822 protein-coding genes, 5 tRNA genes, 1 other RNA gene, 11 pseudogenes, 3 riboswitches and 1 other annotated feature (1 of these 843 cut by a window edge) are annotated in these 922746 nt (G+C 43.4%); of the genes and pseudogenes, 216 read left to right on the top strand and 623 right to left on the bottom strand.

Going from position 1 to position 922746, the window contains the following annotated elements:
* The 14 genes from ACDZ28_RS22595 to ACDZ28_RS22530 all read right to left on the bottom strand — a co-directional run.
* On the bottom strand, positions 1-387 hold the 5' portion of the coding sequence (locus ACDZ28_RS22595) for an AzlC family ABC transporter permease (protein ID WP_375102794.1). Its footprint begins 357 nt before the window's first position; the window shows 387 of its 744 coding nt (coding positions 1-387); it begins with the start codon at positions 385-387; its stop codon lies beyond the left edge, outside the window.
* A gap of 148 nt (positions 388-535) precedes the next feature.
* Entirely contained in the window at positions 536-1639 is a 1104-nt protein-coding gene (locus ACDZ28_RS22590; protein ID WP_375102793.1) for a PRK06851 family protein, read from the bottom strand.
* A 91-nt stretch (positions 1640-1730) separates the two neighbouring features.
* Positions 1731-2186 (bottom strand): NUDIX hydrolase, encoded by a 456-nt coding sequence (locus tag ACDZ28_RS22585; RefSeq protein WP_076118323.1) that lies wholly within the window; start codon positions 2184-2186, stop codon positions 1731-1733.
* A gap of 145 nt (positions 2187-2331) precedes the next feature.
* Complete coding sequence (locus ACDZ28_RS22580; RefSeq protein ID WP_042127291.1) at positions 2332-3108, bottom strand: (S)-benzoin forming benzil reductase; 777 nt, start codon at positions 3106-3108, stop codon at positions 2332-2334.
* A gap of 160 nt (positions 3109-3268) precedes the next feature.
* Positions 3269-3889, bottom strand: coding sequence for a thermonuclease family protein (locus ACDZ28_RS22575; protein ID WP_076118319.1), 621 nt, complete (start codon positions 3887-3889; stop codon positions 3269-3271).
* 171 nt (positions 3890-4060) lie between these two features.
* Positions 4061-5239, bottom strand: a complete 1179-nt coding sequence (locus tag ACDZ28_RS22570; protein ID WP_375102792.1) for an MFS transporter — start codon at positions 5237-5239, stop codon at positions 4061-4063.
* Between the two features lie 81 nt (positions 5240-5320).
* Positions 5321-5632: a helix-turn-helix transcriptional regulator gene (locus ACDZ28_RS22565; RefSeq protein ID WP_042132144.1), complete on the bottom strand. Its 312-nt coding sequence runs from the start codon at positions 5630-5632 to the stop codon at positions 5321-5323.
* A gap of 47 nt (positions 5633-5679) precedes the next feature.
* Positions 5680-6633, bottom strand: coding sequence for a phospho-N-acetylmuramoyl-pentapeptide-transferase (mraY, locus tag ACDZ28_RS22560; protein ID WP_076118316.1), 954 nt, complete (start codon positions 6631-6633; stop codon positions 5680-5682).
* A 354-nt stretch (positions 6634-6987) separates the two neighbouring features.
* A complete protein-coding gene (locus tag ACDZ28_RS22555) occupies positions 6988-7458 on the bottom strand; it encodes a GNAT family N-acetyltransferase (RefSeq protein ID WP_042127285.1) in 471 nt (156 codons plus the stop codon).
* Positions 7459-7492: 34 nt separating this feature from the next.
* Positions 7493-8122, bottom strand: coding sequence for a hypothetical protein (locus ACDZ28_RS22550; protein WP_375102791.1), 630 nt, complete (start codon positions 8120-8122; stop codon positions 7493-7495).
* Positions 8123-8236: 114 nt separating this feature from the next.
* Positions 8237-8980, bottom strand: coding sequence for an ABC transporter permease (locus ACDZ28_RS22545; protein WP_375105393.1), 744 nt, complete (start codon positions 8978-8980; stop codon positions 8237-8239).
* Between the two features lie 48 nt (positions 8981-9028).
* Positions 9029-9778 (bottom strand): ABC-2 family transporter protein, encoded by a 750-nt coding sequence (locus ACDZ28_RS22540; protein WP_042193809.1) that lies wholly within the window; start codon positions 9776-9778, stop codon positions 9029-9031.
* Between the two features lie 127 nt (positions 9779-9905).
* Complete coding sequence (locus ACDZ28_RS22535; protein WP_042127279.1) at positions 9906-10961, bottom strand: ATP-binding cassette domain-containing protein; 1056 nt, start codon at positions 10959-10961, stop codon at positions 9906-9908.
* A gap of 78 nt (positions 10962-11039) precedes the next feature.
* The gene (locus ACDZ28_RS22530; RefSeq protein WP_339290845.1) at positions 11040-11822 is read right to left on the bottom strand and encodes a GTP cyclohydrolase II; all 783 of its coding nucleotides are present in this window, start codon (positions 11820-11822) and stop codon (positions 11040-11042) included.
* Positions 11823-12016: 194 nt separating this feature from the next.
* On the opposite strand from ACDZ28_RS22530, the gene ACDZ28_RS22525 reads away from it, so the two are divergent.
* Positions 12017-12343 carry a helix-turn-helix domain-containing protein gene (locus tag ACDZ28_RS22525; RefSeq protein ID WP_042127276.1) on the top strand — a complete coding sequence of 109 codons (327 nt, stop codon included), beginning with the start codon at positions 12017-12019 and terminating at the stop codon, positions 12341-12343.
* A gap of 90 nt (positions 12344-12433) precedes the next feature.
* Here ACDZ28_RS22525 and ACDZ28_RS22520 read toward each other — a convergent pair whose 3' ends face one another.
* The 11 genes from ACDZ28_RS22520 to ACDZ28_RS22470 all read right to left on the bottom strand — a co-directional run bounded on the left by ACDZ28_RS22520 (position 12434) and on the right by ACDZ28_RS22470 (position 21658).
* Positions 12434-13318 (bottom strand): ABC transporter permease subunit, encoded by an 885-nt coding sequence (locus ACDZ28_RS22520; protein WP_339290843.1) that lies wholly within the window; start codon positions 13316-13318, stop codon positions 12434-12436.
* A complete protein-coding gene (locus ACDZ28_RS22515) occupies positions 13315-14316 on the bottom strand; it encodes an ABC transporter ATP-binding protein (protein WP_042127273.1) in 1002 nt (333 codons plus the stop codon). The genes ACDZ28_RS22520 and ACDZ28_RS22515 overlap by 4 nt, the downstream gene beginning before the upstream one ends.
* Complete coding sequence (locus tag ACDZ28_RS22510) at positions 14313-15434, bottom strand: hypothetical protein (protein WP_042127271.1); 1122 nt, start codon at positions 15432-15434, stop codon at positions 14313-14315. Before ACDZ28_RS22510 ends, ACDZ28_RS22515 begins: the two co-directional genes overlap by 4 nt.
* Positions 15435-15488: 54 nt before the next feature.
* Entirely contained in the window at positions 15489-16007 is a 519-nt protein-coding gene (locus tag ACDZ28_RS22505) for a sigma-70 family RNA polymerase sigma factor (RefSeq protein ID WP_042127269.1), read from the bottom strand.
* 173 nt (positions 16008-16180) lie between these two features.
* Entirely contained in the window at positions 16181-16498 is a 318-nt protein-coding gene (locus ACDZ28_RS22500) for a hypothetical protein (RefSeq protein WP_042127267.1), read from the bottom strand.
* Between the two features lie 144 nt (positions 16499-16642).
* Positions 16643-18094, bottom strand: a complete 1452-nt coding sequence (gene nagE, locus ACDZ28_RS22495) for an N-acetylglucosamine-specific PTS transporter subunit IIBC (protein ID WP_042127265.1) — start codon at positions 18092-18094, stop codon at positions 16643-16645.
* 48 nt (positions 18095-18142) lie between these two features.
* Positions 18143-18649, bottom strand: coding sequence for a PTS glucose transporter subunit IIA (locus tag ACDZ28_RS22490; RefSeq protein WP_339290842.1), 507 nt, complete (start codon positions 18647-18649; stop codon positions 18143-18145).
* A 22-nt stretch (positions 18650-18671) separates the two neighbouring features.
* Entirely contained in the window at positions 18672-19538 is an 867-nt protein-coding gene (locus tag ACDZ28_RS22485) for a PRD domain-containing protein (RefSeq protein WP_375102790.1), read from the bottom strand.
* A 219-nt stretch (positions 19539-19757) separates the two neighbouring features.
* Positions 19758-20144: a DivIVA domain-containing protein gene (locus ACDZ28_RS22480; protein WP_042127259.1), complete on the bottom strand. Its 387-nt coding sequence runs from the start codon at positions 20142-20144 to the stop codon at positions 19758-19760.
* Positions 20145-20237: 93 nt separating this feature from the next.
* Positions 20238-20597 carry a helix-turn-helix transcriptional regulator gene (locus ACDZ28_RS22475; RefSeq protein ID WP_042127258.1) on the bottom strand — a complete coding sequence of 120 codons (360 nt, stop codon included), beginning with the start codon at positions 20595-20597 and terminating at the stop codon, positions 20238-20240.
* Positions 20598-21088: 491 nt separating this feature from the next.
* On the bottom strand, positions 21089-21658 hold the full coding sequence (locus ACDZ28_RS22470; RefSeq protein WP_339290840.1) for a GNAT family protein: 570 nt from the start codon (positions 21656-21658) through the stop codon (positions 21089-21091).
* 122 nt (positions 21659-21780) lie between these two features.
* Between ACDZ28_RS22470 and ACDZ28_RS22465 the strand changes: the two genes are divergently transcribed.
* A complete protein-coding gene (locus tag ACDZ28_RS22465) occupies positions 21781-22671 on the top strand; it encodes a GNAT family N-acetyltransferase (protein ID WP_375102789.1) in 891 nt (296 codons plus the stop codon).
* A 121-nt stretch (positions 22672-22792) separates the two neighbouring features.
* Here ACDZ28_RS22465 and ACDZ28_RS22460 read toward each other — a convergent pair whose 3' ends face one another.
* The 7 genes from ACDZ28_RS22460 to hrpB all read right to left on the bottom strand — a co-directional run bounded on the left by ACDZ28_RS22460 (position 22793) and on the right by hrpB (position 31917).
* Positions 22793-23731, bottom strand: a complete 939-nt coding sequence (locus ACDZ28_RS22460; RefSeq protein ID WP_042127252.1) for an N-acetyltransferase — start codon at positions 23729-23731, stop codon at positions 22793-22795.
* 101 nt (positions 23732-23832) lie between these two features.
* A complete protein-coding gene (locus tag ACDZ28_RS22455; RefSeq protein ID WP_375102788.1) occupies positions 23833-26382 on the bottom strand; it encodes a LuxR C-terminal-related transcriptional regulator in 2550 nt (849 codons plus the stop codon).
* 434 nt (positions 26383-26816) lie between these two features.
* The gene (locus tag ACDZ28_RS22450) at positions 26817-26975 is read right to left on the bottom strand and encodes a hypothetical protein (RefSeq protein WP_375102787.1); all 159 of its coding nucleotides are present in this window, start codon (positions 26973-26975) and stop codon (positions 26817-26819) included.
* Positions 26972-27838 (bottom strand): NAD-dependent epimerase/dehydratase family protein, encoded by an 867-nt coding sequence (locus ACDZ28_RS22445; protein WP_375102786.1) that lies wholly within the window; start codon positions 27836-27838, stop codon positions 26972-26974. The genes ACDZ28_RS22450 and ACDZ28_RS22445 overlap by 4 nt, the downstream gene beginning before the upstream one ends.
* Positions 27835-28590: a metallophosphoesterase family protein gene (locus ACDZ28_RS22440; protein ID WP_375102785.1), complete on the bottom strand. Its 756-nt coding sequence runs from the start codon at positions 28588-28590 to the stop codon at positions 27835-27837. Before ACDZ28_RS22440 ends, ACDZ28_RS22445 begins: the two co-directional genes overlap by 4 nt.
* Positions 28591-28742: 152 nt before the next feature.
* Positions 28743-29327 (bottom strand): general stress protein, encoded by a 585-nt coding sequence (locus ACDZ28_RS22435; RefSeq protein WP_042127242.1) that lies wholly within the window; start codon positions 29325-29327, stop codon positions 28743-28745.
* A 97-nt stretch (positions 29328-29424) separates the two neighbouring features.
* The gene (hrpB, locus tag ACDZ28_RS22430; protein WP_375102784.1) at positions 29425-31917 is read right to left on the bottom strand and encodes an ATP-dependent helicase HrpB; all 2493 of its coding nucleotides are present in this window, start codon (positions 31915-31917) and stop codon (positions 29425-29427) included.
* Positions 31918-32097: 180 nt separating this feature from the next.
* On the opposite strand from hrpB, the gene ACDZ28_RS22425 reads away from it, so the two are divergent.
* The gene (locus ACDZ28_RS22425; protein ID WP_375102783.1) at positions 32098-32517 is read left to right on the top strand and encodes a GNAT family N-acetyltransferase; all 420 of its coding nucleotides are present in this window, start codon (positions 32098-32100) and stop codon (positions 32515-32517) included.
* 118 nt (positions 32518-32635) lie between these two features.
* On the opposite strand, the gene ACDZ28_RS22420 is transcribed toward ACDZ28_RS22425, so the two are convergent.
* Complete coding sequence (locus tag ACDZ28_RS22420; RefSeq protein ID WP_375102782.1) at positions 32636-33034, bottom strand: DnaJ family domain-containing protein; 399 nt, start codon at positions 33032-33034, stop codon at positions 32636-32638.
* A gap of 582 nt (positions 33035-33616) precedes the next feature.
* Here ACDZ28_RS22420 and ACDZ28_RS22415 point away from each other — a divergent pair.
* A complete protein-coding gene (locus tag ACDZ28_RS22415; RefSeq protein WP_076118286.1) occupies positions 33617-34093 on the top strand; it encodes an SRPBCC family protein in 477 nt (158 codons plus the stop codon).
* On the opposite strand, the gene ACDZ28_RS22410 is transcribed toward ACDZ28_RS22415, so the two are convergent.
* From ACDZ28_RS22410 to ACDZ28_RS22395, 4 genes are all read right to left on the bottom strand, one after another.
* Complete coding sequence (locus ACDZ28_RS22410; RefSeq protein WP_042127232.1) at positions 34085-34894, bottom strand: SDR family NAD(P)-dependent oxidoreductase; 810 nt, start codon at positions 34892-34894, stop codon at positions 34085-34087. The two genes, ACDZ28_RS22415 and ACDZ28_RS22410, sit on opposite strands and share 9 nt — an antisense overlap.
* Positions 34895-35032: 138 nt before the next feature.
* Entirely contained in the window at positions 35033-35899 is an 867-nt protein-coding gene (locus tag ACDZ28_RS22405; protein ID WP_076118284.1) for a transglutaminase family protein, read from the bottom strand.
* Complete coding sequence (locus tag ACDZ28_RS22400) at positions 35896-36849, bottom strand: alpha-E domain-containing protein (RefSeq protein WP_375102781.1); 954 nt, start codon at positions 36847-36849, stop codon at positions 35896-35898. Before ACDZ28_RS22400 ends, ACDZ28_RS22405 begins: the two co-directional genes overlap by 4 nt.
* Before the next feature lie 72 nt (positions 36850-36921).
* Positions 36922-38385, bottom strand: coding sequence for a circularly permuted type 2 ATP-grasp protein (locus tag ACDZ28_RS22395; protein ID WP_042127226.1), 1464 nt, complete (start codon positions 38383-38385; stop codon positions 36922-36924).
* A 353-nt stretch (positions 38386-38738) separates the two neighbouring features.
* Here ACDZ28_RS22395 and ACDZ28_RS22390 point away from each other — a divergent pair, with 353 nt between their 5' ends.
* Positions 38739-39626 (top strand): DUF1835 domain-containing protein, encoded by an 888-nt coding sequence (locus tag ACDZ28_RS22390; RefSeq protein WP_375102780.1) that lies wholly within the window; start codon positions 38739-38741, stop codon positions 39624-39626.
* 121 nt (positions 39627-39747) lie between these two features.
* On the opposite strand, the gene ftsY is transcribed toward ACDZ28_RS22390, so the two are convergent.
* From ftsY to ACDZ28_RS22330, 12 genes are all read right to left on the bottom strand, one after another.
* The gene (ftsY, locus tag ACDZ28_RS22385) at positions 39748-40755 is read right to left on the bottom strand and encodes a signal recognition particle-docking protein FtsY (protein WP_042127224.1); all 1008 of its coding nucleotides are present in this window, start codon (positions 40753-40755) and stop codon (positions 39748-39750) included.
* Positions 40756-40859: 104 nt separating this feature from the next.
* Complete coding sequence (gene smc / locus ACDZ28_RS22380) at positions 40860-44429, bottom strand: chromosome segregation protein SMC (RefSeq protein WP_375102779.1); 3570 nt, start codon at positions 44427-44429, stop codon at positions 40860-40862.
* A gap of 294 nt (positions 44430-44723) precedes the next feature.
* The gene (gene rnc, locus ACDZ28_RS22375) at positions 44724-45428 is read right to left on the bottom strand and encodes a ribonuclease III (RefSeq protein WP_042127220.1); all 705 of its coding nucleotides are present in this window, start codon (positions 45426-45428) and stop codon (positions 44724-44726) included.
* A 12-nt stretch (positions 45429-45440) separates the two neighbouring features.
* Entirely contained in the window at positions 45441-46679 is a 1239-nt protein-coding gene (fabF, locus tag ACDZ28_RS22370; protein ID WP_076118275.1) for a beta-ketoacyl-ACP synthase II, read from the bottom strand.
* Positions 46680-46898: 219 nt separating this feature from the next.
* On the bottom strand, positions 46899-47132 hold the full coding sequence (locus tag ACDZ28_RS22365; protein ID WP_036686493.1) for an acyl carrier protein: 234 nt from the start codon (positions 47130-47132) through the stop codon (positions 46899-46901).
* Positions 47133-47357: 225 nt separating this feature from the next.
* A complete protein-coding gene (fabG, locus tag ACDZ28_RS22360) occupies positions 47358-48107 on the bottom strand; it encodes a 3-oxoacyl-[acyl-carrier-protein] reductase (RefSeq protein WP_042127217.1) in 750 nt (249 codons plus the stop codon).
* Between the two features lie 52 nt (positions 48108-48159).
* On the bottom strand, positions 48160-49083 hold the full coding sequence (fabD, locus tag ACDZ28_RS22355; RefSeq protein ID WP_042127215.1) for an ACP S-malonyltransferase: 924 nt from the start codon (positions 49081-49083) through the stop codon (positions 48160-48162).
* 37 nt (positions 49084-49120) lie between these two features.
* Positions 49121-50110 (bottom strand): beta-ketoacyl-ACP synthase III, encoded by a 990-nt coding sequence (locus tag ACDZ28_RS22350; RefSeq protein WP_139328492.1) that lies wholly within the window; start codon positions 50108-50110, stop codon positions 49121-49123.
* An 8-nt stretch (positions 50111-50118) separates the two neighbouring features.
* Positions 50119-51108, bottom strand: coding sequence for a phosphate acyltransferase PlsX (gene plsX, locus ACDZ28_RS22345; protein ID WP_042127211.1), 990 nt, complete (start codon positions 51106-51108; stop codon positions 50119-50121).
* Positions 51092-51688 (bottom strand): transcription factor FapR, encoded by a 597-nt coding sequence (gene fapR / locus ACDZ28_RS22340; protein ID WP_042127208.1) that lies wholly within the window; start codon positions 51686-51688, stop codon positions 51092-51094. Before fapR ends, plsX begins: the two co-directional genes overlap by 17 nt.
* 426 nt (positions 51689-52114) lie before the next feature.
* Positions 52115-52288: a 50S ribosomal protein L32 gene (rpmF, locus tag ACDZ28_RS22335; protein ID WP_019911234.1), complete on the bottom strand. Its 174-nt coding sequence runs from the start codon at positions 52286-52288 to the stop codon at positions 52115-52117.
* A 69-nt stretch (positions 52289-52357) separates the two neighbouring features.
* Positions 52358-52870: a DUF177 domain-containing protein gene (locus ACDZ28_RS22330; RefSeq protein WP_042127204.1), complete on the bottom strand. Its 513-nt coding sequence runs from the start codon at positions 52868-52870 to the stop codon at positions 52358-52360.
* Between the two features lie 308 nt (positions 52871-53178).
* Between ACDZ28_RS22330 and ACDZ28_RS22325 the strand changes: the two genes are divergently transcribed.
* Positions 53179-54417 carry a nucleotidyltransferase gene (locus ACDZ28_RS22325; protein WP_375102778.1) on the top strand — a complete coding sequence of 413 codons (1239 nt, stop codon included), beginning with the start codon at positions 53179-53181 and terminating at the stop codon, positions 54415-54417.
* Here ACDZ28_RS22325 and ACDZ28_RS22320 read toward each other — a convergent pair.
* Positions 54407-55444, bottom strand: coding sequence for a SepM family pheromone-processing serine protease (locus ACDZ28_RS22320; RefSeq protein ID WP_375102777.1), 1038 nt, complete (start codon positions 55442-55444; stop codon positions 54407-54409). The two genes, ACDZ28_RS22325 and ACDZ28_RS22320, sit on opposite strands and share 11 nt — an antisense overlap.
* A 152-nt stretch (positions 55445-55596) precedes the next feature.
* On the opposite strand from ACDZ28_RS22320, the gene ACDZ28_RS22315 reads away from it, so the two are divergent.
* Complete coding sequence (locus ACDZ28_RS22315) at positions 55597-56823, top strand: nucleoside recognition domain-containing protein (RefSeq protein WP_042127200.1); 1227 nt, start codon at positions 55597-55599, stop codon at positions 56821-56823.
* On the opposite strand, the gene coaD is transcribed toward ACDZ28_RS22315, so the two are convergent.
* The 10 genes from coaD to ACDZ28_RS22265 form a co-directional block, all read right to left on the bottom strand.
* The gene (gene coaD, locus ACDZ28_RS22310) at positions 56795-57313 is read right to left on the bottom strand and encodes a pantetheine-phosphate adenylyltransferase (RefSeq protein ID WP_042127198.1); all 519 of its coding nucleotides are present in this window, start codon (positions 57311-57313) and stop codon (positions 56795-56797) included. The two genes, ACDZ28_RS22315 and coaD, sit on opposite strands and share 29 nt — an antisense overlap.
* On the bottom strand, positions 57297-57905 hold the full coding sequence (gene rsmD, locus ACDZ28_RS22305) for a 16S rRNA (guanine(966)-N(2))-methyltransferase RsmD (protein ID WP_042127196.1): 609 nt from the start codon (positions 57903-57905) through the stop codon (positions 57297-57299). Before rsmD ends, coaD begins: the two co-directional genes overlap by 17 nt.
* A gap of 577 nt (positions 57906-58482) precedes the next feature.
* Positions 58483-58821: a hypothetical protein gene (locus tag ACDZ28_RS22300; protein WP_076118270.1), complete on the bottom strand. Its 339-nt coding sequence runs from the start codon at positions 58819-58821 to the stop codon at positions 58483-58485.
* Positions 58822-58925: 104 nt separating this feature from the next.
* Complete coding sequence (locus tag ACDZ28_RS22295) at positions 58926-59384, bottom strand: DUF6773 family protein (RefSeq protein ID WP_042127192.1); 459 nt, start codon at positions 59382-59384, stop codon at positions 58926-58928.
* Positions 59385-59543: 159 nt separating this feature from the next.
* Positions 59544-60500: an alpha/beta hydrolase gene (locus ACDZ28_RS22290; protein WP_231574178.1), complete on the bottom strand. Its 957-nt coding sequence runs from the start codon at positions 60498-60500 to the stop codon at positions 59544-59546.
* A gap of 206 nt (positions 60501-60706) precedes the next feature.
* Positions 60707-60811 carry a sporulation protein YjcZ gene (locus ACDZ28_RS22285; RefSeq protein WP_081389784.1) on the bottom strand — a complete coding sequence of 35 codons (105 nt, stop codon included), beginning with the start codon at positions 60809-60811 and terminating at the stop codon, positions 60707-60709.
* A 119-nt stretch (positions 60812-60930) separates the two neighbouring features.
* Positions 60931-61353 (bottom strand): hypothetical protein, encoded by a 423-nt coding sequence (locus ACDZ28_RS22280; RefSeq protein ID WP_042127190.1) that lies wholly within the window; start codon positions 61351-61353, stop codon positions 60931-60933.
* A 112-nt stretch (positions 61354-61465) separates the two neighbouring features.
* Positions 61466-61750: a holin gene (locus ACDZ28_RS22275; RefSeq protein WP_042127188.1), complete on the bottom strand. Its 285-nt coding sequence runs from the start codon at positions 61748-61750 to the stop codon at positions 61466-61468.
* Between the two features lie 20 nt (positions 61751-61770).
* Complete coding sequence (locus ACDZ28_RS22270; RefSeq protein WP_042127186.1) at positions 61771-62580, bottom strand: glycoside hydrolase family 73 protein; 810 nt, start codon at positions 62578-62580, stop codon at positions 61771-61773.
* Positions 62581-63157: 577 nt separating this feature from the next.
* Positions 63158-63766 carry a pentapeptide repeat-containing protein gene (locus ACDZ28_RS22265; RefSeq protein ID WP_042127185.1) on the bottom strand — a complete coding sequence of 203 codons (609 nt, stop codon included), beginning with the start codon at positions 63764-63766 and terminating at the stop codon, positions 63158-63160.
* A 123-nt stretch (positions 63767-63889) separates the two neighbouring features.
* Between ACDZ28_RS22265 and ACDZ28_RS22260 the strand changes: the two genes are divergently transcribed.
* Entirely contained in the window at positions 63890-64273 is a 384-nt protein-coding gene (locus ACDZ28_RS22260; protein WP_076118264.1) for a PilZ domain-containing protein, read from the top strand.
* 113 nt (positions 64274-64386) lie between these two features.
* On the opposite strand, the gene ACDZ28_RS22255 is transcribed toward ACDZ28_RS22260, so the two are convergent.
* The 5 genes from ACDZ28_RS22255 to ACDZ28_RS22235 are packed head-to-tail and all read right to left on the bottom strand — an operon-like array spanning position 64387 to position 67896.
* The gene (locus ACDZ28_RS22255; RefSeq protein ID WP_339290811.1) at positions 64387-65115 is read right to left on the bottom strand and encodes a hypothetical protein; all 729 of its coding nucleotides are present in this window, start codon (positions 65113-65115) and stop codon (positions 64387-64389) included.
* Positions 65109-65810, bottom strand: coding sequence for an ABC transporter ATP-binding protein (locus ACDZ28_RS22250; RefSeq protein ID WP_170880260.1), 702 nt, complete (start codon positions 65808-65810; stop codon positions 65109-65111). Before ACDZ28_RS22250 ends, ACDZ28_RS22255 begins: the two co-directional genes overlap by 7 nt.
* A 13-nt stretch (positions 65811-65823) precedes the next feature.
* A complete protein-coding gene (locus tag ACDZ28_RS22245; protein ID WP_339290809.1) occupies positions 65824-66198 on the bottom strand; it encodes a GntR family transcriptional regulator in 375 nt (124 codons plus the stop codon).
* Between the two features lie 2 nt (positions 66199-66200).
* On the bottom strand, positions 66201-66947 hold the full coding sequence (locus ACDZ28_RS22240) for an ABC transporter permease (protein WP_375102776.1): 747 nt from the start codon (positions 66945-66947) through the stop codon (positions 66201-66203).
* Positions 66940-67896, bottom strand: coding sequence for an ABC transporter ATP-binding protein (locus ACDZ28_RS22235; protein WP_375102775.1), 957 nt, complete (start codon positions 67894-67896; stop codon positions 66940-66942). Before ACDZ28_RS22235 ends, ACDZ28_RS22240 begins: the two co-directional genes overlap by 8 nt.
* A gap of 198 nt (positions 67897-68094) precedes the next feature.
* On the opposite strand from ACDZ28_RS22235, the gene ACDZ28_RS22230 reads away from it, so the two are divergent.
* The 3 genes from ACDZ28_RS22230 (at position 68095) to ACDZ28_RS22220 (ending at position 69911) form a co-directional block, all read left to right on the top strand.
* Complete coding sequence (locus tag ACDZ28_RS22230) at positions 68095-68466, top strand: hypothetical protein (RefSeq protein WP_042127173.1); 372 nt, start codon at positions 68095-68097, stop codon at positions 68464-68466.
* Positions 68467-68597: 131 nt separating this feature from the next.
* Entirely contained in the window at positions 68598-68969 is a 372-nt protein-coding gene (locus ACDZ28_RS22225) for a hypothetical protein (protein ID WP_042127171.1), read from the top strand.
* Positions 68970-69068: 99 nt separating this feature from the next.
* Complete coding sequence (locus tag ACDZ28_RS22220) at positions 69069-69911, top strand: sulfurtransferase (protein ID WP_339290803.1); 843 nt, start codon at positions 69069-69071, stop codon at positions 69909-69911.
* 686 nt (positions 69912-70597) lie between these two features.
* On the opposite strand, the gene ACDZ28_RS22215 is transcribed toward ACDZ28_RS22220, so the two are convergent.
* Positions 70598-71281 carry a hypothetical protein gene (locus ACDZ28_RS22215; protein ID WP_375102774.1) on the bottom strand — a complete coding sequence of 228 codons (684 nt, stop codon included), beginning with the start codon at positions 71279-71281 and terminating at the stop codon, positions 70598-70600.
* 679 nt (positions 71282-71960) lie between these two features.
* On the opposite strand from ACDZ28_RS22215, the gene ACDZ28_RS22210 reads away from it, so the two are divergent.
* The 5 genes and pseudogenes from ACDZ28_RS22210 to ACDZ28_RS22190 all read left to right on the top strand — a co-directional run.
* On the top strand, positions 71961-72218 hold the full coding sequence (locus tag ACDZ28_RS22210) for a hypothetical protein (RefSeq protein WP_076118249.1): 258 nt from the start codon (positions 71961-71963) through the stop codon (positions 72216-72218).
* A gap of 458 nt (positions 72219-72676) precedes the next feature.
* Positions 72677-73336 (top strand): response regulator transcription factor, encoded by a 660-nt coding sequence (locus tag ACDZ28_RS22205; RefSeq protein WP_042127161.1) that lies wholly within the window; start codon positions 72677-72679, stop codon positions 73334-73336.
* Positions 73337-73338: 2 nt separating this feature from the next.
* Positions 73339-74742, top strand: a complete 1404-nt coding sequence (locus ACDZ28_RS22200) for a HAMP domain-containing sensor histidine kinase (RefSeq protein ID WP_339290798.1) — start codon at positions 73339-73341, stop codon at positions 74740-74742.
* A 61-nt stretch (positions 74743-74803) separates the two neighbouring features.
* Positions 74804-75892, top strand: coding sequence for a hypothetical protein (locus ACDZ28_RS22195; protein ID WP_042127156.1), 1089 nt, complete (start codon positions 74804-74806; stop codon positions 75890-75892).
* 34 nt (positions 75893-75926) lie between these two features.
* Positions 75927-76067 (top strand): annotated as a pseudogene (locus tag ACDZ28_RS22190) (sulfurtransferase); the annotation flags it as partial.
* A 710-nt stretch (positions 76068-76777) separates the two neighbouring features.
* On the opposite strand, the gene ACDZ28_RS22185 reads toward ACDZ28_RS22190, so the two are convergent.
* Positions 76778-77908 (bottom strand): S-layer homology domain-containing protein, encoded by a 1131-nt coding sequence (locus ACDZ28_RS22185; RefSeq protein WP_375102773.1) that lies wholly within the window; start codon positions 77906-77908, stop codon positions 76778-76780.
* 480 nt (positions 77909-78388) lie between these two features.
* Between ACDZ28_RS22185 and ACDZ28_RS22180 the strand changes: the two are divergent.
* Positions 78389-78478, top strand: a pseudogene (locus tag ACDZ28_RS22180) (sulfurtransferase); the annotation flags it as partial.
* Here the strand turns inward: ACDZ28_RS22180 and ACDZ28_RS22175 are convergent.
* On the bottom strand, positions 78475-78621 hold the full coding sequence (locus tag ACDZ28_RS22175; RefSeq protein WP_156114792.1) for a hypothetical protein: 147 nt from the start codon (positions 78619-78621) through the stop codon (positions 78475-78477). The pseudogene ACDZ28_RS22180 and the gene ACDZ28_RS22175 sit on opposite strands and share 4 nt — an antisense overlap.
* Before the next feature lie 22 nt (positions 78622-78643).
* On the opposite strand from ACDZ28_RS22175, the gene ACDZ28_RS22170 reads away from it, so the two are divergent.
* Complete coding sequence (locus ACDZ28_RS22170; protein ID WP_375102772.1) at positions 78644-80128, top strand: cryptochrome/photolyase family protein; 1485 nt, start codon at positions 78644-78646, stop codon at positions 80126-80128.
* On the opposite strand, the gene ACDZ28_RS22165 is transcribed toward ACDZ28_RS22170, so the two are convergent.
* Entirely contained in the window at positions 80123-81133 is a 1011-nt protein-coding gene (locus tag ACDZ28_RS22165) for a phosphotransferase (RefSeq protein WP_339290791.1), read from the bottom strand. The genes ACDZ28_RS22170 and ACDZ28_RS22165 overlap by 6 nt on opposite strands.
* A 671-nt stretch (positions 81134-81804) precedes the next feature.
* On the opposite strand from ACDZ28_RS22165, the gene ACDZ28_RS22160 reads away from it, so the two are divergent.
* A complete protein-coding gene (locus ACDZ28_RS22160) occupies positions 81805-84081 on the top strand; it encodes a DEAD/DEAH box helicase (RefSeq protein ID WP_042127149.1) in 2277 nt (758 codons plus the stop codon).
* Positions 84082-84104: 23 nt separating this feature from the next.
* On the opposite strand, the gene ACDZ28_RS22155 is transcribed toward ACDZ28_RS22160, so the two are convergent.
* From ACDZ28_RS22155 to ACDZ28_RS22120, 8 genes are all read right to left on the bottom strand, one after another.
* Positions 84105-84290, bottom strand: a complete 186-nt coding sequence (locus ACDZ28_RS22155; protein ID WP_042127148.1) for a hypothetical protein — start codon at positions 84288-84290, stop codon at positions 84105-84107.
* 116 nt (positions 84291-84406) lie between these two features.
* The gene (locus ACDZ28_RS22150; RefSeq protein WP_375105392.1) at positions 84407-85654 is read right to left on the bottom strand and encodes an MFS transporter; all 1248 of its coding nucleotides are present in this window, start codon (positions 85652-85654) and stop codon (positions 84407-84409) included.
* A gap of 236 nt (positions 85655-85890) precedes the next feature.
* Positions 85891-86655 carry an ABC transporter permease gene (locus tag ACDZ28_RS22145; RefSeq protein WP_042127146.1) on the bottom strand — a complete coding sequence of 255 codons (765 nt, stop codon included), beginning with the start codon at positions 86653-86655 and terminating at the stop codon, positions 85891-85893.
* The gene (locus ACDZ28_RS22140; RefSeq protein WP_042127144.1) at positions 86652-87596 is read right to left on the bottom strand and encodes a daunorubicin resistance protein DrrA family ABC transporter ATP-binding protein; all 945 of its coding nucleotides are present in this window, start codon (positions 87594-87596) and stop codon (positions 86652-86654) included. Before ACDZ28_RS22140 ends, ACDZ28_RS22145 begins: the two co-directional genes overlap by 4 nt.
* A gap of 12 nt (positions 87597-87608) precedes the next feature.
* A complete protein-coding gene (locus tag ACDZ28_RS22135) occupies positions 87609-87962 on the bottom strand; it encodes a DUF1048 domain-containing protein (RefSeq protein WP_170880381.1) in 354 nt (117 codons plus the stop codon).
* Positions 87955-88284 carry a PadR family transcriptional regulator gene (locus ACDZ28_RS22130; RefSeq protein ID WP_042127142.1) on the bottom strand — a complete coding sequence of 110 codons (330 nt, stop codon included), beginning with the start codon at positions 88282-88284 and terminating at the stop codon, positions 87955-87957. Before ACDZ28_RS22130 ends, ACDZ28_RS22135 begins: the two co-directional genes overlap by 8 nt.
* 229 nt (positions 88285-88513) lie before the next feature.
* Positions 88514-90751, bottom strand: coding sequence for a M56 family metallopeptidase (locus tag ACDZ28_RS22125; RefSeq protein ID WP_042127140.1), 2238 nt, complete (start codon positions 90749-90751; stop codon positions 88514-88516).
* Between the two features lie 5 nt (positions 90752-90756).
* Positions 90757-91134, bottom strand: a complete 378-nt coding sequence (locus tag ACDZ28_RS22120; protein WP_156114790.1) for a BlaI/MecI/CopY family transcriptional regulator — start codon at positions 91132-91134, stop codon at positions 90757-90759.
* A 307-nt stretch (positions 91135-91441) separates the two neighbouring features.
* On the opposite strand from ACDZ28_RS22120, the gene ACDZ28_RS22115 reads away from it, so the two are divergent.
* Entirely contained in the window at positions 91442-92890 is a 1449-nt protein-coding gene (locus ACDZ28_RS22115) for a 4-hydroxyphenylacetate 3-hydroxylase family protein (RefSeq protein WP_042127136.1), read from the top strand.
* Between the two features lie 180 nt (positions 92891-93070).
* Here the strand turns inward: ACDZ28_RS22115 and ACDZ28_RS22110 are convergent, their stop codons facing one another.
* A complete protein-coding gene (locus ACDZ28_RS22110; protein ID WP_081954074.1) occupies positions 93071-94330 on the bottom strand; it encodes an MFS transporter in 1260 nt (419 codons plus the stop codon).
* Positions 94331-94560: 230 nt separating this feature from the next.
* Here ACDZ28_RS22110 and ACDZ28_RS22105 point away from each other — a divergent pair, with 230 nt between their 5' ends.
* Both ACDZ28_RS22105 and ACDZ28_RS22100 read left to right on the top strand, forming a co-directional pair.
* Entirely contained in the window at positions 94561-95142 is a 582-nt protein-coding gene (locus tag ACDZ28_RS22105) for a TetR/AcrR family transcriptional regulator (protein ID WP_042127134.1), read from the top strand.
* 119 nt (positions 95143-95261) lie between these two features.
* Complete coding sequence (locus ACDZ28_RS22100; RefSeq protein WP_042127133.1) at positions 95262-95639, top strand: PilZ domain-containing protein; 378 nt, start codon at positions 95262-95264, stop codon at positions 95637-95639.
* A 114-nt stretch (positions 95640-95753) separates the two neighbouring features.
* On the opposite strand, the gene mnhG is transcribed toward ACDZ28_RS22100, so the two are convergent.
* The 7 genes from mnhG to ACDZ28_RS22065 all read right to left on the bottom strand — a co-directional run bounded on the left by mnhG (position 95754) and on the right by ACDZ28_RS22065 (position 102343).
* On the bottom strand, positions 95754-96158 hold the full coding sequence (gene mnhG / locus ACDZ28_RS22095; protein ID WP_042127130.1) for a monovalent cation/H(+) antiporter subunit G: 405 nt from the start codon (positions 96156-96158) through the stop codon (positions 95754-95756).
* Positions 96133-96426, bottom strand: a complete 294-nt coding sequence (locus ACDZ28_RS22090; protein WP_042127128.1) for a Na(+)/H(+) antiporter subunit F1 — start codon at positions 96424-96426, stop codon at positions 96133-96135. The genes mnhG and ACDZ28_RS22090 overlap by 26 nt, the downstream gene beginning before the upstream one ends.
* Positions 96426-96899, bottom strand: a complete 474-nt coding sequence (locus ACDZ28_RS22085; protein ID WP_042127126.1) for a Na+/H+ antiporter subunit E — start codon at positions 96897-96899, stop codon at positions 96426-96428. The genes ACDZ28_RS22090 and ACDZ28_RS22085 overlap by 1 nt, the downstream gene beginning before the upstream one ends.
* Positions 96900-96904: 5 nt before the next feature.
* Entirely contained in the window at positions 96905-98383 is a 1479-nt protein-coding gene (locus ACDZ28_RS22080) for a Na+/H+ antiporter subunit D (RefSeq protein WP_042127124.1), read from the bottom strand.
* Positions 98380-98715 (bottom strand): Na(+)/H(+) antiporter subunit C, encoded by a 336-nt coding sequence (locus tag ACDZ28_RS22075; RefSeq protein WP_076121569.1) that lies wholly within the window; start codon positions 98713-98715, stop codon positions 98380-98382. Before ACDZ28_RS22075 ends, ACDZ28_RS22080 begins: the two co-directional genes overlap by 4 nt.
* Positions 98715-101579: a Na+/H+ antiporter subunit A gene (locus ACDZ28_RS22070; protein ID WP_042132136.1), complete on the bottom strand. Its 2865-nt coding sequence runs from the start codon at positions 101577-101579 to the stop codon at positions 98715-98717. Before ACDZ28_RS22070 ends, ACDZ28_RS22075 begins: the two co-directional genes overlap by 1 nt.
* Positions 101580-101704: 125 nt before the next feature.
* Positions 101705-102343, bottom strand: coding sequence for a hypothetical protein (locus ACDZ28_RS22065; RefSeq protein ID WP_231574176.1), 639 nt, complete (start codon positions 102341-102343; stop codon positions 101705-101707).
* Between the two features lie 332 nt (positions 102344-102675).
* Here ACDZ28_RS22065 and ACDZ28_RS22060 point away from each other — a divergent pair, with 332 nt between their 5' ends.
* Positions 102676-103008 carry a metalloregulator ArsR/SmtB family transcription factor gene (locus ACDZ28_RS22060; RefSeq protein WP_339290776.1) on the top strand — a complete coding sequence of 111 codons (333 nt, stop codon included), beginning with the start codon at positions 102676-102678 and terminating at the stop codon, positions 103006-103008.
* Positions 103009-103026: 18 nt separating this feature from the next.
* On the top strand, positions 103027-103560 hold the full coding sequence (locus ACDZ28_RS22055; protein WP_339290774.1) for an SRPBCC domain-containing protein: 534 nt from the start codon (positions 103027-103029) through the stop codon (positions 103558-103560).
* 130 nt (positions 103561-103690) lie between these two features.
* Here ACDZ28_RS22055 and ACDZ28_RS22050 read toward each other — a convergent pair whose 3' ends face one another.
* From ACDZ28_RS22050 to ACDZ28_RS22005, 10 genes are all read right to left on the bottom strand, one after another.
* Positions 103691-104815, bottom strand: coding sequence for an amidohydrolase family protein (locus ACDZ28_RS22050; RefSeq protein ID WP_375102771.1), 1125 nt, complete (start codon positions 104813-104815; stop codon positions 103691-103693).
* A gap of 175 nt (positions 104816-104990) precedes the next feature.
* Complete coding sequence (locus tag ACDZ28_RS22045; RefSeq protein ID WP_375102770.1) at positions 104991-105743, bottom strand: alpha/beta hydrolase; 753 nt, start codon at positions 105741-105743, stop codon at positions 104991-104993.
* A 10-nt stretch (positions 105744-105753) separates the two neighbouring features.
* On the bottom strand, positions 105754-106554 hold the full coding sequence (locus tag ACDZ28_RS22040; protein ID WP_375102769.1) for an alpha/beta hydrolase: 801 nt from the start codon (positions 106552-106554) through the stop codon (positions 105754-105756).
* A 19-nt stretch (positions 106555-106573) separates the two neighbouring features.
* Positions 106574-107611, bottom strand: a complete 1038-nt coding sequence (locus ACDZ28_RS22035; RefSeq protein WP_339290767.1) for an iron ABC transporter permease — start codon at positions 107609-107611, stop codon at positions 106574-106576.
* Complete coding sequence (locus tag ACDZ28_RS22030; RefSeq protein ID WP_375102768.1) at positions 107604-108620, bottom strand: FecCD family ABC transporter permease; 1017 nt, start codon at positions 108618-108620, stop codon at positions 107604-107606. Before ACDZ28_RS22030 ends, ACDZ28_RS22035 begins: the two co-directional genes overlap by 8 nt.
* A 13-nt stretch (positions 108621-108633) precedes the next feature.
* Positions 108634-109650: an ABC transporter substrate-binding protein gene (locus tag ACDZ28_RS22025; protein ID WP_375102767.1), complete on the bottom strand. Its 1017-nt coding sequence runs from the start codon at positions 109648-109650 to the stop codon at positions 108634-108636.
* Between the two features lie 1450 nt (positions 109651-111100).
* Positions 111101-113170 (bottom strand): M56 family metallopeptidase, encoded by a 2070-nt coding sequence (locus ACDZ28_RS22020; protein WP_375102766.1) that lies wholly within the window; start codon positions 113168-113170, stop codon positions 111101-111103.
* A gap of 2 nt (positions 113171-113172) precedes the next feature.
* Entirely contained in the window at positions 113173-113535 is a 363-nt protein-coding gene (locus tag ACDZ28_RS22015; RefSeq protein WP_042127103.1) for a BlaI/MecI/CopY family transcriptional regulator, read from the bottom strand.
* A 144-nt stretch (positions 113536-113679) separates the two neighbouring features.
* Complete coding sequence (locus tag ACDZ28_RS22010) at positions 113680-114126, bottom strand: hypothetical protein (protein ID WP_375102765.1); 447 nt, start codon at positions 114124-114126, stop codon at positions 113680-113682.
* Between the two features lie 28 nt (positions 114127-114154).
* Positions 114155-114493 carry a helix-turn-helix domain-containing protein gene (locus tag ACDZ28_RS22005; protein ID WP_042127099.1) on the bottom strand — a complete coding sequence of 113 codons (339 nt, stop codon included), beginning with the start codon at positions 114491-114493 and terminating at the stop codon, positions 114155-114157.
* Positions 114494-114657: 164 nt separating this feature from the next.
* On the opposite strand from ACDZ28_RS22005, the gene ACDZ28_RS22000 reads away from it, so the two are divergent.
* Positions 114658-115386, top strand: coding sequence for an SDR family oxidoreductase (locus ACDZ28_RS22000; RefSeq protein WP_375102764.1), 729 nt, complete (start codon positions 114658-114660; stop codon positions 115384-115386).
* A 148-nt stretch (positions 115387-115534) separates the two neighbouring features.
* On the opposite strand, the gene ACDZ28_RS21995 is transcribed toward ACDZ28_RS22000, so the two are convergent.
* Both ACDZ28_RS21995 and ACDZ28_RS21990 read right to left on the bottom strand, forming a co-directional pair.
* Positions 115535-116926, bottom strand: coding sequence for an alpha/beta hydrolase (locus tag ACDZ28_RS21995; protein WP_375102763.1), 1392 nt, complete (start codon positions 116924-116926; stop codon positions 115535-115537).
* Between the two features lie 97 nt (positions 116927-117023).
* On the bottom strand, positions 117024-117845 hold the full coding sequence (locus ACDZ28_RS21990) for a DUF2785 domain-containing protein (protein WP_375102762.1): 822 nt from the start codon (positions 117843-117845) through the stop codon (positions 117024-117026).
* A 196-nt stretch (positions 117846-118041) separates the two neighbouring features.
* On the opposite strand from ACDZ28_RS21990, the gene ACDZ28_RS21985 reads away from it, so the two are divergent.
* Entirely contained in the window at positions 118042-118830 is a 789-nt protein-coding gene (locus tag ACDZ28_RS21985) for a tyrosine-protein phosphatase (RefSeq protein WP_375102761.1), read from the top strand.
* Between the two features lie 87 nt (positions 118831-118917).
* Here the strand turns inward: ACDZ28_RS21985 and ACDZ28_RS21980 are convergent, their stop codons facing one another.
* The 6 genes from ACDZ28_RS21980 to ACDZ28_RS21955 all read right to left on the bottom strand — a co-directional run bounded on the left by ACDZ28_RS21980 (position 118918) and on the right by ACDZ28_RS21955 (position 125769).
* The gene (locus ACDZ28_RS21980) at positions 118918-119640 is read right to left on the bottom strand and encodes a sensor domain-containing protein (RefSeq protein ID WP_052414584.1); all 723 of its coding nucleotides are present in this window, start codon (positions 119638-119640) and stop codon (positions 118918-118920) included.
* 125 nt (positions 119641-119765) lie between these two features.
* A complete protein-coding gene (locus ACDZ28_RS21975) occupies positions 119766-120905 on the bottom strand; it encodes a toxic anion resistance protein (RefSeq protein WP_042127090.1) in 1140 nt (379 codons plus the stop codon).
* Between the two features lie 24 nt (positions 120906-120929).
* Complete coding sequence (locus ACDZ28_RS21970) at positions 120930-122618, bottom strand: VWA domain-containing protein (RefSeq protein ID WP_375102760.1); 1689 nt, start codon at positions 122616-122618, stop codon at positions 120930-120932.
* A 13-nt stretch (positions 122619-122631) separates the two neighbouring features.
* Entirely contained in the window at positions 122632-123384 is a 753-nt protein-coding gene (locus ACDZ28_RS21965) for a hypothetical protein (protein WP_341115882.1), read from the bottom strand.
* A gap of 219 nt (positions 123385-123603) precedes the next feature.
* Positions 123604-124845 (bottom strand): molybdopterin-dependent oxidoreductase, encoded by a 1242-nt coding sequence (locus tag ACDZ28_RS21960; protein WP_375102759.1) that lies wholly within the window; start codon positions 124843-124845, stop codon positions 123604-123606.
* Positions 124846-124890: 45 nt separating this feature from the next.
* Complete coding sequence (locus tag ACDZ28_RS21955; protein ID WP_042132132.1) at positions 124891-125769, bottom strand: LysR family transcriptional regulator; 879 nt, start codon at positions 125767-125769, stop codon at positions 124891-124893.
* A 112-nt stretch (positions 125770-125881) separates the two neighbouring features.
* Here ACDZ28_RS21955 and ACDZ28_RS21950 point away from each other — a divergent pair, with 112 nt between their 5' ends.
* Positions 125882-127171, top strand: a complete 1290-nt coding sequence (locus tag ACDZ28_RS21950; RefSeq protein WP_375102758.1) for an adenylosuccinate synthase — start codon at positions 125882-125884, stop codon at positions 127169-127171.
* Positions 127172-127306: 135 nt separating this feature from the next.
* Here ACDZ28_RS21950 and ACDZ28_RS21945 read toward each other — a convergent pair whose 3' ends face one another.
* Together ACDZ28_RS21945 and ACDZ28_RS21940 are read right to left on the bottom strand one after the other, a co-directional pair.
* Complete coding sequence (locus ACDZ28_RS21945; protein WP_082650979.1) at positions 127307-127495, bottom strand: hypothetical protein; 189 nt, start codon at positions 127493-127495, stop codon at positions 127307-127309.
* 184 nt (positions 127496-127679) lie between these two features.
* Positions 127680-128876 carry a stalk domain-containing protein gene (locus ACDZ28_RS21940; RefSeq protein ID WP_042127081.1) on the bottom strand — a complete coding sequence of 399 codons (1197 nt, stop codon included), beginning with the start codon at positions 128874-128876 and terminating at the stop codon, positions 127680-127682.
* 277 nt (positions 128877-129153) lie between these two features.
* Here ACDZ28_RS21940 and ACDZ28_RS21935 point away from each other — a divergent pair, with 277 nt between their 5' ends.
* Positions 129154-129690 (top strand): GNAT family N-acetyltransferase, encoded by a 537-nt coding sequence (locus ACDZ28_RS21935; RefSeq protein WP_375102757.1) that lies wholly within the window; start codon positions 129154-129156, stop codon positions 129688-129690.
* Positions 129691-130002: 312 nt separating this feature from the next.
* Here the strand turns inward: ACDZ28_RS21935 and ACDZ28_RS21930 are convergent, their stop codons facing one another.
* The 7 genes from ACDZ28_RS21930 to ACDZ28_RS21900 form a co-directional block, all read right to left on the bottom strand.
* Entirely contained in the window at positions 130003-131409 is a 1407-nt protein-coding gene (locus ACDZ28_RS21930; RefSeq protein WP_081954072.1) for a GNAT family N-acetyltransferase, read from the bottom strand.
* 197 nt (positions 131410-131606) lie between these two features.
* The gene (locus tag ACDZ28_RS21925; protein WP_375102756.1) at positions 131607-132602 is read right to left on the bottom strand and encodes an ROK family protein; all 996 of its coding nucleotides are present in this window, start codon (positions 132600-132602) and stop codon (positions 131607-131609) included.
* Between the two features lie 19 nt (positions 132603-132621).
* Complete coding sequence (locus ACDZ28_RS21920; RefSeq protein ID WP_375102755.1) at positions 132622-133293, bottom strand: N-acetylmannosamine-6-phosphate 2-epimerase; 672 nt, start codon at positions 133291-133293, stop codon at positions 132622-132624.
* 17 nt (positions 133294-133310) lie between these two features.
* Positions 133311-134228 carry a dihydrodipicolinate synthase family protein gene (locus tag ACDZ28_RS21915; protein WP_042127079.1) on the bottom strand — a complete coding sequence of 306 codons (918 nt, stop codon included), beginning with the start codon at positions 134226-134228 and terminating at the stop codon, positions 133311-133313.
* Between the two features lie 58 nt (positions 134229-134286).
* Positions 134287-135174, bottom strand: coding sequence for a carbohydrate ABC transporter permease (locus tag ACDZ28_RS21910; protein WP_081390057.1), 888 nt, complete (start codon positions 135172-135174; stop codon positions 134287-134289).
* 12 nt (positions 135175-135186) lie between these two features.
* A complete protein-coding gene (locus tag ACDZ28_RS21905) occupies positions 135187-136116 on the bottom strand; it encodes a carbohydrate ABC transporter permease (RefSeq protein WP_081390056.1) in 930 nt (309 codons plus the stop codon).
* Positions 136117-136254: 138 nt separating this feature from the next.
* Positions 136255-137646 (bottom strand): extracellular solute-binding protein, encoded by a 1392-nt coding sequence (locus ACDZ28_RS21900; RefSeq protein ID WP_375102754.1) that lies wholly within the window; start codon positions 137644-137646, stop codon positions 136255-136257.
* Positions 137647-137940: 294 nt separating this feature from the next.
* On the opposite strand from ACDZ28_RS21900, the gene ACDZ28_RS21895 reads away from it, so the two are divergent.
* Both ACDZ28_RS21895 and ACDZ28_RS21890 read left to right on the top strand, forming a co-directional pair.
* Positions 137941-139569, top strand: a complete 1629-nt coding sequence (locus ACDZ28_RS21895) for a response regulator (protein WP_042127076.1) — start codon at positions 137941-137943, stop codon at positions 139567-139569.
* 42 nt (positions 139570-139611) lie between these two features.
* Positions 139612-141387, top strand: coding sequence for a sensor histidine kinase (locus ACDZ28_RS21890; protein WP_197069779.1), 1776 nt, complete (start codon positions 139612-139614; stop codon positions 141385-141387).
* Here the strand turns inward: ACDZ28_RS21890 and ACDZ28_RS21885 are convergent.
* The 4 genes from ACDZ28_RS21885 to ACDZ28_RS21870 form a co-directional block, all read right to left on the bottom strand.
* Positions 141384-141893, bottom strand: a complete 510-nt coding sequence (locus tag ACDZ28_RS21885) for an ATP-binding cassette domain-containing protein (protein ID WP_375105391.1) — start codon at positions 141891-141893, stop codon at positions 141384-141386. The genes ACDZ28_RS21890 and ACDZ28_RS21885 overlap by 4 nt on opposite strands.
* Positions 141883-142956: an ABC-F family ATP-binding cassette domain-containing protein gene (locus ACDZ28_RS21880; RefSeq protein ID WP_375102753.1), complete on the bottom strand. Its 1074-nt coding sequence runs from the start codon at positions 142954-142956 to the stop codon at positions 141883-141885. The genes ACDZ28_RS21885 and ACDZ28_RS21880 overlap by 11 nt, the downstream gene beginning before the upstream one ends.
* A 180-nt stretch (positions 142957-143136) precedes the next feature.
* A complete protein-coding gene (locus ACDZ28_RS21875; RefSeq protein WP_081954070.1) occupies positions 143137-144255 on the bottom strand; it encodes a DUF4179 domain-containing protein in 1119 nt (372 codons plus the stop codon).
* A complete protein-coding gene (locus ACDZ28_RS21870; protein ID WP_375102752.1) occupies positions 144248-144784 on the bottom strand; it encodes a sigma-70 family RNA polymerase sigma factor in 537 nt (178 codons plus the stop codon). Before ACDZ28_RS21870 ends, ACDZ28_RS21875 begins: the two co-directional genes overlap by 8 nt.
* Positions 144785-145009: 225 nt before the next feature.
* On the opposite strand from ACDZ28_RS21870, the gene ACDZ28_RS21865 reads away from it, so the two are divergent.
* A complete protein-coding gene (locus ACDZ28_RS21865) occupies positions 145010-145378 on the top strand; it encodes a helix-turn-helix domain-containing protein (RefSeq protein ID WP_042127064.1) in 369 nt (122 codons plus the stop codon).
* Positions 145379-145526: 148 nt separating this feature from the next.
* On the opposite strand, the gene ACDZ28_RS21860 is transcribed toward ACDZ28_RS21865, so the two are convergent.
* On the bottom strand, positions 145527-145952 hold the full coding sequence (locus ACDZ28_RS21860; RefSeq protein ID WP_375102751.1) for a hypothetical protein: 426 nt from the start codon (positions 145950-145952) through the stop codon (positions 145527-145529).
* A gap of 197 nt (positions 145953-146149) precedes the next feature.
* Positions 146150-146433 (top strand) — a binding site (T-box leader).
* 101 nt (positions 146434-146534) lie between these two features.
* Here ACDZ28_RS21860 and trpS point away from each other — a divergent pair.
* Positions 146535-147530, top strand: a complete 996-nt coding sequence (gene trpS, locus ACDZ28_RS21855) for a tryptophan--tRNA ligase (RefSeq protein ID WP_076121370.1) — start codon at positions 146535-146537, stop codon at positions 147528-147530.
* Between the two features lie 181 nt (positions 147531-147711).
* Complete coding sequence (locus ACDZ28_RS21850; RefSeq protein WP_375102750.1) at positions 147712-148809, top strand: DUF4303 domain-containing protein; 1098 nt, start codon at positions 147712-147714, stop codon at positions 148807-148809.
* A gap of 62 nt (positions 148810-148871) precedes the next feature.
* Here the strand turns inward: ACDZ28_RS21850 and ACDZ28_RS21845 are convergent, their stop codons facing one another.
* Both ACDZ28_RS21845 and ACDZ28_RS21840 read right to left on the bottom strand, forming a co-directional pair.
* Entirely contained in the window at positions 148872-150104 is a 1233-nt protein-coding gene (locus tag ACDZ28_RS21845) for an aminopeptidase (RefSeq protein WP_375102749.1), read from the bottom strand.
* Positions 150105-150272: 168 nt separating this feature from the next.
* Complete coding sequence (locus tag ACDZ28_RS21840) at positions 150273-150620, bottom strand: hypothetical protein (protein WP_042127055.1); 348 nt, start codon at positions 150618-150620, stop codon at positions 150273-150275.
* Between the two features lie 149 nt (positions 150621-150769).
* On the opposite strand from ACDZ28_RS21840, the gene ACDZ28_RS21835 reads away from it, so the two are divergent.
* Both ACDZ28_RS21835 and ACDZ28_RS21830 read left to right on the top strand, forming a co-directional pair.
* A complete protein-coding gene (locus tag ACDZ28_RS21835; RefSeq protein ID WP_375102748.1) occupies positions 150770-151906 on the top strand; it encodes a VanZ family protein in 1137 nt (378 codons plus the stop codon).
* Between the two features lie 88 nt (positions 151907-151994).
* Entirely contained in the window at positions 151995-153434 is a 1440-nt protein-coding gene (locus ACDZ28_RS21830; protein WP_375102747.1) for a serine hydrolase domain-containing protein, read from the top strand.
* Positions 153435-153508: 74 nt separating this feature from the next.
* On the opposite strand, the gene ACDZ28_RS21825 is transcribed toward ACDZ28_RS21830, so the two are convergent.
* Positions 153509-154267, bottom strand: a complete 759-nt coding sequence (locus ACDZ28_RS21825) for an exodeoxyribonuclease III (RefSeq protein ID WP_375105390.1) — start codon at positions 154265-154267, stop codon at positions 153509-153511.
* Positions 154268-154406: 139 nt separating this feature from the next.
* On the opposite strand from ACDZ28_RS21825, the gene ACDZ28_RS21820 reads away from it, so the two are divergent.
* Complete coding sequence (locus ACDZ28_RS21820; protein WP_042127049.1) at positions 154407-155576, top strand: MFS transporter; 1170 nt, start codon at positions 154407-154409, stop codon at positions 155574-155576.
* A 114-nt stretch (positions 155577-155690) separates the two neighbouring features.
* On the opposite strand, the gene ACDZ28_RS21815 is transcribed toward ACDZ28_RS21820, so the two are convergent.
* Positions 155691-156539: a helix-turn-helix transcriptional regulator gene (locus ACDZ28_RS21815; RefSeq protein WP_375102746.1), complete on the bottom strand. Its 849-nt coding sequence runs from the start codon at positions 156537-156539 to the stop codon at positions 155691-155693.
* Between the two features lie 124 nt (positions 156540-156663).
* Here ACDZ28_RS21815 and fabF (ACDZ28_RS21810) point away from each other — a divergent pair, with 124 nt between their 5' ends.
* Complete coding sequence (fabF, locus tag ACDZ28_RS21810; RefSeq protein ID WP_042127045.1) at positions 156664-157902, top strand: beta-ketoacyl-ACP synthase II; 1239 nt, start codon at positions 156664-156666, stop codon at positions 157900-157902.
* Between the two features lie 86 nt (positions 157903-157988).
* Here fabF (ACDZ28_RS21810) and ACDZ28_RS21805 read toward each other — a convergent pair whose 3' ends face one another.
* The 4 genes from ACDZ28_RS21805 to ACDZ28_RS21790 form a co-directional block, all read right to left on the bottom strand.
* Positions 157989-159455, bottom strand: coding sequence for a glycoside hydrolase family 43 protein (locus ACDZ28_RS21805; RefSeq protein WP_375102745.1), 1467 nt, complete (start codon positions 159453-159455; stop codon positions 157989-157991).
* 188 nt (positions 159456-159643) lie between these two features.
* The gene (locus ACDZ28_RS21800) at positions 159644-160708 is read right to left on the bottom strand and encodes an ABC transporter ATP-binding protein (protein ID WP_042127043.1); all 1065 of its coding nucleotides are present in this window, start codon (positions 160706-160708) and stop codon (positions 159644-159646) included.
* A 139-nt stretch (positions 160709-160847) separates the two neighbouring features.
* Positions 160848-161387 carry an HXXEE domain-containing protein gene (locus ACDZ28_RS21795; protein WP_375102744.1) on the bottom strand — a complete coding sequence of 180 codons (540 nt, stop codon included), beginning with the start codon at positions 161385-161387 and terminating at the stop codon, positions 160848-160850.
* Positions 161388-161450: 63 nt separating this feature from the next.
* Complete coding sequence (locus ACDZ28_RS21790; protein WP_375102743.1) at positions 161451-162413, bottom strand: phosphotransferase family protein; 963 nt, start codon at positions 162411-162413, stop codon at positions 161451-161453.
* Positions 162414-162542: 129 nt separating this feature from the next.
* Between ACDZ28_RS21790 and fabV the strand changes: the two genes are divergently transcribed.
* On the top strand, positions 162543-163733 hold the full coding sequence (fabV, locus tag ACDZ28_RS21785) for an enoyl-ACP reductase FabV (protein WP_375102742.1): 1191 nt from the start codon (positions 162543-162545) through the stop codon (positions 163731-163733).
* Positions 163734-163750: 17 nt separating this feature from the next.
* On the opposite strand, the gene ACDZ28_RS21780 is transcribed toward fabV, so the two are convergent.
* The 5 genes from ACDZ28_RS21780 to ACDZ28_RS21760 all read right to left on the bottom strand — a co-directional run bounded on the left by ACDZ28_RS21780 (position 163751) and on the right by ACDZ28_RS21760 (position 168061).
* Positions 163751-164008 (bottom strand): DUF2164 domain-containing protein, encoded by a 258-nt coding sequence (locus tag ACDZ28_RS21780; RefSeq protein WP_042127038.1) that lies wholly within the window; start codon positions 164006-164008, stop codon positions 163751-163753.
* A gap of 95 nt (positions 164009-164103) precedes the next feature.
* Complete coding sequence (locus tag ACDZ28_RS21775) at positions 164104-165072, bottom strand: sugar phosphate isomerase/epimerase family protein (protein ID WP_375102741.1); 969 nt, start codon at positions 165070-165072, stop codon at positions 164104-164106.
* Positions 165073-165098: 26 nt separating this feature from the next.
* Positions 165099-166175, bottom strand: a complete 1077-nt coding sequence (locus tag ACDZ28_RS21770; RefSeq protein ID WP_375102740.1) for a Gfo/Idh/MocA family protein — start codon at positions 166173-166175, stop codon at positions 165099-165101.
* 22 nt (positions 166176-166197) lie between these two features.
* A complete protein-coding gene (locus ACDZ28_RS21765) occupies positions 166198-167295 on the bottom strand; it encodes a Gfo/Idh/MocA family protein (protein ID WP_042127033.1) in 1098 nt (365 codons plus the stop codon).
* Complete coding sequence (locus ACDZ28_RS21760; RefSeq protein WP_042127031.1) at positions 167288-168061, bottom strand: sugar phosphate isomerase/epimerase; 774 nt, start codon at positions 168059-168061, stop codon at positions 167288-167290. The genes ACDZ28_RS21765 and ACDZ28_RS21760 overlap by 8 nt, the downstream gene beginning before the upstream one ends.
* A 320-nt stretch (positions 168062-168381) precedes the next feature.
* On the opposite strand from ACDZ28_RS21760, the gene ACDZ28_RS21755 reads away from it, so the two are divergent.
* Positions 168382-169200: an AraC family transcriptional regulator gene (locus ACDZ28_RS21755; RefSeq protein ID WP_042127028.1), complete on the top strand. Its 819-nt coding sequence runs from the start codon at positions 168382-168384 to the stop codon at positions 169198-169200.
* Positions 169201-169305: 105 nt separating this feature from the next.
* Here the strand turns inward: ACDZ28_RS21755 and ACDZ28_RS21750 are convergent, their stop codons facing one another.
* Entirely contained in the window at positions 169306-170037 is a 732-nt protein-coding gene (locus tag ACDZ28_RS21750; protein ID WP_375102739.1) for a class I SAM-dependent methyltransferase, read from the bottom strand.
* A 62-nt stretch (positions 170038-170099) separates the two neighbouring features.
* Positions 170100-170306 (bottom strand): hypothetical protein, encoded by a 207-nt coding sequence (locus tag ACDZ28_RS21745; RefSeq protein ID WP_042127025.1) that lies wholly within the window; start codon positions 170304-170306, stop codon positions 170100-170102.
* A 143-nt stretch (positions 170307-170449) separates the two neighbouring features.
* Between ACDZ28_RS21745 and ACDZ28_RS21740 the strand changes: the two genes are divergently transcribed.
* The gene (locus ACDZ28_RS21740; protein WP_042127023.1) at positions 170450-171130 is read left to right on the top strand and encodes a TIGR00266 family protein; all 681 of its coding nucleotides are present in this window, start codon (positions 170450-170452) and stop codon (positions 171128-171130) included.
* Positions 171131-171401: 271 nt separating this feature from the next.
* Here the strand turns inward: ACDZ28_RS21740 and ACDZ28_RS21735 are convergent, their stop codons facing one another.
* Positions 171402-171875, bottom strand: coding sequence for a Fur family transcriptional regulator (locus tag ACDZ28_RS21735; RefSeq protein WP_042127021.1), 474 nt, complete (start codon positions 171873-171875; stop codon positions 171402-171404).
* 321 nt (positions 171876-172196) lie between these two features.
* Between ACDZ28_RS21735 and ACDZ28_RS21730 the strand changes: the two genes are divergently transcribed.
* Complete coding sequence (locus ACDZ28_RS21730; protein WP_375102738.1) at positions 172197-172859, top strand: S-layer homology domain-containing protein; 663 nt, start codon at positions 172197-172199, stop codon at positions 172857-172859.
* A gap of 94 nt (positions 172860-172953) precedes the next feature.
* Here ACDZ28_RS21730 and ACDZ28_RS21725 read toward each other — a convergent pair whose 3' ends face one another.
* The 3 genes from ACDZ28_RS21725 to ACDZ28_RS21715 are packed head-to-tail and all read right to left on the bottom strand — an operon-like array spanning position 172954 to position 175276.
* Complete coding sequence (locus ACDZ28_RS21725; protein WP_375105389.1) at positions 172954-173706, bottom strand: amino acid ABC transporter ATP-binding protein; 753 nt, start codon at positions 173704-173706, stop codon at positions 172954-172956.
* A gap of 13 nt (positions 173707-173719) precedes the next feature.
* Positions 173720-174388, bottom strand: coding sequence for an amino acid ABC transporter permease (locus tag ACDZ28_RS21720; protein WP_042127015.1), 669 nt, complete (start codon positions 174386-174388; stop codon positions 173720-173722).
* A gap of 51 nt (positions 174389-174439) precedes the next feature.
* Positions 174440-175276 (bottom strand): amino acid ABC transporter substrate-binding protein, encoded by an 837-nt coding sequence (locus ACDZ28_RS21715; RefSeq protein WP_076117550.1) that lies wholly within the window; start codon positions 175274-175276, stop codon positions 174440-174442.
* Between the two features lie 119 nt (positions 175277-175395).
* Positions 175396-175499: riboswitch (TPP riboswitch) on the top strand.
* Between the two features lie 330 nt (positions 175500-175829).
* On the opposite strand from ACDZ28_RS21715, the gene ACDZ28_RS21710 reads away from it, so the two are divergent.
* Genes ACDZ28_RS21710 through thiE form a run of 6 tightly spaced genes read left to right on the top strand, consistent with a single transcriptional unit; the run spans position 175830 to position 180636 of the window.
* The gene (locus ACDZ28_RS21710; protein ID WP_375102737.1) at positions 175830-176528 is read left to right on the top strand and encodes an ABC transporter ATP-binding protein; all 699 of its coding nucleotides are present in this window, start codon (positions 175830-175832) and stop codon (positions 176526-176528) included.
* On the top strand, positions 176509-177282 hold the full coding sequence (locus tag ACDZ28_RS21705) for an ABC transporter permease (protein ID WP_375102736.1): 774 nt from the start codon (positions 176509-176511) through the stop codon (positions 177280-177282). The genes ACDZ28_RS21710 and ACDZ28_RS21705 overlap by 20 nt, the downstream gene beginning before the upstream one ends.
* A complete protein-coding gene (locus ACDZ28_RS21700; RefSeq protein ID WP_375102735.1) occupies positions 177279-178301 on the top strand; it encodes an ABC transporter substrate-binding protein in 1023 nt (340 codons plus the stop codon). The genes ACDZ28_RS21705 and ACDZ28_RS21700 overlap by 4 nt, the downstream gene beginning before the upstream one ends.
* A gap of 40 nt (positions 178302-178341) precedes the next feature.
* On the top strand, positions 178342-179136 hold the full coding sequence (gene thiM / locus ACDZ28_RS21695; RefSeq protein ID WP_375102734.1) for a hydroxyethylthiazole kinase: 795 nt from the start codon (positions 178342-178344) through the stop codon (positions 179134-179136).
* A 26-nt stretch (positions 179137-179162) separates the two neighbouring features.
* Positions 179163-179990, top strand: a complete 828-nt coding sequence (gene thiD / locus ACDZ28_RS21690) for a bifunctional hydroxymethylpyrimidine kinase/phosphomethylpyrimidine kinase (protein ID WP_375102733.1) — start codon at positions 179163-179165, stop codon at positions 179988-179990.
* Positions 179980-180636: a thiamine phosphate synthase gene (thiE, locus tag ACDZ28_RS21685; RefSeq protein WP_375105388.1), complete on the top strand. Its 657-nt coding sequence runs from the start codon at positions 179980-179982 to the stop codon at positions 180634-180636. Before thiD (ACDZ28_RS21690) ends, thiE begins: the two co-directional genes overlap by 11 nt.
* Here thiE and ACDZ28_RS21680 read toward each other — a convergent pair.
* From ACDZ28_RS21680 to ACDZ28_RS21605, 16 genes are all read right to left on the bottom strand, one after another.
* Positions 180617-181309: a pseudouridine synthase gene (locus ACDZ28_RS21680; RefSeq protein ID WP_375102732.1), complete on the bottom strand. Its 693-nt coding sequence runs from the start codon at positions 181307-181309 to the stop codon at positions 180617-180619. The two genes, thiE and ACDZ28_RS21680, sit on opposite strands and share 20 nt — an antisense overlap.
* A gap of 114 nt (positions 181310-181423) precedes the next feature.
* Positions 181424-181606, bottom strand: a complete 183-nt coding sequence (locus tag ACDZ28_RS21675; RefSeq protein ID WP_375105387.1) for a DUF3934 family protein — start codon at positions 181604-181606, stop codon at positions 181424-181426.
* A 78-nt stretch (positions 181607-181684) separates the two neighbouring features.
* Positions 181685-181879 carry a hypothetical protein gene (locus tag ACDZ28_RS21670; RefSeq protein ID WP_375102731.1) on the bottom strand — a complete coding sequence of 65 codons (195 nt, stop codon included), beginning with the start codon at positions 181877-181879 and terminating at the stop codon, positions 181685-181687.
* 1 nt (position 181880) lies between these two features.
* The gene (locus tag ACDZ28_RS21665) at positions 181881-182078 is read right to left on the bottom strand and encodes a hypothetical protein (RefSeq protein ID WP_375102730.1); all 198 of its coding nucleotides are present in this window, start codon (positions 182076-182078) and stop codon (positions 181881-181883) included.
* Positions 182079-182193: 115 nt separating this feature from the next.
* Complete coding sequence (gene asd / locus ACDZ28_RS21660) at positions 182194-183279, bottom strand: aspartate-semialdehyde dehydrogenase (RefSeq protein ID WP_042126997.1); 1086 nt, start codon at positions 183277-183279, stop codon at positions 182194-182196.
* Positions 183280-183405: 126 nt separating this feature from the next.
* Positions 183406-184008 (bottom strand): response regulator transcription factor, encoded by a 603-nt coding sequence (locus tag ACDZ28_RS21655; RefSeq protein ID WP_042126995.1) that lies wholly within the window; start codon positions 184006-184008, stop codon positions 183406-183408.
* Positions 184008-185144 carry a histidine kinase gene (locus tag ACDZ28_RS21650; RefSeq protein ID WP_375105386.1) on the bottom strand — a complete coding sequence of 379 codons (1137 nt, stop codon included), beginning with the start codon at positions 185142-185144 and terminating at the stop codon, positions 184008-184010. Before ACDZ28_RS21650 ends, ACDZ28_RS21655 begins: the two co-directional genes overlap by 1 nt.
* A 161-nt stretch (positions 185145-185305) precedes the next feature.
* A complete protein-coding gene (locus tag ACDZ28_RS21645; protein WP_076117557.1) occupies positions 185306-186370 on the bottom strand; it encodes a fatty acid desaturase in 1065 nt (354 codons plus the stop codon).
* Positions 186371-186540: 170 nt separating this feature from the next.
* A complete protein-coding gene (locus ACDZ28_RS21640; protein ID WP_375102729.1) occupies positions 186541-187614 on the bottom strand; it encodes an AraC family transcriptional regulator in 1074 nt (357 codons plus the stop codon).
* The gene (locus ACDZ28_RS21635; protein ID WP_375102728.1) at positions 187574-188140 is read right to left on the bottom strand and encodes a response regulator; all 567 of its coding nucleotides are present in this window, start codon (positions 188138-188140) and stop codon (positions 187574-187576) included. Before ACDZ28_RS21635 ends, ACDZ28_RS21640 begins: the two co-directional genes overlap by 41 nt.
* 16 nt (positions 188141-188156) lie before the next feature.
* Positions 188157-189503: an ABC transporter substrate-binding protein gene (locus ACDZ28_RS21630; protein WP_375102727.1), complete on the bottom strand. Its 1347-nt coding sequence runs from the start codon at positions 189501-189503 to the stop codon at positions 188157-188159.
* A 33-nt stretch (positions 189504-189536) separates the two neighbouring features.
* Positions 189537-191261 (bottom strand): sensor histidine kinase, encoded by a 1725-nt coding sequence (locus tag ACDZ28_RS21625; RefSeq protein WP_375105385.1) that lies wholly within the window; start codon positions 191259-191261, stop codon positions 189537-189539.
* A gap of 82 nt (positions 191262-191343) precedes the next feature.
* Positions 191344-192207 carry a carbohydrate ABC transporter permease gene (locus ACDZ28_RS21620; RefSeq protein WP_341112314.1) on the bottom strand — a complete coding sequence of 288 codons (864 nt, stop codon included), beginning with the start codon at positions 192205-192207 and terminating at the stop codon, positions 191344-191346.
* A complete protein-coding gene (locus tag ACDZ28_RS21615; RefSeq protein ID WP_341112313.1) occupies positions 192204-193157 on the bottom strand; it encodes a sugar ABC transporter permease in 954 nt (317 codons plus the stop codon). The genes ACDZ28_RS21620 and ACDZ28_RS21615 overlap by 4 nt, the downstream gene beginning before the upstream one ends.
* A 147-nt stretch (positions 193158-193304) precedes the next feature.
* On the bottom strand, positions 193305-194660 hold the full coding sequence (locus ACDZ28_RS21610; RefSeq protein WP_375102726.1) for an ABC transporter substrate-binding protein: 1356 nt from the start codon (positions 194658-194660) through the stop codon (positions 193305-193307).
* A 281-nt stretch (positions 194661-194941) separates the two neighbouring features.
* On the bottom strand, positions 194942-195535 hold the full coding sequence (locus ACDZ28_RS21605) for a manganese efflux pump (RefSeq protein ID WP_375102725.1): 594 nt from the start codon (positions 195533-195535) through the stop codon (positions 194942-194944).
* A 182-nt stretch (positions 195536-195717) separates the two neighbouring features.
* Between ACDZ28_RS21605 and ACDZ28_RS21600 the strand changes: the two genes are divergently transcribed.
* Entirely contained in the window at positions 195718-195930 is a 213-nt protein-coding gene (locus ACDZ28_RS21600; RefSeq protein ID WP_042126976.1) for a hypothetical protein, read from the top strand.
* A gap of 72 nt (positions 195931-196002) precedes the next feature.
* Here the strand turns inward: ACDZ28_RS21600 and ACDZ28_RS21595 are convergent, their stop codons facing one another.
* The 3 genes from ACDZ28_RS21595 to ACDZ28_RS21585 form a co-directional block, all read right to left on the bottom strand.
* Positions 196003-196167: a hypothetical protein gene (locus tag ACDZ28_RS21595; RefSeq protein WP_170880233.1), complete on the bottom strand. Its 165-nt coding sequence runs from the start codon at positions 196165-196167 to the stop codon at positions 196003-196005.
* A gap of 178 nt (positions 196168-196345) precedes the next feature.
* Entirely contained in the window at positions 196346-196939 is a 594-nt protein-coding gene (locus ACDZ28_RS21590) for a TIGR00730 family Rossman fold protein (protein ID WP_375102724.1), read from the bottom strand.
* A gap of 89 nt (positions 196940-197028) precedes the next feature.
* Entirely contained in the window at positions 197029-198525 is a 1497-nt protein-coding gene (locus tag ACDZ28_RS21585; protein ID WP_375102723.1) for a stalk domain-containing protein, read from the bottom strand.
* Between the two features lie 249 nt (positions 198526-198774).
* Between ACDZ28_RS21585 and ACDZ28_RS21580 the strand changes: the two genes are divergently transcribed.
* Positions 198775-199446, top strand: a complete 672-nt coding sequence (locus ACDZ28_RS21580; RefSeq protein WP_375102722.1) for a tetratricopeptide repeat protein — start codon at positions 198775-198777, stop codon at positions 199444-199446.
* 112 nt (positions 199447-199558) lie between these two features.
* Here ACDZ28_RS21580 and ACDZ28_RS21575 read toward each other — a convergent pair whose 3' ends face one another.
* The 8 genes from ACDZ28_RS21575 to ACDZ28_RS21540 all read right to left on the bottom strand — a co-directional run bounded on the left by ACDZ28_RS21575 (position 199559) and on the right by ACDZ28_RS21540 (position 207774).
* The gene (locus ACDZ28_RS21575) at positions 199559-200965 is read right to left on the bottom strand and encodes a lytic polysaccharide monooxygenase (RefSeq protein ID WP_375102721.1); all 1407 of its coding nucleotides are present in this window, start codon (positions 200963-200965) and stop codon (positions 199559-199561) included.
* A gap of 285 nt (positions 200966-201250) precedes the next feature.
* Positions 201251-204412: an MMPL family transporter gene (locus ACDZ28_RS21570; RefSeq protein WP_375102720.1), complete on the bottom strand. Its 3162-nt coding sequence runs from the start codon at positions 204410-204412 to the stop codon at positions 201251-201253.
* Entirely contained in the window at positions 204409-204864 is a 456-nt protein-coding gene (locus tag ACDZ28_RS21565) for a MarR family winged helix-turn-helix transcriptional regulator (protein WP_042126966.1), read from the bottom strand. Before ACDZ28_RS21565 ends, ACDZ28_RS21570 begins: the two co-directional genes overlap by 4 nt.
* Before the next feature lie 175 nt (positions 204865-205039).
* On the bottom strand, positions 205040-205480 hold the full coding sequence (locus tag ACDZ28_RS21560) for a GNAT family N-acetyltransferase (protein WP_042126964.1): 441 nt from the start codon (positions 205478-205480) through the stop codon (positions 205040-205042).
* 3 nt (positions 205481-205483) lie between these two features.
* Positions 205484-205963 (bottom strand): VanZ family protein, encoded by a 480-nt coding sequence (locus tag ACDZ28_RS21555; RefSeq protein WP_052414579.1) that lies wholly within the window; start codon positions 205961-205963, stop codon positions 205484-205486.
* Positions 205960-206640: a ribose-5-phosphate isomerase RpiA gene (rpiA, locus tag ACDZ28_RS21550; RefSeq protein ID WP_139328475.1), complete on the bottom strand. Its 681-nt coding sequence runs from the start codon at positions 206638-206640 to the stop codon at positions 205960-205962. The genes ACDZ28_RS21555 and rpiA overlap by 4 nt, the downstream gene beginning before the upstream one ends.
* Positions 206641-206721: 81 nt before the next feature.
* On the bottom strand, positions 206722-207288 hold the full coding sequence (locus ACDZ28_RS21545; RefSeq protein ID WP_375102719.1) for a GNAT family N-acetyltransferase: 567 nt from the start codon (positions 207286-207288) through the stop codon (positions 206722-206724).
* 6 nt (positions 207289-207294) lie between these two features.
* Positions 207295-207774, bottom strand: a complete 480-nt coding sequence (locus tag ACDZ28_RS21540) for a hypothetical protein (protein ID WP_375102718.1) — start codon at positions 207772-207774, stop codon at positions 207295-207297.
* A 208-nt stretch (positions 207775-207982) separates the two neighbouring features.
* Here ACDZ28_RS21540 and fsa point away from each other — a divergent pair, with 208 nt between their 5' ends.
* A complete protein-coding gene (gene fsa, locus ACDZ28_RS21535) occupies positions 207983-208630 on the top strand; it encodes a fructose-6-phosphate aldolase (RefSeq protein ID WP_042126959.1) in 648 nt (215 codons plus the stop codon).
* 57 nt (positions 208631-208687) lie between these two features.
* On the opposite strand, the gene ACDZ28_RS21530 is transcribed toward fsa, so the two are convergent.
* The 3 genes from ACDZ28_RS21530 to ACDZ28_RS21520 all read right to left on the bottom strand — a co-directional run bounded on the left by ACDZ28_RS21530 (position 208688) and on the right by ACDZ28_RS21520 (position 213692).
* Complete coding sequence (locus ACDZ28_RS21530) at positions 208688-210001, bottom strand: MFS transporter (RefSeq protein WP_375102717.1); 1314 nt, start codon at positions 209999-210001, stop codon at positions 208688-208690.
* A gap of 129 nt (positions 210002-210130) precedes the next feature.
* Positions 210131-212482, bottom strand: coding sequence for an RNA polymerase recycling motor HelD (helD, locus tag ACDZ28_RS21525; protein ID WP_042126957.1), 2352 nt, complete (start codon positions 212480-212482; stop codon positions 210131-210133).
* Between the two features lie 163 nt (positions 212483-212645).
* Complete coding sequence (locus tag ACDZ28_RS21520; protein WP_042126955.1) at positions 212646-213692, bottom strand: aromatic acid exporter family protein; 1047 nt, start codon at positions 213690-213692, stop codon at positions 212646-212648.
* A gap of 188 nt (positions 213693-213880) precedes the next feature.
* On the opposite strand from ACDZ28_RS21520, the gene ACDZ28_RS21515 reads away from it, so the two are divergent.
* Positions 213881-214378 (top strand): hypothetical protein, encoded by a 498-nt coding sequence (locus ACDZ28_RS21515; RefSeq protein WP_052414578.1) that lies wholly within the window; start codon positions 213881-213883, stop codon positions 214376-214378.
* Between the two features lie 45 nt (positions 214379-214423).
* On the opposite strand, the gene ACDZ28_RS21510 is transcribed toward ACDZ28_RS21515, so the two are convergent.
* Positions 214424-215065 carry a phosphatase PAP2 family protein gene (locus tag ACDZ28_RS21510; RefSeq protein ID WP_052414577.1) on the bottom strand — a complete coding sequence of 214 codons (642 nt, stop codon included), beginning with the start codon at positions 215063-215065 and terminating at the stop codon, positions 214424-214426.
* A gap of 110 nt (positions 215066-215175) precedes the next feature.
* On the opposite strand from ACDZ28_RS21510, the gene hfq reads away from it, so the two are divergent.
* The gene (gene hfq, locus ACDZ28_RS21505; RefSeq protein ID WP_042126951.1) at positions 215176-215397 is read left to right on the top strand and encodes an RNA chaperone Hfq; all 222 of its coding nucleotides are present in this window, start codon (positions 215176-215178) and stop codon (positions 215395-215397) included.
* Between the two features lie 124 nt (positions 215398-215521).
* On the opposite strand, the gene ACDZ28_RS21500 is transcribed toward hfq, so the two are convergent.
* On the bottom strand, positions 215522-216628 hold the full coding sequence (locus ACDZ28_RS21500) for a lactonase family protein (protein ID WP_375102716.1): 1107 nt from the start codon (positions 216626-216628) through the stop codon (positions 215522-215524).
* 182 nt (positions 216629-216810) lie between these two features.
* Between ACDZ28_RS21500 and ACDZ28_RS21495 the strand changes: the two genes are divergently transcribed.
* Positions 216811-217146, top strand: a complete 336-nt coding sequence (locus ACDZ28_RS21495) for a hypothetical protein (protein WP_042126947.1) — start codon at positions 216811-216813, stop codon at positions 217144-217146.
* A 185-nt stretch (positions 217147-217331) separates the two neighbouring features.
* On the top strand, positions 217332-218501 hold the full coding sequence (locus ACDZ28_RS21490; protein ID WP_375102715.1) for a peptidylprolyl isomerase: 1170 nt from the start codon (positions 217332-217334) through the stop codon (positions 218499-218501).
* A 71-nt stretch (positions 218502-218572) separates the two neighbouring features.
* Here ACDZ28_RS21490 and ACDZ28_RS21485 read toward each other — a convergent pair whose 3' ends face one another.
* Both ACDZ28_RS21485 and ACDZ28_RS21480 read right to left on the bottom strand, forming a co-directional pair.
* On the bottom strand, positions 218573-218767 hold the full coding sequence (locus ACDZ28_RS21485) for a hypothetical protein (protein WP_042126943.1): 195 nt from the start codon (positions 218765-218767) through the stop codon (positions 218573-218575).
* Positions 218768-218838: 71 nt separating this feature from the next.
* Complete coding sequence (locus ACDZ28_RS21480; RefSeq protein ID WP_042126941.1) at positions 218839-219438, bottom strand: nitroreductase family protein; 600 nt, start codon at positions 219436-219438, stop codon at positions 218839-218841.
* Between the two features lie 207 nt (positions 219439-219645).
* On the opposite strand from ACDZ28_RS21480, the gene ACDZ28_RS21475 reads away from it, so the two are divergent.
* The gene (locus ACDZ28_RS21475; protein WP_375102714.1) at positions 219646-221061 is read left to right on the top strand and encodes a metallophosphoesterase; all 1416 of its coding nucleotides are present in this window, start codon (positions 219646-219648) and stop codon (positions 221059-221061) included.
* Positions 221062-221164: 103 nt separating this feature from the next.
* Here the strand turns inward: ACDZ28_RS21475 and ACDZ28_RS21470 are convergent, their stop codons facing one another.
* Together ACDZ28_RS21470 and ACDZ28_RS21465 are read right to left on the bottom strand one after the other, a co-directional pair.
* Positions 221165-222685 carry a copper amine oxidase N-terminal domain-containing protein gene (locus ACDZ28_RS21470; protein WP_052414575.1) on the bottom strand — a complete coding sequence of 507 codons (1521 nt, stop codon included), beginning with the start codon at positions 222683-222685 and terminating at the stop codon, positions 221165-221167.
* 94 nt (positions 222686-222779) lie between these two features.
* Entirely contained in the window at positions 222780-223742 is a 963-nt protein-coding gene (locus ACDZ28_RS21465; protein WP_375102713.1) for a TraX family protein, read from the bottom strand.
* Between the two features lie 179 nt (positions 223743-223921).
* Between ACDZ28_RS21465 and thrS the strand changes: the two genes are divergently transcribed.
* On the top strand, positions 223922-225835 hold the full coding sequence (thrS, locus tag ACDZ28_RS21460; RefSeq protein ID WP_375102712.1) for a threonine--tRNA ligase: 1914 nt from the start codon (positions 223922-223924) through the stop codon (positions 225833-225835).
* Positions 225836-225933: 98 nt separating this feature from the next.
* On the opposite strand, the gene ACDZ28_RS21455 is transcribed toward thrS, so the two are convergent.
* The 12 genes from ACDZ28_RS21455 to ACDZ28_RS21400 all read right to left on the bottom strand — a co-directional run bounded on the left by ACDZ28_RS21455 (position 225934) and on the right by ACDZ28_RS21400 (position 239678).
* Positions 225934-226923 carry an aldose 1-epimerase gene (locus tag ACDZ28_RS21455; RefSeq protein WP_042126935.1) on the bottom strand — a complete coding sequence of 330 codons (990 nt, stop codon included), beginning with the start codon at positions 226921-226923 and terminating at the stop codon, positions 225934-225936.
* Between the two features lie 85 nt (positions 226924-227008).
* The gene (locus ACDZ28_RS21450; RefSeq protein ID WP_042126933.1) at positions 227009-227725 is read right to left on the bottom strand and encodes an MgtC/SapB family protein; all 717 of its coding nucleotides are present in this window, start codon (positions 227723-227725) and stop codon (positions 227009-227011) included.
* A gap of 181 nt (positions 227726-227906) precedes the next feature.
* On the bottom strand, positions 227907-228698 hold the full coding sequence (locus tag ACDZ28_RS21445; RefSeq protein WP_042126931.1) for an SDR family NAD(P)-dependent oxidoreductase: 792 nt from the start codon (positions 228696-228698) through the stop codon (positions 227907-227909).
* Between the two features lie 113 nt (positions 228699-228811).
* Positions 228812-229924 (bottom strand): rhamnogalacturonan acetylesterase, encoded by a 1113-nt coding sequence (locus ACDZ28_RS21440; protein ID WP_375102711.1) that lies wholly within the window; start codon positions 229922-229924, stop codon positions 228812-228814.
* A gap of 30 nt (positions 229925-229954) precedes the next feature.
* On the bottom strand, positions 229955-230794 hold the full coding sequence (locus ACDZ28_RS21435; RefSeq protein WP_375102710.1) for a carbohydrate ABC transporter permease: 840 nt from the start codon (positions 230792-230794) through the stop codon (positions 229955-229957).
* 3 nt (positions 230795-230797) lie between these two features.
* Complete coding sequence (locus tag ACDZ28_RS21430) at positions 230798-231718, bottom strand: carbohydrate ABC transporter permease (protein ID WP_042132108.1); 921 nt, start codon at positions 231716-231718, stop codon at positions 230798-230800.
* 140 nt (positions 231719-231858) lie between these two features.
* Positions 231859-233196, bottom strand: coding sequence for an extracellular solute-binding protein (locus ACDZ28_RS21425; protein ID WP_375102709.1), 1338 nt, complete (start codon positions 233194-233196; stop codon positions 231859-231861).
* A gap of 120 nt (positions 233197-233316) precedes the next feature.
* Positions 233317-234885 (bottom strand): response regulator, encoded by a 1569-nt coding sequence (locus tag ACDZ28_RS21420; protein WP_375102708.1) that lies wholly within the window; start codon positions 234883-234885, stop codon positions 233317-233319.
* Positions 234878-236653 carry a sensor histidine kinase gene (locus ACDZ28_RS21415; RefSeq protein WP_375102707.1) on the bottom strand — a complete coding sequence of 592 codons (1776 nt, stop codon included), beginning with the start codon at positions 236651-236653 and terminating at the stop codon, positions 234878-234880. The genes ACDZ28_RS21420 and ACDZ28_RS21415 overlap by 8 nt, the downstream gene beginning before the upstream one ends.
* Positions 236654-236835: 182 nt before the next feature.
* Positions 236836-237630, bottom strand: a complete 795-nt coding sequence (locus ACDZ28_RS21410) for an ABC transporter ATP-binding protein (protein ID WP_042126919.1) — start codon at positions 237628-237630, stop codon at positions 236836-236838.
* Positions 237623-238546 carry an ABC transporter permease gene (locus ACDZ28_RS21405; protein ID WP_042126916.1) on the bottom strand — a complete coding sequence of 308 codons (924 nt, stop codon included), beginning with the start codon at positions 238544-238546 and terminating at the stop codon, positions 237623-237625. Before ACDZ28_RS21405 ends, ACDZ28_RS21410 begins: the two co-directional genes overlap by 8 nt.
* Before the next feature lie 61 nt (positions 238547-238607).
* Entirely contained in the window at positions 238608-239678 is a 1071-nt protein-coding gene (locus ACDZ28_RS21400; protein WP_042126915.1) for an ABC transporter substrate-binding protein, read from the bottom strand.
* 324 nt (positions 239679-240002) lie between these two features.
* On the opposite strand from ACDZ28_RS21400, the gene ACDZ28_RS21395 reads away from it, so the two are divergent.
* The gene (locus ACDZ28_RS21395) at positions 240003-240938 is read left to right on the top strand and encodes a C40 family peptidase (RefSeq protein ID WP_042126914.1); all 936 of its coding nucleotides are present in this window, start codon (positions 240003-240005) and stop codon (positions 240936-240938) included.
* A gap of 96 nt (positions 240939-241034) precedes the next feature.
* On the opposite strand, the gene ACDZ28_RS21390 is transcribed toward ACDZ28_RS21395, so the two are convergent.
* The gene (locus ACDZ28_RS21390; RefSeq protein WP_375102706.1) at positions 241035-243761 is read right to left on the bottom strand and encodes a calcium-translocating P-type ATPase, SERCA-type; all 2727 of its coding nucleotides are present in this window, start codon (positions 243759-243761) and stop codon (positions 241035-241037) included.
* 833 nt (positions 243762-244594) lie between these two features.
* Between ACDZ28_RS21390 and ACDZ28_RS21385 the strand changes: the two are divergent.
* Together ACDZ28_RS21385 and ACDZ28_RS21380 are read left to right on the top strand one after the other, a co-directional pair.
* Positions 244595-244828: pseudogene (locus ACDZ28_RS21385) on the top strand (cation/H(+) antiporter); the annotation flags it as partial.
* Positions 244829-244930: 102 nt separating this feature from the next.
* Complete coding sequence (locus ACDZ28_RS21380; RefSeq protein WP_339290672.1) at positions 244931-245788, top strand: YitT family protein; 858 nt, start codon at positions 244931-244933, stop codon at positions 245786-245788.
* Between the two features lie 476 nt (positions 245789-246264).
* On the opposite strand, the gene ACDZ28_RS21375 is transcribed toward ACDZ28_RS21380, so the two are convergent.
* The 4 genes from ACDZ28_RS21375 to ACDZ28_RS21360 form a co-directional block, all read right to left on the bottom strand.
* Entirely contained in the window at positions 246265-246552 is a 288-nt protein-coding gene (locus ACDZ28_RS21375) for a stage VI sporulation protein F (protein WP_042126904.1), read from the bottom strand.
* 66 nt (positions 246553-246618) lie between these two features.
* Positions 246619-248670, bottom strand: a complete 2052-nt coding sequence (recG, locus tag ACDZ28_RS21370; protein WP_042126901.1) for an ATP-dependent DNA helicase RecG — start codon at positions 248668-248670, stop codon at positions 246619-246621.
* A 9-nt stretch (positions 248671-248679) separates the two neighbouring features.
* The gene (locus ACDZ28_RS21365) at positions 248680-249543 is read right to left on the bottom strand and encodes a DegV family protein (protein WP_042126899.1); all 864 of its coding nucleotides are present in this window, start codon (positions 249541-249543) and stop codon (positions 248680-248682) included.
* 84 nt (positions 249544-249627) lie between these two features.
* Positions 249628-251412: a DAK2 domain-containing protein gene (locus ACDZ28_RS21360; RefSeq protein WP_042126898.1), complete on the bottom strand. Its 1785-nt coding sequence runs from the start codon at positions 251410-251412 to the stop codon at positions 249628-249630.
* Between the two features lie 190 nt (positions 251413-251602).
* On the opposite strand from ACDZ28_RS21360, the gene rpmB reads away from it, so the two are divergent.
* A complete protein-coding gene (gene rpmB / locus ACDZ28_RS21355) occupies positions 251603-251791 on the top strand; it encodes a 50S ribosomal protein L28 (protein WP_036686205.1) in 189 nt (62 codons plus the stop codon).
* A gap of 102 nt (positions 251792-251893) precedes the next feature.
* On the opposite strand, the gene spoVM is transcribed toward rpmB, so the two are convergent.
* The 16 genes from spoVM to ACDZ28_RS21275 all read right to left on the bottom strand — a co-directional run bounded on the left by spoVM (position 251894) and on the right by ACDZ28_RS21275 (position 268922).
* Positions 251894-251974, bottom strand: a complete 81-nt coding sequence (gene spoVM / locus ACDZ28_RS21350) for a stage V sporulation protein SpoVM (protein WP_020431362.1) — start codon at positions 251972-251974, stop codon at positions 251894-251896.
* A gap of 178 nt (positions 251975-252152) precedes the next feature.
* A complete protein-coding gene (rpe, locus tag ACDZ28_RS21345; RefSeq protein ID WP_042126895.1) occupies positions 252153-252818 on the bottom strand; it encodes a ribulose-phosphate 3-epimerase in 666 nt (221 codons plus the stop codon).
* A gap of 3 nt (positions 252819-252821) precedes the next feature.
* The gene (gene rsgA / locus ACDZ28_RS21340) at positions 252822-253727 is read right to left on the bottom strand and encodes a ribosome small subunit-dependent GTPase A (RefSeq protein ID WP_076117609.1); all 906 of its coding nucleotides are present in this window, start codon (positions 253725-253727) and stop codon (positions 252822-252824) included.
* Between the two features lie 99 nt (positions 253728-253826).
* Positions 253827-256094: a Stk1 family PASTA domain-containing Ser/Thr kinase gene (pknB, locus tag ACDZ28_RS21335; RefSeq protein ID WP_375102705.1), complete on the bottom strand. Its 2268-nt coding sequence runs from the start codon at positions 256092-256094 to the stop codon at positions 253827-253829.
* Positions 256094-256867: a Stp1/IreP family PP2C-type Ser/Thr phosphatase gene (locus ACDZ28_RS21330; protein ID WP_042126889.1), complete on the bottom strand. Its 774-nt coding sequence runs from the start codon at positions 256865-256867 to the stop codon at positions 256094-256096. The genes pknB and ACDZ28_RS21330 overlap by 1 nt, the downstream gene beginning before the upstream one ends.
* A gap of 6 nt (positions 256868-256873) precedes the next feature.
* On the bottom strand, positions 256874-257914 hold the full coding sequence (rlmN, locus tag ACDZ28_RS21325; protein WP_042126887.1) for a 23S rRNA (adenine(2503)-C(2))-methyltransferase RlmN: 1041 nt from the start codon (positions 257912-257914) through the stop codon (positions 256874-256876).
* Positions 257915-258065: 151 nt separating this feature from the next.
* Entirely contained in the window at positions 258066-259466 is a 1401-nt protein-coding gene (rsmB, locus tag ACDZ28_RS21320) for a 16S rRNA (cytosine(967)-C(5))-methyltransferase RsmB (RefSeq protein WP_375102704.1), read from the bottom strand.
* Positions 259463-260398 (bottom strand): methionyl-tRNA formyltransferase, encoded by a 936-nt coding sequence (gene fmt / locus ACDZ28_RS21315; protein WP_339290663.1) that lies wholly within the window; start codon positions 260396-260398, stop codon positions 259463-259465. The genes rsmB and fmt overlap by 4 nt, the downstream gene beginning before the upstream one ends.
* A 4-nt stretch (positions 260399-260402) precedes the next feature.
* Positions 260403-260888: a peptide deformylase gene (gene def, locus ACDZ28_RS21310; RefSeq protein ID WP_042126884.1), complete on the bottom strand. Its 486-nt coding sequence runs from the start codon at positions 260886-260888 to the stop codon at positions 260403-260405.
* A gap of 84 nt (positions 260889-260972) precedes the next feature.
* Positions 260973-263504: a primosomal protein N' gene (gene priA, locus ACDZ28_RS21305; protein ID WP_375102703.1), complete on the bottom strand. Its 2532-nt coding sequence runs from the start codon at positions 263502-263504 to the stop codon at positions 260973-260975.
* Positions 263504-264739, bottom strand: a complete 1236-nt coding sequence (gene coaBC, locus ACDZ28_RS21300) for a bifunctional phosphopantothenoylcysteine decarboxylase/phosphopantothenate--cysteine ligase CoaBC (protein ID WP_375102702.1) — start codon at positions 264737-264739, stop codon at positions 263504-263506. The genes priA and coaBC overlap by 1 nt, the downstream gene beginning before the upstream one ends.
* A 228-nt stretch (positions 264740-264967) precedes the next feature.
* Positions 264968-265168: a DNA-directed RNA polymerase subunit omega gene (rpoZ, locus tag ACDZ28_RS21295; RefSeq protein ID WP_036686188.1), complete on the bottom strand. Its 201-nt coding sequence runs from the start codon at positions 265166-265168 to the stop codon at positions 264968-264970.
* A gap of 52 nt (positions 265169-265220) precedes the next feature.
* A complete protein-coding gene (gmk, locus tag ACDZ28_RS21290) occupies positions 265221-265790 on the bottom strand; it encodes a guanylate kinase (RefSeq protein ID WP_042126879.1) in 570 nt (189 codons plus the stop codon).
* 19 nt (positions 265791-265809) lie between these two features.
* A complete protein-coding gene (remA, locus tag ACDZ28_RS21285) occupies positions 265810-266070 on the bottom strand; it encodes an extracellular matrix/biofilm regulator RemA (RefSeq protein ID WP_006209218.1) in 261 nt (86 codons plus the stop codon).
* Between the two features lie 48 nt (positions 266071-266118).
* Complete coding sequence (locus ACDZ28_RS21280; protein ID WP_042126872.1) at positions 266119-267012, bottom strand: YicC/YloC family endoribonuclease; 894 nt, start codon at positions 267010-267012, stop codon at positions 266119-266121.
* A gap of 38 nt (positions 267013-267050) precedes the next feature.
* Positions 267051-268922, bottom strand: a complete 1872-nt coding sequence (locus ACDZ28_RS21275) for a bifunctional homocysteine S-methyltransferase/methylenetetrahydrofolate reductase (RefSeq protein WP_375102701.1) — start codon at positions 268920-268922, stop codon at positions 267051-267053.
* Between the two features lie 164 nt (positions 268923-269086).
* On the opposite strand from ACDZ28_RS21275, the gene ACDZ28_RS21270 reads away from it, so the two are divergent.
* A complete protein-coding gene (locus tag ACDZ28_RS21270; protein WP_042126868.1) occupies positions 269087-269344 on the top strand; it encodes a hypothetical protein in 258 nt (85 codons plus the stop codon).
* Here ACDZ28_RS21270 and ACDZ28_RS21265 read toward each other — a convergent pair.
* From ACDZ28_RS21265 to ACDZ28_RS21245, 5 genes are all read right to left on the bottom strand, one after another.
* Positions 269317-270423: a GerAB/ArcD/ProY family transporter gene (locus ACDZ28_RS21265; protein ID WP_375102700.1), complete on the bottom strand. Its 1107-nt coding sequence runs from the start codon at positions 270421-270423 to the stop codon at positions 269317-269319. The two genes, ACDZ28_RS21270 and ACDZ28_RS21265, sit on opposite strands and share 28 nt — an antisense overlap.
* Before the next feature lie 19 nt (positions 270424-270442).
* On the bottom strand, positions 270443-271654 hold the full coding sequence (locus ACDZ28_RS21260; RefSeq protein WP_375102699.1) for a Ger(x)C family spore germination protein: 1212 nt from the start codon (positions 271652-271654) through the stop codon (positions 270443-270445).
* A complete protein-coding gene (locus ACDZ28_RS21255) occupies positions 271644-273287 on the bottom strand; it encodes a spore germination protein (RefSeq protein WP_375102698.1) in 1644 nt (547 codons plus the stop codon). The genes ACDZ28_RS21260 and ACDZ28_RS21255 overlap by 11 nt, the downstream gene beginning before the upstream one ends.
* Positions 273288-273451: 164 nt before the next feature.
* Positions 273452-274288: a diaminopimelate epimerase gene (gene dapF / locus ACDZ28_RS21250; RefSeq protein ID WP_375102697.1), complete on the bottom strand. Its 837-nt coding sequence runs from the start codon at positions 274286-274288 to the stop codon at positions 273452-273454.
* A 137-nt stretch (positions 274289-274425) separates the two neighbouring features.
* Positions 274426-277245: a calcium-translocating P-type ATPase, SERCA-type gene (locus tag ACDZ28_RS21245; RefSeq protein ID WP_375102696.1), complete on the bottom strand. Its 2820-nt coding sequence runs from the start codon at positions 277243-277245 to the stop codon at positions 274426-274428.
* A gap of 301 nt (positions 277246-277546) precedes the next feature.
* Between ACDZ28_RS21245 and ACDZ28_RS21240 the strand changes: the two genes are divergently transcribed.
* Positions 277547-279436, top strand: coding sequence for an NFACT RNA binding domain-containing protein (locus ACDZ28_RS21240; protein WP_375102695.1), 1890 nt, complete (start codon positions 277547-277549; stop codon positions 279434-279436).
* 73 nt (positions 279437-279509) lie between these two features.
* On the opposite strand, the gene ACDZ28_RS21235 is transcribed toward ACDZ28_RS21240, so the two are convergent.
* The 9 genes from ACDZ28_RS21235 to ACDZ28_RS21195 form a co-directional block, all read right to left on the bottom strand.
* The gene (locus ACDZ28_RS21235; RefSeq protein WP_375102694.1) at positions 279510-280412 is read right to left on the bottom strand and encodes a PHP domain-containing protein; all 903 of its coding nucleotides are present in this window, start codon (positions 280410-280412) and stop codon (positions 279510-279512) included.
* Between the two features lie 54 nt (positions 280413-280466).
* Positions 280467-281366: a selenium metabolism-associated LysR family transcriptional regulator gene (locus ACDZ28_RS21230; protein ID WP_042126855.1), complete on the bottom strand. Its 900-nt coding sequence runs from the start codon at positions 281364-281366 to the stop codon at positions 280467-280469.
* 133 nt (positions 281367-281499) lie between these two features.
* Positions 281500-281937, bottom strand: a complete 438-nt coding sequence (locus ACDZ28_RS21225; RefSeq protein ID WP_042132104.1) for a hypothetical protein — start codon at positions 281935-281937, stop codon at positions 281500-281502.
* A 163-nt stretch (positions 281938-282100) separates the two neighbouring features.
* Positions 282101-282364 carry a YlbG family protein gene (locus ACDZ28_RS21220; protein ID WP_042126853.1) on the bottom strand — a complete coding sequence of 88 codons (264 nt, stop codon included), beginning with the start codon at positions 282362-282364 and terminating at the stop codon, positions 282101-282103.
* A 40-nt stretch (positions 282365-282404) separates the two neighbouring features.
* Positions 282405-282842: a YlbF family regulator gene (locus ACDZ28_RS21215; protein ID WP_042126851.1), complete on the bottom strand. Its 438-nt coding sequence runs from the start codon at positions 282840-282842 to the stop codon at positions 282405-282407.
* A 15-nt stretch (positions 282843-282857) separates the two neighbouring features.
* Positions 282858-284792: a helicase-associated domain-containing protein gene (locus ACDZ28_RS21210; protein ID WP_375102693.1), complete on the bottom strand. Its 1935-nt coding sequence runs from the start codon at positions 284790-284792 to the stop codon at positions 282858-282860.
* Positions 284789-286501 (bottom strand): DNA repair helicase XPB, encoded by a 1713-nt coding sequence (locus ACDZ28_RS21205; RefSeq protein WP_375102692.1) that lies wholly within the window; start codon positions 286499-286501, stop codon positions 284789-284791. Before ACDZ28_RS21205 ends, ACDZ28_RS21210 begins: the two co-directional genes overlap by 4 nt.
* A gap of 217 nt (positions 286502-286718) precedes the next feature.
* Positions 286719-287150, bottom strand: coding sequence for a CBS domain-containing protein (locus ACDZ28_RS21200; protein WP_375102691.1), 432 nt, complete (start codon positions 287148-287150; stop codon positions 286719-286721).
* 62 nt (positions 287151-287212) lie between these two features.
* Complete coding sequence (locus ACDZ28_RS21195) at positions 287213-288394, bottom strand: M20 family metallopeptidase (RefSeq protein WP_375102690.1); 1182 nt, start codon at positions 288392-288394, stop codon at positions 287213-287215.
* A 239-nt stretch (positions 288395-288633) separates the two neighbouring features.
* Here ACDZ28_RS21195 and ACDZ28_RS21190 point away from each other — a divergent pair, with 239 nt between their 5' ends.
* Complete coding sequence (locus tag ACDZ28_RS21190; RefSeq protein ID WP_042187352.1) at positions 288634-288981, top strand: YugN family protein; 348 nt, start codon at positions 288634-288636, stop codon at positions 288979-288981.
* Entirely contained in the window at positions 288978-290222 is a 1245-nt protein-coding gene (ftsW, locus tag ACDZ28_RS21185; protein WP_042126839.1) for a putative lipid II flippase FtsW, read from the top strand. The genes ACDZ28_RS21190 and ftsW overlap by 4 nt, the downstream gene beginning before the upstream one ends.
* A gap of 90 nt (positions 290223-290312) precedes the next feature.
* Here the strand turns inward: ftsW and ACDZ28_RS21180 are convergent, their stop codons facing one another.
* Complete coding sequence (locus tag ACDZ28_RS21180; protein WP_042126837.1) at positions 290313-290678, bottom strand: Asp23/Gls24 family envelope stress response protein; 366 nt, start codon at positions 290676-290678, stop codon at positions 290313-290315.
* Positions 290679-290832: 154 nt separating this feature from the next.
* Here ACDZ28_RS21180 and cax point away from each other — a divergent pair, with 154 nt between their 5' ends.
* Complete coding sequence (gene cax, locus ACDZ28_RS21175; RefSeq protein ID WP_339290634.1) at positions 290833-291903, top strand: calcium/proton exchanger; 1071 nt, start codon at positions 290833-290835, stop codon at positions 291901-291903.
* A 94-nt stretch (positions 291904-291997) separates the two neighbouring features.
* On the opposite strand, the gene ACDZ28_RS21170 is transcribed toward cax, so the two are convergent.
* The 5 genes from ACDZ28_RS21170 to ACDZ28_RS21150 all read right to left on the bottom strand — a co-directional run bounded on the left by ACDZ28_RS21170 (position 291998) and on the right by ACDZ28_RS21150 (position 297059).
* A complete protein-coding gene (locus ACDZ28_RS21170; RefSeq protein ID WP_042126833.1) occupies positions 291998-292294 on the bottom strand; it encodes a YlaN family protein in 297 nt (98 codons plus the stop codon).
* Between the two features lie 212 nt (positions 292295-292506).
* Complete coding sequence (locus ACDZ28_RS21165) at positions 292507-292752, bottom strand: HPr family phosphocarrier protein (protein ID WP_042126831.1); 246 nt, start codon at positions 292750-292752, stop codon at positions 292507-292509.
* A 106-nt stretch (positions 292753-292858) separates the two neighbouring features.
* Positions 292859-293974: an aminopeptidase gene (locus tag ACDZ28_RS21160; RefSeq protein WP_375102689.1), complete on the bottom strand. Its 1116-nt coding sequence runs from the start codon at positions 293972-293974 to the stop codon at positions 292859-292861.
* Positions 293975-294068: 94 nt separating this feature from the next.
* Positions 294069-294821 (bottom strand): hypothetical protein, encoded by a 753-nt coding sequence (locus ACDZ28_RS21155; protein ID WP_375102688.1) that lies wholly within the window; start codon positions 294819-294821, stop codon positions 294069-294071.
* A gap of 243 nt (positions 294822-295064) precedes the next feature.
* Complete coding sequence (locus tag ACDZ28_RS21150; protein ID WP_042126825.1) at positions 295065-297059, bottom strand: diguanylate cyclase; 1995 nt, start codon at positions 297057-297059, stop codon at positions 295065-295067.
* Between the two features lie 399 nt (positions 297060-297458).
* Between ACDZ28_RS21150 and rpsD the strand changes: the two genes are divergently transcribed.
* Entirely contained in the window at positions 297459-298058 is a 600-nt protein-coding gene (gene rpsD / locus ACDZ28_RS21145; protein ID WP_042126823.1) for a 30S ribosomal protein S4, read from the top strand.
* A 145-nt stretch (positions 298059-298203) separates the two neighbouring features.
* Positions 298204-301116 carry a transglycosylase domain-containing protein gene (locus tag ACDZ28_RS21140; RefSeq protein ID WP_375102687.1) on the top strand — a complete coding sequence of 971 codons (2913 nt, stop codon included), beginning with the start codon at positions 298204-298206 and terminating at the stop codon, positions 301114-301116.
* A gap of 82 nt (positions 301117-301198) precedes the next feature.
* On the opposite strand, the gene acsA is transcribed toward ACDZ28_RS21140, so the two are convergent.
* Complete coding sequence (acsA, locus tag ACDZ28_RS21135) at positions 301199-302923, bottom strand: acetate--CoA ligase (protein ID WP_042126819.1); 1725 nt, start codon at positions 302921-302923, stop codon at positions 301199-301201.
* 160 nt (positions 302924-303083) lie between these two features.
* On the opposite strand from acsA, the gene ACDZ28_RS21130 reads away from it, so the two are divergent.
* Positions 303084-303716 carry a GNAT family N-acetyltransferase gene (locus tag ACDZ28_RS21130; RefSeq protein WP_042126817.1) on the top strand — a complete coding sequence of 211 codons (633 nt, stop codon included), beginning with the start codon at positions 303084-303086 and terminating at the stop codon, positions 303714-303716.
* A 2-nt stretch (positions 303717-303718) separates the two neighbouring features.
* Here the strand turns inward: ACDZ28_RS21130 and ACDZ28_RS21125 are convergent, their stop codons facing one another.
* The 3 genes from ACDZ28_RS21125 to ACDZ28_RS21115 all read right to left on the bottom strand — a co-directional run bounded on the left by ACDZ28_RS21125 (position 303719) and on the right by ACDZ28_RS21115 (position 306231).
* Positions 303719-304414, bottom strand: coding sequence for a 5'-methylthioadenosine/adenosylhomocysteine nucleosidase (locus ACDZ28_RS21125; protein WP_375102686.1), 696 nt, complete (start codon positions 304412-304414; stop codon positions 303719-303721).
* 89 nt (positions 304415-304503) lie between these two features.
* Positions 304504-305514 carry a catabolite control protein A gene (ccpA, locus tag ACDZ28_RS21120; protein WP_036686140.1) on the bottom strand — a complete coding sequence of 337 codons (1011 nt, stop codon included), beginning with the start codon at positions 305512-305514 and terminating at the stop codon, positions 304504-304506.
* Positions 305515-305778: 264 nt separating this feature from the next.
* A complete protein-coding gene (locus ACDZ28_RS21115; RefSeq protein ID WP_375102685.1) occupies positions 305779-306231 on the bottom strand; it encodes a hypothetical protein in 453 nt (150 codons plus the stop codon).
* Between the two features lie 206 nt (positions 306232-306437).
* Here ACDZ28_RS21115 and ACDZ28_RS21110 point away from each other — a divergent pair, with 206 nt between their 5' ends.
* Positions 306438-306962, top strand: coding sequence for a type 1 glutamine amidotransferase domain-containing protein (locus ACDZ28_RS21110; RefSeq protein ID WP_283911531.1), 525 nt, complete (start codon positions 306438-306440; stop codon positions 306960-306962).
* Positions 306963-307064: 102 nt separating this feature from the next.
* On the opposite strand, the gene ACDZ28_RS21105 is transcribed toward ACDZ28_RS21110, so the two are convergent.
* From ACDZ28_RS21105 to ACDZ28_RS21090, 4 genes are all read right to left on the bottom strand, one after another.
* Positions 307065-308465 carry a DUF4179 domain-containing protein gene (locus ACDZ28_RS21105; RefSeq protein WP_375102684.1) on the bottom strand — a complete coding sequence of 467 codons (1401 nt, stop codon included), beginning with the start codon at positions 308463-308465 and terminating at the stop codon, positions 307065-307067.
* The gene (locus tag ACDZ28_RS21100) at positions 308458-308988 is read right to left on the bottom strand and encodes a sigma-70 family RNA polymerase sigma factor (RefSeq protein WP_375102683.1); all 531 of its coding nucleotides are present in this window, start codon (positions 308986-308988) and stop codon (positions 308458-308460) included. Before ACDZ28_RS21100 ends, ACDZ28_RS21105 begins: the two co-directional genes overlap by 8 nt.
* Positions 308989-309169: 181 nt before the next feature.
* Positions 309170-310939: a phosphoenolpyruvate--protein phosphotransferase gene (ptsP, locus tag ACDZ28_RS21095; protein ID WP_339290619.1), complete on the bottom strand. Its 1770-nt coding sequence runs from the start codon at positions 310937-310939 to the stop codon at positions 309170-309172.
* On the bottom strand, positions 310936-312822 hold the full coding sequence (locus tag ACDZ28_RS21090) for a glucose PTS transporter subunit IIA (protein ID WP_042126806.1): 1887 nt from the start codon (positions 312820-312822) through the stop codon (positions 310936-310938). The genes ptsP and ACDZ28_RS21090 overlap by 4 nt, the downstream gene beginning before the upstream one ends.
* 413 nt (positions 312823-313235) lie before the next feature.
* Between ACDZ28_RS21090 and ACDZ28_RS21085 the strand changes: the two genes are divergently transcribed.
* Positions 313236-314417 carry an IS256 family transposase gene (locus ACDZ28_RS21085; RefSeq protein ID WP_375102427.1) on the top strand — a complete coding sequence of 394 codons (1182 nt, stop codon included), beginning with the start codon at positions 313236-313238 and terminating at the stop codon, positions 314415-314417.
* 293 nt (positions 314418-314710) lie between these two features.
* On the opposite strand, the gene ACDZ28_RS21080 is transcribed toward ACDZ28_RS21085, so the two are convergent.
* From ACDZ28_RS21080 to aroA, 3 genes are all read right to left on the bottom strand, one after another.
* Positions 314711-315379: a hypothetical protein gene (locus ACDZ28_RS21080; protein WP_375102682.1), complete on the bottom strand. Its 669-nt coding sequence runs from the start codon at positions 315377-315379 to the stop codon at positions 314711-314713.
* Between the two features lie 158 nt (positions 315380-315537).
* The gene (locus tag ACDZ28_RS21075) at positions 315538-315972 is read right to left on the bottom strand and encodes a CoA-binding protein (RefSeq protein WP_042126802.1); all 435 of its coding nucleotides are present in this window, start codon (positions 315970-315972) and stop codon (positions 315538-315540) included.
* A gap of 86 nt (positions 315973-316058) precedes the next feature.
* The gene (aroA, locus tag ACDZ28_RS21070; protein WP_375102681.1) at positions 316059-317351 is read right to left on the bottom strand and encodes a 3-phosphoshikimate 1-carboxyvinyltransferase; all 1293 of its coding nucleotides are present in this window, start codon (positions 317349-317351) and stop codon (positions 316059-316061) included.
* Positions 317352-317460: 109 nt separating this feature from the next.
* On the opposite strand from aroA, the gene ACDZ28_RS21065 reads away from it, so the two are divergent.
* Positions 317461-317766, top strand: a complete 306-nt coding sequence (locus ACDZ28_RS21065; RefSeq protein ID WP_042126799.1) for a rhodanese-like domain-containing protein — start codon at positions 317461-317463, stop codon at positions 317764-317766.
* A 4-nt stretch (positions 317767-317770) separates the two neighbouring features.
* Here ACDZ28_RS21065 and ACDZ28_RS21060 read toward each other — a convergent pair whose 3' ends face one another.
* The 4 genes from ACDZ28_RS21060 to ACDZ28_RS21045 form a co-directional block, all read right to left on the bottom strand.
* A complete protein-coding gene (locus ACDZ28_RS21060; protein ID WP_375102680.1) occupies positions 317771-318319 on the bottom strand; it encodes a shikimate kinase in 549 nt (182 codons plus the stop codon).
* Between the two features lie 268 nt (positions 318320-318587).
* Positions 318588-320003 (bottom strand): NADP-dependent phosphogluconate dehydrogenase, encoded by a 1416-nt coding sequence (gene gndA, locus ACDZ28_RS21055; RefSeq protein ID WP_076117650.1) that lies wholly within the window; start codon positions 320001-320003, stop codon positions 318588-318590.
* Positions 320004-320270: 267 nt separating this feature from the next.
* The gene (locus tag ACDZ28_RS21050) at positions 320271-320867 is read right to left on the bottom strand and encodes a hypothetical protein (RefSeq protein WP_042126793.1); all 597 of its coding nucleotides are present in this window, start codon (positions 320865-320867) and stop codon (positions 320271-320273) included.
* A 344-nt stretch (positions 320868-321211) separates the two neighbouring features.
* Positions 321212-322501 (bottom strand): MFS transporter, encoded by a 1290-nt coding sequence (locus ACDZ28_RS21045; protein ID WP_375102679.1) that lies wholly within the window; start codon positions 322499-322501, stop codon positions 321212-321214.
* 96 nt (positions 322502-322597) lie between these two features.
* Between ACDZ28_RS21045 and ACDZ28_RS21040 the strand changes: the two genes are divergently transcribed.
* Positions 322598-324073, top strand: coding sequence for an aminotransferase class I/II-fold pyridoxal phosphate-dependent enzyme (locus tag ACDZ28_RS21040; RefSeq protein ID WP_042126789.1), 1476 nt, complete (start codon positions 322598-322600; stop codon positions 324071-324073).
* A gap of 130 nt (positions 324074-324203) precedes the next feature.
* On the opposite strand, the gene ACDZ28_RS21035 is transcribed toward ACDZ28_RS21040, so the two are convergent.
* Both ACDZ28_RS21035 and ACDZ28_RS21030 read right to left on the bottom strand, forming a co-directional pair.
* The gene (locus ACDZ28_RS21035) at positions 324204-324515 is read right to left on the bottom strand and encodes a DUF1292 domain-containing protein (RefSeq protein ID WP_036686118.1); all 312 of its coding nucleotides are present in this window, start codon (positions 324513-324515) and stop codon (positions 324204-324206) included.
* Positions 324516-324595: 80 nt separating this feature from the next.
* Positions 324596-325150, bottom strand: a complete 555-nt coding sequence (locus ACDZ28_RS21030) for a copper amine oxidase (protein WP_375102678.1) — start codon at positions 325148-325150, stop codon at positions 324596-324598.
* Positions 325151-325315: 165 nt separating this feature from the next.
* Here ACDZ28_RS21030 and ACDZ28_RS21025 point away from each other — a divergent pair, with 165 nt between their 5' ends.
* Positions 325316-326053, top strand: a complete 738-nt coding sequence (locus ACDZ28_RS21025) for an MBL fold metallo-hydrolase (RefSeq protein WP_339290609.1) — start codon at positions 325316-325318, stop codon at positions 326051-326053.
* Positions 326054-326117: 64 nt separating this feature from the next.
* On the opposite strand, the gene ACDZ28_RS21020 is transcribed toward ACDZ28_RS21025, so the two are convergent.
* The 4 genes from ACDZ28_RS21020 to ACDZ28_RS21005 all read right to left on the bottom strand — a co-directional run bounded on the left by ACDZ28_RS21020 (position 326118) and on the right by ACDZ28_RS21005 (position 328388).
* The gene (locus tag ACDZ28_RS21020) at positions 326118-326357 is read right to left on the bottom strand and encodes a DUF3892 domain-containing protein (RefSeq protein WP_036686113.1); all 240 of its coding nucleotides are present in this window, start codon (positions 326355-326357) and stop codon (positions 326118-326120) included.
* A gap of 85 nt (positions 326358-326442) precedes the next feature.
* Positions 326443-326886, bottom strand: coding sequence for a GNAT family N-acetyltransferase (locus ACDZ28_RS21015; RefSeq protein WP_042126779.1), 444 nt, complete (start codon positions 326884-326886; stop codon positions 326443-326445).
* Between the two features lie 108 nt (positions 326887-326994).
* Entirely contained in the window at positions 326995-327207 is a 213-nt protein-coding gene (locus tag ACDZ28_RS21010; protein WP_042126777.1) for a hypothetical protein, read from the bottom strand.
* Positions 327208-327311: 104 nt separating this feature from the next.
* Positions 327312-328388 carry a site-2 protease family protein gene (locus ACDZ28_RS21005; protein ID WP_375102677.1) on the bottom strand — a complete coding sequence of 359 codons (1077 nt, stop codon included), beginning with the start codon at positions 328386-328388 and terminating at the stop codon, positions 327312-327314.
* Between the two features lie 196 nt (positions 328389-328584).
* Here ACDZ28_RS21005 and ACDZ28_RS21000 point away from each other — a divergent pair, with 196 nt between their 5' ends.
* From ACDZ28_RS21000 to ACDZ28_RS20990, 3 genes are all read left to right on the top strand, one after another.
* Positions 328585-329772, top strand: a complete 1188-nt coding sequence (locus ACDZ28_RS21000; RefSeq protein ID WP_375102676.1) for a copper amine oxidase N-terminal domain-containing protein — start codon at positions 328585-328587, stop codon at positions 329770-329772.
* A 130-nt stretch (positions 329773-329902) separates the two neighbouring features.
* Entirely contained in the window at positions 329903-330205 is a 303-nt protein-coding gene (locus ACDZ28_RS20995) for a hypothetical protein (protein ID WP_042187286.1), read from the top strand.
* A 132-nt stretch (positions 330206-330337) separates the two neighbouring features.
* Positions 330338-330409, top strand: a tRNA-Val gene (locus ACDZ28_RS20990).
* Between the two features lie 343 nt (positions 330410-330752).
* Here the strand turns inward: ACDZ28_RS20990 and ACDZ28_RS20985 are convergent.
* The 4 genes from ACDZ28_RS20985 to ACDZ28_RS20970 form a co-directional block, all read right to left on the bottom strand.
* Complete coding sequence (locus ACDZ28_RS20985) at positions 330753-331040, bottom strand: hypothetical protein (protein ID WP_339290603.1); 288 nt, start codon at positions 331038-331040, stop codon at positions 330753-330755.
* Between the two features lie 165 nt (positions 331041-331205).
* Positions 331206-331505, bottom strand: a complete 300-nt coding sequence (locus tag ACDZ28_RS20980; protein ID WP_375102675.1) for a hypothetical protein — start codon at positions 331503-331505, stop codon at positions 331206-331208.
* 407 nt (positions 331506-331912) lie between these two features.
* Positions 331913-332890 (bottom strand): phosphotransferase, encoded by a 978-nt coding sequence (locus tag ACDZ28_RS20975; protein WP_339290601.1) that lies wholly within the window; start codon positions 332888-332890, stop codon positions 331913-331915.
* A gap of 413 nt (positions 332891-333303) precedes the next feature.
* Positions 333304-333450 carry a helix-turn-helix domain-containing protein gene (locus tag ACDZ28_RS20970; RefSeq protein ID WP_339290599.1) on the bottom strand — a complete coding sequence of 49 codons (147 nt, stop codon included), beginning with the start codon at positions 333448-333450 and terminating at the stop codon, positions 333304-333306.
* 236 nt (positions 333451-333686) lie between these two features.
* Between ACDZ28_RS20970 and ACDZ28_RS20965 the strand changes: the two genes are divergently transcribed.
* Complete coding sequence (locus tag ACDZ28_RS20965; protein WP_280788593.1) at positions 333687-334028, top strand: hypothetical protein; 342 nt, start codon at positions 333687-333689, stop codon at positions 334026-334028.
* 337 nt (positions 334029-334365) lie between these two features.
* Here ACDZ28_RS20965 and ACDZ28_RS20960 read toward each other — a convergent pair whose 3' ends face one another.
* Genes ACDZ28_RS20960 through ACDZ28_RS20950 form a run of 3 tightly spaced genes read right to left on the bottom strand, consistent with a single transcriptional unit; the run spans position 334366 to position 338391 of the window.
* On the bottom strand, positions 334366-335373 hold the full coding sequence (locus ACDZ28_RS20960) for an iron ABC transporter permease (protein WP_339290595.1): 1008 nt from the start codon (positions 335371-335373) through the stop codon (positions 334366-334368).
* Positions 335370-336419 (bottom strand): iron ABC transporter permease, encoded by a 1050-nt coding sequence (locus ACDZ28_RS20955; RefSeq protein WP_339290593.1) that lies wholly within the window; start codon positions 336417-336419, stop codon positions 335370-335372. Before ACDZ28_RS20955 ends, ACDZ28_RS20960 begins: the two co-directional genes overlap by 4 nt.
* Positions 336406-338391 (bottom strand): AraC family transcriptional regulator, encoded by a 1986-nt coding sequence (locus ACDZ28_RS20950; RefSeq protein ID WP_375102674.1) that lies wholly within the window; start codon positions 338389-338391, stop codon positions 336406-336408. Before ACDZ28_RS20950 ends, ACDZ28_RS20955 begins: the two co-directional genes overlap by 14 nt.
* A 471-nt stretch (positions 338392-338862) precedes the next feature.
* Between ACDZ28_RS20950 and ACDZ28_RS20945 the strand changes: the two genes are divergently transcribed.
* Positions 338863-339003, top strand: a complete 141-nt coding sequence (locus ACDZ28_RS20945) for a hypothetical protein (RefSeq protein ID WP_339290591.1) — start codon at positions 338863-338865, stop codon at positions 339001-339003.
* 174 nt (positions 339004-339177) lie between these two features.
* Positions 339178-340398, top strand: coding sequence for an IS256 family transposase (locus ACDZ28_RS20940; protein WP_076119303.1), 1221 nt, complete (start codon positions 339178-339180; stop codon positions 340396-340398).
* Positions 340399-341250: 852 nt separating this feature from the next.
* On the opposite strand, the gene ACDZ28_RS20935 is transcribed toward ACDZ28_RS20940, so the two are convergent.
* Entirely contained in the window at positions 341251-341715 is a 465-nt protein-coding gene (locus ACDZ28_RS20935) for an NUDIX domain-containing protein (protein WP_339290589.1), read from the bottom strand.
* A 293-nt stretch (positions 341716-342008) separates the two neighbouring features.
* Between ACDZ28_RS20935 and ACDZ28_RS20930 the strand changes: the two genes are divergently transcribed.
* The 3 genes from ACDZ28_RS20930 (at position 342009) to ACDZ28_RS20920 (ending at position 343331) form a co-directional block, all read left to right on the top strand.
* A complete protein-coding gene (locus ACDZ28_RS20930; protein WP_076117720.1) occupies positions 342009-342257 on the top strand; it encodes a hypothetical protein in 249 nt (82 codons plus the stop codon).
* 29 nt (positions 342258-342286) lie between these two features.
* On the top strand, positions 342287-342964 hold the full coding sequence (locus ACDZ28_RS20925; RefSeq protein WP_339290586.1) for a DUF1796 family putative cysteine peptidase: 678 nt from the start codon (positions 342287-342289) through the stop codon (positions 342962-342964).
* 139 nt (positions 342965-343103) lie between these two features.
* The gene (locus ACDZ28_RS20920) at positions 343104-343331 is read left to right on the top strand and encodes a DUF2642 domain-containing protein (RefSeq protein ID WP_339291328.1); all 228 of its coding nucleotides are present in this window, start codon (positions 343104-343106) and stop codon (positions 343329-343331) included.
* A 47-nt stretch (positions 343332-343378) separates the two neighbouring features.
* Here the strand turns inward: ACDZ28_RS20920 and ACDZ28_RS20915 are convergent, their stop codons facing one another.
* The 4 genes from ACDZ28_RS20915 to ACDZ28_RS20900 form a co-directional block, all read right to left on the bottom strand.
* Entirely contained in the window at positions 343379-344089 is a 711-nt protein-coding gene (locus ACDZ28_RS20915; RefSeq protein WP_339290585.1) for a hypothetical protein, read from the bottom strand.
* Positions 344090-344279: 190 nt separating this feature from the next.
* Complete coding sequence (locus tag ACDZ28_RS20910; protein WP_375102673.1) at positions 344280-344585, bottom strand: hypothetical protein; 306 nt, start codon at positions 344583-344585, stop codon at positions 344280-344282.
* 268 nt (positions 344586-344853) lie between these two features.
* Positions 344854-345750, bottom strand: a complete 897-nt coding sequence (locus ACDZ28_RS20905; protein ID WP_042126754.1) for an SDR family oxidoreductase — start codon at positions 345748-345750, stop codon at positions 344854-344856.
* A 193-nt stretch (positions 345751-345943) separates the two neighbouring features.
* Entirely contained in the window at positions 345944-346156 is a 213-nt protein-coding gene (locus tag ACDZ28_RS20900) for a hypothetical protein (RefSeq protein ID WP_042126752.1), read from the bottom strand.
* A gap of 140 nt (positions 346157-346296) precedes the next feature.
* Between ACDZ28_RS20900 and ACDZ28_RS20895 the strand changes: the two genes are divergently transcribed.
* Positions 346297-346488, top strand: a complete 192-nt coding sequence (locus ACDZ28_RS20895) for a DUF6199 family natural product biosynthesis protein (protein ID WP_375102672.1) — start codon at positions 346297-346299, stop codon at positions 346486-346488.
* A 1-nt stretch (position 346489) separates the two neighbouring features.
* Here the strand turns inward: ACDZ28_RS20895 and ACDZ28_RS20890 are convergent, their stop codons facing one another.
* Together ACDZ28_RS20890 and ACDZ28_RS20885 are read right to left on the bottom strand one after the other, a co-directional pair.
* Positions 346490-348085: an AraC family transcriptional regulator gene (locus ACDZ28_RS20890; protein ID WP_339290583.1), complete on the bottom strand. Its 1596-nt coding sequence runs from the start codon at positions 348083-348085 to the stop codon at positions 346490-346492.
* Between the two features lie 115 nt (positions 348086-348200).
* Positions 348201-349220, bottom strand: coding sequence for an ABC transporter substrate-binding protein (locus tag ACDZ28_RS20885; protein ID WP_042126747.1), 1020 nt, complete (start codon positions 349218-349220; stop codon positions 348201-348203).
* Between the two features lie 232 nt (positions 349221-349452).
* Here ACDZ28_RS20885 and ACDZ28_RS20880 point away from each other — a divergent pair, with 232 nt between their 5' ends.
* Together ACDZ28_RS20880 and ACDZ28_RS20875 are read left to right on the top strand one after the other, a co-directional pair.
* Entirely contained in the window at positions 349453-350508 is a 1056-nt protein-coding gene (locus tag ACDZ28_RS20880; RefSeq protein ID WP_042126745.1) for a LacI family DNA-binding transcriptional regulator, read from the top strand.
* Positions 350509-350689: 181 nt separating this feature from the next.
* Positions 350690-353125 (top strand): GH36-type glycosyl hydrolase domain-containing protein, encoded by a 2436-nt coding sequence (locus ACDZ28_RS20875; RefSeq protein WP_375102671.1) that lies wholly within the window; start codon positions 350690-350692, stop codon positions 353123-353125.
* Between the two features lie 89 nt (positions 353126-353214).
* Here ACDZ28_RS20875 and ACDZ28_RS20870 read toward each other — a convergent pair whose 3' ends face one another.
* Positions 353215-353523, bottom strand: coding sequence for a hypothetical protein (locus tag ACDZ28_RS20870; protein WP_076117731.1), 309 nt, complete (start codon positions 353521-353523; stop codon positions 353215-353217).
* 313 nt (positions 353524-353836) lie between these two features.
* The gene (locus ACDZ28_RS20865) at positions 353837-355801 is read right to left on the bottom strand and encodes a glycoside hydrolase family 127 protein (protein ID WP_375102670.1); all 1965 of its coding nucleotides are present in this window, start codon (positions 355799-355801) and stop codon (positions 353837-353839) included.
* 167 nt (positions 355802-355968) lie between these two features.
* On the opposite strand from ACDZ28_RS20865, the gene ACDZ28_RS20860 reads away from it, so the two are divergent.
* The 3 genes from ACDZ28_RS20860 (at position 355969) to ACDZ28_RS20850 (ending at position 359030) form a co-directional block, all read left to right on the top strand.
* On the top strand, positions 355969-356835 hold the full coding sequence (locus ACDZ28_RS20860) for a helix-turn-helix transcriptional regulator (protein ID WP_375102669.1): 867 nt from the start codon (positions 355969-355971) through the stop codon (positions 356833-356835).
* A gap of 255 nt (positions 356836-357090) precedes the next feature.
* Complete coding sequence (locus ACDZ28_RS20855) at positions 357091-357672, top strand: YitT family protein (RefSeq protein WP_375102668.1); 582 nt, start codon at positions 357091-357093, stop codon at positions 357670-357672.
* Between the two features lie 95 nt (positions 357673-357767).
* The gene (locus ACDZ28_RS20850; protein ID WP_042126734.1) at positions 357768-359030 is read left to right on the top strand and encodes a DNA polymerase IV; all 1263 of its coding nucleotides are present in this window, start codon (positions 357768-357770) and stop codon (positions 359028-359030) included.
* A 102-nt stretch (positions 359031-359132) separates the two neighbouring features.
* Here the strand turns inward: ACDZ28_RS20850 and ACDZ28_RS20845 are convergent.
* Positions 359133-359552, bottom strand: a pseudogene (locus ACDZ28_RS20845) (ArsB/NhaD family transporter); the annotation flags it as partial.
* Positions 359553-359803: 251 nt separating this feature from the next.
* On the opposite strand from ACDZ28_RS20845, the gene ACDZ28_RS20840 reads away from it, so the two are divergent.
* Together ACDZ28_RS20840 and ACDZ28_RS20835 are read left to right on the top strand one after the other, a co-directional pair.
* The gene (locus ACDZ28_RS20840) at positions 359804-360562 is read left to right on the top strand and encodes a threonine/serine exporter family protein (protein ID WP_076117735.1); all 759 of its coding nucleotides are present in this window, start codon (positions 359804-359806) and stop codon (positions 360560-360562) included.
* Positions 360563-360589: 27 nt separating this feature from the next.
* Positions 360590-361015 carry a threonine/serine exporter family protein gene (locus ACDZ28_RS20835; protein ID WP_042126727.1) on the top strand — a complete coding sequence of 142 codons (426 nt, stop codon included), beginning with the start codon at positions 360590-360592 and terminating at the stop codon, positions 361013-361015.
* Positions 361016-361142: 127 nt separating this feature from the next.
* On the opposite strand, the gene ACDZ28_RS20830 is transcribed toward ACDZ28_RS20835, so the two are convergent.
* The 4 genes from ACDZ28_RS20830 to ACDZ28_RS20815 all read right to left on the bottom strand — a co-directional run bounded on the left by ACDZ28_RS20830 (position 361143) and on the right by ACDZ28_RS20815 (position 365568).
* Positions 361143-362039: a DegV family protein gene (locus ACDZ28_RS20830; RefSeq protein ID WP_375102667.1), complete on the bottom strand. Its 897-nt coding sequence runs from the start codon at positions 362037-362039 to the stop codon at positions 361143-361145.
* 516 nt (positions 362040-362555) lie between these two features.
* On the bottom strand, positions 362556-363020 hold the full coding sequence (locus ACDZ28_RS20825; protein ID WP_042126725.1) for a DIP1984 family protein: 465 nt from the start codon (positions 363018-363020) through the stop codon (positions 362556-362558).
* Positions 363017-363547, bottom strand: a complete 531-nt coding sequence (locus ACDZ28_RS20820) for a GNAT family N-acetyltransferase (protein WP_375102666.1) — start codon at positions 363545-363547, stop codon at positions 363017-363019. The genes ACDZ28_RS20825 and ACDZ28_RS20820 overlap by 4 nt, the downstream gene beginning before the upstream one ends.
* Before the next feature lie 2 nt (positions 363548-363549).
* Positions 363550-365568, bottom strand: a complete 2019-nt coding sequence (locus tag ACDZ28_RS20815; protein WP_375102665.1) for a Na+/H+ antiporter — start codon at positions 365566-365568, stop codon at positions 363550-363552.
* 252 nt (positions 365569-365820) lie between these two features.
* On the opposite strand from ACDZ28_RS20815, the gene ACDZ28_RS20810 reads away from it, so the two are divergent.
* Positions 365821-366576 carry an MBL fold metallo-hydrolase gene (locus tag ACDZ28_RS20810; protein WP_042126722.1) on the top strand — a complete coding sequence of 252 codons (756 nt, stop codon included), beginning with the start codon at positions 365821-365823 and terminating at the stop codon, positions 366574-366576.
* Between the two features lie 73 nt (positions 366577-366649).
* Here ACDZ28_RS20810 and ACDZ28_RS20805 read toward each other — a convergent pair whose 3' ends face one another.
* From ACDZ28_RS20805 to ACDZ28_RS20695, 23 genes are all read right to left on the bottom strand, one after another.
* A complete protein-coding gene (locus tag ACDZ28_RS20805) occupies positions 366650-367285 on the bottom strand; it encodes an NAD(P)-dependent oxidoreductase (RefSeq protein ID WP_375102664.1) in 636 nt (211 codons plus the stop codon).
* A gap of 22 nt (positions 367286-367307) precedes the next feature.
* Complete coding sequence (locus ACDZ28_RS20800; protein WP_375102663.1) at positions 367308-368204, bottom strand: beta-1,6-N-acetylglucosaminyltransferase; 897 nt, start codon at positions 368202-368204, stop codon at positions 367308-367310.
* Positions 368205-368309: 105 nt separating this feature from the next.
* Positions 368310-369185, bottom strand: a complete 876-nt coding sequence (locus ACDZ28_RS20795) for a VOC family protein (protein WP_375102662.1) — start codon at positions 369183-369185, stop codon at positions 368310-368312.
* Between the two features lie 148 nt (positions 369186-369333).
* Positions 369334-369657: a low molecular weight protein tyrosine phosphatase family protein gene (locus ACDZ28_RS20790; protein WP_042132098.1), complete on the bottom strand. Its 324-nt coding sequence runs from the start codon at positions 369655-369657 to the stop codon at positions 369334-369336.
* Positions 369658-369687: 30 nt separating this feature from the next.
* Entirely contained in the window at positions 369688-370062 is a 375-nt protein-coding gene (locus ACDZ28_RS20785; protein WP_375102661.1) for a hypothetical protein, read from the bottom strand.
* Between the two features lie 13 nt (positions 370063-370075).
* Complete coding sequence (locus tag ACDZ28_RS20780; RefSeq protein ID WP_076117744.1) at positions 370076-370615, bottom strand: GNAT family N-acetyltransferase; 540 nt, start codon at positions 370613-370615, stop codon at positions 370076-370078.
* Complete coding sequence (locus ACDZ28_RS20775; RefSeq protein WP_375102660.1) at positions 370612-371352, bottom strand: Type 1 glutamine amidotransferase-like domain-containing protein; 741 nt, start codon at positions 371350-371352, stop codon at positions 370612-370614. Before ACDZ28_RS20775 ends, ACDZ28_RS20780 begins: the two co-directional genes overlap by 4 nt.
* A 17-nt stretch (positions 371353-371369) precedes the next feature.
* Positions 371370-371954: a GNAT family N-acetyltransferase gene (locus ACDZ28_RS20770; RefSeq protein WP_375102659.1), complete on the bottom strand. Its 585-nt coding sequence runs from the start codon at positions 371952-371954 to the stop codon at positions 371370-371372.
* Positions 371955-371984: 30 nt separating this feature from the next.
* Positions 371985-372719 carry a metallophosphoesterase family protein gene (locus ACDZ28_RS20765; RefSeq protein ID WP_375102658.1) on the bottom strand — a complete coding sequence of 245 codons (735 nt, stop codon included), beginning with the start codon at positions 372717-372719 and terminating at the stop codon, positions 371985-371987.
* Positions 372720-372858: 139 nt separating this feature from the next.
* Complete coding sequence (locus ACDZ28_RS20760; RefSeq protein WP_339290562.1) at positions 372859-373329, bottom strand: DinB family protein; 471 nt, start codon at positions 373327-373329, stop codon at positions 372859-372861.
* Positions 373330-373443: 114 nt separating this feature from the next.
* Positions 373444-373866 carry an Rrf2 family transcriptional regulator gene (locus ACDZ28_RS20755; protein WP_042126709.1) on the bottom strand — a complete coding sequence of 141 codons (423 nt, stop codon included), beginning with the start codon at positions 373864-373866 and terminating at the stop codon, positions 373444-373446.
* Positions 373867-373989: 123 nt separating this feature from the next.
* Positions 373990-374865 (bottom strand): YitT family protein, encoded by an 876-nt coding sequence (locus ACDZ28_RS20750; protein WP_170880240.1) that lies wholly within the window; start codon positions 374863-374865, stop codon positions 373990-373992.
* Positions 374866-375105: 240 nt separating this feature from the next.
* A complete protein-coding gene (locus tag ACDZ28_RS20745; protein ID WP_375102657.1) occupies positions 375106-376188 on the bottom strand; it encodes a nucleotidyltransferase domain-containing protein in 1083 nt (360 codons plus the stop codon).
* A 208-nt stretch (positions 376189-376396) separates the two neighbouring features.
* Entirely contained in the window at positions 376397-377701 is a 1305-nt protein-coding gene (locus tag ACDZ28_RS20740) for an alkaline phosphatase family protein (protein ID WP_375102656.1), read from the bottom strand.
* A complete protein-coding gene (locus tag ACDZ28_RS20735; protein ID WP_375102655.1) occupies positions 377698-378957 on the bottom strand; it encodes an MFS transporter in 1260 nt (419 codons plus the stop codon). Before ACDZ28_RS20735 ends, ACDZ28_RS20740 begins: the two co-directional genes overlap by 4 nt.
* 123 nt (positions 378958-379080) lie before the next feature.
* Complete coding sequence (locus ACDZ28_RS20730; protein ID WP_339290551.1) at positions 379081-379893, bottom strand: hypothetical protein; 813 nt, start codon at positions 379891-379893, stop codon at positions 379081-379083.
* 24 nt (positions 379894-379917) lie between these two features.
* Complete coding sequence (locus ACDZ28_RS20725) at positions 379918-380499, bottom strand: DJ-1/PfpI family protein (protein WP_375102654.1); 582 nt, start codon at positions 380497-380499, stop codon at positions 379918-379920.
* A gap of 16 nt (positions 380500-380515) precedes the next feature.
* Positions 380516-381262: a type I methionyl aminopeptidase gene (gene map, locus ACDZ28_RS20720; protein ID WP_042126696.1), complete on the bottom strand. Its 747-nt coding sequence runs from the start codon at positions 381260-381262 to the stop codon at positions 380516-380518.
* A gap of 32 nt (positions 381263-381294) precedes the next feature.
* Positions 381295-382287, bottom strand: a complete 993-nt coding sequence (locus tag ACDZ28_RS20715) for a hypothetical protein (RefSeq protein ID WP_170880241.1) — start codon at positions 382285-382287, stop codon at positions 381295-381297.
* A gap of 193 nt (positions 382288-382480) precedes the next feature.
* Entirely contained in the window at positions 382481-383116 is a 636-nt protein-coding gene (locus ACDZ28_RS20710; protein ID WP_042126692.1) for an SGNH/GDSL hydrolase family protein, read from the bottom strand.
* A gap of 158 nt (positions 383117-383274) precedes the next feature.
* Positions 383275-384453 carry an NAD(P)/FAD-dependent oxidoreductase gene (locus ACDZ28_RS20705; RefSeq protein ID WP_042126690.1) on the bottom strand — a complete coding sequence of 393 codons (1179 nt, stop codon included), beginning with the start codon at positions 384451-384453 and terminating at the stop codon, positions 383275-383277.
* 39 nt (positions 384454-384492) lie between these two features.
* Positions 384493-384936 carry a DUF1641 domain-containing protein gene (locus ACDZ28_RS20700; RefSeq protein ID WP_076117762.1) on the bottom strand — a complete coding sequence of 148 codons (444 nt, stop codon included), beginning with the start codon at positions 384934-384936 and terminating at the stop codon, positions 384493-384495.
* A 207-nt stretch (positions 384937-385143) separates the two neighbouring features.
* Positions 385144-385989, bottom strand: coding sequence for a DUF2785 domain-containing protein (locus ACDZ28_RS20695; protein WP_375105384.1), 846 nt, complete (start codon positions 385987-385989; stop codon positions 385144-385146).
* 259 nt (positions 385990-386248) lie between these two features.
* On the opposite strand from ACDZ28_RS20695, the gene ACDZ28_RS20690 reads away from it, so the two are divergent.
* Positions 386249-386866, top strand: coding sequence for a nitroreductase family protein (locus tag ACDZ28_RS20690; protein WP_042126687.1), 618 nt, complete (start codon positions 386249-386251; stop codon positions 386864-386866).
* A 102-nt stretch (positions 386867-386968) separates the two neighbouring features.
* Here ACDZ28_RS20690 and ACDZ28_RS20685 read toward each other — a convergent pair whose 3' ends face one another.
* The 7 genes from ACDZ28_RS20685 to ACDZ28_RS20655 all read right to left on the bottom strand — a co-directional run bounded on the left by ACDZ28_RS20685 (position 386969) and on the right by ACDZ28_RS20655 (position 392199).
* Positions 386969-387595, bottom strand: a complete 627-nt coding sequence (locus ACDZ28_RS20685) for a hypothetical protein (protein WP_076117766.1) — start codon at positions 387593-387595, stop codon at positions 386969-386971.
* On the bottom strand, positions 387596-388480 hold the full coding sequence (locus tag ACDZ28_RS20680; protein ID WP_076117767.1) for an EFR1 family ferrodoxin: 885 nt from the start codon (positions 388478-388480) through the stop codon (positions 387596-387598).
* Positions 388481-388614: 134 nt separating this feature from the next.
* Entirely contained in the window at positions 388615-389757 is a 1143-nt protein-coding gene (gene dnaN, locus ACDZ28_RS20675) for a DNA polymerase III subunit beta (protein WP_375102653.1), read from the bottom strand.
* On the bottom strand, positions 389758-390027 hold the full coding sequence (locus tag ACDZ28_RS20670; RefSeq protein WP_042126682.1) for a hypothetical protein: 270 nt from the start codon (positions 390025-390027) through the stop codon (positions 389758-389760).
* A 220-nt stretch (positions 390028-390247) separates the two neighbouring features.
* Complete coding sequence (locus tag ACDZ28_RS20665; RefSeq protein WP_339290529.1) at positions 390248-390733, bottom strand: DUF3888 domain-containing protein; 486 nt, start codon at positions 390731-390733, stop codon at positions 390248-390250.
* Between the two features lie 60 nt (positions 390734-390793).
* A complete protein-coding gene (locus ACDZ28_RS20660; RefSeq protein WP_375102652.1) occupies positions 390794-391756 on the bottom strand; it encodes a phosphotransferase enzyme family protein in 963 nt (320 codons plus the stop codon).
* The gene (locus ACDZ28_RS20655) at positions 391753-392199 is read right to left on the bottom strand and encodes a GyrI-like domain-containing protein (RefSeq protein ID WP_042126675.1); all 447 of its coding nucleotides are present in this window, start codon (positions 392197-392199) and stop codon (positions 391753-391755) included. Before ACDZ28_RS20655 ends, ACDZ28_RS20660 begins: the two co-directional genes overlap by 4 nt.
* Before the next feature lie 174 nt (positions 392200-392373).
* On the opposite strand from ACDZ28_RS20655, the gene ACDZ28_RS20650 reads away from it, so the two are divergent.
* Entirely contained in the window at positions 392374-393588 is a 1215-nt protein-coding gene (locus tag ACDZ28_RS20650) for an MFS transporter (RefSeq protein WP_042132091.1), read from the top strand.
* A gap of 93 nt (positions 393589-393681) precedes the next feature.
* Here ACDZ28_RS20650 and ACDZ28_RS20645 read toward each other — a convergent pair whose 3' ends face one another.
* Together ACDZ28_RS20645 and ACDZ28_RS20640 are read right to left on the bottom strand one after the other, a co-directional pair.
* Positions 393682-394398, bottom strand: coding sequence for an SAM-dependent methyltransferase (locus tag ACDZ28_RS20645; protein WP_375102651.1), 717 nt, complete (start codon positions 394396-394398; stop codon positions 393682-393684).
* A gap of 391 nt (positions 394399-394789) precedes the next feature.
* Positions 394790-395683, bottom strand: coding sequence for a LysR family transcriptional regulator (locus ACDZ28_RS20640; RefSeq protein ID WP_375102650.1), 894 nt, complete (start codon positions 395681-395683; stop codon positions 394790-394792).
* Positions 395684-395813: 130 nt separating this feature from the next.
* On the opposite strand from ACDZ28_RS20640, the gene ACDZ28_RS20635 reads away from it, so the two are divergent.
* The gene (locus ACDZ28_RS20635; protein ID WP_375102649.1) at positions 395814-396554 is read left to right on the top strand and encodes an SDR family NAD(P)-dependent oxidoreductase; all 741 of its coding nucleotides are present in this window, start codon (positions 395814-395816) and stop codon (positions 396552-396554) included.
* A 343-nt stretch (positions 396555-396897) separates the two neighbouring features.
* On the opposite strand, the pseudogene ACDZ28_RS20630 reads toward ACDZ28_RS20635, so the two are convergent.
* The 3 genes and pseudogenes from ACDZ28_RS20630 to ACDZ28_RS20620 form a co-directional block, all read right to left on the bottom strand.
* Positions 396898-397620 (bottom strand): annotated as a pseudogene (locus ACDZ28_RS20630) (X2-like carbohydrate binding domain-containing protein); the annotation flags it as partial.
* Between the two features lie 45 nt (positions 397621-397665).
* A pseudogene (locus ACDZ28_RS20625) lies at positions 397666-400806 on the bottom strand (X2-like carbohydrate binding domain-containing protein); the annotation flags it as partial.
* A 387-nt stretch (positions 400807-401193) separates the two neighbouring features.
* The gene (locus ACDZ28_RS20620; RefSeq protein ID WP_339290521.1) at positions 401194-402435 is read right to left on the bottom strand and encodes a metallophosphoesterase family protein; all 1242 of its coding nucleotides are present in this window, start codon (positions 402433-402435) and stop codon (positions 401194-401196) included.
* Positions 402436-402654: 219 nt separating this feature from the next.
* On the opposite strand from ACDZ28_RS20620, the gene ACDZ28_RS20615 reads away from it, so the two are divergent.
* Genes ACDZ28_RS20615 through ACDZ28_RS20605 form a run of 3 tightly spaced genes read left to right on the top strand, consistent with a single transcriptional unit; the run spans position 402655 to position 406057 of the window.
* Positions 402655-403368 carry a polyphosphate polymerase domain-containing protein gene (locus ACDZ28_RS20615; protein ID WP_042126661.1) on the top strand — a complete coding sequence of 238 codons (714 nt, stop codon included), beginning with the start codon at positions 402655-402657 and terminating at the stop codon, positions 403366-403368.
* A gap of 2 nt (positions 403369-403370) precedes the next feature.
* Complete coding sequence (locus ACDZ28_RS20610) at positions 403371-404099, top strand: DUF4956 domain-containing protein (protein ID WP_339290519.1); 729 nt, start codon at positions 403371-403373, stop codon at positions 404097-404099.
* 29 nt (positions 404100-404128) lie between these two features.
* On the top strand, positions 404129-406057 hold the full coding sequence (locus ACDZ28_RS20605) for a CotH kinase family protein (RefSeq protein WP_375102648.1): 1929 nt from the start codon (positions 404129-404131) through the stop codon (positions 406055-406057).
* A 217-nt stretch (positions 406058-406274) separates the two neighbouring features.
* On the opposite strand, the gene ACDZ28_RS20600 is transcribed toward ACDZ28_RS20605, so the two are convergent.
* The 10 genes from ACDZ28_RS20600 to ACDZ28_RS20555 form a co-directional block, all read right to left on the bottom strand.
* The gene (locus tag ACDZ28_RS20600) at positions 406275-406922 is read right to left on the bottom strand and encodes a DUF1775 domain-containing protein (RefSeq protein WP_076117857.1); all 648 of its coding nucleotides are present in this window, start codon (positions 406920-406922) and stop codon (positions 406275-406277) included.
* A 52-nt stretch (positions 406923-406974) separates the two neighbouring features.
* On the bottom strand, positions 406975-407640 hold the full coding sequence (locus ACDZ28_RS20595; RefSeq protein WP_042126655.1) for a response regulator transcription factor: 666 nt from the start codon (positions 407638-407640) through the stop codon (positions 406975-406977).
* Positions 407637-408455 (bottom strand): sensor histidine kinase, encoded by an 819-nt coding sequence (locus ACDZ28_RS20590; protein WP_042126653.1) that lies wholly within the window; start codon positions 408453-408455, stop codon positions 407637-407639. Before ACDZ28_RS20590 ends, ACDZ28_RS20595 begins: the two co-directional genes overlap by 4 nt.
* A 244-nt stretch (positions 408456-408699) precedes the next feature.
* Positions 408700-409656: a hypothetical protein gene (locus tag ACDZ28_RS20585; protein ID WP_375102647.1), complete on the bottom strand. Its 957-nt coding sequence runs from the start codon at positions 409654-409656 to the stop codon at positions 408700-408702.
* A gap of 20 nt (positions 409657-409676) precedes the next feature.
* Positions 409677-410597: a cysteine synthase A gene (cysK, locus tag ACDZ28_RS20580; protein ID WP_076117798.1), complete on the bottom strand. Its 921-nt coding sequence runs from the start codon at positions 410595-410597 to the stop codon at positions 409677-409679.
* 162 nt (positions 410598-410759) lie between these two features.
* Positions 410760-414662, bottom strand: coding sequence for a discoidin domain-containing protein (locus ACDZ28_RS20575; protein WP_375102646.1), 3903 nt, complete (start codon positions 414660-414662; stop codon positions 410760-410762).
* Positions 414663-415019: 357 nt separating this feature from the next.
* Positions 415020-416714, bottom strand: coding sequence for a methyl-accepting chemotaxis protein (locus tag ACDZ28_RS20570; protein WP_375102645.1), 1695 nt, complete (start codon positions 416712-416714; stop codon positions 415020-415022).
* Positions 416715-416876: 162 nt separating this feature from the next.
* On the bottom strand, positions 416877-417575 hold the full coding sequence (locus ACDZ28_RS20565) for a Crp/Fnr family transcriptional regulator (RefSeq protein ID WP_375102644.1): 699 nt from the start codon (positions 417573-417575) through the stop codon (positions 416877-416879).
* A 108-nt stretch (positions 417576-417683) separates the two neighbouring features.
* A complete protein-coding gene (locus ACDZ28_RS20560; protein WP_076117804.1) occupies positions 417684-418208 on the bottom strand; it encodes a hypothetical protein in 525 nt (174 codons plus the stop codon).
* 24 nt (positions 418209-418232) lie between these two features.
* A complete protein-coding gene (locus ACDZ28_RS20555; protein WP_375102643.1) occupies positions 418233-419732 on the bottom strand; it encodes a DUF4153 domain-containing protein in 1500 nt (499 codons plus the stop codon).
* A 111-nt stretch (positions 419733-419843) separates the two neighbouring features.
* On the opposite strand from ACDZ28_RS20555, the gene ACDZ28_RS20550 reads away from it, so the two are divergent.
* Entirely contained in the window at positions 419844-421538 is a 1695-nt protein-coding gene (locus ACDZ28_RS20550; RefSeq protein ID WP_375102642.1) for an ABC transporter substrate-binding protein, read from the top strand.
* 28 nt (positions 421539-421566) lie between these two features.
* Here the strand turns inward: ACDZ28_RS20550 and ACDZ28_RS20545 are convergent, their stop codons facing one another.
* From ACDZ28_RS20545 to ACDZ28_RS20520, 6 genes are read right to left on the bottom strand one after another with little or no spacing between them, the layout of a single operon-like run.
* Complete coding sequence (locus ACDZ28_RS20545; RefSeq protein WP_042126640.1) at positions 421567-422037, bottom strand: DinB family protein; 471 nt, start codon at positions 422035-422037, stop codon at positions 421567-421569.
* 15 nt (positions 422038-422052) lie between these two features.
* A complete protein-coding gene (locus tag ACDZ28_RS20540) occupies positions 422053-422496 on the bottom strand; it encodes a GNAT family N-acetyltransferase (RefSeq protein ID WP_042126638.1) in 444 nt (147 codons plus the stop codon).
* A 25-nt stretch (positions 422497-422521) separates the two neighbouring features.
* The gene (locus ACDZ28_RS20535; protein ID WP_375102641.1) at positions 422522-423067 is read right to left on the bottom strand and encodes a histidine phosphatase family protein; all 546 of its coding nucleotides are present in this window, start codon (positions 423065-423067) and stop codon (positions 422522-422524) included.
* 10 nt (positions 423068-423077) lie between these two features.
* The gene (locus tag ACDZ28_RS20530; protein ID WP_139328472.1) at positions 423078-423524 is read right to left on the bottom strand and encodes a hypothetical protein; all 447 of its coding nucleotides are present in this window, start codon (positions 423522-423524) and stop codon (positions 423078-423080) included.
* Positions 423514-424071 (bottom strand): AAA family ATPase, encoded by a 558-nt coding sequence (locus tag ACDZ28_RS20525; protein ID WP_042126632.1) that lies wholly within the window; start codon positions 424069-424071, stop codon positions 423514-423516. The genes ACDZ28_RS20530 and ACDZ28_RS20525 overlap by 11 nt, the downstream gene beginning before the upstream one ends.
* 38 nt (positions 424072-424109) lie before the next feature.
* Positions 424110-424961 (bottom strand): HAMP domain-containing sensor histidine kinase, encoded by an 852-nt coding sequence (locus ACDZ28_RS20520; protein ID WP_231574157.1) that lies wholly within the window; start codon positions 424959-424961, stop codon positions 424110-424112.
* A gap of 422 nt (positions 424962-425383) precedes the next feature.
* Between ACDZ28_RS20520 and ACDZ28_RS20515 the strand changes: the two genes are divergently transcribed.
* Positions 425384-426604, top strand: coding sequence for an IS256 family transposase (locus ACDZ28_RS20515; protein WP_076119303.1), 1221 nt, complete (start codon positions 425384-425386; stop codon positions 426602-426604).
* A 364-nt stretch (positions 426605-426968) separates the two neighbouring features.
* Here the strand turns inward: ACDZ28_RS20515 and ACDZ28_RS20510 are convergent, their stop codons facing one another.
* On the bottom strand, positions 426969-428387 hold the full coding sequence (locus ACDZ28_RS20510) for an NAD-dependent malic enzyme (RefSeq protein WP_375102640.1): 1419 nt from the start codon (positions 428385-428387) through the stop codon (positions 426969-426971).
* 376 nt (positions 428388-428763) lie between these two features.
* On the opposite strand from ACDZ28_RS20510, the gene ACDZ28_RS20505 reads away from it, so the two are divergent.
* Entirely contained in the window at positions 428764-429759 is a 996-nt protein-coding gene (locus ACDZ28_RS20505) for an acryloyl-CoA reductase (RefSeq protein WP_375102639.1), read from the top strand.
* 305 nt (positions 429760-430064) lie between these two features.
* On the opposite strand, the pseudogene ACDZ28_RS20500 reads toward ACDZ28_RS20505, so the two are convergent.
* Positions 430065-430652, bottom strand: a pseudogene (locus ACDZ28_RS20500) (cupin domain-containing protein); the annotation flags it as partial.
* Positions 430653-430826: 174 nt separating this feature from the next.
* On the opposite strand from ACDZ28_RS20500, the gene ACDZ28_RS20495 reads away from it, so the two are divergent.
* Positions 430827-431684 (top strand): alpha/beta hydrolase, encoded by an 858-nt coding sequence (locus ACDZ28_RS20495; RefSeq protein ID WP_375102638.1) that lies wholly within the window; start codon positions 430827-430829, stop codon positions 431682-431684.
* 237 nt (positions 431685-431921) lie between these two features.
* On the opposite strand, the gene ACDZ28_RS20490 is transcribed toward ACDZ28_RS20495, so the two are convergent.
* A complete protein-coding gene (locus ACDZ28_RS20490) occupies positions 431922-432416 on the bottom strand; it encodes a hypothetical protein (RefSeq protein ID WP_375102637.1) in 495 nt (164 codons plus the stop codon).
* 258 nt (positions 432417-432674) lie between these two features.
* Here ACDZ28_RS20490 and ACDZ28_RS20485 point away from each other — a divergent pair, with 258 nt between their 5' ends.
* Positions 432675-432881 (top strand): excalibur calcium-binding domain-containing protein, encoded by a 207-nt coding sequence (locus tag ACDZ28_RS20485; protein ID WP_231574261.1) that lies wholly within the window; start codon positions 432675-432677, stop codon positions 432879-432881.
* A gap of 7 nt (positions 432882-432888) precedes the next feature.
* Here the strand turns inward: ACDZ28_RS20485 and fetB are convergent, their stop codons facing one another.
* The 5 genes from fetB to ACDZ28_RS20460 form a co-directional block, all read right to left on the bottom strand.
* Positions 432889-433647, bottom strand: coding sequence for an iron export ABC transporter permease subunit FetB (fetB, locus tag ACDZ28_RS20480; protein ID WP_375102636.1), 759 nt, complete (start codon positions 433645-433647; stop codon positions 432889-432891).
* Positions 433644-434393, bottom strand: coding sequence for an ATP-binding cassette domain-containing protein (locus ACDZ28_RS20475; RefSeq protein ID WP_375102635.1), 750 nt, complete (start codon positions 434391-434393; stop codon positions 433644-433646). The genes fetB and ACDZ28_RS20475 overlap by 4 nt, the downstream gene beginning before the upstream one ends.
* Before the next feature lie 113 nt (positions 434394-434506).
* Entirely contained in the window at positions 434507-436132 is a 1626-nt protein-coding gene (locus ACDZ28_RS20470; protein ID WP_375102634.1) for a glycoside hydrolase family 9 protein, read from the bottom strand.
* A 167-nt stretch (positions 436133-436299) separates the two neighbouring features.
* The gene (locus ACDZ28_RS20465) at positions 436300-437049 is read right to left on the bottom strand and encodes a GTP pyrophosphokinase family protein (RefSeq protein ID WP_042126617.1); all 750 of its coding nucleotides are present in this window, start codon (positions 437047-437049) and stop codon (positions 436300-436302) included.
* 163 nt (positions 437050-437212) lie between these two features.
* Complete coding sequence (locus tag ACDZ28_RS20460) at positions 437213-437791, bottom strand: TIGR00730 family Rossman fold protein (protein ID WP_042126615.1); 579 nt, start codon at positions 437789-437791, stop codon at positions 437213-437215.
* A 97-nt stretch (positions 437792-437888) separates the two neighbouring features.
* Here ACDZ28_RS20460 and ACDZ28_RS20455 point away from each other — a divergent pair, with 97 nt between their 5' ends.
* Positions 437889-438206: a MazG nucleotide pyrophosphohydrolase domain-containing protein gene (locus ACDZ28_RS20455; RefSeq protein WP_076121906.1), complete on the top strand. Its 318-nt coding sequence runs from the start codon at positions 437889-437891 to the stop codon at positions 438204-438206.
* A gap of 68 nt (positions 438207-438274) precedes the next feature.
* Here ACDZ28_RS20455 and ACDZ28_RS20450 read toward each other — a convergent pair whose 3' ends face one another.
* The 3 genes from ACDZ28_RS20450 to lepB form a co-directional block, all read right to left on the bottom strand.
* Positions 438275-439135: an alpha/beta fold hydrolase gene (locus tag ACDZ28_RS20450; RefSeq protein ID WP_375102633.1), complete on the bottom strand. Its 861-nt coding sequence runs from the start codon at positions 439133-439135 to the stop codon at positions 438275-438277.
* Positions 439136-439395: 260 nt separating this feature from the next.
* Positions 439396-440433, bottom strand: coding sequence for an HD-GYP domain-containing protein (locus ACDZ28_RS20445; RefSeq protein WP_375102632.1), 1038 nt, complete (start codon positions 440431-440433; stop codon positions 439396-439398).
* Positions 440434-440559: 126 nt separating this feature from the next.
* The gene (gene lepB / locus ACDZ28_RS20440) at positions 440560-441057 is read right to left on the bottom strand and encodes a signal peptidase I (protein WP_042126605.1); all 498 of its coding nucleotides are present in this window, start codon (positions 441055-441057) and stop codon (positions 440560-440562) included.
* A 207-nt stretch (positions 441058-441264) separates the two neighbouring features.
* Here lepB and ACDZ28_RS20435 point away from each other — a divergent pair, with 207 nt between their 5' ends.
* Entirely contained in the window at positions 441265-442203 is a 939-nt protein-coding gene (locus tag ACDZ28_RS20435; RefSeq protein WP_375105383.1) for an alpha/beta hydrolase, read from the top strand.
* A 133-nt stretch (positions 442204-442336) separates the two neighbouring features.
* Here ACDZ28_RS20435 and ACDZ28_RS20430 read toward each other — a convergent pair whose 3' ends face one another.
* Positions 442337-442738 (bottom strand): DUF4265 domain-containing protein, encoded by a 402-nt coding sequence (locus tag ACDZ28_RS20430; protein WP_042126603.1) that lies wholly within the window; start codon positions 442736-442738, stop codon positions 442337-442339.
* Positions 442739-443106: 368 nt separating this feature from the next.
* The gene (locus tag ACDZ28_RS20425; protein WP_375102631.1) at positions 443107-443964 is read right to left on the bottom strand and encodes an SDR family oxidoreductase; all 858 of its coding nucleotides are present in this window, start codon (positions 443962-443964) and stop codon (positions 443107-443109) included.
* Positions 443965-444161: 197 nt separating this feature from the next.
* Between ACDZ28_RS20425 and ACDZ28_RS20420 the strand changes: the two genes are divergently transcribed.
* Positions 444162-444938 (top strand): hypothetical protein, encoded by a 777-nt coding sequence (locus ACDZ28_RS20420; protein ID WP_375102630.1) that lies wholly within the window; start codon positions 444162-444164, stop codon positions 444936-444938.
* Positions 444939-444958: 20 nt separating this feature from the next.
* Here the strand turns inward: ACDZ28_RS20420 and ACDZ28_RS20415 are convergent, their stop codons facing one another.
* The 13 genes from ACDZ28_RS20415 to ACDZ28_RS20355 all read right to left on the bottom strand — a co-directional run bounded on the left by ACDZ28_RS20415 (position 444959) and on the right by ACDZ28_RS20355 (position 452076).
* On the bottom strand, positions 444959-445750 hold the full coding sequence (locus ACDZ28_RS20415; RefSeq protein ID WP_042126599.1) for a lipid II flippase Amj family protein: 792 nt from the start codon (positions 445748-445750) through the stop codon (positions 444959-444961).
* Between the two features lie 26 nt (positions 445751-445776).
* On the bottom strand, positions 445777-446187 hold the full coding sequence (locus tag ACDZ28_RS20410) for a DUF2809 domain-containing protein (protein WP_375102629.1): 411 nt from the start codon (positions 446185-446187) through the stop codon (positions 445777-445779).
* Between the two features lie 9 nt (positions 446188-446196).
* The gene (locus tag ACDZ28_RS20405) at positions 446197-446622 is read right to left on the bottom strand and encodes a hypothetical protein (RefSeq protein ID WP_375102628.1); all 426 of its coding nucleotides are present in this window, start codon (positions 446620-446622) and stop codon (positions 446197-446199) included.
* Positions 446619-447206 (bottom strand): histidine phosphatase family protein, encoded by a 588-nt coding sequence (locus tag ACDZ28_RS20400; protein ID WP_375102627.1) that lies wholly within the window; start codon positions 447204-447206, stop codon positions 446619-446621. The genes ACDZ28_RS20405 and ACDZ28_RS20400 overlap by 4 nt, the downstream gene beginning before the upstream one ends.
* Before the next feature lie 18 nt (positions 447207-447224).
* Positions 447225-447698: an NUDIX domain-containing protein gene (locus ACDZ28_RS20395; protein WP_042132081.1), complete on the bottom strand. Its 474-nt coding sequence runs from the start codon at positions 447696-447698 to the stop codon at positions 447225-447227.
* Positions 447699-447908: 210 nt separating this feature from the next.
* Positions 447909-448088 carry a hypothetical protein gene (locus ACDZ28_RS20390; protein WP_375102626.1) on the bottom strand — a complete coding sequence of 60 codons (180 nt, stop codon included), beginning with the start codon at positions 448086-448088 and terminating at the stop codon, positions 447909-447911.
* 28 nt (positions 448089-448116) lie between these two features.
* A complete protein-coding gene (locus ACDZ28_RS20385) occupies positions 448117-448581 on the bottom strand; it encodes a DUF523 domain-containing protein (RefSeq protein WP_341112088.1) in 465 nt (154 codons plus the stop codon).
* Between the two features lie 147 nt (positions 448582-448728).
* Positions 448729-449295 (bottom strand): putative ABC transporter permease, encoded by a 567-nt coding sequence (locus ACDZ28_RS20380; protein ID WP_375102625.1) that lies wholly within the window; start codon positions 449293-449295, stop codon positions 448729-448731.
* A gap of 162 nt (positions 449296-449457) precedes the next feature.
* Positions 449458-449646 (bottom strand): hypothetical protein, encoded by a 189-nt coding sequence (locus tag ACDZ28_RS20375; RefSeq protein ID WP_042126591.1) that lies wholly within the window; start codon positions 449644-449646, stop codon positions 449458-449460.
* A 177-nt stretch (positions 449647-449823) separates the two neighbouring features.
* A complete protein-coding gene (locus ACDZ28_RS20370) occupies positions 449824-450003 on the bottom strand; it encodes a hypothetical protein (protein WP_042126589.1) in 180 nt (59 codons plus the stop codon).
* A 91-nt stretch (positions 450004-450094) separates the two neighbouring features.
* Positions 450095-450781, bottom strand: a complete 687-nt coding sequence (locus ACDZ28_RS20365) for an LrgB family protein (protein WP_042126588.1) — start codon at positions 450779-450781, stop codon at positions 450095-450097.
* Positions 450781-451191: a CidA/LrgA family holin-like protein gene (locus ACDZ28_RS20360; RefSeq protein WP_042126587.1), complete on the bottom strand. Its 411-nt coding sequence runs from the start codon at positions 451189-451191 to the stop codon at positions 450781-450783. Before ACDZ28_RS20360 ends, ACDZ28_RS20365 begins: the two co-directional genes overlap by 1 nt.
* A 210-nt stretch (positions 451192-451401) precedes the next feature.
* Complete coding sequence (locus ACDZ28_RS20355) at positions 451402-452076, bottom strand: NAD(P)H-dependent oxidoreductase (protein WP_375102624.1); 675 nt, start codon at positions 452074-452076, stop codon at positions 451402-451404.
* Between the two features lie 150 nt (positions 452077-452226).
* Here ACDZ28_RS20355 and ACDZ28_RS20350 point away from each other — a divergent pair, with 150 nt between their 5' ends.
* Positions 452227-452619 carry a helix-turn-helix domain-containing protein gene (locus tag ACDZ28_RS20350; protein WP_042126583.1) on the top strand — a complete coding sequence of 131 codons (393 nt, stop codon included), beginning with the start codon at positions 452227-452229 and terminating at the stop codon, positions 452617-452619.
* A 16-nt stretch (positions 452620-452635) separates the two neighbouring features.
* Here ACDZ28_RS20350 and ACDZ28_RS20345 read toward each other — a convergent pair whose 3' ends face one another.
* From ACDZ28_RS20345 to rhaA, 3 genes are all read right to left on the bottom strand, one after another.
* Entirely contained in the window at positions 452636-453013 is a 378-nt protein-coding gene (locus tag ACDZ28_RS20345; protein WP_375102623.1) for a YkvA family protein, read from the bottom strand.
* Between the two features lie 111 nt (positions 453014-453124).
* The gene (locus ACDZ28_RS20340) at positions 453125-453763 is read right to left on the bottom strand and encodes a Vat family streptogramin A O-acetyltransferase (protein ID WP_375102622.1); all 639 of its coding nucleotides are present in this window, start codon (positions 453761-453763) and stop codon (positions 453125-453127) included.
* A gap of 117 nt (positions 453764-453880) precedes the next feature.
* Positions 453881-455155 carry an L-rhamnose isomerase gene (rhaA, locus tag ACDZ28_RS20335; protein WP_375102621.1) on the bottom strand — a complete coding sequence of 425 codons (1275 nt, stop codon included), beginning with the start codon at positions 455153-455155 and terminating at the stop codon, positions 453881-453883.
* 57 nt (positions 455156-455212) lie between these two features.
* On the opposite strand from rhaA, the gene ACDZ28_RS20330 reads away from it, so the two are divergent.
* Complete coding sequence (locus ACDZ28_RS20330) at positions 455213-455602, top strand: hypothetical protein (protein ID WP_375102620.1); 390 nt, start codon at positions 455213-455215, stop codon at positions 455600-455602.
* Positions 455603-455699: 97 nt separating this feature from the next.
* A complete protein-coding gene (locus ACDZ28_RS20325) occupies positions 455700-456881 on the top strand; it encodes an IS256 family transposase (RefSeq protein ID WP_375102427.1) in 1182 nt (393 codons plus the stop codon).
* Between the two features lie 325 nt (positions 456882-457206).
* On the opposite strand, the pseudogene rhaB reads toward ACDZ28_RS20325, so the two are convergent.
* The 7 genes and pseudogenes from rhaB to ACDZ28_RS20290 form a co-directional block, all read right to left on the bottom strand.
* A pseudogene (gene rhaB / locus ACDZ28_RS20320) lies at positions 457207-458694 on the bottom strand (rhamnulokinase).
* A gap of 27 nt (positions 458695-458721) precedes the next feature.
* Entirely contained in the window at positions 458722-459450 is a 729-nt protein-coding gene (locus ACDZ28_RS20315) for an LUD domain-containing protein (protein ID WP_339290454.1), read from the bottom strand.
* Complete coding sequence (locus ACDZ28_RS20310; RefSeq protein WP_375102619.1) at positions 459443-460996, bottom strand: LutB/LldF family L-lactate oxidation iron-sulfur protein; 1554 nt, start codon at positions 460994-460996, stop codon at positions 459443-459445. The genes ACDZ28_RS20315 and ACDZ28_RS20310 overlap by 8 nt, the downstream gene beginning before the upstream one ends.
* The gene (locus ACDZ28_RS20305; protein WP_042126569.1) at positions 460993-461721 is read right to left on the bottom strand and encodes a (Fe-S)-binding protein; all 729 of its coding nucleotides are present in this window, start codon (positions 461719-461721) and stop codon (positions 460993-460995) included. Before ACDZ28_RS20305 ends, ACDZ28_RS20310 begins: the two co-directional genes overlap by 4 nt.
* A 26-nt stretch (positions 461722-461747) precedes the next feature.
* On the bottom strand, positions 461748-462506 hold the full coding sequence (locus ACDZ28_RS20300; protein WP_339290450.1) for a DeoR/GlpR family DNA-binding transcription regulator: 759 nt from the start codon (positions 462504-462506) through the stop codon (positions 461748-461750).
* A gap of 40 nt (positions 462507-462546) precedes the next feature.
* The gene (locus ACDZ28_RS20295) at positions 462547-464616 is read right to left on the bottom strand and encodes a bifunctional aldolase/short-chain dehydrogenase (protein ID WP_375102618.1); all 2070 of its coding nucleotides are present in this window, start codon (positions 464614-464616) and stop codon (positions 462547-462549) included.
* 193 nt (positions 464617-464809) lie between these two features.
* Positions 464810-465313: a GNAT family N-acetyltransferase gene (locus ACDZ28_RS20290; protein ID WP_375102617.1), complete on the bottom strand. Its 504-nt coding sequence runs from the start codon at positions 465311-465313 to the stop codon at positions 464810-464812.
* Between the two features lie 378 nt (positions 465314-465691).
* On the opposite strand from ACDZ28_RS20290, the gene ACDZ28_RS20285 reads away from it, so the two are divergent.
* The 3 genes from ACDZ28_RS20285 (at position 465692) to ACDZ28_RS20275 (ending at position 468823) form a co-directional block, all read left to right on the top strand.
* Positions 465692-466600, top strand: a complete 909-nt coding sequence (locus tag ACDZ28_RS20285; protein ID WP_375102616.1) for an alpha/beta fold hydrolase — start codon at positions 465692-465694, stop codon at positions 466598-466600.
* Positions 466601-466710: 110 nt separating this feature from the next.
* On the top strand, positions 466711-467496 hold the full coding sequence (locus ACDZ28_RS20280; RefSeq protein ID WP_375102615.1) for a sugar phosphate isomerase/epimerase family protein: 786 nt from the start codon (positions 466711-466713) through the stop codon (positions 467494-467496).
* A 160-nt stretch (positions 467497-467656) separates the two neighbouring features.
* Positions 467657-468823, top strand: coding sequence for a glycosyltransferase family 4 protein (locus tag ACDZ28_RS20275; protein ID WP_375102614.1), 1167 nt, complete (start codon positions 467657-467659; stop codon positions 468821-468823).
* Here the strand turns inward: ACDZ28_RS20275 and ACDZ28_RS20270 are convergent.
* Positions 468716-469510 (bottom strand): helix-turn-helix domain-containing protein, encoded by a 795-nt coding sequence (locus tag ACDZ28_RS20270; RefSeq protein ID WP_042126556.1) that lies wholly within the window; start codon positions 469508-469510, stop codon positions 468716-468718. The genes ACDZ28_RS20275 and ACDZ28_RS20270 overlap by 108 nt on opposite strands.
* Positions 469511-469644: 134 nt before the next feature.
* Here ACDZ28_RS20270 and ACDZ28_RS20265 point away from each other — a divergent pair, with 134 nt between their 5' ends.
* The gene (locus ACDZ28_RS20265; RefSeq protein WP_339290441.1) at positions 469645-470988 is read left to right on the top strand and encodes a glycoside hydrolase family 30 protein; all 1344 of its coding nucleotides are present in this window, start codon (positions 469645-469647) and stop codon (positions 470986-470988) included.
* A gap of 74 nt (positions 470989-471062) precedes the next feature.
* On the opposite strand, the gene ACDZ28_RS20260 is transcribed toward ACDZ28_RS20265, so the two are convergent.
* The 5 genes from ACDZ28_RS20260 to ACDZ28_RS20240 all read right to left on the bottom strand — a co-directional run bounded on the left by ACDZ28_RS20260 (position 471063) and on the right by ACDZ28_RS20240 (position 478701).
* Positions 471063-473480 carry a TIM-barrel domain-containing protein gene (locus ACDZ28_RS20260; RefSeq protein WP_375102613.1) on the bottom strand — a complete coding sequence of 806 codons (2418 nt, stop codon included), beginning with the start codon at positions 473478-473480 and terminating at the stop codon, positions 471063-471065.
* 20 nt (positions 473481-473500) lie between these two features.
* Positions 473501-475105 (bottom strand): extracellular solute-binding protein, encoded by a 1605-nt coding sequence (locus ACDZ28_RS20255; RefSeq protein WP_339290438.1) that lies wholly within the window; start codon positions 475103-475105, stop codon positions 473501-473503.
* 45 nt (positions 475106-475150) lie between these two features.
* Positions 475151-476074: a carbohydrate ABC transporter permease gene (locus ACDZ28_RS20250; RefSeq protein ID WP_076117050.1), complete on the bottom strand. Its 924-nt coding sequence runs from the start codon at positions 476072-476074 to the stop codon at positions 475151-475153.
* A gap of 17 nt (positions 476075-476091) precedes the next feature.
* Positions 476092-477015, bottom strand: a complete 924-nt coding sequence (locus tag ACDZ28_RS20245) for a sugar ABC transporter permease (protein WP_076117048.1) — start codon at positions 477013-477015, stop codon at positions 476092-476094.
* Positions 477016-477096: 81 nt separating this feature from the next.
* Positions 477097-478701, bottom strand: a complete 1605-nt coding sequence (locus ACDZ28_RS20240; protein ID WP_341112056.1) for an extracellular solute-binding protein — start codon at positions 478699-478701, stop codon at positions 477097-477099.
* Between the two features lie 257 nt (positions 478702-478958).
* Here ACDZ28_RS20240 and ACDZ28_RS20235 point away from each other — a divergent pair, with 257 nt between their 5' ends.
* Positions 478959-480677: a sensor histidine kinase gene (locus ACDZ28_RS20235; RefSeq protein WP_375102612.1), complete on the top strand. Its 1719-nt coding sequence runs from the start codon at positions 478959-478961 to the stop codon at positions 480675-480677.
* A gap of 18 nt (positions 480678-480695) precedes the next feature.
* Positions 480696-482306, top strand: a complete 1611-nt coding sequence (locus ACDZ28_RS20230) for a response regulator (RefSeq protein WP_375102611.1) — start codon at positions 480696-480698, stop codon at positions 482304-482306.
* Positions 482307-482371: 65 nt separating this feature from the next.
* Here the strand turns inward: ACDZ28_RS20230 and ACDZ28_RS20225 are convergent, their stop codons facing one another.
* The gene (locus ACDZ28_RS20225; RefSeq protein WP_339290432.1) at positions 482372-483466 is read right to left on the bottom strand and encodes a glycosyltransferase; all 1095 of its coding nucleotides are present in this window, start codon (positions 483464-483466) and stop codon (positions 482372-482374) included.
* Positions 483467-483634: 168 nt separating this feature from the next.
* On the opposite strand from ACDZ28_RS20225, the gene thiD (ACDZ28_RS20220) reads away from it, so the two are divergent.
* Positions 483635-484447, top strand: coding sequence for a bifunctional hydroxymethylpyrimidine kinase/phosphomethylpyrimidine kinase (gene thiD / locus ACDZ28_RS20220; RefSeq protein WP_042126537.1), 813 nt, complete (start codon positions 483635-483637; stop codon positions 484445-484447).
* Positions 484448-484539: 92 nt separating this feature from the next.
* Here thiD (ACDZ28_RS20220) and ACDZ28_RS20215 read toward each other — a convergent pair whose 3' ends face one another.
* From ACDZ28_RS20215 to ACDZ28_RS20175, 9 genes are all read right to left on the bottom strand, one after another.
* Positions 484540-484914 (bottom strand): DoxX family protein, encoded by a 375-nt coding sequence (locus ACDZ28_RS20215; RefSeq protein WP_042126535.1) that lies wholly within the window; start codon positions 484912-484914, stop codon positions 484540-484542.
* Positions 484915-485158: 244 nt separating this feature from the next.
* Positions 485159-485590 (bottom strand): Rrf2 family transcriptional regulator, encoded by a 432-nt coding sequence (locus ACDZ28_RS20210; protein WP_042126534.1) that lies wholly within the window; start codon positions 485588-485590, stop codon positions 485159-485161.
* Positions 485591-485717: 127 nt separating this feature from the next.
* Positions 485718-486146, bottom strand: coding sequence for a hypothetical protein (locus ACDZ28_RS20205; RefSeq protein WP_042126531.1), 429 nt, complete (start codon positions 486144-486146; stop codon positions 485718-485720).
* Positions 486147-486259: 113 nt separating this feature from the next.
* Positions 486260-487603 (bottom strand): glycoside hydrolase family 30 beta sandwich domain-containing protein, encoded by a 1344-nt coding sequence (locus ACDZ28_RS20200; RefSeq protein WP_375102610.1) that lies wholly within the window; start codon positions 487601-487603, stop codon positions 486260-486262.
* A 123-nt stretch (positions 487604-487726) separates the two neighbouring features.
* Positions 487727-489331 (bottom strand): sugar ABC transporter substrate-binding protein, encoded by a 1605-nt coding sequence (locus tag ACDZ28_RS20195; protein ID WP_375102609.1) that lies wholly within the window; start codon positions 489329-489331, stop codon positions 487727-487729.
* 120 nt (positions 489332-489451) lie between these two features.
* The gene (locus tag ACDZ28_RS20190) at positions 489452-490339 is read right to left on the bottom strand and encodes a carbohydrate ABC transporter permease (protein WP_042126526.1); all 888 of its coding nucleotides are present in this window, start codon (positions 490337-490339) and stop codon (positions 489452-489454) included.
* Between the two features lie 14 nt (positions 490340-490353).
* Complete coding sequence (locus tag ACDZ28_RS20185) at positions 490354-491295, bottom strand: sugar ABC transporter permease (protein ID WP_076117432.1); 942 nt, start codon at positions 491293-491295, stop codon at positions 490354-490356.
* Between the two features lie 277 nt (positions 491296-491572).
* Positions 491573-492583 carry a LacI family DNA-binding transcriptional regulator gene (locus ACDZ28_RS20180; RefSeq protein ID WP_042126523.1) on the bottom strand — a complete coding sequence of 337 codons (1011 nt, stop codon included), beginning with the start codon at positions 492581-492583 and terminating at the stop codon, positions 491573-491575.
* Positions 492584-492694: 111 nt separating this feature from the next.
* Complete coding sequence (locus tag ACDZ28_RS20175; protein ID WP_375102608.1) at positions 492695-493597, bottom strand: ArsR/SmtB family transcription factor; 903 nt, start codon at positions 493595-493597, stop codon at positions 492695-492697.
* 149 nt (positions 493598-493746) lie between these two features.
* Here ACDZ28_RS20175 and ACDZ28_RS20170 point away from each other — a divergent pair, with 149 nt between their 5' ends.
* Complete coding sequence (locus ACDZ28_RS20170) at positions 493747-495252, top strand: alpha-N-arabinofuranosidase (RefSeq protein ID WP_375102607.1); 1506 nt, start codon at positions 493747-493749, stop codon at positions 495250-495252.
* Positions 495253-495317: 65 nt separating this feature from the next.
* On the opposite strand, the gene ACDZ28_RS20165 is transcribed toward ACDZ28_RS20170, so the two are convergent.
* The 3 genes from ACDZ28_RS20165 to ACDZ28_RS20155 all read right to left on the bottom strand — a co-directional run bounded on the left by ACDZ28_RS20165 (position 495318) and on the right by ACDZ28_RS20155 (position 499829).
* On the bottom strand, positions 495318-497699 hold the full coding sequence (locus ACDZ28_RS20165; RefSeq protein WP_375102606.1) for an alpha-L-arabinofuranosidase C-terminal domain-containing protein: 2382 nt from the start codon (positions 497697-497699) through the stop codon (positions 495318-495320).
* A gap of 194 nt (positions 497700-497893) precedes the next feature.
* Positions 497894-498799: a hypothetical protein gene (locus ACDZ28_RS20160; protein WP_339290421.1), complete on the bottom strand. Its 906-nt coding sequence runs from the start codon at positions 498797-498799 to the stop codon at positions 497894-497896.
* A gap of 208 nt (positions 498800-499007) precedes the next feature.
* Entirely contained in the window at positions 499008-499829 is an 822-nt protein-coding gene (locus ACDZ28_RS20155) for an AraC family transcriptional regulator (RefSeq protein ID WP_375102605.1), read from the bottom strand.
* 116 nt (positions 499830-499945) lie between these two features.
* On the opposite strand from ACDZ28_RS20155, the gene ACDZ28_RS20150 reads away from it, so the two are divergent.
* A complete protein-coding gene (locus tag ACDZ28_RS20150; RefSeq protein WP_375102604.1) occupies positions 499946-503059 on the top strand; it encodes a glycoside hydrolase family 2 TIM barrel-domain containing protein in 3114 nt (1037 codons plus the stop codon).
* Positions 503060-503173: 114 nt separating this feature from the next.
* On the opposite strand, the gene ACDZ28_RS20145 is transcribed toward ACDZ28_RS20150, so the two are convergent.
* Positions 503174-504376, bottom strand: coding sequence for a mannitol-1-phosphate 5-dehydrogenase (locus ACDZ28_RS20145; protein ID WP_375102603.1), 1203 nt, complete (start codon positions 504374-504376; stop codon positions 503174-503176).
* A gap of 43 nt (positions 504377-504419) precedes the next feature.
* Complete coding sequence (locus ACDZ28_RS20140; RefSeq protein WP_375102602.1) at positions 504420-505082, bottom strand: HAD family hydrolase; 663 nt, start codon at positions 505080-505082, stop codon at positions 504420-504422.
* Positions 505083-505609: 527 nt separating this feature from the next.
* Here ACDZ28_RS20140 and ACDZ28_RS20135 point away from each other — a divergent pair.
* From ACDZ28_RS20135 to ACDZ28_RS20125, 3 genes are all read left to right on the top strand, one after another.
* The gene (locus ACDZ28_RS20135) at positions 505610-506635 is read left to right on the top strand and encodes an ABC transporter substrate-binding protein (RefSeq protein WP_375102601.1); all 1026 of its coding nucleotides are present in this window, start codon (positions 505610-505612) and stop codon (positions 506633-506635) included.
* 139 nt (positions 506636-506774) lie between these two features.
* Positions 506775-508442 carry a helix-turn-helix domain-containing protein gene (locus tag ACDZ28_RS20130; RefSeq protein ID WP_375102600.1) on the top strand — a complete coding sequence of 556 codons (1668 nt, stop codon included), beginning with the start codon at positions 506775-506777 and terminating at the stop codon, positions 508440-508442.
* Positions 508443-508490: 48 nt separating this feature from the next.
* Positions 508491-508632: riboswitch (cyclic di-AMP (ydaO/yuaA leader) on the top strand.
* Positions 508633-508771: 139 nt separating this feature from the next.
* Positions 508772-509941, top strand: coding sequence for a KamA family radical SAM protein (locus ACDZ28_RS20125; RefSeq protein WP_375102599.1), 1170 nt, complete (start codon positions 508772-508774; stop codon positions 509939-509941).
* Position 509942: 1 nt separating this feature from the next.
* On the opposite strand, the gene ACDZ28_RS20120 is transcribed toward ACDZ28_RS20125, so the two are convergent.
* Genes ACDZ28_RS20120 through ACDZ28_RS20105 form a run of 4 tightly spaced genes read right to left on the bottom strand, consistent with a single transcriptional unit; the run spans position 509943 to position 512857 of the window.
* Positions 509943-510668: a hypothetical protein gene (locus ACDZ28_RS20120; RefSeq protein WP_375102598.1), complete on the bottom strand. Its 726-nt coding sequence runs from the start codon at positions 510666-510668 to the stop codon at positions 509943-509945.
* A complete protein-coding gene (locus ACDZ28_RS20115; RefSeq protein WP_375102597.1) occupies positions 510665-511378 on the bottom strand; it encodes an ABC transporter permease in 714 nt (237 codons plus the stop codon). Before ACDZ28_RS20115 ends, ACDZ28_RS20120 begins: the two co-directional genes overlap by 4 nt.
* A complete protein-coding gene (locus ACDZ28_RS20110; protein WP_375102596.1) occupies positions 511375-512229 on the bottom strand; it encodes an ABC transporter ATP-binding protein in 855 nt (284 codons plus the stop codon). The genes ACDZ28_RS20115 and ACDZ28_RS20110 overlap by 4 nt, the downstream gene beginning before the upstream one ends.
* 1 nt (position 512230) lies before the next feature.
* A complete protein-coding gene (locus ACDZ28_RS20105) occupies positions 512231-512857 on the bottom strand; it encodes a TetR/AcrR family transcriptional regulator (protein WP_341112020.1) in 627 nt (208 codons plus the stop codon).
* A 218-nt stretch (positions 512858-513075) separates the two neighbouring features.
* On the opposite strand from ACDZ28_RS20105, the gene ACDZ28_RS20100 reads away from it, so the two are divergent.
* The 3 genes from ACDZ28_RS20100 to ACDZ28_RS20090 all read left to right on the top strand — a co-directional run bounded on the left by ACDZ28_RS20100 (position 513076) and on the right by ACDZ28_RS20090 (position 515204).
* On the top strand, positions 513076-513987 hold the full coding sequence (locus ACDZ28_RS20100) for a helix-turn-helix transcriptional regulator (RefSeq protein WP_375102595.1): 912 nt from the start codon (positions 513076-513078) through the stop codon (positions 513985-513987).
* A gap of 80 nt (positions 513988-514067) precedes the next feature.
* Positions 514068-514583: a DinB family protein gene (locus tag ACDZ28_RS20095; RefSeq protein WP_042126489.1), complete on the top strand. Its 516-nt coding sequence runs from the start codon at positions 514068-514070 to the stop codon at positions 514581-514583.
* A 51-nt stretch (positions 514584-514634) separates the two neighbouring features.
* The gene (locus tag ACDZ28_RS20090; protein WP_076117431.1) at positions 514635-515204 is read left to right on the top strand and encodes a YdeI family protein; all 570 of its coding nucleotides are present in this window, start codon (positions 514635-514637) and stop codon (positions 515202-515204) included.
* Between the two features lie 53 nt (positions 515205-515257).
* Here the strand turns inward: ACDZ28_RS20090 and uvrA are convergent, their stop codons facing one another.
* On the bottom strand, positions 515258-517762 hold the full coding sequence (gene uvrA / locus ACDZ28_RS20085; RefSeq protein ID WP_375102594.1) for an excinuclease ABC subunit UvrA: 2505 nt from the start codon (positions 517760-517762) through the stop codon (positions 515258-515260).
* Positions 517763-517991: 229 nt separating this feature from the next.
* Here uvrA and ACDZ28_RS20080 point away from each other — a divergent pair, with 229 nt between their 5' ends.
* A complete protein-coding gene (locus ACDZ28_RS20080) occupies positions 517992-518429 on the top strand; it encodes a MarR family transcriptional regulator (RefSeq protein WP_170880226.1) in 438 nt (145 codons plus the stop codon).
* 97 nt (positions 518430-518526) lie between these two features.
* Here the strand turns inward: ACDZ28_RS20080 and ACDZ28_RS20075 are convergent, their stop codons facing one another.
* The 8 genes from ACDZ28_RS20075 to ACDZ28_RS20040 form a co-directional block, all read right to left on the bottom strand.
* Positions 518527-521280, bottom strand: a complete 2754-nt coding sequence (locus ACDZ28_RS20075) for an alpha-mannosidase (protein WP_339290393.1) — start codon at positions 521278-521280, stop codon at positions 518527-518529.
* A 45-nt stretch (positions 521281-521325) separates the two neighbouring features.
* On the bottom strand, positions 521326-524475 hold the full coding sequence (locus ACDZ28_RS20070) for a beta-galactosidase (RefSeq protein WP_375102593.1): 3150 nt from the start codon (positions 524473-524475) through the stop codon (positions 521326-521328).
* Positions 524472-525791: a glycoside hydrolase family 125 protein gene (locus ACDZ28_RS20065; RefSeq protein WP_339290389.1), complete on the bottom strand. Its 1320-nt coding sequence runs from the start codon at positions 525789-525791 to the stop codon at positions 524472-524474. The genes ACDZ28_RS20070 and ACDZ28_RS20065 overlap by 4 nt, the downstream gene beginning before the upstream one ends.
* 127 nt (positions 525792-525918) lie before the next feature.
* On the bottom strand, positions 525919-527436 hold the full coding sequence (locus ACDZ28_RS20060) for an ABC transporter substrate-binding protein (protein WP_042126477.1): 1518 nt from the start codon (positions 527434-527436) through the stop codon (positions 525919-525921).
* An 85-nt stretch (positions 527437-527521) separates the two neighbouring features.
* Positions 527522-528445 (bottom strand): carbohydrate ABC transporter permease, encoded by a 924-nt coding sequence (locus ACDZ28_RS20055; RefSeq protein ID WP_042126475.1) that lies wholly within the window; start codon positions 528443-528445, stop codon positions 527522-527524.
* A gap of 18 nt (positions 528446-528463) precedes the next feature.
* Positions 528464-529345 carry a sugar ABC transporter permease gene (locus tag ACDZ28_RS20050; RefSeq protein WP_042132076.1) on the bottom strand — a complete coding sequence of 294 codons (882 nt, stop codon included), beginning with the start codon at positions 529343-529345 and terminating at the stop codon, positions 528464-528466.
* Between the two features lie 329 nt (positions 529346-529674).
* Positions 529675-531249: a response regulator transcription factor gene (locus ACDZ28_RS20045; RefSeq protein WP_042126474.1), complete on the bottom strand. Its 1575-nt coding sequence runs from the start codon at positions 531247-531249 to the stop codon at positions 529675-529677.
* On the bottom strand, positions 531249-533063 hold the full coding sequence (locus ACDZ28_RS20040; protein WP_052414562.1) for a sensor histidine kinase: 1815 nt from the start codon (positions 533061-533063) through the stop codon (positions 531249-531251). The genes ACDZ28_RS20045 and ACDZ28_RS20040 overlap by 1 nt, the downstream gene beginning before the upstream one ends.
* Before the next feature lie 248 nt (positions 533064-533311).
* Between ACDZ28_RS20040 and ACDZ28_RS20035 the strand changes: the two genes are divergently transcribed.
* The 4 genes from ACDZ28_RS20035 to ACDZ28_RS20020 all read left to right on the top strand — a co-directional run bounded on the left by ACDZ28_RS20035 (position 533312) and on the right by ACDZ28_RS20020 (position 539342).
* Positions 533312-536443, top strand: coding sequence for an alpha-mannosidase (locus tag ACDZ28_RS20035; protein WP_375102592.1), 3132 nt, complete (start codon positions 533312-533314; stop codon positions 536441-536443).
* 169 nt (positions 536444-536612) lie between these two features.
* Entirely contained in the window at positions 536613-537803 is a 1191-nt protein-coding gene (locus ACDZ28_RS20030; protein ID WP_375102591.1) for a pectin acetylesterase-family hydrolase, read from the top strand.
* Between the two features lie 44 nt (positions 537804-537847).
* Positions 537848-538468 carry a TetR/AcrR family transcriptional regulator gene (locus ACDZ28_RS20025; protein ID WP_375102590.1) on the top strand — a complete coding sequence of 207 codons (621 nt, stop codon included), beginning with the start codon at positions 537848-537850 and terminating at the stop codon, positions 538466-538468.
* 94 nt (positions 538469-538562) lie between these two features.
* A complete protein-coding gene (locus ACDZ28_RS20020) occupies positions 538563-539342 on the top strand; it encodes an AraC family transcriptional regulator (RefSeq protein ID WP_375102589.1) in 780 nt (259 codons plus the stop codon).
* A gap of 55 nt (positions 539343-539397) precedes the next feature.
* Here ACDZ28_RS20020 and ACDZ28_RS20015 read toward each other — a convergent pair whose 3' ends face one another.
* Entirely contained in the window at positions 539398-542253 is a 2856-nt protein-coding gene (locus ACDZ28_RS20015; RefSeq protein ID WP_375102588.1) for a glycosyl hydrolase 115 family protein, read from the bottom strand.
* A gap of 238 nt (positions 542254-542491) precedes the next feature.
* Between ACDZ28_RS20015 and ACDZ28_RS20010 the strand changes: the two genes are divergently transcribed.
* Positions 542492-544234, top strand: coding sequence for an SGNH/GDSL hydrolase family protein (locus ACDZ28_RS20010; RefSeq protein ID WP_375102587.1), 1743 nt, complete (start codon positions 542492-542494; stop codon positions 544232-544234).
* Positions 544235-544484: 250 nt separating this feature from the next.
* On the opposite strand, the gene ACDZ28_RS20005 is transcribed toward ACDZ28_RS20010, so the two are convergent.
* Together ACDZ28_RS20005 and sbnA are read right to left on the bottom strand one after the other, a co-directional pair.
* Complete coding sequence (locus ACDZ28_RS20005) at positions 544485-545450, bottom strand: ornithine cyclodeaminase (RefSeq protein WP_042126459.1); 966 nt, start codon at positions 545448-545450, stop codon at positions 544485-544487.
* Between the two features lie 34 nt (positions 545451-545484).
* Positions 545485-547803 carry a 2,3-diaminopropionate biosynthesis protein SbnA gene (sbnA, locus tag ACDZ28_RS20000; protein ID WP_375102586.1) on the bottom strand — a complete coding sequence of 773 codons (2319 nt, stop codon included), beginning with the start codon at positions 547801-547803 and terminating at the stop codon, positions 545485-545487.
* A gap of 59 nt (positions 547804-547862) precedes the next feature.
* Between sbnA and ACDZ28_RS19995 the strand changes: the two genes are divergently transcribed.
* Entirely contained in the window at positions 547863-548651 is a 789-nt protein-coding gene (locus ACDZ28_RS19995; RefSeq protein WP_339290373.1) for a YheC/YheD family protein, read from the top strand.
* Positions 548652-548736: 85 nt separating this feature from the next.
* Here ACDZ28_RS19995 and cls read toward each other — a convergent pair whose 3' ends face one another.
* The 5 genes and pseudogenes from cls to ACDZ28_RS19970 all read right to left on the bottom strand — a co-directional run bounded on the left by cls (position 548737) and on the right by ACDZ28_RS19970 (position 556544).
* A complete protein-coding gene (gene cls, locus ACDZ28_RS19990; protein ID WP_042126457.1) occupies positions 548737-550191 on the bottom strand; it encodes a cardiolipin synthase in 1455 nt (484 codons plus the stop codon).
* Between the two features lie 276 nt (positions 550192-550467).
* Positions 550468-552348 (bottom strand): annotated as a pseudogene (locus ACDZ28_RS19985) (DUF2264 domain-containing protein).
* Between the two features lie 12 nt (positions 552349-552360).
* Positions 552361-553497 carry a glycoside hydrolase family 88 protein gene (locus ACDZ28_RS19980; RefSeq protein ID WP_375105382.1) on the bottom strand — a complete coding sequence of 379 codons (1137 nt, stop codon included), beginning with the start codon at positions 553495-553497 and terminating at the stop codon, positions 552361-552363.
* 45 nt (positions 553498-553542) lie between these two features.
* Positions 553543-555360, bottom strand: coding sequence for a hypothetical protein (locus ACDZ28_RS19975; protein WP_375102585.1), 1818 nt, complete (start codon positions 555358-555360; stop codon positions 553543-553545).
* 38 nt (positions 555361-555398) lie between these two features.
* A complete protein-coding gene (locus tag ACDZ28_RS19970) occupies positions 555399-556544 on the bottom strand; it encodes a DUF2264 domain-containing protein (RefSeq protein ID WP_375102584.1) in 1146 nt (381 codons plus the stop codon).
* A gap of 190 nt (positions 556545-556734) precedes the next feature.
* Between ACDZ28_RS19970 and ACDZ28_RS19965 the strand changes: the two genes are divergently transcribed.
* Entirely contained in the window at positions 556735-557571 is an 837-nt protein-coding gene (locus tag ACDZ28_RS19965; RefSeq protein ID WP_375102583.1) for a helix-turn-helix domain-containing protein, read from the top strand.
* Between the two features lie 101 nt (positions 557572-557672).
* On the opposite strand, the gene ACDZ28_RS19960 is transcribed toward ACDZ28_RS19965, so the two are convergent.
* The 4 genes from ACDZ28_RS19960 to ACDZ28_RS19945 form a co-directional block, all read right to left on the bottom strand.
* The gene (locus tag ACDZ28_RS19960) at positions 557673-564341 is read right to left on the bottom strand and encodes an S-layer homology domain-containing protein (protein WP_375102582.1); all 6669 of its coding nucleotides are present in this window, start codon (positions 564339-564341) and stop codon (positions 557673-557675) included.
* Between the two features lie 125 nt (positions 564342-564466).
* Positions 564467-565306 (bottom strand): carbohydrate ABC transporter permease, encoded by an 840-nt coding sequence (locus ACDZ28_RS19955; protein ID WP_081954054.1) that lies wholly within the window; start codon positions 565304-565306, stop codon positions 564467-564469.
* A gap of 15 nt (positions 565307-565321) precedes the next feature.
* A complete protein-coding gene (locus tag ACDZ28_RS19950; RefSeq protein ID WP_375102581.1) occupies positions 565322-566260 on the bottom strand; it encodes a carbohydrate ABC transporter permease in 939 nt (312 codons plus the stop codon).
* Positions 566261-566361: 101 nt separating this feature from the next.
* Positions 566362-567705, bottom strand: coding sequence for a sugar ABC transporter substrate-binding protein (locus tag ACDZ28_RS19945; RefSeq protein ID WP_042126446.1), 1344 nt, complete (start codon positions 567703-567705; stop codon positions 566362-566364).
* 291 nt (positions 567706-567996) lie between these two features.
* Here ACDZ28_RS19945 and ACDZ28_RS19940 point away from each other — a divergent pair, with 291 nt between their 5' ends.
* Together ACDZ28_RS19940 and ACDZ28_RS19935 are read left to right on the top strand one after the other, a co-directional pair.
* On the top strand, positions 567997-569835 hold the full coding sequence (locus tag ACDZ28_RS19940) for a histidine kinase (protein ID WP_375102580.1): 1839 nt from the start codon (positions 567997-567999) through the stop codon (positions 569833-569835).
* A 30-nt stretch (positions 569836-569865) separates the two neighbouring features.
* Complete coding sequence (locus tag ACDZ28_RS19935) at positions 569866-571476, top strand: response regulator (protein ID WP_042126444.1); 1611 nt, start codon at positions 569866-569868, stop codon at positions 571474-571476.
* 167 nt (positions 571477-571643) lie between these two features.
* Here ACDZ28_RS19935 and ACDZ28_RS19930 read toward each other — a convergent pair whose 3' ends face one another.
* On the bottom strand, positions 571644-572126 hold the full coding sequence (locus tag ACDZ28_RS19930) for a DinB family protein (RefSeq protein ID WP_042126443.1): 483 nt from the start codon (positions 572124-572126) through the stop codon (positions 571644-571646).
* Between the two features lie 631 nt (positions 572127-572757).
* Positions 572758-573669: a DsbA family protein gene (locus ACDZ28_RS19925; RefSeq protein WP_375102579.1), complete on the bottom strand. Its 912-nt coding sequence runs from the start codon at positions 573667-573669 to the stop codon at positions 572758-572760.
* 152 nt (positions 573670-573821) lie between these two features.
* Here ACDZ28_RS19925 and ACDZ28_RS19920 point away from each other — a divergent pair, with 152 nt between their 5' ends.
* Positions 573822-574160 (top strand): helix-turn-helix domain-containing protein, encoded by a 339-nt coding sequence (locus ACDZ28_RS19920; protein WP_042126439.1) that lies wholly within the window; start codon positions 573822-573824, stop codon positions 574158-574160.
* 195 nt (positions 574161-574355) lie between these two features.
* On the opposite strand, the gene ACDZ28_RS19915 is transcribed toward ACDZ28_RS19920, so the two are convergent.
* Together ACDZ28_RS19915 and ACDZ28_RS19910 are read right to left on the bottom strand one after the other, a co-directional pair.
* Entirely contained in the window at positions 574356-576359 is a 2004-nt protein-coding gene (locus ACDZ28_RS19915; RefSeq protein WP_375102578.1) for a GTP-binding protein, read from the bottom strand.
* A gap of 174 nt (positions 576360-576533) precedes the next feature.
* Positions 576534-577493, bottom strand: a complete 960-nt coding sequence (locus ACDZ28_RS19910) for a methylenetetrahydrofolate reductase (protein ID WP_375102577.1) — start codon at positions 577491-577493, stop codon at positions 576534-576536.
* Between the two features lie 266 nt (positions 577494-577759).
* Between ACDZ28_RS19910 and ACDZ28_RS19905 the strand changes: the two genes are divergently transcribed.
* A complete protein-coding gene (locus tag ACDZ28_RS19905) occupies positions 577760-578158 on the top strand; it encodes a cytidine deaminase (protein ID WP_036689594.1) in 399 nt (132 codons plus the stop codon).
* Positions 578159-578548: 390 nt separating this feature from the next.
* On the opposite strand, the gene ACDZ28_RS19900 is transcribed toward ACDZ28_RS19905, so the two are convergent.
* Positions 578549-579004, bottom strand: a complete 456-nt coding sequence (locus ACDZ28_RS19900; RefSeq protein ID WP_375102576.1) for a hypothetical protein — start codon at positions 579002-579004, stop codon at positions 578549-578551.
* Positions 579005-579400: 396 nt separating this feature from the next.
* Between ACDZ28_RS19900 and ACDZ28_RS19895 the strand changes: the two genes are divergently transcribed.
* Both ACDZ28_RS19895 and ACDZ28_RS19890 read left to right on the top strand, forming a co-directional pair.
* Positions 579401-579826 (top strand): YheC/YheD family protein, encoded by a 426-nt coding sequence (locus tag ACDZ28_RS19895; protein ID WP_375105381.1) that lies wholly within the window; start codon positions 579401-579403, stop codon positions 579824-579826.
* 45 nt (positions 579827-579871) lie between these two features.
* On the top strand, positions 579872-580393 hold the full coding sequence (locus tag ACDZ28_RS19890) for a hypothetical protein (RefSeq protein ID WP_375102575.1): 522 nt from the start codon (positions 579872-579874) through the stop codon (positions 580391-580393).
* A gap of 69 nt (positions 580394-580462) precedes the next feature.
* Here ACDZ28_RS19890 and ACDZ28_RS19885 read toward each other — a convergent pair whose 3' ends face one another.
* Positions 580463-583105: an adenosylcobalamin-dependent ribonucleoside-diphosphate reductase gene (locus tag ACDZ28_RS19885; protein ID WP_076119623.1), complete on the bottom strand. Its 2643-nt coding sequence runs from the start codon at positions 583103-583105 to the stop codon at positions 580463-580465.
* Positions 583106-583508: 403 nt separating this feature from the next.
* Here ACDZ28_RS19885 and ACDZ28_RS19880 point away from each other — a divergent pair, with 403 nt between their 5' ends.
* The 3 genes from ACDZ28_RS19880 to ACDZ28_RS19870 all read left to right on the top strand — a co-directional run bounded on the left by ACDZ28_RS19880 (position 583509) and on the right by ACDZ28_RS19870 (position 587509).
* Positions 583509-585254, top strand: coding sequence for a DEAD/DEAH box helicase (locus tag ACDZ28_RS19880; protein ID WP_042126431.1), 1746 nt, complete (start codon positions 583509-583511; stop codon positions 585252-585254).
* Positions 585251-586315, top strand: coding sequence for a YqhG family protein (locus ACDZ28_RS19875; protein WP_042126429.1), 1065 nt, complete (start codon positions 585251-585253; stop codon positions 586313-586315). Before ACDZ28_RS19880 ends, ACDZ28_RS19875 begins: the two co-directional genes overlap by 4 nt.
* Before the next feature lie 156 nt (positions 586316-586471).
* Positions 586472-587509, top strand: a complete 1038-nt coding sequence (locus ACDZ28_RS19870; protein ID WP_042126427.1) for a hypothetical protein — start codon at positions 586472-586474, stop codon at positions 587507-587509.
* Positions 587510-587680: 171 nt separating this feature from the next.
* Here ACDZ28_RS19870 and ACDZ28_RS19865 read toward each other — a convergent pair whose 3' ends face one another.
* Complete coding sequence (locus tag ACDZ28_RS19865; RefSeq protein WP_042126425.1) at positions 587681-587869, bottom strand: YqzE family protein; 189 nt, start codon at positions 587867-587869, stop codon at positions 587681-587683.
* A gap of 182 nt (positions 587870-588051) precedes the next feature.
* Here ACDZ28_RS19865 and ACDZ28_RS19860 point away from each other — a divergent pair, with 182 nt between their 5' ends.
* Positions 588052-588807 (top strand): N-acetylmuramoyl-L-alanine amidase, encoded by a 756-nt coding sequence (locus ACDZ28_RS19860; protein ID WP_375102574.1) that lies wholly within the window; start codon positions 588052-588054, stop codon positions 588805-588807.
* Here ACDZ28_RS19860 and ACDZ28_RS19855 read toward each other — a convergent pair.
* The 17 genes from ACDZ28_RS19855 to ACDZ28_RS19775 all read right to left on the bottom strand — a co-directional run bounded on the left by ACDZ28_RS19855 (position 588794) and on the right by ACDZ28_RS19775 (position 604619).
* Positions 588794-589654 carry a divergent polysaccharide deacetylase family protein gene (locus ACDZ28_RS19855; protein WP_375102573.1) on the bottom strand — a complete coding sequence of 287 codons (861 nt, stop codon included), beginning with the start codon at positions 589652-589654 and terminating at the stop codon, positions 588794-588796. The two genes, ACDZ28_RS19860 and ACDZ28_RS19855, sit on opposite strands and share 14 nt — an antisense overlap.
* Before the next feature lie 179 nt (positions 589655-589833).
* Entirely contained in the window at positions 589834-590838 is a 1005-nt protein-coding gene (locus ACDZ28_RS19850; protein ID WP_375102572.1) for a glycerol dehydrogenase, read from the bottom strand.
* Between the two features lie 89 nt (positions 590839-590927).
* Positions 590928-591671, bottom strand: coding sequence for an SDR family oxidoreductase (locus ACDZ28_RS19845; protein ID WP_375102571.1), 744 nt, complete (start codon positions 591669-591671; stop codon positions 590928-590930).
* A gap of 156 nt (positions 591672-591827) precedes the next feature.
* Positions 591828-592799 (bottom strand): ROK family protein, encoded by a 972-nt coding sequence (locus ACDZ28_RS19840; RefSeq protein ID WP_375102570.1) that lies wholly within the window; start codon positions 592797-592799, stop codon positions 591828-591830.
* Positions 592799-594670, bottom strand: coding sequence for a class I mannose-6-phosphate isomerase (locus ACDZ28_RS19835; protein WP_375102569.1), 1872 nt, complete (start codon positions 594668-594670; stop codon positions 592799-592801). The genes ACDZ28_RS19840 and ACDZ28_RS19835 overlap by 1 nt, the downstream gene beginning before the upstream one ends.
* A gap of 95 nt (positions 594671-594765) precedes the next feature.
* Positions 594766-595698, bottom strand: coding sequence for a helix-turn-helix domain-containing protein (locus ACDZ28_RS19830; RefSeq protein ID WP_375102568.1), 933 nt, complete (start codon positions 595696-595698; stop codon positions 594766-594768).
* A gap of 65 nt (positions 595699-595763) precedes the next feature.
* Positions 595764-596354: a TetR family transcriptional regulator gene (locus ACDZ28_RS19825; protein WP_375102567.1), complete on the bottom strand. Its 591-nt coding sequence runs from the start codon at positions 596352-596354 to the stop codon at positions 595764-595766.
* A gap of 298 nt (positions 596355-596652) precedes the next feature.
* Positions 596653-597564 carry an alpha/beta hydrolase gene (locus tag ACDZ28_RS19820; protein ID WP_375102566.1) on the bottom strand — a complete coding sequence of 304 codons (912 nt, stop codon included), beginning with the start codon at positions 597562-597564 and terminating at the stop codon, positions 596653-596655.
* A gap of 68 nt (positions 597565-597632) precedes the next feature.
* The gene (locus ACDZ28_RS19815; RefSeq protein WP_375102565.1) at positions 597633-598040 is read right to left on the bottom strand and encodes a MerR family transcriptional regulator; all 408 of its coding nucleotides are present in this window, start codon (positions 598038-598040) and stop codon (positions 597633-597635) included.
* Positions 598041-598200: 160 nt separating this feature from the next.
* Positions 598201-598629 (bottom strand): DinB family protein, encoded by a 429-nt coding sequence (locus tag ACDZ28_RS19810; protein WP_042126413.1) that lies wholly within the window; start codon positions 598627-598629, stop codon positions 598201-598203.
* Positions 598630-598632: 3 nt separating this feature from the next.
* Complete coding sequence (locus tag ACDZ28_RS19805) at positions 598633-599160, bottom strand: HugZ family protein (RefSeq protein WP_042126411.1); 528 nt, start codon at positions 599158-599160, stop codon at positions 598633-598635.
* A 44-nt stretch (positions 599161-599204) separates the two neighbouring features.
* Positions 599205-599984: an ABC transporter ATP-binding protein gene (locus tag ACDZ28_RS19800; RefSeq protein WP_042126410.1), complete on the bottom strand. Its 780-nt coding sequence runs from the start codon at positions 599982-599984 to the stop codon at positions 599205-599207.
* 1 nt (position 599985) lies between these two features.
* The gene (locus ACDZ28_RS19795) at positions 599986-600975 is read right to left on the bottom strand and encodes an iron ABC transporter permease (RefSeq protein WP_052414555.1); all 990 of its coding nucleotides are present in this window, start codon (positions 600973-600975) and stop codon (positions 599986-599988) included.
* A 16-nt stretch (positions 600976-600991) separates the two neighbouring features.
* A complete protein-coding gene (locus ACDZ28_RS19790; protein ID WP_052414554.1) occupies positions 600992-602020 on the bottom strand; it encodes an ABC transporter substrate-binding protein in 1029 nt (342 codons plus the stop codon).
* Between the two features lie 279 nt (positions 602021-602299).
* Positions 602300-602632: a hypothetical protein gene (locus ACDZ28_RS19785; protein ID WP_375102564.1), complete on the bottom strand. Its 333-nt coding sequence runs from the start codon at positions 602630-602632 to the stop codon at positions 602300-602302.
* Positions 602633-602704: 72 nt separating this feature from the next.
* Positions 602705-603091 (bottom strand): hypothetical protein, encoded by a 387-nt coding sequence (locus tag ACDZ28_RS19780; protein ID WP_375102563.1) that lies wholly within the window; start codon positions 603089-603091, stop codon positions 602705-602707.
* Positions 603092-603284: 193 nt separating this feature from the next.
* The gene (locus tag ACDZ28_RS19775; protein WP_042126408.1) at positions 603285-604619 is read right to left on the bottom strand and encodes an MATE family efflux transporter; all 1335 of its coding nucleotides are present in this window, start codon (positions 604617-604619) and stop codon (positions 603285-603287) included.
* Between the two features lie 102 nt (positions 604620-604721).
* Between ACDZ28_RS19775 and ACDZ28_RS19770 the strand changes: the two genes are divergently transcribed.
* Positions 604722-605534 carry a helix-turn-helix domain-containing protein gene (locus ACDZ28_RS19770; RefSeq protein WP_052414553.1) on the top strand — a complete coding sequence of 271 codons (813 nt, stop codon included), beginning with the start codon at positions 604722-604724 and terminating at the stop codon, positions 605532-605534.
* Positions 605535-605661: 127 nt separating this feature from the next.
* Here the strand turns inward: ACDZ28_RS19770 and ACDZ28_RS19765 are convergent, their stop codons facing one another.
* The gene (locus tag ACDZ28_RS19765) at positions 605662-606042 is read right to left on the bottom strand and encodes a hypothetical protein (protein ID WP_139328536.1); all 381 of its coding nucleotides are present in this window, start codon (positions 606040-606042) and stop codon (positions 605662-605664) included.
* 397 nt (positions 606043-606439) lie between these two features.
* Between ACDZ28_RS19765 and ACDZ28_RS19760 the strand changes: the two genes are divergently transcribed.
* Positions 606440-607450 carry a S8 family peptidase gene (locus ACDZ28_RS19760; protein ID WP_375102562.1) on the top strand — a complete coding sequence of 337 codons (1011 nt, stop codon included), beginning with the start codon at positions 606440-606442 and terminating at the stop codon, positions 607448-607450.
* A 9-nt stretch (positions 607451-607459) separates the two neighbouring features.
* Here the strand turns inward: ACDZ28_RS19760 and ACDZ28_RS19755 are convergent, their stop codons facing one another.
* Entirely contained in the window at positions 607460-608266 is an 807-nt protein-coding gene (locus tag ACDZ28_RS19755) for a trans-aconitate 2-methyltransferase (RefSeq protein ID WP_042126406.1), read from the bottom strand.
* A gap of 230 nt (positions 608267-608496) precedes the next feature.
* Between ACDZ28_RS19755 and ACDZ28_RS19750 the strand changes: the two genes are divergently transcribed.
* From ACDZ28_RS19750 to ACDZ28_RS19735, 4 genes are read left to right on the top strand one after another with little or no spacing between them, the layout of a single operon-like run.
* Entirely contained in the window at positions 608497-608868 is a 372-nt protein-coding gene (locus ACDZ28_RS19750; protein ID WP_042126405.1) for a GntR family transcriptional regulator, read from the top strand.
* Positions 608865-609758 carry an ABC transporter ATP-binding protein gene (locus tag ACDZ28_RS19745; RefSeq protein WP_375102561.1) on the top strand — a complete coding sequence of 298 codons (894 nt, stop codon included), beginning with the start codon at positions 608865-608867 and terminating at the stop codon, positions 609756-609758. Before ACDZ28_RS19750 ends, ACDZ28_RS19745 begins: the two co-directional genes overlap by 4 nt.
* Positions 609755-610438, top strand: a complete 684-nt coding sequence (locus ACDZ28_RS19740) for a hypothetical protein (RefSeq protein WP_042126401.1) — start codon at positions 609755-609757, stop codon at positions 610436-610438. The genes ACDZ28_RS19745 and ACDZ28_RS19740 overlap by 4 nt, the downstream gene beginning before the upstream one ends.
* A gap of 48 nt (positions 610439-610486) precedes the next feature.
* Positions 610487-611017: a hypothetical protein gene (locus ACDZ28_RS19735; protein ID WP_375102560.1), complete on the top strand. Its 531-nt coding sequence runs from the start codon at positions 610487-610489 to the stop codon at positions 611015-611017.
* Between the two features lie 83 nt (positions 611018-611100).
* Here ACDZ28_RS19735 and ACDZ28_RS19730 read toward each other — a convergent pair.
* Positions 611101-611184: transfer RNA gene (locus tag ACDZ28_RS19730), tRNA-Leu, on the bottom strand.
* A gap of 186 nt (positions 611185-611370) precedes the next feature.
* Here ACDZ28_RS19730 and ACDZ28_RS19725 point away from each other — a divergent pair.
* Entirely contained in the window at positions 611371-611817 is a 447-nt protein-coding gene (locus ACDZ28_RS19725; protein ID WP_339290322.1) for a hypothetical protein, read from the top strand.
* Positions 611818-611880: 63 nt separating this feature from the next.
* On the opposite strand, the gene ACDZ28_RS19720 is transcribed toward ACDZ28_RS19725, so the two are convergent.
* From ACDZ28_RS19720 to ACDZ28_RS19710, 3 genes are all read right to left on the bottom strand, one after another.
* Positions 611881-612099, bottom strand: coding sequence for a hypothetical protein (locus tag ACDZ28_RS19720; protein ID WP_042126394.1), 219 nt, complete (start codon positions 612097-612099; stop codon positions 611881-611883).
* Between the two features lie 117 nt (positions 612100-612216).
* Complete coding sequence (locus tag ACDZ28_RS19715) at positions 612217-612534, bottom strand: hypothetical protein (protein WP_036689410.1); 318 nt, start codon at positions 612532-612534, stop codon at positions 612217-612219.
* A 99-nt stretch (positions 612535-612633) separates the two neighbouring features.
* Positions 612634-613206: a xanthine phosphoribosyltransferase gene (locus ACDZ28_RS19710; protein ID WP_042126391.1), complete on the bottom strand. Its 573-nt coding sequence runs from the start codon at positions 613204-613206 to the stop codon at positions 612634-612636.
* A gap of 175 nt (positions 613207-613381) precedes the next feature.
* Here ACDZ28_RS19710 and ACDZ28_RS19705 point away from each other — a divergent pair, with 175 nt between their 5' ends.
* On the top strand, positions 613382-614494 hold the full coding sequence (locus ACDZ28_RS19705) for a hypothetical protein (RefSeq protein ID WP_375102559.1): 1113 nt from the start codon (positions 613382-613384) through the stop codon (positions 614492-614494).
* On the opposite strand, the gene ACDZ28_RS19700 is transcribed toward ACDZ28_RS19705, so the two are convergent.
* From ACDZ28_RS19700 to ACDZ28_RS19690, 3 genes are read right to left on the bottom strand one after another with little or no spacing between them, the layout of a single operon-like run.
* Positions 614481-617726, bottom strand: a complete 3246-nt coding sequence (locus ACDZ28_RS19700; protein WP_375102558.1) for an AAA family ATPase — start codon at positions 617724-617726, stop codon at positions 614481-614483. The genes ACDZ28_RS19705 and ACDZ28_RS19700 overlap by 14 nt on opposite strands.
* Positions 617716-619026, bottom strand: a complete 1311-nt coding sequence (locus ACDZ28_RS19695; protein WP_076119703.1) for a DNA repair exonuclease — start codon at positions 619024-619026, stop codon at positions 617716-617718. The genes ACDZ28_RS19700 and ACDZ28_RS19695 overlap by 11 nt, the downstream gene beginning before the upstream one ends.
* Positions 619027-619032: 6 nt before the next feature.
* Positions 619033-620169: a glycosyltransferase family 4 protein gene (locus ACDZ28_RS19690; RefSeq protein WP_042126384.1), complete on the bottom strand. Its 1137-nt coding sequence runs from the start codon at positions 620167-620169 to the stop codon at positions 619033-619035.
* A gap of 157 nt (positions 620170-620326) precedes the next feature.
* Here ACDZ28_RS19690 and ACDZ28_RS19685 point away from each other — a divergent pair, with 157 nt between their 5' ends.
* On the top strand, positions 620327-621730 hold the full coding sequence (locus tag ACDZ28_RS19685; RefSeq protein ID WP_375102557.1) for an RsmB/NOP family class I SAM-dependent RNA methyltransferase: 1404 nt from the start codon (positions 620327-620329) through the stop codon (positions 621728-621730).
* Between the two features lie 111 nt (positions 621731-621841).
* Positions 621842-621937, top strand: a complete 96-nt coding sequence (locus tag ACDZ28_RS19680) for a sporulation protein YjcZ (RefSeq protein ID WP_197069771.1) — start codon at positions 621842-621844, stop codon at positions 621935-621937.
* 70 nt (positions 621938-622007) lie between these two features.
* Here the strand turns inward: ACDZ28_RS19680 and ACDZ28_RS19675 are convergent, their stop codons facing one another.
* From ACDZ28_RS19675 to ACDZ28_RS19665, 3 genes are all read right to left on the bottom strand, one after another.
* Positions 622008-622598: a class I SAM-dependent methyltransferase gene (locus ACDZ28_RS19675; RefSeq protein WP_375102556.1), complete on the bottom strand. Its 591-nt coding sequence runs from the start codon at positions 622596-622598 to the stop codon at positions 622008-622010.
* 15 nt (positions 622599-622613) lie between these two features.
* Positions 622614-623360 (bottom strand): VOC family protein, encoded by a 747-nt coding sequence (locus tag ACDZ28_RS19670; RefSeq protein WP_076119706.1) that lies wholly within the window; start codon positions 623358-623360, stop codon positions 622614-622616.
* A 292-nt stretch (positions 623361-623652) separates the two neighbouring features.
* Positions 623653-624594: a ketopantoate reductase family protein gene (locus ACDZ28_RS19665; RefSeq protein ID WP_375102555.1), complete on the bottom strand. Its 942-nt coding sequence runs from the start codon at positions 624592-624594 to the stop codon at positions 623653-623655.
* Positions 624595-624756: 162 nt separating this feature from the next.
* On the opposite strand from ACDZ28_RS19665, the gene ACDZ28_RS19660 reads away from it, so the two are divergent.
* On the top strand, positions 624757-625326 hold the full coding sequence (locus ACDZ28_RS19660; protein WP_375102554.1) for a TetR/AcrR family transcriptional regulator: 570 nt from the start codon (positions 624757-624759) through the stop codon (positions 625324-625326).
* Here the strand turns inward: ACDZ28_RS19660 and ACDZ28_RS19655 are convergent.
* The 13 genes from ACDZ28_RS19655 to ACDZ28_RS19595 all read right to left on the bottom strand — a co-directional run bounded on the left by ACDZ28_RS19655 (position 625317) and on the right by ACDZ28_RS19595 (position 638303).
* Entirely contained in the window at positions 625317-626315 is a 999-nt protein-coding gene (locus ACDZ28_RS19655; protein WP_339290307.1) for an ATP-binding cassette domain-containing protein, read from the bottom strand. The two genes, ACDZ28_RS19660 and ACDZ28_RS19655, sit on opposite strands and share 10 nt — an antisense overlap.
* Before the next feature lie 22 nt (positions 626316-626337).
* Positions 626338-627087 (bottom strand): ABC transporter permease, encoded by a 750-nt coding sequence (locus ACDZ28_RS19650; protein ID WP_375102553.1) that lies wholly within the window; start codon positions 627085-627087, stop codon positions 626338-626340.
* A 29-nt stretch (positions 627088-627116) separates the two neighbouring features.
* Positions 627117-627938, bottom strand: coding sequence for an ABC-2 family transporter protein (locus tag ACDZ28_RS19645; protein ID WP_042126368.1), 822 nt, complete (start codon positions 627936-627938; stop codon positions 627117-627119).
* Between the two features lie 50 nt (positions 627939-627988).
* Positions 627989-629161 (bottom strand): serine hydrolase domain-containing protein, encoded by a 1173-nt coding sequence (locus ACDZ28_RS19640; protein ID WP_375102552.1) that lies wholly within the window; start codon positions 629159-629161, stop codon positions 627989-627991.
* A 296-nt stretch (positions 629162-629457) separates the two neighbouring features.
* Positions 629458-630306 (bottom strand): DUF6612 family protein, encoded by an 849-nt coding sequence (locus tag ACDZ28_RS19635; protein ID WP_339290303.1) that lies wholly within the window; start codon positions 630304-630306, stop codon positions 629458-629460.
* Between the two features lie 109 nt (positions 630307-630415).
* A riboswitch (cyclic di-GMP riboswitch) is annotated at positions 630416-630507 on the bottom strand.
* A gap of 113 nt (positions 630508-630620) precedes the next feature.
* Positions 630621-631838, bottom strand: a complete 1218-nt coding sequence (locus tag ACDZ28_RS19630; RefSeq protein ID WP_339290301.1) for a copper amine oxidase N-terminal domain-containing protein — start codon at positions 631836-631838, stop codon at positions 630621-630623.
* A 119-nt stretch (positions 631839-631957) separates the two neighbouring features.
* Positions 631958-632431, bottom strand: coding sequence for a hypothetical protein (locus ACDZ28_RS19625; protein ID WP_339290299.1), 474 nt, complete (start codon positions 632429-632431; stop codon positions 631958-631960).
* A 264-nt stretch (positions 632432-632695) separates the two neighbouring features.
* The gene (locus ACDZ28_RS19620; RefSeq protein WP_339290297.1) at positions 632696-633496 is read right to left on the bottom strand and encodes a Cof-type HAD-IIB family hydrolase; all 801 of its coding nucleotides are present in this window, start codon (positions 633494-633496) and stop codon (positions 632696-632698) included.
* Between the two features lie 31 nt (positions 633497-633527).
* The gene (locus tag ACDZ28_RS19615; protein ID WP_339290296.1) at positions 633528-634292 is read right to left on the bottom strand and encodes a pseudouridine synthase; all 765 of its coding nucleotides are present in this window, start codon (positions 634290-634292) and stop codon (positions 633528-633530) included.
* Between the two features lie 2 nt (positions 634293-634294).
* Complete coding sequence (locus tag ACDZ28_RS19610; protein ID WP_339290294.1) at positions 634295-635821, bottom strand: RsmB/NOP family class I SAM-dependent RNA methyltransferase; 1527 nt, start codon at positions 635819-635821, stop codon at positions 634295-634297.
* 102 nt (positions 635822-635923) lie between these two features.
* Positions 635924-636376 (bottom strand): DUF309 domain-containing protein, encoded by a 453-nt coding sequence (locus tag ACDZ28_RS19605; RefSeq protein ID WP_339290292.1) that lies wholly within the window; start codon positions 636374-636376, stop codon positions 635924-635926.
* Complete coding sequence (locus ACDZ28_RS19600; protein ID WP_042126350.1) at positions 636366-637178, bottom strand: GTP pyrophosphokinase family protein; 813 nt, start codon at positions 637176-637178, stop codon at positions 636366-636368. Before ACDZ28_RS19600 ends, ACDZ28_RS19605 begins: the two co-directional genes overlap by 11 nt.
* Before the next feature lie 30 nt (positions 637179-637208).
* Positions 637209-638303 (bottom strand): quinone-dependent dihydroorotate dehydrogenase, encoded by a 1095-nt coding sequence (locus tag ACDZ28_RS19595; RefSeq protein WP_339290290.1) that lies wholly within the window; start codon positions 638301-638303, stop codon positions 637209-637211.
* Between the two features lie 211 nt (positions 638304-638514).
* Between ACDZ28_RS19595 and ACDZ28_RS19590 the strand changes: the two genes are divergently transcribed.
* Positions 638515-638652, top strand: a complete 138-nt coding sequence (locus ACDZ28_RS19590; RefSeq protein ID WP_167348489.1) for a hypothetical protein — start codon at positions 638515-638517, stop codon at positions 638650-638652.
* Here the strand turns inward: ACDZ28_RS19590 and ACDZ28_RS19585 are convergent.
* The 3 genes from ACDZ28_RS19585 to ACDZ28_RS19575 all read right to left on the bottom strand — a co-directional run bounded on the left by ACDZ28_RS19585 (position 638649) and on the right by ACDZ28_RS19575 (position 641954).
* The gene (locus ACDZ28_RS19585; protein ID WP_339290288.1) at positions 638649-640085 is read right to left on the bottom strand and encodes a L,D-transpeptidase; all 1437 of its coding nucleotides are present in this window, start codon (positions 640083-640085) and stop codon (positions 638649-638651) included. The two genes, ACDZ28_RS19590 and ACDZ28_RS19585, sit on opposite strands and share 4 nt — an antisense overlap.
* Before the next feature lie 134 nt (positions 640086-640219).
* The gene (locus tag ACDZ28_RS19580) at positions 640220-640462 is read right to left on the bottom strand and encodes a ferredoxin (RefSeq protein WP_042126345.1); all 243 of its coding nucleotides are present in this window, start codon (positions 640460-640462) and stop codon (positions 640220-640222) included.
* A 160-nt stretch (positions 640463-640622) separates the two neighbouring features.
* Positions 640623-641954 carry a DNA polymerase IV gene (locus ACDZ28_RS19575; protein WP_375102551.1) on the bottom strand — a complete coding sequence of 444 codons (1332 nt, stop codon included), beginning with the start codon at positions 641952-641954 and terminating at the stop codon, positions 640623-640625.
* A gap of 179 nt (positions 641955-642133) precedes the next feature.
* Here ACDZ28_RS19575 and cimA point away from each other — a divergent pair, with 179 nt between their 5' ends.
* Positions 642134-643753: a citramalate synthase gene (cimA, locus tag ACDZ28_RS19570; RefSeq protein ID WP_042126343.1), complete on the top strand. Its 1620-nt coding sequence runs from the start codon at positions 642134-642136 to the stop codon at positions 643751-643753.
* A gap of 95 nt (positions 643754-643848) precedes the next feature.
* On the opposite strand, the gene ACDZ28_RS19565 is transcribed toward cimA, so the two are convergent.
* Positions 643849-644412 (bottom strand): TlpA disulfide reductase family protein, encoded by a 564-nt coding sequence (locus tag ACDZ28_RS19565; protein WP_339290284.1) that lies wholly within the window; start codon positions 644410-644412, stop codon positions 643849-643851.
* Positions 644413-644607: 195 nt separating this feature from the next.
* Here ACDZ28_RS19565 and ACDZ28_RS19560 point away from each other — a divergent pair, with 195 nt between their 5' ends.
* Positions 644608-645084, top strand: coding sequence for a M67 family metallopeptidase (locus ACDZ28_RS19560; protein ID WP_339290282.1), 477 nt, complete (start codon positions 644608-644610; stop codon positions 645082-645084).
* Here ACDZ28_RS19560 and ACDZ28_RS19555 read toward each other — a convergent pair.
* From ACDZ28_RS19555 to ACDZ28_RS19520, 8 genes are all read right to left on the bottom strand, one after another.
* Positions 645066-645815 carry an exonuclease domain-containing protein gene (locus ACDZ28_RS19555; protein ID WP_339290281.1) on the bottom strand — a complete coding sequence of 250 codons (750 nt, stop codon included), beginning with the start codon at positions 645813-645815 and terminating at the stop codon, positions 645066-645068. The genes ACDZ28_RS19560 and ACDZ28_RS19555 overlap by 19 nt on opposite strands.
* On the bottom strand, positions 645812-646885 hold the full coding sequence (locus ACDZ28_RS19550; protein ID WP_042132052.1) for a DUF294 nucleotidyltransferase-like domain-containing protein: 1074 nt from the start codon (positions 646883-646885) through the stop codon (positions 645812-645814). The genes ACDZ28_RS19555 and ACDZ28_RS19550 overlap by 4 nt, the downstream gene beginning before the upstream one ends.
* A 39-nt stretch (positions 646886-646924) precedes the next feature.
* Entirely contained in the window at positions 646925-648319 is a 1395-nt protein-coding gene (locus ACDZ28_RS19545) for an ammonium transporter (protein WP_042126336.1), read from the bottom strand.
* Positions 648320-648832: 513 nt separating this feature from the next.
* On the bottom strand, positions 648833-649480 hold the full coding sequence (locus tag ACDZ28_RS19540; protein ID WP_339290280.1) for a sugar O-acetyltransferase: 648 nt from the start codon (positions 649478-649480) through the stop codon (positions 648833-648835).
* Positions 649481-649523: 43 nt separating this feature from the next.
* The gene (locus ACDZ28_RS19535; RefSeq protein WP_042126332.1) at positions 649524-649907 is read right to left on the bottom strand and encodes a VOC family protein; all 384 of its coding nucleotides are present in this window, start codon (positions 649905-649907) and stop codon (positions 649524-649526) included.
* A 52-nt stretch (positions 649908-649959) separates the two neighbouring features.
* A complete protein-coding gene (locus ACDZ28_RS19530; RefSeq protein ID WP_375102550.1) occupies positions 649960-650817 on the bottom strand; it encodes an MATE family efflux transporter in 858 nt (285 codons plus the stop codon).
* On the bottom strand, positions 650711-651142 hold the full coding sequence (locus ACDZ28_RS19525) for an MATE family efflux transporter (RefSeq protein WP_375105380.1): 432 nt from the start codon (positions 651140-651142) through the stop codon (positions 650711-650713). The genes ACDZ28_RS19530 and ACDZ28_RS19525 overlap by 107 nt, the downstream gene beginning before the upstream one ends.
* A gap of 110 nt (positions 651143-651252) precedes the next feature.
* A complete protein-coding gene (locus ACDZ28_RS19520; RefSeq protein WP_042126328.1) occupies positions 651253-651873 on the bottom strand; it encodes a DapH/DapD/GlmU-related protein in 621 nt (206 codons plus the stop codon).
* Positions 651874-652014: 141 nt separating this feature from the next.
* Between ACDZ28_RS19520 and ACDZ28_RS19515 the strand changes: the two genes are divergently transcribed.
* Positions 652015-652908 (top strand): helix-turn-helix domain-containing protein, encoded by an 894-nt coding sequence (locus ACDZ28_RS19515; protein WP_375102549.1) that lies wholly within the window; start codon positions 652015-652017, stop codon positions 652906-652908.
* Positions 652909-652974: 66 nt separating this feature from the next.
* Here the strand turns inward: ACDZ28_RS19515 and ACDZ28_RS19510 are convergent.
* Positions 652975-653144: pseudogene (locus ACDZ28_RS19510) on the bottom strand (RNA polymerase subunit sigma); the annotation flags it as partial.
* 313 nt (positions 653145-653457) lie between these two features.
* Between ACDZ28_RS19510 and ACDZ28_RS19505 the strand changes: the two are divergent.
* Together ACDZ28_RS19505 and ACDZ28_RS19500 are read left to right on the top strand one after the other, a co-directional pair.
* Positions 653458-653892 carry a MerR family transcriptional regulator gene (locus ACDZ28_RS19505; RefSeq protein WP_042126326.1) on the top strand — a complete coding sequence of 145 codons (435 nt, stop codon included), beginning with the start codon at positions 653458-653460 and terminating at the stop codon, positions 653890-653892.
* A 35-nt stretch (positions 653893-653927) separates the two neighbouring features.
* Positions 653928-654599: a zinc metallopeptidase gene (locus ACDZ28_RS19500; protein ID WP_375102548.1), complete on the top strand. Its 672-nt coding sequence runs from the start codon at positions 653928-653930 to the stop codon at positions 654597-654599.
* Positions 654600-654636: 37 nt separating this feature from the next.
* On the opposite strand, the gene ACDZ28_RS19495 is transcribed toward ACDZ28_RS19500, so the two are convergent.
* On the bottom strand, positions 654637-655551 hold the full coding sequence (locus ACDZ28_RS19495; protein WP_042126322.1) for a LysR family transcriptional regulator: 915 nt from the start codon (positions 655549-655551) through the stop codon (positions 654637-654639).
* A 4-nt stretch (positions 655552-655555) separates the two neighbouring features.
* Complete coding sequence (locus tag ACDZ28_RS19490) at positions 655556-656191, bottom strand: rhomboid family intramembrane serine protease (RefSeq protein ID WP_042132050.1); 636 nt, start codon at positions 656189-656191, stop codon at positions 655556-655558.
* Between the two features lie 116 nt (positions 656192-656307).
* Here ACDZ28_RS19490 and tpx point away from each other — a divergent pair, with 116 nt between their 5' ends.
* Positions 656308-656826 (top strand): thiol peroxidase, encoded by a 519-nt coding sequence (gene tpx, locus ACDZ28_RS19485; RefSeq protein ID WP_042126320.1) that lies wholly within the window; start codon positions 656308-656310, stop codon positions 656824-656826.
* Positions 656827-657012: 186 nt separating this feature from the next.
* Here tpx and ACDZ28_RS19480 read toward each other — a convergent pair whose 3' ends face one another.
* From ACDZ28_RS19480 to ACDZ28_RS19470, 3 genes are all read right to left on the bottom strand, one after another.
* Complete coding sequence (locus ACDZ28_RS19480; protein ID WP_036689295.1) at positions 657013-657402, bottom strand: DUF1499 domain-containing protein; 390 nt, start codon at positions 657400-657402, stop codon at positions 657013-657015.
* A 159-nt stretch (positions 657403-657561) separates the two neighbouring features.
* Positions 657562-657753: non-coding RNA, 6S RNA (gene ssrS / locus ACDZ28_RS19475), on the bottom strand.
* A 103-nt stretch (positions 657754-657856) separates the two neighbouring features.
* Positions 657857-658684, bottom strand: coding sequence for a YesL family protein (locus ACDZ28_RS19470; RefSeq protein ID WP_375102547.1), 828 nt, complete (start codon positions 658682-658684; stop codon positions 657857-657859).
* A 186-nt stretch (positions 658685-658870) separates the two neighbouring features.
* Between ACDZ28_RS19470 and ACDZ28_RS19465 the strand changes: the two genes are divergently transcribed.
* Entirely contained in the window at positions 658871-658966 is a 96-nt protein-coding gene (locus tag ACDZ28_RS19465; protein ID WP_042126316.1) for a hypothetical protein, read from the top strand.
* 120 nt (positions 658967-659086) lie between these two features.
* Here the strand turns inward: ACDZ28_RS19465 and ACDZ28_RS19460 are convergent, their stop codons facing one another.
* Complete coding sequence (locus tag ACDZ28_RS19460) at positions 659087-660733, bottom strand: DEAD/DEAH box helicase (protein WP_042126314.1); 1647 nt, start codon at positions 660731-660733, stop codon at positions 659087-659089.
* Between the two features lie 331 nt (positions 660734-661064).
* On the opposite strand from ACDZ28_RS19460, the gene ACDZ28_RS19455 reads away from it, so the two are divergent.
* From ACDZ28_RS19455 to ACDZ28_RS19440, 4 genes are all read left to right on the top strand, one after another.
* Entirely contained in the window at positions 661065-661886 is an 822-nt protein-coding gene (locus ACDZ28_RS19455) for a YitT family protein (protein WP_042126312.1), read from the top strand.
* A gap of 192 nt (positions 661887-662078) precedes the next feature.
* Positions 662079-662267: a hypothetical protein gene (locus ACDZ28_RS19450; RefSeq protein ID WP_036689649.1), complete on the top strand. Its 189-nt coding sequence runs from the start codon at positions 662079-662081 to the stop codon at positions 662265-662267.
* Positions 662268-662497: 230 nt separating this feature from the next.
* Positions 662498-663706: a putative glycoside hydrolase gene (locus tag ACDZ28_RS19445; protein WP_375102546.1), complete on the top strand. Its 1209-nt coding sequence runs from the start codon at positions 662498-662500 to the stop codon at positions 663704-663706.
* Between the two features lie 145 nt (positions 663707-663851).
* Complete coding sequence (locus ACDZ28_RS19440; protein WP_341111888.1) at positions 663852-665225, top strand: MATE family efflux transporter; 1374 nt, start codon at positions 663852-663854, stop codon at positions 665223-665225.
* A 66-nt stretch (positions 665226-665291) separates the two neighbouring features.
* Here ACDZ28_RS19440 and pfkA read toward each other — a convergent pair whose 3' ends face one another.
* Both pfkA and ACDZ28_RS19430 read right to left on the bottom strand, forming a co-directional pair.
* Complete coding sequence (gene pfkA, locus ACDZ28_RS19435; protein ID WP_042126307.1) at positions 665292-666263, bottom strand: 6-phosphofructokinase; 972 nt, start codon at positions 666261-666263, stop codon at positions 665292-665294.
* Between the two features lie 66 nt (positions 666264-666329).
* Positions 666330-667412, bottom strand: coding sequence for a tetraprenyl-beta-curcumene synthase family protein (locus ACDZ28_RS19430; protein ID WP_341111887.1), 1083 nt, complete (start codon positions 667410-667412; stop codon positions 666330-666332).
* A 201-nt stretch (positions 667413-667613) separates the two neighbouring features.
* Here ACDZ28_RS19430 and ACDZ28_RS19425 point away from each other — a divergent pair, with 201 nt between their 5' ends.
* Entirely contained in the window at positions 667614-668861 is a 1248-nt protein-coding gene (locus ACDZ28_RS19425; protein ID WP_341111886.1) for an MFS transporter, read from the top strand.
* Between the two features lie 214 nt (positions 668862-669075).
* On the opposite strand, the gene ACDZ28_RS19420 is transcribed toward ACDZ28_RS19425, so the two are convergent.
* Positions 669076-669273 (bottom strand): cold shock domain-containing protein, encoded by a 198-nt coding sequence (locus ACDZ28_RS19420; RefSeq protein ID WP_042126303.1) that lies wholly within the window; start codon positions 669271-669273, stop codon positions 669076-669078.
* A gap of 174 nt (positions 669274-669447) precedes the next feature.
* Here ACDZ28_RS19420 and ACDZ28_RS19415 point away from each other — a divergent pair, with 174 nt between their 5' ends.
* The 6 genes from ACDZ28_RS19415 (at position 669448) to ACDZ28_RS19390 (ending at position 674126) form a co-directional block, all read left to right on the top strand.
* Positions 669448-669681, top strand: coding sequence for a hypothetical protein (locus tag ACDZ28_RS19415; RefSeq protein ID WP_036689271.1), 234 nt, complete (start codon positions 669448-669450; stop codon positions 669679-669681).
* A gap of 6 nt (positions 669682-669687) precedes the next feature.
* Entirely contained in the window at positions 669688-669858 is a 171-nt protein-coding gene (locus tag ACDZ28_RS19410; protein ID WP_167348490.1) for a hypothetical protein, read from the top strand.
* A 221-nt stretch (positions 669859-670079) separates the two neighbouring features.
* Entirely contained in the window at positions 670080-671870 is a 1791-nt protein-coding gene (gene pepF, locus ACDZ28_RS19405) for an oligoendopeptidase F (RefSeq protein ID WP_076119719.1), read from the top strand.
* An 87-nt stretch (positions 671871-671957) separates the two neighbouring features.
* The gene (locus ACDZ28_RS19400) at positions 671958-672269 is read left to right on the top strand and encodes a lipopolysaccharide assembly LapA domain-containing protein (RefSeq protein ID WP_042126298.1); all 312 of its coding nucleotides are present in this window, start codon (positions 671958-671960) and stop codon (positions 672267-672269) included.
* Positions 672270-672271: 2 nt separating this feature from the next.
* Positions 672272-673312 carry a M42 family metallopeptidase gene (locus tag ACDZ28_RS19395; RefSeq protein ID WP_076119727.1) on the top strand — a complete coding sequence of 347 codons (1041 nt, stop codon included), beginning with the start codon at positions 672272-672274 and terminating at the stop codon, positions 673310-673312.
* Positions 673296-674126, top strand: a complete 831-nt coding sequence (locus ACDZ28_RS19390; RefSeq protein WP_341111885.1) for a hypothetical protein — start codon at positions 673296-673298, stop codon at positions 674124-674126. Before ACDZ28_RS19395 ends, ACDZ28_RS19390 begins: the two co-directional genes overlap by 17 nt.
* Positions 674127-674223: 97 nt before the next feature.
* On the opposite strand, the gene ACDZ28_RS19385 is transcribed toward ACDZ28_RS19390, so the two are convergent.
* From ACDZ28_RS19385 to hemE, 10 genes are all read right to left on the bottom strand, one after another.
* On the bottom strand, positions 674224-674709 hold the full coding sequence (locus tag ACDZ28_RS19385; RefSeq protein ID WP_341111884.1) for a tetratricopeptide repeat protein: 486 nt from the start codon (positions 674707-674709) through the stop codon (positions 674224-674226).
* 39 nt (positions 674710-674748) lie between these two features.
* The gene (locus ACDZ28_RS19380) at positions 674749-676686 is read right to left on the bottom strand and encodes an ABC-F family ATP-binding cassette domain-containing protein (protein WP_042126291.1); all 1938 of its coding nucleotides are present in this window, start codon (positions 676684-676686) and stop codon (positions 674749-674751) included.
* 54 nt (positions 676687-676740) lie between these two features.
* Entirely contained in the window at positions 676741-677343 is a 603-nt protein-coding gene (locus ACDZ28_RS19375) for a TetR/AcrR family transcriptional regulator (RefSeq protein WP_042126289.1), read from the bottom strand.
* Between the two features lie 11 nt (positions 677344-677354).
* A complete protein-coding gene (locus tag ACDZ28_RS19370; RefSeq protein WP_076121861.1) occupies positions 677355-678158 on the bottom strand; it encodes a DUF92 domain-containing protein in 804 nt (267 codons plus the stop codon).
* A 23-nt stretch (positions 678159-678181) separates the two neighbouring features.
* Positions 678182-678805 (bottom strand): fumarylacetoacetate hydrolase family protein, encoded by a 624-nt coding sequence (locus tag ACDZ28_RS19365; protein WP_042126285.1) that lies wholly within the window; start codon positions 678803-678805, stop codon positions 678182-678184.
* 36 nt (positions 678806-678841) lie between these two features.
* Entirely contained in the window at positions 678842-679573 is a 732-nt protein-coding gene (locus ACDZ28_RS19360; protein WP_076121858.1) for a glycerophosphodiester phosphodiesterase family protein, read from the bottom strand.
* A 21-nt stretch (positions 679574-679594) separates the two neighbouring features.
* Positions 679595-680989, bottom strand: a complete 1395-nt coding sequence (locus ACDZ28_RS19355) for a CapA family protein (protein ID WP_375102545.1) — start codon at positions 680987-680989, stop codon at positions 679595-679597.
* A gap of 279 nt (positions 680990-681268) precedes the next feature.
* On the bottom strand, positions 681269-682690 hold the full coding sequence (gene hemG / locus ACDZ28_RS19350; protein WP_375102544.1) for a protoporphyrinogen oxidase: 1422 nt from the start codon (positions 682688-682690) through the stop codon (positions 681269-681271).
* Positions 682687-683643, bottom strand: coding sequence for a ferrochelatase (gene hemH / locus ACDZ28_RS19345; protein ID WP_139328657.1), 957 nt, complete (start codon positions 683641-683643; stop codon positions 682687-682689). The genes hemG and hemH overlap by 4 nt, the downstream gene beginning before the upstream one ends.
* Positions 683644-683678: 35 nt before the next feature.
* Complete coding sequence (gene hemE / locus ACDZ28_RS19340) at positions 683679-684740, bottom strand: uroporphyrinogen decarboxylase (RefSeq protein WP_042126274.1); 1062 nt, start codon at positions 684738-684740, stop codon at positions 683679-683681.
* A 278-nt stretch (positions 684741-685018) separates the two neighbouring features.
* Here hemE and ACDZ28_RS19335 point away from each other — a divergent pair, with 278 nt between their 5' ends.
* Positions 685019-686239, top strand: coding sequence for an MFS transporter (locus tag ACDZ28_RS19335; protein WP_042126273.1), 1221 nt, complete (start codon positions 685019-685021; stop codon positions 686237-686239).
* A gap of 7 nt (positions 686240-686246) precedes the next feature.
* On the opposite strand, the gene ACDZ28_RS19330 is transcribed toward ACDZ28_RS19335, so the two are convergent.
* Entirely contained in the window at positions 686247-686876 is a 630-nt protein-coding gene (locus ACDZ28_RS19330; RefSeq protein ID WP_042126271.1) for an O-methyltransferase, read from the bottom strand.
* Between the two features lie 225 nt (positions 686877-687101).
* Between ACDZ28_RS19330 and ACDZ28_RS19325 the strand changes: the two genes are divergently transcribed.
* Both ACDZ28_RS19325 and ACDZ28_RS19320 read left to right on the top strand, forming a co-directional pair.
* Positions 687102-688241 (top strand): class I SAM-dependent RNA methyltransferase, encoded by a 1140-nt coding sequence (locus ACDZ28_RS19325; RefSeq protein WP_042126269.1) that lies wholly within the window; start codon positions 687102-687104, stop codon positions 688239-688241.
* A 154-nt stretch (positions 688242-688395) separates the two neighbouring features.
* Positions 688396-690414, top strand: a complete 2019-nt coding sequence (locus ACDZ28_RS19320) for an LTA synthase family protein (protein ID WP_375102543.1) — start codon at positions 688396-688398, stop codon at positions 690412-690414.
* Positions 690415-690503: 89 nt separating this feature from the next.
* Here the strand turns inward: ACDZ28_RS19320 and ACDZ28_RS19315 are convergent, their stop codons facing one another.
* From ACDZ28_RS19315 to ACDZ28_RS19275, 9 genes are all read right to left on the bottom strand, one after another.
* The gene (locus tag ACDZ28_RS19315) at positions 690504-690743 is read right to left on the bottom strand and encodes a DUF1450 domain-containing protein (RefSeq protein WP_042126265.1); all 240 of its coding nucleotides are present in this window, start codon (positions 690741-690743) and stop codon (positions 690504-690506) included.
* A gap of 41 nt (positions 690744-690784) precedes the next feature.
* A complete protein-coding gene (locus tag ACDZ28_RS19310) occupies positions 690785-691087 on the bottom strand; it encodes an iron-sulfur cluster assembly accessory protein (protein ID WP_042126263.1) in 303 nt (100 codons plus the stop codon).
* Positions 691088-691212: 125 nt separating this feature from the next.
* Positions 691213-691464 carry a hypothetical protein gene (locus ACDZ28_RS19305; protein WP_042126261.1) on the bottom strand — a complete coding sequence of 84 codons (252 nt, stop codon included), beginning with the start codon at positions 691462-691464 and terminating at the stop codon, positions 691213-691215.
* 110 nt (positions 691465-691574) lie between these two features.
* Positions 691575-692783, bottom strand: coding sequence for a M14 family zinc carboxypeptidase (locus ACDZ28_RS19300; protein ID WP_375102542.1), 1209 nt, complete (start codon positions 692781-692783; stop codon positions 691575-691577).
* Between the two features lie 205 nt (positions 692784-692988).
* Complete coding sequence (racE, locus tag ACDZ28_RS19295) at positions 692989-693795, bottom strand: glutamate racemase (RefSeq protein ID WP_042132046.1); 807 nt, start codon at positions 693793-693795, stop codon at positions 692989-692991.
* Between the two features lie 254 nt (positions 693796-694049).
* Entirely contained in the window at positions 694050-694502 is a 453-nt protein-coding gene (locus ACDZ28_RS19290; protein WP_375102541.1) for a YtxH domain-containing protein, read from the bottom strand.
* Between the two features lie 100 nt (positions 694503-694602).
* Entirely contained in the window at positions 694603-695268 is a 666-nt protein-coding gene (locus ACDZ28_RS19285) for a metalloregulator ArsR/SmtB family transcription factor (protein ID WP_042126257.1), read from the bottom strand.
* 59 nt (positions 695269-695327) lie between these two features.
* Positions 695328-695768: a DUF86 domain-containing protein gene (locus tag ACDZ28_RS19280; protein ID WP_042126255.1), complete on the bottom strand. Its 441-nt coding sequence runs from the start codon at positions 695766-695768 to the stop codon at positions 695328-695330.
* A gap of 209 nt (positions 695769-695977) precedes the next feature.
* Positions 695978-696265 carry a Dabb family protein gene (locus ACDZ28_RS19275; RefSeq protein WP_042126253.1) on the bottom strand — a complete coding sequence of 96 codons (288 nt, stop codon included), beginning with the start codon at positions 696263-696265 and terminating at the stop codon, positions 695978-695980.
* 164 nt (positions 696266-696429) lie between these two features.
* Between ACDZ28_RS19275 and ACDZ28_RS19270 the strand changes: the two genes are divergently transcribed.
* Both ACDZ28_RS19270 and ACDZ28_RS19265 read left to right on the top strand, forming a co-directional pair.
* Entirely contained in the window at positions 696430-697014 is a 585-nt protein-coding gene (locus ACDZ28_RS19270; RefSeq protein ID WP_375102540.1) for a helix-turn-helix domain-containing protein, read from the top strand.
* A 148-nt stretch (positions 697015-697162) separates the two neighbouring features.
* Positions 697163-697966 (top strand): MBL fold metallo-hydrolase, encoded by an 804-nt coding sequence (locus tag ACDZ28_RS19265; RefSeq protein ID WP_042126249.1) that lies wholly within the window; start codon positions 697163-697165, stop codon positions 697964-697966.
* Here ACDZ28_RS19265 and ACDZ28_RS19260 read toward each other — a convergent pair.
* From ACDZ28_RS19260 to rpmG, 5 genes are all read right to left on the bottom strand, one after another.
* Complete coding sequence (locus ACDZ28_RS19260; RefSeq protein ID WP_375102539.1) at positions 697940-698584, bottom strand: class I SAM-dependent methyltransferase; 645 nt, start codon at positions 698582-698584, stop codon at positions 697940-697942. The genes ACDZ28_RS19265 and ACDZ28_RS19260 overlap by 27 nt on opposite strands.
* A gap of 21 nt (positions 698585-698605) precedes the next feature.
* Positions 698606-699355, bottom strand: a complete 750-nt coding sequence (locus ACDZ28_RS19255) for a GNAT family N-acetyltransferase (RefSeq protein WP_375102538.1) — start codon at positions 699353-699355, stop codon at positions 698606-698608.
* A gap of 15 nt (positions 699356-699370) precedes the next feature.
* Positions 699371-699796, bottom strand: coding sequence for a DUF6157 family protein (locus ACDZ28_RS19250; RefSeq protein WP_375102537.1), 426 nt, complete (start codon positions 699794-699796; stop codon positions 699371-699373).
* Between the two features lie 165 nt (positions 699797-699961).
* A complete protein-coding gene (locus ACDZ28_RS19245) occupies positions 699962-701170 on the bottom strand; it encodes a GTP-binding protein (protein ID WP_042126241.1) in 1209 nt (402 codons plus the stop codon).
* 50 nt (positions 701171-701220) lie between these two features.
* On the bottom strand, positions 701221-701370 hold the full coding sequence (gene rpmG / locus ACDZ28_RS19240; protein WP_076098468.1) for a 50S ribosomal protein L33: 150 nt from the start codon (positions 701368-701370) through the stop codon (positions 701221-701223).
* 203 nt (positions 701371-701573) lie between these two features.
* Here rpmG and ACDZ28_RS19235 point away from each other — a divergent pair, with 203 nt between their 5' ends.
* The 3 genes from ACDZ28_RS19235 to ACDZ28_RS19225 are packed head-to-tail and all read left to right on the top strand — an operon-like array spanning position 701574 to position 704494.
* A complete protein-coding gene (locus ACDZ28_RS19235; RefSeq protein ID WP_042126239.1) occupies positions 701574-702602 on the top strand; it encodes a GTP-binding protein in 1029 nt (342 codons plus the stop codon).
* On the top strand, positions 702599-703588 hold the full coding sequence (locus tag ACDZ28_RS19230) for a permease (protein WP_375102536.1): 990 nt from the start codon (positions 702599-702601) through the stop codon (positions 703586-703588). Before ACDZ28_RS19235 ends, ACDZ28_RS19230 begins: the two co-directional genes overlap by 4 nt.
* A 33-nt stretch (positions 703589-703621) precedes the next feature.
* Entirely contained in the window at positions 703622-704494 is an 873-nt protein-coding gene (locus ACDZ28_RS19225) for a TIGR03943 family putative permease subunit (RefSeq protein ID WP_076120061.1), read from the top strand.
* Here ACDZ28_RS19225 and ACDZ28_RS19220 read toward each other — a convergent pair.
* The 4 genes from ACDZ28_RS19220 to ACDZ28_RS19205 all read right to left on the bottom strand — a co-directional run bounded on the left by ACDZ28_RS19220 (position 704491) and on the right by ACDZ28_RS19205 (position 709185).
* Positions 704491-704958 carry a NusG domain II-containing protein gene (locus tag ACDZ28_RS19220; RefSeq protein WP_339290242.1) on the bottom strand — a complete coding sequence of 156 codons (468 nt, stop codon included), beginning with the start codon at positions 704956-704958 and terminating at the stop codon, positions 704491-704493. The two genes, ACDZ28_RS19225 and ACDZ28_RS19220, sit on opposite strands and share 4 nt — an antisense overlap.
* 31 nt (positions 704959-704989) lie before the next feature.
* Positions 704990-708079 carry a PAS domain S-box protein gene (locus ACDZ28_RS19215; RefSeq protein ID WP_375102535.1) on the bottom strand — a complete coding sequence of 1030 codons (3090 nt, stop codon included), beginning with the start codon at positions 708077-708079 and terminating at the stop codon, positions 704990-704992.
* A 234-nt stretch (positions 708080-708313) separates the two neighbouring features.
* Positions 708314-708859, bottom strand: coding sequence for a DUF2812 domain-containing protein (locus ACDZ28_RS19210; protein WP_375102534.1), 546 nt, complete (start codon positions 708857-708859; stop codon positions 708314-708316).
* A complete protein-coding gene (locus tag ACDZ28_RS19205; protein ID WP_042126232.1) occupies positions 708856-709185 on the bottom strand; it encodes a PadR family transcriptional regulator in 330 nt (109 codons plus the stop codon). Before ACDZ28_RS19205 ends, ACDZ28_RS19210 begins: the two co-directional genes overlap by 4 nt.
* 341 nt (positions 709186-709526) lie before the next feature.
* Between ACDZ28_RS19205 and ACDZ28_RS19200 the strand changes: the two genes are divergently transcribed.
* The gene (locus ACDZ28_RS19200; RefSeq protein WP_375102533.1) at positions 709527-710315 is read left to right on the top strand and encodes a CPBP family intramembrane glutamic endopeptidase; all 789 of its coding nucleotides are present in this window, start codon (positions 709527-709529) and stop codon (positions 710313-710315) included.
* Between the two features lie 154 nt (positions 710316-710469).
* On the opposite strand, the gene ACDZ28_RS19195 is transcribed toward ACDZ28_RS19200, so the two are convergent.
* Positions 710470-710553 (bottom strand) — tRNA-Leu (locus ACDZ28_RS19195).
* Between the two features lie 253 nt (positions 710554-710806).
* Between ACDZ28_RS19195 and ACDZ28_RS19190 the strand changes: the two genes are divergently transcribed.
* Positions 710807-711568, top strand: coding sequence for a trans-aconitate 2-methyltransferase (locus tag ACDZ28_RS19190; protein WP_076120058.1), 762 nt, complete (start codon positions 710807-710809; stop codon positions 711566-711568).
* Positions 711569-711659: 91 nt separating this feature from the next.
* Here ACDZ28_RS19190 and ACDZ28_RS19185 read toward each other — a convergent pair whose 3' ends face one another.
* On the bottom strand, positions 711660-712883 hold the full coding sequence (locus ACDZ28_RS19185; protein WP_081389908.1) for an MFS transporter: 1224 nt from the start codon (positions 712881-712883) through the stop codon (positions 711660-711662).
* 268 nt (positions 712884-713151) lie between these two features.
* Here ACDZ28_RS19185 and ACDZ28_RS19180 point away from each other — a divergent pair, with 268 nt between their 5' ends.
* A complete protein-coding gene (locus tag ACDZ28_RS19180) occupies positions 713152-714867 on the top strand; it encodes an ABC transporter ATP-binding protein (RefSeq protein WP_375102532.1) in 1716 nt (571 codons plus the stop codon).
* Between the two features lie 612 nt (positions 714868-715479).
* On the opposite strand, the gene ACDZ28_RS19175 is transcribed toward ACDZ28_RS19180, so the two are convergent.
* Together ACDZ28_RS19175 and ACDZ28_RS19170 are read right to left on the bottom strand one after the other, a co-directional pair.
* Entirely contained in the window at positions 715480-716925 is a 1446-nt protein-coding gene (locus ACDZ28_RS19175; protein ID WP_375102531.1) for a DEAD/DEAH box helicase, read from the bottom strand.
* A gap of 85 nt (positions 716926-717010) precedes the next feature.
* Entirely contained in the window at positions 717011-717664 is a 654-nt protein-coding gene (locus ACDZ28_RS19170; protein WP_375102530.1) for an HD domain-containing protein, read from the bottom strand.
* Positions 717665-718018: 354 nt separating this feature from the next.
* On the opposite strand from ACDZ28_RS19170, the gene ACDZ28_RS19165 reads away from it, so the two are divergent.
* Positions 718019-719299 (top strand): histidine--tRNA ligase, encoded by a 1281-nt coding sequence (locus ACDZ28_RS19165; protein ID WP_375102529.1) that lies wholly within the window; start codon positions 718019-718021, stop codon positions 719297-719299.
* Between the two features lie 143 nt (positions 719300-719442).
* Here ACDZ28_RS19165 and ACDZ28_RS19160 read toward each other — a convergent pair whose 3' ends face one another.
* From ACDZ28_RS19160 to ACDZ28_RS19145, 4 genes are all read right to left on the bottom strand, one after another.
* A complete protein-coding gene (locus tag ACDZ28_RS19160) occupies positions 719443-721476 on the bottom strand; it encodes a methyl-accepting chemotaxis protein (protein ID WP_375102528.1) in 2034 nt (677 codons plus the stop codon).
* A 210-nt stretch (positions 721477-721686) separates the two neighbouring features.
* Entirely contained in the window at positions 721687-722718 is a 1032-nt protein-coding gene (locus tag ACDZ28_RS19155) for a bile acid:sodium symporter family protein (RefSeq protein WP_375102527.1), read from the bottom strand.
* 175 nt (positions 722719-722893) lie between these two features.
* A complete protein-coding gene (locus ACDZ28_RS19150; protein ID WP_042126219.1) occupies positions 722894-723841 on the bottom strand; it encodes a radical SAM protein in 948 nt (315 codons plus the stop codon).
* A 122-nt stretch (positions 723842-723963) separates the two neighbouring features.
* Positions 723964-724392: a hypothetical protein gene (locus ACDZ28_RS19145; RefSeq protein ID WP_339290225.1), complete on the bottom strand. Its 429-nt coding sequence runs from the start codon at positions 724390-724392 to the stop codon at positions 723964-723966.
* Between the two features lie 128 nt (positions 724393-724520).
* Between ACDZ28_RS19145 and ACDZ28_RS19140 the strand changes: the two genes are divergently transcribed.
* Positions 724521-725069 (top strand): hypothetical protein, encoded by a 549-nt coding sequence (locus ACDZ28_RS19140; RefSeq protein ID WP_375102526.1) that lies wholly within the window; start codon positions 724521-724523, stop codon positions 725067-725069.
* 46 nt (positions 725070-725115) lie between these two features.
* On the opposite strand, the gene ACDZ28_RS19135 is transcribed toward ACDZ28_RS19140, so the two are convergent.
* The 27 genes from ACDZ28_RS19135 to ACDZ28_RS19005 all read right to left on the bottom strand — a co-directional run bounded on the left by ACDZ28_RS19135 (position 725116) and on the right by ACDZ28_RS19005 (position 755396).
* Positions 725116-726369 carry a stalk domain-containing protein gene (locus ACDZ28_RS19135; RefSeq protein ID WP_339290222.1) on the bottom strand — a complete coding sequence of 418 codons (1254 nt, stop codon included), beginning with the start codon at positions 726367-726369 and terminating at the stop codon, positions 725116-725118.
* Positions 726370-726527: 158 nt separating this feature from the next.
* The gene (locus ACDZ28_RS19130; protein ID WP_042126214.1) at positions 726528-727478 is read right to left on the bottom strand and encodes a nucleoside hydrolase; all 951 of its coding nucleotides are present in this window, start codon (positions 727476-727478) and stop codon (positions 726528-726530) included.
* Positions 727479-727521: 43 nt separating this feature from the next.
* Entirely contained in the window at positions 727522-727830 is a 309-nt protein-coding gene (locus ACDZ28_RS19125) for a hypothetical protein (RefSeq protein WP_339290221.1), read from the bottom strand.
* A 117-nt stretch (positions 727831-727947) separates the two neighbouring features.
* Positions 727948-729129 carry a MalY/PatB family protein gene (locus tag ACDZ28_RS19120; RefSeq protein ID WP_375102525.1) on the bottom strand — a complete coding sequence of 394 codons (1182 nt, stop codon included), beginning with the start codon at positions 729127-729129 and terminating at the stop codon, positions 727948-727950.
* A gap of 124 nt (positions 729130-729253) precedes the next feature.
* A complete protein-coding gene (locus ACDZ28_RS19115; protein ID WP_375102524.1) occupies positions 729254-730324 on the bottom strand; it encodes a dihydrodipicolinate synthase family protein in 1071 nt (356 codons plus the stop codon).
* Positions 730324-731340, bottom strand: coding sequence for an NAD-dependent epimerase/dehydratase family protein (locus tag ACDZ28_RS19110; RefSeq protein ID WP_375105379.1), 1017 nt, complete (start codon positions 731338-731340; stop codon positions 730324-730326). The genes ACDZ28_RS19115 and ACDZ28_RS19110 overlap by 1 nt, the downstream gene beginning before the upstream one ends.
* A 683-nt stretch (positions 731341-732023) precedes the next feature.
* Positions 732024-732245: a hypothetical protein gene (locus tag ACDZ28_RS19105; protein ID WP_375102523.1), complete on the bottom strand. Its 222-nt coding sequence runs from the start codon at positions 732243-732245 to the stop codon at positions 732024-732026.
* 142 nt (positions 732246-732387) lie between these two features.
* The gene (locus ACDZ28_RS19100) at positions 732388-734169 is read right to left on the bottom strand and encodes an IlvD/Edd family dehydratase (RefSeq protein WP_375102522.1); all 1782 of its coding nucleotides are present in this window, start codon (positions 734167-734169) and stop codon (positions 732388-732390) included.
* A gap of 49 nt (positions 734170-734218) precedes the next feature.
* Positions 734219-735058 carry an amidohydrolase family protein gene (locus ACDZ28_RS19095; protein WP_375102521.1) on the bottom strand — a complete coding sequence of 280 codons (840 nt, stop codon included), beginning with the start codon at positions 735056-735058 and terminating at the stop codon, positions 734219-734221.
* Positions 735059-735070: 12 nt separating this feature from the next.
* Positions 735071-735970 carry a fumarylacetoacetate hydrolase family protein gene (locus ACDZ28_RS19090; RefSeq protein ID WP_375102520.1) on the bottom strand — a complete coding sequence of 300 codons (900 nt, stop codon included), beginning with the start codon at positions 735968-735970 and terminating at the stop codon, positions 735071-735073.
* Positions 735971-735990: 20 nt separating this feature from the next.
* Positions 735991-736761, bottom strand: coding sequence for an SDR family NAD(P)-dependent oxidoreductase (locus tag ACDZ28_RS19085; protein ID WP_375102519.1), 771 nt, complete (start codon positions 736759-736761; stop codon positions 735991-735993).
* Between the two features lie 17 nt (positions 736762-736778).
* Positions 736779-737669, bottom strand: a complete 891-nt coding sequence (locus tag ACDZ28_RS19080) for an SMP-30/gluconolactonase/LRE family protein (protein ID WP_375102518.1) — start codon at positions 737667-737669, stop codon at positions 736779-736781.
* A gap of 21 nt (positions 737670-737690) precedes the next feature.
* A complete protein-coding gene (locus ACDZ28_RS19075) occupies positions 737691-738452 on the bottom strand; it encodes an SDR family NAD(P)-dependent oxidoreductase (protein ID WP_375102517.1) in 762 nt (253 codons plus the stop codon).
* Positions 738453-738476: 24 nt separating this feature from the next.
* Entirely contained in the window at positions 738477-739133 is a 657-nt protein-coding gene (locus ACDZ28_RS19070; RefSeq protein WP_042126195.1) for an RraA family protein, read from the bottom strand.
* A 42-nt stretch (positions 739134-739175) separates the two neighbouring features.
* Positions 739176-740180, bottom strand: coding sequence for a Gfo/Idh/MocA family protein (locus ACDZ28_RS19065; RefSeq protein ID WP_375102516.1), 1005 nt, complete (start codon positions 740178-740180; stop codon positions 739176-739178).
* The gene (locus tag ACDZ28_RS19060; RefSeq protein ID WP_231574124.1) at positions 740177-741178 is read right to left on the bottom strand and encodes a Gfo/Idh/MocA family protein; all 1002 of its coding nucleotides are present in this window, start codon (positions 741176-741178) and stop codon (positions 740177-740179) included. The genes ACDZ28_RS19065 and ACDZ28_RS19060 overlap by 4 nt, the downstream gene beginning before the upstream one ends.
* 32 nt (positions 741179-741210) lie before the next feature.
* Positions 741211-742116 carry a Gfo/Idh/MocA family protein gene (locus ACDZ28_RS19055; protein WP_042126191.1) on the bottom strand — a complete coding sequence of 302 codons (906 nt, stop codon included), beginning with the start codon at positions 742114-742116 and terminating at the stop codon, positions 741211-741213.
* Positions 742117-742166: 50 nt separating this feature from the next.
* Complete coding sequence (locus ACDZ28_RS19050) at positions 742167-743234, bottom strand: glycosyltransferase family 4 protein (protein WP_081954052.1); 1068 nt, start codon at positions 743232-743234, stop codon at positions 742167-742169.
* A gap of 35 nt (positions 743235-743269) precedes the next feature.
* Entirely contained in the window at positions 743270-745135 is a 1866-nt protein-coding gene (locus ACDZ28_RS19045; protein WP_042126186.1) for a WD40 repeat domain-containing protein, read from the bottom strand.
* Entirely contained in the window at positions 745132-746196 is a 1065-nt protein-coding gene (locus tag ACDZ28_RS19040; protein WP_042126184.1) for a zinc-binding alcohol dehydrogenase, read from the bottom strand. The genes ACDZ28_RS19045 and ACDZ28_RS19040 overlap by 4 nt, the downstream gene beginning before the upstream one ends.
* 64 nt (positions 746197-746260) lie before the next feature.
* Positions 746261-747139: a carbohydrate ABC transporter permease gene (locus ACDZ28_RS19035; RefSeq protein WP_042126182.1), complete on the bottom strand. Its 879-nt coding sequence runs from the start codon at positions 747137-747139 to the stop codon at positions 746261-746263.
* 77 nt (positions 747140-747216) lie between these two features.
* On the bottom strand, positions 747217-748182 hold the full coding sequence (locus tag ACDZ28_RS19030) for an ABC transporter permease subunit (protein ID WP_081954051.1): 966 nt from the start codon (positions 748180-748182) through the stop codon (positions 747217-747219).
* A 108-nt stretch (positions 748183-748290) separates the two neighbouring features.
* Positions 748291-749949 carry an extracellular solute-binding protein gene (locus tag ACDZ28_RS19025; RefSeq protein WP_339290196.1) on the bottom strand — a complete coding sequence of 553 codons (1659 nt, stop codon included), beginning with the start codon at positions 749947-749949 and terminating at the stop codon, positions 748291-748293.
* Positions 749950-750515: 566 nt separating this feature from the next.
* A complete protein-coding gene (locus ACDZ28_RS19020) occupies positions 750516-751925 on the bottom strand; it encodes an extracellular solute-binding protein (protein ID WP_042126177.1) in 1410 nt (469 codons plus the stop codon).
* A 254-nt stretch (positions 751926-752179) separates the two neighbouring features.
* The gene (locus ACDZ28_RS19015) at positions 752180-753778 is read right to left on the bottom strand and encodes a collagen-like protein (RefSeq protein ID WP_375102515.1); all 1599 of its coding nucleotides are present in this window, start codon (positions 753776-753778) and stop codon (positions 752180-752182) included.
* 344 nt (positions 753779-754122) lie between these two features.
* Positions 754123-754776 (bottom strand): deoxynucleoside kinase, encoded by a 654-nt coding sequence (locus ACDZ28_RS19010; RefSeq protein WP_339290192.1) that lies wholly within the window; start codon positions 754774-754776, stop codon positions 754123-754125.
* Positions 754773-755396 (bottom strand): deoxynucleoside kinase, encoded by a 624-nt coding sequence (locus tag ACDZ28_RS19005; RefSeq protein ID WP_042126173.1) that lies wholly within the window; start codon positions 755394-755396, stop codon positions 754773-754775. Before ACDZ28_RS19005 ends, ACDZ28_RS19010 begins: the two co-directional genes overlap by 4 nt.
* Positions 755397-755695: 299 nt before the next feature.
* Between ACDZ28_RS19005 and ACDZ28_RS19000 the strand changes: the two genes are divergently transcribed.
* Positions 755696-757216 (top strand): stalk domain-containing protein, encoded by a 1521-nt coding sequence (locus ACDZ28_RS19000; protein ID WP_375102514.1) that lies wholly within the window; start codon positions 755696-755698, stop codon positions 757214-757216.
* Between the two features lie 46 nt (positions 757217-757262).
* Here the strand turns inward: ACDZ28_RS19000 and nspC are convergent, their stop codons facing one another.
* The 6 genes from nspC to ACDZ28_RS18970 form a co-directional block, all read right to left on the bottom strand.
* Positions 757263-758399: a carboxynorspermidine decarboxylase gene (gene nspC, locus ACDZ28_RS18995; protein WP_042126170.1), complete on the bottom strand. Its 1137-nt coding sequence runs from the start codon at positions 758397-758399 to the stop codon at positions 757263-757265.
* 10 nt (positions 758400-758409) lie between these two features.
* Complete coding sequence (locus tag ACDZ28_RS18990) at positions 758410-759609, bottom strand: saccharopine dehydrogenase family protein (RefSeq protein ID WP_375102513.1); 1200 nt, start codon at positions 759607-759609, stop codon at positions 758410-758412.
* A 270-nt stretch (positions 759610-759879) separates the two neighbouring features.
* Entirely contained in the window at positions 759880-761274 is a 1395-nt protein-coding gene (locus tag ACDZ28_RS18985; protein ID WP_375102512.1) for a DUF5808 domain-containing protein, read from the bottom strand.
* Between the two features lie 12 nt (positions 761275-761286).
* Positions 761287-761682: a GntR family transcriptional regulator gene (locus ACDZ28_RS18980; RefSeq protein ID WP_042126163.1), complete on the bottom strand. Its 396-nt coding sequence runs from the start codon at positions 761680-761682 to the stop codon at positions 761287-761289.
* A 79-nt stretch (positions 761683-761761) separates the two neighbouring features.
* The gene (locus ACDZ28_RS18975; protein ID WP_375102511.1) at positions 761762-763249 is read right to left on the bottom strand and encodes a stalk domain-containing protein; all 1488 of its coding nucleotides are present in this window, start codon (positions 763247-763249) and stop codon (positions 761762-761764) included.
* Between the two features lie 42 nt (positions 763250-763291).
* Complete coding sequence (locus ACDZ28_RS18970; protein ID WP_375102510.1) at positions 763292-764242, bottom strand: DUF4830 domain-containing protein; 951 nt, start codon at positions 764240-764242, stop codon at positions 763292-763294.
* Positions 764243-764545: 303 nt separating this feature from the next.
* Between ACDZ28_RS18970 and ACDZ28_RS18965 the strand changes: the two genes are divergently transcribed.
* Positions 764546-766432: an LTA synthase family protein gene (locus ACDZ28_RS18965; RefSeq protein WP_375102509.1), complete on the top strand. Its 1887-nt coding sequence runs from the start codon at positions 764546-764548 to the stop codon at positions 766430-766432.
* A gap of 68 nt (positions 766433-766500) precedes the next feature.
* On the opposite strand, the gene ACDZ28_RS18960 is transcribed toward ACDZ28_RS18965, so the two are convergent.
* Positions 766501-768222, bottom strand: a complete 1722-nt coding sequence (locus ACDZ28_RS18960; RefSeq protein ID WP_375102508.1) for an alpha-glucosidase — start codon at positions 768220-768222, stop codon at positions 766501-766503.
* Between the two features lie 212 nt (positions 768223-768434).
* On the opposite strand from ACDZ28_RS18960, the gene ACDZ28_RS18955 reads away from it, so the two are divergent.
* Positions 768435-769490, top strand: coding sequence for a LacI family DNA-binding transcriptional regulator (locus tag ACDZ28_RS18955; RefSeq protein WP_375102507.1), 1056 nt, complete (start codon positions 768435-768437; stop codon positions 769488-769490).
* A 40-nt stretch (positions 769491-769530) separates the two neighbouring features.
* Here ACDZ28_RS18955 and ACDZ28_RS18950 read toward each other — a convergent pair whose 3' ends face one another.
* The gene (locus tag ACDZ28_RS18950; protein WP_042126156.1) at positions 769531-769737 is read right to left on the bottom strand and encodes a hypothetical protein; all 207 of its coding nucleotides are present in this window, start codon (positions 769735-769737) and stop codon (positions 769531-769533) included.
* 21 nt (positions 769738-769758) lie between these two features.
* A complete protein-coding gene (gene clpP, locus ACDZ28_RS18945) occupies positions 769759-770340 on the bottom strand; it encodes an ATP-dependent Clp endopeptidase proteolytic subunit ClpP (RefSeq protein ID WP_042126154.1) in 582 nt (193 codons plus the stop codon).
* Positions 770341-770577: 237 nt separating this feature from the next.
* Here clpP and ACDZ28_RS18940 point away from each other — a divergent pair, with 237 nt between their 5' ends.
* Positions 770578-771444 carry an RNA polymerase sigma factor gene (locus ACDZ28_RS18940; protein WP_375105378.1) on the top strand — a complete coding sequence of 289 codons (867 nt, stop codon included), beginning with the start codon at positions 770578-770580 and terminating at the stop codon, positions 771442-771444.
* A 506-nt stretch (positions 771445-771950) separates the two neighbouring features.
* Positions 771951-772841 carry an NAD-dependent epimerase/dehydratase family protein gene (locus ACDZ28_RS18935; RefSeq protein ID WP_375102506.1) on the top strand — a complete coding sequence of 297 codons (891 nt, stop codon included), beginning with the start codon at positions 771951-771953 and terminating at the stop codon, positions 772839-772841.
* Between the two features lie 423 nt (positions 772842-773264).
* Here the strand turns inward: ACDZ28_RS18935 and ACDZ28_RS18930 are convergent, their stop codons facing one another.
* Entirely contained in the window at positions 773265-775052 is a 1788-nt protein-coding gene (locus ACDZ28_RS18930) for a methyl-accepting chemotaxis protein (protein ID WP_375102505.1), read from the bottom strand.
* Positions 775053-775299: 247 nt separating this feature from the next.
* Between ACDZ28_RS18930 and ACDZ28_RS18925 the strand changes: the two genes are divergently transcribed.
* Positions 775300-776229 carry a MerR family transcriptional regulator gene (locus tag ACDZ28_RS18925; RefSeq protein ID WP_375102504.1) on the top strand — a complete coding sequence of 310 codons (930 nt, stop codon included), beginning with the start codon at positions 775300-775302 and terminating at the stop codon, positions 776227-776229.
* Positions 776230-776386: 157 nt separating this feature from the next.
* Here the strand turns inward: ACDZ28_RS18925 and ACDZ28_RS18920 are convergent, their stop codons facing one another.
* Positions 776387-776845, bottom strand: coding sequence for a DUF2798 domain-containing protein (locus tag ACDZ28_RS18920; RefSeq protein WP_339290169.1), 459 nt, complete (start codon positions 776843-776845; stop codon positions 776387-776389).
* Between the two features lie 135 nt (positions 776846-776980).
* Here ACDZ28_RS18920 and ACDZ28_RS18915 point away from each other — a divergent pair, with 135 nt between their 5' ends.
* Positions 776981-777397, top strand: coding sequence for a MarR family winged helix-turn-helix transcriptional regulator (locus tag ACDZ28_RS18915; RefSeq protein ID WP_375102503.1), 417 nt, complete (start codon positions 776981-776983; stop codon positions 777395-777397).
* Positions 777398-777475: 78 nt separating this feature from the next.
* Here ACDZ28_RS18915 and ACDZ28_RS18910 read toward each other — a convergent pair whose 3' ends face one another.
* The 4 genes from ACDZ28_RS18910 to ACDZ28_RS18895 form a co-directional block, all read right to left on the bottom strand.
* Positions 777476-779413 carry an FAD-dependent oxidoreductase gene (locus tag ACDZ28_RS18910; RefSeq protein WP_375102502.1) on the bottom strand — a complete coding sequence of 646 codons (1938 nt, stop codon included), beginning with the start codon at positions 779411-779413 and terminating at the stop codon, positions 777476-777478.
* Between the two features lie 205 nt (positions 779414-779618).
* Complete coding sequence (locus ACDZ28_RS18905) at positions 779619-780431, bottom strand: MerR family transcriptional regulator (protein ID WP_042126140.1); 813 nt, start codon at positions 780429-780431, stop codon at positions 779619-779621.
* Between the two features lie 113 nt (positions 780432-780544).
* Entirely contained in the window at positions 780545-781588 is a 1044-nt protein-coding gene (locus tag ACDZ28_RS18900) for a YeiH family protein (RefSeq protein ID WP_042126138.1), read from the bottom strand.
* Positions 781589-781809: 221 nt separating this feature from the next.
* Positions 781810-783789, bottom strand: a complete 1980-nt coding sequence (locus ACDZ28_RS18895) for an ATP-dependent DNA helicase (protein WP_375102501.1) — start codon at positions 783787-783789, stop codon at positions 781810-781812.
* Positions 783790-783996: 207 nt separating this feature from the next.
* Between ACDZ28_RS18895 and ACDZ28_RS18890 the strand changes: the two genes are divergently transcribed.
* Positions 783997-784449: a hypothetical protein gene (locus tag ACDZ28_RS18890; RefSeq protein ID WP_375102500.1), complete on the top strand. Its 453-nt coding sequence runs from the start codon at positions 783997-783999 to the stop codon at positions 784447-784449.
* A 273-nt stretch (positions 784450-784722) separates the two neighbouring features.
* Here ACDZ28_RS18890 and ACDZ28_RS18885 read toward each other — a convergent pair whose 3' ends face one another.
* The 9 genes from ACDZ28_RS18885 to ACDZ28_RS18845 all read right to left on the bottom strand — a co-directional run bounded on the left by ACDZ28_RS18885 (position 784723) and on the right by ACDZ28_RS18845 (position 795634).
* Positions 784723-785688, bottom strand: coding sequence for a pectinesterase family protein (locus tag ACDZ28_RS18885; protein WP_375102499.1), 966 nt, complete (start codon positions 785686-785688; stop codon positions 784723-784725).
* 25 nt (positions 785689-785713) lie between these two features.
* On the bottom strand, positions 785714-786604 hold the full coding sequence (locus ACDZ28_RS18880) for a dienelactone hydrolase family protein (protein ID WP_375102498.1): 891 nt from the start codon (positions 786602-786604) through the stop codon (positions 785714-785716).
* 12 nt (positions 786605-786616) lie between these two features.
* The gene (locus ACDZ28_RS18875; RefSeq protein WP_375102497.1) at positions 786617-787978 is read right to left on the bottom strand and encodes a glycoside hydrolase family 28 protein; all 1362 of its coding nucleotides are present in this window, start codon (positions 787976-787978) and stop codon (positions 786617-786619) included.
* A gap of 22 nt (positions 787979-788000) precedes the next feature.
* Positions 788001-789122, bottom strand: a complete 1122-nt coding sequence (locus ACDZ28_RS18870) for a glycoside hydrolase family 105 protein (RefSeq protein WP_375102496.1) — start codon at positions 789120-789122, stop codon at positions 788001-788003.
* A gap of 111 nt (positions 789123-789233) precedes the next feature.
* Positions 789234-790337 carry a glycoside hydrolase family 105 protein gene (locus ACDZ28_RS18865; RefSeq protein ID WP_375102495.1) on the bottom strand — a complete coding sequence of 368 codons (1104 nt, stop codon included), beginning with the start codon at positions 790335-790337 and terminating at the stop codon, positions 789234-789236.
* 42 nt (positions 790338-790379) lie between these two features.
* Positions 790380-791255, bottom strand: coding sequence for a carbohydrate ABC transporter permease (locus ACDZ28_RS18860; protein ID WP_076120028.1), 876 nt, complete (start codon positions 791253-791255; stop codon positions 790380-790382).
* 21 nt (positions 791256-791276) lie between these two features.
* Positions 791277-792212, bottom strand: a complete 936-nt coding sequence (locus ACDZ28_RS18855) for a sugar ABC transporter permease (protein WP_231574253.1) — start codon at positions 792210-792212, stop codon at positions 791277-791279.
* A 167-nt stretch (positions 792213-792379) separates the two neighbouring features.
* Positions 792380-793939, bottom strand: coding sequence for an extracellular solute-binding protein (locus ACDZ28_RS18850; RefSeq protein WP_375102494.1), 1560 nt, complete (start codon positions 793937-793939; stop codon positions 792380-792382).
* Positions 793940-794116: 177 nt separating this feature from the next.
* The gene (locus tag ACDZ28_RS18845) at positions 794117-795634 is read right to left on the bottom strand and encodes an extracellular solute-binding protein (protein ID WP_042126119.1); all 1518 of its coding nucleotides are present in this window, start codon (positions 795632-795634) and stop codon (positions 794117-794119) included.
* 178 nt (positions 795635-795812) lie between these two features.
* Here ACDZ28_RS18845 and ACDZ28_RS18840 point away from each other — a divergent pair, with 178 nt between their 5' ends.
* The 6 genes from ACDZ28_RS18840 (at position 795813) to ACDZ28_RS18815 (ending at position 803866) form a co-directional block, all read left to right on the top strand.
* Positions 795813-798158, top strand: a complete 2346-nt coding sequence (locus ACDZ28_RS18840) for an AraC family transcriptional regulator (protein ID WP_375102493.1) — start codon at positions 795813-795815, stop codon at positions 798156-798158.
* A gap of 109 nt (positions 798159-798267) precedes the next feature.
* Positions 798268-799719 (top strand): GDSL-type esterase/lipase family protein, encoded by a 1452-nt coding sequence (locus tag ACDZ28_RS18835; protein WP_339290150.1) that lies wholly within the window; start codon positions 798268-798270, stop codon positions 799717-799719.
* 13 nt (positions 799720-799732) lie between these two features.
* On the top strand, positions 799733-800833 hold the full coding sequence (locus tag ACDZ28_RS18830) for a mandelate racemase/muconate lactonizing enzyme family protein (RefSeq protein WP_339290148.1): 1101 nt from the start codon (positions 799733-799735) through the stop codon (positions 800831-800833).
* Positions 800834-800850: 17 nt separating this feature from the next.
* Positions 800851-801693: a sugar phosphate isomerase/epimerase family protein gene (locus tag ACDZ28_RS18825; protein ID WP_375102492.1), complete on the top strand. Its 843-nt coding sequence runs from the start codon at positions 800851-800853 to the stop codon at positions 801691-801693.
* Positions 801694-801794: 101 nt separating this feature from the next.
* Complete coding sequence (locus ACDZ28_RS18820; protein WP_375102491.1) at positions 801795-802955, top strand: glycosyltransferase family 4 protein; 1161 nt, start codon at positions 801795-801797, stop codon at positions 802953-802955.
* A 146-nt stretch (positions 802956-803101) separates the two neighbouring features.
* A complete protein-coding gene (locus tag ACDZ28_RS18815; protein WP_042132030.1) occupies positions 803102-803866 on the top strand; it encodes an AraC family transcriptional regulator in 765 nt (254 codons plus the stop codon).
* A gap of 98 nt (positions 803867-803964) precedes the next feature.
* Here ACDZ28_RS18815 and ACDZ28_RS18810 read toward each other — a convergent pair whose 3' ends face one another.
* Positions 803965-804168, bottom strand: coding sequence for a hypothetical protein (locus ACDZ28_RS18810; protein ID WP_375102490.1), 204 nt, complete (start codon positions 804166-804168; stop codon positions 803965-803967).
* 510 nt (positions 804169-804678) lie between these two features.
* Between ACDZ28_RS18810 and ACDZ28_RS18805 the strand changes: the two genes are divergently transcribed.
* From ACDZ28_RS18805 to ACDZ28_RS18795, 3 genes are read left to right on the top strand one after another with little or no spacing between them, the layout of a single operon-like run.
* Positions 804679-805533: an ABC transporter permease subunit gene (locus ACDZ28_RS18805; protein ID WP_375102489.1), complete on the top strand. Its 855-nt coding sequence runs from the start codon at positions 804679-804681 to the stop codon at positions 805531-805533.
* Positions 805530-806498, top strand: coding sequence for a carbohydrate ABC transporter permease (locus tag ACDZ28_RS18800; protein ID WP_197069768.1), 969 nt, complete (start codon positions 805530-805532; stop codon positions 806496-806498). Before ACDZ28_RS18805 ends, ACDZ28_RS18800 begins: the two co-directional genes overlap by 4 nt.
* 43 nt (positions 806499-806541) lie before the next feature.
* Positions 806542-808305 carry an extracellular solute-binding protein gene (locus ACDZ28_RS18795; protein ID WP_375102488.1) on the top strand — a complete coding sequence of 588 codons (1764 nt, stop codon included), beginning with the start codon at positions 806542-806544 and terminating at the stop codon, positions 808303-808305.
* 112 nt (positions 808306-808417) lie between these two features.
* Here the strand turns inward: ACDZ28_RS18795 and ACDZ28_RS18790 are convergent, their stop codons facing one another.
* The 9 genes from ACDZ28_RS18790 to ACDZ28_RS18750 form a co-directional block, all read right to left on the bottom strand.
* Positions 808418-809206, bottom strand: coding sequence for an alpha/beta hydrolase (locus tag ACDZ28_RS18790; RefSeq protein ID WP_375102487.1), 789 nt, complete (start codon positions 809204-809206; stop codon positions 808418-808420).
* A gap of 17 nt (positions 809207-809223) precedes the next feature.
* The gene (locus ACDZ28_RS18785) at positions 809224-810756 is read right to left on the bottom strand and encodes a carboxylesterase/lipase family protein (protein ID WP_375102486.1); all 1533 of its coding nucleotides are present in this window, start codon (positions 810754-810756) and stop codon (positions 809224-809226) included.
* A 406-nt stretch (positions 810757-811162) separates the two neighbouring features.
* Positions 811163-812677: a glycoside hydrolase 43 family protein gene (locus tag ACDZ28_RS18780; RefSeq protein ID WP_375102485.1), complete on the bottom strand. Its 1515-nt coding sequence runs from the start codon at positions 812675-812677 to the stop codon at positions 811163-811165.
* A gap of 117 nt (positions 812678-812794) precedes the next feature.
* Complete coding sequence (locus tag ACDZ28_RS18775) at positions 812795-815047, bottom strand: glycoside hydrolase N-terminal domain-containing protein (protein ID WP_375102484.1); 2253 nt, start codon at positions 815045-815047, stop codon at positions 812795-812797.
* A gap of 58 nt (positions 815048-815105) precedes the next feature.
* A complete protein-coding gene (locus ACDZ28_RS18770) occupies positions 815106-816533 on the bottom strand; it encodes a family 43 glycosylhydrolase (RefSeq protein ID WP_375105377.1) in 1428 nt (475 codons plus the stop codon).
* Positions 816534-817038: 505 nt separating this feature from the next.
* Positions 817039-817587, bottom strand: a complete 549-nt coding sequence (locus ACDZ28_RS18765; protein ID WP_231574109.1) for a GNAT family N-acetyltransferase — start codon at positions 817585-817587, stop codon at positions 817039-817041.
* 149 nt (positions 817588-817736) lie between these two features.
* Positions 817737-819572 carry a UbiD family decarboxylase gene (locus ACDZ28_RS18760; protein ID WP_042126098.1) on the bottom strand — a complete coding sequence of 612 codons (1836 nt, stop codon included), beginning with the start codon at positions 819570-819572 and terminating at the stop codon, positions 817737-817739.
* Between the two features lie 110 nt (positions 819573-819682).
* Positions 819683-820204, bottom strand: coding sequence for a serine O-acetyltransferase (locus tag ACDZ28_RS18755; RefSeq protein WP_076120016.1), 522 nt, complete (start codon positions 820202-820204; stop codon positions 819683-819685).
* Between the two features lie 259 nt (positions 820205-820463).
* A complete protein-coding gene (locus ACDZ28_RS18750) occupies positions 820464-824222 on the bottom strand; it encodes an alpha-L-arabinofuranosidase C-terminal domain-containing protein (protein ID WP_375102483.1) in 3759 nt (1252 codons plus the stop codon).
* Positions 824223-824480: 258 nt separating this feature from the next.
* Between ACDZ28_RS18750 and ACDZ28_RS18745 the strand changes: the two genes are divergently transcribed.
* Entirely contained in the window at positions 824481-825083 is a 603-nt protein-coding gene (locus ACDZ28_RS18745) for a GNAT family N-acetyltransferase (protein ID WP_375102482.1), read from the top strand.
* Between the two features lie 104 nt (positions 825084-825187).
* Here ACDZ28_RS18745 and ACDZ28_RS18740 read toward each other — a convergent pair whose 3' ends face one another.
* Both ACDZ28_RS18740 and ACDZ28_RS18735 read right to left on the bottom strand, forming a co-directional pair.
* Positions 825188-825625 (bottom strand): MarR family winged helix-turn-helix transcriptional regulator, encoded by a 438-nt coding sequence (locus ACDZ28_RS18740; RefSeq protein ID WP_375102481.1) that lies wholly within the window; start codon positions 825623-825625, stop codon positions 825188-825190.
* 165 nt (positions 825626-825790) lie between these two features.
* Positions 825791-826828: an NADH:flavin oxidoreductase/NADH oxidase gene (locus tag ACDZ28_RS18735; protein ID WP_375102480.1), complete on the bottom strand. Its 1038-nt coding sequence runs from the start codon at positions 826826-826828 to the stop codon at positions 825791-825793.
* A 221-nt stretch (positions 826829-827049) separates the two neighbouring features.
* On the opposite strand from ACDZ28_RS18735, the gene ACDZ28_RS18730 reads away from it, so the two are divergent.
* Positions 827050-827430: a VOC family protein gene (locus tag ACDZ28_RS18730; protein ID WP_375102479.1), complete on the top strand. Its 381-nt coding sequence runs from the start codon at positions 827050-827052 to the stop codon at positions 827428-827430.
* A 108-nt stretch (positions 827431-827538) separates the two neighbouring features.
* Here the strand turns inward: ACDZ28_RS18730 and ACDZ28_RS18725 are convergent.
* A pseudogene (locus tag ACDZ28_RS18725) lies at positions 827539-827742 on the bottom strand (suppressor of fused domain protein); the annotation flags it as partial.
* Positions 827743-828060: 318 nt separating this feature from the next.
* On the opposite strand from ACDZ28_RS18725, the gene coaA reads away from it, so the two are divergent.
* Both coaA and ACDZ28_RS18715 read left to right on the top strand, forming a co-directional pair.
* The gene (gene coaA, locus ACDZ28_RS18720; RefSeq protein WP_341111733.1) at positions 828061-828996 is read left to right on the top strand and encodes a type I pantothenate kinase; all 936 of its coding nucleotides are present in this window, start codon (positions 828061-828063) and stop codon (positions 828994-828996) included.
* Positions 828997-829162: 166 nt separating this feature from the next.
* Entirely contained in the window at positions 829163-830167 is a 1005-nt protein-coding gene (locus ACDZ28_RS18715; RefSeq protein WP_375102478.1) for a glycosyltransferase family 8 protein, read from the top strand.
* Positions 830168-830287: 120 nt separating this feature from the next.
* Here the strand turns inward: ACDZ28_RS18715 and ACDZ28_RS18710 are convergent, their stop codons facing one another.
* From ACDZ28_RS18710 to ACDZ28_RS18685, 6 genes are all read right to left on the bottom strand, one after another.
* Positions 830288-831097: an acyltransferase domain-containing protein gene (locus tag ACDZ28_RS18710; protein ID WP_375102477.1), complete on the bottom strand. Its 810-nt coding sequence runs from the start codon at positions 831095-831097 to the stop codon at positions 830288-830290.
* Between the two features lie 19 nt (positions 831098-831116).
* Positions 831117-833555, bottom strand: a complete 2439-nt coding sequence (locus ACDZ28_RS18705) for a glycoside hydrolase N-terminal domain-containing protein (protein WP_375102476.1) — start codon at positions 833553-833555, stop codon at positions 831117-831119.
* Between the two features lie 13 nt (positions 833556-833568).
* A complete protein-coding gene (locus ACDZ28_RS18700; RefSeq protein WP_375102475.1) occupies positions 833569-834852 on the bottom strand; it encodes a Gfo/Idh/MocA family protein in 1284 nt (427 codons plus the stop codon).
* 26 nt (positions 834853-834878) lie between these two features.
* A complete protein-coding gene (locus tag ACDZ28_RS18695; protein WP_081954048.1) occupies positions 834879-835706 on the bottom strand; it encodes a carbohydrate ABC transporter permease in 828 nt (275 codons plus the stop codon).
* Positions 835703-836581: a carbohydrate ABC transporter permease gene (locus tag ACDZ28_RS18690; protein ID WP_375102474.1), complete on the bottom strand. Its 879-nt coding sequence runs from the start codon at positions 836579-836581 to the stop codon at positions 835703-835705. Before ACDZ28_RS18690 ends, ACDZ28_RS18695 begins: the two co-directional genes overlap by 4 nt.
* A gap of 98 nt (positions 836582-836679) precedes the next feature.
* Positions 836680-838041 (bottom strand): ABC transporter substrate-binding protein, encoded by a 1362-nt coding sequence (locus ACDZ28_RS18685; protein WP_375102473.1) that lies wholly within the window; start codon positions 838039-838041, stop codon positions 836680-836682.
* Between the two features lie 174 nt (positions 838042-838215).
* Between ACDZ28_RS18685 and ACDZ28_RS18680 the strand changes: the two genes are divergently transcribed.
* Positions 838216-840057: a histidine kinase gene (locus tag ACDZ28_RS18680; protein WP_375102472.1), complete on the top strand. Its 1842-nt coding sequence runs from the start codon at positions 838216-838218 to the stop codon at positions 840055-840057.
* Positions 840057-841619 carry a response regulator gene (locus ACDZ28_RS18675; protein ID WP_375102471.1) on the top strand — a complete coding sequence of 521 codons (1563 nt, stop codon included), beginning with the start codon at positions 840057-840059 and terminating at the stop codon, positions 841617-841619. Before ACDZ28_RS18680 ends, ACDZ28_RS18675 begins: the two co-directional genes overlap by 1 nt.
* Before the next feature lie 78 nt (positions 841620-841697).
* Here ACDZ28_RS18675 and ACDZ28_RS18670 read toward each other — a convergent pair whose 3' ends face one another.
* From ACDZ28_RS18670 to ACDZ28_RS18650, 5 genes are all read right to left on the bottom strand, one after another.
* The gene (locus tag ACDZ28_RS18670; protein ID WP_042126066.1) at positions 841698-842345 is read right to left on the bottom strand and encodes a hypothetical protein; all 648 of its coding nucleotides are present in this window, start codon (positions 842343-842345) and stop codon (positions 841698-841700) included.
* Between the two features lie 134 nt (positions 842346-842479).
* Positions 842480-843001: a flavodoxin family protein gene (locus ACDZ28_RS18665; protein ID WP_375102470.1), complete on the bottom strand. Its 522-nt coding sequence runs from the start codon at positions 842999-843001 to the stop codon at positions 842480-842482.
* A 20-nt stretch (positions 843002-843021) separates the two neighbouring features.
* On the bottom strand, positions 843022-843486 hold the full coding sequence (locus ACDZ28_RS18660; RefSeq protein ID WP_375102469.1) for an FMN-binding protein: 465 nt from the start codon (positions 843484-843486) through the stop codon (positions 843022-843024).
* A 76-nt stretch (positions 843487-843562) separates the two neighbouring features.
* Positions 843563-844144, bottom strand: coding sequence for a TetR/AcrR family transcriptional regulator (locus ACDZ28_RS18655; protein WP_375102468.1), 582 nt, complete (start codon positions 844142-844144; stop codon positions 843563-843565).
* A 153-nt stretch (positions 844145-844297) separates the two neighbouring features.
* A complete protein-coding gene (locus ACDZ28_RS18650) occupies positions 844298-846385 on the bottom strand; it encodes an alpha/beta hydrolase fold domain-containing protein (RefSeq protein WP_375102467.1) in 2088 nt (695 codons plus the stop codon).
* A 203-nt stretch (positions 846386-846588) separates the two neighbouring features.
* Here ACDZ28_RS18650 and ACDZ28_RS18645 point away from each other — a divergent pair, with 203 nt between their 5' ends.
* Positions 846589-846954 (top strand): VOC family protein, encoded by a 366-nt coding sequence (locus tag ACDZ28_RS18645; protein ID WP_052414542.1) that lies wholly within the window; start codon positions 846589-846591, stop codon positions 846952-846954.
* A gap of 79 nt (positions 846955-847033) precedes the next feature.
* Here the strand turns inward: ACDZ28_RS18645 and ACDZ28_RS18640 are convergent, their stop codons facing one another.
* The 18 genes from ACDZ28_RS18640 to ACDZ28_RS18555 all read right to left on the bottom strand — a co-directional run bounded on the left by ACDZ28_RS18640 (position 847034) and on the right by ACDZ28_RS18555 (position 894191).
* Positions 847034-851155 (bottom strand): beta-N-acetylglucosaminidase domain-containing protein, encoded by a 4122-nt coding sequence (locus tag ACDZ28_RS18640; RefSeq protein WP_375102466.1) that lies wholly within the window; start codon positions 851153-851155, stop codon positions 847034-847036.
* Between the two features lie 75 nt (positions 851156-851230).
* Positions 851231-852097, bottom strand: a complete 867-nt coding sequence (locus ACDZ28_RS18635) for a carbohydrate ABC transporter permease (protein WP_042126051.1) — start codon at positions 852095-852097, stop codon at positions 851231-851233.
* 13 nt (positions 852098-852110) lie between these two features.
* Complete coding sequence (locus ACDZ28_RS18630; protein WP_042186594.1) at positions 852111-853007, bottom strand: carbohydrate ABC transporter permease; 897 nt, start codon at positions 853005-853007, stop codon at positions 852111-852113.
* 86 nt (positions 853008-853093) lie between these two features.
* Positions 853094-854467 (bottom strand): extracellular solute-binding protein, encoded by a 1374-nt coding sequence (locus ACDZ28_RS18625; protein WP_375102465.1) that lies wholly within the window; start codon positions 854465-854467, stop codon positions 853094-853096.
* A 299-nt stretch (positions 854468-854766) separates the two neighbouring features.
* Positions 854767-858678, bottom strand: coding sequence for a glycoside hydrolase N-terminal domain-containing protein (locus ACDZ28_RS18620; RefSeq protein ID WP_375102464.1), 3912 nt, complete (start codon positions 858676-858678; stop codon positions 854767-854769).
* A 54-nt stretch (positions 858679-858732) separates the two neighbouring features.
* Positions 858733-861738, bottom strand: coding sequence for a sialidase domain-containing protein (locus ACDZ28_RS18615; RefSeq protein WP_375102463.1), 3006 nt, complete (start codon positions 861736-861738; stop codon positions 858733-858735).
* A 49-nt stretch (positions 861739-861787) separates the two neighbouring features.
* Positions 861788-862513, bottom strand: coding sequence for a cohesin domain-containing protein (locus ACDZ28_RS18610; protein ID WP_375102462.1), 726 nt, complete (start codon positions 862511-862513; stop codon positions 861788-861790).
* Between the two features lie 48 nt (positions 862514-862561).
* Positions 862562-866926, bottom strand: a complete 4365-nt coding sequence (locus ACDZ28_RS18605; protein WP_375102461.1) for a discoidin domain-containing protein — start codon at positions 866924-866926, stop codon at positions 862562-862564.
* Between the two features lie 51 nt (positions 866927-866977).
* Positions 866978-867442, bottom strand: coding sequence for a DUF4968 domain-containing protein (locus tag ACDZ28_RS18600; RefSeq protein ID WP_375102460.1), 465 nt, complete (start codon positions 867440-867442; stop codon positions 866978-866980).
* Between the two features lie 107 nt (positions 867443-867549).
* Positions 867550-872913: a glycoside hydrolase family 2 TIM barrel-domain containing protein gene (locus ACDZ28_RS18595; protein ID WP_375102459.1), complete on the bottom strand. Its 5364-nt coding sequence runs from the start codon at positions 872911-872913 to the stop codon at positions 867550-867552.
* A 90-nt stretch (positions 872914-873003) separates the two neighbouring features.
* Positions 873004-876972, bottom strand: a complete 3969-nt coding sequence (locus ACDZ28_RS18590; protein WP_375102458.1) for a family 20 glycosylhydrolase — start codon at positions 876970-876972, stop codon at positions 873004-873006.
* A gap of 93 nt (positions 876973-877065) precedes the next feature.
* Positions 877066-882222: an endo-alpha-N-acetylgalactosaminidase family protein gene (locus ACDZ28_RS18585; protein WP_375102457.1), complete on the bottom strand. Its 5157-nt coding sequence runs from the start codon at positions 882220-882222 to the stop codon at positions 877066-877068.
* 143 nt (positions 882223-882365) lie between these two features.
* Complete coding sequence (locus ACDZ28_RS18580; RefSeq protein ID WP_052414536.1) at positions 882366-883379, bottom strand: S-layer homology domain-containing protein; 1014 nt, start codon at positions 883377-883379, stop codon at positions 882366-882368.
* 99 nt (positions 883380-883478) lie between these two features.
* Positions 883479-885110, bottom strand: coding sequence for a helix-turn-helix domain-containing protein (locus ACDZ28_RS18575; RefSeq protein WP_341111703.1), 1632 nt, complete (start codon positions 885108-885110; stop codon positions 883479-883481).
* 30 nt (positions 885111-885140) lie between these two features.
* Complete coding sequence (locus ACDZ28_RS18570) at positions 885141-886412, bottom strand: ABC transporter substrate-binding protein (RefSeq protein WP_375102456.1); 1272 nt, start codon at positions 886410-886412, stop codon at positions 885141-885143.
* Between the two features lie 143 nt (positions 886413-886555).
* On the bottom strand, positions 886556-888355 hold the full coding sequence (locus ACDZ28_RS18565) for a sensor histidine kinase (RefSeq protein ID WP_375102455.1): 1800 nt from the start codon (positions 888353-888355) through the stop codon (positions 886556-886558).
* 298 nt (positions 888356-888653) lie between these two features.
* A complete protein-coding gene (locus tag ACDZ28_RS18560; RefSeq protein WP_375102454.1) occupies positions 888654-893279 on the bottom strand; it encodes a fibronectin type III domain-containing protein in 4626 nt (1541 codons plus the stop codon).
* Positions 893280-893297: 18 nt separating this feature from the next.
* Positions 893298-894191: a hypothetical protein gene (locus tag ACDZ28_RS18555; RefSeq protein ID WP_375102453.1), complete on the bottom strand. Its 894-nt coding sequence runs from the start codon at positions 894189-894191 to the stop codon at positions 893298-893300.
* Between the two features lie 221 nt (positions 894192-894412).
* Between ACDZ28_RS18555 and ACDZ28_RS18550 the strand changes: the two genes are divergently transcribed.
* A complete protein-coding gene (locus ACDZ28_RS18550) occupies positions 894413-895213 on the top strand; it encodes a helix-turn-helix domain-containing protein (RefSeq protein ID WP_375102452.1) in 801 nt (266 codons plus the stop codon).
* A 25-nt stretch (positions 895214-895238) separates the two neighbouring features.
* Here the strand turns inward: ACDZ28_RS18550 and ACDZ28_RS18545 are convergent, their stop codons facing one another.
* A complete protein-coding gene (locus tag ACDZ28_RS18545) occupies positions 895239-895391 on the bottom strand; it encodes a hypothetical protein (protein WP_375105466.1) in 153 nt (50 codons plus the stop codon).
* On the opposite strand from ACDZ28_RS18545, the gene ACDZ28_RS18540 reads away from it, so the two are divergent.
* Genes ACDZ28_RS18540 through ACDZ28_RS18530 form a run of 3 tightly spaced genes read left to right on the top strand, consistent with a single transcriptional unit; the run spans position 895360 to position 897355 of the window.
* A complete protein-coding gene (locus tag ACDZ28_RS18540) occupies positions 895360-895542 on the top strand; it encodes a hypothetical protein (RefSeq protein WP_375102451.1) in 183 nt (60 codons plus the stop codon). The two genes, ACDZ28_RS18545 and ACDZ28_RS18540, sit on opposite strands and share 32 nt — an antisense overlap.
* Positions 895543-895546: 4 nt before the next feature.
* Entirely contained in the window at positions 895547-896128 is a 582-nt protein-coding gene (locus ACDZ28_RS18535; protein WP_042126034.1) for a TetR/AcrR family transcriptional regulator, read from the top strand.
* A 24-nt stretch (positions 896129-896152) separates the two neighbouring features.
* Positions 896153-897355, top strand: a complete 1203-nt coding sequence (locus ACDZ28_RS18530; protein ID WP_042126032.1) for an MFS transporter — start codon at positions 896153-896155, stop codon at positions 897353-897355.
* Positions 897356-897537: 182 nt separating this feature from the next.
* Here the strand turns inward: ACDZ28_RS18530 and ACDZ28_RS18525 are convergent, their stop codons facing one another.
* The 7 genes from ACDZ28_RS18525 to ACDZ28_RS18495 form a co-directional block, all read right to left on the bottom strand.
* On the bottom strand, positions 897538-899448 hold the full coding sequence (locus ACDZ28_RS18525; RefSeq protein ID WP_375102450.1) for a beta-N-acetylhexosaminidase: 1911 nt from the start codon (positions 899446-899448) through the stop codon (positions 897538-897540).
* 62 nt (positions 899449-899510) lie between these two features.
* Complete coding sequence (locus tag ACDZ28_RS18520; RefSeq protein WP_375105376.1) at positions 899511-900371, bottom strand: carbohydrate ABC transporter permease; 861 nt, start codon at positions 900369-900371, stop codon at positions 899511-899513.
* A gap of 56 nt (positions 900372-900427) precedes the next feature.
* Positions 900428-901300 carry a carbohydrate ABC transporter permease gene (locus tag ACDZ28_RS18515; protein ID WP_375102449.1) on the bottom strand — a complete coding sequence of 291 codons (873 nt, stop codon included), beginning with the start codon at positions 901298-901300 and terminating at the stop codon, positions 900428-900430.
* Between the two features lie 32 nt (positions 901301-901332).
* On the bottom strand, positions 901333-902664 hold the full coding sequence (locus tag ACDZ28_RS18510; protein ID WP_375102448.1) for an extracellular solute-binding protein: 1332 nt from the start codon (positions 902662-902664) through the stop codon (positions 901333-901335).
* 105 nt (positions 902665-902769) lie between these two features.
* Complete coding sequence (locus ACDZ28_RS18505) at positions 902770-904314, bottom strand: helix-turn-helix domain-containing protein (RefSeq protein WP_375102447.1); 1545 nt, start codon at positions 904312-904314, stop codon at positions 902770-902772.
* 39 nt (positions 904315-904353) lie between these two features.
* Entirely contained in the window at positions 904354-906132 is a 1779-nt protein-coding gene (locus tag ACDZ28_RS18500) for a sensor histidine kinase (RefSeq protein WP_042126021.1), read from the bottom strand.
* A gap of 322 nt (positions 906133-906454) precedes the next feature.
* On the bottom strand, positions 906455-907012 hold the full coding sequence (locus tag ACDZ28_RS18495; protein ID WP_375102446.1) for a TetR/AcrR family transcriptional regulator: 558 nt from the start codon (positions 907010-907012) through the stop codon (positions 906455-906457).
* A gap of 237 nt (positions 907013-907249) precedes the next feature.
* On the opposite strand from ACDZ28_RS18495, the gene ACDZ28_RS18490 reads away from it, so the two are divergent.
* Together ACDZ28_RS18490 and ACDZ28_RS18485 are read left to right on the top strand one after the other, a co-directional pair.
* Positions 907250-908041 carry an SDR family oxidoreductase gene (locus tag ACDZ28_RS18490; protein WP_042126017.1) on the top strand — a complete coding sequence of 264 codons (792 nt, stop codon included), beginning with the start codon at positions 907250-907252 and terminating at the stop codon, positions 908039-908041.
* A gap of 38 nt (positions 908042-908079) precedes the next feature.
* Entirely contained in the window at positions 908080-908238 is a 159-nt protein-coding gene (locus tag ACDZ28_RS18485; RefSeq protein WP_156114766.1) for a hypothetical protein, read from the top strand.
* 97 nt (positions 908239-908335) lie between these two features.
* On the opposite strand, the gene ACDZ28_RS18480 is transcribed toward ACDZ28_RS18485, so the two are convergent.
* The 3 genes from ACDZ28_RS18480 to nrdR all read right to left on the bottom strand — a co-directional run bounded on the left by ACDZ28_RS18480 (position 908336) and on the right by nrdR (position 909130).
* A tRNA-Lys gene (locus ACDZ28_RS18480) sits at positions 908336-908408 on the bottom strand.
* A 10-nt stretch (positions 908409-908418) separates the two neighbouring features.
* Positions 908419-908494, bottom strand: a tRNA-Ala gene (locus tag ACDZ28_RS18475).
* A gap of 159 nt (positions 908495-908653) precedes the next feature.
* On the bottom strand, positions 908654-909130 hold the full coding sequence (gene nrdR, locus ACDZ28_RS18470) for a transcriptional regulator NrdR (protein WP_042126015.1): 477 nt from the start codon (positions 909128-909130) through the stop codon (positions 908654-908656).
* A gap of 165 nt (positions 909131-909295) precedes the next feature.
* Here nrdR and ACDZ28_RS18465 point away from each other — a divergent pair, with 165 nt between their 5' ends.
* Positions 909296-909514, top strand: a complete 219-nt coding sequence (locus ACDZ28_RS18465) for an alpha/beta-type small acid-soluble spore protein (RefSeq protein ID WP_042126012.1) — start codon at positions 909296-909298, stop codon at positions 909512-909514.
* Positions 909515-909593: 79 nt separating this feature from the next.
* On the opposite strand, the gene ACDZ28_RS18460 is transcribed toward ACDZ28_RS18465, so the two are convergent.
* The 11 genes from ACDZ28_RS18460 to ACDZ28_RS18410 all read right to left on the bottom strand — a co-directional run bounded on the left by ACDZ28_RS18460 (position 909594) and on the right by ACDZ28_RS18410 (position 921957).
* The gene (locus ACDZ28_RS18460; protein ID WP_042126010.1) at positions 909594-910157 is read right to left on the bottom strand and encodes a lytic transglycosylase domain-containing protein; all 564 of its coding nucleotides are present in this window, start codon (positions 910155-910157) and stop codon (positions 909594-909596) included.
* Entirely contained in the window at positions 910154-910750 is a 597-nt protein-coding gene (gene coaE / locus ACDZ28_RS18455) for a dephospho-CoA kinase (protein ID WP_042126008.1), read from the bottom strand. Before coaE ends, ACDZ28_RS18460 begins: the two co-directional genes overlap by 4 nt.
* Before the next feature lie 9 nt (positions 910751-910759).
* Positions 910760-911506: a manganese efflux pump gene (locus tag ACDZ28_RS18450; RefSeq protein ID WP_375102445.1), complete on the bottom strand. Its 747-nt coding sequence runs from the start codon at positions 911504-911506 to the stop codon at positions 910760-910762.
* A gap of 127 nt (positions 911507-911633) precedes the next feature.
* Positions 911634-912470: a DNA-formamidopyrimidine glycosylase gene (gene mutM / locus ACDZ28_RS18445; protein WP_076119994.1), complete on the bottom strand. Its 837-nt coding sequence runs from the start codon at positions 912468-912470 to the stop codon at positions 911634-911636.
* A 52-nt stretch (positions 912471-912522) separates the two neighbouring features.
* Positions 912523-915192, bottom strand: a complete 2670-nt coding sequence (gene polA / locus ACDZ28_RS18440) for a DNA polymerase I (protein ID WP_375102444.1) — start codon at positions 915190-915192, stop codon at positions 912523-912525.
* Between the two features lie 237 nt (positions 915193-915429).
* Entirely contained in the window at positions 915430-916089 is a 660-nt protein-coding gene (gene phoU / locus ACDZ28_RS18435; protein ID WP_042126002.1) for a phosphate signaling complex protein PhoU, read from the bottom strand.
* Positions 916090-916162: 73 nt separating this feature from the next.
* A complete protein-coding gene (gene pstB, locus ACDZ28_RS18430) occupies positions 916163-916918 on the bottom strand; it encodes a phosphate ABC transporter ATP-binding protein PstB (protein ID WP_042126000.1) in 756 nt (251 codons plus the stop codon).
* A 199-nt stretch (positions 916919-917117) separates the two neighbouring features.
* On the bottom strand, positions 917118-917846 hold the full coding sequence (locus tag ACDZ28_RS18425; protein ID WP_042125998.1) for a response regulator transcription factor: 729 nt from the start codon (positions 917844-917846) through the stop codon (positions 917118-917120).
* Positions 917847-917954: 108 nt separating this feature from the next.
* The gene (gene pnpS / locus ACDZ28_RS18420; RefSeq protein WP_341111686.1) at positions 917955-919751 is read right to left on the bottom strand and encodes a two-component system histidine kinase PnpS; all 1797 of its coding nucleotides are present in this window, start codon (positions 919749-919751) and stop codon (positions 917955-917957) included.
* A gap of 180 nt (positions 919752-919931) precedes the next feature.
* Positions 919932-920318, bottom strand: a complete 387-nt coding sequence (locus tag ACDZ28_RS18415) for a VOC family protein (protein WP_042125994.1) — start codon at positions 920316-920318, stop codon at positions 919932-919934.
* 76 nt (positions 920319-920394) lie between these two features.
* Positions 920395-921957, bottom strand: a complete 1563-nt coding sequence (locus ACDZ28_RS18410; RefSeq protein ID WP_042132013.1) for a fumarate hydratase — start codon at positions 921955-921957, stop codon at positions 920395-920397.
* A gap of 102 nt (positions 921958-922059) precedes the next feature.
* Between ACDZ28_RS18410 and yfbR the strand changes: the two genes are divergently transcribed.
* Positions 922060-922665 (top strand): 5'-deoxynucleotidase, encoded by a 606-nt coding sequence (gene yfbR / locus ACDZ28_RS18405; RefSeq protein WP_156114765.1) that lies wholly within the window; start codon positions 922060-922062, stop codon positions 922663-922665.
* Positions 922666-922746 lie beyond the last annotated feature (81 nt).

Genomic DNA, 922746 nt, shown 5'->3' with positions numbered 1-922746 from the left:
TGATTTAGGGTTTGCTTTCTCTCTAGTGAGCATACTAACTGCGTATACCTCTTCTGTTAAACTAAAGCCAATCCAGGTTCGCGCAAGATAGCTAATATTACGATTTAACTGCCCTCCAAAGGATAAGCTGATAAACAAATATCTTAGGTTAATGATCAGCGTAAGCAGTAAAATTACTGGAGCGGCTGCTCCTGCGGCAAGCATTTTTACACCTATAAATTGACTAGCCCCCGCAAATACTAGCGCTGACAATAAGAATACCTCCAGACTACCGAGACCTAACCCCTTACCGACCAATCCAAACGTAAAGCACGCAGGAATAAATCCTGCAACGATTGCGACGGAATCTTTAAGTCCTGTTCTAAACAGTTCTTTCTGATCATTCATAAGTTTCTCTCTCCCTTATCGTTGTCCTAGAGAGAGCATACTTGGATACCGATCCAGTGGAAATGACCGCATGGGTGCGTATGTACCATACCAATTTCTTTTCTCATAAAAAAGACCGCCCTCTAAGAGAACGATCTTTAATGAAGCTTTATACCTCCAGTGGACTTTCAACAATCTCGTTAATTTCCTGTACGATCTGCGATCTAATCTGATCTAATCGATTAATGTTCACGGTAGAAGCATAAATTTGCTTTAACGCATCAAGGAATACCTTTGCGTCTGTCAGATGCTGTGTGGACTGTTTCATGGTGCTGGAGTACCGTTTTTTAATGCCAGCTATAGCTTCGGAGAATGCTTCATCTGTACCAGTTTGTATACAACGCGAATACATATCGACAATCTCATCAGTGACACGATCTGGATAATACTCATGTGGAGCCGTGCTATCAAAAATAGCAAATCCAAGCTCACGCACAATAATCATATCAAGGCTATTTGGATCGAAGCCACAGTGGTAAATTTCAACATCGTAGCCACGCTTGATGCCTTCAGCCGCTATTTTTTTCAACAGTGTTGATTTTCCGGAGCCCGCACGTCCTTTAACCAAATATCTTTTTAATCCTGCGGTTAGATTAGGAACAAAATCCACTGCCCCCTTAGGCGTCGCCGCCCCTAAAAAACGATGATCTATCCGGCTGGAATGTTCAGATTTCTGATCATCATACAAAAGCTTAATATACTCTTGTGTCAGCTCATCAGCTGCTTGAAAATTCATTGTCGCGATATATATCGCTTCCCATTCGTCATGAATGCGAAGGGCTTCAGCAAAACCAGCGTAAGCAAAATCATGCTCTTGGCTGATTGCAGCAACTAATTTATCGATTTCCAACTTGTGCTGGCTTAACTGAAACAGATCAACCGCTTGCTCCAAATCTACGAATACGATGGACTCTTCAGGCAGTTCAGGGTTTATTACACGTGGAGCAGCTCCATCAAAGATTCCTACATTTAATTTTGGAATAACGACACCGTCTAGTGAATCGTTATCTGATGCAGTGTGGATGAACCAAATCCCATAGCCTTGTTGATTCAACTGCTCTCCGATTTCTCTAATTAGTTTGGTCTGCCCCGTTCCGGGACCTCCTTTTAATACAAACAGACGTGTTAAACTTTGCAATGACGACTCATAGAGATTGTAAAAGCCGTGAGCCGTATTGCCGCCAGCAAAGAAATTGAGGATTGTTCCGTTCATAATCGCACACCTTTCCGGGCTAATGTCATGGTTCATAATTCATCGTATTATTGACCGCTGGGAAAGGTGACACTTTAAGTGAGATGTGGTCTTACTTCATAAAATGATCCATAAATCTCTTAATGACTGGAACATCAGGAGGTGACAACTCGCTAGGCAATTCTCCATAATTAAAAAAACGGACTTCTTGTACTTCAATTCCATCTTCTTTAAGCACACCGTCAAATTCCGTACTTAGATAAGCGGCTACTACATTATATACTTCATCACCGTTTGGATATTTGTAATAAAGTTCTTGTCCAGAGAACATGTCAAACAATTCAAGTCCTCTGGCCTGTAAACCTGTCTCCTCAAAAAGTTCCCTTTTGGCAACCTCTTCCAAAGTCTCCCCAAGCTCCATTGAGCCACCTGGCAATCCCCAGCAACCGTTGTCCGTTCTACGTTGTAAGAGTAATTGCTGTTCGCTACACAACAAAACACAGGCTCCTGCCATAATAAGCGGCCTGGTACCCACATGTTTTCTTAGCTCCATAATATAATTACTCATTAAACAGCACCCTCTCCTTAATGCTTATATTTTTTTGTTCTTTTCCAAAAATTCATCTTCAGTAAGTCCAGATCCGATCATCATCCTGCCAATAATAATTGCTGTAATCTATATCTCGCATAATACACTCCGGAAAGTAGTTATTTTAGTCTGTTGATATACTTAAATGCTGTTGAAGTTTTGAATAATCATAAATATCCACAATTGCACCGTGTTCAAAATTAGGTTTAAACAAAAACTCAATGATTTGTTGTGCTGTTTCCTGTGCTGTTGTGAGCATCCCAGTTTCCTTAACTACCTCAAATATCTCTGCTGATGGAAATGTTGATTTATCCTGGCTTCTAGCCTCTCTTTGCAGATTGGTATCAATCATTCCTGGCCAGATCGATACAATTCCAACTGGTGTTTTGGAGTGATTTTGTTCTAGTCCCACACATTGTGAAAAAACATCTAGCCCAGCTTTTGCTGCTGAATACAGACTCATGCCAGGATGATGATTCTTAGCAGAAGAGGATGATATATTTAAGATCCTTTTGTCGATTAGATGACCATTCGTATGCTTTATAAACATTGAGGTTAGTATAATAGGAGCTAATAAATTCACATTTATATTTCCCGTTATTTCATCAACCCTTGCTGTATCAATAAATGAGACAGGAGAAATCATTGAAGCGTTATTAATAAGGTAGATTCCCTCCGCTTTTGACACGTTAATAGAATTGAAAATACTCCCCATCAGAGATTCAATCAGATGAATGTGATTCAAATCAAATTCATAATAGGTTATATTACTACTTTTGCTTACTAAACTCTCATTTCTTTCACGTGAGATACAAAACAGATAGTGATCAGGAGAGACTAGTTGTTCTGCTATTGACTCTCCAATTCCTCTTGAAGCTCCTGTAATAATGAAGTATTTCATAAGGGCAATCCTCCTCGAATTGTAACCTGATACTAATACCAACTACTAGAGTATCACATTTAAAGAATCGCCTTGTCAAATACATCCATTACGTGCATGTTCTACCTAATATAAAAAAAGCTACCTCATGGTAGCTCTATGAATCTTGATTACTAGATGTTTATTTCGTTTTTGGAACATGAAAACCATTGTTTTGCGCGTAATTTTCAATACTCCAGATGCCGATTCCCTGCTCTCTTGCTTTATCCTGAATAGCTCTAAATTGATCTACGTATTTCGTATTAGGTGCAAATACATATGCCACACGTGCATAACCCTGCTCTAGCAGAAGCTCATTAAACATTTTGCCATCGATATAGAGATAACAGAGTAGACGACCATATTTATCTCGTTCTGATACATCCAGTTCAATTTGCACATCTTTATTGGTAAGCATCTTTTTGGCATAATCAGAGGCTTCTATCGAAAATGGTTGTGGCTCAGGAATATTCGGATTAACGGATTCAGGAGTATCAACTAGTAACAATCGAATAGTTTCTTTTTTACCGTCGATCGTCAGCTTCATGGTGTCACCATCAACTACCCGTGTTACCTTAGCATCTAGTAAACGTCTATTGTCCTCTACTGTATTCTTTGCGGTAGCATCAGATTTAGGCTCAGGACTCGTAGTTATTGCTGGAACAGGATCTGAAGCAGACTGCTCTACAATAGTGCAACCGGTAACGGTTCCTAGTAGGAGGATGATGGCCATGCAGATTTTCATAAGATACATTTTACTCATAAATAAACCTCTTTCTTAAACATATGTAATAGCTTCATGGGGTCTAATTAAAATAAAGCAAAACCGTGAAAAACACAAGTTTGTATTACTTAATATAGAAAACAACGACAACTATGTACCAGAAAAATAAGATACATGGCTGTCGCTGTTATATTAAAATTATAATCTCCGTTAATCACCCAGCTTAGCTTCTGCTACGTTTAAGTTGGAGATTTTTATTTTGATTATGATCGATAAGAAAGCAAGCAGGGAAAAAATAATCCCAATCCAAATGAGTTCATGTATACCTGAGCGAGAAATAAACCAACCACCGATAGAAGTACCTATTGTAATTCCAAGATTGGAGAATGAAATAAACAAGCTGTTACCGAATTCGGGAGCTTCTTTCGTCTCGGTCGTTAACCATGCTTGACTGATAATGAGTCCGCCGGAATGCACTACCCCCCAAATAATTATGATAATAACCATTGGAATGAAATAAGATCCTAGAAAATAAACGAAGAAGTAAGTTACCGCATATAGCAGAGGAAACATGATGACGGTCTTTGGAATGCTTTTATGTAAAAGGCCCCCAAATAAAAAATTCCCAAAAATCATGACTATACCAAAGGCCATTAACATGATACTAATCCACGACCCATTCATATGTGTTACTTGACCAAGATACTCAGCAAAGTAACTATATACAGAAAACATCGCTGCAAATATAAAAATAACTGTCACTATATTTAACCATAATAGGGGTTTACGTAATATACCAAGCTGCTTGCCATAAGACATTTTTTCTTTAACAGGCATGGAAGGAAGCCAAGCGAGTATCCCTAAAAAGGCAATTATACTTACAACAGCACCAAACAGAAAAGCAACTTCTAACGATATTTTGTCAGCGAGATAAGAAGTCAAAGGCACTCCGAAAGCAAACCCGACTGTGATTCCGGCGAAAACCTTTGTAACTGCCTTAGTACTCTTGTTTGGTGGGACAAGTTGAGCAGCGGTCACAAGAGCAACTGAAAAAAAGACGGGATGAAATATAGCAGGAATAATACGGAAAATAAGCATTACTTCAAACATGGTCGTAAAAGCATACACAATGTTTGAAATCGCAAAAATAAGTACAGCCGTTAATAGAATAACTTTACGATTAATACCAGAAGCCAGTAATGTTAGAAATGGACCAGAAATGGCAACGACTAAAGCAAATATACTTACAAGCCATCCAGTCTGTGAAGTCGTTATATTAAATTTTTGAGTTATCTGTGGTAGAACACCTATAATTCCCATTTCCGTAGTGATAATACCAAATACACCTAAAGCCAGAATAATGATAAGCAACGGGTTAATCTTTTTCATTTTTAAAACAATCCTCCATTTATATTCACATATATAGATTTGTAGATATGTATTATCAAAAAAAATCTTCCCTCCTCTCATTTATAGTTTCTGTTTAATATACTCGGAAAACTCCTGAATTGTCTTCTCATTCCGACGATAATACGTCCACTTCCCAATCCGCTCAGATTCCAACAAACCAGCTTTTTGCATAGTCAACAAGTAACTCGAGATAACAGACTGTGCAAGTCCCGCTTTAGCTTGAATATCTCCCACGCATATACCAATTCGAAAACTCAGGCCTTGTTGTAAATAAGGCTTTTCATCAAAGAATTCCTCTGGAGTTTTTAACCACATCATAATTTGACTACGTGTCTCGTTAGATAAAGCTTTAAATATCATTAAAGGTTCCATGCGTTTCATTATATCTACTTTTATAGATTTGTAAATATAAAAGTTATTTAGTGCATGAGAAATTTCCAAATTAACCAGCAAAGCAGTACGGATACCCACGAAATAAAACCGAAAATCATCACGATTTTGTTTTCGCTCCATCCGTATTTTAAGCTGAAATGGTAATGAATCGGAGCCATTCGGAACAGCCGCAGCTTAGTTCGTTTATAGTACCAAACTTGTAATATGACCGACAACTGCTCTGCAAAATAGACGAAAAACAAAATCGGAATCAAAAGCTCGACCTTCTCAATGACAGCTAAAATGGAAAGAGAGCCACCGATCGCCAGTGATCCTGTATCACCCATAAACGCTCTTGCCGGATAAATATTGTAAAGGAACAGCCCCAGCAGACAGCCAATCATGACAAGGGAAAATGTCTGCACTTCAGGTTTGTCCGAAATCATAAAAAAGAAAAAATACGTTGGAATGGCTACATTGATCAGTAGCCCATCAAGACCGTCCGTAAAATTGATGGCATTTGCGGTGCCCACCACAAACAGCAAAATGATTCCGACATAAAGATACAAAGGCAATTGCAAATAGTGCCCTTGAAATAACCCAATATCGCTCGTCAGGCCTAACGAATGGAACAACACATACAAAATGGATCCAGTAAAAATAAATTGCAACACTAGCTTTGTGCGGCCGGTGATGCCGGACGGATTTTGCCAAAAAGCCTTTTTGAAATCATCCAGAAATCCGACTGAGCTGAACAACAAAAACGTGACACATAAGAGTAACATTAGAGGTCCGGGATGAAACTGTAACGAGATCGCTATCCCGATAAGCAGGACCAACCCTGCCATAAGCGGTGTACCACGTTTGGCCTGATGATCTGCTGGTAGCTCGGAGCGAATCGGCTGCGTTAGCCCCAGCCTGTGTAGCGTCCAGATCAACAGCGGCGTAAACATCGCCACTAGAAGAAAAGACAGGCCGGAAATAGCCATAATTCCAAACATATAACAAACTCCCCTCTTTGAAAAGTATCATTTTAACATTTCCACTCCAAGTGTTCCTACTTTTGAACCTAACTCACACTCACAAAATTGTTTTGAGAGTTATTAAGATCGCTTGAATTATGTAAAGTAAAGTTTTATCCCTCTCACTTGTATCTTTAGTAAAATGATATATGTAAATAAAATTTTGAAAAAGAGAAAGTATTCTGTTTTTATTTCCTATTTTCGCTCCACATTAAAAAATACTTCCGTTCAATAAATGAAGGACTGCCTATCGGCAGCCCTTCATTTATTGAACATTCTTCACATTCCAGTAATCGACAATTGTTATCCCAAATAGAATAGAATGGTCCGGTATCAAGCTTTAACCTTAACCATAACAATAAATACAGTACTTCCTTTTAAAAATTCAGTTTCCCGGCTAAATCCCAATTTCTCATACAAACGTATCGCTCTTTCATTAAACTTTGCCACTGTCAGACGTTTTGAGCTTTTCCCGAACATTGAATCCATTTTACTTAGAACAGCTGTGAAAAATAGAGTCCCATTTCCCTGCCCTGTAAATTCTGGTCTCATCCCTAATCCAATATCTATAAACCCCTGAGAATATGTATATGACTTATTTGGAACCTGCGCTGAGCTTCCTGTACAGAAGAACCCTACTAACTCTTTATTATCATCAAATATGGAAAAATATGATTCAGCAAGCATTTCACTTATGGCTTCAGGCGTTTGTTCATTGTTGTAAAAATCATAAGGTTGTTCATATCGCCAGCTTAATATATTCCTAGCAGCATCAGCATTCAGCTTTTCCATGTAAAGTTTCATTTCGCACCACCTTATGTTCAAAATCAATAGGCACCTATGAGTCTAACTCCGCTAACTCCCGAAGGATTTTCTCTACGTCACCATCAGTATTTAACGCTTCGATCATCTCTTTCGTAATGGCTGCCCCCTCATAAACCTTTTCAATAATCTCTAAGGGGAGCGTGATTTCAAAATAACCTTCAGCAAATTCCACAAAATCTTCAGCTGTTCGGAAAATAGTCCCTAGTAAAAAGTCCGAGCCATCTTCTGTCCCCGCTGGAATCTCTACCTTCCCCTTTTTCCACGTCAAGTCATTATTTTCACGCCAAAAACAAAAAGTAACATCATCCTTAGCTATCGCCTCATCTTCAAGAATAGACAACAGTGAGGTGGGGACTTCTTCATAGATTCCTGGCCAAACTTCATGTTCGTCGTGCGCATATGGACTTACTTCGGATTCATGATCAAAACCTTTAATTATCGTTCCTTGAGGTACAAAAATAATAAACAAATTATCACCTGAGCCATTATCGATCGATGCTAGAGAAACATTCTTATCAAATTTAGAATCAAAACTATGATAGCGAAGCCATTCCTCTGAACATAGGACAATATTTAGAGAAGCAAGTATTTTCATGAGTTTTTTTAAGTTTTCGTGTGCTGGTAAAATATCTAACACATTCATCTATGATTCCTCCCCATACTAGTTATTAATGATTTTAGCATATTGATGAATTAGGAGTGAAAAAAAAGACTACCCGAAGGTAGCCTTTCCAACATAACAAGACACTAGCTTAACTTAAGATCCGGCTCCCTTATATCTTCTAACGCCATAACTCCAAGCTAAGAAACCAATTCCAAGGAATATCGCACCTACAACTGGTGTCATAAGAGCAAGGTTTGTCATCTCTTCTCGCTGTAGGAAGAGCGCTGCCGGATAGACTCCGACGAATGCAAACGGTATGATCCACGTGAGTAATACCTGAATAGCACGATTGTAGATCGTTACCGGATAACGGCCATAGGTTTGAATGTTGTACATTAACGGAAGAATGCCCGTAGGAGCATCCGAATAGAAAGACAATGAAGTCAATGTTGTATAAATCCCAGTATAGATGGCGACGGCACTTAACGTAAGAATGATCAGAGCTGGTATCGTCCACCATTCAAAGGGAAGACCCAGATTACTGCCACTAATAGCCATAATAATAATACCTATGAAAGAGCCCATTAGTGCTGGTGGATCAACATTTTCCAAAAAGATCTGGAATAAATTATGCGCTGGGCGTGTCAGAATACGGTCCATCTCACCTTTAACGATGTAACGCTCACTAAATCCCCATAGATTCACAAAACAACTAAACACCCCAAAAGGCACCATAAAGAATCCATACACGAACACTACTTCGTTCTGATTCCAACCGCCTAGGCTATCCGTATGCATGAAAATCACCAGAATAAAGATAAAGTTGGTGGCCTGGAAAAGTAAATCTGATATGACCTCTACCCAAAAGTCTGCACGATAGGTGAGCCGGGACTTCATATAGTTCTTGATGTATTCAATTAATAATCCAAGGTAATACACGTTTCCTCAACCTCCCTGCACGAAGAGACGCTGCCGCGCCGCATGATATAACCAGACAATTGGAATCAGTAAGGCCAGGAACCAAACGATCTGGATCCCCAGTACATTCCAAATCCCAACCCCTTGCACTCGTCCCGTAAACACTGAGCCCGGCAAGTAAGTAATCGCCTGAAACGGCAGCACCTTAAGTATAGAAGATAGCCAGTCAGGAAACAGACTGATCGGCACGATCAGACCGGAGAACAGATCAACAATTACCCGCTTCATTCGCATCATGCCCTCATTATTCTCAACAAAGAAGGCCGAGAGCCCCGTAATAATATTGATCTGTGAATTAATCAAAAAGCTGAAAAAGAGCATTACAAGAAAACCCGCCCAAGCAGATGGTGCTGTCGGTAATTGAACCGGGAACAACAACATCGCTATAGCCATACCGGGAATCATAAACAAGAGGAAGCGGAACATGCCCTCTCCGAGTCCTTGCATCATTTTGACTAAGACATAGTTATAAGGCCTTATAAACTGAATAGCGATGCTTCCGTCTCGTATATCCGTAGAAATCTCACGATCTAGATTATTAAAATAAAACGCACGTGCCATCCAAGAAACAGCAACATAAGACGTCATTTGCGTTGCGGTAAAGCCACCAAGTGAATCCCCATTCCCATAGATGGCCATCCATGTGAAATAGTTAACCCCGATATTCAAGGAATAGATAAGAATACCTGAGTAGTAGTTAATCCGATAAGCAAGCATGGTAAGGAACCGGATGCGTATAAAATCAATGTACGCCCCAAATAGTAATCTCCGACTATTCTCTGGAGGACCACCTGAAGACGAACCTCCTGAGGAAGAAGACATAGCTGTTGCAGCATTAAGCTTATCAGACATGTAAAGCCTCTCTTTCATCCTTCAGAGCGGCAGCTTGTTTCTCTGGTTTATCCGCAGACCCGGATTGATAAATACTGCGAACAATATCGTCCGTATTCGTCTCAATAATTTTGATATCAGTAATGTCAGCTTTCCCTACTACCCGTCCCAAAACATCGGAAACATTTATATCCAGCGGTATCCAAACCGATGCTCCAAGATCGTTCTCTGCAGACCAAGTAACCGGCATCCCTTCAGTCCAAAGCTCAAGCAGCTGCCGTTTCGTTGCATTCCCGAATTGAAATTGAACTTCACGTCCGGTTCCCCAACGTTGCTTCAGGTCTTCCAGTCCTCCGTCATAAATGATACGGCCATCATCAAGCATAATCACCCGCGAACACAGGGCTTCAATGTCTTGCAAATCATGTGTAGTCAGCAGGATGGTTGTCCCATGCTCACGGTTCATATCTTTAAGAAATTCACGGATCTCTGATTTCACCACAATATCTAAGCCAATGGTCGGTTCATCCAGAAATACAATCGACGGATTATGAAGCAATGCTGCTACTAATTCACAACGCATCCGCTGACCGAGACTAAGCTTACGAACGGGACGATTCAGTAGTTCTTGCAGCTGCAAGCGTTCGACCAATTCATCAAGCCGTTTCTTGAAGTCTTGTTCAGATACCCGGTATACCTTGCGCAGCAGCTGGAAGGATTCAATGACCCCAATGTCCCACCATAGCTGGCTGCGTTGCCCAAACACCACACCGATATTCTTCACGAATTTCTCGCGCTCCAAATAAGGAACATAACCACCCACCGAAAGATTTCCTGAAGTGGGTACGAGAATACCCGTGAGCATCTTGATCGTAGTTGATTTTCCAGCACCGTTCTCACCGATATAACCACAAATCTCACCTTCGGGAATGGAAAAGGATATATCCTTCACCGCAGTTACTTCCGTATACTCCCTTTTAAACAAATCAGCGAAGGCCCCTTTGAGACCTTCGCGGTTTTTTTGCACTTTAAATGTTTTACGTAAGTCTTGTACTTGAATAGCAGTCATATTGTACCTCACTAAGCTTAAAGTTGGGTTCCAGTAACCCATTATAATAGAAGAAGTCCAAAAGCACTACCTCAATTTTTACTTAGCCAGTCTTCCTACGATTGGATTTGTATCTTTTACTGCCTCTAGATGTCCTGAACGAGCCACTTTGGTACGCAAGTATTTCTCATTAAACGAAGATACATCTCCCCATAGCGCTACTCTTTTCACAGCGTTCATTCCAGCTGCCTTAAGAGCTTCCAGTTTCTTCGGATTGTTCGTAATTAGTGTGACTGGTTTATGACGAAGATGTTGTAGAACACTAATCGCTTCTTCATAATTTCTAGAATCATCAACAAAACCCAACTCCAAATTAGCCTCAACTGTATCGTATCCTTCTTCTTGTAAAAGATACGCTAAAGATTTACTGAACAGTCCAATGCCTCTGCCTTCATGGTTAGCCAGATAAAATAACGCACCTGAGCCATGCTCTACGATCATTTTCATGGACTGATGCAACTGGAAGCCACAATCACAACGTTTACTGCCAAAAATATCTCCGGTATGGCAAATGCTGTGCATCCGAATTAGAGCTTCATCGGAACCCTCGAAATCACCATATACTAACACACTGGATTGTTGTCCATCTGCAAGGCTCATGGATGGTAACTTGGAAATCAAAGCGGCGGTTGCTTCATTGCTGTCTCCTTTAAGAAGCTCTGCATCTGTAGTGTTCAACCAGTTGTACCATTTAAAAGTAACAGTCTCTCCGTCTAAATTCACAGGTAAAGTAATCGGTCCAACCAATATATTTGTACTGTTTGCTAAAGGAATACGAGTAATTTTATTTTGTAGGATTGAAATAATATCTGGTTTTGTCATGTGTAACACCTTCCTCAATGTTCATCTAGTATAGCTGTAGCTATACATAAGGATCGAATATTAGTTAAAATATAAGTAACTATTTGTAAGTAAGTTTATCATTGTAATATAACTTCGTCAAGTTATAATATATCTTTAAATATTTATAATTACTTTATGTAAGTTTATGATATAATGAATGTTGAGGTGATATTATGAATGATTTCAACATGTGTCCTCGCTTTGAAAAAGCGGTAGACTTGCTAAGTAAACGTTGGGTCGCGCTGATCGTTTTCGTGCTTATGCCAGGTCCACGTCGTTTTGGCGAAATTGAAAGCTGTCTGTCTAATCTAAGTGGTAAAGTGTTATCTGACCGATTAAAAGAAATGGAAATCGAAGGTATTATTGAGCGAACCGTATATCCAGAAATGCCCGTACGCATTGAGTACTCCCTTACTCCAAAAGGTACCGCGTTGGCTCCTATACTTGGTGAAATTGGAAATTGGTCTACAGACTGGATTGAGCTTGGTGTTACAAATTAATCGGTCTCCACTAACTTGAAGAGCCCTTTTTGTTCCGTAAATTCGGCAACAAAAAGGGCATTTTAAGTTCTTCAATGTATTATTGAACTGCTATAAATCCTTCCGTTGAAAACGATACAATCCGATTAAGAATGCCAGTAGCGTATAGAAGATCGCATATACGATAAATGTATTGGATGGGACTGAGGCGAAATTTACTAACCCAAATGAACTACTGGAACCATTAAACATCCCGCTCATTTCGTTAATGCTAAATAATTCAGCAGTCATTCTACGCTGTAATCCATCTACAGGCATTAGTAACGACATTATACCTGTCATATTATTTAAAGTGCTAAGCGCTGTAGGCTCAGATAGTAAAGAACTGCTTACCTTGTCAATCATTCCTCCTAGCCATCCAGCACCATAAAGCATAGTCATAAATACCCCATTCCCAAGTGCCGAAAAGAATCCTGAACCCAGCATAGAAATAGTTATCAGCAACGGTACGATAGAGGCAAAGAGCAGGAAAGATTTGAATAGCGCTAATCCATCTCTCGGAATTGCGGCATGGACTTGAGTAATTAGCAATATAGAAATAAATAAAATAAGCGCATACCCTATCCCCAATGTTACATAACCAAGCCAGCGACCGGCATACCATTTCCAGCGTGGAATGGGTCTTGGAAGCAAGGCTTGCATCACACCCTGCTCTGCCTCACCTGAAATGGCGGAGAATGAACTAAATATTGCTAAAAAAGCAATTACAAAGGCCCCGAAAAAAAATCCAAACGATAAAATAAATAAACCATTAGTAAAACGCATAAGGAGTTCTTCTCCAGTAGGAATACTCGATCCTTGAGACATAGTACTTTGTCCGATTGTACCCGCAATAAACCAAAACCCAATAAGAAAGACCACGGTCATTAGTAATGTCAGCACCATTACTCTTTTACGCAGCAATTCCTTCCAGGTCATCCCCATTATAATTCTCATTCCTGTTCACCTCTGTGGCTTAGTCCGGATACAGCATCCATAAACCACTCTTCCAGACGTTCTTTCTTGCGTGAAACTTCATATAAAGTCATCCCTTGTTCTACAATTAATGTATTTAACCACCCCACCTGCTCTTCACTTTCCAGCTCTGCCTCCAACCAAACCGTACTTCTGTCTATCGATTGCAGAGATTGCAGATTTTCTAACCCGTTTATCAACTTTTCTTCGGTATGGGAAGACACCCGAATCTGCAAGCCTGTGTTCTCATTTAGCCATGACAATAAAATAGGCGCATAGCCGCCTACTTTAAAATGCCAGCTCATACGCTTGTTCAGCATCTCGGACACTTTGCCATGCCGGAGAATAACCCCATTATTCAGTAACGCCATTCGGTCACAAAGTACTTCAACATCCTCTAACAAATGAGAGTTTAGAAATATCGTAACTCCTTTTTCTTTTAGGTTCTGTAATATACGCCGGACTTCCTGACGTCCAATTGGATCTAGTGCCGATGAGGGCTCATCCAAAAAAACAATAGCCGGTTCATTTATAAGTGCACAAGCCAACCCCAATCTTTGCTGCATTCCCTTAGAATAATGCTTTACTCGATCTCGTCCACGCTTACCAATTCCAACCTCATCCAGTAGTTGTGGAATCCTCTTATCTGCTACAGACCGTTGCATTCCGCATAATCTTGCATGCAGCCTCACAACCTCCTCACCCGTCAGCCATTCCTGATAACGATACAATTCTGGCAAATAGCCGATAAGTGCTTTTGCTCCCAAGGAACCAATCTTATGCCCGAATAGGCTCCCACTACCGCTTGATGGATGAATAAGTCCTACTAGCATTTTCACAAAGGTGCTTTTACCTGCACCATTAGGGCCGAGGAAGCCAAAGGCTTCCCCTTTCCCTACACTAATACTTACATCTCGACAACCGCGCCCGTTATCAAATTCCTTGGTTAGGGACTTAGCTTCAATTGCTGCAGTACTCATGATTCAATCAACTCCTGAACCTTGGTCATAAGCTTCTCTTTACTCGAATAGATCTCACCTGACAAATTGAATAGCTGCCCATCCTGAATCCATGTAGCTTGATATACAGGACCGCGGCTGTATTCATAATTATCAACAATAACTAAAGTATCACCCACAGTTATTTGCTCCGTATTTTCTCCAGCGATTAACGGCATTGGGATTTCCCCGGATAAGACCCTGCTCTGCATTAAGCTAGTCTTCAAGTAATCCGGCAACAGTGGGAAATTCACTACAGCTTCCAAAGCTTCTTCCACTTTAATAGAAGGATCAACGTTAAGTACAGGCGCATTCATCTGCGACAGACTTGCCCAATGCGTTTCATCAGATGAGAGATTGTAATTCACAATTTCCGGAATATGAAGTGTAATTGGTTTACCGTCAATCGATTCAGGCAGCAGATGTTCTGCCCCGATTTTTTTCAAGGCTTTGTTCACTTCGTCAACTTTCAGATTAAGCGTGATATCCTGTGAAGCACCCACCGTAACTGTATTACGCCCTTCCCCTAAAGCAGCGATTTTCGCTGGATAGCCTACGGTAGCTTTCAGTTGATCCGCAGGCAGCTCACCAATATAAGCACCGTTAGTGTTGGTAAACTCACCGAATTGATTAATTGATCGATTAAGCTCACCGTCTTCAGCTACTTGTGTGAAAATATTTCGAAGATCATTCTCGTGTACAACCGTAACCTGTTCCATACGGAACTGATTCAGAATGGATGCCATTGCTGTATTTCCTATCGGAGTCGCGAGTATTACAGCAAAAACAGCCACACTTGCTAAAACTGCTCCCAACTTCCGACGACGGTTCATACGCAGTCGACGCGGGCGTTTTACTTGCTTATCATGGGTAGCTACAAGTAAGTCCTGCTCTACTGTTGGTGCTGGCTCTGAGTTAACACTCTCTACATTTGCTGGCTGACTAAAGTAAATAGGATCCTCAGTATTAGTCTCTGTATTTTGACTCCATTTTGCCCATTGAGGATTATAAGGCTCTTTCTCTAACTTGCTCTGCAGCTTCGCCCAGGCTTCATCTGTACTTTGCTTATCTTTATCTTGCTTTCCTGAATAGTTATTCATTAGTGTACCTCCTGAATTAAAAAGATTACTTCGTAGCTGCACTTTGAGTAATGTCTACTTTGTCTGGGGTATCGCCTTCGTTGCATTCTGTCTTAATTTCTCTGTCGCTCGGTGGAGCAAGGTTCCTACTACTGGAGGCCTTACTCCAAGCTCTCCCGCTATTTCCACGTAGCTGTACCCTGAGTAGCGTAGGAGAAGCGCCTGTCTGTCTCTTTCAGGCAATTCATTCAGCCAGACATGTACATCCTCCTGATCTAGCTTACTTAGAATGATTTCTTCACCTGAAGGCGGAGATTCACTAGCATCATATAGCTGCTCTTGTTTATTCTGCAATCGCCGTTCCCTCGCTTTTTTGTCCAGATAATCATATCCAATACGGGTAAGGACTCTATGAAGCCAGGCACCCAGCGCTGCTGGATCATCTGGTGGATTACGGTACAATCTTAGAAAAACTTCTTGAGCCAAATCATCCGCTGCCGATTCATCGCGTACCAAAGCGGCAAGCTTACGTCGGACAACAGGATAATGTTCGTAAAATATTGCTTTAAAAATTTCAGATTCCGGAATTTCCATCGTGTAAATCCTCCTTATCAGCTGCAGCTATAAGTAAGACGACTGTCAGTGCATTTTTGTATCAGAATTCTTCATAATTATCATAACCTATCTCAAGACAAGCAAAAAGACAGCCCCTAATTAACAAGGTTACTGTCTTCATTATTAGTCTTACCTATTTATTGTGATCTCAATTATCGAATTCGAATATACCGGTTAAGGATTTTCTTAGACAAAATACTCCGCTCCAGCTTAAGCTCCAGTAGCTGCTCATTCCAATGTAACACTTCATCTGAATCTTCATTCTTGCGCAGCTTCTCAAACAACTTCATGATCAATATGTTAACGGAATCAAACTGCGACCATAATTCTATCACACTTTCTTCTTGAACCTGGGGTTCTTCCGATACAGTGTTTAGATTCTTTAAACTCTCTATGATGTCAGCCTGCCACTGTCCATCGTTAATTGCTTTGGCATAATTTAAAAGGTCCAGATAATCGTCGACTGACATATGTACCGACTCCTTTGTATGTTTATACCAAGTATTATACTAGGTATTGTGTATATTGCAACATTTTATCCCTCTATACACAAAAAAACAAGGGCTAGTATGCGGACTAGCCCTTGCTAATAATTTTAAACGGAGTACGTTAAGTTATAGTAACTTCTCGATTTCCTCTTTGTATTGCTCCGATTTCGGACCAAATACAATTTGTACAGCACCTTGACCAAGTCTCATGACCCCAGAAGCACCGAGTTGCTTCAGCGCGGAATCTTTAACTGCTTTCTCGTCTTTAACGATCAGACGAAGGCGTGTAATACAAGCATCGATATTCTCGATATTTGAAGGTCCACCAATGTGCTCAAGAATTTGAGCAGCCTTGGAAGAAACAGCTGAACCTGTTGCGTTACCGCCAGTTGGTGCAAGCGCATCATCATCATCTTCTCGACCAGGCGTCTTAAGCTTGAACTTCGTGATGATAAAACGGAACAACACATAGTACAGAACGAAGAAGGCAAGACCTACAGGGATAAGAACCCATGCATTGGTGGATAGCTTCATGTTCACTAGGTAATCGATCAAACCTGCAGAGAAACCGAAACCAAGCTTAACATCTAGAATGTACATTAAAGCCATGGAGAAACCTGTTAACAAAGCATGCACCAAGTACAATAGTGGTGCCAAGAACATAAAGGAGAACTCAAGTGGTTCTGTAATCCCTGTTAAGAAAGAAGCAATGGCAGAACCGATAAAGATGGAAGCAACCATTTTACGTTTTTCTGGTTTAGCGGTATGAATAAATGCAAGAGCTGCACCTGGAAGCGCAAACATCATGATTGGGAAGAATCCAGTCATAAACATCCCAGCCGTTTTATCTCCAGCGAAGAAGCGGTATAAGTCACCGTGTACCAATTCGCCTGCTGCATTTGTAAAGTCACCAATTTGGAACCAAGCAATCGTATTCAGTACGTGGTGAAGTCCGATCGGAATCAATAAGCGGTTAGCTGTACCGAAGATGAAAGCTCCAACTGCTCCCAAGGACACAACCCAGTTTCCGAAATCACTAATTACATCTTGTATAGGGCTCCAGATCATCCCAATTAATACTGCAAGGACCATCGTGGATGCTGCCGTAATGATCGGAACAAATCGTTTACCTGCAAAGAACCCAAGCCAATCTGGCATCTTGATATTGTGATATTTCTTATATAGGAATGCTGCCCATGCACCGGCAAATATACCTCCGAGCACACCCATATTCAATACTACATCATCATTGATGAAGGAGAACTGAAGAGGTACAACAGCCAGAATCTTAGTTAACACCATGTATGCAATTACTGCTGACAAGGCAGCAACGGCATCCTTAGCGAATCCAATTGCGACCCCTACCGCAAAGATCAAAGCAAGATTTCCGAAGATTGCATTTGCACCGGCATTTAGGAATGGAGCAAAATATTGGTTCAAGAATCCCCCTACCGTGGCTCCTAGATGCAAATCTTTTTCATAGTTAAGCAAACCAAACCCTTGAAGAATAGCTGCCGCGGGCATAGTAGCAACTGGAAGCATAAGCGACTTACCTAGTTTTTGTAGAAAAGCCAACATAACAAAATCATCCTTTCGATTCAATAGTAGAAATGCTTTATTCGCTTATTACTTTGAAGCCACTGTAAGAACCAGATCCTGTCCAGCTGTAACCTGACCATAATGTCCGTTCACTTTAGGTGGTGTTTCTTCCGTACTAGTCACGATTACAGGCGAAATTGTGTCACAACCTGCTGCGCGAATTACATCCAGATCAAATTCGATTAGGGTTTGACCTGCCTTCACTTGATCTCCAGAGGAAATATGACTGACAAATCCGTTGCCCTTAAGGCTGACAGTATCGATTCCGATATGTAACAACAATTGCACACCGGAGGAATGTTCCAAAATAACTGCATGACTTGATTTCACGATATGAGCAACCGTGCCATCAAAAGGAGCTTTTAAGATCCCTTCGGAAGGTCTGATTGCAATACCGCTCCCCATATGACCACCAGCAAAGGTTTCATCAGGAACTTCTGATAATGAAACGGCTTCTCCGCTGATTGGTGCCATGATTTCAATTGTATGTCCAGTAGGTTTCTCTTCTTTTTTTGATTTCCATTTGGAAAACATATGCTCCACTCCTCTAAAGATGTTAATTTTGTTTCACTAAGGTTTGAAATAATCGATGTAGATGCATCGCCAGGAAACATAGCTCTTCTTCTGGAATTTCTACTCCAAGTGATCTTTGCATCACTTTCCCGAGCTTTTGAGATAACTTGTATTCCTCTTTATATTCCTTCTTAATATGTTTCACAAAAGGATTATCTATTAGTGATCCTTTCAAAATACGTTCCAGCGAAAACCGTAAATGGATCATTAACCGAATATGGTTCATACTTCCATGTTCAAAAGTTATATTACGTTCTTGCTGAATCATGTCTAAAAGTTCACTCACAATATTGGATGCTTTTACTAACTGACCCACCGATACATTACTAACCGCGGAGTACACATGATAAGTAAGGAATCCAACCTCGTCTTCGGGAATTTGCACCTGAAATTCAGCATTGATTTTCTCTGATGCCTTGTAAGCGATATCAAATTCCTTCGGAAAAGACATCTTAGTTTCTTGTAAAAAAGGATTAATAATATCCATCCCGTTGCGCAGACGGTAAATGGTGAACTGAATATGGCTCGGGAGTGCCAGATAAATCTTGTCGTTTAATTTGTCAGGAAATTGACTTTGGATATCAGCAATTATTTCATCAGTTATTCTCATCACTTTGGGATCTATGTCTTCCAGCAATATTTGATACTGGCTCCAGGCTTCGCGGTCTTCTAGACGAAACAATTTCTCAATACGAGGATCGTTCCCTTCAATCACCCCTGAACCTTTCACAGCAAAACCAATGCCTTTGCCAATGATGACATATTCCTTGCCGTTCTTGCTTCCCTGAACCATTACAACGTTGTTCCCAATCACACGCTGTACTTGAAATTGCTCGATCTCCCGCGACAAGCTCATCACTCCTTTCCCATATTATCGTCAATTAGGAACAAAAAAAGCCAAGAAATGTCTCGTGAAGATGAAGACAATTCTTGGCTCATGCCCTTAACGGTAACACGCCACTGAAATATAAATGATCATTTATGAACATATCATAAATCATGAACTGCTAACTCGTCAATGATAAATTTATAAATGTCAAGCGGAGCACCTGTGATCAAAATTCATGACTTATAAATAGCTTTCGATTTGGGGAAGCTTATCTTTAAGCTGACGGACATTGGTTTCCAATCTTAAAATGACTTCTTCTAATTCCTTTGGATCGATGCCTCGAAGTACAGGAACTTGAATGACTTCAGTAGCTTTGGTTTCTGACTTTAATTCGCGCATCTCCAGTTGTTGCTCTTGCCATTTATCCATCAGATCAGCGATTGTCGCATAAAAACGCTCATAATCTTTGATTACGCTATCTAGAAAAGTATCTACTTCTTCCGCATCGTAACCACGAAGCTTCATACTGAATTCTTTTTCATGTATGGTTAGAGCATCAAGAGTGATGCCAAGTTGGCTGAAGAGCTTGCGTTGTTTGTCCAATCGACGTTTCATATGTTCATCCATCATTTGTTACCTCCAAGTATTTACTGCAATGATCCGGCAGTAACCATTATAACAGGGTAAGAGCATCCTGAAAATATAACTATAGTTCCAGTTCTAGAAGTTATCCGCAACCGCCTTGTTCAAAATACCTAGACAGCGATCAAGATCTGTCTTCACCTGCTTCTTATATAGCTTAGCTTTCTCTTCTCCATCAGAAGTAAAATGATATAAGACGATTTCTTGAAAATCCACCTTCGGATCATTCCCTTTTAGCTGTTTAGTACGATATAAAATTCCTTGCTGTACCAGCTCATGCAGGGCACGATAGATTTCGCTTTGTGGGGGGGAATATCCATGTGCCTTGAAATCTCGACGTAAATCCTCAAGCATTTGATATCCATAACCGCGGTGTTGTTCTACCATTGTGATAAGATACACCTTGATAAAAGCCCGTTGAGCAATCATAAACGCCATATTAACCCTCCTCATGTTGTATTGATATTGGCTAATCTTACCTGCTATAACTCTAGTATAAGCACTATTTTCCAACTTTCACAACCTGAAATGTGGTAGTGGGTTCACTTTTTCCGATTGGTATAGAATTTTAGTAGCGATGAATGATGGTTGCTATGGAAGTTACTAGATAGAGCTGATATTTTTGATTTTCTATTGTGAATTTTTCATATGATGAAAGTACAGAATTTTTAACTATGCGCTCCATTTCCCCACATTTGGATTGTCAACGGACCCTACAGACGCTATTGGCATAAAAAACAAAAAAAATACAGCTATTCTTATAGAATAGCTGTACTGGAGTCCGAAATAACGTTCAAATAGCTAATAATGCAGAAATAACGCCGTCTGAGTCCGAAAGCTTAAGCATTTGATCGAGACAGACATCATCTGGCCAAGTTCATTGTCTATATGTTAACTTTACCTATAGACAATACTAGAGTCTAAACTCTCTATTCCATGCCGTTCCTCTCCATAAACTCATCCTTCGTTAATCCAAATAAAATCAAATCATAATATCGTCCATTCGTGTAAATGACCTTCCGCCGCACGCCCTCTTGAACGCAGCCGACTTTCTTTAACATCGCTATAGAACCTTCATTGCCTTCCAGCGCACATTCATTGAATTTATTTAGTCGTCGTTCGAAAAAAGCATACTTTAAGAGGATCGTTATAGCTCTCGTTCCATATCCTTTACCTCGATGATCTTTATCCACTTGCACGCCAATACTGAACGTACCATTTTTCTCGTCAATGCTATTAAGATTTACTCCTCCTACATTCTCGCCATGCAAATCTTCGATCGTAAACATTAGTCTATTAGATGAGAATTCAGCATAAGTCTCTGCAAAATTTTTGGCTTCGGCAATTGTGGGCGGTAATTCAACAGCACACTGTAAGAGTCGCCTCGCTGGAGTGTCGAAACGATTCGTGTAATAACCTTCCCAATCCCCTTCTTGAATAGATCGCAATCTAATTTTCTCGTCTTTCCAATAATAATTACTGTAATCTATTTCTCTCATACTCTAGCCTCCAAATAATATCGGTAATGTTTATTTTAAATAAACATTACTTTATAACAGTGTAGTAAAATATAACCAATAAACATAACTATGAAAAAATACATTGTAAAAGAGGTTAACTTATGAGCGATTACCCATTGATCAGTGATTATAAACATAACCAAAAATATAGAGAAAGCTTCAATACTCTAGCCAAAATGATCTTTGGAATCGATTTTACACCTTGGATTGAACATAGGGGCTGGAATGACAAATATATTTGTTATTCCTTTATTGATCAGGATCAGGTGATAGCAAATGCATCCATAAATATAATGACAATTGTTTTAAATCAAACAGAATATCATGCCATTCAAATTGGCACCGTAATGACACACCCTGACTATCGCATGCAAGGACTATCCAGAAAATTAATAGATCATATTATTGCTAAATACGAGCATGAATATGACTTCATTTACTTATTTGCAAATGACAGCGCCTTGGACTTTTATCCTAAATTCGGATTTGAACGTATGCAAGAAAGTAGCTTTTCGATAAAGGCTTCTTATCTTAGAAATCAAATGTCTAAAACTTCCTCTGTGCGTCGCTTATCCATGAATAACTCCGTTGATTTTACCTTGTTAAAACAATTCGCAGAAGAAAGAATACCGGTGTCCTCTATACTCAGTGTGATAGAGAATGAACATCAGCTGCTGTTTTATTTTATCCTCCCTTTCCATGATTCCTTTTATTATATTGAAGAGGCTGACGTTGTAGTGATCTTTAGACATGAGGATCAGCAGCTTCATATTTTTGATATCTTAAGTACTACAAGTATAGATATCAACGCCATATTGCATAGCATTGTATCTCCTGAAACTGAGGTTATCCATTTTTATTTCACACCAGATTATGCAATAGATCACTTGGAGACAGAATTAGTTCCCCAGAGTGAGGATACGTTATTTATGCGTCCACTTTTAAAAGAACTACCTAAACATTTCATGTTTCCCATAACCTCACATGCCTAGATAGGATGAAGAAGGCTGCCATTCGGCAGCCCTTTTTAACGTAGTAGAAAGTATATATTTTGGGTACTCACAAAGTACATAAGTACGCATCGAAGCAAAAATCCACTAATACGGGGATATTTTAATCATTCACAGGAATATACATACTCTGTATCTCTTGCACACCTGGAACAAATCCTAGATTGGTATAAACAGACTCTGCGTCATTCCCTTCCATGACATATAATCTTAGGAGTGGATACTTATCTTTAAGGAGATGAAGTCCTCTTTTCAACATGAGTGTCGCTAACCCTTTACCTCTAAAATCGGGTATTACCCCAATGCTGTAAACTGCAGCGTAATCTCCTTGTAAGCCCAAGAGACAATTTGCAATTAACTGTCCCGATCTCTGATCATACACAAGCGTTGATGCCGTAAGTAATGCTTCATTTGTATAATTAGGTTCTTCACTAGGTACAAAATCTTCATAGGAGAATTTCTTTCTTCTGGTTGCTTCTAAACTTCCGGCAAAGCTAGCATAGTTGCATTCGGCAATTTGTTCTTCAAGAACAAATCGTTTAGCCCCCATCTCATCATCTTCGATCTGTGGACTTTCAATCCTAAATTCTTCGTTCCATTCCACCTCGAAATGATCTGTAGGACGCTGCATCCAACGACATCTGAACTCATCAGGCCAAAACCCTGCCCGCGCAAATAAATTCACTTGATCCGGTAGAACCTCAAAGGTTTTGATCGGCTTAGTTCGATCTGACCAATATATCAAAAGCTTTTTTAGTAGTTTCAGCACCATAAATGTATCGTTAAACGGTGGAATAACAAATAAATGATAAATCCGATTAGGATCCATCCTTACACCACCTATTTTCGACTCACCTTTAAAGATCCAGAAAGCATTTCTTTGGGTAGAATCAAACCCTTCCTCTCTAAAAAAACCAATATATTGGATATTATAATAAATGGAACAGTAAATTCCCCATTCATCAGTTTCAGCCTTACGTATAGAATAATCATTACTTAACTCATAGGATATTTCGTCCTCAGACCATCCCTTTAATTGCATGTACGATTCCTCCTCGCTGCTTCTTCACCTTCTATCTTCCATAGTATCACGACTCAAAGTAAATGATTGGTAATAAACACTTATAGTAATTATTTATTACACTATAGCAATTGATGTTCTCTGATCTTAGAAACGGCTTGCACACGATTTTTAACGTCTAATTTCTGATAAATATTGTGAATGTATCTCTTGATCGTGCCTGGAGAAAGGAATAACCGGCTTGCAATTTCATCATTAGAAAGACCTTCGACTATGAAAAACATGAGCTCTAACTCTCTTTTTGTAAAATGAAACGCTATAGAAGAATCCGACGTTCTCATAGCCTTAGAAGTATCATTATATAACGGCTCGAGCTGATATGACTGAAGCAATTGATGAACATAATCAACATCAGAAGTTGTGCTCCACTCCGATAAATAGCGTTGCAGCATTCGGGTAAGTGGCACACCTTCGTCAAGAAAAATACGGATATAACCCTCCGGCTCAGCAAGCTTAAGGGCCTGTTCTAACGCCTCAAATGCCTGACTATTCTTACTTAGAATTTCATAAGACACAGCAAGCAGCAACAAAATCTCGATCTGACTGCCCATTCGATCCGTTCGCCTAGCCTCACTTAACAGCTTATTAAGCCAAGGGATTGCTTCGTTGAACGCTTGACGCGCCATCAGTATACGTGCGAGTGTGATTTGTTCATATTCCCTAGTGACATTAGGCTTATCTGTTGTGCTAATATGACTTTTCGCAAGCCATTCATCTCCACTATTTACAAGTCCTTGTGAGAGTAGAATTCGAATATGTGCAGCCTCTAGCAATCTTTCCCAGCGAGGGGAATGATGTTGTTTCAGTTCTTTTATAGCCATTCGTAATACCACTGCTGCTTCTTCAATGTGACCCAAAGCTTTTAATATTTTCGATTGTAAAATAACCCCAGGCACCCACACGCTCACTTGTTCCGAGGATCTACACATAACAAGCGCTTTTTCCACTTGGAGGCTTGCATCATCAAGACGGTTCCATTCATAGAATAGATCCGACAAAAATATAAATCCATGCCCTTGTAACGCAAAATGAATCAATGCTCTTCTTTCCTCAGACGTTGAGACTTTAGCTGATAGATACGCCATCTTCTTCAATCTTCCACCGAATCCTATCGGGCCACGAAATAAAAGAGCTTCCCCCACATTCACTACTTTTACTATAGAAGAAAATCGCTCTATCCCTTCTCTGTTCTGATCCAACAGTTCAACAAACGTATCGACGTCCCCCTGATAAAAGGCAATGGAAGCACGATAAAGATCCAATTGCATTTGAACTACAACTTGTTCTTTTTCAGGAATAAAGAATTCCTCTTCCATGAAACGCTCTACCTTGTGTAAAAAGCGTTTGGCATCATCTGTTCGTCCGGAGACTGCCATCGACCCTGCTTGAAAATAGAAAAGATCAGGATGCACGATCATATTCTTGATAGGCAACATATCCAGTAAATCTAGCAATATAGATTCATCGCCATTTTTAATAATCGAATTGAAATGTCTGTCCATACAGGATGCTGAAAGCACGTAATCCTTTGCTTCAAACGCATGCTGTATGGCTTCTAATGCTAATCCTTCCTGGTCGTACCAAATTGCTGCTCTTCTATGTAAGTTTACAATCTCTGCGGAACTCATTTTTTTGGATAGTCTAGTTTTTAACATTTCCGCGAAAAGATGATGATAACGGAACCACGATCTAGTGTCATCAAGCGGTACGATGAAAAGACGTGCTTCTTCAACTTCCTGTAATTGCTTCTCCGCACCCGATTGATCCATCACAGCCGCTGCTAGAGAAGGACTAAAGGAATTCAATATAGACGTTACTAGTAAGAAATTTTGTACTTCGGTCGACTGTCTAGAGAGGACTTCATCCAATAAATAATCGAAAATATTGCGTGAGTTCCCTGAAAAAGTATTCATATACGCTGTGCGATCTTGTTTCTCTGAGAAGGAGAGGAAAGCTAGAATCAAACCCGCTACCCAGCCTTCTGTCTTTTGCTCAAGTAATAATAGCTCTTCGGGTGTAAGCTGATCCCTTAAGGATTGAGACTGAAGTTCATTTATTTCTTCAAACGTAAACCTCAGGTCGTCATTGCTCAGTTCCAGTAATTCCTGTTGCACTCTTAAGCGGGATAATGAGAGCGGTGGGCGTGTTCTACTTAATATCACAAGCTTCACATGATCTGGGAGATGTCCGATAAAAAAGCCCATGCTCTCGTGAACCGATTGATTAGTAATCGTATGATAGTCATCTACAATAAGGGTAATTGCACTGGGAAGGGAATAAAGCTCATTTAGTAGAAGTGAGATCGCAGTCTCTACAGATCCATCACGAACAGACTGGAGGAACAAATCTAATCGTCTTAAGAAGGACGAAGCGATTCTTTGAATAGCAGCATGTACACTTAACCAGAAACGGACGAGATGATTATCTGAAATATCCAGCGATAGCCAAGCCACTTCATCAGCATGGATACGCGCCCATTCAGCCGCAAGTGTTGTTTTGCCAAAGCCTGCAGAAGCAGCAATAAGCGTCACCTTAGCACGATTCTCATCCAAGAACCCGGACATTAATCTAGTGCGCTGAACATAAAAAGGTGCTTGCTTTGGGATAGTCACACGTGAGGTGATGATCGAATGCTGAGAATAAGTTAACGCTATTTGGTGTTGAGAGGGAGAATTCATGGGATCCTTCCTTTATGTATGTCTTAATTTTCCCAAAATATGAGGCGGCTTCAACATTTTAATTTTTAATCATTGGTAAGTAATAACATAACATTCTAATATGCTGGCGTCCATGATGTAAAAAAAGCCGCCTATTGGCAGCCTTCTCATTAATATATTCTAGAGCATAGCCATATGGCAGTTCCCACAGCTATTACAGCTGCCAAGGCAACAAATATTACATACCCTCTCTTTGTTGCAGTAACCGAGTGATTATCATAAAATTCAGGCTTTCGAACGATTCCAAACCATAGATCCGTAATTAAACTCACTACTACTAGTGAGAAATTCTTAATGATTCCCACCTCATCACTCCTTTTCATCTTTATCTAACCAAGTTTATTATTAATTTCATTTAGCGACTCATTCATTTCATCCATTTTCTTGATCATCGCATATTGATTACTAATCATCATAATTAAACCAATAAAGAACAAAATCACAAGAAGCAAATCCATACTGCACTTCCTTTCAGTAGCTGAACTCATTCAATCTGAACATTCAAGCTCCGTGCAAACCCTGACCTCCATGACGGATACAGCGGGCTCCACCCATAATCCATTCGAGCTTTCGTATTAGAGGCTCCGCGTTCCCATCCTGCTCTGCCTTCTTGAACAATAGGAGTAGGAGCACCTATAGCTTCTGAATAGGTTGATAACCACTCCAATCCTTTAGCAGGCTCGTTATCTACGATGTTCACTGGGCCTGAAGGCCAGTTCAGAGCAAGCACCGCCGCGTTAGCTGCATCCTCCACATGAAGAAATGACATAACTGCATCAGTTGCAGTTACTCTTCCTTGACGAATTTCCTCTGTCATATAACCATTCGTGTCATACCAAGTCCCTTGGCCGTACAACATTCCATAGCGTAGAATGACATGGTTTGGGATCTCTGCAACTGTCTTTTCTAGTGAGCAAATACCTTCAATCGTTCTTTTTCGAGGCTCTGAAGCCTTCAGATCTAATGGAATTTCCTCCGTAGCAGGTTCTTCTCCAGCTTCATATGCCCATGAGATACTTTGTGCTATGATTTGTTCCACGCCAATTGCAAGGGAAGCATCCACAATATTTCGCGTTCCTTCTATTCTTATCCTAGAATTATCTGAGAAATTCCGCTGACTTAGTGAAGTTAGCTGATGGATAACCACTTCTGGCTGTACTGTGCGAATGGAAGCAAATATGGCCTCTCGATCGAAGACATCTGCGATTACCGCTTGTGCTCCACACTTCTCTATAATTGCTCTATTTTCTTCCTTATGGGTCAGTCCAACAACCTCATGCCCCGCTTCTACTAACTTGGGCAGCAATAGTCGTCCAATCGCACCCGCTGCACCGGCTACAAATATCTTCATCTAAGTCCTCCTTTAACTCTTCCATGCCTGATGGCATAGCTATAATCCTCACGACAGTTCTGATCTGCTCTCTGCGCAGCTAGTTCATAATTGTAAGGAAGTAAAACTGGTTCGAACATCCAAGAATAATCTCTTCGACTTATTATCAAATATCTGGCATGAGGAGTCATCGACTCCATGCAATGAGGATAAGGTAATTCTTCGAAATAAGCTGGCAATCCAACACTACCAGCATTCACGATAACCTTGCCATTCGGTAGCCGCACTGATTTTTGAAGATGTGTATGCCCGCAAAAAATCATTGTTTGATCTACTGAATCAAGCTCAGCCATTAAGTCCTCAGCAGATTTTCCTTGAACTCCCGTAGGTAAAATATCCTCAAGCATATAGCTATCATCGGAGAATGGCGTCCCGTGACAAAACAATAAATCTTCGAACACCCACGTTGGGTTAAAGGATCGAATCCAGTCATGTATTTCGTTAGTCAGCATCGGTTTTACATATTGAAAAGTTATTGAATCCATATCCTTCTGAAGTAAATATCGATCACAATTTCCCATAATGTTCGTTACATTAGATCGATTTATCAGCAGTTCTGCTGTTCGAATAGGTTCAATGGGACCAAACAGAGAATCCCCTAAATTTACAATACTTTTTATACCGCGTGAATCGATGTCCTGCAATACAGCCTCTAAAGCATAAACATTGCTATGTATATCAGAAATAACTGCTATGGTATCCAGTTTATTCATTTTCAGTTACCTCTCAAATTCCTAATTATAATTTGGATGATTATCCATATCATACCACATACATAATAAAGACTGCACCTCACAGCATAACGCTAAGAGGTGCAGTCTTTGAATGAATTGTTTGTCTATAGTAGAACTCGATTGATTAACATTTAAATTTTATCGCGATTGTAGACTTCAGCCTTCCGATCTGCTCTGTTAGCCATCGAATTGCCTAGTCTAGTGTCTTCGTTATAGATACCATCGTAACGCTGAGCATTCAACGAGCGGTTGCCCCGGAACACATCATGCGCTTGATATCCTCGTCCATTATCCTCTACAAGCACAAGGATCTTGCCACTTTCAACGTATCCTTCATACTCTTTTGCCTCATCTTCAGGAATCCCTAGACCGATCAATCCGCCAACTAATCCGCCTGCACCTGCACCAACGGCTACACCTGTTAGCGTCGCCACAATAGGTCCCGCTGCCAGAATTGGACCAATCCCCGGAATAGCGAGTGCTCCGATACCTGCTAGCAGTCCAGTAACTCCACCCAATACGCCACCAGTAGCTGCACCTGTTGCAACACCTTCTGGCGCCATTGTGCCTGTATCATCCGAAATATGTCTTAACTCATCGCGATCACGTGTGATCACTGATATTTCATCATTACTGAATCCTTGATTTTGAAGTCCTTCAATTGCTCTGGTTGCTTCTTGTTCGGTGTCAAAGATACCTACGATTTTTTTAGTCACTTGAAGCCCTCCTTAGTAATTGTCTTCGCTAGTTAATTACCCTGTATGCTGAAGACAAAACATCAAATGAACCATTTCAAGTGAACGAGGAACCCTTTCACTTCTTGGGGCGTGTTCGATTGGTCGGAATAGCTTGCAAGGGATCCTCTGGCCAATAGTGCTTAGGGTAGCGTCCTTTTAGATCTTTTTTAACCTCAAAATAAGTGCCACGCCAAAAGCTGGCAAGATCAGAAGTCACCTGCATCGGCCTTCTTGCCGGTGACAAAAGATGTAGCAATACAGGCACCTTCCCCCCTCCAATTCTAGGAGTGTCTAACTGTCCAAACATCTCTTGCAATCGTACTGCTAGTACAGGGGCTGCTGGATTAGCATAGTCTACAGGCACACGCGAGCCACTAGGAACCGTTATATGCGTCGGCGCTTCCTGCTCAAGAATCTGCCTCTGATTCCAGTCTATCAGCCCCTCAAGTGCACGCGATAAAGGAATCCGCTGGAGATCGCGCAAGTTACGCATTCCTTGAATGTATGGTAATAACCATTCATCCAGTGATTCAATTAATGCCGCATCTGAGACATCCGGCCAATCCGGACGCAAGGCGTGCATAAATATCAGCCGCTCACGAAGCTGCAAAGTTCCCTTTTCCCAAGGTAAGATTTCAATTCCCTCTTCTGCGATAACACTAAGCAGTACTTTCGCTGTTTCTTCCGCAGAAGGTCTTTCATGTGACGTTTCTTTTAATACGAGAGCGCCGAGCATCGTTCGACGGCGCTTCTTCACACTTCCACTTTCTTTATCCCAATATACGTCCGCCTCTTCAGTGATGCGATCCGCATGATACTTTAGCAGTTGTCCCTCTTCTAGCTCTGCTGCCAGCAGGATTGCACCTTGTGTGGCCCGATCGTCAACGGAAGCAGCCACAATATAAGCGGAACGGGCCAGCGGCTGCCCTTCCCGCAGAGCCACGCCGCGACCGGCGGAGAGCAGAAACGCGCCATCGCCGCGTTTCTGCCCGATACGGTCGGGATAGGCGAACGACAGAAGCAGCCCGCAGAGGCTGATGTCGTTCACTGTCTCGCCCGGCGCTGCTTGCAGCTGCGCCAGGAAATTGCGGCTCTCGCGCACCACCGCGCGCAGAGCCGCCGGGTCCGCTCCGCCCGTGTCGGCGGAGCGCTCAAACCGAAGCAGCGCCTCTACGCGGAGCGTGAGGTCGCAATCTAGTGCCGCGGGACCCTTGAAGAGGTCCCGCTCTTGCAGCAGCGCCGCCAGCCGGCAGGCGAGCGGTGCTGCATCAAGCTCTGCCGCGCGCAGCAGCATATGCGCGGCTCGCGGGTGCGCGCCAAGCGCGGCCATGCTGCGTCCGTGCGGCGTGATGGCGCCGCCGGCGTCCAGCGCGCCGAGTTGGCGCAGCAGCGCGATGCCCTGCGCATAAGGCGCAGCGGGCGGCGCGTCAAGCCAAGCTAGCGCGGCAGGGTCGCGCACGCCCCACAGCGCCAGCTCCAAAGCAAGCTGCGCAAGATCCGTCTCCATAATCTCCGGCACATTGTCATCCGGAAGTCGATTATGTTCCTCCTGACTCCACAGCCTGTAGCATACGCCAGGTGCTGTCCGTCCGGCACGCCCTCTCCGTTGATCGGCAGAGGCTTTCGATACCGGAACCGTCGTAAGACTCGGCATTCCTGTACGCGGTGAGAAGATCTGCGTACGACGCAGTCCTGTATCAATTACCGTTCGCACACCCTCAATCGTCAAGCTTGTCTCCGCAATGGAGGTCGCCAGCACGACTTTGCGTTCGCCGTTTATGGATGGAGCCACAGCAGCATCCTGCACAGTCTGTGGTAATTGTCCATACAAAGGACGAAGAACTATTTCGTCAGGTAGTTTTCCATGTTCCAACTCATTTTGAGTTCTGCGAATTTCTCGTTCACCCGGTAGGAATACGAGGACATCTCCCGGCTGTTCATCAAGCGCACGTCTCACTGCGGCCGCAGCCGATTTTTCAATCGGAAGATTCCCTGTTGTTGGGGTATAGATGGTTTCCACCGGATAGGTTCGTCCCGGACAATCCACAACTAGCGCATCGCCTAACATAGCAGAGACACGTTCACTGTCCAAAGTAGCTGACATAATCAGAATCCGAAGATCATCACGCAGCACTGCCTGCGCTTCCAGTGCGAGAGCAAGTCCCAGATCCGCATGAAGACTACGCTCATGGAACTCATCAAAAATAATCAGACCCACATCCCCTAGCGATGGATCACTCTGAAGCATCCTTGTTAAGACACCTTCAGTCACTACAACAATTCGTGTATTCTTACCTACCTTAGTGTCATTCCGCATGCGATAACCTACCGTCTGTCCAACACTTTCACCAAGACAAGACGCCATGTAGATTGCGGCAGATCTTGCAGCAAGTCTTCTGGGCTCTAGCATAAGGATGCTTTTACCAGCCATCCACGGCTCGTCCAGAAATGCCGGAGGCGTTCCTGTTGTTTTGCCTGCACCGGGTTCAGCGATGAGAACAGCTGCCCGTGTTGATCTAAGTATGTTTTTCATGTCTGGAAGCACCTGTGTAATTGGAAGCTGTTTCATTGTATCTCTCCATCGGCTGTAATAATATGTTATGATTTCCTTTGATGTGGTCTAAACTCTTTTCATCATGTGCGAAAAAACTTGAAAGATCAAGACAAACTGTACATACATTTTATCATTTCAAGTCTAAACGCTTTTGGTCTTATACTTTCTTATATTTTAAAAAGGAGACTGTCTAAAATGCTCGTAACTAAAGCCACGATTTCAGATTTATCTATGCTCTGCAAGATCGATAGTATGGTCATTGGCAGCGAAGTTCGTAAACCTAAGATCCAACAATATATTTTGAACGAGCAATGTGTTGTGGCAACGATTAACAGTGAGCCTGTCGGTTTTGCCTGTTACGATACCACTTTTTTCGAATGCTGTTTCATACAGCTCGTAATTGTGAATCCCAATTTCAGACGACTCGGTATTGCCGGCGCACTTATTCGTTACATGGAAGAACATTGTCCAACTCCTAAGCTGTTTACCTCCACCAATGAATCGAATACGATCATGCAACAGGTCTGTCATTCTCTAGGATTTATAAGAAGTGGAATCATTGAAAATTTAGATGATGGCGATCCAGAATGGATATATTATAAGCAAGTACGATGAAATACGCTTGTGAAGCGCAGCACGCAAAAAGGCAGCTCTACCGTCTAAATCGACGAAGAGATGCCTTTTTATACTACACTATTTATCCTGATCTCCAATTGACAGGACCATATTAGCACTATTCTTCTTCCCTAATCATCTGTTCGTGGATTTGAACACTATATTGCATATAGGCTGGGTTACTATCTAAGCCTCGTTCACGCAGCAGCTCTTGCAGCCGTAGTCTTTTCATAGACAATTTTGCCCGAAGTGCCTTGCCCTCACTGCTCTCAGAACCTCCGCTATTGTGGCAGGCAGCAAGCAGCCCTTCGAGGGTAACACATTCCGCACGCAAAGATATTTCCTCGGGCACCAGCCCGGAATTCTTCATGATTTTGAAGGACATCCGCAATTCTTCTGGAACACCAGATAAATCCTCAAGCTCCAACGGCTTACCATGCCCTGATAAATCTCGAAATTCTCCATTACGCATAGACTCCTGAATCCGCTGCTCAACCAGCCAGGACATCATCCCCATATACACAGCCTCCTTCACCAATGCCAATCTCTATGATCTATCCTGCCTAAGCAAAAGTTTGTTTTGCTGAATTGCGTTTATTCTAGCACAGAAAACTGTAGATTGACATCAAGCTGCCGAATTACATCCTTACAACTTTGCGATGCTGTGAACTGTTTATTTGCTGTACTTTCGGACTCAGATGCAACTATTCACTCTAATCTTCCCTACTTTCGATGAATATCAAGGCAATAAGAGCTATGCAGTCCTATATTTTCAATAAATGCACTAAAAACGCCAAATAACTGCAATACTGTCCGAAAAGTCAGGTGCATCCTTGTAGTAATATATCTCTCAGGACTCTAAACCCTTATTCCGCATATTCTGTTTATTCTGTATTTTCCGCTTATTCCACAATTCAGACCATTCTGCTAAACTATCGCCCCCCGCCCCCTATCCCTATCCCTATCCTCAACATATTACAAACGCCTAGCCAAACCCAGCAATAGTTTAAATTAAGACAAACAATTGCTATACTCTTTCTGATGAATCTAAACTCAATATAAAAAGGACTACAGCAGTAGTCCAAAGGAGAAATATAATATGATAGCTAACCTCAAAAAAGCAGATGATCATTTTGTCGCTCGTTTCGAACGTCAACTAAAACATTCCGCATCAGAAATCTGGTCCTTTTTGACAGAGAATGAGAAGCTTGCTTTATGGTTCACTGAATTACGTGTTGAAGACCTGCGCGAAGGTGGATTAATCAAGTTTGATATGCAAGACGGAACCTTTGAGGAAATGACGATTACCGCCCTGCAACATGAATCTATCCTTGAATTTACGTGGGCTGAAGATTCTGTTCGCTTTGAGCTATACCCAAATTCAGAAGGCTGTTTACTCGTCTTAAATGAAACGATCCGAACGCTCACACCGCACACTCCCCGTGACTTAGCCGGCTGGCATGTATGTCTAGATGTGATCCAGCACCTATTGGATGGGACCACGCTGGATTCGCGAAAAGCCGAATGGAATGTTCGGTACGAGCAATACCGCGAAGCGATCTCTAAACTAGGATAATAAGGACTCTGCCCCGTCAATCACAATTTGCGCACCTGTAATATGAATAGACTCATCGGATGCCAAAAATGAAACTAGATCGGCGACATTATCCGGCTTACCCGGCCCATCCGCCAGCGGCTGCGCCCCATCGGGAAATTCAATTGGAATGACGATCGCTTCTACCTCCTCGTTCATTTCAGTGGTTTCATCTATATTGGTAGCAATTGCCCCAGGGCAGATCACATTCACTCGAATTTTAAACTTAGCTAGCTCAAGTGCAGCCATTTTAGCAAAAGCCACCTGTCCAGCTTTGGTAGTGCTGTACGTAGACCATCCAAAGCTGGCAAATCTAGTATTCCCGTTGATGGAGCTAGTGATGATAATGCTACCTTTTCCTTTATCCTTCAGATGAGGGATCGTATATTTCAGTGTCAAAAACGTCCCCGTCAAGTTCACCGACATCGTGCGTTCCCAATCACTCAAGCTCAGTTCCTCTATAGGTCCCACCGCACCATTGATTCCCGCGTTAGCGAACACTACATCTAACCCACCGAATTGTTCGACCGTCCTGCGAACGGCTTCCTCCATCCCTTTTTCATCCGAAGTATCTACCTCTATAGCCAATGCACAATCTTTGCGAAACTTGTTCAGCTTATCCGCCAAAGATGTAGTGCGTTCCAGATTCAAATCAAAAAGCGCTACATTAGCCCCTTCCCTAGCCAGCTTAATCGCAGTAGCCCGACCAATTCCTGAGCCCGCTCCAGTTATAATTGCAGTTTTCCCAATAAATCTTTGTTTCTTAGCTATGTTTGGACTCATATGTAATCTCTCCCTTAAGATCTCTTAGTGATGTACTATGGATCAAGATTACCCAAATACATGTACACTGGAATCATCTTCACAAAAAAACTCCCCGTTCAAAAGCTTGAACAGAGAGTTTCATCTAAATTGATCCATTTAATTGTCCAGCTTCCGCACATCCACTTTCACGCTCAAAGTGCCTGCTCCACCACGATACACACCTTTTACAGGTACGATATCTTTGTAGTCCCGTCCGTGACCTAACTTAATATAACGCCAATTGACCTCCACATTATTGGTTGGATCAAATCCAAGCCAACCAGTACCCGGAATGTGAGTCTCCACCCAAGCGTGTGAGGCTTGCTCAAAATTAGCATTACTCCCTTGCAGATCACCGACAAAATGATATCCACTTACATACCTGGATGGCAGACCAACACTACGGCAGACAGCGATCATTAGATGAGCATAATCCTGACACACACCGCGTTTGAGCTTCAGTGCCTTTTTTACCGTTGTATTTACGCTTGTAGCCTCAGGGTCATAGGTGAATTGTTCATAAATCGTCGCCGATAATTTAAGAATCCATTCATACATATCCTCCGTTTCATTAAAAGGATACTGTGAAGCAAACTCCACTAATTCAGGCGTCACCTCTGTATAACGAGTCGGCAAAATAAACTCAATATACCGATTCTGGAAATTCTCATCATTTAACAATTTAACTTGTTCTTCAAGACTGGTTCGTGGTAGATCGGCACCTTGGGCTTTATCCAGCGTGACTACAGTAGCTTTAGTATGGATAACCATTTCCGTATGCGGCTTATTGACCGAATAGGCATGGACCCGATTTCCGAAGAAATCCTCATACGTTAATAGATTAGCTGGCGGGTAAATATCCACTTCATGGTGATAACAGGATTGGCGGTAATTCGTGCGCGGAGTGAGTCTGATTTCATTGACACTGTCCGTAACCGGCTCTGGATAGCTGTATGTGGTGGTATGATTGATTTGAATCTTCATACAGACACTCCTTCTCGCCGAAAAAAGGCGCCCTCCATTGTTTTGCCAAGTTTTTGACAAGATATCACCAGCGACTTAAGTACATCTTCCACCAGCTCACCGGACATTTCTTCTTTTTCCATATAATCCAGCTCAGCTTTGAGCTTACCTGCTTGACGAATGACTTTTTCATGCCCTGAGCCTTTTTCAGAGGAATCTAGTTCAAGCTTAGCTAAATGCTCTTCCAGCTGATGAAAAGAAAAACGAATGGAACGCGGAAATTTGGGATTCGCAATCAAGAAATCTAAAATGCTCTCCGGAGACATAGCATCTGCATAATAACGGCGAAACGCTTGGTACCCGCTAACGGATTTAAGCACCGCCTGCAACTGAGTATAAACCGCGTTAAGCTCCTTAAATCGGCATGCGGCAATGACCGCCTGCAAGATACGTGTTGTATTCTCTGCCCGCTCTAGAAACCGTCCGCTCTCAATGAAATGCCACTCATTCCCTCTAAGCATTACCGACTGTTCTGCTCCGAGAAACATGGCTGTACGCTCCTTAACCTGCTGATAGAACTGATGTGGCCCGCTCATAATATCTGCGACAGAACGCTCACCAAGCCACAGGTTGAAGCTGTTGACAACATCCCATAATTCACTTGGAAGCTGCTGACGAAGAGTGCGCAAATTATTTCTAGCATGATGTACACAAGAGAATAATGAATTAGAATTGCCTAAATCAAGTGTGATGAAAGATAGCACATCCTGCTCAGAGAAGGTTTCGAACTGCTGCATATATTCACCCCGAACACCTAACGCATCGATCAACCTTGACCATTTATGACCTTCTTCATGAATATCCTCTTCCTGCTGGATATGATAATGAACATTGATTAGCCGCGCATGATTCTCTGCCCTTTCAATATACCGTCCGATCCAGAACAAAGCTTCAGCATTTCGATTCAGCATATCCAGCCACTCCCTTATTCTACAAATTGATGCTGCATTTTATTATTCAACAACCAAGCTTATAAAGTAGTATCATGCCATGACCCAAGTATCCTTTACGCCGCCACCTTGCGAGGAGTTTACGACCAATGACCCTTCCTTCATAGCCACCCGTGTCAATCCTCCAGGGATAACATGCGGCTTGCGGTCAGCGCCCATTAACACAAAAGCCCGAAGGTCGATATGTCTAGGCGCCATAGTCCCCCCTGACAATACCGGTGCTCTGGATAGAGACATAATCGGCTGTGCAATATAACGTTCCGGGTCTGCAATAATCTTCATTCGGAATTCAGCCAATTCTTCTTTGGTAGCTTCGCTTCCGATCAACATCCCATATCCCCCGGATAAAGAGGTTTCCTTAACTACCATTTCTGATAGGTTCTCAAGGACATATAAACGTTCATCAGGTCTTCCTAGCAAATAGGTCGGGACATTCCCAAGAATCGGCTCTTCATTCAGATAATAACGAATCATATCCGGTACATAGACATACATTGCTTTATCATCTGCAACACCGGTCCCGGGTGCATTAGCAATCGCTACATTTCCAGCCCGATACGCATTCATCAAACCCGCCACTCCGAGAAGCGAATCCGGCTGGAAAGCTAACGGGTCAATAAAATCATCATCCAATCGGCGATATAGTACATCTACGCGGCGAAGTCCGTTCATTTCTTTTAGATATATTTTGTGATCTTTTGCAACCAAATCTCGTCCTTCAACCAAATGTATACCCATCTGTTGTGCTAGAAAAGCATGCTCATAATAAGCAGAATTGTATTCCCCAGGTGTAAGTAGGGCTATAACCGGATCTGACTTTCGTGAGGGTGATAAACTACGTAGAACGGATAAGAAGCGGTTCAAGCTATGATCAACATCTCGGATGGAGCTGGCAAAGGACAATTCAGGAAACAACTGATTCATCAGGGTTCTGCCTTTAAAAAGATACGAAAAACCTGAAGGTGTTCGTAGATTATCTTCAAGCACATAATATTGCCCATCATGATGGCGGATCAGATCGATTCCCGAGGTAGTGATGTAGGCTCCACCAGGCACCCTTAGACCCGCCATTTCTGGCCGGAAATAACAGTTGGAGATGATCATACGCCTTGGGACTATTCCATCCTTTACGATGTACTGCTCATGGTAGATATCATGAATGAACAAATTCAAAGCCGTGATACGCTGAATAATTCCAGCTTCTAGCCTCTCCCATTCATTCTTAGGAATAATGCGTGGAATCATATCGAAGGGGATCGTACGCTCCATGGGATGATCCTGAGCCGGATTGTATAGCGTAAAAGTAATTCCTTCCTCCATCATCCTGCGCTGCATCAAATTCTGCTTACCCTGCAGCTCTTCGGAGCTCATTCCGGAAAACATGCGATTCACATGTCTGTAATGCGGCCGGACATTTCTCTTATCTGCATACATTTCATCGAAAAAATGTTGCAGCGGATACGGAGACAGACCTGGCAGAGGATCTAATTTGGACATGAGCCCGACTCCTTTCGATAAATGTTATCTTTACTAACAACCTATACTTTAATTTCTGAAAATATCCATGAAAATATTGTTTTGTATTCCCATAATACGTAAATTGTATTGCCGATGTCAATATATATAACAGAGAAATGTGATCTCTGAATATTTCCTTGTTTTGGAATCGCTTCCTTTTTCTCATATATAGGTTGCCCGAGCTGAAATGTATTTCTTCATTGAATTGTATGCAGGAGTAGTGACAAGCATTACTATTATGAATTTTTCATATGTTGTTTTTTTTATATAGTTGGAAGGAATATGATTTCATGGTGTATGGTATAATTTGGAACGATAGGAGTGTGAGCAAAATGAAGCACAAATATACTATGTCAATAGAACAGGAAGAGGCTAGCCGGAATCACATTTATCTGTTATTTGGTCTTTCAGAAGCTGGTTCAATGAAGGTAGCACTTAGTCGTGTAGGTAATCGTCATTTAATAAGAGTACTTTCATTTAATGAGACGTTCTCTGCTGGGCCGCTGTGCAAATTACATAATGATCAAGGGTGTCATGCCCGTGAGTTATGGTTTCAGGAACGATTTCCGGATCAAGGTTATCATCTCAATCCCCAGCATAAACTGGGAGCCATGGTTCAGACCTTAAAAGAAATTCCCGAGGACAAAAAAATCACGATTTGGTGCGGAGACAACTCCCATGATCAAACAGGTTTACGGTTTGCACTTTTTGTTCTTAGTGAGAGGAAGCAACCTATTTATGTTATAAATCCAATCGAGGCTTATGAGGAACTTCCCGGGATTGTTGAACCATTTAGCATTGGCTTATCTCCCCAGTCCCTGGGTCAGCTCCCAAACGAAGCTGTGCAAGCTATTATCAAAAACACCGAAAATACGCAACCCCTTACCTCCGCGCAGAGAAAACAGTATGAACTGGAGTGGCAAGAAATCAGCAACACTGAGGATATGCTTCGAGTATGGTCTAATGGTCAGCTAACAAATGTTCCCGAAACATACTATGACGAAGACATTCTATCTTTAATTGTGCAACTGCAAAAGAATGAAGAGGGAGATCATTTCGTAAATGCAGGACTTATTGTAGGTGCAATTTTTGGGCAGTGGAATTTATTTATCAGTACCTCATTTATAGAATATCGCTTCTGGAGGCTTATTAGTGAGGAAAAGTTGTTATTTAAAGGGATACCCTACGCCATGCATTTGTACGCACTAAGAGTTCCGTAGGGTTACAACATAATGACCGATAAGCATTTTTATAAAAAAGGAATGCCCTCATGAACTAAATATAGCTTCGAGGACATTCCTTGTAAATATGACTTCTTAATGATTATGTTATCAGAGTTAATTACTCTTGATTTTCCGATTCTTCAATCTCTTCTTCCTCGGTAATTAATCCGGCAAAAAGAGCATGTACGAACTGCTGAGAATCAAACGGCTGCAAATCTTCCATTTTTTCTCCGAGCCCTACGAGCTTCACCGGTAAATTCATTTCCTGACGGATCGCTACAACGATTCCGCCCTTAGCCGTTCCGTCAAGCTTTGTCAATACTAATCCAGTAACGCCACTCTTCTCACCGAATAGCTTGGCTTGCGTAAGAGCATTTTGACCTGTGGTCGCATCTAGCACCATCAATACTTCATGTGGTGCACTCGGAATTTCTCTTTGAATAACGCGGAAAATCTTGTTGAGCTCTTCCATTAGATTGCTCTTATTCTGAAGTCTTCCTGCGGTATCACAAATCAAGATATCAACATTCCGCTGCTTAGCCGCTTGAACAGCATCGAACATAACAGCGGCTGGGTCAGAGCCTGCTTGTTGCTTAATTACATCTACGCCAGCACGTTGACCCCAAACTTCAAGCTGTTCAATCGCTCCGGCACGGAACGTATCCCCAGCGGCCAAAAGAACCTTTTTACCCTCTTGTTTGTAACGATGCGCAAGCTTACCGATCGTGGTCGTCTTGCCTACTCCATTTACCCCAACGAACAAGATAACTGTAATGCCATCCGGATTTTCCTTCAGGCTGTTATCGTCATCTCCGCGCAGCAATTCCATGAGCTTACGGGACAAAATAGGTTGCAGCTCAGCGGCATCTTCAATTCGCTTTTGCTTCACTTCGGCGCGCAGATCCTCGACAAGTGTCATTACTGTATTAACGCCTACGTCTGCGCCGATCAAGATTTCTTCCAGTTCTTCGTAGAACTCTTCGTCTATTTTTTTACGGCGGATAATTAGATCTGCTACCTTCTCCACAAAACCTTTACGGGTTTTCTCTAATCCGTCGCGGAATTGTTTGGTTACACTTTCCGTTTTGCCGGAAATGCTTTCTTTTAACTTCCTGAAAAAGCTCATTTGTTTCCTCCTAAAAGTTTTGTGAGCGACACTTCATTGATTTAACTTCGTACAAAACTCGCTTCGAAAGCCGATACTTAAAAAGCTCATCATTCAGCAAACCATTAAGCGATCTCTGCTTCCTCATCCTCTAAACGTACAGAGACGAGCTTGGATACTCCGCCTTCTTCCATGGTCACTCCGTAGAGCACATCCGCCTCTTCCATGGTACCTTTGCGGTGTGTAACGACGATAAATTGCGTTTGTTCCGAGAACTCACGTAAATACTGAGCAAAACGTACGACATTCGCTTCATCTAGCGCAGCCTCTACCTCATCCAGTACGCAGAACGGAACCGGCTTCACTTGCAGGATGGCAAACAAGAGGGCCATCGCAGTTAAGGCGCGTTCCCCGCCGGACAGCAGCTGAAGGTTTTGAAGTTTTTTACCTGGTGGCTGGGCTACGATATCTATACCTGTTTCAAGCATATGCTCTGGATCTAGCAGCATGAGATCAGCTCGTCCACCCCCGAACAGCTTCGAGAATACCGTACCGAATTGTTTACGGATCGCATCAAAGGTCTGTTTGAACCGTTTGGACATTTCATCTTCCATCTCACGGATGACTTGATACAGGGTAGTCTTGGCTTCGACTAGGTCATCTTTTTGTCCACTGAGGAAGGTATAACGCTCATGAACTCGCTGATATTCTTCGATCGCACCTAAGTTGACTTCGCCCAGTGCAGAAATACTGCGTTTCAGACGCTGTACATCCGCTTGTGCGGCAGGCACATCTTCGGGCACAGGATAACGCTGTTTCGCTAGTTCATAGCTTAATTCGTAGTCATCACTCAGCTTACGAAGAATATTATCAAGTTCAACATCGAGGCGACCCACAGAAACTTCTGTAGAACGCAGCTTGTCCTCCACGACTTTAAGTGCCTGACGTTGATCCTTCGTCTTACCCTCCTCTAGTTCCAGCTTACGGGTCAACGCTGAACGTTCCGCCCGGGCTAAATCCAAAGTACCGGCTGTCTCTTCCTTCTTCAGACGATAACTATTCAAATCTTCTTTCTGTTTCACGGTTTCTAAAGCATTACTAGCCAAATCCTGCTCGATCGTATGTAACAGATTTCGATTCTGACGCAGCTCTTTATCCTGTGAACCCACATCTTGTCTGAGACGGCGTAATTGTTCCTCCAAGGAGAAGATCTCCTGATCGAGCTTCCCTTCTGAAACCTTCATACTGGTCAGCTTACCTTGCAACTCTTCCTTAGCTGATTCATTCGCTTTACGTGCTGATTCGGCATTACGGATACCCTCATGAGCTTCCTTTTCTTCCTTCTCAAGACGTTCAAGCTCAGCAGAGGCTTGCTTCCGAGTCTCTTCAAGCGTGCGGACCTCACTTTCAAAGCCACTACGTTCCGCACCTGTGCTCTCCACTTGTTCCAGCACATGTCGAAGCTCCTGTTCAAGCTGCTTCAAATCGCCGGAAACACGTTGCTCTTCTAGTCTTTTCTCATCACCATCACGGCGCAGGTCTTCTAGCTTCACACTAGCGTTCTCTTGCTCTTCACGAAGTCTGGCAATGCCTTGTTTCAGTTTAACAATCTGACGTTCGCTCTCTTCGATCTCACTGCTCAGCTGATCCAGCTGGCGTTTACGACTAAGCAAGCTATTGTTCTTCTTATGCTGGCTACCACCGGTCATGGAGCCCCCGGCATTTACTACATCGCCCTCCAGCGTAACCACGCGATAACGATATTGGCATCTAGCGGCGATGCGGTTTGCCTGCTCCAGGCTCTCAGCAATAACTACATTACCTAGCAAACTGCCAACAATACTAGCATACTTATCATCGTATCCAACAAGGTCGGAACCAATTCCAACAAAACCTTCAGCGTCTTCCACCATTCCACGGTCACTGCCGGAAATTTGACGTGGTCGAATAACATCGAGAGGAAGGAAAGTAGCTCGTCCCAGTTGACGTTGCTTCAGAAAAGATATCGCTTGACGCGATACGCTCTCATTATCCATGACAACATGTTGAAGCGATGCACCCAATGCAGTCTCGACAGCCATTTCCAGCTTCTCTGGGACGGAAATGAGTTCAGCAACTGCACCATGCACCCCATTGAGCTGTCCTTTACGAGCCCCTTTAAGTACTTCTTTAACTCCAAGCATAAAGCCGTCAAAATCATCTTGCATTTCTTTCATGGTCTCATGACGGGAGACTTGGGCTTCCCGCTTCTGCTCCCACTTCCGTAGCCCTGACTGCGTCTCTTCAATCAGCTTCTGACGTTTACTAAGTTGTTCACTCTCCGTAATATAAGCACCACGAAGATTGCTTAATTCTTTGCCAAGCTGGGCTATCTTGTCTTTTAGCCCTTTTTGGCTAGCAGACAACTCTTCATGCCGTGCTGTCCATTTGCCGCTTTCTTCTTCACTGCGGCTCATACGACGCTCCAGGTTCTCCTTTTGTTGATCCGCGTAACGAATTTCGTTACGTGCATTCGCCATAAGGTTCATTAACTCTAGGAGAGCACTTTTCAGCTTCTCCTCCTGGCTCTGACTAATCCCGTCAGCGACACCTTCGAGTCTTGCCTCTTCTTCTTCAATCTGTTTCCGAAGCTCAACAAGCTTAAGCCGGGATGCTTCGAGCTTAGCTTCTAAATCCCCAAGCTCACGCTGACGATCCGCAGATCGCTCACCTACAGATCCTAATGTGAGCATTAACTGTTCACGGTTACTCTCTAGATTACGTTTGCGCTCCTTCAGTACTTCCCCATAACCTTCGCTTTTCTCATAAGCTTCACTATAACGAAGTAATTGCTCTTGCTGCTTCTCGATCTGTTCTTCTAACGCACGTAGATCAGCACGTCCGCTTTCCAGCTTAGCATCATGAGCGGAGACAACTGTAGATAGCTCCAGTTGCTCATCCTTTAACGTTTCTAGCTTAGCGTTACCTTCCTGCCAAGCCGTATGAATTCCTTCAATCTGATGCACATAGACTGAAATTTCCTGATGCTTCAGTTGTTCCCGAAGCTCTTTAAAGCGAATGGCCTTCTCCGATTGATCCTTAAGGGGACCAATCTGATCCTCAAGCTCACTAATCAAATCGTGAATCCGGAGCAAGTTTTGCTCCGTGTCGTCGAGCTTACGGCTTGCATCTTTTTTGCGCGATTTATATTTTACAATACCCGATGCCTCTTCAAAGATGCCTCGCCGATCCTCGGAACGAGTACTCAGAATCTCCTCAATCCGACCCTGTCCGATAATCGAATAAGCCTCACGCCCGATACCGGTATCCATGAACAGCTCTGTGATATCCTTCAGTCTACAGGATTGCTTATTAATTAAATATTCACTCTCACCGCTACGGTGAACACGCCGAGTCACTGTAACTTCGCTGAAATCCAATGGCAGCGTGTGATCCTCATTATCGAGCGTTAGTGATACTTCACCATAATTTACAGCTTTACGCGCGTCACTACCGGCAAAAATAATATCTTCCATCTTGCCGCCACGCAGTGATTTAGCACTCTGTTCGCCGAGTACCCAGCGTATGCCGTCAGAAATGTTGCTCTTGCCGCTTCCGTTCGGACCCACTACGGCCGTTATACCGCGCACAAATTCCATTTCTGTTTTGTCGGCAAATGATTTAAAACCAGCTAATTCTATCCGTTTCAAAAACATACTTGCCTATCACCTCTGACCCATTATACCATAGCGTTTATTAGCCTAAAATAGCTCCCAAAACATCCCCGCAAAGTGGTGCTTTGCTTCGATGCGTACGCATGTACTTTGTGGGAGCTCCGAATAAAACGAGAAATACAAGACATAAGTATAGTGTGAAAATTATTCCATCTTATATTTAAAATGAAGCTTGGACTATTCTTTCGAAAAAGAGCAGCAACGGTCTGAGCTCCGCCTAAACGCCGGTATTCAGACCTTTGCTGCTCTCCTCCGCTTGTCCACATGATGCAAAATTCAAGCACCATCTTCTTTCAGATGCAACAGTGCAGCTGCTGCAGCCTGCTGTTCTGCTTCCTTCTTGGAGCGGCCGCTCCCTTTACCAAGTGAACGGTTAGTCATTAACACTTCAGAGACGAATTCACGCTCATGCGCAGGTCCCCGTTCTTCAATGATCCGATATTCCAACGTACCCATATTGTGCTGCTGAATTAGCTCTTGCAGTTCCGTCTTGTAATCGGTCATCTGCATTTGCAGTTTCCCATCCGTCTCCACAAGTGGAAATACGTGATTATCAAGAAAAGACCTTACGGTTTCCAGTCCTTGGTCAAGATAAAGCGCTCCCACGAAGGATTCGAACACATCAGCCAGCAGGGCCGGGCGAGTACGTCCGCCCGTAAGTTCTTCCCCTTTTCCCAATAGTACATATCGGCCAAAACCTAAACTCTCAGCGAACTTAACCAGCGAAGGCTCGCATACAATAGCGGCACGCAGCTTAGTCAGTTCCCCTTCAGGTCGATCTGGCAACAGATTGTACAAATATTCAGAAACCGTCAGCTCCAGTACAGCATCCCCTAGAAATTCGAGACGCTCATTGTCCTGATGCTGATTGAAACGGTGTTCATTCACATAGGATGCATGGGTAAAGGCCTGCTTCAGAAGCACAGAATCGTGAAATTGGATTTGAAGTTGCTGTTGTAACTGCTTCAGTTCTCCTTTCACCGCGCTGTCCCCTTACTGATTATATTTTTTTAGAATAACTGTTGCGTTATGTCCACCAAATCCAAAGGAATTCGACATTACGATATCCAGATCTGCTTTACGTGGCACATTCGGCACATAATCCAGATCACATTCTGGGTCTGGATTGTCCAAATTAATGGTTGGCGCAATCATTCCTTTTTGCAAAGAAAGACCACAGATAATAGCTTCCACACCACCGGCTGCACCTAAAAGATGACCCGTCATGGATTTCGTTGAACTAATAGCTACTTTATAGGCATGTTCACCCAATGCTTTCTTAACAGCAGCCGTTTCTGATCTATCTCCTACAGGCGTTGAAGTACCATGTGCATTGATGTAATCAATATCTTCAGGAGAGATACCAGCATCTCGGATTGCCATCTTCATGCAGCGAGCTGCACCGTCTGGATCTGGTTCAGTCATATGGTGAGCATCAGCGCTCAGACCATAGCCGATAACCTCAGCATAAATCTTCGCTCCACGCTTCTCAGCATGTTCAAGGGATTCCAGAATCAAGATTCCAGCGCCCTCGCCCATAACAAAGCCATCGCGATCTACATCAAATGGCCGGCTAGCCTTCTCAGGCTCGTCATTACGAGTGGACATCGCTCTCATTGCACAGAAACCTGCCATTCCTGTTGGACGAATGGTCGCTTCCGAACCACCGCAGATCATAGCATCTGCGTCTCCACGTTGAATCAGACGGAATGATTCCCCAATGGAATGACTTCCTGTAGCACAGGCTGTCACTGTAGTCGTATTTGGTCCCTTTGCACCGAGGTTAATGGACAGCTGTCCAGAACCCATGTTAGCGATCATCATCGGGATAAAGAACGGGCTTACCCGTTTCGGCCCTTTTTCAAGCAACAGATTATGATTGTCTTCCCAAGTACCAAGACCTCCGATACCCGAACCTACAGATACACCAATCCGTTCAGCATCGATATCTTCACCGATCTTAAGTCCGCTATCTCTCAACGCATCTTCACCGGCAGCCACTGCAAATTGTACAAATCGGTCCATTTTGCGGGCTTCCTTGCGGCCAAAAAGCGCCTCAGGATCAAAGTCTTTAACTGACGAAGCAATTTGCGTAGTATATTCACTGACATCAAAGGCTTCAACCATCGATACACCTGATTTACCGCTCATCAGATTATCCCAGAACGTCTCCAAGTCTTTCCCCAGTGACGTAATTACGCCCATCCCGGTTACAACCACTCTATGACTCAAACACAATCACCCCATCTATAGGCTGTATACATTATATTCAGAACTTATATACTGCGAATTATTACTATATGAACAGCGGTCACCGCATTCATTAACGCTTCTGCGGCTCTGTTATAATCCCTATAAAGCTGCACATGGCAACCCTTAATACATTTTTAATGCTGTATAAATGAGGAGAAGTCCCGCCCAAGTAGGAACGGGACTCTCAATCATATGACTCTAGGTATGAGATTGTATGTACTTCACAACTTCACCCACGGTCGTAATGGTCTCTGCATCTTCATCAGAGATTTCCATGTCGAATTCATCTTCCAATTCCATAACCAATTCTACTACATCAAGAGAATCAGCACCTAAATCATCTTTGAAAGACGCTTCTAATGTTACCTCAGCTTCATCGGCACCTAAGCGGTCGATGACAATGCGTTTTACACGCTCTAATACATCGGACATCCGGTTCACCTCCTCTTTTGGTATTATACGAGATATGAGGTCAAAATACCATAGACCGCAAAAAACGCTTTCTTGATCCCTCACATTTCATCTTTAAAACAGTGTAATTTCTCCCAAGCATAAACATTCATCGGTGTCCTAATAAGAACTGTAAGTGTTTATGCGAGATATATAAGAATAAAGTATAGTGTGAAACTTATACTTTCTTATATTTTTGACGGAGAGTTACATATACATCCCGCCATCCACGTGTAGTGTCTGGCCGGTCATATAAGCGGCGCCTTCAGAAGCCAGGAAAACAACTGCCATAGCTATCTCTTCCGGACGCCCAAGGCGAGCTAGTGGAATGCCCTTCTCTAGCTCACTGCGAACCTCATCAGAGAGCTCACGCGTCATATCTGTATCAATAAACCCAGGAGCGATACAGTTAACGGTGATGCCCCGTGAAGAGAGCTCACGAGCGGCAGCTTTGGTTAGACCGATGACACCGGCCTTTGCTGCAGAGTAATTAGCCTGACCTGGGTTACCTGTTACACCCACAACCGAGGAAATATTAATGATTCGACCGTAGCGCTGTTTCATCATCGGACGTGTAGCTGCCTTAAGACAGTTAAACACACCTTTCAGATTCGTCTCAATCACTTGATCGAACTCTTCCTCTTTCATGCGCATAATCAGGTTATCCCTGGTAATGCCGGCATTATTGACAACAATGTCAATACGTCCCCAGGTATTAAGAACCTCTTTCACAAGACTCTCGGCCTGTTCACTATTGCCGACATCTCCACGGAGCGCAATCCCCTCCGAGCCAAGCTCGGCAATACGAGCCACAGTCTCGTGTGCCGCTGCTTCACTCCCTGCATAGTTCACGGCAACCTTTACGCCGTGTTCTGCAAGAGCAAGCGCGATGCTGCGACCAATGCCACGTGAGCCGCCAGTTACAAGGGCTGTCTGACCCCGCAATGCTGAGAACATAGTTTAATCCCCTTTCAATCATGATGCTGTTGGCTAAATGTTAAACCATTTCTTACAAAACAGTTTGGACACTTTCAAGTGTATTAATGTTGATTACTTTGACTGTTTTGTCTATTTTGCGGATTAGACCAGCCAGAACGCTGCCAGAACCAATCTCAACAAAAGTATCTACACCATCTGCAATCAACCATTCAATACTGTCCTGCCAAAGCACAGGAGAATACACCTGACGAACAAGCAGTTCGCGAATTTCTTCGGGATCTGTTACCGGTGATGCAGTGACATTAACGATGACAGGCACATTTGGAGTATTGAAAGTTACTTTCTTCAACTCTTCTGCCAAACGATCCGCAGCAGCTCTCATCATAGAAGAGTGAAAAGGTCCACTTACTTCTAGCGGAATCGCACGCTTACCACCTGCTTCTTTAACACGCTGCACAACACCATTAACGCCTTCCTGAGACCCGGAAACAACGATCTGACCCGGACAATTGACGTTAGCCAGTTCTACAACACCACTTTCATCAGATACATTTTGGCATAATACAGCCAGTGCTTCACGTTCCGCACCAAGCACTGCCGCCATTGCACCTTGGCCCCCTGGAACAGCTTCTTCCATGAAACGGCCTCTTAAGCGTACAAGTGTTACAGCATCTTCATATGACAATACACCCGCTGCTACTAGCGCGCTGTATTCACCAAGGCTATGACCGGCAACATAATCAGGCTTCAAATCTTGTTCACGTAGAGCTTCAAGATAAGCAACGCTAGCTGTAAGAAGCGCAGGCTGCGTGTTCACAGTCTGTTTCAGCTCACTGTCCGGTCCTTCAAAAATCAGCTTGCTCAGTGGAAATCCGAGAACTTCATCCCCTTTCTCGAACACTGCTCGGCTGTTTGGAAGAGCATCATAAACATCCTTACCCATTCCAACTGCTTGCGCTCCCTGACCGGGAAAGACAAATGCAATTTTACCCATAAGTATGAACTCCTTCCCGTATAACGGTCTTAGCTTATTACCAAATCAATACAGATGCGCCCCAAGTTAAGCCACCGCCGAAACCAACCATCAGGACGGTGTCGCCTTCTTTCATACGTCCTTCTTCCGCAGCTTCAACAAGAGCTAACGGAATAGAGGCAGCCGAAGTATTGGCATACTTATCAACATTGATCACACATTTCTCTGGTGGCAAATCAAGACGCTGCATAGCGGATTGAATGATACGAATATTCGCTTGATGCGGTACGAACAAATCAATATCTTCTTTACCCAGACCAGCTTTAGTAAGCACACGTTCTGTAGCCGAGCCCATCACACGAACTGCAAACTTAAAGACTTCTCGGCCATTCATATAAATGAAATGTTTCTTATCTTCAACGGTTTGCTGAGATGCAGGCAAACGTGAACCGCCGGCTTCTAACTTAAGCAAGTTCCCTCCAGAGCCTTCAGCACCTAGATCAAAGGATTGGAAACCACGACCTTCTGGAACCTCACCAATGATAACTGCACCTGCTCCATCACCGAACAAGACACAAGTATTACGATCCGTATAATCTGTGATGCGGGACAAAGTATCCGCACCTATAATAAGTGCATTATTGTACATTCCGTTCTGAATAAATCCAACCGCTGTCGCTAAGCTGTATACAAAACCAGAGCAGGCAGCCGACAAGTCAAACGCCGCAGCACCTTTAGCACCCAGTTTATCCTGCAAAATGCAAGCTGTAGAAGGAAAGGCACTGTCAGGTGTTACTGTTGCAATAATGATAAGATCCAAATCTTCGGCTTTCATTCCCGCGGAATCAAGCGCCTTTAGGGCTGCTTCATACGCTAGATCAGAAGTTGCCTCATGAGGCGCAGCAATATGTCTTTCACGGATGCCTGTCCGACTGACGATCCATTCATCGTTAGTCTCCACTATTTTTTCCAGATCACTATTTGTCAATATTTTCTCAGGTACATATTTCCCAGTTCCTATAATCCCAACCGGTCGTAACTGTCTCATCTCGTCACTCACTTCCCGCTAATTTCCTTGGATATACTTGGCACAAGCTCGGCTTGCAGAGCAATCCGCGCTTGTCTTACCGCATTTTTAACCGCATTTCCATCTGAAGATCCGTGCCCTTTCACTACCAATCCGCTAAGACCGAGCAGCGGTGCACCACCGTGCTCTTTGTAGTCCATTTTACCTTTTAGAGCTCTAAGCTCTGGCATCAGCATAGCCGCGCCAAGCTTAGTTTTCAGAGAACGACTAAATTGCTCCTTCAGCAAAGAGAACAATGCACCCGCTGTACCCTCTAGTGACTTCAGTAAAATGTTACCGGCAAATCCATCGCAGACAAGCACATCACAGTTCCCTGTAAGCACGTCACGTGCCTCAACATTACCGATAAAATGAATGCCTGGCAAGTTCTCAAGCAGTGGATAGGCTACTTTTGTCAGTTCATTGCCCTTTCCAGGCTCTGTTCCTACATTCAGAAGTCCGACTCTCGGCTTAGCAATACCATGCACTTTGTTTCGATAAATGGTTCCCATCAGTGCATATTGCACCAGATGTTCAGGCTTCGCATCCATGTTGGCACCAAGATCAAGCGCCAATACGCCAACATCGTCCAGCGTCGGAATCATAGGCGCCAGAGCAGGACGTTCAATCCCCTGCATCCGGCCAACTACGAGGAGTCCTGTAGTCATTAATGCACCCGTGTTGCCTGACGAAATCATAGCATCTGCTTCACCTTCGCGTACCATTCTTCCAGCTACAACCATGGATGAATCTTTTTTACGACGAACCGCCTTAACTGGCTCTTCATCAGAACCAATGACATCTCCTGCATGACGTATTGTCAGATTGGACGGTTTGTCCCTCAGCAGTGGCTCTAATCTGGCTTCGTCACCAACGAGCACAATCTGCGTATCTTTCCATTCCGCGGCCGCGGACAACGCCCCCTCGACATTACATTCAGGAGCGTTGTCCCCGCCCATGGCATCAATGGCGATCAGCACTATGGTTACCCCCTTCACTGTGTTCATCATTTGCGGACCGATACACTATAAAATGGCCCTGAAACACTAATTCTTCTCCGACATAAGTGAATACATCCACCTCCGCTTTGCCACCCCTACCAGCGAGTGACCGCACCTGTGCTTTGGCAATACACTTCTCACCTAGCTGAACTGTGCGTACAAAACGGATATCGGCTGAAGCGGTCAGAGCGATTTCATCGTTGATTACGGCAACCGCAAGTGAGTTCGCTTGAGCAAACACATAGTGGCCTCGAGCGATCCCATTTCTAGAGAAAACATGATCTTCGCGAATCTCAAATATCGAAATCCCACTCTTGTCCAGCTGTAGATCCACAATGTCTCCGATGACTTCATCCGCAGGCAAAGAGCGCACCTGATCATAGGAGTGCTCTGCCATTTGTTTCATTCGTTCACGCAGTTCCGGTATTCCCAGCTCCATCCGGTCTAACCGAATCGTCTGAATGCTAACTTTCAGCTGACGAGTCAGCTCCCGATCCGTTACAAAAGGATTGCCTGCGATTATATGTAGCAGCTGTTGCTGACGTTCTTTCTTGGACATCCGCTCGATTGCGGCTCACCTCCTGGCACGTGCCAAGCATAAACGCCTTCGGTATCCTTAAAAGGACGATAAACGTTTAAGCGAGAAATATAAGACAAAAAAGTATAGGTGTATAACTTATACTTTCTTATATTTTAAAGAAAGCATTCGGCCGCTTGATGGCCGCTGTTATATTAGGTCAAATAACCATATTCATTATTTAGAACCAGGTACTAATATGTAGTATAAAGCATGCCGCACCAAAAATAAAGCATTGACTTCTGGGCGGCTTATGTTTGGACAAGTATAAACGCTTCAGCGTCCCTAATAGACGGTAAGCGTTTGTGCGAAAAATACAAGGAATTTATAGAGGAGTGAAACTTATATAGTCTTATATTTCAAAAAAAATAGTACTTCACCAAGAGTGAAGTACTATTTATTCTAAAACTATTGTTTGATGATTTCTCTTGCTTTGTAAGTTCCGCAAACTTTACATACGTGGTGAGCCAATTTCAACTCTCCGCATTGTTCGCATTTCACCATGCCCGGCACAACCAACTTAAAGTGGGTGCGACGTTTGTCACGGCGTGTCTTAGACGTTCTACGTTGTGGTACTGCCATGTGTTCCACCTCCTCGTGATATTTCTGTCAGCCTGCTCCTCAGAGCAGGATGTGTTTTGTTGTAATGTTTCATTTGAAAAAGTCTTTCAACGCAGCGAGTCGAGGATCGATCACTGTGTTGTCGCAACTGCAGGTGCCTTCGTTCAAGTTCTGTCCGCATTTCTGACAAAGACCAAGACAGTCTGCCTTGCACAATACCGAATCCGGTAAGTGCAGTACGAAATTTTCTTCCACATATGGGATAAGATCCACAACCTCATCCTTGACGTAAATGAGTTCCTCATCTTCGTCATCATCTGGAAGAACTGGCTGCTTAAGCCACTTGAAAGTCTCAGCAAAAGGAATGTTCAAATCACTTTTGACCTCCGTGAGACAACGTGAACATAACATGTCCACATCTCCACTCAGTTTCCCCACCACGTTCACACAATCGGTTCCCGCGGGCAGCGCTTTAAGGTCCACTGAGAGCGGAGCAACAGCTAGAATATCCTTGCGCCCTTTGACTACCTCGCTGACATCCACAACATCGTGAATATGTAACGGTTCGTCGGCATTCGCTAATTTGCGAAAGTGAATCTGCATACTTATCACTCCCAAACAAACAAAATTTATTATACCTAGTATTATATACCTTTGTCAACCATTTTCCCTTTATATTGTTTCAGGAATTGGGGAGAATTATGATATAACTATTAGTGTAAATCAAAATGACAGCTTGTGCGAATAGAGTTTCAGGATATTTATCCTAGTAATCTCTACATGCATAAACACCTTTGGCGTTCTATAAGGACGAAAAGCGTTTAATCGTGAAATATAAGAGATAAAGGATAGGTGCATAATTTATACCTTCTTATATTTTAAATAATGGTTACTTATGGAGGGAAGCAGCAGTGACAACGGTTGGAATAGTAGCAGAATACAACCCATTACATAACGGTCATGTACACCACTTCACCGAAGCCAAAAGACTATCAGGTGCTGAGCGCGCCATCGTGGTCATGAGCGGACCCTTTACTCAGCGCGGCGAGCCGGCGGCGGTGAGCAAGCAAGCCCGGACAGAGATGGCGCTACGAATGGGCGCCGACCTCGTCATTGAGCTGCCGGTGGCTTATGCTGTACAGCCGGCAGAATGGTTCGCCTTCGGAGCAGTTGCACTGCTGGAAGCGACCGGGGTCGTGGACAGCTTGTGCTTCGGCTCCGAAGCCGGCACTTTGGGTTCGCTGCTTCCTCTGGCCAAGTATCTGGCAGAGGAAAGCAGCGAACTTCAGAGCGAGATCCGCCGCCGCATGGCGCTCGGAGCGAGCTTCCCCGCCGCGTACAGCGCAGCGGCGGCGGTGGCCTTTGAAGGGACTCTCCATGAAGAAGAGAGTCCCTTCGATGCTGGCAAGCTGCTGCGCCAGCCGAATAACAGCCTTGGCTTGCATTATCTCATTGCTTTGCAGCGGCTGAATAGCAAGATCGAGCCGCTAACCGTTCCGCGAACGGCAGCCGGATTCCATGACCCTTTGCAAGTCGACTCATCGATCGCAAGCGCCACTGCTATTCGAAAGCTATTACAAGAAGGTGGATCACCAGCAGCTTACATGCCGGAATATAGCGTGTCCATATTGGAAAGAGAGCATGCAGCCGGTAGAGGTCCTTTGGAATTAGAGCATTTCCGAGCCCCCCTCCGCCATCTGCTCTCTACACGTACCGCTACAGAGCTAAGAACAATCCAAGACATGAATGAAGGCTTGGAGAATAGAATCCTTCGTCTTATGCCCGAGCTGGAGCAATTCACTATTTCGGGTTTGCTTCAGGCCCTTAAGAGTAAGCGTTACACACATACACGACTGCAACGTCTGCTGCTGCACATTTTACTAAATCACACCAAGGAAGAAATGACCCCTTCTGTATTAGCAGAGGGGCCTGGATATATTCGAATCCTCGGATTTAGAGAAAGTGGACGAGCACTGCTTAAAGAGATGAAACAAAAAGCAACTTTACCCATCGTGATGCGGCCCTCACTTTACTCCCATCCACAACTTGAGCGAGACCTTCAAGCTGCGTCCGCTTTCGCTGGAGCTTTTCGAGAACCTCACAGAATCGATATGTATCGCGATTATTTGGAACCTCCGGTCATGGTTTGACCGGTAGTTCCTCCATATACTTCAGCGCTTCATCCAGTGTCGATACGGGTACCAGTTCCATAGTTGTGCCGATTTTATCAGCTTTCGCTTTGGCTTCGTCGTAATTCTTAACAGGTACGAAAAAAATCTCCGCCCCTTCACGATCCGCAGCCACGATCTTGTGTTTCACTCCACCGATAGCACCTACCACACCCTCAGCGTTAATCGTGCCCGTTCCTGCAACCCTATGACCTTTGGTTAGATCACCAGGTGTAAGACGATTGTAAATCTCCATAGTGAACATCAGTCCTGCTGAAGGTCCGCCAACATTTGTATCTACAAAGCTGACCGCTTTTCCTTGTTCTTTAGGTTTCACTTTCTGAACTGCGGCTATTGTCACTCCAAAACCAGGTCGAACTGCAGCACCTTCTTTATCTTTGATCTCGACCAGTGTCACTTGCTCCTTTACTTCTTTACCATTCCTCTGTAAAACAACAGCGACCTGATCACCGATTTTCTTGGCTGAAAGTAAAGCAGAAAGTGCTTCCGGATCCGGTACCTTCTGTCCTTCTACACTTATGATTCTGTCACCTGGATGGAATTGACCCTTATTACTTTCAACCGGAACCGAAAAAACATACAAATAATCTACTACATCCTCATACGGAATTCCTGCAGCATGATAAGCCGCCTGAACGGAGTAAGATTGGGAGCTGTTCATATAAAAAACCTGCTCCGCAGCATATTCGTCTTCAGACTTATCTCCCAGCCGGGTCTCTTTTCGAACAACCTCTGAATTGGAGTTAAAAACAGAGGCGACCAGTAACGCCACATTAGCGTAACTAGCAGATACCGTAGTCATCATAAAGGTTCCTTCTTCAGCCGGATCCGCATTCTCCACTTTAATCATAGGGGCAACCTCAGATGCACTACCCGGCTGATAGACAATGTACGGGGTGTTCATAAATACAAATACATACACGATAACTACAAACGTAAAGAGGTAAGCTGTGGCGCGGAATCCCGGCCGATGCTTCAACTGCTTCACTGCTCTTCCCTTCTTTCCCACGGCACATTTAGGATATGAATGTTTGAACTTCATTACCGCTTCGACTATTGGTTTGGCATGATGGTTGTCTACTCTGCATAAAGTGATAACACATCTGCTATGCCTTAAGTTATGAAGAGGTGATTCTAGAAATGAACAATATTAAAATACGCCGGCTAGCTAGTCGCTCCACACCTTTTCTATCCGGGGCGATTGCAATCCTGTTAGCCATTGCAATCATCATCTCACCAGAAAGCTCTTTCGAGGCTTCTCTTCAAGGATTAAAGCTCTGGTGGACACTCGTATTTCCTGCACTTCTACCCTTCCTTATGTTGTCTGAGATGCTGACTGCTTCGGGCTTCGTGCATGGCTTCGGAGTGCTCCTGGAACCATTGATGAAAAAGGTCTTCCGACTTCCCGGCGCGAGCGGCTGGACTTTGGCGCTTGGAATCACAACTGGATTCCCCGGCGGGGCCGGAGGTGTAATGCAGCTTCATAAGCAGGGCAGCATTTCGGACAAGGAAGCCGCTCGTCTTGCTTCCCTTACACATTTCGCCAGTCCAGTAACCCTGCTCATTGTGATTGGTGTAGCTTTCCTACATAGTCCTACCGCAGGCTACTTTCTACTTGCGATCCACTGGATTTCAGGACTTCTAGCCAGTTATACAGATGCACTGTTAAACGGCCGGATAGACAATCCGCAACCTTCTGTAAAAGAAAGTACGAATACTAAACGACCTTCTTTATATAGTCGTATCCAGCTTGCAGCCACTGAAGCCAGATCAAGAGATGGCCGAAGCTTCGGCAAACTTCTTGGGGAGTCGGTAGCTACTGCGGTGCAAAATTTGATGGTTGTGGGCGGTTATATGATTATGTTCGCCGTAGTCATCAATATCATTACTACTGTACTTCCTGCATTACCAGCTGCTCTACCAGCAGGCTTGCTGGAGGTTCATTTAGGAGCCGACGCCATAAGCAAAGGGCTCACGAGCATCGGAGCCGGATCAACAGGAGTATTAGGCTTGGCCTTACTTTCCGCTGCACTTGGCTGGAGCGGACTCTGCGCACAGCTGCAAGTACTGACACTGCTTAAAGAGGCAGGTGTCCGATTTCTCCCCTATGCTGCGGTTCGCTTGATGCATGGAGCTTATGCTTTTTTATTGACACTACTACTATGGAAACCACTATTGACTGTAGGAACTGCTGTTTTGCCTGCTCTTGCAGATTCACAATCCACACCAAACAGAACCATTAATGTAACAGCCATATGGAGCTCTTTTCCACAACTGCTTAGTCTGCAATCACTTTTACTCCTCATCCTGCTAGCATTATCCGCAGCGATATATCTTGTTAGTGCTTTTCGCCATCGACCCGATTAAATTTAAGCTTCATAGCTTGTTCCACTTCAGGGGTCACAAAGTCAGATACATTACCTCCGAAATGGGCAATTTCTTTTACAACACTGGAACTTAAGTAGGAATATTTCGGATTAGTCATCATAAAAATCGTTTCCGCATCCGGATCCAGACTATGGTTGATGGATGCATTTTGCAGTTCATATTCAAAGTCAGTTACGGTACGAATACCACGAACAATGACTTGAGCATCTTTTTGACGAACATAATTAACTAGCAGATCCCTAAAGCTGTCGATTTCCACATTAGGAATGTCAGCTGTCGCCTGTCTTAAAAGCGCTGTTCGCTCTTCTACAGTAAATAACGGGTTCTTACTCAAATTATTAAGCACCGTTACAATTAAACGGTCGAACTGCTTGGATGCGCGCCGGATAATATCCATATGTCCCATAGTCACGGGATCAAAGGTGCCTGGATAGATGGCAACACGCTCTTTTCTAATTTGCAGACTCATTCTCTACCTCCTCACCAGTCTCGCCGTCCACTGAAGGATTAGCTTCATACTGATAAATAGAAATTGTCGTTTCTCCGTATACGGCTTGGCGCAGCCTATAAAATCCTGGGATATCCTCAGGATAGGCATAATTTGATTCATGCTCCAGTACTATGATTGCGTCCTCTTGCAGCATTCCTTTTTCTACCATAGACAGCATCAGCTCATCTCCGTGCTTCAATCGGTAAGGAGGGTCTAAAAAGACTAAATCAAAAACACGTCCCCGCTTCTCCAACGCACTGAGCGCTCTTCCTGCTTCATTTCGGTACACTTGCGCCTTTGCCTCAAGATTAGTCGCTTTCAAATTGGCACGAATGGTGTCAATACTTTTAGGCTCCATATCTACAAATACGGCACTTTCCATTCCTCTGCTTAAAGCTTCGATACCCAGACCACCTGTACCTGCGAATAAATCCAGCACCGCTCCACCTTCGAAATATGGACCGATCATACTGAATACAGCTTCCTTCACCTTGTCGGTTGTAGGTCTTGTTCCACTTCCTGGCACACTTTTTAGTGGTCTTCCTTTTGCACTTCCCGATACCACTCTCACCGTCAATCACCCGCTCTATGTCTCTGTTTGTTATACCCAAAAGGGCATAAGTCCACGCCTATCGTAACACATTTGCGCACTGAAATAAAAAGTTTGTCTAGTTATGAAAAATGGAACAATCAGAGACGATTCCGATAAATAAGTCGTCATTATGTATAAGACTGGTCTTACAGGGACATCATGTAATTATCGACACCACAAATGTCGTAGACAACCGCGGAGCAGGCTTACGTTTCCCCATAAGCTCTTCGTCCGGTTTCTCCTCTCCCATGAAAGGGGCCCTAGAGATAGGGCCCCGAATTTATGTTTAAATACATTTAAAAGTTATTATTGTATATAAAACAATACAAAATCACTAGTTTCGTATAACAAGAAAGAAGTACTCACAGTGGCTCGTTGGGAAAATTTTGTATCGGATGACATCCCCGCTATTGCAGATGCTTATTGGCACAACGCCTCCTTCGACTAAGTAACAACTCAAAAAAGCCCCGTTGCCATTTAAGGTTACCGAGGCTTTTTCATAATCCCTAACTATGGATATTTCGCTGTACTACCGAGCGATCAATTATATATTTCACTAAATTTCCGATACTCGCGTAACCTTATACCTTGACATATCCTTCTCCAAATCAATTCTAATTATTTTCGTTTGATTATCTTTAATAAGATTCCCCTCAACAGTAAGATTTCTGCCATTTATTTCGCAAACTTTTTTAGGAGAAAAAACCCAATCCGAACCAAAACGCTCTGATATAGAGCCATTGATTTCTTCAAACAGGATGGATAATGTGTAAGTTCGTATGTCTTTTTCTGAATCTTCAACATGATCTCCTGGTACAGCTGAACAAATTTGGCCCGCACTGACAGCAAGTAAAAATGTCGACAGAATCATTATTGATTTTATTTTGAATTTCAATTTGTTCACCTCTTCCTTATCTATAATAGATATTATGAGGTTGAAATCATAAACCATTCCTTATATAGTTACGCTTCCGTTGTGGATAAATCTAAAAAATCTTCTCAGCATTCTATATCTTCATCCGTGCTTAATTCATCATCAATTTGCCTTTGTCTTTTCTTATTTATATTCCGTAACACTAGGTGTACAAGAAAATAAACCATTGTAAAAGTAACAAAGGTTAAAATAATACTCCATACATTTCTTTCTCCCGCCAACACTATAAGCAATGAAACACAAATCCCGCCTGAAATAATGCTGTTTATAAGCAGCTTTTTATTGGTGTGACTTCGGGAATCCCAAATATCAACCCCAACAGATAAGTGCCGTATAGTTATATATATTCCAATACCAATCAAACAGAAAAACTCGACTGCAAATTGCGCAAACGGAGCATTCATTATGAATTGTTGAATCAGAATTGAAATAAGCAAACAATAAATTAGTATTTGATAAGCATCACTTTGAATTTTCCTTCTTTGAGATACAATTCGTTCATCATTAACTTTGCTGGTTTTCATTATTATCCCTCCTTATACTCCGAATTATAATATATTTATTACATAATGCAATTTATATATTGCATTTAAATGTGAATAAAAACCAAACATACACAAATAAGTTTGCTAATGGAGATATAACACAAAAGGACCGCCTTTCGGCAGTCCTTTGACAGACACTTACTCTATAAATTTCCCAACGAACCCTGTAACTACGCTCTCATATTTAACCGGGTCCATACGGAAAGCTTCACCGTGACCCGCTTTAGGAACGATATATAGCTCCTTCTCCACCGGACTATTCTCATACAAAGTATGTACCATCTCCGTAGGAACGAAGGTATCACTATCACCATGAATAAACAGTGTCGGGGTTACGGATTTCTTCACCTGTTCTAATGCTGAGGCTTCATTAAAGGAATAGCCTGCGCGAATTTTTGTCAGCATACTGGTCGTGTCCACAATCGGGAACGCCGGTAAATGGTACATTCTCTTCAGCTGGAACGTAAGCTCGTCTTTCACAGATGTATAACCACAATCCTCTACAATTGCCTTCACATTAGGTGGCAGCTCTTCCCCACTTGTCATCATGACCGTAGCTCCCCCCATGGAAACACCATGAAGCACCACTTGTGTCTTCTCACCATTCGCTTCCAAGACTCGCTGAATCCACTTTAAATAATCCTTGCGCTCAGGCCAGCCGAACCCGATGTAATTACCACCGCTGTCTCCATGTCCTCTAGCATCTGGCAGTAAAATATTATATCCCAGTCTTTCATAGTACATTCTGGCATATCCACTCATCTGAGTCGCATTTCCAGCATAACCATGCGCAATGATTACCGTCTTATCAGATTGCACAGGAGCTGCTAAGTAGTACCCCTTAAGATGAATCCCGTCATCAGAATCCATCTCCCACCTGTCGAAGTGCTGGTTGTTCCACCACTCTTTATCTGCTTGTGAAGTATCTTTAGATTGTTCCACTTCCGGACTTGATTGCAGATCTGGACTCTCATCTAAAAAGTCCTTTGAGGCACGTGCAATGGCGACATGATAGAAATAAAAGCTTCCAACCGTTACGATAATGATTAACACTACAATAATGGAAGAAATCCCGATCAGCATTTTATTCTTCAAAACTATCTCTCCTAAATAATATTTAACAGTATTCATTTATGTTATCAAACTAAGATAACATGTATATTTGAATCTTCAAAATCCTAGTTTTGTAAACCTATGTACTTCAATCCACTTTTAATTGTTAATTCATCTAGATAAATCGGTATAACACCATTAAAAAGTCTGCTTCCAGCATGAATGCCAGAAGCAGACTTTTTATATCTCTAGAATATGCATGCGCTCGTAATAATTACTAACAAGATAAATAATACTAAGATTGCGCCAGTACTAGTAAAAGCACCACCGACATGACCAAATTCAGCTCCCATGTGAAGACCTCCTCCGTATTGTAGAATACACCACAGGATATGTGTTAACCCCCTTGGAAGATTGGGCGAACGGCAAAAAATATAACCCCGCCAACTGCGCGAGGTTAGTGTAAAAATTTCTAATCAGATACTAAAATACCGTCAAAGCTTTCTGGACCCACACGGACTGTGCCGAGAAGATTAGAAGAAACAAATGCTGTATAAGTGAGTTGAGGTGTGATTGCTGGTAAGAAGTCCGCTGCCGAGAAGGTTATTACTTGCGGGGCCAGTATACTAAGACCAAAAGTTGAAGTAGCAGAATATACTTTAGGATCCGTTGGTAAAGTTCCTCTTACAATCGTAATTGTGATACCTACCAATGCCAGTGGAAGAGTAACGGAAATTGTCCCTTTAAGCAGCACACGTGGGTTCGTAGTCACTCCTGCGGTTAACAAACCAATTTGTCCAAACAACTGTGGCGTGTTTATTACCGTAATCGGAATAGCTATCGAATTGGCGAGACTGGCATTTTGTGATGTTCTAGCGTCAAGATAAGTTCCCATATTTACACCTCCTTTTTTTTTCATACTATAATATATTAGTCATCTTGATAGAATGCGTAGTCATTTTACCAGTGAGAAAGGATTGATTTTCAAAAAAATGAATACGACTAAATCATTTATCATCTGTTTTCGTACCATCCCTTTTGTTAAAAGCAAGCTCAAATAACCCCGTCGCCGAAAGCCCTGCTAGCCCCCCAGCCCATAGTCGCAGAATAAGGTTCATATCAGTGAACGGATAAGCAACTGCTCCAACCAGCAAGCCAATAGCTAATCCAACAACCGGTACAATATTGCGCGGAAGTTTCACGCTATTCTTCACAAGTTGTACAAGTGCCATTACGAAAACAGCCAGCACGGAAGCAAAGGCAAGCACACTGTTGAGAGCATCATTATACATGGTTTTTAACCCTCCTTATTTCATTTTCCACTACCAGGAACAAGTAAGCCTGCACGGTTCAACACTGTTATTATGCGATAGAAGTCATAACTCCCACCTGACGGTGTATCTAGCAGCTCTGCAGCACTCGCTGCCTTTACTGCCGCTTCAGCCCATGGGGGTACATTCATCACTGCTCGACCTTCAATTAGAGTCACTCGATCCGAAAGCTTAGTAATCGATTGACCTTGCTCCTGCACACCTGTTTTTAGCGTATCCTTGCTATCCGTAAGACTCACTATAAGCGCACGCAATTCTTTTATTTCTGTTTCCAGACTAACCAGCTTTTGTTTATCCTCTGCCGACATTTCGTCATCACCTTCCTTGGCTTCTTCATCATATTTATACAGATTGTAAGTATTCATGATTTGGATTAGCTTTGCTGCATAGTTTGGGTCGGTAGCATAGCCAGCGGCAGCAATCTCTTGTGCGGCAACCTTGCCACTTGCACCAAGCACTTTGCTGTAAAGGTTACGATTCCACGAAACACCATTCACAATCAACGCGGAATGATCCGCGACAGATTCTCCCCAGTTGTTATAGGCCCGAAAAGGAGCTTCTACTTTAACAGCCTTACCATTAACATATTCAGTAGTTTGCACAGTAATACTACCAGCTGGTCCGCTGCCTTTGATTCCAAACAAATTGTTGGCCTTAACAGTCAACCCGCTGCTGCCCCAGCCTGATTCTAGCGCAGCTTGAGCTATCGTTAGCGATGCTGGAACCTTACTAATCTGCATGTCCTTTTCAGCAAAATTTGCGATCTTCGCAATAAACTCTGTCTCCGTCATTTCATCACTTCCTCTCCTTTTATTAAATGCTGAGCATAATGAAATGCTTGTGCATATCCCTACTAATAGAGCGTCATTGCTAGATTCCATTCAAAATAAACGTCAAAACACGCGCTCAAAGAGCGCGTGCGTATTTGATAATTCGAATATGACATAAGTAGCTGAAAAGAAATAAATGAAGCATGCAACTCGCATAGGGCTATTAGTCCTGCTCACAGGAGAAATTTATTTCTCGTAGATTCATAATATGTAATTATAAGTAAAATTATCTTGAAGTTTCATTAAAACTAGCGTAACATATAGTATTAATTGACTATATAGGAGGGTCTAATAGACTATGCCTTCATATTATTTTAGAGAACTATGGACACCCTTGCGCTGGGTGGGCATTAAGTTTTTCCGTGATGACGAAGGTTTTCTTTGGATTAAATGGTGGGCTAAGCCCAGAAAACGACTGCGTTAACTGTTAAGAAAGTAAATATACATAAGAAGTTTCATACAATGTGCATATGTATTTCTTGATAACAAACTAAAGGGGCATCAACCGCTACAACATTAGCAGCTGATGCCCCTATTCCTAGTTTCCTACCTTAGCTCCAAAAGAACGTGCTAACAGTACGGCCTGATCTATATCCATACGAACTCCTTGTAGATCCAAACTTTTTAAATCAATCCCCTCAACAATAGCGTCCCGTAGGTCAGCCCCTTTAAGCTTGCATTGAGATAACTGTACACGGCTCAAATCAGCCCCTCGAAGATCACTTTTTTGCAAATTACAGCCCATTAGATCAGCTTCAGTAAATCGAATTCCGCGCAGATCCTGTCTGCTAAGATTAGTATGTCTAAGGTTCGTGTAAGACCAGTCCCCGCCGATAAGTGTGATCCCGTCCATATAAGCATTTGAGAAATCAGATCCTACCATTTTACAATCTTCAAATTTCGATACGAACAGATTCGCACCAGTGAACTTACAGTTAGTAAAAGCTGAACCTTTATGGTGTGATGCATTGAGCATGGCTCCAGTAAAATCGCAATCTATAAATCGGCAACCGATGGAAGTCATTTCTTCCATAGAGCTTCCCTTGAAGGAACACTGCTCAAATGTACAGTTATTTAGTTCCCCGTCCTGCAGACTTCCTTGGTCAAAATTGTGTTTTTGGAACGTTTCATTAAGGTATTGGTACATGTTGAGTCTCATCACCTTCATTAGGATTAAATAAATTTATTCTTATTAAAAATAGCACTTTAGTAGATTGTTCTCAACAATCTCTTTCGATATAATTGCAAATAAACGATATGGAGGGAAATTATGGATGTGTCCAGCAGGAAAGAACCATTCCGCTATGTAATGAACCAGCCGCTTGAATGCTGGATTGAAGTTCCAACAAGTAGTATTGGTCCGGGTGCCGGAAAGTTAACAGAAGCCGTGTTGCTTGATCTTAGCCGATCTGGCTGCAAAGTGCGTACCCCTCTAAATCTTCGATTTACAGCAGGCGATACAAAGCTAGTGATTCATCTTCAATTAAACGAAGAAAAGCTTCAACTCGTGGGCAGCGTTCGTTGGGGCTGGATGTTTGGACTCGGCCAGTACCAATACGGAGTTAAGCTTAGATTGAGAGAAGACGAAGAAGAACGGTTGCTAAAAGAACTTGAAATATGGACAGCCTCTCTAAATGATGTAGAGGGTCTGTAGAATTTTACATAACAGATGCCCTTCTCATGGAAAGGCGTCTTTTTTTTGCACAAAAACGAAGACAAAGCTGAAGCGCTCTGCCTTCGTTCTAAAAATCTATACGAGTTAGACTTCTATAACTCCACTCTTTTCTTAACGAGTTTAACAATAGCAAATACTAGAATCACAATAATCATCGCTTCGAACAGGGTAGGAAGTAAACCAAGAACATACTGAGAGGTCTCAATATTATTTAATTTAGCAGCCTCATCCGTCACTTCAAATCGAAAGGCTCTTTCCAAAGTGATATTTTTATGATCGAACATCGATGTTTCTAATAAAGAAATTATATACTGTATTACAAAAAAAACAGCTATCCCAATCCATACTCTTCCTTTCACTCTCACACTCATTGCAACGGTCATGGAGAACATCACGAGTAACATAGAGTAGGCGGAAGCCCAAAAGACTATCAGCACTGTATAGGCGGAAATCAACCAAAATTTTTCCGGCAAAAACGAAGTTGAAAACATCATAATATCAACTGCTAAATGAATATAAGCAACTAGAAATAAACAGAGTAACGAACCTAAGAACAGCATTATCGGTGAGAGAACGGTGTACAGGACTGGTACTGGCACAAGCCTACGATTGAATAATCTCAGGTTCTGACCGAAGGTGCGCAGACTAAAAAAGAGAAGCACTACACCTGCTACAGCATAGGAAGTGACGTTCATCATGAACATCTCTTGATCTGAACGAACAGTAAATCCTATCACAAGCTGCACAAGAATGGTGATAACAAAAACAGCAAGAAACTTATCCCTATCCCGTCTAAAATCATACTTCACTAGCTTTAGCATTCTGCGTACACCTCTCTGAACATTTCGTCTATGCTTTTGCCATGGCGAAGCCGGATATCCTCTACCGCCGTATGCATCACAATTTCTCCCTCTTTAATAAAAATCACATCATCAAAGATCCGCTCAATATCGGATACTAAATGAGTTGATAAGAGTATGGTGCTGTCCTCCTCATAAAACTCTACTAACGCGTTAAGAATTTTAGTTCTAGCTACTGGATCTACTCCACCGATTGGCTCATCCAGTAAATAAAGGCTAGCTCGGCGTGATAAGGCAAGTGTAAGCTGTAAACGTTCATTCATTCCTTTGGATAGATCCTTTACCTTATCTTTACTTCTTAGCTTCATAAACTCCAACATTCGTGAAGCCTTCGTCTGATCAAAATCCGGATAGAAATCACTTTGGAACTTCAGAGCATCTGTAACACTCATCCAGGATTCTGTTAGCGGCTTATCCGGCATAAATGACACTACTGCTTTACTGTCTACGCCTACAGAACCCCCGATAATGGATACACGACCAGAGGTAGGCTGTGTAAGTCCTGCGATGATTTTCATTAGTGTGCTTTTGCCGCTGCCGTTACTGCCTAGCAGTCCCGTGATCTTACCCGCACTCAGATTAAAGGATACACCGCGAAGAGCATGCTTTGATCTATATTTTTTAGTAACGTCATGAACCTCAAGTATATTTTCCAACTTGCTTATCCCCCTATTCTTCATCCTTGTCTCGGATACTCTCCGCTACTGCCGCTAAAATATCTTCACCTTGAAAACCAAGATCCTGCATACCACGAATGAAACGATCCAGCACATCTTTTGCCATTTCTTTTTTTATGGTCAAAATAGTTCCTTCATTACTAGTGACGTATCTTCCCATTCCACGCCGGGTCTCCACGATTTCTTCACGCTCCAGTTCCTGAAAGGTTCTTTGTACCGTATTCGGATTAATTTGTAACTCACTGGCAAGTTCACGGACCGAGAGAATTTTATCTCCTGGCTTCAGCTTACCTGTGACGATTTCACCTTTGATGTAATTCATGATCTGGATATAAATCGGCAGGTTGTTATCGAATTCGATTGTCATATTTAAGCAACATCCCTTCGTCTAAAGACGGAAAAGCCTATAAGTAGAAAGACAACTGAGTATAAGACTAGCATTACAATGGAAAAGGTCAGCGTCATTCCAGGCATAGGTGCTCCTCCACCTTCATAAGCAGCTAAATTCAGGTTAGGGAATAATACATATTTATAGAACTCACGGAAAATGATCAATTTATCTATCATCAGCATAAACATTGTAACCCCGATGGTTACGCCCGTTGATGTCGTCAGTATTCCAATCATAAAAGCAAGGGTTGAATATACAACTGTACTTACAGAGTTATACATTAAACTAGTTAGCATCTCACGAATACCAGCCTCACCACCACTAAAGCCAAACCATAAAGCACCTGCTGCAAAAACCGCAAGCATACCGACAAGTGCCACTGAGAACGCGTAAATCAGCACAACAACATATTTGGAAGCAAGTATTGCTGTACGGCTTCTCGCACGGATTAGAAGAAATTTGATAGTGCCCTGACTATATTCTTTTGAGACAACACCCGCTGTTCCGATGATTGCAAGAATGGTTATAACTTGCCCAATCCCTTGAGAAAGCAACATTGCGGATGAGAACTCATACGCTGATCCGAACATGTCGGGTGACACGGAATGTACAATGTAACCTAATAGTAGGGACAATAAGATTAATATTAAATAGGGTACGAAAAACGTACGTTTCTTCGAGAGCTTGAGCCATTCATTAACCACCAAATGATTAAAACTACGCAATTCGGTTCCCTCCAGTCCATTTCAAGAAATCTTCCTCTAAGCTTTGTTTATTCTCCGTAATTCGGAAAATGCCTACCCCTTTATCACTAAAAGCAGAGACTAGCTCCGGCACTCTACTGTCATGCAGACTTATCGTCACCTCAGAACGAGCATTATCCATAGTTAATAGTTCTGCGTATTCTAACCTACCCAAGAGAATTATTGCTGATTCAACAGAGGCTACGCGAATCGTTAGCTTCACTTCTGCTGTAGCTTCCTGCTCCCCACCAATCGCTGTAACGGTCACCAGCTTGCCGTTCTGAATCACGATGGCTCGGTGACAAATTTGTTCAATTTCAGTCAGTAAGTGGCTGGATATTAGAATTGAAATCCCTTCAACCTCAGCAATCTTACGCATATAATCACGCATTTCTCGTATGCCTGCTGGGTCAAGACCGTTCGTAGGTTCATCTAGAATCAATAACTTTGGTCGGTTCAGTAACGCCTGAGCAATCCCAAGACGTTGACGCATACCCAGCGAATAGGCCTTCACTTTCTTATTCATTGCTTCCTGTAGTCCTACCAATTCCACAACCTCTTCGATTCTACCAGTGTCAATATTATCTGTCATTCTCTGGTATTGCTTTAGATTATCAAGCCCTGTCATATACGGATAGAACTCTGGATTTTCAATAATCGCTCCAATGTGGCCAATGGCTTTGTTAAAATCACTCTTTACACTGTGACCTTGAATGATCACATCACCTTCACTCATCCGTATTAATCCCGTCATCATCCGAATCGTCGTTGTTTTACCCGCACCATTTGGACCCAGTAGACCGACTATTTCTCCCTTACGGATATCAAATGTCAGCTTATCCACAATGGATTTCCCTTTTATGATCTTGCTTACCCCGTTCATTTGCAGCACGATTGAATCTTGCATCTGTTCGTTACTCCCTGGATTCATAATAATCCTCCCTGCTATCTTTTTATTATTGATGATTTCATTTTATTGTGTCGGTGTTATAGTTTAATAGTACACTAATGCAATGTTGATGTAAAGCCCAAAATTATGAATTTTCAAAAAGAAGGGCTTTCTATTAGACTATCTGCCAAACCAAAAATTGAAATGAACATAGATTAGATAGCAAAGGAGGAATGACAAATGAAAAAAGAAGTTCATGTATCTCAGACTTTCCCGCGCTTGACCGTGTACGATGAAGAAAACTTTAGAGGGAGCAGCACTATTTTTACCGGGAACCTTGGCATTCGTAATACGGACAACATTTTAGATGGTATCGAGAGTCTTCGATTCTTCTCTACTAGCAGCAATGCAACGTTGGTATTGTTCACTAGAACTCGGTTTAGAGGAAACTTCCGCGTGCTCCGTGGAAACCGCAGTATTCGTGATTTGGACGACTTCATTTCCGGCAATGATGTGGAATCCATTATTTCAAGCAATCAAAGATTAACACTCGAGCAAATCCGCAATATCCGCAGCAGCGGTAACTTGCCTTCGGGATATCGCTTGATCTAACATTTCCATTCAACAAGAAAGGAGCAATCTGGAGCTAGAGCCCAGGTTACTCCTTTTTCCCAAGTTATCTTCTGAGGTCATATAGTTAGTGGATTTACCTGCTAAGTCAATCCAACAAAGAGAGATAAAAAATGGTAACCATAAAAGCAGCGTCTATAGTCTATCCCAGATTAAGAGTATATAGTGAGGAGAACTTTCGTGGGCTCCGCAGAACCTATCGCGGAAACCTGGGCATTGCAGATATTGATGCAGTCCTTACTGGAATAGAAAGCTTACGCTTTTTCTCCACGAATCCGAACGCTACGCTTGTGCTGTTCGATCGTTCTCGCTTCCGTGACAATTTCGTAATTCTGCGTGGTAACCGCAGCATTCGCGAACTGGATGACTTTCTCCGTAGAGGAGATGTCGAATCGCTCATTTCAAGCAATCAGCGGCTGACTCCGGCGCAGGTTCGCGCCATACAACGAACTGGTAGCTTGCCTTCAGGATATCGTTTGATCTAATCACTTGAGGATGCAGTTTAAGCTATAAGCTTAAGATGCGTCCTCAATTATTTTCCGCTATAATGACTCCATACATATTAATAGAAAGAAGGTAACTTTATGGAACCAATTGTTTCTACCCGATGGCTGCTTGCTCGGTTATACGAACCTGAACTGGTTATAGTCGATTGTCGTTTTTTACTTACGGATCCGGAAGCTGGGCGTAAAGCCTATACGGAAGATCATATTCCCGGCGCAATCTATTTGCATCTAGAAGAACAACTCTCCGCTCCAGTAGGCGCACACGGTGGACGCCACCCCCTACCAGAAATCTCGAAGCTAACCACCGTTCTTAGCAAGGTTGGCATTAACAGAGAAAGTATTGTTGTAGCTTATGATGATCAAGGCGGTGCCTACGCTTCCCGTCTGTGGTGGATGCTTAAATATTTGGGGCATGAACGTGTGTTTGTAATGGATGAAGGCTACTCTGCTTGGAAAAAAGCATCCTTCCCCGTCAGTGATCATCAAGCGGTTCGTATTCCGAGCCAGTATGAAGCAGATGTTCAGAAGGACATGCTTGTTAGTATGGAAGATGTGCAGAATGTGGTTAAACACGGTGACGGTGGCGCAATGTTAATCGACTCCCGTGAAGCTCGTCGTTATCAAGGGCTTGAAGAACCTATTGATCCGAAGGCAGGTCATATTCCTGGGGCGATCAATAAGTTCTGGAAAGATGTTCTTGATGAGCAAGGACGCTGGAAATCAACCGAGGTGCTGAAAAAGCATTATGAGGGTATTGATCCTGAGCAAGAGATTATCGTGTACTGCGGTTCAGGTGTAAGTGCCTGCCCGAATGTGCTCGCGCTCGGAAAAGCTGGGTATAGGAATGTGAAATTGTATGCAGGAAGTTGGAGCGACTGGATTTCGTATGAGGAGAACCCAGTGGCTACTGGAGAAGAATAGAATAAAGAATCTGCGGCGCAGATTCTTGTGATTCCCTGGAGAGTAGAGGCCTGATTTACCATACTCTGGAAATATATTGTGTTCGGTTTTTCACGAATATTTGGCTCGTTTATGGTACTGGTGGCACATTGTATTCGATTTTTCGCATACATTTGGCTCGTTCAGCTTGCCGGCGGCACATTGTGTTCGGTTTTTCGCATACATTTGGCTCATTTACCTACCGCCGGCACTTTGTGTTCGGTTTTTCGCATACATTTGGCTCGTTTACCTACCATCGGCACATTGTATTCGGTTTTTCGCATACATTTGGCTCGTTTATCTACCGTCGGCACATTGTATTCGGTTTTTCGCATACATGTGGCTCGTTTACCTACCGCCGGCACTTTGTGTTCGGTTCTTCGCATACTTTTGGCTCTTTCAGCTTGCCGACGGCACATTGTATTCGATTTTTCGCATACATTTGGCTCGTTCAGCTTGCCGGCTGCACATTGTGTTCGGTTTTTCGCACACATTTGGTTCGTTTACCTACCGTCGGCACTTTGTGTTCGGTTTTTCGCATACATTTGGCTCATTGACGTTACTGGCGACACATTGTATTCGGTTTTTCGCATACATTTGACTCATTTCGTTACCGGTGGCACATTGTATTCGATTTTCCATTCACATTCTCACGATGGCCTTCATCTTCAAACCAAATCTGGACTTTGTAGCGTACCAATATATTCATAGTAAGTGATCCGCTGAGATGAACCTCTTGCCACCGGGCGAAATTTACCTTTATCCACCAGCTGACGGCAGTATTTAATGATCGTCATCGTGTGCAATTCCAGCTCTCTTGCGGCATCAGCCGGGCGAAGGACACGATGGTGCCGAATGGCTGCCCGCATCAGATCGCGCTCGATTCTGGAATAGGCTCTCTCAGCGGTTGTCTTCGCAGACTTGTCTGTTAACAAATAAGAAAAGAGAATGTTCCGCAGCGTGGAGAGAATGAAGGATGGATTTTCTTTTAGCTCATCCAGCGAGATATAGAGCACCGTGCAGTCTTGAGACTGTAGAAAAAGCCCGCGGTTCAAGTCCATCCGGTATTTGCTACGATCCGTTCCATGTGAGCCATAGTCCATGATCTCAAATGCAATACGCGAGGCTCCGATCTCCCACAAAATATCCACAAAATAAGATCTGCCGCGCCAGTCCTTAACTTCATATTCTGGGTGCAATCCTTGAAAATGTCCGGCTAGAGGCCACCACACCCTCTCGACAAACAAGCGGTTTCCGTAACCATGACCGCGTTTAAGTGCATCGAGCCGCTCTCCCTTCCTTTGTCTAAGATGATTACATAACCATTCATTATGCTCCCTCTCGAAACCCATTACTTATCCCTCGCTCTGCAACGAAATATGTTTCTAATCATACAAAACCCCGCCTCTATTCCACAAGGAAAGGAGACGGGGCATTCTTTGCCTCGTTTGGTTTTATATATACATAGTGTGCCACATTATCCATAGAATGCACAATAAGAATTCGGCAGGATCATTCAAAACAATTAATAATTTCACTATTCATACATTTTCATATCGCATATTTCATCTTATCCACCTTCGGGTTTACTTTTCATTTTCATCAGCTGGCCGCCCGAGGGTATTATCGCTGGAGGAGACTGGAGAAGGCCGGATATACGGATATACAACGGTATGCAGTAAGTTAAGTGATTGGGTTTCGGGTTTCGAATGGGGATTACGGTTGCTCTCGAGGAAGATTAGAGTTAAAAGCACGTGCATGATATCTGATTAAACGATTATATGTAAGAGAAGCAACTGTCAGCATACTGGAGTATCCGGCCGCACTTCTGCGAAATGGACCGCTGAGGACTCCCGTTCCATTCTGAGTAGTGCTCACCCTATCTGAGGACGGTTGGTCCGCGTTGGGTTCGACCAGGGTTTTCTGTATAATGGTAAACGTTACGTCGGATGTGATGTTAAATGCACGAAATGCCAAGTAAACAAAGTCCATCTGGCGTTTGAAACCATGAATCGGAAAGGATGAAGTAAATTGAGTTATACAGAACTGCTGGAACGGAAGAGCGAAATCTTGAAGAAAACGGTCGAGAACTGGGTTTTGAAAGAAAATCGCGACGGACTGAACCTTCAAGAGGCTCATATTTACCAGAACATACTCAAGGAATTTCATCAGAACGAACATGAATTGAATGGGGTACGAGATGAGGAAGCAGTTAAGCGTCAGGACAACGGATCCACGGAAAAAGAAGACGCTGTAACAGCTCGCAAACATGCGGCGCAAACGGCTTGATCTCAGAGGACGTACGCGTAAGAATATGAGAGGCTGCCCGGGAATTTTGGGCAGCTTTTTACGTACAATCCGTTCGCCGCCGGCCTCCGAAGCAAACGCTCTAAAATCCAAATGTTCGTATAATCCAGCAACCTGAGGATATCGCTCTATGACGCTAACATTGTCTGTGCCAAGTAAACCATTGGAGTACAGAGCCAGCTCCTGTGCGTCACGACTGCCCGAATGTGCTGCCGGCACTGGAGTTGGCCCTATACCTTACACTGGAGTTTCTCAGATGGGTTCGAAATCAACAGTAGTTTGTACTGTTAAGGTTACAGTTCAGCACATACTTATCTATTCTAGTAGGTATTATCGCCTGATGAAACTACCAGCCTTCTGGACAATCCTTCCTCTAGTTGTATATAGTGTATAACGGAAGTGGCACTTAGTTAGCAAGGTACTAGGAGGAGAAATACGAAATGGCAAATATATTGGTAGTAGAAGATGAACGAGCGATCAATGATTTAATTACAATGAATCTCAAGCTGGTTGGTCATACATATAGCAAGGCTTACCGTGGAGCGGAGGTTTTCGAAATTCTGGAACGTGAAAAGACAGATTTGATTCTGCTGGATGTTATGCTTCCGGAGCTGGATGGTTTTGAGGTGATGCAACGGATTGCACATATGCAGGTTCCAGTGATTTTGATCACCGCCAAGAATTCTTTGGCTGACCGCATTAAAGGCTTCGAGCTGGGCGCGGATGATTATATCATTAAACCTTTTGAAATCCTTGAATTGCTGGCAAGAATCAATGTAGTCCTGCGCAGGGGTGAAAAAGGCACATCCAGCTTCATTTGCGATAATGTTGAGGTGCGTTACCTGGAACGGCAAGTTTTAGTAGATCAGACACCGGTTGATTTGACCGTTAGGGAATTCGAGCTGCTTGAGGTATTAATTCGTAACCGGAATATTGCATTGTCGAGAGAAAAGCTGCTGGAATTGGCATGGGGCTATGATTTTGAAGGCGACACCCGCACCGTGGATGTCCACATCCGTCAGCTACGTAAAAAGTTGGGTTGGGAAGAACGGATCAAAACCATTTTCAAGCTAGGCTACCGCCTGGAAGTTCAGAGCTGATCATGAGATTCTGGCATAAGATTCTGCTGTCGGTACTCGCTCTCTTTATTGCCGCTCTGGATGTAAGTGTCATTATGGTGATGAAAAAAAGCTGGCAGCTAAACATGGACAGTGAAATGCAGAGAGCATCCAGTGAACAATTGTTAATCGCCAACAATATTTATGAGAACCTTAATTCTATCCAAGCGCGGGGAACAGCATTGACCCCTATTCTACTAGTCAGCGTCTCTGAGTCCTATGGCGATTACTACCGTAAGCAGGGAATCTATTTGCAGCTATGGGAGAATGACCGAATCATTTACCCTCCCCAAAAAGGACAGTTCGGGAAATCTATTTTTGGAAAAGGCGCTCAGCCTGAATCCTCAGACGAACGCTCTATTCAGCTCTCCACTCAGCTTCCTGCTCCTTACCAGCATTTGCTGCTTGTCTATCAGCGTGATATCAGCGAGCTCTTCAACAAGCAACAGGAACTGAACCGCTTTTTTATAATGATTAATTGGATCGTAGGCCCCGTTCTGCTGCTGCTTCTTTATCTTCTAATCCGGCATCTAAGCAAACCGCTAAAGCTCCTGTCAGAGACCAGTAAAACGATCGCCGAAGGCGACTATACGAAACGGGTGCAGCTTCGCAGCAAAGATGAATTTGGTGAGCTGGCCCTGAACTTCAACCGGATGGCGGAGGCCGTGGAGCAGAGGGTTACCGAACTCTCGGACATGGCTGAAGAGAAACAAAGGATGGTGGATAATTTGGCTCACGAGTTGCGTACGCCTCTGACCAGCATGCAGGGGTTCGCCGAGTTTCTGACCACGGCCAATATTGGACAGGAAGAACAGCAAACTGCGGGTGGCTATATTCTTAGTGAAACCCTTCGTCTCAAAAATCTGGCCTTCAAGTTGCTGGATTTATCTGTCCTCCGACATCAACCGTTGGCACTTCAGCAGGTGGATATTTCAGAACTATTTCAAGCTATCCAACAGACGGAGCACCCAAAATTGACGGATGCTGGCATAAGATTTCATATCCAACATACGATTTCAAATGTCTGGGGAGATCCCGATTTACTTGCTTCATTATTGGTAAATCTGGTTGAGAATGCGATTCACGCCTCCAAGCAAGGCAGCGAAATCCACATGCTGGCCTATGAGCTGGATGGAGAAGCTGTGCTAGAAATCCGTGATACGGGAACCGGAATCACAACAGAGATGGCTAAACGTGTGTTTGAACCGTTCTACCGGGGAGATCAGGCTCGTTCACGTGAATATGGCGGCGCAGGCCTAGGATTATCCCTATGTCGGCAAATTGCTGAAGCGCATAATGCTAGACTGTCCTTAAACTCTGTCCTCGGCGAGGGAACTAGCATCAGACTCTTTTTACAACTCTATAACAACTGCCCTCCTACTCCATAACATCCTTGGATTAAGGTTAGGAAGATTCATCATCATCCGATCCCAATGGAGGTTAAGTTAAATGAAGAACAACAAGATTTCCGCTACACTCGCTGTACTCTTGGTCTCAGGAAGCGTGCTGGCGGTAAGCGCAATGATTGTCCCAGGATTTGTGAATACCACAGTCGCCAAGAGCATTTCTGCAGTACAAGCCCCGGGCAATCCAACCTTGACTAGCAGCAAGGCATCCGTACTAAAAGTGGAAGCAGAAAAAGCAAAAACTACGTTATCCGACCTGAACAAAGAGCTGCAGCAGTTGATGACTCAAGAAGAATTGCAGCAAATTTATGATTTTGCGGACAAGACTGATAATGAGATCACCGAGAGCAGGCCGATGACCGAGGATGAAATGAACCGGAGGCTGATATTGCAAGACCAGTATTTGTATGACGGTCTCCGTCCCAAACAGCCACTTCCGCTAAAGCCGGGACAAGCAGAGCATTATTGGGACTTGGACAAAAACAGGATCGTTTATCCAAATCGAACATTGACTGACGAGGAACTCTTAGAAACTACTGACTGGTACTACCGGATGGACTATGCCATGTCCAAACGGAACATTGTAACTCCGCTGGATTCCAAAGATTTGAGTCAGACCGATGCCGTCGCCCTTGCCACTACAAGTGTAAAGAAGCTATTTGGTGCTGACGTCTCCAAACTGGAAGTATACGCCAATTTAAACGAAATATTATTGTTTAGTAGAAAATCCTGGATGATTACATTCGCTCCTTATAAAGCTGACACCTTAAGAGCACAGGGTAAGGAATTCTGGCAATATACCGTAATCGTTGATTATCCTACCCGGACGGTAGTGGATACGACTGCCGCTAATTTCACTCTGAAAAGAACCCCGATTAGTGATGAAGCTGCCATCGCTGTCCAAAAGGATGCCACCTGGATTAACGAGGCTACAAAAATAATTACAGACAGACAAGGTGAAACCCGAAAAATCGCCATGGCTTCCCTGACAGACACTGACGTAAATAATAAGCGCGGCATGGTAGCGGTCAAAATGTTGCTCGAAGACGGCAGCAGTTATACTGCAGAGTTACGCTACCCAGATCAGACTCTTCGGTGCCTCATCTATGAAGAAGCAGAAGCTGCCAAATAGGATTATTCTAGCAGTTCATCTCGTAAGGGGGGGGTACCATGGTTCAGGTGTAAGTGCCTGCCCGAATGTGCTCGCGCTCGGAAAAGCTGGGTTTAGGAATGTGAAGTTGTACGCGGGTAGTTGGAGTGACTGGATTTCGTATGAGGAGAACCCAGTGGCTACTGGGAAAGACTAAATACGAAGAGCCCGCGTCCTGCACGGGCTCTTCGTGCTGGGATTGTACCTTTGTTGGATTAGTACAGTGTAATGGGAATATTTCCAATAGCTCAGGATTCTACATCGTCGAAAGTATAGCTACTGTTACTCGGCCAGATGTACGAGTGACTTAGACTTTGCCGATCCCTAAGACGGACGAGTAGGAGTCGTACGGCTTGTTACCGCATGTCGATGTAAGCTGAAAAGGCGAGGCTCTTTCTCCCCTTTCGATGGGTATTCATGCACTTCGACTTCTAATTCAGATCTGAGGTAAGAGGTACAAAACTTTCAGATTCTTAGCAAAGTCCCCTTTTTGTATTATGAGATTTAAAGGTGCCCCTAAATGTTTGAACCCATTACAAAATCCATGATTTTTTAATAAATTCACTCAATCAACAAAGAGCTAACTTCAATTTATGTCGGTTATCATTCTTAATAATTTGCATGGTGATCGCAGCGAAAGTCAGACGTTTGTCTGTTGTTATTGTCTTTGGCTTATGAATCACCCCTCTCAAAATGGGTACAAAAAAGCCGCCAAAGGATGGCGGCAACAAACCTATACATAAAATAAGATTTTAAAATCTAAAAATCCAAACGGACAAGATATAGATAAATTTATTTAGGGCATCATTGCTTCGTTTAGACCTTTCGGTGTATCCCGATCAAGAGATAGGACAATTCGGTAATAGCTCATTGTCCGAACACAACGGCATCGATGTTAAACGTCGGTTCAGGCGCTAGTATTGGTTCTTGTGTTGGTTCTTGTGTTGGTTCTTGTGTTGGCTCTTGTGTTGGTTCTTCTGTTGGTTCTTGTGTTGGTTCTTGTGTTGGCTCTTGTGTTGGTTCTTCTGTTGGCTCTTGTGTTGGTCCTTGTGTTGGCTCTTGTGTTGGTCCTTGTGTTGGTTCAGTCGTCGGTGTTGCTGTTGGTTCTTGTGTTGGTTCTGGTGTTGGTGTTGGTTCTGGTGTTGGTGTTGGTGTTGGTGTTGGTGTTGGTGTTGGTGTTGGTGTTGGTGTTGGTGTTGGTGTTGGTGTTGGTGTTGGTGTTGGTGTTGGTGTTGGTGTTGGTGTTGGTGTTGGTGTTGGTGTTGGTGTTGGTGTTGGTGTTGGTGTTGGTGTTGGTGTTGGTGTTGGTGTTGGTGTTGGTGTTGGTGTTGGTGTTGCTGTTGGTGTTGGTGTTGTCAGCGCTACATACTGTTGTTTGGCTTCATACGCTCCTGTAAGGAGCAGATCGCGCGTTGCATTCGTTTTTCCACCGAAAGTTCCATTAGTACCTGCAGGTAACAATTTCAATAATAATGCCTCTGCGACATAACCTTGCGCCCAATTGGATACCGTTACATCGGTTCCTGTTAGGGCTTTTGCCTCTGTATCTTTTCCTAACATTCTAACCAAGAATGTAGCTAATTGTTCTTTTGTCACCTTGCCGGCCGGATCGAATATACCTTCTCCATAGCCATCTGTAATTCCGGATTTTTTAAGTGCTTCTATGTAAGGTAGTGCATATCCATTGGCGGCGTCATCAGCTTTAACATCTGAGAAACTGGACGTCTTCAACGAAGTCTCGACTTTAAGACCCGTGATCAACGCGGCAACCTTGGCAAACTGTGCACGGTTCATTTCATCTTTTATCCCGAATGTCGTATCGGTTACGCCGTCAAATATACCTGCCGAAATCATGGCATCGAATTTGGCTTTCGTCGCAGCATCCAGATCCTTTAGGTCAGTAAAATCGGCAGAGGTCTTCACCGCCGTTTGCGCAAGGCTAATAGAACTGTTTAAACATAGGATTAAAGCGATCGCAGTACTTACAATTTTCTTCATTTCTTCTACCACTCCCTTTTTTGGACTTATTAGACTCTTAATTCATAATTGCATAATATACCAGAAAAAAGTTTAAATAAAGAAGAAAAAAATTAAACAATAAAAAAATTCATTTTATCTACATTAAAAGGATAAATCAGTATACACTTAATCTTTTTAGAAAATAAATGGTTTCTCTTCAACTTGGCTTGCAGCAAGTCCTTCCCGAACATGTACTCTTTATTGTTCAGTCTGCTTAGCTCATATAAATGCATCGAAACGCCGGGTATCAGAGATTGTGCCTGCCAAAACGAAGCTTCATTTGCCTTGCATGCTCACTATGCACGAAGTTTACTAGATCAGATTTTTACAACTTTCTTCCCCCGCCTGCGGTTGAACATCGTTAGTACCGAAGCATCCATTAGTTGCAGCAAAATCCCAAATGATTCGAAGCCGATTATAAGGCTCGACATGTGTCACGGTCAGAATGAGACCCCCGACAAGAAGACCGGGTACAAAAAAGTTCGACTGTACGCAGGAAGCTGGAGTGATTGGATTTCGTATATCAGGAATCCGATAGCCATTGGTTAAGAATAAACATGAAGAGTCTGCGCTTGGCGCAGGCTTTTTGTGTTTAAGTTATGGTGTATATGCGCATTTTGGGTTATATCCTGCTGGTCCGTCCCTGCTCGAACAGCTCCTGCTACAATTTCCATGGTGGATGCATTGCCCATGAACCGAATCTCCTGACTCCAATTGGTTCACTATAGACAGCTCATCGCCAAAACTTCAAATCTATCGTATTATGGACAGGCGGTTATTCCCTCAGATTACAGAAAGGAAATACTTCTGATGATTCTCTACATTCACCGCAAGGATCTGCGGACTAGCGATCTTCCGGTCTTTGAGGCTATACGTTCTTCTGGCTCTCGCAGCCTTCATCTGTTGATTTTGGAGCCTTTTCTACTGCGAAAACAACGCTATCTTGAGCATAGCGGGGTAAACTTTCTGACGCAGGTCTCAAGACTTCAGCAGGAATACGCCACTGAGGGCAAGCAGCTACATATTCTTTATGGCGAGCCTGATATTATTGTCAAGAGGCTGAGCGAAACCTACCCAATACAGGAATTGATGGTCCATGCCGATTACACCCCTTATGCATTAAAAAGAGACATGAGCCTGCGTGATACATCGGCTGCACTCGGCATCCGTTTCAAAATTTTTCACGACAGCATGCTCTGTGATCTGGAAGATTTCATGGATTGGTGCGGGCGTCGAGAGCCCTTCAAGGTATTCACACCGTTCTACCGCCGCTGGCGCAGCTACTTGGCAGAGCGCTTTCATCCGCCTTATTCTTCGACCTTGGCTGATCTGTCAACGGCTACACTGGACGACAAGATTGCCGAAGATTTCAAGATTCCTGAGGAGATTAAACTTCAGTTTGAAAAGCTAGTGCCTTCAAGAAAGAAGATGGATGTAAACGATACTCTTGAGCAATTTATAGACTTGCATTTACGGGATTATCACGTGAACCGTGACAGGTATGCACAGGAGGGCACCAGCCAGATCAGCCGGTACCTCAATACGGGTACCATTTCAGCACGTACTGTGTATACTCGGCTGGCGGAAGAAGAAACCGGCGGGGAAGAATGGCTGCGACAGCTGGCCTGGCGGGATTTCTATCTGTATCAAGCCCGGCTCGATGCTAATTTCTTCAGCTATGAGAAGGTGTATGATTTGAGCATGCTAGGTACGAAATACTTTGAGGCTTGGTCTTCGGGCAGAACTGGCATTCCTGTAATCGATGCCGCCATGACCCAACTGAACACAACCGGATGGATGCCGAACCGGCTGCGAATGATTACCGCAATGTTTCTCACCAAAAATCTGGGCTGTCCATTTATTTACGGAGAGCGTTACTTCAGGCTGAAGCTGGGCGATTATGATAATGCGCTGAACCGTGGCGGCTGGCTGTGGAGCTCCTCGCTCGGATTCGATGCCTCCCCTTACTTCAGGATCATGAATCCGGTAACCCAGTCCCAGACTCATGACCCGAGCGGAGATTATATACGCACCTGGCTGCCGGAGCTGGCAGTTTTGTCCGATAAAGCTATCCATCTGCCTAGACCATATGCCATCGTTGATCTTAAGCAGTCACGGGCGCTGGCGATTGAGGTGTATAAAGAAATCCTGAACAGCAAGGGAGCGGCGGTTCATCCTAATCACGGAAATGAGCTATAGCCTGCATGCGCTTCCCTGCTCTTCTTGCAATATTACTAGAATTTCTGCTGTTCCTGCAGACAGCTGGACTAAATCTACGGACAGCAGTTTTGTCTGTTCATGAAGTACCCGGGATTCATCGGTACCCTCCAGATAACGGGTGACAAAATGAAGAAAGACATCGATTTTTCTCAGCAGCATCAACACTGGAATCGCGTTAATTTCGGCTGGGGTGAGGCGGATACTACGGCTGAAGCCCCGGCAGAAATCACGAATCATCTTCTTCTCCTCCGCATGCCCAAGCAGTCCGGATAGAATAACCGCTAACTCCATGACCCGCAAATCATATGTACAGAACTCAAAATCAAGCAGCGAGGATACCTGCCCCGGGTCTTTTATATTTACCAAAAGATTAGAGGCATTCAAGTCACCATGTACCAGTTGGTGAGGCAGTCCCTCCAGTTCAGTCAGCGAACCTGTAATATTTCTATAAGCTCTGTAGAGCATCACTAGCTCAGCCCCCAGATCCTTAAAAGGTTCCGGCGGACTCAGGCACAGTTCCCGGATGACCTCTGTACTGCATAACGGATAGGACGACCGCAATTCATAATATGGCCGGTACACCGGAGTAAGGCCGGGATCAATAGCTGACAGCACTTCAGATAAAACACCCGTTACCTCTCCAAAGGATTCTAGGTAAGAAACCTCTTCCTCCACAGGTGATTCTCCATCAATATATCGGAACAAGCAAGCGAATTTACCATTCTCCCCTAACTGAATCATAGTTTCACCGGTAGTTGTTAGAATAGGAACAGGTACTTTGAAAGGTAAAGCTCGTGTTCCAAGTTGCTGAAGCACAGCATGCTCGAATTCAATCTTGTTTCTGTCCTTATGTGTATCATATATGCGAAGGACTGCACATTTACCGCTATTTTCCACAAAAAAAGTGGTGTTGTTCCACCCCCCGCTCCGCTTCCGCAGCGTTCCGCTCCATTCCGGCCAGGCTTGACTTACTATAGCTTCCATATCGTATGCCTCCTCTCATCTGTCTATCAACTCATAGGCAATTGTAAAAGCAGCTTATGCGTGTGTCAAATCCCCTAACTCGGATTCAGGAGCCTGCATGTACCTCTTGTACTTTACCTCTATAATGATGCTATTCAATCTCAGTGCAACGGATGGGATTGAATAGGAGCTACCGGCTCCAAACGCTGGCTGCCGGCAAGGTTATATGAACCGGAGCAGAGCATAGTGGAGTTACCGGTTTACGCTTGGTAAACCTGAGGCTGGCGTTATGCCTACAGACTAGAGCATATTCCGGAGGTTGAGATTATCGTATATTGTGGTTCAGGTGTAAGTACTTGCCATAATGTTAATGTGCTAGCGCTAGGAAAAGCCATATATAAGAATGTGAAGTAGTATACGGGACTGGTTGATGAGTAAGATCCCTATTCAGTCTTTTTAGGTTCTTTATTCAACAATCTACAATCAAGAACTCGCAAAAAATAGATCACAGAGTACCTAGAGGTATCCACCCGATAGCAACCGATTTACGTTTTGATAGTCTCTTTCATTTGCCAAAATTGCTTTTAATAGAACATTTTGGTAGATTGAATCCAGGAACTTGTTAAGCGACTGATCAGCGCAAATATTGTGCAAAACTAAGCGTATTGCTATCGAGGGGAGATCAGATTTCTATGAATATAGCCGTCAAATTGATGCAAAAATTCAAAGACCGCGATACCCAGAATAAGCTGAAAGTTTATCAGGACAAAGTGGAGCTCATCAGAAAACGGAATTTGGAAGCATGGGACGATGGGAAGCTTCAAGCGGAATCCCTCCGGCTACAAAAAGAAGCAAAATCAGGTACACCTTTGGATGAGCTGCTTATCGCTGCTTATGCGTTAGTATGTGAGGCAGCGAAGAGAAAGCTTGGATTAAATCCTTACGATGTCCAGATCATGGCTGCCATCGCTCTGCACGAGAGATTCTTGATCGAGCAGCATACCGGTGAAGGAAAAACACTTTCTGCTGTTATGCCTGCATATCTAAATGCACTGACTGGCAAAGGTATTCATGTGCTGACTTTTAACGATTATTTAGCCAAGCGCGATGCGGAATGGATGGGCCCGATCTATCGTTTCCTCGGATTAACGGTAAACTCGGTTCAAGCGGGTATGAGCCTGTCCGAGAAACAGGAAGCATACGCCAAGGATATAACCTATGTTACGGCAAAAGAAGCGGGATTCGATTACTTACGCGATACAATTGCACTAAACGAAGCCGATACCGTGCATCGTCCTTTCCACTACGTCATCGTGGACGAAGCGGATTCGCTGCTTCTCGACGAAGCACGGGTGCCGCTGGTCATCAGCGGAGATATGCCCTCTTCCAGGAGCGACGGCTTTCGTTTCGCAGAAGTGGCTCGGCAGCTTAATAGAGATGAACATTACGACTTCGACGAGTTCCAGCGGAACGTTTACTTAAATGAAACAGGCGCTGCGCATGCGGAATTGATGCTGGGATGCGGCAATTTATACGATAGCCATAACAGTCATTTGCTGACTTCTTTAAATTGCGCGCTGCATGCGGAATCGTTATTAAAGAAAGACATAGATTACATCGTCCGGGACGGAAAAATCGAGCTGATCGAAGAGTATACCGGCCGGGTGGCGGAGAACCGGTATTTGCCGGACGGGCTGCAAGCCGCGCTTACGGCAAAAGAAGGGCTGTACTCCATAGCCGGCGGGAAAATTCTCGGGACGATCACCATTCAACACTTCATTAGCCTGTATCCGCAGATTTGCGGAATGACGGCTACCGCTCATGCTTCCGCAATGGACTTCGAAGATATTTATGCGCTCCAGGTGCTGCAAATTCCACCGAACCGGCCAAACATTCGAATCGACCATCTGCACCGGATTTACACCCATAAAGATGCCAAGCTTAAGGCACTTGTACAAGAAATCTCATCCGTCCATAGGACGGGACGTCCAATTCTCATTGGTACGTCAAGTGTCGAGGAGTCTGCCATGCTGGCCGAGGCGCTAGCGGTTGCAGGCGTATCTTGCCATGTTCTAAATGCGAAAAACGACGCAGAAGAAGCCGACATCATCGCCAAAGCGGGAGAAATCGGTGCAGTGACTGTGTCTACGAATATGGCGGGACGCGGGGTCGACATCCGGCTCGGCGGCGGCGACCCTGCGCAAGCAGAGGTAATCGCCAAGCTGGGCGGGTTGTACGTAATTGCCACCCATGTGAACGAAAGCGTGCGGATCGACGACCAGTTGCGCGGGCGTTCCGGTCGCCAAGGCGACCCGGGAGCTTCCGTTTTTTATGTAAGCTTGGAGGACGAGTTACTGCTTCGCTTCGGCATCCATAAAGCAGTTCGCGCTCCCAGGCAGGATGAGGCTCTTGAAGAGACGGGGCTCAGCAGCAAGATCACAAGTACTCAGCGTATTGTTATGGGCCAAAACTTCGATATCCACAAGGAACTGAACTGTTATTCGGATATGGTGGAGGATCAGAGGCGAATTCTATACGCGGAGCGGCTCCGAATTTTGAAAGGCGAGCAGCCGTTGAGCCCAGCGGAGCAGAGGGTACGGCTTTTTTATATCGACGAATTCTGGGCTGACCATCTTGCATACGTTTCTTATCTTCGCGAAGGCATTCACTTGGAGAGCCTTGCCAGCCGCAATCCAATCGACGAATTTCATGCGCAAATCACTGAAGCCTACGAGCAAATTACTTCTAAAATAGATATCGCGTCGGAAAATATGCTTGAAAAGCTCGGAGGTTCGAATGATCCGGCAGAGTGGGAAAAGTTCGGCCTGAAAAGCCCTGCTTCCACCCGGACTTATATTATCAACGATCAATACCTGCAGAATAAGCGAACCTCATGGACCGGAACTACCGTATTTGCTTATTGGCTTCGCACGGTTGCGAGGCCGATATTCAAGCTGTCAAAATATTGATGCAACGAAGAGGTAGTTAGCCGCTACTCCTCTAGCTCATCCAGCTTTGCTTCCAATTCAGCCAGCCTGCGATTCGCTTGATCCAATATCTCCTGTTGTTCTGCGGCTTTTGCTCGTTTTATTTCTTTTTTGACAGCCTCAATCTGCTGTTCCAAAAAGACGATTTCAGCTTCATTTCCTGAGTTGTTCCAGATCTGTGAATAAGTCATAACCAACCTCCTTTTTCAAATTAAGAGAAGCTTCCACAAAGTTCATTTGAACTTCAGGAGAGCTTCTTTTTTCTCTACACATGGGTCCCAAGTTCACAATTCTAAGCAAAATCCTGCTATTGTGATGTTTCCTTTATTATCGGCATCCCTGCTTCTACCAAACGCTTGTTACGAATGAAGAAAACGGACAATATCACAATAAACAATCCTGTTCCAACAAGAAGCCACTCAATCTCAATTACATCCGCAAGAGGACCAAATATCAGCATTCCGATGGGCATCATGGAAGTCGATATCATACCAAAGACTCCGAATGTGCGTCCCATGTAATCCGGATCTACCTTCTCTTGTAGCATTACGGTTGTCGGTGTATTAAAGACGGGCATAGCTACGCCGAAAATAGCCATCATAACCAAGTAGATCCAAAAAACAGGTACAATACCTAAAGCTAACGTGCATACACCCATAATTAAGCTAGCAAAAGTCATCGTATATACTTTGTTTCGAAATCCGCCCCATGAAGCAATAATTGCTCCGCCAGCCATCATACCGATAGAAAAAGCAATTTCAATGGCTGTTAATCGCCAATAATCATCTCCGAAGCTGCGTGTCACTTGTAGCGGTGTTAAAAATGCAGCCGGTGCCATCAATACAAAGAAAAAGGCGAAAAAAATGAAAAAGGTTTTGAGAAAGCTATGGTTTTTAATATAGCTTAAACCCTGTTTAAAATCGTCCAAATAGCTTGTCGTTTGTTTATCCGTCGCTTTTTTATGCAACGGTATTTTCAAAAAGAAAAATAATGTAAAGATCGCTATCGCTGCTGTGATAACATCGATAAAGAAAATGACCTCAATGGTTGCCAATGAAAGCAATGACGCGCTAACGATAGGTGCAACAAACATCATTAGTGCTTGAAGACTTCCGTTAATCCCATTTACTTTCGTCAGCTTATCCTCTGGTACAATTTGAGGTAATATTGCCCCAACCGCAGGCGATTGAACCCCAGCTCCGAGCGCACGAACTGCAGCAATGGCGAACAACAACCATATCTCATCATAACCAAGCAAAAATGTAATGGCTAAAACCAGTGTAACAAAGGCAATCATGGCATCTGCTATCATAATAAGATATTTCCGGTTGAAACGGTCCGCCCATACACCTGCAAACGGTGATAATAAAAAGGTAGGAATGAATCCACAAATAATAAATAATGTCATCATCATACCTGATTTTGTTGTAAGCGTAACGTACCACATAATAGCATATTGAACTAAAGCAGAACCGAATAACGAAAATGTCTGACTACTTAAAAAGATAATTATATCCCGTTTCCAATGTTTTTTGTTTTGTGCTTCGGTTGGTATCACTATAACTTACTCCCCCATTTTAAAAAAATATCATTCATTCCCCATTCGCCTATTAAAATTAATTACCAAATCCGGCACTTCTAATTCTATGTACAAAAATTTTATATAAATCACATTTCTAGAATAGCACAGAAATATTCACCCCACCATTCAGCCAGCACTTTAAAAATAGCCTGTGCACACAAAGAGCCGGTATCCCCCTCTTTCGAGAAGCCACCGGCTCTTTTTTACGTCTATTTCATTCTCCGTTTATACACTCGCATAGCCGTAGCCCAGAAAAACGCAAGTATTGCTAAACTCCATAATACCGCCACAAGCGTAGTTTTATCTGCCGTTCCTCCAAGTAAAAGAGAACGAATGCTCTCGATAAGCGGTGTCATGGGCTGATATTCCGCGAATAAGCGGATAGCCGAAGGCATGCTGTCGGTCGGCGCAAAGGCAGAGCTAACGAATAAAAGCAACATCAAAATGTAAGAAAATACGCCTGCTCCTTCGAATGATTTAGCAAGCAAGCCGAAGGTGACGGCAATCCAAGTAAACGCAAGTACGCTAAGCAATAAAATACCAATGGCTAATGCCCAACCGAGCACATCCGCTTTTGGCCGAAATCCCATTCCGAAGGCAACAAGGAAAATGGCAAGCAAGGAAATGACGTTAAAAACTAATGAAGCAACCACATGTCCGCCTAGAATAGAAGCTTTTGCAATCGGCATGGAGTGGAAACGCTCGAAAATGCCTTTCGTGAGATCGTTATTGATACGAAGTGAAGAATAAGCCACGCCACTGGCAATGCAAAAGAGCAATATTCCGGGCACAATATAATTGATATAGCTTACATCACCAGTGTTCATCGCTCCGCCAAAGATGTAAACAAAGAGCAGCATGATCATGATCGGCATGGCGATGACGGTAATAATCGTGTCGATGCTACGTGTGGAATGGCGAATGACACGCCCACTCATGACAGCAGTATCGCTTAGAAAATGAATGAATTTCATCGGGAGTCCTCCTTTTTGCTAGTGACGATCGCGAGAAAGACATCCTCAAGCGAGGGCAGCTTCTGGGCAAACTCAGCAATTTCTATGTCAGCTTCCGCCGCTTTCGTTAGCAGTCGCATCATCTGTCTCGTACTTCCGTCTGTAATGACGGAGAGCGTGAGATTGTTCGAATCTGAGGTCGCGTTAAATTCCTTTAACAGATCTTGTGCTTGATTTAGTGTTGTTTCATTGTCAAATCGAAGCTCGATATGACCCTTAGGCAATCTATTTTTAAGTTCCGCCGGACTGCCGCTTGCCACGATATGACCTTCGTGTAGGATCGCGATTTGATCGGCTAGATGGTCGGCTTCCTCTAAATACTGCGTCGTTAAAAAAACAGTAACACCCGATCTCGCTAGATCCTTGATCATATCCCACATAGCAAGACGGGCTTGCGGGTCAAGTCCGGTGGTTGGTTCATCGAGAAAAATGACCGAAGGGTTACCCAATAAGCTCATGGCCAAATCCAAGCGCCGACACATCCCTCCGGAATAAGTGGAGATTCGGCGATCCGCAGCATCAAGCAAGTCAAAGCGACGCAACAACTCCTCGGCTTGTTTATCAGGGTCGGGCAAATGGCGGAGTTTAGCCATCATTCGCAAGTTCTCGCGGCCAGTCAGGATATAATCTGCGGTGACGCTTTGTCCTGTCAGGCTAATTTCCTTACGTACTTGCTCTGGTTGCTTGGTTACGTCGTCTCCATTAATCTTCGCAATTCCGTTGTCTGGCTGGAGCAGAGTGGAAAGAATTTTGATCATAGTGGTTTTACCCGCACCGTTGGACCCGAGAAGTGCAAAGGTTGAACCTTTCTGCACAGTGAAGTCCACCCCTCGGAGCACTTCCACCTTCTTATAGGATTTCTTCAGGCCTATTACTTCAATTGCCAAATTATTCGATGTCATCCTATTTCCCTCCTATCTGCCTAGTTTTTTATGAATGGACTCATTCATTTTAGCTCGCATTTTCCCTGTCCAAGTCTGAGCAGCAACGCCTTCGAGCAAACCATCGCAAAACGCCATAACATCATTTCCTACGATCTCTAGAACATCTCTGCCTTCGGCAGCTCCCAACTCAAACATGTCAAGTATTTCGGGGAACAGATTGATAACGCTGGAATCGGAAGTTGAAAAGTTCAGCATGTATTGCGATGCGATATTGTAAACTTCACGGTAGTCGTTAGGAAGCGCTTTTGAACGTTTTACGCACTCTTTATACGCTCTTTTTTGATCACGCAAATCTTTATACTTAGTTAATATGGTCTTATACACGGCTATCCTCCTTAAGTTGTGTAAGTCTTGTCGTTACATATCCCCATTTCTCCCAGAACATGGACAGTTCACGCAATCCAGCTTCATTCAGACTATAAAATTTCCTTGGCGGTCCTATTTCGGACGGTTTTTTCTCGGTATCAACGAGTTTATTTTTTTCTAGCCGTATCAAGATGGTGTATACCGTTCCTTCAACAACATCTTCGAAACCGAGCGCATTTAGCGTTTTTACGATTTCGTATCCATAGGTTTCTTTCCGGCTGATGATTTCAAGTACGCAGCCTTCCAAAACTCCTTTCAGCATTTCTGTTAGGTTATCCATTTAAATCCTCCAATGCTACTCTGTATTGCTTAGTACCACTATATAGTATCACCGAGTAGCTGAATTGTAAATAGGAGGAAAAGCGGATTGCTGAAAATAAATACGACAGTAGCAGAGACTGGATTTGGTGTGAGTGGAAAGCATTCGCTTTAAGTCAGTAACAATAAAGAAAGCCCGCGCTGTGCACGGGCTTTCTTTATTGTTACAAGGTTCTTCCACATCGACATAACTATTTATACGGGTCATCAATTTCTTCCCATTGACCGGTGAAGACATCCACTTTTATCGTGAACTCCCTGCCGCCTTGCCTAACATTACTGAACAAATAACCATCTCCAATAAAGCCGGAAATCCAATCGTCATCTATTGGCTCGAAGCCTTCTGTATCAAAGATTGGATGAAGTAACTTATACAGCTCCTTTTTGTATTCCGTACCGTTAGATATGTCCCACAGATCTATCGCTTCTCGATTCACAAGGCTTCTCACTGGACTGCCAGAAGTTGTATCATGAACCGTACCGGTAAGCGGATTAATTTTATAGCTAAGGCCTTCCCCTACGCCATTCGGTGGATCCATAAAATTAATCGTGTATTGATCGCCTTTTTTACCAAAGGTCCAGCCGCTAGCTGGAAGCTTTTTTTCCAACAAGGACTTAATATCCTGTTCACTGAGCGGAGGAGAAATAAACGAGCCATAGTACATCTGTACACTTTCAATGGTCAGTTCCTTGCCGTAAACGACAATAACTTCAAGCGGAAACTCAGAGATCGATGCTGCACCTGCCAAACGAGCTACAATACGGTCCCCTTCCAGCTCATACGAAACTACGGCACCAAATCCAATCTTCTCACCCCAAGCCCCCTCAGTGTAATCATACACTTTAGTCAAATGCTTTCCGTCTAGTTCAGCGGATACGTAGGTATGGTTATTCCGGTGTGTAATGGAAGATTTCAGCCTCCGATTTAGCGTCTCGACCGGGTCCTCTACCACAAGCTCTTCCAGAGTGACAGGCTGGAGCACATGAATCTCACTCATTGAGAGCCCAGTTCCAGTGCCGGTAGTAATACGAATAAAGATTTCTTTAATACCATCCCCGTTAAGATCGGCTTCTTCAATGGAAGGAGGCCGTGTTTCATCTTCACCAGCATTCCACAAAAACGTTCGGTTAAATTCACCGCGTACATCTACCGTGACTTCATGCAAAAGTGCATGCTCAGCCGTGGGCTTTGCAGTTACAGTAATTCCGTTCTTCTCCGCTAATAGCGTTCCTTTGGGATCGATTACAGTTGTATCTTTAGCCTGAGAAGCTGACGGGATAACAACACTCTTCTCCGGGGCTGATGTAGAACTCAGCTTTGCCCCAGTCAAGGTACAGCCACTTAAAACCATAATTACTGCTAACCCTAACACCGTGTTTTGTGCTGTGATCTTTTTATGCCTGGTGATCATGGTTATCCTTCTTTTCATTTCCTTTTTGCTGCTTGAAATGCCGGCTGCACCAGCCACTCGGATGGGATCGGTCAATGTTTCCAATAGTTTAAGAAGAGTCCGTGCGTAGTCTTTGTGGTGCTCCGATGCAAGATGCTTTAAAGCCAGCGCATCACAGGCGACCTCTTGATCTCGTTTCATTTGGCTAACGGCATACCAAAGCAACGGATTGAACCAATGTAGGGCCAGCAGCAGTCCTGTCAGCAGATTCAGCGAAATATCACGACGTTTCACATGCGCCAGCTCATGCAGAAATATATGACGCAGCTCATTTGCCTCCAGCGTGTTCAACATGGCTGTCGGCAGCAGCAGCTTGGGGCGCATAACACCAAGTAGTGTGGGCACAGCAATCTGCTTTGTCTCAACCAGCTTCACTGAGCGCCTTACCTTCATCTCTCGTTTGCACATTTCGAATAACCGCAGGATATCTGCGGAACGGATCTCCGGTTCCCCTCGAACCCGTGCCGTGAATCGCAGCTGTTCACGAACCGACAGACTTATCATTACCACGGCTCCGCTAAGCCATATCAGAACCAGTAAATGTATCGACGTCCAGCCTGCATTTGATGTCTCAGAAGGAGCGTAGATTTCCGTAGTCACAGGTGTCATACTCTCCGATTTCTCAGCTTGCTTTGAAGTTCCTGTTCCTGTTTTTTCAGCGACCGTGGTTGAGTCCACCTCTTGAGTATTCATCCCGGACACAGGTAAATCACCTACATTCGTCTGCACAGAAGGAATATAGAAAGTCTGAGCTGATTCTGTCTCCAGCGGCAACAAATTAAAAATGCTGAATGCACTTTCCGGTGTCCAAGGGACGGCTAACCTCACGATCAGCGGTATCCACAGAAGATACGTCCAGGTCGGTTTCAATCGATTCTTGAACAAGAAACGGGTTACCAGGATCAGCAACACCAGGACGCTCGCCATAGCGGATAGTGACAATATCTTAACGAACAGATTGTATGCAGCTTCCAGCAAGCGACTCAGTCCTTTCGCTCATCCAAAATTCTCTTCAATTCTTCAATATCTTCTCGGGACAGCTTCTCATCCTGTAAAAAGTTGACTAGCATCGGACGCAGCGTTCCACCGTAAATCCGCTTCAGAAAAGATTGTGTTTCCGATTGGACACATTCCTCTTCCCGCACCAGAGGATAATACGAATACACCCTTCCTGTCTGGTTGTAACCGATAGCCCCTTTCTCCGTCAGACGCTTTATCAACGTCCGCACCGTTTTTGGGTTCCAGTCCCGGCTGCCCTCCAAAGCTTCAACAATCTCTCCTGCTGTGCGCGGGGCTCCAGTCCACAGCACCTTCATTACTTCCCACTCGGCATCCGAGATTTTTGGAATTTCCGTAGACATCATCCTATCCGCCTTTCTTTCTACCGTATGACTACACTTGTAATCCAATGTCAAAAATATACAAGTAAGTCTCGTTTATGTCAACCTTAAAAAGTCACGAGAGGGACACTTCCCGTTCGAACAGCTGTGATTCGCTTGATCCATAGTGCAGAACATAATATTAGGGGAAATAATTGTGAATATCCTCTTTTTATAGTTTAAATTAAGGTTGGCCCCTTCACTGACTCGGTGTATGGACAATGTACAAGAAGAATTATGATTACGTACATTAAAAATATTAATACAGCTCTCCAAAGAGGTGGAACGTGTGCCTATTAAAAATGGTAATCAATACATCGAACGAATCGATCGGCAAAATATCAATATCTGGTACAAAGGAACGCGTATAGAAGGGCCCTTATCCAAACATCCTGCATTTCAAGGCCTCATACAAACACAAGCCGAAATGTACAACATGCAGTGTGACGAACGTTATTTAGCACAGATGACCTACCCTTCGCCTGATACTGGAGAGCTTGTTGGTCTATCTTTTCTCCCGCCCAAAAGTGTTGAAGATTTAGAACGTCGAAGAAAAATGATTGAACTCTGGTCGAGCAGACATCACGGTTTTTTAGGACGTTCCCCAGATTATATGAACACGGCGATCATGTCTCTGTTCACTGCTGCCGATATCCTTGAGGATCTTAATCCGAAATACGCTGAGAACCTCAGGAAATACTATGCCTACTGCCGAGATCATGACATTACATTATCCCATGCCTTCATCCAGCCTCAAGCGAGTAAAATATCCGGTCAAATTGATGCTACTGAGGATTCTATTGCAGCTAAAGTTGTAGAAATCAATGATGAAGGGATGGTTGTAACCGGTGCTTTTATGATGGCAACACAAGGGGCTACATGCGATGAAATGCTTGTATTCCCCACCCCTTCACCATCTCTTGTGGATGATGATAATCCCTTTGCGTTTGCCTTTGCAGTGCCTAATGATTTACCTGGGATGACTTTTGTTTGCCGTGAAAGTTACGCAGCCACATCTACCTACGACCATCCGGTAAGTTCAAGATATGAAGAAATGGATACGCTTGTTATATTTGACCGCGTGCTTATCCCTCATGATCGAATATTTTATTACGGCGATGAGGTTTACTGCGCCCGATTGTTTAGCGAGAGTCACTTTCATACGCATATGGCCCACCAAATCATCACCCGCTATATTGCTAAAACTGAGTTCTTTCTCGGTCTGCTAGAATCTTTGGCAGAAGAACAAAATGCTGTCCTCGAGCCCTACACTCTCCTGCCGATTTCCAGAATAATAACATTTCTAGAAACATTCAAAGCATTAAGACTTGCTTCTGAATTAGGGGCATCCCATGATCGTTTTGGATATCTCGTACCTGATAAAGGCCCCCTACTGGCTTCAACCATTCACTTTTCAGAGCTTTATCCAAAGATGATTGAGATGGTTCAAAATCTCAGTTCAAGCGGTCTCATCATGATCACCTCAGAATCCGACTTCACTTCAAATGCCGGTTCGTATCTCCATCAGTATTTGAAGGGTAATGTCTCGGATGCATGGTATCGAAATGCCTTATTCCGGCTCGCATGGGAACTAGGAGCGGGTGCATTCGGCGGTCGTCAAACCCAGTTTGAACGGTTATTTTTCGGAAATTCAGAAACAATGGCCTGGCGTATGTACAACAGCTATGATAATCACGAATACTTCCGTCAGATTATTCACGAATTCATTCATCAATAGATCTAATTGAGCTTGTGTTTATTCTTCATGTTGAATTGCCCTTTTCGAATGCTCCACAGCCAGGCGATATGAACCACTATAGCCTTGGCTGGAGCGTTAAGCTTAGAAATTGTACCTATTAATAAATCAAGTCTTCCCAACTACCCTCGCGAGATCAGCGTTACTATTCATCCCTACGGGTTACTCCTTTGTTAATGACCAAAATAGAAGAGCCAAAGCACTCACAATTGCACCTAATAAACTCACTCCGTTCCAGCCAAAGTAAACATAGATACTGGTTGATGCAATCGACCCAGTGGCGCTGCCAATGGAATAGAAAATCATATAGCCGGCAGTAAGCCTACTGCGTGCCTCAGGCCGCAGAGTAAGAATCATGCTCTGATTGGTGACATGTACGGCTTGTACTGCAAGATCAAGAAGGATAATACCAACGATTAATGCAAGAAGTGAATGTTGAACATAACTTATGGGCAACCATGATATGAGCAAAAGAATCAAGGCTACACCGGTGGTCTTCTGCCCTAAACCTCGATCGGCGAGACGACCTGCTCGCGCTGCTGCTAAAGCGCCTGCAACACCTGCGAGACCAAACGCTCCAATCGCTGTATGTGAAAGGGAAAACGGTGGGGCGCTGAGAGGTAATACTAGAGACGTCCATAATATACTGAAAGCGGTAAAAATCATCATGCCTAGTGCAGCACGGATTCTAAAAGTTCGTTCCTGAGCAAACAACGTGAACATTGAACGAATCAACTGTAGGTAAGATAATGATTCTCTTTTGTGCTCATAATGTGGCAGCACCCGAAACAATACACATGCCATGATTAGTGTTAATACAGCGGAAACAAGGTAGACAGAACGCCAACCTGCTAAATCCATTAATATGCCAGCGAAAGTTCGCGCCAGTAGAATACCAATTACGATTCCACTTGTCACAACACCAACGACACGCCCACGTTCAGCTGGAGCAGCCAAAGTTGCCGCGAATGCAACGAGCGTCTGTGTCACTACGGCAAGAAACCCAACCGCTGCTATACCTATGAATAACACAATACTGCTGGTGGCAGTACCAACGACAATTAAAGCCAATACGGATAGGAGCATCTGTCCAGCGATCAGCCAACGCCGATTTAATAGATCACCCAGAGGCACTAGTAATAACAGTCCAAGTGCATAAAAAATTTGAGTGATTGTAATAACAAGTCCAACGAATGAATGAGAAATACCAAACTCGTTCGAAATAGCGTCCAGTAAAGGTTGCGCATAATATATGTTAGCAACAACTATTCCGCAGGCGATGGAAAATAAAAGTGCCACATTACGAGATATTATTGATACAGGCACTTGTTCCGACGCTCTAAACCCTCCTTGTACTTTTTCAGCTTTTTTGACTGTTTGATCCGCTATAATAGCTTTCGATTCCTCAACAGATTCCCCCAAAAATAACGCCTCCTGATTAACGTTTATCAAATTTTCAAATTACATACTAAACGGTACGTAATTATGTTTGCCAAATATAACTCTAAAAAAAGATAACTGTCAATAGATACTTTATAGGGCAAGAGAATTTATTAAAACTTAACTGTTTATACTTCCATTTCATATTGACATAATGGTTTTCACACCATAAAATCATATCATACCGTTCGATATGAAAAGAGGAAGTTACTATGGCTCGACCACGCGAATTTGATGAGGAAAAAGCATTGGATGCAGCTATGCAAGTATTTTGGGAAAAAGGGTTTGAAGCTACCTCTTTGAGCGACCTGACATCAAGAATGGGTATCCAGCGGCCAAGCATCTACTCAACCTTCGGAGACAAAAAAGGACTATTTGAAGCTGCGTTGCGGAAATATACAAGTTCTCATGCAGCCTATATTCGGAACAAACTTCAAAATAGTTCTTCTGTTAAAGAAGCTTTCCGTGCCTTCTTTGAAAATATGGTAGAAAAAGAATATGGGCAAAATCCGAACTGGGGATGCTTTTGCATTAATTCGATGGTTGAACTTTCACCCCATGATGAGAAATTCGAGGTCCTAACAAGAGAACACCAGATGTATCTCTCGGTAATATTTCAAGAAACGATTGATCGAGGTTTGCGCTCAGGTGAGCTTGATCCCACTATTAATGCAAAGAGTTTAGCGCAGACCCTAGTCATATCCTTAATTGGACTTACTGTAATCATGAAATCTCGTCCTGAAAGATCATTTGTAGATAATTCTGTAAAAGAAATACTTACATTATTACGATAAAATCAAATAATCAGGTAGGCAATTCTGTAACTTCGAAACGTAATTATGTTTAATAGCTCTTCACAAATCCTGCTTTTCTGTCGATAATTTAAATGAGATGGAAAAGTATGGAGGAGCATATGAACACTAATCGCAGAAATGAACCTTTTCGATATACCCTTAAAGAACCTGTAACCCTTGATCTTCATATTCTTAGTATTAACGGAATTCAGGTTCCTTCTAAGCCTGTAAGAGCTGTACTATTTAACATCAGTCGAACAGGCTGCCACCTATCGTTACCCCTCAACATTAATCCAGAAAATAATCTGGTTCGGATTGGTATGGAAATGGATCTTACAGATGAATCTATTTACTTAGAGGGAATCTTGAAATGGAATAGAGAACAGCAAGACGGTTTCCATTATGGTATTCAATTAGACATTCCTGAAGCAGATATTGAGTGTCTTCCGAGGGTGCTGCGCAGGCTTGCTGGAGAGGGTAAAATATCAGTACGTTGAGATGTTAACAAAAGAATAATACTCCATGAATAAAAAAACAAACCCGCGTGCAAACGCGGGTTTGTTACAGTTATTGCTGTTGTTATTGAAAATCAAGATTCATTCCTAGGTCTTCTACCTTTGTTCTTGAGGTATATCCTGTTCAGGGGTTGCTGGTATAACTTCCTCTTTCTCCAGCACCTCTTTTAAATCATCCTGAATTCTTCGATCCCAATGAGGAACACCGGAACGATACGCCGCTCTGCCTGTTAGGTGGGCGGATAAAGGTGCAGTTATAAATACGAAGACAATCCCTAGTAATAGCTTTGCACTAATATGATCCTGAAATAATGCAAAATATAGAAACGCCCCGACCAAGACACATAAAACACCGAGAGTCGCACTTTTGGCGGCAGCATGTGATCTTAGATAAACATCAGGGAGCCGAATCAAACCAATAGCACTTACGGCGCTAAGCAATGCCCCCATTAGAATTAACAAGGCAAACAGCAGCTCACCTGCAGTCTTGATCATTTCCATGTTCTAGCACCACTCCCCTTTCGATATATCTAGCAAAGGCTGTCGTTCCGATAAAGGAAAGAATTCCAATCAACAAAATAATTTCTATAAAGGCCTGCGTTTCGAGAAAAACAGATAAAACGGCTACCATGGCTAGCAGATTAATTCCGATCGTATCCAGTGCAGCCACCCGGTCAGGTAAAGAAGGTCCTTTCACCAAACGCCAAGCACATACGCCGATAGCTAGAGCCATGATCGTAATGGATATCATAAGAATAAAATGGATCATTAGCGGGTCACCTCCTGTATCGCACGCTCAAAGGTATCACGGATATTGGCTCTGAACTGTGCAGGGTCATCAACATCCATAGCATGAATATACAAAGTCCGATTATCATCCGAAACTTCAAGCACTACCGATCCGGGAGTCAGGCAGAGCATCGTGATTAACGTTGCCACTTCCCAATCCGATTTCAGCTCTGTAGTATATTTGAGGATAGCTGGACGTATATTAAGCTCCGGTCTTAGAACGGCTTTTACCACTACATAACTAGAAACGACCAGCTCCCGCAGCAGCAACAGGATTAGCTTAATAATCGCCCACACTTTACCAAGATATAACCTGGGCCAGAAGCGCCGCATTCCGAGTAGAATGAGTATACCGAGCAGGAAACCAATGACGAAACGCGGTCCAGTCCAGTCATTGTGCAGAAACATCCACAGGAATGCTATCATGAAATTCAATAATAGTTGAAAAGCCATAGTATCTACTCCTTCATGACAGCGTTAATGTATAATGCTGGATCAGCCAGTACAGCTCCGGCTTGACTGACATATCCGTTTACCGTCTCAGCACCTACACCCATCAGAATTACAATCGCGAACAGAACAGCTGCCGGTGCCATCATAGCTTTATAATGAAGCGGTTTGACTTGTTCTTCCCTTTTCTCTCCACCCCAAAATACCTGCTGGAATACCTTGATCAAGGAATATAACACGATAAAGCTGGATGCAAGTGCAATAAGCGCCAGAACTACGTGATTCTGTCCAAATCCACTACGTACCATCATCACTTTTCCAGCGAAACCACTAAGTGGTGGAACACCAACCAACGCCAAAGTCAGTACAAAAAACATCCAGCCGGTCCACGGATAACGTCGGATTAAACCACCCATTTCTTTTAAACGGTCGGTGCCCGATGCTGAGATAATCAACCCACCCAGGAAGAATAATAATGCTTTAGCAACCATGTCATGCATTAAATAAAACACTACACCATTTAACGAATCCTGAGTCGCAACAGAAATCCCAAAAGCGATAAATCCAACACTGATGATGATATTATAATTAAATATTCGGCTCAGATCATTGTAAGCCAATGCACCGATTGCACCAAGTATCATCGTCGCTCCCGCCATCCAGGCAATCAGTGTATGGGTGAGACCCGGATCTTGAACAAAAATCAATGTAAAGGTACGTGTAATTGCATACAATCCCACTTTCGTTAACAATGCCCCAAACAGTGCCCTAACAGCCACAGGTGGCGCGCTATAAGAGTCCGGAAGCCAGAAAAAGAGCAGCAACCCTGCCTTTATTGAAAATACGATCAGCAGCAGGACCGCAATGACATTCATTACTCCGCCTTGTCCCGCCTCAGCTACACGCATAGATAGATGGGCCATATTCAGTGTTCCTGTCGCGGCATATAAATAAGCAAGCGTCGCTACGAACAAGGAAGAGGAAATTACGTTTACTAACACATATTTTAACGTCTCTCTCAGTTGACCTTTGGAGCCACCAAGTACAATTAGTGCGTACGAGGCAACTAACAGCACCTCAAAGCAGACGAATAAGTTAAACAGATCTCCGGTGAGAAACGAGCCGAACACCCCAGTTAATAGAAAATGGAAAAACGGATAGTAATAAAACCGTTCTCTTTCTTCCCCAATGCTCGCGAAGGAAAAAAACAGACAAGCCGCACCAACAATAGCACCAATTAGCACAAGTAGTGCTGCAAACATATCGGCAACAAACACAATGCCATAAGGCGGAAGCCATCCACCCATATATAGGGTCTGAATGCCTTTTGTACTTACCTGGTACACAATGATTCCAGCAACCAAGATATTTATAAATACACTAACCGCACTGATAATACGTTGCAGATCCACTCGTTCTTTTAGAAAAATCAGTATAACTGCCGTAAAGGCCGGAATCAGCAGAGGCAGCACTAGCAAGTTGTTCATTGTCTCTCCTCCTTGGTGCCTTCCACATCATCCGTACCCGTCGAACGGTAAGTCCGATATGCCAAAACAATGAAGAATGCTGTTACTCCAAAACTAATTACAATGGAGGTCAAAATAAGCGCTTGAGGTAACGGATCTACATATGCCTCCGCTTTTTCACCTAGCAATGGTGGAGCACCTGTCTTGAGACCCGACATCGTCAGCAGCAATAAATGAACACCATGGGTAATTAAGTTAGTACCCAGTAGGATGCGCAGCAAGCTTTTGGAAAGGACTAGATAAACACCTACAGAAAACAATACGCCGATCGCCAAGGCAACAACAAGCTCCATTAGCTATCCCTCCCGATCGTAAATATGATATTCATTGTGACACCAATTACAGCTAGAAAAACACCGAGATCAAAGAACATTGCAGTGGTTAGTTCTGTTTTGCCCATAAGCGGCAATTGGAAATATCCAAACGTTTGGCTCAGAAACGGTACGTCGAATATAAATGAGCCTACACCGGTAAGAAAAGCAATGGAAATCCCGATCGCGATTAACTTACGGTAATTAATAGGCAGCACCTTCTCAACCATATCCATTCCAAAAGTAATTGCGAGTAGTACCAAACCAGCAGAAGCCATCAAAGCTCCAATAAATCCGCCTCCCGGATTATTATGACCGGCAAAAAACAGATATAGCGAAAATATTAGAATGATAACGAATGCTACTTTAGCTACTGATTGCAGCAACACATCATCACTTCGAGAATAACGCGGCTTATTATATTTAACAGCTCTCTTCAGTTGTTCAGCAGCTGAATCTGCATCCAACTGCAGCTTGATCATGGAATAAATAGCAAGTGAGGCGAGGCCTAGTACTGTTATTTCAAACATGGTATCAAAGCCGCGGAAATCAACGAGCAGAACATTAACAATATTTTTACCGCCACCCAGAGTATAGCTATTCTCCACATAATATTTCGAAATGGATTCAAATGGACTACTACCTAAAGCAGCAAGTGCAACCAAGGTCATTGTTACGCCCATCCCGATGGAAATAATTAGTTTAAGCAAGTGCGCACGAGGTTTGAGCTTCTCTTTTTCCAACCTAGGCAAATGCCGGAAACATAGCAGGAACAAGGTAACAGATACCACTTCAACTATCATCTGCGTAAGCGCCAGATCAGGAGCTCGGAACAGAACAAAGAGCAAAGTAACCATATAACCAACCATTCCTGTTAACAAAATGGCTGTTATTCTGGAGCGTACAAATGGAATAGCCAAAGCACCTAGAAGCAGAACCATTACAGCAATAACTTCAAACAAAGAAAACGGAGTATACTCAGTCGTACCTAGTGTGATTCCATCTGAATACCATACGACTCCACAAATCGTTACGATCAAGAAGGAAAAAATATACATTAAATAATGTCTCATGGAACCAGTCATGTAAGAACCAGTCACCCATCTAGAGAATTTCTCAACCAACCGGATTACTCCGTCATAGACATGATTTAAAGTGTAGCCACTGCCCCATTCTTTATCGACCAGACTTAAGCGGCCATAGATTCGGTATACAGTAATACCAAGAATCACAACGCCAAGTGTCATCCATACTTCTGGTGTAAAGCCGTGCCAGAAATGGATATTCACTACAAAGGGCTCTCCGGTCTGCAAGATGGGGTGAATAGCATTCATTGCAGGGATAATAAGAGTTTTAGATAATATATTCGGGAAAAAACCGATAAATATAGACAGCACTGCAAGCAGGCACGGGGCAAGCAGAAGTCCAAATGGGGCTTCATGCGGTTTTTTGTCCAGCTTCTCAGGCTGATATTTTCCGAAAAAGGTGTGAAATACCAAAATCATACTGTATGCAAAAGTAAAGACGCTGGCAATCCAGGCCAAAACCGGGAAGAGCGTAAACAACGAGGGAATAGAGAATATATCCAAGTTACGGATATTCAGGACAGCTGTAAAAAACATCTCTTTACTTAAAAAACCCGAAAATGGCGGCAAACCAGCCATGGAGAAACTGCCGATCATCGCTATCGTAAAGGTAACCGGCATAATGGAAATCAGTCCGCCTAGCTTTCGCAGGTCCCGGGTACCTGTCTCATGGTCAACTATACCGACCATCATAAACAACGAGCCTTTAAAGATGGCATGGTTAATAAGATGAAAGATAGCCGCTGTTGTTGCAGCAGTATAAAAGACAGCTTCTTCTCCTATATAAAATGCCGCTGCCGATCCCATTCCCAGCAATCCCATAATCAGTCCAAGTTGACTAATTGTTGAATAGGCTAATAGAGCCTTCAGGTCCGTCTGCTTCATCGCCTGGATAGAACCATAAATCAAGGTGATCAAACCGACGCCTGACACAATCCAGAACCACTCATATTGCCCCGCAAAAATAGGGCTGAAACGGGCGACAAGATACAATCCGGCTTTTACCATCGTTGCCGAGTGAAGATACGCGCTAACGGGTGTCGGTGCCTCCATGGCATCCGGCAGCCAGATATGGAACGGGAACTGAGCTGATTTAGTGAATGCGCCTAACAGAATTAGTAGCATCGCTGGAATAAACAACGCATGCCCACTGATATCGCCAACCTCACTCCAAATTTCCCGAATACTAAAGGTGCCTGTCATTACATACAGCATCAAAAAACCGGCAAACATCGCTAAACCACCGAATACGGTAATCAGCATTGATTTCAGAGCACCATACCGCGATTTTTGCCTCCGATGCCAAAAAGCAATTAACAGAAATGACGAAACACTTGTTAATTCCCAAAAACCGTATAACACCATCAAGTTATCCGAAAGTACAACGCCAAGCATCGCACCCATAAACAACATGAGATAAATATAAAAAGGTGTCAACGCTTCTTTTCGTCGGTCCAGATAAAAAATTGAATAGATAATTACAAGGCTACCCATTCCAGTGATTAACAAAGCAAACAGTAAACTTAATCCATCCAGATGGAAAACCAAATCAATTCCTAGTGAAGGAATCCAAGAAATCGTTTCATAACCCAATTCCCCACCCTTAATAACGGGAATCCTGGTTAAAAAATAAATAAACAATGCGAGCGAACCGGGGAAAACAAACCATCCTCTATGAAGGTTGGATGCCCTCTTGGTCAAAAGTGCGATTACTAAGGCCATTAGAAACGGAACAAGTATGATTACATGCAGCAAAGGCAGTCCTCCTTTTCCACTTGAGCTTATCAAGTTGTGAACTTTAGTACTTACTTTTTTACCAAAAGCCAAAGATCATATGATTGGAAGGGCCTAAAGTAAAGGCCCTCATGTGATAAGAGCACTCCCGATTATAAAGTATCGGTTAATGTGCCATCACAAATATGCAAATATCTAGCCTTTCCATCTTCTTGCTCAATTCTGAATAAACCGTTCTCAAATTCGGTGTGTAGTTCGTGAAAGAACTTCCCTTTAAGCGAATACTCTCCCTTGGGTTCATCACTGAGCTGATACTCATCCCCATTTTTGACCAGGTAGGCGATAACGCCTTCCTCATGGGTTTCTTCCAGACCGGCGCGCATCCGCTGAACGGCCACGACGTGCAGATCCATCATTTTCATTTTACCAATGAGTTCATTGACGAAATTGCGTTTGGTAAGCTCCTGCCATCGAGTTTGAGCAGATTGTCCGATGACGATCTGTGTAACCTCATTCATTTCAGCAACTTCTACAATAATATCTGTTGTTTTCCGGCCTTCACGTTTCCGAATGATAAATTCTGCGCCAGCTTCATCGGCAAGACGTTTCCAGACCGTCATATACATTTCTTTGCTCTGATTATATTCATCAATGTCCGAACTATCGACATTTAATACAAACAATGGCGCCCCTATTATTTCAGACAATTGGACACCACGCCGGATTAAACGTTCCCCATGCGGACCATAATGAACACAAACCATGATTTTTTCATTGTGTATGACCTTCACCCTCCTGTTACAAGGCTAAGAAAAACAAAAGGAGCCTACTGGCGTTAGGCCCCTTACGTAATTCAAAACCTGATAAGTTATACTTAATTATATCTATTCCTATGTTTATTGTAAAGTTTGATGGTTGTCATGGAACTTATTTCTTCGTAATGCTTGTACTATGCCCTTCTATTGAAGTTCTCATTCACTGTATTATTTCAAATTTCTAACAACATAAACTTCGTAATCCCTTATAGAAATATAGATTTTTTAAATATTCCTTTACGAGAATATTCTCCATATGGTATATTAAATTGGCGGATGAATTCAATGAATCGAAGTGATACTTGTTTATGAATACTAACGTAATGAGTGCTTTAGCTGAGCCTAATCGTATGCAGATCGTTGATCTATTACGCGACAATCCCTTAACCGTTGGAGAAATCGCGGATAGTCTACAGCTACGGCAGCCTCAAGCATCCAAGCATTTGCGAGTTCTCAGCGAAGCGGGACTTATTGAAGTTCAAGCTGTTGCTAATCGGCGCATTTGCAAGCTCCGCCCAGACCCTTTTAAGGAATTAGACGCTTGGTTAGAATCCTACCGCCATATGTGGGAGGAACGCTATGATCGACTGGATGATTACTTGCAGAAGCTACAAAGCAAGGAATTAGATAAGGAAATATAAACGAGGAGGATTTATCCAATGACAAATTCTAACCCAACTAACCAACTAGTATCCAAAGTTGAAGGCAGCACTTTAATATTAGAGCGTATTTTTAAAGCTCCGCGTGAGCTAGTTTTTAAGGCTTTTTCTGAGGCTGAGCATTTGAAGCATTGGTGGGGACCAAAAGGTTGGACGCTTCCTGTATGCCATGTCGATTTTCGTCCAGGAGGCACTTGGCATTATTGCATGAAATGTGAGGATAAGAATCAAGGTGATTTCTACGGTATGGAGTCTTGGGGCAAGGCGCTTTATCGGGAAATTACGATCCCGAAGCAAATTATTTACACAGACTGGTTCTCAGATGCAGAAGGTAATATTTCAGAAGATCTGCCTGAAACACTAGTCCAACTAGATTTTATCGAACTGGATGGTCAAACGAAGTTGGTTAACACCGGGAAATACGCCTCTCCAGAAGCGCTACAACAAGTGATCGATATGGGTATGCTACCGGGTATTTCACAAACCTTTGATAATCTTGATGTACATCTTGAGAATTTACAAAAGAGCAACTAAAGAAGACATGAACGGAGCATCAGCAGCTTAAATAAGTTGGTTATCTAATATATAGGTAAAAAATAGGACGATGCAGAGTGCTTATTGCTGCTTCGTCCTATTGCTATTTTATCCCTGTGTATACTCACATCTAATTGGTTTCTGCTAAAATTTGTCCAGCTTCAGCCTTTGACAAATTCTCTACATGATAGATCGTTCCAGTTTCTTGTTCTAGCTTCCGGATTAACTCAAGCTGAGTATCCGTAGCCGGTTGAGCTTTGATGATCCCATCCAAATTGTCATGAGCTATTTTTCGGGCAAGCCCAGGATCATCGAGCAGATCAAGCATTTGGTACATCGCATCAATTGCAATTTTCTCACTGCCAATCCCATAACCGGAATCTGTGCTGAGCATAAATCGATCCGGAAACTTCTTCATAACTGGAATAAATTGCTCGGGATTATTTCCACCCTCAACGTTGTAAACGGAAAAACCAGCAAAAAAATCAGCGTAAAGATTGGGATGCTTGGACAACAACCGGTCAATCTCTTCAGGAGTATTATAGGCATTGATATGTCCAAAAATAATGATAGTCTTCGGATGTTCCTCCAACGCTTGCTCAAGTTTGGCGACAGCAACACCGTTTGGCGGATCAATATGCAATAAGATCGGTGCTTTATATTCAGCGATAATATCATAGATTTGCGGAAGATAACCATCCATAGGATCATTAGCTTTCCATGCCACCTTGGATACCACTGGAGACATCGTAGAAGCGCCTACCACTTCACCCAGACCAAAAAAACCCATTTCTAAATTATTCCTCACGACTTTAAGACTTTCCGGATCATGCAAATCAAACCCCGAAAAATACGGAATAATTATATTGGGATATTTCTGATAAGCCTTCCATGCAAATTTATCTGTAAGGATGGCGCTAGGCTCCGATACATCTCCAAACATAACAACCTGCTGCACCCCTATATCTTTCCACGTCCTCAACATGCCCAAATATTTCAGACCACTGGCATCATGATTATGCGCATCAATTAAACCCAGTTCTTTATACTTGGCAGATAAATCTGTTATAGCTACCTTGTCATCATCAGGAATCATGCTAGGTTCATTTGTAGAAGCTTCTGTTATCTCCGTTGTCTGAGCAGCATTTTCATTCACAGTTACTGTTTTAATCTCATTTTCTTTACTAAAATAAATAATAAACACACCTGCCAATATTATCAGAATACCAGCGACCCAATACCTATACTTCTGCATGGCTCATCCTCCATTTTTCGAAACATATCAGTAAGATCGCTAAGTACTCATGAAATAGTGAAACAGGATCGTTCACACACGCTCTCTTGATTATATTGCCATTAAAAATATATTTTGTAAATTAAAAACGATAAATAGGTGAACGCAAGGATACTCCCTATGCTCTTCCCTTTATTCATTTTGCGGGAAATAAGTACCTGATGCTATTCGGAAAATATTGCAGGAAAAACGTATCATGATGTGTCCCCAACGGATCTGTCTCAAACTTCACCCGTTGATCTGCTCCATCTATCTTCCCTTTTAAAATATCATAAGCACGTTTGCTATTAGGCACCATGTCCTTCTGCGCATTCGTCTTGAGGATACCTTCCTGTTCACCAACATACATATAGACGCAGTACTCCCTATCTAGCCTTGTATTCTCCATGTAATGTATAAAATCTTTAAACCACACAGATGCAGATATGAGTATAAAATTATTAAAAACATCCTCATTTTTATACATCGCGTACAGACTTATTAATCCACCTAGTGAGACACCGCCTAAAGCTAATTTCTTCGGCTCATTGGAGATGCGAAATAAACTTTTTATATAGGGTACTAGATCCTGATAGACGTAATTCAGATAATCATCACCCTTCCCCCCAAAGGACCAATCCTTAAAAAGAGCGGGCATTTCCCAAGGCGTATATTCATTATTACGAAGCTGAGAATCAATCCCGATAAAAATAACCGGTTCTGTAATCCCCTCCTCCACATCCCTTTCTATATCAGCAATCGACTCTTTGAACAAGAAATCGCCATCCTGTAAGAAAACCGCCGGGAAGTTTCGTTCAGGAAACAAATGATATGCTTTAGGGAGAAACATAGTAATTTGTCGCCCCATATGTTCGAAAGTAGTAAGTTCTCCTAACATCATTTTCGTCATATCCCCCTCCTTAACGGTTCAACATACGGAACGCTCTACTCATGATGGTCGGCACAACTGACGCGTGGTTTTCATCTGGCGCTACGTAATGCTCAACCTGTAAATTAGGCAAAGCAAACTCACTCATTTTTGAAAATAATATCTTAGCGTCATCGACCATAAACGCCTCTTCACTGCCTACTGTGATCAGTAGCTTTCGGTTCACGGTCCATATCGATTGAGCCTTGTTATAGAACTGGTCCGCATACGCCAGAATTTCATGATCATTCCACCAAATCGAAGGGCTGGAAGCCAAAAAATACTGAAATAGCTCCGCTCGAGTAAATAGCGTCCAGAGAACAAATAACCCGCTTAGTGAGTGACCAAACAAGGCTTGCTTCTGTTGATCGACATTATATTTTTCATAGACACGTGGCATTAATTCTAACTCTAAAAAAGATAGGAACTTTTCAGCACCCCCATGTGGCCCTATATCAGCATTTTTTAATCGATCTGGATATACATACTGCTTTGCAGGCGGCGTGAAATCATAAAATCTTCTTTTAGAGACTTCTTCATCTGAACCATAATGTCCAATGCCAATCACGATTGCCGGTGCTATCAAAGTTTTTGGAGCATTTCTGGATTGCAATTTCACGACATCCCGGCCCAATTGAAAATATGAATTACCATCGAGCATGTAATAGACGGGAAATCCATTATCGGGAGCTTCTTCCCTCGGAAGTGAGACCTTTATATCATATGTGTATCCCATATACTTAGATTCTAGTTTCCATGATTCTGTGCGTTCGAGCTCCACTTGTGTTGACATTTGTTCTGCTCACTCTCCCCTACACTCTTGACTTTGCTAATAAATATAAGAAATAAGGAATACCAATAATTGAAACGACTATCCCCACAGGTAACTCTGCTGGCTGAAATAACGTTTTGGCAAAATAATCCGAGATCACCAGCAAAAACATTCCAACTACCGCACTGGATAACATAATATAACGGTGATTATTCCCTACTAATCTTCTGGCGATATGAGGAGCCATCAATCCTATAAAACCTATAGAACCGGATACAGATACACAGACACTTACGATCCCCACACTGCATAACAGAAAGATCAGCTTTTCTTTTTCTACGGAAATTCCCAAGCTTTTTGTACTGGAGTCTTCCAATTGAAAATAATTGAGCAAATAGCTTTTTCGATACATCACAAATCCTAAAATAAGCACCCAAGGTGCGATCATAATGATATAAGTCCAGTTCGCGCTGTAAATACTTCCAACACTCCAAACCGCGGCCATTTCATAATCACTTGCATTCATTTTTAGAGAAAGATACAACGACAACGCACCAAAACCACTGCTAATCGCAATCCCCGTCAATATCAAACGTTGCATATCAAGTGCACCATTTCTCCATGAGAAAATAAAGATCACCGCAACTGCAGCAAGCCCCCCCACAAAACCAAAGAGCGGCATGGCTAGTATCGAGAACCAGCTTTCTTTAAAAAAAGTTGCCCCCGACATTTGAAAGAAAAACATAAACGCAACGATGGCAGCTCCCGCACCTGCATTAATTCCGAGGATACCTGGATCAGCCAGCCCGTTTCGGGTAATGCCTTGAATGACCGTTCCAGCTATCCCCAGACCTATACCTACTAATGAGGCAATAATGATCCGTGGTAGTCGAAATTGAAAAATAACGAGGTCAAATTTAGGATTGGGATCTATTCGCAGCAGCGTTTTTATCACATCCATGACAGACATATCAAAAGCACCATTCGTAAGATGAAAATACCCCGCCACAAGTGTTAGCAGGATAAAAGCCAATAGCGTCAATAGATAGCGACTAAACTGTATCCTTCCTCTATCCACGTTGCTCTCCCCCTTTAACCCGAATTAAATAAAGGAAGAACGGGATTCCAATAAAGGCTGTTACAACGCCAATTGGCGTCTCAAACGGAAAATTAATATACCGGCTTATGACATCACAAAATGCTAAAAAAACAGCTCCAATCACTGCCGAGCAAGGAATGATGAAGCGGTAGTCGATACCTACGATAAAACGTGTAATATGAGGGATGATTAGACCTACAAAGGCAATCTTACCTACTACAGCCACTGCTGTTCCTGTTAGACATACAACAGATAAAATACTGATGATTTTCACCCATTTTGTCCGTTGACCCAAGCTAACCGCCGTTTCATCCCCTAGGGAGGCAACCGTTACAGATTTAGAAATACTAACCGCCAAGAGCAATCCAACGATAATAAAAGGAATTGATAACATTAGCATATCTGGATTTACGGTATGTATTTTCGAGCTATACCAAACGCTAACATTTTGTGAGACTTGAAAAAACATCGCTACCGCTGAGGCAATACTACTTAAAAAAGTACCAATTACTGTACCAATAATGGCTAGTCTGACTGGAGATAAGCCGTTTTTCACCAGGGAGCCAAATCCGAAAACCAAACCCGCTCCGATGGCTGAACCCACCATAGATAAAAGAATCATCTGAACATTCGATAATCCAGGATAAAACACCATAGCCAACGTAATAACAAATGCCGATCCGTCATTTACTCCCATAATCGATGGTGATGCAAGATAATTACGTGTTACGCCTTGCATTAACGCCCCCGAAACAGCCAGGGCTGCACCAATTAATAAAGCAGCGATTACACGCGGAAATCTAGATGTCATAATAATGTTATGGTCCACATTATTCGCATCGAAGTGTGTAATCGCCTGCCAAATTGTTACTATGCTAATATCCTTAACACCATATAAGACGGATACAACCATTGCTAATACGATGAATAATGGAGAAGTTGATAGGATCAATATAACTTTCCAATTTTTCGTATTCATCTCATTCATCGCACCTTCGGGTTTACTTCAACAGGTTTTCAATTGCCGCATCCAGGAATCTAACTTTAGACCATGCCGTGCCACCTTGCGCCAACGGATCAATTGCGTTTACAAAGACATGATTGTTTTTGGCTGCATTTACACTTTTGAAGATCGGGTTCTTGAGCAATTCATCAAGTGCTGTTGCATTATCAGTGTTTTCACTGGTCTCAAACTGCAAGAAAATATAGTCCGGATTAATATCTGCCAAAGCTTCTAATGAAAGCTCCGCTTGTGCCTCTGTAGAGGAGATCACTTCAGGAATGGCAGCACCCAAATCTTCATATATAACCGGATTCAGATAAACGCCCGCAGGATATACACACATGCTGCCCTGACGTATACGAATCACTAGAATGGATTGATCCTTCAGCTTTTCTCCAATTTCAGCCTTAGCACCAGCAGCTTTAGATTCGTAATCGCTGATAATCTTTTCCGCATCTGCGGTTTTACCGGATAATTGGCCTAATAAGAGCAAATTATCTTTCCAGTTTGTTGAAATATGTGAATAAGGAATCATCGTTTGAATTTTATTAAGTGCGCCTGACACATCTTCACCAAACTTGGAAGACCCTAAAATAACATCTGGATCTAACTGCAGGATCGCTTCATTACTTGGAGCAAACTTATCCCCTACTAAGGATGCGCCAGCTAACTCCGTTGACAGATAACCTGGAATGGCATCAGCTATAGCAAGTACCCCTACTGGTTTCACGCCTAGAATTGCAGCATCTTCCATAGATTCAAGACTTGCAGCTACAATTTTATGAATCTCTGCAGGTACTACATAATCCTTGCCTAGATATGTAATGGTTTGTTCAGTGGCTACCGCCTCCTGAGCCGTATTTCCTTTGCTATTTGCATTTCCCTCTGCTGCTACTGCAGCATTATTTGCACTTTTTTCTGAAGCTGCGTTATCCTTCTCGTTGTTACCACAAGCGGCTAAACTCAAAGCTAAAACTGCTGATACCCCTGCTAATAAAAATTTTTTCTGATTCATGTTCTCTCTCCCTATCTATATTTTATTTATCACTCTTCAAAACAAAGCAATGATAATGAGAATCGTTATCATAATAATTCATGTGAGAATAATTATCAATAGGTTTCTTTAAATCTATGAAATTTTGTAAATTGTTAGATCAGTATAAAGGGAGAAATTTCCGGAGGTGAAGTAATTGTAAAAAAAGAAAATCGAGCTGGCGGTGCATTCGTGTCACATGTACTGCATCTAATGCAGGTTGGTCTTCAAGAGGCGTACGCTCTGGCAGAGCTTGTCGAGCTAGATGCACTCTCTGTCGTGGTTCGGAATAAGTTTCGTAAATAGTTGGGTCTGGCAATGGCCTATACTCTACCGTCCTATTAAGAACATCGAAGGTATTTATGCTTGCTATAATAGAATTCTCAAATTTTCTAGATTGCGGAGAAATGTGAAATGAACTCAAGGGATGGGTCTATATTCAGCTGTTGACCATGGAGAGCCCTGTTTTTAATTAAGCACACACCTCTTTGGAATGACGGATCGAGCGGACCTTAAATCCTTAGAATACATGTTTTAGTCGAGCTTACGGACAAATGTATGCGAAAAACCGAATACAATGTGCTGAAGGTAACGTAAACGAGCCAAATATATGCGAAAAACCGAATACATTGTGCTGAAGGTAACGTAATAAGCCAAATGTATGCGAAAAACCGAATACAATGTGCTGAAGGTAACGTAAACGAGTCAAATGTATGCGAAAAACAGAATACAATGTGCCGAAGGTAACGTAAACGAGCCAAATGTATGCGAAAAACCGAATACATTGTGCCGAAGATAACGTAAATAAGCCAAATGTATGCGAAATACCGAATACAATGTGCCGAAGATAACGTAAATAAGCCAAATGTATGCGAAATACCGAATACAATGTGCTGAAGGTAACGTAAACGTGCCAAATGTATGCGAAAAACCGAATACAATGTACCGAAGGTAACGTAAACGAGCCAAATGTATGCGGAAAACCGAATACAATGTGCCGAAGGTAACGTAATAAGCCAAATGTATGCGAAATACCGAATACAATGTGCCGAAGGTAACGTAAATAAGCCAAATGTATGCGAAAAACCGAATACAATGTGCTGAAGGTAACGTAAACGAGCCAAATGTATGCGAAAAACAGAATACAATGTGCCGAAGGCAACGTAAACGAGCCAAATGTATGCGAAAAACCGAATACATTGTGCTGAAGGTAACGTAATAAGCCAAATGTATGTGAAAAACCGAATACATTGTTCCGAAGGCAACGTAAACGAGCCAAATGTATGCGAAAAACAGAATACAATGTGCCGAAGGGAACGTAAACGAGCCAGCGCCGTTACACATGCTGAGGAACATGCAAAAGAACCCGCAAAAAAATGCGGGTTCTTCTACGCTATAAATATAAGTTCAACTTTTTTCAGCTATAGATATTTCACGGTACATATCTCTCAGTGATACTGGTGACATATCCGTCTCTTGTAGTTATCACACACGGTGGTACAAAATCAGTATACCGCTTGAAATATTCAATAAACTCCTGCTTGCTAACCTCTTTGTGAGCACCTACATTAGCATCCACTATGGAGTATCTCGTCTCATCTGTAACCTTTAATGGATCGGTAAACGTATATTTGTTGAGAATATAAAATCCATTAGGCATATCGTCGTCTGGATTAATATTCAGCCCTTTAAAACGAGCAGAATCCTTCATCGTCAGCCATTCAATGTTATCAAAATCGAAGGAATTATTCTCCAAGCTAAGATTTAAAACATATCCATTTAACGTACTCTCGGGGGTGATCGCAAAATCATCAGCTGTAGCCTCATTATCCACTACTAGCTGATCCAGCTTTATATGCTGACCCATTCCAATATCATTGCTTATATAATTCATAGCGACCTGTAAAGGATCAAGAAGAGCTGGCTCCTCCCCTTGATCAGCCAACGCCTGCAGACGGGCATAATATTCAGCGATCGTACCATCGGTTTGGGGGGTATGGTAATATTCATTCCCATTCGTATCCTTCCAGCGTTCCACGCACCAAATCCCTGAATCTCCTTGAACAACAGGCTGGGATAACAACAATTGGCTTGTTTCACCTGTCGTTAAGGGGAATTTCACTAGCATGTGATTCCCTCTATAGGTTTCATGTGGAAGCTGATTGTTTGCTTCAAGAAATACACGCACTGCCATTTCCTGACCGGCTGGTGTTGACATATCATTTTCTCCGCTCTTGATTACGCCCAAGTAATGCGGTGTCGAATTCAGAATGGAGAATAAAAGAATTGGCTTGCCCATGCTTCCTTCTTCGGTTATAAAACCATCGACCATATTTTCTGTCATCGTCAGCTTACTTGGATCATCCGGCTTCAAGCGATATTCTAAACTCCAAATTTCCAAAGATGTGGCAAGCAGATCGTCGAACGATGCTATTTTTTCAAGCTTAGTAATTTTACTGTCAATCACTTTAATATTTGAATTGTTCTCATAACTCGTAATGTTCTTCTCCATAAACTGCTCGGCATAGTCCTTTACGGTTAATGAATCATTTTTCGGATTGCTTAATAATCCCACACACAATGCTGCCACGACAATGATTGCGACTAGAACAACCCAAAAAGCAGGCTTTTTGTAATTTAAAATATTCTTAATACGCCCTTTCGTGTTGCTATCGCCAAAGGTCAGCGGTGAACCGCCAATAAATCGTTTTCCGGTAGATAAGTTCAAAAGTGAGGTCGAATATTCCTTTTTTATACCACTGCCCATCTGTCTTATGACGCTTTCATCACAGGACTTCTCCATATCATCACTCATCAGATAAAAAGAAAGCCATACCAATGGATTAAACCAATGTATACATAGAACCGCGAACGTGACAGGTTTTATAATATGATCGTACCTTTGAATATGCACTTGCTCATGTTTGATGATATAAGCTTTTTCATTAGCGGAGAGTCCGCTCGGAAGATAAATTCTAGGCTTAAGTAAGCCGAATACAAATGGTGTGGTAATGCCGCTATGCTCGTATATATTTTCAAAAAGAAGTGTTGCCGTTCTTAAGTTTCGTGAGAGCCGAACAGTTGCAACAATGCTATAGATGAACAGCAGTGCAATTCCGATCAACCAAATAAAGTGGCCTATGTTAATCCATGCTTCTGTTGAGTTTGCAGGGGTTATAACAGCTGAGGTAGCAGGTTCAGTGGGTACAAGTACGGTTGATATATGATTTACGGCTTGGTCAGATGTATTTATTACTTCTTGGATTTGGGGCATTTGTGTAAATTGCTTATTCAGAGGTGTGTTCTGTACTTCAGATGGTATAAAACTAAATATACTCTCAATAGAAAACGGACATAGAAGTCGGAACAAAACTACAGACCATAAGGCATAGGAGAAAATCTTGGGAACTTTTCTTAAGAACAGCCGTGCCACGATGATAAACACAATCACATAACTTCCCGTAATGCTCATGTTTAAAATATGTCCAAACAGCTGATCCACCGTTACTCCTCCTTATGCTCGTGGATTAGTCTTAGAACATCCTCTATTTCGGTGTCGCTTAATTTCCGACTCTTTGTAAAAGCAGCCAAAAATTTGGGTAACGAACCGCCAAAGGTTTCCTGCACAAACTCCTTACTCTGCTCCGCATAAAAGTCATCCTTTTTGATAAGAGAACCTACAATACCATTATCATTAATAAATATCTCTTTTGCTTCAAGTCGTTTTAACATTGTGTATGTCGTTGATTTCTTCCAGTTCAGCTCGGATTCACATAACTTCACCAAATTCCCTGACGGGATCGGTTCATGCTTCCAAATTAATTCCGCAAATTTTCCTTCCATTTCGGTCAGCCTGAGATCCTTCATCCATACTCCTCCCGCTGGTCTACAACTTCTAGACCTCCCGTTTGGAAATAGTTTACAGCCTGTGGATTTTTTTGTCTATAAAAGATTTTTCAATACAACAAAAAGACCATGTCTTTGCAAACATCGCCTCTTTGATTTCTTTTTTTAATTGTAAAACACAGATAAATCACGGAACAATAGTCCGCTTTCTTCTAGTCGGTTAAGCTCCTCTTCTACATCAGTTACAACATGACTTTCTCCCTCATGGGCTGTATTGATTAACCAAGGCAGTCCCTGTTTTAGAAAACAAAGATCATCGGGCAGCCTGGTCTGCACCCATGAGTATAAGCTGGTGGAATAGGATAGTAGAAAATCAACCGCCTCAGGAGAACAATGAAAAAAATAAATATCTGCATAATGCCCCATAAGCCGAGTCCCCGGCCAATAATCACCTTTAATGATCTTTTTGAGAAAAGGTTGAAGCAGTTCCAGTAGTTCATATCCTTCTGGCTCTAACTCCATCTGATCACGTTTAACCAAAATAAATTCATCACACACTTCCATAGCAATCTGTATCAGTGTCTTGTAGGTCTGACCCGTTGGTTCCTGCAAAATAGTATTTATTATAAGGTCCGCCCTCCTACTTATTTGTATTATTTAGATACTCCTGATGCATCCTTCCCCAGCCGCACATGCTATCCAAAACAGTAATCAGCGATTTGCCATGTTCTGAAATACTGTACTCCACTCTCAGTGGAAGCTCATGAAAACTAACTCGATCGATCAGTTGATCCTCTTCAAGCTCCCTGAGTTGCTTAGTTAATGTTCCCTGTGAGACAGCTGGGATGATTCTCCTAAGTTCACCAAATCGTTTCGTGCCATCTATCAATAAAATAAACAAAATAAGCGGCTTCCACTTTCCACCGATCTTTTCAAGCGTTGTTAGCACTCCGGTCAATCTCGGTTCCAGCAAATCCATGTGATCCCCTCTTTCGATAGCCATATGCTGTATTTTCTAATTAGCTAGTACGAACAATCGTACCTAGTACGAAAAAAGTGCGTACTGTGCAGATTCTCTTTTATATCTAATAATAAAAAACAGAAATTAATAAGTCCATTTCACTATGAACGGAGAAGATACACATGTCTACTATTTCATTAAAAAATCAACGCGTAGTCATCATCGGTGGAAGTTCAGGGATCGGTCTAGCTACCGCCAAACAAGCTGTTGACCAAGGTGCAAAGGTCATTATCGCCGGTCGTTCTCAAGATAAACTAGCTAAAGCTCAACAATTTCTTGGGCTCGAATCTACCGAAATTCATTCGCTTGATAATCAAAATGAAGAAGACTTAAAGTCTTTTTTTGAAAAAATTCGCAACTTCGATCATTTGTTTACTCCGGGCGCCTCCTATGTTAGAGGACCCATTACTTCAAGCTTAGAGATTGCTCATAGCTGCTTTAATGCAAAGTTCTGGCCTCAATATAATGCTGTGAAATACGCGATCCCATATATTAATCCTAAAGGCTCCATTGTTCTGATGTCTGGCGCATTCAGTCAACGACCACTTGCAGACGGTGCATCTTATGCAGCTTGTAACGGCGCGATTGAGAGTCTGGGAAAAGCATTGGCTGTAGAATTAGCTCCGATTCGGGTAAATGTCATTTCCCCAGGGACCATTCATACCAACTTTAATTGGGAAGGTGCAGAGCAGGAAACTAGAGATAAAGCTTACGATGAATATACGGATATGAATATCCTTGGCAGGGTTGGCCATGCCGACGAAGCAGCACATACAACCATTTATTTGATGACTAATAACTATACTACGGGAAGCACCCTATTTCCGGATGGAGGGTATATTTTACGATAAAAATAGCTGACTCCATAAGTAGGAAATGCTACTTATGGGGTCAGCTCCTTTTAGTTTAAAGAATTAGAGAGAAACTCCTTGATTATCAGCCGGGGAATCCGCTTCCCTTAGTTAGGATGATAGGAAATTCAAATATGAATTTCTATGACTACTTCGTATTAAAGATTATACGAAGTACATCCTCCTGAATCTCCTTAATTTTATATATACCGATTTTTTCAGCGGCCCTCACTAGCGCTGTGATATATTCAGGAGTTGAATTAATTTTTCGAGCTGAGGCCTTAAGGTTAATGGAGAACTCATTCCCGTTCTCGTCAACATCAAGAGATTTCACATAAACTTTAAATACCTTTACATAATGCTCATAGTTAACCAAATGTTCTTCAGTAACACCTTGAAATGAAACATTAACTTTCAAGGATTCCGGTTTCAGGAAACTCACCTTACCTGCCATATCTATCTGCCCCACTTCAGGATTCAACACTTCATATCCAACTCCGTCAAGGATTGTATAATCCATCCCATTATCCATAGTGGCTATTAAATTAAGGCGCACATCGAGTGCTTCCGGTGAGAGTAATGTCAGATAGTCGCTTACTTCAAGCTTGCTCTTTTGCACAGCCTCTTTCCCGGCGAACATTATCAATGGACTATGTACACGTCTATTCCATGACTTCTCTTCATGTGTACCCAAAGGATCCATCTGAAAGAATAGGTCCTTGCCTAATACAAATCCCTTCGACTTTAATACATTCACAAGCGGATCAATTGGCATTCCTTCAGTTACACCCATGTCGAGCCAAATCTTCAATGCAGGCGTCCCTGTCTCTTTCGCCAGCTCATCCAATATACGCCCATTGCTTACCCAAGTGGCAGGGGATAAAGCCCCTATCGCTGAGAAGGTCTCCGGATGTTGATAACCCATCCACAGTGCCTGAATAGCACCGAATGACGATCCCATAATCATACGGTGATCCCGATCGGGAATGGTCCGATAAGCACCGTCGACATAAGGAATAACTGTATTGATAAAATATTGGGTAAATTTCTCTGCACTCGTTCCATCCGAAGGAATAGACTCATCCGGAAATGGAACATACTCCATTCCCCGTTCTGATCCATCACTTGAAGCGACTCCTATCACGATAACCTTCTCCATAGTTCCATCAGCAACGAGCTGATCAATGATCTCCTCAACTCTCCATTCTTTGCCTAAAGAGCTGGTATTTGTATTAAAAACATTCTGCCCATCGTGCATATACACAACGGGATAACGCTCGTTGTCAGTTTCATATCCTGCAGGCAAATAAACAAATATTCTCCGCTCACCTATATTTTCGATGTGCACGGTACCTTTTGCCACCTCCACACTGGTTGGGCTATCCGACGCATTAGAAGTATTGCTTATCGTTGGAGTGGGGGTTGGTGAAGTAGCAACTTTTTCATTTACATTTCCGTTACTGGAACATCCCGAAAGCGCTAACAAAAATAATACAGCAAATCCCCAAAAGCTCCATTTAAATAATCCACTTGAATACATAGAACCCCTCCTGATTATTGTTCAAACGTTTTCACACTTCTCATTATACAGGATTTATATGGGATTATGAACATTTTTTCACAAGTGGATTGTTCACTTAGGAATAGTATACTTTCTCAACTTTATATAAAGTTTGCTCGATCGTTGGGCAGAGATTGGCATCTACTTTATAAAACTTAACTCGAAAGTATAAGCTTTTCAAAAAGTTCTTTATATTATTTTTTTGCCTAAAGGCAGGAAGAAATTCTGAATTTTTCTCCACTTCACCAAAACTTTGAATCCATCGCTCTACATAAGTCTGACTAAGTATTTTTCTATTTAAAACACTAATTATGGATCTTACCATTCTCTCATCTTCCCCATCAGAGTATATTCGATCTGTTATGGTCACCTTATCGTAAACCAAATCGAGGATGGTTAAGAGGTCATTTTCATCCAGTTCGGAACATTGAGCCAAATCATCTAAAGCATCTGCTCCATGAGCTATGGCATGAGCCCAGCCTTTTTCTTCATCATACCCACGGTAATCTCGTTCTTTTTGTACATTGTAAAATACCTTATCTTTTATCTGAAGAATTTGCTCTCTAGAGAGAAATGGCGATTCTTTATGCTTCATGAAAAGGAGGGGTATGACTAGCATAGAGAAAGAACGAGTGAAGACCGAGTCTGTATTTATTTCGCCAAGCTTAAAAAGCAAATGGTTGTTATCCAAAATAACGGGCAGTAGTTGTTCTAGTTCGTTTTCAGTAAGAGAATTTCCAGGAATCCAGTATGATAAGGTTGTATAAATTAGCTCATCACGTAGCTCGGCATCCACTGAACCGATGTTATGTATCATTTCTTGTATCAACTGGAATGTATCGGGAGTTGCTTGGTAGTCATTTTCTTTTATTAATATCAACTTTTCTTTTAAATTCATTTTACACACTCCTACTAGAAATTTTCCGTATGCAGCGTAATAACATTAGTTTGTAAAATGTCACACTATCCTTTCGGATTGTTGGCACTTAACATGGTACTATATATAGTAATAATGGCACACTTTTATTATTAAGCGACACCCTTTCTACATTTTAGAATAGCCTATTCAATAACCAACCAAAGGTGGTACGAAAATGAACCAGAAACTAGAAAAAACAGATTCTAAGCATCGTGTACTCCCCTTTAAAGGCGTTCTCAATTTCCGAGATATGGGCGGATACACCACCTCGGATGGCCGTAAAGTCAAATACGGTTTGTTTTTTCGATCAGCCGAATTAACAGGAATGACCGATCAAGATATAAAGTTCTTTAAATCACTTGGAATTAAGACCATATTTGATTATCGAGGGATAGAAGAGGTTCGTTTAAAGCCAGATCCAGTCATTCCAGGAGTTAATAACATTTGTGTACCTGCGCTAAAGCAAGAGGTTCCTGGAGACATGAGAGATGTGGTTCGTTCTGGATTCCTTGAACATTTTACGACAGACTTCTTGGTTAATATGTATTTGGATATGGCCTTTAATAACCCTTCCTTTAAGCGACTTATGGCAACCATTATGCTTCCAAATGAATTTAGTATCCTGCATCATTGTGCCGGTGGAAGAGATCGTACTGGCGTTGGATCAGCATTCATCTTCCTAGCACTCGGAGTTCCGAGAGAGACGATTATTGAAGACTATTTGCTCTCCAATCAGACACTCGGTCCTATGAATGAACAAATAAAAAAGCAAGCCTCACAACATCTATCACCGAAGGAAGTAGATACTGTTATGGCTGCGCTTATATTACGCAGAGAATTCATGGAAGCCATTTTCTCTGCCATCGACGCGCGATATAAAAATGTAGAGGTTTTTCTTGAACAGGAATTCGGCATGACAGCAGACAAGCGCAAGCAGCTACAAGCCTACTGTTTAGAAGCTTAATAACTTGTTGAGCGGTGAACTAATTCATTAAGATAGAAATAGTAAATATAAAAAGCGTAGCTCTTGAAGAGCTACGCTTCTTTCTGTTTAATACTGACGTTCTTCCTCGTAAGATACAAACAACATTCTACGCTGTACATCCATCAACGACTTAATCACCCATGTTGCGATCACGGCAACAACGAGTCCCGCTACAACATAAGAAATGTATTGCTGAGATAATGTCCAGTCGATATTAAATAAGGCAAACACACTGTTCTCCAAAATGTTCAAATCCATCGTTTGCAGAAAAATCTGATGAAGCACAGGTAGTGTAATTAGACCAAGCGCAGCTGCTACCACGGTTATCGTTAATGAAAAGAAGATAATACTGGATACAAACCGTCCCATAATTAGCATGATGTTACGCGCGAACTTTGCACCATCAAAACCTAACTTCATTCGTTGCAAGAAGCCTGCTCCTTCTTGCTTCATATCCGTTCTACGCTCTTCATTCGGTCTAGGAATGTCCAGCAATGATCTTACTAACTCTTGCTCAAATCGTACGATGTAATCCAATCCTTTAGCTACTGCAAAAAATAAAGGAATACCGATGAAAATGGGGGTTAATCCGATGGATAACGCTAACCCTGTCACCATAAATACGAAATATACTATCGTAATCGGTAATGAGATTATAAAATACAAAATACTCCGATAGGTCTTGGGACTTGATCGACGTTTGCCGGGTTTAGATTGTGATTTCGCTTCTGCTGGAATCTGCATGGAATCTAACGCTCCCATCGGCATTGTGTACAACTTATCGTTCATTTCTTATGTCCTTCCTCTCACGTTATCAATTAATCTCATTATACGTGAGAAAGAGAAGGCTAAAAACAGTCTTAGGACCGGAGTCTTACCAGACTAAAGGCTAGGATGGATTTAGACTGCAACAGCTACAAACCAAGCTTATTCCCCTTCTCCAGCCGCACGATCTGCTGTTCACCGCTGTCTGCCAGCTCTCTGAACTGGTTAATGGTTTCACGCATTTTAGGAAGAGCTTCCTGCTTATACGTACTTATCGAATCTAAAGCAGACAGCACATCTGTGAAGGCTTGTTTTAAAGTATCTACAGAAATACTTGATTCAAGGGATTGCTTATGGATCGCCGCCCCCTGATCTTTTAACATTTTTGAGGTACCGCTTATTAGCGTATTGGTCGTTTGATTTAGGAGTTCAATCTTTTTCAATACGATTCGTTGATTGTAGAGTGCACTTGCCACCGTAACAGAGATTTTCAGGGCCGAAACCGTAACATTTCTAGCTCTGTCCACCCCCCTGATCAGCTCTTTATTATTTCGTATGACCACTTCAATCGCCATAATTCCCTGCTGATTCACAACCAGCATCTGTTGCAAATCCATCACACGCTGCCGTAGAGGAAACAATACCTCCTCCGTTATGAACTTTACTCTTTCTTCGGACTCATTACGTAGCTTAGCTGCTTCCAGTTGAGATTCGATCTCCTGATCCATCAGCATTCCTAGTTGAATCTCTTTTTGTAGCTTCTTAGTAAGCTCCCTAAGCGATTGCTGCTCGAACTCTAACGTAGTGTTATCGTTTTTCAATACGGTTTTGCCTTTATCTAAAGAAATGATAATATCTGAGATTACAGCATCTGCTTTTTGATACTTCGCAAAATAACTCCGCAATGGGTTAAAAAACTTCCCTAACAGACCGCTTTTAGCAAAATCCACTGCGCTTGGGTCTAAATCTTTCAACTGGAGGTTCAGCTCCGTTAAACCTTTAGCTACTTGCCCGCCTTCATCCCCTGTTTTCGATAAATTCCCTACAGATACTTGCAAAAGAGAGTTCTTATCTGAAGACGATCTCATGGTGCTCATCCCGAAGCTGTCTATGGATTGCAGCACTTCTTTTCGCTTCTCCAAGGATTCTAAATCCAGCTCCAAGATCGTCGAGACATTGGTTATTGCCATTTCCTTCAATTGCGTTACTTCCTGTGGCTCAGGTTTAACCTGTTCTTCAATCGCTGATTTCAATTTCTCCGGACTTACCACTTCCATCGTAAAAGACATAGAACCCCTCCTAACAAGTTTAGCTTACATTTGGACATTGAGCAGATTACCGATTTTATAGACTACGTCGTCTGTATCCGCATTGATGTTAGCCGCTTCATTAATACTTGAAATGCTCTCCAGCGCTTTAATATTTGCGTTGTAGCCAATGGTGTAAATCGGAATTTTATAGGTTTCAATTAAACCCCTGATATCATTCAGTGAATGACCTTCATTGGTCTCCCCATCACTTAATACAAAGATCAAAGGTTTGATTTCCGGATTTATCTTCATTTCGTCTTGAAGCATTTTGAGTGCCACTACAATTCCGTCAAAAGTCGCTGTACCCCCATTCGCCTGAAGACTATCTATCGCCCCAACAAACATCGACTGCTGATTCGTGTCGTATTTGCCAATTGGAAGATTTATCGTAACGTTGTCGGAGTAGGAAACAAAGCCAATACTATTATCCTTGCCCAAGTACTTCTGTCCCGTTAATAATGATTGCTTTAGGCGATTTAAAGGCTCCCCGTTCATACTACCTGAGACATCAGCTACAAATACTGCCGCAATGGGTTTATTGCCGTTTTTCTTCTCCTTCCACAGCTTTTGTGCCGAGGATAAAAGACTGCCATCCACTGGATTAACCTCTGAATGATAGTCATTCAGTCCGTTAAAACCTTTTTCCTCACCCAAACGCTGATATTTATCCTGTTCTACAAACTCTGCAAATTTCTTAATAATGTCCAGCTTCTCTTGTGGTAGATCACCTAATGCGTAAAGCGGACTATCATGTCTTACACCAAAAGGAGTAAATACATAGCTGCCCTTTAGTTCGGGAGCATTTGCATAAATTTGGTACTCTAACACAAAAGCATCCAGCTTCCCAGTTTTAGCCGCATCACGCATTTGTAAAGTAGTTGATGAGATAAAAGGAACATTCGCTTGGAATTTCTCAAAGCCCTGAACCGCTTGCTCTCCAAGCAAATCAGAGCTGTCAAACGTCCCAAGTGCAGTCACAAGAAAGTTCAACCCTGTTGAACTGGCAAATGGATCTGTGTAACCCATAGACAATTCATTATTCGCTATCGCATCTGTAATCGTCTTGACGTTTAAAGAACCGTACTTCTCGACTAACTCATCATATTTCGTTTTATTCGTAACAATACCGGCTACATTGCCAATCAGACGATTGGTTATAAGCTGTGTATTTATCCCGTTCGCTTTTACCATCTCGCCCCATAACTCATTGGATGGTGTAAACGCATCAGGTATATACTTTCCAGACCTTATGTAATCCGTCGCTGTGCCTGAAGCTATATTGCGAATCTTAACTGAAACAGGTATCCCATTCAGCTCTACATTGGCATTATTAAAATCTGTCGCCACTTCATTAAGCCATCCATCATTACCCGTTCCTGATTTCTCTGTCGATGAAAAAATTTCAACGAAGCTATCCGTTGTATTGGTCACTGATATAGGAAATTTAGAAATATCCGGCAAGGAGTCACCAATAGCTACAGGATCAAGATCGATTTGTCCTTTGACCTGCTCCGCGGTATTCACATTAATTTTTTTATAAAGTTTATCCAGCTGTTTACCTGCATCTTCCGATGAGACCTCACTAGTGGTTTTTCCTAAATTAGTTGTTAAGGTAATTCCAAAGTATACAAGTGCAAAAACGACCACTGTTATAACCCCGAGTACTACAAAAGTTCTCCCTTTCCTAGCCATTCGCATCTTCCTTTCATTGCTTATAGAATTTCGTCTGCTTGATCAATTCATCGATCTCCTTCATACAAGGCATATCTTCAACATCTTTATAATTCGTGCTGTCTAGTAGCGATATTTCGAGTAGCAGTTGATCTAATTTCAGCAAAATTTCCTCGTTTGCTCCGAGATACCCGGTCACATAAGCCAAATACTCATTGTACAGAGCCGTTTTTTTCTGCACCAGTTTATCTGAGAACTGCGCAGGTCTCTGTTGACTGGCAAAAAGAGAGAATTCCGAAGCGTCAAATACACTCAACTTATTAAGGATCCCTCGGATATTCAAATAGAAGAGCTTCTCTACTTCAAAACTAACCGCATTAAACTTCTTGAAGCTTAACTCCGATTGCTCGAATCGTTGACTAAGAACATCCACTAACGTATTTTTCTTCTTCTCTAATCGGGTTAGTTGATCCAAAGCAAGAGTAATATCCTTCTTCAGCACCTTTACATTTCTGTATTGTGTGAGCGCTGATATGTAGTCCTCATGCGTCTGTATCTCTTTGACAGGTGGAACCAGCGAAGGTTTAAAAAGCAAACTATAACTTCCATAAAGAACAACAAGTAGACTGATCACTACTAATGTCACACCGGAGGCTGTCTCAAAGACACTTACTCCGCCGATTTCTACCCCTAAAAGTCCTGGAGACAATACAAAAATATTCAAGAACACCACGCCAACGATAAGCCCTAATAGCTTTGCGGATCTCGCAACGTTCAACAAACACACCTCCCTAACTGATCCGGTAACTTTTTCCATTGCTTTCTTCATTTTATCAGAAAATAACGGATCAAACTCCTTTTTATTACAAAAATACTAATTATCCACGGATTATCTCTGGACCCTCGTTGATTCACTTCTATATATATGGAAATATTTCTGTGATTACGTCCATAATCACAAAAAAACCTTAACAGGCCTAAAGCCCATTAAGGTTATTCATCTCATTTATACCCAAGCGTCATTCGAATATCCACGTTGCTCCCAATAGCCTGTATGCTCTCCTTCGATCAGTTCAATCCGGTTCAGCCATTTCACTGATTTGTAAGCGAACATTTTGGGGACAATTAACCGAACCGGTCCACCGAGATCGCTTGGAATCGGTTTTCCATCATGCATAACCGCAACCATAACATCGTCCATCTCCGCCTGATCCAGCGTAAGGGTATCTGTATATACCCCATCCCCGGAGTAGAATTTCACTGTCTTTGCAGTTGACTTCACCCCAGCCTGTTGTAGAAGATCCTTTAGTTTAATGCCTTCCCAGGTATTCTTGTAGACGGACCAACCTGTTACACAGTGAAAATCACTTACTTGAACCGTCCGTTGTAATTGAACGAATTGCTCCCAGTTCCACGTAAAGCTCTGCTCCACAAGACCATCTACCTTAAAGGACCAATTATCGTTCGTAAACTCCGGAATTGGGGTTACGGTATAAACACGAAATTGACCCTGTGACCCACCCCCAAGAGGTGGTGAGGATGCCGCCAGTGGCTGCGGTGCTGGTAACAGCAGGTTGCGATCATTCTCGATTAGTTTATCGATCGTTTCACTGCCTCCGATGTTCCCAATTGAGCTGCCTAGCCATTTTACAAATGAGGGGCCGATTGTAAGAGCAAGCCCTACACCGATCGTCCCGCGAATGAACGCCCTACGCGTATAGACTGGTTGCGGGGTATCCTGAGAGGCAGAATCGGTACTCCCCATACTCTCACTCTTGATGGTCCGACGATTCGGCTCCTTTAGCCATTTCACACGAGTAAGCGAGTGATAGATAATATATGGCAGTCCAACCCAGGTCAGTACATCATGAATGACCAAAGCAAGATTAGAGACTTGTGGTCCAACCCTACGGAATTGCCATAATAACACCCCGGAAACGAACCAGCCAAGCAACAGAAAGAGTACGACAAGTACATTGAATCGCTGCCAAGGTTTCTCCTTTAACTGCTTCCAATGTTTACTTGCCAGCAGAAGATAATATATAACAGGAAGGATAGAGACGATACCTACCACGATGTGCAAGCCTTTAATCCATACCCTGCCTTCACCAAGGAACCCCCGCCAGAAACCGCCTACTAGCACAAGCCCCGTCAAAGCTAAAATTACGACGATCCAGCCGTTCCAGGTGTGAAGTGCCCGCAGTTTTTTCCCGTACCCTTTACGTAACCGACCAAGCATACCGCACATAACCTATCCTCCTCCTCATGTGAAAAATTCTGCACCAGATTTAATTTAGTCCAATAAGGTTAGAAAAGACTTTGACGCAGCAGAGAGTGGAACGCCTCGAAGGGTCGCAATTCCAATATTACGCTCTGGAAACGGTGGGTCTAAAGGGATTTCTACGAGTTCTCCACTCTTTAATTCTTCCGTAACATAATCACGAATAACAAAAGCAAGACCAAAGCCACGCAAAGCGAATTGAACAAGAAGATCAACACTGCCTAATTCAAACTCTGGTGTTATTGTCACATGATTGGAGGCTAGAAACCCATCTATATACTTTCTTGTGCTGCCTCCCGGCTCTAGGAACAACAATGGGTACTGCTTGATATCTGAAAGCGGCATCGTCTTGTCTGCCAAATGACGAAAGCCTTTGCCACCTACAAGACAATCTTGAAGCCGTTTACTTTTACGAAATTCGATCTGTTTGTCAGATGCCGGTAAGCTAACGATGCCGAAATCAATTTTTCCTTCTTTTAGAAGCGCAAGGGTCTCCGGTGTTGTTCGATTCGTAATATGAATACGGACATTGGGGTATTGTTCGTGATATTGCTCCAGATAAGACAATAAGTAATATTTGCAGAGTGTATCACTTGCTCCAATATGAATCTCACCGCTATTTAAGTTATTCATTTCAGCAATCGCCCGCTCACCCATCTCCACATTCTGAAAGGCTTGTTCAATAAACCGAAGCAGTACTTTGCCTTCTGTCGTTAGATCCACCCCTCTTGAGGTGCGAAAAAATAAGGAACCACCCATCTTTTCTTCCAATTGCTTAATCGTGTGACTCACCGCTGGTTGTGTGATATTCAGCCGTTCAGCTGCCGCAGTTAAGCTGCCTGTTTGTGCTACCCAATAAAAAGAACGATACCATTCCAAGTTGATGTCCATCCCAAGTCATTACCTCACCTTATAATAGATATAACATATATCAATTTTTCTAATGTTCTATCTAGCATTATACTTAGACCTGTAGGCAATCACAAGCTTGGGAGGTAATCGCGTGACCGTAATCGCAATTGTAGGAGCTAACTGGGGAGATGAAGGCAAAGGAAAAATGACGGATGTCCTAGCCGCTCAATCCTCCTATGTAGTTCGTTTTCAAGGTGGAAGTAATGCTGGTCATACTATCATTAACCAGTACGGAAAATTCTCACTCCATATGCTGCCCTCTGGTGTATTTAACCCTTCAGTAATAAACATTATTGGACCAGGAACAGCCCTTGATACTGAAGTATTAATAAAGGAATTACAAGCATTAGCAGAAAGAGGAGTTCCAAAGCCGAAGTTATACGTATCTGAGCGTGCTCAAATCGTGCTCTCGGTTCATCGTTTATTTGATGAGCTGGAAGAGGAACGTCTGGGATCACAAGGGTTTGGTTCAACCAAGCGAGGAATAGCGCCATTCTACGCGGATAAATATGCGAAGCTCGGCATACAGGTTGCGGATCTATTTAATCCAGCACAACTGGAGAAACGTCTTAAACAATTACTTGCTTCAAAAAATGTATTACTGGAGCATTTATATAAGAAATCCCCTATCCAAGTCTCGGAATTACTGGCTCAGTTGCAAAAGGAAGCTGCGCAATTGGCACCATACGTTGCCAATACAACAGAAATACTGCAAGAAGCTTATACGAAAGGAGAAACAATTCTACTTGAAGGGCAATTAGGCGCTCTGCGTGATCCTGATCACGGTATATATCCTTACTCCACCTCTTCATCGACACTTGCTGGTTACGCACCTGTCGGAGCAGGTCTTCCTGCGGCTGCCATCACGAATGTCATTGCTGTAACGAAGGCCTATTCCAGCTGTGTAGGCGCCGGACCTTTTGTATCTGAACTGGAAGGTCCAGTAGCGGATGAACTTCGCACACGAGGTGGCGATGCTGGGGAATTTGGAGCAACGACCGGTCGTCCTAGACGTATGGGCTGGTTTGATGCCGTAGCTACGCGCTATGGTTGCTTGATGCAAGGTGCAACAGAGGTTGTGTTGACCAATCTGGATGTTCTTGGTTATTTAGATGAGATTCCGGTTTGCGTTGCTTATGAGCTTGAAAATGGAGAAATCACCGACAAGTTTCCAGCCACAAATAAGCTTTACACAGCAAAACCGATAGTAACGCATTTATCTGGTTGGAACTGCGATATTTCACATATCACTAACTTCGATGAGCTGCCGGAGCAAGCAAAAAGTTACGTGGACTTTATTGAAACGTCTATTGGAATACGTATTTCCACAGTTTCTGTAGGTCCTAGACGCGATCAGGTTATTCATCGTACGCTGAAATAATCTTATCACATGCATAAACGCCTTCGGCGTGCTTATAAGGCACGTACTTTTATATATTTTTTAAAATAAGGATGCCTAGTTGTACCTACATGCAATTTGCATATAGCTGCAACTAGGCATCCTTGTGTTACTCTTTTACACCAACACTGCATCCACTTTCGTCTGTGGCGCCTTGTCACAACGCTTACAAACCTTAACAACTGTTCCGTCCGTTTTTCTTTTTGGATAAAGCAGCTTAATCCGTGTGCTCTGACAGACCGGACAAGTGCCTCTTCCTCTGGATGGTAGACTCCATAGTGCATGTCCGCGTTTTGACTTTGCCATGAATGAACCCCTCATTTCGGTCAACAATAGTCAACACTTCATTCTGAAAGTGCTTCTTTCAAAAGATATGCTGCAAGGACAGGTTGTATGATTAATGACATTCAAAAGTTCCTGTAGAATATAAAAAAGACGCCTTCTAGTAAGAAGACGTCCTTTTGTTTAGAATCGGATAATTAAAGATAACTTAATTTGTGTAAATCATAGAGACAACACCATTTGTAAAGGTTACGTAATTATAATTTCTATATTGCCAAGTCTCAACTGTAATTCCACTGCCGGATAGACTTGATTTATCAATTGGAGTGCCCCAGCTTAATTCTACTTGCTGCTTCGTCATCCCTGTCGAAATTGTACCCGCCTTGATTTTGGCCCAAATCGCATTAGACCATTTATAGATTTTGGTAGGATCAGACGTAAAGAAATACTCTTTGTTTGCTAGAACGCGAGTGACCTGATCATATTCCATATCATAAGTCTCCACAACTTTACCTGATGCCAATTTAAAAGAAATCGCAAACTCATTATCGTCGTTCACTAGAATATCAACAATCGTTGCTTTTTGGAATTTATAGTCGGAGTCAAACTGGTTGAACCAATAAGTCTTTCCGATTAGCTTAGCGAGATCCCCTTGAGATTCTCTTTTAGCTATTTTTAACGTATTTTTCGTATACGCAAATAACTCCGCTTTACCGAAATTGATGTTCAAAGACTCATAATGAGCACCAAAGTCCAACACTGCTCCCAATGAAGTTTTTAAGAGGGTTGCAGGGAATACAGCTCCTCCATCCACGGTTTGCACTTTACCACTCATTTTCACCTTATTCCCATTCACCATAGCAATATCACTGCCTAGCTGAAGTTGGATAGGCAAATCTCCCAGACGAATGCTAAAGGTCTTAGTGGCTGTGTTCGCCTGAACAGTAGCACCCAAGAGCTTAAACGTTGATTGTACAGGCAAATACATCGTGCCACTGATTAATACACCTTGATCGATGTCCTTATTAGAACTAATAGAGACCTTTAACGTTTTGGAAGCAGCTCCTGAACGCACGGTTACATTTGTTTCGCCAACGGCTAATGCTTTCATAGAGCCATCTGGCAGCTTTTGCAATAAGTAAGGCTTCTCGATCACCATATCTGCTTGAGACAAAGGAACACGTTCGGATGAGCCATCTGGCCCTTTTGCAAAAATCTGCACTGGAACCTTATCTCCAACGGTCATATCCGTATAATCCATTTGAAAAATCAAATCATCCGTGCTGGAAATCGACTGTTCGTTCACTACATTTGTGCTATTCGCATTTGCTGCCTCCGCTGTATGAATTGGACCATACATAGATACTGCTAACACTGCTGCAATACTCCATTTAATAGCTTTCATTTTCCAAAATCCCCCTCTAGTAAATAAACCAATATTACTTTATCACAATTTCACTATTTTAGTAGATAAAAATGGAAGGTTGTTAAGCTTATATTTTATAATGTGTAAATATTATGAAAAATAAAGGGAATCAGATGAATCTACAAGAAGTTACAGAGCAAGCATTACAGAGTCTACCATTTATAAACTTAAATTGGGAGTGATCATCTGAGATAACCATTAATAATCATTGTATATAAGCCACAAATCAAAGACTTAGACTAGGAGTGTTATATTCGTGGAAATAATATCCGACAGATTAATCTTAAGAGATTATACAAGCAATGATTCTTCCTTTTACGAAGAACTAGAAGAAAATCCTTTGTCCTACAAATATGAAAACACCGCACCTGATGCAAAACAAATTAAAGATGACTTCCTTTCGATTTTGTCTCAAGTAACCAGCGATCCACGGGAAAATTATGATCTCGCAATATGTACAAAGCTGGATATGAAGCCCATCGGTAATGTCAGTATAAAGTTAAACTGGGAAGATATCAGAGAATGGGAAATCGGCTGGGTCCTACTACCGGAATATTGGAAGATGGGATATGCAACTGAAGCCGTGAAGTCTCTGATAGATTACGCCTTTAAATTCCTAAATGCACATAGAATTGTTGCTTATGCCAATGCAGAGAATCTTCAATCAGAGAAAGTAATGATTAGAGAGGGAATGATTAAGGACGGGGTTCTTAGGGAGACTAGATTCTGTAATCAACAATGGTGCAACGAGATTATCTATTCCTCTTTGGAGCAGGAGTGGGCTAATATTTGATGGTTAAAAACTAATTAGGGAAAAACTCCCTATAAATAGTCCATTTTTGCTGATTATGAATGAAATTAGGGAATTCCTCCCTATAAATCAGGCTAATCCCATTGATTTTCATCAAATCAGACGAATTTAGGGGAGGTTTTCCCTAATTATCAATCTACTGACCAATAATCTCATAATTCCAGGGAGAAATTCCCTAATTATTCAATTGAAGCTTCTCTTGGATCATCAATTGGGGCTTGATTTACAAGATAACAAGAAGAGAGCCGCTCCCAAGTAGTTAAAAAAACTACTTTTGGAGCGGCCTTCTCTGCTTTACACTACCAACTCTCGTACAACTTCAACCTCATCTCTGCTTACTTCAACGAACCCCAGAGATTCATACAAATTCGAAGCACGTTCGTTCTCAATTCGATGACCAATAACGATTTTATCGCAGTGATGTTCGGCTTTTATATATCGAATCAAGGCATCCATTCCCGTTCTACCGAATCCTCTATTCTGATACTTCTGATCAATCATAAAAGCCATTACCCAATAACTTCCGTCCTCAGGATCAACACTATACACAGAGAAACCTATCAATTCTTCATCTGCATATAAAGCTAATGGAGTCATTCCGCAATAAGCCGATTCTGCCAACCAATAAACAACAGGTACAGGAAAAACCGTCTTTTGCTCATTGGACACCTCTAATTGAGTACAGGCATACCAGTTATTCTCATGGATTGTCTTCAGCTCGACATGAGGATGAAAACCATCCCGAATACGATCACAGACGGCTTCTAATTTAGATTTAAGCTGTAGTGCCCATTCAGGGCTAGTAGAAACGTCAAACGCCTCTAAACTCCGAAGCAGCCTGGCGAATCCATATAAGTCAGAGAACCTTTGAAATTCTGGTAATAACTTGACATATTCATCATCTAAATGTTTTACGGATCTATAACCACTAACAAAAAAATCGATGTTCCTCATACTCTCCTCATCATTCTGCTTGGATAGATCTCTTAAGGCTGATGAGATATCCATCGCAAACCAGTGATACATAGAGTCATCGAAGTCAATCGCATTAAAACGTGATTTTTCTTTCATATAAAAAATATTGTCTGTCTCAAAGTCATAATGGATGAGTCCCGTATGTCCTACGCCAAAAGAGAGCTTACTTAGCCACGCTTCAATTCGCTCATATTCCTTAAGCGCTTTATACTCCTCAGGGTGTCTTTTTAATACAGATAAAATAAACTGAAGTGAATCAACCCAACTTTTACGCGAGGGCGTGCTCGGAGCATAAGTTTCGGATAAATGATGCAATCGCGCGAGTGTTTGACCCCAATGTTGGAACTGCAGCTCCGACATCTCTTCAAGCGGAACATAATCCCCTGCGGCTTGTTCAAAAACAACCCCGTGATATCTACCATTTTCAGTTAAAAGAGTCTCTATCCAATTCCCTTGCTTGGAGCGTACTGGTGATACAGTATCATAGCCCTGGTCCAATAAGTACATCATAAAATCTAGTTCTGCCTGGATATTCTCAGCAGTATTATCTTCTTCGTTAGTAAACCTTAAATAATAATGCTTATTATTCGATTGAAACGTATAAATAAAATTGCTGCTAGCTCTTACAAACTTCATAGATCCAAGCTCATGATTCCAATACTTGATCATTTCATTGGCAGGTAGATCGTTCTCTGTTCCCCGTACCATGTTCATTAACGTCATCATTTCCGATAGTGCCTCCCGTAGTCATTGAGAGGTGTTCTTCCCTTACGAATACTGACCTCTCTCGGACTTCATTGTGGTGTTGTTCGTACTCAAACATCATCACTCCTTATAAACGGATTAGGGACTCCCGAAAGATTTGACCTTCATTCTCATCCCCTTTAACATTATCGGTAAATTATTCTATTTAATCAAGAGATTTAGATAAAGCCTTCATTACCAGAAGGAAGGGGTGGTCCCCCGTACTCCCAGATCTGTAATGCCGCACCGATCATTCCACAGAAATTGCCACGATAAGCTGCTTCAATTCGAACGCCTTCCAACATCGAGGGCATCGTTCTCGTTGCTACTTCTCTTCTTATTCCTTCGAATAATATCTCCCCTGCTTCAGCCACTCCACCACCAATAACAATAACTTTAGGGTTAAAAATATGAATAAAAGAAGCGATAGCAGACCCAAGTGCTGCGATTGTTTCTTCCATTACTTCTGTAGCTAGAGGGTCTCCTTCTCTCCATCTTGCGATCACGTCTCGCGAGTCTAAGTTATCCAGTGGCAGATTGTTTAAAGTTAGTTGTTCCCGCATTCGACGAGCAATGCTTGTACCCGAAGCATAATGTTCTAAACAACCTCTCCCGCCACAAACGCATGCCGGTCCTTTGAAATCTACAGACATATGGCCTAACTCTCCGGCCCCACCCCAAGAACCATGGACAAGGTGACCCTCTACAACAATTGCCCCACCAACACCCGTTCCAAGTGCAAGACAAATAAAGTCTTCTACACCTATACAAGCGCCTAAATATTTCTCGCTTAATGCTAGTACATTCACGTCGTTATCAACGATCACTGGAACCTGGAACTGAGTCTGAAGCAACGCTTTCAAAGCTGTCCCAGCATACCCAGGAATAAGCTCTGAGGCCGAGCGAATACTCCCTTCCTCCCAAGCGACTTGTCCTGCCGTTCCTACGCCAATCCCCTTAATCTTTACCCCTGAATGGATCGCTGTAACTTCATTCATTAACTTTTGAATAGCCTGAATAGCTCGGTCCACGGTCTTCGTGAACCCAGCCATTGTGCTCAGACTTACAGTATGTACTACGTACCCATATGATGTAACGAGCCCAGCATTAATTTTCGTTCCCCCGATATCTACTCCAACAACATATTCCATATGAGGATCATAACCTTCTGACACGGACTCTCCTCCTTAAGTCTCAGCAATCACTCACGGCTTTGACATATCGTGAAGTGATTAACTGTGGCCTTGTAATCGCACTTCCTACCACAACATAAGCTGCGCCAGCCTTCTTAGCTCTAGCCGCATCCTCCGGTGTCCATATCCGCCCTTCTGCAACAACGGGAATATTCACGAACTCGCATAATTGCTGAAGTAAAATAAAATCTGGTCCTTCTTGCTGTGTACTGTAAGGTGTATAGCCGGAAAGTGTTGTGCCAATGAAATCTACACCTAGTTCTTCCGCTGCCAATCCTTCCTCCAAAGTCGATATATCTGCCATTACAAGCACACCCATTTGGTGGGAATATGCGATTAAAGGCTTAACCGACTCAAAGCGACCTTCCCGATTCGTAACATCTAATGCAACAATATCCGCTTTTGCGGAGATAATTGCTTTCACTTCTTCAAGAGTTGGCGTAATGAATATGGCTGATCCGGGAATATCCCGTTTAATTAGTCCAATAACCGGTACATTTACCTCTTCTTTGATCGCTACAATATCTGGAACTCCATTCGTCCGGATACCTATTGCCCCTGATTGAACCGCTGCTCTTGCCATTTTTGCCATTGTATCCCCACCATGAAGCGGCTCATGCTCAAGTGCCTGACATGATACGATCAGACCTTTCATCGGAAAGATATCGCTCATTCGAGTCATCATTAACCCTATCCCTTCGCTTCAAGAATATAATCTAATATTCTATTGTTGAGAGCTTCCACCCGATCCTGATCGGAGTCTTTGATAGGTAGAAGTGGCATTCTTGGTGTACCCGTTTCAAATCCACGCAGACTCAGGATTGCTTTACATGCACCATATAATGATGGAAAGGATAATAATTCTACAATGAGATCATTGATAATGAACTGCCATTTCTGCGCCTCAGCCATATCACCTTGCCCATAACATTGTTCTACTTTTAAAAATAGCTCGGGCATAACCCCATAGGTTCCACCAATCCCACCATCCGCCCCGATACTGCGGCCAGCCAAGTACTGCTCATCCGGTCCATTCAATACAAGAAAATCATTTCCACCTGCTGCCTTAAACTGCTGAAGCTCAAATGTACTTTCTGCTGAAATCTTCACGCCAATCACTTTATCCTGCGCAGCCATCTTAATTAACAAGCTTTTTGATAATTGAAAACCAGTCGTTTGCGGGATATGGTAGATAATAAATGGAAGCGATGTACTATCAATGATCGCCTGCCAATGGCTTTCAACACTGTCCGGAGACAAACGGTAATAAATTGCTGGAACAGCCGATACCGCGTGTGCGCCTACGAATTCAGCATGTACCGCAAGCTCAACACTATCCCGTGTAGATGGAGCACCAACGTGAGCAATGATCGTTAGCTCCTCTCCTACTTCCGCTATAACGGCTTCGAGCATTTGTTTGCGTTCCTCTACAGATTGCAGCATGCCTTCTCCTGAGCTTCCTCCAACATAAAGACCTTTCACACCAGTAGAAGCATAATGACGAGCTAATTTCTGTGCCGCTTCTTTATCTATATTCCCCTCAGCATCATAACTGGAGTACAAAGCGATAATAATGCCTTTAAAAGCTTCAAGATCATATGATTTCATAGATAATAGCCTCCATCGCTAAAGCCAAATATATTTATTTGCGTTGTTATATGAATTTTTAACCCTTAACAGCACCCATAGTGATCCCTTGTGTGAATGCCTTTTGAAACATTAGGAAGATTGCAATCATAGGAATCGAAGCTAACGCAGCACCTGCCATAAGCAGTCCATAGTTGGTTGTGAATTCGCCGCGTAGTGTCGCTACCCCAAGTGGCAAGGTCATCATCGAAGTGGATCGCGTCATAATTAGCTGGCTGAAATAATCGTTCCATGAAGTTATGAAGGTGAATATAGCCAGTGCACCCACTGCTGGTTTCAATAACGGTAAAACGATCGTTCCAAACAATCGAATCTCTGAGCTACCGTCAATTTTCGCCGCTTCAATCAACTCTCCCGGAATCGTCTGCGCGAACTGTTTCATCAGAAAGACTCCAAAAGGCCAGCCAATCGCCGGTAAAATAAGCCCTTTATACGTATTGACCCAACCAAAGTCAGCTAACATCGTAAACAACGGTACAAGAATAACTTGCTTAGGCAATGCCATGGCGGCAACAAACATCGTGAAGATAATTCCTCGTCCGGGAAATGATTTCTTTGCGAGAACATAACCGGCACAGGAGGAGACAATACAGATGGCTGCCATCTCTGCAAAAGCAATAATAAAGCTATTAAACATCCAGCGTTCTACCGGATTCTTAAATAATTCTGTCCAGTTCTGTAGCGTCGGCTTTAGCGGAAACCACTCCGGTGGGATGGTCGTTGCCACAGTTTGAAGCTTAAAGGCTCCCGAAACTACCCAATAAAAAGGAAAGATAAAAAATAATGTAGCCAAGATCAATAGAATGGTAGCTATTATTTTTGGAATCGTTAATTCTTTTTTCCATGCGCTTACTTTCTTAGACTGGGTTATAGGTGCTTTCAGTTGTAATGGATTCGTAGAATTCATGATGTCCCCTCCTTAATACTCAACATCGCTGCCAAAGTATTTGAATTGAATGATAGAAATAATCCCAATTACTATTGCGAGTATGACGCCCATTGCTGAGGCATATCCGAAATGACCTAACATAAAGGCTTGTTCATAAACACCATACATAACGGTAGATGTGCTATATACAGGCCCGCCTGAGGTAAGGAGTTGAATCAGTGCGAAACACTGAAAGGTATTAATCGTGGTTATCACGATAATATATAAGTTCGTTGGCATCAGCATCGGCCATAATATTTTCCGGAAAATTTGCCAAGGGGTTGCTCGATCTATCTCTGCGGCTTCAATATAAGAGGTAGGAATGTTACCAATGGAGGCCACATATAAAATGATCGGTTGACCTACAGAAGTCGTTATTAAAACCACGATAATTGCAAGTAATGCTGTTCTTGTATCCCCTAGCCATGAAACAGGCTCCATTCCAAACAAACCCGTCAAATAATTCAGAATTCCGTAGTTGGGATGGTAAATCCAGCCCCACACGACCGTGATACTTACAACCGATGATACGGCTGGCAAGTAGAACACACCGCGGAAAAATGATCTAGCAAACTCTTTTTTCTTATAGATATTCATTGAAACAAACAGTGAAAAGATAATCACGATCGGTACGGTGATCACAACAAGCAATAAAGTATTTCCCATGGACTTTATGAAATTATCGTCTTTAAATAATGAAATATAATTATCGAGACCAATAAAACTAAAATCTCTCAAAGAGTAATCAAAGAAACTAATATAGACTCCTTTTACCATCGGGTAGGCTACAAACAGAAGAAAGAATCCAAACGCTGGTAATAAGAAAAGATAACTCATCATCCAGTCACGTATCACATAACCTTTAATTTTGCGTACCGTTGTCCCCACAACCTTCTCCCCATTTCTCTGATGATCAAGCATAAACGACTTTGGCGTCCTTATAAGGACGGTGAGCGTTTAAGCGAGAAAAATTATGATATTTATAGGTGTGTAGCTTGAATTTTTTTAAAAAGAATAGAGTGCTTCCCGCACTCTATTCTTTTGAACGCCATTCACTTTTTATTTCATAGCTGCTTTGGCTTTAGTAATAGCTTCGTTAGCCTTTGTAGCAAAACTATCCAAAGCTTCCTTGCCGGTAGCGCCTCCAGTTAAAGCACGTTGTAATTCAGGGAACCAGAAGGTACGGATATCTGCATATCCATCTGCAATTGTTGGTGCATCTGTCGTAAATTTACGAGCATATTCGGCGTATTTGTACTCCGGATCGTCATATAGTCCAGTAATCGAATTACGAACCGAAAGACCACCTGTTTGAATCAAGTTTTTCTTACCCCATACTGGATCATTAGCAATGAAATCAATCAGCTTCTTGGAAGCTGCAATCTTAGCTTCATCACCATTATTAAATACAGCCATACCGCCCAGATAAGGTTCAAGCTTCGGTTCCGAACCATCTAAAGTAGGGAATGGAAGAAGAATATCTTCGAATTGAACCATCTTCTTGGATACGTTCTGTGCTTTTAGCACAGCGGAATAGTTAAGTGTAAAGGCCAATTTTCCTTGCAGGAACAAATCGTTCACATCAGCAGCAGCTAGCGATGCTGCACCAGAGACACTGAGTTTATCTTTCGTAGCTTGGACAATCCAATCCAGCGCTTTTGCAGCATTATCTGTATTGATAGCGACTGCGGAATTGTCTTCATTTAGGAATCTTGAAACGCCTAAGTTAGCAAGATAAGCACGAGTGCCTTGGTCTCCGGCTTGGCTCTTCGCGAAGAACCCTGTTGGAATAACATCCGGAGCCTTTTCTTTCACAGCTTCCAATGCCTTTTTATATTCTTCAAACGTCCAAGTTCTATCTTCCTTATCCAGAGGAAGTAAATCTAGAGCGCCTATCTTTTCAAAAATAGTCTTATTAACCGCCATCATAAATGGTGCTATATTGATCGGGTACATAAAGATGTTGTCGCCTACACTTGACTGCTTCCAAAAAGCTTCTGAAATATCATTCTTCACTTCATCAGTTACCATGTCGTTAAGCGGTGCAAGCAAATCCTTTTTACCCCAATCGATAATCCGTCCAGGTGCATCATAGATCACATCAGGCGCAGTATTAGAAGCTATTGCGACATTCAGTTTTTCAGGGCCGCCTTCAAAGGTGATCATCTCAAGGTTGACTTTAATTTCAGGATTCTTCTCATTAAAAGCTGCAATGATTTCCTTTTCATATTTGCCAACTTCACCATCTAAAGCTTGAAAGCTCGGAAAATTCCACCATGTAATCTCTACTGGCTTAGCAGCAGCCTCAGTTGCTGCGGGCTCAGTCTTGTCAGCGTTATTACTTGGTGTAACTGCTGAATTCGCCGTGTTCGTATTTCCACATGCAACTAACTGTGTACCTAAAAGTGCGACACCAACAATACTCATTAGCCCTTTTTTCATTGCTTTCATGTGCTACCCCCAATTATTTTTTTGTGGAATAAGTACTGCTCTCATTCCTTGCGCTAATCATAAATCAATTGTAAATTTAGGAGAATCCCACTCCTTTTACTTTTAGGGCTCTTTTCTGACATATCCCTTCAATCCACCCCTCTTCAATGTTATAATACATTACATATTCCACCTATTAACAATTAAATTTATATTTCTTCACTTTTCCGCCTTAATGTAACCCTTTTAATCTTACATCTAATGGTATTTCCTTACGAACGATCCACTATAATTCTAGTCTTCCGGAGGGATTTCATGTACAAACTAATGATTGTAGAGGATGAACCATTAATAAGAACGGGCTTAAAACATTACTTTGCTTGGGAAGAGCTTGGGGTTCACAACATTATTGAAGCAGAGAATGGAAAAGAAGGAATGGCCACTGCACTTCGTGAGAAGCCCGATTTGGTGATCACTGATATCCGGATGCCCCAAATGGATGGTCTACAAATGATTGAGCAGATTCGCAATCTGCTTCCTGATACATTATTTATCATTTTGACTGGATTCAACGATTTCGAATATGCTCAGAAGGCTATAAAACTAGGGAATGTACATGCGTTTTTGCTCAAGCCTTTGGAATACGAGGAAAGTCTCCTTGTGATACAAGAATGTATGAACAAGCTTCATCTTAAGCGGCAAGATCGATTGAAACGTTCTAATTTGGAGGGGGCACAGCTTGTAAAGCTATTACTGGAGGAAGAACAACCTGTAATAGATGATTCTATTGTCCGTGAACTATGTAATTTCAACAGTAACTACTATCTTTATCTGCCCTTTGTTTTGACAGGAATTCCTATGAGAGGAAAGCGCGCTCAATCTACGCTCTGGATGAGAGAATATGCGGAGAAGTTCATTCATGATGCTGTAGACGAGTATCTCGATGCCTCTACACCGCACACTGTTTTTACATATTCATCTAAAACTAAGCTCTATGGACTTATTGTATTGGGATCTCCAGCTTCTATTGATAATTTTCCTCTTCAGACTAAAGTTCAGACACGAATCGATCAATATCTGAAGCTGCTTACGCTAGAACATCACCTAGGCCTCTATTTAGTTATAGGTAAGACGACGGAGAATCCTACACAAATAAATTCATTGCTGCATGAGAACGATAGAATGTTATATCAACGCTTCTACAAGAGAGATTGTAGGTTTATCTACGTGCCACAATGGATAGAAGGCTCCAATTCTATTAAACCATCCCTAATTCAACTCGATGAAAATGATAAGAAACGGATGATCTCCTGCATCGAAAGTGCTAACGAAATAGAGACGCTCCAGCTGATGCACCGGCTGTCTCAAGATATTTTGAGTAAAGCTGATGTCTCTTCTCCAGATTTTTGGCTTGCATTTCTTCAGGAAATTATAAGTACCATTCTCCGCTTCGCTAATAAGAACCACATCCATATCGAAGGCGTGTACAGCGAAAAGCTCCTGAATCTAACCTTTGTAGATGAATTTGATTCAATTGAGAACCTTTTTGACTGGCTTGGCAGATGGATGGTTCATTTAGGAACTGTTTATTCCGAAGGGCTGACCCACAACAACCAACAGGATGTGATCATATTCGAGCATATTAAATCCTTCATAAAAGAGAATATTGATCAAGATGTGACTCTACAGATGGTAGCAGATCGATTCTTCTATAATCCGTCTTATTTAAGTCGATTATTTAAGCGAAAACTTGATAAGAACTACATGCGATTTGTAACCGAAATTCGGATGGAATATGCGCAGGAATGCTTAAAAAAACCAGAGTTTCTAGTGACCGATGTCTGTACGATGTGTGGTTACAAAAGCTATAAGCATTTCGTTAAAACATTCCGAAGCATCACAAACATGACTCCATCGGACTACAGAAAACAGTCAGGCTGGTGACCCAAAATGATGCAGATAGAGCAACCAAAAAAACGATACCGAATGAGACATGTCAATCGTCAGATTTTCGTGCTGATGATCCTGACTATTACCATTCCACTTCTAATCATATCGGCAATCATCTATATCTTTTCAAACCAAGCCGTCAAAAATGAATACCAGAGCAGCTCTAATCTGATCCTTAATAACCTCTCGTTCAATATTGACCAATATCTTCAAAGCATTGATAAAGGCACACTCAACGCTCAAGTAGATAGCCAGCTCCAAGCCGCACTTGAACACTGGACGATCCATAAAGACGACATCGGGAATGACCAGAATATTCAGTATGGGAACACAATTGAACATTTCATCAGCGGAATTGAGATGACAATTAAAAATGTTGATAGTGTGCAGATTTTTGCGGGATCACGTGTGTTCTACTCTGCGAATTTCAATCGTGCGGATTATGATGTGAAGGATTATACCCATGAGGATTGGTATTTGCAGACCCAACAGAAAAAAGGCGGAGTGATCCTATTTGGGAGCCATACCCCCTTCTATCGCACCAATTCCAAACAATCCGTCATTTCTATCGCCCGCGTCATAAATAAAAAAGGCAGCAAGCAGCCCATAGGTGTTATGTTAATCGACATCCGATTGGACTCATTACGTGAAATCTTAAAGCTTTCTGAGAATAGTAAACGAAAATTCATTATTTTAGACGATAAGGGTGGCAGTGTATATAGCTCTGATAACATGGAAACCTCACCTTTACAACCTATCCCTATAGGAACTCAAGCGCTTAATACGTTTATGAACAATGATACGGGGAGCTTTTATGGTACTTTTGATGAAAAGGATTCGTACATTAACTTTGTAACGTCTCCCTATTCCAACTGGAAGGTTATTCAGTACATTGATGAGAAAGAGATGACTAAGCAGGCTGCTTTTCTCGGGAAAATCATTTTAACATTAGCGCTCTTGTCGCTTGTCACCGCAATCTTATTCATGTATATCCTATCGGAGCGAGTCACTAAGCCAATTATTCTCTTAAGCCGAAAGGTCAAGCTGGTGGGGATGGGGAACTTCGATGTGGATTTGTATAGTGAGCGTCAAGATGAGTTTGGGGTTCTCTATAATGGAATCCGTAAAATGGTGAAAGATCTGCAAAATTATATTGAGCGATCTTCTATGGCCAAAGCACAACAAAAAGTAGCCCAGTACGGCGCTCTCAAAAGCCAAATCAATCCACATTTCCTAGCGAATGTACTTGAATCTATTCAAATGAAAGCCATCATCAATGGGCAGCGTGAGATTGGCGAAATGGTGGGAATTGTAGGAAGATTATTTCGGATTCATATCCAGACCGGAAAGATAACCGTAACCCTGCGAGAAGAACTTGAGCATGTCCGGTTGTATGTAAAGATTCAACAATTACGTTTCGGGGATAAAATTCAATATGTTGAACAGCTAGAACCTAATACCGAAAAAATTAAAGTCATGCACTTTTCCCTTCAACCTATCGTAGAGAATGCTATTGTCCACGGACTGGAATGTCGAAGTGAGCCAGGGCTTCTTGAGGTGTCTTCTATGATTTCGGGGGATGACATGCTGATTATCGTTAAGGATAACGGAATTGGCATCGATGAAGAGAAACTTAAACAGTTACGTTTCCGTCTCTCTCAACCATCAGATACCCTGGATGAAGATCATATTGGTATAAAAAATGTTCATGATCGTATTCAATTTCATTTTGGGGAATCGTATGGGATTGAAGTCACCAGTCAAGTAGGAGAAGGAACGACTGTGATCATCCGACTCCCAGCAAAATCCTAGACATCTTGCTCAATGATTCCTATTTGAGGATCGAAAGTAAGCAATTTTGTTGCTATTTTATCGATGAAAAAGCGGTCATGACTAACAGTAACAACAGCTCTAGGAAAATGGATGAGTGCCTGTTCCATCACCTGAATACTTGTTAAATCCAAATGATTGGTTGGCTCATCCAAAATAATGACAGCCGCGCCAGAGAGAAGGCATTTCGCTAACGCTACTCTGGCCTGCTGCCCTCCCGACAGACTGCCGATCGTTTTGCTTAAATCCATTTCCGAGAATTGCAGCATCGATAAGAATTTGTTCACTTTTTTTCGGGGAGCATCGAGCCCCAGCCCATATACATTTACGGCATGACTGACAGTATCCTTAGGATCAAGTTCATCCCACATTCGATTAAAATACGCGTAGCTGACCCCACGTTCCCAAGTCACATCACCCGTCTCAGGCTCCTCTTGCCCAGTCAATATCTTTATGAGTGTCGACTTCCCGCTGCCGTTAGGCCCCACAATAGCTATCCGATCTTCCTTTTTGAATATCAAAGCTTATGTTCTGGAATATCGTCCGACCGTCATAGCTCTGTCCAATTCCTTTGACTTCACCAAGCTTGTCCGGAAAACGTAAATTGCTGTAAATATCGGTGATCAAAACGTTCACTGGATGAGGCTCCACACGCTTTTTCATATCTGTCAGCTTACGTGACAGGCGATCCTTAGAGGACTTTTTGTTCCCACGGGTTTCAATAGCCTCCGACTCCATAAGCAGAAGCTCTTCCTCCCACTCAAACTGTCGGTCAAGCACCTTTTTACGCATCTTCTTTTTCCGGACATAATCGGTGTAGTTGCCTTCATATTCCTGAAAATGATAATTCTCGATTTCTATCGTCCGCGTAACTACTCTGTCAATAAATTGCCGGTCATGAGAGATTAGAATCATCGCGCCATTAAAACGGTGCAGCCACTGCTCCAACCATACGATCCCTTCGATATCCAAAAAGTTAGTAGGCTCATCAAGCAATACGACATCGGGCATTTCAATTAAGACTTTAGCCAGTGCTGCGCGGTTTCTCCAGCCTCCAGACAGCTCATCAACAGGTTGATGCCGTGATCTTTCATTGAAGCCCAATTTAGTCAGAACAGTGTTGATTTCGACGGATACATTCCAGCCATCCAAATGGTCCATTTGTTCAAAAAGCGCCGCTTGTCGCTCTAAAAGAGTATTCATCTGATCATCATCTGTCACTTTCCCAAGCTGTTCCCCGATTTGGTTAAGCTCTTGTTCGATGAGCGCTACCTGCTCGAAGCATAACTCTAACTCTTGCTGTACAGACAAGGACCCGGAAAGCACAGAGAATTGAGAGAAGTAGCTGATCTTCACGTTAGGATCTAACTCCACTTTTCCCGCTGTTGGCTCCTCTTTTCCCATCATCAGTTTAAACACAGTTGACTTCCCCGCACCATTTCGTCCGATTAATCCAATCCGTTCGCCCTTGCTAACTCGAAAATAAATATCTCGAAAAATCAATGTATTCTCGTATTTCTTAGTTACATTCTCCATACGGATTACGCTCAAATCTACCACCCCTAGTTTATCTAGATCAGAATTCAACTCAAGACACTCAAAGAGCTATTATAGCACTATTTAAAAAGAGGACTTTAAAATCATATTACCGGTCAAAAAAAGGCCACTGTTAGCGGCCTTTTGTCTGTATAGCGAATTCATATTTTTGTACATTTAGCTCATATCTACTGCTCATTTTTTCAGTATATCAATATACGCATCCTTCTCGCGATCAGGTCCCGCATTGAGCTTCAATCGAATGGATTTCGGATGATCCAATACGTTGCTGCTAAAGTTGCTTATAAATCCATCCTCACTGCCACTTCCGCCAATCGAGTTATTTTTCAATTCACGCTTCCCAACTCGCGATGTCAACTCACTAGGAGTCTTTCCAAATAACTCATTTCTGATCTCCCAATTAGTTTTTAAATCCTCACTTAGCGTATATTTGACTACTATACTTAACGGAGACAGCTCTACCTGTGCAAGATTCACTTTATTCCCGTCAATCATAAACGGCTGATTAAGAACTATTGTCTCCGTCTTCTGCTCCCAGAATTTTGAATCAATAGCGAAGCTCACCTTTAAACGATCAGAATAACGCATATCAGCTAGATTCGTTCCCGTATTCGGTTTTGCTAGCATGCCGGGATCCACTGAAGCGATCTGAAAATTGGCCACAACCTCTTTTGGAAATGCTTTATTCTTATCTAGTGGATAGATAGTTTTTCCGAGCCATTTATAAATACTATCCTCAGCATGTAAACCCATCCCACTTCTATTACCATTTTTATCCACAACACTTTGTCCTGCAGCATCTGTCAGCCACACACTATTTACGTTGTAAATTTCCTGACCACCACTTGAAGTCCCTGTATACAGCAGCATAATTTTATTTTCGTCAGCGATCACAGCATTCAGTGTGATTTTATACCCGTCTTTCTCAGCGCTTTTATTGACGATTTGCACATAATCATTTCGAATAGCAGATTCTAACGTAAGGGCATCAACATCAGCATCAGCCAACTTCTTAAAAGGTTCCAGTACACCCCAATCACTTGATTCAATACTAGTAGAGGCTTGTTGAGGCAGCAGTTGGGATGGATTGAAGAATAGTAATCCTGCGACCATCATTGCAGCAGTCAGAACAGCCATCGCGCTTTTTGCGAACATTAAATTTTTACCGCGTTTCTTACCTAGCTCGAGTCCTGCTTGTATGGCATAGATTTGTGCGGCGGCACTCTCCATTTTGTGCTCCTGCGGGATCCTTTCGGCATCGATTAACATGGCAAGCTCCTCCTGGCTACTCATGGTTCCAATCACCCCGATTCTTAATGATCGTTCTTAACTGCTTTAATCCTTTATGCTGCCACGTCTTGACCGTTCCCTCAGGTTTATCCAGAATGTTCGCAATCTCGCTCAAGGTCATATCATTGTAGTATTTAAGTAACAGCACATGGCGATACTTGGGCTTAACCTGTTCGAGTGCCCACAGCATTTCCATTCGATGATAGCCAATATGCGTAATTTGCTCTCCCATTCTCTCATCTACAAGCGGCATGGAACGTTTTCTGCGTCTTTGTTCATCTATGCAGACATAAATCAGGATCCGAATGATCCATGATTTGAATGCTTTGGGATCCTTTAATGTTTTTCTTTTAATCCAAGCGCGGCAAGTCATTTCCTGCATCGCTTCAAGCGCATCATTCCGGTTACGTAAATAGCTATAAGCTATACTGTACAGTTGTTCTCTATGTACCAATATGGAATCGTAGAAATCCGTCTCGCTCCGAGTATCAAGAACCGTTACTTTCTTCATTTCTGCATTAGTCATTGACATATCCTTCCTTAGCCCCCTCTCCTAAACCTCTCATAGATTAAGACGGGGAGCGTATCGAAACGGTTTTATTTGTATTAACTTTTTTTGAGGCTGAGCACTTTAAGATTATAACATTCTATAAAAAATGAACGATAAATGTTATGATAGATAAAATAGGACATAATCAATAGTACGCACTTAAAAGTACCATAGGCACTAAAAAGTACCTATGCATTGGAGGATATTATGACAACGATTAAGAAAAAATACAATATTTCCGTTGAGGCTACACTCGAAGTTATTGGAGGAAAATGGAAGTGTGTGATTCTCTGTCATTTAACTCATGGTAAAAAACGCACATCAGAATTAAAACAATTGATGCCGGGGATTACTCAAAAGATGTTAACACAACAGCTTCGAGAGTTGGAAGCCGATGGAATCATCAACCGGATCGTATACAATCAGGTTCCACCAAAAGTGGAATATGAACTTAGTGAATATGGTAATAGTCTAAGCGACATTTTAACTTCGCTCTGTAACTGGGGAGAACAACATATCATTAAGCAGTACGGTGATAAATATGCTGTTTTAGAGGATAACATTTTAAATAAATAACGAGAGAAACCATAACTTCAATCTTCTAAGAACCCCTTCCTTATTGGTTGGGGTTTGCTTGATATTTATGCTGCAAAAGTTGAGGTTTTAATTATACGCCCATGAAAAAAAGGACAGCTAAATCAGATCGATTTAACTGTCCCGTAACTTAAATTACGCCATCTCCTCCTATAGCAGTTGCTGTGAATGATATGGGTCCAAATAGATTGATAGGCAAGTTGCTATCATTTTGAATTACCAATTCATAGTTATGGATTCCAATATAAGGACCATCAACCCACTGAACATTTAATTGAATATCAGTAGTTGTAGTAAAACGAAAAAAGGATCTATAAATATCGACTCCAGCACGTCGGATTAAAACAAGAAATTGGCTGTTAGCAAGTGCAGTAAGACTAAAACTACCATTTAACTCGACTCTGCTGGAGAAAGAGGCCGGATTAGCCGGACTAATTTTTACTTGCGCTGTGGCTAGACCCGCTCCAGCTCCAGGAATCCCTGCAACCGTTATAGCAGTAGTAAACGGGTCTAACGGGATTTTTGCCTGTGACCCATAACTTATAATTGTCGCCATTTTTAATCACTCCATTTCAAGGTTATAGAATAGTATATTGTGAATCCGCAATGATAGATTGGACTTAATTCCTGATGATTATATACATTTAAGTTATACTTTTACTAGATTATAAAACCTAGATACTTCGAATATCATCCTCTAATTTCCACCTATTGACAAACTCACTTATCAGAATTACAATTACCCAAATATCATGAACAACGTTGAAAAAGGGTAAGTAGACAAATGAACATGGACTTCAGAGAGCCGGTGGTTGCTGCGAACCGGTGTCCAGCGTTTGATCGAATGGCCTTTAGAGTTGCTCTTCCGAACCATCTACTTAGATGCTGTAGGAGAAGCCGGGGTTCCCGCCGTTATCAAGGGACCTGTATCTAGATTGTTTTTAACACTCTCCGTACAGGTAAGAGAAGATCGTAATGCTAACGAAACTTGGTGGCGCGATCAATTAAGGTGGTACCACGACAACTTCGTCCTTATTGGATGAGGTTTTTTTGTCATTTAAGGAGGTGATGGCCATGGATGATGGCTGGTGGTGGCGATTCAATGTTAATCAAAAGCGACAAAACAGGAGGAATTTAAATGATAAAAGAACGTGTATTAACTGGAGATCGAGTGACCGGAAAGCTGCACCTTGGCCATTACGTGGGCAGCTTGCAGAACCGAGTGGCTCTACAGGAGCAATATGATACTTTTGTGTTTCTAGCAGATATTCAAGCCCTAACGACTCACTTTGATCGGCCTCAACTACTGGGTCAAAACTTGAATGAAATCACACTCGACTATTTATCAGCGGGTATAGATCCAGATAAAGCCACTATATTCATTCAATCTATGATTCCAGAGATTGCCGAACTGACTGTTCTGTTCTCCATGTTCGTCACTGTGAATTCGTTGCGGCACAATCCTACCATTAAAGCCGAATCGAAAAATTCCAGCTTAGATGAACTATACTATGGTTTTCTTGGGTATCCAGTAAGCCAGACTGCCGATATAACCTTTTGTAAAGCGACGATTATTCCTGTAGGCGAAGACCAGCTTCCCCATCTGGAGTTGACCCGCAAAATTGTACGTAGATTCAACGAGCTGTACAGCCCCATCCTTGTGGAGCCCAGAGCGCTTATCAGCGAGACCCCAAGACTAGTGGGAACAGACGGCAATGCAAAAATGAGCAAAAGCTTAGGTAATGCCATCGAGCTGGACTCCACGAAGGAAGAGATCACCTTCAAAATCCGCAAAGCCACAACTGATCCAGCCCGTGTTCATAAAAATGATCCTGGGCATCCAGATATTTGTCCCATTTATGCTTATCATCGCGCTTTTCGTTCCCACGGCGCCAGTGAAATTCACGAGAGCTGCGAAAATGGCTGTATAAGTTGTTCTGCCTGTAAGCAGCTTATCACGACAGCTCTAGACCAATTAATTGAACCGATGCGTGAGCGGCGCTCCTATTATGCAGCCAGACCCAAGGTTGTTGAGGATATCTTATTATCCGGAACTAAACGTGCCCGCAACATTGCTCAAGAAACGATGTCCGAAGTACGCGAGGCCATGGGCCTTAATTATTTTTCAAAATAAATCTGATCCTTATGGGCAATAAAAAAACGCTGGACTCTCTATTGGAGAGAGCTCCGGCGTTTTTTTTAGAAACAATTATTGTTCTTCATCATCCAGCGTCACATTGGATAGCGGCTCTTAGAGGAAAAAAGAAGAAATTGTCGAATCATTCATTTAAATCATAGTAGAAAGAAGAATGGACATGAATACATTTTATTCACAGCTTGGACGTGTGCTTGAAGAGAGAACTCCGTTCCACCAAGATGGTTACTATCTTTTATATGATGGAAACAGAGCAAAATTTAGTCCCACTAAACCTAATCATATCGAAATTGTTACAGCTGAAAGTTTTGTAAATACTCTCGTTAAGAACAGTAAAGCAGTCATTTCTTCTTTCGCGAGTGGACCTGACAATAATGATGTCTATGTTTTTAATCTTCAAGCTGATGAGTTTTATAACATCAACATTTATCTAAATACCCTTGAAGGTTTCCAGCGAGCTTTAGAGAGAAATCCAAAGGATCGAGATGAACGTTCAATAAACTGGTTGAAATATAATCAGGGGGATTTTCGGTACCACTTATGGCTTGAAGATGATAAGATCGTGAATTATTTTACCCAACTAGCAGATCTGACAACTTATCCAGAAGAAGATTTTCTCTTTAACACGGAGGATCAACCTATCATCGCCTTTGAAGCAGGGATTATTAAAATGGGGTATTATCTGCTGACGCTAAAAGCAATGCAGCGTTTGATCACTGAGGGTGAGCTTCAGTCATTACATACAACTGAAGACTTTATTGCCTTTGCCTCCACAGGGAACAATGACTTAGATTACAGTATTGTGATGCCAAAAACCATCGAACCTGCTTTATTCGCAAAGATTTTCCCATTTGATCATGCAAAAGATTTACAATTTCGAGAGCTGATGTTGCAGAATCAACATTTCTCAGTCACAGAATATTTAGATTATTGGTCCGACGCAGTTCTTAGCAGCTACAGTGACACGATTCCATATATTTACGGGAAGTCTGACCTAGAAGTGTTCATACAAATGGAGCATCTTGGAAATGCACTGGCTCAGGAATGCATCCAACGTTTAAATCCCTTAATTGATTTGGAGATCATTGAAATTGAGAATTATTACTTCATTTACTACTATATTGAAGCGCTGCATTTTGCAGGACCGCTAACAAAGCAACAACTTGATGATTGTAAGCAGCTAGCAAACCGCATGAATGAAAGAGGCGAAGATCTGGAAGACGCTTTGCGCTTAATAAACGCTGTAATAAATTTATAAATATTCTCAAAAGAAAAGGCCGTAACCCTCCCCCAAAGGGATCATTACGGCCTTATTTCCACTTACAGCACCCAATTTCCCTTACGGAATACCGGTTCAATCGTGCCATCCGCCAGTTCTCCATCAATATCCAGTTCTGCCGAACCGATCATAAAATCGACATGTGTTAAGCTGACATTAGCACCTCGTGCGACAAGCTCTTGATTCGTAAGCTTTGTGCCGCCTTCAATATTGACAGGATAGGCACTTCCCAACGCGAAATGGCAGGAGGCATTCTCATCAATCCCTGTATTGTAGAAAATTCGGTTCAAGCGAGAGATTGGAGAATCATGCTGCACTAAAGCCACTTCTCCTAAATAGGATGCACCTTCATCCGTTGCCAGCAGCGAAGTCAGATGCTCACGTCCAGATTCAGCTTCATATGCTACTACTTTTCCATCTTTAAAGGTGAATGAAAGACCTTCTACCAAACGTCCATTCAGATTCAAAGGGAGTGTACTTCTAACTGTACCATTCACACCTGTACGATGGGGCATCGAATAGATTTCTTCGGTTGGCATATTTGCCACGAAATACACACCTCTATCATTCTCTCCACCGCCTCCGCGCCACAGATGACCTTCCGGAAGCTCCACATGCAGGTCCGTTCCCGGTGCACGGTAATGCAGGCTTTTATAACGCTTAGCGTTCATTCTATCCTGACTCTCTTTTAAATGACCGATATGTTCTCTCCACGCGGCAACAGGATCCTCGCTACCTACACGATTCATCTGGAATACGGCTTCCCACATCGCTTCTACTCGATCTTCCTCAGGGAGATCGGCAAACACTTTGTTTGCCCAAGCACGCGTCGGAGCCTTAACGAGAGACCAGCTGATTTTGCTATTGCGGGTATATTTGGAGTAGTTTTTGCGAGCAACAGCTGCCGCTTTAACTGCTCTTGATACTTTGGAAGAATCAATACCATTGAACAATTCCGGATCAGGTACTTTAATATGTAAGATGGCGCCGTTCTCTTCCGCAAACTTCTCCATCATTTCTGCTTGCCACTGTGGATAATAATCAAAGGAATCTTCCGGAGCTTTTTCATAACGAATCCGTGTAGTCGCTTCATCGTCCCATTCAACAATTACATATTTAGCACCTGCTTCATAGGCTTTACCTACAATCAAGCGAGTAAGCTCAGCAGTTTCAATAGGCGCATGCACCATTAAGACTTGTCCAGGCTGTACATTTACCCCAACCTTTACAACCAGGTTCGCATATTTCTCTAACATGACATCAAAATCTTTCATGAATTCTCTTCCTCCATCTCTATGGTTGCTTTACTGTCGCACCAAAGCACCGGAGCTCCTTAACAGCAGACGGTCAGCTTCACTTCTTATTTTAACGCAAAATGCTAAGAGTTGCGATTCGTTATAAGAAAGCGGCCCCCATGAAGGGAACCGCTCACGTAAAAATCCTTATTTTTTATCCACCTGCAGCAAAGTTACGGTCTTTAAAGAATAGGTATGCATAATCTTGTCTTCAGAGATTACGTTAAGCTTGGTCAAACTTGCTACCTTCGCTGGGTCTGATTTAGAGAGCATACGCCACACTTCAGGGTCTGATAAGGTTTCATAAAGCTTCAGATCATCATATTCTTTGCGGTTCTGCATCACTAGCTTCACCTTGTAGCTTCCAATTTCAGTCTCAGTTGCCCCCTGCTCACTACAATAGCTTAGAATTTCCTGGCGAAGCTCCCCCAGTTCTTTTTCGATTTCCTTTTGTTTTTGCTTCAGACGATAATACTGCTGTACCTTTTTCTCCATCACTTCACGCTCCTCTATAAACATATGTATGCCGGAAGCGCTAAATAAATAAGTTGAGTTCCCTATCATAAAATTTTATAATGAGCCGGGAACGCTAGTTTGCAGCAGACTCCTTTCTTCCACAAAAACAATGATTCGGCAGGTGACTTATGTTTCATTCTTACTTTTTCCCAATTTCTTATGCCTTTATGATGTTTCCTATAGCGGCATTGATCTTCACGCTCCCTTTTCTAATCGTTCAATACCGTAGACACGGCTACATTCATAAGCTTAGAGCTTTAATCCTATACTTACTCTTGCTCTATCTGATGAACGCTTATTTTCTCGTATTGCTTCCGATGCCTTCCTCAAGACATAATATGACACCTTCAGGGAGTATCATGCAGCTCATCCCTCTTCAGTTCATACAAGATATTATAGACGGCTCTAAGATCATACCTGATCAGATTTCAACGTATTGGTCTTTACTACGAGAGCCCGCTTTTTTACAGGTGATATTTAACATCGTTCTGACAGTGCCGTTTGGATTGTTTCTGGGCTACTATTTTCGAACGCGCTGGGGAATGTGTATTCTCTTGTCTTTCATGCTTTCGTTATCTTTTGAGGTCACTCAGGTTACAGGCATCTACGGCTTTTTTGATCATCCCTACCGTCTATTTGATGTCGATGACCTTATTACCAACACGCTGGGAGGGATCTTTGGATTCCGAATTGCTATCTGGATAAACGGGTTACTGCCACGCATAGAACAACTGGATACGAATATCGATCGTTCCGTCAAAAGAGTCTCCTATACCCGCAGAGGGATTGCTTTTTTCATCGATAGTATGGTGTGGATCATTGGGTTTGGTGTACTTTATGGATTCGATATAAAAAGTGCTTTCTGGATTGTAACAGGGATGTACTTCATCCTGATTCCAGCTTTCACCGGTGGGCGGACCTTAGGCAAATGGATTGTACGGATTCGGGTAACGAACAGAGGTAATCGGGCTTCTTTCTGGGCGCTTATGATCCGATATGGTCTGTTATATTGGGTAATCCTTGGACTTCACGCTATTGTTATCGATTCTGATGTGACGGGGCTTCTATCTTCACCATTGAGAACGGTAGCTTATCTCTTTGTTCTACTGGTCGATTTAGCTTTCTTTATTCATTTAATCATTAAGGTATTCAAAAAAGATGACCAGCTAATCTATGAGAAATTAAGCCGAACCTCGCATGTGATTTCATGGCCAGAGAAAAGACCGCATACCGATGCCTCAATCAGTAGTTCTATAGAGAATTGAAAAATTCTCCCTTATATCTAGTATTTATACCATGGAATTTATTATAAAATAGGAAGGTACGGATTCTCAAAATTTAGGAGATGAATGAATGGAAACTACAAGTAGCTTGCAGTTGTCTAGAAGTCTTCCAGAAGAGCAGGGCATTTCATCAGCCGCAATTTCCAGCTTTATTGATGCAGTAGAGGCGCAAAGCTTAGGTCTGCACAGCTTTATGCTCCTTCGTCATGGATATGTAATCTCGGAAGGCTGGTGGTCTCCTTATAAGCCCGACCTTCCGCATATGCTTTTTTCCCTGAGCAAAAGCTTCACTTCAACTGCTATCGGTTTTGCTGTGACAGAGAAACTCATCACTCTTGATGATTCGGTTATTTCGTTCTTTCCTGAGGATTCACCTGATGAGATTACAAGCAATTTATCCAAAATGAGCATTAAGCATCTATTGATAATGGGTACAGGACAAGTCGTGGACACGATGGATCCCCTTAAACAAAGTGCGGACGGGAATTGGGTGAAAGCCTTCTTCACGGTCCCTGTAGAAAAAGAACCTGGAACGCATTTTCTCTATAATACCGGCGCTACTTACATGCTATCTGCGATTATTCAAAAGGTCACCGGACAAACGCTGCTTGAATACTTAGAACCACGTCTCTTCACGCCTCTTGGTATCCGTAGTGCCACTTGGGAATCCTGTCCCCGTGGAATTAACACTGGCGGATACGGTTTAAACATAACCACAGAGGATATCGCTAAATTCGGCCAGCTCTTCTTACAGAAAGGCATCTGGAATAATCAGCGTCTTCTACCTGAAGAGTGGATAGATGAGGCCACTTCCAAACACATCTCGAATGGCGAAGGCGATCATGACTGGGCGCACGGATATGGTTTTCAATTTTGGAGATGCCAGCATGGAGCCTACCGGGCAGATGGCGCATTCGGACAACTCTGTATTGTTCTACCAGGCCAAGACGCTGTAATAGCTATTACAAGCGCATCATCTAGCACAGAAGGAATATTAAATGCAGTGTGGGAGCATCTACTGCCCAATATGAAGGATGCACCTCTTCCTGAAGATCAGTCTTCATCTGCAGCCTTGGTAGACCAATTAAAGAATTTATCGATAAATCCCCCACAATTGCAACAGTCCTCCATTCTGGAAGATCAAATAAATGATATGACCTATACACTCGAAAACAACCAATTCTCACTAGCTACCTTCTCGATCTCCTTCAACAATGAAGACGCTGAGGTTACTTTAATAAGTAAGCTTGGTGAGAGCAATGTCATTCGATTAGGCCGAGGACAATGGCTCGAAAGCTTTGCGCTAATCCTTGAGCCTTCCATGAACCGGATTATGTCCAGCTTTACTTGGTTAGCAGAAGATCAACTTCAGTTGTCCTTGCTGTTTGTTGAAATGCCCTTCTATATCACTCTTGAGATTAAAATATTAGAGAACATGTTATTGCTTAAATCGAAGATTAATGTAAACATGGGTCCGCTTGAATTCGATGATATGATTGGCAGAATTTAGTATTCACACCCGTAAAATAAAGGCCGCTCTTCCTTACACAGGAACTTAGCGGCCTTCAATCATTTATTTTGATCTCAAAAATCTGCAAGCTTCAAAATGACTGGACAATGATCACTGCCCATAATCTGACAATCGATTTGAGCATCAAGTACATTAGGCGCAAGTCTAGAAGAAGCTAAGAAATAATCAATCCGCCAACCCACATTCCGCTCTCTCACCTTCGGCATATAAGACCACCATGAATATACTCCCTCTAGCTCCGGGTGGAGATATCTGAACGTATCAATGAAGCCCGACTCTAGCAGCGTACTCATTTTGCCTCTCTCTTCATCTGTAAAACCAGAGTTCCCACGGTTAGCCTTTGCATTCTTGATATCGATATCCTCATGGGCTACGTTTAGATCTCCACAGACAACTACCGGTTTACTCTTGTCCAGATCTAAGAGATATTTTCGGAAACGGTCCTCCCATTCCATTCTGTAATCCAATCGAGACAGATCTCGTTTGGCATTAGGCGTATAGACGTTGACCAGATAAAAATGTTCAAACTCTAATGTTATGATACGACCTTCTGCTTCCTCATCTTCTTCCATTCCATATCTTGCAGAGATCGGCTTGATTTTAGTAAATATAGCCGTACCGGAATAGCCCTTCTTCACTGCGTAATTCCAGTATTGATCGTATTCTTCACCATGCTCCAGTGTAATTTGCCCTTCCTGAAGCTTTGTCTCTTGAACACAAAAGATATCAGCATCTACTTCTTTGAAATAGTCATTAAACCCTTTTTTGACACATGCCCGAAGGCCATTAACATTCCATGATACCAGCTTGATCATCGACTTTTCTCCTTGCATTTTGCTTTAATTATTCTCAGTTTATCATAGTTTTATATCCTAATCATTCACCATCCATGTTACAATAACAAAATTGACTCTATCTAAATAATATTTAATACGTGAGGTAAAGAAACTTATGAAGGCACCAACACTATTACGAGGATTTAACTTTTTGTATTTTGCATTGCTGGCGATGTTCATTCCTTTTCTGCCAGTCTATCTAGGAGAGCAAGGTTTAAATCCGGCGCAAATTGGATTCATTATTGGTACTGGAGGTTTTGTTACCATTATTGCTCAACCCTTATGGGGGATGATCAGCGACAAAACAAGAACGATCCGCAAGGTACTTTTAGTTCTGTTGTTATGCTCTGCGGTGACGGGATACTTTTTATTCGATTCCAATAGCTATGTGGGACTTATTCTTTTTGCTATGCTGCTATATTTCTTCTTGATGCCTATCGATCCGCTAGCTGAAAGCTTGAATTTCCGGGTTTCCGAAGCAGCTGGAATTAGCTATGGGTCGATACGCACATACGGTGCCTTAGGGTACGGTGTAATGGCCTTGCTCACAGGTTATGTGCTGAGTTACTTCGGCTCTCATGGGATGGCCATGCTGTTCGTTGGTATTAGCCTTACAAGCTTCATCGTCAGCTGGTTCATGCCTGATGCTCCAGTCACGGGTAAACCGGTTACTCTTGACAGCTTAAAGCATTTTCTAAGCAACAAAGAAACGCTGTTGTTTCTAGTGCTTATCTTTATCAGCTCCGTTCCTGCGCGAATGAACGATACCTTCCTTGGTGTTTATATCCGTGAGCTTGGTGGCAGTCCTGAATTAGTAGGTCAATCGTTCTTTATCGCCGCAATGAGTGAGATTATTGTCTTTGCTTTAAGCTTTTGGTGGCTTCGCAAAGGAAAAGAGCTGATCATTATTTCGATTTCCGGAGCCTTTTATTTTCTTCGATTCTTTATTTCCGCTTGGATTACTGATCCGCATTTGCTAGCTTATCTACAGATACTACAAATCCTTACCTTTCCAGTATTCTACTCCGCAGCTATTCAGTATCTGTATAGTATTGTGCCTGAGGAGTGGCGGGCTACGGGTCAAACAGTACTGGCGCTATTGTTCTTCGGGGTATCAGGCATTCTCGCTTCTTATGCTGGAGGAGCCTTATATGAAGCCTTCGGCGGTAAGGCCCTTTACTTAACAATATCCGTGATGTCATTTATCGGCATGCTGTTTGGATTAATATTGTTCCGAATCTATGGAAAGAAAACCGGCAATAAAAAGAATATAACCACTAATTAATCTTCCAATGTTTAAACGGGAGTGTCCATAGCCACGTAAATGGCTGGCGGACACTCTCGTTTTCTATGAATAAGCGTATTAGCCTTTAAGAAAACCTTGCAGGCTGGAACTTGGTCATTCTTTATGCTGCTCCATAAGCTGCTTCAGCTTGATTTCAGTATTCGAATCAGCGGCAGGTGTATAAATACTACAGCGTAAATCTGTGCTGCCTTGAACCTGTAGCGAGGTTAAATGAAATAACATTTTCCCAGCTTTGGCATGTCTGAACTCCAGTAGGACATCCGGAGCGGAGCTTACACGGCTTTGTTCCCACATTTCATTAAACGCTGGGTGTAGTCCCTTTAATTCCTCTATAAATTCATCGTACCAGCGATCCTCAACATATTGTCCGTAATAAGCCCTGAAGATGGATAGATAACCGCTTACGAACTGTTCCCAATTTACAGCTAAACGTCTGAACTCCTTGCGAACAAATAACAACCGAATCATGTTTCTCTCCTCAAAGGGCAGCTTGGAGAAATCAAGAAACACATGTGCTGCCGCCTCATTCCAACCTACAATCCCGCAACGTCGGTCTGAAATAATCGTAGGACAGGTCTTAAGCTCCTGTAAAATCTTCTGTAGAGAAGGACTGATTACAGAGGATTCTTCTTGCTGAAATAGAACGTTTCCTGTTCCAGTCTCTAATGCCAGTGCAAAAAGATACTTCCGCTCATCAGGAGTCAGCTTTAGAGCTGTTGCGATACAATCTAGAACAGATGAAGATACTTTAATATCCCTACCCTGCTCTAGCCATGTATACCAGGTACTGCTTACCCCCGCTAGCTGTGCAACTTCTTCCCTTCGAAGCCCAGGCGTTCTCCTGCGTGTACCTTCTGGCAATCCAACAGAGCTGGGTGAGATCGCTGCACGACGTGCTTTTAAGAAATCTGATAATGCCTGTAATCTCGTCTGATTACCCATACGCTTACTCTCCTCTCTGTTGCAATCATTAGTATAGTACAAATTATACTAGGATAAACGATAACTTGTAATAGGATAAAATTAGTGGAAAAATACCTATATACACTAGTTGAGGAGGTTCACTATGGAGCGCGTAGTTATTACAGGTATGGGCTTAATCTCGCCCCTTGGAAATACAATAGAGCAATTCTGGGATCGTCTAGTTTCTGGTGAGTCGGGTATATCCCCAATCACTTCATTTGATACTTCTAACTTTAAGACCAAAATCGCGGGAATCGTGCATGACTTCGATGCAGAAGGCAGATTCGGTCGTAAAGAAGCACGCAGAATGGATAGATTTAGTCAGTTCGCCCTCGCCGCCGCTGAAGATGCATGGACACATTCCGGTCTACAGCTTGATAAGATTGACAAGGAGCGCCTCGGAGTTTACGTAGGATCAGGCGTTGGTGGAATTCAGACCTTGATGGAGCAAGGGAGCGTGCTTAAAGGTCGTGGACCGGATCGGGTAAGTCCCACATTAATTCCCATGATGATCTCTAATATGGCTGCAGCGATGATCAGCATTAAATTAGGCGCCATGGGACCTACAATGTCTCCAGTAACTGCGTGTTCTATTGGGAATACGGCGATCGGTGAAGCCTTCCGGTTGATCCGTTACGGAGGTGCCGACATTGTAATTGCTGGTGGTTCAGAAGCAGCCATTACTGAAATATCCTTAGCCAGTTTCGGCAATGCCACCTCTTTATCCACTCGAAATGAGGAGCCGGTTAAGGCGAGTCGCCCCTTTGACGGGGAGCGTGATGGATTTGTTATCGGTGAAGGCGGTGGAATAGTTATTCTAGAGTCACTCTCCCACGCTAAGCGTAGAAATGCCAAGATCCACGGAGAAGTTATCGGCTATGGAGCCAGCTCTGATGCTTACCATATGGTCGCCACGCATCCAGAAGGAATCGGTGCTTATCAAGCAATGAAATTGGCACTGAATGAAGCAAATCTCCAGCCGGAGGAGGTGGATGTAATCAGCGCCCATGCCACTAGTACAGTAGTAGGTGACCGCTCCGAGACCTTTGCGATAAAGAAGTTATTCGGCGATCAAGCCTACCAGATCCCCGTAACCGCTAATAAGTCCATGACAGGACATGCCTTAGGCGCGGCCGGTGGTCTAGAAGCCATAGCCCTAATTAAGAGCATTCAAGAAGGAATCATCCCCCCTACCATTAATCAGGAGGTCAAAGATTCCATTTGTGATCTTGATTATGTCCCGAACATGGCTAGAAAAACCGATCTTACTATAGGCATGTCTAACTCCTTTGGTTTCGGCGGGCATAATGCTGTCATTGTGATTCGTAAGTTTGAAGACTGACCATTCATCCACAAAACGGGGCTCCAGCTTAGTCGTTAGGACTAATTGGAACCCCGTTTCCACTTCCTATTTTTTATAAAATTCTATTATTCCATTGCTGATACATGGCTCCCCCAAATAGAGATCCCCTCTTTGGAAACTGCAGTAAACGTCATAACGTTACTGGCAGTAGCTTCATTCCACTCTCTCAGGAACACCCCATTATAAGTAGCACCGTCAATGGTAAGTTCAGCCGTATGCTCATCGATAAGCTTCCACTTTCCTTTTACCGCTCCTTTAATCTTTCCGCTCTTAGTCAATTCAATCAGTTCTGACTGCACGATATCAGCCGTTATCTCTTTGTTATGGTTCACATATTTGTATTCACCTGAAATTTGCTCTTTCGTGTATTTCTCAATGGTCTCTCCTCCATAACGGTGTGGGGCTACAACTGGCCACCCCTCACTATTCATAAACATCTGATGAACTCTCACCTCATGCTTTTCACCACGATTTGGTAACCGTGTATGGAAGATCAGATAATACTTGCCATTCTCTTCATCATAAAATGCAGAGTTATGACCTGGTGATACATATCCTTCTCCACTCACTGGCAGCTCATCATCCGTATTCAGGAATTCGAAATTCCCCATTAGCTTCATTCCGTATGGCGCATATGCAGGATCATCGAACAATACCGTAGGCGATCCTTGTGCATGAATCATATCCTGACCCTGAGAATCCTCGAATGGTCCATCAGGCGCCTTTGAGCGAGCTACACGGATGTTATAGCCACCATCAGCTGCCAACCCTCCATATGATAGGAACAGATAGTAGTAATCCGTTTCCGGACTATACAGCATATATGGGGCTTCTATCCGAGCATGATTCGCACCCAGAAGCTTTTTGCCATAGCCTTGATCCGGCAGCGGGAAGCCTGTATTAGCATCTAGTTCCATAATGAAAATACCACCGGAATAAGAACCGTAGACCATCCACAGCTTCCCTTCTTTATCAAAGAACACATCCGGGTCTACTACATTTGGCTTTTGAGTGGCATCATATATTTCTCCATCATCACCCATGCCCATCATACCTGACTTCAGAATGACACCCTTATTCTTATAGGGTCCTTCAATATTATCCGACACGGCTATACCGAGGGCAGACAACGGGGAATCCCCTTTACAAGCATTGTAATACATATAATATTTACCGTCCGCCAATTGGATAACATCCGGTGCCCATAAGGTATCCGTCTGTGCCCATTCTAATGCTTCAGCAAACTCCTCTTTAACATTAGGAATGAGTACATTTCCTGCTACCACTCCTGAGGACAACTGAGACCAAGACATCAGATCATTTGATTTAGCAGATGCTAAATGAGAACCAAACACATAGTATTTATTATCTGCCATAATGATCGACGGATCATGTACAGATACATTTTTAAAGACAGGCTGGGCAGAGTCAGTTAAGTGATTTGAATTGCTGGAACTAGCTGAATTGTCATTACACGCTGTTACTACTAATAATGAAACGCTAATCATTGTAGTCATAATGGCTTTTCTCATCGTTATACCCCCTATGTATGCCTTTTCATTTTGAAACGAAAACGTGCAATAGTCAATCCTTTTATTTAAGTAAACACGTATTAATTCATATTTATTTAAATAATAGTGAACTTTTGGACATAAAAAAACGCCAAGCCATCGAAATGGCCTGACGTTATTAATTTAAATTCTAATAAGTTAACCGCTTATCAAGCGTTATTTTCCACCAAAACTGGCTCTGGATAAGCATTCTTAAGCACACGTTGTCTGTTCTTAACAACTGCCGGCGGCTCTACCTTAGGAGCCATCGGATGCATTAGCCATGACTTCACCATATGTGTATCTGAAACTTTATACATAGGCGGCTCTTTCTCCATGTCAATCTGCATAGCGTAAGTGCTACGTAGTGCGAAAGCATCACCCTTAGGCGGTTTGATCAGATCGGGTGGTGTACCTGGAATCGCTGTAAGCAAAGATCCTTTGCTCTCTAGACTTGGCATGGAAGCCAGCAAGCCCCAAGTGTATGGGTGTCTTGGATCGTAGAAGATCTCTTCCGCTGTTCCCATTTCGACAATTTGTCCAGCATACATTACTGCTACACGATCTGCCATTCTTGCTACAACCCCGAGATCATGGGTGATAAAAATAATAGCCGTATCAATCTTCTTCTGCAATTCCTTCATCAAATCAAGGATTTGTGCTTGAATCGTTACGTCAAGCGCTGTAGTCGGCTCATCCGCAATCAGAAGCTTAGGGTTCGCAGCAAGTGCCATTGCAATAACAACACGTTGACGCATACCACCACTGAATTCATGTGGATATTGATTAAAGCGGCGTTCCGGTGATGGAATACCTACAAGATTGAGAAGCTCAACCCCACGTTTATTCGCATCAGCCTTGGAGATGTTCTCGTGTTTGAGAAGCACTTCAGTAATTTGTCTGCCGACCTTCATCATTGGATTCAATGAGGTCATTGGATCCTGAAAAATCATACCGATCTCTTTACCACGAATTTTCTGCATTTGCTTCTCAGTCTTGCCAATCAAATCTTGTCCATCAAACAGAATCTGTCCGCGTTTATATTCTCCTGGTGGTGTAGGAACTAGCTTCATAACCGCTTGTGAGGTTACACTTTTACCGGAACCTGACTCCCCAACAATCGCTAGAGTTTCACCTTTATCTACATGGAAGCTAACACCACGGATCGCTTGTACCTCTCCACCGTGTGTTTTGAATGATATCGCTAAGTCTTTTACCTCTAAAAGGCGCTCCATCTTGTCACCCTCTCATTTCCTCGTCAATTATGATAATGATTCTCAGCATGTTGTAAGCAATAAGTATTATTTTATCTAGTTTTAAGGGTTCTAGTCAAGATTTTTCTGAAAAAAATACGTCTAGCAGCAGACTTTAGTACTAGTTCTGTTTATTTCGTGTTCTATTCTTCACAAGCAACCACATCAAAGGTGGAAGTAAAAGAAGTACAACTACCAAGGACAGCCCGATATCTGCAATAGATACCACGCCGTCATCCAACAGTCGATAATACGCATAAAGAGAATAAGGAAGAACTACTAGTACTGCTGTAACAACTCCAGGTGTATACATTTTCAAATAAATAGTCTGTCCTAGATGAGTAAATACATGGAAGAAGAACACTGCAAGAACAGCCAAATACAATAAATAGTATGAAAAGAATACTGCGATGCAGGTTACAGCCACTATCAAAATATACACGAATAATACATCCAAAGCAAAGTTACGTGTAGTCATGTGCATCATCGAGGTATACATTGTCCGCATAAATGGTGGTATAGCTGCTTCGACTCTCGTTCCATATTTGGAACTCCAAGCTTCGATAACTAAAATTTCTTCAAAATCGTGAAACATAAATAGTATCGGCAGCAGCCACAGCAAACTCACTTCATTAATATGTACACTCAGCCATTCAAACACAAGCGTCCCTCTCCTCCCGCTCTTCCTCCTTCTCTTCTACGCTGTAAATGTGTCAAAATTGTGTTAAGCCATGAATCTCTTCCAGCCCTCCAGCAAATTATCATGCGCCCACTTAAAGTGACCTTGGCTATCGTAGTTACGCGAATAACACTCGATAAAGTAAATTAAGTCGATATATAAATCGTAGAGTTTTTTGCGGGCACATTCATTCGGGTTGTCGAAGCTATTTCCGTAACCTCTGCAAAAATGCTCTGAATTCTCTATATAGCGAAAATAATACTCCATAAGCGGATCGCCCCAAAGTGCCCGTTCCCAATCAATCAATGCAACAATGCGGCCCTCTCGCACGAATACATTGCCATCCCATAAGTCCCAGTGTACAAGGCGAGGATCAGTGACTACATCCATAACATGTAAGCGGCTTATGATCTCTGCCTCAATGGTTTCAATCGGAACGGGCATCTCTGCCTTTAAACGACGTGCATCTTCAAGCAAGTTCGTTATCAAATGCTGAAATGTTTCCCGCCATGAAATCCCCTTTACTGATGTGGACGTACTAAATAATCCGAAACGTTCACCATGAATCTCATTAATTAACTGACAATAACGACCTAACTCTGTCTCAATACTTATTCTCTGCTGCGGACTTAGTTCTTCCTTAATCTCATTATAGGGCTGACCAATTATTTTCTCCATGAAAAAAAACTCACTCGAAATCAATTTTTTACTGTTATCATAAGCATATACCTCAGGCACAGGTACTGTTCCTTTTGACTTCATCAATCGCATTGCCGCAACCTCGACAGCCATAATATCGTGCTCATAACTTAGGGTGTCTGTTTCATCGGATGGCGCTATCTTAAGAATCATAGCTCTTCCGTCTGATAAAAGAAGATCATAGGCTGCGTTAAAATAACCTCCCGTCAGCTCGGTACTTCGATCAATGCTCACATGACTTCCAAAAGCGGCACCGACCAGATCATTCTGTTGCTCTGTTGATATTTTCGTTTTAGTAAAACTTTCCAAGGTCTCACCACCATTAAGAAATAAGTTACACACAATAAACAAGCCTTCTCCATTTGAATGAAAATTGTTAAAATTAGAACTACCGAGTATCATTAGCCTGCTTTTCATGAAAGAGAGGAAACGATTATCATGATTATCAAACCTAGAACACGCGGCTTTATCTGTACTACCGCACATCCGCAAGGATGCGCTCGTCAAGTAGAGCGGCAAATCGAATATATTCAGACACAACCCGAGATTAAAGGACCGCGCAAGGTGCTTGTCATTGGTGCCTCTACAGGATACGGCCTCGCCTCACGGATTACAGCCGCCTTTGGGGCTGGAGCTAGCACAATAGGCGTCTACCGTCAGAGCAGCAGCAACGGAGCCCGTACAGCGTCTGCTGGATGGTACAATTCAGCAGCTTTTGAAGAGCTTGCAGAAAAAGCCGGGCTTCAATCCTTCAGTGTAACTGGTGATGCCTTCTCCAAGGAGACTAAGGAAAGAACTATACAACTGATCCGCAGTGAGTTGGGACAAGTTGATCTCGTCATCTACAGCGTTGCTTCAGCTCGCCGAACAGATCCTATAACTGGTGAAGTTTATAACTCCGTAATTAAACCTATAGGAGAAACCTACACGAATAAAACCGTAAACTTTCATACGGGTGAGGTCAGCCAAATTTCTATCGAGCCTGCAGCCGAGAAGGAAATCGATGATACCATTCGTGTAATGGGTGGTGACGATTGGCAGCTTTGGATTGAAGCACTCCATCAAGCCGGCGCTTTGGCCGATCATGCCACCACAATCGCTTTCTCTTATATCGGACCAGAAATCACCCAATCCGTTTATCGTAAAGGAACGATTGGACGTGCAAAAGATCATCTCGAATCCACAGCACATACGCTTAACGAAGAACTATCTAGTATTGGCGGTCGGGCCTATGTAGCGGTTACGAAAGGTCTTGTCACACAGTCTAGCTCGGCAATTCCTGTCGTCCCTCTCTACACTTCTGCGCTATACAAAGTCATGAAAGAAAAAGGGCTTCATGAAGGTTGTATTGAACAAACCTATCGCTTATTCACAGAACGTCTCTACGCAGTCGAAGGAACTCCTGTGGACGAAGAAGGCCGTATCCGAATAGACGACTGGGAGCTGTCTCCGGCTGTACAGCATCAAGTGAGTCAAATCTGGGATAAACTCAGTACAGACAACATCTATGAATTAACAGATCTAGAAAGCTACAAACAGGAGTTCTTCCAGTTATTTGGTTTCGAGACTGAGGGCGTAGATTACGAAGCAGAGACTGATCCAGACGTAACGATTACGAATCTGCGGTAAACAACATCTTGTTCGGACTATCTTTTGCCAAGTGTTAATGGTTGCTCAAGTGCATACAATTCTTCTTCTACAGAAATCATCTTTTGCTCAATCACTTTACGGGCGTCTGCCAGTGCTTGGTTGTAAATATAAGGTGAGAGTTCTTTGAGCATAAAATCCAGAAGATTCTCACTTGCTAATTGACCAATTTCGCTAGATAGCTCCGTATCAAAATAATCCTGAATACTGGATGTAATCTGAAGTTTATGTTCTCTCTGTATTTTTATCGGCTGCATGCTCATCCTCCAATTTTTAGGTTTAAAATTCAGATCATTAATACAGGAAAAATGACGTGCTTGCGCACGTCATTTCTTATGTCTATACAATTGATTTAAACCCACCACATTTCTGTTAGTGGCTCCTCAATCAATACTTGTTGAAGATTACTTACAGCTTTGGAGAAGCCTTCTTCTACAGACATCAGTCCATCTTCATGCTCAATACTAACTACATAATCATAACCGACTAAACGAAGAGCACTTATAATGTCAGCCCAAGTCTTAAGATCATGTCCAAAGCCGACCGAACGGAATTGCCATGCACGGTCAAGCATTTTGGTATAGGATTGCATATCTGTTAAGCCATGCATATTAACATTAACCGGATCAATAACAGTATCTTTAGCATGGAAGTGATGGATCGCACCTTGGCGGCCCAAAATATGAATCGCCTGTACCGGATCAATTCCTTGCCACCACATATGACTCGGATCAAGGTTAGCTCCGATAACCTCACCCGCAGCTTCTCTCAAGCGCAGAAGTGTACCAGGTGTGTGGACGGAGAATCCGCCATGGAGCTCAAGACCGACTTTCACATCGTGCTCTGCGGCAAAAGCTCCCCATTCGGTCCAGTAAGGAATCACTTTATTCTCCCATTGCCAATCCAGAATTTCTTGATAATCATTTGGCCATGGAGCTACCGGCCAGTTCGGGTACTTGGCACCCTCATGATCACCTGGGCATCCAGAGAACGTATTAACGACTGGAATGCCTAGTTTCTGCGCCAATTTGACCGAGTTCACAAAGTCCTCATGATCCTTCTGAGCAAGCTCTTTTTGTGGGTGTAGCGGATTTCCGTGACAGCTCAGCGCACTGATCGTCAATCCACGGGATTCCACAGCATGTTTAAATTCTTTCAATGCTGTCTCATTCTCGAGAAGCACCTTAGGATTGCAGTGACTGTTACCAGGATTACCTCCTGTACCAATCTCTACCGCCTTTAGTCCTTTGGACACTACATAATCAAGAGCATCCTCCAGCTTACGACCGCCAAACAAGACCATAAATACTCCAAGTTTCAATGTAAGTCACCTCTTTTGCAAATAGTTTACTTACCTTCACCATACATATCGAAGTCTTTCAGCACTTGATTCTTCTCAGCAGATTCAAAAATAGCCTCAATCAAATTCTGAACACGCATTACTTCGGCATTCTTAACGATTGGTTCGGCTGTACCCTCAATTACGGCTGCGAAATTATCATAGAAGCTAGAACCTAGTTCCGCTGGTTGAGGTAAAGCTTCTGTAATGGTAGCCCCTTCAGAAGGAGGTGCCATCGTTTTAGTTAATCCAACACCTGCACGAATAGGCTTAGGCTCGATCTTTTCACCTTCAGTGTTTCTAGTGACTAAACGACCTGTTAAAGACCAATCCTCGATAATGCCCGTGCCTTCAATACCCTTCACATACCATCTAGGCAATGTGATGAAGTTGGTTGTACCAACCTCAACGATAGCTTTTATCCCATTTTCAAATTGTAGAATGGCTTCAAAACCATCATCTACATCATTGCCTAGAATAAAGCTCAGGCTGCTGCTCACACTGGTAACTTTGCTGTCGATCATAAATAAAAGCTGGTCCAATAAATGAACGCCCCAATCCAGCAGCATACCTCCACCTTGTGCCTTGACATGACGCCAGTCCCCAGGAATACCATTCGCTCCATGTACACGGGATTCAATCTGGAACAACGAGCCGATCGTCTCTTGATCATACATTTTCTTGATCGTTAAGAAATCTTCATCCCAACGTCTATTCTGGTGAACCATGAACACACGTCCTGCTGCATCCGCAGCGGCCAGCATTTCTTGAAGCTCTTCCTTCGACATAGCCACCGGCTTCTCACAAATAACATGTTTGCCGGCTTGGAGCGCACGTACTGCAATTTCTTTGTGCACATCATTTGGTGTAGCAATAAGAACGATCTCAACTGACGGATCTGCTAATACTTCTTCATAACTTTCAAATACCTTGTAGCCAGCTTTGATGGAGTCCGTACGACGTGCTTCAAGCAAGTCGTATGTTCCTACCACTTCTAAGGAATTATTCTCCTTAATTAATTCTGCGTGATATTTCCCCATTCCTCCAAAGCCAACGATGACTACGGAATGTATGTTTGAGCTCATGACTTCCACTCCTGATTCTCTATTAATTATCTGATGTGCCGTCAAAATACACAGCGCGACCTGTACGTGAAGATTCATAAATAGCTTCCAAGATTTGAGTAACAACGAGGGCCTGCTCAGGTTTAACTACAGGTTCCTTGTCTTCTCTAACCGCCTCAAGCCACAAGCGAGCTTCACGATCAGATTCATTTTCCTGTCCTCCATCAAAGAACGCTACTCCACCAGCAGACAAGTCTACTTTGGTCTCATACAGACGTCCACCACGGTCACCGTTTAGGCGCAGACCATCCTTCATATCTGCACCACCTTCTGTACCTGCAAGAAGCGTTTGAGCTTCTCGATACTCAGATACATTTAGTGCCCAGCTGGATTCAAGTACAATTGTAGCACCATTTTCCATGGTAATAAATCCAAAAGCTGAATCTTCTACCTTAAATTGCTCAGGATCCCAAGGACCAAAGGCATTTCCAGCGTTCTTTCGGTTACTCAGCTTATGGAAAGACGAGCCCATAACACTGCGTGGTTTATAATTATCCATCATCCATAAAGTAAGATCAAGTGCATGCGTACCGATATCGATCAGTGGGCCGCCGCCTTGCTTTTCTTCATCCAGGAACACGCCCCAAGTAGGAACCGCACGACGACGAAGGGCAATTGCTTTTGCATAATAGATATCACCTAGTTCGCCGTTTTCGCAGAGTGCTTTAAGGTATTCACTATCCGAACGATAACGGTTCTGGTAAGCGACAGACAACTTCATCCCCGTACGCTTCGCAGCGTCCAACATTTCTTGTGCTTGGGCAGTGGTTTTAGCCATTGGTTTCTCGCACATTACATGGTTACCTGCTTCCAATGCAGCAATAGTAATCACGGAGTGACTGTCATTCGGTGTGCAAACATGAACAATATCAAAACCGCCGGCTTTCAATAGCTCGGTGTAATCTGTGTAAACAGCAGCACCCTCAGCACCATAGGTCTTAGCTGCTTCCTGAGCACGTTCTTCAACGATATCGCAGAAAGCTACCATTTCAGCATCCTTCTGACGTGACAAACTTGGCATATGTTTTCCATTCGCAATCCCACCGCAACCTACAATAGCAATTCTCAACTTATTAGACATGAACTTTTCCTCCTTGATTTGCGTATGCTTTTACCCATTTCAAACTATCTTCTACACTTTCTAATGGTGAACGACTGCAGAAATCCTGTTCTACTACCGCCCACTCCACATTTGCCTGAACAGCTGCATCTAAAATTGCAGTAAGGTTCACTTCACCTTCACCTAGTACAACCGTTTCCGGTGAACCGTCTTCGTGTTTCTTCAGATCCTTCAGATGGATGATCGGCAGTCGACCTGCGTACTTGTTGATATATTCAACCGCATCATAGCCCGCATGATGTACCCAGCAAGTATCCATTTCCACTTGCAGCAGGTCAGCCGGCACCTCTTCAAACAATCCATCAAAAGCAGTTCGGTCACTATCCCCATATTTATCCGTTAATTCGAAATCATGATTGTGATACAGAAGAACCGCTCCGCCCGCTTTGCATTTTTCTCCAATAATCTTCAGATTCGCGGCAACCTCTTCATAGTTACGTTGTTCTTCTGACAGATAAGGAACAATCAAATGAGGATTTCCAATCTCAAGATTGTAAGAAATCTCTGCTTCTGTATCATTCAACAATGCGTCATAAGGACGATGTGCGCCGAGCGCGACCAATCCAAGCTCATTTAGCAATTGTTTAACTTCTGCTGCAGTACGACCGAAAAAGTGAAAAAACTCTACACCTTTATATCCAAGGGCTGCTACCTTGCGCAGTGTTCCTTCGAAATCCTGTTCCAGTTCTTCTCTAAGTGTGTACAATTGCAGACCTATCTTCAGCATGTTCTAATCACTCCAATGGGTTTAGGGTTAGCTTACTAATTCGTTTAAACTTCTTTCCGCTGCTCGTCCCCAAAGAGATCAATAGCAGCAATCACTTGAACAATAATGCTGTTGCAGAATTGACTAATCTGATTCCCATTAGTTTCCTTTAACTGCCATTCTTGTTTGCATAGCTAATATCGACTCCGTATAGCGTAGATGGTCGATTTCTTTCTTTATTGCTTAGGTACATAGTAATATGAAAGCGTATATAATAAAATGAATAATATGATTAAAACATGAACAATCTGATTATCATTTCTGAACATCAAGGAGGAGCCATGACTCAATCAACTACCTGTCACGTATTATCCGCCGGATTTTCTTTTCACCGCAAACCTTTTCATATGTCTCACAGTCATGGAAATCAGAACTATTTAATTCGTCTGCAAACAGAGGGTCGAAGCCGAGCAATGATCGACGGTGTGATGACTCCAGTGGAGAGCGGCGATATCATGCTCTTCGCTCCTAATGATCCTTATTATTTAATCATTGATAAGGAAGAGTATCCTGTAGGTAAGCCGCGAATTGAAAGCGGAGATTATCATATTTTTTGTGAAGGAACATGGATTGCTGAATGGTGGGAACGTGCTCAGAGACCCTCACTCTTAAGTGTGCCTTTAAGTGAGAATTTTCTCGGCTTGTTTCGCCAGCTGATTCTTGAGCATAGACGTCTTTCGGATTTCTCACCAGCGATATCCGCCTGTTATTTACAAATCCTATGTATGGAAATCGACCGCCTCATTACAGATCAGCCAGCCATTTCACCAAAAGGTTACCTAGCTTACCGCATGAAGCAATATGTAGAGGAACATGCAACCTTGCCTTTTCTCTTAGAGGATGTTGCAGCGCATGTAGATATATCTGTCTCCCGTGCCGTTCATTTGTTTAAGGAAGCCTTCGGTACCAGCATTATTAAATATGTAAATGATGTCCGGTTAGAGATGGCGAGAGAACGAATAACCTTCAGTCCAATGCCGCTGGAGCAAGTAGCAGAAACCTGTGGTTTTGCAAATTACACTTATTTTCACCGCGTATTCCGAAGTCGATTCGGCATGTCTCCTAGACAGTACCGTGTACACAGCAGAGCACAAGTATGATTAAAGATACGCCGCATAAATGAAAACAGGGCTGTCCCTTTAGTAGATAAACTACTTCAGGGATAGCCCTTGCTTCAATACTGTACAAAACTCTGGTTGGTGAGATTATTGTTTTTCAGCTGAAATAATTAGGAACATTGGTCTTCGATCCTCGTCCTTCATCCACGGATCGTTTTTCATTTCATCTGAAGGCTTAGGCTCTCTAACTGCTTTGATAGCAAACCCGGCTTCAATCAAGTCATTGAAATAGGTTGAGATGGTGCGGTGATATTTAATCACATTTTCTGTTAAGAAAGTGGTCTCACGCAATCCCTCAGACTGATAATGATCGACAGGCCAATGTAGACGTTTTCCTTGGTCATCCACATACCAGTCTTGTTCATTTCGAGAAGTAAAGATGGGATGTTCCACTGAAAAAATAAAACTGCCGCCTGTCTTTAGGTAAGTATGTACCTTTCGGCAAATAGCTTCAAAGGACTCGATATAATGAAAGGCCAATGAACTAATGACCACATCAAATTGTTCGCTCGCAAAATCAATATCCTCAATCGGCATCTGGATATAAGAGATTGCTGGGTCGTTTGTTTTTTCACGCGCTTCTTGAAGCATTTTTTCAGAGATATCTACGCCAATGACTGAACTTGCCTGCTGCTCACGTGCATACAAACAGTGCCAGCCAAATCCGCAGCCTAAATCAAGAACACTTTTATTATGTAAATCTGGGAGGAGTGACTTTAGTACATGCCATTCTCCTGCGGCTTCAAGTCCCCCAATGGAACGTGGCATTTGCTTATACGCTGAGAAGAAATTCGTATCGTCATATTTGTTTTGTTTCATTAGTTACATATCTCCTATCCATCTATGTCTTCTATCAGTATATTCTTAGTTATATCACCTTATCAAATTGCCAAATGAAAAGGAGCATCATCTTGGAAGATCCGCTCCTTGTGTTTATTCTTATTCAGTTGCTGTTGCTTACTCGGCGTTAATCGTACATGCTGTGAAATGGCGCCATAATCCCCATTGGATCTTCGACTTTGAGCTGCGCACCAGGTGCCTGAGCGCTCTGCCTTTAACAAGGCTTTTTGTGTTTTGGTTCGTGCCATGTGGCACCACTCTCCTATTCATTGGTGAACTATAAGACAACTATATTTTAACATAATTCAGACTATGAGCGCAGCAGGAATTCCGTTACAATGAGATCACTGCTAGGTTCTAACTTATTTAAATAGATTCGGAGGTTTTAGTGATGAGATATGATGTTTTGTACGAAGGTGCATTTGCAATGCTGAAGGTATATCTGGATCCAGGCGAAAGCGTTAAAGCTGAAATGGGCGCTATGGTTGCGATGTCTCCCAACGTCGAATTAAAAGGAACCGCTGATGGCGGAGTTATGCGAGGTCTGGGAAGAATGCTGAGCGGAGAAAAGTTCTTCTTTCAGGAGCTCAGAGCTATCCGTGGTCAAAGTGAGGTACTACTGTCTCCTGGATCATTGGGTGATATCCAAGCTATCGAATTAGATGGTTCATATAAGTTGTTAGTTCAAAAGGATGGTTTCTTAGCCGGAACGGAAGGCATTCAAGTCAATACCAAAATGCAAAATTTAACGCGCGGTCTCTTCTCTGGTGAAGGCTTCTTCATTGTAGAAATCAGTGGTAGAGGAACTGTATTCCTGTCCTCCTTCGGAGCCATCCATGCCATTAACTTAGCACCTGGTGAAGAGATGATTATCGACAATGGACATCTTGTCGCTTGGCCAGATTATATGGACTACAAGGTAGAAAAAGCAGCCTCTGGCTGGTTAAACAGTTTAACCAGTGGTGAAGCGCTCGTCTGCCGATTCCGCGGAGAAGGTGTGATCCTCGTGCAAAGCCGTAACCCTGGCAGCTTTGGAACATGGATTAAATCCTTCGTGCCCACTCGGAGCTAGTAAAAATGACATAGGCTTTCCCATAAGTAGGATCTCTTTTAACTGTTTAAAACGCAACGTAGCGCTTCTCGGTTTTTAAGAAGCGCTGTTTGCGTGCAAATTAAGGAATATCTCCCTATAAATCAACTGATTTGTTGTGACATATAGATATTTCGCCGATTTATAAGGAGGTTTTCCCCATTTCCATTCATATCACTTTCCGAAAAAGAAGCTGCCCATAAGCAGTATTTACTACTTCTGAGACAGCTTCTTCTTTTTGTTAGATAGCGGCTTAAGAGACCGCTTTGTTTGCTTTTTCTTTTTTGCAGCCTGTTCGTTTACATGTGCCATAAGTACCTTTGAAATCAAGACGGTGATCCGTGACGTTAAAGCCATATTCACGTTCCACTCTTTTCTCCAGCTCCACCAGCCAGTCATCCTTAATTTCCTCCAACCTGCCGCACACGCTGCATATCAAATGATGATGCATGTGGGAATGATCGTTCCCGCGCAGATCGTATCGAGCAACTCCATCTCCGAAATTCATCTTTTCAACAATGTGAAGCTCACATAAGAGCTCGAGTGTACGGTATACCGTTGCCAGCCCTAAATGCGGATAGCTGTTCTTAACAAGCATATATACTTCTTCTACGCTAAGATGATCTTTCTCATTGTCGAGCAATATTTTCACTATAGCTTCACGCTGGGGCGTTAATTTATACTTTTGCGCCGCAAACAGCTGACTGATATTTGAAATTTGATCCATTTGATCTCCTACCTTCCCGGAATGATTTAACATCCGTATCCACTGAGACGCACCCATTTATGCATCAAAATATTAAACGTAAATAGTAATCGTTACGATATAATCATATCAAAAATAATCACGAATGAATAGAGCCTGACATCATTATAACATTCTAGCTCTCTTATCCAAAGTTCTTTCATTCATTCCTGCCTATTTTTCTGCCAAATTCTACTTTTTCGTGAAATAATATAGGTTTGACCGCAACCTTTCCATATTTTTCTGCGTTTAATTATTTGATAGCGGCCACGAGGCCTATCCATACAACGAGGTGAAATGACCATGAATATGAAAAAAAGAACGTTAGCCGCGATTACAACTGTTACCATTCTCTCCTTCTCTTTGGGTGGCCAAATATTTGCAGCCGGAAATACCTTTAAGGATATTGATAACATAAACGGTAAAGAAAAGATCATTTCTTTAAAGAATCAAGGCTTAATTAAAGGGGTTAGCGAATCCCAATTCGTGCCTAGCTCCAAAGTAACAACAGCTCAAGGAATTCAATTCATCTCAGGGGGCCTCCAGCTTAGCCTCGCGGCCATTGATTTCAACAAAGCTCCTATTGCCAGCGGCTTGTTCACTAAAGTCAAAGATAAAGCATGGTATGCTGAAGCTTTTATCAATGCTTACTACAACCATGTCGAGCTTCCCAAAGATATTGATCCTACCAAAACAATGACCAAAGAAGAGTTCACGAATTACTTAGTACAAGGAGTCGAAGGCATTGGTAATCTGCCAATGATAAATATTGTGCCAGTAGATATCACTGACGATGCTGCGCTCAACCCTTCCTATCAAGGCAGTGTTCAACGATCGCTTAAATACAAGATCAATAGCTTAGACGCTAACGGGAAGTTTAATCCGAAGAGCGAAATTACGCGTGCCGAAGCTGCCATTATGCTCTATAACGCTTTGGAATTTCTTAAGACCGGTATTAAATCCTAATCAATTCGCGGCACTTCACTGATCTGAATGATGTATACGAAAAAGCAGCTCAGGTATAAACCTGAACTGCTTTTTTTTGCGTGTTGATGTTCTTCTATCCTTCTTCACCACTAATTCTATTCAGAAATTGCAGCGCACGGGGATGTTTCGGGTGCTCAAGAACTTCTTGCGGAGTCCCTTGCTCCAGAATATAGCCTCCATCCATCAGAATGATCCGGTCAGCCACATCGGCAGCAAATTTCATTTCATGAGTCACAATCACCATTGTCATTCCTTCTGCTGCCAACTGTTTAATAACTTTAAGCACTTCCCCCACTAACTCAGGATCGAGCGCCGAGGTGGGTTCATCGAATAATAGCACCTCTGGATCTACTGCCATAGCACGAGCGATGGCAACCCGTTGCTGCTGGCCACCTGACAGTTGGTGCGGATAAGCATCCGCTTTATCTGCCAAGCCTACTTTACCTAACAACTGAAGGGCACGTCCGCGTGCTTCATCCTTGGATCGTTTCTGGACAGTCACTTGTCCTTCCATCACATTGCCAAGTGCAGTCATATGCGGAAAAAGATTATAAGATTGAAAGACCATGCCTGTTTTTTGACGTAACGCCAAAATGGACTTCTGCGGGATTTTCTTGTTTTCCGAGAAATTAATTTTAATATCGCTGAGTGATAAACTTCCTTGATCAGGGACTTCAAGTAGATTAAAACAGCGTAAAAGCGTTGTTTTGCCAGAGCCAGATGGACCTATAATGACCAGAACCTTACCAAGTTCCATCCTGAGATCAAGACCCTTTAATACCTGCAGCTCACCGAAGGATTTATGCAAATTAAGTATTTCAATCATCATAGTCCCTCCTTTAGCTCGCAGAGAAACGACTCAGTCGTTTCTCCAAGTAATTTTGCAGTGCTGACAACACTGAGCAAAATAGTAAGTAGAACAACCCTGCTTCGCAGTAGATCAACAGTGGCTCATAGGTGGTGGAAGCAACCTGCTGTGCTGTTCTGAACATCTCCGTATAAGTAATAGTCGCTGCCAGAGAAGTGTCTTTGACCAAGCTAATAAAGGAATTCGATAACGGCGGTACAGAGACACGGGCAGCTTGTGGAAGAATAATGCGTCGAAGCGCTTGCGCTCGAGTCATCCCAACGGAGAAGGCCGCTTCCCACTGACCTTTATGTATCGACAGGATAGCAGCACGTACAATTTCAGATGAATAAGCCCCAACACTAAGTGTAAACCCAATGGTCGCGGCTATAAATGGGTCTAGTACAATCCCAACTGCAGGCAAACCATAGAAAATAATAAATAATTGTACTAACAAAGGAGTTCCGCGAATGACCCATACATAAAAACGAGCGATTAGCATCGGAAGTACCCATGGGGAGAGACGAGCCAGTGCAGTCAAAATCGCTATTATCAGTCCCAGTACAAAGGATATCAATGCTAAAGGAATGGTAAAAGCCACCCCCGCTTTTAGCAGGGGTAGCAGTGAATCTAAGAAAATTTGTATTTTTCGGTCATCCATTTTCAGACATCCTTTTTAGCTCCAGGCTAGTTTAGCTTCTGAAACCTTGAATTATTTTGAAACGTCAGCACCAAAGTATTTCTCAGAAATCTTTAAATAAGTTCCATCGCTCTTCATTTCAATAATTGCATCACTAACTGCTTTTACCAAGTCGTCGTTTCCTTTTAGGAATACAGCGGCACTTTCCGAACCATTAGGAATCTCATCCACCACTTTAATTTTCACATCAGGCTTCTGCTTTTTCAGGTCCAGATAAGACAATCCATCATTTACCGTTGCATCAATGCGGCCTGAGGTCAGTAAATCCACCGCTTGATTGAAGCCGTCTACAGCAACGATTTCAGCGCCGTTCTCACGAGCGATTTCGGATAGATTACTGGTCAGAGATTGTCCTGATTTTTTACCCTTAAGATCCGCAAATGCTTTAATATCCTCATTGTTTTCACTCACAATCAATACCGCTTTAGATACGATGTATGGCTCAGAGAAATCATATTTCGCTTTACGCTCTTCATTAATGGATACTTCGTTAAAAATAACATCAAACCGCTTAGCGTCCAATCCGGCAAAGAGACCGTCCCACTGTGTCTCAGAAAATTCAGGGTCAGCACCGAGACGCTTTGCTACTTCCTCAGCAATTTCTACGTCAAAACCAGTCAGTTTTCCCGATGCATCGTGATACGTAAAGGGTGCATAGGTTCCTTCGGTTCCTATCCGTAATTTGCCGCTCGCTTTAACAGCTTCCAAGCTATTTTTCGCAGTTGCAGCAGTTCCGCCATTCGTTCCAGCTGAAGAGTTGTTGGAAGTATCGGTATTCGAATTATTGCCGCACCCCGCTACAAACACCACGGTTAACACCAATAGAATAGTTAAACTGAGTTTTTTCATTATAGAATCCCCTCTCTTTACCCTTATATTGCCCATTCTTATAATAATTCTTCATAAGATCCTCTCTTTACATCTCAGAAAGTTATGGTATATTTATAAACAAATTAAATATGGACCTGTTATTTCACTAGGGGAGTCGGCCGACTGAGACGGAGCTTTATGCTTCGGACCCTTGGAACCTGATCTGGATCATACCAGCGGAGGGAAGTGGAGCAGAATTTTCATCCCATGCATTTTTTAGTGTTCCTATGCAGAATGAATTTTTTGACCCATTTGTTTCCCTCCGGAAATGAATGGGTCTTTATTTATTTACTTTCAATTACAAAACTTAGGCATATGCTTCCGAAGCAAGTTTTGTACGAGTTCCTCAAGTAGCTATGCTATACAAAACTTAGGCATATGCTTCCGAAGCAAGTTTTGTACGAAGTTCCTCAAGTAGCTATGCTATACAAAACTTTTAGGAGGTTCGATCATCACGACAATCCTATCCATTCATGACTTAGCCTACTCATTTCCTGAGTCTAAACAGCTCCCTGTATTTGCAAACTTAACCATGGATATTAAACAAGGTGAGTTTGTGGCTGTTATCGGGGCTAGCGGATGCGGAAAAAGTACGCTTTTCAAAACCATAGCAGGCTTGCTGGAACCCACTCATGGAAAAATAATGATTCATTCGGGTCGGCCAGCGGCATCTACTCGCTTAGGTCAGATCGCATACATGCCACAGCAGGATTTGCTATTACCGTGGAGAACGGTGCTCGACAACTGCCTTTTACCCTGGGAAATTAAGCCAAGGTCCACTAAACAACAGACAATTTCACACATTCGAGACCTGCTGTCACGCTTCGGTTTAGGTGATGTTGAGAAGGCATACCCTCATGAGCTATCCGGTGGTATGAAACAGCGGGTCGCATTTCTTCGCACGCTAGTGTCTGGCGGCGGTGGCAGTCTTATGCTGCTAGATGAACCGTTTGGAGCGCTCGACGCTATGACCAAACGTGAGATACACCGTTGGTTGTTAGAGCTTTGGGATGAACTGAATCAAACAGTGATGCTCATCACCCATGATCTCGAAGAAGCACTATTACTAAGCGATCGGATTTATTTAATGTCTGGAGGCGTACATAGCGAATTACAGGAGATCGTTGTTGATTTGCCGAGGCCAAGACATTACAAAATGAACTATGAACCCCGTTTTATAGCATTGCGGGAAGAGTTGGAGCGGAGACTGTATGCAGCCCATACCTTTTAAAAAACAACTAGACAATTATGGCCCCTTCATTTTACTAGTGTTGTTCGTTGTTGCGATCTGGGAATCTGCTGTTCGTCTTTACTGGATTCCAGCTTTTATCCTCCCTGCTCCTTCAGCAATAGGTATCGCATTGATCGAGCATAGGCAATTACTCGGACAGCATTTATTGGCGACGCTGCAGGAAATATTAGTAGGTTTTGTACTTTCGGTTATCTGTGGTGCATTGCTGGGTACTGGAATGTTCTTATTTCGACCGCTTGAAAAGGCCATTTATCCTTTCCTTATTATCAGTCAGACGATCCCATTAATTGCGCTATCCCCCATTTTTATTATGTGGTTCGGATATACGCTGTGGAGCAAAGTCGCTGTAGTTTTTCTAACTGCTTTTTTTCCAGTCGTTGTTAGTACATATGATGGGCTTCGTACAAGTGGTCAGGCATATAAGGATCTATTATTAACCTTTGGTGCAAACCGCTGGCAACTGCTTGCTAAAACACAAATCCCGCTGGCGCTGCCCTCTTTTTTCTCAGGACTAAAGCTATCCATTGTGTACTGTGTAATTGGAGCAACCATCGGCGAATGGCTCGGCGGCAGCAAAGGGCTTGGTTACTTTAGCCGAAGAATGGCTGGGAATATGCAAAGTGACGAAATGTTCGCCGCAGTATTTCTGTTGTCCGCGCTCGGTGTAATGCTGTTTCTGATGATAGCACTGCTAGAAGCATTATTTTTAAAGAAAAGAGGATCTAATCGATGAATACTTTAATCATTCAAAAAAAATGGCTTATACCCTTATATCTCATCTGTTCTGTCCTAATCTTAAGCAGCTGCGGAAATACATCCAAAGTAAGTAATGCTTCAAATAGCGAAAACAAACAAAGGCACAAGCTGACAATCATGCTAGATTGGTATCCCAACGCCGTTCACTCATTTTTATATGCAGCTGAGCAAAATGGTTATTTCCAAGAGGAAGGTCTGGATGTAGAGATCCAAATGCCGGCAGACACCAATGATGCACTAAAGCTTGTAGCAGCGAATCAAGTTGATTTAGCGCTTAGTTATCAGCCTCAGGTGCTTATGGCACGTAGTGAAAAGATTCCAGTACGTTCGATTGCAGCGATTGTAAGGCATCCGCTTAATCATTTAATGGTGCCTCAGTCCGGAGATATCAAAAGTCCTAAAGACCTTACAGGTAAACAAGTTGGGTATTCTTCCATCCCACTTTATGAAGCCATGATTCGTACAATGATCCAGAACGACGGGGGTGACCCCAACGCCAGTAAACTAATCGATGTAGGCTTCGACCTTATTCCAGCAATTGCGACCGGGCAGGTAGATGCCATTATGGGCGGGTTCATTAACCACGAACAATTAATTCTCGAAAAAGAAGGGCATCCCGTTCACTCGTTTAATCCCACAGACTTCGGAGTACCCGATTATTACGAGCTAGTCCTTGTCGCCAGCGAGCAAGGGGTACAAAATTCCGAGTCCTACTTCAAAAAGTTTCTAAGCGCCATTACAAAAGGACAACAATTTGTGCAGGATAACCCAGAAAAAGCGTTAAATTTACTGCTTGCACACGAAGATGCGACCTCTCCACTAGAAAAGGAAATAGAAGAAAAGAGCTTGCAGATTCTTCTGCCTCTAATGAACGCAGGTGACCAAAATTTTGGTTATCAAGAGCCAGCGTCTTGGGAAAAGGTACGACAGTGGCTATCCGACAATGATTTACTGTCTACCGACATCAAGGCAGAGGATGCTTTTATCAATCTTTAACCATTAGCTATTTGCTCATTAAACTTGAGGAGGAAATATCATGAGTTATCTATCCAAAGTACGGGAATCCAATCCACTGGTCCACAATATCACCAATATCGTCGTAGCCAACTTCTCAGCAAACGGGCTTTTAGCGCTCGGTGCCTCCCCCTTTATGGCGGATGCTCACGAAGAAGTGGTGGATATCGCCGCATTTTCAGCTGCAGTGGTACTAAATATCGGCACACTGAATGACTATGCCATTCAATCCATGGTGCTCGCAGGACAATCTGCGAATAAGCACGGGGTTCCCTTAGTTCTTGATCCAGTAGGTGCGGGAGCAACATCATATCGAACAGCTGTCACTCAAAAGCTAGTGAATGAGATGCAAATTACCGCACTGCGTGGGAATGTGGCTGAAGTTGCCAATGTTATTGGTGAAAGCTGGTCTATTAAAGGGGTGGATGCAGGCGAAGGGGATGGCGATGTAGTCGTCTTAGCTGAGACTGCCGCGCGGAAGTTAGGTTGTGTAGTGATCATCACCGGAAAAGACGATGTTATCACCAATGGAGTTCACACCTACATTACTAGCAACGGTCACCCTATTCTAACGAAAGTAACGGGAACCGGATGTCTGCTTAGTGCAGTAGTCGGGGCATTTTTAGCGGTAAGTGAAGGGGTATCTCTTGCGGCCGCAGTGGAAGCCATCTCATTCTATGGAGTAGCTGCTGAAATTTCTGCTGAACTAACTACTGGCAAAGGTCCGGGGAGCTTTCAAATGGAGTTTCTCAATCAATTGAGTTTGGTCACACCTGAAACGTATAAAGAGAAATCAATAATCAAGCAACTCAGATAACGACATACAAAGGAGTGAACGTAATCATGATATCCAAAGCTTTAACCATAGCCGGCTCGGATAGCGGCGGCGGAGCAGGGATTCAGGCAGATCTAAAAACCTTCCAAGAACTTGCTGTATACGGTATGTCCGCACTAACAGCTGTGACAGCCCAGAACACATTAGGTGTTCAAGGCGTATTTCCGTTATCACTGCAAGCTATTACTCAGCAGCTTGATTCCATTGGGCTTGATCTGAAGCCCGATGCTGTGAAGACAGGGATGCTTTTTAACAGTGACATCATTCGAGTCGTAGCAGAGAAGGTTCAGCAATACGGCTGGCGTAATCTTGTAGTTGATCCAGTCATGGTTGCTAAAGGCGGTTCTACGCTACTACAACAAGAAGCCGTCCAGTCCTTAATCAAACATCTTCTCCCGCTAGCCTTAGTGACGACGCCTAATATTCCAGAGGCTGAAATGATTACGAACATGAGCATCAGCACAATCGACGATCGTAAAGAAGCGGCCACTATCATCCATGGCATGGGCTCTAGTTATGTAGTGCTAAAAGGTGGGCATGATACCGCAACTAAAGCTGTTGTAGATCTCCTATATGATGGTCACGAGTTCATCTTTATGGAGAGTGAACGAATTCAGACCAGGCACACACATGGTACAGGCTGTACTTATTCAGCAGCAGTTACTGCCGAGCTTGCTAAGGGTAAATCTGTTTCTGAAGCTATAAACATAGCAAAGGTTTTTATACAAGCAGCGATTGAAGACGAGCTGGGCATAGGGGCTGGACATGGTCCGACGAATCATTTTGCTTATCAGAATAGATTGCGAGGGATGAACCTTGAAGCGAATAGACAGTGATCAACTACGGGATTTATTAAAAGTCTATTTCATTATGGGTAGCGTGAATTGTCAGATAGCCCCAGCCAAAGTACTAAAAGAAGCCGTCGCTGGAGGCATAACGATGTTTCAATTTCGTGAAAAAGGTACCGGGGCATTAACTGCCCAAGTTAAATTTAATTTAGGAAGACGGCTCCAAAAAATATGTCGTGCTAACGGAGTTCCTTTTATCGTTAATGACGATATTGATCTAGCCATCGCGCTTGATGCGGACGGCATTCATGTAGGACAAGAGGACACCCCTGCCCTAGCGATTAGGCAACTGCTTGGAGAAGATAAGATCATGGGTGTGTCCGCTCATTCGCTCACCGAAGCGCAGCAGGCCATTGCGGATGGAGCCGATTATCTAGGCATTGGACCTGTTTATCCTACCTCTTCCAAAGACGATGCCCAAGCTGTTCGAGGCACATTAGTTATTGAGGAAATAAGAAACAGCGGCATTACGATTCCTTTGGTCGGTATAGGAGGCATCACGGTGCACAATGCAGCTCCGGTATTAGCTGCAGGTGCGGACGGTATCTCCGTGATCTCAGCGATTGCAGGCGCTGAAGACATCGCCTTAGCAGCCAGAGGATTTGTTCACGAAGTTAATTTAAGCGGGACATAAGCTCACTTAGCTCTTCACCGCTCAAAGAACGCCACTGTCCTCGTTCCAAACCATCAACCGTTATATTCATAATTCGTATTCGCTCTAGTTTAAGTACTCTATATCCTAACTCCTTGCACATTCTGCGTATTTGCAGATTAAGGCCTTGAGTTAGGATAATTCTAAACTGACATTCCGCGATCCGAAAGACCTCGCAAGGTTTTGTTGTAACGCCAAGAATGTCCACACCACTAGACATTGCATTTACGAACTCTGGCGTTATCGGCTTGTCAACATGAACTACATACTCTTTTTCGTGTCCATTCTCGGAACGCATCATTTTGTTTACGATATCTCCATCGTTGGTTAACAGAATGAGGCCTTCCGAGTTTTTATCTAATCTCCCGATCGCAAAAATCCTTGAAGGATATCCTACAAAATCTATAATATTCCCTGCTACATTTGGGGCAGCTGTACAGGTGATACCGATCGGCTTGTTCAGAGCGAGATATACCGGCTCCCCTTTGCTGGTTGTTATGGGCTCTCCATCAATCCATACGACGTCTTCTGGCTCAATAAGAATATTTGCCTCACAGACGACGCCATTCACACTGATCCGGCCTGCAGCAATTAATCGCTTGGTTTCCCTTCTGGAACAGAAGCCTGTTTCGCTTATATATTTATCAATTCTCACTAATGATCCTACTTTCCATCTGATACTGACACTTGCTTATATCCATAAAAAAACACCTGATTTTAACGATCAAAATCAGATGTTAACTTTCAGGAATAACCTAGTTTAAGGGAGCTATTTCGTGCTTCCACTTTTTTTCACGTTATTGCCCTTGCTTCCATTTGCATCTTTAGCGCCTGGACCCATGGTTGGAGCACCTTTTGCAGGTTTAACTGGTTTTGCTGTTTTGTTCCAGCGTGTCCAGCCTTTACTCCCCGTACCTCTGCCCGTGCCGCCACCTTTACTTTTTGCACCCATCATATCACTCCGTCAGTCATTCAGAATTCGTATAGTTTATACACTTAACCTATCTTACCACACTCTTCTTGTTTCTGTTTAAGCATCTTTATTCATTTCATAAATACTAAAGGTATCTTCGTGTATTTCAATGGCAATTACGGTATCCTCTTTTTCGAAAAATTGCACATGCCCCAAACGCTTATCCTTCAACTCCACCCACCCTGAATCCCTTAATTTATTGAAATAGCTTTCAGGTGGATACAGACCTAGTTCTCCCCCTATATTTTTCAATTCATACTTTACTCCAATTTTTTATATTGGGGTTATTGGAAGTTGTCGTCACTTCGATTTCTTTAGCATTTTTCGGAATAGGAATCCCCTCATTAATGGAAGACACTCCATACTCTTGTACTTCTTGAGTTGATGATGTGCATCCGCTATTGAATAGTATTAACGGTAATAATATAAAAGCTAATAAATATTTATACAAATATATCAGCTCCTTCCTAACTTATTTCACCAAATGCTTTCAATAAAAAACACCCCACCAAAGACTAAGCTTTGATGAGGTGTCTATTTCAGAACCGTTTTAGAGCCTGTATTTCTTATTTAGGCTGAATATAACCTTCTGCTTTCAGAAGCTCAGCAATCAATACAGCCCCGCCAGCAGCTCCGCGCAAGGTGTTATGGGAGAGACCTACGAACTTGTAATCATAGATGGCATCTTCCCGAAGTCTGCCTGTTGATACGCCCATTCCGTTCTCGATATCACGATCCAGTTTGGTCTGAGGACGGTTCTCCTCTTCGAAATAGGTAATGAACTGTTTAGGTGCGCTAGGCAGCTCAAGCTCTTGAGGGCGTCCTTTGAAGCTATTCCAGAGGTTCAGAATCTCTTCTTTAGATGGTTTCTTCTCAAAAGAAACAAATACAGCAGCCATATGACCATCGGCTACAGGCACACGGATACACTGCGAAGTAATCGTTGGCGCTTCACTTTTTACGATGCCTTCCTCTTGAACACTTCCCCAGATCCGTAAAGGCTCCTGCTCGCTCTTCTCTTCCTCCCCACCAATATAAGGAATCACGTTGTCCAGCATTTCAGGCCAGTCAGCAAAAGTCTTACCTGCACCGGAAATCGCTTGGTAGGTTGTAACGACAACTTTAGACGGGTTGAATTCTTTAAGTGCATGAAGTGCAGGCACATAACTTTGAATGGAGCAGTTAGGTTTAACAGCAATGAACCCGGTCTCTGTTCCCAAACGTTTTCTTTGCTGCGCTATAACCTCAAGATGCTCCGGGTTAATTTCAGGAATAACCATAGGCACGTCAGGTGTCCAGCGATGCGCTGAGTTATTAGAGATTACTGGAGTACCCGTACGAGCATAAGCCTCCTCGAGCGCTTTAATCTCCTCTTTCTTCATGTCTACTGCGCAAAAGATCAAATCCACGTCCGCAGCTACTTCTTCTACCTTAGAAGCATCTTGGACCATAATATTCTTCACGTTCTCAGGCATTGGTGTGGATAGCTTCCATCTGCCCTTGGCCGATTCTTCATACGTTTTCCCAGCAGATCTCGCACTGGCAGCAATCGCAGTTACTTCAAACCAAGGATGATTCTCTAGAAGGGCAATAAAACGCTGACCTACCATTCCTGTGCCGCCAACTATGCCGGCTCTTAGCTTTCTTGACATCAGAAAATACACTTCCTTTTGATTAACTGTCCTATTAGTGAATAATAGGCCGATAATTAATGATATACGGCTGGAGAACATTTGGCGAGTGTTAACATCAAAATAACATTAAAAAATTTAAGATATTCATTTAAACCAGCCTTTTTCCTTAAATCGAGTGATCGCTTCAATCCGATTCCCAACGTCTAACTTATCAAGAATAACCGAAATGTAATTCCGTACTGTACCGGTGGTAATGTACAGCTCGCTGGCAATTTCTTTCGTATTTTTACCATCAGCGATCAGTCCGAGTACTTCCTTCTCCCGCTGAGTCAATGGATTCACTTCACCGCTGTAAGCTTCATCCATCAGCTCTGGTGCATACATACGTCTGCCTGCCATTACATTCCGGATAGAAAGGGCCAGCTCTTCACTAGGGCTGTCCTTCAGTAAATAAGCGTGAACCCCCGCCTTGAGCGCACGTTCGAAATATCCCGCCCGAGCAAAGGTCGTTAATATCATCGTTTTGCAGCCGCTATTCTTCAGGGCTTCTGCAGCGTCAAGACCGCTCATCGCCGGCATCTCAATATCCATAATACAGATATCCGGTTTAAGCTGCTGAACCATAGCTACAGCTTCTTCCCCATTGCTTGCTCGGCCTACGACCTTCATATCCTCTTCTAAATCGAGTAAAGAAGCCAGCGCCCCAAGGAGCATTCGTTGATCCTCAGCGATTACAATTTTAATCATTATAGGATGACCTCCTGTTCCTGATGTTTGAATGCATTGGGTACTTTAATTACAATTGTAGTCCCGCTATCTCTCACGATGTCCATACAGCCATTTACGAATTCAAGACGCTCTCTCATGCCTTGCAGCCCATGACCTTTAAAATAAAGATCGTTCCCGGGTATCCCAGTCCCGTCATCTTTCACTTTAATGACTAGATCCGTCCGTGAGGGTTTAATCAGAATAGAGCAAGACTTTGCCCCACTGTGCTTCACAACATTAGTGACAGCTTCCTTTATACACATGCTGAGGACATTCTCCGTAATCAATGAGGTGTTTGTTAGCTTCGGATTCCCCTCCAAAATAAAATCAATCTCAGCAGCTGCAAGAAACTGCTGAATATGGATAAGTTCATCTTCAAGCCGAATGCCTCGCATTCGCGTAACCATTTCCCGAACCTCTTTCAGCGCACTTCTCGCTGTCTGTCGTACATCATCAATCTCAGCTTTAGCTTGCGTAGGATTTGAATCAATTAGCTTCCCCGCCAAGTCACTCTTAAGACCAATTAAAGAGAGCTTCTGACCTAAAGTATCATGAAGATCCCGCGAAATCCGTTGGCGTTCTTCAATCTTAACGAGTTCGGAGATCCGCTTATTCGCATCTTCCAATTGATCTTGTAACTTACCTTGATTATTTCGGTTATAGGTACTAATTGGAAGTAGAATCACTGCAATCATACTTACAAGCACGAATGGAAGTTGACTAATAAACACTGAATTACGCGAAAGCAGCTCATAATTGATTGTAATGATAGTAGTTAACAGATGGATAGAATACAGCGTGAAGAAACCTACTCGATTCTGTATGTTCCCAATAAAAAAGGCTAGGAAAAGCGCAAAATACATATATCCGAACAAAAGCGTCATCGTTATAGACACTATAATTTGAACACTCGTCCAGAAATACACCAGCCTGCCTTTAGAAACAAAAGAAAGTACATAACATACAAAAAATACAGCAATCATCAAGATTCCCGAAACGACTTGATAGGTAGAGGAGGAGCGAAATATAAAATAAAACGGTAGAATGTAAAAAACGACCCATACATAAGGGGATAGACCTGTGCTTTTATGAAAAATATGATGCCACTTTTGCATGACCGCTCTCCTTTTTACCATACATTACTCTCCTTATTCTAGCACAAATTCAGTGAAAATCTGTTGATCCACTATCCAAAATAGAAAAAGATTAGAGCCACGAATAATATCTCCGGCTCTAACCTTTCTCTGTACTTCTATTTTGTTCGAACCGATAGTTATTATTCGCCTTGGAGTCTAGTCTTATGAACTTGCAAGACTTCTGCTGCTACCTTAGGTTTGTTTAGTCTCGACTTCATCTGTTTAAAGCTGATGAAGCTCTTATTCTCTTCATCCCAAAGACGGAAGTGTAGAGCCTTCAGGCTAGAACTAAGTGTTATAGTCGTCGCTTTTTGCAATGGCGGCGTAGCATTATGTGCTTTTTCTAAATTATAGTTGGGTACCTTTGGACTTAAATGATGGACATGGTGGAACCCGATGTTCCCTGTAATCCATTGCAATAGCTTAGGTAGCTTGTAATATGAGCTTCCCTCTACTGCAGCCATAACATAACTCCACTCCGATTCATTCTCGAAGTAAGAATCCTCGAACTGATGCTGCACATAGAACAACCATATTCCGAGAAAGCCGGATACAAAAGCTATTGGCAATTGCACCATTATAAAGGCTTGCCAGCCGATCGCCCAAATAAGCAAAGTATAGAGCGCTGCGATAGATACATTTGTTAAATAGGTATTCATCCGTTCTTTACGTCTAGCGCCTTTAGCATTAAAGCGATACTGAATCATAAACACAGCAATAGGTCCAATTCCGAACATCACGATCGGATTACGGTAAATCCGGTAATACAGACGTTTCCAGAATGAAGCTGCTTCATATTCGTCGACAGTCATAATCCATATATCACCGATCCCTCTTTTATCGAGGTTGCTGGAGCTGGCGTGATGAATCGAATGACTATGCTTCCACTGCCGATAGGGAACAAGCGTTAATACACCTGTGATCGTTCCGATAATGTCATTCGCTCTACGATTCTTAAAGAACGAACCATGTGTACAGTCATGGAAAATAATAAAAGTTCGAATTACAAATCCTGCTGCAGGAATGGCCAACAAAAGAGTAAGCCAGTAGGAAACGGATAAAGAGAAATAAGCTCCGCCCCATAACAGCACAAGTGGCCCTAAAGTATTAATGAGCTGTCTTATGCTCGCATTGCGGTCGTTTTTTTCGTAAGGGGCTACACTCTTTTTAAGACTGGAGAGCTGTGATGTCTGTTTTGTAGTCATCTTTTATCGTTTCCTCCTTGATGTGGCTGGCTAAGGATCTTTTCATCTAATCTCAGTATAGAAGATAAAGTGTCATCCTATAAGTCATAAACATCAAGTGAAGAGTATGATAAATGTCATACTTATGCCCTGAATTTCCCCCTTTTACTATATATCCATGTGCTTTTTCGTTAATTAACTTGCCTCGTATGCTCTTCTCGATATTCCGTAGGTGTCTGACCACTAGCTTTCTTAAAGACCTGAGTAAAATATCTTGGGTCCTGATAACCAACAAGCGGAGCGATTTGATATACCTTTACATTACTGCTCTGCAAAATATATTTCGCCTTCTCCATTCGACAGTGAGTCACATACTCCAAGAAGGTATAGCCTGTTATTTGTTTAAATAAAGTACAAAAATGACTGACGCTAAGATCGGCAAGCTCTGATACTTCTTCAATACTTAAGTCTTTATGGTAATTACTCTCGATATAACGTTTCGTCTTCTCGATGGAACTGCGTGTGTCCTCGCGATTCACAGGTTTACTTCCTTGATCTAATCGTTCCCCAAATTCTTCCTTCAATGCAGACATCATCTCACTCAGGGTCCCCAAATGCTGCAGCTTGCTTAGTAAGCCATGTAGAGACCAATCCGAATTTAGATTCAAATGTTCAAAATGTCTGTATAGCACGACAACCATCTCCACAAGAAGACGTTCTGCAATCTCCTTAGGAATAGCTTGTGCTTCAATATATAGTGCCATCTCATCAAACAAGGAAGACATTTGTTTTCTATTCAAGGTACGAATACTCTCTATCATCGAGGTCTCCAGCTCTTTTGGATACTTAACTTCTTTATTGCCTGCGAAGGATGTTTCCTCATCTATAAACACCCCGGCAAGACCAGAATAGAAACGTTGATACAGAGCCTTCGCAGCCAAAGGATACACCGCGCTTAATTGATCAATCCCTTGTGTACAGCGGCTGATTCCTACAGAGCAGCTTAGCTTGGAATATCTTTTGATCCCAGTAATTAAATGTTCACCTAGTTCTCTTCTGCTCGTGCTTAAAGATCCAGGAAAGAGCAATATCCACTCTCCGTTATGAAAAGGAAAGACTGTAAGCACTCCATGCTCCAGCGACCACTCTTCAACAATATTACGGATCGCAAACAGCCACAGCCGCTTTTCTTCCACGCTCCACTGCCCAGTAAGCACAGAATAATCATCCAATTGGACAACCAGCCATGAAATATCCGCTCTCAAGTTCACTGTTCTCCAGCCATTTCAGATGCTCAAGCGGCCTTGCGTTTCCCAAAGTGATTTCAGCAAACATCCGTTCACGGGCTAGCATCGACAGCATCTGTACAGAATGCATCATCTGATCGTTCTCTTTCTGCTCATCCAGCCTCGTCTTCGCTCGTTGTAGCATTGCAACCAGTTCGTCATGGTCGATGGGTTTCAGCAAATAATCAAAGGCTCCTTGACGCAAAGCTTCTCTCGCATATTCGAACTCCCCATATCCACTTATAAAGATAAATACCAGCTTAGGATTCTTTGGTAATACTTCCTTCATCAAAGTGATTCCGTCAATCACAGGCATACGGATATCGCTGATTATAATATGCGGTGTAGTTTCTTCTATTAAGCGGAGGGCTAGTTCTCCATTTCGAGCCTCTCCCACAATTTCCATCTGGAGATCGTCCCATGGAATAGCTACCTTTAGACTACGAAGAATAATCGGCTCATCATCTACGAGCAGTACTTTATATTTCTCTTCTATTTCATCCATTCCAGCACCTCCATGCTTATTGAACACTTGAGTTTTGGATCAGATTCCAGTATTCCATTGATGATGCCTGCACTAGCTTTAAGGCATGATTCGCAGACATTTCTTCGTTAATCATTTTTTCGATGACACTTAGGAACATTTTCTTAACTTCAGGTGATAACACGTTATCGTAAGGCACAAAGCTTTTACGGTTCTCTTCCATCATATCCATCACTTGCGCGAATACCGGACCGGTCTTCTCCGGATCAAAAGCAATACGAATAGACGGAATTCTTAGTCCCTCATATACAATTCGAGTCTGAATTTCCTGTGTGTAAAAAGCCTTCAAAAGATCCAAAGCGGCTTCCCGTTTAGCTCCATTTAATTCGGAGGAAAGACCAATGCCAATAGTGTAGCCTCCGGCAATTGAAGGTTCCTCACCTTGCTTCAAGGCAGGAAATGGAATAACACCTACCTCGTTCTGAAAATCAGCTGGAGCCGCACTACCAGAAAATAAATTGATATCCCAGTTCCCGTTTAAATACATCGCAGCCTTGCCGCTTGTAAACAAACCGACTGCATTTTCTGTCGATAGATCATTAGACTGGGGACTAAAAGCACCCTCTTTTATCCATTGATCCAAATGCTCAAACGCTTTTAAATAAGACTCATTCTGAAAGCTGGCTTGATCTTCACCTGTGATCAGCTTCTGGATCAATTCGGAGCCAGCATAACGATCCATTAAATAATGTGCAAAAATCCCGGCAGGCCAACGATCCTCGTTCCCGAGTGCAAACGGAATGTATCCTCCGTCTTTGAGCTTCAGTATGACATTATCGAGTTCTTGAAGCGTTGTAGGCGCCTCGAGACCAAGTTTGTTGAATATAGTTTTATTGAAGTATAGCGGTTCAGCATTCCCTTCGATAGGCAATCCATAAATATGGTTATTAAAGGTCCAAAGATGCAGATCCTTAAATTGATTGGATAGACCGTTCTCTCGGACAAAATCAGTCAGATCAACCAGGCGATTAGAACGCACATATGGTTCTATTTCGGCTCCGCCAAATAAGACAAACATATCAGGTGGCGTGCCTGTAACCATCTCGCTTTTCAGCTTTTGCTCACGGTGTATCGTCTGGTCTAGTCCTTCAAAATTGACTTTCACATTCGGATGCGCAATTTGGTATTTATCCACGATCTCTTCAAAGATAGCCAGCAGTGGCCGATCATGCTCTTTGATCCAGAAATGACGGAAAGTCAGCGTTATTTTTTCTGGTGAATTATCTTCAATCGGTTCGTGATCTCCTAAAGTAATAAATAGAACAGCGCCAGATATCAGCACTAGATATATCCACATCCAGCCCCACTTCAATAACCACTTCATGTCAATCTCCCCCTGTTTCCTCTGTATGATCGATTATGGCAGTATTTTTGGTATACGAATTCGAATCGTTGAACCAAATCCAGGGGATGAACACACAAGTAAGCCATATGGACTGCCAAATCGGATATTCAGGCGCTCATGTACATTCTTAAGCCCAACACCGCTGTCACTATATTTCTTCTGGCCTCCTCCCTCTTTGGCCCAAAGATTCATCATCTTGGCTAAGTCGAAGCCCGGACCGTTATCTTTTACGATAATGATCATATCCGTACCCATTTCATAGGCTGTGATTTCTATGATTCCAGGGTCCTCCATCGGTTCAATTGCATGGTACAATGCATTCTCTACAATGGGCTGAACAATCAGTTTCTGAGTCATAAACGTTCTAAGACCTTCAGGAAGATTTATAATGTACGAGAATTTATCCTCAAAACGGAACTTCTGAATATCCAGATAATGGCGAACATGTTCAAACTCCATTTGCAGCGGTATTAGCTCTTGATTCTGACTAATACTGATTCGCAGCAGCTTGCCGAGTGAAATGACCATTTTACTAATATCTTTATTACCTTGCAGCACGGCCATCGAATTAATCGATTCTAGTGAATTATAAATAAAATGAGGATTAATCTGCGCCATTAATGCCTTCATTTCCGCTTCCTTTTTGCGACCCTGCTCCGTCTGCACTTGCACAATCAATTCGTTGATCTGTGTGCTCATCCGGTTAAAGCCATCAATCAGAAAATCACTCTCATCATCCGCACGATAACGTGTAGTGATAGGTGTAAAAATCCCCTGCTTCACCCGTTTCATCCCGTTGACCGCGCTGTTAATGCTATAAACGAGCCTTCTAACAAAATATCGGTCAAACAAAATGGCGGATAACAATGAAACCGTACTCAAAATAATCGCAATGTTACGAATAGATATGGATTCCGAAGAGATTAGATTCATCGGTGTAATCGCTGCCAAATACCAGTCTTTATTATGTGAAGGAAGGAAGGTTATGAGTGATTTTCCCCCCTGATAGTTGTCGATGTAATAGTTTTGTTCCTTGGCATAATCATTTTCTAAAAAAGGGAACTCAGTGCGCTGCCCAATATGTTCACCGGATTTGTTAAAAACGATATTCCCTAGCTTGTTCACTAGTAAAATATCACCCTTCTTCAGAGTTGCTGCTTCCCAAAAAATCTGATCCAGTAAATCAGGTTTAACATTAACGACCAAATAGCCGATATCTTCAAGAGAATAATAATCTTTAATCACTCTGGCTTGTACTAGTACCGGGTGACCGGATAATGCCGAACCATTCTCACCGGGGCCAGACCATACAGGGCGCCCCTCGGCGCTTTCCATCGCATTAAACCAACTCTGCTTCCTCATCTCCTCAAAAGACATCGGCGCATTGTATTGATAAAGCAGCCGATCTTTACTATATAAACTAAATGAAGTAATCATCGGATGATTAATGAGTAAATTGTTGAGTTCCTGCTTGCGGTCATAGGTGAGCACAAAGTTAGTCTGCTTAAGCGATTGTTGAATAACCGGTTGTGTGATCGCAGCATTTGTGATCGAGGAGATTTCACTAAGTGCGAATTTGAGCTTTCGATCTGTTTCGAGCAATGAAACCCAGTAGAAGTTACTTGATTTTTTCTCCATAGCGTTAGAGAAATTAACGTATGTTACGATCCCCATTAGTATCACCGGAATAAAGACGAGAAGAATAATAGCGAACAAGATTTTACGGCGGAGCTTCATGGTATTCCCCTTCCCCAGCTGTCTCTGTCCTCTAGTATTCTTCACGAAACCGCCTATTCCCTTGTAAAGACAAAAAGTAAGATCAGCTCTTGATAGCTCCTGAAGTAAGACCCGCAATCACCCAGCGACTAAATAACAGGAATACGATCAGCAGCGGCAAGGTTGCCGTAAACGTAGCTGACATAATCATTCCATAATCCAGACCGTCTCGATTGGAGAATAACTGCTGGAGCGCGATTTGTATCGTAAAATGCTCTTGATTCTTTAACACAACCAAAGGCCAAAAGAAATCATTCCATACGGTCATAAAATTCAGTATGCCTAGTGTAGCCATAGCTGGTGTAATGACTGGAATGGCAATGTTCCAGAAGATCCGGAAATGTCCCCCGCCATCGATCCGTCCAGCTTCGATCAATTCCGTATGTACAGCTGTAGAAATGTACTGCCGCATCCAAAAAATCCCGAAGGCATTAACCATAGCCGGAACAATCAGCGCCTTGAAAGAGTCGATCCAGTGGAGCTTGGCCATAATTACGTAAGTAGGTAACACACCAAGTTGCTGGGGTACAAATAAAGTGGCAATTACAAAGTAGAACAGAATATTTTTAAACGGGAATTCATATTTAGCAAAAGCATAACCAGCCAGTGTACAGAAAAATACGACCGAGATGGTTACCATGGACGAGACGAATAATGAGTTACCTAGCGCTTGAAAGAAATCTGTTTTATCTAGTACCCGCTGGAAATTGTCAAAAAACTGGTTTCCAACCGTAAGTAAAGGTGGAACATGAAAGACTGCACCCCTATCATTTGTGCCAACCACAAACATCCAGTAAAAAGGAAAGATGGACACGAGCGCACCAAGAATCAGTAGGAGATAAAATCCAACTTTTCCGAAAATCCCAAGATCATCCGGATCTTTTTTAAATAGACGCACTGTACTCACGCTTTACCCCCTCCTGTATCTCCACCCATGCGGCTTGAGACCAGCATATTAAGGACAGAGAATATAATCGTGACCACAAATAGCAGAACTGCTGTAGCCGCCGCCGTACCGAAGAATCCATTACGAAATGCCTCGCTGTACAAATAAGTAACCATAGTAATACCTTCCTGACGAGTAGATCCCGTACCTGATTGCCCCAGGAATACATAAGGCTCAGTAAACAACTGCAACGCACCTATGGTCGACAGTAAAGTGACGAATACGATAAAAGGTTTCAGGAGTGGCATTGTAATGAAGGTGAATTGTTGTCTTCTGTTCGCCCCATCAATTCGAGCCGCTTCATATAAATCTGTAGGAATACTTTGAAGCCCTGATAGAAAAATAATGGCATTGTACCCTGTCCAGCGCCACATCACCATGGTTGAGATCGCAATTTTTACTCCCCACCAGCCAGAGTTGAAGGCCATACTATCAAGCCCTAGTCCGTTAAGTATCCAGTTGATCATTCCGTTGTTCCCAAACAACGTACTAAACACCAGGGTAACTGCAACGATAGACGTAATATTCGGCATGAAAAAGAGTACCCGGAATGTTTTCTTAAACCGAGTCATTCCTGAATTCAACAAAACGGCAATCAAAAGCGCCAATAGAATCTGCGGAACCGTTCCGAGCAGCCCCATTATTAAGGTGTTGCTAAAAGAAATCCAAAAGGTAGGATCACTTGTGACCAGTTCATAGTTTTTCATCCCTACGAATTTCATAGGGTTCAAGGCATCCCATTTAAAGAATGAGAGGTAGATCGTAAAGAAGATCGGATATAGTCCAAATATCGAGAACAGAATAAAAAAAGGAGAAATGAAAGTATACGCAGTGATGCGGCTCCTTCTTTGTTCAGTTAAAAACGGGCGTTTGCTCTCGGCATGCGGACTCGAGATAACAGGTTGTGCCATGTCACACCTCCAGGTAATCGAACGTATCAAGCAAAAACGTCTTCGGCGTCCTTATAAGGACGGTAAACGTTTAGTCCGAATTCACAGAGAATGCTGTTCTCCATGAATCCGGACCTTTCAGACATTGTACTCTTTCTGCTGGAAGTCTTAGCTGCGTTCAGCCAGTTTCTTCGCTTGTTTAACAGCTTCATCCCACTCTTTGGCCGGATCAGCCTTTTTCTCCAACACGTTTTTCAGTGCATTTTTGAAGAAGGTATCGGTTTGGTCATGAAGTGGACCGTAGTACACAGGTTTTACACGATTAGCTGCTTTACCAAATTCAACTGCGGTTTGTTGACCACCGAAGAATTCATCCTTGAAATCTACGAATGCAGGATCTTCGTACAGGGCAGGAATGGAAGGCATCAGCCCTTTTGTCTTGAATGATTCCAGTTGATTATCTTTGTTATCCATCCAAGCGATGAAATCATAAGCTTCTTTCGAGTGTTTGCCCTCTTTAGGCAGTGTCAGGAACGAACCACCCCAGTTACCGGCACCTTCAGGAAGTTGTGCGATTTTCCATTTTCCAGTAGTATCTGGAGCATTACTCTTAACATTTCCCGCCATCCAAGCCGGTCCCATGACGACTGCAAAAGATCCATCGTTCATTCCTTGGCCCCATTCTGGAGACCAAAGCATTAGATTGCTGATCCAACCTTCTTGGATACCTTTAACCGTAAAATCATAAGCTTTGCGAACTTGCGGGTTGGTGTCCCCGATAAAGCTGCCATCCGCTTTGCTGAAGTAGATTTCATCCGCGGATTGGTCACGTAATGCGTTAAAGGTAAGATCTGTAAGATCTACAAAAGGCTTACCTGTCTTTTCTTTAAATGCTTTGGCTACAGCAGCGAACTTGTCCCATGTATCAATGGCCCCGCCGAATCCTTCAGGGTCACTTGGTAATCCTGCTGCTTCCGCCAAATCTGTTCTGTAATAAACAACGGTCGGACCGATATCTGTAGGTAAACCCAACTGGAAGCTGCCATCTATAGAAGAGGCTTGTTTCCATTTCCAATCCAAATAGTTCGCTTGAATATCTTTAGCACCAAGATCATTCAGGTTATAGAATTTATCCTGTGCATTGATAAAACGCTCCATGAAACCGATTTCAAGTTGGAAAATATCAGGTGCTCCTGATCCAGCAGACAATGCAGTGGTCAAATTATTATGATGAGCTGTTTGGTCACCCGTATTTTGAACCTTGATCGTAACGTTAGGATGTTCCTTCGTGTACTCCTTCGCTAGATCCTCATAGTTCACGTTTCCGAGTGTCCAGAAAGAGAGTTCGATTTTCTCAGCAGGCTCAGTACCCTCATCTTTTGTTGGTTCACTTGTGCTTGCTGCGTTGTTACCTGTATTTTTACTTGATGCGTTGTTCTCGGCGTTGTTGCCTCCGCATGCTGCCAGTGAACCTACGAGCATGATAGCGACTAACGAAAGCGCCAAGTGTTTTACTTTATTCATTCCCCTGTACCCCTTTCAAAGGTTTCTCTTACAAGATTTAGTCTACAGGGTTTATATTCTTTTTTTGAGGAGGCAAACTTCCGATTTATGGTGGAAATATTTCTGATTCAATAAAAAAAGCCCTCATAAGAGGACTCAAAGTTCATTACCATAAAATTTGTTTTCCCCACCAGGGTAGGACATTGTTAAGAGACTACGAATGTGTCCGCTACAGCTAACAGACCACATCCAATAGAATGTGGTCTTAACATTTACTTCGTATCTTTGACCTCAGGTCCTCCTTAAATAAATATTTCATACAGACCTATGCCTACTAATAACAATCCGCCGATAAGATCAGAATGTTTGCCTAGCCAAGTTTTGGACATTCGATTCCCGATTTTCATTCCGGCAGCCACAGTGATAAACGAAAAGGCACCCACTGAGATCGCTGTGAATGTTGCGTTCACGCCGCTGATCCCTGCTCCAAAGCCTGTAGCAATACAATTGATAGCCAGCGCCACACCCAACCACACCGATTCTTGCCATCTTAAAACATGACGATAGCCATTATGTGTAGAAGATGTGCTGAGGACGTTGCTCTCTATATCCATGCTTACACTTGAAGTTGGTTTCTTATACACCGCTCTAATGCTCCAGATTCCCATAAACAGAATCAAGCAGCCACCGATGGCATTTCCATTCGCTTCAGAAAAATATTGTGACACATACTCACCTGAGGTTATTGAGATATATGTAGCCAGAATCGACAGAATAGCAATGATCAGATTTGAAAATGGTGTAATTCTTGTGGACCGTGCCCCAAAGGAAACGCCTATTCCTAAGTTATCCAAATTTGAAGCCAGACCAATAATAATGATGGAAAGCCAATGCATATTTAAACCCCCTTAGTACAGTCATAACTATGTTATGTCTGAAGTGGGCGCATAGAATTTTGTCCAAATGTGTTACTCATAAATTGTTCATTATCATCACTTATATTGGATTTCTCTTGCTTCCACAGGTATACTATTTTTATTTCTAACTTCATTACATGATTAAAAGGAGTTTAATATCTATGCCGATTAACCGCCCGCTGTTTACAGACAGTGATTTCCAAGAAGCCGTTGACCGAAAATTACCTGTCCGAGTCTTTCAGGACGATCATTTGGTGAATTCAGGAGCAACCGTTGTCCGCTTCACTGATTTCGATGTCGTTATTCAGTCCAGAGTTAGTGATCTGACTTACTACTCCCGTAAGAGCTGCCAATTTTTTGAGGTTAGACCCTAAAAAAAGCCGGAATGCAGTGACCCTAAGATCACTGCATTCCGGCTTTTTTCAACAAGACATATGTAGTAGCTTTTACTTAATGATTCTGTATTTACCATACACTTTCATTTTCTCATCTAAGACTTCCTGAAAACTCTGCTTCTTCTTATTAGATCTCTCTTGCTTAGGATTGACCACGGGCTGAGGTCTAAAAAACTGATGATTGTAAGCCATAAGATTATGTACCATCACATTCATTGAATTCCAACCTCCTTAGGTAATCATTCCCTGAGTTACTCGGAGTAACCACTACTACTTATTAAAAATTAATTACCCAGCAACATATAGACCGAAACAAGTTTATCACATGTTCATATGAAAACAACCTCCAAGCTGTATAAAACAGCTGGAGGTTGTTAAATTCCTACTCATTTTCTCAACGCTGGGAAGGAAATCTAGCGTTCCCATTCCCTTTATTACTATGATCAATTTGACCTCTCATTAGTTCAAGCAAATATTCGGGATCAGAGTTCATATCTAACATTTTTAATGCATTTTTTGGAGCAAACCCTTCACTTACACTATGAGAGATCATAGCTAGCAGAGGATTAAAATAACCTCTAATATTCAACAGTCCAATAGGCTTCTGATGAATCCCAATCTGCATCCAACATAGGATCTCAAATAACTCATCAAAGGTTCCAAGACCACCCGGCAGGGCAATAAATGCATCGGCCATACCGCTCATTATCGCCTTACGTTCATGCATACTAGAAACCTCAATCAAATTCGTCAGCCCAGAATGCCTGATTTCATCTTTAAAAAGATCCACGGGCATGATACCGACGACTTCACCACCATTTGCCAACACTCCGTCCGCCACCTGTCCCATAAGGCCATTTCTTGAACCTCCGTAAACCAGCCTACATCCTTGTGCAGCTATATGATAACCCAATTCTCTAGCCATTTCCGTATATTCTGAGTTAAGACCTGGATTCGATCCGGCGAACACACATACTGTAAATGCCATACCTATCACTCCAGACTGGTTATTATGGTTCAATACAGATTAATTCACTTATTGTACATCAATAAATTAAATAAAGTGTTAAATGAAAGTCATCTTTTTGTATGTAACGTTAATTGGTACAGTGCACTATTCCACTCAGCAGTAACACCTAGTGCCTTAGCCAAAGCTGCCGCTGGAACAAGTGAAGTATAACTTACTTTAATGCCCCCCTCTTTAAAAGTGATTTTCTTCCCTTCTTTCGAGAGCGTCATTTCTCCCTCCCATGAGAGTGTGTAGCCAAGACTTTCCGCTACTTCCCTAATCGGTACTTTTACACTTCCATCTATAAAAATAGCAGACTGTACGGAGTCGATTTTCTTCCCATCAACAATTACCGTAACAGGTTTCAAAATAGGAGATAAAGTAAAAGGACGTGAATCAACAGCGCTAATTCCGAGTTGTCCAAACATATTCGTCCCCCAAGCCACGGCAGTTCCATCCTTCAAGACTGCATACTTACTATTCTCACCGCTAACAAAAGAAACCGGATTGCTCAAACCTTTAATTTGCTTTGGCTGAGTGAAGACCCATTTGCTGTCGGTTATATAATTAGTACTCCATGTCCACACGGTGCCATCTTTCTTAACCGCTACAAAGCCGCCTAAATCCAACGTAAGTTTTGAGATCTGCTTTATGGCTGTGATCTTTTGTAGGCCGTGCATCAAGGTACCTGCTTCCCATACCCAGTATTCTCCATTTTTATTAGCAACAAGATTGAATCCATTTTTCGTCTGAACGGATACAATATTCGAAAGACCTGGCATCTTTTTCATCGTGATTTCATTATAATTATTGCTGTCAATCGTTCCCCAGACGCTTCCACTCTCGGTTAAAGCCAGTATACTGCGATCACTCATTGAAACGGACTTCACATGGTATAAATCCTTAACTGCGGTCGGTTTCTTCACCGCTTGTGTATTCTCTATTTGCGGGTTAGCGCTCCAAGTCCACAGGGTACCGTTAGTTCGAATCGCGGCCTGATAAATACTGTTCCCGATCCACTTCACCTCACTTAAGCCCTGCACCTTCGTAGCAGCAGGCAGCTCTATGTACCCTACATTAGAAGCGTCTGGAGGACTCCACTGGAGTACGCTCCCATCCTTTTTCAAAGCTAAAGTATTGTATAGTCCTGAGGTTACACTAACTACATCCGTCATCCCCGAGATCACCTGAGGCAGCAGTACCTTATGTTGTTTGGAGCTTGCCCCATTTCCAGCTTCCGCTGCACCCTTGTCCTGATAATCTCCCCAAGCCGTAACCGTTCCATCTTCCTTCAACGCTACAAAATAAGCCCCACCGATCTCTAGCTGCTTCGTATGTTCAAGCGCTGCGATACTGTGTGGAGTAATCGTCCATCCCTCTGGTCCTGCTATTCCATTCGCAAACTGTCCAAACATATTACTTCCCCAGGCCCAAACGGTTCCGTCCTTTCCTAATGCAAAGGAGCTGCCACCCCAAAAACCAGGCGCAGCAACAATTTCCTTAATTCCGCTCAGCTTAGCAGATGATGGAGCTGCATTCGCTTGTGGAACTGACACTGTAGCCATTAAAGCAGAACAAACAACCAAACTAAACAGTCGTATCTTCCTTGCAAATAAGTTCATCTTGTTTTTCCCTTCTTATGATATTATTGTAATTATTATTCATCTTACACTAAGACGGTATAAAGCTGTTCAAAGTTGTATTATTTTTAAATCCCGGGATTCAGATTGCTTTGATTTATGTTATAATTACGCTGCTTTAGATCTAGTCTTTTCAATCGCAATACCGGAACCAAATGATTATGGAGGGAAGTTATGCTTAAATTTATTGGTGTTTTACTGCTCTTCAGATTAGTGGGCAACCCTTTTCTGGCTATATTCATCCTGCTTCTTATCTTATATTTCTTGGATCGACGATATGTGGGCATCTTCCCCAGTATTACAAAGCCCTTCAAAAGAATGCGTCAAATTTCCAAGCTGCGTACAACCATTTCTTTGAATCCTAATGATGTCTCATCCAAATTTGATTTAGCTCGGAGTTTGGCTGAACGTAAAAAATACAGGGAATCAAAGGAGCTCCTACTCCAAATCGAGGACCGTTATGAACAATCTGCTGAATATTGGGTAGAGCTTGGACATGTGAATCTAAAGCTGGGCGCTTTGGAGGAAGGCGAGGCACAGATGCTTCGAGGTCTGGAGATCAACAGTAAGGCCCGATATGGACAGCCTTATCTTTGGTTAGCTGAAACTTTTCGCCATACGGATCATGATAAAGCATTACATTACGTTACTCAGTATCAAGAAATCCAGTCTTCTTCCTCTGAGGCGTATTATCTAGCCGGCTCTATGTATAAAGCACTTGGCAGATCAGAAGATGCGAAACGAGCGTTCGAAGAATCCACCGCTGTTTATCGTTCACTGCCGAAATATAAAAAACGGCAAGAACGCGGTTGGGCGTTACGCAGCTTTTTCGCCAAGATGAAATAAACTTTAAAGGCTTCTTAACCTAAAAATACGGAAACCATTTCTAATGACCAGAAATGATTTCCGTTTTTTTTTATAATCTATTTGAAATTAGACGGTGTATTGATGTTATTCGTTATTTCGTTACTAATTTCCAGAGTGATAATGCCGACTCCGGATTCCAGTTGTTATCACCATAACTTCTAAATGTCACTCGAGCTTCATAAAGGTTACCCTTGTATTCAACTTTTGTTCCAACAATATACAACCCGGATGCATTCCAAGCTGCTACATCTGGTAATACGGGTTTCACAAGGGTTGTGACTGTATACAAAGAGCTCTTGTCTGAAATATTACCAGCAGCGTCCACAGCTCTCACATAATAATTGTACGTAGTGGAAGCTTGTACCGTTAAATCCGTATAGGAAGTTTCCTTGGTTTGGGTCAGTTTAACACCATCCCGATATACAACATAATGATCAACACCTACATTATCTTGGGCGACGTTCCACATTAGATTAACACTATTGTGTTTCACTGACATGGTATGCAGCCCCTCAACCATCGAAGGCTTCACAGTATCTGCTGTTTCCACTGGAGGGATAACCTCTTCCGGGTTTGGTGTGCTAACAACAATAATATTACTTGAGCCTGACGTGTTTCCTGCACGATCCACAGCTACGATGTAATATGTATAGATTTTGCCGGATCCTACAGTTATGTCTTTATAGCTCGTTGTTGAGGAAATACCAACTTGTTTCGCATTACCAATGTTCTCACCGCGGTAAATCAAGTAATGATCTACGCCTACGTTATCTGTTGCAGCATCCCACATAAGGTCTACAGTGCTCGATTCTACACTCATCGTGTGTAACCCTGTTACCGTCGACGGCTTCTCTGTATCTGGTTGTACCCCAGGTCCTAAATCACCGTTTTTTAGATTCACATCAATCACTTGGTAGAAGGCATTTGCTGTATCATCAATATCCCACACAGCCAAAATAACATGATATCCACTGCGGTCAGTTGGGACATTTACTTTATGTGTCACAGAACGCTCAGGCTGTTTACCGCCATTCTCAAAAGTTCCAATAAGCTCTAAGTCAGAACGTTTAATCGGTGCATTAGGATTCCAACCTTTTTTCGTAATATAGTAATGCCATTTTGTTGTTCTATGTTGTGCTGTAATATACCAAGTAATGTCATTTAATCCGCCAACCATATCATGTTTAATCCAGCGATCACTTGTTTGTTGATCCAGAATTCCTCCGAACATGCCACCCGCTGATGCTATCTTCCCGTCCGCAGGACCCGCCAATGGGAAGCCCTTTGGCGCCTCTAGACTCTGTGGCTCATATTGAACAGAACCCACATTATTCGCTGCACCAAGCTTCGCACGACTTGCAGGTTCGGATACATAACCGTGTCCAAATGCTTTATCGGTATCGATAATAAGTCCTACTCCAGCAATAACCCCAGCTGTAATTATAATTGGAGCAGCCTTTTTTGCGATACTGCTGATCTTCATGTTTACTTTCATCATTCATCATCTCGCTTTCTAGTTGTAATTTGGAGACTTTGAAAACGAATCCAGAGTTATTATAATTTTCTGAAAACATAATAACAATAACCTAAAGAACCAGACAACAATGGATAAAAGACCCATAACAATTGAATGGATTAGTAGTTTTCCCCGCTAGTAATGCCCTATCGAAGCAATTCATTCTACTCAAATAAAAAGCCAGTCACCGATTCAGTGATCGGTGACTGGCTGCAAAAAACAATTTGTTATGACTTCTGATTTTCATAAATGGGATATAGTCCCCATTTACATATTTAAATCCTGTTTGTTAGCTTCTCCGCTCTCTTTAACTGAGAATGGCCACCAATTTCCTCGGCCAAAGATCCGTACCATAACAGGGACAAAGAATGGCAAGAATATTAGAGCATACAGGGCCAATCCCACGAGCACTACTGTTGCAATCTGCATCATCGACAGTACCCCTGAAGGATACATCGAAGCGAAGGTCCCTCCCAAAATAACTACAGCAGATAGGATAACTGTACCCATATTGCGCATGGCGTGTAGAATCGCTTCTTTTACATCCCAAGTTTTATTTTCGTTAAACCGGGCCATTAAGAAAATGCTATAATCCACACCTAGTGCAATCAGCATAACAAAACTAAAGAATGGCGTCGTCCAGGTAATCCCCTCATAGTGCAGTAGATTAACGAAAATAGCCTCCGTAACACCCAGCGCTGAAAAGTAAGTGATCAAAAGTGAAATAATAAGGTATATCGGCATTACGATTGAACGAAGCAGTAACACTAATATGATGAAAATACCGCTCAACATTAAGATTACTGTACGCGAGTAGTCTTCATTGGAAATATTCCGCAAATCGCTTTGACTGCTTGTAACCCCGCTAATAGCTGTTTCAGCATTTTCAAGCTTCGTTCCTTTTACTGCACGATCTACTGCTGCTTGAATATCACCCACACTATCTATAGCCTCTGAGCTGTAAGGATTCTCGGTGAATACCACGTCCAATGTCATCACCTTACGGTCATCAGATAAGTAAGTATCAAATACCTGCTTTATACCTTCAGCTTTAAGTGCCTCAGCTGGTACAAAGAATCCGCTCAGCTCTTCATCCTTAGCCGCTTGAATCTGATTCAAGTATTCTTGTGCCGAGCCCAGACCGCTTGTAATTTGCTTCAATCCATCAGCACTATCGCTTAGTCCAGTGGTTAAGGCTCCAATTTGCCCTGTCAATTCACCAAAGCCGTCCGCTAACTGCTTCTGTCCGCCTTGCAATTGATCAAGACCACTTGTGATAGATGGAATCTTATCTACGATCTGTCCTTGACCGGCTGCCGCCTGATCGAGCCCAGATTGCAGTTGGCCGATTCCAGCTACAAGCTTAGCTAAACCTTGCGCGAGCGCGGTTTGCCCAGCCGCAGCTTTGGCATAACCGGCATTCGCTTCATTTAAACCAGTAGCTGCACCTTTAAGCTGTTCTGAAACCTGACCAAGACCGGCTGCTAGCTGCGCTACACCCGTACCACTTTGTGCTACTGTGCCTTTGATCGTCAAATAATTTACATCCTGAACAATTTCCGGATAACTGCTCTCTAAGCCAGCGAAGGAACCGTCCAGTCCTTTTAATGCCTCTGCAGCGCCTTGTAGCTGCTTCGGAAGCTGCCCTAGTCCTTCATCCAGCTGGGTTAAGCCGCCGCCGATTTTTTTATAGCCCTCAAGTAACTTCGTATTAGCATCTGCTAACTGTTTAGCACTTGTTGCTGCCTGCTGAAGACCGGCTTTGATTTCTCCGGCACCCGCTGAGCCACTCTTTATCCCGCTCTCAATCCGGGCTAGCCCGGTGCCTAAAGCAACGATTCCGTCTTTGAGGTCTGCTGTGCCCTCTGTCAGTTTAGCACTTCCCGCAACAGCCTCTGTCAGTTTGGGAGCATTATCGCTAAGCTGTTTACTTGCTTCAGACAATCCGGTTTGGATCTTGGTCAGTCCTTCGTTACTCTGATCCAATCCATCAGAAAGTGTACCAACTTGATTAGGAATCAAGAAATCACTAATTAGCTCACCTGTTGGACGTGACATGCTGCGAACAGATTTTACGCTATCCACTTTTTCCAGCTCACGGCTGATTTTCTCCGCAAGACCCAGGTATTCTGAATTGTCCATGCGATCATCATTCTTGATTACGATCTTGCCAGGCATTGATTCCCCTGGTCCGAAGCTCTCCGAAATAATATTGAACCCTTTTACCGAAGCATATTCCGAGCCGATTTCCTCCAAGCTGTTAAAGGACAGCTTACCGCTATAAGTGAGTAAGAAGGGGGATACGATTACTGCAACAATTAGAAGAGCGGCCCACGGTCTTTTTAAAGAAAAAGAACCTGCCCATCCCCAAATCCGGCTCTCACTATGCTCCAGCTTGCCACGGGAAGGCCAGAATAGCTTTTTGCCAAGAACCGCCATGAAAAACGGAACAATCGTCACAAGTGCCAATAGCATAACGGCAATTCCAACTGCAACAGCTACTGCTGAACGATAAAGAATGAATTTCGATAATCCAATCGCTACAAAACCTACGAACACCGCTAAGCCTGAATAGAAAACCGTTCCTCCAGCTTTACGATAAGTTGCAATAATAGCACTTTTGGTATCTTCTGCGGTCATCATTTCTTCCTTAAAACGGCTGATCAGCAGAATACAATAATCCGTACCGATCCCGAACATGACGGCGACCATAAAGATTTGAGTAAACGTAGATAATGGAAAATCATAACGATCCACCAAAAAAGCCACGACAGACTGGGATACAATATAGCTGAGACCTACTGTCAGCAGCGGTACAAAAGGCGCTACAAATGAACGAAAAACGACGAATAGAATAAGTAGAATAAATACAACTGTAATATACTCCGACTTCTTTAGCCCTGCTTCTGAGCTTGCGATCATATCTTCTGTAATGAGACCTTCACTGGTCAAATAATGATCTGCTTTAACATCTGTAAGCAATTCATCCACTTTATCTGGCAGCGCAGTAACAGCCTCTCCTTCACCTTTTACGGACAACGCCACCATAATGGTCTTGCCATCTTTGGCAATCAGCGTATCCTTAAGCTCGCTTTGTGAAAAAGGATCGGTGATAGAATCTAATTGTAGAGCTTCCTTATTCGCAGCCAGCTTCTCAACGCCCTGTTGAATACTTGCTGTTTCTTCTGCTCCGATCCCCTTCGGGTTATTGAATACAAGAGCTACCTGATGGAGTGATTCGCCACCCTTGTCACTTGCCGCTTCCTTCATGATTTCTGCTGCTCTTGATGAAGGGTATCCCTCTGGAACCGTGACCTGCCCCTTCTCACGGACAAGATCTGAGAACGATGGGGCCGTCATCATTAGCACAACCGCTACAGCGAGCCAGATTGCGATGACCGCCCATCTTGCTTTTAGAATCGTCTTCATTGGCTCTTCCCTCCATTATCATTCTGAATTAAATTCGCCAGTTTCTCAAACATCATGATGAACATTTCAATATCCTTCTTTTCAAAATGAAACAAATACGGGGCCACCACTTCATGTACTTGCGACTCTGCTGCTTCAAATACTCTTTTGCCATGCTCAGACATCGATAAATACACCTGACGACGATCATTCTCGTCTCGGGTTCGCTCGATAATGCCCGCTTGCACCAGTCTGTTGATTATCGCTGTAATGGAGCTTTTACCCACGCAAAAGGTTTCTGCTAGATATGTAGACGTACATTGTTCCTGAGCATTAATCAGACGCAGAATTTGATACTGATCATTCGTTGTATCCGCAGCAATACTATCCTTAATTCTTGCCGCTACTTGTCTTGTCACCATCATGTATGCATCCATATAACGGTTAATCCAATGCTGAACCTCATCCTCCAAAGCTTCCTACCTCCAAAAATATAGTTCGACTGTAGAACAGTTTCATTGTCAAACTATAATCCCATTTTTTTCAAAAGTCAACTTACAATTCTGCTGAATAATTTATGATCTGCACAACAAAAAAACAGGCCGAGAATTCATCTCGACCTGCCATTTTATGTCTTCTACATATTTTTTATTCCTCATCCTCGATCTCATCCACTTCATAGACACATCTCAGCGTCTCAATACCTGCTGCATTTTCACCGAGGCTGTACACCATGAAACCAAGACTACGGTAGAAATCTGCAGCGATCTCATCCTCAGTTTCTGCTACAAGATAACGCGGCTGCCGCGTAGTAAGCAGCTCCAGAATCATCCCCCGTGCATAACCTTTTCCTCTGTTCTCTGGCAATACAGCAATATGCCGAATATCCAAAGAGCCATCTTCTGTTTCTTCAAAGCCCACGAGACCAAGCAGTAATTCTTCCTCTTCCCACCCGTATAGTTTAAACCCGGCTTGTTCGCTATACTCAGACGAGGTCTGCTGTAGGGCACTCGGATCATCAATGACCGCATAGGTCAACAGCTCATTCACCTCAGGTGTACCAATGAGGGGTTTAAGATCAATCAACATTCTTCACATTTCTCCTTCTTTGTTACTTTTAAAGCTAATCACTCGAAACAATCCGTAGCCTATCCACACACCTAGCATGTTTAATAGTAAATCATCAATATCGAAGCTTCCCACATGCAGCAGCATTTGTAAGCACTCCAAAAGCAGTATGCAAGGGACAGCATATAACGAGATCCTAAGCCAAGAAATCGAACGTGTCTTTACTAATGGCCAAAGAAAACCAAATGGAATAAAAACCACAACATTCCCTAGCAGATTCACTAGCCGGTTGATCAGTGATAACCCGTTATCCAAGTTGAAATAAAGTGACACCGTACGTAATGGAACCAGATTGTACTGAAGAGGACCTCCAGTGTGAACTTCACGTCCAAATCCGAGAAACATCCAATAGATAACAGTAGCACTATACAGAGTTAGTACTACCCGTGTCAATCCTTTTAGCGGCCATGAACGGCTAGTTTCTCTAAGTCTGCGGTTAATCAATTCTTAGATTGAGCTTCTATTATTTCGATGCTTCCGTCATGTTTACCAACAATAGCCATCGCTGCAATTCCAATAAATAGGCCGTGATCTACAACACCCGGGATACTTTGGATGGTCAATGCAAGCTTTGGCGCAGATTCTATCTCTTCAAATCGGCAGTCCGCTATGTAGTTGCCATTATCCGTCTTGTACAACTCTTCTCCGTTACGGCGCAATTCGGGTTGGCAACCCAGTTTAGCAAGCTCCGCTACAGTCCACTCCCAGGCGAAAGGAACGATTTCCACTGGCAGTGGAAATTTGCCTAGCGTGCTTACAACTTTACCTTCATCGGCAATCACGATCATCCGAGTACTATTACTAGCTACAATCTTTTCACGAAGCAAAGCGCCGCCGCCGCCTTTAATTAGTTGCAAACTGTTGTCCAGCTCGTCCGCTCCGTCAATGGTCAGGTCCAGACTATCAATATCACCAAAAGCTACCAGCGGAATCCCTAGCTCTCGTGCTTGTTCCTCGGAAGCGCGTGAAGTCGCAACTGCGGTAATCTTTAGACCTTCACTGACGCGTTCGCCAAGCTTACGGATCGCCCAGTAAGCAGTTGATCCCGTACCCAGACCTACCTTCATTCCATCTTCTACGTATTCTACTGCTTTTTCTGCTGCTAATTGTTTAACATTGATGCTCATATAAATACCCCCCATGTTATCCGTTATAAAGATTTATAGTAAACTTGAAATTCCCATAATTCAGTAGGATTCCGGTTAAGCACCGACATCCAATATTTTGCCGTAACAGAGACTATCCGGATCACCGATATAGGGCCCAAACAAATCAATCGGTTGGTAGCCGTGTTTGACGTAAAGCGCAATCGCTTCAGGCTGTTTGATTCCAGTCTCCAATCGGATCTCCCTAAAGCCGGCAGCGATTGCCTGTGCCTCAAGGAATAACAGCATATTAGTAGCTATGCCCATTTTGCGATAACTAGAATCTACATAAAAACGCTTCAACTCCATCGCAGACTTCTCAGTGCCGATATAATCCAATGGACGAAGCCCGCCGCAACCCACTGGTTTACCGTTCAAGTAGGCTACTACGAAAGTCATTTCTTTTACTTTGGGATCCTCGAAATCGACGACATAGATCGTCTCGTGCGGATAACGCATCTTCAGTTCCTCATCCAGAAACGTAATAAGCTTTCTTAAATCAGCATTCTCTGGGTCAACCACTTCAAAATTCACTTCTGTAACGGGCGGCACTCTATTTCCCTCATTTCTTGTATCCAATTTCGTATTATCCTTCTTGCAGCCGAAAAAATCAATAATCTTCATTCTGCCTTATGTATATTGAAATTTCACTACATCCTCTAAATTTAGGATCATCTCTTTTTCAGCGTGGTTAGCAGCCCTATGTAAGTAAGCTTTATGCGTAATGAATGAATCCGAGGGAGCTGCCGATTTAATGCACTCTAGCACACTACGTTCGACATCAGCCAGAACTAAATCCCCTTTACCCGCGCTAACTCTACATAGATTAATGATAGCCAAAGGCTTATTCACAACTACCTGTCCACTGGACTCCACAAAAACTGTGTATTGAATTAAAGGAATTACATCTGGATCTTCCACACTAGCAGTGCAAGATTGGTCAAAAATAGAATACATTAGTGCAGGATTACGTGATAAAGTTCCTAATTTCTTCTGATTAGATACCAATTTGCTGTTTTGATAGGCCAAGAATCCGGCAACTGACAACACGAGCACAAGCAAAATAACTAATACTGAGTACATTTCATCACGTCCCACCCAATACGCCATAATAACAATACCGATTATATATTATCATGGATAGATGCATAGACCAATCTTATATTATCTTCGATTTAACAAGTGTAAAAGGCCCTCAATCTATAAAGTTATTTTGAAATATTCAAAATAACAGTTGAAACTTCGTTTGACATGTCTCATAATGAAAATATGAATATTGTTTGTCAATCCATATGGAAATCAAGGGAGGAAACTTAAAATGAAGTTTTTCTTGGACACCGGAAATATTGAAGAGATCAAACGTATTACTCGCCTCGGATTAGTGGATGGCGTAACGACTAACCCGTCGCTCATCGCTAAAGAAGGAAGATTGTTTAAAGATGTTATCAAAGAAATCGTCGCCATCGTTCCAGGTCCTGTTAGCGCAGAAGTAATCGGTTTGACAGCAGAAGAAATGCTGAAAGAAGCATACGAAATTGCTGAATGGGCTCCAAACGTTGTCATTAAACTCCCTATGACTGAAGATGGCTTGGAAGCTTGTTATGAGCTTACTAAAAAAGGTATCAAAACTAACGTAACGCTTGTCTTCTCAGCGGCTCAAGGCTTGATGGCTGCAAAAGCAGGCGCAACTTATATCTCTCCTTTTGTAGGACGTCTGGATGATATCGGTGTTGACGGAATGAAGCTGATCAAGGATCTAAAGACTATCCTGACCAACTACGGCATGACTTCCGAAATTATTGCAGCATCCATTCGTAACATTGCACATGTAGAGCAAGCAGCGCTTGCTGGTGCTCACATTGCTACCATCCCAGGTTCGCTCCTGCCAACCCTCTGGAAGCATCCGCTGACAGATAACGGTATTGAACGCTTCCTGAAGGATTGGGAATCCGTACCACAGGCATAAGAAGAGTCTTTTATTCTTTTATCAAGAGGGCTATCCCAGAAGCTATGGCAACGTAGCTTAAGGATAGCTCTTTTTTCCATCAATGGACATCGCCGAAGTCTGACGAACACGCTTTGACAAAAGGCGGGGATTGATCTTCTCTGTTTCTTTCACACCGGATTCCCCCTTGCTTCCTTTGCTTGGCGTAACTGCAAATAAGGTCAGCAAACCACCGATAGCGCCAACTGTAGCCATCAAAGCAAACAATACCCAATGTCCACTGCTCATCAGCAGCGATACCACCGGCGGCCCCAAAGATACCCCGATGAACCGCATACTGCTATAGAGAGAGGTTATAGTTCCACTATTCTCCTTTTCAATCCCTTCTGTTATCAATGCATCCATGCAAGGCAGAACAATCCCAATTCCAACACAGCCTAAACCCATAAATCCAACTAAGAAATAAATGCCTTTATTGAACCCTGCAAAGATCATTGCTGCAGTTAGTAATACCATCCCCCCAAAGCCAAGCCATTTCATTAGCGTTTTGTTCTGACCAATAATCTTTCCTGTTCCATACGAGGACAAACATAACAAGGCTAACGGGACCGCCAGTACATACCCCTTCATCGCCCCATGCATTTTATACTTAGATTCCAGTATCTCTGATAAATAGAATTGAACGCCAAAGGTCACAAACATACAGATACCACCTATGGCAAAAATAGCATACAGCCATCGTCCCTTTTTACGCAAAATACTCACAATTCCATTTAAAAATTCTCGTATACTCTGTTTCTCAGGCTGTTCCTTTGCTTCCGGCTTTCGAACCAGAAACAAAACTAAGCCAAATGAGATTAGACATAGAACAGGAATTGCGATAAAAGGTGCGAACCAGAGCCATAAACCGAGATAAGCGCCAAGAATCGGGCTGAGTACTTTACCAAACGTATTAGAGGTCTCAATGATTCCCAGACTTTTGCTTACATCCTCTTCTTTCTTGAACAAATCACCAACAAAGGGCAGCACAATCGGAAAAGCACCGGCCGCGCCTATGCCTTGTAACAAACGACCGGCCAGAATGACCCAATAAGCACTAATGCCCTTCATAAGCCAAGCCGCCACCACACAGATGATACCACCAATAGCAGCAATGATCAGGCTCGGAAGAATCACCTTTTTTCGTCCATACGTATCAGACAGGTACCCTGCAATAGGGATCATCACAATAGCCATCAATCCATAGACAGTAATCAGCATACTCACCTGAAAAGAGCTAATGCCGAGTTCTTTAGAAATCTGCGGCAAAATAGGCAACAACATGGAGTTACAGAGGGTCATAATAAGTGGAATGGATGCTAGTGCAAACAGATCCCATTTTCTTTCCTTCATGAACTGACCACCTTTGCATTGTTTGCGACTCTCTATATTGTGGTTTGTTCATCCCTCTTTATTCATCCATACAAAAAGACCGTCCCCCGCCAAAGCGAAAGGACGATCTTAAGTTTAAAAGATTAGGCTTTACAGCGAATTTGCAATCATGGTCTTCGCATTTACGTTTGGAAGGAATCGGTTCGGTTCCCCCAGACTAAAAATATGAAGCAAGTGCATAGCCCTAGTGCAAGCTGTATAGAACAATTTACGCTCACTTTCTCTGCCATATCGTTCAGCTGAACCATCGTAGATGATAACAGCATCAAACTCCACACCTTTGGCTAAGTAAGCAGGTAGCACCAGTGTTCCCTTCTGGAAATTCGGTGTTTCCTTCGTAACGAGCCTTACCGGTAGCTTACTATGTAGTTCATCGTGAACCCGTGCGCTTTCCTCTGCTGTTTTACAGATGACAGCCACATAATGATACCCCTTTGATTGCAAATTCCGGATATCCTTTTCAACTGCATTTAGAAGCTCATCCTCGCTAGATACTACATTTAATTGAGGTTCTTCTCCGCGCCGATTAAACGGCACAATACGTTCTCCGCCAGGAATCATTGCCCGGGTAAATTCCACAATCTCATAAGTGGAGCGGTAGCTACGGGTTAATGAGATCACTTCTGTATTTTCTTCACCATAGATGCTAACTAAACTAGACAAATCGCCTAGCACTTCACCTTGTGCATAAATCGCCTGATTCAGATCACCCAATACGGTCATTTTAGCCCTTGGAAATAAACGGCGCATGAACTCTAATTGGAAAGGGGAGTAGTCTTGTACTTCATCCACAATCACATGACGAATCAACGTGTTGGTACGGAAGCCTTGGCTTAGCTCCTTTAAATACAGGAATGGAGTGGCATCTTCATAAGCCAGCTCGTTCACTGCGATAGATTTTAGCGTTTGCTCACAGATCTCATCCCAGATTTCCGGTAGAGAATTAACACCATTTAGACGTTCCATAAGCTCACGATCAGTAAACAGCGTACTGTACAACCCCTTAACATCCACAAAACGGCCTCGTTTAGTCCACCCGCGCAGTGGTTTTAAGCGTTGGCTGACTACATACCGGGATAACACTTCTTTTTCCGTATCAAAATCATCAAAGCTATCCTGCGTAGCTTTCTTCTTACGTCGCAACATCTGATAAGCACGATGATAATCACTGGAGTCCAATAGCTCAATTTGATCTTCCACCCATGAAGCATTTCTTTCCTCATGACTAAAATCAGCGATCTTCTTCAGCAGCCAACGTGTCATCAGGTCTACACGGTTCGCTAGCTTAATGGCTGGATCATAAGCATAGAAGTGACGTTCCATCTCTTCCTTACTGACGACTGCCCTTCCTTGAAACATTAAGGGTTTGAACATCATGCCCTCATGCTCAAGCATCGTAGCATATCGACGAATTGCATCGAGAAAAGGTACGGATGATTTATAAGCGATGCCTTCTCTGCGTATAGCCACCTCAGGGCCGTCAGGGGCATTCAATAGGCTTTCTGTTTGACTAAAGACATCTTCAAGCTGAAATTCATGTCCCAGACGGTGCTCCAAATACATTTGGAAGGTGGTTTGCTGCATATTTTCTTCACCTAGCTCTGGGAGTACGGTAGATACATAGCTATTAAACAGTGGGTTTGGCGAGAACAAAAGCATTTGATCTGCCTGCAGAACTTCACGGTATTTATACAAAAGATAAGCTACCCGTTGCAGTGCAGCTGAGGTTTTCCCGCTCCCTGCTGCACCCTGTACAACCAGCATCCGGCTTTTATCGTTACGGATAATCGCATTTTGCTCTTTCTGAATGGTAGCTACAATACTCTTCATTCGATCATCGGCACTATGGCTAAGCACCTGCTGCAAAAGCTCGTCACCGATCGTAACACCAGTATCAAACATCACTTCAATAACACCATCAGCTATTACAAATTGCCGCTTAAGATTCATTGTGCCTGAAACTAGTCCACCAGGCGTTTCATAAGCTGCAGGACCAGGTGCTCCGTCATAATATAAGCTCGATATGGGTGCCCGCCAGTCATAGATCAAGAAGGTGCCATCATCCTCCATCAAAGATCCAATTCCTAGATATATCTTTTCAGTTTCTCCATTTGGTGCTTCTGTAAAGTCAATACGCCCAAAGTATGGAGAGACGAGCAGCTTTTTATATTTTTTCAGTGCCTTGCTTGACTGTAAATGATGGCGTTCGCGTTCATTCAAGATTTGGGATTGTTGGCGAAGACTTGTTGAAGTTTCCCCTAAATCATCTGGACTACTGAAGTTTACCGTAACCTCTTCCCAGAAGTCTTTCCGCATATCTACCACATCACTACGATGAAGTCCGAGCTCCTCAGATAAACGCCGGATATGGGCCGACAAAAGCTTGGTCACTCCGTCTACTCGCTGCTGTTCTTCTTTCCATTCAATTTCATGATTCTCCACTACATTTCATCCCCTTTTGGAAGGTTGATATTTCAAGTGAGGATACTCTTAATAGATGAATCCGGCCCCTCTGGGACCGGATTTGTTAATAAAAATAAGAAGTATAAGTTTCACTCTGAACATAATCCTTAAGCTTATATGTTGCACATCAAAAGGTTATGTTCTATGCTTCACGATCCGTTTCTTTTTCCTCAGTCGCTATACGATTCATTTGATCTGCCACTTTATCCAGGCGTTCTAATTGATACCCGTAATCGTAAATAGCTGCGGCTACAACATACAAACGTAGTTGACCTATTTTCTCCGCATTATACCCTAGGATCGTTGAATTCAAAAATCCATCATTCTCGTCTCCCAAGGGTTCTGATTCATTGGTGTTCGGTTTAAGTTTATCTTCAAATTTCAACAAGATTAGTTGATGATATTTGATTAACTGCTCCAAATGACTGTCAAACAATGCATCAGTCTCTTCGCTTCGATCCGCTTGAAAATAATGCCGGTCCACAGCCTCAAGAACATCGAAGCCTTTTTGTAAAGATGATAACAGGTTCTTATAGACAACCATCTGTCTAGTCTGACTGTACTTCGCCCGCTTTAGCTGTTTCTGCTCCTCTTCAAACAAAGCATACTTATCCGCTAAAGATTTAATGGATGACTCCAGTGCAAGCTTTTCATCACGAAACACACTTTCCTTCATCTCATGAGATACTGCCGTTCTTAGCAGCAAGGATAGGCTGGCAAAGACGTTCTCAATCTGCTTGATGTACTGTTTACGTGGTTTCGGAGGAACTACTATAATATTGATTAGAAATGCAGAAACAATCCCTGTCAATGTTAATAAGAAACGATTCAGTGCGAACTGCCATTCTCCAGAAGCCTCCATCACTGTAATAACTGTGACTAGCGTTAGGCTAATTGTATCCGCTCGGTTAATTTTCATACTGATCATTATGACAAGAATGCAGACCAACCCAACCGCAATTGGACTATTGGATAACAGCATTCCTCCCAGAAGAGCGAGTATCGCGCCCATTGTAGTCGTTGTCAGCTGATCAAGAAAATAACGCCAAGAGCGATAAATCGATGGCTGCATAGCGAAAATTGCTGCGATTGCAGCGCCCACAGAAGATGGGAAATGTAGCAGTTCGGCTAGATACAAGGCAAGCGTGACTGCCATTCCTGTTTTAAATATGCGAGCTCCAAAAGCCAAAAATATCCCCCCTAAAAATTGGCCCACTCTGCAATATGGACATCTGTTAATCCCTCATTCCTCTAATTACCCAAGCCTAGAGTTGATGAATTTTAAGATCATTTAAGCTCTCACTCATGATTCTTTCAGCTTTCAGGGAATACTAATTCAAGTAAGTACCTATCACATATAACATACGAGGTGAGTGAATGAATAACAACATCAAAAAATTCGCGACTATTACAGCGGTTCTTTTCCTCAGTCTGTCTTCAGCTCTTGCTCCTATTGGGCATGCGTCAGCTGAGAATGTAACTTCCGCTGCACCTGATTCTGGGCCCTTGGAAAAAGGTCATAGACCCCCTCCAGGGAAAGACGGGAAATTCAGAGCCGGCGGACATTTCATTATTTTCGAAACAGCCAAGCTGCTTGAGATGGATCGAACAGAGCTAATCAATAGCCTTAAATCAGGCAAAACCCTCCCCGAGCTAGCCCGTGAGAAAAAAGGCTGGACAGAGGAGCAATATATTCAGAAGCTCAGCGAATCCGCAAGTAAGCGGCTGGATCAAGCCATCACCGAGGGACGGCTCACGAAAGAAGAAGCCCAAAAGCTAAAGGCTGGACTTCCTTCTATGCTGAAGAAAAAAATAGGTAAAATGGGTCATTTCCAGGATCGAAAATCTTCGGAACATCATGTGATGAACCCTTAAAATATCCCACTGAATCCTTAACTAATCGACGGGTATCTCCATTCCTTATGAAGATATCCGTTTTTTATAGGCTTCAAATAGACCGACGGATAACATCAGCCATGCGCCACTCGCAGCAAAACCTCCAATAACGTCGCTAGGATAATGGACTCCCAAATAAATACGACTCCAGCCAATGCCTACGATCATGAATACTGCAAACATTATTAACAGGATCCGTTCACTTCTTCGCGGCAAATGCCGCCACAGTAAATAGGCAATTACCCCATACAAGGAGAAGGCTGCCATAGAGTGTCCACTTGGGAAACTATACCCAATCTCTTGGACAATACGATGGAAATTCGGGCGTTCCCTTTGAAACCACAACTTCATAAGTGTATTCAATAGCTGTGAGCCTAGTCCAACCCATAGGAATAGAATTAGCTCAAGCCGATGTTTCAGCAGAAAATAGAGCAGAGCCATCGTACCGATAGATATTCCAATCGCTACCTTAGAGGAACCAATCAGAGATAATCCTTTCGCAAATGAGGTCAGCCCAGGTGATTCAGCGGATTGAACCAAATGAATCATATAGTTATCAAATGATGATACCTTATTCATATGAACTAGAATCGCAATAACGACGAAACAAGCAGCAAACCCTATAAAATAACGAAAACCTCTAGACCAGTTCTGATAATAAAGCATAAATACCTCCGTGTCTAATTTTGTGCCTGTCGATCGCATTTCCAGTGAAGCTCTAACCCGTGCTATAATTATAGAGAAATAAATATACAAAAAGATGGAGTGCTGCCAAAGTGGAGAGTCTAAAATTACAGGAACGTTTGTTGAACCAGTTTATTTCCACAAAGGTGCCCGTGACGATTTTCACAACGAATGGTGTGAAAATGCAAGGCGTCGTAACCTCGTATGATGCATTCACAATCACTTTACAGGGTCAAGGTGATGGCAGACAGAATGTGCTATTTAAATCTGCAGTATCCACTATTGTACCTCTTAAGCCCGTCTCACTCAAATAGCTCACAAGCTCATTTCATTTCTTCATCCTCTTTTCAATAATAAAGGGAACACCGGACAACATATCCGGTGTTCCCTTTATTATTTTCTTAAATTGTCTAATTCACTCTTGTTAATGAGCTTCTTTTATACAGGGAAAATCACAGGCTTCACACATACCGGCTTAGATACCTCGGCTGTATTTCCAGTAAATACGAGACGACCACTAGCTGCTTCAATAGAGAATACAACCAAGTTATTAGCGTCACGATTCGCAACAATCAGATAAGCCCCATCCGGAGTTAAAGAGAAGTGTCGAGGATGCCCTCCACGAGTGGATACATATTCAATTAATGTAAGCTTGGCAGTAGCGGGATCCACCGCAAATACTGCGATATTATCTGCTCCACGGTTAGATGCGTAAAGATATTTTCCATCTATTGAAGTAGCAATTTCGGCACAAGTATTCTCTTCCTTAAAATCCTCAGGCAAAGTAGAAACTGTATCTACAGTGTGAAGAGTACCTGTAGCACTGTCATATGTAAACGATGTTATCGTGGAATCCACTTCGTTTATTACATAAGCTGACTTTCCATCTGGATGAAAAGTAAAATGACGAGGTCCCGCTCCCGGATGAAGCACCGTATCAGCGTGAACTTCTAGTTTGTTCAAATCTCTGTTGATTCTGTAGGACCGAATGATATCCAGACCAAGATCAGAAACAAACAGATACTGCCCGTCCGGACTGAAGATAGCTGAATGGGGATGCGGGCGATCCTGACGTTCAGGGTGTTGACCGTGGCCGGAATGAATGGCGACATCCGAAAGTTGACTAGCAACTTTTTCTTCATCTAATGTAATCAAGCCTACAGTGCCACCATGATAACTACATACAACAACGTATTCATTGTTTAGGTCTCTAGAAATATGACATGTGGTCGTTTGGCCATTACCTGAAGCAGGCATTGTGGCTATTCGGTTCAATTCGCTCAATTTCCCACTCTTAGCATCGATTGCAAAGGTAACGACTTCGCCCTCTTTTCCACCCTCACCATTCGGCTTTTCTCCTATGGCATATAAACGCAGCGCTGTAGCATCCACATTAACAAAGGTAGGGTTAGTTAAGCCCTGAACCGAGTCGATTAATTTTAACGTACCTCCTGCTTCGCCATCGAATTCAAATACCTGCACACCGCTTTCCGTGGCACTTGCATAAGAACCCGTAAACAGCAATAACTTAGTCTGCTTTTCCATCACTATATTCCTCCTTCAAAGTATTGCTATTATATAATTTACAGTTTTTAAACGTTAATGACAAACTATAAAGTAAAAAGTGTGACAAATAGTTCAAAAATAAGGCTTTCCAAGGATTAGGGAGTGTGTTATAATGAAAGCGCTAACATTAGTCTTTTATTAAGTACAAAGGGGGAACATGAATGAGTAGCATCCTGCTGGAAGCCAGAAATGTATACGAGGACTTCGAGGTGGAAACAGACATTCTGTTCTTTAAGGTCGGAGACCATGATTTGGTCATTTTTCACGGCAGAAACTACAACATAAAAAAGAGAATGACTGCCGAGCAATTAAAACGATTGTTATCCAATTCAACTTACTATCATGTGTACGGTGGCTGTTATGTCAATCTGAACAAGATCAGTTCTATCGAAGACGACTGCATTTATTTCGGAGAAAAGGGACTATTCGCTAAAAACGTTCGTGTCCCAAGACGGAAACAAGAAAGTATTCGTCATCTATTGAAAGGACTGAAGTAAACATCTTATTCCCATAAGCCGGAAGGGCATGTTACCGATGCCAATTCCGGCTTTTTGCTTTTTATTAATAGAAACTTAAAAAGATCCTATCTTTTTTTATACTTTCTTAAGGTTTAGGATCTGGATTTCTGTTAAAGTTGTTAATAGACAAGCAACACCTATATTGAAGGGAGTCATTACTCATAATGGACAAAAAAGATCTGAATGGAAATGAGAACTTAGAAAACAACGGTACTACGGAGGAAGAGTTGAACACTTCCGAGAATACCAATGAAGTAAATGAAGTGGAGGTCGTAGCTGCTGAAGAACCTGTGAATACAGTAAAACAAGAAAGTATTCCGGTAATGAACAAAGTCGGCAGTAACAACAATACAACCCCACCTGCTCCACCAGCTTCTCCTAAAGGTAACAAGGGCTGGATGATTGCCTCGGTGGTTCTGGCTGCGGCACTTATCATTGTACTGATTAAGCCTCCGTTCCAAAAGGACGACAGCAACACAGCTGTTGCTACCGTTAACGGAACTAACATTACTAAAGAACAACTTTATGATAAATTGATCGAAGCTGGTGGAGAAAGCACGCTGCAAGCTATGATTACTACAGAACTCGTTGATCAAGAAGCTAAAAAAGCTAACGTAACCGTTACTGATGAAGACATCAATGCTGAATTAGAAGATCTTAAAGCTCAATTCGGCGGAGAAGCTGCATTTAATGCTGCATTGCAACAAAGCTCAATGACCGTTGATGACTTGAAGAAACAAATGCCACTGCAAGTTAAACTGCGTAAGATTCTTGAGCCGCAAGTAACTGTAACCGCTGAAGAAATCAAGGAATATTATGATGCAAATAAAGCTTCTTTTAACGAAGAAGAACAAGTTCGCGCTTCCCACATTCTCGTTGAGACTAAAGAAGAAGCTGATGCAATTCTGAAGCAATTGAAAGATGGAGCAGATTTCGCTGAACTAGCCAAAGAAAAATCTTCGGACACTGGTTCAAAAGATAATGGCGGAGATCTAGACTTCTTCAAACGTGGAGATATGGTAGCTGAATTCTCTGATGTAGCATTTAAGCTTAAAGTCGGGGAAACAAGTGATGCTGTGAAATCCGATTATGGTTATCACATCATTAAAGTAACCGACCACAAAGATGCTAAAAACTACACCTTGGAAGAAAAGAAAGATGAAATCAAAAAGACGCTTGTGTCTCAAAAGGTTTCCACCCTTTCCACTTCTTGGTTGTCAGATACAACTGCAAAAGCTAAAATCACAAATTCACTTACGGATGCCAAAAAAGAAGCAACAGCTTCTCCTGAACCATCTGCAAGCGCAGAAGCAGGAACTGAATCCGCTAAATAATACGACAGTAAAAAGCAGGACAAGCGTTATAAGACGCTGTCCTGCTTTTTTTGTACCAATTTCCGAACTGATTAGTGTCCTTTTTTTCGAATCTGCTTATCACGGTTCTCTCCCCACTCTTTCGCTTGCGAGGTAGCAATAGAGATCGCCCTTCCCTCTTCATATCCATCTTCTAGCAGTGCATTAGCAATATCTATCGCTTTATTACGAACTGGTGCTGTGAAGTTCTTCAGTGAATCTGGATAATCATCTTTGTTCCACGGCATACAAAAACCTCCTTAACCTGCTATATACTTCACTTAGCCAGGTCAAGAAGGTTTTAAACACTCTTTTAAGCTTATTTAAAGACTTTAACGCGATCTTCAATCGGTTGGAATTGTTTCTCACCTGCTGGAGTTACTGTCTTACCAAACGGCAATTGTGCAATCAGCTTCCATTCTTGCGGGATGCCCCATGCTTCTTTCACTTCGTCATCAATCAGTGGGTTATAGTGCTGCAGGGATGCGCCTAAACCTACTTCAGAAAGTGCAGTCCATACTACGAATTGCAGAATGCCTGAAGATTGGTTGGACCAAACTGGGAAGTTCTCCGCATACAATGCAAAGTTTTCTTGAAGGTTCTTCACTACCGCTTGGTCTTCAAAGAACAATACGGAACCGTATCCTGCTTTGAAAGATGCTAGTTTTTGCGCTGTTCCTTCAAATTGTTCAGCTGGAACGATTTTGCGCAAAGTTTCTGTCGTGATATCCCATAATTTATCATGCTGTTCACCTAAAAGAACAACCGCTCTGGAGCTTTGGGAGTTGAATGATGTAGGGCTATGCAAAACCGCTTGTTCAACGATTTCAATAATTTGAGCATCTGTTACCGTGGATTCTTTGCTAATAGCATAAATAGAACGTCTTCCTTTAACCGCTTCTAGAAAATTGTTAGACATAAAATAACTACCTCCATTTATTTAAGTAACTTACTTTTGTACATCTTATCACCTTTTTTCTAAAAACACAACATTTATTCACAACTAATATTGTCGGATATAAAAGGCTCCCGGTAAGTAACATCTCCTCTTCACTTTTCCGATATACATAACTGCTGAAAATAAGCTACAATAGTGCAGCAAAAGTACAGAAGGAAGGTTATTTATATGAAATTCACAACAGATAAAGCGCTCATCCTACATAAAAAAACGGTCATATTCTCTTGTATGATGCTCCTTTGCCTTAGCTTGGCGCTTACTGGCTGTAAAGACACAAAATCGTCTAATTTAAATGCTGTAGAACTTGATCAGACTGAACTTAAACCTGTATCTTTCTGGGTAGCTACAGATACTCACTTTTTAGATAAGGATCTTCAGGACGGTGGTCAGGCTTTTCAGACCTATGTCACGGGCGGTGACGGGAAAATGCTGCCTTACAGTGATGAAATGGCTGAAGCTATGGTCTATGAAGCTGAACAGAAAAAGCCTGCGTTTATCATCCTCAGTGGTGATTTAACTAATAATGGGGAACGCAGCAGCCATCAAAAGTTAACCGAAAAGTTAAAACGAATTGAACAACAAGGAACCTCTGTTTATGTCATTCCTGGCAATCACGACATATTCAATCCTTGGGCTAGATCCTTCAGCGGCGATAAACAGCTCCTTACGGATTCAATTACGGACAAAGACTTCGTCAAAATGTATGCGGATTTCGGCTACAAAGAGGCTGTATCACGTGATAAGGAATCATTAAGCTATATCGTCGAGGCCGCCCCCAACTTATGGATTCTCATGATAGACAGCAGCCAATATCTTAATAATCTGAAATACGGATTCCCTCAGACGGATGGACGTATTGCTTCCTCTACTCTTTCATGGATGGACGAATCCGTTAAGCTTGCAGCCAAAGAACACGCTTCAGTGATTACGGTGATGCACCATAACTTACTTAGCCATACTTCTATGTCTGTTTCAGGATTTAAGCTTAATAACAGTCAGGAAGCTATACAATCCCTACGGAAGAATGGGCTGAATCTAGTCCTTTCAGGACATATTCATATGCAGGACATTCAAGTAGATCCAGCAGACACGAATCAAGACACAGAATCCACTGAACAAATGCCAATCTTTGATATCGCTACGAGTGCAATGGCCGTCAATCCACATCAATATGGTGCCATGACCTTCGATCCCGTCACGCGGGCCGTAAATTATAAAACAGCAGCCTTAAACGTTGAAGGTTGGGCTGAAGCTAACCAGATTACAGATCACAATCTCTTAAACTTCAAAGCATATGCCGAAGAAGCCTTTGCTTCTAACTCCTATGACAAAGCTATGGATAGTCTTAAGGAAAGTCCTTTAACAGAAGCTGAAAAAGAATCCATGGCGAAGGTAATGTCCATGTTGAATGTACGATACTTCGCAGGAACTGCGGGTACATTCGCTAAAGATATTAAAGCGTTGCCGGGCTACAGGCTTTGGGAGGGACAGCAGGACGGTTTCTTGGGAGGTTATGTTCAAAGTATGGCTGAAGAAAAAGCGTTAAGTAATGTCGACTTAGAGGTGGTTTTAACGAAGCAATAAAAGAATGGCATATTCTATAAGGAAAAACCCAGCTCCCACTCGCATTTCTGCGAAATAAGAAGCTGGGTTTGGATGTGTTATTTGATTGATGAAGATCGAACAACTATTTCCGAGTAATAGTAATCCAACCCTCATCATCTACATACACAGAAGCATGAAGTGCTTCAGCAAGCACACGCAGTGATACATAGGCATCACCATATTCGTCAACAAATACAGGCTCAGCAAGCTTCACTTTTTCACCGTTAATTACTGCTTCGGAAGAACCGATTTTGAATACCAGCTTATCACCGTACACACCATCCGTTACGATAATGGCACGATTGACTGTATCCCATTCCACAGTAGCATCTAAATCTTCTGCCAGGTATCGCAGTGGAATGTAGGTCGTATAATTGTCTACGATCGGATAATAATATTCGTCGTCAGGCTCGATGACAATCGTTCTCTTGGTGATACCAAGATCGTCTTTCAATATACGATAAACGTTAGAATTCGGGTCGAAATTGTTCAAAGTCTCTGCAGGCGTTAAACTACCGGAAGAAACATCAAGTGCCCCTTTTGTACTGATTGGATCTGCGGTTACAGCACCACCAATGTTCCAAACCTGACTGGAAGCCTTAAGGGAGAAACTCTTTAACGGCATATCTTCAGTACCTGGAAGTGCCACTTTCAGATCAACATTCTGTTTACGAACATGTAGACTGCTATCAACAAAAATGTCGACAGCAAGCTTCGTATCCTTACTCAGCACTGTCTTAAGCTCAGGGGTGGATTTGTAAAGACTATCCAGTTGATTGTCATATACCAGAAGTACCGCATCGACAGCCAATTTTGCTGCATCATGAAGTACGGTAACTACTGCTTCTTTATCATCTAAAGGGATATCTCCAAAACCAAGATTCCGCAAATCACCGGAGCCTTTTTCGTCCATAGCTTTGATCACTGGGTACAGATAGTCGTACAGACCACCAACCAATTCTGTAAAGCCTTCAGTATCTTTAGAGATCGATTTCAGGAATCCTTTTAACAAAGCTGGAAGCTCATCACCCGTCACTTCGGTATGTAACTTCGTCATATTCACTTGCTGACCATACACAGCCTCACTAACTGGTGTTACGCTAATTGCGCTTGGATTCGGAAGATTCTTCACCACAAACTTCGTTAGCAGCTTACTAAGATCCTCAGCTTTAGTCAGATCCAAACCGACTTCAGCAAAAACCTCATCATAGCCTTGAATTGGGAAGTAAAACGGTTGTTTTGCTCCTTCAACAGTAAAGACTAAAGTTTGTTTGTCCATAAACAATGCGAAAGGAATATTCAATTGTTTATAGCCGATCGTTCCATTTGCAGATACATTACCATTCTCTTGTAACTTTGCATTACTGATACTCACGGAAAAAGAATTTATGAGATCGACCATTTCCTTATCTTCTGCGCTAATTCCTTCTGAAGGCTCAGCGTTCATAGAAAACGTCATGCTGGATTCTGATGATTTAACATCGACATCCCCGATCAATGCCTTATTAACATCGAAACCTCCAACCGATTGACAACCGGCCAGAACAAGCAGCAGTGCGACAAAAGGAATAAACCATTTTGCCTTAGCTTTCATTCTCCTCATAGCAAGTCTCCTTTTTTAAGATTTTTTTGAAATCAATCCATTATCTCAGCAAAGGTAACATTTGTAAATCAAAGTATTAATTATTGTAAAAATACTATAAATTCAACAAACTTCGCCATTCAATAGAAAGCCAATCATTGTAAATCAGACCCTTGAATATGCCCAAAATCAATAAATGTGCTGGATAAAAAGACCACCACACCCAGCGTGGCACCCGGTGACGCTCTAAATATTCCCATAGTGCAGGCGTCAAAGCAATCAACAGCGTAGGTATAATACTAAGCATTTGCACTGTCCAAAAATTATAGAACATATAGAATACATTCAGTGCTAAATGAGCTCCGACAAGCCAGTATGACTTCGTATAACGGAAGATTAATACTAATAGGAGACCATACGCATTATAGTCTATAGGGAAATAATCCATTAACGCGATAGCCCCAATGACAACAGGTATACCAAGCCATAGAGTGGGAAGCTTATCCAAAATAACCAAAACGATTGCCGATAACAGAAGTGTAAATACAACATTCCATCCGCCAGGATTAATTGCAAAATTGTATGGAATCTGAGCAATAATAGCGATTATGAGCAGTCGGAACAAATATTTTGGTCTGGATGAAGTATGGATATGTCCCTGCACAAGTCCGTAACAGTAAATGGGAAAGGCTATTCTCCCTACATATCTCCAAGCAATATCCTCTGGAAAAAAGATATAGCCAATATGGTCGATTAGCATAGTCAGCATAGCGAGAATCTGCATATCAAACCTCCTTAAATGGGTTGATATCATACTTTCGCCAATGAGTACTTCATCTCCTTTGCCAATACACAAATGGTGACCATAAATAAAAAGATCCTCTACTTCTGGGTTTTTCCCTCTTGACTTTATGGTGTGCAATTGAGTACTATGAACGAGCAACATCATATGGCAATGATCAAAGACATGATTTCCTATACGAACTGTCCAGAGAGAGAGGTCCAGGCTGAAAGCTTCTCCAGTAAACGATTGTGAAGTTACCCCTTTGTAGCTGTGGCGCTGAATCCGTTGATCCAAATTTCGCGGTAGTATGTGACACCGATTTATCCCCGATATCGGATACCAATGAGGTCCTATCCTTGTGATAGGTCGAATTAGGGTGGAACCACGAGCTGAACGCACTCGTCCCTTTCTGGGAGAGATGCGTTTTTTTGCGTTCACCACTAACAATTTTTGAGAAATGGAGGCTAACAATCATGGAGATCAAGGTAACACTGCAAAACGGAACAATTAGAGAGGTACTGCAAGGAACGACGATTAAAGAAGCAGCAGGTGCCATAAGTACCAGTCTGAAAAAAAGTGCTGTAGCTGGAAAAATTGATGGCAGATCCGTTGACTTAAACCAACCGATCGAACATGATTGCCAGCTCGAAATTGTTACGTTGGATAGCAAAGACGGCCTGGAAATTTATAGACACAGTACAGCACATATCATGGCACAAGCCATAAAACGTATATATGGAGATAAGGGTGTCCGGCTTGGCATAGGACCAGTAATCGAAGACGGCTTCTATTATGACATTGATATTGAGTCACCTTTATCCACGGATGACCTTGTTGCAATCGAACAAGAGATGGCGAGAATTATTCAAGAGAATCACCCGATCGTCCGCCGTGTCGTTTCACGCACAGAAGCAATCAAGCTTTTTGAAGAGATGAATGAGCCCTTAAAGCTGGAGCTTATTCGTGATCTGCCGGAAGACACAGTATTATCTATTTATGATCAAGGTGAATTCTCGGATCTATGCCGAGGTCCACATCTTCCCTCTACTGGTTTGGTCAAATCCTTTAAGCTGTTAAATGTAGCTGGAGCCTACTGGCGTGGAGATTCCAATAATAAAATGCTGCAACGCATTTACGGAACTGCTTTTCCTAAGAAAGCTCAGCTTGAAGACCACTTGCTCTTTCTTGAAGAAGCTAAAAAACGTGATCATCGTAAGCTCGGCAAGGAACTGGAATTGTTCATGTTCTCTGAAGAAGCACCAGGTATGCCCTTCTATCTTCCCAAGGGAATGACAATCCGTACAGAGCTTGAAAACTTTGCCCGTGAATTACAAAGACAGAGAGAGTACGATGAAGTTCGTACACCGCTGATGATGAACAATCGGCTTTGGGAACAATCCGGGCACTGGGATCACTACAAAGACAATATGTACTTCACAAATGTAGACGAAACAACATTTGCCCTTAAACCGATGAACTGCCCGGGACATATGTTGATCTACAAAAATAATCTGCATTCCTACCGAGAGCTGCCTATCCGTATTGCGGAATTCGGTCAAGTACATCGCCACGAATATTCTGGCGCACTTAACGGGATGATGAGAGTTCGTACTTTCTGTCAGGATGATGCCCACCTCTTCGTTTTACCAGAGCAAATTGAGGATGAAATAAGCCGGGTAATCTCACTGATTGACCATATTTATGGAGTGTTTGGCTTTGAGTATAGAATTGAATTATCGACTCGTCCGGCAGATTATATGGGATCTGAAGAATTATGGGATCAGGCTGAACAATCTCTGCAAAATGTATTAAACAATCTCGGGATCGAGTATCGTGTGAATGAAGGTGATGGCGCGTTCTACGGACCTAAGATTGATTTTCATATCTTAGATGCGCTAAAACGAAGCTGGCAATGTGGGACCATCCAACTAGATTGGCAAATGCCAGAGAAATTCGATCTTACTTACATCGGGGAAGATAATCTTAAGCACCGCCCGGTCGTAATTCATCGCGCTGTTTATGGGTCGATTGATCGTTTTATGGGGATTATTACGGAGCATTATGCAGGAGCATTCCCGCTATGGCTGGCACCGGTTCAAGCGAAGTTATTGCCCGTCTCTGAGAACTACGTTGATTATGCATTTCAGGTGAAACAATCTTTAGAACAAGCTGGGATTCGTGTAGAGGTTGATATCCGAAATGAGAAGCTAGGATACAAAATTCGTGAAGCTCAGCTGGAAAAAGCTCCTTACATGCTCGTACTTGGTGAGAATGAGAAGAACTCTGGCAATGTATCCGTAAGAAAACGCGGCGAAGGAGATCTTGGCTCCAAGAGTATACTAGATATTATCGAGCAGATTAATGAAGAAATAGCTAGCAAAAAATAAAGTCCAGCTCCTAATTCAAAGGTTAAAGGGCAGTCTATTCGTAGAAAACTACGATTAGACTGCCCTTTCTTTATCACATCTGATGATTCACGATTATCCTATTTCACATACAGACGACTGCTTTCTTCCCAATATTCGCCTGGTTTGAGGCTGAACAAGCCGATCTCATCTGCTGGCAGATCTACCATTGGCGCATTCACCAGGTTGATTTGCGGTTCAGGGCAGAAGAACTGTTCAGAAGCACCATTATTCCAGATCATCCACTGCTTGTACGAAGTCCCTACATCATAAACTAAAGTTACACCAGCTTTGCTGTCCGTAAGCTCCATCCGGTTACGCCCGTTCTGAGCAACAGCCGTGTAATGGTTGTCCATCGAAGCAAAATAAGGATTCACACCTTCATCACGAAGCTGAGTTTCTCCCGGCTCCAGCTCTTGGAATTTACCAGTCGGAAGCATACGGTCATTCAGTTCCCAGCGATTACCGATGGTAGCTTTTACAAGATAATCTTGTGGAGTGCTACCCGGTGCGAATGGTGCATTAATTGCGGTATGGAATGCCAGCAAGCAAGGCATCACATCATCACCATCATTGTGCACTTGCACCTGTTGAGATAAGCCACCTTCACCAAGGGTATAACGTAGTTTCATTGTGTATTTAAACGGCAAATATTGATAAGAAGGATGATTCTCATCCACTTTGATGAATACGGTTACGAAGCTTTCCGTCTTCCCGCTACCAAACTCTTCCACTTCCCAAGCTGCCGTATGTAAAAATCCGTGTAAATGGTTGCCCGTTGCGACTTCATTTACTGGGAGTTGATAAGTTTGACCATTCCATGGAAATTTACCATCTTCATAACGATTCGGAGGAAATAATACAGGAATACCATGGATGCCTGGACTTGCCTTGAAGGCTTCCATTTCCTCTGCGCCCGGTTCATGCAAGAACCGGTAACCGTTTTCGGTATCTCGGAAACAGATCAAATTGCCGCCGATACCTGGTAGTATAGCTGCCTCATAACGGCCAGCTTTCAACCAGATGGCTGCTTCTCCTTCATATTGCCCTTCATATGCTGTGATAGACATAATAATGTGTTCTCCCTTCCAGTGTCTGATAATTGTCTCTACTTGATAGATTACCACATCTGGTCATGACGTGACATGTCCTTTTTTACAGCTGTTCCACTTCAACGCTCATGACATGATCAATTTTCTTCACATCATAATAGATCTCTGTTGCATAATCTTTATCCGGTGCTGAAATCACCATATCGATCATTTGTCTTCCATCTTCCAAATCCTTAATTTTCATTCTGCGGATTGCCCGAGATGGACTTCTAGTACTTCGTTGAGTACTAACTTGAGGCCGCTCGATTTTTTGGATCACTTCAGTAAGCACAAAATTGGCTTCCATGATGATTCTAACCGAAACTTCGTGCTTATTAAGTACTTCAGGACCAATGGAGCGAATTAAATGAGGAACCAAATTCACCGCAAACATCAGAAGAATAACCGCATAGGCTGCTTCAATATAGAAGCCTGCGCCCACAGCTATACCAATTCCAGAAGCTGTCCAGATAAGTGCTGCCGAAGTGAGACCTGATATCGCATCTCCGCCTCTTCGTAATATAACACCAGCACCCAAGAACCCTATCCCACTGACAATCTGTGCAGCCAGTCGCATCGGATCCATATTCGGATGCTCTGGTCCTGCAAACTTATCAAAGGCATGAATAGACACTACTGTTACAAGACAAGAGGCGATGCTTATGACCATACTGGTCCGAATCCCCAGCGGTTTCTGCTTGATCTGTCGGTCAATCCCGATGAACAGCCCGAACAGCATGGCCACTAATAGCTTAATTAATGATTCAATATGAAAATCCATCGTTTATTCTCCTTTCCCAGAGATACTCCATTATAACGGAAAACAGAGATAATGATTAGCTTTATTTTACATCAAAAAAACGGCATTCTTATCCTCAATGTATATGCGCTCAAGATCAATTTGATCCCGCATAACAAAGAGGATAGAATCCGTTTTAATGGAAGAGATGATTTACGAAAATTTAACCATGGAGCAACGATTCTGCACCGTCACAATAGATCTCAGTTCCTGTAATATGATCTGAATCCTCGGATGCCAGAAATAGTGCCAGCTTTGCAACTTGATCAGGACGCCCAGGTCCTTCCTCCAGCGGTTGATCCCCCTCTGGAAATTCAACAGGGATCTTTACCTCTTTGAGATCTTCAGATGGAAAAGTGTTGTCATCTATATTGGTTTTTATAGCCCCGGGACAGATCGCATTTACGCGAATTTGAAATTGTGCCAGCTCTAATGCTGCCATTTTCATAAAAGCAACCTGGCCTGCCTTTGTCGTACTGTATGCGGAAAAACCGACGTTGGAAAATACACGGTTTCCGTTAATGGAGCTGTTAATCAGGATGCTGCCCCCGCTATCTTTTAGATGCGGTATCGCATATTTAACAGTCGCGAAGGTTCCACGCAAATTAATATGAATGGTCTGATCCCAAGATTCAATATCCATCGTTTCAATGGGCGTCATGGCTCCATTGATCCCTGCGTTAGCAAAAACAATATCAAGACGCCCCCATTTCGCGGCAGCCTTGTTTATTGCTGCTTCCACTTGCGGGGGTTCAGCAACGTCGCATTCTATTACGAGGGCTTCTCCGCCTTCTTTCTCAACTTGTTTTCTAACCTTTTCTGCGTTCTCAACCGTTCTATCTAGTAATACAACCTTGGCCCCGTTTCGGGCGAACTCAAGCACGGTCGCTCGTCCAATACCGGAACCTCCTCCTGTTACAATTGCTACCTTGCCTTCCAGCTTCTTATCTGCCATGTCTAAATATCCTCCTTCTTGTCATGCAAGCCTTACAGTTAAGTTCTTTCCCTAACCTTAACCTCGCATACAGAAGTTGAATCGACAGATATTTACTTTTCCTAAGGGCGTGTCTATTCTCCCTGCCGAAGATGAATCATGAGATCATTTAATCCGGCTTCACGAATACCTTCAATAATGAGTTCAGCTAGAAGTCTTGCACCTAGAATCTGAAAATGCGTATTGTCCTGTACGCCAACTGGATGCAAGATATATTCTCCGGGATAACTCCACATGAACAGATCCTTCGTTCCTTCCACTCCATAGGTTTCAAAAAGCTTACGACTCTTCTCTGCCAAATCGATCAGAGGGATCTGCTCAGTCTCTGAGAGCTCCCGCATAGCTACTAAATAGTCCCCATGGGTGTCTAAGATTGCTTCATTAATATCAAATCTCCGCCTATGTACAGCGGTCACCAATACCGGGTAGGCTCCCGCTTCCCTAGCAACTGTAATCATCCTTAGCAAATACTCTTTATATGTAGTAAAGGGGTCGGTGTGTCTTAGATCATCACCCTTGGAATCGTTATGTCCAAATTGAATGAACATATAATCTCTAGGTCTGATAGCTGCGGCAAGATTATCCAAATGCCCTTCCTCAATAAAGCTCTTGGAGCTACGTCCAGAAATAGCCCGATTATCCACAACAAGTCCTGCTTTGAAGCAGCGTGGCAGTAACTGCCCCCAGCCAGCATAAGGATAACCTGCTTCTCCTTGATCGGTTACCGTAGAATCACCGGCCAAATATAAGACGAGTGGTTCGTTATCAGGCTCAATGTCCATTGCATTTATTCGGGGTGCAGCACCCGAGAACGTGAGCTTTAGCTGACCACCCATGATTCGCATCGCAAATGATTCTCGTACATATTGACCTGCCGGGACGTTCAAAGTATCTAATACGTACTTACCATCACCTGCTCGAATTACTGTACTGGTATCTGCTAAAGCGTCACCGAGTAACAAAGAAATGCGGTAAATCCCATCAGGAATATCCAATAGGAGGACAGCTCTCTGCGGAATGCAGAAATCACTTCGTAATGTATCTGACCCTCCTCTGGAACGTCCGAATACTGTCGAGTCTGAAGTAAACCCAAATCTCGTCTCCGGAGAGTACCTTGTATCCGGCCGAATTTTGGTGTAGCCAGGCTCTGTATCTTTAATCCCAAAGTCAAAATGATAGCTATCCAAATTCAGCCGCACCTTTCTTCATTAGAGATATTATCCTTTCAAACCACTGGTGCTGATTCCTTCAACAATCTGCTTTTCGAAGATAAAGAAAATAATCATGACAGGTGCCAAGCTAAGAACGGACATAGCGAACATAGGTCCCCAGTTGGACACGGACTCACTGTCGAGGAACATTTTTAGTCCCATAGAAACTGTATATTTAGATGGAGAGTTCAGGTACAACACTGGCCCAAGCAGGTCTTCCCAGCGCCAATAGAAGGAAAAAATCGCTGCAGTAGCCATAGATGGACGGATGAGTGGGAGAATGATTCTGAAGTATAGACCAAATTTCCCGCAACCATCAATCGTAGCCGCTTCGTCAAGTTCAACAGGAATTGTCCGAATAAACTGCAGCATTAGGAAAATAAAGAACGGAACTCCGAAGAACTGTGGAACCACGATCGGCTTGATACTATCGAGCCATTCCAATTTTGCATAAATAATATATTGCGGGACAAGCACTACATCTGAAGGAAGCATAAGCGTCATCATCATGATACCGAACCATAATCCATGCCCTACAAACTTATTACGTGCAAATCCGAAGGCTACCAGTGAAGAAGAAACCACCGCTCCTAGAGTGGCTACAACGACGATAATTAATGAATTCTTTATAAAGACACCAAAGGAGTATCCTGCAATCCCTTCCCAGCCTTTAGCATAATTCCCCCATACCCAAGGATCGGGAAGAAGCTGCTGAGCGGTAACAAATACAAGCCGGCTCTCTTTAAAAGAGCTCATGATCATCCACAAAATCGGATACAGCATAATGATAGCGAGGCCACCGATAAGAATGTGATACAGCGGCCATTTCAGTTTCATTTTCGCCATGGATTATTTTCCTCCTTCCGATTCGTAGAAGACCCACGATTTGGATGTCTTGAACAAAATTCCGGTCATGATGCCAACTAGCAACAACATTACCCACGCCATAGCCGAAGCATAACCCATGTTATTAAACATAAAGGCCTGACGGAATAGATATAGAGAATACAACATCGTACCGTCCATTGGTCCGCCTTCACCTTTAGAGATAATATAAGCTGGAACAAAGGTCATAAATGCACTGATCGTCTGCATGACTAGATTGAACAGAATAACTGAGCTTAAGAGGGGCATTGTAATCTTAAAAAACTTTCTGAAAAAACCTGCTCCATCTACACTAGCTGCCTCGTACATTTCACCAGGAATATTTTTTAGACCCGCCAGAAAAATCAACATGGATGAACCAAACTGCCACACGGATAAGGTGATCAACATAATAAGCGCAGCGCTCGGATTACCGAACCAGCTTACTGGACCAAGGCCGAAAAAACCGAGCATACCATTAATAATTCCAGTATCACTAAAAATATTACGCCACATGATGGATACCGCCACACTGCCACCTATAATAGAAGGTAAATAATAAGTTGTACGATAGGCTCCGATCATGCGCGATTTTGTATTTAGAATCATAGCCACAAATAATGCAAAGGTAAGACGTAAAGGCACACCAATAAATACATAAAGCAGCGTAACCTTAAGTGAATGTAAATATTTCGGGTCATTCGAGAACATTTTGATGTAGTTATCAAATCCGATCCATTTAGGTGGAGCGAATAAATTATATTTAGTAAAAGAAAGATAAAGAGAAATGATCATTGGAATCAGTGTGAAGCAAAGAAAACCAATGACGAACGGACTGATGAAGGCATATCCTGTAAGGTTGCTTCGCAAACTCCGGCCTGTTAGCTTCTTTTTCTTAAAAGCCAGCGGATTCGAAGGAAGGGGATTCGTGGATGCCAAGGGTCTCCAACTCCTTTTTAGAATAATAAGGGAAACGGACTGCCGCCTAACTAAATGGCATGCCGTTTCCCATTTTAGACGCAGTATAGTTATCTGTTACTTTACTACTACCGGCTGGAGAGAATGGCGTTCGCTTCTTTTCGGAACTGTGCTGCTGCAGCTGCTGGGTCAATTTTGCCGAAGTTCATTTGTTCAGCAAGGTCTGTAAGGAGTGCTACCACCTCTGGCGATCCCACTGGCGGACTCATTGGAGAAGTAGTAGGCTCCATGTCAGCAACGAACTTGAATACTTGTTTACCAGAATCCGTTAATTGTGAAGAAACAGATTCCTTAATCTTACTTGAAATTGGCACACCACGTTCACCTTTGATCAGGTTATTGGCTTCAGGATCATTAATCCAGAAATCAACGAACTTCGCTGCTTCTTCCTTCACTTTGGAATTAGAAGTAACCGACCAGTACATACTTGGCTGCATGTAAAGACCTTTTTCCATATCTGGACCAGGCATTTGTGCCAGCGCCATAGGACGATTTACAGCGATTTGCAAAGCAACATATTGGTTCGACCATTGCCATACACCGATACCTGTGCCTTTAACAATATCCGACTCTTCGATAACGCCTTTGTTTTGGCTCAGTTTGTCTTGGGTTGGAACCGCACCATCTTTAATTAAACCAGACAGCATTCCGAAAAAGTCAGTGAATAAAGCATCGTCCTCATATCCAAGCGCTGAACCATCATTGTTATATAACGCCAGCCCTTTTGTGCGAAGATAATAGTTGAAGAATACGTCAGCTGCCATGGAACCGTTGATGTATAGTCCAGCCGATTTAGCTTTCGCAGCAATTTCTTTGTATTGATCCCAAGTCCAGTTCTCTGGAATAGAATCCACTCCTGCCTTCTTTAGCAATTCTGGATCATATTGAAAACCAAGTACGTTAACACCTAGTGGAATTCCATATTGCTTCTCATTGATTACCCCGGTACTAAGTACGTTCTCATTCACATCGCCTACTTGTATCTGAGAGTTCAAATAAGGCTTCAAATCTTCGAGCTGTCCGTTAGATCCATATTGATTAATATAAGAAATATCCATTTGAACGATATCAGGAAGTCTATTTGCTGCTGCTTGCGGAGCAAGTTTTTTCCAGTAATCATCAAAGGACGCATATTCTGGTTCAATCGTTACATTCGGGTATTTGGCTTCATACATATCAATCACTTGTTGTGTATAGGAATGTCGTGTATCTCCACCCCACCAAGCAATACGCAGGGTTACAGGTTCTGCTGAGGTCGTAGCTGCAGGCTTCGTTTCCGAAGGAGCATTTGTAGCTGAGTCCGTAGCGGCAGCGCTGTTATTGTTGTTACCTCCACCACAACCCGCTAATATAGATGACAGCAACAATGGTACGGCTAGTAAAGCGAATCTCTTTTTCAAATTCATGTCCCCTTTTCCTATAATAGTGTAAAGGCTCTGATCCCTTTAGGTAGCGCTTTCATGGATAAATTTTCTCAAATATTTAGTGATTTATGAATACAAAAAACCGTCTTGTTTGTTCAATAATCAGTTCCCTTGTGAGGGTTTCATAAATTCAGTGGGTGTCTGCCCAGTTACTTTTTTGAACACTTGACTGAAATACTGTGCATTCCCACCAAAGCCGAACATTTCAGCGAGTTCAAATACTCTTACATCACCACTATGCAAAATGTGTTCCGATGCTTTAGTAATCCGGTAATTGGTAACGTAATTAGAGAACTTCTCCCCAGTGATTTTCTTAAATATTTTTCCAAGATAATCAGGATTCATATATAACATCTCAGCAGCGACTGAGCTAAGTGACAGCTCCGCATTCTTGTAATCATCCGCAATAATTTTGAACATTTTATCTACGATTAAGGATTGGCGACAGCGGAAATGACGATCGTACATCGCTGTCAGACGAACCGCCGCATCTTTTACATAGGCTTTAAGGCCGCCTAAAGTCCTGATCTCCGCTAATTCTGCCATACTTGAAGTAAAGTTATTTCTTTCTTCAGGGACGGCTAACCTTATCATCGCAGAATACAATTGCAAAACATAAGATCGCGTTACATTTATATCCACACGCTGTTCAGCAAGCAGGTTAAATAAGCGCTCTAATTCTAACTCTACTGCACTTTGCTCGCCCGCCTTAATCAGCAGACAGATTTGCTCTTCGTCTAGTTCGATATCATTTCTTCCGCTTAGTTCATCACTAGGTAGATCACTACCTGTGATCAGACCTCCCTCTTCCATATAAAAACAGTGGTTAAGGTACTGCAGGGTCTGACGATACAATCGCCGTGAATGTATCATGAAGTCCGCGTCACTAATCGCAATGGTTACATCCACTTTGTAAAACTTGTAGAACATTTTCCTTACTTCTGAAATTCGCTCAAGCATTGTACTATTCAGCGCGGTCTCTCCTTCGACTTCCATTAATATCAGAATAAATCCGCCGATCCTTGTACTAAGTAGCGTTTCTTGAAGCATATCCTGTGCAATATTTTGCAAAGCAAAAAGTTGTTCATATTCATAAGAACCTTCCAGTCTGAACAAGATCAAACGCACCATTTTGTCATTTAATTCGATACCTAGCAGCTCCTGATAGTACTCTAGATCTTGACTTCCGTATGTTTTGTTAGAGATCCATTCCTTCAAAAATTGTTCCTTCACATGTGGTAGAACTTTGGTAAACCGTTGTTTCATGTCATTTACAAAATCTGTCCGGCCCTTTAGTTCATCGAGCTCTGCTACCAGTTCAATTAGTGCATCATGAATTTGATTTTCGTTGCAAGGCTTTAGCAAGTAATGTTTCACGCCGTGCTGCATAGCGATACAGGCGTAGTCAAAATCCTTATACCCCGTCAACATAACGAACTTCAACTCAGGAAATCGTTCACTACATTTCTGTACCAAGCCTAGTCCATCCAAACCGGGCATAGAAATATCAGTGATCACTATGTCAGGACGAAGCTCCTCTATTTTCTCCAAGGCTTCTATCCCGTTTCGCGCCGTACCCACCAGCTCAGTTCCTGCCTGTGCCCAGTCTACTACCTGCGATATGCCTTCTAGTATCAACCGTTCATCATCAACCAGCAGTAACTTATACATTCTCTAGCACTCCTTTTAAATAAGGTATACGTACATGTATTATCGTTCCTTGGCCTGGCTTACTTTCAATCACTGTACCCCATTCTGAACCAAACACGATTTGAATACGCTCTGCGATGTTCGCTAACCCGATGCCTTCGCCACGTGTCTTGACTCTACCTTGCTGCAAATCTTTGATGAACTCCGCACTCATTCCCGGTCCATTATCACTAACACGAATATCAAGTCCATGCTCCTCCTCACTCACGGTTATAGAAATAGTACAGGGTTCAATATTAGGTTCTAATGCATATCGGATCGCATTCTCGATTAGTGGTTGAAGTGTCAGCTTCGGGATTAAAGCGTCATGTAAATGCTCAGGAAAATCCATCCGGAAATCAAGTCTATCGTCAAACCGTGTTTTTTGGATAATGACATAATTACGCACGATAGTAAGCTCTTTTTCAATCGTAATCAAAGGGTCTTTAAGACCGATCGAACTGCGGAACAAGTATCCAAGAGCCTCAACCATTTCAGAGATTTTCGCTTGCTTGTTCATCTTCGCTAACCAATTGATCGATTCAAGGGTATTGTATAAAAAATGCGGATTAATCTGTGCCTGCAGCGCTTTAAGCTCGGTCTCTCTAATAATGAGCTGCTTCGCGTAATTCTCATCGATGAGTTCTCTAATTCTGCGGATCATCATTTTAAAGGTACGGTTAAGCTGACTTACTTCGTCCTGCGCAGTTTGCGAAACTACACCTAGAGATTGTTCCTCCAGATTATCCAGATCTCCTTTTTCGATTTGTTTCATTTTTTTAGTCAGCTTTGAAATCGGACGAACAATACTTCGAGCTAATCGATAACCTAAGAGCAGTCCAATTAATAGTATGAGCGCAAAAATGATGACGACCAGTTTTTTAACAAAAGTAATATGTTTGAACATCTCATTGAATGGGGTGGCATTGATATACATCCATTCCATATAAGATGATTTAGTCTTCGTGATAAAATAAGTTCCTTCTTCATACTTGGCTGTCCGATAGAGCTCAGAACGTTCCGTTTCCTCTTTAAGCTCCGTTGGCAGTAATATTGGTGCTTGAGGATAAACCGCCAGCCCTGAAATCGCATCAACAACAATCAACTGATCGCCATCCGAAGTATTACTTGTGCTATCGGCTATAATGCGATCAATTCGAATACGGATAACTAACGTCCCTAGATCGGCCAGCGTAAAGGTTGACCCTGTATAAGATTTAATCTGCCGAACAGCCAAGAGTGAATTTTTATTTCCTTGGGGATACCACACTATGCTACCCCCAGCTTCCTTAGCCAGAGGTTTTAATTGATCCTGAAGATCCTGTGATACACCCTCACGATTTCCTGCGGTCATAGCACCGCCATTCGTATCCAACAGCATCATAGAATAGACATATTTCTCAGCTCCTGCAAAGGCAACTAACCTGTTAATGATCTTGTTATGTAGAACCTGTCTTTCATACGGCTGAGGATCATCCTGCAACTGACGAAGGCATTCCTGTATTTGCTCATCAGAGACCACGTTAAAAGAAAGTTGTTCCAACTCTCTTAAAGTACTTTCTATACTGATCGATGACATCCCCAGCACTTCGGATGCCTTTTCATAGATTTGCTTGTCATAAATTCGATAAACATACTGCAGCACGGTTAAAGAGAATAGAAAGGACAGCAGCAGTAAAAAGGAAATGATCAATATCATTTTATTAAAAATACCCGAACTTCTGTAAGCGCTGACATTCTTCCAAAACATAAGCATCCTCCAATTCACTCCAAACCCTTATTATGGGAAGTAATATTTATCATCACTCTATCCTATCATAAATGATATTGAAGCCTTTGGGAAAAATTGCAACAAAAAGGACTTAAAGTGAAATCCAAACTCAGACTTCACTTTAAGCCCTTATCATGAGCCAATGTCACATTTACAAAAGACTAACCAAGCACCATTCGATCATCTGCCAGTTTATGACCACTGATGGCCTCAAATTCTCCCAGTAAGCGTTCTACCGTAAGATCCTGTTTGCGTGTTTCGTCAATATCAAGGATAATACGTCCCTTATCCATCATGATAAGACGATTCCCAAGGCGAATTGCCTGCTCCATGTTATGGGTAACCATAAGTGTAGTCAGCTTCATCTCGCGGACGATTGACTCTGTCAGTTTAGTTATCAGCTCCGCACGTGACGGATCAAGTGCAGCTGTATGTTCATCTAGTAGCAAAATCTGCGGTTGGGTGAAGGTTGCCATTAGCAAACTCAGCGCTTGTCTTTCCCCGCCAGATAATAACCCCACCTTAGCCCGTAGACGGTTTTCCAATCCGATCCCGAGCCGGCTTAACTCCTCGCGAAACTTCGCCCGTCTCACTGTATTTACACCGAAGGATAATCCTCTGTTCTTTCCTCTTTTATATGCCATCGCTAAATTCTCTTCAATCGTCATCCGTGGAGCCGTACCTGCCATAGGGTCCTGGAAGACCCGTCCGATCCAGCGACTGCGCTGATACTCTGCTAAATGGCTTATAGAATTCCCTTCAATGCTAACTGAACCGAGATCCGGCTTCATTACACCAGAAATGATATTCATCAGTGTAGATTTACCTGCGCCGTTGCTGCCAATAATGGTGACAAAATCGCCGGGGCGAAGCTCCAAATCAATACCGAGCAGCGCAATCTTCTCATCCGGAGTGCCAGGATTGAACAGCTTAGATACGTTATCAAGCTTAAGCATCGATAGTGCCTCCTCTCTTGCTGCTAAGCGCTTGTTCAGCTAATTCCACTGAACGCTTGCGCGCTAAATTCTTCTGCTTCAAGAAACGCTGAATCGATGGGAATACAAGTGCGAAAATAACGATAATTGCTGTGATCAGTTTAAGATCCGAAGGTCTCAACCAAGGAACATACAAAGCAAGTGCAACTACGATTCGGTAAACAATAGATCCCAGAACAACTGCCAAAGTTGCACGGAACACATTTCCAGCCCCGAAAATAGCTTCACCTATGATTACCGAAGCTAAGCCGATAACAATCATCCCTATGCCCATTGAGGAATCCGCAAAAGTAGAATACTGAGTAATCAGCGCACCCGAGAGTGCCACCATTCCATTAGATAGACTGACACCGAGAATGGTTGTATTATCCGTGTTTACACCCAGACTGCGGATCATTCTTGCATTATCTCCGGTAGCCCTCAAAGCAAGCCCAAGATCTGTACGCAAGAATAAATCCATTAGGATTTTCACAAATAAAACAACAAAAGGAAGAACAAGAAGTGGATTAATGGACGAGAACAACGTAGTATCACCCATAAGTGACCAGTTAGGCTTACCGCCAAATATTCGCAAATTAATGGAATAAAGTGCAATCATCATTAGAATCCCGGATAACAATCCATTAATCTTGCCTTTCGTATGTAGTAGACCCGTACACATTCCTGCCAACATCCCACCAGCAATAGCAGCGAGTGTGGCCAACCACGGTGCATAGCCATTAGTAATCATAACAGCGGCAATGGCACCGCCTGTAGTAAAGCTACCATCCACAGTCAAATCAGGAAAATCCAAAATGCGAAAAGTAATATATACCCCTAAAGCCATAAATGCGTAAAGCAGACCCATTTCCACGGCCCCAAGCATTGAATCATACATAGAAGTTTTCCTCCTTCAAGCGGCAAGGGGCGTCCTTACGGAATCGCCCCAATATAATGTCTTATTGAATAATATTGTTAGCTTGATCGGCTACTTCTGCTTTCATTGCATCTGTTACTTCTATGCCTTGTGCAGCAGCAGCTTTGAGGTTTAGGATAAGATCTAGTTTTTCTTGCATTGTAACCTTCATATCTCCTGGTTTTTTACCATTTTTCAGAATATCCACTGCCATTTGTCCAACTTGGTAACCATGATCGAAGTATTTGAAGCCCACGGTAGCAAATGCGCCTTTTTCAACGGTATCTCGATCACTGGAGAAGAACGGAATTTTCTTATCATTAGCCGTTTGAATAATGGTATCCACAGCACTCACTACAGTGTTATCCAAAGTGATGTAGAATGCATCTACACGACCAGCAAGTGACTCAGCAGCTTGCTTAACTTCAGAAGTATTCGTGATAGCTGCCTTCACAAGTTCAATACCATGTTTATCCAGCTCTTTCTTGGCAATATCCGCCATAATTACAGCATTCGGTTCACCTTCATTGATAACAATGCCGAGCTTCTTCACATTAGGAAATTGAGTAGCGATGAATTGCATTAATCTATTGATAGCTTCAGGATTCGTATCAGATACACCAGAGACATTGCCACCAGGATGCTCAAGATCAGTAACGATTTTTGCATCGATAGGATCAGTCACCGCTGCGAACAGAATCGGAGTATCCTTACTTGATTTGCTAAGCGCTTGAACAACGGATTGAGCGGAAGGTGTCGCAATCGCCAATACCAAATCATTCGTGTCTGCGGCAATCTTTTGAGCAATTGACAAGTTATTCGCTTGGTCAGCTTGAGCATTCTCAAGATCAACCTTCAAGTTCTCTCCTTCAACAAGTCCTGCATCCTTCAAAGCAGCGAGAATTCCTTCGCGTGTAGCATCAAGTGACGGATGTTCTACATATTGCGAAATTGCGATTTTGTAAGTTTTAGAATCTGCGGTTCCAGCATTTGTTGACTTATTTCCGGTGTTTGTTGCATTGCCTGAGTCTACTGCAGCATTATTGTTACCACAGCCAGCAGCTACCAGCATGAAGCATAAGCTTAAACCCGCCAAAATGTTTCTCTTTTTCATTAAAGTACCCCATTTCATTAGATTATTAACGCGTGCATCAAAGTGAGCGACTCAGCATTATCACTTTTATCGATAAAAGCATTAAAGCATAAGCTTACACGTACCTCACAATAATGATAGAAATCTATTAAACCTATATTATATGGAGGTTGTTTATCCGTCAATCACTTATCCAACTTCCATAGATTACAAATTTTATAGCGCATTACTCACCAATATAGGAAGGACTTGGTTGTGTCTTACAGTGATTGCCTTGAGCCGCATTACATAAAAAAAAGTCCCCTGCACAAACTTAACCTACAGTTTGAATATGGAGCGTGTCATATGCCTGGTAACCACAAAAAAATACTGTCCACTGCTACTGTATTGCTTGCTGTTGTTTTATCAAGTACTGCGTGTAGTTACTCATCACAATCACAAAAACCCAAGATAAACGCTGTAACACCTGATGGCATGCAAGCCTCTAGTTATTATGAAAAGTCCTCCATCACAGATGCTCAAGGAAAGTACTGGATTCCACTCAAACCTGCAATTGCTTCACTCGGATATCGAATGAAAGATGATGCTACTCATGGAGGATACACCAAGATTGGCTACAGTGATGTTATGTATATGCTACGTCCTGGCTCTACTCAGGTCTTCTCCTTAGGTGAAAAAATCACGCTACCTCAGGCACCTAGACGACAAGAAGGACAAATCTATATCACACCTTTAGCATTATCTAAATTTCTTCAAACAGAAGTGGGTTGGAATCCACAGTCTGGGGAAATCAACATCGCCACACCGACCGATCATGAAAGTATTATAAAATCACCATCTGCTAAAACAAAGAATGGATCTAAACCCATTCGCATCCAAAGTATTTCTGAAGCTGACAAGAAGGAATTAGTTTCTTTTGCCAAAAAATTCTTGGGTGTGCCTTATGAATTCGGCACCGGACCTTATGAAGAAACCAAGAAATTTGATTGCTCTTCTTTTACAAGGCATGTATTCAAAAAATTCGGAGTAAACTTACCACGCCTAGCCAAGGATCAAGATAATTTAGGTAATCGCGTTCAACGCAGTGCACTAGATGTGGGCGATCTGATCTTCTTCACTGTCCCAGGTCGCTTTGAAAGTGACGCTATCCCTGGACATGTCGGTATTTACATTGGGGATGGGAAATTCATTCACACATGGGGAGATCCCGGGGTTCAGATCAGTGAGCTCGACTCAGGGTATTGGAGCAACGTAATCCTGCATATGCAGCGCATTCTGTAATCCACATTTACAGCCAAAAGGCCACATATTGAGAAAGCCTGAATCCTCCGTTCTGGAGGGTTCAGGCTTTTTTTGTTGCAACAAAAAGTGGAATTTTTAGTCCCAGTTCTTGCCTCTACCGCTTAAACGTACAAACAGTTTTACAAGCTCTACGATCAATATAATCGCCAATGCTGCAGCAACTACGATTCCCCACTGTGATCCGCTTAAATGCGAGACACCAAACCAATCATTCAGTCCAGGGATGATGATTACCAGCACCAACATTAATGTAGAGATCAGTGATGCCCACAGCATATACCGGTTGCTGAACCAGCCAATCTGAAACAGCGATTTCGTATTGGATCTGACGTTAAACGCATGAGAAATTTGCAGTAATCCTAATGTGGCGAATGCCATTGTAACCGCAATTCCCTCATTGTAATGCGTATGTGCCCATTGGTACACGAACAGTGTAAGCGCAGCCTCTAATATACCCTGGTAGATGATCCCGATTCCCACACCACCAGCAAAGATACTGCTGCTGGCTTTTCGTGGTTTTTTTGACATCAGATCGTCCCCCGCTTTTTCAAGCCCTAGGGCAAGCGCAGGTAGGGTGTCAGTAACAAGATTAATCCACAGGATATGAATCGGCTCGAGAATACGCCAACCGATCATTGTCGCAATGAATAGCGTAAGAACCTCACCAAGATTGGCGGAGAGCAGGAACTGGATTGCCTTACGGATATTGCTATATACTTTCCGTCCTTCTTCAACAGCAACAACTATGGTCGTGAAGTTATCATCTGCGAGCACCATGTCGGAGACGCCCTTAGCCACATCTGTTCCCGTGATTCCCATTCCCACACCGATATCTGATGACTTAAGCGCAGGAGCATCATTCACTCCATCACCAGTCATGGCAACAATCTTTCCTTTTTTTCTCCACGCCTTCACAATCCGGACTTTATGTTCAGGAGATACCCGTGCATAAACCGAATAATCAGTGACTTTCTCAGCAAATTCCTCTTCACTAAATTTATCCAGCTCACTACCAGTTAATACACCTGTTTCATCTTCGATAATCCCTAATCTTTTGGCTATGGCCGCTGCTGTATCTCGATGATCTCCTGTAATCATTACAGGTCTTATCCCTGCTTTTCTACAGATGGCTACCGCATCCCGCACTTCCTCACGCGGCGGATCAATCATACCGACTAAACCGATAAATACTAGTTCTTTCTCTGTAGTATCCGGTGAGATATTGGACGGTAGCTGCTCTTCATCTCTGTAAGCAAATGCCAAAACCCGGAGTGCATCGTTCGCAAGCATTTTATTACTTTCCATGATTTGTCGTGAATGTTCCTCTTTAAAAGGGACGATTTCTCCATCCACAAAGATATGGCTGCATTTGGATAAAAGTACATCTGGAGCACCTTTCGTTAGTACACGATAACGCCCATTTTCAACTTCATGAATCGTCGTCATCAACTTGCGATCGGAGTCAAATGGCAGTTCGTTTTTACGCGGGAATTTCTTTTCTAAATCCCTTTTGTCAGTACCAATACTGAGTGCGTAGTCCACTAATGCAGTTTCCGTGGGATCGCCAATAATCGCTTTACCACTCTTGGTTTGCGGGTCCTTGGCTCCTTCATTCCCTCCAGAATCCTTAGGAGACTTCCCTTCGTCAATACTGGAATCATTACAAAGCGTCATGGCCTGAAGCAGAAGTTCGCCGCCTGGCGTCCCCTCAAGCCCTTCTGCAGCTTCTTTCGTAGTTCCATTGACATGCACTTTTTCGACAGTCATCTTGTTCAGTGTCAATGTACCGGTCTTGTCAGAGCATATAATTTCGGTGCTTCCAAGCGTCTCTACAGCGGGGAGCTTGCGAATGATCGCTTTACGTTTAGCCATCCGCTGCACTCCGAGTGCTAAGATAATGGTAACAATGGCTGGCAGCCCTTCAGGAATCGCCGCTACTGCAAGTGAGATTGAGGTGAGAAGCATATCCAGCAGTTCTCTACCCTCAAATATGCCGACGGCAAAGATGACTACACAAACACCAAGAATAATAAAAGTAAAATATTTTCCTAGTTCGTCCAGTTTCTTTTGCAGCGGTGTGACATCATTCTCTTCTTCCGAGATAAATCCGGCGATCCTGCCGACTTCAGTCTGCATTCCTGTAGATGTGACTACACCAACCGCTCTACCGTAAGTTACATTACTGCTCATATAAGCCATATTGGTACGATCCCCGATAACAATATCGCTTCCCTCAAGCACACCTACCTTTTTTTCTGAAGGTAATGATTCTCCGGTTAATGCGGCCTCCTCTGTTTTCAAAGAAGCAGCTTCTAACAGCCTAATATCTGCCGGAACCACGTTTCCAGCTTCCAGTAATACGATATCCCCTGGCACGAGGTCTTCACTTTTAATCTCAGAGACCTGACCTCCACGCCGCACCCTGGCATGCGGAGAGGACATACTTTTTAGGGCATCTAAAGCTTGCTCTGCTTTATTTTCCTGAATAACGCCAAGCACCGCATTCAGGACTACTACTAACAAAATAATGATTGTATCTGTCCATTCTCCCAAAATCCCAGACAATACAGCTGCCACGAGCAAAATAAAGATCATGACATTTTTAAATTGCTCAATAAATTTTCCTAACAGTGATTTGGTCTTTGCCTCTTGAAGTACGTTCTTCCCATACTTCTCCTGAAGTTTAGCGGCTTCACCGGAAGACAAGCCATCTTTCCGAGTTTCCAGCCTTTTGAGCACTTCTTCCTCGCTCAGTGTATGAAAAGGAACCTGACCCTGCGATTTTGTTTCATTTGAATTCAAGACCATTGCCTCCTTCCGGGATTGAGATTCTGGTAAAACCTCTCATATGAGTCTTACCCAAAAAAGGCATGGTGATTCTAGAACGTTATGTACATTTTTAGAAATTCGGTTGTTCAGACTTCAAGCTCTATTACATGTAGCTCCAAACGATTGCCATCATCAAACTGGAACGTAACAAAATAACTGGTCGCTGCTCACAAATCGATGCATTTTTCGAATAGAATGATCATATAGGACTGCGCTAGAAAAAACCGTTAAAATCGCGCGATTTGCTCAAATTTATCCCTGCTGACTTAAACTTGATAATAAAAGATATATTTACTGCAAATTACTTCAATTATCCCCGTCAGTTTCTTATTTTCTTTACCTTTTAAAGAAGATTTTTCACAAAAAATTTGGATTCATGTAAAAAGGTATGTTATGCTTTTTATACTATATGCAGTTGGGAGGTTTTATTTTAGTGCAATATATAGCGCGTATGTTCTTACTTTGGCTTCTTCGGATCTTTTTGGTTTTGGGTTTGATTTCCTCATTTCCAATCACTTGGTCTGGAAGCTTAACGACTACAAAACAAGAACATACAACTCCCGAAATTGAACACTATGAACGCAAATCTATACCTCCTGTGCGGACAGCTCCCAAAATCATTCCACAAATTGGAGCTATCAAAATAATTGAACAGTGGGGACAGCGCTCCATAGCATTAACCGCAATGCTCCCTTTACTTTCAATTATATTTCGTCCGGTAATTTATAAATTCATGCTTCGACTGCGGCTGTACGTGCTAAAATTCACTTCTCATTTCGTGAATATTACACGACTACATTTATTGTGATTTCTCTGGGGCTATCTTCTTCTTTAGCTTCGGACTGACAATAGATCCACTCACCTTGGGTATTGAGGCGCTCTGTTTCTCTCTCGCAGCAGTCATTGTTACACTAATCAGGAACTTTGTCGCAGGCGTGTTAGCCGGGCGCAGTGCCGGTCTCAGCCCGCGTGCTTCATCCTTTATCTTCGGACCCCTTCTAACGAAGGAATCTAAATGGATAATAAAATATTGGATATAATATTCAAATTCGAGAAACGATATGCTGCAAAAATGTCCAAAAAGACTGTCGTAGCATGCAAACATGAATAAAGTTGTTTCCCCTGTTAAAGGAGGGAAAAAATTGAAAATCAAGACAAAGCAACATCAACAGCTACGTAACAATTCTATATTACGAGTTCTCACTGTTATTGCGGGAGCACTACTTGCCGCTGTAGGATTAGAGTTATTTCTTATACCACATGGGCTTGTGGTTGGAGGAATCACAGGTTTATCAGCATTATTCGCTCATACCACTGAAATGCGGCTTGGATTGTTTCTGTTTCTATTCAATCTCCCTTTTATATTTATGTCTCGAAAGCAAGTGAATGTTCGCTTTGCGCTGTATACCGTTCTAGGATTAACTTGCTTGACCATTGCTTCACTTGCTCTTCACCGTTTTCCTGCAGTCATTAGCGATCCTTTACCTGCTGCAATGGCAGGCGGGATCTGTTTAGGGCTTGGTATCGGAATATCTGTCCGATTCGGTGGTTTGAACAAACATGCCAGTGACCAAGGATATTCACTTCTGAGCGGCGGACCGCCAAAGTCAACCGAAATCGTCATCATGATTCTGAACTGTGCTATCTTGCTTATTGCAGGCACCTTATTTGGCTGGGAGCAAGCAATGTACTCCATTCTGGCTTACTTATTAGCCTTCGAAGGTGTGAGATTCTCACTCCGAGGGTTATCCGCTTCTCGCGCTGCATGGATTACCAGCAGTCGTTGTATGGATATCCAAGAAGCGCTCGAAGCTTCACTAGGTCGAGAAGTTGGGCTTGCTGAAGGCTCAGGGGAAAATGGAGAGTTTAGTACATTATTCTGTCTGATCAACAGAATGGAAGAACATCAGCTGCGGACGATCGTCCTTGATTGTGATCCCGACAGCCAAATTGTGTTCAAATCAGCTACTGTTGATCAAAGACAGGTTAACCAGCACTAATAACATATAGTGCTATTCGATAAGTTTATCTTCTTTGTTCGAAGACAGCCTTTATTATTCTAAGAGCCGCGTAAGTGAAGAAGCGCTTCCCAATAACCTGAGAAGCGCTTCTTTTTATGTTTTAGGCTGGGTTGGATACCGGATCGGGTTCTCATATACAATTAGGGAAAATCTCCCTATAATTCAGCCATTATTGCTCACCAGATCAATAATTAGGGAATTCCTCCCTATAATTCACCTAATTTGGTGATATTTATAGATATTACTCCGATTTATAGGGAGAAATTCCCTGATTTAATTCATTTTGAGCAATTATCGGCTAATTTCAGGGAGCTTTTCCCTAATTACTCTCAAGACTTTAGCAGCAAAAAAAGAAACTGCCCATAAGTAGCATTCACTACTTTTGAGACAGCTTCTCCTCCTTTAGTAAGCTGGGGATCAACCTCAAATCCACCCTATACTCGTTAGTGACTTTCCTAACGGAACATTCCCCACAAACGGATCAAATGGAAGGTGTTGTTCGGATCAATTTTCTGAGCGATTATAAATTTCACAATTTGGTCTTCCTGCGTCGAGGTCAATTTCTCGCTCAGTACACCTGACGCATTCCGTACCAGCCTGCGGACAACCGCCGGGTCCTGTAACTCCTGTTTCGAGATGCCGTTAATCATATTTTTGATACGATCTTTGACAGTCGAATTTTTCATCTTCAGCTTGATGCGTTCCACGAGCTGAGGGCTAATTCCGAATTGTTGATAACCCAAGTGTAGCACCTCCCGTCATATCCAATCTTTCACAGTATATGAGGCTGAGGTGCTAGATGTGCCTACTTAGTCAATTAATTCCCCTTGGAATATTTGCTCACCTTGTAAATAAAGCCGTAGCGGAGCATATTCAGGAGATGTCCAGAACTTCTCATCCTTAAGCAGTTCAGCCACATCATCACGCGCCTGCTCCAGCACTTCAAAATCAGCCGTCATATCCGCAAGGCGGAACTCTGGTAATCCACTCTGCTTAGTTCCAAAAAAGTCACCAGGACCTCGCAGCTCCAAATCTCTCCGAGAAATCTCAAATCCATCATCTGTATCGGTCATCGCAGTCATTCGTTCACGCCCGATTTCAGATTTCGGATCAGCTACCAGTACGCAATAAGAGGCATGCTGCCCTCTACCAACCCGTCCACGCAGCTGGTGTAGCTGAGATAATCCGAACCGGTCTGCATCCATAATAATCATCAGCGTGGCATTAGGGACGTCTACGCCCACCTCTACAACTGTTGTAGACACTAGGAGCTGCAATTCATTGTTATAGAATGCTCTCATCACTTCATCTTTTTCAGCAGGAGACATTTTCCCATGCAAGAGACCAACTTTATAGTTAGGAAAAGCTTGGCTCATCTGAATATGCAAATCAATTGCATTTTGCACATCCAGTTTTTCCGATTCTTCAATGAGCGGACAGATTAGATAAGCTTGGCGTCCCAGCTCTATTTCACGCTTAATCAGATTCAAGACACGATCCATGAGATCATGCTTGACCCAATAACTGGTTATTGGCACTCGGCCTTTCGGTCTTTCCGATAGAGTAGAAACATCCATATCTCCAAAAACTGAGATCGCAAGTGTACGCGGAATAGGCGTTGCAGTCATCGTAAGTACGTCCGGATTATATCCTTTACGCCGCAATACACCTCTCTGGTTTACACCAAACCGATGCTGCTCGTCCGTTACTACGAGACCCAGATCACGGAAAAATACATCCTCCTGAATCAAAGCATGCGTACCTACAACGATATCGAGCATCCCCATTTGTAGAGAAGCTAGCAATTCTTTACGTTTCCGTCCAGTTACACTACCTGTCAAGAGCCCAACCGTAATTCCAAACGGCTCAAACATCTTTGTGAGAGAGCGCATATGCTGCTCCGCTAATATCTCAGTAGGCACCATAAGCGCCCCCTGAAAACCGGATCGTACGGTAGCAAAAAGCGCCACGGCCGCTAGCACCGTTTTACCAGAACCCACATCACCTTGTAGCAGACGATTCATACAATATGGCGATCGCAGGTCATGTAAAATCTCCAGCTCCACACGTTTCTGAGCATCTGTAAGCTCAAAAGGTAAGCTGCGAACAAACTGACGAACGGTTGCGTTATCCACAGTATGAACTACACCATCCATCCTACCGCGATTGAGTACCCGGAATGCCTGCATCTTCAACTGGAACAGAAATAACTCCTCATACACCATCCTGCGGCGTCCCTGCTGGCCTTCACGTGTGTCCTCTGGCCTATGAATGGTAGCAATCGCCCGTTTACGGGGCATAAAATCATATTGCCGCATAATAGAATGCGGTAGTATTTCGGGAATTAGATCTCCATATTGCTGAAGTGCCTGATTAATACTTTTCCGGATCCAAGACTGCGTTATCTTGCCACCGACAGAATAAACAGGCTGCAGTGTTCCTGTCTTCCCTTCCCCGCGATCGGGGAATTCATAATCCGTCACTGTAATTTGATTTCGCTTCTGGTCCCATTTACCTGTGAGTACAATTTCTCTCCCCACAGTAAGCTGCTCTCGCACGTAATGACGATTAAACCATGTTGCAGTGAACATCCAAGGCTCCGCAACCATTTTACAACTTAGTCGTGATTTGCCTCCAAAACGCTGCAGCACAGGGATACCGATCACTTTAGCCTCTGTAGTCACTTTATCCCCATGTTTGGTTTCACTCAGCGATCGTGGTCGATAATCCTCGTAACGGAACGGATAATATTCTAATAAATCCTTTACCGTAAAGACGCCAAAGGCGTGAAGCTCGCTTTGCTTTTGAGCACTCACGCCAGTTATGTTTTTTACTTCAATTTGATTTAATGACAGTGTCATATCCATCCCTCATTTTGCAGGCCAAATGAATACAGCTAACGTACCGTTTCCGACATGGCTACCCACGACAGGGCCAACGTTCGTCAGCACTTTCTCTTCTAATGTGAAGTGTCCTGACAGTTCTTGCAAGAACTCTTCACCGGAAGCCGGTTCAGCCGTATGACCCACGGCCACATTGATTTTGTCTACGCCTTGAATATCCTTCTTGAACAGTTCAATCATACGGGCAATTGCTTTCTTACGGCCTCTAACTTTCTCCACTGCATAAATTATTCCTTCTGCATCAATAGACAGGATCGGTTTAATATTAAGAAGCGTTCCCAGAATGGCCGAGGCTTTTCCAATTCTCCCGCCTTTTTGTAAATATTCAAGTGTATCTACCAAGAAGTAAAGCTTGCGCGATTGGCGTAAACTCTCTACAGCTTCAAGAATCTCTTCTGGACTCTTGTCCTCTGCAGCCAATCTGGCGGCTTCCACCACCATAAATCCAAAACCATAAGAAGCGGAGAGAGAATCAACCACTGTGATTCCTTCTCCCTCTTCCTCCAACATCGATTTAGCTAAAAGTGCAGATTGGTACGTACCGCTCAGTCCTGAAGAAATATGAAACGAAAGAATAGGACTTCCCGGATAACGTACCAGAATATCACGGTACACATTCATGTATTCAACCGGTGAAGGTTGAGAAGTAGTCGGCAACTGTGACGAGCGGGGAAGGCGCTCATAGAACTGCTCCGGAGTCATATCCAGATTGTCCCGGAAAGCCTCTTCGCCGAACATTAAGGTCAAAGGGACGACCTCAATGCCATACGTTTCCGCCATTGCTGGCGGGATATCAGATGTGCTGTCGGTGACGATGATGGTACGATTCATGGATTATCTCCCCCATACTATAATTTTGCCAACTACGTAATTAACAGATTGCCCTTGATCAATTATAGAGCCCTCAGCAACTAACTATGGCTCTACGGAGAAAAGATAATAATAAAGGGGTTGGCCACCCTCATGAATCTCTACTTCCACATTAGGGTAAGTCTCTTCCAGCCACTCACTTAATGAATCTGTGACCTCAGAATCGGTCTCAGCTCCAATAAGGATCGTAACAATTTCATCACCATTCTCAAGCATATTGGACAGCAGTGCCTGACTTGCAGCCAAGAGATCATCTGCGGCCGCGACAATTTTAGAGTTAGAAATCCCGATAAATTGTCCGGATTTAATCTCCAGATCATCGAAGCTTGTGTCACGGACAGCATTCGTTACTTGTCCAGATTTAACATGAGTAATTGCTTCTAGCATATTCCCTGAATTAGTCTCCACGGAATCCTCTTCTTGGAATGCGAAGGCTGCAGCAATGCCTTGGGGAATGCTTTTACTTGGAATAACTGTAATCTCACGTTCGCCCTCCAAGAGATCTTTAGCTTGCTGAGCGGCAAGCACAATGTTGGAGTTATTCGGAAGAATGTAAACATGCTTAGCAGATATAGAAGAAATCGCGTTCACGAAATCCTCTGTACTAGGATTCATAGTCTGACCTCCAGCAAGGACAACGTCCACACCGAGGCTCTTGAAAATATCGGCAATCCCAGCGCCTGATGATACTGCGATGAAGCCGTAAGGGGCTAAATCATCTGCTGGTGGTTCAGCTGGAGATGAATGTACTCGACTCTTCTCATCCGGCATATCAGCAAAAACATCTGGCATAGGTGCAATATCCATGCCTGCGGTTAGCAAGTCACGGTGTTGCTCACGCATGTTAAGAATGTGAATCTGCGTAATCTCCCCATAGAGGAGCGCCAGATTCAAGACTTCACCTGGAGACTTGGAATGCACATGCACTTTAATCGTTTCATCGTCCGAAATTACAATGATGGAATCACCATTTACTGACAACGCTTTCCTAAAGGTTTCCTCATCAAAATCCGTTCTCACGTTGCCGCCTAACTGACGATTAATGAAGAACTCCATATCATATAGAAATTCTATGTCCTCTGTAGAAAGCTGAGATTGCGCAGAAGACTGTACAGAAGACAGTTCACTTTCAGGTTTCTTTAACACCGGTATAGATGCTGGCACAACTGGTGCCTGAGGTTGTCCTTTTACAGGTTCAGACACACTGGAGCTTCCGCTCGTTAGATGCTGATGAAACCCTTCATAAATGTAGACCAGACCTTGACCGCCAGAATCTACTACACCGACTTGCTTCAAGACAGGCAATTGTTCAGGTGTATAGGCTAAGGCTTCTTTTGCTTTGGCCAATACCTCTGTCATAAGCTCTGTAACATCCGTGGTTCGGCGGGCAAAGTAGACAGCATGTCTTGCAGCCTCTTTAGCCACTGTAAGAATAGTTCCCTCTACAGGCTTCACAACCGCTTTATAGGCTGCGTCCACTCCGTTTTGCAGTGCAGCAGCGAATTGCTGTGTGTTCAGCTCATCATGTTGAGCTGCAGATCTGCTAAAACCTCTGAACAACTGGGACAAAATAACACCGGAGTTCCCCCGAGCGCCCATTAATAAGCCCTTAGAGAGTACACCTGCACATTGACCAACAGACGTAGTATTATTTTTCTTCAATTCATTCGCACCTGCGGTCATCGTCAAATTCATGTTTGTTCCGGTATCTCCGTCTGGAACCGGAAAAACATTTAGGGAATTGACGTGTTCTGCATGCTGTTGCAGCTTATCCGCTCCAGCCAATACCATAGCGGTAAAATCTGTTCCGTTTATAGAACGCTTACTCAATTGAGAATTCCCCTTCCTAACTTCATGCCTAATCATTCTATGATTAACAGGACATAATGCACTAATTTACATTGTACTATAAGTATTAAAAGAAATAAATGTTTTTGAATCGGTTGACGTAGCAAAATTTGCTGTGATATTATAGATAAGTATTGTTTATGCAGGTGTTAGGAATAAGGAGGTGTAATCTATGTCCCGCAAATGTGCAGTAACAGGCAAGAAACCGAGCAGCGGCAACCACGTGTCTCACGCCAATAACCGCAACCGTCGTTCTTGGGGAGTTAACGTTCAGAAGGTCCGTATCCTCGTGAACGGTAAACCAAAACGCGTGTACGTCAGCACCCGTGCTTTGAAAGCCGGTAAAGTTGAACGCGTTTAGTCTTTTGCAATTTTAAAGACCGAGCGATCACTCATATGAAGCAAAAAGCACCCTTTACATTTGTAAGGTGCTTTTTTTCATGTTTGCTGTTCTGTTTCAAGCTCAACTCTTCTGAAATGTGTTCAAAATCGCTTTAACAAAACCTCCTAAAAACCTAGGCAGCTTAAACGTGTAAAATTTCATGGTTTACCCTCCCATCAATTCATGCCGTACGCAGGAGACTTTCTTCTTGTTCTATCGTTAACGTACTGCAGTCCTCCCTGCCAAAACAAAAAAAGGCTACATGAGATTTCTGCTCATGTAACCATATTTATGCGTCAAGGACTTGGCCTATACCTTTAGTCGTAACAGCCTATTTTTTTTAACGAAGTGCCGCTTCCGCTGCTTCACGAATTTCAAGGATGGCTGCAGCACGATCACTCCGGCCAAAAACTGCATTTCCTGCAACCAAAACATCTGCCCCTGCACTGACAACCAATGGAGCTGTAGCTTCCGAAACGCCACCGTCAACTTCAATAAGCAAATTCGGATTGACTTCATTTGCCCATTCTCTAATTTGAGTGATTTTGCGCAAAGTGTTAGGAATGAATGCTTGACCTCCAAAGCCTGGATTGACGGTCATCACGAGAACCATATCCACATCCTCAAGCACCTCACGCACCGCTGATGCCGGAGTGCCAGGATTAATAGCCACTCCTGCCTTAAGACCCAATTCCTTGATCTGATGCACCACACGGTGTAAATGAACGCATGCCTCAGCATGTACAGTGATTACACTAGCGCCTGCGGCAGCAAAATCAGAAATATATCGTTCTGGAGACTCAATCATCAAATGAACATCAAGTGGAAGCTTGGTATGTACCGAGACCGCTTTTACGATGGGTGGACCAAGCGTTATATTCGGAACAAAATGACCGTCCATTACATCCACGTGGATCCAATCTCCACCACTGATCTCAGCTTCTGCAACCTCTGAGCCTAAACTTGCGAAATCGGCTGACAATATAGATGGTGCTATTCGTATCATGACTTAGTACCTCCGCTTTTTATCTTTCATTTCATTAAAAAATAATTTGTAATGCTCGTACCGGCTATCGGCGATTTTCCCAGCTTTCCATGCCTCGATGACTCGACAGCCTGGTTCATGCTGATGACTACATCCACGGAATTTACAATCTCCTGCGTAGTTGGCAAATTCACGGAAACAAGTAGAGAGCTCTTCAACACCAAGCTCAAGAAAATCAAGCTGACTAAACCCAGGGGTATCCGCCACAAAGCCGCCCCCGCCAATATCCATCAGTTCTACATGGCGAGTAGTATGACGGCCACGGCCTAGCCGTAGACTGATCTCGCCTGTCTCCAGCTTAAGTCCTGGAACAATACGATTCAATAAGGTCGACTTTCCTACCCCAGATTGACCCGCAAATACACTGATGCCGCCCGTAAGTCGCTTTCTTAGTTCATCACTGCCTGCTCCTGTAAGCGAGCTTGTAACCATCACTTCATAACCAATGTCCTCATAGAGCTCTTTAACATACTTAGTAGCTTCACCATCATCATTAGCCAAATCCTGTTTGGTCAGAACAATTAAGGGTTCTAGTCCTGAATGCTCAATATGAACCAGAAACTTGTCCAATAGGTTCAGGTTCATATCAGGCTCCCGTACAGAAAATAGCAGAACGGCAAGGCTTACATTCGCTACAGGTGGACGGATTAGCTCAGATTCTCTTGGAAGAAGCTCATCCACCATCCCTTCTCCATGCTCAGTCAGCATATAGATCACGCGATCACCCACTAGGGGAGCGATCCCCTTTTTCTTAAGTATGCCTCTTCCTCTGCATTGGACAGAATCTTCCTCTGCCGCTATTAATCCTTCACGAAGCGGTTTTACGTAATAATACCCGCTTAACGCCTTTACTATTATTCCTTCAGGCATACATAGTGAGCCTTCCTCTCCTGATTTTGCGAAAATGACCCAAGTTTGAAATCCCCGGGTCACTTCGCTGCTACAACTGTTCAAGCACTTCTCCCCTGATTAGTTATCGCTTTTATCTTTAGATTTATTGTTGTTTTTATTATTGTGCTTATCATTATTTTTATTATTGTTCTTGTTGTTGCCATTATTGGTCGATTCATTATTCAGTGAACTGTTAGTAAGGAATCCCGTCTGATTGGCTGATCCAGTATTAGTAGAACCTTCGTTGTCTGAACTTGGAGGCAGGATCTCTGGTTCAATGGTCGGTTCAGCAGTAGGAGTCGGTTCTATTGGTGTCTCAGTCGGCTGCGGAGTGGGAACCGTTGGTGGTTCAGGTTCTTGCACCGTGCCATTCTTCGCATCAATATATGGAATCACATAAGTGTCTAAAAGCACACCGTCCCGGGTAACAATAACTGAACCATCTTTATTCGGAGCAAGCACCAAATTAACGGACAATACTTGACTCTTTCCAATGGTACGCGTTCCCCAATCCTGTTTCTCTCCATTATTCCGCGCATCTACATACTCAATCCGAATTTTGCTCTTTTTCCCGTCCTGTGCAGGAGCTACCGGCACATTAAAGGTATAATTCAGGGCTTCAGGTGGATAACCTGTACTTAAGTAAATCGTAATCGCAGTTCCAGGAGGAACAGGGATACCTTTTTCATAAGCCCAAGTCTTCGTTACTTTACCTTCTTCAACCGTGAAGCTGGATTCTTCTTTTACATCACCAAGTACCAGCTTAGCAGCTTCGAGGGCTGCCTTTGCTTCACTCTCCGTCATACCGATGAGATCAGGCATCGTGACACTTTCTTCCCCTTTGCTGACGTAGAGGATGATTGAAACCGTCTCAGGATCAAACTCGCTGTCAAGGGCTGGGTCTGATTTTACAACCTTACCCACCGCCGTATTTTCATCGAAGAGAGGTTCATTCTTAATTTGAGTCTGGGGTACACCCTTTGCCATCAGCATTTTAACCGCTTCGTCGAAAGTGTAATTCGTTACATCTGGCATCTTAGTTAAAGGTTTCGCCGTATTCACAGTTAGAATTAGGGAGGCTCCCTTTTTCACTTTGGCGTCCTTTTCCCTACTTTGCTTCATGACCACATTCTCTTCGAAATTCGGACTGTAGTCATACAGTATAGGATCAGCAACCTCAAGCCCCAAATCCTCAAGTTCAGTCTTCGCTTGTTCCAGCTGTTTACCGACCACGTATGGAACCGATACTTCAGGAACAACTAATTGGGATTTAACGTACCACACGAGACTGGCCATAGCCAGCAGTAACACTAAAGTTAAACCAATCCATAATGCAGGTTTTGTCCATTGGTTCTTACCTTTTTTCACAGGCACCGGATCGTCATCATCATCTTCATCATTATCCATCCGGTCGTGGCGATGATTACGATTTCCATTGCTTCTTTGGATCGGTTTAATCGCCGGTATCACCCGCGTTCGATCCTCGTCTTCTTCATCGTTAAAAAGAACCTTGGCTTCACTACGCCGCTCAGGCAACAAGCAGGTTTCTAAATCCTGCAGCATTTGCTTTGCAGACTGATAGCGCTCCTCCGGATTCTTACGCATCGATCTCAGAATTACATTCTCGACACTTTGCGGGATAAGTGGATTCAAGAGCCTTGGCTCTTCAAACTCTTCTTGAAGATGTTTTAGAGCTACGCTAATCGGACTCTCCCCTAAGAATGGAAGACTCCCTGTAAGCATTTGATAGAGTACAATCCCTAATGAATAGAGATCGGACTTCTCTCCTGTAGAGACACCTTTTGCATGCTCTGGTGAGAAATAATGCACGGAGCCCACTACAGATCCTGTCTGAGTAATGGTTGTAGATGTAACCGCACGAGCAATACCGAAATCCGTTACCTTCACCCGGCCATTGCGCCCAATCAATATATTATGTGGTTTAATATCCCGATGAATAATTTGATTCTGATGAGCGTGATCGAGGGCATCACAGATTTGTGAAGCGATCCGTACGGATTCGTCAACTTGTAATGGCGCTCGTTCTTTAATAATTTCATTAAGATTCTTGCCCTCAATATATTCCATGACAATATAATGAATTTCGTCTTCTTGTCCTACATCGTAAATACTAACTACATTCGGATGAGACAAAGATGCAGCTGATTGCGCCTCCCGCCTAAAACGGCGGATAAATTCCTCATCATGTACAAATTGATTGCGCAATACTTTAATGGCGACGTTTCTGTTTAAAAGAATGTCATGTGCTCTATAGACGAGCGCCATTCCACCTCCGCCGATCCGTTCGATGACTTGGTAACGGCCGCCCAGTTCGTGACCGATCATCAATCCCACTCCTTTGTTTCGGGCACAGCGGCCTCTCCATGATGTTCTAACAAAGCGACGCTAATATTATCGCCGCCGCCAGCAAGCAGTGCCAACTGAAGTAAGCGGTCCGCTCTTTCCTCTAACGGTATCTCATGTATACCCGCTACCTTGCCCAAATGCTCATTGGTAACAAAATTACTTAAACCATCACTGCACAGAAGCAAAAGTTCCCCGGGTAGCAGAGTAACAGGAGTTAAATCAGCTACCACCTCCGCATCTGTTCCAAGTGCTCTCGTCAGCACATTACGTCGCGGATGATTATCTAATTCCTCCACACTGATCTGACCGTTCTTGAACAGCTCATTGACTAGCGTGTGATCCTCGGTTAATTGAACTGCTGCACTGTCCTTTATTAAATAGGCTCTGCTGTCCCCGATATGGCCAATATAACCACTTGAGCCATTCATTAAGGCAGCAACGACAGTGGTACCCATATTGTGATACTTATCGTCGCTGGAAGCCTCCTTAAAAACAGTGCTGTTAGCTTCCAAAATAGCAGCTGATAACGCATCACGCAGGGCTTCGTCTTGAAGCTCAGGCAGGAGCCCCTCTAGGGTATTCCTCATCGTCTCCAAAGCGAGCCTGCTCGCGGTTTCACCAGCCTGATGTCCACCCATCCCATCGGCAATTATGCCGAGTGTATAACCGTGGCGCGTCGTGCCGATCCAGACCGAATCCTCATTGACAGAGCGCACTCGGCCAATATCGCTGGCATGAACTGTTCTGATCAAATATCCTCACCCCAACTCCATATGTTTGGCGCGCAGCTGTCCGCATGCGGCCGCGATATCATGGCCTTGCTCACGGCGAATGGTAACATTCACACCGTTGTCAGCCAAAATACGTTGAAACTCAAAGATATCATTGCGTGAAGTACGTACATATTTCCGCTCTGGCACGTGGTTTACTGGAATCAAATTGACGTGGCACAGCATGTTTTTAAGCACACCTGCTAATTCCTCAGCATGCTCCGGCTGATCATTCACCCCACCGATCAAAGCATACTCAAAGCTGACACGTCGTCCCGTCTTAGCTTGATAATAACGTAAAGATTCAATCACATCATCAAACGGAAAGCGGCGGTTAACCGGCATTAGCTTTGAACGAAGTTTATCGTTAGGTGCATGAATCGAAATTGCCAAATTTATCTGTGTATCTTCTTCTGCAAATTTATAAATGCTCGGCACAATACCGCTAGTGGAAACAGTAATATGCCGTTGTCCGATATTCAGGCCTTTCTCATGAATCATAAGACGCAAGAATCTCATGGTTGCATCATAGTTCTCAAACGGCTCACCAGTACCCATGATAACAATACTGCTGACACGTTCGCCGCGCGCATCCAAGATCTGTTGAGAACGTACCACTTGGGCTACAATTTCACCTGCAGTCAAATCTCTCTTCAATCCACCAAGCGTAGAGGCGCAGAATGTACAACCGATTCGGCAGCCTACTTGGGTAGTTACACAGACGCTATTACCGTAATTATGTTTCATGATAACTGTCTCAATCGCATGGTCATCATGCAATCCAAACAGGAATTTTACTGTTCCATCTTTCGATTCCATTTTAGTAATCTCAGTGAGCGCTGCAATGGAGAATTGATCATTAAGCTTCTGACGAAGTCCTTTAGACAAATTGCTCATGGCTTCGAAGTCACTTACACGTTTTACATACAACCAATCAAAAATCTGTCCACCACGAAAAGCAGGCTCACCGTTATCTTTCGCCCACTGCTGTAACTCTTCTAAAGAAAAATCATATATTAAAGGTTTCATTATTATTAGCACCTGTTCTTTCATAAGGATATGCGTATTATTTCTCATTCTTCCTATTTTAACACAAATTTCAGAGACGGTAAAAGAAATAGCCCGCCGTACGGTAGCCCGGCGGGCAAAAGATACAACAATTGTCAGTAAATTTACTATATTACAAGACTCTTTGAAGCTTAGAGATATAGAATCCGTCGCTGCCATAGTGATGCGGCAATAATTGAATTCCCTCACCTTCAGCCAGTGCAGTACCTTCCAATCTATCCCATAACGGGGAAGCAAACGTTATAGAAGTGAAATCAGGATTCTGCTTCAAAAAGGCAGCTACAACTTCACGGTTTTCCGCTTGTTCAGTCGTACAGGTACTATAAACCAGAACCCCACCCGGCTTCAACAGTTTGGAGACCGACTGCAGGAGCTGACCTTGTAGTGACGCTACGCTTGTTACATCCTCAGGCTGCTTGCGCCATTTGAGATCTGGCTTACGGCGGATTACCCCAAGCCCAGAGCAAGGAGCGTCCAATAGAATTCTATCGAAGGAATGATGCTCTAAGGTATGCTCTAGCTCCAGCGCATCTGCACTGCCTGTTACTACACTTTCGAGACCTAGTCGCGCAGCTTGATCCGAGATAAGCTTAGCTTTATGCGGATGCAGATCGTTAGCAAGAATAGACCCTTCATCTTTCATCAGCTCGCCCATATGCGCTGTTTTGCCCCCGGGTGCGGCACAGCAATCAAGAACTCGCATTCCAGGCTCAGGTGCAACAGCTTCAGCTACAAGCATGGAGCTTTCATCCTGAACAGATATAAATCCATCCCGATACCAAGAAGAAAGAGCGAGATTACCGCCGCCTTTTACAACAATACCATATGGACTAACTTCAGAAGCAGAAGCTTGCAGACCTTGTTCAACCATCTGACTCAGTAGCGCTTCACGGCTAATCATCGTTGTATTTACACGTACACTAACAGCAGGTGGCTCATTATTAGCAGTGCAGATAGCTTCCGCAGTGTCAACACCATACTCGGTAATCCAGCGCTCCACTAACCATAAAGGATGGGAATACTGAATGGATATCCGTTTCGCCGGGCTCAATTCATCAGGTATAACCGGTAGATCTCCAGCTCGAAGCACACTACGAAGCACGCCATTAACCATACCCGAGATTCCTTGATGGCCCTTTTTCTTAGCTATATTAACAGCCTCGTTTACAGCTGCATGAGACGGTATGCGGTCCAGATACATAATTTGATATAAGCTTAGTCGCAATAAATTACGCACCCAGGGCTGCAATTTAGCGATCCCTTTGCTAACAAATTCCTCTAGCACATAATCAAGTGTGTTCATACGAGAGATGGTGCCATAGACAAGCTCAGTAACTAGTCCAGCATCTTCTCTGCTAAGAGCAGACTTCTGCAGACTGCTGTTCAAGAGTAGGTTGCTGTATGCACCTTGCTGTTCGACCTTTACCAGAATATCGAGTGCGATATCCCGGGCAGGGGCTGTATTAGCTTTACCTTTGTTTCCGGCACCGCCCTTTTTACCGCCCGCGCTCAACCTAGCACCGTCCCTGGTTTCATGACACCGCCACGGCTAAAGTCCGCAGCACTCATAGCTTTCTTACCAGCAGGCTGAACAGTAGTTAGCAGCAGACTTCCGTCTCCAGTCTTAACCTCTACACCTTGTTCAGTAACCGAAAGCACCGTTCCTGGCGCACTGTCAGTTGATTTCTGTTCAGCGGGAATTTTTGAAGACCAAACTTTAAAGGTCTCTCCATTCCAGAGTGTAAACGCACCTGAAAAAGGAACCAGCCCACGGATTCTATTATAGCTATCACGAGAACCAGCGTTCCAATCCAAACGCTCATCCTCACGATTTAGGTTGGGTGCGAAGGTTGCTTGACTATCGTCTTGCGGGGTAGCTTGAACACGACCGTTTACTAATCGCGGCATTTCAGACTTCAAGAGATCACGTCCAGCAAGGCTCAGCTTCTCGAACATCGTGCCGGAAGTATCCTCATCCTCGATAGCCACCTCGACGCGCGAGATCATATCTCCAGTGTCAAGTCCTTCAGCCATATACATCAAAGTAACGCCGGTAACCTTCTCACCGTTAATGATACTACGTTGAATCGGTGCGCCCCCCCGGTATTTAGGAAGCAATGAACCATGAACATTCACACAACCATTACGCGGCAAATCCAATACAGCTTTAGGCAAAATTTGACCATAAGCAGCTGTAACAATCAGGTCAGGCTCATATGCAGCTAACTCTGCAACAGCCTCAGGTTTGCGCATCCGTTCAGGCTGGAGCACAGGTAAACCGAGAGATAATGCGGCTTCTTTAACCGGTGAAGGAGCCAAGATCTTTTTACGTCCTTGCGGTCGATCTGGTTGGGTGACGACTGCTACAACTTCATAGCCTTCATCCATCAGCATTTGCAAGCTTGGTACCGCAAAGGCTGGGGTTCCCATGAATACAATCTTCATATCCTCACTCCTCAGTCTCATTGCGTTCAGCTGTCATCTCATATACTTTTTCAGCGATATCGGTAAACAGTACTCCGTTCAGATGGTCAATCTCATGTTGAAAAGCCCGAGCAAGTAAACCACTGCCGGTGATGGTAATTTCTTTTCCCTCACGGTTAAGACCACGTACGGTTACTGTCTCTGCACGGCGTACATCACCATTTAATCCGGGAATACTAAGACATCCTTCAGGTCCTAGCTGCTCCCCTTCTGTACCGATGATTTCCGGATTAATCATTTTGATCAGCCCGTGCTCTTCATCTGCATCCACCACAATTAGGCGCTTCAAAATACCAACTTGTGGAGCTGCCAGCCCTACACCTTCAGCGTCATACATCGTATCAGCCATATCATCTAACAATTTTTTGACATTAGGTGTAACTACAGTTACTTCTTTTGCTATTTTGTGCAACACTTCATCCGGTTCCTTAACGATCATACGTATCGCCATTACAAACACCTTCCCGTTCTGTACATCTCTATATTTAGAGTTTATTGATCTAGCTCTTTTTTTACATTGTAACATGATAACGATTTACATCAACATTTGCGGATCTACATCAATGCTGATTTGGAGCCCTGTATCCCGAACAGAATCCTCCAACTCCTCAGCCACTTGCCGAACAAGCCCAATCACATCGATGGCGCCGCGCCATTTTATCATACACTGGAATCTATATCTACCCTTCAAGCGAGGGATTGGTGAAGCTACTGGACCTAACAGATCGAGTACATCGGTAGTTAACTTATCCAGACTCCCATACCATCTAAGCTGTCTGGCCTTTCCCTGAAGATTCATAGCGTAATTCTCTGCCATCCGGAGTAATAGCGGTAATTGCTCATGGGATAATGTAACGAGTATCAATCTGCAATAAGGTGGATAATGTAACCCTCTGCGATGCTTTAACTCCTCCCTTACAAAAGAGAGATAGTCATGCCCGCTAGCATGAACAATAGAATAATGCTCCGGTGTATAGGACTGAACAACTACCTCACCCGGAAGCTGATGCCGGCCTGCTCTTCCAGCAACTTGTGTAAGCAATTGGAAGGTCTTTTCCGCTGCACGAAAATCGGGCAAGTTCAACGCTGAATCTGCAGTTATTACGCCAACAAGAGTTACGTCGGGAAAATCCAATCCCTTCGCTACCATCTGTGTGCCTAGCAGAACATCCGCTTTTTTGTCTCTGAATTGGTTGAGTAATTTCTCATGCGAACCCTTTTCTGTCGTTGTATCCACATCCATACGAATCACCCGTATACCAGGAAACAACTTGCCAAGCTCTTCTTCCACTCGCTGAGTTCCTGTTCCGAAGAATCGGATATGCTCACTTGCGCACTCTGGACAAAGCTTAGGTGCTGGCTCGGCATGACCACAATAATGACAACGCAAATTGTCACTACGGCTATGATACGTTAACGAAATATCACACTCCGGGCAACCTGCCACATATCCGCAACTTCGACACATGACAAACGTTGAGAACCCTCTGCGGTTAAGCAATAACACCGTCTGTTCTCCACGTTCCAGTCTTTCAGCCAGTGCAGAATGCAGCTTACGACTAAACATGGAGCGATTACCTTCTTTAAGCTCTTCCCGCATATCCACTACATTCACCTTGGGAAGCTCGTTGCCAAGTGCGCGAGTAGGCATTTCTAAAAGTACTGGTGAAAAATGAATATCACTCTGTGCTCTGGCCGCATGATAGCTTTCTAACGAAGGCGTGGCGGAGCCTAGAATCACGGCTGCCCCACACTGCTCGGCTCTGCGAATCGCAGCATCACGGGCATGATATTTCGGATTTTCCTCCTGCTTATATGAGGTCTCATGTTCTTCATCCATAATAATCAAACCCAAGTTAGAGAACGGAGCAAACACTGCTGATCGGGCACCAACGGCAACCGTAGCCTTTCCTTCGCGGATTTTGCGCCACTCATCGTAACGTTCACCTACAGACAATCGGCTATGCATTACCGCAACACCACTTCCAAAACGTCCTTTAAAACGTTCCACCATCTGCGGTGTTAATGCAATTTCTGGAACGAGCACTACGGCCTGTCTGCCCTGATCCAAGCAACGTTTGATACATTGCAAGTAGATTTCTGTCTTGCCGCTCCCCGTAACGCCATGTACCAGAAATACTTCATGTAGTTGCTCTTCTAGTGTTCGTGAAATTCGAGTGTATACAATCTCTTGCTCTGCTGTAAGTGGCAGAGGCGTAGTAGGCTTAAAGTCACGTCCTTGATAAGGGTCGCGATAGACTTCAATCTCGCTGATTTCGATGAAGCCTTTTTCCTCTAAACCCTTTACCGTACTTGCCGTAACTTGAAGGGCTGACAAGACTTCCTTAAGCGCCATAGGGAGTGTAGCTTCTCTTTCGATTAGAAAGCTTAGCACTTCCTTCTGTCGCGCAGATTTTTTAGGAAACTTACTCAACGCCTCACGCGCAGCCGTAATGCCTATCGCCAGATCTACCGCTTTCAGCTTTTTCTTGCCCATTTTATCTTTGATTGATTGGCTCTCTACAAGAACTCCGCGCCGCAGCATGAACTTCACCGTTTCCGCAGCCTCCGGAAACGCACGGGTAAGTTGCTTCATGGAAACTTCGCCATTACGTCCAATAAATTCAGTGATTAGTCGTTCCTCATTCTCTGTCTCAGCAAACATAGGGAATAATTCATCATCAGGGAATGCTGTCTCTTCTTCCACAACTCCTAATGAAATCAGTCGTTCTGCCTTCCCCTTAAGAGCGGTGGGCAGCATCGCTTGAAGGGCAGAAATTCGTCTACAGGCATATCTTTTACTCATCCAGTCTGCTAACTCAACTAATTCAGGGGATAACGGTGGAAGCAGATCAAGTACTTCTTGAATAGGCTTAAGCGCAGAATTCACTACTGTTTCTCCTGACTCTAACGAAACAACAAACCCTTGCACCGTACGGTGTCCAAACGGGACTGCTACTCGGCTGCCCACTTCAATCCATAATTTCAGTGATTCTGGAATACTATAATCAAATGGCCGGTCAGTGCTGCGTACAGGCACATCCACAATGACCTTGGCAATATCCATTATAATGAAGCTCCAGAAATGCGCTCTGCCACAAGTGTCAGCAAACGGCGTGCGACCTCATCCTTAGACAATTGTGGCAATTCAAGCACCAATCCATCTGCATCATAAATCGATACAATATTCGTATCCGATCCAAATCCGGCTCCTGCAGCCGCTACGTTGTTAGCAACGATGAGATCGCAGTTTTTTCGGACCAGCTTGTCCTTTGCATAAAATTCTGTGTTTCCCGTCTCCGCTGCAAAACCGATCAAGAACTGCTTATCCTTGTTCTTACCTAGCGTTTCGAGGATATCCGTTGTTTTTATAAGCTCAAGAGTCAGCGTATCTCCACTTTTTTTAATTTTGGATTGCTCGCTATGCTTCGGACGGTAATCCGATACAGCCGCTGCCTTAATCATGATATCGCAGCTATCCCAATGGGCAGTAACTGCTTCATACATTTCTTGTGCGGATTGAACACGAATAACAGAAATATCCGGGTCCTGCGGAGGCGCTTCATCTGTTCGCGCAGCAATTAAGGTAACCTCTGCCCCCATGGCAAGTGCAGCACGTGCCACAGCAAACCCCATTTTACCAGAGGAATCATTGGAGATATAGCGTACCGGATCAATCCGTTCTACTGTACCGCCAGCTGTGATGACAATCTTTTTACCCTTGAGTGGACTAGACTTCGCACTTTCTTGCAATGCAAAAAAATCCTCCACATAACTTACGATTGTCTCAGGCTCCTCTAAACGGCCTTTACCTACGTAACCGCATGCCAGCAGACCTTCCCCAGGCTCAATAAACTGAATACCACGTTTAGCGAGGGTGTCCAAATTGCTAAGTACAGCGGGATGCTGATACATATGGACATTCATAGCTGGTGCCACCATTACAGGTGCAGTAGTAGCGAGTAACGTTGTAGATAACATATCATCCGCAATTCCATGCGCCATCTTGGCAATCATATTCGCAGTTGCTGGCGCTACTATTACAAGATCCGCTGAATCGGCCAAATCAATATGCGAGATGGAAGATGGGTCACGTTCCTGGAATGTATCACTATATATTCGTTGCTTCGACAGTGACTGTAGAGTTAATTCTGTAATGAACTGCTTTGCCGAAGCTGTCATAATGACATGAACCTCGGCTCCTTTTTGGACAAGCTTACTGGTCAGGGACGCTGCTTTGTAGGCCGCAATACCTCCTGTAATCCCAAGTAAAATAGTCTTCCCCTTCAAGCTCTTCAACATGATCTCCCCCCTGTTCCCTACTCTTACAACGAATGATCTATTACTTTACTTCTTATATTTTGAGAAAAAAATAACAACCTTCCGGTTGTCAGAAACAGCCCGGTTTTGGGCTATCATCATTCATTAAAGATCCATAAATGCTCCATAACCCAAGAAGAAACGGCATCGCCTAATTACAACTAGGCGGTATCCGTTTCTACAAAAGGGAATATCTAAATAGGCTTGCGACTACTCTTCACCGCGGGTAAGCGTAATGCGATCTTCGTAAATTTCTTCAAGAGCAACACCAACGAATTTATGCGATCTAGGGTTCTTTACATCTGTCTTACCACCCTCACGCAATTGTCTAGCACGACGTGCTGCGGCTACAACGAGCGAATACTTACTGTCAACCTTGGTCATCATTTCATCAATGGATGGATATAGCACAGGGACACCTCTTCATAGTTTACTGGTAATACATTCAATCTTTCAGCATACATTATCTGACTTTACAATGTTCGGCGATAATGATGCTTTCTATTCTCTTACAAGCCAGATCAATCTCATCATTCACAACAGCATAATCATAATGCTGCATTAGATTTATCTCATCCTCCGCTACGGTCATGCGGTGATCGATCACATCTGGATGTTCCGTACCCCGTCCGCGTATGCGGTCCTTCAACTCGTCCATAGAAGGTGGAAGAAGGAACACAAAAATACCTTCAGGAAATTTCTCTTTGACTTTGAGAGCTCCCTGAACCTCAATTTCGAGAATAATGTCTTTGCCGCTATTGAGAGTTCTCTCTACAAAATCACGTGGAGTACCGTAAAAATTACCTACGTACTCCGCATATTCAAGCAGTTGATCGGCTTCTATCATAGCCGCAAACTGCTCTTTGCTTTTGAAAAAATAGTTCACACCGTCTTCCTCACCCGCACGCGGACTACGAGTAGTAGCTGATACTGAGTAGACAAGTTCGGGCATCTTCGGACGTAGCGCAGTACATACAGTACCTTTACCTACGCCGGAAGGTCCGGATAATATGATGAGCAATCCTTTTGACATAATACACTCCATTTAGTTGTTATTCGTCGTTGTCGTCATCTTTACTGGATAAGCGATGCGCCACAGTCTCCGGCTGTACAGCCGACAAAATGACATGATCACTATCTGTAATGATTACGGCACGAGTCCGTCGGCCATAGGTGGCGTCGATCAACATATGTCGATCACGAGCCTCCTGGATAATACGTTTGATTGGTGCAGATTCCGGACTGACGATGGAAATAATGCGATTGGCGGACACAATATTCCCAAAGCCAATGTTGATAAGTTTAATTGCCATGTTCCGGTAGTTCCCCCCATAAAGTTCTATGCTATTACCTGTTCCCGGTTACTCTATGTTTGCCGCTTGTTCACGAATCTTCTCTAGCTCTGCTTTCATGTCTAGCACAAGACCCACGAGAGTTAAATGATTGCATTTCGACCCGATTGTATTCGTCTCCCGGTTCATCTCCTGAATGAGAAAATCCAGCTTGCGTCCTACCGGCCCTTTCCCCTTCAGGAGGGTTCTGCATTGTTCGAAATGACTATACAACCGGGTCAACTCTTCATCAATATTACAGCGATCAGCAAAAATAGCGATTTCCATCCCGAATTTATGCTCATCAAAAGCGAACGTCCCATCATTCAGCTCATTCAATCGGTGACGTAGCTTGTCACGATATTCAATGACTACAACAGGAGCAAGTTCAACCATTTCAGCATGCATGGTCTCAAGATAGGTGAGACGCTGTTCAAGATCAGCGACTAGAAAACTGCCTTCACGGGCGCGCATCTCCAGCAGAGACTGCAAACTCTGCTCAAGTCCCGTCTCCAACATTTCAGAGTAGTCTTCTAAGGCCGCGGACACGGCACCCGCAGCCTCATCTTTGCTTTCCATAATACCGGGTATAGAAAGTATATCACGAAGAGTCAACTCACCGGACAAACCATACTCGTTCTTAAGCTGATCTGCTGCCTTAAGATAAGTCATGACAGCAGAGCGATTCAGAACCGGTCCAGAAGACGACTCATCATGCTCTCTATTGATGGTAACATCTATCCTTCCCCGTTTGACGTGCTGTTGAACCTTTCTTCTCAGCACATCCTCATAACCCGTCCAATCCCGGGGCATCCGCAGTACAACTTCGCAGTACCGGTGATTCACCGATTTCACTTCGAACATAATCTTGTAGCCGCCGAATTGCAGGGACGATTGACCGTATCCGGTCATGCTAAATGACAACGGAATCACATCCATTACACTATTGTAATTGATTATTACTAGCGAAACAAGGGGGATAATTTACGTCCTGATTTCTCCCATACATACTCCATCAGCTGTGCACTCATATCATAGAACATGAACGGTGTCATCAAATAGATCCCATTGAAATGAGCTGTAGCAACATCTAGCAGCTCCTTAGCGATGGCAACACCTTCAGCTCTTCCTGCTTCCCCTTCAAGTCCTTTCATGCGATTCCGGACTTCATCGGTAAGCTGAATGCCTGGAACCTCATTATGAAGGAATTCTGCATTACGTCCACTAGCCAGTGGCATCACACCAATAAACACGGGGATTTCCAGATGTGCAGTGGCCTCTGCGATCTTCACGATAAGTTCCTGATCATAGACTGGCTGGGTCATAATATAATCCGCACCAGAGGCAATTTTCTTCTCCAGTCGCTGTATAGCCTTATCTAAATGTTTAACATTTGGGTTAAAGGCAGCACCGATTACAAAATTCGCTTTCTGCTTCAAAGGTTTACCAGAGAAGGAAATGCCATCATTCAATTGCTTAATCATTCGAATAATCTCAAAAGAGGTTAAATCATAAACCGAACTTGAGCCAGGAAGATCTCCGAATTTTGCGGGGTCTCCAGTCACCGCCAACACATGATCAATGCCAAGCGCATCAAAACCCATCAAATGCGATTGAGTACCGATCAGATTACGGTCCCGACAAGCAACATGCACCAGCGGACGAAGTCCAGTTTTAGCGTGCACCAAATGTCCTAAAGCCATATTGCTCATCCGTGTAACAGCCAGTGAGTTATCGGCGAGTGTCAACGCATCCGCACCCGCTCTTCTCAGCGCTTCTGCACCCTGCATAAACTTGGCGATATCCAAATCACGGGGAGGATCCAGCTCAACGATAACCGTATGGCGTTCTTTTACTAAATCAACCAGGTTCGGCTCTCTGCCATCTCTTCCCTCATCTTCACCAAAATGCTCTTGCAGCGATACACGTTCCACCGTCACAATCGACGGTTTTGGAAGTGGCTGAGGTTCGTAACCTTTTAATGCGGAAGAAATTTCAGCAATATGCTGCGGTGTAGTACCACAGCAGCCGCCGATAATTCTGCAACCCATTTCTGCAAAAGTTACTGCCATCTGCCCGAAATATTCCGGCGAAGCCCCATACCGGTATTCTCCGTCTACATAATCGGCAACACCTGCATTCGGATAGACCGAGGTCGGTAGAACCAGATTACCTTGTACAGCTTTCAGCGCTCTCTTAATTCCATTTGGACCCGTATTACAGTTAAATCCGATGATATCTGCTCCGTCACCTTCAAGAATGCGAAAAGCCTCTGGCAGCGTCAGTCCATCCAACGTACGAGCTGATTCATCGACAGCAAATTGGCAAATGACTGGGAGAGTACTATGTTTACGTACAGTTCTTAGTGCAAGGTGAAGTTCCTCGACATCGTAGAAGGTTTCTAGCATAATGCCGTCTACTTCTTCTTCTAACAATGCTGTGATCTGCTGCGTAAAATACTTCTTCAACTCTGTTGATGAGAGATTTGCACGCTTACCGGCGCGAATGGAGCCTACAGCACCTAATACATAACCAGTATCTCCAGCAGCTTTACGAGCGATTCTTACTCCGGCACGATTAATTTCTTCAACCTTGGACTCCAAACCATATTTGGACAGCCTGTCAAAATTCGCTGAGAAGGTGTTGCTTTCTAGCAGCACTGCCCCTGCATCTATATAGCTGCGATGTACATCTTCGATAACCCCTGGAGAGGTCAAATTTAATTCTTCGTAGGAAATGCCGACAGGGAAACCCTTCTGATATAAATAGGTACCCATCGCTCCGTCTCCGACCAATACTTTGTTTCCCCATGCGGAACGTAGATCCGGCTTCACTGCAAAATCCTCCCCTGACTCATTAGTTTCATACTAATGTATCATAAATCGGTATGGATGATAAGCTTTCAAAAGAAAAGCAATCAGACACCCGGTCCGGGTATGCATGATCGGGTATTAAAAGCTTCATACTAACGTTAAATTAACGAAAAGGAGCAAATCCAGTGAAGAAAAAAACTAGAAAACTTCTGATCCGAAAATACGCAATTATCCTACTCTTAAGCATTTTGTGTTTATCATATCTGTATTTGGGGGATTGGCTATTTGGTTATGGAGTGGGTAACATCCAGTACATTCTAAATTACTTACTATACACTGCCTCTGAGAAAACTGCGGCCATCATCTTGCTGTTATGTCTGCTTGGTCCTGATATTCTGGCCTGGAAGACCGGACGTCAACCTGAACGCGGAGCTGAAAAGTGACTCTTTAACGCTGTAACAAGGATAAGGATCAGCGGGATTAACACCATAAAGAAGGGATACACCGTATACAGCAGTTTTCCACCCTCATCTATATGCTCGGTGAAGCTTCGTGCATCCAGCATAGAACTAAACAAGATAATCAAAGCTGTCGGATAGACCATCCTCCGATAAGGAATTTTAAATAACTCTGATATACCGATCAGGGCTGCTGCAAAAAAAACTGCCATTTTAAAAAAAACACCAATGATAAGCACCATAACAACTAAAATATCTAGCCGTTGAACAAAATCAGAAATAGAAATCTTACTAATCGTAGGCATCAGCGGAAGTAGCGATCTTTTAACAATATCAGATCCAAGAACAGATATGTTTAAGACCATAGTCAGACTCAATAGTATGCCTGATACAAATATACCCGTTGCAATGATCCAGGGCCCTTTTTTTGCGTTATCAAGATAAGGCATCAGCATAGTAAAACAGACCATTTCACCAAAAGGAAACATATAATTTTGTTTGACTACAGAGGCGAGGATGGGCTCGAATCCATTCTGGAAAACGGGCTGAAGTAAATGGAGATTAATTGAACCCGAAAACATCAGCATCATCGAGCTAAAAAGACCTATCATTAATACAAGCGTTAAGAAAACCATCGAAGTTCTGGCTAATACCTCTATTCCCTTATGCAATACATAAGCGCTTGATAAGACCATCAGCATGGCTATAATGAATAACGGAGTCCGATGCATGGTTGCCATAACAAGCATGGTGCTGCCATCTCGCAAATCCCTTCCCGCTAAATTCAGAAATAGGATGATGTAACCTAACGCTATTACCGATCCCAAATATCTGCCTAGTACCTTTCGGACATAAGCCGTTAGCGGTAAATCAGGAAACTTTCGATAGAGAAAGGTATATCCCGCGAAAACAGCTACTCCAATAAAATCACCGATCATAATGGAAATCCATGCATCTTTTCCCGCTTCCATCCCTAGATTCACCACCAAAGCTGTCCCAAGCTCGAACAACAATGTTAAGGAGAAGATTTGGAATACACCAATTTTTATACTGCCTTTATTCATACCCGCTCCTCCTTAAACGTTATTTCTTATTGACCTGAAAAGAATCGCTTCGCATATCGGTATGCCTAATCACGACATCCTCATCAATCTTAATCTCACAGGTCGCAAATATATCCTCCCAATGATCTTTGACTTTTTTCCATCCACGAGGATTCTCACGTTCTACCACTTCTCCAAAACCCAAATAGTCACTCTTTAGCGCTCTTGATTCATTTATCGCTTCCCATACTTGATCTCGTGTATGCTTCTCCATAAGCCTGGACAGATCATTTAACACATTGGGGTCCCTCAGATTCAAATTATTGGGCGACTCTTTTAAACCCGCTTGTTGAGTAATACTTATGGTAAATATTGGATTCTCTGCATCTTTTGCGTTCACCTTGACTTGAACCTGCGAGAGATACACATTAAAAGACACATATTCGTTCTTACCGATAGCAACCACTGCAGGCATTTGTGTGATTTTATTTTTTAACAGGGCGGACCCAATGGCTTGATCTCCGTGTAGCCACCCGATCAGCTTGTCATTTTTAAAAACAGCCAGCTCTGTAACCCGCAGCGCAGCCTTCGGTTTGATCGTTTTAATATTTTCATTCGAGTCTCTTCGCTCCACATCACCAGTAACTTCGACCCCATTAATCATCGGCCCCCCACTAGGAATTTGAATCCCGCGTACGACATCATCTACCTCCATTCGGTAATTGTAGCCAAACTGTTTGGAGGTCGTCTCAAGCTTTTCCACCAAATCATTCGCTGGAATTCTTCCGAAAACAGTCATCGTAGTCATACTGTCGCTTGCTGGTTGTCTCTTAGATATAAAGAGAAGACTGGTTAATCTCGTTTCACTTTCTCTTTCCAATAAATCCATAATGTCCTTGATTCCTTCACGGGCAAATTTTTCCGAAATTACGACTACTCGAATATGACCAAGTGACAAAAAGCGGGCGGTCTGACGGGAGCCGTCAGCCAATGCTTCAAACATGCTGCGACCTTTGCCTGTATAAACTGCAACAGGTGAGGTCCCTCTGGCATTTTCTCCTGAAATTTCGTCTGCAATAATGACTTGAAAGGTAAGGACATATTTTTCCTCCTCCGTAGAGCCTCTATCAACGGCCACACCTGTAACAATCGCTCTTCTGTTTAATTCAACGCTGTCCCAGCAGCCAGTGAGCACGAGAAGCAGTATAAGAGGCCACGCAGAACGAATTAGAACATTCCCTTTAACTTTCATCAGAAGCTCCTTTCTTATTAGAACCCCCACCATCGTCTATCCCATTGATGACAGGTGAAAGGTTAGCTTCATGTCCAGTGTTAATTTTCTCACCCGCCGGACTATCCCCGTGTTCACCGGGAGAAGTAGAACGTCCCTTATTATGAATCCATACAGGTAACCTTAAAAAGGTATCTTTTTGCCTCTTCACCGATAGAGGAACTACGGGTGACAAGTAAGGGATACCAAATGAACGCAGACTGTTCATATGTGCAACCAGTACGATTAAGCCAAGTGTAATGCCGTAAAATCCAAACATACCTGCAAGTATCAAAAAAGCAAATCGAATAATCCGCCCTGAAATTGCCATGTTATAAGAGGGAATTGCAAAACTCACAATACCTGTTAGTGCCACAACAATAACCATAACCGGCGTGATGATCCCAGCCTCTACCACAGCCTGCCCCAGAATCAAAGCACCCACAACGGATACGGTTTGCCCCACCGCACGGGGCATTCGCACTCCAGCTTCTCTGATAATTTCAAACGCCCCCTCCATTAATATCGCCTCCACAAAAGCCGGAAATGGAACATTTTCTCGTTGCGATAACAGGTTGATCAATAAGGTTGTTGGGATCATTTCATAGTGAAACGTGGTTAATGCTATATAGATAGAAGGTCCCAAGATTAGAACTATAAAGCTGATATACCGGATAAGCAGCATAAAAAATGAGATATCGAATCTTTCAGCATAATCCGATGAGGATTGAAAAAAAAGTGTGAAAACGGCCGGCAAAATCAAAATAAAGGGAGTTCCATCTACAACAAGTACTATTCTTCCCTCTAAAAGATTTGACGCCGCGACATCTGGTCGCTCACTGTTATTGATTGTTGGAAATGGAGTGAAGGTTTTATCCTGAATCAGCTCTTCGATATAACCGGATTCCAGAATCGCATCGATCTTAATCTCTCCCAGCCGTTTCCTCACTTCATCGACCAGCTTTTCGTCAACAATGCCTTTAATGAACATCAACGCCACAATCGTCTGAGATACCTCACCAATTCTCATATACTCCAATCTTAAATTAGGAGTTTTTAGTCTTCGACGGATTAAGGAAATATTCGTGGCAAGCGATTCCACAAAGCTGTCCTTGGGTCCCCGAACAACAAGCTGAGAAGTAGGCTCAGTGACCGAACGTGTCTCCCCGCCTTGGGTATCACACACAATCGCACTGGCATATCCCTCAATTAAAATCACCGTATCTCCCGAAAGAATTGCCAGCAGAATTTCTTTCCATTCGTCCTGTATCTTAGCATCACCAATTTCTAGGGTACGATTCAGTATAAAATCCATCACATTTCCTGTGGCAGGGATTTGCTCGTTTAACATCTCATTAGTAACACCGAGCAAAGAACCGACAATAAATTCGTCAACGGCCTCCGGTTGAACCAAACCACTAAGATGAAGGGCCGCTGCATGGACAGGACTGTGTTCACCTAGCCTTACCTGTCTTATTTTGAGATCAGGACTATCACCTAGCTCAGTAATTATATGTTCTATCGACTGCGTAAGATTTATTGTTAGTCTGCCTGACTGTGAAGGATTCCCTTGCAGGCCATTGCCGGACTTATTTCTTCTATTCCATCCTTTCATGTTCAGCAAGTTCACCTCTTTCTCATAATTAAGACTATTATTTTCGGTTAGGTCTTCCATTATTCGGATTGAAATGCAGCACAACATCGAAACAAAAAAAAGCAATCCAAGAATGAGCTCTTGAATTGCCCTTTATTCAGTAATACGATTCGAATCATTATTTTTTATAGCACTACACTACCTGTGAATGCAACCTCAGCAGGACCTGTCATATACACATGGTTATCATCTTCATTCCATTCAATGAAGAGATCGCCACCCTTTAGACTAATCCAAGCCGCTCGATCTGTCAGGCCATTCAGCACAGAAGACACTAAAGTTGCGCAAGCTCCAGTCCCACAAGCAAGTGTGGGTCCAGCTCCACGTTCCCATACCCGCATATCTACTCTACCTCGATCCAGAACCGTTGCGAACTCGACGTTTACCTTTCTTGGGAACAACGGATGTACTTCTAACTTAGGTCCCCATGTCGCAAGATCAAAAGATACGGCATCGTCTACATAAATAACGCAATGAGGATTACCCATTGATACTGCTGTAAACTTAAATTCGGTTCCGTCCGATTCAATCGACTCTGAGAGTACTGGTTCTGCATCAATAGCTACCGGAATTTGAAGACCGGACAATATAGGTTCGCCCATATCAACCGTTACAGTTTCCACCACACCGTCTTTCACATTCAAGGTAACCTTTTGCTCTCCGGCACCAATCGTTTCAATTATAATCTGCTCGGAGTTTACCAGGCCATGATCATATACATATTTAGATACACAGCGAATAGCATTTCCGCACTGCTCCGCCTCCGAACCATCAGAATTCATAATTCGCATCATGTAATCACCACGTTCAGACGGTAGGATGTATACAAGTCCGTCCGCGCCAATTCCGAAGAACCGATTGCATAGGGTTACAGCAAGCTCTGCTGCATTGCTTGGTAGTTCTTGCTCGCCAAAAACTACGATAAAGTCATTGCCGAGCCCGTGCATTTTTGTGAATTCCATTGAAAGTCCACTCCTAAAGGTTATGTTATGTTAGCAATCGCTTAAGCTTAATATTCTGTGTAATGTAGCCCTTCACAAGTATACGAGCTGTTAACTGCAACAAGTATACCTTTAGGAATGGAGCAATACTATTAACTTTATGCCGAAATTTTTGTACTTTTTATCATCGAATTGCTTCCGCTACGACCACGATTACGTTTTCCACCCCAAACACTGCCAGCGCCCATCAGGAAGGTCGGAATCCCCGCTGTTACAAATACAAGGCACCACTCACGGAAATTAAGCGGCACTGTTTTGAAGACAGGTTGTAGAAACGGAATATACATTACAGCCAGCATCAGAATCACGGATGACAATACAGCAAGAACTAGGTACTTATTCTGAAACGGATTTCGATGGAACACCGAACGTGAACTGCGGCAATCGAAGACATGAATCAACTGCGCCATAACGAGTGTCGCAAAAGCTACGGACTGAGCTCGAATCAGCTGCGCTGGATTCTCTGGTGCCACACGTAAGGTTAGCCAAAATGCACCTAACGTACATAAACCGATTAAGAATCCACGGCTTATGATCTTCCACCCTAAACGGCGGGCAAAAATATTTTCCTTCGCCCCACGCGGTTTATGCTCCATCAAATCCTTTTCGGGTTGGTCAACACCAAGCGCCATGGCTGGCAGTCCGTCTGTCACCAGATTCACCCATAAGATTTGGATAGGCACGAGTGGCAGAGGCAGACCAAGCATCATAGCGAAGAACATGGTCAAGATCTCTCCCACATTTGATGCTAGTAGGTAACGAATGAATTTACGAATGTTCTCATAAATGTTTCTACCCTCTTCAATGGCAGCAACAATGGTTGAGAAATTGTCGTCCCCTAGGACTAGAGAAGAGGCTTCCTTGGTCACATCTGTACCAGTGATCCCCATAGATATTCCTATATCTGCCGCTTTAATGGCTGGAGCGTCATTGACTCCGTCCCCGGTCATAGCCACTACATGACCACGGCGCTGCAAAGATTTCACGATACGAAGCTTATGCTCAGGAGATACGCGGGCGAATACATACACATTGTCCGATACTTTATCCAGCTCATCATCATCCATCCGAGTTAGTTGAGCCCCTGTTAGTACCGTGCCTCCACGTTGCAGAATTCCTAATTGATGCGCAATGGCCTCTGCAGTCGTTCCGTGGTCCCCAGTAATCATTACAGTCTTAATTCCTGCTCGACGTGTGACGCTAATGGCATCGCGGACTTCACGTCTTGGCGGATCAATCATCCCCGCCAATCCGATAAAGACGAGCTGGGATTCCGCATCCTTTTCACTATCCATATTTTCACTTGGACGAATATCACGATAAGCCATACCTAGGACACGAAGAGCACCTGATGCCATTTGCTCATTAGCATCGAGTACTTTCTGCCGCAATGTTGGCGTTAAAGGCACAACACCGCCCTCCCAGAGCATATATGAACAGCGATTAAGCAGAACATCAGGCGCACCTTTCGTACATACCATCCGTCCTCCGGGATGACCAATGATAACTGACATTAACTTCCGCTCAGAATCGAATGGAAATTCCTTCTCACGGGAATATGTTACAGCTAGTGTCTGGGCAGTCAAACCCATCTTCCCTGAAAGTGCCACGAGAGCTCCTTCGGTCGGATCTCCTTTAAGCTCCCAGATGGATGAGCTGTCAGATGACTTATCAACTACGATGTCCTTATCCTTCCCTTTACGCTTACCCCGCACTTCAGTCGGAAAGGTCTCGATGATCTCCGCATTACTGCACAAAGCACCCACCTGTAGCATCCGTCTTAAACTTTGATCATTTTTGAGATCTACCGGTTTACCTTTCTCCAGAACCTGTCCGTTCGGAGCATAACCTTCACCTGTTACTTCAAGGCCACGTCCGCCCGTCCATAATCGGGTCACCGTCATTTTATTTTGAGTCAATGTACCCGTCTTGTCCGAACAGATGACGGATGCGCAGCCCAAGGTTTCCACTGAAGGTAATTTACGAACGATGGCCTTTCGTTTGATCATCCTCTGCACACCCAGCGCAAGTGCGATGGTTACAATGGCCGGAAGCCCTTCCGGAATCGCAGCGACCGCCAAGCTTACCCCGGCCAAGAACATTGCTGTGGCAGGCTGTCCATGTAAAATACCGGCTGCTACAACTACAATAGTTAAACCTAGTGATACATAGATTAAAATTTTCCCTAACTGCTCGAGACGATGCTGAAGCGGAGTTTCCTGAGATTCTGTATTCTGGATCAGGTCTGCAATCTTACCCATCTCTGTGTCCATACCCGTTCGAATTACGATAGCTTTACCAGTACCCCTGGTTACCATTGTGCCCATGAACCCAAGATTCTTCTGATCACCGAGCGGAAGCTCCTCCGCGCGGATCACATCCGAATGCTTCGAGACAGGCAGCGATTCCCCAGTTAGCGCGGATTCCTCCACATATAGAGAACTGCAATCCAGCCATCGTATATCCGCGGGTATTCGATCACCACTCTCCAGCAAGACAATATCACCTGGTACTAACATCTTTGCTGGAATAACCTCGCTGTTCCCCCCACGCAGAACTTTGGCAGAAGGTGCAGAGAGCTGCTTTAAAGCTCTTAGCGAACGTTCGGCGCGGAACTCTTGAACAAACCCAAGGGCTCCGTTTAAAAGGATAATCGCGATGATCGTGATGGCATCCAAATATTCGCCAAGCAAACCGGATACGAGCGTCGCACCCATAAGCACAAGCACCATGAAATCCTTAAACTGGTTCAACAGCAGGGTAAACGGGGATACGGTCTTTCCTTCGGACAGCTCGTTATACCCAATTTGCTTCCGTCGCTCCGCGGCATCCTCTCCACTGAGGCCCGTCCTCGGATGGACATTGAACATTTTCTGGAGCTCTTCTGCACCGAGCCGGTGCCAACTGTTTTGTTCCATGACTTTTCTTTCCCTCCCGGTCGTTTCTTGACTTCCGGCGGCGCACAGCTTTTCCACCTGTTCATGACCAAGTGTATTCAAGGTCGTCCAATAATATCACCGCCTATCTAATTCCCCTTTTGCGCGAATGTCCCAAAGTATGGCATCATAGAGAGGTAAGCTTTAACGTCTTCGGTGTTCTAATAAGGGCGGTAAGCGTTTAAGCGAAGAATATAAGACCAAAAGTATGGTGTACAACTTATACTTTCTTATATTTTAAGAATTTTAGAAATTCATTTCACGTCGACAGGAGAGCTTTATCATGGCATTAGACGGCATAGTTACACGAGCTATCGTGCACGAACTGCAATCATTCATCGGTGCACGCATAGGCAAAATATATCAACCGAACAACCACGATCTTATCTTCAACCTACGAGGCGCCGGCGGCGGTGGCAAGCTATTGCTCTCCGCTAATCCGACATATCCGCGTCTGCATCTTACAGAAAGAAACAGTATAAACCCTTCAGAAGCACCTATGTTCTGCATGCTCATGCGTAAGCATTGTGAAGGTGGGACGATCGAGAGTATCGCTCAGGTAGGCATGGAACGAATTATTCACATAAATGTTAGGACTAGAGATGAGCTTGGAGACGTCTCTGCCAAAAAGATCATCATAGAGCTCATGGGACGTCATAGTAATATCATCCTTACAGATCTCAGCACTGGAACGATCATAGACGGCATTCATCACGTTACTCCATCAATCAGTAGCTACCGGATCGTAATGCCCGGAGTCGCTTACACAGAGCCTCCTCAGCAACACAAGCTCAACCCTCTGGAAATCGACAAAGAACAATTTCTACATTTGATCTCAGCAGCTGAAGAAGCCGCTCTACTGAAAGAAGATGAGAAGGAGACCAAACCAGAAGAAATCATAGAAGGTGAGCTCGCTAATCTGATTACAAAAGAAGAAGTTGAGCAGAAACCAGACGGATCAGGTGGTCCCTCTCCATCTGCTGATCCCGTTGGCTGGATGGTGCATGCCTTCAGTGGAATGAGTCCACTTGTTGCAGGAGAGATCGCTCTTCGTCTCAGAAATAACCTTGCGATAGGTGATACACAGGGGTCTGCAGCAGAATTTCCAATAAAATTATGGGACGCCTTCCAGTCTGTAATGGGACCTGTGCATAATTGCGAATTCTCACCTGTTTCAGGTGCAAATGCAAAAGGGAAAATGATTTTTTCCTCGATTCCGTTAACCCTATTAGGTGAAAACGCGAAGCAATATAACTCGATCAGCGAGTGTATGGAGGATTATTACGGGGATAAAGCCGAACGTGATACGGTGAAGCAACGGGTAAGTGATTTGATCCGTTTCCTAAGCAACGAACGAAGCAAAAACGTAAAGAAGCTCGCCAATCTTCAGAAGGATCTAGACGAAGCCCAAGACGCAGATCGTTATCGCATTTGGGGTGAATTATTATTCGCATCGTTACATGCCGTGTCCAAAGGAGATAAAGAAGCCTCATTGGTCAATTATTATGACGAAAATCAGGCTGAAATGGTCATCCCGCTTGACCCTTTATTAAGCCCATCAGATAACGCACAACGTTATTTTAAAAAGTACAACAAGTATAAGAACAGCCTTCTTGTTATTAATGAGCAGTTGATTAAGACACATGAGGAAATTTCCTACATGGAAAGTTTACTCCAGCAGCTTGCCCATGCTTCATTGAATGACATAGAGGAAATCCGTGACGAACTTGTAAGCCAAGGATACCTACGTGACCGAAGCAAAAAGGGTAAAAAGAAGAAAAAAGCAACCAGACCTACATTGCAAGTCTTCACCTCTTCAGAAGGCATCGACATTTATGTCGGAAAAAACAATTTACAGAACGAATACGTCACCAATCGACTAGCTTCGCCTAATGACACTTGGCTGCATACCAAGGATATCCCTGGTTCTCATGTGGTCATCCGAAGTGAGGAGTTTGGAGATGCCACATTAGAAGAAGCCGCCCAGCTTGCCGCTTATTTCAGTCAAGCGAAGCAATCAAGCAGTGTTCCTGTCGACTGCACACTGATCCGCCATGTACGTAAACCGAGTGGTTCCAAACCCGGATTTGTGATCTATGATCATCAGAAGACGTTGTTTGTCACACCGGATGAGGATCGTATTAAGAGTCTCCCTAATACTTTAAGAAGCTAAATCATAAAAAAACCGGTTGTCGTCCTTGTATGGATGACAGCCGGTTTTTTTATTTTGCAAGAGTGCATGACCTCTAATTACTTATCAAGTTCTTCAACTGTTCCAGCACACTTACAGGAACCGTAACACTACCGATATCTCCATGAAATATAACACCTTGACGGGCACCATGAAAATCCGAGCCACCGGTTACAATCAAGCCATATTCTTCAGCCATGGTTAGGTAACGCTCTGAATCAGCGGACTTGTGATCCGAATGATAGGCCTCAATCCCTTTAAAAGCACCCTGCTTCAATATCTCACGCACCAACTGGTCGTCACCGTATAGTACTGGATGCGCCAATACTGGAGAGCCACCGGCCTCGATAATCCAATCACAGGCTTCCTCGGGCGTGATTCGCGGAGGGGACACGTAGGCTGCTGCTCCTTCGGCTAAAAATTTGTTAAAGGCATCTCTCATATCTGTAGCGACTCCAAGACGAACCAGCTCATCAGCAATATGTGGCCGGCCAATACTCTCATCAGGCTTCAGTTCCCGCCCAATCCCCGCGACCACTGCCTCTAGTGTTATCTTAATTCCTAGCCCACGTAGCTTAGAGATTATCGCTTCATTCCTTACTGCCCGAGTATCCCTTAGCCCTTCCAAGCGGGATAGAAACAATTCATTTGTTGGATCTACGTAGTAACCAAGAACATGAATATCTTTACCTCCGGCACGAGTGCTGATCTCTACACCCGGTACAACAGTAATTCCGTACTTTTCTCCTGCTTCGCAGGCTTCCTTCACACCAGCCACCGTGTCATGATCCGTAATGGCAACAGCGGTTAAGCCCTTCTCTTTAGCGAGACGTACATTTTCCTCCGGTGGCTGCATGCCATCAGAGGCTTGAGTATGCGTGTGTAGATCGCATCGACCGACGTTAACATGCTCCGATCTGTCGCCCTTCAGTTCATCCAGTCTAGTTTCATTCTCCATTTCTATCACCTCTAACGCTAGTTTCTAAGTTTCCGTCTTTTAGCCATTCAAGCTTTAGTTATCATTCGAATGCTCACGTAAAAAAGTCAAGAATGTCACTGCAGAAATCGGCAACAGTGTCGATTTTAAATGAATAGCGTAGAACTGTCTTTTAAAGGAGGCATCCGAGATATTCACGATTTTCAGAAGTCCAAGCGCCACCTCATGCTTAACAGAAGAGGTTGAGATAATTGTAATCCCAAGTCCAGCCTCCACTGCCGACTTCACAGCACCCGTGCTACCAAGCTCCATCACTATTTTCATGGCTCCCGGATCAAGCCCCTTCGAGAACAGCTGCTCTTCCATCACACGCCGCGTTCCTGAACCCTGTTCACGCAATACGAAAGGGTGCTGAAGCACATCTTCCAGAGAAACCTCCTGCTGCTCTGCAAGTGGATGACCATGGGGTACAATCAATTTCAGCTCATCCCCCATCACCGGCTCAATCACCATATCAGGATGTGTCACCGGTGCTTCAATTAAACCGAAATTCAACTGATGCTTTAGGATTTCCTCCATAATTTGCGAGGTATTCATGACTTTCATCATAATTGAAATGTTCGGATATTGCTTTCCAAAAGGACCTAACAGCCGCGGCAGCACATACTCCCCAATGGTAAGGCTTGCCCCAAGCTGCAGACGTCCCTCCAGCATATGCGTAAACGCCGACATCGCTTGATCTGTCTCACGCATCAATTGAATGCTGCGCAGCGCGTATGGCATTAGGGTATGCCCTGCTTCGGAGAGCATGATTTTTTTGGTAGAACGATTAAAGAGCTTGGTTCCAAAATAATCCTCCAGCGCCTGTACTTGCATGGTCACTGCTGGTTGAGTCATATGTAGTGTCTGCGCCGCCGCTGAGAAGCTCCCTCGTTCTGAGACCGTATAAAAGATATGTAACTGATGAAAGTTCATGTGCTGCAACTCCTTGTGCTATCTTTAGAAGAAACTTAAGGATTATGTATGGTGGTATGAAACTTATGTTTTCTTATATTTTTAAAAAGGACATGCAGCCACCGCTGCATGCCTTCAGTCCGAACTTTATACACTATTTGCGTTTACGCTTCTTCTTCGTTAGCTTAGTGCGGCGGGAATTGCGCAGCAGCGAAAAGTAAGTCTTTAAATCTCTCAATTGTGGTGTTGAAGAGATTCTCCCAAGAAACGAAACGATGATCATAGAATATAATGGCTGACCTGAAATATCTTTTTCTCCTGTCAATTCCGTGAACTCAGCGATTACTACAGAGTCATCGTCAATTAAATACGCGTTAAAATCACTGTCTGAAAAAGGCTTGAGCCGATTCTGCATCAGGCACTGCCACATCCATGCGGCGACCTCTTCGTCATTGCTTACACCTTTACTGATCCGGTCCAAATAACGACTCTTCGCATGATTTGTTATAACGATGTCAGCGACCCTGTAGTCGTTCAGCATGATGTGGAAGGGCTCGTAAGTGCTGGGCCAATCCGTCCCTTTGTTGCGCATCATCATCACACTCCACCATAAGGGTCTTTGTATGTACTTAATGTTGTCATCTTACCTCATTGCTGAAAGTTGTACAAGTTCAGACCACAGGAGAAGCCGCGTTTACTCTAGATCTGCGCATAAAAAAACAGGCGCTGCTTAAGCGCCTGTTCATCTCCAAAAATTACATACCGTAATTACGGGACTTGTCCGGCCCATTACTGGTATACTCTGTCTTAATTTCGTTACGATAGGATCTTTCGATCTTACGAACGTAGGAGAGTCTGCGGACATTCTTCATAACTTCCTCGGCACGTTCTGCATTTACATACATCACCGCGTAATGCATTTTCCGAGAAACATAATGTAATGTTCCGTATTTCTCAAGGTTACGTGCCGCTTTAACGTCACTTACCCAAATGATGTATCCTGTCCGTTCCGCAAACATAAGCTTAACCGCCTTTCTCTCTCTAAATCCTAAAGGAAGCTTATCCGCAGGAGCATTTTCCCCCGCTGCCGCATCCACCTTTAGGGGAAGGATCATTACTTGGTACTTTAATGCTATCCGATACTGAAAAAGCAATCGCTTCCGACATGGAGTGCAGAATGTCGTCAAGTGTCTTCTCTGCCAGTTTGAAACGAACAACCTCTTCGAACTGCTCCAGTTCCGCTTCTACTGCTGAAACCTCATCCTTCGCTGAATGATAGTTCGGATGAAAATGTCCGAATCGTTGTGTTTCTTCAAACAACTCCTTCTTAGCTTGAAGTCGTTTGACCATGGCCTGAATTTCCGGGTTCGTATCAACCCGTCCTTTCCAGTATAAGTAATCCGACACTTCGGCGGATTGATTAATCATATCGCCTAATTCATAGGCGTATGTCAGCACTTCAGCCATATCGACCGTATTTAATTCCGCTACGCTCATGAACTCAGCTCTTTTCTACGTTAATGTTCTACCGAATTCAGTAGACTTTTCTATCATAACATAATCACTCACTTCAGCAGAAGAGGAATTTCTTCGCCTTTTGGGAATAACTAACTTCATTTCCTTCCAGTCCTCAGGGGTCAGCTCTATTTCTTCAACCGTTTCACCATCGTTATATAAGAGATGCCCCTCCACTTTCCAAGGATTTCCTTTTATTCTGGAGGGGATGAAATCTAACATTTGATCCTTCAAGGAAAATCGCACCTTAATTCCCCATTTCAACCCCTGCTCCATTACTTTCTGAGCGGTTGAGCTATGATAATGTCGCCATTCCTTGCTCCAGATCTGGGGTACATTATCCCCATCTAATAAGATATCCTCCTCCTGCTCAGGAGAAATAACAGGTAGGTTTAAAAAGGGATTACCGCGGTGGAGTAGCCTTAGTTCAGAATTTAGTACTGGGAGTGAATACAACACTTGCTCGGTTTCTGCTTCTTGATTAAACGAAGTCCAAACAGTGTCCGTGTCCTCCTCCTCACGTCCTCCAATCATCCTGGAAGGAGCCAATCCTGCTAAAAACAATTCCTTACGCATCTGCTCTACAGACTCTGGAGATACTAGGAAATGAAGCGGACCAATACGCTTAAGGCTATCTTGTAGTCGCGGATGGGCTGCGATTGCCGCTCCATCCTCTTCCGTCTGGCAAGTCAACAGGATGACCTCCGAGAGTGATGTTCGGCCAATGCTTTTTCCCCATTGCTCTAAAGACAGCTCCACCACAGATGGCAGACCGCCCCGTGCATGATTTCTTATCCAAGCAATTGCTTCTTCTGGAGGCATCCGTCTCTCTGATGCATGTACAAGCATCTCTCGGGTCAGCCGAAAACTCCACATCGTATCCGTTTGCAGCAGTTCTGCGCATCCAGCTAAAATCCAGCGAACGGTATAGGACACCTCCGGTGGAATCAGGACTTCAAAATCGGGCTGTACAATAAACATCTCATTCGAAATATCTGTCTCAGAATCAGGGACGGACTCGTTACCCGTCATCAACATCGGTTTTACAGCAGTCCAGCGAAAACACTGGATACCCTCAGATGTGCACCCCAATTCACACCATCCAAAGCCTGTTAAACATTGAAGCCAGCGCAAGCTTGATTGTTCCAGCTCATCTCGGGTGACCGTTCCGGTTAGATTCATATCAGTCATCCAGTCCAGTAGCTCAGGCAGCGCTGTCCATTTCTCTGGTACAAAAGCTTTGCCGGATATCAAATAACGAAAATGCTGATCAGCAGGCCCAATGCTTCCACAACGATGAATAACAATCCCATACAGGATGTCTGTCATCCTTGTCTCAGGAAGCTGCAACCAACGCTCCAGCATATCCTGGTTAAGTCTATAACCTGTTTCCAGTCTGGTAATAAGCCCAAGACACAACATGATGTCTACTACTAGAGTGGCTGACAGAACATTCAATTCATCCGAAGGAGTGCCCATAGTGAGCCCCAGTAAATGTTTATCGTGAAAAGAAAGCTGAGCCGCTAAGCGGTTTAGATTTCTTTTATGAATGATTCCCTTAGCGGTCAGTGGTAGGCCTTCACGTGTAATGAACTGCAATGCCCGAAACAGATCTACTGCCAGTCCAGCGCCTGCCTCCATGGATAGATTCACTGAATGCCCCTCTATAAACTTTGGTTGGTGTGGGAAGAATTCTTGTTCTAGCGCTGATAGTTGTTCAACCGGTATCTGGTACAGCTTCTCACCCAATATTTTATGCCTCGCAGTTAACAGCCCCGCACGTCGCAGTTCATTCATTGCAAGCTTTTGTTCGGCACGGCAGAGCTTCGTTGGGCGCAAACGCTCTTCTTTCCCTTCGTCAAAGGGTTGGGCTGCATAAGCAGCACATAATCGCTTTAAGACCTCTAATGCTTCTGCTGATAGCTGGTTCAATGGATCGTTCGCTCCTTTCCGCTCGGCACCATTTTAACGACATATTCATAGCCCTGTTCTGTCAAAAACATCCGGCGGCGCATAGCGAAATCCTGCTCCCGACTATCTTCAGATACCAGCGAATAGAAGTACGCTTTATTCTCACCAGCTTTCGGACGCAAGATTCGTCCTAAACGCTGAGCCTCCTCCTGTCTGGATCCAAAAGCTCCTGAAACCTCAATAGCTATCGACGCATCTGGCAAATTAACCGCAAAATTCGCTACTTTAGAGACAACAAGCACCTGTATTATTCCCTCGTTAAAAGCTGCATACAACTCATCTCTTTCTCGCTGCTTCGTTTTGCCAGTAATCAACGGTGCATCTAACTTATCCGCTAATTCCGTTAATTGATCAAGATACTGTCCGATAACCAGAACTGATGATCCCTGATGGGCTTTTAAAAGCTCAATTACAACCTCAACTTTGGCAGGATTGCATGAGGCCATACGAAATTTCTCTTTCGCTTCCGCATACAAGTATTTCTGCCTTAACTCAGAACACATCGGTACGATCATCTCGACACATTCAACCTCTGCAATCCAGCCCTGCTGCTCCAGCTCCTTCCAGCGCATGTCGTAACGCTTAGGCCCGATCAATGAGAATACGTCCCCTTCCTTCCCGTCTTCTCTAACCAGAGTTGCAGTGAGACCTAGTCTTCTAGTAGCCTGAATATCTGCAGTAGCCCGGAAGACTGGGGCTGGAAGCAGATGGACCTCATCATAAATAATCAAACCCCAGTTGCGTTCGTTGAACAGCTTCATATGGAGAAAAGGACCGCCTTTGGATTGACGGTGCGTTAGTATCTGATAGGTAGCTATAGTAACAGGCCGCACTTCTCTTTTTTCACCGGAATATTCACCAATAGACTCATCATCCAAATCGGTTCGCTCAAGCAGCTCATCTACCCATTGTCTTACAGATGTCGTATTTGAAGTTAAGATCAGTGTTTCGCATTGTAGACTTTCAAGAACGGCCAATCCCACTACCGTCTTACCCGCTCCACAAGGCAACACAACTACCCCGCTGCCTCCCTGCCCTTCTATGCCTTGAAACATCTGAACGGCCTCCTGCTGATATTCACGCAGTCCAAAAGCTTCACCTTTCGCTCCATCCTTTGCGTTATTTCCGTTCTCCTTCCATGCCAAACTTAGAGCTTGTCCGACATGATAACCCGCATAATCCAGTACAGGATAGCCTAGTCTCATCAGCTCTTGCTTTAAAAGCCCTCTGTTCTTTGCAAGGCATGTGCTTTCTAGTGGATTTATCCTCTGTAAACCTAATGCCTTTAGAACAGATTCATTCCCTAGTTCATCCAGTATTTCAGCTGAGTCAGCCTTAAGCGTAATGATCTCATTCGAAGTCTTCTGTCCGTGAAGAGTCAGCTTCCCATACCTAGAGAGAAGCGTTCCGATCTCTTCCTCCAGCCCTGCAGGAACACCCCAGCGTGCGAGATGATGCAGACTTGAGATAATTGCCTCAGCTGTGTAATTAAGCGCTGCAGCATTCCATAGTGATAATGGAGTGATTCTATAGGTGTGGTAAGCCGGAGGACTCTTTACAAGCTCTGCAAAGGTTCCTAGCTCCTTCCTCGCCTTCTCAAAACCAGGATGTGCGCATTCCAGTAGAATCGTCCGATCCCTGCGCACAATGCAAGCCCCTGTTTCGTTCATAACGTCACCTCCGCAATCATTCATTTCATTTAAGCTTGCGCTATGTAATCTGCTTACATTCATATAAGCAAAAACGCCTTCAGCCTCCCTAAAGGGCGGTAAGCGTTGATGCGAGAAAAATAAGGATAATGTATAGCGTAAAATCTACATTCTCTTATATTTGAACAGGAAAAAGCTCATCCCCGTATAACGGTCATGAGCTTCCCTATCAAACTATTTAATGTAAATGCTGCTGCGAAATATCATGAAGAGCTTCTCCAGCCTCATCCGCAAAAATGTTGCGCACCGCCAAGTCGCCGATGGAAACAACACCAATCAGCTTCTGGCCACTGGTCACGGCTAATCTGCGAATTTGCCAGTTCGACATCAGTTCTGCAGCCTCATCTACAGAAGTATCTTCTGAGACGGTCTGAACTTCTCTACTCATCACCTTTTCTACAGAAGTTGATCCAGGGTGCTTAGCCGCATAACCTCTAATCACAAGATCACGATCTGTAATTACTCCGAGCAGAGTCTTATCTACTTCATTATTGATTACAGGAATAAATCCAGTGTCATTGTCTCTCATCTTAACAGCGACTTCATACACATTATCCTGTAATGTGACTGTTACAGGCTCCATCGTCATAACTTCTTTCACTGTCTTCAAGAACGAACCCTCCTAATCATGATCTCCATGTTATGGAATAGGTTCTCCTCTATGAAACGAAATTATACGATTATCTTCTCTTCCAAACAGGAATTAGCCATAGCGATCAACAATTTCATCCCATGCAGCATAGCATCTTCGTCAAAATCAAATTTACTATGATGATGCGGGTAGACTGCATCTTTATCTGGATTCCCAGCACCTACGAACATAAAGCAGCCAGGAATCTCTTTAACATAATAGGCAAAATCCTCGGCTGGCATCAGCTTTTCCATCCGAATCACCTGAACGGGCTCCCCAAATGCTCCTGGTGCCACCTCAGAAAAACGCTGGTATTCACCTTCATGATTTACGAGTGGTGGATAACCCATGACATAGTCTATCTTAGCTTCTGCACCGTATGCACCAGCAATTGAAACTGTCATTTCTTCGATCCTGCTGCGGATCAGATGGCGGGTCTCCTCGTCGAATGCCCGCACGGTTCCTGTAATCCGGCAATGCTCAGCAATGACATTCTGGGCGAATCCCCCTTGAATGGTTCCTACACTGAGAACAGCGGGCTCCAGCGGGTTCACAGAGCGGCTTACGATGCTCTGGAGCTGAGTCACAAGTGCCGCCCCTGCCACAATGCTGTCAATCGTGCGGTTAGGCATGCCGCCGTGACCACCTTTACCGATGATATCAATAAAAAATTCATCCGCAGATGCCATAAGCGGTCCTGGTGCACTGCCGACAGTTCCCATTGGCAGCGGGGTCCACAAATGTAGACCATATATTGCATCCGCCCCTTCCAATACGCCTTCAGCAATCATCCCCTGTGCACCGCCAGGACAGACTTCCTCCGCAGGTTGAAAAAGAAAACGCAGCTCCCCTTCGATCTCATCAAGGCGGCTGCTATAGTAAGAGGCTACACCCAGCAGGATTGAAGTATGTCCATCATGCCCACAGGCATGCATAACCCCTTCATTTTGCGAAACGTAGTCATTCTTGTTTTCCTCTTTAATAGGTAGTGCATCCATATCCGCGCGAAGGACTACCGTTTTCCCCGGCCGTTGTCCTCGCAATATACCTGTTACACCATACCCTGATGTGCTTCTTCTAACTTCAATACCGAATTCTGCTAACTTGTTTGCTATAAATGCCGATGTTTCCTTTTCATGAAAAGACAACTCCGGATGACGGTGTAAATGGCGTCTCCATTCCACGATCTCCGGCATGAGCGAATCAACCGCTAAGCTCTTCATACGTTTTCCATCCCCTTCTTCATAAACCCGCATCAATAGCATGCGACAGCAGTCCTGTTCACTTTGATCTAGCATCACACGTCTATAATTCTTTTATTGTAGCAGAAACGCAAAAAACTGGGTATCGTTAGGAGGTACCTACTCTTGCACAACGTTTAGAAACATACTATCATGAGGTAGAACATCAGCAAACGGATCATGAATTCATCATTATACTTCATAAGGGGGATATGCGTGCTATGATTTTTGAGAACACGGGCCTCGTAGGATTGAAGAGTGATCTTCTCTATCTGGACGAGAGTGCTACAAAGGCTGGCTTTATCCGCTGGCAATGGGAATACTATCGTGCCACTTACGACTGCAAAATTGAAGACCCACAGGATGGTGGCGAATACTTTCTACGCATCAACACTCGCGCTGTCGAGGGGAAGCTAGAGAAGGCTGATGCCGTACTTGCAATTGAAGCCGTATACTTAGGGAAAGCAACATTTCCCCATGGTCTGGAGTATGACTCTCCGGTCCCTAAACCAGTATTGGACACTGCTGCTACTCGGATTCTCGAATTAAAGCAGCTGTTGGAGGCTTGAGTAACAGAAAGGGAAAGACGAAACAAAATGTCAGCCTGCCCAAAAGAGGAACACCCGATTTCCAACTACTTATCTTAACATTACTACTTGTGGGTTTCGGTCTAGTCATGGTCTTCAGCGCTAGCTCCAGTTTGACTTTAGCGAGCTCGAAGTTCGGTAATGACCCTCTATATTTCATGAAACGCCAAATGATCTGGATCGTACTTGGAATTGTTGTTATGTTTACAGCCATGAATATTCCCTACAGTAAATTCAAGAAGTGGTATGTCCCTATCTTCATCATCACCGTTATTCTCCTGCTAATTGTAGCCTTCTCTGAAAGAATCAATGGCGCCAAGAGCTGGTTAAGTATCGGGAAGCTAGGGATCCAACCTACCGAACTAGCCAAAATATCGATTATCCTGTATCTCTCCGCGCTGATTACCAAAAAAGGTGAACGGTTTAGAGATTTCCGTACAGGATATATCCCTGTAATGGTCATTGTGGGTATTGTTGCCGGACTTATTATGATGCAGCCAGATTTGGGCTCATGCCTTATTCTAGTAGCTACCAGTGGACTTGTCATTTATGCAGGCGGTGCCAGCATGAAGCATATCCTAGGCTCTATTGCACTCTTGGTGCTCGGAGTAGGAATTGTTATGGGGGCTAAAGCAGCGATTGATTCTCTTTCCCCTGCAACCGACAAAGTAGCCGCCAATCAGGACTACAGAAAAGGTCGTATTCAAGCTTTCATAGATCCCTATCAGGATGCTGAGGGTGAAGGGTATAATATTATTCAGTCTTTGACCGCTCTCGGACAAGGTGGAGTCAGCGGCTCTGGATTTGGCAAAAGCATTCAAAAGCTGGATTATCTTAAATACCCGTATACGGACTTTATTTTCCCCGTGATTGGTGAAGAGTTCGGCTTTGTAGGCACAGCATTATTTCTGATGTTATACCTGTATTTTATCTGGCGAGGGATTTTAATCTCATTAAGGTGCAAGGACCCCTTTGGCACACTTGTCGGCATTGGAATTATGGGTCTCATAGCCATTCAGGCCTTTGTCAATATTGGCGGTGTAACGAAGACGATTCCGCTTACCGGAGTAACTTTACCTTTTATCAGCTATGGCGGCTCTTCACTTCTCGTGAGCATGCTGTCCATGGGAATTATTCTGAGTATTTCCAGAGAAACTAATCTTCCAGCTAAAGAGGAAGTAACGAAATCTGTAACTACAGTTAGACAAGTTCGTTCCCGGTGAGATTCATAAATCCGGATGTGATGGAATATATAAAAAAGCAGTCCAAGTTAAATATCTTGGACTGCTTTTTTGTGTACAAGCTCTTTTGCATTAAGCAATTTCATCGTTCTTAAAGGCTACGCCTTCAACTTTGACATTCACTTCAACAATATGAAGTCCAGTCATGCTCTCCACAGCTTCGCGTACGTTCTGTTGAAGCATCCGGCACACTTCATGTATCGGAGTTTCATAGAGAACTATAATACGCAGATCTACTGCTGCTTCTAGCTGTCCCACTTCAACGGTAACGCCCTTTTGGACGTTCTTACCACTAAGACGCTTCGCCCAGCCCTCTGATAGGCCACCTGACATGGCTGCAATACCTGGAGTCTCCAAGGCAGCCAATCCGGCAATTTTCGAGACGACGTCATTTGAAATTCGTATATTTCCCATTTCCAATTGAAGTTGTTCTGCCATGCCATATCCCCCCTTAACTCATTATCAATTATTGTAATTCCTAAACAGGCTAAAAAGCAAATCAGTTTCTCGCTTTCTCGTTTACACTTAGGAATAATTTGGGTATATTGATTATGAATTGATCCTGAATACATAGATTGGAGTGTACTTTACATTGAAAAAATGGATTTCACCAGCTTTGCTGGCAATCACCTTTATCCTTAGTGCCATAGGACATTATGCAGATTGGGACCACACGCTTCAGTTCGTTCTCTCTGCAATTGCCGTTGTGTTTGTGGCTGGGTTTCTGGGCCGTGCCACAGAAAGTGTGGCTCATTATGCCGGACAACGGTTAGGCGGCTTCCTAAATGCTACCTTCGGTAATGCCGCAGAGCTAATCATTGCCTTTTTCTTGGTTAAGGAAGGACTGTTCGACATGGTAAAAGCCAGTCTTACCGGTTCCATTATAGGCAATTTGCTGCTCGTCCTAGGTTTAAGTATTTTCGCTGGCGGTATGAAGTTCAAAGTGCAGAATTTCAACGTAACCCTTGCTGGTATGAACGGTTCCCTAATGATCGTAGCGGTTATCGCCTTATTTGTTCCGGCTATGTTCTTCAATACCCATTCCATAACTGAAAAAGATACAGACGTACTCAGTTTAATCGTTGCCGGGCTGCTCATCGCCTCATACATGGCTTGGCTAATCTTCTCCATGATAACGCACAAGAAACATTTAGAGGACGTTACAGAAGCCGGTAAGGATGAATCAGCAACTGAACATGCGCCTGCTTGGTCTAGAAACAGATCCATCCTATATCTGCTGGTTGCAACCGTGATGGTAGCCTTTGTTAGTGAGTGGCTGGTAGGAACGCTAGAAACATTAACTGAGCGCTTTGGATTTAGCGAACTGTTTGTAGGTGCCTTTCTAGTGGCAATCATCGGTAATGCCGCAGAACATAGCGCAGCCATTATGCTGGCCATGAAGAACAAAATCGGTGCAGCAGTAGAAATAGCTGTCGGTAGCAGTCTTCAAATAGCACTATTCGTAGCACCTGTACTTATCTTCGCCAGTTATTTCATGGGTGATACTATGGACATTGTGTTTACAACGATCGAAATTGTCGCCATTGGCGTCGCCGTATTCATTGCCAAATCGATAACTCAGGATGGTTCGACCAACTGGTATGAGGGTCTCTTACTGTTAACGGTCTACCTCATTCTGGGCGTCTCCTTTTATCTAGTATAAATACTTCCCTAAACATCTTAATCTTTTCAAAAAAAACGCACATGAGAGACGATCTGTCCTCATGTGCGTTTCTATGAATACTTTAAAATCGAAATTATTCTTCTTTTGCTTTGTTATTCAAAGCCTCATAGAGTACTGCTAAATTCCGCTCCAGCTTACTCAGCACCATTTTACCGGTAATCTCTGGCACCAAACCTGCTCTAACCGCAAAATCGACCTCTCTTGAGAAACCGTACATTTGGGTATCCAGCACTTCCTCATAGAGAGGGCAGTAGCGTGTTGCCAGATTTTCCATCTGCACTTCAATAAGTTGCTGAATTTTATCGGCATCTTCTTGTAGAAGATTGATCGCTTTAAGATTAAACTGTTCCTGTAATTCCGACGAAGTCATGCCTCTTCCCCCCCATGTCCAAAAGTTAAGCTGCTTTTACTATTTTACTTAATATTAGTCGAAATCGGATATCAATACAACAATTCTGTTTATACTAACCATTTATTTGAAAGAAGCAGCTAAGTTATTTATAAGGGACGGAGTTAATTCCGCATCTATTTCTAGAAAAAACGCCCCACCGTAAATCGGTAGGACGTCTTTACATACAACTATTACTCAGCTACAACTGTAAAGTTCAAACCGTGTTTAGCAAAAACTTCACTCATTGCCTTCTTAGCTTCTTCTGCATCTGTTCCATGAACATGAAGCTCGTAGCTTTGGCTTGATACCAAAGTCGTGAACAAACCAAGGATACTCTTAACATCAATGTACTTGTTGTCCGCTTGAAGAACGATTGAAGAGTTGAACTGACCTGCCGTTTGAGCAATATCAACGATTGCCGCATTGTTACTGGACATAGAAATCCCTCCGCAACTTGATTATGAAACATAAGTCTTTGTAATCCATTCTTATGATACCTTGAATCCGCTTACTTGTGCAAGGTGTTTTCGTACTTTTACATTTTTATTTCAAGTTTTCAGGATTCAGACCTTCTAGTTCTGGTAACACGAAGATTCCATCCTTACGGATCAATATATCGTCAAAATAAATCTCTCCTCCGCCATAATCTGGACGTTGGATTAATACAAGATCCCAGTGAATGGAGGAACGATTTCCGTTATCTGTAACATCATAAGCTTGCCCCGGTGTAAAGTGCAGGCTGCCTGCAATTTTCTCATCGAACAGAATATCATTCATAGGGTGCAAGATGTACGGATTAAAGCCTATGGCAAATTCACCGATGTGACGTGCGCCGTCATCTGAATTCAGGATTTCGTTCAAGCGAGCGGAGTCGTTGCTGGTTGCTTCAACAATTTTCCCGTTCTCGAATTTGAATTTGATATTTTCGAAGGTTACTCCGTTGTATACAGATGGCGCATTATAGCTGATCGTTCCATTTACAGAATCACGAACAGGGGCGCTGTAAACCTCGCCATCCGGGATATTTTTTTGACCAGAACATTTCTCTGCACCGATTCCTTTGATAGAGAACTTAAGATCTGTTTCAGGACCCGAAATATGTACCTTATCTGTTCTACGCATAAGATCGGCCAATGCATCCTGAGCCTTGTCCATTTTGGCATAATCCAAATTACATACTTCGAAATAAAAGTCCTCAAATGCTTCTGTACTAATATTTGCAAGCTGAGCCATACTCGCATTGGGATAACGTAATACTACCCACTTCGTATGCTTCACGCGTTGTTCACTATGCACTGGATGGGAATATAAAGAATTATACAATTTCATATTTTCTTCTGGAACATCGGACAGGTCATTTACATTCTCGCCTGCACGGATGCCGATATAACAATCCATTTGCTTCATCCGGTTCAAGTCAATTTCAGCCCATGTCTGAAGACTCTCACGTGTTGCATATTTAAGCATGCTGCGTAGGACTGTACGATCTGTCAACTGCACAAAAGCATGACCGCCGGCCTTGCCGATTTCCTCTACAACAGCTTTAATTAAATCTCTTTCGCTTCCAATCATTTCTACAAGCACGTTCTCGCCTGGCTGGACATCTACGGAATAACCTACAAGATTTGCTGCCAGTTTTTGAATTCTGGGATCCTTCATTGTGTACTCTTCCTTCCTCTGTCTGAAAATAAGCATGCCGTTCTATTGTAGCACGCCCTTTATCGAGCGCAAGACCTGCAAAACAATGTAAAGATCAACGGTAGCCTGTAAAATCGACCTTAGACACATAAGTTTCATTGTCAGATTTATTCGTCGTTTCACCGGAATAGCTTACTTTTCGATTCAAGGTAAGCCTTCTGGGCAGATTATGCTTCTTATCGATTGTTAGGTGGTAGACCGTTTCTACATTAGCCTGTTTGAGCTTTTCCTGTAATTCATTATTTTTCTTTTGCCACAGCTTCTCCAAAGCTTTCGCCACTGCCTGATCAGCTGCTGTACTGTTCTTAGCAGATTCAAGACCTTTAGGTCTAAGGTTCTGCATTTCTTTCTCCAGTTCTACAGACAACTGCTTTCTAGCCTCTGAAGGCGTCAATTCGATTCTCAGCACACTTGTCCCTCTGCCTGCCCCAGCCTCTTCGGTTACATTTTTCTCCATGGCGTCAAGCTCTTCGAGTTGTTTCAGCGGATTAAGCGCAGGTAATGGGTTTCCCTCTTCCGAAGAATTCTCAGTAGTCAGAAGCTCCCATCTGCCATCTTTTTTCTCCAGCTGACTGTAGTAAGGTTTCAAAGCATACGTACTACTTTTTAAATCTTTAACACCTTTAGCAGCTGTTTTTTGAGAAGCGGATTTATCTGGAAGAAGTGTATATAGCTTTACTTTTTTATGATCCTCCACTGTGCCTCCGTAGAACAATAAGGATTCAGGAACCGTCGTTCCCCCTCTTGTAAGCATATTCGCCCCTTCAAAAGCTACCTCATCACTTCCAGCCATCCCGGCCAATGCCAAACTTAAATCTTCTTTCGCTGGTTTGTCTCTTATGACGCTGCAGCCGCTGCATAAAATACAGTACAGAGTAAGAATTAGAGGGACTCCACCCTTAAGTAATAATAGCTTTCTCACGGTCCTCAGGCCTTTCTCGGAGTATTTTGCTTTTGCAACCCACGTATAGGGTTCTCTCTTCCTGCAAGCCTTATACCGCTATTAGAGCCTGAATAACCGGTATATAAAAAAGAACCCCTGAGGTGAGCCTCAAGGGTTCTTAGTATGGTTATCATTCTCTTTAATATCAAAGACAACTTGGTTACGACCATTATGCTTAGCTTTATACAGCGCCATATCCGCTCGATAAAACAATGACTCGACGCTTACTCGATCGTCCATCCAACTCCATTCCGCTATTCCGCAGGATACAGTTACACTAGGTTCAGTTTCTTCCATGACGCGTTTGCGTATACGTTCGGCTACATAACCCGCCTGTTCCACTCCCATTAACGGTAAATAAACGGATAGCTCCTCTCCTCCCCATCTAGCAGCAATATCACCTTGACGGATAGAGGATTTCACGATTTCACTGACCTCTTTTAGAATCTTATCTCCTTTTTGATGACCGTAGGTATCATTCACAATCTTGAACTGGTCAATATCCACAACTATTAAACTACCGCAGAAGTCTGTAGACTGTCTTTCTTTTATCTCTTCGTCCAAATAATGTCGAGCATAAAGTCCAGTTAGGCTGTCTCTGTTCGCAAGTCGTCTGACTTCAGCGTGCAGCCTGGCATTACCTACCGCTAGACCAATATGCCCCGCCATCGCTTGCAGCAGTCTATAATTATCATATGAAAAATAATGTGCATCACGATGTGCTAACATAATTGCACCCCGTATTTCACCACCCACACTAAGAGGTGTAGCGATCAGCGACTGCGAACCGGTAGCATTCATTAGTCGGGAAGTTGTCTTAGGATTATCTATGTAGTCAGACATGATGAGTGATTCTCCAGTGGAATATACCTTACCACCTAAGCCTGCCCCTACTTCTAAAATTTCGTTCTGTAAAGAGGGATGGTTGCAGGCAATAACCTCTAACCCGCCCTTCTCCTCATTCATATGTAAGATACAGCAGTAATCTGCACCAAACATTTCAAGCAGCTCTTCAAATGCAAATTGAAAAATATCACCTAAACGCAAGCTTTGATTCAGACGTTGGGTAAGCTCATTACTCATGCGGAGCTCACGGATCAGCTGATTAGAGCGCTCATATAGCTTGGCATTCTCAAAAGCAGTTCCTGCTGTATCGGCCACCATTGAAAGAAACCGCAAATCAACATCTGGAAAGATTGGATTATCCATTACCATATGGAAAACTCCATAAACCCCCTGCTTGCCACCTAACGGAAGACCAATCTCTACATTACGGTGATCCTCGTCACTTGTGTGCAGTGCAACGCGTCCATCCTTAAACGCCCTAGCACAGACATCATCACTGGACATGTGGAATGGTAAGGGTTTGACCTGCGGATGCGTGCTGCGGTGGTCTTGAGACATAAACAGCTCAAGCCTCGCTCCCGGATACATCGCAGAGATGCTATCAATGACTTCCGAAAGTACGGCATTCACATCTATGTTGTCATGCATCCGCTGGACAATCTGAAATAACAAAGAACGACGATTGCTTTCACGTTCAGCATGAATATGGGTGCTTGCAAGATCTGCAACAAATATATGTTCAAACTTATGATAGAAACAGGTACGGTAATGCAGCGACATTGCTTCTGCGGTATCTCGTCCACCCATTTCATATTGTTGCGTAGGCATAGAACAGCCCAAAAATGCAAAGAGTTCATTGTCGACGCGAGTGAATAGCGGTATGGTAAAAAAGCTCAGATCCTTACCTTCTACGGTCAACTCAACAGCAGAGATTGTTCTTGAAAACAAGCTAGAAGCTGCTGCCTGTTCCCACTTTTGTCTCCATAGTTCTTGTTGATCGCGTATGCTGCTTAAATACTTACCTTCAAAATTAAGCACAGACCATTCCCAGGATCTGGAGAATGGAAGGACATCGAGCTCACCAAACCATTCATTGAAACTGTCTGCAATCAGATTTGCTAGATAAGGGAAGTCATGCGTTACTATTTCCGTTTCCCTAAGCCAGGCGGTGGGATCTTCGGAATCTCTACTAACGTTTATGTTGTCCTGTAACAGCATACGGCTGTCTTTATGGACGTATGCTTTCTGCTCTGACATAACGAAGATCCCCTTTGCATCTCGATTAAGAAAACTATCTTCCCTAGTAACTACTAATTAACTATATTTTACTCTCTTTCTTTGTGTATTGCATTATATTTTCATCATTTCCGGGACTTTTTTTTAGGACCAAAGAACTATCGACAAAGATTGACAAAAAATCTTTTAATAATCGCTTGACTTTATATATTGTATTCATATAATATTTATTGTTGAACAAGACTGTAACAAGTCTTACTTGGGCGTAACGTTGTGTCACCCTCACGCATTTCGTTACTGCCAGGGCAGCGGCTGAACTTCCCTGGCAGTGTGGAAGCCATTAATGCTAATCACGGATACGAAATGCGGCGCAAATAGGCCCTACCCTGAAATTTCAATTATAAAGGAGTCTACTATAACATGGCACGTTACACCGGACCTAAATTCAAACTCAGCCGCCGTCTGGGCATTTCCCTTAGCGGTACAGGAAAAGACTTGAAACGCCCTTTTCCTCCAGGACAACACGGAGCTAACCAACGCAGAAAAGTAAGTAACTACGGAATGCAGCTTTTGGAAAAACAAAAACTGCGTCACATGTATGGTTTGGGAGAGAAACAATTCAAAACTCTCTTCACTAAAGCACAAAAGCTTCCAGGTCTTGCGGGCGAAAACTTCATGTTCTTGCTTGAAAGCCGCTTGGACAACCTAGTTTACCGTCTTGGATTTGCTAACTCCCGTGCTGGTGCACGTCAGTTGGTATCCCACGGACACGTAACTGTTAACGGCAAAAAAGTCGACATCGCTTCTTACCGTGTAAGCTTGGGCGACGTTATCGGTCTTCGCGAAAGAAGCCAAAGCATGGCTTCCATCAAAGAAGCTCTTGCTAACCGTTCCCACCTTCCAGCTTACCTGGAATATGCTGAAGGATCTTTCGAAGGTAAATATATTCGTTTGCCAGAACGTTCCGAGCTTTCCCAGGATATCGATGAGAAACAAATCGTCGAGTTCTACAACCGTTAATATCTCGCTTATAGCGAGTATGACCAAAGCCTCCGGATTTATCCGGAGGCTTTTTGTTATTCTAATAGGTAATGAACACTCCGACTGCATTCAAAATCGTCAATTTGTGCTATAATAATTCCGTTAAAAGGAGGAATTATCGTCGATGGTTCAAGAGAACAAGAAAAAAAACGTAAAGAAGCCTTCACCCCGCAGATCCGGGCTCAGCAGGTTTGGTTCTGTAGTAAAGTGGATGTTTATTCTTGGCATAATAGGCATTCTGTTCGTCGGTGGTGCAGCAGCAGGGTATGTAACTTCCATGGTGAAGGATGAACCTGTTCGCTCCGAGGAAATGATTCAACAGCAAGTCGGACAAAATGCTATCACCGGATTCGCATACTTCCGTGACGGCGCACCAATCGGCCAGCTTCGTACTGAAGAAGACCGAAGGCTCATTCAATACAACGACATCCCCCAGATTATTATTGATGCAGTTCTCGCTATAGAGGACAATAATTTCAATGAGCATAACGGCGTGGATTTCAAAGGCACCTTACGTGCCGTCAAGCAAAAGCTATTAAATGAATCCGTTCAAACCGGAGGCAGTACACTTACTCAACAGCTCGCAAGACGTGTATTCCTCAATCTGGATCGAACGGAAGATCGCAAAGCAAAAGAAATTCTGCTCTCACTAAGACTGGAGCGCTTCTTGACCAAGCAAGAGATCCTAACAGCTTATCTGAACAAGGTTCCGTTTGGTAATGGCTCGAATGGCTACAACGTATTTGGGATTAAAGCTGCATCCAAAGGTATATTCGGTCTAGATGATCTAGACAAGTTGAATATTGCCCAAGCGGCGTATTTGGCCGGCCTTCCACAGCTTCCATCCGCTTATTCGGCATTCAATGGCATTGGAGAATTCAATGAAAAGGCATTCAAGAGAGCTATAGACCGTCAACAGCTTGTACTGCGTCGTATGCTTGAGGAGAACAAGATCACTACCTCCCAATATGATGAAGCACTCAAATTTGATATTAAAAGCTCTCTCGCTCCTCACACTAAGAAAGCCTATGCTACATATCCATACCTGATGATGGAAACGGAGCGTAAAGCAGCTGAGATTCTTTTGTCACTAAATGAAGAGAAAAACGGTACAACTGATACTGTTAGCTCTAGTGATAATGCCGTACTTCTTGAGGAAGCACGACAACAGTTAATGACTGGTGGTTACCGAGTCTATACCACGATTGACAAGAAAGTATACAGTGCAATGCACAGTATTTCCGAAGATAGTAGTAATTTCACTAAGGACAGCAAAACAAAAGGTATCGAACAGACGGCTGGCATAATGATCGACAACAAGACCGGAGCCATTCTCGGCATGATTGAGGGTCGCGATTTTAATATCGAGCAAATGAACTATGCAACCCAAATGGTCCGGCAACCCGGGTCAACAATGAAGCCGATTTCTGCTTACTTACCTGCCTTGGATGCAGGACTGATTCAACCTGCCGGCATATTGGATGATGCTCCAATCATTTTGAAGGATGGTGGAAAAGGCTTCCATATCCCTAAAAATGCTAACAACCGCTATCAAGGCTTAGTTACGGCTCGATATGCACTTAATAAATCCCTCAACCTGCCGGCGCTTAAACTGTTTAACGAGAAAGTCGGAATTGAGGATGCTTGGGCCTTTACTAAAAAGCTAGGGATTACTACCCTTACCGAAGATGATTACAGAGCGCAGACAGGGGTAATAGGTGGTCTTCGATACGGTACATCCGTTGAAGAATTAACCAATGCCTATTCCGCCATCGGCAATCAGGGAGCATTTAATGATGCTTACATGATCGAGAAGATTGTGGATTCGGAAGGCAAGATCGTTTATCAGCACAAGGTTAACCCTGAACAAGTATTCTCTGAGCAAACTGCTTATCTAATGACTGATATGCTGCGGACAGTAATCACAGAAGGTACTGCAAGTACAGTGAGAAGAGATTATAAACACTTTAAAGACATTCCGATTGTAGGTAAGACCGGTTCCACTCAGAACTATGGAGATGTCTGGTTCATGGGCTACACCCCTGATGTCACACTTGGCATGTGGGTCGGTTATAAAGAACAAATCAATACCCTTTCGGGAGATACACAAAAACGACAAGCACAGACCTTATGGGCTAAAGTCATGAATGCTGTGATTGATAAGCAGCCAGACTTGTTTGTTACTGACAAATTCACACAACCTGAGGGAATCATCAAAAAGACAGTTTCCGCCTACAGCGGTAAACTGCCAACGGCTCTAACTGACAAATTCACAACAGATCTTTTCAATGCGAAATATGTGCCTACAGAGAGTGACGACGGTATTTCCAAAGCTAAGTATATAACTTATAACGGCGTGAATTACCTTCCGCTGGAAGGAACACCAGAGGATTTCCTGAGGGAAAAAATCGTTGTTAAACGTGAAAAGCCGATTCAGGATTTAGTCAAGGAGCTCTTAGCAGCCTTCCCTAAGATGAAGGATCATAAATCGTTGGAGTATTATATGCCAGCCGATGCTAAGACAGATTTCCCTACTGAAGTCGATCCACGCGTGGACGATGGCGCAGCCCCTACTGCTCCTGGAAATGTTAGTGTCTCATACAGCACCGGTAAAGCTGTGATCACCTTCTCCCCAAGCGGCTCTCCTGATGTAGTAGGATACCGCTTATACCGTTCTTTAAACGGTGGGTCTTTCCAGAAGCAAGCTGTAATTATGGCTGACGAGAGCAAGGTATTCTCGCCAGGAACACCTGCGAGTGCCAATGCAACTTTCTATGTTACCGCTGTTGATGTCGCAGGTAATGAGACCGCTTCTGGTAGCGTTGCTGGAGGCACTACACCAACTCCGGAAGCAACGCCAACTCCTGATCAAGGACCGGAGACAACGCCTCCTACAGACTCTGAGAGTGTACCAGGAGAGGATATTGAGGTTCCAGGAACCATTCTACCGACTCCTACCTCATTGCCATCTGGCGAAGGTAGCGGCAATGGAAACAGTAATAGTGGCACAGCAGGCAGTACGAATGGAAACCATTAACCTGTAGTCAACAGAATAACTTCACACAGCAAAACACCGTTCCCTCGAATCCATCAGGGAACGGTGTATTTTATAATCCATTCTAGTCCTCTATCGTTGATAAATCGCCAGTCGGGAGATGAAGCTCCCAAGCCTTTAATACACGCCGCATGATTTTACCAGATCTTGTCTTAGGTAGTTTATCCTTAAATTCGATCTCTCTTGGAGCAGCATGTGCAGACAATCCAGCTTTAACAAATGCCGCGATCTCCTCTTTGAGAGCAGCAGTAGGAATGTAACCTTCTCTCAACGAGATGAAAGCCTTAATAATTTCCCCACGCACAAGGTCTGGTTTACCAATTACGCCCGCTTCAGCTACAGCTGGATGCTCTACTAATTTACTCTCCACTTCAAATGGTCCAATACGCTCTCCAGATGAATTGATAACATCATCAATCCGTCCTTGGAACCAGAAATATCCATCCTCATCCATATAAGCGGAATCACCAGAAATGTACCAACCAGGAATACGGAAATATTCCTCATATTTCGTCTGATTATTCCAAATCGAGTTCATCATGGATGGCCAGGGTGTCCGTATCGCAAGATTCCCCATAGAGAATGGCGGAAGAACATTGCCTCGATCATCAAGAATCGCCGCTTCAATACCTGGTAACGGACGCCCCATTGAACCTGGTTTAATATCCATTCCAGGATAGTTGCAGATCAGCTGTGCCCCCGTCTCTGTCATCCACCAAGTATCATGAATGCGCTGATTGTAAAACTTATCACCCCACCGCACCACTTCAGGATTTAACGGCTCACCAACTGACAGGACATGTCGCAGACTACTCAAATCAATACCTTGAATTGAACTCTCTCCTGCACCCATCAACATACGAAATGCTGTCGGTGCGCTGTACCAAATGCTAACCTTATTTCGTTCAATCGTCTTATACCAATCCTGAGGGCTGAAACGCCCCCCTCTTACGACATTCGTAACCCCATTTAACCAAGGAGAAAATATTCCGTAAGATGTTCCCGTCACCCAGCCCGGATCTGCTGTACACCAGTAAATATCATCTGGACGTAGATCCAGCACCACTCTACCTGTATAATAATGTTGAATCATAGCTCTTTGTACATGATAAACGCCTTTAGGTTTTCCCGTAGAACCAGATGTATAATGCATAATAAGGCCATCGTCCAGGTCAAGCCATTCCAATTCGAGCTCAGAAGATGCGTTAGCCATCTCCTCAGTGAAACCTAAGTTACCTTGCTCGATATCAGTGGTACCACCTACTAGAAAAATATGACGCAAATTCGGAAGCTCATCTCGCTTTACACGATGAAGTAGTTCAGGCGTAGTAACCAATGCAACGGCACCGCTATCCTCTAGCCGGTCTTTGACTGCTGTCTCCATGAAGGCTTCGAACAGAGGGCCTGCTATTGCCCCAATCTTCAAAATGCCTAGTAAACTAAAATATAGTTCCGGTTGACGAGGCATAAAAATAAATACCCGATCTCCCTTACCGATACCATATTTACGCAATACATTTCCGAACCGGTTCGACCGTTCCTGCAGATCGGCAAATGTATAGGATTCATCCCGCACCGCATCACTGTAGAGCAGGGCCGTTGCCGCTCCCCGTCCTTCTTGAACGTGGCGATCCACTGCTTCATGTGCCATATTTACTTTGCCAGTGTCATACCATGAGAAGTTACGTTCAACATCCTCCCACTTAAAATCGGCTACTGCCTGGGTGTAATCAGACATATTGGAGCTCTGTACACGGCCCGGCAAAATTTCGCTATGGACTTGACCCATCACTCTTGCCTCCCTCACTCGTTTGATTTAAGCTTTAAGGGTAAGACTCTTCTCTTAGATAATGATGTCAATGCAATGAATGTGAATTTTTTATGTCTGAATTAGTATAACATAGCAAACGTTTACATTCCATATTTTATGATCTGAAAGGAGCACGGCTATGGAGCATCGTAAAATCCCTGTTTCCCATACGCTTTCATATAAAGGTAGAACAATTACAGTAAGCGGTCCCCGGTCTCCAGAGGACCTAGAAGCCCTCCACATGCACCATGATCTCGATGCCTTCCGCAAGCCAATAGAACAGCAAGAAGCTCTCGTAGAGATTGCTAGCCTGCCAGAAGGACGTATTATTACAGCTGTAGAGAACGGCACTATCGTAGGTTATGTCACCTTTCATTATCCGGATGAAATGGAGCTTTGGTCACAGGGTGGAATGATGGATCTAATTGAGCTTGGGGCTATTGAGGTGAGTAATGATTACAGGGGAGCCGGACTTGGCCGGCTGCTGATTTCCACTGCTTTTGAGCAGGAGCAATTGGAGAATTGTATTGTCTTTACAACTGAGTATTATTGGCACTGGGATTTAAAAGGAAGTGGGCTTGATGTATGGGCTTATCGTCAAATGATGGAGCGATTAATGAAAACTGTAAATATGGTTTGGTATGCTACAGACGATCCTGAAATCTGCTCCCATCCAGCCAACTGTCTAATGGTACGCATTGGACAAGAGGTGCCTATGTCCTCACAGGAGACCTTCGACAGGGTACGTTTTAGACAGCGCTTTATGTACTAAAATCAGAGGTGCTGCAACATATATTCTAATATGGCATGTGAGCGCCCTGAGGCTTCTACCGTGAATTCCTTAAAATTAACATTTGCAGACCCATCAGATTTGTCAGACATCGAACGAATTATGACAAAGGGAGTGGCGTTCATCACACAGACTTGTGCAACCGCCGCTCCTTCCATCTCCACGCTTGCTCCGTCTAACTCCTCTCTTAATTTGGCCACAATCTCCACGTTAGAAATGAATTGATCACCTGAAAGCACCTTGCCGACCAAGTACTTTTGACCTAGCTTATTACACGCTCTCTCAGCAAGGAGTACCAGTGTAGGATCTGCCTGAAAGACGGAATTTTCCTGATAAGGAATTTCACCTCTTGAGAACCCAAGCGCCGTTGCATCCACATCATGCTGGACACAAGTAGATGATATTACGATATCTCCAATATTCAATTCAGGATGCACAGCTCCAGCTACGCCAGTAAACAACACACGTGATACACCAAAGGAATCAATCAGAATTTGTGTCGTAGCTGCTGCATTCACTTTGCCAACCCCGGATTTACAAAGCACTACTGACTTCCCTAATAAATCTCCTATGTAATAATGTATTCCTGCTTTGACCTTAGTCTCTTTATTCTCCATTCCTTCTAGCAGCAGCTTAATCTCTTCATCCATCGCACCAATTAATCCGATAATTTCATGCAAAACTAACGCCTCCTTCGATGATTTTCGCTGTAAAAAACATAAAAAGCTCCAAAAGGAGCTTTCTACGGAATGACTGTTTAGTTCTTAAATTACTTATTCAGATGATTAACAGACAAGCGGAGAATCGTTTCATGAGGCAGGATAACCCGCGGATTCTCAACCGTCTCTTTCTTCATGAGTTTCGTCAAAAGTCTCATTGCTACCGCACCTAGGTCATACATAGGCTGGGCTACAGTTGTCAACAATGGACGAACCATCGAAGCCATACGGATGTTATCCACACTAATAATGGAGAAGTCATCCGGTACCTTCAGGCCTTCATCCTGAATACTGTGAATTGCACCAATAGCCATCTCATCTGTTGCAGCAAAAATAGCTGTTGGCTTCTTCTTGAGTCCAAGGAAATACTTCATGGCTTCGACACCAGATTCATAGCGGTAGTTACCGATACGCACCAAGTCTTCTTGATATTCGATTCCAGCCTGTTCAAGTGCCTTCTTATAACCATGAAAACGTGCATATCCATTCGCAGGATCCTGGAGTGTACCACTGATCATTGCGATTTCACGGTGACCGTGACGAATCAGAGTATTCACTGCATCAAAAGCAGCGGTTTCATGATCGATGTCAACGGAAGGATAAGTCCCCTTCTCATCCCGTGTAGCACATAGGACAATTGGAACTGCAGAAGTCTGGAAAGCTTGGATATGTTCATCAGTTACCGTACCACCCATGAAGAGCAGACCATCGACCTGTTTCTCCAAAAGCGTATTGATGACACGGATTTCCTTTTCTTTGCGCTTATCCGCGTTACACAATATGATATTGTAATGATACATGTTCGCGATATCTTCAATCCCGCGTGCAATTTCTGCAAAAATCGAGTTTGAAATATCAGGGATGACAACCCCAACGGTTGTCGTTTTCTTACTGGCAAGTCCTCTCGCCACGGCATTGGGACGATATCCCAAACGCTCAATCGCTTCAAAAACTTTCTTCCGGGTCTGCGGTTTCACGTTAGGGTTATTATTCACAACCCGTGATACCGTAGCCATAGATACGCCTGCTTCTCGCGCTACATCGTAAATGGTTACCGTCAAATTACTCTCTCCATTGCGATAAATTTTATCGTTCGACTAATTAAAAATATGATACGACACTTTGTACAATTGTGCAATGATAACGCTTCATTTTCCTTTCAAAATTTCTTTCAAGGATGAAGACGTAACCCTAAATTACAATTTATGACTAGTGAAGGTTTCCCTATTCACGAGCACAATCATGTAACTTCTATCTATCGTAACAAAAAGTGAGTGAAAAATCCAACATTCCGTGAAAGTTTTTCATTATTTTCACAGAATGTTTTAATAATTTGCGTTTTTAGTCGTTTGGAACGTTAATTGAGACAGTCTTCGACTAGTTTCTTCCATCCAATTCTGGTCCGTGAGCCTTTCAGCTAATCGGTATAAATCGAGCAGCACATCCACTCTAGCCTGAATTGTCTCTCGGATAACCACCTCTAATTCATGAAATCCCCCGACAATAACCTCTGTCAAAGATTCTTTTAGGACACTAGCTAATTCATTTCTTTCTGTAAATGAAAAATCTTTTCTTGGCACATCCGCGCTCAGTTCCTTCACTAACCTTCCTAGATCCGCTTTAATAAACGACATTGGCTCATAACTAGTACATTTCGGACAAGTATAAACAGGAACATGTGTAATCTTCACCTTCGTATTAAAAATTAATGAATGCATATGTAAGGTCATGAGGCCACCACAATTGCACAACTTCTCCATTAAATTATCTGTATACATCTTCTACACCTCTTGCAAGAAATAAAATAAGTACAAAGTATGACTTTTCAATTTCTATATTCGACTTCCCTCGATTAAAACCCTCCTTAATTGCATATAATGATTAAATTGGCAATTCGTCTATTATTTACAACTCTCCAGATGACTTCGTATTTTAAATTTGATAGAATATGAAAGATCATGTGGTACGAAAGGAGCTTAACAAAATGAGACTAGCTGGCAAAAAGGTCATTGCACTCGTAGACGATGAATTTGAAGATTTGGAGCTCTGGTATCCCGTGTACCGAGTGAGAGAAGAAGGTGCTGAGGTTCACTTGGCAGGTTTGGAAAAAGATAAGACGTATATCGGCAAATATGGCGTACCAGCAAAAGCAGAGTACTCCTGGGATGATTTAAACGCTGCTGATTATGATGGTATTCTAGTTCCTGGAGGCTGGGCTCCGGATAAAATCCGTAGATACAGTGCCGTTCTAAAACTCGTACAGGATTTTAATACGGCTAAAAAACCAATTGGGCAGATCTGCCACGCAGGTTGGGTATTAATTTCTGCTAAAATTCTGGAAGGTGTAACTGTCACCTCCACACCGGGCATCCGGGATGACATGGAAAATGCCGGAGCTATATGGAAGGATGAAGCAGTGGTAACGGATGGACATATCATCTCCGCTCGTCGCCCGCCGGATCTTCCGCCTTATGGCAAAGCCTTTTGTGATGCACTTGCTGGGGAATAAAGTACAATACGCATCTATTGGTTAAAAATAAAACAAGCCCTGTTTCTCACAATGCTGTGAAGAACAGGGCTTTTGATTTGATTCGTACGACATCTAGGCTGCTCACTTAATTCTTAAGGACGCCTTCTCGTTGATTACGGTTGGATAAGAATTAAATTTGAAGGTCAAGGGTTGAGGTAGCTTTTCTTTGCCTACGTTAAAGAAAAAAGTTATTGTAGTTCCTTTAGTACCTTCGTTAAATTCTTTGTATCCCGAGTAACCATCTTTGACCCGTCCCAGCCAATGCCCGCTTCCAGCGCTATCCACAAAATTATCGTCCAATGAAAAACCGCTGCCGCCAAGCGCCTCCTTATCTTCTTTAGGGATAAAGTAATCCAATACCAGAATTCCCTGCTCTTCGTTCTCCATCCGCTTTGAAATCGTTAGATTGTTATCTGGTGCCTGCAAGATCTGCTGGGTTTCCGTGTTAATCACAAGCTCCACCTTAGATTTATCCAGTGCTGAGATCCCTTCAATTTCTAATTTGATTGGTTCATCAGGTCTCATATTATCATTGTGATAATTATTCATCCCACTAGCCCACATTAAGTCCTCTTGGTGATCCCCCTTCCCGATGACCAGTTTAGGTGAAAGCATATTAAAAATTCTCATTGTATTATCTCCGTCAAAGTTTTCCCGCATATAAATTCCAGTAGGTCCAATATAGACATTATCCATTTTGATTTTCTGTCCGGCAATAGATAGACTCTCCTTCAGATTAATAATCTCTCCCTTAAAATAATTGTTATTGGCTTCCAAAGGAATGTTAACAATTAGCTTTTTAATATCACTACTCGACCCAGAAGGGTCCTTGGATACTGGATATAGCGATAATGTAATATTCAACTCATCTGTCAGATCATCTCGATATTTATTCCAGACGATTTGTTCTAACATACGAGTCGTCCCAGGAGAACCTGCCTCTTGTGCATTAGAATTGCTAAACCCGCTATATCCTGTGAGGTCGTAATTATCCTCTGAATTTTTTTTCAGAGACAGGCCCATTAGTTGCATTTTCTGATCTGTATTGTTCTGAATTGTATAGAGTAGAGCAATGCCTCTTCGATCAGCGATGATTCCGTTAACCGTCCACTTTATTCCATCTACCTCAGCAGAAGAAATATTCACTTCCTTCATTATTCCCGCATCAAGTGCTGATGTTATGGTCAGATTATTAGCAATAATGGGTCTAAACACTTCAAGCTGCCCCCAGCTTTTTGGAGGTAATTGCGCACGTACTGGATTGGCCATCTGATTTGCCCAAGGGACAATAATCAATAAGGCTATAGCTAGGACCGCCAACGCAACAACAGTGTATCTTTTTCTAAAAGACGACCTTTTTCGGTTACCTAACTGCATCCCCTTGCGAATCGCGGCGTCCAATTTAACTTCCAGGATTTCCTCAGCCTCGACATCGATTCTCTGAAAATAATCGTTAAGCAGCTTTTCTTCAGACTCAGCCATAAAATAGATCCCCTTTCCGTTTCATTCTGTCACGCAGTTGTTTCAGACCTTTGCTCAGCCATGTCTTCACGGTTCCCTCCGGCTTATCGAGCACCTCCGCAATTTCTGCAAGGGTCATATCCTTGTAATATTTGAGTACAAGCACCTGGCGATACTTTGGCTTTACTCTTTCCAGCGCATGTTCCATGTCTAATCTGCGGTCGCTTTTCATCTCCATAATTCCTATATCGCTTCGATCAACTTCTGTGACTGTATTCCTCTTTCTGCGCTTCAACTCATCGTTACAGCAATTGATCAGAATACGTGTTAACCAAGGAGCAAAACGCTCTGAGTCCTTCAAACTTTTACGTTTAATCCATGCGCGGCAGGTTGCCTCTTGTAGAACCTCCAACGAATCTGCCTCGTTTCGCAAATAGCTGTAAGCAATGCTGTATAGCTTTCTTTTCTGCTCAGCTACCAGCTCATAAAATATGTCTTCATCCGTAGCGACAATTTCCATTTCGTCATTAATAATGTGTTCCATGCTTGTTCTGTCCTCCCCCCTTGCCTTCACGTAAAAATCATTCCTGTGCAACTCGCTCTATGTATAGACTGCGCTGAAGCGCAAACGGTTTTGTTTTTTTACAAATGATCTGGTACAAAAGAAAAAGGCCCGGCAAGAATGCCGAACCTTGATCTGAACTTGATGATGTTACGCTTGATAACTATGAAGAGGCTTTCTCCTTTGTTTCCACGCTCGTTCCAAGCGAAATACCGCTTTTCTGAGCGTAAGCACTTAGGATTTCCTCCGTCTCCGAGCTTGTACGATGATGGAAGCAAGCTTTTGCAACCCTGGTAGCATCTATAGCCAGTGTATTCAGGGTACGGTGTTTAACCTTCAGCAGCGCCTGTGGCGACATGCTAAGATCACTAATCCCTAGCTCCAGCCAAAGTGGCAAAGAACGCTCATCTGCCGCCATTTCACCACATACGCTAATATCTATTTTTGCATTACGCGCTGCTTCTACAGTCATACGAATCATGCGCAGAACCGCTGGATGATATGGATGATACATATGCGCAATTTGTTCATTCATACGGTCTACAGCTAATACATATTGCACCAAATCGTTCGTACCGATACTGAAAAAATCAACTTCCTCAGCCAGTAAATCCGCAATCATAACCGCAGCTGGAACTTCAATCATAATACCGACTGGAATATTCCGATTAAACGGGATGCCCCGCAGCTCCAGTTCAGTCTTCACTTCTTCCAATACAGCTTTTGCTGCCTGTACTTCTTCTACAGAAGATATCATTGGGAACATTAGCTTTACATTCCCATATGCACTCGCCCGCAAAATGGCGGTTAGTTGAGTTTTGAACATATCTTGTCGATTCAAGCTGATTCGAATAGCACGATAGCCAAGGAACGGATTCTGTTCTTCTGGTAGCTGGAAGTAATCCAGATGCTTGTCCCCGCCTATATCCAGCGAACGGATCACAACCATATTGCTGCCTACCTTCTCGACCACCTGTTTATACACTTCGAATTGTTCATCCTCAGTCGGGAAAGAACTGCGATCCATATAAAGAAACTCTGTGCGGAATAGACCTACACCTTCAGCTCCATACTTGAGCGCTAAATTCAGTTCTTTAACAGAGCTGATATTACCGGCTAACCGCAGGTTAACACCATCTTTTGTGACGGCATCGACAGTAGCAAGCAATTCCAATTGTTCTTTCTTTTTATGCTGCTTATTCCGAAGAGAAACATATTCATTGATTGTTACCTCATCAGGATGAATTTGCACAGATCCGGTATCGCCGTCTATCACGAGCATATCTCCGGTCTGAATAGGATTAGACAAATTATTCTCCAAACCTGCTACGAGCGGAATGCCCAGCGCACGAGCCATAATGGAGGAATGCGAGGTTTTACCGCCCATCATAGTAACAATACCTAGAACATAAGTTGGGTTCAAGTGAGCTAACTGGGAAGGAGACAACTCCTTCGCTACGAGAATATACGGCTGTGTATCGGATGGCAACGTAACCTCAGGAGCACCTAAAAGATGCTTTAACAGACGATTTCCGACATCCTTGATATCGACCGCCCGTTCCTTCATGTATTCATCATCTAGCAAATCAAACATCGCTACAAAATGATCAATCGCTTCCTTAACAGCTACTTCCGCCGCCTTATATTGGCGTTCAATAATCCCCCGGATTTCACTCATGAACACCGGATCATCCAATATCGCCAGATGAGCATCAAAAATGCTGGATTCCTCTGGACCGACCACTTCTCTGAATTCCTTTTTGATGAATTCAATTTCGTCCTTAGAGGTACGGATACCTTCGTATAAACGCTCAAACTCCTTAGCTAGATCCACTGGGTTCACTTGTGTGTCTGGTAAGCTCCACTCCCAGTTCGGTAAGACAAAGGCCTTCCCGATAGCTACACCTGCTGCTGCGCCTATGCCTTGTATCATCCTTCTATCCCTCCAACGTTACTTTCATGTAAGACTACGGACATTACAGAAGATTGCCCCTTTTTAACATTTTTAAATGGAGCGTAGCTCCATGATTTTACTCGATCAGGATTCGTAATCACCATTGGTGTAGCCAGTGAAGCCGCATGCTCACGCAAATAAGCGAGGTCGAATTTAACCAGCAATTGACCTGGCTCCACGCTGTCACCCTCTTTTACAACCGCCTCAAATGGCCCTTTAAGCTGCGAAGTATCGATCCCTATATGCATAAGTACCTCCAGCCCTTCCGGCGTAGCAATACCGACGGCATGCATTGTAGGGTAGACGTGCATAACCTTCCCGAATACAGGCGAAGTAAGCTCCCCTTTTTCCGGCAAAAATGCAACTCCATCACCCACCAGCTTCGCTGCAAAGATGTGATCTGGCACTTCCTCAATGGGCATCATTCTACCCTGCATCGGAGAACTGAACAGCACCTGCGGCAAATCTCGAAGCATCAGCTTGTTAATCTCCTCGCGGATCAGCTCTGAATACGTACCAAATACTACCTGAACATTACCGCCACCGAGCTTGATAATCCCGGCAGAACCAAGACCTTTAAGCGCCCCAGTATCAATAAATCGATCATTGTGGACGGTAAGCCGCAAACGAGTGATACAGGACTGCACTTGTACAATATTCTCCTTACCACCTAGCGCCTCTAAGATTAGCGGTGCCTGATAAGGGATGTTACCTGCCCAATCCCCGAGTTCCGAACCTTCTTCACGTCCTGGTGTCGGAATCTGAAAACGGCGAATCGCCCAGCGGAACAAATTATAATATACAATCCCATAACCAATGCCGATCGGAATCAAAAGCCAAGCCCTCTGCGACAGATGCAAATTTAAAAAGAAGTCAATGGCTCCTGCTGAATAAGAGAATCCGTGGTGAATTCCAAGCATGTAGGTCAGCACCATAGCGAGACCGGACATTACAGTATGTACCGCGAATAAATACGGAGAAGCAAACAAAAACGCGAATTCGATCTGCTCCGAAACCCCAGTTAGAAAACAAACCAAAGCGGCTCGCATGAAAGTCTTTTTAATCTTAGGCTTCAAATCCTCACGCGCTTCCTGAATAATTGCAAAAGCAATGGCTGGCAGTGCGAACATCATTATCGGAAACAAACCTGCCATAAAAATGCCCGCTGTAGGATCGCCTGCAAAAAAACGTGGCAAATCCCCCTGAACGACAGTGCTACCATCAGGAGTTGTGAAGTTTCCAAACTGAAACCAAAACACATTATTAAGAATATGGTGAAGACCGAAGGCTGTCAGTACTCTATATAGTACCCCATAAATAAAAACGCCAAATCCGCCCGTCTGCAATATCCCCTGAAAAAGATCATCCAGTCCTCTTTGCAGCAGTGGAGATATCCCTAACATCACCCATGCAAAGCCAGCCGAAAACAATCCCATGAACAGCAAAACAAAACGCGACCCTCCAAAAAACTGGATCGCCTCTGGAAGCTTGATATTTTTAAACCGGTTTTGAGCGATACCGGCGACTATACCCAGCAAAATTCCGATAAGTGTTGCAGGTTGTACAAGCCCGTCTCCCATATGGGTAACAATCCGGTCGTAAGTGAACATCCCAGCCAACGCTGCAAGACCCGCCGTTCCAGCTTGATTGGATAATCCCCATGCTACACCCACAGCAAACAAATAAGGCATAAAATAAAAGATTCCCTGCCCAGCGTATGTAGCCACTTCGGATACCGAAGAAAGTCCCCATGCAGACCAAGGTAAGCTGCCCAAACTAAGCAAAATGGCTGCCGCCGGCAGTACCATGGTAGGAAGCATTATGGCTCTGCCCAATTGCTGCAATGATCCGAGCCAATTCAAGGCTACCCTCTCCTTTCTTTCTATATTGAATGGTACGCGCTGCGGGTGTTTTTGTCAAAATAAACTGAAGAAAAAATTCCGGTGTATTAGGCTTATTTCTCTAACCTATTTACCGCATCAAGAATTCAAGTCGTATGAGCTGAAGAATTTAGTATAAGATATCGACCTTTCATTTCTCAAGATGCTATTTAGAGACTTTTTGGAGAATCTCTGGGGACTTTTATAACTTCGGATTAAAGACCCCTGGGTGGTTCTCGTATTCTAATGTATTATGTGCAACAGAATGAGCTTAATTTTGATGAAAAAGATGGCGTAAAGTAAGTTGTGTACCAAGATTTGGAGCCTAGTCAGGCAACAAAAAAGTAGGGTATTCTCGGGATTGTCGAAGTCCACTAAGAAAGGAACCCTACTCGATGACTATTCTACCCGAAAACATGTTAAATAATCTATTTGAAAATCTTGTCACCCAATTTGTAAAAGATAATCTAGAGTCCATTATGAAAGCGGAAATCCAGCAATTCATGACCAGTGAAGAAGCCGGGAACCACAACAGCCGCAACGGATACTACACCCGGGATCTACACACGAAATACGGAAATGTAGAGGATCTGGCCGTTCCTAGGGACCGTCAAGGAGCCTTCCAAACGCAGTTGTTCGAGCCCTACCAGCGGCGAGATGGATGGCTAGAGGAGGCTGTCATCCAGATGTACAAAAGTGGTATGGGAACGCGAGATGTGGCCCGGTTCATTGAAAGTATGTTCGGCAGCCACTATTCACCCACGACCGTTAGCAACATTACAGCTACGGTACTTGACGACATTCATCAGTGGCAGAAGCGCCCGTTAAACAAACGCTACTCCGTTATCTACCTGGATGGCCTATATGTGAAACTCAAGCGCAGCACCGTTAGCGGAGAAGTCGTTTATTTCGCCATGGGGATCGACGAAGACGGTCACCGCCAGATCCTTGGCTTTTACGTAGGCGGCCAGGAGAGCGCAAACGGCTGGCGCGAGGTGCTCAAAGACCTCTACGACCGTGGTGTCCAGGAAGTCTTGCTGGGCGTGTTTGATGGGCTTCCGGGACTCGATGCAGCGTTCCGTGAAACTTATCCGAAGGCGGATGTGCAGCATTGTATCGTCCACAAAGTGCGTTCGACCTTCCCGAAAATTCGGATTCAGCACAAAACGGAAGTCATTGAAGATCTGAAGACGATCTACACGGCTGCAGACCACGATCTGGCTCGGGCTGCGTTTGACACGGTGAAGGCCAAATGGGGCAAGCTCTACCCGAAAGAAATGCGGTCTTGGGAAGAACAGTTGCCAACGCTGCTGACCTTTTACAAGTATCCTGCGCTCATAAAGGAAGCCATCTACACGTCCAATCCAATTGAACGAATGAACAAGGAAATCCGAAAGCGTCTGAAACCCATGAATAGCCTCACGAATATGGATGCAGCAGAGAAAATTGTTTACCTCGACGTGATGGACTACAACGAACGCTTTAGCGAACGGGTCATTCGCGGTTTCGGCGATCTAGAAGTAAAGAAGAAACTAAATGAGATGTTTGAAGCACGATATCCACCGCAGGCAGAGTAAAACAAGTAGCTCGAATTCCCTTTTCCCTTGGGGCGGGGCCCCCGCCCCAAGGAACATCTGCACTAACTAACGAACACCCGAGAAGTTACCTTCTACTCTCTTACACAAACTTCTTGACGCTGCCATGAAAAATGGGTTTGATTGCATTTTGTACAATAGAAAATCCCTAAATCACTCTATTAAGGATCTATTGCTCTTTTTGATTGTACAAAGTGCAATCAAGGTAACTTTTTTAAACTAAAATGAAGATTCTATTGTACAAAGTGCAATCAAACGCTAAAATCACTCACTCGTCACCATTTTTGTTCAGGATGCATTGGTCGCAACTCATAATGTCTAACCCCTCTTTTACTTATCATTGGCTTTAGCAGCCCTTTCTCACTCAACGAGTGTAGCAATCTGCGCGCCGTACGAAAGTTAATACTGAAATGCATGGTCACATCCTTCGGACGAATCGCCCTCCCCAGTCGCCAAGCCAAACGCAGAACCTCCTTCTCCTCGGAGAAAATATCCACACTTGCAGATTTACGCGCCAAATGAGGTGCCAGCACCAATTGCAATAGCATCCGGCACACCTCAGGGCGGTGCTGAAGATCATCAACAGAAAAATGAATCATTTTCCACCCCATTCCGGTCAAAAAAGTGTCCCGATTCACTGCATAGTTGAATCTCTCGCGGTCCATGTCCTTCACATGGCTTTGAAACCCGTCGCACTCAATTCCTAGGCTGCTGCCGCTCTGCGGAAGAAAAGCGAAGTCCAGGAACTGAGATTTACGGTTCCAGTCGTACACTTCGTATTCTGGATGCAAATCATCGAGACTCTCAAACAATGGCCACCATACATTCTGCAAGAACAGCTTCTCAGCATAATTATGCCCTCTAACCAGCCTCCCCCTTCTTTCCCCTGATCTTTCAGTCAAGTGCTTGTTAATGAACATAGCATGTGCTTCTTCAAATTCCATTATGGTATCGGTATCCTCCCCTATAAAAATGAAAAAAACGCCCTTCACCGCAAATCATGCGGATAAAGGACGTTCTTCGTCTGACTTCAGTATAACAAGTTCAAATGGTGATTTGCATTAAAAATTGCACCGACTTCGTCTACACTCTCTGATCGAACTTACGCCCGACTACGCCCATGCATCGTGATCGCTTCCTCGACCTTGATGCAGCGGTCCATAATCGCCGTCATACCGTGCTCAGCGGCGATTTCAGCGGCTTCCTGGCTGATAATCCCCTGCTGGAGCCAGAGCACACGTGCGCCGATGTCAGCGGCTTCCTGTGCGACCTTAGCACAGTGTTCGCTACGACGGAACACATTGACAATGTCAACCGGCTCTGGAATTTCTGCCAACGTATGATAGCACTTCTCTCCCAGTATTTCACCGTCAACCAAAGGGTTTACAGGGATAATCCGATATCCCCGACTTTGCATAGCACCCGCAACCATATAGGAGGTACGGTCTGTTTTGTCAGACAGGCCAACAACTGCAATATTACCGGCAGAAGCAAGGATATCTCCGATCTGCTCCCGGCTTGGATTCTCAAAGCTCATACATAGTGCCCCTTTCCATAGTTACACTTTATGATCCTGATTTACTTCACTGAAGACTGAAGCTAGTTTCGCTAGCCCCCTTACTTCTATTGTACCCACTCTACATTCGCACCAAGCGCACGCAGGTGATCAAAGTATTGCGGATACGACTTAGCAACATGGTGAGCATCTTTGATCAAGAGCGGTTTACGAGCACGTAAACCTACTACTGACAAAGCCATAATTACACGGTGGTCGTAATGTGCGTTGATGGTCACACCACCTTCGACACCTTCCGGCATGCCGTGAACGATAATTTCATCGCGGCGTTCCTCAACATTGGCTCCTGCACGAGTCAACTCTGCCAAGTAATCAGTTATACGATCACATTCCTTATATCGCAGATTCTCAACGTTATAGAACCGCGAAGTACCTTCAGCAAATACAGCAGCAGCTACCATAGCCAGCACTGCATCGGTTGCAGCATCACCGTCGAATTCAACGGCTTTCAGAACACCGTTCCCTTGAACGTGTACCGTTCCCTCATTATGAGTAAGAGGTACTTCCATCATACGCAGCACATCAACAATGGCTCTTTCTCCCTGTTTACTCTGTTCCACAAGTCGATGAACCTTAACATCCGACTTTGTAACAGCAGCCGCCGCAAGAATAGCCGCGGAGCCAGGATAGTCACCTTGAACTGTATAAGTCTTAGCCGCATAGGCTTGACGACCCGGCACTTTAAAGGACATGTAATCATCCGCCGCATGAACCACAATTCCCGCCTGCTCCAATACTTCTAACGTCTGACCTACGACAACCTTCGATTTCAAATCATCAAGGACAATAATTTCACTATCTTCTTCAAGCAATGGTGTCAGGAACAGAAGAGCGCTTAGGAATTGGGAGCTGACTGCACCGGAAACTGTAATTTTACCCCCAACAGGTTTACCTCCACGGATCGTGATCGGCAGTTTTCCTTCGTTATGCTCTACCTTTACACCAAGCTGTTCTAGAGACACGATCAGATCGTCATGCGGACGTTTGCCCAAAGAGTCAGGATACGTATTTACAAATGTAACCTCAGGGCTTAGCGCAGCCACAGCCATTAGAAAACGTAATACTGCTCCAGCATTCCCCACATTAAGTTCCTTAACATCCTTCGGTTTGCGTCCAAAGCCTTGAATCACAATTTTCTCATCATCTTCTGTGAGTACAGCTCCCAAATCTGCAATACAACGACGGATTGCATCGCTGTCTTCACTATGTGCCGGATGATAAATCGTACTTACACCTTCTGACAATGCGGTAACCAGTAAATAACGAGTGGTATAGTTTTTGGAAGAGAGAGCTCCGAATTCCCCCTGCAAAGATGGCGTTGGCCTAACAATAACGTCCATAATATAAACTCTCCTTAGTAGATATAGTTGTATGTAGTGCTTGTTTGACAGGGTAATCCATGCTTGTGTTATCATTAAACCATTCTTCTGATGAAAAGAGGTCACAACCATGCATAATGTTCCACAAATCACACCGCAAGAATTGCGGCAGTGTCTAGAGACAGGGGAAGACCTTGTACTCATCGACGTTCGTGAAGACGAAGAGGTTGCCTTCGGGATGATTCCCGGTGCACAGCATATCCCCATGGGAGAAATTCCACATCGCACAGAGGATATTCCAAGCGATGCTAAAGTAATCTTTATTTGCCGTTCCGGTGCACGAAGCCAGCGTGTATGCGAATATCTACAACAGTTTGGCATTAATGCTACAAATTTAAGCGGCGGTATGATTGAATGGAATGAAACACTCTCTTAAAAGCTCAACCGCGGTAATGCATTAAAATATGTTGCGACACTTCTGCCGCAGTCAGTCCCGTTGTATCGACCGTGTAATGCGCGAACAGGTAAGCATCATGGCGGTCTTCCATAATCCGTCTAACCCGTTCTTCTGCATTGCCGGCGAGCAGCGGACGATTCTGATCTCCACTAACGCGGGCAATAATCTCTTCTTCCGTTGCCGTCAGCGCAACCACATGCCCTTTACTCAGCATTAACGCTGTATTCCCCGGCGCCAATACTGCGCCTCCACCTGTGGATATTAATTTATTCTCGGACTCTAGCATACGTTTTAGAACCGCTGTTTCCACGCTTCGAAAGTATTCCTCGCCATCTTCTGCGAAGATTTCCGCAATGCTTCTGCCTTCAGTTTCAATAATGACATGATCTAAATCAACCAGCTCATAGCCTAGTTCCCTAGCTAAAATAGCACCTACTGTTGACTTCCCTGTTGCCATCATCCCTACTAAAATAATGTTCTTATTTCTTTGCTCTTCGTTCAACTTTTTATATTCTTCTGTATCCCCAGTCATGTCTATCCTCCAACCGCGATATTTGTCATATCATAACACAGGGTCAAAACATTAGACAATCTGCTTCACATAGTAAATACACATCAAATTTTCAATAAAAAAGGCCCGAAAGCCTCCCATTTCTGGTGAAGCAATTCGGGCCACTTTTTTTGAAAATATAAGAAAGTATAAGTTTCACGTTATACATTATCCTTATACTTCTCGCATAAACGCTTACCGCCCTTTAGGACGCCGAGAACGTTTTTGCTTATAACCGTAACAAACTAGATTATTCTGCTGACATCCAGTTGTGGTGGAAGACGCCTTCTTTGTCTACACGTTTGAACGTATGAGCGCCGAAGTAATCGCGTTGAGCCTGTAGCAGGTTCGCAGGCAGTCTTTCTGTACGATAGCTATCATAGTAAGCCAATGCGCTGGAGAAACCAGGTACTGGAACACCCATCGTTACAGCTGAAGCGATAACTTTACGCCATGCGGATTGGTAGTTGTCCATAACATCCTTGAAGAAAGGATCAAGCAATAGGTTCTTAAGGTCTGCATTGTTCTCGTAAGCATCTGTGATGTTTTGTAGGAAACGAGAACGGATAATGCAGCCTCCACGCCAAATTTTAGCCAACTCGCCATATTTCAGATCCCAACCGTATTCGTCGGAAGCTACGCGCAGTTGAGCGAAACCTTGAGCATAGGATACGATTTTACTTGCGAACAATGCTTTACGCACGTTCTCGATGAATTCAGCTTTGTCGCCATCAAATGGCGTAGTTTCTGGTCCGTTAAGCACTTTGCTTGCTTCTACGCGCTCATCCTTCATTGCAGACAAGAAGCGTGAGAATACGGATTCAGTGATCATGGACAAAGGTACGCCAAGATCCAGTGAGCTTTGGCTTGTCCATTTACCAGTTCCCTTTTGGCCAGCGGAATCAAGGATCACGTCAACCATTGGTTTACCAGTTTCTTCGTCATACTGAGCAAAAATATCTGTAGTAATCTCGATCAGGTAGCTGTCGAGCTCACCGCTATTCCACTCTTTGAAAATGTTGTGAAGTTCTTTTGCATCCAGACCTAGAACGTCTTTGAGCAGCTGGTAAGCTTCACAGATCAATTGCATATCACCATATTCGATACCGTTGTGCACCATTTTAACATAGTGTCCCGCACCGTCTGGTCCGATATATGTACAGCAAGGCTCACCGTTAACTTTAGCTGAGATTGCAGTTAGGATTGGTTCAACTAGCTTATACGCGCTTTCTTGACCGCCAGGCATAATGGAAGGACCTTTAAGAGCTCCTTCTTCACCGCCAGAAACCCCAGTTCCGACAAAGCGGAAGCCTTTTTCTTCCAGATATTTACTGCGACGAACCGTATCAGGGAAATAAGCATTTCCTCCGTCGATAATAATGTCGCCTTGATCAAGATGCGGCAACAGTTGCTCGATGGTAGCATCAGTAGCTTTACCAGCTTGAACCATGATCAGAATTTTGCGCGGTGTTTCCAGCGAAGCTACAAATTCCTCAACGGAAAATGTGCCTACGAGGTTTTTACCTTCCGCCTCAGCAAGAAGATCATGTGTCTTCTCCGGTGAGCGGTTAAACACGGATACGGAAAAACCTTTGCTTTCGATATTTAGAGCCAAATTCTTGCCCATTACCGCCAAGCCAATAACGCCGATTTGTTGTTTTGCCATCTGGTCCTCCACCCTTTGCACCCTATATTTTTGGGAAATCCATTTCTCGCAGTATAAGAATACCACCCTTTATCAGAGACAGCAAAGCCTGCCCTGCGAAGAGAGATCAAATTCATTGACAAAACCATTGCCAACCTGAAAATGATCACAATGACTATTTTAACGTTTTTAGCGCCAGAAGTGAACCCCTGTCTGCAAGTTCTCACACAAATCTAAGACACCCCGAAGTTCGGGGTGCCCCTAAGCAACATTTGCCCGACACTTTGTTTACCATTCTAACGTATACAATTCCTTCGTCAAAAAGGTAAGCTGAGCTCGGCATTTGTCCGCGCGAACCGTATCCTCTGCCTTAAGTGCATCATTTAATCGATCCAGCTGCTCATCCACTTCAATCCTACGCTGGCGAATCCGTTCTTCCCCTTCAACAGAATAATAGAGCTTGGTCAGCTCCTCATCGGTGAGCATAGGACCCTTCTGGTATAAGACCCGCTGCTGATAACCCGAGATTTCGACAAGACGTATCACTTCGCCGAACAAAATATTTTCAATAATAATCTGACGGTCTCGGAAACGTTTTACAATGGCATGGCCCCGCATGTCCCCAATTAATTTCTCCATCCATTCAGACAAGCGAGCATCACGAATCATATAGTCACCCACGAGTTTATAACCGTCTTTGATCCTTTGAAAACGTAATTTCACCAATTTACGGCCGGTACGGACTGAAATTACAAAGACCTGATCGTTCTCGCTCCAATATAGGGAATAACCTTTTTGAATCAAATCCTTGATCAGGTCCTGGATATGCTGTCTGTCGAAACGCAGCTCCAGGTTACAATACTCCACCTCGTCGTTTTTGTTCACGGCACTCCCCCCTAACTGCTTCACATCTGCAAAGTCAACACCATTCGTTCCATTTCAGAGTATTTATGGCTGCCGGACCTCTTCAAGTAAGCATTACTTTTTGCGTTCGTCTTAGTCTTATTTTATACTTCAGTTTATGTAGCGGTAACTTGGTTTATTGACTATTTTTACCCCCAACAGACATTCTCCAAACGCTAATCGGAATTTTTTATTCCTTTCGGTCCTTTTGGGGCATTATCATTCACAAAATATCGTCTGACGCTATACCGAATGTCTTTTAAATTTCTAAAAAAAGCCGCTGACAACCTAATTCTCAGGTTGTCAGCGGCTTTTCACATTTCAGATCAACTAGGTTTAAATTTCAGCTTCGTTCTGTGCACAATGAGCAAATGCAGCCCGAAGAGCATCAGCATTACAATTCCACTTACTAGGAACGGGACGCCATGACCTACATGGTCCCATAGTCTCCCTGATAGTACCGGACCTGCCACCATCCCAGAGCCTTGCAGCGTCAAGAATAGCCCCCATACAGTCCCTCGTTCCCCCTTAGGGACTTGCTTGGCTAGAAAGGCATTCCAAGCCGGGAGAATAAGCGCGTAGCTTATACCGACCAAAGCCACCGCGATAAAGGCAAGCGGTAGCCAGCGGACCTGTGAGAACAGAGCAAGGGAAAAGGCCGCGAGCAAAAAGCCGATATTCAGAAACACAGTTGTTCCAATTCGGTCCACCAGCTTACCAGCTGGAATCAGAGCAAGCACCGTAATCCCCCCACCTGCAATCAGAAGAAGACTAAACTGATTTGGACTAACATGAAGCTCTGTGCGAGCAAACAAAGTAACTACAGGGGTCATCAAGCCAATGGCAAAAGCCTGAAGAAATAAAGCAGGATATAACCATCGACTGACCTTAAGCGTCGTCTTAACCTGATGCAGTGTTCTTTTTATACTTTCTAACGGACTAATCTTTTTACGCTCAATGACTCCACCGAGCCCCTGCATGTCCCTTACAACGGCATGAGTTCCACTTGGCGAGATTCTCTTAGGTAGAAATAGGGCCACCACAACTACAACAGCTGCACAACCTAACAGGACCAAAAAGGCTACACGATAGCTTTGACCTCCATGATCCATCAAAAAATTCACTACGATCGGACCGATTCCCGTACCTGCCAGCGAGGCCATCTCGACAGCACCCATAGCTGCCCCGCTGCTGCCGCTTTTAGTAGATCCCGCCAATTCGGTGATCCCTGTCATCACACAAGGCCAAAGCGGGGACGTCCCGATCCCAAGAATAAGACAAGCAATCGATAACGTAACTGCTGTTTTAGCATATATTATCATGCCAACAGCTACTAGGATCAACAATAAGGCACTTGTCATGGTCCAGCGAAATCCTATACGCTCCATAACCCAGCCAGAAGGACTGCGGAATAGATTATCACCCAAATACTGGAGTGCAAAGGCAAAACCTACTACCGTCACAGATAGACCCAAAATATTCTCCATATACACGGGTAACAAAGCGACAAGAAGCGACCCTTTCACAAATTCAACTAAAAAAATAATTACCCACATCTCCATAATAAATGGTGATGTCAGACTGATATGTGTACGTTGCACGGCTTTCGTGGACATTCTATCACATCCAAATCCTAGTATTCTGTAGATTGTTTTGTTATACTGATGCTTGCCTTAAATTTTAATATTCGCGAAAGGTTGTGACAGCATTAAATGAATCAACACCGTACTCCCCTCTTCACAGCTTTAAAAAAGCATGCCGCCGGCAATCCCGTTCAATTTCATATTCCGGGGCATAAGAAGGGGCTAGGAACCGATGCCGAATTCCGTGAGTTTATCGGCGATAACGCTCTATCCATCGATCTAATCAACATCGCACCGCTTGATGATCTACATCAGCCCACTGGCGTAATCCAGGAGGCTCAGAAGCTGGCTGCGAAGGCTTTCGGCGCCGACTATACGTATTTTAGCGTACAGGGCACGAGCAATGCCATCATGACGATGATCCTCTCTGTCTGCTCACCGGGTGATAAAATAATTGTGCCGCGTAACATTCATAAATCTGTAATGTCGGCCATTATCTTCTCCGGAGCCAAGCCTGTGTTTGTCTCGCCTGTTCAGGATGAGAATCTCGGGATAGATCACGGCATAACGACCAGTTCGCTGGAACGAGCGTTAAGGCGTCATCCAGACGCCAAAGGAGTTCTAGTAATCAATCCCACGTACTTCGGTGTATGCGCCGACCTGCGTTCGATTGTCGACCTGGCTCACCGTTACGGTGTACCCGTATTGGTGGACGAGGCACATGGAGTACTGATTCATTTTCACGAGGATCTGCCGGTATCGGCCATGCAGGCCGGAGCGGACATAGCTGCCACAAGTGTGCATAAACTTGGCGGCTCCATGACGCAAAGCTCGGTACTGAATCTAAATGCTAAGACGGGTCTGATTAACCCGCAACGGGTACAGACCATTATGAGCATGCTGACTACAACATCCACCTCATATATTTTATTAGCGTCCTTGGATACATCAAGACGTAATCTCGCGCTGAACGGTCATGAAATGGCGGAAAGAACCATTCGATTGTCCAACTATGCACGCGAAACGATCAATACGATCGAAGGCCTGTACAGCTTTGGAAAAGAAATCCTTGGGACAGAAGCCACATTTGATCATGACCCAACTAAGCTCAACATTCATGTGCGCCATTTAGGGATCACAGGATACGAAACCGAAAACTGGTTGCGCGAGAAGTACAACATCGAAGTAGAACTAAGCGACATGTATAATATTCTTTGCCTTATTACCCCAGGTGATACCCAAGAATCAGTAGATAAATTATTAGCTGCACTTCGGGTGTTGTCCGCTATTCATTATAGCAAGGGTGAAATTTACGAGCTTAAGGTTCAGGTTCCAGAAATTCCGCAGCTTGCTCTGATTCCAAGAGACGCTTTTTATGCGGATACACAGTTAGTTCCATTCCGTGAATCTGCTGGCTACATTATTGCAGAATTTATATATGTATATCCGCCGGGAATTCCTATTCTTCTCCCTGGCGAAGTAATCACTCAGGATAACATCGATTATATTATTGACCATGTGGAGATTGGCCTTCCGGTTAAAGGTCCTGAAGACCGCAGCATCACTAACATAAAAGTGATTGTAGAAGCCGATCCTATATCCTAAGATCCATCATTTTCCTAAAAAACTTCATTCATTTATACAAAAACCCGATACCATAATAAGTATCGGGTTTCTGTATATAAACATCAACTGTCATATACACAATAGAACAGCTTAATTTAGTCGCTAAAATCTATTCTTGCTGAGCAAGCAGATTGTTGTAAGCTTCTTCAACAGCTTTCCATTCTTCTTCATCTTCGATATTGTACAATACCATTTCTTCGTCTTCTTCTTCCATACGCAGAATAATGCCGTCTGCTTCTGGATTCTCGCGCTCTAACAACAGAGCGTATAATTTCTCGCCTATGTCGAACGTTTCTACAAGCACCATTTCTACATCTTCGCCCTGCTCGTTCGTCAAGGTCAGCACAAACTCCTCGTGCTCATGGTCGTGATCATGCCCGCAACCGCATGCTTCACCATGCTCATGTTTGTGATCGCTCATTGTAATACCTCACTTTGAATTGTATTATCCTACATCTGGTATCGTACCACGTTAGATTAGTTCAGGTCAATTTAGAACAATCAATTGAGAGCCGTAATTACCTTCTCTGACACAAGAACATAATCTGCATTTTTCGAAGATTTCATATAAAAGCCCACCCGATATTTCCCGGTTTCTTTAAAATCATACGTAAACTCCGAGGTTGGAAACCAGAAATTATCCTTCTTCGAGCCTTCAAGCTCCTGCGACTGAATATCCTTAACATTACCAGATGGGTCCGTTATGGCTACTTTCACAGCTGAAACTTCTTCTGTTAAGCTATCTACTTGGGTTAATATCTTAATCTTGAGCTTGCCAACGTTAACGTTACCAAAGACCGTATTATCCTTAAAAAGAACAATATGAACATTAGGCTTAAGAATCGAGACTTTCCCAGAGCCATCCCAATTCACAAGCCCGCCTGCTTCTCTAGCGGGAATATACGTTTTCCCATCAATTAAATAACCGCCGTCCACAATTTCCTTCCCGTTGTTCCAAACCCTGATTTTCTGATTAACGGAATCGGCGAACAATAATGAACCGCCCATTAAGGAAAAAGCAAACACGCATAAAGTGATTTTTTTCCATCTATTCATTTGAAACCCTCCAAATAATTCATACTGTTAATGTATACTTACTTTGTCTCAGCAAGTTGCGCTAATTGTAGGTAAATATTTCATTCATCTTGCGAAAAATGATATTATGGATTTGTTCAAAGTTGATATATTTAGCCATCAGTGATTTCAGGAGGGTACTTTCTTATGAGTCTGAGCCTACAAATGCTAGGAACCGGCAATGCTTTTGCAAAAAACTATTTCAACAACAATGGCTTGCTACTAGCGGATACTTATACCCTACTGATTGATTGCGGGATTACAGCCCCGCTTGCCATGCATACCATTGGAAAATCTTTCCGAGACGTAAATGCTACTCTAATTACGCATATTCATGCGGATCATGTTGGAGGTCTGGAAGAGCTAGCGCTAACCCTAAAACACGTCTACGGGGAAAAGATGAGATTACTTTTGCCTGAGACGCTTGTTGAGCCTCTATGGAACAACACATTAAAGGGCGGATTATATCAACAAGATGCAGTAGCTTCCCTTACCGATATCTTCGAGGTTACAACTATGAAACCCGGAATTACGTACAAGCTTGCTCCTTCTCTTTCGCTCGAGATCATACATACACCGCATATTCCCGGTAAAGATAGCTATTCTCTTTTAATAAATAACGAGATTTTCTACAGTGCGGATATGACTTTTCAACCGGATCTACTGATAAACCTTGTGCGTGAGCGCGGCATCCGAATGATTCTGCATGACTGTCAGCTTGGTGGATCAGGCGTTGTTCACACCACGCTGGAGGAGTTATTGTCTTTACCCGAGGATGTTCGACGTATCATCAAGCTCATGCATTACAGTGATGAACAACCGCAATTCGTCGGACTTACAGGAGAGATGGAGTTTATAGAGCAGCATCTAATTTATAAACTTTGACTATTATATAAAAAAGACCGTACATTGACGTCCAAGGACGTTAGTACGGTCTTTACCTTTTGAACTATGAGAATGTCGGAAGATTATCCAAATTGTTGGTTGGATCCCCATCCGCATCGCCGCGAATATAAGTCTCCCCGTCTTTACCTTTAAAAGCATTCACTCCGGCAATATTTCCGGCCTGTACTTCTTGAAGCGCTTGATCATACGCCAAGACACGTCCTGTGGAGGTCTGGAAACTGGTTAGATCTCCATCTCCATTTTTCTGTACGGCTACGAAACTTTCGCGTTCGTTATTTGGCACTTTAGTTCGCCCCTTGCAGTAGAATTTGCCATCATAAGGCACATCCTAGCTTGCTTCATGGAACGGTAAATTATGTGCGCTAATTTTAAAGAGTTTTCTGCATCCGTACATGTAGAATGCCTGCGTCATAAAAAGGTTCCGTAGAAATCACTTCATATCCTAGCTTCTTGTAGAAATTCTCAGCTTGACATTGTGCATCAAGAATCGAAGCTTCTAGTCCAAGTTCCCGAGCAAGCTCTTCCATAGCCAGCAACAGAACACGTCCGTATCCTTTAACTCGATAATCTTTCAGCACGGCGATACGCTGCATTTTGGCTGTACCTGCTTTGTAGTAAATCAATCTTCCTGTAGCGACAGGCACTCCTTCATCTATAATCAGAATATGGTGCGCATTCGGACCGATAACATCGTATTCATCAATTTCTTCCTCAACCGGTACCATTTGTTCCTCTACAAATACTTTAGTACGAATATCCAGCCCCATCCGAAGCTGTTCCTCTGTAGTAACCCGTAAGATTTCTGCCGCCATGTTAGTCGCAAACTCCTCTCTCTATGTATCCAACGATAGTTGTCTATTATATAAAAATTTGACTAGAAAGAAAAGCCTGAGCATGAGAAACCGTCTTCTATCTCTGCTCTAATCTACAGTATATACTTCTTCAGGAATCGAACGATTGTATATGTCTTGCATCACTGGTGACAATGGAGGGTACTGACCTTTAATCTTTCCATCTAGATTCGTCATCTCATTGATTTCCATGACTTTTGTTGGCTTTGCCTCGGAGCAACCTACCAAAACCATCAGTAACAACAGACAAACGCCGACTTCCCATTTCATAATTTTAGGCATGGTCATACTCCTTTCACCGTTCAACTGCGGTTATTCTCTTTACAGCTTTGACGGTTCAAGAGTTTTATAAACCATTGGTGAACTTCATTCCCTGATTCTAATCCTTAAAGATTCACATTTCCAATGACATGAACCATGTACATCATCCCTGCCAGAAAACCAGCTAATACAAAATAAGCGATGCCATATTTCCAGCGTGAGCTGGCTGGCACATCGTAATACTTATCATTCTCGTAGACCGTATAGCTAATATCGCAATTCATCTTAAGATGCATCCCATTCTCTAGGGTCACAGGCTCTAGCTGCGAGATACGCACCTTTTCAATTATGCATTGCTGAGGAAGTGTAGCTCTACCAATGTAGTTTAGTTGATCCCATCGCACCCCTACATACTGCTGTCTATCCAAATCACTGTAGGTGGTAAAAGGTAAATCTCTCCTATGCTCTGGCCCTGGAATCATGTAGCCTGCATCTCTAAGTGGCTCCACTGGAATTAAGAAACCCTTTGTTACAGAATAAACACGATTGTTAGAACGTCTCTTAACATATTTGTTATACAGATCGTAAGCAAATAACGCCCAGATTATAAAAAATAAGATCGAACGCATATAGATGATGATGCCCAAACCGCCCACGAGTCCCACAAGCCACAGCCAACGCGTAACTGCAGTAGCAATACGGCCGCCGTCAAGCGGGTGAATCGGAAGCAAGTTGATCAGATTAAGCAAAAAACCTATATAAGCCAAGGAATAGAGTAGCGGACTATCCATGTAATAAGCCGCTCCAAAAACGGCTGTTGCCCCAATGGTTCCTAAGATCGGACCTCCAAAAGCAATATAAGCTTCTGTCTGGGCATCCAGCGGCTGTTTCTTCATTGTAATTAAAGCTCCCAAAAACGGTATAAACAGTGGAGCGCTAACTGGAAGCCCAATTCGTTTAGCAGCTATTACATGCCCTAATTCATGGACTAGCAAGAGCAGAACAAAACCCACGGCAAACCCCCACGGATAAATCAACGCATACGCCCATATCGAAATTATCATCGAAATTAGCGGCCCTGCTATTTTACCTATTTTCAGAAGGGACAAAATCGCCTTTCCTTTAAACAGGAGCATCGCCGCCCCGCCCCCCAACCATTTCCATGGCGTGGAAGAATCCTTTTTCTGCTCATTTTGCGGCAAGATCTCAAACTCCTTTTTCTTTCAATTTTTATCCAACGGCTGTACATTACTATCCATTTTATCATAAGCGCTTAAGGAGTATTTCCATAAAAAAGCATTTGGCTAAATATACGGCGCAACTTTTAAAATCGTTTCAGCGTCAAACAAACAGATAATGGATAATTTTTACTCCTGTTAAAAGAAAGGGCTGACTAATATGAACTCTACATACTTAAAATCATTGCTATCAGCTGTAATGCTCTCTATGCTTCTTCTCCCTACTTCAGCATCAGCAAGTACTCTGCAATCTAATTCCGAGCACGAGACGGTCTCACTCACCTCTGCGTCCAACTCTTCGCAGGTTTACTATCAATTCGGTATTCCTGGTGGAACCGTAGGAGGTCCGGCGGTACTCAAAAATGGAGTAATCTACGTAGATGTTCGAGGAATCGCTGAGAGTGCGGGTCTGAAGATGGAATGGGATAAGTCCGGCGAACGCGCATTGTTCAAAGGCTGGACCAAAAGCTTCGCGGTTCGAATCGGGAGTCAAAATGGTGTTCTTGACGGGAAAACCGTAGCTCTAGGCGGTTCCCCTTTCAAATCTAAAGAAGACGGCATATATGTACCCGCTCGCTTTATCGTTAAAGCATTCGAAGGTAGTAATCTCCATCTGGATCCCAAAACTAATACATTATTAGCGAGCGATCTAAAAACCTACAACGTATTTACAGAAACCTATGGCGGGCGTACTTATACACTAATTAAAGCTAATGGAGACTTATATGTCTCTCAAGGCAAGGATAAAGTGCTTCTTCTCACCTCACTTCAAACTAGTTTTGACTGGGCAGGAATGCAGATTGATAAAACACCGGGTGGACTGCTCGTCATTACGATTACTGACTCTTTTGGAGAACCCCATATCAATACACGTGTTGTCACCCTCGTATTCAAGAATGGCGCGTTACTTCGCAAAGCTACTTTCGCCTACCAGTTCAGAGGAGATGCAGATCTCAAACCGTTTGACGACAATCTGCTATTGCATGATGGCAACACTTTACGATTCGTACAGGATGGCACGGGCAATATAACAGCTACTTTAGATCTATTGAAACTGGGAGGCAAAGAAGATGATGCTTACTATATAGAAGCTATTGATAACGATATCCTTCTGCTCCGCGGTAATCAAAAAGGATTGCTTACCTTAATCGACCGCAAAACAGGAAAGCGAACGCTTTTATACGAGGAGCTGCTTACTGCAAAGGATCAGAAGTACGCAGAAAATAACGATACTCCTTACAAAGGAGATACTTTGAAGTTCGTGAAACGGAGTGGCGATAAGTTGTACTTTTTAAATGACTCCCCGCTTACGGGCAAGAAAGACTTGATCTATACGCTGGGACAATGATTCCGCTTCATTTTAACTTCCTCACACAAAATAGCCCGAATTATATGATGCCCTCTAGGCTAACGCCGTGAACGTTATAGGCTACGAACCATAGACTATTATCAGGGTTATTCAATTGAGGAGGTTATTTATGGATACAAATGCAAATTTACATCAACAGGTCAGTTGGAATTGTATGAACAAATACGTTGGTATTACAACGACTGACGGTCAGTCCTTTGATGGCTTTATTGCCCATGTAGATCAAAACTATGTTACTCTTGCGGTTCCAAGCAACGAAATGGTAGAACGTTTAAACGGAATGCCTACACACGAATCGGCGTATAGACAATTTGGCTTCCGGCCTGGCTTTTTCCCAAGACGTCGCTTCTTTCCACGACGCATCCCATTTTTCGGTATAAGCGATATATTTCTACTCCCGTTCTTTATTTGAGACGGTGAGAGGGGATGTTAGGGGCATCCCCTTTTCTTATTGTTTTTAAGACTATGTAAACTATCATCCCTACAGATTGTAAAAAAAGAATTGCCATCCTACTCTATCGTATGGTATTATGAAATTCGTCGCAGGACGGTAGCTCAGCGGGAGAGCACTATCTTGACAGGGTAGGGGTCATGGGTTCGAACCCCATCCGTCCTATATGTAGAAAGCCTTATTGTATAAGGCTTTTTCTTTTTTTTAGGGATAATTCGGAGTATGACATGAGGAGTAAAACTGGTCTTTGGTCAAGATTTGGTCAAGAATAGTTTTTTAAAATTGTTTTGCAGGTGAGAATGTGCTCTTTTAACGGAATTAACTACTAGGAAAAATCAAATTCAAATAGATAAAAAAGCCGACCTATGGTCGGCTTCTATGTTTTATTCATTGCAGCGGCTTTAATTGTTCGAATCTCAATCTGATAACTGTGAATACAACAATAATTTCTAACCTCATAGTCTCACCTCACGCTTGCATGAGTTACCTGATAAGGTGATTTTTATTTCTATTCTATAAGCTTGGAAGCGGTGAGAAGCTCTCCCTCACTTTCAAGGTAGCGTAACATTCTTTCAATGTCGTCGATTTCGTAACTTCTAACGATAATCATATGCGGAATATGTAATCCTGGTGGATCTATGTTTGGTCGTGAAAGGCTATTATGCAACCTTTCTGGTGTGTATAAAATACTCCACCGCTTGCTGCCATCTACAAGCATTAAGGTGATCTCTACCCAATTCCACTCATTCGAAGAACATTGAACTTTATCATCAAATTTCCAGTTAAGTAAAGACATTTCATCCCCCTCCAAAGTCAGTCAATCAAGAGATCATTCTCTAGTATATTTATTAACCTCTCGATCGCCGTTAGTTTAATCCCGAAATGCTCTTATTAACTGAGGTCGAACAGCCTAAGCGTTGATATATTATGTTATATGAAAGAAATCACCCTCCGATGAATCTTACAAATTGTGTTTCCATGCTTTTAAGAACATTATTGATACCATTTTTATTGTTGCAAGCCTTGAAATAACTTCATCAATTTCCTCAATGTTTACGTTTGCTAATCCATGAGCAATATTATTTCTAGTCAAGTAGTTCTGATCTATCCACTGATTATTGCCTCTAATCATCAATGGCCAATCCTGGCATTCGCCCCAAACTGATATAAATGATTCCCAAATCTGTGATTTCGAACCGTTCTTTGCTCTTTCAGTTCTAGGGTGATACTTAGAAGTCACTATTTCTATTGAATTCCACAATGCGAGAAATGAATCAAAAGCATCTTCAGAAGTAATGCCTTTTCTATACCAGCCATACGCTTTCAGAAAAGTTGGATGGTGTTGCGAAAGAGATAGTGCTTCTTCAAAAGCCCTTATAAATTCTTGCCGTTCTATGTATCTCTTTACGTTACTATTTCTTGAAAATTGGATAAATACCTCATTTCATTTCTTTCATATAACGTATTATTCACGAGAGGTTCGTAAAAACTCTATTTCGAAATCTATTCGAGAAACAATTAAACTATCCTGCCCGTCGTTGAACAAATAAAAAACGGCTGCCGAAGCAACCCTATTCCACTATCGTTCTCCGTTAGTCATACATGCAGCGCAAGCGCCGCACCACAGATGATGGAAGAAAATGCGTTCTTCCATGGGAGTTGAACAAACTACTCCCAGTAAGGAGTACCACTAAAGAGAAATTCTTCTTTATTTACATATAACTTAAATTCCCGACTTGCTAATTTACTAATGTGACTGGGTAACCACTCATTTGATTCAGGCAACCCAAGCCAAAAATTCATTGTTTCGAGTTGGGCTGCTACAAAGAAGCCTTCCAATTGTTGAACATAGTTATGAGGCAGGTCGAATTGTTTTGCGTATGATTCTAGTAACTGGCTTCTGAACGCTGGGTGGATATAAGAAAGTGTCCAACCTAAATCGAATAAATAATATCCGAACCCGCAAGCTCCAAAATCAATGGCTCTAGCTACTTGTTCATGAAACACAAAATTACTTGGAATCAAATCTGCGTGAATTATCCCCCAATTGTCAGGTGTTCTTTCTATGTCGTTCATCATTAAAATTGCACACTCTCCGGCCAATTGCAGAATTTCCACATCATTTTTATTGAGCTCACCACCGTTAGCAAGCTGTTTGAGCTTTTCTAATGATTGTGAAATTCTAGAATTATCAAAGGACGGTCGAGTAAATGATGACGGAATTTTCCAAAAAGATGATTGTTTATGAAGCTTTCCGATCAATTCGCCTACGCACTCGGCATCATTGACTGTTGGAACAAATTGTTTTTGCTCACCATCTACCCATTTTACCAATGTACAGTTTATGTCAGCTATCTTAGTAACATATTCACCAATGTTATTTTTTATAGGTGATGGCAACACCAGATCTGTATCATTAGTTAATGATTCCAGCCAAAGCATTTCTGAATGGATGACTTTTTCTTCAGACCAAATACTTTCCATCGAATCATTTTTTGATAGATGTATGCGTAAACTATAGCAGTTACTTTCCTTATCAGTCACTTTATAGATGGTGTTCGCATTTTGGCCAATATGAGCTATTGATTGATAAGTAATTGAATAACAAGTTAATGCTTCTATTGCAATATCCTGAGTATTTAGCACGGTATCTTCCCTCCACTTGAAACAACCGAATAAGGACATCGTACCATAATATTTTCCAATAGTTTGGGAGAGAACTCTTATATTTATATTTTATCCATCATTTAGTTTGTTAAGGTAACCTGCCCGTTAGCCATCCATGCAGCGCAAGATCGGCACTGCACCACAGAGGATGAAAATGGATAATATGACTATACTGTTTGTACGGCTGGCGAAGAAGGTCGACAAGCTATCGTGCCATAAGCCCAACCGTTAGTCTGACTCCGACCACCACGGTGCATCACAGAATGTCGCACCCTATAGGCTTTTTCTTTTGTTTAGGGATATTTATGTTCTGAGTGAAATAAGAATTGGTGCCATTATGGTGCCCTGTAGTAGACTAAAGAAAAAGTGGTGCCGTAATCGGCACCACTTTTTTATCCCTGTAACCATTTAAGAAATACATCCTTGGATACTTTTATCATCTTTCCGACCCGCACCATATCAAAATGACCCGAGTTTAATAGTTCATATTTTTGACGTTCACCTATACCAAGCATTTGTTGGATGTCATAATTGTTCAATCCCCCTTCTCTTCCTCCTTCTCGATACTAGATTTATAACCGTTCTCTTCATCTGGTTCCTGTTGTTCTTCCTGTTCACCGTCTTCTTGTTGTGTCGCTATATCTTCGTACTGTGCATCATCTAACGGGCAGTATAAATAAACTTAATACCAATAATGAACGAGAAAACAAGTCATCTCCTTATTGCGCTGGACATACATATTATTAAGTGTACTTTCTGTGTAGGGGGGCTCGGTTTGAGACTACTGATTCTCGTGGTGGGTATAGTCTTACTTGTTCTACTTTGGACAAACCCTGATAGCTCGGATTTTGAAAAGTGGGTCTATAAGAAAGAAGTGACCTATTTCCAAAGAAGTACTCCTTTAGAACCTGTTGGTTTTCGAAGTAAAAATTATTTGTTTTTCTCAGTACATGAACTATCGATTGTAAGGCAACAGACGGACCTTATGACCGAGTACTCCTACTACGGGGGTGTAGGTATATTCGGAATGATATTCCCAACTTCAACACCTGGAGTTGATGGCAAGCAGTCCCCTTTAAGTCGGTCCTTGAGCTATCGGGAAACGTCAGTTCAATAAACCAACAGTAGTCTAAGACCTTATTCTTTGTTTAAGAAAGCAGTTGGTTTGTATATTGGAGCCCTAAAAACGGGCTCTTTTAGAATTCGCTAGTGAGCAGTATGCGTCTACTGCGACACTGTTCTACTCACACTCAGTCATAATTCTACTTAGTACACCAAGCATTGGGGTTGCTTGATAGCAGAAGATAAGTCCAAGAGGAGAAATTTAAAAACCGCGAAAAGCCTTGTATAATCAAGGATATTCGCGGTTTTTTTGTTTTTTCAAAAACATCGCAAGGGCTCGCACCAAAACCCACAAAGAAGACTTTTTTATACGTTGGAAAGAACTCTGATATTTATTTTGAACGCATCAATAAATATAGGAAGTAAGGCACACTCAGCATTGTTACAATAATCCCTGCGGGAATATCCGACTTAAAGCTGACCGTTCGAGCAATCGTATCCGCTATAAGCAGCAATAGCGCACCAATAAGTGCTGAAGTTGGTAGAAGTACTTTGTAGTCGTGACCTACCAGCTTGCGCGCCACATGCGGACTAATCAATCCAATAAAGAAGATCGAGCCCCCGAGCGCTACACAGCCAGAAGCAATGCCTACAGCCGCAATCGCCAGACGCAAAAATTTCTTCTTTACAGCGACTCCTAATCCTATCGAAATTTCGTTGCCTAGCACTAAGACGTTCAATGTCCTGAAATTGGAAATAATATATGCGAATAACAGCAATACCCAAGGTGCCAGCAAGCTGATATAAGACCACTTGTCCCCCCATAAGTATCCTGCTTGCCAACGCTGCGCAAACTCATACTTCTGGTCATCAAGCTTTAAAGTTAGGAATAACGACAGTGCACTAAACCCCATATTGATCGCAACACCAGTCAAGACAAGTCGTGTAGAAGAAATCATACGACGTTTTCTATAGGCTAGAATATAGATCAGAGCTGCTGCCAGCAGACCACCTAAGAATGCCATAGACGGCAGTAATAATGTTATAGCGGTGCCTTGAATGCTTACCGTTGAGATAATCAGCAACACCATAAGACCTGAACCTGAGCTAGTACCAAGCATGCCGGGATCAGCCAGATCATTGCGCAGCAACGCCTGCATAACTGCACCTGCCAGAGCCATCCCAAATCCAACAAGTATCGCTAATACGATCCGAGGAAGACGAAACTTATAAACAACGAGATTATGTTCCTCTGGACCTTGTCCAAGCAATACTTGAAATACTTCAAGTGGATTGAGGGACACCTTTCCCATATTAAGACTAAGAATAGCTCCTGCAATAAGCAGTATTATGAGAGATAGAATCCATATTGTAGCCTTATGCGATTTAACAACATTCATTTGAAGGCTCTCCTCTCTTTGCTCGCAATTAGCAAGAAGAAAGGAACACCAATCATTGCAAAAATAATGCCCAGTGCTGTCTCTGCCGGACGATTAATCACCCTTCCTGCGATATCCGCTACAACCATAAGTGCGCCGCCGTAAATGGCTGATGCTGGAATAATATAACGATAATCTACACCTACAAAAAAACGCATAATATGCGGAATAATCAACCCTACAAAGCCGATTGGCCCTACAAGTGCAACAGCTACACCCGCTAGTAAAAGGACCGCAAGCGTAGCTATCATCTTAACGAGAACGATCCGTTGCCCGAAGCCTTTCGCGATCTCTTCCCCCAAGTTTAAAACGGTGATAGAGCGTGCAATGAATAGTGACAAAGCCAGTCCACCTAAGAACCAAGGTATAACTAGCCTAATTTCCACCCATGTTGCTCCAGCCACACTTCCCGAAGTCCAATAAGCAAGGGCACGACCAATTCCATAGTTTAATGAGATAAATGACCCCACAGCTCCAAAAAGCATTGTAATTGATATTCCAGCTAGCACCAGTCGTTGAGGTGTCATTCCTGAACGATTCAATGAAGCGGCAAGATATGTTAATCCTGCTCCAAGTCCTGCGCCACTAAAGCTAACCAGCAAGGTAGTTGTCTGCAGTTGCCCTGGAAGGAAAACTAATGTAACGGCCATTGCAAGCGCTGCTCCAGCATTTACTCCCATTAATCCCGAATCGGCTAAGGGATTTCGCGTATAGCCCTGCATAACCGCTCCTGCTACCGCGAGACACATACCCGCAATAATATCAGCAGCTGTACGCGGAATACGAAGGGCATGAATAATCTGATGCTCGGTCAGTTCAGGATCAAAATTAAAAATCGCTGTCCATGCCATCTTCAGGCTCATGGAAGCAGAGCCAAAAGAGATAGAAGCCGCTACTGAAAGCAGCAGCAGCAGTATCCCTAGGAGTAGAAACAGACCGAAATACGATTTCCCTCTTAAATTAGGGATAACAGCTGTGCTATCATCTAGCTTTCTATTTTTTTTCATACGCTGACACTAGCTTCTCAACTACAAAATCTAGCTGCTTATCAAGAGAGTAGATATCGGAATAATATGAAAAATCAAACCCAACTTCGATCAATCTACCTTCTTTGATTGCTGGAATGCTGTTCCAAATGGGGTTGTCCGACAAATCATCAGCCCCATCCCATACAGAGCGGAACACGAAGTCTCCTATATACTCAGGTAACACTTCTAAGGAGACAAACCCTCCAGTAGCCTTCTCCCTGCCATCAATCTTCTTCTGAAGAATCTCTGGTGCTTTTAGTCCTAAATATTCATAAATAATCTGAGAGCCTCTTCCGTAAAGCTTGCTATCGATCACCGCCATCTCTTTTTTACCGCCCTCGATAATGGTTACCGTCTTATCTAAAATTCCAAGTTCATCAAGCTTCTGCTTACTTTTCTCCAACTTCTCGTGGAAATTATCTAATAAAGCTTGTGCCTCCTTCTCCTTGCCAAATACCTCGCCAATCTTCATTATACGTTCGTCCGTCGCCATTTTTTCAAAAGGAATTGGAATAGTCGGTGCAATATCCTTAAGGATTTCGTAAGTTTCTTCAGAAGCAGCTATGATCAAGTCCGGCTTTACTGCCATAATAGCCTCTGGATTAGGCTCATACCATGAACCAAGATCTTCAATACCTCCCAGCTCTTCTGCAAAGGCTGCTCCTTCAAAGACACTTGAAGTACCTACTGGCTTAATGCCGAGGGCAACAAGATCCCCTTGAAGGTATAACACGACTATCCTCTCTGGATTAGCTGGAACGACAATATCTCCCTTTACCGTAGAGATAGTTCTTGTCTGAGCCTCTTTATTGCTATTGTCAGTTACAATTGAATTATTGGCTGATGATGATGTAACTTCAGAAGCTTTGGATCCCTTAGAATTCGTGGCAGTAGAACCAACGTTTGCAGATCCGCATGCACTTAAAAGCAAGGTAAAGCTAAGCAGCATCGCTACAATAAAACTTGATGTCTTTGTTATTCGCATTGGTGAAGACCCTCCGGTTATTTTATTATGATAATAGTATTGATAATGATTATCATATTCAACAACATTATATCGGGAGGATATGTTCTGGCCAATGGAGAATCTGGCGGTGGTAAATGGACGATTCTCCGATGAGCTCACCTGCCTGCTTTCCTTGCGGAATCGGATGGGAGATTGACCATTATATTTACTAAACATACGACTGAAGTAATATACATCGCTATATCCAACTTCTTCTGCAATATCGCGAAGTGGAGCATCGGTACATCGTAATAGCTCTTCTGCATGTTCAAGCCGGTATCGTATCAAATATTCGATCAAGCTGAACCCCGTCTCCCCTTTAAAACGCGTTGATAAATGACGAGGGCTATAATTAAATTGCTCCGCTATAGACTCTAGTGATAAATTGTGACGATAATGCACTTCAATATAACGGACAACCTGTCCAATGACATCCGGTTGCCTGAGGTTATTTCCATCCATTGTAAACTGCTTCAATAATTCATGTATAAACTGATAGAACAAGCCTTTAACTTGAATTCTTTCCAATAAACTTCCTTGTGCCCAGAGTTGTTCCATTGCCATTAGTTGATAGTGAAGTGGCAATGGCTCTAAAGACTCGAAGCCATACTGCATTCGAAATGGATTGCTTCGTTCTAAAAGTCTTGCTAAATCCTTTCTTCCTGGTAAGGAGGCTCTATAGAATAATAGATAGTATTCAAAAATCTTCCCTGCCTCTATGCTTAGTCTCATACCCTTGCCACCATGCACAATAAAATGACGGTCTGTGTCGTAATCTATACCGTTGAGATTCAACCTGGCCGTACCCCGCACACAGTAGATAAATCCACATGCAGGTAATATATAGCCTTGCAGCTTGTCCCCAGGCTCCATCACAGCATGTCTAATATCCAACACTTTAACGGCTGCATAATTCCATGCGGCAATATGATCTTCCAACTTCATCTTGCATTTCACTCCGATCCGTTACGCAATCTATTTAAGTTAATTACATTTTAAACATTGATAATGATTATCAATTAGTATTAGGCAGCTCTTCTATTTTGTCAATCGCTGTTTAGTATCGTGCTTGCTGATAGCTTCGCATGAACTTCGAAAAGTCAAAAATAACTTCGCCATGGATCTATGACCCTAAGCAATTAATAACTAACAACATACAAGCAAAATAAACACCTACTAAAACCAATGTCTAAGGCGTCCCCAACCTTTCCAATAACCTTCTTGGATGACCTCAAATGTTACTTGAAATAAACAGGAACAATCTCTCAACATTGCATCTCCTATAATTTAGCATTAATATAAAATAATAAAACTCACTGAAAATCGTTATTGAGTATCGTTTTGAGGATTATTACATTCTCGCAAACTCACTAAGGAGTAAGAGTGTTTTTTATATGTTATAGGGGGAAACGAATATTGGGACCAATGACTGAGGCTGATGCTCTACGTGAATGGTTTACTCTTTCCGGTACATTGAAAGACATTTATATTATTGAGGTTGACGAGAACAATAAAGTAAGACGCCAGATCGGACCCACAAAGAAGAAAAAGAAATAAGCATTACCTGCAGCAACCTACTATAACTTGATTGAAAAAGAGATAAAACGTAAAAAAGCCCCACCGACCTTTATAGGTGATGGGGTATTTTATCAACAAAAGAGTCTGTAAAATATATTGTGTAAACTCTCAAACCCATTAAAATGGAAGTAAGAGAAAGGTTGGGGAGAACACATGGGACTTTGGACAAAACAGCAGTTACGGGAATTTATTAAGGAAAACAATTTGGTAAGCGCACAGGATGCGCAGAATGCTCTAAAAGAGCTGTTTGCGGAGACGATTCAGGAGATGCTGGAAGCCGAAATGGATACTCATTTGGGCTATGGAAAGCATGAGGTGAAAGCGAAGCTCACGCCAAACAGCCGTAACGGAAAGAGCCGTAAAACCGTAGTCAGTGAGTATGGTGAGCAGGAAATCGCTATTCCTCGGGATCGGTTGGGCGAGTTTGAGCCCTTGGTCGTCAAGAAGCATCAGTCGAATGTAACGGGCATCGAAGAACAAATTATTGCGCTGTATGCGAAAGGGATTAGCACCCGAGAAATTCAGGACCATTTAGGGCAGATGTATGGTATTGAGGTATCTCCAACGCTCATTTCCAATGTCACGAACAAGATTGTGCCTCTCATTAAAGAATGGCAGAACCGGCCTCTGCAAGGGGTCTATGCCGTCGTCTATTTGGATGCGATCCACTTCAAAGTCAAGCAAGATGGGGCCATTATCAATAAGGCTGCCTACATGGTCATTGGCATTGATCTGGACGGAAACAAAGACGTGCTGGGGATGTGGATTGGTGAGAATGAGTCCTCCAAGTTCTGGCTGAGTGTGCTGAATGAACTGAAGAATCGCGGGGTTCAGGACATTCTCATTATCTGCGTGGATAACCTGTCCGGATTCTCTCAAGCGATTGCCGCCTGCTATCCTCAAACGGAAATCCAGAAGTGTATTATTCACCAAATCCGCAGCTCCACACGGTACGTGTCGTACAAGGATATTAAGAAGGTAACAGCCGACTTAAAGCCTATTTACAAGGCAGCTACCGAGGAAGGTGCCTTGCTTGAACTCGACCGTTTCGAGGAAGTTTGGGGAGCGAAATATCCCCTCATTATCCGTTCCTGGCGGACCAATTGGGACGAACTCGCTACCTTTTTCAAGTACCCGCCTGAGATCCGCAAACTGATTTACACCACCAATATGATTGAGAGTTACCACCGTCAGCTTCGTAAAGTGACGAAGGGAAAAAGCATCTTTCCCACAGATGAGGCGCTACTAAAAATGCTCTATCTGGCCACCGTCGACGTCACTCGGAAATGGACAGGACGTGTCCAAAACTGGGGGCAAATGCTGCTCCAGCTGTCGGTCTTTTTCCCCGATCGGGTCGGTCAACACTTGCGTTAAATTCGCGACTTCCCCCTCGGGGGAATCTGTGCTTAAAAGAGTTTACACAAAATTATTGACAGACCCCAACAAAATGGAAATTTAGTAAGCGAGATTATTAAGAGTACCATCCCAACAATCGAAGACAGAGCCTCCATTTTATCTTTAGTTTTAAAATAGGTAACTCCTCCATTAAAAATCAGAGCTCCACACATCCCTATCATTGTCCAAGACATGATCACTTGATCCTGACCACGGAAAAATAGTATTGCCGGAATGATTGTTGCTGCACTAAATAGAATACCGAACAACCTTAGTGCTTTCAGCAAAAAATCCCCTTCCAAAATATAATGGGCTAATGAATTTGCAGCTTACTCGATATTACAAGAAAAAATGTAGCCAATGGGCCACAAAGCAATGAAATTAAAAACCAGTTTAATCCACTCCTATTCTTACCTTGCGCTAACCCGGCATTTATTAATGCTAATGTACCCCATCCAACAAAATACCCGTTATCCATCACGCACACGACCTTTCAACATCATTTTATAGGAATACGAATATCCAATATAATGGTTTCATCATTACATAGATTGACATTCCTATATCTGGTAGAATTAATTAGTTTTTTCATCAGAGTCTTTTACAAGACATTTCAAAGACGCAAAGAAATCCCACCAATTTTATGCTTTGTCGAATCTGCTAATTATCATTTAGCACTTGGTTCTATTGAAGTTAAAAAAGGCTTTTGCCCTATTCTACTATTATAGGAAATAAAGTACTCCTCATTTATATTAATCAACTTAAATATTCCTTTCGGGATTGTGACTAAATAAAAAAATGATCAAAGGAAGAAATGAGAAGATTTTACGATTATTCATATCTATCACCAAACAATTCTTGTATATATTTTTCCGACATATATTCACTAAACTCTTTATCTAATAAGTATATTTCATCTTGTTTTATCCACTGGTAGTTAAAAACAGTTCCACAGTCCTCTCCTTCACCCGCTCCAGTAAATCTCCACTTTTCAGGTAATCTTGTTTCTGGAATCAGAAGATAGTCATGTCTTTCAACATTAGCATCTATATAATCCTTATAATAATATTGTGTTCCTATTTTCTTGACTAATTTAAATTGTTTAAGTCCACTTTCTTCTTGAATTTCTCTGAATAACGCTTCTTCTTCTGTTTCTCCGGCATCGACATTTCCACCTACCAATCTAAAGGGTACTTCTAGTACATTAAGATAAACTAATAAGGTCTTTTCTCCAACTTCATTGTCTTGCAAAATAAATCCGTATACCTTCTTTCTAATCGGTTTCCCTTTCCTCATCGTGTCCCCCCATTTAGCTTCTCATAAACGAAAAATAAAAAAGTACTTGATCATTGATCAAATACTTGCTCAGTCGTACGGCGTTATGTATATATGCTCCCTTTTGGTCATCTATGTCTACGCTATTCAAACACTCCATAAATTTACTTTATTGTATTCTGAAAACCAAGATCAAACAAGAGTAACTCATTAATTCTCACCGCTAATCAATTTAGCACTCCGCTTCTGTTTAGCACATTACAATCTATTGTGCATTTTATATAGAGAAGCTTAATAGAAAGGGGTGGATCAGAATGGCAACTCGTCAACCTGATTTAGTATTGATCACTTGGAGCAGAAATCCTTTGGTTCGCGGCTCTGCACGCAGGATTATTTCTGTCCGCATCATAGGAAATGCTGAGCCTTGTCGACCTAGCTTAAGACCCAATGGACTACTTGACACCGCCTTAGCTTGTTTATTAGACAACGACGTTGGTTTTAGAGTGGTGTTTCGTAAAAAAACTTCAAGGATTAGCGGTTATTTGCTGTTACAACGCCATTAATATTTTCCAGAGAGAAATTAGGTGAGTCCATGAACTTACAAGATGTAAAGAAAAGCTATGATTTAATCGTAAGCTTAGGTATGTCTTGTGCTCCTGCTATAAATATGCAAAGAAATAACTTGAGAACATTCTCCATGCCTCTCGACTGGATGATTTCTTATTCATTAACTGATGTAAACAGACTTTATAAGAATAGATTTCAGAATTTCATGGAGTTAACAAATCTGCAGATGCTCAAAGAGACACATTTTTTTCTAGAGGATGGAGTGCCTGCTTATCCTAATGGAAACAAGAATGCTTTAGTGAAATCGTATTTTATTCAGGATACCTGTTATAACATTATCTCGGTACATGATTTTCCAATCACCTCGGGTAAACATTGGTCTACGACCTATCCATCTTATAAAGCAAAGCTGGATTTACGAATGAAGAGATTTTGGGACAAATTACTAAGCAGTAAAAAAATTCTATTCATTAGATGGTTCGCCACATACGAACAGGCTGTAGAGCTACAAGCGATTTTGTCTGATATATTAAAGCCGAACGAATTTACTGTTCTTATCCTTAATCCCGTTCTTGAATTAACATCGGTACGAGAAATCAAATGGGATATTGATAATGTTTGTGTGTTAGAAGTTCCTGATGATATGAATGATTATGATAGCTGGGATTATATTTTGAAAGATATACAAATAAATAACCCTTAAAATCACAAACAAAAACGGCCCTCTTCCGGGTCATTTTTGTTGTATAAGACTACATAATAAACTGCCTAGAACATTAATTGGGCGGGTGCATAGAATAGCGTATAAAATACTGGGAGGTAATCCATTGAATAATTTTCAAATGCATCAAATGAACCAAATGCCTCAATCCGTTATAGTCTACCCTGTTGATGCATATGTCGTAGAAACTCTAAAGAGTGTAATGGGCAAACAAGTTGTTCTTGAAACCACACGTGGTGGAATCAGCGGATGTGTCGTTGATGTTAAACCAGACCATGTAGCTTTAGATACACGAGGCAGAAGATTTTTTGTGCGTATTTGCGAGATTGTTTGGATAATGCCAGAATAAATCAACGACTATAGGAGCTGGAAACAGCTCTTTTTTACTAATATTTTTTATAATTTTTGAACAATGATTTGATTGCCAGGACGATCTACCCAAAAAATTGAATTTCCGACCTTCTCTACACCTTGACCACTTCCATAGGTAGGAGGCTTAATCCTCTCTATAAGCTTGAAAGAATGACCCTCAAAATGATATTTATCCAACCCCTGAGCATACTTCTCCCCAAATTTATTTGAGCCATGTAGATTTGCATAAAGATTGTCCCCATCAAAAAAAATGCCTTGATATCCACCTTCATCTCCAAATATCCCTGAAAGTGGGTATCTTTTTAGCAGTCTGAATTGGGCATCAAATTTTCTAATCTCATTTTTGTCATGATATACTATCCAGAAAAATCCTTTAAACTTTGCTAACGATTCCGCCGTTCCATCACCGATATCGAATACATCGACTTGTTTTAAATCCGGCAAGCTGTACTTGACTATTCTACTAATTCGCTCATTCTCTGGTGGTGCTGAATTAAAATTATAGACAGTGGCATATAAAAAACCACTAGAAACATAACAATCACCAAATGACATAAACCGATTATGACTGTCCGTTCCGGTGTATGCTCTTTTTATCTCCTTTATATAATTTCCGTCAAGATCATAAACTGAAATTGTATTTGATAGGGTGAACTTTTCCGAACGGTCTGAGGTGACATACACGGTCTTTCCATTAGATCCCACACCTTGCCACGCCCTAAATGGTTTTTTCATTTTAATTGTTCCTTCATAAGAACTCTCAAAAGCCAGGGAGTGAGAAGATAAAAGCCCACTTAAACCAAATGCAAGGCATAGAATAGCGATATTTTTTTCACGGTGCCCCCTATATGTAAATGTTTATATTTTAATTCTCTTAAGTGTATTTCTTTTGTATTTTCACCGTATTAATACTTTCACAAAATCTTTAGTTATCATCAATCAAATGACTAATCATTTCTTGCGCAGCAAAAACATATGGATTCAGATACAACCTACTGATACTAACAAATATAGCAATAGGGTTACTGACTCCAACATCATTTTGACTCCAATGTGATGATGGATTTGCGGGTTCAGGCTCTACAAGATCATACTTTTCCATCAGCCTTTCCTTTGTTCCACTATCCATTACAGCTCCATTTTCTTTATCAGCAAAGACTGCTCCTGATGGAAAACACACTATAATTAGGACAAAGGAAATGATAAGTATTGCTAGTTTCTTTTTACGCATGACACAGCTCCTAGTTCTTTCTATGGTTTACACTAAACTCTAATTTAGTTCCAACTCAAATATTTCTCGGGTAATCGCAGGAAATCTATGTATTCGACAATCTTGATCAGTTGTAGATTATATTCCATGCAAATAATGGGATAAAAAGTATCAAATTCTATAATACTCCTTTCTCTATATAAAAACAAAAGCACCCCACAACTGAAATTAGTAGGGTACTTTTGTAGGATTCGCTGATATTTTACAATATCAATATTCCGCGAGCATTTTATGGAGTTGGAGTTCCACCGTTAGCATTCAATGTCTCGCCGCTGACATAGCTCGATTCTTGGCTGGCAAGAAATACATATGCCGGAGCCATCTCTGCAGGCTGTCCCGGACGACCCAGTGGTGTGCTCGCACCGAACTCTTTCAGCACTTCCTCTGGTTGCCCACCCACTACCTGAAGAGGTGTCCACACGGGACCTGGCGCCACTACATTAACTCGAATCCCCTTATGGGCAACTTGCTGAGCGAGTGATTTACTGAATGTATTTATTGCAGCTTTGGTCGTCGCATAGTCCAACAGAATCGGCGAGGGCTTATAGGCTTGAATGGAAGAAGTGTTGATGATGGTGCTACCCGGTTGCATATGCTTCACTGCCGCTTTGCACAGCCAGAACATGGCATACACATTCGTCTTAAATGTATCGTCAAAATGCTTCGTAGTAAGATCAGCGATGTCTGAGACGAATTGCTGCTTGCCCGCAATATTAGCTAATATATCAATCCCACCTAGCTGCTTAACCGCAGTATCGATGAGCTGTTCACAGTATTCCTCATCTTTCAGATCGCCCGGGATGGCGATTGCGGTACGTCCTGCTTCCTGCACCAGCTTGAGAACCTGCTTTGCATCCGCTTCTTCCTCTGGCATGTAGGATAGAACAACATCTGCGCCTTCACGAGCAAAAGCAATCGCAACAGCACGACCTATGCCACTGTCCGCCCCGGTAACAATCGCTTTACGTCCAGTCAGACGTCCGGTGCCTTGATAGGTATCTTCACCTGTATCAGGAACGGGATTCATCTCCTTCTGGAGCCCCGGCTCTTGTTGCTGCTGTTGAAATTCAGGTCCAGCCTTGGTGTACTGAGTGGTAGGATCTTGCATCGTATATTGGTTAGACATCGATCAATTCCTCCTTTTTTAGAAACACGTTTTTTTTATTTTTCGAACTCTTTTTTATGTAAACACAACAGTACACCGCTAAACACACCTTATCGAAAGTACAGTCCTGCATATATCCGCAAAAAATACCCCAACCGCCTATTGAGGCAGCTAGGGTATTTCATACTCTATGTATCATTATCATTTAATGGCCTTAAATTTCATCTGACCTGCCTTGCGCCGACTCATAACGAGTACGGATCTCACGATTTTTAGCGTAGATGTATAAATCTAAGGCCACTATTCCTCTACGTGCCAATTTTACAAGCAGGACGAAAAAGTAGATCCCCAATCCAATAGATATAAGCCAAATTAAAAAGAACATAACACCTACTCCCCCTCCGAAAAAAAGCCCTGTATGTTCCATACGATTTATCATCTCCTTAAGCAATTTTCATTTTTATCAGTCTATATTGCCTAAGCTTAAATAAATATATGGAAACTCACACTGAGCTGGGCACCCTCCATTCAGTCTCACGTATACATTACATAAAGGAGTGATAAATCATGGTTTTTTTTATGTTCCTCTTTGTGCTGTTAGCACTGCTTAACATCTTTTTTCCACGATTCGGATGGTACATGAGATATGGTTGGATGGTGAAAGGTAATATTGAGCCGAGTGAGGCTTATTTACTAATGACCCGCGTCAGCAGTATAGTGGCACTTGTTGTCCTATTCTTCTTATGGTCCAGCTTCTAATTTAACCTAACGCTTTTAGCACATCCTCAATCTTGCGCTGATGCGACAATACACCATAATTCATCCAAGCCATGAAATCCACCTCATATACGCAGCCGTTACGCACAGCAGGCAAGCTGCGCCAGAGTTGTGTATCCAGCAGTTCCCGTCCTCCTCCTTCAAGCCGATCAAAAGTAATGAACAAATGATCCGCAGTCAGATTTGCAAGCTCTTCTTTTGTCAGGTTTACCCGATTCTTTCCACGGGTCAACTTCCGAACCAAGCTATGGGGCTGCAAACCCAAATCATGATGAAGCACGCTTCCTGTATACCCCAAATGCTCACATCCATAGAGAGTGATTCCGTAGACTGAGATTCTTAAACAAGCTACGGTCTGACTATGGACGTAACGGGTAAGTAACTGCTTGGCTTGCTGTGCCTGATGCTCATAATTGCCGATCACTTCCTGGACACGTTCCGTTCTGCCAAAGACCGCTGCTGCGGAATACAATGTGGCACGCCAATCCTCTTGATGAACAGGCAGCTTGAACAACGGAGCGATCCGGCTGCACTCCTCCAGATGCCAACGATGAAAGCCATTATCCAGCAAGATCAATTCGGGCGTATACTGGGAGAGCTCCTGCCAATTACGAGTCGAAATATCTACCTCAGGCACATTGTGGAGAGCCAGGTACTCTTGTTTCCCCCACTCGGCGTGAGAATATTGCGCAACAGGCGTAATATCCAGAGCCAATAGATAATCTTCCAGAAAAGGAGCAAACACCCTCAATCCCTCCTGATGGAAGCTTCTGTATTGACCTGGAGTAACACCAACCGATCTTTTAAAACGCCGATTAAAATAATACTCATTACTGTATCCGACTGATAACGCGATATCATGCATACGGTCATTCGTTAGCAGTAGCTGCTGCTGCGCTCTTTCAATACGAAGCCCGTTTAAATGCTCCAAGGGAATCCGCCCTGTCACTTCTTTAAAAGTTTGTGTGTAGCGAGCACGTGTAATGCCTGCAACTTCAGCCAACTGATCAACGGTTACGGCTTGGTTATAATGCTCCTCCATATAGTGAATGGAACGCTGTATGGCCTCATGATCAGCTGTGATCTGAACGACAGAGGAATTTGCACGCATGATTAGCAGTAGCAGCTCCTGAAAGCGCGTATGGCCTGCGAACCATTCGATCTCATCTGCGCTTCTACGGCTATGACTGATAGCCTCTAGCAGTAATTTACATTGTGAAAAGGGTTTACAGCTTAGCAAACCAGATCGAAGGATGTCCTCTTTAGTCCTTCCTTCTATTTCACTCTGCCTGTTTCCCCCGGTTTCGATGATTTCAAAAGTAAGCCGATAAAAGCTAAGTCCACGCTCTTCGGCATGGATTTTGCTTAATAGCCCTGGTTCGAATAAGAACCCCGCACCTTTTTCCAGTGGAAACTGCCTCATCTCAGCCTCAACAAACCCCTGTCCTTCCGATACAATGAGTAGGGTGTGATCTTGAAACACCTCACTCTGTCCGCTTCCTGACAGGGATTGGGTTTCTATATTTATCAAGCTATAGAATAGCTTCCTTCTATTGCTATCTTGCAAATCTTTTGCCATTCTCCCACCCCCAATTGAGAACCATTTTCATTCACTTCAGTTTAAAACAAAAAAGAAGGTCTATCAAGGGTGCTGATAGACCTTCTTTTTGCTATTCCTTATAGGCGGCTGCCTTTTATTTCACCATAGCCTCCAGCAGGTCATCAAGCTTCATCGAATTTGCCGTGATGGCACCCGTCTGCCAGTGGGAACGTTCCATTCTATAAACATTCCCGTTCTTCACTGCGGGCAGGCTCTTCCACAGCGGCCCATCAAGAATTTGGATCGCTTCCTGATTTCCTTCAGTATCCCAGCCCCCATTGTCAGGGAATACGATGATATGATCCGCTTCGAGCTGAGGAATAAGCTCTTCGGAAATAATAGATTGATATTCGGTCATTTCTGCAGCCATAGGCACGGGTGTCAGGCCAAATTGAGAATAAATCACACCGATAAAACGGTTTTTAACACCGAACAAAGCAAAGGTCTTATCCGCTACATTAAGCCGAATCACAGCCACCTTCTCCTGGCCCAGAGCCTGCTGCAATTTAGCTTTTCCATCTGTCACTTTCTGATCATACTCGGTGAGCACAGCCTCAGCCTTCTCCGGAATCCCGAGCGCATCAGCAATGGCTGTAAGCACTTGTCTTGAGTCCTGCAGCACCGCTTCTGGGAGACGATAGGTTGGTGCTACCTTGGAATACTGTTCATACCTCGCCGCATCAGCGCCTCCGTCCGCAATGATCAAATCGGGGTCTTTTTCCAGCAACACCTCCATGCTTCCGGTGATATCAAATTCTGGCACATCCAGATTTAAATAATCCTGTTTACCCCAGCTTGGATGATACCACTGCACCACAGGGGTAATACCCAATGCCTTCAAATAGTCTTCAACATAGATCCCGGCCACCCGTTTAGGGCTAACTGGAATCTCTACTTCCCCAAATTCCCCTGTAATCGTCCGAGTTGCACCCTCTTCTTGGGCATTTCCACTTCCTTCGGTTGGCGTGCTGTTGCTAGCAGAGGTTGATTCCCCTGCATTCTCTGTTTTAGCAACGTTATCTTTTGCAGTATTGTTCGTTCCGCACGCCGCCAGCGCGGTCAATGCCATAATAAGTACTGCTGCCCACAAAAACTTCCGACCCCATCTTGTCATTATCCCTTCACTCCAATGTTATATTTTCATTGATTATCATTCTCAATAATCATTATCACAATAGTAGCATGACTTTTATAGCTTTCAATGCACTTTCTCCGTAAAAATCTTATACAAACTATTAACTAGTTTCTTCACGCCTTCTCAAATTTCTTTTTATTTACGATTGATTTATATAATGCTTTCGCTTACAATAAACTCATAAACGCGCGTTTATGAAAAGAGGGGAAACATGCGCAGCGAAGATATAGCTAAGTTGGCCGGGGTTTCCCGAAGCACGGTATCCCGCGTGATCAACAACTATTCCAACGTCCCTGAAGAGACCCGTGCCAAAGTGCTGCGGGTGATTGAGCAACATCAGTACGAACCGAACAGCTTTGCAAGGGCTTTAGCCGGTAAGAAGACCGATACAATCGGACTCTTCGCCATCAGTATGAACGAGAAGGAGAATACTACCCGAATTTATCAGAACAATTACTTTGCTCCATTCGTTGATGCCGTAGTCGACACCTCGAATGCCCGCGGATGTTATGTACTGATTCATACGGTTTACTCTCCCGACGATTTTATCAAGGTAAAGCAAGCTTTTCTTCAGAAACGGATTGACGGCGGTATAATTGTCGGCACTCAGAAGGATATTAATATCGTCCGAGAAATGGTAGGGCTAGACTCTCCTCTCGTATTAATTGATTATGATATTTCTGAGATTATGTCGGAGCACCTAGATCGCAATCATCTGGCTATTGTGAACTCCAAGGATTACGAGGGCACCACAGAAGCGATTGAATATTTGATCTCTCAAGGTCATCAAGAGATCGGCATCATCTGTGGGCAAATGAATACGTACTCTGGTCGAGAGCGTTATACTGCTTATGAGGATACGCTGAAGAAGCATGGCCTACCTATGAATGAGAAATTTATCCTGAAGGGTGATTTTCTGAAGGAGACCGCTTACGAAGAGGTTAAGAAGCTTCTCGCTTCTGGCGAGCCATTGCCAACAGCCTTCTTCTCCTCCAACGATGACATGGCTATATCAGCGATGGAAGCGTTCTCTGAGCATGGAATTATTATCCCCGAGGATATCTCCATTGCCGGATTTGATGACATTCAGTTAGCATCTCGTATTCAGCCTAAGCTGACCTCTGTACGCTTGCCGATCTATGAAATGTCCAAGGCCGCAGTCGAAAAAGTAATCGAGCTGTGTGATTCACAGCAGCCGACGTTTAGTACGATCAGCTTTCCAGCTCGTTTAGTGGAGAGAGATTCCTGTCAACCACCGAAGAAGTAGCTTAAGATCATCCTTCGCTGAAGAAATCTACATATTTTTCTGTGAAGCTGCTATGATTCGGTATCGAAACTACTGCTTTAGTTATCCTGCTTGAAAACCATTGAGAAAACTCCCTTCCCTCGAGGGAATTTTTTCTGAAACTTATAAACGCGCGTTCACAATCGAAAGGAGACTTTCTCACATGAAATTCGGTACCTTTGACGACACTCGTAAAGAGTATGTAATTAACACACCTAAAACACCTTACCCTTGGATTAACTACCTTGGTAATGAGCAATTTTTCGGACTTATTTCTAATACAGCTGGTGGTTACACCTTCTATAGAGACGCTCGTCTCAGAAGATTGACCCGTTACCGTTATAACAATATCCCATTGGATACTGGCGGCCGCTACTACTATCTTTATGACGATGGTGATTTCTGGACCCCAGGCTGGATGCCGGTAAAACGTGATCTAGACTTCTACGAATGCCGTCACGGTCTTGGCTACACTTCCATTACTGGCGAACGCAATGGCATCTCTGTGAACCAGCTTGCTTTTGTACCTATGGGTCATAATGCTGAAGTACACCGTCTTGTAGTGAAGAACACTGGCTCCGCTAAAAAATCCGTGAAACTGTTCTCTTTTGCAGAGTTCTGTCTCTGGAATGCACAAGATGATATGACCAACTTCCAACGCAATCTCAGCACCGGTGAAGTTGAAGTGAAGGATTCCGTTATCTATCACAAAACCGAATACCGTGAGCGCAGAAATCACTATGCTTTCTACTCCGTAAATAAAGAAATCGCTGGTTTCGATACTGACCGTGAAGCCTTCGTAGGCATGTACAACGGTCTGGAAAGCCCGCAAGCTGTAGCTGCAGGTGAACCTACTAACTCCGTAGCTAGCGGCTGGTCCCCTATCGGATCACACGCACTGAACATTACACTTGAACCAGGCGAAGAACAAAGCTTCATCTTTGTACTCGGCTACATCGAGAACCCTGAAGAAGATAAATGGGAATCCCTGAACGTAATCAACAAAAAACCAGCAGAAGCGATGATCGCACAATTTGCTACAGACGCTCAAGTAGATGCTGCACTTGCCGCACTTGCTGCTCACTGGGATAACCTGCTGTCTAAGTATCAAATCCAAAGCGGCGACGAGAAACTGGATCGCATGGTTAACATCTGGAATCCATATCAATGTATGGTTACCTTCAATATGTCCCGTTCCGCTTCTTACTTTGAATCCGGTATTGGCCGTGGTATGGGCTTCCGTGATTCCAACCAAGACTTGCTCGGATTTGTGCACCAAATCCCTGAACGTGCTAAAGAACGTATTCTCGATATCGCGGCTACACAATTTGAAGATGGCAGTGCGTATCACCAGTACCAACCGCTCACCAAAAAAGGTAACAACGAAGTCGGCACCGGCTTTAACGATGATCCGCTTTGGTTGATCCTAGGAACGGCTGCTTACATTAAAGAAACTGGCGACACTTCGATTCTCGATGAGCAGGTTCCTTTTGACAGCAACCCGGATAACACGGCTACTCTGTTCGAGCACTTGAAACGCTCTTTCGAGCATGTAACTAACAATCTCGGACCTCACGGCTTGCCGCTGATCGGACGTGCGGACTGGAATGACTGCTTGAACCTGAATTGCTTCTCTACAGAGCCAGGTGAATCTTTCCAAACCACTGCCAACATCGAAGGTCGCGTAGCGGAATCCGTATTTATCGCAGGTCTGTTCGTCTTCGTTGGACCGGACTATGCTGAAATCTGCCGGATGCGTGGACTTGACGATGTAGCTGTGGATGCCGAAGCTAAAATTGACAACATGCGTGAAATCACACTGACTCACGGCTTCGATGGCGACTGGTTCCTACGCGCTTATGACCACTATGGCGACAAGATCGGTTCCAAAGAAAACGAAGAAGGTAAAATCTTCATCGAGCCACAAGGAATCTGTGTTATGGCTGGTATCGGTGTAGAAGATGGTCAAGCTGAAAAAGCCCTGTCTTCCGTTCAAGAACATTTGGACACTAAATACGGTATTGTATTGCAACAACCACCATATTCCAAGTACTATCTGAACCTGGGTGAAATTTCTACGTACCCTCCGGGCTACAAAGAAAATGCCGGTATTTTCTGCCACAACAACCCTTGGATCATGATCGCTGAAACGGTACTTGGACATGGCGACAGAGCGTTTGAAATTTACGCTAAAATTGCTCCGGCTTATTTGGAGGATATCAGCGAAATTCACCGCACAGAGCCTTATGTCTACTCCCAAATGATCGCAGGTAAAGATGCCGTTCGTCACGGGGAAGCTAAAAACTCCTGGTTGACTGGTACTGCTGCTTGGAACTATGTAGCGATTACACAATCTATCCTTGGTATTCAAGCCGATTTCAATGGTCTGAAGATCGATCCTTGTATTCCTACAGAGTGGGACAGCTTTGAAATCACACGTGTCTTCCGTGGAGATACTTATGTGATTCAAATCAAGAACCCGAACCATGTATCTAAAGGTGTAGCTAGTCTTACTTTGGATGGTGTAGCTGTAGAAGGTAACATCATCGCTCCTGTTGGAGACGGTGCTGTACACCAAGTAGTTGTAGAACTGGGTTAAAAAAAATCCGCTCAACCGTTCGCTTGAACGATTGGGCGGATCTATAAATAACACTAGATGACCCCTGAACCCTTCAGGGGTCATTTTTTTTACCCTTCCATAATATCTGCTCTTAAATCACTCGCAACCTCAAGCATTCTCGGGATCACAGCTTCATTGCTGCCAGAAACGTAAATATCGCCTTCATAATACCTAAACGGGATTGTAGCATCGCCAAAGCTCCACATAAAGAATTCTCCCTCAATCGACATCGTAGTGGCGCCTACTACTGTATAAACTGATGTATAGGTGAAATCAGGTTTGGACGCGAAATATTGCTTACACTCTTCTAAAGATATGATTTGTACTGAATCTCCATCATTCTGCATAGCTCTTGTAATTCGATAACGTTTGCTCATTGTGATGCCTCCAATATTTTCTGTAAAATAATCAGCTACCTTATCCCGTTCAATCAAATATAGCATACAATAAAGCGCAAATCCCAGCTATCCTAAATACAGATTCCTCTGATTTGGTGAACAGCGTGGATGGAATGCTGTTAGGAGTATTAAGGCGTATGAATCCGAGCGTAAGAATAGATCAAAATGGCTGGACATAGGGGCGACGAGCATCACCGTACATCTTAATCAAAAAAAGGGACAGGCTGAATAATCCAGCTGCCCCGATTGCTAAACAGTAACCATTCCCCGAAGTCTATGTCTATCCTATACCTTAAACGCTGGCTTCAGGAATCCACACCTTCATTTCACCACTGCCACGATTCCCCCATAAGTAATATGGAACAGCCTTAACCTTAACCGGTTGAAGGGGTGCTTTCTCTCTGCTGTAAAGTCCTCCACTCCAGCCCTCTTGATCAATACGCAGTCCGTCTGCCTCGACAACAACCGCGCCGCCAAGCAAAGTCTCATTGAACGCCGCCGTAAGTTCACCGTCTTCTTTTAAAGAAATAGAGCTTAAAGGCTCACCATTATCGATACTTTCAAGACAATACACAAACGGCCCGCGTTGAATTGTTACCTTTTGAGCATCGGCACGCAAATTTGGATGAGCGTAGACGCGATGTGCCTCCATTGGGTCATGCATTTCGATGACATCTCCGGCTCTCCACTCTCTCCGAATAACGAGGTACCCCTGTTCAATGTTCTCAGCTGTATTCAAGGCTTCACCATTGACTCTGATCTCCATCCCTTGACTCCACGACGGAATCCGCAATGCAATGCCAAACTCCGCTTCCACGGCCGGATTAATCTTCATGGAGACTGTACCTTTCCATGGATAGTTACTCTCTTGCTGAATTGTAACCTCCGCTCCACCCAGCTTAGTTGTCAGCTCACTGCCAATATACAAATTCGTGTAGAGCGTATCCCCATGAACCGTGTAAATGTATTGATTGAGCGAAGTCAGCAGACGCGCCACATTCGGAGGACAGCAGGCACAGCCAAACCAACCTTGACGCTCAGACTTCACATGATGTTTATCCGGGTTGCAGCTGCATGCCTGTGGCCATACTTCCAGTGGATTCACATAAAAATAGTGCTTGCCATCCTGTGCCATCGAGCCCAGCACATTGTTATAAAGTGCCCGCTCCATAACATCGGCATAACGTGCGTCCGGCGATATTCTCAGCATACGCTGTGCAAAAAAGATCAATCCAATAGAGGCACAGGTCTCTGCGTACACCGAATCGTTAGGCAAATCATAGTCGAAGGTGAACGCCTCACCTCGATGCGTAGAACCGATCCCGCCAGTAATATACATTTGCTTGTTAGTTATGTTATTCCACAGTCTCTCGCATGCCTCACGAAGTGTAGCATCTCCTGTAATAGCAGCTAGATCTGCCATAGCAGTATACATATAAACCGCACGTACAGCATGCCCTACAGCCACTTCCTGCTCTCTTACCGGAAGATGGCTCTGGTAATATTTTAAATCTAATTTCTCCTTCTGACCCGTGAAAAAATTGATACTCCCCAGATTATCCCATTGTTCCTTTAAAAAGTTTGGTTGTTGTCCTCGCTCATTAATAAAAAAGCTGCTGAGCTTCAAATATCGTTCCTCACCTGTAAGCCGGTATAACTTAACGAGTGCGAGTTCAATCTCCTGATGTCCATCATAGCCCCGCATTTTACCTTCTTCCGGGCCAAACACAGAATCGATATGATCAACCATTCGGCACATGATGTCGAGCAGTTTTCTTTTTCCGGTAGCTTCATAGTAAGAAACAGCGGCCTCAATGAAATGTCCCGCGCAGTACAACTCGTGACAATCGTTCAGATTGGTCCAGCGTTTACCCGGTTCTTTGATCGTAAAATAAGTATTTAAGTATCCATCCTCCTGCTGTGCTTCGCCAACGAGGTCAATCACTTCATCCGCTTGACGCTCCAGATCGGAATCACGTTTGATGCTTAAAGAATAACCTACGGCTTCCAGCCACTTGGCCACATCACTGTCTTGAAATACCCAGCCGTAAAACTCCCCAGTCTTCCGGCCCGCAGCAATCTCAAAGTTAGCAATGGCATGACTGGGCTCAGCCCCCGATGCTCTATCGTGCAAGGCCTCATATTGATACGGAATTACAACATCCTGAACCAGCCGAATATACCCGCCCCAGAAATCATCCTTAATGTTAACCATTTGATCTTTTACAACTTGCTGATCTTGTATAATTTTGTTCATTCTCATCTTCCCCTCATCTTATTTCATACTCGCTAATTACAATTATAGAGGGTAGAATAGATAAAAAATACGATCAGAAGCAACCCCTTTTTTGTACTATTTCACACTTCACTTTCGAAGTTTGATTTAAGTTTGAACGAATATAGAAAGGAGCGATAAATTACACAGTGGGCCCTTCATTTATACATTTCGCTGCCCCGCCATTTCCTTATTTTCTAGAATGCAATCACACCGTTTATCAACCCGGAGATCAGCATCCGAATAGAAGCCATATTGGGGTATTTGATCTGCTTATTATAGAACAGGGCTGTCTATTTATCGGCGAAGAGCGTAATCAATGGGAGGTTTCGGCTGGCCATACACTGCTACTGCTGCCCGATCGCTATCATTATTCCGTTAAGCCGTGCGAAGAGATCACTTCATTCATATGGATTCATTTTCATACCCTTGCAGATTGGTCTAGCTCTGAGGGTGAACCCGTGTATATTAACCGTGAAACACATTTTCGGCAGTTTCTTACTCATCCATATACCATTCGCGTGCCACAGTTTGGTCCCCTTCCTGACCCCTTTGAACGGAGCGGACAAGCCCAGATGCTATTGCAGCTGTCTACGGGTCGGCGTTCCAGCGCAGTTTGGCAGCAGCAACGTATATTTGAAGAAATGCTGCGGATGATGGATCTAGCACAGCATGATACTTCAGAAAGTCATGCGGTGGAAATCGCCGAGCAGACGGAGACTTATATCCGCAATCATTATGCGGAGCCTCTTTCCAATACCTCACTGGCGGATGCGCTGCATTTTCACTATAACTACCTTGCTCGCTGCATGAAACGAGTATACGGACTGACTCCAATGGAGTATTTAACAGACTATCGTTTGGAACAAGCCAAGCTGCTGCTGCTCAAGACAGAGATATCTATAGCCGGAATCGCAGAACGTACCGGCTTCGAGAGCACCGCCTACTTCTCGCGTCGGTTTGCTCAGCAGATCGGAATCTCTCCGCTTCGCTTCCGCAAGCGTTACTCCCGTTAAGCGGACTACTTGGTCTTGTGAACTTGGTAGCTTCTACTTGATCTCGTGTACTGGTATCTATTGTACGTTTCGGACTCTATTGCATTACTCACTTTTACTTGGTATCTATTGAGCATTAGGTGCCCTATCCCTCACACACTATGTAACATAAGACTTTCTAAGCCTGATTTCTAATCAGGTTTTTTTGTTCAACTGCAATTTTTTGGAAGTGACAAGCATATTTATAGACATGCCTTTAATGTGGAGATGTTAAATATGCAGCCATTAAGATACCTAATCATTCTTTTAGGAAGCTTACTCATTGCTACGGGAACTAATTTTTTTCTCGTCCCATATAAAATCCTGGATGGGGGAATAATAGGGATAGCCCTCATTATCAATTATTTATCCGACGCTAAAATTGGCGTAGCTATAATTCTCTGCAGCTTCCCTATCTTCCTGCTCGCTTGGTTAAAGGAACGCGATATCTTTTACAACAGTGTACTCGGTCTATTGACCTCATCATTTCTAATCGAACTTCTTGGTCCTTTTCAATATTACTTTCTGTATTATTTTGAGTTTGGTTCCGTTTCTAGCGCCATTATTGGCGGTTTTTTGATGGGAACGGGGCTTGGGATCATGCTGCGGTTTAAAGCAAGTACGGGTGGAACCGATCTGCTTGCTCAATTTATTAAAAAGTATGTACCGCTCAACCTTGGAGTTATCATCTTCTTAACTGACTTTATGATTATCGGCGCTGGGGGACTCCTGATTTCTAAAGAAACCTTCTTCCACTCCATCCTCACGATTGTCTCTGGAGGGGTGGCTACAGGTCTGTGCACACTCGAAACAAAATAATGGAAATAAATATGAATATACACGATCATATGTTCGTATTATAATAAGAAGAAAAAATCTAATGTATCTCTACCTCACCTGGAGCGTGTGAACCTATGAATAAAGAGCGTGTCATTATGCTATCCGATTGCCAAAGCTTCTATGCCTCCGTGGAGAAAGCCTCTAATCCGCAGTACAGCAACAAGCCACTTATCGTCGCTGGAGACCCCGCTCGACGGAGCGGTATTGTACTTGCTGCCTGTCCTATAGCCAAATCTTTTGGCATTACTACTGCCGAGACGTTGAAAGAAGCGCTGGCGAAATGCCCCGAGGTCATCGTGGTCAGACCGCATATGCAGCAATATATCGACGTCTCCTCTCAAATCACAGACATTCTGCGCAAATTTAGTGACCAGGTAGAACCCTATTCTATCGATGAGCAGTTTATAGATGTCAGCGGTAGCCTCAGTTTATTTGGCAGCCCAAGCGAGATTGCCACCGCCATTCAAGATCTAATTCTCAGAAATACAGGCGTACGTGCGCGCATTGGCATTGGATACTCCAAGGTTACCGCCAAAATGGCCTGCGACCTGTGGGCCAAGAAGAACAAAGCGGGTATATTCACCCTCACTAAAGAACAACTTCCCGATGTACTCTGGCCCCTCCCCATTAGCGAGCTATTCATGGTAGGCCGCCGCATGTCTGTTCACTTCCAGAGTATGGGTATCACAACGATTGGCCATTTGGCACAGATGCCGTTAAGCGAGCTAAAATGGCGCATGCGGGAGAAATTCCACAAAAAATGTGATATCGATGCCGAGCTATATTGGCGGATAGCCAATGGAATCGATGACAGCCCCGTGAGCCCCAGCACCTATGAAGTCGCACCCAAAAGTGTTGGGCACCAAATGACGCTGCCACGGGATTACTATAAGCTGCAAGATATCAAGACCATCATCCTAGAGCTGTCTGAGCTTGTATGTAGACGTTGCCGCAAATTGAAAGTACATGGTGCAGTCGTGTCTGTCGGCTGCCAAGGTGCCAGCTTTGATGACCCAACAGGCTTCTCAAGACAGACTACAATGAGTGACCCTACGAATGCCACCCTGTTAGTATATGAGGCTGCTCTTTCGCTCTTTAAGCTACACTGGGACGGCCAGCCTGTACGCAGAATTCACTTAAGCTTGTCCAATCTATCTGACGAAAGCCAGTACCAGCTAACGCTATTTGAGTCTCGCCCTCGCTATCGTGAACTCGAGCGGGCCACCGATGCTCTCAAAAATAAATACGGGGAGACGATCATTGGACGGGCAGCTTCTTTCACAGACGCCGGGCAGCTTAAGGACAGGTCTGGAAAGATCGGCGGACACTATAAATGAGCGAAAATTTCTTAAAAAAGTCCCTTGGCATATTTTGATCTTTGCGTTTTCCATGTCGTTCAAGACCTCTCTATAGCGATTGAAGTTCTTCCACCTTCTGAACTTTTGATGAGGTTTTAGATGAAGATTTCTTAGGAGCAATATTAAGATTGGAGTCGTGATCAAGATACTTCCGTCATTATTGAATAAAAGAGTCATCAAAAAGCATAATAATTGAATATATCAATATAAACGATGTCCCGATCTTTTTGACAAAATCACAAGTCGTGCAGCCGCCCAGTTAAAAAAGCCGAAACTTTCTAGTATTACCGCCATGACGATGGTGGCCATAATAGTGATAGACGCCCCACCTATTTTCCCGATAATATCAGCAATATCACTACCAGACACAATTCCCGTTAACAATAAAATCCCAGCCCCGATTGATGCTGGCCATGCTTCATTAATGCCTCCCGGTCTCATAAAAATAACTAGCATAGCCATTATGAAGACAAAGGTTGTTATTCCAATGCCGAAAGTCATGATCACTCCTCCTTTATACCTGCAAAAATATAAGACAAGCCCAACCTGTCCTATTCACTATATTTTATGCATGTACAATTGGTAGGAACTGGATGTAATGCCAACTCTTCTAAATTGTATCTTTTTCGAGCATTTTAAGTATGAGATTTATTCATGGTAATACTATTTTAGGCTTGATATTTTCAATCAATAAGGCGACAATCGGATATGTGGAATTATAGATATAACATTCCAGGGGAGGATCGGAGAAGTTGGATAGTACGAGTAACACTACCTATTATGAAATCGTTGATCTCTGTCTTCTTGCTGGCAAGATCATGCTGCAGAATGGTGCAGAAACATCCAGAGTTGAAGATACGATGACGCGAATGGCTGGATCTCTCGGGTTCCCGGGAGCACACAGTTATGTGACGCCAACCGTAATTATGTTCACCACAAATAGAATAGAGCCTGTTAAGTTATACAGGATTGCGGAACGAACAACAGATCTGCAGAAGGTATCGGAGGTCAATGATATTTCTCGGCGTTTAAGCGAACGTCAGATTACAGCTGAGGAAGCCCGTGCAAGATTAGGAGAAGTCGATGAAGCCTCACCTGTCTATCCCGTATGGCTGCAGATCTTAGCAGCCGCCCTTACAGGTGCTTGCTTCACCGTTATGTTTAAAGGCAGTTTGTGGGATGCTCTCCCCGCCTTGCCGATTTCCGGACTAGGCTTCGCTGCGGTCATTTATCTGCATCGTTTAGTGCAGACTAAATTCTTCGCAGAGTTTTCTGCTTCCTTCCTGATCGGACTTCTAGCCTTCTGTTCTGTAAAGCTGGGAATTGGTCAAGAGATGGACAAAATCATTATCGGCTCCGTTATGCCTCTAGTACCCGGACTACTCATTACTAATGCCGTTCGTGATCTGATGGCCGGTCATCTTGTCTCAGGCATATCCAAGGGTGCCGATGCCTTTCTAACTGCATTTGCGATCGGTACAGGTATCGGGCTTGTACTATCACTATTTTAATATCCATGTGAAAGAGGTTAGCCCTTCATGATTTTGCAACTTATAACCAGTTTTATCGCCGCGGCAACCTTCTGTATTCTATTTAATGCGCCTAAGCGCTCACTACTACAGTGTGGTTTTGCCGGAATGGTGGGCTGGATGGTGTATGTGCTTCTTAATGTAGAGTTCGGACCTGTTGTAGCTACGTTTGCAGCTAGTGTAATAGTGGGCATCGTCAGCCAGTTTTTTGCGCGATCCTTCAAAATGCCGGTTATTATTTTTAGTGTAGGTGGTATTATCCCACTTGTTCCGGGTGGCCTCGCTTACGATGCTATGCGTAAATTTGTGGAAGAGGACTATACTCTGGCTGTAGAAATCGCTGTTCGGGCATTAATGCTCTCTGGAGCCATTGCAGCTGGACTCGTGCTAAGTGATGTAATTGGACAAATGTTCCGGCGCCGTGCAATCAAATAACAACATATTTTCAACAAAAAGAAATCGCCCTTTGGTACAATGGTGGTCACCCATCCATCTCCCAAGGAGCGATTTCTTTGTTCAAATATAAGAAAGTATAAGTTTCACACTATACTTGATTCCATCTCTATACAAGTACTGCTTCCGGAAAGGCTGCGGGTGTAACATCCGGATGAATACTATTGATGCTAGTGTTCTTGATCCAGGACAGCCCTACAGTACCTTCACCCGCATGAACAGCCACAGCAGGAATATATGTCATAATCTCTGTACGTAAGTCGGGGGCCATCGCTTTGATGTCCTCTTCTAACTTAAGTGCCATCTCTAAATTATTAGAATGCATGATGCATACATCACTAACAAGTCCTACATCCTGTTTAAATATATCCAAAAGCGTCTGTTGCGTCTTCTTCATCGTGCGAATCTTCTCCACAACAACGACCTTCCCTTCGTCAAAACGAAGCAGCAGGTTTATGCGCAGCAATTGGCTAAGTACAAATTGTGATCCAGAAACACGTCCACTGCGATGAAGCTGTGTCAAGCTCGCAGGAATTAAGTAAAAGGACATATTCTGAATAATATTTTCAATCTTCGCTTTAATTTCCAGTCCAGAAAGGCCCTTCTTCTGCCAATGTATACCGCGCATGATCATTTCTCTGATCGGATAAGCGCCTACCTTGGCATCAATTCCAATTACATTGGCCTCCGCTATTTCGGCGCCTTGCATCGAAGCATTGTAGGTGCCACTGAGTTCTGACGATAGATGTACAGCGATAATTTCATCGTATTCTTCCTTCAACCGTTCGTATAGCTCGATAAACTCACCGATTGGAGGCTGTGAACTGCCTACCTTTTCATGCTGACGCATTTTCTCATAGAAGTCATCGATTGTAATATCTATATTTTCTTTATAACATTCGTTGTTGATAATAATTCGTAACGGAATAATATACACATGATTGTTCTTGGCGAATTCCGGATCTATTATACTTGTACTGTCGGTTACCCAGGCAATTGATTTCATGGTCACTTGTCACTTCTCTCTTTCATAAAGGGAATAGTAGAATGAATGAGGAGACAAGGGCCACGAATTTCAGACCAGTGAATCACACGCTCATCCTGAATAATCAACTTGAAAATTGAACAGCGGTTAAGTAATCCGCGTATTCGTAAATTATACAGGATAACAAGCGTTAATATAGGCAAAACAGGCCGTTCATGCAAATTTTATTCAATTTATTTCAACATTATTCGACATTATTTCACATTATATATGACAAATATACCTATCCTAAAAGACTCACTTCATGTTATGAAAAAGCTAAACCACAGTAAAATATCCCCGTCCCCGCCCTCACCGTTCTTCCATAAATCAGCGCTTGGTAGTTACATTAATAGGTACACTTTACATTTGTTACAGTACGGGGCTAAATTATCATTTGGTCAGATATGGCCCGGCATCTGTCAATTTTCCAACTTCCCCTGTTGGCGGGTTGCGCTCACCTTTATGAAGACCAGTTACCTTCTGCTGTGGTATATCTTATTGCGGTATAGTTAAGGATACCGTCCAGTTCTTCTCCTGAATCTTAAAATCCAACTCACGGTAAGACTTCGATAGATCGTCCATCTGCTTCTGAATCTGAACGACATCCACCGTTCTCTGAAAACGAACCTCTGAGCGGCTATAACGGTCCTGAGTAATGGAAGCCTGTTCAAGCAAATCGCTAAGTAGCTTCCGCAGCTGTAGCATTTTGTCCCGTTCTGCTAGCGCATCGGCAATACTCCAGTTCTCATTGAAAGCCACAGATGAATTCGTTCGATTAATCGCTCGGATCAAAATCGTCTGTTCATTCACAGCTCTTTCTAACTCCTGTAAAAGAACCTCTGGCTGTTCAGCCGGCTCCTCACCCTCTTGAACTTTAACGACTCGCTCCAGGCGCTGCTTTAGCTGCGCGATTTTACGGGTAAGATCACTCCGATTCACTAACGCTTCCGCGAGTTTCATATCTGAATTCCTCCTAAGATTTTCTGATAGCTGGCGATATCTAATTTTCGACCAAATTTACAGCCAATCTCTTTAAAGTAAGCGCATTGCTCATATCCATTATTCAAAAAAAGCTGGCGACTGCGTTCATTCTCTGCGCATACAGTAGCTACTAATACATGAAAATCCAGCTCGGCAGCCCTCTTTTCAATAAAGCGTAAGGCATGCTGTCCTATTCTATTACCCACACAAGCCGGTTTCAAATACACACTGATCTCCCCAGAGATATCATAAGCCGGTTTGCTCTTATGTCTAGCAATCAGTACATAACCCTGAATGATATTATCCCAGGATAAAATCACGTACGATTTGAATCGCGGATCATCATTCATCACGGATTGACGCATTTCATCCAAACCTAAGGGCTCCGTGTGAAAAGATACCGTGGTGTTAAGCACATAATAGTTATAAATATCAAGAACATCTGCCAGATGTTCTTCACGAATTTCAGTAAATAACAAGCTCTCTCCCATTACTTTGTTTAACACAGCTAATCCTCCCAAATCGATGTCTCCAAATGATCTACGAACTTGCGTAACTTGCCGGCTAGCTTGCGGTTAATGGTTCCATCCTGGTACATTTGCTGCACCTTATCCCGCTGCTCTTGAATGGCTTTCAGCTTCATTTCAAGCTTTTGATCATCCACAAGACCATCCTTAGTCCAGCCTTTCCCCTGCTCTAGACGTGAGATTAGCTGCTCATAACTGCTTGCAATCTTCTCTACTGCTTTTCGGTTATTCTCGTTCTTACTCGCATTAACAGCAGCTATAGCTGCTTGGGCCATAGCAATTTTCGCTTCTCTTGCACATTCAGCCTGTCGCAGCATTTGTTGGCTAGCTTCCCCTTCATTCTGTCCTGAGAACATCCCCGCAAACAGCCGTCTAATCTCGGTAATCGATATTCTAATTTGAGAATTCAGACTCCTAGCTAGAAAGACTTCACTATGATCCAGGAATTCTTCCAGCTTCTGAGCAACTGAGGCGGGAATCTCATTGTTCTCCAGCAATTGGTTCAGCTCTTTGCGCTCGGCTTGCAGACCTACAATCCTTGCTTCAACCCCCAAGCGGCGGAAGTCCTCGAGTGCTGGATCATTTGCTTGGTCCTCACGGTTTAGACTATAAACCTTATCTCTAAATTCACTCAAAGCTGGCAATGCGGATTCCTTGCTCTCTTCTGTCATCATACTTTGCAGCATGGTTATACCGGCAGCAATAACCTTAGATTTGGCCACCTGCTCGGCTCCTGTATCACCTGATTCGGCAACCGGCTCTTCTTTACCTGCTAGAATTGGCAAAAAGATACTGGCGATCAGCAGCGACATTAGAATAACACCTGCAGCGATAAAGATGATTAAATCACGCTCAGGAAATGGCGATCCATCCCCTAGAACAAAAGGAATCGAGAAAGCACCTGCTAAGGTAACCGCTCCACGCACTCCTGAAATGGTGAGGATTAATAGTGACTTAACTGACGATTTTTCTATTTTTCGCAGACGAGATCCTACTAGAGAGAACACATACACCCATAGAAACCGTAGTACAAACAGCAGCACGGTAATGGCTAATACATAACCAACGACCATAAGATTATCCACGGCCGTATCACGGTAGATTACTTCAATAACGTCTGGAATAGATAAACCGAGAATAAGGAAGACCAGACCGTTCAATATATAGAGTAGAACAGACCATGTACTGGCGGATACCAGTTGCAGCTTATACTGCGGAGATACAGCACGGTCCTTCTCCACCGCATGAATAATCCCTCCTGCAACCACTGCTAAAATGCCAGATACCCCTATCTCTTCACTGATCAGATAGATAATAAAAGGGGTTAGGATCTGCAGCAGTACATGCACCGTGATATCCTCCATCCCCAGCCTGCGAATAATTACACTTAGCCGAATCAGAAGAAAAGCCAATAATGCCCCGACAATCAACCCGCCTACAGCTATAACTACAAAGCTAATGGAGGCTTTCGGTAAAGAAAACACACCCGTAACTGCTGCGGCAATGGCGAAATTAAAGGCAACAAGCCCAGAGGCATCATTCATTAATGATTCACCCTCTAGAATGCGATGAATACTCTTCGGAAGATGTACCCTTCCAGCGATTGCGCTGACTGCGACTGCATCTGTCGGCGATAAGATTGCTGCCAGAGCAAATGCAGCCGCTAGTGGAATCGTTGGGATCATCCAGTTAATCGAATAACCAGCAATAAGCACCGTGGCAAAAACCAAACCCAGTGCCAGCATTAATATCGGACCACGTAAGTTCCATAATTCATTTCTTGGTGTTCGTTTCCCATCATTAAACAAAAGCGGAGCAATGAATAACACGAAGAACAGCTCCGGTTCCAGTGTCATATGTATTCCCAAAGGCATTAACACAGCCATTACACCCAGACCAATCTGAATTAACGGTATCGGTACAGAGGGAATGAATCGGTTTATGATATTGGATATTGCGATAAGCCCCAGTAGGACGAGTACAACTAGAAAAGTCTCCAAACCACATCAGCTCCCATTTTTTATTTGATTATTATATCGTAAATTTTTAGTTGAGGGCAAAATCAAGCGTAAGGCGATCCTAAAGATCATTTTCATCTAGAAATTCCACAAAAAATACATCAGATGAATATTGACAAAAATATTTTTATATGTTATAATAATTAATTGCACTATTGAAATCATAATTTATTTTGAGTATTATATGCATTAGCCTAACGGCATCGCTCTTATTACCAATCATGGAGGGATCTTATGCATATTGCTAGTGGAATAGAAATGTTAGAGATTACAGCACAGGTTATGGGTGGCAGTGACACCATTTACCCCACATTGCTCTGGGATCAAAATTCAGCTGTACTCGTCGACACTGGATTTCCGGGCCTGCTCCCCATGTTCAAAGAGGCTCTAAAAGAAGCCCACGTACCTTGGGAACAACTACGTACTGTAATCATCACACATCAAGATTTAGATCATATCGGGAGCTTACCTGCCCTGTTATCAGATGAAAGCCTAAGCCTTACTGTTCTGGCTCATGAAATCGAAAAGCCTTATATTGAAGGAGAGCGGATGCTCCTTAAACACACCCCTGAAGCTTTAGCAGCAGCAGAAGCCATGATCCCCCCTCATGTACCAGAGGAATGGCGCCACGCTTTCCTATCCGTGTTATCCCATCCCCCTAAGGGAAGAGTAGATCAAACCCTAATGGATGGGGAAATGCTGCCTCTTGCCGGGGGAATTACGATTATTCATACACCAGGACATAGCCCCGGGCATCTGAGTCTGTACCATCATAATAGCCGTACGCTGATTGCCGCGGATGCGCTAACGGTTCAAGACGGTGAGCTGCATGGGCCCACTCCTTCGGCAACGCCTGACATGAAGTTAGCCTTATCCTCTCTGGCTAAGTTCTCTGAGTATGAGATTGAGAAGGTCATTTGCTATCATGGCGGGATTTATCGCGGTGATGCAAAGAAACGAATTGCTGAAATTGCTGAAGAAAAAGAATAAGTATATACAAGAAGGCAGAGCCCGGATGGCTCTGCCTTCTTATTCATAGTTGATCCCTACTCGTTATACTCACTTAAGATTCCGAAACAACTGTAAAGCGCTCGCGAATATGCTGTGGTTGTTCAATCTCATCTACAATAGCAATCGCATAATCTTCATAGCTCACATAGCTCTCACCCTTGGAATTCACAAGCAGATTATCTTTACCTTTCACGTAAGACCCCGTTCTTGTCCCTATTGCAAAATTAGCGGATGGGCTAACGAAAGTCCAAGATAGGGAGTCTGTACCTTGCAGAATCTCCAGGTTCTTCCCTTGATTCGTAGCCGTTGGCTTGATAAAGTCAGGGAAATCAGGGGTATCTACCACTTTAAGCGTCTTAGCTTCATCTACATATAGACTTCCCGCACCTCCAACTACAATCAATCTTGTGTTAGGGGCATCCTTCAACGCTTCAATAAGCACATTTCCGGCCTCCACATGCAGATGCTCTTGTCCAAACGGTGCTCCAAAAGCATTTACCACCACATCAAAACCCTTTAAATCTTCAGCGGTAAGTGCAAATACATCCTTTTCGATAACTTTTGCCTTCTTATTTGTAACTTTCGATGCATCCCGTACAATGGCTGTAACTTCATGGCCTCTATCTAGTGCTTCCTGAGTGATTCGGCTTCCAGCTTTTCCACTTGCTCCAACAACTGCGATTTTCATAAGCTTGTCCTCCTGTATGTGTTTACGATATTTTTATTTTAGAATTTATATTAAGGAGATTCTGAACGATGGTTCTATCGATATCCAGATCAAACTTCCTACCCCAAAAGCATTCTGTACCAGCGGTACGAGTGATCCGTTCATAATCTTCTAGCGTTAACGTTCGAGGATAATCCGGTCCTGTTTCCCAGTCTGTATACCTCTTAATTTCACTCCGTACATTGCTCTTAAAAGTACTATTCAAAATAATCGTATGGAAGAAGATTTCATCACCACATAGTGAGTTCTTAAAAAATCTAACATACTCCGGAGTAGTAGAAATGAACTCCATGATGTATTCCATACATTCACCTGTAATGGACATCCAGTTCGAGCCTTTGTATAGTGCTTTTGGGAGAGCGTCCAACCTTCTTTGCAGGAACGGAACACTCATTACTAATTTAATATACCTCATTCTAATAGCTGCCATACGTCTGGTCCTTGAGATCAAGAATCTAGGATAATAAACCGATACCCGCTCATAACATCCCCACGTTTCAGAAACGTTCGGTAATTGGAGATACTTCACAAATTCATCCCCCTGATTCTCCTTAAAGAACTCAAGAATAACTTCATTGGAAGCAAGGGGCATATCCTGACCACTTATAATGTGAATATAACTGAACTTCCCATGTTGTTTGATCAGCGCAAAACACTTCAAAATACATTCAATCTGACTATAATGTCCCCACTGTACATCAATAGGATCTTCCACAAAATGGATATCATCACGATGGGTAATGTCAGCTTCAATATCACTTTTCTGATCGACATGCAGGAAAAACTCGACGGATTCACTAGTTAAACTATCGATTAGCATATTGATCTGTTCAGAATTTTTGTGACAAAGGATCACATACGCCATTTTGAATGATTCCAACAACCTTCACCCTTCCGACCATCTATTTCCAAATATTATAAAATAAATGGACGAGAATGAATAGTTCTTTTTATCCATATAAAGGTTTATTTTCCCAAAGATTAGTTATTTCGTGTGACTCTTCACGATGAGTCTGATCCCAATGTTCCAAGGATCTTTGAATGTAGGGTCCCCGTTCTCTTCCACAACAGTGTAGCCAGCCTGCTGAACACGCTCAACGACAGCCGCACGTTCCTCTTCATTCGGGAAAAGTAAGGTGAAATAATCAATTCCTACTGCATCAGCAGGAGCCGCAGGCGCACCTTGCCCCGCCCAAATATTCAACCCAATATGGTGATGATACCCACCTGCGGAGATAAACATTGCCGCACTGCCATAATTAGCTACTAGATCAAATCCAAGCAAACCAACGTAGAACTCCTTCGCCTTAGTTAAATTACCTACATGAAAGTGCACATGGCCGATTACTGTTCCAGCAGGCAACCCGTTCCATTGTAAACCTTCAGAAGCTGCCAACAATCCATCTACATCTACTGGATCCGTTGTCATCACTACATGACCTTCTGCATCATACTTCCATGTATCCTTAGGACGATCTCGATAAATTTCGATTCCATTGTTGTCTGGATCCTGAATGTACAGCGCTTCACTCACCAAATGATCCCCCTGACCTACTTCAATCCCTGAAGCAATCAAGTTGCGAACAACAAGTCCCAGGCTCGGACGATCCGGAACAAGGATGGCAAAATGATACAGTCCAGCCACAGAGTTCGGGCGAAGCACCCTTGCGTTCTCAATCTCCCGCAGAATCAATAACACATTCTGGCCATCAGCAGTCATTTCTACCTCACGGCCAGATTGCCGCAAGACACTTAGTCCCACAACGTTCTTATAAAAAGTGAGCGAACGCTCTAAATTACTTACCCTAATTTGTACCAGACCAATTGCTACGTCCGGATGAAGTGTTGTTTTAGTTGTCATAATGTTTCCTCCCAATATCCTGTAACTTGTTCAGTTACAAATTAACTATCTTTAGTATAGTTACCTTCTATATGTTTGTCAATTACCAATAAAAAAATCATGCCGACTGATTCACAGCCAAACATGATTCATAACATCCTTAGAAGAGCTATTCCTGTAAATATTCAGATACACTGGACTCCAGAAGTCCAATTAAGTCTTCATCCATATACTTATAATCATCTGATATATTCAGACAAATTATTCTTTTGCCGATTACAATGTCTCTAAATTTATCTTGAATTCTTCGAACATGCTTCTTCTCCATCACAAAAATAACATCCGCCCAGCCCACATGCCCCGCAGAAAGTTTAATTCTGGCTTGATCCTCTGTTCCAGCAGATCTTACTTCATGACCGTCGATTCCTTGAAATATCTTCTCCGCAGTTAGACTCCGCCAACGATTCTGGCTGCAGACGAACAGTAGTTTAATAGAGCGCACCTTCCTTATCCGAGTAAAACCTTATTTTGTTTGTCCGTTCAGATAAACTCTCCTATTTAAGGAGGCTTCCGCAACCCATTTTGATAATAAGTCTTTGTTAAAAAGATATTTATTGTCTACATTTATATAAGGAAAGGGAGTACCAGGAAAAGACCCAAGCTTTAAACTATTATGCTCCGTTGTAATAATATTCATCACCTGAGCTTCAGTCAAATTCAAGTATAAGGCCGTCTCTTTAATATCCATAAGCAGCTTATCCGCTGTTGTTATCGATGGAGTCTGTTCTTGATCGACTTTCGTTTCTTTATTATCGTCATTAGTAAATGAACATCCAATAATAAATGAAATCCCTAGAATAAAGCTCGCTAGGACGATATAAATCTGATTTGTTTTCATGGCCCCCTCCTCTCTACTCCTCATATTCAATCAACCAACAATCTCTTAGTTCTCCTTCATGCATTTCATGCTTCTCAAGGTATTTCTTCTTTACAAAGCCACTTTTCTCATACACCCTCAGTGCTCTCTTATTCCAAGCTTGCGGGTCCATTACGATTTTATCAGCCTGTTTGTTTTCAATAAGATAGTTAACTGTTTTTTTGATGAGCTGCGAGCCTATGCCTTGATTCCACCACTCCGCCTCACCAATGAACTGGTCCATCCCGAATATTTTACCTTTAAATTCTGTATAACCGTATTCCTCCACTTCTTCTTCATCAATCAGATAGAACTGGAGGTATCCTATATCCTGCTCCCTATATTGCACAATACACCGCGTGACTTCATCTCGATCCTCATAAAAATGCTTACTAACCAACTCCAGATCATGCGGTCGATCACGACCTTCGTAAAATTCCAGTACAACAGGATCTGAGAGCCATTTCATAAGCAATCCAGCATCACCCGGTTCGAGTGTTCTTAGCCCGATCTCTTGCTGCTCAAAAATAATCATAGCGCACTATACAGTTCTTTAAGAGGTCTGTAGCTTAGATGTTCTTCGATTTCCGTAACGACAACCCCTTGCTCGGTGTCCATCACACGGTAGGCTTTGGCTTCTTCTCTGGTCGACATCACCTTAAATTCATGATCCTTGTAGATGATGGCACAGTTATTATCCACTGCGATGCCAGGCAACCCTCCACCTTTAACCATACGCGAAAAATCCTCAACCCGAATATCCTCATTATAATGCGGACAATGAATACCAGGCAGAATACCCATTGCTTCAAGTTTAATATACTGCCATTCCCCTTGGTCGTCGAACGCTTCAGAGTCACTATGCCCATATTCAAACCAGCAAATGGAACCTGCACTCAGCCCTGCTAATACGGTCCCAGAGGTGTAAGCATCTTTTAGAAGAGCAGCCACACCGGTATTGTTCCAAATCTCCAGCATTTTTCGGGTATTGCCTCCACCAACATAAATCAGATCAGCAGACGTAATTAGCTCAACGATTTCTTCATGGGTATAGGTTTGGCTCACAAGTAATAAATGACTTGTCTCACAGCCTAGAATCTCGCCGTACACTTTGTTGAACGTATCACAATAACCTGGAGCATCACTACTAGCTGTTGGAATAAATAATGCTTTCGGATTAGCTTTTTGGGTTAACTTCACAACTTCACGATCCATTTCTAGCGTTTCTAAATCGATTAGTTCTCCCCCACCTATGACCACGATAGTCCCCATAATCTCCCCTACTTTCACTAGGATCTGCCTTCTCCCTTTCCGTATTCCTCTGCTAGGATGCTGTAAATCTCCAAATCAACGAGACCTTTACCTGACCATACATGAGCTTGCCTTAACGTTCCCTCTTTCATAAAGCCACTTTTTAGGAGCACCCGCTTGGACCGCTCATTAAAAGGCATGACCTCTGCTTGGATTCGATTGACCTCTGCAGTTTCAAATAAATATTTTTTCACTGCTTGAATCGCCTGAGTTGCAATCCCTTTTCCCCAATAAGATTCCGCTAAAAAATACCCAATCGTAACCATATCCACTTTTTGATTAAAATCCATAGCTTCGATGATACCTAGCAGTATGTATGGATTATTTTTGCGGAAAATCCCCCACTTCACTCTTACCCCTTTGTTAAAATCCCGCTCGAAATGTCCAATCATATTTTTCACTGTATCTTTATTATGCTTCGGAATAATACCACAGTACTCAAACACTTGATCATTGCTATAAATTCCGAATACCTCTTCGAGGTTACTAACTTCAATCTTTTTTAGTGTTAAGTGTTCAGTTTCTAAAGTAGGGAAATGCTCAAATACGTGACTAAGCTTCAATTTGTTCCCTCCGTTACTTTTTTGGTATTTCTATCCCCGCACATTTCCCCTGTATTGCGCAGTTCTAAGCTCTCGTATATATGGCTCTGTAGCTGGCATAACCGCGTCTACGGCTTGTTGAATGGCCAACTCAATATCATAAGGGACTCTTACAAATTGTATGTTCAAAGAAGCTCCTGTCACTCCTCCATACTCCCCCTCCAAAATCACATAAGATGCCTGAGTCACATCCAGAGGATTCCCCACGCTGCCTACATTAAATAAAGTCTTCCCTGCTATATGTTGAATAAAAGCATTATGAATGTCCCCATAACCAACGATATCCGCTTGTCGCTTCTCCTGGCACAGATCGGAACAACCAAACATAGACAGTCGTTTCTCGTAATCGTCCCAAGGCTGAATCCGTTCATAGTAGCTTCGCGGCGAAGCATGAAATAACCGAATAAACTTACCACTCATCATAAACTCAATCGAGAACGGTAATGTACCCAAATAAGCAAGACGTTCTTTCCCTAACAATTTCCGGCTCCACCGGGCCATTTCAAAATCAACATCCTGATTCATTAAATCATCCCAGTTTCCCATAACACTGATTTCACAATTGTTCTTAATGATATCAACGGCTAGATCTGAATTCGGCCCTTTTCCAACAATATCTCCCAGGCAAAATATCCTGCTAATTCCACGCTGCTTAATATCATCCAGTACGGCTGTCAAAGCCGGGATATTTCCATGTATATCTGAGATTAATGCGATTTGTTCCACTGTAGATCCTCCGTTCATTTTTCCACTTCAGCTTTGTAAACTATATAGATTGTATTATACCCTCTATCTTTTGTTACCTACCTTCTAAATACAGATTCTATAATTATGTCTTACTTCCCTTCTTTGAGTCATTAGTCCTCTAACCGAGCCATTGAACAGCCTTATGATTATGAGAATTTAAAATATGATTGCAATAACCGACATGATGTTGGATGTGCCTGATCTGCATTAGAATAACATCAGCCTTAGTGAATTCGTTATATACGTCACAAGGTTCGAAAATAGACTGGTCGTTTAATGGTTCTATAAAAGAGTGAGACTTTTCTATCATTTCTTGCACATAAGCACCCATTTCCGCTTTCGTCGGATCCTCCGTACATTCCTTATCCAAATCAGGTGTGATATCTTTATTTAAGGTAGGTATGTGAAATACTTCACTTCCTTGTCTAAACCAAAATTGAATCCCCGTAATGGCATGAAAGATATGCTTCCAATAATTCGTTTGTCGGTCAAACCAAAGTTCATCAGGACATTCTTCTACTAATCGAGTAAGCATCTCTAACGTTGGCTCAAACTGACCCTTTAAGACATCAACCATAGTAGTATTCAAAAAAATCAGCCTCTTTTCTATTTTTTTATAAAACCCCTTAGTCTCTGCAAAAAAAAGACCACAATCACGTTAGCACATGTTGTAGTCTTCATTCTACGTTGAGATATGGAGTAATTATATTTCCGGCATTTCATTGACAATCTGCTCCAAAGTAACCTCCTGAAGGACATTCTCCATCGCCTTTTGCGCGTTCGAGAATACGGGTACAATGGCGCTGGCAATATTTTTGCCGACTGGACATTCCGGGTTAGGGTGCTCATGAACCGAGAACAGTGAATCCTCCTCCACCGCGTTTACTGCCTTATAAATCTGAAGCAGTGTAATCTCAGCGCTGCTACGTGAAAGCGAAGCTCCTGCGACTCCCGGACGGGCGGTTACCAGCCCTGCTTTTTGCAGCATACTCGTTAGCCGGCGGATAACTACAGGGTTTGTGTTCACGCTACCAGCTATCCACTCCGAGGTGCTTTTGCCCTCTTTATTACTGTCGATTAACGTTAATATATGAATAGCTACCGCAAATCGGGTGCTGATGTTCATTGGAAATCTCTCCTTCTGCCTTACTGTCGCGCTAGTAACAAGTGCATTATTCAGATGCAACAATAATAGTTACATTTTATGCATTTGTCAAACACTTGAGGAGATAAAACTTCAAGATCGCAATTAATGAATATTGTGCTTCTTGAAATTACCGCCCTTAACTTCTGCTACATCATATACTACAACAAAAGCGTTAGGGTCAATTTCATGAATGATATCTTTGATTTTGCTTTCTTCCAGACGGTTAATTACACAGGTGATTTCTTTGAATTGTTCATTAGAGTAGCCGCCATAAGCATCTGTATAGGTTGCCCCACGACCCAATCGGTCACGAATCGTCTCTACCATGATTTCCGGTTGAACTGTAATGATTTTAAAAGTTTTAGAACCGCTCAATCCTTCTTCAACAATATGAATCACTTTAGAAGCAATAAAATAAGCAAGTGCGGATAGAATCGCCCCTTGTAGACCAAACGCTGTTGAAACAACAATAAAGACAAACATGTTTAGGAACAAGATTAGATCACTAGTCCCAAAAGGTATTTTTCTTGAAAGTAAAACGGCCAACATATCTATCCCATCTAACGCCCCGCCATTACGTAACGCTAACCCCATACCAAAACCGATAATAATCCCGCCGACAACAGTAATTAACAATGTATCTCCTTCAATAATCGTTGGCACATGGTGCATAAGGCTTGTACCAATGGCAAGTGAGGCAATACCGATAATGGAATAAATAGCAAAGCTTTTACCAATTTGCTTATATCCTAGCCAAACAAAAGGGATATTAATTAGAACAATTAACAGTCCTAACGGCAATCCAAACAGCTGTGAACCAACGATACTCAGCCCTGTTACACCACCATCTGAGACATTGTTAGGTATTAATACGGATTCCAGACCATATGAAGTAATTAGTGCCCCTATAATAATTAATATGACTTTTGAGAATATCTTCAGCTTATTTGATTTTTGATGTTGTCTCATTCCATGCATTCCATTTCCCCGCTTCAAATTAGTTTTTTATATCACTACAAGTGAACAATATTCACTGGACAAAAGCCGACAAAAAATAGTCTATAATAAATGTCACCACTTTGGCAAATCAGACGCCACTAGTATGATATCTATTATTCTACCCATATGACTTAAAATAATCTTATCGTTCCATAAAAAATGAAAAAACCAGACTACGAAAATTCGTAATCTGGTAATCTTCACTATCCGCTAAATCAGCTATACCCTCATATATTCGTTATATAATTCCTCAAAAGTATCGTATCGGTCAACTTTCCTTCCCACCTTATTATATTCTTCCAGATATTCATCCATGACCTGCAGGAACTGCTCTTTAAATAAATGCAGATGATCTGAATCAAAATACTGAATAAGATCAAACTTTTGGGTTCCCCTTGATTCTGTCATTTCATCAAGAAAATTTTGTATGCCCATCGCTGCATAATAAGCATAGGATTTATCATTTAATTCCACACTTGCTATAACCTTATTACGGCTGTTACACCACAATTCCTCAAAGGTCCCGCCAAGATTATCATAGGTTGGGACAGGTTGAATTACAAAATCCTTATACATTTTATTATATAAATCATTAACGCTTTCTAAAAATCTATATGATGCGCTTCTGATTTCAACGACAGTCTTCGCATCGATCACAGCCATATATTTCATTTCAAAATCATCAGGAATGTAACGATATGTAGCTATTTCCTCCAGATATCTCTTAAGTCCCCGTTTAAAATAGGTATTGTTCAAATGTGTTAGAGCATTTACCAAATTGTATACAACTTCGCATGAAGCATACCTCACTGCTCCGATCTCTCCAGAAAGTAATGTATTCGTATATTCTTGTTTTGCTATATCTATATTCTTTTTCGCTCTGCTAATACATTCAATCCCTATAGGCTTTGCCAAAGCATCGAGCGCTCTCTGTTTATATAAATTTAGCTTTTCTAGATATTCGGGTTTCGCACAATATAACAGTTCTAAATCTATCAGACACGAAATCATTGGGCTCTCAAGATTCGCTTGATCTTCTATCCTTGTTTCCCATGGCGTACAATAGATGTCGTATCCAACATCCTCCAGAATAAAACACGAAGATATCCCCCAGCCTTGGGCTGTATTATTAATTATGATTAAATCAAGATCGCTTTTTTCATGAAAATCTCCGGTACTGAAAGAACCTGTAAGCCCAATGATTGCAATGTCATCAGGAAAATCTCTCTTAGCACGTTCAATAACCATACTAATAAGTCTGTCATTTTTATTTAAAATTTTTTGTCTAATATCAGCATCCATATCCAATTCCCCTCTTCCTCACAATACATTTTAATTCCATTGTATATGGATCTTGTTCTAGTGAGTATTCCGACTTTATCTATATTTAATCTATACCAGGTACAAGCCCTCCTCCTTCTAGGTAAACAAAGAACGCGCTGGCAAGAGACGAATCTTCTCTACCAACGCGTTATTTAGTAAATAATGAATGTTTTTCTCACAGCTTGCTTTAGTAAATGAAAATTTCATCTAAAGGTCTTCCGTCACAAGGATTAAAGTCAATTCCTAAAATCTTTGCCATCGTAGGAGCTATATCTACCATTTTGAGATCCCCTATGGGAAAATCACTTTTCACCTTAGTCCCTGAGATCACCAAGTTGCATCTGTAATCCTCTTTTTCGGGAGAGTAGCCATGAGTAGCATATTTAATTCCTTGTTTGTCCAAATCAACAATGGTTGGTTCATCCATGCTTTCATCGAAACAATAGCCTTTCTTAGCTTCAAGCATATACCTAGTAGATTGGCCCACATGTAGATGATCCAGCTCCTCTCTTGCATACAATTCCTCTATGCCAGAAGCGTCATCTTTCATAACCTCCCGAATCGCAGCTAATGCTAATTGTTCAGCTTCTTCATCACCTTGTTTGATATGTAGATAAGCGGCTCCGCCCCCGCACTGAAAGTAAGCTCTCCACTTCATCTCACCATTTTCTTCATAGATCAGCCCTTTTTCCTGCAAAAGGTTGTTCAAATGCACTTTGTATCTAACATTGAACTGGCCATGGTCACCCAAAACTATAAAAACTGTGTCATCCTTTATCCCGGCTTCATCCACTGCTTGCATAATATCGCCTAGCCGCTTATCCATGCGTGTGATTACCTGCTTCACTTCATCGCTGTCAGTGCCGTAAATATGCTTGGCGTCATCCAGATCAATCAAATGCATCATCAGAAGATTAGGTTTTTTACGCTTAATCGTTTCTATCGCACACTTTGTCGTGAAGTCATCCAGATAGGGCTGCTCAATCCCTTTTCGAAGCCGTCCGTATTTCAACTCCATCTCGATACAATATAATGGGCTCCCGCTTTTTAACACCTTCAGTGCTTGATTTTCTTTTTTGATAGCTCTGATTTCAGGGATATTGTATTGGATTGAGGATTTCCCTGATACTGGCCAGAGAATTCCAGCGGTACTCATGTTATGCTCGCGCGCAGCATCGTAAATCGTGGGCACCTTTATCGCATTTCTGAACCAGAACCAGCTTTGCTCCTTTTCCTTCACAAACGGCTGAAATGGATTGTTATGGTGGATACCATGCTTATCTGGATATACACCGGTTGCTATCGTAGTATGCACCACATAAGTGAGCGTGGGATATACACTTTTTAATTGATTACTATGCGCTCCGTTCTTAATCAATTTCGATAAGTTCGGAAGACGGCTGGCCATTTCCCATTGGTCTTCTGAAAAGGCATCGTAAGAGATGACAATCAGATGATTGGCCATTGCCGTTTGTTCTTTGCTTGACTTCATAGGATAAGTCCCTTCGGTTCATCTTGTTCAAACTGCTCTTTAGGTAAAGTTATAAATACGAAGAATCCAATAATGAATAACGGGATAATCGCTAAAATACTAAATTTAGCGTTGCCTGTTAGGGTAGTTGTCAATGACATTACAGCAGGACCCACAATCGCCGCAAACTTACCAAAGATATTGTAAAACCCAAAGAATTCATTGGATTTTTCCTTAGGAATAATCTTCGCATAATAAGATCTGCTGAGTGCTTGAATCCCTCCCTGGGCGGAACCAATTAGCGCTCCCAGAATAAATATATGCCACACTGAAGTAATAAAGTAAGCCGCGATACAGGAAATGATATATGTAAAAATCCCCACGATGATCATCGTTCTAGCTGAGTATTTTTTGGCGAGATTACCATACAGGATAGCACACGGAAATGCGATGATCTGGATAACTAATAAGATCCCCAGTAAAGTAAAAGTATCAAAAGCATCCGCACCCAGTACCGATGTGGCATATGGCACTACCATTTTAATAATCGTATCTACCCCATCAATATAGAGAAAGTAGGCGATCAAGAATACAAATACTACTTTATGCTGTCTTACATTTTTAAACGTGTCTCCCAGTCTTTTAAAGCTATTAATGATCGGTTTGGGTTCAGGTTCTATGTAATATCTTTGCTGCACATCCTTGATCATAGGCATGGTCAGCAGTCCCCACCAAAGGGCTGTGATTATAAATCCAATCTGATAACCAATCGATTTGTCCATCCCCATAAACAGAATCAGAAGTAGACTGATACCGAAGGGAATGACACTGGCGATATATCCAAAAGCAAAACCTTTTGAAGATACCTTATCCATTCTTTCGTCCGTGGTTACATCCACCAAAAAAGAATCATAAAAAATATTAGCTCCCGCAAAACCTATCACCGACAAAATATAAAATACAATCAATAGCTGCCATTGTCCGCTTGCAGGCGCAACGAAAGCCAGTGAAGCTGTAGCTATCACACCGATCAATGAGAAAAATATGAAGAAGCGTTTCTTCTTATCCTTGTAATCTGCCATCGTCCCTAAAATCGGGCTTAAGATCGCCACCAAAATACTCGCAATGGAATTAAAATACCCCAAATCCATACTGCTGTTCACATTCGTAAACATTCCAAAAACAATGGGCAGTAATGCCGTTGTAACCGCCATCGAATACGCAGAATTTCCACAGTCATAAAGAATCCATGATTTTTCCTCTTTACTTAGTTTCATCTAACAGCCACCTTTTCACCTAGTTCTTTCTGTTATATCACTTAAGGATATGTGGCATGTTAAATGTATGTAAAACTACTACACTTCATGATTTCAATGGAGAGCTGATCATTATGTCCTCTCCTATATTGTCAAACTGTCGAGGATCTCAGCAACCTGTAGAGCATACTTTTTACTCAAACGTGACTTACCAAGATTACTCTTCACAATCTTAATTATTCGGATATCTCGACTCTTAGCGAATTTCTCAAGCATGGCAAAACCCTCTTCAGGTTCACTCGCCACAAATACACTTAAGCTGTATTCAAGTCCTTTAGATAACACACGAAAATGCTCAGCGTCCTCATATTGTACTTCCCCACTACCCACACTCTCCATGATTCGAGTAGCCAACTGAAGACAATAAAGCGTATTCTCTTTCTTTTTCAAAAGAGGAGGATGCGCTAACGCTGCTACAAAAGCTCGTTGTTCAAGCCTATTCGCACCCTTCTCCCACATGCCGATCAGCTGCCTGACAAGGGAAAAACCATCCTCCCCTATACTTTGCAGCGCCATAGCAGAAGCTTCACGCATCCTCCATCTGGAGTCATTCATAGCTGTCTTAATGATGCTCTGAATCATAATTTGCTTCGCTTCTTCAGCGTAGCTGTAATAAGCACCCAGCGCTCTAACCGCGCAAAACGGCAGAAACTCACGGGGATCATTCACCCCAGCTTCTGCCTCTGTAAGATTAGCCCATGAATTAAGAAACTCCCAGTCTGTTTCTGTTAGTTTAGGATGGGCAAAATGTTTGGCAAAATTGCCTGAGAGCTCCAAATTCACACGTGGTCCGGGAAGATTGCTCTCCTTCATCAGCAAATCTCTAAGCTCTACCCACTGCTCCTTATCGCTTACCCATTGCTGAAACAACATAATCATCATTTTTTGTCCAGCCATCTCTGGTCCCTCCGGTATTTACCTTTAGATTTGAACAATCCCCTGCATCTCATACGGATAATCAATCTGCTTCTTCACCGAATTCATTGCTGATTCACCAGCCAAAGATGAAATCAGATATAAACCTAGATCAATAGAAGTCGAAACTCCACCACCTGTAATTACATTTCCATCATGTACAATACGGGTCTCCACAACTTCTTCACAATAGGGTCTTAGTAAATCATAGGCAGATGGATGGGTAGTGGCTTTTTTCCCTTCTAACAACCCCGCAGCCCCAAGCAGCAGTGATCCAGTGCAGACCGACACCTTATAAGGAACATTGCGGGCACCCGCAATCCATGAGACAAATGCTTCATCATAACGGAGTTTCCGTGTCCCCATCCCTCCAGGTACAAATATCATGTCATACTCCGAAAGCTCAGGCAGCACTTTCTCTGCTTTTACAGTGAATCCTAACTCATCCGTCACTTCTTCCGAAGCTGCACATATATCCCACGACAACCCTTTGCCGATTTCAAATTGCCCTAATCGATAAATAACATCATAGAACCCCGCAAAATCTAAGAACGTAATCCCGTCAAAAAGTATAAAGGCGATTTTCACACTCGCACTCTCCTCTTTATGGTTTGGTTAGGATAATAGGCTCACCTTTCGTCACGATAATCGTATGCTCAAACTGCGCTACCCGGCCATTGTCTACAACGCTCAGTGTCCATCCATCCGACTGCTGCTCCACGTAATCTGCTCCAGTAGAGAGGAAAGGTTCAACGGTAATCACCTGTCCCTCTTTTAACACTGTAGTCACTCTAGGATTATAGAAAGGTAAGATTTCAAATGGCTTCTCATGCAGTGATTTGCCAATCCCGTGGCTGCACAGATTACGAACCACTCTATAGCCGCGTTTCCGAGCTTCGAGCTCCATCATTCTGCCAATTTCATTGACCTTCATCCCAGCTCTCAGATGATTGATTACGCTCATCATAGTTTCCTCAGTACTCCGGCACAGACGTAAAATATCCTCATTGTAGGGTGGCAATTGAAAAGAAACCCCCGCGTCCCCATAATAACCATTCAACTCAGCAGATACATCAATATTGATCAAATCACCGGCATTAATCACTCTAGGACCAGGAATCCCATGAGCAACCTCTTCATTTACACTGATGCAGGTGCTGCCTGGAAAATTATACGTTTTCATCGGGGCTGAGGATGCTCCGAATTCCGCTAGAATGCCAGCTCCAATCTTATCAAGCTCTGCTGTTGTCATGCCGGGAGTAACTTTCTTTTTCATCTCGGCGATGGTATGTCCTACCACTTTTCCTATGGCTTTTAGTCCTTCTAAATCTTGTATGGTATCACTCGTCATCTATCACACATTCCTCTCACTTCTGGTATGAATCACTTGTCTAACTTCTGAAATGCACTTCCATTCCACTGAAAAATATCTTCCATCTGTTTACCCGCTACATTATCGTAATAACTTCTCTTGAAGCTATGGTCATCCACTTTATCAAGCTTTATCGAATACCCCTTAGGACTGCTGATAAATAAATCAGAACCGGATTGGATTGGTAGTTCCTCTATAACGTTATTTTTTCTAAGCGTAAACAACTTGTAGAAGTAACCGTTACTTGACCCGTACTGCCCCAAAGTAAAATCCGGATCGCCGTCGCCATTATAGTCCTCAAACTGAATTTGAAAAAAATCTTTAAATATTATGGGATCCTCAAAATGTTCACTGAGTGGAAAGCTATTCAAAGTTCTCCCTTGATTATCAATAAGAACAAGCCCAAATCTGCCGCTCCAATTCCTTCCCATCAACGGACCTGGTATTGTCCAATCCTCACTGTAGGTTCCATCTAAAAGCTGCAGATTCAAGAATCCAGTTCTATTCGTTAAGGGATAGAGATCATTATGTGATATCGTTACTGGACCTGTAACCTTAACAGAAGACTCCAGCGACTCCGTCTGTTCTATGTTCGCCTGATCTACTGTCCCAAAAATGAGTTTCCTTAATTGGTCCGAATTCTTCACCGGAATAGAGTAGCCCTGACCACCATTCTCAGCTGTAGTAAATACTCCTCTATAGCCGGGCTCATCACCTATTGCTATGTAATAATCCTTCGAGTAGCCATCACCATAAACAAGTTCCATTTTAAATTCAGGGGCCCAATCCAGCTCCCCCGATAATTTATTGCTCTTGTTCATAGCCTCCGCAAGCGTCTTAATCAGAGTAGAGTCCTTCAGTATTAGGGTCTCAAAATGTTCGGGTCGATCAACTTGGTTCTGATCACTAGTTGTTACAGGAGTTAAAGACACTCCGGTGATCCACCTAGCATTAATGAATCCCACGTCATTCTTACATCCGCTTAACAGCGTAACTACTACCAAAGATACAACACACAATAAACGCCGAATACGAACCGCCTCCAATAAAAGAAACATAACCCAATTATAACAGTGTCAATAAATATAACGAAACGACTTTCCTAGCAGTTATAAAAAAAGACTATAACCTGCTCCTTTAATGAGTGGTTCTAGTCTTATAGAATCAAGTGAATTATTTAGAAATACGATCAGACCCTTAAGCTTTATCGGTAGCTCCTACCGTCTTAAGCCAAGCATCTGCAATAAGGGCATGGCCTGCAGGTGATGGATGTACTCCATCCGGAGCCCAATAAGCAGGTTCTGCTTTTACAGATGCCGCAGCAAACAGGCCATCCAGTGGAACAAGCAATGCACCATATTCACGCGCCAGTTCCCGTACAATGTGAATTTTCGGGTCCAGATCCTGGCGCCAAGCTTTACGATCTTCAGGAACAGGCAACACGAATGGCTCTATTAGGACTAATTTAGCAGCGAGCGAATGCTGCGTGCGCTCGATCAGGTCACGATACGCAGCTTCAAATTGTTCAGGCGTTGTTTCCTGACCAGAATCAAAGCGGCGCCAAGTGTCGTTAATACCAATATATATGGACACCCAAGTCGGCTTTAGATTCAGGCAATCCTTATCCCAGCGTTCCTGCAAATCTACAGCACGATTGCCGCTAATTCCGCGATTATAGAATGTAAGGTTCTTCTCAGGATATAAATGCCCCAGACGAGCGGCGATCATCAATGCATAACCTACACCAAGCGATGAAGCATCTTCATAATTACGACCCCAATCCGTTATGCTGTCGCCTTGAAACAGAATGACATCGTTTTGCCGGAATAACATCACGTAATCCTCCTCTATTTCCCTTTGTTAATATTAGCCAATCTATTATAGCAAAAACGAATACTGCGTACTAGGATAACGTTTACAATTCATGGTAGAAACCACTAGAGATCAACAAAAAAACCTGCTCAATTCAGAGCAGGTTTTCCAATCATAAATTAATAAGCTAAGCTAAACAATCCTTTAATGTGGGACAAGTAACGAATATTACTGGCTTCCTTCATCAAGGTTGCTGGTAATCCTTTTAGCGGAGTAGAGCTTGCACCAACGATGGCCACACCGTCTTTACGGCCTAAGCTCGCAAGAGTACCTGAGTTGATCGGACTAAAGGATTCAAAAGATTTGTCCTTCAAGTACGCATAAAGATTGTAACCGATCAATTCACCCATTTGCCAAGCGATTTGTGCAGTAGGTGGATATGGACGACCATCCTCAGCAAAGACTACGGCGCTGTCACCAGCAACGAATACGTCTTTGTGTGAGGTGGATTGCAGGAATTCATTTACCGTTGCACGACCACGGTTCACTTCAAGACCGGACTCACCAATCAGTGGATTTCCTTGTACGCCGCCCGTCCATACAAATGTGTTAGCAACAATTTTTTGACCGTCTTTCAAGTCAATAACATTATCTGCTACATTCGTAACAGGTAGACCTGTCAAGAATTGTACACCACGTTTTTCTAAGCTTGCCACTGCGCGTTCGATGAGTGCATCTGGCAATACTGGAAGAATCTTAGGACCTGCTTCAACCAGCATCAGTTTAATTTCTTTAGGATCCACACCATATTTCTTAGTGAGTGTTGGCAACACATCAGCGATTTCACCAACCAGTTCAACACCTGTTAAGCCGCCGCCGCCGATTAGAATGCTTGCATCCGCTGGATTTTTAGACTTTGCATATTCACGGATACGTTCATCAATGTGACGATGAATTCTGTTAGCATCCGCTGCAGATTTCAAGACCATGCTGTATTGCTCAAGACCTGGAATGCCAAAATAAGCTGTTGTGCTTCCAAGACCCACAACCAAAGCATCGTAGGATAATGTCACACCATCAGATAGTGTAATTTGTTTGTTCTCAACAGAAAAAGAATTAACCTTTGCAATTTTCAGGTCGATATCTTTACCTGCAAAAAGCTTAGCTAGTGGCATAGCAACAGCACCTTCTGCAACACTACCTGCTGCAAGACGATGCAATTCTGTAATAATTTGATGAGTAGGATATTGATTAACGACTGTAATTTTAGCTTCGTCTTTCTTTAGGTACTTGCGTACAGTCAAGGCGCTTAGTAAACCACCATAACCTGCTCCTAGAATGACAATATGTTTAGACATGATGTTTCCTCCGTCCTTACGAATGAGATATAAAAAATATTATTTCTGCTGACTGCGTTCGCCGGCAACTTGAAGATAAGCATTTACAAAACGGAAAAGCTTCTGTGCTTGTGGATCTTTCATCATCTTCATTAGACCAAATACACCGATCACATCGCTACTTTCATTCGCACGATCTTGCGCTTCGATCACTGTAGCTGCCATATTCTTCGCAGAATGCACCACAGGTTCAGCAAGCTCTTTAATTGCACTTACCGTATCACTTTTCAAGACTTCATCCGCAGCGACAGTTTGAACAAAGTCATATGACTTTGTGAGCACGCCGACAAGCTCTGTTAATTTTGGCAACTGTTCTACTAAGACAGTTAACGATTCCTGAACTTCAGGCTTCAATAGCTGCTCAAGAACATTCATTTGTTCTTGAGTAACAGCTAATTTTGGTGATTCTTGTTCAGGGGTTGTTTGAGTGATTGTTTCTGACATATCCGAATCTCCTCTGCAAATAAGCTTTGCTGCTTAATAGTAATAAAAAATAATAACTTTTAACGCCATATTTCTATTATAGCACTTATCAAGTTATAAATGTCACAAAGTTTTTGAATTTTTCTAAAGTTTTGTGATTTTTATTACATTAAAATCGATTGATTAAAATTTTCGATATTTTTTATATACGCTTAGGTGATTAAATACTTATTGTGTAAATTCATTTAATTTCATCTCCGACTTCAATAAAGCGTTCACCATATCCTGATTCTTCATTGTTGGAAGCAACCTAAAGTAAAGAGAACGAAGGAAATTCTTTGTATTCACACGAGCAACATACTTGTTGCGACTTCTTGGCCACCCACCACATTGCTCCAAGCTGCTGACCCAGTCGACAATTGACTGCTGCGGAAGTAAATGATGATCTATGATTGTAGCTACAATCGTAGCCATCCGTTCATCTTCTTCATCGCTAAAAATGTACTGATGATTGTTGTAAAGCATTCTTTGGATGACCGCCAGAACCTCTTCCCTGATTGCAGCATCACTCTCCGAGCACAATACCAGTTCATCCAAGGCATCTGCACCATGCGCTGCAGCGTGCGCCCAGCCTTCTTCTTGCATAAATCCTCGTAAATCCTGTTCTTCCTCATAATATCTAATCAGAGCTTCCTTCACATTTGTAAACTCAGCGCTATCTAAAAAAGCCTTTTCCCTATGCCGCTGAAGAATAAGTGCAACGACCAGAACAGAAAACGTTCTTGTGAACACAGCCTGATCCTCTTTGCTGCCAATGTGATAGAACAAATGCTGCTCGTCAAGGAGAATCAAGAGAAGTTCACGAAGCTCTGCATCACTAAACCATTTTTTCTCGTTCATCCATTTGTAGAAGGTGGAATAGATCAAATCATCTCGCAGCTCTGGCTGTGGATCTCCTATGTACTCAAGCATCAGCTTCACATAATCCCTTAGCTGCTCTCCACTTCTAAGCTCATAATCGTTCTCTTCAATTCTTTGCAGGTCTATGATCAACTGCTCTCTAATATCGTTCAACATTCCCACCCTTTCAATAATAAAAGCATTTTTCATATCTTAATATCCTAATTTACATCCTAATATTTTACAACATAGTATTTATTCTTCATACACTCCAAGTACTTAGAAGACTTAAGCTACACGAAGTGAGAATTTAATCATTGACGAAAATAATTAACTGTGCTATTTTGAGTTAGTAACAAATAGTTAGTTTATTTATAAATGTCACTTGTTTATAATTAAAAAGCAAATACATACACATATGGAGGAATAACTCATGAGCACTTTTACAGATTTGATTGAATCCCGTAGGTCTGCGATGAATTTTGTTGAAGGGGTGAAGATCCCTCAGAATGAACTAGAGGAGATGTTCTCTTACGCCAGATTGGCACCATCGGCTTATAATCTTCAACATACAAACTATAAAGTCGTTTCTGATGAGAATTTAAAAGAAGAGATTCGTAAGGCAGCTTACGGTCAATATAAAATACACTCTTCCTCAGCGGTAATTGTGGTACTCGGAGATAAGAATGCTTATCTGAAGGCTCCAGAAATTTACGGAGGGCTCAAAGCTTTAGGGGCGATGAGCCAAGAGGATTATGATGCAGAGATAGAAACGATTAACAATGCTTATTCAGGAAATGATGCTTTTCAAAGAGATGAAGCTATACGGAATGCTTCTCTGTCTGCCATGCACTTCATGCTGATTGCCAAAGATAAAGGCTGGGATACCTGCCCGATGATCGGCTTTGATCCGGAGGCCATTCAATCCACTTTAAATCTACCCGATCATATGGTACCTGTTATGCTGATCACTATCGGCAAAGACAAGAAACATAAAATCAGACCACGCGGCTATCGTAAACCGGTCAATGAATTCGTTGAATTTATCTGAGTATTATAGAAGCATAACAATATTATGACAAAAGCGTTCCATCCGAGGTTTGAATAACGGATGGAACGCTTTTTAATGAGGCTGTGGATCTGAAACCTTTCTTCACTGCTTAGCATACTGAAGAATTGCAATCGCAGCTCGTTCTTGTCGTTCGACATCTTCACTGACTAGAGCTTTCTTCAAAATACCGAGCGCAATAGAGAGTGTCTCTTCATCCACAAGCACTTGATGATTCATCGCTTGCTCTGAAGCATAAGAACCTTTAATCCACAGATCCACACGAGCGCTAGGCATTGGCCCCTTATACTGCTCAGCTACTCCACTATCGCTAAGAAACTCTTTCACTTCTGCGTTTAGGTCGATTATCGGAAGACTATTCAGCCAAGTTACACCTCTTCGATGGCATGTGCCATTGTCTGGCGTATCATATAATTCGTTGTAAAAATAATCGCCAAGATCACCTAGATGTACCCAGTCTCCATCACACACCAACACATAATCGCCATCCTGCATTGTATTTACGAACAGGTGAATGGCTTGCAAATGTTCTGTAAGCTCCAGCTCACTGTATTGATAAGTATGAAGCAACCGCTCACGCAGCTCCTCTATACTGATGTTCTCCAAATCCCCTATTCCCGGGTAGCCGATACTCACATAATTATCCTCCAAAAATGCAGCCATCAGCTCTATCCCCAGCGGTTTCGATCCTATCTTAAACAGATTCATCATTCAATCCTCCAAGTATTTAATAAAATGCTTGTAATAACCCTTGGACTTTGGAGTTATAAACCGTCCATCATTCTCAGAATCCTTCATTAGATTATGAAGTTTTGAACCTCCAGTATAGGGATCTACAACACTGGCCTTAAGCCGTGTCGCTTGGATCGCCTTCTGAGGACAAGAATAAACACAACGCATACATAATAAGCAATTTTGACCGAATATTATCCCATCTGCGCTATTGCTAATATTAGAAGTTGGACAGCTTCTAACGCATTTCAAACATCGTGTGCAAGAGTCTGTTGTTCGCAATCCTTTGGCGAAGTATTTCCCCCCTTGATGTTCCTCACAATAATATACCGTTCTCAGAACTCCCTCCAGCACAGGATGAATCCGAAGGTTCCGTGGAATCCGATTCATGATTTCCTCTGCAAATAACTTCACCTTACGCTGAGCGACCTGATATAACTGCTTATTCAATCTATCATCATATTTTATATAAAAATTGCATGGCATCGCCAAAATGGAATTGTGGAAAGGTGTAAATCCCTTCTTACGTAAATAACGAAGTACAGTATTCGAAGCACCGTTATTAATATAATGTGGAGAAGAGGCTGTCTTGAATACAAAAGCCGGAGTTCCATTACAATCAGGTAGCTGTTCTACAAAACGTTCGACAAATCCGGATGCGCCAAAACCTAGAACCGGATGACCAATCCCAATAAGGTCGTAGGATTCATATTCGACAGAACGAGTGCTTTTTAGAACATCTTCCATTCTAAACAAATCTACGTCTTGTCCGCTATTTCTGAGTGCTTCAGTAAATTGCTTAGCAATAATCTCCGTATTTCCAGTACCTGAGAAATAAAATATAGCCGTCTTCGCATTATGCATGCCATCCCCTCCCAGAGCAAATATACCTCATCCCCAGCAAAGAAAGCTGTGAAGTTGAAGTGGGTTTAGGCTAATTCGGACTCAGTTGCAGCTATTCACCCAAATCTACTCAATTATTGTGCATAATCATATCCTCAATCGTGCGTCCTCACAGGAGTAATTAAAAAAAGTGTGGACGAAGATGCGTCTACAGGCAGGATCACCAGCGGCCTTTCTTTGCCCGCGAATCTGATTCTAAGCGTCTCACTATCAATCGCCCGAAGGATGTCCCAGAAATACTTTCCGTTAAATGCTGCTCGAAAATGATCACCTTCTAGATACTCTAAAGGAATCTCTTCTTTTACATCCCCAATTTCTGAAGTCTTGGACACTAAACTTAGCATGTGAGAAGGAAGTACGCTCAGCATAACACTCTCACCAGCCAATATAGAAATACGTTCAACCACATGTAGCAAACGTTCTGTCTTAACAATCACTTCGGAAAGGTACGCTTTCGGGATTAAATTATTGACAGAGGGATAGGTTCCTTCTAGAAGGGCAGACTGAACCCTCAATCCATTAGAAATAAATCTGATTTGCTTGGGCCCTATTTCTAATTCGGTGCTGCTGTCTGCATCATCGTTTAATATTTTTATAAGATCCTCCAGGGTGCTGCCCGGAATTACAACATCCAAAGATATTGCACCGTAATCTTCTACGCTTTCAACAACATGCTGGGCGAGACGAATACCATCAGTGGCAACTACACGAATATTTCGCCTATCAATTTGAAGAGATACTCCTGTGAGCACAGGTCTGGTTTCCGATGAAGAGACCGCAAAAACCACTCTTTTAAATATTTGCTTCAAAAGAGTGTTATTCATACTTATCCTTTGAATGTTTGGATGATCTATGTATTGGATTCTCGGAAACTCTGCCGCATCCATTCCACATAAACGAAATTGAGTGTTCCCAGATTGAATGTTTAGCATCAATGACTCTGCGATTCTCAGCCTAATAAGTCCAGGATCAAGCTTACGAATGATCTCATAAAAATAACGCGCGGGAACTACGATCTCACCTGTGTTGTGTACAACCACCGAATCCCTCTTCACAGGGAGCTTATATTCAATGGTCATTCTTATATTGCTCGCCGTTATAATCAGCCCCTGAGTTTGCGCCTGAATAAGTATTCCTGATAGAACACGTGAGGAGCTATTCGCGGATATGGCTTTTGATACTGCCTGTAATGCGGTACTAAGAGAATCTTTTGATACATGGATTAGCAAAGACTTCACCTAACTCTCCTTAGATTCCTTTACAAAATGCGCCTCAATAATGTTCCGAAATACTTGGGAGCGAGATGCGTTCTGTTCCTCACAAGCCTGCTCTATCTCCTGCCAAACGTCCTCAGATAACGTCAAAGATACCTTTTTAGTTATGCCGGTGCTTTTTCTACCTGCTCCTTCCCGAAGACCTCCCCTTGTAAAAAGAAACCCTAATTGCCCGTCTTTTGTAGCTATACCTACTTTGACTTTATCCTCATCTTCGAATTTATAATCACTCATTCCCTCGCACCTTCTTTTTTTGATTTTAGTAACTTAAATCAATATATCTACTATTTTCATAATATCATAATCGCCATTATTCCACCATCATTCGAAACACAAAAAAACACCCCAAGATCGGAGTGTTTGAATTGCACTTTATACATCTATTTATACATTGTGCTGCCCGATATCCCAGAACTCCCTACTCATGAAAATAATATCTTACCTCACAACCGCACTATCTTAAGATATTCTGATAATTTGGCGGGAAGTCTGACTTATTGGGGTCTTTTAGATGCTTGAACGATTCAAGCTTTACCTTAGGACCAGAAGAAATTCTAAAAGTCATGGTATCTTCTCCAACTGAAATATGTGGACCTACTGTAGGATATACGTTAAGTGTAATCAAGAAATCAAACCCACGAAAACCATTGATCCGCTTCACCTCAGTCACATCCACAAAGTAAGGATAAACCATTGGCGATTCTCTCAAAAGTGGCGCATAAATTTCAGCGATTTTTTTGTCAATATAGGGTGATAGAAATGTCATTAACATGTCTTGAAACATGAGTTCGCGCGAATCCTGATCTGGAAGCTTCGGTCCCGAATCAGATCTGGACGGAGCCTCGGCTTGCGATTGAACCAACCCATTAGCGGAGCAAGGTTGTTGCCCCAGAAAGAGCAAAACTGCGATAAGAAGAGGAGCAATCCAGCTTTTTTTCATCAAAACAGCCTCCTTAGGGAACTTTTTATAAATTCCCCAAAGAGGCCCTATTTTTATACGTTAAATCTCAATTGTATTAAAAAGAAAGGGATCTCCCTTCAGATAATTCCTTAGAATCGCTTGCGCATAAGGCTGTTCTGCTTTCAGTCCGTCGGTTTCTCTAGGATCGGGTGCGTGATGGCAATAATTCTCGATCATGACCATGACCGTAAAATGCTCTAAAGTCTGCAACCACTCCCCATCAAGCTTGCCAATGCTCTCGTAGCCCTTAATGACCAGCTCTCTTTGTAAGGGATACAGTCCTAGTATAGTGTGTGCCACGTCATAAAGATAATATCCCCAGCCACATCTTCCAAAATCAATCGGTCGAGGTTCCCCCTCTTTAAAGATGATATTCCCTTGATGTAAATCACCATGGATGACCCCATAAGTCCTTCTGTTCTTATATTTATGCTGCTTGCTTAACCAGACGTATAATTTCTCAGCCGCAGACTGATACAGCAAGAACTCTTCCTCTGTAAGAAAACTATGGTAGTGCAGTTTTAAACGGAGCATTGCTTTTCTAAAACTATGTTCATCCCAAACAGGACGATTAAAGCCTGGGGGTAACTCAAGCTCTTGCGCCGCTTTATGTAGCTTCGCTAATAATACACCTTCTTTATAAATTTGTTCTTCATTAAATCCTTCATTCGCATGTTCACCTTCAACCCAGCGCATTAACGATGCATATACGCCGTCCCCATTACCTTGCTCCACTTTGAACGTGACAGAACCTGTGCGATCATGCACGCCTTTTGGCAGAGGTACATCCATTTTGCTCTTCAAAAGCTCCAGCCACGCGATTTCAGAGTTAATTTCCTCTTTTGACCTCCCCGAATGAAGACGCAGCAAGAAAGTTCCCTCTTTATTAGTCTCTATTACAAAAGTGCAAGTGTCCGATCGTTGATTGAAACGAATCTGCGTCCAATCGAGATCAAAGTGCTGGAGCGCCATTAAAGCTGCTTGCTTATAATTATTTCTCATCGCAATGGAATGTACACATCAACCTCATCAGGCCACGTAGAATTAGCAAACTGGTAGATTTCTATAGCCAATGCACGATCATTACTCTGCAAATCATTATTCCTCACATAACTATGAAGTTCATCATAGGGATCACCTTTGGATCTTACATGAGCATACTGATGAGCCGGGATTGCAAAACCAAGCATGCCCTCAGGAACATTTGTGAGCTCCTCCACTTCCATACAGATCATATAAGTAAATAAATTTTCGGTAGAAAAATGTGGGCTAAGATAACGTTCAGCGTGAATGATATGGCTGATTTCATCTTTTCTTCTATTAAATTCTTGCTTCATCGCCTCTACTCTTTCCGGATCGTGTCCTACAAAAGAAGAAGTAATACTTAAACCCACCAGCTTCATTTCCGGTAATTCGAGTACTCGGACTTGGCCTTCAACCAGCATGAATAATCCATCCCTTCAATGATGATTTAAAATGAAAACTATTTGAAATAAATATTTCTCTTGAAAATATTTTCAGAAAACTAAATAATATAAAGCAGTACTACATGTCGGATCTATCATCTTAATAAGGGTGGAGCTTCATTACAGACAGAAGAAAGGTTGAACATCGGCACCATGAACGCAATTCCAAACCTCAACAAGGAACCAGCCCGTGTGGAAAAAACACGCAAAGAACCTTTTCCCATCTCTATTCTTTCGCTTACGGTAGGCGCTTTTGCGATTGGAATGACTGAATTTGTCATCATGGGTATTTTACCAAATGTAGCCAAGGATTTACAGGTTAGTATTTCAACTGCAGGTCAGCTTATCACGATGTATGCCCTTGGGGTAGCCGTCGGCGCCCCTATCCTAACCATCCTTACACAACGAATCCCGCAAAAGAAACTGTTATGCCTGCTCATGGTATTATTTATTCTAGGCAACGGAATCTCTGTATTTGCTCCAAACTATGCCGTTCTTATGGTAGCTCGTATCATTACAGCTTTAACACATGGGACTTTCTTTGGCGTTGGGGCAGTGATCGCTTCTAATCTGGTCAAGCCCAATAGGCGGGCCGGAGCCGTATCCATTATGATGGCTGGTCTAACGATTGCTAATATCGTCGGTGTCCCTCTAGGAACATTTATTGGGCAAAATATGGGCTGGCGCGCCTCATTTGCTGCGATTGCAGTCATGGGAGTCGCTGCGCTAATCGGCATTCTTATTTTCATACCAAAGATTAAACAAGACAAACCTGCTAGTGTAATCCAACAAATTTCTGCGCTAGCTAATCCTAAATTGCTTCTATTCTTACTGATCGGTGCGCTTGGTAACGCCAGCTTGTTCACGGTATTCACTTATATAGCGCCACTGCTAATGGAAGTTACCGGCTTTGCCGAGCATAATGTGACATGGATTCTAGTTCTCTTCGGCTGTGGTGTTACCATCGGGAATATCGTTGGCGGGAAGCTTGCAGATTGGAAGCTGATGCCTTCTATTGTGGGACTTTATTTCGCGGTTAGTGTCATTCTTACGATCTTTTCCTTCACAATGCATAGTCCAGTAGCTGCGGTCATCACAATATTCTTCTGGGGTATGGTGTCCTTCGCGGTCATGCCAGGATTACAAATACGAATCATGAGTCTGGCTCAAGCCGCTCCTGCACTTGCTTCTACAACCAGCCACTCGGCAGGGAATCTCGGAAACGCAACAGGTGCCTTCATTGGTGGATGGGTCATTTCTCATCTGGCAATTACTTCGCTGCCATGGGTCGGTGCGGTTCTGGTAGGACTCGGTCTGGTACTTGGTATTGCTTGTTATGTAGCGGAACGTAAAGAGAAAATGGCGTAAATTTTTTATAGGACTATATTTAAAAACGAGGGTGTCTCCCAAGCGATGAAAATGGCTTAGGGATGCCCTCGTTTTTATTTTAACAAACTATAGCTATCTATTATCTTGTGGCTTCATTCTTCTAATGCTTAGCATCTGATTTGCCCCTTTTTGAAATTCATAAGGAACCTCCATCTCCTCCACAGCGAAACCTTGGTGAACCATCTCAACGATAAGGCGATCTAAATGCTCATATCTTTTGCAACACAGATCAACTAAAGGGAAAATACGAAGCTCTCCCCTCGTCACCCGCATAAGTTCATTAACGGTCCTTAGATGAAAATCATAGTCCAGCCGATCACTATACATAAACAGGAAGTGTGCAGACAACGTCAGATCAAAAGCCTCATCATTAAAAGGCAGATCAGGTAAAACCACAGGAATATATCGCTCCGGGGTTTGTCTCCGATCATTGGTGTTATCGTTCAAAGCCCTATTCCTCGCTTGTGTAAGATCCGCTATAGACCCGAAGTAGTCCCACACAAAGTTACCTTGTACCTTTTCCAGTTCAGACATAGCATGCTCGATATCTTGAATACCTTTGTCCGCAAGCTCATCCGCAGAGTAATAATAAGCAATATCGGCAGCCGTTACCTCACTCCCGAGCTGATTCGATATCGCTGTAAAAGAGCAGGCACCCGCAGGACAGTCCAAAATCCTTCCGCCTACAAGATCCGCCTCTTTCAAATTGAACATCTGCAAATATTCCTCAAAGGTCCTTCCTATAAAAACAATCCTCTCCAACTCAAGCTTTCCTTCTGCTCCGCTCATCTCATCTCACCTTTCCTCATCTCGGCTATTAGGCTCACTTTTTACTTCTGTTTAAATATATGAATAAGATAATCTATAAGAAGTCCTAAAATTAGGAACGTTCCAAAATGAATGAGATACGTGGGAAATCTGACGCTAATTAATATACTGCTGGCAGCCCATTCTGTATTATTAACATCAACCATCCAGTTTGCAAAGGGCTTCGTAAAAATCAGCGTATCTATAATGGGATTAAGTCGTACAAGAATGATGTTTGCGATCTCAATCCCCAAATAATCGCACAGACAGATGATGATACTAATAATCGAAAACCAGAAACTGAATTTTCTCCTTAAAAACATCAAGCACCGCCCTTTCTATTTTTTCCTAATACATACAATTCGTTTAAAATTCAAAATATCCTTGTCGAGGTTAATTCCTGCTTTAAAAAATGATACAATCTGGAGCTCGCAAGCTTGAGCGGATAATCAGAAAGTTTACACAGGATACCGCAGGTCATATCAATCACCCTTCCCTCCAGCTTCCGCACCACCGTTCCTGCAGGTGCCGGTTTCAGCACAATCTCAGGGACAAGAGCGACACCTAAACCACTTTCCACAAAATATTTCAGAGCCGTCATGCTACCAATCTCCATAGTATCTAATGGTGCTCCACCTGATTCCTGCAGCACACTTTCTAATTTTTTGCGATAAGGACAGTTCGCTGCCGTTATAAGTAATCGATGATCCCGTAAATCCTCTGGCGTGATACTCTCCTTGGAAGCAAGGGGATGCGCTTCTGGCATAAGTAACACAAATTCCTCTGCAAATAAGGGTTCAAAATAAAGCTCCTTACCCAGCTCTGGTCCGGAACAAACTGCCATATCAATTTCGCCTCGCAAAAGTAGTTCACTGAGTGCTCCGGTTCCCGCAATCTCCACAGAAACTTTTATTTTCGGAAACCGCGTCATAAAACTGCTTAACAGCTGCGGCAACCGATAGCTCGCCGTAGGATCCGTTACCCCTATGCGGACGTTGCCAGCCTCGCCTATTTTTAAATCAGCCAACTGACTCTGAAGCCGCTCCATATCCTTAACAATATGTAAGCTCTGTTCATAAAACAATCTACCCGCATCGGTTAAGCTAATTTGTTTTCCACGCTCAAGCAGTTGACAGCCTAAATCGGATTCAAGCCTCTGCATTTGCATCGTAACAGTCGATTGGGCATAATTCAATTCTTCTGCTGCACGGTTAAAGCTTCCTGAAATCACGATGGTTTGAAAGGTTTTTATTGTTTTTAGATCCATTCTAGTGACCCCCGCCATTCAGTTCAAATAAATTGAACCAAACCTTCATTTAATTCAATTATACGAAATCCAATAATCACTATAGAATACTCTATATCAAACACATATGCCAACCTAAGGAGTGAATGAGATGGATCTTAACAATAAAGTAGCATTAGTAACTGGTGGAGGTACTGGAATTGGCAAGGCTGTAAGCTTGGAATTAGCCCGACGCGGAGCCCGTGTGGCAGTGAACTATTCTAAATCCGAGGTAGAGGCCAAAGAAACGGTGAATATAATTGTTAATCAAGGGGGGCAAGCCATAGCAGTACAAGCTGATGTTTCTAAGGATCAGGAAGTACGGAGTATGGTGAATTTGATAACTCAGCATTTTGGAACGGTAGATCTGCTGGTGAATAACGCCAGTATTACTAAACATATTGCGCTAGCTGATCTGGAAAAAGCTACGGAAGAGGTATGGGATGAACTCTATGATGTAAATGTGAAAGGCATGTTCTTCTGCGCCAGAGCAGTGGCGCCGTATATGAACAAAAGTACGTCAGGCGCCATCGTCAATCTTGGCAGTATCGCCGGACAAACTGGCTTAGGCTCTTCCCTTCCTTATGCGGTCTCCAAAGCTGCTGTTCATGGTCTTACGAAATCTTTAGCCCACGCCCTGGCTCCTAATATTAGAGTTAACTGTGTCGCTCCGGGAGCTGTTGCTACCAGATGGTGGTCTGGTCGAGAAGAACAAATGCATAAATTAGCGCCTAATTTACTGCTCCGGCGTATTTCATCCACTGAGGATATCGCTCAATTCGTCTGCGCAACACTGGAACAGGAAGCAATGACCGGACAGATCATTACGGTAGATAGTGGTCAAACGTTATAACAACAAAACAAATGGCATATCAATTGAAGCGCCGATAGAATAATTAGGGAATTTCTCCCTATAAATCTGACAAATCCACTCATCCAAATAGTAATTACGGAAAACCTCCCTATAATTTAGATGATTTGCTGGAAAATAAAGAAATCCCCCTGATTTTTAGGGAGGAATTCCCTGTTTTCGTTCATTTAAGGCTAAAATCGGCTATTTTCAGGGAGTTATTCCCTAATTCCTCTCTAGCTCACACGATCGTCGTTTGGTCTATTTTATAAAGATAGAAGCTGCCCCAAAAGTAGAATTTTCTACTTCTAGAACAGCCTCTATTGCATAAATATTGGTGATGTTTTTAGTTAGGCTCACTACCCCAAATCAGACTTCCTGAGACGTAAGCTGGCGCTTTAGTCCAGTCCACATAATTGGTATCCACCGCATTAAAGGAGTAATCACCGGTTTGAGTGTAATTCGTCCAGTCATTTTTAGACACACGCACCTGAATATCGATACTTGCACCAGCAGCAAGTGTACCCGCTGCACTTGTGAATCCGACCTCCAAATAATAATCCGCATCCGACTTAGCGGTTGGCAGCTTCACAAACGTTCCAGTTACATTCGCGCTTCCGACCTGCGACCAATCACAGAAGAAGCTTTGCGGCTTTTCTTCATCAATTGTGTAATAGTATCTTAATTTCACATCAGAGAGCGTAATTGCGCTTGTGCTCGTGTTCACCAGCTTGAACTTTGGATTCAACGTATTTCCGGAAGCAGACAATGATCCGTTATACATCTGTACCTTTAGTGCTGCTGACGGAGCTACTGTCGTATCTGAAATGGTGACAACCAAGGATTGTGTGGCCCCTGCACTAAACTCAAAAGTCAATGTGGTCGTTCCTACTGCTTGCGTTGCCAGATACGACTTTTTAATCGTCACAATCGATCCGCTGATCACATAATCTGTTCCCGCTACGAGATTGGCTGTTCCATTTTTGATCGTGCTCAGCGTATTTCCGTTCAACGTCAGCGTTACTGCGACGTCTGCTTGATTCGCTGTTTTCTTGTCAAAGCCTGCGGTTGATGGCGTTATCGTTGAGTTGGATACGGGTGTTGTCGTATCCGATACCGCAACCGCCAACGATTGTGCAGCCCCTGCGCTAAAGCTAAACGTCAGCGTGGTCGTTCCCACCGCTTGCGTTGCCAGATACGACTTTTTAATCGTCGCAGTCGATCCGCTGACTGTGTAATCTGTCCCAGCAACCAATGTTGCTGTTCCGTTCTTGATCGTACTCAGCGTATTTCCATTGAGCGTCATAGATACTGCAACGTCTGCTTGATTCGCTGTTTTCTTATCAAAGCTTGCTGTTGTCGGCGTTATTGTGGAGTTGGATACGGGTGTTGTCGTATCTGATACCGAAACCGCCAACGATTGAGTAGCTCCCGCGCTAAAGCTGAACGTCAGCGTGGTCGTTCCCACCTCTTGCGTAGCTAGATAAGACTTCTTAATCGTCACTGTCGATCCGCTGACCGTGTAATCTGTCCCAGCAACCAATGTTGCTGTTCCGTTCTTGATCGTACTCAGCGTATTTCCATTGAGCGTCATAGTTACTGCAACGTCTGCTTGATTCGCTGTTTTCTTATCGAAGCTTGCTGCTGTCGGCGTTATCGTGGAGTTGGATACAGGTGTTGTTGTATCCGATACCGCAATCCCTAAGGATTGCGTAGCTCCCGCGCTAAAGCTGAACGTCAGCGTGGTCGTTCCCACCGCTTGCGTAGCTAGATAAGACTTCTTAATCGTCACTGTCGATCCGCTGACCGTGTAATCTGTCCCAGCAACCAATGTTGCTGTTCCGTTCTTGATCGTACTCAGCGTATTTCCATTGAGCGTCATAGTTACTGCAACGTCTGCTTGATTCGCTGTTTTCTTATCGAAGCTTGCTGCTGTCGGCGTAATGGTTGATCCTGTAACGGGTGCATTCACAGGATCTGCATACAAGGTACCTCGGCCATTCGTTCCGAGATACACACGTCCATAAATTCTTGGGTCACCAGTAATCGCCATATTGATTTTGGCATATTGGTGGGCATCGTCATTAATACGAACCCATGTTGCGCCAACATCATCAGAACGGAAGACGCCCCGCACGCCATCAATCTTCGCTACCGTGTACAGCGCCATGTAAGTTTGACCCGGCGCAGCCTTTCCATAACCGATCAGATCAGCTTCTTGTACATTTGTTAATTTCGTAAAGCTCGCACCAGAGTTCGTGGAGTGCCACAAACCATATTTATTCTCTGTCGTGTTCCCTCCAGCAAACCAGATGTCGCCTTCAATGCCCGGTACTGCCTTCATGCTGATCTGAGCTTCATTCGGCTGTAATCCAGCCACATCATTGGTTGGGAACCCTGAAGCTGAAGTGGCCGTAAATGTAGCTCCGCCATCCACACTAACATAGAAGATTCCAGCAAAGAATCCGTAGAATTTGTTTGTATTCACTCGATCAGATGCTACTTTTGCTCCAGCAGGTAAACCGGCGCTTGCTGTCCAAGAATTACCTGAAGTTTTGGAGTAGTACACACCAATATCCGAGGTGCTCCACAGAATGGAGTTACCACTCGCAGATACAGCTACTTGTCCATGCCCCACCGTTGTTTTGTTTCCATTGGACGGTTCGGAATTTGGCATGTACCAGTTCACTCCACCATCATTAGAGATACCGATAGACTTCATGCTTGGGGATTTTTCTTTATCCGCACTCCCTACCCGAACCATGTAGGAGGGGCTCAGCTCAGCATAATCAATACTCATCGTTGTTGCCCATGAAGGACTGGTCTGGAATTTAGTTGGAGCTACCGACAAATCCTCATGCCGGAAACCAGATACGTCACCAAGCGCAGTGATCAAATGGGACGTTCCAGTTGGCGGGCTTATCAGGCCTAATACTGCAGTTTCCTCCACACCCTTTGCCATAACAGAGATATTTACCTTGCCTCCGGTATCCCATGAGGTCAAATTGTTTGAGCCATAAATAGTGGCCCCCGTACCATACATCATCCGGTTAGAGTTGAAAGGATCAATTTCCAGATCGCCCATCATCCAGCCCAGTTTTGGTGATGGATCAAGAGAGGTCGAAGTCGTTCCATGATCGAGCCAAGGTGCTGCTGTGATATCCATACTGAACTTATAAGTTCGTTCTGGATAATTACCCCAATCCCAAATTCGGCTCCATGTTGCACCACCGTTCGTACTGCGGAAAATCACTTCATCAGGCCACCAAGCGTTTAAACTGGATACCATCACTGTGTTAGGATTCTGTGCATCCACCGCCAAACCACCGAAGCCATACCAATTATCCGTTCCGGTTGAAGGGCTGATGTTCGTCCATGCACCGCTTGTTTTATTGAATTTCCAAACTTCACCTTTACTTCCGTCATAAGGACCTACACCATTGCTATAAGTTATATACAGATCACCTGTAGAGGAAAGCACACCATGATGTGGCAAGTATCCTGTAGGTTGTCCAGCCAGAGCTGTCCAAGTCGCGCCTCCATCAGTGCTCCTATATACGCTGCTTGCTGTATCGGCAACCCCTACATATATCGTTTGAGTCGCATTGCCAAGCGTTCCTGTACTTTTATCGAATGTAATCCAGGATAAGCCGACGAGATCATTTCCATAATCCAATGTCGGGTTCTGAATATATGTTCCTACATTCGTAAAGGAGGTTACCTTCGACCAAGTAACACCGGAGTCCGTACTTTTCCAGAGCCCATTACCACTTCTTGTTCCGAAGAATAAAATATTATTCTTATTCGGGTCGATCACAAGGCGTTCACCCGCAGATCGGCCCGGCATATTTCCACCTACTTTAAAAGGCAGTGGAGTGGTTTGCCAAGTGTTACCTCGGTCATTAGAGCGCATAATCTGACCGTTATTATCCCAAGAGTTAGTATAAGTACCTGTTGCCATATACACTTTGTTCGGATCAATAGGATCTGTAGCAAGGGCATCTACACCATTCTTATTCCAATCGACCCAGCCCACGGAGTCACTAATTGAAGTCCAGCTAGAGGTAGCCTGATTCCAGCGATAGGCACCCCCGATATCTGTTCTGGCATAGATTAAATTGGGTTCGGACTGATTAAAAATAATACCGGGTACAAAGCCACCGCCTGCCCCCGTTACAACACTCTTCCAATTGTAAGGTTCACTTGCAGCCGCATGAGTAGTAGCTGGGAATGCAGAGAATAAAGAGCCTACCATCGCGCCAAGCAGGATTAACAATCCAGTTTTTCGGATACGATTACGAATCACGTTTTACGCCTCCTACAATTTTATTGGTTTGCTTTTGCTTTCCTCCTACTCTGTATCCCTGCTTCTTCCCTCCCCCCTAAACATGACTATTTAAAATTTACTGATAACGCTTTCATTATAATGGTAATGTTTTTCATTATCGAGAGAAAATGGTTGTATTTTTATGAAGTTTGTCTTTAAAAATCGTACCATTTTCACACTGCAGATTACATTTCACAAACACAGCCATCTTCTCACTTACGTTTGCTCTCAAAACCAACTAAGGAATAGCCGCTCAAATCAAAAGAATCTAAAAAAAGCCTTCTCCACCCTAAGGGTGAAGAAAGCTGCTATTGCTTAATGCGTGAGCACAAATTCATCCAGCATCTTCCCATCCACATCATAAGCCTGATAGGTCAGAGTATTACCGGCAACACTAATCCCTGCGAACATTTGCTTGTAGTTTTGAAAATGCACCGCATGATAGAACTGATCTTCTTTTTTCTCATTAAACTTCCCAGCAGAAGCATTGGTTACCACATATACCGTACCTTTTTTAGCACCTACCGGATTCTCACCTTCAGGAATGATTTTTCCAGCCCGTAACGGGTAGGATCTGGAGTACTCATGATTATGACCCTGTAGTACCAAATCAACCTCATACGCGTCAAAAATATCCGTCCAATCTTCAACCTTCTTATATGAATTCCCCCCGTATGCCGGACGGTGCATCGCAACGATCTTCCATTCCTTATCCGTGCCCTTTAAATCTTGCTTCAGCCACTCGGCTTGCTTTTTTAAATTACTCTCCGTATTCAATACAGATACATGCACAGGACCATAATCGAAAGAATAAGAAGTGCCTGCAACGGAACCCTTTGCCCCGTTATCAGGCAGGTTGAAATGGGAAGTAAAGTCTGTCGCATCGCCATCCACCTCATCATGATTTCCTGTAACAGGCATTAAGGGTATCCCAGAAATCAAGCTTTGCACGTTCCCAAAAAATTGATCCCAGCTGCCCGAATCCTCCGGGTTCTCCGTTATGTCACCATTATGAACAATAAACTTGGCCTCTGGAAAGGTCTGAAAAGCCTTGCTCAATGTCTTCCCCCACAGTTTAAAATCATTCGCACTATCCCCTTGGGAATCCGTAACGTTGATAAATGTAGCACTGTCTAGTCCTCTCTCTTCCGTGGTGAATTCCGAAACTGTACTCCATTCCCCCTCAACACCGCTACCCACTCTGTAAGAATACATTGCCCCCGGCTCAAGTCCCGTAACCTCCGCTTTATGAACACCTCTAGTACCATTGTCTGTTTTTATTGAGCTACTATCTGCTTCTACCCTTAATACATCCGAATTTGCAAAAGAAGAACTCCGTCCCTTGACCAACTCCAGAACTCCTGCGGTGTTGGAATCGTTAGTATACCAAGTGAAAGCACGACTCGTTCCAGCATCTCCTTTAAAGGTGGTAACAAGATCATACGGGGTTGATGATTTCGCGGAGCTCCCGGATTTGGACCACTCCATCCCAACAGCCACCAAGATCAATACAATCACTACTAGCCCTAGGATAATGGCGAATTTATAGTCTTTCATCACGGCTCCTCCTTCATTTCTCTCTCTAGTCTTCTAACTAAGATAGCCTTCCAGAAAGTCAGAAGTCAAATCTATACCTCCATACTTTTGTTAACGCAGTGTAAAACATTCAGCTAACATTCAGTCTATTTTAAGTTAAGCATAAGGTCTGTCTCCTAGAATTAGTTGTGCAAGAAGGTCAACCAACGACAGAGAAAGAGATAGAAACGAGGTGGGAAAATGAGTAACAAGCTTCAATTCCGGCATGAGCTGAAATTCTTCATTAACTATCATCAATACCTTATATTGCGCCAGCGATTGCAGAGCTTGATTGATACAGACGAGCACGCCAATGAGAGTGGCGAATATCATATTCGCAGTTTATATTTTGACGACATCAACAACTCGGCGCTTGCCGACAAACTCGGTGGTCTCAGAGAACGCGCCAAATACCGTATTCGCATCTACAACATTCAAGACAACATTATTCACTTTGAGAAAAAAATCAAAATGGACGATTATATCGCCAAAATCAAAGAGCCGCTGACCCGTCAAATGTACGACGAGATCATGGCAGGCAACTATGAGGTCCTGAATGTCCCGGACAGTCCGCTGTTCATGGAACTATACCATCAGATGCGTCACAACCTACTGCGGCCTAAGGTCATCGTCGATTACGTTCGTGAGCCTTATGTTTGTCAGAACGGTAACGTGCGGATTACATTCGATAAGGAATTACGTACCGGTCTGCATTCGACGGATATTTTTGATAAGGATTTACATCCGATTCGAGCGATTGATGAGAACTTCATTATTTTTGAAGTGAAATTCGATGAGTACATTCCGGAGTACATTAAAATTGCGCTGCAGTTAGAAGGGTTGAACAGACAGTCCGCTTCAAAATATGTAATCTGCCGCAAATTCTTAAAAACCAACACTTGGGAGGATTATTGATTATGAATGCATCACTAGCAACGCTAGCAGCAACCGCAACAACAGATACAACCACAAATACTTTTACAGATATTATTAAAAGCTCGGTGATCGACAACTTTGTATCCGACATAAGCATCTCGAAGATGCTCATCACCTTGGGGGTAGCTTTCCTAATCGGATATTTCATTTATCTTCTCTACAAACGTGTTTTTAGCGGAGTGTTATATTCCAAAAGCTTCAACGTCTCGCTCATAGGCATGACCATGATTACTGCCACTGTTATTATCGCGATCAATTCTAACCTTGTGCTGTCCCTCGGTATGGTCGGTGCATTGTCTATCGTTCGTTTCAGAACGCCTATTAAAGATCCAACTGATTTGATCTTTTTGTTCTGGGCAGCAGTCGCAGGCATCGTAACCGGAGCAGGCTTCTTCACTTTAGCAATTGTTGGTTCAATCATCATCGGTCTAATTCTGTTCCTCTTCATCAAACATTCTTCTATCGAAACTCCATACTTGCTAGTCATTAACTGTGATGGTGATGAAAGTGAACGCGAAGTACACAACCATATCACCAAGTCAGTAAAACGCTATAATGTGAAGCAAAAAACAGTATCTGCAAACAATATCGAATTAACACTGGAGCTTCGTCTGGATGATAAAGTAGGTGGCTTTGTCAATACAGTCTCCGACCTAAAAGGAGTCAAAAATGCACTTCTAATCAGCTATAGCGGCGACTATGTATCCTAAACACAATATTATGAAAGGCGGTGCCCCAGATGAAAGCAAGAGGTAAGTCTATCCTGCTGAGTCTTTGTTGCCTGCTGCTGGTCATCGCTGTAACTGGGTGCCAGAACGCAAGTCCATCAGCAACAAACGAAACTGCAACAGATTCTAAGGATAAGGTAGTCTCGAGCGACGAGAAAAATCAAGACGAGCAGGTCTTTCCAAAAGATAAGGTCGTCGATGTCAAAATCACTTTGGACCCGGATGATTTTCAGGACATGCTGGATAATGCCAGTGCTGAAGAATACAAAATGGCTTCTGTAGAGTATAACGGGATCAAATTCGATAACGTAGCCGTTCGAACCAAAGGAAATCTTAGCCTCAGAAGTGTAGTACAGATGACGGACTCTGATCGTTACAGCTTCAAAATTTCATTTGATGAATATGTGAACCAGAATTTATTCGGCATCACTAAGATCAACCTGAATAACAATTACAGCGATGCTTCTTATATGCGTGAATTCCTAACCTATGAGCTCGCTGAGAGTGTCGGACTCCCTACGCCGAAATACTCCTTCGTCAATGTGTACGTCAACGATGAACTGAAGGGCTTCTACCTCGCGGTGGAACAGATCGGCGACGCTTATCTGGAACGTAACTTTGGGAACTCTTACGGTGCACTTTATAAAGGGGAAATGACTGGTCAAGGCAGTGACTTAACTTGGCTTGGTGATGATCCATCTCTCTATACTGGACTGGTAATGAAGTCGGATAAATCCAACGATGATATTCTGATCGATATGCTGAATGAGCTTAATAATGGCACCGATTATGAAAAATACATCGACGTAGAGGAATCGCTGAAGTATATCGCTCTAAATGCGGTAACAGCTAATATGGACAGTTATCTAGGTGGTAATAAGCAAAATTATTACTTATATGAAGACGATGGGGTCTTCTCCATTCTGCCGTGGGATTATAATATGGCTTTTGGCGGCATGGGCAGCGCAGATGTGCTGATTGATGAGCCTACTCAAGGCGCACTGGCAGAACGGCCACTGATTGCCAAGCTGCTGGCTAATGACGAATATAAAGCGAAATATCACGAGATTGTCAGCGAGATGATTAATGGTTATCTAGCGGACGACACTTTCCAAACTCGGATGGACCAGCTGGACATGATGATTTCCAGCTATGTCAAAGCGGATCCTTCAGCTTTCTACACCTTCGAGCAATATGAAGAAGGGATTAAATCTGTTAAGACCTTCATGTCGAATATGGCGAAAAATATCCAGCAGCAGCTCGATGGCACCATCCCTTCCTCCGGTGACGGATCGGGAAGTGGTATGGGTGGCGGCATGGGCGGCGGCGGCTTTGGCGGTGGCGCTAGAAATGGTGCAGCTGCAGGTGCCACTGGTGCCGGACAAGGCGCGAACGCCGCGAGTAACGGGCAAGTGGCTGGCGCGGAGACCGAGAGCACTACCACTGTTGATGGCGCTACTGCGCCGAACGCCGTAAGCGGGCAAGCAGCTACTGATGGGCAGGCGCCTCAGGGTGCAGGCGGTGAGCCCGGCGCCATGGGCGGACCCGCTATTCCTGATGCCGGTGCAGGTCCTGGCAGTAACACGCAAGCAGCAGCTGGCGGTCAAGCGCCTCAGGGTGATCAGACCAACACTAACGGGCAGGCTGCTCAAGGTGGACAGACCAACGCCAACGGGCAGGCCGTTCAAGGTGGGCAAGACAACACTGACGGGCAAGCTGCTCAAGGCGGATTTAATGGAGGCGCAGGCGGTGAGCCTGGTGCCATGGGTGGTCCAACTATCCCTGAAGGCGGAAACGGTCCTGGCGGTGGCGGCTTTGGTGGCGGTGGTGCCATGCAGCAAAAAGGCAGCACGAGTGAAGCCATTACTACTGGGGTCGCAATCCTGCTTCTGCTACTAACCGCAATCTTTGTAACCTTCTATAAACGCAAACGGTTATAGAAAAGTAAGAAATTATCCTCAACAAAAAAAGACATGAAGAAGCCTCCGACGTTAATTGACGGGGGCTTCTTTCATGTCTTAAAGATTATATTGCCAAATCTACACATACAAACTACTGAGAACAGTTCCATATCTCGCTCGGAACTGTTCTCGGTTTTCATCTCAAACTTTTTTCTTATCAAAATCTCCAACAATGATCACGGAATACAACTAGTTCTTACTCTTTCCGCCCACGTAATATACTAATGGCCGCTATTAAAAAAGCTAGTAATGATATCCCGACTGCGATATAGACCATTGGGTTGACACTGTTTGACTTCTCTTCATCTTTCATGATAGCGTTGTGCTCTTCCATACTCATGGAATCTCCCACGGCACTAGCACCGTGAGAATGCTCATCCCCTGCTGCGGCTTGCACAATCGAGGTCACAGAGTGTGGATTCTCTGTTCCGGCCTCGCCGGACCATTGCACCAAGCTTCCATCGGCATAGTGCTGATAAGCATCCCATGCAATGTCGCCAGCGGCATCAGGGTTCTTGGCCGTAAAATAGAAGCGTTGGAATTGCCCCTTCTGAATGCCCTCACCATTAGCTATCCAGCTAACCTTATTCCCTTCAATGGTAACATCCCATCCGGGTGTAGCCTCATATTGTTTAAACTCTGCACCTGCTGGAACGCGCAGATCAACTTGTACAGTTGCCACATCTTTTTCCGAAGGAACCTTAAGCGTGTAGGTCTCCCATGCTCCGGTACTGGATTGTGCTGGTGCCACAGTTACGTGCGCACTAGCCACGGCTGCAAACAACAATAGTGTGGCGGCAGCTGGTGCGAATAAAGTCATTATTTTGCGAGATAATCTGTTCATAATTAGCCCCTTCTCATAAGTAATCCTATAAATTTCGTCATTTAACAAACCACTATATCTCCTTGGGAAAATCCCGTTTACGCGAAGCAAGCCCTTGTTCCAAGGCATAACGCGTCAGCTGTGTTCGATTTTGGAGTTGAAGCTTTTGGAGGATGTTCTTCAGATGATTTTTTACGGTATGCTCCGAAATCCCCAAGCTCACGGCAATCTCCTTGTTCTTGGATCCAGAAGATACACAGCTTAAAATTTCTTTCTCTCTTGCCGTCAACGACTCCCCTTCATCTGTTACAGAGGGCACGGTGAACTCCTTCAAGATTTGAAAAGCCAGCTCCCGACTAAGCGGTGCTTCTTCATTAACAATAGCCTGCAAATATTGAATCCAGGTGGAAGGTGCCAGATTCTTTAGCAAATACCCCTGTGCTCCTTGCTTCAGCGCTTCGAGGAGATGGGAAATCTCGTCCGATACCGTAACGATAACGATTTTGACATAGGGATATTCCTGCTTGATCCGGCGAGTCGTCTCCAGCCCGTCCATCACCGGCATCTGAATGTCGATTAGAATGAGATCAGGCATCCATTGCGCTGTGAAAGCGATCGCCTCAGCACCACTCTCCACCACACCAATAACCTCAAAACTATCATCCATGGACAAAATCTCACACATCGCTTCACGCGCATGCGCATGATCATCCACAACTAAAACTCGGTATCGGCTCATGGACTGACATCCCCCTTCGTAATTTCAACCTGGGTGCCTGTGTCACCGGATATCAGCCTAAGCTTCCATCCCATCCCCTCGACACGCTCCTTCATGATCTGAAGTCCGTAGCTGCCACTCCCTTCAAATGGATCATGCCGAAATCCTTCTCCGTTGTCTGCAACAACTACTCTCCAGCTCTTCTCATCGCCAGTGCCAGTAATTGAAACCAGCCCTGCTCGTGTATGCTTACGAACATTAATGATCGCTTCACGGATACAGGATAACAATTCTGATTTTTCCGAAGGAGAGAGCGCATCATCTTCCAGACTCCAATCGAGCGAGGCTTCGATCATAATCTCATTAGCCATCTGGGCTAGCTGGTCTTTTACCGACTGTTCCAATGAAAAAGAACTCTGCTCAGAGACCGGAATCTTCAGATTAGCGATGGCTTGCCGCACATAACGGTTCACCTCATGGACCGTCTTTTTAATCTGATTCACACTTTCCTCACTGACTTCACCGTTCTTACGGTTTGCTTCTAGACGGTCGATTTTGACAGATAAAAGGAACAAAGATTGCGCCATCCCGTCATGCAATTCCTTGGCTAGACCTTCCCGGGCCTTCATTGCTTCCTTAAGCGCACGTTCCTGCTCCAACTCCCGCTGATTCCTCTCCATAAGAGAGAACAATGGGACGAGTAATACAAGACTGACTAAAAACACGAGAACCGGTGTCAAATAGTTCCCTAAATCCATTGAAATATAAGGCATTAGAAACTGATGGCGTACGACTTCCCAGATTCCTACCATAAACGTTGGCAGTAACAGGATCATGTACTTTATTCGTTTATACGTTGCCGTCCCCTCCCGCACATCTTATGCTTAACATTATCACCGTCTCATCCCAGCTGCATGACTCGATCGGGCTATATAAAGCTGTTAATGTTACAAATTTAAGTATTTTAAAAGGTGAATGCTGTCATTTATAATATCACAAGCAAGCTTTCTTATATTGTAGCAAAAAAAAGATACATCTCACGATGCACCCAATCATTTCTACTTTTACGTGAAGCCCTACCTATATTGGAGAAGTATAACGTCCATATTGGATGTCCATTTCCTTAAACAAATCTCCTTCTTTTTTCAGAAAAAAAGTATTTACTCCCTCTGATCCCCACCAATTTAATCCAAGAAGAGGACCATTTAAGGTTTCGGCAGCAAAAAGAATGGAGAACATTTCAGGCATAACCTCTCCACCATCATCCACCCGCCAGACTGAATATTCATCCCCTTGAATCACCGCAGGATAGTCCATAAAGGTAAATTCATCTTTTTCTTTCCAGACGAGACTAAATAACATATCCTGATCCAATCTCACGAATTGAACAAGATACAACTGCCGATCTGTAGACAGCTCTGCAAGTTTCCATATGTTCTGAATTTCACGGTTTTTCGTATCTACAATACGCTGCCGAACACTTACTTCTACAGTGGAAGCTTGTTGGCCCTTCATAGATTCAATAGGCATAAGCGCATCAACCTTAAAGTCTGCTTGATCCGTCAAATAATAGGTTTCATCCGGGGTCGCACTTGCTTCTTCCACCGTAAAAAGATACCCCGCCAGATTCACAAAATTATGCGCCATCTCCCGGCCATTGCTATCCGCTGTTCCATCCTGCCACTTGTTAAATTTCACTTTTAACACTTTACCCTGATCACCAATGGCTTCATTTAATTGTGCCATCTCCTGATCCAGCCCTTGTTCATGCCCGGTGACTAGAATATTCCGCCCCTCTGCATCCGCAAAGCCAAAACTCATCTTCAGCTTATCAGTGTCTAGATAAGCATCAGTCTTCTGCTTGCTTGGAGTCGGTAATGGCTCTGCGCTTGAAGGAAGAGTTGGAGAAGGCAGTACAGTTTCCGCACTTTGTTCAGGTGTAGACTCAGCATGATCCCCATCACTGGTCAAAGAGTTGTTGCTAGAACAACCCACCAACATAAGGACAATAAAGAAACTTACCATGAGCTTATTCATTCTTATTCCTCCAAACGAAGTTAGAATATTCCCATGCTCAGGTAACGTTCCCCCGCATCAGGTGCAATACATAGCACTCGCTTGCCGGCCCCGAGGCGCCGTGCTTCCTGCAATGCTGTCCATACTGCGGCGCCACCTGATGGGCCTAGCAGAATCCCTTCCTGTGCTGCCAGCATTCTCACAGTATTCAGTGCATCTTCATCCGAAACTTGAACAATTTCATCATAGACCTTCGTATTCAGAATGGCGGGTATAAAGCCCGGACTGGTTCCAACCAGCTTATGCGGTCCGGGCTTTCCACCGGATAACACTGGCGAGCCTTGCGGTTCAACAACAAGAATACGAATATCCGGAAGCTGCTCACGCAACACTTCCCCAGTTCCAGTAATTGTGCCTCCTGTTCCCGAAGATGCAACGAACACGTCCAGCTTCCCTTCCATTTGCTCCATAATTTCAAGAGCTGTCGTTGTTCGGTGAATGTCAGGATTCGCTTTATTCTCGAATTGCTGTGGAATAAAGCTATTCGCCACTTCTTTCCCTAGCTCGATTGCTTTTGCTATAGCCCCCGGCATCCGCTCCGCTGCAGGAGTCAACACAACTTCAGCTCCATAAGCTTTTAGAATATTGATTCGTTCCTTCGTCATATTGTCAGGCATGACAAGAATCGCTTTATAGCCTTTTGCAGCGGCATTCATAGCCAATCCAATGCCTGTATTTCCGCTTGTCGGCTCAATAATGGTTCCTCCAGGTTTCAGCAGCCCGTCTAGTTCCGCTTGCAGGATCAGATTATAAGCGGCTCTATCCTTTACACTGCCACTGGGATTGAAGCGTTCCAGCTTCACATATAGTTCTGCATCTTGGGGTGTGGTCAACCGATTCAGCCGCACAACCGGTGTATTCCCAATAAGCTCTGTTATATTGTTAACAACAAGGGGTGTCATCCTAGAGCCTCCTTCATTTCTGTACTTCCCATTATTGTAACTTGAGCGGCATCTCCTGTCGATTCTGGAACTAGCAGTCCTAACTTAAAAAACCTTAAAAAGCCGCCTCCCATACTTATGGGTAGGCGGCTTCATCATAACTGAATGCTGGTCTACTACAACTTACGGATTCACGTTAATGGTAAAGGTAGATGTATTATTCTTAATATTCGTTACTGTATTCGTAATCTTCAGATTGTTGAAGGTTGCTGAGCCTCTGGCTGGACCTTGACCTGCCTCAGCAGCTTCATTCACCCAGATACCCACCCCGGATTTGCTATCAAAAGCATCGCCGCTCTTCTGTGCACCGGTAATTGTAACGTTATTAAAGATGGTATCTGTTACTGGGAATTGTGGAGTGGAACCTACATAGTTGGTCTGGAACATGATGCCATGATAGGTTGGATCAATGATATCCACATCATTAACTCGAATACCTTGGAAGACCTTCGAGGCCGAGAATACCCAAATCGCCGGGAAAGTCTGCGCGCCCCAGAAATGCCCACCTGCACGAACAATAGAAATATTCTCAAAATTCGTAGTCGGTGAAGCTCCGAAACCGTTCATCGGATATCCAAAGTCTAACGAGCTAATCGTAATCCCGGAGTAGCAAAGCGTATCCGCGATATAAATGTTACGGAAGGTATTTGCATATCCGCCATAGACAGCTACACCGGCAGCACGCCAAGTCAAGATTGAAGTGAGGTTCTCGTAGACGTTGTCCTTCATATCTGCACCGCCGGAATCAATCGCCGAGAACAACGCAAAGCTATCATCACCGGTTGCCCGGGCTTCAATATTAGACACGAGGTTGTTCGTGCTGCCATTAGTCATATTAATGCCGTCAGCGAAGGTGTTACGGATACGGGAGTTTTTAATCACCATATTATCCGTGTTAGCTCCCCAGTACATACATACCTGATGTTCGGTCCAAATGTTATCGATCGTAATATTCGCCACATTGGAGAAATCAAATACTTTACCAGGACCGTCGATTCGTGATGTGTAGTTTCCGAAATAAGCGAAATTCGCAAAGGTAGATCCATTGGCTGTATCACTGGCGCGGAAGCCGACATCGGTATTCTCTTGGTTAGTTGGAGCAATAAACCTTGTATACCAAGGACCCGCACCGATAACCTTCACTGCCTTGCCGTAGACCTGAAACTTGTTAGAGGTCTGATAGTTACCTGGTGGCAAATACACACCTACGAGATTTCCTGTGGTGTCCATGCGCACTTTATCAAGTGCATTTTGAACATCCTGATGCGTAAAGCCTGCTGGAACAGTGTATTTAGCCGGATCTGGATTAGCGATCGGTGAAACCTGCTCTAGACTGATGAAATCAATGGCGTATTGAGAGGTGTTAGCGCTATCCTTTTGTAAACGGATCGTACTTCCTGCCGGAATCGTGCTGTCAAACATAATGTTAGCTTCATCATAAATATGCCGTGGAGAACCTGCGCTTGGCGAATTGCCAGGACTTGTCTCAGAACCATACAACCATGCATATTTAGAAGTTAAGTTAATAGCTTTGCTAAAGACACCATTAACATAGATGTTAAGCGTAGCATTTGTGCCGTCACCACTCGCTGAATCTGGAATTGAGAAACGAGTAACCAGAGTGTTTGTGCTGGCTTTTGACGTGAATTCAACATAGCTGCCTGTGGTGTTCAGCGTGACTGCTCTTCTGCCTGAAGCCTCACCTGCAGGATCGCCGATGGTCCGGTTAGCTGAAAGCTTCACAGCTCCGCCGCCAATCACCCCATCCTCAGCCTCATACATGTCGTAAGGCATATTCGCTCCTCGACCAATGAACAGTGACTGCGTCTGAATATTATTAGCCCGTTTCACAGGCAGCTCATTAGCATCTACTGCAATTTCACTCTTCACAGTATATTTGCCATTTCCTGCTGTCCAATTACCGAGAGCTACAGGTGCTGTGGTTACCCCACTTGATATCACGCCGTTATAGGTGCCTGTAAGAGTTTTAACTACCGCATTCGTAGTAGCATCTAAAACCGTCAAAGTTATGTTATGCGCCCCACCCGCGGAAGCTGCTGTACCCTGGTTCTTAATGGCAACAGAGAAGCTTACAGTGTTGCCGCCTGCTGGATTTCCAGGTGTCCAACTGACGGAGGAAGCAACCAGGTCAGAACTCGATACAGGTGCAACTACAAGGGAAGTCGGGCTAGTGAAGCTATTATTCCCCTCATCTGATTCAATAACAGTATTATTCTCATCGACCTTTGCACTTAATGAGTAGGTTGCCGCATCTTTTGCCCCCATATTAAGAGATACGCTCGTTGATGCGCCAGCAGCTAGAGCACCTACTGGGCTAGTACCTACAAGTGTAGTGCCCAAATAAAAATTCACATTAGTTGCAGCAGATGCTAGAGTCCCGATATTCTTAACTGTTGCATTAAGAGTAATGGCATCCGTCTCAATGGGAGATGTTGGAGTCCATGTAAGACCAGTCACCGTCAAGTCTGGATTCGCAGATGGTGTACCAATTACCTGAAATTCGGCAATTTGTCCAGCACTTGAACCAGAGTTAGTGGTGATCTTCAGCTGTAATTCACTAGCTGTAGCCGTTACCGGAATCGTCACTGTATTGCCGCTTGCCGGATTAAAGGTATAGACGGTAGCGGGTACAAGACTAGTAAAAGCCGTTGTATTCTGGTTATGTCCAAGCACTTGAATGGTTTGAGTACGTGTGGACCAAGCCGATGAAGGATTCAGCTTTAGAACTACTGATGTAACATCAGCATTGCTACCCAAGTTAACCGTTAATGTGTTCGGATAACTTCCTCCCGCACCCTCCCAATAAGTGGTCACATCCCCGTCATTCGCATTCGTCTGTACAAAAGTAAAGACTGAAGAGGACGCAGTTATACTTTTGTTCAATGCCAAATTAGAACCCGTCCCGGGTGTTGGAGTAGCTGTCGGCGTTGGTGTTGGCGTTGCTGTTGGTGTTGGCGTCGGTGTTGGTGTTGCTGTTGGTGTCGGTGTCGGTGTCGGTGTTGGTGTTGGTGTTGGTGTTGGTGCTGGTGTCGCTGTTGGTGTTGCTGTTGCTGTTGGTGTTGCTGTTGCTGTCGGTGCTGAAGACGGAGTAAGGATCAAGTTATCCAGATTCACGTTTCCAGTATCACCTGCATCATATTTATAAGTAATCGTATTAGCACCAGCATTCAAGGCTAGCGTTTCAACCTTTGTAGACCATGTATTCCAGTTGGCCAGATTTAAAAGAGAAGATTGCTTTATTTTAGTCCCATTGACATAAATACTTATTGTTTTAGTGCTCCCTGAAGCATTTGCATATTTTAAGGCGGCATCATAGTTTCCAGCAGAGGCAACATTAACACTAAAGGCAGTCGTTGCTCCTTGTGTCAAATAGCCATCTACGAATCCGGTTCCGGTATAACCAGTATGATCTGTATTGACTTTTGCTCCACCGGATAAGGCAGCGTTCTCCGCTTCATATCCTGTGGTTGGGAGTGTAGTTGTACTGCCATAAATCTCAAATTCCGATAGCTGTGCTGCCGGCCAGCCTGTATTTGCCGTGAAGTTCAATTTAACATATCTAGCATTCGCAGCTGAAAAATTAATGGTCACAGTATTAGAACCGCTTGCTGGATTAAAGGTGTAATTGGCAGAGGCTGCTAAGTTAGTGTAAGTAGAATCATCAGAGCTTCCCTCCACCGACAATGTTTGGGTTCTAGATTCCCAGTTCGCCGGCAGTTTTAGAACAACCTGATTGACGCTGCTTACTTCGCCTAAGTCCACTTTAATCCATTGCGGGAATGCGTTACTTACACTTTCCCAATATGTTCCTTGATTGCCGTCATTGGCATTAGTTGCTACATAAACATCGCCGAATGAGCTTGAAGTAATACTCTTCCCTTGGGCTAAATTCCCCGCAGCTAAACTCACTGAGGGATATAAGGCTAACTGACCTACAAATAAGATTACAATCAAAAAATACATTACTGTCGGTTTACCCGTAAATTTTTTAGAAGCTGCTATCATTAGAGAACCACCTCCCAAAGATTTGTGAAGCTATGCAGCTATTAAGAATGCGCTTTCAAAATAGTATTATTATAGACATCCGCCTCCTAAAATAGATCTGATAGTGTTTCGACGAAACAATCACACCATTATTAGCTGCCAGTCATCCTCTTGTTTCCTTAACTCTCACTTTTCAAGTCTCCGATCTATATCCAGAGGTTGACCGCTAACTAACTAATAATGGTAATAATATAAGTTATAGGTAGGTTGACGTCGATGGCGATTTCTATGCTTAGTATGTGGGATATTACGTTCAACCAAACAAAAAAAGCTTCAGGGAGCAGTGGGAAATTCCCTCTTAACTCTCTGAAGCTCGCACTATACATTAAATCTAGCTACCAGCCCCTGTAGTCCATGAGCCATTAAGTTCAATTCACTTGCAGAGGAAGCAATTTGTTCCACCGAGGCCATTTGCTCTTGCGATGCTGCCGACACATGCTGTGTACTTGCTGCAGTAGTTTCTGCAATTTCCGTAACATTTCGAAGAGATTCCACAATCTCTTCCGTTGCCGCTGTGATCTCTTCCACAGCTCCGGATACTTCCTGAACCTGTTCAGCCAGTAAATCTATAGATAATCGAATCTCTCCAAAAGAACGTCCAGCCTGCTGAATAATCTCCGTGCCTCCTCTAACTTCACTCATACTACCCACCATAACCTTCATGGCATCATCTGCTTCACTTTGAATTCCCCTCGCCATTTCCGCAATTTGATTCGCGGATTCTGCTGATTGCTCTGCCAGTTTACGAACTTGATCGGCAACTACAGCGAAACCTCTACCTTGCTCACCCGCGCGGGCTGCTTCAATTGTCGCATTTAACGCCAACATATTCGTCTGCGAAGCAATCCCTTTTATGACAGCAACAATACTGCCAATTTCTTGTGATCGATTCACAAAGCCTTGCACTTGCTGTGACAAAGATTGTATGGATCGATTAATGGATTCCATCTGCTGCCCTGCTGCTTGAAGTGATTCATCTCCGGCAATAGCAAACGATGCAGAACGATGCGAGGCTTCAGAAATATCCTGAACGCTGGAGGCAATTTGACCGATTCCTAACGATATTTCTGAGATTGTAATTGTATTGGTCTGTAAATCATTCATCTGTTTAGCTGTTCCTGAAGCTACTTCACCCATAATATCCGATATTCGTTCTGTGGCACCTGCTGTCACTCCACTATCTGAGGTAAGATTTGTAGAGGAATTCGCAAGACTATTCGCTGATAGCTTCACTTGTTCAATCATTGATCCCAAATTTTCTGTCATTTTATTAAAATTAAAAGCTAGTTCACCGATCTCATCTTTAGACTGGACATTTAACTTACGCGTTAGATCAGCATCTCCATCTGAAATCTCCCTAAGCTGTGTGTTCACATCACGGAGGGGTTTAATAATTCGTCCTGATATGATTAACGCAAGGATCAGGGCAAGAGCTACCGATAATCCCGTCACACCAAAGCTAGTAATCAATGCGTTGCTACGATGGGATTCTGCTTGACTCTGCCCAATCTGTATTTCCTCCTCAAGCATATTCTTAAACTCAATTTGAGATTCAATCATTGAATCTAAAGATAAATTTGTGAATTTCTTCTGCGCTTCCGGGAAGTTTCCATCCTTGGCTAACGCGAAGGCTTCTTTTAAAACGATCAAATAATCATTCCATTTCCCCTTCAGTTCCGTTACACCCTTTAAGTCTTCTTCACTTAATCTAGCACTCTCCAGCTCCGTAAAAGCATTCTCAATTAATGGAAGTGTCTCTTCATACTTAGACAGATATGATTTCCGTTCAGCATCTGTGTTGCTCATCACATAACGAGCCCCTAGCTCATCTGCTGTACGAATTTTATCCGTTAATCCCTGAACAAGCGACAGCTTGTTCCAGTTGCGATTGACCTGATCTGTCAGCATCGTAGCCTTTCCTTGAAACAATGTGTTTCCTGCTATTGCCACTAGAAAGACTACAATCACAGCAGTAAATCCCAATACTATTTTTCCACGGATATTTCTGAACATCGTTGTTCCTCATCTCTATATGTATAGTAGGCCTCTATTTGGTACTTTTATCCTACTATTGCTCCCTTAAGCTTCTCTGAATTTAAACTGAATGTTCGCTTAAAAAAACAAAAAGACCCTACTTCCGGCCTAAGCAGGAAATAATGGTCTTCAAACATCTGTTTATTCGTATAAATTCCCGTTCGCCAGCTCTGCCAGCTTTCCTTCATCCAGTACGCTTAAGCGCCCACGATTCCTTGCAATAATTCCTTCATCAATGAACTGACGCACGATCCGGTTAAGATGCCGATAACTTGTTCCTAGCAGCTCAGCTGTCTCAATCAGGCTTGAGGTCCGAATCTCCTCTACTCGTCGTCCTCCGCTATGATCTGCGAATAAAGACATCAAATAACTAGCAAACCGATTCTCTACTGGGTATAACAGGTTAAGCGCAGAGGCTTGGCCGAGCGTATGCAGCTTATGACTAAGCTCTCCAACTAAAAAACGCAGTAATGCTGTATTTTCCTCAAGCTCCCTAAGCAGAAGTCTCCTCCCGGCAAAAAGAATCAGGCTCTCTCCAACGGACTCTACCTGGTTTTTGACAGGAAATCGGTGTAGCAGCTCCACATCCCCGATCACAGACATCGGATTTGTAAAACGTACCAGCATAGATTTTCCATTCGGCAGCAGCGTTTGAATTTTAAGCTTGCCTTCGACCAAAAGGAACATCCCATCTAATTGATCGCCAACCAAGCACAGCTTCTCTTCATCTGCATAACGTCTCAGTTCCATTTTGTGAGTTACCATTGGGCTAAAAATTCCGTCCAGACCGTTCTTCACTGCCAAGGCACGGACAGCTTCACGGTCATTTATCGTTTGCATGTGGTGCCCCCTCTATTGTTTGCTCAAATAATTGTAATTTAGAATACCCCACAAAAAAAAGGACATATGTCCTTTTTGAAAATATAGAAAGTATAAGTTCACATCACCTTACGTCACAACAGAGTCCACACTATATCGGATCATATTCACTTTATGATCTTGTAACCAAAATTCTAAACTCCGATGATTGATTTTATCCACATACCCGATAATATCAGCCCCTTGTTCCCCTCTTTTATAATAAGAAGAGCCGTAAGCTTCAATCACTTCGTCGGCAGATGACCCGACATGAATACCTCTGGCAGTGTTCATCTTCAGATCGGAATAGATGCTGATTAGAATGATTTTATCATCACCACGTGCTGTGGCTACTGTTGTCTCGTTATCCAAATTATAGTATTGATACCGTTCAATATCGTCACGGGGTTTAGGGGCCTTGGTGAGCGATTTGAGGCTCTGAAGCAGCTGAATATCTCCCAAATATTCCGTTTCTAGATTGCTGCTGGATACGCGAGAGTAATGACTTTGCCTTGGTGCATTATATAAATAAATATGATAAATCCCATAACTTAAACCTACCGTAATAAAAATGACGATAAATGACCAGCCCTTATTAAATGGCTTCCTTCTCACTGTCCTCACACCTTCTTATAACCTTTACTGTGCAAAATATTTTTCCAGCTCGCGCTGTGCTCGATATTCCGGGATATTAAAAGACTGCCACTTCCGCTCTCTTTGAGCACCGTCCCAGCGTTCATTTTTCAAAAATTGATCCAGCATCCCGTCTTCCTTACGGCTGAATTTAATCAGTGAAGGAATAACCTCTGGTGATAAGCCCACCAAATAATTTGCATCCAGCTTACCGCTTACCTCATAACGCTCCATATTCTTATTAGCGATAATAACGTCCATCCCGATATAGTTCATTACAACATAAGAGACCATACCCAGCACAATATAACATTTAGCCAGTGGCAAACGCTGAACAGCTATCCGCAATGCTGCAAGAATCAACAGCAATCCCATAAAAATCATAAAAGCATGTACTAGGAATCGAATCGTAGTATAGCCATACGCCTCTTCATATAAAGTCAGTCTAGTAAAGGCGGAATATAACATTACAGTTGAACAACCGACCAAGATATACAATAGGATATTAATGACTTTTTGGAGCATCCCGCCCCTTTTTCCTTCCGATCCCAATGCCAGCATTAAAATAATGAAATTAATCGCGGTCACCATAATTAGCTCAAAAAATCCACTACGAGCGTAATCAGCATAGGAACTCCCCTCTGGTAAAATACCTTCCCAGGCCCCAAACAAGTAAGTAAACTGCACGATTACGAACAGAACATATACCGTGTTAATGGCTATAAGAATTGTCGTCATAATTACTGGGTCAACCTTAAAGGTGAGAGGCGCAAGCACGGGGCCATACTCCTTAGGCTGCACCTCCCAGTCATAGATCTTCGAATCTACAAAGCCCCATACTAACCCGAAAAAACCCATCCCCATTAGGAATATCCAGAGCGCCCGAACAATAATTTCACCAAATGAAATCCGATCGAGCATATTTGGCAGCCAAATTAGCACATGATGAAACACGCCATCGGCCGAGGCAAGCAGGGTAATCACAACAAGCAGTATCGGTAAAGAGATCGCAAGCCCAGTAAACACTTTCCCCAACACCTGCTTGCGCTCATCCTTCACCTTACGATCACTGCTACTTTTGATGTCCTTAAACACAATACCCCAGTGACGAAAGTTCTGTGGAATCACATGCTCAAGTGTATCCCAAAGCACTTTGAACTTGCTCCAAGAGGGGTGTTTATCACTTAGGAGATAAGTCATATGTAATAAAATCAGCACCGGGATTACTAACAGGTTCAACCCAAAGTAAAATAGATTATGAAAGAATACATAGGTCAACGAAAGTAAAAAAATCGCTCCGAACCAGAAGTAACTGAATTTGGTGAGTTTACGCAGTTTAGCCTTAGCGTAATAAAGCATATATGCATAAAACAGACAAACAAAAATAGGATAAGATACCCCCGGCAACTTTCCGTAGAACAACAACTGATGAACAATCGCTAGTAAGAAGGCAACAATTAAAGCGGAAAGTGATCGATTAAGCTTAAGCTCCGTTTCATCGGTCATGGTAAACACCCCCATATTCTTACTTTCTTATCCTTATTCTAAATGATAAAATAAGAAAAAAAAGAGAAAGAATTAATTAATAATTTCCTATTTTCTGAAGGGAACTAAACCATGAAGCTGCATAACCAATATTTAAAACTTCACTCTCAGTTTGGGGGAGCGGCAGAAATCTCAGTTACAATGGATGAACTAGCATTCACCTTCGGATGTACACATCGAAATGCCATGCATATTGTGAATAAAATGATACAGCTCGAATGGGTACAATGGACACCTAAGCGAGGACGGGGAAGTCGTTCCTTATTACAGTTCCTTGTCCCCTCTGAAGAAATTGCACTGCAATCCATGATGCAGGCCATTAGCCGTAAAGATGTTCACAAAGCGATTGAAGGCATCAAAACCCATGCCAGCTCATCTTCACTGCAGGATACATTGCAAGGTTGGCTGTTGACCTATTTTGGGCATCATTCCGAAATACGTAGTGATAAACAGATTGATACCCTTCGACTTCCCATCACCCAGCAGCTGCACACCTTCGATCCACTCCATATGAATCTATTGGCGGAGTCCTTTGTTTCCAGTCATGTTTTCGACGGACTAGTGAGACGCAGCGGGGAACGGGATAAGATTGTACCTAGTCTTGCTCATGCCTGGGAAGTGGATGAAAGCCGTACGATCTGGACTTTTTTTCTGCGCAAGGAAGTCTTGTTCCATCACGGAAAAGTACTGACTGCCAAAGATGTAGTCTATTCCTTAGGACGGTTAATGCGAACCTCTAAGCGGACGCTCTATAGTTATATTTTCAAAGAAATCCAGCAGGTTCACGCACTAAATCCATCTACCGTACAAATTACTCTTAAGCAGCCTAACGAGCTATTTCTCCCATTTTTGTGTACGAGCAGAGCCGCTATTGTACCGCGTGATTTAGAAGGAATGGACGAATCTAACTTTGGTCGCAGACCGGTGGGGACGGGGCCATTCAAGGTTGTGGACATGAACGAGGACACCTGTGTGCTGGAGGTTTTTCCTTATTATTTTCAAGGAAGAGCTCATTTAGATCGGGTCGAAATACTCTATGTTCCATGGGATACCGAGACAGATTCCTCAGATACAGGTTCGGCTTTTCATGTGATTCAGAACCCATCATCTACCAACTCTTCGTCTTGGAGCCGAATTCATTCGGAGTCCTACATTCGTAAATTTGTGACCTGCAATACACAAAAAAAAGGACCGCTTAGCGACCCCCTTCTTAGGGCAAAGATTGTATCCTGTTTAATAGACGATTCAATATCTGTATCGCATAATTCAATAGAAGACCAAGAAATCTCGCTGCAAATATCCACTATTCCGCAATATGCTAGCGATGCTGAATTTATTGCTACCAAGCTAGGGCGGCAAGGCTATTCATGTACGGTTGTTTCTGTATCTCCAGAGGAATTCAAAGGCCCGGTTCGACTGGAGTCTGACCTGATTGTTTTCTCATTATTTCGCGACGAGGATGAACAGCTTCGCTTATTTGATTTATACCTCACGCTCTCCCAGCATATAGAACCGCATACCCGGGCGGATATTGAAGGCTGGCTCTATACCATTGCAAGGGAACCTAATCCTGAAGCTAGATCGGAGAGCTTTAGAATTATCGAGAACCGTCTTCTTGAGGAGCATCATTTGTACATCTTGTATGAAAAACCTACTCAGACTGCTTATTTGCCCTCTGTCCGAGGCGTAAGCTTCAATAGTCAAGGCTGGGTTGATCTTCGCCATTTGTGGTTTCCGCCGCTGCTCTCCACAGACAGCACTACATGATATACACAATACCTATTCGATTCACGAATCATCGGAGCCCTTTTCCAATCAAATTAGCAGAAACTGGCTCCTTCCCAATTTCCCTTGCCCAAACGGACAACTGTCCGACATGATGAATCTCATGAGCGATCACATGGCGCATCACTTCGCCCCAAGTATCCGTCACGATCCGGCCATCCGCCAGGTGATCCTCAAAAATATTCCGTTCTAAACCCTCATGCCAAGACAGTACAAAGGGTTCCACATCGGGCCGGAACTTCGCATCCAGCATCCTTACCTGCTGCAAAGACTTGTAAAGCTCAAAGTCCTCCTGAAAATCCGGTTTCCCTTGCAATACTTGAATCCAGCTCCATTCCACATCAACAATATGGAAGAGTGTCTTCAATATACTGCCTACACCGCCAATACGTGCCTCAAGTAGCTCTTCCTCAGAAATACTCTCACACCACTCATACCATTGTTCACGAACCATCCAGTTATATTGAAAAAAAGTTTGCAAATCAATTACCTCCTTTTAATGGGAACTTAGATGTTTCCGGTACCCCTCTACCTTCTCATCTCTATACCCTAAGGATTCATAAAAAATATGCGCTTCCTTCCGCTTTTCTCCTGAGACTAAAATGATATAAAAGCAGCCTCTCTCATGAGCCATTTCTTCGATGGCGAGCATCAGTTTTTTGCCCACACCTTGACGACGGGCACGCGATGACACTACCACATTCTCAATCACCATAAACGGTTTGCAATCCCCTACTAGGTCATGACAGACAATCCCCATCAAAGACCCCATCAACTCCCCATCCACAAAAGCGCCCAACAATATGTACCGACTATCTGCCTTAATCACTTTAAATACTTGTTCAAATTTATTAGGATCCGAGGGATGATCCATCAACTCCTGGTATAAATCACCAAGTTCATGGAGAGACTCCCATTCTATTTCTTTAATAACAACCATGAATGTTCAACCTGCCTTCTTTAATTTAAGAATCTTTTTCATACAAATACAGTTCACCATTCCGTGGATAAAATATCCGTTTTCCAATATAACCTCTGAGGGCCAGTTGTTGTGCTAATACCTTCATAAAAGCGCCATGAGTAACTATGAGTACATTGGATGATCCAAAGTCGCGTTCTAAGCGCTCAATAACTGCTTGTGTGCGAAGTAACGTTGACCCTCTACTCTCACGCTGCGAGGAATGACCTATGTACCAAGCGATCCGTCCCAGCGCTAACCAAATCGAATGATGTAGCTTAATTTCAGTCTGTGAGGCTGCGACGATCTCGATTTCTCTTAGCTGCTGAGTATAGATAATATCGCCTGAGTAGATCTGAGTCGCCGTATGAATAGCTCTAGGAAGATCACTGCTAAGGTATACCTCCCAAACAAGCTCTGAATTACTGAACACCCCAGACTCAATATTAGATTGATTATACGCCTCAACCCACGCGTTGAATTGCTTTCCCGACATTCGCCCACTCACCGGTTGATGCGCCACTTTAAAATGTCTCACTAAACCAATTTTCATATATGCCCCACTATTTACGAACCTCCAGATCAAATTCTTCCTTCTTTCCATCCCACTCCACTACTACCTTAATGATAGAGTCCTCCTGCTCGTACGCCCCACTCCCGGATCTCTCGGACTTCAACTCACTTCTTACTCCATTAACATCTTCTAAGGTTTTACTTTCTTCACCCGAGGTTCCCTTGAAGATATATTTAAAATCTTTTATTTTATCCAGATCCGTTTGTTCTCCTTTATATTTAAGCTCAAATGTAGATTGCTGCGAAGTTTCATAATCTGGTCTTTCACCCTTTTTATCGATGAACTTCTCCGTAGCCTTTTGAACATATGCTGCAGACCATACTTCTCCTTCACCTGTAAAGGTGTAATTATGCTTATATGTAGTTGTATTGCAGGCAACAAGAAGAACTGACAACATCCCAGCCAGCAACAGCGTACCCAGATTCTTAATCATCATGAGTTCCTCCTGATTCCATAAACTTTAAATAATTCAGCACGACTTCAACACGTTCTTGAGGAGTTAAATCTCCTTCTATTCGTAAAATAGGACATTTCAACGCGGACATCCATTCCTCGTGTAGTTCCTTGCTTCTGACTTCAACTCCTGCAGTATCATATAAAGCGGCCCACTCCATAAAAGTCTGATTCGCTTCGTATTTATTTCCACCAGGTAAAATTTCGTCACCATATCTCTCGTATTCTCTAACTCTTAATCGATTCAAACGGATCTCCTGCGGAAGCCATAAAAAAATGACCAAGTCAAAATAGGGCCGAAGCCCATCCCCCCAGCCGCAAACTGCACCGCTCAGAATCCATGGCTCCTTATGGGCTAAATCCTGCTTAATTCTAGTTAATCTATCGTTGATTTCGCGCTGTTTAGTGAACTTATGCTCCCAGAAATAGTCATCACTATCCAACTGAATATGAGGTAACACCTTGGCTAATTGCTGACCTAATGTGCTAGTTCCTACTCCAGATGCACCCATGATGTGAATTCTTCGCATATATTCCCTCCAGTATTAACTTTTTCATTTTTGGAATATTATTGATCATTCGTAGCTAAAAAGCGAATAGTAACGGTAGTCCCCTTACCTTTAGAGCTATTATAAAAGATTTCCCCATCATATTTTTCTACAATATTAAAGCAAATCATTAACCCTAAACCCGTTCCATTACTTTTTAATGAATAAAAAGGTGTGCCGAGCGACTTAATCTCTACTTCGGACATTCCACTGCCTTCATCCATGATCGTTATCTCGATAAAATGATTATTTCTATTTGCTGTGACTGAGACGGATTTCCCAACATCTGAGGCTTCTAGTGCATTTTTTATAATATTAATGAGTAACTGCTTAAACTCTATTTTATTAATAGAAATAAAGCAATCTTCCTCTACCTTTATATCGATTTGATTATCAGACAGCATGGCATAGGAATGAAGCAGACCTGTTACACTTTGAAGAACTTCCTTCACATCTACTTTCTCTAGTCTTTGATCTCCATTTGGTTTTGAAAGGGTTAGAAATTGAGAGATTATCTGTTCTACTGTGTTTAATTCATCAATCATCAAGTTGAACTTACCTTTCATAGGATCATCAAATGAAGTGTCCTCTTTAAACAATTGCAAAAAGCCTCTGACCACTGTTACTGGATTTCTAATTTCATGCGCAACAGCAGCTGTTAATTGTCCTACCATCTTTAACCGCTCGGATTGCTGTAATTGTTCATAATACAGTTGCTGCTTCTTCACCCGCTTAAATGATAAATGGAAAATGAAAAATAATAACGCTTGAACAGCTATTATATTAATAATGTTGCCTACAATATCATGATGTAAATAAGTATATAATTCACCTTTATCAATAAAAATGACGTAACTAAAAGTGATTACCATTAACAATCCATTTATGATAAAGGAAAAGTAGAACAGTTTTAAATCGAAAAATAGAATAGAAAGTGCGGGAATAAGACAAATCAATATATAGGTGGTCCAAGTTTGCGGATATAAAAAGAAAAGAGTATAGAAGTAAGCAAATCCAAAAAGAATGATAATCTTTCTAAAGGTATATGTCTCATACTTAGGATAGATCCATAAACTAATGGATAGAATCATCACACACAAAAAATGTACAATGTATCCAAAATTAATCCCGTTCAACTCTGTTGTAGATAGTATTAATCCAGATATCATAAGAATAATGATTAATAACATAACAATATAATAAATTTTCCGATTCACCTGAGAGTCTGTAAAATATATTGTGTAAACTCTCAAACCCATTAAAATGGAAGTAAGAGAAAGGTTGGGGAGAACACATGGGACTTTGGACAAAACAGCAGTTACGGGAATTTATTAAGGAAAACAATTTGGTAAGCGCACAGGATGCGCAGAATGCTCTAAAAGAGCTGTTTGCGGAGACGATTCAGGAGATGCTGGAAGCCGAAATGGATACTCATTTGGGCTATGGAAAGCATGAGGTGAAAGCGAAGCTCACGCCAAACAGCCGTAACGGAAAGAGCCGTAAAACCGTAGTCAGTGAGTATGGTGAGCAGGAAATCGCTATTCCTCGGGATCGGTTGGGCGAGTTTGAGCCCTTGGTCGTCAAGAAGCATCAGTCGAATGTAACGGGCATCGAAGAACAAATTATTGCGCTGTATGCGAAAGGGATTAGCACCCGAGAAATTCAGGACCATTTAGGGCAGATGTATGGTATTGAGGTATCTCCAACGCTCATTTCCAATGTCACGAACAAGATTGTGCCTCTCATTAAAGAATGGCAGAACCGGCCTCTGCAAGGGGTCTATGCCGTCGTCTATTTGGATGCGATCCACTTCAAAGTCAAGCAAGATGGGGCCATTATCAATAAGGCTGCCTACATGGTCATTGGCATTGATCTGGACGGAAACAAAGACGTGCTGGGGATGTGGATTGGTGAGAATGAGTCCTCCAAGTTCTGGCTGAGTGTGCTGAATGAACTGAAGAATCGCGGGGTTCAGGACATTCTCATTATCTGCGTGGATAACCTGTCCGGATTCTCTCAAGCGATTGCCGCCTGCTATCCTCAAACGGAAATCCAGAAGTGTATTATTCACCAAATCCGCAGCTCCACACGGTACGTGTCGTACAAGGATATTAAGAAGGTAACAGCCGACTTAAAGCCTATTTACAAGGCAGCTACCGAGGAAGGTGCCTTGCTTGAACTCGACCGTTTCGAGGAAGTTTGGGGAGCGAAATATCCCCTCATTATCCGTTCCTGGCGGACCAATTGGGACGAACTCGCTACCTTTTTCAAGTACCCGCCTGAGATCCGCAAACTGATTTACACCACCAATATGATTGAGAGTTACCACCGTCAGCTTCGTAAAGTGACGAAGGGAAAAAGCATCTTTCCCACAGATGAGGCGCTACTAAAAATGCTCTATCTGGCCACCGTCGACGTCACTCGGAAATGGACAGGACGTGTCCAAAACTGGGGGCAAATGCTGCTCCAGCTGTCGGTCTTTTTCCCCGATCGGGTCGGTCAACACTTGCGTTAAATTCGCGACTTCCCCCTCGGGGGAATCTGTGCTTAAAAGAGTTTACACAAAATTATTGACAGACCCTCACCTGACTGTAGAACTCTTTCATGAATTCACCACTTCTAAATTAATTTAACCCTTTTGGAAAAATACCCTTTTTAGAGGAAAAATTTAAGGGCACCCACTTGGATGCCCTTTCTACATATCATTGCATCAAACTTATTTAATTCATTTTATACATTATAGTAATTATATCAGTCACTTTATTAAAATGGGAATAGGTACTTTTAGCCCTAATTATGATACGACACCCATTTATGTGTCAATGTATAAAAAAACAGACTGCTCTCACTAAGCAAAGCAGTCCATTTATAGTTAACCTTTATTCCAAATCCTTAGCAATATCCTTAGGAATCCGGCGGGCAACATCTGTTGCGATAGCTGCGTGGATCACTGCCAAACGCACAAGCTCTACTACTTTTTCGTTAAAAATACTCGGGATTACGTATTGCTCATTAACTTCATCCGGATGGACGACGGAAGCAATCGCTTTTGCCGCGGCCAGCTTCATTTCAAGATTCACTGTTTTTGCTCTGCAATCCAGTGCACCACGGAAGATCCCAGGAAAACACAGCACATTGTTAATCTGATTCGGATAGTCACTTCTACCTGTCGCTAATACACGAACAAAAGGCTCAGCCAATTCTGGTTCAATCTCCGGTGTCGGATTCGCCATTGCAAACACAATGTTATCGCTGGCCATGCTCTTGAGATGATCGACGGATAGAATCCCGCCGCGTGACACCCCAATAAAGACATCGGCTCCCTGCATAACCTCCGTCAGTCCACCTTCAATGCCTTCCGGGTTCGTTGCGTCAGCAAGCTTCCGCCATTCCTGATTATCGTACTGAAGATCTTTTCTAAGAACACCTTCACGATCTACCGCATAGATCTTACGTGCTCCTGCTGCCAGAAGCATATTACAGATGGATACCCCTGCTGCACCTATCCCCACAACTACAATTCGAACATCTCCAATAGATTTATCTACTACTTTAAGAGCATTCAGAAGACCTGCCAAAACTACTACAGATGTACCATGCTGGTCATCATGAAATACCGGAATATCTAGCTCTTCAGCAAGCCGACGTTCAATCTCGAAACAACGCGGAGAACTGATATCCTCTAAGTTTATTCCCCCAAATCCAGGAGATACTGCTTTTACAATATTAATGATTTCATCTGGATCTTTGGTATTTAAGCATAGTGGAAAGGCATCGATGTTCGCCAATTGTTTAAACAGCATAGCCTTACCTTCCATAACAGGCATAGCCGCTTCCGGACCAATATCTCCTAGTCCAAGCACAGCCGTACCGTCCGTAACTACAGCTACAGTATTCCGCTTCATCGTCAATGAATAGGCTTTGTTCGGATCTTCAGCAATTGCCGTACACACTCGGGCAACTCCCGGCGTATACACCAGCGATAAATCCTCACGATTCTTGATAGGCATTTTAGGTGTGATTTCAATCTTCCCGCCTAGATGAGCTAAAAATGTTCGATCTGACACGTTGATTACTTTGACCCCTGGCATCTTCGATAGTATAGACATGATTTCTCCATTCGCGGCATCTTGCACGTTTATTGTTATATCTCGAGTTGTTACGTCCTTACCTGCACGAATCACGTCAATCGCAACGATATCTCCGCCAGCAGTGGCAATTCCTGAAGCAACATCACCAAAAGAAGCAACCGATTTCCGAATTTCGAGCCTTACAATCATCGTTGTTGCAATCGCCATGAATTAGCCTCTCTTTCTGCAATCCTAAGATTTCAAATACACTATACTATACCATTTAAACAAACTTTCATCCTATTGAATAGATCACCTTAGTATTTTTCTTCATACAGTATTCCCTTAGGCACCAGGACCAAATACATCAGGGATCGTAGCGACGGGCACAAAGCCGTTTTCACCTTAAAATAATCAAAATCTTCTGCATAGGTCATGCTCAGGATTCTTTCTATCTAGTTTGATTATAATGTTACAATTCACAATTAAAGTGCGATCCACGGAGTCTCACTTGCGTTATATCATAGACAATGACAAGTTGACTGGGCAGAATAAATATTATATATATGTCTTACCAATAACGTAGTTGAAGGAGCTTACACTTATGACAGAATCATTTCAAGCACTGGTTGTCGACAAAACAGAATCATCATTCTCCGTCGCTGTTAAGCCGGTTACCTTAGAAGAACTACCCGCAGGAGAAGTTGTAATTAAGGTTGCATACTCCAGTGTGAACTATAAAGACGGACTAGCCAGTATCCCAAACGGAAAGATTTTAAGATCCTACCCTTTTATTCCTGGCATCGACTTATCCGGTATTGTGGTGTCTTCCACAGACGAGCGGTTTCATGAAGGTCAGCAAGTCATTGCGACAGGGTATGGTATTGGCGTGTCTCACTTTGGAGGATATAGCGAATACGCATGTATTCCTGCTGCTTGGATCACCCCGCTCCCGGAAGGACTTACACTAAGAGAAGCTATGATCTATGGTACCGCTGGACTGACGGCTGGCTTGTCCATTCAAGCACTGGAGGACAACGGCATAGTACCAGACAAAGGTAAAGTCCTCGTAACTGGAGCGACCGGCGGTGTAGGTGGATCTGCTATCGCTATGCTTAGCACAAAGGGCTATAGCGTTGTGGCCAGTACTGGTAATGCCGAAGCTAACGATTATCTAAAAGGTCTTGGTGCGGAAGAAGTCATTTCACGCAGAGAGGTTACTGGCAGTTCGACCAAGCCTTTAGAGAAACAGCAATGGCAGGCTGCTGTAGATTCCGTTGGGGGTAACTCACTTGCCGCGATTTTGAGTAAAATCTCCTACAGAGGTTCTGTTGCAGCAAGCGGCTTGACCGGCGGCACTTCTGTTCCGACTACTGTCCTTCCGTTTATTCTTCGGGGAGTTAATCTGCTAGGCATTGATTCCGTAGAGTGCCCTGCTTCGCTTCGTGAAAAGGTGTGGACACGGATGGCAACTGATCTGAAGCCTGCACAGCTTGAGAACCTTGTAGATCGTGAAGTAACCTTAAATGAATTGCCGCAGGCATTGAATGATATTCTGCAAGGAAACACACGAGGAAGAGTGCTTGTCCGTATTTCTTAAGCCATAACAAGTAGACCTCCCGAGAAATGATCTCGGGAGGTCTTTTGTAGTTACTCTTGATTATTTGAATATTGATAATTCGGTTGTTGTTGTACATAAGGCTGTTGACGATAGTGCTGTTCATAGCCTTGCGTGTAGTATCCTTGCATCGGGTAAGGCTGGTAATTAAATGCTTGCGTCGCTGGAGGCATTTGTGAAGAGATGGGAATGGGTTGAGCTTGCATATGAGCGTATGGCTGCATGTTCGGATGCATGTGTGGGTGCATATTCGGTTGCATGTTCGGTTTCATATTTGCATGCATATTCATATTTGGAGCCATATTTGGAGCCATATTGCTAACTCCCTTTACTTTATCTTCCTCACAGCAGTCGGCAGGTGGGCCGATAAAGGTTCCAGGTTTAATAGGCGCTAAGGCTTCCTTTACCAAGGCTTCGTTCAAACAGTAAGTATGAGCTAATACATTCGCCGGAGTTTTGCTTAGAATATCCGAACCTAAGATAACCTCAGGAATAGGTGCGTCAAAAATCGCGAGCAAATGAGTATTATCGGCCGTTGCTACTTCATAATGCCACCAGCCTTGCGGGACATTTGCCACTTGACCTGGACAAATTGGGAAATGCAAAAGTTCATTTGTAAACGGATTGATTAAGGACACTACCGCTGAACCGCAGATACAATAGACAAGCTCTGCCGCATTTTGATGATAATGTGGCTCTACCACATTCGATTTACTAAGAAAAATATCAAGGAGCGAAGTATTCTCCAGTGTGTTCAACTGCTTAACGGACAGCAAATTAATAAAGTTGTTGGCATCCTTTTTAAAGAGAGTATTAGTGTTCACATCAAAAGTAAATTCTGTATCTGGGGACGTGTAGTCCATGTATGAAGTCACTGATTATTCCTACCCTTCTGTTACTATATTTTTTTGAATTCCCTAACAACAAGATATGCGTTTGCCTATGCCTGGGTGCCGGAGATTCACTGACTCCATTTAAAATTCATCTTTCACTGTTAAACAGGGCACCCTCTATAGTGTTAAAATCTCACACTACACAGGAGGCAAAGTATGAAATCGATTCACACTAAAATAGTTTTAGCGTTATGTATTACGCTTTTCACCATGATGGGCATGCAATCTATGAATCAACTCTCCACTGTTGCAGCCGCTGACCACAAATCCTCTTCCAAACAGACTCCATTAACCTTTGTTCTGATCCATGGATCTTGGGCTACAGCAGGCTTTTGGGATGAAACTGCAGCCGAGCTCCGCAAATTAGGGCACACCGTCTACACGCCGGAATATGCCGGACACGGTGCGGATAAGAATAATAACGTAACGCATGAGCAAATCACAAAGTCCGTTGTTGACTATATCAAACAAAAAGACTTGAAGAATTTTATTCTCCTTGGACATAGCTTTGGAGGGTCAGTCATCCAAACAGTTTCCCAGCAAGTCCCTGATCGGATCAAACGGATCGTGTTCTTCGATGCCTTCGCGCCGCTAGACGGACAAAGTGTGGCGGATCAGTTTCCGGCAGATACGCTTAAAGCCTTTGAACAGCTTAAAGATGCATCCGGCAATAACACCATCACACTCCCTTTCCCGCTCTTTCGGGATACATTCGTCAACACTGCAAGTCTTGCGCAAGCACAAGCCTTTTATAAACAAGCACCGCCTGAACCGGCTACCCCACTATTTGAAAAGCTAGATCTCAAGAAATTCTACAGCCTCCAAATCCCTAAAAGTTATCTTTATCTGACGGAAGACACGGCTATCCCACAAGGTCGATATGGATTTCATCCGACTCAGTCCAGTCATTTAGGCGTCTTTCGCTTCATAGAGGGTAAAGGAGATCATATGACCACTGTCAGAACCGAGCCAAAAATGATGGCGGAATTAATGGTCAAGGCGGGAAGAGACTAGAAAATAGCAAATCAGCGAAGCTATCGGACTCAGATGCAGCTGTTCACCCAAAATTGCTCTAATAATGCGAATTGAAGGAGAGTAAGAGTTATACGGTCCGCAATAATCGAGTGAAGCGATACTTTTTGTATAGCCCCCAGCGTACACTGATTGTTTATGCTTTCGAATCTTATAAAAAAGAGCAAGCGTACGGGAATGTTCCCTATTACGCTTGCTCTTTTCCAATTCTCCATACTTTTAAGGATTCGGTTTCACGCCGGTAATCACCCAGCTATTATGATCTTTAACAAGTGAGATCGTCAGAAGCATGGATGGTTCCGGACCATTTGAGGTCGCGGAATCTATGCGCATTTCTATAACCTCTGAATTTGGGTTAATTACTGTTTCTTTAGTAACCTCGTATTTTGTGATCCATGGGCTGGATACGCCAGTTACCCAGTTCAGTTCAACAAACTGCGGATACATAACCTTTTTGAGTTCTTTGGAAAAGATCGAATATTGAATCGATGCATTCCGGTGCTGTAAACCGAACCCGTATAACTCAGCTGCTTGAAATGCAGTTGGTAATAAGATTCGTTTAGACTCCGGGGCTGGCAAAGGCATGGCTGAGAGCAGCTTTCCATTAGAATGAAACACCGTTCCGGTGTCAGGTGCACCTATTGCGATTCCCGGCAGAAGCAATACACCTGCGATCAGGGTAGCCGCCAATTTCTTTTTACTAATCAGAATCACCTCATAGAAAGCTTTTCACCTCATGTGAATTGAATTCTAATTATTCCCCGTTATCGCTAATTTCTATGTATCTTAACAACAATAATTATGTCACTTTCCACTTCCCAAGTGCCATTTCTATAGTATTATATTCCTAGGCCTAGTGCATAAACGAAAGTACTAGCTTGAATTTTTCATCCAAAGGAGATGTTTCCCTTGAAAAAAACGATAAGTATATGCGTAGCAACAGGGCTGCTACTCACTTTATCCATCGGTACCATGAGCACGGTAAACGCTGAATCCAAAGCCAAAACTTACAAGAACTGCACTGAATTAAATAAAGATTACAAAGGCGGTGTTGCTCTTTCCAGTTCAACTAAGAACAAGGGCGGCAAAACAAAATATAAACCCTATGTATCCAAAGAGCTCTATAATGCCAACAAAAAAAGCGACCGTGACAATGACGGAATCGCTTGTGAGAAATAAAATTCTATTATAGTTCTACCGTTTGCTTAAGCCGTAGGTCCGGTGTGAAAAAGAGCCGGTAGCTCATTACACTAAGCAGTATACTTGTTATGGCCGCAGAAGCGGTGAATGAGAACACAATCAGAATCTGGTAGCGGACTGCGATTACTGGATCAGCACCTGCAATAATCATACCCGTCATCATCCCTGGAAGCTGGACTAGGCCTACTGTCTTCATTCCGTCTATGGTTGGGATCATACTGAATTTCACAGATCTTTTTCTAACTTCATGGATCGCCTGTGGAACCGTTGCACCGAGTGACAGCAGGGTCTCGATTTCCCCTTTGCTCTGCTGTATTTCGTGCTTGATGTGGTTAATGAACAACCCAGAGACAACCATGGCGCTGCCAATGGTCATACCACTAATCGGAATGATATATTGTGGAGTCGCCTCAATAATATGTAAGCCAAGCAGAATGCCCATCATCAGAAGTTCCATAGAGGCGATCGCAAGTCCAATTCTCCAGACTAATCCATGTAGTCCCTTCCCTCTTTTCGCTGCATTCCATGCGGCAACACTTATCATGAAGATAATAATCAAAATGACGTAGATCATCTGATCGGTTTTAAAAATAAATTGCAGCACATATCCGACCGCTAGCAATTGAATCGCCGACCTTATGGTACCTACAATAATATCTTTTTCCAGTCCGAGCTTTTGCCATACTGAGACTAACATCGTCCCTAACACAAACAGAAGCGTAAAACTCAGTGCAGTATAACTCATAATAATGACGCTCCTTCTAACGGTCGAATAAACCTTTTGGCCAAAGCTTCCGCAGATTCAGCAAAAAAAGATTCACTCAAGTGTTGTTCCAGCTTACCATTACCCATAAACCATGTGGTAGTGCTTATTCGGCTAGCCTGTTTAAGGTCATGAGTCACCCATATCATTGAAGTTCCTTCTTCTTTATGCCACTGTACTAGCAGATCCTCAACCCTTTGAGTACTGTCAATGTCTAGTGATGCTGTGATTTCATCGAGTAATAGAACATTAGGTCGCAGCAGCAATGACCGAATTAGGGAAATCCGCTGCTTCTCACCGCCAGAGCAATCTGCCGCTTTTTTACTTAAATCCAATTGATCCAGCCCTAGCTGCTCCAATAGTCGCTGTACTAGTTTAAGGTCATACGGTCTGTCATGCAGCTTACTGACGGTTCTTAGGTTATCCTCCACACTGCCAGGCAACATAACCGCTTGTTGAGCCACAAACCCTACTTTCATTCTCCACAGCCTTGAATCCATGCTTTTGAATGAAGTGCCATTAACAAGCATATCCCCTTCATCCGGAGCATCCAACAGAGCCATTATTCTAAGCAGTGTGCTTTTACCTTGACCTGAGGCGCCGATCAAAGCGATCCGGTCCGATTCAGTTATTTCTGCGGAGATGTCCGAGAATAGATATTTCGAAGCCTGTTCGCTGCTTTTCCAGTTCAGTTTTGCAATTCCTTGAATTTCAAAAATACGGCCCAATGCCTTACCTCCTATTGCCACACGTACAAATTACATACCACCACGTATTATAGCATTTTAACATAAAAAAAGAGAAAGGCATCTCCTCTAAGAGACACGCCTTCCCCTTCAATTTATTGATTAAATCGAGCTGTAACGAACACTGCCGGTGAATTCCAATAGATCGTTACTTCATTCGTAGAGTAGCTAAGTTCGTGATCTACAAAACACTGAGCGGCTGGTTTGCCTTGCAGATGTTCTACTACATATTCATCATGGAGCCCACGATCTGGCCCCCCAGACACTAGACCCGGGACTGGATCAGCCACATGATCACCAACAGATGGACGATGGTGTGGATGTTTCACAGGACGATCGCCATATCCGGTAACATAACTGATATCAAGTACATTACGCCCCATCAGATAGTGTAAATGATCTAGCGCACAGTCCGCAAAACTCGAATCACCACTAAAATATTCAGCTGCAAGCAGCAGCATTGCGTTATTCATTACGAGCATGTTACTTCCCCAAATGTAATCCTCCTCTTTCAAGGAGATTCTAAAACCATCCTTACGACTCACTTCTGCTAAACGTTCCGCTTCAGCTATAAGCCCTTTTTTTAAAGATGTATACAAAGTTCGGTCTGCTTGCTCCTCACCCTTTAACAGGTACGCAAGCGTCCCATAGCCGCCCATATCTGCCCAGCCTAAACTGTATTTCGGAAATTCTAGCTTTACTAGTTGCAGAACAGCTTGATGGTATTCTTCATTCCCCGTCGTACGATATAACTCCGCTGCTGCCCAATAGCGCTCATCCTTATCGATCCCATCCCCGTATTCTCCAGTGCTAATTTCAAGTGGATTCGTGAAGCCGGGTACGTCTGGATGTTGAACAAGCCACTCCCAAGCTAGTGTTGCTGCAGCCAGACATCTCTTCGCATAGGCTGAGTCAAATGGCTCATACACTCTTGCAGCCATGGCCATGACTCCAGCAAAATCTCCCGTGGCAGTAGCTGATACCGGTGAGAAATATAGATCCGCTGTGTCATCCTCAGGCATTACATCCAGGTCGGGGAAGTTCAATGTAGTTAATTTATGGTAGACTCCACCTGTTTTATGGTCCTGCATTTTAAACAACCAATCCAGCTCCACTTTGCATTCCAGCAGTATATCTGGCGTATGCCCGTCACTTTCAGGGATCGGAATAGCGCTTACAAAAGCGGATGGATATAATTCATAGGCTAGCAAAAGATCAGCGATGGCCTTTGCTCCGGGTCCACTATATTTTCCATAATCACCTGCATCATGCCAGCCTCCAGAACAGTCCAGTCGAAGATCTGTTTGTCCATATACAATTCCCTCTGCTGTATGACATGCTTTATGCTTCCAATCTCCAGCATACTCTTCCGTTAACTCAACCCCGCAGCGATAATAATAAAAGGCCTTCAGCAAGCCCTGTTGAAGCTCATGATAAGGTTTATCTGAGATTATAAATGATGCCGAAGCTATCCCCTCAGCCTGCTCAATCCGGTATCTACCTGTAGCACTAACCTCAGAAAAAACACCTGTATGTACAGTTACTCCGCTTGCCTCATCAAACCGTTCTGCACCCGATACCCCTTCGAATACTACATCACCACTGTCCACATTAACGATCCTAAAGTCATGTCCAGAACCAGAAAATACCGCAATCTTTTCTCCATCCACCGGATATCCAATTTGATTAACAGTAATGGTTCGGAGTGTACGCTCGCTCATCTTCATTCTCCTTCATATCAATTTGATGAAGCTGATGATTACAAGTTATAAGTCTCTCTTTCAAGTTGAGAATACTCTATTTTAGTTATCCCTGGCAATGATGTATACAAGAAAAAACCTAGAGCTAATCCGAAACGAAACGGATAACCCTAGGAAATAAACACAGCTTATTTGCCGTCAAGCAATTTAATAAAGTTAGCTGGAAGTGTGAATTGCTTATTATGAACCACTATACGGCGAAGCTCCTCCTCGAAGGAGCTAAGATCATCTTCATCATCGTCTTTGATTTCCTTTATATCTCGGTGCAGACGCTCCATTTGTAGATCAAGGGCATGAGCGGCATCCGCAGCATTTTTCAGCTCACGTGTCATACTCTCTGGTACCGATTTATTATATTTATAGAAAATTTTATGTTCGAGACTTGCCCAGAAATCCATAGCAATGGTACGAATTTGTACCTCAACGCAAACTAGCTCCTGACGATCTGACATAAATACTGGTACTTGAATCAGCAAATGCAAACTTTGATATCCGTTAGGCTTGGGATTCTTAATATAATCCTTCACTTCAAGAACCGTTAAGTCGTCCTGCTTTTGAAGCATTTCACTAACATGATAAATATCTGAGATAAAAGAACAGGTAATCCGCAAACCAGCAATGTCTTTAATACAATTTCGCACTGAGTTCAGTGATAATTCGCCATTTTTGCGCAGCATTTTGTTCATAATACTCTCTGGAGACTTGATCCGCGATTTGGTATGTTCAATCGGGCTGTAATCATGAAGTGATTGAAACTCCTGTTTCAGGATCTCAATCTTCGTCTCCATCTCATCCAATGCAAATTTATAAATCAACATAAAACGGGTAACCTCGTGCTTTAGCTTTTTAAATTGTTCGATTTGATTCTCGGGGGTCATAATCCATTTCTCCTCTTGTAGCGATTCTCTATATTTATCATAGCCAATCCACTAGTGAAATTCAAATTCAGTGGATTTCACTTATTAATTTAGAGAAGACAGCAAGATTAACCTACCGCCATTTTTCAAACTCATGTTGTCTTAAGAATACGCTTGAACTTTTCTAGTTAAGCTGTTTCCACTTTTGTTCTAAAGTCTGGGGAATATAACCCTCCAGTAACGTTAAGAGCTCCTGCGGCTCATCTGATAGGTTTAGCAGACTGAGATGTGAAGCATTAGAGAATCCCTCGTTAATGCTATGTTGAATTAAATTCATCAGAGGGTCAAAGTAATGCCTGATATTTAGAACACCCACCGGTTTCTTATGGATACCAATTTGTGACCAGCACAAAACCTCAAACAGCTCTTCATACGTCCCAAAACCACCGGGTAATGCAATAAAACCATCCGCCAATTCTCCCATTTTTGCTTTACGTCCATGCATATCTTCTACTTCTATCAACTGCGTTAATTCTCTATGTACCATCTCTCCATTAAACAACCCCCTAGGCATAACCCCGATCACCTCACCTCCACCTTTCAACACAGCATTGGCGACTTCACCCATTAATCCGATTCTGGACCCCCCGTAAATTAAGCGATAATTATTCATCGCCATGTAGTTTCCAAGTTCAACAGCTTTATCCTTATATTCCTCATGTACCCCTAAATTCGACCCTGCAAAAACGCAAATTGATTTCAAATCCTCATCCCCAAACTATATATTGATAATAACCGACATCTAATATACTATATGTTGGTGAATAAATCATGTTAAAGATTAAGGAGTGCTACATAATATGGAGATCAATGAAGTGCAGAAATGGATAAAAAGCTTTTATGGGCAAAGAGGCTGGGCCGATTACGGTCCTTTTATAAGGGTTGGATTTCTTATGGAAGAAACCGGTGAGGTTGCACGGGCAGTACGGTCCTATGAAATCGGAAGAGATCGTCCAGATGAATCTACCCCTCCACCAGAGCAACTGAGAAACGACTTGATTGAGGAAATCGGAGATGTGCTAGGAAATATCGCATTGTTAGCCGATTTGTATGGCATCACTTTAGAAGAGGCATTTACTGCACATAAAGAAAAATTAGTGAAACGATTTAATTCCTAAGTAGATGTAGAAAAAGGGCTACAATCGGCATCACCGATTTGTAACCCTTTTTATCTATTTAAACCTCGTTAAGCTTTACCGCTTAGAGTATGATTCGAAATAGCTTTAATTATGGTTTCCCAATCATCAGGGTGAACTTCGTGACCAGTTCCTTCTAGAGTTAGTATTGACACATTAGGAATTTCTTCGGCAAGCGCCAAGCCATGCTCTAAAGGAAGTACGCTGTCTTCTGTACCGTGGATAACTAATGTAGAAACTACGATATTTTTCGCCTTACCTTCGTAGTCATCTACCCCTGTTAGAAGAGCATGATTAAACATGCTGAGTAAGTTGTTGGCACGTTTTATTTCCATCCTAACTTGTTTATACGCTCTTTTCTCATCGAATTTATGTTTTGAACCACAAAGTATGCTCGAACCGGAAACCAAGTAATCTGCTACCGCTTCTTCATCTGACCAATCCAGAGTAGCTCCATCCGCATGAAAAGCGAGAATCCTCTCATCCATTGGAGGCAAGTTCCGATCATTATCATCAGATTCAAAAATACTAGATGCGATCAATGTTAAGGTTAGAACTTTCTGAGGATGGCGAATAGCAAGAACTTGTGCAATCATACCCCCTAAGGACATCCCCACGATATTTGCCTGTTCTATATTATAAGCGTCAAGTAACCCAGCAGCATCATCGGCCATATCAAGCACTGTATAATTGGAACTCCCAGGTTCATAAACAACAGAACGTCCCACATCCCGATTATCATATCTAATAACGTATCGTCCTGTATCCGCTAATCGTTGACAAAACTCCTCATCCCAAAAAACCATAGAACATGTGGCACCCATAATCAGTAATATTGCAGGATTGCTGGAGTCTCCAAAACTCTCCGAACATAGTTCAATACCGTTTACTTTAAATATCTTTTCGCTCATTGTTAATCCTCATTTCATTCGAATTTGGTAATCAAAGATTGCACACTTAAATAAGACCGGTCACATTTTAAAATAAATGGATGATGGTATCATTGAATTGTACATCGATTTAACGCAAACGAATGAACTTGATAATCACGATAAGCACTCTCCTACTCGTTACTATGGGTTTTGAACCCAGCTTCGATTATAACACAAAAAGACTATCTCTCGATCTTAGCGACCAAGTGGATAGCCTAATTTTGCAACGAAATTATTCATTAAATAAATACTTCTTCAACAGTCAAATTACGCTCCTTGGATAAATCCCTAAACGTAGTTTCATCTACTTTCACTAACGGCTTAAAAATGTCCAAAGGATTATTCATAATAATCGTACCTTGCTCTCCATTGCTAAGCTGAACATTTTTACCTACAAAGTTCGGCAATAAATGTCCAATCAAAGCTTGTACCGCATTTCCATTCAGTTTACCAAAGCCTAGCTCATGCACCTTTCGCAGAACGGTTATTAGCCCCTGTTTTGGTTGATTCGCTCTTGTTGAGGTCATCCCAACGTAAACATTAGCGACAGCCACGATCAGTGTATACGGGTGCAGGTCCGTCTTACGAAGCATATTAGGATAACCTGTCCCATCCTCAAATTCATGATGCTGAAGCGCCACCAGTGCAGTCTTCTCGTCATTCATAGATTTAAGAATAATATCGTATCCATATGTAGTATGACGTTTCAGTTCTTCCGTTTCCTCAGAGGTTAAGTTTCCTGCCTTATTCAAGATAGAAGGGTCGATCTGACTTTTTCCTATGTCGTGTAGATACCCAGCCCGGCTAATCTCGTAACGTTCTTCTTTGGTATAACCTAACCAAGTCGCTATGTAAAAAGATAACAGTCCGACCTGCAAAGAATGATTGTATGTACCAACGTCCTCCCGCTCAAGCAACAGTAATAAGGACACTACATCCTTATGCTCATCCATTTTTTCCAGCAAGGGCTGCAGCGTAAGATCTACATCTGACTGCGTGAAACTGCCCTTGCTGAGTGCTTCTAGAAAAATAGACTCATAGTTTTGGATCACAAGATCAAAATTTCCATTCAGACTTTGCTCCAAATTCATCCCTTCATTATCCATCGCTATGCTGCGAGGTTCAATATCGACATAATCGATACGATGTCTCATCAGGAGGGTGATTTCTTCTTTGTAGACAATGGTCCCCTTCGGGAGCACATGTAGGCCAACACTATTGAAAGTGTCCATCATAAGACAATCGCCATGTTTTAGATCTGTGACATGAGCTTTCAAAATTCAGCACCCTTCCTATGTATAGGTATATTTTACCTTAAGGATAGCTAAATTCTTCCAAAGTCACAATATGGTTAAAGTCTCATTAACGCTCATAATTAGTTCAAAAGACCCCTGCGGCTTCACCTAAAAAGGAATACTAAAGTCCGCGATCACTTTTCCGATCAACTGATCCTTCGCTACAAAAGGAGTAGCCCAAAGATGAGCATCATAGCTTATATTCCGGTTATCTCCGAGAAAAAAGTAATGGTCCGCCGGAACCGTAACGGGTCCAAAAGTATAGTCCATCCGCTCATTAAGATAGGGCTCATTGATCTCCGTTCCGTTTCTGTAAAGTGCTCCATCTTTAATTTCAATTGTATCGCCTGGCAGCCCTATCAACCGCTTCACATATCTTTTATTCTCATCGCCTGCTACCGGCGGCGTAAACACAACGATATCTCCATGATCAAGTGTGGTCATCCATAACATTTTTTCAACGATTAGTCGGTCATTAATTTCAATTGTAGGGATCATAGAGCCCGTGGGAACCTTCATGGCTTCAGCAACATAAGTTCTTACAAACAAAGAAATGACCACTGCGATAGCAATACTAGGCAAATATTGTTTGATAAATTTCAACATAATCGCTCACCTCATATTCATTTTATAGACTCTTTGATCGGTGCTGTAGCTTTTTTCGCTCATTCATATTCAGTTCATATTGTCGTCATGTAGGGTTCACCTTCATCGGGTAAGCTTTCTTTGGCGAGTCTTTAGGATAGCCAGAATAACTGATGAGGACAGGTGAAGATACGCGTGAAACCAAAAGAAGAAGCTACGAAAAAAAGGATGAATAAACCGCTTCGAATTACACTTATTTCCTTAGGGGCTTTAGCTACCGCAATAGTACTTTTTCTAGTGACTGTTTTTGTCGCTAATATTTTCTTCAATAAATCGGACCAAGCTAGAATAAAACCTTATGGTCAGTCTGTAAGCGTCGATGGTAAAAATATGAATGTTTTGATTCAAGGACAAGGCGAAGAGACAGTCGTGCTCTTACCAGGTTATGGAACGGTGGCACCGGGACTTGATTTTAAGCTGCTGATAGATGAACTATCTCCATTTTACAAAGTTGTCGTGATCGAGCCTTTCGGTTATGGATTAAGTGATAGAACTGAAAAAGAACGAACCACGGAAAATATTGTAAGTGAAATTCATGAAGCTGTAAAGCAGCTTAAGATTGACCGTTATATTCTAATGGCACACTCTATTTCCGGTATGTACAGTTTGAATTATGTGAACAAATATCCAAACGAAGTGAGTGCATTTGTCGGGATTGATAACAGTATTCCAACGGAAGACAGAATAGGTGTTAAAATACCAACAGGAAAATTAAAACTACTTAGAAAATCAGGATTGGGCAGATTGTTATTTAAATCAAGTGGAAATCCCTATGCTGAATTGCCGTTTGATGATGAAACTAAAGAACAATTGAGATTGCTTACGCTTAGAAACACTTATAATTACACTAACTTAAATGAAGTGGAACATATGTCTTCTAATTATAAAGGGGCTCTAAATTCAACTTTTCCAAAGGATATTCCCCTTTTGCTCTTTGTACAAGGGGATGATACTCTCTTAAAAGATTGGATATCATTGCATGAAGAGCAAGTCAAAAATTCCGTACAAGGAAAATTGGTAAAACTTGATGCAGGACATTATCTACACCATACCAAATCAAAAGAAATCGCCGCAAATTTTAAGACATTTATGAAAGAAATAAAATAAGTATAGATTGTATCGCTCAGATTGTCTAAACCGTTTCACCTATTCTCCATGCTGCTGCATCATGTGCAAGCTTCCTTGCATTTCATGCCGCAGTATTTTTTCTTTTTCATACTTCGTTTATATTTAAGTACCTTCACTTCTCAAACCGCTCAATGATTCGATTCATTTCCCCATCCACATCAATCAAAGTATTCTTAGGAATATGAATGACTATCAAACCACCAAAGATTTGTTCACATTTCCCTTCATTATCCGTGATCCGTTGTTTAAAAGCAGAAATGGCTGCTGAATCAACAGCTTCTTTACTGAGGAGCCAGGCGTACCTTTTAAAATGAGATTTCTGTACCGTTTCCTGATAATAAAAGATTCCTTGTTCTTCCTTCACTCGTATAATATCACCCATTGTAACACCTGGATTAAAAATCGGCGTCTCTTCGATGCGGTATTTATCTTTACCAACTGGAGTTACATCAAGGATTTCAATTTCACGGCCTGCTGGATCGAAACAAATATGCAGTCCTGACGAATCTAGCATCGGCACACCTCAATTCTTATCAAAGTCTGATCTTGATGATTCTAAATAACACAAAACACAATAAATACATTAAGCTTGTAACCCCAAACAATCTGAAGATACCTGGCGTCAAAAACATATACAGACTGTAGGGAAAACTCCAAATAAAGGCGAGAAGCATGAGAAGACTTCTGTTTAAAGAGATGCCTATCGCTAGTAATCCGGCCGGCAACACCAGCATTACCATACTCATTATAATACTGGATTGATTCGTAACCTCAGCATAAGGATTAATGAATATAAATATAAACCATAAAAAAACGGTCATCAAACTGGATACATATCCAATGAGTTTAATGATTGTTAAGTTTATGGATTGCTCCATTCCATCACCTCAATTCTTTCGCAATAATTCTCTCCAGCCATTTCCACGGGAGCAGCGTTTTGCCTAAGATCAAGATCCGGGTGCCTTTGCCGATAGGGTACCGAAGCCTTGGTGACTTCATTTCAGTAATACGACCGATAAGATCTGCGACTTGACTTGGATCTGGTGCAGTTTCAGCGGTATGTTTGGAATATCGTAGCACTGCATCCAGACGTTTTCTGTAAGGAGAATCCTCGCTTCGACGGATTTGTTCTATTCCCTTTCCCCAAATCGGGGTACGGAAAGAGCCAGGTTCAATTAATACTACACGTATTCCATAAGGAGACATTTCATGACGCAGACTTTCACTGAATCCTTCTACTGCAAATTTGGAAGCTGCATATGGAGCATACCCCGGAAACCCGGACAACCCGCTTATACTCCCCACATTAATAATCGTACCACTTCTCTGTTCTCGCATCACTGGCAGCACAGCTTTTGTCACCGCCACTAATCCGAAAAAATTCGTCTCCATTTGCTGGCGCCATTCCTCCATAGTTATCTCTTCTATGAAGCCGCCTATAGCAAAACCTGCATTGTTAACCAGAACATCAATTCTTCCAAATGTATCATGCACTGAGGATATAGTCGCCTCTATAGAATCACTATCAGTTACATCCATAGTCATGAAATGAAGCTGCTTTAAGAGCCCTGCTTGCTCTGCCTGCTGTTCAAGCTCACCTTTACGACTCAAATCGCGCATGGTTGCTACAACTTTGAATCCCTGTCCAGCTAGTTTGAGGGCTGTGAGCAGTCCAAATCCACTAGAAGTTCCGGTTATTAAGGCCACTCGATCCTGCATTCGATCTAGATGTGAATTCATATTTGACTCTCCTTATGTTTCATTATTCCAAAAAGCAAACTAACGTTCTATTTCGGGGTTGACTATCCATTAATTTCAAGTTATAGTGATTACATCATTTATATTCTGTGCGGGAGAAGCACCTCGCAAGACAGGCAATCATGCCTATCTTGGAGGTGCTTTTTTGCGCGCATAAACTAATTAAGGAGCTGAAACGATTGATAATTCACAAATTTAGTTGTTTTAAAAGGTTCGTCCAATTCATCCTTGTAGTAGCTCTCCTCATTAGCAACCTTCCGATGGCTGCTGCAGATACAGATTGGGATTCTGCGTTAAATGACATTAACGGTCTCCATGGTAATTATACCTCTCTTCAAGCTGCCCTCAAGTCTGATAGCTCAAAAATCCAGATGCTGCGTAAGCAGAACAATGAAACACTGAAATCTATTCACACTGTCATAGAGTCAACAGATAAGGCTCTGCTGAGTCGTTTATCTTCTGAAGCCACAACTGTTCAAAAGAAGCACGCTCCCCTCCTGGAACAATACAGTACACTCAGTAAGCAGTCTGCTGCAGCGAAGAAAGCTAAAGACTTTAAGACCGCCACTCTCCTTGACCTGAGACGCAATAAGCTCAAGGCTGCGGTAACCATAGCTAGAACTGAAATCAAAGCAAAGACAGACGCGTTGGCAACCGCTCGTAAGCAAACCGCTACTAAGCTCAAACCTATCAAAGATGCGCTGGCACCGATCACAGCTTTGAAGAAGCAAATTACCGCCGAGAGTAAAAATATCACTGCAGCACAGAAAGTTCGATCAGAAGCAGATAAACACTACAAATCGGCTGTAAAACAAGGAGATGCGATTACAGCAGCAACAGAATTGAGAGCATCCTATGATCAAATGATACGAGTTCATGCCATGCAGCAAAATATTTACAGCTGGGAGCAGAAGATAGCACTAGCTTTGCGCGCCGCAGAATCTAAGCTTCCATAAGTAGACCGGTTCGCCATTCCTTAAATCAGTTTTACCAGTAAACTGATGAATCCGGCTGCGGGCTCGATCAGCAATTGGGCTAGCAATGTCCCTAGAAATCTGGAGCCCATCAAGACGACATATATTTTTCCAAGCTGGTTGCGATATTCTATATTTTCAGTAGCCTTATGAGTAATAAGACCAAGCTGTGGGTCGATAAATACGGTGAGCAATATGGTTGCTAATCCGTTAATTAGTCCAGAAGCTTGAGAGGCAGTAGTGCTGAATTCAGGAACTAACTTGGCAGCATACAGGGAAGCCAATACGCCGACCGTATAGAATGCTGTAACAAAAACATTCATGACAATAAACCGTTTAGGAATTCCAAGGTATCTGAAGTTGTATAGATTCACTTTTGGTTTTCTTATGTATTTTCTTGTATTCTTTAACTGCCCAATGGTTACGCTCGTAAGCAGCTTGGGAATAGAACCTTCGATCTCTAGCTTAGATATGATTCTACCAAAAAGACCCACAAAGGTAGGAAACACGGCAATTGCAATTAAAGTGCCTAATGATGAAGCTAACAGAATAATTCTCAAATAATTAATAAGCGGAAAATCAGGATGCAATTTGGCGTAGTCTACGAATTTAGCCGTCAGTGGAGCTTGAATCATGTTTGCGGTTCTTGACACGAGAACAATAATGCCTGTCAGAGACAAAGCAATAGCTATCTTATTCAGCTTCACTCCGGCGTATCTTACCGAATACGATAAGGTTTCTGCGGTATGAATAATCATTGTAAGCAAGCATACTACAATCAAACTATTAACCATTTGTAGGTTCATCTCCAATGAGAAAGCTATTTATCTACTCGATACTGTTTTGGGTGAAAGTACTGATCCAATCCATAAGAAATTAAAATTCCAACGCCATATCTAACAAGGTCAACCCATAGGAACCCTTTTCCGAGAATTAATCCACCGAGTACAGTAGCCCGGATGCTATTGATCCACTCCGCTTGATATAGCTGGCTGAATTCTATGCCGAAGCTAAACATCAGACTCCACATAAAAGCAATCCATAGCTTCCTGTTCACTAGTAGTACGCGAAACATAAAGTAAACCATGCTGCCCCAAAGTGCGTCTCCAAAATGTCTCGATACAAACAAAGGCAGATGTTCCGAGAATACTCTAGAGCTTAAACCCAGTGCAATAACAATTAGGCAGATGCATCCATAAAAAAGTCTTTCTTTCAGAGCATTAACTCTCATTTCCATCCTCTATCCAGCGTCTGACTTGAAGTTTATGCTTGCGATAATATTAATGATCACGATATAAAACGGATAAATAATCATGGCCCCTATTATGATCAGTCCTGTTACCGGTGCTGGTTTATCCGCAGCTTCTGTAATCGGGAACCATGTTGCAAATAAATTAACGAACAGAAACAAATAGGGATACCACAGGATCGCAGTGAAATATTTGGATTTTCTACCGTTCAAATATTTTTTTGTAATCCAAACAAACCCTATAGAAGAAAATATAAATAATACAAGCATGAAGATAAGCAGCAAGTTATCCACTTTACCCAGCTCCAAGCCCGAAATTCTACTGATTCGATAAATATTCACTAGTAGCCCTATGACGACAAACAACATAAAGGCATAAAATGCGCTTAATACATTGAGCTTAATAAAATATCTCATTTACTCAGCGCTTCGGGATTCCACATTCGTTCCACACTACTAAGCTCTAATTCATCAAATTCCAACTTATAAATATCTGGTTTGGAAGTCTGTTCAAAGAACCCATAACCATACTCTTTATTGAAGTAATTCAGGATAATGGTCATAATATTACCGTGCGTACCAAGTGCGATTTTACTGCCTTTATTTTGCCGAATCAATTCTTTTATGATTGGAATCGCACGCTCTTGAGCTTCCTGAGTACTCTCTCCATCCGGCATTTTATATTGTAAGTCTGTGAATGAGGTCCGTATTCCCTGAAGATATTCTTGTTCACTGATCTCAATCTCCATGCTTGCGATAGCTCTTTCTCTAAGCTCCTCATATAGCTCAATCTCATGATCCGAAGCCTCAGCCAAATACTTAACCGTATCTATGGCTCGTCTATAAGGACTGGAGATAAAATGTGTGATCTCCTCTTCCGCCAATATTTCTTTAATTCTATAAGCATCCTCATGCCCTTTATCAGATAATCCTCGTTCCCTTTCATCTCCAAGCACAAAAGGTGATACTGCGTGCCTAATCATATAAATAAAAGTCTTCATGAGTAACTCCTCTCCTGCTTATTCAAATATCGTTTTTGCTGCCTCACGGTCTTTCTTGAAGATCTCCACTGGATAGGGAATGGCCATCTCGGGCAGCTCACTCTCTTTAAAGAACTTAAATTCCTCGACTTCTCCATCCATTGCTCTCAGCGTTCCACGGATAATAGAACACTCAAATACGATGACTGTATATTCCACCTGGTCTCCATTGTTATATTCGTATCTATATTTCCCTCCACCAAAAACCCCAAGAATGGAAGTAGGATTTACCATTAATCCAGTCTCTTCATATACTTCTCTGCGCAAAGTTCTTCCCGGACGTTCCCCTGGCTCGATGGCTCCTGCTGGCAATCCCCACAAGGACTCTTCAGGTTTTCGGATAAATAGAATATCATCTTCTTTATTTCTTATTACTGCAGCTACGGAGGGCATCATTAATAACTCTGATCCCACTTTTCCTCGGATTTCCTGATAATACTCAGACATCGGCACGCTATTCATCCATCCTTTCACACCGTTTAGTAGAACATCATCCTATTTTCCTCCAGCTTCCCAAAAACCCACATTATGTATATATTAGACATCTCTGTGATGGAATCCTTTAGATTCGGCAATATGCTTAGCGTGGAACAAAAAAAGCTTCCGAACGGCTCAATAGTTTCTGAGGTCCGGAAGCAGTTACAATGAGGTGAGACTTTGAACTTAATGTTTCCCTTTGTAGCCGGCAAGCTGTACGATCATGATGACAAGAACGAGCAATGAAATGAGCTGATCAATACTCATCTGCGTCCGCCTCCAATCCCAAATAAAGGATGGCTCTTCGGACGGCAATTCCTCTCCCAAGGACACTGCTTCGTTTCCCTTATACACATTATGTAGCATGAGTTCCATTTATGACTTTAAGAATGACTTACCCATCCATCCGGGCTAGTTCTTTCTCCACTTCATCTAGTTGATCTTCACCGAACACCTTAAACCCATTCTGCCGTAATAACTCCGTAGTTGTACCTTCTCCTGACATCTTCGTATCCATAAATGTTCCATCATAAATATACAGACTACCACAAGAAGGACTATCCTGTTTCAAAATTGCTAAAGCAACTTGATGTTCTGTAGCCAGCTTCAGCGTTGCTTGAGCACCTTTCATAAAGGGTTCTGTAACATCTGCACCTGCACCCGTCACTACCCGCTCACCTTGCCGCTGAGCATCGGGGCGAGGCGTTGGTAAACCACCGACTACCTCAGGACAAATATGGACAAAACGTCCTTCCTCATACCACTTCAGGAAACGGGCATCTAGACACGGCACATCACCATTATCATAACGTACTTTATGTCCTAACAGACATGCGCTTACTAGAATCTTCCCTGTCATCGTTATCTCCACCAGTCCGTCTAGTATTTAATATATGGCTATATTATTTACGACACAAAACTGATATGCAAGATTGAGAGGCTTGTCCTTGAAATGTTTGTGCTTCATACACAAAAGAATGCTCACAATGTCCATATAGAACTCAGTTTAATCTTGATATTGGGGGCTCTTTTCACTCCGATACCGACTCCAGCAAGTCCATAATAAATCCGCCATAAGGTAAAGACCCGCCAAAGGAAATATAATTGCCCAAACATTTTGGACAAGAGAATATAAACGCTCCATAAATGGCTGAATCCCATACACACAAGCTACCGATAACGCCCACCAATATAGAGAGAAACGAAGGCAAATATGCCCTTGCAGTTGATAAGACATTTCTGAATAATCCCACCATTGCTTTTGAAACACGCTCTTCAGCAACCAACCACTTATATATTCAACAGCTGAAGGGATGACTAACGCTAGAAGGAGGAACATTGGGAAAGGCAGAGTTAAGTCTCTGGCAATCAGTAGAAGCAGTGGTGCGAATCCATACATGGGCTTAAAGGGACCTTTTAGAAACCCCTCTTTGCGAAAGCTTCCATTGCTATATAAGTTATATGTACCTTCCAATACCCAACCTAAAAAAGAGTAGACCATAAAATAAAAAAAATACTGACCCGCCACTGCCATCGCAGTATCTCCGCTTGAAGAAAATATAGAAGTCATCATGTTTATACACCGCTCCTAGTTGTCATTATTTTCTTAAATATCCATCCGGCCCTATTATGCCTTAATCCTTCAGAAGATATGCACGCAAAAAAGACATAACCCAAGGGTTATGTCTTCATTACAAAATATAAAGAGTGAAGCGGATTCTCTATCCTTCCACGCTTATGGTTTAAGCTGTTCTTCAGGATTCTGAGCCGGTATCAGCGGCTGATTGTTGTCTTGTTTCTTTAACGTATCCGTCGTAATTTCACTACGCACGCCAAAGTTTGAACCATACTTTTTCTCAAAGTTGCCTGCTAGCGCCTCACCGCGTTTTTGCCGATATCGGCTGTTCTCATTCCGACTACGCATTTCATTTCCTCCCTGCTACAAGAATGGCTGAGATCTGTGAAATTTGCGAAAATGCTACTAAGAACTTGGAGAAAACTCTCTGATGAGGTTGTACCTGAATTCATTATACAATAATTGCTAAAATGATCTCAAGAAAAACAGACTGCCCAATGAAGGACAGCCTGTCTTCCGAATCATTTAGTCCAAATCGTTAGGAAGCGGATCAGGATGCGAGGACTCTGCAGGCTTGGCTACCCAATCGTCTGCTTCTGGCTCGATGTCCACACCATTCTCCATCTTCTTAATTTCAGCTAATGAATCGCCGTCTTTATTTTCCTTGTTGCGGATTTCCGCTTCATCTTGAGAATAATCTGACATGTGAAATCCTCCTCAGGTGCTTTGCTTTATTTGTTCCTTAGTTATAGTTACCCGATGGAGTGTTTTGCAAACATAGTAACGATGAATGAATTTAAGGGTACATGATCCAAGCTACCAGCGGACCGATACATGAACCGACAATAGCACAAACGGTCATCGCTACGGAGCTCATTGAAACTGACTTTTCACCGTATTCCAGCGCCTTTGCAGTTCCTAGCGCATGAGAGCCAGTACCTAAACCGATTCCAATGCCGATCTCACTTCTTATCTTAAACAGCTTTATGATGAAAGGACCGCCAATCGCGCCCGTAAATCCGGCAATCATTACAAATACAGAAGTTAGCGAAGAATCCCCACCTAAACCATTTGAGATCTGTATCGCTACAGGCGTTGTGATGGATTTTGGCAATATGGACAGAACATACATTTCAGAGAATCCTAGGCCAGCTGCTAAAAGCAAACCACTAAACATCCCTAATAACAGACCTACAATCGCTCCCCCAAGGATGGCCGGGAGGTTCTCCACTAATACATTACGTTGCTTATACAATGGGTAAGCTAGCGCTACAACAGCTGGACCGAGCAGCTTATTAATCCACTGACCGCCTATCATATATGTATCATATGGAATATTAAAATATAAAAGTATGGCTACAACAAGGGCTGTTGCTGTTAACGCGGGAATCAGTACAGGAAAGCGAAAACGTCTATATATTACGGACATCATCAAATAAATAGCAACATTAAGCAGGACAATTCCTGTCGCGATAAAAAACATTATATTTCCTTCCCCTCTTTGCCTAAGCTCTTGCTGCTCCAGCCCGCTCTGCTCTTGCCTTTCAAGGTTGAAAGCCATTGACTGGTATGTGCTGCCGCTGCAATTGTGAGGACGCTGCTAACGATAAGAATCAGGATTAATAGCAAACCTCTTCCACTGAAAATATCCATGTGCTTCACGATCCCAGCCGTCGCTGGAATAAAAAATAACGGAAGGTAAGCTAATATTGTTGTTGCACCCTCTTCAATCCATTTCACAGGTACGATCTTGAATAACAATAAAACAAAGAGCAGCAGTAATCCGACGATACTCCCGGAAACGGGGAGATGCAGCTGCTTTTGCAGAAAGTCTCCAGCCAAATAGAATAAATAAAGCACGAACACTTGAATAATAATGCGAATGATTTTCATGATGCAGGATCCCTTCATTATTAAATTAACTCGGTAAAGCTTAAAAATAGGTCACCTTAATAAGAGTATCAGAGTTTTCATGAAAATTTCAATTACTTTTCGAATCTTGTAAGAAATAAACAAAAATAACCTGCATGATCTCCAGAACGCCGGAGACTTTGCAGGTTAGGTCTGTTCATTATGCAGCTCAAGAATGAGATTCCAGCTTAATTAAACCCACTGAACGACTTGCTCAGCGACTTGTCTTGTTTTGCCACGTGGTTCATTCAAACGATATCCAAAGGCTACCATACAGGAGATTCCGAAATGCTCAGCATCCATAATCCCCTCTTCTGCAAGGAGCTGCTCAATCTTTGTTTTATCAAAACCTTCCATTGGGCAAGAATCGATTCCGATTAAAGCTGCTGATGTCATCATATTACCAAGGGCTATATAACTCTGCCGACAGCTCCATTCGAACATTGCACGTTCATTCTCCATCAATCCGAAATCAACCTTCAAGAACTTATCGTACATATTACCTTTCCCTTCCCTCACTTCTGGAGGTAGCTCCTGCACATGCTCCATGACCCCTTTAATATAATCTGAATCAGCAGCCATATCTTTAGGAAGACGTGAGAGAATCAATACAAAATGACTTGCGGTTGGCAATTGCTTTTGTGCTCCCCAAGCATGAGCACGTAATTTCTCGCGAATTTCTGGACTTTGTACTACGACAAAACGCCAAGGCTCGAATCCGAATGAGCTTGGTGACAGACGTCCTGTTTCTAGAATAAACTGAAAGTCTGACTCACTTATTTTTTTATGACTATCAAATTCTTTAGTTGCATGTCTGAACTGGTAGGCAGACAGGATTTCATTCTTGTTTAGAGACAAAGTATCCATGAGTCACACTCCCTTTACTTGGTTAGAATCGACGACCATTTGACTGTTTGCCGATCACATGCTTAATATTAGAATATATATTACTTCTTTAAAAGTACGCACATTAATGTTATGTAGTATACAAAATGATACCATGGGAGTTGATCGGCAATGCGTGACCGAAAAGGTGGCTTCGGAAATTACCCTGACAGCAATAAGGAAGCTTGCCCTGTGGAATTTACGCTTGATGTTATAGGAGGGAAATGGAAGGGCATTCTCATCTATCACTTGATCGATGGAACGAAACGTTTTAACGAATTCCGCCGAATCTGCCCAGGCATTACTCAACGTATGCTGACCCTGCAGCTTAGAGAGCTGGAAGAAGATGGGGTTGTTCACCGCGAGGTTTACCATCAGGTTCCCCCGAAAGTTGAATACTCGTTAACTGAATTTGGTGAGACACTCATTCCCATTATAAAACTCATGAAAGACTGGGGCGAGGTTTACAAAACAAAACAGCTTCCCATAGAAAGCTGTCCTGAAGGTACAGATATTACGGTGTAGCTCACAGCTGCACCTTTTATTTTCCATCATTAAAAAACGCTTCAGCCTTTTCCTTATGTTCGTTGGTTACTTGACCGGATATCGCTTTAATACCTGCTGCAATGATCGCTGCATCATCTGTAAATCCAAGGCCGAGAATCGCATCTGGTATCGCATCTATAGGAGAAATAAAATAAGCCAATGCACCGAAAGCAATTCCTTTTGCCCACAAAGGGGTCTTCGCATCGACGGCACAATAATACATCGCGATAGCATCTTTAGTAAATGGGATCTTCCCTGCAAACTTTTTAGTTTTTGTCCAAAAATTCCGAGTTACCAATTCCTCATTTTTTTTGTTGTATGGAAACCTCTCTGCTGTGAGCTCCGCAGTGTTCATGTCATCATCTTTCTTCATTAAATTGTCCCTCCGTAAGGTTCATATGAAGTACATACTGTCAGTATACCCTCAGCTATAATATATCTCTCTTAAATAAACTATAGCTTGTTCTATGAAACTTACACAATATCATTTGATTTCTTTAATTTTATTCAAATCACTGCTGCATAACGCTTCAAGATTATTAAAGATTCGCTCGGCATCCCAATCCCACCACTTAATCCCTTCAAGATATTCGATCAATTCAGCATCAAAGCGCTGTCTAATCACTTTACAGGGATTTCCTCCAGCCACACTATAAGCCGGGATATCTTTCACAACCGTTGAATTAGCCGCGATGACCGCTCCATTTCCAATATGTACACCAGGCATAACCGTAACATTCTGCCCAATCCACACATCGTTACCGATCACTGTATCTCCTTTATAAGGTAGATCTGATAGTTCTGGAGCTGCATGCTCCCAGCCATTAGCCATAATATTAAAAGGATAGGTCGTAACCGAATTCATTCGATGGTTCGCGCCATTCATGATAAATTCAACGCCTTTGGCAATCGCGCAGAACTTCCCGATAATAAGCTTATCGCCAATAAAATCATAATGATGCGTCACATGCTCCTCAAACTTTTCTGGACCGTTTATATCATCATAATACGTATAATCGCCAACCAGAATATTGTTTCTAGTAATCACATTTTTGATGTAACAGATGCTTTTGATCTGTTCATTTGGATAGAGTGCATTCGGATTCGGTCCATATTTCTCCATAGTAACGCCTCTCTCTCTTTTTGATAAAACATAGCAGAGATCGGAAGCCTTTTCAAATAAGTACGAATGATGAACATAAAAAGCGGCTACCGTGTGGTAACCGCCATTACAACTACTTTATCGCTTCGATAAAACCTCTACTTCATATTGCTTCACATCGATCAGCCAACTTTCACGGACAGGCACACCATGCGTCGCACAATAATAATCCCAAACAGCTCCAAATGGATAAGATTTGAATTCCTCCACAAGTGCAAGTCTCGTAGTATAATCCCCATCCACTTCAATTTGCTTCAATAGCTCTATCGGTTCCAGCATCGCACGTAACAAGGCTTTGATTGTGTTCCGTGTTCCGATCACCCAAGCAGCAATATGATTAATACTTCCGTCAAAGAAATCAAGTCCGATATGAGTCCTGTCTAGAAATTGTCCTCTTACTAGTTCACGGGCAATCTCTAGCAGTTCATCATCCATTGTCACCACATGATCACTATCCCAGCGTACTGGGCGGCTAACATGCAGCAGCAATTGATCACCAAACAGCAGCCAAGACGATAGTTTGTTCGAAATGGTCTCGGTCGGATGGAAATGCCCAGCATCAAAGCAAACCGCTTTGCCCCGGCTTAGCGCATACCCCATATAAAATTCATGCGAGCCCACCACATAACTTTCTGAGCCAATTCCAAACAGCTTACTTTCTACTGCATCAATGTTATATTGCGGATCGATCTCCTCGCTAAAAATCTCATCCAGTGATTGCTGAAGTCGTACCCTCGGCGATAGACGGTCGATCGGTGTATCTTTATATCCATCTGGAACCCAGAAATTAGTCACACAAGGCTGACCTAGCGCCTGCCCGAAAGATTCTGAGATTCGGCGTGCAGCCTTGCAATGAGAAATCCAGAAGTTGCGTATTTCAGGATCCGGGTGGCTTAGTGTGAAGCCATCATTAGCTTTTTCATGAGAGAAGCAAGTGGGATTGAAATCTAATCCAAGTCCCTGCTCCTTAGCCCAGTTCACCCATCTTTCATAATGCTTAGGCTCTAGTGCATCAAGATCTACTGTCTCTTCCGTATCGGCATAAATAGCATGTAGATTAACTTTATGACGGCCTGGGATAAGCGCTAAGGCCCGCTCCAAATCACGCCGTAGCTCCTCCGGATTCCTAGCACGCCCCGGGTAACTGCCCGTGACCGCGATCCCGCCGCTGAGTTCCTTTTCCTTATTCATGAAGCCCTTTACATCGTCTCCCTGCCAACAGTGCAATGAAATTTTGATTGCCGCAAGCTGTTCTAATACTTTATCTACATCAATGCCATGCTGTGCGTAGAGCTTTTTCGCTTCATTATAGCTCGTCTGAATGCTCTTTAAGCTTTCTGTACTCTGCTCCATGCTTAAGCCTCCTGATCTTGTCTTAGTGATTTCATTTAGGGGGATTTTTGTACCTCTTTGGCTCGTTTTCCGCTTTTTACGCTCAATGTGGGGGATTTATACCCCTCCTTGGCTCGTTTTCCGCTTTTTGAGCTCAATGTAGGGGATTTATGCCCCTCTTTTCCTCGTTTTCCGCTTTTTGCGCTCAATGTGGGGGATTTATACACCTCTTTTGCTCGTTTTCCGCTTTTTACGCTCAATGAGGGGCATTTATACCCTTCTTTTGTTCGTTTTCCGCTTTTTGCACTCAATGTAGGGGATTTTTGTACCTCTTTTGCTCATTTTCCGCTTTTTACGCTCAATGAGGGGGATTTATACCCTTCTTTGGATCGTTTTTCGCTTTTTAAGCTCAATAAGGGGCATTTATACCCTTCTTTGGATCGTTTTCCGCTTTTTGAGATGGCGTAAAGTAAGTTGTGTACCAAGATTTGGAGCCTAGTCAGGCAACAAAAAAGTAGGGTATTCTCGGGATTGTCGAAGTCCACTAAGAAAGGAACCCTACTCGATGACTATTCTACCCGAAAACATGTTAAATAATCTATTTGAAAATCTTGTCACCCAATTTGTAAAAGATAATCTAGAGTCCATTATGAAAGCGGAAATCCAGCAATTCATGACCAGTGAAGAAGCCGGGAACCACAACAGCCGCAACGGATACTACACCCGGGATCTACACACGAAATACGGAAATGTAGAGGATCTGGCCGTTCCTAGGGACCGTCAAGGAGCCTTCCAAACGCAGTTGTTCGAGCCCTACCAGCGGCGAGATGGATGGCTAGAGGAGGCTGTCATCCAGATGTACAAAAGTGGTATGGGAACGCGAGATGTGGCCCGGTTCATTGAAAGTATGTTCGGCAGCCACTATTCACCCACGACCGTTAGCAACATTACAGCTACGGTACTTGACGACATTCATCAGTGGCAGAAGCGCCCGTTAAACAAACGCTACTCCGTTATCTACCTGGATGGCCTATATGTGAAACTCAAGCGCAGCACCGTTAGCGGAGAAGTCGTTTATTTCGCCATGGGGATCGACGAAGACGGTCACCGCCAGATCCTTGGCTTTTACGTAGGCGGCCAGGAGAGCGCAAACGGCTGGCGCGAGGTGCTCAAAGACCTCTACGACCGTGGTGTCCAGGAAGTCTTGCTGGGCGTGTTTGATGGGCTTCCGGGACTCGATGCAGCGTTCCGTGAAACTTATCCGAAGGCGGATGTGCAGCATTGTATCGTCCACAAAGTGCGTTCGACCTTCCCGAAAATTCGGATTCAGCACAAAACGGAAGTCATTGAAGATCTGAAGACGATCTACACGGCTGCAGACCACGATCTGGCTCGGGCTGCGTTTGACACGGTGAAGGCCAAATGGGGCAAGCTCTACCCGAAAGAAATGCGGTCTTGGGAAGAACAGTTGCCAACGCTGCTGACCTTTTACAAGTATCCTGCGCTCATAAAGGAAGCCATCTACACGTCCAATCCAATTGAACGAATGAACAAGGAAATCCGAAAGCGTCTGAAACCCATGAATAGCCTCACGAATATGGATGCAGCAGAGAAAATTGTTTACCTCGACGTGATGGACTACAACGAACGCTTTAGCGAACGGGTCATTCGCGGTTTCGGCGATCTAGAAGTAAAGAAGAAACTAAATGAGATGTTTGAAGCACGATATCCACCGCAGGCAGAGTAAAACAAGTAGCTCGAATTCCCTTTTCCCTTGGGGCGGGGCCCCCGCCCCAAGGAACATCTGCACTAACTAACGAACACCCGAGAAGTTACCTTCTACTCTCTTACACAAACTTCTTGACGCTGCCCTTTTTGAGCTCAATGTAGGGGATTTATGCCCCTCTTTTCCTCGTTTTCCGCTTTTTGCGCTCAATGTGGGGGATTTATACCCCTCTTTGGCTCGTTTTCCGCTTTTTGCGCTCAATGAGGGGGATTTATACCCTTCTTTGGCTCATCCATAGCTATCTAATAGTCATCCCATATATTCTCGGTTACTTTATTAGTTACTCTTATACGACCTGTAGCCGAGCAAATTCTGCTAATGCTGCGGTTTTCAGGGTGGAATCCATCATTTGTGGAAGATAAGTTGTTACATCAAATGAACGATAAATAATTTCTCTTGCTTCTTTAAGATCTGCGACCGCGCCTACACTGATCATTTGCATAACCACATTACCTAATGCGGTTGATTCCGTTGGTCCAGCGTAAATTTCCATCTCTAGCAAATCGGCCGCAATCTGGCATAGCAATCCGTTGTTCGCTCCACCACCTACGATATGCAACCGCTCCCATTTTTCACCGGTCAATAGCTAAAGATCCTGAACGTAGAAATAATAAGAAAGAGCAAGACTGTCAAACACACATCTGGCAATCTCCCCTGGTGTCTTTGGTACCAACTGTCCGACTTCCGCACAATAGCTCTGTATCTCGCTAACCATGTTGGATGGATTCATGAATCGTTCATCATTGCAGTAGATGATGGATCTAAAAGGAATTTCTTGCGCTGCCAATTCCACCAGTTCGCCGAAGCTGTACTGCCCGCCATATTCCTCACGAACCTTTTGGATCAGCCACATCCCCATAATGTTCTTAAGAAAACGAAATGAGCCGAAGGCTCCCCATTCGTTTGTATAATTGCGCTCCATCGCCTCTGGACTTGTAATTGCTGAATCCCGTTCCACCCCGATGAGTGACCAAGTACCACTACTGAGAAATCCCCAACTATCGCTACTTGCAGGAACGCCTAGTACAGCCGATGCTGTATCATGAGTGGCTACTGCTATGAACTCACAAACTGGAAGATCACCGCGTGCCGTCAAGTCATCAGTCAATCCGCCAATATGTTCCCCAGGTTCCGTTAAGGGGGGAAATTGTTCTTTTGAAAGACCAAGCAGTGCCAGGAGATCAGCGTCATAATCCCGAGTTTGCAGATTCAGCAGACCTGTGGTTGAAGCATTAGTGACTTCGCTAATTCTTCGTCCCGTAAGCCGATAGTAGAGATAATCAGGGACTAAAAGGATGGAATGTGCTGCTTCCAGCTCTACCTGATCATGCACATACAGCTGGTACAGCGTATTAATCGGGAGAACTTGTATCCCCGTCTTTCCGTAAACGCTTTCAGTTGATATATTGCGATGCAAACTCTCTACCGCTCCATCCGTTCGGGAATCACGATAAGAAAAAACTTCATGAATTCGTGTACCCTTCTGATCTAGAAGTACGTAATCCACGGCCCAAGTATCAATTCCGACGGTACAATGCTCAATTCCTTTTGACTTCGCCTTCTGCAAGCCATTTACAATTTCAGCAAATAAATAATCGACGTCCCAATAAAGATTACCCTTCTTCTCAGCGAATCCATTACTAAAACGGTGAATTTCTGTTAATGATAAGGTTCCTTCCGGTTCTTGCAAGGTTCCGCAAACGACTCTCCCACTAGAGGCTCCAATATCAATAGCAATATGATTCTGACCTTGTTTATGTGCCCCAGCATTCATTCTTAAACAACACTCCTTATCTCCTCATCAGCCTACCAGCAAGGCGAATACGATTCCTGGGCCATGCACACCTATCGTCAGATCATTCTCAATATCCGCTGAACGACTCGGTCCAGAGATAAAGTGAATACCTGCGGGGAGACCCGTTTGTCCCGCTTCATCAAAATCAATAAGCACCTCACCCAGACGAGTCTTCAGCCGCTCAAGCGGAATGATAGCAATTAATGCGGTTGGCAAAAGACTGACAGAGCGCCCTTTATCCGCAGAAGATAACACTGTAATAGAGCCTGTATAAGCAACAGCATAATCCGCGATCACAATCCCAATATCGGCTTCCGCTGCCCTAGCTTTCCATGCTTCTTGCATATCCGTATTCCAGACAGATACCTGCGTATCTACAAGTTCTTCTTCTAGACGAAGTGCCGCAAGCTCAGCTACATTTTGCCGAAGAATATAACGGGCAAGCATATCACTCGCTTTATTGACAATAAAAGCTTTAGCTTCATCCATCGTTGCCATGCGAAACACATGTCCACCTGCACTTTGAAAATTCGCAGTAAATTGATCGATGCGTTCTTCTGGACTCCACTGGAATTCTTGCCAATAATCTGGAGCACCGCGAAAAGGATGTACAGGAGCCATAGTCGTTCTTGGACGCTTCAAACGACGAGCGATATCGTTCATGAACGCCTGCTGTTTGTCACGTGATTCAATTGCCATACGCTCCAGCCATTCATTGTGCGTTTCCTCAGTCATGCCCGGCTCCTCCTTCCAGCTCTTCCCGCTTCCGCTTCGCTAATAAATCTTCCATTCGCTTCTGAATGGCTGGGTCCATTTCTCGACTGTTCTTGTCTAACTCCTCCTGCAGCCCTTTCCAGCTCTCACGGAAGGATTCATCCGCCAGCTTCGGAGCGATCCGGTAGTTATTCCAGCCTTTCAGCGGCCCAAGCTTTGATGGAATTCCTCCGTCTCTCACAAGCAGCTTTTGTCCGATTCTGCCTACTTTCATCACACTACTAAATCGCTGTGACTTTGCCATAATCGCTCCAAAACCTTTCATGCCGAGCCCTTCCGCTTTGTCTCCATAACCTCTCTCTACCTTACGTCGCCGTAAATAGATAAGCATATCATGCAGAGGGATTTTGACTGGACAAGCTTCATAACAAGCGCCGCACAGACTCGATGCACCTGCGATATCATCCCATTGCTCTACATTTTTGTTCAGCGCCGGGGTCAACACCGCTCCGATCGGTCCGCTATAAGTTCCACCATAGGCATGACCGCCAATATGACGATAGACAGGGCAGGCATTCAGACAAGCTCCACAGCGGATACAGTTCAGCAGCTCCTGAAATTCTGGATCGCCGAGCTGCTCAGATCGACCATTATCAAGGATAATAATATGCTGCTCTTCCGGCCCGTCCCCATCATCTTTTCTACGGGGTCCTGAAATACCGGACATATACACTGTTAGCTTCTGGCCAGTTGCTGAACGAGGCAGTAACGTAGCCATCACCTCAAGGTCGCTCCAAGAAGGAATAATCCGCTCCATCCCCATCAACGTGATTTGCGTCTTCGGCAAGGTGGTGACCATGCGAGCATTGCCCTCATTCTCGAACAGCACCATGGAACCTGTTTCTGCAATCGCAAAATTGCATCCCGTCATCCCAATATCCGCTTCTAGGAATTTCTCCCGTAGCTTGCGCCGTACGAATCCTGCAAGGATTGTAGTCTCAGGCAAAAGCTCCTCCCCTGCCTCCTTGGACAACAGCTCAGCAATCTGATAGCGGTTCTTATGGATGGCTGGGATAATGATATGAGACGGAGTTTCTCCGGCAAGCTGGATAATATACTCGCCAAGATCTGTCTCAATCGTCTCCACGTCAATGGACTCAAGCGCCGAATTCAAATGCAGCTCCTCAGTCACCATCGATTTGGATTTGACCACGGAAGCCGCTTGTTTTCGCTGCGCAATCTCTAATGCAATCTTCACTGCCTCTTCACCCGTTGCCGCAAAATGAATATGCGTGCCGTTCGCTCTTGCATTGTCCGCAAATAGATTCAAATAATAATCGAGATGAGCGATCGTATGCAGGCGAATTTGCCGCCCTCGTTCGCGCCATTCCTCCCAGTGTCCATGGTCGTTCGCCGCTTTCTGTTTCCCGTCACGCAGCCTTTCCGTGGTGAAGCGGACCGCCTTACGCAAAAAATCATTATTCAACGCCAAGTCGGCACGCTCTTTTACCGAAGCTGGCTTCACATGATTCGATTCCGATTTGGTCTGAGTGGCATTCTGGCTCATTGTCCAATCACCCCTTCATACAGTAGCTCTGCTAAATGCATGACTCGGACAGGCTTATGACGATAACGCAAATTCCCAGCAATATTCATGAGGCAGCCCATATCCAGACCCGTTAAGACCTCTGCTTCTGACTCCAGCACATGATCAGACTTCTCGGTGACCATCGCCCCGGAGATATCAGACATTTTTACGGCAAAGGTTCCGCCAAACCCACAGCAGTCCTCAGCAAAAGGTAGTGGTACTAGCTCCATCGCCTTCACATTCTGCATAAGCTGCATTGGTTCATCACGAATTCCTAGAATTCGGGTACCATGACAGGAAGGATGATAGGTAACTTTATGCGGAAACACTGCCCCTAAATCCGTTACGCCAAGCACTTGTACCATAAACTGGCTGAATTCATAGGATTTAAGCTGTAAATTCTGTGCCTTGGCTAAATTAATCGGATCATCCTGGAACAGTTTCGGGTAATGATGAAGCATCCCGGTGCAAGAACCGGAAGGAGCAATGACAAAATCACTGTCTTCGAAGGCCTGCAAAATCGTAAGCGCAGCTTGACGTGCCTCATTCCAATAGCCGCTATTATACGCTGGCTGTCCGCAGCAGGTCTGCACTTCAGGAAATTCAAGCTGTACGCCATATCTGGCAAGCAGACGTGCCATCGCTTCTCCGACCTTTGGATACACTGCATCACTGATGCAAGTAATAAACATCGACACCTTCATGTCTTCACCTCCTGCAACACTATTTTCTACACGGTTGTGATTGCGATGTTCAGCTCCTGTAGCTGCTTTACCTGTTCTGTTTCGGGGCTGTAATCCGTAATCACAACATCCAGTTCACTAGTCGTGGCAACATGAGTAAACGCTTGAATTCCAAACTTACTAGAATCGCACAGTAGGATTACCTGCTCCGCTATTGCAATCATCTTTCGCTTCACCATCGCTTGCAGCTCATTCGATTCACTGGCGCCGCGTTCGAGATGAAATCCTTTGCAGGAAAAAAACATCTTATCCACGTGATATAACTCAAGCGAACGCTCCGCTAAATGTCCAACAAAGGACATCGATCTGCGGCTCAGCTGCCCCCCTGTTGAGATCACATCTATTCGTTCTTTCCCACTTAACTCCGCAGCTACTCTGATAGAGTTCGTCAGTACAGTCAGTGGCATATCCGGCAAATGTGAGGCCATATACCATGCAGTCGTACTGGCATCCAGCAAAATTCGATCTCCTGGCTTTATCATTAACACAGCCTCACGGGCAATCCGCTGCTTCTCCGCTGCATTCATAATTTCACGTTCGGCGTATGGTGTCTCTGGCTGACGATCACGCAGACTGACTGCACCGCCGTGAGAGCGTAGCAGCCTCCCCGCCTTTTCCAAGCGATCAAGATCTCGCCGGATGGTCTCCTCCGTCACTTGGCATAAGGTACTTAGTTCCGAGACACGGATGCTGCCGCGTTCATTCACTAGTTCTACGATTCTTTCATATCTGTCTGCAATCAGCATGGCTTCCCTCCGTTATCCCTATCTATATTCTATCTTCCTGTTATCTAGTAAAAGCTGCCGGCACGCCACCGTCAATCGTCAGCATGCAGCCCGTAGTCTTCTCTGACTTGGATGAAGCGAAAAAGGCAACGCCTTCAGCAATATCACGTGGATAAATATTTACCAGCAGAGTTGTGCGTTTACGATAATGCTCCTCTAGTTGATCCGGCTCAATGCCGTAAGCAGCCGCGCGTTCATTCCGCCAGTTCGAATTCCAAATGGCAGAACCTTGTAGAATGGCATCCGGCAAAATGGTATTGGCGCGAATGCCGAATTCTCCGCCTTCAGCTGCAATACAGCGAGCTAAATGTGCTTCGAGCGCTTTGGCAGAGCTGTAAGCCGATACGCTTTTCCCAGCAAATATGGAGTTCTTGGAGCCGATAAATACCATACTACCACCGATTTTTTGCTCCTTCATCACCTTAAAGGCTTCGCGTGCAACGAGGAAATAACCTGTGCCTAATACGGAAATGTTCAAGTTCCACTCTTTTAATGAAGTCTCGTCAAAAGGACTGGAGGTCGCAAGCCCGGCGTTATTCACAATAATATCAACTCCGCCATAGAAAAGGGCTGTATCCGCATAAGCTGCGGTAACCTGCTCCTCCTGCGTTACATCCATTTTAACAGCGAACGCACGATTCTCACCGTATTTATCGTTAATCTCCGCAGCAATTTTCTGTGCACCCTCTAGATTGAGGTCAGCCAGCACAACATGCGCCCCTTCGGACACTAGACGGCGAGCGGTTTCGCTTCCAATTCCTCCTGCCCCACCTGTAATGAACGCAACTTTACGCGAGAATTCTGCTTCTGCTGGTGCAAGCGATAATTTATATAATTCCAAAGGCCAATATTCCACGTTGTACGATTCATTCTCACTAAGAGAGACGAAATCTCCCAGTGCGGTAGCTCCGCGCATAACTGCAATTGCCCGATGATACAAGGCTCCGCTGATCTTGGAGTTGCTCCAGCTTTTGCCTGTATTGATCATCCCCACTCCGGGAATCAGAATCACACGCGGCGCGGCTTCGAACATTACATCTCCCTCATGCTTATTGCGGTCGAAGTAAGCTTTGTACTGCTCTTTATAAGCGGTAATCGCTTCGTTCAGCTTAGCCTTCAGACCATCAATGTCACTGGCATTTGGCTCCCAAGCCACAAAAAGCGGCAGCATTTTAGTATGAACCAAATGATCTGGGCAAGCTGCACCTACACTGGATAATTTCTCCGAGTTAACTCCACCTACAAAACGCAGAACATCCTCTGCATCATCGAAGGTCAGTATCATTTTACGCTCATCACTGACTGCGCCTCTGATCAGTGGCATTACAGCTGCTGCTACAGCCCGCCGTGCTTCTTCCGAAAGTGCTTCCGATTTGCGGCCTCCGAACAGGTTCTCATCTTCCATTCGATCTTCGATGTACCGCTCCGCTTCATTAATGATAGAGATCGTCTTGGCATAACAGGCTTCCGGTGTATCTCCCCAAGTCACCAGTCCATGCTTCTCCATCAATACCAGCTCTGCTTGTGGATTAGCAAGTACTCCTTCAGCAATCATTTTAGATAAAGTGAACCCTGGACGGATGTAAGGCACCCACACGAAGCGGTCCCCATAAATTTCTCGTGCAATATCTTTACCGTTATGCGCACAACACAAGCTGATAATCGCATCTGGATGCGTATGATCTACATGTTTAAATGGTAAAAAAGCATGAAGCAGTGTCTCAATCGAAGCACGCGGATGTTTAGGATCAATCATGCAATTCGCGAGATAAGCCACCATTTCCTCATCAGGCATTTCCTCCCGATCAAATAAAGGGGCAATATCCTGAAGACGTAACCCAGTAAAATTGCCTGCTTTCATTGTAGCAAGGTCCGAACCGCTACCCTTCACCCACATTACTTCTACTTCACGCCCGCGAAAATCCAATTCTATCGTCTTACTGGAGGTATTCCCGCCCCCAAAATTACAAACTCTGCGATCTTCACCCAACAGATTGGAGCGATAGACTAGTGAATCCAGACCTCCGTGGTTATCTTTTTCCCGTGCTGAATCCCATAAACTTTGTACCATTTGTGAATACCTCCGTTTTTGAATGTTTATTTTTTTGTTTATTTTTGTTTGTTTTGATTTTAATCTATTTGTTTGTGTTTGAATAGAGCGTTTTCAACAAAATTTAAAATTTATAACTGAAATTACATTGCCAAAAACAAAAAAAGAGTTGCCAATTAACAACTCCTTCACCTCCACTATTCAGCACACCGACTCATAGACTAATCCAGTAGCTACATTTTCCATCCTCAATACAGCTAAGTATTCCTCTGTTCGCTTCAATGACCTTTCTCGAAGATACATTGCTCGGCTCACAGGTCAGCAAGACCTTATCAATCCCCAGATCCGCAGCTTTTTTTAACAACTCTGCCAAAAAAATTTTGCCATACCCCTTTCCTCGCTCACTAGGCCTGATGCTATATCCGATGTGTCCACCTGATTTTCTTAATTGCTCATTTAAGGAATGTCTTAGCTTTCCAACACCAACAGGATAAGAGTCTATCAATAACCAATAGTTGGTTTGCGGGACATAGTTTGGTTGAAGATTATCGCCTCTTGATAGTGCTATCCGATCTCTGATGAAATCAGGAAATTCACTGTAAGCCAAGTCAAACCCATTGTTAACGAATCCATTCTCCCCAGGGCCTATCTCCATAATCATTTCAAAAATATCGCGTCCATCTGACAAACTGGCTTCCTTTAGCTCAATTAACATCATAATCCCCCCCTAGAACATAAAAATTGCTTACCGTATCAAAAAAGTCTATCGCAAAAAAGAGCCCTCCGCATTACCTAATTGCACTTTCTACAACTAATATCACCTTCAGTACGCCTGTCTATCGTTAAGTGTACTTTGTGCAACTAAAATTCCCCAATCAAGCTGGATCAGCTGATTTCCAGAGATATAGTTGCACAAAGTACACCTATATCACATTAGTGGGAGTAAAGTAGCTTTTTAGTTGTACATAGTACACTTATCTGCTCCCACCCTCTTTTTCACACTAATGTTTCTATTTCTCTCTCCGCCTTGCGAACACTCATAGTATACTTATTGGCATAAGATACAGATGTTTTATTTTGGATAAGGAGGTTTGTGATGGTAAATAGCTTCAAGAATGCAAAAGCGCAAGAACGAGTGTGGCACTCCTATCAGCAGCTAGTTGAGCAGTGGCCCATTCCACTTGAGGAGATTGATGTTCCAACCACATATGGACTGACGCATTGTATCCTTGCTGGACAAAAGAATAATCCCCCCTTACTACTGTTCCATGGCGTGGGTGATAATTCGGCGGTCATGTGGATCTTAAACATCGAGGAACTATCGAAGCATTTTTATTGCATCTCAGTTGATACTTTGGGCGGTCCCGGAAAAAGCATCCCTAACGAGCATTTTAACAAACAGAAGTTTGAGCAAATAGAATGGATTAATGAAATAGCGACGCATTTGAGTATAGACGTCTTTCATATCGCGGGAGTGTCTAACGGCGCCTATATTGCTTTTAATTATGCAACTAAGCAACCGGACAAAGTAAAGCGTGTCGTTTGTTTGGAGGGCGGAATGGTCACTGCACCGATCAAAGCCATGATCCAAACCTTAATGATGATGTTCCCGGAGATTCTAATTCCAACAGATCGTAATTTACTAAAAGTTCTAAAGAAGTTAAGCGCACCTAACTCCCCTTTATTTGATAACCATCCAGCATTGGCGGCTCATCTGATCCTTTTAATGCGGACTCATAATCAGCAAGCTATGTTTGTGCATAAGCTTCATCCATACGATAAGAACGCCGCGGTTGCAATCAGAGACAAGCTCTATTTTTTAATCGGTGAGCACGCGTTAAAGCAATCGAAGGACTTTATAGGTATTTTAGAAGATGGAAAGTTCCATTACCAAGTCATCCCCCATGCGGGACACGGGATTAATCACGAGCAACCGGATAGAGTAAACACTGAGATCATCAATTTCCTGACAGATGATAAGGATAAATCACTTGCATACAGATGAAAGCGCTACTATTATATTTGTAATTACACATACCCATCCTAGATAAGGAGATGATTACCATCAGATACGGAACATTAGCGCATACATTTGGTTGTTTACCCCTCAAATCGTTGACGGCAACGCTTCAGAATTATGATATCGATTTTGTTCAACTGGCTTTATCCAAAGCTATTCAGGATATCGATACCTCCACAGGTAAATTAAGTCCAGGCCTCGCAAACTATATTGGCGAACATTTTGACAGAGCAGGTATACGTATCGGCGTGCTAGGCTGTTACATCAATCCTATTCATCCGGACCCTGTTATACGAAGAGCGGAGATCAATCGATTTAAGGAACATCTTCGATATGCCCGCCATTTCGGAGCACCTATGGTGGCTACGGAGACAGGCGCTCTGACTACTTTTCAAGCACAAGATCCGCTCCATTACGAAGCTATCGGCTGGGACATATTAAGAGCCACCGTACAAGAGCTTGCGGAAGAAGCTGAAAAATGGGGGGTGTTTCTGGGATTGGAGGGAGTCTGCACGCATACACTTTCTACACCAGACAAGATGCGCCGCATCCTAGATGAAGTCCCCTCAAGCAATATTGGTGTTGTCTTGGACCCATGCAATTTTATTAGTGCCGCAGTAGATATTCAGGATCAAATTGTCGATGACTCCTTTAGGTTGTTCGGGGACCGGATTATTTTAGCGCATTTAAAAGACATCTATTCAAATGGAGGGACAATTTACCACGGAAAGGCTGGTGGAGGTCAGTTTCATACCGAAGCTTTCCTGAACAAACTCCAAGAATTCAAACCGATGATCGACGTATCATTAGAAGATATCAAAGATCTAGAGATTAATGATACCGTTGCTTTACTAAAGAAGCTCGCTTCTATGGAACAATAATGCTAATAATAATTTCACTCATAAGCACCCCTCACCCTACTTTAATATTAAACTAGATAAATGGTACCTTTCTATGCGAGTTGAATACAATAAGAAACATAACGATTGAATCACAGCGTTTAACGATTATAGCCCTAACTTGGAAGGGACTGGATTATCAATGAGACTCACATTCCCTATTCTGACCTTATCTCACGGCGGAGCACAACGCATGCTGGTAGAGCTCACCAATGGACTGACAGCTATGGGGCATCAGGTCACTATCCTCATGCCTGTGGATGGCGTTGTTTCCTATGATATCCGTTCCACCATAATCCGCTCCGCATATATGGATCTTCAGGAACAAGACTATCCCTCAGGTGATGTGATTGTTTCTAATTTTCATACAACAGTTCCTACTTCCCAAGCAGCGAGCAATCAAGGAAAAGGAATTCATGTAAGATTATCATTATGTTATGAACCCCCATTCTTACCGGATAGTTCGCTATCGTTTCCTTCATATCATGTCACAGAGTATCTGATTGTTTTATCGCATTGGCAGCAGGAGTTGATTCGTTTAAATCATGGGATCACAGGAAACATTGTACCCGTTGGTATCAGCTCCTCTTTTAAGAATATGAAAATCCGCCACAGTCTTCAGGAGCCTTTAAATATAACAGCAATATTAAGAAAAACAGAACCAGGCTTCTCTTGGCACCGGGAGCAAGATTATCTTATAGAGCAGCTCGATGATGTAAAAGAACAATACCCCTATGTGAATATTAACTTTATTAGTCCACCAGACGAGTTCAACAGCTCAGAAGCTTTACAAAAGTTAAAAGCCACCGGAAAATATCGATTCTTCACCCCAGCGAATGATGAGGAACTCTGTTACCATTACAACGGTGCAGATATCTTTGTCAGTTCTAGTATTTTTGATACAGGTTCTTTGCCGGGGCTTGAAGCCATGCGGTGTGGCGCAGCACTCGTCTGTGTTTATTCAGGTGGAAATATGGAATACACAAATCACGAGAAGAACTGTCTGCTCTCCTATCGGTATGAGAATCGGCTTGGTGAAGATGTCATCCGCTTAATCCGAGACCCAAACTTAAGAACTAAATTAGCTGCACAGGGCGAAAGATCCTCACATAAATGGACTTGGGCAAATAGTGTGCGATTATTTGAACAAGCGATTAGAGATTTCTTGTTAAAAAAAAGACTAACTCAAAAGTGGAGTTTACTACTCTCTCTTTCGATAGATGCCCGGCGACACCCCATAACGATCCCGAAATACCCTGTGGAAATAGGTGTAGCTTCCGAACCCGGTCTCCTCTGCGATTCGCTCTAAAGTGTAATTAGTGTTGTCCATTAACCGCAGTGCCATAGCAAGCCGAATTTGCCCTGCATATTGCATAATAGAATAGCCAAATTGAATTTTGAATAAATGCACGGCCCTCGTTACACTAATTCCGGCATGAGCAGCTACGTCCTTTAGCCTGATCTCTGATGTAGCATGCTCCTCCACATAACTCTTCATTTTGAGTCCGTGTAGAAGCGAGGCCGATGATGAAGCAGGCGCCTCTTCAATCGCCCGATCCAGCAGTAAACATAAAGCCTTAAATAACGCTTCAAGTATTTCTGGACTGCCTCCATCAAGTCTTCTATGCTCCAAATCAAGCTGTTGCCATATACTTTGCAGCTTGCCATCATCCGCAATTCTAACTTTCTTCGGTCTTTCGCGCAGGTTCCACCAGTGATCCACCCATTCTCCTGTACACATTACAAAATAGTCCACACTATGTCCCAGAGGGCTTTTCTTTTCACCGATTCTCAGATCATATATATCCTGGGGCTTAAATAATAACAGATCACCAGGCACCACGGTTACCATGTCTCCATCGATGAGAACCTCACATTCCCCTTCTGCTTGCAGCCTGATGATATAGGTATCAAGCCCACTGCGATATAATTGCCTAAAAGGCTGAATATGGCGGATAAATCCACAAAGACTTATTTGGACACTATTAGTTTCCATAGCATCACTCCTCTACTCTTAGTAGTCGATGACCAGATTGTTGAGGTTCTTAGCCATATAGTTTCTTCAAAGAACGGTTGATCTCCTTCTATAATAAAGACAGAATTTATATGTACAGGAGGTTACCAACCCTTATGAGTAAAATCGTTCGCGTCATTCAAACAGCAAAAGAAACTACCGACCGTTTAACAGAAAAAGACCCTCTGATCTTCCTGCCGGATACGTCGGGTGTCGAATCAGAGCTCATCAATATCTATGATGATCTGGAGTATCAGGAAATTGAAGGTTTTGGCGGTGCACTGACAGAGGCATCTGCTGTTACCATTGCTAAACTAAGTGAAGCCAAACAGAATGAAATCATCAAAGCTTATTTTGATCCTGAGCATGGCATTGGATATACTTTATGCCGTTCGCATATCCAAAGCTGCGACTTCTCACTGGGCAACTATGCTTATGTAGAAGAAGGCGATGCTGAGCTGCGTTCGTTCGATATTTCCAGAGATCAAGACTCAATTATCCCTCTAATTAAAAATGCTGCAGCAGCTGTCGGTGAAGATTTCCGTTTGTTCTCTTCTCCTTGGAGTCCTCCAGCATTCATGAAGACAAACGGGCAAATGAACGGAGGCGGAGCTCTTAAGCCTGAATACCGTGAGGCTTGGGCCAACATGTTCGTTAAATATATTCAGGCTTATGCTGCTGAAGGCATTGATATTTGGGCCGTTAGTGTTCAGAACGAAGCAAAAGCTGTTCAAATATGGGACTCCTGCCTTTATACCGCCGAAGAAGAAAAGGATTTTGTTCGGGATTACTTAGGACCAGCCTTGGAACAAGCCGGCTTGGCTCATGTAAAGGTTATGATCTGGGATCATAACAAGGAACGCGTCTATGATCGTGCCAAGGTTGCTTTTGAAGATCAAGAGGCTTCCAAGTACATTTGGGGAATTTGCTTCCACTGGTACTCCGGCGATCACTTCGAAGCCCTATCAGCCGTACATGATCGTTTTCCAGATAAAAAGCTGTTCTTCAGCGAGGGCTGCCAAGAAGGTGGCGTTCATCTCGGCTCGTGGAACACCGGTGAACGTTACGGTCATGATATCATTGGCAATCTGAACAACTGGATGTCGAGCTGGACCGACTGGAATATTGTTTTGGACGAGCAAGGCGGACCTAACCATGTAGGTAACTACTGCGATGCTCCAATTATCGGGGATACAAAAAACGATGAAATTACTTTTGAGAGCTCCTTCTATTACATCGGGCATTTCAGTAAATATATTCGTCCAGGTGCTAAACGCATTGGACATTCCAAATATACTGATAAGCTTGAAACTACAGCTTTCCGTAATCCTGATGGTACTATTGCTGTTATCGTTATGAACCGCACGGAACAAGAGCTTCCGTTCACGCTTCGCTTCCATGACAGCTTAGCTGAGAACATAATTCCGGCTCATGCCATTCAGACACTGCTAATAAAGTAAAAAGATAAGGAGGTTCTCTTTATGCGAAGCGCATAGAGAGAACCTCCTTAATTTAATTAAGAGACAACAATTGCTTATAACCTGGCCGTCAGTATTTCGCATAACGCTCCATACAACGAATGTTCAAGATCCATTGAGCTAAGAGCGCTTAATGCTGCCGTCGGTGTTGATGATTCTTGGATTACGCGGTAAATATGTTCTTTCATTTGAAAAAGAATTTGCGCACGATTCAGTAGGTTGAACACCTCTTCATCAACTGAATTCACAGCTATCCAAGCATCTGCGAACACTACCTCCAGTGATTGGTCGACCGCTAGATCCGAGATCATGATCGTTAGTGTATGCGTAGCTTCGTTGTATCCCATTTCTGCTGTGATTACTGTGCCGCAAGCGAGTACTTGGACCTTGGTATCCGCAAAGCCGACAAAGGATAGCTTCCATGACCGTCGTTCAGGCACAGCCTCTGTGTTTCCCTTAGCAGGGAGTATCTTGAAGCTGGCTTTTTCGCCTATCTCCATAATCATTTCCGTGTCGCACCATTGCTCATCCCGATCCTCTGCAGTATCGCCCTCATCCTCCCAGAGATGAAAATGACCACTGCCCTCAGCAAACACACGTACCTCCATAGATCTCGGATTATCCACTAATGAGGTATATTCCGTCAGATCCGCCAGAGGAACGATAGCACCCGCTTTTGCTAATACAGGAATATTCTCCAGATTACGATAGAGTGAAAGTTTTCTTCCACCGTCATACACTCTTCCGTTAAAGAAATCTATCCAGATTCCTTTTGGCAGCCAAGCCTTAAATTCGGCAACGCCTACCTTGGAGTTGACCGGCTGAGTAATCGGACACACAATGATTTCAGTACCAAAGAAATATTCATTTGGCACTTCATAGGCTTCATTCCGCTGCGCATGATGATAATACATGGGCCGGACTAGCGGAAGACTATCGCGGCTGGCATAACGATTCATTGTGTACAAATAGGGTAGTAAACTGTGCCGCAAGCGCAGGTAATCCTTCATTAAGTCCGCGGCAATCTTATTGAACCGCCATGGCTCTTTACTGTTGAAGGCACTTGCGGAGCTATGTAACCGTAGAATAGGCGAAAACACACCGAATTGCACCCAGCGTATCGCCAATTCATCGTCTAAGTAGCCATTCATGTGGCCCCCGATATCATGGCTCCACCAACCATAACCGACGTTTGCGGCGTTAGCTGTGAAGTAAGGCTGGAAATCCAGAGATTCCCAAGTGACAATGGTATCGCCAGAGAATCCTACAGGATAACGATGGCTGCCAAGACCTGCATAACGGGAGAAAGTAAGCTTCCTGTTCCCTCGCCGACCGCTGTCTAGATAGTGATAATGGTTCAGCATCCAGAGCGGATCTAGTCCCGGTACTTTAGTCACTCCCCCCTGCTGCCAATCAATCCACCAGAAATCCACACCTTCATCCTCAAGCGGATGATGCAGAAACTTAAAGTATGCCCGTAAAAAATTCGGATCCGTGATATCAAATTCCACAGCATCACCTTTTTCCGGGTCCAAGCCCAACTCCGCAGCAATAGCTAGATAAGGATCTTCAAACGCCCTTACGCCATCAGCTGGATGCACGTTGAGCGTCACACGAAGTCCTCTTTCATGTAGCCATGATAAAAACCTCTGCGGGTCTGGGAACAGATCTCTGTTCCATGTATAGCCCGTCCAGCCGCTGCCGTACTGTGGATCAATATGGACAAGATGCCAATCCATATCCATAACTGCGACGGAAAAAGGGATTTGCTCACTTTCAAACCGTTCCACTAGAGCTTTATATTCTACTTCTGAATATGGATAATATCGGCTCCACCAGTTGCCAAGAGCATAACGTGGTAGTAGAGGGGTACGACCGCAAAGATGATAGAAATCCTTTAAGCACTTCAAATAATCATGACCATAACCAAAAAAATAAAAGTCGAGGGCTTCTTGCAACCGCAGTTCAACCCGTCCATCCTCTTCAAGGATAAGAGAGCTGCTGTCATCCACTAACGTAAACCCGGAACGCGAGAGAAGTCCGTGCTCAAGTGGAATAGCACCATCGGCATTATCCAATGTACGTGCCGTCCCTCTCAAGTCTTGCACTGGATCACCGTAATTCCAGACACTCATTAGGTGACCCGCTTCGTTTCTTATTCGAATGCTGAGGCCATGCCGGGAGAAGGGCTTCTTATCATAGGTTAATTGCAGACGATCCGTTATCAATTCAAGCTTATTTCCCAGATCAATTACGCGAAATTCCGGAACAGGAAAATTGCGATTCACAACGGTCTGCGACGCCCGATCTTCAAAATACCCCTCCTCACTGTATTCCATCCGGATAAGCTCCGGAGTTAGTACAGTGAATCGATAGCGCTCCCCCTGAATGATCACGTCAGCTCTACCGCATGGTTCAGCTTGCAGCTTTAATGAGATCGCCAAAGGATTTGGCTCTTTCATCGTATGTTCCATCGGGTGACCCTCTCTTCTTTCTATTCTACATTCACATAACGACTGTAAGCATCGGTACGAATTTTAACCAGCTTATCCAGTCCCATTCCTCGCAACTGTCTTACGTAATCAGCCCAGCCCTCGTCAATTTTACCTGTAATTATAAACTGAGCACGCATTGTATTGACGTAACTATCGATGTCCGTTGTCAAAGTTGGCAGGAGCTGAAACTCTTCAGCGGTATACATTACATCAGGGAAAGGCGGCGTTGTATAATCACTACCCAGCTTATCGAGCTGCAGTTTCAGTCCATCTCCGGTTTTTGGGTTTAGAAAGATGGATTTTTCAAACACTGGACTGACATATTTCGGCCCGAAATCCCGGAGTGATTGATCCCAATACCAGGCATCAGCACTGGTACCCATCGGTGGGTCCATCAATGTATAAGAACCGTTAATATTTTTCTTAATAACGGTGTCTATCGCTCCCCAGAAATTTTGAATACTTGCTTCATTGGTATAGAACTGGTCAGCCCAGCGGGCAGCAATCTCTGGGTATTTGCAAGAAGTGGAAATTAGCAGCTCGTTACGCTCCAGATTCATTCCATACGGATTTCCTATGGTGTAGCGCTTACCATCCGGACCTGCAATCGGGGGAATCGTGACATATTGATCACTCCATTTGCCAAACACGGCATCCGGTGTCCACTGATACGAGAACCCTACGATAGGAGCATCCGGATTAAGAAACTTGGCTGATCTCATCGTTTCATCTTGCGTGAATAACTCTTTATCAAGCAAACCTTCGATAAATAATTTATGCTCCCATTTGAGCCCTTCTTTGTACGCCTCTGAAACAGGGTAATATACCGCATTTCCATCCTGGACGACCATAAAGTTATTGTTCAGATCCGTGATTCCGAAGGGACTGATGAGATCATTACTTACTTCGATAACTGGTATCTCATCCAGCCTTCCATTCCCATTAGGGTCGCGTTCTTTAAATGCTTTTAGCACGTTGTATAGATCATCTATCGTATCGGGAACCTTTAATCCCAATTTATCCAGCCAGGTTTTGTTAATCACGGGTTGGCGCGAGCTTTTAGGACGTAAAGGTAATCTTGCAGGCAAAGAGTAGATTTTCCCGTCAGGAAAAGTACTGATTTTTTTCAATTCAGGCTCTTCCTGCATGGCTGCTTTGAGGTTAGGCATATACCTTTCGATATAGTCATCAAGCGGCCTGAATAAGCTTAAATTATTGACGATATCCGAATCTCCGAAGGTCTCACTCCCTAAAATGATATCTGGAAGTGTACCGCTTGCCAGCATAATGGACTTACGCTCACTCCAATCATTAGCAGACATCACCTGCCATTCGATTTTGACATTCGTATTTTTTTCCAAATCCTTCAGCCATTGATTCTGGATAAAGTTATCTCCCATGCTTCCCCACCGAACCGTTAGAACCTTCAGCATCATGGGCTTATCCACGATTGGCAAACCTTCTTTATGAAATTGACCCGGATCAGATTCAACAGAGTTTACCCCTTTATCCCCTTTACAGGCTGTAAGGCCAGCAAGCAACGTTGTCACTAGAAGAATGACGGTGATTGTTCTATTGATACTGTTTTTGGGTTGCTTTTTCATTACGGTCTTGCTCCCTCACAAATGTTAGTAGAAAAGTAGAAGAACTTATTCCTTCACTGCGCCGATCATTACCCCTTGGTTAAAGTATTTTTGCACAAATGGGTATACACACATAATTGGAACAGTTGCTACGATAATCACCGAATACCGCATCATATTGGCGAGCCGTAACGCGATTTGTGCGGCTTCACCGGTCCCCATACCAGACTGCATCTGATTGGTAATCAGAATATTTCGCAGGATCAGCTGCAGCGGATACATATTAGGATTTTTCAAATAAATCAAGGCATTAAAATATGAATTCCAATAACCTACAGCGATCCATAAACCTAACACTGCAATAATAGCCTTCGACAACGGTAGAACTATCTGTGCAAAATAACGGAGATTGCCACAACCATCAATCTGTGCTGCTTCCCATAAATCTCCCGGAATACTAGACTGGAAAAAAGTTCGTGCCACTATGATATTAAAGACTCCAACTGCAAAAGGCAGTACCATAACCAAGAAAGTATCATAGAGATGGAAATCACGAACCGTTAAAAAAGTAGGAATCAACCCACCGTTAAAGAACATGGTAAAGATGAAAAACAGCGAAATATATTTCCGTCCCACAAGATCCTTTCTCGACAAAGCATATGCTGCTGAGATATTTACTACTAAGCCAATTGCAGTCCCAACCACCGTGTACAGGATGGTATTCCAGTAGCCGATCCAAATATTTTCATGACGCAGCAGCTCTTTATAACCATCGAAGGTGAAGCCTTTAGGAAATAACCAAACCTGCCCGCCTGCCACTGCGGAAGGATCACTGAACGAAGCAATAACGATAAAATACAACGGATAGATCAGGATGATTAGAAAAATTGCCGAGATTACATACATCACAATTTCCATTATAGTATCCGAAGAGCGATTCTTCTTTATTTTTCCTACATTTCCTTTAGTCGCTGTCTCTAATACGCCCATTTCAATGCTCCTCCCTTCTACCACAAGCTATTTTCACTTAATTTTTTAGAAATCTGATTGACCATGATTAATAAAATAAAATTAATGACCGTGTTGAACAGGTTGATCGCTGACGAAAAGCTATACTGGCTGCTGAGCAGACCAATTTTGTAGACATAAGTAGAGAGAATTTCACTTGAGGTGATGTTTAAGTCATTTTGCATTAGATACACTTTTTCAAATCCAACCCCAAGCAGTCCCCCGACCCTCAGGATAAGCAAAGTTATCGCTGTTGGCATCAGCATCGGAATATCGATATAACGAACTTTATGCATTCGACTAGCGCCGTCCACGGTTGCAGCCTCGTACAAGCTAGGATCAACAGCAGAGAGCGCAGCGATAAAGATAATACTGTCCCAGCCGACATGCTGCCACACATCCGACCAGACGTACACACTGCTGAATAATCCCGCAGAGCCCATTAGATCAGGAGCTTCTTTTCCAAAAAGACTATACATATTGCCCAGCAGTCCGGTGCTAGGTGAGAACAGAATCATCATTAAGCCCACCATAACTACCGTAGAGATAAAGTGAGGCATATAGGATACTGTCTGGAAAAACCGTCTAAAACGGTTAGGTCTCATCTGGTTAACCATCAGCGCAAGTATAATCGGAATCGGAAACGTAATCAGACTGTACACACTGATGATTAGCGTATTTTTGATCGTGGCAGAAAATTGATAGGAATTAAAGAACTTCTCGAAGTATTTGAATCCGGCCCACGGGCTGCCGCCTATACCCAAGGCTGGGCTATAATCCTTGAAGGCAATTAGTACCCCGTACATGGGTTTATACGCGAATAATAACGTCAGAACTATAGCTGGAAAAAGCAATAGATAAAGACCCCAGTTTTGTTTGATTTGTCCGAGTTTCCGACTCAAATGAATTGGATCAGATTTCATAACATCCCCTCCTTATTAAAAATAGAGAATGCTACCCCACAAATTTATGTAGGGCAGCACCTTTTTCGAAAGACGAATAGGTTATTTCACACTCATATAACGACTGTAAGCATCTGTGCGAATCTTGACTAATTTTTCAAGCCCCATTTTATTAAGCTGTTTGACATAATCATCCCAGCCTTCGTCAATTCCGCCTTTGCTAATAAATTGAGCGCGCATTGTATTCACATAACCGTCGATATCCGTGGTCAAGGTTGGCAGCTCCTCGAACTCGTCGGAGGTGTACATAACGTTAGGGAAAGGCTCTGTAACATATTCACTACCCAGCTTATCCAGCTGCAGCTTCAGTCCATCACCACTTTCAGGATTAAGAACGATTTTCTGTTCAAAGGACGGGCTCACATATTTCGGTCCGAAATCACGTAGAGACTGATCCCAATACCAGGCATCTGCGCTGGTTCCAGCTGGTGGATCCATCAATGTATAGGTGCTGTCATCATTCTTCTTAATTACAGTTCCAATCGCGCCCCAAAAGTTCTGAATGCTCGCTTCGTTCGTGTAGAACTGATCTGCCCAACGTGCAGCAACCTCTGGATACTTACTAGAAGTAGTAATCAGCAATTCATTACGATTAAGACTCATCCCAATTGGATTACCGATTGTATAACGCTTACCATCCGGTCCGGCAATCGGTGGAATTGTCACATATTGATCGCTCCATTTACCAAACACAGCATCCGGGGTCCACTGATACGTAAAGCCTACGATTGGAGCATCCGGATTTTGGAACTTCGCCGATCTCATCGTATCATCCTGAGTGAATACCTCTTTATCTAACAATCCTTCCGTATACAATTTATTTTCCCATTTAAGACCTTCTTTGAACTCCTCCGAAACAGGGAAATAGATCGCTTTTCCGTCCTTGATGATCATATTGTTGTTATTCAAGTCGGCAATTCCGAAGGGACTGATCAAGTCATTACCGATTTCAATAAATGGAATCTCATCTTGTTTTCCATTTCCGTTCGGATCTTGTTCTTTGAAAGCTTTTAGCACGTTATAGAGCTCGTCAATCGTCTCAGGCACCTTCAAGCCCAATTTGTCCAACCAGGTCTTGTTAATTACAGGCTGACGTGAGCTTTTTGGACGCGATGGAAGTCTTGTTGGCAGTGAGTAGATTTTTCCGTCAGGAAATGTGCTGATTTTTTTCAACTCTGGCGTTTCTTCCATTGCTGCTTTAAGATTTGGCATATTCTTCTCAATATAATCATCTAAAGGACGGAAAAAACTTAGATTATTAACGATATCGGAATCTCCGAAGGTTTGATTTCCTAGAATAATATCTGGGAGTGTACCGCTAGCCAGCAGAATGGACTTCTGTTCGGCCCAGTCATTAGAGGACATCACTTGCCATTCGATTTTGACATTTGTATTTTTTTCTAGATCCTTCAACCATTGGTTCTGCGTAAACGTGTCTCCCATGCTTCCCCAACGTACGGTCAGCACCTTTAGTGTTACAGGCTCATTAACAATTGGCAGTCCTTCTTTGTTGTAACTGCTCGTCTCACTAGTCGCAGCATTATTCCCGTCTTTTCCGCCGCAGCCAGCAATACCAAATACCATAGCCGCTGCCAGCAGACCCACCGTCCATTTCTTTGCCGTCTTTTTCTTACTGTGTTGACTCATCCTCTTAATCCCCCATTTCAATTAATCAAAGTTCATCTGAATAGCTTAATCATAACGTCTTATTTTTTCGTATTCCGGACCCTTTAAGACGGTTATCCAGACCTTTGAATGCGCTTACAAAAAACACAAAATCAAAACTCTTCGCTTAAAGAGATTTCATAACAGTATTCCGACTTCTGTATGTGCTTTCCGGACTTTGAGGTAAATTACCGGCCAGTTCTTATGTTTTTTTCATGCAGAGGTTTTATAATGATTCTATGACCAAAAAAACAGCGGAACATAAAACCTACCCCATTCGTCATTATATTAAAGTCATGATGTTGGTTTCGTTCACAGTCCTTATATTGGATTTAGCGATCAGCATCGCTTCCATTTCCATTGTTAAGCAGCAGTCCACTCGAAATTTGCAGGATACCGCGGCACTCTACATCAATCGTATTAATCATGATTTTGCCTACATTAATCACTATATGGGCTGGACGCTTGGAAACGATGAGAGCTTGCTTGCGATGAATACTTACGGGGTCAACAGCATCGAGTTCTTAAAGGCAAATGATAATCTGCATAAGCGCTTTACCGAGCTGCAAAAAAACTACGGACATGAGTACAACTTCTTCTATTATTTGAAAAATGAAAACTATTTTTTAAACTGTGCGCCGATCAGCGTAACCTATACGGATTACAGGATGCTCAAAACGAAGATTATTTCTTATATTAATGATAAGGAGATGTATGAGAAGTTTTACTCCAAATGGACGCCTATCCTTGTAAACAACCACTATTATGTAATAAATATCGTTCCCTATTACAATCGGTATTTAATTGGGTTGATCTCCGCTGATAATCTGATCCGCCCTCTACGCCAAATTAATCTGGGAGCCAATGGATACGTTTCTCTAGTGGATGAGAATGAACAGCCTTTATCAAGTCCTATATCGAACAGTGGTAAGCTGGTAACGGAAGATGGGGGATTCTCTAATCTTTTGCAATCGCGTACAACAATCAACAGCGCCTTCTCGGACACTAATTTCAGCACCAAAATGGTCATTAAATATGGCATCTTTGAAAAAATCATGATTGCTCAGCTGCTTATAATGCTGCTCTTCTTCATTGTGACTTCCACTTTATGCATCGTTCTGCTGTTTTTCAAAAAAAGAGTACTGGGCCCGATTCAAAGCTTCTCTGAGAACCTTGCTTTCATTAATGAGGCAGGGCAGCCCGCAGATTTTAAGAGCAGTGAGATTATAGAGCTGGAACAGGCAAACACACAGTTTAAAGACTTAGTTGAACAAATTAAGACCTTCAAAATCGCTATGTATGAGCAGGAGCTGGAGAAGCAGCGGATACAACTGGATTATATGAAGCTACAGATCAAGCCCCACTTTTTCTTAAATTGCCTGACTAGCATCTATAGCATGGCCCAAATTGAAATGTATAAAGAAATTGAGAATATGACGTTGTCTACGTCCAAATACTTTCGTTATATTTTTCAAAACGGCGAAAATTTTGTCCGGCTGGAGGATGAAATCGAGCATGTCCGAACCTATCTAGAGATTCAAAAGCAACGTTATCAGGATGCATTTATTTACAATATCGAGCAAGAGGATCAGGCAAGCTGTGTGGAAATTCCGCCATTAGTGCTGCAAACCTTCATCGAAAATTCTATTAAATATGCGATTTCACGAGAACATGAAGTAGAAATTAAGCTTACAGTCCGACGATTACGGATTGAAGAGGAAGACATGCTTGTTATTCAGCTCACCGACACCGGTCCCGGTTTTCCACCGCAAGTGTTAGAGAAGCTTAATCTTGGAGAGCCCCTGGATCAAAGCAAAGGTACGCAGATCGGCATTATGAATACGCTTAAAAGACTTGAATACCTTTATTTAAAAAGAGCAACCATCACCTTTTCCAATTTGGAGAGCGGCGGCGCTAGTGTAATTTTATTTCTTCCGGAGCTTCCTAAAAAAATCTAAAGGAATGGAGAGCTAACTATGAATGTACTGCTTGTTGATGATGACTTTTATGTTATTGCCGCATTGCAAAAGAGAATAGACTGGGAATCGTTACACATTGATACGGTCTATACAGCAAATAATGTCGCACAGGCACGTGAAATAATAGAAAAGCATTCTATTCAAATTCTAATTTCGGATATTGAAATGCCGCAGGGTAGCGGACTGGAATTACTGGCCTGGATTCGCGAAGGGAATTATAGCATTCAGACTATACTTCTTACCAATTATGCAGATTTCAACTACGCGCAGAAAGCGATCGAATTGCAAAGCTTTGAATATTTTCTGAAGCCCATCGAATTTGATAAGCTGATGCTGATTATCCACAAGGCGGTCACACAGGCAAAAGAGCAGCAAAGAAATGAAAAAGCCATTCAAGGCGGTTACTTTTGGCAAAAAAACCAGGCGAAGATTCTCGAGCATTTTTGGCGTAAGCTGGTTAGTGGAAGCACATCATTTCCGATTAAATTAGCGGACATCACCCATGCCATTGAAGAACAGAACCTCTCCTATCAAATGAGCGACACCCTGCAGCCTTTGATCTTCAACTTATTTCCTTACAACGGCAGTATGGGAAAAGAAGAGAAGGATCTTTTTGATTTTGCGCTGCTGAACGTATTATACGAATTGTTACAGAGTCCTTGCTTTACTATCGAGAGCATTCTGGAATATAAAGATTATAATTGGATCGCCTTATTAAAATGGAACCAGACACCGGACACTCCGTTGCTTGAAGGATTATGCTCTTCCTTTATTCAAAAGGCGAATCCTTATTTAAAATGTGATGTCTGCTGCAATATCGGTCTATACGATAAACTGAATAATGTAGGGAATGTTCTAAAACAATCCTTGCGCATGGATGAGGAAATTACGAGATGCAGAAATCAGACCTTTTTAGTGGAAGCCTATCTCTATCAAAATAAAACAGGCTACACGCCACCGGATCTTGCCCATTTGGAAGAGCTGCTGAACCAAAATCAATTCACTACGTTTCTTGAGGAAGTTACGCAATATTTAAAGGTTATGCTGAACAATAGAACACTTGAGACCTCTGTCCTTAGCTTGTTTCGCTTAGATATTGTTCAGCTAGTCTATTCATTTCTCAACCTTAAAGGGATACGGTCGCACAAATTATACTCCGGCAAAACTAACGATAAATTATCCATGCACTCTCTAAACTCTATCGAGGATATGGAAGAATATCTTAAATATCTAGTGACTACAGCCATGAAATACCGTGAGTTTGCCGCACAGACCAAATCCGTCGCCGAGGAAATCAAACAATACATTCATTCGCATTACGGTGATGATCTATCGCGAAATGATTTGGCCGAAATTGTCTACCTCAATCCTGATTATCTGGCAAGAATATTCAAACGAGAAACTGGTGTTTCATTAGGCAGCTACGTCATCCAAGTTAGAATCGCGGCTGCAAAGCATCTATTGGAAACCACAAATATGTCTGTTTATACTGTCGCAAACAAGGTTGGCTATAACAACTACTCCTATTTCTCTAAGCTGTTCAAACAAGAGGTCGGACTCCCACCCAACGATTACAAAAAAGAACAACAATACAATCCAGCATATTAAAAAAGAGGGTGTCTTAACGACGAACCCCCCCAGAGTCATTATCATGACGACTGGGGGCATTTTTGTTAAGCTTGAAACGCTACATATTTGTCGCCAAGCAAATTTTTAAAATAAGTGCGGTTATATAACATGCTAGGATGGGACGGATAAAAGTTAAGCGCCGTTTCATTATGATGATTTGCTAACTCGTGTTGGCCAAGGCGATCGTAACAGAGTGCCAATTGGAGATGCGGCAGCCAGGTATAAAAAATCCCATTTTTCATCCCCATCGAATCGTTATCCCGTGGCAGCTGTATCGCAAGCTCATACCAGTATGTTGCTGGCTGCAATTGACCCTTTTCCAAAAGAAGGGCCCCAAGTCGGCAGCAGAACTCTGAACGTGGTTTATCGTACTGTAACGTTCTGCATAATGCTTCATATGCGCCGTCTTTATCCCCCAGCCGTTCCCGGCATTCGGCAAGCCTTAAGCAAGCTTGAAAATTATCTTCTATCCAGCCCTGTCCACCCGCCAAAAACAGCTCGTAGTATTTGCAAGCCTCTTCATTTATAGCATGATCCCTTAATTCATTCGCATAATAATACTGATCCCTTGGAGAGAATGTTTCACCCTCAGCCACTCTTTTTTGGTAAATCCGCAAATTACGGTCTGTATATTCCTTATCCTTCTCATGGGTAATACAGACATCACTACTAAAGGAAGGGCCACTTACCTCTAGATACTCATGTACTGGGCCAATCCATTGAAAATTACAGCTCCGGCGAACAAGCCGGTTCCGACGCAAGCTGGCTGTGACATTTCCCGCCTCGTCAAAAGCCAAATTATATTGCATGTTCACACTATGGATATGTTTTGGAAGAATCTCTTTCAGCTTCTTAAACAGAATCTGATCCGCTACCTTTATATAGTCATCCGCATCCAACCAGAAAATGTATTCCTGTGTAGCTTTACTGAAGGCAAAATTACGCGCGGCACTAAAGTTATCGATCCATTCGAAATCATAAATCACAGCTCCGAAGGACAATGCGATCTCTTTTGTCTTATCCGTCGAGCCTGTATCCACGATAATAACTTCATCTACAAGACTTGCAACGCTAGATAAACATCTATGCAAGCTTTTTTCTTCATTTCGTACAATCATACATAAACTAATCGTGACCATACTCGCCCTCCTAAGCGTTTTATTAAAGATTTCTTTCTATATTGATATGCAGGGTTAGTGAAATGGAATCCTACACTTGCTTTTTAGAAAGACGTAGGTGCTATTTTTTGTTATAATCAATGCAATGCGTTGTTTATGAATTCAGACATATATAAAGGGGACGTTACCATGACTCAAATTATTAAAACTCTAACTATTGCAGGCAGCGACTCCAGTGGTGGCGCAGGCATCCAAGCGGATCTAAAAACATTTGAAGAGTATGGTACCTACGGCTTCAGTGCCTTGACAACTATCGTTACAATGGACCCGGACAACGGCTGGCACCATAATGTTTATCCAATTGACGCCTCCATTGTTGCTGAGCAGCTAAAAACTATTTTCGCAGGCGGCCCGGTAAATGCCATGAAGACAGGTATGCTGGGAAGCGTTGAAATCGTGCGTGTTGCTGAGCAAGCGATTAAAGAAAATCTACAGACCAATGTAGTGATTGATCCGGTCATGGTCTGCAAAGGCGAAGATGAGGTTTTAAACCCAGACAGCGCGGAGGCTATTCGCGATTTACTGCTGCCACTAGCTACTGTGGTTACTCCAAATCTGTTTGAAGCTGGCGTTCTTTCAGGTCTTGGAAAGCTTTCTACGCTAGAGGACATGAAAGAAGCTGCTCGTCTGATTCATAAGCTCGGTGCACGTAATGTCGTGGTTAAAGGCGGCAAAGCACTCGGGGGCGATCAAGCGATTGATGTCTTCTTCGACGGTTCTGAGTACACCGTATTTCAAACAGCCAAAATCGAGCCCGCTCACAATCATGGAGCCGGATGTACCTTCGCCGCAGCCATTACAGGCGGTTTAGCTAACGGTCTATCCGTTCATGAAGCTGTAGCAAAAGCTAAGGATTTTGTCTCTGCAGCCATCCGTAATGGATTTGCATTCAATGAATATGTAGGACCTGTATTTCATGGTGGCTACCGTTTAGAGCGCTAGAACCTCTGAGCTTAAGCTCCAGAAACATAAAATGGCAGTCCAGATGCTGAAATTCAGCACTGAACTGCCATTTTTTTATGGTGTAAGGATAATTAATTAAACCCTGGAAAGTCACTCAGATCGGAAAGACGGATGAAAAATACGATAAAAGCTAACACACCAAGCAAAATAATCGGAAAGCATTGTTTGAACGAATCTTTTGCGCGAATATGAGTCAGAACTCCACCAATAGCAGTAACTCCAAGTAAAAGTGCTCCTGCCGCTGCCCAACTCGGCTCCCAGTAACCAACAACCAAAGCTGCCGCGGCGACAAGCTCAACGAGTCCTGTTACCACCCGAAACCATTGTGGTAAACGCCATTTTTTAAAGTTGTCCACATGCATTTTTGAACCCGCTGCTTTTCCCGATCCTGCCATAACGAAAGCAAGTACCAGCAAGCTTTGCAAAACGATGGCTACAATATTCATTGTCATCTCTCCCCAAAATATATTTGCAACAATGACAAGCACATATTAATGCAAAAGAATTCCCTGCTATAAGACAGTGGATACCTATGCTACTCCGCTTCGTTAGTTCCCCCTTGTTATTATATGTGCTTACCTTAAGCACAATACCTACAAAATAAAATTGCAGTGCTGCTGACTGCAACTCACTTAATTATAGTAGCTAAATAAAAAAATAAACCAGCTGTTTTATTATTAAATAAAAATATTAAGAAAAAAACTCTACCCGCTCCATCACATTAGTAATCGTATATTGACGTAAATACTCAATCGTCCGTAGCTCCGTCTCCTGGAGAATCCTTTCTAACTCGACATCGAGTAAGGCACTTGCTCCACACGCCAGATCCACTTCAGGCTCCTCCACCGTTGTACTAACTGCCTCATAAATCTCACCTAATGTAATCTCATCGGCAGATTTCAGAAGCACATACCCACCTTCTCTTCCACCTTTGGACTCTACGATTCCGGCAGTTGCCAAAGACTGCATCACTCTACGCATAAAGGTCGCGTGTGAATTGACTTGGCTTGCAATCATTGCACTAGACAAGATGCTTCCGCTTTTAGCCAGCCAAACGATCGAATGTACCGCTATTTTAAAACGGGGAGGTCCGATGTTCACTCCACGATTAGCTGTACTCATGCCCCATCTCCCCTTTCAACTGCAATTATATAAAGCACATTATAGAGTAAAACAAGGGTTGGAGCAAACCAACAAGGGCACATTCCATTGGAGTATGCCCTGTAATATTCAGCGTTTCTATGATCCATTATTCAAAATTGGTAAACTTAAAACTCTGCTTATGCTTTCGTCCATTCTGATCATTCCACGAAAGTACGACTTCCAATTCTTTAGCCCCATTCTTCACAAAAAAATGGCTAAAACTAACCGTTTCATTCGGTCTCATATCATAGCTAAATGGATCTGTTAAGATGATTTGTTCTTGAAGAGGCTCTTGCACGGGTCGATACAACTCGAAAGTTACACCCATCGTATCTTCACTTATGTTGGTGACTAATAGCTCGTAGCTCTTATATTTTTCCGGTTGTGGAGAAGGCAATTTACTTTTATGAAGCTCCACCGCCCATTTGGTTGTTTCACTCTTTATAGGTAGCACACTTTTAACAGCAAAAATACTAGAACCACCAGTAATCATCAAACACAGAACTAGCAGCGTCAGTACAAACTTTCGGTTCAATGCTCATGTCTCCTCGCTATAGGGATGCGTTTAAGATTTTACGAACACTGATTTTTTATACGTTTTTTGACAAAAAAAAGTACTCGAATTAAAATCCGAGCACTTCATGCACATTATTTTATTAAAATCGATAAGGCACTTTTTGAGGCTAAACGGAACGATAAATCTTCTTTACCTTGCAAGCTCACTGTTACATTCTCATCCTTCTCACTATCGTTGAACAGAACAACCGCAATTGAGTGATCTGTATTCTTAAAAGCTACGGAACGAATTACTTCCTGATTAGTGGAAGCATCAATACGCACAGACTTAGGACGAATGAATTTGCTGAAGTGTGCCAGTGCATAGTAGTCCAGCGTATACGTAAGTTCTTTAGTCTCTTGGTTAACCGTCACAACACCGCGACAGGTACTTTTGCCAAAGCCCGGTACAGTTGGACCGTTCTTCTCATCTAAGGCCATATTCCACAAGACAAAGGATTTACTATGGTTTCTAAGAATATCAATCCCTGTTCTCATTACATTCGAGAAGGCTTGTTCAAACGGAGGAATCCATTCTCCACCAGAACCTTCTGTAAAATGCACTTCTTTATCTGCAAACGCCTTCAGAACCTCTGATTGTGCTGACGCATTCCCACCATACCAGTGCCAAGCTACACCGTCTACTTCATCTTTTGCATAATTCAGCACGGTTAGTGGATAATCCAGACGATCCCAGTTGTGGTCATAGCAGAGAATTTTTGTGTTAATGTTATGTTTCACGAAGCTGGGCTTCAGATAGTTTTTAATGAAATCTCTTTGCGCCTCTGGCAACATTAACATACTAGGATAGTGCTTTGGTTCAAAAAGAGGCTCGTTCTGCGGGGTTACCGCATAAGTTGGCAGACCGTGCTTTTCAAATGCTTGAATGTATCGTACAAAATAATCGGCATAAGCCTGGTAATATTCTTGTTTAAGTTCACCGGCGATCATCGATCCGCTAGTCTTCATCCAGCCTGGTGCACTCCAAGGCGAAGCCATCAGCTTAATCTCAGGGTTAAGTTCCAGTGCTTGTTGTAACAAAGGGATAATATCAGCTTCATCGTGTGCGATGGAGAACCGAGTTAATTCCGTATCGGTTTCCTGTGCAGGCATATCGTCATAGCTATAAATAGATCTGGCATAATCCGATGCTCCCATTGGATTTCTTAGTACCGACAAGCCGATTCCATCTTGGGAATGAAAAAGCTTACTCATGACTTCTTTTTTCTGTTCATTGTCTAGCACTTGGTTAATCAAATAGGCGGATGAATCTGTAAAGGATGCCCCGAACCCATCCATTTCCTGAAAGGTTTGATTCTCATCAAGGTTTACAGTGGTGACTGTCTCATCTGAAGCTATTGGAGTTAATTGTTCTAGTGTTTGCTCTACAAACAATTCGTTCTCCCCTGTAGATTGATAAATTTTCAGTTTTGTCATGTTGTTTCCCTCCACTTTTCTATATATCTTGCTGTGTTGATCACTCCTGTAATGATGAGGCCCCGGCAAAGAGGCCCCGTCCGACTGCTGCTTATTTAAGGCCTAATTTTTCTTTGTTATTCTTCATTTTTCAGTACGAATTTCTACGATCTTATCCCAGTTGTTTTCATTCAAGAATGTTTTATAAGCAGCCAAAGTGCTTTCAAATGTAGCATCATCCTTTGAACGAATTAAACTTACAAGAGTAGTATTCCAAGTAGCATCAATTGCAGTGAGACTGCGCGCTTCAGGCGTGCCTTGAGCAGGGTTGATATTTTCCAGAATGAAGTGAGGTTTCATCTTTCCTTTGCCCCATTCTTGCATTTGTTTAATCGACTCTGCGAATGCATCATTACTCAATGCTTTATCACGGTCATGTCCGAAGAACATAAATTCGCCCATCCGGTAATCTTTTTTAAATTTATCCGCATTGTTCAATTGAAGATCTTTGATTTCAGGTAAGAATTCAATTTTACCGGCTTCGTTAACTTTATAGGTCTCTCCTTCAATACCGTAGTTCATAAGCTTCTGTCCTTCTTCACTAAGCAAATACGTGTATACTTGAATGGCTTTAGCAGGGTCTTTAGCCTTTTTAGTAATGAAACTGATCATCCAACCAGTAATTCCTGACTGATTCAACGTTGGCTCATGTCCTACTGTGCTTTGCGGTCCATCAATAGCGATATATTCTTTGCCTGGATTTCCAGTCATGAAGATCTGCAGGTTACCACTTTGTTGAGGCGTTCCATCCAGCAGCAGCGTTGCATATTTACCTGATTTTAATTTTTCTTCAAAGCCTGTTCCGTCATCAGCAAAACTGTCATCACTGATGTCACCATTTCTGTAGACTTCATTTAACGTTTTTAACCAAGTCAAGTAATCCTCATCCAGGTTACGGTTGTAGAATTCACCATTTTCAGTTTCCATCGGTACGCCGATGAAGTCCTGTAGTACATCTCCCAAGGAACCAGTACCTGTACCAATGGAGTTAAATCCAAACGGAATCATTTCTGGGAACTGCTTTTTGATTTGTTGCATAGCACTCTTGAATTCTTCCGGAGTACCAATGGTTGGTTTTCCAATCGCTTCGTAAACATCCTTACGGATGACAAATGCTGTTTTCGCAGGAATGTTACCGCTGTCATAATCGTTTTGAGTATTCGAGTAGTTAGGATAGCCATAAGTCTTTCCATCAGCTAATTGGAACCAGTTCATTGTATCTTTTGCAGCTACTTTATTGAAATAAGGATCGTATTTATCTGCCAGATCATTCAAAGGCAGCGCCCATGTTGAAGCTTTTTGTACCACAGGAGAGTTGGAATCAAGTACAGTCAACAAGTCAGGCATTTCGCCACCAGCAAAAATAGTATTTAACTTCGTGTCGTCCCCAGTAATAAATTTAATATTGATATTTAAATCCTCTTTAATTTTCTTTGTAACGAGATCCTTGCCGAAATCAGTATTCCACCAATCTGCATTCACGTACCAAGTAAGATCTGTAGTCTCTTCTTTTGTATCCAGCTTCCAAGCCGGTGTTTCCGGGTCAATCGTATAACGACCTTCAATGGAGCTCAGTTCTTTGCTGGAATTATCAGAACTCCCCTTCGATCCACAACCGGTAAATACCAATACAACAGCCATAAGCGCAGTACAAAGTTTGAGTCCTTTTTTCCCAAATGCTTTGTTCATTTCTTGTTTCCCCCTAAAAAGTTTTGTAAGTACAGGAAGTGTAGATCTAATTGTGCTAGCTACACTTCCGATGGATCACTTCGCACATAAGTGTTTGCTATAAAAAAACCTCCTAACTTTCTATTCTTTAACCGCCCCCATCATCATTCCTGAAATAAAGTACCTTTGTAATATTGGATACATCACAACAATCGGCAAAGTTGTAATGACAATTGTTGCTAGTTGAACCCCTTTAGTCGTAGTTTCGATAATGGCAGATCCACCGACATTTTGCATGGATTGCGTTTGAGACTGAACGATGATTTCATAGAGCTTCATCTGCAGCGGATAGAGTGCTTGATCGGTAATGTATAATTTGGTGGTCATAAAGTCATTCCATTGCCCAACCCCGTTAAATAACGCAATAGTAGCCATAGCCGGCATAGAAAGAGGGATAAATATCTTTAGGAAAATACGCCAGTCACCTGCACCATCGATTTTGGCTGACTCTTCAAGTGAATCCGGAACGTTTCTAAAGAAGTTCATTAGAATAACCACATCATAATAACTGAATAAGGCCGGGATAATATAAACCCAAAAGCTGTTCAATAGACCAAGTGACTTAATCAATAAATACGTTGGGATCATACCACCCGAGAAGAACATGGTGACAACACCCATGGCAACGTACAGCTTGCGGCCACGTATGTATTTTTTACTCAACCCATAACCGATCATCGCGCAAAAGAATACGTGGGTAATGACACCGATGAACGTTTTGGCAATCGAGACCAGGAATGCTAGACCAATCGTCTCGTCTTTAAATACAGCCCGATAATTTTCTAAGGAGAACTCAGGAGACCAAAATATAAATCCGCCTTCCGCGAGCGCCTTCCCTGAACTTAAGGATGATATGACCACATTCCATAAAGGAACAACGATAATTACAGTACAAATACAGAGCAAGATAATGTTTATGGTATTAAAGATTCGACTGTCGAGATCTTCTTTAGCTACCGTCCGATTCACAGAAATGCCTCCTTTTACAGAACTGATTGATTATCATTTAATTTGCTAGATACTTTGTTGGCACTAATCAATAGGATCACTGATACGATGGAGACACCTAAACCAACAGCGGTTGCATAAGAGAAGTCACCTTGCGTCATACCCATTCGATACACATAAGAATTAATTACTTCTGCTTTTTCACGGTTCTGAGAATTCATCAAGACCAAGGTTTGATCTAGATTCGATCCTAATAAACCGCTTACAGTCAGAATAAGGTTTAAACTGATAATCGGCTTCATGTTAGGGAGGGTAATATTCCAAATTTGTCTCATACGACTGGCCCCATCTATTTTGGCAGCTTCATAATAGGTAGGATCAATTTTCGACATGATGGCTAGGTATAAAATCGTTCCCCAACCCGCCTCTTTCCAAATATCCGATAACGTTGCAATCCACCAATACTTGTTCGCATCGAGTAAAATATTTACCGGTTTCGAAATGATTCCTAAATTGAGCAGGATTTCATTAATCATTCCGGATGAAGAGAACCAAGCAATCAACATCCCGCCCAGAACGATCCATGACAAAAAGTGGGGTAAATAAGAGATCGTTTGTACTAATTTCTTAAAGCGTCCAGCGCTCAACTCGTAAATCATAACGGATAGAATAATAGGAATAATAAAACCTATGGCTAATTTCAGAAAGCTGATCCCCAAGGTATTTACTACAGCATCCCAAAAATATTTGTCTGATAATATAATTCTGAAATTATCAAGCCCAACCCATGGTGCAGAATCGAGCGTATCAATTACGGTGTAACTCTTAAAAGCAATCGTCAATCCGTAAATAGGAATGAAACAAAAAATAATCATAAAAATAATTCCTGGAATGATCATGGACTGGATTTCCCATTGTCTCTTATAATCAATCACAAATTCTTTGACCCTCTGTCCCATAGGTTTCTTACTACTCATTGGATTCTTCCCGTTCACTGGCACTACGGCTAATTTATCCACGTTTTTCTTCTCCCCTCCAAATCATGATCCCCAAAACAATAAAAACGTTTTTATTTCTTCGAAAAAAAAACCTCCTAAAAGCAATAAAATTATCAAGCATAAACGCCTTGAGCGTCTTTATCATGACGATATGCGTTTAAGCGAGAAATATAAGATATAAAGTATAGGTGCAAACTTATACTTTCTTATATTTAAAAAAAGATCGGATACCCTCTTGTTGCCCTTCTTGAAAGCATTAGTACCGATCAATCTTTACTTGAGTAGAACCACGTACAATCAATTCGCCTGTCAATTTCATCATTTCGCCTTGTTCCTTCTTCTGAATCATGCGAACCAGGTGATTAACGGATAGAATACCTTGTCTGGCAATTTGATTTCTTACTGTAGTTAATGGCGGTGAGAAATACTGTGCAATATCAATGTCATCAAATCCCATAACGCTTATCTCTAACGGGACTTCGTATCCATGCGATTTCAAAGCTTGAATACATCCAATAGCGCTCAAATCATTCCCTGCTAGAAAAGCATCCGGTATTTTATCAGGACTCAAGTGAACTAAAGACTTGATAGCGTTATAGGTGCTCTCTTCTTCAAAATATCCTTGTATAATATACTCTTCGTTCGTTGGAAGCTGATATTGCCGCAAGGCGGCCAAGTATCCTTCTTTCCGCTGAACACTGTCATACATCTCATCCACACCAGATATGTAAGCAATTTTCTTATGTCCCAGACTGATTAAATATTTGGTTGCTTCGTACCCCGCTTCAAAGGAATCGAAGATCACGCTTCCCATCGTATCATTCTTAAGCGGCCGATCCAGAAACACTGCTTTGATCTTATCTTTCACCATTGCAGCTATTTCTTCTTCATCAATTCTCATCTCTTCGTAGATAATGACACCATCTACACGCCGGCCTAGAATATTGCTCATAATGACTTGTTTATCCTTTGTAACAAATACATTTAGCCCATAACCTAACCGATCACATTCACGAGACATGGACTCCACCAGCTTATAGAAGTATGGACCCGATACACTCGTCGTAAAAAAACCTAGCATTTTAGTTTTCCCGTTCCTTAGGAGCTTACCATTTAGATTCGGAACATAATTTAATTGCTTCGCGACCTTAAGAACATGTGATTTCGTCTCCGGGTTTAATACATCTACGTCATTTAGTGCGTTAGAGACCGTAGAAATGGAGACTCCTGCCTCTCTGGCAACATCTTTAATAGTTACCTTTTCCATAATGATTCAATCTTCCTTTACGAATAAAAACGTTTTTATAGATTTAAATTAACATAAAAACGTTTTCATTACAATATGTTTTTTTTATTTTTATTATTTCTCTATTTCGAATTATTCATAATAGACTCTGAACACCATATCTTGCTCATAGTTCCCAAATCCACGCCCGAATAATGTTAATCCACCTCTTCTACGTCCGCTATCCTCTGCACTTAAACGAAATGTCCACTGGTCCTGTTCTACAAGTACATCATCAAGTGTCACCGCTGATATTTGCTGCCCATCTATAAATGTTCCACCTGCATTAATCCGCAGCACCTTCAGCAAACCATATTGGTTAACATCTGAATTCCACCAAGGAGGGGTTAATCGTCCTCTAGTTAGGCCGAAATCTCCTGGACTTGTCCATTTCCCTAAATCCTGTCCATTCATAGAAAAAGCAATATCCGACGGCCATTTCTCATTTACATGCGGAGCCTCAGAACCGATCTCCATAGAAATTTCTATCTCCTGCACGACCTGATCCTTAAACAGATAATTAGGAACCTTATATTCGATATACCCTTTAGCAAACCATAAAATACCAGCTTTCACTCGCTCTGGGTCCAGGAAATAACGTGGATCATCATAATATCCGATTAACTTGTCTGTAGTTGCAATTCCGCAAGTAGGTGATGCCTGAACATCAGTATACTGTCCTACAGGAATCGAAACCTCAACAACCTTTCTAGCGATTCCCCGAGAACCTGATAATTTAATCTGCAGGTAGTTGGTAGACAATGAACAGTACTTATATGTCCCTCCATCCACACGTCTCATTTTAGAGCTAATCAGACCTGCTTTTTGCAGTTTGGCAACATGGGTGCTAACTATCGCACTGCTTAGATAGAGTTCGGCTGCCAGCTCTTTAATATGCATTTCTTTGCGGTCCAGTAGTTCGATTATCCTTAGCCTGACTTCACTTGCTAGTGCTTCGTAGACCCGAAGCGATTCAGTATCTGTAGTTAAGTGCATTCCGTTATCCCCTATGCCTTTGAATTAGTATTTTTACGAATCCTAAATTATTTGATTGCTTATCATATCTTATTCTAAGTACTATGTAATCATAAATCGTTTTATCAGTTAATAATAATATTAATTCTACTTGAAGGAGATATGTATTCATGACGATTAAATCCACTATGATTATTGACAAGGATTTTAAACTATCAGAAGTAGACACCCGAATCTACGGCTCCTTCATCGAGCATTTAGGCAGGGCCGTATATGGTGGTATTTATGATCCAGGTCACCCTACTGCAGATCTCAATGGTTTTCGAGCAGATGCCATTGAAGCTATCCGAGCACTAAATGTTCCTATCATTCGTTATCCCGGCGGAAATTTTGTATCCGGTTACAACTGGGAAGACGGTGTTGGGCCTAAGAACGAACGTAAGCATTCCCTAGAACTAGCTTGGTGGACAACAGAAACGAATCAAGTGGGCACTAATGAATTTGCTGATTGGGCTAAACTCGTTGGCTCTGAAGTCATGATGGCGGTTAACCTGGGCACTCGCGGCATTGACGCAGCTAGAAACCTAGTAGAGTATTGCAACCATCCTTCCGGCTCCTACTATAGTGACCTGCGAATTTCCCATGGATATAAAGAACCTCATGCCTTCAAGACCTGGTGTCTGGGTAATGAAATGGACGGCCCTTGGCAGATTGGCGCTAAAACAGCGGCTGAATATGGTCGATTAGCGAACGAAACAGCGAAGGCGATGCGCTGGGTAGATCCAACCCTAGAGCTTGTGGCATGCGGCAGTTCCGGCAGCGGTATGGACACTTTTGCAGAGTGGGAAGCTACCGTGCTAGATCTTTCTTATGAGAACGTAGACTACCTCTCACTGCATACTTACTACAACAACAACGAAGATGATACTCCTAATTTTCTAGCCCGCTCAATGGATATGGATCACTTCATCAACAGTGTAGCTGCTACCTGTGATTATATTCAAGCTAAGAAAAAGAGCAAGAAGAAAATTAATCTTTCCTTGGATGAGTGGAATGTGTGGAAGTCGCAAGGTAGCAGTCGTGCCGAAAAACATTGGCAGATCGCTCCACCCGAATTTGAAGATATATACACACTAGAAGATGCACTGGTCGTGGGCTGCTGTCTCATTACATTACTAAAACATGCGGATCGTGTAAAGATGGCTTGCATCGCTCAGCTTATTAATGTTATTGCCCCTATTATGACTGAAAACGGCGGTCCACTGTGGCTTCAGACCACTTATTATCCATATCTGCATGCATCCCTATATGGCCGTGGAACCGTGCTTCATCCGTTGATCTCCAGCCCTAAATACGATTCTAAAGATTTTAGTGATGTGCCATACTTGGAAGCCATTAGTGTATACAACGAGGAGCAGAATGAAGTTACTGTCTTTGCTGTAAATCGTCATTTATCCGAGGGACTTGAACTGGACATGGACCTGCGCAGCTTTAATTCCGTTAACATCATTGAGCATATTGTACTGAAACATGAAGAGATTAAAGCTGTAAATACCAAATCCAACCCCCATAACGTAATACCTAGCCAAGGAAATGCTACATTTGAAGGTGGACATGTGAAGGCCCTTCTCGCAAAAGCATCCTGGAACGTGATCCGTCTCCGGGTGAACAGCTAGATAAGCGCACATAAACGCCCCTTGAATCTATGTAACACTAAAGATTCAGAGGGGCGTTTGTAGTTTTATTTTATTCTAAAAATCGTTACGGATTGCTTTGGAAACTCATAAGAAAAGGTGCTTCCCACTGTTGTGAAAATAGATTGCTTAGGGGAGACGAGCTCCTTATTCTCGAAGTTATTTTCGTCCTTAAGCTGGTAGCCCGACAGTTCATACACCTCGACGGACAAGTCCTTTGTTGCCAGCCCTTCAAATACAATGTCAGCAGAAACGCTGTTCTCTTGTACGTTCACTGTCTTAAGAATGATATCCCCTGTGGCATCCTCCACACTTGCTGTATAATACAGCGGTTCGATGACCGGAGGTTTGTCCTCTGTTTCATTGATTAGCTCTCCGTTAATGTAAGTACGAATATGTCTGCCTGATACTTCTAGCTTCAGATCGTATTCTACGTCTGTTTCAACCGAAAACATCGAATGCGTCAGAACTGAGTTTCTCCCGTTAATGATAGATGCCACTATGGAATCCTGATTCTGCCAGCCGCCTAGTTCCCAATACAAATGATTCTGATCATCCACTTTGCCAAAATAGAACACAAACCCTTTATTCCCTGCGGTTCTAGTAGCCTGGATATTCAAGGTATAGCTATCCCACCCCGTCTCACCAAGGTCTAATATTCGTTTGGTCGTTCCGTTCTGAGCAGGGTCCGGGAGATTTGATATCTCTTCTGACAGATCAGAATACGACTTCACTTCTCCAGTAACATTGTTAACCAAAGTGATCTCGGAGAACCGGGCAGCGGATGCATCCACGCCCAAGCTAATCGCTCCAGTGATCGCTTCAACTGTACGTTCCTCGGGTGCTGTGAAGTCGTTCGCTTCTATCTCGAGTAGCTGATCTCCTTGATGGTTCATGAATAGCTTTTGAACATAGTAGTTCGCAGTTCCATACACCTCATGATTATTAAACCAGATTAAATCCGGCTTCCAGTTGATATAATCCACATTGCAGAGCATAGGCGCATAACATGCCAAGCCAACCGCATGCGCGTTATTCTGAAGCCCCGTCATAAAAGCCGCTTCCACCAGCGCGTTGTAATACGTATTGCCCCATGAAGCATATTCGCCTAAGAACACTTTCGGTTCATCAGCCTTAAAGTCATCATAACGGTGATGATTCGCCAGGAACCATTCTGGTGTACAGTAATAGTGCTCGTCTACAAAATCAGACTTATTCTCTTTTGCCGATGTCCAGCCCCGATCATATTCCTTACCTGCTGAGAATGGACCGCTCGAATTGATGACCTTGATTTGCGGATATTTCTCTTTAATGGCTTGATGAAAGTAAGGATATCGCTCGAAAAAGGGTGCGCCTACCTCTTCATTACCGATGCCGATATACTCTAATCCAAAAGGTTCCGGGTGACCAAGCTCCGCACGTATACTTCCCCATTCCGTTGATAAATCCCCATTTGCAAATTCGATCAAATCCAGTGCATCCTCTACCCAGGGCGTTAATTCGTCCAGCGGCACCATACGTTTATGATGTGGATCGTAGCCGCCCGGAATAACGGGAATCGGCTTGGCTCCAATATCCTCACAGAACTGAAAATATTCAAAATAACCTAACCCAAGCGTCTGATTATAGGACCAGTTATTCCGCCTTGCCGGCCTTTGTGCCACATCCCCGATTGTATTTTTCCATCTGTACATGGAATCTCTGTCATCTGGATTCAAAGAACCGTCATGCACCAGACAGCCTCCCGGAAAACGCATGAATTTAGGCTTTAAGTCGGCGAGTAATCGTGAAATGTCTTCACGCATGCCCCCAGATCTGTTCATAAAGGTCTTCTCTGGAAACAGAGAAACCATGTCCAGATATACCTTGCCGCTCCCTTTGGTAACGATTACAAGACGTGAGCTAGTATCCGTAGCATTAGCCTTAATAACTGCTTCGTATCGAGTCCATTCGGAGTTATTCACGGCTATTTTCGCTTCACCATAAATTATGCCATTTATACTTTCAATGGTTATGGTAAGAGGCATATCAAAGCTTATTTCCCGGCGAGCATACACCGAGAACTTATAATTCTCGCCTTCTTTTACAGGAATGCCACTATTGAATCCAAGATTCATCAGCCCAACGCCGTCACCTTCAGCCACAATATCAATGGCTACATAATGTGGATTACGTTCATTCAAGGGATTGCTATCCTCCACCGTGATGACGGCTTTCCCACCTCCACGACCTACAGGCTCCCAAGCCATTAACGCATGATAATCCGCCCGATCAATCGGATCAAATTCAAAAGATCGGTTCTGAACCAGCTCAGCATAAAGGCCACCATCTGCCGCATGATTTAAATCCTCGAAGAAGATCCCGAATAAATCACTTAATGCCGCACCACGCTGCTGTGTATGTATTGTCAGAGTTCCGTCCGTCTTCATTAGTTCATCACTCCTCGTCAAAGTCATTTAATTTATATTTATATTACTTAGTTCATATCTATATAAATCATTATAATGAGTTTACTTCACATTCGTCAATTCAGATGCTTTGAATGAATAACAAAAAGGCCGATATTGTATGAAAATCCATACAACATCAGCCTTTTATAACACAGGTCCAATAATACTCTTATTTATTTGGCAGTCATTTGCCCTACTAAGAACTCGACAAAATCAGTTGATTTGTTCTTATCTTCACCTTCTCCAAACACCCCGATGATCATCTTCCGAGAATGAATAGGAAGGTCTGTAGCAAACTTCGTATCTGTAATATCTACGCCAGTGATCCACTCTTCACCGTTTTCCGTATTTTTTATACGTTTCAAACGAATATCATCTAAAGGTAGTCCAGCTGATTTTACGAACGGCTCCAGATTCTTAAGTCCTTGTTGCTGCCCAATCCAATCAAAAGTAGCATCATCCAAAATAAGAATATCCGGACGATCCGCCGCCAGCATCGCCATCGCGCGCTGGATATAAGTCATGTCTAACGCGCCTCCACCCTCACCGCCTGTGGAGGGAAGGTATACGACTTCCGTCTTTACCCGCTTCCAAGCTGGATAACGATTGACGATCTCTTGTTTAAGCTCTTCATCCTTACCTGATGGATCTTGGGATTCATAGTTTCCTAGGAACATGATAGTTACATCCACTGGCGGGAGTGAAGCTTCATATTTTTTAGCTTGATATTGATTATAAAGTGCATTGCCTCCAAAGATTAATACCAACAGCACGATGACTGATACAAAAGTATGGACTTTGTATAGCCTAAAGAAATTCTCCGATTTACGCGCTATGCCGGAAAAGGCTCCCCATTTCTCTAGCCGCTTGTCCTCAGCCTCCTGAATTTCCTTTTGATCCAAGCCGTCTAGGATTGTTTTGAAAGCTAAAAACTCTTCTTCATAGGCTGCAGCCTCAGACTCTGAGGAATTTGATTTACGGCGTTTTAAGAGCAAATCAAATTTTTTATTCAGTTCCTCGCGGGTAATGTCTTCAGGCAAGTCCAAACGTTCGTAAGCCTCTTTTAACTTCTCATTCAAATTGATGACTCCTTCCTGATGCTCAACTGGATATCTGATCGTGAATTTGGTTCTATGTATGGAATTCAGGTAAACATACTAATTATACAAAAGAATGATTGAATTCGTGAAATAAACAACATATGAACTCAATTAAACTATATCATGGAGTGCTAGACGCTAACAAGTAAGCGTTTATCATAGGGCTTAGAGGCATTCTCTATTGGCTCTAGTCCAAACCATGCAGCTGTTTAAATTGCTCTGGACTCATTCCAGTCAACCGCTTAAACACTAGACAAAAGTAGCTGGCATTTTCGAAGCCTACTAACTGAGCAATTTCATACATTTTTTTATTTCGTTCATTAAACATTAGTTGTTTACTCAAGTTTATACGTTGCTTGTTGATATAGGTTACAGGTCGATCATGGATTGTTTTTTGAAAAAGCCTGCATAAATACTGTTGCGATACCGCGATTACCTCCGCAAGCTCCTTTAATGGGAGCGTCCTATGTAAATTGCTTTCTATATGATGAAGCACAGGTTTAATTCGCTCCAATTCAAGAGCCTCATTTAGAGGAGAGACTAGGTTTCTTTTTAAATCTAGCAGCAGCGCATAAAGTTGTTTGGATCGTTCCAGATTCGTTTCCAGTTCATTACTATCTGGCAAGTGGAGCATTTCCTTTAAAGGATTTAGCCACCTATCCTCCTTCAATCTTGCTGGTCCTGATTCACGGATTCCTGCGTACAACAGCATTTGACCAGCCTCTCTACCATTGAATGAAATCCATGACAGCTTCCACTTACTGCTGATTGGCGCATACGAATGCGTAATATTCGGAAATAAAAAGAAGACATCCCCTTCGCCCACAATGTATCGTTTCTCCTGAATGACAAGCTCACCTTTTCCCTCATGGATCTGATGCAATTGATAATCTGGAAATCCGGTGGGCCGTAGGGTTTCTGCCTGATGCTCCCAAAATCCAATGGTTGTAGCATACAGCGGCAGCATATTCGTATCTTCCGTTTGGCAAAAGATTATTTTGCTATCCATATAATCACTCGTTTCATATTTTGTTATATCTGATGAAAAATCTTTTATATCTCTTAACATTACTCCAATTTATAATATGAATATAATAACATCACTATTATAAAGGAGTTTTACTCATGCGAGCAAAATTTGTTTATCAGCCTCCTGCAAACGGTTATCCAGAATGGAATAATAATCCGGAAATTTTCGAACTAAATCGATTGGATGCCCATGCTTCCATGATTTCTTATAGCCATTTATCGCAAGCCTTGGCGGGGGATAAAGAAGCCTCGCCATATTACAAAACGCTCAATGGTATTTGGAAGTTCTCCTTTTCCGAAACACCGGATCAACGGATCGTAGATTTCTATAAAGCAGATTTCGATTGCAGTACTTGGGCTACGATTCCTGTACCCTCTCACTGGCAATTCCAGGGCTATGATTACCCGCAATATACGAATGTGCGATATCCTTGGGCGGAATCCGAACCTGATCTCAAGCCACCTTTTGCTCCGACAAAATATAATCCAGTAGGCTCGTACATACGAACCTTTACTGTACCTGAATCCTGGAACGGTCAACCTGTATACCTTAGCTTTCAGGGGGTTGAATCCGCTTTCTATGTATGGGTAAACGGAGAACGGGTCGGTTACTGTGAAGACACCTTTACACCTTCGGAATTCGATATTACCCCTTATTTAATAGCCGGTGATAATAAACTAGCTGTAGAGGTCTATCGTTGGTGTGATGCCAGTTGGCTGGAGGATCAAGATTTTTGGCGGCTTAGCGGTATTTTTCGGGAGGTCTATCTGTACACCGCCCCTTCTGTTCATGTTGCTGATTTTTTCGTAAATACCGTGCTAGACGAAGATTTCGTACATGCGAATTTAAACGTAGATATCAAAGTGGAAAATTACTTTAATCAGATGCTAAACCCTTATACACTCCAAATGCAGCTATACAATAAAGAAGATCAGCCCGTATGGGAGGCTCCAGTATCTGCAGTTACTTCCTTTGATCAAGAGGGTATTCAGCATTTGAAGCTTTCTGAGCATGTAGAAGATCCATATAAGTGGAGTGCTGAGACACCGTATCTGTATACATTAGTTCTCTCCATGATTGACGACAACGGAAACACTACTGAAACCGTCAGCTGTAAGGTCGGATTCCGCACCTTTGAGATCAAAGACGGACTTATGAAGATCAACGGCAAAAGAATTGTACTAAAAGGCGTTAACCGGCACGAGTTCTCTTGTGACACAGGACGTGCGCTATCCAAAGATGACATGATCCGAGATATCAAACTGATGAAAACACATAATATTAATGCGGTTCGGACCTCTCATTACCCGAATCAGTCTGTTTGGTATGAGCTTTGTGATGAATACGGACTTTACGTTATCGATGAAACCAATCTGGAAACGCACGGAACTTGGCAGTATGGGCAACAAGGAATACATGAGGGAAATGTACCTGCAAGCAAACCGGAATGGCGGGCCAATGTGATTGACCGTTGCAACTCCATGATGCAAAGAGACAAGAACCATCCGTCGGTTATCATCTGGTCACTGGGGAATGAGTCCTACGGCGGCGATAATTTCATCGCCATGCATGACTATCTCAGAGAAGCTGACCCAACACGACCTGTTCATTATGAAGGGATCTTCCATTGCAGAGAGTCGGAAGCAGCTAGTGATATAGAGTCGACTATGTATGCTAAACCGTACGATGTTGAAAAATATGCGCTTGGCCATCCTCAGAAGCCTTATATCATCTGCGAATACAGTCATGCAATGGGGAATTCTTGCGGTGGACTACACCTATACACCGATATGTTTGACAAGTACGATGTATTTCAAGGTGCTTTTATTTGGGATTGGGTGGATCAGGCTATCCGAACTAAAACATCCGAAGGTGTCCCATATTTAGCATATGGCGGTGACTTTGGTGAGTCGCCACATGATGGAAACTTTAGCGGAAACGGATTACTTTTTGCCGATCGTTCGGTTACTCCAAAGCTATTTGAGGTCAAAAAATGCTATCAAAACATTAAAGTAACGGCTTTAAATATCCGTGAAGGTCTCTTTCAGATTCGTAATAACTTTTTATTTACCGACATTGAACAGTACGAACTTAAATGGGAAGTTGCTTTAGACGGAGTAACTGCGCAAGAAGGTTTGCTGCAAATCTCTGCTGCACCAGGAGAAATCGTTGAATGCACTATCCCTTATGAACTGATTTCACATAGAGGTGATCATGAAGCTATTCTGAATCTCTCCTTTATTCAGCGTTCAGAAACTTCTTGGGCTGATGCTAACCACGAAATCGCTTGGGAACAGTTTATTCTATCCCCGCGTATCGTGATAAAGGCTCCAAAGACAACGGATGGAACGTTACATGTGCAGGAACTTGAAGGTGCATTGACCGTACAGGGTGGAAATTTCACTCTGACCTTTAATACGACAACTGGTGAGTTATGCTCATACTATGCTTCCGGTAAAGAATATCTGCTTGAGCCTGTAAGACCTAACTTCTGGAGAGCGGTCACAGATAATGATCTTGGCAATGGATTGCCAAAGCGTTGTGCAGTGTGGAAGCAAGCCTCTAATGAACGGAACCTAGTAAACATGACCTATAGAACCGAAGGAAATCTATGTTTCGTCGCCACCACTTACCTTTTGCCAACGAATCCGTATTCCACTCTCCTTGTTCAGTATGAGATTCGCCCTGACGGGTCATTAGAGATTCTGCAAGAACTGAATCCGGGTAGTAGCGATCTTCCAGAAATTCCTGAGTTCGGAATGATGTTCGTGCTGGATGGAAGACTCGATACCCTTTCATGGTACGGCCGTGGACCCCATGAGAATTATTGGGACAGACAGACCGGAGCACCACTTGGCCGCTATACGGGTAAAGTCAGTGATCAGTTCATCCCTTATCTCAGACCGCAAGAGTGTGGCAATAAGACAGATGTCAGATTTGCTTCGATTTCAGATGGCAACGACGGATCAGGACTTTATTTTGATAGTGCAATCCCTATGGAGATTAATGCTCTGCCTTGGAAACCCGAGGAACTGGAAGCACATGATCACGTATATAAATTGCCAGTCTCGAACAAAACCGTACTGAGAGTCAATTACAAGCAAATGGGAGTTGGGGGTGACGACAGCTGGGGTGCACCAACCCACGAAGAGTTCACTCTGCTGGCTAATCGACCATATGCTTTCCGTTTCACCTTAACTTTGCTCTAAAGTAACGACATGAAAAGGCCGTCCTGTTTGGAAAAAACCAATCAGTGACGGCCTTTATTCCTATTATTTCGCCACTACTCTTGCCTGAATTCCGGAGGTCACGCCTGATTTATATTAAAAGTATGGGGTTTTGCAATTGACGGTTTGGCCATTCGAATGGGGATATTTTATACACATGGTGTTGTACTCTAAAATAATACGACCATGAAGCGGATTCTCCGTGGGGATTTTTAAATGCGTCGCAATGACTTCACTGAGTCCAAGATTTCGGATGTCTGCTTGAAGCTCTACGGCTTCTGGATCTTTTTCATAATCAAAATAAAGCGCTGAAGCTATAGCTAAAACAAGGTGTGAAGTCTCAAAGCCAAGTTCATGGGCAAGCATTGCTGGTTTTATCAGTCGATCATTAGGTGAAAGCTTACGAAGCGGGGATCGGGCGACACGTGTGATTTTATCGTTAAAGTTGGGGTTAGTGAATCGTTCCATCATCTTTTCTATATACCTTGCATGTTCTAAGGGCTCGAAGCCATACAAATGTACCAGTAAGGTCCCTGTTTCCTGGAGTACCCCACGAACACGAGCTCTGATTGCGGGATCAGACATCGCTTCCTGAATGCTAGTATAACCTTCCAGATATCCGAAATAGGCTGCACTGCAATGGCCTGTATTCACAGTATATAGCTTCCGTTCGAGGTATGGTGCCAGCGAATCCACATAATGGACACCTTTAATTTCGTTGTAATTACCAATCATTCCACTGCGCGGAATCACCCACTCACTGAAGGGTTCAACGAGGATTTCAAGCGAATCTGTATTTTTCTGCACAGGCACGATCCGATCAACCATCGCATTTGGAAAAGCGACATTGCGGTCCGCAAGCTCCTTGAAGGATTGCTTCATATGCCGATATACAGATTTCTTTAACTTTTGACTGCTTCCAATACCGTTCTCACAAGCAATGATATGGAGAGGTTTGAGGTTCCTGTGATTGATAAGTCTTCGTTCGATTCCCTGCGCGATAGTACCAGCAATATCTTTTAAAGCGGATATTCCAACTGCAGTGGTTACTATCTCAGCCTCTGCTATAGCTTTAGTAACGTCCTCAGTATCATTCAGATTGATCGCAGTAACATTATCAACGATAAAGCTGTCCCGATCCTTGTTAGCCAAGGTAACGGGATATTGTCCGCGATTTTGCAACTGCGCAATCTTGCTCTTATTCCTTCCGACGAAACAAACATAGTAACCGGAGTCCGACAACATAGGTCCAATAAAACCTCTGCCAATATTGCCCGCTCCAAAATGTACGGCTCTCAATTTGATATCCCCCTTTAATTTTAACTCTGTTTCTCAGTTTCTTCTATACGAAGCAACGCTGAGTAATTACATGGTCAAAATCAAGAAGACTTAGATTATCTATTTTGTGATGTTGTTTATCGAATTCAAGAAAATTGGTAATCTCATTAGGAGTCACAATACAACGGATACCAGCTGCTGCCGCTGCCTTAGAACCATTCGGTGAATCCTCAATGGCAACTGCCTCATTAGGGGTGATTCCAAGACAAGCTAATGTTTGGTTATATAGCTCTGGATCTGGTTTCACTTTTGCCACATGATCTGCCGTCCGAATACATTCGAAATAATCGCGTATCCCCAATTGATTCAAGTATTTCTCCACCCATTCCAGTGAAGAGCTTGAGGCCAGCCCTATGCGTAGTCCAGCTTTTTTGGCAGAATCCAGATAATGCTGTATACCTGGCCGAATCGTTTCCAATTCCATAAGTTTGCTATGTCTCTGTTTAACAGCCTTACTGAAAGCCTCTTTATCAATGGCAAGCTTAAGATCAGTCATCAAGTACTCATAAGGATTAAAGCTGTTTAAGCTTGTGCCAATGCAGGTGGAGTATTGTTCAAGCGTCAAATTCACTCCATATTCAGCATAAGCCTCGTTAAAAGCGGTGTACCAAGCAGTCTCCGTGTCGATAATCGTTCCGTCAAAATCAAAAATAATGCCTTTGATCACAATCAACCATCTCCCTCGTATTATGTTTGGTTAGAATATCTTACGCAAAACCGTCTATAAATTCTACAAATTGTCATTTCGGCTTGCGTTTGACTATAAAAACCATAACAAAGGCTTTCCACTGACGTCAAGGGCGGCAGATAACATGCCACGGTATGATAACGATTACAATCAATGAGGACAATCCTGAATTTTTTGATCACATAAATGACTTAATCTATAACAGTAATCAGATTCAAAAAAACACCACAATCCTATGTGCTTCAAGGGATTTCTCCTTCCATGTTTGTCATGAAGACAAGCTCTCCCTCCTTCTCTCCATTCCCGGTATTTAGAGTATTTTTCCAATCATCTGAAAATAATTCAAAAAAAATTTTAAAAACCACCTTTTTGCATGATTGTACAAATCTAATGACTGAATTATGTTTTGTCCATTGAGTAAAAAGAGTCTATAAATTATGATGAATTCAATCGAGAATGATTATCATTGTTGGTAATCGTTATATATTTTAGGGAGGCAATAAAAAATGAACAAGGCAAGACAGTCCTTCGCAGTGTTATGCGTACTCTTTTTGATGAGTACATTGCTGCTAGCATGCGGAAACTCAAAGGAATCATCTTCTGGTAATAGTACGACCAACGCAACTGGAAATTCTTCTGCTGCGAGCACGGCACCTTCAACGGAGCCCTCCGACAGCAGTACGAATGAATCCGCAGCGACTACCCGCTCCTACACGGATTACATAGGACATACTGTAGAAATCCCTGTGAAACCACAGCGAATAATCTACTCTGGAGAAACATATGGCGATTTGCTCGCTCTCGGCGTGCAAGCGGTAGGGTATCCTCTATCCATGGGTGAAGGCCAGGTCTTTGAAGATCAGTTACAAAGTGTCGAGGATGTAGGCTTCCCTATCAATCTGGAGAAAACATTAGAGCTTCAACCTGACCTAATTATCTATGCGGGCACAGACGAAGCTGATTTTGAGCAGCTGTCCAAAATCGCACCTACAATCATTTTTGATACCTTTGCCCCATTACAAGAACGTATGCTGGACATTGGTGGAATTCTTGGTAAAACAACAGAAGCAGAAGCATGGCTAGCCCAATATAAAACAGCTGAAGAAGCTATGTGGAAACAATTGAAGTCTGCTGGTATACAAGAAGGTGAGACAGCTTCGGTCTTCACTTATTATCCGGGAGACAGACTGTTTATAATGGCGGCAACTGGACTTTCACAGGTACTCTATGGGGAGACTGGCTTCAAGGCAACTCCAGCTATTCAGAAGATACTCGATGAAGGTAAAGGCTTCCAGGAAGTATCTATGGAAGTGCTTAAAGAATATGCTGGAGACCGGATATTCATCTTGACTCCAGTTGCGGATGAAGCAAAACAATCTACAGAAAATTTATTAAAGAGCCCTATCTGGAAGAGCCTTCCTGCCGTCAAGAACGGATATGTCTATACGCAGGACATCATGAAGACCTCCAGTGATGCAACTACAAGAGAATGGCTGCTCGGCGAGATTCCTCAGCTATTGAATATGAAATAACCCTCCATGATCGAGTGTTTAGCACACGGCTGATAGAAAACTTCAAGAAGCATATCAACAGCTGTTGATATGCTTCTTTGTTTTATATACAATAAGTTCATTGATAATCATTCTCACCAAAAAAACGGAGGCTGAACCTATGCTGCAAACATCATCGTCCTGCCCCCCGCTCCACTCCCTGCTGTTTCAGCTGATGGATGCCGAACTGATACTTCAAGCTGCCGATTCAAGCCCTGTATCACGTACAACTCATGACTACACCCTTCTCGTATTTACCGGGGGGAACGGGCAACTGAACCTCGATGATCAGAGCGTGACGCTGAGTACAGATAAATGTTATCTACTAGCTCCCGGAATCTCCTATTGTACGAGCAATCAGGAAATGACCATGTATTATTATCTCATCACCTTTTCAGCAATTTATACAAAAGAGCATCCAGAACGTTATTCTGGCGAACTACTTTCAGGCAGACGCGAATTAATTGTCCACCCGTTCACTAAGGTAATCCGTCTTGTGGAAGATTTGCTTATGAACAAGAATAGCTTCGATGATGTGCAGCAATTCAAGCGACAATTGAAATTCCAGGAATTAATGCTGCTATTTTTTGAGCATAATTATCCTTCCAAGCATCTACCAAGTCCCACAGAATCCGTAGAAATGACTATACAATTCATAGAGGAGCATTATACAGAGAGCATCAGCGTGAAGCAGTTGGCTGAGCTTGCGGGGATATCGTTCTGGCAGTATACACCGATCTTTCAACAGCTTACCGGCAAAAAGCCACTTGAGTACCTGACCGATCTGCGCATTAGTCATTCCAAGCGCTTCCTGCAGGAATCGACGGAACCGCTGCGTGAAATTGCCAGACTGGTAGGCTTCTCCGATGAATATTATTTCAGCCGCCGCTTTCGGCAAAAAACCGGAGTTACCCCCGGACAATATGCGCATCAGCGAGGTCGTAAGCTTACCGTCAAAGATTGGACAGGCCATGAAGTGGAGATTCCAGAGCAAGCGAGACGCATTGTCTATCATGGAGAGACACTTGGCGACCTTCTCGCACTAGGCGTGAAGCCCATCGGAGGAGATGAAGCATTCGTGCGGAACAGCGTCTATAAACATCGGCTTAAAAAGCTCGCCAATGTTGGTTTCCCGCTGGACCCGCAGCTGACCGCTTCACTTAATCCAGATTTGATTATTTTGGCCAATAGTGATGAAAGAGCCTATAGGACCGTTTCCGGCATCGCCCCGACACTCACCTTTGATTCCTTTGCGCCACTCGAAAGTCGAATGCGAACACTAGGCAGCTGGCTCGGTAAACAACGCGAAGCCGAAGCGTGGCTGGAGTCATTTACAATCAAAAACGCTGCCATGTGGCAGCAGCTTTACGAGACCAGTCTCCAAGCCGGAGAGACTGCCTCTGCTTTGGTCTATGACCACGGAAATCATCTGTATGCTATGGGAATGTCCGGATTCTCCACAGCGCTTTATGCACCATGTGGTCTACAACCGACAGAGGAGATTCAAGCCATACTGGATGAAGAATTAGGGTTCGCTGAAGTTGATCCAGCGCGATTACCTGCTTATACTGGAGATCATATCTTCATGCTCATTCCTGAGCGTCCAGACTCACGGGCTGCTATGGAACTACTACTAGACAGTTCACTTTGGAAAAGTCTTCCGGCAGTACGTCAGGGACATGTTTATCTGCTCGACGGAAGCAAATGGAACTCTAGTGATGCGTTAACTCGGGAAAAGCTGCTAACGCTGCTACCTAAACTGCTCGGTGGAAGCACCCCTAGTAATTGAAGGTGAATCTAGGATTCCCTTTTGACTTTTCAAAACTTCATGGGGTATACTTTACCTACGCTTAATTTCCAACTTTTACAGTTGAAAAGCGGGGGAACCAGTTAATTGGGGCGAATCATTGAGCATTAGAATGTAGGGTACCATCTTACCCGAGTCCGTCAGCTAACCTCGTCAGCAGTGGATGGGTCTGCTTTTCATGTTATTTACATAACCAGAGACCCTTGCTAAGGGTCTCTTTTTGTGTTTTTTTGGACCCTGCTGGCAGTAGATTGGCCTTTGACACTAAGGCTTCCTCTTTTCTCACACAAAGGGACAAAGGAGAGATGTAAGTGCAAAAGGTAAAGTACATCACGGATATTCACAAAATTGCTATGTTGTCTGATCTGGAAAAAGAGAACTTGAAAGAAATCACGGACAAATTTGTTTTTCGTGTGAATGACTACTATCTGTCTTTAATCAACTGGGACGATCCAGATGATCCCATTCGTAAACTGGTTATCCCTAACGAAGGTGAACTGCTGGAATATGGACGTTGGGATGCTTCGGATGAAGACACGAATTATGTGGTGCCGGGATGTCAGCACAAGTATAAAACAACAGCATTACTGATTGTATCCGAGGTCTGCGGAGCCTATTGCCGCTACTGCTTCCGTAAACGCCTGTTCCGAAATGACGTGAAAGAAGCGATGTCTGATGTCTCTCCGGGTCTGGAGTATATTGCAAACCACCCTGAGATTAACAACGTTCTTCTTACGGGCGGTGACAGTTTAATTCTCTCCACACCAAAGCTAAGATCCATTATTGAAAACTTAAGAAGCATTGAGCATGTCAAGATTATCAGATTAGGTTCGAAGATTCCCGTATTTAATCCGATGCGGATCTCGGAAGACGAAGAGCTGCTGGAGCTGATTCGTACTTACTCTACCGAAGACAAGCGAATTTATGTTATGGCGCATATCAATCATCCTCGTGAAATCACACCTGAAGCCAAAAAAGCATTTAAAGCCCTCCACAACGCTGGGGCAATTGTCGTAAATCAGACCCCCGTCCTTAAAGGCATCAATGATGATCCAGTTATATTGGGAGAATTATTAGACCGACTCTCATGGGCTGGCGTAACACCTTACTACTTCTTCGTGAATCGTCCCGTTGCCGGAAACCGAGATTTTGTATTACCTCTTGAGCAAGTCTATCAAATTGTAGAAGAAGCCAAAGCCAGAACCTCAGGACTTGGCAAAAGAGTACGCCTATCCATGTCACACACCTCCGGAAAGATAGAAATTCTCGCCATTGATAACGGAAAAGCCTATCTTAAATATCATCAATCCAGAGATCAGGAATACGGAAAGTTCATGATTCTAGATTGCCCTAAGGATGCAGAATGGTTTGATGATCTGCCCGGAAATGAGGAATATTGGACCCCTCCTGTGAAAAAGAATGACGCTATTATTTCTGTTAATGAGTTATCAAACAAGACTGCGGATCTGATTTGTAAATAATTCAATCGATTCTTTTAATAAAAATCCTGACCAAGATACTCAGAAGACTCAAATGAAATATAAGTCCCACCATAAAGCATGCAATCACACTAAAACTACTAGCATCTTCTATAGCAAAAAACAACTTAGCAGGCCAATACGTAGGAATCCACGCACCTGCAAATTGCCATGGTGATGGAATAAAATACGCTACGATTGGCCCTGCTATAAACAAACCACCTATCTTAGATAAAGCTAAGCCTTCTACCTTATTTGCAGCAAAAGAAGCAAGAAATAAAGCAAAGCAAGGGGCTTCAATTGCTAATAATAAAAGAATGTATATATGCTCCAATTGGAAGTTAGATAAGCCTGAAACTATAAAATACACCAATGATAGAAGTGTACAAAGTACAGATGGAAGAACTAGACGATACACCATGTACCCCTTACGCATTAATGGCGTAACCGCGTAATAAGAGATGATGTTCTCATCACGTTCATCAAGCATTAAAAGACCTGTCATCATACCGGTCAGCATGGGAAAGGTCATTACTAAAAAAATCGCAGCAAAGCTACTGTATTCATTTAAATCGAAAGCATAACCGTTTGTAAGCCACTCTGCCGCTATTGGAAATCCAAATCTTGAGACGACTAAAAGTGCTAAAGGAGCAAAGATGCCGACCATAAGCACCGGGTCCAACCCAGCATGACGGATATCGCTTAGAAAAAGCGTATGATACTTCTTCATCTCTTGACTCCTCCCTTGCCTATGCGCATCATTACATGTTGCTCGAAGGACCTTTTTGCCCAGACATATATCACAACATTCCAGAGCAGTAATATCGATATGGAGTACATGTAATTGCCAAGTGACATAGCTGAGGTTTCCGAACTCAACAAGCGAAGTGTTCCTTCTGTAGGTAATAATAGAAAAACATTGGAGTTCCATATCTTAAAATAACCAAGTAACGGCAGTATGAAAGGTAGTACGAATACTTGTGAGAGTAAAATGAAACCATTAATCGTCTGGCAACGAGCCACTACTCCAATCGACAATAGCGTCATAAAGCTTGACGTTAAAATGATTCCAATAGAAAATCCTATCGGGGATTGCGGAACTCCACTCGCTGCTGCATGAATAACCCATGCGGCTAAGAGGGACAGTACAGATAATGAGCAGGCTTTTGAAAGTAAATATTCCCTAACACGAATCGGAGTAACGAATAAAGGATCAAGGATACCCTGGTCTCTTTCCAGCAGCACAATCCCACCAGCCAGAATAAGCCCCAAGGCACTCGGATCGCTAAAGGTCAATAACAGCATCGTTTGTTCCCGATAATGATTAGGAATAAGATGTAGCAATACCAGATAGAACGTACAGATAATGATGTAGATCCAATAAAACCCATGCCGCCATTGAAACCGGATATCAAAGGCAAACGCAGATCTGAATCTCATGTTAACTGCCTCCCAGTAACGTCAATGAATATTTGTTCCAAAGACGCCTCCAGCGAATGAATGGTTTCTATTGGGTGCTCACGGACAAGCTTTAAGAAATATTCGTTCTCCCCTATATCAGCAAGTGAGAATTCCTCATTTCTAACTTCATTATGAAGGCGATATTCCAGCCGCACTCGCTTTTTTCCATTTAGAAGCTTAAGCTCACGAGGAGAATCAATCAACTTAATCTGACCGTCTACAATAAAAGCGACTCTATCGCAGAGCTCCTCCGCGGCCTGCATATTGTGTGTTGTTATGATGACTGTTGTTCCGGTTGCCTTCTTTTCCAGAATTAAATCCTTCATTCTCTTAGCGTTAACGGGGTCCAGCCCTGAAGTGGGTTCATCCAGAAATAGAATTTGTGGGTTATTTAAGAGTGCTCTGCAGAAATTCAGTCTCATCTTCATTCCCTTCGATAGCTGGGAGACCTTCAGATTAGCCGCTTCTGTGAGATTTACTTGCTCTAACAGAAGTCCTGGTTCCGCTGTTCTCCCTGAATACAAAGACCGAAATAATTGCAAATTTTCCAGCGCAGTAAACTTCGAATAGAAATTTGGAAACTCAAAAGCTACCCCTATTTGCTCAAAATACTCCGGTCCGGTATTTCTTATTTCTTTGCCCATTACTTTAACGCTACCCAAATAATTCTTTAAGACGCCTATTAGGATTTTTTGTGTTGTGCTTTTACCTGCTCCCGAAGGACCGAGAAAGCCAAATACTTCTCCTGGAGTTATGGAAAAATTCAGTCCACTAAGGGTTGGTTCCTTTATTTTTGGGTAGGTAAAATGAAGCTCCTTCACTTCGATCATTTCATGCTCCCCCAATCTTATTGTTCTTCAAGGAAGTCATCCCCTCAGCCAGAACCCCGATCAAAAGCTCTATCGTTGCCTGATATCGTTCATCCCCAATCTCTTCCTTATGCAGAGTCAGAAGGACTATGGAGCGAATCATACTCACGATTAATTCCGGGTCGATCCCAGCCATGATTCCTTCAGCCTGCCAGGATTTAATGAAAGGGACAAAAAAGTCTTTATCCTCTGTAAAATTTTGCTCCAACAACTCATTTGGTAACTTTCTTAATAACTGCTCCATTTCGCTCCTTACGAACATCTGACGTACGATCGGACTTTCTTCCATCATGCGGAAAGATTTCAGTAAAAATAATCTGATCTCTTCCTTGCCAAAAGGTACGCCAACGCTAAATGAATCGAACATTGCACTACGAATTCGTTGTTCCTCTTCAAGCAATATGTGATAGAACAATTCCTCTTTCGATCCAAAAAACATATAGAACGAACCTTGCGCAATCCCGGCAGCTTTCGTTAATTCTTCAACGCTTGTTTTCTTAATGCCATGTATTTCAAAACAGCGGCGGCCTTCTGTCAACAATTTATGTTTGATCCATTCTTTTTCTTGGTCCGTGAATTTCTTGGGCATACAAGTCATCTCGCTTTTGATGGTTTTATGAATAATTTTATTTTATATTCACAAGATAACTCTTTAATCCATATTTTGTCAATCTAATTTTCTGTAAGCTTCACACATTTGTCCCCAATACGTCACTACAATAATCCCCACTCCCAAAACTAGCATGAAAAAATCTATGCTATAATCATGCAGTAACACGAAAAGGACTAATGGGTGGGAATGCACAAATGAAATTGGAACGATTGATCTCTATGATCTACAAGCTGTTGAACCACGAAGTTTTATCTGCCTCCAAGCTGGCTGAAGAGTTTCAAGTATCCCAGAGAACTATCTATAGAGATATCGATGTCATTTGTGCCGCCGGTATCCCGGTCGTATCGTATCAGGGAACTAAAGGCGGATATGGCATCATGGACGGATATAAAATGGATAAAAGCCTGCTCCGTTCTTATGATGTCACTTCTCTGATTACCGTGCTGAACAGCCTTTCTTCCGTGTTCGAAGACGAGCATGCGCAAGGAACCATTGAACGGTTGCAAACGATTGGAACGGAGCAACAGACTTCTAGTCTAGCTGTGGACTTTGAGACCCGCCGTATGGATCCCGACGCACTTTCTCTTTTACGTACGGCTATTACGGAACGAATGATCGTCCGTTTTGATTACATCAATGTAAAAAATGAACGCACAACCCGTGATATAGAACCAGTAAAGCTTCATTTTAAATATAGCAACTGGTACATCTACGGTTATTGCCGGGCACGTCAGGAATATCGAGAGTTCCGGTTATCGCGAATGATGAATTTAATTCTGACTCAAGATACCTTTCAATCACAACATGAGGTACCTATCGAGGCGGATTGTTCAAACAGGATAGATCAGGTTGAGGAAGTGGTAATCCGGGTGCGACCCGAGGCTTTGGCAGAAGCGCTGGATCAGTTTCACCAAATGGATAAGGAATTTCATACCGATGAAAGTATGACGATGCGCATTCCAGTGTATAGACCATTGGAAGCCCGCTGGCTTTGGTCAATTCTCCTAAGCTTCGGCAGCGGCGCCGAAGTCCTAGAGCCTCTTGCACTGCGAGGTATCTTAAAAAAGCAGCTGCAAAATACCCTGAAACTTTATGAAGAAGTATGACAGTCTGCTGTCATACTTCTTCTTTTATATTAACAACAGCTACAAAATAACCTATCACAACTCAAAAGGAGATTATTCGAATGACCAATTATCCGGTAGAAATGTTTAATTACAACACTTGGGCGAACCATACCATCTTAGGGAGAATCGGGGAACTCTCTCCCTCTGTGCTGAGTCAAGAAGTGAACAACTCTTTTCCCACCATCGCTCATGCTCTTAGTCATATCTATGCAGTTGATACGATGTGGTATCTTGTTTTAACAGGCACTGGTATGCCTGAGGCTTTTCAAAAAACTATCCCGCTAAATATGCGCATTCTAAGTTCTGTGGATGAATACGCTAATATCTTTACCCAGCTATCGGAACTATATAAAGAATGGTTACAAAACCAATCCGATTTGGAGCAAACCATTCTGCTTGACAATCCATTCGCCGGAATCCGCCAAACACGTCTATCAGAAATTGTGTTGCATGCCGTCAATCACGGGACTTATCATAGAGGTAATATATCTACTATGTTACGTCAGTTAGGTCACGCTTCCACCATGAATGACTACTCCTTATTTTGGTATCAGGTGCCTACGGAAGCTATTTAATCACTAATGGGCAATATGCTCCACGCCTGGGAAGGACATTGTATTTTAATTATGGAGATAGAAAATCTAATTCTAGTAAAAACGAGAGCGGATTTACGGGGTTGGCTGCAGGAGAATTGTATGACTGAAAAATCTTGTTGGGTACTCGCAAGTATGACGCCAAACCCAGAAACATTGCTATATTTAGACGTGGTAGAGGAATGTTTGTGCTATGGATGGATCGATGGTGTGAAAAAGAAAATTTCCGAAACGGAACTGGCGCAGCGACTGTCTCCCAGAAGCAAACGAAGCTCTTGGACGGAGTTGAATAAAGAGCGCGTCCGCCGCCTCGAAAAGCTGGGATTAATGACGGCTGAAGGAAGAAGGGTGCTTCCTGATATGGACCCTGATTCTTTTTTAATCGATAAGGTTATAGAAGAAAGGCTAAAAGAGGAACAGCAAATATACGAAAATTTCTTAGCCTTTCCAGCTCTTTATAGAAGAGTCCGGATCGACACAATACAAAGCAATAAACATCAACCAGAATTATTTAAGAGTAAATTAGATAAATTTATAACAAATACTAAAGATAATAAAATGTTTGGTCAATGGCATGATCATGGACGCCTTTTAGATTATTAAGATGTGTTTAAATTAATAAAGGTGAGAACATTGTCTGTTCTCACCTATTTTTATTAAAGCCCTTCAGCCAGAATTCGTTTCAAGAACATCCCCGTATAAGATTCCAGCACTTCTGCGACCTGCTCCGGTGTGCCTTCAGCTACAAGCTTACCTCCGACTGTCCCCCCTTCAGGGCCAATGTCAATCACCCAGTCAGACTCCCGAATCAGCTCTAGGCTATGCTCCACAACAACTACCGTATTTCCCGTATCCACCAATCTACTCAATAAGGTATGGAGTTTCTTGATGTCTGACGGGTGAAGACCTGTCGTTGGTTCGTCGAGCAGATACAGCGTGTGATTCTTAGATGGTTTGCTCAGCTCTTTGGCCAGCCTGATCCGTTGTCCCTCGCCGCCTGATAAGGTTTTGACAGATTGTCCCCATTTAAGGTACCCAAGACCCACCTCACATAACGTCTCAATAATACCGGTCATTTTGGCCTCCGAGTTAAGGACCGGTAAGCTTTCCTGTATAGACATGTCCAATAGATCTGAAATAGAGAAACCATCATATTTCACCTGCAAGACCTCATCCGTAAACCTTCTGCCTTTGCAGTCGTGACACTTCACTTCTAGATCAGGCAGAAAGTTCATGTCTACGGACAATACACCCAGTCCCTGACAGGTTTCGCACCGTCCACCCGGTGTATTAAAGGAGAAGTGTTTGGAGGTCAGTTTTCTTTTCTTCGCCTCCGGCAAAGCCGCAAATAACTGACGCAGATGTGTAAATACGTCGGTATAGGTCGCCACATTCGAACGCTGCATTCTACCCATGGGTGATTGGTCAAAGATCACCATGTTTCCGACCTCATCTAGACCCGTAATCTCCTTACAGCCTGTTTGCTCATGTTCTTTAGTACTTCCTTGTGCAAGGATATCAAATATAAGTGTAGATTTACCTGAACCCGAAACCCCTGTTACCGATACAAGACAGCCCAGCGGGATGGAGACTTCCGGAATATCAATGTTCCGGTACTGTGCCTGCCGGATGGTGATCTGCCTTCCGTTCCCTTTCCGGCGAACGCGTCCGGGAGCTTCAAGACGCTCTTCTCTGAGATAAGCTCCAGTAACTGAAAGCTCACTTGCCATCAAGTCTTCCAAGCTACCTTCACCCACAACGGTTCCACCATGCAATCCAGCACCCGGACCCATATCAATAATATGATCCGCAGCACGCATCATCTCAATATCATGTTCAATAACGAGCACGGTGTTCCCCAGATCCCGCAGCTCCTGAAGCACACGAATAAGGCCAACCGTATCCCGAGGATGAAGACCTGTCGTCGGTTCATCCAGAATGTATAACACACCGGTCAGCCCTGAACCCAGCAGTGATGCTAGACGCAGCCGCTGTGCTTCCCCACCTGATAGAGACACTGTCTGCCGGTTCATCGAAAGATAACCCAGACCAACATCGATAATCCGCTTTAGTCTAGTAGGCATATCATGTAAGATCGGTTCTAGCAGATGAAGCCCTTCAGCAGGCAAAGCCGCCTCCAGCCCTTTCGTCCACTCATATACATCGCTTAATGACCAATCTGATACTTCCGTTATCGAAGCACCAGCTACTTGCACTAGACGAACTTCTTTTTTCAGACGAGCACCAAGGCATTCCGGGCATTGCTGCTCATGAAAAAATCCTCCACCTTTCTCCTGCCCACCGGATTCCCCTTCCTTCTCCTTATAACGCCGCCACAAACCCGGTATAACGCCTTCAAATTTAGTTCCTTGGATTGGCTTAATATTAGGGAAATGACGTTTAAATGCCTCATTATCCACGCCGTAGTACAACAAATCACGCTGTATCTCACTATAGTCCTTCAACGGCAGATCCGGGTCAAACTCAAATCCAAAATGTTTTCCCGCCGCTACTAATATCCTCATCTGTATATCCCGATGAACGCCATTCAGAGAGGCTACTCCCCCCTCTTTCATACTAAGCTCAGGATTAAATACCGCTGCTTCATTAATAGTCGCCACAGACCCAAGTCCACCACAAGCTTCACAAGCCCCTTCCGGCTTATTGAAGGAAAAGTGTGACATACCCAGTTTCTCAAGCTCAGCTCCACAATGCAGACAGCCCATCGACTGGCCATCGATTTCCTCGTCTTCCTCTATTAGTAGCCCCCTCGCTTCAAAAGAAGGTGGAATACTACCACTGCAGGAAGGGCAAACCCTCTCTCCTAATCTAGAAAAAATAAACCGGACAAACGTATAGATGTCAGTTACAGTCCCGACTGTCGAGCGTGGATTACGATTCGTAACATGCTGTCCAACACTAATGGATGGGGACAATCCAACGATGGACTCGACCTTCGGTTTGCTGATCGTATCTGATGTCATGCCCATAGAATCCAAATACTGTCTTTGGCATTCCCGCTGAAGTGTATCCATCGCTAACGTCGATTTTCCTGATCCCGAAGGTCCCGTCAGGACAACTAGCTTATACTTTGGAATCGTGAGCGAGACATTCTTTAGATTGTTCTCTCGTGCACCTTTAATAACAATAGCTTCTTTCACAACGATTCCCCTCTCAATTTATCCAATCACAATACTGCCGTTTTACTTTTCTTTTTGCAAAAGCATACTGATTTCGATAGAATGTACTTGTAAAATAACATACTTTCTAATAACTTCATAATCGAATATCTCGATTGACGAGATATACAGATTTTAAAAGGGGCGTTATTCTTTGTCAAGCCAAGAACAAGCTCAACCTACACCAGAGCAAGAACAATTCACCTTACTCATGCGTGGCCTGGGTACCCGAACGGTGGTATATCAGCAGAACGTAGCCGCCTCTCTAGGGTTATACAATAATGATTTCTTATCCGTGGATATTTTGCGTGAAAAGGGACCTATCACTGCTGGAGAACTGTCCAAATTAACTGGACTTGCCACAGGCAGCGTTACAGCATTAATAGATCGACTCGAAAAAAACGGCTATGTTCGCAGACAAAATGATCCTAATGATCGACGTAAAGTGATTATTGTTCCGTTGTATGAAAATAAAGAGGATGTTATTGACACCTATCAGCCGCTTCATACCGCTATGGTTAAATTGGCTGCTTCCTATACGGATGAAGAACTTGCACTTATTTCGCAATTTTTAGGTAAAGCAAGCAACGTTTTAGAAGAGCAGATTGATCGTCTCAGTTCATCAACGCGAAGTAAATCTTCTTCTTGAAGCTCAAATTTAAAACTTAAAAAGGACGATATTCAAAAGTCATTCGACTCTCTGGATATCGTCCTTTTTTTAAATTATACGCAAAAACAAGTTAACTCTATCTCCGAATACCCATCGTTACAATTTCACATGGACCAATTGGTAAGGACACACTCCCCTTATCCTCATTGGAGAGTGGCTCGCTCTTCTCTTCTAGAATTGTCGTCTTATAGAAATACTGCTGCGGAATCGTCGTACGGATGGTCAGATCGGTACTCTGCTGACTCATGTTGTACCAGCGAAGCAATAGGTCTCCAGTCTGCTCGTTCATTTTCAGAGAGGAAAATGCGAGCTCCTGACTCTCCCATTCGAATGGAGTATACACCGGAGCAATCGGTCCTTCATGTACATCAGTCTGACATACGACCCAAGGAATCTGGAATTGATAAGCTTCAGCAAAAGCACCAGAGGTTATACCATCTCCTGTGTGTGGGATGAGCTCCATACGTACTACGTGCTCTCCGAGACACTGCGCTTCTGGAGTTGGGAACAAACCCCAGTCTCCCAATTCACCCACGCTACGGAGTAGTGTAATCGCAATGGTGTTACGACCGTCTCTTAGCACTTCATATTCATTTAATCCAAAGTTAGCGACGGTTAGACCAGCTTTTTCATTACTGATATCAACAAAGGCCTGCTGATGCTGCGTGTTACTCGGATTCATCCATTCTGCAGCTGGCTCAATATTCCGCTCCGCAACCTCGAACATCGAATCCACTTGATGTGTGGCGGTGTTCAAATCTGTCGGAAATAACGCACGGATCCGGTGGTCCTTAGCCTTATTATCTATCGTCGTTTCGATATGCAGCCCCTTCCCGCCCCGCTCCAGACTAATTACGGTACGAAGTTTAAGAATGACTGTGTCACTACTGCGCTGCGCTTTCCGTTCTGGGTAGTACACAAGAGCACGCTGTTCCTCATCCAGCTTCTCATCTGCTGAGGCTGGGATCTCCCAGTCATGCTTAATTTCCACAGATGCTCGATAAGGTGTATTTTCGAGAACGCAAATGTTCGCCTGTAGCCCCTTGGTCGTTAAAGCTTGTTCACCCTCTGGCTGTTTATACATGTATTCATTCCCGATATCACCTGTGTTCTCATATACACCAAGATCCCGGTAGTTCATGCCACTGGCTTTGTCACTCAGCGTAAATGAACCATTATCATGGATCACTACTTTGACGGCCTCATTCTCCAGCACCCGATCCCCTTGAAGCAAAGATTCAGGAGGTATAGGCAACTCTGCGTTTGCACGGCGAACCCACGCATATGCACGAAGACCCAGTGCCGGAACTTGTGCGGCCTCAAAGGTAAGTCTTACTCGGCGACACATATAGGGCTGGCGGAACTTATCGTCAGGCAAATCATAGCCAAACTGAAGACCTAAATCCTTCATCTGGCATGCAATAGGATTCCCTTGATCGTCTACTAATTCACGACCGTTTAAGTCAATATCCTTCATACGGCTGGCCGTTTCTTCTAGAGTAAAACCCTCTCGCAAATATAGACGTGCCGCATCAATTTCTACGCTCACTGTACCCGTGCGACTCCAACCTGTCATATTCATGACTACTAAGGGAAGTACTTCTTCTCCATAGGCTGCAAAACCGGTCGTATCCACAGCTTCGGCGATCATGCGCTTACTATCCTCAACAATGGTCTCTGCTACATGACGGCTTTTATCAAACCGGGTTACCATTTCGCGGTGTACCTCATCCACGCTGCAGCCACAAATGCTGTCGTGAGGATGATTCTGCATTAGCGTCTTCCAGGCATAAGTGAACAAATGATGAGGGTAAGCTTTGCCCAATACATGTGCGAATGAAGCGAGTGGCTCGGCCACCTTTTCAAGCAAGACTTGCCCTTCCTGATTCATCTGTTTCAAATAGACGCGAGCAGATGCGGTATTCACTAACGTCCCCCATCCATCCGTATGTTGGCTCCGCAGTTCTCCCTTTACGGTCGACAATTTGTTGTGATCCATTACACCATCAACAGCTTTAAGGTAATCAGGAAAGTTCGAATGGATAAACTCCATATCTGGATAGAGCCGCTTCGCAGTTTCGATAGCCTCCGGCAAATTCAGTTGAGCTGGTTGATGATCGCAGCCGTTCATGAATAACAGCTCGCCAGTAGATGCGAATTTCCGTGCATCTGCTAACTTTTTCTCCCAGAATTCTTTTGCCTCTGCTTCATTCACTGGCACTTCGTTTCCGTTCGAATACCAATTCGCAAATAGAATTCCAAGCACTTTCGATCCATCTGGACCTTCCCATATCAGCTCGGAGAAGGAAGATTCATATCCTCCGTCCGATACTGTATTGTTGAAACCAGTCGGCTTTACCCCTCTTCCAAAAAAGGCATTATTGATGCCCGATTGCTTCATTAATTGTGGAGTCTGGCCAACTAGACCAAAGGTGTCCGGAAAATAACCGATCTTAGAAGGTTCACCGTAACGCTTCGAATCCTGATGACCAATCTGCATATTACGTACATTTGCTTCTCCGCTCGTAAGGAAAGCATCTTGCAGAATATACCAAGGCCCAATCAGAAGACGGCCTTCCGTTATATGTTTCTGTAGACGCTCTTGATTCTCAGGACGAACTTGGAGGTAATCTTCCAGAATAATCGTCTGCCCGTCAAGATAAAAACTTTTAAATTCACCATCCTCATCCAATCGATCCAGCAATTCATCGACCAATTTAACAAGGCGTACATGATGCTTTTCATATGGAAGATACCATTCCCGGTCCCAGTGAGTATGTGAAATGATATGGGCTGTCTGAGGTTTAATAGATTGATCTGAACTTTTCAAGGTGAAGACCTCCTTATATGCAATACATTCTCTCTACTAAGATACTTAATGCAGTAGATACGGATAAGATACATGAATCTCAACTTCCTGCTGGCGATACACGCCTAGCAGATCACCTTTAGTATCCGTAGCGAAGAGGACAGAACGTTCCTGTTCCAACAGGAATGTGTAGGTCCGGCCAGTAACTAAATCTTTCACCTCGATCTTCGCATCCTGCGCATATTCCGACACGAAGGTGAAGAGAGCCCCCTTATCAAAGCTCAATTTACGTCCATAAATACCCGCTAAGTCTCCTCCGTTAATCCATTCAAAATCACATTCCACATGAGCAGCATTCAATGCGTAGCGGTACAGTGCGGATGTAGTTTCACTTCGACTGCTCATTTCAACTGGGACTGGGCTCCAGATGAGCCGTCCCTTACCAAGCGGAATGTTAATGACCGAATCTATAATTGAACTTCCGCTTCCAGCAGATTCATGAATCATTATTTCCTTCGATAATTCAGCAATCCGGCGGTGACCGAAGGAGACAGGAAGTTCTTGGCCTTGAAGGTTAAGCACTTCTTCACGGCGCACATTACGCAATTCACGCTTGCCAAGAATATCGTTCAAGCGCTCTGAAGAATGCCAATAAGCATCAATACCAAGTGGGCCAGTAACAAGTAATACCGCACCTGTATCTTCAACGATGTGCAACAACCTTTCCATCGCTGCATCATCGAAGTTATGTGCGCTTGGCAGCATAATAAGCCTCACAGGATGGTTCTCCAAATCATCTAGGTGGTATTCAGAAGCCCCTCTAAAAGGCATCTTTAGATCATACGAAAGAACTCGGGTAAGCTCTGTTGTAGCAGCGAAAGCCAGCTTCCGGTTAGAGAAATCATTCGAATACGGATACACCACAGCAATCTCTTCCAGCTTCCTATCTCCAAATACGTCACGAATGCCTTCTATAAACTTTCCAAAATCATAGGAGACATCCGCCTCTGGTTTTTCGGTTCCATCTGCTCTTAATGCCCCAATATGGGACTCATTCGCATTATCCATATAGAAGTTGGTATTCCAGATCCAATGTATGGCCCCCGCACCAGCAGTTCCAAACGCATAGGCATATTTGCGTTCAAGAAGATTTCGCAGCTCTAGCTCTGAACGTTTGGCTCGTCCATCAGGAGTTTCTACATACATGACGCCAGTCTCCTGAATTAAGTTTGGCTTATTGGGAGTTTTGGCAAAGATGCCATCCCACAACAGATAATCGTTAAACCACCAGGAATGTACAGTGGTGTAATCTACCGCTTCTTCATAGAAAAACGGTGAAGGACGCTGCGCTCCCAGCCCTTCATCCTGCCCAACCGTAACCATCTGATCTGGACATTGCTCCTTAATGGTGTCATATAACTGCTTCACCCATCGGTTATGCATATCCATGGAGAACAAGCAATAATCAAGCCAACGCGTCCCACTTTTAGCGCTGTGCATATCCTGCACATCGAAGTTTATCTCTTTTGCTTCTGGCAGCCTTGCCGATGCAAAGTTCGGAAGCTGTGCAGGTGTCATATTCCAGCGTTCCTGTAGCACTTCGATCTCACCATGTCTATGTTGAAGCCATTCTACAAAAGCTTGTTGCTCAAAACGATCATGACATGCACTCGGACCCTCCGAGAAAATACGTGCCGGGTCAAACATTGACGGTTCATTAATAAGATCCCAATCTACATTCGAAGACGCTTTATGACGAGATACAATAGAACGAATGAACCGCTTCTGTGCTTCTACACTTTGTGGGTCCAAATAAGGATTTACCCCTCCCCATGTTTCCGGTGTGAAGGAGAAGAACGTAAAGGTTACCTGCAGATCATGCTTCTTCGCTGTCATGATAAAGGCATCTATCGCTCGCAGTACCTCTTCTGAAACATGACCGTCATCTTGCATCACATTACGATAAGCAGTCCAGATTCCTGTTCGGATCCAGTTAATCCCTGCCTTCCGCATTTGCCCCATATCGCGATCCCATACCCCAACGTTCGGCAGAAATAGAAATTTCCGTGCCACATCACTCGTCATATAAGTCATCCCCACAACAGGTAGCGGACGCCCATCTTTTATGAAATAATCTCTTCCACTTGTTATCGGTTCACCTGCTGCCAGAAGTTCAGGGGCATGCCCCCAGAACCCTTGACGTAGAATGCGGACCTCACCATCACTGGCTTCCGCTTCGCAGACCACTTGGAACAGACCACTCCTAATTTCCAGAGGAATAGGCACCCGAACGATGTTAAGCTCAGCATTAGCCTTCAACTTTAATTCCTGAGACCAGTGTAAGGACGAATCTGATTCATGCTCAACATGAATTGTAAAATTCCATGTTTCTTCATTACTTATTGAAGGTTTTGCCCTCTCAAGCTGCTGAATCTGCAGTGTCAGAGAAGCACGTTCACCAGACTCATAAGATGCGTAATTGGGCTTAATCCACATCTCTGTAACACCCTTGCAGCAGAACAGAGCCCACTTGGATATCGCGGACAGCCCTTCGTCCTTCCATAAAGAATCCGTTGCAGCCGTATTTACGAACAGCCAGCGTGAGCCTGCAAATAAACCAATCGTATTCTCCCAAAGAACTACTGGAGCAGCAGTTTCCCGGCCCTCATGTGTAATTCCCTTCAAAAGCGGGTAAATCCTTGTGCTCATTGGCCCTGCTGACCCCATTTGATGGGGTAAATCACTCGTCTTCGTCGTATGTGGCACAAGGTTCCATGTCTCTGCACTCGCTAGAAAAAGAGCTTCTTGACCCTTAAGCAGAGGAATAACATCCGATGCTAGCAAGGATTGATTGCGAGAACACTCAACACGTAATGCCTCATGAATATATAGCTCTTGATGATAAGAGGTCTGCTCCGCTTCAATATGCCATTGTTCATTTTGCCAGCGAACGGGTTGTTTGAAGGGGGCACCTCCGATGCTGATCAGCCCACCACCTCTTTGCAAATATCCATGAATGTCTATCCATGCCGCTTTTGGAAAATAGGGTGCATGCAAATTAATGAAACATCCGCCTTCGGTTTCCTTAAGCGTTGCTGCAAGCTGATTCGCATTCACGATCGTACCGAACTCACGCATGGATACAATCGCATCGCTAGGAATCGAATTCGAAATCGGAAAATCTGAATCATAGAATATAATTACAGGCCTGCTCATAGTAGTCCTTCCTTCATCGATTTATAGACTAGTTGGGAGAACAGACTATTGGACCAGGCGAACCATTTTCTAGTGAATATATTCGGGTCATCGACATGAAATCCTTCATGCATAAAACCAGTCCCCGCATCCGTTGCCTCTAGCATCGCAAGCATCTCCAGCTTCTCTTCCTTCGTGGAAGCCGTCATACCTTGCATAGACAATGCCATATGCCAAATATAATCTTTCGGAGTATGTGGACTGCCAATTCCTTTCGCTGCTGTTCCTTCAAAGTAAAAAGGATTCTCCTGGCTCAGCGCAAATCGGCGTGTATTCTGATAAATCTCATCCTCTGCCGTAACATAGCCGAGATAAGGAATCGACATGAGTCCCGGTGTTCCCGCATCATCCATCAAGCAGTAGTTGCCGTAGCCGTCGGTCTCATAGGCGTAGATGGGTCCAAATTTCGGATGACGATAAATACCATATAGCTTGATTCCATGATCAATGTCCGCTTCTAATGCTTTAAGGTCTTTTAGAAATTCAAGATCACGGAATACCCATTCTGCGAATTCCTGCATATGACGTAAGGCAACAACGGCGAACATATTCCCCGGGATATTGTAATGGAAGTCGCACGCATCATCGCTTGATCGGAACCCGGACCAGACCATACCCGTATAATTAACAGGCATACCAAGGCCGTTGTTGCGTAACGTATCTTCAGGTATCCCGTTATTACGCATAAAGCGGTAAGGAGATAATTCAGCATGGCGTTGCTCTGTTCTAAATAAGTTGTATATTTTGACCATTGCTTCCTTAAATCCAGCGTCGAAGATATCAGCCTTCCCCGTTTCTTTCCAATAGGCATAAGCCAGACGCATGGAAAAACAGAGCGAATCGATCTCGAATTTACGTTCCCACACCCAAGGGGACATTTCCGTAATATCGCTAGTGCTCCAATGCCAGTCATTCGCTGTTTCATTAAACGCATTAGCATACGGATCAATATGTATATACTGAATATGACGTTTAATTAGACCGCTAATGATACGTTGAAGATCTGGATCATTCTTCGCAAATGGCACGTAGTGCATAACCTGTTCCACAGAGTCACGCAACCAAGAAGCAGGGATATCACCAGTAATGATGAATGTTGTTCCATCATCCATGAGTTTAGTCGTTGTCTCAAGTGTATTCGGGAAGCAGTTCTTGAAGAGCTGTAATAGTTTAGGCCGATGAGCTAATTTCTCCTCTGCTTCATTTAATACTTCTTGAATCGCTTGTGGCAGTGGCAGCTTCGGCATAGAGATGGCTGGCAGTCTGAATTGTTCCATATCCTCACTCCTCTTGATAAAAATGAGTATAGATAGAGAGACGGGCAGCATAGCTGCCCGTCTCCACTAATCCTATTTGTGCTATCCTTTAGTGATTAATCGTAGGCGTGTTGTAAAGTTCAAAGCCTTATTTCTTTGTCTGGTTCCACTCATCAAGCTGCTTTTGAACTTCAGCAATGACTTTTTCCAGTCCAGCTTCTTTAAATTTCTTGGTTGCTTTTGGCAGATATGTTTTAGGATCAACAGAACCTGTGTATAGAGCTGGCATAAATTCTTTAGTTACGTTGTTGATGGCCGCTACTTCAGTTTTTACAGGTGTAGGATCAAATGCAAAACCGAAGGTAGGGGCTTCTTTAGACGAATCATTAAACTTCTTGAAAGCATCCCATTTATCAGCAGGGTCATCAGCATGCAGATAAGTCAGTAACATATTTCCAAGCGTGAAGCCTGGCATAGCATAGCTATCTTGCATAGCTGGCAGATCTTCAATGACATTGTCGGAGATTTTCTTATAATGAGTGCCTTCAATACCATAGTTGAGCAAATTGCGTAAGTACTTATCTGTGTTCAAAAGATTCAAGAACATCATAGCCCGTTCAGGATCACCTGAGGTTACGGAAATCGCGTGCATCGAACCTGCGGCGGACTGTGTATACACATAAGGCTCATGCATAGGCGAAGTTACAATTTCATAACCCGCTGAACGAGACCAACCTTTTTCTGCATAAGGCTGTGTAATTTCGCGATCGGCAAACCATTTACCGGTCTTAATGTTATCGATACCTTCAAGTGTTGCAACGTCTGGGCGTAAGTAACCTGCTGTATAAAGTCTACGCATCGTATCTAACGATGTTGCGAGTTCAGGTGTCTCCAGAATATTAACAACCTTGCCATCTGTGGAATCCATATAGACCCCGATAGGTAACTCATCACCTAGTACATAGTCAAATGGCATAAATGGTTTAAAGCCTTTAGGAACAGCTAGCGGTGTAATATCCGCAGGCTCATTCTCTTTAATCGTTTTAAGAAGTGGCTCTAGATCATCCAATGTACGAATATTAGAAATGTCCATGTTGTATTTATCAACATATTTTTTATTGAAGCGCCATACCCATTGCTGTCCAAGCTCCTTGTTTACAGGCACACCATAGATTTCACCTTTAATCTTAGTGCCTTCTAAGAAACGTGGGTCCAAAACTTCTTTCGTTTCCTTTCCATACTTATCTAGCAGATCATTCAGTCCCAAGAAGGTACCGTTCGCTGCGTTACGGCGGAAATCATTTGTCCAAGAAGAGGTAAAGGCAATATCATAAGGCTCACCAGAAGCGGTGATGACCTGCATCTTCTTATCGTAATCACCCCAATCGAACATCGTAATGTTCAACGTCGCATTAATTTTTTCTTTGGTATATTTGTTAACCTCTTTTAATACAAGATCCAGATCCTTTTGAGGTCCACCAATTAAATACATCTTCAGCTCATACGGCTTTAATTCCGATGAATTCCCTGCTGAATTCCCCGCTGCCGCTGAATTGTTTGTTTCTTTAGCAGCATTTGTATTATTATTCGAACCACATCCAGCAAGAAGGCCAGACAAAAGCATTGTTCCTACAAGAGCGAGCGTTAAACTTTTTTTCGCTTTCATTTCTATTTTCCCCCTTTAGATTAATTTACTTTTTATTTATATCGTTTCCTATATTAGCGACTCGAATAAATACATCTTAGTAGTGTTACTCTTTCAAAGAACCTACGGTTAAGCCTTGTACGAAATACTTTTGGAAGAACGGATACGCTAGTGCTATAGGCAAGGTTGCCAGTACAACCATCGCCATTCGAACCGTTTCTGTCGGCAAGGTCGCAGCAATCTCAAAGCTTGATCCCATCTGCATACTGTTCTGAATGACAAACTCCATATTATTCTGAATTCGCATCAGCATCGCTTGGAGCGGCACAAGACTCGCATCATCAATATACAGCAGCGCATTAAACCAATCATTCCAATAACCCAGCGTACAGAACAGTCCAATCGTTGCAATCCCCGGCAAAGAGATCGGAAGTACAATTTGTAAGAATGTCCGAAACTCCCCTGAACCGTCTATTTTTGCTGCCTCAATTAGCGCATCAGGTACGGTGGTCTGGAAGAAGGTCCGCATTACTAGAATAAAGAATGCATTCATTGCGATTGGTAAGATCAAAGCCCAAATCGTGTTGTACAAGTGTAAAAACTGCGTAGCCACAATATAGTTCGGAACCATTCCGCCTGAGAATAACATCGTAAAGAAGGCAAAGAAGCTGAAGAAATTACGATAGCGAAATGATCTTCGAGAAAGAACATAGGCGTAAGTTGTAATTAGAAACAAACTAATGAGCGTACCTAGTACAGTAACCACTAAGGTAACACCAAAGGACCGAAACAACTGATCACCTGTGTTAAAAACAAACTGATACGCCGCCAAACTAAATTTTTCTGGAATTAAGCTGAATCCATTTAAAGCAAGGACTTTCTCATCCGTAAAAGAAATAGCTATAACAAACAAGAACGGAAACACACAAGTAAAGGCGAAGATTCCAATCACAATATTGAGTACCACATTCCAAAAAGGAGTAATGGCGTTGTTGTCGATTTCCTTATGCTTACGTTTAAATACTTCCATAACGTCAATGACTCCTTTCTAGAATATCGCGTTTTCTTTGCTGATCTTTCTCACAATGGAGTTCGTTACAAGCACCATGATAAATCCAACGATCGATTGATATAAACCAGCTGCTGTACTCATTCCTAGATTTCCTGTCGTACTCATGCTTCGATAAATATAAGTATCGATAACATTCGTTACGGAGTATAGAACACCGGAATCTCGAGGAATTTGATAGAACAACCCGAAGTCCGATCTAAAAATACCACCAATCGCTAGAATAGTAAGCGTAACCATTAAAGGTTTAAGCAGAGGAAGCGTAATAAACTTAATTTGCTGCCATTTGCTAGCCCCATCAATCATAGCTGCTTCATAGTAGGACTTATCGATCCCCGCTATAGCTGCTAAGTAAACCACACTCGAATATCCGATAGATTTCCATATCCCCATGAAAATAAGGATATATGGCCAAAAGCGAGTATCCCCATACCAGGAAACAGGATCGCCTCCGAAGTACACAATCACTTGGTTCAAGATCCCTTTATCTACACTTAGGAAACTGAACGTAAAGAAACTAATAATAACCCAAGAAAGGAAGTAAGGCATAAACATCGCCGTTTGATACGCTTTGGCCATCCGTTTGTTCACAAGTTCATTCAAGGTGATCGCAATGCCCACCGCAAGAACAAGACCGAGAGAGATCAAAGCCAAGTTATAAAGAATCGTATTTCTTGTAATAAGATAGGCGTCTTCTGTTGAGAACAGAAAATTGAAATTTTCAAGTCCAACCCACTTACTATTTAAAACGCTTGCAAAAAATCCATCCCGGTGAATCTTGAAATCCTTAAAGGCAATGATCGTTCCAAACATAGGTAAGTAACAAAAGATTAGGAACCATATTGTCCCTGGTAATACCATAAACCACAGCACTTTATCCTTATTTAAGCTTTTGAAAAATGCAGACACTATTCTACATCCCCCTTCTCTATCCCCAAACAATCCCCGTAATTCCCTTTCGTTCTTATTTCCTTGCCCCTTTAACTATCTTTAATTCTGCGCTATAAAAGCGGTTTCATAAAGTTGAAAAACTCCAGAATGATATGTAAAAATTAAAGATCGCTAGGATAAACGACCATTCCGAGGCTTAAAATTCCTAATAATTTAAACATAAAAAAAGGAAACATTCTCGTGACCAACGTTCGTGAACCCAACACTTGAACGTGATACCCGGGAACATTTCCTTTATGCTACGACTTTTCTTTTATATACATCTTTCGAAGCTCGGTTGGAGATATGCCTACTGATTTTTTGAATTGGCGATAAAAATATGCTGGATCTAAATACCCTACTTCAGCTGCAATCTCATTGGTTAATAGTGTAGTTTGAAGCAGCAGTTGTCTTGCTTTTTCAATTCGGAATTGATTTACATAATCAGAGAAGCTTCGCCCCATCTCCTTCTGAAATAGCTGTCCCAAGTAAGTAGGATGCATATTCATTCGCTGACTGAGCGTCTTCAGAGATAGCTCTTCTCTATAATGTTTGCTTACTTGATCCACCATATATCTCATATTCGGGCTTAGTTCATCACTCACTAACGATAATTGATCCAGCGTTTCATTCACACTTTCCTGCACATGATGAAGCAGCTGCTCAATGGTATGGATACGTAGTAAAGGATTAAATACAGCACTAAAATTAGAGTTCTTCTCCATTTTCTTAGCGATCAACATTAATTCAATCGCCACGTTGTAATTATCCATGCGGGTGATCATGCCACAACCAAATAGCTTTTCGAAGGTTTCCGCGATAAATTGATTGGCCGCCTCACGTTCACCAGATAACAACAATTTCGTAAAGGCTTCATAATCAATTTCAAGCTTTTCCTCGTGTAACATCATCTTCGATAGTTTATCCACATCTATAATCGGGTAGCTCGGCAGCATCAGATGATCCACATATAAACTCTTCGCTTTGTTATAGCTTTGTGGCACTTCTTGAAACGTATATTCCTTACTTCCTATCGTGATCCAGACAGACTTTCCTAATTCATGCATAATCTCAGATTGAATCTGTTCCAGCATACAATACATCTCTTCTTTGTTCTCATCTTCAGCTGACTCCGCAACAATAAGAACAAGATCACCTTCCATATCTATAAATACAATAACCGTTCCTCGCTTAGATACGGACTGCACAGCGATACGATAACATTCTTCCACAAGTTGATTAGGGTGCAGTTGATGCTGACCCTCCTCCCCTTCATGCTCCGTAATAAGCCGAATCGCAGCCACCGTAAAAAAAGAGCAGTCCAGCGAAATATTCAACACTTTTGAACGATGCATAAGCTCCTGTCGATCTATATTTCCAGTGACCCAGCGATTTAGAATATTGTTACGTAAAACTTGCTGATCCTCCTTCGCATGAAATTGTTCAACATCCTCTTGATTGAGGACTTCAACAATTTGTTCGATGGTCGATTCCAATTCTTTTATATTAATGGGTTTAAGAATATAATTCTCAATGCCTAGACTCATTCCGGCTTTTAAATACTCAAATTGCTCATAGCCGCTTAGGATAATAAATCTCATTTTTGAATCAAAACACTTGATTTGTTGAATCAACTCAAGACCCGTAAGCTTTGGCATCGTAATATCTGTAATTAATATGTCTATGGCTTCGTTATGCCGATGCAGAAATTCTAAAGCTTCTTCCCCATTACCCGCTTGACCTGCGATTCTAAGTCCATAATCTTCCCATTCGATCACTGAACGTAATCCTTCAAGAATAAGAGGTTCATCATCCACAATAAGTATGTTGTGCATTATTTAGTACTCTCCCTTACCACTGGTATATTCATGATGACTGTTGTTCCTTCACCTAGTTCACTAGCAATCGTTAACCCATATTCAGTCCCGTAATAAAGTTTAATCCGCTCATTCACATTACATAGTCCGAGCGAGGACGGTGGTGCATCCATTCGCATACTGACTTGAAGCGTTTGTTGTAGTTCCATAAGCTTGCTTGGAATAATCCCGTTTCCGTTATCTCTGATAGCGATTTGAATTTCCCCGTCTGCTTCAGTAACTTCAATCCGTATTAGGTTATCGAAACGCTCGGGCCTGAATCCGTGAACAATATAATTTTCTATGACCGGCTGGATGAGCAATTTAACGATAGAACAATTCATGGCCACTGGACTTATCCGCGACTCGATTTGAAGCTTATCTTGATGTCTAATCTGAAACAACTCAAGGTACAGATTGCAGTATTCAATTTCATCCGCGATGGTAACAACCATATTCTTCTTAATCATCGTTCGGAATAATGTCGATAAAATGTAAATCATCTGACCTACGTCCTTCGCACCTTGCGAGATGGCCCGCATCCTTATAGCTTCAAGCGTGTTATATAAAAAATGCGGATTAATCTGCGACTGGAGAGCCACAAGCTCTGCATTTTTTTGCGTAATTTCTGAAATGTAAACTTTATTAATATATAACTCTAATCGCTCACACATATAGTTAAAATTGTTTGCAATGAGCTGCAATTCATCCTCCCGATTAAGGTGAATCCGTGTGCTTAAGTCGCCTTCCTGTAAGCGCTTCATAGATTTGACAATGATCTTCACTTTTTTAGAGAAACGTAAAATGATTCCGTATGTAATCGCCATTGCCGCAACAATTAATGCGGCCGTAATCCCGATAATCCAATTTCGTACAACAAGCATTTCTTTATTGACCTGCGACTTCTGAATGATTCCTGCTACGATAAGACCTGAGCTATTCGTTGTATTTAAGTTAACCTTGGATATGCCATCCAGTGCCGTCCAGCCGTCTGAATAAAGACCAGCGATATGTGGATACTGCTGTCCCATATACCTGCCTAAGGAATCATATATGACGTCTCCGCTTGGTGTTAGAACTAACACTTGGCCATTACTCTCGGTGCCTTTCGTACCCAGCCATTTTGAAATAAGTTCAGCGTCAAAATCAATTATGAGCATACCTATCGTTTTCAACGAAATCGGATCTTTAAGTTCCCTGGTCATCGTATACAAATTGTTATTGTCTTCCCTTATTTCCTTAAGTAATAATTTTTTTTCATGCGAAATCCAACCATTCTTGGGTAAGGGTGATTTTTGCTCAGAAATATCTATATCTCTTTTGTAGAGCTGTCGTGTATTATTTTTATATAAATAATAAAATTCTTTCTCAGTGCTGTATAAGATAACGTCAGAGATACCACTTTTCTGATTCAAATACGTTTTGAAGTAAGTATCGAATGTATGGGGTACAAAGCTCCCAATTTCAGCAAACTGATCTAAACGATATTTAAGATAATCTCCATAATCATGTTGCAAAAAGTAGGACAAATCCTCACTTACAGAAGCATCACTATAAATTTGCTGGATGGCCAATTGGATCCCTTCGTACTGCTGATTCATATATAAACTCACGTAATCCAGTACCTCTCGATTAGCATCAACATGTTGACGCGTGATCGTCTGTTCATAGTATTTATAAACGGTAATGGAAGAGGCAATAAGCGTAATAATGATGATGGATGAATATATAGCTAAAATTTTATTAAACAGTTTTTTCCGTAAATGATTTTGATAAAATTTCTTTATATTCAACAAATTCACCTTCCTTCAAAATCTAGCCTTTAGGATTAGAAGCTTAACACCACCTTTCTTTTTGTGCAATGGGAGCGCATTCATTTTTAGATGTAAATCTTTCCTCCTTGCAACCTTTTTCTTTATCATGAGTTTACATCTCGCTAAAAATCGTCTATAGTTGGTTTCTACCCCCCAAACAAACCTGTAATCACCCTATAAGTCTTATAATCCTCGTCCCCCATCAAGATAATGGAGGGCTATTACTCATGTTTCTAACCAAACGTAAACTCAATTCCCAACTAAACGAGATTTCCGAATATCGTTACCGGGATCGAATACACATTCCTTTTTTCAATTCTATGATTGACGAACAAGGTGAAATTGCAGCTGAACCACCCGTGGATGGAGAATGGTCTAAGCTACAGGTTGGCGATACCTGGAAAGGCCGCGATCTGTACTTATGGCTAACGACACAGATAGACGTACCCGCCTCTTGGGCAGGACGCAGGGTACTGGGTCGATTTGATTTTGGCGAGACGGGTGCCGGAAACAACTCCGGCTTTGAATCTTTATTCTTTTACAATGGTAAACCCTATCAAGGTGTAGATTCCAATCATACAGAAGTGTTCTTGCCGGATGAAACGGTAGGTACGCAGCTTCCACTTACCTTCCGTTTATGGTCGGGACTAGAAGGTGGCGGTCCTAAAAAAGATCAAACACATGGCATTCGTATGGCAGAAATTTGTTGGCTGGACGATGCAACGGATGATTTCTATTTTACAGCACTTGCTGTAGTTGAGACGCTGAACGTACTCTATTCAAAAACACCAGAATATACACAGCTGCTAAGTACAGTAGACCGCTCGTTTCTTCTGATTGACTGGTCTCGTCCAGGTTCAGAGGTCTTCTACGCTTCGATCGAGGAAGCTCGTAATTATTTGCGTGATGAAATTAATAAAATGGAAAAGTCTTCGCCAGTTACTGTTACCTGTATTGGTCATACCCATATTGATGTAGCTTGGTTATGGCAATTGAAGCATACCCGTGAGAAATGTGCGCGTTCCTTCTCGACCGTACTCCGTCTGATGGAAATGTTCCCTGACTATACTTTTTTACAGACTCAACCTCAGCTTTATGAATACATCAAGAATGATTATCCAGAAATCTATGAGAAGATTCGTGAACGTGTTGCTGAAGGACGCTGGGAAGCTGGCGGTGGCATGTGGCTCGAGGCAGATTGTAACTTGACCTCAGGTGAGTCTCTTGTCCGTCAATTGCTATATGGTACTCGCTTCTTGCGTAATGAATTTGGTGTTGAATGTGATTATTTATGGCTGCCTGACGTATTTGGCTATAGCTGGTCCTTGCCGCAAATTCTAAAAAAATCAGGAATCAATACGTTTATGACCACGAAAATTAGCTGGAATCAATACAACCGCATGCCACATGATACCTTCCAATGGCGTGGTATTGATGGCACTGAAGTATTAACCCATTTCATTACAACGCCAGAGCCTTGGTCTGAAGAAGATTCTTGGTTCTATACTTATAATGGCCGCATCATTCCTAAGACTGTAAAAGGCATTTGGGATACGTACCGGGATAAAGAAGTGAATCGTAATCTGTTACTTTCTTACGGATATGGTGATGGCGGCGGCGGGGTTAACCGTGAAATGCTAGAGATGCGCCGCAGACTCAATGACCTCCCAGGGCTTCCGAAGATTGAAACAGGAACAGCGGGAGATTACTTCCGTAACCTGCAAGACACCGTTGCAAATACAGATCGTTATGTCCATGTGTGGGATGGCGAGCTTTACTTAGAATATCACCGTGGCACGTACACTAGCCAAGCCTACAATAAGCGGATGAACCGCAAGCTTGAACTGCTATACCGCGAGGCGGAATGGCTAAACGCACTGCAAAGTGTAGTGTCTGAAGATTGGTCGAACTATCGTCAGACCGATCTAGATGAAGGCTGGAGAATTATTCTACGGAACCAATTCCATGATATTATTCCAGGTTCTTCGATTCGTGAAGTGTATGAAGACAGTACGATTGAATATGCTCAAGCTGAAGCCATTGGTCAATCTGTATGGGAACAATCTACGAAGGCACTAGTGAACGGAAGTGAAGCCGGTAAATATACTATCTGGAACAATGCTTCTTGGGAATTGACTGAGCTCGTAGAAATTACTATAGAGCCTGGCATGGAAACAGGACATTGGATAAACATAGAAGGTAAACCGTTGAAAGCTCAGCGTGAAGGTGACCGTTGGATCATTGAAGTGTCCGACATTCCTTCTCTCGGATACACCACCATCTCCTTTGTAGAAGATGTAATTACTGAGCCATCCAGCTCTCCATTCAAGCTGAATGAATCAGGAATTTCAACGCCTCACCTTGAAATAGCGTGGAACGAGCAAGGTCAATTGTCATCCATCTATGATAAACACGAACAGCGTCAAGTATTAGCTAATGGAAGTCACGGTAACGTGTTCCAAGTGTTTGAGGATAAACCATTAGCACATGAAGCTTGGGACATTGACATCTACTATCAGCAAAAAATGCGCGAAGTGATCGACTGCACTAGCATTGAAGTCATAGAAAATGGTTCATTGCGTTGTATTGTGCAATTCACATGGAGCTATATGGATTCCACGATTAAACAGCAAATGATCTTACACGCTGTGCATCGTCGTATCGACTTCGTGACGAACGTAGACTGGCATGAGAAAAAACAGCTAATGAAAGTAGCCTTCCCTGTTGCGATAAGAGCTACCGAAGCCACTTATGATATCCAGTTCGGTAATGTTAAGCGTCCAACACACTGGAACACTAGCTGGGATTACGCTAGATTCGAGACTGTGGGTCACCAGTGGGCAGATTTATCTGATCGTGGTTATGGCGTTAGCTTGCTGAATGACTGCAAATATGGCTACGACATCAAGGATAATGTGATGCGTTTATCCCTAATCAAATCGGCAACGCACCCTGACCCTGAAGCGGATCAAGGCGAGCACACATTCATGTATTCTATCCTGCCGCATACTGGTGATTGGCTACAAGGTGACACAGTCCGTCAAGCCTGGTCCATCAACAATCCACTGCGTAGCACCAAGGGGCAAGCTGAAGTGGAAGCTAAGTCTATGATTCGTCTTTCAACGGATACGGTTATGGTATCTGCCCTTAAGAAATCTGAGGATGGACACAAATTAATCGTTCGTGTTCACGACTATTCCGGAAGCCGCCAGCAAATTGATATGACGAGCGACTTGAACATTATTTCATGGCAAGAGTGCAATCTAATGGAACGTCCTGAAGGTGAGGTTCATACTGAACCTGTTATTACCTTTGTACTTGAACCTTACGAAATTAGAACATTTGAAATCGAAGTGTAGATCCTAATTAAATGAAGTAACATACAAAATCGGGGTGTCCCTGTAGCCATGTATAAAAGGCTGCGAGGACACCCCGTTTTTCGAGTATGATTGTTTCTTTCGCATTTTAAGTATACACGTTGCGCAATGAGTTAACGTAGCGTATACTCCAATTAAGGGAGAGATGTATATGAGAAGAATGGGGAAAATTACGATATTCACAGGCATTGGATTATTGAGTCTTGCTTTGATTGCTATTCTTGCGATTAGCGCTTTTGTGATCAAGAGACCGGTGACCACCACCCCCGTAATCACGGAAGTGAAGCCTTATCAGTGGAATAAAGTCAAGCTGGACGGAAATGTCATTTCAAGTGATGGATCAGAGTATTTTATCTGGAATAAAAAGGGGGAGACTAATAACTGGATCATCTTCTTTTCCGGGGGAGGGGCCAGTTGGGATGCCCAAAGCGCCGCGCACCCCATCAAGCTAATGAACTTCATTAAAGGTGGAGATACGGGCAACTATTTCCCGAACATCCCCTTCTATATGCTGACATTGCTGAAAGGCATGATGGATACGGATAACCCTGACAATCCTTTTCATGGCTGGAATGTGGTCTACCTTCCCTATTCGACCGGTGATTTCCATATCGGCAACCGCACAGTTGAATATAAAAAAGAAGACGGCAGCACCTTTACTATGCGTTATAACGGCAGCAATAATGTGCGAAGCAGCCTTGATTGGATATATACCAACGTAGATAAACCCGACAAACTACTGATTGCCGGCGAAAGCGCTGGTGGATTCGGGTCCGCCTTCTGGGCTCCGGAGATTGCCTCTCATTACAAAGACTCCGAGCTCTTCCAATATTCAGACAGTTCCTTCCTGAAATCAGACAAGTGGCCAAATGTTGTGAATAAGGAATGGCAGGCAGACTTCGTTAAGAACTTTGGGTATACCCCCGAAGCGGATATCATCGGGGCAGCATTTAAAGCGAACGGTCATCTACTGCCTGAGAATGCGGTAATATTGCAATCCTACTCGGTATTTGACGAGATTCTGATCCACTTTCAGAACAACATCAACGATTACACGGGGCCTAGAGATCAACGCATTATTAATGAATGGTCACAGGAAATGCGCCAATCTGTATCTTCTTTGGCTGCCACTTTACCTAATTATTATTACTATCTGACCGACTTTGGGCTGAACGCTAAGACGGGTACAACTCCGCACACTTTTGCCACCAGAGAGACCTTCTTTCAGGCTGAGCAGGATGGCGTGAAGCTTCTAAAATGGCTCAGTGATGCGGTCAACCAGCAGAAACCCTATTCCGTGGGCAGCAGGTTCCTCACGACTTCGAAGCCAGCTCAGAAATAGCACAGAATTAGCGAAATACTCGCACAAGGCAGGAGAGAAAATTAATGAATTTGCGTGAAAAGCAGATGCAAATGACGAGGGAGATCATTAAGGATGCAGCGCTGAGCTTGTTCTGTGCTCAAGGTATTGAGCGCACAGATATGGCTCAGATTGCGGAACAAGCCGGTGTCTCCCGGCGTACTTTGTATCATCATTATAAGGACAAAGAAGAATTAGCTGCTCAAATTTATGTTGAGAACCTGGAGCGGATGTTTGGACAGCTGCTGTTTGATTTTGATTTTGAACAGCCGGTACAATCACTTGAGAACATTCTGGATAAATATTTGGCGCTGAGAGATCATCAGGAGTCACTGATTTACTATGATGCCATTTTTGGAGTTTACTACAGCACCCTTTCTAAGAATCCTGCGGAGCTGCCTGACTTTAAGAAGGCTATGGAAGGCTGGTATTCACGACTTATACTGCTTGAGACAACTGCAGTGGCTCCCGAGGAAAAAAATAAGTGGCTAGGTATTCTGCAGAAATCCACCCACCTGTATTTCATGTATTTACAAAAAGCTGTTATTATTACGCATCAGCGAGGTGGTGTGGTTACGGAGGAAGACCGGGCAACGGACCGACAATTCAAGGATTTTATTATGCATGGCGTACGGCAATCCCGATGATTAAAAGAGTCTTTTCGTAATAGGTTTCATTTCGGTATAATATACCAATCGGTATTAGTGCGGCTCTAGTTAAATGGAAGGAGCAATGGCTGAAATGGACATTGGCAAATATGAGAATCTAGTTCCAAATGTTTTTTTGTTCGTCGACCGCAGATCCTTCCCGGATTGGGAGATAACGAGGAGCAAAATTGATTTCCATGACCTTACCTTCATTGTGGAAGGGAAATCGAACTATTTTATTAATGGGGAGAAATTTACGGTTGAAGCTGGTGATATGCTCTATGCACCTTCCGGAAGTATTCGGGAAGCGCAGACCTTTAAGGAGGCACCCATGCGTTCTTTTGCGTTTAATTTCTTCTGGGAGGGGGAGGACAATCATGTGCGGCTCCCTTTTGAGACCGTAACCAAAAACTTGAGAACTAAAGAGATCCTAGCGGACATCAAAGATTTCTCGCATGTATGGATGGGCAAACAGCCTTTTTATAAAATGAAGGCCAGAGCCATTTTTCAACTGATCTTGTATCGTCTGTTAAGTATAACCCACCATCAAGAGACACCTCTGATCGATCTGAGAATCCAAAAAGTAATGACCTATATTATGGATCATTATTCGGAGGAAGTTACGATCAAGGAACTAGCTGATTTGGTTGCCTTAAACCCAGTATATCTTGGCAAGCTGTTCAAGCAAAATACCGGTTCCACCTATAAGGAATTCATAAATAAAGTACGGGTGAACAATGCCGAGATGATTCTGTCCGCAGGTGGCTTCAATGTGTCCGAAGTAGCAGAACACTGTGGTTATCAAGATGTCGCCTACTTCAGTAATGTCTTCAAAAATATCAAGGGTTATCCTCCGTCATCTGCCTTGAAATAACGGAGGATCCTGAACCATTCAGGGATTCAACCCTTTAATTAGCTCTAACTATGAATTAGTGCGTCCCCCTAGTACAGAAGCTCTCCTCTGGGCCCAAATAGGAATACGGCAGCTCCGCAGCGGACAACACAAGCTTTTGCAGGACCAGGCCCGCATCCAATCCGTAAAAGCGGAGGGTATGGATCCCCTTTGTTAAAGCATGAATGGTGGTCACGGTATGGATATTATTCATAACTGCGCGGCACCACGGTTCATTATCATGATTGCCGCCCGCAAAATCCGTAGGTAGAGCATCCGTAATCACTGGTGTCTGTGCATCGAAGCCTATCGCATATTTTAATCCACTGGACTGTGACAGGTTGTTCGTTGGGGCAATGTACGCCGTTAAGCTGTAATCTGCAGCCTGCTGTACTAAAACCCGATATTCCAGATAAGGTGCACACTCCGGTTGTTCAAACGATACAGCATCCGGAAACATTTTTACCGAGGATAAAGAACGCCCATAGTTAGCAATGGTCTTCCATTCCACCCCTGATTGTGCAACACGACTTGAGGTATGCTCCGCTTCAATTGCCACTCTATTATGCGCCTCGATAAAGGTCATCGCTGGAACTTTCTGAATGTCAGTCCAGTCCACAGCTACATTCACCTTAACGGTGCCCCCGGCACCAGAGATCGTAATTTCACCCTTCGATGTCTCGCGAACCTTTTCCCAATCTACAGAAACCTGTAAGCTCTCCCCAGCTTTGATCCAACCCGATGTTTTCTCAAGCTTGACCCAAGCTACACTGCTTCTTGCCTGATATTCAAAGCCGGCTTCTCCACCGTTGCTGATAGTAATGCAATAGTTTTCTTTTTGCAGATTTGTAAATACCGGAAGCTTTGCCGTACCCGCAACATACGCTTGCTCCGTACCTTCAACATCAACAATCAATATTGAGCCTTTAGCGGGAATCAACGTGCTCACCTCTGGATATTTCCACCCTTCTGCATTCCAGTGAATATACCCGACATGAGGGGAACTCATCATTCCTTGCCATTTTCCTTCTGAAATTTCGTTATTATAAACCTGTTCCAGATGTTTATCCCTATTGATAGCTTCATGAGTCAGAGTAGCGTAAGTGTTTGCCAATACACTGCCTCGTCCAGCATACAGCTCGTTAAGCCCAGCATATATTTGCATTTTGAGCACATTGGCTGAGGCAGCAGCAGGGAAATATACAAGCTGGTAGTACGCATCTTTTAATGATTCAGGAATAAGAGCAAGGTATTGGTCAGCGGCATTCTCCATCCTAATCGCCTGTTCCAGAACTCTCTGTGCCTCATTATAATGGATTGGACTGAAGGTTGACGGATAAATAATCTCCGGCTTGCGGCGGCCGTTCATTCGGGTATAATCACTCAGCAATTGCGCAATGCCCAGGCATGTCTCTTGTTCCAGTGCATATCCGAACTGCTGCTCTACCCATCGTTTGGTATATTCCTCAGTCCGATTAATCGCTCCGGTACCCCAACCTTCAAAGTCATAGGCCAAATCCATAAAGTAGGAAATGGGCAATTCCATAGGCTTCAAATCCCCGACGTTCACAATCCATACATCACGGATGCCATAGTCGAATGCCATACACATTTGCTCCCATACCTTCTCCAGCGGAATCGTATTTAACCATTCATAGGAATGCGGACCACCATGATAGTCAAAATGATAATACATCCCCCACCCTGCACTCCGATCGCGTTCGTGTTCCGTTGGGATTTTGCGGAGATTGCCAAAGTTATCATCTGCCAGCAGGATCGTAACATCATTCAGGACTCCCCAGTCCTTCAAGCCTTCAACCTCAGCAGTGCCATACCAATACTTCTCCACTTCCTTGTATACGGCTAGAATTTGGGGCGAGTGCTCAAGATTATATTTCTTTAATAATTCTTTTTGCGTAAGGATAATGTCCTTCAGCAAGTCAATATTCTCCTGGTCGGAGCCCTCCAGCGCAGAATCACTTTCTCCCCGCATCCCTAATGTGATTAAATTGTCAAAATCCTGATTCCGTTTGATTCCATCTTCCCAGAAATCCGTAATAGCCTGTTTGTTTCGGGCAAAATCCCATAGGTTACTTGTTCCATATTGGTTGTATACCTTCTGCCATTCACTGCCTGCCCTAAATAAAGGTTCATGATGGGAGGTTCCCATTATAATGCCGTATTCCTGTGCATGCTGGGCGTTGGCGATTGGATTGCTTTTACCGTTAAGGCTGAATTCGGCACTCCACATCGCTGGCCATAAATAATTCCCCTTTAATCGAAGAATGAGTTCAAACACCTTGTCATAGAAATCTTCATTAAAATCACCAAATCTTTGAGTTACCCAAGAGCCCAAGGACGGCCAATCGTCATTCAAAAAAATCCCTCTGTATTTAACCGAAGGCTCTTTGGAGATCATATGTAGCTGGTTATCATACAGGATCAAAGTTGCTTTCTTCTCTGGTACAACATCTGCCCAATATTCCCACGGACTAACGCCAATTTTTTCAGAGATGGAATAGATCCCGTACATCGTCCCGCGTTTATCGCTCCCCACAATGACGAGCGCCTTGTCCACTCCTGCTGTCGGTTCTTCAACTACCTGAATTTTATAACATTCCCTTTTCCCTTGAATGGCGGACACGTCCACTGTTCCCTCCGCAATTAAACGATCAATAAGCTCATTACTGCCGATCGATCCAGCGATTATAACGGTTCCATCCAATTCCTGCAATTGTGTATATATCTCAGGTTCTACCTCCGTTACCTGTTTAACATCTGCTGCAAAAGACTGAGCCACGCGGCGCAAACCGGCATAATCCTTCCCTTTGGGATCCAAGTAAATCTTAGCAGCTTTGCCCTGCTTCACAAGGTTTAATTCCTGCGTAGGCATGATTATTCTCCCCTTAAGCATCCTATTTTCGTATGACTAGGCACATTATATAAGTAAGCAATTTCAACTTCCATGTGTAAACTAGCAAGTTTTTGTAATTATTAAACGAAACTTTGTTTATTGGTTGAACAATCTAGATATTTGGTGTTACTGTTAACAGGTATCTCCCTGTAGCACAATCATTTCATTTGCAAGCGCATCCATAATAAGTGAACCTTACAAAGCGAGGATGATCCATATGGAAAAGAATAACGATTTCATTGCAAGCGAACAGATTGAAGGTCCGAAGGCTCCAAAGGACCCGGCTGATCGTAGAAACGGCTTTTTTGTACTGTATGAAACAGCAATTGAAGCAACAGCAAGAGTTGAAGGCAAACCGTCTCAAGAAGTTTATCTGGAAGGCAGCTATCTGATCGACAAGACCAGATTTATAGGCGGCGTCACAGATGATGCAATTCTGGAGCTTCTGGGGAGCAGTGCAGGCTTTCGCAAATTAGTCCACAGTATCGGAGTATCCGTAAGAAGGACTAACGCGCAGGAAGATCCAGTCACTTTTTTATTGCAGCACTGGGGCAAAACTAGTAAATATGAAACCGGCAGTTATTTACGTGTACCTTGCCCAGCCGACGGTTCAGAGATTATTTTGAGATTAGCAGATTGTCCGGGTTCTGAAGAAGATGATGTGCTCGGAAAATTTGCTTTTGAATTTAATCACGCAGGCGAACTGGCGATTGCGAGTGTTATTTTTTATTTGCATGACGGTTATTCTGTTCCAGAGCTAATCCTTGAACCACCAGTTGCTTTTGAATCGAATGAGTACCAAAAGATTATTACACAATCCTTGCTGCACGCTGGCAATAATAAAAGATTAAAAACTGCCATAAATAAAGCTATAAAGGGCGAGGAAGTCACGATCGCTTATATTGGAGGTTCCATTACTCAAGGAGCCGGTGCTAAGCCGATACACACAGAATGTTATGCCTATCAATCGTATTTAAGATTTAAAGACTTATTCGGCACAAATGGTGGCGAGAACATCCATTTTGTGAAGGCTGGGGTCGGCGGAACACCCTCCGAGCTTGGCGTCATCCGTTATGAAAGAGATATTCTTAGAGACGGTTCCGTAACACCGGATATCGTGGTCGTGGAATTTGCCGTAAACGATGAAGGAGATGAAACGAAGGGCAATTGTTTTGAAAGCCTATGCTTAAAAATACTTTCCGCCGATCATCAACCAGCCGTAATCCTTCTGTTCAGTGTGTTTATGAATGACTGGAACCTGCAGGATCGGCTCTCCCCCATTGGCCGACATTATAATCTTCCTATGGTTAGTGTAAAGGATGCCGTATCCGAGCAGTTCCGCCTGAGTAAAGCTGAAGGCAACATCATCTCTAAACGGCAATTTTTCTATGATATCTATCATCCGACAAATGAGGGGCACCGGGTAATGGCTGATTGTCTCGCTTATTTATTCACCGAAACCCATAAATCACTAATGAATGAAGATGAGATCTTATTGGATCAACGCCCGGTCATCGGGAATGATTTTGCCGGAACCCTCCTGCTGGATCGAACAAACTATATTGACGCAGGTAAGATCGAAGTAGGCGGATTTTCGGGGATCGATACCGATTTGCAGCGGGTAGAAATGGATACCGACTCTCACGGCACTCCGGAATTCCCTCATAATTGGATGCATTCAAGGGCATCAGGGGAACAAAGCTTCAAGCTGACAATAACGAGTAGAAATCTCATCCTCGTATATAAGGATTCCGGCAGCAGCGAATTCGGCAAGGCGGATATTTTCGTAGACGGCAGCCTTGCCGTTACTGCTGATCCTCACGTGAACAACTGGACACATTGCAATCCGGTAATTCTATATCAAAACGAAGCTAGCGGTGAGCATCAGATAGAAATCAGAATGGTGCCCGAAGATCAGGAGAAGTGTTTTACTATACTAGGCTTCGGTTATACCCTTTAATCAGTTGCACCAGTCACAAGACAGCTCCGATGTATTCTTCATCGGGGCTGTTTTTATTGTATCGCTTGGAATTTTGTCCATTTCCCACTGATATACCGTCAAATAAACAAAGCACCTTTGATCAACCAGTCACAATAAACCGCGATCCACGTTGCAAACATATCCATATGAAACCCATATGCTAGTGCATAACATAATGAAAAACCCGCTCAATAAGCGGGTTATCGCTGTCATATGGACAGAATTGCTCTCACTCTAGCTCAGTTCCTATCCCGTTTTCTCTCGCTTTATTCACATAGTACACCGCTGTAGCGATATCGAAGACGGCCATCCCCATTGGGCAGAAGAGAATCGGTTCATCTTCGCCGAATTCAGCCAGGCTGTGGCGCAAGACGACATCGGTAATCATCCGGGTGTCGGCACGGGTCAGTCCTTGTTCCAGGTGGAGCTGTTCGATGTCAGTATTCTCGCGGCACACTTCATCCCAATCGTCGACGATTATGGCTTTTACTAAAGCTAACGCCTCCGGCTTATAATCACGCAGTGAAACATTCAGCAGAAGACTCCCTTTTTCAGGAGGAAGATTGATATACCGATGTTCTGATACGGTACAAGTAATAAAGATATTCGAATGCTGGTAAACGTCTGTCCACGTCTCTGCCACTTCCATCCTATCTCTGTAAAGTGATGTGACCGCTGATAAATCAACACCCTTGATATCAAAAATTCGGATACGCTCGATACGATCTCCGTACAGAGCCGTAACCATTTGACAATGATACTGCCCTATTGGCCCCCAACCGATAATCCCGAGATGAATCTGTTCCACAGAATGCGCCTGCAAAAAGTAACGGATCATTACTCCGCTAAGGGAAGCAGTCCTTATAATACTGGGAAGCGGGGAGTTCAAGACGGCTGAAGGCTGACCTGTACTTGGGTCATTCAATACAATGATGCTATGCGCGCGGGGAAGATCAGCCTGAATATTATCTGGGAAACTAGAAATCCACTTTATCCCTGCGGTGTTCACCTCTCCCCCTACGTAAGCAGGCATTGCAATAATCCGGTTTTGTGGATTCTTATACCTTAGGTACGGCTTTACCGGCTGCACATAATCGCCTGAATCGATGATACCCACAGCAGTTTCTATCGACTCCACAAGAGCAGGCCAATCTACACCTACTGATTGTATATCTCGATCATTTAAGTACAGCATACCGTCGCCTCCTTGCGAAATAGATTCTTTGTTGTTACAACTCAGCGTTATCGCTAACTTCAGTCCAAATCTCCCGGCCGAACTGGCTCTGAATCCATGAGTCTGAGTATACAGTATCGAGGTAGCGCTCTCCCTTATCATGCAGAATGACAGCGCAGACAGCTCCCGGGGTCAAATCCGGCTCCATCTGCTTCACGGCGGCAATGATTCCACCGGAGGATGCGCCTGCCAGGATAGATTCTTCCTGTGCCAACATCCGGCAACCTTTTACGATATCGGAATCCGAGACATGTACGATACGATCGATTAGATCTGTTCTGCAAAAGGGTGGCACGATGCCGGCACCCAGTCCCGGGAAGCGTCGTGTACTCTTATTTCCACCAAAAATCGCGCTTCCCTCTGCATCCACAGCCACGATCTTAGTCCGAAGTCCGTGATCTCTTACGTATTCCGCAAGGCCCCGAATGGTGCCGCATGTACTAACACTGCAAAATAAATAATCCACTCGTTCAAGTTCAGTCACGATTTCTTTCATTGTCGTATGGTAATGGGCTAAATAATTATTTGCATTCGCATACTGATTCGGCCAGTAGCTGCCCGGTATTTCCGTCAATAACTGCTGTACACGGTTCAGCCTAGCAGGAAGAAACTCACCTGTTACAGGATCGGGATTGGCGACATAATCGATTTTGGCATCCAACGCCTTCAGAATTTGCAGATTCGTTTCTGTGGTTCTAGGATCAATAACGCTGATAAAACGCATTCCTAAATATTTGCAAATCATGGCCAAGCTGATTGCCATATTTCCAGAGCTCGATTCAATGATGATACTTCCCGGACCTATGGTTCCTTCCTTCCATGCCTCATGGATCATCCGCAGGGCGGGACGATCTTTGGCGCTCCCCCCCGGGTTTATCAGCTCCATTTTTGCATAGACGTCAAACTCACTTTTATAGAACAAGCTCTTCAGCTTGATTAAGGGTGTATTTCCGATAGTCGACAAAATACCGTCAGTGAAGTCCATCTCTATGCGATCTTTATCTTTCTGGTAATATAGCTTTTTGTTCTTAACCTTTCCGCTGTCCATCGGCTCGTCTTTGCCTACTATAATGACCTCAATATCATCCAACAGATGGTTTCGAATCATCATGCCGATTTCCGGAATGCATTCTCTAATTTCCTCTTTGATTTTCGGGACAATGGCGTTATCCGCAGATTTACTTTTGAGATAAACGGTCAGTGCATTTTGCCTTACTTTGACCCGGATAATCGCATCTTCTATATGACGGTAAACAACCTGCTCGATATCGTACAGGCTGATTTTCTCTCCGTGCTTCAGTTCCCGGCCTACTCGTTTCACGATAGAACTAAAGCTCTGCTTCTCCACACCATCTATCATCACAGATCTAAAGTCCCTTATAACGTCGTAAGTAACAAAACGAATAGCTGGCAGCATTTTGCGAACCGTTGAGGTTAGAACAAGAACACTTTCGTCATTACTTAGTGGACTTAGTTCTTCGCCTATCTCCTGTGCCCCGATCCCTTCCGCAAAAATTCCATCGGCAAAAATGTACCTGTCAAAATCATGGGAATAATAAGCGATCGTACCCATTTCAATGGAGCCATACGTATCTATAATGTCGCGTGGTTCAAGACCGAACAGTCCGGCTATATTCCGTTGCCACCCTAGTGAAGCGATTTCCCCAACTAGAATAATCTTGCGGATTCCGAAAGCGCGCGGATTCTCAGCAGCATGTACGATATGATCAAGAATGGAAGGCATTGTGTACAGTAGGTCAGGCTTGAAGGTTTCAAGCTGTTCAATATGCTTTTCAATCGGCAATTCAAAGGGAATTGAACGAGGTTCCAATCCTAATTCCTCAAAAATGGACAATGCAGTATTCGCTGCATGCCCAGTCCCCATATCCGCCAAAGCTCTAACGCATCCGCTTCCCGCAATAAGATCACCAAACAGCTTCGTTTTAATATTTATATAGTGCTTATCGTCTTCCTTAGAGTAAAGTATGGCTTTTCGACGGCCTGTGCTTGTGCCCGACGTCCTGTATACGATCCAAGAAGGATCAATGGGTTGATTATAATAATAGGTATCTAGCGTTGTTGATGTCATTAGCGGAAGCTTCTCTAAGCTATAATTCGTTCTTTCGCCGCCGATCAGCTCCTTATACCAAGGAAATACCTCGATTACTTCAAGCAGTTTATCCTTTAATTTCTCTTTGTCGAGCAGCATGATGGCCGCCTCCTGTTGACCGCAAGCTGCAGCCCATAGATGAATACCTACAATAATTATATGTAGATTTCTTTCAGTGTGTTCTACTGTTCGATGTTCGCCCAATCAAAAGCGGAGGCATACTCGTAATATAGCCTATGGATCTATTGAGACGGAGGGACACAATGATGAAGCAGATAAGCCGTATATCCAATAAGCTGACGAAGACAAGGGTGCTGGTTAGAAACCAAGAGTTAAATAAACATGTCCCGCTTACGAAAAAAATGGATAAGAACACGCTCTATGAAATGCTACAAAAATATAAGATGGTGTACATTAAGCCTTGCTGCGGCTCTTTAGGACAGGGCGTAATACGGGTTGAACTCACACGCGCACAATTCAGCTATCAATCCGGTACCCACGTACACAAATTTTCTGATTACGACACGGCCTATCGGGCCATCTTACGAGAGGCTCAAGGAAAGGCCTATTTAGTACAAAAGGGGATCAGGCTGTTGGTTTACGATGGACGCCCTTTCGATATTCGGGTGATGGTGCAGCGAAATTCTAAGGGTGGGTGGGAAGCAACAGGGGTTGCAGGACGCGTTGCGCATCCTCGCAAAGTGGTTACAAACGGGAGTCAAGGAGGAACAATTTATCCGATTGAGGAATTATTAAAAGGCTACACAAGCGCAGAAAATTGTAAAATATTGATCCGATCCCTGAAGCAAATTGGAGTGAAGTCCGCAAGGCAGCTTAGCACTGTCTATCCCGCACTTCAGGAAATCGGTGTGGATATTGCCTTAGATCAACGTCTTAAGCCATGGATCTTGGAAGTGAATACGGCTCCCGATCCGTGCCCGTTTACTAAACTAAAAGATACCCGTATGATTGACCGAATTGTCAGATATGCCAAGGTATACGGTCGCACATACAATCTCAAGTGCATGAAATCAAAACAGGGTATGGTGTGAAGCGCAGAAGAATCCATAGACAGCGGCGAACTGTGAATTCACAATCTACAGCTCGCCTTTTGTACCGAGGATATAGTTTCGGGGTTCATAAGATGGACGAAAAAAGACGCGAAATGCCCTCTTTAAATTTGATTATTAAGGATCTTTCTTTATAGCGTTCAGGGGTAAGCTCTGTACTCAACTGGCTATCTTCATCAAACAATTTTTGAAGTTGTTTAGCAACTTGCTCATCATACACAATTGCATTCACTTCGAAATTGAGTCTAAAGCTCCGGGAATCAATATTCATTGTTCCTACGGACGCTACTTCATCATCAACTACAATCGTCTTAGCATGCAAAAAACCATTTTCATATAACAGAATCTTCGCTCCATATTTCAATAATTCCCCGGCATATGCCCAAGTGGCCCAATAAACAAAAGGATGATCAGGCTTATTAGGGATCATGATCCGGACATCAACACCTGATAGAAGTGCAATTTTACAAGCATCCATAAAACTGCTATCAGGAATAAAGTATGGCGTTTGAATATATACACTCCGTTTGGCATTCAAGATGAGCTTAATGTACATATTTTTAAGATGCTCCACTAGCGAGTTAGGACCACTAGACACAATTTGAACAGGACTTGATCCGACATGTGCTTCCGTATTAAAAGAAAATTGATCGAAGCTTACGCGCTCATTTTTCCGGGCATGTTTCCAATCCAGAATAAATCTTCCTTGAATCTGATTAACGGAATCTCCCTTCATTCTAAAATGTGTATCCCGCCAATACCCAAACTTTTTATCTATACCTAAGTATTCATTTCCCACATTAAATCCACCAATATAAGCAACTTCTCCATCGATAATACATAATTTTCTATGATTTCGATTATTCATACGGAAATTTATCGGTCTAAGCAGTGATGGAAAGAACACCTCTACTTCTCCACCAGCAGAGAGTAGTTCTTTAAAAAACTTAAGAGAAAGCCTTTTGGAGCCGATTTCGTCGTAAAGAACCCTCACTTTTACGCCTTCTTTGGCTTTTATGGTTAATTCATCTCTTAATTTTTTTCCCAAGGCGTCAGGCTGAATTATGTAATATTGAATATTAACTTCTTTCTTGGCATGTCTAATATCATCAAACAAAGCATCGAATTTTTGATTACCATCGTTGAAAATAGATATCTCGTTATCAGTTGTCATTAGCGCATTCGATGAAACAAGGTTCATATGGATCAAATCAGCATATTTCGTGAGCAAAGGGTTATGATCCTCGCGCTGATCGTTTAATGTAGCTAATTGATGATCTACAGCGGATTGTAGATATTTCCTTTCTTCAGAAGATAGACCAAAGAAATTTTTCTTTGCTAAGTTTCGACCAAGGAAGAGATAAATAATAAATCCCAAAATGGGAATGAAATAAAAAAGCATAAGCCATGCCCATGTATAACCAATATCTCTCCTCTCAAAAAATAAAAAACCTGCAGAGAGCAATATGTTTATTATTATAACAAGTGAAAGAGTCGTCGTTACCAAGCTGCTGCTATCCATAAGGAGTTCCTGCCTTTCTTATCTTATTATTGATGTCAGTATTTCTAGTTTTGCCACAAGTCAGTTTGTCCATCGTCTGATAAATCAATACTTCTGTAAATGACTAGATAGAGTACTATAGCATAATTGTCCATCTAAGAAAACATTTGATAAAAAACTCAATAATTAAAAGATGAGACCATAAAATTTGACATACAAACAACAGCTCTAATGCAGTAGTTCTGCTTTAGAGCTGTTGCAGTGATTCTTCAATAAGCATGAGCAAATTCAATCAACTTATTGTAAATTTAGGACGATTCCTCTCCCAGAATGAGTAACAATGGTTACCGTTCCCTCGCTGAACTTAACTTTCAAATCTTGCTCAGGTGAATGCTTGAGAACCTCATCAGCTTGATCAGCCTGGATATCTAAAGCCCCCTCTGAAGGGGAACCATATACGGCCGAAACGAGCCAATGAATTCCTGGCTCAAGGGTAGTCGTCAGCATTGGCAGCACCGTCCGAGGGCGAAGCAGGTTCGTATTGGCGTTCGGCCAGACCAACTCGCCCTTCCGACAACCTAGCAAATCCTTGATTACACTGGTTCCCCAAGCAGTGGAGGCCATCACACCAGCCAAATCGCTCTTGGATATGAATTCATTGTCATGACCAAGTGCGAATCCCCCCTCCGCAGTATCCAGTGACCGTCCAGTTTCGACTCGATGCATTCGAATATGCCAAGGAAGTCCGGCGACAACCCAGGTCTGAACCTCAACATTGGCCCACGGCTTCCAGACAGAGCGAAGCACGTTGTCCATAATCTCAGATTCTATATTCTGGCGTCATACCCGATATAAGTTGTCTCCGTGCTCGCTCAGTGCAAGCATAGAATCGTACGCTCCCTGAGAGAGCCCCCATTCGGAGCGGGGCACGCTGAAGCCAAAGCCTGTTGAATACACGAATTTTTCGTATTTGGCCGAGGTGTGGGTATGTTCATTCGTATATAAATGTCCGCTGTTGAAGGCCGCCACATGACCGGAAGCAGACTCGCGGATGATGACAAGGTGTGCAGGCTTCTGAATCATGACATCCGGAAGGACTGGCAGCGGCAGTTCTTCTGCCTTCCAGAACGGATGCTCTGCGCCGAGAGCCAGCGGCAGGAAAGTCTTCAGCGCCCAGTACGGAGATCCGGGAGAATTGTAATTCTCCGCCATGACCAGATTCGGGTAAGCGTATCCGATGGTCAGTACACCATCGGCGTCAACAATCGGCTGGCTAAACCACCAGCGCAGGTTCCGCAGCACCAGACCTTTTACCACACCAGCAGGGAATCCTTCAACGTCTGCGTAGACAAGGGCGCTCCAAAATGCCGACTGGGCAAAACGGTAAGTCAAACTGCGCCCATAAGGAAGGGCGGATCCGTCGGGTGCGAACCAGCTGATGAAATCGGCAGCAAACAATCGAGCTCGTGCTTTGAACACACGGGAACGTTCGGGGTCTTCCTGCTCCATCAGCTTTGCGTACAGCAGCGCATAGTAATGAATAGCAAAAGGCACGTAATAATCGCTGTGGCCGTTAATTCCGTCGCTGTACCAGCCCTCGCCCAAATAGAAATCGTCCATACGCTTCAAATTGTTCTCTAACTGTCCTTCGTCGTAGGGACGACCGATTTTGCGGAATCCGACATTGACTAGAACGTTAAAGAACAGCCAATTGCAGTCATAGCAAGGATGAGCGTTTATTTGATTCAGCCAGCGGTATAATTGATCCTGCTCCTTCGGAGCAAGTGGCGACCAGATCCTTTCCGGAATGGCTGCTAATGCGAAACCGAAGACCGCCATCTCGACCAAACGCTGGTCGTAATCCCTCACCTCTCCCCAATATTCTTCATGAGAAGGATCAGTGCCATGCCGAATGCCATCCAGCACGATGTCCCAGAGTTCACTGTCTCCACCACCAATGAGCAGGGGTACCAAACCCCACAACACCCGCGAGAAACCTTCCATTTCAGCAGTTGCTGCCGAATAGCTCGCCCCTGTTTTACCGATTTCAAGCCTTGCGCCGCCTTTGCTGTAGTGCGGCCGAAGCGGATCCGTAAGCTGCTCAAGGGCGATCACCAGATCCTCCCGAGTCTTTAACGGATTATCGCTAATCCGGAAAGATGTCTTATTTGTGTTCATCCTGATCACCCCCTACTCCCAATAGAACGGTCCTGCGGCCTTAATCCGGGCTAGTGCTTCGACATAGAAAAAGTCACCGTAGATAAGAGGAACATCTATATTCCGGTTCTCAGGGTAGTTACTCGTACCGTGAAGCAGCAACCCTTCCTCATCCGCATTGTCCCAACTGCCATAATTCCTGTAGAGCGATTCCACGATTCTTATAGCCCCGTTCCGGTACACATGGGACTCCGAATCATCCACCTGGTCCGCTAGCAGAAGCAAACCGCTCGCCGCACAGGAACCGGCGGAGCTATCACGAATTTCGCCGACTTCACCGGGCGCGCGGAAATCCCAATGCGGAACATGATCCTCCGGCAAACGGGTCAAGAAGAAATGTGCTACCTGCTTGGCTGCATCCAGATAGCTCTGCTTGCTCGTATGATGATAGGCAAGCGCTAAACCGTAAATGGCCCAAGCCGTGCCGCGCGACCAAGCAGATTCGGGCGAATAACCTTGCCCGCCAAGCTTTTCCATGACTTCACCCGTCTCCGGGTTGAATTTGACGATGTGGTACACGGAGCCGTCCGGTCGGATAAAATGCTCAAGAACAGTATCCATATGCGCCTCAGCGATATGACGATAGCGTGGATCTCCCGATGTCTCAGAAGCCCAGAACAACAGACTGGTGTTCATGCAGCAGTCGATAATAGCAACTCCGCTGTTGTCTTCCCCTTCACTCCATGGATTCCAAGCCCGAATAAAATGTCCTTTCAAATTGAAGCGGGCAGCCAGGTAGTTGGCCGCTTTTAATGCCCGAATTCGCGATGCCTCGCTACCCGTTAACTTGTAATTTGCCACGCTTGTAAGAATCCACATAAAACCTAAATCGTGATCCAGCTTAACATAGCCGTCCAACACCTCGTCGAGTCTCTCTTCGCACCGCTCCGCGATTATTTTTAGACTTTCGTCCCCGCTTTCAGAATAAAACTGCCAAAGCATTCCCGGCCAGAACCCTGCTGTCCACCAATTCGGCGCTTCTAGCAAATATCTCCCCCCTTGACTTGCATGTGGAAATTCTGCGCCGATCTTTCGACTGTTACATCTTGTCTTTTCAAGTGCCTTGCTCCAAGCTTCATCCAGCCAAGTTTGGTTATCCGTAATATTCATATCAAACACCGCCTTCTTCGAATTGTTCTCTAGTTCTTTCATCATTTATATAAATTGAAAGGTGAATGCTAATTTCCCTACAGCACCGGGCTGAAGCAAATGAAAGTCGAGAGTATACCAGGCCGTTTCCCTGCCGAAATGATCCCTGTACTCACGAGCGGTAATCTCTGGCTCTACAATCTGGGCATCGTAGATCACTTCAACTCCGCCGACTTCAGTTCCCGGCAGCAACACGACGCCAGTACGAAGGATCTTCGGCCGACGCCAGGTTACGAACCGCTCCGTCCAGCTCACTAACTTACCGTTAAACCGGTACTCGTCCGTTAACTCCAAGCGAGGACGCTGCTCCTTGTACCAAACCATAGAACGGACAAAAGATTGAAGCTCTTCCACTTCGTAAGCCAGAGACAGCTCCAGCGTCAGTTCATCCCTCACCGGAACAGTCGACGCATACAGAACTGTAGCACTATGCTCCTTGCCAGACTGTTGATACTGGCCGTCGATGATAGGAACCGAATGTCCCTGCGAGCCATTGCAATCATATTGATAACGGCCAGCCCCAAAATATTCAGCCGTATACTCTCCACTGCCGAGATCCGCTGCATAGATTTCGCCTTCACCTAACAGAATGAACTGCCCCAGATCATTATGATTATGAGGTTCAGCGTTATGCCCTCCTTTAGCCGCGAAGCCGAACGAACTTCCTCCGGACTGATAACGCGAGACAAGCCATCCCGCATCAGGAAGATAATAACTGGCGGCTCCCCAATCCTGATCCTGTTTCTCATCGCCGGTCCTTCTCCAGATGAGATTTCGAAAAGCCGGAGCCCAGCGGCTGCAATGATCCTTAGCGTAAGGAGCGCGAAGCACAGGCGGAGGACATTCTACTTCTGGATAGGTATCAGCTAAATAATGGGACAAGCCCATATGTATGTGAATTTGAGGCTCTGAGTCTGAGAAATTGGCGACAAAATTGCCGCCGATGAAAATTTTTTGTTGGAACTGAGCGATACTTCGCACTTTGTCTGTTGCAAACCAGTCTACTCTTCCCTCACTTCTGACCCGGAGAAGATCGCTGTAATACGTAAAATAGCCAAATCCGTAGTTCCAGTAACTCAGACCTTCCAGACAGGCCCCATCATCCCCGAAGCCTTCCAGATAGTAACTCATGCTTCGTTCTGTCTTCAGCAGGATATCCGTTAGCGCAGCAGGATCATCCAACATCAGCAAGGCAGCTGCCCCAATCGAACCTGCACAAACTGCCGACCAATTATGCCTTGCAGTCTCCCATTCATAAGGACCACATTCAATAAATGGTCGAAATATTCTCCGCTCTACTTCATGTCTTATTCTAAATCGAAGAAGCTGTGGAAGTCGTTCTCCCAGTAGTAGCGAAATTTCACTCAGTGTAAAAGCAGTTTCCGAGGAGAACAGATCAATAAACTGATCGATATTCTCTGCATTATGATCTGAAGGAAGATGGGCTGGTAGGCACCAAGTGTACTCTTCGCATATAGACCATAGTGTATTTTCCAGGTTCTCCAGAAGTCTGACATTATCCGGCTCAAGCAAGGTCATAAATACATATGTGTTCAGCCTTCTTCTCCGTTCGAAATAGACCCGTTCATATTCCAGCCTCGAACCCATGCGCGCATAAATTGAAAAAAGCGTATCCGTCAGCTCCGGTATAGGCTGGCCGTCTAATCTCTGAGCCTCTGCGCGGATTTCGCAGATATCTTCCTTCAATAGCTCGGATAATGATGCCTGTGTCCAAAAAACATCCGAATCTCCATCAGGATAATACAAGCTCAGATTTACCGGCTTCATCCTTTCGATCATTCCGAAAAGCTCCTGTCTATTCATGCTTTCTTCCTCCTTTTGCCCCACCAGCTTAGATCCTTCTAATTGCTCAAGGCATGATCTCTCATAACATCCTCACCAGCTGCGATCCTTTGTGCCGTCCACTTCAATTCTGCTCCTGCCCAGAAAGGATCAGAAGGAAGAAGCCCCAAAGGAAGAAATACAAATGCGCATAAATAGAGACTGCCCGTATTGATATAGCTCTCAGCAAGCTCTGGCTGGTAGCCGTATACTCCCGGACGTAGCCACCCGTTCTCATCCAGAGTGCCCGGAAATTCCATAGTCCGTGTAATTACAGCAGTCAAGGCGCAGCGTACCTGCGCGGGAGAAAGCGATTCCTCCAGGAAATGCTGGAGCGCCGCCTGCGACAACAGCTGAAACGCACCAAAACGGTAGACAATAGAGCGCCCGATAAAGGGATAAGTTCCATCCGGTGCAATCATCCGTTCCAGAACAGTTGCGTATCTCTGTGCCCGTTCCAGTATCAACGGCCGCAATTGGGAATATTGCTCCGACTCCCGTTCAAAGAGTGTCACCACATCCACCAGCATCGGCTGAATAACAAAGCTGTTGTAATAATCCCAGTGAAAGTCCTTGCCGTCACCGTATATGCCATCGCCTTTATACCAATCCATAAACATATGAATCGCATAACCAACACGCATCCGGTCATATTCAGGATCGTTGAGGATATACAAAGCCGCTTCCACCATTGCGCTGAACAGTAGCCAGTTGCTGCCGCTCGGTGCAGTCCGGCGCGTTTGCTTCAAGGCTGTTATTAAATTAACTTTGACCCGCGCATTCAGCCGCCTGGCAAGCTGCTTCGGCGCGCGCACCAACGCGTGGGCGAGGAATGCCGCATCGACCAGCGGTTGGCCTTCGGACTTAAAATCCATATAGTCAGGCGAAGATGGATCGACAGCGGCATCAATGCATTCCAGCATCAGTACGGCATAATGGGCTCTAAGCTTTTCCTCTTCACCCTCCAGCCCTTCAAGCTCTAACCATGGGGCCATTCCACAGGCTAATCTAGCAAACGCTTCCAAATACGCAAACCTGCTCCTATCACCATGAAACTCCGCAGGCAGCCGTTCCTTTAATTTTCTCTGCGACAAAGCGTCAAGAACCGGATTCCCGATCTGTAACATCGTATCCAGCCAATATTTCCGGTGTTTCGTACCAGTCATAGACAATCCACCCTTTCAATTGCGTCTATTCAGCAGGTACAGACTCTCCTACTACTCTTGTTCTGACCAGCTCTATCTTGTTTTATTGCGTAATCTTCTTCTATAGTTTAGTGTTGTATTATTGCAATGTCTTTGCGATTAATGATCATTTATTGCGTTTATTGCTATCAATCTGAAAGGGGCCATCCGGATGAAACATGCCCAGTATTATCAGCCTTTCGAAGGCGACATACTGGCGGGCATCGGCAATTCACCGATCTCACCCACCAGAGATTTTCACATTCATGACCACTACGAAATCTTCCTGTTTCTTGGCGGCACGGTGAACGGATTTGTGGATCAGTACAGCTATCCGCTTCAGCGGGGCAATGTGCTCTTATTTAACAATCACGAAATACATAAAATCATCAATTTATCTCCAGAACCTTATGAACGCTTAACAATCCATTTCAAAGCTCCACTTATATATCCCTTCTGCACTGCAACCACAAATCTGCTCGCTTGTTTCCAGAACCGTCAGCCCGGGGAGCAAAATCTCGCACAAATGGATGAAACACTGCTTTCAGAGTATACGACCCTTGCCTACCGCTTAATTGCAATTTTGGACAACCCACAATACGGCAGTGAGGTTCTGGCTCTGACTTATCTGATTCAGATCCTGGTCCTTATTAATCAGCTTTATAACCATACCGTTACCACCATACCCAGCATTATTTCTTCACATATTCAATCGGCCATGCGCTATATCGATAACCATCTGCATCTGAATCTGTCGCTTGAGCAGATCGCCGGAGAATTAAACATCGATAAATATTATCTTAGTCACCTGTTCAAGCAACAGACCGGTGGGACAATCTACCGGTACGTCCTGCTTAAAAAGATCGCGTTATCCAAACAGCTCTTATCCGCCGGGAACACCGTATCCGATACCTGTTATTTATCCGGTTTCAATGACTATGCAAATTTCATCCGTACTTTCAAGAACATCACGGGCATTCCACCTGGAAAATACGGCAAAAAAAGCTGATATGGCTACTAATCCTCGCCTCGCAATTCTAATCCCTTCTCTGAACTTATAAAAAACCTGACAGCCGCTAAATGCAGCTGCCAGGTTCATGGAAAAACAGCTTACAAATGTCTCAGCAGATTGGCGATCACTTGCGCACTTTCAGCACGGGTCATCCCCTCTTGAGGTGCGAATTGCTTATTTCCGCGTCCCTTTATGAGCCCCGCCTGCTCGGCGAAACTGGCTGATTTCTGTGCCCAGTCATGAATCTGGGAATAATCACTGAACGAGCTCTCAGAAATATCATTCATTTTGCTGCCTTGTGAAAATTCATAAGCCCTAACGATCATTACAGTCATTTCCTCGCGGGTGATGCTGTTGTCCGGTGCGAATGTATCCGAACTGCGACCGAGCACTATGCCAGCTTCGCTTACAGCTGCAACGGCTTCGGCATACCAAGCTTTGGAATCCACATCAACAAACGTTGAATGACTTCCTGCCTCTAAGCCTAACGCTCTTGCAATCATGGCCGCGAATTGTGCTCTTGTCACGTTCCCCTGCGGATTAAACTCGGTATCAGAAATACCTTGGATAATATGTTTTGCCGCCATTGTCTTAATAACATCCCTAGCCCAGCTATCTTCACTGACATCCGAGAATATCTTGTCATACTCTAGAACCGCAAACTGGCTGAAATGCTTTATTTCAGCACTCCATTTTCCATCAGCTAGCGTTCCACCCATAAGTTCAAGAGCTCCGTTCGCCGCTATATAGTAGATACCAAGCAAACCGGAATTAGCATTCGAATCTACGATAAAAGTAAGCGTCAGTGGTTTGTCAAAACGGGTTACCTGTACGGCAGTGCCGCCTGCACTAATAACTTCCAGACTGAAGTTAATTACGTCACTAGCAGCAGTTAACTGAACTGAACCGTTGACAGCCGGATTATTCATAAGTTGTTCTAAGGCAGCTCTTGATACCTTCACAGCGGAGAGCTTAATTCGTGCTCCTTCCGTTTGACCTCCAGCAGCTTTTTCCTGGATACTCTTCAGCGCTTCTGGGGTCAGATGGATAGCAAATGTATTCCACACGAGACGCAGATTGCTCGCTCCTGTGATATCTAATAATCCCTCAGGTAATAATACGGAATCCGTACCTTCAGTGAGCTGAACCGTTATTACTCCTCCAACCGGAGCTGAGAAATCGTCACTAATAAGAATCCTCGTGGTCTGCGGCAACGGCGTTGGTGTCGGCGATACCACTGCTGTCGGTGCCGTTGTTGACACTGGCCCTGAGGTTACTACAGGTGTAGGTGTGGGTGTCGGATTTGCCGTTGGCTCAACTGTCGGTGTTGGTTCTACCGTTGGTGTTGAAGTCGGCGGTTGCTGTGCTTCTTCCACTGTAACTGTTCTTGTGACTCCAACGGCCATATTTCCCGCGGAATCGCTAACATTATAATGATAAATATAAGTACCCGCCGATAGGGTATCTATCGTCTCAGTACGATTTCCATCCTTCGTAATTGTCGCCACAATTCGTTCGCTAATGTCACCATCACGCTCATCTGCTGCTGTGGCTCCGGCATCTGTATAACTTGCGCCATTGTCCAGTTGAACAGTTGACTCACCAAGCAGTGTAATGACCGGCTTCAGTACATCCGGATCTTCCGATACGATTACTTTGCGGGTGACTTCCGCAGCAGAATTGCCTGCAGCATCGCTGACATTGTAATGGAAGGTGTAGATATCCGCTTTCCTTGTATCTAACTCGGTCAAACCATACACTTCACTGCTGACCGTTGTGGAGATGCGATCTGTGATGTCACCGTCTTGGGCGTCATACGCAGTGGCTCCGGCATCCGTATATTCAGAACCGATCTGCAGATTGACTATGGCTTCACCTATCAAAGTAATCTCTGGCTGCGTCATATCTGGCTCCGGTAGCTTTATCGTTCCGCTTGCCGCAGCTTCTGCCTTAGCCTCACCCTTGTTCAGTGATACTGTGAAGCTGAAGCTGCCGGCCGTGTCATCAGTAGCTTCCTGGAACGAAGATAGAGTGATATCCCCCATCGTAACCCCCGTACCACTGAACCCGATTAAGCCGTTCATTGTTTGGAGCAACCAAGTCCGGACTCCGTCCTCGCTGTTAGCGGTTTCCTTCTGCACGCTGTATGCAGCACCTTCTATAATGCTCTTAGCCTCGTTTACAGCCTGCTCATTGGCAATGCTGGCCCTGTCCTTCGCCACCGCTAAGTAACTAATCACAGATGCCTGACTATTTGTGTTGTTTATCGAATATTTTACGATACCGCTCACAGGTAGCGTAAAGTCGTGGTTGATCATGATGCCATTAGGACCTGCGAGTACACCGGTCTTAACCGTTTCGTTCACCGTCTTTCCCTCATCATCAGTATAACTAAGCGTAATATCCATCGTGCGGTTACTCATATTCCACCAGTCCCGATGGAACGATGTAATCGTGTACTTTCCTGCATTTAATGGGAGGGTATAGATCAGAGGTGTGTTCTTTGTATTCGAACTGTAAACACCTGTCTGAGTTTTATCCGTGATAACCACGGCACCTCCGAGCCCTTTCAGATTATAATTTGCTCCTGTATTGGTATGGCCCCATACTGTACCTGTTGACAGCTGATCCGCTGTACTATTTAAAAGACTATCGCCCGCGAAATTTTTGATCACCGTATAAGGTGGTGTGACAACATCCCCTGAGACACCGAGATCCAAAAAGTATACGAGACCTTCTGGTACCACTTCTACATAAGCCATGGTTTTTAGATTGCCGTAAGTGCCAGTTACAGCTACCCTTTCATACGGTGTGTTAAAGCTAACTGCGTCTACATTCCATTTCACGGACACAAACAATTTGGATCCATCTTCACGAGTAGCCTCCAGCTTATCAGGAAGATTCGGCAGTTTACCGACAGCAGTAGCCATATCCTGAGGAGCAATAAGCTCCCGTACATCCCCTGTAGTCAATTGGTTCTGAGCAGAGATCAGACGTCCCGCAAGATGTATAGCTCCTTCTTGATCCAGCCTGTAGTCAGCAGCATTCTCCAATGCTTCCTGTGCGGCGTTCTGTGCGGTTGCAAAAAGCAGCCAATCTCTCTCAGAATATTCATCCAGTTTATTAATTTCTTTTGATGCTGTTACCGCTGCTTGTAGTGCAGCTGTATCCACAGCTCCCTTTACCTCACCGGATACTACTGCTACAGCGTCCACAACCAATGTGCCGCTTAACACCTTAATCTGAACGTTATGCTGTCCATATTTAAGTCCGCGAAGGGTGTACGTTTGGTAGAGTTCTTTAGAAGCCATGGTATCGGCTGACAGCATGACAATTTCATCATCAACGGTCACTTCTAGCTTAGCCGATCCATTATTCGGTCCCAGAATATCTAGCCCCGTGCCTTCAAAAGAATATTCCATCGTAGCATTTACACCTTGAGTAGTAGAGAGGGAACGTTGGTAAATATACATGCCTGCACCGTTTTGATGACTCCACGACCCACTGTATTTCAGTTTAGGACCCGGTGTAGCAGCTAGGTCAAACATCTCAAGATTATCCAGTAATTCGGAATAGTATGGTGCATAGCCGTCAACCGTCTCAACTTTTAAATTATCGAAGCGAACATGATAATATCCACTGGCTAAATCTACCCGGCCAGACAATTCAGGGTTCGGATCAGTATAAGAGGCCAGCTTCACCTCGTCCAGATAGGCAGTCACTTTATCACCTGCAACCTGAATGGCAAGGTTATGCCAGTCATCATATGCGGCGTTAAATCCGTCGAGCTTAACTCCACCGGAACCGCTCACTACATTACCACTCGCTACTGCACTACTATTGACCAGCAGCTGCCAGCCTCCGTCAAACCAGAATTTCAACACATAAGGTGTGCCGTTTATAGTGTGAGAACTGCCACCTCCTTGATATCGTGCGCCAATCGCAGCATAATTGGCTCCGCCCTGCGTATTGTTCGTCTCGAACGAAACATCTACACTGGCCCTGTAATTCGTCCATCGGTTATCGCCGATAGCCGTCACGGGATCTCCACCGTTCCAAGTGCCGCCCAGCCCCATAATTCCCGAATCCAGCTGTTGGCGCAGAACATAGTTGTCAGACCCGTCCGGAAGATATGCCTCGAATGCACCGTTACGGTCGTGTGTATAGCGCGGTATCACACTTTTAGAGCCGCCACGGGATTCTATATAGCTTTGGGTACCCTCACTCTGCCCGCTTGCTCCGATCTTCACAACGGATTGATTGGAATAGTCAAAATCATCGGCATACAGAATATTGTCCGCGGTATTTTGAACCCTCCCCGTTGCATCGGTATCAAGCACAGTGCGTTCGCCTTCTACAGGTAACGGTGTTTGATACGCCTCTTTGTCCTTGTTCTTCAAAGTGGTCACAGTCACTGTTGAATATGGTTTGACATGAACGGTATAAACCCCGCTGCCATCAACAGCTACATCCCCGAGATATTTCATATAATTACTGTTGAAGGCTTCCCCCGCGTCGGCCGCACGAGTCTCCCATACTTCCAGTGATGGATTCCCGTCAAAGTTCATATTTAACGTCTGAAGTTTATAGGTTTTGGCATACTCACTGTCATTCACGATAACGGTTGAGAAATCGCTTTTGTCAGGTGCAGCAAGTGTCATATAGCTAGGAGAACCGTTGCGTCCGCTAACAGGGTTGGTGCCTGTCGCACCCGTAGAGCTAGCCTTAGGTACCGCTCTCCAAATCCCTGCAGTATTATCCTCGTTCTCCCAGCCCACATTGGCGAACCAGCTGTAATGCTGCAATGCAACAAGGCCTGCATCATAGTGAATCCATCCCGACCACGGGTCACGGGCGCTAAGTAGTTCCTTAAACGAATATTGACCGCCTTCGTAGAAAGAGCCGATGGCCGGCTGATAAATAAAGTGCGTCCGGCGGGAATTGACGAATCCTTTAATAATCGTATTGCTCATCTCCAGCGGACTGCCAACACCGCCGATGCCGGTTCCTGCCACTGTAGGATCCTTTACATTATTGTTGGGACGGAAGGCAGAGTTACTGAAGGTAGACTGCGCCTCGCTGTTCCATACTTCAATATCATATTGTTCTGCGAGCTTCTTGAAATTGCCTGCGCTGTCGTCGTCAGTGTTATAGTGATATCCGGCGATCGGAGCCGCTTCCCTTAAAGAAGCATCGCTTACCATACTGCCGCCAAATGATCCGATCCCGACTTCATCTGAAATCACAATCTTGATCTGATTATAGAGCGTTTGCTCTTCTGGGCTTGCAAAACCTTCGTTATCTGTTTTAACACGTTCGGCGTACTGTTTGGTCCACGTCAAATCCGGCGTATGCTCGTTGATATGGGGATTGACGTAGTCGACCATATAGCCATACTCACGGTAAGCGGCAAGAATGGTATTTTTATACCAGGTATAGATTTTATCGTTGTCGCTCGCCCAGGCCGGAGCACTCCATCGCAGGATGCTCACCTTGAGATCCGAATTCGTAGCCTTGGCATCTGCCGCAAGCTGGAAACCGGGATGCCGGGTGACATTGGCTTCTTCATCAGGCGTACGCATTGTGGCCGGGTCTGGACCGGTAGAGTTATTGCGGTCATTACCCATCTCGATTTTCACATGTGTCATGATGGGATGATCTCCACCGAACAGAATCTGCAGCATTTCTGCGTAAGCATCCGGATGCTCAGCCTTATAATCCATCAACAGGGCACTGGTGCTGTTGGCACTTAGTACGCCAAATCCCTTAAACGTGAGGCCGTTGACGTTGTCCGCTTTAATATCGTTGCCGTCGAGCAGAACCTTGACCATAGAAGCTGCAGTCTGCCGAGTATCTTCGATCTCTTTCTGAATCCCTCCCTTGGCAACGGCGAACCAGCTCAAGATAGGCTTCTCACCGGAGACATAGGCATAGGTCAATGTCATGGGGCTACTAGCGTCGATATCACCGGGAATCGTGAATTCACCGGAAATAAGCTGTGTCACATTGGTATTAAATGGTGCAAACGAGAGCATCTTTGTTGCTCCATTTGTATCCTTATACTCGATCTGAGGCTGTATTACCCGAGTGCGGCTGCCATACCAATCATGGAAACCACTACTGAGTGTATAGGTTCCTGCTTCAGGCGCTTTTAATTTGTAAACGATATGATTGCTAGCAGGGTCGGCACGAAGTCCTACTGTCCATATGGATGGATCAGTAGCAGGATCGGTAAGTCCTCCGTCTTTGGAGTTCTTCACCTTGTTTATGGAATCATCAAATCCCCAGGCCGTCGTTCCGCTGACATATTTCTGATCCGGCAACTGGTTGAGCAAAGCGCTGCCGGACAACGTTTTGACTGCTTCATACAGCGGCGAAGTAGTAGGACCATTCCCTACGGAATCGCCTCCCCTGCCGCTGTCCACAAAGTAAATCAATGGATTGCTTGATGATGGAATAACTTCTACACTGGCAACAACCGGCATACCATTCGCTGTACCCGTGACTGTCACTGTGTCATAAGGAACGGCAAAGGTATCTTCACCAATATTCCATTTCACAGTCTCAGACTGGCCTCCAATGTCTATGCTAGCAGGCAAGGTAGTGCCAGAAGATGTCTTCGCCCCCATATAGGCGGCTGCAAAGAAAGTATCCACGGTAGCTGCAGATACAGACGGCATTTGGAGAGCCGGAAACATTCCAACTACAAGTGCAGAGGTCATCATCATTGAGAACAGCTTTTTTCTAACGGAGTGTTTTCTATTCATTCTTTAATCCTCCTTTTGCTATAAATCGCCTCTCGGCAACACATAAAGAAAGCGCATTCATTTCATTAATAAGCTAAAAAAAACTGGCAGCATGCGATGACTGCAACTGCCAGATTCCATACTTTCTAGCCTTTAATACCAGATGCTGCAACACCTTGCACAAAGTATTTTTGCAAAGCCAGGAAAACAATTACTACCGGGATAATAGAAACCACACTTGCTGCCATAATCAGTCCATACTCGGCCGAATATTGCGAGATGAACATTCTTAGTCCTATTTGAATGGTCTTGAGTTTCGTATCCGTCAAATAAATCATTGGCCCCAAGAAATCGTTCCATGTAGCAACAAAGGTAAAAATCGTCAATGTAGACAAGGCCGGCTTGGATAGTGGCAACATGATTCTCGCCCAAATCCCATATTCGCTCAAGCCATCGATTCGTGCCGCCTCGCATAATTCATCTGGGACTCCTTGATAGAACTGGCGCATCAGAAATACTCCAAAAGCCGAGAATGCCTGTAGCAGAATGATTGCTAAATGGGTATTGTTAAGTCCCATGTAACGCATCAAGATAAATTGCGGCACCATATAAGCCTGCCAAGGAATTGCAATCGTAGCGATATATCCAAGGAACAAAACATTCTTCCCTCTGAAATGCAATTTGGAGAATGCATAGGCAGCAAAGCTTGAAGTCAACAGCTGCAAAATCGTTACGATAATTGATAATTTCGCCGTGTTATAAATAAATCGATCCAGTGGAATACGGGTCCAAATATCCACGAAATTCTCCCAGCGCGGATTCGCCGGAATCCATTGCATCGGGAACGAGAACACATCCTTGTTCAGCTTGAGTGAAGAAGATAACATCCATATATACGGAACAAGCATGCAGAGCACTGTCGCAAACAACAAAATATACACTAGCACCATCGTGCCGATTCTAATTCCTTTATTTGTACCCACCATATCTTTTGAATCCTCCTATTGTCCGTATTTCTTCTCGCCGCGGAACTGGACGATGGTGATGCCAAGTACCAGCAGAAACAATACAATGGCCATGGCGCTGGCATATCCGTAATCAAGCGAACGGAACGCCGTATTGTAGATTTGATAAACCATAACTCTTGTAGAATCGTTCAACTGGTTATCAGCGCCCGCAAATAGGTTGATAAAGATATCGTAGACTTTGAACGAATTGATGACCAAAATCATCAGAACAAAGAAGGAGGTTGGCGCTAGCTGAGGAACCGTCACATTACGGAATCTTCTCCAGGCGTTGGCCCCATCTAGCTCAGCAGCCTCATACAATTCAGGGTTAATCCCCTGAAGACCTGCCAAGTAAATGACCATGTAATAACCCATGTTTTTCCACACGGTGAACAGTATTACTGTGAACATTGCCCAGTGTTTATCTGCCGCCCAGCGGGGAAGATCCTCCAGCGGAATACCGGTAAGGGTATGTAGAATATTGTTGACCGGCCCCATCGTAGGGCTGAAGATAAAGTTCCATACAGCAGCAACAGCTACTAAGGATGCTACATAAGGGAAAAAGAATACGGTTCTCATGAAATTACGAGCCATTATCTTCTGATTAAGTAGAATCGCTAGTGCTAGCGCTACAATCATAGTGAACGGTACAACACCGATGGTGTAGACAATGGTATTCCATAACGCTTTATGAAATGTTATATCTTTGATGAGCCGGGTGAAATTGTCCAGCCCAATAAACTTCATTGGATTGGCCCCGTCCCATTTCACAAAAGCAAGGATAAAGGCAAAAAACATGGGTACCAGTGTAAACACGGCAAATCCGATAAAGTTCGGCGCAATGAAGCTGTAAGCTACCAGGTTTTCCCGGACACTTTTTGACAAATGACGTTTAGGGATCTTTTTTGTCCCCAATATGGTTTCGTTCTGCATTCTTTCTCCTCCAAACCTTCTAAAGCTTCGAGCAAATTTATACTGTCTGCTATAAAAGGCGGGCTTTCACCCGCCCTTAGAATTCACCGAGTCTCTTAAGATTAATTATTCAAGAGCTGCTGTACGCGAGTATTCATATCCTTCAGACCTTCGTCGATCGAAGCGTTTTTGGTCATAATATTATCGTGGGCTTCGTTAAGAATGACTTCAATGTCTGCACTCTTTTCATGCATTGGCATCTCCAAATACGTCTGAACAGTAGTCAGTGCCGCTTTGCTGTTCTCATCCGTAGGAAAACCGTCGATGGATGTTATGGAATTGATAACTTCATCGTTTTTAATCGCTGGAATAGTTCCGGTGGAAGCAATGACTTTAGCACCTTTTTCACCCGTCACAAAGTTCATGAAATCAAGTGCCGCTTCTTTATTTTTGGATTTCTGATTTACTGCCAGAGAAGTAATTGTACCCAGGGTTGTACCGGCTTCCACACCATCCGGGTGAGGATATTTCACAATTCCCCAGTTGGTTGATTGGGACTCGCCGCTCTTCACCTTTTCAATTTGAGTCGCGATAAACCAGCTACCCATGTTCATCATCGCAACGGAATTGTTATAGAATACTCCGGAATAATGCGTACTTGAAGTCTTCAGTGTAGCGTAATCCATAACGATACCGTCTTCCTGTTCTTTCAAGATCCGTTCATAGGTTGGCTTCAGGAAATCGTAGTTGCCGCCAACAACATTGTTCTTGCCATCCAGAATACCGAACAATTGAACTGCGCTCCGCCAAGTGTGGTAGTGGGCTCCGTATACTTTTTCAGCACCACTGCCGGAGGTCATTTTTCTAGCAAGTTCATCATATTGGTCAAATGTCATATCGTTGCTCGGATACTCCACTCCTGCTTTGTCGAACAAATCCTTATTGTAGTAGACGATCCAGAAATCACTGCGGAAAGGAAGCGCATACACTTCATCGTTCACTTCGATCTGCTCTACAGTACCGCCGTATAAGGATGGATCAATGTTCTGGTCTCCCATGAAGCCCTTGAGCGGCTCTAAATGATTTTGTTTCACGAGGTTAGAGTAGCCAGGAATATCTTTAATTGTAAGGACATCCAGATCTGCACCGCCGGACAACTGTGTACTCAGCATTGTCATGTAGTCAGTGGAACCAAGATCCACATAGTCAATCGTTACATTTGGATGCTCAGCTTTATAGGCATCGATCAACGGCTGATAGTATGCAGTGGCTTCCCAATCCCACAGTGCCCATTTCAAGGTCACAGGCTCTTGCTTCGGATCAGCGGAAGCGCTTGCAGAATTACTCGTTTCTGGAGCAGCTGTTGCAGCACTGCCTTCGTTGTTGTTATTACCGGAACATCCGGCTAGCGCACTTAGGGAAAGTATTGTGGCTAAAGTCATGCCATAGAATCTTTTTAATTTCATTTGAAAATCCCCTTTTCCTTCTGATTGTTTACACGGATCGGCTCATCCGATCTATTTCAAAGTTTAAGACTTTCCTCTCTGGAATGGCATGTATTTTCAAACTCAGTTCATTCACTTTTCTTTGTTCTTCTCTTCCTCCTCGCTTCAAACCTGTAAAATCCTATTTAAAACATGTAAAATTCTCAGCTCCTCTGTCTTCCACTGTATGGAATTGCAGGAATATGCTAAGGTGTTAATATGGATATCGATAAACCAGTTAAGCATATTATAAATAGAAGATTAACTTTAAACATGCATGAATTGAAAGATATTTTTGAAAACGCTTTATATTTCCCCGCTTTTTGTAGAGGAGTGTTCACAACGGTAAGAAAATCAACCATTAAGAGCCGTATTATTCTGATTATGACCCTATTTGCGCTGTTGATTGCCGCTCTGCTGTCCTTTTTCAGCTATGAATTGATTACCTATTATCAGCGTAAAACAACCATCCAGGCGACCGAGTTCAACCTACAGCTAGTTTCACATATTATTGAACAAGATTTGATTAATCTGTCCTCTTTGGCGATGACCAACAGCACCAACTCGTCCACTAATACATTACTCACTGATTATTTTGTTTCTCCAAAAGCAAGCGCCAAGGATGCTGTTAATGCCTTTAACTCCATGCAGGAGGATTTTCGGATCAATCGCTCTAATAGCTATGTCCGCCGCTTGATTGTTACGGGCAACAACGGAAAGTTCCTGCAGGTGGATAATTCCGTCAGTACTTCAATTCCGCTTACTGTACACAATATCGGTCAAATTCCCGGACTAAATAAAGATGCTGTTGAGCAGTGGGAACAAGTGATTAAAGACCCCCTCTCCACCACTAATGGAATTCCTTTTGTTCTACCTATTTACGGAGATGGGGCTGCCCGAATTGGAACGGTCTACTTACTCGCCAATACTTCCTTAATTACCGACAAGCTGAAGGGTTATTCCCTGCCAAAGAACTCCCGAATGCTGCTGACGCTAGGCAATCATCATTATCAACTCATTGGCGATAAAGTAACTGCGATGACTACACCGTATGAACCTATAGCCTATACTGATGATAAGCCTGTCGGCCCACAAACCGAGCTGTCCATGATCAAGCTGGAGAATGAAGAAAGTCAAATCGTGGTCTCTTATCCCGTGCGCAGTGGAGTGATTCTGTCACAGACCTTATCCAATGATCAGTTCGCTCCCAAAGCGAATATATGGATTCTAGTAATGCTCGGCGTTTGTTTACTCGTTATCGTCTTAAGCGGCATTATTACCTTGTACTTAACTCGCACTATTAGTCTTCCGGTAGAAAAATTAAAGAAGCGAATAGATAAGATAGCCCAGGGCAATTTCTTGCTGGACCGTAATATCGAATGGAAAAGTGAACTCGGTGATGTCGGACGGGGCATCAACCGTCTGTCTCAGGACATTGTTGCGCTCATGGACAGCCGACTCGCTGATGAGAAGCAGAAACAGGAGCTAGAGTACCGGATGCTGCAGAGTCAGATCAATCCCCACTTTTTGTACAACACACTGAATTCAATCAAATGGATGGCTACCATTCAGAATGCTACCGGCATTGCTGAAATGACTACCTCACTCTCCAGACTGCTGCGCAGCATCGCCAAAGACAACCGGAGGCTGATGCCACTGAGAGATGAGTTAAGCCTGCTCGATGATTATTTTCTGATTCAGAAATACCGGTATGGCAGTACGGTCTCGATGGTGAAGGAAATCGAAGATGAAGAACTGCTCTCCGGGCTGATTCCCCGCTTCACACTCCAGCCTCTGGTTGAGAATGCTATCTTCCATGGCATCGAGCCCAAAGGCAGAGGAGATATTCTCATCACAGTGAAAAAAAGTGGCATTGCCGATATCCTGGTTACGATTGAAGACAACGGTGTAGGCATGAAGGAAGAACAAATCTCCACCATTCTGTGTGCTCCAGAGGATGGAACTAAGGGCGTGTTCGAGAACGTTGGACTCCGTAGTGTAGATGAGCGTTTGCGGCTAGCTTTTGGGGAGAATTACGGTCTTTCGATTGAGAGTGAAGTGGGCCAATATACCTTAATGAAAATTCTTCTGCCATTTATACAAAAAGAGTAGATTGGCAAATCTATCAAGGATGTGGTCAAATTGATTAAATTATTAATCGCCGACGACGAAGCTCTAGTCTGCATCGGCTTGCAGTCTATGCTGAAATGGGAGCAGTATAATATAGAGATTGTCGGTATCGCGCACAACGGTGCCCAAGAAGAAGAAATGATTGACACGCTCCGCCCGGACATCGTAATCAGCGATATCAAAATGCCGATAAAGAGCGGTTTAGAAGTTGCCGCTTCAATACGCCAAAAATATGGTCGACTTCCGTTGTTCATTATGTTGACTAGTTATGAAGAGTTTCAATATGCACGCGGAGCCATAGAGGTGCAAGCCACGGATTATCTAGTAAAGCTGGAACTTACTCCGGAAGCGCTGTCCGAATCCATTCGAAAGGCGATTTCTTTTCTTGAGAGTTACCAGACGATGGAAAGCTACCCTAAGCTTGTTCACCGCGGGAATCTTCAGGCGCAGCGTGATAAGTTTTTCATTCGCCTGTTCAACAACCTGTTCGAGAATAAGAACCAGTATCTCCTGCAGAAAGAGGATCTGGCGTTAGACTTTTCCGAGCCCGCCTACCTGGTCTGTACCTGCCGGATTCTGGGTCCGGACACCGTCCCACCCCGTGGGGATAAGCTGGTCGCTTTATGCTCAAGCACAGTACAATTGGCAAAGGATACACTTGCCTCTATCAATCCTTGCTATGTAACCAGTCTTGACTTGCGCAATTTCGCCGTTGCTCTGCCTGTCCCCGGAGTCAATCCTAGTCACTGGATGTCTGCCATTGAGAAACAACTTACCGACATGGCATCCGTACTACATAACTATTTCAATGTAACGATTATTGGTGCCATAGGGTTTGCGGTCGAGGAGCCTTATTTGCTGCGGGAGAGCTACCTTGCAGCCCGAAAGGCATTGCCGGTTGCTGTGAAAGAACGGTCCTTTGTTTTTTTCGCTGAGGGTGAGCCTCTAGAGCAAGAGCATCCGTTGTTTGATTTCTCCGAATCCCGTTCGGAAATCCGCCGTGCATTTGAAGAATTAGATACTCTTGCTTTGTACACCATCATCTCCAAAATGATTGAAATCTTTGAAGACCGCCCCGACTTATTGGTACCCGCCACCGATGCCGCCTGCAATATTCTATATATGGCCACTTCGCTACTAGCAGATGGAGAAAACATTGTTGAGCATATCTTCGAAAATGAGCCGGAAGGCTACCGGGCCATCTATCAGATGCATACAATTGAAGAGATCGCCGGCTGGTTAATTCAGTTCCGTGACGGCTGTTCGGAAATTCTATCAAGTCGAAGACAAAGCTATAAAGAACAAATCGTCAAAAATGTCCAGGAATATATCAAAAGAAATCTCGACACTAAGCTTTCACTGAATCAAGTGGCCGATGTCTTCAATTTCAGTCCAAACTATTTGAGCCATCTGTTCTCCAAAGTCGCTAAAGTCAATTATGTGGAATATATCACGGAGACCAAAATCACTGCTGCCAAGGAAATGATGGCACGGGGAGAAGGTCGTATTTATGAAATTTCACAAAAACTCGGTTATGAAAGTGCCTTCTATTTCAGTAAGGTCTTCAAGAAAATAACGGGGATCTCTCCCAGAGAATATATGCACCAAATTGAAGCAGGCTAATTGAGATCGCCGAACCCCGCAAAAAGAAGTTGCAATCTTTAGCAATAATAGATAGGACTACATCCACAACAAAAAATCTCGTTTCCAAGACAAACGTCTGGGAAACGAGATTTTTTCGTAGTACCCTCCCTAGTCGCCAATCTATCATTAGGGAAAGGTACCAATAACTATTTCATTTGAGCTTGTTCTTCTCTAGTAGGACCAATTACGCCAGGTACACGAAGACCTGCTTGACGTAAAAGGACTGTCATTTGACCACGATGATGTGTCTGATGATCGATCAGAGATCTAAGCATAGCACCACGAGGCGTTAATCCAGCAAATGTCTGAACACTCTCAACCATTTGCTCGTCCGTCAACTTCTCTACCTCAGAAGCAATATTAGCCGCAATATTCTTATAAGCTTCAACAATCACAGCCGCATGAGCCGGAACTTCCTTCGGATTGCCTACTGGAGTAAGCGTTAAACCTACCTGACCACCAAAGAACATCGGACAGGTTGCCAAATGCCAACCTAACCATCCTAATGAATTGTGACCTTCAACAATTACCTGATCTAATTTATCATCGGTAAGCGATTCAAGAACGCGAATCGTCCCTGCAGAAGCGCTTGCCCAGTCACCTAGAAAATCTTGAACTGTTCTGTACATTTGAAATCCCCTTTATTAGTCGTTAAGCAACGATTTCTTAGTTATATCAAGTAAATTATACCCTGTCACAGGGCCTGTTACAAATTCGCTAAAGGACCATCATTTTTTTAATTAACTTGAGAAAAAGGGGGCTTTCGGAGTATACATGATTTTCGCATAATATAACGCCCTCCTAACGGTCTCTATTTCATCTAAAATCTAGGCTTAGCATAACATAAAGACGCACTATTACCATTTTTTTGTATGAACACCATAATGAAAAAAATGGGACCCTGGATAAAACAATGCTCCCCTATGCCATCAAGTAACTGTGACAATATCGCTTTCCGCTCCTCTGTCTGATCCTCAAATGTTCGAATATATTTACTACTCAAATTGTGGGTGAGAAGCTTTTACGCTTTAGTTCTGTGTTACCTGGATTGTATAATATTCTATTTTTTATGTTGTAATAGCTTATTTTTCGGTTTGGGATAAATCGCTAACAATTAGTTGGATTGCTTCTTTTACTGGAGTAGCTGGACGTCCAAGCGGTTTCTCCAGATCATCACTTGCGATCTCAGATCCACCTCGCAAATGCCAAAGAAGCCAGTAAACCCAAAGTAATTTGGGTTACTGGCTTCTTTCATTATAATTAAGATACTACGTATGATTCACCTAAAACCCGCTTAATACTGTATGACCCCTCTATCATTTCCGTGGCTATAAATGACTCCATATCACTAGATTCAATATCATACAACACTTCAATTTCCTTGGAGAACAAAATGTTTCCTTCCTTGATAAGTTCAGAGAGAGGTGGAACATTTTCAGCTTTTACATCTCCATTGTAAACTTGTTGAAGTCCGTCGACATAGGCTTCTAATGATCGTGCCCCCACAATTTTAACACCTTTATTTTCTTCATTCACCATGATAATAGTTGGAAATCCACGTACACCAAGTCTGCCTGCTAACTCAAAATCCTGCTCTAACAAATCTTGTGCCGATCCAAGAGCAGCATCCGCCACTATTTTTTCGCCATTTAGCCCAATGTTGTTGACTATATCAACTAATGTTTGCTCCTCTCCAATATTCTGATTGAAGGCAAATACAGCTTCTCTTGCCTGACGCAAAAACTCATTTTCTTTACCCGGATATATATTTTGTATAACCTTGTATACTCTAGATGGCGGGTACGAAGAAAGAATCGGATTGTTTTTCCACAAAGAACCATCGATAGGCATACGTGAATGTAAACCGACTTCTCTCCAATGCTCCGCAACATCTGAAGGCTGCTGAATGCCATTGGAGACATCTGCAAAACCATGCCAGCTAGAAAGCAAACCACCCATAATCGTCTTCACGTTAAAATATTGACCATACTGCAGAATAAAACGATTGAGTACCGGCTCAAGCGCCCAACAGTGGGAACAGATCGGATCTGTTGCATAGTAAAGTGTGATTTTGGGGGACTGTAGATTAAAGTCGATCATTTCCATTTGCTCTTCATCCCCTGGCCCACAGACACCGGTTTTAAGGTCACACATCATATTTGAATTATTCATATATAAATCACCTTTCACTGGAGAATCAAAGAAAGTGCCCTCTTGTAGAAGTTCTTTGTATGGGAGTATTATAATACCAATACAAATTCAAACAAGTACGTTTATTTTTAATACTATGTATCTTTTATAATACTATTGGACAGGAGTTATGTATGAAATACGAATTTAGACTTGATCAATTATGTCCTGCAACCTTCGCATTCCATGTAATCAGCGGAAAGTGGAACCTCCCGATCCTAGCCATTCTTAGTGAGAACGACAACATACGCTATAACGAGTTAAAAAGAAGATTGCATGGAATAACAGGGACTACCTTAACCAACTCACTGAGGGATCTTATAGAATATGGAATCATTCATCGGGAGCAGTATAACGAAGTGCCACCAAGAGTTGAGTATTCTCTGACTTCATCTGGAAAAGAATTAGTGCCTTTAATTGAATCCGTTGTTGAATGGGGACAAAGAAATATTGGGGTGAAGGATAATTCCTAGACTGCTTTCTCATGAAAAAAAGTGCACAAACCCGTGATTGGTTTGTGCACTTTTTTCATGATGTTTCGAAATGCCTAACTTAATGACAACGATACGCTCAACCTCCGGGTGAGATAAGTACTCCTCGAGATGCTGCTTCGCGTAATCGGCTGCTGTATGCCACAAGGACTGCGGCAATACCTGTCTCTCTCACTCCTATTCCTGAATCTCCAAATGCATATACGAAGGCGCTTCATCCCAAGGAACGCTATATCCCGCTCCCTTTGCACAGAACATAGAGCTGGAGGTGTACTCAGGATCAGCGCTGCGGTCGTATCCAATCCTTGCGATGACCTGTTCTGGGTTATGACATGGCTGATAACCGCCTAACTTCATCGAGATTGCTCCTTTGCCCTTCGTGAATGAAGCAAGTTCTACTGCATAATGCATGAACGTCGCGACAGGCGCACGTCCCTGAATAAGCATGGATTCACCTAGCATTTCTGGCGGGTCAAATTCACCATGGGCAAGCTGTATATCAGACATTACGCGTCCGATAAGCTCTGCATCGACTTTGATTTTGAATTGATAATAGGGTTCCAGTAGAATAGTGTTCGCTTGCTCCAATCCCTGCCGCAGTGCCCGAAGTGTCGCCTCCCGAAAATCACCGCCATGAGTGTGCTTCTGATGCGCTGCCCCGGTTAAAAGCGTTACATGCAGATCGGTGACGGGAGAGCCGGTAAGAACTCCACGATGGTCCTTTTCAAGTAAATGCTGACCGACGAGATGTTGATACCCTGTGCTGAGCTGCTCAACATGGCATGTACTGCGATATGTAATTCCCTCACCACGTTTCGCAGGCGCAAGCCGGAGATGCACCTCTGCATAATGCTTAAGAGGTTCGAAATGCCCACAACCAATCACAATCTCTGCGATCGTCTCTTTGTATAATATCTCTGGCTTGGAGAACGATACCTTGAGCTGGAAACGGTCTAACACCACCTGCTGAAGTACCTCTAGCTGGATCATTCCCATCACATGAACATGAATCTCCTCCAGCTTGTCCTCCCATGTCACTTGCAGCGTAGGGTCTTCGGCTTGCAGGATCATGAAATAGCGTAGCACTTCTCTGGATGATATCCCCAAAATGAATACTACTTTGGATTTCAACGCTGACATAAGACGGGATTCTACTCGATCTGAATGATTACCTATACCCAGTCCAATGGCTGCATCGGTTAGGCCCGTAACGGCAACAAGCTGTCCCGCGGAGGCCTCATCGCATGAAGTATATTTCCCCCCATGATAGATACGAATAGAAGTGATTTTCTGGCTTAACTCTTCATGTTCTGAAGTGCTATAGCAGATATCCTCCCGTACCCGTAATTTTCCAGCTAAAATCTTCATAAAAGTCAGTCGCGTGCCTTGTAGCTCATGACGCACCTTATATACTCGTGCCCCAAATACTGCGTTTACTTCATAAGTCGATTCCATTAGTAGTTGCATCGTCTGCATCCATTCCGCAATCCCCTGATCCAATAGAGCTGCTCCACTCATAACGGGAAAAACCACCCGTTCTTTAACCATTTGTTTCAGCGTAGCCAATACCTGCCCAGGATCAATGTTGTCTTCGAGATATGCCTCCATCAAGGCTTCATCTCGCTCAGCAACGGCGGCAATGACCTCTTCAGGCAGCATGCTCTGATCTAGACCTTTTGCCAAATACAACATATCCGGCGAAAATTGCTGCCTTAACGCTTTTAGCACACGCTGGACGTCAGCACCGGTACGATCTATTTTGTTAATAAATATAAAAGTGGGTATGCCATATTCCTGTAGCAATTGCCAGACCGTCTCGGTATGCCCTTCAATGCCCTCCACAGCACTTAAGATGACTACCGCATAATCCATGACCTGTAAAGCGCGCTCCATTTCAGCTGAAAAATCGACATGCCCCGGTGTGTCAATGAGTTGATAAGATTGTTCGTTATATTTCATCACCGCCTGGTCAGCAAAAATCGTTATCCCCCGTGCCCGCTCCATCTCATGACTATCCAAAAAGGCATCCTGATGATCGACTCTCCCCCGAGTCTTAATTCCGGAAGCATGGTATAGGAGCTGCTCTGCGAAGGTGGTTTTGCCGGCATCAACATGTGCTAGCAGTCCGATGGTGATTGGTGATGCTTCTGACAGTTTACAATACATATTTGTACCATCCATTCAGTCAATCTGTTATATAAGAATCGTAGCCGAAATCTAGTAGCTTGTACAGAATCTCTCACCACCGACAGCATGACAAGCTATTGAGATGATGATTATGTCCCTATTAACTTATAAAAAACCGGTAACCCTTAACAGAAAGGATTACCGGCTCAATCTCCTTAAAACAATAAATCATCTACTTTCTAGACTCAACAGCTTTTTATCTAGAAATGCCTTTATATCTTTAGCAAGCTGAATGGATGCTTCAATTTCCAACTTAGTTGTTGAAACACTTTCAATGCTGCATCCAATTGGAATTCCCTTCTCCAGTCCGAACTCAAATAGTTCTTCAAATATTTTTTGAGATAGCTGAATGGATTTATCCAAAATATCGTTCGAGTATTTCAACTCGTTTTCTAACCATCCCGGGATACTGATCCCCAACCATTTCATAAATTGTAGTGTTTTCGCTGTGCCACATGGTGCAAGATTAAATAAAATAGGAACCATTTCAAAACCCTTATTTGTATTGTAATAATATAAATCAGACAATAAATTCTTTGATGCCTCTACATTATAAGTTGCCTGAGTGATAAAAAAGCTGCACCCATTGTTAATCTTTTCGACAACCCGTATATGCTCATCATTCTTTTTTATATGTCTTTCAGGAATGACAACTCCTCCAAAATTCAAATTACTATTTAACTGTTTGCTTAGCTTATAAGCATCTGGTAAATTCAATTTCACCTCTTGCTTACTTGACGAAGCGCCCACATACACGGAAAATCTGTCTTCACTTTCGTCAGTCTTAATCCAATCCGCGAACGAAGCTCTTGTATCATTACCGACGCACCGATAAATTATTTTCGGGACCTCCACTTGTCCTAGGTATTTATCACCATAGATAGCCGGATCAATCGTTGGTAAGTATGGGTAAGGTCTTTCATGATCAACTCTTTCTGCTTCCTCCTGGACGTCGTAAAGAATTAAAGCATCTAAATCAACGTTTTTAAGTCTTTCAACCTGTTTCTGTGCAATTTCTGATATCTTTTCTGATGAATGGCTTGCCTTCGGTGGTGTCATCCCATATGTTAAAATACCAGGTTTCTTGCTCAATATTTTTTGTTTAAATGTGTTCCCTGCGGCTCCCAAATTAAAAACTCCTCTACTCGTCTCTTATAAGTTAAGGCTACCATGGCAGGCTTAATATGTATAACTTATATTTACTATATCTAGTTATATCTTAAGGCTATGATTCCGTATTGGTACTTATCGAGTAGTACATCATGGAGGCGGAGCTTCTAGATTTTAATGTTGACAACCATTTGGTCTGACTATAATATTAGAAGTCCTGCCAACCTTAAAGTTGGCGATAAGGGGACCGAAAGGTTCATTCTTATTTAAAAAGGGTGAGTATTATGAATAAAGAAGAATTAATGGAAAGCGCACGTAACACAAAGAAAGCTGCTTATGCCCCTTATTCTAAATTTCCAGTTGGAGCAGCCTTATTACTTAAAGATGGAAATGTTATTAATGGAGTAAACGTAGAAAATGTATCTTTTGGTGCTACTAATTGTGCAGAGAGAACAGCAATCTTCACAGCTATTACAAAGGGCTATACTAAAGGTGATTTTCAGGCTATAGCTGTAGCAGGTGACACAATGGATTTTCTGCCGCCATGCAGTATCTGCAGACAAGTATTATCGGAATTCTGTTTGCCCGACATGCCTGTCTATTTAACCAATGAGAAAAAAGAAATCTTAGAGCTGAGTTTAAGGGATTTATTGCCTTACGCATTCAAAAATTTAGATATGTAAAAATAATACCTTCCATAGTGGAATATCAAAACACGCGTACCTGTGTTAGACAAGTACGCGTGTTTTTTGTGTTTAAAAGCTTAGTCAGAACACCACTAATATTTCATTTTAGGCGAGAAAAGGCACTTTTGTGGTTCATACATCATTTATGTATAATATACATTCGTTTAAATGTAGTTAAAGCTGATTGGTTTAATGCATTAAAATGAATAAGAAGTCATTCACTTCACCATTAATATTTATCTCTACATTCTTGGAGGAACTGAATTATTGCTGTATACAGATTCATGAACTGAATTAGCATATGTATAGTTTTGGAGCTTTCCAGTTGGACTAAATAAAGAAACAAAAACTGTAATAATTATACTTAATGAAAATATTCTTTTCCTATTACATTCCCCCTTTATTATTTCTTACGATTAGATTTTTTCTTATTTTGATTAGATAATATAGAGTTAAGATAAATTGTATAATAGAAATACTCCAAGGAAGCAGAAAGAGCATTTCCACTTGATATTTTGGAAACCATTCAATAGAAACGACAACTCCATCTTCACTATCACTGTCATCTTGCATTGCATTGAAAAATAAAAGAAGTAAGAGGCTGGATAACATAGTTACCAAAAACCAAATGGTATTGTACTTTATCCTCTGAGTCCTTATAAACAAAAAAGAATTAATTAAACATAATAAAAGCGGTATGAAGTACACCTTAAATGAGATATTTAATAACTCCGTTCCCCATCCCTCTATTCTTATCTTTAAAAAATAGATTAAGATCAGATGCAGTCCAACCACCAGTAGTACATAAAGAATGGCTTGTAGTCCTGTCTTGAATGACTTCATCTTTCGTCCCCCTTTTCCATTCGTTCACTTAATGCTCTAATGGTATCATCCCCCTTCATCAAGATTTTCTTCTTACTTCAAGCACCTATATTCCACCCCTGAAATTATGTAGATTAATTTAAATTAAAACACTAAATATCCTTATAATGTAATCATCGGGAATTTCAAGGAGAAAACTAATAGAAAACCCCTCTTCCAAGTCAAGATTAGATAATTTATTTGAACTGATTTAAAGTTTATGAACAAAAAATAAAGTAGAAGTTAAGTACAACCCTTTTCATTAGGCCTTTTGAGTTCAAATTACTTAGAAAAGCTGTATAGATCGTAAAGCTGGTTGCAAACACATGTATTAAACAACACGATAGTTTGGTTATTACTACGGTGAGAATCTTTTGAATATTTTTCCACATCTATATAGTACCGCTTAAACAGACACCAGTAGTCTATATCAAACCGGCTAACGGTACGGATGGACGTGGTATTTTTAGAATCGAGAAAATGAAGGATAAACAAGGCGTCTTTGATATCCAAGGCCGTCGGCAGGATCGCCGTACCATAGCCCCTCGGAAGGTCTCAGCCTCACGACTGGAATCGATTGTTCGTCAATGGTGTATCGAAGGAAGCTTCCTCATCCAGCAGGGCATTCCACTGCAATTACTTGGCGGACGTTTTCATGATTACCGTATGCTTGTTCAGAAGAATGGGCAAGGGATCTGGGAGCTAACTGTAATGGCCGCAAGAGTAGGTGCTGCACAAAGCATAACCTCTAATCTTCATGGTGGTGGTCACGCGGTTCGTGCAGAGACCTTATTGAAAGAGTAGCTAGGTAGGCATGCAAGGACGAGCTGCGGTCAGCGATATTGGTTTATGAATATTGACGTGATCCAGGGCCATCGGGGTGACAGCGTGGATCATGACCAAGGGAATGGAGTTTGGGGTGATATTCATTTTATCGACATTCGTACAGAAAAAATCTTTAATAATGGTACCTCCGGCCAATTTAGGACGGCTCCGAACCTCATCTGTACGGCTAAATATGGCAGTGACGAGGTTGGCACTGTCAGCAATATAGAATTGTTCGAAACATGGATAGAAAATGGGCTGCAGGATGTATTGAAGGAGGAAGGAATAGTATCCATAGCCTTTTCACCATTGGCAAAGGGATTGCCATTAGAAGGTCTTTCCAAAAGCAATTATCCAAATATTATTCTAGAGGTATTTATTCTTGCAACTAAGGACAGGTTATCCGCTTCGTACTTTATATTCAATGACAAACCAACAACAACTCATGTTTCTGTTTGGCTTATTATAAAAAAGCCGATAAACCTTAACATAAAGGCTTACCGGCTTAAAAACTTTCTTCTAATGCATAAATACGCACACACTTGAATATCAATGATTTTTCTCGTTTAAAATAAAAATCACACTAAGTTATTCAAATTATTCTATGTCAAATACTTACCCGCAACGACTATACCCACAATTTCCGCAAGTCTTACAACCCTCAATATTAATCAGCGAAGCACCGCCGCAAGAAGGACAAAGGTCACGGGAAGCAGAAGTATGGTTATGCGCGCCATGTCCGCCCTGACCATCTTCAATAGAAGCTGCCGCAGGAACACTCGCCTTCAACTCCGCGTTCAACGCTTCATTGAAATCCTCCAGCTCCAAAGTCGCTGCGATAGGTGCAGGCACATGATCATCCTGAGCGTTGTTCAGCACGTGTGTTTCTAGTGCTTTAGCTACAGCATCAGCAATGGATTCAACTCGATTCGCACCGAAGCCGATAGCGCCTGACCCACCGATCCCTTTCAGATGTTTGATCAACAGTTCTACCTTCTCGCCATGATCTCCATAACGGAGGAACAAGGAGCAGACACGTCCAAGTGCTTCTGCCATCGCAAAGACGTCTGAGCCTGCTTTACCCACATTCAGGAAGATTTCTGCCGGCGTACCATCTAGATCATTGATCGTAATATATGCCATACCGAAAGGTGTGTTAATTTTATAGGTTGCACCGCGTAGAACTTGCGGACGTTTCTTGTATTGTTTATCCAGCTCTTTAGTAGACGCTTGAGGTGCTGGGCTTGCCGCTACAACACTTGTACTTACTTCAGGAGCAGCTGTAACTTCAACAGCTGGAGCTACCTCTTCTGCTGCGTCTTCCTTCTTAGAAGTTTGCAGCACTTGCACGTCACGGCTACCGTCACGATAGATTGTAACGCCTTTGCATCCCAGATCGAAGGCCATTTCATACAGCTCAGCCGTCTCTTCTACTGTGAAGTCAGACGGACAGTTGGCTGTCTTAGAAATCGAGCTATCCACCCAGCGTTGAATCGCTGCTTGTGCACGAATGTGATCCTTAGCCGACAAATCCATCGAGGTTACGAAGTAATCTGGCAACTCTTCACCTGGATGAGCTTCAAGCCATTCTTGGGCGATCGGAACGAACTGCTCATCATAGCCAAGACGACTTTGACGGAAATATTTGAAGGCGAAATAAGGCTCTATACCTGTCGAAGTACCTACCATTGTACCTGTGCTGCCTGTAGGTGCTTGTGTAATTACTGTAACGTTACGCATACCGTGTTTGCGAATCGCTTCGCCAACCTCTGGATACGTTTCGAGCATATTTTTCATAAAGCCGCTCATTAAGTATTTCTCAGTATCAAAAGCTAAGAAGGATCCCTTCTCACCTGCAATCTCTGCGGATGCAAGGTATGCTTCACGAGCCATAAAGCCGTAAAGCTTGTCCAGAAACTCCAAAGATTCCGGGCTACCGTAACGGATGTTCAATTTGATCATCAGTTCGGCAAGACCCATCGTTCCGAGACCCACACGGCGTTCATTTTTCTGATTCGCTTCATTTTCTGGGAAATGATAAGGGGTCTTATCGATGACATTATCCAAGAAACGAACGGAATAGCGTGTTGTTCTTGCGAGATCTTCCCAGTCTACATCATGATTCTTCTCATCGTAGAACTTGGACAGGTTTACAGCGGACAAATTGCAGACTCCCCAGCCTGGCAGACCTTGCTCCCCACATGGGTTCGTACAAATGATCGGATTGAAATACCAGCTGTTGGACATTTGATTGTAATATTCCATGAACACAACACCTGGCTCAGCGGATTTCCAAGCGGATTCGATAATGGTGCGCCACACATCACGCGCTTTAACGGTTCGATAATGAATAACGTTTTTGCCTGCAGCCTTCCACTTGTCGAGATCGCCATCCCACACATCATTATAATCAGGGTCTGTTGTATCCGGGAATACGAGATCCCAATCTAGATTCTCTTTTACAGCCTTCATAAAGCTATTGCTCACACATACCGAAAGGTTCGCATTCGTAACTTGACCCATCGTTTGCTTCACCGTAATGAAGTCCTCTACATCTGGATGCCAGTCATTAATCATGAGCATGAGTGCACCGCGGCGGCTACCGCCTTGTTCAATGAGTCCAGTGGTATAACTAAACAGACCGCCCCAAGATACAGAACCACTAGAAGAACCATTAACACCTCTCACAATTGCACGACGTGGACGTAGAGAGGATAGGTTAATCCCTACACCGCCACCACGAGCCATTATTTCTGTCATTTCAGCCAACGTCTCCATAATACCGCCGCGGCTATCCTTTGGAGAAGGAATTACATAACAGTTAAACAGGGTTAGTTCCTCACTAGCGCCAGCACCAGCCGCAATTCGTCCACCCGGTACGAGCTTCCAATCATCCAGAATCGAACGGAATTTGCCCGCCCATTCTTCTTGAAGCTCAGGTGTCTTCTCCACAGAAGCCATAGCTGAAGACAGACGATCCCACATTTCCTCTGGTGTTTTTTCTATATTAAGCGTCAGCTTCTCAACATCTGATTTCACAAGTTCGCCGCTGCGCGTCTTTACGGTTACAATTCTGCCGTTACGTTCTACGATCTCTCCGACTTCCTTCGTTGGAAATTTCGGATCATCTTTCGTTAGAACTAGTACAACATCGCCCACTTTAGCATTATTGCTGTCGGCATCCTTCCAAGCATAACGATCCAAAAATATTTTTTCACTTAGCCCTTCCAGGCGTTGCTTACCTTCCACTTTACCCAATAGAAAAACCTCCCGCAATGTAGTAAATATTAGTTCCAGTTCATGGTGTGGGCTCCACAACAAAAACTTCCTTACACGTATCTTCAACCTTACGGGTGTATGTAGGAAGTTCATCTTGTCAATAACAAATAGCAGCTACGCACTTTAAAAAAATCACATTTTCATGCTTTTGTCACAATATATTGTGTGCGTCAGCTTTTAAACTATACCACATATTGTATCGAAGGTCTTTTTCGAAAATAGAGTCAAGCAGCTGAAATATCGCAAAACTTGCGGTATTTTCTCGCTTTTACTCTCTTTTTTAAAGGCTATCAAGAAAAATAGAAGGTTATGAATTCTCTTGTTTAAGAGCATACTACTCCTACGAATGATGATATGAATTAGCACCTGAGGAGGCTGTACCATGACGCAATTATTCCGTAATTCTCTACCTCACAAAGGTGGAAAGTCAGCGCCTATACTGCCTGTTCCTCTTTCTTTTGACCGGAATTGGCTACAGGATCTAGAACTCAAACTGGATAAAGGCGGTCCGTGGGGAGACTTCCGTCTATCCAAACTTGCTGTTCAAGGTGAACAAACAGGTCTAGTAACAAGCTTCGATGAACTTCAATGCATGAAGCATTTATCCGGATTATCCCCACTTCCGCACCAGCTCGATACCGCGCATAAAGTTCTTTTTGAGATGTCGGGCCGCGCGATTCTTGCAGATGAGGTCGGACTTGGAAAGACGATTGAAGCTGGACTTGTACTCAAGGAATATCTTGTTCGCGGTCTAGTCTCTAAGGTACTTATTCTGGTACCCGCTTCCCTCGTATTGCAGTGGGTTCGCGAGCTAAATGCCAAGTTTGGTATCGCTGCTGTAGCACAGAAAAAAGCATATTCCTGGGGAAATGCGATTGTTGTCGCATCTATGGACACCGCTAAACGCGATCCACATAAAGAAATGCTGCTGGAAAATGAATATGACATGTTGATTATTGATGAAGCCCACAAGCTGAAAAATAAAAAATCAACCAATTATTTATTTGTACAGCAATTACGCAAAAAATATTGCCTGCTCCTAACCGCTACTCCCGTTCAGAATGATCTGGGCGAGCTATTTAATTTGATCACTTTACTGAAACCGGGGCAACTTGGAAATCAGGGTGATTTCGCTTCGAATTTCGTCGTTGATAAACGCCAACCTAAGAATGAAGGTCAGCTACGGGACGAGCTATCGAAGGTGATGATCCGCAATCGGCGTGGCGAAGGTCCAGTTAACTTTACGAAACGAAAAGTCCGTAATATTCCGCTAGTTCTTTCACAGGAAGAGAGAGTATTATATGACGCTGTCACTTCTTTTGTTAAAGATCAGTATCAGGAATCAGGCGGCAATCTTAGCAGCATGCTTTCCTTGGTAACGCTTCAGCGCGAGGTATGCAGCAGTCGAGATGCTGTGTTCATCACTTTAGTTAATCTGATCAAGAAGCTGCCCGCCGATTCGCCGAAACGCGATCGGATGATGGAGCTATTGCAGACACTTCGTACGGTTAAGACCAATACCAAAGCCGAAACAACACTATCTCTCATTCAAGAAATGAATGAAAAAGTCATTGTCTTTACAGAGTATCGTGCGACTCAAGAATATTTGCTTCAGTATTTCCGCGAACATGGGCTAATGTGTGTTTCTTATTCAGGCGGGATGAATCGCGGCAAAAAAGATTGGATGATGGATCTCTTCCGCGGTCGTGCTCAAGTAATGATCGCTACTGAGGCGGGTGGTGAGGGCATTAACCTGCAGTTCTGTCACCATATGATCAACTTCGATCTGCCTTGGAATCCCATGAGAGTAGAACAGCGGATTGGGCGGGTGCATCGGTTAGGTCAGGAAAATGACGTGGTTATCTATAATTTGTCCACGCAGGGCACGATTGAAGAACATATTCTGCATCTGCTACACGAGAAGATCAATATGTTCGAAATGGTCATTGGCGGGCTGGATGTGATTCTGGAGCGATTTGAGAAGAAAGAATCTCTGGAGAAAAGTTTATACAAAATCATGCTCGAATCCCGCTCCGATGAAGAACTGCGTAATGAGCTAGATCATATCGGTGAATCCCTCAGCGAGTTAACTCAGGGTATCAAAAAAGAAAGTGAGACTGCGACATGACCCTCACCTCACAGGAAGTACGTAAACATGTTATGGACTATTTGGAAGCAACAGAATGCTCCATTATTGAAGTATCGCCCATTCACGTAACTGTAAAGCTATCGCCAAGAGCTGACAGAATGCTTACAGATCGACCTTATTATTGGGGGTTCGTGGAGCGTACTGGAGTTGATCCAGAGACACTCTCTTTCACCTTTGTATTCGATCCGGAAAAATACGACAGCCAGGCAGCTATAGAAGTTCCGCCAACAGTAAATCGCAGCACCCTGGCATTAAAACAGTCAATTACCGGAGACCCAGTGATGAGTGCTACTGCTGATGTTGAGGCTAGCACAGATCTTTTAAATTCAGAAACATCTGAATCAAATGTGGTTCATGTCCCTTCCTCAAATCCTGAAGACAGTATCCTTGCCCGCTACTTCGGGATTGTACCGGCCCTGCCTCGAATTGGACCTGGCATGATAAGACGTGAAGATATCATTTATGGTAGCAAGCGCCTTCAGCAAATTTGGAGTGCAGCTCAAGATGAAGGGAAATGCCTTTACTTATTTGAGGACCCCGGTAGCAGGCAGCGGAATACACTTTTCTCTGCAGCCTATGAACCGTGGCTCGGTGTCTGTTATAAAGTCGAAATGAGCTGTGATTTGAAACGGGAAGAACTGCATTATCTTGGAATATCTCTGACAAAAGGGACCATTATTGATGACTTTAACGCAAAGATATCCTCGCGGGAGATGACCCCCCGTTTACCGGAAAACGTGCATATTCAGCCTTATGAATTAACAGTTACAGCCGCTACAGATTTATTAGAGGCTCATCTTACCTCTCATCTAGCCGAACTTGATTACTCTTGGGCAGAACAGGCACGTGAGCGTCTTAGAATCGAGCTGGCTATCATTGATATTTATTACGGAGAACTGCTGAAAGAGCCGGATGAAGAAAAACGTTTAGGTACTCAGGAGCAATATAACCGTCGTCGACAGGAGACCATTTGGCAATATGAGCCGCAAATTGCAGTTTCTGCGATAACCTATGGACTGTTTCATCTACGAAGTCTATAGAATGCGACCCTACTCGCTAAAAGCAGGCAAAAAAACAAGAGAACTTCCGCCTTCAGGCGCGACAGCAAGCAACAGCCTTTTTATAGCCTGTCCACTACAATAGAGTAAAGCTTGAAACTTCCTGACATTTATTAACAAAGAAAGGTGAACGACGCCATGAAAATAAGTTTGCGGCGGAGGCTACAACTTGCGGGTCAAGGATGCCTCCTCCTGTTTCTAAGCTTTGGACTGTTTATATCCAGTTCCGGTTCCCCTTCAGCGCTTGCGCTGGCCAGAGTGAGTGTGATCCAGTCGGTCACACAGGACGCAATCCCTGTGCTAAAGATGAGTTCTTTACCTTCTCCCACTTCGGTCCAAGAATTCGCTAAGACTACGCTGAACAAGCTTGCTGCAGAAGCTCCATTTACAGCTTGGAAGGATGCAGGGATAGAATATTATCCCCTTGGTCCAGGTACTCATGGCTGGCTTGCTAATGTAATGAAGGGCGAAGAGAGAATCGGATATATGATCATTTCCGCCACCGATACAGGCGGATATATGCTAAGTGAATATGGAGCCGGCACCTACGGACTCCCCTACAGTTTAAATGATCTGCGCCAGTTTTTGGTGCAGAAGGGTCTCATTACCTCATCTTTTTCAGGAAAAATAAAACTGACTGCTTTATATGCACCACTTCTGCCGGTCTGGAAAATAACCATTGACGAAAAGACGTTTTACATCAACGCTTCCGTGCCACAAATTTTACCTTGGACACTTAGCAAAGCGGAAGAAGTGCTTAAAGAACAGCCTCCAGCAACAGATGTAATCACCAATCTTAATCCTGACGTATCACCGCTATCAGCCTTCAATAGTGGAGGATCAGATGATCCTTATGAAGATATCCTATGGCTGACCGCTCCTAAACTCACCACTGTAAGCGGCGACAATATTGCGCTTCTAATCAAACCTAAGGAAAGCATCGCTTATCAAGCTGCTGGGCGAAATGATCTTGTCGGGGCACCTTTTATGATTACAGGCTATCAAAGTTGGCAGCCTTCTCATGTACAAAATCAAGCTGAGAACAACAAACTTACCATATACGCGGCGTCAGGCCCTGAAGGAAAACGATACTTACCACTCACTGCATTACAGAAAAATGGGACACTGCATAAGCTGCCAGACAGAACTACCAAAGCACTCGGATATAATCGTTAACACAAGCATAAACGCCTTCGGCGTCCTTATGAGGACGGTAAGTGTTTATGCGAGAAATAGAAGGATAATTTATAACTTAAGCATATAAATTCTTATATTTAAACAAATGCAAATAACCTTCCACTGCCACCCATGAACAAAGGCACTGGAAGGTTATTTGCGATTTAACATTTACTCTTTTTTGTCATGATCCCACTTGCTTCGCCAGATTGACCACCCAAGCGGAAGCATTCCAAACCATTTCTGTGACCACGGCTGCTTCGTAGCTGCTCTACGGGCATGTATGGCACGTGGATCCTCAATATATACGACTACCTTCTCCGTTATATACTTTACAAGCTCATCGCCACCGGAAGCCATTGTAACACCCCCTACATTATAAGTGAAATTAATTAATCAGCGTCCATTCCATGCTCTTAGTGTGCACCACTCCAGTTAGATCTAAACTACAGACTTCTGATTTGTCGAATAGGTTTACCTATTAAAGCACAATCTAACAAAGAATCCAGGACACGTTATTCACTTGCAAGGAGGCGTTTCACTTGAACAACTGGAGAAAACCATCCTTTCCCAGAGCAGCAGCTGCTATATGCGGCTTTCGAATCACTCTAACAACCCTAGGACTATTATTGTTGTTTATGGGGAGCTCCTTTGCCTCTGCGACACCAGAGAAGTCCGTGATGAAGGATGACCGTCAGCATATATTAGGTCATGGACACCGATTGATTCTAATTGATGCAGGACACGGAGGCATCGATGGTGGAACTTCCTACGGAAATATTCTTGAAAAAGATATCACGTTAGATATCTCACGTCGATTATTTCTTCTGCTGGGCAGCGATGGCTTTGACGTCGCATTAAACCGCAATGGCGATTATGCCCCTAGTGATGAAAACCGCTGGCTGCGTAGTAAATCTCGACATCTGCGCGATCTTGCACAGCGTAAAGAGCTTGCCGAGACATTACCTGCTACTGTAGTGGTAAGCATCCATATTAATAACTGGGCACCCTCCCCTTCCAAACATGGTCCACTTGTATTGTACCGTCAAGAGGGCCGCAGCTTCATGCTTGCTAAGTCCATTCAGCATCAATTAAACAATCTTTACGATGTCGAGGCTCATCCAAGACCAGGCAAGCCTTTTTATTTACTAAACAAAATAACCGCCACAACGGTTATCGTTGAGGCGGGTTTTGTAAGCAGTCCGACCGACCGCGAAAAACTGTGCACCCCTAAAGGGCAGCAACAAATCGCTGAAGCCATTGCTGATGGGATTGTAGCTTATCTTATGGAAGTGTAGGGTTGGAGCTCCATTTCATCTCGTTTTTAACCAGATCAGAAATCCCTATAAATTCAACATTGTCTTTCATCAGTTCAATACCGCTGCGGATTCCTGCGGCGGTCTCTTTCCCAAATACACCAACATGACCAATGGTTACACAAAATCGTTGATCCTTCGCTAAGTCTTTGACGAGACCCATTTGTTTCAGAACATGACTTGCTGTATGTGTGTCATCTAAAAAGATATGGTTCTCCACGCGTGGTAACCCCATTCGATAAGCCATATTTCCAGCAACGGAACGGTAGTTGGTCTTGCTGTCTACAAAAAACAATCCCCGTTCTTTGCATACAGATAAAATCACCGCCATAATCCGCTCGTCCCCGGTAATTTTCGAGCCCATGTGGTTATTTATCCCGATCGCATAAGGAACATTATCGAGAGCTGCCTCAACCTTTTGTCGCACTTCCTCATCGGACATTTTGGCCAATATGGCTCCTGGTCCAAGCCATTTAGGATTACCTTGACGCGGCTCCATCGGCAAATGTACCAGGACATCATCACCACGTTCATGCGCGCGCGTAGCATCCTTCACGGATGTAGGCAAAAAAGGCATGACGGCTACAGTAAGCTTTATCGGTAATGAGAACATTTCATCTGTCCCCTTCATGCCATTGCCGAAGTCGTCAATGATGATAGCGACCTTATCACGTTTAGGTGCACTCTCTTCATGCTGCGTATTTGTAACGTTGTCTTTAGACGTGGCAGCAGAGACAGCCGGCGTCGCCGGAATAATTGTGGTAATCATTACAGCAGCAACAGCAATCCAATGTAGTAAGTAACGTTTAACCTTTCGACTGTCCTTCATCAAGAGGAACGCCTCCTTCGTCTTAAACAATTGTTCTCATTGTTTGGTTCACGAAGGTTAAATATGTACGAGGAGGGTTCGCAATAATTTACAATGGAGCTGTTGCTATTGCCCGCGCTTGTCTGCGGCAAGAATTGCTTCCAGCACATCCACAGGTTGAACTTCAAATGGCATATTCTTCATCGGGCTATCCGGGAGCAGCTGGCCTCTGCCACCACCATTAATTTATCAATATCGGGAATCCCTAGCTCCTTAAGGGTAACGGGAAGTCCGATTCTTTTGCAGAAATCAATGACTTGAGCAATCTCTTCGTCAGAAGCCCTCTCCAAGAACAACTGCACGATTGTAGCAAAAGCAACCTTCTCACCGTGTAGCACATTCCTGCATCCCTCATTCAGTGTCAGTCCGTTATGAATGGCATGGGCTGCCGCAAGCCCGCCACTTTCAAACCCGACGCCGCTCAAGTAAATATTAGCTTCAACAATATGTTCCACTGCAGACGAGGTGATTCCTTGTTTAACATCTTGCAATGCTGATTCGCCCTCAGCGAGAAGTGTGTCCAGACAAGCACGTGCTAAAGAGAACGCTGCAATTGTGCTTGTCCCGCCTGCATGAGTAATCGCCCCTGATTGCCGGCAAGCTCTTGCCTCGAAAAAGGTGGATAAGGCATCACCCATACCAGCAACCAGTAATCTTGCAGGAGCTTTAGCAATAATATCTAAATCTGCGATGACCATGTCGGGATTTCTTTTTAAGGGGAGATAGCAATCAAAGTCACCCGCATCCGTATACAAAACCGATAATGCGCTGCAAGGCGCATCCGTTGAGGCCACTGTGGGAACAATAACTACAGGGAGCTCAGACATATAGCTTACCGCTTTTGCTGTATCCAGCGTCTTGCCGCCACCGATTCCTAAGACGACTTCAACGTCCTTCAGACTAAGTTCTAGCGCCATCTCATCCACCTGAGTACGGCTGCATTCACCCTTGAATTCGCGCAACATAAGAGGAATATTGTTGATTTCAAAGCTGTGCAAGATATCCACCTTGTACATGGAATAAATAAAAGGATCTATAATCGCATAAGCTCTTTTGGCGCCTAGCTTCAAACAATAATCTCCCAGCTTAAGAATCTCGCCATGTCCCTGTATATATTTTGTAGGTGAACATATCATCTGTGTCATGGTTTCACTCCTCCTTTTTTGTATATCCTTTTATTCTAAGGAGTGTTGCTTCAGACTGGCTATTAAAAAAGATGCTAAAGGAGCTGGTCTTAAATAAATCCGCCGTTTACACGAATCGTCTGGCCCGTAATCCACTGTGATTCCTTACTGGATAGAAACAGCACCACACTTGATATATCCTCAGGCTCACCCAAGCGTCCAAAAGAATTCATATTCCCTACATTAGCAATTTCTTCAGCAGTCTTCCCAACGGTAAAAAGCTCCGTATTCACAGGACCGGGCGAAACCGCATTAATGGTGATTCCTTTCCGTCCGAATTCTTTTGCCAACTGACGTGTGAATTGTTCCACTGCACCTTTTGTCCCCGCATAAACACTGTAGGTTGGAAACATCTGACCTGTAACTGATGTTGAGAAATTTATAATCCGTCCGTTCTCACTCATATGTTTAGCAGCTTGCTGGCAAGCAAAGAAGGTACCCTTCACATTGATGGCAAACTGTTTGTCGAAGTCTTCCTCTGTCATACTCGCAATCGGCTTTGTGATCATAACGCCTGCGTTATTAACAAGAATATCAATTTGTCCATAAGCCTCTAGTGTAGTTTGGAATAAGTGTTCTAGCTCTCGCACTTGGCTGATATCCGCTTGCACAGCAATTGCTTCTCCACCCTTTTGCTTAATTTCGTTCACAACTTCCTCTGCCTTGCCTGGACTATTTGCATAATTAACAACTACTTTCGCACCATGTAAAGCCAAGTTCTCAGCAATTTCCCGTCCCATACCTCTCGAGGCACCTGTTACCAAAGCTACTCTTCCAGCTAAATGATGATCCATGATTATTACCCCCTATTCAATTGCCGTTCTTGTTGGTCTGATTATAATCCGACGGCTAGAAAATGACAAGTGACAATTATTTATTTTTGTCATTATCCATAAAAATGGGTCTCCCAGTAGTTGGTCATGAGCGAGACGTAGGCTTCCGGTTTGACTTCAGGTGTCAAACATTTGATGAATGCCATAGAACACTTGCTCCAGCACATCGTTCTCATAATATAGCACCACCTGCTCTGGCATCAGCGCGCTTCGCAAGCTGTCTTCAAATAAATCTCTGCTTTTGGCGATTTGTCCGCCAAGAACAAGTTTGTCGGGCTGAAAGGCAGCGAAATAAGGACGCAGCATGAGACCAAGCCGCTGGCCGTATATCTCCCATACCTGGATGGCAGAGGGATCACCTGATTGGGCAGCTAAAGCCAGATTCTCCACAGTATCATCGCATGAACGAGCATGAAGGCTATCCGCCAACGACAAAATGCCTCTGCTGCCTAGCACATCATCAACTCGTTCTTCGTTAAATGTTTCTTCATATAGCATGCCTGAGGACGGTATGCCTGATCTGCCTGAGACCACCATTTGCTTCTCTATAAAAGTGGACCCGAGCCCTGTTCCCAGCGTAAGGCATATCATTTTGTCCTCAGGAAACAATCTGCTGACGCCAAAGGAGAACATAACAGCATCATTGCCCAGCCGGATAGGTGCCGCTGCTAGCTCAGACAACCATGGCAAAGCAGAATTTAGCGCTGAGCGCCGAGTTAATTCATCCCGCAGCAGTGCTTTCAAATTAAGGCCGTAAATGGAATCATATTTATTCAGTCCCTGAATACGCGAAATACCTGACTCATATTCAAAAGGTCCCGGAAAGGCAAGTCCGATTACAAACCCTGCTGGAGCTGGACGCTCTTCGATACCTAGCTGCCCTTTGTAGGCGGTTGACAGTTCCATGATAAGATTTACTAGGCCGCCAACGATTTGTTCCGGGGTCCCATTTGAATGTGATGGTCGAATGAAAGAAATCCCGGGCATGAGAATGCCGTTCTTTAGGACACCAGCCTTCAAAAACGTTCCTCCAGCATCAATAGCAAGGGTCGTCATTAAGCCGGTATGCAGCAAGACCCCAGGCTCCATTACACTTCACCACCCTTCCAATGATGGGGCAGCAGCGGAGTATACCAATTTGGAGAAACTTGAGCAACAATTAAGCTGCATGTTGAGTCACCAATGGATTCTATCCGAAATTTCCCTACTGCAGCTGGAACAATGTAGGACTCTGCATATCCCCATTCCACAGCAGCCTCCTCATTGTTCAACGGCGTAAGGCGAACACGATCGCCATCGACCAGATTGAACATAAGAAACTGACCGTTCGTATCGTCCTGCCATTCACTCTCCAGCTTTAATCTTTTGACCTGGAACAGCAAGTCTTCATGCTCTCCTAGCAATTCCTCCACACTGCTGCCCTGTACGCGGGAAATGACAGGAGATCGCACCAAATGCTCATTAACATAACGCGTGTCGATGCTGTCATTCATATTGCAGCTTGCATGGTCTCGGTTAATGGGCCGCGGCAAGCCATCTTTGTCCAGACGCAGGTGATCGTAGATCTTGAAGGTGAACCACCAGGTTGTAGATGAGATTTCCAGAACGAGGTTGCCTTTACTCGAGAAATGAACAGCTCCTGGCGGAATAAGGAATAGATCTCCTTTGTGAGCATCCAGCACATTCACATATTGTTCAACAGCGAGCGGCATCCGCGAAGCATGGGCGTCATCCACCGCTTCCAGCAAATGCTCTCCGTTTATTCCTTCGGTAAAGCCAAGTGCAACAAAGGGAGCCGCTTCTTCCTCTTGCTCCATGATGTAATATGACTCCTGCTGGGTCATCGTCTCGTTAAAGGTTTCCTCAATATAGGCTTGACGAGGATGAACCTGCAAGGACAGATGATCTCCCCCAATGGTATCCAGATAATCGAAGCGGATCGGAAAGTAATCTCCGAACAGTCGGACATTTCGCTCTCCCATAATTTCCAGCGGATGGGCCGACAGCAGCAGCGGAAACGGTAGCTCCAGCGTGTGGCCGCATGCTTCAATCAGCATCGTATTTTCCGGTGCGATCGGCTCAAAGCTCCATGCGCAGTTATCCCACTCTTCCGGTAATTCGCAAAGTTCCTTCAAATACTGCCCCCCCCAAATGCCTGGAGCAAAGAAAGGCTTTACGCGAATCGGCTGCCCCGCCGCTGCTTGCATGATCGTACGCAGCAGAAGAAGTGTAAGGAACGTCGGCTGATCTGGATCATTCATATCCATGTAATAGTCAAAATCATTTAGATAGCGCTTACGGTATTGGTCCCATACCGGCCATTCCAGGAACAATGCTTGTTTATAAGTCTCTACTGGATCTACACATTTCCCCAATTGCAGCGAACCCATCCCTTGCCGGTGAAGCCGCTGTTGATGCTCCCGTGAAATGTCACAAAATATAGATAGTGAGGCATCCGAAGAGAGGTAGCCGGCACCTGGTCCATAGGTAATAATCATCATACCGGAGCAATCTCCGCCTAAGGAGTCCGAGGATTGCTGAAGAATTTGATCAACGTCAGACTGCCATTCTGCTTGCGCGTGCGGTCTGAAGTAGTCTTTAAAATCGACATCTGAAGCAATAAATCCAAAGGCGCGGTTATCGGTCAAATAATGATCAAACGCCGTTAAGAGCTTCGCGCTGCTTTTCATATATCTCATACTATCCAGTTCAATATAAGCAATGTTCTTGTGGCTACATAGTGCATGCAGTTGCTCAAGGATTGTCGTAAATGCGGCACCATGGGTACCGTCAATGGCTAAATGATATGTCTTGGAATTGTGTTGGTTAAAATCGTCCTTTATTAGCCGTAGCCATGCCTCATAGCCCGTCCCAATATCGGACTGCACTGCCTCATGGCATTTCAGCTTTACAGGATTAACCGGAACAGAATTAAAAAATCGAACTTTACTTACTTCCATTGCTGCTGCCTCCCAACTCGTAATCAATGTATGTTCACATTGTATAAATTGTTGGGGACAGCGTCTTTAAAGAAAGCAGCACTATTTTTGTACAATCAGGACATCTTCGGAGGGTAATGAATGTTGCCGGAGCGACCTTCGGAGAATTGTGAACGGCGAAATTTGGCAGGAGATACGCCAAGCGCGCGGGTAAAAACACGGGTAAAGTAATGCACGGACTGAAAGCCGCATTGTAACGCAATGTCCTTAATGGGTGCATAATCATTTAGCAGAAGCTGCGATGCATGCTGCATCCGGCGCTCCTGAATATAATGTACGAAGGACTGACTGAGATACTCCTGAAATAATCGGGTTAAATGCCGGGAAGAGATATGTAGATGAGTCGCGACAGTCGCAAGCGTAAGCTCATTGCTTAAATTATCGTCAATGAAACGCTTGGCTTGCCTAAATAAAGCATGCCCTGGAGAAATCGGTTGTTGAACACTTTCGCCCGCGGTAAGGGTCAAGCCATGCAATTCGGGGAAGGACAACAGCAGCGAGTACGCGACCTGTTCCAGGGCTAGCGGAATGGTTGAGACTGAATTTGCACACAAAGCTAGTAACGCCTGCCACAAATGTCCTGTCAAAGAGGAGTCGGCCTCCCTAACAACACTGTTTCCTCCTTCAGCAAGCTGTCGATACGCTTCGAGATAAAACGGCTCTGTCAGCGATTCATCCATTTCAAACGCGACATAGCATAATGTCAATCCGGAAGTGCTTCGAATCTGGTGCCATACGCCAGGCGTAGACAGAAACGCCGTTCCTTTTACTAAATTATACTCCCTGTCGTGTTCATAATAGCTCCCCTCTCCATCTAACACATAGCAAGCTTCAAAAAAAGAATGGCGGTGGAGGGAATTATCGAAATGAGCCGGCATGAAACCCCAATATAAAATAGTTATGGACAAGCCGGCTCCTTGAATTTTTGTAGCATGTCGGTTACATATAGCATTGGCTCGGCGGAAGCTGGATTGGATTGACAAGTTCATCCCTCCTTTGTTCGCTCCCATTGTATACTGGTCTCTTTATGGAATACAAGCTGCTGCCGTTACATTTACTTCGAAATTCCGAAAAGAATCAAATCCCACACGGCGTTAAATTCCTGATCAATTTTAGCTGTCTGCCACTCTTTCGCATGAGCAGGATGGTGAAAGCGTGATGTAGCATTAAAAATCGCTCTTGCTGTAACCCTTGATTCCAACGCTCTAAACTCCTCGGTTTGTATACCTTTTTCAATAATTTGTGTGATTTGCTCAATTAATTGATCTACGTGTTGGGTAATCATACCTACCGCTTCTAAAGTTACGGAGGCGTACATTGCAAACATTTCGGAATCATCTACAGCATAGGTTCGTTTACTGCGGATTAGAGTATCCAGCCACAAACGCAGCTGCTCTTTGGCAGTCCCATCAAATTGTTCAGTAATGACCTTTAGCGGGGCTAAAATATTGTGATGCAACCATCTTTCGGTAACCGCTTCTCGTAAAGCAGATTTACTTGAAAAATGTCTATATAGCGTACCATGACTAACTTTCAGCACTCTCGCTACATCAACAACGGAAGTCTTATCCGGGCCAAAACGCCGGAGCACTTGTTCAGCTGCATCCAAAATGTTTTCTTTAGATAATGGAAGATCATTCGACATATATATTCCCCTCGCTCTATCTCTGGTGGTTATTATCATAGCATATAACAATCAAAAACAAACTGACAATATCATCACTTTGTCATTCGTAAAATCATTGTCAGTATAGAATCTCACAAATTAAACTTAGGTACGTATTTGGTAAACCAAATCCCATCCTTTTCGGCATTCTTACATGCCAATAAGAGCTATACAGTCCGTTAACTTGCCTAAAGATGTGAAGTTTATCCATTCCCCGATAACAAAAAACCTCCCTGATCTCTCAAGAAGGCGAAAGTACATTATTTCATCTATTTTCTCACTGATCCAGCTTCCCTCTGACAAACTTACCGATCTTCGTAATCGCCTGCTGCGCTTCTGGGAGCATGTACGCTAAGAAATGAAAAACACTCCACATATTCTCCCATATTTCCAATTCCACCTGAACACCCGCTGCTTTCGCCCGTTCAGTCAACCTCGTTGAATCACTTAAATGCACCTCATGATCACCTACTTGAACAAGTAACTCAGGTAATCCTTGTAAATCCATCCTTAATGGCGATAGTATTGGATCCAACTCTGAGCATGTGCCTACATATGCGTTAAGTATTCGTTTACTCCCCTCTAAGCTACCTGTCGGATCAAGCAATGCTCGACTCTGATAAGATTCTCCGTCCAGATGAACAAGATCCGTATGAGGTGATATTAAAAAGGCACCCGCTGGTAACTCTCTCCCCTCATTCCTCAAACTAATCAGTGTCATTAGCGCAAGGCTGGCTCCAACAGAGTCTCCTCCAAACACGATATCATTGGCAGAATATCCATTCGCAAGCAACCATTGATAAGCCTCTATACAATCTTCATTAGCAGCGGGATAAGGATACTCGGGCGCAAGGCGATACTCAATAGTTAGTATTTTCGTGCCGCTAGCTTTTGCTATTCGTGTTGCTAAATCCCGATAAAATTCACAAGTGCCCGCAATAAAACCACCACCGTGAAAATAAAGGATAACTTCATGCTGAGGCGGCACTGGCTGCATAGGTATTATCCACTCTCCACGCATTGACCCGATTATAGCCTGTTCAACTTTAACATCAGAATGACTTGGCAGGCTCGCAGCCGTTTCGGCCATTTCTTGCCGGATTTGCTCTACAGACCTACTTTCAAATCGGTTCGTTTGGTTCAGATAATTTTTGATCATTGCAAGCTGATCTATACTCGTTTTTTCCATATCTATAATCCCTCCTACAGATCTCTTCTTCCCAAATTGTAAAGCCTGTAGGAGACTACAAGGTCAAGTTAAGATTCCATTTTTAGTATTTCTAACGTCGACTGTACACCTGGATGTTTATCTGCTGCTAGCAAATTTCTTCTTAAATCTTCGAGGGCTGCTAGCTTCACTTCCTGTTTGACTATTTCGTTACGAACTTTATCCATTTTTTTATCTACAACATTTACAAAATCATCTATGCTAATGCCGCTGCTTTCCGATTTTAACAGTGCCTTTTTAATTTCCTTCAATGTGAACCCACATAGCTTAGCATTATGTATAAACGTTAGTCGACTAAGCGCCTCTTCAGAATAAAGACGGTATCCGGCTTCCGAACGTAAAGGAGTGCTAATCAGTCCAAGTTCTTCATAATACCTTAACGTCTCCATATTCACATTCGCCATTTTGGCCATTTGGCCTCTCAAGTACTCCGTCATAATATACGCCTCCTTGGAATCCCCTATATTATACCAAATACACAACTCCAGAGAGTTTCAGAAGAGAGATAACAACTACTCGAAATTAACTAAAAACTCCTTATTTACACACAAAAAAACGGCATTTCTGCCGTTTTCCCATTCCTTCTATTCTTCTACTCTACAACACTTCACTTCGAACCGCATTTTTCTGTATCAGAGAAATCTGTCCGGCATGAATGCCTGTGTGATACATAAGTCTACCTACTGCTTCAAGTGGAGTAGATGTGCCAAATGCCGATTCTACACTCACATGCCAAGCATCTTCCGGAAGCTCCCGCATCGCTGCAATCAGATTCTCGTTGGAAGCAGACAGCAGATCCACCAGTTCACTTAATGTAGTATACACTGCATCATCGGCTTGAGGTTTAGGTTTACCAAAGAACCACTCTGCAAACATAAACTCTACCTCGGCATTATGAGAAATCAAACCTCCGATGGTGGAGTTCCCTAATTTAAGATTTAAGTCCTCTTCCGGCAATGCCTTCACCATTTTATGAAATCGCTCTTGAACCGCTTGCCAGATGGGCAGCACTGAAGTAATAGTCATCGGCTATTTGCTCCCTTGTACGGTTGCTTCTTCGTCTTTCTTCTTATCAATCACAACATGGTTGAACAAATTCGCATCCACGTCGATGTCAAACGCCAACCCAAAGCCAACAACATAACGCCCCTTCTGAGGGGTCAATTCGAACAGTGAAAAATCCAGTCCGCGCAGCAATTTCAACATGGCTTCACCATGATCCGCATTAAACAATTCAAAGATATCCTCATGTCCATCATTACCGATATTACTTGAATTACAACTCCAACGCACACGCTCAGTTGCAAATTTATTGTTGGTTTCAGACTCATCCGCAATCAGGAAGGCGTCCACAAAATCATTATTTTCCATATAGCCATAGTGCTCTGCAATCTTACTAATATAGATATACAGCTTGCCATCTTTCTTTACAAAAGGTGCATAACTAATGAAAGGCTTACCTTCATCATCAATTAAACTCAAAATCAGATTTTTACGCTTATTAATAAACTGTAAGTAGTTTTCTTTATTTTTCTCAATATCTACAGGCTTCTTCATTAAAAAATCCCTCCATGAATATGTAATGTAATCACAATATGAATCTATCGAACGGTACTGAGTAAATGAATTCGAGGTTTCTTCTCTGTAGGCACATACTGAACTTCCGCATCCATTCGGTAGACATCCCGGATCATGTCTGTTGTCATGACTTCATTGGGTGTGCCGTACATCGCTTTCTCACCAGCCTGCACTACAACAATACTATCGCTATAAGTAGAAGCTTGATTGAGATCATGCAGAACCATTACTATGGTCATCCCCATGTCCTGATTCAACTCACGAACGAGCTCAAGCACTTCATGCTGATGTGAAATATCCAAGTACGTTGTTGGTTCGTCAAGCAACATGATCAGAGGCCGCTGCGCTAAAGCCATTGCAATCCAGGCACGTTGTGATTCTCCTCCTGACAATGAAGCTACAGGTCGGTCCTTATATTCCACCAAATTTGTCTTCTCCAGAGACCACTGTACAATATCCATGTCTTCTTGATTCAATCTTTCGAACCACTTTTTATGTGGATACCTACCATAAGAGACTAGATCGATCACAGTCATATCACTTGGCGCTTGATTCTTCTGGCTCAGCATGCACATTTTTCGTGCGACTTGTTTGGCGCTCATGGACTTCAGATCCGTACCATCGAGGGTAACCGTACCCGTATGATATGGAATTAGCCGTGATACCGCTTTGAGTAGTGTTGATTTGCCAGAGCCGTTTGGTCCTATGATAGAGACGATTTCACCTTTTTTTACGGAAAAAGAGAAGTTGTTTATCACGCTTTTCTGCTCATACCGAATCGAAATGGAATCGACAGTAAACATGTTAGAACGCCTTCTTTCTCATCAGGTATAGGAAATAAGGTCCACCAATCACAGCCATTAGGATACCCGAAGGAATATCTAGTGGTGCGAATAACGTACGTCCACCCGTATCTGCAATCAACAGTACCAATGCACCAAGCGCCATACTCATCGGCAAAAGATATTTATAATCAGAACCAACGAGCATTCTCGCCATATGCGGTACAACAAGACCAACAAATCCGATCATTCCAATGGCTGCTACAGAAATAGCCGCCAGAAATACGGCTAGCAAGGAGAGCAGGATACGAATTTGGTTCACATTTTCACCCAGATTCGAAGCAACCTGATCACCCAGACGAATGATATTTGCCTTACGAATCGCAAAAAACGATAAGATCCAACCTACAATGGCATATGGAAGGACCATCATCAAGGCATTATTCCCTTTTGCTGCAAGGCTGCCGTTAAGCCATTGAACCGCTGCAGGAAGTCTATCACTGTACATGATTGTTAAGAGTCCAATAACTCCTCCACAGAGCGCATTCACAGCAACACCAGATAGAATAATGGTAACCGGCGAAATGCCGGTTCGTCTCCACGCTAATGCATATACAATGCCGGCAGCAATAAGTCCACCAACAAAAGCAGCTATCGGAATGAACTGAGTATACTGAGGTGCAGCAAGCATTATGACAAGAACACATGCAGCCGCCCCACTAGTTACACCCGTCAATCCAGGATCAGCAAGTGGGTTACCCATCACAGCTTGCAGCAGTGCGCCCGAGATCGCTATATTCGCTCCGATGATCATCGCCAGTAATACACGTGGCAATCGAATATCCCATATGATGGTGGCGTTCACCGCCTTAGACGATGAACTAAAGATCGTGCTGAGTATGTCTGATACCGGAATGAATACAGAGCCTAGTCCGATTGCAATAATTGCGGCAACGAGCGCTGATATAACCGTTACAATAACAACTATTCTGCTACGAGATGTTTTTATCACTTGCTGTCTCCTTTGATTATTCATAGAAGTATTTTGCAATTTCAGTCAGTGCTGTCTCTGCATTAATAATCGAAGTCACACCGAACACACTATAATCCAACATGTAAATTTTATCGTTTGTGTAAGCAGAAAGCTTTGTCCAAGTTTCGTTCTTCTCAATTTCTTTTTTGAACTTATCCTTTGTTGCGCCATGATCACCTGAAGCGAGTACAAGAATAACGTCTGGGTCAGCGGCTACAATGTTCTCCATATTAATTGGGGAGTAAGTATCTGTAACGTTAAGTACAGAAGTAGCAATGTTATCTGCACCAAGCTTCTTCACCAAACTACCTAAATAAGATTTCTCACTCATAACCATAAAGGAATCAGAGGTTCCAATAACGAGCATCACACTCGGTAGTTCTTTTCCTTCGGCTAATTTACTTAGCTCATTTTCTTTATCCAAAATCTTAGTCAAAGCCGCATTCATTTCATCTTTTTTGTTAAAATAAGTGCCTAATACTTTAAGGCTAAGCTTCAAATCCTCGAAGGATTCTGTACGTAGATATGCTTTTTGCAAATCCATGCCTTCCAGTGTCTTATCTAGCGTGCTTCGAAGCGATTCCGCTCCCAGCAGCAAGTCCGGCTCAAGCTTTGTAACTACTTCAAGATCAGGTGCCATAGGTGAACCAATTTTATCTATCGTTTCAAAATCAGCAGGAATTGGATTGGTAGAGGTTGGCACACCTACTGGTGTGATTCCAAGCAAGTAGAGCATTTCTGTTAAGGGTACAGAAGTAGTAACAATACGCTGAGGTACTGTGGCTGGGAATTGGCTTAACGCTTCATTGAACAATGCTTCATCTACACCATCATTCTCCAGACTGAATTCCTTTCCAGCATCCGCTGTATTCGTTGCTTCTGTTGTATTCGCTGCATTCGTTTCTTTGGCAGTTGTATTCGTTGTTGCTGCATTCTTTGTTTGATTGTCCGCTGTATTGGTTGACGAACATGCAGTCATTGCAGTAAGCGCTGCAACAACCATAAGTACTAATAATTTCTTCAAAATCTATCCCTCCGAGTATGTATAATTATACGTCCTTTGTAGTGACAATGATTTTCATTCTCACCTACTACTCCTATGATAATGTTTATCATTATCAAGTGTCAACAATTTTATTTTAATTTTAAACTAGCAAAAACGCCTTTCTCAACCTTTTAAGAAGGACAATCCTTCTAGTAAAATATCAGACTTAAGTATGGTGCAAACCTTTTACTTTCTGTTATTCAAAAAAATAACCACATCCAAGGGATATGGTTATTTTGCATAAGAAACCTAATTTACTTATAGAGTTGCGAGGATTTTCATTCTTTTCTCTTCCCTCTCTTCGTCCTTTAACCTTGGACATACATAACACTTTTCGCCATTTTCACGGCAAAAGTAGAGACAGCAGGAAGAACGTAACGCTAGTTGCTCTCCTGCCTGGTAAGGATTATCTGTATAGCGAATCGTATGCTTAAATGGATTTCTATTTCTGTGAAAAAGCTCTGGTGAGATGGATTCCGATAGTAGCAAGAAATTACGATTAAATCTCTCCAACACTTCTTCACGCGTCTCATTCTGAGCGATGTACTCTCTTAACATCCCTATTTCACCGCCAAATTGTTGCCAGATCATGGCTGATTTAACCCCTGCAGCTGCTGCGATGGCTTCTACGGCAGGTGTAACTGTATGTATAATAAATACCTCTCAGTCCTTCAGGATCATCGACTCCAGCTCTTTCTCCGGGACATCTTTATAGTGTAACTCCTTAATCTTATACCCCAAATGTACATGATCCTCGTGAGCCTCTATTTGAAAAGTTAAACGCTCCAAGGATAAGTCCAGAATCTTATTGTATTGCGCCAGAAAAATCAGTTTAGTAGAACAAAGATTACATAATGATGTCCCGAAAAAAGATGCAGGTAAATCCAGGCCGTGTGCCTGAACGATTTCCCCTGCTTGCTGCATCAAACCTCTTACTTGACCCATTTCAAAGAAATCTGTAGCAGGCATTTCAGCCAGTGGGTTCTCGGCACCATCCGGAGAAATATGATAATAGGAATTTACTAATGAAAAATCAAGCTCTTGCGACATCGGGTTAATCTCCTCTGCATTTATAAAATCTTGGCTCTTAATTACGGAACCTTCTTCTGATTTTGCTTTTTAATTTCCGGTCAGAAAAATAATCATTCCTATAATAGTTAGCAGTGAAGTATACGATAGAGAACACACTGGTCTAAATCACAGTGTTCGCCACTTCGAAACTCCTCTATTATTCTGCTGTAGACTAGTTGAAATCCCACTCTAACATTGTCTTCTTCAAACAAACATAGCTTACCACGACACAGATTATCTCTGCCACTACAAAGGAAAGCCATAGACCGATGTTACCCAACATTAAAGGGAGGACAAAGAAATTTCCAATCAACAAGATATACCGTAAAATTGCCAAAATTGCGGATATTCTCGGATTGTTAATGGCCGTATAGAAAGCGTTGATTATAATATTGGCACCTACAAAAATAAAATTAAAGCTATAAAATGTGATAATCTCACTTGATGTATTCATGACCTGAAGATTGTCTTTTACAAAAAGAGAAATTAAGGGAGATTTAAAAATAATCAGTATTGCTGTACAAACCACACCAACCGATGTAACTATTTTAATGGCCACGGCAATAAGCTCTGATATACGACTGTACTCCTTGGCTCCGTAATTTACACTGCTAATGGCTCCTAACCCTCTCGACATGCCCATGATAACTGCATTAACTACTAGTGAGATATACTGAACTACCGCAAATGAAGATACGCCTATTTCACCAAATTTAGAGATCAAAATCCAGTTGAAGATCATAAAAGAAAAACCTGCACTGAATTGCGTAATCGCCTCTGAGGAGCCATTATAAATCATCCTTCCGATTGCTTTTAACTCCACTTTCCATCTACCTACTCTTAAAAAGCTTTCCTTTGAGATGAATTTCGAAAAAAATAATATAAAAACAACCGTTGCACTGATCCCAGACGCCAAAGCTGCACCGGTAATCCCCATATCTAAGGCACAGATAAAAATCAAATCCAAGATAATGTTCAAAACTACACTAAGCAAATTACCGAACATATAAAGCTGAGGTTTGCCAATGGATTGCAATGAAATACCAAGTAAAATATTAAAAATTACAGGCACGACAAATAAACCAAACGTCCGTATGTAATCAACAACCATTGGAAAAAGCACTGAGTTCGCTCCAACGATTCTAGCAAGTACATGAGGAAAAAAAACTACCATTATGAAAATAGCTACGGTAATCATAAGCAGGGCGTAAAAAGCATTATTGAAGTAGTGATTAGCTTTTCTCTTGTTCTGCTCTCCTAGACTAATAGCGGTTAATGTATTTCCTCCAATGGCAATTAAGATCCCAATACAGGATATAATATTAAAAATCGGTGAAGCCATATTCACTGCAGCTAGCGCATTAGGTCCTACAAAACGCCCCAAAATGATTCCGTTAATAATTCCGTACAGACACATAGAAAGCGAAGCTACGATTCCGGGGATTGCGTAACCACGAAATAGTTTGGGAATTGGATCTTTTAATACATCAAGTTCTGTTGTCTTCATCTTCTCATTCTCCATTCACTGTTTTGAAATTTTAGTTAAAATTCAGTACAATGAACACTATAATCTCTTGGGTAACACAAGAGTCAACGGGAGAGCAATGCAATGAACAACTATTATTCTATTGGTGAAACAGCAAAACTAGCAGACACAACTATCGAAACCTTACGCCATTATGACCGAATCCACTTGCTGAAGCCTGCAAAAGTAGATCCCTCCTCCGGATATCGCTACTATTCAGATAAAGAGCTTATTTATCTCGATGTCATCAACTTCTGCAAAAAAAAGAATATGCCGCTTCATAAGATTAAAGATGTATTTACGAATGATAATCTCGATTATATTATTAATTTTCTTAAAACAAAGGACGAGGAAATTGAGCAGGAAATCAAACAACTGGATAAGACGAAATTACAGCTCAGAGCTTTGAGAAAACAATACGAAAATCAAGCTTATTTATCTGACGTCCCACTATCCCCCACCCATTTTTCAACCAAGGCTTTGGAAGAAAGAGCGATCGTAAAAATCCACTCCCTACAGAAACCCAGCCTTGAAAGTTTCCATCAACTGCAGGATGCATTGAATCAACAGCTTGAAGATGCGCCAAAAGATGCATTCGTATTTGATCTTCGTGCAAATATTATGACCACTACTTCAGAGCCTAGTGAGAATTCATCTGTCTTTTTTGTAGTTTGTGAGAAGTACCCTGAACAGGCCGACTGGATTTCAATATTACCTAAAGGGATTTATCTCTATGGTTATTGCTCAGAGGAGCAGAGAATGGAAACGATACAGAATATCGCTGCACATGCTAAAGCCGAATACAACACGGAGATTCCATTCGTCATCCAGTCCGTCATTTTCACCGGAATGTTTCAGTGGGTTTATGAGATTCAAGTATTGTTAACATCTGCATGATCATAGTCGTGGTTTGAGATGAACGCTCGTAAAAGACCCAATTAATATAAGAGTAAGCAAAACAGCATGTGCCGATATAAAATCGACACATGCTGTTGCATTGAAAAATGGTCTAGGCTTGTTCGAATTAAAATCTAGCCACAAAAAACTCACGGTCTGATGGAACGTTAAAACTTCTGATAGTAGCTCCGTTCTCATCTCTTAATGTAAGCAGATAAGCTACCGTTGTTAAGGTGGTAATTGTAGGGAATCTTACTACACCAAATTCGTCGAAATCAGCAGTTACTGTTGTAGTGCCTGCTCGTAATGAAGCTGTCCAGCCTGTAGTTGCTTTAGGTGTGCCACTTGCATTTGTACCAATAGCGACAACAATAAATCTATCCAATGTCTGTTTAATTCTCCGTCTCTTTCTCGTTGCAGCAGCTTTCACTCTTTTTGCCGCGAGGGCTCTTGCCGCCACAGCGGCTTGCTTGTTAACTGGTTTCTTAATGGTCACCATTTGCATCACTACTTTCTTTTTTAGGATACGTTAGTAGATGCAAGATTTTTGATTCTTGACTTCACTATTACCTACTAAGCAAGAAATGTACTTTATTCCTAGATTCATAGATTCGTACCTACTGGATCAGTGATGCATATAATGCATTTATGAGGTGATCCATTAAGAAATGAGCCAACAATTGTGGGTACAGCAACATAGTTCAAAAATCCATAGGGCGCTTAGAAAAAGAATTCAACAATCCCAAGTCCCTCGCGGTACATCCGTTAAAATTCCTATCATTATCAAATTCAAACAAAAAATGACCCCAGCACAGCTGAAGTCATTACAAAAACATTTAAAATCACATGACTTTCCTATCAAACACCACCTCCCCATGCTTAATTCTGTAGCATCGCGAGTTTCGATGAATTGTCTGAAACAGATGTGTGATTGGCAGGGGATTGAAAAAATCTATGTAGATGGAATCAAAAAAACATCCCTTAATATAGCAACACCTTCCATCGGTTCTACCGCCATCCAGAAGAAACAAGGGCTTACCGGTAAAGGGATCAACATTGCCATTCTTGACACAGGCGTATATAGACACCCTGATCTGATTAAGCCCTGTAACCGCATCGTGGCTTTTAAGGATTTCGTCAATCATAGAAAACAGCCCTATGACGATAACGGTCATGGGACTCATATTGCAGGGGATGCTGCAGGTAATGGGTGGATGAGCAAAGGAAAATACAAAAGCCCTGCTCCGAAGGCTGGAATCGTTGGCGTTAAAGTACTCGATAAAAACGGCGACGGATATGACTCCACGATTATTAAAGGAATTGAGTGGTGCATTGCAAATCGCAAGCGACTAAAGCTGCGTATCCTTTCAATGTCATTCGGAGGTACTGTCAATTCAACTTGTGCCGATGACCCTCTATGCCAAGCAGTAGAACAAGCAATTAGAGCCGGCCTTACAGTTGTAATAGCGGCAGGAAATAGCGGCCCTAAGCGAAGTACGATCGAATCTCCTGGTATTAGTCCTTCAGCAATTACTGTTGGTGCAGTGGATGATCGCCGCACACTCACACAAAAGGACGACCGGATTACCTTGTATTCCAGCCGTGGTCCTGCACCGCGGGGGCGTAAGAAACCAGACCTCGTTGCTCCCGGTGAAACAATCATCTCTCTTCGTGCTCCCGGATCCAAACTGGATCGTGAACTTCCTTACTTGCGGATAGCGAAAGATTACTTTGTGCTGTCCGGTACCAGCGTCTCAACACCTATTGTCTCAGGTGTTATCGCCCAATTGCTGCAGAGAAATCCATCTTTATCTCCAAAGCAAGTGAAACCCTTACTGAAAAAGAACACATTCTCTCTGAAACTTCCCCCTAACACAGCGGGCTGTGGTGAGATCAATGCGAGATTTTTATTGTGATTTTGCTTTTTAATACTCTATTTCTCGCTTAAACGCCGTGATAACAGAAACGGATAACTCTTCAGTAAATTTACCCGCAGGTTCAATTTCTAATAAAGAAGATCTCATATCCGCTTCAAATCGTTCTATGTGATCTCCAAATAATCGCTTAGATGCATAGGATGTGGAATACAAATTACCAATAATCGAATCCACGGTCCATGTGATTGTATAACTGGGTAAAACCAGTCTTTCCACATCTTTAAAACTAGATTGCGCAACAATGTCCTCATGTCTTTCTTTAGGATGAGTATAGGTGCTGTCTCCTGCTATCCTTTCGTTACCTAACCAGCGTTTCACTATTTCATTCACCTTAAGCTGCCAAGATAATGGTTCTTGCTCAACATTAAAAGTATCAATAATGGCTAGACCGCCATTATCGTCCAAACTATGATATAGAATTTCAAGAATGGACGCCCTATCCATCCAATGAAACGCTTTGGCTAGAATGGTAAGACGGAAGGAGCCCCATTCGCTCAGCAGCTCTTCTGCTCTACCCAGCCTCCAACTAACGTTATCTACTCTGTGAATTTTTGATAGACGATTTGCCTCATCCAACATTTCACTTTCCGTATCTACACCTATCATTTCTTCAAACCAATCACTGAATCTTAGTGCCAACTGACCCGTACCACATCCTAAATCAAGTAAACGACCCTCTCCGTTAAGCGAAAACTGCTGAATCAAGAACCGAATAAGGGATGAAGGATACTGTGGTCGATATTCTGAATAGTACACCGCAGTACCTTTAAATAAATTCGAACCATATTCATTCATAGTTTCACCCTTCTCTGTTTCTAATAGGACAAAATCATAGCAGACATCCCACTAAAATAAAAGGCTGTTCGGATTGAATCCGCTCAGCCTTTTATTTATGCCGATACGCCTAATTCGCTGTATTTGGACTCAGGAACCAAAAAATGCACTTAGAAATGATTGACAAATAAGTTCGTTGCATATATGGTTAATTACATAACTAACTAACCAATGAACATGGCGGTGAATACATGGGAAGCTTAATGGATGATACACGACCGATATTTATGCAGATCGCCGAACGCATAGAAAATGACATCATCGAAGAAACACTCTTGGAGGAATCACAGGTTCCTTCAACAAATCAATTTGCTGTTTTCTACCAGATCAATCCGGCAACGGCTGCGAAAGGTGTGAATTTGCTAGTGGATCAGGGAATATTGTACAAAAAGCGAGGTATCGGTATGTTTGTTGCTTCTGGAGCGCGCGCAGTATTGATGGAGAAGAGAAAAGAGCAATTTTATGAACAATATGTTGTAACTATGATCCGTGAAGCTGAGAAATTAGGAATAACGTTGGATCAATTAACGAAGATGATTCAGAGGGGAGATAATCAGTCATGAATGAAATTGTTGAGATCAAGGGGCTAACCAAGTCGTATGGAAAGGTAACCGTCATCCAAGACGTTACTTTTTCTTTGGAACAAAATAAAATCTATGGACTCCTTGGCAGAAATGGTGCGGGGAAAACAACGATCATGCACATGATCACAGCCCAGTTATTTGCTACAAGTGGTGATTTGAAGGTATTTGGAGAACATCCCTACGAGAATAACCGCGTACTCAATCAGATTTGCTTCATTAAGGAAAGTCAAAAGTATCCGGATACGTACCGTATTATCGATGTTCTAGAGGTATCCGCGTTATTTTTCCCTAGCTTTGATCGGGACTACGCCCAATCCTTAATCAAGGACTTCAATCTCCCCTTAAAAAGAAGAATAAAGAAGCTGTCCAGAGGAATGCTCTCGGCGGTGGGTATTGTAGTCGGCCTTGCTAGCCGCGCTCCGCTGACTATTTTTGACGAGCCCTATTTAGGTCTGGATGCTGTAGCAAGAAGCCTGTTTTACGATCGATTGATTGAGGATTATTCAGAATATCCACGAACAGTTGTCTTGTCTACACATTTGATTGACGAGGTAAGTCAATTGTTAGAGCATGTCATTGTTATCGACAACGGTAAGATTATTATTAATGAGGATGCTGAAGCTCTTCGCGGGCGAGCCGCTAAGGTAATTGGTGCAACTGCGAAGGTCGAAGAGTTCATCTCCAGTAAAGATGTTATCTCTCGTGAACCTTTTGGCGGATTAATTTCTGCCACTCTAGTCGGGTTAAACTCAACAGATCTATCACGTGCTGAGATGCTTGGTCTGGAGATCTCCCCCATATCTTTACAACAGTTAATTGTCCATCTTACAAATAGAAGATCTCAAGGAAAGGAAGTGGCAGCACAATGAACCATATGACAGGGATATTAAAAATGCACTACAAGGATAAATGGTTTTGGTTATTTATGCCTTGGATCATATTATTGTCCAGTTTTCTCGTTAATCTTATCATAGCTTTTTTCATGCAAGAACCCATGTATACAGGTGGCCTAGTCTCTATCTTTATTTACATGTTTGTCATAGGTATCATCATTTTGGTACAGACTTTCCCCTTTGCCTTGGGCTTAAGTCTACGGAGAACGGATTATTTCTTCGGTACCTCCTTGATGGCTGTTATTACAAGTGCCGGCTTCTCCCTTCTTCTGTTCCTGCTATCCGTTATAGAAAACAATTTAACACCTGGATGGGGTGTGCAGCTACATTATTTTCACCTACCATACTTGAATGATGGTACTGTCCTAGAACAGCTGTGGATCTATTTTATGATCATGTTGCATATGTTTTATTGGGGATTTGTTATATCCAGTATCTTCCGCAGATTTGGTAGAAGCGGTCTATTCATTTTCGCGGCAGTCATGTTTATTCTGTACAGTGTCGCTGGATTGTTAATGACGTATTATCGGTGGTGGGGAGATCTATTTAATTGGTTTGCCAGCCATACCGCATTTGATCTTGCCTTGTGGACCATGCCTTTGACGGTCTTGTATGCACTCTTATCGTTCTGGATGCTTCGAAAATCTACAGTGTAAGGCACAGCCTCGAATATTCTAAATATTGTAGGTGTAGGAGGTACCTTTATGGATTATGTGAGGGATTACGCCATGTATGTTTCTATATTCGGTATGTTTAGTTTTAGTTGGTTTGGTTGGGCACAAGAAAACCCCAGATCCAGCTGGCGTAAATATATTGGCATAGCTTCTGGTGTATCCCTTCTCATCTGCTTGATTGGTATCTATTTAAGTATAACGAACTGGGATGCTCCCTCCGTTTTAAATGACAAGACCTCTTTTGATAATTATTTAATTTCTGTCTATATTGAATTATTTGTGGCAGGTGCTGGAGCTTCTATATTGTTGAAATGTAAGTTTAATGATTACGTTGCTCCTTGGATTGCCTTTATTGTAGGAATTCATTTTATTAGCTTAAAAAGTGTTTTTAACGATTTCAGTTTATACCTTTTAGCAGCACTTCTTGTTGCAGTCTCTATCACATCACTATTCATATCAAAAAAGCTTAACGTCGCAAACAGTGCAATTACAGGCATTGGTACTGGAACAGTTCTGTTTGCCTATGCCCTATTAGGCTTAATTCGATATTTATCGATCTAGATACGATTATGCTCCAGTTGCCTCGGATTAATTATATTCACAAAAAAGAAACTCCCTTGATTTCTCAAGGGAGTTTCTAGTGATGCGGTCGAGAGGACTCGAACCTCCACGGTATTGCTACCACACGGACCTGAACCGTGCGCGTCTGCCAATTCCGCCACGACCGCACATCGTAATGACTACATATCCATCTTGCGTCACAAGATAGATCATACCATGCTGAGATTAATGCGTCAATATATTCTCTAGCTTTTCTAATCATTCATTATTTTATGGATAATTATTGCTTTTACTTCCGAATATAAGGTATAATGAGAACAAAAGTTCGCATAATATAAATGAGGTGATTTATAATGGCGACTACAAAGTTGAAGACATCCATGGTTGATGAAGAGGTTACGAAAGAAGAAATGTCCCTTGTCAGAAGCTATTTGCTGCTAACGTTTATTCATAAAGTGTTCGAACGTGACTGCCGTGTAATCAGTAAGAGTGGTCTGTTTAAGACCCCTCAGCTTTATATGGAGCTCGTGTCTGGTGCCACTAAGAAGACCTCATTAATGCTTCAAGAAGTTACGCGCGAATTGAGCTCACATGATCTGAAGGTCACAACCGTTCGCCAAGATCAACGGGGCGTCGAGGCCTTGTACACCTGTAGAGGATATCAAGGTGAGATGAATATATTATGGCCAGGATTCCGTAGAGAGATGCTGCTGCGAATGCGCGCATATCTCGGCCTGTCCACAGAGCTCTCCATGCTCTCCAGAGAAGAAAGTGAGACCCAGCTAGCACTAACCATATAATCCGCCATAAATAAAGAACAGCTCCCTACCCACTTGGGTAAGGAGCTGTTTATGCTGCCAAGATTATATATTATCAGGAGCTTTTCTTGGTTCGCTGAAGGGTTGGAATAGATAATTCCGATCAAGCTTTACTACCCGTCTATTCTGACGACGTATCATCACCTGCGAATCGTCCCAAGCCAGAACAATCCCCTTTACATCATTACTTTCTATGCCATCACGCACCACACGAATTTTCTCACCGGAAATTCGGTACGCATCCAATTGTTCATCGCTAATCATCATAAATCCCTCCCTCTATATAGCTTATCCTATATTCATCCAGAAAAAAGACCCAAATGAAAAGTCATCTGGGTCTCGTATAAGCAATTGACCAATTGCATGTCTACTAAAGCATTCTTATATCAGCGCTTCATTCTTCTCAAACCAGAAGTCAAGAACTTTAGCGGACATCACACGTTGCTCCAGATACTCCACTTGGTTAGTTGTGAATTTCTCCCTCCAAGGGAAGGAAAGTTCCTCACACAAACCTTTGATTGTCAGAAGCTCTGACCAAGCTACATAGCGTTTGTACCAAAAAAACTGAGGATGTTCAATCATATAGGGATACAGATCGTCGAATTCCGTGTGTTTGCAATCCAGCGCACGCTCGAAGTGATCCTTGGCCTCGGTTAATTTATCAATAAAAAATTGCTCAGTCACCGGTTCTTTCCCCATTGTGACGCCTCCTCCCTATGTCTGATTTTATTATAAAGGAAAATCTATAGGGTGAAAAGCAGTTGTTTAAAAATAGGCATGTTCTTATTCAAATTCGGGTTATTCTCCAAATTCAATGGTGCCCCCGCTGAGAGAGGTTATTCTTACAAGTGACTCCAACCGGATCCCCTGCTCCTTGATCGTTCGAGCTCCTGCCTGAAAGCTTTTTTCCACTACAACGCCAAGACCAACCAGCTCAGCGCCAGAGCGTTGAATAATTTTAATCAGCCCGCGTGCTGCATCACCATTAGCAATAATATCATCGATAAAGAGAATTTTATCCTCCGGGGAGATGAATTGGCGAGACAACATGATATCGGTAACGATACCTTTCGTAAAAGAAGGAACTCTTTCACAAAGTGCGTCCGGATCTGCTAGGAGCGTTTTTTTGCGGCGTGCAAAAACTAACGGCACCTTTAACTCATATGCGGTGGCAAATGCCACGGCAATGCCCGAGGATTCCACGGTCACAATACGTGTAATTCCGCAGTCCGCAAACCTCCCGGCAAACTCCCGTCCCATTTCCATCGTAAGCTGCGGATCTACCTGATGATTCAACAGTGCATCCAGCTTCAGCACTTCATCCGAAACGACGACACCTTCCTCCAAAATCCGCTGTTTCAATACTTCCATGATTTTGAACCTCCAATACCCTTTATAATCGCAGACGCTCCGTACAAATGAATCACGGAAGTCATGTCCTACTGATCCTCATCATAACCTGTACTATACAGAGTGCACAAGGCAATCCTGCATAGCACTCCTTATGATTTTTCTTTTGCTTCTTAAAACGATTAGGAGGGCAGCCATGAAATCACATGTCCGAACAATGCAGATCGCTTTCACTTATATCGGCACCATTGTAGGAGCCGGATTCGCCACCGGTCAAGAAATATTGAAATTCTTCACTCGTTACGGACACTGGGCAGTCCTGACCATCCTGCTCTCTACTATACTATTCATATGGCTGGGTACAAAAATGATGGTCATCGCTCGGCGCATAGAAGCAGAATCTTATGAGGACTTTAACCGTCATCTCTTTGGTGACCAAGTTGGAAGCACCATCAGTTTGTTCACGATGGTCATCCTGATCGGTGTCAACAGTATTATGCTTGCCGGGGCTGGAGCTATTTTTCAAGAGCATCTTGGATTTCATTATCAAACAGGGCTAATACTAACGTTGGTTGGTTCTTATTTTCTGCTTAAGCGGGGGATTTCCGGTATTCTGCAAATGAACAGTCTGATTGTCCCGCTAATGCTTACACTATCACTCATCATTATTTTTAATACGTTTCAAATTCCAGGAGCAGAACGATTTCTATTCCTAGAAAATGATCGATCTATCTTTGGCGCTTGGATGTCGCCGCTGCTCTACACCGCCTTCAATCTAGGTATGGCTCAAGCCGTATTAGTTCCGATGGCTCGTCACACAGATGAAGAAAAATCTCTGGTCTGGGGCGGTATTATAGGTGGTGCCGGGATCGGCTTTATGTTGATCGCCGCGCATTTCGCGATGAGCTCACAAATGCCTGGGATTCTCCAATTTGAAATCCCTATGGGTAACATTGCCATCCGGCTGGGCACTGTAGTGCAAACTATATATTTGCTGCTGATTTTTCTGGAGATCTTCAGCACTTTTGTTGCCGACATTTATGGCGTTACCATGCAGTTAAAACAACGAATTCCCGTTAAACCCACATTGATTACACCGATTCTAATGTTGGTCTGTTATTTACTGAGCCAATTTGGCTTTAGCTCTCTTCTCTCCGTGTTCTACCCGATCTTCGGCGCTTTATCGCTGGTCTGGGCTGTCATGCTGCTACGTACGCCATGGTCTATTCCACCACGTATTGAATCCTCATCGGGTTCGAGTGGAAAAGGGAACAGCCTTGCATCCATAAAACCAGTTACACGGAAATAACTGCTGCTGTTGGAATGATTCGTGCTGCCGCTTCCGCCACATGCTTGTGACAAGTCATCATTACAATCTGGCGGGAGATCGACAGTTCACCAAGCAGTGAAAGAGCAGCATGAAGACGAGCTTCATCAAAGTTGACGAATAGGTCATCGAACAGCAATGGCAGCGATACTTGCCGAGACATCGTCTCTGCCAGTGCCAAGCGGATGGAAAGGTACAGCTGTTCTGCCGTCCCGCGGCTAAGCAGTCCGCTGTCGATTAGTCCAGCATTTTTGTGTTCAGCTTTTAGCTCTTTATGGCCCAGAGTCATAACAACTCTCTTGTATTCCCCTTCCGTCAGCTTGGAGAAATAGTCGGATGCAAGCAATAGTACCTGCGGCTGCTTCTCCTGTTCATAAATACGGCGGGTTCTTCCAATTAATTCGGCTGTTAATGCTGCTACCGCATATTTATCAGCCACAATTCGCAGAGCGGCTCTCTGCTCTTCCAATCGCTGAATTACGGAGTCCTCCATACAACGCTCTTTCAAGTACTCCCTTTCCTGAAGCAGCTTCCCTCGTTGCTCCAGCAGGGTGTTCCACATTTCTTCCTCCTGTTCAGCCAGCTCTTCAGCCGCTATCCGTTCTTTTTGAAGTGCTGAGGCATCATGATGATCTAATACTACCTGCAGGGCGGCAACTCGCTCATCCTCCCAGCCTCCAAACATAGCTAACTCCCACTGACGAATGGATTTATTCAGCTCACTACGCCGCTGTACAGCAGCCGACCTTCGTAAGAAGTCCTCCCCGCTTATTGCTCCGCCTTCATGCAACAGGTGTTCACGCTGTTCTCTAAGTTCACCTAATACTCTATGGCTTTCCTTAAGCTCCTCCAGAAGCTCCTGTAACCGTGACTGAATACTTTCCCGGCGAACCAGGTCCTTTTTCAGTTCATCCCAAGCTCTTTTTCGAAGTTCCAGCCAGCTCAGTAAAGTTAGTGCAGATCTTCGTTGTCCATCCTGCGCGTCCATATCAAAGCTAGTTGCCGCTACGCCAGACTCGTTTAAAGGATCAGTACCTGATTCATAAATGAGAGCAAGCAGCTCCTCCTCGAACAAGTTGCACTCTGCTTCAAGCTGCTTTAGTCGCAAAGAGAGCTTATTCTCTTGGCGCAGCAGTTCGTTCCCCTGCTCCACCATTGCAAAGATATCCGGCAGCCCTTCCGGGGACAACCCTTCAGGCAATCTGCGCTCACGCAGCCACTCTTCATATTGCTCAGCAGTTTGAGTGAAAGCCGTCTCTGCTCGGGTCATTTCTTCCGCGAGCAGCTTCTCTTGGCCTGCCAGCGTCTCCAGCTCCGTGCGGCAGGCATCCCGCTCGGCGGCATAGCGTTCAATGCGCTGCCGCCAAGCTGACCAAGCCTCCATGAGCCTGCGAAGCTCCCTCATGGAGGCTTCCAGCCCGCCTGCGTCAGGGCTGGACCCTGGGGCGGCCGACCGCCGCCCCGGCATAGCGCTCTCCGGCTCCGCCCCGGAGAGCAGCTGCCCCCGCAGCCGCAGCATCTCGGCTGCGGCTGTGCCCGCGTCCCCGCCATGCCCTGGCGGGGACGCTTCCGGCCGGCGTGCTCCGCTGAGGCCGGCCCAAAGGGCCAGATCGGCCGCGCCAAGCAGTCCGATCGCGAGCACTGCGCTGGCCGGCGGAGCACCGGTCAGCCACAGCGCTGTGGGCAGCAGCACAGTTAGTGCTGCCCCAGCCCACAGCAGGCGCCGGTAGAGCGCGGCCATGCGCTGTGCGCTAGGGCCGTCACTTCCGGCGCCGGGGGCGCGCTGCGGCCCCTCGCTGAGCTGCGCTTCGCGCCAGCGCTCGGCCGCCTGCTGCAGCTCGTCCCACAGCTGCAGCACTTCACGGGCGCTGCGCGGAGCCAGCTGCGCAAAAGATTCGGCGCCGGTAGCGTGCTCACGCGCCAACGCCCGTTCTGCTGCCTGCAGCGAAGCTGAGGCAGCGGCCAAGCGGGATCGCAGCGTCTGCCGCGCTGCGCCCTCCGCCTCCATGCGGCGATCATAACTGGCGAACGCCGCCGCAAACCTCCGTGCAGCTTCACGATCTGCCGCTGCACCCGCAAATGCAGTCAGCTCTGCCGCGCTCCAGCTGACATCAATGCCTCGCAGAATTCGCTGCAAATGCTCATTCAGCGCGGTCAATTCACCTTCTAGCCGCTGTCTTTCTACTCGCAGGTTTTCATAGTTGCTCCGATGGCGATCCAGCCGCTCCAGGGCAGGCCCCTGCGCTATTAACAACGCATCCGGTGGATTCTGCGCCAGCTCATCCGTAAGCTCACTTTGCAGACGTTCATAACGAGTTACTGCTCCTAGAGCATTTCGAATTTCACCTTCAAGTGCCTGATAGCGAATCGCTCCATCTTCAGGAAAGGTTGTAATCACTAGTAGGTCTTGCAGCTCGAGCTGCGCATCGCTCCATTTTAACCACAATTCACGAACATCTTGAGCTTTGCGAAGCATCACAAGCTTGTCTCCAGTAAGCTTACGTTGTTGTTCCAATTGATCCAGCTCAGATTCCATAACCTTTATTGCTGCTATATTACCGTTATAACGTGGAAGATAGGAGCGGCTCTCCGCCATCTGGCGCTCTAGTTTCTCAATAGCCTGAACGATTTTAGCAGCTTCCTGCAGTTTACCCCGAGGTTTATATAGCTTCTCAGCTTCCTGTACCAATCGGCGTTCCGCCCGCATGATCGTTCCACCGCCGCCCATCCCTGCATGAAAGAGAAAGCTGCTCATCTCTTCTGATTGAAGCGCAGCAAGCTCCTGCAGTTCATCGAGAGAGACCGCGAACAATTGATGGAACATGCTTCGAGAGATGCCACCAAGCAAAAGACGCTCCATTTCAGCTTGTCCTAGCTCTTGCGTCGTTCCATTCGGATGATTAACCGCGATGTTCAGCTTCTCATTTCTTCCTGAGCCCTCACCACCAGAGGTATGGCGACGAATGGTCCATAGACCACCATTCATATCACGCGCCTTCAGTATTCCCCCATGCAAACCGCCTTGCATAGGTTCATACCTCTCCGTAGGGTTACCACGACTTGGAATTCCAAATAGCATGGAGCGAATAAACTGCAACGTCGTGCTTTTTCCTGCTTCATTACGTCCATAGAGTATGGTAACGCCTTCCGATAGATCAATCTCTCGGTTATGCAAACGTCCGAAGCCATGGATCTGCAAATGTTCAATTCTCATCTTCTGGAGCACCCTCCATTCCACCGAGCATTGTGATTCCCTGTTCCGCTGCACTACGAAGCCAATTTAACTTCTCCTCTTGACTTGTCACCGAGAGCAGCTGTCGCAGCTCCTGATTCTCCATGAGCGGCTTAAGCGCACTGTTTATTAATTCTTCAAGCGCTTCTGCTGAATGTTCCGTACGATCTGTAATTCGCAGCATTTCTCCAAGAAAGCTATCCTCCTCTAATAACCGTTCACGGTCAATAGCTAACCCGGACTCTACAGCGAATCCTTCCACCCAGACAAGTCCTTTATAATCTTTACGCTCAGCCCGAACCGCCTCACGGCGCTGGAGTTCAGACAGCAGATCCTCTGCCGCACCTTTTTCAGCTAATACTTTATGTACGTCCCCGCGTCCAATCAGACGAAATCTAACCACTGACATCAGCTCCGGGAGTTCCTCCCTGATTTCGTCAATCACCTGCTCCACCCTTTGTATCCATTCTGCTTCATGACTTAATCCCTCAATGGATAGATCCCGTACCTGCCAGCGAACATAATCAAGCTCATGAAACCGGAGCGCAATACTTCCAGCCTCATCAACATCCACAACATAACAACCCTTTGGTCCGGTTTCCTTAATACTGCGTCCCTGTATATTGCCTGGGTACACAATTGCTGGTTTCTCATGCAATATACTGCGTTTATGGATATGCCCAAGCGCCCAATAATCAAAACCCCGTTCGATAAGATCCCTACGGCTACAAGGAGAATATGTCTCGTGCACCAAATCACCATCTACATTTCCATGCAGCATAGCAATATGAAACAGACGGCTGCCAGGCTTTCGAGAAAAGGTCAGTGCTGTGTTGTCAGTAACTTTCGCAGTCGGATAAGAGATTCCACTAACAATAGCTACTTCTTGACCATCTTTACGACGATGAGCAGTGACATGATCTGGCTTCTCCCCTCCGAACACGGTAACATGCTTTGGCAATTCCGTTGCCAGACGCAATCCATCAAGTGGATCATGGTTACCATGGATCAGAAACACTTGAATCCCGTGCTGGCCAAGTTCCTTGAGCGCTTCTTGAAATCGCAGCTGACCCTGTAAGGAAGCATCTGAAACATCATACACATCTCCACTGATGACAATAAAATCAACTTCCTCTTGGATCGCAACGCGGACAAGCCGCCCTAAGGCGGCGAAGGTTGACTCGCGTAAATAAGAACGAATGGCTGGCGAAATATACGCCAGCCCGGCAAAACGGCTATCCAAATGTAAGTCAGCAGCATGTAGAAATCGAAATGGAATCATAGCTGCTCACCCTTTCGTTCCTGAGGGATACTGTAAGTATGTCTTTTTAAGTTCATTAGCGACACGAGTCAGCGAATACAAGCTTTTCGCTTTATCCCAAGCTGAACGAGAAAGCTCATAACGATAAGCCGGATCGGATATCACCTTCTCTAAAGCATCAGCAAGTGCAATTTCATCATCAGGATTGACGAGCAGACCATTCACACCATCTTCAATTTGCTCCGGTATCCCGCCAACATTCGTCCCAACTAAAGCCAAGCAGCTAAGCGCCGCTTCTGCAAACACCGATCCGAAGGCCTCTGCCCGAGATGGCAGCACGAAAATATCAAAGAAAGGCATGAATTCTTCCGGATGGAGCGTATATCCATAAAAAATCGTTTCATTATAAATCCCTAATTGTTTAGCCATATTTTCCAAATCCGCACGGGAAGGTCCATCGCCGATAATATGCAGTACATATTCATGACCGCGATTTTTAAGCTCAGCACAGGCTTTGAGTAACGTGTCAATTCCTTTGGCTGGAACCAGACGTGTCACAGTCACAAGCTGGGGTATAGCGTTGTCATGCGGGACTGGCTTAAACCTTTTTTCATCAAAACCATTCGGGATTACTCCTATATTAGAAGGATCTTGAATATATGGCGCCACATACTCTGCAAAAGCTTGAGACACGGTCATTAACTGATCACTTACATGCTCAAGTTCGCGGTAAAGCGAAACTAGAAACTGATGCTCCAGACCACCATCAGAAATAGCTCCATTCAGTATCAGCTCTCGCTCATAACTGGAATGTAAGGTTTGAATTAACGGAGTATTTGGAAATACTTTTTTCATTGCTAAACCAGCAATTGGATGATGGGAATGGATAAGATCATATGTCTTGCTCATTCGTAATTTAGTCCACCATAGATAATCACGATAGGTCTGAATATATTTCTGAACGATCTGACTTTCCCCAAACTGGGTCCAATCAAAGGTCTCGAATATGACTTCTTCATGTCCCTTGTTGCGAATCCTCTTAGGTAACCAAAACAAATCCATCTCCCAGCGGCTTGAACGGAACCTTTCCTGAAGATAAGGGATCATGGATGATACACCACCGGGTTGCTCCGGCGGGAAGAAGAGCGCTTGCAGCAAATTCATATGGTACATCCCCTTTACAATTGCCTTACGTACAGTAAGACTTGGCAATTATGATATAGTTGTGTATATGTAGAATTTCAGGTACGATTACGTTCCCCATACCTTGATTTTATCGGTATAAACATGAAACAGCAACTAAGAAAAAGGAGAATGATCTATGAAGGAAGAACAGCTGCCTGCCTCTTACACCGCATATATACAAGAAATGCTGGGGCAAGAGGCAAATGCTTTTCTAGAAAGCTATTCAGCACCACGAACGCAGGGACTTCGCTTTAATCCATTGAAAAGCATCTCAGATTCAGGTCAAGTCGCAGTAGAGCGCACAGTCTCACAGTTTGATCTTAAACCTATCCCATGGTGCCCAGACGGTTATTATTATGAAGAGCCCGCTCGACCAGGCAGACACCCATACCATGCTGCCGGACTATATTATATTCAGGAGCCTTCCGCAATGTCCGCAGCCGAACTGCTGGCACCTAAACCCGGCGAAACCGTCCTCGACCTTGCAGCTGCCCCTGGGGGCAAAACTACGCATATCGCTGGATTAATGCAAGGACAAGGCCTCTTAATCTCTAATGAAATTCATCCGGAACGCGCAAAAATTTTGGCAGAGAACGTCGAACGTCTAGGCATAAAGAACACCCTCGTAACCTGTGCAACGCCAGAACAGCTATCTTCTCGCTTCCCACAAGCATTTGACCGAATTATGTTAGATGCCCCTTGCTCAGGAGAAGGCATGTTTCGAAAAGATCCAAATGCCGTTCAAGAGTGGTCTCCTGACCATGTGGTTATGTGTGCGGCGAGACAATGGGACATCCTGCAAGACGCCTACCTTATGCTTAAGCCTGGGGGGACTCTAGCCTACTCTACTTGCACCTTTAACCGCCAAGAGAATGAGGAGATCATTGCCCGATTGACGGATCGCTACCCCGATATGGAACTACTTACCCACAAGCGCCTTTGGCCACATTTAGAAAAAGGCGAAGGCCACTTTGTTGCACTCCTACGTAAGCAAAGTGTCACCGAAAATGACGTTAATGACGATGTCAAACGCAGCACTAATAAACGTCGTAACAAAAACAACCCAAAAATCAATTCTTCCGTACGCGATGCATACCAGTTATTCCAAGACTGGGCTTCGTTAGAGCTGCCTGGTTTCTCATATCAAGGCATCCCTCTGCTGTTCGGTGAATCTCTTTATCTACTGCCTGAATCCTTTAGCGGCAACCTCCATACGGGGCTGCTGGATGGACTTCGTATTCCGCGAGCCGGGCTACATATTGCCCATTTAAAGAAAAATCGAATTGAACCTGCTCACGCCCTCGCGATGGCGATTCAGCACACAGATGTAACACGTAGTTTTGATCTCAGTAGCGGGGGGATGGAAATACATGCTTGGCTCCGGGGCGAAAGCTTACCTGTGCCGGTGGAATTACATGGATGGACACTAGTAACTTTAGATGGATTGCCAATAAGTTGGGGCAAAGCAAGCGCTGGCCAACTTAAGAATCATCTTCCAAAAGGACTGCGCATCCTAAAAGCCCATATTGACGAGCAATAGGCCATAGACCAGTTCATCCAGTCCACTTTGGCATATGATGTCATTATCTCAGAAAGCTGCGACATCCGCCGCAGCAATGGGAATAAGACATACGTTAAGGAGGAATATATCATGGGTGAATTTCATGGAGGAGCCTTCACTTCAACTGGTGCGATCTTGGTACTCTTTATCTTGCTCGTAATCATTTCCCGTTCATTGTTCGTTTAATACCAATCCGGCTAAATAGACGGTGAAATTAAAGCGGCTGTGTCGTCCTTTTTGGGGCGGTGCGGCCGCTTTATTTCTTTCCAACATAACATTTCCATTTGCTGTTCTCGTGAATATTTACCGTTTGAAAGCCAGCTTTCCGAAATAAATGATCTATCTCTTCGTTCTTTGTGTATTGTTTCATGTGATAATTAATTTTATAGACCTCAGAAATAATGACAAACGTTCCGCCTGCCTTCAGCACCCTATACACTTCACTTATATCATGTTCAAGATCAGGCCAGAAATAATGCGTCTGAATAGCCGTGATCGTCCCAAAAAAACTTTCGTTAAACGGTAGCGCCGATACGTCTCCCTGACTGATCTTCACCCTACCTGCGGCAACAGCCTTGTTGTTTTTTTGAATGGATGTCTCCACAGCTTGCTGGGAATAATCTACGCCGTAGATTTCCTGATGCTTATGTTGTTTTACAAGCGTATGTATAGTTTGACCACCACCACAACCTATGTCCAAAATAGGGGCATTGTTCCTAATTTCTATTTTTGAGAGCCCCCACGCTGTTATACTGGTATGTGCCTGGTTCATGATTTTGATCATAATATTTCCCACGAATCCTCTCGGGTTCTTGGCTTGATTGATCAGCGTATTCAATAATCCCATATTTTTAATCTCCTATTAACGATTTCGAATCAATAAATTGCCGACTTCTAATTCCTTTTTGGAGTACTCGTCATTTCTGCAATCGAGCAGCACTTCAACTCTGTAAGTCTCAGCGTCCACACAACAGATCGTCTGGGAGCCTAAAGAAATAGTAATCATTCCATCTTGAACAACAACGTCAGTGAATATGTCTTTAAGCAATTTTTTATCCTTTTGAGTCCATGCTCCAAATATATTTACTTGTGAGATACCTTGAATATTTTGGTCTCTACTGTTTGGAACCATATATTGCTGCATAAAAGCTAGGCTTTTCTCGTCATTCATTTGTTGTAAAAAGAATTGAAAAGGCACTCCTTCAAATTTCGGTATGTATGAATTTTTCCATGGCATCGTTCTAGTTAACAGATTAAAAAACCAACGGAACCGCAAAGGTTCTGGTGTTGAAGCTTCAATATTTCGACTTGAAAGCTCCTTATATACAGCATCTATATCTTCTACATCCAAGGCAAAGCCTATAAGACCCCGATGTCCACCCAGATAATCCTCCGTCCAACTTTTCAGCCAACCTCCACCATCCTTTTTCTTAATTCGAACCCATTCAAAATATTCATTTCCGATCCATATATTTGATACTTTAAACCCCCTTGTACCCTTTCCCCACTTCGGCTCATATGGAAGACCAAGCGTTTGGACTGCCTTAACAAACGTTTGGTCTTCGTGTACATTACGATCCACATTTACAACTAGATGATCAATTTTCACTCATGCACCACCTTATTAATTTGCCATACCAGCAGCCTGATCACTTGATATATGTTCCGTAAGATTTTCAGTTGTAACTACCCACTTAGCTACGTGATATTCTATTTTATGAATACTAGTATATGAAGTCGGAAAATGGGTGTTTTTATATAGCCATCGATCGTATTCCTCCCAAAAAAGATTGTTATACACATTTCAATAAAACATCCTTCTATTCCTCCATTTTTGTTAAATAATCCTATTCGGCAACTTAAAAAAGCTACCGATTGATCGGAAGCCTTTTTAGCTGAACCTAGTGATTGTTTGTATTAAACTTTGTGATCGCTTGTTGCTGAAGTTGATCCCAATGGGGTGTCGCAATGTTTGCTTGCTGCTTCAAACTATCGAATGAATCAAACAAAGCTGCTATTTCGCTGAAAGAACCGTCTACTAATTTCATAAACGGTAATTTATGAATTATTTTCAGACCATAATACACACCCTGTTTGTGTTTTCGAACAAAGTTAACTTGACCTGCTGGAGTGATAGTATACCCTAGTTTCTCCATAATTTGAAATCCCTCGTCCATTACTGAGATGGCTTGTTTTAACAGCTTCTCATCCTTTGACACCTTTTTCAAATCCCCGTCGTGAAGATAACTAAGAGAGTTCAAAGCCACTATAGGCACGATATGACTTTTAAGCCAAGCATCCATATCCTCATGATAAGTTAGCTTATACTTTACATTTTTAAAGGCATTTTCCAGTACAGGCTTTATTAGAATCTCACCGTCTAGACTGCCAAGTACCATTTGCCCTCCAGCCCTTATGTTGATGATCCGACCGCTCGCCTCACGAATGCCTCCACTAAGCTGAAACCCGAAGAGTATATTTTTTCTCATACTGCTCATATCCTGAAGATCCTTTTGCATGCCATGGGCATCGCCGTTATTCCCCACAAGAATTATATTCTGACTCTGATTCTTAGCTAGAATAGGTAATACAGCTGGAAAATCATTGTATTTCATAACAATAAAAATAAGATCATAGCGATCATCCGGTCGAAGCTCTGAGATGACTTTCACAGCATCTACAGTGTTTTTGTATTGAAAATAATGGCGAAGAACAAGTCCGTCTTTCGTCAACTGCTCCGCACGCTTCCCTCTGGCAAGCACTGTGACATCGTTCCCCCCACGCACTAGAACATGCGCAAGGTAGCTGCCTAAAACTCCCGCTCCAAAAACTAATACTCTCATGTTTAACTCCTCTATCCCTTTTTAGACATTTGTTGAATTTCGATCAACTGTTCGATAAAATCAGATTATCACATCTCCGGTAGGGTTCAATCGTTAGTTTGATCGGTTTTGTTGATTTTTCAACAGAAACCAATACATTGTTTAATAAAAGGGAGTATTACCATGGATAGAAGAATTAAAAAAAACCAAACAGCCATCATGAATGCATTAATTCAACTGATGGCTGAAAAAGATTTTGAGAAAATAACGATCAACGAAATCGCAGAGCGTGCTGATGTAAACCGCGGAACAGTTTATTCCCATTATGCGGATAAATACGATCTGATGGATAAATGCCTGGAGGCTCAGCTCCAACAACTAATTGAAAGTTGCTCCGCAGTGGAGGATGTAACCGAACCCAATCCCTCTAAAACGTCATTACTCCGCACGCTGGAACAATTGGAGGAGAATGCTCTCTTTTATAAGACTTTATTAAGAAATAAAGCTCTGGTCTCCTTTAGAAACCAATTACAAGAAATGATAAATGAGCAGATCAAGGTACAATTTTTAGAAAACAATTTTAATCTAGATGAGCTGAGTAAAGATATATCTGTGCAATTCTTAAGTTCGGCGACTGTCGGAGTGATTGAATGGTGGTTTACCCATAGTAATCCTTGTTCTGCAAAAGAGATCACTGAAAAGTTATGGTCCATGCTCGATCTAAATCTGCAGATGATCCGTTCTCAAGCTTGAATATGTTCTCCCATATCCATCTCATAAATGGAGCTGATAATCTTTTCAATAGGAATCTCCTTAATGGAAATATCAAGGATCTCTACCTTTTCGCTAAGAATATGTAGAAACTCGCCCATTTTACATTGCCCGGTATCGATCATTAATTCCACTTCGTAATCCGATATTCTTTCCGATAGCAGAGTCCCGGGCAGATCAATCTCACCAATAGTTGTGGCAGCAGAAAGCCTGACTACCTTTTTCGCACCCAGATGAAGTCGAAGTTCAGAGAACTTATCGTCATATACTTTTTTACCTTGATGAATAATAAGTACTCTTTGAACCAAACGTTCCACATCTTCCAAGTCATGTGTCGTTAGAATAAATGTGGTGCCTTCCCGATTCATTTGTTTAATGAATTCTCTAATTCTTTGTTTAGCTATAACATCCAGCCCGATCGTCGGCTCATCTAAAAAAACCACAGGCGGTGAATGAAGCATCGCCATAATAAACTCGCATTTCATTCGTTCTCCCAGTGAAAGGGTGCGCGTGGGCTTAGTGATAATATCGCCGATCTCAAACATGTTAACAAATCGATCTAGTCTTGTACGAAAGTCGTTTGTAGGAATATCATAAATTTCCTTGTTCATATAAAAGCTATCCAAAGGGGGAATGTCCCATATTAATTGCGATTTCTGTCCAAATAAGACCCCGATTTGTTTAACATATTGATTTTTCTGCTTATGAGGGTTGTATCCTAGAACATTTATTTCTCCCGATGTAGGGTAGAGAACGCCTGTCAGCATTTTAATAGTCGTAGATTTCCCCGCACCGTTTGGACCTAGAATGCCAATGATTTCTCCTTTTCCAACATTGAAAGAAAGATCCTCTACAGAGGTAATAATCGATTTTTCACGGTGAAACAGACTTTTAAATACACTTTTTGCATCCTGTCCACGGTGATACGTTTCATATTGCTTAGTTAAGTTCTTGACGGTAATAATATCCACTGTAATTCTCCTTCATACAAATTCATCCCCCGGCACTTTTGTAACTACGAAGCATATAGGTATAGAGCCAAATTCCGAAGGCAGCAAATAACACACACGGGATAATCGCTATAAAAAAATAGGCTTCCCATCGTCCAATAAGTGTAGAGGCTGGAAAGTAAGCAATCATCGAAACCGGAAACAGAAAAGAACTCACGGCTACGACTGCTTTTGGAAAAATCGTTCCTGGATATCGTCCAAAAGACTTAATACTCTCAAACATCTCCGGCAAGCGGGAATTCGCCACCCATTTGAAGGAAATCGCCGCCACAATAAGTGCCACCCCAAACATGACCAGCAGCCCTGCTCCAAACAACAACAGGAATAATAACCAAGAGCTGAACGTCACCTCTTCAATTCCGCTAAGTGCGTAAACGAACATGACTAGGCCACCTCCTAAAAGCCCGATGCTTTCGAATTCAAAAGATCTAGCCAATAGTAAAAATAAGCTCGAGGTAGGTTTAATTAATACCACTTCCAGCGTTCCTTCCACCACATGGGACATCGTATTCCACATAATTCCGTTAAAAAAAATCCCGGCACAAGCCGTAGATAAAATAAAAACAGATTGAATTAACAGCGCCTCTTTAAAGGTCCATCCTGCAAATGAAGCATTCGAATTATAAATGAATACCGTTACTAGAGGAAACAACACATTCCCTATAAGCATGATAAGACTATTAAGAATAAAATTAACACGATAAGTGATAGCAGAAGCTATATTCGCCTTCATACAAGTTTTGTATATTAAAAACATACGTTTCATGCGCCCACCCCCGTAAAATGCTTAAGCGACACCGCATACAACACCCGGCAGACTATTCCGGCAATCATAACGGCTATAAGCTGCAGCAACAAAACTTGAGGAATAGGTAAGGTTATATCAGCTAAAGTATAGCTACCTGTATAGACCATTGCAGGAAGAAAGGTCGTATACTGAAACGGTAAGAAAAAGGACGCCATTTGTAAGGATTTTGGAAAAAAGACTAATGGAATCAGCGATCCTGAGAATATCCCCTCGCAAAGACTAAAAAAGTTACGAATACTAGAGGACTGCACCATCCAAAAGGCGACCATTCCAATACTATAATGGATAAAAAAATTCATCATAAAAGCCATTGCTATCGAAAGAATTGCATAAAGTAAATTTGCTGGCAAAACATCAATATGAAAAATAAAAAAGAAAATCATAAAGCAGGGTATAAATTCAAATAGAAGTCCAAGTACCCTATGCCCTGCCTTCTGAGACAACGCATAGAACATATGATTCATCGGTCTTAAAGAGAAGGTAATGAACTTCCCCGTGCGGATGAGCATTTGTAAATTCCAATCGGCAAAATCCATGGTCAAATAGTTAATCAGCATCGTGGCACAAAAATAAGAGAGCATATGGGAAAGCGACATTCCGTTAATAGAAGATTCCCCACTATAAACAGCGCTCCATATATAATACTGCACCAAAAAATACACAGGACCCACAAATATAGAAACCATCGAATGCGTCCTGTACGCACTCCATTCCTTATAAGTAACAAAAGCAACCGCTCTCATAAGGCGAAAGCGGTGCTTTATCATCTCAAACATAAGTCACATCCTGCCTATCTGTAGATATTTCATAAAAAATAGCAAACTTCTTATTCGAGTCCGGACCAGATCACATTATGTGTGCCAAAAACGCCTCTACCATCCCATACCCCTTTATGCCAAGGGAGATACCAAGCGGCAACCATCTTTTCTATAGGGTCAATGAACAAGGCACATGCTCCTGCCCCTTCGTGAAAATAAGTGCCTTCAGAGTAAGAAGTACTTACATTAAATCGAAGGTCCGGCCCAAGTCCGTATGGACGATCCGATCCTCCATCTCCCCATGCGTAGTTTGGAATTTTCTCAGTATTGAACCGCTTGGTCATTCTTTGAACAGCCATACGACTTAAGATATGACCACCCTCGTATTCCCCTTGGTTAAGCAACATGATTCCGAACTTTTGTATATCAGTAACTGTTGAATATAACCCCCCTCCAGTTCCGGGAAGCTTGATTTCTTCTTCAGACCTTTGTTCCTCATCCGTAAATTCCCCGTTTTGCAGCTTCTGAAGATATTCCTTGGCCCCTTCCGAACGAATGGCGATCCTACTCGCTTTCTCTGGCGGTATAACAAAGAAAGTATCTTTCATGCCTAAGGGTTTTACAATGTTGTCCATTATGTATTCTTCTGCAAAAACACCCGTTATTTTCTCGATAATTGCACCCAAGATCACATATCCGAACGATGAATACATCCATTGCGTCCCTACTGGAAAATGAAGCCCATAGGAAAGTCCAGCTTGAATCCAGTTTTCTTTCCCAACCTCAGATTCATAAATATACCACCAAGCACTTTTATAGTAAGTATCACTTATAGTGCCATGATCTGGTGCAATGCCGGAGGTATGAGTCAGTAAATGGGCAATTGTAATCGGCTTAAAAGGATCCGCATCAAACTCTGGTAGAATAGAACTAACAGGCTGCCCCATAAAAATCTTACCATTATCCGCAAGCTGCCAGATCGCTGTCGCTGTAAACAGCTTTGTAATTGAAGTAATGCGGAAGATTGTATCCGTTTTCATTTCTTGGGTGCTGTCTTCTTCGTAACTGAAACGTCCCCCGGCACCATTAGCAAATATTTTCCCATAACGACTTAGAGAATAAATATAACCATCAGCTACTTTCTTATCACAGAGATCCCCATAAAAATGATTAAGTGCCTCTAAGCGGTCCTCCCTGTAATTCACTTCGTGCAGCTTACTAAGCTCTGTGGATGATAACATCGTTCACACTCCCCTAATTTTAATAAACACGCAATAAATTATCATAAATGTAAATATACACCTAACTCATAATACCTTGTCAATGTAATAGTTACAACATGATATTTCACGTACTTATAAATTAATTCAGTTTATTAATTACATAAATAGCATGCGCTAAAACCCTAATAAATGGAAGGTCAATTATATATTTAACTATTCTTTACTGATCTCACTACCGGTAGCCACTGTCAAGAATCGAGCAAAAAGCGCTGCTCTATTGAACAGCGCTTTTTACTCGATATGAAATGCCTTTATTATTCTAGTTCAGCCGGCTTTACAATGGCTGTACCTTTGTTATTCTTGGAATATTTAGCTTCAATTTTCGTGGTGTATGTATCTTTTTCTCCGTCACTGGTCAGCACATAACTCAGATCGACTGTCAGCTTTTCCGTCTGCCAGGTCTTAGTATTGACGAACAATTTCCAAGTTACGCTTTTCGGTTGAACGGTCTCACCATCCCAGAGATTCTCCTGGTCATACAGCGCGATTATTCCCTTAGCTGCTGTCGGATCAGTTATCGTGAACTGTAGGACCGTCTGTGCGCCAACATTGTTGACTTTCATCGATTTTTTATAACTTTTGACCGAATCAAGCATGGAAACAGGATCATATTGACCTTTCGAGTAAAAAGCATTCCACTCCGCCTTCTCCAGTCCAAGCCAATACTGTGCATTGGGATCGATGGGCTCCCCGTCATCGTCGTAACCCTCGTCTTCAGATTCATCGATAAGCTCACTTCCGTCTACAAGATAGTAATACTCCTTGTCATTGGCATACAGGCTGTAAGATGTTTTTAAAAGACTGCTATCGACGGTGCCTGCTGCGGCAAAATTCGGCAGACGGTTGATATCCAGCTTCAGTGTGTTGGTGTTGCTGATACGCACCCCTCCGCTTTGAATATCCTGTTTTTTGGTCACATCTAAGTGGAAATTCTTTAGTGCTTTGGAGGCTGCCGTTACTTTGCTGATCATTTGATCCGCAGTGACTGCTGCTGTCGTAGCTGCAGACACAACTTGAGGATTAGACATCCATCCGACCGTTCCGGACAGCAATAAAGCACCCGCTGCCAACCCTGTACCTATTGTTTTAAAAAAACTCTTCATGTACTTCCCCTTTCGGCCCCTTGCGATAATGTAACGCCGTATAGGTTGGAATAATAAAAACAGCCCGAAATAGACTACACGTCCTTCAGAACTATCCATAAGACATCCCTATGGCGGCCTGGCGATCATTTCCTTCTGTAGAAAGGCTTTAGACCCATGGCTTTGTGTCATCATCTTTCGATGATTTTACCTTTAACGCGGACATTCAATTAGTTTAAAGGATGTTTGTCCCTTTGCCAATTTTAGCATGGTCATATTTACCTGTAAACGACTTATCTTCCATTTATCTTCACAATAAAGGTAATAGATTAATTTTAATTCAAATTGCTGTTTTCTCTTTCATCAAAATCCTGGTCTAGGCTGGTGTCAGTATTATAAGTCCAATGACCCTTAACATATTTCAAGTAAATAAGAGCTTCGTATTTATCATTGTCCCCCCCTTCATTGTATGTAACATCGCTCCAATCGAGTTTCCCTTGGACGACAGCTTCCTTTTCTCCTAGGTAAACGACTCGTTCGTCGGTTAGCAAGTACCTCGATTCAGAATTGGCAAAGTGCCCCTTCATCATACTTTCCCATGTCACCGAACTGAACACAACAGCATTCCATTCTTTAATAATCGAGGGGTCTGTATATTGGGTAGTAAGATCAAGATTTTCGGAGTTATACGCATTGTAATAGGTTCTTAGATCTGCCAATACGGCATTCTGCTCGGTTTGATGATTCTCCATAATAGCCGCAGCTTTCTTATCAATATCCGCAGGAAGCTCCATACGATTAAAAATCAAGCTATCATTCGCGATCTTCCACTGTCCTCGTTCATATCGAATATCGAAAAGATACACAGCTTCTCGATTCAATTCTTCTGTGTTCTTAATGTAAGTTACTTGAAGATTCGCTTCACTAGCAGAAGTGTATTCAATCCGATCTATTGTCACTTTGAAGTCTTTAACTGCGATTTCACTGATTGGTTGATTAGCTTCATAATCATATTCTAGATTCATATAACCTAATTTAAGATTATCAGATGTTAATAAACGGGGACTAAACGTTTCGTAGTATTTCGTAAGTAGTTCTTGAATAGCAGCGTCCTGACCCTCTCCGTACGGTTTCAAGCTCACGGATAGCTTAGATTGATCATAACTAACCGAATATTTCGCTAAGTTACTAACCAAACGAAGAGGAAGATACACTTGTCCATTAAGGACAGGAATCTCTTTATCCAAATAATAAGTCACTCCGTCGTAGTAGATGATAGCCTCACCAGCCCAGAATTCGATTTCAGCACCTCTTATGACCCCTGAGATTTTACGAGTATCGGGATCAAATGATACCTTATAACCCATGGCGGAGAAAAATTGGCGATATGGCACGTACATAACACCAGACTTTAAGATCGGATGAACGCCAGCAACCCTTACATTATTCACAAACAACTGAATAGATTTGTCAGCAGACGCTGTCCCTATAACAAGCGGTGTAGTCATTATCAAGCAAAAGCTCAGTAAAAGAACCGCAAACTTTCTAACCATTTAACACATCCTATTCTCAATAATGGCGTAATTTGTTCTACCTGTTTAATTCAACTTCTTCTATATTTCCGTCCCATTCCATGATGACTTTTTTATGAAGGGAAGTGTTTCTATAAATACTATTGAACCTGATTAGCTAAGTCTACTAGTTCGGAATCATCCAGTTTGTAATCACCTAACAGATCAAGATTTCCGTTGATATAATAAACAAAGCGGGCCAAGAAACCATCTTTGCTCTCCCACCAAATAGATTGACTGGTCTCATCCTCATCGTAATAAGCCTGTTTTCCGTTTTTTAGTGTATAAGGTTGTTTACCTTGTTCAGATACTTTCTCTGGATCATTTATAACCTTACTTAGAATCAACCTAATTTCCTGTGTGGTCTGCTTGTTTTTATAATGAAAGATATATTGTTGGAGTATATATGGATTATCAAGTTCTATCTTCGTACGAACTTCATTCACTTCAAATGGAAATCTAAACGGCTCAACGAAATCATAATTCATCGATAAAACCCTATCTTGATTACTACCGCTGCATCCACTTATTAAAATAATCAATATTAATAAAACATAAGAAAAAACACTCTTCATCTCTTCCCTCCTTCGTATTACATAACAAGTAAAAGGTAGCAAATTATTTGGGTACACATACCATCAATTCACCTAAGGATACATCAACCAAATATTGGAATTAACATCTATTATATCAAACAAGTATAGAGATTAAAGGAGAATACGAAATTAGCAAACCAAAGAGTACTAGAATGAATTACCTTCACAACAAAAAAAGCATAAAACAGACTCCCGTCCGCTTTATGCTTTGCACCTAAACTTATTTTACAAATCCAAAAAATCTTAGGATAAACAATATTTTACGAGCGCATCACGCACACCATGCTCGTTGTTCGAACCCGTTACAGCATTCGCTGCCGCTTTTACCTCTACAGGAGAATTATCCATCGCCACACCCATTCCTGCGTAAGTAAGCATAGAAATGTCATTAAAATAATTACCGATGGAGAGAACTTCTTCCTGTGGTATTCCCAGCTTCACAGCAAGATTTTTTAAAGCGTTACCTTTAGAGGATTCCGGATGCATCAAATCAACGAAAAATTCACCACTCCGCAAAATGTTGTATTCAGGGGTCCAAGTACGCCATTCACGCTCAGCTTCGTCAAGAATATCTGGCTGTGTAAATACAGTAAACTTAACAACCGGCTCACGGAAATCTTCCCAGGCTGGCAGTGTTGCAGGCACAATACGAAAGTGCTCATACATATAATTAGCTTCTTTTGTCAGGTTCTCTACATTATCAACATACATATCAAAAGCAGTATTCACATCATAATGAATATTGTGTTTACGGCAATAGTCAATATAGGGGTCAAGACCACGTGCATCCATACCGTATTGATGCAATACTTCACGATCTTTCACACGTACCGTTGCTGCCCCGTTGTGACCTAGTACGTAACCAGACAGCCCCATTTCCTCCATAAAAGGAATCGAGTTCTGTGGACTGCGTCCCGTACACAATACGATTTGACCGCCAAGGCGTGTAACCTCAGCAATAGCTTCTTTATTCTCAGAGCTTAAGTGGTGATCATCATTTAATAGCGTACCGTCCACATCTAGTGCAATCAGTTTGTATCTCATACTCCACCATCCTTGTCTTTCTTTTTCTATATTATTCTTTAGATGATTCTGCGCCTAAGAGTGCCAGTTCCTCTAACGTCAGTTCCCGACAAGCTCCAAGCGGCAGACTTTCATCCAGCTTCAATTCTCCCATAGATACACGTTTCAGAAAAGTGACTTTTTTGCCTACCGCCTGAAACATACGCTTCACCTGATGAAATTTCCCCTCAGTGATGATAAGTGAAATATGAGAAATCACTTTGCTGCCGCACTCTCTTCCAAGAATGGTTAAGTGTGCAGGTAAAGTAACGTAGCCATCTTCCAGCTCCACCCCTGCTGCAAAAGCCGCGACATCATCCGCGTCTACATCGCCCTCGATGGTTGCCTCGTACGTTTTCGGGACATGCTTACGTGGCGACAGCAATTCATGGGCAAGCTTCCCATCATTAGTGATCAGAAGCAGTCCCACAGTATCCTTATCTAGCCTTCCTACAGGAAACGGTTCAAACTGTGCATATTCATGCTTTAAAAGATCCAAAACTGTCCGATCCCGCTTGTCCTCCGTAGCTGACAGGACACCCGGGGGTTTGTTCATCATAAGATATATGAATTCACGGTAGGTAACAGCCTCTCCCCCTACCTCTATTTTATCGGCATAAGGATCCACATGGTACCCACTATCTTTTACCACTGTCCCGTTCACCAATATTAAGCCTTGTTTAGCTTGTTTACGGATATCACTGCGCGACCCCACTCCAATATGGGACAATACTTTATCTAATCGTTGTTTTTTGGCGGGCTTACCTGATTGGCTCATTGTTACATCCACCTCCAGCCTGCGGGATATTCGTTCTTGAGTATGCCATCCTGCCATTTCCCCCAGCCTGCGCTATAACCGTCAATGCAGACCAGAACGTATCCTTTTTGGGCACTTCCTATTCTAATAGAGAGACGTTCTTGAGCAATCGACAACGTCTCTCCTTTAAGATAGGAAATAGCTTCATGATTCGTACTGGAGAGTGAGACACTTCGGCAGCTTTCTCCCGGATGTAAAGCTGTAGCCATCGGATGACCTGGAATAAATCTGCCGTTACGGATTTGTCCTACATACCATCCCGGACGAATCGTCTTTAATCCATTTAGTCTTTCCTTAGGAAGCGGAGAAATGTACAAATGATCCCCGAACAGAACAGGATATCCTTGAGGTTCCCAGCCAAGCTGATCTCGTACAAAACTCCCATACGCTGCCAAAGCCTGCTCGTCACCTGAAACTTGCCGACCACGGTCAGCGCCACCAGTAGCTTTGTGAGAGGATTTCCCTTCTTTCCCCCGTCTTCCTTCTGATTTATTGGATGATTTAACATGTGCTGCACTTTTTGGAGTAGTAGTTCTTGCTCTTGCAGATTCGTTTAACTTGACCTCTAAGTGATCACGTTCCTCCATTGAGCGCTTAGTTCCCCCATGTTGCAATACAGCCATGAAATGTCCTTCGCCTTTCACCTTATGCGGCCACAGTCTTGCTGTACCTGAGAGTTCTCCGAAGCCAGGAGCGAATGAGCCTGTACCTCCTACCGCTACCACTGAGAACTGTGGATGTTCAGAAATAAACTCCGCTATAATTTCCTCATTTTCTTCTGTAGCAAAGGTACAGGTGGAATAGACAAGTGTACCTCCCGGTGCCAATGCTGTTGCAGCAGAACGTAAAATATCCCGCTGCATGGAAGCATATTTGGCAGGTGTACCTGAATCCCACTGCTTCACCATGTCTTCATCTTTACGAAACATCCCTTCACCTGAGCAGGGAGCATCAATCAAGATTTTGTCAAAAAATAATGGGAATGCAGCCGCGATATGATCTGGGCTTTCATTCAGTACAACACCATTACGCACTCCATACAGCTCCAGATTTTTGGCTAGAGCTTTAGTCCGTTCCGGATGAAGATCATTACTAACCAGCAAGCCTTCCCCTAACAGCTTGGCTGAAATCTGAGTAGATTTTCCTCCAGGTGCGGCACATAAATCAAGTACACGATCACCCGGCTCTACATTAAGCAATTCTACAGGTGCCATCGCACTTGGCTCTTGAATGTAATACAATCCTGCGTGGTAGTGAGGATGTTTGCCTGGTCTAGCGCCATTCTCTGTATAAAATCCAGTAGGACACCAAGGAATCGGTTCCAATCCTAAAGCAGAAAGAGATTTTAAACTCTCCACGGAAATTTTCAATGTGTTAACACGGACGCCTCCGTAAGGAGTTTCCTTATAAGAATTCGCAAATTGATTATAATCTGTTCCCAGCATGTCCATCATACGTTCGCTGAAAGAACTAGGCAATTGTGCCGCCATGATGCCGTCCTCCTGATAGTATTGCAAAAATTTAGGTGTTTAAAGATTCAAGGAACACCCTTACGGGTGTCCCTTATACAATACTCATATATAGAGGATCTTTTACTTACGATGAAAGGATGTCGGTCTCTGAGGACCACGTCGTTGAGGGTTATTCGGTGTGATAGCTACAGCTGCAGTCTCCACTTGGTCGGCTAGACTTGGATCAATAATCTCTATGGTTAGATCGTAATAAGAAAATGGCCGCTCATCATATAATGCTAAGCGCCGAACATAATCTTTCACTTCTTCCACGAGTTTCGCCAGATTAATGCCGAGTGTCACTGCTGGATATTCTTCCAGTTTGGCAGAAGCACCACTCAGCATAATAGCTGCACCGCGAACATTCTGATTGCGAAAATGGTATAACCCTACCGCTACTTGGAGAAGTGCTTTGTACAAAGTATTTCGGTCCTGGGCAAGCCACAGTTCTTCGAGCACCTCGTGACATTCAAAATAATCCCTGTCACGATTAAAGTACACTAGGTATTCCAAGTACAATGGTTCATAAGCCATCCGGTAAACTATCCTTTTTAGCTGCGGAAAGAAGTCCCCGTACATGATCCAGAAGCTCCTTCATTGCTTCCATATCCTGAACCTGCCATATTTCGTTAAAGCGAGCCTGCGTATCTATTGCTTCATTCACCAAATGATAGAAATACAATTGATGAATGGCCTTGAGAATCTGAGTGGTCATATTCGAATTTTCCTCGAATGTCTTCTGTGCTTCCAGAATCTCTTCCCGAATACTGGACATTTCGCTGTCGAGGATCGATGCTGCTTCAGCTGCTGTTTTTAGTCGAACACGCATTTCATCGGGTAGACTTTCCCGATATTTATAGTTCAGGGAATGCTCTATGGTTGCCCAGAAATTCATAGCTAGCGTACGAATTTGGATCTCCGCGAGCACAATTTTCTGGCCAAGCGCTGTCTGCACAGGATATTTAATAATCATATGGAAGCTGCGGTAGCCGCTCTCTTTATAATTAGTGATGTAATCCTTCTCATAGAGTACTTCAAGATCCTTACGGGCCCGGATATATTCGGCCACTCTGCGGATATCCTCCACGAATTGGCACATGATCCGAATTCCTGCAATATCTTCAATCCCCGTTTCCAGATCTTCCATCTTCACATTCAGCCGTTTAGCCTTTTCCAGAATGCTTGACAGCCGCTTTACACGACCAGTTACGAATTCTATCGGCGTGTATTCCTCTCTTTTCTTCAACTCCGAACGCATTGTTTTGAATTTAACTTTCAATTCTTCCACAGTCTGTTCATATGGAAGCAAAAAAGTTCCCCAGTCCCTGCCGTCCATCGCCTTCGTCCTCCTGTCCTTTCGTCTCCTTCAGTGATGATCAGCGCCCACTGCTTCAGAGATATGACTGAATCCATCCCGCCGTAAGAGCTGCCGTAATCCGGCATGCAATTTGCGGTTAACCTCCGGTCCTTCGTAGATGAGAGCTGTATAAATTTCTACCAGACTCGCACCTGCTCTTATCTTGTCATACGCATCCTGACTGGTGAAAATGCCGCCTGATCCAATAATCGGCATCTTCCCTTTCGTCTGGCGATAAATACTGCGAATGATCTCCGTTGAGCGGTCGCGTAGCGGCTTACCGCTTAAGCCCCCCGTCTCATTAGCCTTTTCATGACTAAGTCCATCACGGTTCAATGTAGTATTCGTAGCAATAATACCATCCATACCAGCTTCTGTCAGTGCCTGAACCATATATTCAAGCTCTTCGTCACTTACGTCTGGTGCTATCTTAACCAACAAACTTTTGGTAATACCGGTGGCTTTACACTGAATCTCCATCTCTTCCTTCACTTGTGCTAACAGGAACGCTAATTCACTGCCATGCTGGAGACTGCGCAGACCAGGTGTATTCGGCGAGCTGATATTGACCACAAAAAAATCACCGTACGGATAAAGCGTACGGATGCATTGACGATAGTCTTCATGAGCCGCTTCATTACTAGTTATCTTATTCCGGCCAATATTAACTGCTATCGGAATTCTCCGATTCTTTAATTTCTTCAGTCGCTGTGCCATAGCATCAGCCCCTTCGTTATTGAAGCCCATTCGATTAATCAGCGCTTCATCCGAAGGAAGACGGAACAAACGCGGGCTATCATTACCCGGTTGACCCTTAGGGGTAACCGTGCCCACTTCCATAAATCCGAACCCGATCGAAGAGAATCCAACTACCGCTTCGGCATTTTTATCCAATCCTGCTGCAAGTCCAACCGGGGACGGAAAATGCTGGCCGAACAGATCAACAGCTAAATCCGCCGTTTCAGGAACTCCGTACATTAAACGCAGCGCAGCGCTTCCGCCTGGCACTGATGACGATTTATCCAATCCACCTATGACGAGATGGTGAGCCTTCTCGGGATCAATCTTAAAGAAAATTGGTTTACCAAAATTACGATACAACACCGTTCTCGCTCCTTAAGGGGTACTTCACAAATCCACGTGTCTACCCGTTTCTGTAGGTTTCTTCTTAATTTTAGCCTTTTCTTGAACAAAAGAAAAGTATTTTACAGTGCGAGTATGTAGAGTACATGATGCTGAGTATAGTAATTTTCTTGTAAACGCATTACAATATAGGTGTATTCAGCGATTAAGAGAGAAAGAAGGTATGCCCAGTATGTCAACTAAACGTAAACCACCAACTTTGCAGCAAAAGAAAGAAGAAGTTAACCGTAAAGCGCTAATGTGGATTGGCGTCAGTTTAACTTTACTAATTCTTCTAATCATCGTTCTGTTTATCGTTGCAGGAAACTAATTCAGCCAGTGGTATACTTTGTGGGGGTTGGTCTGATCATGCTTAGCAGTAGAGCTGAAGCGTTTAGCCGGCACAATCTGCTTTTCAGGCAGAACCCCTTTACTAATCACTACTTTTGTACCTTTAGGAATCAGCGCGAATAGCTCCTCCACATCTTCTCGCCCCATACGAATACATCCAAGTGATTCATCCTTGCCGACACTGTCAGGCTCATTCGTGCCATGAATCGCATAATTACTATCTGAAAGCTGAAGCCCTCTGCTACCAAAATCCCCATCATCTCGTCCATTCGGATTCACTACTTTATCTGTAATGAAGAATTCACCCTCTGGTGTCTTATCTCCGCCAAGCCCTACTGCATAATTCCGTAAAATAATAGAACCACTGACAACGGCCAATCGGTAGTTTTGTTTATCTACAATGACTCTTAGCGGCTGATCAAAAAAAGGAATATCACTCGCAACACTTCCACTTTCACTTAATGCTGTCGGTATACTCCTTACACCCTCGTTAGTTGAGCTTGAAGGCTCCGCAGTGGCTTCTGTCGCTCCCTGTGTCACCTTAGTCATAGCTACCGCTTTAAGAGGGCCGAATTCCCGCTGCATGACGGTTGTCGTCCCACCAATCCAGTTCTCAGGAAAAGTTCCTGTTAATTCCGATAAAGTAGCAGGAAGCTTACCTTTATCATTCTGGTAAGACCGCATTGCACTCCATAATGTGGCAATTTCCTCTTGGTCACTCTGCCACACTGCCGCATCCTTGGCAAGCTCACCTTGCTCAGGCGGCTCACATGCACATGCCTTAGGATCGTAAGACTGATACACCATCCGTCCCTTTCCATTCTTTTGCAGCGTGAAATTTAGAGGAAGCTTTTCTTTCCATAGCAGCCATTTACCCTCTCGCTCCATCCCTAATGCAGCAGCTTGAAAAGGTTCTTTACGGATTAGCATTTTCGCCATTACTTTCCCTTGCGAAGCCGCGCCATTATTCTCTTGCGCCGTATACATCATTTTTCCTGCCTCGATAACAAGCTCTTGGACAGAGTCTTTTTGATCAGGCAGATCTTTGACTTCTGAAACAGACGCATCTTGAAGCACTTCTTGATCTTCTTTAACACCAATGCCCGGAGCCACTGCTGAAGGTACCATTAGCAATATTAGAAGCATTAGTACCATTGATATGTATCTCAATCTTTGTTGACCGCGCTCACGCTGGCGACTCACCTGCAGCAATCCATCTTCGTATTCGCGTAGCATTTCAGCAGGTACCTTACTATGCTCGAAAGCCTCATATACTTCACCAGCCTGATTGAAGCAATAGTTGGCTTTTCCTTGTTGACCGTTCTTATAGTATTCCTTCCCCAGCAAGTACCATGCCATCTTGTTATCCGGGTGCATCTGTACATATGCTTTGAGGTGCTGTGAGTTCTTCATCGGAACCTCCGAGTATTTATAATTCCTACCTTATTAATATCGGTCAGACATAGCAAAAAAGACATCCCTAGCTGAACAAAAAGTTCAAAGGAGATGTCTTTATGTTGTGTCGTACGTTACTCTTTATCGAGTAATTAACCTTCTTTGTTAAAAGGTTCGTCCGCAATTTTAATGGAGTCGGTTGGGCAACCGTCACAGGAATCTTGGAGATCATCAAACAAATCATCCGGAATCGCTGTCACACCGTGGTTTCCGTCATTTTCATAAATAACTTCCGCCAAACCTTCATCATCGTAATCAAAAATATCAGGAGCCGTCGCGCCACATGCACCGCAAGCGATACAAGTGTCTTTTTCGACCCAAGTGTACTTAGCCATTTTTTCTCTGCCTCCCGTTGAGCAATACTGCGCTGTTGAACCAGCGTCTTATTTTTCTCATATTAATATAAAAAGAATACAATTTCAATTGATTTTCAATACGTTTGCATTTCTGACGCAATCTACGGCATATATTTTGACACGTCAAAGAACGTTCTTGTCACTCATTATCCGGCTCAACAGATAGCAGATTATCCTTTTGCAGCGAGGTACCACGTTCTTTATGATTACGAAGCCTTGCAGAATGAGCATCACTTAACATCCCGGCGGTCAAAACTGCATTTTCACCAAATTTATTGCGCAGCATATCCATAGCCTTGGTCAGTGATTCTTTCTTTGGCTGACGTTCGTAATCGAACAAATCCAGTTGAATTGCAGATTCCTCTTTAGCGATCAATCCTTGCAATGTCACACCAAGCAGTCGAACTGGCTTCTCACCATTCCAATGTCGAACATAGAGATCACAAACAGACTTGTAGATATCTTCACCACTCTCTGAAGGTGCCTCAAGCTGACGCGAGCGAGTAATCGTCTTCATATCTGGCGTTCGAATGGTAAGCTGAACACCAGAAGCAACAAGCCCCTGCTTACGCAAGCGCCGGGCTACCTGATCACTTAAATTCAGCAAAATGGGTCGTACCTCAGCAAGGCCAACGACATCCCGCGGCAGTGTGGTGGTGTGTCCGATCGACTTACTTTGCTCTCGCTCAGGATTTACTATCCCATGATCGATGCCGTTCCCTGCACGCTTTAGCCATGAGCCCATAACTCCAAAATTCTCAACGAGCATTTTCTCATCCGCTGCTGCTAATTGACCAATACTGTAAATACCCAGCTTTCGAAGCTTTTCTGCTGTTTTTCCACCTATACCAAACATTTCATTACATGGCTTGTCCCATAAAATCTTAGGAACATCACGAAGCCGCAGTACCGATATACCATTTGGTTTTTTTAAATCGGAGGCCATCTTCGCCAGCAGCTTATTTGGGGCAATACCAATAGAGCACGGCAAACCCAATTCTTCCATTATACGTCGTTGGATAGTTTCCGCAATTTCCATAGGAGTACCGAATTGCCTGGAGCCCGTGATATCTAAGTAACATTCATCTATCGACACTGCTTCCAATAAAGGTGTATAGCTATAGGCAATCTGCATAAAAGCATTAGAATATTTCCGGTATAAATGGAAGTCCGGCTTAATAACGATAAGCGATGGACAAATCCGAAGTGCCTTTTGTACCTGCATACCCGTCGAGATCCCCAATCTGCGGGCGACATACGAACAAGTAACAATGATCCCTTTCCGTAATTCAACACTACCTGCAACTGCAGTAGCCTTACCTCTGAATTGGTCCGGGTCCTCTGCCTCATGCACCGAGCAATAAAAAGCATTCATATCCACATGCAGGATGACCCTGCCACTCGTTGGATAATACTGATCAACATTCTGCACAATATCTACCTTCTTATCTTCAGGGTCTCTATTGTCCAATTTAGAATACCTCTCCGCTGCGGTTAGGTCAACTTTAGTGGCTGTAAAGTTCTTTGTTACATTCCCGCGTAAAAATGCTATAATATATAAATTCATTTCCCTTGCCAATGCTTCCGATGTGAGTTTTGCACGAAGTGAATCCGGAAGACGAAGCTTACAAAACTTTTAGGAGGACACTCATGTCTAAGTCCATCTCCATCTTCGATACTACATTACGCGACGGCACCCAAGGTGAAGGTATCAGTCTGTCGGCTGACGACAAGCTGAAGATTGCCAAGAAGCTCGATGATCTGGGTGTGCACTATATTGAAGGTGGCATCCCGGGAAGCAACAATAAAGACATTGAATTTTTTAAAAGAGTCAAGGAGCTTCATTTGAACGCCAAAATTACAGCGTTCGGCAGCACTCGGCGGAAGAATTCCTTGGCCGAAAACGATGACAATTTAAAACGTATGATTGATGCAGGGGTTCCTGCTGCTACACTCGTCGGAAAATCTTGGGATTTTCATGTGCACACTGCATTACAAACTACACTTGAGGAGAATCTCGCCATGATTGGCGACTCCATATCCTACTTGAAACGTCAAGGCCTAGAAGTGATTTTTGATGCCGAGCATTTCTTTGACGGGTACAAGAACAACCCTGAATATGCAGCAGCCGTTCTGTCCAAAGCCAGGGAAGCCGGAGCAGATTGGCTTGTGATGTGCGATACCAACGGTGGAACATTACCATTTGAAATTCATGAGATCGTTACTACTCTGAGTCAACAACTCCCAGGAGCGAATTTCGGAATTCACACTCACAATGACTGTGAGTTGGCGGTAGCTAATACCCTTAGCGCCATCGGAGCTGGAGCACGGCAAGTTCAAGGCACCATCAATGGGTACGGTGAACGTTGTGGCAATGCCAATCTATGTTCTATCATCCCTACCCTTCAGCTCAAAATGGGGTACCACTGTATTCCTGGTGATTCATTACCACAGCTAACGAACACAGCACGCTACATCAGTGAAGTAGCCAATGTTAATATGCCGGTAAACCAGCCATACGTTGGAAATGCAGCCTTCGCACACAAAGGTGGAATCCATGTCTCCGCCATCATGCGTGATTCACGGACCTATGAGCACATCGCTCCTGAGCTTGTCGGCAACAAGCAACGCGTCCTGGTCTCTGAACTGGCTGGACAGAGCAACGTGCTCTCCAAAGCGCAGGATATGGGTTTAAATCTGGACCCAAGCAGTGAGCAAGCTCGCCGGGTGATCGAAAAGATCAAAACGATGGAACATCAAGGTTATCAATTTGAAGGTGCCGATGCGTCACTGGAGCTTCTTCTTCGGGAAGCTACCGGTGAGATGAACGAAACCTTCACTTTTGAATCCTTCAAGATGTTAGTCGAAAAAACCGCAGAGCATCCCGTAGTCTCTGAAGCCTTCGTGAAATTGAAAGTGGGCAATGAGAACCTCTATACCGCTGCTGAAGGTAACGGTCCGGTCAACGCACTCGACAACGCTCTTCGTAAAGCGCTGCAGACTTACTTCCCGCAGTTGAAAGATATGCATCTATCCGACTATAAAGTTCGTGTAATAGATGAACAGGATCAGACTGCGGCAAAGGTACGAGTATTGATTGAATCTAAGAACTTCACAGACACTTGGAGTACGGTTGGCGTCTCCAGTAACGTCATTGAAGCAAGCTGGGAAGCACTTGTTGACAGTATGCGTTACGCACTTCTGAATCAACTCTCGCTGGACAATGAAAATTCTGCAAGTAGTGAACCTAGAGGTCTGGTAAATCATTAATTCATATCGTTTATAAGCATTCATATGACGAAGAACCCCCTTCAACAGTCCAACTGTAATGAAGGGGGCCTTTTATAATTCTAGGTGTAGATCCTTTATGGTCCTGTAAGCTTGATTATTTTCTTCTCCAGCTCTTCCGGACTAAGAATGCCCAAAATAATTTCTGAGATGACTCCATTCTTGTCAATAAGCACGTTGGTTGGAAATACAGCTCCGTTATATTTGCTATATACCTCATCTTTCACATCAAACATAACCGGGAATACAAGACCGTATTTCTTGATAAAACGTTCTGCATTAGGTTTATAATCCTGACTGCTCACATTAATACCGTAAATATCTAGAACATCCTTATACTTTTCCGCCATGGCATTAAGCTCAGGAGCTTCCTGCTTGCAGGGATCACACCAGGATGCCCAGAAATTAACGAGGACCGCCTTCTCACGCGGACCGTTAACAGCATAGATAGTTCCATCCGTTCCTTGGAGTGAAAATGAAGGCGCGAGCAGTCCAGCCCTAGGCCCAATTTTCATCGGTGGCTCATCTTGCTGTCCAAAAACAGCGACAGCCTTCGGCTCACGATTATGCCACACCGCAAACCCTGCTACGCATACAATAAGAATCACTATCGTGATATTTAATTTATTTACTGCTTTCATTGGGATCTGTTCCTTTTCAAATGGAATAGTTTTCTACTATTGTACCCTCATTAACTTCAATTTCAAACCATCCATTTTTTAGAGAAATAGAAATATAAAAATTTTTGTATAGCAAGAAACTTGTACACATATTTTCATACAAAAAAGAGGGTTCCGTCAGCGACGAAACCCTAATGAAGAGAGAGGGGTGAACAAATGGCAACATTACAGGGAAATATTCAGCCTATAAGACTGAAACATTCCGTACAGCAAGCGCTGGGGAAGCACCTGCTGTCCAGTTATCCGCATGAAGCATGCGGAGTCCTGCTGGGTGCTGCCGCAGCGGGTGGCATGCTCATCGATACTTACGTACCTATGCGCAACGTAGCGCCAGACCCGCTGCACACATTTACTCCCCACCCTGAAGAGTGGATTCATGTCCTTTACAATGAGCCGACACTCATCGGTTTATTTCATTCCCATCCAAATTCAGAACCAATACCCTCGCTCGCTGATTATAAAGGATTAGCAGCACTAGGGCCTGAATTTAAGATCTACCTTATCGGTTCTCCCAGAATTAAAGATGGTTGCTCTCCAATTCTGAATGGATTTTATATTGAGCGGTATTCAAATGAACAAGGAACACCTGTCCCTGAATTAATTCAAGCCCCGCTTCACGTTCTACTCAAATAAGCATATAAATCACCTAAGGTATCTACTTGACCCCGCTCCGAAATTTCTCGAAGATAAGCCACCCATAGTTGGGCTGTCATTTTGGCATCTTCTAATGCATTGTGACGTCCACGAATCGGAATTTCATGGACATTTAACAGCTCGTCGAGTGTATAGTTGCTACGCTGCGGCTCGAGCCAACGTGCAAGCATCATCGTATCCAGCACCCGGTGTGTAAGCTGAACTTTAGAAGTTTTCCATAACGCAGCATTAAGAAAAGCTTTATCATGAGAGCTTGCATGTGCCACCAGCACATTTTGCCCGACAAAGGACATAAAATTGTGAAGACCATCTATTAAGGAGGGGGCGGATTGTGTCATTTCTTCCGTTATCCCTGTTAACCTCGTAATATCATCTGGAATAGTCGTCTGACAATTCACCAAGGTATAAAAGCATTCATCTTCCTTAATATTCTCTCCAACAACCTTAATTGCACCAAACGACATAATTTCATCCCCATGCTGATGAGAGAATCCCGTCGTCTCTAAGTCAAATATAACAGTCTCAAGTTCTGACAGCGGGGTACGCAGCACCTCAGGACGACGCTTTTCACGCATGAGTGATCGGATATAGGCCATTTGCTGTGCAGTCTGATGAGCCGTTTCTCCACCCTTCATCGAAGCGATCGCCGACGGCATTCCGCCTTGTCTCAGGTTATTCCAAAATCCCCCATTCTTGTTCGGCTCCCTCATGTTCGCCACCTTTCCGCTGAGCGGAGCTGACGCTGCAACGCCCGATGAAGACGTCTAACAAGCAGCAGACTTTCTCGCAGCTCAGACAACAGCTGCTTATTCTTCAGTTCACTTTCAGCAACATAATCACTGCTGATTAACAGTCCATCCTGGACACTAAATGGTGTGTTCACTCGCATCCGCATCGCCAGCAAGAAAGCTCGCCGAATATTATCCAAATGTTGATACTTGTGAAGCTTATCAAGCTCTTCAATTCGCTCTAAGGTCGAGTTAGCTTTAATTCCATGCAATAATGACAATCGTCTAACAATATTTACTAATGGGATATAGACCCCATACTTAATATCAAATCCACCTGCATAATCACCAAAGCGCTCTGTCAACACCTGTCCCAGCAGATTCAAAGTCGCTTTATGGCGGACTGTATTACGAAGAACGGCAACGGACAACTTTTCGTTGTCAACAAAGCCTTCATAAAAAGCCTCTTGCCACAGCGCTGATAACTCAGCACTTCCTGCAACATGGCGCATATCTGAAGAAATGATAAGATACCGGATAGGCTCCCATTCCAATTGGGTTCTCCATTCCTTCAATTGCTCCATCCATTCAGATAAGGTCTTCCGCCACATCCCTTGGGAACACATGACCTTCCCTGCACATTTCTCATATCCTACCTCTTCAAGCAGATCGGATAATATCGTTCCAAAAAATTCAAAATATCTATTCTTCTCACCATCTGGCTCACCGTCAACGATCAGTCCATTATCCTGATCACTCCACAGCGTAGCCTCCTGCCTCCCACTACTGCCAAACACAATAAAGGAATAAGCACAGGGAGGCGGGCCATAGCCCGCCTCTTTCATTTGCGCCTCACATATGAGTACCGCAGTCTGTGCAATAAGATCATGCATCGTATTCACACGAAACATCCATTCCTCAATTGGAATCACATTTAACTGTTCAAGCAGAATACTTTGGCAAGCAATTCGCCTCTCTTTAAGCTCCTGTGGCGAACCGGCTAAGACGATGGTCCTAAAGCTTTCATCATTATACTCATCTGTTAACTCCATCGAAGCCACACGGTCCGCCTCCCTGTCTGAGGATTAATATTATTGTTTAAGGGTTTTGGATTCCGATTCAGCGATTAATTTCATTTGTTCAGGGTATCCGTAAGTACCATGCTCACTGATATCCAGACCCATCAATTCTTCTTCTTCCGTAACACGAAGTCCGATCGTCACCTTCATTACATACAAGATGATGAAAGAAAGTACAGCTACGAAAGCAAAAGTTCCAACTACCCCCAGTACTTGAACACCCAGTTGGTGGAAACCGCCACCGTAGAACAATCCAGCTTCCCCTACCAAGCCACCTTTAGTAATCAGCTCCGGTACAGCGAATAGACCTGTGGAAACCGCCCCCCACATTCCCGCAATACCATGTACAGAGAAAGCATAGATCGGATCGTCAAGCCCTGCACGTTCCAGCCATTGGGAAGTCATGAATGTGAACGCACCTGCAACCAATCCAATAATAATTGCTGCCCATGGTTCAACATAAGCGCATGCTCCAGTAATTGCAACCAGCGCAGCTAGAACACCATTCAGCATTGCAGGAATATCAGATTTACCAAAATACAACCAAGAAGCAATCAAAGCTGCCAATCCGCCTGCTGCTGCTGCGATATTCGTAGTTAATGCTACGTGACCAAAGAAACCTCCCATTGGGGACAAAGCACTACCTGGATTGAATCCGAACCAACCAAACCAGAGGATAATCACACCTAGTACAGTGAATACTTGGTTATGACCTGGAATAATGACCGGTTTACCATCTTTATTGAACTTGCCAAGTCGTGGCTTAAGCAATATGGTCGCTACTACCGCTGCAGTTGCACCTGTAAGATGGACAACCGTGGAACCCGCATAATCTTGCATTCCCAGCTCAGCCAACCAACCGCCACCCCATACCCAGTGCGCTACGACAGGATAAATTACGATTGAGAATAAAATTCCGAATATAATGTACACACTAATCTTTGCACGTTCTGCCATACCTCCAGATACGATAGCTAAGGAAACCGCTGCAAAGGCCATTTGGAACAAGAATTTAACATTTAAAGTAACATCAGAAAATGCAAGTGATTCAAATGAAGATGCTGTTGAATCTCCGCCATACAAGAAGCCTGTAGTTCCGAAGAAGCCGTTACCGTTACCGAAGCCAAGACCAAAGCCAACAGCCCAGAAGCAAAGACTCGCAATGGCCAGTGTCAGTACCGTCTTACCGGCTACGTGACCTGCATTCTTCATTCGAACTGAACCTGCTTCAAGCATTGCAAACCCCGCTTGCATAAAGAAAACTAAAATGAATGCCAGGAAGGTGAACGCAGTGTCCAACCCGATTTGCAAATCTGCGTTTGTCGGACCGTCTGCTGCAAAAGCACTTACCGGATAAACCATCAGTGTAATCATGGCCAGTAACATCATCAACCATTTCTTTTTCATTTTTACCCCACTCCCCAATGTTATATTTTCTAACAAATCGTGAAACTCTTAATGTCATTATAATCAGAAGTCAGGTAAATTGACAAGACTATTTTTGGGAATGTTTTTAATTTATTTTCATCAAGCACACAAAATCTCCATAGTACGCTTGGACTGTCTCAGTATTTTGGACCCATACAGCCACATAATCATTGAAATAACTACGTGAATATACCCCCTGATATTACCTTTTTATTGAATTCCTTCTCCATTTCTCTATATAAACATAACATATGATGTAATATTTAGATCTCAAATTCATTTCGCGTACCTCGATCCGCGCATTTGCCTCTGTTTCCGCTGATTCGATCTCACGAGTCGACACCTTTGTTCTAGTCTAAGCTTGAGTTCGCCCCTTTTGAGGGTTCAAATCAATAGAAGGTACCACAAGGCGTAAACAAACAAAGGACACCCTCGCGGGTGCCCTCTGAATGAACAATTTAGAAAGTAAATGGATTCTGCTACATTTCTTCTCTACTCAATTATACGGCAATCTGTGAGTATGTCCGGTTTATGTCTCATGCTATCCAAGTTAGTTATTTTACGGATTAATTTACACGGTACACCTGCTGCAAAAGAATCTTCTGGAATGTCCTGAGTCACGACACTACCTGCACCTATTACGCATCGATCTCCAATCGTAACCCCTCCACATACAGTTACATTGGCTGAGAGCCAAACATCGTTACCAATGCTAACAGGTTTAGCGTAGCATAATACCGCAGCATCACCATTTTGATCAAGCATTTGTCTACGCTCGGAGGCGACGAATGGGTGAACAGGTGTAACGATGGTTACATTAGGCCCAAAACTAACATGATCACCTATCGTAACCTGTGCATCATCCTGTACTGTAAGATTATAGTTTCCAAAAAAATGATTACCAATTTTCGTATGCACACCATAATGAAAAAACACAGGACCCTGGATAAAACAATGCTCACCCATGCTATCAAGTAACCGTGACAATATCTCCTCCCGTTCCTCTGTCTGATCCTCAAATGTTCGACTATATTGACTACTCAAATTGTGGGCGAGAAGCTTTTTACGCTTTAATTCTACGTTTCCTGGATTGTATAATATCCCTTTGAATATTCGCTCTTCTTCTGTCAAATTCTTCACCTCTTTTAGTTTTCTTGAGCTACATGTAATCAAGAATTCATTATTAGACAGTAAGTTCAATTTGAATGTTTTCTGGCCCAATTATACAGCTTTCATAATATCCGTCACCAGTGGTCCGCGGCCCACTTAACGTTCTAAACCCCGCTTCCGCCAATTGCTTGGTTAGCAGATCTACTTGTTCCCTACTGCCTAAGCTAAAAGCTAAATGAGTTAAGCCCGTCCGCAATAGATCATGAACGCCTTCTACCATATCCGGTCTACTCATAATCTCCAATCTTGCACCACCCTCAAACATGAGGAAATAGGTCCTTAATCCAGTTTTGGGATTATGGTATTGACTATTTGACTTAGCATTAAAGAATTTGCTATAAAATTGTCTACAGCTTTCTAAATCTTGTACATACATAGCAATATGTTCAATTTTCATGAAAATCTCCTTTCGTTTTTATTAATCTTTCTTTTTCTGTAAATTAGAACCTTCATCGACACTTACTCCATGTGAGGTCCCTCGTAATATTGTTAAGCCATTTATATTTAAAATAACGTATTAAGGCAATCGGAGCTTTAATAACCTCGTCTAAATTGAGGATAATAAATATCGTTAGAGGGGAGAGTTGCCACACAAATGCACTCATGTATCCCAGCGGTAATATGATGCCCCACATTACAATCGTGTCACACCAAAATCCAAATCTGGAATCCCCTCCAGCAACAAATATTCCTCCAATCGTCGTGGAGTTTATTGATTTCGGAATACAACAATAAGCACAGACCAGCAGCATTCCACTCAAATATATTTGTGCTTGATCATCCAAATTGACAAGCATAAACACCAAAGGCTTCAGTAATAGCATGGTGATACCTGCAATGATTCCAAACCATATAGCATATACATTCAATATTTTCCCAGCTCTTTTAGCCATTTCAATTTCGCCATTGCCTAAATATTTACCAACAAGTACGGAACCCCCACTTGCAAGACCTCCGCATAATACAATAACCAGATTCTTAACGACCGAGGCAACTGAATTTGCAGCGACCATATCCGCATTGATATGTCCAATAATTGCAGATGTCACAGTTAATGCACATCCCCAAACAATATAGTTTCCTTGAACGGGTAGTGTATACCTCAGAAAATCCTTAATCAAATTACGCTGAACCATGTCATGTAAAGGTAACCTAAACTTTAAACCAGCTTTGATCGAGTGGATGATACAGCAGCCAAATTCAACGATACGTGCCAGAACTGTCGAGAAAGCAACGGCTACGATAACCTTTTCTGGCTGATCCGGATAAAGTATTAAAATACTTATTACATTCAAGAGAATGTTCAATACAAGGGCACATAGAGCTGATCCAGGCACTCACTCGGGCATTTTCCATGCTTCTAATTACACTAAAGTACATTTGAGATATTCCGCTTATCAGATAGGAGAACGAGATCACTCGCAAAAAACTCGATCCATATCGTATTAACGTGTCGTCATTTGTAAAAAAACTCATTAAGTGATCCGGCATCAACAGCGATATCACAAAAAAGATAGTGGATATAATAATAGACATCGTACATCCGATACTAAAGACCCGTTCAATTGTCATTAAATCTTGCTTCCCCCAATACTGAGCAGTCAAAATCCCTACCCCTGCAGCCAATCCCATATAAAACAGTGTTAATACAAATGTAATTTGCCCAGCTAACGATGAAATGAGGTTTTGTAAAGCAATCGGAATGACCAAATTAAGCAATTGGCGATTGAATTGCTTATCTCTCATCTCAAGCGCGCTTCTTCATCCAGATCTTCCTCAGTGATCTCTTTGTCCTTGTAATAGTATTTTAGGTCGTGTTCATTAATGGTGCGCATCACCCTGCATGGATTGCCAACAGCAATGGAGTTAGCCGGAATATCTTTTGTTACAACACTGCCGGCACCAATGACAGTATTTTCACCAATCGTGACTCCAGGACAAATTGTAACATTCGCCCCAATCCAACAATTGTTCTCAATTTCCACTGGTTCAGCATACATATATCCTCTGTAATCCGGATGGATTGGATGTCCTACTGTAGCAATGGTTACAGCAGGACCGAACATAACATTTTTTCCAATAATAATTTTAGTGTCGTCAACAAAATTACAATTAAAATTAATGTACGTTCCATCTCCAATCTCAATGTTTGTACCATAGCAAAAATAAAAAGGTGGCTCGATCCACGCCTTCGTTTCTTTTCCAAATATTTCTTGAATGAGTTGTGTACGCTTATCTAGATCATCTGGCGTCGTTAAATTAAAGGCATGCATTCTTCTTTTCGCCTTTACTCTGTCTTCAGGCAGTCCTTCACAATAATCAGTAAATAGTTTACCGGAGGCAATACGTTCTCTCATCGTCATCTTTCTGGCTCCTTATAAAATCTTTTGGATTTTGTATTATTGTCGTGCAATATCAAAATTGTATAATTTCCTTGTAGTCCTAACCACCGAAATCAAATATAATTCTATTAATATCGTATTTGGTTTAAGGGAGCTGTAGTTGTGAGTGTTGAACTGGAAGTATTCTCCGATTTATCCGAAGAACTAAATTATAATCTTCCTGATTTTCCGCTGTACGTCCGAAAAGGATCACTGAATCATTTCGATAAATATGCAGCAGCATGCCATTGGCATCAGGACTTGGAATTTATTTTAGTGCTAGATGGGCAGATGGAGTATTTTGTAAATGGAGAAATTGTTTTGATTGAACGAGGTAACGGAATTTTCATCAATAGTAAGCGTATGCATTACGGCTTTTCCAGCAAAAAATTGAATTGTACATTCATTGTCGTTGTTATCCATCCTTCATTACTCGGAGTAAACACACAGGTAGGCAAAGTCTATTGGGAAGAGAAATTTGATTCTGATACTGAAGACTATATTATGATTACTTCGCAAAGCACGTGGGGAAAGGAAATTCTGCATTCCTTACATCGGATTTATGAAGAAATGAACAGTAATCCTTGCAAGCCACTACGTCTTCTTTCACTGGCTGCCTCCCTTTGCGCAGACGTCGGAGATCATATACAGCGGGTTCCCGGGCAGATAAATAATGACCAGTCACGGATTGCCGTTTGGAAAATGACGGGATTTATTCATCATAACTTTGACCTTAGAGTGACCCTAGATGACATCGCTACCGCCGGGTCTGTTTGCAGGAGTAAATGTTGCGAGTTGTTTAGCACGTTCATTGGCCAAACCCCTAATACTTATCTGGTGCAATATCGAATTCAAAAGGGCTCCGAGATGCTATTGGGAACTAATCGGTCGATTAGTGAAATAGCGATGAATTGCGGATTTCAAAGTGCGAGCTATTTTTCATCTGTATTTCGTAATAAGACCGGTTTGACACCTCAGAATTACCGAAAAAAAGTTCGAACCCCCTCCCATTCATAACCGCTCGTATTGCCTCTTCACAACACCGGCTAAATTATAAGAAACCTTGTATATGATCACCCACAATCACAGCTGTCGCTTCGCCTTATAAAACTCAGGATACAGCTTCATGAGCACCTGCTTCTGAATCCGCGACACATAACTCCGTGAAACCCCAAGCTCCTTTTCATATCCCCCTGGGGTGCGCTCCTCGCCACATATGCCAACCCGAAGCGACCTACGACGACTTCCTTCTCGTGAGCGTTATCTCATTACACTTTTATCCATTCGGAGCGGATCATGTTAGGATACGTCCTTACGCGTCTTCTTTAGACTTATCACTCCAAATTTGATATCACGGGGAGTTTGAGTGTATTGTATATAAACAACACATCACTTTCATGAATTTACTTCTCTTTATTGCATATACTTTATGAAAGCATGACGTTTGACTGTATGGTTTCCAGTTTGTTATCATTATAGATAGCATAATAGTAACCACCAATACAGGAGACGACTACTCTTTACGGGCAGTCGAATTCGATTAGTGAGGCGAGGTAGCATGGGGATATGATTCTATATCGAATCGGAGAATTAGCTAAGGCTGCTCACATCAGTGAGCGTACCATTGATTATTACACAAAACTGGGGTTAATCTCCCCAGAGTCCAGAAGCACCAAAAATTACCGACTTTACAGTCATGAAACCTTGGTCGCCTTAGAACGTATTAATCAACTAAAGCATGACAAGTATTCATTGGAAGAAATCAAGTCCATGATGAGCAAATGGAACGAGGCAACTCCTGAAACTGACGTATCTGATAAATTAGTCGAGCTCGAGCAGCATATGCAGCGGCTAGAACGTGAAGTAAAGGCACTTGAACCAATCATAAGCGGTCTGAAGCCGGGACAGGCCAGACGCGCGCTCTCTAACTTACTCCCTCAAGGAGTAGCCTGCATGGAGGCGATTCGGCTTCTATTGCTTACGCAAGGACCGCCAATGTAAATACCATATTTACAATACAGTGGAGGAATGCAGCTATGTTTATGTATCTATTAGTAATTATCGCCTTTATTTTTTCATTATGGGCCCAGTTCAGAGTTAAAGGAACATTCAGCAAGTGGTCCAAGGTCGCCAATTCAAACGGTCTGACAGGATATGAAGCTGCAAGACGTATGCTCGACGCTAACGGGCTTCACGATGTACCGATCGAGCCTGTAAGAGGTACGCTTTCTGACCATTATGATCCGATTCACAGAGTTGTACGTTTATCAGAACCTGTATATTATGAAAGTTCTATAGCAGCAGTTTCCGTCGCTTGTCACGAAGTGGGTCACGCCATTCAGCATAAAGTAAGTTATCCAATGTTAACACTACGTCACCGGATGTTCCCAGTAGTTAATTTTGCATCAGGCATAGCGCCATTCATGCTTATGGCAGGGTTCATATTCGGTTACTTTAATCTTGTAGGCCTTGGCATCATCTTCTTCTCGGCCGCTGTTGCCTTCCAGCTTGTGACACTGCCAGTTGAGTTCAACGCCAGCAACCGGGCCCGTCAAGTCATGGTAGAACAAGGTTACATTCGTAATGAAGAAGAACGCGGAGTAGCTAAAGTCTTAAACGCAGCTGCGTTAACGTATGTTGCCGCGGCACTAGTATCCTTACTCGAACTGCTTCGTTTGATTACCGTCTTCTTAGGTAACCGCGACTAATACTAAACTCAGCTTACAAAAAAGAAACCCCGGAGGGCTAAGAGCCAACCGGGGTATTATTTTGTCTAGCTTTAAAATAAGATATCAAAAAAGTCCGGAACGAACGTGCTACGAGCGGCAACTTACTGTCTGTTCGGTAAATCAAACCAACCGTCCTCGTCACAGCAGGCTCCACGACCCTTACCTGAGCCGGCTGGAGAGGATTGGTCTGATAGAACGCCATCTCCGGAAGAAGGCTTACACCCATTCCTGCCGCCACTAGACCGCGAATGGTATCAGTCTCCCCGCCTTCAAATGCAATCTGCGGTTGAAATCCCGCCTGCAAGCACGCTTGCCAAACGATTGGTCTCAGAGAATAACCTTGACTGAACAGAACAAACTTTTCCTTTTGAAGCTGTTCCAATCGGATCTCAGACTCTCCTGCCAGATGATGATTCTGCGGAAGTATTGCAAATAACTCCTCGGTCATAACAATATCCCCAGAGACATGCTCATCATTCTCCGGAAAAGGCGAAATAAATGTTAAATCCACTTCACCAGATAATACATCCTTTATCAAAGAAGGGTAAGACCCTTGCTTAAAGCGAAACTTAACATGAGGATAGTGCTGGCGGAATTCCGCAACGATTGTCGGGATAAGATGCGTGCCCAGGCTGTGAGGAAACCCAATGCGAATCTCCCCACGTTCCGGATCCAGAAATTCATGCACCTCATTAACTGAATGCTCCAATTCCTTAAGGATACTATCCACTCGCTTGCAAAAGAGCTGTCCAACCGGCGTAAGCTGCAAATTACGCCCTTTTTGCATGAACAAGTCAACTCCAAGCTCTTGCTCCAACTGATGAATCTGACGGCTTACTGCAGACTGAGCAACATGAAGTTCCTCCGCCGCTCGTGTTACATGTTCTTTTTGGGCTACCTTTAGAAAATATTGCAGCTGTCTTAGCTCCACTCCATCATCGCCCCTGTCTTAGGCTTTTATTAAATATACGAATAATAAGTCCATATAGGAAAAAGCCAGAAACCAAGCCTCCGATATGTGCAACCCAATTTACATTTGGTGTTGCAAACGACATAATAATCCCGATCATTAGCAATCCGTATAACGTCTTTCGTGAGCCTTCATCCATCATAGCCCTTTGCATAACCGCAATGTATAAAAATGCCCCATAGACGGCGTAAATCGCTCCAGAAGCACCTACCGAGACCGTACCTACCTCTAATGCTGAGCGGCTGCTGATTGCAATCGTTAGAACGTTCGCAAGAACTCCACCTACCACGTAAAGAATTGTATATCGCCACCAGCCAAGAAGACGCTCCAGAGGCGGTGCAAATACCAGCAGAGCGAAGCTATTAAAGAATAGATGGGAAAACCCATTATGTAAAAAAATAGCCGCTACATAGCGCCATAGTTCCTCTTTAAACGGACTAACATCAACAATAGCACCAAAATCAACAAGCGTTTGTATATTGGTGGATCCTCCATTGAACGTCATGAGGATAAACATTATCACGTTAGCCACAATGAGAAGACATGTTACCGGGTAATACCGCAGGTAACTTTTCCAATTTTCATACCGAATAAATATCATTACACCCATCCCTTTACATTTATATCTTGCCCCGTTGGACATCTCCCTGTAAATAAGATTATAATTTATTGTGGCAGTAAGAGCCAATATTACAATTCGAGGAGGAAAACAAGGATATGACGCAAGAAAGAACAGGCGTAGCTACTTTCAAAAGCAACCCCATCACTCTCGTAGGACCCAAGCTAACAGCTGGTGATCCCGCTCCTGATTTTGTTCTTAGTAAGAATCTACTGGAAGAAGTTTCTCTTAGTGATTATGCCGGTAAAATCAAGCTGATCAGTGTTGTCCCTTCTCTTGATACTGGTGTATGTGACGCACAGACCCGCCGGTTCAACAGCGAAGCTGCCGAGCTAGGTGACGATGTAGTTATCCTTACAGTAAGTATGGACCTACCATTCGCTCAGGCCCGCTGGTGCGGCGCTGCAGGAATCGATCGCGTAATTACACTATCCGATCACAAAGCAGCCTCATTCGGACAAGCTTATGGCGTTCTAATCAAAGAATTCCGATTAGATATGCGTTCTATTTTTGTTCTAGACAAGAACAACACACTCACCTATGTTGAATATTTGAGTGAAATGACTGAGCACCCTAAATACGAGGATGCTATAGCCGCTGTGAAGAGTCTGCTCTAATTCTCTAGAACAGTAAGTTTCGACAATACTTTCTTATATTTTGAAAAAAGCGGAAGAAGGTCCATCCTTCTCCCGCTTTTTTTTGTAAATAGAAAGATTTATCGATAACATCCAGAGCAGCCCTCGTTTGCGTAAACGCATTCATACTATCCCTAAATAAGAAGGTTTTGTATGGATCTCTGAAAATTAGTCCGCTTTGTATTTTCCTAATTTTTTGTCCAAAGACGCATACAACCGCTGAATGACGCGGTAATTAGCACCCAAATCACCAAGCGATCCTCTAGATGCAGAATACATATCTACGCCACATCGTACAGGTGTGGTATTAAGCACTGAGACAGTGATATCCAGTGTACGGCCAAATGCCGTTCTCTTCTCCAGAGTAATCTCACCTACTGACTCCACTTCATGAAGCACCTTGAATCCAGGAACCTTCTTAAGCGTTGATGAAACTTCCTCCCAAGCTTTGTCTTTCGTAAGATTGTAATAACGCGTTTTTAATGTCGGATCTTTTGCGCGGTCGCTTGTTCCATCATGACTACGGAATAAACCAACCAAGGTTCTTTTTAACGACAAAATTCTTCCCCCTCTACAAATCCCAAGTTCATTATTCTAAGTGTAACACTCTTGTCTCAGGAACAAAAGGGTATTACTCACTTTCTCCTTGTTCCAGACATACAAAAAAGCGCCCGCTCCCAACTTTCACGGGAAACAGAGGCGCTTGGCCTAAACAATGGAAAACCCGCTTATGCCGTCCGGCTACAGTGTCTTCTGAACCTGCTATAGCAGGTGGGTGACCGCAGAAAACGTTTTTGAATTCCCCAGGTCATATAGACAGGGCTGTTCAGCTGCGCTTCGTGTAGATCTCCCAAGACATTATCATTGGTTCAAAACAACGAGCAACCGTAACGAACATCGCAGGATTTGTTATTATTATATTGCGTTTTAACGAAAAAGTAAACCTGTATGCGCTTTATTTTACACTGGAATTAAATTACTGACGATTTCCAACGCTCAATGCTTGCCATTATTAAATACGTTTTAAATCTTTATTCTCATTATTCTCTTCATAGTCGTCGTCATCATCATCGTCGTCATCCTCTTGATTATTCAACGCAGCTTCCGCCTCTTCTTGCTCCTTCAGTTTCTTCTGCTCCACCTGCAATTGCAATTTATTATAGGTAGCATAGAAGTTAAAGAAAGCAGCCATCGCAATCAGCGTCGGGATACAGATAATGTACAGCGCTGGATATCTCAGGCCAATATAAGCAAGAACCCCCGCTGCAATCAAAGTTGAGAACACACGAATTGGTCGTGCAATTGTCAGCAAGATCGAGTTAGTCATTACTTGCTTAAAGCTCATTTGATAATGAACAACAATAGAAAAGAAGTTAAACATGGATACCGACAAAATAATCATGAGCACTAACATCAAAATACCAACAATTCTAAAGTTAGTCATTTGTGTCATGTAAACCGTTACATCGACGTACATAATAACGAACATCAATGTATAGATAATTCCTCCGAGCATACTTTTTAGATAATTCTCTTTATACCCCTGAAAATATGTGCGAAAAGTTCCTACATCTGTATTTCCCATAACCCATTTACGTACCACGGTAAATAAAGCCGCCGAAGCAGGAAATACTGTAAATGGTGCTAGAATCCCCATAGCCCAGTTCAAAGTGAGCTGTTCATTAACTCCACCCGAACTTGTCCCTAGCATAAGTATCTTCATCAAACCAAAAAATAAAAACGGGGCGGAACATAGTGCCCATAAGATATTACTTGCTGCGATACGTGTAATCCATTCTGTGACGCGGTATAAGCCGCCCATTGCTCCTTTAAACTCCAATTCCCTTCCTCCTCTGTCTCTTGCATACTGCTTATCTTAACTATACCTCATTTGACCTCCTCTTTTCCATAGCCCAACTTTCTGAATTCTAGGTTATCGTCTATACAACAAGTCTAGAAAGTCCATATATTGGGATTGTAATCATAATAATTACCAAAATCACCACAATCTAAAGGAGGTTATTGTATGTCCTCACCTGTTGGCTACGGCGGCTGGACTTCCACCGGTACGATCCTCGTATTGTTTATCCTGCTCGTTATCATCACTCGTACTTTCGTATAAATAAGCTGATCATTCAATAAACACCCTAATATTACAGCAAAAAGAAGACGAGAACCGCTATTCGGCATCTCGTCTTCTTTGTATCTTGATAAATCATCACCCTAGGGTTCAGATCAAGTATTAGTTATCGAAATCTTCACGTTTTGCAGGACGTGTGCTTGTGCTGCTTGGGCGAGTAGAGGGTTTACGGTCCGCACTGCGGTTCGCTCCACCATCACGGTTAGCTGCGCTATCACGATTGCCTTTATAGCCACCGCCATAACCGCCACTGCCGCTACCATAGTTACTGCCACCGCTGTTGTAGCCGCCACGACTACCGCCACCGTTGTTGTCGCGGTTTCCACGGTATCCACCAGTGCTGCCACCGGAAGTGCCACGGTTTCCGCCATAACCACCATTAGGTTTGCGGCCACTGCGAATGTCGTTCTTACCACCACGACGTTTAGCACGGATTGGATCTTCAGGAGTCAATTCAATTGTGGAATCCTTCTTATCACCAGTCAGAAGCTTCATTGCAGCTGACAGCAATTGAACGGAATCATATTGCTCAAGCAATTGAATAGAAATACCTTTGTACTCATTCAATTCACCGCTCTCTACCATCTCAAGCAAACGTTCAGCTGTTACGCGTTGTTTACCTTCGATAGCCTCAGCCATTGTTGGCAATGGTTTGCGAGTAATACGGTGACGAGTAACGCGTTCGATCAAATGCAGGTGATCCATTTCGCGTGGAGTAACGAAAGACCAAGCTGTACCTTCTTTACCAGCACGACCAGTACGACCGATACGGTGTACATAGCTTTCTGGATCTTGCGGCAAGTCAAAGTTAATTACATGAGTAACACCGGATACGTCCAAACCACGAGCCGCTACGTCAGTAGCTACCAGCACATCAATGCTGCCATCACGGAATTTACGCATTACAGCATCACGTTGGTTCTGAGACAGGTCACCATGCAAACCATCAGCAGAGTATCCACGTTTTTGCAAAGCTTCTGCAAGCTCATCAACCCGGCGTTTCGTACGTCCGAACACGATTGCAAGCTCAGGAGATTCCATATCAATCAAACGACTAAGTGCTTCGAACTTTTGACGTTCAGGTACTTCAACATATGCTTGATCAATCAGCGGAGCACTGATTTGTTTCGGAATTACGGAGACGTGTTGCGGGTTGTTCAAGAATTGCTGAGCAAGACGTTGAATGTTTGGAGGCATTGTAGCCGAGAACAACATAGTTTGACGCTCTTCAGGAACGAGCTTGAGGATTGTCTGAATATCTTCCATAAAGCCCATATCCAGCATTTCATCTGCTTCATCCAATACAACAGTTTGAACATCATCCAAACGAATGGTTTTACGGTTGATATGGTCAAGCAAACGACCTGGTGTACCAATGATAATTTGTGGTTTCTTCTTTAGACCACGAATTTGGCGACCAATATCTTGTCCGCCATAAATTGCCAACGAACGAAGACCTTTAAAACGGCTTAGCTTACCGATTTCTTCTGATACTTGAATGGCTAACTCACGAGTTGGTGCCATAATAAGTGCCAGAATTTTTTCGTCTTCACGATTAATCTTCGAAATGAGGGGGATACCAAAAGCAGCAGTCTTACCTGTACCAGTCTGTGCTTGACCGATCAGATCCGACCCAGTCAATGCCAATGGAATTGACTGCTCCTGTATCGGTGTTGCCTCCTCAAATCCTAACTCTGTGATTGCTTGTAGCACTCTTGGCTCCAAGCCAAATTCTGCGAATGTTTTCAAATTATTCATGCTCCTTCTATACAGTGGACATTCCACATGCTTGTCTGTATTCTTAAGTAGCGGTAAACACATTTATATGCTGTCCAATCATGCTCTTTTTTCTGCATGATATAGCGCTTTTGGGACGAAAAGCCTCCCTTTCATCAGGTACTTCATTGTACCTGAGCAACTGTAGCTTTACATCCGATGCAATGCAAAAATACCATTGTAACGTTCTACTCAAGAATATCCTATACATTATATCACAACTCTAAGTAGGAATACCAGTGGGTTCCTTTCTTTTCATTGCATTCATGGTTTATTTTAAATTAATTTATAGAGGTGGATTTGCTTGTTAAGACAGATTTGGAATTGTATTGCAGTGATTTTTGGAGCAGCGTTGATTGCCAGTGGATTTAATCTTTTTCTAATCCCGCATCGCTTACTCAGTGGAGGAGTATCTGGGCTTTCCATGTTAGTGGGTTACTTTACACCAATAAACATAAGCCTTTTGTACTTGCTCTTTAATATCCCCTTGCTTGTAGCTGGTTGGTTCCAGCTTGGCCGGAGATTTATTATGCTAAGCATGTTATCCGTTGTGGCAACAACTTGGTTCTTAACGATCATTCCAGAATATTTGGTAGCCACTGATATGCTGCTGTCTTCTGTATTTGGCGGTGTACTTGTAGGTATCGGCTGTGGTTTTTCCTTCCGTGCAGGAGGTTCCTCCGGCGGTTTTGATATCCTGGGATCCATCATCACTAAATTCCGTGATTTCCCGGTTGGAAATGTGGTGGTAAGCTTAAACGGTCTCGTTATCCTTGCCGCAGCCTATTTTGATAACAACTGGAATTTAGCTCTTGCATCGATGGTATCTATATACGTAACAGGTAAGGTACTGGATATGATTCACATCAGCCATTTAAAGGTAACCGTATATATAGTAACAAATCGTACAGATGAGCTCCTTCAGCATTTAATGGGGCTTCAACGTGGTGTTACAAAGATTAAAACAGAAGGCGCTTATTCTCATGTTGAAAAGGACATGCTAATGACAGTAACAACCCGCTACGAACTTGCTGAACTGCAACGTATTATCCGCACGACAGATCCTCAAGCATTTGTAAATATTGTCGAGACAGTTGGTGTTATGGGCTCCTTCCGAAAAAGATAAAAACTGGCAATGAAAAGTATTAATTTGGAAAATGCACCAATCACAGAATTGTGATATATTATAATCACGCAGAACCCTAACAATTTCATAAAGATTGAGATTTACCCCTCTTTTTTCCAAGCACTTCGTTTTCCGATGATTACTGAATTCCATTCAGACCTATCGAAAAAGGAAAGGGTGATTTTTGTGGAAATGGAAACGGTAAAGCTGTCAGCAATCGTCATGAGGTGGTATCCTGATATGATGCCGTTTCTCAAACAGGACGAATTAAATTCCGTAATCGTTCTGCGTGACGGGCTTAGTATTCTGGAACCTGCAGATGCCATGGATATCATCCATTACAGTATCTGTGAACATCAGAATTCTGCGTATCTTCAATGAGTAAGCCGCAAGAGAAGTCTTGATAGTTGCCGCCTTAAGTTCGGCCATGTTGCCGTGTTGAGGCGGCATTTACTTTTTAACAATACGTTTAGAATCTGTGCGTCCCGGTTATATACATCAAGGATGGTTTTTCAGACCCGATCTGAGCCAACATTATTACAACACTGTTCTTTTTAGAAGCAACCGTTCCTATATAATTTAGGAAATGTACATAAAGGGAGAGAATACGAATGAACATCACCTGGGCTCTACTGATGATGGCCTTGGGAAGTGTAGGCGTGCAACAGAATCAACATGACGCTGAAGTGGCAATTGCATTGAAGTCCGCCATGAATCCCCCCATCATCGCTACGCAAAATAATAATTCAAATGGTTCAACTCCAGCTCCAAATGCTACAACAGAGACAAATGACTCACAAAGTATGTTACACGCAGATCCTCAGCCGGATGCACCGAAAGTAAAAGGTATCTATGTTACCGCATACAGCGCCGGTGGAGAACGAATGGAAAAGCTTCTTTCTTTACTTGATCAGACGGAACTAAATTCTATGGTCATTGACATTAAGGATGATGCAGGTTACATCACGTATAAAACCGATAATCCAGAACTTCAGAAACTCGGTAATCCGCAGCCATTTATTGGCGACATCAACAAACTGATGGAAAGATTGAATAAACATGATGTTTATCCTATTGCTCGAATTGTTGTCTTTAAGGACTCTATACTTGCCAAAAAGAACCCGCAATTATCCTTTGTTAATGCAGACGGCACAGTATGGAAGAATAAAGGCGGCGATAGCTTTGTTAATCCTTATAATGAAGAGGTCTGGAAGTACAATGTCGATATCGCCAAAGAAGCTGTCAAACTCGGCTTTAAAGAAATTCAATTCGACTATGTGCGCTTTCCTGAAGGTTTTGAAAAACGTGCAGACACACTTAAATACACCAAAACCAGTGATTCTCGCGTAGATATCATTTCTAATTTTGTAAAATACGCAAAAGCAGAGCTTGCTCCACTTGGTGTTCGTGTATCCGTAGATATTTTTGGATATGCTGCATCTGCCCCTGCTGAAGGAATTGGACAAGACTTCGTAGAAATATCCAAGAATGTGGATGTCATCAGCCCAATGGTTTATCCAAGTCATTATTCAACGGGCTGGTTTGGAGTAAAAGAGCCTGACTTAGATCCGTATGCTACCATTAAAGGCTCCATGGTTGATACCCATAAGAAGCTTGATCCTCTAGGCAGCTACAAACCTGTTATTCGTCCTTGGATTCAAGATTTTACAGCAAGCTGGCTCGGAAAAGGTCATTATATTAAATACGGCAAAAAACAGGTGGAAGATCAAATCCGCGCTTTAAAAGATGAAAATGTAGAGGAGTTTCTGCTCTGGAACGCCAATAACCGATATACCTCCGATGTCGATTATGAGAAATAATGTATAGCGCCCTTATTGTTTATAATTGAAATCAGGTATGATATATAAAAGATAAAGACCCGGCGTCTGCCGGGTCTTTTAATGGAGAGAAAAGGAACTTTTACTGTAATTATTACAAACCAACAAAGAATGAGGTCAAAGAACGATGATACAAACCACCTCTTTAAAACAAAAAGCAGGACAATTTTTCCATATTTTATTCCCAATTCTAGTTACACAGATTGCTTTATCCGCGATAACCTTCTTTGATACCAACATGTCCGGTAAGTTTGGCACAGCCGATCTGGCAGGTGTGGCGATAGGAACCAGTCTCTGGATTCCGATTCAAACGGGTTTAAGTGGGATTCTTATGGGGATCACCCCCATTGTCTCTCAGCTCATTGGAAGCAAGAAAGATAAGGATGTAGCCTATCAAGTCACACAGGGAATCTGGCTTTCTCTGATCGTCTCTGTAATCGTCTTACTAATCGGCAGTCTCGCCTTATCACCTATTCTTGATTTTATGAATCTGGAGCCGACTGTAAGAGATGTTGCCTTCCGCTTTCTTAGTGCGATCTCCTTCGGAATCATTCCGCTGTTTGGTTATACGGTTCTCCGCAGTTGTATAGACGCTCTTGGGCAAACACGCGTATCCATGTTGATTACACTAATAGCTCTCCCCGTCAATGTGGGTTTAAACTACTTACTGATCTTCGGGAAATTCGGATTCCCTCGATTGGGTGGCGTTGGAGCTGGAGTGGCATCAGCAATCACTTACTGGGTAATCTTTTCCGTTGCCCTGCTGTTCATTTATCGAGCTGAACCTTTTGCAAGCCTTAGAATTTTCCGGAAGTTCTACTTTATATCGCCAAAAAGCTTCAAAGATCTACTCAAGATCGGTGTACCTATTGGCTTCTCCATTTTTTTTGAAACGGCAGTCTTCTCTGCTGTAACCTTGTTGATGAGCCGGTTTGATACCGTAACAATTGCAGCTCATCAAGCTGCCATTAATTTTGCTACTACGTTATATATGATTCCGCTTAGTATCTGTATGAGCCTAACTATTCTTGTCGGCTTCGAGACAGGATCCGGCAGACAAAAGGATGCCCGTCAATATGCCATAATGGGTATTGGACTTGCGGCTATCCTCTCCCTGGCAACAGCACTCCTACTCTTATTTGCCGGCCACCATGTAGCTGGTTTATACTCTGATGAGCCTGATGTCATTTCATTAATTCAGCATTTCTTAATCTATGCGATCTTTTTCCAGATTTCCGATGCGATTGCCACACCTACACAAGGGGCGCTTCGTGGATATAAGGATGTTAACCCAGCCTTCATTATTTGCTTTATAGCTTATTGGGTTATAGGGCTTCCTACTGGCTATGCACTTGCTACTTACACGGATTTAGGTGCATATGGTTATTGGATTGGCTTGATCACCGGCCTTGCGATTGGGGCCACATTGCTCTTGACTCGGCTTGTTAAAGTTCAACGCCGTTATGCTACACAATATGCAGACGCTCAAGCACATCATTAATAAATCAAAAGAATACAAAAAAGGAACAGTGCAAAGTTCGCAGCTGTTCCTTTTTTTGTGTGTTAATTATTGAGAAAGACGGGATGCAAGCTCGTACAATTCCACGTCAAAGTCTTTCTTAGTATTTACTACAAGATCGATATCTGTGAGGGTTAGTTCACCCTTGATGATACCGCAACCTTTATCAGACTCACCTTCAATCAGTTTACGAACGGCAAAGTCACCAAGACGGCTAGCAAGGTTCCGGTCTCCAGGGGTTGGTGTTCCTCCCCGTTGAATATGTCCAAGTACAGTAACACGTGCATCCAGAGAAGCATGACGATCTTTCAGCGCTTGGGCCACATCTTCGCCTTTACCTACACCTTCAGCAACGATGACGATACTGTGACGTTTACCTCTGACAAAGTTGTCGCGCATACGATCCGCAACTTCATTCAAGTCATATGGCATTTCTGGCACGAGAATTGTTTCTGCTCCAGAAGCCAGACCTGCATGTAGCGCGATATCTCCACAATGACGTCCCATAACTTCTACAATGGAAGAACGCTCATGGGAGGACATCGTGTCACGCAGCTTGTTAATGGCATCTACAACGACACCAACTGCTGTATCAAACCCAATGGTGTAGTCTGTGTAGGAAATATCATTATCAATAGTTCCCGGTAAAGCCATCGTCTTAATACCGAGTTTACTTAGTTTATTAGCACCTTTGTAAGAACCGTCGCCACCGATAACTACTAGACCATCGATGCCCATTTCATTCAGAATATCCGCGCCCTTTTGTTGACCTTCTGGCTTTGTGAACTCCAGACATCTCGCAGATTGCAGAATGGTTCCACCACGTTGAATAATGTCACCTACACTTCGAAGATCCATAGGGAAGATATCGCGATTCAAAAGTCCTTGATAACCACGTTGCACACCAAAAACTTCAATACCATAATAAAGTGCACTTCTTACAACCGCACGAACAGCGGCGTTCATACCTTGTGAATCTCCACCACTAGTCAGTACTGCAATTTTTTTGATTTTTGACATTCTGTTGTTCCTCCTTAAAGTTGTGCAATGCCCCATCCGTTGTATAGGTGAAGCTTCGCAGCCTTGTTACAAAAAACGATTGCGTATCCAGCGGCTATTAGCGAAGAAGAACAGCCTTGTAAGCGGACTTCCTCTCATTAGGCTCTTAGACACAGTGCGAACTTCCCGCTGTTCGCTAACTTTCGGATCTGATAAATAAAGTGCCAGCAACCCCTCAATCACCATACGATGCATAGATGACTCCGGCAGTTCACGTACATCCTTGCGGGCCCACTCAACCATGGAAGCGATCCGACTCAACATGGTATCCGTGTCTTCATAATAATTGCAGAAATTAAGATCACCGCCTGCTCGGTCCTCTTCCTGATCAATCAAATAATCCAGCATAATGTGCAATCCGCACACATGTGGAAAGTATGCAGCACGGATTGATTCCGAAGAAGACTTGCTTAGCTTCGGATCACATGCGGATAGAAAAAGCATGAATACGCCTAAAGTAGAGCCCGTCGCAGCCGCAAACTCGTTCCATTGCAGATGCGGAGCACGGCTACCTTGCTGCTCCCACCATTCCTTCAGGGCTGTTTCCCTGAGTTCCGGGCGGATATGCTTATATACCTGCAAATCTGTATACAGCACAGCCAAGTCACGAATCTCCGCTGCAGCAGCGGAATAACCTGGCAGCAGTGAGATCATCTCCTGGCATTTTCGAACCAGCCTATACAAGTATCCACCGTCATTTTGTTCATCACGAAGCGCATAATAATTCACAGGTTCAGCGTTTGGATCAATGGCATCCAGCATAGATTGATGCAGCAGCCTGAAATCTGCAGGATCAAGCGAAGTACTGCGATCACATAAGTTATCTAGATAATCACTGATAGTTTGATAAGCAACAATAAGCGGAATAAGTATATGTCTCATCGATAAATTGCCGGCGGCATAAATACCTCCACCTATGCAATGAAACTCTTTCGTCTCAATGCTGGCAAGTGCTTGCTTCCGGAGCTCGGGATCGGGAATCCCATTCGCATCTTGGCGCCAGAAGTGGAGACTTTCTCTCACTTCAGGCAGCACGTACTTATAGACCCTGTTCATAAGCCCGATAGGGCCACGCGGGCTAAGGTTACGGCGTTGCTCTAATTCACTCAATGATAGTGCCTCCACATTGTTGTCTCCTTATCCAAATCACCACTTATTATAATATGATCAGACGTATTTGTACAAACAACAAAATCACTTTCGTAAAATTATGAAAGATTCAGAAATAAAGCAATTCAAGAATAAAACACATAACCCTTCTTTGCTTTATGCTATACTAGGCATATTTCAATTTCAGAGGAGTGCACTTTCATGTTTTCAAAACGGACCGGAAGCCCTTACAGTGATCAAAATTGGCTTCGTTCCTTTCTATTTACGATTTATGGTACCAGCGTTCTTGTAGTATCCTACTTTCCATTATTCTACACACATCTGGGGTTTAGCAGTTCTCAGGTGGGTTACTTGTATTCCCTCGGACCCCTCATCTCCATCTTATCCAATCTCTTCTGGAGTATGATGAGCGATAAGCTGGGCACCATTCGAAAAATCATGTTTATTTTACTCGCGGGACAATTAGTAACCGGACTTCTATTAGCCAGAGCGACCGAATTTTCTTCCGTTATGCTTATTTTGTCCTTTTTCTACTTCTTCTATTACCCTGTTTTTCCGCTTGCTGATACAATGGCCATCAAAATTGCGGAGCGGCACGGACGAAACTTCATTACAATTCGTGTATTTGGCTCATTGGGCTATTCTTTCTTTGCTTTAACAGTCGGTTATGCGCTTAGAGCTTTAGGTGCTACCTGGAGTCTAACCTTATGTATTATTATCATAGTAATCGCGCTTCTAATTACAATTGGCCTTAAGGATGTCAAAAAACCTGTTCCAGAGCTTCCCGATCAGGAAGCAGTTACTACCAAACCTGTTAAGAAAGAGCACGGTCTTAAAGATATTCTTTTGCAAAAAGAGGTGCTGTGGTTCTTTGGCTGTGTCTTTGTACTCGCACTAGGCCATAGAATGAACGAAGCCTTTCTCACCATCAGTTTAAAGAACCTGGGTGCTGGCGAGGAAGTGATCGGCTGGGCACTACTTGCCTCAGCCCTAAGTGAAATACCTGTATTATTTATACTCGGCAGATACGGAGACAAATTTAAAGAACTGCCCTTACTAGCGTTAGCTAGCGTCATGTATGCTCTTCGTTTTCTACTGATGGCTCTCGCCGATCATCCAGGCTCGATTATCGCGATTCAAGCCTTGCATAGTCTGACATTCGGCGTCTTTTTTGTAACATCTGTCCGTTATATCACTCGGATTATTCCTGATCGACTTAGAGCTACCGGGCTTGCCATCTACACGGTTGTTTGGTCAAGTGCAGCTGGACTTCTAAGTGGTACATTTGGTGGAATGATCTATCAAGAAGCTGGACGCTTCACCTTTTATATGGTAGCGGTTGGCTTCAGCCTCCTTGCCTTGGTCGGTTTTTTAGGACAACATTTATTAGATATCTATCGAGGTTCGATACGTTACTCAGAGAAAACAAACAAAAAAGCCTCACTATAATAGAACACTTCTAAACACTCAAAATATAGAAAGGTCTTTGCTGTCCCTCACTTGGGAATGCAAAGACCTTTTCTATTTAAATTGATGAATAATAGACGTAAAAAAACACAGTTCCCGAAAGAACTGTGTTCTATAGTTTGGTAACCACTCTTGCAAGGGCTTGCCAAGTAAATTATATATTTATAGCAGACAGCTTAACTGTCTTTGCCGTTTCTTATAATTTTACTACGTTTTCAGCTTGCGGTCCACGATTACCATCAGTGATATCGAATTCTACTTCTTGACCTTCGTCCAAAGTTTTGAATCCTTCACCTTGAATTGCTGAGAAGTGTACGAATACATCTTCGCCGCCTTCTACTTGAAGAAAACCATAACCTTTTTCTGCGTTAAACCATTTTACTGTACCTTTCAATTGAACAACCTCCTAAAAATAACCGCCATATATGGCGTATAACTATATTATACTGCAATCTTCTACTCAAATCAATCTGTCTAGACCTTTAAATATGTGATTTAATTTGCTTTTCCCTTCTCCTGTGCGTTATCATTGAGCCAAAAGCCAAAAATCGCCAGGGTGGTAATGATAATGATCAAAAAACATGAAATATACAAAACAGACAAATGGAATATGATGACGGTAGAAGTTCAAGGACGTTATATCGTACTTCGCGAAATCTCCGATCAATGGGGAGAAGAAACACATACTTTCCTAAGTCGTCCAGCTATGATGCAGTGGGTGAACAACCGGTTCAACAAAGAATCTTATAAAGATAATGAAGAAGAGTACAAAAATATTATCGCAGCTTTCAAACAGGTATAACAGAATATGAATACAGAAAATATCGCGATTTATGTTGTCCTAGTCTTATGTCTAGGCGCAGTTCTGATTATGACCAAGGATCGTGTCCCGCCGCAATTTAAGCGGGGCATGGCCTTAACTGCTGTCATTATGATTCTGTTCGCCTTCATCTTTGTTATTTATAGCTTATTGGCATAACTTATACTTTCATATATTTTAAAGAAGACTAAACATTAATAATCAGGACTTAACAGGGCATAATAAGCCGACTCTACTTTCAAGAGGAGGACGTTATGCCTATTTCACCCAAGTCCATCCCTCTTCTACTTGTGCTCAGCTTGCTACCGGGTGATTTATCATCTACAGTATTGCCGAGGGAGATTATGCCTACTACATCTCATCATTCTAGGAGGGTTTCTATGGAACAATTATTGAAGAGAAGCGAAGTACCTGCTGAGAATCGTTGGAAGCTTGAGGATGTGTTTGCTTCTCAGAAGGATTGGGATGCAGAATATGCAGAAGCTAAATCCCTAATCAAAAAAGCTGCGGATTTTCAGGGTACACTAGATTCCGCGGATGCTCTAAAAAAATGTTTTGAGCTGGATGACAAACTGTCTATCCTAACTGAACGACTTTATGTGTATGCACATATGCGTCAAGATGAAGACACAGCTAATCCTGACTATCAAGCTTTGTCCTCCAAAGCGAAAAAGCTTGGTATTGAAGCAGGTGAAGCCTTATCTTTTGTAACCCCAGAAATTCTGGCGTTGCCTATCGAGAAGTTGGACCAGTTCATCGCCGATCCGAACCTTTCCGCTTATAAATTCACCTTAACTGAAATGAAACGCGAAAAAGCCCATGTGCTTTCTAAGGCCGAAGAAGCACTGCTAGCTCAGGTAGGAAATTTAGCTCAAGCGCCTCAGAATATTTTCAGTATGCTGAACAATGCGGATCTGAAATTCCCTAAGATCAAAGATGAGGATGGCAAAGAAGTTGAGCTGACTCATGGCAACTATATCAAGTTTCTCGAAAGTAGTGACCGTGAGGTTCGCCGCAATGCTTTTAAAGCAGTCTACGATACCTACCGGAAGCAGAAGAACACTATCGCAGCAACCCTTAGCGCCAATGTGAATAAAAATGTGTTCTACTCACGAATTCGCAAGTATCCTTCTGTAATGGAAATGTCACTCTATGGTGATAACATTCCGAAAGAGGTTTACACCAACTTGATAGATACGATACACGAAAGCCTTCCATTGATGCACCGTTATATGAAACTGCGTCAGAAGCTGCTGGGTGTCGATGAGCTACATATGTATGATCTGTTTGCCCCGCTTGTTGATGAATATAAATTAGATATCACCTATGAAGAAGCCAAAAAAATCACTAAAGAGGGTCTCAAACCGCTCGGTGAAGATTATCTGAATGTGCTGCAAAAAGGTTACGACAACGGATGGATCGATGTCTATGAGAACGAGAATAAACGGTCTGGGGCTTACAGCTGGGGACCATACGGTACGCATCCTTTCGTACTGTTGAACCATAATGATAATTTAAACAGTATGTTTACATTGGCGCATGAGATGGGCCATGCATTACACTCGTATTTTTCGGATAACGCTCTGAATTATCGGGATGCGCAATACACGATTTTCCTAGCAGAGGTTGCTTCTACTACTAACGAGGCGCTGCTAATGGATTATTTACTCAAAAAGTCTACAGATCCTAAAGAAAAAATGTATTTGCTCACCTACTATGCAGATCAGTTCCGGACAACGATCTTCCGGCAGACAATGTTCGCGGAGTTCGAGAAAATCATTCATCAGCGTGTGGAAGAAGGCGAATCGCTTACTCCACAAGATCTTTCGAGCATCTACTATGACCTGAATGTTAAATACTATGGTAAAGAAATGGTTGTAGATCAGGATATCGAGATGGAATGGGCGCGGATTCCGCATTTCTATAACAGCTTCTATGTTTATAAATACGCAACCGGCTTCTCAGCAGCGACTAGCTTTGCCAAACAAATTCTTGAAGAAGGCAAGCCTGCGGTAGATCGTTACCTCGGCTTCCTGAAGAGTGGCGGCAGTGACTACTCCATTAATATTCTGTCTAAAGCTGGTGTTGATATGTCTTCTCCTGAGCCGATTCGCGAAGCGATGAGTGTCTTCGAAGATGTTATCGCTCAAATGGAACAGTTGACCAAATAAGGCAGAGAGCTTAGTATTGCATTAATCCCTTGCCCAAATTGGGCAAGGGATTTTATTCTGTTATATCCCCTGAGGAGGAAGAATTCAATGAGAATTCAATGGTCTTTAATTGCAGGTCTAATCTTTGCGCTGCTAACAGCCATATTTGCAGTCATCAACGTGGATCCCGTTCAAGTCAATTTCGGTTTTGATGTAGTTAATATACCGCTGATCCTAGTTATTCTGGGCTGCGCGTTAATTGGTGGAATCATCGTGGGTTCTTACGGAATTTTCCGCCAGTACAAACTACAAAAACAAATTAAAAGCCTAACTGCAGAGCTAACCAAACTTCGTGATGCCGACACTTCTTTAGATTCTTTTAACACAGACAATGATGGCCTAACAGGAGGACTTAACTAATGATTACCATTCAACCAAACGAAGATTACATACTTTCAATCCTAAAAAAACTGCTTGATACACCGAGCCCCAGCGGCTTCACAGCACAAGTCATGAATCTTGTAGCAGAAGAAGCGGCAGCATTGAATGTACCACTAAGCTGGAATGAAAAAGGCGGCGTAATTCTAACCGTCCCGGGCCTTGATCCTTCCCGTACAATCGGCATCAGCGCTCACGTAGATACCCTTGGAGGCATGGTTCGCTCCATTACATCGAACGGTACTCTGCGACTGACCTCTGTTGGCGGCTTCACTATGCATAGCATCGAGAATGAATACTGCGTAATCCATACCCGCAGCGGCAGAACCTATACTGGAACCATTTTAACCAGCCACCCATCAGTTCACGTATATCCAGATGCTCGTGAATTCAAACGTTCAGAGGAAAACATGGAAGTACGGATCGATGAGCTTGTATCCACCAAAGAGGATGTACTCAAGCTTGGCATTTCCGTTGGTGACTTCATTTCCTTCGATGCACGTGCTGTGATTACGCCTAGCGGGTATATCAAATCCCGACATCTGGATGACAAAGCAAGCGTTGCTGCCCTTCTTGGCCTGCTGGAAAGTATGAAGCGCGAAGGCTGGAAGCCGCTCCATAACCTTTCCTTCCTCATCTCGAACTATGAAGAAGTAGGACACGGCACAGCTTGGATTCCTGGTGAGATTAATGAAATGATCGCAGTCGATATGGGCGCCATGGGCGACGATCTTAGCTGTAAAGAAACCGATGTGTCCATCTGTGCAAAAGATTCTTCCGGCCCTTACGATTACGTTATGACTGGCCGTTTGATTGAGCTGGCAGAAGCACTCGCGATTCCTTATGCCGTTGATATCTATCCAATGTACGGCTCCGACGCATCCGCTGCCCTTCGAGGTGGTAATAATATTCGTGCTGCACTGATCGGCCCAGGCGTGCATGCCTCCCACTCCATGGAACGTACCCATAAGCAAGCTGTAGTAAACACTGCTAAGCTTCTCGCTGCTTATGTGGGTACTAACTGAGTCTAGCACTGGCAAGATAAAGCAGCTCTGGCGACGTAGACAATGGCTGATTGTCTCACTCCTGCTGCTTTTGATAGCAGCAGCCATACTATCAATGTTCCTGTTATCCAGAAATCACAAGGAAGATCCCTTTGACGGTCTTCCTCACACGTACACTTATTTAGAGACCGTGAGTCCAGAAAATGTACAACTCTATATGATGTCACTTTCGCCAGAAGATGTTCAACTCAGAGCCGCTGGTGCCCCCCTACAGCAAGTGTTTGCATATGGGATTAATGGAGGCTTCTTCTATGGAGATGCACTTCTATCTATCGCTATCATGAATGATATCCCCACTAACGGGGTTAAAAAGGCATACGGTTCCGGCTGGTTTAACGCTAAATATGCACGCGGAACCCTAGTCTGGGATGGTGCCAGTCAGAGCTTATCCGTACAGGTTGTCTCTTCGGGAGAAGAGTTGAACGTTTCGGATCGCCAGCACTATTTTGCACAAGGTGGTGTTAGTATGAATCTGAAGCATGAGGATCTCTGGCAAGCTGCGATCGCCGAAGAACATCTTCCTTATGCTGATGAGAAACGAATGCGCTCAGGCATGTTGTATGACGATAATGGCAAGCTGTGGCTGATCGTTACACCAACGCTCTCGACGGCTGCAGAGTTCCGCTCAGCCATCCTACAGAGCGTTCCTGCTGAAGGCCTCGAAGGCATCTTCCTAGATGGAGACGGCTCCTCTCAGATGAATGCTGATGAGATCATCTTACCCGGCGACTCTCGTGCTGTAGTGCAAATGATCGCGGTGGACGGAACAAAATAAAAATATGGTTAGGCAGCCCCCGCCATAAAAAAACAGAGTAGGCATTCTCCAATAAACTGGAGAACCCTACTCTGTTTTTTTATTAGCATTCTCAGATTCAATCCCAGACTTGCTCTAGCTTATCTGAGTAATATGAAATGGCCTTACTATAACTTCTTATCCCTTCATCCGCTGAGGTTTCAGCCAGCAATTTAAGCAACATCCCCATAGCTAGACTATGCTCCCCGAGATTGTGCATGGTCATTGAAAGGAACACCGGAAATTCCTTATTCTCTGGGTACTCGTGAATGGCCTGCTCCAATATTGCTTTGGAATTCTCATATTCTCCGAGTGTCCGGAAGGTACTGCCCAGTCCCAATAGAGCGCCGACCCTCTGCTCCGAAGGTAAGCCTACTGCTAAGCTTTTCTCATAAAAGGGTACCGCTTCGCGTTCTAAACCAAGTACATCATGCGTCCATGCCAATTGATACAAAAGTTCTGCATCATTACTATTCTGCTCATATAGCTCTAACAGCCTCACTCTAGCTTCTTCAGCTTTACCTTCATTTCGCAGGGCTACAGCTTCTATAAGTTGATCCTCCAAACTGAGCCCTCCTTTATTGTCACACAAGGACAATCCGTTTTATGCCTTACCAGCGATTTTCTCTGCAAGCTCATTCAGATAGGTCCAGCGCTCCATTAGACGCTCCAGCTCGGCTTCGGCAAGCCGCTGCTCTTCCACTAGCTCCTGCAGTCTCCCAGAGTCAGCAAATGCTGCCTCCATCTCCGCACTAATATCCGTCAAGCGTTGCTCTGCAAGCTCGATTTGCTCGTCAATCCCCTCATATTCACGCTGTTCCTTAAAGCTGAATTTGAGTTTGGTCTTGGGAGCTGAGGATGCCGCAGTGTTATTGACTGTATCCGTAGGCTCTTTACGCTTTGCATTTCCGTCATCTTTATTTGATTCTGCATTGCGTGAAGAAACATTTTTGGCCAGCCATTCTTCATATTCCGTATAATCGCCAACATGAATCCGGATATCACCATTTTCAAAAGCGATCAGCTTATCTATAGTCCGATCCAGGAAATAACGGTCATGAGATACTGTAAAGACGACACCCGGGAATTCATCCAGATAGTCTTCTAAAACAGCCAACGTACCGATATCCAAGTCGTTCGTAGGCTCATCCAACAGCAATACGTTTGGTGCTCCCATCAAGACACGAAGTAGATACAGGCGTCTTTTTTCGCCACCTGACAGTTTGGAAATCGGCGTCCATTGCATCGCAGGAGGGAACAAGAAGCGTTCGAGCATTTGGCCTGCTGTAATGACGCTACCATCAGCTGTACGAATGACCTCCGCTTCTTCCTTCACATATTCAATGGCTCGCATGCTGTCGTCCATATCCTGATGTTCTTGCGTAAAGTAACCCAACTTAACCGTCGCGCCAAGCTGAACCTCTCCCTTATCCGGCTGCAGCTTACCTGCAATCAGATTCAGAAGTGTTGATTTACCACTGCCATTCGGGCCTACAATCCCTACCCGATCTTGTGGTACAGCAATATAGGTCAGATCTTTAATCAGCTGTCGACCATCCAGCGATTTCGACAGTTCATTGATTTCAATGATTTTACGACCCAATCGTGTCGAAGCCACAGAAATATCGAGCGAACCGTTCGAACTGCTTCCTGTACTTTCCTTCAGCTTCTCAAAACGGTCGATTCTTGCCTTTTGTTTCGTTGAACGTGCTTTAGCTCCACGACGAATCCAAGCAAGCTCCGTACGAAGCAGGTTCTTACGTTTTTGCTCTGCAGAGGCTTCACGCTCTTCACGGTCGGCTTTCAGCTCTAGAAAACGGGAATAGTTGGCCTCATAACGGTATAACTGCCCTCCGTCCAGCTCTAGCATGACACTTGCGACACGCTCCAGGAAGTAACGATCATGCGTTACCATTAAGAGGGCTCCGCGCCGTTTCTGTAAGTATTGCTCTAACCAAGCTACAGAGTCCGTATCAATATGGTTCGTAGGCTCATCCAAAATAAGAAGCTCAGATGGCGTAATCAGGGCAGCCGCAAGTGCTACACGTTTACGTTGACCACCAGACAGCGTATCCATTAGCGCATCGAACTTCACTATGCCCAGCTTAGTAAGCACGCTTTTAGCTTCACTCTCTAAATGCCAAGTACCTGCAGCATCGATAGCTTGCCCAATACGCACCAGTTTGCCTTCCAGTTCTGCATTGCCCGGCTCTTTTTCAAGGCGAGACATGGTCTCCATATACTCACGCATGGTAGCAAGATCTGGATCATCTCCGGCAAAGACCTGTTGCAGTACGGTGTTTGTCGGCTCATAAGGAGGGTTCTGTGCCAAATATTGTACTCGTACATTATTTCCAATCGCAATTTGCCCACCATCTGGGGTATCCAGACCGGCAATAATACGTAAAAATGTTGATTTACCCGTTCCATTCACACCGATCAAGCCAATTTTATCCCGATCATCCATACCAAATGAAGCATCACTAAAGAGTACTTTCTCTCCATAACTTTTGGAAAGATGTTCCACGGTCATAATATTCATGCTATTTCCTCGCTTGCCTTATATTTTCATAAAACCGGTAGCCGCTCTAGACTGCTATTCCACCGGTCTATCATCCTGACCTAAATTCAAGTAATCCATGGCCCCTTTAATAAAAAGACCCGCAGCGAAACCGGCGCGTTTATATGCATCCTCTTCCTTAAAAGACGGATCGAACAAAATATCCATCTTTAGTCGATCCAACATCCCTATGTAGGACTGCGCCATAAGCTCAGGCTCGGACGCTCCGCCCTCCAGCAATACCTTCACTACTGCCTGCATATATTCTTCCATGAAAAGCGTCATATACGCCACAAGCTCTGGGTTATTGTTAGGTGCGCGAAAAAAAAGCTTCGTGTGTCGTTTACGTTCAAAATAATAATAAAGATGATGTTTGGCTATAATCGACAGTTTACCCGCCAAAGTATCACTTGCCTTCAGCTTTTCCTGCAACTGCTGGAGGAATCCCTCACAATCCCGGCGCGTTACCGCCATGAACAATTCTTCCTTACTCTTGAAGTATAAATAAACGGTGCCCTTAGCAATCCCAGCCTGCTCCGCAATTTCCGACATCTTCGTTTCGTAAAATCCGCCTGAACCGAAGAGCTCGTATGCGGCATCCAGAATGGCCGTATGTTTATGATTGGACGTGCTGCTCATCGGTTCCTCCTTTAAATCATTATCCCTAGCAATAGGGCCATTGCCCCTCCGGCGATAGAGCTAACAGCATTGACTGCATCATTGCTCATCCACTTCCAGCCACGTGCATGTTCAACTTTCTTACCGCAGTGGTGTGTACTTTCCACTTCGCGGCCGCATACCGTGCAACGATTCATCTGCTGCACGGTTGCCCCTAGAATAGAATCCGTGAACGCACCCACAAGTCCTCCAGCGAGTCCAGCCAATGTAAGCAACAGGAAGGATTGATCCGGCATGCCGGATATCATCCGCAGCAGCCATGAGGAAGCACCAATAAGCGCGCCTCCTGCGGCTGCAGCTAGCGTACCCAGACTGGATACGCCACCCGAGGCACCTGCCGGAAGTATTTTACCTGTCAGCACAGACCGAGGCGGCTTTTTGCTGAGTGTACCAATCTCCGTAGCCCATGTATCGGAAGTTACCGTTGCCATAACACCGATAAATAAAAATTCCCAAAGATCCATCGGAACAATCGCATTTAGTAGAACGAAAACCATCCCAAGCCCACCATTAGCAAAGACCTGCCCAGCATCTCGGCGGCCTGTCTTGGCATAAGTCAGTTCAAGCTCTGCCTTATTGTCATGATGAAGCTTAGAAAGGAGGCTTGATGAGATGAAAAAAACCAACAATATTCCGAACCAAAAGGCATTTCCGGCACCAAAATAAATGGTTCCCATAGCTACCGCGGCAAGCATGCCGGAGAGGCTTAAGGATTGTTTCCTATAAGCCGCTCCCGCAACTAACAAAGCGCCAAGTGCGCCAATAATCCATAGCATAGATTCATCTCCAACAGATGTTTTTAGCCGATCAGGCAAGTCCCCATCAGCTTGTCACCCCAGTACAATTCAAACGAATCTCCAGATACGGTAGGGCCTACGCCTGCTGGTGTTCCCGTGAATATCACATCGTCTTTACCCAGCCCGTAACGCGCAGCGATAAAATCGACTATTTTTTGGAGCGAAAAGATCATGTTCTTGACATTGCCTCGCTGAACTTCAACACCATTTTTCAAAACCGTGAAATCCGTTCCCTCCAGCTCTTCCTTGTCAGGAAACGCAATGTATGGTGTGAGCGGAGCAGCGTTCTTAAAGCCTTTAGCCGGTGTCCAAGGCAGACCTTTCTTTTGCAGGTCATTATGCACATCACGCAGTGTGAAATCCAGTCCCAGGGCCATAACATCCACCAGATCCTCCACGCTCATCCCCGGTACATAATCACGGGCGATACGCAGCACAAGCTCTCCTTCATAATGAACCTGGCCTGAATCTTTTGGAAGCTGAATGACTGCCTTATCGAGGGAAACCGCCGCATGTGAGGGCTTCAAAAAAATGAGTGGCTCCACGGGGATATTATTCCCTAATTCCTCCGCATGTAGCTTGTAGTTCCGTCCAACACAATATAAATTATTAACAGCAGCGCACACAGACAATCAGCTCTCTTTCCCATCGAATTGGATTGTTTATACTTTTAGAAATGTATCGCCCCAGATATCCGGACGGTTTGTACAAATCATTATATCAGAATGCATGTCTGCTAAGCGACGCATCTCTTTCCCTTTGTTCACGGTCCAAGCCATTATCTTCACACCTTGCTCCGTCAAAAGCTTAGCCAATCTGGGATTCAGACGCGAAAAGCTGATCGATAGAAGAGAGCACTCCAGTTCATGCAGCCTTCGAGCGGGATTACCAAACCTTGAATCAAAGATTAGCCCTGTGCGGAAGCGGGGATCTATTTCCTTGATTTTTTTTAACACATCTGTGTCAAAAGAAGTCAAAATCACGTCCTCCCGCAACCCTTTAGAGGAAATAAGATCCGTCACCTTCTGCTCGATTCCAGGATACATATCACCTACTGTTTTCAGTTCAATATTGAGACGAAGTCTACCGGAGGCTAATGTGAGCACCTCTTCCAAAGACGGCACCCGCTCTCCCCGAAAGGAACGCCCTTTCCAGCTACCCGCGTCAAGACGCCGGATATGTTCCCAATCCATGTTCTTTACCTTACCATGTCCATTGGTTGTACGGTCAAGCGTAAAATCATGAATGACGACAGGTACTCCGTCCTTGGAGAGCTGGACATCCAATTCCATCCAGTGTACAAAAGGCATGGCAATGGCCATCCGGATCGCTGCTAATGTATTCTCCGGTGCTTTACCGGAAAACCCCCGATGGGCAACACACAAATTGTTCATCATAAGGACCTCCCAGGAACCCTATTTTGTAACTTGAGTGACTTTACCGTCACTGTCGATCTTAACTCGACCAGCAGATAAAGACTCTACTTTTTTAAGTAAAAGCTGTCCGTTCACCTGATTCATTGGCACGGGCTGAGCTAGCTCAGCAGTCATAGGCTTCAGCTGTAATGAACATTGTCCTTTTTTACTGCATTCCGCCTGAAAAACAGCAGTTTCCCAAGTGGCAGGTACCGTTGATCTCGTAAAAATAAAATTACCAGTGCTGTAGGCGATCCACTTACTTTTGTATGGCTCTACACCCTGCAATACATGTGGGTGACCGCCAATGACAAGATCAGCTCCCGCATCGACAAAGCTACGTCCTAGGGTCTGCTGAATATTATCGAACTGCTCTACCCGTTCCTTGCCCCAATGGACTACTACGACAACCAAATCAGCTTTTTGTTTAGCTGCAGCAATCGCTTTAAGTCCTTCTCTGCTATCATAAACTGAAGCAAGCCCCGGTTTATTCTTTCCTGCCATCCAATCCGATGCAGGAATCACACGTGTGAACCCCAATAAGGCGATCTTAATCCCTTTACGCTCAAAATATTGCGCCGAGAAAGCTTCTTTACTGTTGAGTCCAGCACCAACATAAGGAATGCCTCTTTCCGAGAGATGACTAAGCGTGTCTCGCAGACCTTCCTCCCCTTGATCAAGCGTATGATTGTTCGCCATATTTACTGCATCCACTCCGGCTGCCTTAAGAGCATCTAACGCCTTCGGTGAGCCTTTGAATACAAACTGCTTATTAGCGGCGCCAACCCCACCCGTGGTCACAGGAGTCTCCAGATTCACGACCGTAAGGTCATCCTTCTTGAACATTCCATTTAACGCGGCATACGAATAGTCGTAGCCTTTCTTCTCAAGCAATTCCCCGGCTTTGCCCGAAAAAATAACATCTCCGCCAAAATTCAAGGTCACTGTATTGCCAGAAGCCTGGTCATCTGATGGAAGTCCAGACACAGAACCACCATCTGCGACTTGGGAGCTGCTTTCATCTGGCGAAGGGGTCGAAGTAGCTTCCGGCGCCTGTGTTTCAATATTCTCTTCCTTCTCAGGCTTCGGTGTAGGTGTGGCCTCAGGCGCTACCGTAGGAGAAGGGACGGGAGACTCCGTGACTTCAGGCGTTGGCGTTGTAGTTACAATAGGTGCTGTCTCCTGAGCAGTAATATCGGGTGTAGGTGAGGCTGTGACTTGCGCCACCGGAGGCGGCTCAGAACTCCCCTTAAATTTGTCTTCCATAAAACTATAGCTGAGCGCCACAGTAATCATCAAAAGAAGACCTGCATTGATCCAAATCCAGGCCGTTCTGCGCTTACGTTTGCTCTTATGTTTGTTCTTCTGTCTAGAACGCGATCGCGGCGGATACATTTTTTCTATGATCTCCTCTACTCTCAAATTGGTTCTATTATAGCATATCTAGCACCTGACCCTCCAAATAAGAGAGTCCGCCAAGTATAAACACTCTCACCGTCCTTATAAGGACGGTAAGTATTTAAACGAGAAATATAAGACATAAAAAATAGCGTAAAACTTATACTTCCTTATATTTTTAAAATCGGATATTCTTCTATTAAACAAAAACGGTGAAGCAAAATAATTTTCGCTTCACCGTTCATTATATAATTCTAACTCTCCTGTAAATGAACATTAATTCGATATACGCTTTGCAGCGCTTTGTGCTGTAAGCTTGGCCTGCTTGACGCAATCGGGCATTGCCACTCCATCATATCCAGCTCCAAAGACATATAGCCCAGGAAGTGTGGTCTCAAGCTCCCTAAGGAATTTAGAAAGATTGTCAAGATGTCCAACAGGATACTGTGGCATCGAATGTTCCGAACGAGTAATTTCTGTGAATATAGGTTTCGCTGTAATGCCCATGATCTCTCGTAAATCCTTACTCACTAGCTCCGTAAGAGCCTCATCTGGAAGTTGAACATTCTGCTCATCTCCGGAACGGCCTACATGACAGCGCATAAGTACTTTATCATCTGGACTCGTATGCGGCCACTTCGTTGACGTCCATGTACAGGCAGTAATATTGCGCCCTTCCTTACGTGGCACAAGAAAACCTGCTCCAGCATCATCAATTTCGATATCCTTCTTGTCGAAGGCCATGACTAAGTTCGCAACCGATACATAATTTACCGCATCGAGTGCTGAAACATCCACATGTGGACGCAAAAGTTCGGCAGCAAAAGAATTTGGTGTGGTGATATATATTTCATCCGCAAGTAGCCGTTCGCCACTTTCCAGTTCTAGCTCATAACGAGAAGCATTAGTTCCTGTAGCATGTATAGAGACCACCGCAGCTTCAGTTCGCTGTTCTACATCATGCAGTTCATGAATCAAGCCATGCACGAGACTTTGTAGTCCTTTTCGAAATGTCAGAAAAGTGCTGTTCTTTGTGCTCGTATTTGTCTTGGAGGAATTCTGTTCTTTTATGATTCCACGAATAAGACCACCATACTGCCGCTCTACTTCTCCAAATTGCGGAAAGGTAGCCTGTAGGCTGACTTTGCGTAAATCCCCAGCATACATACCGGCTAATAGCGGTTCGGTCAAATTCTCCATCACTTCAGTACCTAAACGTCGCTCAATCAGCTGTCCGAGGGATTCATCGTCATTACTCCGCTTAGGAGGAAGGATCAAGTCCATCAGCGCGCGTATTTTGCCACCGAATGAAACCAGAGCACTTGATAGAAATGGCTTTAGTTCAGTAGGAATTCCAAGCACAAGACCGGAAGGCATAGGATGAAGCTTGTCACGCTGTAGTATATAGGTCTTCTCTGCCTTTGGATTTGTGTTCACCAGCTCGTGATCTAGCTCTAATTCCTTAGCCAATTCAATCATCTCTGTTTTGCTAGCTAAAAAAGAATCCGGACCTTTCTCAATCACAAATCCATCCCGGTGCAATGTTTCGATCTTCCCACCAAGAGTCTTGTCTTTCTCTAGCAGTACAATATCAGGTTTCATGCCAGCTTCTTTGTAAAACTTACGAATGTAAAAGGCGGCGCTGAGTCCACTCAGCCCACCGCCTATGATAACAATTCGCCTAGAGGGACCAGTCATGACTGACCGGCCGACATTTGATTCAGTCTTGTACGAACAACATCGCTCAATACGGACATGTACGCAGGATCGCTGTTTAATGATTCAATCCGCATAAGACGCATATCCAGCTCTGAAGCTACGGCTGTTGCCTCGATATCAAGGTCATACAGCACTTCTAAATGATCGGATACGAACCCGATCGGTGCCACTAGAACATACTCTACCTGTTCCTTGCTAAGTTGCTGAAGTGTATCCAGAATATCTGGTCCAAGCCATGGTTCAGCTGTCCGTCCTGCGCTTTGCCACGTAAACTGCCAATTGGTTATCCCCGCTTGATCTGCAATAGCCTTTGAGGTCTCCAATAGTTGATCTTTATAAGGATCGCCCATAGCTAGAATACGCTCTGGAAGACTATGCGCGCTAAATAATACCCTTATCTCATCGCGAGTAGCGCCTGCTTCGATATATTGATCTATTTTCGCAGTTACTCTCCGGCTTAGAACATCGATCAATACTGGGTGCATATGGTAGCTCTCCACAAAACCCATGTTGATTTTACATGCATCAGCCTTTTCCTGAGCACGTTTGATATAGCCACCCACGCTCATGCTTGAATAGTGAGGGGCAAGCACAACACCAACCGCTTGGGTAATGCCGTCCTTCGCCATAGCCTCGACGCCGTCCTCAATAAACGGATAGGCATGCTTCAAACCCTGATAGCAGACAAATTCAACATCCGCCCCAGCTTTATCCGCGTTTAGTGCTGCCTGTAATGCAGCTACTTGACGGTCTGTGTTCTCCCGCAGCGGGAATACACCCCCGACGATCGCTTCATAGCGATCTGTTAATTCTTTAAGCTGCTCCGCTGTCGGCGGATTACCTCGCCGAATATGAGTGTAATATGCTTCAACGTCTTCTAAGCTTTTAGGAGTGCCATACGACATGACGAGAACACCTATTTTTGCTGTCACGGATTCCATCCCCTTATAGATTTAATAGGCTATTTTTAAGAACGCAGTTTGGCTGATTCTTTTAATACTTCCTGTGAATATTCGTGAATATATTCCGTTAATTCTCTAAGCTTCTCTAAAGAAGCCTCCGGGAATAAGCCATGACCCAGATTGAAGATATATCCCGGCTCTTGTACCCCTTCATCAATTAACGCTTTCGCGTGCTCCTTCAAGACGTCCATCGGCGCTGTAAGTAAATACGGATCCAGGTTGCCTTGAATCGCAAATTTCCCACCGGTTCTGCGTCGACCTTCGGACAAGCTCACACGCCAGTCCACCCCGATTACATCCGCTTGAAGCTTCGTAAGACTCGGTAGCAATTCGCCAGAGCTTACGCCAGGAAAGTATATTTTCGGTACATCAAGATCAGATAATTCGGAAAAAATACGAGAAACCGTCGGTAACACATATTTTTCAAAATCGCGTGGCGCAAGGGCACCGACCCAGCTGTCGAACAATTGAAACGCTTTTCCACCACTACGCACGTGACTGCGGAGGTAAGCGATAATCATATCGCCGAGCTTATCCATCAGCATTTCCCAGACACGGGGTTCACTGTACATTAGCTCTTTAGTCCGAATATATCCTTTGGAAGGTCTGCCTTCGATCAGATAGCTGGCAATTGTAAACGGTGCGCCTGCGAAAGTAATCAAGGGCACGTCTAGCTCCTTATCCAGAATAGCAATCGTCTCCAAAATATGTCCGAGATCGCCTTCAACATCAATAGGCTTCAGTCTCTCGACATCTGCTGCAGAGCGAATCGGATTCTCGATCACAGGGCCAATATCTTTGACGATATCAAATTTCACACCGATAGAAGCGACCGGATTCATAATGTCTGAATACAAAATGGCCGCGTCCACACCTAGCTTGCGCACAGGCATCAAGGTTACTTCAGCCGCCAACTCAGGCTGTTTGCAGATTTCAAGCAATGAGTACTTTTCCTTGATTTTACGGTACTCGGGATCATAACGGCCGGCCTGCCGCATGTACCATACGGGAACGTGCTCCGTTTCCTGCTTTCTGCAGGCGCGGATAAAAGTGTCGTTGTAGGTCATGATAAGATCTCCATTATATTTTATAAGATTTTTTAAAATAAACGCTTACCGTCCTAATAAGGACGCCGATGGCGTTTATGCTTGATCGGCATACTTACTATTATGCCCTTTTTAAAAGGTTGTAACAAGCAAAACGAAGATCGTGGAATGACAATCCTATGACATTACTATGACATGTATTGCACTTTTGAAGCTAAAAAAATGATATACTGATAAAATGTCTATTTTTCTGTGAATCATGTATTTTCTGAAATTCTTTGAAAGGAAGTGAAAGCACTTTGAAGAAATGGGAGACATGGAAGGTCAACCTCTTAGTGCTTTGGTTCGGACAATTCTTGGTAAATGCCGGAATGACGATGATCACACCGTTCCTGACCTTGTATCTTGCTAAGGATCTTGGAGTTCAGGGTGAGCATGAAATTGGAATTTGGGCGGGCCTTATTTTTGCCGCAAACTTTTTAACTTCTTTCATTTTCCAGCCACTATGGGGAAAACTTGCTGACAAATATGGACGTAAAATCATGCTCCTGCGCTCCAGCTTTGGCATGGCTATCGTTATGGTATTGATGGGCTTCGCACAATCCCCTATGCAGCTGCTCTTACTGCGACTGCTAAACGGTACAATCTCCGGCTTCAATCCCGCTTCCATCGCACTCGTATCGGGTACTACTCCGAAAGCACGTATGGGATTTTCGATGGGGCTGATGCAGTCGGGTTCTGTTGCTGGTACCATCCTTGGACCACTTATTGGTGGTTTTCTTGCTGATTTAATCGGATTTCGTCCGATCTTTTATGTCGTTGGCGCCTTGCTCTTCATCGCCTCTCTACTGGCACTGTTTCTCGTTAAAGAGAAATTCGATCGTGCAGAAGCGGCACAAGAGCCACAGGTGTCAGTAATGGAGGGCTTGAAGGAATTGATCAAGATCCCTCAGCTCCCGGCGCTGTTTGGTGTAACCTTTTTGCTGCAATTTGCAATGATCAGCCCCATGGCCTTGCTGCCACTGTATGTTGAAAAGTTAAATGGGCCTGCTGAGAATATAGCCTTTTTAGCCGGAATGGTCAGCGCAGTTACAGGGATCTCCAACATGCTGGCTTCCCCCTTGCTCGGCAAGCTGAGTGATAAAGTCGGCGCACACCGCATTCTGACCTACGCGTTAATCGGGGCTTCGCTATTCCTGATTCCGCAAGCTTTCGTTACTAGCGTGTGGCAGCTAATCATTGTCCGTTTTCTCATGGGGATTTTTATGGGCGGCCTTTTGCCCAGCGTTAATGCGCTTATCCGGTCTTATACCCCTGACGGGAAAGAAAGCCGCGCATTCGGCTTCAACGGCAGCACATTGTCACTTGGCAATATGCTGGGAGCTATCATAGGCGGCTTTCTATCTGGTTATATTGGTATTGAGGGACTGTTTATCATCTCCGGAAGCTTGTTGCTGTTAAACACCGTATGGGTCCGGGTTAAGCTATACAAAGCTACTCCACCACGGCTATTTCGCTAATTTTCTGCTATTTCACCATTGCCAACGCCAGTCCATCATAGGCTGGCAGACAAGTGCTGATCAGACGTTCATCGGTAGCGATCATTTCGTTGAAATGCCGTACTGCAAGAATGGCAGGCCCATTTCGATCTGTATTTAGCGTCCGTCCGCGGAGAAAAATATTATCACCAGCAATAATCGCACCTGGGTTAGCCAACTTAATGGCATATTCTAAGTAATTAGAGTAGTTAATCTTATCTGCGTCAATGAAAAAGAAATCGAACTTAGCGCCCTCTGCTTCCAGAGCCTTCAGACTGTCCATAGCAGGGCCGATTCTATACTCCGTAGAATCTCCGAATCCGGCCAGTTCTAAATTACGGCGAGCAAGTTCAGCATAATCGGCCCTTAGCTCTAGTGAGGTCAGCCGGCCACCCGCTGCGAAACCACGGGATAAGCAAATCCCGCTGTAGCCGCCAAGTGCGCCAATCTCCAAAATACGCTTCGAGCGGGACAATCTAACAAGCATGGTGAGCAGTCTTCCGTATCCCGGCTCGACAGACACCTCCGGCATACCCGCTTGGACGATAGCTTCTTTTACCTGAAGCAGGATTTCGTCCTCGGTATAAAGTTGTTCACTGTACTCTTCTTGTGTAAGCATAAAGATTCTCCTTTGATGATCCCCCGTTTTCTCGATTTAAGGGATGACGGGGAAAATTTTATGGTTTATGGAATGCCGGGCATTGTGAAGTGTCCCACATTCCCATATACTTGTATGGATGCTTTTGCGAGAAACGCTTATCGTCTTTAAAGGACGACAATGTCGTTTCTTCTTATTGTACTGGCTTTTTGTATTTATCTACAAGTTAAACGGAGTTGAGCGTATTTGAGCAAATTACAATTAATCGCTACTGCCCCTATGGGATTAGAAGCTGTAGTAGCGCGCGAATTAAACGAACTGGGTTATGAGACCACGGTCGAAAACGGTCGTGTATTGTTCAGTGGTGATTATATCGACATCTGTCGCTGTAATTTATGGCTGCGTACATCGGACCGCGTATTAGTAAAAATGGGCCAATTTCCAGCCAAAACCTTTGATGAATTATTCGAGGGTGTCAAAGCCCTTCCTTGGGAAGACTGGATTCCAGAGAATGGAGAATTTCCGGTAGAAGGCCGGTCCCATAAATCACAACTAACGAGTGTACCCGCTTGCCAAGGGATTGTCAAAAAAGCTATTGTTGAAAAGCTAAAGCTTTCCTACCATACGGACTGGTTTCCAGAGAACGGACCTCGTTATGTAATCGAAGTGATTTTGTTAAATGATATCGCGCTTATTACACTAGACACTACTGGACCTGCACTTCACAAACGTGGATACCGCAGACAAGCAACCGAAGCGCCACTGAAGGAAACGATGGCTGCTGCGCTAATCCAGCTTAGCCGCTGGAATGGCCACCGACCGCTATATGATCCTTGTTGCGGTTCAGGAACACTGTTGATCGAAGCTGCTATGATCGCTTGGAATATCGCACCGGGACTTCGCCGCTCCTTCCCTTCGGAACATTGGCCAGTCATTCCTAAGTATCTGTGGGAAGAAGCCCGCGAAGAAGCTTTCGATGCCGTGCGAGACGATTATCCGTTACAGCTAACCGGCACTGATATTGATCCTGCTGCCATAGAAATCGCTGAAGCTGCCGCTAAAAGCGCCGGCCTGTCCGGAGAAATCACCTTCACCGTGATGGCTGCCGCCAAAGCAAGACCCCAAGGGGAATATGGTTGCATCATCACCAACCCTCCATATGGAGAACGGATCAGTAATGACAAAGAGGTAGAGAAGCTGACTCGCCAATTTGGTGAAATGATGTTGTATCTACCGACTTGGTCATTCTTTGCCATCAGTCCTTATAAGGAATTCGAACAATATTACGGTCGTAAAGCGGACAAACGTCGCAAGCTGTATAACGGACGTATTGAGTGTCAATATTATCAATACTTGGGTCCACTTCCACCTAGAAATCCAAAATAATTTGGAATTCAATTATGCGAGAAATATAAGACATGAAGTATGGTGTGAAACTTATACTTTCTTATATTTTTAATTAAGAACGGACATCTACCTCAATAGAGGACGGTGTCCGTTTCTTCTTACCTATTCATTTACAGCGTTAGGAGGCTTTAATGTGTCACGAGATCCATTTACGAGGAGCAGTTCGTCCTTAATAGATAGAATCACCCCTATTGTCCGCTCCCGTTATATCGGTTATATCCTTTTTCTTGGCATTATGCTCGCTAAGCTAATGTTTCTTCACAGCGGGCTGCATGCCCCAAATATTGATATGAACCGTCTCGATAAGCTGATTGCTCTTGGTTCAGTTATGCTATTGTCATTTTGGGTGCTATGGCTCCCCCGACGTGGTCAAACCATAGCCCTGATAATCATAAACTTGCTCCTGACATTACTTATTTATTCTGACATTGTCTACTACCGATACTTTCAAGATTTCATCACCGTTCCCGTTCTGTTTCAAGCCGGACAAATGGATGCACTCGGCGGGAGTATCTTTGCACTGCTCCGTCCTTCTGATCTCTATTTGTTCGCGGATTGGCTGCTGTTTCTCGTTTACGTCTTTTGCGTAGTACTATTCCGCCGGAACACCCATACCTATAACAATGGGCAGGCTTCCTATTATGCTCGTACAAGTCATTCCCGCTCTTCATCACGCTTAATGACAGTACTGAAACGGAGCGCTAACGGTGTCGTTGCATTGGTACTGGGGTGCATTCTGACCTTTGGCCCTATCCACTCTTATGCCACTACCTGGGCCAAGGGTTTGTTCACGGGTAACTGGTGGAGCTTGGCGATGTATAACGTTACAGGACTCATTGGATTTCACGGTTATGATATTTACTTGTATGCCAAAGATCATCTAGGCCCTCAGCCCGAGCTTCCACAAGAGGAAGCCAGCTCCATGAAGCTCTGGTTCAATGAACACAATGCTGAGCAAAGCGCACTTAACGACAGCTTTGGAAAATACAGCGGAAGCAACATCATTGTGATTCAAGCCGAAGCTTTTATGAATTTTGTAGTGGGACGTTCGATTAATGGACAAGAGATCACACCTAATTTAAATGCGCTTATCAAAGAGAACACCTACTTCAGTAATTACTATCATCAGACCTCACAAGGACGAACCTCCGATGCGGATTTCGCCTCTAATGGTTCACTCTATCCGCTGGTCTCCGGCTCAGTATTTGTCCGTTACCCGGATCACCAGTTTGACACACTGCCTGCCATTTTGAAGTCAAAGGGCTACAGCACCAATGCCTTCCATGCCTATGAGGGAAGCTTCTGGAATCGACAGATCATGTATAAGGCGATGGGGTATGACCATTTTTATAGTAAAAAAGACTACAAGATCGATGAGCCTCTAGGCTGGTCATTGGGAGATAAATCGTTCCTGAGGCAGTCACTGAATATGATGGATACAGCAGAATCGATACAGCAACCCTTTTACTCCTTTTTGACTACACTATCTAGTCATCATCCTTATTCTCTCCCTGCGGACAAGCAAGGGCTTGATACTGGGGAGTTTAAGGGGACTATCTTCGGTGATTATTTGCAGGCTGTTCACTATACGGATGAAGCTTTAGGGCAATTAGTAAGTGATATGAAACAACGCGGGTTGTGGGATAATACGATTCTTGCCTTTTATGGGGATCATGATAATTCCATCCAAGAGACCTCTTATTACGAGCGATTTCTTGACAAAAGCCTAAGTAAACTCGACATGCATCAAATCACGCACCAAGTTCCATTACTCATTCATCTCCCGGGCACTAACGCCTCGGTCGTTGATTCTAATCCGGCGGGTCAATTGGATCTCACACCTTCCTTACTCCATCTGCTGGGGATCTCCCAAGATCCTTATTATCTTATGGGTAATAATCTGTTCAGCGGCAAAGAGCGACTTGTGACACTGCGAACCGGTGCCTTTGCCGATGCGAAGAGATCCTATCTCCCAAGTGAAAATGGCCAATTCGACAAGGGTACCTGTTATAGCCTCGATAGCCGCGAAGTTATTGATGTTGCGGGGTGCAGTACAGGGTTCGAGACAAGCAAGCAACGACTGCAAATCTCAGACGATATCATGAAATACGATGGCATCAAAATGCTCCGAAAAGAAGAAACCGCGCCATAAAAATTCCGATCTATAATTAAAAAAAAGCCCTAAACTCCGTCATCAACACGGGTTTAGGGCTTTTTAAGTTGATGGATAAGACCTCTGCATTATTTCTGAACGGCCGGTTGCTTGATAAAAGCTTCTACCTTCTTCAACACTTCTTCCTCTGTTGGAGCACTCACATAACGACCATTAACATATACAAAGGCCCGTTTGCCACATGGACCACAGTACGACTTACAGCCGACCTTGATCTCTGCATCAGGCGCCATCTTTTGCAGTTTGGGTATGATACTCTTCAATTTCATAAAATTACATTCATCGCACACTTGTATATCGTTAGCCATGGAGCAACCCTTCTTTATGTCCCAAATTTAAGGCGAAACGTTTAGTGATCGCCGTGATTACCTTTAGACGGATTAGTAATAACAAAACCTTCTTCAGGAAGATATAAATAATCAACGACCACACCATCAAGGAGCGGTTGATTCGGATCAAGAATAACATCGATTTCTTTATCTGTCGACACTACAACATCATTCTCGTTAGGCGTGTCCAAATCCAGTCCGTAGTGAGCATGATCACCGTGAGCATGCGTAATCGCTACGCGAAGCTTCAACTCGCTGTTTCCTTCAAGTTCCATTTGTTTCTTTATCACTTTAGCCGCATTGCGGGTAATTTTGACCTTCATCTATTATCCATCTCCTAGTACTTAAATTAAATACTCAATTACCTATTTTAAAGGTAATTGATATCTAAAAGCAACTATATTAACAAATTAGATACACAATCCGAGGCAAATCTCACTTCACTGCCTCATTTTCCGGCCTGAAGTGCCGGGTATTTCCTTCCCATCCGTGATACGAACCAGCCCATCAGGAGCATTGTTACTCCAATATCATCGATCGGTAAAAACGGCATGAAATCTGGCAACACCCAATAGAGCAGCACTGGAATTGTGAATAACAGCTTGTCCCCAACTGCGACTTTAGGGGAGATTACATATCGCCAGGAACTACTGAAGATGGCAGACCATTGCTTCAGTGACAGCAGTTTTTTCAGTTTCATAGTGGCCCTCCTCCCAAGTAAAAAGGATACAGCCGCGGATAACGTGTAGTGACGACAGCGGCCATACCCTATGGTTTATTTTACGCAAGTTTACTGTAATTGTTTCATAATTATTTCACATTGGATAGTATCGTTCCCAAAATTAGACCCGTTTCTAGTGCCATATCTTCAAAATCTGCCAGTGGTAACGGATTTTTGCCGATCCCTAGCTCTACTGTAAATCCAGGTTTGCGGAAGGTCTGGATGAACCAATCCTTATATCCAGCATCGCTGCCCGTTAATTCTACTGCACGATAGCTACTCGCAGCGGCCAGCCGTGCTGCTAGTTCACGGCTTTCGGGAGGCTCATATCCCCGGTAATTCCAGTAGATCTCTCCCCCTTGGGTATGCAAAGACACTGCAGCTTCTCCGGGCACTCCCTCAGCAAGTATTGCCAGTGCGGCTGCCTCAGGCTCACTCAGCGCCTCAGGACCACTGTAATCACGCGGAGAGGGCAGAAATACACCCCGACGTTCCCGTTCCTCTTCCCAATGGGCAGGGAACTGATCCCCGAGATCCACACCGCGTATATTGGCCTTCCAATGGCGGAAGCTACGCCGTCCCCCGTTCCATTTCATAAGATCCGCATAATACGGGTGGCCTGGCAAAACACCTTCCTGTACTAATTCCACGCCGTCAGGGTTAGCCATGGGAACAGCCCATAGGGTCCAGTTATTGTACCATTCCTCTGGACGATGACCATTCCATGCCAAACCTTTAGCATAAGCTGCTGCGTACTCTTCTATAAACGACATCAAACAAGGCGAGGTCAGCCATTCATTAGCATGCAGAGCCGCGTTAACATGCAGATGACGGCTTCCATTACCTATTTTAAGCACATGAATTGGCTTGCCAAGCACACTGTTGCCAATTGGATGTGCTTGTATAAAAGGATATTGTGCAATCAGACTGCTGATGTCGTTCTCGACATCAACCGGGCCGTACTCTCCACGCAAGAACACCACTCGCTCTGGAATCGGGGGCGGAATGACGAGCACTTTTCCCGGTGTACAGCAGCGTCGTGAGGTCACACCTGGATTAAGCTTCTCCAAATCATCTAAACTCACATGGAATAATGAGATTATTCGTTCAAGATCGTCCCCTTCTTGCACCGCATATCTCTTACGGGGTGAAGACGGCAGAAATAAAACCTGACCCGGATATAAATAAGACTGTCTCCCAACCCATGGATTACCTTGAATCACATGCTCAGGGGTTAATCCATGCAGGGCGGCAATTCGGCTTACGGTATCTCCCCTGCTTGCAATATATTGTCGCATTAGGTCTCATCCTCTCGGCCTTTAATTGCTGATACGGTAGATACAAAAATAGCAGCAAACAGCACTTAACTCTATTGTATGCAAGTGCCACTCCCCTGCATGAAGGAGAAATGAATCACAAGAAAAAAGGCTGGGAAACGTGCTTCCCAGCCTTTTTTCTTACACTCCGTAGAGTTTGTCCCTATTCAATTCAACATTGCTCTGCTTATAATGTGGATACTTGCCACACTACTGGGGTACGTCTAATTTGTTCTCCAAGCCAGTCTCGGGCAATTCTCTGAAACATTTCAGCATCACCACTGCAGAAGAACTGATGAATTGGACTTTCGTCCCCGATAGACAGCTTGCCTTTATCATATAAAATCGTGCTGATCTCACGAGCTGTCTCATCTGCGGAACTGATCAGTTTGACTCCCGGGCCCATGGTCTCTCCAATAGGTTCAACAAGAAATGGATAATGAGTGCATCCTAAAATTAAAGTATCGATGTTAGTATCTTTAATGCCTTCCAATGCCTGCTCTACAATATCATAACTTTTCTCTGAGCGGAACATGCCTTGCTCTACAAGCGGGACAAGCGCTGGGCAGGCTTGACTAACAACCTCAACGAATGGAGACAGCTGCTTCAGTGCATTAGTATAAGCCCCACTGCTAATTGTTCCAATTGTACCGATTACGCCGACATGTCCGCTTTTGGTCGCGCTAATTGCAGCACGGGCTCCGGGATGAATCACCCCAATGACAGGGATCGAGACCTTGGCTGAGATATAATCGAGTGCCGCGGCTGTTGCGGTATTACAAGCGATAACAATCATTTTAGGATTAAACTGGATCAAATAATCTACAATTTGTTCTGTAAACAGTGTTACTTCCTCGGTCGAACGGGGTCCGTACGGAGCTCGGGCCGTGTCTCCGAAATAAATGATCTTCTCCCGCGGGAGTTGCCTCATCACTTCTTTGACAACTGTTAGCCCTCCCACACCTGAGTCTAATATTGCGATAGCTTGCTGCACGAACACACCGCTTCCTTCTACTTGTTTTGTGTAGCTTATGTAAGCCGAAAACAAAATGTACCTGACTTTCAGCCCCAATTGCAGATAATACTCCTTTTGTACTCTTAGTTCAAGCCAATACTTTTTCCATCATTTCACAGGTCCATAAGAATGAAATAAAAAAGCCACCTTCCGCCCAATGCGAAAAAGCGGCTCTATTAAAAGAGAATAAGTACTTTTTGAACGTAAAACCAAAGAATCCATCCACTGTTTCATTATGCGATTTCGTTATTGTCCTTGTCATCTGACTGAGCTTCTTCAAGACTAGCTTCTTCACTGCCAGCTTCATCACTTACAGGCGATACCTCTAACTCCGTGACCTCTTCCAAAGTGACTGCAGCCTCTTGAATGGTTTCTTCAGTAGCAATTCCACTTACAGCTACAGTAGCTGTATCTTCTTCAACAGCACCAGAGCATGATTTGCTCCATTCGCGGACCTCATGTACGACATGGCCGATAGAATCTTTAGCTTTGTCATACAGCTCGACGCTCTTGTCACCTGCCTGCACGGCAATTCCCTGTACCTTTTCAATGCCAGCAGCTGTTCCTTCCGCAATATCCTTGCGCAGCTCTTTTCCTGGCTTAGGTGCGAACAGAAGTGCTGTCACCGATCCAACCACACTTCCGACTAAAGCTCCCCATAATAAACCTTTAGTGTCCTTTTTCATCGTTTCATCTCTCCTTTAAATTCATTGCTTCCCGCTCTACCGGGCTAATGCCTATATCTGCTATATCATAAGCAGCAGGAGTTTGTCTTGTGACTAATTATTACGACTTTTCAGAAGTTTTGTCTGTTACATTTTTGGGTGCAATAGCGTATCGGCAGCATTGTCCGCCTTCTGCCATACATTCACTTCTTGTAACTTTAGCATCCAGCAATTCCTCAAATAAGCTATGTTCGCATTGACAAGCTTTGCGATACTGGGTAGCAACCTGGCGGATCGGGCAGTTGTATTCTCTTATGACATACGAACCGTCTTCTTCACGGTTCCACTCCGCCATATATCCCCCGGCATTTTGGATCGACGATAACTCGGCTACTCGTTCTTCCAAATTCCGGCGTTCCATCATCGGTGCATACTGGGTGAGCATCCGCCGACGGCGTCCCTCAAATAATGTATTTACAGCTTCCAATCCACTGCCATAATCCAATTCACGCAGAAGCTCCAAAGCCAAATTGTGATAGCTTTTTGGAAAATAGTCTTCGGACCTTTCTGTTAAAGAGTACATATGTAAAGGCCGCCCCATCGCTTGCCGAACCACTTTTGTCTTAGCAAGTCCCTCCTGCTCCAGCTGAAGCACATGACGACGGACACCCATCTCTGTAATTCCCAACTCTTCTGCCAGCGCGCCGATGGTCAGTGGTCCTTTCGTTTTCAGGAGCGTCATAATCAAGTGCCTTGTCGATCCATTTTCCTGCCCCATCTTCATCATAAAGGAACCCCCTCTCTTTCACGGCTATCGCCTATTTTATATGATTCTATCTTATGCTATTATAGCGTTACACCGGACCCTAGTTCCTGATCCAAATAATTCCCTACTTCAACAGCAAATTTCTCTAGCACCTCTGGAAGGATTGGAGTGAGCGGGTGAAGAGCTTCTCTTTCCCAGGCAAAATAATCCTGCACGAGCGGCTTACGGAGCGCAACAAGCTCTATCAATCTCTCGTATATTTCACTTTTACCTAGCACTTTTTCTTCATGTATGATTGAAATGATATCCTCATAACTTCCAGCATCACGCATAATAAAACCGTCAATCAGACAACTACCAACGTCCGTGACCACCTCTATCGCCAGATGAAGGCAGCGTTCTTGTATTAGTCCGGTTAAAGTGTTGCCATCCCATGAAGCTGCTACAGTCCGAAGACCCGTGGTTATATCTGGGATTTGAGCAAGAATGGTTTCGATTTGTTTGCGGTTGACATAATACACAGTAATACCCCCATGTCAAAATAGTTAGAGAAATCTGCATTATCTCTACTTACCGCGTTTGCCGCGGCGTTTCAGCCAAAAGAACATAATGAAACTTGCCGCAAGAAAAACGACCAAATAAGTTAACGCTTCCATCGGATACTCGAGCTCACGCATTCCTGTCACCGCTTCCGGTATAAAATGATGATGCTATTCAATCAGTTTATCGCTTAAATTACGTAATCTACAGCAATTGAAAGTTCCTTCACTTCATTAATATGAGCTATGACTTCCTTGTGCGCCGGATGAACCTGATAAGCCTGTAAATCATCTAGAGAAGCTACCACCGTAACAAGCGCAATATCAAAGGATCGATCAGAATGAATGATATCAGCACCCACTTCAATCGAAAGGAGCTGCGGGATTTTACCTTCCATATTTCGCAGTACGGCTACCGTTGCCGCAACACTTTCTTCGGACCGGTCCTTCAATTTGAAAAACACTATATGCTTGATCATTCTATCTCGCTCCTTGTTGTAATATTGTAATTAGATATTAAAAATATATCATAAGCTTACGCGTTCTGAAAGAAACTTAAGAAGTGATGACAGAAATAGCAGCATTAACCATTGCCGATGTACAGGAAAGTGTTGTAGTATATTTTTAAAAAATCGGAGGAATTATGCCTAGTAACCAACAAGAAACTCATAATATCCAGGCGTGGTCTCTGATCAACCGCAAATATCTTGGACAAGGCGTTCGTGTAAAAAGATTCCGCCGTCCAAAGCGTAGCCAGATTAGAAACCGTGTGTTACTTGCTGTATTGATGGCTAAGGATATCAAACTTTCACGACTCGCAGAAGATCTTGGTATATCCTCTCGCAGTGTAAGTGCCTGGGTATACGAAGGTCGTATCCCTTCCAACAATAACATTGACAAGACCTGCCGCCTGCTCGGGTACCCGCCCCACATTTTGTTTAATGAAACACTGATTCGTCAAAGTCCAATTGTATGTCAACCAACACCTTCTCGCTTTATGAAAAGAAGTATTACCAGTTCACCGCGCAGCAATGTGATTCTGACCGGACTTTGTATGGTTTACGATTTTTCCGTAACCGATGTAAGTATTTGGATAGGGGTTCATCCCGGAACGTTCCGTAAATGGTTGCACAGCAGCCATCTGCCGACTCCTGCTCTGCAGGAAAAAGCCGAAGCTTTCTTCCGGATTCCACGCCATATTCTATTTGCAGACTGCGGAACGCTCTAATGTGATCCTATCGCTTAATTAGTTTAACGCCAGCCCTTCTTCCTTAATTAGGAGAAGGGTTTTTTGCCATATTTTTTTCTTGAAAAAGGGTCATACTATTGTTTAGGTAACTTTCTTCAGATTTCTAGAACGGAACAGGAGGCGTAAGATGAGACTTGATGGAATACTATCTGAAGGCTACACCGATACTTGGGACGTGGCCCCCGGTGTCATCGGACTACGAACCATGTTCGTAAATTGCGCATTCATCGGCCAGCCCCATTCGGACTGGATCATTGTAGATACAGGACTCAGCTCATACGCAAATAGGATTATTGAATTTGCTAAAGAGAAGTTCGAGAAGCCCCCAGTCGCCATTATCCTGACACATGGACATTTTGACCATATCGGGGGCGTAAAAAAGCTTCTTGAGGAATGGAATATACCCGTATATGCTCATCCTCTTGAGCTTCCTTATCTAACAGGTAAAGCGGACTATCCTCCAGCGGACCCTGCCGTAGGCGGCGGACTGATGAGTACGGTGTCCTCATTATTTTCACATCGCGGCATCGACCTTGGTTCAGCCGTACAGCCGTTGCCGGAAGACAGAACCGTCCCTGGAGCAAAAGGCTGGAAATGGATCCATACTCCCGGTCATAGTCCCGGCCATATTTCCCTATTCAGACCAGAGGATAAGGTTCTGATTGCTGGTGACACCTTTCTTACAGTCAAACAAGAGTCCGTTTTCGCAGTGGCTACACAGCATCAGGTTGTACATGGCCCGCCCTCTTATTTCACAACGGACTGGGAAGACGCGGAAAAGTCAGTCCGAACCCTTGCACTCCTAAATCCTCATATCGTTCTCTCTGGACACGGGGTGCCTATGGAAGGTGAGAAGTTATCTACTCAGCTAGCCCATTTATGCAAAAATTTCAAAGAAATGGCGCTACCGGGTCAAGGGAAGTTCGTGTAATTTTCTTGCGAATATAGATCTTAGGACATATTGACGGGTTGATCCCTGAGGGTCTCTAAGTGTCTCGATATTGGTGCCTGTTTTGATAATTTCCATATGCTCAAAATGCTGTTTTAAATCAGCTTCACTAAAAAAATGAGCGAACTTCCCTTTTTTATATTCATAGGTCGCAGGTTCCAAGCATGCACCACAGCCGTAATTCGGATCCTCATCGGAAAAAGAAGTGAAATAAAGCAGACCTCCGGGGTGCAATTGGTCCAAACAATTTGAAACCAACCTACGACGATCCTCATAAAGAAATAAATGCAACAAGTCATAGCAGTAGATAGCATCTACCTTCGTTTCTAGATTGCAGTCTAACACGGAACCGGAAATAAAAAAGCATGCGGGGTCCCACTCCACCGCAAGCCCGAGTGCGGCCCCGCTTAATTCAATACCAATGGTCTCAAATTCACTGGAGAACACCTTCGTATTCCGCCCATAGCCTGCTCCTGGTACAAGTACGGACCTCACATTATTCTTACGAAAGAGCGTCTTTGCCTCCATAGCCGTAGGGCTTGGCTCACTTCCCCAGATCATTCCTTCCTGAGCGAACCGCCGGTTCCAGTACTCGGACATACGTCATCGCCTCGCTTTGCTTTAATCGCCCATCACCCTATACCAATATGGATATATTTCCTTAAAACCGAGCTTGTCATACAAAGCCGAAGCACCAGCATTCGCTTGTACAACCTGCAAAAAAGCGGTTGTCGCTCCCTGCGTCTTACCCCAGTGAAGCAATGCAAGCAGCAATTGCTCCGCCATACCTTGTCTACGCTGATCGGAAGCCGTGATAATATCAAAGAGACCTATGTATCCGTTCTGAATAACACCTAGACCGCAAGCGGCAGGAACACCATTTTTATACAAAAGAACATAGCCCTGCTGCAAGACCGAAGCACATAACATTCTAGTTAATGTGCTCCGATTCTCAATGGATAGCTCAGAGAGCTTCGTGAAGACATTTAGCCATTCTTCAGTCAGGCTCTCCTGAACTTGTACCTCATATCGATGATCAGGAGTAGCTAAATCCTCTAGGTCTAGAAGCCTTACAGAGGATGGCTCAACAACTGTGTATCCGCGATCCGCTAGCAGCTCGTCCAGGTTCGCTGGCTGGATATACGGTGTTATTTTAAACACAGGCTTTAATCCCGCAGCCTTATAGTACTGCTCAGCAAGCTTGATTTGGTTTGTAAGATCGGTAAGAGAGCCCTCAGCACTATACAATGGATTGACCGAATTGGCCCTTTTCGTATAACCTGCAGCCGTTCGCAGTACCCAGCCGTTTAGGAGAACACTCTGCTCTGCCGGCCAAGTATTGAGTGTAATTTCCTCTATTGATTTATACATGCTATCCCCTCCTTATTAACCGCGTTCCCGCTTATTACGCATCGCTGGCAGCAGCTTCACTGCTTCATCACCATACGAAGTAAAATAGTCGTATTCAGGGGACTCCTTGCCGTATAGTGCTATTTTCCCATCTGCATTGTAATGAACTCCCCAACCGAAACGCTTCGGAAGTAAAGAGGCCCGCAGGCATGGATGTTTTCTGGAAAATAGCTCATTCCATATTTCTTCCTTACGGTTCATTCGTACTTCCTGTGGGATTTGTTTATGCCGCACATGAATCTCGTACAGAAGCTCTTCATGATTGTATTTATAGGGTTCATTGATAAGCAGCTCATACTGAATTACATGAGCAGGCGGGAGTGTACGACAAGACATCGGGGGGATTCCTGTTTCCTCAGGACAATCTTCTGCTACCCGAATGAAAGTGTTTGTATAACTCATGTGCAACACCTCTATTATTAATTGAAATATATTCCTTCTATGATAATTCATAGTTCTATTATAAGCATAGCTGAATTTTACAAATTCCACTATAATTACACAGCAAAAATCCGGAATCTAAATCTCCTGACTCCGGATTTCCTACCTGCTATCTCATCTTAGATTCTATTCCTCGGTAGCTGCTAGGAGCTCCTCTACCGGCCACGGAAGCGGATTGTGAAAGGTGGTCCAATCCTGCTTCAGCTCTTCAAGTGTCAGTAAACATCTGTCCAATCTGGCTTCAATTTGTGCCTGATCCATACTCACACCAATAAACACGATTTCATTCATTCGATCGCCCCACCGCTCGTCCCACTTGGCTTTCATTTCAGGTTCGCTTTCCAATACCTCCAGCTGCTGATCCTCAGGCATTGTAGCCAGCCAGTAGCCGGCAGGTCCGAACTGAATCGAGGGTCCAGCCTGGCTGATACTCGCTGCAAGATCACCTTCTGCGGCAACCCATACAATCCCCTTCGCCCTAACAACCTCTTCCGGCCAATGACTGAAGAACAAGCTTAATCTTTGCGGATGGAATGGTGTTCTCCGGCGATAGACGAATGAAGATATTCCGTATTCCTCCGTCTCAGGTGTATGAGACTCCTTATTTAGCTCCGTGATCCAACCGGAAGATAAGCTTGTTTTTTCAAAATCAAACCGTCCGGTATTAAGAATCTCCTTCGGATCTACCACTCCGTTAACCGTACGGATCAGCTTGGCGGTCGGCTGAAGTTTACGGAGCACAGCTTCAAGCTTGTTGAGCTCTTCTTCTTCCAGCAGATCACATTTATTAAGCAGCAACACATCACAAGTTTCGATCTGATCTATAAGCAAATCCACGATATCGCGAAAATCATCTTCGCCAGCCGTTTGACTGCGATCCATCAGACTATCACCAGAAGAAAAGTCATGCCAGAATCGGCCCGCATCCACAACGGTAACCATCGTGTCTAATTGAGCAAGCGTAGTTAAATCGATATCCAGCTCGGGATTCGCATAGGTAAAGGTCTGGGCTACCGGCACAGGCTCACTAATGCCAGAAGATTCAATCAGGATATAATCAAACCTACCCTCAGCAGCCAGCTTTTGCACTTCAACAATCAAATCATCGCGGAGTGTGCAGCAGATACAACCGTTAGACATCTCCACTAATTTCTCTTCAGTTCTGGACAGCGTGTTTCCAGACTTCACCAGATTGGCATCCACATTCACTTCACTCATATCGTTCACGATAACAGCAACCTTCAAGCCTTCTCGGTTGTGTAAGACATGATTCAATAGCGTTGTTTTACCGGAGCCTAAGTAACCACTTAGCACAGTAACGGGGATTTTTTTCATTCAGATCACTCCTATAATTGATTAGCATTTATATTTAGCACTTATAGCACTTACCGGGTTTCGCGGTGTAAGGTAACTCTTTTGAGGCGTGGACAATATTTCTTCATTTCCATACGACCTGGATGATTTCGCTTATTCTTGGTAGTGGTATAGTTGCGATCTCCTGTCTCCGTACATGCTAAAGTAATGATTACTCTCATTGCTTCCATCTCCTTTTTAATTAAATCGTAATAATTACGATTAACACATCGTACACGTTTTATTCACAGTCTGTCAACTATCGTCTTGTAAATATTTCAACTCTCTTAATTTTGTGGTCTTTCTGGTGGACAAATCACGTATAGATGGAATTATAAAAATATGATTCTTGTAATTTCAGGAGAATCAGGCAGGAGTGGAGATCATGAAGATACCAGTAATTATTTTGAGCGGGTTTCTGGGGAGCGGGAAGACAACTCTGCTGTTGTCCCTGCTGAAAGAGAGCAAGGTAAGAGGGCTGAACCCTGGCGTAGTCATGAATGAGCTCGGTAAGAGAGATGTGGATGGATATATTCTGCAGGAGCACACGGGTACAACCGTGACTAAACTGCTGGACGGGTGCGTATGCTGTAGCCGTAAAGAGGATCTGGCAGACAGCCTGCTGGTATTGTTAAGAGGGCGCCCTGATGCTATTTATATCGAGCTTACCGGTGTCGCAAACCCAGAAGAAATCGCCAAAACACTACAAGAAACCTCTCTCCAGGAAAGAGTCGAATTGCATTTTACGATTACCTTATTGGATGCAGAAAACGCCTTAGAATATAACAGCAGACTCTCTTCTGACAAACAACTGGTTCGTACTCTTCGCAAGCAACTGTCCACCGCTGATCTCATTGTCGTTAATAAGAGTGATCTTGTAGAACCTGAAACCTTATGGCGAATAGAAAAGGGTGTTCGAAAACAAAATGCAGAGGCTGAAATCGTATATACCCATTACAGCGAGATCAACCTTTCTCCGATATTATCAGGAATCATTCCACGCAAAATCATCGCGCCCGCACCGCAACGAGCGCCCCAGACCTTTAAAGGCGCCTCTCTGAAGCAAATGAATTCAGAGCACGGAGGAACCGCTGTAAAAGAAGTGCAGGAGGAGCAGCATGCTTCTTTTTCCCAAGTGACTGCCATCACGCTGACCATACCTCAAGCAGGGACTACTATGCCTTCCAAAGAACGGCTAGAGGCTTTTTTTCAAGAATGGGGTGACAACCTGCTCCGTGCCAAGGGGCATATCCTTTTGTCTGAACAGGAACCGGTACAGCTTGTCCAATATGCGGGTATGCGTACGAGCTGGGAGGCGTCACGTTATCCTGGAATGCCTTATGTGGTATTCATCGGGATTAATTTAGATGAGGAACTGCTGGCAGATCGGTGGACCGCCTTATTCGCGCCTTGACTACCCTATTCCCATTAAAATTACTGCCGCTGCTTCTACCGATTTCCTTCTTGATCATCATTGGTTTTATATGGGTGCCAAATCAGCTGGAACTTCTGGATAACGCGTACATTGACACTTTCAAAACTGGATTTATCGGGATTTTGCTAGAAGCTTTGCCGTTTGTGTTAGCAGGAGCTTTATTATCCTCGCTGCTTAGAGTCTTTATCCCAGATGAAATGATCTCCCGCTGGATTCCAAGGCAGGCGTTGCCGGCTATTTTATTCGCTTGCCTGCTTGGAATTATTTTTCCGGTATGTGAATGCGGAATGATCCCTCTCGTCCGCCGGCTAATCCATAAGGGGATGCCTGTCTACGTGGCGATCGTGTTTATTCTATCCGGACCCATCCTAAATCCTGTCGTCTACGGAGCAACTCTGACGGCTTTTCGTAACCACTCCGAACTGGCCTATGCCCGGATGGGTCTAGCCTTTGCTGTCGCCTGTATTATAGGCCTAATTATCTATGCAACGGTGAAAAAGTCCCCTGTACGCCTGAGTGTTCAGCGCGAAACCGATAACACGCATCACAATAATTCACGTGGAGGAAAGTTAGCTGCTGTCTTTGTTCATACCTCGGACGAGTTTTTTGAGATGGGAAAATACTTAATTATCGGCTGTCTACTAACCTCGGCCATCCAAACGTTTATGGTTCAAGATAGTCTGGCAGCAATCGGAGATAAGCCGCTAGGGTCTTATTTTTTCATGATGGGACTGGCATTTGTGCTTTCACTCTGCTCCACCTCGGATGCCTTTGTTGCTTCCACCTTTGTACATTCTTTTCCGGCAGGTGCACTGCTAGCTTTTATGGTGTTCGGGCCGATGCTGGATTTCAAAAATTCATTGATGTTACTCTCCCTGTTCAAGACCAAATTCGCCCTTTATTTGTTCTTTCTTATCTTTTCGAGCGTATTTATCGGGGCTGTAGTCATGTCCTTATGGCTGTAATCATAGAAATTCCGCACTGATAGGAGGAAGAGCATGAATGACTCACGAAGCATCCGATTTCACTATTTGTTAAGGGCGGTCATTCTGCTCGCCTTTGCTCTCTATATTGGGCATTTAGTGCAGCAAGACGCTTTGCATTATTATGTAGCGCCCAAGCTGGCACGCTGGGTTCAATTATGTCCGATTCCTTTGACACTTATGGCACTTAGCTTGGCCATTCAGGCCTTATTTGGTAAAGGCAGTGTTCTATGCGACTGCGAGCATCGCCTCCCGCATTCCATATTTAAAAGTACAGCACTTTATGGATTATTTCTTTTTCCGCTGCTGCTTGGATTTGCACTTCCTGACCGTGCCTTGGGAAGTATGGCTGCTAGCAAAAAAGGGATAACTTTAACCTCATCGCCCTCCGATACTAACAATGTCGCTAGATTCGAATCAATTGATCCCTATCACGAGGAGCTCACAGAGCTGGCCAAGATTCTTTATGTACAGCCTACTATCCCTGTTTACCCTGCAATTTTCTCCGAAACACTTGGTGCTATCGACATGTATAAAGAGCAATTTGAAGGCAAAGAAATTTCCGTTTCCGGGTTTCTATATCGCAATGACAGTGAAACGCCAGAGAATGCTTTTGCCATTGGCAGATTTCTGGTCCAGTGCTGTACCGCTGATGCCACTCCATTTGGGATGCTGGTTGATTCCGGCAAATTAAAAAGCTTGCCCACTGATACCTGGATAGAGGTTCGGGGCAAGCTTCAAGTTGTGCAATATAAGGGCCAAGAAATAATGCAAATTCGTGCAGAAAGCATTACACCGATCGCGCAACCAACAACACCTTACATTTACACGAGCGCTGACTCCATAGCCACATGGAAAGCCCTACAGAGTTCTGCTAAGCCTTACTAAATAATGGCATCCAGCTCATCTTCATCATTCTCAGACCGGTTAGGGTTAAATACTTCAACCATTATACGAGCTGGAATACAGATGATTTGCTGCTTCGGTCTAGAAATAAACCCCATTTCTAAAGCGATTCGCAGAGGCGCATCAGAATACGTCATTTGGATCCCGTAATCAAATACCTTTAAGGTATTGTGACCGAACTTTGTTTGAATATCTATAATTTGCTCTTCCTTAGTCAAAGAAACGGTTTTGTATTCTTTGCCATCGACCGTAATTATAGCTTTCAAATCTCCTTGTTGATACTGCTCATTGCGGGTGTCCCACCACTTGATTCCGTAAATTAAACCGGCTGCTAACAGCGCTATAAAAATAATTACAAAATCGCCACGCTTCATTTTTAACAAGGTATGGATCCTTTCATCGACATTGATATGCGTAATAATTACGATTACAAATATATAAATCATACGCCTCTTTGTCAATGATACTCCTCATCCTTTAGCGAATCCGTGTAGACCAATCTTTTAATACCCTGTCGAGCTCCTTGATTGAAATAGGCTTGGAGATGAAATCCTGCATTCCGGCACTCAAACACATCTCTTTATCTTCATTTCTAGCAAAGGCAGTCGCAGCAATAATAATTGGATACAGCCCCAGCTTCTCGCGTATAATCCCTGTTGCCTCGATCCCATCCATAATCGGCATCTGAACATCCATAAATATGAGATCATAATCCTTGGCCAGCACAGCGCGAACCGCTTCCTCGCCATTGATTGCAATGTCTGGTACATATCCCCTCTTCTTTAGATAAGCCTGCATCAGTTGCTGATTCACTGGATGATCTTCAGCGATGAGAATGGACATGGGTCCATATTCCCCCTTAACATCCCCTTTGGCTTTAGGGTTATCGCTTTTGCCTACATCCGCCGAAGGGTAAAGTGCAACCTTCTGATTCCATTCCTCTTTCGGCAATGAGACCTCCACCGTGAAATAGAACTCTGAGCCATGCTCCTCACAACTTCTTACACCAATTGTTCCTCCGAGCAGCTCCACCAGCTTTTTGCTAATGGCTAATCCAAGTCCGGTTCCGCCGTATTTACGATTGATGGAAGGATGCAATTGCGAGAACGATTGAAACAATAACCCTTGACTGGCAACTGGAATCCCCAGCCCCGTGTCTTTAACCATGAATTTAACAATAATATTTCCTGATTTTTGCGAAGCTTCCAGACTGGCAGAAATACTGATTTCACCATTTTCCGTAAATTTCACCGCATTCCCAACCAGGTTTACGAGGATTTGGCGTAATCTCGACTCATCCGTCACAATGACAAATGGAAGATCTGCTGCAATATCGATAGACAATAATAAGCCTTTCTCTTTGACCTTCGGATAAAATAGCTCGCTAACATTCTGTATCACTTCACGCAAATCCACCATTTGTAGTTCTAATGTCATCATGCCTGCTTCGATTTTGCTGAAATCGAGTACTTCATTCAAAATATGAAGCAATGCTTCCCCGCTACTGTTAATGATTTGTGTGTAGTAGCTCTGCTCTTCATCCAGCTCTGTACCCGAAAGTAAGTCGGCCATTCCGATAATACCGTTCATCGGTGTACGCAGCTCATGACTCATGATCGCTAGAAACTCCGATTTCGCCCGATCTGCTTCCTCAGCAGACTCCTTCGCTCGCACAATCTCCTTTTCTTCGGTAATATCTCGAAAAACGACTACAGCACCGATTCGCTCTTCGCCATCAAAAAGTGGTGTCATGCGATATCTGACCAAAAAGCTGGAGCCATCCCGCCTCCAAAATACACCCTCCTTCTCTTCGAAAGAGAGATTATTGAAATGCGAAGGTATCAGTGTCTTCTGAATGCCTAAAAAAGGCTCATTATCCAGCCAAGTCTGATGAATCGCATGGAATTTGCTGTTCATCCATTCCGTTGGATCATATCCCAGCATAGTAATCGCCGCAGGGTTGATGAACATCGTATCACCTTCAAGGTTCATGCCAAATATACCTTCAGATACCGAATTCAATATTAGAGCATGCTCGTTACTTAACTTCTCTATTTCTTCAAAATGCCGCGCCCGTTCCGCAATGTCCCGGGTTACACACACCAGTTCTTGTCCTCCAAAGGTTTCCGAGTAAATATAGCGTAGTGTTGTCTCCGTCCAAATGTAGGTCCCATCTTTGCACAGAAACCGGAAGGATACAGGTTCGAGCTTTTTGCCTTCCATACAACTGTTAAGATAGGATACTACCTTCTCCTTGTCCTCAGGATGTATGTAATCTATACCTCTGGTTTCGTACATTTCTTCCGGTGTATACCCAAACATCGTCTGGCAAATCGGTGATGCATACAGATAGGTGAGGTGTCCGTCCGCTGTATTTCGTGAAATAAAATCCATTGAATTTTCCGACAGGAGTCGATAATTCTGCTCACTATCACGCATCTGTTCCTCCATTCGATGACGTTCAGTCACATCCTGGGCAATCCCGCTGATCTGTAGCACTCTTCCTTCTTCATCCTTAATCACTTCCCAGTGCACATCCAAAAACTTTAATATTCCATCCGCACTCTTAATTCGAACCATAGCTTCAGCATTCGTTCCAATGGCTAAAGAATGACGAACTAGCTTTTTAAGTATGATTAAATCATTTGGCTCAATGCAGGAAAGGACACGTTTATAATCAAAATAGGAATGAATGCTGTCATCCAGTGAAAAACCAAAAATATTGCGCATCTCTCTAGAAACCGTCAATCGTGCTTTTGTCGCATCCCATTCCCAAGATCCCATTTTCGCAAGATATTGGGCTTTCGCCAGCATATCCTCATATTTCTTACGCTGTGTAATATCGCGGCCGATGGTTAAAATCTGCTTGATTTCCCCCTGCTCATCACGAACTACCTGCGAACTGCTCTCGATCCACAAATAATGTCCGTCCTTATGCCGGGCTCTACGTGTATACACATCCGTATCAGAATAGAGCTTTCCGTGTTGAGTCATCTCTAAGGCATCATCTACGTGATAATACTCCGGTCTTTTTGTACCAATCATTTCATGTGCCGGATATCCTAGCAGCAACTCTACTGAAGGAGACACGTAGTGCAACGTACCGTCAGGGTCGCCAAAAGAAATCATATCCGGTGTATTTTGGGTGATCAAATTATATAAATGCTGATCTTTCTGAATCTTATCTTCGGCAAGCCTTCGGTCTGTGATATCCGTTAGTTCCGAAATCATGACAAGAGGTTCACTAGCATTCTCCTTAAGAATTAGAAATATATGTTGTGCTACCCAGATCATCTCGCCACCCTTACATAAGAACCGTCTTTCTAACTCAATTGCGGTCCCAGGATCTGCTAAGAGCTTGTTCAGGATAACGTTATGATCATCATTAGTCTTATCGTCTGGATAAATTAGATCTAAATAATGTAGATTCAAAAGCTCTTCTTCAGAGTAACCAAGCATATGGCAAAGTGCTGGATTGGATTGAATCAAGGTCCCTTCCTTGGGAGAGACTACAGCAACCCCTATAGAAGACCGTAAGTATAGTTGCTTAAAAAGAAATTCAGACACCTGTGCAGCCTCCTCTTTTGAGATGGGGACAAACTTTATTACAATTTCGTAATCTATTCCAGTATACCTTTTTTTCGGTAATTAAGCTTGATAGCTGAGTCCTAAATGATAGGCCGGTGAAAAGCAATGAGATTGCGCGTTATCGTCATAGACAAAAAAAAATAAACAACAAGTCCCGAGTAATCAGGAAACCTGCTGTTTATATATATCACAAGAATAAGGACTATTCTCTTATTAAATTCTCTTGTTGAAGCTTTTAATTTTCTTACGGATAGGTGCGCCAGCTCTTAAAAAAACAAGTCCTAAAAGAATTAAAAGCCCACCTAGAATAACGTTTACCAAACTAATGCTGCTGGAGGAAGTGAAATAATTCGTTACCCCAACGAGAATGTTTGCTAAACCAACAATGAACTCTAACCACATGACAGAATTCCATAGCGTGTTAATTCGCTTAAAGTGTTTTATTTTGGATTCCAGATCCGTGTAAATATCAAAAGCACCTTCAGATGACTTCTTTCTAAGATAGATCCAACGTCCAAAGCTGCTAACACATTCTACTCCATTTTCCTCTAAAAACCTGATGTACGCGATGCTCTCCGGATGAGTAGGCACATTATCTAAAAGCTCAATCCTATACGTATACTCATTCTTAGGCGTTTCAGTAAACACATATTTGCACCATGTGTAGTTTGTAAGGGCCAGCCCTTTGGCAGATATTTCATTCAGCCACTGTTCTTCCTTCTCAAAATCCCAAAACATTTTGCGAGCCACATGTATCATTTGGACTCACCTCCAGCTATTCTCTTCCCATTGGCAATCAGCTCTTCCAACCGGATAAGCTCCCCCTGAATCACCGTCTTCCCTAATTCCGTAATTTCGTACTCCTTTCTTCGGGAGCCCTCTTCCCCTTCCACAGATCTTATCCAGTTTTTCTCCAGCAGGGTGTTGATAGCTCCGTATAAAGTGCCCGCTCCGAGATCCACTCGACCATTACTTAAATCCTTCACATTCTGCATAATCGCGTATCCGTGCATTGCGGTATATAGAGACAATAAAATGTAAAACACTGCTTCCGTTAAGGCTCCTCTTTCTGAGCTTTCAGGCATAATTCCATCTCCATTCTATTACTGTTAGCGATATATCGTTTACCGTAATACCATTATTACGGAAGCCGATATAATTGTCAATAAAAAAAATACCCATTTTATGTATTTCGTTAAGATTATGGCCGTAAAAAAACGCCTATAGCATATGCTATAGACGGCTTTATCCAATACATTAATTGGTAACGAATTAGCGAAAATAACGTTGAAAAAATATGACAACATTGAAAATTTTCATAACATAATTTCATCTAAACTATAAACTAAGATTAGTTAAATAGTTACATATTTCATGCCCTCAATTGATTTAGCTGTTCAATACAAACAGAAAGGTTCGTTATAACATGAAAAAAACAGACCATCAAATGCGTGTTACACCAAAAATTTGGATTGGCTTACTCATCGCAGTCGGGTATCTATGTATTGTAATTCCGATCCAAAAATTATCCGGAGTATCGTATGAAGACTTTGGTGCATCAGCGGATAACTTGCTCCGTTCAGCCATCGCATCAATGGCCGCAGGTGCTGTTGCACTAATTATTGTAGCCTCCCTGCTCGGATGGTGGCGGTCTGCACTATTTGACAATACACAACAACGGTTGAATTATAAGTGGCTGCTTATTTCTCCATTAATTATGCTGATTGGCATCTTTGTTAACTTTTCATCAACGAATTTCAGTCAATTTGGCGGCAAATTCATTTTCATTCTAATTGTATTCGGACTACTCGTAGGTTTCTGTGAAGAGTTAACGATTCGCGGCTTACTATTGACATCACTGCGCTCTCGGCTATCGGAGGGCTGGGTATGTATCTTTAGCAGCATAATTTTTGGTCTTATACACGGCTCAAACATACTGCTAGGACAAGCTATTCCAGTTACCCTCATGCAAGTTTGCATGGCCGCTCTTTCCGGAGTCACTTTTTATTTGGTCCGTAGATTTACAGGCAGTCTAATTTGGGCGATGTTGCTACATGGACTTTGGGATGTCTCAGTGTTCATGACTGCTTACAATAATCCGGATGGTAATGGCACTGCTGGCTTACTTTCATTAACTGCTGATTTGTTTAGTGTTATCTTCTTGATCATCGTATTCCGTAAAATAAAAAACGCTAAAGCTAAACAGCTTAGTTAGTCTCTATAAATCAGGTTGGAACAAGATACGATCCTTATTCCAGCCTTTTGGCATTCACTTTGATGACATAGTTGATTTGCCAACAACGTTAATACAAAAAAGCTCCTGAATTTCCATATAGGGAAATTCAGGAGCTTTTTCATTGTTAACTAGATGCGGTCGAGAGGACTCGAACCTCCACGATATTGCTACCACACGGACCTGAACCGTGCGCGTCTGCCAATTCCGCCACGACCGCACATTATGTACACCAGTGAAATAATCACCGTATTTAATACTATACTCCTTTTTTAGATAAAAAGCAATATATTTATTTGCGTATTGTGTAATACGACTAATAGTACCTTAAATTGAAACATATCACTATAGGAATAACCAATCAGTGTTATTCACTTTATATATTTCTCTTATAAGTTGTCAGTATGGTACAACATAGTTAAAGAATCTAGTGCATCAGAAGTGTCAATCTAAACCAGAAAGGATGAATACGTATGAACCAGCAGTGGAACACCGGAACCTACGATACTGACATGGCCTTTGTGTCTAGGTTTGGGGCATCTTTGATTGAGCTTTTGCGCCCCCAGCTTGGCGAGCAGATCATAGATTGGGGTTGCGGAACTGGCGACTTAGCGGTAACCATTGCTGCTAGCGGCGCCACTGTAACAGGAATTGATGCCTCTGCTGAAATGATTCAGACTGCCCGTGACAAGCATCCCCAGCTAAGATTCATTTTAGCAGATGGGCAAAGCTATGTCGCGGAACAGCCAGTCGATGCTGTGTTCAGCAATGCTGCTCTACACTGGTTAACCGACGCGAACGGAGCTGCCGCTTCAATCGCTGCTTGCTTACGAATAGGCGGACGTTTTGTCGCTGAGTTCGGAGGGCTGGGCAATATCGCTTCCATCGTCACTGAACTTCCAAACGCTTTTGCCGCTATAGGGTGTAGCGGTAAGCTTCAGCTGCCTTGGTACTTTCCAAGTATCGGACAATACACAACACTACTAGAACAGCATGGGCTAACTGTAGACCTCGCCCTTTGTTTCGACCGTCCAACACCACTAGAGGCTGGAGAGCAAGGGTTCCATCGCTGGTTGAACACTTTTGCTAATGGAATCCTAAGTGTCCTCACACCCCCTGAACGAGAAGAAGTCCTCTCTTATATGGAACAGAAACTGAAGCCAACGTTATTTCAGGATAACCGCTGGGTGATGGATTATCGCAGAATCCGGGTTGTCGCTTACAAACGAGTCTAACACTGAAGGCGATTTTTCCTATGTCACAAAAAAAGAGTGTACTGACGCAGCTTCCGCGCCAATGCACTCTTTTTAAAATTTCAATAAATGATTATCTTCTATCTCCCACATATCGATCGCTACCAGCGCCAAGTCCGACAACCAGGAGCACTACGCTTGCAGCAAGCAATAAAATCAGCGGCATCGTCCAGCTATTCGTCACATCATGCAGCCATCCGAATAAGGCCGGTCCCATGGCAGCAAGTACATAACCTACAGATTGAGCCATTCCTGACAGCTCCGCTGCTTCTCGAGTACTTCTGGTCCGTAGACTGAAGAACATCATCACAAGACCGAAGGAAAAACCTCCGGCAATACCAAAGCATATCGCCCATACAGCCATTAAGGCACTGCTACCCAGCCAGATCCCACCTATTCCGATGAAATACAGAACAGCAGTGATTATTACTAGAATACGTTGATTCTTCATCCGACCTGCCCACAGCGGCACGAAGAAAGTAAACGGCAGCTGCGCCATTTGCATCAGTGATAGTAACCAGCCTGCATGGCTTGATGACATCCCTCGCTCCCCAAGGAGAACAGAAAACCAAGCAATAAAGACATAATAGAGCAGTGACTGTAAGCCCATAAAAATCGTTACTTTCCAAGCCAGCGAAGAACGCCACATATTACCACTTGAGACCGAATTACTCGCGCCAGTCCCTTGATCGAGCTTGCGCATTTGCGGAATCCAGAACAACGTTGCTAGCGCAGCAATCATAAACCATATGGCCAAAGTCCCTCTCCAGCCAAATCCAGTATTACTGGCTAGCGGGACACTAATTCCTGAAGCGACTGCTGCGCATAAATTCATAGATACGGTATAGACACCTGTCATTAATCCGATTTTGTGGGGAAACTTCCCTTTAATAAGCCCCGGAAGCAACACATTACATACTGCGATAGATAGCCCGAGTATTGCCGTACCTGTGAACAACAGACCTACTCCAGATCCCGACCGGATTAAAATCCCCATAGCCAGCATAACCATGGCAATTACTAACACATTAGCCAAACCGAAGCGGCGGGCTAGCTTTGGAGCAAACGGGGACAAGATGGCAAAAGCCAACAATGGTAGAGTGGTAATAGCTCCTGCTGAAGTATTCGATAAGCCTAAATCATCCTGAATCATTTGAACCAATGGCCCGACAGATGTAAAAGGCGCTCTAAGTGCCGCTGCGATAAAAACAATTCCCAGCACTAGCAGCCAGCGATCATATTTGGTATCCGTTAAGCCTTTATTCTGAATAATTCCTTCTCGTTGTGATGCTTTCATCCTATATCCTCCTAAATTACAACAAGCATAACCATCTTTGACCTCCCTATAAGGACGGTAAGAGACTAAGCTAGAAATATAAAAATATTTATTACATGGCATTAAGAACTATCTTCCACTATTATTATAAAAGTTACAACCCTTAAGTAATTTTATATCCAAATTATTGACAAAACCGAACGACATCTTTAGTATCCATATAATCAGGACAATTGAGAATCAATTTCAATAGAACTCATACATAATTTTATAGAAAAGAGTGAACAGAATGCTTCAAAGGTTTTTTTCCTACTATCGTCCATATAAAAAACTATTTATATTGGACTTCTCCTGCGCTGTTTTTGCAGGTCTGCTAGAACTAGCATTCCCGGTAGCTGTCAATAAATTTATTGATGATTTGCTCCCGGGTCAAGATTGGCCGCTTATTCTTATTGCTTGTGTCGCACTTCTAGCTATTTACGCCTTGAATACGGTAATGCAATATGTCGTTACTTACTGGGGGCACATGCTTGGTATTAACATCGAAACCGATATGCGTAAAAAAATGTTTGATCACATCCAGAAACTATCCTTCCGATTCTTCGATAATAATAAAACAGGTCACCTAATCGGACGTATCACCAACGACTTAAATGATATCGGCGAAGTGGCGCATCACGGTCCTGAGGATGTGTTTATCGCCATCATGACACTCGTTGGAGCCTTCATCCTAATGGCTGATATTAATCTGAAGCTAGCAATTATTACTTTTATTATCGTTCCAATTATGGCTTGGGTGATCATCTACTTCGGACGTAACATGACTTCCACCTACCGCCAGCTTTTTGGAAATGTAGGTAGTTTCAATGCCCGTATCGAAGATAATGTCGGCGGAATCCGGGTTGTGCAATCATTTGCCAATGAGCAGCATGAACAAGAGCTATTCGCAGTAGATAATCAAATGTTCCGTAAAACTAAGCTTCTCGCTTATAAAATTATGGCCAAAAGCTTGTCCGTCAGCTATATGATGACCCGCCTTATTACGATCCTTGTGATGATCAGCGGGGCGTGGTTCTTCATCAATGGCGAGCTCCAAATCGGTGAATTTGTAGCATTTATTCTATTATCCAATGTCTTCTTCCGTCCCATCGAGAAGATTAATGCCGTTATCGAGAGTTATCCAAAAGGAATAGCCGGCTTTAAACGTTATCTTGAGATTATCGACACGGAACCTGATATCAGCGACAAGCCAGATGCTGTTGAGGTAAGTACTTTGCGCGGAGATATCACGTTCCAGGATGTCTTTTTCGGATACGACGAGGACCGTCCGGTTCTGCAAAATATTAGTTTGCAAGTAAAGGCTGGTGAAACGATTGCCTTTGTCGGACCTTCTGGTGCAGGCAAAACCACTATTTGCAGCCTGCTCCCTCGTTTCTATGATGTCACAGGTGGAGCTATCACCATTGATGGCATCGATATCCGTGACATGAAGCTGGAGTCGTTGCGTAAGCAGATCGGGATTGTGCAGCAGGATGTGTTCTTGTTCTCTGGTACGATTCGCGAGAATATCGCTTACGGAAAGCTCGATGCGAAGCTGCCTGAAATCTGGGAAGCAGCTCGGCGTGCCCATCTGGAAGATCTCATTCAGAATCTGCCAGAAGGCATGGATACGGTGATCGGAGAGCGCGGTGTGAAGCTGTCCGGCGGACAGAAGCAGCGCCTAGCGATCGCCCGCATGTTCCTGAAGAATCCACCGATTCTGATTCTGGATGAAGCTACTTCCGCGCTTGACACTGAAACGGAAGCAGCGATTCAGCAATCGCTGGCGGATCTGTCCGTGGGCAGAACCACACTCGTCATCGCCCACCGATTGACGACCATAAAGAACGCCGACCGGATCATGGTCGTGAATGAAGAAGGCATCGCCGAGCAAGGCCGCCATGAAGAGTTAGTCCAAGCAGGTGGCATTTACAGTCGTCTGCATCAGGCGCAGTATAACGCTTAGGGATGTTGTTATAACTAGCTCCCTAGCTAAATGAAGCAAGCCTAGTCTCCACGTTATTGGCGACTAGGCTTGCTTTTTATTTGTTCCAGCATGAGAGGCTAAATTGGGCATCCCGGAAGTTAGAGTGTGATGGGGCTATAGAGTTATAGGGAGTAATGGTCCAATAAAGTAGTGATCTTTTGGAAACGTGAGGATAGAATTAGGGAATTCCTCCTCAATTTCATTGATAATACAGCCCCAAATTTAACAATTAGGGAATTCCTCCCCTTAAATTCACCCCATTTGCTCATAATAGTGGATTTCAGGTGATTTATAGGGAGAATTTCCTTAAAAAACGTAAAATCCAGTGAAAATCAGCAATTTTTAGGGAGGATTTCCCTAATATCAAACAATACAAATCTAAACGCTCACTCAAACACAACCTAGTTTCATTTATGCCCAAATCGATCATTACTCCTCCCAGAACTAAGCTTCTTTAGGATAAAGCCCCGGTTGGCCTTCAGTGTATAAGAAAGAAGGAGCCGCGTAAAGAACACGACTCCCTCTTAATATAAACCGCCTCAATAGCGGCACTTATGAATGGTGATCCGCGATAAATCGCTATTCACGTACTTATTTCTTCGCAATATGCACTTTAAGCTGCTTACCCTTCACGGTCGTCTCTCTCATTGCTTGCAATACCATTGCACCTTTACCGTTCAAAATATCCACGTAGGTCACATTGTCCTGAATCGAGATTATACCGATATCTTCTGCAGTTATACCCTCAAGCTTCGCGATTGTGCCGACAAAGTCCACGGCTCTTAGCTTCTTTTTCTTGCCGCCGTTGAAGTACAGCTTCATGATCTCTTTGTTCAAGCTCTCGCTTTTGTCCTTCTTGCGGACAGGCTGCTTGTTAATCTTCTGCTCAAACGCTTCCTTCGCGTAAGCAACGGCATCATCCGAAGGAGCTTTCATAGGTGGGAGGCTGAAGCCAATATAGCCTTCGATTTCCTTCACCCATTTTTGCTCATTCGGAGTGACGAAAGTGATTGCTTTACCTGTCTTACCTGCACGAGCCGTTCTGCCTGTACGGTGCACGTAGCTTTCTTTTTCCAGCGGAATATCGTAATTAATCACGTGAGTGATGTTCTCGATATCAATACCTCTAGCCGCCACATCTGTAGCGATTAGATAACGGAACTGCCCTCTTTTAAAAGCATTCATGACCTCAAAACGCTCGTCCTGCTCCATCCCCCCGTGGATCTTATCACAAGGATATTCCAGATCAGCCAACCCTCTAAATACCGCATTCACCTGTTCTTGTGTACGGCAAAAGATAATACAGCTGTCCGGATTCTCCACCGTAATAATATCGCTCAACAGCGAGAATTTGGCAGCTTGTCTCACTTCGATCAACGCATGTTCAATTGTAGCGGTTGTAATTCCACTTGCTTGAATCTCAATTTCCGTTGGATCGCTCATATATTTCCGGCACAAATTCTTAATCACTTCCGGTAATGTAGCGGAGAAAACACAAGTCACTCGTTCTTGGGGCAGCTGCTTGATGATCTTTTCGATCTGCTCAATGAACCCCATGCTCAGCATTTCGTCTGCTTCGTCGATGATCAAATACTTGATCCGATTTAGCGGAAGCGTACCTCTTTCAATATGGTCGAACACACGTCCAGGCGTCCCTACGACAACATGTGTTTTTTGGGTAAGTTCAATTTTTTGTGGAGCAAAAGGCTGCTTACCGAAAAGAGCCACGGCCTTAACCCGTTTAAATCGTCCAATGTTGGTGATATCCTCTTTCACTTGCATGGCAAGCTCCCGAGTAGGCGTTAGAATCAAAGCCTGCGGCTTATTCTCCACCCAATCCACCAAATCACAGACCGGGATTCCGTAAGCTGCCGTCTTTCCACTACCCGTTTGCGATTTAACGATCAGATCCTTTTGCTGAAGAGCTACAGGGATCACTTTGCTTTGAACTTCTGTTGGCGTCTCATATTTTAGGACATCCAGCGCTTTAATAATGTCTTCGTTTAACTCATAATCTCTAAATTGCAATTCACTCATCGTTCAACCTCTTCTATGCCGATTGTTCTGGTTAAAGCGGAAACTCCGCGATCCTTCATCTTGTGCATACTAATCATTATAACAGCTATTGGCTCCCTTGATTCCATTCCTTATAGAACTGGTCCAGAAAATTAAGCATGAAATCATGCCGTTCTTCTGCTAACTTGCGTCCATAGGCTGTATTCATCAGGAATTTTAACTTTAATAACTTCTCATAAAAATGATTGATAGCCGTTCCTTTGCTGTAATCCCTGTACTCCTTTTGAAGCGATTCCTCTCTTGGAGACACTCCCGGATCATAAGCTGGACGACCTTTCGCCCCTGAGAAAATAAAGGTTCTGGCAATGCCAATCGCACCAAGCGCATCAAGTCGATCGGCATCTTGGACCACTTGGCCTTCAAGCGTCTGCATCGGTTCTCCACCGCCACCACTAAAGGACATCGTCTCAATAATCATCATAATATGATTAATTTGTTCCTCATCTGTAAGGTTTGAAGAAAGCCAAGTACGCACTTTAAGCAAACCTTCTTCTTTAGACGGATTAAGCTTCTCGTCAGCAACATCATGCAGCAAGGCGGCCATCGTGCAGACAAATACACCTGCGCTCTCGATCTTGGCAATTTCAGCGGCGGTGTTGCGCACTCTATCGGAATGCCACCAGTCATGACCCGTAGTGTCTTGTCCAAGTTGTTCTTTAACAAAATCTTCGGTCCGAGCTATAATTAAAGATTCATTCATCGTAGAAAAACTCCCTTTCCTTAAGGAATATCGAAGCCCTATTATAGCTGATAACTGGTCTTTTCGCCCACAAGAAATCGAAGCTATTATAAATTGTTACTTGCATGACTCCAAATGATCCGCTATAATCGGCAGTAATCAAAATTTCGAAGGGAATTGGTTCTGATGAATACAAATACAATCATGCTGAATCAACTTCATTATTATCACAAACAGCGTTAGCACTCCTGAATTTTTTCAGGGAGGCTAACGCTACTCGCGTTGGCCTCCCTGCGGCATAGATCACGCGCAGGACCAAGAGGTCCTGCGCGTTTTTTTATTTTCTAAACTATGCCAATATAAAAGGAGCTACTAATGATGCAAAACATTAAAGGAACTTATGATTACTTCGGTCAAGAGCAAGCGCTCAGAAAGAACATTCAAAATACGCTGCAGGACTTGTTTGAGCTCTATGATTTTGAATCGATGGATACGACACTATTAAATGAATTGGAGTTACTGACCTCGAAATATGCAGGCGGGGATGAAATTCTCAAAGAAATGTACCAGCTCACGGATCAAGGCAACCGCAAACTGGGGTTACGTTATGATCTGACCATCCCTTTTGCCAAAGTGATCGCTTTAAATCCAGGAATAGAGTTCCCCTTCAAGCGGTATGAGATCGGAAAAGTGTTCCGAGATGGACCTGTGAAACGCGGGCGTCTGCGTGAATTTCTGCAATGTGATGTCGATGTGGTCGGCATTTCCGGCCCTGAGGCTGAAGCAGAGCTGATGCAGCTAGCTACCGAAGCTTTCCGTAAGCTAGGCATCCCTATCATCCTAAAATGGAATAACCGACGTTTTCTCAGTGAGATTCTGGAGTCCATTGGCGTACCTGCTGAAGAGCAACTATCCGTTATGCTTACTCTTGATAAACTTGAAAAAATCAACATTAGCGGAGTCGAGAACGAGTTGATCGCCAAAGGGCTTGAATCTGCAACCATCTCAGCGATTCTAGCACTTATCGAAATGGACAATCCAAGCTTTGAGCAGTTATGCGACAAATACAATCTCACAACACAACCGGGTGCGTCAGAGGTTCTCGTCCTGCAAAATCTAATCCAAGACATCGGACTACAGGAGACTTGCCGCTTCGATCCTTTCTTATCCCGAGGTCTTTCATTCTACACAGGAACAGTTTACGAGATCTTTGATGCATCTGGTTCCTTCGCCTCAAGCTTGGGTGGCGGAGGCAGATATGACGCGATTATCGGACAGCTAGTGGGCAGAGAGGATATTCAATATCCTACGGTGGGGTTGTCTTTTGGTATGGAGTCAATCATGGCACTCTTAGCAGAACGACCTACCCAAGAAAATAGAGCAGCTAATGTTATGGTCATTCCGATTGGTGAGACACTCCCACAAGCTTTGATTGCAGCAGCCGAGCTACGTGCTTGTTCTATAAGAACCACTCTCGTATCCGGAAAAAGAAAATTAAAAAAGCAGCTCGCCACAGCCTCATCCAAAAACATCCGTTTCGTTATACTGATCGGCGAGAGCGAATCCAGTGTCGATAAAGTACGTCTGAAGGATATGGAAGAACAAACAGAGGTTATCGTTCCGCTGGATGAAGCTATTTATCTCATCACTAAATAAGGATCATTCTTAAGTACTGCTCAAAAAAAGACCCCGCCGATCACCGGCGGGGCAAGTTATATATTAAGGGAGGTTATACATGTACTATAACCTTGCAAGCTTAATATTTTATGAATGACAGATAAAGATTCCCTTAATCCTTCTTAGATCTTAAACCGATCTACCAGCCCCTGTAGCTCTTTGGCACTTTGGGTATTCTCGTCAGCCACCGTAACTTCATGGAAAGTTTTCTCTACGATATCGGCAGTTTTTACCGCAATATCCTGGATACCGATAGCCCCCTCATTTACTGTAGCAGCCACTTCATTGACTGCAATAGATATACTGGATACCGCCATACTTAGATGATCGGCCGCAGTCTCGAATTGATTCATCAACATATTCACTGTAGTAGCATCTCTATTATATTGCTGACTCACCTCCGTTAAGCGCTCATAATCCCCAAGAACATTCTGGTCTATAAAAGCGAGTAACGCCTCTGAATTTTCCTTCATTAACTCAACAGAAGTGTATACGCCGGAAACGACTCCTTGAATTCCAGCCGCTGTCTCTGACGATTTCTCAGCCAGCTTGCGGATTTCACCAGCTACAACAGCAAATCCTCTACCTGCCTCACCGGCTCTGGCCGCTTCAATCGCTGCATTTAAAGCAAGCAGATTGGTCTGACTAGTAATCGATAGAATCGTATCCGCCAGTACATTAATCTCTGAGATCGCATTCGACTGTTCAATTGCTTTTTCCATATCGATACGAACAGATTCATACACTCGCTTAGCATTATCCGTAGACTCTAACGCCTCATCTTGTAACACCATCGCCCGCTCACTGATCTGTTTGGAAACTTCAGCGCCTTCCTTCACATTACTGGAGATCTCGGACACATTAATATCAATTTCAGTAATCGCTGCCGTCATCTCTTGTGTTGAAGCTGCTGTCTCCTCCATCCCAGCCGATAGCTGCTGTGTAGTTGCTGAATTGTCATGTGCATTCTCTCGAACATCTATGGACAGCTTCTCAAGCGTTTCCGCATTATCTAGCACTTTGCTTGAGATCGTAATTAGACTGCCAGCCATATCACGAAGAATAGCACGTGTGCGGAGCATTGCTTTGGCGATCGTCCCGGTTTCATCCTTGTTTTTCGTCAGATACTCATACTGGGCGTCATACGTCAAATTCAGCTCTGCCGTTCTATTTATCAACTCTGTCAGTTTAACAATCGGTGAAGAGATTTTTTGGGCAAAATATAAAGCAATCAGCAATGCTATAATCAAACTTCCCGCACCTAACACCAGATTAAAATTTCTCATCTCATTCACTGGCTTCGTAATTTCATCTAAATTAGCAGTTAGCCCCAGCAACCAGTTGGTCTCCGGCATAACTGTATAGGCTGATTTTTTATCCACACCATTATATGTATAACTAAGAAGGCTATCTTCTACTTTTTCACCAGATTTCACACGCTTCACAACAGCCATGATTTGGTCATTGGCAACAGGTTGTCCTACCTGCTTCTTATCCGGATGATACAGTGTATTCCCGTTCTCATCGAGAAGATAAGCATACGAGGTCGTTGTATTTACTACTTTTGCATCTGCCAAATACTTAATCATACTATCTGCTGAAACCGCTGAAGCCACATATCCAATCATCTTTCCGTTACTCTTAACAGGATGCACAAAAGCCACCACATAAGCTCCAGTAGATTTCGATTTCAGCGTTTCACTAATTACCGGCGCCGCAGTCTCCATTACTTTCTTCGAATAATTTCTATCACTAAAATCCGTACCTATAAGCTTGATGTCACTGTCAGCCACAGCGATGCCCTTCATATCACTAACAAAAACATGTTCAAGGTTTCCTGCAGCCTCCACGATTTCCTGAAGGCTGATATTCACCTCATTCTGAAGCTTATCCCCTTTGGTAACTCCGCCGTTTCCTGCTTGAAGCAGCAATTCGACAATTTCCGACCTAGCGGCAATAAGCTCAATACTTCTCTGCTCTTTCGAAATCATGGACGATATGGTCTGTGCTTTATTCGTATTGACCTGCTTCATTGAATTCTCAGTAAGACTCACAATCGCATGAGTTGACTTCAAATACGTAAATACTCCCATTACCGTTATACATAACAGGGTTACTCCTATCAACATAAATGATAGCTTAAGGCGAATCTTCATACGCTTCTCATCCTTCCGACAACTTGCTCATTCATGAACAAAGCAATTGTAAATAATACAATTACTATCGGATATCATGATAAATTAGTGAATATTGACTAAGCGAAAATACGGAAAATATCAAAAAATGTCGAATTATTGCATATAAATGAAAAAAATCTAGTTCTACAAGTTTGGACACTTTTTATGGAATAGTTAATAAGACCTGTTTTACCGCTGTGATGAAATAGGCTGTTCTGACTGGGAAACTGTATTCACTTGCGTGACTGCACCAGCCGTTAAGGCGCTTTTAGTTCTGTTCCGTAAAAATAGACCAGACATTGCGGCGAGTATTTGTTGAAATAACATTCCTGAAATAACAGGGAGTGCAACAGCCGGAGGGAAATATTTTACTGCGAGCACAGCCCCCGCGCTTAAATTACGCATGCCGGAATTAAATTGCACAGCCACAGAATCTTCATAGCTAAAGCGGAAACGGCGTGATACCAAGGCTCCGATTACATATCCAAGAACTACCGTTAAGAAAGTTACGCCAATAATAATCGCTAATTTACTATCCGGGTGTTTCAGATAACGAGCAATGCTGGCACCGTTAATAGAAACGACCATAAACAATCCAACCTTTACAAACGGGGAAAGCGGCGGTCCACATACCGTATTCACCTTGCCCTTTGTCCATTGATTCAGAAGCATACCGACCAGCGAAGGAATGACAACCATCCATAGGAGCCCTTTCATCATTTCCCCCAGCTGAATTTCCACACTTGCTCCCATGAGCAAATACAAGGTACCCGGAACGACAATCGGTGATACGAGTGTATCTATCAGAATAAGTGCCAAAGTCAGTGCAATATTCCCTCCATATATGGATACCCACACCACACTAACGACACCCGTAGGGATTGCGAACAGCAGTACAAATCCAGTCACAGTGTAGGGATCTTCTGGAAAGACAGCACTTGCAACGAGCCAGCCGATAAGCGGCATCACGATATGGAGAATGATCATCAACACTATCAGCTTCTGTGGTTTCAGCAGTACACCCAGCAGATCCTTGAGATTGGACTTCAAGCTTCCGATCAATGTCATAAAGGCGAAAATCCAAGGAACAAGACCTGTGAACGGTAGCAGTCTGCTTTCATTAAGTACGCCAACCACGATGGCAGTAGGTGTTAATAATGGCATGATTTTTTCGAGTACAACATTGGATTTGTTGAGTCCATTTCTTATATTCGTAAGCATGTGTCGCATACCATATGTATGGATGTCATACATTCCTTATCTGCAAATTTAAGTTGTAACCGCCTCTATAAGCTTACAGAGATCATACAGGACTTTCCATTAATCCACCACACAAAAAGGAACCAATTATTAAAATTGGCTCCTAGAAGTAATTTCTATAGAATCGCTAAACGGTTTAAACACCTTGCGGAAACAATGCGTCCAGTGCTGGGCATGGCAGTTTATCAAGGAACTGAGCCAAAGGCGCGGGCATGTTACTATACAAGTCCTTCAGTGAAGTCCCCTGATAAATGTTTCCGATAATAACCGGGTGGCACAATTCAGAGATCAAAATGTCCCCATTTCCATGTAGATGAAGCTGTTTCTTGCCCTCTATGCAGTGAGGAAAATAAACGCCCGGTTGCTCCTCAAAGCCAAGCGCATCCATAAAGCGGTCCATGCAGGTGAAATACAGGATTGTATCCTCTTTCTTCTGTGCTATCAGTTCACTTACAGCGTTCTTTAATTGTTCGCGGGCAGCAATTGATTTCCAGCCGGTATGATCCATGATAATACTGTTCTGAATCTCATGTGTTCTGACGCCCATAGCATAGACATGATCACTAATTTCCTTCATGTTATCCTGCGTTTCACTGAACAATAGTGTCTCCAGCACCGTATCTACACTTGTGGCAGCGAACAAAGTAATGTTCTCTCTTATTTTCTCATAGATGCTTGGATGAATATTATAATAACGAGAGAACGCATCCGCTGTAGTAAAATTGAAGGAAATATGTATCGTCGTTAATCCGGCAGCGACCAATTGATCAATCCGTTCAGCATTTAAAAGACTACCGTTAGAATTGAGCTGTGTCTGAATCCCTCTGGATGAGCAGTAGTTTACAATCTCTACACAGTCATCGAACTTTAATGTGACCTCGCCACCTGATAAACGCACTCTTTTTAGACCCGGAAGCTCTTCAAGAATCCGGATGACCTCTTTGGCTTTGATACTTTGTCCATCATTTCTATTATAAGCACAACAATAATCGCAGCGAAAATTACAGTTCGAGGTGACTCCTATTTCTAAGCCTTCCAGCTCATAAGTTAGCGGTTTGTCTAATTCCAATGCTTTATATCTCATACTCTAAAGTCCTCCTTTAAAAAATGAATTTGGTTCAAGAGTTCAACCTTAGAGATTATAAAGGTTTATGGCATAGGTTAATGTGAGGTTTATAACAGCCGAATATTTCATCTACTTAGCAATTACTCCATTTGATAACTCTCGTAATGTTTTCCTTCTTCGAAAAACTTACCACCTGGTGGTATCCAAACGCTCTGGTGAATTTTCTTCTCATTTACTACTGAATATATATAAATCCAACCTTTTTCGTTTTTAAATCTTACTTGTAAATGATAAGGATTATATTGTCTACCTACTTGTCGACTAATTTCCCATTCTTGATTAGGGTATCTCTCCTCCAAATAGTGATTGAGTTGTTCTGTTTTTCGGGATACTTGATAATCAATCCAGTAGGGGCGAATAGCGAAGGATAATAACAAAAGTACAGTGATTGAAGATACTATAATTAAACTAGGCTTCCTAATCTTACGGGGTAAAAACAAGGCTACTCCAAATAGAATGAGGACAAAAACAACCGAAAATATGATTTCTATTGCTGTAATTGGATGCAAAATAACCCTCCTCAGAATCATGTTGTTCGAAGTCCATGACCCATTTACTGGTCCACACCATTATTTTCCAGTATAATGTTTTATTGTAGGATTACAACTCATGCAGAACGCTTGAAAGGAGCCAAAAGATGAGGAGAATCATTCGAAATGCACTCATTATCCTAATATTCATATTTGTTACAGGATGTACATCTAATGCAGATACGGTTGATACACCGCTGTACTCAGGAAAAGGCCTATCCGTAGGCGTTGTTGGCGAAGTCCCGAAAGTAAGAGAAGATCAGATCCGCTTCACCAGTATTTCCTTTGATGAATTAGAAGATTATACAAAGCTCTCCTCTAATTATGATGCCGTAATCATTATGAAGGAGCATCTGCAAGAAGCGGACGACAACAAGTATGTTAAAGTATATACGAAGGCAGGAACTCCTTTCTTCTTTATTGGAGCTACGAAATCATTTATGCCGTTTGTTCTTGAAGACGTATCGTATGAGCACTCTTCTTTAACAAATTTTAATAATAATATGTATGTCACAGGCTATTTCCATAATGGTGAAAAATTTAGATCTTGGGAATACGGTATTTATAACGACAAAGTAAATGAACCCAATATTAAATCTGTATATTCACAGATGTTCACCACCATCGAGTCCATTAAGAATGGTATGTATAAATAAAACAGGCTGCCAGATGGCAGCCTGTTTCTTTTCATATCACATTTCCTTACAACTCCACCGATTTCCCCATCTCATTCCAGACAGGCTGCCCAATCAAGCCAACGCGCCAGATCGCAATCCCTTTAAGACCATAACGTTTGGCAAGTCCAACCTTGGAATTCACTGAAGTTTCATTCTCACTATAAACGGAAATACCCAGAATCAGCTTATCCTTACTTACTTGCTGAAGTGCAAGCCGGATGCCTTCATCAACTAAACTCATCGGCTCTGGAATTTTTTTCTCTTTCAAATAATCATAAGACATAATGACCAAATCATCTGCTAGACTGCCTAGCGTCTTGTAATCATAACCTTTATAAGAGCTGTTTAATGGATGAAGGATCACAGTAAGCTTAAGACCTGCTGCATGTACTTTTTGAGACAGATTCTTCACAAAAGCATTATAATCGGCTTGCACCTTTGCTTTATCTCCTGTTAAACCCAGTCCCTCAAGATCTAGCGTAACTCCTTGAAAGCCCTTTTGTGTAGCCAGATCGACAATTCCTGTAATCGTCTGCTCTTGAAGCACTTTATCTTCCAGGTTCTTCGTCAGCTCGGATGCAGTATCACCCGAAAAGACCATCAGATAAGGCGCTGTGCCCCCTGCTGCTGCATTTGAGATAATAGACTCTGGAGTTACATCCCCAGCAGCTTGGGGCCATCTAAAGTCAGTGCCTGTCGTGGTGAATTGTCCGGTTTTATCAATTCCGCTCCACCCAAAAGCTACAGCATCAAAGCTAGGAAGCAACGAAATTTCGCTGTATGAACTAAGCGCATAGAAACCCAGCTTATACATATCCGTCTTTGGTGAAGTGATTGAGACGGTCTTCGTCGCTTGATCCCATGCTACGCCCGCACCAAACTGCTGGCCGAAGAAGCTAAGCGGAATCATCGTGTTATTGCGGATCGTTTGCGGGGCAACCCCCAGCTTCACAACTTCGCCGTTTACGCCTGCATTTTTGCTACCCAGGGTCAAAGTTACCACTTTAGTACCCGCTGTATCCGTTTTGGTCGCGGTAATTTTCTTAAGCGCTTGATTCCACTCTACGTTGATCCCCAATGCTTCAGATATCGCTCGGAATGGGACCATCGTGGTTCCGTTCATCACAACAGGCTCTACTGGAAACGGTAGTGCATAACCATCCAGCATAATACTAACTCCCCCAGCAGGGGCTGCTTGTGTAGTATTTTGGAATACAGCTGTAGTGCCGCCTAGCGAAATCGCCAGACATAAGACTAATTTACCAATCCGTTTGTTCATGACTGTTAAGTCTCCCATCTTCCATGATATGAAGTGTAATCTCTTAAACTCTTTACATGTCTTCTACCATTTTACCAAAGATTATCCAATTGTAAAATTAATAGATTGTCATCTATGAGCTTCGATATTATTTTTCACATCAGAAGAAGTCGACTAAACTACATAAACACGCTCAAAAAGGTCCCCACCGCTCGTTCAACATCTACATCCACAGCGACTTGTATAGGGCTACCCACTTTTGGCTGAGCCCGCAAATCCGCTACGACCATTCCCGATGTAAACTCACCTTTGTGCTCCACGCGAACATTCATTTCTTTGTAAGTTACAAGGTCTGGTTGCAGCGCAACCATAAGTGCGAGCGGATCATGCAGCGGTGCACTGTTAATCAAAAAGTTCGCTTCACGGTAGAAATTAAAATAATGAGTAAGCGATTGTTCCATAAACGAAATGATCGCTTTATTTTCTTCACGTCCAAAACGATTTAATAAATCAATATGCTCTTGAGTGATCCGCGTCTTAAGCGTAACGTCTAAACCCACCATCATAACGGGAAGTCCAGATGTAAATACATGATCAGCAGCTTCAGGGTCTCCAGCAATATTCGCTTCCGCAACCGGTGTTCTATTGCCGGGATTAAAGATCGTACCGCCCATCACCACTACTTTTTTCAAAGTATTCTTAATTCCAGGGTCCATATCAAGCGCCATCGAGAGGTTGGTTAGATGTGCCAGTGTAACTAATACAATTTCTCCGGGATTCTCATTAGCCATCCGAACAATAAACTCAGATGCAGTTTCGCTAATGGGACGCTGGCTAGATGGTGCAATTTCCACATTACCAATGCCGTTCTCACCATGCACATGAGTGGCGTAACCTGAGTGCTCACGAACGAGTGCCTTGGATGCTCCGATCGCTACAGGAATTTCGTAATCTGGTTTAGCAAGCTCAATCAGTCGCAGTGAATTGTCAGCTGCCTTCTCGACATCAATATTCCCAAAAACAGTTGTAATTCCTTCTACAATTACATTTGGAGCACGCAAGGCATATAGAATTGCTAGTGCGTCGTCAATCCCTGTGTCTGCATCAATAATAATTCGTGTTTTACTCATTTATGTTCTCTCCCATTTGTGCAATGTCGTATGGATTATCATATCACGGCCTATCAGGACGCTCAATTTTATTCATTTGCTGTTCTTTAAAAGTATTAATAAAACTTTCAGGATCACACTCTACCAAATAAGCATATACGCCCTTACTCGTATGTAGATAGAACATACCTCCAGTATCCCCCATTGAGCGATAGGACATATCTAAAATATCTTTTATTGGAAATTCACGATGACGAGTTACAATTCTATCTTTGTACAGATACATTAGCCTATTACACGGAAAACTTCGTTGTTCTCCATCCTTGATTTCCCGCTGTATCTTATAATACGGAAGCTGAGCTACCCATTTCATTTGAAGTCCTCCTGCTTGACGTAATGGACTCCATTTTATTATTCTTTTTACCCTTTTGCAAAATAAAGAAGCTCGACGATCCCCTTAGAAGGAATCATCAAGCTTCAGAAATATCTGTTATTTCGTTGTATAAGCTGCTGCTGCTCGGCAAAAGCGTTCTAACGCTTCAACTAGAATAGATCTAGGACAAGCTAGATTGATCCGCAGATGACCTTGTCCCTCAGTTCCAAAAACAGAACCTTCATTAAAAGCGACTTTAGCCTCTTTGTACATTAACTGTTTAAGCCCATCAATATCCAGATTCAGCCCACGGCAGTCTACCCATAGAAGATAGGTGCCTTGCGGTTGCATCACTTGGACCTGTGGCAAATGCTCCGACAGATAGCTAATCGCATAATCCACATTACCTGAAACGTACTCTAATAGCTCATCCAACCATTCTTCTCCATCATTATAAGCAGCTTGTACTGCATCTTGAGCGAAGAAGCTAGCCATATGTAAGCTCAGTGCTTTCATTTTTTGATCAAACTTAAGTTTCAATTCCGGATTCGAAGACACGATAAAAGAAGATTGAATGCCCGGAAGATTGAAGGTTTTAGTCGCGGCAAGGGTGGTAAGGGTAATATTTGCAATTTCTTCTGATAAGGATGCAAAAGGGATATGCTCATAGCCCGGAAGCGCCAAATCACAATGAATCTCATCGGAAATTACAGTCACGCCGTAACGCAGACAGAGTTCACCAAGCTTCAGCAGTTCTTCTCTTTCCCATACTCGACCACCCGGATTATGCGGACTGCATAAGAGCAGCAGCTTTGCTCCGCCTTGCATCAGAACTTCCAATTGCTCATAATCCATCTCGAAGCGTCCATTTCGGATCACAAGCGGATTCTTGGCAACCTTCCGATCATTCATTTTGATGACATCATAGAAAGGATAATAAACTGGCGACTGTAAAATAACCTCGTCTCCCGGCTCGGTAAACAGCTCAACGGAAAGACTTAAGGAAGTTACAATTCCGGGAGAGTCCGAAATCCATTCCGATTTAATTTCCCAATCATGCCGTCTTCTGAACCACGACGTGATAGCTTCTTTATAAGAGTCACTAGGTACACTGTAACCGTAAACTCCTTGTTCTGCGCGGCGCAGAATCGCTTCCTTCACTGCGGGAGGACTTTCAAAATCCATGTCTGCCACCCAAAGCGGCATAATATCTTTCTCACCAAACAACTTCTCGGACTGGTCCCACTTGTAAGAACGTGTATTACGGCGGTCAATTACGCGATCGAAATCATACTTCAATTAAAGTCACCTCATCCTTATAAACTTGTCCCTTATTGTATCATGAGGAGGAGGATATCGCACTCTGGATAAAAAGAACGCACTTACGAAAGTGCGTCCTCCTTAACTCACATACAGCTATTTGTTATTGCAGCCACTCATCTAAATGCGCTGCCACAAATTCATCATCCACCAGATGGGCATAGTCCCTGTGCACTCTGTTGATTTCCTCCACTTGTCCCGGTGATAATTGCTCCTCCGGATTTAGACACCATAACCCTTCAAGCAATCCTTGCTGGCGAAGCACCTCATGAATACCCGGGATACAGCCATGAAAATGATGCGCAGGATCAAATATCGCCGCATTGCTATCCGTCACTTCAGCCCCGAGCGTCAACCAATGGGATGCCAACGAGGGGTCATTTCGGACCTTTTTAATCTCATTAAGCAGCTGTACTGCTTTGCTCGTCCATACTGCCCAGTGACCGAGTAGGCCGCCGACTATTTTTTTCTCAACGGGCTTGCCGTTCACCATAAATCGGAAGGTCGTGAGCAGATCGCTGACAATATTATCATCATTTCCGGTGTACAGAGCAATTTCTTCGCTACGGCTGGATTCAAGCACAGCTCTGACTACATCCAGCGTCTGATAACGATTGAATGGCGCCATTTTGATGGCGATTACGCCTCCTATTTCAGCGAATGCCTTCCAAAAATCAAAGCTTAAAATCCGTCCTCCCACCGACGGCTGAAGGTAGAAGCCAAATACCGGAATCACATCTGCCACTCTGCGTGTTCGTTCCAGCAATTCTTCCTCACTCAAGGTTTGCAGGCCTCCCATGCTGAGCAGTCCCGCTTCATAACCAAAGCTTGCGGCAAGGCGCGCTTCAAGAACAGCCTGCTCCGTCCCACCGCAAATGCCCGCTACTTTCATAAATGGACGATCTAACTGGGCACGTTCCACCTCTTCCGCGGCTAGGCGCAACACAGGCTCCAGTAGTCCTACTTCCGGGTTCCTGATCTCGAATTGAGTGGAATGCACGGCAACCGCGATTCCACCCGCCCCGGAAGCAACATAATAACGGGTAAGCGCCCGTTGACGTTGCTCATCCAGCTTGCGCTCTTTAGTTAAGGCGAGAGGATGTGCAGGAATAGCCAATCCATCATGAAGCGCGGCATGTAATTCCGAAGTCAAAGGTACACTTGTCAGTGTCATTAATATTTGCCCTCCCGCTCCTGAAAATGCGTAGGTTTATTCCAGGTTTCTCCACCTTGTCCTACCCAATCACCAATCCAGTCAATCATTTCGGCCAGCGATACCCTTGGATAGCCAAAGGTAGCAGCGGCTTTCGCCGCGTTACTTAGCAGTGCAGTAGGTGCTTCTTCACCTGTAAAGATCGGCTCTATGCCTAACCTTCGGCCAAATTCATTCGCAGCCCAGCGCAGTGACAATGTCTCTGGTCCGGTAATGTTCATGACATTAGGCGGTGAACTGCAACGTAGCAATGCTCGCAATGCGATTTCATTCGCATCCCCTTGCCAGATCACATTGGCATGACCCATCGTGATATCAATGGGAAGACCATCTCTAACCGATCGAGCAAGCTCCAGTAACACACCATACCGCAGATCAATGGCGTAATTCAGCCGATAAATGAACATCGGCGTTCCATTTTTATGAGAGAAATGTTCAAAAATACGCTCCCGTCCCAGACAGGATTGCCCATACTCCCCATTCGCGTTCGGAGAAGTTCTCTCCGTTGCTCCTCCTTGACTCACCGGAGTAAACGGGTAGACATTGCCTGTAGAGAACACAACCATTCGTGAATTACGGAACCGTTCCGCTACACGTCCCGGCAGATAAGCATTCATCATCCAAGTAAAATGTTCATTCCCGGTCGTGCCAAATTTATTTCCGGCCATATAGAGAATATTTTGGGTTTCAGGGAGTGCCTGCAACGCTTTATCGTCAGACAAATCAGCGGAGATAATCTCGACACCAGCCTCTTCGAGTTCTCGTCTCAGCTCTTTATTCGAGAAGCGGGAAACACCGATGACTTTCTTGTCGATCCCCGCTTGACGAATCGCATTCATCGCCAGCCTTGCGAGACTGGGCCCCATTTTGCCCCCCACGCCTAGTAGCATAATATCTCCATCGAGCTGGCTAAGTTCCTCAATCAGTGCTGCTGATGGACTAGCCAAGCGATCCTCCAACTCTTGAACGGTTCGCATCATTGAACTCTCCTCTCCGTTGACTCTGGTCTGTCGCTTTTACCACAAGCGATCTATAGATTGGTGTAATTGGAAACACTGCTTGCTGCAATCGGAAGCCAAAATCGTGTTAATCAAATGCCAAGCTTGCTTCGATTAGAAACCAACTAGCTATATTCACAAACCATGCTCGCCGCAACCGGAAACTAACTAGCTACATTCTGCAAACCAGCTTCTACATTCGCAATCCATGCTCGCTGCAATCTGGAACCAACTAGCTACATTCGCAAACCAGCTGCTACATTAGCAATCCATGCTCGCTGCAATCGGAAACTAACTAGCTACATTCACAAACCAGCTGCTACATTCGCAATCCATTCTCGCCGAAATCGGAAACTAACTATCTTATTGCAGAAAGTGCAATAGAATCTCCAAATTCTTAGCTAAAAAATGAATCTATTGCACTTCATACATTAGATTCCGGCCATTAGCTCGTTTAATGATGATTATCTGAATTTCCATTGCAGAAAGTGCAATAGAATCAAATTTCAGCCACTCTAGAGCAGAATCTATTGCATAAAATGCAATCAAAGAAAACAAAGTAATCATCTCAGCTCAGCCAATTCAGTCAGACAATCTAGTAAATTCATACTACCCCTTATCGTTGTGTGACTTAAGCGTTTGTGATGCAACCCGACGTTTGGTCAACTTCTATCGGACACCTTTAACTCTATGCGCCTCGCGGAAATATCCAACTTAATTTCATCGTCACCTTGTGCAAGAGCTAGCATTCCGCCATAGATATGTGCGATTTGTTCGATACGCACGATACTTGCGATATGCGCGATACTTGCGATATGCGCGATACTTGCGATATGCGCGATACTTGCGATATGCGCGATACTTGCGATATAAGTGTATTTCATACACTTATTTCGACTTCTGTTCCCGTAGATGCCAGTTTAGTTGTATTCTCTGCAATTAAAAAACTAAAATGAGCCTACAGACAACGGTTTGTTGAAATTTAGTTGTATAAAGTGCAACTATTTCACATACGCAAGCATTAGATTACTTCGGGCGCGATTTCGAGCGTGCCGACTCCATCTCGCCAAGCAATTCTTTCCTAAGCTCCGCAGGCAGCAGAAAGTCAAAATCACAGCCGAGGTTCGCTTGAAGCACACGCTCATGAAACAGCAAGCCATAACCCCTGTCGTAGTGCGGCTTAGGCGCTTGCCATGTAACTCGCCGTCGGGCCAATTCCTCATCGGACACCTTCAGCTCTAAGCACCTCGCCGAAATATCCAGCTCGATTTCATCGCCATCCTGCACAAGAGCCAGCGTTCCGCCGATAGCCGCTTCCGGAGCCGCATGTACAATCAATGCGCCATAGGAAGTGCCGCTGATCCGAGCATCAGAGATGCGAACCATGTCGCGGATGCCCTGCTTCAGCAGTTTTTGCGGAATCGGGATTTGCCCGATTTCCGGCATCGCTGGGGCGCCCTTCGGTCCTGCATTCTTAAGCACTAGCACGCTGTTGTCATCCACGGCCAGATCAGGATCATCGATCCGCTCATTCAGATCGGACGGACTCTCGAACACTACTGCGCGTCCGATATGCTTTTTGAGATGAGCGGATACAGCGGTTTGCTTGATCAGCGCCCCATCCGGTGCCAGATTCCCGCGCAATACAGCAATCCCGCCTTGGCTGTCCAGCGGCTCCTCCAAAGTACGAATTACATCTCTGTCCAGCGTTTCCGCCTGAACCAGATTTTCTGTTACCGTTCTGCCTGTTACAGTCAAGCAATCCCCATGCAGCAGCGGCTCCAGCTCCTTCATAAGCGCAGGTACGCCACCTGCCTCAAAATACTCCTCCATCTGATATTTGCCTGAAGGACGCAAATTCAAAATGAACGGGGTCTGGCTACTAATCCGGTCAAACGTTTCTAACGGCAGCTTCATCCCGAGCCGCTGGGAGATCGCAACAAGATGGATGATTGCGTTCGTCGATCCACCGCTCGCCATCGTAACTGTGATCGCATTCTCGATCGCCGCCGCAGTCATAATGTCGCGAGGACGGATGCCCTGACGAACTAGCTCTACAATCTGCTTGCCCGTCCGCTCGGACATATGTCTGCGTCTGCTGTCCGGCGCCGGGATAGCTGCACAGCCTGGTAACGCCATACCGATCGCTTCGGCAATCGAGGCCATAGTGCTGGCGGTGCCCATCACCATGCAGTGACCGTCACTTCGGCAAATTGCATTCTCTGCCACAGCCAGCGCTTCGTCACTAATATTTCCAGCTTTATGCTCCAGCGTAAAGCCATAACAATCTGTACATGCTCCAAGGCTACGCCCGCCCAGCCGGCCATTTAACATGGGACCGCCTGTCAGCACAATGGCTGGAATATTGGCGCTAGCGGCTGCCATCAACTGAGCGGGTACCGTTTTATCGCACCCTCCAAGCAGCACTACGCCATCAATGGGATGCCCCTTCATCATTTCTTCCGTATCCATCGCCATCAAATTACGCAGCAGCATTGTTGTAGGCTTCACATAAGGCTCACCAATCGAGATCGTCGGGAATTCCATCGGTACTCCCCCTGCCTGCCAAACACCTCGCTTCACATAATCCACTAATTCATTAAAATGTGAATGACATTTATTCAGCTCACTGAAGGTGTTGCAAATACCGATTACGGGCTTGCGAATATCTTCTTCGGTATATCCCATAGACTTCGTAAAGGAACGATGGATAAATCCCCATAAATCCTTTTCTTGAAAATAGGCTTCACTCTTCAACTTTCCACCGAATTCGGCCTGCTTATCCTCGCTGTCCCTACGCTCCCCCATGATCCCATCTCCTTTTAACTACAACACTTATAGACCATGCACAAATCCCTCAGACAAAACCAAGAATCTCCGGTGTTAGACGATGCATGATGCTCTCAATAAACTCCTGCGGAATATGAGGAAGCTTCGTTCCCTCCACTAGATCATTGATATGGTACATAGCATCTAGCATCTTCTGCGTCCCAAAGAACGGATAATCTGACCCAAACAGTATTTTATCTTGCACCCCGTATTCCATAGCAGATACCAGGGCATTGTAGAACTGCCAAGGCCTGCTTCCTAACGCAGAAACGTCCATATACAGGTTAGGATGCTTACGCACCAATGAAATACATTCATCAATCCAGGGATGGCCCATATGCGCCACAATCATCTTCAGCTTCGGAAAAGCACGGGCAATCGGATCCAGCATCGCCGGCCTTGATGCATCTAGATAACCCTCCGGTACAAAAGAGGTTCCCTGATGCCAAAGAATAGGAACATCTAGCTGTTCTGCTTTGGCATAGAGGGCATAATGCTTGGGATCATCAGGATAAAAATTCTGATAAATAGGTGCAAGCTTCAGCCCTTTTAGCCCCATCTCACGAATCGCAGTCTCAAATTCAGCAACACAGTCCAGATGATTGGGATCTACACTCGCAAAACCGAATAACCGATCTGGATCCGTGCGACAGTAATCAGCGACATACGCATTAGGTACAACAAGTCCAGTTGCATGCGCAGCCATCGCCAGTACGATAGCACCAGAGAAGCCTTCCAAATTACGCCGGTGCTGCTCGGGGGTTGCTTCGATATTCATATCCGAGCCCCAAGCTCGTTTGATCGCCTCATCCGTAGGCCCTGAGACCATTCCCGGTCCAAACAAATGAGTATGACAATCGAAGATCATCCCCAGTCCCTCCTATTCACTAACCATCGTATTTGTAATGGCACCAAGCTTCTCAATCTGCACTGTGATCACATCACCAGCTTGTAAATAAATCTGTTCCTCTGCCGGGTAACCCATCACGACGCCTTCCGGTGTACCAGTCAGAATGATATCTCCCGGTGAAAGGGTCATGCACTGGGACACATAGCTAACAATCTGCTTACAATTAAAAATCATGTCCGAAGTGTTGGAGTTCTGACGTAGTTCGCCATTCACTGTACACTGAATATCGAGCTGATTAGGATCACCCACTTCATCTGCAGTGACTAAGTACGGCCCAATAGGTGAAAATTTATCGCAAGACTTTCCTGCTAGCCATTGACTCGTCCGCATCTGTAAATCACGCGCCGACAAATCATTTGCAGCACAATACCCGAATACATAATCCAGTGCTTCTTCCTCAACCACATACTTCGCAGTTCGGCCGATGACGATGCCAAGCTCTGCTTCGTAGTCCACCTTGTGGCTGGCCCTCGGAAGCGGAACCTCCGAGTCATGTCCGGTCAGTGTATTGTTAAATTTATTGAACAGGATAGGATACTCGGGAATAGCCATCCCAGTCTCTTCGGCGTGCCGGCGGTAATTCAGACCAATACAGATGATTTTCCCAGGATCAGTAACGCAAGGGCCGAAGGTCAAATCTTCAACCTGCTTCAGCCAGGATGGATTCACATCTTCATCAGGCAACTCATTCACAAAAATCCTCAGTTGGTTAAGTGCAGCCTCCCCACCATCAAGCAATTGCTTAACCGTTACTGGAACCTCAACCCGAGTGGATAATGCAATCTGTGCCGCCTCAATATCCACCACACCACGGTCGGTTAGAACGCCCATATGATCAGCCTCTTTTTGCAAAAAGGTAATTAGCTTCATCTATAAAAATCTCCTTTACTTTATGCATTTTTGCCGAAGACAAGGCCGCCATCCACGTATAGCGGTGAACCCATTACAAACTCAGACTCATCGGAGGCGAGAAACAGTGCCGCCCTGGCCACATCCTCAGGTTTGCCGAGCTCACCGCTAAGCTGTCTGCGCTTAATGGCTGCAACCGAAGCCTCCGGATCCAGAGACGCCTTCAAATAACCTTCTACAAACGGAGTCATAATCGTACCGGGCAGCAGCGCATTTATTCGAATGCCGTAAGGCGCATAATCGACTTGCATTGCTTTGGTTAAAGATAGAACTGCGCCCTTAGAAGCACTGTAGGAAGCACGCTCTGCAACTCCGATTTCGGCGATGCCAGAGGACATATTAATGATAGAACCCTTCTTGCTCTTCATCATATAAGGAAGAACAGCCTTGCAAGTTAAGAACACACCTGTCACATTGACCCGCATGACCCTCTCCCACACTTCCTCGGCAACCTCATGCACGGTACCTACACCACTGATCCCCGCATTATTAAAGAGGACATCGATTTGACCAAAAGCTTGGAATACCCGATCAGCCATTCCAGTAGTACTGCTTGCATCGGTAACATCACAGGGGATGAACAGCGCATTTCCGCCCGACGCCTTTATTTCAGCGACAGCGGCCTTTCCTGAATCTTCTTGGACATCGGCAATGACTACCGTAGCTCCTTCTGAAGCAAATAATACGGCTGTGCTTTTTCCAATTCCCGAGCCTGCTCCGGTGATAATGACGATCTTATCTTTGAGTCGCATCGCTTTGCCTCCTCATCCTACTCCTTAGCTTGAAATTTACCGGGCCGCAGACCACTCACCCCTGGCTTAGCCATAAACAATCCGCCTGCAAACGGATAATCTCGCAGTTCCTTCTCTTGCATCCCTATCCTTGCAGTTGTAATGTAGAGTTCCGTTAGATCGTCGCCTCCAAAAGCGCAGGAGGTCACTAGAGGCGCTGGAACTCGAATGACTCCAAGCTGTTCACCTGTATCAGGGTTCCATCGAGATACACAGCCACCGCCCCAATGGGCGACCCAAAGCATGCCTTCACGGTCTATTGTCATTCCGTCCGGATATCCACTCGTTGTAGGAATTTGAAATGCCATTCTTCGGTTATTTATCCGTCCAGACGCTTCCTCGTAATCAAACACATCCACTTGCCTAGTCGGCGTATCAATATAATACATCTTGCTTCGTGCGTAATCCCAAGCCATTCCGTTTGAGCAGCCGATGCCGGACAACAATTGGCGGGTGATCCCATCAGACTGCACGACGTAGAATCCTCCGGCTTTCGGCTCATCGTTCATACTCATCGTTCCCACCCACAGTCGACCTTGTCGATCGCATTTCGCATCATTCGCTCTGTTGTGTAGAAGATCCGCTTCTATTGAAGTCAGCAGGATCGGAGATCCTTCAGCTTTAGAGAGGTAGACCCCATCTTCCATAGTCAATAGAATTCCTCCTGTTGTCGTAGGAATAGCTGCACTGACCATTTGTTCAAAAGAGCGAACGACTTCATCACCAGTGATCCGGTCGTAGATTCTAAGCTTCCTACCTGTTATATCGACCCAATATAATTGATTGGATTCGGCATCCCAATGCGGCCCTTCACCAAGCTCAGCCTGAGCATCAATCATCAATTCTGCCTGAAATTCTGTACTTTCCAAAATATTCACTCCTTCTTCTATTTACAGCTCACTACCATTAGCCAAATGCCCGCCATCCACACGAATGGTTTCTCCAGTTACATAAGAAGCTTCGTCAGAAGCCAGAAAAAGAAATACATTAGCAGCTTCCCTTATCGTTGCCGCCCGCTTCATCGGTGTGTGCTCCGAATACGCTGGGAGCTTCGAAGCTTCGCGCAGCTTACGGTCGAGAGGGGTATCCACAAATCCCGGTGCTACAGCATTTACGCGAATTCCATAAGACGCCAGCTCCACTGCCATCGATTCGGTTAGCAGTATAACAGCTGCCTTAGAAGCATTATAATGCGCGAGCTCGGAGCTTGCTGACAGACCATTTTTGGAGCTCATGTTAATAATAGAGCCTCCGCCGCCCTGAGAAATCATTTGCCTTGCGGCAAGCTGACCGATTAAGAAAACAGCCTTTACGTTGATATCAAATACTGCATTCCAATGCTCAACCGAGATGTCGAGAAAGTGTTCACGAAAGGCAATTCCGGCGTTGTTCACTACAATATCTATCCCGCCGAATCTTTCAAAGGCTCGGGCAACAGATTGTTCCAGCTGTGCCACATCGCGAAGATCACAAACCTCCACTGCGGCTTTTTCACCATAATCCTTCATGGTTTCCAGTGCAGTAAGAAGCTCACCCTCACTCCGGTCCAGCAACACCACCTGAGCACCTTCTTCCAGAAATCGAAGGGCAATTCCTAGTCCAATTCCTCTTGCTGCACCTGTGACCAGCGCTCTTTTGCCAGCCAGCCTCATGTTTATCACCCCCTCAGTTCTTGATCAGAGCACCCCGTATTTATCATAGACCTGCCGTAAGGTATATCCTTCGAGCAGTTCATCGCGTGTATGGTTCTCACGAGTCACCTTATCCATAGCCAATTGGAACACTTCATCGATGATGCCGCCCGGTATCACAACGATACCATCACGGTCACCAAAGATCACATCTCCGGGATGGACCATCACGCCACCGCATAGCACTGGAATGTCATAATCAATCACAATCCCACGCCCTTGAGAATCAACAGGTTTGGTCCCGGTAGCAAAGACAGGAAAGCCAAGCTCCAGAATTTTAGCAGTATCACGGATTAGTCCATCTACAATGGCTCCGCGGCCACCTCTCATTTTGGAAGCCGTAGACAATAACTCTCCCCACAGACCGTTCTGCCGCGATTCATTCGTACAGCCGATGACAATCTCACCGGGCTTGACGCTGTCCACCGCTTCAATCTCCTTCGTGTAAGGATCTTCCGGCAAATGATGAATATCCACAGACAGAATGGTCTTTGCTCTTCCTGCGACGATCCAGGTAGGATCTATCGGGTTAATATTTTCACGCATCACCTGATTACGATAGCCCAATTGATCCAGCGTATCAGAGATTACCGCAGAGTAGAGCTTTTCACACATACTGTCGAACAATTCCTGATCTTTCATAGGCGGTTCCACCCTCCTCAAAGTTTTCTGCTCACAGCTTCCTCATTTTTTTAAGCGCACCGGTTGGCCTGCATGAACAGATTGATAAGCAGTAAGCGCGACCTCTGTGGACCTTAGTCCGTCTACTCCCGAAATCGGCACCTCCGCCCCTTCTAAAAGCGCCTGTACAAAAGCCTTCAGCATTAGTTCATTCATATCATCACCCCAAAAGGACCAGGTCCCTTTACCAGATGATCTTCCGTATACATTGTTTTTTTGGTTAAAAGCATCAATGGAAATGACTCCTTTAGTGCCGATAATTTCTAGGGTCACATCCCCCCAGGTCGGGAAGCCCGGATTGCGCGACCAGCTCGGATCGAGCACGCCGAACACACCATTCTCAAAAGTAACATGCACCATTCCGGCATCATCGATCGTCCGCTTGCGCTCTGGATCAAACAAGGTATCCGCATAGGCATACACCTGTTCTACAGAAGAACCAGAGAACCAGTTCATCAGATCCATCACATGCACAGTATGATCTAGAACAGCACCGCCCCCCGATAGAGCTTCATCAGAGAACCATCTCGGTCCTGGAAAAGAACCACGATTCGTGCCTTTAAAAGCAATAATCTCACCAATATCGCCGCGATCTAGTGATTCCTTAGCCCGAACAACCGGAGTGAGGAAGCGACAAGGAAAGGCTGTCATAAGCTGTACTCCTTCTTCAGAGCATACCGAAATCATGCGTTGCATTTCTTCTACCGATAGGCCAAGAGGCTTCTCGCACAGTACATGCTTGCCCGCTCGGGCCGAAGCGATGGTTAACTCAGCGTGATAGACATTTTCTGAGCAAATAATTACGGCATCTATATTCGCATCAGACAGAAGCTCCTTGTAGTCAGCATAATAGGGAATCGAATGACGTTCTGCGAGCGCTAGCGTTCGCTCCGGCACCTTATCAGCAATTCCACCAACCGTCACTTCAGGCATGTGCAGTAAACTAGACAAATAGTCAAAAGCATGCGCGTGCGCGAAGCTGATCATGCCAATATTCAAACGGCTCATAGAATATCCCCCTTCACATCAAGCTTCACTGGTTGATGGAGTATTACCGATTGCTGAGCAGCTTCAGCCCAGCGTACAGCTTCCAGCGCATCCTGTGCTGTTACTATCGGCTCTTCCCCACTTGATAGGCAGCTTAGAAAATGCTCCAATTCCTCATAATACGGATCCTTCAGCAGCACACTCGAAGGTGTCTCCACAAATCCCGATGTAGAACCTGTTGTAATCGATTTGCGAATATGCAGACTTTCGCCATCGCCGGTTCCGCCTGAAATGATTCCTTCCGCATCCGCATATTCAAAGGAGGAATGGAATGACCCAGGATAACCCCAGAATGCTTCAAGCTGTGCAATGGTTCCATTCTTAAACCGGAAAGTGGCTGAAGCATAGTTTATTTCTTTCGATTGATGCTCGAACGCATATACTTCTCGGGCTTCACCAAAAGCCCCACGAATGTAATCAATATCGTGAATCATTAAATCCATAATGACACCGCCGCTAAGAAGCGGGTCCCGAAACCACGCTTGCACGTTACCAGGATGCGATCCCGCCCGTTTAGCATGGTACACTCCGCCTTGATCACTGCCAAGCTGCTTTATTCCCTCCGCAAGCTGTCTGTATGAAGGAAAAAACCGAACGACATGGCCCACAAACAAACTCACTCCGCGCTCGCTGCAGTAGCGAATAGCTTCTTCTGCTTCCTGCGAAGTGAGTGCGAGCGGCTTCTCACAGATTACATGCACGCCATGATCAGCAGCTATCCGTACCAGGGATACGTGTAAATAGGTCGGCACTGCAATACTGACCACCTCTGGCTTCACCTGCTCAAGCATCTCTTGTACGGAAGTAAAATAGCTAACGCCCACTAAATTCCCTAACACCTCAGCGGCTTTTTCAACGATGTCACATACAGCTACAAGTTCTACTTCGGGCATGGACTTGTAACGGTCCGCATGAACAGTTCCCATACCGCCACATCCAATGACTGCTGTCCTAATCAATTCACTTCACTCCTTGCAGATTGTGTTTTCCTTTACAGAAGAATATTAGCTCCGCTTACCCGACTTTCGTTGGCCGCTTCGATGAAGCGAATCAGCTCTAGCGTTAAAGAAGGTCGTACCGGTGGAGCATCCCCTCGCGCCATAGCTATAAAGTTCTTCAGTAATTGCTGATGTCCTGCGTTGTAATTTGCTCCGAGCGCGTTAACTCCGTTACTGCCCCGTTCACGGTGCAGTACGATATAGAAATCTGAGCCGCCTGTACGGTTCCCGCGAATCGTCCCGATTCGCCCGTCCTTCCACTGACCGACTACCCATTCTTGCATATCGTTACAGATGACACGTACCGAATAACAGCCTTCTCCAAGTGCGGCATATAACATCTCAGCAGAATGAATTCCGTACCAGAACAACCCCGGTTGTGTCGGCTGGAAATCAAGCGGTCCAGAGCAATCCGCTCCAAGGATTGCACCTGCACTTTCATCCCCTAAGAGAGCTACCAGCGGTCCACCGAAACGGAGCATAGAGCTGGAGAAAAATGGCGTTCCATACCTCTCCGCCATTTCCACAATCGCCTTCGCATCTTCAGAAGTAACCGCTAACGGCTTGTCAATAAATATCGGTTTTCCGTAAGGAGCCAGCACCTCGAACTGTTCCTTGTGCACTCTCCCATCTACAGAAGTCAGTAGAATCGCATGGGATCTCTCCGCAACTTCTTCTATAGAATTGAGCAGTTCAACACCATATTGTTCCTGCAATTCACTGCTAATTAGGCTTACTCTTGAATAGCTTAGCTCGAAATCAGGAGAACCTCCCGGATAACCGCAGTGTAGCCTGCCACCCGGAATATACAACGGATGGGATACATCATTTAGCATTGCCGCGAATATCCTGCTATGCGAAGTGTCCATACCAACCATACCAATCAGCAGCTCTTCCATTTCAACAACACCTCTTATTCGGTTGGTAACAACCCCATAGAGTGACCTGCTTATTTAGAAATTAGACGTTCTTCTCTGAACCTCTCAAGTAATTCCATGTATTCTTTTCCAACTTGTTCGATGCTGTAAGTAGTTCTGGCTTTCTGTTCTCCTAAGGACTTCAAGCCTTCTCTCAGGCTATTCTGCTCCAGCAGCGCGCTCAATCTATTCACACATTCCGCTTCATTGCCTGATTCGTACAAGGAAACACTCAACGGACCATCCAATAATTCCGGCAACGCCCCTACACTCGGAACCACTACGGGACAGCTGCAGGCCATCGCCTCCAGTACAGTCATTCCAAAAGATTCATTAATTGTGGTACTAACATATAACCCGCCACTCTGCGCGACCGATGAATAATAGCGATGCATCTCATCGTAGTCCACTTTGGGAATCCACTTGAAATGCTTAATCCCCTGTTGTTCTACCTTTACCATCAGCTGTTTCTTGATCTCATCGGGAGCAGTATATCCCCCAACAAGCATAAATTGCAGCTCTGGTATCTTGGCATTCAGCTTTCCAGCAATGTTCAAATAGGACGACCAGTTCTTGTGATCATCCAGTTTACCCACCCACAAAATAGTGACAGGCTCCTGCTCAATCCCCGCTTCATATCGGAACAAATCGGCATCCAGACAATTATTAATATGATAAGCACCCGTTATCCCGATGCTGTCCAAATAATCCTTCATGTAAGCGGATGGAGTGATCACATAGTGAAAAGGCAGACTATCTTTCGTTGCTGCCAACTTCCGCAAGGGTTCGGAATAGGTGGTATGTACCTCATGAATAATAACCTTTCCCTCTTGTACAGGCCCAAGCGCTTCATACAGCTCGTAAGTATCAATAGTAATAATGACATCGAAATCATAGACTTCCATGTAGCGCTTAATCTCTTCAACCGTCCCCAGAATTCGGACATGCTCGTATCCCTCAAAAGCGCTCGCCCCGCCGTAATCCTCTAGAAAGGCAAAATGCACTTCCGAATGCTGACGCAAAAATTTAAATCTATTCGCAAGTTGAGTGGTTACCCCGCCCAGAATACAGAATTTATAAAAATATAATATTCTCATCATCCTTCCACCCTTCACCAAGGATAGTGCAGACCTATCTAGCCCATCCAATATAATTCTGTAGTTCTAGCAAAATATAGATCGCCCTCACGGTCCATCGTCAGCAGCCGCGCATCGTCATTAAGCACCTCAAGCTCCTCACTCAGTACATCAAACTTGAACAAGCGATTCATCGATACGCCGTAAAGCATGCCTTCCTTATAGAGCAGTTCATTACCGCTACGCCAAAAATGAGTCACAACATTCCAGTCCATGGGGAACAATGAGTAAGTTTTTACAGTACACTTAAGCTGTGGATCGAACCGAAATAACTTACCTGCCGTCAAACCCCAAAGCTGCCCTGCATCATCTAGAACCAAAGCAGAAATAGCCCTTTCCCCTTGCAACGGTACACCTTCCCATACTTTGCAGCGCTTCTCCATATCCCATATCATTAGAGAGGCATCCGCACGCTGGGGAGCAATCCCAAGTCCGCCCCAAACAGACCCTCCTGCAAACAACAGCTGATCTCTACTGACCAAGGATACTACACTCTGCTGCGGCAAAAGATTTCTGAACACCTCACGTGCACCGCTAGCAGGATTGTACAGTGTCAACGCTCCTCCATGCCGACCATAGGAAGGAACCGTTCCAATCGCGAGCTCTTCTCCTGCCCAAGCCCAAGCAAAAGGGCGGTCCTGCTCCTCTTCCTGTAAGGAAAATAGCAGTTCTGGATTCTCACCCGGCTTCCAGTCCCTGTTCGGGTCATACTTAAAAATATTTGCTCGCGGATAAACGCCTAAATATAAACAACCACTTCCAGCTATCATCCCTTCGGTCTGGCCAATGCCCCGATATGAAATGATCTCGTCGGCTGCCTTATCGAATCTGGCCAGCCCACCTGCGAAATACCCTCCGATATAAAGAGCATCGTCAGGCCCGTAGGTCATGGACTGTAAATGGACCGATTGACCTTGCAGACCGAAGTCCATCACCATATGTCGATCCGTCACCGGATCGTAAATCCAGCAACTCCCGTCCCTGTATACACCAGTTAAGCAGCGTGCATTCGGATTTAGAGCATGGTTATTCAGCCATCCATAGTCTCCCGCCGGCTCCGGCATAGCTAGGGAAGTAACGAACAGGCTTCCAGTCCGGATATCATATCGCTGCAAATAGTCATCTTTAATGAAGTACACATTTCCCAACGCATCCGGCGGCGAAACACTAAGTCCACTCACATGATCCAGAGTTTCGCCCCACGCCTGTAGTTCCAGATCATAAATGTACAATTTTGCAGACGGTGTGATCCGGGCAAATAGCTTGCCCTGAACGATATTTAAGTCATAGACCAGCTGTTCACCCTGACATTCATCTGGCATCCCAATTTCCGAGCGTTCACCCGAAGCCGTATCCAGTACAACAATATGTGGGGTTTGTGTTCCAACTCCCACATAGAGCTTACCGTTCCATGCTTCCATAGAACGAGCATACTGTTCTCCAGTCACCATTACCCCGTAATCTCTAAACACTGCTGTCACTGGATCATACTGGAACACTTTCCCACCAGGATAACATCCTCCATAGACCCTTCCTTGTTCATCCGCTGCCAACCGCCACGTATAGAATTCACCGGGAATCATCTCACCCAGGTTCTCCACACCATTTTCATGAGTGAACCTGTACAAAATGCCGCTTCCCCCGATATACACTCCGCTAGTTGTTAAGACTACACCCCAGCAATGATCCGAGCCTTCGAGCGCATAACGTTCTGGCGCTTGTTCGCCGCTAGGATCCAGAACAAACAATATGCATGGACTACCAGAAGAAACAGCATATATCCGGTCTGCTCCTTGCCATGTTCCATAAGCCGTGGCCCAAACCGCCACACCGTCCAGTGGCTCACCGATCCGCAGCGTCTTCATCTGCTCCCGCCTTCTTTTGCCAGCTGTTCCTTCACCTTCACTTCCGCCCCAGAAACTGCCGCAGGATAAGCTAATACTGCTCCCAACAAATCCACTGGATCCTCTGCATAACGCCTAAAGGCTTCTTCACAACGCTCGACCGGGAATATCGCACTAATTAATGGTTTAACCTGAATATCGCCTTCGGAGATTAACCGAATATATTCAGCCATATTACGTCCTTCTGTCCATCGTACGTAGCCATAAGGGTAGTCAATCCCCTGCCGCTCATAGATAGGATCATATCGTCCGGGACCGCCGGCTCTAGAAATCAGCACTTGAGCTTCCTTACCGAACATCAGATCACGAGAGAAATCCGGTTTAATATCTCCAACCAATAGTACCTTTCCGCGATCCCGTACCCACTCTAGTGCTTGATCAATAAGGTCGCCGGTTTTGCCGCCTGCACAGACGATGACTGCATCTGCTCCCATGTCCTCCGTCAGGTTAGCAAGATGTTCCTTTACCTTCTCTGTGCTAGTAGCGATATGTCTAATCCCCAATCTTTCGGCCATCTCACAGCGCTCTGCAAGTAAATCATAGACAATCACTCGGCATCCTGCCGCCTTAGCGATCTGCGCAATCAACTGCCCAAGAATTCCGGCACCGATCAATACAAGTGTCTCTCCAAACTGCGGTGCAACCTGCCTTACCGCATGTACTGCAATAGCTCCAAGCCCTACTGTCGATGCTTCCTCCGAACTTACATGATCAGGAATGGGCACCATCAGATGCTGAGGCATTAGCAGCCATTCTGCATGCTTCGCATAAGGACCGCCGTAACAAGCTACCCGAAGACCCTCAGGCCAGTGCTCCATTCCTTTCCCACGTGTTCGGATTACACCTGCTGCACTGTATCCAAGTACAATTTGTTGCGTACGGTGCAGGCCATTCATCATCATTTCCGTTCCGGGGCTAATTGCCGAATATTCAGTCTGGACTAGTACAAATCCATCTTCAATGACTGGTGTCAGAACATCCGACATGCGAATCTGTCCTTCCTGAGATATTACCGCCTTCATATGTCTTCTCCTCCCGACTGCTTCAGAAACGATTCCGTCACATGCAGCATCTTCTCTATGGGTGTTACTCCTTCAACGCACCGATCATTACGCCTTTTACAAAATATTTCTGTAAAAATGGATAGATCATCAGAATGGGAACGGTAGCAATGATTATCGTAGCGAATTTAATAGATTCACTGATCCGAAATACCTCATCTTGGGTAACACCTGCCAGCATATTTTGCGCAGAGGATTGAATCAGGATTTCTCTCAATATCAATTGGAGCGGGAACAAATTCCGATCCTGTAAATAAATCATGGCCGAGAACCAACTGTTCCAGTGGCCTACGGCATAAAAGAGGGTCATAACCGCCAGAACCGGCATAGAGAGCGGAAGCACGATCCGCAGCAGAATTCTGAAATCATGGGCGCCGTCTATTTTGGCAGACTCTATTAAACTATCAGGGATAGACTGAAAGAAAGTCCGCATCACTATCAAATTAAAAGCACTAACCGCACCAGGTAACAGCAGCGCCCACCGTGTATCATACAAGCCAAGCTCACGGACATTCAGATACGCCGGAATTAAGCCACCACTAAAAAACATCGTGAACACAATAAAAGCCATTATGACATTTCTCCCCTCCAGATTCTTTCTGGACAGAGGATAGGCACCAAGTGTAGTAAGCACCAGATTAATCAACGTACCGACAATGACATAAAAGAAAGTATTTCCGTAAGCTGTCCAGACCCGCGTATCCTCAAATACCAGCTTGTAAGCATCCAGATTAAAGCCGATTGGAAAGAAGCTTACCTTCCCCGCAGCAATAGCATGTGCATCGCTGAATGAGGAGACCAGCACGTACCACATCGGGTACAGGAACAGGAAAGAACACAAGATTAGAAACAGCACATTGCAGCTGTCGAATATGATTTCACCCATACTGCGTTTCACAACCATTGTCTACCCTCCTAAAAGTTTTGTGAGCTATTCTTCATTGAAGTTACTTCGTACAAAACTCGCATCGGAAGTTATGCTTACCATAGGCTGCTTTCAGTTGTTTTTCGGCTGATCCGATTAGCTAGCACGAGCAATGTGAAGTTAATTACAGAATTGAATAATCCAACCGCCGCAGAAAAACTATAATTCGCTTCCATCACACCTCGTCTATAGACAAATGTTGAAATAACATCCGCAGTGACGTACGTTCCTGGATTGTAGAGCAATATAATTTTGTCCCAGCCCACATTCAGCAGGGTACCGACATTCAGAATCAAGAGAATTAGGACCGTAGGGAGAATCCCAGGCAACGTTATATTTGTTAGCTGTTTCCATCGCCCTGCTCCATCTACAACTGCAGCTTCATACAGGCTCGGATTGATACCAGATAAAGCCGCTAAATAAATAATTGAATTCCAGCCTAGGCTCTGCCACATGCCAGAACCCACATAGATCGTTCGAAACCATTCCGGCAGAATCAGGAACTGGATAGGCTCAGAGATCAGGCCAATGCCAAGCAACAGGCTGTTAATAATTCCTCCGGGCTTTGTGAAATCAATAATCATCCCGCAAATGACGATGAGCGAAATAAAATGCGGCAAATAAGACACGGTCTGCAGAAAGGACTTCAGCTTCTTGAGCCGCAGCTCATTGAGCAGCAGGGCAAAAGCAAGTGAAGCAGGAAAAATGAAGATGAGCGAGTAGAAACTCATTAAGAAGGTATTTTTAAGCAGTCTGAGAAAATAATAGCTTTCGAAAAACTTCTCGAAATTCTTGAAGCCCACCCAAGGACTATCCGTGATCCCCAAGTAGGGATTGAAATTCTTAAAGGCAATGATCGCCCCATACATCGGCTTGTATTCAAAAATCAGAAAATACAAAACCGTAGGGAGTAACATGAGATACAGATAGCGATTGGAGGCTATCCGCTTCCAGGGAATCGGACTCCTCTTGACCGGAAGCTTCCTGCTTTCAACTTTAGCGACTTTTACAGGTACAGCCATATAGTTCTCCTCTCCCGGACACTGGCGTTAGTCATAGCTGTCATGCGGCGAGCGGTCACTTAGAAATCTCTGAACCGCTCGGCCCACGACAACCTCTTACAAGCTGAATCATTTCCCTTTAAATCGCTCGTATGCAACCTGATACTCTTTTAGCACATCGTTAATCCCCATCTTCTCAAGCTGCTTCATCACTTTGTCATAGTCTTCAATCTTTTGGCGCCCCATGATCATGGCATTAATTGTCTCTGCTACATAGGTCTGAATATCAGCCATCAAAGGAACAACTACATCGTTTTCCTCTGTTGTGAATTGGACTGGAGGCAGCTTGCTATCAAAATCAATATAATCACTGTATAACTCGAGTGGATTTTCCGTCTGTCCGTTAGCTTCTCGGATCTGCTCAGCATATCTGGTATCCGCTACTGTAGCCCAGCTTCCGCCCCCGATCGTATGGTTCAGCAGTTCCTGTGTATTCGTGAGACCATTGGTTGGATGAGTCACTTCTTTCTTATAAATAGGCTCTCCGTTTACCAGATCATAGGACTTGCCTTCAACCCCAAAGTTGTTCAAAAGAATGCCTTCCTCTGAGTATTGATAATCCAGCCATTTCATCACTTCCTCAGGATGCTCGGTCCGCGAGGAGACCGCCAATCCGTGTGCTGCTGCCTGCCAGCGGAAGGAGACATGACGTTGATCACCGTTTGGTCCTTTTGGTGGAATGGCCGGTGCAATTTTGAAGGTCGGATGTTTACCCTCCATTAAAGTAGTAAAGTTCCCCATGTAGGAACCAGACCAACCAAACCATGCCCCTGCCACATCAGTAGTCACTTTCTCAGTCAAGGTCTGGAATGTGGTATCTACCAGATAGTTCGGGTCGAGCAATTGTTCATCGTAAAGACGGTGCAGATAGGTTACGACATCCTTGAATTTCGGATCGTTCGGACCGTATTTCACTTGGCCGTTATCCACGAAGAATCCGTAGTCAACACCAAAGGCAGGAGCGAATAACATCATGATATTTTCCAAGTTAACTGTGACTAGTGGAATTTCATCCTTCTTGCCATTTCCGTTGGCATCCTGCTCCCTAAATGCTTTGAGCATGTTATACCAATCTTCCGTAGTTTCCGGCATAGATAGACCCAGCTTATCGATCCAGTCTTTACGCACTTGCGGGAACATTTGAGTGAGATCCTGTGAATCAAGAACGAGATTAGGTAGGTAAAAAATGTGGCCTTCAGGCGAAGTGATTTGTCCCCGGATATCCGGGTTGTCGTCGAGGATTTTCTTGAAGTTTGGCGCATTTTTCTCAATTAAATCTTCCAGAGGAAGCAGCGCGCCTTGTGTACCATATTTTCCGGAATCCGTGCCCCATAGATCATTGTAGATGATGTCCGGCAGCTTCCCAGATGACATTAATAGGCTAAAGGCTTCCGCACTGGCTTCCGTACTATGTTGAAAGTCGATATGAATGTTAGTGTTCTCTTCCATTTGCTGAAAGGATAATTTCTCATTAAAATTAGTTCCTCTAAAATTGCCGCCGCTTGGTGACCAAAGTGACAGTTCTAGCTTATCTGAAACAATCGGGAGCTGAAGACCGCCTACTGTTTTCCCTTCCTTAACGGGAGCTTGCGTAGCCTTCTGAACCTCCGCAGTAGGATCTGCGGTATTGCCCGTTTTAGTATTCGAACCGCCGCAAGCAGATACGAGCGTCACTAGTGACAATAGGACAGGCAGCAGCAGAGCTAATTTCCTTTTAGCAACATTCATAATTCAACCCCCTATTAATAACTAAAAAATAAGATAATCATTATGATATATTCACTAACATCAATCAGAAGGAATCAACAATACATTAATAAATTTTTAAATGAGTGATTATTCTGCAAACAACCTTTTGTAGGGGATATCCTCCTTTCACTACCCTTTTTTCTCCTTAAATTAGACGAAAACATCTGTTCTGACTTCTTTTTGATTTACATTTCAGAGTATCAGATCTTTTATTTCACCAATCTGATATATATCTGATGTATTTTATTATATTTTCCAGCCTACATGATGTCAATATAATAATAAGAAATATCTCTAATAAGTGTAACCTTATATAACATGTACCTGTCGCAAAATGTAGAAAACCCTCAAATTTAATAGAAAACGCTTACAAAATTACCTATATATAAACGCTTCAAATAAGCCGACTCTGATCTTATACAGATAAGATATAGCGCGCAATATATACTTTTTTTTCTGAAAAAAATGCGTAATAATGGCCTCAAAGCACCATCATCACGCGTTTCATTAATTTTACAGAGAACATCAATCTCAAGAAAAAAGGTCTAAACCTTCTGATCGGCAGCATCCTGTTCCGAAATCAAGACACTCAACTCTTCATGAAGTGTTTCCTCATCAATCATCTTTGACCAATAAGCGTTCAACAACTTACGAAAGCTCTTTAGAACAGCAATAGGAAGCCCTAAATCTTTAAGGTAGGAGAAGGTTGGAAATAGCTCTCTGTACATCAGATATCTCGAAGGACGATTCAAATGATCCGCCGTGCTCATCTCAGCGATCCGCTTTCGAGCTGGAATACTTACTGTGCGCTCCCGAATAATTTTCTGTGCTTCTACGGAAGCAAGGAAGTTGACGAATTGACGAGCCGCTTCCTTTTGTCTTGAATTCCCGACCACAGCTGCTCCGATCGTCACCAATAGCGTCTTCTGTGGATCTTTTGATTTCAGCCTAGGTAACGGTGCAAGATCATAATCGAGCGTTAATTCCTTAAATTCATTTAAATTAAAAAAAGTCGTCAGAATCATCGAAACCTGCTCTTGGACAAACAATGAGATCGTCTCATCTTCATGATTGCCAGCAAGATATTTCGGGAAAATCTGATGGTTATTCACAAGCCGACTATACACACTAAGGCTATTAGCCGTCTCCGGACTAAGCGTACGGTGCTCGATCCCGTCTGCCACGGTTTGAATACCGCTCTGCAGCAGGAATACAGAATAACGATTCTCAGAAGCAGGCACAAAATAAATGGCATGTCGTCCACGTTTCTCCGCCAACTGACGAGCCGCCTCAATCAAGTCATCCCAAGTCCAATAGCTGTCCGGCTCTGGCAGATCCGCTTCCCGAAAATGGGCCTTGTTGTAGCATAGCACCACGGGGGAGAATGAAATCGGATAGGCATACAACTGCTCTTCATGATAAAAAGCTTCCGTCGCAATTGGATATAATTCAGGATCAGGCTCAAGCGATTCCAGTAAGTCCGCTGAACCATTTTCAGCCAATTCCTGAAATTGCGTGCTATTCAGCGATACAGCATCGAGCATCCCATTATTGATCAACTCCACCGCAGAATTCACATGGTCAAAATCATTCAGAGCCAGCGGAAGAATATGAATACCGGGATGCAGTCGATGAAATTCACCAATTAGATCATCCAGCAGAAAGTCCTTGGACAGCGAGGAGCTGCAGCCAAAATGAATACGGATCCTCTCCTGCACAGACTCCATAACCTTACTGCCGACACGGTCGATTTTGACAATAAGACCTTCCTGGACAAGCACATCCAGCCCTCTTCTGACCGATTTATTACTTAACTCAAATTGCTTAGCTAGTGTACTCTCTGCTGGCAGATAAGCACCTGGCTGCAGCACTCCACTTAGGATATCCGTACGAAGCTTACCCACCATATGATCGAGTCGCTCTCGGAAGGAATGACGACCTGATTTATTATTCATGTACAATTCTCCCCGAAAAATCCAAATTTACATCATCTCCCTCTTATTTTGCGTCAGCTCTGATTTGAAGTCAAATAAAAATACCCAATTTCCCAAAAATTTTAAGTTAAGTAAATTCCCCTCTGCTTCAGCCGAGAGATGTCATGGGTGAAGGGCTGGAACTTCGTGTGCACCCTTCCTTTAATTCAATAATTAGAAAAGCCACCTGATTAGAGGTGGCAAACTTCCAAATTATCTTTACGTAAGAGATTTCGCTATGCTAATTGTGTAATAACGAGATGTGCTGAAACAGATCTTGTTCCTCCAGCGAGAGGAGTAATAGTATGTGCAGTGGAATTACCAGCTGGATTCCTAACTGTCAGTATGGTGTTAATGACCGTTGTTTGAACTATAGCCATTTCTACAATTTCTGATGTACCTGTCGCACGTCCAACTACCGTATAGGCGAGATCTGCGCCATTAAGAGTCAAGATGAGTTGGCCTGCTTCCGTTACACTAACCTGAAATAATACCTGATAAGTCCCTATTGCTGCTAAGTTAAAAGAACTAGGACCCGTTCTTGCAATTGTCGTCCCGCTGGTAGGGCCATCTTGAGGAAAACTCACGTCTGTTCCCGGTGCTACAGTTGCTGCATTATCAGGGGGCATCAGGGCAAAAAAATCAGCAAAGCCTAGTACTCCTCCTGCTGCTCCGGTTGCTCCTGCGACTCCTGGCGCACCGGTTGCTCCTGCTGCTCCTGCTGCTCCCGGTGCTCCGGTTGCTCCAGTTGCTCCCGCTACTCCTGGCGCTCCGACTGCTCCCGGTGCCCCGGTTGCTCCGGTTGCTCCTGCTGCTCCTGCTGCTCCCGGTGCTCCGGTTGCCCCAGTTGCTCCCGCTACTCCTGGCGCTCCGACTGCTCCCGGTGCCCCGGTTGCTCCGGTTGCTCCTGCTGCTCCCGCCACTCCCGGTGCTCCGGTTGCCCCAGTTGCTCCCGCTACTCCTGGCGCTCCGACTGCTCCCGGTGCCCCGGTTGCTCCGGTTGCTCCTGCTGCTCCCGCTACTCCCGGTGCTCCGGTTGCCCCAGTTGCTCCCGCTACTCCTGGCGCTCCGACTGCTCCCGGTGCTCCGGTTGCCCCAGTTGCTCCCGCTACTCCTGGCGCTCCGACTGCTCCCGGTGCTCCGGTTGCTCCAGTTGCTCCTGCTCCTCCCGCTACTCCCGGTGCTCCGGTTGCCCCAGTTGCTCCCGCTACTCCTGGCGCTCCGACTGCTCCCGGTGCCCCGGTTGCTCCGGTTGCTCCTGCTGCTCCCGCTACTCCCGGTGCTCCGGTTGCCCCAGTTGCTCCCGCTACTCCTGGCGCTCCGACTGCTCCCGGTGCTCCGGTTGCTCCAGTAGATCCGGTTGCACCTACAAAACCTTGAGGTCCTATAGCTCCAGCAGGACCAGGTATACCTTGTGGACCCTGAGGACCTAGGAGTCCTTGTGTGCCCGGTACTCCTTGCTCCCCTTGAGGACCAACGGGTCCCGCTATACCCTGTGGACCCATTGCTCCCGCTGGCCCAGGTTGACCGTGAGGTCCTTGGGGTCCTGGGGGGCCACCGGCGGGACCTCGAGGCCCTTCTGCTCCTTCGAGTCCTCGTGGTCCTTGGGGTCCCGGTACGCCTTGGGCCCCTTGCACTCCTTGGATCCCTTGTGCTCCTTTAGGTCCTGTAGCACCAACGACTGTTGGAGTGGTAACGTTCACTTCAGGCGGAGGACATGTGACTTGCACAATTTTCTTAATAACTTTTCGACGATGTTCTTTTCTTTTTCTTTTCGAAGGATATACATTGGCGATTTTTTTCTTATGACATTTTTTATCGTCTGGACAACTCAATACGTACACCTCCCTATAAAGATAGTTCAGTGTACGCATCTTATTAATTTTAGACATGGACCAATAACTAGTTTTTACTAGACTAGAATCCATATCCAGAAAAAAGGGCTACAAATATAGGATGTCGCCCTTGAGCATACTACAATGTCCACACCAATTTGGATTGCTTTTCGTATTTTATTACTAGGACAACTGACACTTCCCTATTAGACCCATATCTATGATTTGGGTCTTTTTTTTATTTTTATTAATTCTACCTCAAACTCAGTTTATATCACTTAATTCGCTTTCTGATCTCATAAAAAAACAGCCCCCAAACCCTGGGAGCTTCTAATAATCAATTATTATTTTTTGTCGACAGGCTTACGAATCGCATTGCCCACCTTCACAAGAATATCAGACATCGAAGCCTCATCATTTACATCATAATCATCAATGTTCAAACGAAGCACTGGGCAAGCCGTAAACTCGTTAATCCATTTCGAATATCTGCCATGCATATGCTCCCAGTAGGAAACATCCGTTTGAATTTCCATCTCACGGCCACGTTCATTAATTCGGGTCAGGATGGAAGGCAAGCTGCCTTCAATATAAATCAGCACATCAGGGTGCGGGAAGTATGGCGTCATAACCATAGCTTCATACAGGCTGGTGTAGGTTTCATAGTCTGTTTTGGACATTGTACCTTGATCTGCATGCATTTTCGCAAAAATACCGGTATCTTCATAGATGGAACGGTCCTGAACAAAACCACCGCCGAGTTCGAACATCTTCTTCTGCTCTTTAAAACGTTCAGCAAGAAAATAGATTTGCAAGTGAAAGCTCCATCTCTCAAAATCATGATAGAACTTTTCGAGATAAGGATTGTGATCAACCTGCTCTAGCGAGGTTTGAAAATTAAGTCTTTTGGCCAAGGCGCCTGTTAAAGTGGATTTCCCCACCCCGACAGTTCCAGCCACGGTAATTATGGCGTTTTCCGGGATATGATATGAATTCATTTCATTAGCTCCTTTATATAAGAGACAATTTCAGTGAAGTGTTCTGGATTCTCCACGAAATCGACTGCATTTCCATCAATGGTAATAATTACGGTCGAAGGCTCCTGAATTGCTAGAGAGGCCATCGCGTCATCATAATCTTTAATTAATTGCTCCAAATACGCAGTATCCATCCCCTCTTCAAAGGGACGCCCACGTTTTTCAATTCTGGTTAATAACGTATCTAAATTGGCTTTAATATAGAGAATGATATTCGGCTTTGGCAGGTCATCCGTAAGCACATGATAAATTTGCCGATACTTCTCACGTTTCGTTCCGTTCAGTGTTCGTTCTCCAAAGATGAGGTTCTTATAAATATGGTAATCCGAAATGACCGGGATCCCTTTATCTATGTACTGTGTAACGGTATCTTCAAGCTGCTTATACCGATTACAAAGAAAAAACATCTCCAGTTGAAAGCTCCAATCGTCCATGTTCTCATAAAATTTAGCCAGAAACGGATTCTCATCGACAATCTCTTTAATGATCGGTAAATTTAATTCCTCTGCTAGCATAGAAGCTAATGTTGTTTTGCCAGCCCCGATTGGGCCTTCTACTGCAATAAACGGTGCATGTTTCATTGACGCTGACTTCCTCCTCAGATACGAACCTTTCAATAGCATTCAAGCATAAACGCCTTCGGCGTCCTTACAAGAACGGTAAGTTTAAGCGGGAAATATAAGAACAAAGTATAGTGTGAAACTTATACTTTCTTTTATGTTTATAAAAACAGACTAAATTATTGTATCACATGAGACCTTTCTTGTGAGTGGGTAAATATGAAGAAACTTTTCCAGTAGTTCTAGCGTCTAAATGTAAGATAATGGATTATAGCGTGAACATATCAAAATTATCTAATAAAGAAAAGAGAGGTATTCCTATGAAAAAATGGCTCAGCATGGTTAGTGCTGTTCTAGTATTAAGCCTCGCCTCTAACGTAAGCGCAGCTGCAGCTGCAGAGAACCCAACCACGACTACCAACCTCACTTCGTATGGCGCGGATTATCTGACCAAAACAGATGGTTCCTTTTGGGTATGGGGAGGTAATCGCTCCGTCCCTACGCAAATCCATGACCTGAATGAGGTACAAGCATACTTTGGTTCACAATATGTAATGAAGAAAGACCTTTCGGTCTGGCAATGGAGAACATCGGCATACTCTGAAACTGTTAAAGTGACCCCCGTTCAAGAGCTAGACAATCTGGTCGATATATTCATGACGGGAAATAGAACGATAGCCCTTAAAGGAGACGGGACGATTCTAAGTGCCCCCCTTTCATCCGATGGACTCACTACCTCCGCGTTCACACCGGTTTCCGGCGTCGATAACGTGGCCGCTGTGGGCGGTTACTATGAGTCTGATCTTCATAAGAGCTGGACACGTTACGTGTTCTTAAAGAAAGATGGAACTGTTTCTACTACACGCGATGACTTCGAAAGCTTCGAAACCATCCTGAATTCAACGGATATTATTCAAATTAAAAACAATCTGGCACTTAAAAAGGACGGCTCCATATGGAGTTGGCCAGTCCAAGATTATTACAATAACCAAGGAGCTCCAATAGATCTATCTGCGACCCCTCTCAAGGGAATCAGTAATATTAAAAGTTTAAAAGGAAATCAGAACAGCCTATTAGCCATTGATGGAGCCTCTCAATTATGGTTCTGGGGCGCTACCATTACAGGTTCCTCAGACGGAACAACCTATCATGAACAACCACCGATTCTTCTAAAAGGGATCAAGAATGTAGTTGATGCTTACATCGTAGAGCGCTCTATTGTTGCGTTAACCGGGGAAGGAAACGTCTATCAAACTTCTATTGAGAACGAAATGATGCCCGCAGATTCAAAATTCACACTTCTCGAAAAAGAAGTAAGTAGCCTAAAGAAAGGCGGACGACATATCATCATGCAAAAGAAAGACGGCTCACTCTGGGGCTGGGGTGTCAATAAGGATGCACAGCTGGGCTATGGCGACTATGAATTCAGCCATGCCGGGCCCGTTCAAGTGCAAAAGCCTATTTCAATCTCCTTAAACGGAGAATCTATCCCACTCTCAAATGGAGTTATTACTCGAAACGGACAAAATTTCGTCCCGCTTCGATCGCTGTTCGAAAAATTAGGAGCCACAATTACCTATAAAGAGAACTTTACAGCTGCGAAAACAATAGATAAACAAATTATGATCACACGAGCCGCTACAGATAAACCGGCTCTCGCCATCAGTATTAACGGTGTAACTGGAGCGACAATGGTGAACAATACAACCGTAAATCTTCCTACACTACCCTTCATCGTAAACGGTTCGATGTATCTGCCACTTCGCTTTATAAGTGAGCAACTCGGAGCAAATGTGGAGTGGCTCCCACAGGAGGAGCGCATCGCCATCACGATGCAATAAGGAGTAATCAAAAAAAGGTGTCCCATCACGGGACACCTTTTTATTCTTAAGATAAACGTCCGCTGAAATCTTCGAAAGCGAACTGTTTGATTACTTTGATTCCCTCTTCTTCATTGTAACTAACAATGGAAGGCAGGTTCACGCCATTAAACATATGGTTCTTCACCATGGAATAATGGGCCATATCAAGGAATACGAGTCTATCACCGTATTTCAAAGGCTCCTTGAAAGAATAATCTCCGATAACGTCTCCCGCTAGGCAAGTCATTCCACCTAATCTGTACGTATAAGGATATTCTCCCGGTTGTCCAGCATCAATAATGTTCGGACGGTACGGCATAGCCAGCACATCCGGCATATGGCACTCTGCCGAGGTATCGAGAATCGCAATGTCCATTCCGTTATGCATCACATCGAGAACGGTAGCTACCAGATATCCGGTATTAAGAGCTACTGCCTCACCCGGCTCCAGATAGATTTCCACACCGTAAGTCTCTTTCATGTGCAGAATGCATTTGACCAGGGTCTCCAGGTCATAGTCAGGACGTGTAATATGATGACCGCCACCGAAATTAAGCCATTTCATTCCTTTGAGATAAGGTCCGAACTTCTCTTCGACTACCTTGAGCGTACGCTCAAGTGTATCCGAATTCTGTTCGCACATGGTATGGAAGTGTAGTCCATCAATGCCCTCAAGCTCTTCCGGTCTGAAGTTAGGGAGAGTTACTCCCATTCTGGAATAATTGTAACACGGATCATACAGCGGAACTTCGATCTCGGAATATTCCGGATTCACTCGAATGCCGCAGCTGATATGCTTCGGTGCGCTCTTTACGCGATCCTTGAATCGATTCCACTGGTCAAAAGAATTGAACACAATGTGATCGGAGTATCCAAGGAGCTCATCAAACTCACTATCTATATAAGCTGGTGCGTATACATGAACCTCTTTGCCCATTTTTTCATAACCAAGTCTGGCTTCGAACAAGGAGCTTGAGGTTACGCCATGCAAGTACTTCCCAACCAACGGATACAAGGAGTGCATGGAGAAGCCTTTTTGCGCAAGCAAAATCTTTGCTCCAGTGCGTTCCTGTACAGAATTCATAATCTCAAGATTACGTGTAAGCAATCTTTCATCTACAAGGTAACATGGTGACGGGACTGCGCTGATATCAATATCCATTTCTCGCGCCTTAGTCCAGCAGCGTTGGCGAGAAATCTTCTTGCCAAGGCAGACCATGTTTATTTAAAGCTTCCATGAATGGATCTGGATCGAACTCTTCAACGTTGAATACGCCTGGTTTCTTCCAGATACCTTTTATAATTAACATCGCTCCGATCATTGCAGGAACGCCTGTAGTGTAGGAAATGGCTTGGGAGCCAACCTCTGCATAGCACTCTTCATGATCGCAAACATTGTATACATAATAAGTTTTCGGCTTTCCGTCTTTGGTTCCTTGGATGATACATCCAATGTTCGTTTTACCTTTTGTTCTTGGTCCCAAGGACGCCGGGTCCGGCAAAATCGCCTTCAAGAATTGTAGAGGAACGATCTCTTTACCTTCATACATGATAGGCTCGATAGAAGTCATGCCAACATTCTCAAGCACTTTCAAATGCGTCAGGTAGTTCTGCGAGAAGGTCATCCAGAAACGGATCTTCTTCACACCCTTGATGTTAACGGCTAAGGATTCCAATTCTTCATGATACAAAAGATAAATATCCTTTGGTCCAATTTCCGGAAGATCGTATACCTTTTTCTCGGAAAGCGGTGCAGTTTCAATCCACTCGCCATTCTCGAAATAGCGGCCATTGGCTGTAATTTCACGAATATTGATTTCAGGATTAAAGTTTGTTGCAAATGGATATCCGTGATCACCAGCATTGGCGTCTACAATATCAATGGTATGAATCTCATCAAAATAGTGCTTTTGAGCGTAAGCTATGAACACGCCCGTTACACCTGGATCAAATCCACTACCAAGCAACGCGGTAAGGCCTGCTTTTTCAAATCTTTCTTTATAAGCCCACTGCCAAGAGTATTCAAATTTCGCTGTATCTTGTGGTTCATAGTTGGCAGTATCCACATAGTGCACTCCTGTTGCCAGGCACGCATCCATGATTGTCAGGTCCTGATATGGGAGAGCGACATTAATAACGACATCCGGCTCAAAGCTCTTAATCAGTTCAATGACTTCGTCCGTATTATCTGCATCGACCTGAGCAGTAGAAATCTTCGTGCGGCCTCCGGCTAATTTATCTTTCAGAGCGTCACATTTCGCGACAGTTCTGCTAGCTATGCAGATCTCTTCAAATACATCCGGGTTCTGGCAGCATTTGTGAACAACAACACTGGAAACACCGCCAGCGCCAATAATTAACGCTTTTCCCAAAATAAAAACCTCCTAAAATTCCATTTGCAAAATCAACAAGGCTGATTATACATAATATTTTTGAATAAATCAATAAAAACCGACAAAAAATGATGTTTATTGTGTAAAATCTCCAAGGATTCTTGTTAATACTCTTGAATGCTCATATTTCCTCGATTATCCACCTATACATCCCATAAAAATTGTTGGAATGGAGTAAATTTCCGGAAACTAGGACAACTAGATTATTCTATCACAAGAGGGTTCTACTTCATACGATTTATTTTAATTTCAATGAAAAATCCCACTCCCCTTCTGTAGCTCCGCATAAGTACGTTCAGTCTCAGTGGCATCTTTGGCGTTGTAGAGCACATACACCTCTGGTAATTTGATCACAATGTACGGCGGAGAATTTTTAACAAGATATACTTTACTCTTTCCGTACTCCTCAAACTTAAAGTTTCCAATAGCTACCGTATCCGTCGTTACGCCATTTGTTCTTCGGCCTCCTGAAGGGTAACTGTCCACAAGCTTAAGCTCTTGCACATCTTTCATAGCGAAGCTGTAGTTGTACATCGGATATTTAATCGAAACGGTACCCTTTCCATCTGCAGTTAATGTAGGTGTTGAGAAATCAGCCTGGACGCCCATCCATCCCGTCCCGATCAACAGCAATGCAACAAATACAAAGAGGCCGTAATATATACTCTTACCCGTTTTTGTCCCAATATTAATCGTAGTACCAATCCCAAGACGCTTCGGAACCATAACAGAACGATCATTGGGGTTATTATACGTTGTCCCATTGATCCAATATTCATCATCATCCGTATAAAGAATTTCATGTTCTCCTTTAAGGAGCGTTGTTTCAAATTGCTTCAATTTATAATGGACGTAAAAGATCCCTAGGACCGGAACAACAGAGAAAAAGAAGATGCCCAGACTCCATACTATAGTTGAAGCTGTCCCATTTAAGGAGAGGGCATATACCGTAATTACGGCGATGCAGCTATTGATTATAGCCATGCCAAACCAGAGCAGGGACCAATATCTACGATTAGTCTGATTAAGCAGGATATTAGTCTCGCTGTTGTCCGTGTACACTTTAGGCTTCATTCGATTAAAGGATATTGCAATAACAAAGAAAAACACAGTCAACCCTAATGCTGTGCCACCAGCCATTCGAAGAATTTCAATACTTCCCTTCGGAACCGGAATCGTAAAAGATAACGCAGCAATCAGGGCAGGAATTATGTACCAGTATAAAGAAAGGCCCATTTTCTTTTTTAGCAGGGATAGCTTAGTATCTATTCGAACCATTCGCTTCTCTCCCACGAACCACTCATTCTCCCGCTTCAACTGTGTAGCCGCACGATGTGCTTTTATGAAGGGAATTCGAAGCAGAAGCACCATTGCACACGTCCAAACATAAAAAAAGATCAGTGAAAGAGATATATAGGAGCTTAAACATAAGATAGGAATCAAGAATAAAATTAATAAGAATCCATACTTTTTGTACATCTTCCCAGTTGAGATTTGCAGTTCGCGCAGACGTTCATCCTCAAGAGCAAACCCCGGAAGACTAACTCCAAACCACAGATTGTCCTTTGGCTTCAAGGTGCTCATAAACGTCAGAAGCATAATCACAAAAATAAACACAGCTATAAAAAAGAAGAAAATAGCCATCTGAGCGTCCCCCTATTCCGTGATGGATGTAGACTTAAACGATACCGATGAAAAGATTCCGGCACACATTTGCATAAACTCCTCCCGTCCAATCCCTTTTACACTAGCCTCCGAGATGACTAAGCGAAGTTCATTTTCCAGCTTCTCCTTAAACTCTGGATGTCCATTCCCTATAGGAGCAACTGTTGCACCATGCCTGCGATCTATAGATATGAAGCCTTCATTCTTCAAAATTGCGTATGCTTTGTTCACGGTCATTGCATTAATACCTAAATCTTCAGCCATTTGCCGCACTGTCGGTAATTTCTCCCCATCCGCCAGTTCACCTGAGCCTATCCCAATCACGATTTCATTTCGGAGCTGTACATAGATTGGCGTATCACTTTTAAAATCAAGCGTAATGATCATTTTATCCTTCCATTCAAAAAAAGTATTATTTGTATTAGTTATACTAATACAAATAATACTTAATGTCAAAATCCCCTATTTAATTCGTATGGATTTGAACAGCATAAGCCTCTGCATCCCACTCCACTTTAGCGCCTAACATTTCACTGATTAGTCTTAATGGGACATACACACTATCATTAATAAAGACCGGTTTTTGCTCTGTGGCTATTACTTTTCCATTTACAGTCGTTTGTCCACTTACCGAATTTAAGATTATCGTAGTAGATGTAGATTCCTTCACGGCAATCACTGATCTCGATGGGACGTCCCAACGTACATTCACGCCCATTTGCTGAAATATTCCTCTTAGCGGAACGTACGTAGAATTGTTGAGCAGTAATGGAGGCATGGTCAACTCCATTTCATTATTGTTCAACTGCACCTGAATCGATTTCTTCACGGGCTGAGGCGTGTCAATCATAAAATCTCTAACCCCCAACCCAGTCTGTCCAAATTCATTCGTTCCCCATGCAAGAACATGACCGTCTTTTAAAAGTACATAATGATTTCTGTTCCCGCTGGTAATCGAAACTGCATTTTGAATACCACTAATCTGCTTAACATTCATTTTATTTTTATCATCAACCGTCCACTGCCATACGGTCCCATCAGCTTTCACCGCGGAGCCCGTTGTCATCGATATGACATCCGTGAGTCCTGGAATCTGAACCGGCTGTAAAGTTTCACCCTGATTCATATCTGTGTAATTATTCCATAACCAAACGGTGCCATCCCATCTCAAAGCTGCTCCACCCCACCCATTCGTATAAACAGCTCTATACTCCCCGCCGCCTTTAAGCAGGGTAGGCTTTAGAACCGCATCCTTTTTATTGCCTCTAATTTTAGACGATCCCCACACCCACACTTCTCCACCGTTACCAAGCGCCACTGAATTATTTGATCCCGCAGCGATATATAAAATGGAGGGTAACCCTTTCACTTGCATCGGTGTTAGCCCGTTTTTCTCCGAATTGTCGCCAAGTTCTCCTTGCTCATTGCCTCCCCATGCCCAGACCGTTCCGTCTTTTCGAAGCGCTAAGCTAAATGAATCACCCGCTGAAACAGAGGTCACATCGGTTAGCCCTTGCACTTGAACGGGATCAACAGTAACCGTCAACGACTGCGTTCCAGTGCCAAGTTGTCCATGTTCATTCCCTCCCACAGCCCACACGGTTCCATCATCTTTCAATATCAAATTATGACGGTAGCCACCTGAAACTTGCTTTACATGATCGATATGCATTTTGACTGGAGTATACGCCGGCGTCGTTGCCCCATTACCAATAGATCCGTATCCACCACCCCAAGCCCAGGCCGTTCCATCTGCTGTGATGGCATAAGCACTTCTATCCCCCGCATCCAGCCCTGTGATACCTGACAATAACTTCTTTTCATCCGGGAAATTCACTGTACTATCCGCTGCTACCACTAATGGAGAGAGCATAATCAAGCTTATAACAGTCCCAATAACAGTTTTACATATCATTCTTACTCGCACTTTAGAGATCAAACCTTTTTTGGACACTTGCGATCACTCCTTTTTAATAAGAATAGATAATCTAACAACTCACGGCCCCGTTCCAAGTTCTCCAATCTTCCAGCCGTTAGCATGCTTGGTCAACACTGCGAAGCGTGTCTCCTGACCATCTGGGGTATCGAACACAGGATTTAGCGATTTCATGTACAGATCGACCACAACATTTATCGTAGTACGATCACCGATGTCTTTAATTTCTGAACCAGAATCATAATCCATCACTTTATAAGCGTTAGGTTTAGCCTCTACGATACTTTCACTGAGTGCATTTTCACCACCAAAACCCGAATTATAGAGATGATGTGCTTGACGGTTAACCGTCAATGCCGTGAGTAAGGCATTAGGATTCAAACATGCACGAGCACGGGTATGATTACCCTCCTGAATCGCTTGAAAAAAAGCATCCAGCAGTTCGAAATGTCCTAATGAGGCCAAGTCTCCGTTCTCTCCTGCATCAGCAAACAGCCCCTCTCTCTCCGTCCACTCATCAAATGTAAGACCTGTTATATCTGTAAGACTACGCTTTTTAATGGAAGGACCGACGCTTTGAACATTAAATTCAAGCCAAGCCCCAACGGTATTTCCTGATTGTACTAACAGAATCAGATTGGAAGGATATGAAAATCCGCTTTGTCCCTCCGAACCAGGTAGCCCGTCGACTAAAGAATACCGCCATGCTTCAACATCACTGCCCTTCAGTGTAGTCAAATCAAAACCGGCATCTTTAGAGAACACGTTAGCTAATCGCCAGTAAAGTCCCTCTGGATACTCCCCTAGCTTCACCTCCCAATCCTGAGGTACATCCACCAAGAATTTATCGGGTTGGCTCTGAACTTTATAATCCAATGTTTGTAAAAAAACCTCGGGCTTCCAAATGGAAGACTGAATCGTCGGCGAAGCCTTCTTCCCTCCATTACATCCCATATTTAAAAACAGAAGTAAGCAGGTCAGTACAATCATAATAAACTGACGCCGAGCCATGGATAATCCTCCTCTACATTCACTCCCTCTTATTTAGACTGTGGAATATTATGTAAAGTTGCGAGAAACTGTAATTTTTTAAATCAATTTATACACATTTAACCTGTAGTTTAGGATTGAAGCTGATTTTAACTGTTTATATGGCATAAATCGCTTGTTGCTGCGCTCTAGGTCTCTCGTCCGTCTTTTGACACACGAAAACTTCAAGAGCATAATAAGCATCGGCATATTGCAACGGATTCCCACAACATACAGGGTTATGCAGAATTTTAGTGTGTTTTGCACCAGAGAGGATGATAACGAATGAAAAAAGATTTTCAAATAAAAAATAAGCCCTTTCTAATCTTTAGCTTCATCCTGCTCTTAAAATGCGCAGTGGCCTGGTTCGTGGTTTTTAGTGACGGCCCTAATTGGAGCATGCTGCTCACAGAGATCCCGTTCTTCTTTATCGTCTTTGGACTCATTGAGTGGATGGCTTCCAAACGGAAGTTTCTGTATTACATGATTGCGAACTTATTAATTTCAGTGATTTATTTTGCCGTCCTGATGTATTACAAGTATTACGGTGTAATTGCTACTTACCATGCTTTGGAACAAGCAGATAAGGTAACCAAGGTCGGAGAAAGCACGTACTCCTTGCTGGATCCTTACTATTTGTTCATTTTTGTGGATATTGTAGTCTTCATGTTCTTTATGTTCCGTCCGAAATATATTGCGATCTGGAAAGAAAGAGGCATGAACCGGCGCATGAACCGAACCGCCTTACTTGGGATCATTAGCGTTTCTCTTGCAATCTGTGTCTTTAATGTTTGGCCGAATCACGCAAGTATGAACGAGAATAAAAAGGCAGAGAGTATGGGGATTCTCAATTACGAGGTATATACCATTTTTGCCGACACCACGGAAAAGCAAGAAATGATCGACAGTAAAGAAATTACGCAGCAGTCTGTGGACGCTGCAAAGGGAATTACGGAGCCAGTCTCTCCAAAGTATTGGGCAGCGGCTCAAGGTAAGAATCTCATTGTAGTGCAAATGGAATCTTTTCAGAATTTCCTGCTTGGTTTAAGCATTGATGGACAGGAAGTAACTCCAAATCTAAATAAGCTTATAGCAAGCGAACATTATTTCAATAACTTCTATACGAATGCGGGGCAAGGAACAACATCGGATGCAGAGTTTGTAGTGAACACCTCTCTATATGTTCCTCATCACGAAGTAGCCACTTCCTCCAACTATATGACTAAGGAACTTCCTAGCTTGCCCAAGCTGATGAAAGCTAATGGATATAATACAGCCACCTTTCACACCAACAGCGTAGAATTCTGGAATCGCAAAACCTTATACAAGGTGCTGGGCTTTGATAAATACTACGATCAGTCCTTCTATGGAGATGATGATCATATCGCATTTGGTTCTTCCGATGAGGTGCTGTACTCCAAGACGGTTCCTGAATTAGTTAAAATGGATGCTGAAGACGATCCTTTTTACGCGATGGTTATCTCTATGAGTGCTCATCACCCTTATAAAATGCCAGAATCTAAATTTAAAATGACGCTGCCTAAAAGGTACGAAGGAACCTTGGTCGGCGACTATATTTTAGCCCAAAATTATGCGGATTACGCCATGGGACAATTTCTAGACGAACTGAAGTCCAGCGGGTTATGGGACGATAGCGTGATTGTCTTCTACGGAGATCATCAAGGTGTGTCCCTGTATTCCCTTGACGGCAATGAGAAATCATTAATGGAGGAAATGGTCGGACACGAGTATGGATATACCGATATGTTCAACGTTCCTTTCATTGTTCATGCTCCAGGCATTGACCAGCCTACTGTGTACACACAGACAGGAGGTCAGATTGACATCTTACCAACTGTAGCTAATCTGTTAGGGATTTCTATGAAGGACCAGCTCCACTTCGGAGAAGATCTGATGAATCAACAAACCAATCTGCTACCTGTCAGACATTTTCTTCCTACTGGTTCTTTTATTAATGACACAAGCTTGTACTTGACTGGTGTCGATTACAATGATGGAAATAACTATAATCTAATCGATGGCTCTGAAACTGAAGGCGGTTCGACACAAGCGCAATTTGATGCCGTTCAGCGGCTCCTGAATATGTCTAATAGTTATATTTTGCAACGGCCGGATTTATCTACTACGGATAATGGCGAACAGAGTAAATAATTGATATTCAAAAAAAAGAATGCCCTTCAGCCATTGGCCGAGGGGCATTCTTGTGTTTATTAAAGTAATTAAACCGTTGTTGCAGGCACACTCTCACGAATTTCCTCTTGCTCTACAGGTGCGCTAACCAGCATATACACACGAGATTCGTAAGGGCGTAATGCCACTGTCTCGATTTTCTCAGCAGGGTCAACTTCATAGTTATTCAACAGCAACTCACTGGAGTCAAATTCCAAGTCAAACGGAAGGTCGAACAGCGCTTCCTCTGAAGACAGGTTTGACATGACCAGCAATTTCTCATTGCCCAGTGTACGAGTATAAGCATAGATTCGTTCATCTTCAGGCAGGATCAAATCATAGGTTCCATAAACGGTAATAGGATTAGCGGCCCGAAGTGCGATTAGCTTTTTATAATGATGATAGATGGAATCAGGGTCCTGCTTCGCACGCTCCACATTGATCTCCGTGAAATTAGGATTGACCTTCATCCAAGGCTTGCCGCTACTGAAACCAGCATTCTCAGAGTCATCCCATTGCATTGGCGTTCTAGAATTGTCGCGACCGTTCTTCCAGATAACCTCCATGACTTCTTCATGTGATTTTCCGGCTTCTGTCTCTAAACGATACAGGTTCTTCATCGCCACATCATCATAATCATCCATCGAATCAAATCTTACATTGGTCATCCCAATTTCTTGACCCTGATAAATAAACGGTGTTCCTTGCATTAAGAAATACATCGTAGCCAGTGATTTAGCTGACTCTTTCCAGTACTGGCCATCATTACCCCAAGTTGAAACCGAACGCGGCTGATCGTGATTTTCGATAAAGAGTGCATTCCAGCCTTTACCTTCAAGACCTTTTTGCCAACGGGAAAGTGCTGATTTCAGCTGCAGAACATCCAAGCCACCCGTAACACTCTTATTCCAAAGGGCTAAATGCTCGAATTGAAAAATCATATTAAATTTGCCCTGCTCCTCGCCTACCCACATTTCCGCTTGATCGACACTAACACCACTCGCTTCACCAACGGTCATAATGTCATAACGATCAAATGTTTCCTGTTTCAGCTCCTGAAGAAAATCGTGAATTCCTTCCCGATTCATATGACCTGCACCGGACGAAACGAACGGAAGATGATCTGGATTTGGCAGATCAGGAAGTCCTGGGATTTTCTTAATATGTGAAATAGCATCCACTCGGAAGCCGTCGATCCCTTTATCTAGCCACCAATTGACCATACCGTACAATTCCTGACGTACTTCAGGATTCTCCCAGTTGAGGTCAGGCTGTCTTTTGGAGAATACATGCATGAAATATTGCTCTGTAGCAGGGTCAAACTCCCAGATCGAACCGCTAAAAATACTCTCCCAATTATTTGGTTCCTTTCCGTCCTTAGGATCTCTCCAAATATAATAATCACGTTTAGCATTATCCATGCTTGAACGTGCTTCAACAAACCAAGGGTGTTCGTCTGAAGTATGGTTAATGACAAGATCCAGAATCAGCTTCATGCCCCGTGCATGAACCTCGCTTAATAGCTGATCGAAATCAGCCATACTGCCGAACTCCGCCATAATATCCTGGTAATCTGAAATATCATATCCATTATCATCGTTCGGGGATTTATAAATAGGACAGATCCAAATGACATTGATGCCGAGGTCCTGTAAATAATCAAGTTTTGAGATGACTCCCTGCAGATCTCCAACACCATCGCCATTGCTGTCCATAAAGCTCCGTGGGTAAATTTGATACGCTGTGGCTTCTTTCCACCATGTTCTGTTCAATGTATGCAGCTCCTTCGTATTCATATACCCTCTCAGGAAAATATTTTCCTATTTAATTCACGAATTAGTGATTTTCATAATAAAACTTAAGATTATCGACTAAAAAACTATCTATTCAGGGTTTATTCAAGGAAATTATTTTCCTATGCGATCATTATAGGATCTTTTATTTTCCTGGTCAATAACAATCTTTTGGATTCTTGGAGCTATCCATGATATGCTTGCGATATATTCTAGAACGAATACAAGCTTGGAAAGTTATGGTGATATTCTTGAAGGTAAAAATTAAAGATATAGCCAAAATGGCTGACGTTTCAATAGCTACCGTATCAAGGGTTGTCAACAACAGCAAACCGGTAAACGAGGAAGTTCGTAAGCGTGTATTGGAAGCCATGAAACAAATGAATTACCGTCCTAATGTCATCGGTTCAGATGCAGGTAGATCGGATACACCTCTGATAGGTGTCATTATTCCGCAGAACAGTAATACCGTGCTTGACGATTTCAATATTGGCATACGTGATCTCGCCGAGCTATATGGTTATGATGTTTTGGTCGGGTTAACAGACGGAAGTGTGAATAGTGAACTTCATTATTTGAACTTATTCCACCATATGGGGACTGAGGGTTATATATATGTAGGCTCGGTTCCGAGTAAGGAGCACTTGGAGATTATCCAAAAATCCGGGTCACCTTGCGTGTTAGTTGGAGAACAATCTCAGATTGATTCGATCCCTTCTGTCCATCTGGATAATGTTACCGCTTCCTATGAAGCCGTTACTTATCTGATTCAGAAAGGACATAGAAGTATTGGCATGATCCGGGTATCTGGAGATAACGCAGTAGGTGGCGATCGATATCGCGGCTATCAACAAGCGCTTATGGATGCAGGTATTTCCTTAAGAGAAGAATGGGTAGTAGAAAGTGGAATGGCCGTAGAAGATGGAAGCGACGCAATGCGCCGGATCAAGGATAGCGGAGAACTGCCTACTGCGGTTTTTTGCTCCACAGATTGGATGGCTGTTGGAGCGATGAATTTCCTGATCGATAACGGTATACGGGTGCCAGAGGATGTTGCGGTTTTTGGATTCGATAATAGCTTTATCGCTTCTGTCGTTCGGCCCAAGCTGTCCTCAGTGGAATACTCCGGAACGGAGATTGGAATGACCGCTACTCGAACCTTAATCAAGCTGATTAAAGGGGAGACTGGTATTCAGCATCATGCCAATGTGGCTCATTATTTGGCGATTCGGGAAAGTACGGGTTAGGGAAAACTTCCCCTAACCCTATTTTTAAATCTGATAATGGTTATTGTGTAAATCCTACTCGTGCACGTTCTCGTCCTTTAGTATCCAGTGTAATAGAACAGATGGAAGTAATGGGAATATACAGTTCTTCGAATTCTGTCCGATATTTGATAAACTTCTCACTCACCGTTTCCAAAATACCTTTTCTAGCGTTAGAGCCATCTACAAAATAAATGGTTACCTCTTTGCCCTGCAAAGCTTCCAGCATAACCCGCTTCACTCCTTCAACTTACAGATTTGTGATGACTTTGTCGATAATCCCGTACTCTACCGCTTCATCAGCTGTCATGAAATAATCCCGGTCCATATCTTGTAGTACCTTTTCCACCGTCTGTCCGGTTCGGTCTGCTGTAATTTGCACAAGCACTTCCCTTAGCTTCAAGATACGTTTAGCTCTGATCGCAATATCACTAGCCTGACCCTGTGCTCCGCCATGCGGCTGATGTATCATAATCTCACTGTTTGGCAGCGCATAACGTTTACCTTTAGCCCCAGCTAACAATAGAAGTGAACCAAAGGAAGCCGCCATCCCTGTGCAAATCGTATTTACCTGCGGTTTAATAAGCTGCATCGTGTCATAAATACTAAATCCTGCTGTTATGGAGCCTCCTGGACTATTGATATACATGTGTATATCTTTATCTGGATCCTCTGCCGATAAGAACAATAGCTGGGCAACTACACTATTCGCCAATTGATCCTCAATCTCTGCCCCTACAAACACAATCCGGTCTTTTAGCAGCCGTGAATAAATATCGTAAGATCTCTCTCCTTGATTCGTTTGTTCAATGACATAAGGAATGTACGCCATGTGTATGCGACCTCCATCCGTTAATTTTTATTTGAAATCTACCCTGTAAACGGATTAGTCTTTGGATAGGATACGTTCAGAGAACAAAATATTATTTTTATTATTGCGTATCTTAATTTAGCGCTCATTCGTTTATTATTAGAAGTAACCGAAATCACTTTACCGGAAAAGGGGTTATGCAGTGTGATCAGCCTTGAGGAGCTTAGCACCGGCCATGAACCGGATGAGAATCATACCATGTCTTTGCAAATGGCGCTGAAGCGGTATTGCCTTGCACTGACACAATCCCCATGGGAAGCCGAAGATTTGGCTCAGGATACTTGGGTCAAAGCACTGGGCTATTTGAAGACTTCCGAACATACGAAGCTGAAGAGCGAAATGAACGATACAAATGAAAATAACCCAACCCATCAAATGAGCGATACAAGTCAAATGAACGATACAAATCAAATGAACGATACAAATCAAATGAACAACAATACAGATCATACAATTCGTACGAATTTCAGCTCGCTGACGAATCACCCGAATCCCGAGGCATTGCTTCTGCGGATTGCCAGAAATACCTGGATAGATATTACACGGCGTAAAGCCACGTTATCGCGGTTACTGGAAATGGATCAACCTAAGACTGAAGAAGCAGCAGGTTATGGCTCATTTGAGATTGAGGCTGCTTTTCAAGCCTTGCAGAAGCATTTATCTCCACTACAGCAAGCGGTGTTCCTGCTCCGCGATGTATTTGAGTACTCCGGTATTGAAGCCGCCGATATGCTCGACACCACGGAAGGAGCCGTCAAAGCTGCGCTACATCGAGCCCGGCAAGCCCTCCCTGCCGTAAGGCAAGAGCTTCTTCAATCCGACGGTCCCTCTATACCGCAGAACACGGAATTACAAATTGCTCTGAATCACCTTGCTTCTGCCTATGAACAAGGGAAAATTACCGAGCTTATCGCATTAGTCCTCGCGGATGAAAACCAGGAAGCTGTATTGGCAGTGTCTAGCCAAAGCTTACAGAGCTTCCAAAGCGTTCAACCTTTCCAGTCTGGCGGATTCAGCTCCACAGGTTGGAATTATGCCGAGCCTGGAATGCGAATGGTGGCTTAATCTTTTGTAATGCTATCTCGTGATGCCACAGTAGCTTAGCTTAATATGATACGTTATGTTATAACCGAACAAATATTAATTTTGGAAAGTGTGCGTTTGGTGTGTAGAAATAGGTTAGTTGGGTTAGTTGGGTTAGTTGGGTTAGTTGGATGAGTTGGGTGAGTTAGATGAGTTTAGCTATCCTTTAGCTTTGAGCTAGTGATGTTGTAAAATGTGCAACAGAATCCAAGAAATCAACGCTAAAAAACGAATCTACTGCAGGATCTGCAATAGATTCTTTATAGAAGTAGCTTTTAAGGCAATTTCTCATCTTTTGATTGTACAAAGTGCAATAGAATCTGATTCTATTCTATATATTTGAGATTCTATTGCACAAAGTACAATCAAAACAATAAAACTCCCTTACATATCTTTATGCGTAACGATTTCAAGCACAATCCCCAGCATTCAAACGACAATCTTCATTTAAACTTACAAATAAGCATTAGTTGGTGAGGAGTGAAATTATGAGGAAGATTCTTATTTTAGGCGGCACGCGCTTTTTTGGAAAAAGATTAGTTGAACGGTTGCTACAGGATTCCGCGAACGACGTAACGATACTGACACGTGGAGAAACTAGCGATTCCTTTGGAGATCGCGTTCACCGGATCCATGCGGACCGTTTCCAACCAAACGAGCTCACTCAGGCGGTAGGAGATTCATTGTGGGATGTCGTGTTCGATAATATTTGTTATTCACCGGATGAAGCGGATCAGGCACGCCGGATTTTTGATGGTAAAACAAAACGGTACATTCTCACCTCAAGTCTATCCGTGTATGATTTCAGCGAAGAGGCCCTGACCGAAGAGATTTTTGATCCTGAAACATACCCTATACACTACGGAGGACGGAATGATTTCACCTATCAAGAGGGAAAAAGACTGGCAGAAGCCGTCTTCATGCAGCAGGCTAGCTTCCCAGTCGCTGCGGTTCGCTTTCCAATTGTACTGGGAATAGATGATTATACGCGAAGACTTCATTTTCATATCGAGCATGTCCGTAACGGGCTACCTATCGGCATACCGAATCCTGAAGCGCATATCTCCTTTATTCGTTCGGATGAAGCTGCTGATTTCCTATATTGGTTAGGCTGCTGTTCTACTGTGACAGGACCGATCAATGCTTGCTCAGACGGAACGGTTAGAATTAAGGATGTTCTCAAAATGATTGAAAAAGAAACAGACAAGCAAGCCATTATCCTTAACCAAACCGATGACGAGCATATGTCGCCATTCGGAATTGAACACTCCTGGTTTATGGATACGACAAAAGCCCAGTCCGCGGGCAACAAGTTTCTCCTTCTAAATGACTGGCTTCCAGAGCTAGTTAGCTCCCTGAACAAAACTTACGAGGAATAACGCACATCCTATACAAGCACGCATCATTCATCTATGCGATTCATCTATGAGATAAGAGCTACCCCTAAGTAGATATTTTCTACGAAGTTGGTAGCTTCTTCACTAAAACCTCGGTGAGCATTTCAGATAACTGCACTCTATACAACTAAACCACACTAACAAAGCTTATGTTCGACTTTAGTTGTATTCAGTGCAATTAAAAACTAGCTAAACACCACTAACGGTCTTTCCCGGAGAAAATAACTGCACGAAGTACATCTAAACACTTTATAAGGAAAACTCATCCTTTAATAGCTGCATTAAATACACTTAACGTGCAAAGAAGGTAGTTAGAAGAATCTCTCCTCTAAACTACCTTTTTACGTTACAGAATTAGTGTGAATCAAGTCGTTCCGATAGGCGAGCAGTCAATCAAACCTTCACCTAAGCGGAGATTGTCAAATAGGACTGCTCCGCAGGCGCAGGCGTTTCATCGCCAGTTGAGTCACTGTCATCTCCAGCGATAATTTCGTCTACTATATCCGAATTAATCTTGAAGACGTTAATTTCCTTGAATAATTTTTGTGAAATCTCATTAATCTCAACCGCTTGGCGGGCAATATCGTGAATTGCATTATCCTGTTGCACGCTAGAGGCATTCACTTCCTGAACCCCTGCCGCAGTTTCCTCAGCAATAGCCGCCACATTATGAACAGACTCCGCAAGTCTACGATTCATGGTCTGTGTCATATCTACCTTGTCATGGATTTGCCCAATCTGCTTACTAATCTCAATAATTGACTGATCTATCGCTTCAAAAGATGACAACGTTTCGGCCACTTTTTGATCCTGTTCTTCAAGGTTTCCTTTGGTCTCCAGCATATATTGCTGGAATTCATCCATCCCAGCTTGCAGTTCGTTAATAATCTGACTGATATGTACGGAGGACTCTTTGGTCTGATCTGATAATTGTCTCACTTCATCAGCTATGACTGCAAAGCCCTTCCCATAAGCTCCCGCCCTTGCCGCTTCAATCGCAGCATTTAAAGAGAGAATATTGGTCTGGTTAGAAATGTTTGTAATCGATTTAGTTATTCTAGAGATATCCTTCGATTGGTCGCTCAATTTGGTCAGTGCAAGATACACCTTATTCACAGACTCACGTGAATGCTCCGATACCTCGCGCAAAGCGATGACGGACTCGGAACCTTTTCGAGTATTGTGATTAGCCGTTTGACTGGTCGATAGCATAACCTCGGTATACTCGGTAATTTCATGAACTTCCCGTTCCAATTCTTGAATCAAGCCTGCACTCTGCTCAGATTGTCCGGCTTGCTGCTCAGCGCCTACAGAGATTTCCTGTATTGTGCTTACGATTTCTTGATTCGTATGAGCGGTAATCGAAGAAGATTGTTGAAAAGAGTGCGAATAAGTCGCGAGCGAAGAAGCAACAGATTGGGTATGTTGAAGCATCTCTCTTACCCGCAAAACCATATGGTCAAAATGATGACTCAGACTTCCTAACTCATCGTTATATGGCGAATTAATCTGCTGCCGTAAATCTCCCTCAGCAATTTTTCGTAGAGCCGCTTGCAGCTTATTTATAGGGTTCAAGAAGGAACGTATAAGCATAACAGCAATAATAATTGTGAAAATGAACACTAGTATTGCTGCATAGGTTCCCATAGAACTGGTCAGATTTAATAAATCAAAAGAATAATCTTGAGCCTTCTCTGCGTTCTCTGCTGCTGCGGTATATAGTTTCTCATTAGTCTCCAGCATAGCCTTATTCATAGCCAATGCCTTCGTATGTAATTCATCTATTCGTTCCAAAACAGCCATAGGATCAAGCAGCTCGTCCTTTATAGTATTTACTAATCCGTCAAAATAACCTGTATATCCTCCAACTTGATTGTATAATTGTTCTAACTCCTTAGATGCTGGAGAATCTGCCTCAAACTTCACTTTGCCCAATTCTTCCATTAGCTTTGTCTGTTTATCCTTAAATGGTTGAGTAAACTCCAAATCGCTAGAACCCGCTAGAGAGGTCTCCACACCGTTCATTTCTTGAAGCAGTTGAGTAATAGTGGATACTGTAATTCTTTTTTCCATCTCCATTTTTTGCGTTTCCATAGAGATTTCTACTTGATTGATTTTATAGTTTTGGTATAGCGCTACCCCTAGAAAGAATAGTACCACGGCAGAAAAACTCAAGATCAACTTCCACTTCATTGATAGATGCATAGACCTAGCCTTCAACATTATCATCCTCCGTATAAAGCCTCATATAGCAATAGGTACTTTTTACTAATATCTAAATTGTAGAAGCTGTACATTAAATACCGGGCACAGTTTTGTATGAGAATTGTAAATTATGTCGAATACACGGGCTATAACTCCCCTATTGCAATTGACGTAACGTTAAGTGCTAAAATATTTCCATAGGGCGCCTTATCAATCTATAGAACGGGAGTTGTCTATGAGTGGATTTGTGACTATTGATAAGCTTTCTACGCAAATCGGACTGACGAGTCGGACGTTGCGTCACTGGGAAGCACAAGGATTGTTTGAAAGTCACCGAGAGGCTAGCTCGGGTTGGAGAATTTATGATGAGCACGCAATACTCGCTATTCGAATCACCGCATTTTTAAGAAAACTTGATATTAGTATTAAGGATATCGGTACCGTCCTACAGAGCATGTCCGTTCAGTCCTTATATGAAATACTCCTTCAGCAATCTGCTTCAATTCATAAGGAGAAATCTGATCTCACACAAAAAGATCGTGAAATCCGCTTCTTCCTACAACTAATATCCGCACGTATGGAGGAACCCATAACTAACCATTTGTTATTAGCGTTGAACGAAGAGTCATCCAATTCATTAGATGTTACGAATGAGAATGAGGAGGTTCTATCTATGACAACGATTAAACACTCTCCACCTATCCATGTAAGATTCATTACACTTCCACCTATGAGATTTGCCTATAATATTGCAGTCAGCACATCTCCAGAGGATGAAGCAATGACTCCTGTTACGGAATGGTTAGAGGCTAACCATCTCTTGGGGACGGCACGTCTATTTGGTGGGAATACACATCCGCATCCAAGTGGTGAGAATAATCCTTATGGCTATGGATTTTGTGCCTCCATTCCTGAAAATGTAGAAATACCAAGCCAGCTTAAAGAGATGCGGTTCGATGGCGGTCTCTATGCAATGACAGAAAGCAGCGATGATATCTACGGCTCATGGCAAGCAATAATGAGTTATTTGGATAATAACTTGGATTATCAGGCTGACCACGATTCAAGATTATGCCTTGAGGAGCATATCCGTAACGATAGTCCAAAAGGCAGCGGAAGTCAGTATGTATTAAATCTGCTGGAACCTGTAAAAAAGAGATCATAGAACTGTCTATATATTAAGACCTTCTCTTAGAGGGTTATAGAATAAAATGCTCTCCCCTGCCCATCATGGCAGTTGGAGAGCATTTTGTTTGTTTTCAAGAAACTAGAGTGTCACATAAGATTGACCCAGCTTTGCGTAAAGGTGATGTTAATATTCTCTATGCAATAGCCGGAGTAATCTTTACAAAGATAAATCGTGTAAGCGGCCCGATTAATAAGATTTGCAGTGGAAGTGCAACAATGAAATTCTTACCGATTGCAGACAGATAAGCCATCGGTAGTTCTGAGGAGAACCCTACATGAAGAACTGCACCGTAGAAGGACATAAACAACACCATTCCGGTCACCATAAAAAAGGATATAAACATAATTTTTTTGATCATCGGATCATTCTCTTTAACCAGCTTATGCGCAATCCCCTTCGCAACCTTACCTACAACAAATACATCCAGAATTAAAGCAACAAGAAACGCTGGTACGTAGCCGATGACTACGTCTTTAACTACCGTATCCGACCAGCCCTCCATCAGCACTACATTGTAAATGCTCATCCCCAGCACCATCAATGCACACATGATAGACGTAAATAATAATGCTTCTTTTTTGTTTCTTCCCATCTTCAAGCTCCTTTTATCTCTATATTGTCAACTTGGATTACAATACCACAGCAATTTGAAATTAGTCAACCAAGTTGACAATAAATTCAAATGACTTATACTTGGATAAACGAGCTATGATTTAGGAGTGTTCATATGGATAACCATCTACAAGAAATGAACCTAATTGATTTACTTAGTGAGAAGCATTTAGTCTTACGTAAAATAGTGACCGACCAAGACCCGGATCAAATCAACAAGACTGAATCCCATATCCTGGCGGTTCTTGAGGCACATCAAATGCTCTCGATCTCAGAAATCAGTAGAATTATTAATATTTCCAGGCAGGGTACACATAAAAGCATTAAAGGACTATTATCACGTAACTACGTAGAGGCTGTTGAAGTCGAAGGAAATCAGCGTGACAAAAACATCACTCTTACCCAGAAGGGAATCGCATGCAATCAAAGAATGATGGTCACCAAAATTGAATTAGAGCAAAAAATTGCCAACAAGCTTGGAGCAGCTAACGTAGAGCTTCTCAGAGCTTTGCTAAAAGAAGAATGGCTCTAATCTCCAGCTAAAAAAGACGCAGAGTTCTCCACCCTGCGTCTATAAAAAATATTCAATTATTTTCCGGGAAATGGTTTGTTACTTAGATTTCTCTAATGCAATGTTAGCTGCGCTCTCCCCGCCAAGACGACCTGAGGTAAAGGAGTACCCAATACCAACGCCGTTTCCAACATAAGTATCATTAAACAACACACCTTCAGATTCTAGACCTACAGCAAACAATCCTTTCACTGGTGTCCGTTTATCATTCAGAACTTGGAATTTTGTATTTACTAGCAAGCCACCAACTGAACCCAGATTATTGATTTCAGCAATGATGGCGTAATATGGACCTTCTTCACCCATAGGTTCTAAATACTCAGCAGCTTTTCCAAATTCAGCATCTACACCAGTTTTTGTTGCTTCTGTATAACTATTATAATTTTCTACAAACACATCAACATCCATCCCTGCATTCGTAGCTAATTCCTCAATCGTGTTTCCTTTGAAACCATCTCCGTTCTCCACCATCGAATCAAATACTTTCTCGACATTTGTCCAAGGGTTCTCTAGTGTGAATTTATCGGCAAATTCAGCATAGAATTCCGGTGGCATTCCTGGAAGACTTGGTGCATGAACACCATTCATCCCCTTGGTCTGAAGTGCCTCCAGTTGTGATTTCGAGACGATAACCATGTGATACGGACCATTAAATGCACTTGTATTCGCTGCTGCAACCGAAGTTAACGTCGCCGCTTCATCTCTGAATCGAGCACCAGAAGTACCTACATTCATGAAATTCGGAAGATACGTCAACATTAGTGGATAACTTGCTTCAAAAGGTTCATATTGTGCTTTGAGACCTTGTGTTGCTCTAGCTAATGTTTGGTGAAGCATTTGTCCACCGAAGTTGTCAGGTACCTTGGCTCCAGCTTCCCATGCCATCTTCAGGCCTTCTCCTACGTTTTGTCCTAATCCACCGTTAACCCCTTCGAAACCAAACGCCTCTTTTACCATTTCTTTATTTGCAGCATAACCACCTGTAGCCATAACGACACTCTTCGCTGTGATTTCAAGTGTTGTACCATCTGCTTTCTCAGCGATTACTCCTGTAACTTCTCCAGCTTCATTCGTAATCAGCTTTTTGGCAGTCGTTTCTGTGATCACTTGTCCGCCATTTTGTTCAACTGATTCGGATAACATTTTACGAAGCGTTTCTTCACGTGTTTCATAAGCTGGAAGCACATGTAATTGCTCACCGAAGAAATTCAAGAAGCTAGTTTGATATCCTTTTTCGGCTAACCAGTCGTAAGTTTCACCGGATTTAGTAACATATTGTCTAATCGCTGCTGCATCCACTCTCCAGTGATTGTTGACAATCCAATCCGCAATTTCTTTTTCCACATTTACTTTTAGATTATTATTCGTAGCAGCGGATGAATTATAGAACTTACCTGCCCAGGACAAGTTACTCGCTCCCCCGATGACACCCGTTTTCTCTATAATAATAACCTTAGCACCTTTATCAGCCGCTGTAACAGCCGCAGATACACCGGATGCCCCAGCGCCCACTACAACAACATCGGTTTCAAGTTTTTCTGTTTTCCCTTCACCAGCTTTTTTTGCACCTCCGGCTTTGAGAACTTCAAGATTACCTCCACCTTTGGTTACGGCATCTTCCACAGCGGCAAGCATGGCCTCACTGGAAAGACTTGCACCACTAACAGCATCAACTGCCAAGGATTGCCCTTCTAGAATTTGTGCTTTAATTTTTTCAAGTGCACTATCTCCCAGCCCTCCTGTTTCCGATTGGCTTACGATCTTAATATCTTTAATTTTATCTGGCTCATCCATAGTTACTTCTACTTTAATGACTCCCTCTTTTCCTTCCGCTTCTCCTGTGAACGTACCGGCTTTAAAGGACGATGACGACTTAGCCGATTCCCCATTTCCCGTACATCCACTCAGCATGGAAACGATCAGCACCATACAAAAAGATAACATGAGCATTTTCTTGACGAAATTTCTGTTACGCATTTCTGTTCTCCCCCAGTGTCTAATATCTTATAACCTGATGCAAATAACGTGATAATTTTCACAAAGATAATGATTAATCAACAACGACATCTGACAGGCTATATCCCGAAGTATAAACATTGGTGCAACACCAAGGTCAATGTCTACTTTTTGTCCAACTAGAAGAAAAACATCTGCCCAAAGAGCAGATGTTTAATTAGAGTCACTATTTGATTGGGATATTCACTTCCAAATAAGATCTATTATGGCCTTCAATTTTTTCGGTGAGCAGTAATTTTCCAACCACATCTCCCGAAATGGAATAATGATTAGCTTCGATATAGTCAAACATGAACTGCAAGGAGTTCTTCGTGATATATTTTTCATCCGTACATAACATTGTTGCTGAGATACAAAGACTTGGGCTAATATACTCTGCGTACTCTTCAATATCCATTTCGAATTGTTGCGCTTCATCTTCTAGCAAAGTAAGGCCCCAGCTATAATTAAAATTATTGTTTTCACTGAAAAAGATACCTGTATCCTCAATTCTAAAAGAATAAAACGCATACGGCAGCAGATCCATCCAAGTGTTGACTAAGCTTTTTACAATATCATTTTTTAATAATGCATTTTTATCCGTTTGCTTTAGTCTATACATACCTGGCAGCTGTTTAAGTTTACACTTATATAAAGAGGAGTCTAATTCTCTGAGTTCATTATGAATTTCATTCATCTTTTTTAGCAGCATCGTCTTCCGCTTGATCTCTTCTTCTAAATTCGACTCTGTTTCCTGCATCCTACCCATAACTTGCTCTAATGAAGACTCCTTCATCAGCGTTGCCACTTCCGGCAATGGAATTCCCATACTTCTGTACCATCTACTCATTAGCAAATCTCTTGCATCTAAGTCATTAAAATATCTGTAATTATTGCTGTTATCTTTAGTGGGCCTAACAATATCATGTTTCTCGTATAACCTCAGCGTATCTGCAGTTACACCGAGAATGGAAGCAAATTCCCCTATGCAATATTTCACCTGATGTCCCTCCATCCATTTCATGCCTACCCAGCCACATTAAATGATATACAGAAGGACAATATTTAGATATGAAGTAGTTCATTTCTTACTATTCAAATGTATGCAAAAGATCATGCCAGTCCAAACCAGTGAACTAGTGTAAATCCAACTAAGGACAACAAGACCGAACCTATAAGCCCAGCTGCAAAAGACTTCATCCCCAGTCGTCTAAATGCCGCCAAATCAACATTCAAGCCAAGTCCAGCCATCGCCATAGCGATTAGCATATAAGCTATCGTTACAATTCCATTTGCCACTGATGCAGATACAATCCCTAATGAATTCACACCACTTACGAGTAAGAAACCGAGAATAAACCAAGGAATAGGAATACTTTTCCACGAGGCTTTAGACTGAACTCCCTGAACTTTTCTTTCCGCGCGATTCGTCCAAATCCCAATTAATATAGCCACAGGAACAAGTAAGGCTACCCGAGTCAATTTAACGATGACCGCCATATCTACTGCTGCATTCCCACCTGCATCAGCTGCTGCGATGACGTGAGCAATTTCATGTAAGGTAGCTCCAGAGAATACCCCGTAGCCTAGATCGGATAAGCCTAGCAAAGGGTACAAAAAAGTGTAGAGCAACGTGAATATTGTACCTAATATAGCGACTATCGCTGCGCCAATCGCAGTTTCGTCGTCTTTCGCTTTGATTTGTGGAGCAATCGCCACCACCGCTGCCGCACCGCAGATCGCTGTTCCACAGGCAGTTAAGATACTGAGTCGTTTATCAACCTTGAACAGTCGAGCAAGCCCGTAGACAACAGAGATCGTAAATACGATCACGATAACAGCCAGTAGAAATACCCTTGGACCCGCAGCTACGATATCCATTAAATTCAACCGCATACCAAGCAGGATAATTCCTAGACGCAGTAGCTTTTTGCTGGAAAAATCAGTCCCTTGAGTGATCGTGCCCGGCACTCCGACGGTTGCCCGCCAAATAATTCCGATTAGAATGGCAATGACCAGTTGGCCCATAATAGAGAGAAATGGAAAGCCTGCTAAATACTTTGCGACTAATGCAATGATTAAGGTCAATCCAATGCCAAGCGCAAAACCAACCTCTTTCTTATGGTTCGATTGGTATAATCCCTGTGAATCCCCCATGTCGTGTACACCCCTTGTATGAATCTCTAGATGACGGAGGTATGTATATCCCCCATGAATCAACAATAATACGCCATGGCTCGAAAGTTAAATACCAATATACTATCTGTAAGATTAGTAATCCTTATGCTTGAATTTGCGCAAAAAAAGCTCCTTCGAGAAGCAGCATGCCAGAGCAGCCGCCTCACCAAAAGAGCGTCGTTTGTGTTCCTATATTACATTCAAACTTCCAGCGTCTGAAGCTTAGTACCCTTCGGTAGTACAGAAGTTATATACTCGTGAACCGGATGTTGTCCTTCAGCTTCCGCAAGCACCGTCACAATTCCTTGGTCCGTGCCCGTTCTGATCAGACGTCCCATCCCTTGTTTAAGTCTCAGCAGCATGTACGGCAAATCCACCTCTTCAAAAGGATTGGAGGTCTCCGCACGTTTCGCCATAAATACAGGGTCGAGCGGCGGATAAGGCAGTGCCCAAATGATCACATTAGATAGTGAAGGTCCTGGTATGTCTAGTCCTTCCCATAGCGTTACCGCACAAAGCACACTATGCTCATCCCTTTGAAAAGCTGAGATTAGATAGCTGATCTCTTGATCTCCTTCAAAGAGGAAAGAATACTTACTGGATTCTGCTGTCTGCGAGCTGAGCTGCTTGAACTGCAGAAGTTCTTCCCGAGTACGGAACAGCAGCAGGGCTCTTCCTTCAGTCTGCTCGATAAGCTTTAGAGAGATCTCCATTTTTTCAGCAAAATCACCGCTCCGAAGCTCTGGCACATAGACATTCATCTGATGCTCATAATCATAAGGTGAGTCTACAGAGAAAGACAGAAAGTCTTGAATCCCAAGACTGTCCTTCAAGTATTGGAATGATTTATCCACGGATAAGGTAGCCGAAGAGAATACGATTGGCATTTTTTGCGTGAACAAGCTGTCTTGGAGTACTTCCTTAACATTACGTGGCATTACCGACAGCGTTAAGCCATCGCTATCTTCTGTAGCCCAGCAAATTAATGCACCTGAATCCTCAAACAATCTCAAGGCAATCTCTATGGTCTCCAAACGTTCTTCCACAATCCGCAATTGATATTCATCAATCGTATACAGTCCACTTTCGAATACTAATTCTTCTTCGATAGCAGCAATTACACTACGCATGCGGTGCACCTCACGGATTAGCGGTGCGTTAAGCGCAATGCTTTTTCGATCCGATCCAGGAATGCTGCGGCATTGACGACGAATGTATTTAAACATCTGCTCACTCTGCATAATCGCTTCATCAATAAGTACCGCGAGCGTCTCACGAATCTCATTCTGTAACAGACGAGAGATTAGTTCTTCAAAGACAACATGCTTCATTTTATAGCCTAACGCCTTCATGGCGGCAGATTCTAACAAATGCCCTTCGTCAAAAACAACGGCACAATGTTCTGGAAGCAGAGGAATTTGACCCTCTCGCTTACGCGCTTCATAAGTCCAAATATGTTCCATGTAATAATCGTGAGAACAAATGATCAAGTCACTTGATTTCCGGTAATGATCACGGGACAACGTCTGCCCACAGCGGTGACGCATATCGCAAGTAAAACAATCCTGAAACGTATCCCAATTGATCTTATTCCATTGCTCATCGTTCAAATCTGGATAGTCCCTACGGTCGCCATAGGCATGGAACTGCTGCATCGGTGCATGAGAATGTACAAAATCAGGTAGAGTACTGTATAAACTCTCCAGCGGCAAGCTCCCATCATCATTGTTGCGTGCGTGATCCAGCTTTTTCAGACACATATACTTGTCCGGAGATTTCGCTAGTCTGGCATCAATATTCATATTCAGATGCTTCGCAAGCTTGGCAATATCGCCTTCCGGTTTCACAAGCTGCTCGATCAATGACTCATCCGCACAAGCGATAATCGCAGGTTTGCCCATATACCGCGCATAACAAATGCTATATAACAAATACACTAAAGTCTTACCCGTACCGACCCCTGCCTCAGCAAAAATCGTCTTTTTCTCAGCAAAAGCTCGCTCCACCTGAAACGCCATGTAAATCTGTTCATCACGGACTTCAAATCCTGCCTCAGGAAGAATTTCATAAAATACATCTCCGACCCATTCTCCTACTTGCTCCATAAAAGGTCTGGTCCGATCATATTCAAAAGGATACTGTGTCGCCAACAAGCCTACCTCCAATATTTGATCAGGCATATCACGTATGCCATGAAAAATAGAATCAACGGAAAAACTCTATTATCTCATAAGATTGGAATAATTACAAAGTAGTTCGTTTGGATAATTTAACGGTTGTTACAAGTTACTATAGCAGGCAGGAGGATCATTACCTTTAATAGAATAAACAGTTACAGGAATGTATTGGAAGAATCGGAAGATCTCTGATAAAAGGGAGGGGTAAACTTGAAAAAAACATTCATAATCATTTTAATCATTGCAGTGGTTGCTCTTATTTTACCAATCGTATCCACTCCATTTATTAACAATTACATTGCATATTCCACAAAGAAAAATCTAATGGAATTATCTTTGCCGGATAAAACTGAAAGGGTAGATGCTTTATCATCCGCTGGGAAATTAATGGGGAATGGAAATGGAATGCAATTTTTCGGCGCTATTTTAATCAAATCGGAACAAACTTTGGAACAATTAAATAATTTTTATGCAAATTATCGTGAGAATAATTGGAGTTATATCGTTGAAAAGCAAGTGAGCAATAACATTGCCTTTATTGAACATCGTGATTTGAAATTCAAAGCATTGAAAGCAGATAAAAAACTAGTTAACTATTATATTGTTTACACTTGGGGCAGTAGTAATTATCCATTAAGTGATCTTGACATACGAGGGCATTAACACTTAAAGGATGTAAGTATTAAACCAAAGAGAGGGAAGAACATGCATTGGAAAAAGTATTTTATTCTAGTGTTACCAACGATAATAATTGGGCTATTTTTATACTCCTTTCTTCCAGCACGCCAGAGGCCCTATGTTTTATTAGTTCCTATGATATTCTGGTTGATATATCACACTTGGATTTATATTGAAAGAAAACAAATGAAATAAAAACGGCAATCAAGGACTCTTACATTCGTCCAGGACTGCCTCATTTTTTAAAAGATTAATCAATTAAAGTACTTGCTTCCAAAAGTCCGTCCCAGCAAAAACAAACTCTTTATTCAGCGCTTCTCCCCCACCCTCAAAGCAATCTGCCCATGGAACACGCTTCTTCCTCAGGGACGCAGCATCCTTCACGCCATATTCCTGATAACTAACGGTTTGCTCATTCGCTGCGTTATTCCAGTTGTCCCAGCCCATAGGATGAATATGCAAGCCCATCTGACAACCCACAAACACGGTCTTCGCGTACTCGCGCCAAGGACGTCCTAGAAACACTGGAGCAATATCAGGATCGGCTGTTAAGAAGCAATTCTTAAAAATGTAGCCATGTGACTGTCCCTCGGGTGTCGAAGCCGCTGTTATATAACCGGAAAGATTCTCATTATGACGTAAACTGCGAATCTCACATTGATCGAAATAAGCCGTGGCACCGCCAAAAATAAAATCGATGGTTCCTTCTATATAGCAATGCTGATATAACTGACGATACTGGGCGTGATGTTCTCTCAGCGGAATACCTCCGAATGCCCTTCGCTCTCGTGGAGCAGGTGGTAAAGGTCCGGTGAACAATGTGTCCTGATACCCCTTAAAGATGCAATTTCTGAATACGGTTTGGTCACAATGCGCATAGACGGCTAGTGCCTGCCCAATACGCTCTCCCTGCCCAGCACTATTGGTTATCACCAGATTCTCTAATACCAAATGACTGCCGCCCAGAAATAAAGTTGGAGTAGCAAACGTATTGATTTCTTCCCCCGCTTCATCACGCTCTTTGGCATAACGGTTCATGGTTATTTCCACGTAGCCAAGTCCTATAACCGTAAGATTAGAACGGTAAATCCGAACTACCTCTTGATAGATGCCGGATAAAATATAGAGCGTAACCGCTTGGCTGGTTGGCTCACCCTCTAGCGAATCTATCGCCTCTTGAATGGTGCGATAATCGCAAAAGGATTCTTTGCCCACTACTAGCATTGTTGTCTGTTCCCTTCCATGGATTTTAGAGATGCTTCGCCAAAAATTGCTGCCATAATGTCCGCATTTCCAGAGTCTCCATATGCCCTCCACTTCCCACTAGCGGTTGCCAATCTTCTGGGCTCCCTGCTGTTTGGTAAGCTTCAGACAATCCTTGAGCCAGATGCTCAACACCTTCAATCGGACATAACCGATCGTTTCTGCCTACTAGACTCATTCGTGGGCGGGGAGCGATCCGCTTTTGAATGTCGAGCGTTGTGTAATGCTTCAATAACCCGGGCACATATGAATAGTAGCCATGATGATCTAATCCTCTTACAGCAATTAGGGTATGTGCATCTACTTGACCACAGATGTCGACAATCACTCCTACCCGTTCGTCTAATGCAGCCAGCCACCATGCCATCAAACCACCCATAGACATGCCGATTGTTGCGATTCGGGAAGCGTCAATATCCTCACGTTGGCACATGTAATCCAGCATTCGAATATTGTCATACAGCATCATGCCCCACATGACCTGCCCCTTCCATAGCATTTCCTTCACTAGCTCACTCTCAGTTTTACCGCCACGCTCATTAAACCCCCACATATCGATACAGCAAGCAGCGTACCCCATCTCCGTTAGGACTTTAGCAAAAGAGGGCTGTTGCAAATAGGCGCTGCTGCGAACAAACTCATTACGTCCATTCGCGTAATTTCCCCCATGAGAATGATTAAAGACAACCAGCGGAAACGGTCCTTCTCCATCCAAAGGAATAGCAACATAAGCAGGTACCCGTTCCAATCCATTCAGATCAAGCAAAAGGGATTCGAGGCGATATCCATCCCGTTCCTCTTGGTTTATCACAGTTACCGAAATCGGCTTATCCGTTGGAAGATCACCTAACAGTTCCTTCAGTTTATCCGGCGCCATGGCTTCCCCCCTTTACGGACACACATTCTGTACTGTGGGCGAAACGGTAACTTGTTCTACTAGTTTCTCCGGCTTTTTCGTGTTCTTGGACTGACAATTCACGATCTCTATGGCTTCGCCATTTTCAATGTAAAAAGCAGGTCCTTCATGATTCTCGATAGTCACCTGTTGGAATTGTACATCCCTTGCATTGCCTAGGAAAAATCCGCGATTGTTCATGTTCTCGATTCCTGTCATCATGTCCGGATGCCCGGGAACCGCATTACTTGCCATAGAGATATCAATATTTGAAAAAGTAATCTCCGATACATACTGCTCCGCCAGCCCATATAAGAATCCCGCAGCAGCATGAACATTACGTGCGGTAATATTGGCGAAATGGATACGTCTAAAGCATGGCGTTTCATCAGTGATCGGATAAGGATTTTTATCCCACACATATTTTTCTTTCCCGCGCGGCCCACAGAAATAGTATAGATTCAGAGTAAATGGACAAATGACGTCTTCCATTACAATATTACTGATCCTAATGTCTTCAATAGTTCCACCACGACCCCGTCTTGATTTCATACGAATGCCACGATCGGTTTGCTTAAAAACACAGTTGCTAATGGTTACATTCCGAATATCTCCACTCATTTCACTTCCAAGAACAACTCCACCATGCCCATGAACCATGGTACAGTTTGTGATCGTGATATTCTCGCATGGAATACGTCCTTTCGTATCTTCAGTTCCTGCTTTGATAGCAATGCAGTCATCACCTACATCAATATTGCAGTTACTTATCCGAACATTCGTACAGGACTCTGGATTAATACCATCTGTATTCGGAGAATCAGCCGGGTTCAAAATGGACAGGTTATCAATCGTCACATTGTAGCAGGCCACAGGATTAACGGTCCAGCTAGGAGAATTCACCAGCGAGACATCCTTAATCGTTACCCGCTGACAGCTATCAAAGCCAATCAAAGTCGGACGGGGGTACTTTAGCTCTTCCCGACGGTTCCGAAATACATCCCACCATGCCTTACCATTACCATTAATAGTTCCGCTTCCGGTAATCGATATATTGACTAAACCTTTACCATGAATACAAGGTGTATGAACCTGCTGCTTCACCCCTTCCCATCTACATTCCACCGCAGGGTAATTCACAGGGTTCGTACTGAATGAAAGGATCGCTCCTGGATTTAAATTTAATTCAATATTGCTTTTCATAACAATCGCACCCGTATAGTAAGTGCCAGCTGGCACATAAACAGTTCCTCCACCAGCCTCACTTGCCGCTTCAATCGCACGCGCAATTGCTTCTGTCGCTAACATTCCGCTATTCTTAAGCGCACCAAAATCGTCAATATTATATACGGACATTCTATAGCACTCCTATTCTATATCAAATCCAGCCTCTTAATTGTTCGTATTCCACACAGGCTTGTAGGAAAGCACCCACACCTTTTTGGTCATTCGTGACAATAGGCTCACTAATGTAATAAGCAAAGGTACCATCTCTTTGGTCCACTCCACCTAACCCCGCTACTTGGCAATTCTTATTTAGATTGACCCAACCTTCTTTGGTTTCTAGTACAAATTCGCTTATAAGTCCTTGGAAGGCGCGGTCTAACGGTTCGTACCAACTAGCCTCTAACACGCCTAATCGAATGCCTTTTGCCATAGCGTACACAATCATGCTGGAAGCAGAAGCTTCTAAATAATTTCCTTTGCGTTCCCCCAGATTCACTACTTGATACCAGACTCCAGATTCAGGATCCTGATATTTCTTCACAGCAGTTAAAGTATCATTTAGAATTCGGACCAGCTCTGGATAATCAGAATGCTCACTCGGCAATAACTCTAGAACATCAACTAAAGCCATAAGATACCAGCCAAGTGAACGCGCCCAAAAGTTAGGAGATAGCCCTGTCTCGGGGTCACACCAAGGCTGAATATGTTGTTCATCCCATGCGTGATATAGCAGACCCGTTTCCGCGTCTTTAGTGTGCTTCTCACATAAAATAAATTGTTTCGTCACATCTTCAAGCCCCTGCCCTTCCTCAAAGGCTAGCAAGTAGGCTAAATAGAAAGGTGCACCCATATAAAGACCATCCAACCAGATTTGATAGGGATAAATATTTTTATGCCAAAAAGCGCCTTCCGAGGTTCGTGGATGTGCCTTTAGCTGTTTTCTAAATAAGGTAGCCGCTTGTTTATATTTTTCCTGCTTGGTTTCTTTATATAGTGTGAATAATAATTTCCCGTTATTAATGTGATCGATATTGTACTCGTCCAAATGATAGCCCTTAACGCTGCCATCTTCCTGAATAAAATAATCCATATGATCTTGAATGAATTGCAGATACTTCGCATCGCGAGTTTGCTTCCACAGCCATTCAAATCCATTCAACACCACACCATAGTCATAGGTCCAGCTTCCGTTGTAGCCTTTATCCTCATAGAGCTTTGGTGTCCTCGCCATGATAGAGTCTGCCGTGTGAATTGCCCAATGTGATCTCTTCATCCCAACCCCCTGAATGTTATTAAATTTAAGTACTACCTTCTCCCACAAAATAATAGGACTTGATTCTCAGTCCGAGAGAATCAAGTCATTGTCTAGTAATGTACGAACGAATCAATCTTGAATTAAACTCTGCATCTCCACACAAGCCATCACCAACGCGCCCACGCCATGTAAATCATTCTTAACTTTAGGTCGAGTGACATAACTCTCGTAATCCCCAGCCGAAGTACCGATACAGATGTCCGGCAAAATTAATCTATTCTGGTCATCCCACTGAATCAACCTGGTTAACCCTTCATAGCCTTTTCTAGCTGCAGCTATAGCCATTTCTGTATCACTTACAATGCCATGCTTCACGGCTTTGGCAATCGTATAGACAAATAAACATGACCCTGAGGTCTCAAGCCAATTATCCGGCTCGTGCCCCTTGTCCACGACCTGATACCAAAGCCCACTCTCTTGATCCTGATAACGAATAAGGGCATCAACGAATTCACTTAAAGTAGAAGATAATCCAGTTCGAGCGGGATCATGGACGGCCAACAGATCAAGAAATTGCGACAATGCGAGACCATACCACCCTAACGATCTGCTCCAGAATTCTGGTGAACAGCCTGTCTCCGGGTTCGACCACGGCATCCGGCGACTCTCGTCCCAAGCATGATATAATAACCCGGTTGTCTCATCTTTCATATGCTTGCGCATTAACTTCTCCTGATGGAGAACCGTATCACGCAAGCTAGAATCGCCATAGACATTAGCATATTTTAACGAGAATACACCTGCCATATAAAGCCCGTCTAACCACATTTGGTTAGCATATTTATCCTTATGCCAGTACCCACCCTCAGAGGTTTTGTTTAACGTAAGCAATAAATTTCTCAGCTTCTCTGCAGCAATGCGATACTTGAGTTTACCTGTCCGCTTATGAAGGTTAAACAGCAATTGTCCGGCTTGAACGGCATCTAGCTCATCACGGGCAAAATAAAAGTTACCGTATTCATCTACCAAATCATCCACGTATGCCTGAATATACTGGATATAGCGGTCTTCTTGATAAGCATTCCACAACAGCTCCATACCACACAGAAATACGCCTTGATGGTAGTGCCAACGATGTGCCGGAGGAAGCTCTCCCGCTCTGTAAGTATCCATTAAAGAATCGCATGCCTTTTTTGCCCACTCTATCGGTGTTGTTGGTATCCTGGCAGTCATCTCCAAGCTCCTTCCAAAGAATAATCTCTCTTTCAATGCTTGTTAGCCCTTCATAGAACCTAACATTGCTCCTTTAGCAAAATGCTTTTGCAGGAATGGATATACACATAGTATTGGTAGAGTAGCTACAACGATAACAGCCATTTTAATCGTTTGATCTGGCGGTGGAGCAGCAGCATCCAGTGTAGCGCTGTGATCCATACCGCTGGCAAGGACAACAATTTGTCTCAGTAGAACCTGTATTGGCCACTTCGTACTATCATCCAAATACAGAATCGCATTCATGTAGGTATTCCAATACGTAACCGCATAGAACAATCCGATAGTCGCTAACGCAGGTAAGGATAGCGGCAATACAATTCGAAATAATATTCCGAAGTCATTACAACCATCAATTTTGGCTGACTCCTCCAGACCATCTGGGATATTCTGAAAAAATGTTTTAAGGATGATCATGTTAAATGCACTAATCGCTGAAGGTAGAATAAGTGATGCGTACGTATCAATTAGTCCTAATTCCTTCACTACGAGGAAAGTTGGGATCATTCCACCATGAAAGAGCATGGTGAACACAACCATAAAGTTAACCACTTTACGTCCGTCCAGATCTCTTCTAGCAAGAGCGTAAGCCATCAGAGAAGTGATTAACAAACTGAAGAATGTACCAATCACCGTGACACCAATGGAAACACCCATGGCTTTAAATATTGTATTCGTTGAGAAGATATACTTGTAAGCTTCCAGACTCCACACTTTTGGTATCAGTACAAATTTATTAGCCGCTAGCTCTGCAGTCGTTGTAAATGAGCCTGCTACAACGTGCATAATCGGAAGTATGGTAATTAAAGCTATGAGCGCTAGCAGCGTAAAGTTTATAGCCGAAAAAATTCTACTACTGATTGTTTTATCATGTACCATTTCAATTCCTCCCAGAACATATCAATAAACGCCTTCTTCGCCCATTTTCTTAGATAATTTATTGACCGACATTACCATAATCAAGCCAACAATCGATTTAAAGAATCCAATGGCTGTGCTGTAACTAAACTGTCCTTGTCTTAGACCAGCAGTATAAACATACGTATCGATAATTTCCGCGACTTCTCGATTCATGGAGTTAAGTAGCAGATATACATGTTCAAATCCAAGATCAAGAACGGAACCAATTTTCAGAATAAATAATGTGATAATTACCCCTCTAATCGCTGGAAGAGTAATATGCCAGACTTGTCTGATTCGTCCAGCTCCATCCATACGTGATGCTTCGTAAAGCCCTGGATCGATGGCAGCAATGGAAGCGAGATAAATAATCGTTCCCCAGCCTGCTTCTCTCCAAATCACCTGAATAATATACATTGGCCTGAACCATCCTGGGTCAAGCAGGAAATTGATTTGTTTAAATCCAAAATAGGAAAGTAACTCGTTGATGATCCCTCCATCCATCGTGACCATAACAAATGAAATGGAGACGACGATAACCCACGACAAAAAATGGGGTATATAGAAAAGACTCTGAAAAGTTCTTTTGAAAAAGGTGCCTTGAAGTTCATTTAACATCAGGGCAAGGATAATCGGAATCGGGAAATAGATAAGAATATTCATCCCGAAAAGCACAAGTGTGTTCACCAATATATTTAAGAAATCCGGCTCTGTGAACAACCTGCTGAAATGCTTCATACCCACCCAATCACTGCCCATTATTCCTTTATAAGGCTTATAGTCTTGGAATGAGATAATTAATCCATACATAGGGAGATATTTAAAAATAATAAAATATAGCACTCCCGGTATTAGCATGACGTAGAGCAATTTATTTCTCCATAGCCGCTTTTTTAGTACGCTGCTGCTTTTATAAATCTCTGGCTCAGGCTGCATTTTAGGGGCTGAACTAGGCTGTGCGGTGACATCCTGCATGATACTCTTCCTTTCTCCTTCTTTATTCAAACACGATATTACTGAACCCTGTGAGGAATAGAAAAGGTTGTTGAAACAAGATCAACAACCTTTTCAGCTATATCGTTTAACTATTCGAGCACGGGTTACTATTTTTTGTATAAAGCGTTGTACTCTTCAATAATTTTAGCTCCACCACGGCTCTTCCAATTCTCAACCTCTTTTTCAAATCCAGCTCTGTCGAGCTGTCCATACATATACTTGTAGGTTGCATCTGTAATAATTTGCTGAATCTCAACACCTTTTTCAGTGTAGGTAGCTGAGTCCATAGCCACTGTTGGATCTGCTACACCCACTTTAACGTTCTCAAGTACCAATTCTTCTGCATGAATACGGCCTGGCAGAACGTTATAACTTTGGTACATGCCATTAGTTTCGTATTCTCCGATAACACTATCCTTGAAGCCCTTAACTTCACGTTCGATCAAATCTTTGTCATCCGCAGGTTTCGCTTTACCGTCTACAACGGTATAGTGAGTCCCTTCAATTCCCCAATACATCAAGTTAGCTACTTCTGGTGTCATCATTTGGTCAAAGAAAGCAAGGATCTTCTTGAGTTCTGCCTCATCCTTCACAGCAGATTTCGGGAACATGACGACATTGTTATACCCGGGAATCATCCATTGCGCATATTTACCTTCTGGACTCGCAACCATACTATGCGTATCTAGAACAGCATCAGGGAAAAGCTTAATGGTATCTTTGTTGAGGGTATCTATATCTTGTATAGAGCCTCCGATATAGAGCCCTGCTTTACCAGATGTAAACATGTTTACAGCATCCGTTTTACTAGTAGCAGCAAAATCCTGGTTCATGTATCCGCCTTCACGAACTTTTTTGAAGAAGTCCATCGTATCGAAATACTCATCGAAGGTAAATTCAGGTGCTAATTTGCCATCCTTCTCTCCCCATGAGTTCGGAGTTCCAAACCAAGATGAGACTGTTTTGAACGCACCATAGGTCAACTCATTACGGTCAACAATACCTATAGTATCTTTTATTCCATTACCGTCTGGATCTTGTTCCGTGAAGGCCTTAGCCATTTCGAACAATTCATCTACATTAGCTGGTGCAGCAAGTCCTAATTTATCTGCCCAGTCTTTCCGATAGATGATCCCTTGACGTGCCAGAGGGCGGCCGATATACAAGGTGTACAACTTGCCATCCACTTTGGTGTTATTCAGAATTTCAGGTTTCAATTTACTCAGATTCGGGAATTCACTTAAGAGAGGACCAATTTCCCAGAACTGACCGTCTTTAATCGCTTCTTTCATCTGAATGAAGGTTGTTTGATTCTTTAAATACGTCACTTGCGGCAGTGAGCCAGTCGCAAAAGATGAATTCAGTTTTTCTTCGTAAGTATCAGCAGGGAAAAATTGGTACGTCAACTTCGTGTTGGTCAATTTCTCAACTTCATTCTTAATCGTGTCAGGTGGTGTATCAGTCGTATTTAATGGAAGCATAATCTTGATTTGTGTCGGCTCTTCTTTTACATCTTCTTTTGCTGCCTCTGTCTCTACCGGCTTAGCAGTGCTCTCACTACTTGCAGTTTCAGAACTTGCTTGATTGTTGTTACCACCACATCCAGCCAGCAATGTGCTGAGTGCTAACAGTGATGTCAACAACATGGTGAAGGATTTCTTCTTCATACCATTTTGACCTCCATAATTTGTATTGGTTACGAGTCCCACATTACATCGTTGGCAAAGTTACGAAAACAATCATTTCCCCATAAAGGGCCGTTCTTAAAGGGATCTGAGCAAATGATTATGGTGATAACACAAAAAAATCCACTGCGTCATCCGCAGTGGATCAAACTAACCTATTTACTTCTCTATCCCAAGCTCAGCCTCACCATATTCCTTAATAATCTGATTTCCTCCGTTGGCTCTCCATTTCTCAACTTCCTTCTGGAATCCCTCAACGGTTATATTGCCTAGTATGTAATTGTACGTAGCGTCCACAATGATTGTAGACAATTCCACATTCTTTTCATCATAGGTAGAAGAGCTTAAAGACACGGTCGGATCGTCGACCAGAAAAGATTCATTATCTTTACTTAGCTGATCCGCAAGTGAGGTCAATTGCTCCTTCTGAGCCACCTCCATAATGTTCTTATTACTAATGTCTGCAATCATCAAAGAATATAACGGATTTACTTCTTGCACCCGCAGCTCCGAAGTCTCCTCGGGAAGAATGATTTTTCCTTCCTCAAGCTTATAATGGCGCCCTTCAAACCCATACATCATTATATTCGCTACATCTTTATCCATGGTTCGATCAAAGAATTCGAGTACCTGGCGGAGTTCATCCTCAGTAGCAATGGCTTTTTTGGAGAAGAGATAGAGTCCATTATAATTGGGTATCGACCACACCTTATATCCTTCAGGCCCTTCGATCCGATTGATTAATGTAAGTTCTGCCTTTGGATTCAAATTCTGAGCTTCAATAGACAGCCGCTTTACATCTGTCATACTGCCGATAAATACACCAGCAATACCATTAATGAACTTATCGCGTTGTACTTCTTTGCTCGTTAAGGCGAAATCCTGATTAATAATTTTCTCATCATATAATTTCTTCATGAAATTCATAGTGTTCATATACTCAGCGGTCACAAATTCAGGTACAAATTGATGATTCTCTAGTTTCCAATTATTTGGTGTGCCAAAATACGAACTTAACGTCTTAAATACCCCATACACAAGATCATTTCGATCGACTAATCCGTAGGTATCCTGTTTGCCATTCTGATCTGGATCGTTGTATGTAAATTGTCTCATGACCTCATATAGTTCATCCAGTGTTTGCGGATTATTTAAATGAAGATTGTCGAGCCAATCCTTGCGTATAATAACCCCCTGTCTGGAAGAGGGGCGTTCCGTATATAAGCCATAGATCTTACTATCTACAGAAGTCTGCTTAAGAATGGCGGGGTTCAGTTGTTTAAGATTGGAGAACTCCTGAAGGTATGGGCCGATCTCCCAAAAGGCATCCGAACGAATAGCATTTTTCACCAGATTATAATCTGAGAATTTTACAAATGTGACCTTTCCGAGGGAATTGGTTGTAAGCGCCGTGTTCATCTTATCCGTGTAGACACCCTCTGGAACCCACCTTATATCTAGCTTCACACCTGTCAGCCTTTCGATCTCTGCCATAATCTCTTTCGAGGGCTGTTGCGGAAAATGAAGGGGCGCCAAAATTGAGATACTCGGGGGAGACACTTTTGGGCCGGAATCGGCAGATTCCTTATTGTTGCAAGCGCTTAAGAAAGAGAAAACGAGCAAAGCAAATAAACAGAAATACATCGTTGCCCTTCTATCCATTGATACTCTAGACATTTTGTGGCCTCCTAGATATTGTAAGGATTATCACCTGAAAGCTTGAAGATTTTACATTTTATAAGCATAATTAGAGCTAATGATTATCGCGAAGCGAGATGATTATTGTTATTTACTACCAAGTTACATACACTTAGAACAAGTGTCTACTTCTACATAAGTAAAGGTGCTGAGTCTCGTGAGACCATTAAGCTTTCTAAGTAAGCTAACGATGTTTGCCTTTGTAATTAGCACGCTGCCTGTATTGTTCATCGGTTCTTTTTCATATCTCACATCATCAAAAGAAATTCAGAAAAACGTTAACAACAGTAAAATGGAACTTATCTTACAAATCACCTCAAATGTAGAACATAAGTTAACAACTGTCAATCAAACATTAAACCAAGTGATCAACTCCAGTGTATTAAAAAAAGCACTAAATAACCCTTTAAATGAAACCGATTTCATTTTGTACAATGATTTAAGAAACGAAATTCGCAATATGCAATCCTTCGATACGAAGCTGGAAGATGTCATCTTATTAAATCAGCAGCAAAATTGGATGATCAAAAATTCGGGAGTCTATCGTTTGGATGAATACAAGAACTATGCACAGCTCTCAAATCTGATGAATATCGCCGAAGATACCTCGTGGATTTTGAACCCATCCTCCCTATTTTATAGCGAGGAAAGCATCAACGTTACTGGCTGTAACTACAGCATTAGTCTTATCAAGAAACTCCCGACCAATAAGCTGCAAAAGTATGGGCTCGCCTTAGCTAATATTCCTGTCTGCAGTCTTCAAGATTTCATTAATTCTGATGTACAGCCACTCGACGATATTATCGTTCTGGATAAGGAAGGTCGGTTCTTGCTCCATCCGGACCGCAACTTGATCGGGAAGCCTATGAGGGAAGGCGGTTTTACAGAAGATTCTTTCATTGCTAATCCCTCCAAACTTTCAGGACAGTTCAAAACCGTGATCCACAAGAAAAATTACGCTGTCACTTACATGCGCTCTCAGATGAATGGCTGGGTTTATCTTTCGGTCACATCCATGGAAAGTTTAACGAAAGAGTCTCAAAAAATCGGTCTGTTTACGATATTCGTATGTACTTTTATGCTTCTTCTCTCCATTCTCTTGGCATGGAGCGGATCAAGACGGATGTACACACCTATTGAAAGACTTCTCAATCAGATGGGCCAACGCAAAACGGATATCAAATCCAGACATACAAATGAATTTCAGATTATCGGAGAACAGGTTCATTCTTTATTTCAATCTAAATCTCAGCTGGAAAAAGAAGTCCGTCAGCATATCCAGCAGGTTCGTACCTTCTTCTTAATTAATGCTTTCCATGGCAACGTTAAGAAGCGTGATCTGCTCGAAGAGCTGGAACAATTCGGCTATCACAAGCAACTCGAAGAATGGAAGACGATGGCTGTGATTACGTTGTCGATCGATTTTGCCGAAGATTCCAGTTATGAAAAAAAAGATCTTAATCTTTTATTATTCGCTGCCCACAATATGATTGAAGAGTTAGTCTGCCCTGAACAACGACTGGCTCCTGTAATTATGGACCATGCGGTGGTCGTATTATTGGGGAGTCCGAACTGTGATACTCAGTCTTTTCACAAAACTCTATATTCACTTACGGAGAAGCTTCAACAAGAAATCAATAATTACCTCAAAGTACAGGTGAGTATTGGGCTGAGCCTTCCCTTCCACGACTTACCGAAGTTATCCATTGCTTACAGAGAAGGCCTTGAAGCTCTAAAGCATCGGATTAAGCTTGGTAAGGGTGTCATTATCCAGTACGAAAATATTAACTCTGGCAAACATTATCTGAACTTGAACTATCCTACCCATAAAGAAAATGATTTAATGGATGCTATCAAGCTGGCTGAAACGGAAAAAGCCAAGGAGCTTATTCATTTGCTCTTTAAATCGATTTTTGCCCAAGAGCTGTCACCGCAGGAGTACCAGATCCCGTTGACGCGCCTGCTCAATAATTTACTCATTATGATGCAGGAATCCGGTATTAGCTTGAATCAAATTTATCATGCCAATGGTTCAATTTTTGAGGAGCTGCATGATCTTCATACTGTGACGGAGATTGAGGATTGGTTCTGGAGCATGGTCATTTATCCGATGATCAAGATTTTTAACAGCAGACAGAATGCGCAATACCACAACATTTCCGAGAAGATCATCGATTTGATACAGCATGATTATGATACCGATCTTACTTTAGAAGAGTGTGCTTCACGTCTGCATTATAATGCCAACTATATCAGCAGTGTCTTCCGCAAGGAGACCCAGTACTATTTTAGCGAATATTTAACGATGTACCGATTTAAAATGGCGAAAAAATGGCTAAAGGAAACCGACATGCCCATTAAAGATATTGCAGCCAAATTAAGATACAACAATTCTCAGAACTTCATTCGCTCTTTCCGTAAACAGGAAGGCATGACACCTGGACAATACCGGGAGCACAATGCTGGCACAAAACTTAAATCCACCTTTGACGAATCGATGTAAAAAAGACCATAAATACTGCTCAGGTGGAATCAAAAAAAAAGAGTCTCTCTTTTTTTTTGAAAATATGTTAACGTGTGCATATACCCTTTTAAGGAGGAAATGGAACGAAATGTTGAGCTTTCGTCTACACCCTAACCCTACAGAGCAAGCTGAGCTTTCTCCGGAAACCTCGTTACTTACCCTCTATCCGCTTAAGACGGACCAGCCACGCCCTTTTATATTGGTATTGCCTGGAGGGGGTTACCAGCATTTAGCTAAACATGAAGGAGCACCAGTCGCTCATTGGCTGAACAGTCTAGGTATTCATGCCGGTGTATTAGATTATCAGGTCGGAGATTTTAGCGTCACTTCACTGTTAGATGATGTTGAGGAAGCTCTGAGGTGGATTAGGGGCGCCTCACAACATTGGAATGTAATCTCAAACAAAGTTGGGATGATCGGATTTTCGGCAGGCGGACACCTAGCGTCTATCTTCTCTACCACAAGAGCAGAGAAACCAGATCTTCTTCTGCTAGGATACCCAGTGATCACTTTCCAAGCGCCTTATGCCCACATGGGAAGCCGACTTCATTTTCTAGGAGACAATCCAGCCCCAGCGGAGCTGCGCTCCTTTTCATCAGAATCACAGGTAACTTCACGGACACCTCCAACTTTTATCTGGACTACAGCAAATGATGCCAGCGTTCCTGTAGAGAACAGTCTGTTGTTCTCAAATGCACTATCGGAGCAAGGGATCCCATTTGAACTACATATCTTTGAAGAAGGACGGCATGGTTTAGGGCTTGCTAAAGAACATCCTCATTGCCGGCAATGGCTTTCCCTTGCTGCGAATTGGTTAAGGGAACATCACTACACTAAAACAGAAGAACTTATAACACCCACGTTATTTATTGCGGGCGATTCCACTGCGGCTATTAAGGGTGCTGGAGAAAAACCAATGACCGGCTGGGGTGAATACCTGCAAAGTTATTTTGGGACTTCTGTTCGAGTTGAGAATCGCGCCATTAATGGCCGCAGTACTAAATCTTTTATATCAGACGGCCGCCTGGATGCCATCCTTAAAGACTTCAAAGCTGGCGACTACCTTTTTATTCAATTCGGGCATAACGATGAGAAAAAAGAAGATCCCTTGCGTTACACCGATCCCGACACTGAATATCGCCGCAACCTTACTCAATATATAGAAGCTGCTCGGCAGTTAGGAGGTATTCCCGTTCTGCTAACCTCTGTGAGTCGCCGCCGATTTACTTCAGATGGACAGCTTGACCCGCTTGCTGTAGGCGCTTATCCCGAAGCCATGAGACAGGTAGCTGAAGAAACGCAAACACCGCTGCTTGATATTTTCGCAGCTTCGCAAGCGCTCTATTGTTTATTAGGTGAAGAAGAATCCAAGAAATTATTCATGCATTTGCCAGAAAATATACATCCCAATTACCCAAACGGAGTTACGGATGATACGCATTTTTCAGATGAAGGTGCTCAGCAAATTGCTAAACTTGTGGTTCAAGCCCTTAAACAAAACACAGCCTCCCCTATATCAAACTTACAACAACTTTTATAAGGAGTGATTACAGATGTCTCTAATTAAAGAAGTTATTACAGAGTACTATCGTATCCCTTTGCCAGAAATCATGGAGGACGCAAAACATGGCCTGCATACTCACTTTGAAGTTCCCATTGTCAAAATTAGAACGGATGACGGTCGTGAAGGGGTAGGTTATACCTATACTGGCGGATTTGGCGGCAAAGCGATCTGCTCACTAATTGCGTATGAATTAACACATATCTTAATTGGCAAAGATGCCAGCTGTGTAGAAAGTATCTGGGAGCAGATGAACTGGGGAATACATTATGTTGCACGCGGCGGTCTGGCTAGTTTCGCCATTGCAGCTTGTGACATTGCATTATGGGATTTACGTGCGAAGAAAGCAGATGAACCTCTCTACAAACTTCTGGGTGGTGCTAGTAATGAGGTCAAATGCTATGGCGGCGCGATTGATTTAAATTTCCCATTAGAAAAGCTCCTCCTAAACAATCAAAAATATTTAGATATGGGTTTGAAGGCTGTCAAAATTAAACTAGGCCAAAAAACACTAGCCGAAGATGTGGAACGAGTAGCTGCGGTACGCCAATTGATCGGTCCAGATGTGGCGTTTATGGTCGATGCGAATATGAGCTGGAGTGTGGAAAAAGCGATAAAAGCCGCACGCGAATTTTTGAAATACGACATTCTCTTCTTAGAAGAACCAACAATTCCAGAGGATTATGCCGGCTATGCACGTATTGCCGAAGAAACAGGAATGGCCGTTGCAGGCGGAGAGAACTTGCGCACTTTAACCGAATTCCATCACATGCTGCAATATGGTCATGTGGATTTCCCTCAACCCGATGCTTCCAATATAGGCGGAATTACAGGCTGGTTAAAGGTAGCTCACTTAACTCAAGCTTATAACCTCTCCGTCTCTACACATGGGATGCAGGAATTACATGTTAGTTTGTTAGCGGCTATGCCAAATGCAGGTTATCTCGAAATGCATAGCTTCCCTATCGATCAATACACTACACGTCCTCTAGTGATTAATAAAGACAATGGGATGGCTATTGCTCCTGAAGTAACGGGCACTGGGGTTACCTTTGATTGGGACAAATTAGCACATCACAAACAACAATACTAATAGGAGCGATTAATCATATGAGCATTCCCCTTCATCTAGGTGTTCGAGCACATGATTTCACACAAGTTCCATTGCATGAGTTAATTGAGAAAATTAAGTCCTATCATTTCGCTCATATCCAGTTTGCACTTAAGAAGTCTTTTCCTGATAGTGCCCCTAATCTTACGGCTATCAGCCCTGGAACGGCCAGTTATTATGGCAATGCCTTTAGGCAAGCAGGTATTCAGATTGCGGTGCTTGGCTGTTATGTAAATATTGTAGACACCGATCCACAAAAACGGGCACAAGCGTTAGCCGCGTTCAGTACCCATCTGCGCTTGGCCAGAGATTTCGGCGCTAATCTGGTTGGTACGGAAACCGGAAGTGTGGGAGTTGGGTTTACCACAGATAATTTTACAGAAGAGGCTTTTCAAGAGGTAATTACATCGGTAAAAGCTATGGTGGCAGAGGCCGAGCATTTTGGTGTGACGGTAGGAATTGAAGCTGGACTCCATCATCCGCTGTACACCGCATCCTTAACTCGCCGACTGCTGGATGAGATTTCTTCTAACAATCTTCAGATCATATTGGATTGCGCTAATCTAATGTCGCCAACAAATTACTTACATCAAGAAGCTATTATTACGGAGGCTTTGAAGCTCTTAGGAGATCGAATTGCCATTATTCATTTAAAAGATTTTATCGTGCAGGATGGAGCCATCAAGATCGTTCCTGTGGGTCAGGGATGGCTAGAATTCGAGCCGATTCTTCGTTATATGAAATACGAGCGCCCGCATATTCAAGGCATACTAGAAAGCACTCCGGAATCACATTTGGGAGAGAGCATTGCCTTTTTACAGGGGATATATGAAGAAGTGTAGCGTGAAGCGTGGATTTTTATATTCTGTTTAACATCCGTTTGACCTCCATGAAATAAAGGACTGTTATGATCAAGACATCAAGAGTACCTGGGAGGGGTTCTATGCGTCTTGCTTTATTTACAGACACATTTCTTCCGCAAACGAATGGTGTTTCACTCACGCTTCAGCGCTTAACCACTCATTTGAACCGGCGAGGTATCGAGCATCTGCTATTTTCGCCGAAATCTGCTCCTGAAGACAGCTATGCCGATCCCATACGTCCCATTACCAGTATCCCCTTTTTCTTATATCCAGAATGTAGACTCGCGCTGCCGAATATGTCCTCCATCCAGTCAGAGCTAAAAGCTTTTCGTCCTGATCTGCTGCATTTGGCAACTCCTTTCAATATCGGCTTATGCGGCCTGCGTTATGCGCGAAAGTATGGTCTGCCTCATATCGCCTCCTACCATACCCATTTTGACCGCTATCTTGAATATTACCGGATGAAAAGAATCGTCCCACTCTATTGGAAGTACATGAAGTGGTTCCATCGGTCCTGCGATGCTACCTTCGCGCCCTCCAACGAAACACTCGATTCCCTCCAAGTCCAAGGCTTTCAACGTTTAAAGCTTTGGTCTAGGGGCATCGACTGCAATCTCTATACTCCGAAAAAACGCAGCCATCAGGTCCGCGATCGTTACGGAATTACCGCACCGTTACTGCTTCTTTATGTGGGAAGGATTGCACCTGAAAAGGATATCAACACCCTATCTCTCGCTATGCAGCAATTGCCTGAGTCTATGCAGTCTCAGGTGCATTGGCTAGTCGTTGGAGATGGTCCCCTTCTCCCAGAGATGAGAACACAGGCGCCGCATAATGTCACATTTACAGGCTATAAGCACGGTGAAGAGCTGGCTCAATTGTATGCCTCAGCTGATCTATTCGTCTTCCCTTCCAGTACAGAAACCTTCGGCAATGTTGTCCTTGAGGCTATGGCTTCGGGGCTGCCTGTCCTCGCCGTAAATGAAGGCGGGGTAAAGGATCTGATCACACCCGGTCGTAACGGAATGATTGCCCCACCTCGTTCCCCGGATGTTTTTATTCGTGAAATTTGTGCAAGTATAGAGCATCCCCACAAGCTGGCTGCTATGGGGTATGAGGGTCGACAGCTGGCACTCGACCGCTCGTGGGAGAGCATTTTCGATGGACTCATTCACGATTATGAAGAGATTCTTGAGCATAGACGTTTCGACCTTATACCGGCTTTACTACCATTAGTATAATAATGACGATAGTCAGTATACTCCTTGATCATTCAGCAGCCCAGTTCTAGACTATAGCCAATACGATATGTCATGGGCATTTCTCTTCTTCAATCCTATTTTTTCATTATGTTATAATAATGGAATCCTTGCTAGGAGGGGAAAAGATGGCCCTTATTCATTATGTTGAGTACAATACTACACACGCGAGCAATTTTGTTATAGATGTTCCTGTGGGCTATCACTGGCTTCTTGTAATCACCAAGACCCCAGCGCAATTCTGGGTAAATGGCGGGTTCAAGGAATACCCTGCTCACAGCGCAATCCTCTATCGTCCATTACAAAAAGTCTATTATCGGGCCTGCGCTGATCATTTTATCAATGATTGGATCCGCTTCGAATCCAATGAACCTTATATTACGGAATCTCCCCTTCCGCTTGGGGTTCCCTTTGCCCTGAGTGATCCGGACTACTGCCACAAGTTGTTTGAATTGCTTGTCGTCGAGCATAATTTTAACCGGGATTGTAAAGAATCTTCCGTCGATTATTTACTCCGGACGTTGTTCAACAAACTATGGGAATCCTACTTCCAAGATGATATTACACCTCAATACTACAAACTACTGAAACTGCGTACAGCTATTCAAACTAACCCGGGCGATTACTGGACAGTTTCGAAGATGGCGGATTTTCTTCGAATCAGTCCTGGTTATCTTCAGAACATCTACAAAAAAACGTTTGGAATCTCCTGCATGGATGACGTTATCAACAGCCGAATCCGTATGGCAAAAGAATACTTAATTCACAATGCTCAAAGCATTGCTGAAGTCGCTTCCCGGTGCGGATATCAAAATGTGGAGCATTTCTGCAGGCAATTCAAACAATTGACCGGACATACGCCGAGAAACTACCAGAAGTATGCAAGGGGTTAAAGCGGAAAGAGAAATGTGAAGAACTATCACACTACTTTTTCTTTGAAAACTAGTCCTCAAGATAGTCTATACTGACGGAGACGTTGATATAGACTTCTTTAAGCTGACCATTGATCAAAGGGAAATGTCGCTGCAATTCTGGGATAATCCCACCATGCTCCATAAAGAAAAATGTGTTTTGTACTCCACATCGTTTCAACCGTCAATTTGGCTCCCGATAAAGTTGATGTTGCTGCCCCGTACATCCCAACCACGAACATATCCATATCATTCTGCCAGTAAATCAGCATCCTAAAATTCATGTTCAAAACTATTCCATGAGTTCCATCCCACGGGTGGCTTCAATCCAAGTTGTTATTCGAATATATCAATGATTGATGTTGCTAGAGCTATATACAACTTGTTGTCAGCGAATGGGCAGTTTTTTTCTTCTTCACGGGACAGAGCGTCCTTTGGAATTTTTGCTCAGAAGTTCGAAAAAATTTTAATTAGGTCTCAAAATATATAAATTTTAATTTTTTTAAGTTCCATCTAACAATAGATCAATAACTGGTGAGGATAGGTCATTGTTTGAAGAGAACTGTTAATTTATTATGGTTTTATGTTATGTAAGCGTTATCAATAAAAGGGATTGAAGAATTCACCATTCATCAGGAGCCATCTTCAAGTTGAAGTATGTCTAGTTTATGAAAGGGGGAGGACCTCAAAGTTGGTCGTTTAAACGCATTGATTTCACAAAAAGGAGTGACAAGATGCGCAGTCACAGCATGAGGAGCAATTCTTTTAGAAAATTTCTTTATATCTCGCCCTTTATGGTTTTACTTGCTGTTTTTGCATACTACCCACTCTATGGATGGGTTTATGCATTCTTTGACTATATGCCGCCGATCCCGCTATCACAAGCGCCTTTTGTCGGTCTCAAGTGGTTTCGCTCCTTGGTAGAAAATCAGGTGAAGGTTGATCAACTGTTACAGGTCATCAAAAACACGTTCGGTATAAGCGGGCTGAGTATCCTTTTCTCATGGCTTCCCATGTTTTTTGCAATTTTCCTGACAGAGATCAAATCCGTGCGTTTTCGCAAATTTATTCAGACAGTAACCACTCTTCCAAACTTTATCAGCTGGGTCCTCGTATATTCCCTGGCATTTTCTATGTTCTCAAGTGAAGGCGTCGTCAACGGCTTTTTGAGCCAGATGGGACTTATTGATTCTCCTGTACTCTTACTTCAGAACTCGGACCATGTCTGGATTACTATGTGGGTATGGATTACATGGAAATCACTAGGTTGGTCGGCCATCTTGTATATAGCAGCAATTATGAGCATTGATGAGTCTCTGTATGAAGCGGCTTATGTTGACGGTGCAACAAAAATGCAGGTTATCAGGCATGTGACTTTGCCAAGTATGCTGCCGACTTATTTTGTACTCTTGATGCTCCAGATTGCCAGCTTCCTGAACAATGGACTGGAGCAATACTTTGTTTTCCAGAATGCATTCAACAAAGAGTCCATACAGGTATTGGATTTATATGTATACAATCTAGCCATGGGAGGCGGCAGCTATTCCGTTTCCGTCGCTATCAGTATGTTGAAAAGTCTGATTAGCATTGTGCTTCTTTTTTCCGTAAACGGGCTGTCCAAATTGTTTAGAGGAGAGGGCATTGTATGAGTGACAACCAGACTGGACTTTCCCCGAAGGCCAAAGAAAATAAGCGGAACTTCTCTAGAAGAACTAAAATGCAGGTCAGAACAACCGATAAAATGATTTCGGCTACCATTTATATCCTGTTCACTCTCTTTGCATTTGTTTGTGTATATCCGTTTTACTCGATCATCATTAATACCATCAGCGCCAACGATCTCAGCGCCAAGGGTGAAATTGTGTTTTGGCCCAAGGGGATCCACTTCCAGAATTATATTGACGTATTTAAGATCCCTGGACTATGGAATGCATTTGTCATTTCTTTGGGGAGAACGGTAATAGGCTCACTTTTGACAGTCGGGGCCTCTGCCTTTTTGGGATTCATGTTTGCCCAGGAGGATATGTGGGGGAAAAAATTCTGGTATCGGTTTACCATTCTTACGATGTTTTTTAATGCCGGCATTATCCCCTGGTATTTGACCATGAGATCCCTGCATCTGACTAACAATTTCCTTGCCTACATTCTGCCGGCTATTGTAGCTCCTTTTTTTATCATTCTTGTAAAAACGTTTGTGGAATCAACGCCGAAGGAATTGCAGCAGGCAGCCAGCATTGACGGTGCCGGGATTATAACGATCTTTTACAAGGTTATCTTACCTATCAGCAAACCGATATTGGCTACAGTCGCTATATTTTCGGCAGTGGACCAGTGGAATGCCTTTCAGGACACACTACTGCTGGTTACGGACAGCAAATTGTATAGTCTGCAGTTTATTCTGTATAACTACATCAATCAAGCCAGCTCCCTATCTACCATGGTCAATTTGCAAAATGCCGGATCAACCGCCATGGCCAGTCTATCCACCAAGCAAACCACCACATCCATTCGTATGACAGTTACTATCATCGTTGTCGCACCTATTTTGCTTGTTTATCCGATCTTCCAAAGATTTTTTGTAAAAGGAATTATCATTGGCGCAGTCAAGGGTTAATTTGCACGATAATGATTAATTAATCATTTTTGGGGGGCTGTAAATGAATAAACATAGTAAGCTGGCAAGAAAGTCTATGCTGATCTTTGGCACCGCTCTTCTTCTTGGAACGGCGGTACTCAGCGGATGCAGCAGCAATGCCAACAATGCAGGTACAGCAACCGAGACTTCCGATCCGGGTGGAGGAATTGATCATAGCAAGCCGCTGACGATTACCGTGTTTAACAACGCAGCAAATTATCAGGGAGAGCAGACCGGATGGTACGGAAAACTAATTAAGGATAAGTTCAATATTACCTTAAATATTCTGTCTCCACAGGTTGCCGGTGATCAGCTATACAAGACAAGGTCAGCATCGGGAGATTTGGGAGACCTCCTTATCATTGATAACAGTCAGCTGGAGGAGTTAATTCCGGCGGGTATGATTATGGATATGACGGATAGGATCAAAAATACGGAGTACCTGTCCAAATATGTGGACAATCACTTCAAGCCCTTTAATGCTGCGTTCGAAAGTATAAATCCTGAAGGTAAAATATATGCTTTACCCACTTTTGTATCAGACACTTCCCCAACAACATACTCAGAAGAAATCCCTTACTCCAGTCCGATTATGCCTTGGGATTATTACAAGGGAATCGGATCTCCCAAGCTGAACAATCTGACAGATCTGCTGAATGCACTAAAGCAGATGCAGGAGAAATACCCAAAGACACCGGAAGGAAAAGCGATTGTTCCGATCACCCTGTGGAAGGACTGGGACAATGGAAGTATGGAAAACGTTCGTTGGTTAAGCAACTGGTATGGCTATGAGCAGCCGGACGGAACCTCGACCATTCAGTTGAATGCAAAAGGCGATATCGTTCCGCTCGTTGACGACAACAGTATGTACAAGAAAATTCTCCAATTCTATTATGACGCCAATCAGATGGGGCTGGTTGACCCTGACTCGGCAACCCAGGATTGGAATAAAGTCGCTGAAAAGCTGACCAATAAACAGGTTCTACTCTTATGGTATTCCTGGCAAAGAGGCTTCTACAACACCATTGAAAGAGGCACTAAAGGTGACGGTAATGTTGCCGTTCCGATCGCCGATACCCACATTATCCAGAATAGCGATGCCTACTTCGGAAACGGAAGAGTATTTGCTATTGGTTCAAAAGCAAAAAATCCTGAAAGAATCATTGAATTCATGGATTGGCTAGTATCACCTGAAGGTCTTCGCTACTATACCAATGGATTTGAAGGCTTCAATTATGAAAAAATGTCTGATGGCAAGTTTAAGCTGACTGAAGTAGGACAAATCGCATTCCAAGAAAATACCCCCGTTCCTGAACAGTACGGAGGCGGAGGATATCAAGACGGGCAGAGCAAGATCAATACTATGATTATGAGCGATTTTGTAGTAGATCCGGAAACAGGTGAATTTTACAACAACAATTATTGGAGCTCAACCATCGAGGCCAATAAGACTACTCTAACTAAGGAATGGCAGAATACTTATAATGCGAGCACCCCGACGGAGTACTATCAGAAAAACAATATGATCGATATTGTGCCAAATATCAATACAAGTCTCGGGTCAGATTCGTCGGACATTAAGAATAAACGAAGCCAGATCTCTGACTATGTTAAAAACACCTCTTGGAAAATGATATTTGCCAAAGATCAAGCAGAATTCGATCAGCTCTGGAATAAGCTGAAGAGTGATGTGGTCGGTCTCGGTTGGAATGATGTCATTGCTATGGATATAGAAAGAGCACAAAAAATCATTAAACTGCGTACGGATGCAGTTACTAGCCAATAATTCGTTGCTACAACAAAGATAAGGGACGTTCCAAACAGCCAGATCAGGTCTGCTTGAACGTCCCTATTTGTCTTATACGGCTGCAAGCAGCGGGTATCCTGTAGACATTGAGTTAAAATATGAGCTTGGAGAACTGATATAAGCCGTTCTTCCAGACCGGCCAATCATGGTCGCCATTTTCCTCTACCCAGATATGCGGCATGGAATGCTGTGACAAATAAGCATGTGTCCGGTCGCTGACGTTCTTCAGGCTATCCAGATCACCGCACGATAGCCAGAGCAGACTGAGCAGTTCTGCGGTCTTATGCGGTTCCGGGACCAACAGCTCGGGCATCTTCGTATTGGGTGCCGGTGAGAAAGCCCCGACCCAGGCGAAGCGGTCCAGATTGTTCAGACCGATATTCAAGGATTGTCCTCCACCCATGGATAATCCGGCAATAGCACGGTGCATCCGGTCAGTCAGGACTGAATAATTTTCTTCAATGTAAGGGATAAGATCGTGCAGCAAATCCGATTCAAATGTTTCGAACGCCTGCACCTTATCCGAAGCAAATAGATCTCCTTCTGCCCGGTCGTTCAGCATCGCACGGCCGTTGGGAAGAACGACGATCATGGGCTTCAACATTTGATCAGCATACAGATTATCTAGAATAACCTGAGGCTTGCCGTGAGTGTACCACTCATTCTCATCTCCACCAATCCCGTGCAGCAAATACAAAACGCTGTATTCCTTCTCAGTGGAATAACCGGGCGGTGTATAGACCATTGCCTTCCGAGTATTACCTAGCGTTGTTGAGGGATACTCTATCGTCTGCATCACACCCCGGGCAATGCCTTCCCTTTCCTTGTCGTATCCCTCAGGCGTATTTTGCATCTTATATTTCTGCTGACTCTCGCTCAATTCTGCTCATTCCTCTCTTATACATAAATAGACTGCTGCTTGAAATAATGCTCGACCAGAAATTGCATTACTTCACCAGGAGGAGATTCTACAAATTCTGCCTTGTCTGCATAAACCATGCCATATGGCGCTTCCGGAGTACACGGTTTCCATAGTGGCAAATCCTCACCAGTAGTATCTTTGCCGTTCGGATTGCCCGTGCCAATGAAATAGGCAAGATAATTGCACATCTGACGGGCAAGATCATAATGTTTGCCCACAAAAGGCCGCCAGCACTTGGCCAATGTTTCGAAATGAAACCACAAATCTACCGAATGAAAGGTACCAGGATCATCCCAGCCTGGAATATCGGCATCAAAAGTATAATAATACATCGGGACTCCGCTGCCGGAATCGCTGTTAGCCTTAACGGCAACACGGACCGCATATTCAATATTGTTCACGGAAGCTTTATCGATCATTTTCTCCAGATTTCCTGAATCAACGCTGCAAAGCTTAAGGTACTTTTCCGCTTCCACGCCGAACAATTCAACAGCCCCTGCTCTGAATTCATCCACACTGCTGGAATCAGGAACACTGAAGAATTCAGACGAGGTATTTCCCAGCATGACCGGTACCTTATGGTGTTGACCTTTTAGAAAAAGGTCATACGGGTTACCCGTACAGTACAACTGATCTATAATCGTTCCCCAGAATTTCCCGTATTCTAGCATTTTATCGCGGAGATATACTGCATCCAGCTTACGTGCTTCTTTCAAAGTCGACACTCCTAAATATTCAAAGAAGGCTACACCCTCCTCTTCCGCCTCCTTGAGAGTACGATTATGTGGAGGTACTGGACTGTTCGGGTACAACGGATTGAAGATCCCGCTCATAATGACGGCCCGCTGAAACAACCTATCATTCTGCGGCGAGGTCAGATGGCTCAGTACACTTCCCCCGCCTGCAGACTGTCCTCCTATTGTGATTTGTTCAGGATCTCCGCCAAAAGCAGCAATATTGCGTTTTACCCACTGTGTACCCGCCTGCTGATCCAGATGCCCGAAATTGGCGGGAGCATCAGGGGATTCCGCACTAATCTCAGGATGACTCAGAAAGCCAAACGTATTTAGGCGGTAATTCACGGTTACTACGACAATCCCCCGGCGGGCAATGCGTTCGCCGTCAAACTCCATTTCGGCCGTATGGCCGACCTGAAGTCCTCCGCCAAAATACCATACAAAAACAGGAAGCTTCTCATCGGCACTAACGGCAGGTGTCCAGACATTCAGGTATAGACAGTCCTCGTCCATTGGAAGATCGGGATCAACTGCCCATTCACGGGTATAAATATTATTTACATCTATGACGGTCGGGGCCTGCATGGAAGTAGGGGCGAAATCATGTGCTTTCAAAATTCCATCCCAGTCTTGAGCAGGTTGGGGTGCACGCCAGCGGTTCTCCCCCACGGGCGGGGCTGCAAATGGAATTCCCTTGAAGCTGGTAATACGGGGATCAGCCGCCGGCAGTCCTTGCACGATACCATTTTCAACACGCACTACTCTTAACATCCTTTATTCCTCCTTCACAGTAAAAGCGCTTACTTTTTTATCCACTTAAAAATTAATGGAATTCATTCTAGCGTAAATGTGGTACTAGGAATAAACACTCTCACTTCTGAATTGATTATTTCTAATAAGCATAGACTCTTATTTCATTAATTCCCTTTGGAATACTGTCTAAATTCCCTTACATACAATATAAATTATAGAGAAATCCTAAACCTCAGACAATGATATTTACTGACCTTTAATTGATCTATCCAAAGAAACGGAAGAGTACCCTTCACTTTCAATACTGACATTAATAGGGACTAGCCTCTACTATTAGTACGCAAAGGACGGCCACAGAATGGCCGCCCTTTAACGTTTGTAACAATTCAAATGCCTTAGTCCTGCACATATCCGTAAGCCGTGCTTAATGCTGTCGAATATAATGAAAGTAATCGAAATCGGCATAACCGCCCGCATTGTGGGTCGCATAATTGAACAATCCAATTCTGTACCCCATAAAATGATCCAGCGTGTACCTCATTTGGAGCGCACGTCCAATCTTCTTCCAGGCTATTCCGTCTTCCGAATAGAAGAATTTTGCCTGATCGAGACTATCCTCAAAATTGAAATCAATCTTAAGATAGATCTGTTGACTGGTGAATACAATACTCTCCACGATCTCCTCGCAACCTTCACCGTCGTTCACACACATATTAACGCTAAATTGGCCTAGCTCATCGACTGCAATTCCTACGGTACCATACTCATTCTGCAGCGCCACCATTCCTGCACGGTCGCCGGGCTGGACTCCTGAGAGCACCAGCAGCGTCTCCGCGCTGCAAGAAGGTCCTTCCGTACGTTGCGTCAGTGTATTACGCGCCCTCAGGATACTATCTGCTATTTGACCCGTACGGATTCGCAGATATCCCGGACGCTCAGTAACAGACCATAGCGAATTATCCGGATTATGATTCCACTGCCAGTTCAGAGCCAACTGATTAGTCTCATAGTTGAACTCATCACTGATTACAAGCGGCTTCGGCTCCGCAACTGGAAGCCTGGTCTCAAAAGCACGAAGTGAGGCATCGTCGTCTCCGAATACAGGCCAATCGTTCTCCCATCTCACAGGAAGCACGCAAGGGACCCGTCCGACAGCATCATGATCCTGAAACAATACAGCATACCAATCCTGAGATGGGGTATCAACAAACCCTCCTTGCGCTACACCGTTATTATGATAGCCCAGATCATCGTCCAGAATAATTTTTCGTTGATAGGGGCCTAGAAGTTCGGAAGACCGATAACAAATCTGACGTCTACGCTGATTTCCGGTTCTCGGCCATTCAATAAAGAACAAATAGTAATAACCGTTCCGCTTGTAAGCATGACAGCCCTCGATGCGCAAACCTATGTCTTTACGTTCACCTTCGAGCAGCAGCTGATCCGTTCCCCCCTGCTTAAGTGCCGTAAGATCTTCAGTCAGCTCCTTAATACGGATATCACCATTACCGTAAATCACATAATTGCGGTTATCGTCATCCAATAGCAAACCAGGGTCATGGTGAAGCCCCGGTATCACCGAACGCTCCCATACTCCATGTTCAATATCCTCTGTGCGGTAAATATATAACCGGTCCATGTCATTCGAGGAAAAACAAACGTAAAATACCCCATCCTTGTAACGGAGCGATGCCGCCCATGAACCCTTTCCGTAAATACCTTTACCGTCCAGCAACCGGTGGGCATCGTTATCTTCAAAGGTATCATATACATAATTCACAAGTTCCCAATCTTTCAAATTAACCGATTTCATAATCGGGCAACCCGGCATGGAATGCATACTCGTGCTGACCATGTAGAATATAGGACCAACTCGGATGACGTCAACATCCGGAACATCTGCCCACATTATAGGATTAGTTATTGTAGCGGTATTCACTGTAGTTCCCCCTTAGGATGAATTCCTCTACCTCTCCATAAACTGCCATGAGACAAACTTAAACAATTAATAGACCTGTCGGGTCATCCAGATGCAGTTCTAGTGTTTACATCCTATTTATCCCTTTGACATGAATGTATAGGAACACCCGGCTTGTCCTGTGAACGAAACGGGAGCAAGGCCGGGAGCATCTATACGGCAAGGTCCAGAAACTGTACAAGTCACAACCACTTCAGTAACTAGCCCCTCCTCCCAGGCAAAATCGAGGATATATCCTCCCCTTGCCCGCAAACCCTTAATGCTTCCCTCACTCCAGCTTTGTGGTAATGCAGGTAACAGCTTGATTTCTTCGGTGTGACTTTGCAGCAGCATCTCGGCGATGCCTGCCGTCCCCCCAAAATTGCCGTCAATCTGAAACGGAGGATGATTGTCAAGCAGATTAGGAAGCGTAGAATGTTGCAAAAGAGCCCGGACGTTGGCATAGGCCTTGTCCCGATCCTTTAATCTGGCCCAAAAGTTAATAATCCAAGCCCGGCTCCAGCCAGTGTGGCCACCACCGTTCGCTAACCTGCGTTCCAGTGTTGTTCGAGCAGCTTCAGCCAATTCCGGCGTATGCTCCGAGTTGAAGGCGTCGCCAGGATAAAGCGCAAAAAGATGAGAGATGTGGCGATGTCCCGGCTCCACCTCTTCATAATCCTCCATCCACTCCTGAATCTGGCCATACTTTCCGATTTGTGGTTCGGGAAGCCTCTCCAGAGCTTCAGTTAATTCTTCGCGGAACGCCTCGTCCACGCCGATAATTTCCGCACTGCGGATGCATGCGCCAAACAGTGCTTCTATAATTTGAAAATCCATTGAAGCTCCAACGCAGAGCACTCCAGACTCACCGTTAGGCAACTTGTAGGTATTCTCAGGAGAGACGGAAGGGCACGTAATCAGTCGGCCTTCGGCATCTTCTATTAAATAATCAAGCAGAAACTGTGCAGCCTCCTTCATTGTCTCGTACGCCTGCGCCAGGAAATAGCGGTCCTGATTGAAGCGATAATGCTCCCATAAATGCAGGCACAGCCAGGCGGCACCCAGCGGCCAAAAAGACGCCGGTAAATAGGTATCCTGCGGCGCCGTGTCTGCCCAGATATCCGTATTGTGATGCGCCGTGAATCCCCGGCAACCATACATGACCCTGGCCGTAACCCTCCCCGGTTCCCTCATCCGCTCTACCAGATCGAACAAAGGCTCATGACATTCAGCCAGGTTGCAGATTTCTGCAGGCCAATAATTCATTTGCGTATTGATATTGATCGTGAATTTGCTGTCCCATGCCGGAGTAAAGCTGTCATTCCAGATCCCCTGCAGATTTGCGGGTAATGAGCCTTGACGACTGGAGGAAATTAGGAGATAGCGACCGTACTGGAAATAGGTCACTATTAGACCATTGTCCTCCTCCCCCTTCTGAAATCGCTTCAGCCGCTTGTCGGTCGGCAATCCAGCCTGGTGCAGATTCTCTGGCAGCTTCAACTTAACTCGTCCATACAAGCTGCGGTAATCTGCGGTATGGCGGGCTAGCAGCTCTTCATAAGGAACCTGGCTCAGTTCTTGCAGCCGTCTTTTGGTGTAAAGGTCCGGATCGGAATGGCGAAACGTAGTTCCTGCAGCAAGTAGCATTGTAACCGAGCTCGCCCCTTCCACAAGCAAATACTCCCCAACGGTACGGCAGAGACCGTCTTCTGTGACTGCCTTCAGGACAGCTGCAAAAGAGCTGCCCCCTTTTCCGCCGCAATCACCACTCATAATCAGACCGTTATTTTGCCATTTTTTAGTTTTCTCCAGATATCTCCAGTTATGGCGAGTGAATCTCGCCTTTAAGGACATTCCATCCTTATTGTCAGTGGCAATACGTATGACAATGGCCTGATCCGGAAAGCTAGCGAACATTTCCCGAGTATAGCTCACTTCTCCGATTCGGTACTTGATTCGGGCAACACCTTGCTCCAAATCCAGCTCTCTCGTGTAGTCTTCCGCAGTCTGCCCGTGGTCGCCAAAGGATAGAAGCAATTCACCCAGCGGCAAATAGTGCCGCTGGGCTTCAGGCAGCCCTGCCATCGACATCGCTGCCAATTCCTCAGCCTCCCCCAGCCTTCCCGCCATAATCAGTTTGCGAATCTCGGGCAAATGAGGCAAAGCGTCCTCGTTATTGCGGTTACGCGGGCCGCCATACCATACGGAATCCTCATTTAGCTGCAATTTCTCTTCGGCCGTACCTCCAAAAAACATGGCACCGAGCCGCCCGTTGCCTATCGGCAAAGCCTCGTTCCACTCTCCTGCAGGTTGGCTGTACCACAATCGCTGACTGTATCCAGTATCTATCATAATTGGTATACTCCTTTAATCTTCTACTATGAAACCAACATTCCAAATAGGCCGTATGTTATTCCAAAGTAAATGAGGCCATATTGGCAGCACCATTACCGATATACGTAAAATACAGTGCTTGTACACCATTAGGTATAGCAACATCAGTTGAGTATTCCTTCCATACATTCGTAAAGCCTACCGGTATACGTCCGAGTGCCGGTCCGTCCCACGACGTTTTGACTTCAAACGCGCCCTGGCAATATCCGCGCACTTTGATTTTGACTTTGGTGACTCCCTCGCACGAAAAATATTTAAACCCGGCGGTAGCCGAATCCGTCAAATTGGCAATATAACCGATTTCTTCGTCACCATCTCTGCCGTCCTGGGTAATCTTTGGAAACCGGCTGTCCATCCATGCTCCAATACGACCGAAGCCTCCCGTATACATTTCCTGATCTTTGCAGAACAAATGACAGGCCAGGTATGCCGGATATTCCCCCCGTCCCACGAGTGGTCCTCCGTTCGAACCGCAGGATGTAATCTCCACCTGGGGAATCGTACCATCCTCGAGGAAATCAATTCTCTCGGTACAGCCCTGCCGGCAGAATGCCGTTCCATTGGTGTGCCGGTGATAAAAAATGTACCATTCTCCATTGATCTCCACGATGCTGCCATGGTTATTGCCACCATAATACATAGGCTGTTCTGCCGGCTTGTACGTATCAATATGAAGATCGCAATTACTAATAATGACTCCCTGATATGTGAAGTCTTTGGTCGGATGTTGGCTTGTAGCATAGCACAATTCATGCATCGAGATCGAGGAATAGATAAGGTAATAAGTATCTTCCCTTTTTCGGATGGAAGGAGCCTCAAAGAACTCATAACCTTCAAATCCGCTCCCTTTGCTGTGAGGCTGGCTCGGTGCAACAAATACAGGTTCTTCGATAATTGTGAGCATATCCGGACCAAGCACCGTTGCCATTGCGCCGTGTCTAGATCTATCCCCGAAAGCACAGAATCCGGTGTACAGGTAAGTGTTCTCTCCTTCGGTCAGCACCCCTGGGTCGAACTGCGGCTCGTCGCCTTCTCTTTCCCCTAAGCGTGTTCCATCGGCATATTTTACATAACCGTAGAACTCATACTTACCGCCTGGCGTATCGCAGACTGCCACCGATACTACGGAAACCTTGTCAAGCACATAGTAAAGATAGTACCGCCTGTCGGGTCCAATGGTGACATCGGGAGCATATAGACACATGCTTCCATCAGGGTTAAGAGGGTCATCCGTAGTCTGATAGATTACCCCCTCATACCGCCAATTGCCCAGATTGTCCTCAGGCGCAGACCAGCAGGCATAGTCGTTCAAGCAAAAAGCATGTCCGTTAAATCGGTCATGCGAGCCATACACATAGACTCTTCCTTCGAAAACATATGGTTCACCGTCAGGGATATATTCCCAAGACGGAAGGTACGGATTTAACCCTTGTTTTTTCGCCATCATATTTCACCCTTGTCATTTATTAGTTTTGATGTGATAGATCTTTCCGAATATAATATTATGGATTTAACCGCTTTCAATTTGACTGCCGGGGAACCTGTAGTCCATTTCATTTTGCGTGTTTAGACTGCAAGTTACATATAATTGTGCTCTCTTTCTTAAAAACATCCCCCATACACAGATTGTCCCTTACAGTATAGAGAAGCACCCTGAACAAAGTCCATGACATAAAGACACTTAACATTGATCTTTCCTAAGATTTAGCTGATGTTCTGTAATTCAAGTGAATGTCAGAAGAGGCTGACACAGAACAGGTCAACTATTCCGAGCAGGCGAAAATCATTTTTCGCACCTGTGTGCATAAATGGGAAGACGGAGAAGGTTTCACTATGAACATTTTTAAAAAACAGCGTTTATACATTTAAACTTTCAATCAGTAAATAGGCGAGTAAATCTTACTCACCTATTTACCCTATTTACATCCAAATGAGATTACGACGATAGGTTATTCGTTCATAGTTACCCATTCACTTCTAAGCAGGCCATACGAAAGAGTGTCATGCCAGATCGGATCACCATTGCTATCATATTTAAAATAACCGGTCTGCTTAAAATGTCCTTCTCTACGAAGTCTCAATCGTTCAAGTAACTTCCAGGAGCGCGTATTATTCGGATCGCAATTCGCAATCACTCGTCTCATCTTTATATGCTCAAATCCATAAGATAATAAATGCTTACAAGCTTCTGTGGCATATCCGCTACCCTGATAATCAGAATTAAATACATAGCCAAACTCCCATGTTCCAAAAGTATTTGGCTCGCTCTCCTGAAAATATAAGTTTCCAATCATTTTTCCTGTAGATCTCAGACATACCGCCCAAAAAGCGGAATCCATTGAGCGCCGGAGTGCCTCTACTTTACATTCCTCTGCATTGAATACTTTGTGGGGTTCATACAGTACAACCTCTTCTTTGGATAAATAGTCATACAGGTCCTGTCCATCTTCTGCTGTGAACCTTCTAATCACTAGCCGTTCAGTTTCCATAACATTCATTTAGAGCACGTCCCCAATTAGAAATGGTGAATATTAACAATTCATTATCTTCAACCTTACTACGAGAGCATAGACATTCATATGAGTAAAATCATCACATATAAATGCAAAAACCCCCTTGGTTTTCCAAGGAGGTCGATGCAACGACTTCAGATCTTTACTCCGCTTAAACTGCCACCTGGAGCAAATAATCGTTCAATATGCTTTTGAACCGCTGGATCCGGAATTAATGGTGGCGCTTGATGAGGTTTTACACGCGCATCAATAATCACGTTATCACATGACCAATGCTTATACTCCGTTGAACTGTTCACGCCATATATATCATGAGAAGGATTGCTGCGTGTGAACGTCGCCCATAGGAAATTCTCAATTCTATCACTTAAGAACTCGCTATCATCACATACAATAATCATCGGACAAGATGGGAGTGCTCCCTGTTCTTGAATCGCTTCGCTAAGCTTGTTCATTTCCTGCGCTGCTTCAGCGTAAGTAGTGAATTTAGAGCCTTGAAGCGCCACGAGACCCGGCATCACCATCTTTGCATGTCCAAATCCCTGTAGTTGTTCAAGTATGTCAGGAACCTCTGTACATAGCTCTCTTTTCTTCTCCCCAACCGCAGCGAAAATCACCTTACTTCCGCTGTTTAGTCCTGTACCGGAATAATCAAGGGTATCAATCGTTGTATTCGTATAGAAATGAATATCTCTACGAAGATTAATGCGCTCTAAAATATACGTCAAGAAATCCTCAACATCATGTGTGCTGATAGGTTGTTTCTCTTCGGCTGTAATAAACAAGAATTTAGCTAAACTAAGCTGGCCCGTACCCAAAATCCGATTCGCGATCGTAAGAATCTCCGCTGGCTGCTTCACTTGTTGATAAGGTGTATAACGTTCACTGCCAATCGCAAATAAAAGGGGATGAACGCCCGCAGCATCGACTGCGTGAACTTCTTTAACGCCCGGGATTTCTTGGCGGATAGCTCCACCCGTTAGTTCATGGATTAACTCACCAAATGCAGTATCCTCTTGTGGCGGTCTACCGACAACCGTAAAGGGGAAAATGGCATTCTTTTTAGCGTACACTTTATGTACTCTCATGACTGGGAAAGGGTGAACCAAGCTGTAATAGCCTAAATGATCGCCAAAAGGTCCCTCCGGCTTCGTCTCGCCAGGATGGATTTCCCCTGTAATTACAAAATCCGCATCATTACTAATGCAATATCCATCCACATAGCTATAGCTAAAATGACGTCCGGAAAGTAAGCCTGCCACGATCATCTCACTCATTCCCTCGGGCAAAGGCATTACAGCAGATAACGTATGCGCTGGAGGTCCGCCGATAAAGCAGCTCACTTTAAGCGGTTCACCTTTTCGATTGGCTCTTTCTTGATGCACGCCAATACCGCGGTGAATTTGATAATGAATGCCAACCTCTTTATTGAGTTCATAATCATTACCATTCAATTGAACACGGTACATCCCCAGATTGGAGTTCATAATGCCCGGCTTGTCCGGATCTTCGGAATACACTTGCGGCAAGGTAACAAAAGCGCCGCCATCCTCCGGCCAATGTGTGATCAGCGGAAGATCAGAAATGTTAATTTCCTCAAAACCACTTGGCAGACCTCCTGGCTTTTTGATAGGCAATGCTTTTCTCGCGGATAATCCTGTTCCTACATATTTAAAAGGATTCTTAAGTGCTTTCATAGGATCGTTACGAAGTGCAATTACGTTATGTGTGGAGTTCCAAGTACGCCGAAAGATAAACTTACTGCGCTCAATCGTTCCAAAGAGGTTAGATACGGCACGAAATTTCGAACCTTTTACATTTTCAAATAATAATGCAGGCCCACCGGCTTCATAGACCTTCAGGTGAATCGCGGCCATCTCCAGATAGGGGTCAACTTCTTCACGAATACGAATCAAATGTCCATGCTTCTCTAAATCATTAACACACTCTTCTAAATTGCTATATTTCATTTCATTACTCCGATCTCTAGAAGGTTATTACAAGATTTCTTGGATGCTTTAATTATACCCTGTAACTTATTAAAATAAAGCGATTCCCTATGTACTAGGACACCCTGCTGTTATCTTGTATTCTCAGGTTTGGGTTCATCTCGCAAAATATTTCTAGCAGGAATTCCTACTGCCGAAGCATTATCCGGCACATCCTTAACCACGACAGACATAGCTCCGATATTAACATCGTTCCCCAGCGTAACCGGACCTAGAATTTTAGAGCCTACTCCAATAAACGCTCTGTCTCCAATTACTGGCTCGCCTAAGTTATTTCTCCCTCCAATGGTCACTTGATGAAAAATAGTAGCGCTATTGCCAATCACCGCTTTAGGACTAATAATAATCCCATTTAATCCATGCGGTAAATGAAGCGCATCACCAATTTGAGCCTCCGCATGAAGCTCTCCATTGGCAATAATACGAACAAACAGCACATCCATTATTCGATATAGGAGCCACAAAGGTTTGCGGATCAGGCCACTTTTCACCCGATAATACACCCAATTTCCAAAACGATAAGTAAACAAAGCCATAATCGTTTGTGGATTTTTTAGATTTACTTTCCAGTCCGTTTTGAATGATTTCATCATTGTATCGTCCTCCTGTTAAGGGCAAGATAAGAACTATATTCTCGTGAAATGAAAGCAGCTGAGTAGAGAAAAAATTCTGGGAGGATCGTAGAATGGAGTGTCATTCGAGTGATAATACCTTCACCAGTGTAAGTTAGATTCAGAGATTCATCAAGAAGTGGACAGTTCTCCCTATATAAACATCAACCGATTACAAGCCTTACTAAACAACAACACGCGCCGAGGTAATATCGGCGCGCGCTGAATGCTATCTTTTCTATTAAATAAGGTCCAGAACAATCACATTCACAGAATGAGCAGCTAGATTTACAATTGCAGTGTCTTTATCAAACACGATTTTCATTTCAACTGGAGTAACCTTCTCATCATTTTTTCTGTTTACATTAGGTGTGTGAACCAGCGAAGCATCACCGGTTAAAGTAATCCATTTACCGGTAGTAGCTACGTTTAAGCCTTTCAGATTAAGCTTCGTTGCTTTCTCTACCCGATCCGCATTCACAAGCTTCACGTAGAGATGCTTATCATCTTTAGTAACGGAATTGTATACTTCTCTGTTGTACGCTTCGAGCTTATAATCAAGCACCTTACTTGTCGTCTTGCCATCTGTATAAGAGCAAATCAAATGCTTACCATCTGCTCCACCATAATTAACAGTGATGCTATATTCCGTATGATCCGTTAGCTCTTCATAGCAGCTAGCTCTTAGGTTACCGGCTGCGGTACTTGAGGAATAATCCCCGAGTGTATAAGCCTCAATCCCTTGCTTGAATACCTTCACGCCGGTAGCATCGCCATTATACCCAATCGCATATTCGATTACGTCTTTATTTTCTGGTGAGATGTCTGTCAGACCTGCGCCTACATAGAAGCCATCTTCGCCGGAAGCTTTTTCAGCAATAACCTCAGCTTGATAATTAGTCCACGCGTCATTAAGAATGTACAATCCGTTCAATCCGCTATTCTGCGCCTTCAAGACTAAACCTTTGGAAGGATCAATCGTATATCCTGCAGAGCCAGGAATAACTTTCCAAGCTTCATGCAGCAGCTGTGTAAAATCTTGTTCGAACAAAATGCTGCCATCTGTATTCGAAGTAACCTTCACTCGTTTCACAATCACAGATGCTTTTCCAGCAGCCACTTCAATTCCACCGTGAGGAATAAGGTCTACCTTTTCACCGTTGCGATATGTCGAGAATGATGTGCCAACCACTTTGGTGCCGAGATATTTAGCGTACAGCTGTTGAACATAATAGTTCGGTGTGTACCAAACGGTTTCATCATCAAACCAAATGCAGTCCGGTGTCCATCTATAAGTGCCATCTGTCAGTACCTTATTGAACAAAGGTGCCGTTGCAGCCAGTCTAATCACATCAGAGTTATTCTCGAAGCTGGACATGATCGCCGCCTCAGCAATTGCTCCTGCCAATGTGTTTTTATCTGTGGAAGCATATTCACCTACAAAAACCTTAGAAGTTTCAGCTTCGTCCAAGCTGCCGTCTTCTTTATATGCTCTGTAATAGTAATTGTATCGATCCGCATTCTCTAACAAATACTCGTTGGAACGGTAGTAATGCTCATCCGCAATCGTATCCATGTAGTTCTTTTGCTTCTCATACCAGGTAACCGTCTCTTCGATGCTCGATGTTCCGTCCGTGAAGCTGATCTGTTCCGAGCCTTGCAGATTTCCGCTTAGGAATTTCCAGCCTTGCTGGTAAGCATCATCATCTGCTTGTGCTCCAACCGTAGAAAGAATGGTCAGTTCATGATCAGGGTAGTTCTTTACCATATATTCATCAATCGTTGTTTTGAAATACTCAAAGTTGGCAAAAAACTCTGTACCCCAGTTTTCATTCCCCACGCCCAAATAACGCAGGTCAAAAGCTGCTTCATGGCCCATCTTTTTACGCAAAGCGGCCCACTCGTTATTGTCAAAATCCATGCTAATCGCGAAATCAATCAGATCCGTAAAGTTCTTCACATAATAATCTCTTAACGCACCGCCAGCTGGATTCGCATAATCCGAACGAGCTTGACACAGTACACCACAGGCCATAACTGGCAGTGGAGTTGCATTCAAATCCTCTGCTAATTGGAAGTACTCCATATACCCAAGACCCATGGTCATCATGTAGCCCCATACATTATAGTTCTCTTTGCGAAGCTCAATATCGTTGACAGACTCTTTCCAATCGTACACATTCTCCCAAATGTGAGAACCTTCAGAAATACATCCCCCCGGGAAACGCAAGAATGTAGGATGAAGATCAACGAGTGCATTCACTAAATCTTTTCTCAATCTATAGTTCGAATTCCCTTTATAGTTAGCATGAGCTGTAGCAGAACGCTCCTCTTCCCCAGCGCCCCAAACATCTTCCGGCATTAGGGAGACCATATCAATAGAAATTTCACCGTTAAAAGTTAAAGCCAGCTGACCGAGTACAGTTTCAGATCCTATTAATATAAGCTTAGAATCGACACCATATTTCTTCCAGTTACCGTCACCGTTCACCTCAACTACCGCAGTATCACTAATAGCTTTTCCGTCTTTGTCGAGCAATTGTAGGGTGATAGTACCTGCTGCTTCAGCCTTCGCCCAAATCGTGAAGTTATACTTAGCATCCTTCTTAATAAACATCGAGCAGTGCTGATTGGAATCCGCAAACCCTCTATTATTAATAGTGGCGCCATCCGCCACTGTCACATAATGGGCGTTCATATCTTTATCTTCGATTCCGAAGAAATCGTTTAATCCACCTGTATTGTGAACCTTCATTTTGTCTGTGTCACCAGACCAAGCATGCAGAGGCGTATAATTTCTACCCGTTGAAGTCCCATGCACACCACATACATGCGAATAACTGTCAAAAGCAAAAGACTCGAAGGAACGATTCTGCACTAGCTCTGCATAAATCCCACCATCTGCCGCATTATTAATATCCTCATAGAAAAGGCCATATAGAACTTCGCTAACATCCAAAATCTCATGGTTTCCATCGATTGTTAAGGTGTAAGGTGGTACACCTTCTGGAAGTACAGACACAGTGAAGCTCTTTTCTACTGTACTGTTACCTTTTTTCAAAACCGCAGTAAGCGTTACGCCTTGAGCAGATTGGACGGCTTTATTCAGGGCACCCTTATCAGAAATGATAGCAGAATCACTAGATACCCAGGATACGTCAACTTTTCCACCCATGAGCGAAGCTGGCAATTCGATATCTTTGGTGATGATCGAGCTTGTAAAGGTTAAGTATTTATCTTTTGCAAGCTTAACGATCTCTTCATCTGTCAAAGATTCACACATAATCTCAATGATTTCGTCCTGCGTTAATCCCGCTTTATATACACGGAAGTCCGAGAGAGAGCCGCCAAAATCTACATCTGCAGCGTACTGGGACTTGCCGATCGTATTGTTACTATAATTTATTTGGTCCTCAAATGTAGCAAACCAAGCACGTAACTTAGCATATGTACCGCTAGAAGTCTGACTGATCATTCCATCTGCAACGACCTCACCATTTACATAAATTACAGGTCCCGCACTGCTAAGTGTTCCACCTTTTGTTCCTGTCACTGTAAAGCCGACATGCACCCATTCACCAGCAGCAAAGGATCTCCCAGGATCTGCGACTAAATCTTCTCCTGCAAAGCAAGTCCCCCGGAAATTTCTCGTTAAAAAAATATAGGGTCCTGTCTCGCCTTTGCCAAAATCGAACAGTCTTTCCCATAAGCTCCCACCAGTACTTACATGCATCCAAGTCGAGACAGTAATACCCGTTTGGTCGCTGACTTCTTTAAGAAGATCATCCGGCAACGAAATATAGGATGTGCCATGTTCTCCACCCGCTAACGAAACAGCTCTTCTACCTGCTACAGTCTGAATGATTGGCAGTTTAGTCCCTAAAGCGGTTCCATCATTCCCATTCCCTGAGCAATCCTGACCCACATGATCGGGGTTATCAAACTTATAATGCGCTATCAAATTACCATTAATAAATTTGTTACTGTTTCCATTGTTCATAGAAGATCACCTGTCATCTTTTGTATTAGAAATCATAAAAGTCTAACTATTCTACTAATTACTACAACAAAACCGACCCATTCGCGGGTCATTCACTCTTTATACGAAACATAATAACATACTTTATAATCAATTAATATATTAACTAATTAATATTTGTGTGAAATAAAAGAAAACTATTTTTATAATTAAAGATTACCAAATAGCCCCTTTTATTCATGATAAAATGAATTTGAATGTATGAAGGAGAGATGAAATATGAATAACCGTGTAGGTTTCGAATCAACAAAACGCGATTTATTTACAATTGAATGTGAAGACATCCTGTTACGAGAGTTTAGAGTGGAGGATTTAGACGAGTTTCACGCACTTACCACGCAGCCTGAAATCATAGAATTTCTGCCCGACTGGAATGTCCCTAAAGAACAACGGCTAGATTGGTTAATAAACTATGAAATAAAAGAAAACCAACAGTTTCTACAAGCGGTCTCAGCGGATGGAAATATCGGGGAGCTTCGTCTTCGTTTAGGCATTATTTTAAAAGAGACGAATGAGTTTATCGGTTGGTGCTGTACAGGAATGAAGGATGAATTACCCGCTCCGAACAGAGAAATCATGTATGCCATATCCAAGGATCATCGCGGCAAAGGATATACCACACAAGCTGCCAAGGGGTTAATTAAGTATTTGTTTGAGCACACATCTACCGATGTATTAAACGCTATTGCTCTGGTACACAATACACCCTCTAATAGAGTCATACAAAAATGTGACTTCGACTTAATGAATGAAATTATGATTGAAAATGAAATTCATAATTATTACCAGCTTTCTAAGTGGCACTGGCAAGAGAAGGCTTAATGAATGCTGGCACACTTTTAATAGATTACGGCACACGCAAAAAAACTCTGTATGGGAATGGAGAATACGGTCCATTTACCAAAACAGAGGTTTTTTGTGTTGATTCAAGATTGTTGCTTCATGCGAAGCATTTGCGCAAGAAGCTGTTCCACATCTTTTTCCGGGAATGCCGTCATTAGCGTCTCTTTAAAGGTTTCTTGTGCACGGATGAGCTTGGCCTCACCAATGGAGGTTAGGGAGGTATAAATACTTCTGCGATCATCATCGCATGCTTTTCTCTCTAAAGCTCCACAGCCCTTGGCTTCAAACCTGCTAACCAATCGGGAAACCGCACTCTGGCTTAACCCCACCATAGCTTCGAGCTTCTGCAATTTCAACTTTTTCTCCGGGGCTTCTGATAGGAATAACAGCAAATAAAATTCTTTTAAAGATAATCCATGATTCGCTTGCAAATTAACTTCTAATTCATTCGTTACATTCATTTGTATATGTGTTAACGTCAACCAGTTCGTGATCAGGTCATTGCTACTCATTTTGTCCATCTATCTTATTCATCTCCCGAGCGTATGACTATTCATGAAATTTTTCTTCTATATAATAGTACTACACTCCACATCCATTGTGCCAAGCTTAATCCAAAAAAGAGAAAAGACCGTCTCTCCAACAAGCCGGCCTCTCCAAATGATATAAATAATTTTCGTTATTCCTTATCCTTTAATTCTAGGAAATCCAAAGGCATACTGCCGAGGAATACCCGGATCCTTCTGAAGCTCAACCCCAGCCTCTAAGGTCCAATATGGATTTCTTAGCATCCCACGACCCACGGCAACAAGATCTGCTTCTTCATTTCCAATCACTGCATTAGCAAGAGCTGGTTCATCCAATCTACCAACGGCAATCACCGAAACATTCAAGCCGTATTTAATCTCTCTTGCCAAAGGTACTTGATACGCCGCATGTGTTCCTGGCTTACCAGCCGCAGCGATAGGGCCTTCACCACCCGCGCTGATATGGAAAATATCTGCGCCGGCTTCTTTATACGCTTTACTAAATGCCAGGCTTTCTTTAATGCCGTATCCGCCATCTACATATTCTTGAGCTGAGATACGCATAATCAATGGCATTCCTTCAGGCATTTCACTTTTCGCTGCACGAATGATCTCGGTACCAAACAAGGTCAAATCCTTGCCATATTCATCTGTTCTTTGATTGGTTAGAGGTGAATGGAACTGATGGATGAGATAGCCGTGCGCACCATGAAGCTCGATAACATCAAATCCTGCTTGAATTGCACGCTTCACACTGAGCCGGAACTTCTCAACCATACCCTTCACTTCTTCAGTCGTTAGGGCACGCGGTGTTTTGGAGTCAGCATCAAATGGAACGGCAGATGAGGATACAGGAACTGCTGCATCTTCAGCTTTGCGCCCCGCATGCGCAATTTGAATACCTACTTTTGCACCATAGGAATGACAAGCATCAACAATTCTAGCCAGTGCAGGAATCTGCTCATCAGACCAAATACCAAGGTCAAAATCAGTAATTCGGCCATCTGGTTCCACATCGGTCATTTCAATAATAATTAATCCTGTGCCTCCAATGGCACGACTTACGTAATGATTATAATGCCAATCGGTAGCAATCCCATCTTTGTTCGTCACTGAATATTGACACATCGGAGGCATAACCACGCGGTTCTTCAATTTCAAATCCTTCATTTCATACGGGGTGAACAAGTCCTTCATGATATCTCTCCTCTTTATAAAAAACTAAATTTATTATGAACATTGAACCCATGTTTTAGCAAAGAATATTAAATGCATGCTCATGCATGTATATTATTATACAATATCTACGGTGTCAACCATGAATGTCTCCTACGGAATAATAACTCCGCGTATTGTTGAAATCTTTGTCACAAGGTAATATATGGATATCTATTTTCTTAGAAAGGATGGACTTAAAAGTGGACAAAAAGCTTTTACAATCACATAGTATCTTCCCTACCCTGGATATTAAGCATACAGCTGCTTATTACAGTCAATACTTAGGCTTTCAAGCTGTGCCTTATTTAGATACGGAGGAACCGCATATTTGCCTGTATCGTGATGATACAGAGATCATCCTTACGCAATCCCAAGGACAACGGGTTATTCCTAATCGAGAATTGTATGGCTATGGTTACGACGCCTATTTTATAACGAAACAGCAAGAGCAGTTGGAAAAAGAATTTGAAGCCGCTGGCGTTAATATTGTCCGAACATTAGCAAACACAGACTATAATAACAAGGAATTTGTTATTGAAGATGTTGATGGGCGCTGGATTGCTTTTGGGATCAAAGAATAAGAAAAAAACGGCCCTCGGCCGTTTTTCTTATTTTTCAAAAAAGTCCAAACATCTTCTTACAGCTATTTTTACGGGAAGGATTCAGAACATCGGTGACCCCAATCTTGTTTAACCTATTAACTCTTCCCTATAAAGCGGAATTAAAGTATAGAAGTGCACCACTTTCTCACTGTTCATTTCCAAATTAAAAAATCCAGCTTTATCTTCAACGTCTGGTACCCACACGAACATCCCTTGAAATCCTGTATCCTCACTATAAGGCTGTGCTGGATTACCATTGACTAGCGTATGCCTCATATAGAGCCATGTATTATAATCATGTGGAAACCTAGCCGTTGTTTTTAGTGCACGTACAGGCCAATAATTTCTTTCGAAATAACCTCTTTAAAAACATTATCAATAACCCCTATGTATTGTTTAATATGATTGCATATCCTAATGTCGATTGCTATGAATGGAATCCAGTTGAATGAACGGTTATAATACCTAAAGATGAATCTCCAAGCGTAACCGCCTTCGGCGTCCTTATAAGGACGGTAAGCGTTTAAGCGAGAAATATAAGACTTAAAGTATAGGCACATAACTTATACTTTCTTATATTTTATTAAATCCAGGGATGTGGAAACTTTAATGGTGAATAATTCAGCATATACACTGTATTTACGTGAGGATTGGAAGAAACTAAGCGATTTCACCGCTATCCAATTATCAGAAGAAGAGCTTAGCGATATCCAAAGTATTAACGATAAGATTTCGATTGAGGATGTAAATGAGGTCTATCTTCCTCTGTCCCAATTGATAAATCTGCAGCTTCAAGCCTCTCATAAATATAAAGAATCTATAAATCACTTTCTTAATAACGATCTTAAAAAAGGTCCTTTCATCATAGGCATCGCCGGAAGTGTAGCTGTTGGCAAGAGTACAACCGCTAGACTTCTTCAGAAACTCCTCTCTCAGTTACCATCTCATCCAAAAGTAGATTTAGTTACAACTGACGGGTTCTTACTTCCCAATGCGGAGCTAGAAAAGCGTGGAATCATGAAGAAAAAAGGATTTCCTGAAAGCTACGACACACGTAGTTTAATTTCATTTTTAACTAAAGTGAAGTCAGGTGTTTCGAGTGTTCAAAGCCCTGTCTACTCGCATCTAACTTATGATATTGTGCCAGATGAATATATCACGATCGAGAACCCGGACATCCTAATTGTTGAAGGATTAAATGTTCTTCAGACTAGTTTGAGGCTCAATCAAAGTGTGCCAAACTATTTTGTATCTGATTTCTTTGATTTTTCAATTTATGTGGATGCTGATGTGAATAATATAGAGAAATGGTATATTGATCGTTTTATTAAGCTTAGAGATACCGCCTTCCAAGATGAGCAATCTTATTTTAAAAAGTATGCGCAGTTATCACTAGAAGAATCTATCGAGATCTCGAAAAGAATATGGAAAGAAATCAATTTTGAAAATTTGATACACAATATATTGCCTACCAGAAATCGCGCAGATCTTATTCTATTTAAAAATAACGACCATCACATAGATCGCATTAAGCTGCGAAAATAAAAAAATGACAGTATTCTCACAAAACCAAGTTCTGATGTACAGGCTTGGTTTTTTTATATGAAAATCAAATTGGGTGAATATCGTAGGTGTAATGCCTCTATCCTCTCGTCAAGGCTAACGTATACTATGGTACATTCGTACACTATGTAGAGAGAGGATAAATCAAATGATTGAAATCGCCTTGGCCTTTCAAGATAAGGATGGACAATATGCCGAGCATGCCGGTGTTGTTTTAGCTTCAATTTTTCATCATACAAGTTCCCAAATTCATGTTCATATTTTACATGATGCCTCTTTAACCGAAAATAACAAGCGAAAGTTCAACAAGTTAATCGCCAAACATAATCATACGATAAGTTATTATTCGATCACCTTACCTGAGGATATGCTTCAGGTGCTTGCCAATATTAACTCCATCGATGTGTGGACACAGGCATGCATGTACCGCTTACTTCTTCCTTCGATCACACCCGCTGAGAAAATTATTTATCTGGATTGTGATGTATTGGTAACCATGGACATTAATGAGCTATGGCAAGTTGAGCTAAACGACAAATATTTAGGAGCGATCTGGGATCAGGGCATCATGGAGGTAGCGCCTATAGTAAGCGCCAAAGGGCTAAATCCTGAGACTTATTTTAATTCTGGAGTAATCTTATTTGGTTTGAATAATATCCGCCAGAATACGAACTGGTACCAAGAGATGCTGAACTTTTTGCGTACTTTCCCTGACGTCACCATGCCGGATCAGGATGTTCTAAATGCGGTTTTTGGAGCGAATTATCTTCCACTCGATATCCGGTTTAATTCATTTAACATGGCCATCGTAGATCATGACTACAATAATAAAATTGTCCATTTTGCCGGAGATGAAAAATGCTGGAATAAAGATTCCTCAGGGTTGGCGCTATATCGCAAATTCCTAAATCTAACCCCTTGGAGAGCTTTTAAAGCCAAATTAAAACGAAGAAAACGAAAAGTCAGCTATGTTAAGCGGCGCTTCACACGAAAAAGTAATAGACGAATCATTTATAAACGTAAAATAAAAATTATTCGCACAAGAATCTCACCTCTTTCGCTGTTTCAATTGAAATTAATCCGAACAATTAGAAGAAGAAAAGGGACCGTGATCAATACAAGAATTCAATATCAACGACGAATTAAACGTTAAAAAACAGCCCTTATGAACAAAAATCCCCCCTCAGAATGAAATTCTAGGGGGGGCTGACGAAAAACCTACTGAAACTTGATTTCAACACATGTATATTATATTCGATCCAGATCATTCCACTTACTTATGTACTTTAATCCCATAACCACTTCCTAGCTTCCCTCCAGCAATTAGAAAGTTTTTTGCATTCCGTTGCAATCGGGTATTTTCTTCGTAATCATGAGGGCTCTCGTTTAGCTTATTAAATATTCTTTCTTCTGCTTCCTTGGAACTCTTATCGATCTCATAAATGTTAAACTGACTTTGAAACTGAAGGATATTCGATACCGGGTTCAAGATCTGACTTAATTCCGGATCAAGCAGCCATGAATGACAAATAAACACTGGAGATATCCCTCTAAAAAAAGCTCTAGCTAACTGAAAGGACTCCTCCACACTTTGAACTGATAAAGGTTCTCCCGCTGGAATGTGCACATTAAGCACGATTTGATGGGTAAAGATTCTACAACCGTCAACGACTAAATCCCGGTCCATCGCAAAAGGTTGAAATTGCATTCTTCCCAACCGAAATAACCGAAGCTGAACATGCTCTTGCAGCCAATTATATTCTTCAATACCATATTCACCGTAATCACGCAGACATTGCATGCACCAAATCTGAATATCTGAAAATGTATCATAATAGATCTTATCCTCAATGTTACGAATACGATACTCTTCATAAGCATCTACTGCGAATCTCACAAATAAATATAATAGCAGCTTTCGATAGCCCTCCGAAGATTTCACAGATTCAAAAAAAGAAAATCTGTCAAAATAAAAATGCTGTTTATAAACAAGATATTCTTCCTCTTTCATCTGAAACTCACAAACCTGCTGTCTAGCCGCTGGATCCAGCTTAATCCCTTCACACAATGCTCTGATGTTCACTATAAATCCCCCTTAGCCCCTATGGGTACAGTACACCCTTCATAAATACATCCTCACCCGCGGGAATAAAAAATTCATAACTATAGAAGCCATTTCGTGTTGTGCATAACATAGAATCTAGTGCTTCTGTTGTCAACGGAATCGCTGACCGTACCCTGCATAGGCCACCATTGTCAGACTCCATTGAAACCTCGGTTATCTTCCCATTACTCCACGACATATTCACGGTGAAGCCGCTTCTTGCCCGCAATCCCCTTACACTTCCCTCACGCCATTGCGGCGGTAACGCAGGTAAGAGATGAATTTCGTCCTCATGACTTTGCAGCAATAGCTCTCCGATAGCGGCAGTGGTGCCGAAATTCCCATCGATTTGAAAGATTGAGCGAGAATAATCTATGGTAGTATCCACCATATACGGATGCCCATCCAAAAGATTAGGAAAGGTTGAGGTTCGAAGTAACGATAGCCAGCTCTTGTGAAACTCAGCTCCATTCCGTAATCTTGCCCACAATGCCATGCTCCAGGCACAGCTCCAGCCCGTATATCCGCCGCCATTAGCCAGCCGATGTTCCAATGATCGTCTGCAAGCTTGAACAAACTCGACATCTCTATCATATTGAAGTAGATCACCAGGATACAAGCCATATAAATGGGATAAATGCCGATGTCCAGGCTCCCATTCTTCAAAATCCTCAGCCCATTCTTGCAGGCGCCCCCCGCTTCCTATTTGTAGGGGATAGAGCTTCGATAGAGCGTCAAACAGCTCCACTCTCAATTTCGCATCCTGATTCAGAATTTCCGAAGCGGCGATACAATGCGTGAATAGCTCGCGGATGAGTAAAAGATCTAACGTAGATGCTTTCGTTACCGCACAAGGATCTCCTGCTTTAGTGATAAATTTATTCTCTGGTGATGTAGAGGGATTAGTGACAAGAAACGGCGATTTGTCATCTGGGACTAGCCAATCCAAGTAGAAGAGCGCGGCTTCTTTCATTATGGGATATGCGTCCTTCTCCAGATAAGCACTATCTTCGTTAAAAGAATAGTGCTCCCACAGATGCCTGCATAACCATGCTCCAGCCATCGGCCATAACGCCCAGACAGCCTGCCCGCTTGCGGGAGATGTATCCAGCCAAATATCTACGTTGTGGTGAGCGACCCAACCTCTGCAATCATAGTGAATGCGTGCTGTTCTTTTCCCCTTAGATGACAACTTACGAATCCAGGCAAGCAAGGGTTTATGACATTCGCTTAAATTAGCTGTTTCCACATGCCAGTAATTCATTTGGATATTAATATTCGTCGTCCAATTACTGCCCCAAGGCGCTCTGATCTCCTTACTCCATATCCCTTGCAGGTTCGCGGGCTGAGATCCTTCTCGAGAGCTCGAAATAAGTAAATATCGTCCGTAATGATAATACAGTGCAGCCAGTGCCGGATCCTCTGCCCCGTCCTTAACAGCCTCAAGCCTGAGATCAGTTGGCAGGAGAGAAGTGCTTGTAGTTTCAAGCCTCAGCTCAACGCGTTCTAACAGATCCCCTATATCTGCAAGATGTCGTTCCTTCAGCTCCGCATAGGTGATCATGCTTCCTTTATTCAATCGGAGCAAGCCTATGGCATTCAAATCCAATTCAGGAGTGCAAGAATTCGACTGTTCTTCAGAAAAATCAGTTACCGCAGATAAAAGGATCATTACACTATCCGCTTGGCGGATCTCCAAATCTCCATTATCGTTCCAATTGATACTACCGTTATCCACGATCATACGCAGACTAATTGCATAACGAAGTCCCAAGCCTTCTTCATAAAGAATGGGGTTAGGATGATCCTCCACATAGTTTGGTTCTACATGACTTGGGCAATTCCCCTGTATCATCACATCCACTGATGAATCATCCATACTTCGTACAATTTGACCATTATGCTGGAGCAAGCTTTCCAGTTTCACAGATAACGAAAGGTTTCCTCCCCTACCCGCGCTGGTGTATTTAAGGACAATAAGTTTGTCTGGAGCACTGGCGAAAGCTTCACGAGTGTAACTCATCCCTACCGAGAAAAACGAACTGGATACAATACCGGTCTTCAGGTTTAGTTCCCGCTCGTACTGCTCGATAGCTTGAAGTCCATGCTGTCGAATATGAAGGGTCCCTAAAGGAAGATACGATTCATTCCAAGACCCTAACATATGACGCTCCGCAATCTCTTCTGCCTCTTTAAATCGCCCATGCATGACTGCCTCTCTTATTCGGGCAAGATGTCTGATGGCATCATAATTATTAGGATCTCTGGAGAATCCAGACCATAGTGTATCTTCATTCAGATCTATTCTTTCGGATTCGACTCCGCCAAACACCATTCCACCTAGCTTGCCGTTACCAATGGGTAATGCTTCTTCCCAGCTAGCCGCGGGCTGTAGATACCATAATCTATTGCTGGAATCAGGTCCTAGGGTAGTCATAATTTCCTCCACATTACACAGTCACCTTTTGCCTCAGAGATTCTATATACTCAGGCATTTGAATGACGCGGTTTTCGAGCCTTGACGTTTCAGCGGCAAAAGCCATGAGATGACTTTGGACAGACACAACGGCGGAAGATCGAGAGTTTTGTCCACTTCCCTGTTGTACTAGCTTAATGAAATCTTTCATAATTCCCTCGTCCCCTCCCCCATGTCCGGTATCGGAGGCACGTAACTTAATCAGCTTTTTGCGACCGGACACGAAATCTGTTATCTCAATTGTATTGTCTTCCATATGCCCCTTAATCTCACCCTTAGTTCCCTGTAATCTGATGATGCGCTCGCTATCATTCGAGAAGGCTGTCATTGTAAAGGAGGCTGTCACGTTATTAGCAAATTCAAGATTTACTACCTGATGATCCACTACATCATTATCGCAATGATACACGCATCGACCATACGGTCCCTCTCTTAAGGCTGTCATAATTCCCTCATAGCTAGTATCGTTGGTCAAATAAGCCCGTAAATACTTTCCTTGCCAATCCTCTTTATCAATTAAATAGAATCTTGGCGCATAAAAGGCGCATTCATCTCTCACAGGGCAACTATCTGTACATCTTAACGGCGCTCCTGCGGGTGCATTTTCCTTTGTAAAATGGCTAAGCGAGCCAAATGAAGATACCCTCATGCATTCTTCTCCAATAAGCCAGAGAAGAATGTCCAAATCATGACATGATTTCTGCAGAATCATTGGACTGGACTCCGCTGCGTTTCTCCAGTTTCCCCGCACAAAGCTATGCGCCTGGTGCCAATAACCTACATTCTCAAGATGCTGCACCGTCATCAGATTTCCGATTTCCCCATCCTCAAGCAGATCCTTTAGGGTCATGAAGAAATGGTTATACCGCAAGACATGGCAGATCGCAAAGATTCTATTGTATTTTTTAGCGTATTCCCCCATGATAAAACACTCTTCTGGGTTGTTAGACATCGGTTTTTCCAAAAGCACATGGTATCCCATTTCCAATGCTTTAATGGTTGGTTCAAAGTGCATATTATCCTGTGTACAGATCAGAACAGCATCCGCGAGCTTTTCACCAAAAAGTAAATCCTCCCAGGTCGTAAATGCATTCTGTGCTTCAATATCAAATGAGTTCTTGATGCCCTCTCTTCTCTGAACATCAGGATCAGCAACGGCGACAATCTGGATCTCATCCGGATATCTCAGTGCATATGGCGCATAAGCTACAGCACCCCGTCCTCCCGCTCCAATCAAAGCTACAGTTATTCTCTTCAATGTAACCTCTCCCTTAATCGCAATGGTTAACCTTTAACAGCTCCTGTTGTCATGCCCGAAATAATGTATCTTTGGCCTGCAAGATAGATGATGAGCACAGGAATCAATGCAATCGTTATATAAGCACACACGAGTCCGTAATTGTAGGTGTACAGCTGTTGGAAATTGAACACGCCCATAGGCATCGTCCACATCGATGTTTTAGGTACAAGGAACAAGACATTGCTGAAATCATTCCATATAGCGGTAAAGGTAAGCACGATATTCGTCGAGACCACCGGCAGCAATAAAGGAAAAATAACTTGGAAGAACATTCGCAGCGGACCACAACCATCGACCACCGAAGCTTCATCCATCTCCCGTGGAACCCCTTGCATAAAGCTGTAATAAATCAAAATGGAGAAAGCGATTTGACCTGCCAAATCGACCATAATTAATCCAGAAAAATTGTTTCCCATGTTCAGTAGCTGTAGCAGCTTAATCGCAGGAATAAAAGAAAAGGGTGCGATCATACCCGTAAGTAGAAACTTATAAGTGAAGTTAGTAAATGCATTTCGATTTCTTTGAATGATGAAAGCGGAGTAAGAACATAGAAGAACGGTTAAGACCGTGACTACAGTAGAGACAAACATACCATTGAGGAATCCCCGCCAGATCTGTCCTTGCGTAAATGCTGTTGCAAAATTCTCGAACATATAAGTCTTCGGAAGACTTAAGTTCATAATTTTGGACTCTGTCTCATCCTTGATGGAAGTTAATAGAATAAGAATAAAAGGAACCAAGTAAATAATAGCTAGGAGTAGCGCCGCAATATAAGTTAGTACCTTGCCTGTCTTCGATGCCACACTCATCATTGCGACTCCTTTCTATTATTAAAATAAGTAATAATCATGGCCACCACAGTAATAATGATAAACTGAATCACACTTATAGCCGCAGGATATCCAATGGAGCCTGATGACATCGATTTGACCAGAAAGGTGGACATCACTTCTGTCGCATGTCCCGGTCCTCCTCTTGTCATCGCATAAATAATATCGAAGGCTTTAAGCCCTGAGATAATGCTTAATAAAAAGCTGAGATTTAAAGTCCCTATAATGTATGGGAGTGTAATTTGAAAAAATTTAGTAAATGCTCCAGCTCCGTCAATATCGGAACATTCAATCACTTCTTTAGGTACGGATTGCAGCGCCGCAAGAATCAACAGCATGGACCAACCAGCCCCAACCCACACATCGACAGCAATCACTGAATACATAGCTAGCGTGAAGCTTCCTAGCCAATCATTGACCAAGCCATGAAGTCCTACAGCTTCGAAAAAGCCATTGAGGAATCCATCGTAGCTGAGAATATAATTAAAGATGATGGCGACCATAATCGTGCCAAACATAATCGGCAAATAAATCAATGCACGAAGGAAGTGATTTCCTCTAAATCTCCGGTTTAAGAGAAGTGCTGCCAGCAGCCCGATTATTGTTTTGCCAAGTGCATCTAAGATCGCAAATTTGAATTGATTCCATATACTGAAGAAAAAATCAGCTCCATCACTAAAGAGCAGCTTATAGTTTTCGAGTCCGACAAAGGTAACCCCTGAAGATTTAATACTTGCATCCGTCAAGGAATAAAGGAGTCCCAATATAGCAGGAGAAACATAAAACACAGTGAAAATTAGAAGAATAGGAATCAAATAGATTACCGGATAATTTTTTCTCTTATAGTTCTGTTGCACGTAGCAGTCCTCCATCCTTCCACTATTAGAACTATACCCGCCTCGCTTGGCAGGTATAGCTCTTCTCTGTTCTCAGTAGAAAAGGCATTTCGTTTATACTAAAATCCAGGAATTTTTGCGATTTTAGCGTTTTTCAAGAACACCTCACCGTGCTTTTTAACGAATTCATCTGCTGTGATTCTACCTACTAGAAGCTCTGCATACGCCGCGACTACGTCGTCATAAGGGAGTGGAATGATATAAGCGTCATCGCCATGCTTTGAGATTTTACCTTCATTAACGATGTTCTGAATTTCCGTCAACGCTTCCGTCATCTTGTTAGACACATCAATATCCTTGTATGGACTTACACCCGGAGAAACCTCTAAATAGGCTTGTGCTTGTTCTTTATCTGATAGGAATCTGAGCAGATCTTTCGCTTCTTCTGGATGCTTGCTTTTCTTAGAGATGAACACATGAGTTGCACCGCTTAAAGCAATCGATTGTGAACCGTCTTTATTAGGAAGCGGGAAGAACGCAATTTCCGCATTAGCGTCAAGCTTATAAAGTTCAGGAACTACAAAGTCCCCTTGGAAAATGATTGCAGCATCTCCCGAAACGATTGCCTGCTGTTGCTTTTCGTAAGTGGCCGTCAACAAATCTTTATTCAAGTACCCTTTTTTCGCCCATTCTTCGAGCTGTTTATACTGATATACAAATTCGGGGATATCCTTCCACTGCACTTCATTTTTATTTAATTTATCCCACACCGCAGGATCAGCGCCGCCAATAATACCGTTTACAGCATTACGATGCTGCAGCATGGTCCATCCGTCTTTAGCTGCAAAATAAATCGGTGTCTTTCCGCTCGCTTTAATAGCTTCGAGAACCTTATTGAATTCTTCCGTAGTTTTAGGTGCGGACAATCCCAGTTCTGTAAATACTTTTTTATTGTAAAATGCCCCCCAAGAGCCTAAAGCCATCGATGATGGAAAAGCATAAATTTTCCCATCCGTATACTTCAACGATTGAAGTGCGATATCATTCAGACGAGATTCAAATGCTTCTCCGCTAATCTCCAGCAATTGATTTGGCACATCATATTTTTGATAAGACCCGAAGAATACATCTATATCTCCCCCTCCGGACAATTTTGCTTTCACAAGGTTGTCGTATTGATCGTCTTGAATCGCTTGAATATCCACCTTATTGCCGGTCTTCGCTTCCCATTTTGCGATTAGATCTTTAATGCCGCCATAGTTTAATTGACTAGCTGCTGCAAGATAACTGATCGTTACGGGCTCTGATTTCACTTCTGTCTCTTGTGGTGCTTCCGTCGCCGTGACAGCCGCATTAGACTTTTCAGGTGCTGCAGCGGCATTGGTGTTGGCGTTGGAAGAAGTGCTTCCGCAACCTGATAATACCGGGATGAGTGCGCCCAACAATAACACCGACAATGTTTTCTTTTGAAGCTGCTTCATACTGTAACCCCCCTGTTTTTCGATTCCAACGTACTAGCTCGAAATCGTTAAATCTAATGTAATCGCATTCGATCATTTAAGAAATATAAAAATCTGACTATCTGATTTATACTTTTTTGATTACAATGTTTGTGTTATGATGCACTTGATTTTAACCTTTAGAGGAGATAATGTATGTTTAGTAAACTTGGATTTCAGAATAAAGTCATTGTTACCATTATGGGTATCTTCTTTCTAATCCTGCTTCTGTCCATGGTTTACTTGTATACTTACATGAAATCAATGCTAATTCAGACTGAACTGGCAGGGCTCATTCCTACAACACAGAAGATCTCAGACCAAGTGGATACGTTGTACAAGCAGCTAGATTATGCAGCGTTAGGATTTACGAATAACCAAGATAATTTGGACGTCATGGTGGAGTTAAACAGCGATGTACCCTCGGATTCCATGAGTAATCTAGTCTCTCAAAACAAGCTGGCCCACAATTTAAATGCGATTTATAACGTGGTTAGCGATCTTCACAAGGTCATTGTTTTCGTGCCAGATAAAGATATTTTCTTTCCTTATTTCAGAACAGAGCATCTGTTCAAGAACATCCCAATGCCCTATTCCAAGCCATCTTCCCTTAATGAGCTCTTCATCAAAGATAAGCTATTTGCTGCACTCCCTCCGCATCCAGATGTTTGGTCAACTGAGCCAGAAACCGTCATTTCCGTTGTAAGAAAATTCAGCACACCTTATTCTACAGATTTTGGAATGTTAGAAATTCAATTGCCTTATAAGAGCCTGGAGCTCATTACTAGAATCGAAAATCAGCAGTCGGGGAAACAGGTTTATATTTTTGATGACAATGGGACGCTTGTATTTCCTTACAATCCCTCAACAGACAATCATCATCAAGCCTTACTGACAACGCTTTCTAAACAATTGCAAGAGCATATTCCTATCTCCGGAAAATTCAAACAAGAGGACCAATTAACGCTGCTAAGCACCTATAACTCGGGCTATTTGGGCTGGACCACTGTCGTAGCCGATGATGGGATTTCATTACAGGCTAATCTTCAACGTTATCGTACAATTCTCATTACGATAGGGTTTCTAACCCTACTTGCTGTGCTGATCATCTACTATTTTGCTATACGAAAACTAATGAAGCCGTTAAAAGCACTGACTAAAACAGTCCGGGCAGTGAGCTTAAACAACCTCTCCTTCAACCAGAATCCTACTCCCAATGAGCACTTTGAATATAACGAACTGATTATGCTGAACCGCTCTTTTGAGAAGATGATAGAAAAGCTTAAACAGGCGATTAATACGGAATATGAGTCACGCATCCGGGAAATTGAGGCCAACTATTCTGCCCTTCAGGCACAGATTAACCCACATTTTCTATACAACACACTGAACGTTATTGCCGTCCACTGCGAAGAGTCAGGTTCGATCATTGCAGAAGATATGTGTCTAAGACTTGCAGAGATGATGAGGTACAGCGGTTCTTCTTCAGGTACAGATGTGCTGTTAGCAGAAGAGATTAAGTATTCTATCTATTATCTGGAACTCATGAAGCTTCATTATGAGAATAGCTTATTTTATGAAATAGATATTCCTGACACTATGAACATCCTTTATTTTCCGAAATTATCCTTGCAGCCCTTTGTGGAAAATGCGATAAATCACGGGTTCGATAAAAGCTTTCCACCCTGGAAAATTACAATTAATGGACGATTTACTACCGTAGACGATTGGGAGCTAGTAATTCTGGACAATGGTTCAGGATTTGAGCAGACGGTACTTCAGGATCTGAATCAAAAGCTAACAGCATACCGCTCCAATTTTATCGAAGGCAAGCTGTTGAAGAATCTTCAAATCTCAGGAATGGGCATGCTGAACACCTTTATACGATTAGTCATTCATTTCGGAGAAAATTTCTATTTCAAGGTATCCAATGTTGGAGAACACGGTGCCCGGATTTGCTTCGGTGTCAAGGAGAGGTCCGACGAGGAGGTAAAGTGATGATGATATCCATCATGGTTGTGGAAGATAAACATCCTATTTTAAGAAATCTAGTTAAGAAAATCGGAAGCTTTAGCCCTCGTTTACAGGTAATTGGTGAAGCCACGGATGGGATAACCGCACTAGAGATGTGTCTTCGCTTAAAGCCTCAGATCGTGTTCACAGATATTCGCATGCCTGGAATGGATGGTCTGGAATTGATTACGGAAATAAAGAAAATATACCCGGATACACTCTTCATTATTATTAGCGGCTATAACGATTTTGAATATGCTAGAGAGGCTTTGCGTCTTGGCGTACGGGAATTCCTCTTAAAACCTGTTACCCAAGCTGCTTTGAACGAGGTATTAGAGAATGTCACTCAATTAGCTCACACCCATAATGTCACTAAGGAACAACAGCTATTATCGGATTTACTTCGAGGAAGAGCTGTCCTGTCGTTCGATAAATATGAGCAAATGAATCATAAATGCTTCTCCATTCTTGTCATTTGTGCGGGTTCCATCTCGAGATTTCCCATAGACTTATCTAATCCGTCCAATGACTTTTGGCTGAAAAATGATTTGGCAAGCTTTCTTACTATTCCTATGAATAAAGCATATGATAATGCTTGGGTGTTTGATGGCGAGTCTATGAATGAAATGGTTGTGGTCTTCAGCTATAAACAAGGGCTTACAATCGATTTCACAGAGATTTATAACTTATTCCTATCAAAGTATGAAGCACACGAGCAGCTTTTTACTTTTGCCGTAAGCAATAGCGTCGAGAATCTATCGAAGCTAAGGTTAGAATATCAGCTAAGTCGAATGATTTTAGGCAAAAACGCTATTTTCGCCAAATCTAGCCTTCTGTTCGTTAAAGATTTCTCTCTAAACTCTCACTCCACCATCGATCTAGATAAGGCTTTTGACACAAAGAAGATCATTTCTTTCATCAAAAATCAAAAAAGAGAAGCCTTTTATTGCGAATTAGAGACAAACTTCGCTTCCTGGAGCGAGCAAAATTATACCCAAAGTGACGTTGAGTTATGCTTATCTCAAATCTTGTATAATGCCTGTAACGCCACTTTACAAAAGCATATCGTGAATAGTGATCTAAATCTGGAACTTGATGAAGTCATCTCAAACTCCAAAGATTACCCAGCCTTGCTTAAAAATATTACGTTCCTGTTTAATAAATTCTTCTACTCTGCGCAAGGGTCTGAGCCTGCTTCCAGTTCCGCCAAATGGATTGTAGAGACGGTAGCAACCTACTTCAATGATCATTTATCAGATGAAATCGCGATCGCAGATATTGCTGATATGGTTAATCTCAATGTGTCCTTTTTAAGCAGAGAATTTAAGAAACATAAGGGCTCCGCTCCCATCGAATATCTAACACAGCTTAGAATTGAAAAAGCAAAACTGTTGATTAAGGATACCTCCTCCAATCTGAAGTTTAAAGATATCGCAGATATGGTTGGTTATAACAATCAATATTATTTCAGTAAAGTATTTAAACTTATTACAGGATTAACGCCTAGCGAATTCAAAAGTGCTTCTGATTCAAACCTTTTTAGTTAAATTACTGCTTTATACAACAAAGAAACGGCATTTCTGCCGTTTCTTTGGGTTATGGATGGCCAGGGCTCAGAGCCTGTTTTACTCCAATCCATGTTCTTTACGGATGTTATACATACCTTGAACAAGCAGCTCGGAAGGATCCCGATTCAATTGCAAGTGGGTTAACAATAAATGCAGTGGGAACGCGCATACGTTATTCCCATCGGTTATTGCTGGAAATCCAGCCTCGAACACCGGACCGAGTTTCTCATTCCAAGCTAGGCCGACATGTACATCCTCCGGCGCAAATTCTTCGGTTATTTCTTTAATACATTGCGGAACTAATACATTGTCTATAATCGCTTTAGCTTCTTCTTCACTTGAAGGCGGTTTTGGAAGCGTTTTTCCTCCCTCAATCTTCATCAGATCAACAAAGAAAGAAGCCATCCATGCTGCAGGATCCTTACCCGATTGGAATCTTGCAATCAATTCACGCAGAAAAAATCCGCAAGAATAGACATGATCTAATTCAGACTTTACGTGAAAAACAAAAACCGGGCCGTAGGCCTCCATATTTAACACTTGTCCTTCAACGTCTTGAAAGTGTACTCTCAAAGCTACGAGGCCGTTATGATGAACAGCCATCACTAGCTTATTCATATCCTCCTCAGACATTTCTGGATCACTGGTTATTTCCTCGTTCTCGTTTGTTGGTTCCTCGTTCTCATTGGTTATCTCATTAGTCATTTTAAATTCCCTCCCGATCCTATCATACCATCTAGCGAATTGATCTGACACTTTAAAAATAGACAAATTCCTACCAGTTGGGGAGAAAATAAATAAACGGCATCTCTGCCGTTTATTTATACATGAACTCTCTGTTAAGTAACATCCTTTAATCTCTTTACGATTGTGCAGGTTAATTGTTTGATATCCCCAGGATCTAACTTGTAAGCTGAGGTAGCCTTCCGTGTCGGTTTAGGATTTGTCGATATTAAGTCAGCGATATACAGATCTATAAATACAACGGGATCCGCCCCAGCTCTTTTCCTGAGCTCGCCTGGTACCTTTGTGTTGGGTCCGTCCGCTCCACCGCTGATTGAGATGAAACCATACTTGTTCGGATTTGTTTTTAAATGCCTTAAATATGGTCGGAGTGGTGTCGCCACTTGCCCCATCCAGATCGGTCCAAAAAAGAGAATCAAATCATACTTCATTAATAAGTTAGGTGATGGCTGTACCAACGGTATCCTGCTAAAAATCATATCCATTGTAATGGAACTCAATGTCCGCGGCTTGGCTTCAGAAATCTGAAAATAATCAGACGACAGTTCTTTAGCCACACTGCCAGCTAATGCATCATTGTTGCCTGAGAATGAATACGATATGACTGCAATGTTCATCTTAGCCCTCCTGAAACGAATTATTTCGTCTTTGCCTGCTCCAGTGCATTTTCTAGTGCCTTAAGATGTGCTTTAGAGGTAAGCGTTGCACCACTGATAACGTCTACCTGAAGGGATTGTGATTCAATCACATGTCTAAACAAATCACCAATGCTTATTCCGCCCTTCAGTTTCAGTGGCTTTCCGTTTTTATCTATAGCGCCTTTGAGTATTTTAATCCCTGAAATTGAACCCATAGATATGGATGCCTGAACCTTGGTATCTCTGGAATGATCCTTTGTGCCGATATATTCTCCCACATAGATTCCATCTCGTAACTTATCGAAATCAATGACATTTATAGTAAGCTTCTGAACTTCACGTCTTCCTGGAGCACTGAATAGAATCCCTCCCCATACTAGAACTGCAATCACACCTAAGAAGCTCAGTATAATCATCCACTTTGGAATCTTCCTTTTACTTCTTACACCAATGATCATTCGCATGCCCCTCTCCTTAGTTATTGAATGAATATTTTTATATTCATTCATTTTAAGAGATAAAAAGACTGCCTCATCAGTTCTATTTGGGGCAGTCTGTAAGACCCTTCATGATTAGTTCCATCATATGGTCCAGCAGTTGTGGAAAGAACTCCAGTCCTATTTCTTCCTTGTGGGTCTCCACATTGATCATCGCGGCGAAAACCATCATAATCATTTTGCTGTCCATATCGCTTCGCATCTTGCCTTCGGTTTGCCATTGCTGCACCATTTCATGGAAGCTGTCATATAAGAAATCGTTCACCTGAATGCCGGTTTCTTCTCGATAAAGCTGTTCAATTTTCCCAAAAACACTTTTGTTATACCATTCCTTTAGAATAGGGTTGGCGATTATACCTTCCGCATTGAGTGCCATCATCTGCCGAATTACAATCAGTGGGCTTTGGGTCGTGTCGAGGGATTGCATACAGTTTTTTTTGAGCTTCGCATTTTCTTCAAGAAAGATGTCCATAAATAGTTTTTCTTTAGAAGGATAATAGTTGTAAAAGGTTCCTATGGCTATTCCAGCTTTTTTTGTAATGTCCGAGATATTTGTATCCTTAAAGCCTTTATTGCTAAACAGCTCTTTCCCACAATCATAAATCTTTGTTTTTTTATCTTCCACTTTCCGCATCTCCATGAATGAATAATTATTTTTTCATTCATATCATAATGTCAAAAGTTGGATATGTCAACGCAATTCTTATTCGTTAACTTTTCGTTCATTGAGCAACAATAAAATAATAAACGGCATCTCTGCCGTTTATTAAAGATTCTATCAATCCGTCAAAAACAGATCCCCGAAGGCATTAACATCCTTTGAAGTCCCTATACCACTGTTGTATTCTAGCCAGCCTCTACGCCCCTCGCCGTCATTATCATTAACCAGCAGCGAAAATTTAAGCTTCATTCCTTGCTTCACCTGTGTAATGTCGTAGCTCAGTTCATGCCACGGGATGGCTAATTCGTAGCTGGTTATTGAACCAGAACGTTCTATCGCATACTTTAGCTCTATGGCATCATTAATATTGAAACCCCTTGGAGTTAGCCAGCGCCACTTGAGTAAATTTCCTGCATTTCCCCTAGCCACACCCAGTTCATGGTACTCTGAGGGCACTGTTCCATCTGTGTTTGCAAGGCCAATGCCAATCTGGATGCTGTCCCCACTCCAAATAGCATCACCCGATGCTGACTGTTCATGCTTGTCATCTATAACTTCTACCCCTAGATAAAGGTTATCCGTATCCCACGCTAAGGAACCGGTCGCGCTGATATCCTGCTCCCCTCGCCAACCATTGATCTTGATATCCTTCACATTAAAGCGAGCCTGATCACTCCAATCAGATAGGTTACCATTGATTTCAACGGGCTTACTGAGTTTTGGCAACAACAGCGCGTTGAAGGAATCTAAAGTCGTTTGCAATAGATTACCTATATCATTAAAAGATTTAAGTGTCCGTTGTCCCCATGCAAGCTCAGGAATCTCTAGCCGCACGCTTTTTCCCGGTTCTAGATTCTCGACAGAAGCGCTATAGGTCCCCTGAGTAGAACGTCCTGTCTCATAATCTGCTTCCACTGAACCGCTGAAAATATTCGTAGACTGATTCGTAACATCCATATGAGTCCTTATCTCTTTGGCAGATTCATCATAAAATGTCTCATATTTCACCGTAAGCGGATCGATTACGTTGACATTGACAGCGAAGCTCATTGCTGTTTTAGGATCTTCGCCGCGCGAGACGAACAGCGAATCGTTTCCTCTCACCAAGCCTTCCGGCACCTGAATCCAAAGTCTGTCTTCTTCCTTCTCATCACGAAGTATCCAACCCTCCGGTAAATCGATGTTCATCGGCTCCTTCGAAGGACTGCGATAGGCCTCAGGTAGCTTAATATCAAAGGCATCTCCAGCAGCAATAGAAATACCGGAAATCTCCGGCAGCTTTGCAAGTGCTGGACTGTTCATGACATTCCATAGAAAATGTGTTGTCGTCTCCATAATCTCATCGATGTATTTTTCATTCTTGTAATCATGTCCGACACCTTCCATAGTTAGTAGATTATGATACACTCCTATCTCTTTCAATTGTTCAGCCAATTCAACACTTTGCTGGTACGGCACTAGTTTGTCTATTGTTCCATGAATGATGAGGACTGGCGGCAGCTTGCTGTTCGCACTTGTCGTCAGATCCCCCCCATAAATATCTACAATCGAAAATATAGATTTAATGATCGATGGATCCTTTGATACATATTGATTGACAAAGTTTATGGCTAGATGCCCTCCCGCCGAATCACCGCCGATCACAATACGGCTTGCATCCATTCCGTAAAGCTCTGCGTTATCGTTGATCCATTTAATCACATCGCTTATATCCTCATAAGCGTCATTAAGCGTGTGGGTGAAGTTAGTAAACGGATCTTTTTTCAGCCTATAATCGATGGACAATACAGCATATCCTCGCTCTGCCAATCCCGTAGAAAAGTCCGCTGCATCGTACTTATCCCCTCCTGTATAACCCCCACCGTGAATAAAAATAAATACAGGCCTCTTCTTGTTATCATCACCTGACGGCTCGTACAGATCGAGTTTGAGCGGTTCAACAGCATCCGTCTCATTCTTCTTACTCGCATACAAAATATCTCCTTGCACTGTAACCTTATAAGCGGGAGTCAGGTACTGAACCGGAATTTGTCCGTTATTCACAGTAACTTTAACCGCTGTTGTGCTACTGTCATTAGCATTCACTTTAGCCACCTCTTTCCCCTCCTTTTCTAAAGCGCTCTTACTCTCTTGGTTATTCAGTAACAACCAGGAACTTAGAACGATTACTAGGATCGTAAGAACGTAAATAAGTCTACGCTTCATTATGACCACCTCCCAGAATGATTTTGGATTCAAAAAAGTAATATAATTCCAATATCATCATTTTAAAATTCAACTAATCGTTTAACAATTATGTATTCCTTCGCGAATTAGGTTCAATATTACGAACTTTTAGCGAATAAGATAGCGTATAATTTGAAGAAACGGCTTTGTCGTAGAAATAGATTGAGGAGGACATTACAATCATGAAGTTGAGTATGAATTGGATAACGCTCAGAGTGCGCGATCTGGAGGCTTCCCTTGATTTTTATAACCGTATTCTAGGACTTCCCATGGATCGCAGATTTGAGAGTAGAGGAAAACAGATTGTTATGTTAGGCACTGCAGAGCAGCCGAAAATCGAGCTTATTCAGGGCAGCGACCCGGCTCTAAAGCCAGAATGCGGCGTTTCCGTTGGTTTCGAAGTGGAATCGCTCGACAACGCCATAGCGCATTTGAAAAGCCACGGCATTCCCGTCGCACGCGGACCGATCGCACCCAATCCACATTTACGATTCTTTTATATACTGGACCCGGACGGTTTTGAGGTGCAATTAGCGGAGCATAGCTAGACTAGCGCTTGTCCAGTGCTAAGCAATCAAAAAAAGCCATGCAAGCAATAGCTTGCATGGCTTTCTTATCCTTGTTACATCATTCTGTTATCTTACGGGCTACGAACGCCAAGTCTTTCAAATCAATCACGCCATCTTTATTGATATCGGCACGTTTAGCCTCAGCCCAATCTGGGCTGCTGGTATCCTTGCCATAATTAGCAGCGACTATCGCCAAGTCGCCGATGGACACTTTTCCATCTTTATTAATGTCACCAGAAATACCAGGCTCCGGCTCCTCTGCAGTGATCTTGAGCTTATGACTCGATGTAACGGTTTCGCTCTCCTTACCTTCCGCATCTGCTACGATCACTTTTTCAATCTGAATAGTACTCTCTGTAGCTTCCGCTACTGTCTTAGTCCCAAAATCCAAAGATAACAGCTGCAGATTGCCAATTATCGCGTTGTCCGCCCCTTCACTCACCACCAGCAGCCGCAATTTTCCAGACGTGTGATTAGCAGTTTCAAGCACCTGAATTCCACTCCGCAAGGATGTAGCAGATTTGAATTCCAACAGCTTAGGATCGTAATTCATAGTTACATCCATTGCATACACAGCATCTGTTACACTCTTCACTCCAAACGCCAGTTGAAAATCTCTTCCGCCAGCTACAGTGTCTACCCCAGACAGAACAGAAGTCATCTTACCTGATGGATCAACCTCACCATTTCCGTCTTTTTTAACTGTAATGATCTCGTGGATTTTAGGTTTAGTCGAACCCTCCCACTGAATCTTCACTTCAAACACATTACTATACTTGGAGGTATCAAATGTATTATAAGATGATGACAGGTTACCTACCTTATGCCATCCACTCGCATCTCGCACGGACACCGCAGCGTTTGAATTATCCGATGGATTTTGCAAAACAATCACTTCTTTTACCTTAGTATCCTTCGACAATTTGTAATTTAAGGAACCCGTATTCCCAGCACCTGGCATATAGAAGGTGGAAAGCTTTTTGTCAACGGACAGCAAGGCTTCATTTCCTATATTTCCAGCAGGTTCAGCCTGGATAGCCGGATTGGAAGTTCCCGGTCTTTCAATCCCTTCATTAACCAAAATTTCATTAAGCGCGAGCCATGCATCATAGGTTTCAGTTGAAATCAATCTTACATATCGGGCTTGCTTGCCGCCGTCAACTTGAACACGCTTATAACGGTAAGGCACCTCATGCTCAGGGAAATTCAAACTCCGATCGCTCGGATTAGTAAACGTATGGATCGTATCCCATGTCTGTCCGTCTAGTGACAGCTGTAAATCTCCCTTACGGAAGAAATCTCCTTCACCGTCTCCAATCACAACAGCTACATTCTGGACATTCACCACACCGCCCATGTCGATCTGAATATACTTCCCTTTTGATTGAATCGAACCGAACCAAACCTTGTTCTCTAAAGAAGCATTGTACACGTTGTTGATAGAACCTTCATAAATGCTTCCGTAATTATGAGTAATCATAGGTGGAGAGAATTTGTTCAGCTGGATCATGAGCCTTGTCAGATCTACAGTGATATTCTCAGTTCCCTTATTCATGATCCGGAAATAGGCAGCACTAGCAAACGCCCCATTCCCCTCATTAACAGATTCCCATTCCACACCGTTCTTAGAGGATTCTAACCGGACTTCTCCGTTAGAAGCTTCTAACGCCACTTGCGTAATCTCTTCAATGGATTTCAAATTAATCCCTACATATTGGGATGGCTTTAGTGTGATTCCGTTCAGGTTTGTTAATTGCACAGCATTGTCAGCTACCGTAATAGGTGTATCCTTCAATTCTGGCACATCAGTGAAGATCGACACCTTATCTTTACTTGCATTGACGGAAAACTCACGAACTGCCGTCCATAAATCAGGCTTACCTCCAGGTATTCCAGCATGAGTCAATCGATATCGAACCATCCTAGCATTCACACTGAGCCCGGAAGCAGAAATTTTATACCCGGAACGCTCTTCTCCGATTGCGGTCCATTCTTGACCGTTCACGGAATACTCAAGAATTCCCCTTTGGAATATATCGTGATCCGCATCAGTTCTACCTTGTGTGATTGCAATTTCTTCCACTTTAATGGTTTTGCCAAAATCAACGCCATACCAGTCCCCATTCTGTTGAAGGGTCTGAATATAGACGTTCGTTGCTAAATCTCCGTCTACCATCAGGTTTAATCCTGAAGGAGAACCATAAGAGCTGACAGCTAGAGGTTTAACATATTCCGGGTCCACTAAAGTGTAAATCTGAGCATCCAGTTTATTGATGAGCTGCTCAGCAAAAGGAACTAGCCGCTTTGCTCCTGCCTCAACCGTCACATCTGGAGAATTAAGCTTCTCAATTTTGAATGTTTTGGATAAGCTTAATGCGCTTGTGGCCTTAGCAAGTTCTTCCCAAGCCTGATCAACCTTCTCTTTCTGGATCGCTATCGCAGAGAGAACTGCCGATTTGTCGGCAAGAACGACATTTTGTAAGCTATTTAGCCATGGATCAATTTCCTCTTCCATATTTTCATTCGTGTTATTTACTCTAAACGACGCGATGGCGTCCAATACTAGATCAAATTCTTGAATCAATGTATTCCCCGTCGTTTCTATCGGCTGACCACTTGAGTATTGACTTAAGAATTGCGCTAGCTCAGCTTTGATATTTTCCGATTCACCTACTACAAGCCCATGACCGCTAGGCGATGGGTCACTCAAATGATAGGCAATCGTATTAAGCTCAGAGGCAACTTCAGGGGCTATATGCTTAAATGAATCAAGCCAGCTCTCCTCTTGATCAAAATCATCTACATTCCAAGTGTAATCCGCTACCGCGAAGATACCGATCTTAGATAATTCCGCATGCTTCATTGGATTAGACACCACACCTGAAATATTATGTGTACCTGGAATGAGCACTTCTGCTTTACCGAGCAGCAGTCTTGCATCCTTATAGTCATTCACTGGCCAATTTAACCACATATACGGATCTCTTCCATGTGCATCTTTCGGCCACTGCATATCTGCTGCATTAACAGAGGCAACAACGCCGTTTCCGGTCCACATAATATCTACATTCGCAGGTACATTTCTCAAGGCTTCAAGATAAGGTCTGCCAGACGTTCCGGTCCAGCTTTTATTGTAGAATGGAGGACAATAAATTAATGATTTGACGTCTTTCTTGGACGTAACCCAATTCGCAACATCTGTAATTAACTTCACATGTTTTTCTTTATCTACTAATGATTGTGATGTACTGATATCATCCATAAATAGTCCAAATTGACGTACGCCTACACTGTACAATTGTTCAAGCTTCGCAAGTAAGGTTTGGAGTTCAGCATCATAATTGTTCCAATTGATCATATTGAACCCTGGATGAATCGCCCAAACAAACTGCGTCTTGGATTCATGACCGACATCAACCAGTTCTTTGATCTTGGCAAGCTCAGCTGCAGGATAAGGCGTTCTCCATTGCGCGTTATGGTACTTGTCATCTTTAGGTGCAAAAATATAAGTGTTCATCTTCAGCTCTCCACCGAAACGCATCAAGCTCATTCGATCTTCATGTGACCAAGGTGTGCCATAAAAGCCTTCGATAAATCCCCGCGAGCGAGTATCAGAGAAATCTTCGATAGTGAGACTACGAACCTGCAGATCAGGAATTTGATCAAAAATCATCTTCAGCGTTGCCAGGCCATAATAAGCTGCATCCGTATTTTTACCCAGTATCGCAATAACACCTTTATTCTGTTGCTTCGTGCTAACGTTAAGAACATAAGCGTCCAGCTCATTGAAGTTATCCGCTTTATAAGGAATATTCTGAGTGAAGTAATTGTCTACATAGCCTGATGAATTTCTAGTTCCCAAAAAGATATTTGTTTTCCCTGCTACTGCAGCTCCTGACTCAGTAACCTGAAGTGACTTGGAATCCAGTATCTGTTGAAGCAGCTTTCTTGTCGGCTGGTCAATCGAATCTTCAATAACAACGTTTACATTTTGTGTCATGGTTACGATTGTCTCTTCTTCGGTTTGTTGCTGCGGTAATGGATAGATTTCATAGGATTTCGTTAGTTTTGCATCTTTTTGCGGAAGATCAGAGGCTACATCCGCTGCAGCTGCAAAACTGGAGAACAAGCCGGCCACCATCATAAGTGTAATGAAGATACTGAGAATCTTCTTCGGCATTTCCTTAACCCTCCTATAACTAGCTAAAATGCCTTCGGCGTCCATTAAGGACGGTAAGCGTTTAAAAAACAGCAATTAACCCTTCAACGCACCTGCTGTTAACCCACCCGTAATTTGACGTTGATACAACACGTACATCACAATGACGGGAATCATAGAAATGGAAAGGCCCGCAAACAAGGGTCCCCATTCCGTTCTGTACTGCATTTCACCTTGCATAATGGCTATTCCTACAGGAATAGTGTATTTCGCTGGATCGTTGATCAATACCGTGGCCATAATGTACTCATTCCACACCGTTAAAGCATTCATGATTCCTACCGTGATTAAACCGGGCTTCGATAATGGCAACATGATCTTGAAGAAAACGCCGTATAGTGAAGATCCATCAATTGTTGCGGCTTCTTCAAGCTCACGGGGAAGTGTCTTGTAGAATCCAACCAGAAAGAAGATACCGAACGGTAGGATACCAATCGTTCCGACGGAATAAACAAGCGTAAGCCCTACCAAGGAGTTCGACAAATTCATATCTCCGAGAAGAAAGAACAACGGTATCAATCCGAGTGTTGTTGGAATCATCATCGAAGCAACGTATACAAAATAAAATAGGCCTCTAGATTTAAAGGTAAAACGAGCTAATATATACGCTGTTGTAGCAGCCATAATAAGCGACAACAGTGTACTTGCTACAGTTACTATAATGGAGTTTAAAAAGTAATCGCCAAAGTTTGCTCTGCTCCACACATTTGTATAGTTTTCAAAACGAAAAATAGATGGAAAATCCCACGGTTTCCCAAGCATAACCTGCTGATTATCCTTTAAGGAAGTCAGGAATGTCCAAAGAACCGGATATAAAACAACCAAGCTCCACAAGATGAGGAAAAATCGAACTGCAATTTTTGATATCAGCTGAAGTGGTTTTTTGGCGGGACTATCGTTCAAAGTATTTTCCTCCTTACATTTCAATGGACTCCCGGTGAAGAATGCGTTGCAAAATTAAAGTGGTGATTAAAGATAACAGTAATATCAGCACCCCAATGGTTGCCCCATAGCTTAAATGGAACTGCTTGAAGCCCATCTGATACAAATAATAACCGAGCACTTGTGTCTGATTATCCGGGCCACCATCCGTCATCAGCTTAACGATAATAAAGGAGCCGTTTAGTGTTGTAATAACGATGTGAATGATAGAGGTTTTGAATTGTTCCCAGATCAGCGGTAAAGTAATTCGAGTAAACTGTTGCCATTGTCCAGCACCATCGATACTGGCTGCTTCATATAGCGAGGAAGGAATACCTAGGATAGAGGCGATGATGAGCAGCATATAGAATCCGATACCGGCCCATACACTAGGAGGTAGAAGTGACCACATTGCGAGATTTGAGTCCCCTAACCAGTTCGTTTCCACAGGTTTTCCTGTAAATAACGAGATAAACGCATTCAGGAATCCAAGACGGGGATTGTATATAAAACTCCACAATACACCGATAACGGCTACGGAAATGATATTCGGAAAGAAAAACACCACTCGGTAAAATCCGTATTCTTTCAATTTTAGACGGGTCAATGATACAGCGAAAAACGTTGCAAACAACATAATTAAGATGACCTTCCAAAAAATCAAGAAATAATCATTCGAAATGGCTTTTGGTATGATCTCATCCGAGAATAATTGTCTATAATTATCAATGCCGATAAAATTCATCGATTCGGAACCGCCTGACCAATCAAAGAAGCTCAGGTATAAGCCTCGAAACAGCGGATAAATAGTAAATAAACAAAAGATAGCAAACGTAGGCAGCAAGAAACTCGCAATAAACAAATTTCGTTTCCACAATTTATTGTTCTTCATGGGCGTAAGCCATCCTCCCCTTAAATTTGAAAGAACAATCAGAGGCACTTATGTCCTCTGATTGCTTAGAAAGAAGAGTCCTGAACTTACTTCCGGATTTTGGCTGCAGCCTTCTCCATACGGTCCATCCATTCATCTGGTGTAATGGAACCTTGAAGCAATGCAATGGTTGCATCATTCTCTGCCTGCTCAATGTCCGCAGCCAATTTAAATACAGGAGCAACGATAGTGTCACTTCCGTTGAAGTACTTCATTGCCGTTTTAACAACATCACTTGCGCCTGAAGATTCCAGGTCTGCCTTAACGTTCATCAAAGCGCCTGTAAGCTCAGCCCAACGAACTGCGGCTTGCTTCGTAAAGATAAATTCAATAAATGCTTTTGCTGCATCTGGATTTTTAGCCTTCTTTGCAATGGCGATATTACTAGTGTAAGGAATCGCTACAAATTTACCGCCTGGCTTCTGCATAACGGAAGGAATGAATCCAAATTTGAAGCCTTCTGGTACATCTTTTTTCATTTCATTTTCGAGCCACAAGCCGTTAGGAATCATTGCATCTTTATGCTGCAAGAAGAGCATTTGGGAGTCTGTATGGCTCATCCCGAACGATGCGTTATCGAAGTAACCTTTGTCTCTCATATCAACGATTTTTTTCAAAGTATTCGCTACAGCATCATTTTTAAAAGATCCCTCTTTAGCTGCTTCTTGATCCTTTAAGATTTGCGGGTTGTCTCCATTCTCAGATACAAAGCCTGTATTTAAGAGCCCTCCTACGATGTAGTATGGGTATTTGCCGGTATGGATGTATGGATATACGCCATCTGCTTTGATTTTTTCACTAGTGGCAAGGAAGCTATCCCAATCTTTTGGAACATCCCAGCCCTTTTCAGTAAACAGGGTTTCATCATAGAAAGTTCCCCATGATCCGAATACGAGTGGAATCGTATAGTTTTTACCACTGTAGTCTTGTGGAGGTGCGATCAAGTTGCTCGTAAGCGCTTCGCCATCCACATTTTTCGCATCTTTAACCCAATCTGTAATATCCATTAATTGGTCATCAAGCACCATTTGTGTTTCGTTCGAACCTGCTCCATCGATGTATACGACATCTGGTGGATTACCTTGGATCCAGCGCGGCTTCATTTGCTCGTTGATCTGAGAACCTGCGGATTCTTTAATGTTCACATCTGGGTACTTCTTCTTGAATTCACCAATGACTTCTTTCCACCAACCGTCTCCATAACCGCCGACAAAGTATTGAATTTCGAGGTCTCCCGCTACTTCTGGCTCTTCGGGCTTGGGTTCGTCTGTCTTCACTGGCTCAGTCTGCGTCGCAGCTGTTGTTTTCTCAGGAGCTGGAGCTTCAGCCCCATTTGTCCCCCCGCCACATCCTGCCAGAGACAATACAATGGACATCATAACTAGACTTAATGCCGCTTTCTTTTTACCCTTGCTTTTCATTGGCTATCCCCCTCGAATAAACTTGCTCGACTTCTATAAGCACTTGATTTTTACAATTCTGACTGTAATTCCATTAACACTTTTCCATTATATAGGCTATAAAAACGTAACCACATGATCTCTTTTGATGTGGAGTTGATACTTTTTGTCCTATAGAACCTTTTTTATCAAGCATTAACGCCTTCTACGTCCTTATAAGGATGGTAAGCGTTAATGCGAGAAATATAAGGATAATGTATAGCATGAAACTTATATATTCAAAAAAAGGACACCTGAGTAAAAACTCAGATGTCCTTCTCTCAATTCAGTATTTTTTGAGCGATTGCTGCTAAATCCATAATGTCGATCTTTCCGTCATTATTAAGATCTGCACGCTTAGCTGTCTGCCAATCTGCACTGTTTTGATCTTTACCATAGTGCGAAGCTGCAATCGCCAAGTCACCGACACTCACTTTGCCATCGCCGTTAAGATCTCCGGATTTTATCGGCGGCTGCTCATCTGCCTTAATCTCTACTTCGATGTTTGAAAGATCGGCTTCAGTCTCCAGTCCATTCGCGTCACCAAATACAGCACTGCTTACCTTTATACTCGCTAACTCAGACTTCGTCACTGACTTTGCTTTGAAGCTCAGTTCAAGCACCCTGGCATCATCAGTTATACCAGTTCCCGTACTAGCCGTGATTAAGCGAATGGTTCCGATTGGATCATTTTTTGATTCTAACACCTGGATCCCATCGTTCACCGATTCACCCGAAATGTACTCCAGAAGGTTCTCGTCGTACTTCAATCGAATGTCTTGCGCATAGGTCGCATCCGTGACATTACTAACGCCCATGTCAACTGTAAAGGTCTGACCTTGATTTATCGACTTAGGCCCACTTAAAGTGATTGCAGTAGGTTCATTCCGTTCAACAGGAACATATTCGAAAGCATCAATCATCGCAATAGTATTCGAAGAGGCGTTGTTCTTCACCCCTTTCACGACAATCTTAATGGTATGTTCCCCTTTGGAGAGATCGGATTGATGGAATAATACCTGCTGCTTCATCGTCGATGGACCATATCCATCAACCCCCTCAGCGACTAGCCCCCCATCGAGATACACATCGAAATGTCCGTGGTTTGCCTGCAAAGCACTGATAAATTTAATCGATGTTCCTGTAAACGTGAACGACGCTGAAGCCCCTTGCTGATTACTAAAGCTTTCTGTGCCTTTGTAATCGCCTGCGTCACTGTAAGGACTCCACGTTCCGGTATACACAATCGACGGATCTTTATCATCTACCTTTATTGGAAGCACTGGTGGTTTTACACTGGATACAATCTTATATTGCTGTCCTTTCACTGTTGGGAATTCAATCAAGTTCCCATTCACCGTGAAGTTGATGGATTCCCCACTTTCTGCACGAACGACCTTGAATTTATTGGATTGTACAAATCCAGGGTATTTAACAGAAGCCTTATTACCCTGCTTAGAAGTAAGCAAGGCTTCTTTCAAGATCGTACCTTCCCAGCGCATATCCACTTCAAATCCACCTCTTGCAACAAGTCCTTTAACGTTTCCGGTAGCCCATGCATCGGGTAAAGCAGCTAATAAATCGATACTTCCAGTTTGGCTTTGTAGAAGCATTTCTGCGATTCCCGAAGTTGCTCCGAAGTTACCGTCGATTTGGAACGGTGGATGTGTATCAAACAAATTGTCGAGCGTGCTGCCTCTAAGCTGCTCACCTAACAGTTTATGTGCACGGTTACCATCAAGCAGACGTGCCCATAAATTGATCTTATTCGCTTTACTCCACCCCGTTCCACCATCGCCACGAGAATTCAAGGTGACTCTTGCTGCCGCAAATAACTCCGGATTATCCACTTCATTAATAAGCGTGCCTGGATACAAGCCGATCAAATGCGAGATATGACGGTGCTGATCTGTTGGACTATCGATATCATTCTTCCACTCCTGCACCTGCCCCCAGCTTCCGACCTGCGGCATCCATAGCTTGCTTCGTTTCTCCATGACCTCGTTACGCAGCTGTTCATCCACACCCAAGATTTCACTAGCCTTGATGAACTGTGTGAACAATTCCCAGACCAATTCCTGATCATAAGACACGCCGATGGATATATCCCCTTGCTCTGGTGAATACGAAGGAGATGACACTAGACTTCCGTCTGAATCTTCGACCAGATATTTAACCCAGAATTGTGTTGTTTCCTTGATAATGTCATACACTTGGCCTCTTAAAAGATCTTTATCTCCACTAAAAGCATAGTGATCCCACACCTGCTGCACCATGAAGGCATTGGCAGCCGGTGACCAGCCCCAGTAGAAGTCAGAGCCTGGCGCAGTATAACCAAATGGGTTGTTGACGGTATGAATCGCCCAACCTTCGCCTTCGATTCCATGATGTCTTTGAGCTGTTTCCCTACCCGGCTCGCGCAGAGAATCAATGTAATCAATGTACGGAATGTCGGTTTCCGCTAAATTAACCACTTCGGAGGGCCAGTAATTCATCTGCACATTGATATTCGTATGATAGTCACTGTTCCATGGTGGATTATTTACTTGATTCCATACCCCTTGTAGATTGGCAGGCAGTGAGCCTTCCCGGGAGGATGCGATAAGCAAATAACGACCATATTGGAAAAATAATGCCTCCAAGCTTCTTTTCTCTCCGTCACTAGCATTCGTTTTATAACCATTCAAAAGCTCATTCGTAGGGAGGTTTGTAGCAACCCCACCAAGATCAAGTGAAACTCTATCGAACAGTTCTTTGTAATCTGCCAAATGAGCTGCGCGCAACTGATTAAATGATTTGGCGGATGCTGTATTTAAGTTGGCTTCTACAACCTCTTTTGGCGTTTTATCACTCTTATACGTTGGATATTTATTGGCATAATCTGTCGCAGCAGTCATCAGGATTGTGACGGTATTCGCCCCGTTGACAGTAAGTTTCCCATCCTTCGCTGTTACAGTTCCTCCTTCATGCTGTACTTGAAGCTGAGCTTCGTATGCCATCTTATTACTGGGTACCTTCCCGCTTAGCGTTAATTTATTTCCTTCACCCTTAACGGTATTAGAAGGCTGAGCACCAGTAAGGCGAACATCAAAGGTCATCGGCTGGTTCTCTTCCGTTGTCAGTCTCATGACCAAAACCTTATCCGGATAACTGATAAAATACTCACGCTTGTATTTTACATTGCCCGAAGTATAGGACACTCTTGCCATGGCATCATTAAGATTCAATTCACGCCGATAATCAGAGTACGTCAGAGCACCGCTGTTCCCCGATGCGCTTGTCATCTCCATTTCGGACAATTGAATTTTGGTTCCACCTTTGCTTACAAGATCGAATTTATAAAACTTATAAGCTGTAGCATTGGAAAAAGTATATGATTTCTTCTGTTTGCGGCTAGCAAACTCTTCATTGGATCTGTTATCTAGTATGGTCCACTGCTTCCCGTCATTCGAGCCTTTCAGCGTCCAGCTCTTCGGATCCCGATCAGGCACATCATTCCCTGAAGTGAACGAATAGCCGGTAATTACCTTAGCCTCTTCATATGCCCACTGCACCCAAAAAGGTGGTGCTCCATCACCTGAATACCATTTCGTATTTACCGAACCATCGGTTAAATTGGAAATAGGCTCGCCGTATTGTGGATTATCCGAGCTCGCTGTTACCGTATACGCTGACTGACGGTTAAAATCTAAGAACACGTCACCAAATGCTTGATACGCACCGAAAGAAATATCACCAGCACCCATAACACCAGTAATCTTCCCTACAAGAGCCTTAGCTTCATTAACTTTCCCTTCTTTTAGAAGCTGTCTTATGGTCTCAACATGTTGCTGAGCACCGTCTTTAATACCATATTGATAATTTGAATCTGCTCCAGGCCCACCGCTCCACAGTGTCTTTTCATTAAATTGAATCCGCTCCTGCTCAACACCACCAAATACCATGCCACCCATATAACCGTTTCCGATAGGGAGCGCCTGCGTCTCCCAGTTCGTGGCCGGCGCTTGATACCATAATGACAAATCCTGATCTGCCGCAGCCGCAGTTTCAGCTGCCGACTGAACATCTGCATACACTCTTGGACCTAAGACACCATTAGACGGAAGTATGCTGATAAGTAGCTGTGAGCAAGCGATCCATACAGATAGTAGAATTGCAGTCTTTCTGACTAATCTACTTTTACCGATTGGCATGCGTTGATCCCCTCTCATAATAACAACCACTGATTGTAAAAATGAGGAAGCCTACTACTCCACAATCTTTTTCGCAAGTGCAGCAAGATCAGTAATATCTATTTTGCCGTCGTTGTTCAGATCTGCGTGCTTAATCTTACTCCAATCTGGACTGGAGGAATCCTTACCGTAATGCGCGGCCATGATTCCTAAGTCACCGATACTCACTTTGCCATCACCGTTAAGATCTCCAGTGAGACCAGTATCCTCAGGGGTAACTTCAACAGCCAAAGCGGAGCCCGTAACCTTCGTTTCTATACCGTTTACATCACCTATCGTTACATCAGATATCCGAACTTCACCGGACTTAGCTTCAAGTAATGGCTTCGCTTTGAAGTTTAGCTCCATTAGCTGAGTATTACCTAATACCCCATGGTCTGCACCCTCGCTGGCAAGGAGAAAACGACTCTGTCCAGGAACTGTAGTTACGGTTTCCACAACTTGCACACCATCCACCAATGACGTTCCAGATATGAAATCGACAATCTCTGTATTAAATTGAACTGTAATATCTTGTGCATATACAGGATCCTTGATCTGTTTTAAGCTCAGTTGAACTTTAAATTCTTCACCAGCGCTCACTTGCTTTGGACCTGTCAGAGTTGCTGAAGTACCTAGATCTCCAGAAGCTTTGGACTTTATAACCGAATTTAGCTTATTCTCACTGGACTGCGTGTCTAGTGCTATTCCATAAGCATTTCTAATGTCCAGATTCGTACCAAAGCCCGCTGCCAGTGGATATTCGCCTGAAGTAAGCTCCGGGAACTCCGCTTCAAAGACATATTCTGTGCCCGCTGCATTTGAACTCTTCAATTCAAATACAACATCTCTATCCCCAATCTTGCCTTTCAAAGTCCGATCACCATTAAGCATGACATAGTGATTAAAGACAGCTTTAATCTGGACTTTATCCTTAGCGGCATACCCTTCCGGTTGTGCTGATTCAAGCTTGATAGATTTCAACTTAGGATCTGGAATTTCTCCTTGACGCTGCCATTTGAGATATTCCGTATTGAATTTAATAAAGCTCATGGCTTCACTACCCGTTCCTTCATAGAAAAGACCAATTTCACCATTACCCAGATTAGATAAACTTGAATAGGCATAATAGCCTTCTTTGACCAGCTGGGAATACTTCCAATCAAACTTATATTTCGTTCTGCCGTTTGCGTAGGTTCCGTCTTCCTTAATTAACCCTACCTTTACCGTACCGTTAATTCTACTGGTCGAGTTAGCAGGGCTTGCGAAGATAACTGCTTCCTGCCCATCTATCTGACCGTCGTAACGAATCGCCGTCATTTGGCAGTAGGCAGCAATCAGATCACGTTCTGTCACAACTTCAGCATCCCAAGTCTCTCCACCATCAAAGCTGGTCGCGATTTGGGCAAACCCTGAATAATTCCGCATGAACATCTTTAGCTGTCCATCTGGCAACTCTACTACTTGCGCTTCTGTAAGCTCATTATTAGAACCATTAAAGGTTCTCTCATCAAGGGTAACCCCATCTACGACCCGCCCATGATTCGGAGACTCTCCGCGATTCCATGTTTTACCATGATCATCGCTGTAGATGGTTGCACTTGCTTGCCTGTTATTCTCATTCGTAAAGTACACGGGAAACACCAGTCTTCCAGCATGAGGACCTTTCGTTAATTGAATGCCGGTGCCCGGACCTGCCCCTAGAAATACCATCCATTCTTCCTTCACAGAAGGGTTTAAAGTTACAGGCCCCTCCCAAGTTGCCCCCTCATCATCACTGTGCCACAGCTCAAGATAAGAAGTAACAAGCGGTTTAAGCGGCGAATTACTGAGGAAAATGTTTCCGATATTTGTATTGTTCTCATATAAATTTCTCAAGGCGTCCACTCTGTAGGCAGTTTTTACATTTGAACTGTTATAGACTTCTCCATTCTCCCGAACGGTAAATTCCTGATTGCTCGAATTCTTCAGAAGTAAGTATTTCTCTCCATCGATCGTTTTGTATCCGGTACCTCTTTGCGAGGTAGGAAATCCTCCACCCTCGGGAAACCCAAGAACTAAAGAGAAAATCCGCTTCGTTTCCTTATCCTGCAGTAAGGACTGGTCTATGTTTGAGGCGTTGCCGGGATAGTTGTTGATTAGAATCCCATTACTCTCCCAAGTCTTTCCGTTATCCAGACTTCGTCTTACCATCATGTCAATATTAGCTGGTGAATCTCCTCCATGATTGATCCGCTTATCAATTCCTGCGATCAGTGTTCCATCCTCGGTGTACAGAAGTGACGGAATGCGGTATGCATTCGATCCGTACAGTCCTGGATAATAAACACTATACGGCTCAGTGATTAACGCCTGCTCAGGCAACGGATTTTGAACCGGAGTCTTACTTGTTACACTCGTTACAGCAATCAAATCTTGATCCGCCAGCGGTTCGTTATACACTTCTGCAAAGTCAATCTCTCCATTAAACGGATAGTTATTAGAACCGGATTTTCTCTCTGTTCTACCTAACTCGGCACGGTTTGGTGCATAAATATTATTCAGAAACTTTTTGGCTGTAGTTGTGTCTTGCTTGACGAGTTTCCCATCAAGGAAATACTTGTAACCTTTTTCTTTGTCTACAACCATGGCTACGGTATGCACTTCATTCTCTTTCACCGTAATATCAGCTTTAACATGGGTATTAGACGCTGTCTTCCCAGGCTCTTCATATCGGTTCTCACTACCGATGGCAGAAGGTGTGATATATAGATGAAAATGACCATTCGGCAACGTATTGTTACTTATAGAGAATAAGGACATAATCGTAGAACCCGTATAGCGGAACCGGACAATGATAGTCCCTTCATCTAAGGCTTTAAGCGCATCTACCTTATCATCCAGATTCGTAAAATTAGCATTTTGAATTTGTTTATTCTCTACTCTAAGCACAAGTCTTGGATCGGTCTGTTTGTCTTGTACTGCTGGATTGGCTAGCGCAGTGAATGGAAACATAACGGCCACCATCAGGATCGAAAGAATAATGATTGCGAATTTCTTCAAAATATTAGTCCTCCTTTGGTTTGGATAATCATGTATCTACTCGCCTTGACTACTCTTGTTCAACTATTTTCTTCGCAACTATTGCCAAATCAGCAACATCAATCTTACCGCTTCTATCGAGGTCAAGACGTTTCACAGCATCCCACTCCGAACTGCTCGAATCTATGCCATACTTTGCTGCGATAATTGCTAAGTCACCAATACTCACTTTACCATCACCATTCACGTCATTAGATAATTCCGTATTCACTGTGATCTGAATGGTTAAGGATTCCGGTTGGAGCACGGATTCTTCCCCTTGACTGTCACTTATTATCGCTTGAGTAAGCCGGATAACTCCCTCTGTGTCTTGTATTACATCTGCTGCTTTGAAACCAAGTTCAAAAATTTCAGCATCGCTAGTAATCGGATACTTACTACCCAAACTTGCCAAGAGAACCCGTAGCTTACCGGGGGTACTTGTAGATGGTTCATTGATAATAATTACGCCTTCCTGCAGAGAACGGATGGAATCTGGAATGTATTCCATGACAACCGGATCAAATTCAAAGGTAATGTCCTGTGCATACACATCATTGGAGACACTGATGATCCCATACTTCACGGTAAAAGACTCCCCCGGCGCAACAACCTTCTTACTCCCTACTAAAGTAGCTGAAGGCGTGGGATCAGATGCATCTGCGTTCACTACAGGGTTGGTAAAAGATACACAGCTTAAAATTACGGCGATAATGGTCATCATTACCGCCTTTTTGTACCATCGACTACTGTTCAAATTCTTCTCACCTCAGCTTATAATTTTTGTTCAGGATGTCAGCGTGTGTTATTGGTTTACGATCTGTCTCGCTAATTGAGCAAGATCTGTAATATCGATCTTTCCGTCACCATTCACATCCGCACGCTTCGCTTTCTGCCAATCAGGACTTGATGAATCTTTGCCGTAGTGTGCAGCAACGATAGCCAGGTCACCAATGCTGATTTTTCCGTCACCGTTAAGATCACCTGATACTCCTGTTTGCTCTGGTTTCACTTTTACAGCGATTGTAGCGGGTGCGGCTGTGGTCTCTGTTCCGTCTTCATCACCCAGCAGTATATCTGACACACTGATATTAACGGATACCATCTCCGATACTCCTTTTGCCTGGAATGTCAGCTCAGCAATTTGTTGATTTCCGCTTAATCCGTGTTCCGTACCTTCACTCGCCATAATCAAACGAAGCTTTCCAGGCGTTTTGGTTGACTCTTCAACAATCGAAACACCTTGGATCAGTGATTTAGCGGACACATAATCCATGCGGTCAGCATCATACTGAATGGTGATGTCCTGAGCAAATACCTTCCCGGAGATATTGTTCACATCATACCGGACAACAAAAGGCTTGCCGGAAGTAACGGATGAATCAGCACTCAATACGGCTTGCACTTGATCCGTTTCCTGCTGCACTTGATACACCGTAATCTCAGCTGCGGATGCGAATTCACCAACACCTTTTACAGCTTCCAGCTTAATGTGAGCCGCTTTCACCGGAGCGAAATTCACTTCTTTGAGCTGTTTGTTTCGCAGCCAGTTCCCGCTTGTTATGAGCGTGTAATTCACACCATCGGTGCTTGTGTACACGTTGTAAGCAGTAATTGTGCCATTACCTTCATCCGGCCGAGGTAAATATCCTAGCCTGCTGATGGTGTACTCTCCACCCAGATTCACCGTAATAGACTGTGGAAGTGGATCAACGTTAAACCACTTCGTATGCCAATGTGTATCCGGATCTCCGTCCAATGCCAAATTCGGATCGTTTGTGCCTGCTTGAGAGCTCGTAGCTTCTGCACTCATTTGACTTTGCGGAATTTCGGTTAGATTACTCTGTCCAATAACCGTCACCACACTTGTTGCTGTAAAACCGCCTTCTTCCGTCGTCGCAGTAATTGATGTCGTACCCTGCCCTTTTGGTGTGACCATTCCCTTACTGTCCACACTGGCAACACCAGGATCGCTGCTTACCCACTTAACAGTCTTATTACCGGCATTCTCAGGCTCAATGATCGCTTTCAATTGAACCGGTGCATCCAGCACCTTGAGGGAGAGTGTCTCACGATCAAGCTTTATACCAGTAACCTTCTGTCCGTCTTCCAGCGGGATACCGAACAGCTTGAATTCGCGAATAGCAGCCTTTGATTGAGCATCAGGCAGTCCGGTGATCGTAATTTTAGCGTATCTACCTTGGCTTCCAAATGTATCCTGAATCGTGCCAATTTCCTGATTATCAGTTCGATTCGTAACCGTAATCCAATTGGAGCTCGCGGTCTCCCGAACTTCAATTTTGTATTGATAAGCCTTGTTACTCTGTTCAAAAGAAACCTCAGAGGATTTAATAGAATGCATTATTCCGAGATCAACCGTCCAACTATGACCATTGTTCGTATCCGCTGCTGACCAGAATGTGTCCATATTCCCATCATTAGCGAGGCCAGCCGAATGCGCTTGATCCGCACTGTCCGCTGTAGCAGATTTACCTTCTGAAATTAATCGAACTTCAGGTGCAGCCTTCGGTGCCTCATAGACATCAACCTCCGAAGCCGAAGCGAATCCTCCAAGTGCAACAGCTGCTTCAAGCTTCACATAGCGGGTGGAAACACTATCGAAAAGGATATATTTCTTCAAGTTGTTTCTGAGCCATGTACCACTGGATACCTTCGTATATGTTTCTCCATCCGTGCTGACGTAAAGGTTGTATGAAGTAATCGTCCCGTTCCCAGCATCCAGTCGCGGTGCATACCGGAATTGGCTAACATTGCGAACCTTACCTAAATCGAGAATGATGGATTGCGGGAGCTTATCAGATCCATCCCATTTCGTATGCCATACTGAATTTCGGTCCCCATCAATCGCTTTAGCTGCTTCCGCACCCGGCTGGAAGCTTTTCGCTGAGGCTGTCATCTCATTTTTAGGTATCGCTGTCGGTGAAGGCTGTGATAGATCACGATACAGATTGATCTCTGCAGCAGATACGACATCCCCAACAGCTTCTATCGCTTCAAGTTTCACAAAAACAGCTTCTACTGTATCAAAATTCACCGTCTTCTCTAGCTTGTCATCATTCCATTGTCCACTGCTTACGAGCGTATAGTTAGTTCCATCCATACTCGTATACAGCTTGTAACCTGTAATTGTGCCGTCTTTGCCACCGTACTGTCTTGGCAAGTATTTCACTTTATTCACATACTGTTTAATCCCCAGGTCTAAAGTGATGCTCTGCTTACTTCCAGCATTTGCTGAAGAAAGCCATATCGATTCATAGCTGCCATCCAGTACATTAGCTGCCGGCGTATCCGAAGCCGCATTCGTTGCAGTTGCAATCATATCTTCCTGCGGAATACGACTTGGGTCTGTGTCCACCTGAGGCAGCTCAATTTTGACAGCATCTACAAGTGGAGTCGTATCTGCTGTAAAGCCTGCGACTTTCACGACAAATTCCTTTTCCGTTGATATGGATGGCGTTTTAATGTACAGGATACCGCCTTTATCTTGCTTAGCATAGTACCAGCCACTTGTTGCTCCATCCCATGCTGCTTTGGATTGCAATTCAAGATAGGATGTTCCATCTACAGAAATAGCCTCTGGATGATCTGGCATGTGGATCGAAAACTGATTCTTACGTGTCTCCAACTTGCCTTTATAGTCACCTACGCTTTCTCCAACCTTGATAATCAAATCTCCACGCCCTTGCTCAGGAGCGGTGGAGGTTATTAATGTTTTTGCAAATTTGCCTGTACGATGCTCCTTCGATGTACCATCATCTTCATACATCGTAAAGCTTGACGATTTATAAGGATAAATATCATAAGTAATTGGATCAGGAGGAACCTGACCGTCGTATAACGATTCAGGATACATCGGGATGATTGCCCCACCCTTTACTAGAAGCGGCAAACGATTCAGTGGAGCATTGTATTCGTCTAGCATTTTTGACCCGTAATGTTCCTCTCCTGTCCAGTAATCGATCCATTTTCCTTTCGGAAGGTATATTCCGTTTCGCATTGTCGTGTCGGTATATACTGGCGCAACCAGGAATGATTCCCCGGACATGAATTGATACTGTGTTAACGTTCCCTTCGAGTTCGGATCATTTGGATATGAATAGATCATTCCCCGCATGATCGGAGCTCCAGACTCGTAAGACTCATTGAGATAGGTATACAAATATGGTGTCAATTGCTGTCTTAGCTTCAATGCATCTCTGTTATAGCTCGTATAAGGTTCCCCCCATACCCAAGGCTGCTTATCTTTGGCTGCCCAACCAGACATGTTCATCAGGATTGGAGTGAAGATCTTCCACTGCAAGTCTCTTACGTAGGTTTTAGCGCTTCCTCCGAAAATCCCATCAATATCACCGGTTGAGTACGGCATCCCAGATAGCCCCGCCCCGATCATCGACGGGATATGGAATCGAATGTATTCCCAGTTGCCCGACTGGTCTCCGGACCATACGGTAGAATATCGCTGGGTACCTGCCCAGCCACCAACGGACCAGACATAACCTCTGTCATCAGAGTTATCTTCAATTCCTGTAAACGCCTGTTTGCTGGCACCCAGGGCGAAATCGTATCCAGGTCCCACCCAGGCAACGTCGAGTTTAGCGAGTCTTGTACCCTCTACGCCGACTTCTTGTGCGATTTTATCAACACCATTTTGAGTCCATAATCCGGTATAGAAACCTTCCTTATGTAGTTCGTCAACGGTGTTGCCTAGATCTGTATAACCGCAACCGTATCCATCATTCGGTAAAATCCAGGCTCCTGGCATATCATTTTCCCGATATTTTTTAGCAATAAGGTTAACAACATCGGAGGTCTTTTCTGGATCTCTGTTGTAACAATCCGCATCACCAAGTCCCATACCCCAACGAGGAATCAAGGACGGTTTACCAGTAAGATCTGTATACGCGTTCAAAATATCGTTCATTGTCTCACCATAGAAATAATAAGCATCAAACCGATTTTCGTTATGCGTCAGCTTGACGGTCGAATCAAAATCATAAGTACCGCTTTGAAAAGTGTTACGGAGTACTCCGTACCCTGCAGTACTCAAGTAAAATGGTGCAGGATTCGAAACCGTACCGCTTCCCCAATCCCCATAGTTGTTAGCGATGGTAATTTTGCGATCACGATGATTGAAGTATCCATTCTGCATACCGCCGCCGTAGAAATATTCATCCTCACCCCGGATTAGCTGTTGTGAGGCTTACTGTCCGTTATAGTTCAAGCTAGCGGATTCTTCCCACACCACTGTTTGATTGTCACTTTTGTACATGGCGAACTTTAACGGATTTTTATAGGCTCTCAGCACGAATTTTCCAGTTTCCATCTTGTAATACGTGCCTTCATCAGACCACTTAACATTAACGGGTCCGAAATCATCCTTGATGACGATTGGCTCGATCGGCTTTTCCGCGCTTTTTCCTGTCAATTCCTTGAACTGCCCATTCACACCAAGCCAAATCCGGAACATATCCTCCCGCTGAAAAATCACTTTAATCTTGTCAGAGCCTGACGTGATCTCAAACGTGTTATTATCTTTCTTTACGAAGTCAGAAATGTTGCCAACGGAAGCACCGTGGGCGGTTTCCGGGCGAATCATGAGTCCTGTAACCACAAGGATCATGAGTGCAAGCATCCACATCCCAAAGCGATTATAAATGGTTCTCAATCCATTCCCTCCATTCAAATGAAACGGCAAGACAGGATACAGCCTTCACTGTAGTTTAAATTCCTTGTCTTGCCGCTTGGATTCATGTTGCCATTGGGCTAAGTTTATTACTGCAGTATTTTCTGGGCGATAAATGCTAAATCACTAATGTCTACCTTACCGTCCTTGTTCACATCGGATTTCTTGAACTTGCTCCAGTCCGAATCAGCTGATGTTTTTCCATAGGCAGCTGCAGCAATGGATAAGTCACCGATCGAGAATTTACCATCTCCGTTAAGATCACCGATCTCTCCAGAAGGTTTAATAACGGATTCCAAGAATGTGCTCAGTGCAGTAGTCAGGTCAAGGATCGACTGATCTACTTCGGATTGTTCAGCACGGGTATCATCAGCTACGCCTTGAGCTTTACGAATCGCATCTTGAAGCACTGCCTTAGAACCAACTGGATACTGCCCTTCCTCGGTACCTTCTTCTGCCGCATCTAGTTTATTTTGCGCATTGGTAATAAGGCTAATAAGAGCTTCTTTATTAACGGTTGAACCTTTCTTGATCACCACTAAATGTGAACCGCCAGGCAGCTCTTTCTCTTCGCCGAGACCATTGGCAATCTGCAATTTAGCAAGACTGATCGTCGCAGATCCTTCTTTCTCTGCTGCATTCGCACTAAATCGAAGTTTTAACGTGTCTCCCTTAGCTTCGTTACCCTTTGGATTCGCAAGAATGATGCGAACTTGACCCGAAGTTTTTAATTCATTGACGATCATCGTATTCTCATCCGCTTTTTCGGCAGATATATACTCGAGCTGAGCTGGATCATACGTGAAAGTCAAATCCTGGGCGTATGCTTCCTTTGGTGTACTGCCGAGGCTGTAGACCAAGTCAAAGGTCTTACCAGCTATAACTTCATCAGGGCCTGTAAGATGAGAATCCGGTTCTGGCTCTGGTTCATCTTCTTTGATCAACTTGGCGTCCGCCCAGTCACCATGGTCCTCCTCGTTACCGTCACCGTTATCTAAGACAACAAGCTTTAATTCCTTGACACTACTAACGTCTAATCTTACTTCTTTGGCTGGTGTAGCGGCTCTCATTAATCCACTGTCATAGGCTTTTTTCCCGTCAAGGAACACCTGGAACACGATCGTATTCTTACCAGCAGCCGTGCTGCCGATTTCTTGGTCAACCCCGACGATGCTCTCAAAGGTTTTGAAATGTTGTCCGCTCAGATCATAAATGATTTCTGAGTTCGCATGCGTACCCATCCCTTTTTCATAAGTTTCGACTCCAGAGGATCCCTTAAGGCGGATCGGCTGGCCTTCCACGCTCTTATCCTTCTGTACCGTCATCCATCCTGACGTTGCACTTTTCCAATCCATATCGCTAAGATAGTAATCTACCACATTAAACTTAATTTCATAGGTTTTAGTAGTCTTTCCGTCGGCAGAGGTCGCAGTAACTACAGTTGTTCCGGTTAGATCTTTAGCCGGTTTGATATCAATCACGACGCTATCACCTGCAGCTACAGCCGTAACGACAGGCACCTTCGTTGTGCCACGTAGCAAATTGTAGGTATAACTGGTCTTTTCTGGATCAAATCCCGCTAAAGCTTTCCCGTCTATTTTAATCGCCCCAACAAGATGGACAGTGGAGATCCCCTTACTCAAGCTCATGAGATCGGTTGTGTTAGACGGAATAGGTCTAAGCGTATAGCTGTAGTTATACGTCTTATTAGCTAGAAGCATATACGGAGCATGAGGTTTAGCTCCCCAGCTGTTGTCTCCTCCGAGTCCTATCTGCTTATAATTCAGTCGAAGTGTAATATCTTCTCGATATGGCACTTCATGTGGATGTTTTGGACCGTCAAGGTCCTCTGGTGTATGATGCAAAGCATTGGCTTCAATGGTAGGACTTCCAATGGCCATGAGCCCTGCTCCATCGTTATTGGTCAATGCAACCCAGCGTACATCCGTTTTATTACCTGTTTCTGAAGGCTCAATATAAGGGAAGAACTGATCTTTAACTGTACCGCTATATTGACCAACATCCGAGCCTGAATTACGGTCCTGATAATTCTCTTGTGGACCGCGTCCGTACCACGACATCTGCTCAAACTGCCCCGGAATCGTCATGAGATTACCGACTTCAGGAATCTCCGGCAGACTTGCAGCACCCGGCTTCAATTCGCTGGCTACCTTGATATCTCCATTGCCAAAAATCGTATAAGAGATCTTATACGTAGATACGGTCGATGTCGGAAGTGTTTCTTCAACATCGATCCGCACAGCCTTCTCTCCGATTTTGGTTACATTAACGCGTGTGACGGTTCTATTCTTCCCTGCATTTTTCCACGTTGCCGTTCTGCCCGCATGACCGTTCCCTTTGTCATTGTCGATCGGGGCTCTCCAGAAATTCGGCACAGGTCCATTCTTAATCAGGTCAGTCCCATCGTAGCGGTATGAATCAAGCGTGCCTGTTGTTTTGTTAAATACAATCTGCATATCTTCCGCAGATACGCTGATACGTTCCGTAGTTTCATCCACATTTAAGTCCGACATTGTTGAAAGATCAAGTGCCGATGAATGGTCTGAATCCACTGGAAGTTTAAACTGCTGTTTAGCAATTTCATGCCCTTTTTTCGCCCATAATGTGTCCTTCTTCAATTTAAAGCTAATATTTATCCAGTACTCCACACCAGGTTTAGAGGAAGGCAGCTTATACGGAAGGGTCACCTGTTTCGTGGAAAGGCCCGGTACATTCAGGGATGACGCATCGATAACTCCCTCTTCAATCACCTGATTATCCGCTCTAACTTCCCAGGTTCCTTCGTACTCATTGAGATTTGTGAACAAGAACTCATTTTTAAGCTCGATCGTTCCAGCACTCAAATCCATGGCTTTTACCAAAATATCTTGATAGACCTGCTTTACTTCCCATAGCTCAGGCTGAACAACACGGTCAGCTGTAATTAGACCATTCGCCATGAAATTACCGTCATTCGGGGAATCTCCAAAGTCTCCACCGTAGGCAAAATACTCAGTCGATTCAAGTGTCTCTGATTTAGCATCCTCCGAATTAAAATCCATCCAGAGAACCGTGCTGCTGTCCGCAGTCCGTCCATTATCATTCAGCTCTTCGAGGGTTAATCCCCTGTTGTAGATACGAACCTTGTCAAACATCATGTTAGAAGACCTACCCATTTCCGTATCTTTACCGATCGCAAGCGGATAGGTGCTTGCTGCGATATTTCCTGTAAATGCCTTTGTAGCAACAATTTTTCCATCTACAAAAAGCTTCAGATCTGTTCCGTTATACGTGCCAGCCAGATGATGCCAGTTATTCAGCCAATTTGTCGGCAAATCCGCAGTAGCAGCTGTCCATACACCGTTTCGGTAAACAAAAAATTCAAGCTTGTTATTCCCGTTCATCTTTAATGCAAACTGTGTATCTCCTTTTGCCACAATCGGACTGTTCGCAATGTTCGCAAGCGGTTTAACCCACGCTTCCACCGTTAACGGCCCTGTAAGATTAAACTTGGACTCATTAGGTAGTGTCACAGAAGGCACAGAACTTTTACCAGGTTTTAAAACACCAACCACATCACCGTCATTAGAAGCGATCACACCGGTATAATCCGCTTCGTAGGAATGAGTAGCATCTGTTAGATAGGTTCGCTCGGTTGGTGTACTTACCCGAACCGCTTGATCTACCCAGTCCCAAATATATCCACCTTGCAAATTCGGATATTTGCGTATAATATCCCAGTATTCTTGCAGATTTCCAACACTGTTCCCCATTGCGTGAGCATATTCACACAAAATGTATGGGCGTGGATCACTGCTTTTCGCATACGTCTCTACCGTCGTAACCGGAGAGTACATCTGGCTGACCATATCGGTAACTCTCGGATCGTTATAACCCTCATAATGAATTGGCCGAGTAGGATCCAGACTGCGAATGTATTCAGATTGTGCGATAAAGTTAGATCCCGAACCAGATTCATTACCAAGTGACCAGATCAGAACAGATGGATGGTTCTTATCGCGCTCGACCAGACTCGCAGAACGATCCTTGACATTCTCTAACCACTCCGGTTTATTCGTCGGAACTGAACTCCAGACCCCATGCGTTTCAAGGTTCACTTCGTTCAAAATATAAATGCCATAACGGTTTGCAAGATCATACCAAAACGGATGGTTCGGATAATGGGACGTCCGCACACTATTCACATTAAACTGCTTCATTAATTCTATGTCTTTAATCATGAGATCCAGATCGAGCGTCCGCCCCGTGTCTGGACTAGTTTCATGACGATTCACACCTTTGAGCAAGATCGGCTTACCGTTCAGCTTCATCTGCTGCTTACCGCTACCGCCTTCCTCAACCTCAATTTCAAACTCTCTAAACCCAACTTTTGTTCCAGCAGCTTCGATCACACGTCCACTTGAGTCTTTCAGGCTAAAGACAAGAGTGTACAGATTCGGAGCCTCGGCTGACCATTTCAGCGGATTCATCACTTGTTTCGATCCACTAATCTCCATCTCAGACTTTCCATTCACTTTGGCGTCCATAGTGATTGGCTCTTGAAACACAGGTTGTTCGTTCACATCGTATAGCATGGCTTCAACGGTATGACTACCCGGTGCTGCATCAATTAAATTACGAACATCTACCTTTACATTCAGTGAGGCGTCTTTATACTGTGCATCCAAATCAGTCACTACCGTAAAATCTCTGATCTGAACGGATGGAGTGCTATACATGAACACATCCCGAATGATACCGCTAAGACGAAGGAAATCCTGATCTTCAAGCCAACTTCCATCTGACCAACGGTACACCTCAACCGACAGTTTATTGTCTCCTGCTTTCAAATAAGGGGTAATGTTAAAGTCTTTGGCTGTAAAGCTATCCTCGCTGTAACCGACCTGCTGGCCATTTATCCAGACATAAAATGCACTTTCCACTCCCTGAAAGGAGAGGAATACCTGTCTGCCGTCCCAGTTATCAGGAACTTTAAATGTCCGCTGATATGAACCTACCGGGTTGTATTCCGTTGGAGCATACGGAGGTTGAACATTTGTGCTATTGCCATTCCCCCAGAAAGGATAGGTTACGTTCGTATAAATAGGAAAATCATGTCCCTGGAGCTGCCAATCCCCAGGAACTTTAATTTCTTCCCATGCGCTTGTATCATAAGTTTCTTTGTAGAAATCTATCGGCCTGGAAGCTGGATTCTTCGCCATGTTAAATTTCCATTGTCCATTCAAGGATTGATAATACGGCGAGGGGTTCTCCAGCATAGCCGATATCATATCCGCGCCTTTCAGCGCGGACTTGACGTCACCATATGGAATGAATGAAGCATGAGCGGGTTCACGGTTGATCTGGAAGACATCCGGATTGTTATTCCATTCGGGATAATCTGCCGAGACGGCCGCATTCGCTTTAAGTCCTGTAAAGCTCGTGGAAATCATGGATATAAATAATAAGCACAGCATAGCTCGCCTTAGTTTCATATGATTTTTCACCGTCCACTTCATTTATTTAGAGAGATAATACAACCTTTATTCAATAACAATGTCTTTAGCTATAAGCACCAGGTCCGTCAGATCGATCTTGCCGTCACCATTGATGTCTGCACGTTTCGCTTTATCCCAATCTGGGTCTGCAGAAGTCTTTCCGTAGTTAGCAGCGACAATAGCCAGATCGCCGATGCTGACCTTGCCATCACCATTCAAATCCTTAGAAGGTTCAGGATCCGTTGCTGTTGTAAAGTCCACTTGAACCGAGGAAAGCACCGCGTTCGTTTCCTGTCCCAAGCTATCACCCAGCGTTGCACTCTTTACAGCAATACGACCAGGTTGGGGTTCTGTCAGAGCCTTAGCTTTAAGGGTAATCTTAGCCACATCTACATCCCCTTTAATTGCACTGCCGGAACCTTGGCTAGCCAGAATTAGACGCACAATGCCTTCCGTATTCTTCGTCTCAAGGATACCGACACCGTCCACCAACGCATTAGTGGATACATAATCCATTAGTGAAGCGTCGAATTCAATCGTGATGTCTTGGGCATACACCGCCTCTGTAACATTGTGAAGGCCTAGCGTGATGTCAAAGTTCTGACCATATGGAACGGTGTGAGGAGCAGCTAAGCTTGTTGCTGCTTCACCTGAAGACTCCTTAATCACTGTAATCTTACTCACCGCTTTATATCCTGCAGATACGGTAGTTGCAGTAATATCAGCAGTTCCTGCCTTTAACGCAGTTACGACTGCTTTCCCGCCTTGAACTTGAACAGTCGCAACAGCTTCATCGCTGCTGCTCCAAGTCACCTGTTTATTCGTTGCATTTCCCGGTTGAAGTGTCGCGCTTAACGTTTGTGTTTCTCCGATCTTCATCGAAAGCTCAGCTTTATCCAGCTTGATACCGGTTACCGGAACTTCAGGAACGTTATTGCTGTACATAAAATTATCAAACACGGTAACTGATGGACCAAATACTCTAGCTCCCATTTTCCCTGCATCTGTTGGGATCTGTGCAATTACTGCCTCAAAATAGGTCGTTCCATTGACAATCAGCGTTACATGTTTCCCTTCAAACTTCACTTTTACGGTCGATGTCTTACCTTTTTTCAACTGTGCGTCCTGGGCATTGGTTAATAAACCATAGGAATCCTGAGCGTTCACCCAATACCAAGCCCCTTGATCAAAGCCTATAGAAGCCCAAGCGTCATTATTGACATAGCGTAAAATAACACCCGTTCGGATAACATCACTCTGCGGTGTAATCTTAAACTCGATCTCACCATCTCCAATGATCGGAGATTGCTGATCGATAAACAGATTATTTACACTATTCGAGGTGAACTTAACGGCATGCTCACCCGCTTGATCAGGTGCTTCCACAAGCTCCATACGTCCGACACCTTTACCGATAACATGCTCCCAACCTTCGAGTGAGTTATTCTCAAAGCTCGCTGAATATCTCACAGGCGCTGGAACTTCTACAGGATCATCTGGGTTAGGAGCGTAGACTTCAAATTCATACATGGAGTAACCGTAGGTTCCCGCTCGCTTCGTACCTAACATTCGAACATATCTCGCTTGTTCAGTTGGGAATTTGACAATCTCTACTCCGCCAACGCCAGCGTTAGTCGTATAAACGTCCCGCCAATTCTCCGCATTATCGGATACTTGAACTTTATAGCCTTTGGCATAAGCACTTTCCCACTTGAAAATAACCTTGCTAATGTCTGTACTTTGGCCTAAATCAACATAGATCCACTCGTTGTCGGTATATTTAGAGGACCAGCGTGAAGCACCCGTATCAATCTCATCCACAGTAAGACTAGCCGGGAATTGAGGCACTTCGACAGAAGAAGCCACTGCTGTTTTGTGAGCAGCTAAATTGATTGTCCAAGAAGGTGATCCTGCATCCTCTGCAATTTCTTTACCGGACAACACCCGATTAAAAATCTTAAATTCATCCAATAGTCCAGTGAATGCTTTGGATGAACTGCCGATCATAGCCGCAGGTAGCATGGTCGTTACAGCAACAGAACCTTTTAAATCCCCGTCAATATACAGGGAGGTTCCATTTAGGTCTCCTCTGAAGGCAACATGTACCCACCGCCCAACCGGAATCGCTGCATTAAAGCTGTAATCATAGCCCTCTCGGGTGAATCCGGCATTTGGTGTCCCTTTCTGCTTCAGCTTAAGCGCACCATATTCGGATTCCATCAGAATCTTCTCATCCGCTTCTTGCTGATCATCAAGCTTAACCCATGTGGAGACCGTCCAAGGGAAGCCCTTTATTGAAAGCGGTGTTTGAATATGATCTGTAGCCCCTGCAAACCGCACGCTTTTTCCTGTCTTACCTTCAGCCACTCGAGTAACGCCATTTCCTAATGTAGCATCATAAGAATTTCCGGACTGATCAGAAACCGTCAGCGCGCCGTCTTCAAATGGATAATGAACAACAAGATCACCGACCGTATTCACTTCATGTAATAAATTCGTTCCAGGACCCTCGCCTAGCTTCACTGACAACTGCTGGAACTCGGTGAATGTGCTGTCCGTGGATTGGCCTCTCCACATCTTTTCCGCAAGGACAGGCATCGCTTTCTTCACACGGTCGTGGACATCCGCCTCACTGACTTTCTTGCCCATCATATCGTTCCAAGTCCCGAACATCGCACCGAGCAGGTTCGGATCACCCTCCTGCAGCTTCGTGCTTCCACCAAAGTTCGTAGGGTCCCAGTTATTAAACAACCATTGTGAATCCAGATAATCATGGTAATATCCAGCTTTCGGTACAATGTAGAGCGTGGAATCAACCGTATTAATAATTTTGAATCCATCTCTCACCGATGCCACTGGATCTTGCCATCCGTTATTCCAGGCGTTTACGGCAATATCCTTATCAACAACCGTTGTACCTGGGAATGCACTCAAGCTGCCCCACATTCTTGATTTCTTCCCCTTACTCTTCATGTGTTCATTCATCGTGTTCAGAAACTCGCGATACTTCTCAAAAGTAGTCCGGTCATTAGGTGCGAATTCATCGCCTCCAAAATGAACCGTTTCCGAATCAAACCAATCCCCATCTAAATATTCGTCCCATACATCCTTAATGAAATCGACCGTTTCCTGACGTGTAATATCCAGATGGTCGACAGGTAAATTATCCTTAACCAGATCTGGTCTGACCTTTGTGAACGAAAGGGCATGACTTGGAGTATCAATTTCCGGCGTAATGTTAAGGCCACGGATTTTGGCAATGTCCTGCAGCTCACGCATATCCTGCTTGGTGTAATGCCCATCCTTCGCCGTTAATTCCGGGTACTTGGTACTTTCTAAACGGAAAGCCGTATATTTGTTCCAATGCTCCCTGCTGTTATCTTTAAAAATCTCGTTGTCATTCAGATGAAGCTGGAAATCATTCATTTTGTAATAAGACATAAATTTGGCGTAATCCTTAAGGAAATCAATCGTGAAAAATTTACGTCCTACATCGAGCATAAAACCGCGTTCGCCATACTTAGGGAAATCTTTCGCTACCCCTTTTACAATGCTGGACTTCTCGGAATCTTGCTCCAAAATTTGCAGTGCCGTTCTTGTTCCATAGAAGACACCGGTCTCGGTGTTTGCATGTATTTCCACGTAATCGCCAACTTCAAAGTAGTAGCCTTCTTTACCAATTGATTCATCAGCTGACTTATCGAGCCTAAGCAGGAAGTCACCTTTTGAAGCAGGCTTATTTTGAACAATTGGTAAATCATATCCAGTTAATTCTTTAAGATCCTCTTGAAAGACCTCTGCGGTAGCTGGGAGTTCACATAAACATTCACTCGTGGGGATTACGATTCTGGAACTGTCAGTCAGCTTGAAAGAACCACTACCCCCAGTCCACTCTTGTAAACTGGGTATCACTTTTGGTTTAGCGTTCACTGCTTCAGCTGCTGCTGCAAATTGTAGTGGAGTAGAGTAAAGCACTAGACAAAAAACTGTAAAGGCGTATATCCATTTTTTCATCTTTTATCCTCCTACTAATCAAATCATCCCTTTTGAAAAAAACCAGGTACATCATGTTAGTTACTCACACATGTACCTGGCCTATGACCTTGCTTACTCTACAATTTTGCGAGCTACAATAACCAAATCTTCCAATCTGACTTTGCCGTCACCGTTAATATCCGCTTTCTTCGCTTTCTCCCAATCCGGGCTTGCTGTAGTCTTGCCATACTGCGCTGCAACCATTGCCAAATCACCGATCGTTATTTTGCCGTCACCGTTAATGTCGCCTTGCGTTCCTTTCTTACCAATCTCTACAGTTACGGAAGAGATCGAAGCCGAAATTTCCTTGCCCTGATCATCAGAAATGATTGCGCTCTTAACGGCAATTGCACCATTGACCGTTTGGTTCACTTCTTTGGCTTTAAAGGTTAGTTCTAGGACATCTGCACTGTTACTAATTCCATGGGCCGCACCTTCACTGGCTACAATAAAGCGAAGTTTACCTGGTGTGCTGTTGATTGAATCAATAACACTTACGCCACTAATTAACGATTGCGCCTCAACGAAATCCATAACATCCGCGGCATACTCTAGGGCGATGTCCTGCGCAAATATTTGGTCAGACAGATTCCGCAGTCCATATTGCACTTTGAACACTTCTCCTGTCTGAACTTGACTTGGCGCTGTTAAATTGGAAGCCGATTTCAATTCGCCATCTTTTTCCGTTACGATAACCCGGCTGGTTGCAGAGAAACCCCCGTCCACTGTTGTTGCCGTAATTACGGTTTCGCCTGCCTTCAATCCCTTAACAAGGGTATGACCGTTTTGCTGTTCAATGGATGCTACAGCTTCATCACTGCTGCTCCAAACCACATTTTTGTTTGTGGCATTCTCAGGTTGGATCACAGCGTTTAATTCGCCCGTGCTGCCTGCTTTAATTTCCAGCCGTTCTTTATCCATAGTGACGCCTGTGACTTTTACTACTTCTGCCTCATCCTCCGTCTTGAACACATTAAGTTCTGCAGCAGATGCAAAGTTACCCACACCTGCTATAGCCTCAAGTCTCAAATGTGTGGCTTCTACAGTTGTAAAGCGAACCATTTTTGTGGTCTGATCATTCTTCCATTCTCCATTCGCGATAGGTGTGAAATTCGTTCCGTCAACACTCGTGTACAGGTTATAGCTTGTAATCGTTCCATTGGTACCAGATACTCTAGGTGAATAATTGAATTGATTGATGTTATATTTGCCTCCGAGATCCAGTGTAATAGATTCCGGTAAGTGTGCCGGGGTCCATTTCGTATGCCAGATTGTAGACATATCTCCATCGAGTGCAAGACTTGCTTCACCTCCAGGCTGGAAGCTACTCGCCGTTGCAGTCATTTGCGATTGTGGAATTTGCGTGTTAGGCATATACACATGAATCGTCGCTGTTGCACTTTTTTTACTTGCATCCTTCGCAGTAGCAGTAATAACCGCCGTACCGGCTTGAAGTGCTGTAACTTTTCCAGTCTGATCCACGGATACAATTTCCGGATGGTCAGAAGTCCAGAGCAGTGTCCGGTCATAAGCATTTGCAGGTTTAACCTGAGCGCTAACGGTGCTTGACTGTCCTTTGTTCAGATCCATGTTATTTGGTGATAGAGTAATAGTCGATACAAGTACACCTTCCTCTGGAACGATCGCACCTTCATCATCAACGCGAATGTTATCGACCACCAGCGTACCGGTTAACTCCTTCTGATTGTTCAGCTTGTTTTTGATAATGGCCAGATAGGCATCTTTCACCCCTTCGGTTGCAAAAGACAGATCCAGCGTATTACGTCCTTCTATCAAATTCTCACTAACCAGATCACGAACTACCCCATTCTCCTTCACTCGAACTGCCACGGTGTACATATCCGTCTCATCCGAATTGTAGTCCATGGTCAGATGGTAGCGGTTATCCTCCTTCATTCGGAGCGTGTGAGGCAATGTACGTAGCCACTCTCCTGTTGCTTCTTCATTTGTTTTAAGCGACCAATTACCATCCAGAACATAAGTCATAATCTGATTGTCGCCTTTTTCAACTAAATGCGTACGGACAGGACCTATCTTGGAATAAACGAAGGGGCCCCAGCCCTCATCCACGTTCTCGAAATCCTCGTACAATACAGAATTACCAGCGTCAGTTTTGGTTGGATTTTCCCATACTCTTACATCATCAAAGGTTACAGTCGAACTTCCATCTTCTACATTTAAATAGAAATTGGCTGTCTCACTAACCGCATCAAAGGTAACCTTAATCCGTTGGAAATTCGTGCTCACATATTTGTGCTGCTGGGCTAAAAAGCCATGCTCTGTGTTATCCAGCGTATTGACAACCTTGTCTGCCCCTTGCTTCACACCGATTTCCACGGTGCGTTTCCCATCCACTTTCACCCAGACCGATGCAGAATACGTCTTGCCAGGTGTAAGTCCGGTAATCTCCTGCTGAATTACTGCATCACCGGGACCCTTCACCTGAAGCTGATCATCGGCGTTACCGTTCTTCACAAATTTAATGTGATCATCGCTTGCAGCTGTGGAGGATTTCTTCCAGTTACCGAATGTTTGGCTGTCAAAGCCCGGGTCCTTAACCGAACTGCCTTCACCCCATACCATTTCCGGCTCTTCCGCAGCAGTTGTCTTATACAGGGCATAACCAATCCCCGGCTGCGCTGTAAGTGTGACTTTCCCTCCAGTTACTTCTACACTGCCAACATGCTCACGTCCCAAATCTGTCAGCTTGTATAACTGTGCAGTCGTTACGTTGCTCCATGATTCTGGAAGACTCCAAGTCGTTTGACCACCTGCGGGATTCCAGTGATAGATTTTATCTTCTGTCTCAGGACTCCATGGAATAAAGACCGTACTGTCACTAATGTTACTGCTATCTGTCATGATGGCGATTTCACGACCATCCTTGCTTAAATGGATCTTACCGTCCTGCTTACGTACAACTACAACATTCTTCTCAAAGTCGATGCGGTTATCGGTCATCTTAATGATCGGAAAATGCTGCATATATTTTGTCGGTAGATTGTGGTTGAAGAATGCCGCGCTTGTTGATTGGTAGCTGTAGAAGGGAGCACTGTTCTGCCAGTACCCTACGCCTACCTGTTTATTCCCTTTCAGCAAAGGAGTGGTTAAGAAGCCGTCCAGCGATTGATTCCGTAGGAAACGAGTAACCTTACTATCGTCGCCTTGGTTAGGGTACCCCGGATCCGTTCCCCAGTGAACCCAAGAGGCCTGCTCAAACAGCGGTCCAGCAAATTCTGTACCGAGCATCCAGCCGTTACCGTTGATATAATCTGCTAGTTTCTTCGCATTGTAGTCGGCACCGTCATATACATCTACATATACAAAGGAAAGGTTATCGCCTGTATCGCTTTTCAGCATATCCAGACGTCTTTTTAATTCACCGGATTCCACGTCCTTGGTTTTGTTTACATAGAATGTCTGATCGAGCCAGCCCCAGCCTTTGCTTAAAGGCTGATTCATATTTTCCATTTTAGTACCGAAAGCATCCAGCGCGTATTCCGTTGCGTTAATGTGTACACCGCCGCGGATATTGTATTTCTTCCCTTCGCTCAAGATATAATTGAAGTCCTTCTCACCACCCTGACGAATACCAATATGACCGCCGTAATCTGGGTGAGAGTCATCATGTCCTTCCGCTTGGTATCCTTTGAACAGAATCAGCTGTCCAAAGCCATCCGTGAGATTAGAGATTTTCTTCGCATTATCAAAAGCACGCAAGAACGGAGAAGTTGTAGTTGAACCAATGTTCATGCTGATATAGGAAATATTGTCACGAATCATTTCACTGCCCGTTGGAGCCTCTGTATTCTGACGATATGCAATAGCTCCATCTTGCCAGTCTACAACATGGTCACCATTCGCATCTGGAGTCAGGACAACCTTAGCCCAAGGCAGAGGCTCCGGATCGAGCACGGTACTCCCACGATAAACCCATGAGCCTCCTGATAATGTTGCCTTCTTCGTATGGAGCGCTGTATCATCGCCTACCTTAACACGAACCTTATCAAAACCGTTTACTACATTGGTGATTACACTCGCAGCTAAGACGTCGGAGTTAACGAATGCATACGTACGGCCACCACTCACGTCTGCTGCCCCTGTCTTAAGGTCGGTAAATTCATCCTGGACAATGTTCCAGCCACCAGTTATCTTAACAGCCGTTTCCTGCGCTGCAGGCTGGGTTCCAATTACAGAGACAAGATCATGATTAGGGAATCCAATCGTCTTCACTTTTTCGGTACCATTCTCTTCGATGCTGGCCACCTTGAAATGTAGAATGTTATCCTGGACTTCCATTTCAACTTTGAGGTTCACTTTTATTTCCGGGATCTGAAGCGTGTAGGTTGCAGTCTCACCATGAGTAGAATCTGCTGCTTTCTTACTAAAACCAGAAGCGACAGGGAAATAAGATTTCTCGTTGATTTTTAATTCATTAAATCCATTTAACTGTCCGTACATTTCAGCACCGCTGTCCAACCATGTATATTGTTTAACCCGCGGGAATTCCTTATCGATTTCAACCTTCATGGTATTCGATCTTAAGACTTCTGTAATCGTAATCGGCTTAGGAACAGGATCAGTCGATACAATTGGAGCTACCTTCACATCGTCAATCCATATCGTCTTGTTATCGTACCAGCTGCGAAGTCCAATCTTCCCTGCACTAGTTGAAATGGAGGGAAGACTCGTCGTAAGCACGTTATTTCCATCAATTGATAAATTCACGCTATCTTTCTCATACCGCAATTTGAGAGTATACACTTGACCGGCAGCAAAGGTAAAACTAGGGGCCGTAATATTGCCATACGTTTCCGCCCCACCCTTCATTGCATCCCAGCCCCAGGTGCCTGCATCATACTGAATAACATTGTAATTATTACTATCGACGAATCGGTAGACCAATCCAAATCGTGTTGCAACCTGATTAAATTTTAACTTCACCTCATATTCAGCATTGGCAACCTGAGGTGATTCTTGGTCTGCAATAATAACAGCACCTTGTGTCACCGCCTTAACAGCACCTTGATCTGCCGAAAAAGTGGTCGTCCCCTTAGCTGGTGTCCATCCGCTGATGTTACCATCATTGTAGTCTTTGAAATACACGTCCGACTCTTGTGCTGCGAATACGGCTACCGACGGCAAACCAATCTGTACCCCTAGCAACAACGTCAATAGCAAGCTAAACGCTTTGTAACGTTTTCTCATCTCTACGACCTCTTTTCACTAAAATATAAGTAGAATGAACAATATCAATTCACATATTTCCTTTAATTGTATATTTTTAACATAACAAGGCCATAATGAGCCCTCCTTCCAGAAGAAGGTGTCTCATTATATGTTTTATTGTTTTACTTGGAATTTAACAATCGCTTGATCACAGCAGCTGATTCCGCTCTTGTGGCAGATTCTTTTGGTGCAAATGTAGTCTGAGTTCTACCTTTCATTAATCCCGATTTCAAGGCAAATCCCACCGATGCTTTAGCCCACGGGCTTATTTTATTATCATCTTTAAATGCAGTAGTAGAATCTGAGGCCATACTATCGACCTTTACGCCGGAAGCATAAGCTTTCGCTCGCATCAGCATCGTTGTCATTTCTTCACGGGTAATGCTTTTTTCCGGAGCAAACTTCGTCTTGGACAAACCGCTAATAATTCCGGCTGCATAAGCTTTCTTCACCGTGTCTTCATACCAAACTCCTGATTTCACATCCGTAAACGGATTACTTCCAGAACCTTCTGTAAGATCTAATGCTCTGGCTATAAGAGCTGCGAATTGAGCGCGAGTGATGTTGTTATTCGGGGCAAAGCTGTCGGCATCCATACCTTCAACAATTCCTTTAGTGACCATTTCCATAATATCTTGCTTCGCCCAATGTCCAGCAATATCGCTGAAAATTTTGGTGAATACTGAGGATTGATTCGGGGTGAATTCCTGATCTTTCAGATTACGATCAAGAACTTTAAATGCGGTCCATTTTACTGCAGTTGTACCAGCCTTTTTAGCTTTAAAGGTAATCGTGGCAATGTCCAGGTTACCCTTTTCGCCATTCACATTTCCGATCTTGGTATGGGCTATCGTAATTTCGTTATTTTTAACGATTGGTGATACAGAAAAGCCTTTGATCTTCGTTTCCGCTTTTACAATCTCAAGTACTTTCGGGTCAAAATTAAATTTAGCCTCGTATGCATATAAGTCCTGAATATCTTTACCCTTTAATGTAACGGTGAACGTAGAATTAGCAGATTCAGTAGCTGATGTCTGCATCTCGAAGTCAGAGACTTTTTCAGCATGGACTGTACTCAACCACAAGGAAGAACATAACGTACAGATTAGTGCGAATGTATATCGTTTGCGTCTCATAAGAACATCCCTTCACCCGTGAATTTTAACTCCCCCCTATCATATGGATTTTGAAATCGGATACACATGATTTATTTTGTTCAACATTGATTATTTTTGTTATTCTTTCTCTCTGCGATAAGCTAAGGGGCTAATTCCTGTAATTTTTTTAAAAATACGACTGAAATGTTCTGGATTAACGTACCCCACTTGCTCAGATACCTCATATATTTTCATTCCGCTCTCCAGCCCCTTTTTAGCCTTCTCAATTCGTAGATTCGTCAGAAACTGAATAAAATTAACACCTATTTCTTTGGAAAACTGTTTACTTAAATAGCTCTCGCTTACACCGACAATCTGACTAATATTCGACAAGTGAACATCTTCATTAAAGTTTTTCTCTAATAGCTCCTTCGTTTTAGCGACAACAGGGCTAAGGAAAGATTCCTTCGGTTGGTCTTTCGGATGTAGCTTTTGATGCAGTTGATCCAAGAACAGTCGGCACCAATGCACCGTATTCTCCCAGGTTTCCTGCTTATAAATATGATCCGTAATGGGATAAGGCAGTTGATCATGAAGCTTTTCCCAAGAAACGCCTTTTTGATAAATTAATGCGCTTGCCTCCCAGATCATATCGACTACATCTGATTTGATATGCTCAGGAGAACAAGGGTATCGCTGAATCAACAGGTTACAGCAGTGTTCATATACCACATGCCATTTCGTTAAATCCGGATCACTTAATGACTTCAGCATTTCGGTCCTGCCCAAATACCATGCTTCCTTCCAATCATTTTCCTTAATAGATGAACGCCTTTCAGCTTCCGGATAATATAATCGGTTGTACCCTTGGTAGAAACTCAAACCAGCTAATCGTTCAGCTTGGCGGAATAAACGGTTCCACTGCTGGTGACCATCCACAATATCACTAATGCCCATAGACAGCTTCAAATTAATGAATTGCTTTAGTCTCATGCTAACTTCAGACAAGATGATGTCTGTCAATCTACGAATGGCAATGATGCTGCATTGCTCTGGAAAAGAGAAGAACAAAACATAATGCCTATCATCATATCTGCACACTTTGCAGATCCCTTCATTTCTACTGCGGTTCGTTACCGTTCGAATCGTCTGCATAATCATACGGTGTGAATCTTCAAACTGAACGGTATCCGATAACCTAATAAGCGCAACCTCCAGATTCTTCTCCCCCATATGCTTTCGCACAAGCTCCAACGAAGAAGAAACTGCCTCATCATTCGTTGATTCGAAGGAATCTGCTAAGCAGAGCCGGTGCAGAACTGAACAGATCGAGGTTTCTACGTCCTCTAAGATTGATTCTGATCTTGAGGAGCTCTGCCGCCGTTTCAATTCATCCACAGTCTTAGTCAGGACCGGTGCAATATAGGATTCATCTAACTTCGCTTTAACAATGTAATCAAAGGCACCGAGCACAAAGGAATCCCTTACAAAAGAATAATCTCCATACGCACTTAACATAATGGTTAGCGGTTGATTCGAAAAGGTAGTGTTATTTAGTGCTTCAAGCAGTTCTACTCCATTCATATTAGGCATCTGAATATCCGCCAGAACTAGATCCACATCCGGATGGCTTTTCAGCATACTTAATGCCTCCTTGCCATCTCCTGCTTCCCCTGCAATCTCAAAATCGTTCGAAGCGATGGATATATACTCCCGAAGGGCTAACCTAGCTAATGGTTCATCATCAACAATGAGAGCTTTAAATTTCATTATAAATCCCTCCATAATTGATCTATAGGACTACTTCAAAGCCTGAACCGCTCTCTCCCAATCATCATTAAGTTTCTCTTGAATATCGGACACGTCAGCACCTGAGAATATTTCTTGTGCAGCCTTCTTTTCATCGAACTGGATAGCATTTTTCACTTTTTCAAACTTCTCATCGATCCCCAGGTACATAAACGGCTCAAAGGGGTGATTCTCTTTAACATTGTTGAAGAAAGGCAGGAACGATTCGATATTGATCACTGTCGATGAATTTTGCGAATAATTAATATACACTTGGTATACATCCCGGCTAAATACCCATTCCAAGAATGCTTTAACTTCTTCCGTATTGTTTGAATTTTTATTAATGGCCATATATTGATCTGGCATAGTGATTGCCTGCAAACGCTCTGAAGTTGTCTCTCTCCAGGGCATTGTGAATGCATCTAAATCTTTATCATCTTTCATTTTGGACAAATGATCTCTAAGGTACCACTGACCTAGTGCAAGCATGGCCGCTTTATTATTCTGAAACAGCTGAGTAGCCTGATCCACACCGATACTAAGCGCATCGGGTCCGGCAAGTTCATTCTCTGCTATTTTCTTGATCATCTCTGCTGCCTTCTCGAATGGAGAACCTTTTCCGAAAGGACGATTCGTCTGTGCGATTGAGGATAAATAATTCTCATCCTTGGATAAGAGAGGCGGCCCGAACTCCGTGAAAGGATAGAACGTCCAATCATCTTTCCCGCCAATTGCAATCGGAATATATTTGCCATGCGCTTTAATCTTCATCATTACGTCCATAAATTCATCAATCGTTTGTGGAATATCTACACCGACCTCTTGAAATATACTTGGATGGAAGTATACATATTCAGAGAATGATACAAGAGGTAAACCAAGAATAGAATGATCTAGTTTAGCGGGATATTTATTGTTTTTTGCTGCGGTTAATCCATCCAGCGGAAGAAGTACTGCTTTGTAAGTGAGCAGGTCATCTGGCTTCAGATAAAAAATATCCGGTAAATCATTTGCTGCTAAACGAACCTTTAAATACTGACCGCTATTATCGGGAATCGTCTCAACCTCAACCGTTACATTGGGCTTAATTTTAGAGTAATCTCTTACCTTTTCCGTCCAAAATTTTATATCCGTCTTCGTTTCCCACATGCCGAATTTTATTTTAATCGGTTGATCCTGATTCACCTTTCCCTGTTCCTGTTCTATGGCCCCTCCTTTGGGAATGAACTTACTTAAAGAGAAGAAGCCGCCTATAAAAATAAGAGAAATGATCCCAATCAAGGACACACGGAGTATTATTTTCACGTTTACTAATCACAGCCTTCGAAAAAAAGTTTATACCATCATACCTCCTCTGAAGTCACACATGAATGATGTTTTCCCTCTGGACTATGATCTTTTATGATCCTCTGCAGCATTTTTCTTCATCCTCCTTCGCCTAACCATTGATCCTGTATCTCTTCCTCCGGGGTGTCAATTAACGGCAGTCTTATCGACACTATCGTACCCTGAGGTTTATTCTTCTCGTACTTTAAACCGTAACGCGCCCCATAATGCAGCTGGATTCGCTTATTAACATTACTGTTTCCCATACCACTGAAAGAAAGCTGATGACGTATCCCCTCACTGTCATACTCCTGAGCATCCATATCCAACATACCTACACCATTATCGGCTATGGTTATCAGAAGATCTTCCGCTTGTTTGGTCACTATGATCTGAATGATACCAGGGTAGTCAACATTTTTTAGTCCATGAATAATACTGTTTTCTAAAATAGGTTGTAATAGCAATTTCAATAGATAATAACCCGCTAAATCCTCATCTACTTCCCATCTCGTTTGAATCGGTCTACCAAAACGAATCTCCATGATATACAAATAATGCTTTAAATGATCTATTTCCTCATCAATCCTAGTCAGTATTCCACCTCGATTAAAAGAAGAAGCCAGAAGACGAGTTAGCGCATGTGTCATATTCCGTATGTTATCTGCTTTACTGATTAAAGCCATAAACTTGATTGAATTAAGCGTATTGATTAAAAAATGTGGATTAATCTGCGACTGAAGTGCTGCAAACTCTGCCATTCTCTTCTCCATTTCTTGTCTTTCGTGATCACGCAACAGATCCTGAATACGCTCCGTCATGTGATTAAAAGAATGCCCAAGCTTAATTAGCTCCAGGCTACCGGTTCTCATAAATTTAGCGTTTAAATCCCCTTCAGTAACCAGATCCATTTGCAGGAGAAGCTCATTGAGCGGTTTAGTAACATTCGATACAAAGTAAAATGAAACAAGTATAAATGCTAAGATGATCATCAATGCAAAGACCCAGACGATATAATTCACACTAAGGTAATTAGCTGTTAGATCTGCGTATGGAATAGACTGCACAAGCCACCAACCGGTCTGCTCAATCTTGGCGTAGGTTATCAGATTTCTATCTTCACCGTTAACATCCACAACGTACCCTTTTTCCTCTGGCCCACGATTCTCGAACCAGTGCATTTGGAATTCCCCTCCTCTTGAGGCAAGGGTATTGGATGAGATAATTTGACCTTCCTCGGTGATGATGTAAAGGCTGGATTCCGTATTATCTCGTGACTGCAAAATATGATCAAAAGCACTGCTTTCAAAGGTAAAAAGAATCATTTCTAGCTTGGATAAAGGATTGATTACACTGGGAGATAAGGCAGCAACCATATTGTAAGGATTATAGTTACCATATAAAATATTAGGCATCATCCCTAGAAAATGAACGCTATCGGGATTATTCAGCACCTGCTCATACCACGTTTTCTGCCGAAAATAAGAATCATCCAAATTCAAGTTCTTTAAGTACGAATAAGAATTATGATCTTTAAAAAGGAAGTTCACCGACAGCACACGTCCTGAGATGGATGCCGTGTACTTCTCTATTAAGACCTTTAGCTCATAATAAGCCTGCTGTTTCTGGACTCCGATCTTTTGATTGATTTCATAAAGCTTTGCCATCACATCCTTGTCCATACCAATCGAAGCAAATAGACCCGTCAACCTCCTAATTTCCTGACTAACGGAATAAGAGATTGCTTGAGCCGTTTGCTGAGATCTTGATGTATTCTGCTGAAGAATATCTCGCTTATAAATATTTAGAATAATGATGGAGAATAAGATGATCGGCAGAATGACTACAAGTATAAAAAAAAGTCTTAATGTGCTAGACATCCGCCAATTTTTTCTCATAAGTTCCCTCCCCTTTATAAGATAACTTATAAACGCTCACTTCCACCTCACCATGAATATTGAAGAAACATATTCCCTTAAATTTGTTCTACTTCCTGCATGATGACAAAAGTACTTAAAATGTTACACGCAAAAACCTACTTAATAATCAAATCCGAGTTTATTCTCTTCTTTCGACAATCTATTTGATCGCATTCAAAAAGAGACAGAAAGAGCTGACACCGTTGTAGAAATATCTACTCTTGTGCCAGCTCCGCTTGTAATTGAAATATTAAATTGGTGAGATTAGATTAAGGCCTTAATTCTCAAGGATCTTAGATGCCACAAATGCCAAATCTGCTATATTGATCTGATTATCATTGTTAACATCGAGATTGCGATACTTTTCCCAATCTGCATCCGTCGAATTCTTACCATACCCAACAGCGATAAGTGCTAAGTCGCCAATAGAATATTTGCCATCTTGGTTGACATCCCCTGGATTGGTAACTGGGGCATCTGTAATCATGATATTTAATATAGCATCCTCAACCGCAGTTTCCTGCCCGTTCTTATCCGCAACGATTCCATGTACTGCTTGAACGGTAGTCCCCGGTGAAGATATATTAGCTTTGGCTCTGAAAGTCAGTATTAAGGTGTCCGTATTCGTAATGCCGCTTCCTAACCCTGCAGAAATCACACGTAACAGTCCAGGCGAGTCCTCATTGCTATGCACGATTGTAAAATTCTCGCTAGCCGTATTTGAAGATATCAGCTCCAGCTTACTTGGGTCATAGGTAAACGAAATATCTTGCCCATATACAGCGCCAATTACATTCTGCAAACCATAGCTTACGCTAAATTCTTCATTTACTCGAACAGTTTGTTTGCCTGAAAGTACGCCCGATGGATCATCAGATGTAGCTGTAGTAGTTACCACAATAGAACTGAAATTTGATTTATTGCCATTCGCATTGATCGCTCTGACTTTAATGGTATTGCTGGTATTAGGGATCAAATCCGTCAGATTTATGGATGTACTGGTCACCGTATCCAACAGAACATCGTTTCTGTAAACTTCATAGCCTGTTACGCCCACATTATCAGTAGAAGGTCCCCAAGTAATTGTAGCTGTTGTGGCACCTACATTAGAAACTGCTAGATTAAAAGGAGCCGACGGTGCAGCCTTATCGGGAATGGTAACACTAACCGATTCACTCTTCGCGGACTCATTGCCAGCCTTATCAATCGCTGTGACTTTAATTGTATACGGGATGCCTGCAGTAAGACCCCGGACTGACGCTAATGTAACATTTGCATGGCTAACATAGGTGATCCTATCCATCTGTCCGTTGTTAACATATACTTTGTAACCTGCGATATCTTGGTCAGCAAGAGCTGTCCAATGAACGATTACTGAATCCTGCATAATATCAGAATCTCCAATAGTAACTCCCGTAGGTGCTGATGGAGGTGTCGTGTCTGCTCCTTCCTGTTCATAGCCAGTCAAACGAATTTCTGCAGCGCTGGCAAATAACTTCCCATTTTCTTGGCTTGTCGAATCTACTGCATATAAACGTATTGCTTTCGCACTCACAGGTGCGAATTGAACGCCTTGCCACCCCGTCATGCTCCAATCCCCAGTTCCTCCAGGTATATCCGTAAAGTCCGTCCCATTCGTACTGTACTGAATCTTATATTTCTTGATTATCCCGTTAGTTCCTCCACCCGAACGCGGCTGATAACGTAAACCGTCCACCATATATGCATCAGAAAGAGCAAGGGTGATATACAGATTCTCTCTGGAGTCACCGGCCCATTTCGAATGCCAGACAGTATTCGATCTATTATCCAGAACTAAGCTTGCCGGACCTTCCGACGCTCCACCATTTGCTTCCGAGCTACCTGCAGTGGCACTTAACTTAGCAACAGGAATATCCCTTGCTGCGGAAGCTGCGTCGTAAGTTGTCGTAATCATATATGTGAGTTGATCATTGCCCTTGGAAACCTTTACGGTATCACCGACTGTGATTGTACTAGATCCTATAATCTCGTTTGCCCCATGGAACACTTTAACCGTGATCCCGTCGTCGTATACAATATTGGACAACAGTGCGTCGACTGTAAGGGTCTCGCTGTCAGGGATTGTAATCATCTTCAACACTTGGTCAACCGGATAAACAGTCGAACCAACATTCAATGAGAAGGTGCCAGTATCATGTGCACCGATATCCGGTACCCCTATGATCTTATTTCCGAAATAGTCTCTATTACCATTGTTTGCAACCGGTATACCTGCATTAATAGCCGGAGATCCAGTCTTCAACTTGTACCCACCCAAACCTACTGCAGCTAGAGGATAAATAACACCAGTGCCGCCAGTGCCAGGATCAACGAACATGGGGTCTGAGGTAATCACACCCGTATCGTTTGTTGGGGTGTTCGCAAAATTATAGAATATATTGTTTTGCCAATCGATATTATTCTCACTAAAGCTATTAGCTTGAAACGGTGTATCGCCTGGATAGTAAAATATATTGTTATAGAACTTAGCGTCAGAATTACCACCGCTGCCATACATAAATAACTTCCGTCCATCCTCTTTCATGTAAATGGTGTTGTTGTAAGCCTGGGCGCCAAATGATCCCGCGCGCCAGTCGATCACACCATGTTCAGTATTATCATTTTGGCTGATATTGTAACGGAACACTCCATTAAAGCCATATAAACCAGACGTATTACACCACATAAAAGTGCCGCCCGCATTATCGTGCACATAATTATACTGTACATAAGTCGTATCGTTGAGAGCGTCAATCTCAATGCCCTGCGCATCCCCGCCTGGGAGGATGTCATACACCTCGTTAAACTGGAAGGTTGTATTGTCAGAATTCCAATTAAACAGTCCAACCGCAAAAGGGGCGTTTTTTGTTGTACGATATACGAGGTTATTTTCCACCACAGCGTCCTTATTGTTGTCTATAATTGCGCCGTCCCCGTCGATGTCATATATGAGATTGTTGGCAAGGTAAAAGTCTTCATAAGGTTTCCAAGCGTAACCCGCTCTGCCAGGTGCATGGTTGCTTGGATAAGGACCCCACTTGGTATCTACAGTCTCTGCTCTTCGCGCCCACACGGACACAAAGTTTACACCTGAACGGCCTAGATCATAAAGCTCACTATTCGTAATGCGAATATCGTTAATAGAAGTAGGAATATGTGATGAAGCCGGTGTATTCGGTGTGGCCTGCACCTCCATCAGAATGCCGCCAGACGATTTGCCCGCGTTGCTGTTCGGCCCGTGGAAGCCGTGAATAACCAAGTTGTCAAAGTAAAAATGATTCAGATCTCCTGCATCTTCACCTCGAATGTTAATTCCTCTGCGATAAACGTTTTGATCAGGCGCGTGGTTTGGACCGGAAAGCTCCAGATCACTTACTTCCCAATAGGCTTGATTGTAAAATGAAATGACGTTATTGACAGTAACGGTAGAATTAAACTCCGCACTCATCAACTGGTCCGACCAATTCGTGTCACTAGGCTTGAGTATAGGTCTATGACCTCCTTCTTCGCCGTAGCTGGCAACCACAATTGGATATCCTTCTGCTCCAGATCCAAGAGGTTTGAATGCTCCCTTAAACTCATCCCCTTTTTTAAATAAAATATGGTCTCCCGGATTAAAAACAATGGTGTTCAGCTTCTCTATCGTTTTGAACGCAGTCTCAACAGTTCGTCCATTATTGCTATCGGAGCCCGTGTTCGCTACGTAATAGGTGACACCCTCTTCAGAACCGATCATAAAGAAGCCTGTAGTATCTTCTCCCTTATAAGTAACTTTAACCGTAACGGTTTGTTCCACTGGGGCAGGCGGTAAACGATCAAAGTTAAAGGTGACTTGTGCGATATTCCTATCGTAAACAAATTCACTGGTGCTCAGCCTCTTGAACTCACCACCGGTAACCTTGTAAGTAATCATAAAATCCGACGCGACAGGCGCTATAGATGGTGCACGGTCCAACTTGGCTGTCAGAATGCCATTAGTAGCAGTAAGGATATGTACCTTAGCTGTAACGGCTTCCTGCCCTGAGGCTTCAATAGGGAAATCCAGTGTTACAATCTGATTGATGTTATTCTTCTTATATTTCACAAACATCTTTATCGTTTGCATAACCGGCTGTGCCCCAAGCTGGGCAAAGCTCATCGTCAGGCTCTTGTTAATTACGTTATAGCTCGAGTCGATCATATTAACAGGTAAGATTGTAGAGGGATCAAGCGAAGAAGAATAGGTGACCTCGAAAACCGTCTGATCAGGATTACCCGTGAAGGTATCATTGAACTGTGCTGTAACCGTTCCATTCGTCACACTTACTTGTTTGAGATCGCCTTTCACTTTCAAAGCTGCATCGTCAACATAAAAGTTATTTCCTGCCGTGTTAGATTCAAGCCAAGCGTAGGTGCGAACACGCCCCGTACTGGAGGTGAACTCTAATGAATATTTTGTCCAACCATTCTGATTCGCTGTCACTCTGGCTTCGCTACTGCCATGGTTTTTAATACCTAGCCGCAAGGCACCTTTAGTTGCATCATCGGCTTTCACCCAAACAGAGTATTCATAAGTCAAACCAGGCTGCAGATCCTTAACATCCTGCTCAAGAGACTGCGACGCACTGGACATTTTTACAGACCAGTTTCCTTCGTGTGCGATCCCTTCAACTTTTGCTGCACCTTGAAAAGTGTACCAATTGCCAAATTTATCGGCCGGTAATCCCGTCCCTAGATTCACATCCGTTTCCTCAAAGGTCGAGTGCTTGAGTAAGTTCTCTTCGACCGATACGGTAGATGCTGCTCCAGCGAAGTGTTGTGGAACCATAGATAATATCAGCGTTATCACTAGGGAGATTGCCAGAGTTTTCTTGAAAATTCCGTAATGTTTTTTGTTGCTCATACCAGTACACCCCTCTTCTTAAATATTTTCAGAAAATGCTACAGGGTTATTCTTTTCGATCTCCTGTAGAAGTTTTTTATAATACCCGTTCTTCAAGAAATCGCTTACAATAGTAGTTTTTTGCTGCTCAAAATCTGTTTTCACATAGGTTACCGATTGAATTTTAACATTTCTTTGTAATTTACCGAACATATATGACCATTCCTGATTTTCGCTGCCCTCTCTTAAAAAATGCGCTAGTTGCGAGTCCGCTGATTCCAGAGAATTCAATTGTCTCCAGTCAAGGGTGTATACCTCACTATTCGCGTTTTCCGATAAGGTATAAACGACCTGCTCTGGATGATCGTAATCCTTTTTGTTTTCTTCAAAATAAGTTCTGGTTTTTGCTAGTATGGATGCATCTGCATGAGTAGCTAAATAATCAATAATGTCAACCTCTAGGTTACTGCTCACATATTGATAATACGTATAAATATCAAATACCTCTGGTCCATATATCGCCTGACCTTGCTCCTTCTTTATTGCTCGCGCGGCGTTCTCGTGTTTCATCTGCTCTTGTAAATATTCAAAAGAATAGGGACCGTATAACCCCAATTTGTTCCCCAAGAAAAACTGCGCGTTAGCTGTCTGGGCCAATTTTTTCGTATTTTGGGCTAGCAATTTGCTGTCACGATCATCATCCATCTCTCTCCGTGCTAAATGTTCATAACATTTGTATTCCTGCTGCCCAATAACACGGGTATAACCGGAGTAACCAAGAATTTGCTCTGTTATTTCAGGTTGTTTCTCTTCTTGAGGGATGATTATAAAACCAGCCAGTGCAACAACGATCGACGCGGATAAAAGCACGATTCCCAATGCTACCGACAGTGCGGATTTACGTTTAGCGGGGGCATGGTTCTTTTTCGGCAAGGATGCTGCTCCTTTCTTAAGTTATTTTCCAAAATCTTAATTTAAGTTTCATATTATGTAAATCTATAAATAGGCAACAATTATAAAAATACGCAACAAGTCTAACCCTCTAAATCTTGAGACATTATCTAATATCATCGACATAAACTAGCATATTTCCGATCAAACGCTATGTATACTAGTACTCGTAAGGTTGTAATTTACTGAGGGGGTAGATCATTATGTATTTCGATTTTTATTCGGTAAATGATTGGATCACGACCTACCCGATGAGCGTTAAAACGGTTTATAAACTCTACACGACCTCTGATTATGACATCAATCATCGCATCATAGAAAGTAATAAATATATATTGTTTTACACCTTAGACGGAGAAGGATCGATCCAAGTAGATGGCCTATCGTTTCAGGCAAAGTCGAATACGCTTATATTTGCAAATGCCTCCAAGTCTCTTGCCAACCAATGCACAAGCGACAAGTGGAATTTCTGGCTTTTTGAGTTTAAATCAGAACCCTTTTTATTAAAATCCAATTATTTATATACCATCCCCTTTAAATTGGAGTTCCTAAATCTGTGTGATCAAACTCTCCTTTGCTTAAAAGAAGGCGAACAGCAGCTTGCTTCCTCCTATTTCCACTTGTTTTACAGCATTCTTGTCCATCAGTTGGGTCAGAATACCAAATCTTATGATTTAACAGTCATTGATAAAAGCCTGGAATATATGAAAGAAAATATGAATGATTTTTCCGTACAGTCACTTTCTAATTTTCTCTATATTCCGACACGAACCCTCATCTCTATTTTTAATAGGGAATTAGGAACCTCTCCCATTCGATATTTTCAGAGAGTACGTATTGAGCTAGGAAAAGAATACTTGGAGAATACAGCCATGAATATTTCAGAGATTGCCCAAGCACTTGGCTACTGCAATACCGGCCATTTTTCCGCTGCGTTCAAACAATATACTGGTTATAGTCCGGTACAGTACCGTCGGGAATTTAACCTTAGGAATATAGGGTAACAAAAGGCAGTATTAAAGTTCCTGTTTAGGACTCTAATACTGCCTCTCTTTTTAATGTAGATACTGCTTCATAAGAATCCTTGTTGTTACAATAATTCATTGGTTGCGGTCCAAATAGCGCCTCTGCTTTAGCGGAAGCAACAGCTATGGATCGTAGTTCAGTCAGTCGTCTTCCCAAACAGCTTGAGAATTTAAGTTATGTTAAAAGGGAAGACTCTCCTAAGGATCGTCGAGCTATCCTTCTAACCCTCACTGAAGTTAAATTTCATTTGCATAAAACAATTAATTTTGTTAGTATAACTGACGAACGTTCGTTAATATCGAGGTGATTTTTTGAAAAGAAAAGAAATTAAAGATATCGCTTTGAAATGTTTCACAACTCATGGGTATGAGGGAGCCTCTCTATCACAAATTGCCGAGTTGGTCGGGATGAAAAAACAATCTCTTTATGCTCATTTCAAAGGGAAGGATGATCTTTTCCTGCAAGTTTTACAAGATGCCAAAGAGACAGAAATCTCCTCGAAACTACAATATTTGAGTAAAGTGGGTACCCAAAATCCTAAAACAGATTTATTAGGATATCTGCAATTGGTAATCGACTTATTCCAAAAGAACGAGCAGTTAAAATTTTGGCTACGTATGACTTTTTTCCCACCTCCCCATCTTGCTAAAGCAATTGATGAAGAAGTGATCGATACGGAAAAAAGGATTCAAACTGCATTAGAAAGTAAATTCCAAGCTTGGATCGATGCCAAAGTCATCGTGGAAGATGCAGCCTCCATCCCTACTCTTGCCTTCCTGGGTGTAGTAGATTCGATCATGCTAGAGCTTGTGTATGGCAATAATGAAATCCGTTTAAATGAAAAACTAAATGCCTCTTGGACTGTATTTTGGAGAGGTATTTCGCAGCTGTGATTCTACAAAGAGAGGTATTACTTCATGAAGAAACCATTGAAAGAACAAAAAACAGTCTTACTCATTCTGCTAAGTAATATATTCATTGTTTTTCTAGGCGTTGGGCTTATCGTCCCTGTTATGCCATCCTTTATGAACATTATGCATTTGTCAGGCAAGACAATGGGGTATCTTGTAGCAGCTTTTGCGTTCGCACAACTCCTCATGTCTCCTCTAGCAGGGCGATGGATTGATACTTACGGCAGAAAAAAAATGATCGTTATCGGCTTAGTACTCTTTAGTGCATCGGAATTGATCTTTGGTTTAGGCACACATGTATCCGTTCTTTATATCGCCAGAATTCTTGGAGGGATTGCTGGTGCATTCATTATGCCAGCCGTCACTGCCTATGTTGCGGATATCACCTCAGTAGAGGAAAGACCTAAGGCAATGGGTTATGTTTCTGCCGCCATTAGTATCGGTTTTATTATTGGCCCAGGAATCGGAGGCTTTATTACTGAACTAGGTATACGTGCTCCATTCTATTTTGCTGCTGGCTTCGCCTTAATCACTTGTATTTCGTCGATATTTATTCTGAAAGAGCCACTGTCCAAAGAGCAGCTTTTGGAAATCAGTAAACTTAAAAAAGACACCAACTTTATCAGTGATCTGAAACGCTCGTTTCATCCAGCATATATTATTGCGTTTATTATAGTGTTTGTCCTCGCCTTTGGCTTATCGGCATATGAAACTGTATTTAGTCTATTTTCTGATCATAAATTTGGCTTCACTCCACGAGATATTGCAACCATCATTACAATAAGCTCAATCTTCGGGGTGGTTGTGCAGGTCTTTTTATTCGGTAAAATGGTAGATAAGCTCGGTGAAAAAAAGCTCATTCAACTCTGCTTAATTGCTGGCGTAGCCTTAGCGGTAGCCTCCACCATGATCAATAACTATTTAACTGTTCTACTAGTAACCTGCTTCATCTTTCTCGCGTTTGACCTGCTCCGTCCAGCATTAACGACCTATTTATCAAAAACTGCTGAAAAAGAGCAAGGTTTTGTCGCTGGAATGAACTCAACCTATACTAGCCTCGGTAATATCATCGGACCTGCATTAGGCGGAGTATTATTTGATGTAAACATCAACTATCCGTATCTCTTTGCGGCTGTCATAATGTTTATTGGCCTTGTTATTACAATGGTATGGAAAGAAAAACAATCCGCTAAAGGATTGGTAAACTGAGTTGAGGAACAAATGCAAATAGCGAATAGTAAGAAAACAGCTCGCCCTCTATGAGGACACGAGCTGCTCAGGCTGTCGAGAATGTCTCGACAGCCTTCTTTATATCTACTCACTTACAGTCTTCACCACGTAACTTATCCCAGTACCATGGATTTCTATTTGATTGAGGATAATTCTTTAACCTAGAATGGATTGATCACATGGAAAAAGACGTTAGGCGACGCCATGCGGTAATAATAACTGCACCAGCCTGCACCTTTGTCAGTGAAGCGGTTCGTCGTGCTATACAGCAGTCGTTCCTGCTCCAGCTCCTCAATCCGCTCGAGCTTTCCGTCCGCATATTCTAGCAGCCTCATGCTCGCTGTATCCAACCGGCTTATGACGCCGCCGTAACGAATATCGAGCACCTCCCAACCGAACGGTTTGAACATCGATAGCCATTGCTTCCGGTGTGCGACCCTAAGCTTTTGCACAGCCTGTGAGATTTCAGGCAAAATGTCCTCAGCAATCCGCCTAAGCATTGCCTTGTCGCCACTGTCATAAGCCCTCTTCAGCTCAAGTCCGATTTCGCTCTTCTGCTTCAGTACCGCACAAAGCTTTTGCGGCACCTCGAACAAGTAATCTAGCTCTGCCTCAGCTTTTCTACGGCTAGCAATTTCGCCTTCCGCCCATTCATAATGAGCCGCCATATCTAACCCATCAATCTGTTTGTCGAACAGCCCCAGCAGTACATCCTGATACAACAGAAACTTAGATGGATTGCTCTGCTTCTGATTATTCGGTGCAGCTCCCGGTGTCTCGTCTAAATACTTCAGCCCCATGTAAGCATCCGCTTCGATGCCGGTGCAGAACCGAACGCGCTCGGCCAGCGTCTCGTCAGTCGGCGTGGACGTTGAATAGGCATGTTCCGCATAAAACTGCAAGCCGAGCAAAGCGATGTATGGATTGCTCTCCATTCCGTCGTCCCCCCACATCGTCGCATAAACTTCGCGGATGCCTTCCTTCTTGCATACCGTCAGCGCTGCATCCGTCGCCGGCAAGGATAGCCCGTAATTGACACCGAACGTATTGAACACCCATACCGCACCCGCAAAAATAAGATTATTGCCGAGCGGCCGGTGTTTGGCGATCAATGTTTCGTAGTCCTTCTCTTCGACGTGATTATAGTCCCAGTAAACCATATCTATGTCCTTAGGAATACGGCTCGCCATGTCCTCTGGGATTTGCGTCTCATGGCCGTAATAATCTTCACCATTTGCTGAAGCCAGCTTCAGGAACATATCGCTCCACATCATCGGTTTTAACCCTAAGCGTCGAGTTACCGCGAGCACCCGCTCCAGATGGCCTGTCATAATATCAAAACGGCTCATATGTCCATTGCGATCCAAAAATTTACCGCGTCCAAGCTCTTCCGCTTCATCCATACCGATGTGGATTTTCCGGCTGCGAAACGGCGCGCTAATGCTGACAATCATATTTTCGACCAGACGATCGGTCTTCTCTGCTCCAACCAGCAACGCACCTTTTGTATCTTTATATTCCTTTACCGGCTCCCATTTCAGAAACTCCTCCAAATGAGCCAGTGTCTGAATGCTCGGGAACGCTTCAATGCCGAATTGATCGGCGTAATCGTCGATTTCCTTCAACTCCGTCACCGAGTAACGGCCTCGCATGTAGCCGAAATAAGGCTCGCCTTCTATCTCGTAAGTGTCTTCCAAATAGAGCATGACGCTATTCAAGCCCATCAACGCCATTTTGCGCAGCATAAACTTGAAGCTTTCAACGGTCAGCACTCCATTGCGCGACAAATCAAACATCGGACCGATCGTATCAAATTGTTGTTGCTCTGTAATTTGAAAACTCTCTCTGCCACTAATCTTCTGAATCAACAGTCCCAAGCCACGAAAAAATTGATGTTTAGCGCTGTAACGAATATAAGCACTTTTACCATCATAGCCAACTTCCAGTTTTCCTGAAGACGGTTCTATCAACACAGGAATTCCGTCCTCCGACCATTCTGACTTAAGTTCGGCAAGCAGCAACTGAAGCCCTGATTGAAGCTCGCTCAATTCTCCTATAAAATGTAACTTCACTGTCAATCCCTCCACAAGAATGAAATATGTATAAAATTACACTAAAAACTCGATCAAGGGTGTTAACCTTTGACCGAGCCTGCAACCATGCCTTTCATAATCTGCTCTTGGAAGATCAAAAAGATGACGATGGTTGGTATTGCAGCAATAAACATCGCGCCCATCGTTAAGCTGTAGTCCGTTCCGAATCCGTCGGAGAAGAGCGACAAGCTGAGGGGCAGCGTCTTCAACGCTTGAGAATTAATAAAGACGAGCGCGAAGGAGAAATCATTCCAAAACCTCAAAAATGCAAGAATTGTAATCGTAGCCACGATCGGCAGGGACAATGGGAAAATGATACGTCCGAAGATTCCCCACCAGCCATTACCGTCGATCATCGCTGCTTCCTCTACTTCTCTCGGAATAGATACGATGTAAGCCATTCCGAGGAAGATTGCAATTGGTAATTCAAATGCTGTATAAGGCAGGATGAGTGACCAGTACGTATTCAGCATCCCGAGCTTGTTCATGAAAATAAACAATGGAACGAGTGTGCTATGAATTGGAATGAGCATGCCGAGCAAGAACAATCCTTTTACAGCTCCGCTCAATTTGAATGGGAACCGGGCAAGCACGTAAGCTGCAAGCATGCCGAGCACAATGGTCAGCAGCAGTGCTGAGAGAGTAACAATTGTGGAGTTGAGCACCGCCCGGCCCATATTTCCGAGATCCCATGCCCGGGTTATATTGTCGAACTGCCAATGCTGCGGCCAGGAATAGGGACGATTGAAAAATTCCTGATTCGACTTGAATGCACTTATTCCTAACCAGTATAGCGGATACAATGTAATTATGGCATAAAATAACAGGATGATTTTCGCAATTCCGGAAATCGGCTTACGCCACAGCGAGCCTCTCATCTTCTCCGACCGAGCGTTTATCATTGCTTGCATAGTGATTCACTCCTTCATCGGCCGGGCTAACATTAGCCGACCGCCCATTACCCGCGTCTCTTCGTGATGATATGATTTAGGCCAATGAGCACGGCGCTAATCAGAATAATCATTGTGGATACCGCAGAGCCGTAGCCGTATCGGTATACCGTAAAGGTGTTATTGTACATATATGTGGCGAGCAATTCTGTAGATTGTGCAGGTCCGCCACGCGTCATGACGATAACATGGTCGAAAGCCTTCAAACTACCAGATATGCACAGTACGATAGTTACAACAACTGTTCCCCAAATCATCGGGAGCGTCACAAAAAATAGCTTCCTCCAGCCAATCGCCCCGTCGATCTTTGAAGCATCATCAATTTCTGAAGAAATATTTTGAAGTGCTGCGATAAAAATGATAAGATACGGGCCGATATTCGCCCAGTTAATCGGGATCGATACGGCAAACATATTGATTTTAGGGTCGTCTAGCCATGGTCGACTCCAAGATTCCAGTCCCAGCGTCTCCAATAATTGATTCAACAAACCGATTTGCGGGTGATAAATATAGCCCCAGATGAGACCGACGACGACTGTAGACAGCACCATCGGGAGAAATACGGCGGAGCGCATCAGCCGATTGAACATCGTGTTCTTGAGCAGGAGCAATGACAGCAGTAAAGCGACCGATACTTGACCTATTACTGCCGAAACAACAAGGATCAGGTTGTTTTTCAGCGCTCTCCAGAATACAGGATTCTCTAGGATCATTCGATAATTATCCAACCCGATAAGCTTAGCAGCACCGAGTCCCTTCCACTCAAAGAAACCGTAGTAAGCTGACCAAAAAATCGGGACGATCGCAAAGACGATAAAGATGAGTAGTGCAGGAAGCAGCGCCATGATGACGAAGCTTCTGCTGCGCAATGATGCAGGCATGGCGACAGCCTCCTTTACGTACTTTTGTCTGATTACTTTTTAGTCGAACGCGCTTGCGCATCCTGCAGTTTTTTAGCTACATCCTCCGGCTTACCGCCCATCATAAGCTCTTGAAGACCGTTGTTGATCACCTCTCCTGCTTCAGCAGATAAATAGGCGTCATATACCGGCGTAATTTCAGAATTCACAGCCAATTCATAAGCTTTGAAGTAAAGCGGACTTACTTTCGACTTATCCAGTTCTACTTTGTACATAACCATCGAGTTGCTTTCTGCGATCGCCTTTTGGCCGTCCGGTCCGCTTACTGCGTAGATCAGATCAAGCGCTGCCTGCTTCTGTGCGCCTTTTGTATCTTTGTTAAGCGCGAAGCCAGCGCCTGCGCCACCGGAAATCGTATTCGGTTTGCCTGCTCCACCTTCTATGCCAGGCATTGTTGTGACTTCGATAGGTGCCAACTGCTCAGGAGTTGCGGATGCTGCAAGATTCGTAAGCGACCATGCGCCGTTAATCATCATAGCTGCCTTGCCTTGAATGAAGTATTGCTCTGCTTGTGTGTTGTCGATGCTGTTTGCGCCATCTTGAAACGCTTTATTATCAACGAGCTCTTTGTACTTGCCCAAAGCGTCAATGAACACAGGATCTGTAAAAGACGCTCCATCTTGAGCTGCAGCTTTCAGGAACCATTCCGTGCCTGTCACGCGGTCAGCCAACGAACCGATAATCGTCGATTGTGCAACCCATGGCGCTTTATTGCCGAGGGCAATCGGCGTAATGCCGTTGTCGTTGAACGTTTTAATTGCAGTCATCATCTCTTCCCAAGTAGTCGGCACCTTTACACTGTGCTTCTCGAAAAGATCTTTGTTATAGTACATGAAGGAAGTTGCTGACATCCCGAGCGGCGCTGTGAAAATTTGTCCTTTTTCAAACTCATAGCGGTCGAATGCCCCTGCCAAGAAACTGTTCTTCCATTCTGGATATTTATCCATCAGCTCTGTAATCGGTTGAAGCTTGCCGGCATCATAGAACTCTTGGGATTGGCTGCCCGCATAAACGAAAAATACGTCTGGCATTTCATTTGCCGCAGCCACTGTGCTTAGGCGTTGACGATAACCGTCAACCGGGATCGCTTGCGCGTCTACTTCAACGTCTGGATGTTCCTCTTTATACTTGTCGATCAGGTCTCTAACCGCTTTGGCACGAAGGTCGTCACCCGCGAAGTTATGCCATATTGATATTTTCGTTTTTTCTTCAGAGCTTTTGTTGCCTTCATTGCTCTGCTCCTTTTTTCCGCTATTGTTGCAAGCGGTTGCCAAAAGGGCAATCATCAAGATAATTGTCGTTACAAACGCAAGTCTCTTCTTCATTCAAATATTCCCCCTTTAGTGATAACCCTAGTATAGTTAAGACGGTCGAGAAGTCGTAGGGGGGAAAATTAAGCCCATACGGGGGGGATTTTCACCTTCGTCGGTTCATCTTGAACGATATTGCGAAGGCGTTTCGCCACTGTAACGCTTAAACAGCTGGTTAAAATGCTTCATATCCTCGTAACCTACCCGCTTAGCGATCTCGCTCACCTTCGCCGGCGTTTCCTTCAACAAACGGCTAGCCCATTCCATTCTCGCTTCCGTTACATACTCAATATAGTTTTTACCTGTCCCCTGTTTAAACAGCTTACTAAAATAGTTCGGATTCATATGTACGCATGCCGCTACCTGTGCCAAAGACAAGCTGTCTGCAAGATGCTCGCGTATATAGGCTACCGTTCGGTCAATAGCTTCATTCCTGCTGCCGTTTAACCGTTCATACTGCGCATGGATTGCAAGCAACATCTGCTGTAAAGTTTCTTCTGGATTCGCAGTAAGCAGCTTTATGTCCAGCTGTTCAAGCTGTGGAAGCTTCGGCATCGATTGACCAACGGATGCTGCTGCACGCTCTAGCCACCGGTACCCCCCAACAATCAAGGAATGTAAATACGCTTGAACGGAAGAAGGAGTCGCTTCCGCATCCTGTCTAATGCTCGCCAGTTCATCATTAATCCACTGCTGTATGACTTCTCGGCTCCCGCTTCTCAGGACGGCGGTTAGCTTATTCTCCACTTCTTCCGTACAAACAGCCCGCATTCCTTTCCGGTCTTTAATATCCTCATAGGCCAGCATTCTTGCTTCCTCTGCCAACCAGCGGTACGAGGCGGTTTGTTCGGCGGTGCGAAGTGACTCCCTCAGTTCTACCACGTTGCTGGCCCATACACCGCATGCGGCAAAAAAAGGCTGGCGATAAACGCGTTCCGCCCGCTCCATCGACGCCTTAACCAATCGCTTCGCACCCGGCTGCCCCCTGCGGAAAATAAGCAGCCATCCACATTCCCAATCCAGAATGACGCAGCCAAGTGAATCTCTAATCATCGTAGCCGCCTCATTCATTTCCCCTTCCTTCTCCTCCTTCATGGTCAGCGGAGACGCAGATGTAACTAGCCATAGCTCTAGCTTCTCCATATCCGATCCGAGCCTCAGCTCAGGATAATAGATCAACAGTTCCTCACTTTCACGCTCCGTCAGGAGATTGTCCCCGCGAAGAAAGCGATCTAGCTGCTTCCAGCGGAATGCCGTTTGATGGATGGCGCCTTGATGATCAGCCTCACGTCTACTGACGATACGCTGCTTCACGCGCATAACCGCAGTCATAATATCGCCAGGACGGCTATTTTTAAGCAAATAATCACTTATTCCTTCCCGCATCGCTTGCTGTGCATATGCAAAATCATCGAATCCAGACAATATGATAATTTCAATGTAAGGAAAATCCCGCTTAACCTCGCGAGACAATTCCAATCCCGTCATACCCGTCATCCGAATATCGGTTAAAATGATGTCAGGATACTCTATCGGAATGCGCATCAGCGCTTCCTCCCCGGAAGCGGCCGGCGCGAGCAGCTCAATGCCATTCTCTTCCCATCTAATTACCGTGCTAAGACCGGTCCTAATAATGACTTCGTCATCTACTATCAAAAGCTTCATGTGCAGATTCTCCTTCTCTCCCACAAAGATTGCAGCTTATTAGATTTCTGATTGGAGCGGTATAATCGTAAAACTAACTTTAGTGCCACTTCCTTCTACGCTTTCGATCCGTAAACCAGCTTCATGCCCGTAATGAAGCTGTAGCCGATTATGCACGTTGCGCAATCCGTAGCTGCTGCCTGCCGAGTCATTATTCTTCAGCGGATCAATACCCAAGTTTGCGTTTATCTTCTCTCTCAGCAGCTCCAATCTTTCCCTGCTCATGCCAACACCGTCATCCTGAACGATAAACGTTATACGCTCTCCCGCTGACATCGCTTTCACGACAATGCTCCCTTTACCTTCTCTTTTCAAAATACCATGAATCATCGCATTTTCAATTAGCGGCTGGAGCAGCAGCTTCAGCATTCTCAGATCCAGCAGCTCCGTCGGTATATCCGCCTCGTAATCAAATTTATCTGGATATCGAATGGACTGAATCTTCACATAATGATCTACATGCAAAATTTCTTGGCTGATTGCACAATATTCCTGTCCTTTATTTAAGCTGAAACGAAGAAAATCACTCAATGAACCTACCATATCTGCGATTTTTTCTTCTCCCTTCATTAGCGCCATCCAGTGGACTGAAGATAATGTATTGTATAGAAAATGCGGATTGATCTGCGCTTGAAGCGCCGACATATCCGCTTCCTTCTTCAACGCTTCGCTCAGCTTCACCTCATCGGTTAGATTAATAATTCGCGAGCTCATCCGATTATAGCTAATAATCAGTTGTCCAACCTCATCGATCGATGTGACGGGCAGTGTCGGCAGCGGCTCGTCTGGGCTGGAATTCCTTAGAAACTTCGTTAATGCAGACAACGGTTTCGTCACCTTTTGAATAAGTACAAGGACGAACGCTATAACAAAGAGCATAGAAATGCTGACTGCAATTGCAGTTAACGTTAAAAAATACTGGTTCTGCGCTCTGTAAGCTTTTGCCGGAATGATGCCTACAAGCCTCCAGTTAACATTCGGCATCTGGTAGTACAGTACTGTACTCCGCTCCTCTGCTTCTCCGTAATCGAACGACCCCGACTTGCTCTTGAAATCAACTATTCCGGGAAAATAATCGTTCAAGCTCTTGTTAGTCGCGTACCCTTCCGGTCCAGCCAATATCCGGTTTTGTCCGTCCAACAGCAGGGCGACGCCTTCACCCTCTAGTCCAGCTTGCTTTAAATGGCTAGAGATAACCGATTGTGTCAGGCTAATTTTAAGCATGCCGATTTTGTAATATTTTGATGTGCTGCGAATCGGCCGCGACATCGTAATGACATCCTCTTTGCCGTCCGACGTAACGAAATGATGCACCGGAGACCACCACTTGGGATATTCCTCATAATAACCGGGATACTCGCTCTGAATATCGGTCCATTCTGATTCGAGGACGGATCTGAAGGAAACCGACGGCTTATTATCTTCATTCGATTCGATCATGACATTGGCGATATATGGTTTGGAAATCGATAATGTTGTAAGTAAATTAACGATCGAGGTTTGCTTTAGCAAATCGTGTTCCGGTGTTTTCAAATAGCTTTGGACATCAGGGTGGCCGATAAGGAATAGGGATAGATTCTCAACATCGCTTACCATATTTTCTAAATAGGCCCCAATTTGCCGAAGCGTATTCATGCCGGAGCTCTTCGCTTTCTCCTCCGTTAAGCTTTCAGCAATATAATAGGAGAACAGTCCCAGAGACAACACCGGTACCAATACCGAAATAATAAACAACAAACTCAGCTTCTGCTTTAACGATTTACCCAACCAGTTTTCCATCGAATCCTCCGTTCAGATTGCCTTTGTGCTCTGTAGCTAAATTGTAGCTTTCATTACATCCCAGAAGAGATGTTTGCGCTTCCATAATAACCTAAGTCGCACGTCCCGACTAGAGTCTATTGTTGACTTGATGAAGCATTGACTGGTCTTGAGATGCAGATTATCATAACCTCCGTCTGGGAGAAAGAACTGGATCTTGCCTCAACACAAAAAAAATAGACCGCCCTCTCGCAAAAGATGCGGTCTATTTCTGCCCGTAATACCTGAAAGCTTCCCCACGTTGCAAACAGCAAAAAAAACGGCATTTCTGCCGTTTCTAATACTAAACCTTGATGGTCTTCCAGCAAAGCTCAATAATTTGTTGTATTTGAGGTTGCTCCAGTTTATACTCCCCCGCTAGATACCCTTTGATAACAGAGGTTATCATACCATATAAGAGCTGGATCAGGATGATCGGGTCCATTTCTTTAATCATCCCTTGCTGTTGACCTTCCCTGATTACAGAAAAGGCCTCAATAACCGAAGGATCCTGTGCGTTGCGAATTTCTTCGGCGATATAAGGTGAATAGCTATAGTTCTCCAAGAACGTTAATTCATCCGGGAAATTCAATGCATAATGCGCCTGATTCCATAAAAGCATTTTGAGTCTTACATAAATCGTCTGACCGGCGTCGTATTGTTTCAATACCTCTTCGCTCCGATGAATGCGAACGATATTAAACAATTCATTTACAAGCTGCTCTTTAGCCTTGAAATAATGATATACCGTGCTAGAGCCGACATTGGCTTGTTGAAATATTTTGGCAAATGTAACGGATTGAAGCCCGTCTTTATTAATTAGAAATAATGTCGCTTTTAAAATATCTTCCCGCTTACCCACCCTGTCACCTTCTTATAGAAAATTCATTCCACTAACGAGTAATTATGTATCCTCTACACTATAACTTAGGAATATTTATTCCGCAAAATCCGCATCATCATAATACAAACCTTGTTTAAAACAAGATGTTTCGTGGGAATTAAAAAAAATTGACCTAATTCCCCTTTGAGCACTATAATAAATTAGAATATTTATTCTAATTAACATACTTAAAAATTTGGAATGGGGGATCTTCTAATGATTCATTATACCGATAAAGTCGCGCTTATCACTGGAGCATCTGCTGGGATCGGTAAAGTATTCGCAACTGAATTAGCTGCAAAAGGATGCCATGTCATTTTAGTCGCCCGATCCAAAGAAAAACTCGATTCCCTCGCTTTGGAGCTTGCTTCCAAATACCCTATTCACACTTATTCCATAGCGCAGGATTTATCTAAGCCCGGCTCCGTAGAAGAACTGGCTGATCAGATTCGCACTTTGGGACTCCAAGTAAACATTTTGATCAATAATGCTGGCTTTGGAACCTTTGGACGCTTTGAGGAAATATCGCCAGAACGTGAGCAAGAAGAGATCCGCCTAAATATAGCTTCTTTAGTCGCAATGAATCATCAGTTTCTTCCGGAGATGCAACGCCGCAAAGACGGTATTATTATTAATGTCGCTTCTGTTGCAGCCTTTCAGCCCGCACCCTATATGGCCGTTTATTCAGCAACGAAAGCATTCGTACTCTCTTTCTCCGAGGCGCTCTGGGCAGAAAATCGCGATCGAGGCGTTAGGATTTTGGCGCTTTGCCCTGGTGCGACTGAAACGGAGTTTTTTAAGGTTACTGGATCAGATGCTGCCTCAGGAAGAAAACTCGCCTCTCCAATCGATGTTGTGAAGACCGGCTTTCGGGGAATCGAAAAGAAACGGAGTTACATTATCGCGGGAAAACTAAATTATTGGGCATCCCAGGGAAGCCGACTTCTTCCGCGCAAGCAGGTAGTCACGTTGATGGAACGAATGGTTCGCCCCCATTCTAGTTTATGAAATGTTGGTTTAAAAGCGATGCCCAATTCTCCGTTTAGATGCTTAAGCATCTAAACGGAGAATCATTAAGGATTGAATTATCAGGGCGCAAAGATTTGCAGCTCGTGCTCGATACCGAAAGAAACCCGCTGTACGCAAGGCCACAGTTCTCCAAGCTCATAACAGGAAGGAAGATTGACGGATATGAGAAACGCTAGCCACTTCCGCCATTTTTGCAAACAGCCCAGCAAGCCAAGACAAATGCCTTAATTATAGCAAAAAAAAAGAACGGCATCTCTGCCGTTCTTTCTGTGATGGACTCTCAGGGGCTCGAACCCTGGACAAATAGATTAAGAGTCTACTGCTCTACCAACTGAGCTAAGAGTCCATATGAAGTTTGGTGGAGCCAAGGGGGATCGAACCCCTGACCTCATCGCTGCCAGCGATGCGCTCTCCCAGCTGAGCTATGGCCCCAAACGTAATTTTCAGATGTATGTAATCACACATTTTAGAATCAAGTTCGGTGTATTTAAGTCATTCTGACAAAATCAAGCGCCGTAGGCGACTCCTATATAATATAAAAAATCGCCTTCGCTGTCAACACTTTTTTTAGTCATTAGACTAGCCACAACCCTACAATCTGTCCAGATCCCCAGTACTCTTAGATAACAGACCCTTCAGTTCCTTCATAAACATGTTAATATCCTTGAACTGACGGTATACAGACGCAAAACGAACGTATGCGACTTCATCTACTGGATAGAGCTGTTCCATAACCAATTCACCGATCTGTTGGCTCTCCACTTCAGCTACGGCGATGCCTCGCAGGGATTTCTCTACCTCAGAGACGATCTTCTCTAAACGTTCTACAGAGACAGGCCGTTTCTCACAGGCACGTATTAAGCCCCGAAGTATTTTATCACGGCTGAATTCCTCACGGCTGCCGTCTTTTTTGATCACGATTAACGGTGTTTCCTCGATCATTTCAAAGGTTGTAAACCGTTTGCTGCAACGCTCGCATTCACGCCTGCGGCGGATGGACTTATTCTCATTTGCTGGTCGCGAGTCGAGTACTTTAGTATTTGTGTGATCGCAGTAAGGGCATTTCATAAGCTTCATCACTTCCTATTACATAATGTTTTTTTGTCCCGGTATGTTAAACATCCGGCTTTTGAAGGGCTATTTCATTTTTTCCAGAAATCACCGTTTATTTGTTGTAATGATTATGGCAAGTCCGGCACATAATACAGTTACCAACAGAGGAGGTGAACAGCAATGAGCCAAAACAACAGCTCCAATAACCTTGTAGCTCCAAATTCCCGCGGTGCTTTGGAACAACTTAAATATGAAGTTGCCCAAGAACTCGGAATCACGCTTTCCCCAGATGGTTACCAAGGCAATAAAACTTCTTATGAAAATGGTTCGATCGGTGGTTACATCACTAAACGTCTTGTAACCCTGGCAGAACAACAATTGGCAGGTCAATACAAATAACCTGTCCACATAAGCTTACTGAAGAAGTATTAAACGATCGCAAGATCGTTTAGTACTTCTTTTTATACATAACACGGTTTTAGAATTCGTTGTAAATATCCGTGTACTGATCATAGTAATAGTTGACGCGCTGTACATAATGGCGGGTTTCACCAAACGGAATATCCTTAATCGTAGCATCCGTTCCATCCCAGATCCCCTCATCCAGCCATTTTTGAACTTTACCCGGTCCAGCATTATATGCAGCGATAACTGCTGTAGGTTTACCTTCGAATTGACGGGATAATGTTGAAAGATACCAGGTACCTAGTTCAATATTTGCTGATGGTTCATGCTTTAGCTCCTCCATAGATACATCAGGGAGCTTGGCCTTTTCAAGGGCCCATTTGGCGGTATCCGGCATAAGCTGCATTAAACCTATAGCACCTTTTTTGGATTCTCGTCCAGTTTTGAAGTTCGTTTCCACTCGGATAATTGAAGCCACTAGAAATGGGTCAATATCGTACGTAACGCTGTGCTTACGGATCTCATCTTTATAATGGATCGGATAAAACCAGGACATCCAGTTCGTACTCAGAAACAATATCGCAGTAAAACCAATGAATAACAGAAGAAGGACTCTTTTTTTACGTAACCATTTCATAATAAGCCCAGCCTGTCCCAAAGAACAGCAACCTGTTGCTCAGTGTGCGCAAGTTCGCCACTGTTGTCAATGATATAGTCCGCTTTGTTACGCTTCGCTTCAATATCCATCTGTGCATTTAAGCGTGCTTCTGCTTGTTCTAAAGAAAGTCCGTTACGTTCCATTAATCGAGCGATTTGCACTTCACGAGGCACGTAGACCACCAGTATTTCATGGAACATGTTCTCGAGTCCTGATTCGAAAAGAAGAGGGATATCCACAATTGTTAACTTCTTTGGATCTTCTTCCTCCATGCTGTTCATACGTTCTTTAATCTCCCGCCGGATTGCGGGATGCGTCAGATTGTTCAGGGCTTGCAGGGCCGCTGGGTCTTGAAATACAATGTCCCCCAGCTTGCCCCTATTCAGTGTGCCATCCGGAGAGAGGATCTCGCTTCCGAATTGTTTCACAGCCGCAGCCAGCACCTCATGACCGGGGAGCATAACCTCTCTGGCGATCACATCCGCGTCAACCAGCCTCGCTCCCTTGCTCACAAGCAGTGCGGACACCGTGCTTTTTCCGGATGCAATGCCTCCGGTTAAGCCAATAATCATGTACTCACCTCATAATAGCTTCAGTATTCCCATTGTAATTAATAATAACGCGGGTAGTGCAGCAGCATGCTTCATCCAGTAGTTCCCGGCGAATTTTAATCCAGTCTTCATGCCCAGCAATAGAAATGTACCACTAAACAGAGCAATTGTAAGTGATGTCCATATTGGATTGAAACCGAGTAGTGCTGCGCCTAGTCCGGCTCCAAAGGCATCTAGTGAGAGGGCAATCCCGAGCAGCATCGCTTCCATCGAAGAAATACTTCCGGAATCATCCATATCCGCAGATGACGGTGTACGCAAGATCTGTACAACAATCCCCAACCGCCGTAGCTCAAGGGAAAAGACAGCTGACTTATCTTGCTCAGGAGCTGTGGCAGCCTGTTCTGCGACATCTTCAGTATCAACAGCTATCTCTGGCCCAGCTTCTGTGGATAGCACATTTTCTTCACGATCTACTTTACGTTCACCAGTCTGTTCCTTCTCTTTCTGCATTAGCATCTGAATGAGCGACCAACAACCCATTAGCACGAGTATAACAGCGCCAACCTCAGAAGCTGCATGTGGAGACACTACCTTGGCAAGCAGAACACCCACTTGCATAGATACACAGATAACTACCCCCGAACAAAGCGAGATAATCAGAACGGAGAGCAATGGTATTTTCATTTTACGCAGTCCATATGTAATACCAACACCAAAACCATCCAAACTCAAAGCAAAAGCTAGTAATAGCAGTGAAAAAAATGGGCTGAGCACCCGCAATCCCTCCTGTGAAGAACCGGAACACTGAAGAAAACACTTCATTCAGCTTCCGTTCTCTATTAAGCATTCTTCACACAGTATATGGGCGGGACAAGTAGTGGGTGCCAACCTAATTACATCTTCAGTTTTCTGCCTTACGCTGACAGCTTGGACAATAATGCGTGCCGCGGCCACCTACAACGGTTTTCTCAATCATCGTTCCACAGTGATTACACGGCTGATCTTTACGACCGTAAATCAACAACTGTTGCTGATAAGTGCCGCTCTCACCTTGACCATTCACATATGATTTTACAGATGAACCACCAGCGTTTACCGCTTCCGTCAGCGTACTGACAATAGCGTGATGTAGCTGATCGAGTTGCTCATCCGAAAGATCTTTAGCGCTGACTTCAGGATGTACCCCTGCACGATGCAACGACTCATCTACATAAATATTACCTATGCCGACGATATATTCCTGATTCAGCAGCAGTGATTTAATTTTTGTGCTTTTGCCTGATACAATTTGCTTAAACTTCTCCGGCGTAAAGGATGGCTCCAGCGGCTCCTGTCCTAGCTTATTAAGAGGAGGCAGCTGGAGGTCTTCACCAATCTGAAAAAGATGCATCGTACCAAACTGACGAACATCCGTGTAACGCAGCTCAGTGCCATCGGTAAAATGGAATATCACATGAGTATGCTTGTCCAGTGGATCTTCGTTCGAAAAAAGTCCGTAACGGCCCTCCATCCGTAAATGAGATACCAGCACCAGACCATCTAACACGATGCGCAAAAATTTCCCTCTTCGTTCAACATTAACAATGCTATGACCTGCGAGCAGGTTGGCAAAAGCCTGAATATCATCCGGCCGCTGAATAATCCGGGCCAACCGGACGGTTACACTCTCTATCTGCTTTCCATTAACTAAATCATTCAGTGTTCTCTTGACTGTCTCTACTTCCGGTAATTCCGGCATGATGTCTTCACCTCAACTACATTATAGCTGATATGCACACCTTAAAGGGAGCCTATTTCGCTTCGTACCAGTTGCTACCAAAACTTACCTCTGCTTTCAGCGGCACAGATAACTGCAATGCTCCACCCATTATTTCCGGCAAAAGCGTCTTCATGAGCTCCATCTCATCCTCTGGCACCTCAAATACAAGCTCATCGTGCACCTGAAGCAGCATACGGCTCTTTAGCCCACGCTCGAATAGCGCCTTATCCATATGCACCATCGCCAGCTTAATAATATCAGCGGCAGTTCCTTGGATAGGTGTATTCATTGCCGTACGTTCTGCAAAAGAACGTAGATTAAAGTTCTTCGCATTAATCTCAGGCAAGTAACGACGACGTTCCAGTAATGTGGTTACATAACCATGTTTCCGTGCTTCTACTACGATATCGTCCATATATCTCCGAACGCCCTGATATACCTCAAAATACTGCTCAATAAATTGAGCGGCTTCTTTACGGGGAATATTCAAGTTCTGCGACAGACCATAATCACTGATTCCATACACGATCCCAAAGTTAACGGCTTTAGCAGCACGGCGCATATTGCTATCAACCTGATCAGCCGTAACTCCAAACACATCCATCGCTGTCTTCGTATGGATATCCATATCATGTAGAAAAGCTTCCTTCATCCGCTCATCACCAGAGATATGTGCCAATACTCGTAGTTCGATCTGCGAATAGTCCGCTGCCAAGATCGACCAGCCCGGTTCGGACGGAACGAACACCTTACGGATTTTGCGTCCTTCCTCTAGGCGGATAGGAATGTTCTGCAGGTTCGGATATTGACTGCTGAGACGTCCGGTAGCCGCAATCGTCTGCCGATAGAAGGTATGCACCTTCCCTGTTTTCGGAGATATTTCTTTAAGAAGTCCTTCTACGTATGTAGACTGGAGCTTCGCAATCGTGCGATATTGCAAAATCAAACGTACCACGTCATGATAAGGCGCTAGTTTCTCAAGCACCTCAGCATCAGTGGAATAGCCTGTCTTCGTCTTCTTAACAACAGGCAAACCTAGCTTAACGAATAAAATTTCACCCAGTTGCTTTGGTGAATTCAAATTGAACTCCGTGCCACTTAATTCGTATATTTCAGTGACCAGCTTAGAAATTTGAGCTTCGAATTCTTTACCTAGCTCTTTAAGATCCTCTTCGTTGACTGCGATTCCTTGTTTCTCCATATCCGCGAGAATACGTGATAAAGGCATCTCCAAATCTTCGAACAGTCCGGTCATCGCTGTCTCGACAAGCTCCTGTTGTTGCTTCTGAGCAATCCCAAGAACCGCAGCACTCTTACGTGCGACGTGATTCCCTAAGATTTCAAGCTCAGGAATCTTGTATTTAGCACCTTTTCCGAATACCTCTTCATCTGGAGATAAGCGTGGTAAGCCGTATTTAGTAGCTAGATCATTTAAGTTCTGATTAGCTTCCGTCGGATCCAGCAAATAAGCCGCCAACTGTACATCATGAGCCGCACCTGCAAAAGCAATGCCTTGCCAATGGAGCGCCAAATCTGCACGGTGAAGATCATAGCCGCTCTTCGGAGCCTTTTCATTTCCTAACCAATCGCGCAGCTTCGCAGCAGCTGGTGTCTGCAGTAATTCAAACGGTACATAATAGTGCCGCTCCAGAGAAGATAAACCTACCCCGATTACCTCAGCACGATGCGGATTATCCCCATTGGACTCCACATGTAATGCAGAAATACTAGGCAGCGCTTCATTCAGCGTCTCCAGTTCATTTTCACTAACGATCGTAATATCAAGGGTCGCGGCTTCTACTTCTGCAGCACCTTCTTCACCATCATTAACAGGAGTATAGGCACTTAGATCTAAGCGCTCCAAAAGTGATTTGAACTCCAATTTAGCGAGTGCAGGCCCAGCTGTATCCGCAGAAATTCCGTTAAAGACCATATCATCCCACGAATGCTCCAGAGGCACTTCACGATAGATGGTCGCCAGTTTCTTACTCATTACAGCGTCTTCTGCATGAGCTTCCAGCTTTTCTTTCATTTTTCCTTTAAGCTCACCTGTTCCCGCTAATACACCTTCAACCGATCCGAATTGATGCAACAGCTTGAGTGCAGTTTTTTCACCCACACCGGGAACTCCCGGAATGTTATCACTCGCATCGCCCATCAGTCCTTTAAGGTCTATGATCTGCTCTGGGGTTAGGTCATATTTCTCACGAATTTGTTCCGGTCCATAAAGCTCAACCTCAGTAACTCCTTTGCGGATTAGCGCAACGGTCGTGTGTTCAGAAGCCAATTGAAGCATGTCCTTATCTCCTGACACGATCATAACCTTCCGGCCTGCTTCATCAGCTTGGCGAGAAATGGTACCAATAATATCATCGGCCTCATAATTGCTAATTTCAAACTGCGGTACCCCTAGATTAGTGAGCAATTCTTTTAATAGCGGGAACTGCTCGGAGAGCTCCGGAGGTGTCTTTTGCCGACCGCCTTTATAATCCTCATAACCTTCATGCCGGAATGTGACTTTCCCTGCATCAAATGCAACAATCATATGCGTCGGCTTATGTTCTTCAATTAAACGGAGCAGCATCGTTGTGAAACCGTACACCGCGTTCGTCTGTTGCCCTGCTGTATTCGTTAACGGGGGCATCGCGAAGAAAGCGCGGTAAATAATATTATTTCCATCTATAAGTATCAACTTGTCCATAGTGCACCTCGCCTTTATCATGCTTACTCCTTACATATTAACATATGGCCTGTCTAAGTAGAAACGCCTATACAACAAGTAGCCGTCCTAATATAAGGACGGCTACTTAATTTACCTAAAAATAAACAAAAGATGTGATGGTGCAAGTAATGGAGGAGAGGTTTGGAGACAACAGCGGCCGAAAGTCCAAACATTCTCCGCAGTTACGACAAGTACCAAACATCTTTTGAATCAAAGCTATTCATTCAAATCTGGACGACTACCGGTAACCAAGTAAACTACACTTTCACCAATGTTAGTAGCATGATCGCCAATCCGTTCGATATAACGGCCTACCAGCGTCAATAACATAGCTTGGGATACTGTCTCCGGCTTTGTTACCATATAAGAATACAACTCATTAATCATCGCACCATACAATTGATCGACCTGATCATCATCCTGTGCCATTTTATAAGCCAGATCAGTGTTCTCATCCAGATAGGACTGAATTGCCTCATCGATCATAATTGTCACGATTTCAGCCATACGAGGGATGTCTACAAGCGGCTTAATCAGCTGCTGGCCTTGTAGACGCATGGTCGCCTTAGCTACATCAAGCGCCAGATCACCCATGCGTTCCAAATCGCTTGAAATCTTAAAGGCAACGATAATGCGGCGCAAATCCTTAGCTACGGGCTGCTGCGTAATAATTAAGCGTGAGCCAATTTCCATGATTTTATCTTCCATGGCATTCAACTGTAGATCCGCTTCAACAACTTCCTGTGCGAGCGTTGTATCTAGATTTTGTAATGCATTAATTGCACCTTCAAGAGCATCTTTAACATGCTCACCCATCTGCTGCAGCAGACTGCGCAGCTCTTCCAAGTCTTTATCAAATTCTTTTCTGCGAATCATAATAAGAGCGATCCTCCTCATTAACGTATGGTCAGCTTGCCATTTCCAGGGACGAGCACCCTTTTACTACTGATCAGCCGAAACGTCCGGAAATATAATCTTCAGTGCGGGAATCTTTAGGGTTCGAGAAAAGCACCTCTGTGTCCGCCGCCTCTACAATTACACCATTTAAGAAAAATACGGTTCGACCGGAAACACGTGCCGCCTGATGCATGTTATGAGTAACCATAACAATTGTATACTCATTTCTTAGTTCCTGAACAAGCTCTTCTATCTTGAGTGTGGATACAGGGTCGAGTGCAGAGGTTGCCTCATCCATCAGCAAAATATCAGGCTGTACCGCTAGCGCTCTAGCAATACACAGCCGTTGCTGCTGTCCACCGGACAAGCTAAGGGCAGATTTCTTCAGAAAATCCTTCACTTCCTCCCATAGGGCGGAGTGACGCAAGCTTTTTTCTACGATCTCATCCAGCTCACTTTTGGAGCGGATGCCGTGTAGACGGGGACCGTAAGCTACGTTGTCATAAATCGATTTTGGAAAAGGGTTCGGCTGTTGAAACACCATACCGACCTGCTTACGCAGGCTTTCCACCTCTACCTCATCACTATAAATATTTTTGCCACCGATGTTTACAGTTCCTTCTATACGTGTGCCAGGAATCATATCATTCATACGATTCAATGTGCGAAGCAACGTGGATTTCCCGCAACCGGAAGGTCCAATAAAAGCGGTAACCTGTTTCTCCGGAATTTGCAGATTCACATTCTTCAGTGCGTGGAACGACTCATAGTAGAGATCAAGATTCTCTATGTCAATGATGGATTTCATTAGTGTTTACGTCTCCTTCTCATCATCTTCGATCTCCATGATAAGCTTTTAGTGTAAATACAGTTGGAGAGAAATGTTAACGCAATGTAAAATCAGTGAGATGAATGGATTCACATCACAGTATTTCCCCAGAAGCTAACTAGTACTCCAAACTATTCTTATTTATGAAATGTATAGAAAAAATAGAACTCCAGTCATCCTAAATGACCGGAGCTCTCTTTTTATTAACAACCAGTTTATAGCCTACGCCCCGAATCGAATCGATATGAACCGATTCTGGATCTAGCTCAAGCTTTTTACGGAGTGAACTCACATGTACGTCCACTGTACGCTGTCCACCAATGTAATCAAAGCCCCATACAGCATTCATGAGATCATCTCTCGTCAACACAACTCCTGGCTTACGCGCCAAATATAACAGGACTTCGAACTCTTTAGGCCGCAAGTTAATACTATGCCCACCGAGGGAGACTTCATATCTCTCAGGGTATATCTCTAATTGACCTAAAATAATGGTAGAAGCAGAGATAGGTGTTTCTGTCGGTGCTTCTTCAGCAAGTCCAGAAATCCGCCGAAGTACAGCACTTACTCTTGCAAGTAGTTCGGAGACGCCGAATGGTTTGGTGATATAATCATCAGCACCTGATTTCAACCCTCTAACTACATCTTCTTCCGCATTTTTGGCGGTCAACACAATAATAGGTGTTCGGATACCTTGTCCACGCAATTTATCAAGGATGTCAATGCCATTCATACCTGGCAACATCAGATCTAATACGATCAAGTCAAAAGGTTCCCTCGTCGCACGATCATATCCTGCCGTACCATGATCCTCTACTGTCACCTCGTAACCTTCCTGCGTTAAGTTATAGGACAGCAGCCGGGCCAGTGTCGGTTCGTCTTCAATGACAAGCAATCGTTGAGCCATAGGTTCCCCCGTCTTCCATATAGTTTGATTTTTACAAAACAACAACAAAACAATCATATCACCATAATGTTAACTTGGTGTAAAATCGAAAGGTGAATTTACAGAAATCTAATCCACCTTTTCTTCCTGCAAGAGCGGCAACTCAATAATAAATGAGCTTCCGATCCCCAAATCACTTTTTACCGAAATCACACCATGGTGCATATCTACCAAGTGCTTCACAATAGACAGCCCCAGTCCAGTTCCGCCGGAGCTTCTGGATCTTGCCTTATCCACCCGATAAAATCTTTCAAAAATACGCGGCAGATCCTTTTTGGGAATGCCCATCCCCGTATCGGTAACGGTAAATTGAACATTCTCAGAACCATCTGGCTTCAGTATATTCTTAACATAGACTTTTACGCTACCCCCTTCATGCGTATAATTAATCGCATTGGAGAGCAAATTCATAAAAATTTGACGCAGTTTATCCTCGTCTGCCTCAATGAACAGCTCCTCAGGGACCTCAACATTAAGACTAATATTCTTCTTCTCAGCCACTTTGCTAATGGTTCCTAGCACAGAATCAAAGAATTCAATGATATGAACAGGTGAACAATCGAGCTGCACACGTTTTGATTCGATTTTAGATAATTCTAAAATATCTCCTATTAATCGATTTAAACGTTCGTTCTCATCATAAATAATTTGTAAAAAGGAACGGGCTGTCTTCTCATCCTTGACCCCACCACCCAGCAAGGTCTCGGCAAAACCTTTAACAGCAGCAACCGGCGTCTTCAATTCATGGGATACGTTAGCGACGAATTCACTCCGCATCCGCTCAAGTCGACGTATCTCTGTTACCTCTTGTAGAAGGAAGAGCATCCCTCTGTAGGACCCATCCTGGATCATAGGTACTGCGTCCATACGTATAATTCGTTCTCTAGGATTGTAAATACTCCGTTCTTCATGGAGCGGTTCTTTACTCGATACTCCTTCTTCAAGCAGACGAGTCAGTTCATAATGACGTTTTAGCTCTTTGTACGAATGACCCGCCATTTCACTGTTGCTAACATCCAGCATGTGCTCCGAAGCCCGGTTTAGCAGGGCAATTTCTTCGTCCGCATTGATCATTATGATGCCGCCAGTCATATTGTCCAGTACGCTTTGCAGCAGATCTTCATTATCACGAATGGTCTTAAGCTGAGCCTGAAGACTGTCAGCCATGGCATTAATCGCTGTTGCCAGCTGCCCAACCTCATCTTTGCGCTTCAAGTGGACTCTTGCATCATAATCAAGATCTGTTATCCGCCGTGCGACTCTCGTAATTTGTTCAAGCGGTGAAGTCATGCTCGATGCCACTTTATAGCTAACAATAGTTGCTAACAGGAATAAAACAACTAGCCCCCCAGCCATTATCATCCAAGCACGATTAAGCCCTTCCGTTACTGCATCAAGTCCCATCGAGACCCGAATGTATCCGTCAAAACCCTGATCCGAGGTTACCCGCTCAGCTACATAAAGCATCTCGCGATCCAAAGTTTCGCTGTAACGAATGGCTCGCCCAGTCCCCTCTTTTGCCGCAACAATCTCCTCTTCACGATCAGAGTGATTGTCCATCTCCAGCGGATTTTTCTCTGAATCCCCTAAAACTTTACCTGACTTACTAATAAAAGTAATCCGGGAATCTAGAAGCTTGGCGATATGCTCAGCCTGCTCCGTATAATACGAAATTGCATTAGAGCCGTCCATATCTACAAATTCCAAAGTACCAGCGAGTAGATTTATTTCCCGGGACATGTTCTCTTCGAGAGCAGCTATATGGGAGCTCTTAAACAGATGAGCCATCGTAAATCCAGTGCCAATCATGGAAATGCCGATTAAGGCCATAAGTATAAACGTAAGACGCGCGCGAAACGGTTTCATCTAAAGTGTGCCTCTCCCTTTATCGTTGTATCTTTTATCCTAACTTCATTTTCATCAAAAAACCAGTGCTACTATTTTCGTGAAACAAATCCCCACTATAATAGATTATATAAAAATAACAGCCCAGTTTGATCATCTCTGGACTGTTACTTTGTATTACTTTTGTAAAATATCGTGTTTTCATTCTATACAGGTTGCAAGAAACCACTGATTGCCTTGAATATCTCTAATCCCCGCTCCTCTTTCTCCATAAGACTTATCCAGAGGTTCTTCAATGATAGATGCCCCGGCGTCCAAGCACTTACGAAAGGTCTCATCCACATTTCTTACATAGAGATGAATCGCGAGCTGTACTGGTGAATATTTCTCGTTGGCTTCAGAAACCTCTATGATTGAATCCCCAATTCTCAGCTCGGCATGTCTAATCTTTCCTTCATCATTCCGCAGCATATCATTAATTCTAGCATCAAAGCAGTTCACAACAAACTCAATCAATCGATCTGCACCTTCGACGATAAAATACGGGGTAACATTCAGAAGACCATTTCTAATATAATGCGGTACCATTCATCTACCTCCTTTAAACAAGCTCGGTAAATAAGGTCATCCTCTTTACACCTTATTTACCGAGCTGTAAATCACCTTATTTAAACACAGGCTCTTTGAACTGGGTCAGCTTGGCTGCGGAATCTTTTTCTACATCTGCGTGCAGACTGTTGCCATGGGCATCCATCGTTACTATAGCAGCGAAGCCCTCCACATCCAAATGCCACATCGCCTCAGGAATACCAAATTCCATGAAATCAACCGCATTTACTTTCTTGATGCATTCCGCATAATACTGTGCGGCACCACCAATTGCATTGAGGTACACGCCCCCGTGCTCCTGAAGGGCTTTTAATGTTTTTGGACCCATTCCACCTTTTCCGATGACGGCACGAATTCCAAATTTCTTGATAATATCGCCTTGATAAGGCTCTTCACGGATACTAGTAGTCGGACCTGCTGCTTTAACATGCCAGCCTTCCTCGTCCTTCATCATTACAGGACCACAGTGATAGATCACGGCACCGTCCAAATCCACCGGAGCGTCATGATCCATTAGATATTTATGAAGTGCGTCACGGCCCGTATGCATTTCACCGGATAAAATGACTACATCCCCAACTCGTAAACTCCGGATATCCTCTTCACTAATCGGTGTGGTCAGACGTACTTCGCGAGATTCAGTAGCTGCATTGTTGTCTCCTGCACCTGGGACTTCTGATTCGGATGCCTGATCCCTTCCATCCTCTACCGAGATCCCTGTTCCGCTCTCATATAGCCACTCCTCAATATTGCCGGTTGATGGATCAACCAGTACACCTTGGCGGCGGAACGCCCAGCAGTTATACGCAACAGATACGAAAAAGCTGGCTGGGAGACGATTCATAACGCCGACCTTACAACCAAGCAGCGATACTTCCCCACCAAAGCCCATTGTTCCTATGCCCAGCTTATTGGCATTCTCCATGATGTAATCTTCCAGTTTACTGAGATCCTCTATCGGATTAACATCCTCCACTTTACGGAATAACTGCTTCTTAGCCAGCTCATAGCCAGTCGTGCGGTCGCCGCCGATCCCAACGCCAATAAAACCAGCACTACAGCCTTGCCCTTGTGCCTGATAAACGGCATGGAGAATACATTTGCGGATTCCGTCCAGATCACGACCTGCTTTGCCCAATCCTTCTAATTCTGCCGGAAGGCTGTACTGGATATTCTTATTCTCACAGCCTCCACCTTTTAAAATAAGTCTAACGTCTATTTTATCTTCTTCCCACTGCTCGAAATGAATAACTGGTGTTCCTGCCCCCAAATTATCTCCGCTGTTCTCACCTGTTAGTGAATCTACGGAATTAGGACGAAGCTTGCCGTTCTTGGTCGCCCGTACGATGGCGTTATGAATATCTTTTTTCATCTCAATCTGATTGATTCCTACAGGTGTGTGAATGATAAATGTAGGCATCCCCGTATCCTGACAGATCGGAGACACTTGTGCCTCAGCCATTCCGATATTTTGAGCAATCGTAGTTAAAGCAAGACCTGACCGGGTAGCTCTGTCCTCTAGCGCGCGTCCCTTGGCGACCGCCCGGCGTACATCACCCGGCAAGTTCGTGGACGTTTCTACAATTAGATTATAAACGCTGTCTTCAAAATGCTGCATATTCATTCAAGCTCCTCTCAGCAGATCCAGATTATCTAAAGTCTGATACAATTAATATAATAATATCATACCTAGCACCGCATGAAAGGGGTTACTTTAAAATTGAACTACCATTTTTCCGCCTATTTATATCGGCTTCAATATATTCAGCGTTGGAGCCTAATGCGAAGCACCGCACCGGAGAACGTTGCTGAGCATTCTTTTCATGTTGCCCTGCTCACACATATGCTCTGTTCCATTGGTAATGTTCATTATGGGCGTTCATTAAATGCTGAAAGAGCAGCAACTATGGCCCTGTTTCATGATGCCAGCGAAGTGTTCACTGGTGACATTGCCACGCCAGTGAAATACAATAACCCTCGTCTACTTACTAGCTTCCGCGAAATGGAAAGAGTTGCTTCGGAACGCTTAACCGGTATGATTCCTTCCGAGCTTCAGGGCATTTACAAGCAACTGATGCAGCCAGAAGATAGTACTCCCGATTCGGAGGACGTCCTGCTGCATAGCTACGTTAAGGCAGCCGATCGGCTGGATGCCTACTTGAAATGTGTGTGGGAGGTTGCTGCGGGCAACCGTGAATTTGCAGCGGCGAAAGAGCAAACAGCCGCGAAGCTGCGCGGGCTCGGACTACAGGAAGTAGATTACTTCCTGACTCATATGGCACCGAGCTTTGAAATGTCGCTGGATGAGCTCTCTGCCGGAAACTAAACCCCATGATCAATACAAAAAAAGCTCTAGTTCAGCTAATCCTGAATTAGAGCTTTTTATATATAGATCTAGGTTAAGCTG

The sequence above is a fragment of the Paenibacillus sp. RS8 genome (genome assembly GCF_041956825.1).
Lineage (GTDB): Bacteria > Bacillota > Bacilli > Paenibacillales > Paenibacillaceae > Paenibacillus_AQ.
The sequence above is the reverse complement of the archived record's forward strand: the minus strand, read 5'-3'. Positions and strand labels throughout refer to the sequence as shown.

Coding starts and splice junctions, on each gene's coding strand:
- ACDZ28_RS22590 (WP_375102793.1), bottom strand. CDS start 1,639: ATGAACGGAACAATCCTCAATTTCTTTGCTGGCGGCAATACGGCTCAC.
- ACDZ28_RS22585 (WP_076118323.1), bottom strand. CDS start 2,186: ATGAGTAATTATATTATGGAGCTAAGAAAACATGTGGGTACCAGGCCG.
- ACDZ28_RS22580 (WP_042127291.1), bottom strand. CDS start 3,108: ATGAAATACTTCATTATTACAGGAGCTTCAAGAGGAATTGGAGAGTCA.
- ACDZ28_RS22575 (WP_076118319.1), bottom strand. CDS start 3,889: ATGAGTAAAATGTATCTTATGAAAATCTGCATGGCCATCATCCTCCTA.
- ACDZ28_RS22570 (WP_375102792.1), bottom strand. CDS start 5,239: ATGAAAAAGATTAACCCGTTGCTTATCATTATTCTGGCTTTAGGTGTA.
- ACDZ28_RS22565 (WP_042132144.1), bottom strand. CDS start 5,632: ATGGAACCTTTAATGATATTTAAAGCTTTATCTAACGAGACACGTAGT.
- mraY (WP_076118316.1), bottom strand. CDS start 6,633: ATGTTTGGAATTATGGCTATTTCCGGCCTGTCTTTTCTTCTAGTGGCG.
- ACDZ28_RS22555 (WP_042127285.1), bottom strand. CDS start 7,458: ATGAAACTTTACATGGAAAAGCTGAATGCTGATGCTGCTAGGAATATA.
- ACDZ28_RS22550 (WP_375102791.1), bottom strand. CDS start 8,122: ATGAATGTGTTAGATATTTTACCAGCACACGAAAACTTAAAAAAACTC.
- ACDZ28_RS22545 (WP_375105393.1), bottom strand. CDS start 8,980: ATGAAGTCCCGGCTCACCTATCGTGCAGACTTTTGGGTAGAGGTCATA.
- ACDZ28_RS22540 (WP_042193809.1), bottom strand. CDS start 9,778: ATGCTTGCTTATCGGATTAACTACTACTCAGGTATTCTTATCTATTCC.
- ACDZ28_RS22535 (WP_042127279.1), bottom strand. CDS start 10,961: ATGACTGCTATTCAAGTACAAGACTTACGTAAAACATTTAAAGTGCAA.
- ACDZ28_RS22530 (WP_339290845.1), bottom strand. CDS start 11,822: ATGACAAAACCAGATATTATTTCAATCCTACAAAATAAAATTACTCGT.
- ACDZ28_RS22525 (WP_042127276.1), top strand. CDS start 12,017: ATGAATGATTTCAACATGTGTCCTCGCTTTGAAAAAGCGGTAGACTTG.
- ACDZ28_RS22520 (WP_339290843.1), bottom strand. CDS start 13,318: ATGAGAATTATAATGGGGATGACCTGGAAGGAATTGCTGCGTAAAAGA.
- ACDZ28_RS22515 (WP_042127273.1), bottom strand. CDS start 14,316: ATGAGTACTGCAGCAATTGAAGCTAAGTCCCTAACCAAGGAATTTGAT.
- ACDZ28_RS22510 (WP_042127271.1), bottom strand. CDS start 15,434: ATGAATAACTATTCAGGAAAGCAAGATAAAGATAAGCAAAGTACAGAT.
- ACDZ28_RS22505 (WP_042127269.1), bottom strand. CDS start 16,007: ATGGAAATTCCGGAATCTGAAATTTTTAAAGCAATATTTTACGAACAT.
- ACDZ28_RS22500 (WP_042127267.1), bottom strand. CDS start 16,498: ATGTCAGTCGACGATTATCTGGACCTTTTAAATTATGCCAAAGCAATT.
- nagE (WP_042127265.1), bottom strand. CDS start 18,094: ATGTTGGCTTTTCTACAAAAACTAGGTAAGTCGCTTATGCTTCCAGTT.
- ACDZ28_RS22490 (WP_339290842.1), bottom strand. CDS start 18,649: ATGTTTTCCAAATGGAAATCAAAAAAAGAAGAGAAACCTACTGGACAT.
- ACDZ28_RS22480 (WP_042127259.1), bottom strand. CDS start 20,144: ATGGATGAACATATGAAACGTCGATTGGACAAACAACGCAAGCTCTTC.
- ACDZ28_RS22475 (WP_042127258.1), bottom strand. CDS start 20,597: ATGGCGTTTATGATTGCTCAACGGGCTTTTATCAAGGTGTATCTTATC.
- ACDZ28_RS22470 (WP_339290840.1), bottom strand. CDS start 21,658: ATGAGAGAAATAGATTACAGTAATTATTATTGGAAAGACGAGAAAATT.
- ACDZ28_RS22465 (WP_375102789.1), top strand. CDS start 21,781: ATGAGCGATTACCCATTGATCAGTGATTATAAACATAACCAAAAATAT.
- ACDZ28_RS22460 (WP_042127252.1), bottom strand. CDS start 23,731: ATGCAATTAAAGGGATGGTCTGAGGACGAAATATCCTATGAGTTAAGT.
- ACDZ28_RS22450 (WP_375102787.1), bottom strand. CDS start 26,975: ATGAGTTCAGCTACTGAAAGGAAGTGCAGTATGGATTTGCTTCTTGTG.
- ACDZ28_RS22445 (WP_375102786.1), bottom strand. CDS start 27,838: ATGAAGATATTTGTAGCCGGTGCAGCGGGTGCGATTGGACGACTATTG.
- ACDZ28_RS22440 (WP_375102785.1), bottom strand. CDS start 28,590: ATGAATAAACTGGATACCATAGCAGTTATTTCTGATATACATAGCAAT.
- hrpB (WP_375102784.1), bottom strand. CDS start 31,917: ATGAAACAGCTTCCAATTACACAGGTGCTTCCAGACATGAAAAACATA.
- ACDZ28_RS22425 (WP_375102783.1), top strand. CDS start 32,098: ATGCTCGTAACTAAAGCCACGATTTCAGATTTATCTATGCTCTGCAAG.
- ACDZ28_RS22420 (WP_375102782.1), bottom strand. CDS start 33,034: ATGGGGATGATGTCCTGGCTGGTTGAGCAGCGGATTCAGGAGTCTATG.
- ACDZ28_RS22415 (WP_076118286.1), top strand. CDS start 33,617: ATGATAGCTAACCTCAAAAAAGCAGATGATCATTTTGTCGCTCGTTTC.
- ACDZ28_RS22410 (WP_042127232.1), bottom strand. CDS start 34,894: ATGAGTCCAAACATAGCTAAGAAACAAAGATTTATTGGGAAAACTGCA.
- ACDZ28_RS22405 (WP_076118284.1), bottom strand. CDS start 35,899: ATGAAGATTCAAATCAATCATACCACCACATACAGCTATCCAGAGCCG.
- ACDZ28_RS22400 (WP_375102781.1), bottom strand. CDS start 36,849: ATGCTGAATCGAAATGCTGAAGCTTTGTTCTGGATCGGACGGTATATT.
- ACDZ28_RS22395 (WP_042127226.1), bottom strand. CDS start 38,385: ATGTCCAAATTAGATCCTCTGCCAGGTCTGTCTCCGTATCCGCTGCAA.
- ACDZ28_RS22390 (WP_375102780.1), top strand. CDS start 38,739: ATGAAGCACAAATATACTATGTCAATAGAACAGGAAGAGGCTAGCCGG.
- ftsY (WP_042127224.1), bottom strand. CDS start 40,755: ATGAGCTTTTTCAGGAAGTTAAAAGAAAGCATTTCCGGCAAAACGGAA.
- smc (WP_375102779.1), bottom strand. CDS start 44,429: ATGTTTTTGAAACGGATAGAATTAGCTGGTTTTAAATCATTTGCCGAC.
- ACDZ28_RS22365 (WP_036686493.1), bottom strand. CDS start 47,132: ATGTCCGATGTATTAGAGCGTGTAAAACGCATTGTCATCGACCGCTTA.
- fabG (WP_042127217.1), bottom strand. CDS start 48,107: ATGTTCTCAGCATTGCGGGGTCAGACAGCCCTTGTAACTGGCGGCTCA.
- fabD (WP_042127215.1), bottom strand. CDS start 49,083: ATGGGTAAAATTGCATTTGTCTTTCCCGGTCAGGGAGCGCAAGCAGTT.
- ACDZ28_RS22350 (WP_139328492.1), bottom strand. CDS start 50,110: ATGAGACAGTTACGACCGGTTGGGATTATAGGAACTGGGAAATATGTA.
- fapR (WP_042127208.1), bottom strand. CDS start 51,688: ATGTCCAAGAAAGAACGTCAGCAACAGCTGCTACATATAATCGCAGGC.
- rpmF (WP_019911234.1), bottom strand. CDS start 52,288: ATGGCAGTACCACAACGTAGAACGTCTAAGACACGCCGTGACAAACGT.
- ACDZ28_RS22330 (WP_042127204.1), bottom strand. CDS start 52,870: ATGCAGATTCACTTTCGCAAATTAGCGAATGCCGACGAACCGTTACAT.
- ACDZ28_RS22315 (WP_042127200.1), top strand. CDS start 55,597: ATGAACAATATTAAAATACGCCGGCTAGCTAGTCGCTCCACACCTTTT.
- coaD (WP_042127198.1), bottom strand. CDS start 57,313: ATGAGTCTGCAAATTAGAAAAGAGCGTGTTGCCATCTATCCAGGCACC.
- ACDZ28_RS22295 (WP_042127192.1), bottom strand. CDS start 59,384: ATGAAAACCAGCAAAGTTAATGATGAACGAATTGTATCTCAAAGAAGG.
- ACDZ28_RS22285 (WP_081389784.1), bottom strand. CDS start 60,811: ATGGGAGCTGAATTTGGTCATGTCGGTGGTGCTTTTACTAGTACTGGC.
- ACDZ28_RS22280 (WP_042127190.1), bottom strand. CDS start 61,353: ATGGGAACTTATCTTGACGCTAGAACATCACAAAATGCCAGTCTCGCC.
- ACDZ28_RS22275 (WP_042127188.1), bottom strand. CDS start 61,750: ATGTATAATGATGCTCTCAACAGTGTGCTTGCCTTTGCTTCCGTGCTG.
- ACDZ28_RS22270 (WP_042127186.1), bottom strand. CDS start 62,580: ATGACGGAGACAGAGTTTATTGCGAAGATCGCAAATTTTGCTGAAAAG.
- ACDZ28_RS22265 (WP_042127185.1), bottom strand. CDS start 63,766: ATGTACCAATACCTTAATGAAACGTTCCAAAAACACAATTTTGACCAA.
- ACDZ28_RS22260 (WP_076118264.1), top strand. CDS start 63,890: ATGGATGTGTCCAGCAGGAAAGAACCATTCCGCTATGTAATGAACCAG.
- ACDZ28_RS22255 (WP_339290811.1), bottom strand. CDS start 65,115: ATGCTAAAGCTAGTGAAGTATGATTTTAGACGGGATAGGGATAAGTTT.
- ACDZ28_RS22245 (WP_339290809.1), bottom strand. CDS start 66,198: ATGACAATCGAATTCGATAACAACCTGCCGATTTATATCCAGATCATG.
- ACDZ28_RS22235 (WP_375102775.1), bottom strand. CDS start 67,896: ATGAATCCAGGGAGTAACGAACAGATGCAAGATTCAATCGTGCTGCAA.
- ACDZ28_RS22230 (WP_042127173.1), top strand. CDS start 68,095: ATGAAAAAAGAAGTTCATGTATCTCAGACTTTCCCGCGCTTGACCGTG.
- ACDZ28_RS22225 (WP_042127171.1), top strand. CDS start 68,598: ATGGTAACCATAAAAGCAGCGTCTATAGTCTATCCCAGATTAAGAGTA.
- ACDZ28_RS22220 (WP_339290803.1), top strand. CDS start 69,069: ATGGAACCAATTGTTTCTACCCGATGGCTGCTTGCTCGGTTATACGAA.
- ACDZ28_RS22215 (WP_375102774.1), bottom strand. CDS start 71,281: ATGGGTTTCGAGAGGGAGCATAATGAATGGTTATGTAATCATCTTAGA.
- ACDZ28_RS22205 (WP_042127161.1), top strand. CDS start 72,677: ATGGCAAATATATTGGTAGTAGAAGATGAACGAGCGATCAATGATTTA.
- ACDZ28_RS22200 (WP_339290798.1), top strand. CDS start 73,339: ATGAGATTCTGGCATAAGATTCTGCTGTCGGTACTCGCTCTCTTTATT.
- ACDZ28_RS22195 (WP_042127156.1), top strand. CDS start 74,804: ATGAAGAACAACAAGATTTCCGCTACACTCGCTGTACTCTTGGTCTCA.
- ACDZ28_RS22185 (WP_375102773.1), bottom strand. CDS start 77,908: ATGAAGAAAATTGTAAGTACTGCGATCGCTTTAATCCTATGTTTAAAC.
- ACDZ28_RS22175 (WP_156114792.1), bottom strand. CDS start 78,621: ATGGGCAATGCATCCACCATGGAAATTGTAGCAGGAGCTGTTCGAGCA.
- ACDZ28_RS22165 (WP_339290791.1), bottom strand. CDS start 81,133: ATGGAAGCTATAGTAAGTCAAGCCTGGCCGGAATGGAGCGGAACGCTG.
- ACDZ28_RS22160 (WP_042127149.1), top strand. CDS start 81,805: ATGAATATAGCCGTCAAATTGATGCAAAAATTCAAAGACCGCGATACC.
- ACDZ28_RS22155 (WP_042127148.1), bottom strand. CDS start 84,290: ATGACTTATTCACAGATCTGGAACAACTCAGGAAATGAAGCTGAAATC.
- ACDZ28_RS22145 (WP_042127146.1), bottom strand. CDS start 86,655: ATGAAATTCATTCATTTTCTAAGCGATACTGCTGTCATGAGTGGGCGT.
- ACDZ28_RS22140 (WP_042127144.1), bottom strand. CDS start 87,596: ATGACATCGAATAATTTGGCAATTGAAGTAATAGGCCTGAAGAAATCC.
- ACDZ28_RS22130 (WP_042127142.1), bottom strand. CDS start 88,284: ATGGATAACCTAACAGAAATGCTGAAAGGAGTTTTGGAAGGCTGCGTA.
- ACDZ28_RS22120 (WP_156114790.1), bottom strand. CDS start 91,134: ATGTCTACGGAAATTCCAAAAATCTCGGATGCCGAGTGGGAAGTAATG.
- ACDZ28_RS22105 (WP_042127134.1), top strand. CDS start 94,561: ATGGCTCGACCACGCGAATTTGATGAGGAAAAAGCATTGGATGCAGCT.
- ACDZ28_RS22100 (WP_042127133.1), top strand. CDS start 95,262: ATGAACACTAATCGCAGAAATGAACCTTTTCGATATACCCTTAAAGAA.
- mnhG (WP_042127130.1), bottom strand. CDS start 96,158: ATGGAAATGATCAAGACTGCAGGTGAGCTGCTGTTTGCCTTGTTAATT.
- ACDZ28_RS22090 (WP_042127128.1), bottom strand. CDS start 96,426: ATGATCCATTTTATTCTTATGATATCCATTACGATCATGGCTCTAGCT.
- ACDZ28_RS22085 (WP_042127126.1), bottom strand. CDS start 96,899: ATGGCTTTTCAACTATTATTGAATTTCATGATAGCATTCCTGTGGATG.
- ACDZ28_RS22080 (WP_042127124.1), bottom strand. CDS start 98,383: ATGAACAACTTGCTAGTGCTGCCTCTGCTGATTCCGGCCTTTACGGCA.
- ACDZ28_RS22075 (WP_076121569.1), bottom strand. CDS start 98,715: ATGGAGCTTGTTGTTGCCTTGGCGATCGGCGTATTGTTTTCTGTAGGT.
- ACDZ28_RS22060 (WP_339290776.1), top strand. CDS start 102,676: ATGAATACTAACGTAATGAGTGCTTTAGCTGAGCCTAATCGTATGCAG.
- ACDZ28_RS22055 (WP_339290774.1), top strand. CDS start 103,027: ATGACAAATTCTAACCCAACTAACCAACTAGTATCCAAAGTTGAAGGC.
- ACDZ28_RS22050 (WP_375102771.1), bottom strand. CDS start 104,815: ATGCAGAAGTATAGGTATTGGGTCGCTGGTATTCTGATAATATTGGCA.
- ACDZ28_RS22045 (WP_375102770.1), bottom strand. CDS start 105,743: ATGACGAAAATGATGTTAGGAGAACTTACTACTTTCGAACATATGGGG.
- ACDZ28_RS22040 (WP_375102769.1), bottom strand. CDS start 106,554: ATGTCAACACAAGTGGAGCTCGAACGCACAGAATCATGGAAACTAGAA.
- ACDZ28_RS22030 (WP_375102768.1), bottom strand. CDS start 108,620: ATGAATGAGATGAATACGAAAAATTGGAAAGTTATATTGATCCTATCA.
- ACDZ28_RS22025 (WP_375102767.1), bottom strand. CDS start 109,650: ATGAATCAGAAAAAATTTTTATTAGCAGGGGTATCAGCAGTTTTAGCT.
- ACDZ28_RS22015 (WP_042127103.1), bottom strand. CDS start 113,535: ATGAAGGATCTCAGGCTGACCGAAATGGAAGGAAAATTTGCGGAATTA.
- ACDZ28_RS22005 (WP_042127099.1), bottom strand. CDS start 114,493: ATGGATTTGCTGGAACCGAGATTGACCGGAGTGCTAACAACGCTTGAA.
- ACDZ28_RS22000 (WP_375102764.1), top strand. CDS start 114,658: ATGTCTACTATTTCATTAAAAAATCAACGCGTAGTCATCATCGGTGGA.
- ACDZ28_RS21995 (WP_375102763.1), bottom strand. CDS start 116,926: ATGTATTCAAGTGGATTATTTAAATGGAGCTTTTGGGGATTTGCTGTA.
- ACDZ28_RS21990 (WP_375102762.1), bottom strand. CDS start 117,845: ATGAATTTAAAAGAAAAGTTGATATTAATAAAAGAAAATGACTACCAA.
- ACDZ28_RS21985 (WP_375102761.1), top strand. CDS start 118,042: ATGAACCAGAAACTAGAAAAAACAGATTCTAAGCATCGTGTACTCCCC.
- ACDZ28_RS21980 (WP_052414584.1), bottom strand. CDS start 119,640: ATGAACGATAAGTTGTACACAATGCCGATGGGAGCGTTAGATTCCATG.
- ACDZ28_RS21975 (WP_042127090.1), bottom strand. CDS start 120,905: ATGTCTTTTACGATGGAAGTGGTAAGTCCGGAGAAATTGAAATCAGCG.
- ACDZ28_RS21970 (WP_375102760.1), bottom strand. CDS start 122,618: ATGGCTAGGAAAGGGAGAACTTTTGTAGTACTCGGGGTTATAACAGTG.
- ACDZ28_RS21960 (WP_375102759.1), bottom strand. CDS start 124,845: ATGTGCGGTATGCTTGGTCGGTTACGTAAAGGGTACGGGAAAAAACTG.
- ACDZ28_RS21955 (WP_042132132.1), bottom strand. CDS start 125,769: ATGGACATCAACTTGGAATGGTATCGTTCTTTTTATTGGGTAGCACAA.
- ACDZ28_RS21945 (WP_082650979.1), bottom strand. CDS start 127,495: ATGGCAAAGTCAAAACGCGGACATGCACTATGGAGTCTACCATCCAGA.
- ACDZ28_RS21940 (WP_042127081.1), bottom strand. CDS start 128,876: ATGAAAGCTATTAAATGGAGTATTGCAGCAGTGTTAGCAGTATCTATG.
- ACDZ28_RS21930 (WP_081954072.1), bottom strand. CDS start 131,409: ATGATGACGTTAATGAACATGGTACGGGGAACAGAGAACGATCTACCT.
- ACDZ28_RS21920 (WP_375102755.1), bottom strand. CDS start 133,293: ATGAGCGATATCTTTCCGATGAAAGGTCTGATCGTATCATGTCAGGCA.
- ACDZ28_RS21915 (WP_042127079.1), bottom strand. CDS start 134,228: ATGAAATCATATGATCTTGAAGCTTTTAAAGGCATTATTATCGCTTTG.
- ACDZ28_RS21910 (WP_081390057.1), bottom strand. CDS start 135,174: ATGAATTCTACGAATCCATTACAACTGAAAGCACCTATAACCCAGTCT.
- ACDZ28_RS21905 (WP_081390056.1), bottom strand. CDS start 136,116: ATGCTTGATCATCAGAGAAATGGGGAGAAGGTTGTGGGGACAACGGTA.
- ACDZ28_RS21900 (WP_375102754.1), bottom strand. CDS start 137,646: ATGAAAGCAATGAAAAAAGGGCTAATGAGTATTGTTGGTGTCGCACTT.
- ACDZ28_RS21895 (WP_042127076.1), top strand. CDS start 137,941: ATGTACAAACTAATGATTGTAGAGGATGAACCATTAATAAGAACGGGC.
- ACDZ28_RS21890 (WP_197069779.1), top strand. CDS start 139,612: ATGAGACATGTCAATCGTCAGATTTTCGTGCTGATGATCCTGACTATT.
- ACDZ28_RS21875 (WP_081954070.1), bottom strand. CDS start 144,255: ATGAGTAGCCAGGAGGAGCTTGCCATGTTAATCGATGCCGAAAGGATC.
- ACDZ28_RS21870 (WP_375102752.1), bottom strand. CDS start 144,784: ATGTCAATGACTAATGCAGAAATGAAGAAAGTAACGGTTCTTGATACT.
- ACDZ28_RS21865 (WP_042127064.1), top strand. CDS start 145,010: ATGACAACGATTAAGAAAAAATACAATATTTCCGTTGAGGCTACACTC.
- ACDZ28_RS21860 (WP_375102751.1), bottom strand. CDS start 145,952: ATGGCGACAATTATAAGTTATGGGTCACAGGCAAAAATCCCGTTAGAC.
- trpS (WP_076121370.1), top strand. CDS start 146,535: ATGATAAAAGAACGTGTATTAACTGGAGATCGAGTGACCGGAAAGCTG.
- ACDZ28_RS21850 (WP_375102750.1), top strand. CDS start 147,712: ATGAATACATTTTATTCACAGCTTGGACGTGTGCTTGAAGAGAGAACT.
- ACDZ28_RS21845 (WP_375102749.1), bottom strand. CDS start 150,104: ATGAAAGATTTTGATGTCATGTTAGAGAAATATGCGAACCTGGTTGTA.
- ACDZ28_RS21840 (WP_042127055.1), bottom strand. CDS start 150,620: ATGGAGAAAAAGGTACAGCAGTATTATCGTCTGAAGCAAAAACAAAAG.
- ACDZ28_RS21835 (WP_375102748.1), top strand. CDS start 150,770: ATGTTTCATTCTTACTTTTTCCCAATTTCTTATGCCTTTATGATGTTT.
- ACDZ28_RS21830 (WP_375102747.1), top strand. CDS start 151,995: ATGGAAACTACAAGTAGCTTGCAGTTGTCTAGAAGTCTTCCAGAAGAG.
- ACDZ28_RS21820 (WP_042127049.1), top strand. CDS start 154,407: ATGAAGGCACCAACACTATTACGAGGATTTAACTTTTTGTATTTTGCA.
- ACDZ28_RS21815 (WP_375102746.1), bottom strand. CDS start 156,539: ATGGGTAATCAGACGAGATTACAGGCATTATCAGATTTCTTAAAAGCA.
- fabF (WP_042127045.1), top strand. CDS start 156,664: ATGGAGCGCGTAGTTATTACAGGTATGGGCTTAATCTCGCCCCTTGGA.
- ACDZ28_RS21805 (WP_375102745.1), bottom strand. CDS start 159,455: ATGAGAAAAGCCATTATGACTACAATGATTAGCGTTTCATTATTAGTA.
- ACDZ28_RS21800 (WP_042127043.1), bottom strand. CDS start 160,708: ATGGAGCGCCTTTTAGAGGTAAAAGACTTAGCGATATCATTCAAAACA.
- fabV (WP_375102742.1), top strand. CDS start 162,543: ATGATTATCAAACCTAGAACACGCGGCTTTATCTGTACTACCGCACAT.
- ACDZ28_RS21780 (WP_042127038.1), bottom strand. CDS start 164,008: ATGCAGCCGATAAAAATACAGAGAGAACATAAACTTCAGATTACATCC.
- ACDZ28_RS21770 (WP_375102740.1), bottom strand. CDS start 166,175: ATGAGCTCAAACATACATTCCGTAGTCATCGTTGGCTTTGGAGGAATG.
- ACDZ28_RS21765 (WP_042127033.1), bottom strand. CDS start 167,295: ATGTCTAATAAGTTGAGAATTGCTATTGTAGGTTGCGGTGGGATTGCG.
- ACDZ28_RS21760 (WP_042127031.1), bottom strand. CDS start 168,061: ATGCTGAAGATAGGTCTGCAATTGTACACACTTAGAGAAGAACTGGAA.
- ACDZ28_RS21755 (WP_042127028.1), top strand. CDS start 168,382: ATGACTCAATCAACTACCTGTCACGTATTATCCGCCGGATTTTCTTTT.
- ACDZ28_RS21750 (WP_375102739.1), bottom strand. CDS start 170,037: ATGAAACAAAACAAATATGACGATACGAATTTCTTCTCAGCGTATAAG.
- ACDZ28_RS21745 (WP_042127025.1), bottom strand. CDS start 170,306: ATGGCACGAACCAAAACACAAAAAGCCTTGTTAAAGGCAGAGCGCTCA.
- ACDZ28_RS21740 (WP_042127023.1), top strand. CDS start 170,450: ATGAGATATGATGTTTTGTACGAAGGTGCATTTGCAATGCTGAAGGTA.
- ACDZ28_RS21735 (WP_042127021.1), bottom strand. CDS start 171,875: ATGGATCAAATTTCAAATATCAGTCAGCTGTTTGCGGCGCAAAAGTAT.
- ACDZ28_RS21730 (WP_375102738.1), top strand. CDS start 172,197: ATGAATATGAAAAAAAGAACGTTAGCCGCGATTACAACTGTTACCATT.
- ACDZ28_RS21725 (WP_375105389.1), bottom strand. CDS start 173,706: ATGATTGAAATACTTAATTTGCATAAATCCTTCGGTGAGCTGCAGGTA.
- ACDZ28_RS21720 (WP_042127015.1), bottom strand. CDS start 174,388: ATGGATGACCGAAAAATACAAATTTTCTTAGATTCACTGCTACCCCTG.
- ACDZ28_RS21715 (WP_076117550.1), bottom strand. CDS start 175,276: ATGAAAAAACTCAGTTTAACTATTCTATTGGTGTTAACCGTGGTGTTT.
- ACDZ28_RS21710 (WP_375102737.1), top strand. CDS start 175,830: ATGGATATTAAACAAGGTGAGTTTGTGGCTGTTATCGGGGCTAGCGGA.
- ACDZ28_RS21705 (WP_375102736.1), top strand. CDS start 176,509: ATGCAGCCCATACCTTTTAAAAAACAACTAGACAATTATGGCCCCTTC.
- ACDZ28_RS21700 (WP_375102735.1), top strand. CDS start 177,279: ATGAATACTTTAATCATTCAAAAAAAATGGCTTATACCCTTATATCTC.
- thiM (WP_375102734.1), top strand. CDS start 178,342: ATGAGTTATCTATCCAAAGTACGGGAATCCAATCCACTGGTCCACAAT.
- thiD (WP_375102733.1), top strand. CDS start 179,163: ATGATATCCAAAGCTTTAACCATAGCCGGCTCGGATAGCGGCGGCGGA.
- ACDZ28_RS21675 (WP_375105387.1), bottom strand. CDS start 181,606: ATGGGTGCAAAAAGTAAAGGTGGCGGCACGGGCAGAGGTACGGGGAGT.
- asd (WP_042126997.1), bottom strand. CDS start 183,279: ATGTCAAGAAAGCTAAGAGCCGGCATAGTTGGCGGCACAGGAATGGTA.
- ACDZ28_RS21655 (WP_042126995.1), bottom strand. CDS start 184,008: ATGATTAAAATTGTAATCGCTGAGGATCAACGAATGCTCCTTGGGGCG.
- ACDZ28_RS21650 (WP_375105386.1), bottom strand. CDS start 185,144: ATGCAAAAGTGGCATCATATTTTTCATAAAAGCACAGGTCTATCCCCT.
- ACDZ28_RS21645 (WP_076117557.1), bottom strand. CDS start 186,370: ATGACTACAAAACAGACATCACAGCTCTCCAGTCTTAAAAAGAGTGTA.
- ACDZ28_RS21635 (WP_375102728.1), bottom strand. CDS start 188,140: ATGGATGAAATAGAAGAGAAATATAAAGTACTGCTCGTAGATGATGAG.
- ACDZ28_RS21630 (WP_375102727.1), bottom strand. CDS start 189,503: ATGAAGTGGTTATTGAAGTGGGGCTGGATGTGGATATATCTAGTGCTG.
- ACDZ28_RS21625 (WP_375105385.1), bottom strand. CDS start 191,261: ATGAAGCTCCGCCGTAAAATCTTGTTCGCTATTATTCTTCTCGTCTTT.
- ACDZ28_RS21615 (WP_341112313.1), bottom strand. CDS start 193,157: ATGGCACAACCTGTTATCTCGAGTCCGCATGCCGAGAGCAAACGCCCG.
- ACDZ28_RS21610 (WP_375102726.1), bottom strand. CDS start 194,660: ATGAATAAAGTAAAACACTTGGCGCTTTCGTTAGTCGCTATCATGCTC.
- ACDZ28_RS21605 (WP_375102725.1), bottom strand. CDS start 195,535: ATGCATTGGCTTTCCATCATTATTATTGGTCTGGCTTCAAATTTGGAT.
- ACDZ28_RS21600 (WP_042126976.1), top strand. CDS start 195,718: ATGCCGATTAACCGCCCGCTGTTTACAGACAGTGATTTCCAAGAAGCC.
- ACDZ28_RS21595 (WP_170880233.1), bottom strand. CDS start 196,167: ATGAATGTGATGGTACATAATCTTATGGCTTACAATCATCAGTTTTTT.
- ACDZ28_RS21590 (WP_375102724.1), bottom strand. CDS start 196,939: ATGGCATTTACAGTATGTGTGTTCGCCGGATCGAATCCAGGTCTTAAC.
- ACDZ28_RS21585 (WP_375102723.1), bottom strand. CDS start 198,525: ATGGCTACAGTGTCAGTTCCACAAGCGAATGCAGCTCCATCATCTGCT.
- ACDZ28_RS21580 (WP_375102722.1), top strand. CDS start 198,775: ATGCTTAAATTTATTGGTGTTTTACTGCTCTTCAGATTAGTGGGCAAC.
- ACDZ28_RS21575 (WP_375102721.1), bottom strand. CDS start 200,965: ATGATGAAAGTAAACATGAAGATCAGCAGTATCGCAAAAAAGGCTGCT.
- ACDZ28_RS21570 (WP_375102720.1), bottom strand. CDS start 204,412: ATGAAGACGATTCTAAAAGCAAGATGGGCGGTCATCGCAATCTGGCTC.
- ACDZ28_RS21560 (WP_042126964.1), bottom strand. CDS start 205,480: ATGTTGATTGATCTTAAACCCCTCATTGGTACACCTGAGGTGAATGAG.
- ACDZ28_RS21545 (WP_375102719.1), bottom strand. CDS start 207,288: ATGAAGATTATTGATTTTTTCGGCTGCAAGAAGGATAATACGAAATTG.
- ACDZ28_RS21540 (WP_375102718.1), bottom strand. CDS start 207,774: ATGGCGTATTGGGTGGGACGTGATGAAATGTACTCAGTATTAGTTATT.
- fsa (WP_042126959.1), top strand. CDS start 207,983: ATGAAGTTTTTCTTGGACACCGGAAATATTGAAGAGATCAAACGTATT.
- ACDZ28_RS21530 (WP_375102717.1), bottom strand. CDS start 210,001: ATGAAGGAAAGAAAATGGGATCTGTTTGCACTAGCATCCATTCCACTT.
- ACDZ28_RS21515 (WP_052414578.1), top strand. CDS start 213,881: ATGAATAACAACATCAAAAAATTCGCGACTATTACAGCGGTTCTTTTC.
- ACDZ28_RS21510 (WP_052414577.1), bottom strand. CDS start 215,065: ATGCTTTATTATCAGAACTGGTCTAGAGGTTTTCGTTATTTTATAGGG.
- ACDZ28_RS21500 (WP_375102716.1), bottom strand. CDS start 216,628: ATGGAAAAGCAGACTAAGTTATTGCTGTTTACGGGTTCTTATGCAAGT.
- ACDZ28_RS21495 (WP_042126947.1), top strand. CDS start 216,811: ATGAGTAGCATCCTGCTGGAAGCCAGAAATGTATACGAGGACTTCGAG.
- ACDZ28_RS21490 (WP_375102715.1), top strand. CDS start 217,332: ATGGACAAAAAAGATCTGAATGGAAATGAGAACTTAGAAAACAACGGT.
- ACDZ28_RS21485 (WP_042126943.1), bottom strand. CDS start 218,767: ATGCCGTGGAACAAAGATGATTATCCAGATTCACTGAAGAACTTCACA.
- ACDZ28_RS21480 (WP_042126941.1), bottom strand. CDS start 219,438: ATGTCTAACAATTTTCTAGAAGCGGTTAAAGGAAGACGTTCTATTTAT.
- ACDZ28_RS21475 (WP_375102714.1), top strand. CDS start 219,646: ATGAAATTCACAACAGATAAAGCGCTCATCCTACATAAAAAAACGGTC.
- ACDZ28_RS21470 (WP_052414575.1), bottom strand. CDS start 222,685: ATGAGGAGAATGAAAGCTAAGGCAAAATGGTTTATTCCTTTTGTCGCA.
- thrS (WP_375102712.1), top strand. CDS start 223,922: ATGGAGATCAAGGTAACACTGCAAAACGGAACAATTAGAGAGGTACTG.
- ACDZ28_RS21455 (WP_042126935.1), bottom strand. CDS start 226,923: ATGTCTATCACAGCATATGAAGGGCAATATGAAGGAGAAGCAGCCATC.
- ACDZ28_RS21450 (WP_042126933.1), bottom strand. CDS start 227,725: ATGGATTTTCATATTGAATCATTAATTAAGCTATTAGTGGCCATGCTG.
- ACDZ28_RS21445 (WP_042126931.1), bottom strand. CDS start 228,698: ATGGCAGATAAGAAGCTGGAAGGCAAGGTAGCAATTGTAACAGGAGGA.
- ACDZ28_RS21435 (WP_375102710.1), bottom strand. CDS start 230,794: ATGGCGAAAATGAAACTGAAATGGCCGCTGTATCACATTCTTATCGGT.
- ACDZ28_RS21425 (WP_375102709.1), bottom strand. CDS start 233,196: ATGAATTTGAAAAAGAGATTCGCTTTACTAGCCGTACCATTGTTGCTG.
- ACDZ28_RS21420 (WP_375102708.1), bottom strand. CDS start 234,885: ATGTATAAGTTACTGCTGGTTGATGATGAACGGTTGATACTAGAAGGC.
- ACDZ28_RS21415 (WP_375102707.1), bottom strand. CDS start 236,653: ATGTTTTGGAAGAATGTCAGCGCTTACAGAAGTTCGGGTATTTTTAAT.
- ACDZ28_RS21410 (WP_042126919.1), bottom strand. CDS start 237,630: ATGCTTAAGCTTGATAACGTATCTAAGCTGTTCAATCCTGGCACTCCG.
- ACDZ28_RS21405 (WP_042126916.1), bottom strand. CDS start 238,546: ATGTATGATTCAATGCTTGGGGCCGTGGAAATGGGTCTGCTTTACGCA.
- ACDZ28_RS21400 (WP_042126915.1), bottom strand. CDS start 239,678: ATGAAAAAGAGAAACATTTTGGCGGGTTTAAGCTTATGCTTCATGCTG.
- ACDZ28_RS21395 (WP_042126914.1), top strand. CDS start 240,003: ATGCCTGGTAACCACAAAAAAATACTGTCCACTGCTACTGTATTGCTT.
- recG (WP_042126901.1), bottom strand. CDS start 248,670: ATGACACTGTCATTAAATCAAATTGAAGTAAAAAACATAACTGGCGTG.
- ACDZ28_RS21365 (WP_042126899.1), bottom strand. CDS start 249,543: ATGAATCGTACCATCATCGTCACCGACAGCACATCTGATATCCCGCCA.
- rpmB (WP_036686205.1), top strand. CDS start 251,603: ATGTCCCGCAAATGTGCAGTAACAGGCAAGAAACCGAGCAGCGGCAAC.
- spoVM (WP_020431362.1), bottom strand. CDS start 251,974: ATGAAATTTTACACGTTTAAGCTGCCTAGGTTTTTAGGAGGTTTTGTT.
- rpe (WP_042126895.1), bottom strand. CDS start 252,818: ATGATACGAATAGCACCATCTATATTGTCAGCCGATTTCGCAAGTTTA.
- rsgA (WP_076117609.1), bottom strand. CDS start 253,727: ATGCCTGAAGGAATAATAGTAAAGGCGTTAAGCGGGTATTATTACGTA.
- pknB (WP_375102705.1), bottom strand. CDS start 256,094: ATGATCGGTCACGAACTGGGCGGCCGTTACCAAGTCATCGAACGGATC.
- rlmN (WP_042126887.1), bottom strand. CDS start 257,914: ATGAAACCTTTAATATATGATTTTTCTTTAGAAGAGTTACAGCAGTGG.
- fmt (WP_339290663.1), bottom strand. CDS start 260,398: ATGAAGATTGTATTCATGGGAACCCCAGCCTTTGCGGTACCAAGCTTG.
- def (WP_042126884.1), bottom strand. CDS start 260,888: ATGGCGATACGTATGATCGTTAAGGAACCGGATGAAGTGTTGCACAAA.
- priA (WP_375102703.1), bottom strand. CDS start 263,504: ATGGATATTGCCAAGGTCATTGTGGATGTGCCTGTACGCAGCACTGAC.
- coaBC (WP_375102702.1), bottom strand. CDS start 264,739: ATGTTGAAGAGCTTGAAGGGGAAGACTATTTTACTTGGGATTACAGGA.
- gmk (WP_042126879.1), bottom strand. CDS start 265,790: ATGTCAAAAGGATTGCTCATCATATTATCCGGACCTTCCGGCGTAGGT.
- remA (WP_006209218.1), bottom strand. CDS start 266,070: ATGGCAATTAAACTTATCAACATTGGCTTTGGGAATATTGTGTCCGCC.
- ACDZ28_RS21265 (WP_375102700.1), bottom strand. CDS start 270,423: ATGAATAAAGGCAGTATAAAAATTGGTGTATTCCAAATCTTCTCCTTA.
- ACDZ28_RS21260 (WP_375102699.1), bottom strand. CDS start 271,654: ATGAAAGTTAAAGGGAATGTTCTAATTCGTTCTGCGTGGCCTCTTATA.
- ACDZ28_RS21255 (WP_375102698.1), bottom strand. CDS start 273,287: ATGAAAGGATGGAATAGAAGAAATAAGTCCGGCAATGGCCTGCAAGGG.
- dapF (WP_375102697.1), bottom strand. CDS start 274,288: ATGGAATTCACAAAAATGCACGGGCTCGGCAATGACTTTATCGTAGTT.
- ACDZ28_RS21245 (WP_375102696.1), bottom strand. CDS start 277,245: ATGGAACAAAACAGTTGGCACCGGCTCGGTGCAGAAGAGCTCCAGAAA.
- ACDZ28_RS21240 (WP_375102695.1), top strand. CDS start 277,547: ATGGCATTAGACGGCATAGTTACACGAGCTATCGTGCACGAACTGCAA.
- ACDZ28_RS21235 (WP_375102694.1), bottom strand. CDS start 280,412: ATGGAGAATGAAACTAGACTGGATGAACTGAAGGGCGACAGATCGGAG.
- ACDZ28_RS21230 (WP_042126855.1), bottom strand. CDS start 281,366: ATGAACTTTCATCAGTTACATATCTTTTATACGGTCTCAGAACGAGGG.
- ACDZ28_RS21225 (WP_042132104.1), bottom strand. CDS start 281,937: ATGCGCAACAAAGGGACGGATTGGCCCAGCACTTACGAGCCCTTCCAC.
- ACDZ28_RS21220 (WP_042126853.1), bottom strand. CDS start 282,364: ATGTTTGCGGAACGGACAGGATACATCATTTGGGTAAGTGACGTTAAA.
- ACDZ28_RS21215 (WP_042126851.1), bottom strand. CDS start 282,842: ATGAGCGTAGCGGAATTAAATACGGTCGATATGGCTGAAGTGCTGACA.
- ACDZ28_RS21205 (WP_375102692.1), bottom strand. CDS start 286,501: ATGAACGAAACAGGGGCTTGCATTGTGCGCAGGGATCGGACGATTCTA.
- ACDZ28_RS21195 (WP_375102690.1), bottom strand. CDS start 288,394: ATGAAGAGCTTAGCGGTTGATTCGCTCATGCCGGAGATCGTGGAATGG.
- ACDZ28_RS21190 (WP_042187352.1), top strand. CDS start 288,634: ATGATTTTTGAGAACACGGGCCTCGTAGGATTGAAGAGTGATCTTCTC.
- ACDZ28_RS21180 (WP_042126837.1), bottom strand. CDS start 290,678: ATGGCAGAACAACTTCAATTGGAAATGGGAAATATACGAATTTCAAAT.
- ACDZ28_RS21170 (WP_042126833.1), bottom strand. CDS start 292,294: ATGACTTCGTCGGAATTACAGGAACAGTTTAATCTTAAAGCGATCAAT.
- ACDZ28_RS21165 (WP_042126831.1), bottom strand. CDS start 292,752: ATGTCCAGTAACAATGCGGCAATCGTTGATATTGCTCAAACGGCAGGT.
- ACDZ28_RS21160 (WP_375102689.1), bottom strand. CDS start 293,974: ATGAAGGATCCCAGAATTCAAAAACTGGCAGCAAATCTTGTAGGTTAT.
- ACDZ28_RS21150 (WP_042126825.1), bottom strand. CDS start 297,059: ATGTCAGAGCAGAAAGCATACGTCCATAAAGACAGCCGTATGCTGTTA.
- rpsD (WP_042126823.1), top strand. CDS start 297,459: ATGGCACGTTACACCGGACCTAAATTCAAACTCAGCCGCCGTCTGGGC.
- ACDZ28_RS21140 (WP_375102687.1), top strand. CDS start 298,204: ATGGTTCAAGAGAACAAGAAAAAAAACGTAAAGAAGCCTTCACCCCGC.
- acsA (WP_042126819.1), bottom strand. CDS start 302,923: ATGGGTCAAGTCCATAGCGAAATTTTGCCGGGCCGTGTACAGAGCTCC.
- ACDZ28_RS21130 (WP_042126817.1), top strand. CDS start 303,084: ATGGAGCATCGTAAAATCCCTGTTTCCCATACGCTTTCATATAAAGGT.
- ACDZ28_RS21115 (WP_375102685.1), bottom strand. CDS start 306,231: ATGTATACAGATAATTTAATGGAGAAGTTGTGCAATTGTGGTGGCCTC.
- ACDZ28_RS21110 (WP_283911531.1), top strand. CDS start 306,438: ATGAGACTAGCTGGCAAAAAGGTCATTGCACTCGTAGACGATGAATTT.
- ACDZ28_RS21105 (WP_375102684.1), bottom strand. CDS start 308,465: ATGGCTGAGTCTGAAGAAAAGCTGCTTAACGATTATTTTCAGAGAATC.
- ACDZ28_RS21100 (WP_375102683.1), bottom strand. CDS start 308,988: ATGGAACACATTATTAATGACGAAATGGAAATTGTCGCTACGGATGAA.
- ptsP (WP_339290619.1), bottom strand. CDS start 310,939: ATGATACAAGGCATAGGCGCAGCAGCAGGTGTAGCTATCGGGAAGGCC.
- ACDZ28_RS21085 (WP_375102427.1), top strand. CDS start 313,236: ATGACTATTCTACCCGAAAACATGTTAAATAATCTATTTGAAAATCTT.
- ACDZ28_RS21080 (WP_375102682.1), bottom strand. CDS start 315,379: ATGGAATTTGAAGAAGCACATGCTATGTTCATTAACAAGCACTTGACT.
- ACDZ28_RS21075 (WP_042126802.1), bottom strand. CDS start 315,972: ATGAGCTTTGAGAATCCAAGCCGGGAGCAGATCGGAGATATCCTTGCT.
- aroA (WP_375102681.1), bottom strand. CDS start 317,351: ATGGACGTTATTGTTAGGCCAACGCCATCTTTGCAGGGGGAATTCGGA.
- ACDZ28_RS21065 (WP_042126799.1), top strand. CDS start 317,461: ATGCATAATGTTCCACAAATCACACCGCAAGAATTGCGGCAGTGTCTA.
- ACDZ28_RS21060 (WP_375102680.1), bottom strand. CDS start 318,319: ATGACTGGGGATACAGAAGAATATAAAAAGTTGAACGAAGAGCAAAGA.
- gndA (WP_076117650.1), bottom strand. CDS start 320,003: ATGGCAAAACAACAAATCGGCGTTATTGGCTTGGCGGTAATGGGCAAG.
- ACDZ28_RS21045 (WP_375102679.1), bottom strand. CDS start 322,501: ATGTCCACGAAAGCCGTGCAACGTACACATATCAGTCTGACATCACCA.
- ACDZ28_RS21040 (WP_042126789.1), top strand. CDS start 322,598: ATGAATCAACACCGTACTCCCCTCTTCACAGCTTTAAAAAAGCATGCC.
- ACDZ28_RS21035 (WP_036686118.1), bottom strand. CDS start 324,515: ATGAGCGATCACAAACATGAGCATGGTGAAGCATGCGGTTGCGGGCAT.
- ACDZ28_RS21030 (WP_375102678.1), bottom strand. CDS start 325,150: ATGAATAGATGGAAAAAAATCACTTTATGCGTGTTTGCTTTTTCCTTA.
- ACDZ28_RS21025 (WP_339290609.1), top strand. CDS start 325,316: ATGAGTCTGAGCCTACAAATGCTAGGAACCGGCAATGCTTTTGCAAAA.
- ACDZ28_RS21015 (WP_042126779.1), bottom strand. CDS start 326,886: ATGGCGGCAGAAATCTTACGGGTTACTACAGAGGAACAGCTTCGGATG.
- ACDZ28_RS21010 (WP_042126777.1), bottom strand. CDS start 327,207: ATGCCTAAAATTATGAAATGGGAAGTCGGCGTTTGTCTGTTGTTACTG.
- ACDZ28_RS21000 (WP_375102676.1), top strand. CDS start 328,585: ATGAACTCTACATACTTAAAATCATTGCTATCAGCTGTAATGCTCTCT.
- ACDZ28_RS20995 (WP_042187286.1), top strand. CDS start 329,903: ATGGATACAAATGCAAATTTACATCAACAGGTCAGTTGGAATTGTATG.
- ACDZ28_RS20985 (WP_339290603.1), bottom strand. CDS start 331,040: ATGTCTTTACTTAACTGGAAATTTGATGATAAAGTTCAATGTTCTTCG.
- ACDZ28_RS20960 (WP_339290595.1), bottom strand. CDS start 335,373: ATGAATGTTGTTAAATCGCATAAGGCTACAATATGGATTCTATCTCTC.
- ACDZ28_RS20955 (WP_339290593.1), bottom strand. CDS start 336,419: ATGAAAAAAAATAGAAAGCTAGATGATAGCACAGCTGTTATCCCTAAT.
- ACDZ28_RS20950 (WP_375102674.1), bottom strand. CDS start 338,391: ATGAAGTTGGAAGATCATATTGCCGCATGGAATTATGCAGCCGTTAAA.
- ACDZ28_RS20940 (WP_076119303.1), top strand. CDS start 339,178: ATGGGACTTTGGACAAAACAGCAGTTACGGGAATTTATTAAGGAAAAC.
- ACDZ28_RS20935 (WP_339290589.1), bottom strand. CDS start 341,715: ATGAGGAAAGGGAAACCGATTAGAAAGAAGGTATACGGATTTATTTTG.
- ACDZ28_RS20930 (WP_076117720.1), top strand. CDS start 342,009: ATGGCAACTCGTCAACCTGATTTAGTATTGATCACTTGGAGCAGAAAT.
- ACDZ28_RS20925 (WP_339290586.1), top strand. CDS start 342,287: ATGAACTTACAAGATGTAAAGAAAAGCTATGATTTAATCGTAAGCTTA.
- ACDZ28_RS20920 (WP_339291328.1), top strand. CDS start 343,104: ATGCATCAAATGAACCAAATGCCTCAATCCGTTATAGTCTACCCTGTT.
- ACDZ28_RS20915 (WP_339290585.1), bottom strand. CDS start 344,089: ATGAAAAAACCATTTAGGGCGTGGCAAGGTGTGGGATCTAATGGAAAG.
- ACDZ28_RS20910 (WP_375102673.1), bottom strand. CDS start 344,585: ATGCGTAAAAAGAAACTAGCAATACTTATCATTTCCTTTGTCCTAATT.
- ACDZ28_RS20905 (WP_042126754.1), bottom strand. CDS start 345,750: ATGTCTAACCAATATACGATGCAAGATCCTACCACTCAGTACACCAAG.
- ACDZ28_RS20900 (WP_042126752.1), bottom strand. CDS start 346,156: ATGGAACATACAGGGCTTTTTTTCGGAGGGGGAGTAGGTGTTATGTTC.
- ACDZ28_RS20895 (WP_375102672.1), top strand. CDS start 346,297: ATGGTTTTTTTTATGTTCCTCTTTGTGCTGTTAGCACTGCTTAACATC.
- ACDZ28_RS20890 (WP_339290583.1), bottom strand. CDS start 348,085: ATGGCAAAAGATTTGCAAGATAGCAATAGAAGGAAGCTATTCTATAGC.
- ACDZ28_RS20885 (WP_042126747.1), bottom strand. CDS start 349,220: ATGACAAGATGGGGTCGGAAGTTTTTGTGGGCAGCAGTACTTATTATG.
- ACDZ28_RS20880 (WP_042126745.1), top strand. CDS start 349,453: ATGCGCAGCGAAGATATAGCTAAGTTGGCCGGGGTTTCCCGAAGCACG.
- ACDZ28_RS20875 (WP_375102671.1), top strand. CDS start 350,690: ATGAAATTCGGTACCTTTGACGACACTCGTAAAGAGTATGTAATTAAC.
- ACDZ28_RS20870 (WP_076117731.1), bottom strand. CDS start 353,523: ATGAGCAAACGTTATCGAATTACAAGAGCTATGCAGAATGATGGAGAT.
- ACDZ28_RS20865 (WP_375102670.1), bottom strand. CDS start 355,801: ATGAACAAAATTATACAAGATCAGCAAGTTGTAAAAGATCAAATGGTT.
- ACDZ28_RS20855 (WP_375102668.1), top strand. CDS start 357,091: ATGCAGCCATTAAGATACCTAATCATTCTTTTAGGAAGCTTACTCATT.
- ACDZ28_RS20850 (WP_042126734.1), top strand. CDS start 357,768: ATGAATAAAGAGCGTGTCATTATGCTATCCGATTGCCAAAGCTTCTAT.
- ACDZ28_RS20835 (WP_042126727.1), top strand. CDS start 360,590: ATGATTTTGCAACTTATAACCAGTTTTATCGCCGCGGCAACCTTCTGT.
- ACDZ28_RS20830 (WP_375102667.1), bottom strand. CDS start 362,039: ATGAAATCAATTGCCTGGGTAACCGACAGTACAAGTATAATAGATCCG.
- ACDZ28_RS20825 (WP_042126725.1), bottom strand. CDS start 363,020: ATGAAACTCGCGGAAGCGTTAGTGAATCGGAGTGATCTTACCCGTAAA.
- ACDZ28_RS20810 (WP_042126722.1), top strand. CDS start 365,821: ATGCATATTGCTAGTGGAATAGAAATGTTAGAGATTACAGCACAGGTT.
- ACDZ28_RS20805 (WP_375102664.1), bottom strand. CDS start 367,285: ATGAAAATCGCAGTTGTTGGAGCAAGTGGAAAAGCTGGAAGCCGAATC.
- ACDZ28_RS20795 (WP_375102662.1), bottom strand. CDS start 369,185: ATGACAACTAAAACAACACTTCATCCGGACGTAGCAATTGGTCTGGTA.
- ACDZ28_RS20785 (WP_375102661.1), bottom strand. CDS start 370,062: ATGAAAACAAATCAGATTTATATCGTCCTAGCGAGCTTTATTCTAGGG.
- ACDZ28_RS20780 (WP_076117744.1), bottom strand. CDS start 370,615: ATGATTATTTTTGAGCAGCAAGAGATCGGGCTAAGAACACTCGAACCG.
- ACDZ28_RS20775 (WP_375102660.1), bottom strand. CDS start 371,352: ATGGGGACTATCGTGGTCATAGGTGGGGGAGAACTAATCGATTTAGAA.
- ACDZ28_RS20755 (WP_042126709.1), bottom strand. CDS start 373,866: ATGAACATCAGCACCCGATTTGCGGTAGCTATTCATATATTAACGTTA.
- ACDZ28_RS20750 (WP_170880240.1), bottom strand. CDS start 374,865: ATGCATGGAATGAGACAACATCAAAAATCAAATAAGCTGAAGATATTC.
- ACDZ28_RS20745 (WP_375102657.1), bottom strand. CDS start 376,188: ATGGATGCTGATATTAGACAAAAAATTTTAAATAAAAATGACAGACTT.
- ACDZ28_RS20740 (WP_375102656.1), bottom strand. CDS start 377,701: ATGAAGTCAAGCAAAGAACAAACGGCAATGGCCAATCATCTGATTGTC.
- ACDZ28_RS20735 (WP_375102655.1), bottom strand. CDS start 378,957: ATGAAACTAAGTAAAGAGGAAAAATCATGGATTCTTTATGACTGTGGA.
- ACDZ28_RS20730 (WP_339290551.1), bottom strand. CDS start 379,893: ATGGCTGGACAAAAAATGATGATTATGTTGTTTCAGCAATGGGTAAGC.
- map (WP_042126696.1), bottom strand. CDS start 381,262: ATGACGAGTGATACCATACAAGATTTAGAAGGACTAAAAGCCATAGGA.
- ACDZ28_RS20710 (WP_042126692.1), bottom strand. CDS start 383,116: ATGTTATTCCGGCAAAACGATGTCATTCTGTTTCAAGGCGACAGCATA.
- ACDZ28_RS20705 (WP_042126690.1), bottom strand. CDS start 384,453: ATGTCTAAACATATTGTCATTCTAGGAGCAGGTTATGGTGGTTTACTA.
- ACDZ28_RS20700 (WP_076117762.1), bottom strand. CDS start 384,936: ATGTCAGAAACAATCACTCAAACAACCCCTGAACAAGAATCACCAAAA.
- ACDZ28_RS20690 (WP_042126687.1), top strand. CDS start 386,249: ATGAGCACTTTTACAGATTTGATTGAATCCCGTAGGTCTGCGATGAAT.
- ACDZ28_RS20685 (WP_076117766.1), bottom strand. CDS start 387,595: ATGATGAATCTGTTTAAGATAGGATCGAAACCGCTGGGGATAGAGCTG.
- ACDZ28_RS20680 (WP_076117767.1), bottom strand. CDS start 388,480: ATGCATAATGCGAAGACGGCTATATTTTATTTCTCAGGTACTGGAAAT.
- ACDZ28_RS20670 (WP_042126682.1), bottom strand. CDS start 390,027: ATGAGTGATTATAAATTCGAAGATGAGGATAAAGTCAAAGTAGGTATA.
- ACDZ28_RS20665 (WP_339290529.1), bottom strand. CDS start 390,733: ATGAAAAAAAGCTGGATTGCTCCTCTTCTTATCGCAGTTTTGCTCTTT.
- ACDZ28_RS20660 (WP_375102652.1), bottom strand. CDS start 391,756: ATGAGAAATAATTATAAGCAAGCAGCTTTAATGGCGCTCCAGCACTTT.
- ACDZ28_RS20655 (WP_042126675.1), bottom strand. CDS start 392,199: ATGCTGGTTGAAGGCCAAGTCCGAGTACTCGAATTACCGGAAATGAAG.
- ACDZ28_RS20650 (WP_042132091.1), top strand. CDS start 392,374: ATGAACGCAATTCCAAACCTCAACAAGGAACCAGCCCGTGTGGAAAAA.
- ACDZ28_RS20645 (WP_375102651.1), bottom strand. CDS start 394,398: ATGAGCGGAGCAGAAGGAAAGCTTGAGTTGGAGAGGATTGTTTTTATA.
- ACDZ28_RS20640 (WP_375102650.1), bottom strand. CDS start 395,683: ATGGATCTAAAAACAATAAAAACCTTTCAAACCATCGTGATTTCAGGA.
- ACDZ28_RS20635 (WP_375102649.1), top strand. CDS start 395,814: ATGGATCTTAACAATAAAGTAGCATTAGTAACTGGTGGAGGTACTGGA.
- ACDZ28_RS20620 (WP_339290521.1), bottom strand. CDS start 402,435: ATGAAAGACTATAAATTCGCCATTATCCTAGGGCTAGTAGTGATTGTA.
- ACDZ28_RS20615 (WP_042126661.1), top strand. CDS start 402,655: ATGAGTAACAAGCTTCAATTCCGGCATGAGCTGAAATTCTTCATTAAC.
- ACDZ28_RS20610 (WP_339290519.1), top strand. CDS start 403,371: ATGAATGCATCACTAGCAACGCTAGCAGCAACCGCAACAACAGATACA.
- ACDZ28_RS20605 (WP_375102648.1), top strand. CDS start 404,129: ATGAAAGCAAGAGGTAAGTCTATCCTGCTGAGTCTTTGTTGCCTGCTG.
- ACDZ28_RS20600 (WP_076117857.1), bottom strand. CDS start 406,922: ATGAACAGATTATCTCGCAAAATAATGACTTTATTCGCACCAGCTGCC.
- ACDZ28_RS20595 (WP_042126655.1), bottom strand. CDS start 407,640: ATGAGCCGATACCGAGTTTTAGTTGTGGATGATCATGCGCATGCGCGT.
- ACDZ28_RS20590 (WP_042126653.1), bottom strand. CDS start 408,455: ATGATCCTGTTACTGCCAACGTTTATGGTAGGAATCTGGGAAGTCGTA.
- ACDZ28_RS20585 (WP_375102647.1), bottom strand. CDS start 409,656: ATGAATAAGCTCATGGTAAGTTTCTTTATTGTCCTTATGTTGGTGGGT.
- cysK (WP_076117798.1), bottom strand. CDS start 410,597: ATGACACCCCTTGTTGTTAACAATATAACAGAGCTTATTGGGAATACA.
- ACDZ28_RS20575 (WP_375102646.1), bottom strand. CDS start 414,662: ATGATAGCAGCTTCTAAAAAATTTACGGGTAAACCGACAGTAATGTAT.
- ACDZ28_RS20570 (WP_375102645.1), bottom strand. CDS start 416,714: ATGTTCAGAAATATCCGTGGAAAAATAGTATTGGGATTTACTGCTGTG.
- ACDZ28_RS20565 (WP_375102644.1), bottom strand. CDS start 417,575: ATGCAAACGATAAATGACCGTGAAGCTGTCCGTGCCTTGGCAGTGAAG.
- ACDZ28_RS20555 (WP_375102643.1), bottom strand. CDS start 419,732: ATGACCGATGAAACGGAGCTTAAGCTTAATCGATCACTTTCCGCTTTA.
- ACDZ28_RS20550 (WP_375102642.1), top strand. CDS start 419,844: ATGAAGCTGCATAACCAATATTTAAAACTTCACTCTCAGTTTGGGGGA.
- ACDZ28_RS20540 (WP_042126638.1), bottom strand. CDS start 422,496: ATGGTTGTTATTAAAGAAATAGAATGGGAGTCTCTCCATGAACTTGGT.
- ACDZ28_RS20535 (WP_375102641.1), bottom strand. CDS start 423,067: ATGAAAATTGGTTTAGTGAGACATTTTAAAGTGGCGCATCAACCGGTG.
- ACDZ28_RS20530 (WP_139328472.1), bottom strand. CDS start 423,524: ATGATGATTAAGAATCTGGGTACGCTGTTGCTGGCTGGGATGTTGTCA.
- ACDZ28_RS20525 (WP_042126632.1), bottom strand. CDS start 424,071: ATGCGAAGAATTCACATCATGGGTGCATCTGGAGTAGGAACTAGCACA.
- ACDZ28_RS20520 (WP_231574157.1), bottom strand. CDS start 424,961: ATGGTAATCACTTTTAGTTACGTCATTTTTATTGATAAAGGTGAATTA.
- ACDZ28_RS20515 (WP_076119303.1), top strand. CDS start 425,384: ATGGGACTTTGGACAAAACAGCAGTTACGGGAATTTATTAAGGAAAAC.
- ACDZ28_RS20510 (WP_375102640.1), bottom strand. CDS start 428,387: ATGGCGATTGCAACAACGATGATTGTAAGGCTCGAAATTCGGAAATCG.
- ACDZ28_RS20505 (WP_375102639.1), top strand. CDS start 428,764: ATGACAGAATCATTTCAAGCACTGGTTGTCGACAAAACAGAATCATCA.
- ACDZ28_RS20495 (WP_375102638.1), top strand. CDS start 430,827: ATGAAATCGATTCACACTAAAATAGTTTTAGCGTTATGTATTACGCTT.
- ACDZ28_RS20485 (WP_231574261.1), top strand. CDS start 432,675: ATGAGCACGGTAAACGCTGAATCCAAAGCCAAAACTTACAAGAACTGC.
- fetB (WP_375102636.1), bottom strand. CDS start 433,647: ATGAGTTATACTGCACTGAGTTTTACGCTTCTGTTTGTGTTAGGGACG.
- ACDZ28_RS20470 (WP_375102634.1), bottom strand. CDS start 436,132: ATGAGCGAGCGTACACTCCGAACCATTACTGTTAATCAAATTGGATAT.
- ACDZ28_RS20465 (WP_042126617.1), bottom strand. CDS start 437,049: ATGACCCCCGAGAATCAAATCGAACAATTTAAAAAGCTAAAGCACGAG.
- ACDZ28_RS20455 (WP_076121906.1), top strand. CDS start 437,889: ATGGAGATCAATGAAGTGCAGAAATGGATAAAAAGCTTTTATGGGCAA.
- ACDZ28_RS20450 (WP_375102633.1), bottom strand. CDS start 439,135: ATGAGCGAAAAGATATTTAAAGTAAACGGTATTGAACTATGTTCGGAG.
- lepB (WP_042126605.1), bottom strand. CDS start 441,057: ATGTTGAAATTTATCAAACAATATTTGCCTAGTATTGCTATCGCAGTG.
- ACDZ28_RS20435 (WP_375105383.1), top strand. CDS start 441,265: ATGAATAAACCGCTTCGAATTACACTTATTTCCTTAGGGGCTTTAGCT.
- ACDZ28_RS20430 (WP_042126603.1), bottom strand. CDS start 442,738: ATGCTAGATTCGTCAGGACTGCATATTTGTTTCGATCCAGCAGGCCGT.
- ACDZ28_RS20425 (WP_375102631.1), bottom strand. CDS start 443,964: ATGAATTCACATCTAGATCGAATGCAGGATCGAGTGGCCTTAATAACC.
- ACDZ28_RS20415 (WP_042126599.1), bottom strand. CDS start 445,750: ATGGTTAATAGTTTGATTGTAGTATGCTTGCTTACAATGATTATTCAT.
- ACDZ28_RS20410 (WP_375102629.1), bottom strand. CDS start 446,187: ATGAGAGTTAATGCTCTGAAAGAAAGACTTTTTTATGGATGCATCTGC.
- ACDZ28_RS20405 (WP_375102628.1), bottom strand. CDS start 446,622: ATGAGATATTTTATTAAGCTCAATGTATTAAGCGCATTTTATGCCTTT.
- ACDZ28_RS20400 (WP_375102627.1), bottom strand. CDS start 447,206: ATGAAGACTTTTATTTATATGATTAGGCACGCAGTATCACCTTTTGTG.
- ACDZ28_RS20390 (WP_375102626.1), bottom strand. CDS start 448,088: ATGCTACATAATGTGTATAAGGGAAACGAAGCAGTGTCCTTGGGAGAG.
- ACDZ28_RS20385 (WP_341112088.1), bottom strand. CDS start 448,581: ATGACAGGGAAGATTCTAGTAAGCGCATGTCTGTTAGGACATAAAGTA.
- ACDZ28_RS20380 (WP_375102625.1), bottom strand. CDS start 449,295: ATGATGACTTCTATATTTTCTTCAAGCGGAGATACTGCGATGGCAGTG.
- ACDZ28_RS20375 (WP_042126591.1), bottom strand. CDS start 449,646: ATGCGTAGTCGGAATGAGAACAGCCGATATCGGCAAAAACGCGGTGAG.
- ACDZ28_RS20370 (WP_042126589.1), bottom strand. CDS start 450,003: ATGTCAGATTATTCTCAAGATGAAGCGGAAATCCGCAACAAGGAAAAT.
- ACDZ28_RS20365 (WP_042126588.1), bottom strand. CDS start 450,781: ATGTTTTTTATCGCGACAGGAATTGTCCTGCTTAATGTTGCTATTTAT.
- ACDZ28_RS20360 (WP_042126587.1), bottom strand. CDS start 451,191: ATGAAAATCATTCGCATTATTATTCAAGTGTTCGTGCTTTATTTATTC.
- ACDZ28_RS20355 (WP_375102624.1), bottom strand. CDS start 452,076: ATGGATACTTTGTCTCTAAACAAGAATGAAATCCTGTCTGCCTACCAG.
- ACDZ28_RS20350 (WP_042126583.1), top strand. CDS start 452,227: ATGCGTGACCGAAAAGGTGGCTTCGGAAATTACCCTGACAGCAATAAG.
- ACDZ28_RS20345 (WP_375102623.1), bottom strand. CDS start 453,013: ATGAAGAAAGATGATGACATGAACACTGCGGAGCTCACAGCAGAGAGG.
- ACDZ28_RS20340 (WP_375102622.1), bottom strand. CDS start 453,763: ATGGAGAAATATGGACCGAATCCGAATGCACTCTATCCAAATGAACAG.
- rhaA (WP_375102621.1), bottom strand. CDS start 455,155: ATGGAGCAGAGTACAGAAAGCTTAAAGAGCATTCAGACGAGCTATAAT.
- ACDZ28_RS20325 (WP_375102427.1), top strand. CDS start 455,700: ATGACTATTCTACCCGAAAACATGTTAAATAATCTATTTGAAAATCTT.
- ACDZ28_RS20315 (WP_339290454.1), bottom strand. CDS start 459,450: ATGACTGAGGAAACGCACAATGAATGGCTGGAGCGTATGGCAATTGAA.
- ACDZ28_RS20310 (WP_375102619.1), bottom strand. CDS start 460,996: ATGAGCCAGAATGCCACTCAGACCAAATCGGAATCGAATCATGTGAAG.
- ACDZ28_RS20305 (WP_042126569.1), bottom strand. CDS start 461,721: ATGAAGGTGTCGATGTTTATTACTTGCATCAGTGATGCAGTGTATCCA.
- ACDZ28_RS20300 (WP_339290450.1), bottom strand. CDS start 462,506: ATGCTGATTGCAGACAGATATGAAAGAATCGTAGAACTAGTGAATGAA.
- ACDZ28_RS20295 (WP_375102618.1), bottom strand. CDS start 464,616: ATGGTACAAAGTTTATGGGATTCAGCACGGGAAAAAGATAACCACGGA.
- ACDZ28_RS20290 (WP_375102617.1), bottom strand. CDS start 465,313: ATGATGTTAATTGAGCTAAAGGAAGCCAGTTTGTCAGATGGACGCGAT.
- ACDZ28_RS20285 (WP_375102616.1), top strand. CDS start 465,692: ATGGTAAATAGCTTCAAGAATGCAAAAGCGCAAGAACGAGTGTGGCAC.
- ACDZ28_RS20275 (WP_375102614.1), top strand. CDS start 467,657: ATGAGACTCACATTCCCTATTCTGACCTTATCTCACGGCGGAGCACAA.
- ACDZ28_RS20270 (WP_042126556.1), bottom strand. CDS start 469,510: ATGGAAACTAATAGTGTCCAAATAAGTCTTTGTGGATTTATCCGCCAT.
- ACDZ28_RS20265 (WP_339290441.1), top strand. CDS start 469,645: ATGAGTAAAATCGTTCGCGTCATTCAAACAGCAAAAGAAACTACCGAC.
- ACDZ28_RS20260 (WP_375102613.1), bottom strand. CDS start 473,480: ATGGAACATACGATGAAAGAGCCAAATCCTTTGGCGATCTCATTAAAG.
- ACDZ28_RS20255 (WP_339290438.1), bottom strand. CDS start 475,105: ATGAAAAAGCAACCCAAAAACAGTATCAATAGAACAATCACCGTCATT.
- ACDZ28_RS20250 (WP_076117050.1), bottom strand. CDS start 476,074: ATGGGCGTATTAGAGACAGCGACTAAAGGAAATGTAGGAAAAATAAAG.
- ACDZ28_RS20245 (WP_076117048.1), bottom strand. CDS start 477,015: ATGAAATCTGATCCAATTCATTTGAGTCGGAAACTCGGACAAATCAAA.
- ACDZ28_RS20240 (WP_341112056.1), bottom strand. CDS start 478,701: ATGAGTCAACACAGTAAGAAAAAGACGGCAAAGAAATGGACGGTGGGT.
- ACDZ28_RS20235 (WP_375102612.1), top strand. CDS start 478,959: ATGACCAAAAAAACAGCGGAACATAAAACCTACCCCATTCGTCATTAT.
- ACDZ28_RS20230 (WP_375102611.1), top strand. CDS start 480,696: ATGAATGTACTGCTTGTTGATGATGACTTTTATGTTATTGCCGCATTG.
- ACDZ28_RS20225 (WP_339290432.1), bottom strand. CDS start 483,466: ATGGTCACGATTAGTTTATGTATGATTGTACGAAATGAAGAAAAAAGC.
- thiD (WP_042126537.1), top strand. CDS start 483,635: ATGACTCAAATTATTAAAACTCTAACTATTGCAGGCAGCGACTCCAGT.
- ACDZ28_RS20215 (WP_042126535.1), bottom strand. CDS start 484,914: ATGAATATTGTAGCCATCGTTTTGCAAAGCTTGCTGGTACTTGCTTTC.
- ACDZ28_RS20210 (WP_042126534.1), bottom strand. CDS start 485,590: ATGAGTACAGCTAATCGTGGAGTGAACATCGGACCTCCCCGTTTTAAA.
- ACDZ28_RS20200 (WP_375102610.1), bottom strand. CDS start 487,603: ATGACAAAACTGAAAATTTATCAATCTACAGGGGAGAACGAATTGTTT.
- ACDZ28_RS20195 (WP_375102609.1), bottom strand. CDS start 489,331: ATGAACAAAGCATTTGGGAAAAAAGGACTCAAACTTTGTACTGCGCTT.
- ACDZ28_RS20185 (WP_076117432.1), bottom strand. CDS start 491,295: ATGAGTAGTAAGAAACCTATGGGACAGAGGGTCAAAGAATTTGTGATT.
- ACDZ28_RS20180 (WP_042126523.1), bottom strand. CDS start 492,583: ATGGAAAAGGTAACTATTAAAGATGTTGCCAGAGAGGCAGGAGTCTCC.
- ACDZ28_RS20175 (WP_375102608.1), bottom strand. CDS start 493,597: ATGCACTTAACTACAGATACTGAATCGCTTCGGGTCTACGAAGCACTA.
- ACDZ28_RS20170 (WP_375102607.1), top strand. CDS start 493,747: ATGACGATTAAATCCACTATGATTATTGACAAGGATTTTAAACTATCA.
- ACDZ28_RS20165 (WP_375102606.1), bottom strand. CDS start 497,699: ATGAAGACGGACGGAACTCTGACAATACATACACAGCAGCGTGGTGCG.
- ACDZ28_RS20155 (WP_375102605.1), bottom strand. CDS start 499,829: ATGGATAGCAAAATAATCTTTTGCCAAACGGAAGATACGAATATGCTG.
- ACDZ28_RS20150 (WP_375102604.1), top strand. CDS start 499,946: ATGCGAGCAAAATTTGTTTATCAGCCTCCTGCAAACGGTTATCCAGAA.
- ACDZ28_RS20135 (WP_375102601.1), top strand. CDS start 505,610: ATGAACAAGGCAAGACAGTCCTTCGCAGTGTTATGCGTACTCTTTTTG.
- ACDZ28_RS20130 (WP_375102600.1), top strand. CDS start 506,775: ATGCTGCAAACATCATCGTCCTGCCCCCCGCTCCACTCCCTGCTGTTT.
- ACDZ28_RS20120 (WP_375102598.1), bottom strand. CDS start 510,668: ATGAAGAAGTATCATACGCTTTTTCTAAGCGATATCCGTCATGCTGGG.
- ACDZ28_RS20115 (WP_375102597.1), bottom strand. CDS start 511,378: ATGAGATTCAGATCTGCGTTTGCCTTTGATATCCGGTTTCAATGGCGG.
- ACDZ28_RS20110 (WP_375102596.1), bottom strand. CDS start 512,229: ATGATCGAAGTGAAGGAGCTTCATTTTACCTACCCAAAAATAAAGGAA.
- ACDZ28_RS20105 (WP_341112020.1), bottom strand. CDS start 512,857: ATGCCCAAGAAATTCACGGACCAAGAAAAAGAATGGATCAAACATAAA.
- ACDZ28_RS20100 (WP_375102595.1), top strand. CDS start 513,076: ATGAAATTGGAACGATTGATCTCTATGATCTACAAGCTGTTGAACCAC.
- ACDZ28_RS20095 (WP_042126489.1), top strand. CDS start 514,068: ATGACCAATTATCCGGTAGAAATGTTTAATTACAACACTTGGGCGAAC.
- ACDZ28_RS20090 (WP_076117431.1), top strand. CDS start 514,635: ATGGAGATAGAAAATCTAATTCTAGTAAAAACGAGAGCGGATTTACGG.
- ACDZ28_RS20080 (WP_170880226.1), top strand. CDS start 517,992: ATGCGTGGCCTGGGTACCCGAACGGTGGTATATCAGCAGAACGTAGCC.
- ACDZ28_RS20070 (WP_375102593.1), bottom strand. CDS start 524,475: ATGAGCAGGCCTGTAATTATATTCTATGATTCAGATTTTCCGATTTCG.
- ACDZ28_RS20065 (WP_339290389.1), bottom strand. CDS start 525,791: ATGGAACAATTCAGACTGCCAGCCATCTCTATGCCGAAGCTGCCACTG.
- ACDZ28_RS20060 (WP_042126477.1), bottom strand. CDS start 527,436: ATGAAAGCGAAAAAAAGTTTAACGCTCGCTCTTGTAGGAACAATGCTT.
- ACDZ28_RS20055 (WP_042126475.1), bottom strand. CDS start 528,445: ATGGAAGTATTTAAACGTAAGCATAAGGAAATCGACAACAACGCCATT.
- ACDZ28_RS20050 (WP_042132076.1), bottom strand. CDS start 529,345: ATGGTATTACCAGGGACAATATGGTTCCTAATCTTTTGTTACTTACCT.
- ACDZ28_RS20045 (WP_042126474.1), bottom strand. CDS start 531,249: ATGCACAACATACTTATTGTGGATGATGAACCTCTTATTCTTGAAGGA.
- ACDZ28_RS20035 (WP_375102592.1), top strand. CDS start 533,312: ATGTTTCTAACCAAACGTAAACTCAATTCCCAACTAAACGAGATTTCC.
- ACDZ28_RS20030 (WP_375102591.1), top strand. CDS start 536,613: ATGAGAAGAATGGGGAAAATTACGATATTCACAGGCATTGGATTATTG.
- ACDZ28_RS20025 (WP_375102590.1), top strand. CDS start 537,848: ATGAATTTGCGTGAAAAGCAGATGCAAATGACGAGGGAGATCATTAAG.
- ACDZ28_RS20020 (WP_375102589.1), top strand. CDS start 538,563: ATGGACATTGGCAAATATGAGAATCTAGTTCCAAATGTTTTTTTGTTC.
- ACDZ28_RS20015 (WP_375102588.1), bottom strand. CDS start 542,253: ATGCCTACGCAGGAATTAAACCTTGTGAAGCAGGGCAAAGCTGCTAAG.
- ACDZ28_RS20010 (WP_375102587.1), top strand. CDS start 542,492: ATGGAAAAGAATAACGATTTCATTGCAAGCGAACAGATTGAAGGTCCG.
- ACDZ28_RS20005 (WP_042126459.1), bottom strand. CDS start 545,450: ATGCTGTACTTAAATGATCGAGATATACAATCAGTAGGTGTAGATTGG.
- ACDZ28_RS19995 (WP_339290373.1), top strand. CDS start 547,863: ATGATGAAGCAGATAAGCCGTATATCCAATAAGCTGACGAAGACAAGG.
- cls (WP_042126457.1), bottom strand. CDS start 550,191: ATGGATAGCAGCAGCTTGGTAACGACGACTCTTTCACTTGTTATAATA.
- ACDZ28_RS19980 (WP_375105382.1), bottom strand. CDS start 553,497: ATGAATATTACGGATAACCAAACTTGGCTGGATGAAGCTTGGAGCAAG.
- ACDZ28_RS19975 (WP_375102585.1), bottom strand. CDS start 555,360: ATGAATAGACAGGAGCTTTTCGGAATGATCGAAAGGATGAAGCCGGTA.
- ACDZ28_RS19970 (WP_375102584.1), bottom strand. CDS start 556,544: ATGACTGGTACGAAACACCGGAAATATTGGCTGGATACGATGTTACAG.
- ACDZ28_RS19965 (WP_375102583.1), top strand. CDS start 556,735: ATGAAACATGCCCAGTATTATCAGCCTTTCGAAGGCGACATACTGGCG.
- ACDZ28_RS19960 (WP_375102582.1), bottom strand. CDS start 564,341: ATGAATAGAAAACACTCCGTTAGAAAAAAGCTGTTCTCAATGATGATG.
- ACDZ28_RS19955 (WP_081954054.1), bottom strand. CDS start 565,306: ATGGTGGGTACAAATAAAGGAATTAGAATCGGCACGATGGTGCTAGTG.
- ACDZ28_RS19950 (WP_375102581.1), bottom strand. CDS start 566,260: ATGCAGAACGAAACCATATTGGGGACAAAAAAGATCCCTAAACGTCAT.
- ACDZ28_RS19945 (WP_042126446.1), bottom strand. CDS start 567,705: ATGAAATTAAAAAGATTCTATGGCATGACTTTAGCCACAATACTTTCC.
- ACDZ28_RS19940 (WP_375102580.1), top strand. CDS start 567,997: ATGCATGAATTGAAAGATATTTTTGAAAACGCTTTATATTTCCCCGCT.
- ACDZ28_RS19930 (WP_042126443.1), bottom strand. CDS start 572,126: ATGTACAGAACAGTTCAAGATTTTCTAGGTGACTGGGCAAGCGCTTCT.
- ACDZ28_RS19925 (WP_375102579.1), bottom strand. CDS start 573,669: ATGAATAATTCAAATATGATGTGTGACCTTAAAACCGGTGTCTGTGGG.
- ACDZ28_RS19920 (WP_042126439.1), top strand. CDS start 573,822: ATGAAATACGAATTTAGACTTGATCAATTATGTCCTGCAACCTTCGCA.
- ACDZ28_RS19915 (WP_375102578.1), bottom strand. CDS start 576,359: ATGGATGGTACAAATATGTATTGTAAACTGTCAGAAGCATCACCAATC.
- ACDZ28_RS19905 (WP_036689594.1), top strand. CDS start 577,760: ATGAATAAAGAAGAATTAATGGAAAGCGCACGTAACACAAAGAAAGCT.
- ACDZ28_RS19900 (WP_375102576.1), bottom strand. CDS start 579,004: ATGAAGTCATTCAAGACAGGACTACAAGCCATTCTTTATGTACTACTG.
- ACDZ28_RS19890 (WP_375102575.1), top strand. CDS start 579,872: ATGAATATTGACGTGATCCAGGGCCATCGGGGTGACAGCGTGGATCAT.
- ACDZ28_RS19880 (WP_042126431.1), top strand. CDS start 583,509: ATGACGCAATTATTCCGTAATTCTCTACCTCACAAAGGTGGAAAGTCA.
- ACDZ28_RS19875 (WP_042126429.1), top strand. CDS start 585,251: ATGACCCTCACCTCACAGGAAGTACGTAAACATGTTATGGACTATTTG.
- ACDZ28_RS19870 (WP_042126427.1), top strand. CDS start 586,472: ATGAAAATAAGTTTGCGGCGGAGGCTACAACTTGCGGGTCAAGGATGC.
- ACDZ28_RS19865 (WP_042126425.1), bottom strand. CDS start 587,869: ATGGCTTCCGGTGGCGATGAGCTTGTAAAGTATATAACGGAGAAGGTA.
- ACDZ28_RS19855 (WP_375102573.1), bottom strand. CDS start 589,654: ATGAAGGACAGTCGAAAGGTTAAACGTTACTTACTACATTGGATTGCT.
- ACDZ28_RS19850 (WP_375102572.1), bottom strand. CDS start 590,838: ATGACACAGATGATATGTTCACCTACAAAATATATACAGGGACATGGC.
- ACDZ28_RS19845 (WP_375102571.1), bottom strand. CDS start 591,671: ATGGATCATCATTTAGCTGGAAGAGTAGCTTTGGTAACAGGTGCCTCG.
- ACDZ28_RS19840 (WP_375102570.1), bottom strand. CDS start 592,799: ATGGAGCCTGGGGTCTTGCTGCATACCGGCTTAATGACGACCCTTGCT.
- ACDZ28_RS19835 (WP_375102569.1), bottom strand. CDS start 594,670: ATGGAAGTAAGTAAAGTTCGATTTTTTAATTCTGTTCCGGTTAATCCT.
- ACDZ28_RS19830 (WP_375102568.1), bottom strand. CDS start 595,698: ATGAACTTGTCAATCCAATCCAGCTTCCGCCGAGCCAATGCTATATGT.
- ACDZ28_RS19825 (WP_375102567.1), bottom strand. CDS start 596,354: ATGTCGAATGATCTTCCATTATCTAAAGAAAACATTTTGGATGCAGCT.
- ACDZ28_RS19820 (WP_375102566.1), bottom strand. CDS start 597,564: ATGGAAAAAACGAGTATAGATCAGCTTGCAATGATCAAAAATTATCTG.
- ACDZ28_RS19815 (WP_375102565.1), bottom strand. CDS start 598,040: ATGACGGAGTACTTGAGAGGCCAAATGGCCAAAATGGCGAATGTGAAT.
- ACDZ28_RS19810 (WP_042126413.1), bottom strand. CDS start 598,629: ATGACTATTACTTCAGTGCTGCCCATCTGGCAAGCGGTTCAAGAGCGA.
- ACDZ28_RS19805 (WP_042126411.1), bottom strand. CDS start 599,160: ATGAAGAAGCCTGTAGATATTGAGAAAAATAAAGAAAACTACTTACAG.
- ACDZ28_RS19800 (WP_042126410.1), bottom strand. CDS start 599,984: ATGTTTACTGTCGATTCCATTTCGATTCGGTATGAGCAGAAAAGCGTG.
- ACDZ28_RS19785 (WP_375102564.1), bottom strand. CDS start 602,632: ATGATCTGGCAACAATTTGGCGGTGAAATAGGGATGTTAAGAGAGTAC.
- ACDZ28_RS19780 (WP_375102563.1), bottom strand. CDS start 603,091: ATGTCGCAAGAGCTTGATTTTTCATTAGTAAATTCCTATTATCATATT.
- ACDZ28_RS19775 (WP_042126408.1), bottom strand. CDS start 604,619: ATGAAGACAACAGAACTTGATGTATTAAAAGATCCAATTCCCAAACTA.
- ACDZ28_RS19770 (WP_052414553.1), top strand. CDS start 604,722: ATGAACAACTATTATTCTATTGGTGAAACAGCAAAACTAGCAGACACA.
- ACDZ28_RS19760 (WP_375102562.1), top strand. CDS start 606,440: ATGAATTGTCTGAAACAGATGTGTGATTGGCAGGGGATTGAAAAAATC.
- ACDZ28_RS19755 (WP_042126406.1), bottom strand. CDS start 608,266: ATGAATGAATATGGTTCGAATTTATTTAAAGGTACTGCGGTGTACTAT.
- ACDZ28_RS19750 (WP_042126405.1), top strand. CDS start 608,497: ATGGGAAGCTTAATGGATGATACACGACCGATATTTATGCAGATCGCC.
- ACDZ28_RS19745 (WP_375102561.1), top strand. CDS start 608,865: ATGAATGAAATTGTTGAGATCAAGGGGCTAACCAAGTCGTATGGAAAG.
- ACDZ28_RS19740 (WP_042126401.1), top strand. CDS start 609,755: ATGAACCATATGACAGGGATATTAAAAATGCACTACAAGGATAAATGG.
- ACDZ28_RS19735 (WP_375102560.1), top strand. CDS start 610,487: ATGGATTATGTGAGGGATTACGCCATGTATGTTTCTATATTCGGTATG.
- ACDZ28_RS19725 (WP_339290322.1), top strand. CDS start 611,371: ATGGCGACTACAAAGTTGAAGACATCCATGGTTGATGAAGAGGTTACG.
- ACDZ28_RS19720 (WP_042126394.1), bottom strand. CDS start 612,099: ATGATTAGCGATGAACAATTGGATGCGTACCGAATTTCCGGTGAGAAA.
- ACDZ28_RS19715 (WP_036689410.1), bottom strand. CDS start 612,534: ATGGGGAAAGAACCGGTGACTGAGCAATTTTTTATTGATAAATTAACC.
- ACDZ28_RS19710 (WP_042126391.1), bottom strand. CDS start 613,206: ATGGAAGTATTGAAACAGCGGATTTTGGAGGAAGGTGTCGTCGTTTCG.
- ACDZ28_RS19705 (WP_375102559.1), top strand. CDS start 613,382: ATGAAATCACATGTCCGAACAATGCAGATCGCTTTCACTTATATCGGC.
- ACDZ28_RS19700 (WP_375102558.1), bottom strand. CDS start 617,726: ATGAGAATTGAACATTTGCAGATCCATGGCTTCGGACGTTTGCATAAC.
- ACDZ28_RS19695 (WP_076119703.1), bottom strand. CDS start 619,026: ATGATTCCATTTCGATTTCTACATGCTGCTGACTTACATTTGGATAGC.
- ACDZ28_RS19690 (WP_042126384.1), bottom strand. CDS start 620,169: ATGAATTTGCTGCAAGCGCTCTTCTTCCCGCCGGAGCAACCCGGTGGT.
- ACDZ28_RS19685 (WP_375102557.1), top strand. CDS start 620,327: ATGAAGGAAGAACAGCTGCCTGCCTCTTACACCGCATATATACAAGAA.
- ACDZ28_RS19680 (WP_197069771.1), top strand. CDS start 621,842: ATGGGTGAATTTCATGGAGGAGCCTTCACTTCAACTGGTGCGATCTTG.
- ACDZ28_RS19675 (WP_375102556.1), bottom strand. CDS start 622,598: ATGGGATTATTGAATACGCTGATCAATCAAGCCAAGAACCCGAGAGGA.
- ACDZ28_RS19665 (WP_375102555.1), bottom strand. CDS start 624,594: ATGAGAGTATTAGTTTTTGGAGCGGGAGTTTTAGGCAGCTACCTTGCG.
- ACDZ28_RS19660 (WP_375102554.1), top strand. CDS start 624,757: ATGGATAGAAGAATTAAAAAAAACCAAACAGCCATCATGAATGCATTA.
- ACDZ28_RS19650 (WP_375102553.1), bottom strand. CDS start 627,087: ATGAAGGCGAATATAGCTTCTGCTATCACTTATCGTGTTAATTTTATT.
- ACDZ28_RS19645 (WP_042126368.1), bottom strand. CDS start 627,938: ATGTTTGAGATGATAAAGCACCGCTTTCGCCTTATGAGAGCGGTTGCT.
- ACDZ28_RS19640 (WP_375102552.1), bottom strand. CDS start 629,161: ATGTTATCATCCACAGAGCTTAGTAAGCTGCACGAAGTGAATTACAGG.
- ACDZ28_RS19635 (WP_339290303.1), bottom strand. CDS start 630,306: ATGAAGAGTTTTTTTAAAACAATAGGTACAGGGTTGGCAGCGGGTGCT.
- ACDZ28_RS19630 (WP_339290301.1), bottom strand. CDS start 631,838: ATGGTTAGAAAGTTTGCGGTTCTTTTACTGAGCTTTTGCTTGATAATG.
- ACDZ28_RS19625 (WP_339290299.1), bottom strand. CDS start 632,431: ATGAAGAGTGTTTTTTCTTATGTTTTATTAATATTGATTATTTTAATA.
- ACDZ28_RS19620 (WP_339290297.1), bottom strand. CDS start 633,496: ATGAGATACAAACTGATTGCACTAGATGTGGACGGTACGCTATTAAAT.
- ACDZ28_RS19615 (WP_339290296.1), bottom strand. CDS start 634,292: ATGAGCCAATCAGGTAAGCCCGCCAAAAAACAACGATTAGATAAAGTA.
- ACDZ28_RS19610 (WP_339290294.1), bottom strand. CDS start 635,821: ATGGCGGCACAATTGCCTAGTTCTTTCAGCGAACGTATGATGGACATG.
- ACDZ28_RS19605 (WP_339290292.1), bottom strand. CDS start 636,376: ATGGCTTATGAACCATTGTACTTGGAATACCTAGTGTACTTTAATCGT.
- ACDZ28_RS19600 (WP_042126350.1), bottom strand. CDS start 637,178: ATGGACGGCAGGGACTGGGGAACTTTTTTGCTTCCATATGAACAGACT.
- ACDZ28_RS19590 (WP_167348489.1), top strand. CDS start 638,515: ATGTCAACTAAACGTAAACCACCAACTTTGCAGCAAAAGAAAGAAGAA.
- ACDZ28_RS19585 (WP_339290288.1), bottom strand. CDS start 640,085: ATGAAGAACTCACAGCACCTCAAAGCATATGTACAGATGCACCCGGAT.
- ACDZ28_RS19580 (WP_042126345.1), bottom strand. CDS start 640,462: ATGGCTAAGTACACTTGGGTCGAAAAAGACACTTGTATCGCTTGCGGT.
- cimA (WP_042126343.1), top strand. CDS start 642,134: ATGTCTAAGTCCATCTCCATCTTCGATACTACATTACGCGACGGCACC.
- ACDZ28_RS19565 (WP_339290284.1), bottom strand. CDS start 644,412: ATGAAAGCAGTAAATAAATTAAATATCACGATAGTGATTCTTATTGTA.
- ACDZ28_RS19560 (WP_339290282.1), top strand. CDS start 644,608: ATGGCAACATTACAGGGAAATATTCAGCCTATAAGACTGAAACATTCC.
- ACDZ28_RS19555 (WP_339290281.1), bottom strand. CDS start 645,815: ATGAGGGAGCCGAACAAGAATGGGGGATTTTGGAATAACCTGAGACAA.
- ACDZ28_RS19550 (WP_042132052.1), bottom strand. CDS start 646,885: ATGGAGTTAACAGATGAGTATAATGATGAAAGCTTTAGGACCATCGTC.
- ACDZ28_RS19545 (WP_042126336.1), bottom strand. CDS start 648,319: ATGAAAAAGAAATGGTTGATGATGTTACTGGCCATGATTACACTGATG.
- ACDZ28_RS19535 (WP_042126332.1), bottom strand. CDS start 649,907: ATGAAAATTGAACATATTGCTATGTATGTACAAGATTTAGAAAGCTGT.
- ACDZ28_RS19525 (WP_375105380.1), bottom strand. CDS start 651,142: ATGGGATTGGCTGCAGGGGTAGGGATTTTGACTGCTCAGTATTGGGGG.
- ACDZ28_RS19520 (WP_042126328.1), bottom strand. CDS start 651,873: ATGACGATGAGAGAACGTATTGCCTCCGGTAAACTATTTACTGATTAT.
- ACDZ28_RS19505 (WP_042126326.1), top strand. CDS start 653,458: ATGATTCTATATCGAATCGGAGAATTAGCTAAGGCTGCTCACATCAGT.
- ACDZ28_RS19500 (WP_375102548.1), top strand. CDS start 653,928: ATGTTTATGTATCTATTAGTAATTATCGCCTTTATTTTTTCATTATGG.
- ACDZ28_RS19490 (WP_042132050.1), bottom strand. CDS start 656,191: ATGATATTTATTCGGTATGAAAATTGGAAAAGTTACCTGCGGTATTAC.
- tpx (WP_042126320.1), top strand. CDS start 656,308: ATGACGCAAGAAAGAACAGGCGTAGCTACTTTCAAAAGCAACCCCATC.
- ACDZ28_RS19465 (WP_042126316.1), top strand. CDS start 658,871: ATGTCCTCACCTGTTGGCTACGGCGGCTGGACTTCCACCGGTACGATC.
- ACDZ28_RS19450 (WP_036689649.1), top strand. CDS start 662,079: ATGGAAACGGTAAAGCTGTCAGCAATCGTCATGAGGTGGTATCCTGAT.
- ACDZ28_RS19445 (WP_375102546.1), top strand. CDS start 662,498: ATGAACATCACCTGGGCTCTACTGATGATGGCCTTGGGAAGTGTAGGC.
- ACDZ28_RS19440 (WP_341111888.1), top strand. CDS start 663,852: ATGATACAAACCACCTCTTTAAAACAAAAAGCAGGACAATTTTTCCAT.
- pfkA (WP_042126307.1), bottom strand. CDS start 666,263: ATGTCAAAAATCAAAAAAATTGCAGTACTGACTAGTGGTGGAGATTCA.
- ACDZ28_RS19425 (WP_341111886.1), top strand. CDS start 667,614: ATGTTTTCAAAACGGACCGGAAGCCCTTACAGTGATCAAAATTGGCTT.
- ACDZ28_RS19415 (WP_036689271.1), top strand. CDS start 669,448: ATGATCAAAAAACATGAAATATACAAAACAGACAAATGGAATATGATG.
- ACDZ28_RS19410 (WP_167348490.1), top strand. CDS start 669,688: ATGAATACAGAAAATATCGCGATTTATGTTGTCCTAGTCTTATGTCTA.
- pepF (WP_076119719.1), top strand. CDS start 670,080: ATGGAACAATTATTGAAGAGAAGCGAAGTACCTGCTGAGAATCGTTGG.
- ACDZ28_RS19400 (WP_042126298.1), top strand. CDS start 671,958: ATGAGAATTCAATGGTCTTTAATTGCAGGTCTAATCTTTGCGCTGCTA.
- ACDZ28_RS19390 (WP_341111885.1), top strand. CDS start 673,296: ATGTGGGTACTAACTGAGTCTAGCACTGGCAAGATAAAGCAGCTCTGG.
- ACDZ28_RS19380 (WP_042126291.1), bottom strand. CDS start 676,686: ATGAATATTATGACCGTGGAACATCTTTCCAAAAGTTATGGAGAGAAA.
- ACDZ28_RS19375 (WP_042126289.1), bottom strand. CDS start 677,343: ATGAGCAGCACGTCCAATCATAAACATACGGCCATTCTGGATGCCGCA.
- ACDZ28_RS19370 (WP_076121861.1), bottom strand. CDS start 678,158: ATGCTATGGATTATTGGCGCACTTGGCGCTTTGTTAGTTGCGGGAGCG.
- ACDZ28_RS19360 (WP_076121858.1), bottom strand. CDS start 679,573: ATGAACAATTTGTGTGTTGCCCATCGGGGGTTTTCCGGTAAAGCACCG.
- ACDZ28_RS19355 (WP_375102545.1), bottom strand. CDS start 680,989: ATGTATCCGCCGCGATCGCGTTCTAGACAGAAGAACAAACATAAGAGC.
- hemG (WP_375102544.1), bottom strand. CDS start 682,690: ATGACTGGTCCCTCTAGGCGAATTGTTATCATAGGCGGTGGGCTGAGT.
- hemE (WP_042126274.1), bottom strand. CDS start 684,740: ATGACCTACAACGACACTTTTATCCGCGCCTGCAGAAAGCAGGAAACG.
- ACDZ28_RS19330 (WP_042126271.1), bottom strand. CDS start 686,876: ATGCTTACACAAGAAGAGTACAGTGAACAACTTTATACCGAGGACGAA.
- ACDZ28_RS19315 (WP_042126265.1), bottom strand. CDS start 690,743: ATGGCTAACGATATACAAGTGTGCGATGAATGTAATTTTATGAAATTG.
- ACDZ28_RS19310 (WP_042126263.1), bottom strand. CDS start 691,087: ATGAAGGTCAAAATTACCCGCAATGCGGCTAAAGTGATAAAGAAACAA.
- ACDZ28_RS19305 (WP_042126261.1), bottom strand. CDS start 691,464: ATGAAACTGAAAAAACTGCTGTCACTGAAGCAATGGTCTGCCATCTTC.
- ACDZ28_RS19300 (WP_375102542.1), bottom strand. CDS start 692,783: ATGCGACAATATATTGCAAGCAGGGGAGATACCGTAAGCCGAATTGCC.
- ACDZ28_RS19290 (WP_375102541.1), bottom strand. CDS start 694,502: ATGAAAAAGGACACTAAAGGTTTATTATGGGGAGCTTTAGTCGGAAGT.
- ACDZ28_RS19285 (WP_042126257.1), bottom strand. CDS start 695,268: ATGATGAAGATGGGGCAGGAAAATGGATCGACAAGGCACTTGATTATG.
- ACDZ28_RS19275 (WP_042126253.1), bottom strand. CDS start 696,265: ATGATCAAGCATATAGTGTTTTTCAAATTGAAGGACCGGTCCGAAGAA.
- ACDZ28_RS19270 (WP_375102540.1), top strand. CDS start 696,430: ATGCCTAGTAACCAACAAGAAACTCATAATATCCAGGCGTGGTCTCTG.
- ACDZ28_RS19265 (WP_042126249.1), top strand. CDS start 697,163: ATGAGACTTGATGGAATACTATCTGAAGGCTACACCGATACTTGGGAC.
- ACDZ28_RS19260 (WP_375102539.1), bottom strand. CDS start 698,584: ATGTCCGAGTACTGGAACCGGCGGTTCGCTCAGGAAGGAATGATCTGG.
- ACDZ28_RS19255 (WP_375102538.1), bottom strand. CDS start 699,355: ATGTATAAATCAATAGAGGAAATTACACTCAATACTTGGCCGGCAGAG.
- ACDZ28_RS19250 (WP_375102537.1), bottom strand. CDS start 699,796: ATGAGTTATACAAACACTTTCATTCGGGTAGCAGAAGATTGTCCTGAG.
- ACDZ28_RS19245 (WP_042126241.1), bottom strand. CDS start 701,170: ATGAAAAAAATCCCCGTTACTGTGCTAAGTGGTTACTTAGGCTCCGGT.
- rpmG (WP_076098468.1), bottom strand. CDS start 701,370: ATGAGAGTAATCATTACTTTAGCATGTACGGAGACAGGAGATCGCAAC.
- ACDZ28_RS19235 (WP_042126239.1), top strand. CDS start 701,574: ATGAAGATACCAGTAATTATTTTGAGCGGGTTTCTGGGGAGCGGGAAG.
- ACDZ28_RS19225 (WP_076120061.1), top strand. CDS start 703,622: ATGAATGACTCACGAAGCATCCGATTTCACTATTTGTTAAGGGCGGTC.
- ACDZ28_RS19220 (WP_339290242.1), bottom strand. CDS start 704,958: ATGATTTATATATTTGTAATCGTAATTATTACGCATATCAATGTCGAT.
- ACDZ28_RS19210 (WP_375102534.1), bottom strand. CDS start 708,859: ATGATACATGTGGCTCGCAAAATGTTTTGGGATTTTGAGAAGGAAGAA.
- ACDZ28_RS19205 (WP_042126232.1), bottom strand. CDS start 709,185: ATGCCTGAAAGCTCAGAAAGAGGAGCCTTAACGGAAGCAGTGTTTTAC.
- ACDZ28_RS19200 (WP_375102533.1), top strand. CDS start 709,527: ATGAAAAAAACAGACCATCAAATGCGTGTTACACCAAAAATTTGGATT.
- ACDZ28_RS19190 (WP_076120058.1), top strand. CDS start 710,807: ATGAACCAGCAGTGGAACACCGGAACCTACGATACTGACATGGCCTTT.
- ACDZ28_RS19185 (WP_081389908.1), bottom strand. CDS start 712,883: ATGAAAGCATCACAACGAGAAGGAATTATTCAGAATAAAGGCTTAACG.
- ACDZ28_RS19180 (WP_375102532.1), top strand. CDS start 713,152: ATGCTTCAAAGGTTTTTTTCCTACTATCGTCCATATAAAAAACTATTT.
- ACDZ28_RS19175 (WP_375102531.1), bottom strand. CDS start 716,925: ATGAGTGAATTGCAATTTAGAGATTATGAGTTAAACGAAGACATTATT.
- ACDZ28_RS19170 (WP_375102530.1), bottom strand. CDS start 717,664: ATGAATGAATCTTTAATTATAGCTCGGACCGAAGATTTTGTTAAAGAA.
- ACDZ28_RS19165 (WP_375102529.1), top strand. CDS start 718,019: ATGATGCAAAACATTAAAGGAACTTATGATTACTTCGGTCAAGAGCAA.
- ACDZ28_RS19160 (WP_375102528.1), bottom strand. CDS start 721,476: ATGAAGATTCGCCTTAAGCTATCATTTATGTTGATAGGAGTAACCCTG.
- ACDZ28_RS19155 (WP_375102527.1), bottom strand. CDS start 722,718: ATGCTTACGAATATAAGAAATGGACTCAACAAATCCAATGTTGTACTC.
- ACDZ28_RS19150 (WP_042126219.1), bottom strand. CDS start 723,841: ATGAGATATAAAGCATTGGAATTAGACAAACCGCTAACTTATGAGCTG.
- ACDZ28_RS19140 (WP_375102526.1), top strand. CDS start 724,521: ATGAGGAGAATCATTCGAAATGCACTCATTATCCTAATATTCATATTT.
- ACDZ28_RS19135 (WP_339290222.1), bottom strand. CDS start 726,369: ATGAACAAACGGATTGGTAAATTAGTCTTATGTCTGGCGATTTCGCTA.
- ACDZ28_RS19130 (WP_042126214.1), bottom strand. CDS start 727,478: ATGAGTAAAACACGAATTATTATTGATGCAGACACAGGGATTGACGAC.
- ACDZ28_RS19125 (WP_339290221.1), bottom strand. CDS start 727,830: ATGAAATGGGTAGCTCAGCTTCCGTATTATAAGATACAGCGGGAAATC.
- ACDZ28_RS19115 (WP_375102524.1), bottom strand. CDS start 730,324: ATGACACTGACAAGTGTACCTTTGACTTCGGAATTACATGCCGCGCTT.
- ACDZ28_RS19110 (WP_375105379.1), bottom strand. CDS start 731,340: ATGCGAACCGTTCAAGAGTTGGAGGATCGCTTGGCTAGTCCATCAGCA.
- ACDZ28_RS19105 (WP_375102523.1), bottom strand. CDS start 732,245: ATGAAATACACTTATATCGCAAGTATCGCGCATATCGCAAGTATCGCG.
- ACDZ28_RS19100 (WP_375102522.1), bottom strand. CDS start 734,169: ATGGGGGAGCGTAGGGACAGCGAGGATAAGCAGGCCGAATTCGGTGGA.
- ACDZ28_RS19095 (WP_375102521.1), bottom strand. CDS start 735,058: ATGATCTTCGATTGTCATACTCATTTGTTTGGACCGGGAATGGTCTCA.
- ACDZ28_RS19090 (WP_375102520.1), bottom strand. CDS start 735,970: ATGAAGCTAATTACCTTTTTGCAAAAAGAGGCTGATCATATGGGCGTT.
- ACDZ28_RS19085 (WP_375102519.1), bottom strand. CDS start 736,761: ATGCGACTCAAAGATAAGATCGTCATTATCACCGGAGCAGGCTCGGGA.
- ACDZ28_RS19075 (WP_375102517.1), bottom strand. CDS start 738,452: ATGAGGCTGGCTGGCAAAAGAGCGCTGGTCACAGGTGCAGCAAGAGGA.
- ACDZ28_RS19070 (WP_042126195.1), bottom strand. CDS start 739,133: ATGAAAGATCAGGAATTGTTCGACAGTATGTGTGAAAAGCTCTACTCT.
- ACDZ28_RS19065 (WP_375102516.1), bottom strand. CDS start 740,180: ATGAGCCGTTTGAATATTGGCATGATCAGCTTCGCGCACGCGCATGCT.
- ACDZ28_RS19055 (WP_042126191.1), bottom strand. CDS start 742,116: ATGGAAGAGCTGCTGATTGGTATGGTTGGTATGGACACTTCGCATAGC.
- ACDZ28_RS19050 (WP_081954052.1), bottom strand. CDS start 743,234: ATGATGAGAATATTATATTTTTATAAATTCTGTATTCTGGGCGGGGTA.
- ACDZ28_RS19045 (WP_042126186.1), bottom strand. CDS start 745,135: ATGAAGACGCTGCGGATCGGTGAGCCACTGGACGGTGTGGCGGTTTGG.
- ACDZ28_RS19040 (WP_042126184.1), bottom strand. CDS start 746,196: ATGAAGGCGGTAATATCTCAGGAAGGACAGATTCGCATGTCGGATGTT.
- ACDZ28_RS19035 (WP_042126182.1), bottom strand. CDS start 747,139: ATGGTTGTGAAACGCAGTATGGGTGAAATCATATTCGACAGCTGCAAT.
- ACDZ28_RS19030 (WP_081954051.1), bottom strand. CDS start 748,182: ATGGCTGTACCTGTAAAAGTCGCTAAAGTTGAAAGCAGGAAGCTTCCG.
- ACDZ28_RS19025 (WP_339290196.1), bottom strand. CDS start 749,949: ATGAATGTTGCTAAAAGGAAATTAGCTCTGCTGCTGCCTGTCCTATTG.
- ACDZ28_RS19020 (WP_042126177.1), bottom strand. CDS start 751,925: ATGAATAATAAATCAGGTCGTCATTCCTTCCGAGAGCGACTCGATCAT.
- ACDZ28_RS19010 (WP_339290192.1), bottom strand. CDS start 754,776: ATGAATTCATATCATATCCCGGAAAACGCCATAATTACCGTGGCTGGA.
- ACDZ28_RS19005 (WP_042126173.1), bottom strand. CDS start 755,396: ATGAAACATGCACCGTTTATTGCAGTAGAAGGCCCAATCGGGGCTGGC.
- ACDZ28_RS19000 (WP_375102514.1), top strand. CDS start 755,696: ATGAAAAAATGGCTCAGCATGGTTAGTGCTGTTCTAGTATTAAGCCTC.
- nspC (WP_042126170.1), bottom strand. CDS start 758,399: ATGGATATTGATATCAGCGCAGTCCCGTCACCATGTTACCTTGTAGAT.
- ACDZ28_RS18985 (WP_375102512.1), bottom strand. CDS start 761,274: ATGGCTATTTTCTTCTTTTTTATAGCTGTGTTTATTTTTGTGATTATG.
- ACDZ28_RS18980 (WP_042126163.1), bottom strand. CDS start 761,682: ATGATCATTACGCTTGATTTTAAAAGTGATACGCCAATCTATGTACAG.
- ACDZ28_RS18970 (WP_375102510.1), bottom strand. CDS start 764,242: ATGGCTCGGCGTCAGTTTATTATGATTGTACTGACCTGCTTACTTCTG.
- ACDZ28_RS18965 (WP_375102509.1), top strand. CDS start 764,546: ATGAAAAAAGATTTTCAAATAAAAAATAAGCCCTTTCTAATCTTTAGC.
- ACDZ28_RS18955 (WP_375102507.1), top strand. CDS start 768,435: ATGATATGCTTGCGATATATTCTAGAACGAATACAAGCTTGGAAAGTT.
- ACDZ28_RS18950 (WP_042126156.1), bottom strand. CDS start 769,737: ATGCTGGAAGCTTTGCAGGGCAAAGAGGTAACCATTTATTTTGTAGAT.
- clpP (WP_042126154.1), bottom strand. CDS start 770,340: ATGGCGTACATTCCTTATGTCATTGAACAAACGAATCAAGGAGAGAGA.
- ACDZ28_RS18940 (WP_375105378.1), top strand. CDS start 770,578: ATGTCTTTGCAAATGGCGCTGAAGCGGTATTGCCTTGCACTGACACAA.
- ACDZ28_RS18935 (WP_375102506.1), top strand. CDS start 771,951: ATGAGGAAGATTCTTATTTTAGGCGGCACGCGCTTTTTTGGAAAAAGA.
- ACDZ28_RS18930 (WP_375102505.1), bottom strand. CDS start 775,052: ATGAAGTGGAAGTTGATCTTGAGTTTTTCTGCCGTGGTACTATTCTTT.
- ACDZ28_RS18925 (WP_375102504.1), top strand. CDS start 775,300: ATGAGTGGATTTGTGACTATTGATAAGCTTTCTACGCAAATCGGACTG.
- ACDZ28_RS18920 (WP_339290169.1), bottom strand. CDS start 776,845: ATGGGAAGAAACAAAAAAGAAGCATTATTATTTACGTCTATCATGTGT.
- ACDZ28_RS18915 (WP_375102503.1), top strand. CDS start 776,981: ATGGATAACCATCTACAAGAAATGAACCTAATTGATTTACTTAGTGAG.
- ACDZ28_RS18910 (WP_375102502.1), bottom strand. CDS start 779,413: ATGCGTAACAGAAATTTCGTCAAGAAAATGCTCATGTTATCTTTTTGT.
- ACDZ28_RS18900 (WP_042126138.1), bottom strand. CDS start 781,588: ATGGGGGATTCACAGGGATTATACCAATCGAACCATAAGAAAGAGGTT.
- ACDZ28_RS18895 (WP_375102501.1), bottom strand. CDS start 783,789: ATGCCTGATCAAATATTGGAGGTAGGCTTGTTGGCGACACAGTATCCT.
- ACDZ28_RS18885 (WP_375102499.1), bottom strand. CDS start 785,688: ATGCTAGTAGTGGGCAAAGAATCCTTTTGCGATTATCGCACCATTCAA.
- ACDZ28_RS18880 (WP_375102498.1), bottom strand. CDS start 786,604: ATGGCGCCGGATAAACTGAAGGAACTGTTAGGTGATCTTCCAACGGAT.
- ACDZ28_RS18875 (WP_375102497.1), bottom strand. CDS start 787,978: ATGTCCGTATATAATATTGACGATTTTGGTGCGCTTAAGAATAGCGGA.
- ACDZ28_RS18870 (WP_375102496.1), bottom strand. CDS start 789,122: ATGAAGAGATCACATTGGGCAATTCACACGGCAGACTCTATCATGGCG.
- ACDZ28_RS18865 (WP_375102495.1), bottom strand. CDS start 790,337: ATGACTGCCAGGATACCAACAACACCGATAGAGTGGGCAAAAAAGGCA.
- ACDZ28_RS18860 (WP_076120028.1), bottom strand. CDS start 791,255: ATGGTACATGATAAAACAATCAGTAGTAGAATTTTTTCGGCTATAAAC.
- ACDZ28_RS18855 (WP_231574253.1), bottom strand. CDS start 792,212: ATGCAGCCTGAGCCAGAGATTTATAAAAGCAGCAGCGTACTAAAAAAG.
- ACDZ28_RS18850 (WP_375102494.1), bottom strand. CDS start 793,939: ATGAAGAAGAAATCCTTCACCATGTTGTTGACATCACTGTTAGCACTC.
- ACDZ28_RS18845 (WP_042126119.1), bottom strand. CDS start 795,634: ATGTCTAGAGTATCAATGGATAGAAGGGCAACGATGTATTTCTGTTTA.
- ACDZ28_RS18835 (WP_339290150.1), top strand. CDS start 798,268: ATGTTGAGCTTTCGTCTACACCCTAACCCTACAGAGCAAGCTGAGCTT.
- ACDZ28_RS18830 (WP_339290148.1), top strand. CDS start 799,733: ATGTCTCTAATTAAAGAAGTTATTACAGAGTACTATCGTATCCCTTTG.
- ACDZ28_RS18825 (WP_375102492.1), top strand. CDS start 800,851: ATGAGCATTCCCCTTCATCTAGGTGTTCGAGCACATGATTTCACACAA.
- ACDZ28_RS18820 (WP_375102491.1), top strand. CDS start 801,795: ATGCGTCTTGCTTTATTTACAGACACATTTCTTCCGCAAACGAATGGT.
- ACDZ28_RS18815 (WP_042132030.1), top strand. CDS start 803,102: ATGGCCCTTATTCATTATGTTGAGTACAATACTACACACGCGAGCAAT.
- ACDZ28_RS18810 (WP_375102490.1), bottom strand. CDS start 804,168: ATGAATTTTAGGATGCTGATTTACTGGCAGAATGATATGGATATGTTC.
- ACDZ28_RS18805 (WP_375102489.1), top strand. CDS start 804,679: ATGGTTTTACTTGCTGTTTTTGCATACTACCCACTCTATGGATGGGTT.
- ACDZ28_RS18800 (WP_197069768.1), top strand. CDS start 805,530: ATGAGTGACAACCAGACTGGACTTTCCCCGAAGGCCAAAGAAAATAAG.
- ACDZ28_RS18795 (WP_375102488.1), top strand. CDS start 806,542: ATGAATAAACATAGTAAGCTGGCAAGAAAGTCTATGCTGATCTTTGGC.
- ACDZ28_RS18785 (WP_375102486.1), bottom strand. CDS start 810,756: ATGTTAAGAGTAGTGCGTGTTGAAAATGGTATCGTGCAAGGACTGCCG.
- ACDZ28_RS18775 (WP_375102484.1), bottom strand. CDS start 815,047: ATGATAGATACTGGATACAGTCAGCGATTGTGGTACAGCCAACCTGCA.
- ACDZ28_RS18770 (WP_375105377.1), bottom strand. CDS start 816,533: ATGGCGAAAAAACAAGGGTTAAATCCGTACCTTCCGTCTTGGGAATAT.
- ACDZ28_RS18765 (WP_231574109.1), bottom strand. CDS start 817,587: ATGAATGTTATGGAAACTGAACGGCTAGTGATTAGAAGGTTCACAGCA.
- ACDZ28_RS18760 (WP_042126098.1), bottom strand. CDS start 819,572: ATGAAATATAGCAATTTAGAAGAGTGTGTTAATGATTTAGAGAAGCAT.
- ACDZ28_RS18755 (WP_076120016.1), bottom strand. CDS start 820,204: ATGATGAAATCATTCAAAACGGACTGGAAAGTAAATCTAAAAAATCCA.
- ACDZ28_RS18750 (WP_375102483.1), bottom strand. CDS start 824,222: ATGAACAATGGAAACAGTAACAAATTTATTAATGGTAATTTGATAGCG.
- ACDZ28_RS18745 (WP_375102482.1), top strand. CDS start 824,481: ATGAATAACCGTGTAGGTTTCGAATCAACAAAACGCGATTTATTTACA.
- ACDZ28_RS18740 (WP_375102481.1), bottom strand. CDS start 825,625: ATGGACAAAATGAGTAGCAATGACCTGATCACGAACTGGTTGACGTTA.
- ACDZ28_RS18735 (WP_375102480.1), bottom strand. CDS start 826,828: ATGAAGGACTTGTTCACCCCGTATGAAATGAAGGATTTGAAATTGAAG.
- coaA (WP_341111733.1), top strand. CDS start 828,061: ATGGTGAATAATTCAGCATATACACTGTATTTACGTGAGGATTGGAAG.
- ACDZ28_RS18715 (WP_375102478.1), top strand. CDS start 829,163: ATGATTGAAATCGCCTTGGCCTTTCAAGATAAGGATGGACAATATGCC.
- ACDZ28_RS18705 (WP_375102476.1), bottom strand. CDS start 833,555: ATGACTACCCTAGGACCTGATTCCAGCAATAGATTATGGTATCTACAG.
- ACDZ28_RS18695 (WP_081954048.1), bottom strand. CDS start 835,706: ATGATGAGTGTGGCATCGAAGACAGGCAAGGTACTAACTTATATTGCG.
- ACDZ28_RS18685 (WP_375102473.1), bottom strand. CDS start 838,041: ATGAAGCAGCTTCAAAAGAAAACATTGTCGGTGTTATTGTTGGGCGCA.
- ACDZ28_RS18680 (WP_375102472.1), top strand. CDS start 838,216: ATGTTTAGTAAACTTGGATTTCAGAATAAAGTCATTGTTACCATTATG.
- ACDZ28_RS18675 (WP_375102471.1), top strand. CDS start 840,057: ATGATGATATCCATCATGGTTGTGGAAGATAAACATCCTATTTTAAGA.
- ACDZ28_RS18670 (WP_042126066.1), bottom strand. CDS start 842,345: ATGACTAATGAGATAACCAATGAGAACGAGGAACCAACAAACGAGAAC.
- ACDZ28_RS18665 (WP_375102470.1), bottom strand. CDS start 843,001: ATGAACATTGCAGTCATATCGTATTCATTCTCAGGCAACAATGATGCA.
- ACDZ28_RS18660 (WP_375102469.1), bottom strand. CDS start 843,486: ATGCGAATGATCATTGGTGTAAGAAGTAAAAGGAAGATTCCAAAGTGG.
- ACDZ28_RS18650 (WP_375102467.1), bottom strand. CDS start 846,385: ATGAAGCGTAGACTTATTTACGTTCTTACGATCCTAGTAATCGTTCTA.
- ACDZ28_RS18645 (WP_052414542.1), top strand. CDS start 846,589: ATGAAGTTGAGTATGAATTGGATAACGCTCAGAGTGCGCGATCTGGAG.
- ACDZ28_RS18640 (WP_375102466.1), bottom strand. CDS start 851,155: ATGCCGAAGAAGATTCTCAGTATCTTCATTACACTTATGATGGTGGCC.
- ACDZ28_RS18630 (WP_042186594.1), bottom strand. CDS start 853,007: ATGAAGAACAATAAATTGTGGAAACGAAATTTGTTTATTGCGAGTTTC.
- ACDZ28_RS18625 (WP_375102465.1), bottom strand. CDS start 854,467: ATGAAAAGCAAGGGTAAAAAGAAAGCGGCATTAAGTCTAGTTATGATG.
- ACDZ28_RS18620 (WP_375102464.1), bottom strand. CDS start 858,678: ATGCCAATCGGTAAAAGTAGATTAGTCAGAAAGACTGCAATTCTACTA.
- ACDZ28_RS18605 (WP_375102461.1), bottom strand. CDS start 866,926: ATGCAGAATGGATACTTCAATCATCGTGATCGCAAAATTACCATCGCT.
- ACDZ28_RS18595 (WP_375102459.1), bottom strand. CDS start 872,913: ATGATTTCCACGAGCTTTACAGGACTTAAAGCGAATGCGGCCGTCTCG.
- ACDZ28_RS18590 (WP_375102458.1), bottom strand. CDS start 876,972: ATGAAAAAATGGATATACGCCTTTACAGTTTTTTGTCTAGTGCTTTAC.
- ACDZ28_RS18585 (WP_375102457.1), bottom strand. CDS start 882,222: ATGAGAAAACGTTACAAAGCGTTTAGCTTGCTATTGACGTTGTTGCTA.
- ACDZ28_RS18580 (WP_052414536.1), bottom strand. CDS start 883,379: ATGAGACGCAAACGATATACATTCGCACTAATCTGTACGTTATGTTCT.
- ACDZ28_RS18575 (WP_341111703.1), bottom strand. CDS start 885,110: ATGAAATTTAAAGCTCTCATTGTTGATGATGAACCATTAGCTAGGTTA.
- ACDZ28_RS18565 (WP_375102455.1), bottom strand. CDS start 888,355: ATGAGAAAAAATTGGCGGATGTCTAGCACATTAAGACTTTTTTTTATA.
- ACDZ28_RS18560 (WP_375102454.1), bottom strand. CDS start 893,279: ATGAGCAACAAAAAACATTACGGAATTTTCAAGAAAACTCTGGCAATC.
- ACDZ28_RS18550 (WP_375102452.1), top strand. CDS start 894,413: ATGTATTTCGATTTTTATTCGGTAAATGATTGGATCACGACCTACCCG.
- ACDZ28_RS18540 (WP_375102451.1), top strand. CDS start 895,360: ATGGATCGTAGTTCAGTCAGTCGTCTTCCCAAACAGCTTGAGAATTTA.
- ACDZ28_RS18530 (WP_042126032.1), top strand. CDS start 896,153: ATGAAGAAACCATTGAAAGAACAAAAAACAGTCTTACTCATTCTGCTA.
- ACDZ28_RS18520 (WP_375105376.1), bottom strand. CDS start 900,371: ATGATAAACGCTCGGTCGGAGAAGATGAGAGGCTCGCTGTGGCGTAAG.
- ACDZ28_RS18515 (WP_375102449.1), bottom strand. CDS start 901,300: ATGCCTGCATCATTGCGCAGCAGAAGCTTCGTCATCATGGCGCTGCTT.
- ACDZ28_RS18510 (WP_375102448.1), bottom strand. CDS start 902,664: ATGAAGAAGAGACTTGCGTTTGTAACGACAATTATCTTGATGATTGCC.
- ACDZ28_RS18505 (WP_375102447.1), bottom strand. CDS start 904,314: ATGAAGCTTTTGATAGTAGATGACGAAGTCATTATTAGGACCGGTCTT.
- ACDZ28_RS18500 (WP_042126021.1), bottom strand. CDS start 906,132: ATGGAAAACTGGTTGGGTAAATCGTTAAAGCAGAAGCTGAGTTTGTTG.
- ACDZ28_RS18490 (WP_042126017.1), top strand. CDS start 907,250: ATGATTCATTATACCGATAAAGTCGCGCTTATCACTGGAGCATCTGCT.
- ACDZ28_RS18485 (WP_156114766.1), top strand. CDS start 908,080: ATGCTTAAGCATCTAAACGGAGAATCATTAAGGATTGAATTATCAGGG.
- nrdR (WP_042126015.1), bottom strand. CDS start 909,130: ATGAAATGCCCTTACTGCGATCACACAAATACTAAAGTACTCGACTCG.
- ACDZ28_RS18465 (WP_042126012.1), top strand. CDS start 909,296: ATGAGCCAAAACAACAGCTCCAATAACCTTGTAGCTCCAAATTCCCGC.
- ACDZ28_RS18460 (WP_042126010.1), bottom strand. CDS start 910,157: ATGAAATGGTTACGTAAAAAAAGAGTCCTTCTTCTGTTATTCATTGGT.
- coaE (WP_042126008.1), bottom strand. CDS start 910,750: ATGATTATTGGCTTAACCGGAGGCATTGCATCCGGAAAAAGCACGGTG.
- mutM (WP_076119994.1), bottom strand. CDS start 912,470: ATGCCGGAATTACCGGAAGTAGAGACAGTCAAGAGAACACTGAATGAT.
- polA (WP_375102444.1), bottom strand. CDS start 915,192: ATGGACAAGTTGATACTTATAGATGGAAATAATATTATTTACCGCGCT.
- phoU (WP_042126002.1), bottom strand. CDS start 916,089: ATGATTCGCAGAAAAGAATTTGATAAAGACTTGGAAGAGCTGCGCAGT.
- pstB (WP_042126000.1), bottom strand. CDS start 916,918: ATGAAATCCATCATTGACATAGAGAATCTTGATCTCTACTATGAGTCG.
- ACDZ28_RS18425 (WP_042125998.1), bottom strand. CDS start 917,846: ATGGCTCAACGATTGCTTGTCATTGAAGACGAACCGACACTGGCCCGG.
- pnpS (WP_341111686.1), bottom strand. CDS start 919,751: ATGAAACCGTTTCGCGCGCGTCTTACGTTTATACTTATGGCCTTAATC.
- ACDZ28_RS18415 (WP_042125994.1), bottom strand. CDS start 920,318: ATGGTACCGCATTATATTAGAAATGGTCTTCTGAATGTTACCCCGTAT.
- ACDZ28_RS18410 (WP_042132013.1), bottom strand. CDS start 921,957: ATGCAGCATTTTGAAGACAGCGTTTATAATCTAATTGTAGAAACGTCC.